This window comes from Natronotalea proteinilytica, from assembly GCF_055379935.1.
Map to the genome: position 1 here is coordinate 2,305,767 of NZ_AP043947.1, position 922,746 is coordinate 3,228,512.

The window sequence follows — 922,746 nt, forward strand, 5'->3', positions numbered from 1 at the left end:
ACGCGGCATCCATCATAACTCGTGTTGTTCGCGTGCCAGTGCATCTCACCTTTTCGTACGAAGACACGGCCCCGGCCAAACAAGCCCTTCAGTCGTTTGACATCGCTCGCATAGACGAACAGTACACCGATGTCACCAAATGGGTCATCGGCATACGCCCCTCCGACGTAGATGCTTTTGTGGATACCTTTACCAATGCGCTGGGCGGACGCGCAACCATTCACGTACAGCCCAACTCTTCAAACAGTACGTGATAGCCGCTCACATGGGAAACCACTTACTTGAATATCATGTGTAGAGAATGTATGTTGATGAGATACAGTGGTCGTGGCTCCTTCATCAATTCAGACCTGCGCCATGCGTCCGTTTTACTGGATCCTAGTCGTCGTTTTCCTTTTGTCTGCCTCTTTTCTTGCGTCACCTGCCGCCTTTGCACAAGAAATCGACACGCATGAGGTGCGCGAGACGACGGGGAATCTCTATCTGGAAACAGGGTTCACCTCCATCCCGATAGAGGCGCAGGGTACACCCGAGCTAGAGACGCACGCCGCAGCCCTCTCCTACAACGGAGGCAGCTGGAATCTTATCCTGGAAACCACTTCACCAGACTGGGCGATTGGTCCTGAAGACCGCGCCGTCTTTGCTTTTGACGAGCAGACGTACGAAACGCCCGACCTGCACACCATAGACGCTGAAGCGCATGCGAACGGATTACGTGAACAGAATGCCATTCTGCTTTCGTCTCAGTTGCGCACGGTCTTAGCTGAAGCCGACACGCTTCGCCTCACCATTGGCGACTATACGTTCAACCTGGCCCCTCTGGCAGATCATTACGCCCTCATCTACGCCACACTCGACGAAGAGGACGCTACACCGTCCGATACCCCCACACCGGAGCTTGCCGACCCTACGCCGCACTAACGGTTCCCCTACTTTCCGTCTCCGTTTTTCGTTGTGGAGCATCCACCTACAAGCAGGATGATTCAACCCCTCACGTTTCGCCAGTAAGTACTTCTTATCTTGGTTGCACATGGCCCTGCTACTGTGTACCCTACGTTTGAAACCGGTTCCGACCGGTCCTTCCTGCTCATCCTTGTTTCCTCACGGTTCGATTCATTATGCCAGATATCGCTTTGGATGAATACGGTATCCACGTTGATACTGTACTCCGCAATGCCGACCCTGCTCGACTGTATGAAGAAGCCATTCGCCTCGACCCCACGGCAGCTATCGCCCACAGCGGCGCCCTGACCATCCGCTCCGGCGAAAAAACGGGACGTAGTCCTGCCGATAAGCGCATCGTAAAACATCCCGACACCGCCGACGACATCTGGTGGGGTCCCATCAACATGGAGATCGATGCGCACACCTTTCAAATTAATCGGGAACGCGCCCAGGATTACCTCAACACCCGCAAGCGGCTTTACGTCATCGACGGGTTTGCGGGTTGGGATCCCGCGCATCAGCTCAAGGTGCGCATCATTTGCTCGCGCCCCTACCATGCGCTGTTCATGCATAACATGCTGATTCGCCCGACCCAAGATGAGTTGGCGGATTTTGGCGAGCCCGATTTTGTGGTGTACAATGCCGGCGAGTTTCCAGCCAACCGCCAAACCAAACACATGAGCTCCAAAACGAGCGTTGACCTCTCGTTTGAGAATGCCGAGATGGTCATTTTGGGGACCGAATACGCCGGGGAAATGAAAAAAGGCGTGTTCACCGTTATGCACTACCTGATGCCCAAGCGTAACGTGCTTTCTATGCACTGCTCGGCCAACGAGGGTAAAGACGATGAGGATGTCACGCTCTTTTTTGGCCTCAGTGGCACTGGAAAGACGACCCTTTCAGCCGATCCGAACCGTCGCCTCATTGGTGACGACGAGCACTGCTGGAGCGACGAGGGGGTTTTCAATATCGAAGGGGGCTGCTACGCAAAAGCCATCGGGTTGACAGAGGAAAGCGAACCCGAAATCTACAACGCGATCAAGTACGGCGCCCTGCTCGAAAACGTGGTGTACGACGAACGGACTCGCAAAGTCGACTACGACGACACCTCTATTACCCAGAATACGCGTGCCTCGTATCCACTAGAGCACATTCCCAATGTCAAAATTCCATCGGTAGGTGACCATCCCGACAACATCATCTTCCTCACATACGATGCATTCGGGGTGATGCCGCCCGTGAGCAAGCTCACCCCCGAGCAGGCCATGTACCACTTTATTAGCGGATACACCGCCAAGGTGGCTGGCACTGAAATGGGCGTAACGGAACCGAAGGCTACCTTTAGCGCGTGCTTTGGGGCCGCCTTTTTGGTGTGGCATCCCAGCAAGTATGCCGAACTTCTGGCCGAGAAGATGCGCGCTCACAATGCCGAGGCCTGGCTTGTTAACACCGGTATTACGGGCGGCCCGTACGGCACCGGCCACCGGGTTCCCCTCAAGCAAACCCGTGCCATCATCGACGCCATCCACGATGGGTCGTTGTCAAACGCCGACATGAAAACCGACCCAACGTTTGGATTTGCAGTGCCTACCGCCTGCCCGAATGTGCCGGACGAAATTCTGTGGCCTCGGGCCACCTGGGACGATCCGGAAGCATACGATGCACAGGCTGAGAAGCTCACCGGACTGTTTGCTGAGCATTTCGAACAGTACGCTGACATCGCTGGCGATGAAATCGCCGCTGCCGGCCCCAGTCCGCAGTCCAATTCGGTGTAGCGTTCTAGTTGATGTCTCCCTTCTAAAGCGCACAGTACGCGGTAAACAAGCGCCGTGTGAGCCTTCTCGGCTTACACGGCGCTGTGTATTTACATCGTCTGTTTCTCACACGACCTCAACACCGCCATGCAACATGATTTTGCGTGTGCTGTTTACACATTCTAAATTGTATATAGATGATCACCTGCCCTCATGTCGCACTCTTGCTCTGACTGCTCCCCCGATGCCCGTCCCCACTTTTTGGATCCTTTGTGGGATCGGCTGGGCATTGGGCTTTCAGCAGTTTGTTTAGTGCACTGCTTGTCTCTGCCTGTTGTGCTGTCGGGCGCTGCCATTTGGGCAGCTGTTGACTGGCATGCCTGGCTGGCTCTTCTCATTGTACCGCTGGCTCTTGTCATTGCCTGGAACGCTCACTATAGTCACCGGCACCGGTGGGTGGGGCCGCTGCTGCTCATTGGATGCGTAGCTTTAGTAGGAGCCATCCTTGTAGACCCTTATGTGACAAAAGCCCTTGAGACAGGTATTACTGTTGCAGGGAGCCTCCTACTCATCGCCGGGCACTGGTTGCACATCCGTTATCACCGCCGTACGGCAGATGGTGTAGAAACAGATCCCTCCAACGCAAATCACGCAGACGCAGCATCTTCGCCTGCTCAAAAGCCCGCCTAGCGCTCTGCCACAGGTCAAGGTTTGGAAGGTTTGGATTGTACGGGGCCAATGATCCAGCTACGTTGTCAGGGGAGATCCCGGCGCTGGGGCGCCTTGGCCGGGATGAATATGTGTGTTGAGAGCTCATGCTCTTCCCTAAGATTTACGTGTGACAGCGCACTATCCACAAGAGAAGGAGGGGGCCGGCGGTTCGTGGTTGACTGTTGGGCGAGCGAATCGAGACATCGCAGAAGCGTCAGGAAGCAGGCGCGCGCGACACCTGAATGTCCGCTTCGTTGAGGGCTTCGGAAGCATAGGCACGCAAGTCGTCCATTTGGTCTCGGCTCAGCGCCTGCCCTGTCAGGGCCAGTCCATACGTGAAAGCTGCCAGCGCGCCCGACGCGGGTACGGCCCACAGTCCGGTGGCAGTCATGTTGATGCTCCACTGCGTGAGGCCGACCAGAAGTCCGAGCGATCCAACAAATGCGGCAATGGCATACATCGCCATGAACATGGTCCATACCGAAGGGCGGGGCCCGTACATCCCCCGGATACGGGTACCTCCGTTTTCAGCTTCAAAGTCGAGCGTGAGTTGCGGCGACCAAAACCACTGTTCGTCCTCCGGCACATTGATAAGCGCATGGTTGGTGTAGAACTCACCCGTGTAGCCCCGATCGGCGGTGGCTTCGAGGTGCGTCTCCAACACATCTACCGCCTCGCTGGGGGAGCACGACAGATAGCGCTCAAACGTAGGGCGCATCCGGAGCGAAGAAACAGGCATAACAGGACCGACTTTTCGGTGAACGAACGGTGAATCGGTGTCTTGAAGCGCTTTCAAAAGACAAAGATCCGGTGTCGTGCAACGCTGTGGGATGTTGATTGTACTGCTGCGTCACAGATATAATGGACGAGTAGAGGCGTGCACCTGGCCTTAGAGACCTCACAGCGCATTATAGGGCCTCATTAGCTACCGGACAGTTTGTCAGAAGTAGAGTTTGAGGCCGATCCGGGGGGCCATTCCGTTGAGGATAGATCGCCGAAGCCAGCATCGTCCAATTGCTACGTAAGTTCGGTCGCGGCAATCAACCATCGAGCGCCAACCTGGTTTGCCCCCCATGCCCCTACAAGCATCAGCCATACATAGACTCAGAACAAAGCCATACCAGCCGGGAAAGGCGAGCCGGGCGGCAAATCCGGCTGCGATTCAGATGAAACCCGCCGCCTTCAAAGTCGCGAATCCGAGATAGAAAGAGGAAGGCTGGTGCTCATCGGTCAGCTGGTGGCGAGCTGAGTCTCCCGTTTACAAAAGTCTGGTAGCCAGTTCTCCCCCTACACGCTATGCAGCTGCGCTGACTTCGCCGAGCACATCTGCACCGAAGACGTGTGGCTCGTTATCGATGGCGGGCACATCCGGTTCTACCGTGATTCGGAGATCGGTGGGTCTGAGCTTGTGGTAGAGTGTCCGGAACGAATTCAGGCCAAGCCGAAGTAGCCCGGCCTGGGGACTCGATTCACGGAGCTCGTTACATTGAGATCTGTATACAGAGACGGGACCTCTACCTTATAAATCTTGTTTTGCATCGTACCACAATCGTTCTGATATTTGAAACGTCTTGAGCTATGAAACGGCTAACACTTAAGAAAATGGAGGACTCGCTCGGCATCATCCTCTCCGATGACGCCGTAAATGCGCTGAATGCCAAAGAAGGAGATACGCTGTTTGCTGTGCCAACTGCCGACGGCCTGCATCTGACGTTGCACGATCCAGAAGAAGCAGGCGCTTTGGAGGACGCACAGGCGTTCATGGATACGCACGACGATGCATTTCGCAAGTTGGCCTAACCTAACACGATGGAAGAACCAATCTGGCTTTCGGAGTCGCTGGTCCGTACGCTTCACGCTGAATCGATTAGTCGATTTGGCGGAACGCCCGTATCCGCGATCAAGGACTTCTTCAGAGCGCACTGGCTCGTCCGCATAACCTGCATGCATACGGTGGTGGGTCTTCCATTTATGAGTTAGCCGCTGCGTACGGGGTAGGTATCATTCAAAACCATGCGTTTGTAGACGGCAACAAACGCGCTGGACTCCTTGCGATTCGAACATTTCTTTTCCAGAATGGCTATCGCTTTAGCCCCGACCAGCAAGAGATGGTCCGCATGGTCGAGGATATCGCTACTAAAGACGTGTCACGTGATCAGCTTGCAGACTGGATCGAGGCGAATTCAGCGAGGCGTTAACCTCCACACTTCCACCCCTGAACGCCCCATTTCCACAGCGCCCTTTCAATCGTGAGGTCCGGACCGAAGGCCATTGCTACACACCGTGCGTGCCGGTTTGTGGACCGAGCTCCAGCATGCGCTTCAGAACGAACAAAATCGTGGGCAATCTCATGTTACCGTAGTTGCGCAAGACTTCCAGCGAGTCGCGCACCTTCGCATCCGATAGCCCAAGACTTCCTGCATCTTATTGACGATGGCACGAGCGTGTCGATGCAGCCGCCTACCCCCGCGTCATCGCGTCGGCAACGTGCAGGAGGGCGGCTTCGTCGAAGGGGGCGGCTAAGAGCTGGGCGCCGACCGGCAGGTGGGGCGACTCGGGGTGCGTGCCAATCGGAACCGACAGACCGGGGATGCCCGCCAGGCTGGCGGGGACGGTGTATACGTCGCTCAAGTACATCTGCAGTGGGTCGTCGGTCTTTTCGTCGCGCTTGAAGGCGGGGCTGGGGGTTGCAGGAGTTAGGAGCACATCCACATCCTCAAACGCCGTAATGAAGTCGTTGCGGATGAGCGTGCGCACGCGCTGGGCTTTGTCGTAGTACTTATCGTAGTATCCCGACGAAAGGGCGTACGTGCCTAGCATGATGCGACGCTTCACTTCATCGCCGAAGCCTTCGGTGCGCGACTGCACGTAGAGGGCGTGGAGCAGATCGCTCTGGTTGTCGAGGCGATCTTCGAGGGCTTCTACACGTTCGGTGTTGCCCTGCTCGCGTGCGGTGCGCAGCTGTTCGTTGAGCGCCGCCTGCTCCTCCTTGAGCGCAGCCCGCATGTCGTCGGGATCTGCGCGGTGGCCGTAGCGCACGCCGTCGTAGCGCGCTAGGTTACTCGACGCCTCGGCGGTGGCCAGGACGTAGTAGGTGGCAATGCCGTAGTCGGTGTGGGGTAGCGAAACTGATTCGACAGTGGCCCCTTGCTCACGAAGCGCGTGTACCTGCGCGTCGATCATGTCGCGAATGGCCGGGTCGAGCCCCTCAGCAAAATACTCATCGGGCAGGCCGATGCGCACGCCTTCCACGGAGCGACCCAGCGCCTTCGAATAGTCGGGCATGGCTACATCGGCGGTGGTAGCGTCGCGGTCGTCAGGTCCTGCAATGCCGTTTAGAAGCTGTGCGATGTCGCTAAGCGAATTGGCCATGGGACCGATCGTGTCGAGCGACGAGGCGTACGACACGAGTCCGTACCGGCTGATGCGCCCGTACGTGGGCTTGAGACCGTAGACGCCGCAAAAGGCGGCAGGCTGACGCACGGAGCCGCCGGTGTCGGTGCCCAGTGCTACGTGGCACATTCCATCGGCCACAGCGGCAGCGGAGCCACCGGAGGAGCCGCCCGGTACGTGGGCGCTGGAGTTAGGGTGCTCGACGGGGCCAAAGTACGAGTTCTCGTTGGAGGAGCCCATCCCAAACTCATCGCAGTTGGTTTTGCCAATGAAAATGGCTCCGGCCTCGCGTAGCTGCTCGATGACATGCGCATCGTAGAGCGAGTTGAAGTCTGCCAGCATACGCGAGCCGCAGGTGAGCGGCTGGTTTTTGATCGCGATCATATCCTTTACGCCAATCACGAGCCCCGCCAGGGGGCGCTTGTTGCCGCGCTGGATTTGACTGTCGAGGTAGCGGGCATGGTTGAGCGCGCCCTCACGATCGACCGAGAGAAAGGCGTTTACCGACGCGTTGCGTGCTTCAATGCGCTCCAGACATGAAGAAACCAGCGTCTCGCAGCTGGTTTCGCCGTTGGTGAGCGCAGCGTGCGCGTCCGCGAAGGTCGGGTAGCTCATAGGAGAAGAAACAAAAGACAAAAAGAGAGCAAACGAACAGGCCAAGTCGCTGCAACGCAATCGGCGCACAGAAGCTTGGCCTTGGGGTAATGTGCAGGTGTTAAGTAACTCGGCAAAAAGTAGGTTTACAACTTGTCATCGCGAGGAGGGAGCTTGCGACCGACGCGGCGCTGTGAGCGCTAGCGAACGAGTACTCCTGGGGTGCGATCTCATGCGTCACTTGCAGGAATTTATCCCATTTGCAAGGTACAAGATTGCCACGTCGCTGGCGCTCCTCGCAATGACATCCTGAAAGATTCTCGTAACGGTTCAATGTTAAGTGATTGACATGTCATTTACATCATCGCAACTCGCTCAAACCCCCTCTGTCTGCCGAGCTTCGCCGCAGGCGTGATCCTGTGGACATCTCCCCCCTGGACAAGGAGGAGAAACCCGTAGGGAGAGGGGGTTGCAATGCTGTAGCCCATCTGAGAGCCCCGTATCATTGAACTGCTGCTGGCCCTACGATAAAGGCCAACGGAGGCTACGAGGACTCGGGTGAGCGTTGCTGTTGTTGGGCCGCATCCGCGTTGTTGTTCTCGTCCGGGCGAGGCGCCGGTTCCTGCTGGCGCGGCTGCGGGGTGCCTTGCGAAGGACGGCGTGGCGCGTCGATCTGGTCGCGACGCTCTTCCCTATCCAGTTCGCGGCTGAACTCGCTGGTGGCATCCTTAAACTCGCGGATGCCGCTACCAATGCCCCGTGCAATTTCCGGGATCCGCTTGGCCCCGAAGATCAACAGCACGACCAGAAAGATCAGGATCATTTCAAAAGGTCCAGGCATGCCCATGGGGATATCAGGTTGTGTACAAAGAGGCCGCCGGTATGAAGGGCTTCGGCACGCGCGACGGGCCGAACCGCGTGCCGGAGACCGCAGAGATCACTCCCCAGCGGTTTGATCGCTAAACAGGAGGCACGTTTTTCAGTTCCCTTTTCCGTATCTGGCCTCCGTAGCTTTAGCGCAACCCGCACGTATCACACAGGCATCACATCATTCGCTGAAACAGAGCGGCAAATTCATGTGTTGATGCGGGCAACCTATCGCCATCTGTTGCGCTCGACTTCTTTGGCCTATGCCTACTGTGCCCGCTGCTGCTAATCATGCTACGCTTTCTCGCGAGGACCTGAAGGCGTGGCCCAAAGCCGAATTGCACTGCCACCTCGACGGCTCGCTGCGGTTGAGCACTATGCTCGACATTGCACGTACCGAAGGCAAAATGAATGTATTGCCCGACGACACCGAAGAAGGCTTGCGCGAAATCTTGCGCACCATCGATGACTCGGAGACGCTAGAGGCCTATCTGGCATGGTTTCGCTATACCATTCCGCTGATGCAGACCAAAGACGCACTGAAGCGGGTGGCCTACGAGTTGGCCGAAGACAATGCCCGCGAAAACGTGCGCTACCTGGAAGTGCGCTACGGGCCGATTTTGCACACCGAAGAAGGCCTGTCGCTCGAAGAGGTCAACGAAGCGGTCCTTGCCGGACTGCAGGAGGCGGAGCGCGATTATAACATCAAAACGTCGCTCATTATTGCTGGACTGCGCGACCGCTACGAGAGTGCGTCGATGCGTCAGGCTGAGTTAGCTACGGAATATCGACATCGGGGCGTCGTAGCGTTTGACTTGGCGGGCGGCGAGGCGGGCAACCCGCCGAAAGGACATGTACATGCGTTCTATCACGCACGCAATAACATGCTGAACCTCACCATTCATGCGGGGGAGTCGTGGGGCCCGGACTCCATCCACCAGGCGCTGTTCTACTGCGGCGCACACCGCATTGGACACGGCATTACGCTCCGCCAAGACCCTGAGCTTATGCAATATGTGGTGGACCATCGCATCCCGCTGGAAATGTGCCCGACCAGCAATGTGCAAACACATGTCGTGGATAGCTACGAGGCGCACCCGATTTCGTACTACGTCGAGCATGATGTGCCGGTTACGGTGAACACCGACAATCGCCTGTTTAGCCGCACAAGCATGACCGAAGAACTGTGGCGCACACATGCCCTGTGCGGGGTACCCGCCGACCAGCTGCGCGAGATTGCACTGAACGGGTTCCGCTATGCTTTTTTGCCGTATCAGGAACGCCAGGCGCTGCTTGCCACCGTAATCGACGAGTTTCCCATGCCTCCCACCGAAGAAACACCGGTGTGGTAACCACTCGCATGGCCTGTTGAAGTCCGGGTGCGCATCCGGACTCGCCCTCTTTTTTACTGCTCTTGCTGCTATGTCTGATCGTACTGTACCGCCTGCCACGCCCCTCCGGGGATCCGTTTCGCTTCCTGCTGACAAGTCGATTAGCCACCGTGCCGCCATGCTGGCAGCGCTGGCCGAGGGCACATCTACCCTGCGCGGATTTCCGAAAGCTGCCGACCCGCAATCTACGCTGCAGTGCATGCGCCAGCTGGGCGTATCCGTTAAGGCAGAAGAACGCACGGTACATATTGAAGGCGTGGGGCTGCATGGCCTGAAGCAACCCGATCGTCCGCTCGATTGCGGCAACTCGGGCACCACCATGCGGCTGCTGAGCGGAATCATGGCGGGGCAATCGTTCGACAGTACGCTCACAGGCGACGCTTCGCTGGAAAGCCGCCCCATGGCCCGCATTGCGCGTCCCCTGCGCAAGATGGATGCAGACGTAACGCTCTCTGAAGACGGTACGGCGCCCATTGAGTTTGGGGGACGCACCTCGCCGCTGCGTAGCATTACGTACGAACTGCCCATGGCTTCGGCGCAGGTGAAGTCGTGCGTGCTGCTAGCCGGTCTCTTTGCCGATGGGAAGACGACGGTTGTAGAGCCGGTGCCCTGCCGCGACCATACCGAGCGGATGCTAAACCTGCCCATCGATACCGACAACGGCACACGCTACATCCACGTAACGGCTGCCAACACGCCTGAAGCTGCCGACTGGACGCTGCCGCGGGATTTCTCGGCGGCGGCCTTTCTGATGGTGGCGGCTACGCTCGTGCCCAACAGCGAAATCAGCATTCCAGATGTAGGGCTCAATCCAACGCGTACCGGGCTCATTGAGGTGATGCAAGCGATGGGCGCCGACATTACGGTATCCGACCGCACCGAAACCAACGGCGAGCCGATGGGCACGCTCACGGTGCGCCATGCACCGCTTGAAGGAGTCTCGGTAGGCGGCGATGTAATCCCAAATCTGATCGATGAGATTCCGGTGCTGGCTGTTGCCGCCGCCTGTGCCGAGGGGCAAACCGTCATTCAGGATGCCGAAGAGCTGCGCGTAAAGGAAACGGACCGTCTTACGGCCATCTCTGATGTGCTTACCCGGTTGGGGGCTTCGGTGGAGGAGCAGCCGGATGGGCTTATCATTGAGGGGACCCCAGGTGCGCTGCGGGGCGCTACGGTGTCAAGTTATGACGACCATCGGATTGCGATGGCGGCCGCGGTAGCCGGATGTGTGGCGGATGGCAAAACCACCATCCAGGAGGCCGACTGCGCACGCATCTCATTTCCCACGTTCTGGGAGGTCCTCGACCGACTCCAGCGGTAATTCAATTCCCGGGGAAGGCAACTCGTCTAACGGCACCCACCGGTGTTTGTCCAGAGCAATCTGCTCATCGCCCACAAACTGAACGCCCTCGCTGCGCAGGCGCTCTTCCATAACAGTCGGGGTCTCAAAGAAACGCTTTCCGGTGAGTACACCGTTGCGATTGACCACACGATGGCAGGGGATGGCGGTGCCTGCTGCGGCGTTCATGGCCCATCCTACCGTGCGGGCGGCGCTGCGTTGCCCTAGATACTCGGCAATATCGCCATAGGTGGCCACCCGTCCTACCGGAATGCGTTCAACAACGGCCCACACGCGCTTGTAAAAAGAACGTCCCATACAGAGTGGATATGTGCTGAATATGAACGATTGGAGTAATGCACTGTACATCCAAATAACAGCACAGATGCAGCGTTTCTTGCATCGACTGTAGGCGGACGGTTAGTTCTCCCCATTTTCTAACGAGCATGGGCCATCTTCGTAACGTGTTGTGTGCGAGCGTGCTCGTACTGCTTGTGGGGGCTGGATGCGGGCCCGTGGTGTACACCGCTACGGACATCGCCACGCGGTTCCTGTCTGTACCGGCCACGGTCGCGCCCCCCGATACGCTACGCAATGTGCACTTGCACGAACGCGACGACGGACGTCTTGCGTTTCAATCGGATCAGTCGTTTGGCGAACTGCGGATGCATTGGTCGTCGGGGTATCGCGTAGATCGAGGCGTCGATATTCTGGAGGCCGGTAACTTCTCTACCTTTGCTACGCTGTGGAGCCGCGAACTCCGTCTGGCCAGTATGAACAGCCGCACATCGATTGGCGCGTACGAGCCGGGCGAGGCCAAGGAAGCCATTGCCAGAGAGGTCGATGCGCCGCACAATGAGACGGTCCAAATTGATGTTCATGTGTACATCGACCGCGGTGTGCGCTCGTCATACGGCGCCACCAACCTGCGCAGCGCCCGGTGGGAGATCTTCCTGCTCACCAGCGATGGCACCCGCCACCCTCCCGAAAATGTCGAGGCCGGTATCGCCCGTCGCCTCTCATGGTCTGACGACACACGGGCCCACTACCGTCCGAACATCCTCACCTTTGAACGCCGCCCTGACGACGAGACGGATTTGTTAGCTGAACCGGACTCACTGGAGCTGCACATCCGCGATTCAGTGCAATCGCTCGATGTGATGTTTGGCTGGCGGTTTGAGTGAGGCGAGAGCGTGGTGAAGCACCTCAACGCTTTGCAGAAAGCCGGGGACGCGAGCGGTCCCCGGCTATGGATTTTGCTCACATCGCACCGTTCCTTAGCCCGGGATCAGTAGCGCAGCGGATATCCCGGGTGGCCATTGAGCCACGCTAAACACGTACGACGCTCCAGTGTCCCCTAACAGCCATGTGGTCACGAGTTATCGGGAAGGTCAACCCGTGGGGCACTGAAGTTGCCTTCAATGGTGACCTCTTCCTGGCTCTCGACATCGCCGGCCTCATCAAACGTTGTCTGGGTAGCGGTCATGGTAAATGTACCACCCACCTGGTCTTCGTTAGACGCGTTGAAGGTGACTTCCCCGCTGTTGGAGGCAAAAGTGCGTTCTGGCGGCAACGGATCGGCATTCGTCCAGAAGATGAATCCTAATTCGTCTGTGTTGAGAAAGTCACCCTCCGTATCGTCGAAAAAGTCGGCACGGATGTCTGCGAGGTCATACGTTGTCGTCGTAGGCTGCTCGCCAAGGCGAAAGAAAAACCCACCTGTGCTGGCAAGCGGACCAAAGTCCTCAATGTCGTCCTGGTCAGTAAGCACAAGTTGGAACCCCTCTTCATCCGTGTCTGGGTTTTCCCCTTGCACAAAAAACGCGTTCAAGTCGAAGCTCTCTTCCTCCCCCTCCGCATCCTCTATCGTGACGCTACTTACGGAGGGTGGGGGGTATACGGTGAACTCGAACTCTTGCGTTGTGGTACCGGCATCATTGGTGGCAGAGACCGTGATCAGGGTCGTCCCTTCATTCTGCGCCTCCACAATAAGGGTTTCTTCATCAATGATAGCAGTTGCTATATCGGACGAGGCGCTCTCGACTTCAAAGCTGAGTGGACTTCCATCCGGAGAACTGAACACCTGATTGAGTCCCCATGCGGATGTGCCCCCCACGCTGGACCCTGCTTCAACAATCTCGACCTCAACGACAGGCTGGTTCTCGTCATCGTCATTGGCCTCATCAACGGGGTTGCTATCATCACACGCGGTGGTGCCTATAATCAGTGCCGGTAGCAATAAGAGAAGGAGCACCGTTTTGAGCAGACGAGGATGATGAAGTGTGAAAGATAAAGACATAGCAGCTATCTGTTTGCAAAAAAAGATCCCTCCAGCGCACGAAAGGGGCACTGGAGGGATTGATACGTTCGGTCTTGAGACAAAGTTTAGAACTCAACGTCGGTAATGAGAACGTCAACTTGCCCGGCATTGAAGTCACCAGTTACGGTAATCTCCTCTTCCGAAAATCCTTCGCCCGTGAATGAGCCAGCGGTTGCATCGATCTCAAACGAACCGGCGACAAGGTCACTGGTCGAGGTTGTGATATTCAGGTCGCCTGAGTTGGAAACGACAATTTGGGAAGGAAAGCCCTCGCCTCCAATTTCCCAAAAGACAAACCCAAACTGATTCTGAAGCAGATCATCGTCTTCGTCTTCAAGGCTGAGATCCGCAAAGGTATAGGTGCCTGGAGAGGGGCGACTGCCTTGCGTGCCCATGAAGGCGCCGCTGCTTGTGGCAAACTGGCTGGAGCTGTCAAGGTTATCCAGCTCAGTGAGGTAAATCACAAAGCCCTGCTCACCGGTTTCTGGATCTTCGCCTTCAGCAAAGAAAGCATTGAGCTCCAGGTTGCTCTCACCAACAGTTACACTGGCGGTTTCAGGGGGCATATCGCCCGGGTCGTCATTGCTGTCGGTGGAGTCACAGGCCGAGAGGCCAACCAGCAACATTGCACTCACGAGAAAAACAGTGAATACCGAGGTCCAGCGTTGTACTGCTGAGGGGGAGGGAAGCATTCGCATGGCTTAAAAAGGGTTGGTGCGTACATCATAGCAAAAAAGCACAGCAAAGCGGTGGATACCAGGCCGTGCATTTTCCAATGCGGTAAAAGCGTGTTAGAGCGGACACCCCGCAAACACAATTCACTTACACGTTAAATTCAGGACTGCTGATCAAGCTTCGGCTGGTGCTTTAACTGAGAGTCGACAAAAATACGTTTAACCTTGTCATCGCGAGGAGGGAGCCCGCGACCGACGCGGCGCTGGGCATAGCCCGAGTACTCCTGAGTGCGATCTCATGCCGTTGATTGGGCGGCTACATCCGGCCTGATAGCATGAGATTGCGTCGCTGCGCTCGCAATGACATGATTGTGCGTTATTCTCGGTACGTTAGGGGGCCATGTGTTACCCAAAGATTGACCTGTGGCACAGCACTAGTGCCCTGTCACAGATCAATCTTCGGGGTGCAACACGCTCCTTGCGATGTATTCACGAATACAGTAGATTGCGTGCAACGCGATCACTGCACCGCCAGCACATCGGCCAACACACCTGCCGCGGTTACGCTCGGACCGGCCCCCGGCCCTCGAACGGTGAGGGGCGAGTCGTTGTAGCGGGCTGTGGTTATGCTGAATAGATTGTCCTGGCCATCCAGACGCCCAAAGTCAGTCTCCGAAGGCACGGCTTCTACCCCCACGCGGATGTCGGAGCCAGGAATCCATTCACCGACATACTGGAGCACTGCGCCCCGAGATGCCGCGTCTTTGACCCGCTTGTGCCACTGACGGTTGACCGTACCAAGGTGCTTGCGAAACGCCAGAAGGGGAAGGTCGCGGAGGTTGCCGGGCACGAGCGACTCCACCTCCACATCACCACGCTCAATCGAAGCCCCCGCCGCACGCGCCAGAATCAGAAACTTGCGGGCTACGTCTTCTCCAGACAGATCGTCGCGTACATCCGGTTCGGCGTATCCTTTTTGGATAGCGGCCTCCACCGCCTGGCTGAAGGAATCGCCCTTGCGCATCCGGCTAAACACAAACGTGAGCGTACCCGACACCGCACCGCGAATGGTTTGGATGCGGTCGCCGGTGGCATGCAGATCGCGCACCGTGCGCACCACGGGCAGTCCGGCGCCTACGGTGGTCTCGTAGCGATACTGCACATCCTGCTGTGCAGCAATCTGGTGCAGCCGGTCGAAGGTGTCCTGCGAGCGGGTGTTAGCCAGTTTGCTCGGCGTTACAACATGAATGCCCGCTTCTAGCAACGTTGTGTAGTGCTCGGCCACATCCGGATGGCCGGTGGCATCCACAAACACGAGCGGACGCGGGGCATGCTCAATGAAGCGTTCCAGCACAGCAGACCAGTCGAGTGGGCTACCATGCTCAAGATGATGCTTTACGGCGCCCGGTGTAGGATGGGGCGGCGTCCAGACTGCGTGGGTGGAGGTGCAGGCGCCGATGAGGCGGGGACGCTGCACATCCCCTTGTAATTCGCTAAGCTGATAGAGCAACGCCGTGCCTACCGATCCGACGCCTGCAAGGTAGAGGGAGAGTGGTTTGGTAGCGCGTTTGGCGGATTGTGTTGGGGATGGCGCGGTCTGTGATATTGGCATAGAGAGATGGAAATAGTGAGGCAAACGAAAGTTAGCGAGCCAGAGCAGAAGCGTGCGTGTCCTGCCACTGGGTAATCATCGCGTTCAGATCCTCCAGTTCAATGAGAAACGCGTCGTGTCCGTGCGGAGACGATAGCACCTGCAAATCGGCGTTTGGCAGATGCGCGGCCAGCTCCTCCTGTTCGTCAAGCGGATACAGCACATCCGAGTCGATGCCGATGACCAGTGCGGGCTGCTCGATGCGGGTTAGCGCATCGGGGTAGGCGCCGCGATCCCGCGACACATCGTGCGCATCCATCTGCTGGGTGAGGTGCACGTAACAGTTGGCGTCGAACCGATCCACGAGCTTCTCGCCCTGGTAGCGCAGATAGCTTTCCACTGCAAAGGGCGGATTGATTGTGCCGTTCTCCGACTGACGCGCGCGCCCAAATCGCTCTTGAAACGAGGCATGCGAGCGATACGACACCATCGCCATAGCGCGCGCCGCTGCCAGTCCGCTGCGTGGTGGATCGTTCGGGTCGTACGCGCCGCCGTTCCACTTCGGATCGGCGTAGATGGCCTGACGCTGGGCTTCGCTCCATCCGATTTGCCACGGCGTGTGCTGTCCACCCACCGCAATGGGCACGATGCGTTCTACCAGCGGATCGCCCGCTTCTGTGCGCTCGAAGGCCCACTCCAGCACATGCATGCCGCCCATTGACCCGCCGATGGCGCAGCGCACGCGACGTACGCCCAGGTGGTTGAGCAGATGACGGTGCAGGGCCACGGTATCGCGCGGAGTGAGGGCGGGAAAGTCGGCGGCGTACGGATCGTCGGTTTCAGGGGGAGACGTAACAGGAGACACCGAGCCGTAGGGGGAGCCGGGCACATTCGCACAGAGGATAAAATCGCGCTCCGGGTCGAGGGCTCGCCCGGCGCCCAGCAGAGCCCCCCACCAGTCGTCGACATTTGTATCTCCCGTGAGCGCGTGGCAGACGATCACGGCATTGGTACCCGAGGCGTTGAGGCGCCCCCAGGTCCGGTAGGCGATGGGCACATCATGGAGTGTGGTGCCTGCTTCGGTGGTGAAGGCAGGGTGGATATACGTAGAAGGCATGGCACTGGCTGAATTAGAAACACCCACCGCAGCGGAGTCCCCCGAAGAGACCACCCCGCTGCGTGCGTGAGGTAGAGAGGACGCGATTACGCAGCAACCGGTAGCTTCGCCAGGGCCTGCGCAAAGTCGGCGGTGATGTCGTCGATATGCTCGATGCCGACGGACACGCGCACCAGGTCGGGCTCTACCCCGGAGGCTTTCTGCTCTTCTTCGGTGAGCTGCTGGTGCGTGGTAGAGGCCGGGTGGATGACAAGCGTTTTGGCGTCGCCCACGTTGGCAAGGTGACTGGCCAGTTCTACGTTTTCGACGAACGTCTTTCCGGCTTCGGCGCCGCCTTTCACGCCGAAGCTAAGCACAGCTCCGTATCCATTCTGCAGATAGCGATTGGCCCGCTCATGATACGGATGGTCTTCGAGCCCCGGATAGCTGACCCAGTCGACGGCGTCGTGGTCCTGGAGCCAGCGGGCGAGCGCGAGCGCGTTGTCGGCACTGCGCTGCACCCGAAGCGAGAGGGTTTCGAGGCCTTGGAGTAGCAAGAACGAACCGAACGGATTCTGGGCCGGACCGAAGTCGCGCAGGCCCTCCACACGAGCGCGAATGGCGAATGCTACGTTGGCGCCGAGCACCCCATCGGGACCAAACGTCTCCCAGAACTTGAGTCCGTGGTAGTTCGGGTTGGGTTCGGTGAATTCAGGGAACCGTCCGTTATTCCACGGAAAGGTGCCCGCATCCACAATGACACCCCCAATAGTGGTGCCGTGTCCGCCGATCCACTTGGTCGCACTCTCGGTGACAATGTCGGCACCATGGTCGATGGGGCGGCACAGGTAGCCGGCTGCACCGAAGGTGTTGTCGACGACGAGCGGCACCCCATGGTCGTGCGCAATGTCGGCGATGCGCTCGAAGTCGGGGATGTTGAAGCGCGGGTTGCCGATCGCTTCGAGGTAAACGGCTTTCGTATTTTCGTCAATCAGCGACGCGATGGAGTCGGGGTCGTCGCCATTGGCAAAGCGGCCTTCAATGCCTAGACGAGGCAGCGCATTTTTGAGCTGATTGTACGTGCCGCCGTACAGGTAGCTGGTGGACACGATGTTGTCGCCTGCTTTGGCCAGCGCGTTAAACGTGAGGAACTGTGCCGACTGTCCGCTCGCGGTAGCCACCGCTGCGACGCCGCCTTCGAGGGCAGCCACGCGCTTTTCGAACACATCGTTCGTGGGGTTCATGATCCGCGTGTAGATGTTGCCGAACTCCTTCAGCGCAAAGAGGTCGGCGCCATGCTCGGCATCGTCGAAGGTGTACGACGTGCTTGCATAGATGGGAACGGCGCGGGCGTTGGTGGCGGGATCAGGCTCTTGTCCTGCATGCAGTTGCAGGGTTTCGAAGCGCGGAGTGCGCTCAGAGGATGGTTCAGGGGTGGACTCGGAGGTTGAATGTCCGTTCGTGCTCATGGCTCTGGGGGTTGGAATCGAGAAAATCGAGAGCCATCCAGAAGACCAGAGCGAGCGGGGCGGGGCGCGGAGTCCGGATTCGAGATCTGCCAATGCGGCGGGACATGAAAAATCCCCAACCGCAAGGAGCAGATGGGGAATCGTACGTACCTCTACAGAGATCTGCAGAGAGACGCATTCCACTCATCTTTCCTCGCGTAATGCGAGGTAGGAGGTAGCACCTTTCCACAGCCGAAGCTGTGGCGGTTGCCAGGGTTTCGCAGGGCCTACTCCCTCCACCCTTCTGGATGAATGTGCTAACAACAACAGTATGTCATAGTGATGCACACAGTACACGACACGGTGTTTCAATGTCAAGGGCCCTGATGTGAAGAAACAGCTACAACAAATGGCGTATGCCTTCAGCGTACCTGCAGCGATGCCCAAGCGAACCCTGCTCCAGTCTATTCGTTCACGGCACGATTTTACGCCGGACGTCTTCTCGTGCCGGATGCGCTCATTGCTTTTTCGAACCCGATAACTGTCTTTTTATGGCCTACCTGTTTACCTCCGAGTCTGTATCGGAGGGACACCCCGATAAAGTTGCAGATCAAATTTCTGACGCGGTTCTCGATGCCATGCTGGCGGAAGATCCGAAAAGCCGCGTCGCGGTCGAAACGATGGTGACTACTGGTCTGGTTGTGCTGGCTGGTGAAGTGACAACCGATTCGTATGTCGATGTGCGCGAGATTGCGCGCGACGTGATAAAGAAAATCGGTTACACCGACCCCCGCCTTCGCTTCGATGGTGATTCGTGTGGCGTGCTCAGTAGCATTCATGAGCAAAGCCCCGACATTAACCAGGGCGTGGATGGCAAAGAGGAGCAAGGCGCGGGCGACCAGGGGATGATGTTCGGGTATGCCTGCACAGAGACCAAGGAGTTGATGCCGATGGCGATTACGTATTCGCACCGGCTCATGAAGGAACTGGCGCACATCCGCAAAGAAACCGACCAGATGGCCTACCTGCGCCCCGATAGCAAGAGCCAGGTCACGGTCGAGTACGACGACGATGGGGTTACCCCTCGACGTATTGACACGATAGTTGTGTCCACCCAACACGACGATGGCATCCCGCAGGACAAGATCCGGGAGGATGTAAAGAATATCTTGCTCCCGCGGGCCTTTGGGGAGCGGTACGACGAGCTGATCGACGATGACCTGACGCTGCACGTAAATCCAACGGGACGCTTTGTTATAGGCGGCCCCCACGGAGATGCCGGGCTTACCGGACGCAAGATCATTGTGGATACGTACGGCGGAAAAGGCGGCCATGGCGGCGGGGCCTTCAGCGGCAAAGATCCCTCAAAGGTGGATCGTAGTGCTGCCTATGCCGCCCGCCACGTTGCCAAAAACATTGTAGGTGCCGAATTGGCCGAGGAGGCACTTGTGCAAATTGCGTATGCGATTGGTATGCCTGAGCCCGTTTCCATCAACGTGGAAACAAATGGCACAGGCGTGATTCCAGATCATCGCTTGCGCGACGCAGTGCGCGAGACGTTCACCCTGTCGCCGCGTGCTATTATTGAACGACTCGACCTGCTCCGTCCGCAATACCGGCGTACCTCTACCTACGGACACTTTGGACGCTCCGAGTTCAGCTGGGAGCAGCTCGACCACGTGAAAGCCCTCAAGGAAGCTGCTAAGCAACGTGCCTGACTTCTACTTAAGGTGAAGGAGCCCTTCGACTTCGCTCCGTTCAAGATGACGCCATGTACACGGGGACTGTTGCAACCCGAAGATTGACCTGTGACACAACACTACTACTCTGTCACACCTGAATGTTAGGGGCCAAACTTGTCATCGCGAGGAGGGAGCCCTGCGACTGACGCGGCGCTGTGAGCGCTAGCGAACGAGTACTCCTGGGGTGCGATCTCATGCGCCAGTTAGAGCGGTTTATCCTACTTGGAAGGCACAAGATTGCCACGTCGCTGGCGCTCCTCGCAATGACAAGATCGTGAGTGTTTTTCGGCAGGATACACATGTGTTACCCGAAGATTGACGTGTGACACAGCACTAAGTGACCTCAACAATGGTTTTGAGGATTGCCGGTTGGTTTCCCCTCCATCCTACCCTTCCTCCCCGAGGAGGAAGGAACTGTGGAAGGCGTTCATCACGCCCCCCTCAGAGGAGCTATGGTGTATACACAACACAACCAGAGGCGAACTCCCGCTTACGTCCTCGTCGCAATGCTCTGCGTCGCGACGGACGAATGGACGCTCTGCGTCCAACGCCCACCTGCGGTAAAGAAACCAGGTGGTGAATTGAGGATGCTGAAGCGTCCCAGCAGGCGTAATGACGCGGAGGGGCCGTAGGCCATGCCGCTGGTGCATCGCCACGAGAAATGGGGTGTTGTCGCGTCCGCAGGTCAATCTCAACGCCTTCCCTGCAGGCGCGGCGCGCCCTGGGCGCGTGGAGCTCATGGACACTGAGCAGCAGGGCACTCCGATTGCTGGGCGCTGAGATGCTTCACTACGTTCAGCATGACATACATGGCATGACACTCTGGGAATGACGTTTAGAGGATGCACTTGCGTCCCCGGCGCTGTGAGCATAGCGAACGAGTACTCCTGGAGTGCGATCTCTGGGGCGAGTGCGAGAGGACAGCTAGAATGAAAAGAAAAGTACGCACCTAAACTCAATCATTCAGAGCTGCCCCAACACCACCATCCTGACCTAACCCGTTGTTTTTATAATACGTAGCCATGTTGATTTCTCTACGCTACCTACTCACCATTGGAGTGCTGGTGCTCTCTACAGCCGGGCTTGGCTGCGAGGCCGAAAGCGAGCACCCTCCATCAGTCGAGGCTGCTAACGGACCGGCTACAGTCGATTATGTGGATACGGCTGCAGCTTCCGTACGCGAAGAAACGCCTGCCGTACCCGCCGATACCATTGCCGATTCGCGACGTACAGCCGTAACACGTGCTGTGGAAACCGCCTCGCCTGCCGTTGTGAGCATCGGGGTGGAGCGAATTGAACGAGTGCGGGACCCATTTTTCGATGACCCGTTCTTCCGCCACTTTATGCAACGCCCTCCTCGCGAGCGACAGACCCGAGGAACCGGATCCGGCTTCGTGATGTCGCCCGACGGCTATATCGTGACCAACGAGCATGTGGTGAGCAACGCCCGTTCCATCGAAGTCTACTTCCCCGACGGCTCCACCTATAGTGCCGAAGTGGTTGGCGAAGACCGTCTCACCGATCTGGCGCTGTTGAAGATTGAGCCCGACGACACGTTGCCGCATCTCAGCTTCGACACCACCGAAGCGCCCATCCCCGGCGAGTGGGTCATCGCCCTTGGCAATCCGTTCGGCCTCTTTGAAGCATCTGAACCGTCTGTTACCGTAGGCGTCGTCAGTGCCACCGACCGCACCTTGCAATCCGGGCGAGATGGTCGCATGTATCGCAACATGATTCAGACCGATGCGGCCATCAACCGAGGAAATTCAGGCGGCCCGTTGCTGAACGCCATCGGCGAGGTCATTGGGGTGAACACGGCGATTTATTCCGACTCCGGCGGCTCGGTGGGCATCGGGTTTGCCGTGCCTGCTGAACGAGCCGTGGAGATTCTGGAGCAGCTTCAAGCCGAAGGCGAGGTGGCACGTCCCCATTACACAGGGCTCGACCTGGTACGCGTTGATAGCCGCATCGCGCGTGCCCTCAGCCTGCGCGACGTGTGCGGTATGATTGTGCGCGATGTAGAGCCCGGCTCTCCCGCAGACCGCGCCGGCTTGCAGACCTATGATGTCGTGCTCGAAATCGAAGGCACACGCATCGACAACCGTGACGACTATCTGGCGCGGGTCTTTGACTTTCGCCCAGGCGATGAGCTGACGTTCACCATTGAGCGCAATGGCGATCGCTTCACAGTTCCGATCACACTGGGCCGGCGCGAGTAACCAACGTCCGGGGGATGCGACGCTACTGCCCACGGCCATGTTGGAGGAACCCCAATTGTATCCTCCGACATACAGCATTCCCCCATTGCTTTTGCCTCATTCAACAAACCAGGTTCCTGTTTCCATGCGATCACTCCTCTGGGCGGCAGCGTGCCTCCTTTTGCTAGGCGGATGCCTCCCCTCGAGCTGCCAATCGGGCGACTTCGACAGCATCACACCAGCCGATTCGCTTTCGCGCTCTATCGCCGAAGAGATGCCAGCCGACTCCCTCCAATTGGCCTGGTCACTCCGCGATGAAGCTGCTTATCCATTGGGCTACCCCCGCATGGTACAACGCACCCATAACGACACCCTCGTCGTGGCCGATGTAGAGCGCAACAGCCTGCACTACCTACACACCAGCGGCACGTATGAGCGCGAGTATGCCCACGAAGCCTTCGATGTCCCTTTTTTAAGCGGAACCGTTGCAGATACGCTGTGGGTGTTCAACGCCGAAACGGATAGCCTGGTCGCTGTAGCCAATGGGGCCGTACTCCCGGATCGCGGTTTTCGCATTTCACGGGCTGATGAGGCCTCTCTCGTATACACCGCAGCCCACCCCGACAACCTCTACCTGAAACTGCTGGGCGAAGACATCGGATCAACGCTCTATCAGTATACGTGGGACGGCGCGGTGGAAGGAGAGCATACGCTGGAGCAACCCTTCTGGCGGTATGCCGGATTCTTGCGTATCCACGAAGACCAACTGTGGAGCCTCTCCGGATTTCGCCCCGTGCTCGACCGATTCCCACTGGATCTGAATCAGGCACCAACTACGCCTGCTGACACGGTTGCACTTCGCGGATTCGACTCGCCCATGCTAGAGCGAAGCCATGCGTTTTTGATTGGAGACACACACGAACCGCCGCTCTTGTCAACCTCGGCGGTCGTTCAAGACAATCTGTGGTTTGTGCTGAACATGCGCTCGGGTTGGATTCAGGTGGATGTGTTTGATATGGATGGCGAACTGCAACATCGGCTCATGGAAGCCAATCCGCAGCCGGATAGTGACTTCTTTCCTCAGGATATGGCGGTATACTCCCACAATGAAGGCTATAAAATTGTGTTTGCCATCAGCGACCCCGAGCCCGAGGTGCGTGCCTATCACTGGAATGCAGCCAGCGATTCCTGAGGGCCCGTGCCTCACGGTGCGCAGCTTCACGTTCGCGGGTGGATAGCTGCTTTGTCAGCGCATGGTAATGCTCTTTCCACTCTTCTGAGGTGCGGATTGCCTTGTTGTCAAGCATGGCGGCATGCATCCACATGTACGACTCCCACGCGTCGGCCTTGACCCCTTCGCCCTGAGCAAGCAAATAGGACAGATATCGTTGCGAAGGAATATGGCCCTGCTTGGCGGCCAAACGCCACCACGTAGATGTAGTGACGGTGTCGGCAGGTACTCCTTTCCCACGGTAGTACATAGATCCAATCCGGTGTTGGGCTGTCATCTCGCCAGCTTTTGCTGCATCTCTGTAGAAAATGAGAGCAAGGCCGTATGCTGGCTGTTCAAAACATGATCCCTGTTCCAAAAATATTCCGAGGTTTGTTTTTGCACTAGGGAAACCTTGCTCGGCAGCTTCTCGCAAATGCTTGTATGCCTTGCGACAGTCTTCGGGATCTTCCCAGTCAAGCAGCACGCCCAGGTTATTCAGAGCGCGTGGCTCTTCCTGCTCAGCGGCTTTTTGATACCAGCTTTGTGCCTGCTCCCGATCGGTAGACACCCCTAACCCTCGGTGATACATATATCCGAGACGCGACTGCGCCATCGGACCTCCAGCGTGTGCGTGCATGTCAAATATGCGCAGCGCAGATTCGTACTGCCCTTGATCCAGTGCAGCGAGTCCCTGCTCAACAGACTGTGACTTAACGGATTCCGGTAGAATGCCAAGCAGGAAGAAACAAAGGGCGAGTGTATACCCAAAACGGAGCGTTTTCATTTGAGTCGGATGGTTTGAGAAAGAAGTGAGCAGTGTCATCAGGGTACCCCACAGCCAAGGATCATCTTCCCAGCGTAGAAAGACTCCAGTTAACTGGCCCGGCTTTTCCATCGCGACCGTTACCGCTCTCTTTTTGCTGATGCTCGCTGATGTGAGCGGCCACATCAACGCCGATTTTGAGTAGGACCAACAGAGCCAGTAGAATGACCGGATCCCCAAGAAGGCCCGCGAAGATGCCTCCCACAACCGTGACGACATGAAGGACCACAACCCGTCGGTAAGGAGCAATCATAAGGTCCTGCCAGGTCATGTCTCGATATTCCTCGTTCCCAAGAAAGTTTTCCACGTACGAGATGCCGTGACTGATCACCAGTCCTACAAACGTGATCAGTAGACCCAGGAACGATATATCCAGCAACTCAAATCCGGGAATGAACTTGGGAAAGAAAAAGATGACGAACATTCCATGTCCGAAGGTAAATCCTCCAAAATGGAACGAGAAAAAGAGAATCATTAGCAAGGCTCCGTTATCCCCATTCCGCCGAAAGAGCGTGAACAGACGAGTGACCGTGTAAAAGCCGACAATCAGGTTTTCGGCCCAGAACACCACCAGAATGGCATACGCGGACCAGTCAAAGAAAAGGACCCCTATCAGCGGGATCAGATTGACGGCTATCAACGAAGCAACAGAGATAGACAGGCGATCGTTCATGGTCATCGCTAAGGGAGCAGAAGCAGCGAGCTGTGCGTCGTGCCCTCGACCGGAGCCCGATCGATAGGGGCACGCAGCAGACGAAGATACGATAACACAACGGGCTTACAACGACAAGTCCCCAGCACGCTCATGTTGTGAGGTCTGCATTCGCTCGTTCTGGGCCCATCGGCTGATGGGATTGCCTGATAGGCTCTCTCCCTATGCCATTTCACGTAGCGGCTCAACGACCTCTTTTACCGTATCGGCACTTGACATGATGTAGAAATGCAAGCATGGTACATCAGCAGAAAGCAGTTCTTCCGCCTGACGGATCGCCCACTCAATTCCCAGATGGCGAACCTCGTCTTGCGTATCTGCTGCCGACACCGCAGCCGCAAGCTCTTCAGGAATCTCTACATGGAAGTAGCCAGGTAGTGAAGTAAGGTGTCGCTTGCGTGTCAAAATCTTCAGTCCTGGAATAATTGGCACTTCGATTCCCACATCGCGGCAGGCGTCTACAAACTCAAAGTAGTGGTCGTTATTGAAGAACATCTGTGTCACCACATAGTCGGCTCCGGCATCCACTTTTTGCTTAAGCCGCATCACATCCCAGGCCAGGTTGGGCGCCTCAAAATGCTTCTCAGGGTACCCGCCTACGCCCACGCAAAAGTCGGAGGGCGCTGCATCCATTAGATCCTCCAGATACATCCCTTTGTTCATCGCGTTGATCTGTCGCACTAGATCTACCGCGTACTCATTGCGCGATCGATCGGCAGGAACCTCTTTTTGAACACCTTTATCATCGCCTCGAATAGCTAAGACGTTATCGATGCCAAGATAGTTGAGCTCGATGAGAGCGTCTTCTGTTTCCTCACGCGTAAACCCTTTACACAAGATATGCGGCACGGTATCGATGTTGTATCGCGCTTCAATGGCCGCACACAAACCGAGCGTTCCCGGGCGCTTCCGCTTCACGCATCGCTTCCACGAACCATCGGGCATCTGCTTGTATGAGGCTTCAGCTGAGTGACTCGTTACATCGATGAATGGCGGATCGTATGGAAGCAGTTCTTCCACCACATTCAGCATTTGCTCTGCTGAGCCGCCCCGTTTGGGGGGGATGATTTCGTAGGAAATGAGCGGGTTTGATGCACGATCTAAGTGTTCAATAACCTTCATGAAGCGGAACCGCAGTACAGATAAAAGCGAGAAAAAAGGGACCTATCGTTACGCGTTACAAGGAGAGCCGCACGAACAACTGCCGGGATGGCTAAAGTTTCAGCAACATCAAGGCAATGGAGCCCCCGAGGTGTTCAATTCCGTCGTTGCCAGATATCATCTTTCCACGCATCTGGGAAGCCGTCTGACCCGCCCCAGGCATAGCGATAGTCCGGAGATGTTCGCCCAAGTTGACGGTTGCGTCGCTGATCTTCTCGGATTTCGCGTACGCCCACTGGAATGCTTTGCCCTTCGCGTGCACGCTCTTCCCGCAGCACGATTGGATCATTATCAAACACAAGCGGCTGTTCGGGAAAATAGAGCCGGTAGGCTGTGGCAACCACCCATGTGAGGAGGAAAAAAAGGATGGGGCCAACAATCGTGAGGAATAACACATGCATGGGACCGCAGAGCGAGTTCGTGCGAGCAACGTACGACTAATATAAGCACCGAACTACTTACATACGACTCTTTTTGTAGCTTTCAGTTGTCCGTATTTTGTTATCAATATAGAAAACGGACGCCAATCCGCTAAGATTCGACGTCCGATTCGTCTAAAGATGCTAGCTACGCAAGCCCCCTCGCCTACAGCCCGGGGGCCTGCAGATACAATGAAAGGGAGCCATGCAGCCCCCAATCCATCGGTGCAGTCACTTACTCGTCGTCGATTTCTGTTTCTTGCAGGTCTTCGGGCTCTACTCCGTCGAGCTCTTCCATCATACGCTCCCGCTCGTCGATTGACATCTCGTCTACATTGTCGAGGTCGCCACGGAATGCTGTATCGAGCAAGGTAAAGATCAAGAAGATCCCGACGAAGAGGATTCCCACAATGAAAGTGAGGCTGTTCACCGGGTTATCGTACTTCAGCATCATGAAGTACCCCGCTACCAAGTAGGTCTTTACACCAGCAAGGACAAGCACCATTGGGATGTCAAGCGCTCCCAGTTCAAAGTTCAGTGCCAGGAACGCCTTCACGATGGTAATCCCTACAAGACCTGCAAACACTTTAAGGAGCGTAGGAATCGGGATGATGTGATGTCCGTGTGCCATAGTAGTCTAACGTTAACCGTGCAATAGGGGGTGATTTATCGGCAGGTAGCGTAAGTTATACCAGATACAACAGCGGGAAGAGAAAAATCCACACGAGGTCAACCAAGTGCCAGTAGAGGCCGGTCAGTTCAATGTGTGTATAGTATTCGTCGCTAAAGTGTCCTCGATGCGTGCGCCAGGCAACCCAGCCGATGAGTCCCATACCAATGAGCACGTGGATCCCGTGAATGCCTGTCATCACAAAGTAAATGCTGAAGAACTGCGGGGCATAGATCACGCCGGCTAGATACTCGTACGCGCCGACCGGAGCGAATGAGTCGCCTGGAAGGAGGCCCGCCTCAAACTTAGCTGTGTACTCAAAATACTTGACCACCATAAAGACCGCTGCTAACCCAATCGTTGATAAGAGGGCCAGTACGGTTTTGCGCTGCTCATTCTTTTGAATAAAGTGAATGGCAATTGCCACCGTCAGTGAGGACGTGAGCAACACGATGGTGTTGATAAAGCCCAACTCCCAATCCAGCGTTGCGCTGGCCTCTGCAAACGCCACCGGGTTCCAGTTGCGGTATACGGCATAGGCCACAAAGAGCCCTGCAAAGAGCAGAATCTCCGTGATCAGGAACAGCCACATTCCAAGCTTGGCGGAATCGAACTGCTGCTCCGATGAAACAAAGTGATGTTGAACGTGGGGCGGATGGTCGTGATCGTGATGATCGTCGTGTTGTGTTTCCGCCGGGGCAGTGTCAGTGGCCATTTGATCTAAATGCTACAATCGAAAGCAGGATACGGAGGAAAAAGCCGTTGCCCCATTGCAGACGAGGCAACGGCTTCAGCGTCGCGTTTACGCGTTAGGATCCAGCAGGCTTCTCTTCAGGGGCAGCTGGAGCAGCATCAGGCGGAGTCAGCAGATCGCCGTCTGCGCCGCCATCGCCTCCAACGGCGCCGTCGCCTCCACCGAACACTTCATCGGCTTTGTGGAAGTCGTACGGGCCACGCGTTACCAGCGGAGTGCGGTGGAAGTTGTGGGGGTCAGGCATTGCAGCAACATTGGTCCACTCTAGTGTAGCTGCTGCCCACGGATTCTGTGGAGCTTTCTTGCCTTTGAAGAGCGAATGGATTGCATATCCAAGCACAAGGAAGAGTCCTGCTGCCAGGATAAAGGAGCCCACTGTCGAAAGCTGGTGCAGAGCAGCAAAGCGATCTACGTACTCGTAGTACCGCCGCGGCATGCCCTGGCTGCCCAGAACCAACTGCGTAAAGAACGTCAGGTTGAAGCCAACAAAGATGAGTGCTACTGCAATCTTACCGAGCATCTCGTTGTACATACGCCCCGTTATTTTCGGCCACCAGTAGTGCATGCCGCCTAAAAGAGCCATGACGGTTCCTCCCATCATAACGTAGTGGAAGTGGCCGACCACAAAGTAGGTGTCGTGCACGTGCACATCTACAGCCAACACCCCAACCATAATGCCGGTGAGTCCACCAATGGTGAACAGGAACAGGAAGCTCAACGCGTATAACATCGGCGTTTGCAGCCACACCGAGCCCTTGTACATCGTAGCGACCCAGTTAAATATTTTGATGCCGGAAGGAATTCCGATCAGGTAAGTGATCAGCGAGAAGACGATGGAAGAGATCGCCGACTGTCCAGACACGAACATGTGGTGCCCCCATACGAGGAACCCGAGCATGGCAATCGCTACCGACGAGAGCGCGATGGCGCGGTACCCGAAGATGCGCTGGCGGCTGAACGTAGCAATGAGCTCGCTGATGATTCCAAACGCTGGCAGAATCATGATGTAGACTGCCGGGTGCGAGTAGAACCAGAAGAAGTGCTGGAACAGAATCGGATCCCCACCCAATGCCGGGTCAAAGATTCCGATTTGCAAGACTTGCTCCAGCAACAGCAGAATCATGGTGATTCCGATGACGGGTGTTGCCAACACCTGTACAATGCTGGTGGCGTAGAGCCCCCAGATGAACAGCGGCATGCGGTTCCAGGTCATACCCGGAGCCCGCATCTTATGGATGGTCACGATGAAGTTAAGCCCCGTAAAGATCGAGGCAAAGCCCGCGACAAAGATTGCGGCTGTCATGAAAAGAACCGCCCCACCCGCCTGCGAGGAATATGGCGTGTAGAAGGTCCATCCTGTATCAATTTGTCCCGCCAGAATGGCTGCTACGGTTAGGATACCGCCAGCCATATACACATACCAACTGGCCAGATTAAGCCTGGGGAAGGCAACATCTTTGGCGCCAATCTGCAAGGGCAACACGAAGTTACCTAGAATGGCCGGAATAGACGGCACGATGAACAGGAAGACCATCATCACACCGTGGAGCGTGAAGGTCTGGTTGTACGCATCCGCCGACATGATGCTGAAGTCGGGCGAGAACAGCTCCAGTCGCACCGCCATGGCAAGCAAGCCAGCGACCAGAAAGACCACGGCCAGCGAGACCAAGTACAAGATCCCGATCTTCTTATGGTCTTTCGTCGTCAGCCAACCCCAAACGGTGGCTTCATGCTCTAGATATGTTTTCGATTCGGAGCGTTCTTCCGATGCTGCATGTGCTGCCGCTTCCATAATCAGTTCGCGTTCGTGGGTGATACAAGGGGGAAACGATTTTGTCGAGGAGCGATTACTCCTGCTCTTTAATAAACTCGATCAGAGCAGTGACTTCACGTTCATCGAGATGCCCATATGCAGGCATCACTCCGGCGCGATACCCCTCAACGACTTGTGCCGTGGGCTCAATAATCATCTGGCGTAGGTAGTTCTCGTCAGCCACCACCGTGCTACCATCTTGTAGGTTGCGGTCGCGCTCATAAAGCCCTTGGAAGGTGGGCCCAACGCCGTCTGATCCATCGAGGCTATGGCATCCCTGGCATCCTTCACTCGCATAAAGCCGCTCGCCCAGTTCGGGAAGCGTCAGGTCGTCCATATCGACTGCTGCTTCGTCAACCCACTCGTCAAATTCATCTTGGGGAAGCACATTCACATCGCCAATCATCGCCGAGTGCCCAACCCCACAATACTCAGTGCAAAACAGCTCATACGTCCCCGGCTGATGCGCCTCGAAGTGAACGGCAGTGTACCGATTCGGAAGCACATCTTGCTTTACGCGGAATTGCGGCACAAAGAAACTGTGGATGACATCACCGGAGCGGCTGCTCAGGTTGATTGTAACCGGGCGGTCAGCGGGAATATATAGGTCGTCTGTGGTTTGTGCTCCTTCAGGATACTCAAAGCTCCAGCCATAGGAATAGGCTTCACCCTGAATTTCGTAGGCATTGGACGGAGCCGTTCCAAGTGTTATGTACGTCTGGAAGCCCCATGTAAACACCAGGAGCACCAAAATCGTAGGAATCACGATCCAAGAAATCTCCAGGATCTTGCTTTCCTCGACTAATTCGGGCCGGTCGTTGGGGTCCTTCCTCCGGTACTTATACGCAAAGTAAAGGATGGCAGCAACCACGCCAACAAAAATGATGGCGCTGGCCCAGTATACAAAATAAAACAGCCAGTCTACCTCGGCAGCCACTGTAGAGGCTGCTTCAGGAAGCCAGAACGTGCCTGAATCGTTGGTCATGACAAAAGACACTGATGACAGATTTCAAAGAATGCACCAAGCGGAGCAGATATTGAGTTCTTAAGGGCTCTCGATTGAAGGAATCGAAAGGGTGCCCTGAAGTTGATCGTCAACATCGCGTTTTTCGCGCCGCCAAAATACGTACAACATGCTCCCAAGCACGACTACGGTAAGCCCCGAGGCGGCTTGCATGAGGTTGAGCACGTCGGCGGTGTACGTGTTTTCGTCTGGATCAAACTGGAAGCAGTAAAGCCGGACCAGATCCATGGGGCTACCGACTTGGCCATCTGAAGCCTCGACAAGCGCCTGGCGCGTGTCGCGGTTCGGCATTTCGAGGCCGTGGATGTACTGCGAAATTCGTCCTTCGCCGCTTAGAAACACATACGTCGTAGGATGCGCATACTCTTCTTGCTCCTCGATCCATCGGACGTTGAATCCAACAGCATCTGTTAACGCATCAATATTCTCGGCATCACCGGTAAGAAAATGCCAGCCTTCTTCTGCACCCGGGCGATCGAGCTGGCGAAGGTAACGCTCTCGCTGCTCGCGTGCAATCTCTGGCGTTTCGCGCGGATTGAAACTGACGGTAAGCACCTCGTACTCCTCACCGGGGGTCCAGTCTAACGCGTCTAGTGTGGAGGTGACGCCGTTCATCATGAGCCCGCACAACATTGGGCAATCATGGTATACGAGGTTTAACAATACCGGGCGTTCTCCATCGAAGTAAGTATCAAGCGATACGTCTTCTCCCTCTGAGTTCTGAAACGTGAGATCTAGCGGCACGTGCTCACCGTGCTTTTGATCAATACCCACGCCTTCATACTCAGGACGCTCTTGCCCGCTTTCTTGGGCATGCACAGAAGGTACAATGGCAAGCATTGCAATGACAGCAATGCTTAAAACGTAACGTCCTACGTAGCGATAAGTGCATGACACCATAGCAATTCAGGAGTTTAAGTCCGTAGCGCATGCGGCGTAGCATGTACGAGCACATTATCACTGGGTTGCAGCGTCTTTGGCGGCTTCATTTCAGCATCAAATGAGGGCCATTCTTTGCACTGCCGATACATATTGTTCATGAGTAGACGTAACATACTACTGTTGCTGCTCTTCGACCATCAGGTCGATGGCCCGACTTACTGGAATGCGGTAGACGCCTTCCTCTTCATCGACCACCCCATACTCACTAATTTTGCGCTGCCCTTCGACAGCGGCCCGTTCAGCAGCATCTGATCGGTCTCCAACAGCCGCCTGACGCGCTTCTTGCTTCACCACGTTCGTCCATGCAAAGACAACGAAGACAGCTACTGTAATGACAATAATAATAGCAGCGGCAATTCCAAGGATAGGCCCAGTCGCGAATCCCTCGTCTGCAACCCCCATTTCGCGTTCTCGCTGAAGGCGAGCTTCGGGGGCAATAAATTCGGTGGGAGCGTCTTCGGGCTTTGCACGCACAACCTGCACCGAAACGCCCGTTTTTTCTCCAGCTGGTTTTACTCCACCTTCAGCCTCAACGTGCTTAGCAGTCGTGGCAATGAAGCTTTCAACCGGGCCAGCGGCTCCTGCTGTGTCATTTTCTACAGCTAGGACGCGCCAGAAAAAGGTCGTTTCGTCGGCTGGAAAAAAGTCCGCAATACGGACGCTTGTATGCGTGCCAACATCTTCTTCGAGCACAACCGTTTCGAATCGAGCGGTTTCGGCCACCTGCAGGATATAACGATCGGCCCCATCAACAGGCTGCCATTCGAACTGCACATCGTCACCGTCTACAAGGTCCGCCTCACGTGGTGCGACCAGCGAAGGGGCATCTAAGGCAGCAGCGTCAGAACTCATAACGACTATAGAGAAACCGTTTCGTTAAATTGGGTGGCTATGGTACGGCGCCCTTTGCGCCAGGGTCGCGCGTCTACGCGAAAATCACGCCAAAGTAGGGCGCCTGCATGGTGAACGCGCGCTCTGTACGACCGCGCGTCCGCCAGCTTGTGAGAAAGGGTTACACATTTTCAAAGTGCAACGACTCACGCAGGTATGGGTGTTTGTGCGGCACCAGCGAGTGGCGGCTCAAGCGAAACACAACCGATGCAAGAAAGAGCCCGAAGAGTCCGAACCAGGTGGTAAAGTCAAGCCAGTGAAAGCCTCCTTCCTCAATAATGAACGGCACGTTCAACCAGTGCATATCGTACCAATGCATCCCGAGGAGCCAGATAGCCAGCACGGTAAGGATGGCAGGGATGCGCTTGGTGATTTGAGGCAGCAGAAAGAGAAACGGAATCGCAAAGTGGAAAAGAATCAACATTCCACTGTGCCACTCCCATCCCATTTCAAGCCGCTCACGGAAGAAGATGGTAGCCTCTGGAATCCCGGCGTACCAGATCAGAATGTACTGGCTGAATGCAATATACGCCCAGAAAATCGTGAATCCGAACAGGTACTTGCCGAGGTCATGGTAGTGCTCCTTCGTGATGGCGTTTGTGAGCATACCTGACATCTGCAGGCTCCGCGCCAGGATAATGATGAGTGCGATAGCTCCGAGCATGCCTCCGGCAAACAGGTAGATGCCGAAGATGGTAGAGAACCAGTGCGCATCCAACGACATGATCACGTCGAAGCTAAAGAACATGGTGGCTACGGCCGAGAGTGGCAGCCCCCAAGCACTGGTAAACCGCAAGTTAGCAGGCGCCTCGGAATCGCCTGTCATATCTTGCCGAAGCGATTCGGTGTACAGTTTGTACGAAAGCACGCACCAGAGCAAGAAGTAGGCTCCAACGCGAATAAACCAGAACGGCTTATTCAAGTAGCCTTCCTTTCCAGCTGTAATCTCATCATAGTTGGGATGCCCCTCAATGAACTTTGTGGGGTCTGTCCACGACGAGTACAGTTCATCCATCCCGATAATGATCGGGATAAAGAGCAATACGAGCATGGGAAAAGCCCATACCAGCGCCTCGTTAATGCGCTGGACGACAATACTCCACCCCGCTTTGGTAAGGTGGTTGAAAAAGAGAAAGAAGAGCCCCCCCAAGCTGATCGTCAGGCAGAACGTCCATGCAGCCAGATACGAGACATAGAACTGCTCGGGATTGGTAAGCCATCCTAGCACGCTAATGACAAGCATAGCCAGTCCAATAGCCGCAGGTACGACCCACGCCCGGGCGGTTCCGGTGTACTGGAACCGCTCGGGGGCCGATTCGGCAGTAGAGCGGACTGGATCGAGCAGCCAGGTTAACAGCGATGAAGAGCGCGATTCGGAGTCAGACATAACGTAGCGGTCGAAAGTTCAGCGGAGGGAGCCGCGATCAGGTAGGGCGGAGGCGTTAAATCAGCATGCGGTCAGTCGATGGTGACGTTCGCACGCCCTTCTTCGAGTTGGATACGAGCGCTTTCGGGCAAGTCGTCTTCACTGGCTGCCTGGCTGCGCTGCAAGGCGCGCATGTATGCCACAATGGCCCAACGATCTTTCACAGCGATCTGGGTGCCGTATCCGGGCATACTGCGCACGCCATTGGTCACGACATCGTAGAGATAGCCATCCGTCTCTTCACGCAACACATCGCTGTGGAATGTGGGTGCGGGCGTGTATCCGTATCCGCCTTCCATGATAACCCCATTCCCATCGCCCGAGAGTCCGTGGCATACCTCGCAGTAGATGTCGTAACGCTCTTGGCCGCGTTCTAAGAACTCACGCGACACCTCAACCGGATTGACCTCGACAAACGAGCCATCTTCGGTGCGTCCGGCGTATAGTTCAGTGTCATCGCGAAGCAAGCCACGAGCAATGGTTCCGGGAACGGGCGTACGCATGGCCGCCCCATCCGCGAAAAAGTCATTGGCATCTTGCGCGTTAAACCGCTCCTGGTAATCCATGTCCAGGTTCGGATGGATCGGTGGCTGATCCGACTCCATGCCACGGCATCCGGTGAGCACCAGAGCCGCCACAGCGAGAGAAAGTACGAGGGAACGAAGCATGCTACTTTGCAGGTTTAGGGTGAGCCGTAGAAAAGGCGGCCAGAGGTTACGCATCAACGGTTTCGTCGTCGTAAATCAACTCGACGTGCTGGGCGCCCAGATCATGCAAGAACGCGGCAGTATCTTCCCGGTCAAACTGGGCATCGCCGGCGGCAATGTGCAGGAAAAATCCATCGTCGGTTACTTTCCGAAAGCGGTCGGAGTAAAAGAGCGGATTGTACGGGCGGGGCAGTCCGTTCATCGCGAGCATCGCACTCACTGTAGCTACCGCCGCAACTACAATGGTGAGCTCAAACATAACGGGAACCGAAGGCTCGATTGAAAAGAACGGCTTACCGCTAATGTTGAGGGGATAGTCAACTGCTCCCATCCACCACATCATTAGGTAGGCTCCAACGCAGCCGGTTACCCCGCCTACAAATGTGAAGTAGCCGACTTTTGAGTTTCCGAGCCCCATTGCATCGTCCATGCCGTGAATGGGAAACGGACTGTGAGCATCGTACTGTTGGTATCCTGCTTCACGAGTCGCTTCGGCGGCATGCATGAGGGCACCGGGATCGCGGAACTCTGCGAGCAGCCCGTAGGCGCCGTCGTCGGCGCCATCGAAAATGCCCATCGAGGCCTTGATTTCCTGAATCAGAGTCATGGTTGGAAAGCGTTCAATTCGTCAAGGGGGTGCACAGCAGGAGGAGTTACGCGCTTAGGCGGGGTTCGTCATCATCGCCGCCATCTCCTTTCTGACGGCCTCCGCGGTAGCTACGGTATCCTTGTGAGGGCTTGATGTACGGCGCAGTGTCGCGCTCGCTGGCTGCAGGAGCATGTCCATCGCCTTCGCCCTCGTAGTGATGCGGATCGGCTTGAGGCATTACAGCCTTCACCTCGGCCATCGCTACAATCGGGATGAAGCGCAGGAACAGCAGGAAGAGCGTAAAGAAGAGCCCGAACGTACCCACAAACGTGAGCACGTCGATGATGGTGGGCGTGTAGTAGCCCCACGAGCTCGGCAGGAAGTCGCGGTGCAGTGACGTGATGGTAATCACGAAGCGCTCAAACCACATTCCGATGTTAACCAAGATCGATATTCCGAACATCACGGGGATGGAGCGACGCAGCTTCTTCGACCAGAAGAGTTGGGGAGCAATTAAGTTACACCCCATCATAATCCAGTAGGCCCAGGCATACGGCCCAAAGGCTCGGTTCAGGAAGGCGTACTGCTCGTATTCTACCTGCGAGTACCACGCAATAAAGAACTCCGTGATGTAGGCAAACCCGACCAAACTTCCTGTCACCAGGATAATGATGTTCATTTTCTCGAGGTGGTCGAGCGTAATCAGGTTTTCAACCCCGTATATTTTGCGCACGAACACTAGCAGCGTAACGACCATCGCAAAGCCTGAGAAGATGGCGCCAGCCACAAAGTAGGGCGGGAAAATCGTCGTATGCCATCCGGGTATGATAGAGACGGCAAAGTCAAAGGACACAACCGAGTGAACGGAAAGCACGAGCGGCGTGGCCAATCCAGCCAGCAGCAGATACGCTTTTTCGTAGTTCCGCCATTGGCGGTTACCGCCTGTCCATCCAAGCGAGAAGAAGCCAAGGATGCGTTTACGGAAGAAGCCTTTGGCGCGATCACGGAGCGTGGCCAGATCAGGCACCATACCTACGTACCAGAAGACAAGCGATACGAGGAAGTAACTCGACACGGCGAATACATCCCACAGCAGCGGGCTCTTAAACTGCGGCCACATCTGCATTTGGTTGGGGATGGGCAGCGTCCAGTAGATGGCCCACACACGGCCTACGTGGAAGGTTGGGAAGATGAGCGCACAGATCACCGCAAAGATAGTCATCGCCTCGGCAGCGCGGTTGATCGAGGTGCGCCACTGCGCCCGGAACAGGAAGAGGATGGCTGAAATCAGCGTACCGGCGTGGCCAATGCCCACCCAGAATACGAAGTTAACAATCGGCCACCCCCAAGCAACGGGCTGGTTGTTGCCCCACACGCCTACCCCGTTGTACACCTGGTAAGCAAGCATGAGCAGCAACAGCAGTGAGCCACTAGCGGCCACTGCGAAGCATAAGTACCACGCTTTGGGGGTTTTCCGCTCGGCATGGTACGACACCATTTCGGTGATGTCGTTGAACGAAAGGTCGCCCTTTACGAGCCGAGGGCGCTCGTGAAAGTTGTCGCCTCCATGAGGCGCCTCGCTGGAGTCAGTACGCTTGTCCACGGAATTCTACACTTGATTCAACAGGGTGAACATATGTCCGGAGGCTTACGCCACTTCAGTCGATGCCTCATCGGCCTCGAGCAAGCGGGGGTTTGGGTTCCGGACGCGCCCCAAGTAGGATAGACGCGGTTTGGTGTTGAGATACGCTAGCATCTGGTAGCGACGTGCGTTCTGGCGTTTTTCCACCAGTTCGCTTTCAGGATCATTCAGATCACCAAAGGTAATGGCGTTGGTTGGGCAAGCATCCTGGCAGGCCGTTGTCACTTCATCAGTCTGCATAGGCCGGTCTTCGTTGCGCGCCTGGCGCTGTGTAGACCGTACCCGGTGGATGCAGAAGGTGCACTTCTCCATAACACCACGCGAACGGACCGTCACACGAGGGTTCTGTGCCATTTGCACTTCGGTGGGAAGCGTGCCGACCCAGTTGTAGTAGTTGAACCGGCGCACCTTGTACGGGCAGTTGTTGGAGCAATACCGCGTACCAATGCAGCGATTGTACACCATCTGGTTGGTGCCATCGGGTGAGTGGTAGGTAGCAGCCACCGGACACACCGCCTCGCACGGCGCATTTTCGCAGTGCTGGCATGTCACGGGCTGCATCACCATTTCGGGATCTTCCTCTCCCGTATCATCGCTCACATAGTAGCGATCGGTGCGCATCCAGTACATGTGGCGGCCATTCCCAACCTCTTCCTTACCAACCACCTGCACGTTATTCTCGCTGGTACAGGCGACCACACAGGCATTGCAACCGGTACAGGTGTTAAGGTCTACGACCATGCCCCACTGGTTATCGTAGTACCAGTTGTCCTTCATCTCGGGCTGGTCAGCCGGATGGTTATCCTCCCAAAGCATGGGATAGTCCTCGTACGAATCTTCCGGACCGGGCACATACTCGCCCATGTCGTCAATCACATCCGGATTTTCGCGATACTCGTCGAGCGTGGTCCATCGTGTAATGGGGCGCCCCTCCGTCGAGCCATGCTCTTGGGTGGAGACAATTTTATACTTCTCGCCCACTTTCTCAACGGATGCGCCTGTAGCAATGCGCCCATTGTTCGTGCGTAGCGGGGCCACGTTGGTGCCAACGGGTTTATACGGCGAGCCATCGTCATTCACCCCGCCTGCTACAGGACCGTCGCCATAAATGTCGGTATAGTCGTCTGTATTCCAGAACGGAGCTGAGCGCTTCGAGCGGCGCGTATCAAGCGAACGCCCGTAGCCGAAGGTTACGCCAATGGTGCCATCCGGGAATCCAGGTTGGATCCAGACCGGAAGGGTAACAGTCGTACCGTTCCGTTCAATTTCGATACGATCCGAGCGGAACACACCAGCGTCATAACTCACCTCCACGTCCAAATCATCAGCGGTGGCCGGACTCATCAACGCCACATTATCCCACACAATTTTGGTAACGGGATCGGGCAGTTCTTGCATCCATGCGTTGTTGGAGAAGCGGCCATCCAGCACCGTTGGGTCGAGACGGAATACAACTTCATATCCGTCTTCGTCATAGGCATCGAAGCTGCCGGGAAGGGTGGGCGTGCCCACATCGGCAGTGGCATACTGGCTGTCTTCGAGGAAGCCATCGTGAAGCGTACGACGCCACGTATTTTCGAAGTCCTCTTCGACCTGGCCGCGCCATACGTCTCGCACCAAGTCGTAGCCGCTGGCATCGGTACCAGTGGCCAGCGCGTTTGTCACCTCAATGAGCGAGTGGGCATCCTCGTACAGCGGATCAATGAGCGGCTGGATGATGGAAAGCGTTCCATCGTAGCTTCGACCGTCGCCCCACGATTCCAGGTAATGCGCCTGTGGCACATGCCAGTCGGAGGCGCGAGCTGTCTCATCAACATGAAGCCCAACATGCACAGTATCGTCCACATTGCGAAGGGCCTCCCGAAAGTCAAGCGATGCGGGCGCACTGTACACCGGGTTTACCCCCAGCATAATCACCGCATCCACATCACCGGCGTTCATGTCGCTTACGAGCGTATTCAGCGCTTCACTCTGTGGCACCTCGGGCGCCTCGTCAAGGGCATAAAAGGAAATGGTTTCGCCCAGGCTTCCAAGCAGATCGTTGATAGCCATGGCCAGTGCATGAACGGCAGGTGGCTGCGTTTCGCCAGCCAGCACCAGGCTCTGCGGCCCTGCGCCTTGCAGGTCGTTGGCGATTTCGGATACAAAGAGTTGCTCTTTTTCACTTAGTGAGCCGGTGGGCTCCACATCAAGGCCAAGCTCGGCAGCCAGCGCGGTTGCAAAGTGTGTGATACGGCGCGCCTGCATGCGAAGCCGGTTGTCGGCCATACCGCCGGTTACCGTGTACGCGCTCTCAATAGCGTACAGACGGCTCATGTCATCATCCGGGTCGACCACACGGCGGGTCTCGGCAAAGGTTTGGCTGTTGTTTTCGTAATTGGCATCAATGCCGTCGAGGAAGTCGGCATCGAGCGAGAGAATGATCTCGGCATTGTCGAACTGATACTCAGGACGCAGCGCCTCTCCAAAGGCGTCTTGCATGCCCTGAAGCACCACGTCGTCGCCATCGGCGGCATACGGAATCCACCGTGTATCGGCAAATCGCTCTTCCAGCCGCTCACGCATGGCGTGCACACTGGGCGAGGCTGTAGGCGACGCGAACACAGCCACTGTCTTGTTCTCGTTCTCCCCAAACGACCGGCAGAAGCTCATAAAGTCGCCCCACGAGGTCCGGCTGCCGTTTTCACGCACCCGGCGCGAGCGATCGGGGTCGTAGAGGTTGAGCACCGAAGCAATTTCGTACGGACTCGTAGCCCCTTGACTGTACGGATGGTCTGGGTTGCCATTCACCTTGGTTGGGCGTCCGTCATTGCTTTCGACAAGCACAGGACGCACAATTCCGCGAAACGGTACCGCTGTGGCGTACTCATTCGGCACTCCCGGAATCACCTCTTCTGGGTTGCGGGCATAGGGCACAATTTTCTCGACCGGACGACGGCAGGCCGTAAGCCCGCCCATCGCCATCGCAGCGCCCATCAGCTGCAAGAATTGACGGCGCGAGGCGCCCGAAGGAGCGGTACTGGTACCATCCTGAAATTCGCTGGCAGCGTCGGATTCGTCGGTTCCTTTCACCTGTGACGGGCTGCGCCAAAAACGCGGGCCCGATTCCTCTTTCGGCTGTTTCGCCGACGAATCATCTATGACATCAAGCTCGATCATAAAAATCGATGGGGTCAAACCGTTCGTTACAGTAGAAGAGAAGCGCAGCGCACCTCTCACAAAAAAAGCAGACAGGGCATCGATAGCGTGCTATCGGGCATGCTGCTGATGCTCAAGCAGACTACACTAATAGTGGCATGCCGAGCAGTTTTGGGGCGGCTGAATACCATTGCGGCGCACCTTTTCCAGGTTACGATCCACAAAATCAGCCGGCTGCACGTAGCCCATGGTCGTCACCTCTTCGGTGGGGCGCAGATACAACTCGGGCTGGCGATGGCACTCTAGACACCATCCCATAGAGAGCGGCTCGGCTTGAGCGACCACCTCCATTTCGTCGATACGACCGTGGCATGTTTCGCACCCTACACCGGCCTCCACATGAGAGGCATGGCTAAAGTGGGCGTAATCGGGAAGATGATGCACCTTCACCCATTGGATGGGTTCATCATTCTCCCAACTGTCTCGCACCTTAGAAAGCGCCGGCGAATCGGTCTTAATTTGATTGTGACAGTTCATGCATGTCTGTGTCGCCGGCACGTTGGAGTGGGATGCCTCCTCAACCCAGTTGTGGCAATATCGACAATCGATTTCGAGTTGCCCAGAGTGTAACTCGTGGCTGAACTCAACCGGCTGCTCAGGGCGATACCCCACATCCGTAAATTCAGGCGAGAAGTAGTACCAGACGAGAAATACCACCACAATAAACCCGAAGACCGAAGCCCCGAGTGACAAAAGTGGCAGCATGTTGGCGTTTTTCGGAAATATCTGTGGCATAACTACGGCATAAGCAAAGGACTACCGGAGCTCTTATTGTGCAACGGCGCCTGCAGGTAAATGAGACGCGATGTACAACATATGAGAGCTGGGATGAAAGCGATGTGCCCTTCGCACAAAAACTCGTCGAAGGAAGCGGGGACGCTCGCACCAGCGGATATGTAACATACAGTCTAGCAGATACGCACGCCAACCCGGAATCGAACTTTCACCAAACTTAACGGAAATCAACCTTGAATCTGGAAAAACTGCAAACAAGTGCTAAAATAAATAGGCGTATCTCACTACTTGATGAAGGCTTGTTGATGGCAGCACCCTCCCCCGCGACAGCAGGGGCTATGTGATGGCTGCTTCTTCAAACGACTGTGAAGGACCTGCCTCTTCATTCTCGTTTGACAGATCGAGCGGCGACGGTGTATCGACAACGTCCGCATCGGGTGTTTCCTCAATGTGCGTTCGATACGCCTCCAAAAACGCTTCTCGAAAGAGTTCGCGCTCCACATGCGACCAGTTGCTGTGATATAGCTTGCGCCAGCGCCGCTCCAAACGCTCCCAGCCCAAATCGCCGTCTCCACCGCCAAAGAAGCGCCGGAAAACCCCTGACCCAGACTCGCGCACCGAGTCTCGCGGGCTGATGCGGCGCAAAAGCGCTTTTCCGCCTGGTTCAATGCTGGCCACGTAGCCTTGAAGCAACGCGCGATGATGCACTACGATGTGATTGAGGGCTGTGCACAACTGCGCAAAGGACTCGGTATCGTGCTCGTGCTCATACTGTGCCAGAAAGGCGTGCTTTACTGCGCTCACATCCGGATCTTGAAAAAACGGGTTTTCAGCGGCGTCAAGCGAGCCATCAAGGTGGCTCCACACATCGTTGGGTATATACAGAATGTCGCGAATGATGGAAAAGAGCGCATTCCATCGAAGAGCAAGCGTGGGGTGGGGCGCCTGCATAGACGCCGTATCGGAGAGATCAGGTGAGGAGGGCGGAGTCTCTACTGCTCCATTAGAGGGGTCTGTTTTCTCGGATACTGAACTCGAAGAGGCCCTGTCTGCAAGCAGGTCGTGCACCTGCTCTAACGTGTCTGATGCATCTGGAGCGGCGGTGAGTGTTTGGGCTATAATGGTTTCAAAGTGCCCATTTCCCATCTCATCTTGCCGGCTCCACAATACATGTAAACGGCTCAAGCAAGCAACGAGCAACGCAGCTACGGTGTCGGCCTCGTAGGTGTCAAGCTCGATAGGGTCCACATCTTGGGGTGGGGGCGCTGGTTCGGCATCGCTCTTTTCTTCTGAAGACGAAGAAATCGACTCTGTAGTAGCTGGCACAAGGGGAACGTACTCAATCAGCGTATCTCCCATGCGCAACTCTACTTCAGGCGTTAGGAGAGTCGGGCTGGAAGGCCCGATGCGGTCTCCATCTACAAACGTCGCGTTGCGGCTTTCCCGATCGCGCACCACATGATGGCCGGTAGCCGCCAACTCAATGACGGCGTGCTGCTTGCTGACTTTCGGATCGTGCAACACGACATCGTTGCTGGGCGCACGTCCAATCGTAATCCGCTGCTGCTCAAACAGAAGCGGTGCATCGGGCCCTGGCAGGGAATCGGGGGAGTGAACGGTAAGGCGAACGGCCATGGCAGGTTAAGCAAGGGCGGGAAGGCAACGACAGCAGTACGATCTCACGCCGTGCATATCTTACACCACGCAAGCCTATTTTGAGTATAAAACCGCAAGGTACATGCTACACAACGACGCAAAAGGTCGTACCCGTTGGGTTTATTCATATACACGCTACGGGAACAAGTGTATGCGAATTTTACCCACAGGTTGCGGGGCGCCCATTGCACTCCAAACGGGCGTGCTCGACTTACCTGGATGAAGACGAAGAGGCTCGAATGTCTCGGTTGCGTACGGCCCGCTCCACTGTCCGGTGAAACCGCCACGTCAGCCAGATGGCTGCTGCGGTTAGGCCTACGACCAGCCCCCACCACAGTCCGTGGGCGCCGGCATCGCCCTGAATGCCAAATAGATACCCGGTTGTGAGTCCAACTCCCCAATACGTTAAGAAGGCAATAACCATGGGGATGCGCGTGTCTTTGAGCCCGTGCAGGGCACTGCTGGCAGCGATTTGAATGCCATCAACCACCTGAAAGAGGGCAGCAAGCAACAGCAAGGAGGCGGCCAGCGACACGACCGACTGGTTTTCAGGATCCGTAGGATCGAGGAAGCCGGATACAATGGTTTCTGGAATCAGCCAAAACACGAGTCCACTGACGGTCATCACTACTGTGGCACAGCCCATTGCTGTGAACCCGGCCCGTCGGGCTCCGGCAGGGTCTTCGCGTCCAGCGGCCTGCCCCACCCGCACCGACCCGGCAATGCCAATACCCAACGGCACCATAAAGGCAAGTGAGGCGCACTGTAACGCCACCTGATGCGCCGCGAGCACATCGGCGCCGAGCACCCCAGCCATAAGTGCTGTCATCATAAACAGCCCCGCCTCCACACCGCGCGCTACCCCAATGGGCGCGCCGATACGCGTGAGCTCTTTGAAATAGCTGGGGTCGGGGCGCCGCAACGAATCGAATACACGGTAGTCGGCAAAAGGCGGTACGCGGTACACAAACACAGCCAATGCCCCAAAAATAGACCAGAACACGATGACACTGGCCCAGCCGGTTCCCACAATCCCCATCGCCGGCACTGGCCCCCACCCGTACATGAGCAGCCCATTGGCCAGAATGTTAATGCCTACCCCGCCTACCGCAATGATGGTAACGGGTAGCGGACGTCCAATCGCTTCGACGAATCCGCGCATCCCCATAAACCAGTAGGCCGGAATAAGTCCCCACAGCATGGCGCGCAGGTACGCTTGCGCATCTGAAACGGTGTGGGGCTCTTGCCCTACAGCAAGCAGAATCGGCTCGATGAACCACAGCAACGCCATGGCGCTTATCCCAAGTAGGGTGCCCATCCAGAGCGCCTGACGCACACTTCGTGCAATGGGCTCGCGCGTGTCGGCCCCAAAGGCCTGGGCGACCATAGGGTTTACGGCCTGAATAACACCGGCCCCAACAATAAAGAGGAAGAAAAATACCGAGTTGCCCAAGGCCACAGCTGCCAAAGCCTCTGCTCCTAAGCGACCTACCATCACTGTATCCACAAACCCCAGTGAGGCTTGTGCAAGCTGGGCAGCCACCACCGGAGCGGCTAGCTTTACGGTAGGTCGAACGTCTTGGAAAAGGACGTGCATACACGGAAGATCGATCAGCAGTATGAACGTCTCCGTGTACGGTGGGTATGGGAGACAAGATGCACAGCATGGCCACATGCTCGGCTCCCCTTCCGCCAAAATCCCGCCAAATTGCTCTATTCGATACGCGAAGCGCGGCATAGACCGTCCCGGGCGTTGCCTTTCTCGAACCTGCTGGTCATCTTAGAATGCCACGCCCGTTGTTGCTGATTAACCTGCCTTGATATGGCCGACGACACGTATCTACTCGATTTTGAGAAGCCGCTGCACGAGCTCGAATCGAAGCTCGACGAAATGCGGACGCTCAATCAGGAGCATGCCGAAGACCTTTCGGCTGAAATCACCGCTTTGGAGGAGCGCGTTGAGCAGCTCCGGGTATCTATCTACCGTAACCTGACGCGCTGGCAGCGCGTGCAGATTGCGCGCCATCCACAGCGTCCGTATACACTCGACCACATCGAGGCGCTTACCGATGACTTTGTTGAGCTGCATGGCGACCGCCGCTTTGGCGACGACCGGGCCATTGTAGGCGGCTTCGCACAGTTTCAAGGCGCGCAGTTTGGCCACCGCGACCGCACAGTCATGGTGATTGGTCAGCAAAAAGGACGCGACACCAAAGAACGCAAGTTTCGCCGCTTTGGCATGCCAAATCCAGAAGGCTACCGCAAGGCCGAACGCCTCATGAAGCTCGCGGCTAAGTTTGACAAGCCTGTGGTTACGCTCCTCGATACGCCGGGCGCCTACCCCGGGCTCGAAGCCGAAAAACGCGGTCAGGCCGAGGCCATTGCGCGTAATCTCTTCGAGATGGCACGCCTGCCGGTGCCCATTATCGTTGTAATCATCGGCGAAGGCGCTTCAGGAGGGGCCCTGGGCATTGGCGTGGGCGATCGCGTGCTGATGCTCGAAAACGCCTGGTATTCGGTCATTGCGCCCGAGAGCTGCTCGCAGATTCTGTGGCGCTCGTGGGATTACAAGGAGGATGCAGCCCGTGCCCTCAAACTCACCGCCCCCGACCTGATCGATGTGCATGTGATCGACGAAATCGTGCCCGAGCCCATTGGCGGCGCCCACCGCGATCCGCAGGCCGCGTTCAACGCGACAGGCAGCGCCATCGCTGCTGCCCTCAACACGCTTGAAGACGTTCCCACCGACACCCTTCTGGACGAGCGCCTGGCTCGCCTCGATCGCATTGGCGCGTACGAGCAACGCAGCAACGAACCAGCCCCGGCTGATTCGTAGCCAATTCGCGCTGTCTCATCTGCTCTATAGCTCTGCTCTGTAGCCCGCCCGGCCCATGGCGTACACGTACACCCACCGCCACCGCGTGCGGTATCGTGAATGCGACCCGATGAGCGTGGTGTACCACACCCACTACCTCGACTACTTCGAAATGGCCCGCACCGAGGCCATGCGCGATCTGGGTCTGGCCTACCGTACCCTCGAAGACGACGGCATCATCATGCCGGTGGTTGAGGCCAACATCCGCTATCATGCCTCTGCCCACTACGACGACACCCTCGCCATCGACGCAACATTTGGCACGATGCCCACGGTACGCATCCCTATCGACTACACGGTACGCCGCCCCATCGATGGCACGCGCATTGCCACCGGGCATACCCTGCTCTGCTTTATGGATGCCGAAACGCGACGCCCCATTCGACTGCCCAAGCGGGTGTACAACGCGTTTGCGCCCGTACTGAATGACTGACTCGTTTCTCGACTCGTTTGCCGCTCTATGGATAGCGTACCGCCCTACCTCACCGACTCCGACCTGGATGCTCTCCTCGCTCGTGCCCTGGCTGAAGACATTGGCCAAGGAGACGTAACTACTGCTGCAACAGTCGCTCCCACTTCTACCACCACGGCTACCATCACGGCCAAAGACGCGGGGATTGTGGCCGGACTGTACGTAGCCGCTCGCATCTTTCAGCAGGTAAGTCCGCACATATCGCCGCACTGGCACGTTTCCGATGGCGACCGTGTAGCGCCTCACACTACGGTGGGCACCGTACGCGGCCCGGCTCCGGCTCTACTTACCGCCGAACGGCTTGCTCTGAACGTTCTGCAGCGCATGAGTGGCATCGCCACGGCCACGCATCGCATGGTCGAGGCCGCTCGTCCGCATGCCCCCGACATCCTTGACACCCGCAAAACAGCACCCGGTCTGCGGGCCCTTGACAAGTGGGCTGTGTGCCTTGGCGGCGGCACGAACCATCGCATCGGACTCTACGACCTCTTCCTCATTAAAGACAACCACATCGCCGCAGCGGGCGGCATCCCCGCAGCACTCGACGCCGTGCATGCATACCGTGATGCTGAGGGGCTCTCACTTCAAGTGGAACTGGAAGTGCGCACGCTTGACGAACTCGACACCGCGCTTGCCCATGGCGGAGCCGACATCCTGCTGCTTGACAACATGGCGCAACGCACCCAAGACAACACCGTCGATGTGTCGATGCTCGAAACCGCTGTAGACCGCGTCAACGGACAGTGCCGCACCGAAGCCTCTGGCAACGTCACGCTTCACACCGTAAACGCCATTGCCGCCACCGGCGTGGACGCCATTTCTTCGGGGGCCCTCACCCATTCGGTCACAGCACTCGACCTGTCGATGGGAATGGGAGAGTAAGCAAACTCACTCACCGTTGGCGTTCGCACCAATGTTACCGGTGCTTACCGGCGCATCCAGCGCATCATTGCCGGGAAAGACGCGGACGTGGCCATCAAATGTCCGAAAGTCATCGAATGGTAGATCGAGCACAGCGTAGGTGCGCAGCGAGTTGGCAGCACCATCCAGCGCGCCCAAAAAGAACGCTGTTTCGCCATCGGTCGATGCGTCACTCTCCCTCAGGTGCACCGGATAGGTGCGCAGCGTATCGGGTGTGCCCGACTCGATGGAGACCGTTACCAGGGTTTGCTCCGGAGTCAGTGCCTGGCCTTGCACGGAGCCGCTCAGTCCGTCTTCACCTGTTGCCGACAGCGGGTACTCCACCGGCTCATCCCCCTCAACCCGCCGCAGCTGAAAACCGGTTGGCGAAGCGGTGCTGTTTGCACCCACCTCTCCCGATGCAATGACCGTGTCAACCGCTGCAGCACCCTGATGCACCGTAAGATGCGCATCCCACTCCAACACCTCATCGAACGATGCCTCCAACAGTGTGGTGCTACGCCCGGCAGGGTGAGCCGCCCGGTCAATGGGTGTGAGGCGCGTCTTCACCACATCGCTCGAATCGACTTCGCCTTCGCGCACATGCACCGGATGGATGGGCGGTATATCGCCGGGATTCAGCGTGTCCTCTACGGCAAGAGTTACCAGCACCTGCTCGTCATTGATTTCTTGAAACAGCGCCTGCACCGACAGTCCATCGGGCACCCGTCCTTCGTTGGTCTGAGGATCCAACGCATAGGTGATTTGCTGCAGGGTCATAACCGTTTCGTCATCGCCCTCGTCAATACCCACGATGGAATCGGTATCGCAAGCCCACAACACAACCAGCGTGGCCCCTCCAACAATCCCCCACAATACGACCTTGAATGAAACCCTCATAGCAACTATGGCAGTCCTGGTACTTCATTGTTCAAGAAAGGGTTGTGCTGACGCTCCTGTCCGATAGTCGTGACGTCCCCATGCCCCGGATAAATCGTCATATCGTCGCCCAGTGGCAGGAGCACATCCCGAATCGAGTCCATGAGTTGCGGAAGCGACGTTTGCGGCAGTCCTTGCGTACGGCCAATGGAGTTTTCGAAAAGCACATCACCGGTGAAGGCGATCTGCTCGTCATCGGCCACAAGCGTGATCGAGTCGGGCGAGTGGCCGGGCGTGTGCAAGATGCGAAACGACACACCCCCTACCTGTACCGTATCGCCCGGCTTGAGCGGCTGTATCGCACGTTGTGGTGGATCAATAGACACGCCAAACGCCTGTGCTTGCTCAGCAGCGCGATCAAAGAAGGGCGCTGCACTGGGATGGGCCTGGAACGGAGCATCGTACGCCTTTTCGAGATGACGACAGCCCAGGATATGGTCGATGTGCGCATGCGTCAAGATAAGATGCGCCACCGTTAGGTCGCGCTCGTTCAGGTACGCCTCTACCTGCTTATACTCCGAATCATTGGAACAACTGGCGTCAATTATGGCCGCCTGGCCCTGGTCATGACACACGTACATGTTGGTCATGAATGTATTGAACGTAAACGACTGAACGGTCATAAGCGGTTAGACAGGTGCGTTGAAAGCGATACTGCGTGCCTGTACTTCATGGGCCCCTGCAGAGTTCAGGGACTTGAACCGGAGCCCCCTCTGAACGTAAAGTGGAAATGATTCCACTCGTTCGTTGCTTGTATAGAACGCCTCATGCAGCTCCACCAGCTTCACTGGCTGATGCTCCGCAAGCTCCCCGGTCCGTTTTTCGGGTGGCTGAGCACGCTCATGTTCTTGCTGCTCATGCAGTTTCTGATTCGATGGCTGCCTGAAATTGCCGGCAAGGGCATCCCGCTCACAGTCATCCTGGAGCTGATTGCATACAACCTGGCCTACATGGTGGTGCTGGCCGTGCCCATGTCTACGTTGCTGGCTGCTCTCATGGCGTTTGGGCAGCTGGTGGAGTCGAAGGCGTTTACCGTCATGAAAAGCGCGGGCATCTCATTCTCCCAACTGGTATGGCCCGCCTTCATCGTCGGACTCCTGCTAACGGGGTTCATGACGTACTTCAACACGGTAATGCTGCCGGAATCGAACCACCGCGCCCGCATGCTGTGGGGCGATATCCGTACGCAGCAGCCGGGCTTTGAGCTACGCGCCGGGGTGTTCTACGATGGCATCGATGATTACAGCATTCTGGTGCGCGACCGCGAGGATGGGTCGAACGAACTGGAGGGCGTAACCATCTACGACTACACCGAAGGCCGCCGTCAGCAAGCCGTCATCCGCGCCGACCATGGCACCCTGGATGCCGATTCGCTGGGCCGCACGCTTACGATGGTGCTGTACGACGGCGAGATGCATCGGCCCCGCCCCCGCGATGCCCAGCACTCCGAAGAGCGCTATGAGGCCATGCGCTTCGACCGCCATACGCTGGAGTTGGATATCTCGGACTTTGCGTTTGAGCGCTCCGAAGATCGCGAAAGCCGCACGTCGCGCACCGCACGCACCATGCTCATCCCAGGCTTGCGGGCCGCCATCGACTCGCTTCATCACGAGGTCCATCGCGATTTGGAGGACATCCGTGGCGCTCCTCAGCGGGTGTACGCTCGGGTTGACGAAAACGACACCGCAACGTGGCCGCGTGCCCCTCACGAAGACGCGGACGAGGCGGTCCCCCTGGTGATGCGAGACATGCCGCCCACCCTCTACGCGAGCCTCATCGACTCGGCCCTGCAAGACGCTCGGTCAATGCAGTCGCAAATTCGCAGCACCGACCGGTCAACCAACTGGAAGCAGCAACGCATCCGTACGTATCGGGTGGAGATCATGAAGAAATACTCCATCGCGGTGGCGTGTCTGGTGTTCATCTTTATTGGAGCCCCGCTGGGCTTAAGTGTGCGGCGCGGCAGCCTGGGCGTAAGCGCGGCTATTGCTATGGGCATCTTCCTATTCTACTGGGTCACGCTGGTACAGGGCGAAAAATGGGCCGAGCGCGGTATCATTGAACCCTGGTTTGGCATGTGGATCGCCAACCTTATCATGATTTCGGTGGGTGCCTGGCTGGTGCTCTACATCGTCATGGATCTGCGCGCCACCCCTCCGCTACGAACCCGCTTGTGGCTCTGGCTCAAGTCGTGGTGGACCTCCGAATAGAATGAAAAAACCAGACCTCCTCTCTACATTCCGCGTTCGCTACGCGCTTTTAACGGGAGTGGCGATCGTGCTACTCATTCTTGGTGGATATGCATATTGGACATCCCGCGTCGCTCCGCATCCAACCACAGAGGTATTCAAGGGCGTGCACTATACCGCGCTTGATATGGAGGCGGAAGGCTACTACGGCGAAGGGCTGGCGCATATCGCCCGCGTTGACCTTACCACTCCCGGCATTGAGCTGTTTACCACACCGGTAGACCCACGAGCCCTGAAGGCGGGCTATCAATATCGACTTCGCTACACCTGGCAGATGGCCTGGCAGCAGAATCTGGCGGTCGTCGTCAACGGTACGCTGTTTCGCACGCCCACCAAGGCGTACTGGCCATACCGATATGCGCATGGCCACCACACGGTCATCTCTGATGGCGAACTAAGCCACCTAAACCCGTCGAGCTACCTACTCTGGTTTGAAGAAGACCACACGCCGCATCTCACCGATACCCGTCCGGCTCCCTATGATGTGCTACAGCGTGCTCAGTGGGGCATAGGCGGTCTGGTGCGAGAGCTGCGCGATGGCAATGTGCATGCTCGCGAACGCGATAGCAAGACCAACCGCTACACCATGATTGCCATCAATCAGGAGACCATGACGTTCTGGATGGCCTCCTTTGATGCCACCACACGGGGCACAGCTGCCCGCATCCTGGCCGACCAGGGCGCTCGTGATGGGATTGTGCTTGATGGGGGCGGCTCCACAGCCTTCTACATGAGCCGACGTGCCCACAACGCCTCTGGCGGACTCCGACTCGGGGGCGCGCGTCCCGTAGCCACGCACATTGGTGTGCGGGCTCAACCGGTGGAGCGATGAACGAGAAGAGGTGCAAACGTATGTCTGCTGGGCGAAGCAAGGACGCAGAGCGTCCGCATTTCGTCGCGACGCGGAGGGGCCGAAGGTCATGCCTGTTGTACATCGCGACGAGGGGTCAAGGGGGTGCATTTTTCTCGGTACGTTAGGGTGCAGCGTTACCCGAAGATTGATCTGTGACAGAACACTATGCTCCTTACACAAACGTACGAACGTACGGCTGGTGCGGTGGGCGGTGCACACCCGACTACAACGCAAGCGTGAATTGCTTCTCCACGTGTAGGCGCTTGGGAATTGGCATTTTCTTGAGTACGCGACTCTGCAAACGAAGATATCCGTTAGCAGCCCGATGGCAGTGGGCTTCCATCCACAGCCGTGCTCGCTCGCTGTTTAGATATGCGGATAACTCTTCGATATCGACGCCTCGCTTCGGAATCGCATAATAAACCGAGTGGCGGGGCACGATCTCGCCTTTCCAATCGACCCAGAAGTACGGCTTGGAAGCTACGTCTTTGAACAGAAGTTTTGGTTGCAGGATCGCTTCCATCGGCGGAGTTTCATGCCAGCTGTACCAGGGCTTGCCGTTCTTTGCGACACAGAAACGCTCTTCCAGTTCTTTGCGATGCGACTTGGCCCAGTCTCCGTACGAACCGAGTTCATCTTCTGGATACAGGGCTCCGGTGTCTGTATAGGGACACAAAAATCGCTTTGGAGGACAATTGAGATCGACCGTGCCCAGTTCTCGTCCGCCCACAGTAGGACGGAGCCATTGCTTGGAGATCGTATCGGGCACGTCATCTGCGTCGATCACGAAGATGCGATCTCGACCGGTTGCTACGCCCGCAGAGATGCGCGTCACCGCATCCCCAAGCACGCTTCCTGTATCTAAATCTAACTGTTTCGCGCCTCGCAGATGAGCCGCCCAACTCTCCCCCGAATCGGGAAGCGTTGTTGTGTAAGTGTCTCCACTACGGAGCGTTACGTTGGTTGTAGAAGACGGCGATTTGCAGATCGTTGTTATCGCCGGATACGTGATGCGCTGCTCAAACGCATTCTCATTGACGTGTTCGATTTCTTTGATATGATGGCTGCCAAGCAAACGGCGCAAAGGCGCTGCCGACTCCACGTAAGTCCACTTTTCCGGTGTCACAAAAGAAAGCAGCCCGCCCTCTTTCAAAAACGCAAGCCCCTGCTCAAAGAAGAGAAAATACAGGTCCATCCGTCCCGTTGCTGAGGAGTATCGTGCACGGTAACGGGCCTTTTCTTCCTCGTCCAACTTTTCAATGCCCACATATGGCGGATTTCCGACGACATAGTCAAATGTACCAAGTGTTTGGGGGCCTACCAAAAGAAAATCGGCCTTGTGATGCGTGACGTGCTGCAGCCCACGCGCTTGTGCGGTTTCGATGTGCTCTAAGTTCAGTTCTACAGCATGCCCTTCTGGGTAGGGCCACCCCTGCGCTTCGCAGATGTTCTCGACAGCAGCACCAAACGGACAGTCTCCCGCTCCGGGGTACAGAATGCGGTCTCCGGTCTCGGGCGCTTTATGACGGAAGAGGTTTTCTACAATGTGATGGGCGAGCCCCACGGGGGTCTGGACATGTCCTTTCATCTTTCACTCCAACGTCTCGAAAAGCTGATCAGGCGGGTCTTGTCCGTCGTTGTTACTGGACTGAATCGGAGTTTTGTTCATGCGTGTAAAGTGATCTTCAAGTCATTGAGCCGCTTCTCCAATGTCGCCAGGCAATTCTTCAGCAACCATGCCACACCCTACCCCTCGGGCACAAACGTACGCATCGGACTGGTGCGGTGGGTGGTGCGCTGCCATGATACGGTTCCAAACCGCTCGTCGAGCCAGTTGCAGAGGAGCGCTTCGGTGAGGGCTTCGGTTTCATAATGCCCGGCGTCGATAAACGCCATCTGCGGCGTGCCTGTGTCCGCATCGAGCACGTTGAAGAAGTCGTGGTACTTCACATCGGCTGTCACGTACGCGTCGGCCCCTGCGCTACGGGCCGCGTGCACCAGACTGCTTCCGGCCCCGCCACACACGGCCACACGCTCTACAGTCGTGTCCGTGGCACCAGCGTAGCGCAGACTGGCGGCATCTAACCGATCGGAGACGCGCGCCAAGAAGTCAGACAGCGAGCACGGGGTATCGAGCGTGCCGATGGCGCCCATCCCGGCCTGGGTGGTGGACTGGTTGAGCGCGTACACGTCGTACGCCACCTCTTCGTATGGATGCGCCTCTTGCATCGCCCGGCGTACGGCGGGGAGCGTCCACTGCGTCACTTCCATCTCCAGCCGGATTTCCTCGGCTTGCTCGATGTCGCCACCCGCTGTGCCAATGTACGGGTCGGTGCCTTCGCCCGGACGAAACGTACCGGTGCCAGTAGACCGAAACGCGCAGGCATCGTAGTCGCCAATGCGTCCGCCTCCAGCATCAGCCATCGCGGCGTGCACCGATTCGGCGTGCTCAACGGGCACAAACGTGACCAGCTTATACGACACATCATCCATGGGCGCAAGAAAGGTCGGATCTGCCACGCCCAGCCGCTCGGCTAACGCCATGGATACGCCTCCATGCGCCGCATCCAGATTCGTGTGGATGCAGTACAGCGCGATGCCGTGCTCGGCCAGCTGCAACGCCAGATGATTTACGTATTCCCCATCGGTAACGTGCGAGAGCGAGCCAAAGATGAGCGGGTGGTGTGTTACGATCAGTTCGGCGCCCGTGTCAATGGCCTCCTGAAGGACATCGTGGGTCAGGTCCAGCGCCACCAGTCCACGCGTCACCTCGGTATTCGACCGGCCTACGTGCAGACCTACGTTGTCGTAATCTTGGGCTGAGGCTGGCGGGGCCCATTGTTCAAGCGCGCTGGTGATGGTGCGAATGGTTGGATAAGCAGGCATGGAAACACGTTAGGCATCACGAAAAAGAACAGCGGGTTAGGGGTAGAGCAGTTGCTTTCTGGAGTTCTTACTGGTGTGTCACAGGTCACAATCGGCGGACAGGCCGTGGAGGCGTCACAGCACGTATCTGTTTAGCGTGGTACAATGGCCGCCCGGGATATCCGCTCCGCTCCTGATCCCGGGCTATAAAACGGCGCGACGTAAGCAATCCCATAGCCGGGGACCGCTTGCGTCCCCGGCGATCTGTGGGACATCGCTAAACACGTACCGGGGGAGGAAGGGTAGGACGGAGGGGAAACACTCGTCTGAATTAGCGTATCCAGAATTGGCACACTACATCTCCGCCAGATACGAAAGCGCCTCTGGAGTGAACGGGGTGTGCTCCACATCAAACGTTTCGTTGAAGCGTGTCGAATCGCCGGTGTTACCGCCGATAAGCATGTAAAACTGCGCAGGCGAAATGGGCAGCAGTCCGACGCGTCCCACCGTGTTCACGCCCAGCTTAGCAACCGGCAGGGGCACCTTCAGTTTGGGCTTCGGATCGTGGCCCCACCCCTGCGTAATGCGATCCAAGATTTCGATATACGAGAGCCGGTCGGGGCCACCTACCATGAACGTAACGCCGTGTGCGTCATCTGTCGTTAACGCCTGTGCAAATCCTTCCGCCATCGCCTCTACCGCCACCGGCTGCAGTGCATACTGTCCGTCTCCAAAAACCGGAAGCACCGGAAACGGACGAACCAGGTCATCGACCAGGCGCGAGGCAAACTCCACGTTGGTGGGACGCGGATCGCCAAACACAATGGAGGGCCGCATGATCGCCCAGTGTCCAAAGTCGGCTTTCTCCACGATACGTTCGGCTTCCCACTTGGTGGTCTGGTAGCCAGTGCCTTCGGGCGCCGCTCCGTTCGCACTCATGTGAATGAACGTGTCCACACCAGCCTGTTTAGCGGCGGCCACAATGTTGCGCGTGCCATCGACGTGGATGCGCTCAAACGTAAGGCCTTGGCGCGGCTGCTCGTCGATGATGCCGACAAGATGAATCACCGCGTCGCAATCGTCGAGCGCGCCGTCGAGCGATGCGGGATTCGTAATATCGCCCTCCACACGGCGAATCGATGTGCTACCGGCATGAAGCGGCGCATCGGGGTTGCGCATCAGACACGTTACGGTGTGGCCGTGCGCATCGAGGGCTTTCAAGACATACGAGCCCACAAATCCAGTGGCGCCCGTCAAAAAAACATGCATGGGGGATCCAGAAGGTTGGTCAAAAAAACAGATGGTTACGGCATGGGAGCGGCACCGGCCATCGACACATCCAAGTCAGGCAGCCCGAACGACGTACCCATCGCAACTCCAGAAGCAATGAGAGGCGCATTGCGGGGTACGGTGCGCACCTCATCGGCAACATCTTTCAGCGGGATGTGGGTGAAGCGCCCTTCTTGACGCGCCACCATTACCCCAAACGTTTCACGCGCTACCAACTCGGCCGCTTTCGCGCCAAATGCCGTGGATAACGTACGGTCGTACGCCGTAGGCGTGCCGCCGCGCTGCATGTGTCCTAAAATGGTGGTGCGCACCTCGCTGTTAATCTCCGGCTTCAGTTGCTTAGCCAGCGCGTTGGCTACGCCGCCCAGTCGAATTGAATCGGTGCTTTCTTCCACCGTTTCGCGGACGGTAAACGATCCCCCTTTGGGCTTGGCTCCCTCGGCAATGGAAATGATTGTAAACTGTTGCCCTACCGATTCGCGTCGTTTGCACACGCGCACCACTTCATCGACCTCATAAGGAAGCTCCGGGATCAGGATTACGTCGGCCCCACTGGCCACCCCGGCATGCAATGCAATCCACCCGGCATAGCGGCCCATGGTCTCCACAATCATCACACGGTGGTGGCTTTGCGCCGTGGTGTGGATGCGATCCATCGCCTCAGTGGCAATGTGCACCGCGGTGTCGAATCCGAAGGTGCGGTCGGTACCCATCAGATCATTGTCGATGGTCTTCGGCACGCCCACAATGTTCATCCCCAGCTTTTCCAGGCGATGCGAAATCGACATCGTTCCATCACCGCCAATGGCCACAATCGCATCTAACTGCAGCTGCCTGTACGTCTCCAGCGCACGAGCCGACACATCCGCCCCGCCGCTGGCATAGTATTCAAACGGATTCGCCTTATTACTTGCGCCCAGAATGGTGCCCCCCTGTGTAAGGATACCGCTCACATCACGATAGGTGAGCGTCTCGGTCATCCCCTCAATGAGCCCCCGAAAGCCCTCTCGGATGCCCACAATATCAGCATTATGCTGCGATATGAGACTTTTCGTTACCGCACGAATGACCGCATTGAGTCCAGGACAGTCGCCCCCACCGGTCAGCACGCCAACACGCAAAGAAGTAGACATAAACAAGGTGTTTTGGGAAGTAGCAACAATACATGCCCAACATCGGAAGAAAGACGGACGGGGTCAAGGTCCTATGCAGAACTGTTTCATTTTTAGACTGATGTCAATTCCTACACAAGGGGCCTTCGGGGCTGCCGCGAACCTTCGTATCTACCTGTCCCGTACAGCTCTGTAGGGATTTCGCTTTCTTCTGATACGCTTGTCTACACACCTATGCATCAACACACACCCTATTTCACCTATCTTCTGAGCAGCGTTTTGCTGCTTGCTCTCGTTGGATGTGGCCCGGACGATCCGGAAGAGCCAGATGACACCCCCGACCACACGCCCCCTGCTTTTCTGGTAGCTCACATGCTGGATGACGACGGCACGCCGGTTTTCCAGGACGACGTAGCCCGCTTTGAGGACTTCAGCCACCATATGCACGGCACCTCGATGATCGGCGGCATTTCGCGCGATAGCGAGATGGGCCATGCCAACTATCGTCCCGACTTGGCTGAAGATGCGCAGGCGCAGCGCGGCGAGGATTGGCTTGACGCCGTCACGATCCTGCAGCGCTATTTCTCTGACAATGGCAGACTCAATGCAGCGGTAAACCTGGATGGGACGCCGCTTTCCTCCGACGAAACGACCGATCTGCGCCTCTACAGTCCGGCTACCTATGCGTATCACATCCACCACCGTGCCGACCGCTGGGCCGACCACGGACTGGAAGACGCTATGACGTACGACCCGGTGGCCTACCATACCCCCCTGGGCGGCTACCTGATGGACAACCACTACAGTGATGGGCGTCTCACGCATGATGCAGAAGGCGAAGAGGCCGACCTTTACAGCATGAGCCACGCCGGAGCCGCCCTGCACGCAGCTGTCTACGCGTGGGTCCGGTGGGACAAGCCCGGCGGGGCCGACGACATGGGGCAGCTCAGCGAAGATCGACTGGCTGGATGGATGAGCGGCTATGATCCGGATACTATGGTGGAGATGGCCCGCGAACTAGCTGATACGTGGGACGACCATTGGGATGACAACCTTGGTGCCTACCACGATGGCACGGGAGACGCCGATGCGGTGACGCTCGACCTCGAAACCGTGGGCGCTCTGCTACACGCCCACAAAGCGTGGTACGAAATGCTCCACGTTTTCGGTGATGATGACGACCGCGAACTGGCCCGCGTTCTCTTTGAACGCAGTGCTGACCTGCTTGACACAACGCTCGACCTGGCCGAGCCTTGGGGACTGCCCAACGAGATCCGCTTTGAGGATGGCACCGCCCATGCCGCCAGCGAAACGATGTCGGTGCAGGCGCTGTGGACGTTCGTGAATCACCTGACGGGCGGATTCAGCTATCTGCGGGAGCGGGAGGGCACCGCCCAATATCTCGACGCCCATCGCCCCGACTTAATCGACAAGGCGAATGCTTTTACGGATCAGCAACTCCAGGGCGCGCTCGACTACCACCTGGCCGATGATCGCCTTGTTACGGAGCTGGACTTCGACTCCGGCGAGATCACAGACGACACTGCTCGTTCGGCGCCCATCGGCATGTTCTTGACAGCGGCTGGCAACGCCTACAGCAACGGCTCCGCCTTTGCCGCAGCAAGCGACTGGGACGATGTGGATGGCGAAGTTGCCGAGCGCAGCGAGCGTCTGTACGACGTGATGGTGGACCATGCTGAGCTTCTGGAGACCACCTTCCGCGTGGCCCCTGAAGACTTGTGATGCCGCATTCGTTCATGCTGCATCATACCAACCCTGCATGCTCCGTTGACGTGCGAAAGAATGGATGGGTGGATGGATGGACAAAAAGTCGATCTGTTCATCCACCCATTCGCTACCTCTGATGCTTTGTAAAGAAGCGCGCTGCAAGGAGATGATTGCCCGCATGCCAAAATGCAGTGGAAGACCTCTTTGCGAAGGTGTCGTTGCGGACGGAGTGACACGATTTCATATCGTCAGGTCCTGTGGCATCGCCAACTTTCGGGGGTTACACGGCGCTAAGTGAAGTCACGTGTCAATATTGGAGTTCAGGGAGAGTGACAGCCTGCCCGATGATAATAACAAAACACCTGTCATGGTGAGCGCAGCCGAACCATCTCCGCGAGGTTCAGCGGCTACTGGTGATTCAACGGCCCTGCCCAATTCGTAGGAGATCTTTCGACTCCGCGTCTCCTAGGCGGAGCCGCTCCGCTCAAGATGACATCATTAAAACGGGGCGCGTTGCAACCCGAAGATTGACCTGTGAGACAACACTACTGCTCCGTCACAGGCCAATCTTCGGGTAACGCATGTACCCTCTAACGTACCGAGAACTCACAATCTTGTCATTGCGAGCGCAGCGAAGCAATCTCATGCTATCAGGCCGGGTGCAGACGCCCAATCAACGGTATGAGATCGCACCCCAAGAGTACTCGTTCGCTGCGCTCACAGCGCCGCGTCAGTCGCAGGCTCCCTCCTCGCGATGACAATGTTGGACCCTAACAATCACGTGTGGCACACAGTACTACCACCGTTTGGGAAGCTGCTATCCCGCGTGTCAATCCATTGCCATGGTGGGCGCAGTATCTTGGAGCGCAAACTGAAGCGTACGCTCCGTAGTGGCTCCGCTAACCTCGTCGGTCACGCGTACGGTAACGGTGACCTCCTCATCGCGATCGAGCCCTTCCCACGCCTCCATATCCAGCAACAGCATCTCCTCAGTCCGTCGCGCGTCGCCTTCATACGTCGATGTCGTACTGGTTTGCTGACGCTCCTCTCCCCGCAACCACCGCGCTATGCGTCCGCGTGTCTGCAGGCGATCTACTTCCAGATCGACGGTATACCGTGTTCGGTCATCGGCGTCAAACATGAGGTGATATACCTCAAAGTACAGCCCCAGCGGCGTATCCTGCTGCGCGTGCTGCATCGGATACGGCGTCAGTTCATCACGCCGAAGGGTATGTACATCCTGCCCTGATCCGGCGGTAAAGAGTTTCAAGTCACTCACCTCCAAGGTATTGCCGCTGCCATCAAGCGCCTGTAATGTATCGATGCGCTCCACCGTGCGGCGCATCACATAATTGCCCGCATCAGCCGGACGTTCGCCCATCAACTGATCCCACTGCAGGGCCAGGTGAAAGATCGGTTCATCCGTTTCGACCGTAATCGTTTGGGGTGCAAGTTGGTCGTGTGCATCAGACTCGCTCACGACGTGTGCAGCGCGCGCCCGTTCGCTGGAACGATGATCTTCATGCTCCAAATTGAGATTGGTAACCAGGCGATGTCTGGTGGGCAGATTGTCGGTATCACGGTCTTCCCACCGGTCGTGGTGAAACTCGCCGGGCGGAATATCAGACGTGGACACGGTCCAGTATACATCTGTACGCGTGGTCCCGTCTTCGTTCAGAAAGCGGGCCCACCGTTTGGCGATAGGCAACGACGGACGGCTTTCGCCCAGGTCAGATTGGTGCGCTCCAACGATTTCTTCGCGTTTCCTGTTGAGCCGCCGATCCTCACGCGCACTGCGCTCATGGATATTACCGGCATAATGCCCCATACCCGGCTCGCCATGCATTAAGCCTCCGGCTCCAAGCGCAGCAACTACATTGCCCACCTCGGTGTAGCGCCCCATGTAGGTAGGGTTTTGCAATGAAAGCTGCCGGAGAGCCACCTCCATGCTGCGCAAGAACGCATACGCCTGCTCTTGATTGCGGCTGCCCCCTGCGTACTGCCCCCGCTGCAATGATCGGGGAAATAAGTCCGTCACTTCTCCAATACGATAAACGCCCGCATTGTCTTTCACAAACAGGAAGTTGACTTCGTCGCCCAGGTTATGATACCACCAGAACTCGTTTTCGGCAAAGTCGAAGGTGTTAAGTCGTCGATTTTCCTGAATCACATCGCGCCGAAACTGGGCATCATGAAAGTCCACTTCTTTCGACCCAGAGGGCAGCCCAAGACGAATGAGTATCTTGCCCCGATCGTCGACTACGTCCCCACTTTTGAAGTACTGATGGGCGTAGGCTACACGCCCGAGATGTTCGAGCAGCCGCTCGTTATGAGGTGTAGCAGGCAGCCGATCTTCGCGGCGCCACCATCCTTGCAATATCTCTACTGCATGTTCAGACGGTTGCATCGATGCGTTTTGCTGTTGCAGTTCATCTGGATTTATACCCGTTCGCGCCTGGATCGAGTCAGGTAGAATGATGGCCACCTCCCAGGCATGCTGACGCACAAGGTTCTGATGGGCTTTTTCAAGTGTATCGACCCCTTCGATCCAAGATATCAAATCTAGATATGCATATGATGCAAGCTGATGATAGGTCGCCTGATCGTACGCAAACGTAGTGCGTATGAGCTGATCCATACTGGAAAGTCGGTGCGGATCGTCGCGATCCAGTTGGTTGAGCGTTTGTTGCCACGTGGCGAGCGCTTGCTGAACTGAGCCGGTTTCACGATATGCAACGCCCAGCCAGTATCCAACCGGCTGGTCGTTGTACACCACAGCCGGATCCGCTTGCACGACCGGGGCAAGATGCTCTATCGCCTCCGCGTAGGCCTCATTCTGAATCGCACTCACCCCGGCCTCAATGTCGGTGGCCTGCCCCCATGCTGCTGTTGGGCCCCCTGTAACGGCAACAATCCAAAGCGTGGTGAGAAGCAGCCTGCTTATCCACTGCACGGCCCCGTTGACGTAGGGAATGCCTCGTTTCGAGATTCTGTGCTCACCTAAGGCAAGCATACCCGTACCCAACTTAATCATGACAGCTTGGCGAGGTTAGTCGCACACTGTTTGAGAACTGAATAGCCTGTGGTAAAGGATAACGCCCTGGCTGGTTAGTCGTTTCTTGACAAAGGTGGAATATATTGTCTTCTGTGTGGGATGGGATGGATAATGTACACATCAGTCTTGGGTAGCAACGCCTGTCTCCTCGTGTCGATGGACCCGAGGCATGACCGTACGGTCCCTCTGCGTCGGCACCGTCTTCAAAACGCTTCTGCGTTCCTATAAGGCCTCTATGCTTCACCGATGTAGGTATCCAAGCGGGAACACAAGGACGCAGAGCGTCCACCGCTTCGTCGCGACGCGGAGCATCGCGACGAGTGTTCTGTGGGTATTGTGCTGGCCGATAATGGCTTACTAAAAAATATGTTTGCACCTTGTCATCGCGAGGAGGAAGTGTGTGCGCTGCAGTTGTTTGATACGGATCAGGAAATGTATCAAACAGAGGGCCTCAAACACACAAAGCCCACCGCATGACGCGGCAGGCTTTGTGATGATTTAAGTGCGCACAGACCCACTATCGAAAGCAGGTTAACATACGCATCCGATTCCGTTCATCTGATCAGGGAAGATCATTGGGCAGGTTCGGATTGTTCAGGCGCTCGGCGAGCGTGATAGGCAAGTGCGCCCACACGTTATCGGCGAGGTGCCATCCATGACGGTCTATATCGAGGCCATCAATGTTGAACAGCGTAGCCCGGCGTTGATCGGGAAGACGGAGCGACATGGTGAACAGCTCCTTGTCTCGCTCTACGTAGATGGTGTTCATGCCATCGTAGTCAGCGGCATCAATTTCGTCAAGGCCGTGCGATTCGCGAACTTCGTTGACCTGCTCAAGAGCGAGAGCATCTTCCCCATTGCGCTGATTGATTTCAGCCAGCATGAGGTGATTTTCTTGCCACGTCGCAAAGTCGATATTATCGCCGCGGTTGGTATAGAGGCCCTGCGCATAAAGCGGGACCGAATCCCCATCGCCAAAGCCAATATCTACACGGAGTGGATGCTCACCTTCTCGGTTCAGGAGGGTGGCGCCGCCGTCAATGACTTGACCAGCGTCTTCGCCATCAAACTGCGGAATGCGAACAGATTCCGGGCTTTCAAGATCGCCATCCAGGTACTCAGCACCGTGGAAGAAGCGCGGCGCCGCTACGGCTTGGGTACGGCCTGGGCCTCCTTGCGAGAACCAGGTGTTTTGCTGATTTCCTGACCCATCCCGATAGATGTTCTGGAAAGGGGCATCACCCGGTTCAAGACCTTCACTGGCGCGAGCCTCAGCCTCGGCAAGATCATCCTGGAAAAGCGCAATCCGTGCCTTAATCGTGTTGATGAGACGCGTCTGGTACGCATCAGCAAACGGAAGCGCATCGTTGAGCTTGCTAAGTGCACGATCATACATATCCGCGGAGGCGATAAACTCGCCGCGCTCGGTATCAGCCGGATTTTCGAGTTCAGAGATTACGCCACCACCCGGGCTGTTAATGCCCGGCTCCAGTCCAAAGTAGGTCGCCCAGTAATACCGAGCTACGCCACCATGAAAGTTGGCTTTGTAATTGCCTTGAATCCACAGTGGGTCGTCTTCCCCTTCTTCAAAGGCATCGGCACCGATTTCATTAAGACGACGCAGCAGATCGTCGGCCAAGAACCGGTACTGGCCAAGGTGATTTTGCGTACCATCCACCGAGTTATTGTTCAGTGGATTGGTGTCAGACGGAAGCCCGCGCATCAGATCACGGAAGGTAGGGAAGGTAGCGCCTCCCCCGATGCCACCGCCAAAGATGAACTGGTCGGACATCAGTCCGGCTTGCACGCTCATGTTGTCTTGCACGTTGTTGCTACGTGCCTGGACTCCGTTAATAACGAACTCCATTTGTTCAGGATCAGTGAGCTCGGCATCTCCCACCGTTGAGATGGGGTCGAGCGTATCATCGATGATGCTGTCACATGCTGTAAGGCTCAAGGCCACAACAAGGACGGCTGTAAAAAGAGATAGTAGTCTCATAGTCGTATAAGCTAACGTATTTGTATTCGTGGAAAATGGAGTCCCCGGTGGGGGCTGCCTTTTGCCATAGGCACTGGCAGCCCCATGAGGACGCTTTTGCTAGCCAAGGGGGTTTAGAACCCAAGCGTCAGACTAATCTGGAACTCCCGCGATTGCGGCAGTGTCAGGAAGTCTTGTCCACGAATCAGGCCCCGGCCTCCGTCAAAGTTTACTTCCGGATCGGGTCCTGAGTAGTTAGTGAAGGTAAACAGGTTGCGCGCGGCAAATCCGAGCGTCACGTTGTTTACCGGAGTGGCCCCACTGCGCTGAAGCAAGTCGGTAAAGTTATACCGAGCCGACACTTCGCGAATCTTGATCCAGTCAGCATCTTCGACAAAGTTAGCATCGAAGTTGGTATTGGTGCGCGCGAACTGCTCGGCAATATCGATATACTCATCGGTGCCGGGCGTAAGCTGGTCAAGGCGATCCGACAGTTCGTTTCGAACCGGATAGCCCCCTGTTCCTGCACCAAAGCCTGCGGTGCTGTTAAAGACCTGGTGGCCTGCTGCATATTCGGCAAACGCGCTCAGCGACAGGTTCTCGAAGAGCGTTGCGTTGATGCGAAGCCCACCGGTGTGATCCGGAATCGGGTTTCCAACCTGGGTGCGTTCGCCGGTTTGTGGACCGGTGTAGACGCCATCCTCATCGAAGTTGGCCCCGATAACGGGCACGAGAAAGAAGGCCTGACGCGGCAATCCGGGTTTCAACACATTACGGTTGAATCCACCAAAGATCTCATCCCGATCGTCGCCGAGATCTTGGACTTCGCTCCACTGATAGCCGTAAGTGAAGGTCAGGTCCAGACGAGCCGACTCAGACACGTAAGGCGTAGCACCCAACGTAAGCTCAAGACCACGGCTGTTAATGCCCCCTACGTTTGTGGGAAGGGCCTGGAAGCCAAATCCGCTTGAGGACGGCAGGGGCGCACTGATAATCGAATCAGTGGCCCATTGCCACCATGCGGTAATATCGGCGGAGTAGCGATCGTAGAGGTCAAAGTCAATTCCTGTTTCGAACTCACGAATGCGCTCCGGCTCAATCTCCGGGTTTCCTACCGAGCTGATCGAGGCACTCCCGCCAAACTCGGCAACGGTAGCGGCAAAGCGCAGCGGTTCACCATCCAGCAGTCCGGGCAGTTCACCGGTTTCCCCATAGGCCGAACGGAACGTCAGGTTAGTAAAGGCATCGGGCACGAAGTCAAAGTTCGACAGCGTAACCGATCCTGTTACACTCGGATACAGCACACTCGAAACGTCTTCCCCGAACGAGGTGGCTACATCACGACGCACCAATCCTGTGAGTGTATACGTGTTATCGAATATAAACTCCTGCTGCATAAACAGGCCGCCGGTCCGCTCATTGAATTGGCCTTCACCAATATCGAAGAACTCGGCACCAGTGCCAATGTCCGTAATGAGTTCATTGGCGAAGTCGCGCGCTGTGCTAAAGGATGTTCGACGCGTGATATCGGTATACTGGCCTCCAACAAGCGTGGTAGCACGCAGATCAGGTGTAATGTTGTACCCATAAGAGGCCTGTGCGTCGAAGTTATAGTTGTCGTTCTGACGCATAAAGATGTTGCGTTCACCATCGGTACCAATGCCCGAATAGAAGAACCCAGGCGGACGCGTCCGGTCTTGGCGACGGGTTGAGGAGTCAAAGCCCGCTGTTGCCTGGAGCGTCAAGTTGTCGATCGGCTCCCAGCTTCCGCGCAGCGATCCTTGGAAGCGGTTGACGCGCTGAATGTCCACCATTTGGTTGATGGCGAGACTATCCGTAAACAGATAGGGCGTGGGAAGAAGCAACGTGTTACCCAGATACCCCTGCACGTTGTTATCGTTGTCGGGGCGCTCCAACTCGTTCAACGTGAACGATGCATTGGCGCGAATCGAGACATCCTCTGTAGGGAATGCTTCGAAGTTACCACGCATGGTCGTCCGCTCGCCCTCATTACGAGGGAGCGTTCCATCTATAATGCGATGGTTAACCGATGCAAAGAAGCGGGCAAAGTCCGCCCCACCAGAGGCGGATACCTGGTGCTCTTGCACTGACCCGGTGCTGAAAAGATCGTTGGCGAGATCAGCCGTTACATGATTACGGTCGCTGTATTCACGTTCTTGATTGCTCCACCCGGCGGTGCCACGGTACTCCACGTTAAACGAGGGCTCCGCTGAGAAGCTACCGCTTTTGGTGGTAATGAGTACAACACCGTTCGACCCATCCACACCATAGATCGCCGCACCAGATGGTCCGCGAATGATGTCGATGTTTTCGATGTCGCTGGGATTTAGATCAGCCAACGGGGAAACCCCCTGTCCACCAGCTCCAAATCCAGTAACTTCATTATTGTCGATGCGGGTACCGTCCACATAGATGGCCGGCTGGCCGTCACCGCCAAGGCCGCCCCCACCGCGAACGTTAAAGCGAATGCCGCCGCCCACGTTACCAGACGACGCGCTGGCACTTACGCCGGCTACGTTGCCGCTAATAAGTTGCGATACGTTGTCGAAGCTGGCACGCTCGGCAATATCAGAGGCATCAACACGCCCCACGGATACACGGCTTTGCGTGCGATCGCGCTGAATACCAAGGGCTCCAACGACGACTTCACCAAGCTGCTCTTGCGCAATTTCGAGCGGAATATCGACGGTGAGTGTTTCGTCCGCCACGACTTCAATGTCTTGCGTGAACGTCTGGTAGCCTACAAATGAGGCCGTGAGCGTATGGGTGCCTTCAGGAACAGTCAGCGAGAAGCTCCCTTCCGCGTCTGTGGCTGCTCCAATACCTAATTCAGGAATTTGGACGGTTGTACCGGGCAGCGGCTCTTCGCTGTCGGCATCGGTTACGGTTCCAGTAACCGTTCCGTCCTGTGCAAAAACGAGCCCGGGTGCTAATAGTAGCACCACAAGCCCACACAGAAACTGTGTAGCTAATCTTTTCATGGTATGTGGTATCCTCTGTCTAGCAAAAACGATGAGCGGCACATCCTAATCGAATAACTGCCCCCTGCTGCTGGCCTGCCCTTCGCGTATATAGTATAGCAGCACATGCGTATCGTAGCATATACTGTACCTCTACATACAGAGAAGAACATATCGGTGAAGTGATGCAAGATGGCTAAACGATGCAAATTTGTGAACCTGCGTCTTTAAGTAAAGCATCGGTTCCTAATTAGCACTGCAGCTACTTACATGATATCCTGCATCTATATCAGATAGCAGGCACTTCACAACCAAACATTGGAGAAACGTGGTTGAGTCGTCTTCGAAGAAGAACGCTTTCGCGTCTTATCTGCAACGTCCTCTCCCTCGTTCGAACTCCTATGGAGGGTGGGCACAGAAGCCCTGACGTATATGGTCAGGATGTTACCATTTCGTGTACCCATGATTAAGAACTGTGTAGGTCTTTATCAAGGGGCAGTGGATATATTCTTCTTATCTATCATCTGTTATAAGGATATACACAAAATAATCCCGAGAATAAGCTCAATATAAATGAGACACAAAAGGGGACCTCTGTCCGCTAAAGCCTTCTTTTTACGCTTTATGTCTCATATCCTGTCAGAATGTATTCGATAAATTTGAACGAACCGTGAATAAAAACAATTAACTTCTACCTAGTGCTCGAAAGCCGTTCTTCGTTGATCAAATGCGTGAGTAGGCTACTTCCCAAATGATAGAACTCGCCCCATTGGGCCAGCTACGCTCTGAACCAGCTACGCTCTGAACCAGCTACGCTCTGAATGTGAGGTCCCATGAGAAGACACTTTGGCGCTATAGAACATAGGCTTTAGGTATGTGCACAAACGTATCTTCGCGTATGTCATTGCGAGCGCAGCGAAGCGCCCCGGCCGTAGGGAGGACGTGTTCTTGGAGTGCAATCTCATGCTATCAGACCGGATGCAGCTATCCACTCAACGGCATGAGATCGCACCCCAAGAGTACTCGTTCGCTACCGCTCACAGCGCCGCGTCGGTCGCAGGCTCCCTTCTCGCGATGACAATGTTAGGGTACGGGGACCGTGCCAAACTCTGTGTCCCAATCCCCTCCAAAAACCTGTCATGGTGAGCGCAGCCGAACCATCTCCCCGACGCTCAGCAGGCTCTGATCGATCGAGCGGCCCTGCCCATTTCGAGGGAGATCTTTACTCACTGCGTTCGTCAGTCGCTACGCTCGTGTCAGGACTCCACACCTGCTAGACGCAGTTGCTCCGCTCAAGATGACAACATTAAAACGGGGTCGTTGTCCACCCAAAGATTGACCTGTGACACAGCACTAGTGTCACACCTGATTGTTTGGGTGGTTTGTGGGCACGAAATTCCTTCCCCTAACCCCCTTCCTCCGAGCTATAGTTTATACAGATCGGGGGTGGTCCCACGTACAGTATGGGCACCCCAATCGCCGGAGACGATAGCGCATCCCCTAAATGTCATTCCCAGCGTGTCATGCCATGTTATGTCATGCTGAACGCAGTGAAGCATCTCAGCGCCCTGCAGTCGAGGGGGCCTGCTGTTCAGTGTCGATAGGCCTCCCCCGCGGGGCCCCCGCGCCCTGGACGGGCCGAGTCTGCAGGGATGGCCTTGAGGTCCGTCCGCCTAGCGGCGTCAGGATGACCTGCGGACGCGGCAGCATCCCGCCTCTCCTGGCGATGCACCAGGCTCCTGGCGATGCACCAGGTGTGTATACACCGTAGCTCCTCCGAGGGGGGGGGGGCTTCATGAGAACACCCTCTGGTTCCCGTCCTCCCCGGGGAGGACGGCTAAGATGGAGGGTAAAACCACTGTACCCGACAAAAAGACAACCCAATGCCGAACAAGCAGACGGGAGTCTCTTTCTCGAAGGATGGATCCTGAATCAAGTTCAGGATGACTGTATAGTAGGCAGATGCTGAGCGTCGTTGGGTGTTCAGACGTATCGATGCCCTCCGACTGTCATCCAGATCCTGAATCGAGTTCAAGACAGGCTTAGTGAGCCTACGAACGGAGATCCAGGATCCACGAAAAGACGCTGGCCTCCCGACGATCAAGACCTCCCTCTTATTTTTGTCCGGTACTGACGGGTAAAACACCCATCGAAACTCCATCATTCACGTGTGATACGGCACTAAGTGACCTCAACAATGGTTTTGGGGATTGCCGGGTGGATTCTCCTTCATCCTACCTGTCCTCCCCGAGAAGGAAAGAACCGTGGAAGGGGTTCCTCAAGTCCCCCTCAGAGGAGGGGGATTTAGGGGGAGGGATTACGCAACATCATATAGACGAAACACTTATGTGAAACGAAGCACCGTACGAATGAGAGTGTGTATTAACAACGTCGGGGCGCACATGATACCGGTTTGAAACGCACAAAACCCCAACTTCATGCCTGTCCTTACTTAGGCCTGTCTAGAACAGATCTCTAATCTGATGAGAGCACTGCAACAAGACCACATTGTATTTGGAGATGAGTGTTTGGAGATGAGTATTTGGAGATGAGTGAGTTGAAATCAATGCGTTACGGGTACCCCTTATCCGACATATACCCACCAACAAAAAAGCAGCTGCCTGGAAGCAATATCCAGACAGCTGCTTGGTTGTGCAGCTACTACAATGTAGCGGGTATGCTCGTGTTAGTAGCCCGGGTTCTGGGTGAGTTCGTCATTGACATCACGATCGCGCTGCGGGATCGGGAAGATACGCTGCTCTTCATCCGCGGTACCGGTGCTGCTCACGAGCGGAGCACCACGGCGAATCACATCGTGGCGCCAGTCTCCTTCAAAGGCCAACTCAACACGACGCTCTTGGATGATAGCATCAATCAGATCGCTGCCCTCTACGTCGCTTTCGATTTCCGATGCATTGGCTTGCTCCCGGATATCATTCAGGTAGTTGCGCGCATCGTCATCGTTACCTGTACGTGCCCATCCTTCGGCCGCAATCAGGTACATCTCTGAAAGACGTAGAACAAGCGCGTCGTCATCGTTCTGAGGGCTGTCCCACTTAGCCGTCCAGGCATTACAGTCAGGACCAACTTCGCAGGCTCCAACACCGCCATCATCAAACCCATACATGAGGCCGGCAGGGCCGCGCAGATCATCGTCCTCAATGAGAGCAAGCAGATCGGAGGTCACGCGGATATCACCACGCCCACCGATATCTTGTGGGAGATAGAACGAAGACGGAAAGTCGTTAACGCCTGTGTTATCATCGGCAGTGTAGCGGACGGCAAAAATTGCCTCAGAGCTTCCGCCCTGCTGATCAAAAACAGAGACCGGATCATCGAGACTGTAGACTCCACTTCCGATAACTTCGTCTGCGAGGGACGCTGCCTCTGCGTACTCACCCTGGTACAAACGCACCTTCGCGAGCAGTGCAGTTGCGGCACCTTCGGAAGCACGAATGCCGGTTGAAGACGGGTCCATCAGGGACTGTGCTGTCTCAAGATCTTCAACGATCTGGCTGTAGACCTCTTCCACAGTGCTTCGTGGAATTTCCAACTCGTCTTCGGGAGATTCCGTACGCGAGGTTACCAGCGGCACCCCATCTTGCGTATTGCTTACTCCCGGCTCATATGGTTCGGCATACAACCGTACCAGGTTAAAGTGCATGAGCGCACGAACGAATGTCGCTTCTCCAACAAGACGATTTTCGAGCGCTTCGTCAGCATCAGGGTCAACGCCCGACTCTACAAGTTCAGGAACCTGTTCAATGACGTTATTGGCCCGATTAATTGCGGTGTAGTGCCCTGACCACATGTTCTGGGCGGGCCCATGACTGGCGAGTTTGCCAAAGTCACGGGCACTTTGATAGGTCGTAAAGGAACCGGAAAAGTTTCCATTGTTGGAGGTAAAGTCGGCCATCTTGGTGAAGAACCCTCCATAGACGCCCGAAGCTTGTACGCCATCGTAGACGCCGTTCATAGCAGATTCTGCAGCTTGAGCACTATCGAATACGCCCTCTGCATCTACAGACTGTGCGGGTTCTACGTCCAAAAGATCACAGGCGCTCAGGCTTAATGCCAGTGTAAGAGCAATGGTGAAAGATAGTAGTTTACGGTATATCATTACTAATAAGGTGTTGTTTGAGGTCGCTTGTAAGGAATGCTTCCGCAGACCAGCAGTCTTCGGTGAGAACCCGAAGGCTCTCACCGAAGGCCGACTAGTCTAGTTCACGTTAGAGGGTGAAGCGAACTCCACCGGTGATGGTGCGCTGCTGCGGTGCTGTGAAGAAGACATCTCCTTCATTAAGCGCCGAAACGTTTCCTGCGGATGTTGACTCAGGATCGCCAACCGACATACCGTCAAAGGTGAGCAAGTTGGTGCCGCGCACAAAGATGCGGGCACTGCTCAGGTTGATTGACTCCAATGCCGTTTGCGGCAACTGATACGATAGCGTGACATCCTTCAAACGAACGTACGAAGCATCTTCGAGGAAGCGTGTGGACGTTTGCGTAGCATCATCCAGGTCAGCGAATACGTTACGCGGCACGTCAGTCTGATCGCCTGGTTCTTGCCAGCGGTCCAGGTAGTCCTCGTGGAGATTAAAGGTCGATGGATTCATCATGAACGCGTAGGTGCCGTTATATACCTCTTTATCGGCTTCAAACTGCACGAGGAAGCTTAAGTTAAGCCCTCCATATCCAAGCTCATTGGTGATTCCACCGGTCCAGGTAGGCAATGCTTTGCCAGTGAGGCGACGATCAGCCGCTGTTGGGTTATTGGTGATGTTACCATCCTGATCGAGCCATTGCGGAAGACCTGTGTCTGGATCCACGCCTTCCCATGGAATCAGGAAGAACGTACCAAGCGGTTCACCGACCTCGGCGCGTTGAACGCCTGAAGCAATCGGCTCATCATCCACAAGCGAGGTGACTTCGTTTTCGAGGTACGAAAGCTGAAAATCAGTCGTCCAGTGGAAGTTGCCCGTAACGTTGCGGGTTTCGAGCGACAGGTCAAACCCACGGTTACGCATGTCACCTACATTCCGGTCGAGGCTTGAGAAACCCGAGCTAAGCGGCACCTGCACCGGCAGAATGAGATCGTCGGTGTCTTTCTGCCAGAGATCGAAGGTCAGGGCCACGCGGTCCATAATGCCGAGATCCATTCCGATGTCGATCTGGCTGGTGCTTTCCCACTGCAGATCCGGGCTGGGCAACTGACTAGGTGCAATACCCGCTATGTTGTCGTAATTCGCTCCTGACCCAAACAGACCACGTGAGCCAAAGAAGCCAATCTGATCGTTTCCAGTGATGCCATAGCTCACACGGAATCGGAACTCGTCGAGATAATCAACGCCATCCATGAAGCTTTCTTCAAGCACACGCCAGGCCACCGAACCCGCAGGGAAGAACCCGTAACGGTTTTCTTCGCTAAAGCGCGATGAGCCATCCAAACGTGCACTCAGATCGAAGATGTAGCGATCATCATACGTGTAGTCAACACGAGCAAAGTACGATTCCAAGCGCGCAATGCGATCAATCGTAGCTGATACCGTTGATGGATCCGCACCTGAAGCGGCAGTCCGAAACGTATTCGAGGGGAAGTTTGTCACCGAGGCAAACACATTATTGCGTTCCTGGCGCTCAAACTCGAATCCACCGAGCAATCCAATACGGTGTACGTCGGAGAAGGTGTCCGAGTAGTCAAGCGTGGTGTTGATGGTGAAGTTGCGCTGCTCACGATAGATGGTTTGCCCAAATCCGTCGGGCGCTCCATCTGTTGTGCGGTCATCATAGCGGAAGAACTCCTCCATCGTGAGGATGTCCATGCTTCCCTGTGTACGCCAGCGCAGCGTCTCAAACGGCTCGATGAGAGCGTAAGCATTCCCCTGTGAACGCCAGCTGTTGGCGTCATAGTTGTTGAGGACCGAAGATCCAACAACATTATCCGCAATATTCCACGGGTTGGAGAAGTTATAAACACCGGCCTCTTCATCTTGCCAAATGTCAACAATCGGCGGAACGAGTGCCGATGAGGTCAGCGGAGCCGCTACAAGGTTATCCGCTGCAGCACGCTGGTTCCGCGCCCGATTTGTGCTAATCCGGGCACCAATCTGCGCCCATTCAAAAGCATCGTGTTCGATGTTGGCGCGCCCACCAATGCGGCGGAATTCGTTACTCCGTACGTAGTTCTGGTTATCATCGAACGTACCGCTTACGAAGAAGCGTGTGTTTTCATCGCCACCACGGATGGACATATTGTACTCCTGGCGAAGCCCTGTTTCAAAGACCTCATCAACCCAGTTGGTGTTTGAGGCCGCTTCGGGAGTAGGCAACTGTGGGAACCCGAATGCTTGCTCTGGAAAGTCACCAAGCGCACCGCCAAACTGAATATCATTAAAGTTATCAAATGCCTCACGGTAGACCTCAGCCCATTGCGGACCGTCAAGTACGGGCCATTCATCAACGGCAGTTACCGAACCGAGCTGCGCTCCAAAGCTTACTTCCGTAGCCTGATTGCGGCCTTGCTTGGTTTCGATAAGAACAACGCCGTTGGCGGCACGCGATCCATAGATGGCAGTCGCCGAAGCGTCTTTGAGCACCTCAATCGACTCGATGTCGTTGGGATTCAGGTCAGCCAACGCATTTGTGGCCGAGGTACCTACGTTCGAACCAAAGTCACCCGAAATAATCGGCTGTCCGTCAACCACATAGAGCGGCTGACTACCTCCTGTAATAGACGACGGTCCACGGACACGAACGGAGGTAGCCGCTCCTGCCATCCCGGAGGTCGTAGTCAACTGCACACCGGCGGTCCGCCCTTGCAGCAATTGTTCAGGGGATGAGACCATGGCTCCTTCGATGTCTTCAGCGGAGATGCTGGACACCGACCCGGTAATATCGCGCTGGTCGCGCTGAATACCGTATCCAACGACACGTACTTCGTCGAGTGCGGCCAGATCGGCTTGAAGCCCCACGTCAAGCGTGGTCACTTCACCAGGCGTTACCTCAACGGTCTCTTCGGTTGGAGCGTATCCCAGAAATGAAATACGAAGGGTTTGTTCGCCTGCGGGGACGCCCTCAAGCGTGTATGTACCGTCGGCGCCTGTAGCAACACCCATCCCTAAATCAGGAATCTCTACGTTTGCTCCAGGCAACTCTTCGCCGGTATCTCCATCTGTTACAGTACCTGTTATGGTACCATCTTGTGCAAGTACGAGCCCGGGTGCTAATAGTAGCACCACAAGCCCACACAGAAACTGTGTAGCTAACCTTTTCATGGCGTATGGTATCCTCTGTCTAGCAAAAACATATCTAGCAAAATGGCTCATAACTCACCATATCGTGCGCCTCTTTGCCATCGTTTTCTATGGACTGATCCAATCAGCTTTTTTTGGTTAGACATAATATATAATATAGAATGCCTGCACCAAAAAGAGCAGTTTACCAATAGCAACAGCTAGCTCTTCCGGGAAAAGACTTCACAAGCTGCTTTTCTTACCTCAAGGGCGTAGGCAGCTACGAACTCGCTTCCGAGGTCCAATACGTCAAGCTAGCGTTGCTTCATAAACTGCTACAGATTGCATCAGCAAGAGACTGCGTACAACTGTAGTCGATTTTAGGAATCTGAATCGTTTTGCATCAGTCGATGGCTTGCATAAATCGATGGCCGATGTCCTTCACCGATGTAGCATGTGCTGGGTCATCTGGACATCTTTTTATCGCATGCTTGCGTAATCAAGGACGCGTACATGATGGTGTTATTGCCACTTTGTACACACTATGGTTAAGAAGGCTTAACCTCTTTGTCAATAAAGCCCTTGGGGGTAACCCACGCCCGCAAAAGAATTACACAAAATATATTGGCTTCTTTTAGACATTCTGAATCACATCTGCTCTTATCTCCCGTCTATACCCTCCATTTTTAGAAGTTATCTGTAAGAAAGGGCTTCTCCACACGGTGATGTGAATATCAAGGAAATCCAAAAGAGAACTGGGTAGACTACACAATAATCTCCTTTTGTGCCTTATATCATTCCTTAAACCTTTATTTAAACACTTCTTTTTTCAAAACAGAATAGCTTATCCCTTTTGCTACACCTACTTATGCAGGGTATACACCCGAGTCCCAAGACTCCTCATTGCAAAGCAGTCTTACTGAAAATAGAGCACGTTAACGTATATCTGCGGAGTATACCAACGAGACCTGCTGTCGATCTTTTGTTATGAGCAACCGATGTCTCTACACCTGGTAGGTCACCCGTATAGTTGGGAGACTCCTCGACGGTCCTGACGAATGGGGTCTCATGCTGATTAGGTAGTATATTTCAACTGCGCACCTGCTGGGGTAACGTGTACGTGATCGTTTTCCATCTTGAAGACGAGCCTGTAGGGACGGATTTCAGCGCCGACCGCTCATGGCCAGCAAGACCGTGCACGGTATGGGGCTCCTCGTGTGTCTGTAACCCAGCCCCTCCGTCGGCTCGCGTTGAGATGCTTCACTGCGTTCAGCATGACAAACGAGAAAAACACGCGGACAAACGCCTTTATGGGAAGAGGTCATTTAACGCTTTGCCACTACCTTGATGGGTACGGTTGCTTCGCTCTGGATGACCGTCTTTGGATGCAGGATACTATGATTCAACCATTACCAGGATGAGAGAACGCCACATTTACGGGCCACCTAAGTAGACCCACAAAAGTATCTTTGATTATGTCATTGCGAGCGCAGCGGCGACGCGCCCCGACTCTAGAGAGGAGTACTCGTTCGCTAGCGCTCACAGCGCCGCGTCAGTCGCAAGCTCCTTCCTCGCGATGACAAGGTTGGACCATCGCATTCAAGTGTAACATAGCACTAGCAAAAGGGACCTACCCAGCGGGCAGGTCCCTTTCTTGCTTTATTAACGATCCCGATTCGGCTCGCCTAGCGAGCGTCATACGAGATGCTGCGTCAACAGCCGGGTTGTTAGAAGTTCGGATTAGGCTCCGTCTCAGCTCGTGTGAGCTGCAACCATTGCGCTGTAGGCTGACCACCGACCTGATCTTCCAGGTGCCATTCAACGACATCCATCCGGCGCTGGTCAGGAAGACGATGCCCCGTGGCGAACAGCGTACGATCCCGCTCAACGGCGAGCTGCTCCATGTCAATGTCGCTAAGGTCACTGAGTCCAAAGCTAGCTCGAACGGTATTCACCAAGTCAAGAGCAGATTCACTTCCAGTATCTCTGCCACGCAGTTCAAGCTCCGCACGGATCAGGAAGAGCTCTTGCCAGCTGATAAACGGCATGTTTGTGCGCTGCTCCCACTTGCCTTGGCCCCATTCGATTATTTCGGCGTCGCCACCGAAGATCTCATTCGCTTCTCCATCAGGCTGCCAATCGTTGAACACAGCAGGGAAGCTCTCGTCTCCAAGAGCAAGGTTTTGTAGATTTTCCGGGAGGGCACCAAATCCGCCAAGGGTTGTGCCGCCAGAATTGATGATAGTAAGCGGAATCCGGCTCAATTCTTCCGGATTGTTCGCTATGGTCTCAATGTGGCTTCGGGCAACCAGTTCGCCCGTATCTTCATCAGCCACACGATAGCTTTCCGATGGGTTCTCACCTTCGGTTGAGAGCTGGAAGAGGTTTCCATCCTGAACAGCCAACTGGAGACGCCCTGCGCCTGCCTCCGTATGGTACACGTTGGACGTGTTCAAATCGTAAAGGACATCCCATGACTCGCCCTCTTCAAGCGCTTCTTGGGCATACTCGGCAGCTGCATCAAGCGCCTCTTCTCCTTGAAAGCCTCCAGTGTCTTGGAAGTCATGCGTGCCAGCGTAAAGCGCTGCACGGGCCCGGGCCGCTTGAATCTGTCTCTGTTCTGCATCGTCTCCCAACACTTCAGCCTGTGCCAACGCCTCTGCATACTTATCTTCTGCCTCTTGATAGAGCTCTGGAGACGGAATGAACGCAGACGTATCGATTGTAGCTCCACCCCGGCGCGGATCGTCAGGGTGACCAAAGTAGGTAGCAAGGTAGTAGCGGGCATTAGCTCCGTGGAGGTTAGCGGCAAGACGCACCTCCTCTTCCGAAGCTGTTGCAGAAGGGTCCGAGAGGTCGAACTGATCATCTTCCTCAACGCGACGGAGCAAATCGTCTGCCAGGTACCGATACTCCTGCAGGTCGTTCAGTGAACCTGTAATACTGTTGTTGTCTTCTGCGATGATGCCTGCATCAAGCTCGGAGAACGTTGGGAACGTCGCATCGGCATTGATTCCAAAGCGCAGTTCATCAGATAATCCGTCAGCAAGATCGGCAACACCAGAGTGCGAATCAGCCCATTGTGATTCAATTCCCGTAATGAGAAACTCAGCTTCAGCCGGATCACTGAACTGATCACTTCCAGCTTCGTCAATCGGCTGGTCAACATTTGCCACGAATGAGTCGCAGGCGACAAACATCATGGCAAGAGCCAGAGCGACACTAAGTGTCGAAATTCTTCTAAGTAAGGTCTGATAACTACTCATATCAATTTTGACTGTATAAAAATGCGAGAGCAAATAGGTAGGTCAGAAACAGGGGAGCGGGTTTTCATCCCCACTCCCCTACGGCATGCTTAGATACCAACCTGAATGGTGAACGTGTACTCCCTCGGGTTCTGGAGAGTGAGGAAGTCCTGTCCACGTATCAAACCTCGCGACCCATCAAAGTTGACTTCCGGATCGGGACCCAGGTCGTAATTCGTGATCGTGAAGAGATTCGAGGCAGAGAATCCAAACGAGAGGTTTCTAACCTGATCGGTTCCCGTTACCGAACTGAACAAATCGGATGCGTTATAGCGCACTCCAAGGGAACGCAACTTAAGGAAATCAGCGTCCTGAAGGAAGTTGTCGAGTTGTCCTGCTCCTGCAGTAGCACTGGTCCGAGCAAGGTCATTTGCAACCGCTCGATATTCGTCGGTTCCTGGCTGAAGCCCTGCAAGCTCCTCAGTGAGGGCATTTCGTTCGACGTTCTGACCCAACTGTGTCAGGAACTGCGCAGTGTTTGAGTATACCTGGTGTCCCAGCTGGTACTCTGCCTGGGCACTAATCCGCAGGTCTTCAAAGACGGTCGCCGAAAACCCAAACCCACCAAAGTGGTCTGGCACCGGATTCCCAAGTTCGACCCTCTCATCACTGACATCTGGACCGAGATACACGCCATCGTCGTCAAACAACGCTCCTCTCACCTCTGGCCCAAAGAAGCTGAATGGCGCGAGGCCTTCTCGGATTACGTTACGCTGAAAGCCTCCGAAAATGGTTTCTCCGCCGAGTTCGCGTACTTCCCGATCGCGGTAGCTGTAGTTTGCGTTGAGGTCAAGCGAATGCTGCTCGGTTTGAAGCACTGTCACACCGAAGTCCACCTCAACGCCCTGTGCAAAGATCTCACCTACGTTGCGTGGCTCCGCTTGGTTACCGAATCCGGTCGACGGAGCTACCTGGAAGTTCACGATTGAGTCTTCCGTGTTCTGCCGGTAGTAGGTGAATGAGAGCGTGTACCGATCATTGATCCCAAGATCGAATCCACCCTCAATCTCGTTTACTTGCTCCAGGTTCAGGTCTGGATTTCCGATGTTTCCAATAGTCGCTCCAGTACCAAAGCCACTGGACTGTCCGCCAAGACGGACCAGTTCGCTATCAATGAGGTTGGGCAGCGACCCAGACTGGCCCCATGATGCTCTCAGGTTAAGCTGGCTCACGGCATCCGGAAGGAACTCTTCAACCTGGGCGGATGCACGGATGGCGGGATACCACTCTTCAAACGAGTCCGTTTCGCCCGCAATGAGGCGGGTAGACCAGTCGCGTCGAATTGAGAATTCGAGCGAGTAGCGGTCTGCAAAACTGAGCTGCTGACGCCCAATGATTCCAGCGCTACGTTCATTTGAAAGCCCCTCGCCTATGTTATCGAGCTGCGTACCAGCACCAATGTCGGTAATCAAGTCCGTCCCGATCTCCGAAGCGGTCGCATTCACAAACCGGTCCGACTCACTAAAGAGCTGGGTACCTGCCGTTGTCGTCGCACTCACGTTAGACGCAAGGTCATAGTCGTAGGTCGCAGTCAGGTCGGCGTTAAAGCGGCGGCGATCTGCATCAAGAGCATTTCGCTCTCCGCCTGAGGATATATAAATATCACTGAACTGATTCGGCTCCGTCTGATCATTGCGACGGGCACTAATATCAGCTCCTCCCTGAGCGCGAAGAGTTAAGCCCGAGAGGGCATCTGGGGTGTACGTAACATCCGCAGACTGCTGGAACGTTCGAACACGCTGCTGATCATCAATCGCAAAGAAAGCCGTGCTATCCCGCTCTGTGAATGCACCAAATGGCGCGTCAAGAGCAAGGGCCCCAAGCACTCCAAAAATGTTGTTGTCTGCCTGAGGGCGGCTATAGTAGTTTAAGGCTAGCGTAGAACGACTGTTTATTGTGAGCGACTCGGTTGGGCGCGCTTCAATGTTTGCATTCAGATTGTTTCGCTCTCCTTCTCCCGTCGGGAAAATACTCTCTGTGTTCCGGTGAGAGTATCCAATGCGGTAATTAACATCTTCGAGAGATCCTGAAACATTTACGCGATGCCCCTGAATCATTCCTCGACGGTGAATGTCGTCAAGGCGATCTGCGGTGGGATAGATGCCTTCATTGTAGCCTCTTTGTTTTACGGCTGATCCCAGGGTCCCTTGGTAGTTAACCTCAAGCTCTTGTCCCTCGCGTCCACTTTTCGTCTCGATTAGCACAACTCCATCGGTACCATCGGTACCATACAGAGACGTAGCGGCGGGTCCTCTCAGCACGTTGATCGACTCGATATTACTCGGGTCAAGATCAGCCAGAGGAGAGGATGCGGGCTGGCCACCAACACCAAATCCGGGCCCAGAGTCCTGGGAAATGCGTGTGCCATCTACGAAAATAAGTGGCTGGCCGTCACTGTTAAGGCTTACACCACCCCGTACGTCAAAACGCAGTCCGCCCCCTACATTGCCAGACGAACGGGATATGGTTACTCCCGACGTTCGTCCCTGCAAAAGGTCGGTTACGTTTTCGAACTCCGACGTTTCAGAAAGCTCTCCGGCATCGATGCTAGCAACCGATATATTTGCTTCTCCCCGCGTCTGCTCAACACCGAGCCCTGTTACTACGATCTCATCAAGTTGAGCGGCATCAGCAAGAAGTTCGACATCGAGTTCCACAGTCTCACCCGCTTCCACTTCGACAGCTACCTCTTGCTGCTGGTATCCAACGAAGCTGAACACGACGTCATATGCTCCGGCCGGGATTCCTTCAAGCTCGTACATGCCATCAACACCTGTAGCAATTCCAACCCCGAGATCGGGAATCTCTACGTTTGCCCCAGGCAGCGTCTCCCCGGTTTCTGCATCTGTTACACTACCAGTAATGGTTCCTTCCTGTGCAAAAACAAGTCCGGGTGCTAATAACAGCACTACGAACCCACACAGGAGCCTTGTGGCTAACTTCTTCATGGTATGGGTACTTCTAATCTAACCGAAAAACGACGATATGCACCGCAGGCCAGACCAACTGTAAGCAGAGCAACTACACGTAGAGTAACCATATTGCAGGCTCTGGACCGATAAGGCTGTCCGTGCCGGGCGTGTGCATAGACGAGCGCATGTGCACTTGCAGCATACTTCTAGCAGACAGACGTTGTCGTGCCAGGAGTGCTGATGCAAGTTTTAGGAGTGGATTCGCGGGTAAGCCCTCCAGGCATGAATTGATACCCTGGCGTGCTTGACCTCAAATGCATTCCACACAACTAATGCATCTCGTTCATTATCTGAGTGTTACGCGTTTCGTTGCTTATAGAAATAAAGGATGCGGATACCGCTTTCAAGGGCATACCCTCTGAGCACCCCAAACAAAAAGAAACTCCCCTCTTAATATGACCCTTTTTTAATTAAATCTCTTAAATATAAAATCTTTACTACCAAAAATTAATGATCTTCAATTTGTCTTCTGATCACGTTGGATTGCAGGAAGCACCATTCTCTGTCTATGGATTTTTCGAAATAGAGCAAACAGTGGCGAAATTAACAATTAGAGCCCACATTGCTGACTATTTGCTTCTACTCTATCTTCTTGCTTGACATTCTAATTTGATTTTAAGCTACTACAATACAGCACCTTACCAAAAAACATGAAAGAGGGCAAACTAAAGTACTTTTTTACAAGAAAGGTAGACCCAATACAAATAAGAAGTTACTTTAATATTCAGGAGATCTAACATTACTGAATTCATTTCTACTATCTACATTACAAACCAATAGCTTAACACAAATCCCAAGTATGTGAAATAGCCGTTTGTATCTGATGGCCTGGGGTAACGAGCTCTTTTTTGATCTACTTACACACCGATATTATATCAATGGAAAAGCCAGTATCCGGGTAGCTGCCTGTGTAGCACATTCGGCAGCCCCGAAAACTTGGTGCGAGCTGTACGAGCCCGGTGGGGCATATCGCACCTACACCGTCTCGATGATACGTAAAACCACACTCGGGACATCTTGCACTTCCTGCCCGATGGTTTTCTACCTGTCTTGGCAAGATAAGACTGATGAGCGTAGCGAATAAAGATCTCCCCCGAAATGAGCAGGGCCGCTCGATCAGAGCCTGCTGAACGCCGAGGAGATGTTTCGACGCGCTTCGGGCCCTGGGGGCCCTCCGCTTGCTCAACATGACAGAACATTTGGGTTGAGATGCTTCAACGCGAGTCCACTCCATACCATAACATTCAGGTGTGACACAGCAGTAGTGCTCTGTCACAGGTCAATCTTCGGGTAACGCATGTACCCTCTAACGTACCGGGAATAATCACACTCTTGTCATTGCGAGCGGAGCGACGCAATCTCATGCTATCAGGCCGGATGCAGCCGTCCAATCAACGGCATGAGATCGCACCCCAGGAGTACTCGTTCGCTAGCGCTCACAGCGCCGCGTCAGTCGCAGGGCTCCCTCCTCGCGATGACAAGGTGTAAATATATTTCTTTTGAGCTACCTAGCCTCGGGGAGGAAGGGGAATCCACCCGGCAATCCCCAAAACCATTGTTGAGGTCACTTAGGCTATCCGAGATAAAGCGTAGTTGCGTAAATAAAGTAGACCGTAAGCCCGATGATGTCGTTTAGTGTTGTAACAAACGGGCCCATTGCACTGGCCGGGTCAATCCCGAGCCATTTCAACGCAAAGGGCACCAACGCTCCGTTGGTTGTAGCCAATAGGATTACGGTAAGCATGGTCAGCCCAAGGGTTAGCGCTAACAGATACACCTCGCCCAGCCCAAATCCAACGACAGCAGTACAGAGCAAAGCGGCGAGCACGAGGCCATTTATCAAGGCCACGACCATTTCTTTTAAAATGCGGGCCCCTATATCCCCCATCCAAATATCGCCCGAAGAAAGGCCCTGTACAGCAATGGCTGCACTCTGCACAGCGGCGTTGCCTCCCATTGCAGTGACGATGGGAATAAAGATGGCAAGCACGACCGCTTGCTCCAGGGCTACTTCGAATCCGCCAATTACCGATCCAGAAAGGCCGGCGCCCACCAGTCCAACCAGGAGCCAGGGCAACCGTCCTCGACTAATTCGCCACACGGTGTCATCAGGCCGCTCTGTACCCGAGCCGCCGCTCATAATCTGGATGTCTTCTTCCGCTTCCTCACGGATTACGTCAACGATATCATCGATCGTGATACGCCCAACCATTCCTCCCGTTGAGTCTACAACAGGCATCGATACGAGATCGTACCGCTCCATAGTGCGCGCAACTTCTTCTCGATCCATATCGGTTGGCACCGACACAACATCCGTGTCCATCACCGTGTGAACCGGATCCTCGGCGGGAGCAAGCATCAGATCTTTAAGCGAAACCACACCCTCCAACCGATCATCTTCGTCGAGCACGAAGACCGAATAGATGTCGCCGATGTCGGCTGCCTGCGCGCGCACCTCCTCAACTGCATGCTCAAGCGTCCAGGTAGACGGCACAGTCACGAACTCTCGAGCCATGATTCCACCCGCGCTCTCCTCATCGTACTCAAGGAGCGCTGCTACATCATGGGTATCTTCCAGGTCGGGAAGCACACTTAGTGCTTGCGTATCGGACATATCACTGAGCACGTCCGCGGCATCATCGGTATCCAATGCATCAATAAGCTTACGCAGGCGCTCGGCGTGAACCTTTTCAAACACGGAAGTCCGCTGGCTCTCCGCAAGCTCGACCAGTACATCACTGGCCTGCTCATCGGGCAACCACGTAAATACTTTGTATGCCTGCTCATCAGAAAGCCGCCCCATGAGTTGGGCAAGATCGGCCGGGTGCAGGTCGACGATCAAATTCAACACCATGCCTCGCTGATCGGTCTCGACCAGAGAAGCAACATCTTCGACGACGTCGGCATCAATCTCAAGCCCCCCTGGCCGTTTGTAAGGAGCAGCATCCGCGACATGAGAACGATCCATAGGAGTACTATTCATTCGTGAACCTTTGGAGACGGTGCGTCTGTGTGGGTGTCGTCATCAAGGTATGTGGCTAACTCGACAAAATCCTCAGGCATCAGTGCTTCGGCCCGGAGGCGTCCCCAGTCGTTGGGGAGCGTGACGCCAATGTCTTTAGACCACGGACTTAAGCTGTTCCGCAGCATCTTCCGGCGCTGATTGAAGGCGGCCCGCACCAACGTACGCAGCCACGCTGAATCTACGTTGGGCACCGACTCGAAATTGTACGTACATCGAACCGCTGCACTCGTTACGTTGGGCTGCGGACTAAACACATGCCGCGAGATGTTAAAGAGGTGTTCAGGAGATGCATACAGCTGCATAATCACGCTCAAAATGCCATAGGCTTTCGTGCGCGGGGATGCCACCAAACGCTCGGCCACTTCCTTCTGCATCGTAAGTACGGCCTCAGCCACATGTGCTCGCGCCTCGACCAAAGCAAAAAGCAGTTGGCTCGTTAGGTTATACGGCGTATTGCTAATTACGTAGACTGGACCGTTTTTTTCTTCTGCAAGCACCGACCAGTTGACATCTAGCGCATCCTTCTGACGCACATCGACCCCTGGCAGCTGCTGGTTCAAATAGGCAACAGCACGTTCATCAATTTCGAATGCAGTGAACGTATCATAGCGCTCATAAAGAACTTCGGTTAATGCTCCTGTGCCCGGTCCAATTTCCACAACATGCGCATCAGGGGGCGCCTGCAGTGCATCCACAATTTTGCGGATCATGTTTGGATCGTGCATGAAGTTCTGTCCGAGGCTTTGTTTCGGACGAAACGGGACGTGCTGTGCCATAGAACGGAGGGGGGATGCAGGAAAAAGAGCAGAAGGAGATCACCCGTATGTAATACGAGGACAACAGGTGGCCTCTGCCAATAAGCAAGAGCATTATCGCAGATGGGTGCGACGGTTGCGGACGTAATCCTCAAAAAGAAAGGAGCCCAGATCATCGAGTGATGCGTAGTAGGCGCGTCCGTGATTGGCTTCGGTAAGTTCGCGCACAAAGTTTTGCAGTTGCGGATCGCGTGCGACCATAAATGTTGTGATGGTAATGCCCTCGCGGCGGCACATCATACCCTGGTCGAGCACCTTGTTCACAATGCGCCGATCCAGCCCAAAGGCGTTGCGGTACATGCGTCCGTTTTCGATGTGGCAACTAGGCTTGCCATCAGTGATCATGAAGATCTGCTTGTTCCGGTTCTTGCGGCGGTGCAAGATATCACGTGCCCGCTGCAGCCCGGCTCGTGTGTTCGTGTAGTACGGCCCGACTTCTAGATATGGCAGGTCTTTCATACTGACCTCCCACGCTTCATTGCCAAATGCCACGATATCGAGCGTATCATCGGGGTAGCGCGTGTTGATGAGTTCAGCCAGGGCAAGTGCTGTTTTACGAGCTGGCGTGATCCGATCTTCTCCATACAACACCATAGAGTGGGAGAGATCAATCATGAGCACCGTAGCTACGGTAGACTGATGATCGGTTTCGTGGACGCGAAAATCGTCCTCGCTGAGGTGCCAATCGTTGTCGATACCGCTACGTCGGAATGCGTTAGAGAGCGTACCCGTCACGTCGAGGCGGTTTACGTCGTCGCCAAACGACCATTTGCGGGTTTCGGGCAACCGCTCCTCGCCATGCCCTGGATGCGGCGTGCGGTGCCGTCCGCGTCCATCTTTTTTCAGGTCTTGGAAGATGCGCTCCAGCGCTTGCTCACGTAGTGCCCGTTCGGTACGAGCAGTGATTTGTACCGTTTGTCCACCGTTATCATCACGCAAATATCCGCGGCGCTTTAACTCCTCGATGAAGTCGCCAATGCCTTCATCATAGCCTTCTGTGAGTCCGTATTGCTCGTCGAGTTGCGTGAGCCACTCAAGCGCTTCAGCGGCATCTCCCGCGGTGTGTTGCAGAAGCTCCTGAAACAGGTCATTTAACTGTTCGAAAAGAGGACGGAGGTCGCCATGGCGTTCATCATCCCATTCGGTGTATTGAAAGGTAAGGGCCATAACGACATATGGGCTATATAGCAGAACAAGCGGATTTGTGTGTACGCTTGCCCCGAAGTCGGTGTTCAGCATTGTCGAAATGCTTCCGCCGTGCAGCGTTAGGATAACAATGTTTGACGGAAAGATACGGCTTCTGTAACGAAGCGTAACCCCGTATTGTATCCTCCGCCCTAAACACACATCCCCCCACCGATGAGTCGAAACTCATGATGGAGGGAATACAGTGTGTCAACGCACGTTGGTACAGGAGGCACCTAACGCCTTCTGCTATCGCTTTACTCCTCGCCCAAGCTGAACTGAACCCATACGGTTGTGCGGGCTGCTACGGGCCGACCACTAACTTGTGCGGGTTCAAACTCGGCCTGACGCACAACGCGCAGGGCTTCGTCGTCAGCGCCATATCCAATCCCGCGTAGCACTTCGGCTTCACGTACGGTGCCATCGGCATTAACGGTTGCTTGAATGTACACACGTCCTTCTACACCGCGCCGTGCTGCACGCGATGGGTACGATGCTTGCTCCGTGAGGGCACGCAAGCCTCCTACAGGTGCGGGGTCCTGATCGGTAACTGTGTAGACCCGGTCTCCCGTGGTTTCGTCTTCCTCACGCCGTTGCTCTTCGCGCTGACGTCGCTGTTCGGCCATTTGCACCTCTTCGTACTCGCGCTGTGCTTGTTGCAATCGGTTTGCAACGGTATCATCGTCGGGGTCAATGTTATACGCCTCTCGATATAAGGCAACAGCCTCCTCATAATTCCCCTCCTGAAAGGCCTCATCAGCATTGGCACGAAGCTCATCCAGCTGGTCGCGGCGCTGCTGCTGCTCGGCAAGGAGCTCTTCGTTCTCGCTCATGAGCGCCTGCAGCTCTCCATCATCCGGGTTGAGTTGAACAGCTTGTTCAAAGGCTTCCTGGGCATCGGCATAACGACCGGTTTCCATTAGGCGCTCGCCACGCTCCAGGTGCTGCTGGAACTGCTCGGCTTCAGATTGCTCAGCCATGCGCTCAGCAACAAGGTCAAGCTGTTCGGTAGCATATGGGTCGTCATCACGATAGTCGAGTGCATTTTCGTAATGACGTTGTGCAGCGGCCCAGTTCCCTTCGTTAAACCGTTGATCGGCTTGCGTAATAAAGTTCTCGTAGAGCTGATCTTGGATGTTGCCCCCGTCATCATCACCACCGAAGAGTTCACTAAACACCTCAGACTGCCGTTCTGAAACTTCGGAAATCATGGCCTGTGCCTCTTCGCTTTCGGGCTGCAAATCTTGAGCCGCGTAAAAAGCAGCACTAGCCTGACCATATGTCGTGTTAGCTTCTTCGTAGTTATTCCGCTCGGCAAAGTTGTTTGCACGTTCAAGCAGTTCTTCGCCGCGCTCCATTTGTTCACGATAGCGGGCTTCATCCGTTTGTTCTTGGCGCTCACTTATGCTGCTAAGCCGCTCAAGTACGTATTCGTCTTCCGGGCGTGCTTGCAGCGCCTGGTTATAAAAACTTTCGGCCTGATCGTACTCAGCTTCAGCAAACAGCGAATCGGCAGTCGCTCTATAATCGGCGTACGATCCGCCTTCCTCTCCTCCGGTAAAGAACCAAACGCCGCCTAGTGCAAGCAACAAGAGGGGAACCCCAAAGAGCGCCGCTTTGGGAATCCCTGAGTCGTCTTCGGGCTGACGCCGTGCGCGTGCTGGGCGGTCGCCTCCGCCTGCTGTGGTAAGGACTTCAATTTCTTCATCGTCTTCGTCCTCAGCATCTTCCACTTCTACCATTTGCCCGTCGCTCGAATCAACGGGGATGATGGCATAGGTTGCTTCGGAGCTGTCATAGCGCTCTGAGGATTCCTCTAGCGCCTTCCGGAGCGCATCAATCGACTGGAGGCGCTTGGAGGGATCAACGACAAGCGCTTCAAGGAGCGTTTCGCGCACGCCGGGCGAAAGCGAGATATCGGCATTGGCGAGCAACTCTTCCAGTGGATCGTCGCCCTCTAGACGTTCGCTGGCTTGTGGAATGGCCTGCCCTGTGATCATACGACAGACAGTCGCTGCCGCTCCGTACACATCAGTCCACGGGCCCTGATTTGCACGCGGCGTGTACTGTTCAATCGCACTAAAGCCTGGCTGACGCAGCGCATCGAGTTGGTCGGCTTTGCGTGCGACCTGAATCTGTGCTCCACGGAAGCCCGTCAATAGCACATCGCCTCCTTCAAGAAGGCGAACGGTATGGGGCGACACCCCGCCGTGGTACAGCCCGGCTTCGTGTGCCTCGTGCAACGCCCCAAGAATGGGGATCATGATCATGAGAGCTGCCTTCTCGGGCAATTGCCCCTTATTTTCAAGGCCTTTAGCCAGCGACATGCTAGCCTGATGCGGTCGTGCACGATAGACCGTGCCGTTGGCATCAAATACGTTCACATTGGCCGGAAGGGCCTCATGGCTTAAACCAGCCAGCACCTCCGACTCTTTGCGAAAGTATGCCAAGCCCGACTCGAAGAGCGAATCCTCTTCATCGTCTGCAGTCACCTCAATCGAGGTCTTTCCCGACTCGCGCTTGGCGAGCATAGTGGGAAAGTACTCTCGAATGATGACTTGCTCTTTGGTGTTAACATCTTGGCCCAGATACTTAATATCGAAGGGGCCAGGATCACCAAGCGTGCGCTTGATCGAATACGTTTTATTGAGGACGGTGAGCGGAGCCAACTCCATAGCGTGCGCCCGAATACATGAAAAGGGGTGGCGAAGACGAATCGTGGCGACCGTTTCTACTCTGACACGCGCTTTTAAACGCTATCAAAGGATCTCAGGGTAAATGCTCGAATGTATCAGAATAACTGCTCGGCTTTGTCTGCGAATGCGTGTTACTTGCAGACGGTGTAGCCTCTATGTATTGAAGCAGTTATTTTGCCGCTAAACGGTCATGCGGCTTAATTGCTCTCTAACATACTACATAGCTTTGTTACAAGATGCAAGAAAGCGGGTTTCTCAAATAACGCCCTTCTGAACGCAAAGACAAGAACGGGACGTGTGTAGTACTCTGTTACGCGTCAATCCTCGGGTAACGCATGTGCCCCCTAACGTACCGAGTCCCCTTGAACCCTCGTCGCGATGTACAACAGGCATGACCTTCGGCCCCTCCGCGTCGCGACGAAATGCATACAAGGAGTACTCGTTCGCTACCACTCACAGCGCCGCGTCGGTCGCAGGCTCCCTCCTCGCGATGACAATTTGGAGCCCCTACCATTCAGGTGTAACAGCGCAGTAGAGAATTGAGCCAATCGTGTGGACAGTACGAATTGAACCCGTGTCATGCCAACTTTTCGGGCGCACCTCAGCCAGCGCTTACCAAAACACTCACCAAAAAGAGTGTGACTGTTTCACTTGATGGGCCAACTTCACTTGATGGGCCAACACATAAAAACGCCCCAGCATTGCTGCCGAGGCGCTTTGTACCGCGTACGGGATTCGAACCCGTGTTACCGCCGTGAAAGGGCGGCGTCCTAGACCAGGCTAGACGAACGCGGCATAGTATTCGTATGTAAGGGTGACCGGAGGGATTTGAACCCTCGGCCTCCAGGACCACAACCTGGCGCTCTAACCAACTGAGCTACGATCACCATTTCGCATGACCGGAGTCACACAATAGGCGGGAGCATGCACTTTGTCAAGGCGCGTTTGGTGAACTTCCTGCGGATGCCTTTAGTGGCTGTTTATCCGTCGTTGGCAGGGCAGCAAGCGTGCGCCAGCGCTGCGTTTCCTCATGTCAAGCACATACATCGACGCCTCCCCCCGATAGGTGTTCCGGGTTCATAAATCACTCATAGGAACCGTTTATGAAGAGGAAAGATGATCATCCAATTGATCGCATGCATCAGCCATCTCCAACGCAGCCATGGCGGCCTCACTGCCTTTATTGCCGGCCTTTGTTCCAGCCCGCTCAATCGCTTGCTCCACCGTATCAGTGGTGATTACGCCATATATAATTGGCACACCCGTCTCAACGCTTGCGCTAGTGGTGCCGCTGGTTACTCCCGAGCATACATAATCGAAATGAGGAGTGGCACCGCGAATCACCGCTCCGAGCGTAATAACCGCGTCAAACTGTCCGGATGCGGCCATTTTCTTGGCAAGGACTGGAATTTCCATGGCGCCGGGACAGTGTACCACTGGAATGTCGTCGGTGGATGCGCCATGTTGCTTGAGCGTATGCAACGCTCCGTTGAGCAGTTGCGTCGTGATGAACTCATTGAAACGGCTCACGACAATCCCAAATGTAGCGTCGGTCGCCGCGAGCGATCCTTCGATATGGGTAGGCATATGCATCATAAGAAGTTGTGAGGGCGTCAGGGGAGCGCTGTTACGTGCACACGGCGGCGATTCGTTCCCATGCGGACCGCGATATCCCTATTTCACCAATCTTAGATGCCCCAGCACGGCGCTGGCCATGAAAGTCGGATCCACCCGTTATGGAAAGTCCCCACCGATGCACACGGTTGCGGTAGTAGGCCTCTAACGATGCATCGTGGGAGGGATGCACACACTCAATCGCATCAAGCCCGGCCTCGACCATTTGATGGAGCACAGCGCCAGGCATCCAGTGTCCAGGGTGCGCAATGGATGTCATCCCTCCGGCATCCTGAATCCACGTTACCATTTGAGAGGCCGATACGTGCGGAAGCGGTACGTAGGCCGCTGCACGATTGCCAATAAACCGCTCGAACGCCTCGTTTGGGGTGTCTACGGCCCCAATCGAGCAAAGGGCTGCTGCAATGTGCGGGCGAGCCACCACAGCGGCATCAGGGACGTGTGCCTCCACATCCGCCCACCCAATTTCGATATGACAGGTTGTGCGGAGCTTACGAACAATGGCACGGGCGCGCTCGATCCGCGCATCGGCATACGCTTCGAAGTGAGCATGCAAGTCGGGATGCTCCATATCCATACCATATCCAAGGAGATGAAACCCGTAATCCTCGTGCTGCACGGTGCACTCCACTCCGGCCACTACCGTAAGTTCGGTATCCGATGCGGCCTGCTGAGCCGGCGCAATGCCTGCCAGGGTATCATGGTCGGTGATGGCAATAACATGTACGCCGGCTTTGCGTGCCAGCGCTACCACCTGAGCAGGGGTGTGTTGCCCATCGGAAGCGGTTGTGTGGATGTGCAAGTCGGCGTAGCTCATAGAAACGGCTGTACGAAAAAAAGACGGCTTGGTGATGAACTGTACATCGGCCCTGATGTTTGTATATCGCGTGCTGTTCCGTTCTTCGCTTTTTGTCTCAACTTGTTATGGATCAACTTTGGAGCCCCTGGCGCTCGGCCTATATTAAAACAGCCAACGACCGCGCAGCACCCCCTGAAGGAGAGTCGATTTTTGCACGTCTCGTGGCCGAAGATAACGACGAAGAGAACCTGATTCTATGGCGGGGCTCTGAAGTATTTGTCATTATGAATTTGCACCCTTACAATAACGGACACCTACTGGTGCTTCCGTATCGCGTGGTGGCCGATTACGACGCTCTGACCGATGCCGAGCGCATTGCGCTGGCGCAAACGGTAAACCGGTGCATTGGATGGCTCCGTACTGCACTGCAGCCCGACGGATTTAACGTGGGGCTGAATCTTGGACGTGCTGCCGGAGCGGGCATCCCCGAGCATTTGCATATGCATGTGGTGCCTCGCTGGGAGGGCGACACCAATTTTATGCCTGCCACCGGATCTGTGAAAGTAATTCCGGAATCGCTTACCGATACGTACAACAAAATCAAGGCGGCCATTGACGCTGCCGAATCGTAATCCGCTCTCGTTACCTCCGCCGTGCTTATGTCATCATTGCAGGAACTCCGCGCTCAGGCCAATGCCTATGTGTTCCACCATATCCATCCGCGCGTGCGATTTGGTACGGCAAGCGATCGCTATGCAGGCTGGATCGGGCAGATCTATCCTGAAGAAGCGCAGCAGGACGTCTCTTCTCGTTCAAAAACTATGGGCGGCACTTCGTACACGATTGAAAAGGTGCCCATCTCGTATGCCCCGGAGTACTTCGACCATTTCTCGGTGCTCGAAATTGACTTTACGTTTTATCAGCCGCTGCATGAGGGCAATGAGCCTACCCGTACGTTCTTTACGCTACAGAAGTACGCGGAGGCGGCTCCCAGCACCGCACGTTTCCTGCTGAAGGCGCCCCAACGCTTTAGCGCACGCACACTGCGGCGTTCTGGCGCCAACGGGCCGCGCTACATCGCTAATGATGCGTATTTGGATTCAGATAGCTATACGACAACGTTCTTAGATCCAGCACGCGCGCTGCTCGATAATCGACTCGCCGGTGTTATCTTTCAACAAGAGTACCAGCGGCGTACTGACAGTCCACCTCCACATGCGTTTGCCGACCAGCTGGATGGCTTCTTTACACAAGTCGATACGAGCGTTCCCACACATCTGGAAATTCGGTCGGCCCATCTCTTGCAGCCGCCTTACTTTGACTGGCTTGCCACACGCGGACTGGGCCATGTGTTTAGCCATTGGACGTGGTTGCCTATGATTCGTGAGCAGTGGAACCGCTGCGGCCAACGCTTTACCGAAGCCCAAAATACGGTGGTCAGCCGCTTGCTTACCCCCCGTGATATGAAGTATGCTGTCGCTTTTGACCATGCCCATCCGTTTGATGCACCAGCGCCCGCACTACACGACACCCAGCAGGCCCACGACATGGTGCTGGATGCTACCGCACTGGCGTTTCAGGCAGAAGCCCACGATGCCACGCTCCACCTCATTGCTAACAACCGAGCGTGGGGCAATGCGCCCGACCTAGCTCGGACCATCGCACACCGCATTCTAGACGAACGCGAAAAGCGCGCAGCATAGCTTCTATGTGATCAACTATTCATCCAGGTAGTCTTGCAAAATAAGCGCCGCCGCCGCCGCATCCACACGGCCCTTGTCATAGCGTCCGGCCTGCAGAACCCCCGCTTCTCCGAGCGCTTGCTTAGCCAACTCCGAGGTGTAGTATTCGTCGCGACGTACGATACGGACGTGTGGCAACGCTTTTTCTATCGCGTTGATGCGCAGCTGTATCTCTTCGGCAAGTGTGCCCGGCGTACCGTCATGCAGATAAGGCCACCCTACCACCACGCCCTCTACACCATGTTTGGCGTCGAGCGCTTCAAGGGCCTCTATAAGATCATGGGGCGGTACCGTCGTCTCCGGCTGAGCAACCATGCCCAACGGATCGGCCAGGGCAATCCCAACGCGCTGCGTGCCGTAGTCAATGCCCACCCAGCGAGCTGGTGTGCGTAGGCTCATTTGAATGTATCCCGTTGAATGTATCCGTGATGTATCGGTGACCTCTCAATCTCTACCTACTGCTGTGTCATACCTGAATGTTCGGGGACGGAGATCGTGCCAACCTCTGTGCCCACCCCTCCAAAAAACCTGTCATGGTGAGCGCCCTGACCGCAGGGAAGAAGTGCTTTTAGAGTGCACGCGACGGGTCCAGCCCGGAGCACGCCGAACCATCTCCGCGAGGTTCAGCAGGCTCTGATCGATCGAGTGGCCCTGCTCATTTCGAGGGAGATTGTTACTCACTGCGTTTGTCAGTCGCTTCGCTCGTGTCAGGACTCCGCACCTGCTAGACGCAGTTGCTCCGCTCAAGATGACATCATTTAATTGGGGCGTTGTCGTCCACCCAAACGTCGATTTGTGACACAGTACTACGTAGCGTCGCCTTCTGGACTCTCGTCCTCGTCGAGGTGCTTATCGGCGCTGCCTTCGGGGATGTCGTACCCGAGTTCATGCAACGGCACCTGTAGCACCTCGCGGATCCGCTTGCCGGGTCGAAAATGGGTCTTGCGACGACTATGGACAAACACGGTTTCGTTGGTCTTTGGATTGCGTGCTTTGGGCTTGGCCTTGGTTTTCTTGACCTCGAACACGCCAAAATCGCGCAGTTCGATGCGCAACTCAGGGTCAGCCTCGGTCAAAAAATCACCCAGGACCTGTATCACCGTGTTTACCCAGGGTTCGCTCTTGTACACCGGCGTATCCATGTGCTGAGCTACCCGACGAGCAATGTCTTTTTTTGTGATCGTTTCGGTACGGTCTGTCATTGTATTGAAGGGGATGATGATAAAACCAGTGTATTGAGGTGTTACTCCTCGAAACGGTATACTCCATGGATCCCGTCAATGCGCTTGAGCCGCTCCATGAGCCGCTGCAAGTGCTCCAAATCACTCACATGAAGAACAATCGTTCCAGAGAATATACCGTCCTCTGAATCAATAGTTATAGACCGAATATTCGTCTTTAAGTTCTTGGAAATCACAGTCGTTAGGTCATTGACCATTCCTACCCGGTCTTCGCCGACCAATCGCAACGCTGCTCCAAACTGAACATCGTTTTGATGACTCCAGTCAACCTCTAGAATGCGATCGGGGTGATTGGCAAGCAGATCGGGCGCATTCTGGCAATTCGACCGATGTATATTGATCGCACCGGTGCGACTCACAAACCCAAACACTTCATCGCCCGGAATGGGGTTGCAACACGCAGCATAGTTCACTGCAATGTCGGTCTGCAACTCGCCGTTAATGAGCAGTGCTTGTTTGCCCGATGTCTGGGCCGCATCCAAAAAGCGTTCGTACTTTTTGCGCAGGGCTTGTTCATCGGCATCTTTCGTGGTATCATTGGACTCTTTATTGCCCGACTTAATGCGGTCTATAAGCTCATCGGGTTCATACAACCCACTTCCTATTTCATAGAACAGCTGCTGCAGGTCAGGAAACTTCAGCTCATGAGCCACCTCCTGCAAGTCTTGGTCGCTAATTTCGATGTTTGCACGGCGGGCTTCTTTTTCCCAAATCTCGCGCCCCAGTTTGGCGGTTTTACGACGCTTCTCGTTCGTCCAGTGGCGAATGCGGCTTCGTGCTTTGTGCGTCACCACAAAGTTAATCCAGTCGGGATTGGGGCTTTGTTTTTTGGAGGTGATAATTTCGACTTGGTCGCCACTTGTTAACTCATGTGACAGTGGTACCATCTTTCCATTGACTTTTGCCCCGATGCACTGCATCCCCACTTCGGTGTGTACCTTGAAGGCAAAATCGACGGGGGTAGCCCCTTGCGGCAGTGTCATAAGATCGCCACGGGGCGTGAAAACATAAATCTCCTCGTCATAGAGATTAAGCTGAAACTCTTCGACAAACTCGGTAGCTTGTTCCGGCTTCGGACTTTCAAGCAGGTCGCGCACCCAGTCGAGAAACTGATCCATCTCTTCGTCTGAGTGGTCGGCTCCTTCTTTATATTTCCAGTGGGCGGCGACCCCACGCTCTGCAATCTCGTGCATCTCTTGCGTACGCACTTGCACCTCAACGCGCCGTCCTTTGGGCCCTAAGACGGTCGTATGCAAACTCTGGTATCCATTGGACTTCGGCACCGAGATGAAGTCACGGAAGCGCTCTGGAAGAGGCTTGTACAGGTCGGTCACGATCGAATACACCCGCCAGCAGTCCTCGCGCCCTTTTTTGCCGTCCTCATCGATCACAATGCGAATCGCAAAGATGTCGTAGATCTCATCAAGCGGCTTATTTTGCCGTTTCATCTTACGGTGAATCGAGTAGATATTCTTGACACGCCCGTAGATGTCAAAGGTAAAGCCTTCTTTTTCAAGGCGTTGTTTCAACGGTTCGACAAAGTAGGCAATGTACGCCTCACGCTCTTCCTCACGATCAGCCAGTGCGTCCACGATATTGTAGTACGCATCCGGATCCAGCACCTTGAGCGACAGATCTTCCAGTTCGCTCTTCACAGCAAAGAGACCAAATCGGTGCGCCAGTGGGGCAAAAAGTTCGCGAGTTTCGCTGGCTTTTTTGAGCTGCTTCTCCTTGGGAAGCGCCTCAATGGTGCGCATGTTGTGCAAGCGATCGGCAAACTTGACCAGAATCACCCGCAAGTCGGTTGCCATTGAGAGCATCAGCTTACGCACGTTCTCGGCCTGTCCAAGCTCACGGCTTGTAAACACACCGCTGATCTTTGTAAGCCCGTCAATGATGGTGGCGAGTGTATCGCCAAACTCCTCGCGGATCAACCCAATAGAAAGATTCGTGTCCTCAACCACGTCATGGAGTAACGCCGCTGCCACACTCACGTCATCCAGTCCAATGTCGCGTGCAACGATGGTGGCCACCCGTAGTGGATGACTGATGTATCGCTCACCTGAGGCGCGCCAGTGGTTGCGATGGGCCCAATAGCTGAGACGAAACGCACGCCGGATCATGTCTTCGTCTACATGGGGCAAATGCGTACGACAGTGGGCAAGCAGTTCTTCTAATCGCGCCTCATACTGCGGCTCTATAGAAATATTGGCCTCTTTGAGTACGGAGGAGGCTTGAATCATAATCGGATTGGGAGCGGTGGATGCCGGTAGGGGGTTGGTGTTTATTACGATAGCAAGAAGAGTGGGATTCATGCGCTGTCAGTTGCAGCGCTACCAGAAAATTGGAAGCGATCACACGGTCTAATTAGCACACCAAACTAATTAGCAGACCAAAAAAAGCGGAGCAAGCACATCGGCTTACTCCGCTCTTCTTCTTACAATGCTATGTCGTGCTCTTGTATCAGGCGTTGGCTGCAGCCTCTTCGGACTCTTCCTCGCGTTTGCCTTTGCCACTGCCGCGCCGGGTGCGCGAACTGCTTCCGCTGCCGCTAGCCGTTGAAGAGGGGGGGATGTCGTTATAATCGACAAGCTCAACAAGAGCCATTTCCGACCCATCGTTGTTGCGCTGCCCAAGCTTAATGATGCGCACATATCCACCGGGACGCCCTTCTACGCGCTCGCCGATTTCATCAAACAACGTGGAGACTGCTTTCTTATCCTGCAGGTAGCGGAAGACCTGACGGCGGTTATGCTCGGTATCGGTCTTCGCACGCGTGATGAGCGGCTCTATAAACGGACGGATGGCCTTGGCCTTCGCAATGGTTGTGCGAATGTGTTTGTGCTCGATCAGAGCGTTAGAGAGCGCAGCCAAGGTGCGCTTGCGGTGGGGACTGGTGCGTCCCAACTTATGACGTTTGGTACGATGTCTCATGGCGAATCAATAACCTGAAATTAGCAGATGCCGGGCGGAGTCGTATGCAGCAAACGGCCTCTGTCACGGGGTTCATGATGGAGGCAACGAATGGTGCCCTCCAGCTAGCTGGTTTGTTCTTCGAGGTACTCTTCAACGTTCATGCCGAAGTGTAGGCCGCGTTCATCGAGTACTTCAACCAACTCTTGGAGCGACTTCCGGCCAAAGTTGCGGAATTTGAGCATTTCGTTTTCTTCGCGCCGCACCAAGTCGCCGATGTTTTTGATGCTGGCGGCTTTAAGACAGTTGTGCGAACGCACCGACAGGTCGAGCTCGTCAACGGGTTGGGCCAGCAGCTCGCGAATGCGTTTGACCTCTTCATCGACCTCTTGTTCTTCAACCATCGGCTCGGGCTCCTCATCCAACTGAATGAAGAACTGAATATGGTCGCGCAGGATAGCAGCCGCGCGCGTCAGTGCCTCTTCAGGCGTAATGGAGCCGTCGGTATCGACTTCGAGGGTAAGCTCTTCATAATCGATCTTTTCGCCAATACGCATTGGCTTCACCGAGTACTTTACGTTTTTGATCGGCGTAAAGATCGAATCGATTGCGATCACCCCAATGGGGTCATCTTCGCGCTTGTTATCTTCAGACGAGACATATCCTCGTCCATAGCCTACACGCAAGTCTGCTTCTACAACCGCATCTTCAGCCAACGTGGCGATATGATGCTCGGGGTTAAGCACCTCAAACTCGTTGGTGGCGTCGTTCAAGTCGGCCCCGGTCCAGTTACCTGGTCCTTCCAACGAGAGTGAGATATGTGCTTCATGCATTTCCTCAGCCCTCAGGCGAAGTCCCTTCAGGTTCAGAATGATGTCCGACACATCTTCGGTTACCCCGGGAATGGTTGAGAACTCGTGCTGTACGCCGTTGATCTTGATCGCGGTAACGGCTTGCCCGCGCATAGACGACAGCATCACGCGGCGCAAAGCATTACCAATGGTAATGCCAAACCCGCGCTCAAGCGGTTCGATAATGAACTGTCCTGTGGTGTCGGTGGCGTCTTCGACTTGGACGCCATCCGGCATTTGAATCCCGAAATTGTTCATACGCTCGAATCGATGGGTATTTGGCAAGGGCAGTACTTGAGCGTGTGGAGCAGCGCTCGCATTCTACTTCGAGTAGAGCTCCACAATCAACTGAGCATCGATGTTTTCTGGAATCTCATCGACCTCGGGCGTGCGAATCACTTTTCCTTTTACTTTCTCACGATCCACCTCAACCCAGGGGAAAACGCGGCGCTGGCGAGAGACGTTTTCCTGAACAGGCTCAATATTTTTGCTACGCGGACGCACTTCAATGATGTCGTCGGGGGTGACCGAATACGACGGAATGTTCACGATCCGGTCGTTGACCAGCAAGTGGCGGTGCGTCACAAACTGACGAGCTTGGCGACGGGTACGGGCGAAGCCCATCCGAAACACCATGTTATCGAGGCGCATCTCCAGCATCTGGAGGAGGTTATCCCCTGTTACCCCGCGCTTACGCGCTGCTTTGTTAAACAGATTTTTGAATTGCCGCTCAAGCAAGCCATAGGTGTACTTGGCTTTTTGCTTTTCTTTGAGCTGCACCGCATACTCGCTTTCGCGACGGCGACGTCCGCGCCCGTGTTGTCCCGGGGGATACGGCTTACGCTCTAAAGCTTTGCTGGGGCCAAAAATGGGCTCCTTGAAACGACGAGCTACTTTTTGCTTTGGGCCTCGGTATCGAGCCATCTGAACTCTTTTGTTATGCTATTGTGTTGGAGGTAGTCGGGGAGCTGAACCAGCTGCATGCTGTTGCTTTCCTGTGGAAAGGTGCAGATGCATGCCGTAATTCAGCTGATCAGCATCACACGCGGCGACGCTTCGGCGGGCGGCAACCATTATGGGGCAGCGGCGTTACGTCGCGGATCGTTGCCACTTCAAGGCCGACATCAGAAAGCGCACGTACGGCCCCTTCTCTTCCAGAGCCAGGCCCTTTCACATACACATCGACGCGACGTAGCCCAAGGTCGTATGCTTCTTGCGCTGCAGCCTGTCCGGCCCGCTGTGCGGCATAGGGCGTGTTCTTACGGCTGCCTTTGAACCCCATCTTCCCAGCACTGGCCCACGAAATCGTATTCCCGTACTGGTCGGTGAGTGTGATAATGACGTTGTTGAAGGTGGACTTGATGTAGGCACGTCCGTTTGACTCAACGACCACGTTCTTTTTACGAACGGCTCGTTTGCCTTTTCCTTTCTTGCCTTTATTTTGCTTGGCCATATCAGTAAGCAGTATGATGGTTGAATACAGTAGATCGGATGCCCAGGGGCGTGCTTTTCATGCTGGATGAGCAAGTCACGCCGCCTTGCCGCAATCATCAATCGGTGCCGCGTTACTTGCGTGGAGCCGTTTTCTTGCCGGCCACCGTCTTGCGCTTCCCTTTGCGGGTGCGGGCGTTCGTTTGGGTGCGTTGTCCGCGCACCGGCAGCCCTTTACGATGGCGCTGGCCACGGTAGCACCCGATGTCCATCAATCGTTTGATGTTCATCTGCACTTCCGTGCGCAACTGACCTTCAACAACATACTCCTCTTCGATAAGACGGCGCACTTCGCGCGTTTCCGTGTCAGTCCACTCACGGGGGTGCTTGTCCTTATCGACGTCAGCACGGTCTAGAATTTCTTGCGCGCGCGACTGCCCTACACCAAAGATATCGGTGAGGGCAATTTCGCCACGCTTATGGTTGGGGATGTCAACTCCGGCTATTCGAGGCATGGATTGGGGCGTCTTGGTGGTAACAGCGTTTAAATAAGGACATAGCAGGGGCGATCCGCGGTGTCGAAGCACCGACGGCATTCCCTTACAAGCATCAGCTCAAACGGCAGCCATAGAAAACTACTTGTAGCGGTACACAATGCGGCCCTTCGAGAGATCGTACGGCGAAAGCTCAACCTTTACACGGTCTCCGGGAAGGATTTTGATGTAGTTCATTCGCATCTTCCCCGAAAGCAGACCGAGAATCTCGTGTCCGTTTTCGAGTTCTACGCGAAACTGCGCGTTTGGAAGAGCCTCAAGGACTTCTCCGTCTTGTTCAATGGCTTCTTCTTTTGCCATGGGCTATGCTGATTCTGAGAAAGAAGTTGTGTAGGGGGGCGTGTGAACGCGTTCAATGTAATCGAACGTACTGAGCACTTCGTAGCCATCGGCATGAACCGCGACCATATGCTCGTAATGCGCAGATGGTTGTCGATCCGCTGTACGCACCGTCCACCCATCTGTATCAGTGGTTACCTCATCCGTTCCGATGTTAATCATCGGTTCAATACAAATCACAAGACCCGGCTTAATGCGGCGACCTGTTCCGGGACTTCCGTAGTTAGGAACCTGCGGCTCTTCCCACAGGCTACGTCCTACACCGTGCCCACACAAGGCCTTCACGATCCCGTAGTTGGCACACACCGACTCTACGGCATGTCCAATATCGCCAATTCGGTTACCGGGCTGGGCGGCATCAACGCCGGCCATCAGTCCACGATACGTTATGTCGCACAGCGTACGGTGTTCATTGCTGAGGTCGCCAACTGCGAATGTGTAGGCACTGTCGCCAATAAACCCGTCAAGACGCACGCCACAGTCAATGGAAAGCAGATCGCCATTTTCTAATGGCGTGTCATCGGGAATACCGTGCACAACTGCGTCGTTCACAGAGACGCAGAGCGTGGCCGGAAATACATTGGACCCGGCTTTGTGTCCTTTGAATGCGGGTTCTGCATCATGGGAGCGAATAAACGCTTCGGCGATTGCATCCAGTTCGCGGGGAGTCACTCCCGGCTCTACATGGTTAGCAATTTCGCCCAGTGTTTGGCCGACGAGGTCTGCGCTGGCGCGCAGGCGGGCTATTTCGCGCTCACTTTTTAACTGTACCATGTGGCGTCGAATAAATCGGGGGAGGTAAGATGTCCATCGCATGATTATCCGCGCCTACCGCGCATTTTGCCGCTCTTCATGAATCCGTCGTAATGACGCATGAGCAGATGGCTTTCGATCTGCTGCAAGGTGTCGAGGGTAACTTGCACGATAATGAGCAGGCTGGTCCCACCAAAGAACATCGCAAATCCTTGTGATACGCCCGCTTGCATAGCAAAGGCAGGCAGGATCGCTACAAAGCCCAGGAAGAGCGAGCCCGGTAGCGTAACCCGCGTCAGAATGTTATCGATGAACTCACTTGTTTGCTTCCCGGGACGAATGCCGGGGATAAAGCCTCCTTGTCGCTTCATGGTATCCGCCATTTCTTTTGGATTCACCGTAATGGCGGTGTAGAAGTACGTGAAGAAGAACGTCATCCAGAAGAACACAAACGAATACCCGAACCCTGAAATGTCAGAGAACCAGGCGCCCATATTCTGCATGAGGGGACTATCCGGAAAGAACGCTGCCACCGTCGATGGAATGAACATAATCGACTGGGCGAAGATAATCGGCATTACACCGGCCGCGTTTACTCGGATAGGCAGATACTGAGTCGTTCCGCCATACACTTTGCGCCCAACCACCCGCTTGGCATACTGCACCGGAATCCGGCGGATGCCTTGCGAAACCAGCACGATACCGCCCGTGATGAGCGTCCACATACCGATTTCAAGCAGGAAGATAAAGAAGTTGTTCGTGAGGTTGAACTCGTTGATCACCGCATTGGGCAGGAACGCAATAATCCCGATCGTAATCAGCAACGAGATTCCGTTTCCAATACCGTCTTCTGAGATCCGTTCACCCAGCCACATCACGAACACGGTACCAGAGGTCAGCACAATCACTGTTGTGATCATGAACAGCGTGGGACTGATCACAATGGCTGTGCCTGTAGCGCCATATTGTAGATTAATGGCATAGCCGATCGATTGCAGCGACGTAATACCTACAGTAAGGTACCGTGTTATCTGCGTAATCTTGCGTCGGCCCTCTTCGCCTTCGCGCTTCAGCTTCTGGAAGTACGGAACGACCGCCCCCATCAACTGAATGATAATCGCTGCCGTAATGTACGGCATGATTCCTAGGGCGAAGATCCCTGCTTGTAGAAAGGCACCTCCTACGAACATATCGAGAAAGCCAAAGAGGCCTGCGTCGCCCCCTTGTTCGGTTACTTCATTGAGCACCTGTGCGTCCACTCCAGGAAGAGTGACGTAGGCACCAATGCGATAGACGACAAAGAGCCCCAGCGTATACATAATACGCTGGCGCAGCTCTTCGACCTTCCAGATGTTACGAAAGCTTTCGGCAAGACCGGCCATACGAAAAGGCGTTCTCTGGCGGCGAAAAGTCCGAGGACTTCTCTACGCGCCAATGGATGTAGAAAGTTACTCTAGGTGCGTCACGGTTCCGCCCGCGGACTCGATTTTCTCTTGGGCTGACCCACTAAACGCGTGGGCCTGCACGTCAAGAGCAACATCGAGATCTCCTTTGCCCAGCACTTTTACACGCTCGGCACTACGCACCGCTCCTGCGCGCTCAAGCACGTCAGGGGTAATGGGAGCATCGGTTGGCAGCGTACCCTCATGGGCAAGGCGAGCCAAGCGCTCCACATTTACTATACTGTATTCGGTGCGAAACGGGTTGTTGAACCCAAACTTCGGAACGCGGCGATGCAGAGGCATCTGGCCACCTTCAAACCAGAGCGGGCGGTTTTTGCTACCCGATCGGCTTGATTGGCCTTTAGTGCCACGCGTCGAACTGTGTCCGCCACGTCCTGAGCCAACTCCACGGCCCAGACGCTTTTTCTTTTGGGTGGCCCCTTCAGCAGGGGAGAGGTTACTGAGATCCATATCGGTAAAGGCTCAGGTGCTGCTTTAGCAGGGTTGAGTGCCTAAAGAAGCACGCGGTGGAAAGAGTGCGAGTGTGTGTGCAGGCAAGCCCAGTGGGCTTTGCGCCACATACGTGTGACGGTGCGCTAAGCTGTAGCTTCGGCCTCCTCGGAGGGGGCTTCGGCTTCCTCAGCATCGTCAATCTCTTCGACAGTAATCAAGTGGTTCACCTTGCGAATCATGCCCCGAATTTGCGGGGTATCGCGGTGCTCGGCTACGTCATTAGGACGCTTCAAGCCGAGGGCTTTCATGGTGCGACGCTGTTTTTTTGTGCGTCGGTTCAGGCTTCGCACTTGTGTTAGTTTAAGGGTAGGCATAGGGGTAGAGGCAGCCAGGCAAATGATAAGTTATCCGTTGAAGACTTTTTCGAGAGGGATGCCGCGACGGCGAGCCACTTCGAGGGCGTCTTCGAGTGAGGCGAGAGCGTTGATCGTTGCTTTCACCTGGTTGTGCGGATTGCTGGTTCCAATTGACTTGGACAGCACGTTTGTGAGTCCTGCACACTCAAGCACAGCACGCACACCGCCACCAGCAATTACACCCGTACCCGGTGCAGCAGGCTTCAAGAGCACTTTTCCAGCGTCTTGCTGCCCTACCACTTTATGAGGAATCGTGCCATCACGAATCGGGACACGAACCAAGTTCTTTTTGGCATCCTCATTCCCTTTGGAGATAGCATCGGATACCTGGTTGGCTTTGCCTAAGCCAGCACCAACGAGGCCGTTTTCATTTCCAACAACAACAATGGCGTTGAAGGAAAAGCGACGCCCTCCTTTCACGACCTTAGACACCCGGTTGATCGCAACAAGGCGATCTACCCAGTTTTCTTGACGCTTATTGGAATTGGCTCGCTTACGCTTATTCTTTCTCTTGGCCATAGTGTGGCTGCGGGTCTACGTGTGTCGTGTGCAAATGGGGGAAGCTACAGGTTATAAGTGAAGACCGCCTTCGCGGGCTCCTTCAGCCAGTGCCTCTACGCGCCCGTGGTACTTGTATCCACTGCGGTCGAAGACGACACGGTCAATACCGGCATCTTGAGCGCGTTCAGCGAGAACACGCCCAACGGCATGGCTTTCTTCGGTAGGGGTATCCCCATCGACAGCCGATTCACGACTTGATGCCGAAGCTAGCGTGTGTCCGGCCCAGTCGTCAATAAGCTGGGCATAGATATACTGGTTCGAGCGATACACCGAGAGCCGTGGGCGCTGCGACGTTCCAATAATGGTCTGTCGAATGTTGCGGTGAATGCGCTTGCGGCGCTCACGGGTTTCTGTTTTGCCTTTCGCCATGTGTACTGTATCCGTCTTAAACTCTGAGTAGGGCGGCTAAGGGCGTGCGCCATGGTACGGCGCATCGCGAGGCCCTTGCACAATGCATGAAGGGATTCGAAGGGAGGGCGACACACCGATATTGGCGTGCTCGCGCAGGCCGCCTCGTGCTTAACGGGCTGCCGTCTTTCCAGCTTTAAGGGGCACGTGCTCGCCCACGTAGCGCACTCCCTTGCCTTTGTACGGCTCAGGCGGACGCAGATCGCGAATCTTGGCGGCTACTTGCCCAACCAGCTGCTTGTCAATGCCCTCAATAGTGATAACATCGTCTTTACCGCGCCCCGACTCAATTTCTACATCCACCTCTTCAGGTGGCAGAAAAAAGATCGGGTGCGAAAAGCCCAGGGCTAACTCAATAGCATCCCCATCCATGGTGGCGCGATATCCCACGCCCTTGATGGTCAATGCCTTTTTATAGCCCTCGGTAACACCGATAACCATGTTAGCAACCAACGAACGCGACATACCGTGTGCAGCACGGTGACGCTTTTGATCGGTTGGGCGATTTATGATAATTGCCCCATCTTCGACCGTGACTTTCATCTCAGGGTCGATCTGCTCCGTTAGCGTCCCTTTCGGGCCCTCTACAGTTACGAGGTTCGTGTCACTAACGGACACCGATACGTTGTCATCGAACGTAATGGGCTTGCTACCTATGCGAGCCATGAATACACCTATCAATCAAAGGGTGAACAATCGTGGGCGGTCCTAGCCGGTGGTTAAAATACCCGAGCTAACACCTCTCCGCCTACACCGAAACGACGCGCTTCTTTGTTACTCATCACACCACGCGAAGTAGACAAAATGGCAATACCAAGTCCGTTCTTTACGCGGGGAAGATCAGTGGACTTTGCGTACTGGCGTAGTCCGGGTTTCGACACGCGCTCCAGCAACTGAATGGCTGGCTCGCCTGTGCGATCGTACTTCAGGTAGATGCGCAACCGGCCTTGCTTACCATCCTCAATGTTGAGGTAGTTTTTAATATACCCCTTCTCCATCAAAATCTGCGTGATGGCTCGTTTGAGGTTTGAGGCAGGGACCTCCACATAATCATGGTTGGCCTGCTGGGCATTACGAATGCGCGCCAGATAATCGGCTACAGGATCGGAAATTCCACTCATTGTACGGTTATTGCGTCTCTATTGTCGTGAGGGCAGAACGCGCAACGCATGTAACGGAAAGCCTGAATGGCTCGGTGCGCGTTACCAGCGAGGCGCGGCCAAAAAGCACGGCGTTACCAGCTAGATTTACGGACTCCAGGAATGTGTCCCTTCAAGGCCAGCTCGCGAAACACGATGCGGGATACGCCAAACTCGCGGATGTATCCACGAGTACGCCCAGAAATAGGGCAGCGGTTGTTTTGGCGTACCGGGCTCGCATCACGGGGTAGCTTTTGCAGCTCCACCCATTTGCCTTGCTCCTTGAGCTCACGGCGCTTCTCTTTGTACTTCTCGTATGTCTTGCGGCGTTTCTTTTCGCGCGCAATCCAGCTTTTCTTCGCCATAGGGGGTATCAGCTAATCAGCTTCGCGTTAAACAGGGGGTTACACAGCACGTTGGGAGTCAGACTAATTACGCCGCCACCGCTTCGTCTTCTTCGCGGCGGACAAACGGCATGCCCAGCTTCTTAAGCAGAGCGTAGCCTTCTTCATCGGTTTCTGCAGACGTCACAAAAGTGATATCCATACCACCAACACGGTCTACATTGTCGACACTGATCTCTGGAAAGATCGTTTGCTCTTTGATGCCCAGCGTGTAGTTGCCGTGGCCATCAAAGCTGCGATCAGGCACGCCCTGGAAATCGCGCACGCCTGGCAGTGCCAGCGTAACAAGACGATCAAAGAACTCGTACATGCGTGCGTCGCGCAGTGTCACGCGCAATCCAACAGGCATGCCTTCGCGAATCCCAAAGTTCGAGATACTCTTCTTGGCACGCGTCACTTCAGGATGCTGGCCGGTGATGGTCCGTAGTTCATCTACGGCATCATCGAGAACTTTCTGAGTTTCGGCGGCCTCACCGATTCCCTTATTGATGCAGATCTTTTCCAAGCGCGGCGCCCGCATGACATTGTCATAGCCAAACTCCTCAAGGAGTGCAGGCCGCACTTCGTCGTTGTACTTAGTTTTCAGTCGTGGAGGCTGTGCCATAGCGTATCAATCAATCGTTGGGTGCATCCTGCAGTGTATCAAAAACGAGCCTACTGCAGATGTTGAAAATGATTAGGCATGCAGGCGGGTTCCCCCCTCCATACTCGTTTCATGCGGGCCTACAAGCCCGAGGCGATTCTTAATCGTCGAGCTCTTCGCCTGTTGTTTTTGCGTATCGAACCCAGCGTCCTCGGCCAGTTTCTTCATCTTCGATACGTTTACGTCCAATGCGTGTGGGGTCGCCGTTGCTGTCAATCGGATTTACGTTAGATACGTGAATGGGCGCCTCACGCTCTACACGGCCTCCGCTCTGGTTGGCTTGGCTGGGCTTCTCGTGATAGATGCGCATATTTACGCCTTCAACGATCACGCGCTCACGCTCCGGAAACACCCGAAGCACTTTGCCCACGTGGCCTTTCTCGCGGTCGTCTCCCGCAGAGGAGGCCGACGTTATGGTCTTGTTGAGCATGACCATATCGCCCTTTTTAATGTGGAGTTTGCGTTGTTTGTTTTTTTTACGCGGCATAAGGCCTGGTCAATCGTTTCGTCTATAACAAAGGGGTGTTGGTCTGAAGCAGCAGAATGCCTGCTCAATGGACGAGCATCATGCTGCAATTGTCGCTTCTGCGCAACAACTCGGAGCGAGAGCGCAAAGAACCTCGGCGGTCAGAGCACCTCTGGAGCAAGCGATACAATCCGCATGAACTGCTTCTCGCGCAGTTCGCGTGCAACGGGGCCAAAGACACGGGTGCCTACCGGCTCCCCCTGCTGGTCAATCAGCACGGCGGCGTTTTCATCAAACCGGATGTACGACCCGTCGCTGCGCCCCACTTCTTTGCGGGTACGCACTACGACAGCAGGGCTTACCTCGCCCTTGCCTACCGTACCACCGGGAATGGCCGACTTTACCGAGACCATAATCCGGTCGCCAAGGCTGGCATAGCGGCGTCCGCTACTCCCCAGCACTCGAATGCATTGTACTTCTTTTGCACCGCTGTTGTCGGCTACTTTAAGTCGTGATTCTTGCTGAACCATCGCGTGTCACACAGTCAAATATAAAAGGGATCATACAGAGGCCTGCGGGCCGTTATCAGCACAGCACAAAGCCGTGCAAACCGCACGCGTGCAGGCTGCGCAGCCGTGTTCTACTTGGCGCGCTCAATAATGTCGGTGAGGCGCCACCGCTTGCGCTTGCTAAGCGGACGCGTCTCCTGAATGCGCACAATGTCGCCTTCTTTGGCGGTTTCCTCTTCGTCATGCGCCAGCATTTTGGAAGAGCGCTCCAGGTACTTTCCGTACATGGGGTGCTTCATTTGACGCCGCACGTTTACCGTAATGGTTTTATCCATTTTGGTGCTTGTCACAATACCTACCCGTTCTTTGCGCGCATTGCGCTCGGGGGATTGCTCATCGGCAGCAGCCTGCTCTACAGGATCGGAGTCTACTTGGGGGTCAGCCATATCTAAATCGTCAGGTCGTTACAGCGAATCGCCGCGCACGGTTATGCGTCCGCGAGCTCTTTTTTTTCGGTCAGTATCGTTTTGAGGCGCGCAATGAACCGGCGCTTGGTGCGCAGCAACATCGGGTTTTCAATGCGCCCGTGCACCGAGTGCTTAAACCGAAGACGGTCTATTTGCTCTTGTTCTTCCTCAATGCGCGTCTCAATCTCAGGAATGCTGAGGTTACGGACTTCTTTGGCTTTCATGGTTTGGCAAGTTTAGGTAAGCAAGAAATAGCCGAGAGCAATGAACCACGCTCTGCGGGTCCCTGATCACTACGCTTCGTCGGAATCCCGATACGTCGGACGTACGACAAACTTCGTTTTGACCGGCAGCTTGTGCTTACCCAGACGCAGCGCCTCTTTCGCTACCTCGCGCGAGACGCCACCGCCAACCTCAAAGAGCACTTGGCCCGGGTTGACCGGAGCAACGTAGAATTCGGGGGCTCCTTTTCCTTTACCCATCCGCGTTTCTGCAGGGGTTTTGGTAATCGGCTTATCTGGAAAGATGCGAATCCAGACTTTCCCGGCGCGCTTCATATAGCGGTTGATGGCCACACGAGCGGCTTCAATCTGACGGCTGGAAATTTGACCCGTTTCGAGGGTCTTAATCCCGAAATCGCCAAATGTGATACGTGTACCACGCTGGGCATTCCCCTTTTTAAGGCCTTGATTCCGTTGCACCTTGCGGTGCTTCGTTCGTTTTGGTTGTAGCATAACAGGTAGGATGTTCTGCAGAACACGGAGGCGCCTGTGGCACCCTACGCTCTGCGATGTTCAAAAAGGATAACGAACAGCGCCGCAGCGCTACATACAGCGTTAGTTACGGTTGCGGCGACGGCGACGACCGCCTTTCTTCCGGCCCCCTCTTCCGCCTTGCTGCTGATTGCGCTGCTGGGCTTGCACGTTCGGGCTCAAGTCGGGCTGACCGAGGATTTCTCCGCGGTGAATCCACACTTTTACACCAATGGAGCCGTAAATGGTGAGTGCCTCGGCCTTAGCAAAGTCAATGTCAGCGCGGATCGTGTGCAGCGGCACACGCCCTTCGAGGTACTCCTCGATACGTCCCATTTCAGCACCACCAAGGCGCCCGGCCACACGGATACGGATGCCTTCAGCACCCATACGCATCGCGGATGTTATCGCCTGTTTCATGGCGCGGCGGTACGAGATGCGCCCTTCGAGCTGCTGCGCAATGTTTTTGGCAACGAGCATAGCATCCAACTCTGGACGCTTGATCTCGCTGATGTTAATCTGGATGTCTTTTCCAGTTAAGCGCTTCAGCTCTTCACGCAGCTTCTCGACCTCGCTTCCTCCCCGGCCAATAACAACGCCAGGGCGGCTGGTGTGCAGCGTTAAGATAACGCGTTTGGGGGTGCGCTCAATCACCGCTCGGCTTAGACCGGCACGGCGCAAACGCGCATCCAAGTATTCGCGAATCGTGTGATCCTCAACAATGTTTTCCTGTTGGTTTCGCTCTCCGTACCAGTTGGAATCCCAACCGCGAATGACGCCGAGCCGAAACCCAATCGGATGTGTTTTTTGACCCAAGGCTAGTACCTCGTTTTACCTATGCAAATGCAGTGATGGGCGCAGGGGAGTGCCAGCTTACGCCACCGGCTCAGTCTCGCGCACCTCAACCACAACGGTAAGGTGCGTGGTGCGCTTGCGGATCGGCTTGGCCCGCCCACGGGCTGCGGCCTTAAACCGCTTAAACGTAGGGCCTTCATTGGCCCGAATATCTTTGATGATGAGCTCGCTCTCGTTGAAGCGCTCCTCGTGTTTATCCATAAGGTTGAACACGGCCGAACGGATGGTTTTCTCAACCACCTCGGTCGGCTTTTGAGGCAAGAAGCTCAGGATGTTAATCGCCTCAGGGACGGAGCGGCCGCGCACCACGTTAATGACGCGCCGGACTTTCATTGGCGAGCTCCGAATGTATTTCTCTACAGCTCGTGCTTCCATAATGCTTGTTGGAGGTTTGCAGGAGCAGCGTGTACACATCGCACGCGCAGCTCCCTGTGTCTATGCCAAAACGAAATTACGCCGCGCGGCGGGTGCGCTTGTCTACTTTCGACTTCGCGTGTCCATTGAAGGTACGTGTCGGCGCGAATTCGCCGAGCTTGTGGCCCACCATATTTTCCGATACATACACCGGAATAAACTGGCGTCCGTTGTGCACAGCAAACGTGTGCCCGATAAAGTCTGGAGTAATCAGGGAGTCACGACTCCACGTTTTGATTACCTTCTTTTTCTGGGACTCATTGAGCGCGTCTACTTTGCGTTGCAGCTTGTAGTAGACGTATGGGCCCTTGCGTAATGAGCGAGGCATAATGCAGGGATGTTGTAGTCAGAGTCAGTGACGGAGGGCGTTCACCGGGCGCTTTATCGGCGCTTCTTGCGCTCGGTGCGACGCCGAATGATGTATTTGTTCGAGTCTTTGTTGCGCTTGCGGGTCTTGTACCCTTTAGCCGGTACGCCTTTGCGCGACCGCGGGTGTCCGCCCGAAGCACGGCCTTCACCGCCCCCCATGGGGTGGTCAATTGGGTTCATGGCTACCCCACGTGTTCGCGGGCGCCGACCAAGCCAGCGTTTCCGCCCAGCTTTGCCGAGCATAATGTTCATGTGGTCTACGTTGCTGGTTGTTCCCACCGTAGCGCGGCATTCAGCAGGCACTACACGGGTTTCTCCAGACGGAAGTTCAAGCGTTGCAAACTTCCCTTCACGAGCCGTGAGGCGCGCCTCGGTACCTGCTGCGCGCGCCATCTGTGCGCCTTTTCCGGGCTTCATTTCAATGGCATGCACCACTGTACCGATTGGCATCTTCGAAAGCGGCAAGCAGTTTCCTACATCCGGAGATGCAGCAGGACCACTCATTACCGTTGTCCCGACTTTGATCCCATCGGGAGCGATGATATACCGCTTTTCGCCATCGGCGTACACCAAGAGAGCAATACGAGCCGACCGGTTCGGGTCGTACTCAACCGTAGCAACCCGTGCAGGAATGTTATCCTTACGACGCTTAAAGTCAATGCGACGGTACCGGCGCTTGTGGCCGCCCCCACGGTAACGCATGGTCATGCGCCCGTTGTTGTTGCGGCCCCCAGAATTTTTCAGGGGTTCAAGCAGGCTCTTTTCTGGCTCCGTTTCGGTGATATCATCGAAAGCCGAGACAGAGCGCTGGCGCTGGCTGTTTGTATTTGGTTTTAGCTTTTTAATCGACATAGGCCAGAATGCTTGTGCAGGGGAAAACCGCTGCGTGCGTCAAATCAATGCGTATCGAACAGGAGGCTCACCACAGGTGGACAGGTGGGCCGTGTAACGTAAAGGGGTTGGGGTGCAGCAAAGGTCCGCTACACGTCTTCAAAGAAGTCAATCTGCTCGCCTTCCGGATCGATTTCGACGATGGCTTTTTTGAAGCCGGATGTCCGGCCCTCTACCATCGATCCTTGCCGGAATTGGCGACGGCGCTTGCCAGGCACAATTTGTGTGCGAATGCTGGTAACGCGTACGCCAGGATAGCGATATTGAATAGCCGCCTTAATCTGAGGCTTGGTAGCCCGAAGCCGCACGACGAAGGAGTACTTTCCTTCGTACATTTGCTCGGTGGACTTCTCAGTAAGGTGAGGCTCTATCAGAATGTGATTGCTCATAACACAGCGGGAATCTCAAACAATGGAAGCAGTCGGACAAGGGCTGCGGGTTAGGCCACCGCAGTTTCCTCAACCGAAAGCAAGTCGGTCAGGTAGTCGAAGGCACCGCGCTGGAGCAAAAGCGCCTCGGCATCGAGCAGGTCGAGCGTCGAAAGGCTCTTCACCTCACGCACGCTCACCTTGTCGAGGTTGCGGGCCGAAAGGTAGATTTCCTTCTCTACCTCAGTAGTTACAATCAGTACTTTGGTGTCGTTGAGGTTGTGCAGCGTCAGCAAGTCACGCAGCTCACGTGTACTGGGGCGCTCCATCCCAAAGTCTTCAATCACACGCAGCGCATCGTTTTGCGCTTTGTACGAGAGCGCTGAACGGCGAGCCAAGCGCGAAGTCTTTTTGTTGACCTTTTGCTCATACGAACGCGGGCGGGGACCGTGAGCACGGCCTCCGGAACGACGAATAGGCGACTTCGCATCACCGGCACGGGCATTTCCTGTCCCTTTTTGCCGATACAGCTTACGCCGACTTCCTCGCACGTCGCTGCGCTCTTTCGTTTTGTGGGTGCCTTGGCGCTTGTTGGCTTGAATCCGCTTCACATCGAGCCAGATAACATGATCGTTCGGCTCAATGTCGAAGATGGTCGGATCAAGCGTTACTGTTTCGCCTGATGCAACACCGTCTTCCTGTAGTATTTCGAGATCCATGGCTTAGTACTTGTGCAGAGGATGCAATCACTCGGTGCGGTACGACCCGTACGTTCCGCTGTTTTTGGCAAGCTCGTTATTTTTTGTGAAGCTCTACGTAGCTGTTTTTCGCGCCGGGTACAGCGCCTTTTACGAGTACAGCATTGTGGTCAGGCAGAATGCGCACGACCTCCAGATTCTGGATTTTAGTGCGGTCGTTGCCCGTGCGTCCTCCCATACGCATGCCTTTGAACACGCGTGATGGATCAGCAGACGCACCAATGGACCCTGGATGGCGCTCTTGGTCTGACTGCCCGTGTGTACGCATTCCAACACCGGCAAATCCATGACGTTTTACGACGCCCTGAAAGCCTTTCCCTTTCGAGACACCTACGACATCAATCACTTCGCCCGCCTCGAACACATCTTGCGGATGCAGCACATCGCCTCGTTCGACTGACGATTCGCCAGGCACAAACTCTGCAAGTTTACGCTTGGGCTCGGTGCCAGCGTTTGCAAAGTGGCCCTGCAAGGCGTTCGTGGTGTTTTTCTCGGGCTTGGTGTCAAACCCAAGCTGAACCGCGTCGTAGCCGTCGGGGCCATCTGCCGTTTTAACTTGCGTTACTACGTTGGGCCCGGCCTCAATGACGGTGCAGGCAATGTTATTGCCGTCGTCGTCAAAGACGCTGGTCATTCCGATTTTCTTACCAATTAGTCCGCTACTCATGACGGTCAATCGAGTCGGTTATGCCGTTCAAAAAGATCAAAAGGGGCCAGACACCTCACGGGAAAGTGCGTTCAAGACGAAGCACCACACGATCCATATCGGCCCAGTTAAATTCGGGTATTAGCGCATCAAGGACGGGAGCCGCATTAAAGGGTCCAGGCTCGGCTGTCAGGGTAATCCGTCCAGCAGTTTGCACCTCGAAGCGCCAAATAACGTCGCGTTCGAACCCGGTTATCCACACCATTGTGTTGGACTGTGGCACCTCGATTCGCCCTTCAATGAAGAGCGGGGGCTGATTTTGTTCAGCAGTCGGTGTACCACGCAGTTCGTACCGGGGAGGGTCAACAGCGCCTTCGATGGCAAGCGTTGGTAGTTCCTCATACCGCGATTGTAGCACGGTGGTCACATCGCTTTCAGACACTCTGAGTTCTGCAAGTGTCCAGGCGCCATCGAGCGTTTGGAACTCGCCTGCTTGTGGATCTCCAGAGCAACCTGTAGTCGCTCCAAGGATAATCAGACTGGCGAGAAGTGCCACAACGCAGTGTAGCACGCTCCATCGCAGGGTGTTACACCTTAATTTCCACATCGACTCCGCTGGGGAGTTCAAGCTTCATGAGCGCATCGACGGTTTCGCTGTTCGACGAAAGGATATCGATGAGCCGCTTGTGGTGGCGCCGCTCAAACTGTTCGCGGCTTTTCTTGTCTACGTGAGGACCGCGCAGAACCGTGTATACCTTTTTCTTGGTAGGCAACGGAATCGGGCCGCTCACCACAGCGCCGGTCGACTTTACTGTCCGAATAATCTTTTCGGCACTCTTGTCGATCAGCATGTGGTCGTACGACTTCAGCTTAATGCGTATTTTTTGCTGGGTGGCCATTACAAAAGTTAAGTTTCAGCAGATGCAGTTAGAGGGCGAACGTGGACCCAAGGAGGCCCTGGGTCCATGCGTGCCGCTACGCAGTTGTTAGTCTAGAATCTCAGTGACGACGCCCGCGCCCACGGTGTGTCCGCCTTCGCGGATCGCAAACCGAAGCCCCTCTTCCAAGGCCACCGGCTGTATCAGCTTCACCGTAAACGTTGCGTTGTCGCCCGGCATCACCATCTCAACGCCTTCCTCCAGCGCAATGTCTCCCGTCACGTCCGTCGTGCGGAAGTAAAACTGAGGACGATACCCCGGGAAAAACGGCGTGTGGCGCCCGCCCTCGTCTTTCGACAGCACGTACACCTCACACTCAAACTCTTTGTGCGGCGTCACCGAGCCCGGCTCCGCAACTACCATCCCGCGCGATACTTCTTCCTTCTTGATCCCGCGCAACAGCAGCCCCGCGTTGTCTCCGGCCTCGCCTTCATCGAGCACCTTGTTGAACATCTCAATCCCGGTCACCGTCGAGGTCAGCTTCTCTTCCTCAATCCCGACAATGTCCACGTCCGATCCGGTCTCAATACGGCCTCGCTCAATGCGACCTGTCACCACCGTTCCGCGACCGGTAATCGAGAAGATGTCCTCCACCGGCATCAAAAACGGCTTGTCAATGTCGCGCTCCGGCGTCGGAATGTACTCGTCTACATGCGACATCAACTCCATGATCTGAGCTTCCGCGTCCGCGTCGCTCTCCAGCGCCTTCAGCGCCGAGCCGCGCACGACCGGAATCTCATCACCGGGGAACTCATACTCAGACAGCAGCTCGCGCACTTCCATGTCCACCAGCTCCAAGAGCTCCTCATCCTCAACCAGGTCCACCTTGTTCATGAACACGACCAAGTACGGCACGCCTACCTGACGGGCCAGCAAAATGTGCTCGCGCGTCTGCGGCATCGGGCCGTCAGTGGCAGCCACCACCAAAATAGCACCGTCCATCTGCGCAGCCCCCGTCACCATGTTCTTGACATAGTCGGCGTGGCCAGGGCAGTCTACGTGCGCATAGTGGCGCGCTTCCGTTTCGTACTCCACGTGGCTCGTCGCTATCGTAATCCCACGCTCGCGCTCTTCCGGCGCGTTGTCAATCGAGTCAAACGTACGCTCGGCCGCTCCGCCTACCTGCTCGGCAAGCACCTTCGTAATCGCCGCCGTTAGCGTCGTCTTCCCGTGGTCTACGTGCCCAATCGTTCCAATGTTGATGTGCGGCTTCTTCCGCTCAAATGCCTCCTTCGCCATAGCAAATAGGGGAGTTTATCGTTGGTAAGATGGTGTATATGGGGGTTATGCCGCAGCGTCTACGGCGTCTTGGTCGGTGATCTCTTTCGCAATTGCGTTGGGGACCGCCTCGTACGTTTCAAATTGCATGGTGTAAATTGCACGTCCCTGCGTAATCGAACGCAGATCGGTGGAGTAGCCAAACATCTCGGAAAGCGGTACAAGGGCGTTGATGACTTGTGCATCATTGCGCTGCCCCATCTTTCCAATTTGGCCACGCCGACTATTCAGATCGCCAATCACATCGCCCATGTACTCATCGGGAGTAATAACCTCCACCTTCATGATGGGCTCCATAAGCACAGGATTGGCGCGACGGGCGGCTTCTCGGAAGCCCATACGCCCAGCAATCTCAAACGAGTTCTGGTCGGAGTCCACATCGTGGTACTCTCCATCATAGAGGCGTACTTTCACGCCCTCGATGGGATACCCGGCGATGGGTCCTTGATCCATCGAACTCTTGATTCCTTTCTCAACGGATGGGATGAACTCGCGCGGAATGGCTCCGCCCACGATCTCATCTACAAACTCAAATCCGGTACCGTCTTCGTTGGGGCCAACCTCCATGTAGACTTCAGCAAACTGGCCACGTCCACCGGTCTGCTTCTTGAGCACATAATGCTCGTCTACGGTATTGGTAATGGCTTCGCGGTAGGCCACCTGAGGGCGCCCCACATTTGCTTCAACCTTAAACTCGCGCTTGAGTCGGTCCACAATAATTTCGAGGTGGAGCTCGCCCATCCCGGCAATCAGTGTCTGACCGGTTTCTTCATCGGTCGACACGTTGAAAGTGGGGTCTTCTTCAGCCAGCTTCACAAGACCGCTGGTCAGCTTGTCGCGGTCGGCCTTGGTCTTTGGCTCAATGGCAATACGGATGACAGGCTCGGGAAAGTCCATCGACTCCAGCACGACAGGATCGTCGGGGTCGCAAATGGTGTCTCCTGTCTTGAGGTTTTTGGGGCCGACTGCAGCGGCAATGTCACCTGCCCGCACCATGTCGATGTCCTCCCGGTCGTTGGAGTGCATAAACATGAGACGGCCAATACGCTCGGTCTCATCGGCGGTGGCGTTGTACACTTTGGTGCCGGTTTCGAGCGTACCACTGTATACACGGATGAACGTGATTTTACCGACGTACGGGTCGGTGGCAATCTTGAATGCGACTGCACTAAACGGATCGTCTTCTTTCGGCGCGCGGATCAACTTCTGCTCTTTGTCACGCGGGTGAAACCCTTCAACGGGCGGCACATCGTCTGGGCTGGGCAGATACTTGGGCACCGCATCCAAAAGGCGCTGTACGCCTTTGTTTTTAAGAGCGGTTCCGCACAAGACCGGAGTAATGTCGCGCTCCAGCGTCGCTTTACGAATAACCGAGCGGATTTCCTCGGCCTCAATGGGCTCGCCATCGAGATACTTCATCAACAGCGCGTCGTCGTATTCAGCGACGGCTTCGAGCATGCGGATGCGCCACTTCTCGGCATCGGCCTTCAGGTCATCCGGGATATCAATAATATCCCAGTCCATGCCTTGCGAGCTCTCGTCATAGATCACCGCCTTATTTTCGATCAGGTCAATGACACCTTTAAATGTTTCGCCTGCCCCAATGGGATACTGAAGGGGAATGGGGTTCGCACTCAAGCGATCCTCCATCATACCGACCACGTTTTCGAAGTCGGCCCCGGTACGGTCCATCTTGTTGACGAACGCAATACGCGGCACGCCATACTTGTCCATTTGGCGCCACACCGTTTCCGACTGCGGCTCAACGCCGCCAACGGCGCAGAAGAGAGCAATGGCCCCATCAAGCACGCGAAGCGAGCGCTCCACCTCAACGGTAAAGTCGACGTGACCAGGCGTATCAATAATGTTGATACGGTGGTCGTCCCAATAGCAAGTCGTTGCAGCACTCGTAATCGTGATGCCCCGCTCTTTCTCCTGGTCCATCCAGTCCATCTGGGAAGCCCCTTCGTGGGTTTCCCCCATCCGGTGAATCCGACCAGTATAGAACAGAATACGCTCAGTCAGCGTGGTTTTGCCGGCATCAATGTGCGCAGCAATCCCGATGTTACGAGTTTTGTTGAGCGGAAAGCTCTGGTTTTTCGTGGTAGCCATAACAGGTTCCTTGTTGCATACTCAAAAAGCCGGCATATGCACAAGCGAGTGCAGATGCCTGGGCCCGCCAAACTCCATACGGAGTGCAGGCTCCGGGGCACGCCCAAAGGGCGCTTAGAAGCGGAAGTGAGCGAACGCCTTGTTCGACTCGGCCATCCGGTGGGTATCGTCTTTTTTCTTTACGGCGCCCCCTTCGCCCCGAGCTGCGTTGATCAGCTCGCTGGCCAGGCGGTTTACCATGCTCTTTTCCTTTCGAGCACGGGCGTACTGGATAATCCATCGGAAGGCGAGGGTTACACGCCGGTCGGGACGAACCTCAATCGGCACTTGGTAGGTGGCCCCACCTACGCGGCGACTTCGCACCTCCACCAAGGGAGCCACGTTGTTTACCGCCTTCTTGAACACCTCAATACCTTCTTCGCCGGTACGCTCTTCAATGACGTCAAACGTATCGTAAACGATGCGCTGCGCTAGGCTTTTTTTACCATCACGCATGATCGAGTTCACAAAGCGCGACACCAGATCGTCACGATAAATCGGATCTGGAAGCGTTGTACGTTTCTTTGCGGCCTTATCGCGAGCCATATCACCTTTGCATTGTTGAACAAATAAGCACATTCTTGCCTCTTGTGGAGCCAAGAACGCTTTCGCTACCGTTAACTACGCGGCTTCTTCGTACCGTATTTCGACCGGCCTTGACGGCGGTCTTCCACGCCTGCGGCATCAAGGGCTCCACGCACAATGTGGTACTTAACACCCGGAAGGTCTTTTACACGACCTCCACGCACCAGCACAATGGAGTGCTCTTGCAAGTTGTGGCCCTCTCCCGGAATATAGGCAGTTACCTCGTTGCCATTGGTTAAGCGCACACGCGCTACCTTACGAAGCGCCGAGTTCGGCTTCTTCGGCGTCGTGGTGTACACACGGGTGCACACGCCACGGCGCTGCGGGGAGTTTTCAAGGGCAGGAGCCGTCTTTTTCTTCGGCTTTGAGGAACGCCCTTTTCGAATCAGTTGCTGTATTGTAGGCACGGTACCATCGCGATTAGTCGATCACATCAGCGCACGCCGCCGAAAGGGCGGACGACCTGCGTTCACAGGCTTAGGATATAATGCAGAAGACCGTGGGTGTTCAATATGAACGGTAAAGAGCCGTTGAAAACAACTCAAACTGGCCTCACCGTCTCTCTATCTACAACCAGTACCCACCTATCGATATATACCGATATACCGGACAACAATTTCAGTGCGTCCACAAAAAAAGGCGAGACAGGCTCGCCCTTGGCGGGTTTAGCGCAATCAATCGCATATCAGCGATTGGCGCGTGTCATCTGCACATCATGTCGTAACCTACCACAAAGAGCGGGGTTTCGTGTGTTTGTGGAGTCCATATGCATTCTCCTAAAGACGGAGACGCATCTCTTGTTAAGAGCCCCTTTTCGACTTACTCTTCGGCAGATGTCGACTGCCCATCGCCCCCTCTATTGCCTTCGGTAGACGACTGCGACGCCGCTGGAGCGTGGGGCGCCATCTCTGGATCGGTTGATGGCCCCACCACATAGTCGCCATGTGGACGCTCTCCCAGAAGGTCGAGCAGGTCGCTGGGGCCGAGCACCTCTCGTTCGAGCAGCGCTTCGGCCATGGTATGCAGCAGGGCTTTTTTCTCCAGTAAGACCCGGCGCGCCTGGTCGTATGCTTCTTGGATAAGCCCGCGCACCTCGTCGTCAATAAGCTCGGCGGTAGCCTCAGCATACGGACGCTGCAACATGGGCGTATCGCCATCACGACCAGACAGGTTGAAACTCACCTGCCCAACACGCGAACTCATGCCGTAGTCTACAACCATAGCGTATGCCATATTGGTGATGCGCTCCAAGTCGTTTTGGGCGCCGGTTGTAACCTCATCAAATATGATCTCTTCGGCGACGCGGCCTCCTATTGCCATCGTCATTCGATCAATAAGAGCCTGGCGTGAGTACAGGTAGCGCTCTTCGGGTAGATGCTGCGCATATCCCAGTGCCGACAGTCCGCGGGGTACGATAGACACTTTTACGACCGGATCGGTATGCTTCAAGAACCAGCCTACAATGGCATGTCCGGCTTCATGAAAGGCAATGACTTTTCGTTCATCGGGCGCAATGATCTTGTTTTTCTTTTCGAGCCCAGCCACGACCCGGTCGATTGCCTGCTCAAAGTCGTCCATTTCAACGTGCTCTTTGTCCTTCCGTGCAGCCAGCAGCGCCGCCTCGTTGCATACATTTGCAATTTCCGCTCCGGCAAACCCCGGCGTTTGGCTCGCTAGCACCGTCACATCCACATCGGTTCCAAGCAAAAGTTTTTGGACGTGAACCTCGAAGATCTCCTCGCGTGCTCGCCGATCGGGCTTATCGACAACAATTTGCCGGTCGAAACGGCCTGGACGCAGAAGCGCGGAGTCGAGCACATCAGGGCGGTTCGTGGCCGCCATGATGATGACCCCTTGATCGGAGTCGAAGCCATCCATCTCCACCAGGAGTTGGTTAAGCGTGTTTTCGCGCTCATCGTTGCCACTTGGCGAGCGGTTGCCGCCCCGGGTGCGCCCCACTGCATCCATCTCATCGATGAAGATAATGCATGGTGCTTTTTCCTTTGCGCTTTTGAACAGGTCGCGCACTCGCGAGGCGCCCACCCCTACAAACATCTCGACAAAGTCAGATCCGGAGATGGAGAAGAAGGGAACGCCGGCCTCCCCAGCCACCGCTTTGGCCATCAACGTTTTGCCTGTGCCTGGTGGCCCTACAAGCAGCACGCCTTTGGGGAGCGTACCGCCCAATCGAGTAAAGCGCTCTGGATCTCGTAGAAAGTGTACAATTTCGGCTACCTCCTCTTTCGCTTCATCTAGCCCGGCTACATCATCGAAGGTGACGGAGTGCTGTTCTGATGCATCGAACAGCTTGGCTTTGCTTTTCCCGATGCTCAGCATTTGTGAGCCGGGATTCATGCGGCGGAACAGGAAGATCCAAAACGCGATGAGCACTAAAAACAGCAGGATCCAGAAGAAGGCGCTGCCAAACCAGCTTTCTTCGGTGCGTGCTGTGAACTCTATCTCGTCGGCTCCTGCTTCTCGGGCCTCTCGGTTATGGGCACGCAGAAAGTCGGTGAGGTCGTGATCGGCAGGCTTGGTGCTGATAAAACGGCGGGCTTCTGCCTCCGCACTGCTAATGTCGCCAAGATCGTCTTCCTCACTTATGCTAAGCCGCACGGCCCGGTCTTCTACGGCCTGCCTGGTATAGACGCCTTCAATTTGGCGATCGTTAACGACGTCTATCCGCTCGATGTAGCCTTCTTCAACGTAGTCAAGAAGCGTGCTGTAGCTAATTTCGACCGGGTCTTGGCCGGTCCAATAGAGCAGCAGATGAATACCCAATGCCAGGAAGACCGCTCCATATACCCAGTACAGGATTGAGGATTGCGACTTTCCGGAGGTGTTGTTAGCCCCGTTGTTTGAGGGCGAGTCATCGGGAGAGCGCTTGGCCATGAGCAGAGAAGCATCAACGCAAAAGACCCTGCCAGGAGCAGGCGTGTTGGCAACGTGCCCGTACCCAACCTATGCAAGTGGGTTCCGGTCTATTTGGCTTTATGAGATGTGTATTTTCAACTGAAGTGGGTGCGTAAACGTATTTTGGAGCATGTCATTGCGAAGAGCGAGCATCAGACCCTCTCATCGGCCGCCTGGCTCTGGTAGGGGCGTTGGTAACGCGTCTTGTTCGCCCTCCTCGTGCCCTTCCTCATCAGGAGGCTCTTCTGCGGCTGCAGGATCTTCATCATCGCGCAGGGTATCGAGCACGCGCTGTGCCCGGCGTGCATGGGGCGCTTCGGGAAACGCGGTACTGATGTGTTGCATGAGGGTGTACAGGGCCGGATGCTGTTCTTCTGGATCGGCCTCTTCATCCTCTAAGTCGTTTTCCGAGTCTTCTGCTGTATCAGACGCATTAGCTTCTTCCTGTTCGTCCTCGGCATCTTCCTCCGGCTCTGCAAACTCCGGCTGGCCAACTTGTTGCGGAGCCCCTGTTCGCTGGGGCGTTTCTTGCGTCTCTTCCGGTTCATCTGCAGGCTCGATTTCAAGCTCTGCAAGCAGCCCATCAAGATACGCATGAGCCTGCGTACTGTCTTGTTGATAGAACGACAGATAGAACTGCCCCATCGCCCAGAACGTGCGAGGTGCTATAGCCTCATCGCTGCCATGGGAACGAGCAATGCGCGCCAGCTGGTCGAGCGCTTCCTCCCATTCTGCCTGTTGGCCCAACTCCCGAGCTACCGCAAACTGTTGATGCACGTCTTCTTCCGACACACCTGCCTGTTCAACCGATTGCCCCAATCGATTGCGTGCTTGCAACGCAAACACCGATGTGCTGTCCTCTTCAATCAGGGCGTGATATATGTCGGCTGCCGCCTCGACATCGCCATGGGCATCGAGTGCCTCGGCCATTGCGTAGCGCGTGCGGTCGCGCACGGGATGTTCGGGCGCTTCTTCTAGAATGCGTTCATACCACACGATGGCCGAGTCGGGGCGGCTTAGATTCAGAAAGAGGGCGTTACCAAGCTCGTACCACGCCCAGGTGCGCTCGTCGCGCATGGCCTCCTGCTCGACCGCTGTGCGCGGAATTGCTTCTAGATCAAGACCTACGTCCTCGGCCTCTTGCGCTACGGTCTCCTGCACCTCGTCTGCAGCGCCTCCGCCCTCCCCGTTGGCCCTCTCTTCCATTTGCTCGTCAAGGTCGTCGGCTATCACCTCAGGCTCCTCTTCATCGTCATCACCTGCATCGAACGCCCGCGACGCGATGCGCCAGTTTCGCACGCGGGGGCGGTCGCCCCATTGCCGCCGGAACGAGCGCTGCCCTTCCTGCACACGCTGCGGATTGCGATGAAACAGAAAGCCGCCGTCCCCCTCAGCCGCATCAACGGCTAACTCGGATTGCTGGCCTCGGTCTCTCGAGTCCGCACGTCCCTGAAACTGCTGGCGATCTGTTTGTTGCTGTTGTTGGTCGGCTTCCTCTTCGGCTTCTGCGAGCGTTTGGGCGATCTCTTCGATACGGCGCTCTAGCTCCTCTGGAGACAACGCACCGAGCGTAAGCAACGAATCGTAGTGTGCAATCGCCGCACTGGGCTCTGCTACAGCCCCATACTGCTGAGCGAGTTGGTTTAGATCGGGCAGTGCGGTGTGCGGACGTGCTCGCTCTCGTTCATCAAGATCAACCGATACAGAGGTGGCTGCCGAATCGAAATGGGCGGCGGCGGCTTCGTAGTCGTTCCAGGTATCTCGATACAGGGTGCCCAGTTGATAATGCGCACGTCCCTGCAGATTCCCAGAGATCGGCTCTGCGCCATGCATAAGCGAATTGTATGCAGATCGGGCTTGTGCAGGACGCCCTTGCTGGGCATGCACCTGGGCCTCTAGCAGGCGTAGCCGATCGCGGTGTTCAAGGTGACGGTCATCACGAGCAAGCAGATTGGCGCGGCGCACAAGATCGGAATCCTCGGAGCCATAAGCCAGGGTGCGAATCTCTCCAATGCGACCTGCCAACTGTACGCTATACTCGCGCGCATCGGCGGCACGAGCATACGCGGTTGCGGCCTCGTTATAATCGCCTTGCGTTTCATAGACTTGGGCTCGCAACAACTCGGCCCGGTACCGTTCGGTACGAGGCACCTCGCCCTGCAGCCCTGTGTAAAGCGCCGCTAGCGCCTGATCCCAGGCCCCCGTGTGCAGATCGAGCTCGGCACGAACGAGCCACATTTTGCTGCGCCATGGCTCTTCCAGGGCGTCGTCCTCAAGGTGGGTACGTACATACTCGGATGCAGCTTCCGTATCCCCCTGGCTGACAAGCGTTCGAGCCTTCCAGAAATGAGCTTCTCCGGCTCGGTCGTCGCTCAGGGCAAGCACCTCCTCAAACTTCTCTGCGGCGCCGGAATGGTTGCCCAGATAAAAGTAGGACTGCCCAATCATCATGAGGGCGTTATCAACCCACTTTGACTGCGGATGCTCGCGCAAGATGTCGGCAGACCGGCTGATAGCCGACTCAAATGCTTCTTCGTTGACACGCTCATCGGGCGTTGAAAAAACAGCTACGAAGCGGTCTTCATCGAGCGCGTACGCCCGTTCCTCGACCGACTCCAACCCATCCTCGAAGTCTTGCTCGGCATTGTAGAACGTGTTGTAGTAGGCACGAAAATTATCCACCCGGCTTCCAATGAGCGAATCGGGGCTACAACCCGACAGGCTGCCCACGAAGACGAGCAGCACACACCCGATACACCAGCGAGGAAGGGCCATGACGGTACGAAGTCAAGCAGCAAACCGATGTACCGGGGCGTAAGCCAAACGCTCGTGCTAACGAATACGACTTACATGAACCATGTTGGTGCGTCCCTTGGCGGGCAGCGGCATGCCGGCGGTGATGACAATGAGATCGCCGGGCTGCACCAGCTTCTGTTCACGTAGCATGCTGTGTACGCGTGCAATACCCCGGTCGGTATCTTGCTGAAAGGGGATGTGAAAACTCTTTGTTCCCCACAGAACGCCTAACTGCCCCACTACATGCTCTTGATCGGTAAATGCATAAATGGGCATGCTAGGGCGATGGCGGGCAATCGACCGAGCCGTAGCGCCCGAGTTGGTTAAGCACGCAATGGCTTTTGCGCCCACCTGTTCAGCAAGGCGACACGCTGTGAAGCTGACTGATTCAGTGACCGACTCGGTATGTTCAAGCTGAGCGGGCGCCTGCATGAGCGACTGACGCTGTTCGTTCCAGTGCGACTCGGCCTCGCGAATGATACTGTCCATTGCCTTAACGACACGCACCGGATGGGCTCCCACGGCGGTTTCTCCGGAGAGCATGACGGCATCGCTTCCATCGAGCACCGCATTGGCTACGTCGCTCGCCTCTGCACGCGTCGGTCGTGGATTCTCAATCATGCTTTCTAGCATCTGCGTTGCTGTAATGACAGGAGATGCCGTGCCAAGCGCCCTCTGGATCAACCGTTTCTGTGTACCAGGCACCTTTTGCATCGGCATTTCGATACCCAGGTCACCCCGCGCCACCATGATGCCGTCGGTCTCCTTCAAGATACTATCGATCTCACGGACGGCTTCGGGTTTTTCGATCTTGGAAATAACAGCTGTATCCTTTCCTGCTTTGTTGATGCGACTGGTAAGTGCCTCGACGTCGCTTCGGGTGCGCACAAACGAAAGGGCGATAAGATCAACGCCCACCTCAAGTCCAAACTCAAGGTCTTTGATGTCTTTTTTCGTAAGCGAAGGGGTAGAGGTACGAATGTTTGGCAGGTTCACGCCCTTGCGCGACCGCAATGGCCCGCCCTCAATTACACGCGTTACGACATCGCCATTGTCTTCAATGGCGGTAATTTCTAACTCAAGCAGGCCATCGTCGAGAAGAATGCGTCCGCCAATGTCTGCGTCTTCGGCGAGCGTCTCATAGTCAATGCTGACGCGCTTGGCCGTTCCCTGCTCAATGTGTTGATTGGTGAGCGTGATGACGTCTCCGGCTTCGATAAACACGCATCCATCTTTGACTTGTCCGACTCGTATTTTGGGCCCCTGTAGGTCTTGCAAAATCGGAACCGAGCGCCCCTGCGCCTGTGCAGCCTCGCGTACCATCTGAATGCGAGCGGCGTGCTCCTCGTGCGAGCCGTGCGAGAAGTTCATCCGCGCCACATCCATCCCTGCAGCAATAAGACGTTCGATGGTTTCAGCATCGTTGCTGGCAGGGCCTAGCGTGACAACAATTTTGGTACGGCGATCCATGGTAGACAAAGCTTAAACGAAGGAATGACGAGAACAGTGGCTCTGCAGAAGCAGCACCAGAGCACACAGGCAAACGGAAAACTTACTGCCAGGAGAGCATATAAACGCAGCCTTTTAATTGACCAAAAGAGGGCACGTTGCATTGGAGTCCACAAATGTTTTTTGGAAGCGCTTTTTTACATAATGACTTCCCGTATCCATACACAAGCTCTGCCGTTCTTCTTTCATCATAGGGTGCTGGGCGCAAAGCATGCCTCTTGATGGCCTCTGCTAAAAACATCAGACACAAAACGGCCTCTGCTTAGGGAGCAGAGGCATCAGGCGAAGAGCGTGCTGTGTTGGTTTTAGACTGCGCGTCCATGGCTGACGACACCATAACTAGCTCGCCTATATTCTCGAAGGTAAGCAAGCCAACCAGTTGGGTGCCGTGCACAACGGGTACGGTTGAGCAATTCGACTTCTGCATGCGCTGAAATGCTTCGCCCAAGTTTGCATCTGGCGGCACCGTAAGACACTCGGTGTTGGCAACTTCCATCACTGGGTGATCTCCTGTGTGCGTACGCAGTGCCTCAATCAACTGCTGACGCCCTAACATGCCCACCACTTGTCCATCTTTCACGATGGGGAAGTCGTGGTCGGTGCCGGCGAGCAACTCATTCACAGCATCGTTGAGCGTTGCTTCGGGGCGAAGCATTCCGAAGCGGGTCATCATTGCTTTGTGAACGGGTGTGTTGCGTGCAACGGCGCGCACCATAGCATGCTGCGCCTCCTGCTCGGCCCCGATGTAAACAAAGAGCGCGATAAATATGAGAATGAAGTCGAACGATATAATTCCAATCAATCCAAACAACACCGCCATGCCCTTTCCTACGCGCGCCGCGATGCGTGTGGCTTCCGCGTAATCTTTACGTAACGCCAGCATCGCCCGCAGCACGCGCCCCCCATCCATTGGAAAAGCGGGCAGCATGTTAAAGAGCGCTAACCCAATATTCAGCCACATCAGCGTGGTGAGCAGATGAGCGTCGAGCGTGAACGCCGCCTGAATTGATAGACTGCTTCCAAATGCGATTCCCACAGCAGCTAACAGCACAGCAATTGCGATATTGACAGCCGGTCCGGCAATAGCGATCCAAAACTCTTTCATTGGATCCTCGGGCAACTCTTCCAGACGCGCCAGTCCGCCAATCGGATACAGCGTAATGCTGCGCGTTGGAATGGAAAAGACTTTAGCTGTAAGGGCATGTCCTAACTCATGAAGCACAACGCACCCAAACACCGCCCCTACCAACCCCAGCGTATAGAGCGTTGTAGCTACGCTCTCGCCCTGATAATACAGAAAGGCCGCAATGCCGGCTATCAAGAGAAAAAACGTCCAGTGCAGGAAAATTCCAATGCCTGATACGGACCCAATGCGCAGCGATCGACTCATTGCATACGTTGATGTGTAATCGGAAACTCGAAACCACCGTGTTGAACGTCTAATGAGGTCTCACAAGCGCCTAAGCGCTACAGCGCATACATCACCAGACGGATTTTTTGATCGATCTTACTTCTTCATCTTTGTCCCCCTTAACGCCGAAGCGAAATCAGGCGTTTCTGTTACGCCCCATAAATTATCCTCTTCGGTGTAACACACCCGAAAAGGACTGCAGCCAAAGGAACGGCTATTTTCCCTTATAGGTAGAGTTTTGTTGATACTTTGCCTTGTGCTTTATACCATGCACTGTTGTCTGTCCCTTTAGTATTTTTCTCGCGTGCTCATGGCCGAAGATTCTCAACAAGAGCCCTCCCCTGGTGCCGACCCTAATGCAGATCAGCAGATCGATTCGGTGAACGGACGTGCCAACCGCACCGAAGAAGCGGCTTCGCCGGAGGCGGCTTCTGTCGATCTAGCGTTTCAAGACGAAGCGCTTGATGAAAAGCTGGAGCAAGCTAGCACAGCAACGCTCGACACGGTCGATTTTGGCATCATTCAGGTGGATGATGAAGGGACGATCCTCTTCTTCAACCAGTATGAGTCGAACCTAAGCGGGGTAGACCCGGAAGAAGCCGTCGGACAAAACTTTTTTACCGAAGTCGCTCCCTGCACCAACAACCGTCTGTTTCGAGGTCGTTTCCGCAAGGGGTTGGACCGCAACGACTTAGACGAGACGTTTACCTACACGTACACGTATCGGATGCAACCTACACTCGTTACGATTCACCTGTATCGAGACAGCCGTAACGACAACTGGATCATGGTTAAAAAGTATTAGGCCCTCGTCAACGATCCTTTGTGGCCTGTCTACGAAGGCCCTAGCGCACGTAAGCGCCTCACGTAAGCGTCCTTAGATTGCGCTGGTACCTGCTCCTTCATTTTGCGAGGCGCTCTCAAATGTAGAATGCGCCCTGCTGTATGGCACTTCTCTTCTTATGACTGGAGTGGGTCATGCCTGGAGTGGGCTCGCTCCATGGTGTGGAAACTGATGTAACATAACGGCTCTACCCTTCTTCGATACAGAACGTCCCCCGTAGGATGGTGCGTACAGTACTATGTAACGTATTCTTGAATTAAACAATACCGCCTTTTTGTATGAGTTGTTGCTACGGGTCTCATGGCGAACGTCATCACGACGTCTGCTCTACGGCGCGGGCTCCGCGTGCTGAGCAGGCGTGCCGTGCTGCGCTCCGAGACGCGGCATCAGGCACACTGGATGCGTGGCACAACCTTCTATATAGTCGGTTGCGCGACCGCGCTGTGCCTGCCGTCATCCACAACGATGCCATCACGCCCGCAGCATCGCTCTGGACGGGGTCGCGCCTCTGGCTGCAAGCCTTTCGCAATGCCAACCTGCAACCAGGCCACCGCTTGGTGCTTGCCCTTCCCGAGTCTGCCGAGTTCATTCAAGTCCTCATTGCTGCGCTCTGGCATAACCTGACCGTCATTCCTGTACGACCGGATGCGAATCTCGAAACGTGCATCGATACGGTCGATGCGCATGTTGCCGTGCACACAGAACGGCTCACTGCCTACACATGGGTACCCGATGGATGCGCAGGCCCACGAAACGCCGTTGACCAGCTCCGATCCACCCAGTTTCCTGCGCATCCGAACGCCCGCTTCCTCCTGCGCACGTCTGGCACGACAACCCCCAACGGACACTGGTTTGCCCTGTCCGATGCAAACGTACTTTCGGTATTGGCAAGCCATCTACCATACTTCTCCTTAAAGCATGGCCGCGCACTCTCTGTATTGCCCTGGTCGCATGCCTTTGGGCTCGTACTTGACCTGCTTCCTGCTCTTTTTTCGGAGGCCGAAATCATTCGAGATCCTGAAGGAGGCCGAGATCCCGAATCGCTTTTAGCGCTACGGGATGCATGGGGAGCCACTCACCTTTCGGCGGTCCCTCTCACGATGACTCGCTTGCTTGACCATCCGAATGGGCCTTCCCTGGTGCGTGCACTGCAAGGCGGTATTGTAGGCGGTGCGCCCATCAGCGCGCCCCTGGCCGACCACATCCAAGAGTCGGCGCTGCGCATCGGGTACGGACAGACCGAAGCCAGCCCCGGCATTACGTTGGGCGATCCCGGCAATGCGGCCCCTAATTATTTGGGCGAACCCCTGGGGTGCTCAGTGCGCGTTTCAGAAGAGGGCGAGCTTCTGTTTCAAGGACAGAACGCGTGTATCGGACGCTGGGGCGAAAACGGACTCACGCAGTTTGCGACCGACCGGTGGGCTGCTACCGGCGATTTAGTGCACCAGGATGGCGATCATCTCTACTTTCGTGGACGCACCGACCATTCGTTCAAGCTCCAAAACGGACGTATGGTGAAGGCGGGCGTACTTGAGTCTGTGCTGCAGGAAGCCTATCCAGAAGCACGCGCTGTGATGGTGTACTCGCTCAATGGATCAGACACGGAAGTTGCACTCTCCTGGCCCCACGAAGGCCCCGATCCCCCCACGCAGCACCACCTGCATACAACACTTGGCTCCCTGCATCCGAAACCGAAGGCGGTGCGAACAATCTCCCCTGACGAGTGGCCCACCGATGCAAAAGGAGCAACCGACCGCACAGCGCTTACCAACCAAGTGGCCCAACTCACCGCTGCTCAACCTTCTCCTTCGTCCCAATGACTGCTCGCCGCCGCGACACCGACCTTCCCCTTGCGCTGGGACCGAACGTCACGCTTCCATGTCCGGTCGTTGAGCGTTTTGCATCCACCGCTGGTACGACGGTGACGTTCACCACCGCTGCCACCGATGCTTGTGCAACAGCCCGTGCTACCCTTACCACACTGCAAGACCAAGACGTTCCTCTCTACGGCATCACGACGGGCTTTGGCCCACTGGTTACCCATGCGCCTGCTGCCTCTCCCACCGAACGGGCCCAACGTCTTATTGCGCATCTGACCACCGGCACGGGACCTCCTATGCCACGAACCACTGTACGCGCTATGATGCTCATCCGCCTGCATACGCTGGCGTCAGGGCATTCAGGCATTCGAACACCCGTGCTGCATGCGTTGCGCGACATCTTCAATACAGAACTCGTACCACGCGTCCCCTCGATCGGATCGGTCGGCGCAAGTGGCGACCTCACTCCGCTCGCGTTTGTCGCACGCGTGCTCACGGGCCAAGGCTCCTGCCTGGACAGCAGCAATCAGCAGATTCCCACCAGCGACGCCTTGCAAGCAGCTGGTATCGAACCGGTTACGCTAGATGCCCGCGATGCGCTTGCGCTCGTGAACGGTACCGCCTTCATGACAGCCTACGCCGCGCTGGCATGCGCGCGGGCTTCCCGCCTCCTTAGATATGCCGAGGCCCACACCGGATGGGTATTTCGCCTGCTGGGCGCCCGCCTCGATCCGTTAGACCCCGACTTGCACGCTGTACGTGGCCACGAAGGCCAACAGACAAGTGCCGCCGCCATTCGAAAAGAAGCGGACGCCGAACAGTACACCCCGCTTGATAACCGTCCACTTCAAGAAGTATATTCGCTACGGTGCGCCCCCCAGGTGTTGGGCGCCTGCCGCGACCAGATCGCGTATGCCACCCGCATGGTGAAGGACGAACTCAATGGCATATCCGACAACCCGATTCTCTTTGACGACCCCGCACGCGTAGTGCACGGCGGCAACTTTCAAGGCCAACAGGTCGCGTTCGCTGCCGACGCGCTCAACGCCGCGCTGACGCAAATTGGCGTCCTCATGGAGCGACAAATCGACCTGTTGCTTACCCCCGATCATAACGGCAACGCCCCCCCGCTTCTCGCATGGACGCCCGGCGCAACGCATGGATTTGCAGGCGCACAACTTACGGCCACAGCACTCGTGGCCGAGCTGCGTCAGCGGGCACAGATGACGGCCACCAGCTCCATCCCAACCAATGGCGGCAACCAAGATGTTGTGTCGATGGGCGCGCTGGCCGCCCGAACGGCCTATGAGCAAACCCCGCATGTAGCGCGCATCCTCTCAATTCATGCGCTGGCCGCGTTGCAACTGCGGCACTTGCAGCGAGATGGGAGCGCCACCGGCACCGCTCCAACACCGCCCGACTACTGGCCTGATATGCCGCCTCTAACGACCGATCGCCCCCTCCACGACGAGCTGAACAGCTTCGCGGAAACGCTTCTTACCCCGCCCAACTTTTATGCCTGATCGCATCGAACCCGGTCCGAACCAAGAATCGGTTTGGGACTATCCCCGCCCGCCTGCTCTTGCGTCCACCGATCGACGCATCCGGGTTGTCTTCAACGACACTACGATTGTAGACACAACCAGCGCCTACCGCGTGCTGGAAACCAGCCATCCGCCGGTATACTACGTGCCTCCCGAAGCCATTACCGACGGTGTGCTGCAGGATGCCGGGCGCACTTCGCACTGTGAGTACAAAGGCCGTGCGCACTACTACGATGTGGTCGTAGATGAACGCCGGGCCTCACAGGCCGCCTGGGCATATCCGTCTCCTACGCCACGGTTTGAGGCTATAGCTGGATACGTAGCCTTCTATGCCCACAAAATGGACGCCTGCTATGTCGGCGACGAGCAGGTGGATGCGCAACAGGGCTCGTTCTATGGCGGCTGGATCACGAGCGATGTAGTCGGCCCCTTCAAGGGCGGGCCAGGCACTATCGGCTGGTAACCGTCACCTCGTACAGGAGCCTCAACGTACCCACAAAACTCGTGGAGACGCCCCAACGGGACGTCTCCACTTCTATTGTATTGCACCTCCGACCATACTCACGCATTATCAAACCCGTTCGATGGCCTGCTCCAGGTCGGCCCGCAGGTCGGTGATATCTTCGATACCGACCGACAGGCGAATCAGCGAATCGGTAAGTCCGATCTTGGCACGCTCCTCGGGGGGAATGGATGCATGCGTCATGGACGCTGGATGCTCGATCAAGCTCTCCACCCCGCCCAGGCTTTCGGCAAGCAAGAACACATCGGTGTTGGACAGCACGGTTTTCGCCGCGTCGATGCTGTCGTCGGTGAGCGTAAACGCGATCATTCCCCCGAAGTCGCTCATCTGCCTTGCAGCAATATCGTGCCCGGTGTGCGATTGTAGCCCCGGGTAGAGCACGGTGTCTACTTTAGGGTGTTCGTTAAGAAAAAGCGCCAGGGCACGGGCATTATCGCAGTGACGATCCATGCGTACGTGCAACGTTTTGGTACCACGCAGTGCTAAAAAGCAATCCATGGGGCCGGGAGACGCACCTGCGCTCTTGACCTGAAACCGCAGCTTCTCCGCCCATTCGTCGCTGTTGGTGCATACAGCCCCCAGAATAATGTCGGAGTGCCCGCCTATATACTTCGTTGCCGAATGCAGCACCAGGTCGGCTCCCAGATCGAGCGGCTGTTGTAAGTACGGCGTTGCAAACGTGTTGTCGACCGTCACATCAACATCGTGGGCCTCGGCAATGCCGCAGACGGCCTCGATGTCTACGATACGCATAAGTGGATTCGTGGGCGTCTCGACCCATATCATGGCGGTATCATCGGTGATGGCTGCCTCGACATTGGCAGGATCACTCATATCCACAAACGAAAACTCGATGCCAAATGGCTCAAACACCTGTGTAAAGAGACGAAAGCTGCCCCCGTACAAGTCGTTGGTTGACACCACATGATCGCCGGGACGCAGCCCCTTCATGATGGCATCGATACCGGCTACGCCCGAGGCAAACGCGATGCCGTGTGTAGCGCCTTCGAGGGCGGCCAGGTTACCTTCGAGCGCAGTGCGTGTTGGGTTTGACACCCGCGAGTATTCGTAGCCCTGGTGCTCACCGGGCGCCTGCTGTACGTAGGTTGAAGACTGGTAGATGGGGGTCATGACCGCACCGGTAGACGGATCCGGCTGCTGGCCTGCATGAATCGCATTGGTACCGAACTGTCGGGCGGAGGCATCATCAGAAGCCATAAACAAAAAGGGGGAATGCAAAAAAGATGGACAAACGAAAGGAACCTATGCAGATTCCACTAAGCGTCTTATTGAATCTCTCTTGGGGATGAGCAACGGATAGATCCCACAAACGTGCCGCAGCTATAACTGCTCGGGCGGCGCGCTATTGGGCATAGCTCCATCGAGGTCTTGATCGATATGATCGAAACAGTGATCGATAGCAGCGGCATCTTCGGTACGTTCAAGCAGCACGTATGCTCGATACAGCTCACGGCACGCAACCGGGTACATGCCATCGTTTTCATGGAGCCTATCAAAGGCTTCCTCGAACGGCCCTACAGCCCGCTCAACGAGTCGCTGGCGTCGTTCAGTAAGATTGGCAAGCTCCTCTTCCTCACGAGCCGTTGGCTCTTCGTCATTAGCGCGAAACGCTTCCTGTTTTTGGAGAACCTCTGTGTCAATGGCTACAGCCCGGTTCCAGTAGGCAATACCCAGATTTAAGTACACCCCGGCGTCTTCTGGCGCACGCTCCGCCGCCTGCCGCAGCGGGCCAACCGCCGACTCATACTGTCCATCATTCATTAAAAGGGTGCCGTAGTTGTACCAGAAGTCAGGGTTATCCGGATTACGCTCGGCCTGTTCAGCGTATGCATCCAACGCCTGCTCCATGTCTCCCGACGCCTTGAGGGCGTTTAGGCGGAGCTGTTGCAAATCATCATGATCGGGATACTGGGCAATGGCTGCTTCGATGAGTTCGGTTGCTTCATCATTCCGATCAAACTGCAGATATAAGCTCCCTAGCAGCGCGTATAATCGGGCGTCAACCGGGTCGGAAAGGGTATCGATGGCCTGTTCAAGAACGGGAATTGCCTCTTCGTGGTGGTTGCCGTCAAGCAGGGCTTCTGCTTCGCGTTGATAGGCACCACTTGAATCGGGCCGAACGAAACGGGCACTTCCAAAGTAGGAGGCCGCCTCTTTAAAATCGGCTGGCTCGGTGGCCGCCTCGACGCGTGCCGCACCATCGTTCATCAGGCTCGTGTACACCTCATCTGTATGCGTGAGCAGTTCATTATCAAACTCGGCTCCGCTGTTTTCAGCCTGCTGTGCGGCACGACGCACCTGTTGGTACGCCTCGCGACGTGCGTCTGGTGTCTCAGCATCACGCGCTTGGAGCGTCCGGATGTGCAGATTTAGCAGATGGGCCTCGGCATCAGCTGGGTCTTCAGCCAAAGCGTGCTCGATGTGTGTTAGTGCTTGCTCGTAATCGTTAACCTCGAGCGCCTGCTCGGCCTCCCCAATGTACGGGCTGCCACTACACGCTGTAAGGATCACTACCAGGCTGATCCAAATGACGAGTGCGTGCCCTGCAAATGTCTGACCTGCGACGTGAATGGGTGAGGGTCCCCTATTGCGTGTTTGGTGCATTAAGTATGACTGGCTTGGTGCGTTCAAAAGGGAAAACGACTGCTGTAGATGACGTACCGTGCACAGCAGGTTCTGTTGCCATTTCTGTACGTGGCATAAAGGCCTATACGTAACACACCGGTTCCCCGAGACCATACGAGCCTCGAAGAACCGGTGTGCACATGTGTTAACCTAAGCACATTACCTGCCCCGAAGGACGGGTACTGCGTTAGTGCCATATCTGAACCGTTACGGCTGTGGGGCTTCCTCCTCTACATCGTCCGGTGTTTCAGGCTGCTCAGGCATCTCGGGCTGCTCGCCCTCAAACTCATCGAAGCAATGCTCGATGGACTCCGCTTCAGCGCGCTGATCGAGCGCTCCGTATATCTGATACAGTTGCACGCACAGGTCCGCGTACCGGTCGTCGTTGGTGTCGATGCGTTCAAACACCTGACGCAGTGGGGTCGCGGCCCGCTCCAGAATATCGTCGCGCTGACTGGTGAGCTCATTCAGGCGCTCCTCTTCTTCTGCAGTAGGTTCGCGGTTTTCGTCAACGAGCTCGTTCTCAATTGGACGAATCGACTCTTCGAGAATCGTCTCCGAATGCTCTACAAGCGCAATCCCCAGCGCGTACTGGATGTCCATGTTTTGCGGTTCGAGCTCTGCCGCGCGCTCTAGCTGCGCAGCAGCCTCTTCTGGGTTATCTTGAAGCAGCACCAGCCCATAGCTGTAGCGAACCGATGCATCGTCTGGGTTTGCTTCAATCTGTCCTTCCAACCGCTCACGGGCCTGGTCGATTTGCCCCGTCATGCGGTACGTTTCAGCCAACACCTGTGGAATGTCGCTATCAGGAAACTGCTCTTCGCCGTCCTCCAAAATCGCAATGGCGTCGTCTTCCCGATCAGTTTCCATATACGCCTGCGACAAGATGAGGTACGCATCGGGCATCGCATCCAAGATGCCTTCGTACGCTTCTCGCTGTCCTTCCTCAAGCTCTTCACCGGCTTCATCCATGAGTTCCTCAAACTCTTGTCGCTCTTCGGCCAAGAGCTCAAGGGCACGGTTCATTGGATCAATGACGCCAGAAAAATCGCCCTCGTTATACAACGCATTGCCCTTCAGGAAGTGCATGCGCCAATTGTCTTCGATCAGGTATGTCGCATTCCCAAAAAACGATGCAGCGGCTGCAAAATCGCTTTGGTTAAACGCTTCAATACCACGCTCCGACTCTGCTTCAAAGGCTTCAAAAACAAGGCTTGCTTCTTCATCGATCTGCCCCATTTGCATGAGGGCAGGCTCTTCAAGAATAGCACTGAAGTTGTCATCGCGCGCGGCTACCTCATCGAACGAGGCGCCTGCTTCTTGAAACAACGACCGGCGCTGCTCTAGATCTTCGGTAGCCTGTGCCCACTGCAAATATGTGCGAGCGCGAGCGCGGTGGGCATCTTCGTTATCGGGCTCTTCTACGAGCGCGCTATCGATATACGCAATAGCCGTTTCGTAATCCTCCTGTTCAAGCGAATCCTCGGCCTCGCCCAGGTACGGGTTTCCGCATCCGGTAAGGAGCACGCCTGCAAGCGCTACCACGCCGAGAAGCGTAAATAAGGGGTATTGTCGATGCATCATCATAATCAGTTGAATCCAGCCAGGTAGATGGTAGGGGTAACGGGCACTGTGTAATTACGTCTGTGCCCCATACGTCGATTTTTTGTAGACGTTCACGAATAATACGTTGGATCCCCCTAAATTAATATGTGCCTGCGTAAACTGCACCCGTTCGCGTACAAGAGATTCGTGAACTCTCCACTATACTACGACGGTCACAAGGAATTGCGCTTGCTTTTATGGGCGGATACGTAGTTTACTGCACATGGCGTATTGTGAATGCGCTGCTTGTCTGCGTTTTCGTTCCTTGGATTCTGCACCTATGGCTTCTCAACCCCATACCGACGATACGCTCATCGCTCCTGGCCTCCGTGCGTTCATGCAACGCATCGTCGACTACGCGGGCCTGTTTCCGCCCGCCGATTTGCCGCTTGATGATGCCATGCGAAACTTCATCTCGTACCGGGGCGAACCAGAGCGCTGGATGCTCAATCGCTTCGTCATCCCTACGCGTCGCCTCAACGCGCTGCGCCCCTACCGCCGCGCCATTGCCAACGATCCTCCCTTCGGGTTTTCCGTGTTGGGCACCGGCGGCGATACGCCTGAAGCGTTTCTGGAAGCGTTTACAACCGACCTTGACCACATCGAATCATGCATCGACGACCACAACGCGCATGTACGTCCCGATGTGATGGAGGTCCGCCTCCCGAAAACGCTCCTCGACCCGCTCACCCCGGCCACGCTCCGCCCGTTTATTGAGCAGGTAGACCGTCACATGGCTCAGCAAGGGCTGGCGCATCTCGATATCTTTTTTGAGGTGCCCCTTACCGATACAACCACGGCTGCGCTGCCGGCTGCGCTGGCGGTCTTTGCCGATGCCAATGCCGACCAACCGGTTCCCGAACGCAGCATCCTTGGACTAAAGATTCGCTGCGGTGGATTGACGCGCGATTTGTTTCCCTCGGTTGAACACGTTGCCAAAGCTATTGCCGCATGCCACCAGTCTGGTGTTCGGTTCAAAGCGACAGCCGGACTCCACCACCCGGCTCGTCATCACGACGATAATCTCGATGTGATGCGCCACGGTTTTTTCAATGTGTTTGGGGCGGCTATATTTGCAGCTGAGCACGACTTGAATGCCGACCAAATCGCTGCTGTCTTGCGCGAGACCAACGAAGAAGCGTTCACCTTTACCGACCAGGGGATGGCCTGGGGGCCGCTAGAGGCGTCGGTCGAGGCCATCTCACACGCCCGATCTTCCCTGGCCCACTCCTTTGGAAGCTGCAGCTTTGAAGAGCCCATTGACGACTTGCGCGCGCTGAACTTGATGTAACCCCTATTCGATCGTTCGTTTTCTGTACGTTACCTTCTATTGCCTATGTCTACTGCTGTTATCCCGGCGGCGGATCGTTCATTTATCGATGTGCCCGCCGACCATCCGTTTCCCATTCAGCACCTGCCATACGGGGTGTTTCGTCCTGAGCCCAATGCTGAGCCCCGCATTGGCGTTGCCATTGGCGACTTCGTGCTCGACCTGGCCGCTCTGGCCGATGCCGGTCTGTTTGACCACGAAGCCCTTCACCCCAAAAAACACCCGTTCTATGCCGATGCACTGAATCCGTTTATGGCGCTGGGCCGCCCGGTGTGGAAAGCCACCCGCCAGACCATACACCATCTCCTCAAATCCGACACGGCCACCCTGCGCGATGACGAAACGCTGCGTGCCCAGGCGCTACATGCCCAAGACGACGTGAGCTTGCTGCTGCCCGCTGAAGTAGGCGACTACACGGATTTCTATTCTTCGCGCGAGCATGCCACCAACATTGGCACTATGTTTCGGGGTCCCGAAAACGCTCTTAAGCCCAACTGGCTACACCTTCCCGTTGGATACCATGGCCGTGCCAGCTCTGTGATTCTTAGTGGCTCACCGGTCCATCGCCCCTGCGGCCAACGCAAGCCCGATGAAGACGCGCCGCCTACATACGGCCCCAGCCAACTGCTCGATTTTGAGTTGGAGATGGGCTTTTTCGTGGGCTCTGGAAATGCACTCGGCACGCCCATCCGCACCGAGAATGCCGAAGACCATATCTTTGGCCTCTCGCTCGTCAATGACTGGAGCGCACGCGATATCCAGAAGTGGGAATACGTTCCGCTTGGCCCCTTCCTGGGCAAAAGCTTTGCAACCACCGTATCGCCCTGGATTACGCCGCTCGATGCGCTTGAGCCGTTCCGCACCGATGGGCCCGACCAAGACCCTACGCCGCTCGACTACCTGCAGCCAAACGACCATGCCAACTTCGACATTGAGTTGGAGGTGCAACTGCAGACCGCTGAGATGGATGCGCCGCACACGATCTGCCAGACCAACTTCAACTACATGTACTGGTCGATGCGGCAGCAATTAGCCCATCACACGGTCAACGGCTGTAATGCACGTCCCGGCGATCTGATGGCATCTGGCACAATAAGTGGCCCCACCGAAGACAGTTACGGCAGCATGCTTGAACTGGCCTGGCGCGGTACCAAGCCGATTCAACTGCCCGACGGTTCGGAGCGCTCGTTCCTGCAAGACGGAGACCGCGTCATTATGTGCGGATGGGCGCAAGGCGATGGCTTCCGCATCGGACTGGGTGCCGTTGAGGGCACGGTGCACCCGGCCCAACCGCTGGAGTAGCATCTCACCAAACGGTAGGTCCAAACAACAAAAAGCCGCTCTCGGGCATACCGGGAGCGGCTCTTTTATTTTAGGACTCTTTGGAAGTGATCTCTTTTTCTAACGTACTGGAATCAACACGCCCGCTCTCAGCTGGAACCGAAACGCATCGTCTAAATCCCCAGCCAGGACTGCCATTGTAGGTTCTGCATAGAACCTCACGTTCCGCTCCACCATGATCCCAACACCGATCTCCGGCCCGAACCGATGATTCGCTTCCTGAATGGCCCTGCTCTGAGTGTTGTATGGAGGAGCATCATTGGATAAAAGAAGATCGCCTGTCCGTGTTATACGCTGATAGGCTACACCGACACGCCCATACACCGCTCCCCTTGGCATCGTACTGATTTTTAAACGACTGTAGGCGAATCCTGTGGTAACGCGCTGCTCAACGTTCGCATCCAAGACATTAGGTCCTTGCCTATTGAGAGCTGTAGGACGATATAGCGCGCCTCCCATCCCAATTGAGACACGAGGGTGAACACGAACGTGCATCTCTATATTTGTCCCGTACGTCCGATCTCCGCGGGCGCTGGATGACCCTATTGTGGTTGCAAACGCAGGACCGACACCTAACGAAACGCGAGCTTCCTTATCGGATTGCGCAACAGCAATATCGGGAGTGGTCATGCTCCCAACCACAAGGCAAATGAAGATAAAAACAACACCCAATGCACGATTATATAAGCATATACCAATATATTGACCTGAAAAGAAATTTATTTAACCGAGACAGACCACTTTAATATATTTTATATTTTTCTCGGATGCAACCCAAAGAACACCTCGGGGAAAAGCCCCCACGCCGCTACTCAGGTAGGACTGTTCAACTAATAACATGAGATCCATCCAAACGTACCCAGGCTTCTCCCAAAAGCGCATGCTGCATTGCTACATTGGACAACCTGTATGCAAGCGATATGATGCCCCTATCTCCCCTCCAATATGCCGATCATTGAACCGGCGTCTGCACCGCACGGCATTCTGACACGGTCATCATTACAGGGTATTGCAATTTTGGCAAAGCGTTCTGTATGGCGTCGTGACAGAAATGGCAGAGGCCCTGCCGCCTTGACATTTCAGACCTTTATGAAATGGGGTGGTATGCGCTTTGTATACATGTCGGGTGAACGGTTGCGTGCCGTTCACGACCTGACAAAGCTCACATAATCAATTACATAACAACGAACAAAGGTGATTACTATGACGAACCTCACTCGCACCCCCGCCCGCAGTCTTCGCACACTGCAAAGCGAAATCGATCAGGTATTTGACCGTCTGTTTCCTTCAAGTGGCGACTACGAAGAGGGGGCTGCCCGCGTATGGGCTCCTCGCACAGACATGGTAGAAACGAGTGACAACTACGTCATTCGTCTCGACCTGCCCGGCATGAAGAAAGAAGATCTGCACATCAACTTGCAGGATCGCCAACTTTCTGTAAGCGGCGAGCGGCACCACGAACAGCAAAATGAAGACAGTGAGTTCGTACGCGTAGAGCGAAGCTTTGGACGCTTCTATCGCTCGTTCACACTGCCACGTACGGTGAAAGAATCGGACATCAAAGCCAACTACGAAAATGGCGTACTCACCATCACCGTACCGAAAGCCGAGGAAAGCAAGCCGCGCCAAATCAAGATCAAATAACGAAGCGGAGTTCGGTCTGCTTCTTTGGTGAGGCTCCTTCAGGCCGATACTTGACGCACTCACCTAATGAAAGCCCCCGGCGGTATATTATGCCACCGGGGGTTTTCATTTATCCCTACGCAGTTGAATGCAACAACGTGAACCTGACACGCCCCTCATCATTATAAGGAAAGTGTTTAGAAATGAAACAGCCGCCTTCTACTGTTTTGGATGCTCCTGTGGCCGCCTCCCCTCTTCCTTCACTTGACACGCTCGTCCGTCCATTAGCCGACCGACTGGCCGATTCGTTGCCTGGACATCGTGCGCAAGAACATATGGCGCCCCGCCATGCCGCACGGCGCGACCAGCTCTCCATTAAGGGCAAAACCTGCAACCAAGCAGGGGTTATGGCACTGCTGTATCCGTCATCGAAAGACGGAACACCTACCGTGCTGCTCACAGTGCGAAGCAGTAATCTGCCAGACCATGCCGGGCAAGTTTCATTTCCAGGCGGACGCTGCGACACAGATGAACCTGCCCGTCGCACGGCACTTCGCGAAACCCACGAAGAAATCGGTGTTTCGCCTTCCCAAATCACCGTGTTGGGATCGCTCACGCCTCTTTATATTCCGCCCTCTGAGTTCTGCGTGTATCCGTTTGTCGGCGCCTTGAGCCAGCCGCCCGAAGCGTCCTGCGCAACCCCAGAAGTGGATGCACTGCTTCCCGTTCCCATCCCCCATCTTTTAGATCCAGATACCCGTGTTATAGAAACCTGGACGCTGCAGGGGCAGTCCATCGAGGTGCCCTTCTACCCGGTAAACGAACACGCCGTGTGGGGAGCCACAGCTATGATGCTTTCTGAACTTGTTGCTGTGATCCGAAGCCTTCCACGCTACGCATCGTCTTCAGACGAAAGCGGCGCATAAGCCCGCTCTGCAACTGCCTTCTTACACTGTTGGTAGACAGCGGAAAGACCGTGCGTACGCTGCGGCCCGAGCAATGCTGCAAGTCCCAATTCACGCAACGGCTGATCGGTGGCTGATGTGACCACCTCAGGCGCCACCCCGTCAAACGACTCATGCAAAATGGCTACGAACGCGCGGGCTGTGGGAGCCTTTCGAGGGACATGCGCAATCATACGTACCCGCTCTTGCCCCTCTTCGGCGGTCCGCACCTCTGCACGCAAAAACACCGGCGACTGGCACTCATGGACCATGTTCATACCCGCATCGCGCAAGGACTCGTAGGCCGTTGGCAAAGGGGGCAGCTTATCTGCATACTCTAATAAAAGATCAAGGCGCGTATCTTGATCAACCAACTGGAAGCCTTCCGCAATGTCTTCAAACGTAGCCATACGCCCTATATCGTTGACGAAAGCAATGACGGGGCCTCTTCTATCTCAATTTACACCAAACTACTCATCGGAAGAGGGAGACGCTGCATCCCCCTGCTCAATCGGCATGCCAACCAGATTGCCCCACTCAGTCCAGGAGCCGTCGTAATTTTTCACCTGTTCAAAGCCAAGTAGGTAGCTAAGGACAAACCAGGTATGGCTCGACCGCTCTCCGATACGACAGTAGGCAATCGTATCGGCCTCGCGGGTCAGCCCCTCACCCTGCTGATAGATCGTCTCAAGCGCATCACGCGATTTAAACGTCCCGTCGTCGTTTGTTGCCTTGGACCACGGGACGTTACGAGCGCCCGGTATATGGCCTGCACGCATTGAACTTTCTTCGGGCAACCCCGGAATATGGGTGATCTCGCCGCGAAACTCTTCTGGCGAGCGCACATCAACCATCGCGCCGCCTTCCTGCTGATGCGCCAACACTTCGCCCCGAAACGCGCGGATTGACAAGTCGGGGGCCTCAGGTACCGGATACGATGCCTCGGGCACCTCTGGAGTCTCGGTTGTGAACGCGCGCCCCTCGGCGTCCCACTTCTGCCGTCCGCCATCCATGATGCGGAGATCGTCGTGTCCGTACAGCCGGAACAGCCAGAAGGCGTAACAGGCCCACCAGTTGCTAGAGTCTCCATAAAAAACGACTGTGGTGTCCGGCGCAATACCCTTCGACTCACACAACGCAGCAAATCCCTCCTCATCGATAAAGTCACGGATGACAGGATCTTGCAACTCGGTATGCCAGTCCATCTTTACCGCGTTGGGAATATGCCCTGTTTCGTAGAGCAGAATGTCTTCGTTGACCTCAACAAGACGGATGGCGTCAACGGTATCGTACTGGTTGGCTACCCACTCGGTATCTACCAAGACTTCGGGATGTGCATACGAAGCACTCATAACGTCAGAGAAACTATAGTGAAGGTAAGAAGGATAGAGCATCGGCGCCCTCTTTAAGTTCGGATGTAAATTATGTTCGCCCTTTTGTTGAGATCCCGATCCACAGGGCCGTATCCTTTATGTTGCAGTGTGCATATTGAACGATCACTCCGATGGCACCGGCATGTCCGCTGCACACGGGCCAATTCGCTAACAAATGCCCCTCACTCTCCCAATGGGCTCGGTTGCCATGATAGACAGAAATGACTTAGTGAGCCTCGGTGCTTCGCTCGTACGTCTCGGGCTGGACTATATACGCTGGACGCAACTCGCACCGATGCTTTTGGGCTGGTTCTTGGCGTTTGCCTTTATCGTACAGATCCTGTTTCCCGAACAACTTCAGTTTGTCGTGGATGGCGTGCAGCACCGCCTCTATCACACGTTTCTGGTGCCGATTGCCTGGCTCTACTCTATGGGACCAGAGCTTGTCGCTATGTTGGATTACCACGCGAATGCTCTGGAAACGCGATTGGGATATAGCACCATGGAGCAGGTAATTGTGATACTGGGATGGACCGCTCTGGCCGCCATTAGCTGGGTGTTCTTTGCTTGCACGCGTGCGGTGTGGGTGCACCACATGGGAGACGCCCCACTACTTCCCCGCTTCCGGCAGCGCCTAATCGTGCTGGCAGGCGCTCTAGTTGGCTATCTGATCATCGCGCGCATCGGCCTTTCCGTGGCCGACCCGACCCGGCTGGGCGACCCGTCCGACGCCTCCACCGTCTTGCTAGTCATGGCTCCCCTTCTCTTGCTTGCTGTGAGCCTGTGGGGGCTTAGCGTAAGTGCTTTGATCGAGTGGCTCCATAACCATCTGGATGAGGCAGTTGCAAAACAGAGCGCTAACCGCTAACCTAGTTGCAATCGGTGGCCTTTCGCTAACTGTATCCGCGCGCCTCCCTATGCTCAATAAAGATGACCTTATCCGCATCGGAGCACTGGTGGCAAAGCTGGGGCTGGACTACATACGGTGGACCCAACTTGTGCCCATGATCCTGATGTGGGCGCTTATGTTCATTATGCTTGCTGGACTTGGCCTGGTGGGCGTCTACGAGGCCATCAAGGCGAATCCCGAAACCGCCGATGCTGTATTTGAGCGCGTCGAACCCACCCTTGACCGTCTGCTGAGCCTTGCTCCCGAGCCGGATGCTGCCACTGCCAACGACTCATCCGAAGCATCCGATTCGGGCATCACGGTTACGGAGGATGATATCGTTCCGTGGATTCTGCGGGGCTGGGGTATACTGGCTTTTGTCGGAATCCTTCTATCTGGGCTTCGAACATGGATGTGGGGGGCCCCGACTCCCTGGCCGCTACGCCGTAAGCTTGGCATCGCCGGGGTGGCCTCTATTGTGATGGGGCCCACCGTTCTTGGCGTCATGACCCTGATTGACCCAACACAAACCCAGACGGTGCATGTGGTGGTGTACGGCCTCTTCGTGCCACTCGTGCTGTTCATCCTAAGCGCCTGGGCGCTGGGCGTCGGCCACATCGTAAACCGCGTCAAGCAATTCATCGATACGCTTGTATCGAAACACACATCCACCTCTGCTATCTGGACACAGGATGGTTCGTGAGTTGACTGCCTCCAACGACACGCTTCCCCAACACACGTTCTTTAACCAATGCTCCGGCACATTGCGACACAGGCGCAGTAAAGCCATGCTGGTGTTTCCCCAATAATATTCTATGTGCTTATGGCCGATGCGCCCTCGTTTCGCCTCTACAACTCGCTGACCCGCCAGGTGGAAGCGGTCGAGCCGCTGGAGGACGAACACCTTCGCTTTTACGCATGCGGCCCTACCGTGTACACCTACGCGCATATCGGCAACTTCCGGTCGTTCCTCACCGCCGACCTCATCAACCGCACCGCGCAGGCGCTCGGGTGGGACACCACCTTCGTGAGCAACGTCACCGATGTGGGGCACCTTACCCAAGACGACCTGGTCGACCCGGAGGGCGAGGACAAGATGGCAGCGGCACTGGAGCGCGAGGGGCAGCGCTTTGCCAACATCTACGATCTGGCGCGCTACTACACCGAGGTGCTGCTCGACGACTGGAACGCGCTCAACCTGCTGGAGCCCGACGTGCGTCCGCGTGCCACCGAGCACGTCTCGCACCAGATCAAAGCCGTAGAGCGCCTTATGGAGCGCGGACATGCCTACGAGACCGATCAGGGCGTCTATTTCTCTGTAGACACGTTTCCCGACTACGGCAAGCTCTCGGGCAACCAGGCCGCCGACCAGCTGCAGGCGACATCGCGCGACACGGTGCAGGATCCCGACAAGAACGACCCGCGCGATTTTGCGCTCTGGAAGAAAGACCCCGACCACCTCATGCAGTGGCACAGTCCGTGGGGCTGGGGCTTTCCCGGATGGCATATCGAGTGCTCGGCGATGTCGATGGCGTACCTGGGCGATGCGTTCGACCTGCACACCGGCGGCGAAGACCTTGCGTTTCCGCATCATGAGTGCGAGATTGCCCAGAACGAATGCCTCACTGGCGAAACCTCCGTCCGCTACTGGATCCACACCCGCTTTCTACAGGTGGAGGGCGAGAAGATGTCGAAATCAGCCGATAACTTCTTCACCGTGCGCGACCTGATCGATCCGCCGGAAGAGGGCGGACGCGGCGTGAATCCGCTGGCCTTGCGCTACACGCTCATGGCCGGTCAGTACCGCAAGCCCTTCAACTTCACGAAGAAGACGCTCGCCGATAGTGCCCGTATCATTGGCCGCTACCAGGATGCTGCCGACGCAGTTGAGCACGCCCTCCAGGCCGATGCGGAAGGCCCCGACCATGCCGCCAACACGCTGCCCCGCCTGTATGACGCCACCCTCGCCGCCATGTGCGACGACCTGAACACTCCGAAGGCGCTGGCGAAAGCACTCGAAGGCGTCAAGTTCATCAACGGACTTGGCGACGACCTGAACACCGCTACGGCGCGCACCGCACAAGAATGGCTGGAGGATACGAACGATCTGCTGGGCATCGTCTGGCCTGCTCACTCCAACGCGGCATCATCCGACAGCGAAACCGATCCGCTTGCCAAGCAGGTGGAGTCCCTACTTGACGAGCGCGCCGCCGCTCGCGAAGCAGGAAACTACGAACGTGCCGATGCCATCCGCGACCAGCTCGACGCCATGGGCATTGAGGTGAAAGACAGTGCCGATGGCACCACTTGGCAACGCAAGGCCGTGCTGTGATTGCCGGCACGTACGGGCACATCGCCGATGTGCGTGTCCGTACCAATTGCATTCTATACGGGCGCATTGCGATGCTACCATCATATTTCAAATTATCATTTTCATTATGGACCTTTTTAAACGACCACGCCGCCTGCGACGCACTGCTAACCTGCGGCGCATCAACCGCGAAACCCGCCTTTCAACCGACCACCTCATCGCGCCGCTTTTCGTGATGGCGGGCACCGACGCCCAAGAAGAGGTGCTGTCAATGCCCGGCCAGTACCGCTACACGATCGACCGGCTGGTGCGCGAAGCCGAGACGCTCCACTCCCTCGGCATCCCCGGAACCGCACTCTTTCCCGCCATTTCCGATCAGCAGAAGGATGCGACCGCCTCTGCCGCCGCCGATCCCGACGGACTCTATCCCCGTGCGATCCGCGCTCTTAAGGAGGCTGTTCCGGAACTGCTCGTCATGACCGACACCGCGCTCGACCCGTACTCCTCCGACGGCCACGACGGTATCGTCGAAGACGGCGCCATTGCGAACGACGCCACCGTTGAGCGCATGTGCGACATCGCCTGCGTGCAGGCCGAAGCCGGTGCCGACGTCATTGCGCCCTCCGACATGATGGACGGCCGCGTTGGAGCCATTCGCGCTTCACTTGACGGGGCCGGCTTTACGGACACCGCGATTCTTTCGTACACCGCCAAGTACGCCTCGGCGTACTACGGACCCTTTCGCGATGCCCTCGACTCCGCCCCGGTCGAACGCGACGACGTGCCTGCCGACAAGGCCACCTACCAGATGGATCCGGCCAACAGCGACGAGGCGCTCCGTGAGCTGCGGCTCGACCTACAGGAGGGCGCCGACATGGTCATGGTAAAGCCCGCTCTGCCATACCTCGACATCATCTACCGCGTAAAACAGGCTTCCGACGTACCCGTTGCTGCCTACAACGTGAGCGGAGAATATGCCATGATTCACGCTGCCGGACAAAACGGCTGGCTGGATACGAAAGCCACTGCTCTTGAAGCACTCACCGCCATCCGTCGCGCCGGTGCCGACAGCATCCTGACCTACTTCGCCAAAGACGCCGCCCGCTGGCTGCACGACAGTGCGTAGCCGCTGGGCTGGCTTCCTGTACAGATTCACCGGCGGTGAATCCCAACCTCAACATCCCAAAACCAATCCCCAACCAACCATGCCAATCATCCCCCCAATCGACTACGGCGACCTGCAAGGCGGACTTGTCCGCATGATGGAGCGCTACAAGGACGAAGGCACGCTAACCGGCGACCCCGACGAGGACGATGCCATCCGCGCCGATGCCAACGCGGCCCTACTCGGCTTGCTCTACGACCAGCGTGTGCGTGCCGAATACGCCTTCACCGGACCGCTGCGCCTCAAGGACCGCCTCGGCCATCTCGACATGGCAAAGATCGCTGCGATGGATTTTGATGAGTTTCAGCCCCTCTTTGCTGAGAAACCGGCTGTTCACCGCTTCACGAACAAGATGGCCGAGAACACGCAGAAGGTCGCCAAGATGATTGCCGAAGAGTACGACGGCGACGCGGCCAACATGTGGAACGACGGCGCTGATATCAGCACGATTGAGAAGCGCATCAAGAAGCTGCCCGGCTTTGGCAAAGGCAAAGCATCCAAGATCAAATACGTGCTGCACTACTTCGGACAGCGTGACTTTTCGTAGTGGAGCATATCGAAAGCCGCTTCTGGACGTGAATACGGGTACGGGAGCCTTTCCCAGTAGAATCGCCAAGGCTGGATCAATCGAAGCTAGACGCAAGTTTGCGTACTGTGCGGGCCTAGTCTTCGAGTTCGTACCTACGCCTTTCTTTTCCACACGCCGACGCGTGTGTCGGCTCTGACATTCCCCAGCCCATGAGCGTAAAAGACCATTGTGGCATCTTCGGCATCTTCAACTGCCCTGATGCTTCCCGCCACATCTACTACGGATTGCATGCGCTGCAGCACCGTGGCCAAGAGTCTAGCGGCATCGTCACCTCCACCACCGATCCGGATACCAACGAACCGATGATGCCGGTCCACCGCGACTTTGGACTGGTGCTCGATGTGTTCGACGACCCCGCCCTGTTCGACGATCACCTCATTGGCGACGCTGGCATTGGACACAACCGGTACTCGACCACCGGTTCGTCCGAAAACCGGGCGAACATCCAGCCGCTAGTGGTGCACCACCGCAAGGGCAACCTGGCCCTGGCTCACAACGGCAACCTGTCGAATGCACGGGAGCTACGCCAAAGCTTTAGCGAACGCGGCACGCTGTTTCAGACGACCAGCGATAGCGAACTTATTCTCCACCTCACCGCTCAGAGCCGTCGCCAGAAGCACCTAAATCAGGTTATCGACGCGCTCATGCAGGTGGAGGGCGCCTATTCATTGGTCCTCCTGACCGACGAGCACATGATCGCCGTGCGTGATCCCAACGGCTTTCGCCCGCTTGCCCTGGGCCGACTCGGCGACCCCGATCAGCCTGGTGGGGCCGCTTACTGTGTTGCCAGCGAAACATGTGCCTTTGACATGGTTGGCGCTGAGTTTGTGCGCGACATTCGTCCGGGCGAAATTCTTGTCATCGACCGTAAAGGCTGTGCCAACGGAGGCGATTTCGAGAGCTATGAGATTCCGTCCAAGTTTGGCGTCAGCCAGTGCATCTTTGAGTACGTGTACTTTTCACGGCCCGACTCCAAAATCTTTGGCGAGATGGTCGATAAGGTACGCCGCCGCCTTGGCGTAGAGCTGGCTCGTGAAGCGCCTGTCCCCGAAGTTAGCGAGGATGCCAAAACGCCAATCGTTATTCCCGTGCCTGACTCGGCCAACACCGCAACCCTGGGTTATGCTAACGAATGCATCGAGCAGGGCTACCGATGCCGCTTTGAGCTTGGGCTAATCCGTAATCATTATGTGGGACGTACATTCATTGCGCCGGGACAAGATCGCCGCGAGATGAAAGTGCGCTGCAAGTTCAACACGGTCGAGGGACTGCTCAAAGACCGCACTGTCATTGTACTCGACGATTCTATCGTACGCGGCACCACAGCACGCCACCTCATCAAAATGTTGCGTGACTCCGGCGCCTCCTCTGTACACTTCCGAGTTTCGTGTCCGCCGGTAATTAGTCCGTGCTTCTACGGCATGGACTTTCCAGACAAAGAGGAACTGTTGGCCAACCAGTTTGATAGCGTCGAGGAGATAGGCGATTGGCTTGGCGTTGATTCTCTTGCGTATCTATCGGTTGAGGGCATGAAGCGCGCTGTGCTCGGGGCCAACAAGGAAGGCGAACGCGGATACTGCGCCGCATGCTTTACGGGGAATTATCCAGTGCCCGTCAATATGGATGCGTCAAAAGATGAAAATGAGGAGTGGGCCCCACATACGGCTGCTGCGGCAGCATAAATAATTGGGATGGATGGATCTCACATCCGTGCCAAAGGTTGGGAGCACATCCCCACCAACGGTACGAGCATACATTCTCCCCACCCCGTGCTATGGCCACGTTCCCCAACTTGCCTGCACGCGACCGTACGCGCTTGTTTCGTACGTTGCGCCATGTCGGATTCGCTGTTCTTATCCTCCTTGTATTGTGTTTAGGCTGGCTCCACCCCTTAACCGGTGCCGCCGTATTAGCCATATCACCGTTTCTGCTGGGCCAATCCGCACGTGCTGTGGGAGCCCTGATTGTTGCTGGAGCCGGCATATCAGCTAGCATATTTGGGCTGCCTCCTGACTCGTACACACATCAGGCAGGTATCGGGCTTACACTTGCCACAGCCCTTCTTTTACCAAGCGCATGGCACATCTATGCGCGCTGGGAGCAGGCCATCTATGCCGTAGGACAAGATCTAACGGTGTTGGCATTTGTGATTGCGTTTACGCTATCGCTTAGCGTTACGTCATTTGTATGGCCGTTTGCCGTAGCCTTCGTTGGGCTCCGCCTGTGGATGTTGCATCGCCCGCCCGTCTCGTGGCCGCTGCACGGACGCTCAGTGCTTATGGGGCGCATTGCAGCAAGCTTGGCTGTTCCCCTTGCGCTCATCATACTAACCACGAACTCGGTGCTGCCTACGCTTACGCTGGCTGTGGCGCTGGGATGGTTGACCTTCCGTATGTCCTATGATCTATACGTACTCCTGGTGACCTAACGCTGGCATGACCTCTCGTATTGCAGAACGGCTTCAGGCATTTCAGGAGCCACCGTGTGCGGTAATTGCTCATCGGGGCGGATGCCACGGTGCACCCGAAAATACGATTGCCGCCTTTGACTCGGGACTCAACCAAGGCGCGCATGGCATCGAGCTTGACGTGCGCCTCTCTGCCGACAACGAGGTCATGGTCATCCACGATGCCACCGTAGATCGCACAACCAATGGCACCGGATACGTCCGCGACTTCACCGGTGCCGAGTTGCAGCAGCTTGATGCAGGATATAGCTTTACGGATACAACCGGTCGCCATTCATATCGAGGGCAAGGCATCACAATCCCCACGCTGCGCGAGGTATTTGCACGCTACCCCGCCATCCCGCTAATTGTAGAGATGAAAGCGGAGCGCACCACCGATCTGGCGGATGCAATGGCTCGTCTGATTAACGACACGGGACGACGAGACCATTTGATCGTGGCCAGCTTCGACAGGAAGCTTCTCCAGCAGTTTCGAACTCATGAAACCGGCGTTCCCACCAATATGGCGCTGTTCGAAACCGCCTGGTTTTACGGTGCGCATCTTGTAGGAGCACATGAACATACACATTGCCCTGGTGATGCCTTTCAGGTACCCCGCCGCTACTACGGCATTCCTGTCGTGCAGCAACGCTTCGTACAAGCCGCCCATGCGTGCAACATGCCCGTACATGTGTGGACGGTAAATGAGCGCGCTGTCATGCAGCACCTCTGTGCCATCGGCGTTGATGCCCTCATCACCGATGTGCCGCACCGCGCCCTTAGGGTGATTAACGCCCTGTAGCGGACACGGTTTGTCCGCCGCATGAGTACAACTTGTATAGCCTCCTACCTGCGCTCATGCTTAGGTGGGGACTTGAGCTCACGCAGGCACATTTCTTCAAACGATGCATTTCTGGCGCCGCCTTCTGCATGGTCAGAGGGCGGCGTTTTTTATGTAAGGTTCAAAAATGAGAATAGAAAAATGGAGAGCTTGCAAAACATAACACTGTTAAGTATGTTGATGCTGTAAAGTTAACGGTGTTAACCGCTAATGTGCTTGTAAGGGTGCTGTACTGCAGCGCTATCTGCTGTCCTGTATGATTACGAAGAGGTGATGCTCATGGAACCCCTTGTAGACTTTTTCGCTGCCGCCCCATTGTGGGGAATTGGTCTCGGCATTGCGCTCGTGGCCTTCGTGCTTGGATTTACGGGTGCTCCGCTGTGGGTGTGGGCCATGGCCGGTGCCGTTGGATTGCTTGGCGCCGATGTTGGGCTGGCCATCTGGATTCCTTACCTGGCGTTGGTAGCGCTTTTCAATATCCCGCCGCTCCGTCGCCTCCTTTCAGGTGCTGTAATGAAGACGATGGAAGCGCTTCAATTTTTACCCGCCATCTCTGAAACCGAGCAGACCGCCATTGATGCCGGAACGGTCTGGATGGATGCCGAGCTGTTCTCGGGCAAACCCAATCTAAAAAACACACTCGACCAGCCGTTCTCAGAGTTAAGCGACAAGGAGAAAGCCTTTCTCGAAGGCCCGGTTGAAGAGATCTGTGAAATGACCGACGACTGGGAGGTGCACCAGCAGGGCGACTTACCCCCAGCGGTGTGGAGCTACTTGAAGGAAAAAGGGTTCTTCGGTATGCTTATTCCCGAGTCGTACGGCGGACTCGACTTCTCGGCAGAAGCCCGGAGCGCCGTAGTCGAAAAACTCGGTACGCGTTCGCTGCCGCTCTCCATTTCGGTGATGGTACCCAACTCGCTGGGTCCGGCCGAACTGCTCTTGCACTACGGCACGGAAGCGCAGAAAGACCACTACCTGCCCAAACTGGCCAGTGGCGATATGCTGCCAGCGTTTGCGCTGACTGAACCCAATGCGGGATCCGACGCCGGCGCCATGACCTCGCACGGCACCGTCTTCCGCGACGACGACGGCGAGCTGAAAATTTGCCTCAACTGGCAGAAACGCTACATCTCGCTTGCTGCCATCGCCGATGTGCTGGGGCTCGCATTCAAGCTCGAAGACCCCAACAACCTGCTCGGTAAAGGCGAAGACCTTGGCATCACTTGTGCGCTTGTTCCTACTGACCTTGATGGCGTGCAACTTGGGCGCCGCCACGACCCGCTCGGCATCGCGTTCTACAACTGCCCCACCGAAGGTGAGGACGTAATCGTACCTGTCGATGCGATTATCGGCGGCAAAGACGGGGCTGGCAAAGGCTGGGCGATGCTTATGGATGCTCTCTCAGCCGGACGCGGCATTATGCTGCCGGCCCAGGCTACAGGCGGGGTGAAGTACTGCACCCGTGTAGCAGGCGGCCACGCTGCCGTGCGCGAGCAGTTCGGGCTGCCCATCGGCAAGTTTGAAGGTGTCGAAGAGCCCCTCACTCGCATGGCCGGGTACTCCTACATGCTCGAATCGGCCCGTCGATACACCAACGGCGCAGTGGACAGCGGCGAGAAGCCATCGGTTGTTTCAGCCATTGCCAAGTACCAGTTCACCGAACTGCAGCGCGATGCGGTTAACGATGCGATGGACGTACTCGCTGGAAACGGCATCTCGCGCGGGCCAAAAAACCTGATGGCCAACGCGTACACCGGCGTTCCCATTAGCATTACCGTTGAAGGTGCCAACATCCTAACCCGTACCATGATGATCTTTGGGCAGGGTGCGATTCGTTGCCACCCGTACGCGCTCAAAGAAATCGAAGCGCTCATGGATGGCGACGTGAAAGCATTCGACAACGCATTCTGGCCCCACATCGGCCACGTAGTGCGCAATGGGTTCCGTGCTTTTGGGCTTAGCCTTACACGCGGTCGCCTGGCATCGTCGCCGGTGAGTGGCCTGTCAGCGAAGTACTACCGCAAGCTGTCATGGGCATCGGCCAGCTTCGCCTTCTGGGCGGATGTGGCCATGGGTACGCTCGGTGGCGGCTTAAAGCGCAAAGAGAAAATCACCGGTCGCTTCGCCGACGTCCTCTCATGGATGTACATGGCAACTGCTACGTTGGCGCGCTTTGAAAAAGAAGGACGCCCCAAAGAGCAAGAGCCGTTCATGCATTGGGCGCTGCAGTACGCCTTTGCCCAGATCGAAGAGGCCTTTGAAGGGCTATACACGAACATGAAAGTGCCCGGGCTCACCTGGGCCCTGCGCGGCATTGTAGCGCCGTGGTCACGGTTCAACACCATCGGGTCCATGCCATCGGATCAGCTGGGACAGACGTTGGCACAAGCCATTCAAGAGCGCGATGGCGCCCGCGAATGGCTCACGAAGAACGTGTATACCAACAACGATCCGAGCGACCCGATTGGGCAGCTGGAGCATGCATTTGAGCTGAGCCGCCAGGCGTATCCGGTTGGAGGGAAAATCAAGGATGCCATTCGTAGTGGCAACCTCCCGAAAAAGCGTCCACTTGCCCTGCTCGATGAAGCACGCGACAAGGGAGTCATCACCAACGAAGAGTACGACCTGGTGCAGCGCGCTGAAGAAGCGAAAGCGCAATACGTCAAGGTCGATTCGTTTGACCTTGATGAGTACCGCCAGAACCTGACGCTGCCCGGCACGCCCGCAGGAGATGGCGCACCCTCTCCGCAGTCTGCCGCAGGCGACGGCGCTCCGGCCACCCCATCGCCTCGCGATCCGGAGGCCACCGCCTAACAGATTCAACGTCCTACTTATCGCGCATCAGTGCGTGATACCCTCGACGGGGATGGGCCCGGCATATCTCGTTGATGTGCCGGGCCACTTTTTGATGCGACACCGGTATCTTGCTTGGACACTGCTTGTTTCATACCACAAAACCACTGTACCTTATGTCAACCATTTTTGCAGACGACCTTCTCGCCAACGAACACATCGTCATTACCGGCGGCGGAACGGGCCTCGGTCGAGCAATGGCCGAGCGGTGTGCGGCCTTAGGGGCAACAGTCACTATCAACGGGCGCCGCACCGAACCGCTCGATGAAACCGTTGCTGCCATCGAAGAAGATGGTGGCACCGCAAACGGTATCTCGTGCAACGTACGCGACGCCGAATCCGTCAGCGCCTTCTTCGATGAAGCCGAAGACGCGCAGGGGCCCGTCACCGCGCTCGTGAACAACGCCGCTGCTAACTTTCTGGCGGCTACCGAAGACCTCTCCCCCAACGGATTCGACGCCATTGTTAAGACCAACCTGTACGGCTCGTTCTACTGCACACAGGCATGCGGGCAGCGGTGGATTGAGCGCGGATCGGGCGGTGTAATCCTATCAATTGCTACTACCTATGCCGACACCGGGAGCGCATTTGTCGTGCCGAGTGCTGTCTCTAAAGCGGGCATTGTGGCTATGATGCGCTCGCTGGCTGCCGAGTGGGGACCCGAGGGTATCCGCCTGAACGCGATTGCACCAGGCCCTTTCCCGACGGAAGGGGCATGGAGTCGTCTTGTACCGGGTATGGATGTCGAGGACGACATGAAGCAGCGCAATCCTACACGCCGCTTTGGCGAGCCCGACGAACTCGCGACACTGGTCGCTTTCCTGCTTTCCGATGGCGCATCTTACATGAACGGCGAGGTGGTGACATTTGATGGCGGCGAAAAGCTTGTAGCCGGTGGGCAGTTTAATGCATTCACGGCAATGCCACGTGCACAGATCAAAGGGCTCTTTGCAAAAATGAAAGCCGCCCGCAATGACGGATAATACGTTGTATCCCTTTGTAATCAAGAAAGATACCCCCCTAAAAAGCGGTTCCACCGTCATTCTTCCGGCTAAACCCGGCGTGTTTCTTGCTCTTTTGTTCATCAAGCCTTATTCATGACTTTGCAGTAGCTTAATGTAAAACGAAGGGCAATGACCTATGACACGTTTAAACCTCAACCTGTTTGCTCGTGCAACCGATGATGTGGAGCGTACTCAGTATCAAATTCTGAGTGGCTTGAAACAGGCACATGACGACTTTGCGGAGAATCGGATCTATCCGCACCTTGGCAAACTCGTGTCGCTCTACACGTCGTTGCGTACTATCATGGAGCGGTCGGAGTCGTATCGGACCTCTACCACGGGCGAGGCGACAGGCATTGACTGGGAAAAAGGCACCCTGCAATACAAGTGGCCCGAGCTTGAAGAGGATGACCTCTCTACCGTAAAAGAGCTCATCGAATGGGCTTTGCCGCGTATTCAGGCCGCCATCGAAGAGGGGCGTACAATCTACGAGACGGTAGAAAAAAACTTTGAAGTGGAGACGGTTGGCATTGTGCCGTCATATGTGCAGGAGGGATACGCCCTGGTGCCCGATCGTGAAACCGCTCATTTGCATGTCTTGCGCTACACCGTCTCGATCTTTACGAAGGAAGACGAGCAGTACCGTACGCTAAAAACGGAGCATTGCAAGTCGGTGCCTCAATCAACTGTAGACAAGCCGCCTAGCACGGTGAAGCTAGAGTTGGTAGAGGAGCGCACGGACTTACCGAATCCGGCTACGTACATGTTCAACACCGACCTGGCGTATCCCTACGAGTCTACCCTTCTTCCGGTCGCCAAGCGAACGCTCATGCGACACTTAGCTCATGAAGAGGGCTGGGCATAGACAAACGCATTCAGCAGGACGGTTCGGGTTATGCCATCAACGCTCCTGCTGTGTGCCACCCTGAGGCGAATGCATCCTTGACCGAGATCCCCGACCGGTAGTTGCCCGCGAAATAAAGGCCGGGATGAGCGGCTTCGAGCGCATCCAATCGGCCCTGTACGCGTCCGTGCTGTGCGGTATACTGCGGGATGGCGCGCGGCCACACCACATGATGCACCATCACCGGATCGCCCTGTAGCCCCAGCAGCGTGCGAAGGTCGTTGCGGACGAGGTGTTCGACCTCATCACGGGGCTGTTCAACCAGGTGAGGAGCGCGTGCCCCGCCTACAAACGTAGTCAGCAGCACATGACCGTCGGGCGCGCGTCCGGGAAAAAGAGTGGAGGCGAAGATCGTCCCCAAAATGCGGAAGTCCGACTCTTTGGCGGGTACCAGCATGCCAAAGCCATCCAGTGGATGCGTGATGGCATCTCGGGGCACTCCCAGCGAAACACTGCGCATGGGCGCATACGGGAGGTGTTGTAACGGGGCGATCCCGAGGGGCGTATCCAGCACAATATCAGTCCCGAGCTGATGCAACGGAGCAGCAAACACCACTGCATCAGCCTGCGAGGTACCCTGCTCGTGCTCAACGCGCCATCCCGATTGCGTGGGCACACAGGCGTGCACCGGACATGATAGCGAAATGCGCTCGCGAAACGATGCAGCTATAGCTTTTGGGAGCGTGGCCAGGCCGTTTCGGAATGAAAACAACCCATCTACGGTGGGCGCGTCTGAGGGGTTGGATGGACCCAGTGCGTTGCGAAGGCCACCTATGAGTAGCGAGCCGTGCTTTTTTTCGAGTGTCTTGAGCATCGGAAAAGCATGCTGCACCGCAAGTTGGTCGGGGCGCCCTCCGTACACGCCCGCCACAAATGGATTAACCGCGTAGTCGAGCACCTCGGTCCCCAAACGGCGCTGTACAAAGTCAGACAGTGATTCGTTGGAGGGTCCCCGCGGACGCAGAGGCTCTGTTAGGAGGCGTAGTTTGGCACGCGTTGAAAGCAGCGGGGTGCGAAGGGCTTGCGCCGGAGAGCGTGGAATGGGAACGGGGCCGCCATCTCGCACGACAAAGCGGTTGCGAGCGTCCGGGTTTGCCTCCACCTTTTGGTCGAGCAGGTTCACCGTTTGCATCACACGAGTCAACGTGGGGTTGGCCCCGTTGATTGAGTTTGGGCCTTCCTCGATCAGGAACCCATTCTGTTCGACTGTGCGAATCACTCCACCCGGTTGGGCATCTGCTTCAAACACCTGCACAGCGTGTCCGGCAGCGTGCAATCGATAAGCTGCAGCCAATCCGCTAATTCCGGCTCCGATAATCGCAACATGCATAGGTTTGATAGAACTGATGATCAAAGTCAGAATGCCAGGATACACCGGCATACCGCGAAACTCCCCTGCTAGGCAAGTCGTATTCTACGGTAGGGTACATGTCACGCGTCAGCACCGTCGAAGTGTAGGCGCATGCGCGAAAGCCCCGTTATTTTTGTACGTGGTGGGTGCATCCTCATGTATTGGATGCGCGACCCGTGCAAGGGCTTCACGTACGTACACAAGAGCAGCATCGCTAGTTACGCATACGATCAACGCGAGGATATTTATGGCTACAGAAGCAATGAACGAAAGCTGGCGTCGCATCCGCGACCAGATTAAGTCGATTTGGGACGATGCCGACTTTGACGACAAAGAAATGAAACGTGCCCGTGGCGAGATGGACAAGATCGTTGGGCTAATTCACGACAAAACGGGCGATTCGCCCGAAGAAATTCGTCGCAAGATGAGTGCTATTCTGTAGCTGTGGGCCGGTTGCCAAAACGAATACGCAGCGTATCTACACGTTGAGGCACCTGCTTCGGATCTTCCGAGGTGGGTGTTTTGTTTTTAACGGCTGGAACCGCTTTCATCCCTCCTCACCAAACTGCTTCCTCTGGTTGCATGGCCGACGTATCCGCTCCTGCCCAACTGGGCACGCCCGCCTCCACCTCATCGTCTCGTTTTCAGCGCCGCGCTGATCATTACAAGGATCTGCTGCAGACCTATAACGCCCGGCGTGCTGAGATCGCCAAGGGAGGGGGCGACCGGCGCATTGAACGGCAACACAAGCGCGGTAAGCTCACCGCCCGTGAACGCATCGCACACTTGCTTGATGATCCCGATGACTTCACCGAGGTCGGGCAGTTTGCCGGATACGAGATGTACGAAGACGAAGGCGGCTGTCCCTCGGGCGGTACCGTTATGGGGCTTGGCCACGTAAGCGGGCGCCTCAGCCTGGTCGTAGCAAACGACGCCACCGTTAAAGCAGGTGCCTGGTTTCCGATTACCGCGAAGAAAAACCTGCGGGCGCAAGAGATCGCACTCGAAAACCACGTGCCCATCATCTATCTGGTGGATTCGGCCGGGGTGTACTTGCCCATGCAGGACGAAATCTTCCCCGATAAGGAGCACTTCGGACGCATCTTTCGCAACAATGCTATTCTCTCTAGCAGAGGGATCCCGCAAGTTGCGGCCATTATGGGCAGTTGTGTGGCCGGAGGCGCCTACCTTCCTATCATGAGCGATGAAGCGCTCATTGTGAACGGCACCGGCTCGGTGTTTCTAGCCGGTCCGTTTCTGGTGAAGGCGGCTATTGGCGAAGAAGTCGAAGCCGATGTGCTAGGCGGAGCCACCACCCATACCGAAATCTCAGGCGTTGCCGACTACAAGTGCGATTCCGACGAAGAAGCGCTCGACACCGTGCGCGACATCATGGGACACATGGGGCCGGAGCATCGCTTCGGGTTCACGCGTGAGGAGCCCGTGGCGCCCGCGTTCGATACCGAAGAGATCTACGGCCTCGTCCCCGACAGCGGTCAGCAGCCGTACGACATGCGCGAGGTGCTGGCTCGTATCATAGATGCGGAGTCTTGGACTGAGTACAAGAAGGGCTATGGCCGCACGTTGCTTACCGGATATGCACGCATCGACGGCTGGAACGTAGGGATTGTGGCCAATCAGCGCGCGGTGGTGCGCAACAAAACCGATCATGACACCAAGGGCGAGATTCAGGTAGGAGGCGTCATCTACGCCGATGCGGCCGACAAAGCGGCTCGGTTTATCATGAACTGCAATCAGAAGCAAATTCCGCTCGTGTTCTTCCAGGACGTAACGGGCTTTATGGTCGGCAAGCGCGCCGAACACGGTGGCATCATTAAGGATGGCGCCAAAATGGTAAACGCCATGTCGAACAGTACCGTACCTAAGTTCACGGTTGTGGCAGGCAACTCGTATGGAGCCGGAAACTATGCCATGTGTGGACGCGCATATGATCCCCGCCTGATATGCGCTTGGCCTACCGCCAAGATCGCCGTGATGGGCGGTACACAGGCCGCTAAGGTCCTGCACCAGATTCAGGTGCGCAAACTCGAAAAGCAGGGCAAAGAACTCTCGGAGGAGGAAGAACAAGCGTTGCTGTCGCGCATCGAAGATCGATATGAAGAACAGACCACGCCGTACTATGCGGCAGCACGCCTCTGGGTCGATGAAATTATCGATCCGGTAGACACACGCGCATGGCTCTCGCGTGGAATCAACATGGCCGACCTGAATCCGGAAATGGCCGACTTCAATCCGGGTGTCATCCAAACATAAGTACCGCCCTATGCGAGGCGGCCCCTGCTATGAGTCCAGTTCGTGCCGCTACCGCTCCGCATCAGTCGAACCTCGAAGAGCTGGTTAACAGCATCACGCATGGCGTTGGGCTTATCCTGAGCCTAATTGGTGGGGGCGTGTTGTTAGGACTGGCTGTGGCCAACGGCAGCGCTGTTCACGTTGTGAGCTGTGCGTTATATGGCGCTACGCTGGTGTTCTTGTACGGCGCCTCTACGTTCTACCATGCAGTAACGCGTCCCCGGCTCAAGTATATCGCCCGGGTGCTTGATCATGTAGGCATTTATTTGCTGATTGCTGGCACCTATACGCCATTTCTTGCGGTTATGGTACCCGAGCCATTAGGATGGGTCGTTCTGGGATTGGTGTGGGGATGTGCGCTGATTGGCCTTCTTTTCAAAATCGTGTCGCGGTATCGCTTCCACTGGGTCGCCGTGATCCCTTATGTGGTGCTGGGATGGATTGGCATCCTGTTCGCCCAACCTCTCATTGAAGCGCTCTCGTGGGAGGTGTTCGGCTGGCTTTTAGCAGGCGGTGTCGTATACACCGGAGGCGTGTTGTTCTTTGGGTGGAACCGGTTGCCGTTCAATCACGGCGTGTGGCACGTTTTTGTGATGGGCGGCAGTGCCATCCACTACGTTGCTGTGTTGCAATACGTGCTTCCCTAGCATGCAACTATTGCCGACCGTTCACGTCTACACCATATCTTTAACACTACGATGTGTGGATTCCTGCGGCTCTACATAGTAGGCTGATCAGCTATGTCAATCGACACCCTCAAGTCAAAACGGCGCCTGGTCGAAGAATACGGGCTGGACGAACGTCAGGCTGAGGGGATTGTGGAGTTAATCGCTCAATCTGAAGAGCGCAACGTCACCATTTCTGATCTGCAGGTGACGGAAGAGCGGCTGACGATGAAAATCGGCCAACTCGATGATCGACTGACGGCACAGATCGAGCAGCTTGACGAACGACTAACGGCACGAATCGATGCGGTAAATGGGCGCATCGATCAATTGGACGAACGGCTGACGGCACAGATCGAGCAGTTGGATGCACGTTTGTCGGCACGAATCGATGCGGTAGATGAACGCATCGACCAACTGGACGAGCGGCTGACCGGGCAAATCGATGCCGTGAATGGACGCATCGACCAACTGGATGAACGGCTGACAGCACAAATTAAAGCGGTAGATGGGCGAATCGATCAATTAGATAAGCGGTTGACAGCCCAGATTGAGCAGTTAGACGAGCGGTTGACCATTGAGGTGAAGCGTCTGGAGACAAAAATCGATGAGCGGCATGCCCAGACGCAGTCGCAAATTGCTTCGCTACGGACTGACATGTTCCGCGGGATGGTCGCTATAGCCGCCTTTATCGTCGCGCTGCTGTCGATCTTTGAGTACGTGCTCTAAGAAGTAGTGCCGAGACAGCAGAAGACGCTCAGGCGTCGATCGCATAGCTTTTGCCTTCAACTCCGAGCGTTGTGTTGGGAAAGACTTCCCGAGCCCGGGCAAGTGTGTTGCGCTTGTCGCCTGGAGGAAGATGCACAAGCACAAGCTGCTTAGCGTTTGCAGCACGGGCAACATCAGCCGCTTCGATAGCGCTACTGTGTCCCGGACCGGCGCCATTGGCTTCATGTACGAGCAGGTCGGCATCGCGCCCCAGTTCCACCACGGCATCGCACGGGGCGGTGTCGCATGAATACGCGACGACCTGTCCGCTTTTCGGGTGTGCTACACGGAGTCCCATGGTATCGGGACCATGATCGACAGGAGCCCCAGTGATGTGCCACGGATCGGCTGCCCACACAGAGGCCCCCGCTTCGTAAGGAACCGTATGTGCATTGATAGCCGGCATGTCCTCCCATCCTGCTGTAATCTCCGAGAACGCTTCCATGCACCGATCGGCCTGCTGCAGAGCCGCCTCAAACCCGCATACAGGAAGATCTCCTGGACGGTCGGAGAGCCATACCTTCTCCATAAAAAGCGGAAACCCGCTGATATGATCGGGGTGAGCGTGCGTCAGAATTAGAGCCCGCACATCCTGGATACGACCGCCTACGGATGTCCAGCGCTGTAGCGCATCTCCTCCGCAATCTACCAACACCGACTGGTTGGGCTTTGCATCGTCAGAGAACGCCAGCATAGTGGTGGTGCGGTGCGGGTCGCTGATGGCAGCCCCCGTGCCAAGCAGGTGGCAATAAACCGACATAGGCGTAAGTGTTTATGAGCGATGGCTAACGATTTCGCTGAATGGTGTATGCCGTAAGGCCAATTAGGGCATCTCGGGCGTCGGAGGGCGGAAACGGCTCCAACTGTTTACGGGCTTCGGCAGCCAATGCTTCCATGCGTTCACGAGCATACGCTACCCCACCATGATCGCGCGCAAAGGCTGCAATGGTTTCGACATCAGAGCGCGACTTTTCATCTTTTCGTACGACGCGCATCACAGACTTACGGTCAGATTTCGGAGCATGCTCCAGCGCGTGAATCAGCGGGAGCGTCATCTTTTTCTCCTGCATGTCAATGCCAACTGGTTTGCCTGCATCTACGGCCCCGAAGTCGAACAGGTCATCGCGAATCTGAAAGGCCAGCCCGAGTTTTTCGCCGTAGGTGCGCATCCGTTCAACGATCGTTTCGTCGTCGGTTGTACTCAGTGCGCCGCTGGTTGTACATGCCGAAATGAGCGAGGCTGTTTTGTCCGAAATAATCTGAAAGTACGTGTCCTCATCAATATTCAAAAAGCGCGCTTTTTCGATTTGCAGCAACTCACCCTCACTCATGCGGCGCACCGCATCCGAGAGTGCGTGCAGCACCGTGTAGTCGTTGTGGTCGAGCGACAGCAAAAGGCCACGGCTCAACAGGAAGTCTCCCATGAGCACGGCGATCTTGTTTTTCCACAATGCGTTGATCGAAAACATCCCGCGCCGGGTGTCCGCATCGTCGACCACGTCATCATGGACGAGTGTTGCGGTGTGTAGCAATTCGACCAGGGCGGCGGCGCGGTAGCTCATATCATTCACCTCACCGCTGACTTTGGCGGCCAGCAAGACCAGCAAGGGCCGGATGCGCTTGCCTTTTTGCTTGAGTACGTACTGCGTGATCTTATCCAGCAGGAAGTGATCGGAGCGCATCGCCTCCCGAAAATACGGGCGAAATGCGTCCAACTCTTCAGCCACTGGCGCTCGTATGGCATCGAGCGTGGTGGGCACAGACCGCTCGCGCGAAGAGGGCTCCGACGAACGGTTCGACGTAAAGACAGAAGCGTCGATCATCGCGGTTTTCAGAAATCATTGAAAGGTTGGAATGACGTTACGCCCCTGCCTTGGAAAAGGTTTGCTATGACAGGCCATAGTGTAGGTGCAGGTGTGGGATTGCTGTTACATCCCCTCGCCCAGCATCGGGTCTGTACTCATACTGCAATGGGCGCGGGAAGCGCCGGGTGGTGTGTGTAGTTGTGCAGGTGGATGTGTGCGGGCGTATATTCGAAAAGTGATGGCGCTGCGTCAAGGTGAAGGGTGGGGCGGTCATAGGGCGTGCGTTCGAGCTGGGTGCGTACCTGATCGAGGTGGTTTAGGTAGATGTGGCAGTTTCCACCGCTGAAATGAAGCATGCCAGGCGCGTACTCTGTTTGTGCGGCCAGTAGGTGAGTCAGAAGAGCGTAACTGGCAAGGTTGAATGGGAGCCCGAGAAAGGAGTCAACTGATCGCTGTTGCCACATCAGCGAGAGCCGGTCGGGGCCATCTGATACAGGCTCTACGTGGCATTGGAACGCATAATGGCACGGTGGCAATGCCATGTCTGCAACCTGAGCCGGATGCCAGGCGCTAACCACATGACGCCGCGAGTGCGGATGGGCTTGCAGGTTCTCTACCAGTTGCGCCAGTTGGTCGGTACCGTTGAAGTCGCGCCACTGCTTGCCGTACACCGGACCCAATTCGCCCCATTGCGATGCAAAATCAGGATCATCGCAAATGCGGGCCTCAAAGTCTTCTTGTGAGATGGCATTCCCCGTCGTTTCGCGGTAGTGCTGCAAGGGCCAGTCGGTCCATATAGAGACGCCCTGTGTTACGAGCGGACGGATATTGGTAGATCCATCTAAGAACCAGAGCAATTCGGTGACAATACCGCGCATCCACACTTTTTTGGTTGTGAGGAGCGGAAAGCCGTTCTGTAGGTCAACCGAAAAGTGTTCGCCAAACACGCTTATCGTTCCTGTGCCGGTGCGATCGGGGGTGCGGGTGCCGTGTTGCAAAATACGCGACAAATACGACTGATAGACATGCATAGACACATTGAATAGGAACGTGATTTTGAGCCGACAGGTAGAGACACATCCTTGCGCACTCTACTCATATGCATCCTCTACGTTAGTTATGGATCCGGATATCCCGTTGAATAAGCACCTAAAGCAAGCGATTAACCACCTAGAGAAGGTGCTGAACTACGCGCCCATGGTGGCTGAAGAGCGCGACGCCACCGTGCATCTTACCCCACAAGACTGGCACGTGGTGGCCGACGCGCTGTTCAAGATGGATACGCCCGACAATGCGCTGCCCGATGAAATTGAAGATTACGGTCTCACCGATCAGAACGAAGTGATTACGCTTACGACCGCCGACTACGACATCCGGGTGGAAATGGTCGCTGCCTAGTACCCTGTCACAGGTCAATCTTCGGGTAACGCATGTACCTCTAACGTACCGAGCCCCCTTTGAACTCTCGTCGCGATGCTCCGCGTCGCGACGAAATGCGGACGCTCTGCGTCCTTCTGTTTCCGCGTGTTCTCTCTGAAGGAGAACGGGGTGGTTGCTTTGTGCGCGGTGTCAGATGGGTGGACGGAGGGTGTTGAGATCCCTCCGCCGGGGGCGTCGGGATGACAGCGAGAGAAGGAAGGCTGCTCGCTCGCCCAGAGCCTGCTGAGCACCGAGGAGATGTTTCGACGCGCTTCGGGCCCTGAGGGGCCCTTCGCTTGCTCAACATGACAGAACATTTGGGTTGAGATGCTTCAACGCAAGTCCACTCCATACCCTATCATTCAGGTGTGACAGAGCACTGGTGCTTAGGAGGCGGTATTCTGCATCTGCAGAGCGGTTGTCACGCCATCAATTTGCTGCGGCATGCAATGGGAACGAGGGAAGCATGATGCGAAAGCGTTGCCCATTAGGACGTTGTGCCACGTAGTTTCCCTCAACCACCGCGTCAAAGTCGTGAAGCGTGCAGCGCTCATCGAGCACATGCTTTTCGCCCGCGGGTACAATCGGGCGCTTTTCAAGTGTTTCGCCGCTTCCCGCAGCATCATGCAGGCGTCCGTCGCCCTCGCGAATTGTAAAGCGGCGCCGGATGAGCAAAAGGTCGTCTGGGCCCTGGTTGTATAGGTGCACCGCATAACTAAATGCGAACTCCATATCTAAAAGGTTCGACGCTTCATCTAAGTAGATGGGCCATACACGAGCCGTTACGTCTTGACTGGTAGCGCTATACACGATCATGAGGGGTACAACAACACGGTGAGATAAAAACGCGTGGGTAGAATGCTACATGCAATAATTTGGCCAACACATGCCTTGTTGTTACGCATGTGTTACGAGGTGTTCTCGTTAGCGAGCCGTTGCAGAGGAAAAAGTGGGCCACAACCAATTTTCACGAGCGGCATCCAAGACATCTTGAACTGCCTAATCCGCAAGACGTATTTTTAGACGGATTATTTCTACTATCCTAACAGTGCGGAACGCATGAGTGTCTCCCCCACCTCCGATGCGCCGGACGATGCATCGGTTCGATCTATTCCTGAAGCAACGGTGCTGTTTGCGGGCGATTCAGGCGACGGTATGCAGCTTGCCGGATCGCAGTTTACGCTGGCCTCGGCGTATGCGCGCAATGATGTGGCTACACTTCCAGATTATCCTGCTGAAATACGAGCGCCTGCCGGTACTACGTACGGCGTGAGCGGTTTTCAGCTGCACTTTGGCGCTGTGGATATCCGCACGCCCGGCGACAAGGTCGACCTGCTCGTTGCCATGAATGCGGCTGCGCTTAAAGTGCACCTGCAGCGGGTACGACCGGGCGGATCGGTGCTCGTAAATACAGATGCGTTCACCCAGCGTGACCTGGAGCTTGCCGATTGGGCCGATGCAGATCCCCTTAACGATGGGACACTCGATGGATATCAGGTCATTGAAGTACCACTTACAACAATCACACATGATGCCTTGAGCGGCACCGATCTGACGAAAAAACAGATAGACCGCTCTAAAAACATGTTCGCACTTGGCCTCACCCTGTGGATGTACTCACGTCCATTAGAGCCCGCCCGCAACTGGATTCGCACTAAGTTTGAGGATCGCCCGGCCATTCAAGAAGCGAACCTTACGGTGCTGGATAAGGGGGCCCACTACGCGGAAACGATTGAGGCCATCGGCACGCGGTACACGGTCGACCCGGCGGCCATGGCCCCCGGTACATACCGAGCCGTGCGAGGAGCGCAAGCACTTGCACTCGGGCTCGTTGCTGCCGCCGACCGCAGTGGTCGGTCGGTCTTCTACGGGTCGTATCCGATTACTCCCGCGTCTGACATTTTGCACGAGGTTAGCAAGCATAAGCAGTTTAACGTAGCCACGTTTCAGGCCGAGGACGAGATTGCTGCAGCTGGCACAGCTATTGGCGCCAGCTTTGGCGGTTCTATCGGCGTATGTGCAACCAGTGGTCCCGGAATCGCTCTCAAGACAGAGGCCATTGGCTTCGCCGTTATGACGGAGCTGCCCCTTGTGGTCATCAACATGCAGCGGGGAGGGCCATCGACCGGGCTTCCTACAAAACCGGAGCAGGGCGATTTGCTCCAGGCTGTGTATGGACGTAATGGGGAAGCGCCGCTTCCGGTCATCGCTCCCACGTCTCCCGGCGATTGCTTTTATGCCGCGTATGAAGCGTGCCGCATTGCTACAACATACATGACGCCCGTCATGCTCCTGGCAGATGGCTACCTGGGCAATGGATCGGAGGCCTGGCGCATCCCGCAGGTAGACGAACTGCCTCCGTTTGAGGCCACACAGGCTACGGAGCCGACCGACCGCACCATGACCACAGACGATGATGGCAATCCGCAGTTTTTGCCCTATGTGCGCAATAACGACACGCTGGCACGTCCCTGGGCGGTGCCGGGCACGCCCAAGCTAGAGCATCGATTGGGCGGGCTTGAGAAAGAGCACGAAACCGGCAATGTATCCTACGACCCCGAGAACCACGAGCGCATGGTTAAGCTGCGCGCCCAAAAGGTGCAGCGCGTTACTCAAGTGATGCCCCCCACACCCGTGCAGGGACCGCGCAGTGGACCGCTCCTTGTGCTGGGCTGGGGATCTACCAAAGGAGCTATCGTAGAAGCGGTAACTCGATGTCGATCTGAAGGCACCTCTGTTAGCGCCGCCCACCTGCGCTATGTGTGGCCGCTGCCCGCCGATCTGGAGGCGATTGTCGACGGATTTGGTCGGGTGCTGGTGCCTGAGTTAAACAATGGGCAATTGATTCGACTGCTCCGCGACGCCTATCCCGACACCACGTTCGTTCCTCTCAACAAGATTCAGGGACGCCCCTTCCGGGTTGAGGAAATCTGCACCGGGATTCATGACGTACTGGATGTGGCCCCCACTGCCGCCGCACCTGCATAGTTTGTACTCTCGTACCCCTCTTTTAATCCAACTGCTGCTGCTCTATGTCAGATGCCAACAAGACCACAAAACCTGCCGGACCGCCCGGGTCTAAGAAGCCGGCTGGCCCACCTACTTCAAAAGCGTCCGATGGGCCTTCTCTGCCACCCGGGTACAGTGGTGATGGCGGGGGGGCGTCATTGACTCGTAAAGACTTTGCGACCGACCAAGACGTGCGCTGGTGTCCCGGCTGCGGCGATTATGCGATTCTGGCGACGATACAACGCTTACTACCCGAGCTCGATGTGCCCAAAGAAAATTTTGTGTTTATCAGTGGGATCGGCTGTTCAGGGCGGTTCCCGTACTATATGGATACGTACGGCATGCACACCTTGCACGGGCGAGCGCCCACGTTTGCCACCGGGCTGAAGTGTGCCAATCCGGAGCTAGACGTGTGGATTGTAACCGGGGATGGCGATGCGCTCTCCATTGGCGGCAATCACTTTATCCACCTGTGCCGACGCAATCTGGATACGCAGGTGTTGCTCTTCAATAACGAGATTTACGGCCTGACTAAGGGGCAGTACAGTCCCACCTCCGAAGTTGGCAAGGTGACGAAAAGCACCCCACACGGCTCGCTTGATCGTCCATTTAATCCGGTTGCAGTGGCTCTGGGGGCCGATGCATCGTTTGTGGCCCGCACCATGGATCGCGATCCAAAGCATATGAAACGCACGATGAAAGCGGCCCATGGGCATGGCGGAACGGCCTTTGTGGAGATCTACCAGAACTGCAATATCTTCAACGACGGAGCGTTCTTCGAATTCACGGATCGCGATACCAAGCCTGAGCGAGCGATCTTTGTAGAGGATGGTACTCCCCTCACATTCAATGATGGCGATCAGGGCCTCCGTGTAGAAGGCCTCCAGCTTGAGGTGATTGATCTTACCACCGACCGGTGGTCCGTTGAAGACTGTCTGGTATATGATACCAGCAACCGAGAAATGGCACACCTGATTGGACGGATGTTTGATCAGCCTGATTTTCCGCGTCCATTTGGTGTGCTATATCAAACGGACCGCCCAACGTATGAAGCTCAACTCCATGAGCAGATGAACGCTGTCCGGACGGAGAAGGGAGAAGGCAATTTGCAGGCCCTGTTGCAATCGGGGGATACGTGGACGATTGAAGGGTAGCCGGTCGTGCTTGGCACCCACCGTAACAATGCCGAAAAAAGATGGTGCTACCCAGAAGTAAGGTTGTGCATACCAAACATGCTAACTATACTATGGCGAATTGTCTTTTGCAACCTCTCCCCACGTATTCATGCTTATAAACTTACCGAGCCGTCTTCGCGAGTTTGCACTGTTTGTGCTTCGTGTTGTCGCCGGATTCTACATGTTCATCGGACATGGATGGGGCAAGATTACCGCAGGTCCTGAACGTTGGACGGAACTGGGTGGCACCATGGAGCTCATCGGAATTAGCTTCCTTCCAGTGGTTTGGGGGTTCCTGGCAGCGATCGGGGAGTCCGTTGCCGCGTTGTTCGTCGCGTTCGGATTTTTGACGCGCACTGCGGCGCTTTTCACCATGGGTACTATGGGCATGGCTGCCACGATGCATGTAATGACCGGTGATGGATGGGTTGGCGCTGGCAGTGCCGAGATGGCTCTCCTTTACCTGCTGATCTTTGCGACCATCTTTTTGGCAGGCCCTGGCAAATATAGCATTGACCACCGCATGAAACGTCGCCGATAGCAGGGGCTCGACGCCGTTTAAAACAGCACTGCAGAGAGGGTAACGCCAAAGCGCCACGACGTTACGTCGCGTGTCGCATCTTGAGCGCGGGGCCACGAGTCAACATTGCGAAAGGCCCCGCTGATGCGCCACCCTACAAACGTGCCTACAGAAAACACGGAATATACGTTGACATGAGAGGTCAACGCAAGGTCATGGCGGCTGTTATCGCCGTACGATCCAGAAGATGTTAGATTGGCGTATCCAAACAGCCCAACCCCCAGATCGACACGAGGGCCTTCGTACCAGAACTGCGCGCTGTAGTGAGAAAACAAGTCTTGGTCAACACGTGGTAGGCTGGGTTCAAAAGCACGTACCGTGGAGTGGGCATACGAGCCGCCAGCACGTAAATGCACAGTGACGACCTCTTGGGGGGGGCGATCCATAAGCGTGAGCCGGGTATTGAACGATCCCGTAAGCTGTCCCCCTTCCGGCAGAAAAGCGCCGTAGCGTCCTACCTCAGCATGCTGGCCGAATACCGATACCGGGTCATCCTCGGCCAATGGAAGACGCCCTCCTATTTCGATCATCACCGGCGTGAGGCGCGGTGTAAATGCCAGCCCCACATAGGGATTTCCTACCTGGGTGGTGGATCCAAACTCAGAGGCGTTGATATGGGACACAGGAATCTCAGTCACAAATTGAGTACCGGCTGTAAGGGGTACCATGCCCGTAAAGAAGTAGCCTGCAGAAAGCCCGTCTATATCTTTCATATCTGGACGTACAACTTCTACACCGACTTGGGCAGCTTTGTAAGGAGAAAGCCACAGGCCCTGAGCGTCAGCAGACGGCGGTGTGCTAACGAAGGCCAGCATCAGTACGGTAATGGCAGCCCCCGCTAATGCGGAACGGCGAACAAAAGAAAGCACGGCACTGGTCATGCGCAGAATCAAATTGCATAGATTGGGATGAGTCGCTGCTTGCAATAGAACACATCCGAAAAGCGGATGCAAACTTCGCTTCCAGAGGGCTGCAAAAGTCGTTAGAACTCCATACATTGGGGTAATCCAGTGCCCGTTTCGCCTAATATCCAGCCGTGTTATGTCGCAAACGCTCGATGCGCCTACCACCTCCCCCGCTCCGCGCGCTGTTCGCATGCAGCAGTTGGAAGCGCTGCGCGATCAGTTTACTGGATGCAAAACCTGCTACCCGCGCGCTGATGGCACTACTGGCCCACGTATCTACCTGGATAGCGCGGCATCGAACCTACGCTTTGAAGGAGCAGAGGCTGTTGTGCACGAAGCCATGCAGCATTATGCCAACACGCACTCGCACCTGCACCACGGGGCCCGCATCATGACCGAGGCGTATGAGCAGGCTCATGAAACCGTGCGTCAGTTTGTAGGAGCCCCACCCTCATACACCGCCATCTTTTGTGGTACCGGCGTCACGGGCGGACTCAACCGAATGGCTCGTGTACTTGCCGCACAACGTCCGGAGCGCAGGGTAGCCATTACCACGCTCATGGAGCACCACGCGAACGATTTGCCTCATCGCAAGCACATGGATGACGTAGTGCATGTGCCGCTAGAGGTTGACCCTGATGGCAATGCCGGCCGGGTTGATATGCAGGCCCTGCGTAGCGCAATCCACGAGCATGCCGAGCGGTTGAACTATGTAGCGGTAACCGCCGCCTCGAACGTAACCGGTGTGGTGAATCCGGTTCATGAAATCGCAGCGCTTGCGCATGAAGTGGGCGCGTTGTGTGTGGTCGATGCCGCACAATCAGCAGCCCACCTGCCGCTTACTGTGAATGGGCCTGGATCCAACGATGCCCTTGATGTAATCTGCCTTAGCGGACATAAAATCTACGCACCGGGGAGCCCCGGCGTCATCGTGGCACGTAAGGAACTGTTCGACGGCCATGAGCCCGAAATGGTAGGCGGAGGCATCGTAGAGTTTGTGGATGCGCAACGGTACGAGGTCACCGACCGGCTGCCCGAGCGCGAGGAAGCGGGTACACCCAATTTACCCGGAGCGTTGCTATTAGGCGCTACGCTTCACATCCTTCAGCGTGTGGGTATGGATGTTGTGGAAGCCGATGAGCAGGCCCTCACGCAGTATGCGTTAAGCCAGCTCAATCAGATCCCCGACCTTACCATCTACGGATCGCATCGGTTGGAAGTGGCCGAACGCATAGGCGTTATCACCTTCAATCTGGATGCGCTGCCTCATGGGCTGGTGACGGCTATCTTGAACGACTACTACGGGATTGCTGTGCGCAACGAGTGCTTTTGCGCCCAGCCGTTTGTGCGTCAGCTGTTAGGTATTGCCGACGCACAAGGCGTTGCCCCCACCTCCTGTGCGGATACGTGTGGGCCGCGCGAGCAACCCGGCATGGTGCGCATTTCTTTTGGCCTCTACAACACCCGAGCCGACGTAGACGCAGCCGTTGAAGCACTTACCGATATGGTCGACCGCCCTCAATGGTATCGTGAACGCTACCGTCCGGTAGGCGACGGCAGCGGCGACTGGAGGCACACCGAGTTTGAGGTGCCGCCCACCGAGCAGTTTGACCTCCGAGGGAACACCGATCAGTGGTTAGAAACGAACACGGCTGTATCCCCATGAGACTGGGTCTGATGCGTTAGCATTCTAACTAACCACGACTCCCACTATGAACTCTTCTCCCAATCACGTAATGACATACGGATCGCTCATGCGTGCTACGGGGATGCAATCGGAATTAGGAGTCGCGAAGTATCTCGACTTTGTAGCGTCGTGCACTATAGAGGGGTGCCTATACGATTTGGGCGATTTCCCTGGTGCTGTGCCGGGCGATGGGACGGTGCATGGCGAACTGTTTCGGCTACAGGATGAGCAGGCTCTGAGCCAAATTGATCGGTACGAGGGCTATACCCCGAACCGTGCGTCCGCATCGCTGTTTGTACGACGCCCCACCTTGGCACAACCGATGGACATACGGGCCTGGGTGTATTGGTATAACGGTCCGGTACGTCAGGCGCCCGAGATTGAATCGGGGAAATGGCGTGCTGCCTCCGGGTAGATGTCCAACGTATCTGTTTTTGTTTCTTGCCATTTGCCCAATGACCTTGCTTGCTCTTGAAACGGCCGATACCACCTGTAGCGTGGCGGTATGGCACGACGGCCAGTGCCGGGCCGAAGCGCACATCCATCGAGCCCGTGTACATGCGGCTCGGCTTATGCCGCTTATGCAAGAGACCCTGGCTCACGCCGCCATAGAGCCGTGCGACGTTGAGGGGGTGGCCGTCTCTGCAGGACCAGGATCATACACTGGCCTTCGCATCGGCATGAGCACAGCCAAAGGATTTGCCATGGCGCGTGGCCTCCCGATTGTACAGGTGCCTACGCTTACCGCTGCCACCCACGCGCTTGCGCCCTGGACAGCCCCCGGAGATCTGGTAATTGCAGCCCTGGATGCTCGCCGTAACGACGTGTTTGCTGCGGTGCACGCTCGTACCGACGAAGGATGGACTGAAACCGCTGCTGCTGCACCGTACCATGTCGATGCCTTAGTTGCTGACGTGTTGCATTCTCATGAGGACGAGACGGTATGGGTGACGGCGCCGGGCGCGGATAAGGTGGCCCATGCACTCGAAGATAGAAAGATGCAAATCCGATGTGTGTCCACTGAACATCGAAGACTTTCGGCCCAGCACATTGCCGCACTGGGAGCCACGCTGTTGGCTGAGGGACTCACTGCAGATCCGCAAACTGTGGAACCGACATACTTGAAAGCGTTTCAGGGCACCCCAACCGCTAAAACGGTATAAAGCCTGGGTGTCAGAGTAGACACAACCCGTGCTGGGTTGTATACTACCTCATTGTACATCCTCCCTACGTTCCGTCCTACTCACTCACGTTGTCCCACCATGTCCTGGTTTCGCCGTAAACGAGCGGGTATTCTCACCAAGCGCGACGATCAAAACGACGTTCCAAAGGGTCAGTGGGTGAAATGCCCCAAAACTGGAGAGATCGTCAACCGTCGCGAGGTAGAAGATAACCTGTTGGTCTTTCCTGGCTCGGGGTACCACTTTGGCATGAACAGCCACCGGTATTTTGATGTGCTGTTCGATGACGATTCGTATACCCTGCACGACACCGATCTGTACTCTACCGATGTGCTCGATTTTGAGGATCGGAAACCCTACACGCAACGCTTGGAAAAGGCGCAAGAAAAAACGGGACAGAACGAAGCCGTACAGTCTGCTACCGGTCCGATTGGAGGCCACATGACCTCCATTGCTGCGATGGACTTTTCGTTCATTGGCGGGTCGATGGGATCGGTCGTTGGCGAAATCATTGCTCGTGCCATCAAGCGGGCCTACACCAATGGGTATCCACTGATTACCATTACGCAGAGCGGCGGGGCTCGCATGATGGAGGGCGCCTTGAGCCTGATGCAGATGGCGAAAACCAGCGCGCATCTTACGCGTCTCGATGAAGCGGGACTGCCATTTATATCGATCCTCACCCATCCTACGACGGGAGGGGTCACTGCGTCGTTCGCGATGCTGGGCGACTTCCACATTGCTGAGCCAGAGGCGCTCATCGGGTTTGCAGGACCGCGCGTGATCCGCGAAACGATTGGGTCGGACCTACCCGATGGATTTCAGCGCTCCGAGTTTTTGCTAGAGCACGGATTTATCGATATGGTGGTAGACCGTCGACAATTGCAGCGCCGCGTCATCAATCTGCTTGATTTGGTGATGGAAGACGACGCTTAACACACGGCGACTGGGGACTGCTGTGCAGCAGGACAAAGGATGCTTTTCGAATTGACCCAGCGTGGTCTTATAAACGAGTCATTCTGACTACAGACATGAAGCGATAGCGTCTATACCTACTGCATGAGCACGCATCGCGTGATCTTTGACGGGCGTGAAGGCTTCGCATTTGTCGGGGAAAAGTCAAAGCAACTCTCTGGAAGTGACGAATGGCGCATCGGAAACGCGCACAGTGACCGAAGACAGAGGCACCGTGGCCGAGTCGCCACACGTGGGAGACGGAGGCGTGGGGCGATCGTTGCCGGGCGGCAACCCGCCGCTTCCCGTATCTGATCTATCGGGGCCACTTTCCCGCAGACTACCCAAAACCGGAGCCAGCAAACAGGCAAGTACCAGAGCGGGTACTACAACAAAGGCGACAAACGTCATGGTAATTCTGAAGAGACGTGATACAAATCCTTCCTGTTAACATTGGATTTGCATCTCTGCTCGCCTAATTTCCGCTGCGTTCGACTTTGTTACGCGTTCATTGTTTGAGCACATTCGATTTATCTATGACCGATACGTCATCTAACAAACCGCCCTCTGAGGATGCCTCTCAAGAGGAATGGATACAAGAGGCCGTAGCCCACACGCGGGAAGCCCTTGCGTACATGGAGCAATTCGGTATTGAGCCGGAAGGGCATATCCGTCCGTTTCTGCCGCCAACCACGCGTCAAGATAATATCCACCGAATCCCTTATACGCATGAAGCCCGGCAGCAAGTGACGTATGAAACTGAGCCGGGGGAGTTTTCCGCGCGTTGCCCCTTCTCTGGGTTGCCCGACTTTGGCATCATTCGTATCGAGTATGTGCCGGGCGATTGGATTATGGAGCTCAAAAGCCTGAAGTACTATTTTGTGTCGTGGCGCGATATCGGGGCCGCCCAGGAAGATATTACGGCTATTGTGTTTGATGATATATGGCAGACGTTAGAGAATGCTGAGTATCTGGTTGTAGAGACGGTGTATAATGTGCGTGGGGGAATAAACACGACATGCACGGTTGACAGCCGCACACAGCCGTAGCCGCGGCATCAGATATCCGTGCTGAGTCAGAAAAGCGCCGCCTAGCTCTACGCTAGACGGCGCTTTCTTATTGACAGTATGTCTCGATTCCGAGAAGCTACAGGTTAGTTTAGCTCCACTTAGTTCAACTCAAACATGACAGGCAGCGACATCTGCACGCGCACCGCTCGGTCACGCTGGCGTCCGGGGGTGAACTGCATCTGGCTTACAGCGCGTATGGCCTCTTCTGAAAGCGAGTCATGGGGCGAGCTAAGCACTTGCGGATCAGTGACGTTGCCCTCCTCGTCAACAACAAATTGCACAACTACGCGGCCCTCAATGCCAGCACGGCGGGCGAAGTCGGGGTAGCTGACCTCGTCGTAGAGCGCTTGCATCCCACCAATTAGTTCAGGACTTTCCTCAACCGCGACAAAGATTTCGTCTTCTTCCTCTTCTTCATCAGGGGCAGAGGGAGGGGGGCCGGTATCTTGGGGCTCGTCAAAGTCAAGGGTGGAGTCCCAGTCGTACTCCTGGTCGTCAAGGATTTCGTCGTTGGGGACCTCAACAGGGGTAGGGGGGCGAGGAGGCGGAGGCGGTGTAACTTCCTGCTCAGTTTGCTGGATCTCTTCCATCTCAACCACATCCTGTTCTTCGAGCATCACCTCAAAGTCACCGCCTCGATCCAGGTCCACGTTAAACGCGGTGACCAAGATCAGCAGCGTAATAACCGCTCCGACTTGTATCCAAATCGGATAGAGGCGTTGAATGTCAGCTTCGGGCTTCTTGCGAGAGGGCATATTCGCGGTCCGGGGGTCTACACAAAAATCGACGATTGTAGGGGGTTGCCCTATTGAATCTTCATGCAAACGATACGAACCTGTATCCGGGATGTTTCAAATGCAAAGGCGCTCTGTATGTGTGCCGCGGAGAGGGAGAGGGAAGGAGGAAAACAGCATAAACTATAAGGGCAACGAATCGGAAACAGATCCGCAACTGTAGATAAGCGCTATACGTACGGAATTGACAACTCCGCCTCTTATCGAACTAACGCATACGGTACTATGCCAGATGCACCACGGGGTCCCCTCTTGAAAACATTGGAGCTCTTGGAGACACACCTTGACAGAGTGCCTGGACGACTCGTCGAGAAAGTGCGCGATGGTATTGAGGAGTTGCGTGCTCTCATGCTAGAGAAGCGTGCTGCACGGTTTGCATTGGTTGGGCGTCGGGGCAGCGGCAAGTCGTCGCTTATCAATGCGCTGTTTGGCGAGGAGGTGGCCACCGTGGGCCATGAGACCTCGCAAACCGGAGCCGCTCAGTGGTATACGTATGAGAGCGAGCTTGGACAACTTGAGGTGCTCGACACCCGGGGGCTGCAGGAAGGGTCGGACCCTGAAGAAACTGATGCTGCCGATACGCCCGAAGATTCAATTCGAGCTGCGGTGCACGAGACGCCGCCCGATGTGTTGCTCTTTCTTATCAAAGCCCAAGAAGTGGATGCAGCCATTGATGCAGATCTAGAGGCGCTGCAACGGATTGCGCGGGATGTACGCAAAAAGCACGGCTTTGCACCGCCCATCGTCGGTGTGCTTACGCATTGCGATCTACTAGAGCCACAGTACGTGCGTCTCGACCGGCCCGATGAGGAAGACCCAGAGGAACTCAACGAAAAGCTGGAGCGCGTAGATGCAGTCTGTGCACACCTGACACGTAAGATCGAGGCACTCGATGACCTGCACGATTCGGTGCTCCGTACAATGGGAGTTGGGCTCTACCAATCGTGGGATCGCACCGGCCAGCGCCGAGCCGATAAGCGATGGAATGTAGAGGCACTCGTAGAATACCTGCTCACACAGCTTCCCGATGAGGCCCATGTTGAGTTCGCACGACTCTCGCGGATGCAGGCGCTACAGCAAACGATAGCGAACCGACTTACGCAGAGTACGGCTGTTGTGTGCGGCGGCATTGCAGCCACGCCCGTACCCGTCGCCGACATTGCGCCCATCACAACGGCCCAAGTGCTCTTGGTGATGTCGATTGGATACGTAGGGGGGCGTCGCATGGATATGGAAACAGCGCGCGACTTTCTAGTTGCCACAGGCGTAAACGTAGGAGCCGGATTTGCTTTTCGTGAGGCCGCACGGGCGTTGGTGCAATTTGTGCCAGGCTACGGACAGGCAGTTTCGGCAGGGGTGGCTTATGCCGCTACCGTGGCGATTGGAAAGACCGCAACGCGCTACTTTATCTTTAACCAACAAGATGATTTAGAGACGCAGTTTCGAGAAGCCCATCAGCAGGCAAAAGCTGAAACCGACGATGACTCCATGGACGATTTGTTGCAAACGAATGAATCATCCGAATAAATGGTGGGGCTATCGGTTGTTTTGCATCTATGGTGCTGTGGAGGTCTGCTTCTCCGTCCAGGCAAAGTACGCAAACGCCACAAAGTCATAGAAGGCATGCACTAAAATCGGAACCGTCAGCCCGCCGGTGTACATGTACAGACCGCCAAGATAAGCGCCCATTATAGTGGCTATGAGTGCATAGGCAGGAGTGATCCAGTGGCATACGCCGAAGATAATGCTGGCAACAACCAACGCGCCCCACGGACCGATGAGTCCAATCAGTTCAGCTTGCACCACGCCTCGAAACAGCAACTCTTCCCCCACGCCTGCAGCAAGGGCTAATATCGCCATTCCTGTAAGCCCGCCATACTGCAGAATAGGACGCAGAAACGAGCGCACATGGGCTTCAATGCGTTCCATCCACGGAGCATCAACGCGCATCAGAATAAGCAGTGCGGCAACAAGCGGAAGCGTGGCGATAATACTTTCCAGCACAATGGATGCCGACCACGGCAACTCATCAAGCATGGGAAGCCCACGCCAGTACGCCCACACTACGGCTGTGACTCCTAACCCCAGTTCAAACCACAGACCTGCATGAAACAGCCCACGACCCACCTCCTCAGATGATGGGGCGTCATTCGTAGATTCAGCCTCCGTTTCAGTCTTCGAAGAAGAGGCCGAGCAGGCATCGTCGGATGTGTCGGCTGATGAAGAACGCGCCGAGGCGGACGACTCATCCGGTGAAAGGTTGTCAGCAGGCATAAAGGGAATAGACAAGCAACGGCAAGGGAAGGTGGATGCCGGCGTAGGCGCTTTTTTGGAAGATGTTTCCGCTTTCCAAAGATAGAAAGGACAATGGTTGGTGCTTCATATGGTGGGGAAAAGACCTTTCGAGCAGATCATTTAGCGCAAGGATCCGAAAACGTTACGTCCAAAAGGGGGTGATACGTAACATTCTGGCAAACCGTACCCTCTTTTGGGTAGCATTGCTCACTTCCATGCATCATATTGGGGCATAGTTGCGAATGCAACATCACCCCACGCCCGTTGCATTGTTGCGTCGTACGTGCTAAACTTACGATCGCAAAACGCATCGGGGTGCAGTCGAAGGCGCATGCTTGGCGATCTCGTTAAGCGTGCAATCAACCGCGACTGTACGTACCATGCTATATTCCCCTATATTCTGTGATTAACCACGGAGGATCATCAATGAAATTAACCCAATCCTACCTTACACGCGGGCTGTCGATGCTCGCCCTCGCCGCCTTTTTGATTATCGGACTTGCAGCGTGCAACGGTGAAACCCCTGACGCCCCGGACGATGCTGGTGAGATCGACGACGAGCCTGCGCCCACCATGGCCCAGGACTCACTGAGCATTGTAGACATCGCGATTAGCGATGCACGCTTTACAACGCTCGTTTCGGCACTCGATGCAGCTGGCCTCACGGAAACGCTCGCCGAGGACGGCCCCTTTACTGTCTTTGCGCCTACCAACGAAGCCTTCGAAGGGCTCCCCGATGGGGCACTTGACGAGTTGCTCGAAGATACCGATGAACTAGAAGCTGTTCTCCTCTACCATGTCGTTGAAGGTGAAGTCTTCTCCGACGACCTGGAAGATGGCGAACAGTCGGTAACTACCCTGCAAGGGGACGAGCTTAGCATCGACGTATCCGATGAGGGTGTAATGGTCGGAGACGCACAAGTCGTCGAAGCGGACATCGAAGCCATTAATGGCGTGGTCCACGTTATCGACGGTGTGCTGCTTCCGCCGGAAGAGTAAGCACCTGCTTGAGATTTAACTCATCAGGAAAAAGCGGGCACGACCGAGCACATGTTGCTGGGCTGAAGATAACGACACACCCGTAACATTCGGAAAACCCGTTGAAAGCCAGGCTCTCATATATTGGGAGCCTGGCTTTTTCTGTCTCTATTTCAAGAGTGTTTCTCCCGTAACAATCTGCGCATATCTGTGGCGGAAGGAATCTTTGCTTCATGCTCTAAGCTACAACATTGTGCTTTCGAAACTGCTCCTTCTCCACATTTTTGTGATTGCTTATGGCTTCTTCCGATAACGCACCCGTTTTTGTACTCATCGGGGCTACTGGAGGAATTGGCTCTGAAGTTGCACACCGTCTTGCTGCTGATGGGGCTCGTCTTGTGCTCGGAGCCCGCACCGAATCTGATCTCAACGAATTAGCCGATTCGCTCGACACGGATACCACCGTACATCCATTGGATGCTACGCAGTACGAGGCTGTGCAAGGACTTATCGACGCAGCCAAAGACGCGTACGGCGACATCGACAGCGTCATTCACACCGTAGGGTCTATTCTGCTGAAGCCTGCCCACCTGACCTCCATCGAGGAGTATCGCGAGCAGATGGCGCTGAACCTCGACTCATCGTTCTTCACAGTCAAAGCTGCATCGCGTGCGCTCATGCGCAGCGGCGGAAGTATTGTGTTGAGTTCATCAGCGGTAGGACGCATTGGTCTAAACAACCACGAAGCCATTGCTGCGGCCAAGAGCGGCATCATTGGACTCACAAAAGCGGCGGCGGCCACCTATGCCAAACGCGGCGTACGCATCAACTGTGTGGCACCTGGCCTGGTGGATACGCCGCTTGCTGCCAACATTCTCCGTACGGAGGCCGGTCGTAAGCAGTCTGAAGCCATGCACGCGCTAGGCCGTGTTGGGCAGCCCGAAGACGTCGCCGATGCCATCTGCTGGCTGGCCGATCCCAATTCCGATTGGGTCACAGGGCAAGTCATTGGCGTAGATGGCGGCCTCGGCACGCTGCGCAGTTAGGCGCACAAGGCGTAAGCGTCGGTTTTGCAGACCCATTTGATTTTCCCCTTGTATCTCTCCCCATGCGCCGCCTCCTCTTTTTTCTACGCGACCAACTGGATCGCTCCGCTGCGCTGCTTGAAACAGCGGACCCGGACCAGGATGTCTGCCTGCTCACCGAACACACGGCGCCGGATACGCCCGAGCATCGGCAGAAGCGTGTGTATGTGGTGGCGGCGCAACGTTATTTTGTAGACGACTTGCAATCCCGCGGCTTCACGGTGCAGGTGGAGCAGTGCACTGCTGCATCTGCCCGTGGGCCGTTTGCATACTTGTCTGATACCATTGCTGCAGAGTCTCCCGAGTCGGTCCACGCCACCGAACCGGGGTCCATCGAGCAGCGTCGTGAACTGCAGCGCATCTGCGACGAGGCCGGAATCTCCCTCACGCTCCATGAGGATACGCACTTCCTGTGCACACACGATACATTCACCGAGTGGGTTGACGGACGCAAATCACCTACGCTGGAGTACTTCTATCGCGAGCAACGTCGCGCCTATAATTGCCTGCTCACCGACAGCGGCGATCCCATCGGTGGCGACTGGAACTACGACAAGCAGAACCGCGAGTCGTTTGGAGCCGACGGGCCTGGTCTCTTGCCCGATCCCCCGTCGTATCGCGACGACCCATACGTACAGGAGGCCATCGCCGATGTTAGCGAAGCCTATCCCGATGCGCCCGGGCGCATCAGCGAGCCGTTCCCCTGGCCCGTTACACCTCAGCAGGCTCAGGAGGCGCTCGACCGGTTCATCGACGAGCGGCTGCCCACCTTTGGCACGCACCAAGATGCGATGTGGACCGGGCGCCCCTGGCTCTCACACTCGCAACTCTCTCCGGCGCTCAACCTGAAGCTGCTCGACCCGCGCGACGTCATCCGCGCCGCCGAAACCGCCTACCACGATGGCCACGCTCCGCTCAACGCCGTCGAAGGGTTCATCCGGCAGATTCTGGGCTGGCGCGAGTTCATCCGCGGCCTCTACTGGCACCGCGCCGACGACTGGCCCGCGATGAACGAACTCGGCGCCACCGAGCCGCTCCCCGACTTCTACTGGACCGGCAATACACAGATGGCGTGTATGCACGATTCGCTCTCGCAGGTGGTCGATCACGCCTACGGGCATCACATCCAGCGCCTCATGATCACCGGACTGTTCGGGCTCCTCTACGGCATCAATCCGCAGGAGCTCAACGACTGGCATGAAGCGTTTTACATCGACGCCTGGCCCTGGGTGTCGGTCCCCAACATGCTCGGGATGTCGCAGTATGCCGATGGCGGCTACGTGGGCACTAAGCCCTACACGGCCTCGGGTAAGTACGTAAACCGCATGAGCAACTACTGCCCCGGCTGCCGCTATAACCCCAACGAAGCCACCGGCGAAGATGCCTGCCCCTTCACAACGCTCTACTGGGATTTCCTGGATCGCCACAAAGATACGCTCAGCGGCAATCGGCGCATGAACTTTCAGTTGGCCAACGTGCGGCGCAAGGAGGATGCGGAGCGGAGCGCCATTTCCGAGCGCGCCGACGACATCCGCACGCAGGTGCACAACGGCACGCTGTAACGTGCACACAACCGTCACTGCCCTGCTGCCTGTCGACCGCGCCCAGCAGGGTCTCTTCTGTTTAGTACCACCCACCAACCGAACACGCCTCTCGATATGTCCGACGTTTCCTTGGTCTGGCTCCGCCACGACCTGCGCCTGCGCGACAACCCCGCCCTCCACGCTGCCGCCCGGCAAGGAGCGGTCGTTCCCGTATTTGTGTGGGATCCCGATGGCGAAGCGCCCTGGCAGCCCGGCGGCGCGCATCGGTGGTGGCTACACGAATCCCTGCAGTCGCTGCAATCCGACCTGCAGGAAGCCGGCTCACGGCTCATTCTGCGCACCGGCCCCGCTAAAGACGCGCTGCTCGACTGCGCCGAAGCCGTCGGCGCTACACACCTGCACTGGAACCGGCGCTACGAGCCCACGCTGGCTGCACAGGCCAACACCGTTGCCGAAACCCTGCGCAACACCGGCTGCCGCCCCGTATCCCACGAAACCCAGCTGCTGCACGACCCCGAGGGCGTCGAAACAACCAGTGGCGGACCGTACCACGTCTACACGCCCTTCTGGAACAAGGTGACCGGGCACAACCTGCTGCGCACCGATGCTCCGCCGCTTGGCGCGCCCGACCTGTCGGACACCGCGCCCGACGCCTGGCCCAACAGCGTGTCTGTGCAGGATATGCACCTGCATCCCAAAGAGCACGACGGCGTGGATTGGACCGGCGGGCTCAGCAAGATGTGGACGCCCGGCGAGGCGGCGGCACACGAGCGTCTGCAGTACACGCTCGACCACGTCATCGCCGACTACGAGACCGAGCGCGACCGCCCCGACCACGACGGCACCTCGCGGCTCTCGCCGTATCTGCACCACGGCGAACTGAGTCCGCTGCAGGTGTGGCACGCCGTTACCGACTGGGCGGATGCCAACGATGCCCACGACGCCGCCGAGCCCTACCTGCAGGAGCTGGTGTGGCGCGAGTTTGCGTACCACATGGTGCATCACTACCCCACGATCCCCGACGAAACCTACCGCGACAAGTTCAAAGACTTCGCCTGGACCGACGACGAGGAAGCACTGCAGCGCTGGCAGCACGGGCAGACCGGCTACCCGATCGTGGATGCCGGGATGCGTCAGCTCTACGAAACAGGATGGATGCACAACCGCGTGCGCATGATCGTGGGCTCGTTTCTTACGAAAGACCTGCTCATCCACTGGTACCATGGTGAGCGCTGGTTCTGGGACTGCCTGGTCGATGGCAACCTCGCCAACAACTCGATGGGCTGGCAGTGGTCCGCTGGCTCCGGCGCCGATGCGCAGCCGTTCTTCCGCATCTTCAACCCGGTGTCGCAGGGCGAGCGCCACGACCCAAACGGCGACTACGTGCGCGAGTGGATCCCCGAGCTACGCAACCTGCCCACGAGCGACATCCACGCCCCGTGGGAAGCTTCTGCACGTACGCTGCGGAAGGCCGGCATCACGCTGGGTGAAACCTACCCCAAACCCATCGTAGATCATAGCGAGGCTCGCGATGCCGCGATGGAGGCGTACGACGAGGTGCGATAGGCAAATCCTTAGAGACGAAGCATGCTGCGTCTCTGCTGTGTTAACAACCAATCCTCCCAATCATTGCCAGTATATGCCCACCCTTCGCTTCCCCTCGGTACTCGACGTTTCTGCACAGGCGCTCTACGACTGGCATGCGCGTCCGGGTGCCTTCCAGCGGCTCACGCCGCCCTGGGCTCCGGTCCAGCTGGCCGCATTCGAAGGCATCGGAAATGGCGAGCGGGCGGTGATTCGGCTCGGCTATGAGCCGCTGGCGCTTACCTGGGTCGCCGAACACCACGGGCACCAGCCAGGCCGCCAGTTCTGTGATCGGCAGGTACGGGGCCCCTTCAAGCGGTGGAACCACCAGCATCGCTTTGAGCCGATTAGTAGCACGCGCAGTCGCCTGGTTGACGACATAGAGTACGAGCTGCCGCTCGCGCCCATCAGCACCGTGCTGGCACCGTATGTGGCCGAGCCCGAGTTGCGCCGTCAGTTTGCTTATCGCCACCGCATCACTCGGCACGACCTTGCGGTGCACAGCCGATACGACACCGATCCGCTGCACATCGCGGTAAGTGGCAGCTCTGGACTTGTGGGGCGTTCCCTCGTAGCGTTTCTGCGCACAGGTGGGCATACGGTACATCGGCTGGTGCGTCGGCCTACAGAGACGCCGGACGAAATCGAGTGGAATCCAACCGCCGGTCGCGTAGATGCCAGTGCGCTCAACGGCGTTGACGCGATCGTGCATCTGGCTGGAGAAAACGTGTTCGCGCCCCGCTGGACCGACGCCAAGAAGGCGCGCATCTTCGATAGCCGTGCCCGGGGCACGCGCCTGCTGGCCGATGCCCTCGCTTCGCTCGATGATCCGCCCAGCGCGTTTATATCAGCCTCGGCCGTTGGCGCATACGGCGACCGTGGCGACACGCCTGTCACCGAGGCCGACGCGCCGCGCACCACCGACTTCCTGGGCGAGGTCTGCGCCGCGTGGGAGGCCGCCACGGCACCGGCTGAGGCGGCAGGGATCCGTACGGTGCATCTGCGCATCGGTGTTGTGCTCTCTGCCAGTGGAGGCGCGCTGCAGGTGCTGGCGCCGCTCGTGCAGGCTGGACTCGGCGGCACGCCGGGGCGGGGCAATGCGTTTGTGCCCTGGATCGCACTCGATGACCTGCTGGGCACCATCCACCACACGCTGTACAGCGACACGCTCCGTGGACCGGTAAATGCCACCGCGCCCGAGCCGGTACGGCTACGCACCCTTGTCGACACACTCGGTACGATCTTCCGTAGACCCACGCCGTGGCGCATCCCCCAAGCCCTGATTCGCGCCGTAAGCGGAGAGGCTGCCGACGCGATGGCACTCAAGAGCATTCGTGCGCATCCGCAGCGGCTTGTAGAAGACGACTTTACCTGGACCTATCCGGATCTGGAGGCAGGACTTCGTCATACGCTGGGCCGTACAAACGCGCCCCACCGTATGGATTGATCCTCGGAGATCACGAACGGATCTCACTGACCTGTGACGTACGCACGTGCGTTCCTATACAATTACAAACGACTCCGATCTGCAGGACACTACAGTCGTACAGCATACTTGTTGAACAAAGCACGTTTCTCTGTCACTAGTCTTTAATGTACAGTGTCTACCTCTTCTATAACCATTGTTGGCGCGGGGCTGTCGGGGCTTACGTGTGCCCGCCATCTGCATCGGGCTGGCGTTCCGTTCACGCTCATCGACGCGGCAGATGCAGTAGGAGGACGTGTGCGCACCGATACCGTAGAGGGGTTTACGCTAGATCGTGGATTTCAGGTGTTGCTTACCGCCTACCCGGAATGCCAGTCTCACCTCGACTATGATGCGCTTGACCTGCAACCTTTCTACGATGGCGCGCTAGTGCGTACCCACGGGCGGTTCCATCGCATTGCCGACCCGTTTCGGCGTCCGTTTGATGCGCCACGCACGCTCTTCGCGCCTGTAGGCACGCTGGCCGACAAGCTGCGCGTAGCCCGTATGCGCAGTGCACTCACGAAAAACACGCTCAGCGAGATCTTCGACCGCCCCGAACAAACCACCCACGAAGCGTTGTCGACACGTTGGGGCTTTTCTGATTTAATGATCGACCGGTTTTTCCGATCGTTCTTCGGCGGCGTCTTTTTTGAGACGGATCTCGACACCTCCAGCCGTACGTTCGAGTTCTTGTTCAAAATGTTTGCGGAGGGCGACACGGTCGTCCCTGCTGCTGGCATGGAGGCCATTCCCAAACAACTGGCTGCACCACTCCCGAAGGAGGCTTTGCAACTCAACACCCGTGTAGCTGATGTGGACCCCGACGGAACGATCCGCTTGGATGATGGCACCACCCGGTCGTCTGAGCAGGTCGTGATTGCAACCAATGCGGCAACGGCCCACCGGCTGTTGCACGACGATGCCATTCCCACGAAGCAGCGGGCTACGGTGTGTTTGTACTACCATGCGCCTGAGCCGCCTGTAGACGATCCCACGCTCATGTTGAATGGCGATTTGGATGGTCTGCTCAACAACGTAGCGGTTATGTCGGAGGTCGCCCCCTCCTATGCCCCCGACGGAGAAGCATTGATTTCGGCGGTCGTCGTTGGAAATCCCACCGAATGCGATAAGGCGCTGGAACGCACGGTGCGACGCGAACTCATCGACTGGTTTGGACTCGAAGCAGGAGGGTGGACGCACCTGCGCACGTACCGTATCCCCCACGCGCTTCCCGATCAGCGTCCGCCGTTTGTGCAGGACACCACCGAGGCGGTACGCCACCATCCGAATGTGTACGTGTGTGGCGATTATCTGCGCACGGCCTCGATTAACGATGCCATGGGCACCGGACGGCTGGCGGCAGAGGCCGTCCTGGCCGATCGCACCACGCCTACCGCCGCATAAGCGAAGCCGCCGCACAATGGATACGTTCACACATCCACAAACCATTGTACTGGTGCATGTGGCCTCCACCTGGATGATGGTCGGTGTGATTTGGGTCATGCAATTGGTGCATTATCCGCTGTTTGCATACGTGGGGGCCGATACGTACAGCACCTACCAAACACTGCACATGAACCGGATCACATGGATTGTGCTGCCGGTTATGGCCATCGAGTTGGTAACGGCCATCGCACTTGTCGCGGGCTACGTGCCTGCGGTCTCACCTGGGCTGGCCTGGGGCGGAGCCGGACTGCTGGCGCTCGTCTGGATTCTGACGGGCCTGGTGTATGCCCCGCTTCACGGAGCGCTGTCGAGTGGATTTGACCCGCAGATTCATCGCTGGCTTGTCACCTCCAACTGGGCACGCACGCTGGCGTGGTCGGTTCGTGGAGCGCTGGTGCTGTGGATGCTAAAGCAAACCTTCGCCTCCTCCTGATTTTTTCCTAACCAAGACCTTCCCTCACCATGCAAGCTATCTGGAATAACACCGTCATTGCCAAGAGCGACGATACCGTCGTGGTGGAAGGCAACCATTACTTTCCGCCGGGTTCGGTCAACACCGATCATGTGACCGCAAGCACGCACCAAACCACCTGTCCATGGAAGGGCAAGGCGCACTACTACGATGTGGTGGTTGGAGGCGAGCGCAACGAGAACGCCGCGTGGTACTATCCGGAACCGAAAGAGAAAGCCTCCCACATTAAGGATCATGTGGCTTTCTGGAACGGCGTAGAAGTTACCGAAGCAACAGAATAACGCCACCGTGGTACGTGTTCTGTCTGCCTTTGTAGACCTGTGCACCAACCGGCTCTTTACCTAATCCGCGAAACGGTTATGCCCGATGTCGTTGATCAGCCCACAGAACGTGCTACATCGCGTACGATCCGTCCGGTGCTGCCATACGAGCGCATGCAGATTCACTTTGAGCATCCGCCTTCGGATGCTGAGTTTGCTGCGCTCTGTAAGGAAAACGAAAATATCCGCATCGAACAAAATCCCAACGGATCCCTCGTCATCATGAGTCCAACCGGTGGCCTTTCTGGAGCTCGCAACACGCGCATCACCCGCTACCTGGACCAGTGGGCCGAGGAAGATGGCACTGGCATTGCCTTCGATTCCAGCACGATGTTTCGCCTCCCAAATGACGCGCATCGTATGCCTGATGCAGCCTGGGTGCAGCGCGAGCGGTACCTTGCTCTTACCGAGGAAGAGCGTGCGGGATTTGTGCCACTGGCCCCCGACTTTGTGATTGAACTGCGCTCGCCGACCGATCCGTTGGATGTGCTCAAAACCAAGATGAATGAATACATGCGGACGGGCGTCCGTCTAAGCTGGCTCATTGACCCCGAGACAAAGACGGTCACGATGTATGCGGCCAATCAGCCGCCAGAGACACTGGATGCACCCAGTCAGGTGGCGGCCGATTCTGTCGTCACTGGCTTCGCTCTGCCGATGAAGCGCATCTGGGATCCATTGGATGCGGCGTAACCCAGCCGCTGTTCTGCCACTCTCACCCGTCACGTATTCATGGCGTACCGTGTCAAACACATATTTCGCACCGTGCAAGGCGAAGGCCACTGGATGGGTCGCCCGGCGGTGTTTGTGCGTTTTGTAGGCTGTAACGTATGGAGCGGATACGAAGCCGATCGGGAGCGCGACGCTGCCCGCTCAGGCGCTAAGTGTCCGCTCTGGTGCGATACCGATTTCACCAAAGAAGGAAGTGCTACCTACACGGCCACGGAGCTTGTGCAGGCGATGCGCACGGAAGGCGGCCCGATCGATTTTTGCGTCCTTACCGGTGGCGAGCCTCTTTTACAGGCGGATGCGAATCTCATTCAGGCTTTGCACGCTGCCGGCTATTTTGTGGCCGTAGAGACCAACGGCACGCAGTCTATTGCCGATCACTTTACTGCGGAAGACGACACGACGCATCCCCCCGACTGGGTGGTGTGTAGCCCGAAACATCCCGAAGACGATCTGGTGCTGGAGTGGTTTGACGAGCTGAAGGTGGTCGTGCCTGATTATCCGCCAGCTGCCTATCAGCGGTTTGCGACGCGAGCGCGTCCGCATACGCTGGCAGGTCATGATGCCCCGCTGCTTTGGGTGCAGCCCGAAGACGGCCCGCGCTTGGAGCAGGCCCAAGAGCAAGCGGTTGCCTGGGCCCTCGACCACCCTGAATGGCGCGTCAGCACGCAGACGCACAAAGTGCTGGGTGTGGCGTAGTGCTGTGGGCACATCTGGATGTTGGAAGTAGTCAAGCTTTGCTCCTTCCAAAAAAACCTGTCATGGTGAGCGAAGGCCGACGGAGGAGGCCCATGTAGCCGCCGAATGGCATTCGGTGGAACCATCTCCCCGACGCGCAGCAGGTTCTGAGGAATCGAGCGGCCAGATCTTTATTCGCTACGCTCATCAGTCGCTACGCTCGTGTCAGACTCCGCGCCTCCTGTCCAGCTGTAGCTGCTGAACGCCCGAGAGATGGTGCAACGTGCTCCGGGATGGGCCCGTCGCGCGCACTCTAACTTCAACGAAACACATCCTCGTCATTTCTTGCCCAACCGTTGGCACCAGAATCCACCATGGGCCGTATTTTATCATGTCGATTCCTTGCAACAGATTTCCTCATCTTATGCGCAGTGCTACCCGATGCCTCCCTTGCGTGATCGTATTCATGCTGAGCGGCGTGCTTCTCATCGCTCCGCTTCACGCTCAATCGCCCGACGACTCCACCCCGCGCCCTATTCCGTATCCGGTTACGCCCTCTCAAGCATTCATGGATGCGGTGGAGAAGGAGACGCGGACCCTCACAGGTGAGCCCGGCGAACGGTACTGGACCAACACGGCAACCTACGACATCGACGCCACGCTCGACCCTGAAACAGCAACGCTTACCGGGACCGCCTCCATCCAGTATGAGCACAATGCACCGAGTGAACTGAGCCAGCTGGTGCTTCACCTGCGTCAGAATCTGCATGAGGAGGGGGCCATTCGCAACCGCGAGGTGCAGGTAACGGGCGGCATGGCCGTCAGCCATGTTGTGCTCAATGGCGATACCCTCACGAAAGGTGTTGAAGCACGCCCTCGGTACACCATCGATGGTACGCGTCTGTACATCGACCTAGCTGAGCCGCTGTCGGCATGGGCGGATGCGCCACGTATTGACATCGGCTGGTCGTTTGAGGTGCCCCGCGGCAGTGAGGCGCCGCGCATGGGACGCGAAGACGACCGGACGGTGTTTTACCTTGGCTATTGGTATCCGCAAATGGCTGTGTACGATGACCTGGAAGGGTGGGTCGCAGAGCGCTATCAGGGCGATGGCGAGTTCTACATGGGCTTTGCCGATTACAACGTATCGCTCACCGTGCCCGATGACTGGCTCGTAGCGGCCACTGGCACGCTGCAAAATGCCGATGAGGTGCTGGCTCCAAATGTGCGGGCTCGATTAGACACCCTCTTGGATGCCCGCGACATCGTATCTGTAGTGGAGGCCGACGAACGGGCCGAGGCCACGGCTTCCAGCGATACCGGCACCCACACCTGGCAGTTCGAGGCCGAGCGATCGCGCGACTTTGCATGGGGCACCTCCCCCGACTACGTATGGGATGCCACCACTGCATCCACCGGTGAAGGCGAAACGGAAATCCACGCGCTGTATCGACCGGGTACCGCAACCTGGAGCCGTGCTGCCGAGTATGCGGGCTTCTCGGTCGAGCACCTCTCCGACATGCTCTTGCCCTACCCGTATCCGCACATGACCGTGGTGGAGGGGGTGATCGGGGGCGGCATGGAGTATCCGATGATCACGCTAATTGGCGGCAACCGCACTCCTGAATCTCTTTTTCGGGTCGTCTACCATGAAATCAGTCACATGTGGTTTCCGATGCTGGTGAGCAGCAACGAGAAACGCTACACGTGGATGGATGAAGGCACGACCAGTTTCAACACGAACGAAGGCATGGCCGATTTTTACGACATCAATGCGTGGGCGCCGGGGCGGCAATACTACTACGGATTGGCCGGAACCGATGCGGAGGTGCCCACCATGCGACATGGCGATGAGTATCCGGTTGATGGCAACGCGCGAGTCGTCGCCTCCTACAACAAACCAGGCGTGATGCTGCATGCGTTGCGTGCCATCTTGGGCGATGACACGTTCAACGAAGCCTATCGCACGTATGCCGAGCAGTGGAAGTACAAGCATCCATCGCCCTACGATCTCTTTCATACCTTCGAGACCGTGAGCGACAAAGATCTGGACTGGTTCTGGCGCGGTGCGTTCTACGAAACGTGGGCGCTGGATCATGCCATCGACACGGTGGAGGTGCACGACGGGCAGACGCACATCACCGTGCGCGATAAAGGCAACTTGTCCATGCCGGTTTTTATAGAGGTGGAGTTTGCCGATGGCACCACGCACACCAAACGCGCCGAGGCCGATCGCTGGCTTGATGGCAAAACGCGGACCGTAACGCTTACCGTAGACGGAACCGAACCCATTCGTGTCCAACTGGACCCTGAACAGGTTCTTCCCGATACCGACCGCCAAAATCACCTGTGGATGGCCCCCGTGGAGTGAGGAGCAGCCCGTTTGCGTTGTGCTTCGCAGCCTGAAACCCTGACTTGAGTCCAGAGGGGCACGGTCAGGGGTTCAAGATGGCGGCGTTTGAGTGGGGGGCACAACCATCCGGCAAGCAATTCAAAGCACGATCCAATGGAGGTAGAGCACCGCTACGGGAACGGCGATGGCCATGGCATCAAACCGGTCAAAAAACCCACCATGTCCGGGCAAGAGTCCCCCGGCATCTTTTTGGTTGGCGGTACGCTTGAGCAGGCTCTGAATAAGATCGCCGCACTGTCCGGTGACGGCAATGCCGGCGGAAAGCACGATAATGTGAGGCCATGCTATCGCAGCAAGATCCCATGTATGGTCTACAAGCCCATAGGCGCCTCCAATGAGAAGGGCGCCAGCAATGCCCCCGAGTGCCCCTGCCCAGGTCTTGTTGGGCGAGATCGTTGGAGCAAGTTTGCGACGCCCAAACTGTTTACCGGCAAAGTACGCACCGATATCGGTGGCCCACACAGCGACGACCACCCATGCAGAGAGCGCAAATGCTGCGATGGAGGCGCTAACCAACGCATCACGTAATAGCACAAGCGCAAGCAGTCCTGCCGCTGGATATACGACCCCAAACAGAGTGGTGGCTACGCGCTGCAGATAGTTTTCGGACGTACATACGAACGGGCTTCCTACTAAGCCCACAAGCACCACTGCTAGCGGAAGTCCCCACCATGCCGGGTGCAGCAGGATAATCAGTAGACTGATGCTAATGGTCATGCCCAGCGGATACAACGGCGGGGCTCCAGCGCTGGTGGCCAAGCCATAGTACTCATGCTGTGCTCCCAGTGCAATAAGCGCCACCACGGCAGCAAATGCATAGCCTCCAAGATACAATGCCCCCAGAAAAAGCGGCGCCGCAATTAACCCGGTAACAACACGCTGTTGGAGTTCAGTCAAAGCAGGAACTAATGTTGGTTTTGCGAGAGTGCGTGGTGTTGTGTCACGCCTGATGGTTTGGATCGTCTGCGCCCCCTTAAGCTCCTCTCCTTCGAGCTAGGGTTTATACGCGCTGCTAAGCCTATGAAAGAGGAGTAGCAGAGTTGGGGGAGAGAGACCGCTGGAGCGTCCGATCAGGCGTGGCGACGCGGGGCATCGCCACGAGAGAACGGTTTATACAGATTGTCATCGTACAGTGCCGATCGCCTTTACCCCCACGAATAGCCGTGGACACAAGCGGTCCCCGGGTGGGCCAGGTAGGATGGAAGGCCTATCGAAATCCTATCATTTAGCATCTATCGGTAGCGGTTCAATGATAAGTGATTGACATGTGGGTTACATCATCGCAGCCCGCCCAAACCCCCTCTCCCTACGGGTTTCTCCCCCTTGGGCAAGGGGGAGATGTCGGCAGACAGAGGGGGTTTGACCGAGACCGAGGCTGCAATTTACAATCGCCTCATCACTTAGCGTCTATCCATCAACCATCTACCCACTACCTCAACTTTGGTCTTTACGCGTCAGGATCGTCGTCCTCGTCGTCGGGGACGCTAAAGTCAGTGCGATCATACGCTGAGTCGAGACGCCCCTCGTCTCGCGGGTCGTGGGCGTCGGGGGCATCAGGATCGGCAGCCATAGCAGCCTCTTCCAGTTCCTCGTCAGAAAGAGTTCTTTCGAGGATTTCGCGTGCCGTGTCTACATGATCAGGCGGGACCATGACGTTGACTTCGGCCAGGTCGCTGACGTTCAGATTGAACGCATGGTCGCGCTGCGTGAGCACAACGGCGGGTACCCCGCTGTCGTCAAGGCGATCGCGCACGATATCGGCTTCGTAGTCGGTACCGGAGCTAAAAACGGGTACCCAGCTTTCATATTTTCCCATAGGAACGGAGCATATCTACACGTAAAAAGTGAACTTGCAAGCATAACGCTGCAGGGATGCATGCAATGGATAGTATGCGGTGCGGGATCCCGCACGAATTGATCTACTCATGCGGCGTTCATCAAGACTATCCGGAACAAAGCGTGTGGGGTGACAAGTTAAGCAGTGTGGACACGCGCTCGTAGCTCAGTTGGATAGAGCGTTGGATTCCGGTTCCAGAGGTCGGGGGTTCGACTCCCTCCGAGCGCACACCCCCCTTGAGCGCCGCTAAACTCCAGTTTGGCGGCGCTTTTTGTATTTCGCAAGGGAGTGGCCCTGCACTATGTTGCTTGCGGTGTAAAGTGGGCGGTGAAGTGGCGCAGTTGCTCGGGCTCTTGGGTGATACGATAGCCCGGCAATGTATCGGCGCGGTCTACGATATCCTCGAAGCATTCGATCACATAGTCGATGTGCGACTGCGTGTAGACACGGCGCGGAATGGCCAGGCGCACCAGTTCCATCGAAGCAGGTTGTTCGGAGCCGTCGGGTTGGCGCCCGAACATAACGGAACCGATCTCACATCCACGGATGCCGCCAGTTAAGTAGAGGGCCACGGCCAGTGCCTGTCCGGGGTACTGAAGCGGCGGAATGTGAGGCAAGAGCGCTTTGGCGTCGATATACACGGCGTGCCCACCAATGGGGCGCACGACGGGGATTCCAAGCTCCGTAAGGGCTTCTCCCAGATAGCGTGTAGAGGCCATGCGGTAGTCGAGGTAGTCCTCACGTACGATTTCGCGAAGCCCCTGCGCCATGGCCTCCAGGTCGCGCCCTGCAAGTCCGCCATACGTGGTGAACCCTTCCGTCAGAATCAGTTGATTGCGGGCCTGCTCCGCCCAGGCATCATTGTTGAGTGCAATCCAGCCGCCGATGTTCACGAGCGCATCCTTCTTGGCACTCATGGTCATGCCATCGGCGTGGCGGAATATCTCGCGAACGATGTCTTCGACGCTCCAGTCGGCATACGCTTCCTCACGCTGCTTGATGAAGTAGGCGTTTTCGGCAAAGCGGCACGCATCCATAAAGAGCGGCGTGTCGTAGACCTCACACAGCTCCTTGACGGCTTTGATGTTGGCAAGCGATACCGGTTGTCCACCGCCCGAGTTATTCGTGATGGTGAGCATCACCAGTGGGATCCGGTGGGCCTGCTCCTCTAGCAGGTCCTGAAGGGCTTCCACATCCATATTGCCCTTGAACGGGTGCAGGTTAGCCGGATCGGTGCCTTCCTCGATTACCAAATCAACCGCGTCGGCACCGGTGGCTTCGATATTGGCTCGGGTGGTGTCGAAGTGGGTGTTGTTGGGGATAAGCGTATCTTTGTCGGCCACGATCCCCATGAGAATGCGCTCTGCAGCCCGCCCCTGGTGCGTGGGAATGATGTGCTCGAACGGCATCAGATGACGCACAGCCTCTTCAAAACGATAGTACGACGACGAGCCGGCATAGCTTTCGTCGCCTTGCATGACTCCGCCCCACTGCGCGGCACTCATGGCCGAGGTGCCCGAGTCGGTAAGCAGATCAATGATTACGTCGTCTGCATCCAAATTGAACAGATTGTAGTGGGCCTCCTTGATCAGCGTCTCGCGTTCTTCGCGCGTTGTTAGCCGAATGGGTTCGACGGCCTTAATGCGAAAGGGTTCAATAATTGTATCCATACGAAGGTACGTAGGTTAGGAGCAGATTTGTACGGGAAAGCACAGCTGCAACATACAAAACAGCCATCAAAAAACGACCGCCGGATTTCTCCAACGGTCGTTTTTGCAAAAAGCTACGCTGCTCGGTTGGGGCCACCGACAAAGACGAATGGGCTGTGCTTGTGTTAAGGAGCATTATCAGGTTCGGGGATGTCGTCTAGATCCATCCCGGTGCCGCCCATCACCTTGTCGATGTCTTCAGGTTGTAGTTCGCCTACAATATTGATAAAGAGCATTTTTGCATCGGCAGGGTCTTGCACCAGCAGGGTGATGCCAGCCACGCTGTCGTCGTGGTGGCGCATGTACAGCGACACCTGTTCGTTCTCTTCGCGCACATGCACCACGCGCTCCCAGCCGTTGTCGGTAAGCATCGATGCGAAGGTGCTTAGTTCGTCGGCATGCGTATCTGGATCTACATCATGCATGGAGAAGCCGCGCACCTGGATGGCGCGCAAGTTCTGCATGAGTTGGCCGGCTTCGGCGTTATCTTGTTCGGCACGGCGACTGACCATATCGAGGAGGGCGCCCTGGATATTCACCTCAATGGAGGGGGGAGCCCCCAGCAGCTCTTCAAACTGGTTGAGATCTACGTAGCCGGGGTCATCGGCCACAGAGGACTGCGCAGCAGCGGGCAGCGGGCACACAAGCAGCACGGCTACAAGAAGCGTGCTTATCGCGACAAGGCGGGCAGGCAAAGGCATGAGAGTCAACGGTTAAGGAGTGGAGGCAGGCAGATCCTCCGGATCATCGAACAGGGGCGCCAGAGCGCGATTCATTTCACGCTCGGCAGTAGCTGTGGCCGACTGGCTTTTGTCAGACAGATACGACAGGGCCCACTCCGCCTCGGCCTGAGCCTGGGCTATTTCTTCTTCCGAGTAGGGTGCTTCGGCGGTAGACGTTGTACCGTTTGGTTCCCCATCGGTGAGAGGCATGGCCACGAGCCATGCAAGGACGGCGACCAGGAGGGCAGCGGCGACGGTACTGTACGCGGGCTGCATGAGCACATCGAAGGCTTCAGCTAGCCGGTCGAGCCAGGACGGTGCGCGAGCAGGTTCAGACTGTTCGGTGCTCGCCTGGGCCGAGGCCTCGGCACGCACCGTTTGGTCGAGAATGGCTGTCGTGCACTCGGGGGGACACGCTGGCGTTTCGGTGGCCTGTAGCGTCGTTTGGATGCGCCGGGCCTGTTCGACCTGACGCTTCCAGCGGGGCGCATCGGCACAGGCCGCCTCGAAGCGGGCATGCTCCTTAGGGGGCAGCGAGCCATCAACATAGGCCTCGACCCGCGCGTCCATCCAGTCGTCGGGCGGTATTGCGTTACGTGGGTTCATAATCAAGCAGAGCATCTAATTCGTGGCGTAGCTTTTTGCGTCCGCGGTGAATATACACCTTTACGGTGTTCATGGGCATGTCGAGCGCTTCGCTAATCTCTTTGTACTTCATGTTTTGCACCTCGCGCATCATAACGACGCTGCGGTAGGGCTCGTCAATGTTGTCGAGCGCCTCGTCGAGGTTCGTCTCAAAATCAGCGGCCTCGGCATCGGCATGGGGACTCGACCGTTCGGCGGGAGCCCGGTCGAGGTTCTCTGAATCTACCGTAACCGACTTGCGGCGCGTTTGGCGCTTGCGTAGCAAATCGATGCACGCGTTGCGCGTTACCCGCATCAGCCAGGCGATGGCGCGGTCGTTTTCTACATCGTCATAGTGATCCCAGTAGCGAATAAATACCTCTTGCGTAATGTCTTTGGCTGCCGTATCGTCTTTCAGATAGGCGCTTGCAAAGCCATATACGCGATCTTGGTACTGGTGCACTTTCTCAGTAAAGGCGTCCACAAAACGGCCGGTTGGGTGATGAATCAAAGCCGATGAGGGCATGTGCCCCGTGTGCACCTCCATCACGAATACCCCGTGTGCAGTGTTACAGCAGAAGCAAATGTTGTGCTATGTATTGCGTTGGGGGTCAATAGAAAGCGGGGCTTCTTTGGGATATGCGACGTAGGGTTTGACCACCGTTCCCTTCACATCTGCAATAGAGGCGGTGTCAGAGCGTTCGGAGAGCTCGCGTAGCTCACCTGTACGGCCGATGATGGCAATGGGATCGTGGCTGCTGGCATACGACGAATGACGCGAGTGCCCAACCGCTAAGTAGCTGTCGATATCGTCATTCACCGTGCTTGTGGTAGAGCGTTCGGTTTCGACGAGCCAGTCTGCTACTGTATCCCGCCAGGTGGTGTGTTCTGATTCCGTCGGCGCCTCATCCAGAAAGCGGACCCGAAAGAAGTCGCGATTGATAAATCGCCGTGCCAGGTCGGCCAGCACGGGATCGTTGACCTGCATCCATTGCTTGAGACTAAAGAGCACATCGGTGTCGTCGAGCGCACAATAGCGGGTGCGTACCGGCTCGGCATCGAGGTCGGCTTCGGTTAGGTCGTGCTCCAGAAAAAAGCACAGGTTGGGACTTCCCGTACGCAGCGTCGCGGTCTCTGAAGAGTTGGTGCGTAGGTGACGCCGGGCCCGCTGCAGAGCGGCTTTTAACACATGGTCGCCTGCCAACACGGTTTTGTGCAAGTATACCTGCCAGTACATCAGGCGCCGGGAAATCAGGAAGTTCTCGACGGCGTAGATGCCCTTGCTCTCCACCGTAATGCGGGCATCGTTGCCGCCTTTAAGTGGATGCACCCGCAGGGTTTTGATGAGGCGCTGCACGCCCACCTCGCCCTCTGCTACGCCGGTGTAGAAGGCATCGCGGCGGAGATAGTCAAGACGGTCCATATCCAACTGGCTGGATACGAGTTGATGCAGCCATGGACGCTCGTAAGTATTGTCGAAGATGGCGAGGGTACGGTCGAGGGCCCCACCAAAGCGTTCGTTGAGGTGGACCAGCAGCACGCGACTCATGGCCTCGTGGTGGAAGTCACGGATGAGCGTGTGCTCCAGCGTGTGCGAAAACGGACCGTGTCCGATGTCGTGCAGCAGCGCAGCGGCCAGGGCGGCGGTTCGCTCTTCGGGCGAGATAGGCGTGCCCTTGTCTGATAAGCTGGTCAGCGCATCTTGCATGAGCGCCATAGCCCCCAGCGCATGGTTGAAGCGCGTGTGCTCGGCCCCCGGAAACACCAAATGGCCTACTCCCAGTTGCCGGATACGCCGTAACCGCTGCACCTCGGGCGTTTGAATCAGATCCATGATCAGGTTTTTGGGTACAGAGATGAACCCGTGGACAGGATCCGAAAAGATTTTGAAGCGTTGCTGGGCCGACACATCCATATAGACGAGGGTGCAAACCAAAAATGGTCTGGGGAGCGATTCAATGGTACGTGATTGTCACATAAGCTACTACTCTGTCACACCTGAATGGTATCGTTCAAAATTGTCATCGCGAGGCGAAAGCGTGCGACCGACGTGGCGCTGTGAGCATAGCGAACGAGCACTTCCTCCCTGCGGTCGGTGCGCGTCGCTCCGCTCACAATGACATGATTGTGGGTTTTGTTCGATACGTTAGGGGGCACATGCGTTACCCGATGTTTGATGTTTGACAGAGTAAATAAGATCACGTGCCAACTTGGGGTTTGGCTCCAATGATGGAAAGCATCTGTTCCGGCGTCTCGCACAATGGCTTCAATCTCATCGTTTTGGTGGGTGATGGCATTGTCCCAGGCCACATACACCGTCTCGCGGGAATGCTCGTCCAAAAGCGCCTCCAGCAGTTCAGCAATTTCCTTCCGGCGTTTGCGGGTGCACAGCCGGGACATTCGAGTGCGCCGGTACAACTCGTCAAGTTCCTCGGGAGAAACGTTGCGAACGGCCAGCGGTCGTTGAGGCATGGTTCAAACGGTCGAAGGGGTAGGATGAACATTCCGATCAAACCCCAAACCCACGATTACGCTCACTTACATGGAAGCTTTTAGACGGACGTTGAAGTCGTGAATGCGCGATGACATATCTTTGAGCGAGGTATTTTGAAAGAGCTTCTCTAATCGTCCTCGTTCACTTGCCCAGCTTTCATGGAGAGGACACGGTTCGGCATCGCCACAGCCGGGCAATCCCAACACACAGTCGGTAAAGAGTTCTTCCCCATCAATCGCAACAATGATTTCGTGCAATGTGATGTCTTCCGGGGCTCGTGTGAGAGCAACCCCGCCATTCGGACCTCGGTGCGACATGAGCAGGTCTGCCTTGTTGAGTTGCTGAAAGATTTTAGTGAGATAGGGAAACGAGATATTCAGCTCATCGCTGATGGTACCAATCGATACGTACCCCTCTTCATTAAGCGACGCCAGATAGAGGGTGGCACGCATCCCGTATTCGCAACTCTTCGAAAGCAACATGTAGCGCGGATGGGTTAGCGGATGCAGAGCTATTTCGGACAAACAGGAGCGAAATAACGAAGAACGGCTTTGATGCGTTCCCAGCGGGTAGACCTGCCCACCTCGCGAAAGTTTGTTCGGCTTCACACGAGGAGACCACCTGCACGATGGCACCCACAAATCATTTGTCATGGTGAACACACAACCGTAAGGTACGTGTTTAGCGCGGGGAGAGGGAGACTTGATTTGAGGGGGGATGGGATATTTTGCAGGAGTGAAAACAAGTGCGAAAAGCCCATCCAGCACCACTTCCAAGTTCCTTCTCTCTAGAGGAGGTACGTGTTTAGCGATATGCCACAGATCGCCGGGGACGCAAGCGGTCCCCGGCTATAGGTGTGCTCACATCGTGCCGTTCCATAGCCCGGGATCAGGAGCGAAGCGGATATCCCGGGCGGTCAGTGAACTGCGCTAAACAGATACCGGAGGAGAAGGCCAGGATGAGAGGCGTTCAAATTGCGTTTTTTTGATACATCTGCCTCGCTCTCACCATATCACGTGCCCTGCCTATCCAATCAAAAACACGTCTATAGGGCTTATCCGCATCGCCACGCAGAGAAGGTACGTTCCAGCATCTCTAATAAACCGAGAAGCTCCTGCTCTGCTTCTCTCTCTACTCCGGTTGCGTTGTGTATAAACCGTAACTCCTCTGAGGACGCGTTGTGCTATACATGTATCTGCCGTTGAACGTGCAGAAGCATGGTTATGCCCCTACACGGTCATCCCAGACGGAGCGGAGCGACGATTTGGGATCCATGCCTCAATAGATGGGTGCATGCTGGACGTAAAGGCAGCCTTCAACCGGCGGAATGGATTACTTTGGTCGCTTCGCTCAGCTCCGGATCAGCGGCGCCAGGGGCGCCTGGTCCGGGATGACAGGACGATGGGGAGCGCTGCGCCTTCTGAACCCATAGCACAATCCGTTCTGAGGGGGACTTGAGGACCTCCTTCCACGGTTCCTTCCTCCTCGGAGAGGAAGGGTAGGATGGAGGGGAATCCATCCGGCAATCCCCAAAACTATTGTTGAGGGCACTTACCTGTCATAGCTGAATCTTTGGGTTGCAACGTGCCCCGTTAAATGATGTTATCTTGCGCGGGTTGGGGCACGCTCCCGGCCATCGCCGTATGGAGTGCATCGGGGTCGAAATAGGTGCGTACGGCATTGTTTACCTCGTCGAGTGTGATGGCCTGGATACGCTCAGGAAACTCATCGAGGTAGGCGACCGAAAAGCCTCGTTCGGCATTTGTAAGCAGCGACTGGGCTACGCGACGCGTAGTCGCCAGCCCAACATTGTATGACCCGGTGATGGTCGTTTTTTTGGCGTCGAGTTCGTCGGCAGTAGCGCCTTCTTCCACAAAGTCGCGCACCACCGAACGGGTCGCTTCCAGCCCGGCATCGAGGGCATCCGGGCTCAGTGTAACCGCAATGCGCCAGGCGCCATCGTATTCGGTGCTGATGCCAGAAAACCCAGAGCGGATGCCATAGGTAAGTCCCATCTCGTCGCGGACGGTAGCCATGAGCCGGGCTGAGAAGTTGCCACCTAAGATGTAATTCCCCACATACAACGGCAGATAATCGGGGTCATCGCGGCGCAATGCCAGCGCGTGTCCAAAGCGCACATCAATGTTATCGCGGTCGGCCATGGGGATGGCAACATCACCGGGTGTGCATGCCATCGCTTCGGTGGCGTGGGTTGGCGTGGGGGCTGTGCCGCTCCAGTTACCAAATGCCGATCGCACGGTCTCTTCAATGGCTGTATGATCCAGATCGCCCACTACAACCAGCGTGAACGCGTGGGGTGTGATGTGTTGACCATGATACGCTTGCAGATCGGCCTGCTCGATTTGCTGCAGTGCTTCAATCTCGTCTTCAAAGTCACGGCTGTAATTCGGGTGGTCTACCGAGAACAGGCGCTGCATGAGCCGTCGCCCGGCATGCGCTCCGGTTTTCTGCATGGAGCGCTGCACCTGCGCCAGTTGTTGCGCCTGCACCTTGGGAAACTCCTCATCCGGAAAGGACGGTGCGCGCAACATATCCGCACACACGTCGAAAACGGTTGCGGCATCGTCGGTTAGCATCTGGCCCGACACATCCACATACAGCCCATCACTAGAAACAGAAAGCTGGGCGCCTCGATCTTCAAGGAGCGCAGCCAGCTCGAACCGATCGTGTGTGGTTGTGCCCTTGTCAAGCATACCGACGGTAAGCTGCTGTATCAGATCACCGTGTGTGCTCAGGTTTGGGTGCGTTCGAAACGAGCCGCGCCATGACACAAATCCTTCAACGGGCATCTGAAGGGTAAGCAGACGACACGGTCCTACCGGACGATCGTGCACGCGGTCGGCAAACGAAGGGGAAGAGGTCATAAACACAGATTGCCAGTCAAAATAAAAAGGCCATTTACTGCACGGAGCCCCAACCAGGGACACTCCGTTTAGCGGATGACAGAGCGCACGTCACCGTTACGCTTCTGGGATGTACCAGCCTACGGTGTTTTTGGTAGGCTTCAGGTATGTTTGAGCCACATCCTGAACAGCCGCAGGTGTTACCGCACGAATGCGATCCAGGTAGGTGGTATAGAGGGTCCAATCGCCCACCGCAATGGCTTCGTTGAGTTGTGCAGCAATGCGGTACGGACCGTCGCGGCCGTATGCTTCTTTGGCTACCAGTTGCCGCTGGGCCCGTGCTATCTCTTCCTCGGTAACCCCCTCATCCTGAATGCGCACGATCTCTTCGTTCATTGCCGCTTCGACCGTTTCGTGGGTCGAAGACGGTGTAAGAAAGGCAAACAGCGAGAATAGGCTTGGATTGCGCAACCGGAAGTTAAACGCAAACACATCGGTGGTGAGCTCTTGGTCGGTGCAACGCTGGTAGAGGCGACTGCCCTTTCCAGCGGCCAGAATGCGGGCCAGCACATCAAGCGCATCAGCAGCTTCGGTGCGCCCATGAGGCACCTTGTAGCTAGACAACAGTGCACCCAATTGGCCGTCTTGGTGCACGTTCACGCGCCGTTGCCCCCGCTGCTCGGGCTCACGCGTGGTTACATCTGGGATGTCGTGTGAAGCAGCGGGAATGGTTCCGAAATGCTCGGCCACTTCGTGGAGTGTTTGCTCGGTATCGTCTACCGCTCCGATGAGGCTGAGCGTCGCGTTGTTCGGCCAGTAGAACGTGTCGTAGAAGTGGCGCAGGTCTTCCGGCTGCATAGATTCGATGTCGCTACGCCATCCAATGGTCGGATGGTGGTACGGATGTGCGACATAGGCCGTGCTCCACACTGCATCGAATAAACGACTGTTCGGATCGTTTTGGCCGCGGTCATACTCATTCAAGATGACGGTGCGCTCGGCCTCTACGTCGGCGGGATCGAGCCGAGCATTGCGCATCCGGTCGGCCTCAATGTCAAGGGCCAGGCCTACGTGCTCACGCGGCAACATTTCGTAATAGTTGGTGCGGTCGAGCCAGGTGGTGGCGTTTACCTCGGCCCCCACCCGCTGGAGTGTATCAAAAATGGATGTGCCTCGCTCTTTGTTGAAGCGTTCGGTGCCCTTGAACATGAGATGCTCAAGCATGTGCGTAGCCCCGGTGTGGCCGGTACGCTCGTTGCGGCTGCCCACATGATACGTAATCATGACACTGGTGACAGGAGCGCCCTGCAAGGGATACAACAGCACCTGCAGTCCGTTAGCCTCCAGCGTATACTGGCGGATGCCCCCCGATTCTTGGACGAACGTAAACCCTTCAACGTCGGCGGGGGCGGTCACAGAAGAAGCCATGCGCGTGGCGGTAGATATTCGAAGGAGCTATTCAACTTCGACGACATCGAAGAGAAACGAGTGGTCTTCAGTTCCAACTGGAATGACAACTTCTAGCTGATCTGCGTCTCCGCTATACTCAACATACAGAAATCCCTCGACAGCCATGTCCGGGTTAAGCACGGAAGATTCAATCATAAGCTCCCCTGGTGAGGGCGACCGTTCGCCCGCTCCATATCCGCCCGCCACGCCTGAAGGTTGATCAAGGCCACGCACGGTAGTGTCTCCATAAAGCTGCCCAGACGCGTCATTGAGCAGATGGGCGCCTAAGCTACCGACTTCGCCCGAAATCGACCGGTTGGCCTCTCGTTCGTCCAGCGCTGCTACTACAGTTTCTTCGCCATCAACAACGTATTTCGAATGCGCATCCGTAGGATTCAACGAAACCGGATCATCGCTCTTGTTCAGCGCAGTTACAAAGAGCGTCAGGTATCCGTTTTGTGCGATTTGTGGACTGGCAGCCACCTTGGTGTCTTCTTGATCAGACTGCAGAAAGAGGGCGTCTGATGTGCTCCATGTGGATACGCCATCATCTTGCGACGATGCGGGTTGCAGCATCTGGTTGGTAGGAATGCATCCTACAACAGCCCAGCACAATGCTGAAAGCAGAAGGAATGAAGCGAGCCTCCGATGTGCGTGTAAAAATGAACCCATAATGATAGTAAAGTAACGTATGATCATAGTGTAAACGTGGTTCAACGCACGGCTTTTTTTCTACCTGTGTTCCTTCAAAGGCATGCTACTGTTGGGATTGAAAGTGAGCAAGGATTCTTAATGCGCTTCCAGCCAATTGGCACCCAGTGCAATGTCAACGACGACGGGTACGCCCTCTAGTGGGAGTGCGGCTTTCATTTCGGTTTCTACGAGAGATCGCATGGTGTCTTCTTCGCCGGGTGCAATGTCGAGCACGAGCTCATCGTGCACCTGCAAGAGCATCTGACTGTCCAATCCTCCCTGTTCAATCCGGTCTTGCACCTGGTTCATGGCAATCTTAATCATGTCGGCCTGGGTGCCCTGAATCGGCATGTTCACGGCAATGCGTTCGGCCGCTCCACGTCGGTTGGCGTTGCTTGCGCTCAAATCGGGAAGCGGGCGCCGACGTCCACGTAGCGTTTCGGCATATCCGTTCGCTCGCGCTTTCTCGACCAGTTCGTTCAACAGCGAGGCCACCCCTGGGTACGACTGCCGATACTGATCGATGAGTTCTTGCGCCTCTTCAACGGAGGTGCGCAGCCGCTGGGCCAATCCCCACGGCGATACCCCGTATGGAATGCCGTAATTTACCTCCTTGGCTTTGCGCCGTTGGTCGCGGGTCACCTCATCGGCGTCGATGCCATACACGCGTGCCGCCGCATCGGTGTGGATGTCGCCACCGGTGCGGAAGGTCTCCTGCATGGCCTCGTCGCCACTCATAGAGGCAAGGATACGAAGTTCAATCTGGGCATAGTCCGCCGCCATGAGTTGCCAGCCTTCGCGCGGGACAAACGCCTTGCGAATCTCTCGGCCCATGGGCGTGCGGATGGGGATGTTCTGCAAGTTCGGATTTGATGACGAAAGGCGCCCAGTGGCTGTACGTGCCTGGTTGAAGTCAGTATGGATACGTCCAGTTTCTGGATGGACAAGTTCACCCAGACTGTCCAGGTATGTACTTTTGAGCTTGTACGTTTTGCGCCAGTCAAGTACAAGCCCCGGCAGGTCGTGCTCGGTGGAAAGCTCCTGCAGCACACTCTCTTTGGTGGAAGGCCGCCCCGTTGACGTTTTGGAGATCACCGGCAGATCCAGCTTCTCAAACAGAATCTCCCCGAGTTGCTGCGTCGAGTTGATGTTGAACGTCTCGCCAGCCAACTCGTGAATCTGACCTCCGATGTCGTCGAGTTCATCGGCCAGGCGTTCCGAAATAGCGTCGAGCACGTCTGTATCCACCCGAATGCCCGTATGCTCCATCTCGGCAAGCACCCGCACCAGCGGAAATTCAATCTGATGCGCGATCGGCCAGAGCTCTATCTCGCGCAGACGCTCCTCCAGCGGCTCGGCCAACTGCAGACTGATATCGGCATCTTCGCACGCATACCGGGCGGCATCGGCCACATCTACATCACGCATCGTGACCTGATCGCGCCCCGATCCGATAAGGTCTTCGATGTCTTCCATCTTGTAGTTGAGCACACCGCGCGCCACATTGCTCAGGCTGTGCCCCTGCTCGGGCTGCAGCAGGTAGTGAGCAATCATCGTATCAAACACCGGCCCCGTTATCTCCACGCCGTGGCGCTTCATCACGAGCAGGTCGTACTTCAGATTATGGCCGATGCGCGTGTGTGGAGCCTCAAGCATAGGCCGCAGCACATCGATTACCTCCTGGGTGGATGTGCCGTCTGGAAGCGGCGTGGGCACATAGGTGGCTTCGCCAGGCGTCCAGGAAAACGACATTCCCACCAGCGAGGCCATCATCGCATCGGTCGATGTGGTTTCGGTGTCAAACGCATAGCGGTCGTGCTCAGCGAGGGTCTCGGCAAAGGATTCGAGCTCCTCTCGGTGCTGTACAAATCCATAGCTGACCGCTTCTGGGTCGAGCGATTCCACGGCCTCGTAGGGCCCGAAATCGAACTCCAGTTCGGTGTTTTCATCGGGGGTATCATCGCGCGGCTCCATCACCGGATCGCCGTTGACCGTAACGCGATCGAGGAGCGAGGTGAACTCAAACGCTTCAAAGAGCCGCTTCAGTTCAGCCATATCCGGATTACTCTGCCGCAACTGATGCCAGTCGAGACCGAAGTCTACATCCGTTTTGATTTCGACCAGCTTACGGCTCATGCGGGCCTGATCGGCAAACTCCTTCAGGTTTTGGCCCCGTTTGCCACCGACCTCGTCGGCATGCGCAATGACTGCTTCCACATCTGGGTACTTGCGCAGCAACTTCTGCGACGTTTTTTCGCCAATGAGCGGTACGCCCGGCACGTTATCAGAAGAGTCGCCCCACAGGGCCAGCATATCGATGAACTGCGCGGGTTCCAGATCCATCTCTTCCCGGAATCGCTGCGCCGTGATATGCTCAAAGTCCTGATCGCCTCGGGCCGGTTTGTACATTGAAATGGCGGGGGAAAGCAACTGCTTGAAGTCTTTATCGGGCGAGACAATGACGACGTTGGCCCCGTCTTTCTCCGCGTCGCGCGCCAGCGTACCGATCACATCATCAGCCTCTACACCTTTCACCTCGGCCACTGGAATGTCCATCGCCTGAACGATGGCCTTGATGCGCGGCAAGTTTTCAATCAGAGCATCGGGCGGCGGATCGCGGTGGGCCTTGTAGTCCTCGTAGATATCTTCACGAAAGGTGCCGTCTTCTGTGGGCGCATCAAACACCACGGCGATGTGCTCCATCTCATGGTCGTCAATCAGCTTCAGCAGCGAGTTGGTGAAGCCGTAGGCCGCTGAGGTGTTTTCTCCTTTCGAGTTGATGAGTGGGCGCTTGATAAAGATGTAATGGGCGCGGTATGCCAGCGCCATTGCATCGATTAGGTAAAGAGTGGTGTCGTCGCTTGGTGAATGAGCCATGCGCGAGGCAGAAGTTGGCCAGTGAAGAAAATCGCGGTGATGCAAAACAAGTATGCTTTGGAGTGGCCATCGGTTCAGGACATGGAGAACGCGGTCGTCCAATTCGTCTGCTGTTAGGTATCGGAGCACGAACTTAGTGTCGCGTTAGACCAATTCCTCTGCGTTCGCCTGTTTCGAACCTGATCCGGAATAGTGCTCCGCTCGTGTCAGGGTTGCGCCTGGTTGGTCTAAACGTATCGAGGAAAACCCACACCCTTGTCATTGCGAGCGCAGCGACGCGCCCCGACCGCAGGGAGGAAGTGCTCTTGGGGCGCAATCTCATCCTATCAGGCCAGATGCGACTGCCCAGTCAACGGTGTAAGCCCTCCCCTCAGGGGTACTCGTTCGCTACACTCACAGCGCCACTTTGGTCGCAAGCGCCCTCCTCGCGATGACAATTCCGAACCATAGCTTTCAGGTGTGACACAGCCGTAGATTGACCCGCCACTAAAAATCAACTTGCCCCTTCGCTTCTTATTGCGTACCCTTTGCATGCATAGACAGTAAAGACCATGCGGTCTTACTGCATTTGCAGAAACATGTCGGCCTGTATACACGGACTTTTAGAGGTGATGCTGGAAGCTTGCTCTACAATTTGTGCATATTCGGCATTATTCATGTGGGGGAATACGCCCTGCAGGCTTCATTTGTCGCAAGGGGCTCGTGCGAACCTCTTGCACAACTCCATGTTAAGATGCCAATAGGTATTTCATGAGCCTGTATCTCTTTTGTAGTCGCTGAAGATTTCCTACGTACGCAATGCTCCCAATTTCTGCCCACGGCACAACGTATCCTGGACGCCGCGAGGTTAATCAAGATGACATTTTACAGTATTACCCGCATCCCGATGCTTTTTTCTTGGCCGTCGCCGATGGCATGGGAGGAACGGCGGGTGGCCAAATAGCGAGCCAAGCGGTTTTAGAGCGCGTCGAGGCGTACTTGGATGAACGCTTCCATTACCAAACGCATCCTGAAGACCTGAAGGAGATTATGTCTGAGGTCTACGAGGAGGCCCAGGAAGCCATTCGCGATGTGGTAGACCAGGAACCGACCCTTGATGGCATGGGCACAACGATGACCTGTGTGCTAGGCTTCCAAGATTGTTTTGTTGTTGGAAATATGGGAGACAGTCGTGTATACTACCTTCACGATGGAGCAATGCAGCAGGTTACAGTAGATCATTCGTACCTGGAAGAGTTTCGCAAACAGGCAGGTACCAACGACCTCGACCCCAAATTCGTGCGCCAGTACGGGCATATTATCAACAAAACGCTGGATGGAGGAAGTGATGTCCCTGACTTTTTCCCAACGGAATCGCCCTATTTTGAACTAGCAGAAGGTGATGGGTTCTTGCTCTGCTCCGATGGGCTTATCGTTGACAAAATGACAAACCAAGAGCAGCTTTTTGCTTCATACATGGTAGGCACCCCTGACCTGCAAACTGCAGCAGAGTCGTTGGTTTCCCTGGCGTATCATGCAGGCTCTACAGACAATATATCCGTAGTTATGGCCGAGGCCGGACGTATTCCTCGGAATCTGGGCCGGGTACGTGTTTACCCGTTTCCCCCTGAAGCTGAAAAGACCGTGTAACACTATTTTCCCGTTTTGCAACGGCCTGCAACAGCTATCTTCGGGTTATACCTTGTTTTTCGCGAAACGTTGTGTCGCTACTGCGTACCGTGTGATACTTGGTCTTTACACTTACGGTATAGTGCTAACATGACAATTTATAGCCCTATGATTTGAGGATGCGCTTCTAATCGCGTAGCTTGTAGGATCGTACCCTATATACGGTATATTTTCCAAGTTGAAGGACGTTTAGGAATGATTTGCAGGTTTCTTCTGGACCCAATGCCTCTGCATACGGCAGTTTAACAATATTTTAAACTGCTTATGATCGCACGGAATGCGTACTTCCGCTCCTACACTGCTCCTTTGATAGGACGCTATTGATGCCGTGCGTTGGATTCGTTATTGTTGTAGATGAAGACCTGGTATTTCATAGGCCGGTTACATACTGTGTACGTACTGCTCTCTACTCGCATGCATTCGGCATGCCAATGAGGGTTGCCGTAAGACGTCCCGTTTTCTCACGTATTTTCTCGCTCACTTTGCCCCCTTGTGCAATGAGATTTGTTTGGTTGGCAGCAGCATTCTTTGCCCTGTGCGTAACAACCACTCCCGCCCAGGCGCAATCCCCCATTACAGATCATATGAATATTACAGCAGCCGCGGGGACCTCGCTCTCTGCCAGCGCAAGTGCTGTTGGCGTGCTCGGTGTTGTTCCTCAAACCGCTCAACGCCTTCACTCAACGCCACTCCTGCTGGTTCACACGGCTACAGTCGCAACAAGCCAGGCCCCCGATGACGAGGACCGGATGGTAGATTCTGAAATCTCACCGTGGGTCGTTCTCGTACTGTTCGCTCTCTTCATTCTGCTGGTAATTGGCGGAAGCATCATGTACTTCAACAAGAAGGAAAAGGATGCTATTAAACGGCGCGAGGAGCGCGACAGGAAGATGCAGGAAGAGTCTGAAAAAACTTTTTCTGAAGGGCCTGACAAAGAAAACCTTGGGGTTGACGACACCGAACTGGGTAGCCCGAGCCCCGATACGCCGGTAGAACGTATCAAGTCGGAGTCAAGCAGCTCGACTACCGACAAACCGGCGAGCCCCGAAACGCTTATGTTCAAGGCGCCGCCGAAAACCATGAAGTTCATTCCTGGCAAACTTGTGATCATCTCCGGCCCAGACAAAGGCCGTGAGTTTCGCATTGCCGGCTTTCCTCGTGAAGAAGACGACGGCAACGTCGTTACCATTGGGCGCGCCGATGTGCAGGGCCAACGCTCATTTGCCCACATTCAGTTGGGTGATACCTACCGGACCGTTTCACGTATCCAAGCCGAAATCATTCAGAAAACAAAGACCGATAAGGTCTATCTGCGCAATAAGAGCACCACAAACCCAACACAGGTAAACGAGCAACAGGTACCCCCTGAAGAAAGTGTCGAACTTACCAACACCGACACCATTCAGATGGGCGAACTGGTGCTTCGCTACGAGGTGTAAAACAAAAGGCCCCTTGCTGTGTGGGGCCTTGCTGTGTGGTTTCTGTTTGAGTGGGCTCATCATTGCATAGTTTTTGCACGGGCTTGTGCAGAAGCCGTGTGTATGCATCTGCCGATTCAAGCAGCCAGCGCCCTTCGACGCAACGGCTCTGGGCACAACGTCCCCCACCGCGTTATGGCACGCCCTATTTGTTCCCTTTGTCGTCTAACGTACCGTGCGGTTGTGCGGTCGCTACGAACCATTCACTGCACTTATGTCTGAAGCTACCAAGCGCTGCCCATTCTGTCACGAAGAAATCCTGGCCGCAGCGCGCAAATGTAAGCATTGTGGAGAGTGGTTGGAAGACCCACCCACAACCACAACAAGTATCCGCAATCCGGAAACGCTTGTCCGAGATGCCCTCGATGAAAAGTATGAAATCGAGAAAGAGCTCGGGCGCGGCGGTATGGCAATCGTTTATAAGGGCAAGCAACGAAGCCTGGGGCGCGATATTGCTCTAAAAGTACTTCCCCAGGGAGTTACGCATGATCGCAAGATGCTCAAACGCTTCCACCGTGAAGCGCAGTCCGCCGCAGGATTGCAACATCCAAACATCGTTACGATCTATGATGAAGGCGAGCTCAATGGCGTCCACTTCATGGCCATGGAGTACTTGAGCGGACGCGACCTGCACGAGATGGTGCAAGAAGACGGCGTGCTCCCAAGCAATGAGGCTGTTACTATTCTCGCCCCTATTGCAGATGCGCTGGCCTATGCTCATGAACAGGGCATGGTTCATCGTGATGTCAAAGGCTCAAACGTGATGATCACGGATGTTGGGCGTCCAGTGCTCATGGACTTTGGTATTGCCTACGCATCCTCCGAAGCTCGCCTCACCCAAACGGGTACGGTGCTAGGTACTCCCGAGTATATGAGCCCTGAGCAGGCCCGTGGCACCGAGGTGGATGCCCGTAGCGACTTGTACAGCCTAGGCGTTGTGCTCTACGAAGCCCTCACAGGCACGCTTCCTCACTCAGGAGGGCATCCGATGAGTGTTGTTTACAAAGTGCTGCACGAACCGTACACGCCCCCTCGTGAGTTGCAGCCCGACATTCCGGAATGGTTAGAGCAGGTCGTTGCTCGCTGCCTCATGAAAGAGCCTGAAGATCGCTTCGAATCATGTGCCGCACTGGCCGAAGCGCTAGAAAGCCAAGATCCCGGCGAGTACGTCGAAATTCCTTCTCCTTCCGATGACAGTGAACCCGAAGCGGGTCCCATTCGCCTGGGGGATGAGGATGGCGGCAATGATCCTCAACCGGCTCAAACCCAGATCTTTCAGTCAAAAGAGACCCCTGAAGAAGATACCAAGACCGAAAGCACTCCCAGTGAGGCAGACACGACCACCAATGGAGCCGCCTCTTCAGGTCCGCAACGCCAAAACTTGAGCATCGTGCGCACCCTGGAAGGCACCGCCGACTGGGTTAACGCCGTTGCATTCTCACCCGATGGCCAGTACGCTCTAGGCGGCGGGCAAGACAATCAAGCGCGCGTATGGGAGGTCGTCTCTGGACGTGACGTGCAAACGATCAATGGACTCGATGGACATCCCATCGCGATCGACCTGGCCTCTAATGGGGACACCCTCCTCACGCTCACATCTGAAAGCACCCTGCAACTGTGGGACCTGGAAACAGGCGAAATGCGGCACCAACTCGAAAGCACGCCGAACTCGGTCCTCACAGCGCGCTTCTCGCCCGATGGCAATCGCATTCTGGGCGGTGCCGGACAGGGCGGCACGCTCCGTATCTGGGACGTAGACTCTGGGGAGCCGGAGTTCACCTTCGATACCCACGAAGAACCAGTCTTCTCCGCCGCGTTCTCTCCCGATGGCTCCCGCGTCGTTACCGGCACGGGCCAGGGGGCCTTGCGCATATGGGACGTTCAATCAGGTGGGCAGGTCATGGAACTCGATACCAGCGACTGGGATGCAGCGTACGTCTTCTCGGTCGCCTTCTCGCCCGATGGACAGTACGTCCTCTCAGGAAGCGATGACATGACCGCCCGTCTCTGGGACGCTAACACAGGCAGCCTGGTTCGTACCTTCGACCAACACGATGGACTCGTCATTGCGGTCTCGTTCTCCCCAGACGGGCAATTTGCCATCTCGGGCACGAGCAACCTGAACGTCTGCCTCTGGAAAGTAAGTGATGGTACGCTCGGTTATCTGTTCAAAGGGGAAAGCGGCGAGGGCGTTAGCGCTGTTGACTTCTCGCCTGATGGACGCTACGTCCTCTCGGGCACCAAAGAACGCGGGATCCGCATGTGGACGCCTTAAGAACAGTTGTGTTCGTTTAGGCTTTAGAGTACGCAAGCTGCTCAGGGTAACCCCCTGGTACCTGTTTAGCGTGGTACAATGACCGCCCAGGATATCCGCTTCGCTCCTGATCCCGGGCTACAGAACGGTGCGATGTGAGCAAAACCCATAGCCGCGGACCGCTTGCGTCCCCATTGTGCCTCCCCATTGATCGAGAGACGTCCTCTCGTGGCGATGCACAACAGGCATGACCTTACGGCCCCTCTGCGTCGCCACGCATGCCGGGATGCTCCAGCGTCCCCAAGTCGCTCTCCCGTTCGTTCCCGCTCCCGACGGTGGGCGCAATCCCTCCCCCTAAATCCCCCTCCTCCGAGGGGGACTTGGAGACTGCGCTCTGTACAGAACCGCCCAGGATATCCGCTTCGCTCCTGATCCCGGGCTAAGGAAACCCATAGCCGCGGACCGCTTGCGTCCCCGGCGATCAGGAAGCACGCCGCTAAACACGTACACCCCCTGAGCGTTGAACTGGCCGTTGACAAAAATTATGATGTGCATAAACGTGGTGCCTCTATTCCCCAGAGGTACCACGTTTTGTTGGTAGGCAACCCCTTCGTTTCTACACCGTGATTACGAAAATACTCTGTTAGCCATCTCACGGACTCAATCGGTCCACATCTTACGTTGCTCAGCCGGTGCCTTCACCATCACATCGCGCTAATTACCGCCGTTTTACCCTGCTGATAGGAATCCGTAAACACCCCGGTAGCATCAGAGGACGCGGGGTCCTCCGAGGATTTCTGGTCACTGTTTGTTGGAGCCGTGCCCAGGCGCAGGTAGAGGGTCTCGCCCGAGGTGGTGCGGCGGGCCAGGTGGGCGGTGAGGGTATCCCACGGAAGCAGATCAAGCGGCACGTGCTTGTCGCTGCGCTCCGTATCCACAAAACCAATGCGCCAGTCGCGCTGATACACTTCAATGCGACCCGTATGCGCCGAGGCGGAAAACGTGAACGGGCGCGTGGCTGATACCGACTCGGCGCGTTTGGCGACAGGAATGAGCAGGTTCGTGGTGTCGCCGTCCCGCAGCTTCTCTTTGACCGTCGTCTCGGCTTCATTGGCGCATTCGATGAGACGCTCCCGAAAGCCAGCCGGCGGATCCCACCAGTCACAGACGTAGCGCGCAATCCCGAGGGTACCCACGGCCATGCAGAAGCGCACCGCATCTTCCGGCGTAAGCGATGCCGGATCGGTCTCGGCGACCGTCTGGAGCGCATCGCACTGCGCCAGGGTGGCGTCGGGGCGCGCCTCGCCCAGAAACGGCGAGCGCGGATCCGCCTCCACATGCGAGAGGTGCAGTTCCTCTTGCGCTCGCGTCACGGCCACGTAGAAGAGGCGCCGCTCCTCCTCCATCATGCGGGGGTCGGATTCGGTTCCGGCGGGCGGAAACGTGCCGGTGGTGCAGCCGGGCACGAACACGACGGGCCACTCGCCGCCCTTGGCCCGGTGGATGGAGCGCAGCGTGAGCGTGGCCGCCGGATCGCTGTTGGCATGCGACTGGGAGATCCGGTAGATGGCTTCAAGCAACGCCTGCGCCGATGCGTACCCGTCGGCAAACCCGACGAGCGACTGCGCGGTGGCGACCCGGTTTTCGCCAACATCCCGAAACGCGCTCTGCTCACGCAGGTGCTCGTCGTAGTCGATGGCATCGATGAGCCACGACAGGGTGTCGGCGGCGGGGGCGTTGACGCGGGCGGCAAGCGATGAGGCGGTCTCCAGGAAATCCTCCACCTGCTCGACGGTGCGCTCGTGCATCTGATCGGTGTGGGCGGCGAGGGCGTCGAGCACGGAGGTCTGCTGCGTTCGGGATGCGCGCGCTACGTTCTGAAGCACAGCGTAGCTAACGTACCGATTGGGCGTGCGGATAATCGTCTGGAAGCGGTCGAGGTACGCTTTGACCTTGCGGCGATCCGCAAACCAGCCGCGACCTTGCACGGTAGATTCGAGCGTGGCCCAGTAGAGGTACTGCAGGAGTATCTGCACTTCGGGCCGTTCGTAGAAAGGGGTGTTGCCCACGATGCGGTGCGGCACTTCGGCCTCCAGCAGCGCCTGCTCGATGAACGGGGTCTGGGCATACTGACGTACCAGAATCACGATGTCGGTGGGGGCGCGCCCGGCTCGCAGGTGCGACTGAATGGTGGATGCGATGCGGGTGCCCTCCTCAGCGGCATCCTGCGCAGCGGTGCACTGCGTGGTGCCTCCGTATCCCTTTGTACACTGGATACGCTTGTCCTGGCGCTCGGTGTTGTGGGCAATGACGCGGTTCGCAAGGGCGGTCTGCTGCACGGGCGACCGGAAGTTGTCGTGCAGCATATACTCGTCGGCGTTGTAGGCCGAGCTGAAGTCGAGAATGTACGACGGATCGGCTCCGCGCCAGGTGTAGATGCACTGGTCGTCGTCGCCGATGGCCATGTAGTTGCGATGCGGGGCGGTGAGTACATCGAGCATGCGGTACTGCACGCGGCTCACGTCCTGAAACTCATCGACGAGCACGTACTCATAGGCGGACTGCGCCGCCTCGCGCACGGCCGAGAACCGCATGAGGGCTTCCCATCCCTCGCGCAGCATGTCGTCGAACGTGATCCAGCCTTCGTTGTCGCGTTCCTCTTCGGCGTAGCGGTAAAGCGTGAGGTAGTCGTCGTTCTCGTGCTCGGCCTGCGACGCGTGCTCCTGGGCAGGTTCAGGCAGATGCGCGGCGCTGAGGTCCGCATAGCAGAGCTGACGCTTCCAGGCGCCGATCTGGTCGACGAGGTCGGGCTGGGGGATGCCAAGGTCGGCGACATCGATCTCGCGTTCGCGCGCCAGCCGCTGCAGCGCCCGCTTGGCCAAGTACTGCGCGGCGTGGGCGGGCGACACCGACTGCGCGTCGAGCCGGGGCGGCAGGTGCTTGCGGGCTTCGGCGTGCTGGATGCATCGGCGCCCCAGCGCATGCAGCGTAACGCAGTCGACCCCGCGCACTCCGAGTGCATGAAGCCCGTCGTTGAGATCGGATACAGTAGCCCGGCTAAACGAACTGGCCAGGATGCGCTCTGGGGGGACGCCACGCTCATCGACAAGGTGGCGAATGCGGTGCACCATTGCGGTGGTCTTTCCGGCGCCAGCCACCGCAAACACGAGCGCGGGCCCTTCGTCGTGCTGAACGATGCGCTGTTGGCTGGACGTGAGGGCATCGGCGGCGAGCATGGGTCAGCGTGTAACGAGCAGCATCCGGTTGATATGCGGCGAGAGGTCGGAAAGACCGCACCGTCGTTAGCGCAACTGTTGGGCGAGCGCTTTGGGGTTGGTGGTGGGGCGATCGCAGGTGAAGTGCTCGCACACGTAGGCGGTAGGCGTTCCGTTCTGGGGTGGCTGATGTTGCAAGTGAGGGGCCCAGTTGAACAGTTGGTGATCGTCGCCGGGGGGACGATGCATTACGATGTCCTCTGGGGTTTGGTGATCACGTGCCGTTTGCAGAAGCGCCTGGTAGGCGTCATCGGACGGGTCGCCGGCGATCACAATTTCGCGTCCGGTATGGTGCCAGTGATGCAGGGCCCAGAGCAGCGTCGTGTGCTGGCCCGGCTGCGACCGGATATGACGCGCTGCTCGATTCAACGACCGGTCGGCGATATCCACAAAGTCGGGCGTGCCAAGCATCCGATAGAGACGATACAGCACGTAGATGGCCACTCCGGTGCCCGAGGGCCGTGCGCCTCCCGACATGGCTTGCTGGCGTACAATCACGTCATCGGCGGTGCTTGGCGCCATGTAGAAGCCGCCGCGCTCGGTATCGGCAAAATCCCTGTAGAGCGTCTGTCCCAGCGTACGGGCAGCGCCCAACCAGCGTGTGTTGAGCGTGGCCTCGTACAGGTCCAGTAGGCCCCACGCAAGATACGCATAGTCGGCCAGCGTACCCTCGATGCCTGCCGAGCCATTGCGATAGCGATGCCACAAGCGTCCGTCGTCGCGGAGCATCGTATCACACAGAAAGGCAGCGGCCTCTTCGGCCAGGGTAGCGTATGAGGAATTGACGGAGCGGCTTACTCGGGCCAGCCCGGCAATCAGAAGACCATTCCAGTCCGTCAAGATTTTGTCGTCAAGGAACGGGCGTGGACGGGTCTCGCGCACCTCGAAAAGGATATCGAGCGCCGCGTCCATCTTGTCTTGTAAGACCATTGGATCGGTGTCCAACTGCTCAGCCAGCGCGGACCAGCTGTCGGCGCGGTGCAACACATTTTCGCCGGTACGCTCGCCTGTGGCCTCCTCTTCGAAGTTCCCCTGTTCTTGAAAGCTGTAGACCGTTGCAAACTGCTCTACCGTTTCGGCATCGAGATGCTCACGGAGATCATCCATCGTCCACACGTAAAATGCCCCTTCGCGCGATTCGCCCGTTTCGGGATCCTCGCTATCGGCATCTTCTGCTGAGTAGAATGCCCCGGTTTCGTCTCGCAGGTCCCGCGTCAGATAGGTTACGATCTGCTCGATGTGCGCCTCCCAACCGCCTTTTGGATCGACGCGATGTGCATCCGCCAGGGCCATGAGGAGCAGCGCCTGGTCGTACAGCATCTTCTCGAAATGCGGAAGCCGCCAGATGGCATCGGTGGCGTAGCGGTGCAGCCCCCCCCCAATGTGGTCGTTGATCCCCCCACGCATCATGTGGGTGAGGGTCGTGTCCACCATGTCGAGGGCCGTTTCGTTGCTGGTGGCCGCGCCGTGCGTGCTCAAAAAGAGAAGCGTATGCGGAGTGGGAAACTTAGGCGCCCCTCCGAACCCGCCGTGCGTGGCGTCGAACTGTCGGCGCAGGGCCGTGACGCCGTCGTCGATAACAGCAGGCTCGGGAGCGCTCTCATCCAGGGTGACTTCCGCATCGTCGGTTGCCTCTTCCGATTCGAGCAAATCGACAAGCTTATCCGCTTCCTGCTCCAGCTGGTCTCGTTCTTGATTCCAGAGCGTTTCAATGCGATCCATCAGGTCCATCATGCCCATGCGGCCCATACGACCGTGCTTGGGCAGGTACGTGGCCGCGTAAAATGGACGTTTTTCGGGGGTGAGCAGAACGGTAAGGGGCCATCCGCCGCGGCCACGCATCATCTGACACACGCTCATGTAGAGCTGGTCGATGTCGGGGCGCTCTTCCCGATCTACCTTCACAGATACGAACACGTCGTTCATCCGCGCCGCCACTTCAGGATCTTCGAACGACTCGTGCTCCATGACGTGGCACCAGTGGCAGGTGGCGTATCCGATCGACAAGAAAACCGGCTTGTCTTCGGCTTGAGCACGGGCGAAGGCCTCGTCGCCCCACGGATACCAATCGACGGGGTTGTCTTTGTGCTGAAGCAGGTAGGGACTCTCGGTATCAGCTAGACGATTGGGCATAGCAGCAGTAAAGAAGCAAAGAAACTAATACGCATCTGCTATACGAAAGGAAGCACCCAGCGGTGCCCGGCGTAACGGATCTCCCATGATTGACCTCCTCCAAGCGTCGTTCTGTTCAGACGCTACTTAGTCGAGCCACGACGAACTGCCCGGAAGGAGTGCCTCTAGCGTCCACCGTACCAACTGATTCACCCAAGCATATATTTGCTGTTTCAATGCATCAGTATTCATAGCCAGAAGATATTGGTTGAAAGTAGCTGCAAAGATGGATTCTAAATGTGCAACCCAGCCACCAGTCTATCAAGCAGGATCTGATAGGCGGTAGCATGCGCCGATGGACGGTGTGCGTGTGCGCTGGATAGGCACATTCCAATGTTGATCTGATACGAACCTTGGCGCTTCTGTTCAGATACGGTGTAATGTCTTGGGATGTTCAAGTAATATAGTGAGTATCATCTGTACAATTTGCTGAATTACGCGTTAGCACCCTTACTCATCGTCACCTTTTTGCGTTATAGTTCAGTACATGCCCTCGTTTTCTTCCCCTGCTGACCCTGATCGGCTGGCTGCACTGCAACGCTACCAGATTTTACGCACGCCTCCTGAATCAGCATTTGACCGGATTACGACGCTAGCTGCGCATGTGTTCGATGCACCGATGGCAGGGCTGCACTTTATTGACGAAACGTGCCAGTGGGCTAAATCGAGTGTGGGCCCGCTCTCTAAACAGATGGGGCACGATGTATCGTTCTGCGTGCACACTGTTGAGCAAGGGCAAACGATGGTCGTACATGATGCAACGACCGACCCACGCTTTGCGGATAACGCTCTGGTGCAAGGTACCCCTCCGGTTCGGTTCTATGCCGGGGCCCCACTCACCACCCCCGATGGCCACCATATCGGCGCACTCTGCGTCATCGATACTACGCCGCGCGATGCATCTGCATTTGACGCCCACGAGCGCACCACGTTAGAGTCGCTGGCGGCGATCGTAATGGACGAAATGGAGTATCGGATTACCCCACGTCATCGAGAGGAAATCTTAGAAAGCATCACCGACGGCTTTTTTGCGCTTGATGCAGACGGCACGTTTACATACATCAATGAGCAAGCCGAGCAGATGCTGGCCTGCACGCGCGATGACGTGATTGATCGCTCGGTTTGGGAGGTCTTTCCCGATCTCAAAGATTCTATATTTTACGAGCAGTATCAAGCAGTCAAGACGGAGCAGCAGCGTGTGCAGTTTGAAACACACTACGCCCCTACCGACCGCTGGCTGCAAATCAAAGCCTTTCCAATGGGAAGCGGCCTCTCGGTGTATATGACTGACATTAACCAACGCAAAGAGAATGAGCAGCGCTTACAGGTGCTGTCTACAGCAATCGAACAGGCTAAAGACGCAATTGTCATCACAAAAGGCCGTGATGCTGAGAATAGGCGCGAGTTGGTGTATGTGAATGCTGCTTTCGAAGAAATGACCGGGTACGCGCGTGACGAGGTGCTCGGGCGCACCCCAAAGATATTTCAGGGTCCAGAAACAAGCCCTGATGTACTGGAAGGGTTGCACGAGGCACTAACCGAAGGACTGTCGTGGAGTGGCGAAGCGGTGAACTATCGCAAAGACGGTACCCCTTTTATTCTGGAATGGAACGTAGCGCCGGTACGCGACGACGCAGGCACCATCGCGTACTGGGTGTCGAGCCAGCGCGACGTAACGGAGCAGCGGGCATTCGAGGAAGAGCTCATTGAGGCCAAAGAGACCGCCGAAGAGATGAATCGGCTCAAGTCTGCCTTCCTGGCAAACATGAGTCACGAAATTCGTACACCGCTGACGTCGGTGATCGGCTTCAGCGAACTGCTTCGCACCATGGATTTGCCTGATTCAGCCTCCCGATTCGCTGAGCGTATCCACCGAGGTGGTAAACGCCTGCACGACACGCTAAACATGATTTTAGATCTATCACAGATTGAATCTGGATCGGTAGCGCTCCATCCAGAAGAAGCCGACCTGCGCCCGCTGGTTTGTGATGTCGTGGATCACTTCTCGGCGCGTGCCAAAACTGCCAATGTCCAGATTGAGGTTGACCTTCCCAACGATCCTGTACACGGTTGCTTCGACACGACAGCTGTGTACCGTGTGCTACGTCACCTGATTGATAACGCCATTAAGTTCACTGGAGAGGGGGGTATGGAAGGCGGCAGAGTGCGCGTAAGCCTTCATGCCCACGATGATACGAACGAGGATAATGTTGCCATCTGCATTGAGGATTCGGGGGTTGGCATCGAAAAAGATTTTATGCCACACCTGTTTGATGCCTTTAAGCAAGAATCTACGGGCCACTCCCGGGAATTCGAAGGCGCCGGGCTCGGTTTGGCTATTGCGTATCACTTGGTTAATCTGATGGGGGGCACCCTTACTGTGGAGAGCACCAAGGGCAAAGGAACAACCGTCATGTTAACGCTGCCTCGCACTTCACCTTCGCCTGACGAAGACAACCAATCGAACGACTCAGCGGCTTCTCTCTCGTCACATTCCAATCACTCATCAGGCACTTCGTGACGCATGGCCCCTTCGAGCAGGAACCTTACCGATAAGTGGCAATAGACGCACCCCTTTTCGCGTAGCCGCCCACAGCACTTTTTATCTGTGACTGCCTCCTTGCTTGCTTCGGCGCAAGCGCATTTGGATATGCTACAGCCGCGTGCGCATGTGCCTTTCTCTGCCAATTCGCGCACTGTGGTTGTATTGCTGCGTTCAGGAGCCTGGATTCCTGGAGTACGGATTGAAAGTGCGTCGTATGCGCTCACAATTACAGCGTTGAGCAACGCCATCACAACGGCGTATACATTGGGCCATGCCGAAGATATGGTTGGCGTGGTGTCTTCAACTCCACTATCCGATGCTGAGCAGACCTACCTGCAGGCGATTGATGCATTTCGTACGCCCACATTCAACGAATCGTACACCGCCTGCTGGCAGCCCAAGGCCCTCCCTAATCAGTTGGAGGATGCTGTGGATCCCACCACAGACGCACCGCTCTCTACGGCCGATGGTATTGAAACGGCTCGTGACGTCGCTCAGCACGCGCACATTCCCGAGTCATCTTTTCCCGTAGGGGCAATACTCGTCAGCGCCACAGGCGCCGCCTTTCCAGGAGTCAATGTAGAGCACCCTGACTGGAACCGCATTCTGTGCGCTGAGCGCAACGCGCTAAGCACTGCCTATGCATACGGGCACACCAACTACACAGCGCTGTATCTATCGTGTCCGAAGGCAGCTAACGGATCTCCCTGTGGCGCCTGTCGCCAGGTGTTGGCCGAACGGGCCACCGATGCAGTCATTTACATGGATCGTCATGCCGCCCCTCCGGAAGAAACATCGCCGCGAGCGCTGCTCCCTGCTTTCTTCAACAGCTCAGATCTGGTTGCTGACTAACCCCATGCCTCTTCTTGGCACGAACTCTCGCTCCCATCTCTTCATTGCATAGCCCTATCCATGCTGATTCACATCACTCTGTTCATGGTTGGGCTCGTCATTTTGGCGCTGGGGGCCGACTGGATGGTACGTGGCGCATCAAGCATGGCTCTTTACTTTGGATGGCGCCCCATTGTTGTGGGGCTTACCGTCGTCGCATTGGGCACCTCGCTGCCTGAGTTCCTGGTAAACATTTTTGCCGTGATGGCCCAGCAAGATGCCATTGCGGTAGGAAATGTGGTCGGATCCAACATTGCCAATGTGGGGCTTATCTTGGGCATCGCGGCGGTGCTGCTGCCGCTGCGCATTGCACGCGCTACGCTGCACCGCGAGTACCTGCTCATGATGGCTATTCTCGTCGGGTTTACAGCGTTTGCGCTCGATGGACAAATCCAACGCTGGAATGGACTGGTCTTGGTGACGGGGCTCGTCATGCTTTTGCTCTATCTCTTCTTTCGCCAAACAAACCGGAAAAACCCACTGGTCGACAAAGCCCTGGTCGACCAAACCGCTTCTCGCCTCCCATCGGTGCCTAAACAACTACTGTACATCATTGGCGGCATCGTAGGGCTCGGATTGGGGGCCCACCTCATGGTTGAACACGCAACAGCCATTGCGCGGGCCTATGCCATCTCAGAAGTGGTCATTGGACTGACTATCGTTGCGCTTGGCACGAGTCTGCCAGAACTGGCTACCTCGGTGATTGGAGCCTTCAAAAAAGAAACGGCGCTATCTATTGGCAACATTCTGGGGAGCAACATGCTCAATGTGCTCTTTGTAATAGGAAGCGTATCCGTGGTGCAGCCTCTGTTGGTTGAGGATACCGTTGTGCGTATCCACTTGCCTGTGATGCTTGTCATCTGTGGTCTTTTGTACGTGTTGGCACGCCCATCATTACGGTTGGGACGCTGGCAGGGGATGGTGCTGCTTCTGGCCTTTGCCGGATACATGACGTATCTGGCCTGGCCCTATGTAACATAAGCCCAATGCAACGCGCAGACGCTGCTCCACCTGCACGCCATAACGTGGTTCTTCTTCGCTCTTTTTGTGCTTTTTGGCTGGTTGTATGCTCACGTTAAGTGTAGCCTGGTGGTGGATTGTCCTCATTGCGTTGGCAGCTGTGGCCGGAGCAACCTGGAGCTATGCACGCACACGCCCCGCTCTGCCCCCGAAATGGCAGTGGGGGCTCGGTACGCTACGTGCGGCCTCGCTCTTTTTGATTGGACTGTTGCTGCTGGAACCATTCTGGACGCGTGAGCAGACCACTACGCATCCACCGAAGTTGGCCGTGGCACTCGATAACTCGGCCAGCATGATGCACACCGGCATCGACACAACCGATGCGTCGCTGCCCCAACAGTTGGAAACGCTTCTGGACACGTGGGACAACGCGCTCGATGCGCCTGCCAGCGTCTATCCTTTCGATGCTGAACTCGATGCCGAGACCGCGCCCACCTATGATGGCGCGCGCACCAACATCACAGCAGCACTGCAAGGCGTGCCCCGCCACCATACGCCCTATACCGATACCCCCCTCGAAGCCATCGCACTCGTCTCCGATGGCCGCCACAACACCGGTCCCGCGCCCCTACAGGCTGCTGAACGGTCGTCCGTACCGATCTATCCGGTGGTTGTCGGCGATACCCTTCCCCAACGGGATGTGCAGGTGCGTCGCATCCGCACGAACGACATCGGCTACACCGACACGCCTCACCCCATCGAAGCACGCATCCGTAGCGTAGAAGGCGCCGGCGAAACGCTCGCCGTAACGCTGCGTGAGGGCGACATGGTGCTCGACGAAACCGACATCACCCTACCCGAGGGCACCGCCGATCAACCGGTTGATTTTTCGTTCACCCCCGAGGAGCCCGGCACACGCACACTCACCGTTGCGGTCGACGATCTGCCCGACCAGGCCACCGATGCCAACAACGAGCAGAGCGTAACGGTGCGCATTGAAGATCGGAACCGCACCGCCTGGATCCTGGCAGGGTCGTCGTTTCCGGATGTGGGGGCCCTACGCCGGGCCATCAGCGCCAATCCCGAATGGAGCGTGCAGGTGACCGTCCTTCCGCCCGATGGCCCGCTTCTAGACCCGCTGCCCACCGACGAGGATGCCCCCGATGTGGTGCTACTCGCGGGGCTTCCCACCACCGAAACGCCCGAATCCGTTCGGAACGACCTGCAAACGTGGATCGACACCAAGCCGCTGCTCTTCTTCTGGGGCCCGAACATGGATGCCAGTCGGCTATCTGAATGGGCCGGCAACCGGCTGCCAGCCACCGTTAACAACGAACGGGTGTATGAGTCGGGCCCCACGCCCACAACCGAAGCGCCCAGTCATCCGGCATGGACAAATCTCGACAATGAGGCGCTCTGGAGTCAGCTCCCTCCGGTTCTTACGATCGACGGCTCTTGGCAACCACGCCCTGATGCACGCGTGCTAGCCCGCACCGACACCGATGCTCCGCTCATCACCACCCTGCAACGCAATCGGCAGCGGTCGGCCCTTGTGAGCGCCCACCGCACCTGGCGCTGGACGACCCTGCCCGCATCTCGTGCCGATGCCGCCGAACTCTGGCCCACACTCGTCACCAACCTCGTACGCTGGGCCGACACCGACCTCGACGATCCCGTACGCGTCCAACCCGATGCCCCGGTCTTTGCCGGCACCGAAGAAGTCACCTTTTCCGGACGCGTACTCGATGGGCGCGGCGAACCGGCTGATGACGCGCGCGTCGATCTTACCATCACCGATGAAGCCGACGACGACTTTCCGTTCACCATGACGCATGCCGGCGGGGGGCAATACCAGTTAGATGCGGGCGCGTTACCTGAGGGTACGTACACGTACACCGCCACTGCCACCCGTAATGGTACCGAGTTGGGTACCGACGCAGGCGACTTCTCGGTTGATACGCCCAATGTGGAGCAGCAAGAAACCCACGCCGACGTATCGCTCATGCGCCAGATCGCAGCCCGAAGCGGAGGCGAGGTGCTTTTTTTAGAAGAGTTCGAGGCCCTCCCCGATCGGGTGCAGACGCATCCCGAGTTCACCTCATCCACAACTACGGAACGGAGCGACTGGGCCCTCAACCACGCCTGGCCGCTGCTCCTGGTCATCATTAGTTTGCTTAGCGCCGAATGGTACGGACGCACGCGGCAAGGGCTGGCCTGAACGGTCCAATTCGCAAATCAAAACAGGTTTTTAACACCAAGGCGCTGCCTTTGACAAGCGGTTTGGCGTTCTTGCAACATATCTGCCCCCGTTAACGACACAGGACCGGGGCATCCCTCGCACCCTTGCTGATTCATGACGCACCGTTATGCTTGACCTCGACACCGTTCGCTCCCATCCCGATCGTGTTCGCGAAGCCCTTCGCGCCAAAGGCGAGGGCGACCCGGAACGCGTAGACGCGCTGCTCGATGTAGATAAAGAGCGCCGTGCACTGCTCACAGAATTGCAGGAGGCCCAGGCCCGATCTAATCGGGTCTCGCAGCAAATCGGTGAACTCAAGCGCGCAGGAAACGACGACGAAGCCCAGCAGCGCATCGAAGAAACACAAGCGCTCAAACAGAAAATCAGCGAACTGGAGGAGCAAGCCCGCGAAAAAGAAACCCTCACCCAGCGGATGTTGCTGGCGCTGCCCAACATTCCGCACCGGAGCGTGCCTGTGGGCGCCACCGAAGACGACAATGAGGTGGAAGCTGAGGTGGGCGAAGTGCCTTCCTTTGATTTTGATCCAAAGCCGCACTGGGAGCTCACCGAAGCGCTGGGCCTCGTGGACTTTGAGCGCGGTGCCAAAGTAACCGGCGGCGGCTTCCCCATCTACACCGGCGCCGGCGCCCGACTGCAGCGCGGACTCGTTCACTTTTTCCTCGACCAGGCGCACGAAAACGGCTACACCGAGGTGCAACCCCCGCTGTTCATCAACGAAGAAAGCGCACGTGGCACCGGACAGTTGCCCGACAAAGAGGACCTGATGTACGAGATTCCGCGGGAGGGGCTGTTTCCCATTCCCACTGCCGAGGTGCCCGTAACCAATATGCACCGCGACGAAATCCTAGACCCCGACACGCTACCGATCAAGTACACCGCCTATACGCCGTGCTTTCGACGCGAGGCTGGATCACACGGCGCGGATGTGCGCGGCCTGAACCGGCTCCACCAGTTCGACAAGGTCGAGCTTGTGCAGTTTGTGCAGCCCGAAAACAGCTATCGGGCGCTAGAGGCCATGCGTGAAGAGGCCGAAGCCCTGATTCAGGCGCTGGAGTTGCCGTATCGTCGCCTGCTTATGTGCACCGGCGACATGGGCTTTACACAAGCCAAAAAGTATGACCTGGAGGTCTGGAGCGCCGGCCAAGAGCGCTGGCTGGAGGTGTCGTCCATCTCCAACTTTGAAGCGTTTCAAGCCCGTCGCATGCAAATTCGCTATCGTCCGGAGGCCGAGGCCAAGCCCGAACTTGTGCATACGCTCAACGGAAGCGGGCTGGCCCTTCCGCGTATCGTGGCCGCTCTGTTAGAGCAGTATCAAACCGCCGATGGCACTGTAGAATTGCCCGAGGCGCTCCACCCATACATGGGCACCGATGTGATTGATTAGCGAAGAAACTGCGCCTCCTCCTATTGCAAACGATTCACGATCAAACTGTTTGATGTTGACGTATAAGGGGGGCCTGCCTATCCCATCCAAGGGATGCAGCATTCGTTGCTTCTTGAGTTCAGCTTGTGTTCGTTATGGCCACCCCGTCGTCACCCACGCAATCGTTAGATATTTCCACGAGCAAGCGGCATTATGAGGCCGCCCGGCACCGCATTCCCGGAGGCGTGAACTCACCGGCGCGTGCGTTTAAGAGCGTAGGCGGTACGCCGCTGTTTATCGACTCGGCAGAAGGGGCGTACATGACGGATGTCGACGGCAACCGATACATCGACTACATTGGGTCGTGGGGCCCCATGCTGTTTGGTCATGCGCATCCGGATGTGGTACAAGCGGTGCACGATGCGGCGGCCCACTCCACCTCCTTTGGCGCTCCCACCGAAATCGAAATCGAGGTCGCCGAACTGGTTTGCGACCTGGTGCCCTCCGTCGATAAGGTGCGAATGGTGAACTCGGGCACCGAGGCCACCATGAGCGCCGCCCGCGTGGCGCGTGGCTACACCGAGCGCGACAAAATCATCAAGTTTGCGGGCAACTACCACGGCCACGGTGACTTCTTCCTGATCGCTGCCGGAAGCGGGCCGCTCTCGCTGGGCGAACCCAATTCACCGGGTGTCACCGACGGCAATGCGAAGGATACGCTCCTAGCTCGTTACAACGATGCTGCCCATGTACGTGAGCTGGCCGAGTCGTACGAAGATGAAGTCGCCTGCGTCATTGTAGAGCCAATTGCGGGCAACATGGGCTGCATCCCCCCCGAGCCCGGTTTTCTGGAGGAGCTACGCGCGATCTGCGATGAGCACGGCATCGTGCTGATCTTTGACGAGGTTATGACCGGATTCCGCGTGGCGCCTGGTGGAGCGCAAGAACGGTTCGGGGTGCTTCCGGATATGACCTGCCTCGGCAAAATCATTGGCGGCGGCCTCCCCGTCGGCGCCTATGGCGGACGCAAAGAGATTATGGACTACGTGTCGCCCGAGGGCCCCGTGTACCAGGCGGGCACGCTAAGCGGCAATCCGTTGGCTATGCGAGCCGGCCACGCGGTGCTCAAGAAAATTGCCGAGGAAAAAGACACGATCTATCCGCAACTGGAACGCTACAGTGAAGCGTTGGAAGAAGGGACCCGTCAGAATCTGGAGGCGCTGGGGCTCTCGTACTACACCACGCGCGTGGGAGCCATGGGCAGTCTGTTCTTCTCAGACGAACGCGTGACGGACCTGGAGGATGCCAAAGCATCCGACACCGAGCGGTATGCTGCATACTTCCATGCGATGTTGGAGGAAGGCGTCTACATGGCGCCCTCGCAATTTGAGGCATACTTCTTCGGCACCACGCACGGAGAAGAAGAGCTGGAGCACACGCTGGCGGCACAGCGCGCTGCGCTAAAACGCATTCACTAATAATCGCACGTCCCATGCGCCCCACCCACGTTCTCGAAACCAGCCTGTATGCGTCGGATCTGGAGGCCGCCCGCCACTTTTACGGCACGGTGCTGAACCTGCCCGTGGTGTTCGACGAGCCCGAGCGGCACCTCTCGTTCCGGTGCGGACGCGGCATTGTGCACGTGTTCATCGCCGAGGTCACACGCAAAACGGAGTCGCTACCCGCCCATGGCGCCGACGGACCCGGACACCTCGCATTGGCCATTCCATTTAATCAGGTGGAGGCGTGGCAGGAGCGCTTCGATCAACACAACGTCTCCATTGAGGATACAGCCACCTGGCCCCATCAGGAGCGCGCCGTGTCGCTGTATGTGCGCGACCCGGCAGGCAACAGCGTGGAGCTGGCCACGCCCGAACTGTGGGGGCTGGAGGCCAATGCCCGCGACGACGCAGTGCAGCAGATCCGCCCCTATGTGCCGGTGGATACCGACGACCAGCGCCCGATGGAGCAGTTCCAGAGCCGCACGCTGCGTCCGCTGTGCAAGCTCCAGAATCCGCTCCTCCTTACGCTGGTGGCGCGCTACCTGGGGAAATACAACACCGGATTTGCAGAGATGCACCGCGCCGACCAGGAGGCAAAAGTGCGCAACCTGCTCAAGGAAGACCGTCGCCTGAAGCGCTCGCTCGTGGGCATGATCGCAGGTCACTTCACCGAAGACGAATTCGCGTTCTACCTCGACCACCAGCGCGAGGTGCGTCGACGGCTCGTAGCTCTTTTTACCCAGCGTGTGCTTGATCAAGTCGAGGCGGTCGTCGCGCAGGCCGCCTGATGAGGAACAACTTCATCCTACAACATTCCTCCCGCACGGCTACAAGCTGTCACGCTCCATTATGGATTAGCGGTAGCCTGAAACTCCCCTTCACTAACGCTTACGCCGGCATTCTCGTTATCGAAATCTACTGCCTGAAAGGAGAACGTGCCGCGAATCTCATTTTCACTGACTGAAGTGACTTCAAGCGTTCCAGGCAAGTCCTCTTTGGACGTATACGTTACGCCGAAGAGCTCTCCTTCATCAAACTCTTCGTACTCACCGTACATGCTGAGATCGTTAAAAGGGGACCCTGCCACAGTGGGTTCTACCAACTCGTATGTCCCTTCCGAGAACGCGGATAGTGGGTCGGTATCTGAATCATAGAATCTTTGGAATGTAAGCGAGAAGTTCTGGTTGTCTGTAATATCTATGGTAAGTGTATTTGCGGTGTCGCTTTCGAATGTTGAGAACAGCGCATTTCCTGAAGCGTCCCTTTCAACATCGCCACTCACAGTAAAGCTGCCTTCACCAATGTCTGGTTCTTCATTAGCATCGGTAGAGTCGCAGCCGGTCAACGTGAAAAGCAAGGCCAACGTGGCGATCCACGATAGTGTAGTAGACGGTAGAGAACTTCGGTACAACATAGGTGACACTTGATTGTCATTAGAGAAATATAAGCCAAGCTACGTAGACGGCTTGCAATCTACAACCGACAGGCAGCAATACATTATGAAATGCCCATACAGCAGAACCGCAAGCACATCATATCCATGATTCTACGTGGGCCCGCTCTGCACTATATGCGCAAGTCAACCCATGACACGGACATGCGGCGATGTAAAATCAGTGGGAAACCCTTCGGCTCCGCATCGCTACACTGCGCATTGTACTGCGTGCGTGCTACATTGCAATTTGCGCGTGTGCCAATTGCGTCTGCACGCACGCAATCGACTGCCGTTGCTGCTCACCAACCCCTGCATCCCTATGGCTGAATCGGACACAGGCCCGGCCTCCACCGTCTACGACCCCTCGCAGATCGAGGACAAATGGTACCAGTACTGGGAGGAGAACGGGTTCTTCGAGGCCCATGCCGACACCGACGCCCCGCCTTTCAGCATTACCATGCCGCCGCCCAATGTAACCGGGCGGCTGCACATCGGGCATGCGCTGCAAGACTCCATTCAGGATGCGCTCACGCGTATCTTCCGCATGAAGGGCCACGAATCCCTCTGGATGCCCGGCCTTGACCATGCAGGCATCGCCACGCAGAACGTGGTGGAGCGCAAAATTGCGGAAGAAGAGGATCTCACGCGTCACGACCTGGGCCGCGAGGCGTTCATCAAGCGCGTGCACGCATGGAAAGAGGAGTACGGCGACATCATCCTGCAGCAGAAGCGCACGCTCGGCGATTCGTGCGACTGGGACCGCAGCTACTTCACGATGGACGAAGATTTTTCGCGTGCCGTGCAGGAGGTGTTTGTCCGGCTCTATGAGGATGGGCTCATCTACCGCGGCGATTACCTCGTGAACTGGGACCCGGCCAACGAAACAGCGCTCTCCGACGAGGAGGTCAACAACGAGGAGCGTGATGGACATCTGTGGCATGTGCGTTATCCGCTCGTAACCGATGGCGAGACCGAGCACGTCACCATTGCCACCACGCGTCCCGAAACCATTCTGGGCGATACGGCGCTGGCCGTGCACCCCGACGATGAGCGCTACCAGCATCTGGTGGGCCAGACCGCCCGCGTGCCGGTTCTCGACCGCGAGATCCCGATTATCGCCGACGAATACATCGATAGCGAGTTCGGGACCGGCGCCCTGAAGGTAACGCCCGGCCACGACGAAAACGACTTCGAGATCGGCGAGCGTCACGACCTCGAAACCATCAACGTGATGAATCCCGATGGCACCATCAACGCGAACGGCGGTCCGTACGAGGGGCTCGACCGTTTTGCCGCGCGCGACAAAATCGTAGCCGACCTCGACGCTGAGGGGCTACTTGCAGATGTCGAAGAGCACACGATCAACGTGCCCGTCTCCGACCGTTCGGGCGCCGTCATCGAGCCGCTCATTTCGCGGCAGTGGTTTGTGGAGATGGAGCCGCTCGCTGAGCCCGCCATCGAGGCGGTGCGCGACGGGACCATCACATTCCACCCCAAACGCTGGGAGAACGAGTACTTCCGGTGGATGGAAAACATCCGCGACTGGTGCATCTCGCGGCAGCTCTGGTGGGGCCATCAGATTCCGGTGTGGTACTACACCGACGAGGACGGCAATCCCGACCCCGACCGCGGCTATATCGTCAGCATCGACCGCCCCGAGACCGACGAGGAGATGGTGCAAGACGAGGACGTGCTCGACACGTGGTTCTCGTCGTGGCTGGCGCCGTTTGCCTCGCTTGGGTGGCCCGAAGAGACCGACGACCTCGCCCGCTTCTACCCAACCGATGTGCTGGTGTCGGGCTACGACATTCTGTTCTTCTGGATTGCCCGCATGGTGATGGCCGGGTATCACTTCACCGGCAAGCCGCCGTTCACGGAGATCTTCATCACCGGCATGGTGAAAGACGAGCAGGGCCGCTGGATGTCGAAGAGCCTCGGCAACGGCATCGACCCGCTCGAAATGGTCGACCAGTACGGAGCCGATGCAACGCGCTTCACCCTCACCCTGCTCTGCGCACAGGGTCAAGACATTAAGCTGGCGCCGTCAAAGTTCGAGATGGGCCGCAACTTCGCCAACAAGATCTGGAACGCCTACAACGTGTTCGGGCAATTCATGGAGACGGATGCGCAGGGGCACCCGGTGAAAGAGTATCACGACCCGCGCTCCTTCGACGAACTGGAGATGGTGGAGCGCTGGATGCTGCACCGGCTGCACACGGCCATCAACGACATTGAAGATGCGCTCAGCCGGTACCGCCTCAACGAGGCCGTCTCCATCGTCTACGACGTGTTCTGGCGCGACTACTGCGACTGGTACCTGGAGCTTATCAAACCGCCCTACGGCGAAGCGATGGACGAGCAGGTCATTGCGCGTGCGGCATCCATTTTCGAGACGCTGCTGCAGCTACTGCATCCGTTCATGCCGTTCGTCACCGAAGAGCTCTGGTGGAAGGTGCGTCCGCGTGAGGAGGGCGATGCCTGCATCGTATCCGACTGGCCGCAGGCCGACGATGTGCCCCACGACGCCGGTACGCACGATACCTTTGCGCATCTGCAAGAACTGATTTCGGGGATTCGTAGCATCAAGAGCGACTACGGGGTCGGTGCCGGAACGGAGGTCGCTGCCACGATCAGTCTGCCCGAAACGGCTACCGCACGGGCCGAGGCACTGCGGGCGTATCCGGGCTACTTCGAACAGTTGGCGCGCGTAACGGACCTCACGGTTGGTCACGACCTGCCGAAGCCGAAAGCCAGCGCCTCGGTCGTCGTTGAAGAGAGCGAAGTTTTCGTACCGCTGAAAGGTATGATCGACCTCGACAAAGAGCGCGAGCGGCTGAAGTCGGCAATTGCCGAAAAAGAGGGGTTCCTGAAGAGCGTGGAGGGCAAGCTACAGAACGAGCAGTTCGTAACCAAAGCGCCCGATGACGTGGTCGAGCGCGAGCGTCAGAAAAAGCGCGATGCGAATGCCGAGCTGGAGCGCCTGCGCGCTAACTTGAACGACCTCAAATCCGTTTAACTTCCGCCTGATCCTGTTTCTGTTTAAACTTTGTGATTGCTGGGATGTGAGTCTCCGAATGAATACCAACGGTCCGGACCCAGGCGTTATGCAGACCTACGCTTTTTTGCAAATTGTCTTCCTGTGTACATGATTACCCGTTTGGCGTCTATTGTGGGCGCGTTTGTGCTGCTTAGCTCTATTCTCATGCTGGCTGGATGCGAAAGCAGCGACCAAGCCGAAAACATCAATGTTCACAATTTCCGATACGTCGAACATCCCGATGGCGAACGGGCCTTCTCTGGAACGGTCGTAAACTCGGGAGAAAGCGATGTCAGTGTTGTGCAGATTGAGGTGAACCTGCTTGACGCCACGGGCACCAACATTGGCACGCAAAGCATTGAGGTGCAAGACATTCCGGCTGAAGACGAGCGCGACTTCTCTCATCCCCTAAACGAACCGGGCCCCGTAGAGCAAGCCCAGGTAGGACGTGTATTGGCGCCCTAAGTGACCAGCAGAGATGCAGTAAGTGAGCTCAACAATGATTTTGGGGATTGCCGGTTGGTTTCCCCTCCATCCTACCCTTCCTCCCCGAGGAGGAAGGAACCGTGGAAGGCGTTCATCACGTCCCCCTCGGAGGAGCTATGGTGTATACACAACGCAACCGGAGGCGAACTCCCACTTGCGTCCTCGTCGCGATGCTCTGCGTCGCGACGGACGAATGGACGCTCTGCGTCCAACGTACCCCCCCGAGGTAAAGAAACCGGGTGGTGGATTAGGAGTGCTGGAGCGTCCCGGCAAGCGTGGCGACGCAGAGAGACTAGTGGCGACGCAGAGAGACTATAGGTCATGCCTGTTGTGCATCGCCACGAGAGGACAGATGTTTTGTTATTATCATCGGGCAGGCTGTCACTCCCTCTTGAACTCCAATATTGACACGTGACTTCACTTAGTGCTGTGTCACACGTGATTGTTAGGGTACGGGGACCGTGCCAAACTGTGTGTCTCAACCCCCTCCAAAAAACCTGTCATGGTGAGCGCAGCCGAACCATCTCCCCGACGCTCAGCAGGTTCTGATCGATCGAGCGGCCCTGCTCATTTCGGGGGAGATCTTTATTCGCTACGCTCATCAGTCGCTTCGCTCGTGTCAGGACTCTGCGTCTCCTAGGCGGAGCCGCTACGCTCAAGATGACATCATTTAAAGGAGTGCGGTGCAACCCAAATATTGATCTGTGACACATGTGCTCCCTGACGTACCGAGAAAACCGCACACTCTTGTCATTGCGAGCGCAGCGACGCAATCTCATGCCATCAGGCCGGATGCAGGCGCCCAATCAACGGCATAAGATCGTACCCCAGGAGCACTCGTTCGCTAGCGCTCACAGCGCCACGTTGGTCGCAAGCTCCCTCCTCGCGATGTACGACCGGCTTGGGCGCATTGACACGAGAAACACGAATCGTGTCCTCAACATCAAAAGCCCCCTCCAGCGGACGCGATGCAAGCGTCCACGGAGGGGGATTTCCTGTTTGATATACGCTTGCAAACGCAAGCTGTCTAGATAGCGCCTAACGAACGACGGTGATACGCTCCGTCGTCTGGAAGGACTCACCCTGCACGCGCACAAAATACATCCCGCTGCTTAGCGAGTTGGCGTCTACCGTCAACGTGAGCGACTCCTGCGCAGGCAACTCGCGGTCATGCACCACCGCAACTCGCTGTCCGAGCACGTTGTACAGCGCAGCCGTTACGTGCTGCGTTTCCTGTACTGTAAGATCAAGCTGTGCACGGGTCTGAGCAGGATTCGGATACGGAGCACTCAAGGCATACGCCTCCTCCAGCGTCATCTCTACCTCAATGTCCCCTGACAACTCTTCTGTGCCATCGGTATCAACCTGGCGCAGGCGGAACGTGTGAGTTCCATAGCTCAAGCCATCGGCATCAAGCTCAAAGCGATACGACTGCGCGCTGTCGGTTGTACCCTGGCCTTCTACGAAGCCTGCTTCCGTGAAGTCAGCCGCCTCGGGGGCTTGATGCTGCACGTAAAAGCCCGCATTATCGGTCTCTGAAGCGGTTTCCCACGTCAGCGCAATGCCGTCGGATGTACGGAGGCCCTCAAACGAGGTAAGTTCCACCGGCAGCGGGTTGCTATTCGATGCAAATACGAATTCACTGAAGCTATCGGTCGTGATGACCACTTCATTTTCGCCCGCGTCGAATGTGGCTCCAAGCGCCGCGAACGCTCCGCTGCCAAAGCCGGAACGACTGTAGACTTCAACATCCCCATCGAGAAGACCCGGGAAGGCATCGACATCGAAGCGCACCTCTGTGTTCGCGTCAAAGGTGAGGGTGCCCAGGGCATCGAGCACAATGCTGTATACGCTGACGTTATCTTCCGTAATGCCTTCTGTACCAGTGGGCATTGCATCAATGAAGCTGGCAGCTACATCACCCGAGCCGCTTACGCCGGAAAAGATGATGCGGATGCCGAGTGCTGGAAACTCGACTTCGCCATCGCTATCTACGAATGGCTCATCCGAGGTGTCGCTTACGGTAAGCGTGGCAGGAATCGATGCGGGACTGCCTGGTGCATTGGTGTCAAACCCAAGGTCTTGGGTATATTGCCCATCGGCTAAGGCATCGGCATCGAACGTGACTTCAACGGTCTCGCTGGCACTGGCTGCGATGGAGCCAGAAGCGGGATCCACATCGGTGATAAACTCTACCGGAGGCGCAATGGCTACCGCCAAGTTATCCTCCACGTAGTCGGTGTTGAAAGCGACCTGCAGGCCATCGCTGCCGTCTTCGTTCTCAATACCGATGGTAGACTCATCGAGACTACCTGTCATGTCGAGATACTGTAGACGAATGCTCCCATCTTCGTATAGCTGTGCTTGAAAGGTAAGCGACGAGCCGTCATCAAAGCTTTTAGGAACTCCTGTCCACTGGATGATAAAGCGGTCATTGGCCGTATCGTGATAGGTATAGACTGTACCGTCATTGCGCATATCCAAATCATCCCAAAACGGAGCAATGAGATAGTTTGGATCTCCTGTGCTTGGAATTCCAAAGTTGCTGAATCCATCTCCCGTAAACCCGTCGAAGTTGATCCAGCCGTTTACAGATACCTGGGCTTCGGTATGCGTGTCGCCGTACAGTGGGAAAGCGAAGGGAAGCGAAACTTCAGTATTGCCATCCCACGTTCCCGTGATATCAGTCACTTCCTGACCATCGGTGCTTGCATCCACCCAGTCAAAGCTTGGCCCGCCGGCTTCGTTGCTGTCGATCCAGGTGTAACCAAAGGCATCGGGTCCGCCAGCGCCCAGCAGCACAGGGTGGCCTTCTCCAGCAAGGGGATCGGGCGCTCCCTTTTCGAGCGAGCGAGGCGTTCCCGCAATGGGCGACGTGTCGTTCGGTTGTACCCCCGGCTGACTGAGTACATTCATCGCAGCAAAGCCGGGAAAGCTGTACTCCAGCGTACTCCCGGCTTCCCCGGTATTTTCTAAGGAAAGCGTTACCTGCTCTTGTGTGCCAGAAGACTGCACATTGTAGAGTGCATCAGGCGTGAGTGCTACTTCGGGAGTGGCCTCAGTGAACTCGACTTGAGGGCGTACAAACAGGGACCTGTAGTCGGGAAAAGCCTCTTCACCGAGTTTCTGCCAGTCATTGTCGTCGGTGCGAAACCATCCGTTTTGCTCGATCGTGTTGGAGTCCTCATCAGCCGCCACGAAAACATTGGGGTCGCTTGGTTCGAAGCGAGCGCCAATAAATATCTGCTCATTTTGCCCTACCGAGATATCGAGTGGGCCAAGGTCTACCGTGTACCATGCAGGGTTAGCAGGGATACCATCCGGAAGATTGGTAGCGGTCGCACTTACCGAAGCTAACTCTGTGCTTGGTTCAGTACCGGAAGTGCCATAGACGACCAGTTCAAAGTCTACATTTTCTGCGCCCAGACTCAAGAAGGAGATACAGACTGTTTGCAGTGTTGCTTCAAAGCCGGGCTCAAAGCCTTGCACGACCTGAACCTCATCAGCCACAGCTGGATTTCCTGAATATCCATTGTCAATCCCCCCGTCATCATGGATAATCAGTCCCTCTGCACCATCGCAGTCAAAACCATTACTCAGCATCGCGTGCGAGGCAGTAGGGGGATTGCCATCGGTTGCTTCGAGCAAACTCAATGGGCTAGCTAATTCGGAGCCAGATTCAAAAGAGGCTTGCTGGGCCCAAGTGGTTGTGGTGAAACCCACAAGTAAAACAACAAATAGGCCTATCAGACAAAACGTGCGAAGCGCACGTCGGGCTGTCGGGGGAATAGATAGTTGTGTAATCAGATGTACCATAACATCTAACGCTATAATTAAAATTAATAAACGACATAGAGAGGCAATACGGCAGCTATGAGCCAACGAGCAAATTATCGGGTGGTAGCGATAGATATAGCAGTTCTACCATTCCGATGGAGCGGGGAGACGGCTCGCTTCGGGCATACAGGCGTGTATGGATCACATGACGATGCCATACACGACGATGCGTGTGGCTTTTGTTGCTGTATAACTAAGCAGACTCCTACTAGAGATACGACACTTAAATTAGCAGGTACAACATTGTGTGTTTGCTTAGATTGCTCCTCTAAAATGAGTTTTGCAAAGTATAACAGGTTTGACACACATTGTCAAATTCTTTAAAGTATATTTTTCAGGGTGCTGATTTTTAGAGTGTTACGCAACAATTAGCGATGGAATGATCGTCCATAACCCCCTGTCTCCCGTAACATTGTCGGAAGAGTCCAGACGAAGACCGCACTTGCCTACAGGCAAAACGTTATGCTAACCTATTGCCACTGCAATGGTGGTTCTCGCTTTACCCAACAGCATAGCTTCTGCGGCGCTGCCCCCGTTGGCGATCCGCTGGTATCTACATGACTTTCCCAAAGGCATTTTCCAACTCCGACGATTCTGGTACACGCCCCGATGCAGAAGAGCGTGCGCGGTGCTACCGGAAGCAGGTGCAGGCGCTGGCCGATGCCCGTTTTCAGGTAGTCTACAATAAAGAGGACGATGCATGTCAGGCAACCGTTGACTGGCCCACGACAGATCAGGCCGCTACGGTGCGCCATTTACTGAGCACACAGCGCGAGGTGATACACGCCCTTCACGAGGCACAGGCAACAAATGCACCCGTTACATTTGCACTGCGCAACGGGCCCACAATAGCCTGGTCTGGCACCATACACGTTGTAGAGGCCTCTGAACAACACGTCAAGGGACGTGGGGTGCTTAAGCGCACGGTGCCGGATGCAGATCCTGACATCGAGCCACTCCACCGCGAGTTGCTTGAAATGCTCCCCGATGCGCTACTCATTGTTGGATCCAACGATCGCATTTGCTATGCGAACTCGGCAGCTGTTTCTATGACAGGAGCCGCCTCGCTGCAGGCACTTCTGGGGCAGTCGATCTGGAGCTATATTCCTGATCGGAGTCGGTCGGAGGCGATACGGCGGCGCAAGCAAGTACGTACGGGCACAGCAATCGACTTTGCTCGACACACGCTGCAAACCCGGCACGGGAAGCGCCGCATCGTAGAATCGGCCTCGGTGCCCATCGTGTATCAGGGACGCCACGCCGCGCTCATAGCCGTACGCGACCTGACCGGGCGCGAGCAGCTTTCGGAGACGCTAACCCGCACGCTTCAACTATTTGACACCGCATTTCAACTCGGCCCCGCGGCCTTGATCGTTCGACTTCGAGACGGCATTATTCTCGAAGTAAGCGAACGGATGGAAACGCTGGTTGGACTTTCAACAGCAGATTTAGCCGGGCAGCAGTTGCATACGCTTGATTTAGACGTTTCGGAATCGATGCGTCGCACCCTTACACGCGAACTGTTGGCCACGCGCTCGATTCACGACCGCGAAGTAACCATCCAACCAGCCCACGGCGCCTCACGCACGGTGCTCGTAAGTGCTGGCATCACCATATTCGACGGCGATGCCTGTGCGCTGATTAGTGCTGTAGATATCACCGAGCGCAAACAGGCCTTTGAACAAGCCCGCGAAAGTCAGGCGCTCATGGAGAATATCTTTCGGATGAGCCCCTCCCCACTGGCGATTTGTCGCCTCGACGACGGGGTATACCTCAATGCAAACGACGCGCTGTGCACCCTGGTCGACCATCCACGCTCTGAGATTATAGGCGCTTCCGATGACGAACTGAACCTGTGGACGGATGCCACGCAGCGCGAGACTGTGTTCGAAACGGTTCGCAAAGACGGCATGTGCACGGACGTACACGCCCAATTTTGCACTGCTTCCGGAGACCGTGTGGACGTGCTGTGCTCACTGCAACGACTGCGGATCAACGATGATACGTGTGCAGTGCTGGCCCTCACAGATATTACGCAGCGCGAGGCCGCTCGACAGGCGCTTGTAGAAGCCAAACAAAAAGCTGAAGATGTCGCCCACTTCCGTTCAGCCGTTCTTACCAACATTACCCACGAAATGCGCACCCCCATGACCGTAATTCTTGGGTTTACCCCCACCTTGCGGCAGGGCCTCGACGAAAGCTATACACGCTTTGTTGACATCATTGAACGCAGCGGACGCCGTTTGCTGTTTACGCTCGATTCGCTTCTTGATTTGGCTCAACTGGAAGCCGGCACCCTCGATTTAGAATGCACGGTCCACAACATCCCTGAACTGGTACACCAACTCACGGGCAGCTTGGTCGAACGCATTGAAGCGAAAGGGCTCACGTTTGAGTTAACGGTCAACGAAGCCCCTATTTTTTCCGAGACCGATAGCGATCTGCTAGAACGGGTGTTGAACCATGTCCTCGATAACGCCATCAAGTTTACCGAATCGGGCGGCATCACAGTAACCATCGACACCAACGATAACGAGGTACTTATCAAAATCGCCGATACGGGAACGGGCATTGATGGGCAGTTTTTACCGCGCGCGTTCGACGCCTTTACACAAGAAAGCGAAGGGCTGGCACGTACCCACCAGGGCAGCGGGCTGGGACTTACTGTGTGCAAGCGCATCATGGAACGCCTCAACGGATCGATTCACATCGAAACCGAGAAAAGCGTAGGTAGCACCGTTACGCTCCGTCTCCCTCAGTCTTCAGAATCTGCAAAAACCAGAAGCATGCCGGTTGATGGGTAGCCTGAGATCTCTGGTAACAGAACACCCAATCCCATGCGTTGTGTAGATGCATCAATCACACACTGTAAATCATGCAGTGTAAAGCGTGCGGGGCAACCAACTGCACACGTTGTCGATGATTGTGGACACCTTGCCCCGCCCAGATGCTTTACACACGGCGCTGAACAATAAAAGTGGGAGGTGGCTCGTTCCTTGTACAGACTGCTTCCCACATGGTCTATTACCGATTTGACGGAAGCAGTTCTATGCAACCAACCGACGAAGCGCTTGTCACAGCGTATCTGGAATCGGGCGACGAGCACGCCTTCCGGATGCTGGTGGAACGGAGACAAGACCAAATTTTTGGATACATCATGGGCATGGTTCACGACCGGGCCGTTGCAAACGATCTGTTTCAAGATACGTTTGAGCGGGTCATCAAAGCCATGAACGACCGGCGCGGGTCGTACTCCCACAATGGCCAGTGGCTTAGCTGGGTGATGCGCATCGCACGCAACGCCACGATTGACTATCTGCGCAAGCAAAAGAAATGGTCGGATGTGCCGGATGGCGAAGATAATGGCCGTTCGTTTTGGGATACGCTGCAGAGCGACACCCCCTCGGCAGAGGCCGCCCTGCACCGCGATCAGCAACGCAAAGTGCTGCACACCCACATCCGCAAGCTAGCTCCTGAACAACGCGAAGTGCTGTTGCTACGACAAGAGACCGACCTCACGTTTCGCGAAATTGCGGAGCTTACAGGGGTCTCGATCAACACAGCACTTGGTCGAATGCGCTATGCGCTCAAAAATTTGCGGGGCATGCTCGAAGACGAAATAGACGAACAAGCGCTTGTCGGGTCCATGCAAAACCCCTAATACCGGGGAGCACGTTCGCCACTTGTTTTACCAAACGATCTGCGCTCGTATGCCCAACGATACAACACATCGCCTTCTCTTTCATCTTTACGATGAGGCCGACCTGGATGACGAAACACGGGCGCGCCTTCGTCATGACGACGACCTGGCTGAAACGTGGGCGGCCCTACAAGCCACCAAGGCCCACCTCGACGACCAACCCTCCGAAACGCCTCGGCCATCCGTTGTAGACCGCATTGTATCCACCGCCAAACAGGAGGCCGACAAAACTGCGGGGGGCTCTCTTCCCGAACATGGCGATGGAGTGCCGTACTCCAACCACCGCGGATACACGCCCGATCGCCCGATTCCCAGCGACCGAGACGCCCGTCCGCGTTCCCAGCACGAACCGTCCGAAGCCTCGCCTCGTGTCTCGCGCACCGCTGTACACGGAGGCATAACCGCTCTGGTTTTGCTCATAGCCATCGGACTGCTGCTTCCTGTTTCCGGTGCGTTTGACACCTCTGAACCCACCGACGCCCCCATTGCTGGGGTGCAAGCCAGCGACTTGCCTGCATGGGATGAGCCCAGTACCATGGCCGAACTACACGGACACGCCCACGCCATCCAGGAACGGATGCCTGCTTCAATGTCCGATGTGGTGCCTGTTGGCGTTCATGTTCACCCGTAACCGTTGCTACTCATGTCGTTTACATATCCCTCCTCTACATCCACGCCCCTTCTTGTCGTCCTCGGCCTGCTGATGAGCCTGCTGACTGTTGGCCATACGCCGGAGAGTATGGCCCAAACATCGGTAGAGCGTACTCTTCATATTCAGGAGGGAACGGTATATATTGACGGTGCCCCCGTTCCTGAATCTGAGCTGCCCGCTTCGCTGTCAGTAGACGGCCTTGAGCTGCAGTACCAGGTATATGGAATGGCAGAACCGGTGCTTCGCATCCAGGGCAACACGTACCAGCTCACGTCCAACACGCTCAAACCGATAGACCACGCCGCCCCGAATCAGATAAACGGTTCGCCTCTCGGAAACGCCCCCGATGGAGCCGATGCTCACCTACAGGCTCTGCGCGCGCAAGAGCAAACGCTATACGAGTACGTGCGTCGCGAGTATGAAATGGAGCGCGCGGTGCGTCAACGGGCCCAACGGATTCATCAGATGCGTCCTGGCTCGCAACGCGCAGCCCACCTCGACACGCTGCGCCAGACGGTAGAGGAGTTGTTTGACTTGAAGCAGGCCAATCGATACCGTGAGATTGAACACCTGGAGCAGCAAATTGAACAGCTCCGCGAGCGAAATGAAGAACGTCAAACGCATCGTGATGCCATGATTTCGTATCGCATCCAGCAACTGGTGCATGGCCTTGATGGCATCCCCGATGAAGACGAAGGATCGTAGTGCTGTGTCACACCTGAATGTTATGGTATGGAGTGGACTCGCGTTGAAGCATCTCAACCCAAATGTTCTGTCATGTTGAGCAAGCGGAGGGCCCCCAGGGCCCGAAGCGCGTCGAAACATCTCCTCGGCGCTCAGCAGCTACTGGCAAACCAACAGTCCTGCCCAGTTCGTGGGAGATCTTTACTCACTGCGTTCGTCAGTCGCTACGCTCGTGTCAGGACTCCGCACCTGCTAGACGCAGTTGCTCCGCTCAAGATGACATCATTAAGACGGGAGTGTTGCAACCCGAAGATTGAGCTGTGACAGAGTAGTAGTTCTCTGTCACCGGTCAAAGTTTGGGTGATGTGGGGGCAATGATCCGACCGCGTTGTCAGGGGAGATCCCAGCTCTGCGGCGCTGTGAAAGAGAAGAACGAGTGCTCGGGATGCGATCGCATACCGTTGATTAAACGACTGCATTCGGCGTGACAGCCTGAGATTGCATCGCTGCACTCACAATGAGACATCCGCCGGATACGTTTGTGTGCCTTCTTAGCTAAACCGATGCGGAGCTCACGAATATAAGACGAGGCGTTACGGTTTCATATATTGCGCACCCGTCTTTTGCAACCCGGTGCCAACCACGTGTGGTACTAATCGTGAGTCAACCCTACCACCTATCCCCCGATTCTTATGCGCACTGTATCAACGGTTTCAGCATCTGGCCTTGGCCTGGTCGTCGGGTTTCTTCTCTTGGCTGTGCTCGTAAGCGGATGCGATGAACTCACGATGAGTGAGGAAGCCGCCTACGAAAACGAAATCCTTCAGCATCGCCTTGAACGCGATATGCGCATGCGTGATGCCGACCGAACCATCCTCGACGCCTCTACGCGGCGCCAGTTTGAAGGGCTGCGCTACTACGCCGTAGACCCTGAGTACCGCTTCGAACTGCCGCTCGAAGAAGTAGACACCCCCGACACGTTAGAGGTAGCCCAGTATGAAGGCCGTCCGGTTGATCGCATCATCGTAGGGTATGTCTCCATTCCACAAGCGCAGGACACCACGCGGCTTGCCGCTTTTCGCGAGCCAGGACGCGAGGGGGAGCTTTGGGTGCCCTTTCGAGACCCCACCAACGGCGATGAAACGTACGGGGCAGGTCGCTATCTGAATGCCCCTCTCGTAAACGATAGCACACTGGTTATTGACTTTAACAAGGCATATAACCCATATTGCGACTACAACCTCAATTACGTATGCCCGCTTCCGCCCCCAGAAAACACGCTGCCTGAGCCCGTAGAAGTCGGCGAGAAAAAGTCGCTCCTACACAGTTAAAAACCCGGCTATCCACCGCGACGGAAGCAGTGGGTATTCTCGTGCACATCACGATCCTCAGTGACATGATTTGGAATGCTATGCTGACTCGTTCCGCGATCTTAGGGATGCTTAGCGGTGTGCTGCTTCTTGGAATGCTGCTTCCTGATACAGCACATGCGCAAGTGCGTATCACCGACGTGATGATAGCAGAACGGTCTGATGAAAACGGCTTTGTGCTTCGCATCAGCGGCGACGAACGCATCAGCGCATTTGCCATGCCCGAGCATACCGGCAGCGACGTAACCTGGACGCTTTACGGCGCCGTGTTGGATGACGGCGTGGATCTACCCGCGAACGGTCCAATTCAACAGGTCGAAGCCCACCGCGATGCCGAACATCTCACGTTTCACCTAACGCTAGACGATGACACCCCCATGGCCGCCGATGCGTACCGCGACGGCTCCTCTGACGATATTTTGCTGAGCCTCTCGTACGTTGAAGACCAGGCCGAAGCCGTGGAAACAACCGAGCGCCATGCCAACAACATTGCTCAGTCGGCCCGCGAGCGCTGGAAGTTCGACACCATCGTCATTGATCCCGGCCACGGCGGCAAAGATCATGGCGCCACAGCCAACGGACTGCGCGAAAAAGATGTGGTGCTCAGCGTGTCGCTCAAACTGGGCGAGTACATCGAAGAGTACCTCGATGGGGTTGAAGTGCTGTACACGCGCACGACCGACGAATTTCTGGAACTGGAAGAGCGGGGGCAGTTCGCTAACGAACACGGTGCCAAGCTTTTCCTCTCCATTCATGCCAATTCGGCTCCCTCTCCGCATGCACGCGGCACCGAAACCTACTTCTTAGGCCCGTACAAGTCTGAATCGGCCCGTGAGGTGATGGAACGCGAGAACAGCGTTATCCGCTTTGAAGAAGACCCCGAAGTGTACGACGCGTACGATGACCAACGCCTGGTGCGCGAAACGCTCACGCAAAGCACCTATCTGCGCCAAAGCCAAGAACTGGCGGGCATGATTGAGCAGCAATTTGCTGAACGGGTACAGCGCAACAGCCGCGGAGTTAAGCAAGCGCCTTTTTACGTGCTCTGGGGCGCCTCCATGCCCGCAGTGCTTATTGAGCTTGGCTTCTTGAGTAATCCCACTGAAGCACGGTTTCTGGGAAGCGAACAAGGACAGGTATACATGGCCAGTGCCATCTTTCGCGCTGTGCGCGACTACAAAGAACAGTACGAACGGGGCATGATGCCGGTCGCCGGCGAGTAGCCCACCCGATATACCGATATACGGATTCGGCTCTTGCATACGAACCAACGGAAGCCATCCGTTATCCCTCCAGCTATCTTTCGCCCACTAATCTCTGATGTACATTTATGCGTGCTTCCTGGCCCCTTTGGATTGCTCTTCTTTCGTGCGTGCTTATCCTAACTGGATGCGATGAGGATCCGGAAACCATCGTTCTGTCTGATCCGAACACCCCCACCGCGTCTACCTTTACGTTCGAGTACGACCGCAGTGATGCCGAAAGCGGCACCGTAACCGTCACGTCGCAAGAAAACGATACCATCAGTTCGATCTTGCAGGAATTCGGGTTTGCGCGCGGCGATGTGGTAGATGCACGCGTGTCAGCGGCCAGAATGGAGCGCATCACACCGCCTACTGCGCGCCCGAAAGTGTTTGATTACCTGGGCTCGGTCGAGGTCTTTCACGGAGGCAGCACAACCGCCCCGCTCGTGGCGTTGCTGTCGCCCATCGACGACACCGCTGAGCAAGACCTCGATGTGGTCGACGATACCGACCTGACGAGTACCGTGCAGAATGGGGCGACTCCGCTCACCATGGAACTGCAGGTAGACGACCCCTCTCAAGTCCCGGAGAGTGGCGATGAGGTGCGCATCACCCTTACCTATCGCCTGGAAGTGCAGGAGTAGTGCTGTGTCACACCTGAATGGTATAGTCCAAAATTGTCATCGCGAGGAGGGAGCCCTGCGACTGACGCGGCGCTGGGCGTAGCCCGAGTACTCCTGGGATGCGATCTCATGCCGTGGATTGGGCGGCTGCACCCGGCCTGATGGCATGAGATTGCGTCGCTGCGCTCGCAATGACAAGATTGTGAGTTATTCTCGGTACGTTAGGGAAACATGCGTTACCCGAAGATTGACCTGTGACAGAGTATTGCTCGTTTCTATCCAGCTAAAATCCAGCCTGAACGAGGTCGGTGGCAATGCTAGCGTAAAACGTATTGGCATCGAAGGGCGTGCCGCCAAATCCGGCATCCATACCTACCTGGCGCACATGATCGGCGTTGATGGTGCCTTTAAAGGTGCCCCATTTCGCACTTTGCACCGAGACAAAGCCGTCGTTGGTGCCTTCTTCGTTATACAGCACGGTGTTCAAGTACCGCATGATGGGAGCCACAGGAATGTTGGTGCCGCGTCCGGCCTGTCCGGCATACGACCAGTACTGCACATCAGGATGGTCGGATACGTTGGGGTTGAAGCTGTGCTTCATGAACGACGGGGTGAGCTCGCGCACCGTTTGTAGCGAGTTGGCCGATCCGTCTTCGATAATATGGGTGCCCAACCAGTCGGCCATGTCGGCCATCCACGAGCGGACCGTATCGGGTTGTTCGAGCACAAAGTCAGCCAGGTAGGAGCCGCGGTGGGGCGTAGAAATCGTGACCAGGGCTGCAATACAATCGTGTAGCCCCATCTGACTAATCAGAAAGCGAGCGTCGAGTCCGCCCATGGAGTGGGCAATGACCGTAATCTTGTCGCTGCCTGTTTCGGCGCATACGTGCTGGATACGGGTTTTCCACATCTCGCAGCGGGCGCGCACCGTGTTGTAAGGAGCCACATTGGGGGCATACGCTCGCACCCCCCGCGAACGCAGGTACATGGCCTGGTCGTGCAGGTGGCCGCCCCGCATAAGGGAGCCGCCTACCCCGAAGCCGTGCATCATAACGATGGGCAGACGCGCCGGAATGATGGGCGGCTGCGGAAAAGCATCTAAACCGGTAAGGCGTTGTAGGGCCGAAGCGGGAAAGGTAGACATACAACCGGGCGCATTGTCGTGGAAAGGGCAGCAGGTGTTGCATCGTGCATAAACCATGCCCGGATTCGCAAAGTTGCCCCGCTATTGGGGCCGTCACAACAACGGTGCGGTTCAGCGGAGGTGGCGCCAACGAAGGTTGTAGGGACGCAGGAGCGTCCCATCAGGCGTGGCGACGCAGAGGGGCCGTAGGTCATGCCCTCTGGTGCATCGCCACGAGAGTCGGGGGCGGAAAATTGTGACAGGCAACGTAGCGACACGGCGCGCTGCTGGCTGCGATGTTCTATTCACTGCTCCTGCAAACAAAGCGCTTGCCAGCATACTGTTTTTCAGATGGTTAACCCCTCACCATTTTTCCCTCTTCCGGCGGGAGAGGGAGACCTGACTCGAGGGGATGGGTGTGGGGGCAGCGGAGTGGATCCTGAATCAAGTTCAGGATGACGTGTCGGGGGGACGGTGCTGGAGACGAAAGCTCCCTTTCAACTCGAACGCCACCTCCTCGAATGTCATCCAGATCCTGAATCGAGTTCAGGACAAGCAAGCGATTATCAACGATTATCACCATCTCAGGTTGTGTGCATAGACTAGCTCCCTGGGGAGAAGGCCAGGATGAGGGGGCGTCCAAATTCCTTTTTGGTACATCTGTTCCACTCTCAACCCCCCATCTCTCGTAGCAATGCATCAAGAACAGGACTTTAGGGCCTCTCGACGTTCCCCCTACCGTCAGGCATCATCGTCGTCGAGGATGTACACATGCGGCAGGTTGCGGGCAATCTGGCCGTAATCGAGACCATACCCGATGACATACAGATCAGGGATGTTGAACCCGATGTAATCCAGGCGCACATCGGTATCGTTCGAATCCGGCTTGTGCAAGAGCGTGACCGTGCGCAACGAGGCGGGGCGGTGGCCTTCCAGCAGGTTCAGGATGAACTCCATGGACAGACCGGTGTCTACGATGTCTTCCACCACAATCACATCGCGCCCCTCAAGGTTGGCATCAATGCGCTTCAGTTCAGTTACATCGCCGCTAGAGACTTTGGCATCGCCGTACGACGACAGCTTCATGAAGTCCACCTCACAATCGATGGTGATGTAACGCATCAGGTCGGCGGTGACCATGAATGCCCCGTTCAGCACACTCACAAGAATCGGCTGCCGTCCGGCATATTCTTCGCTGATGGCATCTCCCATTTCCTGGAGGCGCTCTTGAATCTGCTCGTCAGTCAGGTACAAACGAAAGCGTTCGTCTCTACACACAATCGTTTCGTCCGTCTCGGGGGGGGCGGTTTGGGTTAAGTCGCGAGTCACGGGGCAACAAGGGACTGGTGAATAAAGATGATTATGATAACATAGCAAGGCTCATCCCCAAATGGTAGTCCAAACTGACTATTCATTCGGGTGCCAGTGCAGGACCAACGCACGCTGCGTTTCAGGCGTAATGCGTACAGCATGGTGGAGTCGCTGTCCGACCACCCACACAATCCGCTTCTGATCCTCTACAACAAGGCTATACGGTTTCTCGTGGGGGGGCACGTGCGCGTTGGTAAGCACATCGCTTACGGATACATGCCCCTGCATGCCCAGCGGCCGCAAACGATCGCCCTCGTGCCAGGGGCGCACCGTTACAGGGGGATGCAGACGGTTGGCATCCATCACAGCTGTATGAGGCGGCATGAGATGCACCGCTTCGGGGGGAGGGCTGGTCCTCTTTACGTGCAGCGTTCCCGTTGAAAGCGACACGGCGGCTTCGTGCAGAGGAATCGACTGTGGCGTGGGCATTTCTGGTGGATCTGCCACAACCTCCAAATGGGTTCGGGTGCGCCACACGGTGCCTATCGCCACCTCCACCCGCCGCCCCACCTGAGCATCCACGAGCGCGGCGATTTCTTCAGCCATCGAGCGGGTTTGAGGCGCATCGGGCAGCGTACGCGCCAGCAGCTCTAGGCATAACTGTGTACGTACAACGAGAGCCGCCTCCTGCAGCACGTCAAGCGAAAGGCGACCACCGGTGGGCGTGTCGGTGTATCCGGCATTCATGCGAGCATCAATCAGTGGCTGCCAGTGCTGTTGCACGTACGCTTGCATCAGCGCGGCGGTGTCGGCCAGGCGAGCGGGGGCGGACTCGGTGATGTCGGCCAGCAGCGGAAGGACCTCGTGGCGAATCCGGTTGCGGCGGTAGGCGGTCGATTCGTTTGTCGGATCAGTGCGGTAGGGCACCTGGTGCGCCTCGGCATACGCCCGAATGGCAGACTTGGACACGTTCAATAGCGGGCGCAGCAGTGTGATGTCGGTGTTGGGCTGCAGGGGCCGGGCAATTGGCATTCCGGCAAGTCCTTTTGGACCGGCTCCGCGCAGCAGATTCAGCAATACGGTTTCGGCCTGGTCTTGCTGATGGTGCGCGACCAGCACGGCCTGGCTGCCGTGCTGGTGGGCTTGCTGGGCCATCTGAGCGTATCGCACCTCGCGTGCGGCCTCTTGCACGTTGCCGGAAAGCATATCGGCCTTGTGGATGTGCACGGGCCACGCCGGAACCGCTGCTGCAGCCCATCGGCGCACCAGCGCTTCATCGGAATCGGCACTGTCGCGGAGCCCGTAGTTGACGTGCACAATAACACCGCGCACACCGTGTTGGGCCAGTGCATGCACGAGCACCATCGAGTCGATGCCGCCGCTTACGCCGATCACCACCGGGGCGTCGGTCGCCTCTGGATGGTCGCGAAAGGCGGCAGCCAGCGCCTGCGGAATGCGGTCGGGGGAGGGCATGGATAGCAGCAGATTCAAGCTTTGCGCAACAGTGCGCCCACTTCATCGAGCGACAGACGAATGAGCGTGGGCGTGCCACTGGGATCGACGTAGGGGACCTCGCATGTCCACAGTGTATCGAGAAACGCCCGACGCTCTTCGGAAGCCCACTCCGATACGTTACCTACCGACTCGCGGGCGGCAAGCGTACGGGCCCACGCTGCATGGCGCTCTTCGGTAGCCGAGGTGGGAGCATCGTCGGTGGCCTTGAGCACAGCCCGAAACGCATCTACCGCATCATCGGCAGAGAGACTGGGGGGTGTCCCCTGCAGGGCCACCGTGCGTCCGCTCATGGCGCTTGCGTCGAAGCCGAGAGCCAGCAGGTCGTCTTGAAGGTCGGCAAAGCGCTCGGCCTCTTGCGCAGAAAGGTCAATGGTTTCGGCAAAGAGCAGTTGCTGCACCTCGCCGCTATCGGTCTCCAATCGCTGCTTGTAGCGCTCGTACGCAATGCGCCGGTGCGCTGCTCGTGGGTCAACCAGCATGAGTCCTTCATTGATTGGCACAAGCAAATACCGATTGTGCAACGCCCACACGGGTCCGTGCGATGCCGTTTCGGGCTGGTCGTCTGGGGAAGCGTCGGTGGGGCGGTTGGTGGAGGGCGAAGGAGATTGCTCCGTGGGACGATACAGCTTGTCGGTAAGTTGCCCCGGCGCTGAAGAGCGCGATGACTTGGGGGCAGGCGATGACCGGCGGGTTCCCCCTGATGACGGTGCCGATGATGAACTTGATGGTCTGCTGGAGGGGGAAGGAGCCGATCTGGGGATGGATGTATCGGTATCGGTGAAGGAGACGGAGGGGGGACTTGCGTTGCCGCTGTTGTCTGGCAGCGAGGGGGTACCCAATTGGTTTTTCAGGGCGGTGCGGATGGTGCCGCGGAGCATGCCGTAGATGCCTTTCTCGTCTTCAAAGGTGACCTCGGCTTTGGTGGGGTGCACGTTCACGTCAACGCGCTGCGGATCCATTTCCAGAAAGAGGGCGAAGAAGGGGAATGCCTTCTCGGGCAGCCAGTCGCCATAGGCTTTGCGGACGGCGTGGCTGAGGTAGCGGTCGCGGATGTAGCGGTCGTTGACGAAGAGGAACTGGTCGTCGCGGTTGCTGCGAAATTGCTGGGGGTCGTCGACCAGTCCCCAGACGCGCAGGTAGCTGGAGGCGTCGTCGACGGGGAGCAGGGCTTCGGCACGTTCGTCGGTCCACAGTTGGCGGATGCGAAAGCGCAGGCGCTCGACGCGGTCGTCGGCGGTGGCGGCCTCGCACTGCACGATGGGACGGTCCTGGTGGTGCAGCGTCAGGTGGATGCCGGGGTGGGCCAGGGCTTGCTGGTACACGGTGTCGGAGATGTGCTTCATCTCCGTGGCGTCGGTCTTTAGGAAGTTGCGGCGTGCGGGCACGTTGTAGAACAGGTTGCGCACGGCAATGGTGGTGCCGGTGGGGGTGGCGCAAGGGCGGTGGGTCTCGATGGTGCCGCCATTCACCTGCACCTGCGTGCCGACGTCGTCTTCGACGCGACGCGTTTTGAGTTCGACCTGGGCCACGGCGCTGATGGAGGCGAGCGCTTCGCCCCGAAATCCGAGCGTGCGGATGCGCTCCAGATCGTCCATGCCGCGAATTTTGCTGGTGGCGTGGCGCTGGAAGCAGCGGCGGGCATCGGCTCGACTCATGCCGGAGCCGTCGTCGGTGACCTGGATGAGCGTGCGTCCGGCGTCTTTTACGCGCACCTGGATGGAGGACGCCCCGGCATCGAGGGCATTCTCGATGAGTTCCTTCACGACGGAGGCCGGGCGCTGCACGACCTCGCCCGCTGCAATTTTGTTGGCGAGCACGTCCGGCATCTGCCGGATGAGGCCGTCGGTAGACGATGAAGAGTCGGCGTTCATGCGGGCGGGCTACAGCGAGAAGTAGATAAAGAGGCAAACGACGAGGAGGCCGAGCAGGTACAAGAGCGCCATGGGACTGCGCCGCTTACCGCCGCGCCGTCGCACGCGCATGCGGCGGCGGATGCTTTCGTCGTCCGACGGGTCGTAGCGGCGGGGTTCGTACCCATACTTGCGGGGTCCGCGTCCGGCAGAGAAAAGGCCCATGGGTTGTGCAGCGTGGGGTTTGGGAGTGCGTTGCGGCGTACGAACCGAAAGCCGTTTGCCCTCGTTCCGAGCGCTATGCTGCCGCGTACTTGACCGCATTATACCCGATCTGGTTGTACCGTTGCGGGTTGGCTTCCCTTCACGATACGAATGTCCTTCGTCAGTCGGCCTTCGGGCTCGTGTGGGTGTAGAAGGGTGGATGGGTGGACGGGTGGAAGTTTTCGTGCGAAGGTTATGCTGCACATCAAAAAAATGCCCCGACTCGTGGTGAGCCGGGGCGTTCTTGTGTAAATGAATCGAAGGCAACGCAGGGCGCTACGCATCCAGGTTTTCGATGATGCCTGCTGCGCCCATGCCGCCGCCTACGCACATGGTGCACAGACCGTAGCGGATGCCGCGGCGCCGCATTTCATGCAGCAGCGTTGCGGTGAGCTTGGCACCAGTGCAGCCGAGCGGGTGACCCAGCGCAATGGCTCCGCCGTTTACGTTCACGATCTCCGGGTCGAGGCCCGTTTCGCGGATCACCGCCACTGCCTGTGCGGCAAAAGCTTCGTTCAATTCGACGAGCCCGATATCGTCAAGCGAGAGCCCCGCCTGATTGAGCGCTTTCGGAATGGCCTCGACCGGGCCAATGCCCATCAGCTCCGGCGCTACACCGGCAACCGCAAAGCTTACGAGGCGGCCAATCGGGTCGGCGTCAAGCTCGGCGAGCTTCTTCTCGCTCACCACCACGGTAGCGGCGCCTCCATCCGAGCGCTGTGATGCGTTGCCTGCTGTAACACTGCCACCTTTGCGAAAGGCCGGGCGCAATCCGCCCAGCGCGTCCATGCTGGTGTCGAAACGCGGGCCTTCGTCGGTATCGAAGGTGGTCGATTGCTCGTGCACCTCGCCGTTATCGTACTGGCGGATGCTCACATCAAGCGGTACGATCTCGTCGTCGAAGCGTCCGCTCTGCACCGCGTCGGCGGCGCGCTCGTGCGAGCGCAGGGCGAACTCGTCCTGATCTTCGCGCGAGATGCCGTACTTGTCGGCCACGTTCTCGGCGGTGATGCCCATCGACACGAAGTAGTCGGGATCGGTCTCGGTGAGCTCCGGATCCGGCTGAAAGTAGAAGCCGCTCATGGGCACATGGCTCATGGATTCGGCGCCGCCCGCCACCATCACATCGGCCTGGCCCGTTACGATGGCTTGCGTGGCCATGGCAATGGTCTGCAGGCCCGACGAGCAGAAACGGTTCACGGTGGCGCCGGGCACATGGTCAGGCAGCCCCGCTTTCTGCGCGATGGCGCGCCCCATGTTCATGCCCTGAGGGCCTTCCGGAAAAGCGCAGCCCATGATTACGTCGTCCACATCGTCAGGCGAGAGGCCGTCTACGCGGGCGAGAGCTCCTTTGATGGATTCGGCGCCCAGTTTTTCGGGACGGGTGGTGCGCAGCGTGCCGCGATCTGCCTTGCCGACGGCGGTGCGCACACTGCTTACGATAAATGCTTCGTTGGTTGCTTGCATGGTTAAGTGCGTTGGATTTGTTAAGGGATGCGAGCGGGCGTCTTAATTCCGCAGCGGCTTATTGTGCTTCAGGATGTGCTCTACGCGTGCCTGGGTCTTCTCTTCACCCAGGAGACTCAAGAACACCTCGACCTCCAGATCAAGCAGGTACTGCTCGGCGACCTCTTGTGGTGCGCTCAGGTCGCCACCGGTCATCACGTAGGCGAGCTTGTGCGCCAGGAACTGGTCGTACTCGCTGATGTAACCGCCCTCTTTGTACTGATGCAGCGCTACGTCAAACGCGGCGCGTCCGGGTTCGCCCAGCACCTTGATGCGGTCGAGCGTGGGCGGGGGCAGGTAGCCTTGCTCGCTCTTGGCAATCGCCTGCTGCTTTGCGACGTGCAGGCGGCGCTTGTCGTGCATCACGATGGTTGTCTGCTCTGGCAAGATGCCGTTGTCGATCGCCTGGTGGGCGCTCTCGGCGACCTCAGCCATCGCGATCGTCTCAAAGTAATCGCGCAAGATCGCCTGGATGTCGCTCGGGTGGTCGCTCGCCGCGCGCTGGTCGGCCCACGCTGCCATGCGCATGGTGCCGGTACCCGCAGGAATCAACCCCACGCCCAGTTCCACAAGCCCGATGTAGGTTTCGAGCGAAGCCACCGGCTGTGGACACGCCATTGCCATCTCGCAGCCGCCGCCCAGCACCTTCTGGTGCGTGGCCACAACCACGGGCTTGGTGGCATAGCGCACCTTCTGGATCGTCTGCTGAAACTGCTTGATGTAGGCACCAATCGCCTGAAAGTCGCCCTGCATGGCCGACTCCGCCATCTCGCCCAGGTTGGCCCCCACGCTGAAGTTTTTGCCTTCGTTGCCGATGACGAGCCCGCGCAGGTTCGGGTTGTCCTCAACGTGATTGATGACCTCGTGCAGCCCGCGCATCACCTGCTGTCCGAGTGCATTGGCCTTCGAGCGGAACTCAAAGAGCGCCACGCCATCGCCCATGTCGAGCAGGGCCGCTTCGTCGTTCTGCCAGAGCGTGCGATCGGCATCGGTTTTTATGGATGCGAGTTTGAGTTCATCTGCCGGGGCCGCGTCGTCGATATAGGTGGCATCTGCTGGCCGATACACTTGCTTGGCCTCGCCATCGCTGCGATAAAAGGCCGTGTCATCGCGTCCGGCGAAGGAGCTTACCCAGTCGGGCAGGGTGTGATTGCTTTCGTTAAGGGCGTCGAGCACAGTCTCAAACCCCAGCGCATCCCACATTTCGAACGGGCCCATCTCCCAGCCAAAGCCCCACCGAATGGCACGGTCGACGTCGGCGGGGTTGTCGGTGATTTCGCCAATCCGGTTGGCGCTGTAGGCTAGCAGATCGAGCGTGGTTTCGCGGAAGAAGTGCCCTGCGCGTCCGTCATCGTTCCATAGCGCCTGCATGCGGGCCGTCAGATCGCCCGCCTTCTTGATCGCGCGGAGGTCGCCGAGGGCTTGCTCTTCAGCGGAAGTATATTCCAGCGTATCCGGATCGACCGACTTGATTTCGCCGTCGTCTTTGGTGTAGAAGCCAGCCCGTGTTTTCTGGCCAAGCTGTCCCGCATCCACAAGTTGTTGCAGCAGGTCGGGCGCTTGAAAGGCCTCGCGCTGCTCGTCGCCTTCGACCTTATCGTACAGATTCTGCGTCACATCGAGGAGCACGTCGAGCCCCACCAGGTCAGCGGTGCGGAAGGTGGCCGACTTCGGGCGCCCTACGAGCTTGCCCGTGAGCGTGTCGATCTCTTCGATTGTGTAGTCGCCCTCGGTGAAAAACCGGATAGCCTGCAACTGGCCGTACACGCCCACGCGATTGCCAATAAAGTATGGCACGTCGTTGGCGACCACGATGCTCTTGCCCAAGTGCACGCGTCCAAACTGTGCCACGCGCTCCACGAGATCGGGCGCGGTATCAGCAGTCGGAATCAGCTCAAGCAGCTCCAGGTAGCGCGGCGGATTGAAGAAGTGTGTGCCCAGAAAGCGCTGCTTGAACGCATCGGAGCGCCCTTCTGCAATCTCGTTGATAGGCAAACCGCTGGTGTTGGTGGAGATGACGGCATCGTCAGCGGCATGCTGCTCCACGCGTTCGTGGATGCTGCGCTTGATGTCCATGCGCTCGACCACCGCCTCAATGACCCAGTCGGCTTCGCCGATGCGTTCGAAATCGTCATCGAAGTTACCCAGCGTGATGCGCTCGGCTGCTTCGTCGTTCACAAATGGATCCGGACTCGCTTTGCGCGTTTGCTTAAAGCTCTTGTTGACAATGCTGTTGGAGTCGTCATCGCCTGCAATGTCGAGCAGATGCACGTTGAGTCCGGCATTGGCCAGGTGGGCGGCAATCTGTGCGCCCATGGTGCCTGCCCCCAGCACAGCCGCCGTACGAAATGGGCGGTGCGTGGTGGGCGTGGCCACCTTCAACGAGCGGGTGGATACGGATGTCGTTTCCATAAGACTGTTCGGGATGGGTGAGTAAGAGCGTCGGGATTTAATTTAGCAGACTTACTAGTAAGCCAGCAAAAATACGTTTACATCTTGTCATCGCGAGGAGGGAGCCTGCGACCGACGTGGCGATCTCATGCTTCCCGATTGGGCAGTGCCGCCCAGTTTGAAGGCACAAGATTGCACCCTAAAGGCACTTCCTCGCTGCGCTCACAGCGCCGCGTCGCTGGCGCTCCTCGCAATGACATGTTCAAAGGTTCTTTTGTGGAACCACTTAACGGTGTTAACCTACACATGCGCGTCATTAAATGGAAGCGCTTGCAGCCCGTTTCGTTAGGCTTCTATGTGGATTTCAGGAGGATCGGGATCGATCTGACAGGCTTTTGGGAGACCTGTCAGATCATCATCCGAATCATGTGTACGCGCACTACAGCGTAACGATAATCGTGTCTCGCTCGGTACGCGTTACGGTATCTTCGTCGGCTTCGTAGAGCGCTTCGATATCGTCGGCGTAGGTGTCTTGCACCACCGGGCGTTTTACCTTCAGTGTAGGCGTAAGCAAGCCCGACTCGGGGGTTAGTTCATCGGGGATAAGCACAAATCGTTTCACCGTTGACCAGTGATCCATGCCTTTGTTGGCTCCTTTCACCAGGTCATTCATGGCATTGTAGATCACACTGCTTTCTAGCAGGTCGGAGAACGACGCATCTTCATCGAGTCCTTGGCGCCGCGCGACGGCACGCACCTGGTCTTCGTTCGGGAAGATGAGAGCACTGCAGTACTTACGTCCGTTCCCAATCACTACGGCCTTATCGATCAGTGCCTCACTGCCCAGCGCGTTCTGAATCGGCTGTGGAATGACGTACTTGCCCGTTGACAGCTTGAAGAGCGACTTCTTCCGGTCCGTGATCATCAGGTTGCCTTTGTCGTCAAACTTCCCGATGTCGCCCGTATGGAACCACCCGTCTTCGGTGAGCACTTTCTTGGTTTTATCCGAGGCTTTGTAGTAGCCCTGCATCACATGCGGACCACGCGTCAAGATCTCATCGTCGTCGGCAATGCGCACCTCTACGCCCGGGAGGGGTTCTCCGACCGTGCCAGGTACATTGCGTTCGGGACGCGTAAAGCTGATGACGGGGCTGGTTTCGGTGAGGCCATACCCCTGCAGAATGGTAACGCCTGCAGCGGCCATAAGGTTAGCCAGGTTGGGCTGCAGAGCGGCGCCTCCAACCACAATATACTTGACCTCGCCACCGAGCGCCGCGCGCCATTTTTTGAACACAAGCTTATCCGCCAGTCCGAGTTGGGCTTTCTCAACCAGTCCGGGCTCTTTGGTCATGTCATAGTTTTGGGCGAGCCCGAGGGCCCAGCTTCCAATTTGGTGCTGCACCCCTGTCATATCCATGATCTTCTTTTGGATCCCGGCATATACTTTTTCCAACACGCGCGGGACCGACGCAAACGCAGTCGGCTTTACCTCGGGCAGGGCCTGGATCAGGTTGTCGGGGTGGGTGAAGTACACGCTGGCACCGATCCACATGAAGCCATACTGCAGCGCGCGGGCAAAAATGTGAGTTAGCGGCAAGAATGAGATAATGCGCTCGCCGCCGGCGGCCTTGTTCAGGCCCGACAATTCGTTGAGAGCCGTGGTCGCGTTAGACGAGATATTTTGATGAGTGAGCATCACCCCTTTCGGCATGCCCGTGGTGCCACTGGTGTAGATGAGGGTCGCCAGATCGTCAGGTTCAATCTGCTCGACCAACTCTTTAGCCGCTGCGGCACGGTCTGTGGTCGTGTTGCGCCCGGTTGTGCGCACCTCGTCCATTGTGTGGAGCGAGACGTTCTTGGACACATCTTCCTCGATGTTGCCATCCCCTTCGGCGAGGATTACGGTTTCGATGTTAGGCAGGTCATCGAGGATCTGGGCTGCCTGAGCGAGTCGTGTATTGTCGGCTACGAATAGCGCTTTTGCCTCCGCATGATCCATCACATAGGCCATCTGGTCGGGACCATGCGACAGGTAGATGGGCACGTCAATGAGGCCAGCAATAAGGCACCCCATATCGGCCAGACAAAAGTTGACGTCGCTTTCCAGCAAGAACGCCACCTTATCGCCACGCTCCAGTCCGAGCTCACGCAAGCCCAGCGCCAGTTCTTCGGATTGTACGCGAAAGTCGGGGAGCCCCATTGGGGTCCATTCGGCAGGGCCTGTGGGCTGATTAAACGAGCGCGGATTGGGGTACTGCTCGGCGGCCTCATACATGAGGTCGGGCAGCGTTTTGCCCAATACCGGTTCGGTGGATGACGGGGGAGCGGTATGTATGGGTCCAGGCATAGAAGTACAAAATCAGGTCTAAATCAGCGGGATACGAATTGTGTTGCTCGAAAAAAGCCGATCCATCATACGACGGAGCGGACGGTATAACTGCGCAGTGTTTGGCGGATGGCTGTTTCGATGAAGTCGTTGGGGTCGATGCGAATGTCAACGCGCTCGGCCAGAAGCAGCGACACGGTGCCGTGCAGCGATGCCCAAATGGTGCTAGCCGATACCCGTGCATCTTTGACCGTAAAGACGCCGCCTTCAGCCCCTTCCGCAAGCGCTTCCGCAATAATGTCCAGATTACGACGTGCCCGACGATACTTCTCGGCCGGATAGCGTTCCATCTGCTCAGGGCGCAGTTGAAACATGATTTCGTAATACTCTGGATTGTCTAGCCCAAACGTAATGAACTCCTTGCACAAGGCGCGGAGCCGGGCAACGGGCTGTTCGGGAAACTGCCCTACAATATCGGTAAACGCATCGTAAAGGCGTTGCATGCCCTCGTCAATGAGCGCATGAAGCAGGGCATCCTTACTTTCAAAGTGCAGGTAAATACTGGTTGCACTGTAGTCAATCGACTGCGCAATCTTGCGCATCGACAGGTTATGATACCCCTCTTTCACCAAAAGGCGGCGAGTGGTATCCAGAATGAGGCGGCGCAAATCGCCGTTCTTGTTAGCATCCATACTCATGGGCAAACTTCGGATCGACATACTTCATGGGGGCCGGACCGTCGCACACAAGCGAGCGGGGCACTACAAAACCGGGGAATGTACATCCGTAACGTACAACATACGTCATGGCATATTCAACCGTCCTGCACAAATTCGTTGCAGAAACATGAAGGATTCCATCAGATTCGCGGTGTTTATGCGCTTAATGCTGAACTCCACTTCCCGATTGGCTTTTATGAACAACGACTGTTCACCCTGCCTCCCTTGTCCGCTAAGCGCTTATGTCTGACCAAGCCCTTCCGCCGAATGAAGATCCGTCTACGCCTCAACCGCTTGGACGCACCGGTACGCGGTGGCTGGTGATTGGAATCTTTCTGCTGGCCACGATCACAGCATTCGGGAGCGCGTACATGCTGGTATCTACCACCGAGGCGGCGTTAGAAGAAGAGGATGCACCTGATACGACGCAGGTCGAAGACCGCCCCGATCCCCGTTTGGGCGATTTTGATAACTGAACAGGGCACCTATTTTCCGTGCGTTGTAAGCGATGGGGAGCGTCACAGCACCGCCGGGCTGGAACCGAAATGAAGACATGTCTGACTTCTGTTCATTCTTGAAAGCCGAGCAGGCGGAGTCCGTTTAGGCTGACAAGCACGGTAGACCCTTCGTGTCCGATAACCGCAAGAGGAAGGGGGAGTCCGGTCCAGAAAATTGCTGTGACCATAATGGCAATTGCGCCAAACGCAATGCCAAAGTTCAGGCGAAGCGTGCGCTGGGTCGCCTGACTCATGCGCAGGGCGTAGGGAATTTTAGTCAGATCATCTGCCATGAGGGCTACGTCTGCTGTTTCGAGTGCTACGTCGGTACCGGCACCTCCCATGGCCATGCCCACGCGTGCGGCAGCCAGTGCCGGGGCGTCGTTGATGCCGTCGCCAACCATAATAACGGGGCCGTAGGTCGCTTCCAGCTCGTTGAGTCGCTCCACTTTTTCTTCAGGGAGTAACTCGGCATAGTACGCATCAACCCCCACCTTTTCAGCAATCGCACGCGCTACCGTTTCGTTGTCGCCCGTCAGCATTACGATACGGTCAACGCCCAGTGTACGCAGCGCTTGAATGGTTTCTGCAGCCGCTGGACGCAGTTGGTCGGAGAAACCCATCCAGCCGAGTACATACATGCTGCTTTCCGTTTGGCGCACAACCAGTACGGCGGTGGTACCTGCCTCCTGCAGTTCATGGATAGCCACATGCGCATCGCTCATGCCCACAATGGAGCGATCTGCAAACCGATCCATTGCGTAGTAGCGAAGATTGCCAATATGGATAGTTGCGCCTTCTACCACAGCCTGCACCCCTTTGCCAACTTCTGAATCGAAGTCCGATGCTTCGGGAATCGTAAGCCCCTGCTCTTTTGCAGCTACCACGGTCGCTTCGGCCAAGTGGTGCTCTGAGCGCTGTTGTACTGCCGCGGCCCAGCGCAGCATATCTGCGTCCGATACGCTGTCGCCTTCGATCGTAACCCCGCCACGCGTCGCATACTGGGTAAGCACCGTATCACCGGTCGTAAGGGTTCCCGTTTTGTCAAACGCGACTGCTTTTATCGTGGCTGTGGCTTCTACGTAAGCGCCTCCCTTATATAAAATGCCATTGCGCGCGGCTCCAGCAATAGCTGAGAGCACGGCTGCAGGGGTTGAAATGATGAGTGCACATGGGGAGGCGGCCACCATGAGGGTCATCGCACGGTAGAACGCCGGATCCCACGCTTCGCCCCAGCCCCACACCGGCACGGCAACAAACAACGCGGTAAGCACCAACACGCCAATGGCATACGGCTGTTCAATGCGCTCTAACAATTGCTGAGTAGGGGCTTGACGACTCTGGGCCTCTTCTACCATGTTGATAAGCCGGGCAATGGTAGATTCGTGGACCGCGCGGGTCACCCGAATGTCGAGGCTGCCCGACGTATTGGTGGTACCGGCATAGACATCGGCCCCAGGGGATTTATCGATCGGCACCGATTCGCCTGTGACAGACGATTCATCTACGGTGCTCTCGCCGTCAATAACAGTCCCGTCGAGCGGAATCGTATCGCCGGGGCGCACCCGCACCGTCATACCGACATCGATGGCATCGAGGGGTTGTATCTCGGTGGAGCCGTCGTTGCCCACCACTTCGGCCTCGTCCGGACGAAGTGCCATGAGCTCGTGGATGGCACGGCGCGAGCGGCCCATGGCGTAGTCTTGAAGCACCTCCGAGAGGGAGAACAAAAACAGCAACATAGCGCCCTCAAACGGTGCATCGATAACGAGTGCACCTAAGGCGGCCAGCATCATCAGAATATCGATATCGATTTTGTGGTGACGTAGCGACTGAATGCTCGCCTTCGTGCCTTCCCAGCCGCCAAACACGTATGCCATGCCAAAGGCAATCCACATCGCCACAGACGGGCCTTCAAACCAGTCAAGGAGGCCGCCTGTCATCATTCCCACAAACGTAAGCGCAACAAATAGAGCTTCGCGGGTGAACGTATGTGCAGAGGTAGAGGAAGTAGACATACACGGCAAGGCACAGTGAAGCAGAGAGGATGGAAGAACGAATACAGAAAGAGGCAACTGCACGTTCAAGGGTTTCGGCATGCGCAATTGGAAGCCGCTTCTAAATGTATGGTTCTCATTGGTTGTATATGATGAAGATGCTTGCTAACTTAAAGATGGTTCATATCTCAATTAGATATCTTATGTGTATGTCTTTACGCAAGCAGTTGAGTCCGTATGTGTTGTTTGGAGGGGTACTTCTTTTGGTAGGCATCGGGCTGGGGATGATAAATCCTGTGGCCGCGCAAGGGTCTGATGGACTCCGCCCGATACCGTCACCTGCCCCGGGATCTTCGTCTGCTGATTGGTCGAATCGATTTCAGTTCTCTCATGCAGAAGGACGAGCGTTTTTGTCTACCGTAGTGCCTATGACCGCTGGTACGCTAACGATGGCTATTGACGGGGCAGTGCGCGACGACCCACGCCTGAGGGGGCCGGTTACCCTTGCGGGGGCGTGTCTAGCGGCACTCGGAGTTGCTGTTGGGCCGTCGATGGGAATGTGGTGCGTGGACGAGGACCTTGCTACCCCGGCTTGGGGAAGTCTAGGCGTGCGTACAGCAGGAATTGGAGCTATTGGATTTGGCATCTGGCAGGCCGGTCGAGATCGAGATGATGCCGGCATAGTGGGTGTCGCCTTGTATCCACTTGCGTTAGCCATATACACACTTCCCGGTATTGCGCTTACAACCGCCGGGGTCTACTGGGCGCGTTCAGAGACGCCCGACCGCCTGTGTGAAAGCGCCGAACAACGGGCCCAGATTCAGCTGCAGCCTCACACGGACGCCACTGGCGGGCACGGGCTGGCTCTTCGTGTGCAATGGTAAGCTTTTGAAGGGAGAGGGCTCTACCTTTCAACCCCCTCCTCGCGATGACAATTTTGGCCTCTACCCGTCAGGTGTGACACAGCAATAGTGCCTCGGCACAGCTTACTCGGCGGTGCGAGGCGCCGGTCCGCTCACACGCCAGGCCGCGCGAAGCACAACCAGCAACAGCACCGGAATAAGACCAGTGTAGAGCGTCTGCGTCCAGAACGGCCAGCCTGTTAGCAGAGCAAGTGCCGCGACAGCCGTGACGCCCCAGTACCCATGGCGCAGCCAGCGTGGTACCGCCTTATCGCCCACCAGAAACGCGGCCAGCATGTGCGTGGGCAGCGCCCAGAGCAAATTCAGGTTCTGATTGGTAACCTCGTGCAGACTGATAAACCAGAGGAAAGCCAAGATCAGCCCGGCTCCGCCCAGCACAAACAGCAGCCCCTTATCGAAGCGATCCATCCAGGGGGTGCGTGTCCCGCGCTGACGTTCTGCTGCAGTGCCCACCAACCCGACGGCAAAAACCAGCCACAGCATCAGCGTAGGCCAGGGAAACGACGGATCATCATGTGGATGCGTGTAGCCGTCGATCCAGAGAAGGGTGTCCGTTTCTGCCACGAGCGAACGCCGCCCGTCGTCATCGTCGATGTAGGTATGATCGGCGGCCTCCATCAGGAAGTCGGGTAGAAACATCGCCTCGCGCGCAGTCACGTCCCGATCTACCTCTTGGCCCAGCGCCAGGTAGAAGCCGAATGTCGTCCACGGGCGGTCTTGCACGTACAGATCCAGCATTTCGCGGAAGGTGTAGCCCGGCTCGGGAGCCGCCGAGGCATCGAACTCCGCTCCCCACTCATCTTCAAACGCGTCGCGGATGCGTGTGGAGCAGTTGTCGAACAGAAAATCGTACCGGTAGACCCGGTTTTCGGGCTCTGCATTCCACCGTAGAAAGTCGACCAGCGTATCCCTCTGTTCGGCAGACAGATCGAGCCTTTGTTCAATCACCGGGCGTTCGCGCTGCTCGTACAGCCGCAAAGCACGCGGGAAGGAGGCCACGCTCAGGTAATAGTCAAGTTGACCGTACAAGAACTTCGGAATGAACCAGTCATCGAACTGAAACGTGCCGTAGTTATAAAGTCGGTCGGTACCTTGCACAGGGTCATGAACGCGGAGAGCACTGTGACCAAACGCTTCGTACACATCGGCACCGGGCAGAATGGTGATGAGCGTAACCTCTGCCTCATCAGACAGATCCGCCCCAAGCGTCCCCCGTGCCCCCGGCTCACCATGTGCCACGTGGATACCTACCACGCTAAGAATCGATATCGTTAAGAGCACCCGAGAAACCCAGCCCATAGCTTGCTCATTGTGATACGCGTTGTGTACTGCGGACTGTCAACGGAGGGGGAGTCGTACAGTTCGTGATGCACCGTTTCGCTACGCATCCATAACGTTGTTTTTATCTGTGGGACGCACCGAACGCGCACGCCGCACCCTTTCGCGCCTCCGAGAGGCCATCGACCGCCCCGAAACCGAACTACAATACGACACCCCCTACGAGCTCTTGGTGGCTGTTATCCTCTCGGCCCAATGCACCGACGAGCGCGTGAACAAAACCACGCCCGCCCTCTTCGAGGCGTTTTCAACGGTTGAAGAAATGGCCGAAGCCGAGGCCGAGGATATCTACCCCTACATTAAGTCGGTCACCTTCCCCAACAACAAGTCGGGCTACCTCGCCAACATGGCCCGGCAGGTGTGCGATACGTTTGACGGGGACATCCCCGAGTCGGTAAGCGATCTGCAAACGCTCACCGGCGTCGGGCGCAAAACAGCCCAAGTGGTGGCCAACGTGGCATTCGACGTGGACGCCCTTCCGGTGGATACGCATGTGTTTCGCGTGGCTAACCGCATTGGATTGGTAAAACGGAATGCGGATACGCCAAAAAAAGTAGAGCAACAACTCAAGCGGATCCTGCCGCGCAACGATTGGGGGGATGCGCATCATCTGCTTATTTTGCATGGCCGCTACACCTGCACCGCCCGCTCGCCCTCGTGCAACGAATGCGCGCTTACCGACCTGTGCGATCATTATGCGCGGCTGCAGCGCCTACCCGACCCGCGTCCCGACCTTAATGCCGACCAGGGTACGTTTTACTGCCGCACGTGCGATTCCTACTTCGACGAGCCAGCAACCCACATCGACCGGTACAACATGGAGCAAACGGCCTGCCCGTACTGCGGCTCGATGATGGTCTTTCGCACCCGCGACGGAAAGCCCACCAAGCAGCCGCTCGACTTTCGCGTGAACGGGTAAGCCCCGGCATCGCGTTTTCTGTGCCATGAATCGTTCTTTTTACACACCACCCTGCTTATGACGCCTTCTGAAAAACACCTACTGCTCATTCTCGATGGGTACGGACTCGCTGAAAATGAGGCCGTGAGCGCCATTTCTGCGGCAGACACCCCGTATCTCGACCAGTTGTTCGATGCTCACCCGCATGCCACGCTCGACGCTTCGGGCGAGGCCGTGGGCTTACCCAACGGGCAGATGGGCAACTCTGAGGTTGGCCACATGAATTTGGGAGCCGGACGCGTGGTGTATCAGGAGATTACACGCATCAACAAGTCGATTCGGGACGAGTCGTTCTACGAAAACGAGCCGCTGGTGCAGGCTGCACGCCACGCCAAGCGTGGCAACAAAAAGCTGCACCTGTTGGGCTGCTTCTCGGATGGCGGCGTGCACAGCCATGTAGATCATCTGTACGCGTTGCTCGAACTGGCCAAGCGCGAGGGCCTCGACCGCCGCCAGGTGTGCGTGCACGCATTCACCGATGGCCGCGATACCGATCCGCACGGCGGCACCGACTACGTGTGGGAGTTTCAACAACGTGCCGACCGGATTGGCGTGGGGCGCATTGTGTCGATTGTGGGGCGCTACTACGCGATGGACCGCGATGAGCGGTGGGACCGCACCGAGCGCGCGTATCAGCTGCTTACTGAAGGCGAAGGGCGTGTCTTTTCAGACCCGGTAGAGGCGCTGCAGGACAGCTACAGCGACGGCATCACCGACGAGTTTGTGGAGCCGCGCCTGATCAACTACCCCGACCGTACGCGCACCCGCATTGCCGATGGCGATGCCGTCATCTTCTTCAACTTCCGTGGCGACCGGGCGCGTCAGATCACACGCGCCTTTACCGAACCCGGCTTTGACGGCTTTAACCGTGGCGATGCGCTCGATCTGGAGTACGTCATCTTTTCGCCGTACGACGAGACCTTTGATCTGCCGGTAGCCTTCCCGAAGCTAAACCTCGAAGATACGCTCGGCGAGGTCATCGCCGATGCCAACAAGCCCCAACTGCGTGCCGCCGAGACCGAAAAGTATCCGCATGTAACGTACTTCTTCAGCGGTGGACGCGAAGAGCCGTTTGATGGCGAGGAACGAATCCTGGTGCCTTCTCCCAAAGTAGCCACCTATGATTTACAGCCCGAAATGAGCGCGCCTGAATTGGCCGAGCAGGTGGCCCAGGGCCTGTCTGATACCGACTATGCCCTGGCGGTTGTCAACTTTGCAAATCCGGATATGGTGGGCCACACCGGCGACTTTGATGCTACCGTAGCCGCAGTGGAAGCGGTGGATGCTGCCACTCGAACCGTCGTAGAGGCCGCCCTTGAAGCCGAATACACGCTCAGCCTCATTGCCGATCATGGCAACGCGGACAAGCTCAAGAACGAGGACGGAAGTCCCAACACCGCTCACACCACCGCGCTGGTGCCGCACCTTATCATCCACGACGATGTGGTCTCCATCAAGGATGGAAAGCTGGGCGACGTAGCCCCGACGATTCTTGCGCTCCTGGGCATGGACGCGCCTGAGGCAATGACAGGGTCTGTACTGGTGGATGTGTAGTGCGCTGTTACACCTGAATGTTAGGGGCCAAAATTGTCATCGCGAGGAGGGAGCCCTGCGACTGACGAGACGCTGTGAGCGTAGCGAACGAGTACTCTTGGGGTGCGATCTCATGCCGTGGATTGGGCGGCTGCCTCCGGTCTGATAGCATGAGATTGCGTCGCTGCGCTCGCAATGACAAGATTGTGAGTTATTCTCGGTACGTTAGGCGCACATGTGTTACCCGAACATTGACCTGTGGCACAGCAGTAGAACTCAATCTTCGGGTTGCAACACCCCTACTTTAATGATGTCATCTTGAGCGGAGCGACTCCGCCTAGGAGACGCGGAGTCCTGACACGAGCGGAGCGACTGACGAACGCAGTGAGTAAAGATCTCCCTCGAAATGAGCAGGGCCGCTCGATCGATCAGAGCCTGCTGAGCGTCGGGGAGATGGTTCGACGTGCTCCGGGCTGGGCCCGTCGCGTGCACTCTAAAAGCACTTCTTCCCTGCGGTCAGGGCGCTCACCATGACAGGTTTTTTGGAAGGGGGCTGGGATACAGAGTTTCGGACGGTCTCCATACCCTAACAATCAGGTGTGACAAAACAGTAGTGCGCTGTCATACGTCAATGGTTGGGGGCTGAACCAATACCTCCCCACCCACCGAATACTCGACGCGATGTACAACAGGCATGACCTTCGGCCCCTCTGCGTCGCGACGAAGCAGTAGACGCTCTGCGTCCGGTTACGCCTGCAGCATGCTTCGTTTCCAGCAGGCGCATGTTTTTGATTAGGACGCTGGAGCATCCCAACGAGCGTGTCGACGCGGAGCATCGACACGAGAAATCGCAGACTTGGATGTGTAGTGCAGTCTTGTTAAGACGCGCTCCAGTAGCCAAACAAAACAAAAGGGACGCATCCGTTGTGGATGCGCCCCTTTCTTGCTTGGTGCCAGGGTGTGTGCGTGACAGCTTACTCAAACCGGATATCCACAGGTAAGCGGGCCTGGATGGTGCCGTGTGTGCCGATCATGCGCTGCAGCGCCTCTTGCTGCTCGATCCACTCGCGCTCAATCGGAGTGGTGTTCCAGCGCATCAGTTGGCTGTGCGCACTGGCGCTGAACGACTCACTGAAGCGCTCGATGAACGTTTTCGGGCGGGGCAATATCTGAATGCGATAGGGGCCCTCGCCCATCTCGGCAGCTTCCGCAGCCCGCTCAATGGCATGGCTTAGCCCGCCAATATCATCAACCAACCCCACTTCTTTAGCATCTCGACCCGACCACACACGTCCGGCAGACACCGCTTCGACATCGGCCCGCTCCATGTTACGTCCGTCGGCAACGCGCTGCAAGAAGGTATCATACGTACGATCGAGGCTTGCCTCTAGACGCTCGCGCTGATCGCCCGTAAACGGCTTCAGGCCTGAGTATATATCGGCGTACGGACTCGTTTCGACCCCGTCGAACGTCACACCTAACTGATTTTCGAAAAATGACCCTGTATTGAACAACAGCCCGAAGACGCCAATGGACCCCGTGATCGTGTTCTCTTGTGCCACAATATCGCTCGCGCCAACGGCCAAGTAGTAGCCGCCCGAGGCTGCTAGGTCGCCCATGGAGATGACCACCGGCTTCTCATCAGCGGCCCGCTGGATGGCACGCCACATCACCTCAGAGGCTGCGGCGCTTCCACCGGGCGAGTTCACACGCACCACAATGGCTTGGATATCACTACTGGTACGGGCCTGGTCAATGGCATCGACAAACGTCTCGGATCCTACTGAAGCCCCCGTGCCGCCAAACGGATCGTCTTGGCTTTTGCCTGGCACAATGTTGCCCTCGGCATAGACCACAGCAACCGACCCTTCGGCCGTCACCTCTAGTCCTGCATCGCTGGCGGGTACATTAGCATAGCGATGCACCGGCACCGTATTTAGCGACCCGCTCACCCCTAGCTCGTCCTCAATAAACCCTTCAATCTCATCCGGATACCGCAGTGCATCGATCAAGCCTGCTTCAAGCGCCGACTCCGAATCCAGGATTGGATTTTCAGTCGCAATGCGCTGAATTTCGTCTGCCCCAAGTCCACGGCCTTCACCAACCCCTCGGTTAAACTGATCGTTTTGCGACGACAGCAATTCGGAGAGCTGAAGCTCGTTCTCCTCAGACAGGTCCTCACGTTCGAAAGGTTCAACGGCCGACTTAAAGTCGCCCACGCGTACAATCTTCGGTTCGATATCCAACCGCTCCAGTGCATTACCAAAGAACGGCTGGGTGATGTAGAAGCCATTCATTTGGAAGGGCGAGATGGGCGGCATGAACACATGATCTGCCGCACTGGCTAGATACAACCCTTGCTCATTGATCCCGGCATCGGTTCCCGAGGCAAACACGGGCTTGCCACTTTCCTTGAACGTCTCAATGCTTTCACGAATATCGCCGAGGCGCGCCCATCCAGATCCGGCACCACGTACACGAAGCCAGACGCCTTCAATGCGATCGTCAGCGGCAGCTTTGCGGAGAGCGCTATTCACATCGGTGAGGTCAAACTTAGGGGCTTCCCCAAAAGCTTGGGCCAATGGGTCAGAAGCGGCTCGTTCGGGCACAGGACCGGATAGATCAATCTTGAGCACCGATTCTGAAGCAACCGATGGGGTGGGGTCGGCCGATAGGCTAAGCGCAAAAATAAAAAGAATGAGAAACACGAAGATCGCACCTAAGGCAAGCAGTGTACCCAGTACACTGGCCAAAAGTGTAGAAAGAAACCGCATAGGATGGACGCGTTAGGGACAGGGGTGAGCAGCATCGAAGGGCGGCTACAGCCCGCAGCAATGCATATCATTGCCACGCACCATCAAAGAAGCCGCTACAGCACATGCAGACGAAGGAAGCAAAAGAAACTCCCATTGGCATGCGTAAGTACGTACGATACGATAAAAGTTGCACCGAATGCAATGGTGGCGGCGCTCTAACCTTCCTTTTTGCGAAACGATTATACGAGCGCTCCCTTTAGGCATCTGGCGTGCCTCAATACCTCAACGCGTATCCCTTAAGGGAAGCGCGCCCACACGCTACTTGATAGACGAACCTGTGTTGCATGCTGTGTGGAGGGGGCGTGGTTAATCATAGAGCTTGATTGATCATAGAGAACGGCGCCCCGTTGCACACTCCATAATTCGTGACATAGTTCGCAAGCTATCGTTCTTTTTGAAGTAACGATGCCTATGAGCGTGCCTACACGCCCCGCGCCTGACTCTTCAGAGCCGTCGTACCCGAGCGACGATCGACCGCCGCTTAGCGACCGAGAACGCCGCATTTTGGAGTTGGTCGTGCAGCGCTTTATTGACACGGCTGGCCCGGTGGGCTCTCGATCGCTCTCCCGGCAGTACGATATTGGGCTAAGCCCGGCTTCCATTCGCAACACCATGGCGGATCTGGAAGATATGGGCTACCTCGACCATCCGTATACCTCAGCCGGGCGCATGCCCACGAAGCTGGGCTACCGTACCTTTGTGGATGAGCTCATGCAGTCTCCGCGTCTCTCTACAGAGGAGCGCAAGGCCTTGAAAGTGCAACTGGCACAGCTCGTAAGCGATACAGACGAAATGTTGCGCGAGAGCACCCAGTTGCTCAGCCAGCTATCCAACTTGCTGGGTGTAGCACTAAGCCCGCGCCTTTCGACCGGCGTGCTTGAACGTCTTGACATTGTCCCCCTCACCGGTCCACGACTGCTTTTTGTGTTGAACGTCAGTGGGGGGCTCGTCAAGACCATTCCGCTTCCGTTCGAGAAGAAGCACGAGGTCGATCGTTCCGATATTGACCAAGTGGTCCACCTGCTCAACGAGCGCTTAGCCGGACTCACGTTAGCCGACATTCGCGACACCCACGACGAGCGCCTTCGTACCCTTGACGATGATACAGGAATTGTTGAGCTGGTTCGTTCGAAAGCGACACCGCTCTTTAGCGAACCCGCACAAGGACGCCTGCAGTTGGGGGGAGCCCAAAATCTGCTCACCCAACCCGAGTTTCAAGAAACCGATGACGTTCGCCACTTTTTTGAGATCATTGAAGACGAGCACCTCATTGTAGAGGTCCTTGAAAACGTGGATGATGCCGATGCCGATGCCGACGGAAACACCTATGTGCGTATCGGCAGCGACCAAGAGCACGACGAAATGGCCGCCTACTCGGTTGTGATGGCCCCTTACCGGCTTGGCAACACCGTAGGCACACTGGGCCTGCTTGGCCCCACCCGCATGGACTATCGCCGGGCTGTTGCTCTTGTGAAAGCAATGGCCAACGTACTCAACCAGCCTGACTCTACTGACGCCAGCTAACCGTATTGGACTACATGGATGATCCCTCGCACTCATCGTCTGTTGATGCTTCCACTTCACCTTTAACCCCCGAAGATCCCTTGCTAAACGACCCTGCTACCCCCCCAGACCCTGCTGCCTCTGATACCACTGCCGACACCGACCCAAACGGTGCATCCGCTGAACACCCAGAGGCCAATGCCCGAATTGAAGAGCTTGAAGAGCGCATCCAGGCGCTTGAAACCGAGCGCGACACGCTCAACGACCAGTTCTTGCGAAAAGCCGCTGAGCTCGAAAACACGCGTCGTCGCCTTACCGAACAGGCTAACAAAAAATACGATGCGGGTAAAGTAGAGGCTATACAGGAAGTCCTAAGCATTATCGACGACCTGCAGCGCTCGCTCGATGCCGCAACGCAGTTCGAAGAGAGCGACGATCCGAAGTCGGCCTATGAAACCCTGCGCGATGGGCTCACACTTGTGCATAGCAACTTCCTCAGCGCCCTCAAAGAAGTGGGCGTAGAACCCATCGAAGCCGAGGGCGAACCGTTCGATGAACAAAAGCATGACGCGATGATGCAGCAACCAGCCCCTGAAGGCGTAGAGCCCGGTACCGTGCTCAAAGAAGTGCGCCGCGGCTATCGCATGGGCGATCGGGTTGTACGTCACGCCCAAGTCGTCGTGGCCTCTTGAGTGATTCGATTTGAACGGTCTGATTTGAACGGTACTATGCACGGGCACTTTTTTGAACAACCCCCTGTGCCTGCGCATTCCAACCTCGATATATTACGCACGCCCCCACGTGCTCTCCTCACTTTTGTTTGCCTGCCCGCTTACCCCCCATGCCTGAAGACTATTACGACGTTCTTGGCGTAAGCCGCGACGCCTCACAGCGTGAGATCAAAAAGGCGTATCGCAAGAAAGCAATGAAGTACCATCCGGATCGCAATCCGGATGACCCCGATGCCGAGAAGCAGTTCAAGCAAGCTGCTGAAGCATATGAGGTGCTCTCTAGCGAAGAGAAGCGTCACCGCTACGACCGATACGGCCATGCGGGACTAGGCCAAAACGGCGGAAGCTCGGGCTTTCAAGACATCAACGACATCTTCAGTGCCTTCAACGACATTTTTGGAGGCGCCGCCGGACGCTCTCGCCGCAGCAGCGGGCGCCCCGGTAGCGACCTACGCGTAAAGCTCCCGCTAACGCTTAAAGAAATTGCCGAAGGCACCCAGAAGAATATCAAGGTACGCAAGTACGTAGCGTGCGAAACGTGCGACGGCACGGGTGCCGAGGGAGGCATGAGCGGCGAAAACTATGTAATGTGCGACAAGTGCGACGGCACGGGTGAAATCCGAAATGTCTCGCGCTCGGTGTTTGGGCAGTTTGTAAACGTGCAGGCCTGCCCCGCCTGTAATGGCGAAGGACGCATCATCGAAAATCCGTGCCCAGATTGCGACGGACAAGGACGCTACGAAGGCGAGGAAACCATTAGCGTGACGGTGCCCGCGGGCGTGATGGAGGGCAACTATCTCACCATTTCTGATGCGGGTAATGCGGGCATTCGAGGCGGGCTAGCCGGCGATCTGCGCATTGAAATCAAAGAAAAGCCGCACGAGCATTTCGTGCGCGACGGCCTCGACATTTACTACGATCTGTATCTCTCTTTTCCCGATGCTGCGCTTGGCACCGAGGTGGAAGTCCCCACGCTCAAAGGGCGAGCCCGCATTCAAATCGACGCGGGTGTGCAGCCGGGCAAGATCTTGCGGATGCGTGAACGTGGTCTGCCCGATCTGAACGGGACCGGACGCGGCGACCAGATGATTCGCGTGCACGTATGGACGCCGCAGCAGATGACCAATGACGAGATTGATATGCTCGAAGCGTTGCAATCGAGCCCGAACTTCCAGCCGAATCCCGAGAATAAGAAAAGTAAGAAGTCGTTCTTCAGCAAAGTGCGCGACGTGTTTTCCTAGTGCGCTGTCACACCTGAGTGTTATAGTTCAGAGTTGCCATCGTGAGGAGGAAGCCTACAACCGACGGGGTAATTTCGTACCGTTGGTTGAGCGGCTCTATCCAACTTGACAGCATGAGATTGCATCGTCGCTACCGCTCCTCGCAATGCCTGAAGATCCTTTTTGCGTCTACCTAGTTCCGTGTTCAAACAGGCTGGGTAAAGCATAAAGCCCATTCTGTTTTTCTGCCGTCGCCCCCCCCCTCTTATGAGTGCTTCTGTTAAAAGCTCGGCCTTCCGTACCACGCTTCGCCACGTCCCCACCCCCGTGGTAGTTGTTACCACGTATGCGCAGGGGACTCCTCGGGGGATTACCATCGGCTCTTTCACCAGCGTATCTCTTAAGCCCCCCCTGGTAAGCTTTAACGTAGATCGCACCGCGCAGTCGCATGCTGCACTGGCTGAATCAGGACGATGCGCCATCCACATCTTAGACGAGACCCAGTCGGCCTTTGGCGATCATTTTGCGCGTCCCGACCTCTCTCCCGACGAGCAGTTCCGCCCTGTTTCGTATACGCAAGATGCGCACGGCATTCCCATTCTTGACGGAAAAGCGGCTGTGCTGCATGCACAAATACGCAACCAGTACCCCGCTGGTGACCACTCCATCTTTGTGGCTGAAGTCACCAATATTACGCCCCGCGACCATGCGAACGGCATTGTGTACGTAAACCGCGGCTATCACGCCGTGGGCCAGGAACTTGGCGGTACTGCATTATCGCCGGTAAAGGCATCGTCCAACGGCTCGTCTTGAGCCCCAGGCGGAAAGAACGCAAAGTCGTATCGTGCTGGATCTTCTGGGCAGAGTTGGCGACACGCATCGGTCAAGATGCGTACCGCTTTCCAATCGTTAGACTTGCGCTCAAGAAAGCCGAGCGCGCGCACCTGGCGTCCCGCATGCACATCCAACGGAAGCATCAGTTGATCCGGACGGATACGCGTCCAGATCCCCAAATCAACAGGGCCCGGGCGCACCATCCACCGCAAGTACATGTTGAGCCGCTTGCAGGCGCTCTTCGCTTCGGGGCGTGCCAGGTGCTTGCGCAGACGCTGCGGCGTGCCGGGGTTCATGGTCAACACGGTAGTGCTAAATCCCTGAATGGCGGGCCCCAATGGATAGGGATGGTCTGAATCATCGGGCAAGTGATCCGCAAAAATAGCTTCGATAGAGCAATGCTGAGCGATTGCGTCGCTCAGGTTGTGCGTAAACCATAGCGCATCCACGGGCTGAAATGTGCGGTGCTTAAAGCCATCCAGCGCATCGGCATCGCGGTGTCGGTCGAAGTCCACAACAAACGCATGCGGACGGTAATCCATTCGCTCGCACAACTCTTCGAGTTTGTTGATGACCGTAGAGCGGCGCCCCCAGGCCAGCAAGGCGGCATACAATCCGATAACCGCCTGATCGCGCGGGTCGTCAAAGCCGTGTGGAATGCCAATCGGATCTTCTGCAATGAACGAGGGCTCTTCGTATCGATCTACCAGACGGTTCAAGTATGCACGCAAGTCAGAAAAGGAGGCCACAGAATCAGCAGAGGGTAGATGAGAAGGGATGCAACACAAGATAGATTAGATCGCTATCAGTCTGCCATGAGCGTCGCTGCGCGCTCCAAATCGACGTTTCCGCCGCTCAACGTAACGCCTACACGACGCCCTTGACCAGGCACTGCCCCCGAGAAGAGCGCTGCCAACGCGAGGGCTCCCGTGGGCTCGGTAACAAGCTTCATGCGCATCCACAAAAAGCGCATCGCTTCAATAATGGCTGTGTCGGGCACCGTAACCATATCGTCGGCGTAGCGGCGTACAAGCGGGAAGGTATACTCGCCCAGCGAGGGTGTGCGCGCGCCGTCGGCAATGGTATCGGGGTTCTGAACCGTGTGCAGGGTTCCCGAATGGAACGACCGGGTGGCATCGTCGCCTGCCTCGGGTTCAACGCCGATCACGGTGCAATCCGGTTGCAACGCAGCGGCAGCGATGCCACAGCCCGAAAGGAGTCCGCCGCCGCCACAGCATACCAAGAGCACATCCAGATCAGGCACCTGTTGAAGCAGTTCCCATCCTACAGTGCCCTGCCCGGCAATAACATTGGGATCGTCGTAGGGTGGCACAAGGGTGAGGCCACGCTCTTCAGCAAGCTGTGCGCCGTATTCCTCGCGCACGGTCTCGTCGGGGTCGTACGTGACCACCTCAGCCCCATAGTCTCGCGTAGCCTCTAGCTTCACTGTCGGGGCGTTCTGCGGCATCAGAATGGTCGTATCGATGCCCAGAAGCGCTCCAGAAAGGGCCACAGCCTGTGCGTGGTTGCCCGACGAGTAGGCAATTACACCGCCTGCCTTCTGTTCGGACGTAAGCTGGCTGAGCGCATTGTAGCCCCCGCGGATCTTGAACGCTCCAATGCGCTGCATATTTTCGCACTTCGCAAACACGGCAGCGTTTACCCGCTCGTTGAGGCTACGCGATGTGTGCACAGGCGTACGATGCACCACCGAACGCAGTCGGTTGGCAGCCGTGGCAATGTCGTTGAGCGTCACAGATGGAGCGGGCATGCAACAGAAGGTTGAGTTGGCGAACAGCGGGCTCGATACTGAATGAGGCATCGCATCAAGAGTTCGCCGAACACCGTGCTCCTCCTATAGGTTGAGCCATCGTAGTCTACATGGTTCACCATCTACACTTGCTCTACGCTGCTCGCTCATGATTCCCGTCTGGCTCACCGACACCGTTACACCCAACCTGAACCGCGCGCTGCATTACACGCAACTGTGGGGCCTGCAGGGCGTGGAGTTGCGTACCGTAGGAGGTCCTGACGACCGCGTGCCCGACGTAAACGAGCCGCAGATTCAGCAGCAGTTGGAGAAAAGCGAGTTTTTGCTGAGCAGCGTAGTGCCTGCGCTCTTTGAGGGTCCCGTACACGATCGTGTGATGTGGCTCAACGACCTTGCCCGGCTGCCCGAAGTGCTCACCTTCTGCACACGTGTGCGCAGCCCCCGCATCGTAGTGGATCCGTTTGCGGCTGCCCCCGATGACACAGCCGCCCTTGATACCGCCGCCGATGCGTTTCGTCGAGCGGGCGCCCATGCTGCCGAGCACGACGTGCTGATTGGCGTAAAGAACGGCCCCGCCTCGTTGTGTCCGAGTGGACAGGAGTTGGCTGCGCTCCTCGCGATGGTCGACCATTCGCATGTGCAAGCGGTGTGGGATCCGGCGGCTGCGCTACGCGCCGGTGAAGACGTCCTCGCTGGCCTGGAGGCGCTTAGCGGACGCATCACGCTGGTTCGTTGCAGCGATGGTCGCATTGAAGGCGATCAGTGGACGGACACGATCTTGGGCGAAGGGGCCATCGATTGGGAAACGCAGTTTGATCAACTGCATGCCCACGGGTTTCGCGGCCCCGTCAGCTTGGAGATTTACGCCACCCCTCGCCCCAAAGCTGGACTGCGTAGTGCAACTGCCCTGAACCGCCTGCTAAGCGATGTGCAACGACGCGCTGCATGATGCGTCCTTGCGCTGCGGGGAAAAGGTCCTAAATGCAAAAGCGCCGCTAGGCTAAAGCTTAGCGGCGCTCAAGGACAACGGTATGTATGTAGCGCGGGGCGGATTTGAACCGCCGGCCTCCGGGTTATGAATCCGACGCTCTTACCAACTGAGCTACCGCGCCATTTGAAATTGCAGTTCTGTTCTATGAATCATAGGCCCGCGTTGGTTCCTATTTAAGCCGTGAAGAAGAAGTGAGTGCAGATACGCGCCCACTGATGGGGTTCCATTTGGCCCTTGCCCTTGGTATGTTAGCTACCATCCGCCCCCACCGTTTCTTCGACTTTCGCAGAAACAACGCCTCGTATGGCTTGGTCAACGCTCATTGGACAACAACGCGTAGTGGATATGCTGCGCCGCACCCTCTCGCGCGATCGGGTGCCGCATGCCTACCTGTTTCACGGTCCGCGAGGGGTGGGCACCGTGGCTGCTGCCCTGGAACTGGCGCGCACGTTGCAGTGCACCGAGCAAACCGTTGAAGCCTGCGATGCGTGCCTGGCCTGCCAAAAAACCCAACGCATGGTGCATCCGGATGTGCATGTTTTTTTTCCTTTCCCAAAAGGAACCAACGAAGACGATGTGGCTGCCCGCATCCAGCGGCTGGGGAAAAATGCCTATGCTCCGGTGGATTACGTGCGGCGGCCCTCGCTCGATAATCCGGAAAAGACGTCCAACAAGCAGGTCATGTACCACATCGACCGCATGAAGGAAGATATTGTGCGGCCCATGACCTTTCATCCGGGCGAGGGGGCGTACAAGGTAGCACTGCTTACCGATGCCGAATACATGAACACCTCCGCGGCCAATGCCTTTCTGAAGGTGCTCGAAGAACCGCCCGCACAAACTGTGTTCATTCTTACCACCAGTCGAGTTGATCAGATGCTCCCGACCATCGTATCGCGCTGTCAGAAGGTGCGGTTCGACCCGCTGGATCCTGAGCACATCCAACAGGCGCTGCAAACGCGTGAACAGATGGACCCCGACGAGGCTGCGATGCTTGCGCGCATGGCCGATGGATCGTACAGCCGCGCACTGCAACTCGCCGAAAGCACGCACCTCCGCGAAACACGTGCACTTGTCTTACACTTTCTGCGTGCGTCGTACACCCAGAAAGTAGCCCCTCTCAACGAACACCTGGATGCCATTGCGAAGCTAGGACGCGAACGCGTGAAAGGGGTGCTGCGCCTCATGATTCGCTGGATCCGCGATCTGATGCTGTACCAAACGCTGGGCAACGACGCCCCCCTTGTCAATGTAGACCAGGCTGAGGCGGTTGCCAAGTTTTGTGATAACCTGCCGCATGCCGACCTGGAAGCCATGGTGGCTCGTGTTGAGGAAGCCCTGCACCTCATCGGACGCAATGTACGTACCCGCCTGGTGCTTATGGTGCTCTCGCTACAGCTCCACCAGGCTATGCATGGCCGCCCCGGTGCTCCTGTATATCAGCCGCTCCCTGAGCAGGCCCTTGCCGACACCCATACACCGTAAAGGATCGGACACATTCTGGATCTCCTCTCCATTCTTACACAGATTCATTTGCAATTTCTACATACATCGTGCATCTTACGGAGTAGACTTGAAACCGGTCTTGCAGACGCTATACCTTCCGCTGTTTCAACGATGCAACTGTAGGCCTTTTCGCCTTACTGTGTAAGCTGGAATAAAAGTTGCAAGCTAACACGTCGATGCGGCTTCGCATTCCCCACCCTGCGTGTACGTTTCACCGTAATTCATTTGCATGCATACCGATACAGAATCTCCGCTTCTGTCAAGCCCCTGTTCTATTCTTGGCCAATCGCTCTGGCGTCCATACGCCCACCTCTATCCAGACTACATTGAACTTACGGGCTGGCGCTGGACCGGACGCACTACACGACACATCGCTCTAACGCGCATCGAGCACATACGATGGTGGGGCGGCAAGCGCGATGTAAACTTTGAAATCACGCTTCACGACGGTGCCTTAATCGCACTCTACCTTCACCAAAGCGCCGGAACGTGGAATTACACGTTACGACGCCTCAAAAAACAAGAACGAAACGAAAACGTGGCCTCACCAGCGGAACGTGCCCTGTCGAACAGGGTCGGAATACCCACGTCATGACGTTTTGTATCAACCCTTTGGTGCTATGTCGCCCCTACGATTTGTTAGCGCTTCCGTGCTGAGCCTCGTGCTTGCTGCTCTGCTTCCGTTTGGGGCTGCAGGTCAACACTTTGACCTCAGTCATATCGACGATGAGGAGCTTGTTGAGCGACTTATCGAAGTCGATGACCTCCGCGCCGAAGGGGACTTCCGCAACGCTTTTACCAAACTCGGTGGGCTCGAAAACGACTATCCCGAACACGCTGAGGTGCTGTGGCGTCTTTCTGCGACCATCGTAAACATTGCCGAGCGACAGGACCAGGGCCGCCGCTCGCTGTTTGAACAGGGGCTGGACGCCGCTAAACGGGCTATTGAGGCCGACGACACGAACGGCCTGGCGCACTTCTCGCGTGCTATGGCTGAAGGACGCCTGGCCCTGGATGCAGGCACGCGCGAACAAATCGAACGATCGCGTGCCGTAAAACACCATGCTGACCGCGCGATCGAACTCGACAAAAATAATGAGATTGACGGCGCTTATCACGCTCGTGGACAGTGGCACCGCGAGGTGGCCAGCCTCGGACGCGTATCGCGCGCTGTCGTGCGCACCGTCTATGGCGGACTCCCCGACGCCTCCTTCGACGAAGCCGTTGACGATTTCCTGGCCGCTATCGATATCGATGATCGCATCTTGCACCGCATCGAACTGGCTCGCACGTACAAAATGATGGATGAGCCGGAGAAGGCACGTGAGCAGCTTGAGATTCTGTTAGATATGCCTTCAGAGGAGCCCGATGACGAGTCGCACAAATCGGAAGCGCGTGAAATGCTTGATGACTTGTAGGCTTTCGTACACCTACCGATTTCTCACCACGTCGCCTCCTTTCACTGTGCCGTTCCCCCTGCGTTCTTATGGCCTACTCTGCTGAAATCAGCCGCGAGCAACCCACTGCATTTCTGTTTCTCCTCGACCAGTCGGCGTCAATGCAAGACCGCTTTGGCGGGGCCGAGCAAAAGGGCGACGCCGCTCCAAGCAAAGCACGCGTGCTGGCCGACACCGTAAACCGTCTCCTGCAAAACCTGGTACTACGCTGTGCCAAAGAAGATGGTGTGCGCGATTATTTTCATATCGGTGTGATTGGCTATGGCGAACGCGTGCAGCCGCTCATTGAACCTGCCGAGCATACCAACAACAGTACGGGATTGGTACCCATCAGTCACTTAGCCGAGCGACCCCGACGCATGGAAGAACGCCTGCGTACGGTGGATACAGGCGATGGAGACTCCGAAGAACGCCGCGTAAAGGTGCCCGTCTGGTTCGACCCCCAAGCAAAAAATGGCACTCCCATGTGTCAGGCACTCGACCTGGCTGCACAGTCGGTACGCACCTGGATTGACCAGCACCCACGCAGTTTTCCGCCGGTCGTGCTGAATGTAACCGACGGCGAAGCCACCGATGGCGAGCCCCTGCGCTATGCCCAACAGTTGCGCAGCTTTGCTACCGATGATGGCGAGGTGTTGCTCTTTAACGTCCACCTGTCTTCATCAGAGGCGCCTGCTGCAGAACTTCCCTCTGCTCCGGGCGAACTTCCCCCAACGGATGAATACGCCGAAACGCTCTTTCAGATGTCAAGCACCCTCCCATTTTCAATGCGTGCCGCCGCAGAACAGGAAGGCTACACCGTCAACCTTGACACACGCGGGTTCGTTTTTAACGCCGACCCGGTGGCTCTGGTGCGCTTCCTGGAGATTGGGACGCGCCCCAGCAACTTGCGCTAAGCCTCTGCATCGGCTCGTCCTTCGTATGGCTGCTGCTACCATCCACATCTTAAGCCTTCCTAAATCGGGCCATGCGCCCCACGAAAATGAAGATGCCGCGTTCGTGCGGAGTGATCACTGGCCCGTACACGCTGCTATAGCCGATGGGGCCACCGAATCAGCATTCTCACGCCACTGGGCTCGCATCCTGGTGCAGAATGCTTGTACCACGTCTACACTGGTGCCTACGCTTTCTTCCCTTGATGCCTGGCGTGCGGAATGGCGTCAAGAGATCGCGCCTCAGATCAATGAGCAGCCCTGGTACGTGGCCGCCAAAGCCCAAGAGGGGGCTCACGCCACCTACTTGCATTGCATTGCCCAACAGAACGGCACGTATCAGGCTGCCGCATGTGGCGATAGCGTACTGCTTCACCTACGTAACAACGCCTTCCACACGGCCTGGCCCACGTCTGACCCCGATGCCTTTGGTCATCGCCCTGCGCTCGTATCGACAACTAACGGGGCCGCCCCCTCCTTCGACACATACACCAGCACCTGGCAGCCGAACGACGCGATTGTCCTGGCTACCGATGCCGCTGCTGCATGGCTGCTGCGTACCAATCCTGCCCGGGCATTAACATGGACCGCCTCCACCTTTGCTACCGAAGCAGACGAGGCGCGCTCCACCAACCGCCTGGCTAACGACGACACCACCGTGGCCGTTATTCAGTTTGAGGCATAACCCCCCCTTTGCATGGCCGGATACCCCACGCCCAGCGCCTACCAGGAAGCCGTTCAGTTTCCCGATACGGCCTTCGTTGACTCCACTCTGCAGGATGCCACGCCCCGCACAAACGTACTGGGGCTGCCCCAACCCATCAGCGGCGCCTTTGCCGTGGTCTTTCCTCTTACGGACAAACACAATCAACGCTGGGCTGCCAAATGCTTCTTAACCGATGTGCCTGACCAACAGGCGCGCTACCAAGCTATTGCGGCGCACCTCGACACGCACGACCTGTCCGCACTCGTTACGTTCGACTACCAGCAACCCGGTATTCGCGTTGAGGGCGACTCGTTTCCGCTGCTTAAAATGGAATGGGTCGAAGGCACATCGCTCAATGAGTGGGTACGCGCGCATACGAACGATCCAGAAGCGCTCCAGCATCTGGCCGAGGCCTGGGCCGCCCTGCTCCAGGATCTGCACGCCGCCGACATTGCCCATGGCGATTTGCAGCACGGCAATATCCGCGTCGCCGATACCGAAAACGGCCCAGCGCTTCGTCTTGTTGACTATGATACCATGTACGTGCCTGCCCTTAGTGGCAAGCAAAGCCCTGAGGTAGGGCACCGTAACTACCAGCACCCCGATCGCACCGAGGCCGACTTTGGGATGCATCTAGACCACTTTGCCGGGCTGGTTATCTATACCGGACTGCAGGCGGTGGCGCACCGCCCTGCGCTCTGGGATCGGTTCGATACCGGCGAAAACCTTCTGTTTCGAGACAGCGACTTCTACGACCCCGAGGGCTCACCGGTGTTTGGAGCGCTACGCGACGAAGAGGCCCTTTCGGGACTTGTTCGCTCGTTAGAGGCTGCCTGCTACCGCACGCCCGAACAGGTGCCTCCCCTTGCTGATGTGCTCAATGACGAAGCGCCCCACCCCCTTGCGTCCGATCGTAGCGCAGCCCGACAACGTCGCCAGCGCCGTGAGCAGGCAGCTCCCCGTTCACAGATCGCCCAGTGGTGGGCCCCAGCGACAGGAGGGGCGTTGCTGCTTGCTCTTGTAGGAGGATATGCTGCCTCATGGTGGCTCGGCGCCGCAGTAGCCCTAATCACGCTTGGTGCCGCTCTTGGAGTAGCGACCTACGCCTACCGAAAGCATCCCATTACACGCCGCAGGCAACGCCTCCGTCATGAATCGGATCGGTACACCGCGCTTATCGACACGATGGAGCGCGAGCTCAACACGTTATCCAATCAAAAGCAAGAAGTGAAGTCGTCGGTCGAAGAGCGCCGCGCCAAACGGCTTCAAGAGGTGCAAGATGAGGCCCTTTACGACTGCCTCAAGCATCACTTTATTGGTGAGGTCGGTGCTGTGGATGGGGTACAGCACAGCGATATGATCCAACTGAAAGCCAACAACATTCGCACAGCTTACGAGGCCACCTCCGAGGCTATTGCTCCCCTTCGTCGAATAACCGACGCCACAAAAGCGCGCATCCAGATGTGGCGCTCAAGTCTGGTACAGTCTTACGCCAGCGAGATTCCCAATCAACTCTCGCCCGCCGAAGAACGACGCCTGCAGCGCTACATTACACGGCGTATGGAACGCCTTGACACCGAAGCCGCCCGCGTACGCGAAAAGATACGTGTCTACGAGGCAGAACGCCGCCGTACACAGGCGCGCATGCAGGAACTGCCCTCCCTTTCTGCTGGACGCTATGCCGCCCATCTTCTCTACCTTGCCCACCTGCCGCGCACGGAAACTGCGCCCCGTCCAACAGCGCATGCGTCTCCGTCCACCGAGGACCCTCCCACCAATCCTGCACCAGTCGAAGAGGGCCCTTGGTGGCACCATTCATGAGCGTTCAACAGCCTCATCAATCAATCATCCAACAGATCATCAATGGTTGTGTCTGAACGCCCCTCGTCGGGTGTGTCCGACGGTAGTTCGTCGTCAGGCGTATCACGCACCAAAGCGAGAATGGCTGAGTGCGGCACAATCAGATAGTCGGTACCCTCAAATCGGATTTCCACCGCCTTGTCGCGCACAAAAAAGGCAAAGTCACCAGGCTCTGCCTCCAACGGCAAATACCGAATGGGTTGCTCGGACTGCTTCCACGTTTCGCTTTCCGAGTATTCTGGATTGGGAGTTAAGTAGCCTGGCCCGGTTTTTATGATGTGGCCGCCTTTCACCTCGTCTTTGGCCGATACCGACGCCGGCAAGACAAGACCCGAATCGGTCTTCTGTTCGCCGTCGCGCGGTTCAATAAGCACACGGTCGCCTACGACAAGAAGGGTACTCATAAACACATTGATTCGTACGAGAGATTAGCTCACCTTCCGTACGATAACGCTTCTAGCAAGTTCATACCAAGGGCGCACATCTTACACGGATTACACGAGCACGTTTATTCAGATACGCATTGTAATGTTGAATAAGCGCATACACGATCATTAAGGCCGTTAGAACACAAAGAAGAAAACATACACAACCAGGCTGACAAGACCAGCCGCTACGGTAAGCCGCCAGATGGCTTGATCAACAGCATCTTTCATAAGGGAAAAATTACAAGGTGGGGAAATAACAGCGTAGTGGGGATACGCAGCAAAGCTTGCGACAAAAACAAGGGGGCCACAAGCCGATGCATCCTTTGTGGGGGACACATAAAGATTATATGCAAACACGCACTGTTTTGCAAGAAGTTGATGCAAAACAAGAAATCGATTCGTTAATCCATTTCTGTGTTACCCGTAACGGTTGCCTGCGGCGTCGCCTCGCGCTGTGTAACCAATGTCTGTTGGAGCGCCGAAGCTGTTTCGCATGACACCATGGGTAGAGCGGGCATATGCCCTTTCTCCTGCAAAACCCGCGCCACCTGTAATGCACAACTCCAGGAAAGCGTAACCCCTGCTCCACCGTGGCCATAATTGTGCACGATGGGGCGCTCCTGATTCTCCTCCCAACTTAGCCGCACCCCCTCCCCTTCCGGATCACGCAGATAACGAAGGCCGCTAACGACTCGCAAAAGACGCGCTTGAATGTCTACACCGGTTAGTTTTCGGATAAAGCGGACGTTGGTGTACCACATAGCAGCGGGCAAGACCACGCCATGTACACGCCTTGTGGGTTCGCAAAGCGACGCCTGATACGTGCCATCGGCATGGGCTGGATGTTTAGTGCCCCCCACAATCCAGACATCAGAGCGTGGATAAAAATAAATACCGCCCCCGTTTCCACTTGGCGTAGGATATGCGTTGGGCTGAAGAGCATAATTGTAAGAAGCTACCGACTCCGTTTGCGGCGGAATTGCGGCATCAGCCGAAGGCGCAACATGCAGTAGAAAGCCATGCCGATACGTTGCGGGAGCGGGATCGTCAAACACATGTGGAGCTGCATATCCCAGACAATTGATCCACACGTCTCCGGGTAGCGTGCTTCGGTTGTCTCGCCGGATGTGCATCCGCTGCACCGTACCGCCAATCTGTTCATACAGCGCATAGAGTTGTACAAGATACCGGGGCGCCTCAACAAACGTCATGTCGAACGTCCAGCCATACGGACCCGGTGCATTGCGACGCTGTGGGAGTCCATCTAAGGGCTGGGCCTCCTGTTCAAACCATTTCGGATTGCGCAGACCCGCTGCATATGAAGGTCGATCTGTAGGAAACTCGAAAAGCTCTGCATGACGCTGAACGCGCACGCCCCACTCGGGAGCATCCCGAAAGCAGTCGAAACACCGCTGACTTTGCTGTAGATGAAATGCCTCGTGTGGGATACGCACGGCATGCGGAATAACCGATGCCGCTGGATACGCACTCGCACACTGGGGAGCTTGCAAGCCAAGCCCTGTATCTAGGCGAGCCGCCGTGATAAGTGTTGTATTGTAGCCGAGCAGGTGAAGCGTGGTGGCCGTTGTGATCCCCGAAATGCCCCCTCCTAAAACAGCGATGTCCATAGTGCTGTCTCACACCTATCGTGTGTTATCGCTTCCGCACCATAATCCAGTTGTTGCCTGCTTCGTCTCGGTACAAATGCACATCCACGAGCGTAGGACGCATTTTGTATGTGAACGTGTACGTGAAGTACTCATCAAGTTGCCCGGCAGATAACCCTTCTCGAAAACGTCCATAGAACACGCGGTTATTGCTACACGGCGCGAGTTCATTGAAATAACTTTGGCCGACCGCTTCCTCACGGTCTACGCCACTTAGATTGGATTCGTACTCGTTGAAGAACTGCACGATGCCATCGTCATCGAGCCGGATGATTCCGAAGGAAGCCGCGTTCAGTTCTTCATCGGAGGCATCGCGCAACATTTCACCAACGGCAGGGTCGTCGAAGTCGAGTGCCGAGGGAGACGTTCCTTCTGTGCGCTCTTCCTCCGAGAGACTGGAAGCATCTGCGTGCTCTTCCTCATCCGGTGCCTCCCCTTTAGAGATCAGCTGGTCGGAGGCTGACGCATCGGACGACTTTTGCTTTAAGTAAGAAAACAGGTCGGAAGTTGTTGAATCGTCACTCATGGCGGAGTAGGGCGAGCGTACACAAGCCAGTGAACAGGCAACGCGCTTTAAGAGCGCGCAGAGGGCGCAGCAAGAAGAATCCAGTATGTATCCGAATCAGCATGGTAGTACAGATGCACGAACGCGACAAATGGATCGCGTTCGGCTTCTGTAAAGCAATGAGGAAAGCGAGCGTTAAGCTGCCTCTGTTGTCGCCCCTCATAAAAGCGTCCGTAGAACGTATCGGTAGCTGTGCTGGGAGCTATCTCCAAGAAAAAGTCTTGTCCGTGGGCTTCTTCCATGGAGCGCAGTCGATCAAACAGAGGAAGGGCATATGCTGCGTTGTTGAGCTGCTGTATGCATCCATCAGCATCAACTTCAATCACTCCAAAAGACAATGCGTTGTGCTCATGGGTCGAATGAGTTGGAAGTTGAGACAGCGTATCTGCATCTGCTACATCAGGGGCCGATTGCCATACAGGAGCGATCCGCGACCGTGTGCGCGTGGAAGGTTCAGCTGAAGCGGGCGCTACCGAAGTCCCGTTGCTTTCTTGCGAGGTGGTGGCTGACTCCAACAGATTGATCACTTCTTGTGGATGATCCACATCGAGTTCGCGTTTTAGTTTGTCCCATGCCTCCGATGTTGAGGCATCGGCCTCCGTTTCGTGCTCGCGCAACGATTTAACTTCGTTGCGAAGGGCCTGAATGTACTCAGCAGCATCTTCGGGCGAGGCAAAGCCTTCTTCGATCAGCGTTTCTTTTTCATCATAGAGCGCTTCCAACTGCGCAACCATGCTTTGAATAATCTGCTCTGCCTTTTCGCTATCATCAGTGCTTCCTTCGTGGTTGGAGTGAGTAGCATCGCGCTTCTCATAGAGCGTCTCCAGCTGTACATTCATGTTTTCAACCATTCGAATGATAGCCTCCGGGTCTGACACCCCGAGCTCTCCTTGAAGCTTCTCTTGGTTCGCATACAGCGATTCTAACTGCTGAAACGTATCTTGGCTTTCCATAGGAAGCAGGGTTGCCGCCGACCGAGCCTCCACCTCTTCATATAACTCGACCAGCTGCTCGTTCATGTCTTGGATCATCCGAACCGCCTCTTCGACGGTGCTAACCCCAATTTCGTTGAGCTTGTCTCGGTCCTCGTACAGGCTCGTAAGCTGATCGTCCATGGTTTGCGCCAGATGCAGTAGCTCTTCCGCCTCATCGGTAGAAGAGACTCCCAGCGTTTCTTGCAAGCCGGGTGGCAACGCTTGCGAATCGGCCCCCACATCGTGCTGAACGTACAGATCGTCAAGCTGCTCATCCATGCTTTCGATCATAGAAACAGCCTCTTCAGCCGTAAGACCCGCTTCTTCGAGAACCTCGTGCTCTCTCGCAAGCGCCGAAAGTTCTTCGGTAACAGTGCGCACCATGTGTTCCATCTCGCGCGCTTCCTCGGCTGACGCGATGCCCAGCACCGACTCAATATCAGAGAGCGTTTCGTGTGCCGCTAAAGCGTCTTCTTCGGGGAGCGGCGCATTTGCGAGTCGTTCGATTTGGCCTTCCAATACTTCCAGAAACGAGAAGACATCCTCGGCCCGGTCGATATTGAGATCTTGAGGCACATCCATCCCGAGGTGGTCCAGCGCGCGCCGCATACCGTTGCTAATCGCATCAAGACGATTGACAAACGTTTCTGCCTCGCCAATGGTAGACACACCTAAGACAGTCCGGATAGCAGAAGCCGCCTGAAGCACCTCTGTACTAGGCGTGGACCGGTCTTCGATGGATTTATTCAGTCGATCATTTTCCCGCTGCAGAGCACGGGCTGCTTCAACCAGATCGGCAGCGGTATCGTGCCCGGCCTCCATGATGACCTGCCGCTCTTCATACATCTCGTCGACTTTGCGCTGCAACGTGTTGATGCGATCGAGCGCTGTTTCGTACGAAGCTGCATCCAACGCTTCGAGCAGGTCGTTTCCAGACACATCTTCTGTGCCTACGCTTGTGGTCGCGTCAAGACGACGCTCTAGCTGTTCGTTTCGTTCACGCAACTCAGCCATCTGCTCATGGAGCCGCGCAAACACCTCTTCAATCTCACTGAGCGTAGCCAGATTGTCTGGAATGTCATCACGCTGATCCAACACCTTAAGTTGGCTCGTCAGCGTTTGAACGCGCCCGATAGCCTCTGACGGTCCGGTCGCGTCAAGAAGCCCACAGATTGTGTTCCAGGCCTCTACAAGTTCCTGGGGGGAAAAGTCAGAAGAAGGCGACTCAGACATAAATACGTAGCATCCTTGATGCAAGAAAAGCCAGCGGATAGCGCATCTCTATGCCAAACCTAACCAACGGCACAGCTTCGATGCGCTATTACGCGGTGCATGGAAAATACAACCCAAAACATGTACCCCCGATAACTTGGCAAGGTTCGCTGTTTAATAATAGCCGGTAGGGGCTTGCTTAACCGTAAAGAATACGTTTCAGCATTTGGAAAGTTTGAGCGGGCAGTTTACACCTCTACTGCTATAACGAAAAAACGCGCCGCTCGTGTGCCCATCAATTACGGATCTGACACATCCGTGCCGGACTGTAAATAAGTCGGCATATACGTCTGAACGCTGCAGCATTTGCGCCGCTGCTCAATACTACTCTGTGTGTTTTTAATGCTCTGGTTGCTTCAACGCCGGTACAGACTTCTGTAATACAACCGCGCTCACTTTTTGACCTTCCGTTCCCGATGCCTAAAGCCAAGCCCTCTGCTCCTCCATCGAATGATGTCGCCATGCGCCACCAACATATCCAGGATGCGCTGAAAGATCCATTAGATGAGCAATGGAAAAGTGTTTTGGCGCAGTGGGATGGGGGAACGACCGCCCAGAAACGCGCAGTCCGAGCCTACGCATCGGGGCTACGCAACCGCATCGTCCAAACCATGTCGGACTTAGATGAGGTGGAGGAAATCAATCAGGCGCTAGCGGTGCAGTATTTAGAAATGAAGTGCCACTGGACACTGTTAAATACGCAAATCCAAAGCCAAACGGCCCGAAACGGACAGCCCCAGGAAACGCTCATGTACCGAGCCACCTGTGTAAGCCTTATCATTCAGGCCATTGAGCCTCTGCTTTCAAAGGAGCGCATTGACACGCTCACGCAAATGCTGGCCGAGCCGTTTGACTAATTGCCTTTCAGTTGAGGGGTGTGATCCGAAGATTTTCGAGATCGACGGTCGATACAAAAGTCAATGTGTCGGTCTCCAGATAGTTGGGGTATGCTTGCAGTTCATCGATAGGCAGGTCTTCAACCGTGTAGTTGTAGTAGTCGGCCAAGCGCACCCCCTCAACATTGTGAACGCGATACGCCTCACGGAAGCGAGTGCCCTGGTCTTCTTCGGGACCACCAACGCCAAATGCGTAGGCCATATAATCCATCGCATGCGTATCGGCATCAAACCAGTACATGAACTCATCCTGATAATCTGTGCCAGCCTCCGCGTCAAAGCCCACGCCAACACGATGATACGCAGCGCCTCGAACCGTGTCGGGTCCTGCGTACGTAGCGTTCACTGATGGATCTTGGAGTGGATACGGCAGCAGTGCAAAATAGGCAATTCCATTCACCGCTGTTTCTATCTCGGACCGCTCTTCGGCATCTAAAGAGAGGGTATCGCCTTCGACCACGCGATACACATCGTTGTTTGTGATGCCTTCCGTAACACGCTGACCGTCCGTATCCGTAAAGCTACGACGGTATTCAAACACACCATCGTCGCGCTGCAACTCCACCTCATACTCGCGAAACGTAAACGACACCGTAGCGGCATCGAGCACCGCCCCGCCGTGGGCTTGAATGACAGCATCCAGATACGCGTCTATGTTGTCTGCTGGGTGCGGTGTAGACGGCTCCTGACTACAGCCCATTCCGAGCCATGCAACAAGGAGAACCCCTCCACTTAGTATAGCAAACACACGCAGCATGTAAAACACAGACTATTGTTTGGTGTCGAGGGCGGATGATGAGTCTTCATCGGTTTGCTCAGAGAGCGACAGCGTAATGGGCAGTTGGGTATCGTTCCATTTCATGCTGAGCATAGCCATGGTATCATCGACCTGGGAGAAGCTGAACGTCATCAGCTCATAGTGATGGGCTGTAGATTCAGGAGCGATCTCGGTGCGCAGCACGTCCGCATCGGCATTGTGGTCATATGCTCCCCACTGGTTGGCTTCTTCGTTCAAGATGAGCGTCCAAGTCCCTGCTTCGCTGGGTATGGTAAAGAGCGCATAGGTTCCCGCCTCTACCGGCTCATTCTCCACGTACACCGGACCGGAAAACGTGATGGTAGTCGCTTCATTTGCTCCGGTACGCCAGATTTCATCGTACGGTACCAGGTCGCCAAAGATGACACGATCGCGCACCGACGGACGTCCGTATGTAACGCGGACTTCGGTGGTGCCAATGGTTTGATGCACCTCGGCATTCGGGCTTACACGAGGCTCTTCGTTATCGCGTTCTTGTGCAGTCGCCGTGGTAGCATTACCTAGCAATAGCGCTACACTAAGGCAGAAAAGAATAGCCCACAAAGGGCCTCGGAACGTAGACATAGGAGGACGCATAGGTCGGCAGCGGGGTTTGATGAGTAGCAGATGCATTGTGATGCGTTACAGCACGCCAATATGCAACCTGTTGCGGTTAGAATCAAACGCAACAAGCGGCTCGCTCTTGTTCTCCGTGCATTTGTGTACCTTTTTACACCTGCTGCAGCCGATTCGTTCACTTAACATATTCTTGTGAGCCTATGTATCGCCGACTGCTTCTGTTTATTCTCACGGGACTTCTGATGAGCGGGGTAGCCGGATGCCAGCTGTTTGAGTCGACAACGGGTAGCGAGGCGGAACCGGAGGCAGAGATGCCTGCGCGTCCCTTCTTCGTGCAGGTAGCTACGACCGACAGCCGTAATGCCGCCGAGCAGGCTCGCGAACAGGTTGTTTCGTGGTGGCACACAACCGACGCGCGCCCCGATGCCCTCCCCGACACCAACGAGCCGCCGGTACGCATTGTGTGGCAAGCCCCGTACTACCGCGTACGGCTCGGCCCGCTTCCAAGCCGAAATGACGCCGCTGCCGTACGCGATGCACTACCCAGTTCTTTTGACGGGGCATTCATTGCACGAGGTGCGCCTTGACAGGCTATTGGGTTTTAACGCTCTGTTCGCTGCCTCCTTACATTGTGCTACACAAAGAACGGACGGACAAGCGTGTCAAAGTACATCAGAACGAGCAGCACCACCCACAAGAGGTGTCCTACGCCCGTACCAATGGCTACTTTTTTGCGGGCGCTGTCGGCTTCTTTGCTTGTGGGAGAAGCACCGTTGGTCACAATGTTTGTCAGTTGATTCCATGACCAGTGAATAAAGAACTGCACGGCTACCAGCACCAACATCAACGTCAGCGAGGCATGATACTGCGGCGGATAGCCCGTAAAGCCGCCCCCAATGAAGAATGAAGCGTACGCAAACACGACGGTCAGTATAATAAAGCCGCTCATCCACTTGACGGTGCGCTGGGTGTCTTTGGCTAGCGCAGTGGCAGCGTTCCCCTCAAGGGAGAGCACCGTGCGTGCTTTTCCAGCCAGCCGAAGCCCCAGCCCAAACCAGGCAGCAGCAGTGGTGATGTGCAATACAACAAAGAGCGTGTGCAGCGTCATAGCAACAATCGAATAACCAGCGGAGCGCGAGTATACGGAATCACATCACATACACGAAGCAGCTTCCGTGTGGTGCCGCGAAATTTCAACGAGCGCCTGATCACACACAGAAACACTTTGGACAGGTCTCAAACCGAACGTAACAAAATGTCTTCTCTTTCACATTAGGCTTGCTCCTGACCGTTCTGCTTCGGATGTTACAGGAAGCGCTCCCGTATACTTTTGTTCATTGATCGCCCGCCTGTTATGAGCAACATCTCCAAGGACGTCCTTAGCGTAATTCTGGGAGGAGGCGCCGGAACCCGGTTGTATCCCCTAACAAAGCTGCGTGCTAAACCCGCTGTTCCATTGGCCGGGCGCTACCGACTGATCGACGTGCCCATTTCGACCAGTTTGAACTCAGGCATCGAGCGCATTTTTGTGCTCACCCAATTCAACTCGGCCAGCCTAAATCGCCATATTGCACGCACCTACCGCTTCGACCGCTTTAGCAACGGGTTTGTCACGATGCTGGCCGCTGAACAGACCCCGTCGTCAACCGACTGGTTTCAGGGTACCGCCGATGCGGTTCGGCGCAGCCTGGACCACATGGAAGGCTACCGCCACAAGCAGGTGCTCATCTTATCGGGCGACCAGCTGTATTCGATGGACTTCCGCAAGATGCTGGCCCACCACCACAGCACCAATGCCGACATCACCATTGGCACCATTCCAGTAACGGCTAAGCAGGCGCCGGCCTTCGGCATCTTGAAGACCAATGAAGATGAGATCATCACCGAATTTGCCGAAAAACCTGCGTCTGATGAGCTCGACGGAAAAAGCAGTCCCGTCGCTCCCGAAATGGAAGAGCAGGGACGCATCTATCTGGCCTCTATGGGTATTTACATTTTCGATCAGGGCCTACTGCGGGAGATGCTCGACGCCTATCCCGAAGACCATGACTTCGGAAAAGGCATCATTCCGCGGGCCATCGACAGCCACCGTGTAGCTAGCTATCCGTTTGAAGGCTACTGGAGCGACATCGGCACAATTGAGTCGTTCTTCGAGGCCAATCTAATGCTGGCGAAAAATAAGCCTGAGTTTGATCTCTACGACCCCGACCGCCCGCTCTACACCAATGCCCGGATGCTTCCTCCGGCCAAGGTCGAAAGCTCCTACGTGCAAAACTCGCTTATTGCAGAGGGAAGCATTGTCGTAAATAGCCAGATTGCGAACTCAGTCGTGGGCATTCGCTCATACATCGGAGAAAACACAACCTTGAAAAACACCGTGCTCATGGGGGCCGATCACTACCCGTGGCAAGACGACACAGGCATCGGGCGTCGTGAGGGACCGTCTCTTCCCGGGATCGGTGCAGAGTCATACATTGAGGGGGCCATCATCGACAAGAATGTGTCCATCGGAAAGCGCTGCATCATCAAAAACCGCGACAATGTGCAGGAAGCCGAGGGCGAGAACTACATGATCCGTGACGGGGTGGTCGTTCTCCCCAAAAACGCCGTGATTCCGGACGACACGGTGATCTAATTCTCTCTCGCGCACATTTCACCGCTTACTTTCCTCCATACCCAACCCTCCTTTTATGAACATCGTCATCCTCACCAACGAGTACCCTCCCAACGTATACGGCGGAGCGGGCGTGCATGTCGAGTATCTAACCCGCGAAATGGCTGCTGCCGACGATGGCGAGCATCATGTGCAGGTGCTTAGCTTTGGCGAGCAGGAGATTACGGGAGGAAACCTGGAGGTTCAGGGCATTACCGCCTCCGAGGTGCCTCACCAGGACCCGCGCCACAAGAAATTTCTGGATGCGATGGCCCGCAACGTCATCATGGCCGGATCGGTGCAGAAGGCCGACATTGTACACGGGCACACGTGGTACTCGCATCTGGCTGGATGTCTGGCCAAACAACTTACCGGAGCCAAGCTGGTGCTCTCCACGCACTCGTTGGAGCCGCATCGTCCATGGAAGGTGGAGCAGCTCGGCACCGCCTATCACGGATCGAGCTGGGTCGAGCGCACCGCCTATGAAAATGCCGATGGTGTGGTTGCCGTTTCTTCGGCTATGCAAGACGATGTGCACGATCTGTACGATGTGCCCCGTTCGCGCATCCGCACCATTTACAACGGGATTGACATCGACCAGTATCAGCCGCGTCCGGACGATGCCGTGCTGCGAAAGCACGATGTGGACCCCGATCAGCCGTATGTGCTGTTTGTGGGGCGCATTACCCGCCAGAAGGGCATTCTGCATCTGGTGCGGGCCATCCATCACATGAACGATGACGTGCAGATCGTACTGTGCGCAGGCGCCCCCGACACCGATGAGATTGCCGCTGAAATGACGGCACTCGTTGAAGATGCGCAGGCCGAATCGGGCAACCGCATTGTCTGGATCAACGAGATGCTTCCAAAAGATGAAGTCATCACGCTGTACTCGCAGGCGTCGCTGTTTGTGTGCCCCTCGGTGTACGAACCGTTTGGCATCATCAATCTGGAGGCGATGGCCTGCCACACGCCTGTAGTGGCTTCTGCCGTAGGGGGCATCCCCGAAGTAGTTGTCGATGGCGAAACAGGGGTGCTTGTGTCGTTTGAAGCGGACGAAGGAACTGACGTTGATCCCAAAGACCCTGATGCTTTCTCACAGGCACTGGCTGACGGCGTAAATACGCTCATGGCCGATCCTGATCGCCGCGCCCGCATGGCTGATGCTGCTCGTACCCGTGTTGTGGAGCAGTTTAGCTGGACGGCCATTGCTGAACAAACGCTTGACTTTTACCGCGACCTGCTCGACGGAACTGTATCGTAGCCGTTCAATCTGCCGCCCTGCCTATGTCTGAAGCCCCTACCTCATCCCGCCAGCGCGATGCCTGGCTTCTGCTGTTAACACTCATCGTGTGTCAGGGAGTCGGAGCGCTTGCGGGATACGCCACTCAGGAACCGGTCCAAACCTGGTATCCGACGCTTGAAAAGCCTTTTTTCACTCCACCCGACTGGCTCTTTGCTCCGGTCTGGATCACGCTCTACGCCATGATGGCCATTGCGTGGTTTTTGGTGCTTCGCACCGGGTGGACGGATGAAGTGCAAACGGCCAGTGCCGTATTTGGGCTTCAACTCGTTCTGAACGGCGCTTGGTCGTTTGTCTTCTTTGGAATGCAATCGATTGGGGGCGGGCTGGTGGTGATTATCACGCTCCTGCTTGCCATCCGGTGGACGCTTAAACGGTTCTACCCAATCAACCGCTGGTCGGCTTTTCTGCTCCTGCCGTATCTGGCGTGGGTGATGTATGCCACCCTCCTGAACGGATCCCTCTGGATGATGAACTGACTCTTTTGGCCCCATGCCCAACGTAACCTGCAACGACGTAACCCTCCACGTTGAAACAACAGGCAAGGGCCCTCCTGTCGCGTTTCTGAACGGCATTATGATGACCACAGCGTCGTGGACGCCCCAAACGTCGGTGCTGTCTGACACCTACCAGTGCGTGCTGCATGATATGCGCGGACAACTCCGAAGTGAAAAGCCGGACCGGATCACACTGCGTGACCACGTGGATGATTTTCGGGCCCTGCTTGACCATCTCGGCATTGATGCATGCCACGTTGTGGGCACATCGTACGGCGGCGAAGTGGGTCTGCTCTTTGCAGACGCCTACCCCGAGCGTGTGCAAAGCCTTACTGTTATCAGTGCCGTGAGTGAGGTCGGGCCGCGGCTGCGTCGCCAAACCGAGGCCTGGGCTGCTATCGCTCGCTCCAGTCCAGAGCACCTGTACACTGCCACCATCCCCGACAACTACTCGTCGTCTTTTCTGGAGGCAAATCCTGGCGCAGTACGTGCAGGGCGTACGCGGATGGCGGAATATCCTACCGAGTTCTTCTCGGCCTTCGCTCGCTTGGTTGAAGCCTTCCTCACGATCGACATAACCGATCGTTTGCCCCACATTTCTTGCCCGACATTGGTGCTATGCGGAGAGAAAGACACACTCAAACCCGTGCACTACAGTCAACGCATTGCCAACCGGCTGCCTCACTCCACTTTTCTCACGATTCCGAATGCCGGACACGCGGTTGTGGTTGAACGTCCTACCGCCATTAATACAGCTCTACGCGGATTCTTGCAGACGCACATCTAAACAGACAGGGCTACGCTGTTCGTGAACCGACCGTCCTATGCGAAATTGCACCTATGCATTCACAGAAGCGGGGGTCTTCTTTTCGATACGCTCGCGCAAAGCATGGAGCATGCCTGAAAATATGATCTGGTGGGGAATGGCCAGGAGGTACCAGTACACGGTGCCGAGCAAGCCTTTCGGCTCAAAGTAATTTGATTGCGTGATGACGGCCCGGCGCGCGCCTCGTGGCTCCACCTCGTACTGCATCCACGCGCGTCCCGGCATTGTCATTTCGGCGCGTAGACGCAGCAGCCGGGGCCGCTCGATTGCTTCAACGCGCCAAAAGTCGACCGTATCGCCCGCGCGGAGTTCGGTAGGATGACGACGTCCCTTCCGATATCCAATGCCACCTAGCAACTGGTCAAGATACCCGCGTAAGTGCCAAAGCGCATTTCCAAAGAGCCAGCCTGTTTCGCCGCCAAGCCCTTCAATCACACGAAACGTTGTGCCCGCATCCGCATGAACCTGCAGCTGGCGCGTTTCTTTGATCATTCCCTCGGTTGTTTCAAGCGTCGTATTCACTTGGCGTCCGCCGGGATGGGATGACACGGCACTGTTCCAGACGGTGGGAATGTCGTTCGACGCATAGCGGCGCAGGGCCAGTCGCACAGCTGCCTCATACGACATCGGACGCACCTCCGGAAACAATTGGCGCGCTACCGTAGGGTCATCAACAGTAACCTCGTTATCGAGTCCTTCGATAAGTGGACGCGCAATCTGGTTCGATATGGGCGTGACAAGCCCCACCCAGTGGGAGGACAGCCGCGGGGTAAGAAACGGGACATCTATAATCGGACGCTGCAATCCGCGCACCCGAGCATACCGTTCGAACATATCGCCATACGTAAGCACATCGGATCCTCCAATCTCGATTGTGCGCCCTGTGCTTTTGGGTTGCTCCAGGGCCGCGACCAGGTATTGCAGCACATTACGAATGGCTATGGGCTGGGTGGGGGTACGCACCCATTTTGGACAAATCAGAATGGGGACCCGCTCGGTAAGATACCGGATGAGTTCAAATGAGAGACTGCCCGATCCGACAATCACCGCCGCCCGAAACTCGGTAACTGGAATCGATCCCTCGCGAAGCACATCGCCTGTTTCCATCCGACTCTGCAGATGCTTTGACTGCTGCGCCCCTTTGGGTCGAATGCCGCCAAGGTAGATAAGCCGTGCTACGCCTTCCGCCTCGGCAGCCCGGCGTATATTCTCGGCAGCCCGGCGGTCTCGCTCGGCAAACTCGGATCCACTGCCTAGCGAATGGATCAGGTAGTATGCGGCATCAACATTCTTGAACACCCCGTTGAGCGTATCAGGCTTGAGCGCATCGCCGGTAACAACGTCTACCTGGTCATGCCAGGGCTGCGCTCGCAATCGGGTGGCATCGCGCACGAAGCACCGCACACGATGGCCCGCACGAAGCAGACACGGCACTAAGCGTCCCCCCACATATCCAGTGGCTCCGGTAACCAACACTGTCTGCGAAGAAGTACCCATAACACCTGAAATCCGAGTGGATGAAGTGGTTCAGCAAAACATGTACGCCCCCGTCATCATGCACTGCTCGCACGCACAGGGACGGATTCGTCTTCTGTGTCTTTTGATTTACTTGGATAGACACGGTATGAATGCCGTCTGTAGGGTGGGGTTTGCTATGCAGCCCATCAGGAGGAGACCAATATGCAACGATTTAGTGCCAGAACCAGGCTTTTTTACACGATCAGACAATGTAGCAAGACCGTGAAGGTTGTGTAGAGGTTCATTACAAGGCCGTACCATATGAAGCGAACCGGGCCCTCTGATATGCATCTATACCAACACAATGCATGATTCCTTTGTGTACGCTTTCTCTTAACCTGAACTATTTCGATATGGCTGACCAAAAAGATGACACGCGCACCTGGCCCGAACTCGCTATTGGTCTTTACGACAAGTTGACCGGGCGTGGCGCCGAAATCACGTACGACTTCGACAACTTCGAAGTGCAGGTTCCAAGCAAAGCGGGCGACGGTGCCGATCACGCTCAGTGGAAAATGAACGGTACGTTGCGGATCCGCACGCGCGACGATGAAAGCTAAATCGGTTGTGCTTGCGCGTAAGCGAAGCGCAACATCTTCTTGGTGCCTTTGTCTTGACGCCCTGCTACCCCATGCATACCCCACTGAATGTACTTGCCGATCTTAAACTCACCGTAGATGGCGAGCGCATCGACATCCGCGGAGATGGAGATCGTATCATTGCGGATATGCCCTCGCTGACTGCGGCCCGCACGGTGTTTCTCAAAAGCCCCCTAGGGGGCACAACGCGGCGTGCGGCTGCAGAGCGCGTGCATCAGTGGCTCAAGAGCGCTGACCTTACGCTCGACATTACGTACAACCATCGTCGTGTGGCTCGATTAGGCGCTCGCGCGCACCCCAATGCCGTCTCGCGACTGCTTGACTTGCCATCTGTAGAAGTTACCCCTGCTGCTCCAGTCCGCGAAGCAGCAACTCGCAATCCACTCGTTACGGCAGTGCTCCTTCTTACCGGAATTGGGGTGCTCATCTGGTTGTGGCAGCGATCTGACTAGCCCAACCTCACACACAAGAATTCGTCCCCCAGCGTGCCTGCGTCTGCCACTGTGCAACGCGGGCACGTTTTTTTGTTGGTCGTGGCAAACCGTTAACATGGGAGCCTATCCCAAAGACATTCGTCCTCGTGTTTTTCTCATAGATCATGTTGAACGGAGGGAAGCCACTCAACACGCGCCTACAGAGGGCTACGATACAAACACACAGGGGAACTCCATAACGGACCCATCCCACGCACGGAGCCCTGCTAGACATGAACGGCCGGTGCTGTGAGCGCTAGCGAATTGTACTCCTGGGGTGCGATCTCATGCCGTTGGTTGGGCGGCTGGATCCGGCCTGATGGCATGAGATTGCGTCGCTGCGCTCGCAATGACAAGGTGTGAGTTGTTCTCGGCACGTTAGGGTGCACCATGCGTTACCCAAACTTTGACTGTGACAGAGAAGTGGGGTTAGCTACGCACCGCAATGCACGACACCTCAACGCGAGCCTCGCGCGGCAATGCAGTAACTTGTACCGCCTGACGAGCCGGCGGGGCCTCGTTAAAGTAACGACCGTACACATCATTAACCTGAGCGTAGTCGTTTACGTCAGTCAAGAACACCGTGCAGCGCACCACATCTTCAAATGTCATGCTCGCGCCCTGCAGCACAGCACCTAAGTTTTCAAGAACTTGGCGGGCTTCCTCTTCAATAGATCCTGTTACCATGCGCCCGGTGTCGGGGTCAATGGCAATTTGTCCGGAGCAGTATAACGTATCTCCTGACAGGATAGCTTGGCTATAAGGACCAATGGCTGCGGGCGCCCGTGGGGTTTCAACAGTCGTGTGTGGCATGGGGAGCGGAAGGCATGAAAAGAACAGAGGGCAGCGGTCTATTGTAGACCATGCTCTTGCAGTATAATGGGTACAGCGCAAAACCTGCACTGCATATCCACTTACATAGGCGAATATTTTCTTAAGAGAGTCGTTGTATCACGTATATGCAGCATGCAGCCCTCCGTTGGGAAACGGCAGATCCGTGTACAACGTTGCTCTTGATCCCTACTGCTTGCAAAACATGTCGCCTCCGACTTTTTGCAAGCGAGCCCCTACCGTATATTCTTGATTCTCTTTTTCTGCCATGAGTGCAAAAGGACGCGTATTGGTTGCTATGAGCGGCGGCGTAGACTCGTCGGTCACTGCTGTCTTGTTGGCCGAGCAGGGCTACGAGGTCGTGGGGATTACCATGAAAACGTGGGATTACTCAACCAGTGGTGGCGGAAATAACGGAAAAGAGGTAGGATGCTGCACGCTTGAGTCGATTAATGATGCGCGCGCCATCGCCCTACGGCACGGGTTTACTCATTTCATTGTAGATATTCGTGAGGAGTTTGGCGACTGGGTTATTGAGCGCTTTACCAACGAATACTTAGCCGGTCGTACGCCAAACCCGTGCGTGCTGTGCAACACGCACATCAAATGGGCCGCGCTGCTGCGCCGAGCTAACGACCTCGACTGCGAGTACATTGCTACTGGTCACTATGCCCGCGTATCGTATGATGACGAACTTGATCGCTATCTCCTGAAGCGTGGTCTGGATCGCAACAAAGACCAGAGCTATGCCCTTTGGGGGCTTCCCCAAGAACATTTGGCGCGGTCAATCTTTCCGCTGGGTACGTACGAAAAGCCCGAAATCCGCCAGATGGCATCTGACTTTGGGCTCGACCGCGTCGCCGATAAGCCCGACTCCTACGAAATCTGCTTCATTCCAGATAACGACTACGGACGCTTCTTGCGCGATCGTGTGGATGGCCTCGAAGAAGACGTTGCCGGGGGCACGTTTGTGCTCAGCGATGGCACCGTAGTAGGTGAACACGACGGCTATCCGTTTTACACCATCGGACAGCGGCGTGGTCTGGACTTAGCTCTGGGTGAACGCGTATACGTCACGCACATTGACCCCGACACCAATACCATTACGGTGGGGCCTAAAGAGGAACTGATGCAGCAGACGCTCAAGGCCGGAGAGGTCAATCTTATTAAGTATCCTTCGCTGCAAGAGGAACGTCCAGCATGGGGCGCCATCCGCTATAATGATCCCGGAGCCGGATGCCTTACTTGGCAAGATGACGACGATATGCTGCACGTTGCCTTCGCTGAACCGCGTCGTGCCATTACCGCAGGGCAGTCCATTGTCATCTACGAGGATGAGGATGTGCTTGGAGGCGGCTGGATTCACGAGGTCGGAACCGCCAACACACCCGAAGCCGATATGGATGTGATCGCCGAAGTGCCCATGTAGGTGCAAGCGCCTTGCTCAACGACGACTTACGCATCCGCCATTTGTTTGGCTTGCACCTCCTCATAGAACGCTTCGTACTGCGGCACAATTCGGTCCACGTGAAACGTAGTGCGGGCTCGCTCCAATGCGGCTTTGGCCATGCGAGCCTGCATCTCATCATTTGTGAGCAGCGTGCGTGTGCGTTCTGTAAACGCATCGATGTCATCAAGCGGACACAAAAAGCCGGTTTCTCCTTCAACAACTAGTTCGGGAAGGCCACCGATATTACTGGCCACAACAGGCACCTCACACGCCATAGCTTCAAGCGCCGCTAGCCCAAAGGTTTCGGATCCACTTGGCATCAAAAAGACATCGGCAATCGACAGGATTTCTTCAATTGGATCCTGCTTGCCCAGAAAGCGCACGTCATCACAGACCCCAAGATCTCGTGCCCGACGTTCAGCAGGCACCCGGTCGGGGCCATCGCCTACCAGCAGTAAACGGACCGGAATGTCGTCTTGGCGCAGCCGATGAAAGACATCAACCACTTGCGTTGCGTTTTTGACGGGACGGAAATTTGAAACGTGTACAATGACCTTCTCGTCGTTAGGGCAGAGCGCCTTCTTGAAATGCTCTTTATCAAGACGATGAAAGCGCTCCATGTCAATAAAATTAGGAATCACCTCTATGTCGCCTTTGATATCGAAGTGATTGTACGTCTCGTCGCGCAGGTAATCTGACACGGCGGTTACTCCATCCGACTCATTAATCGAATACGTAACGACCGGAGCGAAAGATGGATCTTGACCAATAAGTGTAATGTCTGTACCGTGTAAGGTCGTAATTACCGGCACGTTCAGTCCTTGGCTTCTCAAAATCTGACGAGCCATCACAGCGCTGGTGGCATGTGGAATGGCGTAGTGCACATGCATCACATCCAGCCCATTGTGCTTGGCTACATCTACCATCTTGCTGGTAAGTGAAAGCGTGTACGGCGGATGGTCAAAGAGCGGATAGGACTGCACGTTTACCTCATGAAAGTAGACGTTGCCCCCCATGTGCGAAAGCCGAAACGGAAGCGATGACGAAATAAAGTGTACGGTATGCCCGCGTTGAGCTAGTGCTTTTCCCAACTCAGTGGCAACCACGCCACTGCCTCCGTACACCGGATAACACGTAATGCCTATTTTCATGATGTTAAACGCCAGTACACAAATGAACGATGGCTCGAACCGTACGATGCACCAACTAATGCGGCTTTCCCGAGGTTGCACCCCAATGCATTAATATTGAGGAATGCAAACATTGGCTATTGTCTCATTTTAGGCACCGGGCACACACTTTTGCTAAGCTTGATTCGGTGTCATGAAGCAGTGCCTTCCTTGCTGTGCCTCCGCTCCAGCGGCTTAGAGCGTCCTGCTTGATAGCAGCTCTCACCCAGCGATTACGTGCACGTATACTTTTCAGCCCCTAAGATTGGGCAACCGTTCATATTCCTGTGTTACTTTTCCATTGGATCGAGCGTCTATACCCAATGAAACATTAACCGCAGGGGCGTCCCCCATGGAAGTCCCTCCTTAATTCCACTTTTTGTCCATCAATCCTCCCACCTGCACCATGAAACGACTTCGCTATAGTGCATTCCTTCTCCTTATTGCTGGTCTTACCTGGGTCATGATGCCTCATACGTCGCAGGCCCAAGTTGGCATTTTAGGCGGTTTCAACTACGAAAACCTTGATGACATCAGCGGGGCTGAAAACGGCGAAGGGGGTACCTTCGACTCCGCTGCGGGGTATCATCTTGGGGTGACCTTCAACCGTGACTTTACGGTCTTTGGTGCTCGTCTTAGCGGCGTATACCGGCGCGTTGGCGAATATGAATTTGGAGGAGTCGCTGGTGTTGCCTCTGAAACGGCCACCTTGCATGCCATTGAAGTGCCTTTGGACGTGAAGTACCGCCTCACACTGCCCGTAGCTACCCCCTACGTAATGGCCGGTCCTCAACTCGCTTTTCCCTTTTCGGATAACGACGACTTCAGCGATGGTCTTGAAGACGCTTACCTTGCAGGTAACATCGGAGCTGGCGTTGAGCTGAGTGCCTTTGGCGTTCGGTTAACTCCTGAACTGCGCTACCAGTTTGGCGTCACGTCTCTTGTTGGCGACGACTTTGACGTGGGAGGCGTAAGCTTCAGCGGCGATGATGACATCAACATGAGTACCGTAAGCTTGCGGCTGCATATTTTCTTGTAAGCGCCGCATCTGTTTTTCCTGGAGGGCGTGTGTGAACGCTCACCTCGCATGGTCGCGTACAAGCATTTCTCGTCTGTCATAGACAGTTCGGGGCCATGTACCAACGGCGGCTTCAGGCTGTGGGGGCCTGAAGCCGCTGCCTCCAGGACTTTTTCGAAGACCGTAACGCGTTAACGGATATGCTAATACGGTGTCACCGGGCAATCGTTGAGTGGGCTCTAGTGGTGTGTCACACCTGAATGTTATGGTATGGAGTGGACTCGCGTTGAAGCATCTCAAACCAAATGTTCTGTCATGTTGAGCAAGCGAAGGGTCCCCAGGGCCCGAAGCGCGTCGAAACATCTCCTCGGCGCTCAGCAGCTACTGGCAAACCAACAGCCCTGCCCAGTTCGTGGGAGATCTTTACTCACTACGTTCGTCAGTCGCTTCGCTCGTGTCAGGACTCCGCACCTGCTAGACGCAGTTGCTCCGCTCAAGATGACAACATTAAAACGTAGCGCGTTGCAACCCAAACTTTGACCTGTGACACAGCACTAAGTAAGATCAGGGGCCAACTTGGGGTTTCGAATCTAAATTCCTCCCAGGTTTTTCGGGAGAGAAAGGGCCTGGATGGCCGTTCCCAGCGAATGCGTGGCGATTTTTCCCACTCCGAACTCCTGTCGGCGCGCTTCGGTCGAGCCGGCGGTATTCCCCAAAACGCTGTCTGACTGTACTTAGATCCCTTTGGTACGTACGTGTTTAGCGGGTTGCCATAGATCCCCGGGGACGCAAGCGGTCCCCGGCTATGGGGGTTCCTCACATTGCCCCGTTCTGCAGCCCCGCTCCTTAGCCCGGGATCAGGAGCGAAGCGGATATCCCGGGGCGGCTATCGTTCTATACAGGTCATGCTGAACGCAGTGAAGCATCTCAACACGAGCCGACGGAAGACTGTGGTACAGGCACACGGGAAACGCCACAACGGGCAGCCCTGCTAGACATGAACGGAAGGCTGCTGGGATCCGTCCGCCTGGCGGCGTCAGGATGACCTACGGACACGACAAACCCTCAACGCTCGTGGCGATGCTCTGCGTCGCAACGCCTGCTGGGACGCTCCAGCATCCCGAACCCGTCACCCGGCTCGTTACTCGGGTCGTTACGCCGGACGCAGAGTGTCCATTCGTCCGTCGCGACGCAGAGAGGGGCGAAGGTCATGCCGGTTGTACATTGCGACGAGGGCACAAGCAGAGGGCGCACCTCCGGTTGCGTTGTGTATAAGCCTTGGCTCCTCACGAGAGGTCTGAGTAGAACCGGAAGCGCCACTCATCAACCTGTACATTCCACTCTGGACGCACCTTGTGACGCTGATCGGCCCAATGGGGAAATGTATGGTAGGGCATAGACACCTGACTAAAGAAGTGTCGCGTTCCAATCCCGAACGGGCGATATGAGCTGTCTGCGTGCTGCACGTAATACGCAATGTGCAGCGCATGCTGCCAACTGCTCAGCGGAGTATCAAATTGCAAGTTGCTGTAAAACGCCCGCTTGGGCATACCCGGATTGAATGCGCTAAACTGCTTGGGATCCAGCACAACTTCTTCGTACGTTGTCTGATCGCGATAGGCCGTGTCTACACGGTTGCGAATCACCCACGCTACCAGTTCCTGCTCGTGGGGCTGCTTGGTTTCAGAGTAAACAGCACGCGCAAGCCAGAGCGTCGCTTCATTGGCTCCCGGCAGGTGCTCAATGTGCGGCTTTACGTCTGTAGACGACCTATACGTAGCTTGTAGCAACTCGTACGTCGCTTCATCAGGCTCCGAAAGCTCCTGGGAAGAGGATGCTTCCGCTGGATCCGACACTTGGTCCGAAAAGGTCGGCGCTCCAGTAGATACAAGCAAGGCCAGTGAGGCACAAGCAATTCCTGTTGAAGCAATGGTTTTACACGTACTCATTCAAATAAGCTGCTATTCGTAGGATGCGAGGTTCCAATTCTCGTGTATCAACAAGGAAGGGGACCGAGGTATCTTGTAACACACCTTTCTTATTTTCTGAACCGGAACGTAAGGCAGAGCGGTCAACAGAAGGCTAAATCCGATGTTTCTTGTTTTTTATTTCTATAAGATACTGTATGTATTAGATATGTCAACCTTCACCTATAATTGTTTTTGCTGAAACCGCTTCGATTAGTCCTGCCTTAACCAGACGTTAGCATGGTGTTTAAACTTGAGACGCAATTGTCTGTAACCAAAACATGTTGCATTTTTTACCCGAAGCGCTTCCACAAGCATCCCTCACCGCTATGTCTCTCACTACTCTGGCCGATGAAAACATCCCTCTTGTTCACGAGGCGTTTGCTCCTCTGGGCACAGTGCACACAACAGCTGGCCGAAGCATTCACACGGCTGACTTATCTGATGTTGATGTTCTTCTCGTACGTAGCGTTACAACCGTCGACGCCAACTTAATCGGCAACACCCCTCTCCAGTTTGTCGGCTCGGCCACGATTGGCACCGACCACATCGACCAGGCCCTGTTGGACGCGCGGGGAATTCCGTTTGCCCATGCCCCAGGCTCTAACGCCGACAGTGTAGCCGACTATGTAATTGCCGCCCTTCTTCAACACGCGGTATGCACACAAACGGAGCTGTCCGATTGTACGATTGGCGTAGTCGGGTGCGGCAATACCGGATCGCGCGTGGCACGCCGCTGCGAAGCCCTTGGCTGCACGGTTCTCCGAAACGACCCGCCACGTGCAGTTGCCTCCAAACAGTCCAAACAGACAGCCCCCTTCGTCTCCCTCACCACCCTTCTTGCAGCAGCCGACATCGTTTCACTGCATGTGCCGCTGACACACACAGGCGCTCATCCTACGCATCATCTCATTGATGCTGATGCGCTGAACACCCTTCACTGCGATGCGTGGCTCGTAAACACCTCGCGCGGCGGTGTTGTGGATGCGAACGCACTGCAGGATGCCCTGCAAAGGAATCAACTCGGAGCGGCTTTGCTCGATGTGTGGCCCAATGAGCCTACCCCTCCACTCGATCTCGTCAGCCGGGCAGCAATAGCCACTCCGCATATTGCGGGATACGCCTACGATGGCAAAATCCGTGGCACGTATATGCTGTACACTGCACTCTGCCGCGTGCTCGACCAGCCGTCCCCCTGGACACCCCGCACCGCGCTTGCTCGCCACGACCCCGACACCTGGATGCTAAGTCCGCCCGATGCGCGTTTTTCGCAGACGGAGGCACTCCATGCCCTGGCTCGACAAGCGTATGCGATTACCAACGACGATGCTCGCCTGCGCGCAATTCGGGCTCGCCCGTCTTCAGCACGTGCCCATGACTTTAGCGCCCTGCGGCGCACCTACCCGATACGACGTGAGATGCAGTGCTACCAGGTGCCTGCGGCAAGCCTCCCTGCTGATTGGCACCACGCCGTGGCCAATGGGCTCACCATGCGTCTGGTTTGACCAGTCTGTTGGGTGTCAGCTTAAAACTGCATCGCCAATCCGACCATAGGGATGAGCAGGTGCGTGGTTGATCGACGAACATCTAGATCTTCGCGATCAATGCGGCCTGTGTTATTGGTATCCACAATGGGTCCACTCGCCAGGTACTCAGCCTCTCGCCCCAGGCTGTACTGGAACCCCAGATTAATGTATATATTGCCCACTCCGCTTTCTGGGACGCTTTCCATAATCATAAAGTGGGCTCCGGCACCCGCTCCACCACTAATCGTAAAGTCGTCGAAGTTGCGTGAACTCGCCACTTCCTCTCGTTCGCGTTGCTCGTCTTGTACACGCGTATCGGTAAACAGGTACTTAAACCCGAACTTCCCCTCTAAATAGGGGCGGACGGTTCCTGTACTCGGCTGCATACGAAGCACCAAATGCGGCTGCACAATGCTATTGGTGGTAATTACATCTACCGTTACAGCGGGCCCTACCGTGCTGCTGAACGGCACGTTACGCGTGCTGCGCCCATACACGAAAAATGAAAAATCGAGGCCAATGCCAAAGATCGAGTTGGGGAATTCGGCTCCCACATATATATTGGCCCCGTATCCCAAGTTGTCAATATTTTGATTGAACTCACCCGTCGGCAAGCCCAGTGCAAAGCTCAAGCTTCCTTGCCCAGTAATCTGCGTTTCTGGAGATGCAGCAGCTCCTTGCGAGTAAGCATGATTGGCAGAAAAGGCCCCAAGCAAGATAGCGCAAAATAGGACGGTCAGGAGTCTCAAACGTGTCATGGGCTTGTAGCGTGCATCCAAAAGAGAAGTATACAGTGCGCAAACACTTCTTGTACAGAAAGGTGCCTTCAAAAACGGCTCTGTACCTTAACGTGTATGAACGCGCGAAGATTACCTGCAACCGGACACCTTCTATCAACTCTAGTGCATCACTGCGGCGTCATTCCCCCACCGAGTTCCCCACTGAGGATGTGGCGTTGGACTCACACAGACGCCCCCAGAAAGCCAGTGTCGTATTTGCGTCTCCGTATGCCAGTTACCCCACTAGCTCAACGACAAGGCGTCCGCGTGATTGACCGCTTAGCACGTCCTGTACGGCATCGGGCACGGCATCGAGGTTAACGACCTGGTAGGTCATCCGCTCCAGCAGGTCATCCGTTAGCAAGGCATCGAGACGGGTCCAGGCGGTGCGGCGGCGATCGTTTGGACAGGTGTTGGAGTCGATTCCGAGCAGATTTACCCCGCGCAATATGAACGGCAGCACGGTGGTATTTAGATGATGACCGCCTGCGTTTCCAAATGAGGCGACGCTGCCGTGGCGCTTCAGCCGTGCAATGATAGTAGCGAGCGTGTCGCCGCCCACCGCATCAATAGCCCCGGCCCACTCGCCCGACTCCATCGGACGGCTTGGGCCTTCGCTGAACCGGTCGCGATGCACAATGCGGTCGGCTCCCAATGTGCGCAGGTAGGCATGCGCATTTTCGCTTCCGGTAGATGCTACTGTGGTATGACCGGCCTGTGCCAACAACGCCACGGCCATGCTGCCCGCGCCTCCTGATGCTCCTGTAACCAGAATGTCGTCGCCGGGCGTTATGCCGTGCTCTTCGAGCGCCATCACCGAGAGCATTGCTGTAAAGCCTGCCGTGCCAATAACCATGGCCTGATGAGGGGACAGGCCGTCAGGCAGAGCCACCAGTTGATCGGCGCGCACACGAGTTTCTTCCGTGTAGCCGCCCCACACGTCTTCGCCCAGCCCCCAGCCGGTGCCAATGACCCGATCGCCGGGCTCCCACTGATCGCTCTCACTGGCAAGCACCTCGCCGACCAGATCAATGCCGGGCACGATTGGAAAGTCGCCCCGAATGATGGGAGCGCTATTGGTGACAGCCAGCGCGTCTTTGTAGTTGATGCTGGAGTACAGCACGCGCAGATGGGTATCACCCTCAGGCAGATCCGATGCGGTGAGCGACTCTAAACGCGGAGCTGCGCCATCGTCGGTTTGGTGCAAACGTAAAGCGCGAAAAGTAGACATAGCAGCAGCGGTATAATGAATAAAACAGACAGGTGGTGTTTTGTCACACTTGAATGTTATGGTCCAACATTGTCATCGCGAGGAGGGAGTCGTGCGACTGAAGCGGCGCTGTGAGCGCAACGAACGAGTACTCTTGGGGTGCGATCTCATGCCGTTGATTGGGCGGCTGCACCCGGCCTGATGGCATGAGATCGCGTCGCTCCGCTCGCAATGACAAGATTGTGAGTTATTCTCGGTACGTTAGGTGGCCATGTGTTACCCGAAGATTGACCTGTGACACAGTAGTAGGCGGAGGCGATTAGCATCCGTCTTCTTTGACGACTTCGCCTTCAATGACCACGGTACACGCGTTGGTTACGTACTCGAACGGGTTCCCATCGAATAGAGCCACATCGCCGTGCTTGCCTGTTTCGAGGGTCCCCACCGAATCGTCTTGTCCGATGATCTCGGCAGCGGTGCGGGTGATGCTGGCCAGTGCGGCTTCGTGTGGGAGTCCATTCGCGGCAGCAACAGCTGCTTCAAAGAGCACGATGCGTGTTTTGGGTACGTACGCTTCGTATCCACTCTGAATAGCGACCGGAATGCCAGCCTCATGCAGGTCGGCGGCTGTTGTGAGCGCCGCGTTTTCGGCATCGCCCCCCGGACGAATCATGGTCGGATGGAGCACAACAGGAATCCCCGCTTCGGCAATTTCGTCGATGACGAGATATGCCTCGGCGCCCCCTTCGAGCACAAGATTGAATCCAAACTCATCGGCAAGGCGGATGGCCGTGAGGATGTCATGGCTGCGATGCGCCTGAATGAAAGCAGGCACCTCGCCATCAAGCAAGGCCACGAGCGCCTCCATCGACAGGTCGCGTCCGCGTTCGTCTTCGGGCGTATCGCGGAAGCGCTCAGCTTGCAGCAGCATGTCGCGGAGCATGGCTGCGCTTTTTGCACGAGTACCCGGAGAACTGAACTGATACGTTGCTCCTGTACCGAGTGTCATTGACAACGCCGTATAGGCATCCCGAACAGCCGCTTCGGCAGTAGGGCCCGTCGTTTTGAAGGTGGCAGTCTGCCCGCCAATAAGCGCACCGGGGCCATGTCCAGTATGCACGGTGGTGATGCCCTGGTCGCGCACAAAATCAACCAGTTCCTCTTTGGCATTGTATGCATCAATGGCGCGCAACTCCGGCTGCATCGGCGCCGACGTGTCGAGTTGGTCCTGGTCGGCGTCTACGTTATAGATGCCACTAAACCCCATGGTGCCCCGTGGATCGACAAGTCCAGGGGTAGCTACGGTTCCTTCGTGAACTGTGGCATTGGCCGGAATATCCACGGCATCGGCGGGCCCCACCTCAACGATGGTGTCGTCTTCGATTAGCACCACGCCGTTGACAATCGGATCGCCAGTCATGGTGTGCACGGTATCGGCCTGAATGGCCACCTGTGCGGATGCAGGTGCAACAGCAAGGATACCAGCAAGCACACTGGCAAAGAAAAGGAAACTATATCGGTTTATCATGACAACAAGAGACTTCATAGAAAGCAGGAGGCAGTGGGAGGCGGTGAGTTACTGATGCACATCGTGCACATGCTGCATCACACCGTCGAAGACGCGAAATCCGCCGGTGAAGTACGAACGGTCGTCCTCGTTGCTACGGTCGTAGACGCGCACACCCTCAATCCACGTTTCGTTGACGTGGGTGTACGTGCTTAGCGGGTCGCCCGAGAGCAGAATGAAGTCGGCATCTTTGCCGGGCTCCAACGACCCGATGCGGTCTTCGAGTCCCATTTGCCGGGCACCAGCCAACGTGAGCGACTCCAGCGCGGCGTCGCGGCTCATGCCTGCGCGCACCCCGATGGCAGCCGACCGCAAAAAGAGGCGCGAATCGGTGATGGGATCGTCGGTGTGGTATGCGACATCTACGCCGGCCTCATCGAGCACGCGTCCGTTCTTGAAGTACAGTTTGGCGGCTTCATGTTTGCCACCCGGCGAGTCGAGCGTGATGATGGATGCTGGAATGCCTGCTTCGGCGATTTCATCGGCTACGCGCCATCCTTCGCTTACATGGTGTAGTACGACCTCAAAGTCAAACTCGTCTTGCAAACGAAGCACCGTCATGATGTCGTCGTGGCGATGCGTGTGAAAGTGCACAATGCGTTCGCCGTTGAGCACCTCCACCAGCGTTTCCATGCGCAGGTCGCGGTCGGGGGATTCACCGTTATCAAGCTGCTCGCGATACGCTTCGGCTTCTAAGAAAAGGGCCCGCGCATCGGCAGCGGCTTTTGCGCGCGTGCCAGGAAACGGCCCCGCATCGCGCTGCGGATTGGTACCGTTGGCCATTTTTACACCGCCGCAAATATGCTCGTACGTGCTATCGCACAACAGCAGTTCATCGATAGTGCCTCCGTGGCGTAGCTTTAGATATGTAGTTTGCCCACTCATCAAATGGCCCGATCCGGGTGTAATGTTGGCGGTCGTAATGCCACCTGCCCGCGCTCGCATGAGCCCTGAGTCGCGCACATTGATGCCATCAATGGAGCGCACGTCCGGATGCAGCGCTGCCGATCCATCGCCCCCTGACACGCCGCCGATGTGCGAATGCGTATCGACTAGCCCCGGCATGATGACCTGTCCCGAAGCATCCACCTCAACGGCGTTATCAGGCACCTCAACCGTACCCGATGCTCCTACAGCTACGATCTCGCCGTTATGGATAAGCACGTCCCCCTGATCAATCGGCGCATCACTGATCGGATAGACAGTAGCGTCACGAAATACATGCGGCTGCTCTTGCGCCTGCAGTGTGTCTTGGGCAACCAGAGCTATAAGCCCCGTAGCCACCATGAGCATTATGCCGAACTGTTTGTTTATCATGAGCATGCTGATTGTCTAAACACAAGAAAAACGAAGCGCTTCCGGGCAATGCCGTTCGTACATCTAAACGTAGGGATGGCACGACACAATCGCAATGAGATTGATGCAGGATCTGCCCACAACTCATAACATCGAATGTCCTGTTAGCCACGCTGCAGACTGCCAAACAGGAACGTAACAGGGTTTGTCAAGGTAGTATAGCATGCATCAGCGCGCCTCCACCTTTCGTCTTCAATACAGCCTGGAAGCGCTTTCGTGTTCGTCTGTTCGTTCTCATTAAATGCTCTGTCTGGTATGCCCGATACATCCACCGCCCCGGCCCCCGATTCTGTTACCGAGCCCGAAGATTTTTTGCCCATTCAGGGTACCGACTACGTTGAGTTTTACGTTGGCAATGCACGTCAGTCGGCGTTTCATTATGCCTATTTATTTGGCTTCGATATTATTGGATACCGTGGTCCCGAAACGGGCCATCGGGAAGCGGCCAGCTACCTGCTTCAGCAGAACAAAATCCGCTTTGTGCTGACGACCGCCATGCAGCCCAGCTCGCCGATTGCTCAGCACGTGCACACGCACGGCGACGGCGTGCGCGACATTGCGCTGTGGGTTGATGACGCAGCAAACGCGTTCGAGGAAGCCACCTCGCGCGGGGCCGTACCTATTCGCGAGCCCGAAACGCTATCCGATGAGCACGGCACGGTTGTCCGCTCTGCCATTGGCACCTACGGCGACACCATCCACTCCTTTATCGAGCGCGACGATTACGACGGACTGTTCTTGCCTGGCTTTGAAGCCTGGGACTACCCTGATTGGGAGAAGCCGGGCCCCGTTGGCCTGAAGTATGTGGATCACTGCGTAGGCAACGTGCATCGTGGCGACATGGACAAGTACGTGCAGTACTACGCCGACACGATGGGCTTTTACAACATGCTGCAGTTCACCGACAAAGACATCTCGACGGAGTACTCCGCGCTGATGTCGAAGGTGATGGCCAACGGCAACGAGCGCATCAAATTCCCGATCAACGAGCCTGCCGACGGGAAGAAAAAGAGCCAGATCGAGGAGTATCTGGAGTTCTACAATGGCCCGGGGGTGCAGCATGTAGCGATGGCAACCGACGACATTATCAGCACGGTGGCGCAACTGCGCAAGCGCGGCGTGCAGTTTCTGGATATCCCCGATAACTACTATAACAAAGAGGTGCTGCGCGAGCGCGTAGGCGACATCGACGAGCAGATCGACCAGCTGCAGGCGCTTGATATCCTCGTAGACCGCGATCCTGAAGGCTACTTGCTGCAGATCTTTACCAAGCCCGTGCAAGACCGGCCAACGGTGTTCTACGAGATCATTCAGCGCAAGGGCGCCCGCACGTTCGGCGAGGGAAACTTCAAGGCGCTCTTTGAAGCCATCGAGCGCGAGCAAGACCGTCGCGGGAATTTATAGCGCGAGCTGCTCCAGAGAGCCCCACGCATCCATTTGTATTCTACACACTCACCCTCAATCAACATGCCTCATTACACCCGTATGGGCGAGGTGCCCGACAAGCGCCACGTTCAATTTCGCCGTCCCGATGGAGAGCTCTACACCGAAGAGGTCATTGGGGCAGAGGGCTTCAGCGGCATCTCTTCAATTGCCTACCACATCCACCCGCCCACATTGGTGGAGAAGGTAGACGATCCTGTCGAATACGGCATCACCTATGCCGACGATGACGCGCTAAAGCATCGCCACATTGAAGGATTCAATCTAGAACCTGGCGGCGACTGGCTTTCGGGGCGCACGTACATCATGGGGAACCAGGATGTGCAACTGGCGCTTTGCCGCCCAACCGACGCCATGGACGGCTATTTCTACCGAAATGCGGCCGCTGACGAACTGATCTACGTGCACGAAGGCGCCGGTACGCTCGAAACCCCGCTTGGCAACGTAGACTTCACCGACGGCGATTACGTGCATGTGCCGCGCACGCTGGCGCACCGCTGGTCGTTCGACAACGACGTACAGCCGCGCCTGCTGGTGATCGAGTCGAACTCGGGCGTGCAGTTTCCCAGCAAGTACATGAACGAGTTCGGGCAGCTCTTAGAACGGAGCCCGTTTCATGAGCGCGATGTGCGTCCGCCCACCGAGCTCAACGTGATCGACGAGGAGGGGCCGTTCGAGTTGCGCATCAAGAAGCACGGAAAGATCCATTCCTACTGGATGCGCTATCATCCCTTCGATGTGGTGGGGTGGGATGGCTACATGTATCCGTATGCCATCTCAATCCACGACTTTGAGCCAATCACTGGGCGCATCCATCAGCCGCCACCCGTCCACCAGATGTTCGAGGCGCGCAACTTTGTGGTGTGCTCATTTGTGCCGCGTCTGTATGACTATCACCCGAAGTCGATTCCGGCACCGTACAACCACTCGAACATCGACTCGGATGAGGTACTATTCTATGCCGAGGGCGAGTTTATGAGTCGTCGTGGCATTTCGCGCGGATCGTTTTCCCTGCATCCAGGAGGTATTCCGCACGGGCCACACCCGGGCTCTACCGAAGCCTCTATCGGCAAGAAGGGAACCGAAGAGCTTGCCGTAATGGTGGACACGTTCCGCCCCCTGAAGCTCACACAGGCTGCGCTTGATCTGGAAGACACTAGCTACGTAGAGTCGTGGAAGCCCGAGTTGCATGCGCATGGCGATGGACAGGCGCAGGCCAATGAGCCGGCCCAGCCTTCTTGATATGATGTGCATACAACATGCAACCTTATTGCGATGGAGAGCGTCGCTGCGGCGCTCTCCATTTGCGTACAGTGCCCCTTCTGTGGATGCGCCGTGCATGATCGTTGAAAACACGGTCAAGCCCTTGACGATGTCGCCTATACCCCCTACCATGCGAGTGCTCTGTTGGGAACTACACTACGCTCTTGGCATTGGGTAGCCTCCAACACGCACAGTGCTGCATATTCCTCGGTAGCTCAATTGGTAGAGCATGCGGCTGTTAACCGCAGGGTTGCTGGTTCGAGTCCAGCCCGGGGAGCCTTAAGATAGACACAAAAAACGCGTTCCCTTGCCGGGAGCGCGTTTTTTTGTTTGATACGAGTATGTATACTGAAGCTAAACGACGGCGCCCCCTCAAGCTGATTTATTTGTAAGTGGTTGTTCCCCGTGTGCCTGTAACGCAGCCCCTTCGTCGGCTCGTGCTGAGATGCTTCACTGCGTTCAGCATGAGAAACATCAGCTGCCAAACAAGAAAAACGTGGAGAAGAGCGCCTTTGGAGGAAGAGGCCATTTAATGATTTACCACGACCTATCTTCTCATTGTGCAAGAGAAGTGTAAAACATAGAGATCGAGGCGTCATGAAAGACGCTCAAACCACATCTCGAAGAGATCGACACGTGGCTCAGGCATCATCATTAACGGCATCATCTTCAGTTCCTGCATCTTCTGATGTACTGCTGGACGCATCGGCAGCGTTTTGTGCGCCTGGAGCCAGCACCTGATAGGTAACTACCCCGCTCAACGCGGCCACTGTGCCTACAATGATAACCCCTTCTCGCATCGACCCATCTACGCTACGCCCAAGCGTAGACAACGCCTTCGTGTAGCCTGGCGCTCCGCTCGTCGTACCACGAGCCGCATCAGTAAGATAGTGAGCCGTTGCAGCCCCCGCAGCGCCTGCAGCACCAAGGGCAACAGTACGTTGAATCAGACGAAATAGCATGACTGTGTTGACAGGTTCATCCGACAAAATAACAGAATACATCGTCTAAGGTACAACACACGTCTCCCGATTGCGACCCAAAGTTCTTCATTCACCAAGTTCTTGCTATGATTCGTCCATTGCGGTGTTACAAGGTCGCAAAGCCCCCTACTGCTTCAGTGATTGTGGGGTCTTGGCACCCCTCTTGTACATACTAGCATACGCATGGTAACATGCAAAGATAAGCAAGATACGACTGCTTGTCTCGGTTACGACCCCGGCACATAACCACCCCGGCACGCCAACTTTTGTCACTAAACAGAACAACCGACTATGAGCGTACCAACCCCTGTGACCTCCGAGGATCGTCAGCATGAATACGACGCTCCATGGCGTCCGCAACAAATGATTGAAGAGAATCCAGTCAACATCTCAGACGAAGCGGTAGAGGCCCTCCTACCCAAGCTCGATGAGATTCTGGGTACGATGTGGACCATGTATCACCAGTACCACAAGCATCATTGGCTCGTGGAAGGCCCCCAGTTTCGCGATCTGCACCTCTTCTTTGAAGAGCATTATACGGAGATGCATAAGTACATCGACCGCATTGCCGAGCGCATTACGGCGCTGGGCGGGATTCCTACATGCGCCCCGTCGAACCAGGAAGCGCTCTCGCATGTGACGCACGAGCCCGAAGGCACCTATCGCCTCCGCGACATGCTTAAGCATGACCTGAAGGCTGAAGCCACGCTGGCTGAGCTCGTGCGCACCTCCATCGACATTGCACTCGAACACGGCGACCATGGCACCAAGCGCGAACTGGAGAAGGTCCTGACGCGCACCGAAGACCGGGCGCATCACATTGACCACTTCCTCGGCGAAGACTCTCTTGAACTGAGCATCACCGATGCCGAAGTTCAAACCGACACCACCAGTAAAGCACACGCATAATTCACACCCAATGCGTTAGCTGTGCCTGGCGCCTGACTACGCGTAGCGTACCCCCTGTTCGTGTTTTTCACGGGCAGGGGGTTTTTCTGTCACGCCCCACCCTCCAACAAGACGTTAACACACCTGAACGGAACGCTTGAAGTCAGATTGGCGTGTGTAGGACGCCAAATAGCCTATGCCTATCTTGCACGCATCCGTTGCCGCCCCATGAAGCGATTAGTTGTTGTCGAGTCGCCCACGAAAGCCCGTACAATCCGCAATTTTTTGCCCCGTGACGGATATCAGATTGAAGCCAGTATGGGGCATGTACGTGACCTGCCCGCCAAGGCCGCCGAGATTCCAAAGAAGTATAAGGACGAGGAATGGTCGCGACTGGGTGTGCGCGTTGATAATGGGTTTGAACCGCTCTACGTAATCCCAAGCAAAAAGCGCGATGTCGTTAAGCAGTTGCGCAAGGCCGTTAAAGAGGCCGATGAGCTTTTCATTGCTACGGATGAAGACCGCGAGGGCGAATCGATTGGGTGGCATTTGATTGAAGTGCTAAACCCCGACATTCCCGTGCGCCGCATGGTCTTTCACGAGATCACGCAAGAAGCCATTCAAGGAGCCCTCGAAAACACACGCGGTATCGACAAAAATCTGGTAGAGGCCCAGCAAACCCGCCGTATTCTCGACCGGCTTGTGGGCTACACCATTTCCCCCCTCCTCTGGCGCAAGATCAAACCCAAGCTCTCAGCCGGACGCGTGCAGAGCGTGGCGGTACGCCTCTTGGTGATGCGTGAAAAAGAGCGCATCACGTTTGTACCGGCGACCTACTGGGATCTGAAAGCCGAACTCGCCAAAGCGGGCCTTCCGTTTGATGCCGACATGACGCATCTCAACGACGTGCGCCTCGCGCAGGGCCGCGACTTTGATCGCGATACGGGACGGCTCAAAGATGACCTGGAAGTCGGCAAAGACGTGCTGTTGCTGTCCGAAGAGAAAGCTGCCCAGTTGGCCGAGACGCTTCCCCACACGCCGTGGCGCATTGCCGACATTAAGACGCGCACCCGCACGAAAACCCCACCGGCCCCGTTCATTACCTCGACGCTGCAACAGGAGGCCAGCCGAAAGCTCGGCTTCACCGCCAACCGGACCATGCGCGTGGCGCAAAAGCTGTACGAAAACGGCTACATCACGTACATGCGTACCGACTCGAAAAACCTCTCGAAAGAGGCCATTGCCGCCAGTCGTAAAGCCATCGAAGGACGTTATGGCGCTGAGTACCTAAGCGATAGCGTACGCACGTACACCTCCTCGAAAGATGCGCAAGAAGCCCACGAAGCCATTCGCCCCGCCGGCAATGCCATGAAAACGGGTGAAGAGAACGGCCTATCGGGACAACAGCGCAGGCTCTACGATCTGATCTGGGAACGCACGGTATCCACGCAAATGGCCAATGCCCAGATTGAGTACACCAACGTGTACATCGATGCAGGCACGGATGACATCGCGCGCTTCCGTGCTTCGGGCAAACGCATCCTTTTTCCGGGCTTCTTCCGTGCCTACGTGGAAGGCAGCGACGACCCCGAGGCCGACCTCGAAGACCGCGAACGCCCGCTACCTGATCTGTCGATTGGCGACCAAGCCGTTCCTGCAGAGACCTCTAACGATGGCCTCTCCATTCGCTCATTAGAGCCAATCGGACACGAAACCAAACCGCCATCGCGCTACACCGAGGCCTCGCTTGTCAAAATGCTGGAGGAGGAAGGCATCGGGCGCCCCTCCACCTACGCCTCAATTATCAGCACCATCCAGCGGCGTGGCTACGTACGCAAAGAGAGCAGTGCATTAGTGCCCACCTTCACCGCATTCGCCACCAATAATTTAATGGAGGCGCAGTTCGATCCCCTGGTGGATGTGCACTTTACCGCCGAGATGGAGGAGATTCTCGACCACATTGCTACCGGCAAAAAAGAGCCCGAACCGTACCTGCGCGACTTCTTCTTGGGCGAAGGCGGCGTACAGCCCCGCGTAGAAGATGGCCAAGAAAAGCTCGACCCGCGAGCGATTTCCACAATCGACTTTCCCGACCAATGGGCTCCATACGTGGTGCGTGTCGGAAAATACGGCCCATACGTGGAGGGGCCGCTTGAAGATAGCGACGACCCCGAAGAGACCGTAACCGCATCACTTCCAGAAGACCTCTCACCGGGCGATACAACGCGCCAGAAGCTCAAAGACATTCTGGAGGAGGCGAACAAAGGCGACCAAGTGCTCGGCATTCATCCCGAAGCGGATATGCCCGTATTGCTTAAGTCGGGACCGTATGGCCCGTACATGCAGCTTGGCGAAGACGACCAGCCTGGCAAACCCAAGCGGGTATCGCTCCCCCCCGGTGTGGATTCTGCTGAAGTAGACTTTGAACTAGGACTGCAGATCATTGATCTGCCCCGCGAGTTGGGCACCCATCCGGAAACAGGCAATGTGGTCGATGCCGCAATTGGCCGGTACGGTCCGTATGTGCGCCACAAAAAGCCGAATGCGCGCGACACGTACGCCTCGCTCAAAAAGACCGATGATGTGCTTACCGTGGAGCTCGATCGGGCGCTGGAGCTTATCAACAAGAAAGAATCGAAAAACAAACCGCAACGCACGCTTGGCGAGCACCCCGAAACCGGCAACGTGATCGAGGTCTGGGATGGGCGTTACGGACCGTACGTAAAACACGACGGCACCAACGCCTCGCTTGGCGACGACCAAACCATTGAGAAGCTTACCCTGGAGGAAGCCGTAGAACTGCTCAACGCGAAAGAAAGCAGCTAAGTGGGTCCACACCAAAGAATCTTTGGTAGCGGTTCAATGTTAAATGATTGCCTGTGGTTTACATCATCGCAATCTGCTCAAACCCCCTCTGTCTGCCGACATCTCCCCCTTGGCCAAGGGGGAGAAACCCGTAGGGAGAGGGGGTTCGAAGAAGAGAGAGCTGCTGCATTCAATTGCTTTATCATTTAGCGTCTATCCACTACCGAATCTTTGAGCATGTCATTGCGAGGAGCGCCACGTCGGTCGCAGGCCCCCTCCTCGCAATGACAATGTTAGACCACATCATTCAGATGTGACGGAGTACTACTGTTGTGTCACACGTGATTGTTTGGGTGCGGGGATCGTGCCAACCTCTGTGCCCCCCTCCAAAAAACCTGTCATGGTGAGCGCCCTGACCGCAGGGAAGAAGTGCTTTTAGAGTGCACGCGACGGGCCCAGCCCGGAGCACGTCGAACCATCTCCTCGACGTTCAGCAGGCTCTGGGCGATTGAACGGCCCTGCCTGTTTCGGGGGAGATCTTTATTCGCTACGCTCATCAGTCGCTGCGCTCGTGTCAGGACTCCGCCCCTGCTAGACGCAGTTGCTCCGCTCAAGATGACAACATTAAAACGGGGCGCGTTGCAACCCGAAGATTGACCTATGACGGAGTACTAAGTGACCTCAACAATGGTTTTGGGGATTGCCGGGTGGATTCCCCTCCATCCTATCCTTCCTCCCCGAGGCTAGTCTATGCACACAACTCGAGATGGTGATAATCGTTGATCACGGGTTGCAATCTGGACTTGTTGTTGACTGTTGTTGACGGGATCATCAACGGATTGGCCAGAACGAGGGACGGCGCCAGTGGGACCTCGTGCGGCCGATGCCTTTTCTGGATCCTGGATCGCGCTCGCAGGCTCGTTTGCCTGTCCTGAACTCGATTCAGGATCTGGATGACGTTCGGGAGAGAGGCATTTGGGTTGAAAGGGAGCTTTCGTCTCCCAGCACCGTCCCCCCGACACGTCATCCTGAACTTGATTCAGGATCCATTCCCCCGACTATTCCCCCGAGCAGACGCCCAGATGGGTTCTTGTTGTAGGATCCAACAGTCTCTCATTGAACAGGCGGTGGAGGAAACCAACGTTAAATAAACAACATAGTGAAGAAAAAGTTATGTGCAAGGACTAGCTCCCCGAGGAGGAAGGAACCGTGAAAGAGATTCCTCAAGTCCCCCTCAGAGGAGCTACGGTTTATACAGATTGGGAAGGACCTCGCACACATGCCGACAACACTCGCTTCGCAGATCCTCACGCCTGCTGGAACGCTCCAGCATCCCTAATCCACCACCGGGTTTCTTTACCTCGGGGGGTACGTTGGACGCAGAGCGTCCATTTGTCCGCCGCGACGCAGAGGGGCCGAAGGTCATGCCCCGGTTGTACATCGCGACGAGGACGCAATCGGGAGTTCGCTCCGGTTGCGTTGTGTATACACCATAGCTCAGAGGAGGGGGATTTAGGGGGAGGGATTCCATAGAGCCATATATCAATTACTTATGTAAAACGTGACACCGTGCGGATGAGAGCGTGTATTAAGAATGTCCGGGCGTACATGATGCCGCTTTGAAACGCACAAAACCCCAACTTCGTGCCTGTCTTTACTTACAACACCATTACCCCAGCGGCCAGTCCAAGTCCAATGCCGTTGGCGACCATATCGCGCCAGCTAAAGCGTCCGGTGGGTCCCCAGTAGCGGTCGTATGTTTCTTTGGCCACGCCCACCGCGAATCCAGAGGCCAGCGCGTACGGGATGGCCGCGTCGTGCGACAGCGACGTTTTTTCGACCAGCACGTACTGTGAGCTGAGCGTCCACAGAAAACTATACGTGACGTGTAGTGCCTTGTCGCGAGCGAGCCAGCGATCGGAGAACGTGCGGCTGCGGGCGGCGCTGGGCCGGTAGTACAGCACCGCAGCCCGGGCCGTTGTGGGCAACGGGGCCGCTGAAGCCGGTGCTGGGGATGCTGTGTCTACAGGGGACGGTACGGCGTGCGCTGCGTCGGGGGGAGCCGGTGTTTGGGCCAGGGCATCGGATGCATGGAACGGGAGGAGCCCGCACAATAGCACGAGCCCTCCAATCCAATGCCGTACAGGCACCAGCGCGATTAGCATGCGGGTTATCCCATGAACCGGTGCGTGCCGTTTACAGAACACCTGTGGCATATCCGATGATGATGACGAGCACAACGAGCGGGAGGATGTAGCGAATCATGAACATCCACACCGTAAGGACGCGGCTGCTTAGATTGCTGCCCTGCAAGAGCTCTTGTGCAGCTTCGTCGGCGCCCCAAATCCAGCCAATAAAGATGCTTAGGAAGAATGCTCCCAGTGCCAGTCCTACGCTTCCAACGTAGTAGTCCATGAAGCTGAGGAAGTCGCGTTCGCCGAAGAAGCCACCTTCGCCCAAGAAGTCAACAGCGCCCTGTGAAAGGGCCGAGGGGATGGCCATGATGAACACAAGTCCACCGATAATGAGCACCGATTTGTTGCGCGACCACTCTTGTTCATCGACAAAGTAGGATACGACGACTTCGAGCAGCGAGATGCTGGACGTGAGCGCCGCGATGGAGAGTAGGATGAAGAATGTAACGCCCACGACGCTGCCAAGTGGCATTTGGCTGAACACTTCGGGCAGTACAACAAAGACCAGTGCGGGCCCGGTGGTTGGATCTACGCCGATTGCAAAGATGGCGGGAAAGATCATGAACCCGGCCATCAGGGCAATCATGGTGTTAAAGATCACGACATAGATGCCAGAGGTCGCAATATTCTCTTTTTTAGAGAGATACGACCCGTAGGTAATCATCGCCCCCATGCCCAGACTGAGCGTAAAGAAAGCCTGTCCGAGAGCGGCAATGACGATGTCGAGCGTTAGGCCTGAGAAGTCGGGGACGAGGTAGAAGGAAATGCCCTCGCCGGCGCCTTCAAGGGTGACGGATCGGAAGATGACGAGCAGGATGAGCACAAAGAGGATGGGAAGCAGAATCTTCGACCATCGCTCAATGCCTTGCTCTACGCCGCCCACGACCACGAGCAAGGTGAGAGCCAGAAACACCGCCAGCAGACTAATGACTAGCACGGGCGATGCCGCAAATTCCTCGAAGCCCATTCCGGGGGCAATAACATCTTTGACGGCGTACCCGACCGCCCATCCGGCGATGACGCTGTAGTAGCTTAGAATAATAAACCCAGCAAGCACACAGAATGCCCCAACAAGGAGCCACACCGAGCGCTTGCCTACGATGGCTTCGATGGCGCCGACGGGGTTGCGTTGGCTGTTGCGCCCCAGCGCCAGCTCGGCGTACAGGTACGGCATCCCGATGCAGAAGATGAACAGCAGGTAGACCATGACGAAGGCACCGCCTCCGCCCTCTCCGGCGAGATAGGGGAACCGCCAGATGTTTCCAAGTCCAATTGCGGAGCCGGCAGCAGCGAGCACGAAGCCAATGCGCGAGCCCCACTGTTCGCGAGCGGGCGTATCGAGCGATGCCATAAACGTCGTTAGGTCTGTATACAAAAGAGCAACGGGAGCGAAAAACGGACGCAGCGCGCCCTTTCGACAGAACCGAGCCAATCCGGCACCCTGTCATATAGGCGAAAAGTTAAGCGCGCCACACGCCGTCTGCAATCATCGGCGCTGTTTCCGGTTGGTTATATTGACGAAGAATCGTTCAATTCATGGTAGTTACTCCACCTGTCATTACAGGACAGGGCGATATTTCCTGGTATGTGGAGCCACATAGATGCCCGATGCAAAGGCGGTAGACGGTGTGTCGTGTCGTGGGGCTGGTGTATTGTTACATCGAAATGGGGTAGATTGGGGTGCCTGATGCCTCTCTTTTCTTTAGTTTTGGTGGAAACTGATGCGCTGTTATATCTGCGGAATTGTGGGCGATGCGTTCTCTGTTTAGATGCGTTCGCTCTTTACATTCACCCTCTCAATTCGTACGCTGAATCTAACGCTAGGGGTGCCCCACCTGGGGCTGAGATGATACCCTTTGAACTTGACCCGGCTTGCACCGGCGGAGGGAAGTGGGCTGGCCTGTTTGGTCGGGCATCGCTAGCGGATCTCGTTTTGTATCACGCTGCGACATTTGCCGACTATGGACACGCTTCGTCTTGGCCTCGAATGGTTCTTAAACCCCGATCACGCGCCTCTTCTCGTCGCGCAAGAGCACAACTGGTTTGCCGAAGCCAGCATTGATCTCGACATCATTGAACCTGACGCTCATATGGATGCGGTGGAGGCCATTGAGGCCGGCACCCTTGACTTTGCCATCACCGAGCCCCTGCATCTTGTTGAAGACCGCGCAGCAGGCGAATCGGCTATTGGATTTGCGCGTTTTCTGCATACCAATGGCGGTGTCATGTACCTGCGCAACTCCGGCATCACGCGTCCGCGTGACATGGCCGGCACCCGTATCCAGTACCCCGGTGCTCCGGGTCCGGGCGGACCGGCTATTGTGGGCACGATGATCGAGCACGACGGCGGGACGTTCGAGCCGGATGACTTCACTCCGGTCAATAATAGCTTCTACCACACGGATGCCCTTGCCAAGGACAACGCGGATGTCGCTACGCTCGTGTTCTACAATTTTGAGGTGGTAGAGGCCCGGCACCGTGGGCTGGATGCCGACTTCTTTGCGCTCAAAGACTGGGGGGTGCCCGACTTTTGCCAGTTGGTGCTCGTCACTACTCCGACGCATCTGGAGGCGCGCCGCGATGTATTCAAGCGCTTCTTGCGCGTCCTGCGGCGCGGCATCGATGCCATACACCAGCGTCCAGAGGAAGCTGAAGCCATCTACCACCGTCGCGCGGATGTGGCGCCCGATGATGCGCTGACGCCCAAGACGTTTGCGGCGACCCTCCCTTGCTTTACGCACGACTTTACCATGGCAAGCGCGTACTACCAAACGCTCGAAGACTGGCTGGTACGAACGGGGCTCATTGACCAGCGAGCAGGAGCCACGGCGTACTGGACAAACGACCTGGCGCTGCCGGTACAGTAGTACTCTGTCACAGGTCAATCTTCGGGTTGCAACACCCCCGTCTTAATGATGTCATCTTGAGCGGAGCGGCTCCGCCTAGGAGACGCGGAGTCCTGACACGAGCGGAGCGACTGACGAACGCAGTGAGTAAAGATCTCCCACGAACTGGGCAGGGCTGTTGGTTTGCCAGTAGCTGCTGAGCGCCGAGGAGATGTTTCGACGCGCTTCGGGCCCTGGGGGCCCTCCGCTTGCTCAACATGACAGAACATTTGGGTTGAGATGCTTCAACGCGAGTCCACTCCATACCCTAACATTCAGATGTGACACAGCAGTAGTACTCTGTCACAGGTCAATCTTCGGGTAATGCACATGCCTCCTAACGTATCGAGAAAAACCCACACCCTTTGTCATTGCGAGCGGAGCGACGCAATCTCATGCTATCAGACCGGATACAGCCGCCCAATCAACGACATGAGATCGCCGCGTCAGTCGCAGGGCTCCCTCCTCGCGATGACAATGTTGGACCCTACCATTCAGGTGTGACAGAGCAGTAGTACTGTGTCGCACGTCAATCTTCGGGTAATGCACATGCCTCCTAACGTACCGAGCCCCCTTGAACCCTCGTCGCGATGCTCTGCGTCGCGACGAAGTTCGGACGCTCTGCGTCCTTCTGTTTCCGCGTGTTTTCTTTGAAGAGAGCGGCGTGGTTTCTTTTGCGCGGTGTCAGATGGGCTGACGGCGGGCGTTGGGACACAGAATTTGGCACGGCTCCGCACCTTACCATTCAGGTGTGACAGAGTAGTAGGTATCTACGTGCGTGCCCGCCATCGGACCGTAGATGCGTTGCGCGAATGCTATTTTCCGTCGTCCTGATGGGTATTTGAGGGGATTCCGCACGTGTGCGAGATGCTGTACTGGAAGATGATTTCGCGGTCGCGGCCGGTTACGTAGAGCGACTGCTCATCGGCCGCGACGCTAAGCCCGCGAGGACTCTCGGTCTCTGCGCTCACGTCGAGGGCTCCGGTGTAGGTAGCCGTTTCAAGGACGTAGGGCACCTCCAGCTGATACACCAAGATGGCTTGCCGGGCCGTATCCATGAGAAACAGCACCGTGCCCTCTCCGGCGAATTCGAGGCCCCGCACTTCCTCTTCCTCTGCGCTAATATCGAGGGTGGGGCCCCACGACCCGGATGCAATATCCCAGGGGGTGCTCAATGTGAGCGTGTACACCGCCTGCCCATCACGATCATCGATGTACAGATGGGTTCCCTCGGGATGAAAGTCGATGTCGTGCCCACGCTGCACGGCCTCAGCGAGTGCGCGGTAGGTGGTCGGTGTAGCGGTGGAGAGATCCCAGGCGGTTTCGAGCGTGTAGGCCCATATTTCGGTGCGATTGAAGACCCACATCTTCTTGCCGTCATCACGCACAAACAGTCCGTGCGCATGGGCCCCTTCATCTGTAGACCCGACGGTATCCGACACATCGAGCGTCATGGTTGGGGTGGCTTTGTGAAGGGTCCAGGGGGAATCCATGGCGTATCCTACCACCTGATTTGTGCTGCGGCTCACCACGAGAAGCAGGGTGCCTTCGGGATGCCAGTGGGTGGCCCGTGCGTTCTGGGTCTCGTCGGCAATGGTGAGCGAGGTATCGGTGAACGCAAACGACCCGGTATCGAGACAGTTATTGGTCTGCGCAAGGATGGGTGGCACAAAGAGGAGCCCAAAGGCCACCAGACGGATGAGGACGAGAAGCTTACGAGCAAACGAATGGATCATTGACATATAGCTATGGCGAAAGGAGCAGACGGGATGCAAGATACGAACGCGCGCGAACGATCGCACGGCCCCGTCGGTTATGAAATCATAACGTCGGAGCGGCTGTCGTCCACGGCTGCCAGGATGGCAGGTAGCGATTTCTTGACAATGATGCATCTGTACCCTATGCTGTGATATGTGATTTCCTTGTGCCAGAGTGGCGCAGGGATGACTCCGCCCACGCGGAGATAGACCTATAGCGCCAATCACAAGAACAAGGGGCGCAAAGATGACTCCGCCCACGCGGAGATAGACCTCGTAACAGGATCGGAAAGTTCAGTTTCGGGAAGATGACTCCGCCCACGCGGAGATAGACCTCCTTTCGTTGCCTACAAGAAAAAAGGCACCCTGATGACTCCGCCCACGCGGAGATAGACCTTGATAAACTTTTCCAGATTCATGGCAAAAGGTGATGACTCCGCCCACGCGGAGATAGACCCCGACGCCCCCACGAGGTTGCCGCCTTGTGGGGGATGACTCCGCCCACGCGGAGATAGACCTTGGCAGAAAGTTAACCCGCGCGATGCTTGGGGGATGACTCCGCCCACGCGGAGATAGACCCGAGCCTCAAGGGCACCGCGACTTATTTTAGTGGATGACTCCGCCCACGCGGAGATAGACCTTTCAATGGCAACAGTATTGACCGCGTTTTCTGGATGACTCCGCCCACGCGGAGATAGACCCCCAAAAAGAGCACGTAACGAGCCTCAAGGGCAGATGACTCCGCCCACGCGGAGATAGACCCCCGATCAGGCGGCGCGTGTCGGACATCCATCCGATGACTCCGCCCACGCGGAGATAGACCCCCGATCCGTTTACAGACACATCCATCCATCCGGATGACTCCGCCCACGCGGAGATAGACCTCACACGGGGAGATGCTTTCCGATCTCAAGAAGGATGACTCCGCCCACGCGGAGATAGACCTCAGTAGGGCACACGATACACTCACACAGACAGGATGACTCCGCCCACGCGGAGATAGACCCGTGGACAGTAGGTAGATGGTAGGGTAGAGCCCGATGACTCCGCCCACGCGGAGATAGACCCCGGCTGTATGTGGGCCTGTGCGTATGATCTGCGATGACTCCGCCCACGCGGAGATAGACCCTGTATCCCCAATTGGGGCTATATTAGGGTGCAGATGACTCCGCCCACGCGGAGATAGACCGTGATACCAGTCGATCTCTTCCCACCCGACCGGGATGACTCCGCCCACGCGGAGATAGACCCTGCATATTCTTGACATCCGTGGCAAGCCCAGCGATGACTCCGCCCACGCGGAGATAGACCCGCCTGGATGCGCTCGAAAAAGGGCGCGTGTTGGATGACTCCGCCCACGCGGAGATAGACCTATCACACCACTTTCTCGCGTGGAAACCGCCCGGATGACTCCGCCCACGCGGAGATAGACCCATAGCCAGAGAAGCAGATGAGTCGCAGAGGAAGATGACTCCGCCCACGCGGAGATAGACCTTGAGCGCGAAAATGGGACGTGTCAGATGTGTGGATGACTCCGCCCACGCGGAGATAGACCCTAACGGCAATCAATCCAATGGAGCAGCAAAGAGATGACTCCGCCCACGCGGAGATAGACCTGGATAAGGCGACTCGCCATGAGAAGAGCCATAGATGACTCCGCCCACGCGGAGATAGACCTCCCCCACCGCCTCCGCCGTCCGGCATCGGTGCGATGACTCCGCCCACGCGGAGATAGACCCCGCCCTGCTCACTCAAACGACCCCGATATTATGATGACTCCGCCCACGCGGAGATAGACCTAGGCATAATGCGTATTAGTCTGTGTTCAAGAAGATGACTCCGCCCACGCGGAGATAGACCCTCTTGACTGTAACGGAGCTCCGTCACACCCTCGATGACTCCGCCCACGCGGAGATAGACCCTGCCTCTGATTGCTCTCGTACGACTGGAGCAAGATGACTCCGCCCACGCGGAGATAGACCCTAGCACCCAAAAGATTCCTTTTTGCAGTTTATGATGACTCCGCCCACGCGGAGATAGACCCTGTTTGGCCCAGTACTCCAGCTCGTTGTCGCTGATGACTCCGCCCACGCGGAGATAGACCCTAAGGACACAAAGTCCCTACGCTTTATGCCTAGATGACTCCGCCCACGCGGAGATAGACCGTGTCCCGATGATCCAAAGTCCCTTCCGTCTCTGATGACTCCGCCCACGCGGAGATAGACCCACGCTGGAGGGCCTACAGTCTTGGTCGATCGAGATGACTCCGCCCACGCGGAGATAGACCGTGAAGAGCGGTTTAGCGTTACAACTCCGTAGCGATGACTCCGCCCACGCGGAGATAGACCTGGATGCAGGGCCGAGTGTGATCGTATAGGTGCGATGACTCCGCCCACGCGGAGATAGACCCTGGTGATGATCGACGAGCCAGACCAGGTGATTGATGACTCCGCCCACGCGGAGATAGACCCGCACATACGCCGACCGTGTGGCGGAAGCCCGCGATGACTCCGCCCACGCGGAGATAGACCCGCACCCCTTACCTGTGATGCGTCCAGTAGCCGGATGACTCCGCCCACGCGGAGATAGACCCCCCCATAATCCCATAGACACCCATGCTCAAAGGATGCCTCCGCCCACGCGGAGATAGACCCGCCTCGAAAAGCTGGCCGAAAGGCCGGATGTCGATGCCTCCGCCCACGCGGAGATAGACCCGTCTTTTAGTACGTCTACCTTCGTTTCGACGCGATGCCTCCGCCCACGCGGAGATAGACCCGTGCCAATCTGGCCGCGCGCCTCGGTAAGTGCGATGACTCCGCCCACGCGGAGATAGACCCTTACAGCAGCATCCGCACGCACTCACGGGCGGGATGACTCCGCCCACGCGGAGATAGACCTCGACATCGAAGGCACGCAAGTACTCGGTGCGAGATGACTCCGCCCACGCGGAGATAGACCTGATCCGCAGGCGATCGTGATCAAGTCGACATAGATGACTCCGCCCACGCGGAGATAGACCGTGACATCCCGATCACCGACGTAGCCGAGCGGCGATGACTCCGCCCACGCGGAGATAGACCTCGGTCGTGTACGTAGACGACGGCACCGCAAAAGATGACTCCGCCCACGCGGAGATAGACCATCGTATCGCCGGGGTTGCTGTAGGAGCGCACAGATGACTCCGCCCACGCGGAGATAGACCGTTTTTTGCGGCACCCCAACGTACATACAATGGGATGACTCCGCCCACGCGGAGATAGACCTGTGACCGCTGGTGTGACTGATATCAACACCAAGATGACTCCGCCCACGCGGAGATAGACCGTTATCCGAGAGCTTATGGTGTACACCGTCTGCGATGACTCCGCCCACGCGGAGATAGACCTGCATCCACTGGCGTCGGCAGTAAGCCGAAGTCGATGACTCCGCCCACGCGGAGATAGACCCCAGGACCTCAGCGGTTGGGATATGAGCAGTACGATGACTCCGCCCACGCGGAGATAGACCTCTTCCCTGTCCTTGCTCCTTGCTTTATATAGTGATGACTCCGCCCACGCGGAGATAGACCTTGCAAGCCCCAAATACTTTCCCGCATCATCTCGATGACTCCGCCCACGCGGAGATAGACCCCGGATACCAGGGCCTGCCCGGCCCCAATGATCGATGACTCCGCCCACGCGGAGATAGACCTCCGCCTACCGATATATGCAATCCGAGAACCTGGATGACTCCGCCCACGCGGAGATAGACCCCCTTGCGCAAAACTCCACAGATATGCGCCGTTGATGACTCCGCCCACGCGGAGATAGACCCGATCAGCGATGAAGGTCGATCAGCGTTATCCGGATGACTCCGCCCACGCGGAGATAGACCCTGTTACAATCATGCCCCCAGAAGTGGATGTAAGATGACTCCGCCCACGCGGAGATAGACCGTTCGATACCATTTTGACTCAAGCCAAAGCAGAGATGACTCCGCCCACGCGGAGATAGACCTTGCGCCCCATGTTCTCCGCCGCATGCCTGCATGATGACTCCGCCCACGCGGAGATAGACCTCGGCCAGCTTGTCCAGCGCTTTGTAATCTACGGATGACTCCGCCCACGCGGAGATAACCCGACGATGGCATCGGTAGCCGCTATCTGCACGATTTGGCATTTCGAAGGCTACCCCGCCCCGTCAAGCCCAATCGGAAACAGTGCTATCGCGGCCAGCGATCCATAACTGAGCGTGATTCCTGGCTGTAATATGAGGAACCGCATAGAACTGACAACTATTCAACGTATGTGTTTATATAGCAAAATTGACTACCTACGTTAATCGGTGTGCCTGATGTCCTTCCGCCGTTTACTGACGAGGGTGTTCTTCCCCCTGGTGATTATGAAGTCACATTCGGCCAGCTACGCGCGTCCCGACTGGTCACCGGCCCCAGTACAGGGTCTATCACGGGATGGAACGAAGAATGGCGCGACTACCTGACTCGCCAAGCCGAGCTTCTGTGTAATCAGCTTTGGGCGGAGGACATCCAGGACGTATTCCTTGACGGATCATTTGTGGAAGCCAAAAGCCATCCCAACGATATCGACGGGTACTTTACGTGCGACGTAGAGCGCATTGCAAAGGGAACGCTACAACGCGCCCTCAACAAACGGGACCCGAAACGGTGTTGGACATGGGATCCGAATTCACGCCGCGCATACCGCGGGTATGCCAAAAAGCAGCTTCCCATATGGCATGCCTATCGCGTTGAGTTGTATCCTCATTACAACCAGTTCACCGGACTCGTTGATGAGAACGGGCATCCGCTCACGTTTCCGTCTGCGTTCCGGCAGCGCCGACGGGATGGCACCCGCAAAGGCATCGTGAAGGTGATACCTGAATGAGCACATGACACGATGCTCCTCAAGGCATTACTTCCAACCTCTTGAACTCGGACTCGCAGACATGCTATGATTCGCACCGAAGCCGCCTACGAACGCGCCCAGATGCGCCTTGAGAACGAGGCAGAGACACTCCAGAAGCAACGTGCCCAGCTGGAAGAAATGGATCTTAGCGAGCGCGAGATCGAACGTGCGCTGGAACCACTTCACTCGTTCCGCGATCAGCTTCAGGAGGAGATCGAAACGTATGAACGCATGCGACGCGGCGACATGGCGCCTCTTCGCTCGCTTACAAGCATCGGGCGCTGGCTGATCGGCGCACGGATTGCCAAAGGATGGTCGCTCAGCGACCTTGCTGAGGCGCTGGACGTGTCGGTGCAACAGGTGTCGCGAGACGAAAATAATGAGTATCGTGGCATTACCACCGAGCGGGCCCAGCGCATCTTGGATGTGTTAGAGGTGGACTTCACTGCCGACCTTGACACGCCCATTCAGGACATCTCGCGCGGAGATGGAGCTCCAGATAAGGCATCAGGGGTCATGCGCGAAAACTGACCCCGCACCCAAGACACATGCGTAAGGGGGGGCTTCTAAACATCCGCTGTGGTTTGAAGCTGATACCTCCATGCCCGCCCTCCTACATCCACCGGCGGCGCAGCGCATGTACGATCAGACGAGGCAATGCACGTAGCACCTGGGCCAGCGACACGGTACCTGGGGTCAGTTGTTCAAGCGCCTCCACCTCTTTCTCAAGCTGGTGTCCCCACTCCGCCAGCTCACACACCCGGTTGGTCAGGCGCGTGGCAATGGCCTCCTGCGCAGACAGCCGCACTTGAAGCGTCCGCACCTTTTTGTGAAGCGCCCCGATCTCGGTGTGGAGGTGCTGCGCATGAGCGGGATGCACCAAAGCGGGAGGCGCCTTGTCCGCTACAGGAGCATCAGCATGCGCCGCCCGCGCTGTGCGCGTCATGTACACCATCATGTTTTGCGCATACCACCACTCCACCGCCTCATCATCCCAGAACGGAAGACGCAGCACATCAACCGGCACATAATCGTGCTCGGCAAACAACGCCGCCCAGTATGCCGGCCATTGCTCATTCTTATGGTCGTGCCCGCCCTGATTCGGAATGGCTGCCGAAAACACCACAATGTCTCCAAGCCCTACGAGCGAAGCCACAAAGGAAGCCGCCTGCGCTTCGGGCAAATGTTCGGCGACCTCTAACGAGAGCACCAGATCGTACTGCCGGTCGAGCGAGAGCGGCGTACGCAAATCGTGCGCAATGAAATCCGATGCTGGGATCTGCAGCACGTCTTGGGGGAGCCAGGGCGCATCGACCCCGTGCACCGTACCCACCCCCTGATCGGCAAAGGCTGCTGCCCAGGCCCCCGCTCCGCATCCGACATCGATGACCGACTGAGGCGCTAACCAGTCCACAAGCGTACGCACCACCACCTGGGCCGAACGGGCCGCTCCCGGATGCAGCGTTTCGTAGTACTGCGTAGAATAGCGCGCCTTCTGCTCATTGTTCATCTTCATGGAAGAGCCCTCATTAGATTAGGCGGTCTGAACAGGCGACTCGATGGCCGCCGGAGATTTATGCGAAGTGGATTCCATAGCAATGTCGGATGCTGTCTCTGATGGAGCATTGCGATTGCGCAGGTAAAAGAGCACGCCCGATAGCGCGCCCCGTATCTCGGCAAACAGCGTGCGGTAGCGTCCGCGATACCCCGCTGGCATCCCTCGAACCAGGCGGCGGACGTAATACAGCGGGAGCGACACCAACAGCCGGCGCAGCAGTCCGCGATGGCCATGGCGTTCGTACTGCACCAGCAGCGCAGCGGTGTGTCCTCGCATGTAGGCATGGAGCTGGCTTTGCAGTCCACGTGCGGTTGCCCGATGCGTGTGATGGGCTACCGCAGTCGGCGTATAATGGCAGGTCCACCCATGCGCAAGCAGGCGATACCAGAACTCCGAGTCGCCACTACACCCGGCAGCGCCTACGTCGAGGCGTTCATCGAAGCCCCCCACCTGCGCAAACGCATCGCGCCGAAACGCCATGCTGGCTCCGGCTCCAATCTCCCAGGCAGGCACGCCGTACGGCAGGTGCGCTTGCGTATAGGCGGCATCGAATCGACGGGGCAGGTATCCCCGATGAAAGCCCCAGTGCGTCTCAAACCGATGCTGCGGCTCCGTATCCAGGGCGGCGGGAAGCACCAGTCCGGTCACCGCCATCACATCGGGCGTGTCGAACCCAGCACACAAATGGTACAACCACTGCGGATCCACCTGCACATCGTCGTCGGTGAAGGCGATGATGCGCCCCCGGCTGGCCCGCACCCCGGTGTTACGGGCAATGTCGAGTCCGGGACGCGGCTCGTGCACATAGCGCACATCTGGGCGGGCCTCCACCAGCAGCCGGGTGGCATCGGTCTGCGGTGCGTTGTCCACGACGATTATCTCGGCAGGCGCCGGACTGAGCATAGCCAGTGTATCGAGGCAGCGCGCAAGCGATTCGGGACGGTCGCGCGTGCACACAACGACCGAGGCTTCTGCTGCGGTATAGTGCAGCGTGCGGGCTGCCAACGCCTGCTGTACCGCATCGAGGGGCGAGGCATCGGTGGAGTGGATGCCCTCTGGCGCATCGGCCTGATAGTGTGCCACTGCCGGCGCAATGGCTTCGTACGCATAGGTGCGTAGCATCGTGGGCGACATCGGCAGCACGCCCGACGGAATCAGGCAGTGCCCCAGGGGGATGCCGTGTGCCCAGAACACGACGTACACGCCGTTGGTGGTGGCATCTGTGCCCAGCGCCGGAAGTGGACGCTGCAGGTCAATATGGTGAATTGCAAACGGAGGCATCATGGGTAGGCTTGTTTGAGACGTTGAGCACGGCGTACGGCTCGCGGATAGGCGCCGCACAGTCCACGCAGGGCTCCGCGCAGTTCGGCGGCCACGAAAGAAAACGGTCGGTCGGATCGTCCTCGGGCGGCTCGCAGCAGATGGCGTGTGGTATTGGCAAACCACCACTGCATCAGCCGACGCACCTTGGGGCGCGCTGCCGGGTCGGTCTGATAGATTTTCGCAAGGAAAGCCATGAGGCTGCGCCCCCAGCTGTGTTCGTACTGATCGCGCAGGGCGTGCAAGGTGCGGCGGTGCTCGTGAAAGATAAGCATCGTGGGTTCATACACGAGGATGCCCCCGTGTTGGATGATGCGATAGAACAAATCCAGATCGCCACCACCGGGCAGGGCCGCTCCGGCATCGAGCGCTTCGTCGCATCCGCCCATGGCCTGCACGGCTTTACGCCGAAACGCCATGTTGGCGCCCGTACCGAAAATACCCGTGTTGCACGGATAGATTTCAGCGTCTGGATCGGCCCCGTAGCGCACAGATGTAAACCCGCGCCGAAAGCCGCCTCGTTGCGCAAAAATCACCTGCGCCTCCGTCTCCAGCGCATACGGCATCACCTGTCCGGTAATGGCATCGGCATCGGAGTTGGCCGTGTAGGCCCGACATAAACCGCCCCACCATCCGGCATCCACTATGACATCGTCATCCAGAAACGCCACCCAGTCGCCTTTCGCTTCGGCAAACGCCCGGTTGCGCGCGGCATTGAGTCCAGGCCGCGCCTCCTGTACGTAGCGTACGCCTGCGGCCTCGACCACTGTGCGCGTGCCATCATCGGGCGGCGCGTTATCAACGACGAGCACCTCTACCGGTCCAGACGCCGGAACGTGCTGCTGAATGCTGTTCAGGCTGCGGGCCAGCCGCTCGGGACGATTGTGCGTGCATATCGCAATAGAAACGGCCGGGCACGCCGCGTCCTGCTCCGGCGTGGCCTGATGCAGTTGAGCTTCGGTAAGTGCGGTGCGGCTACGCGTATCCAGCCGCTCAGCCACATCGTGGGGCGTGAGTGTGGTGCCGGGCGGAAGCGGCTCCATCCAGAAGTCAATGGGCCGCCCCTGCCACCGGATCAGCGCCGCCCACCCGGTGTGGGCCTTGCTGCCATGCAACGTGGGTAGCGGATTCGCCGCGTCGATATCGACAAGCAGATAGGGCATGAGAGACCAGGTTATGGGGTGGATGCCACGGTGGTTTGCGATCCGTACAGGTCGGCGACCAATCCGGGACGGCTCAGCAGCGTATCGAGCGGGCCGCACTCAACCAGTTGGCCCTCATTCAGCGTGACTACATGGTCGGCATGCACGATGCTGGAAAGGCGGTGCGCCACAATGAGTACAGTGCGTGTTTGATCGTCGTGCGTAGATAACGTGCGCTGGATTTCGGCATCTGAGAGGCCGTCTACCGCGCTGGTGGCTTCATCGAGGATGAGCACGCCAGCATCACGAAGCAGCGCCCGCGCCAACGCAATGCGCTGTCGTTGTCCGCCTGAAAGGCGCGTGCCCTGATCGCCGACGCGCGTTTCATAGCCACGAGGCAGCGCCTGGATGAACGCATGTGCCTGGGCCTCGCGAGCCGCCGCCTGAATGGCATCGAGCGAGGCCGCGGGCTGTCCGTACGCAATGTTGGCGCGAATCGTATCGTTGAACACGTAGGCGTCTTGACTCACCACCCCAATGCCTGCGCGCCACGCCTCGACCTTTAGATCAGGCAGCGGACAGTCGCCCACGTAGATGGTGCCTTCGGTTGGATCGTACAGCCGTAGCAACAGCTTTAGAAGGGTAGACTTTCCGGCGCCAGAGGGCCCAACCAGCGCAGTGGTTTTGCCGGGAGCGCACGTAAACGAGACGTTTTTGAGGGCGGGGGGCTCGCCCGACTCGTAGCAGAACGTCACGTTTTCGAACCGGATGGGGGAAGCGTCTTTTGGGGGGGCGTCGGTGCCATTGATGAGGTACGGTTTGTCGGAGCGATCGAGTACATCGGTTACCGCCTCTACGCCGCCGGCCTGCGCCGCAAGGGCAACGCGCGTGCCATCCAGGTCGCGAATGCGGGGTTGCAGGCGGTACAACACCAGCACAAACACCAGCGCTGCCGGGAGCGAGGCGGATGTGTACAACAGCCCGACCAAAATCAGCACAAGCAGCCCCATAGCCACCAGTTCGTAGATGGGCGTGATGAGTCCCCCCCAGACGCTGCTCCACAGTCCGATGCGGCTGACCCGTTGAGAAGCGCGGTTGAAGCGCTCCTGCTCGCGCTGTGTTTGCCCAAACGTACGGATGACCTCCATCCCCCCAAAGGCTTCGAGCAGTCTACGCGTGAGTCCCACGTTGGCGCGGGTTGTGGCGCGCCCCAGCCGTTCGATGCGGGTACGCAGGCCCCGCGTGGCAAGCATAACACTGCCCAACACCACGGTGGCTACCAGAGTAAGCGGCCACGAAATAAGCAGAAGGAGCGTTATGTACACCCCCAACGCGCTCACTGTAATCACCAGATACACGACCAGCGCCACGGCCTGCACAAGCCGCCAGCTTTCATTGGCAATGGTGTTGTAGAGGCGATCCTGATCGTTGGCCTCCCAAAAGCGGTAGCCTACTTGCATCAGCTGGGCAAACAGCGTAGATCGCACATGATGACCCAGGCGCGCCTCCAACAGTCCGTACAGCACATCGCGGATGTAGGCCAGCATGGCCTTGGCGCCAATCGCCACGACAATACCGGCCGTAAGCAGCATCATACGCTCGCGGGGCGGGCGATCGCTAAACAGTGCGGCAGCGGCATCAATAAACCAGGTGCCGGTTTCTGGCGTGGTGTCGGCTTCTACGCTATGCAGCAGCGGAATGAACAGGCCAAGTCCAATGCCTTCGGCCAGTGTGGCAAGTACGCCGGTAATCATGGTAGCGGCAACGATCCACGGGTGGCGGGCCAATAGCGGACGCACCGTGCGTAGGGTATGAAGAGCAGCAGAGGAGGCCATCGGACTTGCTTATGAGGACATGATTGAGGGAGACGACGCATACGACGAAGACGCTTCCACCACCTGATCCCACCGCTGCATGCGAATGCGATCGTAGGGCTTGTATGGTTTCCACGTCCACGACTCGACGGCATCGTTGAGCGTCGGATATGCTGCAGGCGCAAGGGCACGCGGTGGCGACCGCCGGGTGGTGCGCCGCCGAAAGGCATGCCAATCGGACCGGGTAGGCCACACATGCCGAGTAACAGGCTGGGCGAGGCGGCGCATGGTGCTTTTGAGTAAGGTTTTAAGCGAGGCAATACACAGGGCCGCTGGCGGATCCGTCCGTATAGAGGCGTACAGCAGCCGTATGGCCGGTTCAAAGGCGCCCTGGTTGTAACACAATGTGCCCAGATACGCCATGAAGCTGCTTCGCGACCAGGCGTACACCGACTCGGCCACCTCGGGATGGCGCGGACGCAGTGCCGCAATAACGTGGTCGTACGAACGCAACATCCGATCTGGGCGTGTGGACATGCTGTTTGCGACCGAACGATAGCCCGTCAGGTAACTGGGCACCACGCAGAAAGGCGCACGTTCGGCCACACGCAGCGTGAGGTCCCAGTCCTCGCAGCCTTCGGCGTTGTCGGAGCGATAGCTTACGTATCCGCCGGCTGCCTCAAGCACACTGTGCCGATACACCGGCACGCTGGCGTTTCCTACAAAGTTGACACACAGGAGCGCCTGAAACACATCCCCTTGCAGGCCCCACCGATCCGATTGCCCGATGACACGCCCCGCATCATCTAATGACACCCACCACGAATACGCCAGTCCGGCCTCAGGGTGATCTTGAAGAGCGGCAACATGACGAGCGATTTTTTGCGGCGCCCAGAGGTCATCGGCATCGATGGGCGCAATGAATGGCGCAGAGGTGGCGGCAATAGCCCGGTTGCGCGCAGCGGCCACCCCCTGGTTGCGTTGCTGCACGAAGCGCACGCGCGGGTCTTGCGCAGCATGGGCTTCTACCCGCTCTGCGGTCGTATCGGTAGAGCCGTCGTCTACCACAATAATGTCGAGGGCAGTGTGCGTTTGGGCGCGTACCGAGGCTAACGCGGCGTCGATGTGTGAGGCGGCATTGTACGCCGGCATGATAACTGCAACGACAGGCTGAGCAGCCATATTAGAGATTCAGGGCATAAAAGCATGGGGACCAGGAACGCATCAAGCATACCCGCTGTGTGCATAACACACCAGCCGGAAGTGGTCAACACATGGCCTGTCTTCTGGCGCATCTGACCCGTACTTTTGGTGATGCAGGGGCAGCGCACCCGATTGTTCGGCGTTGCATCTCACGCTGCGTTGCGGTACCCTGTCGGTACACATGCTTCATTCATTGACATGCGCCGCCCATGCCTGCGCGCCCTCGTCATGCTCTGCGCCGTACGGCTATCGGACTTGTCTTGGTTGTGGGGGTGGGGCTCGTGCTCTTTTTTCTCTTTCGGGATACGCCCTCCCCACCAGCTTCTGCCGTTCCGTTAGACCCGCTCCCCCAATCCACGCTTTCGATTCCTGTATCGTACACGGTAGGCCCAGCGCTTGAGTCCACCGTACCGCGTTCTCTTGCCACCGAGCGGCGCCCCCATCCGTCCGATGCCAACCTGCAGTATGCGTTCGAGGCCGAGCGCGATTCCTTTACCGTCACGCTACGAAACGACACGCTTCACCTGCATACCACCCTGCACTACCGCAGCCGCGTGTGGTATCGTACGCCCTTTGGTTTCGAACTCACTGCCTCGTGCGGGTACGATGCTGCCGAACAGCAGGCCGCGCGCGCTGCGATCCACCTGACCGCCCCGATCGACCTCGATTCTACGTGGACGCTGCAGGCACCGGTAGAGATTGTACGCCTCATGCCTCCCACCGACGCAGATCGATGCCGCGTAGCATTTATGAATCTGCAACTTGTGGATGCCACCACGCCTATTCTAACAGCAGCACGGCTGTGGCTCGAACAGCATACGGCGGTGCTTACCGAGCAGTTGGCGGCTCTGCCCCTTGACGAGATGATGGAGCGCCACTGGGCCACCTTACACGACCCTATCCCATTCTCCGACGAGACCTGGCTTGCCCTGCATCCGCACGCACTGCGCTACCAAACCGCGTCGTCGAAGCGGCCCAATCAGTTGGATGCGCAAGTCCAACTGGAAGTGCAACCTCGTCTCCACCTCAACACAGCGCCTGCTGCGCCAACGCCTGCGCCGCTCCCTCCTCCGATACGAACCGATGCCGCAGCACCCGACTCGCTTGTACACATGGAGGCGCATCTGCCGTATGATGTGCTAACCGACCGCCTGAGCGAGGCTCTTGGAACGCAGACATTTGACGCGGGGCCTGCATCGGTCAGCGTCGACGATGTGCAGGTGACCGGCACCTCATCCGGACGCCTTGCTGTTACGGCGCAGGTGGCTGGCACCATGAACGGGCGCATCCGGCTAGAGGGCACGCCTGCCTTCGATGCTACGCTTGGCAGGGCCGACCTGCTCGATCTCGACATCACAGCGCATGATGCCGATACGCCGCTCCGCTTGGCTGTGCAGGTCGTGCGCTATCGGTTTATGGAGCCGCTGCAGTATCACCTCCGTCGGCACCTTGCTGATGCGCTGGTGGCTGCGGAGGCGTAGTCGGGGCACCCTGTTGATACGGTACTTGCGCCCGGCGTGCAGCTTAGCGGCCATGTGGGCGCGCCCCGTTTCGCAGGGTGGGCCAGTCAGCCCGAAACGCTCGTCGTGCGCGCTCAGGTGCCTGTGCGTCTGGGCCTGACGATCCAACCGCCCCCTTCGTGAGCTGCGGCTTCTACAGATTGGGGTTGGCCCCACAGATCGCCGGGGACGCAAGCGGTCCCCAGCTATGGGTTTGACTGACATCGCGCCGTTCCGTAGCCCGGGATCAGAAGCGGAGCGCTGGGAGCACCGCGACCGAGTACTCCTGGGGTGCGGATATCTCGGGCGGTCATGGAAGCTGACTAAACAAGTCATGCTGAACGCACTGAAGCATCCGGGCACTATGTGGACGGGAAGGCCTGCTGCTCAGTGTCCACGAGGTGCCCCCCTGCGCGCACCGAACGGGGCGAGCCCGTAGTGCTGTGTCACACGTCAATCTTCTGGTAACACATGTACCCTCTAACGTACTGAGAACAACTCACAACCATGTCATTGCGAGTGGAGCGAAGCAATCTCATTGCTTTCAGGTCGGATACAGCCGCCCAATCAACGGCATGAGATCGCCACGTCAGTCGCAGGGCTCCCTCCTCGCGATGACAAGGTGTAAACATAGTTTTATTGAGCTACTTAGCGGCGTCAGGATAACCTGCGCACGCGAAAAGATACCGCCTTTCGTGCCGATGCGCCAGGGAGATGACCTCCGGCCCCTCTGCGTCGCCACCGTACCGAACCGGGTGGTGGCGGGTTGGGGACGCGGGAGCGTCCCAGCAGGCGTGGCGACGCGGAGCATCGCCACGAGCGTTCGGGGGAGTAGTCCCCGACTATATGGGTTTCAGTAGCCCGGGATCAGAAGCGGAGCGCTGGGAGCACCGCGACCGAGTACTCCTGGGGTGCGGATATCTCGGGCGGTCATGGAAGCTGACTAAACAAGTCATGCTGAACGCACTGAAGCATCCGGGTACACTGTGACCGGGGCGCTCTGCTGCTCAGTGTCCACGGGGTAGTCCCCACGCGCCCTGCTGCGCACCTCGTCTACTTGTAGTCCTCCATCGCGCGCACTGCCAACGTATCGGCCAGATTGTTCAGTTCGTTGTCGGCATGGCCTTTCACCCACACCCACTCCACCTCGTGCCGCTCGTTCTGGGCATCGAGAGCCTGCCACAGGTCCTTGTTCTTGACCGGCTTCTTTGATGAGGTACGCCAGCCGTTTTGCTTCCAGTTGTCGAGCCATCCATCATTGAAGGCACGCGACACGTAGGCACTATCGGTATAGAGTGTTACCTTGGTGGGCGCAGGCAGCGCCTCCAAGCCCTTAATGGCTGCTGCGAGCTCCATGCGGTTGTTCGTGGTCTGGCGTGCGCCTCCTGTGAGATGCTCTGACTGTTCGCGGTTGCCCTCAGGAATGACAATAGCCCCCCAGCCGCCGGGTCCGGGGTTTCCACTGCATGCGCCATCGGTGTAAATCGTTACGGTATCCATACTGGAGAAAAAAATGAGCAAAGCCAATCCATGAAATACGGTGCAGACAACCTACCGCCCACAACGTAGGACGTGCAGCCCTAGGCATCAATCGCCCATGAAAACCTGTGCCCCTAGACGCAACGTGTGCCGGTGGGATGCGTACGGACGTTACGTTTTCAGGGCAGCGCCTGTCATATCCGTGTAGAGTTCCCGTGCGTGGAGCAGGGCGCCCCCACACTCCCTCATAACGCCCCACACACCATGAAATTCGTAGATCACGTTGTCATTACGGTACAGAGCGGCGACGGTGGCAAGGGGTTGGTCTCCTTCCGCCGCGAAAAGTACGTGGCGAAGGGCGGTCCGGCAGGCGGCAATGGCGGCGACGGCGGATCGGTGTACGTGGAGGCCGACCCGCATCTCTATACGCTGCTCGACCTGCGTTTCAATACCAAGCATGCCGCTGAACATGGCGAGCCGGGCGGCAGCTCTAATAAAACAGGCAAAGACGGCGATGACGAGGTCCTTCGTGTGCCGCCTGGCACGGTGGTGCGCAACGATCGAACGGGCGAAGTGATCGGAGAGGTGGTGAACCCCGGCGACCGGATCTGCGTGGCCCAAGGCGGACGCGGTGGCAAAGGGAACGCGTTCTTCAAGTCATCCACCAACCAAACCCCGCGCCACGCCCAACCCGGCGAATCGGGGGAGACAAAAGAGATTGCCCTGGAGCTGAAGCTCCTTGCCGATGTCGGGCTCGTGGGTTTTCCGAACGCGGGAAAGAGCACGCTGGTGTCATCCCTCTCGGCAGCCAAGCCCGAAATCGCCAACTATCCATTCACCACGCTCACCCCTACGCTGGGCATGGTGTATGTCGATGATTATACGTCGTTTGTCATGGCCGACTTGCCCGGCATCATCGAGGATGCGCATACCGGCAAAGGACTGGGCCTGCAGTTTCTGCGTCACATCGAACGCACTGCGGTGCTGCTCTTCGTCATCCCGATCACGTCCGACGACCTGGGCGGCGACTACGAGCAGCTTTTGCACGAACTGGAAGCCTACGACGCCAGTCAGCTCGACAAGCCGCGTCTGGTGGCACTCTCCAAAATCGACACGCTGCCTCCCGAAGAGCGCTCGCTGCTGCCCGATGTGGTGGCCGAGCACTTCCCCGACGATGTGGAGCTTTTTCCTATCAGCGCGGTGGCCCAAATGGGACTTGACCGCCTGAAGCACCGGCTGTTTGAACTGGTGGATGCGCACAAGCGTCGCACAGCGGCGGAGGTCGTGTCGTCGTGACGCTGTTCGAAGGGGTGCATCAAAATCCGGATGTGGACTCAGACGCGGAGCGCCGCGCACTCGTCGCGCTGATGCTCGTGCCTAACGTCGGGTGGAGCCGAACGCGCACGCTCATCCAGCACCTCAAGCGCCCCACGGCAGTGTTCAATGCAGCGCCTTCGGTTCTGCAACAGGTGCCAGACATCGGCCCGCAGACGGCACGCGCCATCCAGTCGTTCGACGACCACGACGCGGTGGCCACACAGTTTGAGCGCGCCCGCGCTATGGACATCACGCTCATCACGCTCTGGGATGATGCGTATCCGGAGCGGCTGCGCATGACGTACGACCCGCCCCCCTGTCTGTGGGTCCGCGGTGCGTTGCGTCCAACCGATACCCACGCCCTGGCTGTGGTCGGCACCCGTCGCTGCACCGACTACGGACGCGGCGTGACGCGCGATTTGACCCAGGCGCTGGTGCAGCAGGGGTACACCATCGTAAGTGGGCTGGCGTATGGCATTGATGCGGTGGCACATCGCACCGCGCTGAACGCTGGCGGACGCACGCTGGCAGTGCTGGGGTCGGGCCTTGCGCGCATCTATCCGCAAAAGCACACGCATCTGGCCCACGATATTTCGGAGCAGGGCGCGGTCCTCTCGGAATATGACCTCGATGAAGATCCAAATGCCTCGAACTTTCCCGAGCGCAACCGGGTGGTGAGCGGCCTCACGCTGGGCACGCTGATTGTAGAGTCGCATGCCAAGGGCGGTGCGCTGATCACGGCCCGGCTGGCTGTGGAGCAAAATCGAGAGGTGTTTGCCGTGCCCGGTCCTGTGGGACGAAGTGCCTCTGAGGGAACGAACCGCCTCATCCAGCGCGGCCATGCCAAGCTGGTCCTGACCGTGGATGATCTGCTGGAGGAGCTTCCTGCACCGCCTGCTTCTGACGATCCACCTGTAGCATCGCCCGCTGCAGTGGAGCTCGACGGTGCCGAGGCTACGCTTTATGCCGCACTAAGCGACGAGCCGGTCCACATCGACGTGCTTTGTGCAACCGTCGGCATGTCTTCATCTGAAGCGCTTGCCCATCTGTTTCAGCTGGAACTGAAGGGGGTCGTCGAACAGCGCATCGGCAAGCAGTTTTGTCGTGCGTAGGGGAGCGTGTTTTTGGGGACGCTGGAGCGTCCCGGCAGGCGTGGCGACGCGGAGCATCGCCACGAGAGGGCATAAGAGAGAGCTACCTACAGCAGGCTGCGTGCGTAGGGGAGCAGAGCATCCGTCTGTCGTGAACAAAGTGATCTGTAACGCCGCAGCACCGGGTTGATATTGTGCAGGGGCTAAAAGTCGCGTTTTTTGAATATCCAGAGGGCAGCGGTGTACGTAACTGCCCCAAACGCAAGTGCAAGCAGCAGAGGAAGCCAGTCGTCGAGCGGTTCTCCCTGTGTTAAATTGGCCGTGATGGCAGACACCTCTGCAAAATTGGGCAGGACGTAATACAGCGCCATGAAGGCGGTAGACCCGACCATATCCAGCGCATCAAGAACTGCTTCAGAGGCAGCCAGAACGATGGACGCGAAGATGAGCCCGTAGCTGACGATAAGAGCCAAGGCTGTGCTCTCCATCCAGATGCCCATGAGCACCACGGCGCTGTACATCACACCGAACATAAGCACGACAAGTCCGATGCTCGCCAAAAACGAGAAGTGCCAGACACCTGTTTTGATGGACATGATGAGCCACACGCCGCCCATCAGGTAGAGAGCCAGGATGCCAACAGCGATCCACACGCCAGCTACGTGGCTAGCAAACAGCGTGGAGCGGCTCATGGGCTTAGAGAGCAACAGGTCGATGTGGCCGCGCTCCAGGAGCGAGACCGAAAGCGGCGCCGTTGCAAAGAGAGCGAGCAAGATGCCGATCCAGTACGTAAGCCCGGCCACAACCGACTCTACGCCCAGCACCAACTCCTCCAGCGAAAGCCCCTCCATTGACCCGTCGGGCGTTTGCCCAAACAGACGAAGTCCGGCAAGAGAGCCGTCTACCACGTCGAGGTTCAAGGCAAAGGCGACCATCACGAGGATGAGCGAGCTAATAACAAACAGCCCAAGCACAATCTTCTTGGTCCACAGCTCGCGGAAGGTCAGATAAATGAGGCCGAGCGCAGGTTGCATAGCACAGCGTGGCAGATGGAAAAGAGCGTATTTATTCTGCAGCGGGGGTTACCACGTCGATAAAGTAATCTTCGAGCGAGCGGCGAATGGGCTCTACCGCTTCGAGTTCTACATCGTGCGTGCGGAGCGTATCAAGGAGGGCGTTCAGGTCACCGCGGGTATCGGCAGCGGCATGCCATTTCTCGAGGTCGGCGGGGGCCTCTGCATCGAGAAGCGTAAGCCGATTGCGAGCCGTATCGGGCAAAGTATCGGGCAGGGGCGTGCACGTGAGGCGGTACTCGCGCTCCACGGCGGTAAGGGTCGATATGGGGCCTTGGCGGACCAGTTCGCCCTCGTTCATGATCGCAACCTCGCTGCACACCTTTTCGACTTCCGAGAGCAAGTGCGAGTTGATGAAGATGGTGGTGCCCTCATCGCGCAGCCACACAAGCAGGTCGCGAATGTCGCGCCGCCCAACGGGGTCCACGCCATCGGTGGGTTCATCGAGAAACAGCAGATCGGGTTCGTTCATCAGCGCCTGAGCAATGCCCACACGCTGGAGCATCCCCTTAGAGAACGTCCCAATTTTCGTGTCCGCGTGGCCGTCCAGTCCCACAATCTCAAGCAGTTCGGGGATACGCGTCTTCCGTTTTTCGGCAGACACATAGCTCATCTGCCCATACCGATTCAGCATTTGCTGGGCCGTCAGCAGGTCTGGGAAGTTATGCTTCTCGGGCAGGTAGCCCACAGGCAGACGCGCCCTGGACGAGGAGACGGGCTGATCAAAGAGGCGCGCATGCCCGTCGGTGGGATGTACAATGCCCAGCAGAATCTTGACAAGCGTGGTTTTGCCGGCGCCATTGGGGCCAAGGAGCCCAAACACGCGTCCCGGCTCCAAGGTCAGATCAACGCCTCGCAAGGCGCGGACGGTTTTGTTGCGCAGCCATCCACTGCGATAGGTTTTATGAAGGCTAGAAACCGTAATCGCATCGGGCATAACAAACGAGCAGGCGTGAGGTTACGAAGAGCGGCGGTCATCGGCAGGAGCGTCGTCGGGGTCGGGAGCGTCGGGGGGAGGCGTAGACGCGTCATCAGAGATGGTGGTCGGCGGCATGCTCGACTCAGTGCGCGTGTACACCGTGCGGCGCGGGAACGGGATCTCGATGTCGAGCCGGTCGAACTCCCGCTTCAGACGAAGACGCAGATCGCGCTCGGCTTGAAACTGCTCGCCGGGCTTCACGCGCATCACGATTCGGGCGACCACAGACGAATCCCCGAACTCGTTGATGGCTTGCACGGTGGGAGCATCATCCAGCAGGATCTCGGGGTTTTGCTCCTCGGCCCACTCGCTGGCAATGCGCTTCATAACCGGCAGGATGGTGTCGATATCCTGCTCATACGATAGATTGACCGGCACTACAATGCGCCCAAACTTAATGCTTCGGTTGGCAAAGGTACGCAGCTCGCCCGCGGGCACCATAAGCAACTCGCCATCGAACTTACGCACCTTAATCAGGCGGATGTTGATCTCTTCCACGGTGCCAATTTCATTGCCGATGCGCACCGAGTCGCCAGTGTGAATGGTGTCGTCGAACAACAGAAAAATGCCGCCAATGACATCACGCACCAGCGTTTGCGCGCCAAAACCGATGGCCAGTCCGGCAACACCTGCTGTGGCAAGCAGCGCACCCACATCCATGTTGAGTTCACTCAACACAATGATGAAGGCCAGCGGCCAAGCTACGTAGCGCACCACCGAGCTGAACAGGCTGCTCAGCGTGTACGTGCGTTGCCGTTTGGGATGCAGAGGCGGAAGCTCCTCAACGCGGTTCTGCCACTGCTCCGTAATGCGGTCAACTACCTTGATAGCAACAAGCGCAAGACCAAGAATAAGCGCAATGCGTAGCCCAGAGGCCGCAAGCATCCACCAGAACGATTCCATAGAGACCTGGAATGTTTGAAAGCGAAAACCGTGATGAGGAGGTCTAACCGGGTGCTATTCAGCGTTGGTGAGCGCTTCGAGGCCGGGTAGAGCAGCCCCTTCCAATAGCGTTAGCATAGCGCCCCCGCCGGTAGACACGTGACTGATGCGGTCGGCTTGGCCGGACTGGTTAAGAGCAGCGACCGAATCGCCTCCGCCCACAACCGAAAACGCGCCGTTGTCGGTTGCTTCAGCCACGGCATCGGCGATGGCTAGCGTACCTTGCGCAAACGCCTCTTTCTCGAAAACCCCCATCGGGCCATTCCAGATGATGGTGTTGGCTTCAGCAATAAGATCGGTGTATGCTTTGACGGTGGCTGGCCCGATATCAAGTCCAAGGTGCCCGTCGGGAATAGCGCCCGTAGACACGCCGTCGGCCTCGGTCTGTTCAAAGGAGGCGGCATGTACGTGATCGGTGGGCAGGTGCAAGATCGTACTTGCTTCGTCGGCAAGCTCATCAGCCTGGTTGAGGCGATCTTCTTCGACCATTGAATCGCCGACCTTCTGGCCTTGGGCCTTCATGAAGGTGTACGCCATGGCGCCTCCAATAAGGATATGTTCTGCATTTTGAGCGAGGCGGCGCACCGTGCCCATCTTGTCGGACACCTTGGCCCCGCCCAGGATGGCGACCAGCGGCGGATTAGGTTCGTCGCGTACGCGAGTTAGCACCTCCACTTCGCGCTCCATGAGGCGCCCCATCACAGCGGGTGTGACCCGAGCGGCTACGCCTGCGGTAGACGCGTGCGCACGGTGCGCAGCGCCGAAGGCGTCGTTGACGTACACATCGGCCAGGGCGGCCAGGGCATCGGCAAAGTCGTTGCTGTTAGATTTCTCGCCGGGGTCGAAGCGGGTGTTTTCAAGTAGGATGACGCATCCATTGCCCATGCCGTCAATCGCCTCTTCGACGGCATCGCCAGTGGTGTTGCTGGAAAAGCGTACGCGCTCATCCAAAAGCGTATCGAGGTGATCGGCCACGGCAGCGAGGCTGAGCCCGGGGTCGGGTTTGCCACCGGGACGACCCAGGTGACTAATCAGCACTGCTTTGCCCCCCTGGTCGAGCACGTGGCGGATGGTGGGCAGGGCCGCACGAATGCGGGTGTCGTCGGCAACAACGGCGCGGTTGCTATCATCGGGATGAGACAGGGGAACGTTGAAATCGACCCGTATCAGGACGCGTTTGCCCTGCAGGGACACATCGTCGAGGGTGAGTTTGGGCATAGCAGAAAAACCTCCGTAGAACGTACAGAAAAAGAACCGGGCTCGGGCAATGAGGGCCCGAACCCGGCAATAGGCATGCTGTCGTTACGATAGACGTGCTGCCAGATCAACAACACGGTTGGCATAGCCCCATTCGTTGTCGTACCAGCCAGTGACTTTCACCATCTCGCCTGCAGCCATCGTAGATGGCGCATCGTAGATGCACGAGTGCGGGTTGTGGATGATGTCGGCAGAGACGATGGGATCGTCGTTGTACTGCAGCACTCCTTCCATGTCGCCCTCAGCGGCTTCACGGAACGCGTCATTCACTGCATCAACCGACGCCGTATCTTCGAGATGCACCGTAAGGTCCGTGATCGAACCGTTTGGAATCGGTACGCGCATGGCCATTCCGTCGAGCTTGCCGTCGAGTTCGGGAAGCACCAGGCCTACCGCTTTAGCCGCCCCGGTAGAGGTTGGGATGATGGAGGCGGCAGCGGTACGAGCACGGCGCAAGTCGCTGTGGGGACCGTCCACAATGTTCTGCGACGAGGTATACGCGTGTATCGTCGTCATAAGGCCGTGCTTCAGACCAAAGGCATCATCAAACACTTTGGCCATGGGCGCCAGGCAGTTGGTTGTACAGCTGGCATTCGAAACAATGGTTTCATTGCCAGTCAGCACATCGTCGTTTACGCCCAGCACCACCGTGGCGTCCACTTCGCTCTTTGCGGGAGCGCTGATGACCACCTTTTTGGCGCCGGCTTCGATGTGTTTGTTGGCAGATTCACGGGTACGAAACAGCCCTGTGGACTCCACCACAATGTCGCATCCTACATCGCCCCAGGGCAGGTTAGCAGGATCTTTTTCGTTGAACACGGGCACGGTCAGGTCGCCCACTGTAATGGAGTCGTCCGTATGGGAGACCTCTGCATCGAGGGTGCCGTGGACGGAGTCGTACTGCAGCAGATGGGCCAGTGTGGCCGCAGGAGTCAGATCGTTGATGCCTACGATTTCAAAATCGGTGTCGCCCCGCTCTACGATGGAGCGCAGCACCAGACGGCCAATACGGCCAAATCCGTTAATACCGAGGGTAGTAGCCATGAGTGAAATGGTATTGAATGAAGGAAAGCAAGAGTAAGCAAGCACCCCTTGTACATTAAGCAAACATCCCTTGTACAAAGGATGTCGCAGCCAGACGCTAAAGCGATTTCGTACAAACGCGCCCGGCGCGCCTTAACGTGCACCCATACAAATAGGCAATGTTCAGGGAAACATGTATGAGGAAGAAACACGGCGTGGGTTATGCGCCAAAAGCCTCCTTTAAGCGTCTGTTTGGGGGTGAGGCGTCGTGCGGCGACTGACGCGGCGCTGTGAGCGCTAGCGAACGAGTACTCCTGGGGTGCGATCTCATGCCGTTGATTGGGCGCCTGCATCCGGTCTGATAGCATGAGATTGCGTCGCTGCGCTCGCAATGACATGGTTGTAGACTTTTATCGGTACGTTAGGAAACATGTGTTACCCAAAGATCGACCTGTGACACAGTAGTAGTTAATCAAAAGCAAGCTACGAATCAGGGGTGCACATATAAAAAAGAAACCAGGTACAAGGTGCAAATTATTTAGCACGCGTGCAACCGATCAGCGCTTACGATCGGCGTTCCAGTGGAATAGCCGCAGCGAGCACCCCTCGATTGATGCAAAGGTCCTGTGGAATTGTTGATGCAGGACGTACAGCCTGCCCTTGTATACAGAAACATTCTGTGATTCTGTGCCTTGCTTACGTGGTGTGCTGTATAGATTGATTGTGCATCTACAAAGCACGGCTCAGATACCACCACGGAGCATACGCTCAGGTGCTTATGTGCGACCCACTATACCGCAGCACCTGAATGACGTGCCACGAGCACGATTCCCACAAGTGCGATTCAAGTTGGTGGCCGTGGTATGCACACCAGCACCCCGTATACATTCCTCTTTTGTTGAACCCGTTTTTATTGTATGTCTGCGCTTAAAACGCCTGAGAAATCGTCGCGCCGAAAAGAGTTGCGCGCTACCTCGCTGGTAGACCTGTACGCTCGCACGCTCCTCTTCTATGAAGAAAACAAAACACTTGTCTATGGAGCCGGTGTTGGCGTTGTGCTCCTGCTTGTTGGTATTGGCTTCTACGTGTGGCATAGTCAGCAGCAAGAAGCCGAAGCCCAGCAGCATCTCGGGCAAATTGAACGCTTCTATGCAATGGGCGACTATGAGTCGGCATTGCAGGGCACCGGCGACCTTATGGGACTGCTTGAGATCGCTGATGCATACAGTGGAACCGAAGCTGGTAACCTGGCCAACTTCTACATTGCCAGTGCCTATCTACGTACCGACCTGCACGATGACGCGTTAACGTATTTCGAGCGCTTTGATAAAGATCGCGACCTGATTGGGGCCAGCGCATATGCCGCTGAAGCATCTATTTTCGAAGACCGTGGCGAGTATATTGAAGCTGCTGACCGCTATGAGCGCGCCGCCGATTTTGCTGATAGCGCGCACATCTCCCCCCAGTATCTGATAAGTGCAGGCCGTGCTTACGAGGCCGCAAACGAACTCGATAGCGCACACGCCGTGTTCTCGCGCATCCGCTCCGAATTTGCAGATACCCCCGAAGCCGATGAAGTACAGCGCCTAATTGCTCGGGTAGAAGCCAAGCAGGCCCGGGCTTCCTAATTCTGAGCGCTGCTTGTGCATCCCTCTCTGTTTCGTTACCTGCGTGTTGTTCTATGGCCACGATTCTTGTTGTTGACGACGAGGCCAGCATTCGCCGCACCCTGCGCGAAATTCTGGAATACGAAGATTATACAGTAGAAACCGCGGTAGACGGCGAAGAGGCGCTTGAGCACATTCGAGAAGAGAGCTATGACCTGGTTCTCCTTGATGTTAAAATGCCCAAGCGCGATGGCATGGAGGTGCTGAAGACCGTTGCCGAGGAGCGCCCCGAACTACCCGTTGTCATGATCAGTGGGCATGGCACAGTTGAAACCGCGGTGGAGTCTACCAAACTGGGCGCGTATGACTTCATCGAAAAGCCGCCAGATTTGAACCGGTTGCTGCTTACGGTGCGCAATGCACTGGACCGCAGCACGCTCGAAACCGAAAACCGGCGGATGCGCCAAACCCTCACCGAACGGCAGTCGGATGACCTAACGCCCATCATTGGAGACAGCGAGGCCATTGCGCAGATCAAACACACGATCGACCGCGTGGCCCCCACTGAAGCAAGGGTCCTTATCACCGGCGAAAATGGAACCGGGAAAGAACTCGTGGCCCGCTGGCTGCACCGCAAGTCCAACCGCCACGAAGCCCCGATGGTGGAGGTCAACTGCGCGGCCATTCCCAGCGAGCTTATCGAAAGCGAACTGTTTGGACACGAAAAGGGCTCGTTCACCGGCGCCACGCAGCAACGCATCGGCAAGTTCGAGCAAGCCGACGGCGGCACGCTGTTCCTTGATGAGATTGGCGACATGAGCCTCTCTGCGCAAGCCAAAGTGCTGCGCGTGCTTCAAGAGGATAAAATCATGCGGGTCGGCGGCGAGCATATGGTGGATGTGGATGTGCGTGTCATTGCAGCCACAAACAAAACCCTGCAAGATGAAATCGAAGCGGGCGAGTTTCGCGAAGATCTCTACCACCGCATCGGGGTTATTTTGATTGATGTGCCCCCTCTGCGCGAACGACGCAGCGACATCCCACTCATCACTGAACACATTGCCGACGACCTGGCACGCCGCAACGGCATCCCCCCGAAAACGTTCTCCGACAGCGCCCTCAGTGCATTGCAGCGCTACGAATGGCGCGGCAACGTGCGCGAGCTTAACAACGTGATCGAACGCATCCTCATTCTCACCGATGGCGACACCGTTGATGCTGCCGATGTAGATCGATGCATGGCCCCGCATACCTCCAACAGCGGACCCGCTTATGATCTCATACATCGGTTTGACGACTTCAGCGATGCGCGTGATCAGTTCGAAAAGCTGTTCATTGAGCACAAGCTTGATGCGCACGACTGGAACGTAAGCCAGACGGCTGAAACGATTGGCATTCAGCGGTCGCACCTCTACAACAAACTCAACAAGTATGGCATCGAGCGCGAGGAGTAGCTTTTGCGCCTGCGCTCGCAGTAACACATTCGCAGGACTTCTTTTAGATCCTATTACTCTGTCACAGGTCAATCTTCGGGTAACGCATGGCCACCTAACGTACCGAGAATAACTCACCATCTTATCATTGCGAGCGCAGCGACGCAATCTCATGCTGTCAGACCGGATGTAGCCGCCCAATCAACGGCATGATATCGCACCCCAAGAGTACTCGGGCTGCGCCCAGCGCCGCGTCAGTCGCAGGGCTCCCTCCTCGCAATGACAATGTTGGATCATAACATTCAGGTGTGACACAGCACTATTGCGCCCCTGCCTCCAAAGGAGAACCTGTGACAGAACACCCTCTTTTATGTCTACTCAGATGATTGCCTGGGTCTATGGCTGATGCGCCGCTGGTCGATGTGACCGGTCTCACCAAAATCTACGATGAAGGCACCGATCAAGCGCTTACGGTACTTGATGGCGTAGACCTTCGTGTGGCGCCCGGCGAAATTGTCGCCATCATGGGGGCCAGCGGGTCGGGGAAAAGCACACTACTTCATATCTTGGGAGGGCTCGATCGCCCTACGAGTGGGACGGTTCACATCGACGGACGCAACGTATTTGCGATGGATGACGAAGCGCTTTCGTCATTCCGAAACACCGCTATCGGATTCGTTTTTCAGTTTCACCACTTGTTGCCCGAGTTCTCGGCGGTGGAAAATGTAGCTATGCCGGCACGCATACGAGGCACCGCCGTAGCCGAAGCCGAAACCCGTGCCCATTCGCTCCTCGATATTCTGGGACTGGCCAACCGAGCCGACCAGCGTCCGGCAACGCTTTCGGGAGGCGAAAAGCAACGAGTGGCTGTGGCTCGGGCGCTCATGAACGAACCCGCGCTGGCGCTTCTTGATGAACCCACCGGCAACCTCGATGCAAAAACGGCCGAGCCCCTCCATCGCGAAATCAAAACGTTGCGCGAAGAAATCGGGCAAACCTTTGTGATTGCAACACATACCCCTGCGCTGGCTGATATTGCAGACCGTGTGCTGCACTTGCACCATGGGCAATTGCACGCCACTCCGGCGGCTCCTGCCAGCAATTAGCGCCGGCACGAAGCAGACCCGCCCTCTTACCCTGTTTACCAATCCCTCTAATTCCGATGCCTGCTCTTGCTGATCCGCCGCTCGATGCCACTGGTGGCTTTGTGGATGCGCCCGTAGATGCACGCCTGAACCTGTACGATGAAATTGAGCGCCTCAAGACCGAAAAAAATGCGATCCTGTTAGCACACTACTACCAGGAGGCGGCCATTCAAGACTTAGCCGACTTTGTGGGCGACTCGTTGGGCCTGGCTCGCGAGGCAGCGGCCACCGAGGCCGATATCATCGTGTTTGCCGGTGTTCACTTCATGGCGGAAACAGCCAAGATTCTGAATCCCGAGAAAACAGTGCTGCTGCCCGATCTAAACGCGGGCTGCTCCCTCGCCGACACGTGTCCGCCCGATGCGTTCGAGGCGTTCTGCAATCAGTATCCTGACCACACGGTCATCACCTATGTGAACAGCTCGGCTGCCGTGAAGGCGCTCAGCGACATCATCTGCACCTCCTCCAGTGCAGCTCACATCATCAATCAGTTGCCGGAGGATGAGCCCATTCTGTTTGCGCCCGACCGCAACCTCGGCGAGTACCTCATCCGCGAGACCGGGCGCGACATGGTGTTGTGGGATGGCGTATGCATCGTACACGAAACGTTTAGCGAGCGCAAGCTGCTGCAGTTGGCTGCTCAGCATCCAGAGGCTGAAATCCTGGCTCACCCCGAATGCCGCGATGCGGTGTTACGACACGCTGACTTTGTGGGCTCTACCAGTCAGATTCGCGGCTATGCCCGTGAAAACGGTCCGGCATCGTTTATCGTGGCGACCGAAGAGGGTATTCTGCACCAGATGAAGAAAGACAACCCCGAGAACCGGTTGATTCCAGCTCCACCCGAAAGTGGATGCAACTGCAGTCAGTGCCCTCACATGCGGCTCAACACGATTGAGAAGTTGTATCTGTGCTTAGAACACGAAGCGCCCGAGATTACGATGGAAGAGGATTTGCGACAAGCAGCTCTTAAACCCATTGAGCGCATGATGACCATGAGTGCTTCGATTGGATGACCGGGGTTCCACATCCATGTTTGCCAACAGAAGCACATTGCGGCGCAACGACCGCGCTCCATAGGCGTTAGAGCGTTGTGTACCTTTTCACGCATCCCAGGCGCCTTCCGTGCCTGGTCGTTCCTGCTGTTCATTTGGCTATCCCGATTCTATGAATGTTGATCTGTTGGAGACCGTTCGGCGCACTATTGTCTATCGTCCCGAGCGTTGTTGCCTGGCGCAGTGGGCGTTCGCACGCAACGAGCGGGCCGTGCTTGACAACGGAGCCACTCCTGTCGGATTTAAATGCTGCCTGGCTGGACACGTGTTGCTGGCTGCTGAAACGTATACCGAACGCGAGTTGCTGCTGCACGGCGGGTTTCATACTGGAGGCGAGTTGTGGCACGAGGCCGGAGCGGTATTGGGCTTGAGCGAATCACAGTACCGCACGCTGTTCTTTCCGAGTCAATGGGAGAAGCCTTACAAGCAGGAATACTATCTGTGCAGCACCGCCAAGGAAGCCGAGGTCGCGGCCGCCTATTTAGATCACTACATCACCAAACATGCCGATCCGTCTCGTCGTCGTTCTCGTGAAGGCGAAGCATCGGCGCGTGCACAGGCTGTTATGGCTACGGTATAATGACCGCATGCGTGCATTCTCACAACGAGTAGCGCAATGAGCATTCGCCTTTCGCCGTGCGCGCTCCCTCCTGTTGCCCTCATTGCAAACGGATTTGCCACGCGTCCTATTCAATCAACGGTGTGTGTAGCTGTTGAGGCCGGGGTGCGCTGGGTGCACCTGCGCGACCACGAGGCGTATGCTGCAGAGTTCAACGAGGCGGCGCATGCATTGGCGCAACAGCTTCGCACGATTGCTCCCTCGGTTCAACTCACGGTAAACACGCGCCGAGATATTGCTGATGCACTCGGAGCCGGGTTGCATGTGGGATGGCGAAGCCCCCCGCCCGAAGCGCTCTCCAGTCCGCCACGTCCGCTTGGCTACTCAGCTCATCACATCATGGAGGTGCCGGCTGCCCGTCGATCGGCAGCGCAGTACCTCACCTATAGCCCCATTTTTCCGACGCAAAGCAAACCCGGACATCCGGGAGTGGGATGCACAGCATTGCGCCGCTTTGTGCATCAGTCCGGTATGCCCGTGTACGCCTTAGGCGGCATTACGCCCGAGCGTGTGGCGGCATGCCGCGCAGCAGGAGCAGCTGGCGTCGCAGTGGCCTCTGGCATCTTGCAGGCTGTTGACCCCGCTGAGGCGGCGCAGGCGTATCAGCACGCTTGGGCCGATGCTGACGAAAGCTAACGTCGGAACCCAAGGCCAACAGATTTGCGTACGGCAGTCGAAGGTACACCTGTCTTTTCCAAATGTGTTTTTGTCATGCCCAACGCCACGAAACCTGTAGCCTGTACCATTGCTGGGAGCGACTCGGGCGGGGGCGCCGGCATTCAGGCCGATCTTAAGTCGATGGAAGCCAATGGGGTCTTTGGTACGAGTGTGGTCACTGCTGTTACCGCACAGAATACTGAGGCGGTAACGCAAGCGGAGCCCGTTTCACTTGACTTGATTTCGGCACAGATCGATGCCGTGCTCAGCGACTTCGACGTGGCTGCGCTGAAAACAGGTATGCTTGCCACCTCCGATATTATTGAGCGTGTGGCCAACGATTTGTCGTGGTGGAATCTTGGCCCTTTGGTTGTAGATCCTGTCATGATTTCCAAGAGCGGATATGAATTGCTCGCTTCCGATGCTGTAGCCACGCTTCGTGAAGTGCTACTGCCCAAAGCAACGCTGATCACGCCCAACCTACACGAAGCAGGGCATTTGTTGGATACGACCGTGCGCACCGAGCCTGAAATGCGTGAGGCCGCCCGTGCACTATATGATATGGGTCCGGAGGCGGTCTTGGTGAAAGGCGGCCACCTTTCTGATACCGATGCTGCCTTGGACGTTCTGTACGATGGTAGTGAAACGTATACGGTTCGTGCGCCCCGTATCAACACGCCTCATACTCATGGAACGGGGTGCACCTATGCATCGGCAATTGCCGCGCAGTTGGCTCGGGGGCGCTCCTTGCGCGATGCGGTGCGTAGCGCAAAGGCATACGTGACCGGAGCGATTAAGCACGCGCTTCCGTTAGGAAACGGACATGGGCCCACCAATCACTTCTTCCACGCAACCCCGTTCCAGGCGCAAGAGACCGAAACTGCTTGAACAGTCTGTGAGAACGGAGAAACCCGGATCATTCCATTTTCGGCTGCGTGTATGGGTGCGCAACGGGCCGAAAACGGCCCCGCACATATTCTGCCCGTAGCTCAGCTGGACAGAGCGGCGCACTACGGATGCGCAGGTCGGGGGTTCGAATCCTCCCGGGCAGGCTACGCTCAAAACGCTGCACCTTAACAACCCTCAGCAGGCACTCACGGCCTGTCTGAGGGTTTTCTGTTGTTTGCTTCCTTCTACTCTCCCGTTTACATGGTGTCATCTTGAGCATAGCAGCTCCGTCTAGAAGGCGCGGAGTCTGACACGAGCGAAGTGGAATCCCGGACCAGGTCTGGGACCGGTGAGCGTGGTGGGTAACGAACTCCCACGAACTGGGCAGGGCCGTTCGTTTGCCAGTAGCTGCTGAGCGCCGAGGAGATGTTTCGACGCGCTTCGGGCCCTGGGGGCCCTTCGCTTGCTCAACATGACAAAACATTTGGTTTGAGGTGCTTCAGCGCGAGTCCACTCCATACCCTAACATTCAGGCGAGACAGAGCAATAGTGCTTTGTCACACGTGAATGTTAGGGTCCAAACTTGTCATCGCGAGGAGGGAGCCCTGCGACTGACGCGGCGCTGTGAGCGCTAGCGAACGAGTACTCCTGGGGTGCGATCTCATGCCGTTGATTGGGCAGCTACATCCGGTCTGGCAGCAATGAGATTGCTTCGCTCCGCCTAGGAGACGCAGAGTCGAAAGATCTCCCACGAACTGGGCAGGGCCGTTGAATCACCAGCAGCCGCTGAACCTCGCGGAGATGGTTCGGCTGCACTCACCATGACAGGTTTTTGGAGGAGTGGGACACAGAGTTTGGCACGGTCTCCGTACCCTATAACAATCAACTGTGACAGAGCACTGCGGCGGATGCTGTTACCGCGCCACCTGACGGGCCGGGTGGTCGGGGTCGGGGGCATCCACGCCGCGCTCAGCAGGGTCGCCCTCGGTACGCAACGTGTGCCGCCACCACCACAGGCCCCCCATTGCCAAGAGCGCAAGGACAAAGCTCATTGCAGCGTTGACGATAGCAATGCGCCACTGCGTACTGGCCAACTCGGTAATCACAATCTCTTGCGAGGCCCCCGGCAACACGCGCACATCCAACGTCTCGCGATCTGCAACGATATCAATGAGCGAATGGGGGAGCGATAACTGCTCGCGGACAATCTCCGTACCGTCGTCGAGTGTCACGCGTAAGCTAACGTAGTCGTAGGTTACATCTACGCGATCGGTGGTGAAGACGTCTATCACCTCAGCCTCCGCATCCTCTCCTTGCTCCAATGTAGTACGCAACTCCATACCGGACCACACCTGATGCACTGACAGGCCTATCAGAAAGAGGGGGATGATCCACACGATACGGAACACCCAAACGGATACAGAGGACGTCGAACCAGACATAGGCGGCAGATGAGTCAACCTGGGAAAGCGAGCAAAAGGCGGCTGCTTGTGCAATGTATGGACGCCCAGCTCCTGAAAGGGTTGGGCCCTCTGCGTGCGCTTTGTTGGAAAATGAGAGCTTCAAGTGGGTCCACAAAAGAATCTTTGAGCATGTCATTGCGAGCGCAGCAAAGCGCCCCGACCGTAGGGAGGAAGTGCTCCTGGGGCGCAATCTTGTGCCGTCAGGCCGTGCATGTTCAGGGTCCTCTAACCTACCTATGACAAGAACAGATAGGGGCGCCAGGTATCGTCGAGCGTGCCCACGAAATCGCGGATGAACATGACGTAACTGGGACGAAACGGCTCTCGGGCGAGCGTCATGCCTGCTTCCTCGGGTGTACGATCGCCCTTACGGTTATTGCACGACACACACGCTGCCACCAAATTCTCCCACGTGTCGCGTCCGCCCCGAGATTTCGGGAGGATGTGATCAATCGTAAGCCGATTGCGAGCCCCGCAGTACTGACAGGTATGATGATCGCGCTTGAGTACGTTTTTGCGCGAGAGCATCACCTGCTTGTATGGGACCTTCGCGTACGCCTTCAGCCGAATAATGCTCGGATATGGCATTCGTGTACTGGGCGACCGAACGACCTCTCCATCGACGGCTTCGACCAGATGCACCTTTTGCAAGTGCAATAGGATAACCGCACGCTGCACACTACACACGGTGAGCGCGCTATAGTCTTGATTGAGTACAAGCACGTGACCGTTCATTGTTGCACCCCCTCCACTTCGCCAGAGCAAAGCACTGTGCACACGTTTATTGAGGGCTGCACACACACAAAATATGTACTGAAGGTAGGTCCTCCGCCGGATACACCGGCTATTGGGGAAAGCATACGAAACGTACCGTGTATAAATACACACGAACACATATCGTGCCATTCACGGTTTGTTTCCCAAATCGCCGTTTAGAGACGACTGGCACCGACAAACAAATGATTAAACAAGAAGTTGGTCGTGGGCACGCATAAACGAATGGCGTTGCAATTGATCTGCCGTAGGCCTCAAGATGACCATCGGACGCGCCCTCTCGTGGCGATCCCGTAGGCAGGGCGTTGAGATCCTTCCGCCTAGCGGCGTCAGGATGACTTGCATCGCGATATGATTCCGTCTCTCGTGGTGATGCCGAGCATACACACGTTTAGCGGCGTGACACAGATCGCCGGGGACGCAAGCGGTCCTCAGCTATGGATTGTATTCACATTGCGCTATTCCGTAGCCCGGGATCAGGAGCGAAGCGCTGGGAGCACCGCGACCGAGTACTCCTGGGGTGCGGATATCCCGGGCGGTCATTGTACCACACTAAACAGGTACCACAGCACGCTGTGACGGTACGAGACTGTCCACACTGAACGTATGCCTTCCTCGCTGGTCAGGAGAGGTACTATGACAGGTTTTTAAGGGAGGTAGGACGTAAAGCTTGCCACGCCTCCCACCCTACCATCCAGCTGTAACGCAACACCAGAGCCGCTCTGCAGCGCGAATTAGGCCCGGGTTCCTACTGCACCTCTACTGCAGCGTCAAATGAAACATCGTTCTGCTTTTGTGCAATGGACGCACCCAGGCATGCATTGGGAATGGCAAACGCATCCACAAGCCCCTCCGCCATCGGGCGCACCTCGGCGCACAGGGCGTTCACCTCAGCCCGGATGGCCTTCGCCTTGCCGCTCTCGATATAGCCTTGCTCCAAAAACCAGCCACGATCCGACTCAATCGCCTCCAGTGCAAAGAGCGTACAGAGCGTACGCAACGTATCCTGCACTTCCGCATCCGCAACGTTCTTGATCGAGGCATCGAAGCGTTCAAACACGGCGCGCTCGGCCTCGGCCTTGGCCAGCGTAACCAGATGATCTTGCACTTCAATAAATGCATCGTACGTATCCATGCCCTCATCAATGCGGTGCTTAAGGCGACGGGCCGCCGACTGCAACAGCGCATCCGTGCGGTAGGTAAACGCTTTGGCGTGAAACTCGGGATCCCGCAGATGAGACCGGTCGGTGTTGCGCCGTACAATCGGGTTTTTCTCCGTCAGGCGCGTGCCCACATCCGATGCCACAAAACGCACCATGTTGAACACATTCATATCCCGAAACTCCCGCTGAAAGTCAGACAACAACCCCTTTGCTACTTGTAGCAAAAGCACGGTGTTATCGCCCTCGAAAGTGGTGTACACATCGGTATCAGCTTTAAGCGCAGCAATCCGATTTTCTGCCAGGTAGCCCTGTCCGCCACACGCCTCGCGTACCGTTTGCAACACATCGGTGGTATGCCACGTGCTGTATGCTTTCAGCGCGTTGGCCGTGGCCTCAATGTCTTCAAGCGATTCGCCAGAGCTGCGCGCCGCGAAGGTCTGCGTCAGATCCGCCAGGGCGGCGTGGATGGCGTAGGTCTTGGCCAGCCGAGGCAACAGCCGCCGCTGATGCGTACGGTAGTCGAGAATGGGCACCTCCGGCTCATCTTGCGGACCAAATTGGCGACGCCGGTTGCCGTAACGCACGGCAATGGTGAGTCCCGATTTCGCCGCACTGCAGGCCGACCGCGCCACGCTAATGCGTCCGCCTACAAGCGTGCTAAGCATCGTAAAGAAGCGCCGACCCGCACTCGGAATCTCGCTTTCATACGTCCCATCGGGATTCACGGTAGCATGCCGATCCAACATATTTTCGCGGGGGATGCGCACGGCATCGAACCAGATCCGGCCATTGTCTACGCCGTTCAGCCCCATCTTTTCGCCACAATCCTCAATCCGGACACGCGGCTGCGGCGTTCCATTCGAACGGCGAATAGGCACAACAAACGCATGCACGCCGTAGTCCTCCCCCTGCGTGTGAAGTTGGGCAAACACCGTGGCTTTGCGTCCGTGAGCCGCTGCATTTCCGATCCACTCTTTGCGCGCGCCATCGTGGGGCGTATCGATGACAAACTCCTCGGTGTCGGCATCGTAGGTGGCCGTCGTTTCCAGATCGCGCACGTTGGAGCCGTGCCCCAACTCGCTCATGGCAAAGCAGCCGGGAAGATCCATCGTACCGATGTCTTCGAGATATTCCTCGTGGTGACGGCGGCTCCCCAAGTGGTGGATGCTTCCGCCGAAGAGCCCAAACTGTACCCCAAACTTGATGACCAGACTCAGATCGTGATAGGAAAGTGTCTCAAAGGCAGCGATGAACTTGGCGATGTCACCCGACCCACCGTATTGCTCCGGAAAAGCCAACGACCCAAGCCCTTGGTTGGCCAGCAGCGTACACCAATAGCGCACCCGCTCTCGATGGGCATGCGTGCCCAGCGAGGAGTCGTACGCAAACACCGGGTCGGTCAACAACGTGCGGATCTGGTTGCGCAGGTCGGCATGCGGACCGTCGAGATAGGCTTGAAGTGCCTTGCGTGGCACCCCCGATGCATCCGTAGGCGCATCGTCGGGATCGGGACGTCCAGAGCGGCGGAGTTCATCGACGACTTCGTGTCCGGCCACGCCCAGTGCGGCTTCGATGTCACGCAGGGCATCTTCAGCGTTGCGCGGCAAACCGGGCGCGCCATCGCCCCCTACGCGAGCCATTTGGGCGCCTAGGGCAGCCAGCGATGCCCGTCCTGATTGCGGGACCTCTGCAGCCGCACGGCGCAAGGCCCGTTCCCAGCGGCGGTATTCGGTGGCCGAGGGGGGATTATCCGGATCCAGCCAAGACATGATCGTGGCATGATGCTCGGGATCAATCCAGTCGAGGTCGTTCAAGCGCTCCCGCAGTTCGGCCTGCTCGCTCGGCGTGATCATGCCATCGGCCCAGGCCACGTAGAGCAGAGGCAACACGGCCAGCACATCGAACGACAGGTCGCTTAGCGGTTCGGTAGACGCGTTGGGATGCGGCGAAGTAGGCGTATTCATGGCATGTTGGGCGGTAAGGAAAAGCTCGTAATGCGGTTAGGCTACACGCATCGATTCGGAGTATTCGTGCACGGCATCAATGAACACCTTGGCGTGGGCTGGATCATGGTCGGGGTGCATGCCGTGGCCGAGGTTGGCAATGTGGCGGTGCGAACCAAACGCGGCCAGCATCTGCTGCACGTGGCGCCGGATGGCGTCGGGCTCGGCGTATAGCGCACACGGATCCAGGTTTCCCTGCAACACCACGTCGGGACCTACGGCATCGCGAACCGTTTGCGGATCCATGGTCCAGTCGAGACTCAGCGCGTCGTAGCCCGCCTCGGCCAGTGCGGGAAGCGCATACGGAGCGCCCTTCGCAAACGCAATAAACGGCACATCGGGATGAGCCGCTTTCACCGTTTCCACGATCTCTTGCAGGTACGGAATCCCAAACGTGCGATATATTTCTGGCCCCAGCAGTCCAGCCCACGAGTCAAAAATCTGCAAGGCTTGCGCGCCGGCGTCTACCTTCTTGATCAGGTACGTACCAATGAGTGTAGCCAGCGTATCGAGCATTTCATGGGCCGCCTCCGGATGCGCATACAACCAGCGGCGGGCGTTGCGATACGACTTGCTGCCGCCGCCCTCAATCATGTACGCCATGAGCGTCCACGGTGCCCCGGCAAACCCGATGAGCGGCACGCGACCGTTGAGCTCGTGGCGCGTATGCGTGACGGCGTCGTACACAGGCTGCAATATATCGTCGGCCACCGAGGGATCGAGCCGCGTCATATCGCTCGGTGTTTCAATGGGATCCGGAAAGTGCGGCCCCTTGCCCGACACCATCTGCACCTCCAGATCTAGCGCCTGCGGGATCACAAGAATGTCGGAGAAAATGATGGCTGCATCCAAATCAAACCGGTCGATGGGCTGAATCGTGACTTCCGCAGCCAACTCGGGGGTATTGACCACCTCAAAGAACGGATGGTCGGCCCGAACGGCTTGATATTCCGGCAGATAGCGACCTGCCTGGCGCATCATCCACACCGGAGCGCGCTCGGTGGATTCGCCTCGAGCAGCGCGTAGAAAAAGATCATGATGCAGAGGAGGGAAGTCGGCCATGCAACTACACAAATCGATAGATGAAGAGATCGGATGTACATGGAAAGGCGCAGGCAGAATCGCGTTCCTGCAGCGCACGTGGAGCACGGAACCGTTACGTCGTTTGGGAGATATCGGGGCGTGTTGTTCTTCCGACCGATTCCTGTGTTGATGTCTACGACTGCTTCGTTCTCGATGCGGGCTGAAGAGGCGCGCAAGGCGCTTCACCTGCTGGCACTATCCATTCCGCTGGGGATGGACTGGTTGGGCATGCCTGTGGCGGGGTGGATCGTGACGAGCGGGGCGCTGCTGGGCATATTGGGGGATGTGCTTCGGGTTCGCTGGGCCCCATTTCGTGCCTTCATCACCCGCTGGTTTGGGCCACTCATGCGTCCGTCGGAGTGGCCCCCACTGGGGGGATCGGTCGTACTGAACGGCGCGACCTCGGTACTCATTGCGTGTGCGGGTGCCGCCTGGCTGTTTCCGCTGGATGTGGCCGTCCCTGTCCTCTGTGCCGCGCTTGTGGCCGATGCCGCCGCGGCCTTGGTCGGACGTCGCGTGGGTCGTCATGCCTGGGGGGCTCATGGGCGTACCGTAGAAGGGTCGCTGGCGTTTGTTGTGGTGGCCGTTGCGGTGTTTGGCGTGTTTGGTCTTCCGTGGATGGCGCTGCTTATCGCTGCCGGGGCCGGAGCAGTGCTGGAGGCGTTACCCCTGCCGGTCAACGATAACATCGTGGTTCCGCTCGGAATGGCGCTGGTGCTCGTTGTGATGGTGTAGTCTTTTCAGGGATGGAGAGGGCGAGGATGGAAGATGGTGGATGGAAGATGGACGATTTTTCGCTCGCCTGTTCGCACGGTTCACCACGTCACCATTCGGTAGGGACACGGCGCGCCGTGTCCCTACGCCCGAATCGAACGCCCGTAGCCAAAGGCCGGGAGTGAAAACGAACATTCTCGACCTACCGACGAGCTCCCCGATGTTGCCTGCACGAGGTGGGCAGGGCTGGGCGATTGAGCACGGCAGGTGATCGTGTTGAGGCTATTTTCTCGTTGAACCGCGTCGCACTCGGACTCGTTGGATGCTTCCTTTCGGAGTCCTTCCCTACAGGTTTCCCCTTCTTTATGACCTCATCCCCTCGCATCTTCATTGCCCACACCGGCGGCACCATTGGCATGGCCCCCACCGAAAGCGGTGGATACGACACCCAGCGCGGCCATCTCGAAGCCCAAATCAATGCCCGCGGTACGTTTCAATCCGACGATGTGCCCACTTACGACATCTACGAGTTCGATCCGCTGCTCGATAGTGCGAACATGACACCCGAGCACTGGCTCAACATCGCCACTGTGATTCGTGATCACTACGCGGACTACGATGGATTCCTGATTGTGCATGGCACCGACACCATGGCGTTTTCCGCCGCCGCCCTTTCGTTTATGCTGAGTCCGCTGGGCAAGCCGGTCCTGCTTACAGGGTCGCAGATTCCCCTCGTTGAAACCCGCACTGATGCCCAGAGCAACCTCCTCACCTCGCTCCTGATTCTGGGTGCTCATCACCAGCGCCTCAACGGCGTGTTTGTGTACTTCAACGACCGCTTGCTTCGCGGCACGCGCGCCACGAAGGTCAATGCGGACACATTTGGAGCGTTTGCATCGCCTAACTTTCCGCCGGTGGGTACGGTGGGCATCAACGTGGACATTGACTGGTCGCTGGTGCCGGAGGCGCCCGAGCACGACCGCACGCCCGATGTGGTGGCGCTGGGGAGTGCCACCGTGGCTGCGTTTCGGGTGTTTCCCGGATTGGAGGCGTCGTATCTCACGCATGTGCTGGCTCCGCCGGTGCAGGGCGTTGTGCTGGAGTGCTACGGCTCGGGCAATGCCCCCAACGAGAATGAGGCCTTTATGGAAGCGCTTCGCACGGCTACTGATCGGGGGGTTGTGATTGTGGATGTGACCCAGCCGCTGCATGGTACGGCGGATCTTAGCCTGTACGCCACCGGCCATGCCCTGGCGGATGCGGGTGTGGTAAGCGGATACGACATGACGACCGAGGCGGCGCTGGCGAAGTTGTATTACTTGTTTGAGCAGGGGCATTCGCCCGCTGAGGTGCGCCGTCTCATGCAGAAGAACTTGCGTGGCGAGTTGACGCCGCCCGACGAGGTGCCCCCCCGTCTCGGACGGTCGCGGCGTCGCCTTGCGGGGTATCGGTAGTTGCCGCCCGGGATATCCGCTCCGCTCCTGATCCCGGGCTATGGAATGGGATCAAGTCCCGATTGTTGTGTAATTGGCGTTCTGCCAGATCTTCATATTAGGCGGCAACAGCCGCTGGTTGTTGCTTCGAAGTCGTCGAGGCATCCGGAGAGACCGGCTCCCTGTCCAGCCGACGCTTCCACTGGAAGAACTCGTCCATGATGAGGTAGCGGCGGCCGGTGGACCACTCCTCATGCTGTTCCGCACACAGAGCGCCGATCAGACGCTGGGCCGACGTGAGGTTCGGGAAGATGCGAATGACGGTTTCTCGCCGCCTGATCTCTTCGATAAACCGCTCGACCATGTTTGTTGTCCGGAGGCGACGGCGGTACTTCGCGGGAAGCCTCAAGACCGCAGTCGCGTCCTCGAAGCCGTTCTCTAAGATCTTCAGGGCCTGGTCGGCCTCGCCTTCCAGTTCGTCACAGGCGGCTCCAACGGCTTCTCGGGCCCGTTCTGGGGAGCACGCCCCAAGCACCTGATCAAGCATCTCGTGCATCCGATCACGCAGCGTCGCGGGCGTCTGGTCGATCACATTGCGCCGAAAATGTACACCGAGGAATTCCTCGGTATGACAGCGTTGCCAGATCAATCCGGGAAAGGCCGATGCCAGAGCGCTTCGTAATCCTTCGTGACCATCACTGGTGGCCACTTCAACGCCAGAAAGGCCGCGGCGCTTCAGGCCCTCGATAAATCGGCGCCAGCCTTCCTTTGTCTCTCCAAACGCCGTCTCAAGCCCCAAGATCTCACGATGACCGGCCGCATTGATGCCCACCGCCAGCATCACCGTCGTCGATCGGACCGCCCCTTGACGGCGAACCTTCACTTGCATCGCGTCGAGGAGGAGAAAGGGGTAGCTTCCGCTCAACGGCCGCTTAGCCCATGCCGCGACCTGTTCGTCAAGCTCGGTGGTGAGCCGGGAGACCGTGGACTTGCTAAACTTGCGTCCGCACAGCTTGGTCGTGATCTTCTTCACGCGACGCGTGCTCACGCCCTGCACGACCATCTGCATGAGCGCCAGCACCAAGGCCTTCTCCGATCGTTGATACCGCTGGAAGAGCTGGGTTTGAAACGTCCCGTCCCGATCCCGGGGGACCTCCAGCTTGATCGTTCCGACCCGCGTGGTGAGCTGCCGCTTGTACGACCCGTTGCGGTAGCCCTGTCGCGTGTCAGTCCGCTGGTCCGATTCCGCGCCCAGGTGTTCAGTCATCTCCGCTTGCAGCATCTGGTTCAGGATCGGCTCCAGCAGGACCGCCATTCCCCGGTCGCTCTGGAGCAGGTGTTGGATCTTTTCGTCGTCGATTGTAATTTCAAAAGTGGCCATCGTTAGTATGTCGGTTGGTTTTGGTTAGTCTCGCTTCCAACCTGGCAAAACGCGATGGCTTTTTCTACTTGCTCGCCTCAATTACACAAGATTACGGACTCAACCTGGAATGGCCCAATGCGAGTCAAACCCATAGCCGGGGACCGTGCGAAACTCTGTGTACCACCCCTTCCAAAAAACCTGTCATAGTGAGCGAAGGCCGACGGAGGAGGCCCATGTAGCCGCCGAATGGCATTCGGTAGAACCATCTCCCCGAGGCTCAGCAGACGCTGGGCGATCGAGCGGCCCTGTTCATTTCGGTAGTGGATAGACGCTAAGTGATAAGGTGATTGGAGACCGCAGTTTTGTCTTGTTCGAACCCTCTCTCCCTTATTCCGCTTCGCTCCATCAGTCACCCTGCGGGCTCGTGTCGGGTTTCTCCCCCTTAGCCAAAGGCTAGTGTATGCACACAACCTGAGATGGCGATAATCGTTGATGATCGCTTGCCTGTCCTGAACTCGATTCAGGATCTGGATGACGTTCGGGAGGGAGGCATTTGGGTTGAAAGGGAGCTTTCGTCTCCCAGCACCGTCCCCCCGACACGTCATCCTGAACTTGATTCAGGATCCACTCGCCCGAGCAGACGCCCAGATGGGTTCTTTTTGTGGGGTCCAACAGTCTCTCATTGAACAGACGGTGGAGAAGTCAAATTTACCATCAACGAAATACCAGAGACAAAGTTATGTGCAAGGACTAGAGCCAAAGGGGGAGATGTCCACAGGATCACACCTGCGGCGAAGCTCGAAGACAGAGGGGGGTTGAGCCGGTTGCGATGATGCAAACCACATGTCAATCACTTAATACCTTACGCTACCCTCATTTCGGGGGAGATCCCGGCTCTGCGGGGCTGGACGCCTTGGCCGGGATGACGATGCGTGTTGGCAGTTCATAGTTTGCCTCCATGATTCAGGGGCAACACAGCACTCCCCTACCCCTCCTCCCCACATCCACCCGTCCATACATCCACCCTTAAACTTTCCATCCTTCCACACGTCCACCCCTAACGCAAAAACCCGCCGATGAGGCGTGAGCCCCACCGGCGGGTTGGTGGTGGTCTGGTTGTGAGGCCCCGCGGTTAGCGTACGACCGTGACCTTCTGCGTGGTGCTGAAGGTCTCGCCGCGCATGCGTACCATGTACATGCCGCTGGCCAGATCGTCCACGTTGAGGCTGATCTCGCGGGTCGTTTCGGCTTCGACCTGCTCATCGAGCACCGTGCGGACGCGCTGTCCGAGGGTGTTGTAGACTTCGATCACAACAGGCTGGGCCTCTTGCACGGCAAACTGCACCGTGGCCTGGTCGCGGACCGGGTTGGGGAAGGTGAGCAGTTCGTACTCGCCGGATAGCCCCACTTCGACTTCAATGGGCTCGTGCAGCGTTTCCGTGCCGTCCAGGTCAACCTGGCGGAGGCGGAACGTGTGCGTACCGGCCGTTAGGTCTTCGACGCGGAAGCTGTAACTCTGTGGCTCGTCGGTGGTACCAGCGCCTTCCACGAACTCCAGATCGCTGAACGACTCGCTCTCCAAGTCTTGCTGCTGGACGTAGAATCCGGCGTTGTCTTCTTCACTGGTGGTTTCCCACTCAAGAACAGCGGCTTGCCCGTCTACCTGACCGAGAAAGCTGTTCAGCTCAACGGGCAGCGGCCCAGCATCGGGATCGATGGTGAGGGTGAAGCGGGTGTCGGGGGTGCCGTTTTCAGTGGAGTGTTGGACGACTCCGCCTGCATTAGCAGGCTGAGATCCTCCTTCTACGGTCAGATTTTCACTGCAATCTGTTTCAGCGCTGAGGCTAAATGCATACGGATCTTCGGCACGAAGGTCGTGAACTTCGTCTGTTTGATGATCCTCAACGAAAAGGCCCCATGTGGCGGGCATGTTTTCCGTTTCACTCAATGCCAGTTCAGCATCACCGCCAAACGGACTGCCACTTTCGCATCCGGTTGCTTCTACGCTGAGTCCAAACTCGACCTTCTCTTCCAAATCATATGGAAGGTTATTGATATTGAGTGCCGTGCCGTCTTCGAGCACTGTGTGAGCACGCACCCGAGGCGTGTTGGACGTACTCAGCGGAGTAAGGTAGTAGGCGTCTGCTTGATCAATCCCCTTCTCGCCATCGCTAGTAAACGTCGTATAAGTGTTTGTCTTAGCTTCTCCCATCTCTACACTCAGAACCGCACTCCGATGAGTAGCCAACATCTGGCTCCCCTTAAAGGGGTCATCCTCCGCACCATCAACAACTTGGACATCGCGAATATCTTCTATTTCGAGTTCAGGGTTACTGTCCGTTGCTTGAACTTTGAATCCCTGGAAGGGACCGATAACGCCGTCTTCAAGATCTCCTTCAGTACCGTTCCAGTCATCAAATTGCTCTTCTTCAGGATTCCAAACATACACAACGTCACTCAGATTTTCTCTCCTCATTTCGTCCCAATTAGTTTCCGTGAAGTACGGATTGCCAAGCAGATTCCATCCACTTTCCGACCCGTCACCACCGTCATCGGTGAAGCTGATAAGTGGACTGAAGTCGAAATTTGTACCGTAGGTAGGCAACGCATTGGATTCTATACGCTTGGCACTGCTGGTGTCATCACGATCTTGCTCATACACCCAGACAATGAAACCCGTCCCTCGTGAAGCCGGATTGGTCACATCCTCGACTGAGACCCATTCGTCGGAGACTGTCTCTCCATCCTCCTGTTCATTTCCTTCGTTTGCCCGTTCTCCTTCATCAAAAAGAAGGAGATTGCTAAACTCGCGGCGCTCGTCTTCGGAATTGTCCGGGCCTTGAATCCACAGACGTGACTTTACTGCTCCATCATCGGTCGTCTGTCGGAGCCAATCATTGTAGGAGTAGTCTTCCGATGTATCATTTCGATCTACGAATGGGTTGGCAAGCATAAACCACTGACTAGGACGACCAGGAAGTTGTCGATCTGCAATGAGTTGATCTGTTATCTCTGGATCACCGTAGCTTATACCTGCTGCATCGTTTCCATATAGAAGTTGCGAACCTGGAGCCATTGTTAGAATGCCACCAGTTGATAAATCTCCACCGCTTCCCAGCACGAGGCTCCCTGTAATACTGATGGGTCCTGACTGAACATCAACAGTACCAGCTGACTTATTGAGTGTTAAGTTCTCAAACTCAAATGGCTGATCAGAGTTGATTGCTTGATTTTCGGCCCCCGCAAAAATAATTTGAGCATCATCATCGAGCCGAACTGTTCCTCCTCCCTCAACTGTCCAATTACCACGTATGTCCAGTGGGCGGCCCAAGTCAAGAATAGCCTGATCTTCGATGGTTAAGCTTCTTGTTTGTAGCACCGCGTCTTCTAAAGAAGTAATCCGGACATCTGTCCCATTTCCTGAGAAAGTTGTCGTTCCAAACTCAAGTAAGAGTTGATCACCTGTCACTTCTTGATTTTGCTCGCCACTGAAAGTAATTCCTCCCCCATCACCTGGATCCAGATTCCCAGCGATTCTTATAGACTGACCATTCAAGGTTAGAATCTCTTGATCAAGCTCTGCTCCCGATCCCTCACGGATGTTAAGGTCTCCGTTGATCTCAAACCGCCCATCTAGCTTGACCAACGTGGGGGAATTAATCGACACATTTGTAAAAATAACTCCATCAACTCGAGTGGTTTCTCCGCCATCAAACTCTACTTCGCGTGCAAAGAAGGCCTCATCGCCCTCTATGCTAAATGTTTCACCTTGAAAAGAGACATCCGAATCTTCATTTGAGGTGCCATTCTCATCACGGCCATACTGCCCTCCGTCTTGAATTTCGAAGGTACCTGTAATTGTTACAGCGTTTCCAGGCTCGCCAGGTTGGCTTCCCAATTGAAGATCAGGATCTGGACGCACTTCGGCACCTGAAGCAATCACAACATTCAAAAATGCATTCGCTCCAGAAAAACTCCCCTCTAAACTTTGATCATCAAGAGGACCTGCTCCCGTAAAAAATGCCGTAGCACTTTCACCTGAACGCAACTCACCATTATTAACAAAGTTACTTCCCAACTCAATTCCCCCTTCATACTCTACACGTCCAGTACTACTTATCTCGACAGGAAAATCCATCGTTAAGACAGCATTTTCATCTACTACTACTGTCCCCTGAATTCCAAACGTACCCGCTACTGTAAAGCTTGCATCCACCGAGAGTGTAAGTCCGGCACCAACAGATAGTGTACCGGGGAAAGTGCTATTAGTACCTCCCACTGTTAGAACTGCCTCACTTCCTCCATCGTTTAAGGTTAAATTACCATCAGCAACCAAGTCTACAATGCTTAGGTTTGACCCCAATTCCAAGGTGAGGTCAGCGGCGGTTTCAAGACGCGCAATTCCATCATTCCCCGGGTCACTGACTTGTTGTGAGGCTCCTGTTAATACAACAGTTCCCGTTAACTCATTGGTGCTTGTGCTAAGGGCTACCAGACTCGGCGAATCGTAAGTCAGATTTCCTGAAACAAAGAGAATACCTCCATTGCCATCGTTCTCCAGGTTAATTCGCGCATCATCTGGCCCTGTTGCTATTTCTACATCTCCAGAAACAGTCAAGTTAGCTGTCTCAAAGGTCAATTGCGTAAACTCTGCTACATCTTCTCCCTCCAAGGTAAGAGAGTTTATCGTCCTATCGTTATTCAGTGTAACGCGATCCCCCGCAGATATAACTACATCATTACCACTATCTGGAACGTCGCCTCCGCAATTGGCCCATGTGTTACTATCTCCCCAATCACCAGTATTTGCCCCTCCTCCAAGATCACTTGTGCATTGTCCTACTACAGACTGCGGTGCCATAGCAAACCCAAACAGTCCCACAGCAACAAGCAGCACGAGCGCACGGAGGCCAGCGGTGAACGAGGACGCGGATACGGTAGGCAGCGGCGATGCGGAGCGTGTATCGGTATCAGTCATGGGCATCGGGGCGCGTTGGGAGTGAGAAACGCAGAGGGTATGTATTGAGGTACGAGGCCGTTTTACGTATTGGCCTTTTGTTCCATGTACTACTATAGGCCATTTAGCGAGTCCTCTATCGTACTGTTCCGGCACAGAAGGACTCACATGGTTGGAATGTAGGGCACCCGGCGGAAAGGTGCAAGGGGGTATGGCACCAATTCACACGGGCGTTGTGTTTCAGTTTGCGCAAATGTTATGCCGTATGCGTTTTTGGATGCGACTGACGTGGCGGTCTCATGCCACCGATTGGGCAGGGCCGCCCGACTTGATAGCAGGAGATTGCACCCCAGGAGCACTCGTTCGCTACGCTCACAGCGCCACGTCGCTAGCGCTCCTCGCAATGACAATAGCGCCACCCCTCCCACCTTTGTCATCGCGAGGAGGGAGCCCTGCGACTGACGTGGCGATCTCATGCCGCCGATTGGGCAGTACCGCATGAACGATGCCGCCCGGTTTGATGGCACAAGATTGCGTCGCTGCGCTCGCAATGACAAGACAGCAGAATCCTTCCACCTCTGCTGCGACCTAACGGGGGGATTCTATTCACGAAGTCGTGGTTTCTACCCACACCCCATTCATAATGACACGAGAACAGACCCTACCTTTGTCATCGCGAGGAAGGAGCCCTGCGACTAACGCGGCGATCTCATGCCGCCAACCTGGGCGTGCTGCCCGACTTGACCGCACAAGATTGCTTCGCTGCGCTCGCAATGACAATAGAGTAAAGCCTTCCATTTTTGTCATCGCGAGGAGGGAGTCCTACGACTGACGCGGCGATCTCATGCCCTCGAACTGGGCGGTGCTGATCGGGTTGGCGGCACAAGATTGCATCGCCACACTCGCAATGACAATAGAGTAAAGCCTTCCATTTGTTGTCATCGCGAGGAAGGAATCCTACGACTGACGCGGCGATCTCATGCCCTCGAACTGGGCGGTGCTGATCGGGTTGGCGGCATAAGCTGGATAACCTTTTCCATTCGCTTGCAGCACTCATTAGCATGCTGTACGTTAGGAATACCTACCTTCTTCCATTTCCAAAAAAACTTATGGGGGCACGAACATACTACGTATACATCATGACTAACGCTGCACATACGGTGCTCTACACCGGTGTAACGAATAATCTTCGTCGTCGTGTTCAGGAGCATCGATCGGGTCAAGGGAGCACCTTCACGCGGCGGTACAATGTCAAGAAGCTTGTGTATGCCGAGCAATATCAAGACGTGAATGACGCTCTTGCACGCGAGAAGCAGATTAAAGCAGGGTCGCGCCAGAAGAAACTTGACTTGATCCATGCCGACAATCCGGCTTGGAAGGACTGGGCTGTGGAGTGGTAGAGGAGAAAACTTCTTTCGACTGACGTGACGACTTCATACTCCCCGACCTGGGCAGTGCCGCCCGGTTTGACGGCACAAGATTGCCACGTCGCTAGCGCTCCTCGCAATGACAAGAATGGAGATCTTCCCACCTCTGTCATCGCGAGGAAGGAGCCCTGCGACTGACGCGGCGCTGTGAGCGCTAGCGAACGAGTACTCCTGGGGTGCGATCTCATGCCGCCCGATTGGACGGGGCTGCCCGGCTATGGGTTTGACTGGCAGTGCGCTTTCCCTTGGCCCGAAATCAGAAGCGAAGCGCTGGGAGCACCGCGACCGAGTACTCCTGGGGTGCGGATATCTCAGGCGGCTATTACCCATAAGACAAGCGCAGCCGCCAGAGTAGACGACTGCGCTTGCACATATTCGGAATGTCTCACGATCCACTACGGCATGGGATCGTCATCTTCTTCCCCGTCTTCATCGTCGCGTCGCCGCAGTTTGTGCGCTGCATACCCAGCTCCGGCAAGCGCCAATAGGCTAAGTCCCCCATCCACAGGAACTCGTTCAGGCGGTGGTGGAGGCGGAGCTGGCCCTTGGTTCGTCTCCGCCCCAAAGTCATATCGCTCAGCGCCGTCTTCGTCAAACGAACCCGAGTCCGCCCAATCGGGGAGGCGGGTGGAGGAGGGTTCGTCGGCGCGGCGATCTTCAACAGGAGGGGCTTCTTGTTCCCAGCTGGGCTCTCCCCAGTCGGGTACGTCGTCCTGATCATCGTCGGGGCCCCACTGGGCGGCTGCTGGCGTGGCAACAAGGAGCCCGCCTGCGATGAGCAAGGGCACAAGTGCGACGAAGACTAAATGTTTGTAGAGGAGATTCATACCGTAAGGGGGGAATTAGCGAGAACTCACCGTAACGTCTAAAGACGCGGGGACAAAGTCAAGGAGAAAACAAAATTACAATGGAGGGGGCGCGTATTCAGTCAACACATTCACACTATTGGTAGGCTTCTGTGCTCTTACATCATTCAGATAGCAACAAAATACATACCAGGAGGCCGTTCGGTTTAGATCTAATGCATCGTTCTGCATGCTGCTGGCTCTATGTTATTGAAAGGACAGCAACAAGCTAAAGCGAAGCGTATCGGAGAGCGGGTTTTCTTCTTCAAGGGTGTAGAGGTACGAGAAGTCAATACCCACGATGTTCCAGCGCACACCGGCACCAAACGTTAGGAACTGGCGGTTTCCGTTGTCGGGGTGCTCGTAAAAGTATCCACTGCGTAGGGCGAACAGATCGGCGTACCAGTATTCCAGGCCGGCTCCCATGGTAAACTGTTCGGCGACGCCCAGTTCAGTGAGTTCATCCTCCCCATCGGCACCGGGGCGGCGCTCACCCGGCGCGGGGCCCCACGAGTTAAAGATCGCTTTGTAAAAGGGATCCGGATTGCTCCCGTCCTCATCCACGCTGACGAGCTCTTTGTTGAAGTCGTTGGCCAATGTCAGGCTGTTATACTCGTCAAAGTCGAACGTAAAGGCGTATCCGAGCCGCAGGTTGGTAGGTACGGCCTGCTTGTCCTCAAAGTACTGAATGTGGGTGCCCATGTTGGCAAGGTTGGCTCCCAGTGAGAACGTAGTGGGCGTTCCAGCAAGATTGAACGGGTTGGTCCGATACAGGGCGGCCAGATCGAACGTGCCCGAGAATGCGGTGCCGCTACCAATATCAGCGGTTTCGGGCGAAAGGCGGGAGTAGATGGCCCGCACGCCGCCGCCCAAGCTAAAGTTGTCGTTGAGTTGGCGTCCATAAGACAGACCCAGCGCCATCTCGAAGGCACTCGACTCATCAATGAGTTGGCCTTCCGTATCAATGATTTCGGTTTCTCCGAGGTTCAGGAAAATCAGGTTGGCGCCAAAGGTGCCGATGTCATCGACGTGGTAGGTCCCCACAAGATACTCATAGAACAGCCCAGCATCGAACTCGGGCAGCCAGTTCGCATGTGTAATTCCTACCTCGGGGCTTCCTTGAAACCCCAATCCGGCAGGGTTCCAAAACATCGCGTTGGCATTATCAGCCACGGCTACTCCGGTGTTCCCCATGCCCGCGCCTCGGCTATCGGGTTCAATACGTAAGAACAGTGCAGACGACTGTCCGAGTTGGGCGTGAGCGGTGGTGGTGAGCCCAAAGCAAAGAAGGATGGCGCTAAAGACGCCAATCCATCGGAGGCGAGCGCGCGAGAAGAAGACGGTGGGGAGCATGTGCATAAAGCCTACTGCATTACCAAGAACAAACAAAAGTCACCCATTCTATTACCGAGTCAACACGTAAGGACGTATCGGTTTCCTTGTATGACAGGAGGGCGCGTGTGGGTGTGTATCAATTTGTTCGATAGGGCTAAGCATCTATGAAAGCAAGTCGCATAATAGCAGGGTAGGCAACGCTTCGCTCAAATGCAAGGGGCGCCCGGCTGCTTTATTAAACAAATGGTGTGTTGAACACGCGTTATTGCTTCGCTGTGGTGGACATGTTCCCCTAACGTGTGCTTGCGGGCGAGGTTCGTATGGATATGACGTTGGATGTCAAAACAGCGGGGAGGCGTCTCAATTGCCACCGAGGATATCGGGGTCGCCTGGATGAGGTGACGTTCTCCTAATCTATCGGTGGCAGCCGGAAAGAAGGGGACGCAGAGCATCGCGACGAGTGACCGCCCGGGATATCCGCACCCCAGGAGTACTCGGTCGCGGTGCTCCCAGCGCTTCGCTCCTGATCCCGGGCTATGGAACGGCGCAATGTAAGCAAATCCATAGCCGGGGACCGCTTGCGTCCCCGGCGATCTGTGGTATGTCGCTAAACACGTACCCTGCTAGACGCGGTTGCTCCGCCTAAGAGACGCGGAGTCTGACACGAGCGTAGCGACTGACGAACGCAGTGAGTAAAGATCTCCCACGAAAGATCTCCCACGAACTGGGCAGGGCCACTCGATCGATCAGAGCCTGCTGAGCGTCGGGGAGATGGTTCGGCGTGCTCCGGGCTGGGCCCGTCGCGTGCTCACCATGACAGGTTTTTTGGGGGACACAGAGGTTGGCACGGTCCTCATACCCTAACAATCAGCTGTGTCACAGCCCTACAGTTCGTCGCGTACGTCTTCAAGGCGGCGGAGGCGGGCAGAGAGCTCATTGGTGGCATCGTGGATGTCGCGTAGTGCTTCCCGAATCTGGGCGGTGTCCGCATCCTCATCGGTCACCTCCATCAGAAACTGAGCGTTTCCGTGGATGATAGACAACGGGTTGTTCAGGTCGTGCAAAATTTCGCTCAGCGTGTCGCGCAATTCGTCAGGGTCGTTCGATTCCATGGGGAAACGGGCTCTGGTAAACAGGCTTAGGCGGTCAACTCAGGAGCAATGGTCCATCCTCGTTCACTTTTACGCACCGATCCCATCGACACATCGGGATCGTGCTCAAAGAGGAGCGTCCACTCGTTGTCATGTGCTTTCTGCAAGAACCCTGCCTTCTCGTCAATGGTCTGCAGCGGGTCAATATCGTAGGCCATCGTCCAGGCCGGACCGGCATGATGGTGCGTGGGCAACAGATCGCCCACATACACGAACGTGTGCGCATCGTGGGTAATGCGCACCATCTGCTGTGCGCGCGTGTGTCCGTCTACAACGTGTAGGTGGATGCCCGGGCCGAGGGTGCCGGGTCCATCGTGGAACGTCCAGCGCACCTGGTCCGCCAGCGGGTCGAGAATCGCATCTCGAAATGAGTTTTGTTCTTTGGGATTCGGCGCCCGCGCGGCCTTCCAGTGGCGTTGTTGCACATGATGGGTAGCGTTCGGGAACTGGGGGACCAGCTGCTCCCCACGACGAACCACCGCTCCGCCGCTATGGTCAAAGTGCAGATGCGTAAACACCACATCGGTGACATCATCGGTGGATACCCCTGCGTCTTTGAGGCTGCCCGTGAGCGTGTGCGTGCTGTGGTCGATCCCGAAAATCGATTGCTCTTTTTCAGAAAAGTGCGTGCCGATGCCGGTATCCACCACGATACAGCGGTCTGGACTCTCGATCAACAGGCAGCGCATAGCCAGTTCGATGCGGTTCTGGTCATCGGCGGGAATGCGTTGCTCCCACAACGGCTTGGGCACAATCCCAAACATGGCTCCGCCATCGAGTTTAAAGCGTCCGGTTTCCAGCAAGGTGAGGGTGTAGGGACCGCATTCAATCATGCGTCGGTGGAGCCAGTGAAGAAAACGGGCAGGGTCGGTTTGGACTGTAAACGACCAACGGGGGTACGTGATTCTGAAGGTCGCATCTCCGGCTATAGGTTTGCCTGACATCGCATCGTTCCGTAGCCTGGGATGACTAGAAGCGTTGATAGCTCATGATCCACCCCAGGATTCAGGTGTGACACAGCACTAAGTAAAGACAGGCACGAAGTTGGGGTTTTGTGCGTTTCAAAGCGGCATCATGTGCGCCCAGATATTCTTAATACACGCTCTCATTCGTACGGCACCACGCTTCACATAAGTATTTGATCTATATGGCTCTACGGAATCCCTCCCCCTAAATCCCCCTCCTCTGAGGGGGACTTGAGGAACCCCTTCTACGGTTCCTTCCTCCTCGGGGAGGAAGGGTAGGATGGAGGGGAATCCATCCGGCAATCCCCAAAACCATTGTTGAGGTCACTTACTGTTGTGTCACAAATCAATGGTTGTGTTGCAACACGCCCCATTTTAACGTTGTCATCTTGAGCGGAGCGGCTCCGTCTAGGAGACGCGGAGTCCTGACACGAGCGGAGCGACTGACGAACGCAGTGAGTAAAGATCTCCTACGAACTGAGCAGGGCCCGTTGGTTTGCCAGTAGCTGCTGAGCGCCGAGGAGATGTTTCGACGCGAGTCCACTCCATACCCTAACTTTCAGCTGTTACATAGCACCTACTGCTGTGTCACAGGTCAATCTTCGGGTAACACATGGCCACCTATACGTACCGAGAATAACTCACAATCATGTCATTGCGAGCGCAGCGACGCAATCTCGTGCTATCAAGTCGAGCAGCACCGCCCAGTTCGAGGGCATGAGATCGCACCCCAGGAGCACTCGTTCGCTAGCGCTCACAGCGCCGCGTCAGTCGCAGGGCTCCCTCCTCGCGATGACAATTTTGGACCCTAACTTTCAACTGTGGCACAGCACCTACACATCCTCGGGCGGAAAATCTTTGAAGTGTCCGTTCGACTTCACGCGCCGCTGCACATCCTCTTGCTCTTCAATCTCAGGAATGAGCCGTTCAAAGTGATTGACGAGGTAGCGCACCCGCTCGGCTTCGCTGTGCAATTGAAGCACCTCCTGTTTTTGCTCCAGCGATAGCCCTGCGTTTTGGGCCAGCACGAACGAGAGACGGTCGTTGGTCTGGTACAGGCCGGGGCGCACGGTGCGTCCGGCCAGCTCCAGGAGTTTCATATGCTGGGTAATCATCCGCTCGCGCAGCGACTCATCTGCAGGATCAGGGGTCTCGCTGAGGAGGGTTACGTCTGCTGTGTAGTAGGAGGCGCGATCGTCGAACACCTCGTTGATTTGAAAGCGTTCGTCGCCCTCAGCGATTAGATCGGCGCTCCCGTTCTCATACCGTTTCAGGATGCGCTGGATGTGGGCTGTGCATCCTACCGAAGCAATGCGGTCGTCCTCGGACAGGACGATGCCGAAGGGCACCTCGTGGGTGGTGCAAAACGCCATCAGGTCTTTGTAGCGCTCTTCAAAGATGTGAAGCGGAACCGTCTCGTTTGGGTAGAGCACCAGCCCTAGCGGAAAAAGCGGTAAGTCATCGATCGTGGATGCCATGGCACGGATTGGCTTGAAAAAAGGTAGCGTGTCGTGAACCTATAGCCTAAAATGGGTGTTTCCGTGCTGCTTGTCTGGAGTGTGCAAAGCCTGTTCTTTTCTGCGCTCTCGGCGCATCGAATCAGTCGGGGGGCGACTTGTCGTTGGCGGCATCGGATACCGGCACGGGGGGCGGGGCGGCCTGGCGTTGCCGGTAGAGCATGTAGCCCGAAGCAAGCGCCACAACGGAGCACCCAAGGGCCACGCCCGGACGCAGCAGCAACGCGCCTCCAACAGCAAACATGATTCCGAAGAGCAGTCCCACCGCCGCCACCGTACTCAGCACACTCCGGCGCAACGAGGCTGAGGGCATCACGCCGGTTTCTTCGCGCTGCCGGATCCAGCCGGGCCCACCGGGACGCGCCATCCGGTAGAAGCGGCGCAGCGTCTCGGGCGATTCGGGAGCGGTGGCGTACATCACTGTGATCCAGATGGCGCCGGTAATCAGCGTGATGGCACCCAGCCGCAGCCCAAAGTCGTCGATCATCAGTCCGGGATACAGAGTCGTAGTCAGGCCAATCAAGAAGCCGGCACACATCGCTGAAAGCTCGGCCCACGCGTTGATGCGCCACCAGAACCAGCGCAGAATGAGCACCACGCCCGGGCCCGTGCCAATAGCAATAACGAGCTGAAAGACCGCCGCGACACTTTCTGCATAAAAGGCCGCCACGCCGCCCAGCGTCGCAATCAGCACCGATGCTATGCGTCCGGCCAGCACCAACTCGCTCTGACTGGCTTCGGGCCGCATGAAGCGGGCGTACACGTCGTGCGTCAGGTAGGAGGCGCCCCAGTTAATCTGGGTAGAGACGGTGCTCATGAACGCGGCCAGCAGCGAGGCCACAGCCAGCCCCAGCACCCCCACGGGCAGGTAGTCGAGCATGAGCTTGGGGTACCCCATCTCGGGATCGTCGAGGTCGGGGTAGATGACCAATGCGGCCAGCGCCACGAGCACCCACGGCCAGGTGCGAATGACGTAGTGCATGATGTTGAAGAGCCAGGCGGCCCACTCGGCGTTCTGTTCATCGCGCGAGGCCGCCAGACGCTGAATGAACTCACCGCCGCCATCGGAACGTCGGAACGTCCACCACTGCACGAACACGTACGCAAAAAACGTGGATGCGGAGATCCCAGCAAAGGCACTCCACCCCACGCGCAACCCATCGCTCCATCCGATTTCAAACGGAACGAAAGCCAGCACATCGAAATCGGTGACGTCCTGCGCCTGTGTGACGAGTCCCTGCAGGCCACCGACTTCTGGACTTCGAATGGCAAACCAGGCGACCAAAATAGCGCCTGCCAGTGCCAGCACGAACTGCACAAAATCGGTAGCTACCACGCCCCACAGTCCCGAGAGCCCCGCGTACAGCAGCACAAACACCAGCAACACCAGCACCGAGAACATCTTCGGATCCATGCCCAGCACGGGCACATCGGTGGGAATGCCCATCAGCTCCCAGAACGAAAGCGCCTCCATCACCTTCAGGGCGGCAAGCATAATGTACCCAATGCCGATGCAGTTGATAGGCACCGCGAAAAGAAACGCTTTTACCACGCGCAGAATAGCTGCCGGACGCCCGCCGTATCGCATCTCGATGAGTTCGGCATCGGTTACGACCTCGCTGCGGCGCCAGAGCCGTGCAAAAATGTAAATCAGCGCTACGTGTCCAACGCCAAAGGCCCACCACTCCCAGTTGCCTGCAATGCCGCGCTCGCCTACGACACCAGCTACGTAGAGCGGCGTATCAATCGAAAAGGTGGTGGCCGCCATTGACGTGCCGGCCAGCCACCACGGCAGGGACCGTCCCGAGATGAAGAAGTCCTCGACCGACTGCGAGGCTCGCCGCGAGAGGTATGCGCCCAGCGCCAGCGCGCCAACCAAGTAGGCGACAATGATAAGCCCGTCAATCCAATGCATGTGCGCTAGGGGTTGAGGCGAGAGAGGGCAACGCGGGCGGCTTGATGCAGACCTTCGTGATAATCGTAGGGCGTGGGCCAATCCAGCGCTTTGTTAAACGCGTCGATGGCCTCCTCCGTCTGCCCCTGCACCCGATACACCGTGCCGAGGTAATACCACGACCAGGCGCCCCACTGCGTGTCGGCATCGGGGTCGGCAGTGTTGTAGGCAGCGGTGTAATGCGAGCGAGCCGCCTCGTACTCGGCTTGCGCCTGATGCACGCGACCCATCCGGTAGTGCGCCTCGGCGCGCTGGTCGCGCGACAAGTCGTTGGCATCGAGGAGGGCTTCAAGGCGTTCGATGGCGGTGTCGTATCGGGCAGAGTCGAACGCGTTGCGGGCTGCAAGCAGGGCGCGCTCGGTGTCGGACATGGGCCCTTGCAGGCGCCGCTGAGCCCAGCGTTCCAGTGCAGCGTCTTCGTCGAACTCCCGCTCATCGGCCACCTGCTGGTAATACGATGTGGCCGCCTCCCAGCCGTCTTCCCATTCGGTAGCCAGCCCCAGATAGAGATGTGCGGGCGGCATCAGCGCGTCGCCTTTGTGTGTACTAATGTAGGTGCGTAGCGCCTCCTGGGCAGCTGCGTGATTCTCCAGAGCAAACTGCAACCGCCCCTGAAAGAAGTGCAGAAAGGACACGGGCGTGGCCCCGGCCTCAACCTGGCGAAGCCCCTCATCGAGGACCGTTTCCGCAGTGTCCACCTCCCGGTTTTCCAGCAGCACAAAGCCATACACGTAGGCCCAGAGCGGACTGTCGGGGTACTGCTCGTAGACGGAGGCGATGTGCGGAACGGCTGCCTCGGTGTCGCGCTCTACAGCGTTGCGCACAATCCCAAGAGCAGCCTCGGCAAAGGGGGCGTTGACTGTGCTTTCGGTGGCCGCCTGCTGCAGATCGGCCAGCCCCTGTTCTGCATCCCCCTGAAACCCCACAATACGCAGCACCCGCTGATAGCGGCCCGGTAGCACGCCAATGACGTATCGCACGAGTCCGACGCCCAGACGGCTTTCGGCAAAGTCGGGGTGGCGTTCGGCATTGCGGCGTAGCGTGCGAAACGCCGAGCGGGCGCGCCATGCTGCCCGGATGTTGCGCCCTTCTCGCCCGGCCACAAGGGCGCGCATCAGCTCAGCCTCGCCCTCCATGTGCGCCACCCACGGATTGCTTGAATCGGGGGCGCGGTCGAGGGCGTCGAGCAGCGCATCGGCGTGGGCTTCTACCTGTTCGAAATAGGTCTCTTCCTCAGTCATAAATGCCTGAAAGAGCGCCACCAACGCCCGTCCGTGCGGGGCCGCCCAATAGCCATCGGCTTGCGCGGCCAGCGTATCGAGATGCGCCTCGGCCACCTCCAGGCGATAGCGGTGCAGCGCGGTGTGCGTCGCCTCGATGTGGTGCAGCGCCGGATCGCTATGAGCCAGTAGCACCATTTCGGTAGGGGGAGGCGCCGTGCGATCCTGCGCCCACGCTGCGTCTCCCCATACCAACAGCCCGATGGCCATCCAAACAATAGAGCGGATCATGACGCGTTACGCTGTTTCAGAAGCAGGCGCCTCAGCCGACGGCGACACGAGTGTCCCGTCATCGCCTAGCCCCACGTACATGCCTTCGTCCACATCGCGAAGGTCGCCCTCGCTTTCGGCCACAACGGAGGCTACCATGGTGTCGCCTGTGATGTTGTTCACGGTGCGCAGCATGTCGAGCGGACGATCAACGCCGAGGATGAGCGCAATGCCTGCGCTGGGTACGCCCACCGATTCGAGAATCACGACCAGCATGATAATCCCCGCGCCGGGCACGCCAGCGGTGCCAATGGATGCCAGCACCGCAATCAGCACAATGTTGAGTTGCTGCGCCATGGTTAGATCGAGCCCGATCACCTGCGCGATAAAGACGGCAGCCACCGCCTGATAGAGCGCCGTGCCGTCCATGTTGATGGTGGCCCCCAGCGGAAGCACAAAGGAGGAGATCTCTTTTGACACGCCCAGATTCTTTTCGCTGACCTCCATGGTAACTGGCAGGGTGGCGCCGCTCGACGAGGTCGAGAAAGCCACCAACTGGGCTGGAAAGATGGCCTTGAAGTACGAGGTGATGGGTTTGGGGGTAAACAACTTCATGAACAGCGGATACACCACGAGCATCATGATGAGCAGGCCAATAGCCACCACAAGCGTGTAGTAGCCCAGCGCTCCCAGGAGCGGAGCGAGCTGCGTGGGACTATCCGCCGCAATCGACACGATGGCGTCGGCCAGAAGTCCGAACACGCCGATGGGCGCGGTGAGCATGATGATCTCGACCAGCTTGATGATAAGCGCGTTCAGGCTCTCGAAGAAGTCCAGTAGCGCCCTCGATTGCTCGCCGGGGATGAGCAGCAGGCCGAGTCCGATAAAGAAGGCCACAAACACGATCTGCAGCATGTTGCTGTTGTCGGAGGCCGACTCGAAGAAGTTCGACGGCACCATATCTACGAGTGGCTGCAGGGGACCGCGATCAGCCGCCTCTTCGGCAAAGGCTTCACGCTCATCCACATCGGCGCTGTAGGTTTCTTCGAGCTGCACCTGCATCTCCTCGGGGACTGCGCTGCCGGGCTGTAGCGTATTGACAAGCGCCAGGCCCACAATCAGAGCAATGGTGGTCGTCAGAATGTATAACCCCAGCGTCTTTCCGCCGATGCGCGAAAGCTTGTTCAGATCCGCCAGCGACGCCACACCCACCACGAGCGAGGCCAGGATGAGCGGCATGGCAATGAGTTGCAGCGCATTTAGAAAGATGGTGCCAAAGGGGGCCACCCAGTGATTGGTGAACTGCTCCCATCCCAGAGCGGCGCCGATGACGCCATAGATCAAACCCAGAACGAGGCCGATGAGGATTTGCCAGTGCAGCTTTTTATACCAGGGCATGCAAGGTGCAGGGGTTGGGAACGACTAGCGAAGCATTCACATCCGCATAAGAAACGGATGCGCGCTCCGTAAAACAAGCGCGCTCCAAAATTTTGACATGGGCTGCGAAGATCTGTGGTTGCGTGCGCTTCCTCGCCGGTGACCTTGCCCTTTGCTTGGTGAAAAACCTACCCCCTTGTCATTGCGAGCGGAGCGACGCGCCCCGACCGCAGGGAGGAAGTGCTCTTGGAGTGCAATCTCATGTCATCAGGCCGGATGCATCTGCCCAATCAACGGCATGAGATCGCCGAAGGCGCCCCTCGCCGCGATGCTCTGCGTCGCGACGTAGAAATGGACGCTCTGCGTCCAACGGGAATGCCAGGGGCCAGGGCTGTGAACGCTGGAGCGTCCAACCGTGCGTGGCGACGCGGAGCATGTACGTGTTTAGCGGCGTGCTTCCTGATCGCCGGGGACGCAAGCGGTCTCCGGCTATGGATTTTGCTCACATCGCCCCGTTCTGTAGCCCGGGATCAGGAGCGAAGCGCTGGGAGCACCGCGACCGAGTACTCCTGGGGTGCGGATATCCCGGACGGTCATTGTACCACGCTAAACAGGTACGGAGCATCGCCACGAGAGTGGGGTGGTGAGGGTGAAGGGCATGGATAGAGCCATGCCAACTGATCGCACAGTCGCTATTACATGATCCAGCTCCATGCTCCAGCCCATACCGCACCAATTAGTGTGGCGATGGCATTCACACCGCTGTTGGTGAGGTAGCGCGTGCCATACACTGGGGCCTCGCTTGAGGTGGTGGGTTCGTCGTGCCAGATCTCGTCTTGTTGATCTGCGTACTGCGCCTGTCCGTAAGCCCCCAGCACGCTATCAGCTATGCTGCCGATCAATCCCCCGAGTGCGACCCATGCAGCTCCGTCCCACGAAAGCGGTCCAAGGACGGCTCCGAACGCCGCGATGATGCCAGCCCCGACAAGACTGGCTGCCGTGCCAGACCCCGACACGGCCCCCGATGTACCGGCTGCCACCCATGTACCGCTGCGCAGCGACCAGGCGCGGGTGTGCCAGCGTGTGCCCACCTCGGTGCCCCAGGTGTCGGCTGTGGCCGCGGCCAGACTCCCTACGTACACCGGATACATCCATTCGGCTCCTGCCCACGGCATCAGTGCAAGCGCGGCCCACGCCCATCCGCCATTGGCCAACACCTGCATCGCGGTTCGTGGACGCGTGTCGGTATTCACAATCGTGGCGGTGGCGACCTTCATCCGGCTCATCACACTGCCAGAGGCCACAAACACGGCGAGCGGGACGACCCAATCTAGACCACCCACAACTACCGCATGCGCGCCAAAGAGTCCGCCCGTCAGCGCCCCGGCAGATGTGAACCAACCTGCATAACGCACCAGGGCGGCAATACCCCCACCCAGGCTTGCTATCCAGATCAGATCGAGTGGAGTCATGAGGCTTTCAGGTTTTATCGTTTGGGTTATGTGGAGGTGCAGTTCCCCTGTGCTCCTTCGAGCTATTGCTGTGACACACCACTATTGCGCTCTTGTGACAATGCACCAACGTCTCCAATACACCATCTGGTTTCTCTACCTCGGGGCGTTACGTCGGACGCAGAGCGTCCACTCGTCCGTCTCGATGCGTGCCGAGCCTGCTTGGGTGACGCTGAGGTCTATCCGACTGGCGGCGTCAGGATGACCTGCAGACGTAACAAAATCCCCGTCTCTCGTAGCAGCACACTTCGCCGCTACAAAACGCACAGACGCCCCGCCATCGCTGAAGATGACGGGGCGTAGTGCGACATACCAAAACGTCAGCTGGCGTCTACTCGGTCTTCACAGACGACTCCAGCTCTTCCTTCGTGGGTGCACCGTCACCCGCAGAGCCGTTGCCACCGATGGCTGCTTGCAGCTCTTCGAGCTCGGACTTCGAGCCGACCACGATGTCGCGGAATTCGCGCTGTCCGGTTCCGGCGGGAATCGGATGGCCTACCACCACGTTTTCTTTCAGTCCATAGAGCGGATCTTCCTTGGCCTGAATGGCGGCGTTGGTGAGCACCTTGGTGGTCTCCTGGAAGGACGCTGCCGACACGAACGAGTCGGTGGCCAGTGCAGCTTTCGTAATCCCCAAGAGTACGGGGCGCCCCACAGCAGGACGCGCCTCGCGCACCTCGATTTCGGGTTCGTCTGCACGCTTCAACTCGGAGTTGAGTTCGCGCAGACGGCGACGGCTCACGATCTCGCCGATCTTGACCTTGCTGGAACTGCTTGGGTTGGTAACCACAAACTTGTCGTGCAGGTCGTCGTTGACGCGGGCCATCTTGTGGCGGTCTACGACATCCTCTTCGAGGAAGTGCGTATCGCCTGTCTCCACAATGCTGACGCGCTTCATCATCTGACGGACAACCACCTCGATGTGCTTGTCGTCAATCTCGACGCCCTGCAGACGGTACACCTCCTGAATTTCGTTCAGCAGGTACTCTTGCACCGCACGCGGCCCTTTAATCTTGAGGATATCGTGGGGGGCAATGGTCCCGTCGGAGAGCGGGTCACCGGCTTGCACAAAGTCATTCTCGTGCACCAGCATGTGCTTCGAGAGCGAGACCATGTAGGTCTTCGTCATCTCGTCGTCGCGGCTAGACACGATCACCTCTTGCTTGCCGCGCTTACGATCGCCAAAGCTGACGATGCCGTCGATCTCGCTCACCTCGGCGGGATCCGACGGGGTACGCGCTTCGAAGAGTTCCGTTACGCGTGGCAAACCACCCGTAATGTCGCTCTGCTTGACGGTCTGACGCGGAATCTTAGCCAGCACCTGACCAGCCTGTACCGTTTCACCGGCATCAACCTGGATGCGGGCCTGCACCGGCATGTTGTACTCCCGCTCGTCTTCCTCGTCAATGCGCACAATAACCGCCGGTGTGACGGTACGCTTGCGGCTTTCGGTAATGACCTTCTCTTTGTGGCCCGTTTGCTCGTCGGTCTCTTCGCGGTAGGTGGTGCCTTCCATCATGTCTTCGTACTCCACCTCGCCATCGACCTCTGAGAGGATGACGCTGTTGTACGGATCCCAGGTCACCATCACATCGCCTTTCTCGATGTCCTGGCCTTCTTCAACCATGAGCTCGGCGCCGTACGGAACCACGTGCGTATTTTGCTCGCGTCCATCCTCGTCGAGAATCACGATCTCGCCTTGACGCGTCAGCACAATTTCCGACGGGCCGCTGCCATCGTCGTACGAAACCGTCCGCAGGTTATTGAAGGCGACCTCGCCTCCAGACTTCGCCTGCAGCGTGCTTTCGGATGCGACCGCGCTGGCGGCTCCTCCAATGTGGAACGTCCGCAGCGTAAGCTGGGTGCCCGGCTCGCCAATCGACTGCGCAGCCACCACACCAACTGATTCGCCAACCTCGACCATGCGATCGGTACCCAGGTTGCGGCCGTAGCACAGCGTACATACGCCTTTCTCCGACTCGCAAGTGAGCACCGAACGGATCTCCACCTCTTCAATCGAGGTTTCGGCAATGCGCTTGGCGATCTGTTCGTCAATAAGGGTATTCGCCTCAGCAATAAGCTCGTCGGTCTGCGGATCGTACACGTCGTGCACAGTCACGCGACCAAACAGGCGTTTGCTAAGGGGCACCACCACTTCGTCGTTGTCGGTGAGCGCCGAGATCTCGATGCCGCGGAGGGTGCCGCAGTCATGCTCGGTGATGGTCACATCTTGCGACACATCGACCAGACGACGGGTTAGATACCCAGCATCAGCCGTTTTCAGCGCGGTATCGGCCAGTCCCTTACGCGCCCCGTGGGTGGAGATGAAGTACTCCAGCACAGAGAGCCCCTCTTTGAAGTTCGAGAGGATGGGGTTCTCAATGATTTCGCCGCCGCCTTCTCCGACGTTTTTCTGCGGCTTGGCCATAAGACCACGCATTCCGCCCAACTGACGGATCTGCTCTTTCGAGCCACGCGCCCCCGAGTCGGCCATCATGTAAATGGCGTTGAATCCTTCGCGGTGCTCTTTCAGCGTTTCAAACAGCACTTCAGAAACGCGGTTGTTCGTCTGCGTCCAGATGTCAATGACCTGGTTGTAGCGTTCACTGTCGGTCGTAAAGCCCATTTCGTAGTTAGACCGGACCTTCTCGACCTCGGCGTTGGCATCTTCGACCAGTTCCTCCTTCTTGTCGGGAACGACAATGTCGGACAGCGAGAACGTAATGCCTGAGGTGGTAGAGCGGCCAAAGCCCAATCGCTTCATTGCATCCAAGAACTCGGCGGTCTCTTTGAAGCCTGCCGTTTTCAGGATGCGCGAAATAATCGGGCGCATGTTTTTCTTCGTGAGCACCTCGTTCACAAACGGCACGCCCGCTGGAACGATCTCGTTGAAGAGCACACGGCCTACCGTCGTCTCCAAAATTTCGGTCGGATCATCGGGGCTACGCAGCTCAATTTTCGCATGGGTAGCTACAATGTCCTGGTCATAGGCCTGGCGCACCTCTTCTACCGACGCAAACCGGCGTCCTTCGCCTTTCTCCCCGTTTCTGGCCTTCGTCATGTAGTAGAGGCCCAGAATCATGTCCTGGGTGGGCACAGTGAGGGGCGACCCGTTGGCTGGACTCAAAATGTTGTGGCTGCTCAGCATGAGAATCATGCTTTCAAGGCAGGCCTCGTGCGAAAGCGGTACGTGCACAGCCATCTGGTCACCGTCGAAGTCGGCGTTGTAGGCGGTACAGACCAGCGGGTGCAGCTGAATGGCTTTCCCTTCAGTAAGCACCGGCTGGAACGCCTGAATGCCGAGGCGGTGCAGCGTAGGTGCACGGTTCAGCAGCACGGGGCGTCCCTGAATCACTTTCTCCAGGATGTCCCACACCGCTGCAGTACGTCGCTCCACATACTTCTTCGCGCTCTTCACCGTCTTCACAATGCCGCGCTCAATAAGGCGGCGTATGATAAACGGCTTAAAGAGCTCAACGGCCATCTCCTTCGGAATACCGCACTGGTGCAGTTCCAGGTCGGGTCCAATTACAATGACCGAACGGCCCGAGTAGTCAACACGCTTTCCAAGCAGGTTCTGGCGGAAGCGCCCTTGCTTGCCTTTCAGCATGTCGCTGAGGCTCTTCAGCGGACGGTTCGAGGAGCCGCGCACCGAATTGGATTTACGGCTGTTGTCAAAGAGAGAGTCCACCGCCTCTTGCAGCATCCGCTTCTCATTGCGCAGAATCACCTCAGGCGCTTTGATGTCGATCAGGCGCTTCAGGCGATTGTTGCGAATGATAACGCGCCGGTACAGGTCGTTTAGGTCGCTTGTGGCAAAGCGTCCCCCATCGAGCGGCACGAGGGGGCGCAGCTCCGGCGGAATAACCGGAATCACGCGCATGACCATCCACTCCGGACGGTTCTCGATGCGCTCGTTCGCGTCGATGAAGCCTTGCACGACGTTCAGACGTTTCAGCGCTTTGGCTTTGCGCTGTTGGCTTGTTTCGGTCTTGACCTGGTAGCGCAGCTCTTGCGCGAGGGTGGGCAGATCCAGCCGCTTGAGCATCGTTTCAACGGCCTCGCCCCCAATCATCGCAATAAACTTCTCGGGGTCCTCATCGGGCAGGCGGTTGTTGTCCTCCCGAATCTGGTAAAGGATGTTGAAGTACTCTTCTTCGGTGAGCAGTTGGTTCTCTTCTACTCCCAGGCGTTTGGCTGTGCCGGGCTGGATAACAATGTACTGCTCGTAGTAGATGACCTTCTCCAGGTCTTTGGACTTCAGCCCAAGCAGGTGGCCAATTTTGTTGGGCAGCGTTTTGAAGTACCAGATGTGAACCACGGGAACGCTGAGCTTAATGTGGCCCATGCGTTCACGCCGCACCGCTTTGCGGGTCACCTCTACGCCACACCGGTCGCAGATAATGCCTTTGTAGCGGATGCGCTTGTATTTGCCACAGTGGCACTCATAGTCTTTGACCGGGCCAAAGATTTTTTCGCAGAAGAGACCGCCCATCTCCGGCTTAAACGACCGGTAGTTGATGGTCTCTGGCTTCAACACCTCTCCGTACGACCGCTCCAGAATGTCCTCTGGAGAAGCCAGGTTGATGGAGATCTTGTCGAAGTCTTTGTCGATGTCCTTCGTATTTCCGTAAGGCATGTAGCGTAAGCAGTTTGAGAGTGGCGAATGGCGATACGTGCCAAGCCGCATTGGGGCTGCCGGGTCGTTGGCGAGGTACGGCCCCGACCCGGCAGGCAATGCACACGGGGATTAGTCGAGGTTGACCTCAAGCCCAAGCCCCTGCAACTCGCGAATGAGCACGTTGAAGCTCTCGGGGACGTTGGGCGACGGCATGTTCTTGCCTTTCACGATCGACTCGTAAGCGCGCGAACGTCCTTGCACATCGTCCGACTTGTAGGTGAGCATCTCTTGCAGCGTATGGGAGGCGCCGTAGGCGTAGAGCGCCCACACCTCCATCTCCCCGAGCCGCTGGCCGCCAAACTGAGCTTTTCCGCCCAGGGGCTGCTGCGTGATGAGGCTGTACGGCCCAATCGAACGTGCGTGCATCTTGTCGTCGATAAGGTGGCTGAGCTTCATCATGTAGATTTGGCCCACCGTGGTTTTCTCGTCGAACGGCTCTCCGGTCTGCCCGTCAATAAGCTGGGCCTTCCCGTCGCGTGGCAAGCCAGCCTCTTCGAGCTTGTCGGCAATGTCGTCCATCGTGGCGCCATCGAACACAGGCGTGGCGAACTTCTTACCGAGCTTGTCGCCCGCCCAGCCCAGAAGCGTCTCGTAAATCTGACCGAGGTTCATCCGCGACGGCACCCCGAGCGGATTCAAGACAATGTCTACCGGCGTTCCGTCTTCAAGGTGGGGCATATCTTCGACGGGGACAATTTTGGCGATGACGCCCTTGTTACCGTGGCGCCCGGCCATCTTGTCGCCCACCGAAATTTTGCGTTTGCGCGCCACATACACCTTGGCCATCTGCACGATGCCCGCGGGCAATTCGTCGCCCATTTCAACCTGGTGTTCTTGGCGCTTGGCTTTGCCATCAACTTTGCGGCGGCGCACCTTGTAGTTGCGCAGCAGCGTAGCCACCTTCTCGTTGAGGTCATCGTTGTCGGTGAACGCTGTCTTGGTACTGAGCGCGTCAGGCTCCACATCGCTCAGCGCATCGCGGGTCAGCTCGGCGCCTTCCGTCAGCACCACATTGCCTTCTCGATCTTCAATGCCGCCGGTGCTTTTTCCACCAACGAGATGGAAGAACTTGTCCCAGAACCGGCTGTTCAGGTCGGCCACCTCGCGCTCGTGACGCTTTTCAATCGCTTCTAAACGCTTCTCCTCCATTTTCTTGGAGGCCGGATCAAGCTGGCGACGGCTGAACAGTTTCGTGTCAATCACGACCCCATCCATACCGGGCTTGGCCTTCAGGGAGGCGTCTTTTACGTCGCCAGCCTTGTCGCCAAAGATAGCGCGCAGCAATTTCTCTTCGGGGGTAGGATCGGTTTCGCCCTTAGGCGTAATCTTCCCTACGATAATATCGCCCGGGGTTACCTCGGCACCAACGCGGATGATACCGCGCTCGTCGAGGTCCTTCGTGGCCTCCTCCGAGACGTTGGGGATCTCACGGGTAAGCTCTTCTTCGCCACGCTTCGTATCGCGCACTTCGTGCTCGAACTCCTCGATGTGCACCGAGGTGTACACGTCGTCGGCCACGAGGCGCTCGCTAATTACGATGGCATCCTCAAAGTTGTACCCGTGCCAGGGCATAAACGCACAGAGCACGTTCTTGCCGAGTGCAAGCTCGCCTTTCTCCGTAGCGAATCCTTCGGTCATAACCGTACCGTCTTCCACTTTGTCGCCCACTTGCACGATGGGCTTTTGGTTCATGCAGGTGTCTTGGTTGGTACGGCGGAACTTGGTAAGCTTGTACTCGCGCACCGGCTCACCAAATGTGAGGTCGTCTTTGGCGGCATCTTCCTCGTAGCGCACGACAATCCGCTCGGCATCTACGTATTCGACTTCGCCTTTCCCTTCGGCCACAATAACGGCTCGCGAGTCTTTAGCAGCACGGCCTTCAAGACCGGTACCCACGATGGGCGAATCGCTACGCAAGAGCGGCACGCCCTGGCGCTGCATGTTCGATCCCATCAGCGCACGGTTGGCGTCATCGTGCGAAAGGAAGGGCACCAGGCTGGCCGAGGGCGACACAATCTGATTGGGCGAGACATCCATGTACTCGACCTCTTCCGGCGGCACAATTGGGAAATCGCCTCGGTATCGGCACGTTACCTGATCGGTCTGGAAATTGCCGTCTTGGTCGATCGGGGCGTTCGCCTGTGCAATGATGGCATGGTCTTCCTGATCGGCCGAGAGGTATTCTACCTCTTCGGTAACGATACCATCTTTCACCACGCGATACGGCGTTTCGATAAACCCGAAGTCGTTGATAACGCCATGCACACAGAGCGACGAAATCAGACCAATGTTGGGTCCCTCTGGCGTCTCAATGGGGCACAAGCGCCCGTAGTGAGTGTAGTGCACATCGCGCACCTCAAACCCGGCCCGCTCACGCGTCAAACCTCCCGGTCCAAGTGCCGAAAGACGACGCTTGTTGGTGAGTTCAGCCAACGGGTTGGTCTGGTCCATGAACTGGCTGAGCTGGTTCGTACCAAAGAACGTGTTGATCACGCTCGAAATGGTACGGGCATTAACCAGGTCTTGAGGCGTAAACTTGTCAGCATCCCGCAGATTCATGCGCTCCTTGATGGTGCGCGACATGCGAGCGAGCCCCAGCGAAAACTGCGACCCAAGCTGCTCGCCTACCGTCTTGACGCGGCGGTTGCTCAAGTGGTCGATGTCATCGGCAGGACTGTTGCCATTTTTGAGCTTGATGAGCTCACGCACAATTCCGACCACATCGTCGCGCGTCAGCACGGTAGTGTCCGGATCCACATCAATGCGCAGACGGCTATTGATGCGGTGACGACCTACATCACCAAGGTCGTAGCGCTTGTCAGAGAAGAAAAGCCGCTCCAGCGCGTTACGGGCCGACTCTAGATCAGGCGCTTCGGATCCGCGCAACTGGCGGTAGATTTCGCGCAACGCCTCTTCTTCGTTGTGGGTTGAATCTTTCTTGAGCGTATCAACGAGGGTACTCATATCGTCCTCGTCTTCGGCTCGCTCTTCGCGCACCAGATAGATACGCTCCACATTGTGCTCATCGAGCAACTCCCAATCTTCCTCTTCAAGCGTATGCTCGGCAGGAAGCAGCACCTCGCGCTCGATCTCTTCTTCGACGACCTCGCCCGTGTCCTCGTCAATAATTTCGATCTTGCGCTCGATCGTCACCGACGTAGCCAGCTCACGATCGATGTGCTCCTCAAACTCCTCCTCGCTGCCGATCTCTACCGTGTCGGCAAGATCAAACAGACGGATGATCTCGTCATCGGAGGAGACGCCAAGGGCACGAAGCAGCGTGGTGACGGGCACCTTCTTTTTACGATCAATATATGCCCACAACACGTTGCGGATATCGGTTGAGAACTCCATCCACGAGCCCCGGAAAGGAATCACGCGGGCCGAGTAGAGTTGTGTCCCATTCGAGTGCACATCCGTCCCGAAGAAGAGGCCGGGACTCCGGTGCAACTGCGCAACGATTACGCGTTCTGCACCATTAACCACGAACGTACCACGGTCGGTCATGAACGGAAGGGTACCTAGGTACACCTCCTGCTCGATGGCTTCAATGGCCTCATCGTCGCCGTCCTCTTCTTTGCTAGAGAGGCGCAGAGTAGCCTTCAGCGGGACTGAAAAGGTGAGGCCTTGTGCGATGCACTCCTCAATGGTATGCTTGGGGGCATCGAGGCCGTACTTGACAAACTCAAGTGTGTAGCGTTCACGGCTATCCTGGATGGGGAAGTGCTCGTTAAAGACTTCCTGCAGGCCTTCGTTTTCACGATCTTCGGGTGGGACATCGTCTTGCACGAAGTCATGAAACGACTTCAGTTGGATGTCCAAAAAGTCAGGATAATCCCAGACAGCTGGAATGCGGGCGAACGATTCACGCTCGGCAGGCTTTTCCAGATGGCCGTTCGTAACGATATTGCCGTTAAGCAGAGTGGGCATAAGCGGGGTAAACTCCTCAAACAGTTGGGGAATACACGCAAGCGTGCAATGGGTGATAAACGCGGGTTACAGTGGCAGACGAACAGGTGCCCGCAGGCAGGCACATAGCAGCCATGCAGCAGATATGGGGCCGCTCATCCGGGTGCGAAGGGCACGCAGTACGGAATACGGAAGGTGTAAAGGCGACAGAAGCTGCAATACCAAGAGTGCGTTCGTCCACAGGAAGGATTCGCCGCGCGTCTCGCAGGCTCCACCATAGGGATTGTGATAGATCCTTGGAGCATAGCAAACAAGGGTACGACCGCTCTATACCGTTGTTTCGGCGCCAATTCTTAACACACAATCCATACAATATAACGGGGTGGAGCAGCTTTGCTCCATTGCAATCGAACACCAAGAGCCCACCCTAAACGGGTCGGCTCTTGGCGACTGAGTCGTCAGATTGCGCTACAGTCTAGCGTCAATCTGTATGGTCGATGCCGTTTCTCGGGCATCTAGTGGGGTTATTTCAGTTCAACCTCACCACCTGCATCTTCGAGCTGTGCTTTCAGCTCGTCGGCTTCTTCGCGTGGCAGGCCTTCCTTGACCGGGCTTGGAGCTTCATCCACCACTGCTTTGGCTTCTTTGAGGCCAAGTCCTGTTATGGAGCGTACTTCCTTAATCACGGCAATTTTGTTACCGCTTACGCCCGTCAGGACCACGTCAAATTCGGTTTGCTCTTCGCCACCGTCGGCGCCGTCGCCACCGCCAGCACCCGGAGCAGCAACCGCTACGCCTGCAGAAGCAGGTTTGATGTCGTATTCTTCTTCGAGGTAATTTGCAAGTTCGCTGGCTTCTTTGATCGTGAGGCCAACGAGTTGTTCAGCGAGTTCTTGAATGTCTGCCATAAGAGTATCAGATTCCTGCAGCGGTCTGTGCACCCGGTGAAGAGGGCACTGCGCTGCACATTAAGGGGATAACGAGAGGGTAGCATGCGAACATGCATGCGTTGGTACATGACAGCATAACAGCTGCACATGCAAGAGGACAAAGACGCCCGATGCGTTATGCATCGTCTTCGCCTTCGGCCATGCTCTGGATGGCACCGGCCAGCGTACTGGCAGGACCTGTAAGAGCACCCGCAATGTTTTGCGACGGGGCCATCAGCAGTCCAACGATGTCGCCAATGAGTTCTTCGCGCGACTTCAGCTTCGAAAGCTCATCAAGTGCGTCGGCTCCTTCGTAAAGGGTGCCTTCAATGTAGGCCACCTTTAGTTCGGGACGTTCTACATCGGCATCATCCAGAAAATCTTTGAGGACCCGCGCCGGCTTAGCAGGATCATCGCTAAAGGCCGCAGCGGTAGGTCCGGAAAAGTGCTCAGCGAGCACTTCAATGTCACTATTTTCGACCTGATCGAGCGCAATCTGCGCCAAGGTGTTTTTGCAGACCGTGTACTCGACATCGGCTTCGCGGAAGCGAGCACGCAGCTCATTGGTTTGCTCAACCGTAAGCCCCGCAAAGTTGGTCAAGTAAATGATCGGGGTTGATTCAAATCGTTCGCCCAGATCGTCGATGATCTCGGCTTTTTTTGCACGGGAAAGAGGCATAACAAAAGGATATCCAGAAACGTGAGAACCAGAGGGTGGCGGCAGGCCATGCATGCCCGTTAGCGCGTAGCAGCAAGTACGGTGCTGCGATCGACCTCAACGGGGGGCCCCATGGTTGCTGAAAGCGTGGCCGACCGAATGTACAGCCCTTTGGCCGACACCGGACGCAGGCGCATCACTTCTTTCAGGAACGCTTGCGCATTTTCTGCAAGGTCATCTTCAGAAAACGACGCTTTGCCGATGGATGTGTGCAGGTTGCCGTGCTTGTCTACGCGGAACTCGATCTTGCCGGACTTCACTTCGTCAACAGTTGCGGCCACATCCATGGTAACGGTGCCGCTTTTAGGATTCGGCATCAGGCCACGCGGTCCAAGAATACGCCCGAGACGTCCCACTTGGGCCATCACATCGGGCGTCGCAATTACCACGTCGAAATCCAGCCAGTTCTCGTTCTGAATGCGCTCAACGTACTCGTCGAGGCCCACATAATCGGCACCAGCTTCTTCGGCTTCGGCCTGTTTGCTTTCGTTGGCAAGCACCAGCACCACTGTTTCTTTGCCGGTCCCATGCGGAAGCACAACCGCGCCCCGCACCATCTGATCGGCATGTCGGGGATCAACCCCAAGACGTAAGTCCAGGTCGATGGATTCGTCAAAGCCAGCAGTGGCGGTCTTCTTCACCAGCGCAGCCGCTTCGTTCAGCGTAGACGGCGATGACTCCTCTTCAAGAAGCGCATTCGCGTCGGTATATCGTTTTCCTCGTTTTGCCATAAAATTAGGGGGTTATGCGGTTCGTACGCCTACACAAGCAGGCTCCCGCATGTTCAAAAGATACGTTCAGATCACACCAACTTGTCGCGCACGACGTGCCGGGTTGGCTGTTGCGCAGCAACGTAGCGTTACTCGGGCTTATCGCTAACGGTAATCCCCATCGAACGGGCCGTTCCTGCGATCATGTGCGCGCCTTGCTCAATCGTGTGTGCGTTCAGGTCCTCCATCTTCCGCTCTGCAATAGCGCGGCAGTCATCCCACGACACATCAGCCACTTTCTGGCGCAGAGGGTCTCCGGCGCCGCTCTCAATGCCTGCCGCTTCTTTCAGCAGCACAGAGGCTGGTGGACTCTTGACGATAAAGTCGAACGACCGGTCCATGTAGACCGTGATCACGACCGGGAGCAGCAGCCCCATCTGGTCTTGGGTTTCGGCGTTGAACTTTTTGCAGAACTCCATGATGTTCACACCATGTTGCCCCAGTGCAGGACCAATGGGGGGGGCAGGGTTTGCTTGTCCTGCTTTGATCTGCAGTTTAATCTGTGTATTTACTTGCTTAGCCATAACAGTTGGGGCGGTTCAGACGCCAATGCGGCTCCCGCCAATGCGTTGGTAAAAGTATCGAGGATGCAGAACAAACGGCGGACCCTGCTGTGCGTCAGCAACTCCGCCGTGCTATAAGCCACCCAGATAAAGCCTGTGCGGCATGTACAAAACTATTCGTCGTGTTCGACCTGCAGATAATCGAGCTCCACCGGCGTTTTCCGCCCGAAGATAGAGACCATTACCCGCACTTTCATTTTTTCGGGGTAGACCTCCTCCACAAAGCCATTGAAGCTATCGAACGGCCCATCAACTACTTTGACAGGGTCGCCCACCTTGAAGGGAATTTCAGGCTGCTCGCCCATTTCTTCAGCGCGGTCCATCCGCCCTAAGATGCGTTGCACCTCGTCAGGACGCAGAGGGGTCGGGTCGTCGCCTGTACCGGAGGTTAGAAATCCGATCACCGAGGGAAGCCCCGTAGCCATATGCTGCAACCGGTCGGTCATGGTGGCATGCAGCAGAATGTATCCTGGAAAGAAGGTCTTTTCTTTCGTCTTTTTCTTGCCGCCGCGCATCTCAAAGACCGTCTCGGTAGGGATAAGCACCTCATCAACCAGGTCCTCAAGGTCTAACCGTTCCATTTCGCTTTCCAGGAAACGACGCACTTTCTTTTCATGCCCCGAGAAGGTACGGAGCACAAACCATTTTTTCATGTCGTTTCCGCCGGGCATAGAAGGAGGGTGGGGTTGATACGTGACAGATTGAGCTGGGCGATGCGCTCTCTTGGGACAAGCGTCCCAAGGAATCAGACTCGGAGAGCCTGTTGAGAGATTAATAGATCATCTCCATAATGGTGCTGATAATCTGGTCCGCCACAAAAATGAACCCAGAGATCATGACCGTTCCTAGCAGCGTAATTAGCGTGCTGCTGATGAGCTCATCGCGGCTTGGCCAGCTCACTTTTTTCATTTCGGACACGACGTCCTGTATGTAATCACGAATCCATTTCATAGCGTAGGCAGGCTCGTTAACGATCGCAGGCGCCCGAACGTAGGCCCTGCGAGAAAGAAACACGAAAATGCACGGGTGGCAGGACTTGAACCCGCAACCGGCGGTTTTGGAGACCGCTGCTCTGCCAATTGAGCTACACCCGTGTGGGGGAGGATGCACGAGGCTCCTCCCAAATTGTTCGCTGCGTGCGGTACACGAAGCGTATTATCTATGTGTTAGTCTAGAATCTCAGTGACGACGCCCGCGCCCACGGTGTGTCCGCCTTCGCGGATCGCAAACCGAAGCCCCTCTTCCAAGGCCACCGGCTGTATCAGCTTCACCGTAAACGTTGCGTTGTCGCCCGGCATCACCATCTCAACGCCTTCCTCCAGCGCAATGTCTCCCGTCACGTCCGTCGTGCGGAAGTAAAACTGAGGACGATACCCCGGGAAAAACGGCGTGTGGCGCCCGCCCTCGTCTTTCGACAGCACGTACACCTCACACTCAAACTCTTTGTGCGGCGTCACCGAGCCCGGCTCCGCAACTACCATCCCGCGCGATACTTCTTCCTTCTTGATCCCGCGCAACAGCAGCCCCGCGTTGTCTCCGGCCTCGCCTTCATCGAGCACCTTGTTGAACATCTCAATCCCGGTCACCGTCGAGGTCAGCTTCTCTTCCTCAATCCCGACAATGTCCACGTCCGATCCGGTCTCAATACGGCCTCGCTCAATGCGACCTGTCACCACCGTTCCGCGACCGGTAATCGAGAAGATGTCCTCCACCGGCATCAAAAACGGCTTGTCAATGTCGCGCTCCGGCGTCGGAATGTACTCGTCTACATGCGACATCAACTCCATGATCTGAGCTTCCGCGTCCGCGTCGCTCTCCAGCGCCTTCAGCGCCGAGCCGCGCACGACCGGAATCTCATCACCGGGGAACTCATACTCAGACAGCAGCTCGCGCACTTCCATGTCCACCAGCTCCAAGAGCTCCTCATCCTCAACCAGGTCCACCTTGTTCATGAACACGACCAAGTACGGCACGCCTACCTGACGGGCCAGCAAAATGTGCTCGCGCGTCTGCGGCATCGGGCCGTCAGTGGCAGCCACCACCAAAATAGCACCGTCCATCTGCGCAGCCCCCGTCACCATGTTCTTGACATAGTCGGCGTGGCCAGGGCAGTCTACGTGCGCATAGTGGCGCGCTTCCGTTTCGTACTCCACGTGGCTCGTCGCTATCGTAATCCCACGCTCGCGCTCTTCCGGCGCGTTGTCAATCGAGTCAAACGTACGCTCGGCCGCTCCGCCTACCTGCTCGGCAAGCACCTTCGTAATCGCCGCCGTTAGCGTCGTCTTCCCGTGGTCTACGTGCCCAATCGTTCCAATGTTGATGTGCGGCTTCTTCCGCTCAAATGCCTCCTTCGCCATAACCGTGTTGCGTTCGTGTAAGGATTGAAATACGTGTGTATGCCTAAAGGCCTGCATGCACGCCCCTTGATGCAACATGCGAGGGTGGGGCTTGCGCACAGAAAAAGCGCGTGGACGATGCCAACGCGTGGTGAGCCGCCTCCCGGATTTGAACCGGGGACCCCTTCCTTACCATGGAAGTGCTCTACCTCTGAGCTAAGGCGGCAACGTTGATGTGCGACGTGTTGCGCACAGTGCAGAGTGCACGATGCTGTGCGTACGAACCCATCGCTACGCAGGGCATGCGCACTCGGTAGGCTGTACATTGAGCGGGAGACGGGATTCGAACCCGCGACCCTCAGCTTGGAAGGCTGATGCTCTACCAGTTGAGCTACTCCCGCATGCATTGCACCTTGCGGTGCGTACATCTTAACGATGCACAGTGGGCAGGGTAGGATTCGAACCTACGAAGGCATAGCCGGCAGATTTACAGTCTGCTGCGTTTGACCGCTTCGCTACCTGCCCAATTTTTATGTAGGATGTATCACTTGAGACCAAAAAACACTTGCCCCATGCAGACATCCAAGTCGCGTTATAGGTACTACCCAAACGGATGTTGCCTCAGATAGCGTGAAATTTGAGGGGATGCCCTTTATAACGCTATCTATCTTTTTACAGTGCATGCCAGCCTATGAAAAGACCAACGGTTTCGCAAGGTTCCTTGCATGCACTCCTCATGAAGACCTACTGCAGCGTACTTGCAAAGCCGTTCAATAAGCACTCATGAGTCCCCACACTTGCTGTGTGGATGGAGCTGACGAAGGGACTTGAACCCCCAACCTGCTCATTACAAGTGAGCTGCTCTACCAGTTGAGCTACGTCAGCATAATGGCCATGGGCATGCCTGTATTGACACATTCATGGCGGGAGTCGGCTTAACATGAATAGCCCAACGCCTGTTTCCCTACAGCAGGGGTTCTGCACGTGAAAGATTAGTGGGGATTCTGCACAAAAACAACCTATTGACTCCGACGCGCACGTCTCAAGACATCATGCAACCGACCTCCATCGCTTCCAGAGGTGGCGCAGTCCCCATCCTACAAGAAGAGCCGCAAGCACTCCCATTACAATCCAGCCATAGGCCTGCAGATAATCAGCAATAATTGGCCAGTTTTCTCCTACGGCGTAGCCTGCGTAGGTGATGATCACCGACCAGGCAAGCGCGCTGACTGTGGCGCCTATCGCTGTTTTCCAGGCCGACATCTGGGCCATGCCCACGGTGATAGAAATGACCGACCGTGCTCCAAACAGAAATCGGTTTGCAACAACAACGCCATGACCATATGCGTGAATCCACTCGCGTGCTTGCAAAATCTGCTCGCGCGGCATCCAGCGATGCGATCGCACGGTACCGGCCTGCGCACTGATTTGGCGCCCCACGGCGTAGACAGTCATAAACCCTACGGATCCTCCGACCACCGAAAGGGCCATCACCACCCCCAGGTTTAGGTGGCCAAGCCCAGCCAGATATCCCCCCAGCACCACAATCATATCACCCGGGATGGGGGGCACGATATTTTCCCCATACGAGATAACCAGAATGGTTACATAGCCCCACATCGGAGGCACTCCAAGCATCCATTCAACCCAGGCATCCAGGTCTGTCAACCACTCCATGTATGTACTGATCAAACGGCGCCATGAGATCGCATCCCAGAGACGACCTGGTCGATATGTTTACAGCGCTGCGTCGATCGCAGGCGCCCTCTTCGTGATGACAAAACGCACCCGAAAGAAAAGCCGGGAGTCGTGTGGGCGTCTCGGTTTGAGGACGCTGGAGCGTCTGTCCACTCCCTTTACTACGAGGCTATATCACAGCCATCCCTTCTTCTATCGAATGAGCATTGCATCGCCAAATGAGAAGAGGCGGTATTCCTCATCAAACGCTTCCTGATACGCATCCATGATGAAGTCGTACCCCGCAAACGCGGAAACCATCATAAGTAGCGTACTCTCTGGACGGTGAAAGTTGGTGACAAGCTGATCGGTGATCTGGAAGTCGTATGGCGGATAAATGAACAGGTCGGTCCAACTCGAATCAGCTTTCAGCATCTGACTGGCAGACAGACTGGACTCTAGCGTACGCACCACGGTCGTTCCAATGGCTGTGACCTGGTTGTCAGGACTCCTCAAGGCGCGGTTTACAGCCTCTGCAGTTTCTTCAGGAATGGTGAACTGCTCCGAATCCATACGGTGTTTGGTAAGGTCTTCAACTCCTACCGGACGAAACGTACCTCGCCCCACATGCAGCGTAACCTCAGCAACATGTACGCCTTTGTCTTTGAGGGCTTGCACCAGTTCCGGGGTAAAGTGCAACCCGGCGGTAGGAGCGGCTACCGCTCCGCGCTCCTCGGCAAAAATGGTCTGGTAGCGTGATCGGTCTTCCTCTTCAACATCTCGGTCGATGTATGGCGGCAGCGGCGTTTGCCCTAACTCACGAATTTTGGCGTACAGCTCCTCGTTTGTGCCTGTAAAGTGGAGTCGTAGCGTGCGTCCACGCGAGGTGGTGTTGTCGATAACCTCGGCCGAAAGCTCCTGGTCAAAGTAGAGCTTGTTTCCGATACGAATCTTGCGCGCCGGATCGACCATCACATCCCACAGTCGGCTCTCGGGATTTAACTCCCGAAGCAAAAACACCTCAATGTTGGCCCCGGTCTTTTTTTTCTTCCCGAAAAGCCGCGCCGGGTACACCTTGGTATTGTTAACGACAACGACATCGCCGTCGTTGAAGAAGCGCGGCAATTCATTGAACACGGTATGCTCAATGGTTTGCTCATCGGAATCAACCACCATTAACCGGCACGAATCGCGCGGCTCGGCGGGGTACTCGGCAATGAGTTCTTTCGGATAATCGTAGCTAAACTCGGATCGTTTCATAGACAGGGAGTGCGTTCAACAAACAAGAGAGTACACGGCGACAGACGAAGCGTTCTCGACGCCTGCAGCAACCGGACGGGCGCAAACTGCAGGTACAAACAGCGTCTAAATTGGCATTGATCCCGGCGCGCGGCGGAGATGTTATGCAGATGCAGAAACAGAACGAAGCGATCCGCGCTGCATTTCCCACGGCTGCACGGGGGCAATGTGTCCATCAACACGGTCTGGATAAAGCGCATAGGCAATAAGCGCGGCGGCACGGTACAGGCGCGGCCCGGGACGGTTGAAGTAGGCGTTGCCATCAAACACGGCCACACGATTTTTTTGCACCGCGCGTAAGCTCTGCCAGGTGGGGTGCGAGGCAAGCGTCTGCCAGTCGCGCGCAGTGTCTTCCACCGAAAAACCACACGGCATTACGGCAATAACGTCGGGATCGGCGTTGGCAAGTGCCTCCCACGTAATGCGACGCGACGCTGCCCCGGCCTCTGCCAATACCGGCTGCCCGCCTCCGTGTGCGACCACATCAGGCGTCCAGTGTCCGGCAACCATGAGCGGATCCATCCACTCGATACAGGCAACGGTGGGCAAGGTATCTGGATCAGTGCGGCGCTCCAGCCCAATGGCACTGTGTAGCTGTTTCAACTGCCGTTCGTGACGAGCTATCCACTGCATGGCGGCCTCTGCTCGATTCAACGCACGTCCAAGGCGAAGCACCATGTCGAGCACCTCCTTGAACGTGGCAGGCTGCATTGAAAACAAGCGGATGTCAGCGTCTGCTTCAGCCTGCAAATCGGCTTCGATATCGGATACGGAGGCCGCGCACACTTCGCACTGTGCCTGGGTAAGCACCCAGTCGGGAGAGAGGGCACGTAATTGCGCCATATCCACTCGATACAGACTGAGGCCGTCGCGTACGCGCTTCTGTACGGCTTCGTGGATTGCACGCGAAGTCTGTTTTTCGGGATAAGTGGGCGCGGTAAGCACAGGCAACGACGTTACCGCCTCCGGATGGTCGCACTCATGCGAACGGCCCACGAGAGCGTGGGCGGCCCCGAGGGCGTCTACCCATTCCGTAGCGGCTGGAAGAAGCGAGGCGATACGCATAGGAGGCAAACCGGGTGAGGGGGAGCGGGGAATGTGCACAATTTATTCTTATGCACATCCGCCTAAGACGTTGCCCAGTTGCTCTGTGCGTGCGTTACCTACCGATCGGTCCACCTTTGGACTGCAGCGCGCCCGGGCTATGGGGGTTGACGCACAGCGCTCTGTTCCTTAGCCCGGAATCAGGAGCGACACAGCGCTACCGCACCGGCGGACGCTGTGTGTGCCAGTCGGTGGCTTCCTGAATGGCGTGTGCTACCCGGAGCGCCTCAGCGTCGTGGTAGAGGCGCCCAAGCACGCTAATGCTACCGGGCGAGCGCCGGTCGGCATCGTCAATGTCGATGGTCGACTCTAACGCCTCGTCATCTTCCTCGATGTGATGAAACGCATTCGGGATGCACACGCACGGATGGCCCGTCAGGTTGGTGATTTGTAGTGTGCCGCCCCGAAACGACGGACTGATGAACACATCTATATCACGCAGGGCTTCGTAGGTGGCCACCATCAACTTGCGGCGCGCTCGCGAGGCCTGGATATGCTCCACCGCCGGGGTAAAGCGTGCTGTGCGAAACACGTGAGGCCAGGCGTCGGTGGTCTGGCGAACCATCGTTGCGTCTTCTCCACTGCGTGTGAGTTCGTCAAAATTGCTGGCTGCCTCCACATTGAGCGTGTTCAGCAGCATAGCCAGCGGATAGTTTGTAGGCAAACTAATGGAATGCAACTCGGCGCCCTGTTCGCGCAACACATCGAGCACAGCTTGGTCGGCCTCAAGATTGTTGTACTCAGCCTCGAAGGCCTCTTCGTACACTCCAATGCGCAGATCAGCAAGCGGCTGCTCCGCATCAAACGGAAACGGCGCCTCCACCATGCCCGGGTCCTGCGGGTCGGCTCCACGTAGCGCATCGTACACCAACGCGCAGTCATAGGCCGATCGGGCCATCGGACCCACCTTGTCCATCGTCCACGACAGCACCATAGCCCCCTGGCGACTTACCGTGCCAAACGTAGGCCGATGTCCGGTGATGCCGTTTCGTGTGGAGGGCGACACGATGGATCCGAGTGTTTCAGTGCCGAGGGCAAACGGAACGCCTGCTGCCGCTACTGCTGCGCCCGACCCGGCAGACGAGCCGCTGCTCCCCTGGGTGGGATCCCACGGCGACCGGGTGGTCCCATCGAACCACACATCGCCCCAGGCCATAGCGCCCAGCGTAAGCTTGGCAATGAGGACAGCCCCTGCGTCATCGAGCCGCTCAATCACTGCTGCCGTGTCGTCAATGGTCTGATCCTGATAGGGCGTTGCCCCCCAGGTGGTCGGATATCCTTCAACGGCGAACAGGTCTTTAGCGCCGTACGGCACGCCGTGCAACGGCCCGCGCCAGTCGCCGGCGTCGAGCTCGGCATCGGCCTGAGCGGCGGCTTCCAGGGCACGCTCTTCGGTGAAGGTAACAACACATTCGAGCGCCTCATCAAGACGGCGCAGCCGCTCAAGATAGAGCCGGGTGAGCTGTTCCGATGTCACCTCGCGCTCGCGCAGCCATACCGACAACTGCGCGACTGAAGCAAACGCCAGGTCTTCGTTGTCAATGGGTCTTGGTGAGCGAGGCCACTTCCATGTAGGATCAGCTGACTCGGCAGGCACCGAGGCTCCCCCCAAGCGCGGATCGAACACTTCCGATGGATGCGCCCCATTGGGCAGGTCAATGTCGCGCAGGGTTTCGTATTGCTGCAACTGCTGGTTCAGCGCGTCCACCAGCATCTCGCGATCTTCGTCTCGAAACGATAGCCCCATCATTTCCTCGGCAGCCTGGATGTGATCAAGCGTGACAGGGGTATCGGAGGCTGGCTCCTCGCCGACCTGCGTATACAACACACCCGGAAGCAATCCGGTCAATCCAACGGCGGTGCACGACTCAAGAAACTGACGGCGATCCATAAATAAGTGGGACTATGTCACTGAACTTGCGGGGTGATGGGGCTTTCATGATACATCACAATTCTCCCAAGGTGCAACTATGCGACCATGGTGTTGCATCTATCTTCCATCAAGCAGGGGTGGCTCTATCACAGGTCAATCGTATAGTGCACTGTCACAGGTCAATCTTCGGGTAACGCATGGCCACCTAACGTACCGAGAATAACTCACAATCATGTCATTGCGAGGAGCACCGCGTCAGCACGATTTTCAGGTCGCTCCAGCGCCCTCATAAGGAAGCCTTCTGATAAATTCGTTTGCACGCCACTCCCCTTCCAGGTATTTTTAAAATCGTCCTCTCACTCACTGCCTGTGTATTATTGCACACGCGCTTACCTCCTCCCTTGAATGCTGTCTGCTCTCCATCAAGTCATAACGCACACCAAACAGCAATGCGCCCAGTTGTGGTCTGCGCTGATACAGGATAAAGAAGCAACCACAAAGCTCATCGGGCTTCTTTTGGCGGGGATGGTTTGGGGCGGACTCATGCTCATGCCCACTCCGGAAGCCCTTGGTGTTTCCGGTCAACGGGCGGTGGCACTGCTTGCTGCGGTCTGTATCATGTTTGCTACCGAGGCCGTGCCCTTGCCTGCCATCGGACTGCTCATTCCGGTGTATCAGGTGGTGTTTGGCGGCATCGAAACCGAGTTGGTCACCAACTGGATGATGAGCAACGCGCTGCTTTTTCTGATGGGCACGCTCATGCTCGTCGCGGCCCTTTCCAGTCGGGGCCTTGACAAGATCATTGCGCTCTACATTCTAACAAGCGTAGGCTCAAGCGTCTATGCCGTGGTCTTTGGCATCATTGCTATCAGCGCCATCTTGGCCGGATTTATGTCGGATGCGGCCGCGGCACTTATGCTTGCCCCCGTACTTGGCATCATCAGTATCGTACGCGACTCCCACGATGGCCCCCTCGACAACTTTACCAAGCTGCTCATTTTTTCCGTTGGATTTGGAGCTATTGTGGGCAGTCCGTACACACCCGCGGGGGGCGCACGGAACGTCATCATGATGGACTATATGCAGCAACTCGCGAATGTGGATATCAGCTTCGCGCGCTGGGCCATGTATATGATGCCGTTTACCATCACGATGGTGGGCGTGCTTACAGGCCTACTTGTCACGCTCTTTCCGCCCGAGGTCAAGAACTTGCGTACGGCCATTGAAGCGCTGCGCATTGAGGTGCGCGAGCGTCCGTTTGGGCTCGACCAGATGATCATCCTTGGCGTGTTTGCCATTACCATTGGGCTTTGGCTTACCGTTGGCGACCTTTACGGCATTGGGGTGATTGCCGTGGGCGCTGCCGCCGTTTTGCTCGCTCTGGGGGTGGTAGAGTGGCGCAACTATCAGAGCGATGTGGATTGGGGCGTGCTCATGATTTACATTGGTGCGATCTCTCTGGGTGGGTATACCGCAGAAACAGGAGCCGCCAGCTGGATTGCAGATTCGTTCTTAGCTTTGGTGAACACTGCAGGGATAGGAGACGGAAACTTGCTTGTTATAGTGATTTCTTTCTTGGTTACAGCCATGACATCGGCAATGAGCGCGGGCGCCACCACAAGTGTGTTAGGACCCATTGTGCTTGAAATCGGAACCCAAGCGGCAATCCCACCCATTGTTATCGGACTGGCCACCGCACTGGCTTCATCGTTTGGGTTTATGCTCATTGTATCGACGCCTGGCAACGCCATCATTTACGCATCGGGGTACTTATCACCAAGCGACTTCATTAAAGCCGGTGTATGGGCCATGCTGGCTTCATTTGGCGTGTTTTTTGTAATGCTTTTTCTCTACTGGCCTCTTCTTACCTAACATCGCCTTGAACGCGCTCCAACCGTTTTTCTTGTTTACGCTCAATCTACACGCTCAAACGCATGCGTATTCTAATCTGCTCGGATGGGAGCAAATGGGCTCATAAGTCAGCACAGTTTGCCCTCCAACTATTTCGGCATACAGCGCATGAGATTACCGTGCTCGTTTTCAAGCAACGCACGCAGGCGCTGGATGCCGATCAAAAAGCGCTCATCAAGGGCATGCGCAACAAGGAGGACAACGTAGGCTCCGACCGCTCAGCCCACCAGATCGAAGTCGATCTGCAAACGCTGATTGATGAGGTGCTGGATGCCGATAAACCCGTCCACTGGGCCTATGCCGAAGGCAACATGGCCAACCACCTGATGGCCGTGGCCGACGATTACGACATGGTTTGCCTGGGCGGCGTTGGCAAGGGCGGCTTTTCTCGCAACCTGATGGGCGTCTTCGTTGACGAGCTCGTTATGGAAGGCCACGGCAACCTCTTGGTGACTAAAACCAGTGAGGCCGTCTGCCGGGATGTGCTCGTAGCACTTCCGCCCGAAGATACCGATGACGAGCACATGGCCCACTACCTGGGACACTTGTTTGCAGGTAGCGGAGTTACCATTACAGTCAACATCATGTGGAGCGATCTGCCGCACCGCTTCGAGGGCTATCTTGAAGCCGCGGCTCGACAGCGCGTTAAGCGCATGGTTGATGACGACCTGTTTCCCGACAAACGCCACCGCCTCAACTACATCAGCCGTATCATTGATCGGTACGGACTGTCCTGCAAGGCTGCATTTCAAGATTACAAATCGATGGGCGAACTGGTTGGCAACGTGCCTCCCAGCAGCTACGACCTGATCATCGTGCGCCCCCCTGCTCCGGGCGATGGGTTTCTGCAACAACTGGAACCTAAAAAACAGAGCCTCAACCTGATGCGGAAGAGCAGTTCCAACGTCATGCTACTCCGCGATGTGCCTCAACACATCGAGTGAGGCTGAAATGCCAACGTCGATGTATGGAGGTATGGACGTGTGGACGGTTGGAGGAGTACGTGTTTAGCGACATACCACAGATCGCCGGGGACGCAAGCGGTCCCTGGCTTATGAGTTTGCGGTAGTGGATAAACGCTAAATGATGGGATGATCGGGCACCGCAGTTTTGTCTTGTTCGAACCCCCTCTCCCTACGGGTTTCTCCCCCTTAGCCAAGGGGGAGATGTCCACAGGATCACGCCTGCGGCGAAGCTCGAAGACAGAGGGGGTTTGAGCGGCTTGCGATGATTTAAATCATATGTCAATCATTTAACATCTTCCCGCTACCGAGTTTGCTTACATCGCGCCGTTCCGTAGCCCGGGATCAGGAGCGTAGCGGATATCCCGGGCGGCTATTGTACCACGCTAAACAGTTACGTTGGAGGAGTACGCCGTCCATCTTTCGAGGCGTTCTACCTTTCGAGGCATTCTACATTACGACGTAGCCAACTCGGTTTCGACGTGCTCTTTCGTCGTCTTGAAGTTCAATTCCGGCCAGTTTTCCATCATGCGCTCCAGACGCCACGTGCTTACCCCCAAGTACGCCAACGCACCACTGGCATCATGAAACAGATTGTTGATCTGATCCGACTCATACGCCTCCACAATTGTCGGCTCGCCTTCAATCCAGCGGCAGCAGGTGTAGTTGACGCCCGAGAGCCGCGCATCCACATTGTACTCGTCTTCGAGCCGGGCCAGCACCACATCGAACTGCAACTCGCCCACCGCACCCAGGATGTAGTCGTTGCCGCGTAGCGGACGAAACACCTGAATAGCGCCTTCTTCGCTCAACTGCGTAAGGCCTTTGCCCAGATGCTTCGCCCGGAATGGATCTTCGAGGTGCACCTTCCGGAAGTGCTCCGGGGCAAAGCTCGGCACGCCGGTAAACTGCACCGGATCGCCCTCACAAAGCGAATCACCTATCTTGAGCGTGCCGTGGTTCATGATGCCGATGATGTCACCGGGCCAGGCGCGCTCTACGCCCTCGCGGTCTTGCGCCATGAACGCCGTCGCGTTGTTAAGGCGCATGGTATCGCCACTCTGCGAATGCGTCACGGTCATGCCGCGCTCAAACTGCCCCGAGCATACCCGCACGAACGCCATGCGGTCGTGGTGGCGCGGATCCATGTTCGCCTGAATCTTGAACACCACGCCCGAGAACTCCTCTTCGTTGGGATCGATGTCACGCGTGGTGGTGGGGCGCGGCTGGGGCGGCGGGGCAATATCGACAAACGTGTCGAGCATATCGCCCACGCCGAAGTTGCTGAGCGCACTACCAAAGAATACCGGGGTCTGGATGCCGTCGCGGTAGCGCTGCAGGTCCAGGCTGTTTCCGGCCTCGCGCACCAATTCCACATCAAAGCGCAACTCCTCGGCCTGATCGTCGAGGATGTCGTCGAGGCGCTCGTCGTCGAGGCTGTCAATATCGATGCGGGCATGCTCGCCCTGCATATCGGCGTGGGAGAAGAGGTGCAGCTCGTCTTCGTACAGATTGTACGTGCCGCGGAAGCGATCGCCCATGCCGATGGGCCACGACAGCGGCACGGTCTCCAGCGCCAGCGTCTCCTCGATGTCGGACAGGATCTCCAGCGGCGGCAGTCCGAAGCGGTCGAGCTTGTTTACGAACGTGATGATGGGGATGTCGCGTAGGCGGCAGACCTCCATTAGCTTGCGGGTTTGCTGCTCCACCCCACTGGCCACATCGAGCACCATAATCACGCTGTCCACCGCCGTCAGCACACGGTAGGTGTCCTCCGAGAAATCGCGGTGGCCCGGCGTATCAAGCAGGTTCAGCGCAAAGCCGCGGTGCTGAAACTGCATGACCGATGACGTGACCGAGATGCCACGTTCCTGCTCCATCGACATCCAGTCGCTGCGGGCATGGCGGTTGGCCTTGCGCGCTTTGATCTCGCCGGCCTCGTGGATGGCACCGCCTTTTAGCAGCAGCTTTTCAGTGAGCGTGGTCTTACCGGCATCGGGGTGACTGATGATGGCAAAGGTACGCCGACGGCCCACTTCTTCGCGATGCTTTCGTTCTGAAACCGAAGTCGCCACAACTACACAGGGGGTTCATGAGAGAGTATCATAGATGCAGAACGACACCCTTTACCTATATCCCATTCTACAAGGAGCGGAATTAAGCGGTTAGAGAAAAGGTGCTGTTGCCGCAGTATAGCAAAACGCGATCAGCATGCGAAAAGTTTTTGTCTGCTGCCGCAAAGAAGTTGACAAAGAGGTGAGGGGCTTACGGATTTTGGGAGACGCTGAGACGCGTGTTTCGTGTCGAATGAGAGCGCACCAAAGCTCCAGGCCTAATCACAGGACGAGCCATGGCGAATATCCAGCCCGCGCACCCCAATCTCGCTGACTGGAACGCGTCCCTCAAACGGCACCCAGAAGAGTCCGGCGCTCTCGCCGGTGCGAAGGGTGTTTGGCGGCACCGTGCCCCGCGCCTCGCCTTCAATTGGTTCGATGGTGTCGGTACGCTCAGCCGGACGAAAGATGGCTGTAAAGGCGTAGCAGATGGGCTCATCGGTGTGGTTTTGCACACGCATCACCACCCCGCTCTGGTCGGCCTGTGCTTCAGGATAGTACAGGTAGGAGAGCGCAACGCCCACCTCCTCGTAGATGGGTACCCACGCATCCTCATGCCAGGCCTGCGTAGTATCGGGCGCTGTCGTGTCGGCAGCCAGCGATCCGGGCGTGGTGGCATGCAGCGGCGCATCCGCCCACCCAAAGAGGACGAGGCAGCACAACACCATGCTATATCGCACAGGCATGATCATCGAGAGAAGGCGGCACGGTGACAGGCACGCGATCGGGGTCGATCCAGCCACGCAGGCGGTAGACCACGTATCCCACATACTCATGGATGGCCCCGGTGCTCCGCGCCAGCGCCTCTGCACTCGGCACCACATCGAACACGGATCGGGGTCCGTCGGTGATGTGATAGTCGATGGCGGCAGGCACTGCAGGCACATTCGCACTGCAAAACACGGCCAGCGCTCGATGCATGTGCAACGCCGAGGTCACCAGCAGCACCCGCTCCATGTCGTGCTCACGAATCAGGTCAGCGGTATGGCGTGCGTTTTCGTAGGTGGTGGCGCTTTCGGGTTCCATCCAGATGTCTTCCTCGGGCACGCCCCACTGTACGAGCAGATCGCGCATGGCGTGCGCCTCGGGCGGCGTATCGGTGTGCCACGGGAGCGTGCCGCCGCTCACAAGAAGGCGCGGGGCCCGTTCGGCTTGGTACAGCCGCGCCGCATGCAGCACCCGGTCGGCAGCGGTGTTGAGATGCGGATACACACGGGGCGGCACCGCCGGACTCACGCCACCGCCCAGCACGACAATCACATCGGCCCGGGGCAGTTCGGTTGAGGCGACCGGCGGATACAACCGCTCCAGACGATGCTGCATCCAGTCGGCTGTGATAGGCAGAGACGGAATCACGATGATGGCCACGCCCAGAGCGGCAATGGCCTGCCCGATGCGCATCCGCCACCACGTCAAGCTCCACCCAACCGCGCCAATGAGCAGTCCAAGCACCAACGGATGTAGCAGGAGACTCAAGAGCTTGGAGAGAAACACGGACATCGCATTGGCGCCAGATGAAGAAGAGCATGCCCCACGCGAGGACACGCCGGGGGCATTCGACTGTAGACTCGAAGCCGTCCGCTCGGGTTTTGTTCGAGGGGTGGTTGGAGGCAGCGTTCAGCGGCAGTCCAAAAGGGGAGCCGAACAGCGGGGTGATCTTATTGTGCACGCCGTACTCTCGTCGCGATGCTCTGCGTCGCGACGGACGAATGGACGCTCTGCGTCCAACGCTCCCCGAAGTAAAGAAACCAGGTGGTGGATTAGGGACGCTCCAGCGTCCTCATAGAAGCATAGACTCCCCCAAACCAAACAAAGGCGCCTCAAACCGAGACGCCTCTGCAGGCTTAGAGTTCAAACCGGAAAAGAGAGCACCAACCTCTACAACAGTTCGCGGGCCGTCTCAACAACGCGCTCAGGCGTGAAGCCAAACTGACGCATGTTCTCATCGCCCGGAGCCGAGGCGCCAAAGCGGTCGATGCCCAGCACGCGTCCGTGGTCGCCCACGTAGCGGTGCCAGCCCTGCGTGGCGCCGGCCTCCATTGCAATGCGGGCGGGCACGTCCGGCGGCAGCACCGAGCGACGGTACGCGCTGGACTGCGCCTCGAACAGCTCCCACGAGGGCATGCTCACCACCCGTGCGTCTACGCCCTCTTCAGAGAGCATGTCCGCGGCGGCCATCAGGTGCTGCACCTCGCTTCCGCTGCCCATCAAGATGACATCCGGCGTGCCGTCGGTATCGCGCAAGATGTACGCCCCGCGCTCAACCCCTTCAGCAGAAGCCGACCCACTGTGGTCAAACTCGGGCAAGCCCTGCCGCGTGAGGGCCAGCACCGTGGGCGTATCAGACTGCTCAAGCGCCACCTTCCACGCATGGGCGGTTTCGGCGCCGTCGGCGGGGCGCAGCACCGTTACGTTTGGGATGGCGCGCAAGGCCGCCAGGTGTGCAATCGGCTGGTGCGTCGGGCCGTCCTCGCCCAGTCCAATCGAGTCGTGCGTGAGCACGTACACCACCGGCTGCTCCATCAAAGCACTCAGGCGCAACGACGGACGCAGGTAGTCGCTGAAGATCAGAAAGGTGCCTACATACGGACGAATACCACCGTGCAGGGCCATTCCGTTAGCGGCTGCCGCCATCGCATGCTCGCGTACGCCAAAGCGCACGTACGACCCGCCCGGCGTGTCCGGCTGCATGTCGGCCTGGCCGTTTACATGCGTTTTGTTGGATCCAGTCAGGTCGGCGGAGCCGCCAACGAGGTGCGGACCAATCGCTTCCACCAGCCCATCGAGCACCGTGCCGCTCGCCGCACGCGTAGCCCGCGACGTGCCCGGCTCAAACGACGGCAGTGCATCCGTCCAGCCCTCGGGCAGCGTGCCGCTCATCCAGCGATCGAACGTTTCGGCCTTGCCGGGATGCGCATCGGCATACGTGCCGTACAGCGCCTCCCATTCCGCATGAGCTGCTTGCCCCGATTCCACCGAGGCCCGCATGTGCTCGGCCACAGCATCGGGTACATGGAACTCCGGCGCATCTGCAGGCCAGCCCAGCGCCTCTTTCGTACGAGCAATCTCCTCCTCCCCCAAAGGCGCCCCGTGAGCCGCCGACGTGTCTTGCTTATTCGGACTGCCGTATCCAATGCTTGTCTGCACGCACAGGAGCGACGGACGCTGCGTCTCGCGCTTCGCCGCCCGGATGGCGTTGTCAATCGCCTCCACATCGTTGCCATCAGAAACCGAGATTACGTGCCAGCCCATCGCCTCAAACCGCGCGGGCACATCCTCGGTGAAGGCAATGTCGGTTGTGCCGTCAATCGTGATCTCGTTGTCATCGTACAGATAAATCAGTCGCCCCAGTTCTTGGTGACCAGCCAGCGAGGCCGCCTCCGACGAAATGCCCTCCATCAGGTCGCCATCCGACACAATGCCGTACGTGTAGTGGTCAACCAGACCGTGCTCTGGCGTGTTGAAGTGCGCGGCCAGATAGCGCTCGGCCATCGCCATGCCCACGCCCGTAGCAAACCCTTGCCCCAGCGGCCCCGTGGTGGTCTCCACCCCCGGCGTCAGGTGCGACTCCGGATGCCCCGGCGTTTTGCTGCCCCACTGCCGAAAGTTCTCAATCTCCTCCATCGGCAGATCGTACCCGGTAAGGTGCAAGAGCGCATAGAGCAACATCGACCCGTGGCCCGCCGACAAGATAAACCGGTCGCGGTCGGCCCAGCTCGGATCGGTCGGGTCATGCTTCAGATGGCGCGTCCACAACGTATACGCCATGGCCGCCGCACCCATCGGCATCCCCGGATGGCCACTTTCGGCACGCTGCACCGCATCCATTGCCAAACACCGAATCGTGTTAATAGACTGGCGGTCCAGGTCGGTCGCTTTAGAGAGCACGTTAGAATCAGAAGTTGACATAAAGTACAGGGAGTGGGTCAAGGGGGATACAAAACAGAGGCAGCCCCTCGCGTCTAAGCGGCCACACACACCACAACGGCGTGCATACGAGACGGAGGGACCGTGCCGTGCAACAAAATCACAGGGGTGGGCTGCAGCCGGCTCATCCGAACAGCCCCATGCCAGAGCATCTCGGGTTAGCTGTGCGCATCGTAGGCTGCATCAATAAACGCTTCAAAGCACTCGGGCGAGCGCGATTGCGGAGCCACAAAGTGTCCATTGATGAGAATCGTAGGCGTACTCGACACGCCTGCCGCAATGCCTTGCTGACGCTGGTGCATAATGCGCTGCACGTGGCGCTCTTCCTGCACCGCGTCCCGAATCCGATCCGGATCTTCCATCCCAATATCGTCTCCAAGCGCTACGAGTTGCTCAACCGAGAGGCCATTAGAGCGCTGGTTTTCGTACTGGGCATCCAGCAAATCGTGATACAGCCCCTCTTCGGCGGCGGCATACAACGCCACAATCTGTGGCACGGAGTGATCCCACAGCGGGAACGGTTTTGTAATGAAGCGGGCCTTATCGCTGTTTTGCGGAATTACGACCTCCATGACTTCGTGCATGGTGGCGCAGTGTGGGCAGTTGGGGTCAAAAAACTCGATGACCGTAACGGGCGACTCAGGATTGCCCTTCACCGGATCGTCGTCGCGAACTAAGCTCTGCCAGTTCTCAACCGGATCTTGCTCGGCACTAAACTGACACTCATCCGGGATCTCGGCCTCGGCCCCGGCAAACGCAGCAGGCGCCCCAGAAGCCGGCGCACTTTGCGTAAAGTAAAACACGTTACCCGCAATGAGCAACACTGCCACACCGGCAATCAGACCAAAGAATTTGGACTGCGAAGAACGATTCGAATCAGACATAGGTCGTGTTGAAGATGATGACGAATAGAAAATTGGCAAGGCGGCAGTAGCAGCCAGCGCTCCTACCACAACTGCCGACGCCAGGCACAGAGCACAAAAGGCGTCAAGTTGCACGAACTGAACGTAGATCAAGTAGCCTGTATACAGCACACCGGTGCCTAACAGTCCAGCGCGTAGCTTTGTAAGCGTGGGGCGCTGCGCACGGGTGGCCCGCACCACCAGAAAGGTAAGCACGGCTACGGCAGCGTAGAAAAGGAAGCCCCACACCACGTTCGAAACCCCCAGCAATGCGCCGGCATCACTTTGCACCACAGCGGCGCAATCGAAGGTTGTTGCCGCTGCGTCGTCACTCACGCCCAGGCACCCCCGGTCGAACCCGCGCTGCTCTTGCAAGCCCAAATGCACGACGATAAACATTCCCAGCAGCGAAAATCCAAAAAGCAGCCGCTCGGGCCACGTTCGATAGGCGTTCCAGTTCGGCATAAGACACACGCAGAAAGCAATTCACAAGCATACAGCCGGGACACGCTACCGAATCCGGGCTCTTGGGTTTCTCATGCGTAACGAACCGACCCGGATCGGGTTGCCCACTTTTGCTTGCGCACGCTGGTTTTGTCAGGGTTTGATCCCAGCGTCCCGTCTTGTATCTTGGGATGCATCCATCGAACATCAACATCATCTATGGGGGGACCAATGGCCGTACGCCGACTACACATCGCATGGCTTGTATGTAGCATGCTGCTCACTGGATCGAGCCTGACTGCCGCTCACGCAAACGCACCTACGGAGCACGAAGACGAACCCGCCCTCGCCCGTGTATCGCCCTCCATCTATTTTGACGTAGGGGGCCAGGATGTGCGCGTCAAAGTCTACACACGCGAGATAGGCGAAGCGAAAAACCACCCGCTGTTCAAGTTTGGCGACCTCATTCAGCGCGCCATCACGTATCAGCGTGCCAATCCCAATGAGCAGGTCGTTGTAAACCTCGCACTGTACCAACTGGGCGCCGACACGTACATCGGCGTAACGCCGGGGCAGAGCTCCTACGCTTACGTGAAAGGATACGACCACGACGGCGACCATTCGCGCTCGTTGCCTGAACTGATCGTAGACGCCGGACGCCACCAGGTCGAAATGAATGTGGTGTATCACAAAGACCTGTCTGGCGATCTCAAGGCGTACGTCCGTAATCATGCCAGCGAGTCGGTAGCGGGCGCCTCCAATCGCACCGTAGGCGATTATGTGGACCTGCAGCAGGTGCAATGGGGCAACCGCGCCTTTCAACAGATGCACGCCAAGTTCTTGACCGTCAACACGTACGCCCGTAACGACGGGTCGCCCCTGCGCCACACCACCTACATCTCCACCGCCAACGGCGACGACCACGGCTCCGATGGCATTCCGCGCGGCAAGGATTGGGAGCAGTCGGGGATCTTGGTGAACCAGCATCCCGACCTGCAGGTGCACTTCGACCGCTATTTCTGGATGCTGCACACCCATGCCGACAACCAATCCGCCTTTCACGCTGCCGTGCGAACCGCCCACAACCGGGGCACCCTCAACTACGCGGATGCCCACTTCGAAAGCTTCTTCTTCCCGATTCCCAAGACGCCCTCGGGGCATTACGTGAATGTGCCGCATACCGGCGACCGCGATCCCTCGAACGACGATGCCTGGGACCCCAACTTCAATCCGATTGCCAAATACACCGAGATACTGGCGGATGCGCCCGGCGAGCGCCTCTACCATAGCAACGTCTACCACATGAAAACCGACAACTTCGTGCGTGCCTTCTTTGACCGGATGGAGGCCGTCTACCGTTCGGCCCCCGACCGCACTCACCTCCACTGGCGTGTGCGCACGAACACGTACCAAGACCATTTTTCGATTGACCGGTTCAACGCCATTGGGGAGGCCACCTACCGCCACGCCACCCACACCAAAGACACGCTGATTGGCCTGCCCGACCAAGGCATCTACTACACCCTCACCGGGTCGGCCAATATGAAACTGGATGAGCACGTCTCGAAAGCCAACGCCACCCTCGTCATCAAAGAAACCGGTAGGGCCCCCGATGTCTACTCCTTCATGCGTGATGTTTTTTGGTAGGGGGCTGGTACGCTATAGCCCTAAGTAACCTCAACAATGGTTTTGGGGATTGCCGGGTGGCTTCCCCTCCATCCTAGCTGTCCTCCCCGAGGAGGCTAGTGTTCTGTCACAGGTCAATCTTCGGATTGCAACGCGCCCCGTTTTAATGATGTCATCTTGAGCGGAGCGGCTCCGCCTAGGAGACGCGGAGTCCTGACACGAGCGGAGCGACTGACGAACGCAGTGAGTAAAGATCTCCCACGAACTGGGCAGGGCCCCTCGATCGATCAGAGCCTGCTGAGCGTCGGGGAGATGGTTCGACGTGCTCCGGGTGGGGCCCGTCGCGTGCACTCTAAAAGCACTTCTTCCCTGCGGTCAGGGCGCTCACCATGACAGGTTTTTTGGAAGGGGCTGGGACACAGAGTTTCGGACGGTCTCCATACCCTAACAATCAGGTGTGACAGAGTACTAGTTTATGAACACAACTCGAGATGGTGATAATCGTTGATCACGGGTTGCAATCTGGACTTGTTGTTGACGGGATCATCAACGTATTGGCCAGAACGAGGGGCGGCGCCAGCGGGACCTCATGCGGCCGATGCCTGTTCTGGATCCTGGATCGCGCTCGCCGGCGTGCCTGTCCTGAACTCGATTCAGGATCTGGATGACATTCAAGGGGGTGGCGTTGGAGTTGGAAGGAGCCTTCGTCTTCGGCACCGCCCCCCGATACGTCATCCTGAACTTGATTCAGGATCCATTCCGCCGGTTGAAGGCTGCCTTTACGTCCGGCACGCACCCATCTATTGGGGCATGGATCCCAGATCGTCGCTCCGCTCCGTCTGGGATGACCGTGTAGGGGCATAAACACGCTTCTGCACGTTCAACGGCAGATACATGTATAGCACAACGCGTGCTGAGATGCTTCACTGTGTTCAGCATGACATGGTTCGTCGGCTTCGATGCGCAATGGATGCCCAAGAACCGCCCGGGATATCCGCACAATCATATAGAGCAAACACTAATGTGAAACGTAGCACCGTACGAATGAGAGCGTGTATTAACAACGTCGGGGCGCAGATGATACCGGTTTGGAACGCACAAAATCCCAACTTCATGCCTGTCTTTACTTAGTGTCACACGTCAATCTTCGGGCAACACATGTACCCTCTAACGTACCGAGAACAACTCACACCCTTGTCATTGCGAGCGCAGCGACGCAATCTCATTGCTATCAGGCCGGATAAAACTGCCCAATCAACGGCATGAGATCGCCGCGTCAGTCGCAGAGCTCCCTCCTCGCGATGACAATGTTGGACCCTAACTTTCAGGTGTGACAGAGTACTAGTTTATGCACACAACTCGAGATGGTGATAATCGTCGATCACGGGTTGCAATCTGGACTTGTTGTTGACGGGATCATCAACGTATTGGCCAGAACGAGGGGCGGCGCCAGCGGGACCTCATGCGGCCGATGCCTGTTCTGGATCCTGGATCGCGCTCGCCGGCGTGCCTGTCCTGAACTCGATTCAGGATCTGGATGACATTCAAGGGGGTGGCGTTGGAGTTGGAAGGAGTCTTCGTCTTCGGCACCGCCCCCCGATACGTCATCCTGAACTTGATTCAGGATCCATTCCGCCGGTTGAAGGCTGCCTTTACGTCCGGCACGCACCCATCTATTGGGGCATGGATCCCAGATCGTCGCTCCGCTCCGTCTGGGATGACCGTGTAGGGGCATAAACACGCTTCTGCACGTTCAACGGCAGATACATGTATAGCACAACGCGTGCTGAGATACACCAGGCCCATTTACGCGTTCAAAACTGAACATCCCGTAGCCGGACCTTCTGGGTCTTCCAGTCGGGCATGACTTTCGTAAGCAACTCGTAGAATGCCGGACCGTGATGAGGATGCTTGATATGGCAGAGTTCGTGCAGGACTACATAATCAACGCACAACCGCGGGGCGCGAATCAGGTCCGGGTTGAGCAGCACGGTACCGCTTGCGGTGCAGCTACCCCACCGCTTTTCCATGCGCCGGATCCGAAGCGGGGGTTTCTCGATGCCGTAGCGGCGCATGATGTCGTGGGCGGCCTCCAGGCGTTCGGCAAACTTCGTTTTAGCATGCGCGCGGTACCACGTGTCGAGTTGGGCCTTGACGTGCGTAGCATCGCCCTTTCCATGCGTGTAGATGCGAAAGTACGGCCCGATGAGCTTCACACGCTCGGGCTCATCCTCTGCAATCGGAATCACCTTTAAGCGGTATTGTCGCCCCAGGTACCGATGCGTCTCGCCGCTCACATACTCGCGGGGCACACGCGTCTGCACAAAGTCGGCAAAGTCGTCCTGCTGGGTCACAATCCACCGCGCTCGCTTCTTGACTTTGTCGCGCACCTGCTGCGCTGTAGCGTCGTTTGGGGCGCGTACATCGACGGATTGGTCGGGGTGTACGTGAATGGCCAGCGTGGCGCGGGCGCTACGGGCCACGGTGTAGTGAATCGCGCGCTCGCCGTAGTGCACCGGTGTTGGTGCTTCCTTTGCGGAGGCCGGAGCAGACGAAATAGACGGTGTGGGGTTAGGCATTGCGGGTGCGGGCAATTTGCAGTGCTTCGTCGAGGATGAGGTCAATTTCGTCAAATGAGAGCTCCAACTCGTGGGTGCGACTCATCGCCAGCAAGGCGTCCTCAATCTCATTCCGCATGTCTTTTTCTACGTCCGGGTTTCTCGTCTTCGCCCAGTCTACGATCTTCAGCTCCTCAATGATATTTGCGATCCGGAGCCCCGCTTGCGCCAAAACGTCGTCGGAGACGTCTGCGCCAGTTTCGCGGTCGCTGAGGACATCGCGCACGGTGCCGTAGTAGGCTTGCGCATCCGGCTGATTCACAAGCGGTGCGGGCACATTGCTTCCGCGATCTCGCAGCTGATCGCGCAGCGCCCCTACCTCCCTCAAATACGCCTCTGCTTCCATCTGGCGCTTGTTGTGAAATGCGTCGATGGTCTCCTGGATCTGCTCGGAGAACGCCCGGTAGAATGCCGGATCTTCATCCATCTTCTCGGTGGCAATCCGTTTCATACGGAAGGCAATCTTGTCAGCCTTTGAGGCCACCGATCCCGTTTCGCGCTCAACCTCCTCGCGAAACGCATCGCTCAGAACATCAACTGTAGCAACGACCTCGTTTACATCGTCGGCAGCTACGTGCTGATCGACCAGCTTCCGGATGCGCGACTCGTACGCCTTGAAGTCTACCGTGTCGTAATATCGGTTCTTTACCGCTTTTCGCAGCGTGTCGAAGAACCGAAGATCGCGGGTGTATCGCGCGATGGTGGAGGCAGAAGTATCCTGGTGGAACCGCTCGCTGGAGAGCGCGACCTGAAGCGTGCGTCCAAACGCTGACAGCCGCTCGAAAAAGTCGTCGCGGCGTTTCTCGTCGGCCAGGTGGCGTTCCATCGCTTCGATGTCGTCGCGGTCAATCCCCTTGAAAATGCGCCAGACGGCCGCGTGCTTCTGCGGGAGGTCGTCTACGGCTTCGCGTACCGTGTGCAACGCTCCTTCCAGGTCGGGCGCGTCAAAGTCGGCCAGTGCGTCATACTCGGTAAGTGCCTCGTTCAACTCGCCCAGAATGCCCCGGTAGTCGATGATGAAGCCGTAGTCCTTTCCGGCAAACGGACGGTTCACGCGCGCAATTGCTTGCAGAAGCGTATGCCCACTCATTTTCTTGGTGATGTACAGCACCGTATTGCGCGGCGCGTCGAATCCCGTAAGCAGCTTGTCAACCACAATGAGCAGTTCGACGCCACCAGCCGACTTAAAGTCGCCAATAATCGTTTCTTCGTAGTTGTCTTTGCTTCCATATCGGCGCATCATCTCATCCCAAAACGCCTGCTCCTTCTCCTTGGCGGCCTTGTACACGTCCGTGTGGCCCGTTCGCGTGTCTGGCGATGAGATGATTACCTCGGCATCCACCGTGCCGTGGGCGTCAAAGAAGTCCTTGAGCTGGAGGGCGACGCTTTTGCTGGGGGCTGCAATCTGTCCTTTGAACGGGGTGGATTGCCACGTTTCTGTATAGTGGGATTCGATGTTGTAGACGACTTCTTCAAGCACCTGGTTGGAGGCGAAGATGGCGTCTTCGGTTGAAAATCGGCGGGCCAGCTCTTCGCGTTGTGCATCGTTGAGCGGCTCGGTTACGCGCTCGTAGTCACGATCAATGTACTTCTTGTACACTTTTTGCTCCACATGGCGCCCTTCGTAGAGGAGCGGCATTACGGCTTCATCGTCTACCGCCTGGCGGATGGTGTACGTGGGGTCGATAAAGCCGTCGAACTTGCGTGCGGTGTTCTTTTCTTGCTTGGTGAGCGGCGTACCCGTGAAGCCGATGGTACACGCCTGCGGCAGCGTCTTTTTCATGCGTGCATGCAGCGAGCCGTACTGCGTGCGGTGCACCTCGTCGATCAGCAGAAAAATGTTGTCGGAGGGATTCGTGTAGTCGTGCGCGTTGAGCGCGGCATCAAACTTATGCACCAGCGTGGTGATGACGGCATTGCCGGGGTCTTGCAGCAGCTCAAGCAGATGCGTCCCGCTCGTGGCCTGTTGGGGTTCTTTCCCACAGGCGCGAAAGGTTTTCCAGATCTGTTCGTCCAGGTCCACGCGGTCGGTCACAATTACGGCCCGTGGATTCTCAATGTCGGCATCCAGCGTGAGGGCTTTGGCGAGCAGTACCATGGTGAGCGACTTGCCGCTGCCCTGCGTGTGCCAGATGACGCCGCCACGCCGCCGTCCATCGTGTCGCCGTTTCTTAACACGCTCCAGCGCGCTCTGTACGCCGAAGTACTGCTGCCAGCGGGCAATCTTTTTGGTGCCCGCGTCGAACACCACAAACTGATAGGTGAGCTCCAGGAGCCGCTCTGGACGACACAGCCCGTACAGCACCTTGTCTTGACGGGTCGGCAGCCGGTCCAGAAGGGCACCCACAGCGGCCTCTGGGTCGGTATCTGGCTCTTTCCAGTACGCCCAGAACTTCTCCTCCGTCCCGGCGGTGGCGTACTTGACCTTGTTGGGCTGCGCGGAAATGACGATCTGTGCGTAGTGGAAGAGCTTGGGGATACCCGGCTCGCGCTTCTGGTTGCGTAGCATCTGGGAGATGCCTTCGGCCACCGCTCCGTCTTTGTCGCGCCGCTTGCACTCAATGACGACCAGCGGGATGCCGTTCACGAACAGCACCAGATCAGAACGCCGCGTGTGGGCGCGCCCGTCTACGGCGAACTCGGGCACCACGTGGTACACGTTGCGCTCCGGATGCGCCCAGTCGATGTAATGCAGTTGGAAGCTCTTGCGGTCGCCCTGTATGTTCTGCTCGAAGCTCTTGCCAAGGGTAAGCAGATCGTACACGGCCTCGTTGGTGGCTACTACGCCCCGATCGGGCACGCTGCGCAGCGCTTCAATGGCAGCGTAGATGTTTTCGTCGGAGAAGGCGTAGGTGTCGCCTTTGTAGTTGATTTCGTTGAGGCGATGCAGTTGCTGTTCCAGTACGCCGGTGAGTAGCACGCGCGAACGCGAGTCCTCACGGTGGACCAGTGCTTCGTCGGGCGTAAGCGGCGTGTAGCCAACGGACGCCAGCAGCTCCATTGCGGGCGCCTGGGCGTCGTCGTGTTCTCGATAGGAGGGCGTATGCATAGGCGGTAAAGCGTTGATAATTAGAGAGGTGCGTGCTTTGTTGTATGTGTAGTGGTCTGTAAAGCTACTTTTGGGTTTGTATGGGGATAGAGCGTCCCTCCCCCTACATCCCCCTCCTCCGAGGGGGACTTTGAAGGTCGCTGCCACAGTCCCTTCCTCCTCGGGGAGGAAGGGTAGGATGAAGGGGAGGCTGATGACAGAGAGTCAGCACCCAAGTGCTCAGCAACCCATCTTGCAGTGGTTTCAATTGCGCGGTCTGTACGCTGTGGATGTTTGATGATCGGTTTCGTGTTTAGAGACAGTATCAACAGAATGATCGGCAGGCACGCGCACCGCGCCGGTGAGTAGCTTCTGCATCATGCCCTTCTTTTGCTTCTGCAACGCCTCCCGCTCGGTACGGAGCAGCTCCAGTTCTGCGTCGCATGTGCTCAGGATGTTGGCGATGGCATGACGTTCTTCTTTCTGAGGAAGATGTACCTCGATATCAAGGAAAGCGCCACGTGGCGCTTTCTTCCGGCGCGCATTCGTTCCTTGAGAGATTGCGCCGTACTGGTATTTCATGTAGTGCGACTGGAATAGGTAACTGAAGAACTGCTGGTCTAATTCATCTCCTTGAAAGTGGAAGGTGTAGTATGCTGGTGATACAACGCCCTTTTCAACTGCGTTTAGGAATCCGATAGACCCATCCCAGAGCAACATGGGGTCGTAAATGAGGTCGCCTTGCTCGACGATTTTATAATTGGAAATATCCTTTGAGGCAATTCGCTTATCGAATCGATCGGCCTGTGGTACGATGCCATACACCTTTGAGCAGGAAAGAATCGTTAGGTCCTTGTCTCCCTTGTTGCGATTAGAAAAGTACTCGAAGTGATCACCAATCTGTTGCTTGTGCCAAGGCACTCCCCCAAACCCTGGCAGCCGCGTTTGGCCGGTGAGGAGCTGCTGCATGAGGGCTTTCTTCCGGCGCTCTTTGGCCGCAATGAGATCGTCAATCTGCTGCAACGCGCGGTCCCACGTGCTCAGCACGCCCGCAATGCGGCGCTGCTCGGAACGTGGGGGGACGGGAGTGGGAATTGTTAGGAAGTCTCGTTGAGCAATGTTTTTCATTCCCGTGCTCTTCTGACCAGCATATGTTCGAATATAATCAATGACTCGGTCTGATTTCAGAGCATAGTGTAGCCATTGACCAGAAGTGTCAGAGCCGGGTTGGATACGCCAGAGTTTGTCTGAAAGAAAAAGGTTAGGACGATCTTTCTTTACACGAACACTTATCCCAACTAAGTCAAGGGAGCCATTCGCACGGTTGAAAAGGATATCTCCTGAACGAGGACTCAACTTTAGTCTCTCATGATCTTCAGGATCGACTACTTTGTGTTCTGCTGGTAAAAACAAACCAGAGGTGACAGCGCTCGTCCGCAGGACCCCCTTTTCTCCGTCTTCTATGTTTGCATCTCTTCCACCAACGCTTCTTCCTGCACTTACAGAGTCGACGATTTCGGTCATTCGCCTCACCTCCCACGCCTCCGGAATCCACCCCACCTTGGTTTTTTTGAACCCGGGACGGGGAGCAGTTTCTGCATCGGAAGAAGGAGCTTCCGGCGTTGAGGGGGCGAGTGGTTGGTCGAACAGGGGCGCGGTATCCATAGGAGCGAAGGGCAGTTGGCGTAACGAACGGGAGCGAGTCGGGGCGAGCTATCGTGTAAAGAGGTTCAGGTACTCGGCAAAGACGTAGCGGCGGTTGCGCTGCTGGCCGGTGGTTTCCTTCAGGAGGCCGAGGTCTTCAAGGTCGCGAATCAGACTCATGGCTGTCTGGTGTGTTACGTCAAGATGGTCGGCAGCATCTTTGGCCCGTATCCAGGGTTGGCGGTACAGCAGCGTAAGCAACTGACGAGCATTTCCGGCTTTCTGGCCCAGGTCTAGCACCTGCCGTTCAGCACGCTCTCGAAGGGCCTGAATAGCCTCGAAGGTGTCTCCCCCCTGTTGTGCTGTTTCGCGCACAGCTACGAGAAAAAAGCGCACCCAGTGGCCCAAATCGCCCGTTCCACGTACCGTTGTAAGAGCGTCGTAGTACGTTGCTTTGTGGCGCTCAATATAGCTGGAGAGATACAACGACGGCTTGCTCAGAAAACCATGGCTGATAAGATATAATGTAATGAGTAGTCGCCCAATACGTCCGTTGCCATCCAAAAACGGGTGGATGGTCTCAAACTGGTAATGGCTAATGGCAATGCGCACCAGATGGGGCACGTTAATGGCATCATTGTGCCAGAACTTTTCCAGATCGCTCATCAAGTCGGGGACATCCGTGTGCGGTGGCGGGACAAAATGGGCATCTTGCAGCGTGGCACCACCAATCCAGTTCTGACTTTTTCGATACGATCCTGGTCGTTTGTTTTGCCCACGTACTCCTTGCATGAGTATGGCATGAGTACGACGGAGCAGCCGTGTAGAAAGCGGCAGGTCATCAAGAGCATCAATGGCCTTATTCATGGCATGCACGTAATTCTGCACCTCACGCCAATCGTCACGTTTCTCAGGAGCCACATCCTCCTCCGGGCGCAGCGCCTCATCCATTTCGGTGCGCGTGCCTTCGATACGACTGGAGGCATTCGCCTCCTTCAGAATGTGCAGTTGGATAAACAGATCTACATTCGGAACGATACGCGAAAACGCATCCAGCGCAACAAGCGCCCGTGTAGCCTCCTCCAGGAGCATGTTGATACGCGAATCCTCCCAGGTCCACTCATGATTTACAGGCGTAGGGATGAAGCTCTCATATCCCGTAGGCTGAAGTCGCAAATGGCCCGATGTGTATGATTCCAGGTAAGCAGTATCAAAATCAGTCATATCTATTTTACGTTACCCATTGCGCTATGTTAAAAACAGTGATCTTTTTTACATAAGGCAACAGTTAATGTAAAGCTGTTCCCCCATTACTGCGCTATCACACGTCAATCTTGAAATGATGCTCATAGGCCCAACCCACGTAAGGCCATCCCGCCAATGTGTTATTGCAAGCACAGCGAGGCGTCACTCGCAGGCTCCATTTTACCAATGATAGTACGTACACATATTTTTGCTGGACTACATAGCGATGCGCAGGGAATCTCGGTTCGGTAGTGGATAGACGCTAAATGATAGGCGATTGTACACGCAGCTTTGTCTTCTTCGAACCCCCTCTCCCTCCGGGTTTCTCCCCCTTTTCCAAGGGGGAGATGTCCACAGGATCACGCCTGCGGCGAAGCTCGAAGACAGAGTGGGTTTGCGCGGGGGTGCAATGATGTAAACCACATGCCAATCACTTAACATTGAACCGCTAACCTCGGTTTTTTAGGCACTGCAATTAGTCGATCAACTCCAGCGCTTTCAGGTGCTCGTTGATGGTCTGGCGCGTATCGGCAAGTTCGGATTCGAGGGATTCGATCTCTTGTTGCACCGCTGCCACGTCGATTTCGGGTTCGGGCTCGAAGGTATCCACGTAGCGGGGAATGTTGAGATTGAAGTCGTTCTCGGCAATCTCGGCCACCGGCGCCACGTAGCTGTACTTGTCGATCTCGGTGCGTTGGCGGTAGGTCGTCACGATCTTCTCGATGTCCTGCTCGCGCAGTATGTTTTGCTTGGTGCCCTCTTCGTACTCGCGGCTGGCATCGATGAAGACCACGTCCTCGTCGTCGCTGCGGCTCTTATCGAAAATCAAGATGGCCGCCGGGATGCCCGTGCCAAAGAACAGCTTTTCAGGCAGGCCCACGACCGCATCCAACAGGTTCTCCTCAATGAGCGCCTGGCGAATGCGCCCCTCGGCGCGGCTGCGAAAGAGCACGCCATGCGGCACAATGACGCCTACGCGGCCGGTGCCTTCGACGGCGGATTCAATCATGTGCGACAGAAACGCATAGTCGCCCCGCGACTTCGGGGGTAGCCCGCGATGAAAGCGGTCGAACGGATCGGTCTTGGCGTCGGCCTTGCCCCACTTCTTGAGCGAGAACGGCGGATTGGCGACGACCACGTCGAAGGTCTCCAGCGTGTCGTTGCTGGATTTGAACTCGGGGCTGTTAATCGTGTCGCCCCAGGCGATCTCCGCGTGGTCCATGCCATGCAAGAACATATTCATGCGGCAGAGGGCCCAGGTACTGCCGTTGCTCTCCTGCCCGTAGATCACCACATTGCGGTCGCCCACTTCCTCAGCCACCTTAATGGCGAGCGAGCCGGAGCCAATTGCCGGATCGTAGATGCGATCGCCGGAATCCGGATCGACCAGCTTTGCCAGCAGCGTAGACACCTCGTCGGGCGTGTAGAACTCCCCACCTTTCTTCCCGGCATCCGACGCAAACCGGCTGATCAGATACATGTACGCGTTACCGATGATGTCCTCAGTGCCCACCACCGACGGACGAAAGTCGAGCACGGGCTTGTTGAAGTCCTTGATTAGGTTCTTAAGGCGCCGGTTGCGATCCTTGGTCTGGCCCAGTGCGGCCTCCGAGTTGAAATCGATGTTGCGGAAGACCCCCTCCAGTTTGCGCTTATTGGCCTCTTCGATCTTTTCCAGTGCCTTGTTGATGACCTGCCCGATGTCGGGCGCATCCTTTTTGGAGGCGATGTGGCCGAACGTCGCTTTCTCTGGCAGTACGAAGCGCTCACGCTCCATCTTACGCTGGATGAGTCGCTCGTCGTCGTACTCCTCTTGGTACGCTTCGTAGTGGTCTTGCCACACATCGCTGATGTACTTGACGAAGAGCATGGTCAAGATGTAGTTCTTGTATTCAGCAGGATCGACCACCCCGCGAAAGGTGTCGCAGGCCTGCCAGAGCGTACGATTGATTTCAGCTTGCGACGGTTTGCGATTCGCCATAATACCGTTGGGATTATTGGGAGGCGTGGTGAAGGAGTGTCTGGATGAGGGTCGCGCGCTTCTGCTGGAGTTGCTGCGCAAGGCGCGTTTCCTTATCAGCGAGTTCCGCGATCTGGGCAATTCTCGTCTGGCGTGCCCGAGAGGGCACCGGAAGAGGCAATTCCCTTAGAATCTGCTGGTTGATTGATGCGATGGTGGCGCCTCGTCCAAACGTTTGGAAGTACGACTGCGCCTGCTCCTGATTGAGGTACCAGGTCAGATACGCAGGCAGAAGGCGATCGTCGGTGCGCAGGATGTACAGCTGCGACGAGGCCACCGCGCGGCGTAGCGACCCGTTGACGTGCCGACGCTGCACCTGTGCAGCCGGGTGACGGGGGCCACGCGGCACGAAGAGCACATCGCCCACCCGCAACTGATGATGGTCAGGCGGGTCGAGTTCGGCGGCATAATCAATCGTATCAGTTTCGATTAGCCCCCTGTTGTTGATATGCTTCGGCTCAACCACGGCAAAGGCCCCGTCAGTGTCGGGCGTAAACCGCCCGCGCACATACCCTGTACGAATCGATACGAGATCGGTAAGCAATGCCATGCAAAAACCCCCTCATCGTGAGCGAATATAGCCACCGGCCAGATTGGCGTTGGCGTAGAAACAAAAGCGTTCGCCCTCCAACTGTTCCGACCCACACAGTGTTGTAGTACAGATACAACACCAAAACTTATCCAAAATAGATGTAAGCCAATTGGAAACAGTGCTTTGAATCATAGTACATGACAAAAAAATTGCGCGCCTTCATATTCATCCCGGGCATCAGCGCCTTCCCGTAGCCCGGGATCAGAAGCGAAGCGCTGGGAGCACCGCGACCGAGTACTCCTGGGGTGCGGATATCCCGGACGGTTCTTGGGGATCCATTGCGCATCCATTGCGCATCGAAGCCGACGAACCATGTCATACTGAACGCAGTGAAGCATCTCAGCGCCGTCCAGTCGGTGGGCCTGCTGCTCAGTGTCGATGCCCCCGCGGCTCCCCGCGCTCTGGACGGGCCGAGCCTGCAGGGATGGCGCCCAGATCTGTCCGCCTAGTGCTCTGTCAATCCTAATTCTATGTGTTTTGGAACGTTCTGCAGATCCCTCCCTCTTGTTCTCCCTCCTCTGAGGGAGAGACTCACAGTGCCATGGTAAGTCCCTTCCTCCCCGGGGAGGAAGGACAGGAAGGAGGGGCGAGCGCCGGGCTCAACCACAACATTCAGGGCTGACACACCACTAAGTGTCTCCACACGTCGGTTTTGGGCATGCACCGCTTCATTCATGCATTGTCATCTTGAGCGGAGCGAAGCGGAGTCGAAAGATCTCCCCCGAAATGAGCAGGGCCGCTCGATCGATCAGAGCCTGCTGAGCGTCGGGGAGATGGTTCGGCGTGCTCCGGGCGGAGCCCGTCGCGTGCTCACCATGACAGGTTTTTTGGAGGGGGGCACAAAGTTTGGCACGGTCTCGGTACCCTAACTTTCAGGTGTGACACAGTACTAGCGGCGTCAGGATGACCTACGGACGCGGGAGCATCTCGTCTCTCGTGGCGATGCACCAGTTGTGTATACACGGTAGCTCCTCCAAGAGGGAGATGTCCACAGGATCACGCCTGAGGCGAAGCTCGACAACAGAGGGGGTTTCAGCAAACTGTGTTGCATTATCGGGCTTTGTGCTGCTGATGCCTCTTTTTTCGGTGGGCGTACAATCTGTTGAAGAGGCACTTTTTCTACGTATAAACCTGATGCTTCCCAACGACGTACGCAGACCTGACTCACATCCCCTTACCCACGCGCTGTGCCATGCAACACGATTCCCCTATGCAGCCCGCTCGCATGCCGCAGTCCGCGGTGCCGTATGTGTACACCGCCATTGCGCCCACGCACGACTGGCTGGCGGTGTGGGTCGAGGCCACAGCGCGCGCCTTCGGATTGCACCAGCTCAACGTCCGGAATGGCGAGCAGGTGCTGGAGGTGGCGGTGGGCACCGGACTCTCGTTCCCTGTGCTGGTGCAGGTCAACCCTGATGGCTGGACCGAGGGCCTCGACCGTACACCGGCGATGCTCCGCAAAGCCGCCCGCCGCATGCGCAATGCGCCGCACCGACGGTTCGGACTCCGGGTGGGGGATGCGTATGATCTTCCGTATCCCGATAACACATTCGACGCGCTCCTCAACAGCTACATGTTCGATATGCTGCCGGTGGCGGACTTCGTGCCCGTGCTGCGTGAGTTTCGGCGCGTGCTGAAACCCGGTGGACGCTGCGTGTGCATCAACATGACGGTGCCCACGCACTGGACCGAGCGGCTGTGGGATACGATCTATGCGCTCTGGCCGCCACTGCTGGGGGGCTGCCGGGGCGTGGCTATTGCGCCGTTCATGCAAGACGCAAGGTTTGTCGAGGTGAGACGCACCCGTATCGTGCAGCGCACCTTTCCATCGGAGGTCGTGGTGGGGCATCGACCCTGATTCTCATGCGTGCCGTTATGCCCCCCGGATGCTCCGTTGGTGTATGGAGGCATGGAGGGATGAACGTGTAAAGGGGTGAGTGAGAAAACATCCGTCCATCTCCACACGAGGCCGAAGGCCAACTGACGAAGCAACTCCGGTGCCTCGTAAAGGAGCGCCACCGCAATGCTGCAACCGGATTGGGGATGACACACCCGAATGGGACCTTTTTCATGGTGAGAGCGGATACTGTTCGTTGCCCCACTCAACAATTGCACTGCCACTCATCATATTGGTGACCTTCTCTCGTTGCTCCAGATGTGGAATGTTCATCTCATCGTGCGAGTAGATGTCCTTGTACACCGTATAGAGACTATCGGCGCCCCTGTACGCAATCTCGGTAGACTTTCGCTGATCGTCCGTATCCGCAGAACACCCTGCAAAAACGAATAAGACGGCCAGGTACAAGAGTGTATACTTGGCTGATCTATTGCTTGTTAAGTGATTTAGCATAGTACTCTGTCACAGGTCAATCTTCGGGTAACACATGGCCACCTAACGTACCGAGAATAACTCACAATCTTGTCATTGCGGGAGAATAATCGCAAGTCAATCATCAAAATGAGGATTGACACAGCACTATGTTGTTTATTTAACGTTGGTTTCCTCCACCGTCTGTTCAATGAGAGACTGTTGGATCCTACAACAAGAACCCATCTGGGCGTCTTCTCGGGGGAATAGTCGGGGGAATGGATCCTGAATCAAGTTCAGGATGACGTGTCGGGGGGACGGTGCTGGGAGACGAAAGCTCCCTTTCAACCCAAATGCCTCCCTGCCGAACGTCATCCAGATCCTAAATCGAGTTCAGGACAGGCAAGCGAGCCTGCGAGCGCGATCCAGGATCCAGAACAAGCAGGCGTCCCACAAGCACATCAGCAGGCTATCAAAGCAGGCCTTGGTTCGTAAGTTGGTGCCCAATCCGTACGCTTCAGCACTCCCCCGCAACATGGATCCTGAATCAAGTTCAGGATGACGTATCGGGGGGACGGTGCCGAAGACGAAGGCCCCCTTTCAACTCCAACGCCCCCCTTGAATCTCATCCAGATCCTAAATCGAGTTCAGGACAGGCAAGCGAGCCTGCGAGCGCGATCCAGGATCCAGAACAAGCAGGCGTCCCACAAGCACATCAGCAGGCTATCAAAGCAGGCCTTGGTTCGTAAGTTGGTGCCCAATCCGTACGCTTCAGCACTCCCCCGCAACATGGATCCTGAATCAAGTTCAGGATGACGTGTCGGGGGGACGGTGCTGGGAGACGAAAGCTCCCTTTCAACCCAAATGCCTCCCTGCCGAACGTCATCCAGATCCTAAATCGAGTTCAGGACAGGCAAGCGAGCCTGCGAGCGCGATCCAGGATCCAGAACAAGCAGGCGTCCCACAAGCACATCAGCAGGCTATCAAAGCAGGCCTTGGTTCGTAAGTTGGTGCCCAATCCGTACGCTTCAGCACTCCCCCGCAACATGGATCCTGAATCAAGTTCAGGATGACGTGTCGGGGGGACGGTGCTGGGAGACGAAAGCTCCCTTTCAACCCAAATGCCTCCCTGCCGAACGTCATCCAGATCCTAAATCGAGTTCAGGACAGGCAAGCGAGCCTGCGAGCGCGATCCAGGATCCAGAAAAGGCATCGGCCGCACGAGGTCCCGCTGGCGCCGTCCCTCGTTCTGGCCAATACGTTGATGATCCCGTCAACAACAGTCAACAACAAGTCCAGATTGCAACCCATGATCAACGATTATCACCATCTCGAGTTGTGTGCATAGACTAGCCGAAATGGGGAGGGCAGGGCTTTTGGTCTGCCAGTAGCTGCTGAGCGTCGAATAGGTTGTGGAGGCGTCACAGCACGCTGTGACGGTACGGGCCACGTAACACCTTTGCGGCCAGGGATCTACCATGGCAGTTTTTGATCGAGGTGCGACGCAGAACGTGACACGATCTACCGCCCTAAGATTCAGGTGTGACACGGCAATAGTGTTTGTCTGGGTGGCGTGGGGAGCCAATGATCTGGCTATGTTGTCAGGGGAGATTCCGGCTCTGCGGCGCCTTGGCCGGGATGACTATCAGCGCTAGCAGTTCATACCCTGCTCTATCATTCAGGTCTTACAACCCTTTACTCAAACGCATACCGGATAAGACGCGTGGCGATTTCAGTGCCATTCTCGCTTGTTGGATCAAGCGACCCGAACACATTCCTACCATCTGCATGGACGATGAACATGCTATCCGGGATGTCTACCGTCATCACCAACTCATCGTCTTCTGCACTGAAGAGATGCATACGCTGCCCTTCAACATCTTGACCATCCGGCTTATAGCTTACGATTCCGTACGTGGTGTCCGTGACAGCGTGCACATCTATGGGATGCCATGATGCACTCCACCACTCCGCATGCTCATCCGTGTAATCATAGGGATTCAAGCCATCAGGAAAGGCTGGGACCTCTGGCAAGCCCTGGAGATCGTCTACCTGTGCAGCTACTGACAGATCATCCTCATAAAAATGAACTGCGTCTGTGGCTGGAGTAACCACCGCAAGCAGGCTGTCTCCCAGTGAGGTCATCCCCCCAAGGTTAAAACGTGCTGCAAATGTTTGGTAGTCGCTGCCTGAAGGTTCAAGCGTTTCGCCAACCATGTCTCCCTCCAGGGTGTACTTCGTAAGCAAATAGTCGCCCGTGCTTGACAGGGTGTAAAGGTGATCTCCCATAATCATCATGTCGACCACCTCATTAGAGAGGCTAAACCGGCGTTCAAAGGCGTATCCATCCTCGCCCTGGGAGAAGACGCTTACTCTGGGCCCTGCCATATCGTGTGCATATATGTTTCCTGCTTCATCGGCTGCAATGTAGGCGAGATACTCAAACTCACCCGGCCCTTCACCACTTTCTCCAATCGTCTGCTTCAACGTTCCATCTTTTTCCCGGAGCACAATCCGTGCGCTTCCGCCATCAGGCGTTGCGATCAGAGAGTCGTTGACGACAGCAAGGGCACGAACGCTGCTCTGTGGGACGAGGCTATCAGGCATCGTCAATTCGGTGCTATCCTGAACCGAAAACGCTGTATCCCATGAGGATGTGGGAGCGTCTTGCTCTGCACATGCGATCAAAGAGAATATAATGATTGCATAGAGAGATAGATTTTTTGCCATAAACCCTTGTCTTTCATAAATTAGAAAATAAAGATTGACTACACGTGGTTCTTCGTTGCGATGTGCCACGGGCATGATCTATACAGCTTTTCCGCGTCCCGACAAAGGCCCCTTAAAACTGAACCGTCGTTCGCAGCCCGGCTTCAAATCCGCTGAAGTCGCCCAGCGTGTAAGATACATTGGGCGTGAGGCGTACCGGATCGAACCGGAAGCGCGGCGTGGCCTGCACGCGGGCAACGGTTGTGGCATCGAAGCGGGTGGTTTCGGCATAGTGATGCACGTCAACGCGTCCGCCTAAGTGCACGCGTGATGAGGCCCGAGCAGTGTATCCAACGGCCATGCTCATCACGGATGGAAGCACCTGTTGCCCGACGGGCTCGCCTTCATCGAAACCGTCTTGCGTGAGCAACACCGGTACGAATCGGCTTTCGGGCCAGTTCTCGTAGCGGGCCTGAATCCGCAATGCATGGTAGGTGGGTGCCCACCGATACTGCACACGCGCTGACACGTTATAGCGGGCCTCAAACCGATCCAAGTCGCCCTCGGTATCCGTGCCAAAGTACGTCCCCGACAGATCGAGCGCCAGCGTAGAAATGTCGTTCAGCCGGTAGTCGATACCCAGCGAGAGTTCCCCTTCATTCCCGGGTACATAGTCTTCGGCACTGTTCGCGGTAGGTCGATATCCCCCCTGATAGCGTGCTGACGCGCCCACTCCGAGGCTCATTCGGTCGCTCATAACCTGCACCCATGTGATCCCAGGCGCCACCATCCATCCTTGCCCAAGCACCGGCACCGCAAAGCGATAGGGACGCTGACTGGTGAGCACGGTGGTTGCAAACTCTTCGGACGTAAGCTCTTGTGTGCCTGTAGGCAACCGCGTGTCTACGTTCACGACCAGTTGGCTGGATTCAAACGGGATGGTGTGAAAGGCGCTCAGATACGCATCGGCCAGCCCGCTCACCGTGGGTTGATTCTCGGCTGTAAGCTGCGCGTAATTGATGTGTCCACGTACGGTGGTACGCTCGCCCAGAGGCACGGTAGCCCCTACGCGCGTGCTAAACGAAGAAATGTCGGCCTCATCATCGTTCACTTGCTGATACAGCGGAGCGACAAAGACTTCAACGGGCCGATCGGACGTGCCGAGGCCCAGGTCGGGCGATTGGGCATGTGCGGCAGGGCCTTTTGCTCCCACGAAAAGCGCGATGCACACAAGGCCCGTCGCTACCCACTGGAGCAGCGACCCCGTAGCCGATTCAGTAAAGGAAAAGCCGAATCCGTTCATAGCACACTATCAGCAAACAGGAAGATGGAGAAGGCTTAGCGCACCACGGTGACCTTGCGCGATTCGGTGAAGTCCCCGGTGCGCAGGCGGATGAAGTACACCCCGCTGGCCACGCGCTGCCCGCCGTCGGTGCGTCCATCCCACCGGACGGTGTGGAACCCCGCGTCTTGGTCGGTATCCACCAGGCGCCGGACGCGCTGGCCCAAGATGTTATAAATGTCGATATCCACCGATCCCGATGCCCCCAGTTCGTACTCAATGGTCGTTTCCTCGGTCATCGGATTGGGGTAATTGACATGCAGCTCGTTTTCATACGCCTCTAGAGGGATCCCATCGGCCTCTTGCTCAGCGTAGGCTTCATCTCCAACCACAACGCGATACGTGCGCGAGGTGGTGCCGCTGGGCAGCTCCACGTCAAAGCGCTGGTTTTGAAGCGTCACAGGCGCTTCAGCCTCTGGATCGAACAGGTACAGATCAAAGTCAGCAGGTAGTGCACCTTCCTCGTGGAGCCGCACGCGCACCGTTTGATCTGTTTGGAACGCACCGCCCGAGGTGGCCGACACCTCAAGGTTCCATGCATATCCATCGCTGGGGCGCGGGACATGATGCCCGGCATATTTCGGTTCGTCTTCCCCAACACGCACCTGCACATGCGGATCAACTGGAGGCGCAGCGACAAAGGTTGTAGGCGTATCGGCGGTGCCTCGATCAAACCCGAAGAACGTCTGCGTATGACGGAGACCAGCCTCCTCCATTTCAGCGGTTACCTGCACCGTGTAGTCTGTATCGTCCGAATCAAGAGAGGTCTGGGCAATGGCGGCTGGCTCGTCTTCGTCAGTGGCATCAACGGGGGGGATGGTAAGCGTAACCGGACTGGTGTCGTTGTTGAACACGAAGTAGCCCTCCCACGGCACAAGTTGCTCCTGATTGTAGACATACTCGGGGGAGCCGTCCTCTGTGGCAGAGGTGAAGGCTACAGGCTCCTCCACAGTATCCGCCACATCCACATCACTCCAGTTGACAGCAAAGCCAAAGGGGGTACTGATCTGGTTCCAGCCCGGCTGAAGCGTCTGCTCAAAAGGCGCATCGGCTTCAATGGATTGCCCGTCAGCAACTTCGAAGCCTTCGCCCGACCGCGTGATGAGCCACGCGGCATTACCGCGGTCAACATCATCTACTTCGGGAAACTCCGCATAGGTCTCTTCATCGGCCTGCCACTGGAAGAAGCGCCACTCATCGGGATCGTAGGGACCATACGTATCGGCCAGCACATCGCTTAACGCGTTGTCATTGAGCTGGATGGGAAGTGAGACCATGCGGTATTGCTCGGGTGCAAAATCGCCTCCTGCAGCAACCGAGGGCACATCAACTTGCAGGTGAAGCGGCGCGTTGGCAGCGCGTTCGGCGGTGGCTTCTGGAAAAACAACCGGACCCGTTTCATCGGTAAGCTCAACGAACACATCAAGTCCCTGAGGCGTCACCAGCTCTTCTGGTACGCTTCCCGTCCATTCGTTGTCGCCCGACGCTGTGAGCGTCACGGAGTCGTATGATATTGTTCCTGCAGGTCGGACCTGCAATACTTGTACATCCTCTTCCTCAAAGTTATCGGATACCGAGACCGTCACACTGGCCGACTCGCCTGCAATGGCGTCTTCAGCAGCCACACCAACGGCAATGGCTTTCGCTTCCAGGTCAAATATCGAGATGACCTCCCCATCAGCCGTGACGGTCAGGGGGGTCGTTTGGACGCCGGCCTCTTGTGGCGTAAAGGCCAAGGTAAAGGCCTGCGAGTCGCCGGGTTGCAACGGGCCGTCGCCTCCCTCATCGATCAGGGTAAAGTGCTCCTCGGACTCTAACGATCCACTCAGTTCAGGGACTTCTGACGAGCCGGTGTTTTCCACCACCACTTGTTGCTCAATGCCCTCAACCCCTACCGCAGTTGTTGCCAACGTAGCCGGAACGGGTGCGGGAGATGCGACCTCTGTTACCGTCACTGCAACTACAGCCGTACTCGTACCTGCCTCGTTTTCAATCGTGTACTCGAATGAAGACGTTCCTTCTTCAGTGGGCTCAGTGAGAGTGATCTCGCCATTAGGCGCCACGTTCAAGGTGCCTCCTGCAAAGTCCAGATCGGTTTCCAATGGGGCGGTATCGCCATCTAGCGTAAGACCAGCCAGTTCAGCCGTTGGGATACCGAGGTCATCATTTTCAAGAATACCAGGAGGCTCAACAGACAAGGTAGCCCCTGCTTCGACTTCAAAGTCGATAGCTTCGGCTACCGGCGCATCGCCACTTACGTCAATCGTGACCGTGGCGGTGCTTTCGCCCGCGTCGTTTTCAATGGTGTAGTCAAACGTCGCTTCGCCTACTTCCGTTGGATCGTCGAGCGTCAGACTACCATTTACCTCAACCGTGAGCGTACCACCCGCAAAGTCAATCGCGTTGCCAGGACTCCAGTCGGTCTCGCCTACGGTGATCGTCGTGAGTTCGGCGTCTGGGCTGCCCAGGTTATCGTTCTCCAAGATGCCCGGCGCTTCCACGGTGAGCGTCTCGTTTACGTTGGCGTCGAAGCCGATCGCTTCGGCGACTGGCGCATCGCCCGCCACATCAATTGTGACCGTAGCCGTGCTTTCTCCCGCGGCGTTCTCAATGGTGTAGTCGAAGTCGAAGCTGCCCACATCGGCAGGATCTTCGAGCGTGAAGGCGCCATCTTCGGCCACCGTCAGCGTGCCGCCGGCGAAGTCAATTGCGTCGCCGGGACTCCAGTCGGTCTCGCCTACAGTAATAGTCGTAAACTCGGCTTCGGGGCTGCCCAGAGCGTCGTTCTCCAGAATCCCCGGTGCGTCCACGGTGAGCGTCTCGTTTACGTTGGCGTCGAAGTCGATGGCCTCGGCGACTGGGGCGTCTCCCTCTACCATGATCGTGACCGTGGCGGTGCTTTCGCCCGCGTCGTTTTCAATGGTGTAGTCAAACGTCGCTTCGCCTACTTCCGTTGGATCGTCGAGCGTCAAGCTGCCATCTGCCTCCACCGTCAGCGTACCACCGGCGAAGTCAATTGCATCGCCGGGATTCCAATCGGTCTCGCCGATCGTGATCGTCGTGAGTTCGGCTTCGGGACTGCCCAGGTTATCGTTCTCTAAGATACCGGGTGCGTCCACCGTGAGCGTCTCGTTGACATCGGCATCGAAGGAGATGGCTTCGGCGACTGGGGCGTCTCCCTCTACCGTGATGTTGACCGTCGCTTCGGCAGAAATCAATCCAAAGATGCTAGCTACCGTGTAGGTGAAGGCATCTTCCCCGACGAAATCGGTATCGGGTGTATAGGTGACAACGCCATCTTCCTCAGTGTCTTCGAGCGTCCCGTTATCCGGTCCACTTTCGATATTCAATCCGTCCGGGTCGAGACCGCCGCCTACGCTGATCACAAAATCGAAGACATCAATATCGACAGGCGTATTGGCATCGGTGATAACGGCGTCATCGTCGGCTTCAGGAGGATCGGCTGCTACATCGACGGTGACAGTAGCACTGCTCTCGCCCTCGATATTTTGCAACGTGTAGTCAAAGGTGGCCTCACCGGCATCCATTGGATTGTCTACAGTAAAGCTGCCATCTTCACTGACTGTAAGCGTGCCGCCGGCGAAGTCAATCGCATCACCGGGCGCCCAGTCGTTCTCATCTATGGTAATGGTGGTAAGGTCTGCTTCGGGTTCGCCCAGGTCGTCATTCTCCAGAATACCCGGTGCTTCTATTGTTGTGGTTTCTCCGGCATCCACAGTATAAGAGGCAGATTCTGCAGTGGGGAGGAGGGCCTCATTGGTCGTGAAGGTCAGCCATGGGCCCGTAGAGGTGTCGTCGCTCTGATTTGTGCCTTCAATTCGATACTGATATTCGGTGTCGGGCAGTAAGTCCGTTACCGTTTCACTGACGGTCTCGTTTTCACTTCCAGAGAACGACCCGGCCTCAATCGTTTGCGGAGGGAGCGACTCCCCAACAGCCTCTACCCGAAACGCGTATGCTACGTCATCTTCGCTGTACGGATTGATGGTGGCATTGAGGGTAGCCTCCTCGAAACCAATATCGGTCGCATCGTCGGTAAGGGCTCGCGGAGTCGCACCGCCTTCAAAGGCGCCCAGGTCTACTGCATCGGCAAGGACGCGACTGTTTCCATCAAGATCGACAGGAAGCGGCTCGGTAGTGTCGCCGTCGTCGTCAAGGTCGAGGACATCGGCAGGGATTCGGTCGCCATCGCCCGCATCAATGGCGAGCGAGTTGCCAAGCAGGCGGTTTTCTGTGTTGAGTTGCGGGTCGTCGTCGATAATGTCACTCCCCGGACCTTCCCATCCGTTTTCGACGAGACTGGAGAGGATAGTGGTGGCATTCTCAGAGGAGGCGTTTTCTGTAGCAACGGCCTGGGTACTTCCGGCCAGAATGCTGTTGGCAATTGTTATCTCAGACCCTTCGCCGACGTCTACATCCAGCAGCGGTTTGGTGTTGTCACTGGCACGCCATGTGGTTTGGGCAAGGTCAACATCAACGGCACCCTCGCCTTCGACCAACGTGCCAGTGGCAACGAGAAGCCCCTCGGCTCCTGCTTCTCCTGACGTGTTATCAGCAAAAAGCGTATTTGCAATATCAACGGTTGTCGTCCCCTCGCTTGCACCGATCGCAAGGTTTGCAAGCTCGCCGGCCGCGATGTTGGACTCAAAAATCCCGTTATGCAGTACAACATCAAGGTCAGCTGCACCACTGACCCCAAGGGTTGCCCCATCTACGACGGCTTCATTATCCACAAAGCGGATGTTGCGCAGGGTAACCGATGCTTCGTTAAAAGCAGTAATCAATGCTGCACTCGCATTAAACTGGGTTACATTGTTCTCAAAGTCGATGGAGTCAAAGGTGGCGCTACAGTCTCCACAGTACAGACCAGCTGCGCTACCACCTATGTCTTCCTCGGCCTCACTTTCGTGATTTACGATGCGTAGATCTTCTAGCAGAGGCGCTCCTTCCACAATGGAAACTCCTGCTGCAAAGGCCTCTCCGCTACCGGTTTGCATATCGAGCATCGGGGCAGCCTGTGGTGACTCGACTTGCAGTTCCTCAGGATCCAATGCCATCGGGTCGACCAGACGGCCATCGGCGACAGTCAGGCTCCGCAGGGCGGCGGATTCGATATCAGGATCGTCGGGATCGAAGACCTCCATGCGAACGACTGACTCGCTATTTTCGCCGTTGCCGAGGTCGCCACTAAGAACGGTGTTATTGGTAGCTGGATCGGAGTTGCGTTCGTCGGCATTGCTTTCGGTGCCGCTAAATCCGCCCAGGATGTGTGTAGCTTCTGGAACAAAGAAGCTTAGCTTTGTAGGATCTGCAGTTGCCTCCAAGCCAGGTCCCTCTGCAGGCGTGTAGGTACCCTCTGCCACCCATACTTCGGCGACTTCGTCGAAGCCAAGCGCTCTGTTCAATTGAGCGTTAGAGATGGCGGTGAGAGCGGCCTGCAGCGTTTGATAGGGGTTGCTCCAGTCGCCTCCGCCGGTATCATCGCTGGCTGTTGCATCCACATAGAAGGGCCCATCGGTTGAGGGAGCAGCGCCCCCCTCGAACGCCCCCAACGTGGGGACGGCTTCCCGTTCTGTTCCGCCAAAATCTTCTACGGTTGCTGGTTCCAGCGTGGTACTGCCCTGTCGGATAGCGGGCGAGGCCCAGTTGAGCTGCAGATCGGTGGGAGCTACGGTTTCATTCTCTGCACTAACGAATAGCGGGTCCGCATCAATGATGGCTTCGAGCGCCACATCATCGCCTGATATCGCACCCTCGCCTCCGCTCACAAGGTTTGCTTCCAGATTGGTCGTACCCAGATCATCGGTTACTAACGCATCCTCAGTGGTCTCGGCTTCCCAAACAATGCTGTTGAACAGATCAAGGGTGCCGGATACGTCTACATCCCCAGGAAAAGTTGTGCCGGATACGTCTACATCCCCAGGAAAAGTTGTGCCGTCTACGAAGAACGCGCTGCCATTGAGCGCGCCCCCTTCGAGTTCGTTGTTGAAAGTCGTTACATGTTGCAGGATTGCTGAGCCGCCTACAATTGCCCCAGCAGCTCCAAAGGCTGTCGTTGTGTTTTGGATAAAGACCAGGTTTTCGCCAAATACCGAGGCTGATGCTCCCGCATAGAGCCCGCCACCGGGGCCGCCCGCCTGATTCCGTTCGAACGCGATAGACTGCAGGTCAACTTCGTGGCCATCAATGGGTGACCCTCCTTCGATAAAGAGCCCGCCTCCTTCGCCAGCTGCTTCGTTGTTCCGCAGTGTGAGGTTGACCAGCTCCACATCGGTGAGCCAGTCGGGCTCAGGTAGATCGGGGTCAACGCCCACGAAGATACCACCCGCACTGGATTCAAAATCGTCGCCTTCTACATTGCTGGCCTGGCCTTCTTGAATGGTAAAGCCATCGAGCACGACATTGCTATTCCAGATGGCGACTACGGTGTAGCTGTTAAGCTCATCCATTGGATTTTCAATGGCGCCACTCAGCACGGTGGGCGTTTCCTCGGGGTCGCGTTCGCCACCGCCCGCTGCAAATCCGCCCTCAATGACCGTTCCGCCCGGCATCACAAACAGGTCGTATGCCTGCCCGGCGTCTTCGTCGGAGCCAATGCGGCTTTCGGAAGTGTAGTAGGTGCCCTCCGCGACCTGCAGCGTGCTTAGATCCTCTGGATCCAGGTTCTGGTCGAAGGCACCGGCTCGGGCATTACGTACGGCGCGGAGTCCATCTTGCAAGTTTGTGTACGCCGAGGTCCATGTGCCCCCATCGGCCGGGAGGGAAGCAGACGCATCAACGAACACGGTTTCTGTCATCGGAGCCCGCCCACCTTCGTAGGCTCCCATGTCGAGGTCATCGCCAAGTACGCGGTCGTTACCATCAATGTCGGTAGGCAGGAAAGGGCCTCCTTCACCTGGGTCGTTTGGCAACAGATCGGCATCAGCGCGGTCTATGGCGGCGGAGGCCCAGTTCAGGCGGAGGTCTCCTGCTGTTGTTGGGGCGTTGTTTGCTGGTGCATCGATAGGTTCGAGAAAGAAAGGCGCGCCGTCTATGTTGTTGCCGTCGTTGATACCCAGGTCGTTGTCCCATGCGTTTCCCTCGAACTCGAACGCTCCTTCGATGAGCGTGTGTGTAAAGAAGAACCCTGCTTCTGGATCTGCCGTGCCGCCAACCTGTGAGGCACTGTCGCCTGCATCATTTCCAGCGATGATATTTTGCTCTACAGAGAAAGCTACCCCCCCTAACGTGGATTCTTCCATCTCATAGTACACCCCACCCCCTTCCGTTTCAGCGTAGTTGCCATGAACGGTGGCATTAATCAAACTGCCTCCGCCCGTTCCATTGCCCACTACCTCCACGTAAAGTCCGCCCCCCTGATCGGCCCGGTTGCCACTTAGCACCAAGTTGCCTGCGGTCACCCCTGCATTCGTCGGCGGAGTCCCGGTGTTTTGGTTATCAGAACGCACGAAGAGTCCTCCGCCTTGGCCGTTGGTTTCGTTCCCACGGATACGCACGTTGCGCATTGTGGGAGAGACCTGGGCTCCTGATTCACCTATTGACGCTAGATAGACACCGCCTCCGGCTTCTTCGGCAATGTTGTCTTCAATAATCAGATTTTCGAGCCGCGGAGAGCAACGGCGCACACAGGCAATGCCTCCACCGACGCTCTGGGAAAGATCGGGTTGGGTTTCTGCAGTGCCGTTGGCCTGGCCTCCACGGATTGTAAATCCATCTAGTCGAGGTAAGAAGACTTGATCAAAGATAACCACATGATAGCTGTTACCATCTGGCGTACTGTTCTGGTTGATGTCGCCACTAAGGATGGTAGCCGTCGGATCTACCGGAGTGGGACGGTCATCGAGGCTTGTCTCATTGCCCACAAATCCGCCATAGATTGAGACGCTTTCTATGGATTCATCGATAACAAAGGAGGAATCGCGAGCTGTCTCGTCTTCAATTGGCGGGGTATATGTGCCTTGCGCGACCCAAATCTCGCTTTCTTCGTCGGCCGCTTCGAGCGCAAGCGTCAGTTCAGGGTAGGCGGTGTTCCACGACGTTCCATCAGCATCGCCAAGCCCAGCTGGTGAGTTGGCATCGACAAAAATTTGGGCAGAGGCTGGATGCGCCCCCATGAACAGGACCCCCATGAGCAGTCCAGCACACAGCATCTGTCTACAGCGCACCCGTATTGATGCGCTGCCGCTTACACGAAATGGAGCGAGCACAAAGCGTAACAACCAAGACATACGGAGCGAGGGGTTTGGAAGACAAGCACAAACCGCTTGACGAACGGCGGAGCATTAAGGTTTAGCATTCAGGGCGCTGGGGCTGGGGGATCAGGCGGAGGCGGCAACTCATCACGCGGAACGTCTATATCGGTACCTGGTGTGCGCTGAATTTCGTCGATTAGGTCGTCTATGGGCAGGTGCCCTCGTCCCATGTTATTGAGACGTTGTTGGAGCAGAAGCGCCGCCAACTCTTCGCCGGTAGGCCGGACCGCGTTGGAAAGTGCGTTCTGGGCGGTGCCACCGCCTGCACTCATCGACTCAACGGATTCTTGGCGAGCGGCGGGAGCTTCAAATGCGGGATCCAGCACCTGTGCCTGCTGATAGTGCCGTGCGGCCGCTTCGAAGTTGCCGCGGTCTTCCTCCTGCAAGCCGCGGCTAAACGCCAAGAAGGCATTCAGGTCATTGGTAGGAGGCTCTTCGAAGGCCGCCCGCTCTTCAGATGTTAGCTCTACATCAAGGGCATCAAGCACCTGTGCCACCAGCTCTTTCTGAAGTTCAAACAGGTCGCTTAAACTGCCCACCTGGGTAGGCATATCGGGCGCATCTTCCCCATCGAGGGTAACCATCGCCACATCCATGCGGATGTCTTCGGTTTGAGTAACCCGAAAGGAGCCGCCAAGGAGCCGCCCAGCGCCTAGCAGTTTTCCTACACGAGGCGCGGTATCCCCATCGATATAGTCGGTTTCAGCAAGGGCCAACTCATCAAGCAGCGCTTGCAATCGAATGCGTTCTACGATGCGCAGGGCTTCTATCTGAGCCAGATCGGTAATCATCATTTCTGCCAGCCCGCGCCCCAGCGGCTCGTATTGCTCGGACACGCCTCGATATCCAAGCGGCATGACGGCCATAACATCCATGGAGGGAGCGACGTCGGCAAGGTCTTCTTCATCATCGAGAAGTGCCCTCAGTTCGTCGCGCGCCTGCTTGCGCACCATCGACTCGTAGCGTCCCTCCATCAGGCTACGGTAGCGCGATTCTTTAGGCACCTGGTCGTACTTTCCAAAAAGATTGAGGGCCTCATCGAGGCGATCCGTACGCTCGTTCGCTATGCCCAGGTAAAAGAGCGTTTTCGGGTCGGTATCGTCTTCTTCGTGTGCGCGCTGCAACACCTCGCGGCCCTGCGGGTCGCGCTCGGTACGCACGTAAATCACCCCTAGGTCGCGCAGTGCCTCAGCATTAGACGGGTCTTCGCTTAGGCGTTCTTGCAGGGCCTGCTCCTCCGAAGCATAATCGGCAGGATCCGTGCTATATGATACATCCGACGTAGCACATGCCCCCATGGCAACAACCACGCCGAGGGCAACCATACTGTGTAAAACGCCGCGTAGCAACGTAAACATAATTCATAGGGGAGGTGAGCAGATGACCGAACGCAGAACCTGTTCTGGCCTGTTTTTTCCTATAGGCCGAAAAGGGCCCACGGTGGAGGACTGCAGTCACTTCTACGGTCCTCCACCGCATCCCTCTCTTTGCCTTAGCAACTCCAACTTAGCAATTCTCGTTTTCGCTTACCGAACGAGAAAAGCTGGATGAGATTCTTCAGTCAATGAATGGATGCAGCATCAGCGACATGTCTTCGTCGCGGAGGCTTCCACTCAAAGCAAGCACGGGGCGCAGGCTTTCGGCTTTTCGCACCGCGTGGGCAAAATCGCCATCGTGAGTCGTTGCTTCCATGAACTTGTCGAATGCGCCCTGATAGTCGCCTGACTCTAACCGCTGAAGTCCTTCGGAATAGGCGAGCATGGCTTCAAGCGAGTTGGTTTCTTGGGTGCCTGCTGGCTCTTCGGCGTCGCGTGCGTCAAGCTCTACATTAATTGACCCAGACACCTTATTGCTGAGCTCTTCGATGAGTGTAAAGAAGGCATCTGCCTCGCCTGTCACTTCCTCACCCAGGATAATCTCGCCTGTTTCTACCTCTACAACACGAGCCATCAGGCGCATGTCATCCTCATGTACGATGAAGCTACCGAACACGACAGCGTTTACGCCAAGCAGTTCGCCTGTGCGCACAGCTGTGGATTGATCGACCACAGAGGCATCGCTCTGCAAGTCGATCTCGTTGAGCAGCCATTGAATGCGCTCGCGCTCAACAACTCGAAGATCGACTCCGCCATTCATATAGTTAATCATCATAGACGGAAGACCTTTGCTAAGCCCCTCAAACCGATCGCGGTCATCGATCGAGTTATTTGCAAAGTCCATGACGGCAAGAGTTTGCAAGCCCGGATCGGCTCGTTCAACTTCGTAACTGCCTTGCACGTTACTCCGCACATCATAGTAGATGTTGATGAGCGGTGGCGGCTCTTCGTCGGCATCTAGCTCAACAATTGGAGGTTCTAACTCAATAAGCGCAGCCATTGCTTCGCGTGCCTCTTCTTCATTGTCTTTGGCAATGTGTGAGCGTCCAAGATACCGAAAGGCTTCGATACGCATTTCTGAGTCGTACGCATCTGAGTACGCAATCTCAGAAAAGAGTTCAATTGCCCGATCATAGTCGGCAAAGAGGTACTCATCTTTGGCCTCCTCCAATAGGTCGTGCTGCTCGGTGGTGTCCTGCGCTCCAACTGGAGCAGCCAGGAGCCCCATGAGCCCAGCCATAAGAAGCATGGCTACTACGTACGAGCAGAGCGATAAGGGAAAAATTGCAGAGCGTGTGTTTGTTTTCATAGCGGGCACCTCTTGCTTCATGGTCTACCTAAAGACAATTACGGAAAAAGAAGTCAAAATTTCCAGTGGGGACGCGCCTAAAGCGCAAATGTGTTACAGCAACTACGCTTATTTTTGCTGGGGATTGTTGCGTTTCCCTTTTTACCCTCCAGTACAACCAATTGGATTGTCGTAGCCAATCAGGCGTGCACATCGATCATGCCGTCGTACGATGGCATGTCTCGGCCCCTCCTTGCAATGACAATGTTAACGCCCCTTTTGTGTGCCTATTTAATCAACAAATGTGATTAAATGCTCGGTCTCCACAAATGCCGGTTCAATCGTTACGGTATAATCGTACCCGGAAAAGGTGTCGCGCTCTACTTCTTCGCCTCTTTCCAAAACCCGCACCGTTCCTCCATTTAGAAGACGGTCTTCACGCTCAACCCGAACTTGAATGTCATGATCTCCGGGTGGTAGATACATTCTGTCTGTTGCTGTTATTTCTCCAGTGCTTTCTCCATTAATCCAGACAGCGCCCCAGGGCTCACTATTCACAACAACAGGGTGCTCAAAAAAGCACTGCAGAGCGTCGGTCTGATTGGGCTGCAGGTGTACTGTGGTTGTTACGTCTCCATACTCGGGATGCGTGCACCGCACCTCGTGCGTACCAGCGACCACCTCAAACTGCCCCTGCCCCTCATGCGAAACCCCGTCAATCGTAATGGTGCCGGTTGGCTGGGCTTCTACAGTTACCGTTGAAAAGGCGTCTTCGGGTTCTGTCTCGTCAGGCGAATCAACAGCAGGGGACTCATCAGGCGAATCTGCGCCTGGGGGCACAGCATCTGCTGTAGTAGGGGAGGGGGTCGCTTCGTCGGCTTCTTCACGGGTTAACGCGGCCGATATACTCACCACCCCCTCATCACTTGATACGTTTAGTGTAGTATCATACGGAACGTACCCCTGTCTTTCTATGCGTATTTCGTGGGTGCCTGCGGACACACGCACCTCATCATCAAGAGGAGTCTGGCCAATCGACTCGTCATTCACAAACACCGTGGCTTCATGCGGGCTGGTTCGAATCCCCAATCGCACTTCGGCCTCTTCTAGTGTGATGGTTTCAAGCACATAGGCTTCATCTTCAACCGTGAAGGAGGTATCTACAGCTGTATACCCCTCTTTTGCAATCCGCACATTCGCAAATCCAGCAGCTAATCCGACGTCAGATAGAGGCGTTGTACCCACAGAGTCGCCGTCTACAAACACCGTGGCCCCCTCGGGGTCGGTGGCTACTGTAAGGCTACCACTGGCCCCCCCCGTGCCTCCGAATGCCCACCACAGTCCGCCCAGAAGCAGCAGCGCCGCCGCTACGCCCCCAAAGAGCCTTGAACGCGACAGCAGCCCCGCTTCTTTTGAGGAATCGTCTGCATCGTCTTCCAATGCCCCTTCAAGAGCACCCGCCTGTGCGCCGTTCTGGTCGGCCTCGGCAGAAGGCGTATCGCTCGTATCGGGCACCGATGTGGCTGTGGCAACAGACGTGTTTATCTCAAACTCTGGATCTGGAGGTGATTCCTCATCGTTCGCGCGCAGTTGGGGGCCTGGCAATGTCGGCTCAGGAGCGGCGCCTTGCGCCTCAAACTTCTCAATAACCGCCATCATTTCATCGGTACTCTGATAGCGATTTTTTTGGCGTTGCGCCGTCGCCGTAACAATTAGTTCGACCAGTTCCTCGGGAAGGTCCTCGGCATACTCAGAAGGTGGCGGCAATTTGCCTTCGACCACCTTGCGCATGATGTCGAAGTCCGTCTCTTCTTCGCTGAATGGCAGCCGGCCCACCAGCATCTGATACGCCACCATGCCTAATGCGTACACATCACTCGTGTAATCGACCTCGGAGATGTTTGAGATCTGCTCAGGCGACATGTACTTGAGCGTGCCTCCCTGCCCGCCTTGCGTTACTGTTTTACCTGTATCTTGCTTACGCATTTTGGCGATACCAAAATCGGTAACTTTCACCACGTCATCCGGCGTAAGCATGATGTTGGCCGGTTTGATATCGCGATGGATCACCCCTGCGCTGTGAGCATCTGCAAAGGCGGTAAGCATTTGCTTAAGAAGCGGAAGCGCTGCATCGAGGGGCATAGGCCCATCTTGCACACGGTCTTCGAGCGTTCCACCCGACACATACTCCATCACAATGAGCAATCCAATATCGGTTTCTCGAAGGGCATACACGCGCACGATGTGCGGACTGTCGATACGGGCTAGCGCACGCGCCTCGGCCCGAAACCGATGCAAGAACATGTCGCGGTTGGCCTGCGACGGGTTCACGCGCTTGATCGCAACAGGGCGCGACAGGTTCACATCTTCTGCCTCGTAGACCACCCCCATGCCGCCGCGCCCAATGACGCGCTGGATCCGATATCCATCAACAACTTGTCCGATTGCGGCATCATCCATAACGTGTGATTTACTGCAGTAGGGCTACCCTGTTTGTGCTACGCCACGTACGGCCTCAACGTAACCGGCGCAGCAATTGGGCAGCCGCTAAGCTGCGGTGTGGCGTCAATAGTTTACGTAAACGGGTGAGTGTAAAAGTATACAGACAAGCCTCGGTCAGGTGTCATCAGAACGCACTTCCGTAATTTCGTCTTTCTGCACGCCCCATGAGTCGGCCATCCGGTCGAGATACGCCTCGGTGAACGCCGGACGGAAGAGTTCTTTTTCGATTTCGCTCTTCGACTTTTCATTAAGCAGCTTCCAACGCCGATACAGCGCCTTGATGGGCGTTGCCTGATCGCCACTGCCAAAGACTTTGGTGAAGATGCCTTCGCCGGTGGCATGGTCATATGCTGCAGCAGGGCTCAGATGATCAATCAGCGCATCACTTCCCTCACCTACAGCCGCTTTATACCCACTAAGCAATGACACCTCGTGCCACACCAATGTATCTACGGCCTCTTGCAAATGCTTGATGCGCTCCGCACGATCGGCATCTGATACAGCATCGTCGAGCAAATGGCGACGAAGCTCTTCTACGCTCGATGCTTGCAAGAATGCTTTTTCAGGAGGATGCACGACTGTGTTTCCGCTAAACTCACGCCAGAACTTGCGCGGAATGCTTGTCATCCGGGCAACAGCTTCAAGAAGCACCTCTAGCACGTCGTCGACATGCGCTGGCACCGACTCGGTATCGGAAACAGCGGGAGCATCTGTAGCATCGGCGGACGGCGCTAGCGCGTCTTCCGTTGCCATGTCCACAAAATGCTCCATCACGCGATGCTCGCCCACCCTTGCGCCACTTACACGACTGTCGAGCACTTCGGTGAGGGTACGCTTCAGTTCACTGTCGCGTATGTCGGGGGGCGCATAGGTGTAAGTTTCCACCATACCTTGCAACGCCCGCTTAAGTTCGCGCGCATGCCGCTCGAATGGATTTGGCTCTTCATCCGACTCATCAGCAAGGGCCGTTTGCTCCGACGACGGCATAAAGAGCGGAACGAACTCCACCTGGAATCCTCCCAGCGAAAACACATCGCCGCTTTTCAACGTGTACATCTCTCCTTCTTCGAGCTTGCGCCCATGCACGAACGTGTGGTTTTTGCTGTTTAAGTCGCGGAGCTTGTACTCGCCATCGGTCTGAACAACCTCGGCATGATGCTGACTGATTTCTTGGTCCGGAAGCGTTAGGTCGTTATCGCTAGATCGGCCAAGTTGAATCACATCTTGCTCAAAGAGGTAGTCGGCAGGCTCTTTATCCGCATCGTTTTCCCGAACAACTTGAAGTTTGATAGGCATATACAGTGGGCGGTTGAGACAGTTAAACGACGTAATGATGCATCAAGCAACCGTATTCGCTAACACACGGCGATGCCACGCGACAACGCAATTGCTTCGGGCATGCGCACTGCCAACAAATACGCAGTGTGCTGCATACGGGCTAACGTTCCATAGATCCTACTGACACGCTGGTACACGTTCAGCAACGTATGTGCGAAACAAAGAACGTGTTGTATCGCTGATATGCAACGTCCGCACGAGAAAGTTAAGAACGAGGGGTTGGATTGCACCTCTACGCTGCTTCCCCCCTTTCTCATGATCCCGGTATGCAGGGCTGTTTATATACGCGCATCTGCCTTTAGAAGGCGGACAGGCTTCTTTTCATGCCCGTGTAGATAGCACTTGAAAACGTAGCACACCACATGTACCTACACGATCGAACGGCGCTGCTGTTGCTAGCACATAAACGGCCCAAAAGACAACCTATCAGCACACGTACTCTCCCCCGCCTCACATGGCCACAGCCACTTCGCCCCGCCAGGTTCTTCGATCCGTTTTTGGATACGACTCGTTTCGCCCTTCCCAAGAGCCGATCATCCGCCGTGTTGCCCGCGGCGATGATGCGCTCGTGGTGATGCCTACCGGCGGCGGGAAGTCGCTCTGCTACCAGATCCCGGCCCTCCTTCGCAACGGCGTAGGCATCGTTATATCGCCACTCGTTGCGCTGATGCAAGACCAGGTCGCCGCGCTTCAGCAGGTCGGTGTCGAAGCGGCCTGCCTGCATGCAGGACAGTCGTACGAAGAGCGGCACCAGCTTCGCAATGCCCTGCGCCAGAACTATCTCGACCTGCTCTATGTGGCCCCCGAGCGGGTCACACACCCGTCGTTTGCCCAGCTGCTCGACCGCGCTCCCATTGCGCTCTTTGCCATTGACGAAGTGCACTGCATGTCGCAGTGGGGCCATGACTTCCGCCCCGACTATCTCGATCTGGCTGATCTGCGCACCCGCTTCCCCGAGGTGCCGCTCATCGGAGCCACCGCCACGGCCGACACCGACACACAAGCCGACTTGCTCAACCGGCTGAAGCTGGACAGAGAGGCGCTCTTTGTCACCGGATTCGACCGCCCCAACATCCGCTACACCGTTACGCGCAAAAACCGCCCTAAACGCCAGTTGCGCCGCTTTATCGAAGAGCGGCACGCAGGCGAGGCCGGCATCGTCTACTGTCGCACGCGCAAGAAGGTAGAAAGCACCGCCGAGTGGCTGAGCGAGCAGGGCATCCGCGCTGTACCGTACCATGCGGGCCTGTCGGATACAATGCGTAGCGACCATCAGCAGCGGTTTCTGCACGAAGATGGTCTCGTGGTAGTAGCTACGGTTGCCTTTGGCATGGGCATCGACAAGCCGGATGTGCGCTTCGTTGCGCATCTCGACCCGCCCTCTACGCTGGAGGCCTACTACCAGGAAACCGGACGCGCAGGCCGCGATGGGCGTCCCGCTAACGCGTGGATGACCTATCGCTATGGAGATATCGTGCGCCTCCACCAGTTTTTAGATCGCAGCGAGGCGAGCGACGACCACACATGGGCACAACGCCATAAGCTGAATGCGCTCCTGGGGTTCTGCGAAACGACCGACTGCCGCCGCCAGGTGCTGTTGCGCTATTTTGGCGAAGAAGCCCCCGAGCCGTGTGGCAACTGCGATACATGCCTGCATCCGGTCGACACGTGGGATGGCAGCGTGGCGGCCCAGAAGGTGCTCTCCTGCATCGCCCGCACCGGGCAGCAGTTCGGCGCGGGGCACGTTACGGATGTGCTCTTGGGCCGCAACACCGAAAAGATTCGGCGCTACGGTCACGACCGCCTTTCGACCTACGACATCGGCGACGAACTCAACAAGAAGGGCTGGAAGTCGGTGATCCGTCAGCTTGTGGCCGCCCGCTTCCTTACCGTCGATGTAAGCGGATACGGCGCGCTGAAGCTCACCCCAGCGTGCGAATCCGTACTACAGGGGGAGGCAACCGTCGAGCTTCGCAAGGACACGAAGAAGCAAACGCGATCGGCAGGGAATGGCCGCTCGTCTTCAGATGCTCCTGACTTGCCCGACACTCCCGAAGCGCGGGCGTTGTTTGAGGCGCTGCGAGAGAAACGCACTGAACTGGCACAGTCGCAGGGCGTCCCCCCGTACGTCGTCTTCCCCGACCGCACGCTCATCGCAATGGTGCGCGAGCGTCCGACCACCCGCGCGGGCTTTGCCGACCTACACGGCGTAGGCACCGTCAAACTCGACCGCTATTTTGCCGGTGATTAAGAGTCATCTGTGAGCCGAATCAACCATCCACGCAAGCTGCTTTATTGTACGGTTTGGTCTTTTCTGTCTTCTAAACACACGCAGACATCTCCCGACACACAAAAACCCGCCCCCAGCACGAAGCTGAAGGCGGGCTATCAAAAAAGCAGCACGTTCACGCTATGTGCTCTTTTTGACTGACCGGGTTAGTCCAGCGCGTTGTCGATCAGGCGTTGCAGGTGCGCGGTGTGGGCTTGCGTTTCTGCATTGCCTGCCGGGCGCGTATCGAGCAGATCCTGAATGCTCTGTAAGCTACGCAGCGCTGCCGAACGGGCAATGTAGTCGTAAAACACGCCCTCTTCGTCGTCAATGATGGAGGCGAGGCGGTCTACATACTCCACCTGCAGATGCTGACGGAACGTGTTCACGTTGGTCGTAGCATCGTCCTCAAAGATGGCATCGGTGAGGTCGTCCATGTACTCGGCTACCGGGTACTCATTGCCGTACAGACGCGAATCGGTCATGCGCCTGAGCACGGTGGAGTGAAGCAAGTGCGCCAAAACGATGCGCTGCATGTTGAGCGCACGGCTGTGGATCTTCGGGTCTTCGGTACCCCCAAAGAAATCAAACCCGCGACGCTGCTGCTGCAGATAGTTATAGATCTCATTGGGCACATCAAAGGCATCAGGGGCAAACAGATGAGTGCGCAGCGTTTCAAGAGCCGCCTCTTGCTCATCGCGAGGAACCGGCGTGTAGGGCTGCGTCGCGTCGGTTTGACCCACCACAGCGCGTTCGCGATAAACCCCGCCGACATAGCGCGACACGACGTTCATGGCGTTTGACATTTCGCCCGTCAGAATCATGTAGGCGTTCAGTAGCGGCTCGTACGTTTCGCCGGGATCGCTATACATGTCGAGCAGATCGTCCATCGTTGTGTCGATGATCTCAACACGCTGCTCGCTGTACGTCATCGGATCGTCAGACAGGGCGTTGATCATGACGCGGGGGTCGATGCCTTGTCCGGGCGCGCGCATGTCATCGGCGTCGTTGCCAAAGGCCAGCGCAGGCTCGGTGGAGCGATCGAGATGAGACGCACGCGCGTCCTCATCATCAAGATCCGGGTCGTATCCAAACTCAATGGCCCAGATGTCATACGGTCCGACGTGATCCATGAAGAAATGCTCTTGCGTGGACACATCGTCGGTCAGGTGGACAGCAGGGTAGTCCATGATTGAACCAATGAGTCCTTGCTCGGCGATGGCGCTCGGGTCTTCAAGCTCCTCGGGCGAGAGCAGGTTGTGCGACTGCATGTTGTGGTTCAGGCCAAGCGTGTGTCCCACCTCGTGGATGATGAGGTAGTAGAGCGCTTGCTCGAAGTAATCGGTGATTTCCATTTCGGAGGCACCCTGCGCTTCCAACACCTGCATGCCGGTCAGCATGTTTTGCTGCATGGCGAGACCGGCTGAGCAGCCATCGTATTCGGAGGGTGTCATGCCCGTGTGCTCGTCGTGGTCATGATCGGTGTCGAGCACAGTTTGGGCCCAGGCCGGCAGTCCAGCAATGTCAAACAGCTCTTGCTGCTGGATGCGGTTGGTGAGGTAGACAAACTCCAGCATGATGTCGGCGCCAAGAATCTGGCCCGTACGTGGGTTCACAAAGCTGGGACCGTAGCCGCCAAATGGAGGCTGCGGGGAGGAGGTCCACCGCAACACGTTGTACCGCACATCGCCCGATTTCCAGTCGGCATCGTCGGGTTGCTGACGCACCTCGATGGCGTTTTCGAATCCAGCTGCCTCAAACGCTTCGTTCCAGGCCAGCGTGGCATCGCGAATGAGCGGGCGCAGCTCTTCGGGCGTCGTGTTTTCGATCCACCACACAATCGGCTCAACGGGCTCCGACAACTCAGCATCCGGATCTTCTTTCTCCAGGTGCCACCGGTTAATCATGTCGCGATAGGGCGTTACATCGGTCGAGGTCTGGTCGTCTACCTGCTGCATGAAGTACCCCACGCGTTGGTCATCGAAGCGTGGCTCGTAGTCGTTATCGGGCATCTTCAAGAAGCTGTGCTGCACCACCACCCCTACTGCACGCGGATCGGTGATGGCATCGCCTCCGCCCGACTGTGGGTAGGTGTCTGTAAACACATACTCTACCGAAATGTCGGTATTCTCTGGATAGCTGTTCACCTCCCGATACCGCGTTTTCTCGCGGTCGAGGTTACCCATGCTGAACATGCCTGGAAACTGAATGGGCGAGGGGCTGGGCTTCACCTGATGCAGCGCCTCACTCAAAAATACGCCATCCACATCGATCAGGTACCGCCCGCCGTTGGTGGTGTCATCGGCGGCAATGGTTTGCGAAGCCAGCGTAGCCGGTGCAATGTTGGCGTCGGCAGCACGCGACAGCGGATTCTCAGGATCGAAGTAAAAAGAGGTGTTCACCTTCACAAACTTGATGCGGTCGTAGTCGCGCTCTAACCGAAACACTTCGTTGTCGCGAAACTGACCCCGAAAGTGGCCGGTACCGGGGGCTCCTTCCTCCGAGAAGGTAAAGTAAATGTACTCCTGCTCCAGCTGATCGTCTTCAATCAGCATTTGCAGCGACCCGTCGGTAGTATCCCGATACAGCGTAAAGAGGCCGTCCATCTCTTTCGATCCTTCAACGGCTTCCTCCACATCGGTAAGCTCTGGTTCATCGGGTTCTGGCGCCGGTTCGTCCTCAGCCTGACCCAGCGCAGCACATCCAGTGAGCGCCAGCACCAGTACAGTTATGAGTAAGGGTGTGCGTACAGCAGATAACATAAGCAGTCAAACAGATTCGCAAATTCGTGAAGGCAACAAAACGCTCCGGAATGTGGGGCGGAAGCGCCAATGTAACACTACAACATAGCTGTTGCGTACACAAAAACGGAAGCGCTATCATGAAAATCCAATTGGAACCTTCAGGGGAACACCCTATGCGCGCAACCTCTCTGTAACGCTTTTGCATCGGTGCCTCTTTTATGTGTATGGTGTACACATCCCCACATAAAACAAACGGCTGTTGCTGTACTCTCCCTCATGCTATTGCCGTATTGGGGAGGCCTAGAGACGCTGTAAACGCAGCGAACGAGCGCCCCCTCCTCGCGATGACAATTTTGGGCCCTAACATTCAACTGTGACACAGTACCTGTCACAGGTCAATGTTTGGGTGGACAACGCCCTAGTTTTTATGTTGTCATCTTGAGCGGAGCAACTGCGTCTAGCAGGTGCGGAGTCCTGACACGAGCATAGCGACTGACGAACGCAGTGAGTAAAGATCTCCCCCGAAATGGGCAGGGCCGTTCAATCGCCCAGCGCCTGCTGAACGCCGAGGAGATGGTTCGGCGTGCTCCGGGCTGGGCCCGTCGCTGCGCTCGCAATGACACATTTGAGAGTTTTCCCGGTCCGTTTAGACGCTCGGACGCCATCCGAATACCAAACATGGTGACGGGCCACTATCGCCATCACACAACACTTTTTACTCCTACTTTGCTTATGCTAAACTCTTACCCACGCCGACTGCTCGTATGGAGCGGCGTGCTGCTCCTTGTTGGACTGCTTGGCCTGTCGGCACCCGACGCACTGGCCAATGACAACGAAGACGCACGCCTGCTTCAACATCCATCTGTACACGGTACCACCCTGGTCTTCGCCCACGCCGGTGAACTCTGGCGCACGAACACCCAGGGCGGCTCCGCCGAACGAATCACCAGCTTTCAAGGGGTTGCCTCGCACCCGCATCTCTCCCCCAATGGCAACTACGTCGCCTTTTCAGGCCGGTACAACGGACAAACAGATGTCTACGTGGTGCCTGTTGACGGAGGCACACCTGAGCGGCTCACCTACCATCCCGGTGCCGATGAGGTGCAAGGCTGGCACCCCGAAGACAACCGCGTCGTCTTCTCATCCAGCCGCGACTCGGCCCCCGCCTCCTACGCACGCTTCTGGACCATCGGACTGGATGATGTAACGCCCGAACCGCTCCCCATTCCTCGCGGCGATGTGGGCGGCTTTAGCCCTGCGGGCGATGCCTTCGTCTACCAACCCATCACCCGCTGGCAAGACCACTGGCGCGGCTACCGCGGCGGACAGGTACACCCGCTCTGGATCCTCGATATGGACACCTACGACCACGTTGAACTCCCCTTCGAGGAAACCGTGGATACGCGTCCGGTTTGGGAGGGCGACACGGTCTACTTCCTCTCCGACCGGGCCGACAACATGGTCATGAACGTATACGCCTACGACACGACCACCGAATCCCTCACCCAGATTACCGACCACACCGAGTTCGATGTAAAAGAGTTGGATGTGGACGGCTCTACGCTTATCTACGAGCAAGGCGGCTACCTCCACCGCTACGACCTTGATTCGGAAGCCCACACGCGCCTTGCAATTGATGTCCGCGGTGATATGCCCTGGACCCAGACGCACTGGGCCGAGGTGGAGCCGTACATCACCAACGCCGGCCTTTCGCCGAATGGTGTGCGTGCCGTCTTTGAAGCCCGGGGCGACCTGTTCACGGTACCAACCGAGCATGGCTCGTGGCGCAACATCTCGCAAAACACTGAGGCCGCCGACCGCTTCCCCGCCTGGTCACCCAATGGTGAACAGATGGCTTGGTTCTCAGACCGCCAAGGTGAATACGCACTGCACATTGGCAACCAGGATGGTCGTGGCGACCTGCGCACCATCGACCTACCCGACGACTCGTTCTACTACAACCCACAATGGTCACCCGATGGGTCGCACCTACTCTTTACCGATGCCGACCGCACGCTCTGGCTGCTCGACATCGAAAGCGAAGCCTTCACCGAAGTAGACCGCGACCTGTACGCCACACCCGAGCGCTCGCTCAATCCGCAGTGGTCGCCCGATGGTGAATGGATTGCCTACGCTAAGCGCCTCGACAGCCAGTTCCGCACGGTCTATGGGTACTCGCTCGAAGAGGACGAATCCATTGCAATGAGCGACGGCATGGCTGATGCCATTTCACCGGTGTGGGATGCCAGCGGCAAGTACCTGTACTTCCTGGCCAGCACCGACTATGGCCTCAACACGGGCTGGCTCGACATGAGCTCGTACGACCGACCCATCGAACGGGGCGTATACCTCACCGTGCTCGATGCCGATGAGCCCTCGCCTCTCTTGCCTCGTAGCGACGAAGAGGGCGGTGCCCCGCCCGAGCCCCCGGCTCCCGATGAAGAAAACGACGAAGTTAGCGTCACCATCGACCCGGAAGGGCTGTCGCAGCGCACCGTGGCGCTGGATGTGCCGGAGCGCATGTACACCAGCCTGCACAGCGCCCAAGAAGGCACGCTCTTCTTTAGCGAGATGGTACCCAACGAACCCGGCACGCGTGTTCATCGATACCAACTCCAAGCACGACAGGCCCAGCCGTTCATGGAGGGCGTCATGCAGTTCGACGTCTCGCACTCCGGAGGACAGGCGCTTTACATGGCCATGGGGCAGTGGGGCATCGTGCCGACGGATGGCAACCCTCCTTCACCCGGCGATGGGGCGCTGAACCTTTCTAACCTGCAGAAGGAAGTGCATCCCCGCCAAGAGTGGCAGCAGATCTTCGACGAAGCCTGGCGCTTGAACCGCGACTTCTTGTATGTGGATAACTTCCACGGCCTCGATTGGGATGAAATCCGCGATCTGTATGAGCCGTGGCTCGACCATGTGCACCACCGGGCCGATCTGAATTATCTGCTCGAACTGGTTGTGGGCGAGCTGGCCCTCGGTCACACCTACGTGGGCGGAGGCGACGTACCCGACGGCGACGGCCCCGGCACTGGTCTCTTAGGCGCCGATCTTGTGGCCGACGGCGATCGCTATCGCATCGACCGGATCTTCGATGGCGAGCAGTGGAATCCCAACCTGAATGCCCCCTTGCGCGGTCCCGGTCAAGACGTGTCTGAAGGCGATTACCTCATCGAGGTAGAGGGGCGCGATCTGACGACCGACCAGAACCCGTATCAGCCATTTGCCGGTACGGTAGGACGCACCATCACGCTGCTGGTTAACGATACGCCCACCCGAGAGGGGGCCCGCGAGATTAGGGTCGAACCCATTGGCAACGAGGCCGGCCTGCGTACCCGTGCATGGGTCGAGGACAACCGCCGCTACGTCGAAGAAGAATCCGACGGCGAACTCGGATATGTGTACGTGCCGAACACTGCCCAGGCCGGCTACGAGTCGTTCAATCGCTACTACTTTGCGCAGCAAGATCGCAATGGAATGGTGATCGACGAGCGCTTCAACGGCGGCGGCTCGGCAGCCGACTACATGGTTGACATCATGGCGCGCGAGCTGCATGGGTATTTCAACAACCCGATTGGCGACCGTACGCCCTTCACCAGTCCAGGTGCAGGCGTGTGGGGCCCCAAAGTGATGATCATTAACGAAGCAGCCGGATCCGGGGGCGATTTGCTCCCCTACATGTTTAGCCGCATGGAGATTGGCCCGCTCATCGGACGCCGTACCTGGGGCGGACTCGTAGGCATCTGGGACACTCCACCGCTCATTGACGGCGGTACGTTTACTGTGCCCCGTGGCGGCTTCATCGACCGAGACGGCAACTGGGCGGTTGAAAACGAAGGTGTTGCGCCGGACATCCCCGTCGTGCAAACGCCGCGCGATGTGATCGAAGGCAACGACCCACAACTCGATCGTGCCATCGAAGAAGCGATGCTCCGCCTGCCCGATGAGGATCCGGTTATCGACGAACCGGATCCCCCTGTCCGTGCGCCGCGTGCGCTGGATTAGGTGGTGCTACTGGTGTCACTTGACCGCAAGGAAGGCGTACGTTCAGGATCGCCGGGGACCGATCACGTCCCCGGCTATGGGTTCGACTCACATCGCGCCGTTCTGTAGCCCGGGATCAGGAGCACAGCGGAGATCCCGTCTCTGCGGCGCCTTGGCCGGGATGACTATGGCGTTGATAACTCATGCTACACGCCAAGATTCAGGTGTGACAGAACACTACGAGACGCCCCCACCAGTAGCGTCTGGCCCGTCAAGCCCAGCAATACGCTCACTCTGCAACCGAGCTGCGATCCCACACGACGAAGGTGGTGTCCTGCCCACCAATGATATGATCACGCGAAACGGCAAGGCTCCGCAAAGGCTTGGGCGGTTCGTAGCTGTACAGATAGGTGCCTCTTCTCAAGTTATACACATCTACGATATGCGAATTCTCATCTGACTCAAAAAACGTTAACAGCACATGGACTTCATCATCCTGAATCGACACATCGTTTACTCGAAAGCGAATTTGGCTCTGCACTGCGCGTTTTGTAGCGCCTGCCGGTTCAGTAGACGTAGGGGGGTAATCACCGATCATTTCGCGGATATAATCGATGCTACCGTTGCCATGCCACCGAATCAGGTAGCCATAGTAGAATGAGAACTGGATGGCGCCGCCTTGAGAGTCACCCCGTAGACCGCCATCTAAAACGCCAATCCACTTGTATGGATCGCTCACAACGTCCTCCCCTTCTCGATGGCCGCCTCCCATCAGAGATCGAAACCGTACAGCAGTAGGTGCCGCCAACGTGACGATTTGGTCATCGCTCGTAACTCCCAGTCGCATGAGGTCAAAGTCGGGGCGCTCCGTGCGCTCCACAGTCCCATCTTCGTTAAACACCGAGATTTTTCGGCCCTGCACATCACCTACAACCACCTGGTCATTTGATGCAATGCCATATCCCTTTACGTTCATGTGTTGGCCCGGCCCAACGCCGCGCCCTTCTCCATACGTGCGCACATGTTCGCCATCGGGCGTGTACCGATACACTTTGTGCTCTGACTCATCGCGGAAAAAGACATCGCCCCGATAGGCGCGAAGTGCGCGTGGATTGGTAAGCGATGGGCGGTGGGCACCAACTTCGGTCCAGGAGCCGGATCGAACCGTTCGCTCACTGGCCGGCTGCGAGCGAGGCCGCTGCGTGAACTGCGGGGGCACGCTCCCGGACTGTGTTTGGTAAGGCGTTGCCATCTGTGTTATTGGTAGGCTTTCCTCCAAACTTGACGACTCCTGCTGAGGGGCTGTGCCAAGCATCCACACGGTTGCCAGTACGGCACATCCGCTGATGATAATGGAAAGAGTGCGTCGTATGGACATTGGACTGAAAGTGATTTGAGAAGGGTCGTTTTAGTCTTATCCTGTTACACCCACGCAATGTGTGTACTTAACACCTTGCTCAGGATAATAAGCACAGAACTCACAGGTGGAGTAACACATCGAGCTTGTTTTTCCGAGAATAGAAGTATTACAGATGTCGATATCACTCTTGTAGCTATAGGTTTGCTGATCGGCTGTAGTTGCCGCGATGTCCATATCGTACGACACATCCTCGTGTGCCACATTGGTGGCACCAATGAATACAAGCGAGGCTATAAGTAACAATGCCAAGCAAATACTAATACCTTAGTAGCGCATAGCTAACTTTTGGTTATGTGGTTTTAAAGATTGGCTAAAAGGTTATGTAACATCAGGACCGACATCAACCCATTCCTATCCCCGTTTCTTTTTTTTTCACATTTGAGCCCATCAATAGTCCGTGCAGGTTGAGATATCCGTGATCGAAGGCAACGACCCACAACTCGACCGCGCCATCGAAGAAGCGATGCTGCGCCTGCCTGATGAAGATCCGGTTATCGACGAACCGGCTCCCCCTGTTCGGGCTCCACGTGCGCTAGATTAGACTCCACCGGTCCTTTTAGTGCTCCAAACACCACGAAAAAAGCCCGAGGCGATTGGCCCGCCTCGGGCTTTTGTGTACGCACATCATGAGGATTCGCGGGGAAGCCTCACACAAAGAGCGGTGCACCACTTACACATAGGGCGTTACTCATATCCACCGCCCATGTCATCTTCTGGAGCCGGTGCACCTTCCGGGGGAAGCAAGACGGCATCAATCACGTGGATTACACCGTTCGACGCTTCCAGATCAGTTTCGATGACCTGCGCATCGTTCTGCCCACTGAGGGTTACCGCATCGCCTTCAACAGATATGGCAATGGGTTGGCCTTGCACCGTAGGCGCCTCCGTCATCTCAGCTACGTCGGCGGCATACGCCTCAGCTGTAACGACGTGATACGAAAGAATATCGATCAGTTCGTTGATATTCTCTTCCTGAAGCAGGCGCTCTAGCTCTGCGCCCAACTCTTCAAATGCGGCATCGGTGGGCGCCAAAATAGTAAAGGGCCCATCGCCTTGCAGTGCGGCATCTAAGCCAGTTACCTGCAGAGCTTCGACAAGGATGTTAAAGTCATCAGCTTCAACAGCAACGTCAACGACGGTGGGGCCGTCGTGCTCGGCAGGCGGCGGAGCTTCTTGTGCCGTTGCGGGGACAATGCTCAGCCCAACAACGAGCAGCACCGTCAATACAGAGGAAAGTAAGCGAGTCATAAAAGAGGTATGGTTGTGAAAAAAGGTGCGCGTGTGTTCACAGGTCGCAACGCAGCACCACAAGGTTTTATTCTGCCTCCATCAGCAGGGAAACCACACCGTTACGTTGTTCTCACTTCGTAACTACATAGTCGCTCTATCTGTCGAATTATCAGGGAGAACAACAAAAGCCTGCCCACCGCAATACACGACGAGCAGGCTTTCATGTAGGATGCGACGCATCATGTACATCGCTTACGGCGTGATGATATTGCCGCCTTCGGAGTTCTCTCCGGTTCCGTCTTCAATGTTAACAAGTTCCACATCAAACTCCAGGGTACGCCCGGCCAGCGGATGGTTGGCATCCACCGTGATGTGATCCTCTTCTACGTTGGTAATTTGCACGGGTACGGCTTGTCCGCCTTGCGTGTGCATCTGCAGTTGCTGCCCCACTTCTGGCTCCACATCATCAGGGAGCGAGTCGCGGTCTACGTCAAGCACCATGTCGTCGCGGCGAGGGCCGTAGCCATCCTCCGGAGTAATCGTGCCGGTTTTGGTATCGCCCGGCTCCATGCCCTGGACGAGCTTCTCAAATCCGGGAATCACTTTCTGAGCGCCAATCTCAAACTCGATGGGCTCACGTTCGCGTGACGTATCGAAGACCGTTCCGTCTTGGAGGCGGCCCGTGTAGTGAATATGTACGGTATCGCCTTCTTTTGCTTCAGCCACAGGTCGGTAAAGTTTTGTCATCAAAAATGTATGCGATTACATACCATGCTGGGCAACGGACGGATCCTGCAGGTGTTGGGCGCCTGTCGATATCTTCACGATGCTTCTGGATAAATATGCTGTAGTACTCTGTCACACCTGAATGTTAGGGGACGGGAGCCGTGCCAACCTCTGTGTCCCCCCTCCAAAAAAACCTGTCATGGTGAACGGAGCCGCTCCGCGCAAGATCACATTCCAGCCTGCACACCGCCGCTCAGCTCTTGCAGGGTAAGTTCAGCCTGTTTGGCATCGAACCGAGCACGCACAAGCTGACTCTCGGCCCGCACCAGTTGCTCTTGCACCTCGCGCAGTTCAATCGACGAAATGTCGCCTACCTCGAATTGCTGTAGGGCCACCTCGGTATTTTCGCGGGCCAATGCTACGTTCTCGGTTTCCAACTCAACCAATTCAAGCCGATTTTCGTACTCGGTATATGCGCTCGCCAGCGTGGTGGTGAGTTCGGTCTGTACATCGTCAACGGCCAGTTCGGCGTTGCGCACCCGCACCGCTGCATTCTGGCGTTGGCGGCGGCGCTCAAATCCGGTAAACAGCGGGAGTTGAAGCGACAGTCCGTATGTGGCGTCGTAGCTGGTGCTCTGCGCCACAAATCCACTTTCGGATTCAACGCGGTCTACGCCGTACCCCAGTCGGGCATCGAGCGTAGGCCAGCGTGTTGCCTGTACTGCACGCGCCTCGTGCTCGGCAGCGTCACGCGCTGCTTGCGCTTGCTGCAGCACAGGATTGGTCTGCTCGGCGCGCTCTCGCAACTGATCGCGGGTAAGCGTGTCGTCAACCTCAATGGCCTCTTCCACGGCAAAGTCGGTGTCGGTGGTGGGGCGGCCCAGCAGGCGGTTCAGATCGGACTTGGCTGCTTGCAGGGTGGCGCGCTGCCGCAGCAGTTCGGCCTGGTCGGCGTTCCGGTCTACGCGTGCCTGGCGCACCTCCAGGTCCGATGCCCGCCCAACCTCGTTACGCACCTCGGCAATCCGCAGCCGCTCATCAGACAGCTCAACCGCTTCTTCTAACACCACGCGTTGCCGCTGTTCGCGCACCACGGTGTAGTAGGCAAGCGCCACGTCGGTAACGAGTTGCTGCCGCGTAGAGCGGGCGCGCTGTTGTTCGGCGTCGCGCTCGGCACGCAGACGATCGAGCGTTGCAAAGCGTCCAAGTCCCTCAAATACGCGCCACGACAGTTCGGCATCGGCCCCAGCGTTTGTGCTTCGCGCCCCGGTGATGTCCTCGGCCTCCTGCCCACGAAACTGCTGATTGGTGTTGCTGATGGTTTCGTTGTAGCGCGCTTGCAGACTGAGTTCGGGCAGAAAACCAGCGCCGCCTAACGAGGCTTCACGCTCAGCAATGTCCACCTCGTTGTCCGCAATGCGCACCTCGGGGTTGTTGCGCAAGGCTTCGTCGATGGCCGCTTCGAGGCGGAGCACCTCCTCATTCGGAGCCTGCGCCCACGCATTCATTGGACCCACGGAGCAAAGCAGAAGCACAATGACAGCAAGAGACCATCGGAGGGGCATACAGTATGGCAATGTTGAATGAGGAAAAAAGGGATGCAGATGGAAACGACGATAGCGCGTTATGGGGCCCTCTCTTCACGAGGTCGCGGTGTCGTCTGCCGGATCGGGCACATCGGGCACCGTGCCAGGGCCACTGCCATCACCCGGCATGCCATTGCCTGTGGTGCCCTCCATAGCAGGCGACGCCATGACGGCTCCGGCCTCTTCGGTTGTCAGGTAGGTGTACATCGCCGGAATTACGTAGAGCGACAGGAAGGTCCCCACGATGAGTCCGCCAATCACAACCAAACCCATCGGAATGCGGCTCTCGGCACCTGCTCCAACGGCCAGTGCAATGGGCATGACGCCGAGGATGGTTGAGAAGGCGGTCATAAGAATCGGACGGAAACGCACAGCGGCGGCTTCGGTGATGGCGTCATCAATGGAGAGGCCCGCGGCCTTGCGTTGCTTTGCAAACTCGACGATGAGGATGCCGTTCTTGGCGACAAGCCCCACAAGCATCACAATACCAATCTGGCTAAAGATGTTGATCGACTGTCCGAACACCCACAGGAACGCCAAGGCGCCCGTCAGTGCCAGGGGTACGGTAATCAAAATGGTGAATGGATCGCGGAAACTCTCGAACTGTGCCGCCAGCACCAGATAAATAAGCAGCAGCGCCAGCGCAAACACGTAGAGTAGCTGATTTGAAGTGTCTTGGTAGTCGCGCGATGGGCCATCCAAGGCGGTGGAGAACGAAGGCCCCAATACATCCTCGGCGATGGCATCCATTTCGTTCAGCCCGTCGCCAATGCTGTATCCTGGAGCCGGCTGCCCGCTCACGGTGGCCGACCGGAACCGATCGAACCGGAAGAGTTGAGGGGGACTGGAGCGCTCTTCCACGTTCACAATGTTCTGCAGCAGCACCGGCTCGCCACTCGATGAGCGCACGTACAGTCCCAACAGGTCAGCCGGCTCATCGCGGTTTTCGCGGTCGACTTGCGCGATGACTTCGCGCTGCTGTCCATCGCGGGTAAAGAATCCAACGCGCTGGTCGCTCAACGCCAGCTGTAGCGTCTCGGCCACGTCGAGTGGCGACACCCCAATGTTGTCCGCACGCTCCCGATCGATAGTGACGTCAAGCTCCGGCTTATTGAACTTCAAGTCCACATCCACAAACGAGAAGACGTCGGACTGCCGTGCTCGGTCCATAAAGGCTGGCAGGGCCTCTTCCATAGCGTCCATGTTGGGCGCTTGCAACACATACTGAACCGGCTGTCCCCCTTGTCCGCCGCCCACCTGAATGGTTTCTTCTTGTGAGACAAACGTGCGCGCGCTACTCATCTGGTTCACCCTTTGCGTAAGGGCGTCGGCAATTTCAGACTGACTGCGGTCGCGCTCGTCAGGGTCGACCAGTTGCACGCGCATGAATCCACTGTTTACGGAACTGGCGGCTCCGAACCCGGGCGAGGTGACTGAAATCACCGCGTCGACTTCGGGCACTTCGGCCTGCACCGTTTCATAGAGGCTCATCATGTGCGCATCCATATACTCGTAGGTGGCCCCTTCGCGGGCTGTAGAGAACAGGCGCAGGTTGCTGCGGTCTTCGAGCGGCGCCAGCTCTTCGGGTAGCAGGATATACAGCCCACCGATAATGACCAGGCACACCGCAATCACACCGAACGCCGTCCAGCGCTTATCCAGGAAGGCCCGGAGCGAATCGCGATACCAGTCATTCAGCTTCTCGAAAAACGGCTCGGTTTTCCGGTAAAACCAGGGCTGCTCCTTGTGCTTCTTGAGCAGCCGCGTGGAGATCATGGGGGTAAACGTAAGCGCCACAAACGAGGAGATGGCTACGGCTCCCGCAATAACGAGCGCAAACTCCTGAAACAGCTGTCCGGTGAGCCCGCCCAGAAAGATAATGGGCAGAAAGACAACCACAAGCGAGATGGAAGTGGCCACGACCGCAAAGAAAATTTCGCGCGTGCCAATAATGCCGGCCTCAATGGGGGCGTGTCCTTCCTCCAGTTTGGCGTAGATATTCTCCAGCACCACAATGGCATCATCGACCACCAGCCCAATGGCAAGCACCATAGCCAGCAACGTAAGCACGTTGATGGAGAAGCCAGCCAGGTACATTACAAAGAACGACCCGATGAGCGCCACCGGTACCACCAGTATCGGAATCAGCGTAGATCGCCAGTCGCGCAGAAAGCCGAAGATGACCAGGATGACCAGCAGCAGTGCGATGAAAATGGTCTGCTGCACCTCGGCAATGCTCTGGCGGATTTGCGTGGTGGTGTCGAACCCAATACCCAACGAAATATCGGATGGCATATCCGCCTCAATGACATCAACCCGGTCGTAGAACTCATCGACAATGTCAATGTAGTTGGCTCCGGGGAGCGGGCGAAGAACCACGCCGACCATGGACGTGCCATCGCGGCGGAGCAACGTGCGCTCGTTCTGGGCGCCAATCTCGGCGCGCCCGACATCTTCGAGTCGCACAATCTCGCCCTCGGGCGACTGTTTCAGGATGAGGCGGTTGAACTCCTCTTCGGTTTCGAGGCGGCTTTGCGTGCGCACCGTGAGCTCAATGTCTTGCCCTTCAATGCGCCCCGAGGGCAACTCCACATTCGCCCGCTGCAGCGCCGCCCGCACGTCTTGGGGCGTGAGCTGATAGGCTGCAAGCCGCTGCGGGTCGATCCACAGGCGCATGGCATACTCTTTGGACCCCCAGATGTCCACGCGACTCACGCCGTCAATGGTTTGCAGCCGCTCTTTGAAGCGGTTGTCGGCCAGCTCGGTAAGCTCCAGCAGATTGCGATGCTCGCTGCTGATGTTGAGAAACACAATGGGCTGCGCATCGGCATCGGACTTCGACACCGAGGGGGGATCCACATCAGGCGGTAACTGGCCTTGCGCTCGCGACACCCGGTCGCGCACATCGTTGGCCGCGCGCTCTAGGTCGGATCCGATGTCAAACTCTACAGTGACTGTAGAGCGGCCCTCGCGGCTTACGGAGGTGAGCGTACGAATGCCTTCGATCCCATTGATTTGCTCCTCAAGCGGCTCGGTGATCTGTGCATCGATCACATCGGCGTTGGCGCCGGTGTAGTTCGTGGATACACTGATCACAGGCGGATCGACCGATGGGTATTCGCGCACGCCAAGAAAGAAGAACGCGATGGCCCCGAAAATGACGATCATCGTCGCCATTACCGTAGCCAGAACAGGACGCCGGATGCTTAGGGAGTAGAGAGCCATGAGTTAGCAGGCGGATGCAGAAGGGGAGACGACACAGCGACAGGGCACACGTTACTCGGCGGACGGGGCATTTGCACTGCCAACGTCTCCGTTCCCGTTCATGCCATTGTCAGCAGGGGCCGTTTCATCGGGAATGTCGTCGGCCATGTCGTCGAGCGCCTCTTCGATCTCTTGCACCAGCTCAACACGCACATCAAGCCCCGGACGAAGCTGCTGAATGCCTGACGTGATGACAGTATCGCCCGGAGCCAGCCCGTCGGTAATTTGGATTTCGCGCGGCGTGCGAATACCGATAGCCACCTCCTGCGGCTGGGCGCGCCCCTCCTTGTACAAAAACACGCGGTTCACGCCCAGGTCAGGCACCACCGCAAAGTTCGGGACCACAATCTGATCCTCTAATTCGCCCAACTGAAGCGATACATCGGCAAACGAACCGGGCTGCAAGCGCTGATCGCTATTGCTGGCTCGCGCTCGCACGCGAAGGGCCCGTGTTTCGTCGGTCACGCGGGGCTCAATAGCGACCACCTCGGCCTCGTAATCGGTGTCGCTATTGCGGACCGAGAAGACGATTTGCTGGCCTGTTTCTACCAGTCCGGCGTACCGCTCGGGAACCGAAAAGTCGATATTGATGGGGTCGAGCCGCTGCAGCGTCGCAATACGGGTGTCGGGCGTGATGTAGCTGCCCTCGCTCACATAACGAAGGCCCAAACGTCCACTAAACGGAGCCTGAACCTGTGTTTTTGCAATGCGTGCCTCGACCTGATCGAGATCGGCGCGAAGCACCTCCACTTCGTTCTGCGCCTGGTCGTATGTTTCCTGACTTACACCGCCCTCATCAAGCAGGCGGGCGGTACGCGTCTCATTTGCCTCTGCTAGCGTAAGCTGCGCTGTCAACCTACGCTTTTCAGCCTGCAACTCGTCGTTATTAACGCTCAGCAGCAGCTCGCCTGCTTCTACGTGGTTGCCTTCGCGCAGGGCGAGCGTGGTGATACGTCCCGGTGTTTCCACAGTCAACTCGACGGACTCCATCGCACGCAGGGTACCGGTAGTACGCACGCGGTCGGCAATAGCGGATCCGTTAACCACCACTGCGTCAACCGACAATGCCGATGGCTCAGCAGCCTCTTCATCTTCGGCGGCTTCTTCGGACGACCCTACCTGTGGAAATACGAGCAGCCCTACAAGCACCAGAAGGCCGACAAAGGCCAGCCACGATACAGGGCGCCGCCACAAAGGGAGGGCTTCTTCAGAGGTAGACATAACGCACACAACCAGCAACTAGAGACAAGCGAGTAATGGGTTTCGAACCCGCCAGCTACACGATAAGATTCCCCACCGATACCCTAGATTCTTCGGCTGATAACATCGTTACGCTTGTGCTGCTTCGTTGATCATGTCTTGCGACAGCTCCAGCGTATCCGCTGTGGCGGGGTCTTCGTCGTCGGTGCCTGTATGGCACTGAAACAGCGTGGGGCAATTAAAGTCATGGGCCAGCACATGGCCGCCGTGGGGGTCAAATGGGTGGATGTGATCAATGCCCCGTTGGGCCAGGCGCAGGGCTGCTTCGGCAGGACGACCGTCGTTCTCATGCTCCAACGCCCACTGTGCATGATTTACCGTAAGCGCCACCTCCATGGCATGGCCAACCGTAAACGCAAAGCGGCGGGCTCCTGCTTGCAGCGCCTCTTCGTCGCCCTCCTGATGCGTGGTCGTCACCCACTCTTGGGCATGCTTCAACGCCTCGGCTGCCGCCTTCATAGGCTTGATTAGTTGCGGCGCCGAAAGGCCCTCCATGCAGCGTTTGAACTCGCGGAAGAGGCTGCTCAAACCACCCACACGCTCCATAGCGCGCAGCACATCGAGCGCCAACACATTGGTGGTGCCTTCCCAGATAGGCAGCACCTGGGCATCGCGGTGCAGCTGTGGAATGCCCGTATCCTCCACATATCCGGCACCCCCAAACGCTTCCATAGCTTCGCTGGTTACGGCCACACACTGTTTGGCGGTGAACAGCTTGGCAATGGGAGTGAGAATGCGCACGAGTGCTTTTTCTTCGGCAGAGGCGGTGTCGGTTTCCACGCGCCCCAGCAACTCGGCCACCCGAAACGTCAGGTGAAACGCACCCTCGTACCGGCTTTGCATAGAAGCCAGGGTGTCTTGATGCAGCGGCTGCTCAATGATGGGCTTGCCGAAGGCGTCGCGCTTGGTGGCATAATCGCGCGCCAGTGCCACCGCCCGCCGCATAAAGCTGACAGCCGTTACCGCGTTCCAGGTACGCGTGATGTTGAGCATGGGCGCAATGTGACGCGTTCCATGCTTGAGTTCGTCGGTTACGGGGATAGCGCGAGCGCCATCTAGATGGAGTTCAACGGTGGGTAACTTGCGCGTGCCCAGCTTGTCTTTCAGACGCAACACACGGAGCCCCGGCTGCAGGTCGCCCCCTTCAGTTCGGATAGGCACGTAGAACAGTGCCAGCCCCTTACCGCCCTCGGGGTTGCCTTCGGGGCGTGCCAGCGCAAGCGCCATGTTAGCGGTGATGGCACTGGTAAACCACTTGCGTCCGTGGAGCCGCCAGGTGCCGTCGTCATCCTGGCGGGCGGTGGTGTTGGAGCGCCCCACATCGGAGCCGCCTGCCAGCTCCGTCATCCATTGGCCGCTGGTCCAGGCCGTGTCGGGGTCGCGGCTGGTGAGGTGCGGCACGGCCTCATCAATGAGCGCCTGGTTGCCCGATTCGATGAGCGTGCGGGCCGCGCCATCCGTCATGGCCAGCGGACATCCATACATATCCGTTGACGGGATGAACAGGTGCGCCAGCGCAAACTGGGCGGTACGACTGTGCGGACCGTGCTCTTCCTCGTACGGATGAGCTACGAGTCCGTACTCAGCCGCCAGCGGAGCCGCTTGTTTCCATACGTCGGTCACTTCGATATCGTCGATGCGGTCGCCCCAGGGGCCCCAGGCCGTGAACGTGGGCTCGCTCCCCAAATCGCTCTGCTGAAGTGCATACAGCGGTCCACCTGCCTGCGCGCCCAGCGTGTCCAGATCGTCCGTGAGCGCATTCCGTATGTCATCGGGCAACACCCGCTTCAGGTAGCTGACGAGCACCCGATCATCGGTGTACTGATTGCCCAGTGTCGGGGGGGCTTGGGTGGTATCAACGGCATCGGTAGGCATAAAGGGCATAGGGGAATGTGAAGCAAGACCGGTCGAATCGGTTGACAACTTATTGTAACGGATCCGTAGGGTTATGGTGCCGGAATCAAGTCGCGTTAGCTGTGTAAAGGGCGTGGCCCATGACAAAAGCGGTGTGTCAAATATCGACCATCGTGGACGCGTTGCTCGTGCTGCTTCCGTAATTACGACAACAACGTGACGCCTGCTTCTATTTGGAGTCCTTTGGATCATTGATCGGTAAGGCACGCATGCTGTATTGTTGATTTTAGCGCCTACTGACTGTGTCACAGGTCAATGTGTGGGTAGTGCGGGATCAATGATCCGGCTATGTTGTCAGGGGAGATCCCGACTCTGCAGCGCTGGGGCGCCTTGGCCGGGATGACTATGAGCGCTGGCAGGTATGCTCTACTCTAGGATTCAGTTGTGACACGGCAGTAAGTGGTGTCACCCGTTGATGTTATGGTGCGGATGCGGTAGTGCTCTGTCACAGGTCAATCTTCGGGTAACACATGTACCCTCTAACGTACCGAGAATAACTCACAATCTTGTCATTGCGAGCGCAGCGACGCGCCCCGACTGCAGGGAGGAAGTGCTCGTTCGCTAGCGCTCACAGCGCCGCGTCGGTCGCAAGCTCCCTCCTCGCGATGACAATATTGGACCCTAACATTCAGGTGTGACACAGTAGTAAGTGTTCTCACACGTCCGCTTTGGGTATGCACTGCCCCGTTAAATGAAGTCATCTTGAGCGAAGTCGAAAGATCTCCCCCGAAATGGGCAAGGCTGTTAGTTGGCCAGTAGCTGCTGAACGCCGATGAGATGGTTCGACTACGGCCTCCTCCGTCAGCCTTCGCTCACCATGACAGGTGTTTTGTTATTATCATCGGGCAGACTGTCACCACTCCCGCCTGAACTCCAACTTTGACACGTGACTTCACTTAGTATATCGGCATTCCGGATAACTACCAACCGTTCATGCTGAACTTAGGCCCTTAATCCATCCTATTCAGGCAGATACAATGCGATTCATCACTCTACTTATAGTCGCCTTTCTTACGTTTCCCGGCACCGTACTCGCACAGAGCACGTTCACGATAGAACTCGAAGGCGGCCCTGCCTGGCAGAGCTCGAATACGGTTGAGGTGCCCAACGACGGCACAGCCACACGCTTTTCGCTTTCAGGACTTGTCGGATCAGGTCCGGCACCGGCAGGCAGGCTCTATGCAACCTGGCATATCAGCGATCGACATAGTACCCGGCTGTTGGTGGCTCCACTCACTCTCACGGAAAGTGGTATCCCGTCGGACGATATCGGATTCGCCGGTGAAACCTACAGTGCCAACGAGTCAACGCAGGCTACCTACCGGTTCAACTCGTACCGGCTAACCTACCGGTATCAGCTTCTTGAGGGTAACCGAACCAATGTATGGGTGGGACTCACTGGGAAAATCCGCGATGCGAAGATCGAGTTAGAGCAAGGGGATACAACATCGTTTGACGACGACCTGGGCGTGCTACCCCTTGCTCATATCGGCGCAGAATGGCGACCGGTTGCTCCCTGGAGCATCCGACTGGATGCAGACGCCCTTGCGGGTGGACCAGGCCGCGCAATTGATGCAGCGCTTACGTTCGGATATGACCTGAACGAACGATGGACGGTAAACGCTGGGTATCGCATTCTTGAAGGCGGCGCTGACGTGGAGCAAGTGTACAACTTCGCCACGCTGCATTACGCTATCGCTGGACTGCGGTGGAGCTTTTAACCAGCCTGTGCAGTTTGTCGAATGCCAATAACCGTGGACGCGTTGCTCGTGCTGCTTCCGTAATTACGACAACAACGTGACGCCTGCTTCTATTTGGAGTCCTTTGGATCATTGATCGGTATGGCACGCATGCTGTATTGTTGATTGTAGCTCGCGCGCTCCTACTGTGTCCAATCCGTTTCGCTTTTTTATAGAAGCCATTGGCCGGGGTCTGGCCCATACTGGGTGGATCCAAACGGCGCATGTGCGCCCCATCGCCGACCTGGCCTGGCCGCGCATCTTGACCGGACTGGCACGCATGTCAAAGGCCACAGCCGATCTGGCCATGATCGGGATGGCCATCGGCGCAGCGGGTATTGCAGGGATTGGATACGGGGTGCCGTACTGGACGCTCGCTTACATGGTGGGAGGCGGCATTGCGGGGGGCACCATTAGCCTGGTATCCCAACGCTTTGGCGCCAACCGGCCGGAAACCATTAGCACGGTGCTTAGCATCAGCACGGTGTACGCACTCGGAGCCACCCTCCCGCTGCTGGCCGTGTTTTGGATGATCCCCGAACCGTTGATCCGGCTCATCGGATCGGGCGAAGAGGCCATCCGCTATGGCACCGACTACCTGCAGATTGCCAGCCTTGCGATGCCCTTTGCTGCACTCAATCTGGTGAGCAGCCGGGCCCTGGTAGGCGCCAACGAAGCGTGGATTCCAATGGTGGTACGTGCTGGGGGAGCACTCGCTAACATCGGATTCAGTGCATTCCTGATTTTTGGACTCGACCTGGGCGTCGTGGGGGCGGCACTCGGTACCGTGATCGGCACCGCCTCGGTAACTGTCGTTTTTGTGGTTGGACTCATGCGGGGACGCCTTCCGATCGTCGGGGCGCTTCCCATCCAATGGCAGTGGACGGCTCCGCAGTGGGATACCAAATTGGCACGCGACTTCCTGCGCATCGCCACACCGCTGGCCCTGCGTAAGCTCACACAAGGCAGCACCCACTTTCCCATGCTCGCAATCGTGTCGATGTTCGGGCCGCAGGTGGTGGCCGCATACGTCGTGGCCATTCGCATGCGCGGCCTCATGAACACACCCGGATGGGGCTTCGGACTGGCCTCAAGCAGTCTGGTGGGGCAAGCGCTCGGGCGCGACGACGAAACGGAGGCCCGCACGGTCGCACAAGACGCGCTTCGCTTCACGATGGCCACGTACGCGCTCGTAGCCACAGCAATCTTCATCGGCGCCACTCCGGTCGCCCGGCTGTTCGTAAGTGATCCCGAGGTGGTCGTCCTCACCGCTGCCCTGATCCGCGCCGCCTGCATAAGCGTCGTACTAAAGGGCCTCATGAACGGCGCAATCGGTCCGCTCCGCGCCAGTGGCGATACCACCTGGCCGTTCTACGGGCAACTGGCCGGGCTCGTGTTCTTCTCCCTTCCGCTGGCGTACATCGGAGCCACCACGGCGCTTGCACTCTGGGGATTATACCTGGCGCTCATCGCTGAGAAAGGGGTACCCGCCGCGGTAGCCTACTATCGCTATCGCACCCAGCGCTGGCTGGCGATTAGTCGGCGATATCGTACCGGCACGGCATCGCATTAAGCCGCCACGCGGTCAAGACGCGGCTCCACGTACGTATCCAACAGATGCTGACCAATCTGCAGCGAGGCGGTGGCGGCCGGAGAGGCCGCGTTGATAACGTTCACTACCCGATCGGTCGCGCGAATCAGAAAATCGTCGACGAGGGTGCCGTCGGGGCGCACCGCCTGGGCCCGCACGCCCGCCGGCGAGGGCACCAGATCATCCGCCGTGATACCAGGCACCAGATGCTGCGCCGCCTCTACGTAGGTTTGCTTGCTCAGCGACTGCATCATCTCGTGCAGCCCCATGCGCCAATGCTTCAGACTAAGCGCCACAAACCCGGGATACGTAATCGTCTCCCACAGTTCATCAAGATTCACATCCGTAAAGCGATAGCCCTCGCGCGCAAAGGCAAGTACCGCACTCGGACCGCATTCCACACGTCCGTCAATCATGCGCGTAAAGTGGACGCCCAGAAACGGAAAGTTCGGATTGGGAACGGGGTAGATCAGGTCAGAGCAAACCGACTCGCACTCGGGCACCACCTCGTAGTACTCGCCTCGAAACGGCACAATCTGCGCCTGTGGATCTTGGCCACTCATGCGGGCAATTTTATCGGCATACAGCCCAGCACAGTTCACCACCAGCGGCGCGCGGTACGAGTCCGATGCCGTATGACACACCACTGTATCGGCCTGCACCTCCATGTCGCGCACCGCTGCGCCGGTGTGGATGTCGTACCCGTGTTCTTTTACCAGATACGCCAGCGTACGCGCCATGCCGGTATAGTCCACAATGCCCGCGCTGGGCACATGCAGCGCCGCCACCCCTCGCGTGTAGGGCTCCAACTCGCGCAAGCGCTCTGGACCAATACGTGTGGCCTCGATCTGGTTCTGGCGTCCTTTCTCTTGGATGCGCTCCAACTCGGGCACCTCCTCTTCTGTCGCAGCCACAATCACTTTGCCGCAGATCTCATAATCGACCTGATGTGCCTCGCAGAACGCAACCAGCTGCTGGCGCCCCTTCCGACAGTTTTCGGCCTTGAGCGAACCCGGCGTGTAGAAAACGCCCGAGTGAATGACCCCCGAGTTGCGGCCTGTCTGGTGCAGGGCCACCTGCTCTTCTTTTTCGAGAATCGCGCAGGAGCACTCCGGATGCGCCTGCATCAACTGATACGCGGTGGATAGCCCAACAATGCCGCCTCCAATAATGAGTACGTCGTACGTGTCCATGAACAGAGAATGATCTGCAAAAAACGATGCGAACGGTCTACCTGTGTATACGCAACGCCCTTGTGCGATGCAAGCGCCCCAGGCGAACTCTGGTGCCATAAAGCAGGTAGATTACATATCTGTCTTGATTATCATGCTTTCTCGTCGCCTATGTCGTTGCTCCATCGCAGCGTGTCCACCGCCCTTGTAGCTCTACCGCTGCTTCTTGTTGGATGCGCCACCACCAGCCCCTCCGACCCGGCCCCGACCCCAACGGCTGATACCGCCCCAGCGCCGGCTCCCGTCATCGACCATCCTCCGCTGGATACGCTCGACTTCACGCCCGAGCGTCCGCCGCAGGCCTGGTTTCACATGGATGCCGACGACGATGGCTATCCGGGACTGAGCACGCACCGCGTACATACCACGCTGCTGGCCGACCGAGCCCCCGAACGCACGGTTACGGTGGCTGTCATTGACTCGGGTACCGATATTGGCCACCGAGAGCTCGAATCCCACATCTGGACGAATCCCGATGAGGAGGCCGACACGGGCGAAGACAACGATGGGAATGGCTTCGTGGACGATGTGCACGGCTGGAACTTCATTGGCAACCCCGATGGCGAGAACGTGGATGAGGATACCTACGAGGTGACGCGCCTGTACGTGGAGTATCGCAGCTTCGCTGAATCGATCGATGACGACGCCGACCTCACCCCTGCCCAGCAAGACTCACTCGACTACTACGAGACGATCCGCGCCGACTTTCAGCGCGACCGATCCGATGCCGAGCAACGCTACGAGAACGTACGCGAAGCGCACGAAATCGTGCAACAGGTGCTGGAGTTTCTCCGCGATTACCTGGAGGTCGAGGAGGTAACCGCCGAACACGTTGCAGACATTGCCGAAGACACCAACCCAATGGCCCAGCAAGCCTACGATGTGCTCACGTTCTTCTACGATCAGGGCGTAACCCCACAAGACATCAAGGACTTCTACGACCGGATGTACACGCAGGTCAATTTCGGATACGACACGTCGTTCGATCCGCGCCCCATTGTCGGCGATGACTATACCAATTGGACAGAGACCGGCTACGGGAATCCTGATGTGCATGGCCCCGACCCCGGCCACGGCACCCATGTATCGGGCATTATCGGCGCTGAGCGCGACACGAGCCTTACCATCGACGGCGTAGCCCCAGCGGTGCGCATTATGCCGGTCCGTGCGGTGCCCAATGGCGATGAGCGCGATAAAGACGTGGCCAATGCTATCCGCTATGCTGCCGACAACGGCGCCGACGTGATCAACATGAGCTTCGGCAAGGGCTATTCTCCACAAAAGCACGTGGTTGACGACGCCGTCCGCTACGCCGACTCGCTGGGCGTGCTCATGGTGCATGCCGCTGGTAACAGCGCAGCCAACAACGATACCTCGGATAACTTCCCAAATCCATTCTATGAAGACGGCGACCGTGCCACGCACTGGCTTGAAGTCGGCGCCTCCTCGTGGTCGGTCGACGAAACGCTGGCGGCCAACTTCTCCAACTACGGCGCCGAAACGGTAGACGTGTTTGCGCCTGGAGCCGACATCTACTCGTCAACAACAGAGAACGGATATCGCTTCAACAGCGGCACAAGTATGGCCGCGCCCATGGTGTCAGGGCTGGCGGCCTTGCTCATGGCGTACTACCCGGACCTGGATGCAGAAACGGTGCGGCAGATCATCAAAGACTCAGCCGTCCACTATCCGGATCTGGAGGTCGAGCGCCCCGCCGAGGACCCTGATGCTCCAGCCGAACTGGTACCCTTCAGCGATCTCTCGATCACGGGCGGCATCGTGAACGCCTACCGCGCTGTGGAGATGGCCGAGGAGCACCTCGATGAGTAATCTGTAGCTGGGGAGTGACTTGGACACATCCCGTTTCATTGCAACACGCTACCCCCATTGGTGTCATGGTGAGCAAAGGACTGCCCCTGGCAGGCCGCAGTCGAACCATCTCCTCGACCCTCAGCAGGGCTTCCGGGCGTACAGTATTGCCCACGCCGAAGGAGGCGTTTATTCACTGCGTTCATCAGTCGCTGCGCTCGTGTCAGGACTTCGCTCAACGCGACATCACTTGGGAGGTGTCATACCAACCCTGCAAACTCCGTTGGAAAGACATGAACGGGTGAATGAGCATAACATCCATCCCTCCATACGTCTATCCTTTTCCCCTATTCCGGCACAAACCGCTGCGCTTTCGTGGTTAGCGTGTACGTGCGGGCAGCAGGCGGAGGGGGATCCACGTATCCCTGCTGGATGAGCCAGTGCAACAGCCGTTCCACGCGGTACCTCGGCGTGTCGGCAGACAGCCATTCGGACTGAGGGCGCTCTTCCGCAATGGCTTGCAAGACCGCACGCAGTTCGTCTTCATCACGCGGGGTCACCGGTTCGGGGTCGTGACGCCCCAGACACACATCGCATTTCCCACACGGATCGCTATCCTCTCCAAAGTAGGCCAGGAGCTGCTGGCGCCGGCAGGTCGTAGACTCAGCGTAGCTAATCATGGCGGCCAGCCGGTCTTCGGCCCGTTGACGAGCAGCGGCTACTGCTTCGCCCTCCACCGGCCACTGCTTCGCCCGTGGATGCAGCAGCTCCAGATGAATGGCCCGACCGGGTTTGCGCCACTCCAGCAGACCCCGCTCCGCCAGATAGTCCAGCCCCTTGAAGATGCGCGCACGGGGCAAGTCCATGCGGCGCTCCAGTTGCTTCATGTCCAGGCGCCACCACCGGCTGTACGCATCAGCATGCACACTGCGGATGAGGTCGAGCACGAACGCCTTCAGCGCGCTGTTCGACTGATTGCGCGCAAACGAGCGGACCTCCGACGCCCGCTGCCGGAATCGAATCCAGCCGCGATGTCGCCGGTTGGGCAGCCGCTGCCACGCCTCCGCCCGCTCCAGCATATCGATAGCCGTACGAATCTTGGAAGCGTGCAAATCCGTGACGCGCTGCACAGCCTTCATATCGACGGTGAGCGGGGCATCGGGGAGGCCGCCGAGTGGAATTTGTCCGACGTTGCAGATGCCGGTGTACACGGCCTGGATTTCTTTCACAGAGGGATGCCCGGCCTCGATGAGCGCCTCTTGCGTATCGGCATCGGGCGGCTGATAGAAGAGCACGGCATACGCCCGCTCGCCATCGCGCCCGGCCCGGCCCGCCTCCTGGTAGTACGCCTCCAACGACGACGGCAGATCGACATGCACCACAAACCGCACATCCGGCTTGTCGATGCCCATCCCAAACGCATTCGTGGCCACGATTACGCGCACCTCGTCCTCGATCCATTGCTGCTGTGCATCGGTGCGACGCCTGGAATCCATGCCCCCGTGATACCCCGCTGCCGAAACCCCCTCATTCTGCAGCCAGTCGGTCCACATCTCCACGTTGCGCCGAGTCGACGCATACACGATGCCGCATCCGGGCACACCGTTCAGCACGTCGCGCAGCTTGTCGCGCTTGTTGGCCGTCTGAAAGACCGACCACACCAGGTTCGGACGATCAAAGCCCTGCACGACGACCTTCGGGTCCTTCAGGTCGAGCAGGTCCTGCACGTCGGCGCGCACCTCGGGGGTTGCTGTTGCCGTAACAGCCAGCATAGGCGGATCACCAAGTGCCTCGCGCGCCGGGGCAATCTCTTTGTAGTCAGGGCGGAAGTGATGGCCCCATTCGCTCACGCAGTGCGCTTCGTCCACCGCAAGCAGCGCCACATTCAGTTCCGCCGCACGGGCCTGAAAGTGCGTGGTCGTTAATCGCTCCGGCGCCACGTACAGCACGTCGTAGAGTCCATGCTCCGCATTCGTGAGACACTGCTCGCGCTCGCGCCGCGGCAACGCACTGTTCAGCGCCGCGGCCCGGATTCCGTTCCGCTCCAACCCTTCCACCTGATCTTGCATCAGCGCAATGAGCGGCGAAATGACCAGCGTGAGTCCGTCGAAGAGTACCGCGGGCACCTGGTAGCAGAGCGACTTGCCGCCGCCGGTCGGCAGAATGCCCATCACGTCGCGTCCGGCAAGTACGGCCTCGATGATCGACTCCTGCCCGGCCCGAAACGACGGATAGCCCCACCGGTCCTGCATCGCGGTGCGGGCATCCTCCAGCGTGTACGAAACCGTGTCGGCAGGCATGCAAGTACAAGTCGATCAGCGATGAAACACACAACGGTACTGCAACGCTCCAACCTGTGCCTGCGTTCAGTGCCACGTAGACCCTCCGCATCCCCCTGTATTTCTGCTGCGTATGGACACTCCCCGCGTCTCTATCATCATCGTCACCTGGAACGCGCTGCCGCTCCTGAAGCAGTGCCTGCCCTCGGTGGTGGCCACCGACTATCCGAACCTGGAGATCATCGTGGCCGACAACGCTTCAGACGATGGCTCCGCTGCGTGGGTCGAATCCGAATATCCTGCGGTGAAGGTAGTGCGGCATCCCCAGAACTGGCGCTTCTGCAAAGGCAACAACCGCGCGGTGCCGTATGCTACGGGCGACTACATCCTACTCTTGAACAACGACGTGGAGGTGCCGCCCGGCTGGCTCCGTCCGCTGGTGGAGGCGTTCGAGACGGATCCGGAGATTGGCGCAGCGCAGCCCAAGATGCTGCAGTACGACGACCGAAATCGCTTCGAGTACGCCGGCGGCGCGGGCGGATTCATCGACCGGGTGGGCTACCCGTTCACGCGCGGACGCCTGTTCGACACGATGGAGCGCGACCGCGGACAGTACGACACGCCCACCGACATCTTCTGGGCATCGGGCGCTGCCATTATGATGCGCCGCCGGGCCTTGCAGCAGGTGGGCCTACTCGATGAGCGTTTCGACATGCACATGGAGGAGATCGACCTGTGCTGGCGAATGCAGCGTGCCGGCTATCGCATCCGGTACGTGCCCGAGAGCGAAGTCTACCACATCGGCGGCGCCTCACTTCCGAAAGATGCCCCCGAGAAAACCTACCTGAACTTCCGCAACAGTCTGCTCATGCTCTACAAGAACCTGCCGCCCCACGCCTGGCGTCGCACGTTTGCCGAGCGTGTGTTGGTGGATGCGGGTGCTCTTGCCCAGCGCGTCGGGAAGGGACAACTCCGCCACGCCGCCGCGATTGTCCGCGCTTACGCCGATGCCCACCGGATGCGGACCTCGTTCCAACAGGGGACCGGCGGATCCGTAGTGCTGCCTCCCTACCAAAACTGGATTGCGATTGATTACTTCGCCCTCAGGCGGCGTACGTTTGCGGAGTTGCCGGTGGCGTGCTTCGACAGCAGTTTGAGAGCCGCTGAGGCAACGTGAGGGGCCGAGTTTTTATGATTGACAGATTAATTATCTGATACTGGTTTCAACTGTTGTTTCGTTCGTGGGGCTTCCAGACTCACATCCCCACGGAGGGCATTGGATCGGGGGAGAACATTTCTCTACAGGCTTTCTTTGCTCAGGGATCTTCCCAGTGAACTCAATAGGCTTCTCCGAGTGCGGAATGGTTACAACCTGCAGGGGAAGCTGGACCGTCCGGCACGGACCGAGGTCAGGTAGAGGGCCGACTTCCACCTCGATTTGGTCGTCCGACTCATAGATCTCGTCAATGGCGTTAACCGAATCACGGCAGCCCACGTAGTGACATCCCCAAAACACCGCAACGACGGTGTGACGATTAAAGTTAACCGGCGTGGGTGGGTATAGCTCGTGGTTCTCATCAAAGAGACTAACATGTTTATTCCAGAACATACCCCACTCGGCGCTGTCTCGAAAGACACGTGTTTGTGCTTCTCGAACATGCAACCCTTCCGCGTTTTCGACCCATCTGTGCGATACGCGTTCGCTGGAATCAGATGGATCGTTTTGAAATAGGTCGCATCCCCCCAGCAGGGTGAGAGCCAAAAGAATTGGGAGTAGTGATGTGATCAGGCGGGAGAGCCAGGGCATTGGGGTAAGAGATCAATTCAGCGGATTGCGAGAAGGATCGGTAAGCTGTTGAAGGTCGGACCCGTCGCGGCGGATGGTCCAAAGCGCCGTATAGTCACTATCGCTCGCTGGTTTGGAGAATACGATTCGTTCGGACTGAGGCCCCCAGGCTGGCATGCGGGCATTTTGACAAGCTTTTGTTTGTCGGAGCCGTCAGCGCTCATTACCCACAGATCAAACGCACCATTTTCCTGCAGCGGTGCCCAGGCAATCCACTCACCGTCGGGACTCCACGCTGCGTCACGATTGTCAACATAGTCGTTGGCAGTAAGCTGGGTCGAATCCGTCCGACTTGTGTCAGCAGTCCACAACTGATTTTGGTAATTGTAGATGATACGATTACCACCAGGGTCCCAGTCGGCAGGAGTCGCTCCAAACCCGAATCTTGTAAACGTTGAATCTGCAGGGAAAGCGAACCAAATGCCTACCTCTTGAGTGGTGCCCCAGCGACCAAAGGAAAGGGATTGTCCATTAGGAGACCACCTTGGCTGGTAGGACTCCCCAAATGCTGTCACTTGATGAAGGTCAGATCCGTCCGGTCGGACAGTGAATATGTCCCCGGCTGCAAACGCAATATGCTCCTCACTTGGATGCCAGTCTGGACTGAGTACGATTCCTTCCAGAACAAGCCATTTCGAGCCATCCTCAACATCCATAATGTAGAGTCCGCTGATGCTGGTAGTGTCCTCGGTTGGTCTGGCATCGTGAAAGTACGCAATATGATCGCCATTAGAGCTCCAGGCGGGCGTCTGATCTACATCAGGAATAGGAATTGGGCCAGTTCTGTCTTCTCCCTCAAAAAGACCACATCCGGCCAACAAAACCAGAATGAAGATCAGGGAGCAAGCACCTTGCTAAAACAGACAACAAATACATACCAATCAAATCTACCGCTTAATAATACTAGAACCGATTCAAATCATGAAGAGTCGGTCATGTGTACTGAATACACATACATGATACCACACAGCCCGCCCATTGTAAAATCGCCCACCCCCGATGATCACACAAACTTAACACCTGGCGGGCCAACGAAGGTTTTCTCGCTGGAAATCAGTATCCACGGATATACGGCGCTGCTCACGGTTTATCCCTTGTGAGCGCTTGATGTTTTCAGGCAACTGGATAGATATCTCTCCTCGTCCACTGACTCGTGGGGTATAGTCAACTTGCAAGGTAAAAACACTTCCAGTGGAAGCGTCACCGATGACCTGGATGTCGCTAATCTCAACTGACGGTTCTAAAGCTGGAAAGTCCTTGGTTGAGAATGTCTCCTCCTCTTGGCCATATAGTGCTTGAGCACATGAGCAAAGGATCAAAAAGAATACGAGGGTCGTTCGCAAAACTGTGTTCATGGCGAGAGTACTTGATTTTCGTTATGGAAAGTTGAGGCGTATGCGCCATGAGCATTTCCCTGCGGGAAGTGTCGTGGCGTTCGGTAGATGATCTTGGCGGATCACTGGAGGCCCTACAGATTTCCTGCAGGGTTGTCGCCCTTTGCTGCAGCGACTCCGGCCACAGATGTGCCATGATCAACACTGGGATTGGTGAACCCGCTGACTTTGTCTGAAAGGTCAACGTGGGTCGCCTCAACTCCACTATCAACGATACCAATAGTAGTGTTGCTGCTTCCTGTGGTATAACTCCATGCTTCGGTGGCCCCAATATCGGGGCCACTGGTGTTGCGAAGTCCCCACTGTTTGTCGAAATCGTCTTGATCCGGAGGAATTACCTCGTCGGTTGCCCTTCCGGCATCGAGAGAGACCGTCTGCGATCGACTTTCAGAAGAGAGTCGAGGATCGGGCTGCTGGTTCTTCTCAGCGTACTGGACCCACTCAGGCAAGCGATTCAGCCGAGCAACCACTGAATCGCGATTGGCATTAGGGGGGAGTGTGATTACAAAAAGATTCGTGTAGTCCGGCACCCGGTACGTACGCTCGTTCTCCAGAACGCGCAGGGTGTCGGCACGGCGAAAATCAGGAAATCCTTTTGCCATACTTTGGGCTCTTGCCTGTTGTAATAATCCCTTGACTTGACCCGGCAACTCCGCTTGGCCGATTTCGGCCTGGGTTGCACCGCCAGGGAGCGTGGCCGTGTCCGTTTCGAACATTACGATGACCTGTCGCTCTACGGGTGAGTCGGGCGGTCCTTCGTGTGCGTGAAGAGGCGTAGTGAAACAGAGGCCAAAAAGAGGGTTGCTAGAAAAAATGTACGCATGGTCATAGTACCTGTGATTGTGGTGATTGTGATTGTGCGTATGTGGCTCGGCCGACCTGCCTGTCCTCGCTTCGTGCCTCCCTGCCGGAGACTGCGCGCGAGCCTGCGTTATCGCAGGGGCCGAGTTTTTTATGATTCGATAACTGTTTGATGAATTATGGTATTTGTTGCGGTGCTCGCTGCGAGTCAGATGGGGGCTCGTACCGCTGCTCGGGCACCTTGCCGGTAAACTCTACGGGCTTGTCCGTGAGCGGAATGGTTACTACTTGCGTTGGCAATACCATTGTTCGGCATACACCCAGGTCGGGGACTGCCCCAATCTCCACCACGATCCGGTCCCCAGTGTCGTAAATCCCTTCAATTGCCTCGATTCGGTCTATGGCCCTGCAGCCCGTATAAAAGTAACCCCAATACACTCCGATGATGATTCGACGGTCAAAATCGACAGAGGGAGGAGGATAGAGCTCATGGTTTTGATCGCGCAGCGTAACGTATTCATCCCAAAACTGGGCCCAGGTTAGGTTGTCGCGGAAGACCTGGGTTTGGGCTTCATGGACCTGGACCCCGTGGCCCCGTTCCACCCACTCGTAGGAGATTGACTCGCCAGGAGGACCGGCCGGTTCATCTTGAAACAAGCCACAGCCCTCCAGCACCATGAGTGCCGAAAGAGCTACGAGCAGTGATATGAGTCGTTGGGAGAGGCAAGGCATTGGAATAAGAGGTCAGTTCAACGGATTGCGAGAAGGATCGGTAAGCTGTTGAAGGTCGGACCCGTCGCGGCGGATGGTCCAAAGCGCCGTATAGTCACTGTCGCGCGCCGGTTTGGAAAAGACGATGCGCTCGGACTGGGGTCCCCAGGCGGGTTCGCGAGCTCGCGTAGCAAGCTTTTGTTTGTCGGTTCCGTCATCGCGCATGATCCAGACCCCTTGGTCATCGTCTGTGGTTTTTGTCCAAGTAATCCACTGGCCGTCTGGACTCCACGCTGGATAACGGTTGTTGACCACATTGTTATCGGTGATCTGCACCGAATCGGTCGCACTCGTATCGGCGATCCAGAATTGATCTTGAAATTTGTAGACGATTCGGTCACCGCTCGGTGACCAGTCAGCAGGCGTCGCCCCAAATCCGAATTTAGAAAAAGTAGAGTCGGCAAGATGTGCAAACCAAACGCCGACTTCTTCAGTTGTACCGGAGCGACCAAACGTCAAGGTCTGGCCGTCTGGAGACCAGCGGGGCCGAAATGAATTTCCAAAGTTAGTCACCTGCCTTAGATCGGACCCGTCCGGTCGAATCGTGAAAATATCTCCATTGGAAAACGCGATGCGTTCTCCATCGGGCCGCCAATCCGGACTGGTTGCCCGTCCTTCAGTGACCAGCCAGGTCGAATTGGCGTCCAAGTCGAGCACGTAGAGCCCTGTCTTAGCCTGCGAATCTGCCGTACGTCCTGCATTATGCCAGTAGGCAATTTGCGATCCGTCCGGGCTCCAGGCCGGAAAGCGGTCCACGCGGTTAATTTCAGGAGGGGTAGGGGGGTCCATCGCCCAGTCGCACCCGATGGGCACCACGAGCAGAAGGATCAGAAAAAAAGAGAGATGCAGATGATAACGATGCATAGCGAATGGCTATAAGTTCGGAGAAACGAGAAGATGAAATCTGTCTCTCACAAGATAGACCACCTCAATCTTCCAGCGGCGATCAGAGATACTCCGTCTGCAGGCAAAGAGCACGTTGCTGAAACAGACAACAAATACATACCAATCAAATCTATCGCTTAATAAAACTAGAAACGACTCACGTCATGAAGAGTCGGTGATGTGTGTTGTATACACATCCATGATATCATGCAGCCAGCCCATTGTAAAATCGCCCCCCCCGGTGATCACACAAACTTAAGATTGGGGTGTCAACGAAGGTTTTCTCGCTGGAGGGTATCCATCGTCACACGCCTCGCAGATCGTTGCAACCAAGGTAAGTGAGGTCACGTGTCAATGTTGGAGTTCAGGGGGGGGGGTGACAGCCTGCCCGATGATAATAACAAAACACCTGTCCTCTCGTGGCGATGCACAACAGGCATGACCTTACGGCCCCTCTGCGTCGCCACGCTTGCCGGGACGCTCCAGCATCCCTAATCCACCACCTGGTTTCTTTACCTCGGGGGGTTACATCGGACGCAGAGCGTCCATTCGTCCGTCGCGACGCAGAGCATCGCGACGAGGACGCAAAGCGGGAGTTTGCCTCCGGGGTTGCGTTGTGTATACACCATAGCTCCTCTGAGGGGGACTTGAGGAACTCCTTCCACGGTTCCTTCCTCCTCGGGGAGGACAGGTAGGATGGAGGGGAATCCATCTGGCAATCCCCAAAACCATTACTGAGGTCACTTAGTGTACTGTCAGGCGTCAATCTTGGGGTAGCAACGTGCCTCTCTCAGACGCTGTCATCTTGAGCGGAGCGGCTCCGCCAAGGAGACGCGAAGTCCTGACACGAGCGGAGCGACTGATGAACGCAGTGAATAAAGATCTCCCCTAAAAGGCAGGATCCTCTGTCCCGCCGTATCTGCTAAAGACCGAGGAGATGGTTCCACCGAATGCCATTCGGCGGCTACCGGCCAACGAATGGCTCTACCCATTTCGGGGGAGATCTTTCGACTCCGCACCTGCTAGACGCAGTTGCTCCGCTCAAGATGACAATGCATGAATGAAGCGGTGCATGCCCAAAACCGACGTGTGGAGACACTTAGACGTCTGGCTTTTCCTGTGCAATACACCGTTGTATCAGATGTATGATACACCTGTATCAAGTTTGCGATACAACTGTATCAGGTTCTCGGGTGGCGTGCTTTCGAGAGACGTGGTGAGATGAGAGAAGACCGCACAAGGACACCCTACGCCTCGTTGGAGGGCGCGGGCATCGGCGTCGTATCGTCAGATCGGCTCCGGTACCAGATCACGAATGCCACCCCGGCAAGCACAATCACCATTCCGATCGCGGCCCATATCCCGGGGGCCTCGCCAAAGAACCAGAGCGCCAGGATCGAGGCCCCGACCGGCTCCAGCAGGGCGAGCATGCCCACCAGCGCGGCCGGAACGCGCTGCAATGCAAAGTTGAAGGCGCCATGACCAATGACCTGTGGCCCCAGCGCCAGTGCAATGCTACATACGTACACAACGGGCGCGTGTCCGCCAAGCGGTGCGCCTTGCACAAGTGCGGCCCCCAGCGTAACTACCGCAGCGACGGTGTAGAGCGGAATGATGTAGGCCAGCCACGACACATGCTGCCGCACGGCCCGTCCGATAAGCAGATAGACACTGACGAGAAGGGCGGCCGAGAGCGCGAGCAGGTTCCCGACCCAGGCAGAGCCCCCCAGCGCAATCCCTCCGGCATCGGTAGCGCCCATGAGCGCCGCGCCCCCAACGGCCACCACAATGCCCGCCACCACGGGCCACGACAGGCGTTCTTTCAGCACCAGATAGCCCAGCACGGCTACAAACACCGGGCTCGTAGTAGCCAACACTGACACGCTGGCAACAGAGGTGTGGTAGAGCGCCTCAATCCATGCGATAAAATGAGCACCGAGCGCCGTGCCCGATGCCCCGATGAGCAGCCAGTCGGTACGGGAAAAGGCAGCCACCTCATCATAGACATATGCCAGTCCGGGCAGCAGCACCAGTGCGGCGGTGCTTGTGCGCCATACGGCAATGGTGAGCCCCGGCGCCTCATTGGCCCAGCGCACCAGGATAGGAGCAAACACAAAACTAAGAACCCCCGCGGTGAGCGCAAGCACAATCCGCGGGGGCAACGACGTATTCATTGGAATGCGGGGGCGTGATCAGCGCAGGCGATCCATGGAAGCGACGAGCTCAATGTCGTGTTCAATGCCACGGCGGGCGAGCCAAAACAAGACATACGCCACGAGCGGACTGACCAGTAGCCAGAGCATGCTCCAATCCAGTCCGGCAGCATCGTAGACGACCAACTCATCGGTCATAAACAAACTGCCGTACAGCGTAAGCGCCAGCACCACGGTCATAAGCTGCGTTCCCACAACGACCGTATGTTGTGTTTTCCGATTGGTATACAGAAAAATCGCCCCGATGGCTGTAAGCGCAGTCAGTCCACTCACGCCTAAAATCACCGGAATGAACCATCCATACACGCCTGCGGCTTCGCTGCCCCAGAGCGGCTGCGGAAACATCATAGCAATGAGCACCACAGCGCCCAGCGCCAGGTAAACCGTTTGAATGCGTTGAATCATAGCGCGGTACACACAAAAAGTGATAGACAGATCGACCAGGCCGCTTATGCATGGGCCATATGCGTGGACACGCGATCGGCCAGGTGGTTGGCGAATTCTTTGGTGGAAGCGGAGCCGCCCACATCGCCGGTAAGCACCTCGCCCTCGGCATACACCTCACGCAGTGCGGTATCAACCGCTTCTGCTGCAGGAGTTTCATCGAGGTGGTGCAGCATCATCACGGCACTCCGGATAACAGCTGTAGGGTTGGCAACGCCCTCGCCTGCAATATCAGGCGCACTGCCATGTACTGCTTCAAACACAGCATAGTCATCTCCAAAGTTGGCCCCAGCCGTAACCCCGAGCCCGCCCACAAGTCCGGCCGCCAAATCGCTTAGAATATCGCCAAACAGGTTAGTGGATACCACGCAGTCATACTCCTGCGGATGCATCACCAACTGCATGCACATGTTGTCGATGATGCGATCGTTGAAGGTAATGTCGGGGTACTTCTTTGCGACTTCGCGTCCGACTTTCAGGAAGAGCCCCGATGACTCTTTGAGGATATTGGCTTTATGCGCCAGGGTTACGGTTTCGCGATTGTTCTCTTGCGCATAGCGGAAGCAGAAGTCTACGATGCGTTCGGAACCGCGACGTGTGACGCGCGCAATGGAGTCGGCAATTTCGAGGCGCGGGTCGTACGTTTCGATGCCGGCGTAGAGCCCCTCGGTGTTCTCGCGAAAGATGATCAGATCCACATCCGGAAAAGACGGCGAAATGCCGGGTAGGCTCACACACGGACGCACATTGGCGTACAGATCAAGCCGTTGACGCAGTTGTACGTTCACGCTGGTGAAGCCTTCGCCCACGGGCGTGGTGATGGGTCCTTTCAGCGCCACCCCCCGCTCTCGGATTGATTCCAGCACATCATCGGGCAGTTCAGGGCGGTCGGCTTCGACAGCCGCCGTGCCAATGATGTTGTGTTCGTCCCATTCAAAGGCAATCCCTGTTGCATCGAGCACACGAAGGGTGGCCTCAATAACTTCAGGGCCAATGCCATCGCCAGGGAGCAGAGTTACGTGATGAGCCATAGTGGTAGTTGTCGATTAGGTAAAGAACGCGGAATGAACAAATACATGTTGGGCTGGCCATACAAGAACGCAGTACCAGCAGCGTGGGGTGTTAGAAAGTCGGCGCCCCTGCTACCGATCCGCATAAATCATGAGAGGGCATAGAAAAAGCCCTGCTGCAGAGTGCGCAGGGCTTTTTCGGGGCAATACGCAGAACACCATGAGCTACGTGAATGCACACAGGAATGTAGCGAGTGGGCCCGGTGGTATACGCTTACACGGCGTCTTCGCCGGGGGTTGAGGAGTAATTGATGCGGAGGGTACCTGCTTCGCGCAGCTCTTGTTGCACCTCGTTAATTATTTGCATCTCCGACTCGCGGTCAACGCGCATAGATACAATCAAGCGCGGCTCTTCCTGGAGTTTGTTGTACATGATGGTACGGATGGCCGTGTAGTTTTCGATCAGCGCATCATCAATTTGCACGGCGGTTTCGCCTTCGCGCTCGCCGCTAATTACCGGCCCAATGTATACATTGGCAATAAGGCGCCGCTCATCAATACGCGTGAGGGCCTCTGCATCCGGCAACTCGGTACGCACCTGAATCTCGGTTTCACGGAGCACCGTGGTTACCATAAAAAAGATCAGGAGCATGAAGATAATGTCCGGAAGCGACGCGGTCGTAATACCCGGCGACGTGTCCGATGATCGTTTCTGAAAACGTTCAGAGGTCATGAGGGCACAGAAAACTGGAGCAAGGGATGAACAGGCAGAAGCAGGGTGGCGGTATGCGGAAACAGATCAACCTCCTGCATCCGGCTCAGCAATGGAGATATTGGCTGGGAAGTTGTCACGAATGATGTTATCGTCCTCCGGTTCAAGTTGCGCCCGGTACTCTTCGTAGCTACTAAAGGTACGATCCATCACGCGCTCGCCATCGGGCAAAGTCCCCGACTGGGCAACGCTATCCCAGATTTCTCGATAGGCCATTTGCACCTCATCGAGCACATCGATGTAGATACGATATGGCGTTTGAGCATCGGTTTTGATGGAGATGACGGCATCATCGGGCGATTCCGAGTAGTCCGGATCTTCGCCATAGTTGAGCACATGGTTGGTCACCTCCTCCCGAATTTGACCAACCGACGACATGCGATCATTGAGCAGCACCTCACCCTGGGCATTCACCAGAACATTCATCAGGTTGCGTTCAATAACGGGGGGCGGTTCCTGGTCTTCTTCTAGTTTGGGAGGCAGGGTCATCCCGATCCCGGTATCCACATTAATAGTGGTTGTTACCAGGAAGAAGATGAGCAGCAAGAACGCGATATCCGCCATAGACGACGTGGGCGTTTCGGCCTCTTCGCGGTTGGAGCGGCGTTTATCAAGCAATCCAGCCATAGGAGCAGGGGGGAGTCAGGGGGTGGAGCAAAAGCAACGCGGAAGCGGCAACGCGAAGGCGTTGAACGCTGCCGCACGACGATAGGAGGCAAGCATCACAGAAACAGCGATCGGATACCGCTCCCAAGAAGCCCTGCAGCCGCGACAATAAACATCACGACTACTGTGAGGATACCCGCCTCGGCCCATGTTTCCATAACCAGGCCGAGAATGCCGAGCAGCACTACCGGAGCCGTGACAAGCACCACAGTGATGGGCCGGGCTTTGCCGTACGTAACGTTGCGCAGGCTAAAGAGCCCCATCGCTAAAATGCCTAAGCCGCCAAGGCCCAGAGCGATGTAGATGCTAACAAGAAGGATGGCGTTGTTACCCATTGTATAGAACCGGTCGTCAGTGATCAGACAACGAAGAGAAGCGCAGCCCCTGCCTGCCTACCCCGCGCACAGGCAGCGACGTAGCAGGCAGAGGGCACTTCGGCGTAACGTGAAGCGAGGCGCGGCGCGTTACTTCGCCTCTGGCCCGTCTTCACCAAAGTCTTCCTCAAGCAACTCATCATCGCCGAGCACCGATTCGCCAGCCTCCAACAGCACGAGCGAGTCGATAAGCTCAATTGAGGCGTCTTCCATCTCCGCCACAATACGGTCGATTTTCGACACGGCGTAGTTATAGAAGAACTGCAGGATCACGCCAACAATGAGACCAAAGGCGGTGGTAAGCAAGGCAATTTTAATACCTCCGGCAACCAGACGAGGCGAAATGTCACCTGCTTGCTCAATAGCATCGAAGGCCTCAATCATACCTACAACGGTTCCAAGGAAGCCAAGCATCGGAGCTACGCTGATGAAGAGCGAGAGCCAGACCAGGCCGCGCTCCAGAAAGCTCATCTCGATGGATCCATACGAAACAACGGCTTTCTCAACAGCCTCAATGCCTTCGTCGGCACGCAGCAAGCCGGCCTGAAAGACCGATGCAACGGGGCCACGCGTTTCTGCGCAGACCTCTTCAGCAGCCGATACGCCCCCTTCGTCGAGGGCTTTTTTCACGTCGTGCAGAAAGCTTTGCGTGTTGATGTCGGCAAGGTTCAGCGAAATGATGCGTTCAAACGCAATGGCAAGCCCGATAATTAGGCAGATGAGCACGGGCCACATCCATTCGCCGCCGTCGTTGAAGCGCTCAACCAGCACGTTAATGGTTCCGCCATCATCCTGAAGCAGGAGGGCGAATTTAAGCATCAGCACATTAATATGAGCCATGGGGGCAATTCCTCGGTGGAGTCAGTATCCTACGAAAAGTGTAAAAGGGAGACCGCGCCCATTTGCGGGGCAGTCACCAATGCAAAAAAAGTCTATCATGCAACCACGCTGACAACATGCCACGTGCTGCATGAAAGTGCCATACCAAAAGGGGAAGCCTACAAGCACAGCATACTGGAAAACGGCACCACAGAACGAGTGCCGGGCGCGTTGATGGTTAGGCCAGGGCGCAGCGTCCCGAACACCAGCTGTTGTCGTATAGGGCTTTCACCCATTGCCTAAAAGCCAGCTTGCAGTTTGTTAAGATTTTCCAACACGCAACAAAAACGTACTCACGAATGAAGATTGCAAGTGCCGGTGCCTAGAACGGACGATGTCTTCACTTTATGTTGACCTTGACCGCCACAATAAATCGTTCTCGCAAGCTGTCGCGGCGCTGTTAGCTCTCGCGTATTCACGCTAAGTGGCATATCATACATCGACTGTGCATGCGCTCTGCTGTTCGTCCCTCTCACCATATCGATGAGGAAGCAGATTCTGTGGCTTTGGCATAGGCCTCTGCACGATTGAGCGCGCGTGTCCACAGTTCCGATGCAGCTTGCACAGTGGGGTCATGCTTGTTGCGCATCCGGATTCGCATTTCCTGTCCGAAAATGCGATGGCCAACTGTGCTTGTGAGCGCATTCTGTAACAGAATTGTTCCGCGCTCCGTTTCTGTGAGATGTGTGTAGTTGCGAAGCGCATCACGAGTCCCCGGCGTGGTGTCATGAGTTTCTATATAGTCGCGCAATTCGTGCAGTACCGATTCGGGAACGCGATAGGTGGCCGCAAAGGATTCAGGACGACCTTGCCAGGCTGATTCCAGGCTCGTGCTATTGGCATCCATCCAATTTCGCATAAAGTCTCGTACCATGGGCATTTGATCTAACTGCTGCACCGCCCGATGTAGCGAATCCGGACGCACCGCATGGTCGGGTGCAATCCCTCCTACTCCTTCATCTGAATCGGCCACGGTGCGTATGACGGTGCGTCCCGTTTCATACGGCTGCTGAATCACACGACCCGATGGTGTGAAAAAACGAGCAACCGTAAGTCGCAGTCCACTGCCATCGCCCAGATCATATTGACGCTGAACAAGCCCTTTCCCAAACGTAGGGTGTCCGACGACCAACGCGCGGCGATGATCTTGCAAGGCGCCAGCCACAATCTCGCTGGCCGAGGCCGAGTGTTCGTCCACAAGCACCATGAGCGGCCCATGTTCGAAAAGGCCGTCTTGTCCTGCATAAGATTCATCTAACACCTTGCCATCACGCCCTTTGGCCGAGACAATCAGCTCGCCGCTCTGTAGAAACTCACCAGCCACACGTTCGGCCATCTCCAAGATGCCCCCTGCATTGCCCCGCAAATCCAGTACAAGGCGTTCCATACCATCGCCTTTCAAGTTTTGTAGCGCGTCGCGCAACTCGTCGTGAGTGGTTCGAGCAAACCGGTTCAATGCGATAAAGCCCGTCTGCTCATCCAGCATGTAGGCAGCATCGATTGTGTTGAGAGGGATGCGGTCGCGCGTGATGGCTAACGAGATCAGATCTTCTGCTTGCGGACGACGCACGGTCACTGTCACTTCGGTGCCTCGTGGTCCTTTCAGCACGTCTTGCACACGCTCGTCGGAGCGCCCAACCAAAGAGGTGTCGTCGGCACGGAGCAGCCGGTCGCCCGGTCGAATGCCTGCTTCCTCGCTTGGCCCCCCCGGCACAACCGACACAACGACGACTGTGTCGGGCGCCCCCTCGGCGGTAATGCGCTCATAGCTAACACCAACGCCATCGAACTCGGCATCAAACGATTCGCGAACGCGCTCCATCCGACGAGCATCAATGTAACTGGAGTGCGGATCTAGTCCGCTCAACAGTCCCTGCAGCGTGTGTTCGCTGAGCGTGCCCGTGCCCAACGAATCGACATAGTGGTCTTGCACCACCGAAAGCGCCTGCTCAATCTTCGCATAGCTCTCGGGCGGGCTGCCAAACCCAGTGAGTTGAGTGTATAGCTGCTGTCCGGCTATCATTCCGATGCCAACCAGCGCCAAAGCAATAAGCAAAACGCGAAGCGCGCGGAGCATGAATCACATATAGGATTCGTCAAGGGGAGATCGTTTGCATGTACCGATGGTGCAACAAGGGGATCCGGCACCGATGCTCGACAAATGTTTGTTTCTGGTTCCCTCGTGTCGTATGCTACGGGGGCATCGTATCCGCTGGTGTGTCATACCTGAATGGTAGGGGCCAGAATTGTCCGCGAGGGGTTCCCCAGTACGTTTTAGGCCAACCTGGCACAACCCAACGTCCTTCTTTCTCGCACTTTTCTCGTTGGCCTTGCTGGGCATGGACGACCAGCGTCAGGATAAACCACAGGTCCGTCTTCAAGCCTTCAAGATGGAGAACGATTACGTATAAGTTAACCACTACTTTTTCTGTATGAACACCAATTCAAACGACCTCCGCGCGCTTCGCATCATTCAGTATGGTCTGCTTGGGGGCGTGCTCCTGCTCGGCATCATAGCATTTGTCCTCGTGGAAAGCACGGGTCCACTCGCTTCTGAACTCACTCCGTTTGAAGACTACCTGGTCATAGGAATGGCGGTGCTTCTGCTGGCGCTGTTCGGGGGCACGTTTGTCGTGCGCCGCCAACGCACAGCGGCCCCTCCCCCCGACGCCCAAAGGTCACAGACGATAATCGGATGGGCTATTGCCGAAGGAGGCGGCATCCTGGGCGGCGTTTATTTGCTCCTCCTTGGCGATCCCACCTTTTGGGCCGTCGGATTTGCGATGCAACTCTTCGTCGTCTTCGTGGTGCTCCCGCTTCCCAATCCGTAGCCCTCAAACAGACTTCCCATCGTTTACGCGCAACAAATACGCCCGTCGAGCCGTCCGTGTAACACGTCGCATGCTACGTCCTTTTCGTCCTGTCTGGCTCCGTTACTATGACCAACAAAGAGGTTGCATCGGTCCTCAAAGAAACCGCCCAGCTCATTGAACTTACTGGTGGCAACGCGTTTCGAGCGCGTGCCTTCAGCGGAGCCGCACGTACGCTGCGTGATTTGGAGGCTCCGGTTACCACGCACATCGAGGCGGGCACGCTGACCGATATCGACGGCATTGGTGACGGACTGGCTGCCGATCTGAACGATCTGTACGAGCGCGGTTCGTTTGCGCTGCGCGATGACCTGCTGAACGCTGTGCCCCCCGGCCTGCTCGATGTGCTGCGCGTAAAAGGCCTTGGCACCAAACGCGTACGCCGCCTCTGGGAGGAACTCGACATCACCTCGCTCGATGACCTCGAATCGGCTGCCCAAACAAATCAGATTCAAACGCTTAGCGGATTCGGAGCCAAAACCGAGTCCAACATCTTGAAGCACGTACAGGCGCTCCGCCGCTACGACACCCAACGCCGCTACGCCGATGTGTACGCGCCGGTACATGCACTGCGTGATGCGCTAGACCAGTCTACCGAGGCTCCGGTCCGCATTGTCGGAGCATTCCGGCGCACATGCCCAACGCTAAAGCGCATCGTCCTTCTCACCACCGCCGATGCCGCCTCGATTCAGGCCGCACTTGAAGAGGCTGGATACGATGCTGCTATCGACGATACCAACGCGCCGCCGCATGTGCAGCAAACCGTATCCACCACACTGCCCGATGGCTTTCCCGTGGCCATTCACTGCACAACGGCCGCTGCACTGGGTACTGCGACATGGTACCACACGGGCTCGGAAGCGTATCGCACGGCGGTGATGGAGCAGTTCGGGGCGCCGCTTCCTGAAGTGTCATCAGAGACCGCTCTGTTCGAGGCGCTTTCCCTGCCTGCACATCCCCCTGAATTACGCGAAGAGGTGTGGACTGATGCGCTATCCGGCCCCCTTCCCGAGCCGCTCCTGACACCCAGCGATCTGCGGGGCTCGCTCCACAACCACACCACGTACAGCGACGGTGCGCACACGCTCGAAGCGATGGCCGATGCCGCCCGTGAACGCGGTCTGGAGTACCTTGGCATTTGCGACCACAGCCAATCGCTGACGGTGGCCAGCGGACTGTCGCCCGAGGCGGTGCGGCGGCAGCACGAGGCGATTGATGCGCTGAACAGCACGTACGACGGATTCCGCATCTTCAAAGGCATCGAAAGCGACATCCTAAACGACGGCTCGCTCGACTATGACGACGAGGTGCTGGCGACCTTCGATCTGGTGGTGGCCAGCGTGCACTCGGGCTTTTCGATGACCACCGAGGAGGCCACCGAACGAGTGATCCGTGCGGTATCGCATCCGGCGACCACGATTCTGGGCCATCCCACCGGACGCCTGCTGCTGGTGCGCGAGGGCTACCCCATCGACCATGAGGCGGTGATCGACGCCTGTGCGGCCCACAACGTCGCTATCGAACTGAACGCCAATCCGTACCGGCTCGATCTGGACTGGCGCTGGGTGCGCTACGCAGTGGAGCAGGGCGTGCTGATTGCAATCAATCCGGATGCCCACGCCACCGGCGAGCTCGACAATGTACGCTGGGGCGTAGCCGCGGCGCGCAAAGGCGGCCTTACGCCCGATCAGTGCCTGAACGCCAAGTCGCTCGATGCATTCACCGAGTGGCTGCAGCACCGTACTCCCGCAGCGGCATCGGCCTAACCGACGGATGCATATCCTTTTCGTGCCCCACACGCTCTGCCTGTGTACCGACTTGCCCAACTGACTCTTTTTGTGCTGTTTGGCGCGTTCGTGGTCGGGCTCTGGTGGACGCATATCACGCCCCCCGATCCGCCCTCTAAGGTAACGCTTCCCGGTCAATCAGCCCCGGCCACGGTGGCGTGGTCCCCCGACTCGCCGGTGGTGCAGCTCAACGCCAATTCGGACGGAGATGCCGCCCGCGCGCTGGGGGTGGCTCATGGCATGCGGCATGGCTGGACGATGGTGCTGTGGCGCCAGGCTGCACGCGGCCAACTCACTGAATGGCTGCCCGATGACGCACTTGGGCTCGATCGCCACGCACGTCAGATGGGCTGGACCGCCGATGCCGAATCACGAGCCGACACGCTCTCTGATGAAGCGTATCGCTGGCTCTCTGCTTATGCCGACGGGGTTAACACCGCCCTCACCTCCGATCACGTACGTCAACACCCTGCCCTGGTCGCCCTAAATCTGGAGCCCGAGCCGTGGGCGCCCTGGCATACGCTCGCGGTGGAGCACATGCTTACGTGGCTCACTACCGCAGTGCCCGACCTGCCGCCGCATCCTACATCCACCATGCAGCACTTTCGCGAGGTGGATGCCGACTTTCGCGCGTGGATGCGACTGCACGGCTTCACCCACAGCATGGCCTGGGCCCTTCCCCATCACAATCACCCCGACTCCACCGCGCTCGGCTACCGGCTCACCTACGGCGACACCCCTGATCCGTTTGTGATGCCCGTAGCCCATACCACCCCCCACGGCACCGCCTGGAGCGCCACCGTGCCGGGCACCCGCTGGATGCTGGCCCACCACACCGAATCGACCGACCACCTGACCCTGCCTGCCGATACAGCCACCTGGCAGCGCACCCCCGCTACGCCGTCCCCCCGTACAGAGCGCATCCAGACGCATGCCGGACACGAAACCCTCGTGTCCATCACGCACACCGCCACCGGGCGCTTCTTTGACGCCACGCCAGACGACATCGCCCGCGACTCCACGCTGGCCGATTCCACCTGGATGCTGACGCTGCCCCACCGGGCCGCCCCGCCCGCTCCCGATGCACACTTTCCTGCAGTCTCCACCCCGCCCCACCCGGCGGGTCACCACCTGAAGCGAACCGCCCATGAACCCTGGTCCGCCTCTGAGGGAGCCCCCACAACCGCCATCCGATCGGCTGCGGGCGACTCGCTTGGCGTGCTCATGAGCGCCTCGCCGTGGCGCCCTATGTGGAGCGGTCGGCTGCACGCCTATATCGACCAGAACACGCCACGCCACCGCTGGGCGGTTGACGACACCAGCGCCTGGGCTGTCGAGCAGATCCAACCGCTCAACGATGCCCTCAACACCTACCCGCCCACCCACTCAATCGCGATGGAGGCTCAGTCTTTCCTCGACAACTGGGAGGGCGTGTACAACCCGTCGAGCATTGGCGCAAGCCTCTTCACGCAATGGTGGCACGAAATCGAAGCCTTGCGTTCCAGTCCCACCGCACTAGATACCACCATCTATTTTGCGGATGTGCAATACCGTCGCGCCTTTGACCGCGCGGTGGCCCAGTTGACAGCCGACCATGGCCCCGACGTGTATCAGTGGCGGTGGGAGGCTGTGGCTCCCCACCAGCTTAGCGCCCCGCTCTGGGGCGCCCCCGAGACGCATCCCCCCAACATACATCCCGATGCCGCTCACCCGGCTCCGCACACCTCCGTTCCTGGGCGCAGCCACATCAGCACGCTGGCCCCCGGACCGTCGTTACACAGCGGACCGCCGGCTCCCAGCTACGCTCTACACGGAGCCGTGTCCGCTGCGCCGCCCTGGTACCGAACCACCGACCCCAACCGCACGCTGGCCGACCGTCTTTCTGCCGGCCCGGATGCCCGAGCTACAGCCTACTTCCCCCCTACCGAACCCAGCGTGCGCATTCAGCTACGCCCGCCCTCGTAAGACTGCAACCCGACCCTGGAGCCTCCGTATGAGTGCCGGTGTATGAATTCCGATACGCGCATGTACTCCTAACACACCCCGTCCATGCCCTGGTACGATAGCTGGTTCGATAGCGATGCTTATCCGCTGGTCTACGCTCATCGCGATGAAGAAGAGGCGCGGCAGTGCATCGACCTGATCGAATCGAATGTCGAACCGGTTCCCGGCGCTCGCATTCTGGATGTAGGCTGCGGACGTGGGCGCCATGCGTTGCGACTAGCCGAACGCGGCTATCGAATCACCGGCATTGATCTTTCGGAGCCCTCCATTCGGCAGGCGCGCCAGGAAGCTGCCGCACGCAACCTCACCGCCGTGTTCAGCGTCCGCGACATGCGCGATACCGTATGCAATGCCTGCTTCGACGGCGTGGTGAACCTGTTCACCACCTTTGGCTACTTCGCCAACGATGCCGACAACGAAGCCGCTCTACGTGCTATGGCAACGGCCCTGGATACCGACGGCTGGTTCGTTCAGGACTTTCTGAATGCCCCCCAGGTACGCAATACACTGGTGCCCGAAGACACCCGCACCCGCAACGGCGTTCACATCCGCCAAACGCGCCGGATTGAAGACGGACGCATCCACAAAACCATCACGCTCACATCGGATACCGGTACCGATACGTACCGCGAATCGGTGCGTCTGTATGCCCGCACCGACCTCGAATCGATGTACCGCTCCGTAGGACTGGAACCGCTTCGCGCGTTCGGTCACTACGACGGGCGTCCCCATACGTCCAGCAGCCCGCGCCTCATTCTCATCGCACGCCGCACGGCGTAACCGTTCACCCGTTTGTTTGATCATCCTCCCCTCCTATGTCCAACGCTCCTGTATCGTACGCCCAAGCGCATCAATCCGATTTTGTGTCGGATCTGGAGACACTGCTGCGCATCCCTTCTGTAAGCACCGACCCCGACCACGCCGATGATGTGCAGGCCGCGGCCAACTGGCTGGCCGAGCACTTTCGCGAGCTAGGCGTTGCCGATGTCGAGATCTGGCCCACCGACGGCCATCCTGTCGTGTATGCCGCCCACCACCCGCACGACGATGCCCCCACCGTGCTCGTGTACGGCCACTACGATGTGCAGCCCCCCGATCCGCTCGACGAGTGGGATCACCCGCCGTTTGAGCCCACCCGTGTGAACGGCGATCTGGTGGCGCGCGGCGCCTGCGACGACAAGGGCCAGATGCTGATGCACGTGAAGGCCCTCGAATCGTACCTGAAGTCCGACACCACGCCACCGGTTAACCTCACGTTCCTGATCGAGGGCGAAGAGGAGGTCGGCTCGAAGCACCTGCCCGACGTGCTGGATACGTACGCCGACCGTCTGGATGCCGACCTGGTTGTCGTCTCCGACACGAGCATGCTGGCCGAAGGACAGCCCACCGTGGTGTACGGACTGCGCGGCCTGGCATACCTGGAAGTGACGCTGCAAGGCCCCAACCGCGACCTGCACTCCGGACTCTACGGCGGTGCGGTGGAGAACCCGATCAACGCACTCAGCCAGATGCTGGCCGACCTGCACGACGATGATCATCGCGTCACCATCCCCGGCTTCTACGACGACGTGCGCCCGCTCACCGACGAGGAGCGTGCCACCATCGCCAACCTCCCGTTTGACGAAGCCCACTGGTTGAAGGAAATCGGCCTGGATACGGCGCGCACAGAGAACGGATACAGCATTCTGGAGGCCATTTCGGTGCGTCCCACCCTCGACGTAAACGGCATCTGGGGCGGATACACCGGCGAGGGTGCCAAGACAGTGCTGCCCGCCGCCGCCCACGCCAAGGTGTCGATGCGTCTGGTGCCCGACCAAGAGCCCGCCGCCATCTACGACGCGTTTGAGGCATGCCTGCAGGCCCGCGTGCCCGACACCATGACGCTCACCGTGGACCGCCTGCATGGCGGACAGCCGGTGCTCGTCGAACCCGACCAGCCCATCATGCAGGCTGCTGCTGCGGCGCTCAATACCACCTTCGACCGGGAGACGGTGTTTGTGCGGCATGGCGGCTCCATCCCGATCATCGCCGACTTCCAGCAGCGCCTGGGCCTCGACAGCGTACTCATGGGCTTTGGACTGGAATCGGATGCGATCCACTCGCCCAACGAGAAGTTCGGCCTCGACCGCTATGCGAAGGGCATCGAAACGATCATCCAGTACTATCCTGAGCTGGCTAAGCGGCTGGCCCCGTAGTCCGGGGCAGCCCCACAAACGGGTGCTCGACTGCATGCAGATGAACGCTTGATGGAGCACCGTTCGACACGGAACCGTGCAGGGGGATTTTGTTTACGAAAGCCCTGCACCTGCCCGGGTGGCGGAATTGGTAGACGCGACGGATTCAAAATCCGTTGTCCGCGAGGACGTGGGGGTTCGAGTCCCCCCCTGGGTACCAACCGAAAGCATACCTTTAACGCCTCTGACGCCCGTTTAACGGGATTGTCAGGGGCATTCCTGTTTCTTCCCACATCGCATAATCTCGAACAAACCGGGAGCAATTGCACGTCTGCGGGGAAAATACGGGGAAGCGGTCTTCCCTGGTGGTTGCCATCTCGCATACCTCTTGACGGTCGTCAGCAACACATTCCTTTATCAACCTTGAGGTATTATCGGTAGGATAATCCTACAATCTGGGAGCCACACCCACACAAAAAACCCCGCCCCGAGCGTATAAATGCTCTAGGCGGGGTGCATGCGATCTATCGCACTGATGATGAGCCGAAACGCTATTCAGCGTCGTCCAGCGAAACGGCGCCTTGGGGGACCGGCTGGTCGGCATCTCCGTTGAGATACGTGTCGAACCAGCGCATCATACGCAGGGCGTAGTCCATCTGAGAGGCCGAGCGGGCGTAGCCGTGGCCTTCATCCGGGTAGAGCGCCAGCCGCAGCGGCACATCGGGGCGACGCACCTTCATGTGACGGTACAGCTCCAACGACTGTGCAGGGTGCACACGCGTATCCTCTTCGCCGTGAGCAATGAGCAGCGGCGTGTTGGCCTGATCGACGTAGTAAATCGGGCTCCGCTTCAGGTTGTCAACCCACGAATCCCAAATACGTGTGCGGGAGTGCACCAAGTACAACTCTTCGGGGATGTCGCTCGTGCCCCACTTCGAGATGTTGTTGCTGATGCCCACGTTCATCACGCCGGCCGCAAAGCGCTCGGAGTAGTACGTGCTCATCCAGGCAGTAGCATACCCGCCGTAAGACCCGCCGGTTACGCCAATCCGATCTTCGTCGGCGATGCCTTGATCAATGAGATAATCGACGCCATCGACCACATCATCAAACTCACGCCCAGCCAAGTCGCCCTGGCTGCTGTAAATGAATTCGATTCCGCGTCCGGTGCTGCCTCGGTAGTTCGGATAGAACACCGCAAACCCTTGCGCAGCGCCCATTTGTCCGGGATCGGCATAGCGGGTGAGCCAGCCGTTATCGTAGTGCGCCTCGGGCCCACCGTGCACCACGGTGATGAGTGGCACTTGGTCGCCTTCCTCATAGCCGATTGGAAGGATGAGCATGCCCTCGATGTCAAACTGACCATCGCGGGCGGTGTAGCGCACCACGCGCTGCTCCCCCATCTCCACATCCGCCAACTCGGGATTGGAGGTGGTCAGGCGCTCGGGGGTATCTGCACCGTTCTCAAGCCAGAACACTTCGTTGGGGTGCTCGGGCGTGTTGCCGGTAAAGACCACATCACCACCGGCCGTAGCCGTAAACGAGGTCAGGATGGGTCCCCCCGGATCAACGATGCGCGAGAAGTTGCGTCCATCGGCGTCGATGGTGCCGAACGAGCGCTCTACACTCTCGCTAGCGAGAAAGTGGATCTGGTCGTCGTCATGCCAGGCGATCTGCTCGAACTTCCCTTCGAATTCGGGGAAGATGTTCTCGGGGGTGGCATCATCCTCGGCACGCGTTACCATGATGCGTCCGTCGATGGGATCGTGAATGTTGTGGGCGGCACGCAGGGCCAGGTGCTCGCCATCGGGGCTCCACTCGATTTGTGCGATCTTGCCCTCGTTGTTGATGTCGGCCACCACATTGCCGGTTTCGGGGTCGGCAATTACAACGCTCTGAAACATGAATGAGTCATCGACCGAGGGCGACGGAGCCACAGTGAGGGCAAGCTGGTCGCCATCGGGCCCCCAACTCATGATGTGGATGGTGCCCTGGATGTTGAGCGGTGCGGCCTCGACATCGTCGGTCACATCCACCGTAAAGCCAATGCGGTTGGGCTGATTTTCCTCAAACAGGTTGGGCTCGTATGGCAGTTCGGCCTCCGGCACGTCGAGTTCTTCTTGCGCAGTAAAGACGATGCGCTCGCCATCGGGCGCCCACTCGTAGGATCCAATGGAGCGATCAAACGCGTAGAGCCGCTCCATCTCGCCCGTGGCCGGGTCCATTTCGTAGAGGGCGCGACCATTATCGTCGTCGCGCGCGGCGAGAAACGTAAGGGTACCATGCTCCGGACGGAACGTGAGTCCGCCTACACCACCTTCAGTGTACACGACCTCTTCTTCACCGGTCTCGGTGTCGATCACAAACAGATGGCGACTGGCGGGCGCATTCTCCTCACGCGGGTCTACGGGCTGGGTGCGCATAAACGCGATAAAGTCACCGTCGGCATCTACCGTGGTGCTGGTTACCGATTGCAGCATCGCTTCTTGAAGCGGGGTCAGGCCCTGTGCCGTAGTCGTTTCCGCAGGCACGGCCCACAGCCCCACAACCAGTACCGCCACCAGCAGGCGGCGCGTATAGCGTATCAAAGGGGGAATCATAGGGATACGAAGAGATTGATGAACAGATATATGGGACCGCTTCCAACACTATTGTGGCGTTGGGGAGGCGGTGTGCCTTCTCCTATCCGTGGCCTGGTGCCCCCGTTCCGCTTGATGCTACAAGAGCAGAAGCAACGAGATGAAAAAGACAGGGGAACCGGGAGGGGAACGTGTGCTAATCCATTGGCTGCTATTACTGTGTTACACCTGAATGTTAGGGTCCAACATTGTCATCGCGAGGCGAAAGCGTGCGACCGACGCGGCACTGTGAGCGCTAGCGAACGAGTACTCCGGGGTGCGATCTCATCTGTTGAGTGGGGCTGCATCCGATCTGTCCTCGTCGCGATGTACCAGAGGACCTACGGCCCCTCTGCGTCGCGACGGGCGAATGGACGCTCTGCGTCCGACCTGAAGATCCGACGTAAAAGACCGAGTGGTGGGTTGGGGACGCTGGAACGTTCCCCCTGTGTCTGTAACGCATCCCCTGCGTCAGCTCGTGTTGAGATGCTGCACTGCGTTCAGCATGACATTGTTTAGCAGGCTTCGATGATTACATTGAACCGCTACGGAATCGCGACACAGCACTACACCGCTACGTTGGCCAGTGCAGGATTAGAAACCGGGGTATCTTGCTCCAACACGCCGTCGCGGAGGCGCAGGATGCGTCGAGCATGGGCGGCGATATCCTCTTCGTGCGTAACGAGAAGCAGGGTATTGCCCGCCCGGTGAAGCTGCTCAAAGAGCTGCATGATATCGTTTCCTGTCTCGGTATCCAGATTTCCGGTGGGCTCGTCAGCCAGAATGATCGATGGCGTGTTGACCAACGCCCGGGCCGTGGCCACACGCTGGCGTTGCCCGCCCGAGAGCTCATTCGGCTTGTGGTCGATGCGATCGCCAAGCCCGACTTGCTGCAGCACTTCGGTAGCACGACGCTGACGCTCGTCGCGGCGCACCCCGGCATAAATCAGTGGCAACTCCACATTGCGCAGGCAATCTACGCGGGGCAGCAGGTTGAACGTCTGAAAGATAAACCCAATCTCGCGATTGCGGATTTCGGCGAGCTCGTCATCCGAGAACTGGCTCACATCCTCGCCATTCAGAAAGTAACTCCCGCTGGTCGGCGTATCCAGACAGCCCAGCATGTTCATAAATGTGGACTTGCCAGACCCCGATGGCCCCATGATGGCCACATACTCGCCTTCCTCAATAGAAAGCGTAATGCCATCGAGCGCCCAGACTTCTTCACTCCCCATCACATAGCGCTTTTTGAGGTCGTGAATGTCGATGAGCGGATGATCAGCAGGCGGAGCGGGGGCTGAAGCTGCGGCAGGAGACGTATCCATAGCGTCGCAAAAGTCGTTGTGGAAGGAGCAGTTAGCGCGAGGCAGTACGTGGGCCGCGGGGCTCTTCAATACGGATGCGAGAGCCGTCGGCCAGTTCGCGGCTAATGGCACTATACGGCCCCGTGATGACTTGATCGCCAACGTTTATCCCCGATTTAATTTCGATATAGGCATCGTCGGCAATCCCCGTAGCCACCTCGGCCATACGCACCGAGTCGCCTTCAGCCACAAACACAACACGGCGCATGTTATTATCACGTCCGCGTTCGCGGCGCTGGCCATCGCTGTTTTGCACCTCGCGCACAGTAACCGCCTGGATGGGTACCGACACCGCATTCTCAACCGTCTGTGTGGAAATCTCCACGGCGCCACTCATTCCGGGACGAATGACGGGGATTGGGTCTGCGGGTACGGCTTCTTCGGGGCTCGCAATACCGCCGTCGGGACCAGTCAGCACCTCTTCCGGCTCTTCATTGTGCGGATCCAAAAAACGCACGGTAACCGGAAAGTTCGTCACCTGCTCCTGGGTGCCCTCTCCGCTGATGCGTGCCGAGTTGGCGATTTCGGTAACCGCTCCACGAAACGATGCATCGGGATACGAATCGACTTCAATACGAGCGGTGTCGCCGTCGCTTACATTCACCACATCGTTCTCATTGACATCCACCTCTAACTCCATTTGGTCGAGGCGCGCAATGGTCATCATGTTGGTTCCCTCCATTTGCGAGGTACCCACAACGCGTTCGCCAAGCTCCACTTCGAGCTTGCTCACCGTGCCGCTCATGGGCGCATAGATGTTGGTTTTGTCGAGTTGCTCGCGGGCATCGCGGAGGGTAGCCATCGCGCTTTGTACTTGATAACGCGCGGCTTGCAGACGAGCTACGGCTTGCTTGTACTGCGACTCGGTGGCCTCAAACTCGCTGGCTGGGATCACATCGCGCTCGTACAGACGTTGTTGCCGGTCGTACTCTAACCGCGCCTGGAGCGAGTCGGCTTCGCGCTCAGACAAGGTGGCACGGGCCTGTGCAACGTCGGCCTCGTTACGCTCTAGCTGGGCCTGGTAGTTGTCGGGGCGCAAGCGCACGAGCAGATCGCCGCGCTCTACGCGGTCGCCCTCACGCACGTTCAGCTCTACAATCTCACCGGCCACATCTGGACTGATGTTGACTTCGACCTCGGGTTGGGCGCGTCCAAACGCCGTTACGGTTTGGGTGATGGTGCGCGCCTCGGCCTCCTCTGCTTGTACGGCGAGGCCGTTGCTGCCTCCGCCAAACCAGCCGGCAAAGCGGCCTACGGTGCCAAGAAGGATGAGAACAACTATGATCCCACCAATAATGTAGAGGATGCGTCGCATAGCAGGAAACCTATCGGAATGAAAAAGGGAACGTACGGAGCGAATTACTCAAACAGGGGGGCCTCGGGGTTGAGTGTGCCCACCTGGAACTCGATCAGCTTTTGCTGAAAGACCATGTTGAACTCGGCCTGGATTTTCTCGCTGGCCGCATCGGTAAAGTCACGCGTGGCCTGGGAGAGCTCCACGATGGAGGCGCTGCCCAGGTTATAGCGCTCTTCGGCAGCCTCGCGAGCCCGCTCGGCAGCACGTAGTCGCGACTCGGCGACTTGCACTTGCTTTTTGGCATTCTCGTAATCAAGAATGGCCTGTCGAACTTGCAGGGCTACCTGTTGCTGTTGATCTTGCAGATTATACTCGGCTTGGCGTACGTCGGCTCGGGCCTGGGCCGTTTGGGTGCGGCGTTGCAGCCGATCAAAAATGGGGAAGGAAATCGAAAACCCTATGTTGCCCCCACGGCGCGAGTCGAGCAGTTCGAAGAACGAGGGGTCGGGGTTATCCGGAAGTATGGCTGTGCTAGACCAACTACTGCTGTATCCAAAGTTAACAGAAAGCGAAGGCCAGTAATTGGATTGCGCAATGCGTACGCCTTGCTCACTGGCACGCAGATTGGCTTCTTCCGCCCGCAGATCAACGCGCCGATCGAACGCTTCCTGCAACATCTGATCCATTTCATACTCGCGCTCTACCATGGCCTGCTCGTCAATAGGAGGCGCCTCAAAGTCGTACCACCCAAACGGGTCGAGTTGAAGCGTCTGGATGAGCTCGGTGCGGCTCACCTCTACCGTGCGCTCGGCCTGAAGGAGTTGCTGTTCGGCCTGCGCCACGTCGGCTTCGGCTTGAAACAGATCGGAGGTCGGTCGTGACCCCGCATCCACAAACTCTTGGATTTGCTCGAGCTGTTGTTGCTGTACGCGCAGATCTTCTTCAAGCACCTCAACCTCTTGCTTACTCTGCGACAGGTCAATGAACTGCTCCATGACGGTGAAGACCACGTCTTGACGGGTCCGCTCCACATCGAACTCTGCTACCTCGCCCTGGTGGTTAGCTTGTCGTAGTGAAGCAATGTTGTTGAAACCGTCGAATACAGTTACGCTAGAGTTCGCACTGACATTAAACACATCGGTTGTTTCATTGACCAACCCGCCTTCTTCCTGGCTAAAAGTACGCCCGAACTGGCGCGTCGTACTGCTATTGAGCGTTAGGTTGGGGCCAAAATCAAACTGGCGCTGTCGAATGGTAGCATCTTGCCGCTGCGCGGTGTTGATGGCTCGTCGCAGGTTGGTGTTTTCGTCAAGCGCTATGGTGATGGCTTCTTCGAATGTGATGGTTTCGGGGGAGGCTTGCGCCTGCACCTGGGTGGGCATCGCCCATATCCCAACCGCAATGCCTACCGAAATAACTAGAAGACGTATAAACTGCCGCATGAATCCAAGCAGAGGGCTGTGTGAACAGAAACGAGTCGTTTGCAGAGGCAAAGCCAGACGGACGAAGGCCGAGGCCTTGGTGTGGCATCGCCGTTGGGGCCTCTTTACGCCTGAGGGAAAAGCAATGTTACAGCCCAGGTCATGAGCCGCTTCAGACGCCGCACCAAGCGTCTTTCTAACTACTCCAACGAAATCTTATACACGAAGGCGCCTTGTTCGTCCTACGTGTGGATGCTATCGACCTATACACAACCGGAGGCGAGCCCCTCGTCGCGATGCTCTGCGTCCGACGCAACGACCCGATGTAACGCCCGAGTGGTGGTTTGGAGACGATGGAGCGTTCCACTGGAGCGTCTCAGTAGGCGTGTCGACGCGCAGGAGCCGTAGGTCATACCGCTGGTGCATCGCTGTGTCACACGTCAATCTTAGGGGGGCGGCTGGTTGGTCTAAACGTACCCAGGAAAACCCGCACCCTCGTCATTGCGAGCGCAGCGACGCAATCTCATGCTATCAGGGCTGGATGCAGCTACCCAATCAACGGCATGAGATCGCACCCCAGGAGTACCCGTTCGCTGCGCTCACAGCGCCATGTCGATCGCAAGCGCCCTCTCTGCAGGCTCGGCACGTCCGGTACCCGGCGCCAACCCTGCTCTGTATAAACAGTAGGCTATCGACCTTAAACACCGCTCCCAAAAGGGGCCTGAATGGGAGGATGGGACCGCGCGGCTATGCGCAGAGATATGCAGATAAAGATATGAACGCTTTGTGTGCGGAGGGGGAGGGATTCGAACCCCCGAGACCCGTAAAGGGCCTGCCGGTTTTCAAGACCGGTGCATTCAACCAGGCTCTGCCACCCCTCCGGGGCGGAGTTGTTTACTCCAATATCTATTCACCACGCTACGTAACAGGCGCCCAATACGCAAAGTTTCTGCCCACTGATCGACCGATTTTCACAGACCGGAAATGGGTTGGTTCTTAATCGATAGTACTCGACTTCGGGTGGAAGTGTATGGAGGTAACACCTCTACACACATGATGCCGAGTCCGCACCCCCCAGTACGAACTCGGCATCAATAGGCAAACTCGTTCAGGGAGGGGCGCCGAGCAAAACGGGCTCTATGAACGAACGCCCTATAGCATACCCGCAAGACGTGGAACAGACAACCTGCATCTGGGAAAGCAAGGCACAGTTTTTGGTGGAGATCAGGGTGCGCCATCTCTCCTGCTCGGCTGTGCGGCGTGCGTTGGCAAAAGAGCATTGGCCGTCACTCCACCACGCGAAGCCGGGCATACTGCAGTTTCAACTTCTTATTGCCCACCTCGCCCCCAAAGAAGACGACCGCTGTGGGATCTTCGTTGGTGCCTTCAAGCGAAAGCACCTTGCCTTCCCCAAACGTGCGGTGCTCTACCCGTGTACCGGGCACAATCCGTCCTTCCCCTTCATCGTACACCACCCGGCGGGTGTCGTTGTCGGACGAACGCACGGTGCGCTTCGTTTTCTGGGTGCCCCCACGACGGGATTTGCTTTTGCTGGACCCGCGCAGATTTTTCCGGTAGTAATGTGGATCCATGCTGTCGTAGTTGGCGGTACTGCCCTCGTCAGACGATTTGAATCGCTTCTTTTTTTGCTTTACGGAGCTGCCTCCTGCAGTACGCACCACACGGTCATCGATCTCCTCCAGGAAGCGGCTGCGTGTGTTGTGCTTTTGCTTTCCGTACCGATACCGGTTGCGGGCCCAGCTCAAGAACAACCACCGCTCAGCCCGGGTAGCGCCCACGTAGAACAACCGCCGCTCCTCCTCCAACTCGGTGCGCTCTTGCGTTGCTTTTGCCAGCGGAAACAGCCCCTCTTCGAGTCCGGCAATAAAGACCACCGGAAACTCCAGTCCTTTCGACGCATGGAGCGTCATGAGCGTTACCCGATCGGGGTCGTCGGCCTCGTCTAGATCGGTGAGCAGGGCCACCTCCTGCAAAAACGTGCTGAGGGTAGCATTGTCAGCGCTCTCGGTGTACTCCGCAATAGCGCTCACAAGCTCTTGCACATTCTCCCAGCGTCGCAGATTTTCGCGGGTGTGCTCTTTGCGCAGATCGCTTAGCACGCCCGCCTCTTGGATCAGGTCGCGCGACAGCTCATCAACCGGCGTGTCGTCTACGCGCGATTGGTACTTGGTGATAAGAAAGCGGAAGCTTCCCACGGCATTCTGTGCTCGCGTAGAAAGCGTATCGATGGATTCGACCTGCTCAATAGCCTGCCACAGCGACAGCCCCTGTTCGGTGGCGTAGGTGCGCACGCGCTCCTGCGTCTTCTTTCCAACACCGCGCTTCGGATAGTTAATCACCCGCTCAATGCTGGCCCGATCGTGCGGGTTCACCATGAGCTTCAAGTAGGCCAGCACGTCCTTGATCTCTTTACGCTGGTAGAACGACGTGCCGCCAATAATTCGGTACGGCACATTCTCACGACGCAACGCCTCCTCAATGGCACGGCTCTGCGCATTGGTGCGATACAGCACCGCAAAGTCGCCATAGTCGAGCCCCTCCCGAAGCTGCAAGTCGCGAATCTTCTGCTCAATTTTTTTGGCCTCATCCTTTTCGGAAAGCGCCTCCGTCAGGATGATCTTATCGCCGGCATCGTTGTCGGTCCACAGCGTCTTGTCGAGTTGGTCCTCGTTCTGGTCGATAATCGAATCGGCCAGTGTGAGGATGTTCTGGGTGGACCGGTAGTTGCGTTCGAGCCGCACGGTGGTCGCCTCCGGATAGTCGCGCTCGAACGACAAAATGTTGCTGATGTCCGCCCCACGGAACGCATAGATGCTCTGCGCATCATCGCCCACCACACACAGATTCTGGTGTCCGGCAGCCAGCCGCTTGGAGAGGGTATACTGGGCATGGTTGGTATCCTGGTACTCGTCGATGTGGATGTACGTCCACCGCTGCTGGTACTGTTCTAAGATATCAGCATCGGCATCGAACACCTCTAGCGGCTTAATCAGCAGATCGTCGAAATCCATCGCGTTGGCCCGCTTCAGCGCCGCCTGATACGCCGGATACACTTTGGCTGCCGTCTCCTGAGCGCGTCCATGCGCCATGTCGGCATAGTCGGCTGGGTCAATCAGCTGGTTTTTGGCGCTGGAAATGAGGCGGTGCACCGACCGCGGACGCACATCGTCGGTGTTGAGCTGCAGCCGGTTCATCTGCTGCTTGACGATCTGCTCGCTGTCTTTGGTGTCGTAGATCGAAAAGTCGCGCGAGTACCCAATGGTATCGGCTTCGCGACGCAGCAGCCGGGCAAACGAACTGTGGAACGTGCCCACCCACATGCCGCGAGTCTGGTCGCCCACCAGGCGCTGCACGCGGTTCTTCATTTCACGCGCGGCCTTGTTGGTAAACGTAAGCGCAATGATTTCATGAGGACGCGCTTTGCCGGTCGCCAGCAGGTAGGCAATCCGATGCGTGAGCGTTCGCGTTTTCCCAGATCCGGGTCCGGCAATAATCATGACGGGGCCGTCTGTAGCGGTAACCGCAGCGCGCTGCTCATCGTTTAGGCCCTCCAGAATACGGTTGGCAGCACCTGGATCTGGGTCGACAGGCGTAGGTTCAGACGCAGAAAGCTGGATTTGGCGGGCCATGGGCGATTTTAGGGGCAAGATGTTTTCATAACGACATATAGGATTTTTGATACGAATGGTGCCGCCATGCGTTCACTGAAAGCGGCCTTCGGTCGTATCCCGTTGATGCTGTGGGACCTCTGGATACGCAATCGTGTTTGCCTTTGCAGCAGGCCCCGCTCGCTCTGGCCATCTCAATGTTTTGTCCGGTTCACCCTCATAGCTTGCACGCCATGCCTTCATCGCGAATCGTTCCCACCTCGCTGTTGCTGCTAAGTATGGGGGCATTTGCCGCCGGTTGTGGAAGCAGCGAGCCTGCTACGACCGATGACGAGGAGGCGCCCCCACCTGTACAACGAGAGATACCTGCTGATACTGCCGACCCTGACGAGGCCGAGGAACCGGAAGCTGCACCGTCGGCAGCGGCTGTCCGCACGGTCCTCGACGCTGCCCTTGCCGGCTCCGATACGCTTAGCTACGCCGACATGATAGACCACCTGGGGCCGCCCACCGCTACCGAGCGACGAGGCGTAGCCAACGCGTTCGATCCCGCGCAAACCGACTCGGTCTACACGCTCACCTATCCATCGATGGAGGCGCTGCTGTATGAGGTGGTAGCCGATAGCCGCTCGTTTTTAGTGCGCCTCCGCCTGTCGGATCCTACCTATAGCACGCCCCATGGATTTACCGTTGGCACAACCACGCGCACCGAGATTGAGACCGAGTGGGGCGATCCTGAACGGACGGAAAACGCCACCTGGATTTATCCGGCCTTGAATGAAGATCAAGATGTGGAGGTGCACATGACCTGGGACAACGATACGCTGGCGTCTGTAGCGTACGTGTTTTTGCTGTGGTGATGTCTGTCGCTGGTGGTTCGTCGAGTAAATCGACACAGCGCGTATCTGTTTAGTGCGACTCGATTGCCGCCCGGGATATCCGCTTCGCTCCTGATCCCGGGCTAAGGAATAGAACGATGTGCGTAAAACCCGTAGCCGGGGACCGCTTGCGTTCCGGGCGATCTGGAAGCCAGTCGCTAAACACCTACCACAGCGCGCTGTGTCGCTACAAAACGAATAGACACTACCCACTCTCGTGGCGATGCTCCGCGTCGCCACGCCTGCCGGGACGCTCCAGCGTCGCCAACAAACGGGAGACGCTAGCACCAGTGACTGGACACACGCTTTTACTCGCGCTGGGCTTTGAGCGCAAGGCGCACGAGTTCGTCTGCCGAATCGATGGTGGCATGATCGCGCAGTACCACCCGGATAGCTCGCTCGGCATCCGCACGCGAGAGCCCCAGCGACTCTAGCGCCGCCAACGCATCGGCACGGGCATTGGCCTTCGGGTCGGCATCGCCCGTCGGTAACGGCCCCGTGTCGCCCAGGTCCATCTCAGACAGCGGGTCGCGCAACTCGACAATGAGGCGCTCGGCCGTCTTGCGCCCAACGCCCGAAATATCGGTGAGACGCGCCGTGTCGCCGTTTATCACATGATCGCGCAGCGCCGTGGGCGACATCGACGACAGGGCCGACAATGCCAAACTCGGACCAATGCGCGATACTCCGCGGAGCGTGTTGAAGAGCTTTCGCTCGGCTTTGGTAATGAAACCATACAGCGACACGTCGTCCTCGCGCACGTAATGCACCGTGTGCAGATGCACCTCTTGCCCGGTATCCGGTAGATCCTGGTAGGTGGAGGTGGGGATGTGCACCGCATAGCCAATGCTTTGCACCTCTATCACCGCCTGTTCGGTGGTTTTCTCAACGAGCGTTCCTTTCAGATAGGTAATCATACGCAACGAGCGGCCTGGTCAAAGAATAGGAAGTCGGGCTCCCACCAACCCCACGTCGATCTATATCCGGCAGGTACGGATGTCGGTGATGATAATGCCTTTCGCGCCGATCTCTGTTAGGTCATCCATGATTTCGTTGATGCGCGACCGCTTGGCCATCGACTTCACAGCGACCCAGCCGTCTTTGCTCAACGGTGACACCGTGGGCGATTCAAGTCCGGGTGTGATGTCGTGTGCGGCATCGAGATGCGCCTTGGGCAGGTCGTACTCAACCACGATATACGAACGGGCCACCAGAATGCCCTGAATGCGCTCTTTGAAGTGGCGGGCGGTTTCTTGCTCGGCAATGGTGCCGTTTTGCGCAATGAGCATGGCCTCTGAATCGACAATCGGGTCGCCGATGACCTTGAGCCCGGCTTCATGGATGGTGCGGCCCGTTTGCACCACATCGGCAATGGCATCGGCCACGCCGAGTTGGATGGAGATTTCCACCGCACCATCGAGCGGCACCACGGTGGCGTCGATGCCCCGCTCGGCCAGGTCTTTCTTCACGATGTTCACGTACGATGTGGCAATGCGGGTATCGGCGGTGAAGTCATCGGGCGTAATGTCGTGCTCTTTTGGAGCGGCATAGCAAAAGCGGGCTTTCCCAAACGAAAGCGGCATCACCTGCGTGACCTCTGCGCCGCTGTCGTGCAGCAAGTCCAGTCCGGTAACGCCCAGATCAATGATGCCCTTGCTTACATACGTTGCGATGTCGCGTGGGCGCAGAAAGACAAACTCAACGCCATGGTCGTTGTCGCGCACGGCCAGTTCGCGTCCACGACGGCGACAATGGTAGCCGGCCTCTTCGGCCAGGGTGGCAGCGCCTTCAGACAGAGCTCCTTTGTTGGGGAGAGCGATTTGTAGCATATCGATAGGAAACAGTGGGGGATGAACAAAAAACGGTGGTTGAGCAGGACTGCCGTTGAGCGTGAAGGTTGCTTCGGTGCAGACAACCCGAAAATAGTGCTTTGTCACACATAAATGTTATGGCCCAAAATTGTCATCGCGAGGAGGGAGCCTGCGACCGACGCGGCGCTGTGAGCGAAGCGAACGAGTACTCTTGGGGTGCGATCTCATGCCGTTGACTGGGCGGCCACATCCAGTCTGACGGCAATGAGATTGCACCCCAGGAGCACTTCCTCCCTGCGGTCGGGGCGCTTCGCTCCGCTCGCAATGACAAGGTTGTAAGTTTTTCTCGGTACGAGCGTGCACATGCGTTACCCGAAGATTGACGTTTACCGAGAAATAGTGCTTTGTCACACGTGATCGTTGAAGAGCACAGAATCCCTCTCCCTGAATCTCCCTCCTCTGAGGGGGATTTCATGAGGAAGCACCCATCGAAATCCTATCATTCAGGCATGACAGCGTGCAAAGTGGAACGCCTTACAAGTGGCGGTACACATCATCGAGGTCAAGGTCGCACGCAATCATCATCACTTGCACGTGATACAACAGTTGGGCAATTTCTTCAGCGGTGCGTTCACGGCCTTCGTGTTCGGCGGCCATCCACACTTCGCCGGCCTCTTCGAGCACCTTTTTGCCAATGGCATGCGGCCCTTCGTTAACGCGCGCCACCGTGCCGGAGTCTGAATCTTGGCGGTCGACCTTTGCGGTCAGTTCAGCAAACAGTTCGTCGAATCGCTTCATGAAGGGGGGCATCTCCTGCCAGCCAGTGAAAAGAATCCGGGGCGTTGTACTGTACCGGTGCCAGGGCGTTGCATGTACACAGGGCATCCGCCCTCATTCATCCTTCGAATTTTTGGTTGGGGCGAGCGTTGAGCGCTGCATACAGGGCTGATAGCCGAAGCATCGCCTCATTTTTACATCTATTGCCGAAGACTGCATCCTGGAACAGTGGCACATGTCCGCTACGTTTTGTAGGCTACCTATCCGAATCCGTTATAATCGTTGCGTGCAACCCCCTTCGATACATGAAGACTGCTTCCCTTGCCCTGCACTCCACTCGTTCGTCTTGGCTCGATCGTCTGCGCGCCGAGGATGCCTCGGTTGCCACGCAAATTGCCGGCGTTGTCGGGTTTGCACTCCTCACCGCTGTGTCGGCAGATGCGAATCTGCGCTTGTACCTGTGGGAGGTACCTATCACCCTGCAAACGCTGATGGTCTACGCGAGTGGGCTGTTCTTGGGGGCCCGCAACGGTATGCTGGCGCAGGTGCTGTACCTGTCGCTCGGGCTATTCATCCCGGTCTATGCAGGCGATGGCACCGGCGTAGCCTATCTGCTGGGTGCTGCCTCAGCCGGCTATCTGTTTGCGTATCCACTGGCCGCTTTCACGATTGGAGCACTCACAAAGCGCTGGAATAGCCTGACGGGCAGCACGCTCTCTATGCTCATTGGTGCTGCTATCATCTTCACCTCGGGTGTCATCTGGCTCCACTACATTGCCGGACACGCCACCTGGATGGAGTCCATCGACAAAGGCTTTCTGCGCTTCGCACTGATTGACCTAGTTAAAGTTGGCGTGCTGGGCCTGCTGTACGGCGGCATCCGCCAGGCGTTTGGCGCATCGGCGTCTGACGCGTAACGCCCAACCGGCTCCTCCATTTTGCGCCGCTTGGAACTGCGTTTCTAAGCGATAGGTTCGACCGTCTGCGTGCCCTGTGCCATGCAGACGGTCTTTTCTATGATATGGATTCGAACACTGGCGACGCTCTGTGCCTCGCTCTTCTTAGCTGGCCTGCTGGCTGCCCATCCGCTGGCCGTGCATGCCCAAGATTCGGACGAGGCGCCCGCCGTTGGCCAAGAAAACTCGGTGCTCGATGATCCCTTTGTGCGCGAGGAGGGCAAACGCGGCCTGGATCTCCTTTACAACATGGAGTTCGATGCTGCCGAAGCCATCTTCTCGGAGATCGGATCGCGCTATCCTGATCATCCGGTTGGACCATTTCTGAATGGTCTGAACGTGTGGTGGACCATCCTGCTGGATCTGGACAACACCGAACACGACGAGGCGTTCTACCGCTACATGGAGGAGACGGTCGACCGCTCCGATGACTTGCTCAACCGCAACGAGGCCGAATTCGACGCGACCTTCTTCAAAGGCATTGCACTGGCGTTGCAAGCCCGCCTCAAATCAAACCGAGGGGAGTGGCTCGGCTCGGTCCGTTACGGACGCCGCTCCATTAGCTATGTCCGAGAGGCGGCTGAAGACGCGCCCCACATTGACGATTTCGCGTTTGGACGTGGCATGTACGACTACTATGCGGCCATCATTCCCGAAGAGTATCGAGTGGCCCGCGCCGTGATGTGGCTGCTGCCCAGTGGCGACCGCGAGGGCGGCCTCGAACGGATCCATCAGGCTGCCGAAGAAGGGTGGTACATTCAGTCGGAAGCGCGCTACTTTCTGGCCCAAATCAATACGCTCTACGAGCGCAACATCCCCGAAGCCATGGAGCACATCAAATGGCTACGGGATGCACATCCGAACAACGCGTACTTCCATGTCTTTGAAGGACGCCTTTACGCACGTCAGGGACGCCTATCAAACGTCCGCGAGGTGTTTCAGGAGGTGGCCGAGCGCCATGAAGCGGGATGGTCGGGATATACCGATAACCTGGCCCAGATCGCCCACTTCCACCTGGCCCGCGAACGCGTGCGGCGCGACGACTATGACCAGGCTCTCATTCATCTGGCAACCATCGAACAACTCGCTGCTGGCATGGAGGACCGCGATCGCCAGTACGTTGCGCTGGGACGCCTCTATCAGGGCATGGTCTACGATGCCAAAGGACATCGCGACATGGCCCGCAACCGGTATGAGATTGTGTTGAGCATGGACGAGTACGGCAGTAGCCACACCCGCGCCAAGCGCTACCTCGATGAACCGTATGGGTCGTGAGGAAGAAACGATGGTCTTATAGTTCATCTTTGACACAAAACCTCCCTATACCTCACTTTCTTGCTCACCACCAAAATACTAAGATAGCGTAAAGATGCAGACTTATCCATATTAGTACTTGACAGTACGGCTCTTTTTTTTTGAATATTGGCGTCGTAATATCAATCATTTATAAAGACCCTGCTATAAATATCGCTAGGTCTCTTATACTTTCTTTTATTCTCGTTTTTTCTCTGTCATTAGCGCCAATTTCTGTTTCGTCGCAGACTGCAACCTGTACGTGGTTTGAGGACGGCTGCTTCAACCACACTGTTCAAACGGGTGATGAATGGACTATAAGTTGGCAATGTGATGACGGTACAGGAGGCCAATTTTCCGGCTCTGGTAGCTCGATTTCCAATCCTTGCTAATTAGTATTCAGGCGACTTTGGGGGAAACCGGTATCAGTTCTGGCCTGAATGCTTGAACATGATGCCGGTTTTCTGTTTGGTATGTTATCGTTTGCGTAATAAAACTTTCAAATAAATATGCTCCTCAGCTTTCCGCGTGGGTTAACCTTTCTAGTGGCGCTTGTTATTGCACTTGGCTGCACTAATTCGGACCCGGAAACGGATTCAGAATCAGATTCTACAGGCGAATCGGAAGTCCACTTTGTTCCTATCGCATCAGGGGACACTGACCTGAGTCACCAGGCACTGCAGGAAAGACTTCAAAAAAGATCACAGTTTAGCCACGACGTACATTTAAAAATACAGAGTGACTCATCATGGCAAGAAATTGATGAATATATCCAGTCTCTCATGGATGAACACCGAGACACAGAATCTTGGAGCGCAATCCAAGAAGTTGCAGGCAACCACATGATCCAACGTGTACTCGCAGACGCCCCCGATTCCGAGGAACGCAATCAGTCCGTTGACCACTACGTTTCGATGCTTCTTAACGCCGGACACCGAGACCCTCGTGCATTCAGCACTGCTTTTCAGATGCTTGAAGGATATTGGGAAGCAGACACGCTGAAAGCAGCTATCGACGATGTATTGACCGGTGAATCATGCAAAAGCTGTGCAAGAGGCGGCGTTACTGATGATGAATTGCAAGCTGCCAAACAAGAAATGGAAACGCTACGCGACCGGCTACAATAGATGGTCTTTTCGCTCTCACGAGACGATCAACTGCTACGGACCATGATCCATTCCCCATATCTCCGATTGGGATGCTTACTGTGCATGGCTGTTGCTCTATTTGGTTGTACAGATAGCCAAACTAGAAGCGATGAGAATGCCGATGTAATTCGCGTTGAGAATACAGACACGAATGTCTGGGAAGACCACGAAGAGGCCCCGCTTCAATTTGAGCACGAACAAACCTTCGGGGCAGAGGAAGACCCGCGCGATAAAATCCTGGCCGACGCCCGAGGATTAGCGGTAGACACAGACGGAACGGTCTACATACTTGACATGGGCAATCACCGTCTGGTGGCATTCAACCCCGACGGAACGATCCGTTGGAGCGCAGGTCGGCAGGGGGAAGGGCCTGGAGAGTTCTTTCTTCCGCAATCATTGGTGTGGAATGGAGATCGCCACCTCTACGTTGCGAATCAGTTCGGCGCGCGAATCGATGTGTGGAATACAGACGGTACCTTTCAAGATAGCCAATCCATCGATGATGTGGACCGGGCCAGTGGCCTACGTGGCGTTGTTGACGGACACCTTGTAAACTCATCTCCAGGGTTTGGAAAAGACCCCGCCAAGGTACACCTGATAGATGCTCAGCGCTGGGCGCTGCACGACAAAATCCATATTCGGGCCGAGCATACATTTTCAGAGGGAATTGGCCTTGGTTTTGATGTTGAAACGGACAATGATGGGTTCTGGGTTGGAAACGTTGCTACGTACGCTATCTCCCGATACGATTTTGAAGGGCAGAAAACCCACGAGATAACACGCACAAATATCGACTTCCCCGAGATTGAGGCATTGGGTCGTGAAGAAGGCGGTCCCAGTTTAGATATACGCAGCAGAGTCCAAGCCCCACTTCGATTGGATTCTGGACATCTCCTCGTGGCATCTAATTGGCAAACGAGCTCCGATGATGAAGCGGAAAACACCCAGGAGCCTGTGGGATTTGAGGGGACATATTCAAGTGCTGTCGACCTTTTTAATCCTGAGGGGATGTTCATGGGGCGTATTCGGTGGGATAAGCAACAGATCCCTGATATTGGCGAACTTCGGAGCATCGGGCCCGATGGTAAGCTCTACACCTTTCATTCTGAGCCTTTTCCGCAGATTCGTCGCTATGCGATTTCTATAAATGAGTGACGCATTCCCAATCTGCCTCTTGCTCATACGTGGTTAGCGATCTGTGGTACGTCGCTAAACACGTACACGCTGTGATGTTACAAAGACTGCGCACGCTGAACGTGCGTCTCCCCACGGTTAAGGCGCTTGCCATGGTCAGTTTTTTGAGGGACATGAGACGCAGAGCTTGGCACGATCCTCGCCCCCTAACTTTTGAGGGGGACGCAGCACCAGGAAGGAGATGTCGGTAAACAAAGGACGCAAAAAAGAAGGGCACCCGCCTCTTTGAAGGCCGGTGCCCTTACAATCGGATAGAATCGGATGCTCTCACTCCGAGTACGCGTGCTCGTTAGCTTTTTTGCGCTTGTGGGGGTCGAGGTGGCGTTTGCGTAGGCGAATGGCCTTCGGCGTGACCTCGATAAACTCGTCGGCGCGCAGAAACTCGATCGATTCTTCGAGCGAGAGGTCGCGGGGCGGAGGCAGGCGTTCCAGCTCTTCGCCGGCTGCCGCCCGCATGTTCGTAAGCTTCTTCTCTTTAGTAATATTCACGTCGAGATCCTGCGTACGATTGTTCTCGCCCACGATCATGCCCTCGTAGACCGCGTCGCCCGGTCCGACGAAGAAAGTGCCCCGGTCTTGCAGGTTAAGCAGGGCATATCCGGTGGCTTTGCCCTGGCGATCGGCCACGAGCGCGCCGGTGGTGCGGTGCGGAATATCGCCTGCCCACGGCTTGAACTCTTCGAAGCGGTGCGTCAAGAGGCCCGTGCCCTTCGTATCCGTAAGAAACTGTGAGCGGTAGCCGATGAGTCCACGACTGGGCACCTCGAAGGTGAGGCGCACGCGTCCGCTCTGGTGGTGCGTTACGTTCTGCATGACGCCTTTACGCGTACCCAGGCGCTCAACCACCACGCCCATATGCGTTTCGGGAATGTCGATCTCGGCGATCTCGTACGGCTCGTGGCGCGTGCCGTCGATGGTTTTGGTGATGACGCGTGGCATCCCCACGGTAAACTCGTAGCCTTCACGGCGCATCTGCTCGATGAGAATCGACATCTGGAGTTCGCCGCGCCCGTACACGAGCATGCAATTGGCCGCGTCGTCGCGCTCGACACGAATCGCCAGGTTGTTGCGCGACTCGTCGATGAGGCGTTCGCGCAGCTGGCGGGAGGTCACGAACTCGCCCTCACGTCCGCTAAACGGGCCGTTGTTGGCGCGGAACTCCATCGACAGGGTGGGCTCGTCGACATCCACCGGTTCGAGCGGATCGGGCGTTTCGGCGTCGGAGAGGCTTTCGCCCAGCCCAATGCCTTCGACCCCGGCCACGGCGATGATGTCGCCCGGACCTGCCTCCTCAGCCTCCACGCGTTTTAGACCTTCATACTCAAAAAGCGCAGTGATTTCGGTTGTCTCGATGGAGCCATCGCGGTGGCACATCGACACGCGCTGCCGATTTTTGAGCGTGCCCTGCTCTACGCGCCCCACAGCCACCGGACCCAGGTAGTTGTCGCGCTGCACACTGGTGACGAGCATCTGCAGCGTGGCTTCTGGATCGCCACTTGGGGGCGGCACCGTATCCAGAATCGTTTCGAAGAGCGGTTTCAGATCCGTCAGTTCGCCGCCGGGCTCGGTAGTACACTGGCCTTCGGTCGCAATGGTATACATCACGGGGAACTCGATCTGGTCGCCATCGGCCCCGAGGTCGATGTACAGGTCGTAGATTTCGTCGAGCGCTTCTTCAGGACGTGCATCGTCGCGGTCGATTTTGTTGAGGACGACAATCGACGGTAGGTCGAGCTCCAGCGCTTTCTGGAGCACAAAGCGGGTTTGCGGAAGCGGGCCTTCTGCCGCATCCACCAACAGCATAATGCCATCGACCATGCGCAAGGTGCGCTCCACCTCGCCCCCAAAGTCGGCGTGACCGGGCGTGTCTACAATGTTGATTTTGGTATCGCCATACTGCACAGCGGTATTTTTGGCCATGATGGTGATGCCCCGCTCGCGCTCCAGGTCCATCGAGTCCATGACGCGCTCTTGCACGTCTTCGTTATCGCGGAAGGTACCGCTTTGCCAGAGCATGGCATCGACCAGAGTGGTTTTACCGTGGTCCACATGGGCCACAATGGCAATATCGCGTAGAGAAGTAGACATAACACAATCAAGGATAACCAAAAACATCGCACACCAGGCCGAAGTGAGGCATGGTGGCTATAGCAGATCGTGTATGAAAGCGAATGGATGGGTGGGTGTTCGGCAGCCACGGCGTTCTGACCGTAAATTCGGGCAATCCTCGCAGCAGCCCGATGTTGAACCCAACTGCCACAGGATATTGGCGGCGTACGTTGACACCCACACATCATCTCGAACTGAACTGTAAAATATACCTGTTGCATTCGACACTGCCTCGGCTATATTGTATGTTGATATTGCTACCCTTGATTTGCCTCTTCGTCCTCTTTCTCTGAGCCCCTTGTGCGTATGTCTTCGGACTGGTGGAAGCACGGCATCGTTTATCAGATTTATCCGCGAAGCTTTCAGGATACGAACGACGATGGCATTGGCGACTTGCCCGGCATTGAGGCGCGCCTGGACTACCTGGAATGGCTCGGCGTTGATGCAATCTGGATCTCTCCAATGTACCCGTCGCCGATGGCCGATTTTGGCTACGACGTGGCGGATTACACCGATGTTGACCCCCGCTTCGGTACGCTCAGCGATGCCGAGCAGCTCATTGACGCCGCCCACCAGCACGGCTTGCGTGTCATCCTCGACTATGTGGTGAACCACACATCAAACGAGCATCCGTGGTTTTTGGAGTCGCGCTCCTCGCGCGATAATCCAAAGCGCGACTGGTACTTTTGGAAAGATCCGGGCCCCGATGGCGGGCCGCCCACCAACTGGGTTGATCGCTTCGGGGGCAACTCGGCCTGGGAGTGGGATGAGCAGACCGAGCAGTACTACCTGCACACGTATCTGCCCGAACAGCCCGACCTGAACTGGGGGAACCCTGAGGTGCGCCGTGCCATGCTGGATGCGCTGCGCTTTTGGATGGACCGCGGCGTGGATGGCTTCCGCGTAGACGTTGCATATCGCGCAAAGGTGGCTCCCCAATGGCGCGACAATCCACCCAACCCGAACTGGCAGGAGGGCATGGATCCGTACAAGCGACTGCAGGAAACCTACACCAAAAACCTGCCCGACGCGCATGTGGTGGGCCGTATGCTGCGCGATGTGGTCGATGAGTACGACGACCGCGTTCTGATTGGCGAGGTGACGCTTCCACCAGAACGATTGGTGGCCTTTTACGGAGAGCATAACGACGAGTATCACCTCCCCTTTAACTTTAATCTGATCCATACCGAATGGACGGCCCAGGCCGTGCAAGATCAGGTAGACCGGTACGAAACAGCCTTAGCATCGCCCCGGCTTTCGGGCGAGGCGTGGCCTAACTACGTGCTGGGCAACCACGACGTGCATCGCATGGCCACGCGCTTAGGACCGAAGCAAGCGCGTGTGGCACACATGCTGCTGCTTACTCTGCGTGGCACCCCTACGCTGTACTACGCCGATGAACTGGGCATGCCCAATGTCGAGATTCCTCCCGATCAGGTGCAAGACCCGTGGGAGAAGAACGCGCCCGGCCTTGGGCTGGGCCGCGACCCGGCACGTACGCCCATGCGGTGGGACACTACGCCCAACGCCGGATTTACCGCTCCCGATGTAGACCCATGGCTTCCTGTAGGCCCCGACGATGCGCCAACCGTCGCCGATCAGCGTGACGATGCCACCTCTATGCTCACGCTCGTGCGCGACCTGATTGCACTGCGTCGTTCCACCCCGGCCTTGCATAGCGGCAGCTACGACGCCATCAACAGCCCCGATAGCGTCTTTGCGTACACGCGCACGGGTGACGAGGAACGCTTCGTCGTCCTCTTGAACCTGACAGATACGCCGGCCTCTTGTTCGCTTCCGCCGGAGACCACCCCGGCCACGATGGTGTGTTCGACGCGCCGCGAACGCACCATGAAATCGGTAGCTCACACGGTATTGCTACAATCCAACGAAGGCGTCATTCTCAAGGTGGATGCGTAGTGTTGTGTCACGCCTGAATCTTAGGGGGAGAGCATGAGTTGCCAACACGCATAGTCATCCCGGCCAAGGCGCCGCAGAGCCGGGATCTACCCTGACAACATAGGGGCCCATTGACCCCGTACAACCCAAACGTACCGAGAACAACTCACAACCTTGTCATTGCGAGCGGAGCGAAGCGCCCCGACCGCAGGGAGGAAGTGCTCCTGGAGTGCAATCTCATTGCTTGCAGAGCAGATGCAGCCGCCCGATCCACGGCATGAGATCGCCGCGTCAGTCGCAGGGCTCCCTCCTCGCGATGACAATTTTGGACTATACCTTTCAGGGCTGACACACCAGTAGCCTCCGGTTCATGCTGATGCATCGAGGCGGGCTTCGGCGCGGCGGCGGATGCGTGCAAGCGCGTCATCACTGGAGGTGAGCGCGTCGTGGAACGTGCGCACCCGCTCAGCTAGAGCGTCGTCGTTGAAGGAGAACGCTAAGTTCTGCACCTTATTGAGCCGAGCGCGTCGCTGATCGGGCGTGTGCTCACCGTTGTGCAGCGGACGCGCCGCGCCCCAGTCGATGTGCACCAGGTCGGGCTCACGTGTGTCGGCATCGGCGTTCACGATGAAGTTAGCACTGTGCCAATCCGGGTTGTTCACCTTCAGCAGTTCGCAGACCTGTTGCGTGGCCAGCACCTGTTCGTACACCGCTTCCGTCATACGCTCGGGCTTTGCCTGGGCCCACTCTTGTAGGGTGGGACCCGTCACATAGTCTTCGATGATCAGCCCCAGCAGCGTTGAAAACTGCACATCGTGGTCGAAGGCGCGGTTTAAGCGAGGCACCACATCTTCTTCGAGGATCAGCCGAATGCGTCCCTGTGGCATCACGACCGCTCCACCGTTGGTGAGGTACGGCCAGTTTTCGAGTTCCCCATCAACGGTGCGGGCTCCCAACTCAATGTCGTGAAAAGGCTCGGGCGCCGGTTGCTTGATGACCCGGTCAAGGGCCTCGGCAATCACAATGGTGCTGCGCCGATGGCGTCCAGCAATGTACTCTCCCTTCAGAATAACCGTCAGTCCCAGTTCATCACGCCACCCGTCAAGCAATGTCTGCAACCGGTTCATCGTAGCCTCGTCGTGATTGGCCTGCTCGGTGCGGCGGGCTGCCTCCACGCGAACCAGACGATCCATCAGGGCATCGCAGAGCAGCGGCTCCGGCACCTCGTGTCCGCTCGGAGTCGTAAGCGGCGCCTCCCCCTGTAATGCGGCATATAACGCCCGAATGTGGGCGTCTGGGTCGTTCGCATGCGCGACGTACAGTTCGTGCACCCGGTTCACTGCATCCGCCACTTGCACAGGGGGCGCCTGCATTTCATCGGGCAGCCGCTCCATGAGGTGGTCGGGGTCGGCCATGAACGCATCAATCGACGATCCGTAGCGGGTAAGCACCTCCATCTGATCGAGCAGCGGATCGGCGGGTACCGGTTCGGGCAGCCCGACGACCGCAAAGTAGATGGGCGCCCACCCTCCCGGAGCACGCGTCAGGAAGTCGGGCTCCTGCAGAAACTGCTCAGGCACCAGCCGATCGGTGTGGGTGGATACGAGGTATCCGTGTGGATCGGCCAGGGCCTGCCAGTCGGCAGCGGTAACGGGGGGACTGCTCAACCGCTTGGCCCATGCCTGCTGAGCGGCTCGCGTGGGACGCTGATCCAGAATCTGAAGGGCTGCGCCACGGGGTTCAGACGTACGGCCCTTCAGGAACTCACGCACGGCAGGACGGCGGAGGGGAATGGCAACGGTGGCAAACAGATCGGACATAGGCACATTGGCAGATGGATGCGTGGAGTACGTCTTCTGGTAGCGGTTCAATGAGAAAGTGATTGTCACGTCAGTTATAGCACTACAGCCCTTTCAACCCCCTCTGTCTATCGACATCTCCCCCTTGTCCAAGGGGGAGAAACCCGTAGGGAGAGGGGGTTCGAACGAGAGGAGACTGTGCTATCTACTGGCTTTATCAGTCACTTCCGTCCCCTAACCTATGAAGCCGTCTCGAAAGATGGAAGCCAACGCGTCAAATAGTGGAGTCAGCGCACACGCATGACCTGCTGTGTTTCATGCACGTGCTCCCCGCGCAGCCGCACGATGTAGAGTCCGCTGGCAAGCTCCTGCCCCGACCACTGCAGTGTTTCGGTCTGATGCGCATCCAGCGGGCCGGTGTAGAGCGTGCGTACGCGCTGGCCGAGGGTGTTGTACACTTCCACCGTTACCTCTTGGGCCGTGTCAACAGCAAACTGTACGGTGGCATCCTGCTGAAATGGCACAGGATAGACGCGCAGATCGACGGCCTGCTGCATCTTCATATCCACCGATACAGGGTCGTGGAGCGTTTCGGTGCCGTCGGTGTCGACCTGGCGGAGGCGGAACTGGTGCGTGCCCGGAAGCAGCGGCTCGGTTTCGAACTGATAGGTGGTTTCGGTGTCGGTTGTGCCTTGCCCTTCGACAAAGCCGGCTCCAGTGAAGCCTTCGTCATTGGGTCCCTGGTGTTGCACCTCAAAGCCGGCATTATTGGTTTCGGACTGGGTCGTCCACTGTAGGGTAGCTATGTCATCAGCGGTCTGCGCGGTGAAGGTCGCAAGCTCAACCGGCAGCGGATCGCCAAACTCATTGGTCGGGGTGATGTGAATCTCGAAGCGCACTGCGGTGTTATCATTCAACGGCTCGGCGTGGCGATCCATCGTTGTAGCGGTATGTGGACCGTGCGCCATCGTGCGTGTAGTGGCCCGTGCGGTGCTCATGGTAGCAGGGTCAGCATCGAACGTGTACGCATTGGCATCACGCAGATCGATCTCGGCCCCTGTCTCCAGATCGCGAAGGTACACCAGCCAGCCTGTGGGCACGCCCTGCAGAGTGGGCCACCGCAACGTCAGCTGGTCTATGTCATCGATGTTCTGCGCATCTACAACCACCGGTACCGCAACTGGCTCATCCAGCGCAAACGGAAGGGAGTAGCGCGAAAGTCGGATGGGTTCGTCGTTGTGGCTATCCCGCCCGGCCAGCGTGGCATAGGTGTCGGTCATTGGGGTGAGTTTTACCGCGCTGCGTACGTCGAACGCCATTGTAGCGTCAGGGTGGAGAAACACCTCAAAGGCCTCGTCATGCGTCTGGATGGCCCCCGACCCATCGTATCCCGAAAGGGTAAAGGCAATGCGTGCCTGCCTGTTATCTGGAACTGTCGACTTAGGTGCGGTGGGCGCGAGGCGACGACCGTCTGCGTTGAAGGTCAGCGTAGTTGCGCTCCCGCTCACACGCGATACAAAGAACCCCTGCCAGGGCGCAATGAGACGCGCTTCTCCGGCGTTTTCCTGGCTGCGCTGAATATACGAGCCGGAGCCTCCATTTCGACTGGGATCCCAGATCTGGGCCGTAGTGGAAAAGCCCTGTCCGTCCAGGTCAATTGCATTGAGGTCGAATGAGTACGGATACGGGTTGCCCAGCAGATGCCACTCTACGTCATCACCCGCCGGGTCGCCGTCGCTATCGGTGGTGCCGCCGTTTTCCACATTAACCGTAACATCGTCTGCAGGCGACAGGCCCTGGCCGCTTAGCGTAAAGGGAAATGGACTGTAGCGATCAACCGGGGCGGGGGTATCCCACATGTACCAGATGAAGCCTTCGCCAGTGGGTAGCCCATCGCTTCCAGATGACGCCGACTCCCAGCCAGTTTCCTCCCAGCGATAGACGTTTTCCTGCCCACCCAGCGGCAGATCGGGGACGCCCTGCACCATGTTCTGCACGTCAAGGTCGGCTACGGTGAAGTCGGTAACCGGCGGGGTGAGCATCCGCCAGCCCGAGTTGCCATCGATGGGGGTAGCGGGCTGAAGTTGCTGCTTGGGCCCGTTTTGTCCAGGAGCGCCCAGGTCGGTGCGACTGGTGCGTCCGCGCGTGAACACGAAGCCCTGCTCCCGCCGCTCGGCCACGGCCCATTGCTCGGCGTTGTTGTTCTGCGCGGTGCCGATGAAAACACTTGATGCACCGGGTTCGGGATCAAGTGTGCCGTTGCTGCGGGCGGATCCGTATTCGACGGTTGTGACTGAGCTGCCGTTGTCGTCTCTCACGACAAGCGTGGTGGCGTCGTTATCAAGCTCAATGTCGGCCTGCAGATCGCAGCGCACCCCGCCGTTCTCGCTTAGGTCGTCGTTGCGGCACACAGTTAGGAAGCTGCGTGCTGGGAGCGTCCCCGACAGATCGGCATCGGTGGTCGCAGCGGTCTGTAGCGTCCAGTCGCTCAGGTCGATATCGCTGTTCGTGGTGTTGTAGAGCTCAACCCACTCGCCGTTGGCATCGGACACGGCATCCGGGGTAGCCAGAAACTCGGAGATGAGCACATCGGGCGCGCTCTCTCCATCAAGAATGGTAACGGTGAAGGGTTCGCTGCTGGCCTGGGCGAAGCATTCGGCTGTGAAGCAGTTCTCTACATCCAGCGTAAATACCGCGTCGAGGGGACCGTCCTGGCTGGTGTTTGCAGGAAACGTGAGGTTTAGTACGGCTTCGGTGGTGTCGGTGGGACTGCCTGCGGGAAACGTGACGGTTTCGCTGTCGAAGCCGTCGATGCTGGCACCGGTGGCTGAGCTGCTGGCCTCGTCGAAGGTGACCGTCACATCAGTAGCACGTCCTTCAAAGGGATTGAGTTGAATCGTGGCTCCGAGCGTGGTGCCCTCCGTATCCCCCTGAACTACAGTGGCTTCGGAAGCAAAAAACTGCACCTCGGGCCAGGGAGCATCGCAGAATCCGTCGAGATCATTCGGCTCGGTAGGCGCATCGAACAGCGTGAGGAAGCGGGTGCTCGGGTCCTCGAACCCGTTTCGCGTGCCTGCGGTGGTGCCGGGCTGCACGCCAAGATACTGGTTGAACGTGCTAACCCCGTTGCCTTCCCAGCCGGGATCGGGCTTCTGGCCAATGGTGCCAAATATATCTTCGGTGCGGCCATCAAGCACCAGTTCGACGACATCGTCGCCATTAAACCATGGCTCACGCTCGAAATAGGTTACATTGGAGCACGTATCATTTCGAAATGCTTTGAGTCCGCCGGTGTCGTCGTCATCGCCGATGAGCAGGATTTCATCGGCTCCAAGCTCGCCGCTGTCTATTGTAGGCTGTGTTGTGGACGATGTGCTTCCGTTAAAGTAGGTATTTATCTCAAGCGGATCCTCTGTAAAATCAATCGTTTCGCCCGACACGTTCCACAGCTGAATGCCACGGGGAGTGCCGCCTCCACCATCTGACGAGTAGACGTACCGGCTGATGAGGACGCGCGGCGCATCGCCTATATCGAGCGTGTACGTGCGACTCGGCCCAATGGACGTGCCCAATGAGGCATTTAGCAGTGCAAACTGAGCGATACGGGTCGCATCGCCCGAGAACGCATTCAGGTCAACGGTCACCGTTTCGCGGTCACCATCGCTGGCTGATTCCGGGAACGTGACGGTTTGGGTGTCGAAATTATCTACGTCAGTGGGATTCGCAGTGCTGTTACTCTCGTCAAAGGCGACCTCCACAGTGCGCTCGGTGCCATCGGGATTGCGAATCTCCACATCGAATGTGGCGTTGCCGTCGTCCGACCACACGGCAGCCCCGGTGTCTACCAGCTCTACAACAGGCGGATTGGGCGTAAGGGAAAGGTTGTTGAGCGCGATCTCGTCACGTGATCCGCTGCCGTCAGCATCGTCCGATTCCCATCGGAGGAGCAGGTACTCGCCGTTTTGCAGATTGAGATCGGTGAGCACTCCTTCACGCGGCACCGTCTGCCAGTCTGGACTTGTATCGGCGTCCTGCGGCGTGGTGTAGTCCAGTTCAGGCACATCGATAAAGTCGCCCTCGATGAAAGCGTCTTCATCGGTAACCTTATACGTGAGATTGAAGCTGTTGGACCGGTCTGCATTGTTTAACACTTCTATGTCGTACGCGACGGCTACGTCATCGATGGATGTGCCCGTGTCGTTGAGGTAGCGTGCGACGAAGGCGCCCGGAGTAAAGTCGGAGCCCGTAGGCTGTACACCCCATGCGAAGTCGCCGGTATCCACCTCAAAGGCGTAGATGCCACCGGTTGTTACGCCGCCGGTGCTGACGCCCCGAGCGAAGTCGCCTGTTGTTTCCGTATCGCCAAAGTCGAGATCACCGTCGCTGAGGCCGCGCACGATGAATGCCTGTGAGTCAAGCTGACCGGGATCGGCGGGCGAGGCAAATCCGCTTCCCTGAAAGGTGTTGAAGTCCTCGAAAAGCGTATCGTCGGTATTTTCGATAACGATGGGCCCACCATCTGTCGTGCGGGGAGTCACCGAAATGTCGTTGAACCCGAACTGCGGGCGGGCTCCACCCCCGCTGACGTCGTCGGTGACGAACGCCAGGGTGAGAAACTCGCCGGTAGGCACTGCCGCTGGTAGGGTGGTCGATTGCTCATTGCGTTCCCATACCGCATCTGTGTCGGCATCCTCGTCGATTGTGAATGCGAGGCCGCTGTCGTTAAAGGCGGAAGCGCTGTTGCCATCGGTCTGGCAAGCATCGCCGACCGCGTACTTGAGTTCGATGGACTGGCTGCGGTCTTCATCGTTGAGCACCCAGAGATCGTAGGCTACATCCAGCCCGCCGTTGATGCGAGTGCCTGTCGTGTTCTCGTAGCACACGTACACTGTGCCGGGCGTAAAGTCGCTGCCTGTGGGCTTTAGTCCGAGCGCGTAATCGCCATATCCTTCGCCCAGTTCGTCGGGTTTGCTTATGTCGAACGCATAGATGCCTCCGGTTGTCACACTTCCGGTGCTGGTGCCCTGGGCAAATCGACCGCCTGTTTCAGTACCGCCAAAGCTTAAATCGCCTTCATCCGTACCAAACACCGCAAATGCGTTTGAATTGAGCTGCCCTGGATTGGGCGAAGGCGCAAATCCGTCGCCCCGAAAGCCCTGAAAGTTAAGCACAGCAGGCGCGTCGATCTGCGAGAGCGCCACGGGTCCTTCCGCAGGCTGCAGATCGCCGCTGACGGTGATGTTGTCAAAGCGGTTGTTGCCGCTACCTGATGTGGCCCCGTCGAGCGTAATGCGAAAGACGACTTCCGGGTTGTCGTTTAGCGCTGCAATGCCCGAGAAGTTGAACGTCTCGACGGCTCCGCTTGTCGTGCTGTTGGGATCGAAGGTAAACTCTTGCGTGAAGTTGCTTCCGCCGTCAGTCGAATAGCTGACGGTGTTATTGTCGAATCCCGTACCCGTACGGCGCACCCAGAACGCCAGTTCGATATTTTCCGCGCCTTCCGTGGAGACAGCAATGTCGAAGTGCTCCCCATTTTGGCTTTCTCCAACTACTGAAAAGCTATCCCCCGCTGGGTCGCCGCCTTGGGCGTTTCCAGTATTTCCTTGTAAGTCGTTCAGATTGCCCCCATCAAACGAGTACGTAATTTGCGCATCCCCAAATGTGGCCTCAACCGGCGCGGGCCAGGGATTGCCATTCTCGACGGGGTCGTTGAAGTTCCAGTAGCCGAGCAGGTCTTGCTGAGCATGCACCGGACTGATGCTCAGGGCAAGTACGCCCATCCATCCAAGGAAGAGGGCGGCGCTACGTAGCAGGTTGGGCATGGGAGTAGCATTAAAGACAAAAAGCGCACGTCACATTGCCAATGTAACACTCCCCGTTTTACCTTTCCACACTGAATCTATTATAGCTTTGTTATCCTTTTGCTACTATTACTGTCCTTTTTGCACTGCTACCTCTGTCGCTTCTTCGTGTAGCGCGGCAGATGGCGGATCCGTCTGCGGCGCGTGCAGCTCGGCAATTCGATACGCTTCCGTGGCTTCCATGCGTGGACGCACAATCATCTCGCCCAGGAGGCCGGTGCTGAACATCTGCGCGCCGAACAAGATGAGCAGGAGCCCGAGCAAGAGCAATGGACGATCGCCCAGTGGGTGGCCAAACACGATCTTTTCGATGGAGAGCCACATGCTTATCGCCACGCCAAACACAAAGCAGAGCGTGCCTACGCCGCCAAAGAAGTGCATGGGACGCGCCGCAAACCGCGTAAGGAAAAACACCGACACAAAATCCAGGAAGCCCCGGATAAACCGCTCCACCCCAAACTTGGTGGTGCCGTGCTTGCGGGCATGGTGCTGCACCGGTTTTTCGGTGATACGGTCGAAGCCCTCCCACTTGGCCAACAGCGGAATGTACCGATGCAACTCCCCATACAGATTGATGGACTGCACGACCTCGCGCCGGTACGCTTTGAGTCCGCAGTTAAAGTCGTGGATGGGGATGCCTGAAATCAGCCGGGTGACGCCGTTAAAGAAGCGGCTGGGAATGGTTTTGGAGAGCGGGTCTTGCCGCTCGCGCTTCCACCCACTTACCAGATCGTAGCCGTCATCCAGCAGATCAAGCAGCGCCGGGATTTCGTCGGGGTCGTCTTGCAGATCGGCATCAAGCGTAACGACCTTCGGCCCCTGCACATGGTTAAAGCCGACCGCAAGGGCCGCCGACTTCCCGTAGTTGCGCTGCAGGCGGATCCCTTTGAAACGCTCATCCTCGTGGTGGAGCTGGTCGATTGTGCTCCACGAATCGTCGGTGGAGCCGTCGTCTACGAGCCAGACTTCGAAGGCATAATCGGCACAAGCTGCCCGCAGGCGCTCGGCCAGCTCAGGCAGCGAGGCAGCCTCGTTGTACACGGGCACGACAATGGAAAGCTCTGGACCCGTCATGGTATCCGTGGCGGACTACACATCGATGGTCGCGTACTTGGCGTTGCGCTCAATGAACTTGCGTCGCGGCTCTACCGCATCGCCCATGAGCGTGCTGAAGATGCGGTCGGCTCCGGCGGCGTCGTTGATCGACACCTGCTGCACCTTACGCGTATCGGGATCCATGGTGGTAGTCCACAATTGCTCGGGGTTCATCTCGCCAAGTCCCTTGTAGCGCTGCAGGCTGGGCTTCGCACGGCCTTTATTTCGGAGTTCAGCCATCTTTTCGCGCATGGCCTCATCAGTCCACAGGTAGTATTCGTCTTTGCCATGCTGGATGCGATACAGGGGCGGCAGTGCAATGTACACGTAGCCGTGCTCGATGAGCGGGCGCAACTGACGATAGAAGAACGTCAGCAGCAGCGTGCGGATGTGGGCCCCATCTACGTCGGCATCTGTCATAATCACAATGCGATGATAGCGCAGCCGCGACACGTCGAACTCCTCTTCGGTGCTGGTGAGGCCGGTGCCCAGCGCCGTCACCATGTTCTGGATCTCGTTGTTTTCGAGGATCCGGTCGAGGCGTGCTTTCTCCACGTTCAGGATCTTTCCGCGCAGCGGCAGGATGGCCTGAAAGTGACGATCGCGCGCTTGCTTGGCGGATCCCCCTGCCGAATCCCCCTCTACCAGATACAACTCGCTTTCTTCCGGATCGCGCGAGGCGCAGTCGGCCAGCTTCCCCGGAAGGCCACCGCTGGTAAAGGCGCTCTTGCGCTGCACGAGTTCACGGGCTTTGCGTGCCGCAGCGCGTGCTTGCGCGGCCAACACCACCTTGTTGATGATGGACTCGGCCTGGTTGGGGTGGTCTTCAAGCCACTGCCCTAGCCGCGTGTTAATCAGCGACTCCACGATGCCTTGCACCTCCGAGTTGCCCAGCTTGGTTTTGGTCTGGCCCTCAAACTGCGGCTCCGCGACCTTAACGGAGAGCACAGCCGTGAGCCCCTCGCGAAAGTCATCGCCCGAAAGGTCAAACTTTAGCTTCTTGAGCATGCCGTTCTTTTGGGCGTACCCTTTCAACGTACGGGTAAGGGCGCGCCGAAAGCCGGAGATGTGCGTACCGCCCTCATGCGTGTTGATGTTGTTCACAAACGACAGCACCGTCTTGTTGTAGCTATCGTTGTAGCGCATAGCCAACTCGACGGGCACCTCGCCCGACTCATCGGCAATGTAAATGGTGTCGTCGATGATAGGATCACGCGCCTCATCAAGGTACTCGACGAACTCTTTAATGCCGCCTTCGGAGTAATACTCCTCTGTGCGCAAGTCCTCATCGTCTTCGCGCTCATCTTCGAGCGTAATGCGCACTCCACGATTCAGAAACGCCAGTTCTTGCAGGCGATCGGAGAGCGTATCAAACCGAAAGTCAGTGTTTTTGAAGATGGTGCCGTCGGGCCAGAAGCGAATGGAGGTGCCCGTTGTCTCATCGTCTCGCATCTCGCGCAGCTTCGCGACAGGCCCCTCAGGCACGCCGCAACGGTAACTCTGTTGCCATACCGCGCCATCGCGCCATACCGTAGCCACGAAGCGCGTGGCGAGCGCGTTCACACACGACACGCCGACCCCGTGAAGTCCGCCCGACACCTTGTAGCTGTCCTTGTCGAACTTGCCGCCGGCGTGCAGTACGGTCATGACCACTTCGAGGGCCGACCGGTTTTCGGTGGGATGCTCCTCAACCGGGATCCCGCGTCCGTTGTCTTTTACGGATACGGAGCCATCGTCATGAATGATGACGGCGATATCGTCGCAGTGTCCGGCGAGCGCCTCATCGATTGAGTTGTCGAGCACCTCGTACACCAGGTGGTGCAGGCCGCGCACGCCTACGTCGCCAATGTACATGGCCGGACGTTTGCGCACGGCTTCGAGGCCTTCGAGCACCTGAATGTTCGAGGCGGCGTACGGCGTAATCGGAAGATCGCGTTCGCTGGACATATAACGGGAAATACTGGTGGACGAAATATGCAGACACGCTGCAGCACGTGCATCTGTGTAGGTACCGAACACCGACGGTACAGTTCACCGATTTGCATCGGGTTCATACAAGGCAGACGGTAGCCTACGACGCGTCGGGGGGGGCGTTGAACACGGGGGTGAAGTCGCGTAGCGGCATTCCGGCGGTGGGAGGTATGGGAGCGGTGCCGCGCTCTAACTCCAGTTCGTACGATACGCGATCGGTACGGTAGTAGCGTTGCTGGTAATAGATCGGGGCATCATCGCCATCGAGTGAGAGCCGCGAGATGAGAAGCACAGCCTGGGCCGTAGACACATTGAGGGCATCCGCCACATATTCTGGCGCATTCACGGCCTCGATGCGGTAGCGTCCGCGCCGCACCACTACATCGTGTTCGGTTTCTAGGATGTGATAGATAGTCTGATCGGTCAGGTCATACGCATCCAGCAGGGTAGCATACTCCAACGGAAGCCATGTGCGGTCGTAGGCTACGGGCGTGCCGTCCCCGAGCCGGGTGCGGTCGAGTCGGCGCACGGGCGTGCCCGGCTCCATGTGAAGCTTGGTGGCCACCGCATTGGGTACCGACACCTCCTCATGAAAGTCGATGTGCGACGCAGCCGCGATGCCAGCCTGCGCCATGTCCTCGGCAAAGTCAGTGAGGCGCACGAGCCCCGAGCGCATCCGCTGGTCTTGCACGAACGACCCCAACCCTTGCTTGCGGTAGATGAGCCCCTCGCTTTCGAGGGTCTGGAGCGCACGGCGCACAGTCACCCGGCTCACATCGAACTGATCGCACAGGGTATGCTCTGAAGGCAATTGCTCATCGGCCTCGTAGGTGCCGTCGGCAATGCGAGTGCGCAACCAGGTGCTAACTTGTTCGTGGCGAGGAGGCGGCATGAGCAGTAGAGAAAACCATCAATCAAGAGAACGACTCAAACGGGCCATGCGCATGCAGACCCGACGTCATAGTATAGGCGTTATCAGGCGGCTTGTCCAGTGGCCTTCGCATGAAAGATAGCGCGACCGGGATGCACTTCGCATACGACGTAACGCACCCTGCAGCGGCTGCACGTAATCGGCGTAACGAATTCACTCTTACGTGCACCCATATTCCCTTGTTGTGCCGGATACCTCTTCTAACGAACGTGTTGATACCGAAGCCATTTTAGACGGCGACCGGGAGGCCTTCGAGGCGCTGATGGCCGAAGAAACACCACGCCTGTTTCGCATCATTATGCGCTACGTGCGCAATGAAACAGCCGCACGCAGCTTGGTGCAAGAAACGTTTTTGCAAGCTTACAAAAGCCTTGACACCTTTCGGGGCGAGTCGCAGCTTACCTCGTGGGTTACGGGCATTGCGATTAACCTGGCCCGTAGCTGGCTCCGCAAAAACTCGCGCACGCAAACGGTGGAGGCGGCCGACATGGAGCGGTTGCAGCCTTCGTTTCGCTTTGGCAGCTACACCGGTTCGTTTGAGCCGTGGGACCCGGAGCAGACCGCCGAACGGTCGGAACGCAAACAGTTGGTGCATGATGCCCTCGACGAATTGTCTGATACGTATCGCGAAATCATTACGCTGCGCGACCTGGAGGAGCACTCGACCAAAGAAACGGCTGAGATCCTTGACATTAGTCGCGGCGCAGTGCGCGTTCGATTACATCGCGCTCGCCAGGCGCTCCGTGCGCTTCTGAATCCTCACTTTACTTCTGAAACCGCAGACTCATCTGATTCATGACTTCGTTCCTCACGCGCTGGCGTCGCCAGTGGATGCTTACGTGTAAAGAGGTGAATGGCTTTTTAGAGGCCTACCTCGATGATAGCCTAGACCCCGACACGCAGGCGCAATTTGAGCGCCACATTCAACGCTGCGAAACGTGCCGTACCTACCTGGAGCAATATCGTACTACCATTGCATTGGTCAAAGAAGCGGATCCGGCTGCCGATTCCCCCGTGCCTCCTGAACCGCTCGTCAAGGAAACGCTCGCTTTTGTGCGCGACCACTACGACGCCTCACCCCCAAACCACTTTTCCTCGTAGTGCTGCGTCACAGCTCAATCTTCGGGTAATGCATGTGCCCCCAAACGTACCGAGAAAACCCGCACCCTTGTCATTGCGAGCGGAGCGACGCAATCTCATTGCTGTCAGGCCGGATGCGGCCGCCCAATCAACAGCACGAGATCGCCACGTCGGTCGCAAGCTCCCTCCTCGCGATGACAATGTTGATAACCTTCAGGTGTGACAGAACAGTAGTGTTTGTGTTACAGGTGACTTTTGTGGTATGGAGATGCCTCGCGCAGAAGTACCACCGCCCACATTTTCTGTCATGTTGAGCAAGCGAAGGGCCCCCAAGGCTCGAAGCGCGTCGAAACATCTCCCCGGCGTTCAGCAGCAACTGGAAAACCAACAGGTCTGCTCATTTCGGGGGGATCTTTAATTCGGTACGCTTACGTACTGGTCTGTCGCACCTGAATCCTGGAGGAAATCATGAGTTGCAAACACGCATAGTCATCTCGGCCAAGGCGCTCCAGCGCCGCAGAGCCGGGATCTCCCCTGGCAATATAGCTAAGTAGACCCACAAAAGTATCTTTGATTATGTCATTGCGAGGAGCGCTAGCGACGCGGCAATCTTGTGCCATCAAGCCGGACAGCACCGTCCAGGTCGGGGGCATGAGATCGCCACGTCAGTCGCAGGCTCCTTCCTCGCGATGACAAGGTGTAAATATATTTCTTTTGAGCTACCTAGTCCTTACACATAACTTTCTCTCTGATATTTCGTTGATGGGAAATTTGACTTCCCCACCGTCTGTTCAATGAGAGATTGTTGGACCCCACAAAAAGAACCCATCTGGGCGTCTGCTCGGGGGAATAGTCGAGGGAATGGCTCCTGAATCAAGTTCAGGATGACGTGTCGGGGGGACGGTGCTGGGAGACGAAAGCTCCCTTTCAACCCAAATGCCCCCCTCGAATGTCATCCAGATCCTAAATCGAGTTCAGTACAGGCGAGCGATCATCAACGATTATCACCATCTCAGGTTGTGTGCATAGACTAGAGCAATATAGCCGGAGCGTTGGCCTCGTACAACCCAAACGTACCGAGAACAACTCACAACCTTGTCATTGCGAGCGGAGCGAAGCACCCCGACCGCAGGGAGGAAGTGCTCGGGCTCCGCCCAGCGCCGCGTCGGTCGCCCCTCCCCTCCTCGCGATGGCAATTTCGGACCATAAAACTTTCAGGGGCAACACGACACATACCCACCCTCACCCAATGTAACATTGCTCCACGATACACTACGTATTGATCCCTGCATGCTGACAGAGCTGGCATCGGAGCCCGTGCTGCGTGTTTCGGGGGAAGTCACACAGTCGGGCTCTGCCCACTGATGCCGACAGCTCTGTACAGCGATGGCGGATCTCAAGACATCGCGTTGGTGCGCGGCCATGTCTTGGGATCCGCTTTTTTTGATGCGTCCCCGAGAACAAATGCAAGAGGGCTGTAAGATATGATGCCAAACCGGCACGTTCTATGGGCTCGTTCGTGTCTGCACACCAAACAACCTGTTCATGTCCGCCTGCCGCTATGGGACGCCGGAATGGTTCCTCGCTTCCTACCAAAATTTGCCCCGTGTGCAATCGTCCATTCGAGTGGCGCAAAAAATGGGAAGACGACTGGGAGAACGTGAAGTATTGCAGCGAGCGTTGCCGTCGTAACAAGAATCGCGATGCGGTGCCGTGGGCGAAATCCGCTAACGACTAACTGCTAACGCTCATGGCCCGCCCACTTCTCGTCTGGTTTCGCAACGACTTGCGCCTGCACGACCACGAACCGCTCTCATACGCGCTTTCTGAAGATCGGCCCGTCATCCCGCTTTACTGCGTGGATCCACGCCACTTCGACACGGTGTGGTGGGATCTCCCGAAAACCGGTCCGTTTCGCGCTCGTTTCCTGATGGAGAGCCTGCACGACTTGCGTGGTTCGCTGGAGGCGAAGGGCAGCAGCCTGGTCGTGCGCGAAGGGCGCCCCGAAGACGTGATTCCCCAACTGGTTGAACAGCACGATGTCGCCGAGGTGACGTGCTACGAGCAGTTGGGTACCGAAGAGCGCGATGTGGAAGATGCGGTCCTTGAAGCGATAGAACCAACCGATGCCGACATGGCCTTTTTCTGGGGCCACACGCTCTACCACATCGACAACCTGCCGTTTCCCGATCCCGAGGCGCTGCCGGATGTTTTTACCCCCACGCGCAAGAAGCTCGAAAAGCAGAGCCACATCCGCGAGATGTATCCTGTGCCCGACTCCGTGCCGCCGCTGCCCGACGGACTCGACGCAGGGCGCATCCCCTCGCTCAGCGATCTCGGTTTCGACCACGACGGCGTGCCCGACGAGCGCAGCGTACTTCCGTTCAAAGGCGGCGAGACGCGCGCCCTCGACCGCGTCGATGAATACATCTGGCGCGGCGACCACCTGAAGCGCTACAAGAAAACGCGCAACGGTCTGCTGGGCGCCGACTATTCGTCGAAGTTCTCCGCGTGGCTGGCGCATGGCTGCGTCTCGCCCCGGTACATCTTCGACGAGGTAAAGCGCTACGAACGCGAGCGCACCAGCAACAAATCGACGTACTGGATGATCTTCGAGCTCATCTGGCGCGACTTCTTCGCGTTCATCGGATGGAAGTACGGCGACGGCCTCTTCCACCAATCCGGCCCGATGAACGTGCAGGTAGACTGGACCGAGCACGAACCCTCGTTTGAGGCGTGGGCGAGCGGCACCACCGGCATTCCGTTCGTGGATGCGAACATGCGCGAGCTGAACCAGACGGGCTTCATGTCGAATCGGGGCCGCCAGAACGTGGCCAGCATGCTGGCCAAGAGCCTGAACATCGACTGGCGGCGCGGGGCAGCCTACTTTGAGGCGACACTTGTGGACTACGACGTGACCAGCAACTGGGGCAACTGGGCCTACAACAGCGGTGTGGGCAACGACCCGCGCAACCGCTACTTCAACATCGTAAAGCAGGCCAAACGCTACGACTCGGACGGCGATTATGTGCGCCACTGGCTCCCCGAACTTTCTGACGTGCCCGATCACTATGTACACGAGCCCCACACGATGTCGCACGAAGAGCAGAACGATTACAACTGCGTCATCGGCGGCGACTACCCCGAACCGATTGTGGACCTGGAGACAACCTATGAGCGGCTGCGGGGTGGGTGAATGGGGACAATCTGTCCACGACACATCCAATCGCCGTAACGTTGTTGTGCCTCTGCCCCTACATCTGGATTCGTCGCGCACATTCCGTCTGTACAGACGTTGAGTAGCTATGCACACCCTACTGCATGGAACCGCTATTTGCTATGAAACCGCCTGTCAACGGGTCATCCCCCAACACACCGCCTCATGTCGTCATCATCGGTGCGGGCTTCGGCGGGCTGCATGCTGCGCAGGCGCTGCGGCGCTCGCCGGTCGAGGTCACGCTTGTGGATCGCAACAACTATCACAAGTTTCAGCCGCTGCTCTACGAGGTGGCAATGGCCGGGCTGGAGCCGGATGACATCGCCCATAACGTGCGCGACATTTTTCGCAGCGACGACAACATCCGCTTTCGGATGGGCACCGTCACCGACATCGACACGCACGACCAGCGCATCGAGCTCGACAACGGCTTCATCATGTACGACTACCTGATTGTAGCCGGGGGCGCTGAGGTCAACTACTTTGGCGTAGAAGGTGCAGAGGAGCACGCGTTTCCGCTCAAAAATCTGACCGACGCCATCAACCTGCGCCACCACACGTTGCGTCAGTTTGAGCACTACGATCAGCATAGGCACGAGTCGCCCGAGGCCATTCCCGAAGGGATGCTGAACTTTGTGCTTGTAGGGGGCGGCCCCACCGGCGTAGAAATGGCCGGGGCGCTGGTCGAACTCTTCGATACGCTGGAGCGCGACTATCCGACGTTTTCGGTACGTGAGCAGGCTCGCGTCATTCTGTTGGAGATGCAAGATGCCCTGCTCCAGGGGTATGCTGAATCGCTGCAAGACTACACACGCCGGACCCTCGAACATCGCGGCGTAGATGTGCAGACGGGCACCACCGTCAGCCAAGTTGAGGCCGACGCCGTGACCCTGGCCGATGGCGCGCGCATCCCCACCCACACTCTGATCTGGGCCGCCGGCGTGCAAGCGAGTCCGCTGGCCGATTTGCTGGAGGCCGATCGCACGCGTGGCGGGCAAGTTGTCGTGTCTGACCACCTCACGCTTCCTGCACACAACAATGTCTTTGTGGTGGGCGATATGGCCGGTATTCAGGGCAGCGCAGACAACGACTGGCTGCCGCAACTGGCCCAAGTCGCCATTCAGTCGGGCAAGCACGCCGCCAAGCAGATTCAGGCCGATGTAAAGGGGCGGACACGCACCGCCTTTTCGTACAGTGACTACGGAAAGATGGCGACGATTGGGCGCAACGCCGCAGTGGCCGAATTGGCAGGCGGACTCAAGTTTAAGGGCATTGTTGCCTGGCTCATGTGGGTCGTCATCCACATCGCCAAGCTGGTCGGCTTTCGCAACCGCGCCAGCGTGTTCATGGACTGGATCTACAACTACTTCACGTATAAGCGCCACGCCCGCCTCATTCTCGATGATAACGAGCACCCGAAGCCTACTCAGCCTGCCTCCACGCGCACTGAATCAGCCCCACTGGGCTCCACCTGACTTTCGCAGCGTGTCATGAACCGCAACATGCTGTTTTCAACGCGCCATGAAATGGGTGGAAACTGTGAAGAGCCGTGCGTATATTGAATGGCGAACACGCTTTCTTATGCGCAATCTGCCTGCCTGTTATGTTTGCCCCGATGCGCGTTGTTGTACTTCTTGTTGGAGGTGCTCTTTTAGGCACCCTCGTACCCGATATTGCTGAGGCTCAGAAGGCCAAAGATGACCTGGCGCAAGAGTATCGGGTGGCATACACCATCATCACCTCGCACGACTACGATCCGGATGCGGCACCCGCCGACACCACCGAGAATGCCAACAATCCTCAGTCTGATGCACGCCCCGAGGCGCCTACCGTTCGTCCAGGGGTAGCCGGGCAGCCCGCCGAAGCCTACGATGGCTCGGGCTACACGCCCCCAGCCCATACCGAGGCCGACATTGCGTTTATGCAAGACATGATTATCCATCATGCACAGGCTATCGAAATGACCGACATGGTCGATTCGCGCACCGACAACGAGCAGTTGCGTCAGATCGCACTACGCATGGAGCGCTCGCAGGCCGATGAAATCCATCAGATGATGCAGTGGCTCAAAGATCGCGATGCCGAACTGCCTACGCTGCCGCCCGCCGTAGCCGAAGCCATCGGCTATGAACCGGACGAAGATCATGCGCATCACCATGAGGATCATGATGACCATGCCGAGCATCATGATGGGCACCACAATCACCACGACATGCATGGCATGCTCAGTCCAGAACAGATGGACGAGCTGGCCCAGGCCGAGGGCGACACCTTCGACCGGCTCTTCCTGGAGTTCATGATCTTCCACCACGAAGGGGCCATCATCATGGTGGATGACCTCTTCGACACGCCAGACGCCGGCCAAGAAAGTGCCATCAACAACTTCGCTGGACATGTAGAGGCCGACCAGCGCATCGAAATCCAACGCATGCAGCGTATGCTCGACGCCATGAGCTAACACGCCGCGCCGTGACATCCCCAAACACGTTTGTGCATCCACTTAGCCTCCATTTGTCTGTATGACCTCCCTTCGTATACTCATCGCCACCGTAGCGCTTAGCCTGCTGGTGGGCGCCTCTGCTGTTACCGCTCAAGATACCGACGACCCATGGTGGAACCCGGACGATCCGCGCATTGGTCTGGCTGCTGGCTGGTTTGATGCCGAGGAAGCCGCCCTGAACATGAACCTGCTGGCCTCCGAGCCACGTCCCGATGCGTTTGTCGACCCCGACAATCCGGGCGATCTTTCGTATGCCAACTCCGACATTGCCTTTCGCGATAACTACGCGATTGTAGGTAACTTCATGGGCTTCATGATCTACGACATTGCGGATCCGACCAGCCCAGAGCTCGAAGTAACCGTGGTATGCCCCGGCGGACAGGGCGACGTCTCGATCTACGGCGATCTGGTCTTTATGTCGGTGGAGGAAGCCCGCGGGCGCCTCGACTGTGGCGTGGAAGGCACCTCGGGGCCCGTTGATGAGGAGCGCTTCCGTGGCGTGCGTATCTTTGACATCAGCAATATGACCGAGCCCGAGCAAGTGGCCTCCGTGCAGTCGTGCCGTGGCTCGCACACCCACACTATTCTCGACTCGCCCCACGACGATGAAAATCTGTACGTGTACATCTCGGGCACCAGCTTTGTACGCCCCGGTGCTGAGTTGGAAGGTTGCTCCGATGCCACACCGGCTGAAGACCCCGAAACCTCTCTCTTTCAGATTGAAGTGGTGCAGGTCCCGCTCGATGCCCCGGAAGACGCACGCATTGTGAATGAACCCCGCGTATTTGCCGACGAAGAAACGGGCGATCCCGACGGCCTGTGGCCCGGTGGCGACCACGGCGACGGCACGCAGCGCTCGCGCGAAACCAACCAGTGCCACGACATCACCATCTACCCCGATCTTGACCTGGCTGCCGGAGCATGCTCGGGTAACGGCATCTTGCTCGACATCTCGGACCCAGTACACCCCGAGCGCATCGATGCAGTAGCCGACGAAAACTTTGCCTACTGGCACTCGGCCACCTTCAACAACGATGGCACCACCGTGCTCTTCACCGATGAGTGGGGCGGCGGTGTTTCGCCGCGCTGCCGTGCCGACGATCCGGTGGAGTGGGGCGCCAATGCAACCTTTCACCTCGATCGCGACACCTACGAGATGGAGCACGCCGGATACTACAAGCTACCGGTCCCGCAGGAATCCACCGAAAACTGCGTAGCGCACAACGGCTCGCTCATCCCGGTGCCCGGACGCGACATCAAGGTGCAGGCGTGGTATCAGGGCGGCGCATCGGTGTTTGACTTTACCGACCCGGCTAACCCCTACGAAATCGCGTTCTTCGACCGCGGCCCCATGAGCGATGACCAGCTCCACGTAGCCGGATACTGGTCTACGTACTGGTACAACGGCCACATCTACGCCACCGAAATTGCACGGGGCTTCGATGTGCTGGAGTTGGAGCCCAATGAGCATCTCACTGAAAATGAGCTCGAAGCAGCCAAGCTCGTCACGTACGACGAGTTCAACGCCATGCATCAGCCTACCAATGAGTGGCCCGCCCACTTTGCGGTGGTGCGCGCCTACCTCGACCAGGCCGAGCGCCACGACGCCCTCGATAGCGATTACGTGCTCGATGTGTCTGATGAGCTCGATCGCATCGAAGCAATGGACGATGCCGCTGCGCAGCAAGAGGCCCTAAACGCACTGGCTGCGGACCTTACCGAAGCCACCAAAGACGGCACGCCCGATCCCGACCGGATTCACACAGTGGCCGATGCTGTTAACGATCTGGCCGCTTCGCTCTGATGCCTGACTCCCCCTCACCCTCCATGCGGGCCGTCCGGTTTCATCGGTACGGCCCGCCCGAGGTGCTGGCTTGCGAGTCGGTGCCCGTACCCGACCTCAAGCCCGGCGAGGTTCTGGTGGATGTGCATGCCGCGGGCGTGAACCCGGTAGACTGGCGCTACCGACAGGGGGAACTCCGTTGGATCGATTGGAGACGCTTTCCGCGCATACCCGGTGCCGATGTTGCAGGTACCGTCCGCGCCGCAGCCGCCGATGTGCTTGGCTTCGCTCCAGGCGACCGCGTGTTTGCGATGCTCGACACGCTACGCGCAGGCGGATACGCCGAGCAGGTGGTGGTTCCTGCCGATCAGCTTGCGCACGTACCCGATAGCATCTCGCTGATTGATGCGGCTGGAATTCCCTTGGTGGCGTGTACAGCCATTCAGGCGCTTCGCGACATAGCCGACCTCCAACCCGGCGAGCAGGTGCTTATCAACGGAGCATCCGGCGGCGTGGGAACGATGGCCGTGCAGTGGGCCGCCCACAAGCAAGCTACCGTGACGGGCGTATGCAGTCACCGCAACATCGATCTGGTACGCACACTCGGAGCCGAACAGGTCATTGACTACACCCGCCACGACATCACCGCGCAGTCTGCGGCCTTCGATGTCGTGTTCGATGCCTTCGGCAACCTGTCGCTGGCCGATGCGCGTCTGATTCTTCGCTCGGGCGGACGCTTCGTAACAACCGACATTACACCTACGCGCCTCATCGAAGGCCTCACTTCGCGCCTGCGTCCAGGGCCGCGCAGTCAGGTTGTGGTGGTCAAGCCCAGCGGTGCGGACATGAAGCACATCGCGGATCTGCTCGAGAGCGGCGCACTCCGTCCCGTTACCGATCGCACTTATCCGCTCTGCGAAGCCGTGGCTGCCCATCGCTACAGCGAAACCAAGCGGGCCCAGGGCAAAATTGTGCTCGTCACCGACCGAGGCGCTGAGTGACGTGCCCCAGATCGCCGGGGACGTAAGCGGGGTTTGCTCACATCGCACCGTTCTTAGCGCAGGGTCAGCCAGTCTGTTTGGAGTGGTTCAAGTTACAGGCTTCACGCCTCTCCTCGATATGGAGCCCGTGGATATGGAGCCCGTGTATGAAGCCGTTCGGCCTCGAAGAAGTGGGCCGCCCGGACGAAGTCCGGAGGGACGCGCCCGAAAATTGATCCTGTTTAAGCGAGCCTGCGAGTGAGTTTGATCAATTTTAGCGAACCGAAGGGCGCAGTCAGGCCCAGTTCTTCCAGTCTTGATTTTTTTGGTTCGTTTTTGCATCAAGGCAAAAATGAACGTACCCATCCAAATTGGACACGGCACCCCTGTCCTAAAAGCATAAAATAACCTCTTGAGTATACATTAGCCCCTGAACAAGAGCGAAGCGGGTATCTCAGGCGATCATCTCCCCAGGCGGCTACAGAAATCACCCCGCCAGCACAGCCTCACGATACGCCTGCATCGTGGGCTCGATGGCGGGCGCGGGGGTGGAGCGCTGCACGTCAACTTTCTGTAATCGCAAACGCAACGATCTCGTGCACCCCGTCTTCGGTCTGGCGGATGCCGTAGGCGCGGTCGCGGTGCACGACATCGAGTCGAACTGCGGGCGACGCAGCATGGGCACGGGCGACCTTCTCACCTGAGCGATTCACCACAAGCCATGTAGCCTGTTCGGCATTAGGATCGACCGGCTGAATCCAGAGGCGATCTTCGGTATCCACCGCAAAGTGGTCAAATACCGGGTGTGTGTTATAATGTGGAGCGTCATCGATAGCATCGAGTAGTGCCGACGCTACAGCAGGCGGCGTAGCTGAATCGTTTTCGAGATCGGCGCGCATCGCATCCAACTTGTTCTGCTCGATAGGCACCGGCGTGTAGTCGAAGCGAATACGGTCTGTGATGGTACCGTCCTGCCTACGCACGCGGATGACGGGGGTGCTAGTATGTCCTTCGTAGAAATATTCGCCATGGTAACGTACCACCGACTTGCGTCCATGTGGATGTGCGAAGGTAGAAATGCCCCCCATGGGCTCCGCCACAATCTGATCGGGTCGTGAATAACTGAAGAGCGTGTCGCCCGGCACTTCGCTATTGCACTGATAGCGGACCACATACTCGCGGGGGTCCACATCGGCCCCAGTCTGTACGCTATGTGACGCACGGTGCGGAATGGCCCAGTCGCACGCATCCAAGACGAAAAGCCCAAAAGGTCGATACGACTGCCAGGGATTAATCCGATGGGTGCTATGCGGCGCAGCGTCCATATCCTCCCATGCTATCACTTGATTCCGCGAACCATCCACGACAAGCACCTGCCCATCGGAGGCCACGCCGATTCCAACCAGAAACTGAAGCGTGCCCGGTCCGCTCTCCGGTCCGCCCGTAGTTGCTTGCCAGGTGCCATCAGAATCGAACTGATGTACCTGCTGCGTGGAGCGATCTGCCACATACACCTGGCTGTCGGCATCCACCCGCACCATAAACGGTCCATCGCCCAGGAAGTCGGTGCCTGCTTCAACAGCACTCCAAATCGGTTCGAGCAAAACCGTCGATGCCGTAGCATCAGGTACTTGCGAATTTGTGGATTCGGATTCGGTGCATCCCGTTGCTCCTAGTAAGCAACCAATAACTAAATAAGAAACGATAGGTATTATACGCATAGCAGATATGGGTAGATTTTAAAAAGCGAGGCATGAGATAGAATCCCATACCTCGCCGGCTTATTAAGATAAGCTTGAAGGGGAAAAATCACTGTATAGCGATTTCATCATCACCAGGACATTCTCCGTAGCATACGCAGACTACAATCCCCGCAATTTCTGTCTCTCCACACACCGCTCCGCATGTCCCATTTGGGCATTCCGCCATCATGACAGGATCAGCGATCGTTTTTGCATTGGATGAGTACGCTTCATTGGCCGGATACCCCCAAGCCATTAACGCAGCAATAAGTAACGAACCGAAAAGAACTCCAAGTCTTTGAGTCATAACATGACTGTTTAGTTAGTGATTTGATTTTAACTACACATTAATCTTAACACTCAATTCTCGAAAAAAAAAAAAAGAATCAAATGATACGAATACGTGACGATCTGAGTGTCTACTGACTACATGATGATTTCTTGACTTCTCGCCCCCCAAACCTATCCCGCCAGCACCGCCTCACGATACGCCTGCATCGTGGGCTCGATGAGCGGCGCGGGGGTGGAGCGTGCCATCACGGCCTGCAGCGCCTCAGGCACCGGCACCGTTTCGCCAATGAGCGGCTCCACCACCGTGTCAAACTTGGCCGGATGCGCCGTAGCCACCAACACCCAGTGGGCATCGTCGCGTTGCTCGCGCGCGGCAGCTGCCGTGGCGGTATGCGGGTCCCACACCGTATCCCACACCGCCGGACCTCGCTGGATTTGTCGTTCGATCTCGGAATCCATCACCTGCACCGCATCGCCCTGCGCTCGCACCAAATCCACATCCGGCCAGTGGTGGCGCAAGCGCTCCATGTTGCTCGGGTCGCCTACATCCATCGCCGTGGCCAAGGTCTCTTGCGTTGGCTTCGGTGCCCACGTACCGGTTTCTAGAAACTCGGTGACGGACCGATTGGCATTCGTTGCCATCACAATTTCGCGGATCGGACTGCCCATCGCACGCGCATAGAATGCCGCGACGGCGTTGCCCAAGTTGCCCGAAGGCACGATGAATCCAGGCGCCTCGCCGTAGCGCGCTACGTACCAGCGGCTGGCGGCAGCGTAATACGTAAGCTGCGGCAACAATCGCCCCACGTTGATGCTGTTGGCCGAAGACAAACGCTTTTCCGTCGAGAGCACCTCATCTTGAAACGCGCCCTTCACCAGGCGCTGGCAGTCATCAAAGTTGCCGTTGACGGCCAGCGTGCGCACATTCTTATCCCACCCGGTAAGCTGCTTCTCCTGCCGTTCCGAGACGCGTCCCTTCGGATACGACACCACCACCTCCACGTTGGGCTTTTCGTGGAACGCAGCGGCCACCGCTGCACCGGTATCGCCGGATGTGGCCACCAGAATGGTAATGGGCTGATCGGCGTCTTTGTTGAGATGCGAAAGCGCCGAGGCCAAGAACCGCGCGCCCACGTCTTTGAAGGCGGCGGTCGGACCGTGAAAGAGCTCCAGTACCGACGTATCGCGCCCGATGTCGCGCAGCGGCACCGGAAACGAAAACGTGTCGGCACAGACCGCGTCGAGCATGGGCGCAAGCGGATCGCCCTCAAAGTAGGGCGCCAGCATGTGCTCGGCGATGTCAGTGATAGCATCAGACGGCGCTTCCATCGGATCGACCGCAGGAAACGAAGCGGGCACGTAGAGTCCGCCATCGGGCGCTAAGCCTCGGGTCAGGGTTTCGGACGGCGTCGCGTGGTGGTTCAGATCACGGGTGCTTACAAAGTGCATTTGGGGCAGCATGTGTTTGGGGGATGCGGCAGGCGGGTTGTCAAGACACGGGATCGGACATACCCGATGGCGGCGACGCTCGTTCGGAGCGTCCGGCTTCGTCATGCAGTTCGGCACGGAGGCGTGGCAGCGCGTCGGGATATGTCTCTTGCAGATACGCCACAATCTTCTCGCGCACCTCGCAGCGGAGCTCCCACAGATCGGGGGCGCTGTGAGCGCTCATCAGTGCACGCATCTCTACCGTGCGCTCGGTGGTGTTCGTCACGTGCAGCCGCCACACGCGCCCGTCGTAGTACTCCGACGCCTCGATAATTTCCCCCAGTGCAGCGCGCACCTCGTCGAACGGTACGGTGTGGTCTACATAGAGAAACACCGTGCCGAGCAGCTCCGACGTTTCGCGGGTCCAGTTCTGAAAGGGCTGCTCGATGAAGTACGTAATGGGCACCACAATCCGGCGCTGATCCCACACGCGCACCACCACATAGGTGAGCGTAATCTCCTCGATCCACCCGAAATCGCCCTCCACGATCACCACATCATCAACGCGAATCGGCTGCGTGAACGCCACCTGAAACCCGGCTACGATCGTACCAATCGTGCGCTGCGCGGCAAATCCCACAACAATACCGACAACGCCCGCGGAGGCCAGCAGTCCGGTGCCCAGGCTACGGAAGGTCTCGTACTCGAACAGGATGATGCCAAGCGCCACCACGCTAATGACAATGATGGCGATGCGTCGCAGCAGGCGTGTCTGCGTCACGATCTTGCGAGCGCGCAGGTTGTCGGCCTCGTCGATGGAAAACCGACGCGCAATGAGGTCTTCGAGAGCGTGGATACCCGCCACAAGGAGCCAGGCAATACCTACGACAAACAGCGTGTGCAGCACTCTGAGGATGCCCTCTTCCAGCATCGGATCGACACCGGGGCTGAAGATGGGGACGGTAGCCCGCACCACCAGCAGCGGAATGAGCAGTTGCAGAGGACGGTAGCTGTGGTCCAGCAGATCGGTTTGCTGTAGCCGATCCCCGCGCACGCAATCAACGATTAGGCGGGTCGTCCAAAAGATAACGGCGTGGATGATGAGCCCCACAACGACGGCGGCCCCCAACCAGGACACGGTGTAGATCAAGACATCCATGCTGATAGAAGAGCTATTACTCTCTCAACTGAACCTTAGGATAGAGCATGAGCTGTCAACGCTCATCGTCATCCCGGTCAAGGCGCCCCGGCATCACAGAGCCAGGATCTCCTCTGACAACATAGCCAGATCATTGGCACCGTGCAAACGCAAGCATTTGGTGTGTCACAAATCAATATTTTGGGTAACGCATTTGCACCCTATCGTACCGATAAAAAATACACAACCTTGTCATTGCGAGCGGAGCGAAGCGCCCCGACCGCAGGGAGGAAGTGCTCCTGGGGTGCTCTCATTGCTGCTAAACCGGATGTAGCTGCCCAATCAACGGCATGAGATCGCACCCCGGGAGTACTCGTTCGCTAGCGCTCACAGCGCCGCGTCGGTCGTAAGCTCCCTCCTCGCGATGACAATTTGGATCCTACCATTCAGGTGCGACACAGCACTATTCACATTTCTTCGGATGCTTCGATGCGCTTCGCCCCTGCACTATCCACCGGCGCAGTCCAGATGTCGGCGTCGAGGTCTTCGGCGTCGAGGTCTTCGGTGGCGAAGGCGCGGCGCATGGCGGTGCCTACGCGCTGGGCAGTCGCTTCATCGGGGCACCAGGCGAAGACGCTGGGACCGGCCCCTGAGATGGATCCGCCGAGCGCACCGGCATCGCGGGCGGCAGCTTGCACGGCAGCGAAGCCGGGAATCAACTGGGCCCGGTGCGGCTCGATCATCACATCGTGCAATGAGCGCCCGATGAGTGGCAGGTTGTTCTGCGCACATCCCGCCACGAGCGCGGCCAGATTGGCGCTCTGCTGCACGGCAATGGGCACGGGCACTGCCTCAGGCAAAACGGCACGGGCCGAGCGGGTGGAGATCTGCATGTGCGGATGCGCCAGTGCGGCGTGCAGGCCCTCGGGCACCGGAATGGGCACGACATCGATCGGGTCGATGCTGCGCGTAAGCACAACGCCGCCGTAGACCATGGGCACCACGTTGTCGCCATGAAGCGCGCCGCTGGCCACTTTTTCGCCAAGCAGCGCGTAGTGCAGCACCTGGTCGTCGGTCAGGGGCGGGTCAATCAACACCTGCGCCGCCTTTAGCGCAGCCACCGCCGATGCCGCGGACCCCCCCATGCCTGAACTGAGCGGAATGCCTTTGTGGATGTGCACGCGAAAGCCGTACGGCAGGTCGCGGTCAGCCAGCAGCGCCAGCAGGCCCACCGTGGCCGTGTTCGCCTTCGGCTGACGCGGCAGTTCCGTTACGCATCCGGTTATCGAGCCAATCTCGACGGTTGGATGGTCAATGCGTTCGATGCGCACGCGGTCGTGCACCGCATCGAAGGCCCCGCCCAGCACATCGTACCCCACCGCCACATTGCCGATGGATGCAGGGGAGATGGCCGTGGCGGTGGTGGGTAGGGTGTTGGGATTGGATGGCATAAGCAAGTATCAATCATAAAATATGTAGGGACACGGCGCCGCCGTGTCCGTACGGGCGGAATTGCCACGGATGCACAGAGTCGGTGCCTCCTACGCATCCACGATGCGCAGCAGGTCAGCAAACACGCCCGCGGCAGTCACATCCGGCCCGGCGCCAGGGCCTTGCACGATGAGCGGATTCTCGTTGTACCGTTCGGTGCGAAATTGTACGATGTTGTCGGTGCGGTGGATGCGCGCAAACGCGTGTTCATCGTCGTAGCGCCCCAGACGCACCGATGCTTCACCGGTGTGATCGACCGATCCCACAAAGCGCAGCACCTGTCCGGCCGCGCGGGCCTCGCGCAGAATGTTCGTCATCGCCTCGTCGTGCTCGGGCAGGCCCGCCATAAACGCATCCACTGAGCCATCGGTGAGTGCATCGGGCACCAGGCTCTCCACGGCGACATCGTCGAGCGTGATGTTGAGCCCCATCTCGCGTCCGAGAATGACCACCTTGCGAGCCACGTCCATGCCCGACAGGTCGTCGCGCGGATCGGGCTCGGTGAAGCCGTTGGCCTTCGCTTCGCGCAGAATATCGGAGAACGCGCGCTCGCCGTCAAATGCGTTGAAGAGGTACGACAGCGTGCCCGACAGAATCCCTTCAATGCGCAGCACGCGGTCGCCGGTCTCGATCAGATTGTTCAACGTCTGAATGATGGGCAGTCCGGCTCCTACCGTCGTTTCGTACAGGTATCGGGCGGATGCGGAACGCCGTGCTCGTTGCAACGCCTCGTACGCCTCCATGGGAGCAGTGCTTGCCTTCTTGTTGGGTGTCACCACGTGGATGCCCCGTTCCAGCCAGCGGGTATAGCGCGCCGCCACGGCTGGGCTCGACGTGCAGTCGATGAGTACCGCGTGTGGGTGGTACTCGGTCTGGATGTGATCGGCAAACGCGTCTAGGTCGCTCGGCGTTGTGGCCTCACGCAGGGTCGCCTTCCACGTCGAAAGGTCGATGCGCTGCTCATCCAACGCCATATAGCTGCTGTTGGAAATACCACGCACGCGGATGTCGATGCGGTGCTCGGTGCGCAACCGCTCGGCCTCCGCCTTAACCTGCTCCAAGAACGCGCCCCCCACGTTGCCCGGCCCAATGATGCCCACGGAAAGCGTGTGGTTCGAGAGATAAAATCCGGCATGAGCAGCCCGCAGCGCTTTGGTGGCGTCGTGTCCATCCACTACGGCGGTGATGTTACGCTCTGAGGAGCCCTGTGCCATGGCCCGTACGTTCACGCCCGCCTGTCCGAGGGCACCGAAGAACGTAGCGGCAATGCCCGGCGTGCCCGCCATGTTGTCGCCCACCACAGCCAGCACGCTGCAATCGGGCGTCACCTCAACCGGCTTCAGGTGCCCTTGGTCGATTTCGGCGTAGAAGGCATTGCGGGCGGCGGTGCGTGCAGCCTCGGCCTGTGCGTTTGGTACAGCAAAGCAGATGGAATGCTCGGAGCTACCCTGTGAAATGACCATCACCGACACATCCGCCTCTTCCAGCGCGCTGAACAGGCGACGGGCGATGCCCGGTACGCCCATCATGCCCGAGCCCTCCAGATTGATCAGCGCCAGATCGTTGATTGTCGCGAATCCTTTGACCGGACGCTCAGCGTCGCCACTCAGGTGGATGCGTGTGCCGGGGTCTTCGGGCGAAAAGGTGTTTCGGATGTGAATAGGAATGTTCTGGTCAAACGCGGGAGCCAGCGTGCGCGGATGAATGACCTTCGCCCCGAAGTAGGCCAGTTCCATGGCTTCGGGATACGAGAGGGCATCCAGACGCTGCGCATCGGGCACCAGGCGCGGATCGGCGGTCATCACCCCGTCTACATCGGTCCAGATGTGCACGGCGTGGGCCTGCAGCAGCGAGGCAAAGATCGCCGCTGAAAAGTCGCTGCCATTGCGTCCGAGCGTAGTGGGGGCGCCCTGTGCGGTCGTGGCAATAAAGCCCGTGATAACAAGATGCTCCGCCGGATGGGTTTCACGCCACGTGGTAAAGCGTGCGCGGGTGGCCGCCCAGTCCACGGTCGGACCCATCGTCTGGTGGGTAACGACGAGCACATCGCGCGCATTGCAGAGCGCGACGTCGTGGCCGTCGGCACGTAGCAGGTGGGTGAGCAGGCGGGCGCTCCATTGCTCGCCGAAGCCTGCAATCAGGTCGCGCGCCGCTTCCGACACCGTGCCAAGCAACTGCGTGGTCTGCAGCACATCGCGAATGGTTTGTACATCGGCGGCCAAGGCATCGGCTACGGACTCGGCATCGGAGCCGCTGAGGAGCGTTTCAATGGGCGATTGCTGTGCAGTGTGGAGCGCATCGAGTTCAGACAGACGGTCTTCAAACGGCGTACTCGTATTGGTTAGAGCAAGGAGCGCATCGGTGGTGCCGCGCATGGCCGACACGACGGTCGCACAGCCGGGACCATGGTTGTCAATGAGTGTGGCTACATGACGAAGGCGGTCGGCATTGGCAAGACTGGTGCCGCCAAACTTATAGACGGTCCACGGCGCAAGGTCGGGCATGAAAACGACGGAAGCTGAAATAAGCAGAGAATCGGATCAACGCCCGCCTAACGGATGTGCCAAGATAGGGTTCATCCGGAAGCGCTTTCTACTAACTCGGCCCGTAGGCGACGCAGATACGCAGGAGCCTCTAGTAAGCGGGGGCCATACCACGAAAAGATCTGGCCATCGACCACACGCACGGGAATGTCGGGACAGGCGGCTTTCACGTCGGCCGTAAAGTCATCCTTCTGGCCAAATGGAAACGGCTCGCTGCTGCACAGAATGGCATCGAGGGTGGCGTCGGCTAGTTCGTTGAGCGTCACTTCTGGGTAGCGGTCGGTGTCGGCCCAGGGCGAGGTGAATCCCCCGTAGCGCATCACATCGTGAATGATGGTATCGCCGCCGACGGTCATGTACGGCTCGCGCCAGATAAGGTAGGCCACGCGGAGCAGGGGGGCGTTGCTGGAGAGGGCCTCGAACCGTTCGGTGATCTCTACAGCCAGGGCCGCCGCCGCTTCGGAGCGTCCGACCAGCGTCCCCACCTGCCGAATCATCTGTGTAGCGGCACGGACGGTCGGCACATCGGTGACGTATACCGGTGCGATGTTGGTGAGTGCGTCGACATCGTCGGGCGTGTTTTCTTCCTTGTTGGCCAGCACCACATCGGGGGCCAGTTCGGCCACGGTGTCTTGCTTGACCTGCTTGGTGCCGCCTACGAGGGTCTTTTCTTCGCGCCACGATGGCGGACGTTCGCAGAAACGCGTGAGGCCTACCACCTCACGGTCCAGCCCCAGTCCGTGCAATAGGTCCGTTAAACTGGGTACGAGCGATACGATGCGTGTCGGACGCGCATTGAGCACAATGGGGCGCCCCAACGCATCGGTGGTAGCACAGAAGGGGTCATCAGCCATGGCTTTTTGCGCATCCTACTGAAAAAATGTAGCGATGAAGAGCCCGACTCCGGCAACCACTGCGATGATGGCCGCGGTGTTCAGCAGAGGAAGTTGGCGCTGCAGGCTGTGTTGTAGCGGATTGCGCGCCCCTAGCAGCACACCAGCCAGTCCAAGCATAAGATCAGCGGCGGCTCCGAGCGTATCGCCCATTTGAAAGCTATTCCACGCCATCCAGCAGAGGAACAGCCCAAAGCCCATCAACAGCACGTCGATGAGCGAAAGTGGCGAGGGAGCGTCTTGTGATTCCGAGTCAGACATAGGAAGTTAAGCGTCGCGGTCAGAAAGTGTGTCGAACAGGCGGGCGGGCACGTGGCCAAAGGCGCCGTTGCTCATCGTGACAGCTACATCGCCGGGGACAAGCAGCTGCTGCAGGTGGTGGAGCGTATGGTCGGGGTCCGCCCCAACGATTACGCTAGGTCCACGCTTACGGATGGCATCGGCTACGGCCTCTACATCGAGGCGGTTGTCTTGGCGGTCGTTATGTCGAAACGGAGGTGTGCTGAGTACCACTACATCGGCGGCATCGAACGCGGTGCTGTAGGCGTCCTCGAACCGGGCCCGGCGGCTGGTATTTGAGCGTGGCTCAAACGCGACCACCAGGCGGCGCTCTGGGTAGGCCGTACGCAGTCCTTCAAGGGTACGCTGTACCGCTGTGGGGTGATGGGCAAAGTCGTCAATCACCGTAATGTCGCGGGCTGTGCCCAGCACCTCTTGCCGCCGGGCTACGCCCGGAAACGAGGCCAGCCCCTGGGCCACCTGACGGCTGTTGCATCCTTCACTAAATGCGATAAGGGCCACCGCCAGTGCATTTTGCAGGTTGTGCGTGCCATGCAGCGGCAGCGTGTACGAGCCGCGTTCGAACCCGCCCATTGTGATGGTAAAGCGTTGCCCCTCGGGGCCGGTTTCGTGATCGGTGACGGTCACGTCATTGCTTGGGTCGAGTCCATAGGTCCGCACACGAGCGTCGGTGTGTGGGGCTAGAGCAGCAACGGCCGGGTCGTCGCCACACAGGACGAGCAACCCGTTGCGCGCCCCCAGCGTGCCTGCAAATGCCTCAAACGCCTGTCGGTAAGCGGCTTCGTCGGCAAACACATCAGCGTGGTCGAACTCCAGCGACGTAATGACGGCTTTGTCGGGCCGGTAGTGCATAAACTTGGGCCGGTCGTCGAAATACGCACTGTTGTACTCGTCGCCTTCGACCACAAACGGCTGATCGGTACCTAGATGGGCGCTGCGCTCGGTGCTTTTGAGCACCCCGCCAATCAGATACCCTGGATCGGCGTCGGCGGCATGCAGCGTGTGGGTGAGCAAAGCGGTTGTTGTCGTTTTGCCATGCGTACCAGCGACCACAATGGAGCGTCGATCATCCGTCAAAAAGTGATGGCCGAGCGCCTCGGGAAACGACTGTTGCACCAGGTGATGCTCACGTGCATACGCGGCTTCGGGATGGGTGGGCGTGCATGCATTGCCGACAATGGTGAGGTCGGGTGGTGGATCGAGATGAGCTGGGTCGTACCCCTCCAACACGTCAATGTTACGCGCGGCCAGTTGGGTGCTCATGGGCGGATACGCTGCGTCATCGCTGCCGCGTACGGTGTAGCCGGCCTCCTGAAAAAGCTGTGCCAGCGAGCCCATTCCGGTTCCACAGATGCCAATAAGATGAACCGTGTTGAGGGTATCCGGCACAGGCGGACGGTCGAACGTGCGCAGGGCCGTGTCATCAGAGGCCGAAGAAGTCATGAAAGGCAGGCAGAGACGTTAGTCAGACGAAGAGGCAGGGTCAGAAGAGTTTTGTTTTCCAGACGAGTCCGAAGCAATGGCTTCGGCAGCTACATCTGGCGATGTGGGTTGCATGTCAGCATGCGAGGAAATGTCTTCAGGGAGCATGCCTAGTTGCTTGGCGCGGCGGAACCACTGTTCACGTGCCAGCGCCTGCATGTCTTCGACCGAGTCGGCCTCATCAACGATTTCCATGCCGAGGAGCGTCTCCACCACATCTTCCATCGTAACGATGCCCGCCACACCGCCGTACTCATCGACCACCAGTGCAATATGCTCCAGGTGGTCAAGCATGCGTTCGAGCACATCGGGGAGGGGGAGCGATGCTTGCACCACCAGAATTTCGCGAACGAGTTCGGAGAGGGGCAGGTCAAGGTCTTCTTGAGCGGCGCGCAACAGCAAAGCATCTTTGAGCACGTACCCGGTCACGTTATCGCGATTTTTGCGATACACCGGAATGCGCGAAAACCGAAACTCATCGTGTTTCTCAATGACCTCGCCAACCGTTTGGTCTTCCATCAAGTCGAACATAACCGTGCGCGGCGTCATCACATCTTTCACGCGCAGTGAGTTGAAGCGAAAGAGATTGCGCAGGATATGCGATTCCTTTTCCTCAAACACGCCCTCTTCCTCCCCCAACTCGGCCAGCGCTGTAAACTCTTCGCGGCTGAAAGACACCCGCTCTTCGCCATCAGCCAGCAGGTACGAGAGCCCCTTCGACAGCTTTACGAATGGCCACATCGAAAAGCTGATAGGAGTGAGCAGCCGTACTACGGTCGGCGCCATGGTGCGCCAGTACACAGCACCCAGTGTTTTCGGGATGATCTCCGAGAAGACAAGGATGAGAAGCGTAAGGACGGCAGAAATGACACCGATCCACGCTTCCCCAAAAACAATAGCGGCCTGCGCTCCGGCTCCGGCAGCCCCCACCGTATGCGCAATGGTGTTGAGGCTTAGGATGGCAGCCAGCGGCTGGTCAATATCCTCTTTGTACTGACGCAGTCGTTCGCCGATGGCATGATCATCCCGCTCCAGTGCAGCCACATACGAAGGCGTGGTGCTAAGCAGCACCGCCTCCATAATCGAACACAGAAACGAGACGCCTATTGCTAGCGCTACGTATACGAGTAATAAACCCATGCAGCGAACGCCGATTGTCCAGTCAGTTGCCTAATAAAGACAAGCGGCGAGGCACGTTATATTGAAGAAACACGAGAACGGATACAAAGAATGCACGGCTACCGGTGCAGTTTCTACAACCGCCCGGTCTGACGTCAGCGAAGGCGGGCAAGTGCTCATCTGCAGATAACGTTATGCGATGTGCCGGTAGCAAGAACGCGGCCTGAGCGGCCCGCCTTCAATGATACGCCCCCCTGATTCGAGGGGGCGTACGGCCCACGCGATATAAGCCCCCTACTCGATGGAGAGCCGTCCACCACCAGGGGCAGAGGCTGCGCCTTCTTTCCACTCAAACTCCAACTCCAGGCTCAACTCGGGGGTGCCCCCCGACTTTGATGTTTCGCGCTCGGCCTTTACTTCGAAGTCGAAGCGCTCGGGCAGCGTCATATCCAACGTTTCTCCGCCCGCTTCGAGATGAACCGAGCCGTCGGCTTCGAGCTTGTCGGCCAACGTCCGAAGATACGAGGCCGCTTCAGCGCGTGTAGCGGCATGTTCAGACTTAAACAGCACTTCTTCAGGCATAAGAGTCACCTTTAGCATGTGGATACAATAGGATAGAGAGTATATCTTCACCCTGCAATGGGCAGAAAGATCCACATTGCCCTACAACCGTGTTCGAGATGTGCTTGGTTGCCGCACTGTGCCCCCGACTACCAGTCCGGCCCCGATAAGCACCAGGTTTTTGATGATATACTGCCCTTCCATCGTCAGTCCAATAGGAAATTGCGTAAAGCATACCTCGGGCAGCAGCACGAGGGGGAGCATAGTGCCGGGCATCTGCAAGAACAGAAGGAGGATAGCCAGCCGCAGCATAGGGCGAAAGAGCAGCCCAATGCCAATAAGCACCTCCCATACGCCCAGCACGATCAGAAAAAAGTCTTCGTCTACAAAGTACACCGTGTTACGCACCAGTTCTTCGGCGGGACTCATTCCCAGCGGTTTGAGGGCCCCAAACCAAATAAACACGATGCCTAAGCTGTACCGCAAGATAAGCACCCCGTACTGCCGCATCCATCCGGCAATCTGCCGATCTACGGCGTCAAGATTCAACCGTTCAAGAAGCCTACTGATTGGGTCTGACATACCGCCTCACAGTTGGTTGTGGGAAAACAACGCGCTTCATTAAAAATGGGTGGGCCATGCTCTGCGCTAACCATTTCAGAAGCAGCTCTTTTCGATACAGGGGTAAAACGCAAGACCACCCCAGAAGGTTATTTCTGATTGCAAGATATCCAGCACATTCAGCGTAAATCACCCTTAATTGGGGGCGGGATGGCCAAATTGCTCATGACACGTAAACGAGCCAGTGTATTGCCCGCAATTGCGTCGCTAGACGCAGAAACTAACCCGTCGTGCATAGGGTCAGAGGGCGTAGTAATTCACAACTCCTATTCTAATCCGAATAAAGGAGCGTTTTTCATGACTTCAGCCCGCGTTTTTTTCGACGCTTTCCCATGGATACAAACGACCATACCTCACATACCGTACAGCCCATCGTGAAAGGTGGTCTGTTGGCATTGATCCTCCTTCTCGTCTGGACTGGACCCCCTGTTGTGTACGGGCAGTCGATCACAGGACAGACCTCCTTCACTGAAACTACCTCTTTTGCCCCCGCTGTTGTTCAGCAACATGCCCTGCTGTTAGGGGCTGAAGACCCTCACCTGCGCGAGCAGGCCTTGAAAAATATCATTGTTATCAGCCAGCGCAACCTGGCGACCTACGACTGGAGCGCGGTTGGTCCTGCTCTCGTTCACGTGTTCCGGCAGGACCCTGACCCACAGCTTCGCATTATGGCAGTCTCGGCAATCCATACAATTGGGGATAAACGATCTCTCGATGCGATCAATCGCCACAATGCGTTTGTTCGACATGCCCATGCCCAGCAACGCATCCGCTACATTCCGTCGCGCGCTGAGCAGCACGGAGATTATGCTGTCCGGCTCTACTATCATACCCAAGCCAACCAACGGCAACAGGACCGCCTTCAACGCCGCATTGATCGGCATCTTGCAAAGGCCAATGTGCACACCGAAAAAGCGATGCGGCTTGGCCACCGAATGCCTCCCGAAACAAGCAAGTAGATCCCTCTACAGATAGCGTAAGAGCACGAGTCCGAGGCACATTATGCCTCGGACTCGTGTGCGTTGGGGCTACGGTGTTCTCTATGCAATATCCCCGAAGATGCGGCATCTCCCAACGTCCATCCGCCAAGAATCTATTCAGCGGATACCGGGTTTGGATCTCCCCCCGACGCTTTCGCACGCACACGCTGGCTGCATGTCTTCCTCGTCTTCTGTTCTGGAACGCGAAATCCGATACCTGAAGGGCGTAGGCCAAAAGCGCGCCGACGCCTGGACCGATGCGCACGGCGTACGTACCGTGCACGATCTGCTGCACTTCTACCCGCGGCGCTACCTCGACCGCTCTACCACCAGCCACGTGCGTGACCTGCGCGAAGGCGACCAGGCGACCATCATGGGGACCGTCGTTGTACAGGACGTGGTGCCGGGCCGTAGCAACAAGCGCTTTGAACTCATCGTGGAAGACAGCGAAGGACAGCGCATGAAAGCCGTCTGGTTTCAGGGCGTATGGTGGATCCGCAAGGCGTTTGACACGGGCGAGCGCATCGCGCTTCATGGCACCGTGCAGAAGTACGGACGCTGGTTCTCGATGACGCATCCCGACTTCGATCGCCTCGATGACGACGCAGCCGCCCTCGACACCGGACGCATTGTGTCGCTCTATCCCGGCGGCCAAGCAATGGACGCCGTTGGGCTCAGCAGTCGCTCGGTACGGCGGATCGTCTACCGCTTCTTCAAAGAGCACGGGCTGAAGCTGAGTGAACCGCTTCCCGAGTGGATGACTACGCAGTACGATTTGATGGAGGGCCGTGTGGCGCTACGGGCCATCCACTTTCCAAAAAGTCAGGAGGAGTTGCAACGAGCCATCCACCGGCTCAAGTTTGAGGAGCTCTTTTTCATTCAACTGCTGCTAGCCATTACCCGGCACGAGCGCGAAGACATTGCCGGTCCGCGCTTTGAGGAACCGGGCGCCTACACGCGCCGCTTTGCGGAAGAGGTGCTCCCGTTTGAGCTTACGCAGGCTCAAAAGAGGGCTGCCAAAGATATCTTTGCCGACACCCAGACGGGCATCCAGATGAACCGGCTGGTGCAAGGGGATGTGGGCAGCGGCAAAACCGTGGTGGCCGTACTGGCGATGCTGCAGGCGTACGACAGCGGATTCCAGACCGCGTTCATGGCACCTACCGAGATTCTGGCCGAACAGCACGCCGCCAGCCTCACGCGTTACCTGGCTCCGCTCGACCTGGAGCCCGTCCTGCTAACCGGGAGCCAATCGACTGCCGACCGCGAGGCTGCGCTCGATGCACTACGTACCGGGTCGGCCCCCGTAGCTGTTGGTACGCACGCGCTGATCCAAGATGCGGTGACATTCGACCGCTTGGGGCTGGCCATTGTGGACGAGCAGCACCGATTTGGTGTAATGCAACGCGCCGAAATGTTCGAAAAAGGCGACCGTCCGCACATGCTGCTGATGACGGCTACGCCTATTCCGCGTTCGCTGGCTATGACGCTGTACGGGGATCTCGACGTCTCTCATATCGACGAGATGCCTGCTGGACGTAAGCCGGTTATCACAGCGAAACGACACGAAAAACAGCGCGAGGAGGTGTACGCCTTCCTGCAATCGCGTATTGCCCAGGGCGAACAGGCGTACGTGGTGTATCCGCTCGTTGCCGAAAGCGAAAAAAGCGATCTGAAGGATGCGGAGAACGGACAGACTACGCTGCGGTCTCGCTTTCCGGATGCTACGGTGGGGCTTGTGCACGGCCAGATGAAAGCCGATGCGAAAGAGGAGGCGATGCGTGCCTTCCACGCAGGCGAGATCGACATTCTGGTGTCGACGACGGTCATTGAAGTGGGGGTGGATGTGCCGAATGCCACCGTGATGCTCATCGAGCACGCCGAGCGGTTTGGGCTGAGCCAACTGCATCAGCTGCGCGGTCGCGTTGGACGCAGCGATGCGCAAAGCTATTGCATCTTGATGGCCGGATACAAACAGTCGGCCGAGGCGAAGCAGCGGCTGGCGGCGATGACACGCACGACCGATGGCTTCGAGATCAGCGAAGAGGATTTGCGTATCCGAGGTGCGGGCGATTTCTTTGGGACGCGCCAGAGCGGGATGCCGGAGCTGAAGCTGGCTGACATCACCGAGGATACCGATGTGCTCGAAACTGCACGTGAGGCCGCCACGGCGCTCATCAACCGCGACCCGGAGCTTACCGATGACGCTCATACCCCCCTCCGGCGCTATTTCGAGCGCTACTACGCCGACCAGTCGATGGGCTTTTTGCGGGTGGGGTGAGGTACTGCCGTGTCGCGTGTGAATGATGAGGTGCAGGGCTCGTGTCAAAGGTCTGCACCCTCTCCAAAAAACCTGTCATGGTGAGCGCAGCCGAACCATCTCCCCGACGCTCAGCAGGCTCTGATCGATCGAACGGCCCTGCTCATTTCGGGGGAGATCTTTCGACTCCACACCTGCTAGACGCAGTTGCTCCGCTCAAGATGACAACATTAAAACGGGGCGTATTGCAACCCGAAGATTGACCTGTGACACAGCACTACACAAACGCATCCGGGAGGGCCTCGCGGGCCAGGGCGCGCACGTCGGGGGCGCCGTCTTGGTTGAGTGCCTGCTTCGCAAGCGCCTTCATATCTTTCATATCCAGAGCACGAATCAGCGCTTTGGTGGCAGGCAGTGCCTCTGCGTTTACGCTCAAATTACGAATCCCAAGTCCCACAAGCACGGGAATGGCTTCGGGATCCGCCGCCGCTTCGCCGCACACGCTTACAGGTCGACTGCCAGCAGCCTCAACCACCTGACGAATCATGTGCAGTACTGGTGGGTGGAGCGTGTCGGAAAGATTCGCCAGGTCGGCGTGTTCGCGGTCGGCGGCCATCACGTATTGCACCAAGTCGTTCGTTCCGATGCTGAAGAAGTCGACGTGCGGAGCCAACTGCGCTACCGTAACCGCACTGGCTGGCGTCTCAACCATGATGCCTACGGGCATGTTGGCCGCGTACAGCGTCCCCGTATGGTTAAGCGCGGCACGCACCGACTGAAGCAACCGGCGCGTCTGCCGAATCTCGTCGAGTGTGGCCACCATGGGAAGCATGAGCCGTATGTTGTGCGATGCACTGGCCTTAAGCACGGCCCGCAACTGGGTCCGGAATAGCTCGGGGTGGCGCAGCAAAACCCGGATGCCGCGCATTCCCAAGAACGGATTCGACTCCTCGGGAAAGGATATATACGGCAGCGGCTTGTCGCCTCCGGCATCGAGTGCACGCACGGTGACGGGGGCTTTCTCGAACGGCGAGGCCACCGTTTTCAGGGCTTCAAGCTGTTCTTCTTCGGAGGGCGGCTCCTGCGTATCCCCAAACAGAAACTCGGTGCGGAGCAGCCCCACGCCTTCGGCTCCCCGCTCAACGGCGGTTGCTGCCTCACTGGGATGACTAATGTTGGCCGTTACCGTTACGGTTGTGCCGTCGGTGGTCGTGGCCGCACGCTGCGCTTCAGCCCGGTATGCGGCGGCGCGCTTGTCGGCTTCGCGACGCTTTGATTCGAGCTTCTTAACGCGTTGACGAGGAGGATCAACCCAAACATGCCCGGTGCCGCCATCAAGACCCAGGATGGTGCCATTGTCAACGTGCTGCAGCGCGGTGCCCACGCCGAACACCGTGGGAATGCCGCGTCCACGTAGCAAAATGGCGTTGTGGCCGGTTGGGTTGCCACCAGTACAAACCACCCCGTGCACTTGATCGGGGTCTAGGTGAGGCACGATGGAGGGCGGTAGATCATCGGCCACAAGCACCAGGGGGCCATCGGGTAGCGACAACACTTCACTGGCGTCGTCGAGCAGCTCAAGCACCACGCGTCGCCCGATGTCGCGCACGTCGTTAGCACGCGCTTGCATGTATGCATCGCCAAGGTTGGCGTATTCTTGGGCCAGCGCTTCGGTGACCTGTGCCCAAGCAAGCGGAGCCGGTTCGTTCGCATCGGCTATGCGTTCGTGGGCAGCATCCAGAAGCGCATCGTCTTCAAGCAGCAACGCCTGGGCTTCCAAAATCCCTTGCACGTCTTTCCCGCCTCGACGGGCCTGCATACGCAAATCGCGCTGCACCATTTTGAGTGCGGTTTGTAGCGTATCCCACTCGTCTTCAGGGGGCTGCTCTTGCGTGGTGGGTAGGTCGGGCAGTGCGGTATGCAGGCGAGCGGCAGGGGCTACGGCTGTACCGGCATGCACCGCAAGTCCTGTCACGGCTCCATCACTGGGCTCTTGCACGCGCTCGGTTGACGCTTCGGCCTGCGAGGCCGAGGATCCTGATTCTGGTGAAGCGGAGTCATCCTCAAACCCCTCTTTGATAAGCGTGCCTAATGCCTGTAGGGCCTCCTCAGACTCGGGGCCGCGGGCGGCAATCTGTAAGCGGTTGCCCCGGCGCGCGCCCAGCGTAGACACCGACGAAATGCTCGTGGCCGATACCGGAGGGCGATCGTCTTCTAACCGCTTAATCGTGATTGCAGCCTCAAACTTGCTTGCCGTGCGTACCAGTTGGGCAGCCGGACGGGCATGCAAGCCGTGTAAGTTCGTCAACTCTACCTCGATGGCATGCTCGGGGGCATCCTTGAACCGTGTTTTTGAAGTGGAAGCCGCCGAATCGGGATCTGGGGTGGAGCCGGTGTCTGAATCGCCCACATGCTGCTGTTTTTGAGCAAGCGCCTGCCGGGCTTCGCGGGCTACGGTGTCGAGGTCGCCGCCCATGCTGGCTTGCACCGCTGCCGCCAGTGCGCCCTCCACAAACGGGGCCGACACCAGCCGCGTGCGCTGCCGCAGGTCGTCGGGCAGCAATTCGAGCGCCACATCTGTGCTTAGCAAGGCGCTTCCCATATCGCCCAGAACAAGCACGCCGTCGCCCTTGTCCACGCGCTGAATGGCCTCAAAAATAGCGGTGGCATCGGTGCCGGTGTCTGCTCCTTCGTCGCCGGTTCCAGCAGCAACGGCAATGGCTACATCTTCAGCTGCCATTTCGCGGATAAGTGGAATCAACGCATCGGCAAGGGCACGACTGTGCGAAACAAGAACGAGACTGACCATGAACTAAAGAAATTGTGATCAAGACAAACAACGTGCGTGCAGAACAGCTTACCCATCAGCCGTCCAGGCTTTTTCAGCAGCAGCCACCAGGTAGTAGGTGGAGGTGGCCCCGGGATCTTGATGGCCTTTGCTTCGCTCGCCGAGGTAGCTGGCACGACCCTTCCGTGCTTCGAGTGGAATCGTAGCTTCCATTCCCTCTTTGGCGGCCTGGGTAGCCACCGACAACGCCTCTGATAGATCGTCGCCGCGTTGAGCGGCAGCCTCCAGCGCTTCTACGGTAGGGAGCAGCGCATCCACCATCGTTTTGTCGCCGGACTTTGCCTTGCCGCGCCGCTGCACGCCCTGCAGGCCCGCCCGAAATAACGCGGCGACTTCCGGCACATCGAGCGTGTCGTGACTTTGTACCGCCTTGCCGGCATCCATGAAGAACGTACCATACAACGGCCCGCTGGCCCCGCCGGTCTTGGAGATCAGCGCCATGGCCACCGCGCGCATCATGTCCATCATGTCGTCGGTGTCGTCGAATGTGTTGACGGCATGCGTAAGCCCCCGGTTGAGGTTCTGGCCATGGTCGCCATCCCCAATTGCCGAATCGAGCTTGGTCAGATGCGACTTTTGGTCGGCGACTTCGTCGGCAAACGTGCGAATCCAGTTGCGCAGGTCATCGGCGGTAAGAGACATACAATGTTGGGGGGTGTGATACAGGCGGCGAGAAAAAATAGGGGATGCGGCTCGATTAGACCAACTCCGCATGTTTCGTTCGGGGAGGGACGGGTGGATGGTTGGATGGGCACAACGTCCATCTGTGCATCCATCCGCCCATCTCCACGCACATGAGGCCAAAGACCGACTGACGAAGTACATCCGGTGTCGTACCGACAAGCGATTTCGCAACGGGTACAACCGGAGTTGGTATTACATGACCTACATCCCCCAGCGGAGGCCCGGGGTGTGTACGGGCGCATCCCACAACTCAACGCGCTCTTCGTTCATGCGCATCAGTGTGATGGAGATGCCCGCCATTTCGAGGCTGGTGATGTACGGGCCGACCAGGTTGCGCACCACGCGCAAGCCGTTCTGCTCCGCGATTTCAGCGGCCTTGCGATACGCTAGATACAGTTCGATGAGCGGAGTCCCCCCCATGCTATTCATGAACAGCAACACATCATCCCCATCCTCAAAGGGCAAGTCCTCGATGATTGGCATCATGAGACGCTCGACAACCTTATCGGCTGGCTCAATCTCCATGCGTTTGCGTCCGGGTTCACCGTGAATGCCGATGCCGATTTCCATCTCGTTCTCCCCCAGGTCGAAGGTGGGCTCTCCGGCGGTGGGGACTGTACACGACGTGAGCGCCATTCCCATGCTGCGCACATCGTCGTTGCACCGCTTGCACAGGTCGGTAACCTCTTGCAGGGAGGCTCCGCGTTCAGCGGCCGCGCCACACAATTTCTCGATGAGCACGGTTCCACCAACGCCTCGTCGTCCTGCGGTGTAGGTGCTGTCTTCTACCGCCACATCGTCGTTGATAACAACGCTTTCGACCTTGATATCGCTTGCTTCGGCCATTTCCTCGGCCATCTCGAAGTTCATCACATCGCCCGTGTAGTTTTTGACGATGTGCAGCACACCGGCTCCGGCGTCGAGGGCTTCGGTGGCTGCTTGCATCTGATCGGGGGTCGGGCTGGTGAACACCTCACCCGGACAGGCGCCATCGAGCATGCCGTGCCCAACAAAGCCATTGTGCATGGGCTCGTGGCCACTTCCGCCACCTGAAAGGATACCCACTTTTCCATCGGGCACGCCATCAGCACGCACCACGTAGGTTGGATCATAGTGCACCTCAATCATATCGGGATGCGCCGTGGCCATCCCTTTGAGGGATTCGCGCACCACGTCTTCGGGGGCATTGATTAGCTTTTTCATAGTAACACGCTCAATTAGTGAATAAGTCGGACAGACCCGAACAAACAGCGCCGCCACAGACTCTATTGAAATAAGTCTGCGGCGACGGTGCATGCAAAAGTATGAGTGAGTGATTAGGCGTTCAGCTTAGACCGTACCGGGTACCCAGACGCCTGTAGTAAATACGCCAGCGAAGTAGAGCAGCGCGATCAGCAATGTGCCAAACACAATCGCTGCTGCGGGCGGATCCACGTGAGTGTCGCCTTGCGCGTAGAAGATACGCTGGAAGAACTCACCGAACACAGCGCAGACCAAACCGAATACAGCACCAACAACGAGCGCCATTAAGACGGTGCCCTGGGCAAACGTGGCTGCTTCAAGTGCACCCGCCTCTGGCATTTCAGCAACGGTGGCCAAGTATGCCAACGCCGCTGTACTAGAGGGAAGAGTTATGTGGTGCGTTACCGGGAAGTTGGCGACACCCAGGTTCAGGAAGAACAGGCTAGCAGCGCTAATACCAAATGCAAGGAATGCGCTTCCAGTAGCAATCGCAATGAACGCCCCCAGAATACCTGCAACGATGCCAAGGAAGGCAACAGGTCCCCATTCGTACTGATGCGGAAGCCACGGCTCAACCGTGAAACGGTCGGTCGCGTCTTTTACGTGATCGTCGACAGTCCCTTCAGCGCTTGGCTTTTTCTCTTCGCGCTCGAAGGGCGTCATGTCGAGTACGCCGTTGCCGTGTACTTTACCGATGACACTGTACCCTAAAAAGGCCCGGTGCAGCAGTGCAGAGAGCACAACAGCAACCGCGATTGGGTCCCATGGAAGGGCAAACCCGTCTGATACGGCTGTAATGACCAAGCCGAGAATCCCGAATAGGCCTCCAACAACGAGCACGTCGACTTTTGTGCCAAAGGCGTAGGTGATATTTTTCGCCTCATGGAAGTCGAATCCGGTATCCATGTAGCCTTTTTTAGCGGCATAGGCAGCGGCTGCGGCCCCTCCAGCAAAGGAGATGTGCGGGCCAAAGACCGCACCGAAGGCAATCTCGCCTGTCACCCCGCCGAGTCCGCCCGCTTCACCGGCAATAACCATGAACCCGGTAAAGATAAACGCAGGGAGTGCGCCAATAGATGCGCCGAAGGCCCCCCCGGCGAAGGCCGCAAGAACGAGATAAATCCAGTGTACTTCAAGTAATGCTTCCATCGTATTGTTGGGTCAAGGAACAGGGTTAGCACATGATCATCAGGCAGCTTGTGGTGGATAATTCCACTGCCTGTACAAACGGTATGCTGCGGGGCAAGCGGAAGGCGCATCCTCGTGCGCTATGGAAGCAGCACGATTGAGAGGTTTCTCCGGCGTTGCAGCCCTCCCTCTCCCCGCAGCAACGGGGAACGATAGTATTCGCATTAAAAGGTGAGCTGAGCACCCAGGATGAAGGCGTTGTAGTTGGCCTGCGCATCGGACTGGAAGTCCTGGAACTCGGCCATCAGCGTAAGCTGGTCGGTTACCATGTAGCGTGCAAAGCCCATGAGCAGCTGATTGGTGTTATCGGGGGAGTTACCAAATACGGTGGACTGCGCATCTTGGGAGCCTTCTCCATAGCTGACGCCAAGCACGAACCCGCCAAAGTCGTAGGCAGCTTCACCGTACCACTGTGTGGCATCTACATCGGCTTGAGCAAGCGCTCCATCAGGAGTATCAATGGAAAGCCCAATAAGTCCGTCGGAGCCAATGCCCTGCGTTTCGGAGTAGGAACCGCTTAGCTGAAGTCCTTCAAAGTTAAGGCGTGCGCCAACATCCCATCCGGTGATGTCGTAGTCTAGATCAACATGGTTGACATTCTGATACAGTCCGCCAGCCCACAGATCAAGCGTTCCGCCATCAAGCCCAAGCACATAATTTACCTGGCCCTCTACACGCGGTGCAGCCGTCTCGATATCATTGGTTGCTCCGTCGGGCTTCTCTGGGTTAATGAGCCCCAGCTTCAACGAGAGTCCGCCTAGATCCGGTGTTGTGTAAGCGATGCGTGGGTTGAAATTCGCGTACGTGTACCCGCTGCCAATACGGCCGAGGGTAGCATCAGCAGCATCGGGGCCGCCAAAGCGTCCGATGCCCATGGCACTTCCCATATCAGCAATGGAACTGCCATTAAAGACGCCAAAGCCTTTTCCGACGTTGAACGTCCCGAAATCGCCTGCGATGATAATGTCAGCGACACGTCCTTCAAACAGGCCTGCGTTCTGAACACTGGGGCCTTGCAGGTGGTGGTTAATCTGAAACTGCCCTGATACGGTAACGCCGTTTTGCTCGGGCGCCGTTACCGTGAAGGTGATGTTGCCTGGATTGAAACCAGACATGACACGGGTGGCAAACTGGTCATCGCCACCTTCGCCAAGTCCATCATGGGTAGACGCATTCAAAAAGACCGGAATGGCGCCCGTCACGTCGAAGCTCCAGTCGTCGATGTCAGGCGATACCTGTGCCTGTGATGTAGGAACGGCCATGAAGGACATGCCCATCAGGAGCACCAATCCGAGTGCGGTATGTAGGTAAAAAGAGGGTTTGGTCGCATTCATAACATTAAGGTAGGTTGTTAGGGAGGACAATAGTGGGTGAGTGTTAGGGTACCCAGTTTTAGCTCGTGGGCATGAGGTACTTGCTCGCGACATCGTTAAACGCCTCGACCTGTTCGTCTTGCCAGGCCTGGTCGTGGCCCATCTCGTCGGCCATATGAGCAGCCACCTGGGGCGCAATGTCGATGGCGGCCTGTGCATCCAACAGGAGTGCACGCGTGCGGCGGGCCAACACATCTTCGACCGTGCGCGCCATTTCGTGACGGGCTCCCCACACAACCTGCACCGGACGTACCGGAAGACGGTCGTCGTAGGGCTCTGCCCACTCAGGATTGTCGCGCATGAGGCGCTGGAGTGCAGGCGCATCGGAGCCGTACTTCGAGAGGTCGTCAAACTTCTCGGCATGCTCATGCCACCCGTGGATGTGCAGGTTCGCCGTTACCGACGGCTTCTCCTCCACATTGGCTAGGGTAGCCGCCTGGTCGATCGTGTCTTCGGCCATCTTGCGATAGGTGGTCCACTTACCGCCCGAAATGGTGACGAGGCCGTTGTTCGAGATGTGCAACACATGGTCGCGCGAGATCTCGGACGTGTCGGCATCGCCTCCTTTCGAGGGGTCGGTGACGAGCGGTCGAATGCCTGCAAAGACGCTTAAAACATCGTCGGGCGTGGGGTCTTTGACGAGATACCGACCGGTATGCTCGACCAAAAACTCAAGCTCCTTTTCCATAGGAACCGGTTCCATAGACGGCCCATCTACTTCTTCGTCGGTGGTGCCCACCACAACACGGTCGTTCCACGGAATGGCAAAGAGGACGCGTCCGTCATCGGTCTTGGGCACCATGATGGCCGTATCGCCCGGCAAGAACTCGCGGGGAAGCACGATATGCGTGCCCTGGCTAGGACGCAGCGTATCGTGGGCATCGGGGTCATCCATCTTGCGGATGCTGTCGGTAAAGATCCCCGTTGCATTGATCACAGCTCGGGCCTTTAGGTCGAGCGTCGTGCCCGACTCCTGGCACTCGGCCTGCACGCCATTGACGTATCCGTCGTCGGCTTTGTGGAGGCCGGTTACCTTCATGTAGTTGAGGGCAACTCCACCCTGCTCCACAAAGGTTTGCGCCATGTTTACGGCCAGGCGCGCATCATCGAACTGGCCATCGTAATAGATGACGCCTCCGCGCAATCCTTCGGGCTCAATAGTAGGCAAATGGTTGAGGGTTTCGGACAGACTCAGCTGTTTGGAGCGGCCAAAGTTTTGGCGTCCAGCCAGCATGTCGTACACCTTCATTCCAATCCCGTAGAACGGACCTTCCCACCAGTCGTAGTTTGGCACCACAAAGGCCAGATTATGCACCAGATGGGGCGCATTCTTTTGCAGCAAGCCGCGCTCTTTAAGCGCTTCGAGCACGAGCGAGATGTTTCCCTGTTGCAGGTACCGCACCCCGCCGTGCACGAGCTTTGTTGACTTGCTAGAGGTGGCCTTTGCGAAGTCGTGCTGCTCCAAAAGGAGCGTGTTGTATCCGCGTGAGGCCGCCTCAATGCCTACGCCCAGTCCAGTGGCTCCCCCGCCAATGACGATAAAATCCCAGGGCCCATCTTGGGCGTCGAGTGCTTCTAGTCCAGCGTCGCGTTGCATGATAAAAGCGTACTTGGTTGAACAAAAAAACGGTTAGGGGGAGCAGCCAAACGGCCATGGAGATGGCGAAGGCGACTACTCTTCTTTGGCCCAGTTTTTGGCGCGCTTCACTGCGCGGCTCCACTGATTCATTTTGCGATTCGCTTCAGAGCGCTCCATGTCGGGCTCAAAACGTGCATCGACTTTCCATTGCTTGGAAATGTCCTCCACGCTGTCGTAGTAGCCCACAGCGAGTCCGGCCAGATAGGCGGCGCCAAGTGCTGTCGTCTCTGTCACTTCTGGACGCACAACAGGAACGCCAAGGAGATTGGCCTGCATCTGCATGAGCAGGTCGTTGGCTGTAGCGCCTCCATCTACACGGAGCTCTTTCAGGGGGATGCCGGAGTCGGCTTCCTGAGCGCGAATCACATCCACCGATTGCATGGCGATGCTTTCTAGTGCTGCGCGGGCGATGTGCGATTCGTTGGTACCGCGCGTGATGCCGACAATCGTGCCGCGCGCATACTGATCCCAGTGCGGCGCACCGAGTCCGGCAAAGGCAGGCACGAAATACACGCCATCGGTTGAGTCGACTTTTTCAGCCAGATACTCCACATCGGCCGAAGAACGGATCATGCGCATCTCATCACGCAGCCACTGAACCACAGCGCCCGCAATGAAGATGCTTCCTTCAAGTGCATACTGCGTGGGCTCGTCGCCCAGCTTCCATGCAATGGTGGTGAGCAAGTCGTTTTCGGACTTCACCGGCGTGTCTCCGGTGTTCATCAGCATAAAGGCGCCTGTGCCGTAGGTATTTTTGCCCATGCCTTCTTGGGTGCACACCTGGCCAAAGAGCGCGCTCTGCTGATCGCCTGCAATACCGGCAATGGGGACTGGCGTGCTAAAGATATCGCCACTGGTCTCGCCATACACTTCGCTCGACGGACGCACTTCTGGCAGCACCGAACGCGGTACATCAAGAATATCGAGAAGCTCATCGTCCCACTTCTCCTCGCGAATGTTGTACATGAGCGTGCGAGAAGCATTGCTCACATCGGTGATATGATGCTTGCCCCCCGTCAGCTTCCAGACCAGCCACGAATCGACCGTGCCAAAAGCAAGATGGCCGGCTTCTGCTTTCTCACGGGCCCCCTCTACGTTGTTGAGGATCCATCGGACTTTCGTGCCCGAGAAGTACGAGTCAATGACCAGACCCGTTTTTTCTTGAAAGAGATCGACATGCCCGGCTTCTTTAAGCGAATCGCAGAACTCGGCAGTACGGCGATCTTGCCAGACAATGGCGTTGTGGACCGGCTCTCCCGTACGCCGATCCCAGACGATGGTGGTTTCGCGCTGGTTGGTAATTCCAATACCAGCTATATCTCCTGACCCGGCCCCCACTTTACTAATGGCCTCAGCGGCCACACCGGCCTGGGTCGACCAAATTTCCTTGGGATCGTGCTCTACCCATCCGGGCTTCGGGTAGAACTGCTGAAACTCGTTCTGGGCAATAGTTTCAATTAACCCTTCTTCATTAAAGATGATGGCACGCGAACTTGTGGTGCCTTGATCGAGCGCAAGAATGTAAGACATTTTGTTCACCTGGGCTTTGGTGCGTATCAGTACCTTTCGTTTCCTTTTGTTACACAAGCACACAATACAACCCGGAAGCGCTTCTGTCAACGTAACATTAAGGAAATGGTGTTACGTTTGTGTGAATCAAGGGGGATGGATCACGTATTGCCCCCTATAGTATTTGCGAAGGTCCCCCTACAACCACGTGGTACCCGTTTGCCTGCTGGACACTTTCCTGACAAGGCGTGTGTTTAGGTGCTACTCCTGTTGTATCTCTTGCGCCTTGCTGGCCGAACTTTCCAGAAAACAGCGTTCAGGCGCGCTTGAGACTCGGAGTCCTTCCTTCCGACTTCGTTCTTTCCCTACCCAATGCCGCGTTTTTCTTCATCACTCCGTATGCCGCTATGCCCGACAAAACTCATGGACCGGCTGAACGCGAGGTTCTTATTTTGAAGCGTCTAAAAGAACATGGTTACGTCACCGTAACCGATTTAAGCGATTGGCTGAATGTCTCCGAGGTTACGATCCGAAAGGATTTGCAAAAACTCGAAAGCCGAAACCTCCTTCATCGCACCTACGGAGGCGCAAATCTTCGTAATCCATACGTGCGTGACCGGCCTCTTAATGAAAAAGCGACCCACTATGCCGAAGAGAAACGGCGCATTGGAAAAGCCGCCGCTGATCTGGTGTCTGACCACGACTCCATTATTCTGGCTTCGGGAACGACGATGACGCAGGTGGCTCGTTATCTGGAAGGCACGCCCGAACTCACAGTCATTACCAGTGCTATGAACGTGGCACTAGAGGTGGCTCACCTGCGCGATGTAGATGTGCTGATGCTGGGCGGCATGGTACGACCCACGTCGAAGTCGGTCGTAGGTCCCTATGCCCAGGAAATGATCAAGGAGTATGCATGCGACAAGCTCTTTCTGGGCGTTGATGGATTTGACCTGGAGTACGGCTTAACCACCGCCAATGCCCCAGAAGCGCGGCTCAATCAATACATGATCGACGCCGCACAGTACGTCATCATTGTTACGGACTCAAGCAAGTTTGGCTGCCGCAGTCTACGCCGCATTTGCGGGCTCGATAGCATTCACCGAGTCATTACAGACTCGGGGGTCGATGCCTCCGTAGTCGAAAAGTTGGAGGAGTACCCGATCTACGTTGACATCGTTTGACGTTTCGCACTGCCCTATCGCCCGGGCGTAACTTCTGTTTGACCGATGCGTAGGCGTTCATCCGCCAATTCTTGGCCCCTTCCTACCGACGTGCTATGCCCACGCCCTCTATTGAAGACTACCTGAAGGCCATCTACAAGCTGGAGTCCGGCGAAGACGGTCCCCCCGTTTCAACAGGCGCCCTGGCCGATGCAATGCAAGTCACCCCCGCATCGGCATCCAACATGGTGCGGCGCCTCGATGATCTGGGCTTTATCACCTATGAGGCGTACGCGGGGGCTACCCTCACAGACCCCGGACGCACCGTGGCGCTGGAGGTAATCCGCCATCACCGGCTGCTGGAGCTCTACTTCAAAGAGGTTATGGGCTTCGATTGGGAAACCGTACACCACGAAGCCGAACGATTAGAACATCACATCTCGGAAACCTTCGAGGAGCGAATCGAAGAAATGCTTGGCCACCCCACCCGCGATCCGCACGGCCATCCTATCCCCACGCGCGACGGCATTATGGCTGATCTGTCTACGCTCACCCTTGCCGATGCTAGCGAAGATACGTCGGTCACTATCGACCATGTATCTGACGAAGACCCCGATGTGCTCGATCTACTCGAACAACGGGGCTTGCTTCCAGGCGCTACCGTCAAAATCATCGAAACGCGCCCTATTGAAGGGCTCATGGTCATTGCCATTGAGGGCGAGGAAACCGTTATCGGACATCCGGTCGCCGAGAAGGTGTTTGTCACAACCTGATTTATCATGGAACTTTTAGGCGGGGCTAAATATTTTTAGCGTGTCTGCTGAAGTTACTCATTAAGCGCCTTTCCATCTTATGCCTCGTTCGCTACGATCGCTTACCGCCCTATGGGTGGTTTTTGCGTGTCTCCTAAGCCTCTCTCTTGTTGGATGCACCTCCGAAGAGGCTTCAGACTTATCTTCTGACGAGCGGTTGCGCGTTGTGGCTACCACCAATGTGGTGGGCGACCTCGTGCGCACAATCGGAGGCGAAGAGGTTAACCTCACAACGCTCATGGGACCGGGTATCGATCCGCATCAATATAACGCGAGTGAGGGAGATGTGCAGCGCATGGCACAGGCCGACTGGGTCGTGTATAACGGCCTGCACTTGGAAGGCAAAATGACCGACATCTTTGCCGAAATGAACCGGCGAGGCGTGCCTACCACAGCACTTTCCGAAGTTGCCATTCCCGATAGCCTGCTCATTCGGTCTACCGAGTTCGAAAGCTCTTACGACCCACACGTTTGGTTCGATGCCTCGCTCTGGCGGCGCGCCGCCCTACATGTAGGCGAACGCCTGGCCGAACTCGATCCGGATCATGCCGACCTGTACACCGAGCGCGCAGCCGATTACGCCGAACGCATGGATGCCCTGCATGAAGAGGTAGCCGAAGAGATCAAACGCATCCCCGAAACACAACGCGTACTGGTTACCTCGCACGACGCCTTCCGATACTTGGGCGATGCCTACGGCCTCGATGTACGAGGACTGCAAGGCATCTCCACCGCCACCGAAGCGGGAACCGCCGATGTACGTGCGCTGGCCCGCTTTGTCGAAGAGCAACGCATCCCCATGCTGTTTGCCGAAACTTCGGTGTCGGAACGTGGCATTCGAGCGGTGCAAGAAGCCGTACGCGACCGCGGATTCGATATTGCCATCAGCGATGCCCTGTACGGCGATGCACTAGGCAATGCCGATACGCCGACAGGCACATACGAGGGCGCGATGCGACATAACATCGACATCATCGTGCAAGGCCTCTCGCGGGAGTTGGCCGAGGACTCATAAAATAAGCTACTGTCTGCCGCGGTCCGACCAACTTTTCGGCTTCTTGCGCCTCCCCCATACACGCCATGCCACAGAGCTCGCCTGCGCTTCGCGTGAAAGGACTTACCGTTGCTTATGAAGACGACCCCGTGCTGTGGGACATCGATCTGACGGTCCCACAGGGCACGCTCATGGGTATTGTAGGACCTAACGGATCCGGCAAAACAACTTTGCTTAAGGCGGTGCTTGATCTGGTGCCAAAAGCGGCTGGACACGTACGTATTTTCGGGTCGCCGTACAGCGATCAGCGCGCACGTGTTGGGTACGTTCCGCAGCGTGGCAGCGTAGATTGGGACTTCCCCACCAACGCCCTCGATGTCGTGCTGATGGGCCTGTACGGGCGCCTCGGCTGGTTTCGGCGTCCGGGTGCTGCCGAACGCGAGCAGGCCCGGGATGCACTCGACCAGGTGGGCATGGCGGCGTACGCCGACCGACAGATCAGCCAGCTTTCTGGCGGGCAGCAGCAACGCGTCTTCCTGGCGCGTGCGCTCGTGCAAGAAGCGGACCTGTATCTGATGGATGAGCCGTTTCAAGGGGTCGATGCCACGACCGAACGTACCATCGTAGAGCTGCTACAAGAGCTTCGCGCTGCGGGGCGCACCGTCATTGCTGTGCATCATGACCTGAACACGGTGGCCGACTACTTCGACCGGGTGCTGCTCTTGAACGTGCGCAACATCGCCAGTGGCCCTGTCGAGACGATCTTTACAGACGACAATATCCGGGCGACGTACCGTCCGCAGCCGGCATAATTTTGGATCAGATGCTCACCAATGGATCTGCTCGTTGATCTTTTTACCGACTACACCCTGCGCACCGTAGCGATAGGAGCTGCGCTACTCGGCATGGTAGGCGGCAGCCTGGGTAGCTACGCCGTGCTGCGTGGACAAAGCCTTATTGGAGATGCCGTGGCCCACGCGGCACTCCCCGGAATCGCCGGTGCGTTCTTGCTTACTGGCACCATGGATCCGCTGGCCCTGCTCATTGGGGCCGCCGTAACTGGACTCGCCGCTGCGCTGCTTGTTGATAGCACGGCTCGTCACACGCGCATCCCCTACGACAGTGCACTTGCGCTGATGCTCGCGGCCTTCTTTGGCCTTGGACTCATGTTGCTTACGTACTTGCAACGCCATGCCGGTGCCAGCCAAGCCGGCCTGGATGCCTTTCTGTTCGGCCAAGCTGCTGCCCTCGTCACCGCCGACCTGTACGTAATGGGGGCACTTGGTGGCGGAGCATTGGTGCTTATGCTCCTTTTCTGGAAGGAACTGAAGGTGCTCTCGTTCGACCCAACCTTTGCAGAGAGTCTGGGCTTGCCCGTACGTGCGCTAAATGCACTGCTCACAACGATGCTAGTTGTTGCCATTGTCATTGGTCTACAAACGGTGGGAGTCGTGCTCATGAGTGCCGTTATCATTGCTCCCGCTGCTGCGGCTCGGCAATGGACCGACCGCCTGGGCGTTATGATTAGTGCAGCTGCATTCATTGGTGCCGCCACCGGAGTAACCGGCGCACTCATTAGCGCCTCGGCCCGCAACCTGCCCACCGGTCCTACTATCGTGCTGTGCATGGGGGCGGTCGTGGTCATCTCCCTGCTAGCGGCTCCACGTCGTGGACTCCTGGCACGAGCCTGGCGTCGCCGTCGATCGTTTCAAGCGAAAGCCTCTTCGCATCCATCCTCCTCAGCATGAGTCCCCAAATCGAAGTGCAACTTGTGGCGGTAGTCACGGCCATGGCCTGCGCCTTGCCGGGTGCCTTTCTAGTGCTGCGCCGCATGGCCATGATGAGTGATGCCATCAGTCACGCCATCTTGCCGGGGATCGTCATTGGATTTTTTATCACCGAGTCGCTGGGCTCGCCGCTCTTGCTGATTGGTGCCGCACTCACCGGACTGATTACCGTGGCTCTGGTCGAGTTGATTGAGCGCACCGGGCTCGTGCGCGAAGATGCCGCCATTGGAATCGTGTTTCCGGTGCTGTTCAGCATAGGCGTGATTCTCATCGCACGCTTTGCCGGTGATGTGCATCTGGATACGGATGCGGTGCTGCTGGGCGAACTGGCCTTCACCCCATTCAACCGCATCGAAATTGCCGGCATGGACATGGGCCCGCGCGCGCTCTGGATCATGGGCATCGTGCTTATTGCCAATGCGCTGTTTCTGGGTCTTTTCTACAAAGAACTGAAGCTGGCCACCTTCGACGCCGCCCTGGCGGCCACGCTCGGATTTATGCCCGGTGTGATCCACTACGCACTGATGGGCATGGTATCAATTACGGCAGTAAGCGCCTTCGACGCGGTCGGCTCCATTCTGGTCGTCGCCCTGATGGTTGGTCCTCCTGCTACGGCCTACCTGCTCACCGACCGCCTCGATGTCATGATCGGACTTAGCGCAGCTCTGGGCATTGCTAACGCTCTACTCGGATACGCCCTCGCCGCCTGGCTCGACGCTTCCATCGCCGGGTCGATGGCTGCCATGGCCGGAATGCTGTTCGGACTCGCACTGCTTGGCGCTCCTCACCGTGGCCTCTTTGCACAGATGCACCGCCACCATCGCCAAAAGCGTACGTTTGCGGTCCAGATGGTAGCCGCCTATTTGACAGAGACAGCTCCCACACTCTCTGCCGATCAGGCCCCTGCCGCGTTACACCACCACTTTGGCTGGTCCCCCGCAAAAAGCCAGCGCGTGCTACGCCAGGCATCTGACGCTAACGTAATCAAGACCACAGGCAACACGGTTACACTCACTAAAAAAGGCCGATCGATCGCCCGCGACATCCCCCAAGACGAACGGAACGCAACTGCGCACACCTCATAGGAAAATCCGTGCGCCACACTTGTAGTATCAACTCTCAATCATACTGCCAATGCCATGATCCGTGTTCTCCCGCGCTTGCTGTCTGTGCTCATTGTAATGTCGCTTGTTACGGTTGGATGCGCCAGCGACAGCGATCCAGAGACGCCCGATGCCGACCCCGCCGATACCTCCACATCTGAAATGCCGCTCATGCCCGACGAGGTAGGCGCCCCACCCGAGGGCCTCCACGATCTCCCAGATGGCATCATGCCCTTCGACGATATCGTGATTGGCGGACAGCCCACCGAAGCGCACCTCGAAGCGGCTGAAGAGAAGGGCTTTCGCACAGTCGTCAATCTACGCCCCGATGACGAGTTTGACGAATTTGACGAGCAAGCAGTCGTTGAAGCCCTCGGAATGCGCTACGTGCACATCCCGGTTGCGGATGAGCACGACATTACCGCCGAGCGTGCCGACGCCCTCGCTGCTATTTTTGACGACCCGGAGGCGCGTCCGACACTGATCCACTGCAGCAGTGGAAACCGCGTGGGCGCCCTTTTCGCAGCGCGAGCCCACCTGCTCAATGACGACGCCCCAGAGGCCGCGTTAGAACTTGGACGCAAGATGGGGTTGACCGAACTTGAAGCCCCCCTCCGCACCGCATGGACCGAAGACCGGTAGCCGTCGTACGTGGAGGCGTGTCGTATTTTGTTCTCCACCTGTTGTGCTTATGACTACCGTTTGTGTCTACTGCTCCTCTAGCTCCCGCATTGATGACTCCTTTCGCCCCGTCGCCCAGACGCTGGGGTATGGCTTGGGAGAACGCACACACACGCTCATCTACGGCGGGGGGACCTCTGGACTCATGGGAATCACGGCGCGGGCGGTGCACGATCACGGGGGTACGGTGATTGGCGTCATCCCCGAAAAGTTGCAATCAATCGAAGGCGTGGCCCGCGACTCAGCTGACGAGTTGATTGTCACCGAAACCATGAGCGAACGCAAGCGCATCATGTACTTGCGCGCCGATGCATTTGTCGTACTTCCCGGCGGCTTTGGCACGCTTGAGGAGTTCATGGAGGTGCTCACGCTGCGTCAGTTGGCCTACCACGAACGACCCATCGTGGTGGTAAACACAAATGGATTTTACGACGGGCTCCTTCAGTTTTTTGACGGGCTGTACGAGCAAGACTTTTCGCGCGTCTCCTATGAGGAACTGGTTCACGTAGTGGATACACCAGAAGAAGCCCTCCACTGTCTGGATACGCATTTGCAAGCCCCCCTCCCTGCTCCCCACGAGTAACCCACTGCTGCGATGACCGCCTCCAACCCATCGGTTAGCCACCACACCCTACGTACTCCCCGAACCGCCCACTACGCCTGCCTGGGCACGCCCGCTACCGCCCACACGCTGTGGATTGTTCTGCATGGGTACAGCGAACGCGCCCCCGACCTTGTGGAGCACCTGCACCCTCTCCATGATCCCGCTACATGCATCGTTGCTCCAGAGGCCTTGTCGCGCTTCTACGTAGAGGGCATGAGCGGACGCGTAGGCGCTTCGTGGATGACCAGCGCACACCGCGATGACGAAATTGCAGATTACATCGCCTATCTGAACCGGTTGCATGCAGCACTTCGCAAGGACGGCCCTCCGACCATCCACACCCATGTGCTTGGCTTTTCGCAAGGCGCCGCCACGGCCTGCCGCTGGGTGACGCACACGACGGCTTCGATTGATCGATGTACACTCTGGGCCGGTGGCGTGCCGCCCGATCTTGACCTAACCGTCCACGCCGATCGTCTACGTGCGCTCGACCTATCGCTCGTGCGGGGCACCCGGGATGCCTACATCAGCAGCAGCGACCACATCGACCTGCAAGAGCGCCTAGATGCCCACCGCATCCCCCACACCAACTACACATTCGACGGCGGCCACCGTCTAGACACCAGCACCCTGAAGCAATTGGCGAAGGCGTCAGTCGCTCAAGAAGGTCAGTAGTTCACTGTTCACGCGTTCAACGGCATCGTGCTGCACCCAGTGCGTGGCGTCTGGGAGCATCACCAGCCGTCCGTTGGTGCATCGGGCAATGCTCGCCGGTGCCATCGATGCCTTGAGCGCCACATCCCGCTTGCCCCAGATCATAAGTGTCGGCGGACGAATCGGATCGGCAGGCATGGTACGTAAGTCGCTGCTCCGAAACGCTGCTCGATACCAGTTCAGCATACTGCGTACGCTTCCCGGCTGCCGCCACGAGGCCCGGTACCGGAGCAGTTCGCTCGCTGAAAACGTCCCCGGCTGACTGCTCATGCGAAGCAGCATTGTGAGCAGTGCGCAATCGCCATACGTCAAGGTCCACTCGGGCACGCGTGGAAGTTGAAAAAACGCCGCATACAGGCTACGGATGCGCTGAGCGGGGTCTGTTTTCAGAGTCTGTAGCATAACGTGCGGATGCGGCACATTCAGAATGCCAAGGCGGCGCACGCTATCGGGCGAACAAGCCGCCAACGTCCAGGCTACCATTGCGCCCCAGTCGTGGCCAATCACATCGGCCCGTGGATACTGCGTTTCATTGATAAGCACACGCACATCGTCAATGAGATGCCGCAACCTATAGGCGGAAACGCGGGTTGGCTTATCACTGCGGTGGTAACCGCGCTGGTCGGGCACGATAATACGGTATCCTGCACGAGCCAGCGCCGGAATCTGGTGGCGCCACCCGTACCAGTACTCCGGAAAGCCATGCAACAGAATGACCGGTGGGCCCTCCACAGGCCCCGCTTCTACCACATGCAGGCGCACCTTTGGCGCCGTCTGAATCCATCGGTGACGAAAAAGCGCTCTTGAAGGAAGACCAGACATAAAAACGCATTCGTAGGTGGGAAGAAAGAAACATTCCGTGTACTTTTACTGACATGGTGACCAAAAAAAACCCGGAATTAACTTCAATGTATCAAATTGCAAACATGCTCGACTGTAAAAAGTACGTTTCGTATCATTGAAGTCCCCTGATGCCGGTACAGGGCCCTTTCTTTCGCTTTGTATAGTGCATCAGTATCGTATGGATTGCCTTGATCTGCCCCCCGAGTGCCCATGATTTTGATTATTGACAACTACGACCCACACATTAACACGCTTGTGGATTTGGTGCACAGCGAGTCGGCCAAGGCCAAAATGGCACGCAACGACGAAATTACGCTCCGCGAGATCTGCGATATGCGCCCGAGCGGTATTGTAATCTCTCCGACTAAAGAAGGCTCAGATGTAGGCGTAAGCCTTGCAGCCATTGAGACATTCGCCTCCCTCGTCCCGATTCTTGGCTTCGGGCTTGGCTATCGCGCAATCGGCCACGCGTTTGGAGCCACATCTACCGAACCACCCGAAAACGGCGATTCGGCTGTGGATGTATCGCACGATGGCCTTATGCTTTTTGAAGGCCTCCCCGATTCGTTTCCTGCGCCTGCCCCAACTGAGATGGTGCTTGATCCTGACGATTTCCCAACCGGGCTGGAGATCTCCGCCCGTACGGAGGATGGCGTCATCATGGGAATACGTCACCGTGGATTTCGCACCGCAGGCGTCCAGTTTCATCCGGCTCACGTCAACGGCACAATCGCAAGTACGTTGATCCAAAACTGGCTGGATACGCTGTACGACATCGACCCCGACGCTTTTTCTCAACTTGATCTGCCTGCCCCGGAAGAAACCCAAGAAACCATCGAAGAGGAGGATGACGGCCCCGATCCCAATGCCCAGGAAACAATGGTTTACGATGGAGACATGAGCATGTACGAGCGGATTTCTGCCGAACACGAAGCCCAGCAAAAAGAGGAGGCTGAGGAAGAACGCCGAAGCGATGCGTAACGCTTTTGGATGCGCTTCCACATAGTTGGTGTTCTGCTTTCCCTCCTCTTAAACGCCCTCCTCCGTATGGCCTGGATCGAAACCATTGACGAAGACGACGCCACCGACGCTCTTGCTGATGTGTACGAGCGCATCGGAAGCACCCGCGGCAAGGTCGCCAACATCATGAAAGTCCACAGCTTGCGCCCCGACACCATGCAAGCGCACAGCGATCTGTACCGTACACTGCTGTTTGCCCGTACCGACCTGTCACGGGCCGAGCGCGAACTCATCGCGGTGGTGGTATCCGACGCCAACGACTGTGCGTACTGTGTGGCCCATCACCGCGCCGCGCTGGACGCGTACTGGAAAGATGCCGATCGCATCGATGCAGTACTGAATCGAGATGCAAAAGCCGCCGCCCTATCAGAGCGCGAACAGGCCCTCGTTTCGTACAGTCGGCTGTTAACCACTGCTCCCAATTCGGTCACCGAAGCCCACGTGGATGAACTGCGCGATGCTGGCCTTTCGGACCAGGCCATTCTCGATACCGCACTGGTGGCCTCCTACTTCAACTTCGTCAACCGGACCGCACTGGGGCTCGGCGTGTCGTTCACCCCGGAGGAGGCCAAAGGGTATAGCTACTGATAGATTGGGGATTTACGATTTTGGATTTTGGATTATCTGTCATTCGGTGCTTTGAGGGTTTGCCGGGCGTAAGGGAAATGCAGGTTAACCCATGATGAGTACGTTACGCATTGCCACAATACGGGTCTATAGTGTAAGACCGTATGCATATTCACGCCAATGACTGAACAAGAGTTCAAGGATCGCACGAAGCAATATACCCTTCGAATCATCCGTCTTACCGAAGCACTTCCGCGCGGAAGGCTTGCGTCAGTGATCGGTCGACAACTATTACGTTCAGGGACTTCTGTAGGGGCAAATTATCGAGCGGCGTGTCGTGGTAAGTCACGAGCAGATGTCATTGCTAAACTCGCGATTGTTGAAGAAGAGGCCGCCGAATGCCTCTACTGGATGGAGTTACTTGTCGATTCAGGATTTATCCCGGAGCACCGAATAACCGACCTTATGCAGGAGGGCGACGAGATAGTGGCTATGACAGTTGCGTCGATCAAGACACTCCGCAAAAACAAATAACGCTGCGCACAAAGGAAAACCTTGCACAACCAGGCAATCGGAAATCCCCAATCCCCAATCCAAAATCAGATGGCGCGCAGCGCCACAACATTCTCAATGTGCGGCGTATGCGGAAACATATCGACGGGCTGGACGGCATCAATCTGATACACGTCATGCAGGCGCTCAAGGTCGCGCACCTGCGTCTGCGGATTGCAACTGACGTACACGAAGCGCTCGGGGCGTAGGGCTTCAATTTGGGCCACTACCTTCTTGTGCATGCCGTTGCGCGGCGGATCCACAAGAAGCACATCGGGCGCTCCGTGCGTCTCCACAAAATCATCGGTGAACACCTTTTTCAGATCGCCGGAAACGAAGGTGCAATTCGACACCTCATTCTGGGCCGCATTAGCACGTGCATCGGCTACAGCTTCTTCGATAAGCTCAACCCCCACCACACGCTCCACCGCATCCGATAGAAACAGCGAGATGGTACCGGCCCCGCTGTACAGGTCGTATAGCGTGTCGGTGGGACGCAGGTCGGCCATCTCACGGGCCACTTCGTACAGCCGCCCGGCCTGGCGCGTGTTGGTCTGGAAGAAGGATTTCGGACTGATCGTAAACCGATAGTCGCCAATCACATCGTCGATAGTGCCGGGACCAAAGACCGTCTGGGTGTCGCCTTCTACATTGTGGGATTTGCCGGTATGGTTCGTATCCACAAACGTGGTGACCTCCGGAAAGTCGCGTTGCAGGAAATCGGCGAAGGCATCGCGGCGCTCGGCATTGCGTCCGTACGTAACGAGGTTCACCATCACGTCGCCGGTGCGCTTGCCCTCGCGGATCACGAGGTGGCGCAGGTAGCCTTCTTGCTGACGGATGTCCCACGGTGCCCATCCCTGGTCTTTCACGAAATCGCGGACGCCATTGACCAGGCGCGCACTCATTTCCGATTGCAGGTGGCACTCCTGCAGATCGATCACCTTGTCGTAATGCCCGGGCGCATGCATCCCCAGCGCAAAGTCGGTGTCGAACTCCTTGCCCGTGCTGATTTCATCGGACGTGAGCCAGCGGTCGGCGCTGAAGTCGAAGTCCATTTTGTTGCGGTAGTAGAACGGGTCGTCCATCCCGATAACCGGCGCCACAGTCACATCGTCAAAGCTGCTGTGATGCGCAAATGCTTCTTGCACCGACTGCTGCTTGGCCTCCAACTGCGCGGCGTATTTGACGTGCTGCCGGGCACATCCTCCACAGGTATCGGCATAGCGACACCGGGGCTCGGTGCGCAGATCGCTGGGCTGAATCAGCGTATCGAGCTTCGCCTTAGCAAAGTTGGACTTGGTCTGGTAGAGATACGCTTTCACCCGATCGCCGGGCACGGCTCCTTCCACGAAGATAACATATCCATCGAGCCGAGCCAGCGAAGCCCCCTTGTCGGCAAACTTTTCGATGTCAAGGGTAACGAGGTCGCCACGGGATACGGAAGCCATAAGCAGGCACAAGATAAAAGGAACGAGCCAAAACGGAAACGTCATGCAGCCGGATTGTATGCACAGCCTCACCCCGCGTTGCAAACCGCGTTACGAACGCGTGAAGGGAGGGCGTTCAGACAATCGATGCTTGCGCACTCGGACATGGCGCCTTACGTTATAAGCACAGTTTAGATGTTGTTCAACTTCTGCGCTTCTCGCATCATAGCTACAAATATCCAATGTCTATTCGCATTTTTATCGCCGTTCCCCATCTACTCATGGGGGCAGTGCTCGACACATGGCTCAACCATGCGACGCACTTCCAGACGGTGGATACCACAGACTGTGGCGCAACAGCCCTGGAGGGCGTGCGCAATGACTCGCCCGATGTTGCAGTTATTGGAACCTCTTTTGAAAAGCCGCCAACCACCAAAATCGTGAGATCAATCACTTCAAGTGACGTGAAGACACGCGTTGTAGTGCTGAGTCAGATTTCCCAGGCTTGGATGGCCGAAGCGATGTTTGATGCCGGTGCCTCAGCGTACCTCACGACATCGGACACGCCTGAATTCGTGCTCGAAGTGCTGCGCGGCACCGCGACCGGTCAAGACGGATGGATCAGCCCGCAACTATCAAGACAGTTGCTGCCTGGGCAGACCGCAGTGCATGACCGGCTACGCCAACTGACGCCACGAGAATGTGATGTTCTGGCCACTCTGATGCAGGGACAGACCAACGCTGAGATTGCCGAGACCTTGCATGTGAGCACCGGCACAGTTAAAAACCATGTACATCACATCCTTCAAAAGCTGGAGATGCCCTCTCGGCTTAAGCTCATAGTATGGGGGGGGTGAGAATGACGTGCCAACGTGGCTGCGTATGCAACAATCGCACAAATAGCAAAAATGTATCGGTTGTCACATCAAGATTCTATCGACCGATAGATAACAAGAAGTTATGAAGCTGGTAGTAAACAACGCATCATAGTCGGTTGCTTTTCATCGAATATCTTTAAAATAATGGTTATGCAATCGATACGCCGCTCACTCGCATTGGTGGTTGGACTTGCTTTAATGCTTGGGGGACTAACTGGATGTGATCAAGAAACCCCGGTTGAGGTAGAGGAAGGGAGTGACCAGATCCCAGCTCCAGAACGCTCTGTTGAGTCTACCGATGATATCCAGGACAAGCGACTGAATGCCTTTGGTGACCTTCCCCCGATTGAACGGACAGTTTAGAAAGGAAGAGTACCTGAATGCTAATCATCGTTCAGCACTCACAGAGGCCGTTGCAGTGTCGTCATACCGGGCCTCAAACTCCACCGGACTCACATATCCGAGCGCCGAGTGGAGGCGTTTGCGGTTGTACCACACCTCAATGTACTGAAAAAGGTCCTGCTTCGCTTCCGATCGGGTACGGTATCGCCGGCGATGGACGCGCTCGGTCTTCAGCGTTCCGAAAAAGCTCTCGACTGAGGCGTTGTCCAGGCAGTTCCCTCGCCGGCTCATGCTTCCGCGAAGATGGTGATCCGCCAAAATCGCCCGCTGGTCTTTTGAAGCGTACTGACAGCCGCGATCACTGTGATGGATCAGCCCCGCATTGGGAGTGCGCTGACGCAGGGCCATCTCCAGTGCCTCAGTGGCCAGTGCTCGCCCCAACGTCTCTTTCATGGCCCAGCCAACGACACGCCGCGACGAAAGATCTAACACCACCGACAGGTAGAGCCAGCCTGCATCGGTCGGGATGTAGGTGATGTCTGCTGCCCACTTCACGTCGGGAGCCTCAGCGGTAAAATCTTGCGCCAATATGTTCTCAAACGTTGGAAGCTGCGGATCTGAGACCGTGGTGCGGGGCCTGGTCCGAGCAGGCCTCATAGCCCTCAGGCCGGCTTTGCGCATCAACCGGGCCACTCTGTTTTCGCCACAGCCTCTGCCGTTTGATCGTAGTTGGCGACAGATGCGCGGACTTCCGTACGTCTGATCGGAGATCTCAAACTCCTCTCGGATCTGGCGCAACAGCACTTGGTTCGCCGCCGCTCGCCTACTTTTGGTGCCGTGCCGTCGGCGCCAGTCGTAGTATCCACTCCGACTGACACGAAGCACCGCACACATCCTGCTCACGGCAAATTGCCCACGATGGGCTTCGATGAACCGGTATCTCAGCGTAGGCGTCGCTCTACGGGAGCAGTGCTGAAGATACCGATCGCTTTTTTTAGGATTGCGTTCTCCTCTTCAACGCGAGCGAGGCGCCGCTTGAGGGCGTTCATCTCAGCATCCCTCACCTTGCCTTTTCCCGGAAACGCCTTCTTCGGGGCGCTCTCCTTTTTGAGCTTCGCGCGCCACTTATAGATCTGGCCGTCGGGAATCCCCAGATCACGCTCTGCTTGAGCTGTGTTGCCGATCCGGTCGGCCAGTTCAACGGCTTCAAGTTTAAACGCCCTGGTATACGTTCGTCGTTTTGTCATGGTCACCTCGGTTGATTGTGGATCAGAGAATATACGCCTTTCCGAGGTGTCCGCCAAACTGGGGGAAGGTCATGGGCTTCCGCTTGATCTAGAATCAGGAGTTTACTCGACAGACCAATACTCTGTCCCTGACAGCATCACCAATCACATCCAGTCGCGCGCTCCTGACGGATATCAGATTCCATCTACGCGCCCAGACATACAGCTTCAGGATCAAAGTGTAGGAACTGAAGCTGAACCATCCCAAGACATACGCGATCAAGCCGTTGATGCTGACAAAGTTGACTTCAATGCTACGGTAGATGCGGAGAACACGGTGCCTGTTGTGGAAGGCACCAGTGCTCTCTCATCAAGCGACTGGACAGCATATTTTGGATCGTATGTCAATCCCAATTCTTTTCTTTCAATCGTATCGATGGGATCCTACACTGGGACCACAAAGAATGTCACCTACTTGGATGTAATCGGCTCGTCTTACGTTGATTTTTTTCCGGCGCACATAGGGTACGACTATCGCTTTAACGGTGGTTTCGCTGGAGTTTCTGCTACCTTCGATTATGAAACAAATACGTGGTATGTGCAACACGGTGACCATTTTGTTTATGATGAAGGGGAAGAGTATCCAGATGGAAGTGTAAGTTTTCAGACCTTTACCAATGCCTGGGAATACACCTGGTCTTTCTAATTAAAGCACGGCAAAACGCCAAGGGCTCGGCATTCTTTAGCCGGGCCCTTACTTATGCGGCATAACTAGTGCACACACGCATTGCATAACAACAACTATGAATGTGTACAGCAACATAATGCAAATAGCAGCGCTATGCTTTTTGCTAACTGTTCTGATAGTTGGGTGCGATACAAGCACAGAACCCATAGAACTTGAAGAGGGGGCCTGCGATGAAGGGGCCTTGTCGTCCTCAATAGCATGGGACACCCCGAAGCAGGTGCCTGCCAATGTAGATGGCATTGCAACACATGCTGATGTAGCAACTTACGGCGGTGAACCTCTTATCGCATTCAACAAAATTGACACAACCGCTGAATTCAATACACCCCGGAATGTGTATGTTGTGCGGCGCACGGCGTCAGGGTGGACAGAGCCGGTCAATCTGTCACAGAGCGATACGCCTTCCATGTATCCCACGCTTGCCGAAGGACCCGATGGTACGCTTCATCTCATGTGGGGAGAACGACTGCAGGATGCCACCCCGCGTCCCGACGTTGTACCAGATGCTGTGTACTACACCCAAAGCACCGACGGAGGCCAGACCTGGCAGTCTCCTGAAGAAGTGTTCGCTTCACGCAGCGATGGGTTCTTTACCGCACCACGCAGATTTGCTTTTGATGATGAGGGACACCTTCATATCGTGCTAACTTCCCAGGAAAATGAAGAAACACCTTCTCAAATCCGACACTTTGTTCGGAACACATCGGGGTGGACGGGCGGTGAAACAGCAATCGGTGGACAGGTAGGCGCCGGTGATCCTGATATCGCGTTTAGCGAAACAGGGGTTCTTTCTGTCACCTACCTGGCCCCTGATACGACCCAAGAAGAGCGAGATCGGAATAGCCTGTTTGTTACACATTCTGAAGATAACGGGAAAACATGGTCAGAGGGCGTGCTGGTAGACCGCTCAGGATTCGATGAGCCCGCCCTTCTTCCTGTAATTCGTTATGGAGCAGCGAATCAACTTCACGTTGTGTGGCTGAAGGATCTGACGGGTGATTTGCGTGCCAACGCCGTATTTGGAAGTTGCTCGGACGACGGCGGGGAATCCTGGTCAGAAGCCACAAATTATACGCCTTCCTTTTCGACTAACCGATTCATTAGCCCGCCATCGGCTGTTTTGGATGGTTCTGGAACGATGAATGTCGCCTTCCAGCAAGGGGCATTTAATACTACGTCATTTCCGGCGTATCTGCTCCGTGGGCAGGGCGAAACGTGGACCTCCCCTGAAAACCTGTTTGGCACTGACAGTGCATCGCAGCGTATCGGGCTTGCAACCGACGACACAGGTGATGTTCACGCGGCACTTCGTATGCGTTATAACGACCAGACCGCTATTTACTACAGCCGAGGAACGATCGAATAAGGGGCGGGGCACTGCAAACCGCGTTACGAATGCGTGAAGGGAAAAAGAATGGGGAACGCTCTCTTGATCCTTACACACGGGATTCATACTTTCGGAAGTACAGATGCAGTCTTGTCATGCAACAGTTTCTTGCCTATTTCCAGCTGCATCGTATAGATAGAATGCCGTCAAACAAACTTCAGAACAATGCGATTATCTACCCTGACTCAATACGCTACGTGCTTTGTTCTTGTCTTTGCGCTTGTCCTCACCACCGGTTGCGACTCGGTGGACTCTGCGGAGGACTTGCCTGATCCGTATGCTGACATCCAGGTAAGCGCTCCACTTAGTGCAACCATCAACGGACAGGCGGCTCTGGGAGGATCTGAGTCGTTTGACGACCAGGGGGCCATGGTCTTTCCGTTTGAAGACCTGGGCATTACGCTCACCGCCGTCCAACTATTTGGGGAAGATGATGAGGGCATTGCCCACAATCTCTCGTTCATGCACATTGGCGAGGAGCCGCTCACAGAGGGTACCTACGATATCGGATTCTACATGCCCTGTACAGATCCCACCGATTGTGAGCAAAGCGGGCTGTTTTTCGGTGAGCAGTTGAGCACCAACTACGCGCGTACGACCGCCGACTCGCTCCACAATTATAACTTGCAAAACGGCACACTCACCGTGGAGCGTGCAGACGAGGAGGTGATTGAGGGCACATTCACCTTCGAAGCTGCCGTTGAAATCAGCACATCGAAGGAGGATCTAGAAGCGTTTTACGATTCGCTGCAAACGAATCCGCCTACGGGCGATCGTCCCTACGGCGATATGCCTGATTTCCCCCCGATGTATCCGAGCCCTCTTGATCCTCCAGCTACCATTGAAGGGGCATTTGCAGCCACACCGGGCGACTTCCCCAATACCATGGGAAGTACGTTTGGCTTTGTGAACCGTGGCGGTTTCTTTGGAGGGTGGTAACCCGATGTATGATCCATCGGGTACGTGTTTAGCGACGTGATTCCAGATCGCCGGGGACGCAAGCGATCCCCGGCTATGGTTTTGCTCACATTGCACCGTTCCGTAGCCCGGGATCAGGAGTGAAGCGGATATCCCGAGTGGCAATTGACAGATACGTGCTGCGACGCCTCCACGGCCTGTCCGGCGTTCAGCAGGCGTTGCACAATCGAGCGGCCCTGATCGCCTGGAGAAGATTTTTCGACTACGCCACAAACTTGTATCCGATGCCATACACTGTTTCGATGTAGGTCGGATCGGTGGGGTCGGGTTCGATTTTCTTGCGGAGCGATGCTACGTGCCGGTCGATCGTGCGCGTGGTGATGTCTCCACTGATGCCCCACACATCCCGCAGAAGCTGCTTGCGGCTTACGGTGCGCCCCCGATGCTCAATGAAGTACACCAGTATGTCGAACTCCAGTGCAGTAAACTCTACCTTCTCGCCGTTGGAACGAGCCGACTGATTGGACAGGTCAATGATGACCTCGCCAAACGAGTAGGTATCATCCTCGTCGCCTATGCCACGCGTGTCGGTCCGTTCGAGAACCGCATGGACTCGGGCGGCCAACTCTTCGGCATCGAATGGCTTGGTGACATAATCATCGGCTCCCAGTTTAAAGCCGCGAAGTTTGTCATCCTCAGCGCCTTTCACGGTTAACATAATGACCGGTGAATCGACCCCGGACTTGCGTGCTTCGCGCAAGATCTCAAAGCCGTTCTTGTTTGGCAGCATCACATCCAAGATCACCAAATCATAGGGCGGAAGCGTTGTGATCTCTTGTAGAGCCTTTTCGCCTTCGGTAACACGGGTTACATGGTACCCCTTCAGATCAAAAAAGTCTTCGAGCCCAGCCCCCACCTCCGGGTCATCTTCAACGATGAGCAGGTGAGCGGAAGCGGCAGAAGAAGAGTTGTACATATAGGTGTGGACGGTTAAATCTACGGCAGGATCAGAAGCCACATGGTATAGTCGTGGAGTAGGCAACGCATCAGATTTTGCCTATCAAACTATACGCGTGCCTGATGTACCAATTAACAACAAAGGAACAGGTTCTGCCAAACGTGTAATAGGGGATTTCCCCACAGATGCTGAACGCACCCATCCGCCCTGCGTTAATGTGTATACATGCGCCGCTTTGGCGCCGTCGTGTCCTCTCGCATTGCCCCCATGGTCGGTATGGATTCGCTGTTTTGGATGGTCACCATTCCCACGCTCATAATTTTCTTCACGCTGGCTGCCCTGCTCCTTGTCCCCATCTGGCGATTTTTGGATCGCGAAGAGGAGGTTAGCAAGCAATGGACTCCCGAAGCCGTGGAGCGGCGCTTGGCTGAGCAACGCGCCAAGCAGGCGGAGCAGAGCCCTAAACAGCAAGACGCCTCGGCCTCGTAGTGCGCTGTGACAGATCAATCTTCGGGGAACGCATGTGTCTCCTAACGTACTGAGAGAAAATCTACAATCTTGTCATTGCGAGCGCAGCGAAGCAATCTCATGCTATCAGACCGGATGCAGCCGCCCAATCAACGGCATGAGATCGCACCCCAAGAGTACTTGTTCGCTAGCGCTCACAGCGCCGCGTCAGTCGCAGGGCTCCCTCCTCGCGATGACAATGTTGGCCCCTAACAATCAGGTGTGACAGAGCAGTAGTGCTGTGTGACACGTGATTGTTTGGGTAGAGCATGAGCGCGCTATCAACACGCATAGTCATCCCAGCCAAGGCGCCGCAGAGCTGGGATCTCCCCCCGACAACGTCCAGAATCATTGATTCCGCTCGAAATGGGCAGGGTTGCTGGTTCGCCAGTAGCTGCTAAACCTCGAACAGCCCCTGGAGGCGTCACAGCACGCTGTGACGGTACAAGTCCCTTCTTTGCTGAAAGTACGCCTTCCTTGCGACAGGTTTTCTTGAGGGAGGTGGAGCGTAGAGCTTGCCCCTAACTTCCAGGTGTGGCAGAGTAGCATGGAGAGTCTCTGGCACGCCCGTGCGGTGGCCCCTCGCGGTTTACTCGGCGCCAGGCGGTGTAGCCACCGCTTCGTCGGCAATCGTTTCAACGGTTCGCGGACCAATGCCCGATACGCGCTGCAGGTCGTCCACCGAGCGGAAGCCGCCATACACATCCCGATGCGCAATGATGCGCTCCGCGAGCGCCGGACCGATACCAGTAAGTTGCTGGAGTGCCTCGGCATCGGCGGTGTTGATGTTGACAGCCGGGGGCGGGGCCGCTGCCACAACGGATTCAGACGCCTCCTTATCAGGAGCAAGCGAATCGCTATCGGTGGCTACCTGACTACTGTCCGGCGGTACCGCAACCGCATCGGTCAGTGGGGGAACTTGCTGGATCCGCCAGTAATGTACACCGCTCCCAAGCATCAATAACCCGGCCAAGACCAGCAACACGGTGGTTTCAATCGAGGTAAGCGCAACGTGTTGTTGAATGTGGTAGAGCCATCGCATACGGTTGTCCTCACCTATGCCCCTAATTCAGTTTGCAGATGTGCAATGTCGGTGTACGGTATAGACCCGGCTTTCCTGCTATCGTAACGTCTTGACTCATGGCCCAACGCGAAATTATTCGGACCGAGGCAGTTGTGCTACGCAGCCTCGATTACAGCGAAAGCAGTACCATTGCCACGTTGTTTACGGAAACGCGAGGCAAGATCGCTGTACTGGCCAAGGGGGCCCGGCGCCCGAAAAGCAAGTTTGGGGCTACGCTGCAGCCGATGACGCACGCGCAGGTGGTCTTCTATTACAAGCCCACGCGCAGCCTGCAGATGCTTAGCGAGAGCAGCCACATTGCACCCTATCGCACCCTTCGAAGAAGCCTGACGCCGATCACGATTGGGTTGCGCATGGTGGAGCTTGCGGATGCACTGCTGGGTGATGAAAGTCGGCAACCTGCGGCGTACGAATTGCTGGTCCGTGTACTGCGACGTCTCGATGATGCGCCGCCGCGTCGTGTGTTGCTCTGGCCGTTCTTTCAGATCCGCTTAGCAGCGGCTCTGGGGATTGCCCCTGCCATCCAGCGTGATCGGGTGGAAGCGGTTGATGAAGAAGGCTGGCTCTCGCTATCCGATGGCGGCGTCTATCCCCTATCGGCGTCACCCAGCACCACTCGGAAAGCCTCGCGTGCAGCCTTGCGAGCGTACGCGATTGTGGCGCGTGCCCCGCTTGATACTGTGCTTCGCATGGAATGTCGGCCTGCTGTGCGTCAGGAGTTGCAAGCCCTCGTGGATGCGTATCTGCGGTATCACTTCGACACACAAATTCCCGACCGGTGCCGCCGCGTGCTGGCACAGCTTCGTTCGGTGTAATCGGCTGGTTTTGGATCCCACCATTCAGGTGTGATACAAGACGGGTGGATGCTCATGATTTTACACATCGAACCTGTCGAATCCAATGTTACCAATCCATTAACACAGAAATGTGGGAAACCTGTGTTACAATTGCCCTGTTCGGCGCTAATGGTTTTGGAGCAAGTCGGATTGTGCTTCGCGCAGACTTTGCTCCAAGAACCAGTTCACTTGTTTCATAAAAGGCTTCTGGCCATGTCTTCTGGATCTAGTATCGAATCAGACTCTATGATGGCAGCCGGTGGCTGAGCCCCTCTCTTCGGAGGAATTTTTCACGCTGCGGGCTGCCTCCACCCGCAAACTCTATTGCGTGAACCATGACTACACCTATCCCAACACAGCGACGGGATGACACGCCCGTACGCGACGTTCTCAAGCGTGTCAATCATGAGGCGTTTCCTGCCTCTGTGAAGGACTTTGCCGCATCGCTCTCCTCAACGAACGCCTGGCGGTTTATGCGCTATGCCGACGTTGAAACCGCGGCAGCGGTCTTTCCTCACTTCACCCCCAACATGCAGCGCGTGCTGGCCGAAAACATGTATCCTGACTGGCTGGCTTCGGTGCTTGCGCACTGCACGCCTGCCGATCGTCGGCACATCAAGCGGCATCTGTCGCCGCATGCACGCCGCCTGTTGGAGGCCGCTCGCTCCCCAGACCGCGACACGCGTCGCCCGTCTGTACCTAAGCGAGTTGCATAGCTGATTTCTCCCCCCGGCGATGCGCTGGTTTGTTCTTCCACGAGGAAGGCATGTAGGTGAGGTATGTCTGTACGGCACAGCAGGTCTGCCTGCGTAGGCCCTTTGCAATACAAACGTCTTTGCACATCTCCACGCGCATCGTATCGTTTTTCAATCCCGCAACGCTCCACGGCTTCATGGGCCTCTTGGGCTCTACGGAGTGCCAGGAGATTGCTACAACCATACACGAAAACCTATGTCAGCAAACGACTCAAGCAACACAGCCATTACGCAACAACTGCGTCGGCACCTTGACAATGGAAAAACTCAGTGGGTCCAAGATCTATGTAACGACCTGCACCCTGTTACCCTGGCCGACCACCTCAACGAACTCACGATTGATGAGATTGCCGAGGTGTTCGTCCTGCTCGACCGCACCATGCAGGCCGACACCTTCATGCTCATCAACCCCGAGCACCGGCAAACGCTCATCGATCAACTATCGGTAGAGGTGCTTGCGGAGACGATCACCGTGATGTCGCACGACGACCGGGTGGATCTTGTGCAGGCCATGCCCGCAGACCGAGCAAAGGCCGTTTTGAAGGCCATGTCAGATAGCGAGCGCCAGGATGTGCTGCGCCTTAACGCATACGAAACCGGCACGGTAGGCGCTGTAACGACGACCGACTATATCCGGCTCGACCCAAGCATGCAGGTGGAAGTTGCTATCGAAGACATGCGCACCCACGCCGCCGAGGTAGACACCATCTACTACGGTTATGTGCTCGATGACAACAAGCGCCTGCTAGGTACCGTGTCCATGAAAGACCTTATCATGGCGCGCCCGTCGGATACGCTGACCGACATCATGAAAACAGACATCGTCACCGCGCAGGCCAGTGGCGATGAACTCGACGCCGCCCGCAAACTGGCGCGCTATGATCTCATTGCCCTGCCTGTGTTGGATGACGACGAAGCCATGCTGGGCATCGTCGCTTTCGACGACATCATGGATGTGCTCGAAGAAGAGGCCTCGGAGACGATGTACCGTAAGGCGGGCATTGGCGGGCTCACCCCCTCCGATGAGAAAGACGTCATCTACAGCAAAAAGCTGACGCAAGGACCGATCTCGTATGCCATTCGCCTGCGCGTCTTCTTTCTCTTAATCACGCTGGGCGGCGGATTGCTCGTCGGCGGTGTCATCGATTTCTTTGAAGACACGCTGGCTGCTGTTGTAGCCGCTGCCATCTTTATCCCGGTCATTATGGATATGGGCGGTAACGTAGGCACACAGTCCACCACCATTTTTGCGCGTGGGGTTGCACTCGGACACATTAACATTCGGCGCTTTGGAAAGCAGCTGTTTCGCGAGGTGAAGGTCGGGCTCATCATGGGCGTCCTTCTTGGCACGGTGGGTGGTGCCGTGGCCTACGCCTGGCAGGGGGCTCCCAACGACATCCCCGAGTTGGGCATTGCCGTTGGCATCGCGCTGGCTGTGGTTATCCCACTGGCTACGCTACTTGGCTTCTTGTTGCCCTGGATCCTTGTTAAGTTGGGGTTCGATCACGCTTCCGGGGCCGACCCGTTTATCACCACCATCAAAGACTTCGTGAGCCTCGCGCTCTACTTCACGCTCATTAATGTGCTCATCGGACTGTAAGGTCGGACTGCAAGAATGCACGTCCGCTTTCCCCCACTACAAACACCCTCTACTTGGTTATGACTCGCTTTATGTCCTCCACCCACTTTCGCGCGCTTCTGGTTGCCGTGGTAATCGGTATGATGGGATTCAGCACGACGCCCGTCACAGCGCAAACCGTATCGACCGAAGCCTCGGTGGGCACTCTCTCCGCATTCATTGACCAGGGCGAGCGCATCTCGGCGCGTCCGGTGCTGCAAGCCGAAGGCAGCGTAGGCATTGGCGCCCTCTCCTTTGTCGGATTCGTAAACGTAGACACCCCAATCGACGGACAAGACTTTACGGTGTCTCAGGCTGATGCCGAAGCCATACTGGCGCTTCCCACCAACGCGCTGGACGCCTGAGGTGGGCTACACCTTCACCACCGCACCGTTCACTGATAACGGCACTTTGAACCTCGACCACAGCCACGAGATCTTTGGCGAAGCGGCCTATCCGGGTCTCATTACACCGCGCCTGTTTCTGGTGTACGACGTGTGGGCGGTGAATGCGCTCTACGGCAAGGTGGGCCTGGGCCATGAAATCGAACTGGGCACGCAGCCCGTTGAACTGGAAGGCGTGGTCGGGTTCGACACCGGCTACCTGGATGTGGGCGATGACCTGGTCGTATCCCACATCGGACTCAACGCCTCTACTGCGTTTCCGAGTGGTCTGGCCGAGGTCGAACTTCTCGGAGGCATCCAGTACTCCACCCACTCGGTGTACCAGGCGGTATCGGGCGAAGTGCCGGTATTCCTTGGTGCCCGCCTGAACTGGTGAGGGTTGCGCTCAAACGTAGAACGTCACCTTGGGTCGATGCGTACAGAGCCTTACATGGTTTTGCACGCATCGACTCTTTTTTTTATGTCCGATACATCCAAAGACGCCCCCTCGCGCCGCCAGTTTCTCACACGTAGTGGGGCCGTTGTAGCAGGGGTGGCAGCTGGAGGTGCCGCGTTTGCTGCCCCCTCATCGGCTGCGGCTACCACGCAAACGACGCTCCGATTCGACGGCACCGTCGTGCTTATAACGGGGGCTACCTCCGGCATCGGAGAAGCGACCGCGCGTGCATTTGCCGACGAAGGAGCATCGGTCTTTTTCTGCGGTCGCCGCGAAGACCTGGGCGCAGAAGTAGAAGCCTCCATCCGTGATTCCGGCGGCGAGGCCACGTACATGCAGGCCGATGTGCGCGAAGAAGCCCAGATGGAGGCGTTTGTATCGGCCTGTGTCGATACGTACGGAGCAGTCGATGTAGCTTTCAACAACGCGGGCATCGAAGGCCCCAACGGCGGCTACGACGACATCGCGATGGAGGGTGAAATGGGCTACCACGATTTGATGCGCACCAACGTCGATGGTGTGCTCTACGCCATGCGCCACGAAATCCCCGTCATGGTAGAACAGGGAACGGGCGTGATCATCAACACCGGATCGGTGCTGACGAGTCGCGGCTCCAGTTCGTGGGGCGCGTACGCGGCCTCGAAGCACGCCGTGCACGGGCTGTCGCGCTCAGCGGCCCAGCGCCACGCGGGCGATGGACTCCGCATCCTCACGCTTTCGCCCGGTGCCACCGAGACGGACCTGCTGCGCCGCTTCTATGGCGGTAGCCTCGAAGGGGCCGGCGAAAATCACCCGATGGGTCGCCTCGCCCAACCCGAAGACATCGCAGCGATGGTGCTGCACCTGAGCTCCGAGGGAGCCAACTTCGTGTCGGGGGCCAACATCGAGGTGGATGGCACCTCGACGGCGTAACTACTCGTGTTGTCCTTGCTCAAAACCGCAACGTCACGGTCGTTGCCCCCGGCTCCGACTGCACACTGATAGTGCCGCCGTGCACACGCATGATCTGACGCGCCAGGCTGAGCCCGATGCCAGATCCGTTCTCTTTCGTCGTAAAGAACGGCACGAAAATCTTCTCCCGCACATCAGGCGGAATGCCGGGGCCGTTGTCGGTGACCTGTAGCACCGGACGGCTGCGACGGTCGATGTAGGCAGCCAGGCGGATGCGCGGGGTTGGCTGCTCCTCTACGGCCTGAATTGCGTTGAGAATCAGGTTGATGAGCACCTGTTCAATGAGCTCCGGATCGGCGGTGACGGATAGCGTGTCGGGCTGCACATCAATACTCAGGTCCAGTCCGCGCTCGTTGATGGCGGTGCGGAGCAGGCGCTTTACAGATCCGAACAGGTCGCGCACCGAAAGCAGCTCCAGCGCAGGCGAACGGATGTCGGTAAAGCTGCGATAGGCATCCACAAAATGGATGAGTCCCCGGCTGCGACGCTCAATGGTTTCGGCAGCCTCTTGCACATCCGTGGCGGCTTCGCTGTTTTCGTGGAGCGCAGCACCGTTCGCCTCCAGCCGCCGCTGTACCGTGCCCGCCAGCGACGCGATCGGGGCCACCGAGTTCATGATCTCGTGCGTGAGTACCCGGGTGAGCTGCTGCCATGCCTCCATCTCTTTCTCCTCCAGCTCGTTGCGCAGGTCGTGCAGGGAGGCGATGGCATGCGCCGTGCCCTGCAACTGGAAGCGGCTCACCGACACCGCCACCTGCAAGGGCGGCTGATCGGATAAGGCGATCTCGATCATCTCCGTTTCGCCTGAGCCGAGGGTATGGAGTGCATCGACCAGGCCGAGACTCGTGTCGCGGAGCGTCTCCACCTGACGGACCAGTCCGGTGCCCAGCAGGCGTCGAGCCGCGCGGTTGATGAGATCGATGCGTCCGTCTGCGCGATAGGCAATGAGCGCCACATCCACATGACGCACCACGCGCTCCAGGTACTGCACTTGCTTTTCTTTCTCGGCACGGATGCTTCGAAACGCATCGGTGACGTCCTCGAACGCGTCGCTCAGATCGTCGAAGAGCGGGCCGCGCCCCTCGCTGATGTAGCCCTGCGAGAAGTCGGCGTAGCGTACCGATTCGAGGAAGCGCTTGAGGTCGCACACCACCTTCTCATGATACTGAACCAGCCATGCGCTCTGCACCACGAGCGCCAGTCCGAGCACCAGCGCCGCCCCAATCCATCCCGGCCCGAGTAGAAGATATACCCCGCCCAGGGCGGTTGCAACAAGCGCCGCAACGCGCCAGGCAATTTGAATGCGGTAGCGTCTGTGCATGGGTATTTAAGGGTGGAGGGGTGAAAGGATGGAGGGATGGAAGTGCTGTGTCACACCTGAATGTTAGGGTCCGAAATTGTCATCGCGAGGAAGGAGCCTGCGACTGACGTGGCGATCTCATGCCGTTGAGTGGACGGCTGCATCTGACTTGATAGTATGAGATTGCACCCCAAGAGCACTTCCTCCCTGCGCTCGCAATGACATGGTTGTGGGTTTCTTCCCAGCATGTTTGGACAAATGACCATCACCCCAAGATTGACCTGTGACACGGCAAAGGGGGGCACCCGGAACGGGAATTTGCGGTTCGTTGTCCTAAGCACAACGCCCCTTGTAATTTACGTGCGTGCTCTTCTGAACGTGCTTCACAATGATCAAAAGCTTTGGTTCAAAAACGACGCAAAGGATCTGGCAACGGACGTACACCAAAAAGGTACCAAACGATGTTCAGGAGAGAGGACGAAAGAAGCTGATTTTGATCGATGCCGCCAAAAGCTTGAACGACCTTCGCGTTCCCCCGGCAATCGGCTTGAGAAACTGCGAGGCGACCGTGAGGGGCAACATTCCATTCGTATCAACAACTAATGGCGTATTTGCTTTGTCTGGGATGACGAGGATGCGTACGCTGTCGAAATTGTAGACTATCACTGATTCATCCTTCAACGCAACCCACGTGCACGCTATGGATATGGCCGACCATAAAAAAATCCCGCCTACGCATCCCGGTACGCTCCTGAAAGAGGAGTTTATGGATCCGTTGGGTATTTCGCAAAGTGCGCTGGCCCGTGGACTCGGTGTTGACAAGCGTCGTGTGCATGAAATTGTACACGGGCGTCGGTCCATTACAGCAGATACCGCTGCGCGCCTTGCCACATTTTTCGCGACGTCTGTCGGGTTCTGGTTGAACATGCAGGCCCGGTATGAGACCGACCTGGCCGAAGACCGTCTCGAACGCGTCCGTGAGGAGGTCACACCGTATCGCGTGGAGTAAGTAGACATTTATCATCTGTGAGGGATGGTAGCGAAGGCGCTCACAACCCGTATTTTTCGATGCGGCGGTAGAGCGCTTTACGGGAGATGCCAAGCTCCTGAGCAGCGCGACTGATGTTGCCGCCGTGTTTGCTTAGTGCTTTGCGCACCGCTGCCTGTTCGATCGCGTCGAGGTTCAAGGTGTTCGCGGAGAGATCATCGTTGGGTACTTCCATAGGAGCGGAGAACGTCAGGTCGTCGGGAGTGAGGCGGTCGCCCTCGCTCATGATCACTGCGCGCTCGATCGTGTGACGCAGCTCGCGCACATTGCCGGGCCAGTGGTAGGCCCGGAGTTTCTGCTCGGCGTCAGGGTGGATAGCCATTACATGCGCATCGTACTTCGACGCGAAGGTCGCCCGAAAGTGCTCGGCCAGCACCAAGATATCCGCGCCGCGATCACGCAGCGGTGGGCACTCGATCTCGACCGTGTTGATGCGGTAGAGCAGATCCTGCCGGAAGTCGCCCGCATCCACCATCTCGTACACCGGCTGATTCGTGGCGGACAGCAGCCGAATGTCGATGGGCCGTGGTGTGGTGTCGCCGACGCGCGTCACCTCACGCCGTTGCAGCACAGTCAGGAGCTTAGCCTGCAGGGGCGGCGGGATGTTGCCGATCTCGTCGAGGAAGAGCGTGCCATCCTGCGCCGCCTCAAAGCGTCCGGCCCGGTCGGCCTCGGCTCCGGTGAAAGCGCCTTTCACGTGTCCGAAGAGCTCGCTTTCAAAAAGGGATTCACTGAGTGCACCCAGGTCGGCCGTTATGAAGGGCTTGTCAGATCGGTTGGATCGGCGGTACAAGGCGCGCGCCACCAGTTCCTTGCCCGTGCCGTTCTCGCCGCGAATCAGCACGCTGGCGTCGGTGCCCGCCACCTTTTCGATGGTGCGAAAGACCTGCTGCATTGGGGCGCTCTGTCCGATGATGTCGTCAAAGCGCTGTTCGGGCAGTGCCGTTCTGGTGTCGGAAGCGAGATTGTTATCGGCATCCGAGGCGCTCGCATCCGCCCGGGTGCGTCGTAGCTTGATCGCCGCACGCACCGAGGCCACGAGATCGGCATCGTTCCACGGCTTCACGATGAAGTCCGCCGCGCCCATTTTCATGGAGCGGACGGCCTTTTCGACATCGCCGTAGGCTGTGATCATGATGACGGCGGCTTGGGGATCGATCTGCTGGATGCGGTCGAGCCACGCAAAGCCCTCGCGCCCGCTGGAGGCATCCTGGCTGAAGTTCATGTCGAGCAGCACCACATCGTACGTGTTGTCGCGCAGCAACGCCGGCAGCGCCGACGGGTCGCAGGCGGTGTGCACGGTGCCGACGTGGTCTTTCAGCAGCAGGCGCAGCGCGGTAAGCACATCGCGCTTGTCGTCGACGGCGAGGAGGGTGCTGTCGGTCACGGGACAGGGAAGCAAGTGGGTGCAGAAGGATGCGCGGGCGCATGGTGTTAGGGTACACATCATACGCACCAAAAGCATTCCGAGGATTCGCGTGGGCCCCTCGCGGGCGTGGAGCGCAATGGGGGCGCAGCAGATGTGCGGGTTCGCACATCAGACTGTGCGGAATCGCACGGTGCATCCCGGGAGAACGATGATTTGCACGGCAGAAGGGAGGTGGCGGGCTATGGTACATCCATTGCAATGCTGCTGACCGGTGGTGTTTACCACCTGCCTTCGTATCCCTCTGCACCTGTAATGCGGCTCGTTCATGGCCACTGATGCATCGTCTTCCTCCACCACGACAAACGGATCCGATGCGCCGTCGCCGTTTGCGCCGCAGAGCCGGGGCGAGGGCGTGGATCGCAAGATCGAAAAGCGCTGGATCACGCCGCGCCGCGTGGCGTGGGCGCTCGGGCTGCTGGCGCTGGTTGGGTTGGTCGGATACGCGGCGTGGACGGCCTGGACCGACGGGCAGACGCTGACTGTGGACCGCGATCGCGTAACGATTTCTGCCGTTGAAGAGGCGCCATTTCAAGAGTTTATCAGCATCACCGCGAATGTGGTGCCGGAGCGTACGGTGTATATCGATGCGATGGAGGGCGGGCGTGTGGAGGAGATTTACGTAGAGGAGGGGGCTGCGGTGGAGGAGGGCGAGCCGTTGCTTCGCCTGTCGAACAACGACTTGCGCTTACGGCTGCTAAACAGCGAGGCGCAGTTGGGGGAGCAGCAGAGCCGGATGGAGGAGCTCCGCTTTCAGATGGAGCAAAACCGCCTCAGCCTCCGCCAGCAGATTGCGCAGATGGACTTTGAGATTGGCCGGCTCGAACGAGAGCACGCGCGCAATGAACGCTTGCATGAGCGCGATCTGATTGCTCGTCAGGAGTTTATGGATACGAAAGAGGAGTTGGCCTACCAACAGCGTCGCCGCGAATTGACGCGGGATGCGTTTGTGCAAGATTCACTGGCACAACGCACACGCATCGAGCAGATGGAGCAGTCGGTGGCCAGCATCCGGCAGAACTTCCAGGTGTTGCAAGAGGCGCTTTCGAACCTCACGATTCGCGCCCCCATCAGTGGGCAACTGACGGCGCTGGATGCGGATGTCGGCGCCATCCAGTCCGCCGGTACGCGCTTCGGACAGGTAGATGCCACAGACGGCTTCCGGCTACGGGCGCAGATCGACGAGTTTTACATCGCCCGGGTGGTGCCGGGACAGGCGGCGACGGCTCGTGGGCTGTCGGGGGGCGCGCATGAGCTGGAGGTGGCGCGGGTGTATCCTGAGGTGCGCGACGGACGCTTTGAGATCGACCTGGCGTTTGGCGACGATCCGCCTGAGCAATTGCGCCGCGGGCAATCGGTGCGCGTGCAGCTGGAACTGGGGCAGTCCGAAGAAGCCACACTGCTGGCCCGCGGTGGGTTCTACCAGGACACGGGCGGGCGCTGGGCCTATGTGCTTACCGATGACGATACCGCCGTGCGACAGCCCATCCAGCTCGGACGCCAGAACCCGAACCACTTTGAGGTTCTCAACGGCCTGGCCCCCGGCGACCGCGTCATTACCTCCGGGTATGGTACGTTTGGAGAGGCCGATCGGCTGGTGCTGCGGTAAGTTGTTCGTCGTTTGTTGTTCGTGGTCGATCGCACGCGCTGTTTTTACTCAAACCGACCAATAGAATTGAGATATGCATTTAAGCGAGGAGCGAGTTCTGCAACGAGGGGGCGGAGAGAATCGACCTGTTCCTGTGGAATCAGATCGCGGCGGTAGGCACGGCGGAGCCAGTGCTTGGTTTCGTACAGCGATCCACGGGCGATGCGCACAAATCGCTTGTTGTCACCGGTTGTCCCGCGTCCTACGCCTTCAGCGATATTGGCCCCGATACTGTCCGCCGAGCGCACGAGCTGTTGTCCAATCGTTGACCGAGCAAAGCGCGGCCATTGGTGCACGAGGCCCCACACCTCATCCGCAATGGTTTCCGAAAGTTGATACACCTCCAGTTTCTCGAAATTCGTTCGCGCCATGGCCTCGACAACAATTGAATTGGAAGATACCCATCGGCAAAGGTCTAAAATACAAAAGCAGTTTAACAACTAACAATCCACAACGAACGACAGACAATCACCACACACGCTTTAGTTTTTCTGCTAATCACTGCTCCCTGCGGTCATAAATGCTTTTCAACTACCTGAAAGTCGCCTGGCGGACGCTGTGGCGTCAGAAAACAGCGTCTATCATCAACATCACGGGACTGGCCGTCGGCATGGCGTGTTGCCTGTGGCTGCTGCTCGTGGTGCAGCATGAGTGGGCGTACGACCGATTCCATGACGATGTCGACCAGATCGTGCGCATCAATCAGGAAACCGTGCGGGGCGATGGCTCGGTCGAACAGAGCTCGCTGGTGCCACCGCCGCTCGGCCCCGTGGTCGAGACGACCGTGCCTGAAGTGACTTCAGTCGTTCGGTTGATGCGAAGATCGATGGAGTTCACCCATGAAACCCGCACCGAAGAGCAGCGCGTGCTCTTTGCCGATCCTGCTTTCTTCGACGTGTTTACCGCGCCAACCATCGCCGGTGACCCGAGGGCTGCCCTCCAAGCGCCCGACCGTCTGGTGCTTACCGAATCCGAAGCCGAGCGGCTGTTTAGGGATTCCGAGGCGCTGGGGCAGACGCTTACGATGGGATTCGAACAGGGGACTCGCGAGATGACGGTCGACGCCGTCGTGGAAGATCCGCCTGCTACGACAAGTGTACCGTTTGTCATGCTGGCTTCCATGGAGCAGGTGCAACTCACTATGCCTGAGGGCTTTGCAGGCCAAATCATGGGGACGTGGCAAATGGGATTGGCCCATACCTTCGCCCGGTTGGAAGCAGGCCACGATGCCGAGTCGTTAACCGAATCGCTTCGTCGAATTGCGGAAGATCACGTTGAGGACACGGAATCGCGCACGCTGTGGGCTCAGCCGCTCACAGAGGTGCGTCACTCGCCAGACATTTCGGGCAGTCTGGCCTCCACGAATGATCCCCAGATCATGTATATCTTGGGCGCGATTGCCATTCTCATTTTGCTAATCGCAGCCATCAACTTTGTCACCCTTACCCTTGGCCAGTCCGCGCGCCGATCCCGTGAGGTGGGCGTGCGCAAAGCCCTTGGTGCCACGCATATGCAGCTCGGACAGCAGTTCTGGTGGGAGGCTGTGTTGATCTGTCTGCTGGCCCTTGTGGTGGGACTCGGGGCCGCGTATCTGTTTCGGCCCATGGTGGCCCACCTTATCGACATCCCAATCGAGTTTAGTATAGACGAGTATCCGCTCTTTTGGATTGGTGTGCTCGCCCTCGTATTGGGAGTGGGACTACTGGCTGGCGGATACCCCGCCTGGAGACTCGCTCGAATGGAAGCTGCCAATGTACTTCGGGGAACGCATCAAGTGCGCACACGCAGCATCTTTTCACGCGGGCTGATTGTTGGGCAGTTTGCCGTATCGGTCGGATTCGTGGCCTGTGCCTTCATTATGTCGCAGCAGTTGCAGCACATGATGAACTCCGATCTTGGCTATGCGGATGCGCCACTCGTTACAGCCCAGGTAGATGCCGACCTTGGCGACACGCGTTTCGACGCCTTCCAGAGCGAAGCCACGCGCCATCCGGCGATTCATTCTGTAGCGGGATCGTGGACAACCTTTGGTACGCCGGGCAATCGGGTGGAGCTTGAGCGACGCACCGGAGATGTCGTCACTGGTCACTACAACCAGGTGACGCCGAACTATGCCACCGTACTGGGGCTCGATGTGGTTGAGGGGCGGTCGTTCGACGAGAACGGCACCACGCGCGGTCTGCTGGTGAATGAACAACTCGTTCGTGCGTTGGGCCTCGATACCCCCGTTGGAGAAACCCTGACGGTGCACGACGCCAATCCGATGACCGCCCCCCTTGGCGAAATGCCGATTCTTGGGGTGGTGGCTGACTTTCACGTCACGGGATTGGATGAAGAGATCCCCCCACTGATCCTCATCCCGCACGAAGAGATCCCCTTTGGCGTGCAGAGCTACACCGCCCAGCTAGATCCCACCCAAACGCAGGAGGGACTTGCGGCCTTGAGTGCAGCGTGGGCAGATGTTTTCCCCGACCAGCCACTTGACTATACATTTCTTCAGGACCGGGTCGCCGAACAGTACGAAACGGAGGCGCGGTGGAGCACCCTAATTGGATATGCGGCCCTGCTTGTGCTTCTGATCGCTTGCTTCGGGGTTTTTGGCATTGCCGCACTGGAAGTCGCCAAGCGCCGACCGGAGATTGGCATTCGCAAAGTGCTCGGAGCTTCAGCCCCCTCGCTCGTGGCGCACCTCTCGAAAGACATCGTGCTGCTTGTCGCGCTGGGTGCGCTGCTGGCTATCCCGTTGGCCTACATAGCCATGAGTCGCTGGCTGGAGCACTTTGCCTACCGCATCGAGCCGGCCTGGTGGATGTTCGTGGCTGCCGGGGGCGTCGCACTTCTTGTCGCTTTCGCCACAGCCTCGTATCACACACTACGCGCTGCCTGGATGGACCCAACGCAGGCGATCCGACAGGAGTAGCGCTCTTCTCTGATTACTTATTAAATAGCCGACAAAAGAATCTTTGCGTATGTCATTGCGAGGAGCCCCAGCGATGCGGCGCTGTGAGCGTGGCGAGGAAGTGCCTTTAGGGTGCAATCTTGTGCCTTATATCCAGGATAAGCCGCTCCGAATGACGCATGAGATCGCCGCGTCGGTCGCAGGCTCCCTCCTTGCGATGACAAGGTGTAAAGGTATTTTAGCCGACTTACTTAATCCTCACACATGCATCGAAGCCATGATCAAAACCGAAAACCTTCAAAAAGCCTACCGCACCGACGAAGTCGAAACCATCGCCCTCGCGGGCGTCGACCTGTCGATCGAGAACGGCGAGTTTGTATCCGTAATGGGCCCCTCCGGATGTGGCAAGTCTACACTGCTCAACCTGCTGGGCCTGCTCGACACCCCGACCGACGGCAGCTATCAGTTCGATGGCGAGGATGTCAGCGATCTCTCCGAACGGAAGCGCGCCAAGCGCCGGAAAGGGGCCATTGGCTTTGTCTTTCAGAGCTTTAACCTGATCGACGAGCTCACGGTCTACGAAAACGTGGAGCTGCCCCTCCTCTACCTGAACACCCCATCGGGCGAGCGGCACGACCTGGTGGAGCAGGCGCTCGATCGCGTGCAGATTGCGCACCGGCGCGATCACTTCCCGCAGCAGCTCTCGGGCGGACAACAGCAGCGCGTAGCCGTGGCCCGAGCCGTGGTGGCACGCCCCCGACTCATCCTGGCTGACGAGCCCACCGGCAACCTCGATTCCACCAACGGCGCCCAGATCATGGACCTGCTGGCCGAACTCCACGAGGCCGGTACCACCATCGTGATGGTCACCCACTCACCCGCCGATGCCGAATACAGCAACCGCATCATCCACCTGTTCGATGGGAAGGTCGTCTCCGAGCACTTCATCGAGCAGGCGTACGCAGCGATTCCGAGCAATTAATGACAATGAATAATGCGTAATGAGCAATGAGTAATTCTGTGAAAGGAAAGAGCACGTCTCAAACGCGGAATGTGGTGCAGGAGAAATCGTACGCCTTTGCCGTCCGCATCGTACGGATGTACCAGCACCTTTCCTCGGAAAAGAGGGAGTTCGTCCTTTCGAAGCAGGTGCTTCGGAGTGGCACCTCTGTCGGGGCCAACGTGGAGGAAGCGATTGGCGGTCTCTCAAAAAAGGACTTTGCGGCGCGCATGGGTATTGCCTACAAAGAAGCCCGAGAGACCAGCTACTGGCTTCGCCTGCTTAACGATAGCGGGTATATCGACGATGCCGCGTTTGCCTCGATGCACAACGACTGCGAGGAACTGCTCAAGCTGCTCTACACCATCGTCCAAAGCGCCAAACCCAACGACTGAGCCCTATTCCTCATTCCTAATTGAACATTCCCCATTGCTGCCCATGCTTCGTAACTACCTCACGATCGCCTGGCGCACCCTGCGCCGTGAAAAGGGATATGCGGCCATCAACCTCATTGGGCTGGCGGTTGGCCTTGCCGCGTGTCTGCTGATCGGGCTGTTTATCCATCATGAGTGGTCCTACGATCGCTTCCATGATAACGTGGACGACCTCTACCGCGTGGTGCGCGCGGACGACGCTCCGGGGCCAGACGTCGATTCTGCTGTGGAAGGGGTAGCCAGCCTGCCTCCAGGTGTAGCGCATGCTGTGGAGCAGCATGTACCAGGCATTGCACAGGTCACCAATGTGTTTAGGCGTAGTAGCGATGAACTTTTTGTCATGGACGATGCGTCACATCTCTTGAGCAACATCTATCAAGCAGATAGCACCTTTTTCCAGGTGTTCTCCTTTGACCTGCTGAAGGGCGACCCCGAAACTGTCCTGGCCAGTCCTGGACAAATCGTCCTGACAGAATCGCTTGCCGGGCAGTTGTTTGGGGATGCGGAGCCCGTCGGAAAGACGCTGACCTATGTTTCTGAACGGCAGGATATGCGCACCGACTACACGGTATCGGGCGTGATGGAAGATGCGCCATCCAACTCGTCCATCCAACCGCGGGCCGTGTTATCGCTCTCCCCCTCGCAGCGCGATCAGCGGCTCCGTTCAACGATTGACTGGGACTTCTTTATTGGGGGAGGCTACGTCTTTGTGCAACTCGCGGACAACGTTGATCCATCCACGGTGCAGCGCACCCTGACCGATATTGGCAATGCAGAGGAAGGGCAGCATCTGGCTCTTCATGCCCTCACGGACCTGCGCCTCCGTTCAAATCTTGGAAACGAAATCGCACCCACGGCCCGCATACAGCGGATCTATCTCTTTGGAGCTATCGGGCTCGTTCTGTTGCTGATTGCTATCGTTAACTACGTGAATCTGTCTACTGCCCGCTCGGCCCGTCGGACCCGCGAGGTAGGCGTGCGAAAAAGCATGGGTGCGCATCGCACGCAGATCGGCGGGCAGGTTCTGGTTGAGGCGGTGCTGGTGGCTGTGTGTGCTCTGCCGCTTACGGTGCTCGTCGCGCAGGGCGCACTCCCACTCATTGAGCACCTTACGGGCGAGACGCTTACGCTGGAGCCGGTGTGGACGCCCACGGGCGGATTGATTCTAACAGCCAGCGTGCTGTGTGTGGGCATGCTCGCTGGTATGTATCCGGCATGGTCGTTCTCGCGTGCGAACCCGATCCATGCGCTTGGAGGATCCAGCGGTTCGTCCGTTAAGGGACTCCGATTGCGGCAGGGACTGGTGGTCTTTCAGTTTGCGGCGTCCATCGTGCTGATGGTCAGCACGATCCTGGTGTACCAACAGATGCAGTATGTGACCGATCAGCATCTGGGCTTCGACCACGAGCAGGTCGTTACGTTTTCTACCGGGCCGATGGAGACCAACTACGCTGCATTCAAAACGCAATTGGATGATGACACGCGGGTGCAGGCAGTAACCTCCGGGCCACCTCCTGGTCTCTCACGCAGAAATATGACCACTACTATAGAAGACCCTGAATCAGGGGACACCAACCGGCTCAACATCCTGTTTGCAGATTACGACTACCCTGAAACCATAGGCCTTTCGGTTCGTGCCGGGCAGTCATTTTCACAGGACCGGGGGACCGAGAATGAGGTGCTTCTCACGGAGTCGGCTGTTGCGTTGCTTGATCTGCCTTCGGATCCGACAGGAGAAACTGTCCCCTTGGCCGATGAAACACATCGTGTTATTGGGGTGGTAGAGGACTTTCACAACGCGTCGTTTCGTTCCGAAATTGAGCCGGTGGCCATTATGCTCCGGCCTGGCAATAATTGGACAGGGATGGCCCGCCTATCCCCCGGACGTACATCAGAGGGGCTGGCAGCGCTGGAATCCGCCTGGAGCACGGTGCTCCCCGAACGGCCCTTTACGTATCGCTTCCTGGATGATCGCATCGAAGCACAGTATCGAAGCGATGAGCGGACCGCCCAACTCTTTGCCATCTTTGCACTGCTGGCCATACTTATTGGCTGCCTGGGCTTATTCGCGCTTGCCGCCTACGCCGCCCAGCAACGCACCAAAGAGATCGGGATCCGCAAGGTGCTGGGCGCCACGGCACAGTTGGTGGTGGCGCTGCTGTCGAAGGATTTCCTGAAGCTGGTGCTGCTTGGCTTCGTGATCGCCGTCCCCGTGGCGTACTTGGTGATGCAACGCTGGCTGCAGGACTTCGCCTACCGCATCGACATTGGGGTGCTGTCGTTCCTGCTGACCGCCGTGCTCGTGACGTTCATCGCCGCCGCTACCGTCAGCTACCACGCCCTCCGCGCCGCCTGGACCGACCCGGCGGTGGCGCTGCGGGATGAGTGAGCAACTCCCTTCGTTTGGCTCGAAGGCCCTTGCACCATGCAACCCCGCCCCGGCTTAACGAATACATCTATGCAGCCGCTGGTTTTTCTTATTTGCTTTGCCTGCTATGCGACTTTCTGCCGATGAACGTGAGGCTCGCCGTGCCATTGATACCTGGTCGCAGCGCAATGGATCGCCGGTAGCCCAGCTGTTCAACTGGGCCATGCAGCCGGTTGATTGGGTGGTGGAGCGCAGCGTATCTCCCGATATGCTCGACCGCGCCGAAACCGTGACGGCCGATGCCCTCGCCCAGCTTAGCGACATGTCGGCACGTACGGGCGTCCTCAACACCGTGTTGTCGGATGCACACGAGCAGGGAATAGATGTTGACGAGGTAGAAGCCCTTCGCGAGGAACCGCTCGACACCCTTGACGCGCTTGCCCGCAAACGGATGCAGCAAAACGCACTGATTGCTGCACTGGAAGGCGGCGGCACCGGGTTGGGCGGAGCCGCGCTGATCCTGGCCGACATCCCTCTGCTGTTTACGATCAACTTTCGCGTGATCCAAACGATCAGCGCCTGCTACGGCTTCCCAATGCACGATCCCACCTACCGTCCGCTGGTGATGGCCATGTTCACAGCGGCGGCGTCTGGGAGCCGTGCGGCTCGGTCGGATGCGCTGCGTGAGGCCAGTGTGGCTGCCGCTGCGCTGGTGCACGACCATCCATACTCCGGACGACGCACCGGCACCTTTCACGAACAAAACCGGCACGTGCCGCGCGAAATCGCCAAGGCCCTGATTCGCCGCAAAGTCGGCCAACTCATCCCGCTGGCGGGGGCCGCTGTGGGGGCGGGCGTCAACTACTGGTTCACCAAATCAACTGCCGAAACAGCCTTCATGTGCAGCCGCGCGCTGTACCTGGACTGGAAAGAGCGCCGCCGCTAAGTGATAGCTCCTGAACGCCGCAGCTTCAACGGTCTCTAAACCGGGTCAATGCGATTCATGTATCGGGGCAGCGTGACGATGAACGTGGTGCCTTCGCCTTTGGTCGAGTCGACGGTGATGGTGCCATTCATCAAATTCACCAGGCGCTTGGTAATCGTAAGCCCAAGCCCGCTCCCCTCGTACACGCGTCCGCTGCCGGTGGACTCTTGCTTAAAGGCGTCGAAAAGGTGAGGGAGGAACGCCTCCTCAATCCCAACACCTGTATCGGCCACCTCAACCGTCAGTGTTTTCGGTGTGGCCTCTAGCCGTACGGTAACGGTGCCTCCTTCCGGGGTGAACTTCACCGCGTTGTTGAGCAGGTTCATGAGCACGCGCTGCAAAGCCTGGGGGTCGAGCTTGGCCTCCACCGTTTCGGAAGGCGCCTGCACATCCACCGTAACGTTCGATTCGTTGGCATAGGCTGCAACCTCATGCACCATGTCGTGCATCCAGCCGTTTACGCTAAGCGTAGTCGGCTGCAGATCCATGGCCTCGGCCTCCAACTGCGAAAGGTCGAGCACCGAGTTTAGCATACTCAAAAGCCGCCGTCCAGACCGCCGAATGAGATTGCTGAATCGATCGGCAGGGCCGTCCAAATCCATATCACCCAGCACCTCTGCAAACCCGATGATTGCGGTGAGAGGGGTGCGAATTTCATGGCTCATGTTGGCCAGGAAGGCTGACTTGAGCCGATTCATCTCTTCCGCCTCATTTTTGGCAGCGATGAGTTCTTGCTCGGTATGTTTTCGTTCGGTGACATCGAGCAGCACGCCGTTGAACACATGTTCGCTGGGGCGTTCTTCGGGCATAGCCACACCACGCAACCAGATGGTTTTACCCGTGGGTTTTTCAAATGGCATCTCATACTCCCATCGGGTATGATCCTGGAGGGCCTTCTGAATGGAGGCATGAAAATCGGAACGATGTTCTTTGGGGATGCGCTGCACAAACCAGTCAAACGCATCGCTACGGCGGTTCAAGCGCGCCCCAAACAATGTCTCCGCATAGCGGCTAATGAAATCAACCGTGTACGTGGGTGATTCGGAGTGAGGGGCCTGCACGTGTAAGCAAAATACAGCCCCGGGAATGCTATCGGTCACACCGCGAAACCGCCGCTCCCGCTTGCGCAGCTTTTGATACGCCTGCCGTCGTTTGGTAATGTCTTGCACGGCGCCCCCCAACTTTAGAATGGCATCGTCTTCGTGCTCAATGACCCCGCCGACTGTACGAATCCAGCGGGTCGTCCCTGTGGCCGTGCGAATGGGGAGTTCCACATCGTAGGGCGTGCCGTCGTGCAGGCACTTTGTAAGCATTTCTTGGATTTGATCGCGCGCTTCAGGGGGATAGAACGAGAGGGCGTCGTCTGGCGTGATGGGCGTATCCGGCGGCAGGTCATGGATCCGATAGACCTCCTCGCTCCAGGTGAGTGTGCCCGTGCGGCGGTCGAGCGTCCAGCCCCCGGCCAATCGCTGGGTTTGTGCCAACAGGTTGCGCTGGCGCCGCAACGCGGTATCGCGACGATGTTGCTTGGTTACATCACGCTGCACAGCTACCCAATGCGTAATAACGCCGTTGCTATCGCGTACCGGATCCATGTTCCAGTGTACAACAAACGGCCTGCCGTCGTGACGGTGATGTGTGATGCGCCCACTCCAGGACTCACCGGCTTGCATGTGAACATAGGCGGTTTCGAGCACATCAGACTCGGTGTCGGGTCCGTGAAGCAACTGGAGGTCGGCCCCCGTAAGGGCTTGCCTGCTGTATCCCGTAAGCGCCTCGCAGGCCCTGTTCGCATACATAATCGTAGTCGGAAGCGACTCAACCGGGTGCGCCTCAAAAATGAGCACCGCCTCGTTTGACTGCTTCAGCGCACGAGCAAGCAACGTCTGCTCGGCTTCAGACTGCTTTTTCCCCGTTATGTTGACGAAGTAGACGGTAAGGCCTCCCTCGGAGGGATGTGCATCGATTTCGAACCATTGGTCAAGAGAAGCCTGGTAAAATGAGAAAGCAACGCGCCGTTGCGTGCGCATCGCCTCATGGAGTTTTTGATACAGCAGCGAATCTTTAGCCTCCGGAAACAGCGTCCAGATGCACGCGCCCAGCATTGATGTGCGAGCGCTTTCGAGCCATGTGGCCGCCTGCTCGTTCACATACGTAAAGCGCCACTCGGTATCTAGCGCATACACCCCGTTTCGGATTCGCTTCAGCAGATTGCTGGCATGCGCGTGCTGCTTTAATTCCAGCGTCTGCATGGCTATCTCCCCCAGCCGATGCACGGTAGACAGGACATCGGGCATGGCCATACGCGGCACTGGATCGGCTGCAGCGAGCGTACCAACCGGATATCCATCCGCAGTACGCAATGGCACGCCCACGTAGAAACCTAGCAGCGTACCCCCATCGATAAAGGGATGAGCAAGCTGCTTTTTCTTGGGGTCAGTCTGCTGTACTACAACGCCGTCTTCTGATTTCAATGTGGACATTCCAATGGCCTTTTCGAGAGGCACTGCGTGTCCAGCACCTTCTGGAACACCATACACCGACTTGAACCACTGTTGGGTATCATCCACAAAGCTTAGCCAGGCTAACGGTGTGTCAACGGTATGCGCAACCAGTTCAGTAATTCGGTCGAACGCCGTTTCGGGCGGAGTGCCGAGAATGCGATAGCGCTGCAATGCCGCTACCCGATCCGGAGTATGAAGCGAATCCTTCGTGTGAGGCATAACCGGGATATGCTGGAAGGCAGTATAATGCGAAGGGCTAGTGCTGTGTCACACCTGAATGTTAGGGGCCATCGCGAGGAGAGTGCTCTGCGACTGACGCGGCGCTGTGAGCGCTAGCGAACAAGTACTCTTGGGGTGCGATCTCATGCCGTTGATTGGGCGGCTGCATCCAGTCTGATAGCATGAGATTGCCGCGTCGCTGGCGCTCCTCGCAATGACATGCTCAAAGATCCTTTTGTGGGTCCACTTAAGTAACGGCATGTGCAGGTTTCTTTTTTACGGTAGCGGTTCAATGTTAAATGATTGCCTGTGGTTTACATCATCGCAATCTGCTCAAACCCCCTCTGTCTGCCGACATCTTCCCCTTGGCCAAGGGGGAGAAACCCGTAGGGAGAGGGGGTTCGAAGAAGAGAGAGCTGCTGCATTCAATTGCTTTATCATTTAGCGTCTATCCACTACCTTTTTTTCGTTGCTGATGGCCTTGTAGCAGAATACGCCGTCCTGACCTCCCCCATTCTCTTACGCTGTTCGGTGTTTCCCCCTTCGCGAAGGGGGAAATGTCGCGTAGCGACAAAGGGGGATGGGCGTCCACAAAGATAACGGAAAACTTGCACACCGCGTTAAGTAAGATCAGGGACCAACTTGGGGTTTCGAATCTAAATTCCTCCCAGGTTTTTCGGGAGAGAGAAAGGGCCTGGGTGGCCGTTTCCAGCGAATGCGTAGCGATTTTCCCCACTCCGAACTCTGTCGGCGCGCTTCGGTCGAACCGGCGGTATACCCCAAAACGCTGTCTGACTTTACTTATTACTGTGTCACACCTGAATCTTAGGGTACGGAGACCGTGCCAAACTCCGTGTCTCAACACCCTCCAAAAAAACCTGTCATGGTGAGCACGCGACGGGCTCAGCCCGGAGCACGTCGAACCATCTCCCCGACGCTCAGCAGGCTCTGATCGAGCGGCCCTGCTCATTTCGGGGGAGATCTTTATTCGCTACGCTCATCAGTCGCTACGCTCATCAGTCGCTACGCTCAAGATGACATCATTTAAAGGAGTGCGGTGCAACCCAAACTTTGACCTGTGACAGAGCACTATACCCACCAACAATCAAAGATTAAGGCCTTGTGCGGCTCTATACTTTAACAGCGCATGAAGGATTCGTGGTGTAATCGTTTAAGAAGAGAACATGCCCAAAGAGAAGCTGCCCAAGATGCCGTAACGCAACGTACCGCCCTCCAACATAGGGACCCACTTGTTTCATAGATCTGCATTCAACTATGGCCACATTGCAACACGCTCGCGCATTTACCACGAACTCCTTGCAAGAAACGCTTGCCACCGCCGACACGCCGGTGGTTGTAGACTTTTGGGCTCCCCGGTGTCGCGCCTGTCAACAAACCATACAGACGGTAGACGACTTGGCATGCCGCATTCGTCCAGACGGGGTGGTGGGCACCTTCAACGTAACCGAGGACCCCGAAACCGCAAAGGGATTCGGGGTCGAATCCGTGCCTACACTGCTTGTCTTTCGAGCGGGTACCGTCGATGCTGCGCTGGAGGGCAAGGCTCAGATCAACGACTTTCTAGATCGCATTGATGCTGAAGTCTTCTTTGGTACCCCGCCCTCATGCAGCACCTGAACGTCTGTCCTCTGACGCGCACAGTGCCGGCTTACTCTCCATAGCTGGCAACAACCCGGGTGGCGCCATCAGAGGTGAACGACAGCACGTCGTACGGATCGAGTTGGTCGCCGCGCTCCATACCGGGTGACCCCACAGGCATGCCCGGTACGGTGAGGCCCTGAATACCCTCTGGCGCGTTGTGAAGCAACGCCTTGATATCATCGGCGGGCACGTGGCCTTCGATCACGTAATCCCCAACAATGGCCGTGTGGCACGAGCCGAGTTGCTGCGGTACACCCGCTTGTTGCTTTACGTTGCCCATGTCATTGCGAAACTCGGCCTCCACCTCAAAACCGTTTTCTTCGAGGTGATCGATCCAGTCGAAGCAGCATCCGCAGTCTGGATCTTGGTAGACCATCACAGGCGGTAGGTCATCGGAAGCTGACATAACACCGAATTGCGAAAGGGCAAACATTGTAACAGCCGCCAGCACCATGCCAGCAACCAATCCCTTGAGAATAGGACCCGCAGAAAGATTCTTGAACATAGCAGCAATAGAACTACAACACGAAGCGAAATTGGGAGAGCCTATACCGATGGCGTGGGCTGAGGCTCCTTCGTTCTCGAAACCCTGATATATCCCTGTCGTTAAGAAGGCTTGCAAATACAAGTAACAACAACTCTCTTCGTGTCGCACACCACTCGCACCCACCGGCTTGGAACGCTGCTTACGATGGCCGCGCTGCTCTTAAGCAGTCTGGCGCCCATCGCACAGCACGTGTGTGCTCAGATGATGCAGCAGGGCAGCATGACTTCAATGCTGGTGTGCTGCTGCCCAACCGATAGCGGTGAGACAGAAGACACGCATGATGCTCATGATGCCGCCCCCTGCCCCGATCACGCTCCTGAACCGTCTGATGTGTTCTTATCAGGAGAGACGTGCTGCGACATCGAAATGCAGCAGGCCGCAAGCGAAGCGGTGCATCCGCGTGCTACCCTGGCGCATGACATACAGATAGCCCCAGCGGCGGCGCACGTCCTGCCCACGCTGGACGTGAAAGACGCAGTGATCGGCCCGCTTTCCGATCGTGCGCCCCCAGTCACGGCGCTGCAATCGCTGGTTATCCGCAACAGTTCATTTCTGATATAGCAATCGCGTAGCACGGTCCTGTGTCACTCCTGTGCCGGTGTAAGCCGGACGTATCCGGTGCACGCAAGCCGTTCGTATTTGGAGGGGCCCTCACGCGCTTCTCCCCCTGTCTTTTTACGCTACGCTCCTGTTTTCTCTACGATTGCTATGTTTACCCGCACCCTTTCCCCTGTTGTTATCCTGTTGATGGCGCTAATGCTCGCCGCCTGCGGATCCGACAGCACCAGCCCCGACGACCCAGCTCAGCCTGAAACGCAAAACGACATGCCCACCGTGGAGATTGACGTGCACGACGATGGGTACGCTCCAGCTCATATTCAACTCACTGCCAACGAAACCACCCGCCTTATCTTCACACGCAAAGGCGAGTCGCCCTGCATCGAAAAAGTCACGATCCCCGACCTGGGCGTGGATCCAGTCGATCTCCCCATGAACCAGCCCGTCGCCATTGAGGTGACGCCTGAATCGGACGGTGAGTTTGCCTTTACGTGCGGCATGGACATGGTCGGCGGTACGCTGATGGTTCAGTCGTAATCCCGCTCGGTGCGTGGACCCAACAGATTCCCCCGCTGGGAGCTGCGCCTCTTACGCTGTTACACCTGAATGATCGAGTTTTGACGGGTGTTTTCTCCTCCATCCTAACCTTCCTCTCCAGGGAGGAAGGAACCAGGAGGAGGAATTGTGTGCTCTCAAACGCCCAACGAATCACGCGTGACACCGCACTCTATTTGCACCCCCGACTGAATAGTGGATGTCCATGACGCTGACGGATCGCATCATTGCTTTTTTTCTGGATAACAAACTGGTTGCTGCCCTGCTCTTGCTTGCGCTGGTAGGCTGGGGGGTGGCTACGGCGCCGTTTGACTGGGATCTCGACGTGCTCCCACGCGACCCGGTCCCGGTGGATGCGATTCCCGACATCGGGGAGAACCAGCAGATTGTGTTCACCGAGTGGCCGGGCCGCTCGCCGCAAGATGTAGATGATCAGATCACGTATCCGCTAACGACGGAGCTGCTCGGCGTGCCGGGCGTGGAGGCGGTGCGTTCCAGTTCTATGTTTGGCTTCTCGACCATCAACATCATCTTCGAGGAAGATGTCGAGTTCTACTGGAGCCGCACGCGCATCCTTGAGAAGCTTAACGCGCTTCCCGGCGACCTTCTTCCCGATGGCGTGCAACCCCAACTGGGTCCCGATGCGACCGGGCTTGGACAGATCTTCTGGTACACGCTCGAAGGGCGCGACGAGGATGGCAATCCAACTGGCGGCTGGGATCTGCACGAACTGCGCAGCATCCAGGACTTCCAGGTGCGCTACGGGCTGGCTTCTGCTAAAGGGGTGGCCGAGGTGGCCAGCGTCGGCGGGCACGTGCAGGAGTACCAGATCGATATCGATCCGCTTGCCATGCGCGAGAGTAACGTGAGCGTTGTCGACATTGCCGAAGCCGTGCGCAAGAGCAACCGCGATGTCGGCGCCCGTACGCTTGAAATGAACCGCGCTGAGTACATCGTGCGCGGACGCGGACAGATCGAGACGCTGGCTGATATCGAAGAAAGCGTGGTTGACGCGCGTGAAGGAAACACTCCGCTTCGCATCCGCGACGTGGCCCGCGTATCGCTCGGGCCGGCGCAGCGGCGCGGCATGCTCGACAAAGGCGGCACCGAAGCAGTAGGTGGCGTGGTGGTGGCGCGCTATGGCGAGAATCCGCTGGAGGTGATCGAGAACGTCCACGCTCAGATTGAGCAGATCCAGACCGGACTGCCCTCGAAGACACTGGGCGACGGCACCGTGTCGCAGCTCGAAATTGTGCCGTTCTACGACCGCACCGGCCTCATCTACGAAACGCTCGGCACGCTCGAAGAGGCACTCTCCCTGCAGATCCTCATCACCATCATCGTGATCATGATCATGGTGATGCACCTGCGCGCCTCGTTCATTGTGTCGGCACTACTGCCGGTGGCCGTGCTTATGGCATTTATCATGATGCGCTACGTCGGAGTGGATGCGAACGTCGTGGCTCTGGCGGGTATTGCCATTTCCATCGGAACGGTGGTGGATATGGGCATCATCATGACCGAAAACATGCTGAGCCATATCGATGAGGCCGAAGAGGATGAATCGCGCCGCGATGTCATCTTCCGCGCCGCCAGTGAGGTGAGTCCCGCCGTCATCACTGCGCTCACCACTACCATTGTGAGTTTCCTACCCGTGTTCTTGCTGGAGGCGTCGGAAGGCCGCCTGTTCGGGCCGTTGGCGTGGACCAAGACGTTTGTGCTCGCCGCGGCACTCGTCATCACCATTGCCCTCATTCCGCCATTTGCCCACGCGTTATTCGCCCGCACAAAAACCAAGCGCTGGATGCGCATCGGGGCCAACAGTGCGATGGTGCTTGGCGGGCTCGCACTCCTCTTTTACATGCCCTGGGCCGGGTTCATCCTGCTGGGGCTAGGCCTGCTCGGCTTGGCGGTGCTTTTTCCCAACCGGCAGGGGTTGGTGGATGCGGAGCTTTTGCGCACATACCAGCCGTATATCGCGGTTGGCATCATCGTGCTGGGTATCGGATGGTTGCTTGCCGGCGTGTGGCTTCCCCTCGGCCCCGAAAACCCCGTCGTGTTCAGCCTGCTCTTCGTGCTGGCTGCGGTCGTACTCATCCTGGGTGCCTTCTTGCTGTTCCAGCGTCACTACGAAACCATGCTGCGCGCCCTTATGACGCGGAAGGGGCTCTTTCTGCTGGGACCGCTTCTGTTGCTTGTCGCCGCCGTGTTTAGCTGGCAGACGCTCGACCGCGAGTTCATGCCCACGCTCGACGAGGGTTCGTTCCTGCTGATGCCCACCACCATGCCACACGCCGGCATGGAAGAAGCCGTGGAGCAAGTCCGCATAATGGATATGCGCGTCTCCAACATCCCTGAAGTAGAAACCGTGGTCGGCAAGATCGGACGCGTAGAGTCGGCGCTCGACCCGGCGCCTATCTCCATGTTCGAAAACGTCATCCAGTACGCCAGCGAGTACAAGACCGATGAGCGTGGCCGACGCGTGCGCTTCCAAACAAATAGCAACGGCGAGTTCGTGCGCGATGCCCAGGGCGACCTCATCCCCGACCGTCGCGGCAGCTATTACCGGCAATGGCGCGACCATATTCAGTCGAAAGATGACATCTGGCACGAGATCGTGCAAGCTGCCGACCTGCCCGGCGTAACCTCGGCGCCGCGCCTGCAGCCCATCGAAACGCGCCTTGTAATGCTGCAAACCGGCATGCGGGCACCCATTGGCGTGCAGGTATTTGGCCCCGACCTCGACACCATCGACGACGTTTCGATTCAGCTTGAAAGCATCATCCGCGAGGCCGAGGGCGTGCGTCCGGGGTCGGTCTTTGCCGACCGCGTCGCCGGCAAGCCGTATCTGGAGATCAACATCGACCGGCAAGCCATTGCCCGTCATGGACTTACCGTCGATGACGTGCAGACGGTCATCGAGATTGCGCTGGGTGGTGAAACGCTTACGCAGACCGTGGAGGGCCGCGAGCGCTACCCGGTACGGGTGCGCTACGCCCGTGAAATGCGCGACCATCCCGATGCCATCGCCCGCATCCTCGTACCCGCCCCCGACGGCAGCCAGATCCCCCTTGGCCAGCTTGCAGACATTGAGTATGCCGAGGGCCCAATGAACATCCGGAGCGAGGATACCTTCCCCGTTAACTACGTGACGTTCGACGCGCAGTCGGGACATTCAGCGGTTGAGGCCGCCGAAAATGCGGGAGCCGCGATCGACAATGCCATTGCGCAGGGCGATCTGACGCTCCCCGAAGGCGTGACCTACCAACTGGCGGGCGAATTTGAAGACCAGCAGCGCGCGTCCAGCCGCCTGGCGCTCATCGTGCCCATCACGCTGCTCATCATCTTCCTGCTGATCTACTTCCAGTTCCGCAGCACGATTACCGCGGCCATCATTCTGTCGGCGATTGCGCTTGCATGGAGCGGCGGGTTTGTGATGCTGTGGCTCTACGGACAGGAGTGGTTCATGAACGTGAACCTGCTGGGCACCGAGATCCGCGACCTCTTTCAGATGGGCACCATCAACCTCAGCGTGGCGGTGTGGGTGGGCTTTCTTGCGCTCTTTGGCATCGCGGTGGACAACAGCGTGGTGCTGGCCACCTACTTGAAGCAGCTTTTTGATCGTGAGGCCCCCGCCACAGTTGCTGAGATCCGCGATGTGGCCGTGCGTGCCGGAATGCGCCGCGTGCGTCCCTGCCTGATGACGACCGGCACCACCCTGCTGGCCTTGCTTCCCATTTTGACCACGCCGGGCAAGGGGGGGGAAATCATGGTGCCCATGGCGGTGCCCATTTTTGGTGGGATGTTTGTGCAGGTGCTCTCCCTCTTTCTCGTGCCGCTGCTCTATGCCCTGTGGAAAGAGTGGACGCTGAACACGCCGTGATGCCCTGTACCCTCTATGTGCTCCCTTGCAACTTGGATCTACTCAAGCCTGTGCGAAAAATGACGCAACATATACCGGTCTTTTTGATGCTCGTATTGCTTGTCTTGAGCATACCTGTATCTGCTCAGGACACGCCCTACGGCGCGCTGATTGACGAGGCCGATGCCGAGGCGCTGGCCCCGCTCGACGACTACCTTCAGCAAGCAGCCACCAGCAATTCGCAGCTACAAGCGCAGTACCAGGCGGTGGTCGCGCAGTCGCACCAGCGGGCGCAGGTGGGGGCATTGCCGGATCCAGAGGTAAACCTCGCGTTCTTTGCGAACCCGCCCAACCAAGAAGGGAGTCTGCCCGGACGCTTTGCGGTCTCCGCCATGCAGATGTTTCCCTGGTTTGGCACGCGCACGGCCCGTCGCACCGCCGCCGACCACCGCACCCGCGCACAGGAACAGCAGTTTGAAGCCGCCTGGCTCGACCTGATGCGCGATGTCCAAACGGCCTACTTCGACTACTACCAGGCCCAGCGCACGGTGGAGCTTACCGAGCAGCAGATTGAACTGCTCGACGACCTGGAGCCCATCATACGCACCCGCTACGAAACCGGACGTGCATCGGGTGGACAGGTCGATCTGCTGCGCATCGAGATGGAGCAGGAGGAACTGCGCACTGAGCTGGAGACGCTCCGCGAAGCCCGCAATCCCATCCGCGCTTCCTTCAACGCCCTGCTCGACCGCGCGCCCGACGCATCCATCGACCTGCCGGAGGGTCTTCCTGACACCGACCTGCAGCTCGCCGACCGTACCGTCCCAGCTGATGCCGACGCGCTTGCTGATATCGTGCTCAATCGCAATCCCACTCTGGATCGCTTTGATGCGCAGGACGATGCTTTTCGCGCCGATGCTGAAGTTGCACGCCACGAGGGCTACCCTCGTATCGGACTGGGTGTGGAAGTGATGGGACGCGACTTTATGCAGATGCGCATGATGGACCGCATGAACGAAGGCGTGGCACTCATGGCGACCATTGAGGTGCCGCTTTTTCGCGCGCCGTATCGTGCGCGTCAGCAGCAGGCAGAAGCCGAGCGCCACCGGGTACAACATGAACGTCAGCAGCTTACGCGTGACCTGCGCACAACCGTTGAGCGTGAGGTGCAGGCCTACCAGGCAGCCACGCGCCGCCTTACGCTGCACCGCGAGGAGTTGCTTCCGCGTGCAGCACAGGCGCTGCGGGTGCTCCGCGAGGACTACACAGCCGGACGCACCCCCTTCGACGAGATTATCCGCATGCAACGCCAGATGCTGGGCTACGCGCTGGCGATCGTCGAAGCGCAGGCCGATCAGCACGCCGCCCGCGCCCGCCTCGAAGCGCTTGCCCGCTCGCCTGATCGCCCGACACCCTGATCTTACGCCCTGATCCCGTAAGTACGGGCACATCGCCGATGTGCCCATACGGTGATGTGTCCCTACCCTCTAAATCTCCCTCAACCCCATGCCTACGAAAACAAACCTCTGGATCGGCGCGGCGCTGCTCGCAACCGGACTGCTGCTGGGCTACGTGCTCTTTGGCGGATCGGCCACCGATCCAACGACTACCGACACATCTACTGAACACGCCGACCACGGCGCCGACGATGTTGAGGCGGCTGATGCCGAGGTGTGGACATGCTCCATGCATCCATCGGTGCGCGAGGAGCAGCCCGGCTCGTGTCCGATTTGCGGCATGGACCTGATCCCCGCCAGCCAGACCGAAGACACCGGCGACTTCGCGCTCGTCATGACCGAAACCGCCACCGAACTGGCGCAGGTGCAGACCAGCCGTGTAGAGCAGCGGGTGCCTACGCGTGAGCTCCGTCTGCCCGGACGGCTGCAGGTCGATGAGCGGCGCATCACTTCTGTAACCGCCCACGTAGACGGGCGCATCCGTGACCTGAATGTCGACTTCACCGGAGCCCCCATCCGCGCAGGCCAAACGATGGGCACGCTCTACTCGCCCGACCTGATCAGTGCACAGCGCGAACTGCTGGAGGCCCTGCGGTATGAGGATCGCCGTCCCGAAATGGTGGAGTCCGCCCGGCAGAAGCTGCGCCTGTGGGAGCTCTCGGAGGAAGAGATTCAGCGCATCGAGGAGGCCGGAGAAGTACAGACCGAGGTGAACATCACCGCCCCCGTATCCGGCATCGTCATGGAGCGCAATGTCTCGCGCGAACAGTATGTGCAGCAGGGCTCCGTTTTGTACGAAGTCGCCGACCTGGATGCCCTCTGGGTTGTGTTTGAGGCGTACGAAGAGGATCTGCAATGGCTCGACACCGGTCAGTCTGTCAACTTTCATCCGCGTGGGCAGGGTGCAGACACGCACGAGGCGACCATCAGCTACATCGATCCGACCGTAAACCGCGACACCCGCACGGTGCGTGTGCGCGCAGAGATTACCAATACTGATGGAGCGCTCAAGCCCGACATGCTCGTGCGGGGTACCATTCAGGCGGATGCGAGTGATGAGCAGTTGGTTGTGCCGTCGAGCGCCGTGTTGTGGACCGGGCCGCGCTCGCTCGTTTACGTGTACGACAGCGAGGCCGATGCCCCACGGTTCGAGGCCCGCGAGGTTACGCTGGGGCCGCGCATGGGCAGCGACTATGTCATCACCGATGGGCTGGAAGCGGGAGAGCATGTCGTAACTCACGGTGCGTTTCGCATCGATAGCGAATTTCAGCTGGCCGACCGCCGCAGCATGATGAACGTCGAGCCCGGCACTGGCGCCGCTCCCGGCGGCCACGACCATGGCGATATGGAGGACGACGACATCGATCATGATGACATGGACGCCTCGGCTGATGAACACGACCTCGAAGCCCCCGAGGAAACGTTTCGAGACGAGATCCCCGATGCGTTTCGCGCCCAACTGACCGATGTGTTCAGCGATTATCTGAGCGTCCGAGATGCACTCATTGACTCCGACGAAGCCGCTGCCCGTTCGCATCTCCAGACGCTACAGGCCACCCTCGACGACGTAGATATGGCCCTCCTTGATTCGGAGCCCCACGACGCCTGGATGGAAGATCTGACGGCTCTTGAGTCGCACCTGAGCCACGTTGAGCATGCGGAGAACCTTGATGGGATTCGGGCCGAGTTCAACACCATCTCGCTTGTGTTGGCCTACAGCATTCAGCGATTTGGTATTGATGGGGTTGCGTATCGGCAGTACTGCCCAATGGCTTTCGATAACGAAGGCGCCTATTGGATCAGCGATGAAGAGGAGATCCTCAACCCGTATCTGCCCGAAAATATGCTCGGGTGTGGGGAGGTGATTGAGCGGTTGGATGAGTGACTCTTGTTCTCGATTACACCGCTTTCTATAAACTGAACACCCAAATCGATATGGCACACTCGAACCACGACCATGCTCACCACGACCACGCCGAGCACGGTAACAGCCACGACGGTCATGACCACAGCGACCATGATCATCACAGCCCGGCGGCATTTCGTGACCGGTTCTGGTTGAGCCTCGTGCTCACGCTTCCGATTCTTTACCTTTCGGCGGATATTCAACGCTGGTTTGGCTACGAGGCCGTCCCCTTTCCGGGAGCTGAGTGGGTGGGGCCCGTGTTTGGCACCGTGCTCTTCTTTTACGGGGGCTGGCCCTTCCTGAAGGGCTTCGTGCACGAGATACGCGCTCGCCAGCCGGGCATGATGACGCTCATTTCCATGGCTATCACCGTGGCCTACGGGTATAGCCTCGCTGTAACGTTCGGCGCGCCAGGTATGGAACTGTACTGGGAGCTCTCCACACTCATTGTGATTATGCTGCTTGGCCATTGGATCGAGATGGCTTCGGTGGAGGGTGCAAGCAAGGCGCTTGAGCATCTGGCCGAACTCGTTCCAAACGAGGCGCGGCTGCTTCGGGACGATGGCAGTACCGAAACGGTGCCCGTATCGCAGCTTTCAGAAGGCGACCGCATCCTCATCCGCCCCGGCGACCAGATTCCGGCTGACGGCGACGTCGTCGATGGCGCGTCGAGCGTGAATGAGGCGTTTCTTACTGGCGAGTCGAAGCCGGTACCGAAAGAAGAGGGCAACGAGGTGGTGGCGGGCGGCGTTAACGGCGAGGGGGCGCTGACCGTGGAGGTCAAGCGCACCGGCGGCGAAACCACCCTCAGTCAGGTGCAACGCCTCGTGGAGGAAGCGCAGGAATCACGCAGTCAGTTTCAGAACCTGGCCGACCGCGCGGCCTTCTGGCTTACGCTCATTGCCATCGGCGCGGGGTCCCTTACCTTCATCATATGGCTCCTGATCGGCTTCGAGTTCGACTTTGCGATCGTGCGCACGGTGACGGTCCTCGTAATGGCCTGTCCGCACGCGCTCGGGCTCGCCATCCCGCTCGTAGTGGTGAACGCCACGTCCATGTCGGCCCAGAACGGCATCCTCGTGCGCAACCGGGAGGCCTTCGAGCGGGCGCGAGACATCGACGTGGTGTGTTTCGACAAGACCGGAACGCTCACAAAAGGCGAGCACGTCGTGCAGTCGATCCACACGAACGGCATCGACGAAGATGAGGCCCTCAAGCTCGCCGCGGCGCTGGAAAATCGTTCGGAGCATCATCTGGCCGCGGCGATCGTGGAGGCCGCGCGCGAGCGAGAACTTCAACCGCCGTCCATCAAAGACTTTGAGGTAGCAGCCGGGAAAGGCGTCAGTGGGCTACTCAACGGACAAACCTATCGTATCGGGCGGCTTGAATGGCGGGAGGAGTTCGGCATCGACTTTCCCGATGAGTTGCAGGAGCCGTACAACGCCGTCAACGAACGTGGCGAGAGCGTCGTCGCGCTGATGGACGAAGCAGAAGTGGTCGCCCTCATTGCGCTCGCCGATCAGGTGCGTCCCAGTGCGAAAGCCGCCGTCGACGCGCTCCGAGAGATGGGCGTCGAATCCGTTATGATCACCGGCGACGCTGAGGCCGTGGCCCAGACGGTGGCCGACGAACTCGGCATTGAGCGCTACTACGCACGCGTCCTGCCCGGCGATAAGGCGGAGATCGTGAAGGATCTGCAGCACGAAGGGCAGCAGGTGGCCTTTGTCGGTGATGGCATCAACGATGCCCCGGCGCTTGCTCAGGCGAACCTGGGCATTGCGATCGGTGCCGGCACGAACGTAGCTATTGAGTCGGCGGATCTTGTGCTTGTTGACAACGACCCCGAGGACGTTACCCGCGCCTTGCGTCTGTCGGCGATCACGTACCAAAAGATGATTCAGAATCTGTTCTGGGCCACGGGTTACAATGCCATAGCCCTTCCGCTGGCTGCTGGTGTGGCCTTCCCGCTGGGCATTCTGCTATCTCCGGCCGTCGGTGCCATTTTGATGAGCACCTCCACCGTAATCGTTGCCATCAACGCGATGCTGATGCGGCGGCATGATCTCAGTGCTGCCTGAGATCGGTACCTTGTCTTCGTCCTCATCTGTAAAAATGCAAGCCCATGCTTCCCGATTGGCTTCCAAACATACATCCGTTCATTGTACACGTACCCATTGGGCTGCTGGTTGGCGCTGTGCTCGTCGATCTGGTTGCTGCACTTGTTCGGCGGAAAGCCTTATCGCTGACAGCAGTGATTCTTTATGTTCTTGGCGCAATTGGCACAGGAGCCGCCTACCTGAGCGGCCAGCGGGCAGCCGATACGGTGGACGTGCCGACCGAGGCGATGAGCGCGCTCACCAGCCACGAAGACTGGGCCTTCTACACGCTGCTTTTCTTCGGGGCATACGCGCTGATTCGTATTGGTGCGTTCCTATCGAATGCTGAACCCAACCGCTGGTTGGGTCTCGTGCTATGGCTGATGGCCCTTCCAGGGATGCTCCTGCTCTGGCAAGGAAGCGAGCGGGGCGGAGAGCTTGTTTACGCACATGGCGTGGGGGTCAGCGCTGCGCAAGAGCTGCGTGCAGAACTGGATGCGATCCAAAAGGCCCAGCGTATTGCAGAGGCAGAGCCCGTGTTCGAAGATGATGGTAGCTGGACATGGCGTATTACTGAGGGGGCCAGCGCGGCCTTCAAAGAGTCATTCACTTGGCTAAAGGGAGACCCGGATGCCGTTGAGCTTGAGATCGTGGAGAATGAGGAGAATGGGCCTGGGCTCGAACTATCCGGCATCGATGGTCGCATTGTGGTGGTGATTGGTGATGACCTCAGCGGTATGGAGATCCAGAGTGACCTCAACACCGACGGGTTTGAAGGCACCACGGCGCTCATCCACAACGTCACCTCGACGGCGAACCTGCACTACTGGCGGCAGTCGGGCAATACATTTGCCCAGGGCCGCCTCGTAGACGGCGAGGATGATGTCCAGGACGAGGAGCCCTTCGATGTCAGCGGATGGTTTTCCATGCGCGCCACCGGCGTAGACGGCCACTTCTACGGCTACGTGAATGGCGAAACGGTGACGCATACCCATACTCCTATACCCGACGCCGGACAGACCGGCCTGCTGCTGGAGGGGAGCGGAACCGTTAAGCTCAGACGGATGACAGTTCAGGCCATTGAATAGGTTCTACAGTCGGATAAGGCCCAGTAGGCAAGATACCAAAAACGCACGAGACCACGGTGCAAGATATGACATGGATTGGTGCCATTATACGGCACAATCCGTGTGCGTTCTGTACATGAACTGTTGAGGCCCAGACGTACGTTGGCGTCACTCTGAATGTCTCCTGGACGCCAAAAAGCAATGCACAAAGCAGCCAGAACAACCTCGCACGCCTACACCCGGCAACTCAGCGAACTCACCAATGAAGACGTCGGACTGGTGGGTGGCAAAAATGCTTCTCTGGGCGAAATGATAAAAAACCTGCACGCACAGGGCGTACGCGTGCCCGGCGGCTTTGCAACGACATCGGACGCGTATTGGGCGTTTATCGAAGCCAATGACCTGCAATCTCCCATTCGTGAGGCGCTTGCCGACTGGCAGAATGACAACAAGCCGCTCGCGAACGTAGGGCAGACCATTCGTCAGCTCATTCGGGACGGCACGTTCCCAGAACAGGTTGAATCAGACATTCGCACAGCCTACGCAGCCCTTTGTCGACAGTACGACGCTGAAGAGGTCGCGGTGGCCGTGCGTAGCAGTGCCACCGCCGAAGATCTGCCGGAGGCGAGCTTCGCTGGGCAGCAGGAGACGTATCTCAACATTCATGGCGCAGACGACGTGCTGGAGGCCTGCCGCAAGTGCTACGCCTCGCTGTTCACCGACCGGGCCATCAGTTACCGGGCGAACCACGGGTTCGACCACATGAAGGTGGCTCTTTCCGCTGGCGTGCAGAAGATGGTCCGGGCCGATAAGGCCGGCGTGCTGTTCACCATCGACACCGAGACCGGCTTTCCTGATGTTGCGGTTATCGATGCAGGCTGGGGGCTTGGCGAACCGGTCGTGAAAGGCTCCATCACCCCAGACCAGTACATGGTGTACAAGCCGTTGCTGGAGGACGAGGCCTGTATCCCTATCATCGGTAAACAACGCGGCACGCAACAGGAAAAGATGGTGTTTACCGACGATGAAGAAACGTCCACGCGCACTGTCAAGACAACCCGAGAGGAGCGATCTAACTTCGTACTAACGGATACGGAAACGCTGCAGTTGGCGCGCTGGGGGCGGCTCATTGAAGCGCACTACGACCGGCCCATGGATATCGAGTGGGCGCGCGATAGCGAAAGCGAGAAGCTCTTCATCGTACAGGCCCGTCCCGAGACGGTGCAGTCCCGCGTGGGCGAGAACACCATCAAATCATACCAACTCAAGGCCTCAGCCAATCCTCTGGTCACAGGCCTTAGCATCGGCCAATCCATTGCGACGGGACGCACCAGTGTGATCGAAAGCGTAGAAAACATTGACGCGTTTGAAGAGGGGCGCATCCTGGTAACGTCAATGACGGATCCCGACTGGGGGCCGATTATGAAAAAAGCAGGCGGCATCATTACCGACCATGGCGGACGCACCTCACACGCTGCAATCGTAAGTCGCGAGCTGGGCATTCCTGCTATCGTTGGCACGGGCAATGCCATGGACATGCTGCACGATGATCAGGAGGTAACGCTCTCTTGTGCCGAAGGCGACACCGGCTATGTGTACGATGGCGTGCTGGACTTTGAGGTGACGGAGGTTGACCTGGAGAATCTGCCAGAGGTGCAGACGCGCATCATGCTGAACATTGCCAGTCCGGCAGGGGCCCTGCGGTGGTGGCGTCTGCCCGTGCGCGGCGTAGGTCTTGCGCGGATTGAGTACATCGTCAATAACGTCATCCAGATTCACCCCATGGCGCTGGTGCGGTTTGACGACCTGGAGGATGATGCGACGCGCGACGAAATCGAGCGGCTCACCCAGGGCTTCAGCGACAAGCGCGAGTACTTCGTTGATCGCATGGCACGCGGCATCGCCACCATTGCCGCGTCGCAGTATCCTGAACCAGTGATCGTGCGCACGAGCGACTTCAAGACAAACGAGTATGCAGACCTGATTGGCGGCAAGGCGTTCGAGCCGGTAGAAGACAACCCGATGCTCGGATGGCGGGGCGCGTCCCGGTACTACCATGAAGAGTACCGGGCGGGCTTCGCACTCGAATGCGCGGCAATCTGCCGGGTCCGCGAGGAGATGGGCTTTACAAATGTGGTGGTGATGATTCCGTTCTGCCGAACGCCCGAAGAAGCCGACAAGGTGCTTGCCGTGATGGCCGAGGAGGGGCTGGCGCGCGGTCAGAATGACCTACAGGTTTACGTGATGGCTGAACTGCCGTCAAACGTCGTTCAGGCCCGCGACTTTGCCGAACGGTTCGACGGATTCTCCATCGGGTCCAACGACCTCACGCAGCTTGTGCTAGGTGTTGACCGCGACGCAGGCCGTCTTGCGAACTTGTTCGACGAACAGCAACCGTCTGTCAAGCAGATGATCGCCGATGTCATTGAGCGAGCACACGCTGCAGATCGGCCCATCGGGCTGTGTGGGCAGGCGCCGAGCGACTACCCGGACTTCGCAGCTTTTCTTGTGGACGCAGGCATCGACTCCATCTCCGTGACGCCCGACAGCGTGGTCGATGTGATCCGTGCGGTAGCGCAAGCAGAGACAGCAGACATCTCCAACCGCTCTGCCCAGAAGCATCCACATAGATCTCTTGCTTAATCGGAAACATCAGCACACCCACACCGGAGGCTCGAATCGATCAGGATAGGTATCTGCCAAATACGTTGTGAACTGGTCGAGCCGCGACCGGTCGAGGCCCAGCACCCGTGCAATACGGCGAGCGCTTAGGTACGATACATTGTCTTCTTGCACCGAGGCCCCGTAGCGCTCCAACTCGGCGGCCCACGCATCTGGCGTATACGATCCGTTTTTAGCCTCGACCTGTTTGGCAAGACGCTCCGCTGAACGGCGCTCGTACGTCATCTCGGGCGTGAGCCCAAACGACAAAACGACCTCTGCGGCTTCATGCAGTGAGGTCGTTTCCAGCGCCGCCTGCGCCACCGCATTGCGCTTCAGCACGTCCTTGTACGTGTAGATGCGAATGCGTGGGCTATCGTCCGACAGATCAATGCGAAGTCCACTGCTTCTAATTTCGGCGGTGCCTCGGTACCCAAGCGCAGCAGCACACGTCATGCCCGACACCTCGGAGGGCAGCCACTGAAACACGTCGATATAATCGGCAGCGACCTCAGAAGGAATGGCCGTCGGAGCCGCATACGTAGTGTCTACTGATAGATCGCGCTCCACATCAGCCAGATCCTCTTCAGTCAGTTCTCCATCTAAACCGAGTCCGCTTACTGCCACATACACGTCAGCGGGAGCATTGTGCATGCCAGCAAGGGTGAGGCTATCGGCGGTGGGGCTGCGCAGATTGGGCTCGTCGCCTCGGGCAAGGATGTCGCCGCCCACATCCACAACCAAAATGGTGTTGAAGTCGAGTCGGGTGTGCAGTTCAGCAATTTGCTGTTGCACATACTGCGCTCCCCGTGCAATATCCATTAGGTAATAGCGCACGCCGAACGCTTCGGCCAGCCGCGGTACGAATGTTTGAGAGGGCGGCACCAGGGCGCTGTCTGGGCCGATTCGATGGTTATACTGCCCAACGGACTCGATATCAGAAAAGTCTTCGGGGCTTCGTGGCCCCGGCTGGGCATCGTACATTGTGCGTTCCCATACAATGGTAGCATAGGCTGTACGAGCGGGATCGAGGTGGAGCGTGCGAGCGATCATCAACGCAGCCAGCGCGTCGCCTCCGCCACCACCGGCTACAACAAGAGTGTCTTTGGACATGCGTACAAGAACAAATATAGGGACGGTTTGGGTACAGTGGCCCGCCTAAACCCGACGAATAATGAGCCGTTGCAGCGTTTGCTAGCGGATACGCTACGCTCTTGAAATATCAACGGCTTACTGCGCATCCTCGGACGGATCGTATCTGCTTCGTAACGAGATGGCAACCCCGTGCACTGCTCATGGAGTGGTGCGTACGAGTTACTCACATTCCTATTGACCAAGCCCCTACAACCATGCATATTATCACAACGGTAGGACCTGAGAACACAACCAAAACTGTGCTTCCGTTTGTAGCTGCGAAAGGAGCGATGAGCCAGGGAAATAAGGTGGCATTTTTTGCGATGCAAGAGGCCACCTATCTAGGCAGTCCGCGTCATGCGAACTTGGCTGAACTGAAAGCGCCGGGATTGCCTCCGGTACGCGATGTGCTTAATGCGCTCCTCGAAAACGATGCGCTCGCTGAATTTGTCGTGTGCAAGCCCTGTGCCGAAGCGCGTGGCATCCAAGAAAGCGACCTAGCCGACTGGGCCACCTTCGGGGGAGCGGGCGATCTCGCGCGGCAGGCAGCAGCATACGATACCACGCTCACATTTTAATCAGCATCTGGTCAAGTGTCTACAACCGAGCTGGTTTGGGTGCATAGAAACAGTCCGTACTTTTTGGATCAATCATGCTACACTTAGATGGATCACGATTCCCCTGCGTTTACTCCCGTATCAGAAGTTGGTGAGTTTGGCCTCATCGCCATTTTGCGCGATGAATTGGGCCATGAGGTGCCTGACGATGTACATACGGGCATCGGTGATGATGCTGCTGTTGTTGAACAACCCGGTGGCACCGTTCAGGTCATCACAACCGATGCGTTGATTGAGGGCGTTCATTTCGACCGCACGTTCATGCCCATGGAGCACCTTGGGTTCAAGATCATCTCGGTAAGTGTGAGCGATGTGGCTGCAATGAATGCCGAACCGTCGTATGCGACGGTAACGGTAGGCATCCCCAAAAACATTACCGTTGAGCACTTGCGCACGCTGTACTCGGGGATACGCCAGGCGTGTGAGGCTTATGACATGACCGTAATCGGCGGGGATACCACGAGCGCTCACGCGCTTACGCTATCGGTGACGGTGTGGGGCACTGCCGATGCCGACGCGATAGTACGACGCAGCGGGGCTCAGCCGGGCGAAGCGCTTTGCGTTACAGGCGATTTGGGGGCGTCGTATGCCGGTCTCAAGGTGCTTGCCGACGAACGGCAACGCCTGGAATCGGAGGGCGATGACTTTCAAACGGCTGTAGATGACTTTCCGTATGTGATTCGGCGGCACCTTGCTCCACCGGCTCAGGCGATTTCAGTGCCGCGGTGGCGCACCGCCAACTTTCGCCCCAGTGCGCTCATCGACATTTCGGATGGGCTTTCATCGGAGGTACACCATATCGCAGAGGCGAGTGGCGTAGGCGCACGGCTCTTTGGCCCCACGCTTCCCATTCATCCCGAAACCCGCCAGGTGGCCGACCGCTTCGGAGACGACGTAGACGTATATGCGCTGTTTGGCGGCGAGGACTATGAGTTGCTCTTTACGGCTCCCGAATCTGCTCTTACCGTGCTTGATGATAGCACGTACACGGTGATTGGTGAGGTGGTTGATACTGATGACGGGGTTACGCTAGAGGAGGGCGATGGCACAACCGTTCCGCTCAAGCCTGGAGGCTTTGACCACTTCGAGAATGAAAACGAGAATGATGCCTCCTCTGCCAACTGATTAGGACGCGTCTACTCGCCTCCCCCTTGGCACTCGGCAGGTGATTTGGGACGAGGCCGGTTCTCTTCCCTGCGGTTAAGGGGGCGGGATAACAACGGTTAAGGGGCAAGGAGCAGCCCAAAAACTACGAGGCGGCGTGCTCGAAAGAGCGCGCCGCCTCGTGTACTTTAAGGGCCAAGAGTGAGATATTCAGAGATCCGACTAATCGTCGTTATCGCGTGAACTCCGGCTGCTTCGGCCCGATGATTCGCTCGATGAGCTGCTCCCTCGACTGGTGCTGCGCTCGGATGAACGCGACGATCCGCTGCTTCGCGTTGTGCGTGAGCTGCCGCTGGAACGCGTCGTGGAGCCGCTAGAACGCGAGGTCGTGCCTCGTGAGCGAGTACCGCCCCAGGAGCGGTTTCCGCGAGATCGGTTCGTCCGCGCCCGTTCGCGCTCAGAACGCATTTGCTCCTGAATGCGTCGCTCCAGATTTACCCGTGAGATCTCACGCGGCGTGTGCAAGACACGCTCTGAAGGGATAAGGATGGGAGCACGCCGAACGGTGTTCTCATCATCGGCATCGCCAGTGCGTGGCGTTAGAATCGGGCGTGGGGCAGCGTAACGTGTAGACCGATCGGCATCGGTATCACCGCCTGAAGTACGCGAACCGCGATCGGTACGATCGTTCCGCGGCTGGCTGGAGCGCGACCCGCGTTCGGTAGATCCGGAGTCGGACGCTGTGCGCGTGGTACGAGTGCCGCGATCAGAAGGCGACGCTGTACGCTCCGACGATCGATCGATTACGTTACGTGTGGTTCGCTGTCCAGTTGACGCTTCATCGCCTGACCGTACTTGCGCCGTTCCGCGCCCTTCGGTTGTGCGCGGGGTAAAAGTGCGGCCGGTTGTACTACGCGGACGTACAGTGTGAAACGGCCCGCTTCCGTAATAGTGGTTGTGAATCCCGCCATAGAAGATGCCGGAACGATGGAAGTACGAGGGCGCCCCAAATCCATACCAATGGTTGTAAAATCCACGATGTCCAAAGAACGGACGGTGGTAAAAGCGGCCATAGCCAATACTAAAGTGGAAGCCCGATGTGCGAGACCGAAAGAACGGATCATGGAAAGCTCCCCATGCCCATGCAGGACGATTGCGGTACCAGTGGCTTCCAACATACTGCCGCTCTAACCGCAGCCGCTGGTTTGTAATGTGGCTGTAGCCTGGCTGCGTGTAGAACGAATCGCCATAGTAGGCACCATAAAACGCCGAGTTCTCACTCTTAATGGCCGCTACATTGGCCCAATACTCGTCTTCGCTAATGCGCCCATCACGATAGTCGCGCTCAATCTCTTCAGCCCAGCGGAGCAACTCCTGTGTGGTGAGGGCCCGCTCCGACGTAGCTGGGGCAGATCGCTCCTGCTGATGCGTTTGGGTATGCGAAGTCGTACGGTCGCCCGTTTGCAACTGCGTGTAACACCCCGAAAGCACCAATGCCAGCGTCAACACCCCTACAATCGGTGTCAACTGATGAAGTATCTTTTTGTATTGTGACTCTTTCATGGCGTATTACCCCATATTCTACAAGAAGAAGTCCCCGCAGCTACACCACGGTATGTGCGATAGTGCGTATCAACTACATGAACTTTTATCAGTTGTCTGCAGCCGATTAGACGACCAACAGATTGGTTTGTTGCGAAAGCCGCTCATATGTTCTTCAAAGTAACACCAATCACCACCCAAAACAAAATTGAAAGAGATCTCGGTCTTCCGTCGGCTTTCTTTTTGGCATGCCCTGGACTTTATGGCTTAAAGTTGCGCGAAATACGTTCCTGATTGCTGTTTCTCTCCACAATTTACGATATACTGTGTTGGTGATAGATTCTATCGTTGATAAATCGAGTTGGCAATAAACCAGCTTACAACTTATCATCCCCACAGCCCACTACATTTGGGCATCCAGATAGCGTGGAGTGCTTCAATAACCGATGCGCTCCCCCGTTCACATTGTAACCTTCCTCGCGTTTTCGCTTTACTGCTCTATGGCCGACGCCGTCACACCCCGTGATTCTGACTACTCGCAATGGTACATTGATGTCGTTCGCAAGGCCAAACTGGCCGATTACTCGCCCGTGCGCGGGTGCATGGTCATTCGTCCCAATGGCTACGCACTGTGGGAGCGGATGAAAGAAACGCTCGATGGCCTCTTCAAAGCGACAGGGCACGAAAACTTCTACTTTCCGCTCTTCATTCCCGAACGGTTTCTGGCCCGCGAAGCCGAGCACGTAGAAGGCTTTGCCAAAGAGTGCGCAGTCGTTACCCACTCGCGGCTCACGCTAAACGAAGAGGACGAGCTTATTCCCGATCCGGAGTCGAAGCTCGACGAAAACCTCATCGTGCGGCCCACTTCTGAAACCATCATTTGGAACACGTACGCCGACTGGATCCAGTCGTACCGCGACCTGCCGCTGCTCTACAACCAGTGGGCAAACGTCGTGCGGTGGGAGATGCGCACCCGCCTCTTCTTGCGTACGATGGAGTTCCTCTGGCAAGAAGGCCACACGGCCCACGCCACCAAAGACGAGGCTCTCGAAGAAGCCGAGCGGATGCTCGACGTGTACGCAACTTTCGCCGAAGACTACATGGGCATCCCCGTCATTCGCGGACGCAAAACGCCCAGCGAACGGTTTGCCGGAGCCGTAGATACCCTCTGCATCGAAGCCCTCATGCAAGACGGCAAGGCCCTACAGGCAGGCACCAGCCACTTTCTCGGACAGAACTTTGCCAAGGCGTTTGACTGCACCTACACCGATGAGAATAACGAAGAGCAGTACGTGTGGGCCACCTCGTGGGGCGTATCAACCCGTCTTATTGGTGCGCTCATCATGACGCACTCCGACGACAAAGGGCTGGTGCTTCCGCCCAAGCTGGCACGCGATCAGGTTGTCATTGTACCGATTTACTTTAATGATGAGCAGCGCGCGCTCGTGTTGGAAGAGGCACAACGTATCCAGCAATTGCTAGATGATGCCAACATTCGCGTGAAGCTGGATGCCGACGACAATCAGAAGCCCGGCTGGAAGTTTAACGAATACGAACTGCAGGGCGTACCGCTGCGCATTGGCATTGGCCCACGCGACATCGAAAACAACAATGTAGAACTGGCGCGCCGCGACACCGGCGACAAGAACATCGTCTCGCAAGACGGTCTTGTGACGCGCATCCAGAACATGCTCGATGAGATCCAGACAACGCTCTTTGAGCACGCCCTGCAACGCCGCAAGGACAACACCACCTCTGTGGACTCCTACGACGAGTTCAAGACGGTCATCAACGAAAAAGGCGGCTTTGTGCATGCGCACTGGGACGGCACCGAAGAAACCGAGGCACGCATCAAAGAAGAGACCTCCGCAACCATCCGCTGCATTCCGTTCGATCGTCCTGAGGAGCCGGGCGAAGATATGCTCACCGGCAAGCCCTCGAAAGGCCGCGTGATCTTCGCGAAAGCGTACTAAGCACTTTGCGGATCCGCTTCGTTACGTGTCGTCTGACACAGCATGGGCTTGGAGCGCCCTCCGCTCCACAATCTCAAGCGCGCTTGCATGCGTGGCTTCGAGGACAACGGGCGGCGCACACCCGGCTTCGTACGCCTCCTGCCATCGCGCTGCGCACAAGCACCACCGATCGCCCGGCTGCAACCCTGGAAAGTTGTAGGCTGGGCGGGGCGTGCTCAAGTCATTGCCTTGCGCTTTTGTGAACGACAGAAACGCCTCCGTCATTTCCGCACAAACCACGTGGCGGCCTCGATCTTCAGGCCCCGTGGTACAATACCCCGTACGGTGAAATCCCGTCTCCGGATCGTGACTACACGGCTGCAGTGGCTCCCCCAGAATACTTTGGGGCGTGGCTCCGTTTGTCGTTGAATGACTTCCCGAATGTAACGAACTCATGATGCAATAGATCGTTAGGGATGTAGTGGTGTAAGAATTGCACTATGCATAATCTGTCTTGCCGCTTGCAGTTTCATGTAACAGTTCCGTAGTTACGTGTTACGGAAGAAGGGGGAGAGTGGTACAGACGAGAGTTGGATACAGAACGTTATTGTATCGGCTGCGACTCTCCAATAGTACTCCTTTGTGCGCGTCGTTGCATGGATAAACCGACTCAGGGCTCCTTTGCACGAACGCATGCTAGAAGGAGACCAAGTGCACCATCAAAATGCCTTGCTTCTCTTGATTACCAACGGGAAGGGGGCCGAGCACGCTACGCTACACAGCTTGTCCTTTACACAACGAACTATTTGCCTCTGACGCAACGATACGCCTCTTGTCATCGGTACTAACACCCCGCACATGCGCGCGCTTATGTCGCATCGTTGGATATACACGAGCCTTCTTGTACTCAGTTGGCTACTTTTTAGCACCTCTACCCTGCCTGCTCAAAACTGGGGCACCCTCGAAGGCACCGTAACGACGCCTGATGAAACTCCCGTTCCTGGAGCAACCATTGTTGTAGACGGAACGAACTTTGGAACAGCTACGCAGTCCGACGGCTCCTACAGTCTACGGCTTCCCACTGGGATCCATCGGCTCCGTTTTTCCGCGATTGGATACAAAGCTCACATCGATTCTGTCGAAGTTCGAGCCAATGAGTCCACGACGCTTGCGGTAACGCTCTCCGATGATGTGGTGGAAATGGACCAGGTGCTTGTAGAGGCCGACGAGTTTGCCGAAGATATCGGCGTACATCGCATCCGTCCCGAGGACATCCAAAACATGCCTACGCCCTTCAAAGATGGCTTTCGGGCGCTTAAAGTCATGCCCGGTGTGGCTACTAACACCGAGCTCTCCCAGCAATATTCGGTACGCGGCGGCGGTTATAATGAAAACCTGATCTTTCTAAACGGCTTTGAAGTCTTCATGCCGTTTCGTCCGCGTCAGGGCGAACAAGAAGGACTCGGGTTGCTGAACCCCGATATGGCATCCGACCTTACGTTTTACACCGGTGGGTTTCCGGCGCGCTATGGCGGCAAGCTGTCGTCCGCCCTCGACGTGCAATACCATTCGCCCAAAGACGAGACCCTCCGGGGAAGCGCGGATATTTCACTCCTCGATGCCAGCGCGCACGCCCGTGGCGCCGCCCTCGACAATCGGCTTAGCTGGAACGTGGGCATCCGTCATGCCCAGCCCGGACGCTTCTTTGGCACCCAAGATGTGCAGGGCGATTACGATCCTACCTTTACGGATGTGCAAGGCTTGTTCACCTATCGCATTGCTCCGGGCCACGAGCTGGATGTGCTGGGGCTCTACGCCGATCACACGTTTGAATTAGAGCCGCAAACCCAGCAAACATACTTCGGCATCCTCGGCCTCAACCCCGATGCCCCTACCGACCTGCAAGCGCTCTGGGTCGATTACGATGGTCAGCGCCAGGATGGGTATACCACCGAATTCCTGGGAACGCGTCTATCGAACCAACTCACCGATCAGCTCCGCATTAGCCACCAACTTGCCTACTTTGGTACCGAAGAAACCGAGCAGTTCGACATCGTAGGCCGTTCAGAGCTGTTTCAGGTGGATCCGCAGGGCGATCCCAATTCGGGCGAGGGCCACTTCGGCATGGGGCAATCCGACCAGATTGACTTTGGAGACAACCGCGTGCGGGTTGAAACGCTCACGGGAGGCGGAAGCTACCATCTAACGCTCGACCGGCATGCCGTTGAGGCCGGATGGGATGTGCGTGGACTGCGCTTTACCGACGACATTGATGAACTGTTTGCGATTGAACCACGCAACGGATCGCGTATTGTGGTGGATAGCCTGCAGGATGCTGCTCAGTTTAACGAAATGCAGGCCGGCTTCTACATCCAAGACGATGTGAACGTGTTTTCGAATGGACGAGGCGGCCTCTCGGTGTCTGGCGGACTGCGCACGGACTATTACTCGTTTAACGATGAGTGGACCGTTTCGCCTCGGCTGTCAGCACGCTACCAGGCGACCGACGAGTTGCTGCTCATGGGCTCCCTTGGCATTTACCACCAAGAACCAACCTATCAGGAGCTTCGTGGCACGCCCCAAGACGATGAAACCATTTCTGAATCGCTTAACCGTGACCTGAACGCGCAACAGTCTATACAGGGCGTGCTCGGCGGTGAATACTTTTTGCCCAGCCGCCGCTTATATATTCGCGCCGAGGCGTACTACAAGAACCTCAACAACCTCATCACCTATGACATCGAAAACATAAGCGTTCAGTACTCCGGCGAAAATGACGCCCGGGGCTTTGTCTACGGACTCGACCTGCAACTTCGGGGAGAGTTTGTACCGGGGCTCGAAAGCTGGTTCAACTATAGCTTTATGACCGCTCGCGAACGCATTCATCCCGAGTTTCAAACCGACCGGAATCAGGGCCTCGTTCCACGCCCAAGCGACCAACGACACACGTTCTCTGCCTTTCTGCAAGACTATATTCCGGGCGACGAAAGCTGGAAGGTGCATATGCGCATGCTATACGGAAGCGGACTCCCCTACACTCCCCCGTTGCCGGGCCCTCGTGATGAGGTGACTGGCCAAGTGCTTCAGGTAGATGGACCCCGCATGTCTGGGCGCATTCGTGCCTACCGGCGTGTTGACGTCGGCGCCACAAAGCGCGTTACGCTGCGCGAAGGCAGTGCCCCAGTGCATCTTGACCTGACCGCCGAGGTGCTCAACATGTTCGATATGACCAATAGCGTGGCGTACGACTGGATTCCCAACGATGACAACGAGTGGACGCGCGTCCCGCGTCGGCTTACGCCACGTACCATCAATGCCCGGCTGAGGCTGTCGTTTTAGCGACGTCCCTTCCTGGTTTTTCCATAACAGCGTATGTTTTAGATCGGGACGCAAGAGCACCCCAATGGGTGTGTCGACGCGGAGCATCGACACAAGAGCAACAGGGACTCCGCTCAAGATGACAGTGTTTGAAGGGGGCGTCGCGTGCTGTGTCACACCTGAAAGTTATGGTCCAAAATTGTCATCGCGAGGAGGGAGCATGCGACCGACGCGGCGCTGTGAGCGTGGCGAACGAGTACGCCTGGGGGGCGATCTCATGCCGTTGATTGGACAGCTGCATCCGGCCTAATAGCATGAGATTGCGTCGCTCCGCTCGCAATGACAAGGGTGTGAGTAGTTCTCGGTACGTTAGGGTGCCCGAAGATTGACGCATGACACAGCAGTAGTACGTGTGCATCGTAACGAATCGGCGTCGCATCCGTCTCTTTGCTGTTCTTAATGCTCATGACCGTCGTCGCTTGGGTTGGTCGGGGGACGGCGTAGTGTTTGGCTCACGCCGTTTTGGGTTTGGCACACGCGGCGGCTGCGACGGCGTGCTCGGGCTGCGCTTTGGCACACGACGGGGCTGTCGGCGCGGATTCGGGGTGCGTGGACGACGAGGCGAAGGCGAACCATACGGCATAGCGTATCGCGTCTACGTTGATGCGAAAGCTGATGCAAGTCTAGCGGACTAAATCATATTAATCAGTAAGATGTGTGTTGAAATGCAGGCGCTCTCAAATGCAACAGTTTCGTATGTCGAACTGTCCGGTACAGCACCGAGAGTGCGCTTTTTTCTATAAGGAGGAGACTTCTTCTTTGACCGTCTGTGCGTTACGGCAGTACCGATTACGGTAGTACCAACGCTTCCTAGGCGGTCATTCGTCGATTTTCCCATCAGAATCGAGTCCCCATACGCTATGTTACGCTTTCTCACCCAATTTCTTCCTGCCGGTGCCCAACGCACACTGCGCTCGGCTAAGCGTTGGATCTTTGGCATTGTTGGCATTGGACTCTGCATCGGCGCCGTCATGATGCTGTACCCCATTGGCACCACCTATTGGGAAACAGGATCTTTTCCTGAGTCTGATGTTCATACGCTCTTTATTGGCGGCTTGATGCTGATTATCGGCGTTTTGTTTGTGCTTTCTTTCTTTTCAAAACGTGATCAGCGCTACGCTGAAGCGAAAACCCACGACGAGCCGTGGACCCTCCGTGAGGCATGGGATGCAAACCACATCGAACATCAATATTCTAAGTTTGGATTAGCCATCCTTGGCACCATCTTTCTGGTAGGCGGGCTTGTAGGATTTGGGTGGCTTACCCTTGACCTTATTGTTGGGGAAAGCGATCCGGAGTGGGGTGTCCTCGTTATGATGGTTTTCCCCTTAGCAGGTGGGGTTATGCTTGCCATTGCGTTGAAAGAGTACCGGCGGCGAAGCAAATACGGCACCTCTGCGATGCAACTCGACGAAATGCCGGGTCGCCTGGGCAAACGGCTGTTGGCGCGCGTTCAAGCGAATATTTCACCGCACGAGATTCCTGAAAACGGTATCCAGGTGCAGATCTCTTGCTACAAACGCACGGCCCGATACAAGCGAAAGCGAAGCAGCAACGGAAAGAGCAGTAAATCACTCGAAACAAAGATGCATGTGCTCTGGCGCAACGAACGCCACATGCGTCCGCTATCTCAAGGAGCAGACGGCATCGAGATTCCCGTCTCTTTTCAACTGCCTGAAAACCGGCCAACATCGACTCCAATTCGCCGCTCCGACAAATACCTGGCCCGCAACAGAGTATCTGATATTATCTGGCGCGTGCGCATCCGTGTAGAAACCGACGATGGGGTCGATTACAATGCCACTTTCGAGGTACCAGTGTTTGAGTCTGAGGATACCTCCAAAGCGGCAGCTCCCCCCCCCGACGAAGCCGAAGAAGCCGTCTCTACCGAACAGGTCTTTTGGGACCTGGAAGCCGATGAAGAAAAGCTTGGGCCGGCTGCTGAAGAAACGGAGCCCGCTGTTTCAGATCCATATGATGAATACGTGGTGCGGCCTTCGCTCACCGAACCCATCAGTCCGAATGTGTCGCTGGAGCGCAGCACTGGCCACTTTCGCCTACATGTAGCTCCCGACCGAAGCCAAATCACACCGTACATATTTGGGGCCATCGGTGCCGGAATGACAATTGGAAGTCTGTTCTTGTTTGGGGCCAACTTTTGGGGCGGATTTATGCTCTTGGCGTTTGGTGCGCTTCTTCTATGGGCAGCCTATTCCGCGCTCACGAAAGAAGCCACACTCACTATCTCAAACGGCACTATCGATGTTAAAGGCGCTGCCACCTTCGGAAAAAGCGATACGGAAATCCCGATCTCCGACGTCAAAGACATATGGGTGATGGTTGGCGGCAGTGAAAAGCAAGCCAACTACAAAATTGTGATCGAGCGTCACGAAACAGAGCTCAGCGATGATCGAATGCAAGAAGCTGCTGGTAAATTCGCCGACACGATGGGCATGATTGTAGGAGAAGATAAGGTTGACCAGATGAAGACCGCCTACGATGAGAAAAAGCACCGAGCCGCCAGCATTGATGGACTACACAACAAGATGGAAGCAGACTGGATCGCTGAACAGATTCGCGAGGTGGTAGAGTCCGAGGCGCGATATGCATAGCACCTGCGTGCCCGATGCTCCCAGAGGCTTTTGAGGTGGTTCGTTCAGCCTCGTCGACGCAGCACCGGCCACGTCTCCACGATCTCGTCGCGGTGCACGGCGTGCAGTACGGACTGGGTGGCCACGGTCACGCACGCATGGTTGGGCACAATGCGCAGCCGGTCGCCCACGCCAAATGTTGCCCCGCCCGGTACGGCCATCCACCCGTGCTCTTCAGAGAGCCCCGTGATTTCAGCATGGGGATGCCGACGCATAAACGCGGCGTTGTACAGGGGAATGCCATACCCAGTAGTTTGCGTACCGGTGTCGGTCGTTAGGATTTTTTTGCCCGCATCCACAAATACGCGCTCGGTTCCATTTGGTGCGCGATGACGACTCACCGCCTGGGTGTACACGGTCAACGCACAGGCATCGAGCGAACACACGCCGAGCGTGTGCTGCATGGCGTCGTGAAAGACGTAGTTGCCCGGACGAATTTCGGTGATTTGCAGCCCTTCGTAGATTGTGTTCTTAAAATATCGTATCGAGGGCGTAGAGCCTATGCTCACCGTAAAGTCGCGTTTAGCAACAGCAGGTGTGGCATCTTCATAGATGCGTGCTGCGGCCTGCAGGATGCGATCTCTTTCTTCTTGGGCTACGCGGCGGAGCGCCTCTTCTTTCGTTTCGCCATTGCGTGGCCCGCTGTAGCTATGCCCGGCATGCGTGAGCACTCCGACAAGCCGGAGGCTATCGGACGCAATGATTTGCTGTGCACGAGCGGCTATGTCGTCGCTATCGTACCGCACTCCACAGCGTCCATGCCCCGTGTCGATTTCCAGCAGCACCTCCGCCGGATTGTCTGGAGCATATGCCGCACTAGCCTGCTGGATGCCCGCTTCGGTATCCACACAAAACCGTACGGTAGCATGCGAGCGCAAGGCGCGCACTCGGGCATGCACATCCGCGCCAACAAGTGGATAGGCAACGGTTAGGTCGGTATAGCCAGCCTCAGCAAATTGCTCGGCTTCGTCGAGTGTGGCTACGGTGAGTCCAACGGCTCCAGCCTCGTACTGCCGTTTTGCAATGGCCGGACACTTGTGCGTTTTGGCATGCGGACGCAGCGCTACGGTTTGGGCGTTGGCCCGGGCCTGCATTGCTTCGATGTTGGCATCGAGCCGGTCAACGTCGACCAACAGGGCGGGGGTGGATAGCGTGTCGATCGGAGCCAGTGCAGTAGACATAGGACAGAGCAGCGGTAAACGTAAGAACAGGGCGTATCCAGCATGACAAACGCCCACCTCGATCGAGCGAGATGGGCGTCTACAATGCATCAGATGGCATGAGCAACCAGATCAAAACGATCCCATGGAAACGCGAAGCCGGTTGCGGGCGCGCTCAAGGGCTTCCTCGGCTTCCTTGCGTTCTTCCGGCGTGGCACTTTCACGAAGCAGCTCCAGTGCGCGTTTCTCAGCGGCCTGAGCGCGTTCAGTGTCAATATCAGAGGCGGGCTCAACGGTCTCAGCCAGCACGATGACGCGGTTGTCGAGCACTTCGAGAAAGCCTCCGCTCGTAGCAAACGTGATGCGTCCGTCGCTGATCGTCAGCTCTTCGTACGCCTCTTCGGTCTTGACCACAATTTTGCCGATGTCAAAGGCAGCAATCATGGGAGCGTGGTTGCGCAGCACCTCGAACGAGCCTTCAATACCGGGTGCTTGCACGCCCCGAGCCGAGCCTTCGAAAGCGCGGCCATCGGGAGTCACAATGTCAACGTGGAGTTCGGTAGCCATGAGCGTAGGGGGATGAAGTCGAACGGAAGCCGACGGACACGGAGGTTATTCGTCTTCGGCAAGCATTTCTTCGCCTGCTTCGATGACCTCTTCGATGGGGCCCTTCAGCAGGAAGGCCCGTTCGGGTAGATGGTCGAGTTCGCCATCGAGAATCATGCGGAAGCCACGAATGGTTTCGTCGATAGGCACGTAGGCACCGGGGGTACCGGTAAACTGTTCGGCCACAAAGAACGGCTGGCTTAGGAAGCGCTGCACGCGACGGGCGCGGTTTACGGCCTGCTTGTCTTCGTCGGAGAGCTCGTCCATTCCCAGAATGGCGATGATGTCCTGCAGCTCTTTGTAGCGCTGCAGAATCCCTTTCACCTCTTGCGCCGTCTTGTAGTGCTCTTCGCCCACAGTGCGGGCGTTAAGGATCTGGCTGTTGGAGTCGAGCGGGTCAATCGCCGGGTAGATCCCTTGCGCCGACAGTTGACGCGACAGGACGGTGGTGGCGTCAAGGTGAGCAAACGTGGTGGCCGGAGCGGGGTCAGTCAAGTCATCCGCCGGTACGTACACTGCCTGGAACGACGTAATCGAGCCCTTTTTGGTGGAGGTAATGCGCTCTTGCAGGTCCCCCATTTCGCTGGCCAGCGTCGGCTGATAGCCTACAGCACTCGGCATGCGTCCCATAAGAGCCGACACCTCAGAACCGGCCTGTACGAACCGGAAAATGTTATCGAGGAAGAACAGCACATCGCGCCCTCCAAGGTCGCGGAAGTACTCTGCAATGGTGAGCCCGGTCAGCCCGACGCGGGCACGCGCTCCCGGCGGCTCGTTCATTTGGCCAAAGACCAACGCCAGGTTCGAGGTCTTGATGGCCTCCATATCGACCTTGTCAAGGTCCCAGCCGCCTTCTTCCATGGCCTCGTCAAACTCTTCGCCGTAGGTCATCACGCCCGACTCCAGCATTTCGCGGAGCAGGTCGTTGCCTTCGCGCGTACGCTCGCCGACGCCGGAGAATACAGACAGGCCTTCGTGTGCCTTCGCAATGTTGTTGATAAGCTCCTGAATCAGCACCGTTTTTCCAACGCCGGCACCGCCGAACAGCCCGACCTTGCCTCCTTTCGGGACGGGCTGGATGAGGTCCATCACTTTGATGCCCGTTTCGAGCATCTCAACCGAAGACGCTAGATTGTCGTAGCTGGGAGACGGCTGGTGAATGGGGCGTTGCTCGTCTACCTCAGGCTGCGGCAAGCCATCCACAGCGCGGCCTGTTACGTCGAACAGGCGTCCACGAATAGCCTCGCCAATTGGCACTGAAATAGGGCGTCCGGCGTGCTTCACCGCTTGGCCTCGCTTTAGGCCATCGGTGGAATCCATCGCAATGGAGCGGACCCGGTGTTCACCCAGGTGCTGCTGCACCTCGAGCACGAGGTCCTCGCCCGATTCGCGTTCAATGATAATGGCATCCAAGATGTCGGGCACGGCATCCGGCGGGAACTCTACGTCCACCACCGGGCCTACGATTTCAACGATTGAGCCCGTTTGTTCTGCAGTTTGTACGTCCATGAGGAAATGGTCAAGTCCGATTGGTTCGGTCGGCAGCGCAACATACCGTGCCCGCGACCAAAAAAGAGCGTTCGCGGCACGTCATGAACATAGGTGTCTGCCTCCCCAAATGCTTCCACTCAACATGGCTAAATCGCGGAAACACGGCAAAGAATCATGGAATTTCGGGTGGAACTGCTACAGATGTGTGTTACATGGGGGGATGCCTCGCATGGGCGCCTTGTTTGTGGGGCAGCAGCCCGCCCCCGGTTCTCTGTTACGGTGGCAGCCTGTCCCGTCGCCTTGACGGAACCGCCTGCCACCCTCGCGGCCCGATCTGCCATTCTTGAAAATTACGTTGCGCTAAATCAATCTGTTTTAAGTTGCTACTGACAAGCTGACAGCCTGTGCCACGCTGGTATGCTTTTCGTCGATTGTCTTGAATGCCAGCGCGGTGCGCCGGCCGGTGGTTGGCCGCAGACGCAGCGCATCCACCGGTCCATCTATTTGTTTGATTAGCGAGACACTCTATTATGAATCTGCAGAAGTTTACCGTCAAAGCGAAAGAGGCTGTACAGGCAGCCAGTGAGGTCGCGGCCTCGCACCAGCATCAGGGCGTAGAACCTACGCACTTACTGAAGGCCTTTTTAGAGGATCCCGATAGCATTGCGCTATCCATCTTGCGTCGCATTGGCGCTAACCTGGATCGGCTCAACCAGGTGGCCGAATCGGAAATCCATAAACTTCCTAAGGTGTCGGGCGCCAGCGTATCCGGACAGTACTTAGGTGATGCGCTCAAGAAGGTGTTCGACCGTGCCCGGGCCGAAGCCGATGTGATGAACGACGAGTACGTGTCTACCGAGCACTTGCTCGTCGGGCTTGTAGAGAGCAAGGAAGCTGTCGGCCAAGCGCTGCGCGATCAGGGGGCGTCCAAAGACACGCTGCTGGAGGTGCTTGACAATGTGCGTGGCACACAGTCGGCAGACGACCCACATGCCGAAAGCCGCTACGAAGCGCTCGACCGATTTGCCCGCGACCTAAACGAGCTGGCGCGCCAGGGCAAAATCGACCCGGTCATTGGGCGCGACCAGGAGATTCGGCGTGTGTTGCGCATCCTGTCGCGGCGCACAAAGAACAATCCGGTGCTGATCGGTGAAGCGGGCGTCGGTAAAACAGCTATTGCCGAGGGCATTGCCACGCGCATCGTGCAGGGCGACGTACCTGAGAGCATGCAATCGAAACGCATCGTAGCGCTCGACATGGGCGCGCTCATTGCCGGGGCCAAGTACCGTGGCGAATTTGAGGACCGCCTGAAGGCTGTGGTCAAAGAAGTGAGCGAATCCGATGGCGAGCTGATCCTCTTCATCGACGAGATCCACACGCTCGTGGGCGCAGGTGCCACCGAAGGCGCCATGGATGCTGCCAATATCTTGAAACCGGCACTGGCCCGCGGCGAGTTGCGCGCTATTGGCGCCACCACACTCGACGAGTTCCGCAAGCACTTTGAGAAAGACCGTGCGCTGGAACGCCGCTTTCAAAAGGTGGTCGTCGATGAGCCCAGCATCGAAGACACTGTCTCCATTTTGCGTGGGCTGAAGGAGCGCTACGAGGTGCACCACGGCGTGCGCATCCAGGATAGCGCATTGGTGGCCGCCGCCGACTTGAGCGAACGCTACATTACCGACCGTTTTCTGCCCGACAAGGCCATCGACCTGATCGACGAGGCCGCGGCGCAGTTGCGCATTGAAATCGACTCGATGCCCGCTGAACTCGACCAGCTGCAGCGTGAGATCCGCCAGCTCGAAATTGAGCGCGAGGCGATGAAGCGCGAGGAGAACGAAACAAAGATCGCGTCGATCAACGAGGAGCTGGCAAACCTTGAAGACGAGCGCGACGCGCTGCAGTCCCGTTGGAAAGAGGAGAAAGAGCTCATCCAGACGGTGCGGTCGGCTAAAGAAGAGATCGATCGGATGCGCGTGGAGGCCGAAGACTTAGAACGTCAGGGCAAATACGACGAGGTGGCCGAAATCCGCTACGGACGCATCCCCGAGTTGGAGGCTGAAGCCAAAGCGGCCAACGAAAAGCTGGAGGCCATTCAGGAAGATGGCGCCTTGCTCAAAGAAGAAATTGATGCCGAAGACGTAGCCGACATTGTATCACGCTGGACAGGCATCCCGGTGAGTCGCATGCTGGAGAGCGAGCGGCAGAAGCTGCTGCGTATGGAAGACGAACTTGCCAAGCGCGTTGTTGGCCAGCCCGAAGCCATCCAGGCGGTGTCTGATGCCGTGCGGCGCGGACGGGCGGGCCTGCAAGAAGAAACGCGTCCGATTGGGTCGTTCATCTTCCTCGGCACCACCGGCGTTGGCAAGACCGAACTGGCTAAGTCGCTTGCGCACTTTCTCTTCAACGACGAGGATGCAATGGTGCGCATCGACATGAGCGAGTACCAGGAGCGCCACACCGTGAGCCGCCTGATTGGTGCTACCCCCGGCTATGTTGGATACGAAGAGGGCGGACAGCTCACCGAGCAGGTGCGCCGCAAGCCGTACTCCGTTGTGCTCTTCGACGAGATCGAGAAGGCCCACAACGAAGTGTTCAACACGCTGCTGCAGGTGCTCGACGACGGACGCCTGACCGACAATCAGGGCCGCACGGTGGACTTCACCAATACCATCATCATCATGACGAGCAATCTGGGCTCGGAGGTCATCAGTGAGCGCATGGATCGTGCTGATGATGGCTTCCTGTCGGATGCTGAGCAGCAAGAGCTCGAAGAGCAAATCATGCAACTGCTGAAGCGGAAGCTGCGTCCCGAGTTCTTGAACCGCATTGATGACATTGTGATGTTCCGCTCGCTCGGACGCGAAGAAATCCGGCAGATTGTGGAGCTGCAGTTCGACCGCATTGCTCGGATTGCCGCGAAGAGCCACAATCTTACGCTACAGCTCAGCGACGCCGCGAAAGACTGGCTGGCCGACCGCGGATACGACCCCGCGTTTGGTGCGCGTCCGCTCAAGCGGGTGCTGCAGCGGCAGGTTGCCAACCCGCTGGCCGAGGAAGTACTCTCTGAATGGGTCGGCAAAGGCGACACGGTGTACATCGACCTGGCCGAGGACGAGTCGGGCTTGTCGTTCGAAACGCGGCCCGAGACTGAACCCGTGGCGGCGTAGATCGAACGCGTCGGTACATTCGGTAACGCAAAAACGCGTAGGTCTCTGGACTGCAGGGGCCTACGCGTTATTTTTTGTACATCTGAATGTTATGACCCAAATTGTCATCGCGAGGAAGGAGTATGCGACCGACGTGGCGCTGTGAAGGCAGCGAACAAACCCTCCTGGAGTGCAATCTCATCCCGTTGATTGGACAGTTGCATCCAGCCTGACAGCAATGAGATTGCACCCCAAGAGCACTTCCTCCCTGCGGTCGGGGCGCGTCGCTCCGCTCGCAATGACAAGGATGCGATTTTTGCTCGGTACGTTAAGGTCCACATGCGCCCCCCAAACAACCACACGTGACACAGCAGTAGTCATCATCGAAGCCATCCGGCCTCTGGCCTCCCGACGCGCATGGCTGTCCGGCCTTTTAGACACACTACGCTAACAAAAATAGAAGCCAGTGAATGAAAACTGCAATTCCGTAACACGCTGAGTCGACGCGTCTACTTCTGACACCAAGTTAGTCTCTCGTCCCCTAACCTAACCAATTACTTCTGTAATGTCTCTTTATTCTTCTCTGCCAGAAAGTTTACAGACCGTTGGCCGCTGGGTCATGGGTCTTCTTGGTTTCGGGCTGTGCATTGGGGCTGCAGCCATCGTTTACTTCTTTGCTCAGATGTTTTTTGAAGCTGATACTGACCTCGGAAATTTCCTGGCGAGTGTCCTGCCCTTCGGGGTTTTTGCCCTTGTATTTTTGGTGATGGGCATATTGCTGATTCGCAGCGCATTCAAAGGGAATACAAGCCAACGGGCGTATGAAGAGGCAGAGGCGCGTCCCGAACCCTGGACGGCCCGCGAGGAATGGGGTGCGAATAAAATCACGCACACAAGCCGTGTGAGGCGATCGAGAGTGTTTGCCATCGCAATAGTCTTCCTCTTCTTCGTCGGAGGTGCCGGATCAATGGCCGTCTGGGCTATTTGGAGTGAGATCCTCACCGCTTCATCGCCGGAGTGGAGCGTACTTTTTGCGGCGATCCTTCCTATTGTGGGACTACCGTTTGGACTGTATCTCGCAAGGCAGGAGTGGACCCTCTATCAGCGGGGCAAACGGTTTGGCACATCCAAAGCAACGCTTGAAACGATGCCGGGGCGTATAGGCCAGCGAATCGTTGCACAGGTCCAGGCTGCAATCGACCGTTCTGAGTTCCCAGGCCATGGTGCCCAGGTACAACTCTCCTGCTATCAGCGTACGGCACGGTACAAATCCAGTGGAAAAAACAGCCGCAAACTAAAAGAGCACTATCACCTTCTGTGGCGTGCGGAAAAGCAAATGCAGGCCGCCCGCTTCAACGCCAACGGAGCCCAGATTCCTGCTTCGTTTCAGATTCCAGACGAGATGCCACGTTCCACTGCTATCAAGCGCTCCAAGCAGCAGCTGGCTCGCACTGGCGAATCAGACATTGTTTGGGAGATCAAGGTGCGCGCTGAGATGCCTGGGGTTGATTACGAATCGCGCTTTGAAGTGCCCGTCTATGAACCTGAAGAAGCCCCTTCCGAAGACTACACGCCCGACGCCTCTAAGCAATCAGACGGACAGCCTGAGCAGGTCCTGTGGAACCTGGACACCGACCAGGAGGCGCTTCAAATTGGGCAGAAAGATGAATCTTCTTCCCAAGATCCGTATGCCGGCCACGTGGTAGAGCCGTCTCTTACGGGCCCGATCAGCAAGAATATATCGATGGAGCAGGTGGGTGGCCAGGGCGTGCGCATTCGTCAAGAACCTGAACGTAGCCTCAAGGGCATGGGGCTATCTATGCTGTGGGCCGTCCTGGGACTTGGATTCATATTAGCCATTCCAATTGTTCTCCTGACTGTTGATCTCAGCCAGTTTGGTATGTTCGATAATCTGCTCGGATTTACAGTCATTCTCGGGCTGGGACTCGTCTTTTGCCAGGCTGCATGGACAACTTGGGCACAGCAGAAAACGATAACTGTGTCCAACGGCGAGGTGGATGTGAAAGTCAAAGGTGGAAGCGGTAAGAGCGAACGCTTCCCAGTTACGGAGGTGGAGAACGTCGATGTACGAATCTCGGGGAGTCGATCTAACGCCTCTAAGTACCCTCAATCTGATTATCAGGTCGTGATCTTAAAGCGGGGCGCTGCCAAAGAGACTGACAGCGTTGCATCGGGGATTGCAGATACCCTTGGGCAGGTCTTTGGGCAGAAAAATTCCCGTACCATGAAGGGCTCCATCCCGCAGAATCACGCGGCTCCTCTCGACAATCTGCAGAATAAGCAGGAGGCCGACTGGCTTGCCCAACAACTCCGCGATGCCGTGCAGGCCGAACAGCGCTATGCATGAGTGAGCACGGTAATGGATATCAAGCAGTGTGAGGCGGTTTCCTGTTGGGGTGCGATCTCATGCGCCAGTTAGAGCGGTTTACCCTGCTTATAAGGCACAAGATTGCACCCTAAAGGCACTCGCACTCCCTCGCTGCGCTCACAGCGCCGCGTCGCTGGCGCTCCTCGCAATGACATACTCGAAGATTCTTTTGTGGGTCTACTTAGTATTCAGGTGTGACAGAACAACTTCTACTCTCCTTAGCAGAACTTCTGTGTGACGAAAAGGCGGTCCTCATCGTAGTCTACAGCAAGACCGAGGCCTTGCGATGCGTAGTCTGAAGAAAGAATGTTGCGGCGGTGTCCTGGACTGTCCATCCAACCTTCTACGATCGTTTCGACCAGCTCAAATGGCTCGTTCCAGTCGTAGGTTACTGTTGTGCCCGAAGCATCGCGCCGCGTTTGTCGGCTCGAATAGAGGGCGGCGTTGAAGATATTCTCTCCAATGCCGGTTCGATACCCTCCATTGATGGCTTCCTCGCACGTAAAGCCGTACGCGTTGCCTCGATCAGTCGGACTCTCGCCGTCCGGATTTGCGTGACTGAAGAACCCGCGGTCTCGCATGTCCTGACTATGCGCTTCAGCAATTGCAGCCAGATCCTCTGACCAGTCGAGCGATTCGAGTCCCTCACGCGCACGCTCCTCATTGATGGCATCGTGCATCGACTGCGCGATTGCGTCCACATTGTACGAGGGGCGCTCGCCTGCATCGGCAGGCTCATCGGTGTCGGGTACGGTGGGGGCACAGGCCGTTGCAATGAGCAAGACACCCAGGGCCATCCACTTGGGCAACGACATATCAATGAAGCGATGTTTATTCGGGCACAATGATGAACGTGTAGTTTGTATGCATAGTGATGGTATAGAGTGCCCACCACGGGTAGCAGAATCAACTACGGGTTTTCCACTCATGCAAGCAATCGTATAACACGATTATACAGCGGACAACCGGAAGAAGCCGTTTCGTCGTGCTCCCTAATAGAACCGTTATTGGTCCATGTCGGGAAAAATAGGTCGTGAGTTATCCACAGCGGGATGTGGATAACTTTGCAGACTATGACCAACAAAATGACACGTCCTGTAACAATAACGGAGCTTTTAAACCCCCTTTTCGTCTATATGAGAGCGGTTTGCGCCCTTTTTGTATCTCCGTTATTTATTTTGCGACGGTGATTTGCTGTGGGTTATTTGTGGATAAAAAATGCTTGCATCCATGCCGATTTGCAGGTTACTTGTGTATCCCGTCAATGCCGCCTACACTGCTTATCGCTATACGCTATCCGGCCTTCGTGTAGCCTCGCTGAGCATGCTGATTTTACGCGTGACCGTTCGTTTTATACCGCATGCTTGGGACATCTGTGTGGCTGCATTGATTCGTTCGTTTTATGCAATCCAACCACGTACGCATGTCTGATACACTAAAATCTCCCCTCTTTACGGATGCCGATCGGGTTGCCCTGCCCGATGCGGAATCGCTTGAAGAGGGACTTTCTATTGAACGGGTGTTCGCGTCGGAGGGCGAGCATCCCTTTGAGAGTGTGACCTGGGAGACGCGCGACGCCGCGATCAAGAATCCGAGCGGCGAGGCTGTCTTCGAACAGCACGACGTTGAGTTTCCTGAATCGTGGAGTCAGTTGGCCACAAACGTAGTAGCCAGCAAGTACTTCTACGGCGACCAGGATGCTGGAAACGGAAGTCCAGCCGATGGGCAACGCGAATACTCCCTCAAACAGCTTATTGACCGCGTCACCCGCACCATTACGGAATGGGGGCGCGAGCAGGGCTATTTTGCCTCGGACGAGGATGCCGACCGTTTCTATGACGAACTGACCTGGCTCTGTACCAACCAATACGGCGCGTTCAACTCGCCGGTATGGTTCAACGTGGGGCTGGGCCAGCAGTACGGCATTCGCGATACCGGCGATAAGAAAATATACGGCTGGGATCACGAGGCACAAGAGGTTGTGCGGGTGGATCCGTACATGTATCCCCAGGCGTCGGCCTGCTTCATTGTGGATGTGGAAGACTCCATCGACGGCATCTGGAAGACGATGGGCGAAAGCGCTCGTCTGTTTAAGTTTGGGTCCGGCGTGGGGGCGGACTGGAGCACGCTGCGTTCGTCGAAAGAGAAGCTGTCGGGCGGTGGCCAGCCAAGCGGACCGGTAAGCTTCATGAAGGTGCAAGATGCCACTGGGGGCACGATCAAGAGCGGTGGGAAAACGCGCCGCGCCGCGATCATGCAGACGCTGAAGTGCTGGCATCCCGACGTTGAGCAGTTTGTGGAGGCGAAGCAGACCGAAGAAAAGAAAGCCTGGGCGCTGATTGAGCAGGGCTACGACGGCTCGTTCAACGGTCCGGCATACGGTGCGGTGGACTTCCAGAACGTGAACCACAGCCTGCGCGTGACGGATGCGTTCATGGAAGCAGCTGAGCGCAGCGAATCCTTCGAACTGCGCGCGGTAACTACCGGCGAGGTGGTCGATGAAATAGACGCCGCTGAGCTGCTGCACAAGGTCAGCGAAGGTACCTACATCTGCGGCGATCCAGGCTTGCAGTACGAGGATACCATTCAGAAGTGGCATACGGTTCCGAATACAGCGCCGATCAACAGCTCGAACCCCTGCAGCGAATTTATGCATGTCGATAACTCGTCATGCAACCTGGCGAGCCTGAACCTGCGCAAGTATCAGCGCGACGACGGATCGGTGGATGTGGAGCGGCTGCGGGCCGCGGCGCGCATCTACATTACGGCGCAGGAGATTCTGGTGGATAACGCCGGATACCCCTCCGAATCCATTGCCCGAAACAGCCATCGGCTGCGTCCGCTCGGACTTGGCTTTGCTAACATTGGCGCTCTGCTGATGGCGATGGGCCTGCCGTACGACAGCGACGAAGGTCGCGCTGTGGCGGGTGCCATCATGGCGATTGAGCACAGCGAAGCGTATGCCCGAAGCGCCGAGATTGCGGCGAACAAAGGCATCGGTCCGTTCGAGGAATACGCCACGAACGAAGAGCCCATGCTCGACGTGATGCGCATGCATCGCAACGCGGTGCACAACATCGACCGCGACGATTGCCCGGATTACTTGCTGAAAGCTGCGCACGAGAGTGCCGAGCGCATGGTGGCACTGGGCGAGCGCCACGGCTACCGCAATGCGCAGTCTACGGTGTTGGCCCCTACGGGCACCGTTAGTTTCTTCATGGATTGCGATACCACCGGCATTGAGCCGGACATTGCACTCGTGAAGTACAAGCTGCTGGCCGGCGACGGCGAAGGCATGTTCAAGATCGTGAATAAGACCGTGCCGCTGGCGCTGAACCGCCTGGGCTACTCCGACGATGAGATCGAGGCGATCATCGCCTATATCGATGAACACGACACCATTGAGGGCGCGCCGCAGCTCAAAGATGAGCATCTGCCGGTGTTCGACTGCGCATTTGCTCCAAACAACGGCGAGCGGTCGATTCACCACCTCGGCCACATCAAGATGATGGGCGCGGTGCAGCCGTTCGTCTCGGGGGCCATTAGCAAGACGGTCAATATGCCCGAGAACGTCGCTCCCGACGACATCGCCGATGCCTACCAGAAAGGGTGGGAGGTCGGCTGCAAGGCGGTCGCGATCTACCGTGAGAACTCGAAGCGGAGTCAGCCGCTGTCGACCAGCGAAGGCGGCAACACGCAGAAGTCCGACGCCGAGAAAGCCGCAGCCACGGAAGCAGCCACGGAAGCAGCCACGGAAGCAGCCGCCCAGGCCGAACCCTCAGGCGACGGCGCGATGCCTGACGCAGAGCCCGCCGAGCCGGAGATCCGTGAGAAGGTCGTGTACAAGCCGACTCGAAAGCGTTTGCCGGATGAGCGTCCGTCGATCACGCACAAGTTCTCGATTGCCGGTCACGAAGGCTACCTGACGGTGGGCCTCTACCCTGAGACCGAGCAGCCGGGTGAGATCTTCATCACGATTGCCAAGCAGGGTTCGACCCTTGCCGGCATGATGGACGCCTTTGCCACCAGCGTGTCGATCGCACTGCAGTACGGCGTGCCGCTGGAAGATCTGTGCCGCAAGTTCAGCCACATGCGGTTTGAGCCGAGTGGCTTTACGAACAACAAGCAGATCCCCATCGCCAAGTCGATGATGGATTACATCTTCCGATACCTATCCATCAAGTTCTTGGATGCGGAACCACAGACGTCCGATGCGGCGGAGGGTACCGTGGACCCTAACACGGCCGCTGGGGAGACGTCCTCCCGCAGCGGCGCCGCCTCCGATGCCGCCCAGGCCGAGCTCGATTTTGGCACGATGGACACACCCTCATCCGAGACGCCAGCGTCCAAACAAGCGCCGGCAATTGACGACGAGGACTCGCTGGTGGGCCAGACCATCGATGCCTTCATAGAGACCGCGAGCGACGCCCCGGCCCAGAAGGCCGTCATGCAGACCACGGCGAAAACCACCTACAAGAACCAGGAGGATTCGCCGCCCTGCGCCAACTGCGGCACCATCACCGTGCGCAGCGGCGCCTGCTACATCTGCCCGGCGTGTGGGACGACGACCGGGTGTGGGTGATGCACATCGGAACGTATCTCATACACAACCGCCCGGTCCTCCATGTGGAGGGCCGGGCGGTTTTTTGATGGGATGGATCAGTCCCGCGAATAAAACCGGTCATCCGTCCACCGGACCGGATTCTCGCGGATGTACCGGCGAATTTGACGCAAGGCCCGTCGATTGCGAATGATGTGATCGTAGAAATTGCGTTGCCACACAGGCGCACCCGGCGTATCGCGATGCCGGTTGATTCGTTTCGTGGCAATCGATTTGAATTGCCGCATGATGGTAGAGACCGACCCGGCAATCGCCCGTCCGTATGCCCGGTTATGATCGGACATTGGCATGTTGCCGGGATGGGGAAACGTTTCCCCGTAGGGATTCATCGGCGATGAATCCCTACGGGGGGACGCGGAATCGGGATGAATCCAAATAATCCCGTGTACGTGGTTGGGCATCACCACAAACGCATCCAACGTCACGGCGTCTCGCACGCGTTCGGTGCGGTGCCATTCGTCGGATACGATGCGTCCGTACGCATTCACATGCATGCGTTTCGCGGCCACGGTGCCGAACAGATGGCGCCGTTCGTGGGTGCAGGTCGTAATGAAATACGCCGCAGGCTGTCGATAATCCCAGGTGGGATGCCGTATCGACTGGCGGTCGTGTTTGTCGGGATTGTAGGCCATAGCGGCCCCGGGGCTTTTCCCATACGACACAAAACCCCCGTTTTCGTAACGAGCCCCCCTTCCACTGCGCTGTTGTCGGTTGATCGTGCTGCCAGCCTGCACATCCGAAACAGCCCCGGCTACTCTTCAGCCATCATATCCCGGAGAACTGCGCGCGCATCCTCTTCAAATCCAGCAGGCACTTGCACCTTTACGCCTCCCGCTCGTGAGGAGAAAAACATGGTGAGGCCGGTCATGTCCTCATGAATCACGCGGCAGGGAATGTCTTCAGCCTCAAGTTGCATGCGGGCCAGGTGAGCCTGGTGCGGCGCATCGAACTGGGCGACAGTAATAAGCGTGGCCATAGACAAAACAGCAGTTAACAACAACGGTGCCACATATACGCATCATCTGGCTGGTGCGTTCGCCAAGAAGAGGCGTTCCTGTTTAGGCGCACTACCGTACGGCTGTGCTGTGGGGCCATAGCGAGGTCGTTGTTGCCAGTGGATGCTCTATGAGGTGATGGATCCGATCTACCAACGCATCAACGGAGCCTGTGGGTATAACGTATCCGTTCACCCCCTGGGTGATATGCTCGGCCATGCCCGTATCGCGGGTGGCTACGACGGGCACGCCACACGCCAGCGCTTCGGCGGGAGCATACCCGAAGCCATCCTCATAGCTTGGATGCACAAACACATCGGCCTGCTGCAAGACCGGCAGCGGATCGCCGGGGGCAACGGTGATGCGAGGGTCGCGAGCACAGGCGCGCTGCATATAGCGACGCATAGTGGGGGTGGACCATCCGCCTACCAGAGTCAGACGAAGCGGGACATCCGACAAACGAGCAAAGGCGTTAACAAGCAGCGGAATCCCTTTGGTGGCATCAAGACGCCCAACATATACGATGTGGAAAGGGCCCTGGTGTGAGCGGTGGGCTGGGGGCACAAACCGATTGGCGGGGTGCAGATTCGTTCGTACGAGGCACGACTCGGGAATGCCTGCTTCTACAAAAGAGTCGTGCACGTAGGTCGAATGCACGTAAATGCGATCGGCGAGCGCGTACTCGGCTTTTGTTTTGCGCCGCTGGGCGTCGTTGAGCCACGAGTCACGGATTCCAAGATCGCCGGCTGCCTTCGCGTGCTGACGCGTAACGGTGTCTACATGGCTGTTGGCAGCCACCAGTTCGAGCGTGGTGTATCCGGCGCGGTGGGCCGCCTGAAAGGTGCGAAGCGACTTCCCAACGAACCCCATGTAAGTGTGTCCTGTGGGGGGAAGCGCATCAGCGAGAGCACGATCGTAGAGGTCATTGCCCAGATGATTGCGCCAGCCCGGCATCCACCGGATGGGCGGACAGGCTTGGACCCAAGAAGTCAAGCGCGAGGAGGCGACAACGTGCCCGTGTGCATCGTGAGGACGAACGCGCGGAGCCAGGTACTGATGTAGCGTGCCTGCATCACGGAACTCTTCGACCAGATGAGCCAGGTGTTGGCCAATGCCGCCAGCGCCGTACGCGGCGTTGCATCCAATAACGCGCATGATGACAGGGGGAGAGCAAGAGAACATAGTAGCACGTGCATAATGCTACAATGTCCCGCTGAAGTCATGCTTCTATGGATGAGAGCAACTGTAAGGTTTGGCGCATATTACGCCAACGTGCACGCCGCTGCATGCCTACTCGTCCATCAGCGAAACCAGCCTATCTCTTAGATACGGCTGAAGCGCTCCATTTCGTCATCGTCTTCGTCATCATCCACCATGTACTTATCGGTGGGCACCTCCAGGTAATCCATGAGCCAGTCGAGCGCCCAGACTTGGTTGTCTACGCCAATCCATTCGTAGCCGTTTTCGACATAGTCGGCCACAGACTCCCAGTCGACGGTCCAGTCTTTGTAGACGTGAAAGGAGAACTGGTGGTCGTCGGTCTCGAAGTAGATGGCTCCTTCCTCAGGATCATAGATGGTTTCTGCGCCATCATCTTCACGGGCCAGTTCAGCTCCAAATACGAGGAGAGGCACCTTAAAGCGATAGTCCATTTTATGAACACGCTTGGCTTGGCTGTTCAGGTAATTGGCCAAGACGGCGCACCCATCGCTGTACTGGATTGCCGCCTGAGCGGCTTCGCGCGTGGGCTCATCCGCATCTATTTTGTCGAGGGCAGCTTCAACAAGCGGCCAGATCGCAACGGGGTCGTCGCTCTTGGTGGTGCGCTCTTTACGAGGTATATCTACAGTGCGCGATTCGATGTCCACAGGTCCTTAGTGTTGGGGTGAGGTTACAAGCGTTGCTTTGGTGCGAGCGTCTGAGGCCAGCTGCTGCCAGCCCAATGCACACGGTACCGCAGAGGATGTGTCAGATCCACGCACCAAGCAAATGGATATTGTATGGTACCTTAACCGAGTGAAGCGGTCGGCGTTCACGGTGTTTCCGGCCGATGCTCTAAATGTTACGATCTACCATCCTACACCATCCGTATCGCGGTCGTCATCGGACGGGGGATCGTCGTATTCTTCGAGTGGGAACTCGGCTTCGCGTGAGAGCGGGCTATTCTCCATTTCGGCAATGCGTTGCGAGAAGTCACCGACCAAGAACAGTGCATTGCGTCCTCCTTGTCCCCACGTGCTGGTTCGAAATGTGATGCGCTGATCGTTAAAGCCGACCCAGGCGCCTGTCACAAGGTCTGGATGCATGAGTACAAACCAGCCATCGGCGCTGCGTTGGGTCGTCCCGGTTTTCCCTGACAAATCGTACCCCGAGAGGCCAAACTGTGTACGCATTCGTATGCCGGTTCCAAAGTCGATGACACCGCGCATCATATCAACTACGGTATAGGCGGTGCGTTCGGAAAGCGCTTCTTGGGGCGCTGGCGTCTGCTCCCACAGTACATTCCCATAGCGATCTTCTACTCGTGTGATGGTTTGGGGCTCGTATCGTAACCCACCATTGGCAAGTGTACTGTAGGCGTTTACCATCTCTAACAGGGTTACGTCGGTCGTTCCCAGAGAGATCGCCGGGCCAACATCTTGGGGGCGAATGGTGCTATGTACCCCCATACGGCGGGCATATTGCACGATGGTACTTGGCTCAATATCGATGGCCAGGCGGGCGGTAACGGTATTGAGCGACCGGGCCAGTGCTTGGGTAAGCGTCACATCTTCGCCACTGTGCCCGCTAAAGTTGGTGGGGCTCCATATTTCGTCGGCCCCTTCATCGTAGTACTGAAATGTGCTATCTACATACGTTTGGAATGGCGAATATCCATTATCGATAGCTGCTGTGTAGACAAAGGGTTTGAAGGTAGATCCGGACTGCCGGCGGGCGATGCTCACTTTGTCGTACTGATCGCTGCGGAAGTCGCGTCCGCCAACCCATGCTTTGATCTGACCGGTACGCGGTTCCATAGAAACCATCCCGGCTTCAAGTCGCGTCTTGAGGGTGCGCAGCGAATCGACAAACGTCTCGTTGGCATGGAGCTCTTCGAGCGCTTCGGTGTCGCTGTAGCCGTCGTTGGTAAGCGACTGGTAATGGTTGGTGTCTCGAATATACTCGTTGACGAGGTTTGTATTCGTGTTCCAGAAATGGGCAAACGGCTCAAACCCTTCTTCGGAAACGCGTTCGAGGTACGGTTCAAAATCGATACCCAGCGAAGAGATCTGGGATTGCCCCCACTCATAATCGACCACAGCCTGCAAGCCCTCCATTTGCGCATCCACAGCCGCTTGCGCATGCTCTTGCACTTTACTATCGAGGGTTGTGTACACACGCAATCCATCGCCGTACATGTCGTGATCACTAAGCGGATGCGACGGATCGCGCGTGAGGCGCTGCAGTTCGTTGCGCACATGCTCAGCAAAGTACGGAGCTAAGCTAGCGTACAACTCGGCAGAGTGATACTCGGCATCTACAGGCTTTTCCCGATACTCCGCCAACTCTTCTTCGGTCAAAAACCCATTGCGTACCATTTGTCCGAGCACCACATTACGGCGACGCTGGGCGTTTTCGGGGTTGCGCACCGGGTTGTAATAGGTCGTCCCTTTCAAAAGCCCAACCAGTGTAGCTGCCTGGGGCACATCCAGTTCGCTGCCTCGGACGCCGTAAAAGGTGCGGGCGGCTGCATCAATTCCAAAGGCATTCGACCCGAAGCTCACCGTGTTGAAATACATCTCGACGATTTCGGTTTTGGTGTAGCGCCGCTCCAATTCAACAGCGGTAATAATTTCGCGGAGCTTGCGTGTCACGCTCACTTCGCGCCCTACTTCTTCGTCATAGAGATTACGTGCCAGCTGCTGCGAAATTGTGGAGGCCCCTCGCAGGTTGCCTGTGAGGGTACTTACGGTGGCTGCCACGATTCCTTGCAGATCTACTCCCCAGTGCCGGTGGAACCGGTGATCCTCAGTGGCAATGAGTGCTTCAATCGCATGCACACTTATGCTATCATATGGAAGCGGCGTTCGATTCTGGCGTGCGTACCGAGCCAGTTCTTCTCCATCGGCTGTGTAGGCAATGGTAGCCCGATCTAGCGACGGATTTTCAAGACTCTGCGTGGATGGGATGTCGGAGCTCAAATAGAAAAACATGCCGAGAATGAGCAGCACCCCTGCAAGGCCAATGGCTACAAAGATGCTTAGCACCGATGCTGCCTGCGCCATCTGCGGATGGTCAATCCATCGCCCCATCCAGCCTGTCCAAGGGCCGCTATCTGACCTCGCAGCAGCAGACGGAGAATCGCCTGCTTCCCCCGCCTGCTCTGAGATGGACTCATCAGAATCAGGAGGAGATTGGCTTGCGCCTTTGCGTGTGTCGGGGTCCTCGAAATAATTTTCTAACTCCTCGTCGGAGAATGACCACTGGTCTGACATGAAGCGTCAGCGTTCAGGAGGGAACAAACGGATACGAATAAGTGGAGGTGGCAGCCGCGCTATATGATCACGTAAAACGGAGACACATAACGGGAGCCGACTGCTTAGCACGCCGAACGATGCAGGTGAACCGATTTTATGGGTACTGCCCGTTTTCCGTTCCAGCGCATAAGTGTCCACCGGGTTCCCGTAAAACGCACCACCGTCCGTGTTTCGTACCAGGCTCCTGTATTTGCATATACCCCATCTTTGTATGACTGCAGAACCGGTTGATGACTGTGCCCCATCACTACCGCCGAGGCATTGGACGCATGCAGCACATGCTGTGCATGGATGCCAAGGGCGTTGACAACCTGCGGGTCGGTTGGACCGTGCAGCCATCGGCTCACCCGTTCGGCTCCAGCAAGCCCCCAATCGGCGGGGATAAGCGTGCGATATGCTGCCACCGCCCCTTTGTGACGCATAACCGTGCGCATCCAACGACCGAACCATCCGTGGGTGGAGGCGATGGCATCTCCGTGCGCCAGATACACTTGCTGCCCGAAGTGGTGCGCTATCCAGGGGCCATCGATCATGCGCACGCCCAGCTCGCGATCCATGTAGTCGAGGTGCCAGGGGTCGTGGTTGCCCATCAGGTAGATGACCGACCGTCCGCTTTCTACCCATCGAGCCAATTCGGCCTGTAGCCGTACCGCTCCCTTGGGTACGTACTTCTGATGTTCAATGTAAGCATCGAACACATCGCCTACCAGGTACAGGTACTGCGTTGTGTCGTAGTGCGCGCGCAGACAGTCAACAAGCGCCTGTTCATCGCGGCGCGTCGTGTGACGGTCGGCACGCCCGAAATGCATATCCGACACAAACAGAACCACAGAATAGGTACGACTATGGGAAAATACAGCGATGAATAGGAAAACCACACCCCATGGAAACTGACCGTGCTGAACTTTGCGTGGGGCATGTAGGTACAGCCGAATCGGTGCTTCTGCAAGCACCCTCGCCTGTTTTATACGGATGGTGCCCTGCCTTCATGAACCGTCAGTCGCAATACCAACCGCCTGCCCAGTTCTCGGTGTTCCCCCCCGTTATCAAGAACTTGCTGATCTTGAACGGGCTCTTTTTTATGGCACAACTTGTAGCGGAGGCCACGCTAAGTGACACCGCGGCCTTAACCACCGTGCTCAATTACATGGCCTTGTATCCGCCTGGGGCACCCGACCAAGGAATCACTTTATTCTTTCAAGGCGATGTACCCGGCTTCTGGATCTGGCAGCTGATTACGTACAGCTTCTTGCATGGTAGCTTCATGCACATCCTGTTCAATATGTTCATCCTCTGGATGTTCGGGGTGCAAATCGAAAACAAATGGGGGTCGGAGCGCTTCCTAACGTTCTACTTTGTGTGCGTTGTAGGAGCAGCCCTTACCCACTTGCTGTTCGTAGATAGCGCCGTACCCACTATTGGGGCCTCGGGAGGCGTGTTTGGTGTGCTGCTCGCCTTCGGCATGATGTTTCCCAACCAGCCGATCTACCTCTACTTCTTGTTTCCCATCAAGGCCAAGTGGCTGGTGATCGGTCTGGGCGCCTTTGAGCTGTTCGCTGGACTTTCCGGTACGCAAGCAGGCGTGGCCAACTTTGCCCACCTGGGCGGCATGGTTTTTGGCTTCCTCCTCATCCAATACTGGCGTGGTAAACTTCCTACACAGCCAGAACGTGAAATGCGCTGGTAACGCCCCTGTGATGTAGCAAAAACCGCATAGACTTTCCGAACGGTTGTCGTTAAACAGTTACGCTTGGACAAGCGGTTTGCAGGCCGACGGGTAAAACCTTGCTCCACGTCTGCGGTATACATACCCCTTATCTGTGCGTGATCTCGCGCTCCCCGTTCCTTTGGGAATCCAATTGCCCCCTCGTTGCCGTGAATCAGTTTCAATCTTGGTATAGCCGACAGCCTAAAGCGCTGCGCACCCTCATCGCCATTAACGTGGTGTTGTATGTGGTCTGGCAGTTCATTCGCTTGTGGAGTCCTGCCGAGGCGTTTGTCTACAACTATCTGGCGCTGCATACGGTCTTTCCGGGCGCACTGGTGGCTCCGTGGCAGGTGCTCACGTACAACTTTTTACATCTGCGTCCCGGCTTCTTTGGACTGCTGCACATCGCATTTAATATGCTGTGGCTGTGGTGGATCGGCAGGGAGTTTGAACGAATGCACGGGGCGCACGAACTTCTTGCTCTGTATATTTTGGGCGGAATCGGGGGAGGGCTTCTCTCGCTCCTGTTTGGCTTTCTGATGCCGGGGATCTTCGGAAGCGTCATTCACGGAGCCAGCGGGGCCGTGCTGGGCGTACTCATGGCGGTTGCTATCTTTTACCCCTACAAGAAAATCGCACTACTCTTCTTGGGTACAGTGCGTCTGCTGTACCTGGTGTTGGGCTTCCTGGCCATTGACGCCCTGCTGGCGCTTTCCTCTTCAGGCGTGGCCGTTACAGCCCACTGGGGCGGCGCGCTGGCCGGTTTCCTGGTGGCTCGCGCCTCGCAAAACGGCATCGACGTAACCTCGTGGGCCCGTATCTTTGTTGACGATAACAGCAGCGGACGCGGCAGCTATACCGCTCGCCGCCATGGACGCGGAAGCCGAACGACATCCTCAACCACCCCAAAGATGAGTTTGCTCGACCGCATTGAGATGTGGCTGGGCGGCGACCCGCAAAGCGGAACGTCTCCGTCCGATGCTTCCTCGACAGACAGTTCCTCGTCGAGCAGTGGCCGTTCGAAACGAACGACCACGCGTGGAGGCTCGCGATCGTCGAGTGGGCGCTCATCCAGTACTGGAGGCTCGGGCAGTGCCACTGAATCGGAAGTGGATCGTATCCTCGACAAAATCAGCGAACACGGCTACGAGTCGCTAAGCGAGGAAGAGAAACGCATCTTGTACGAGGCGAGTCAGTCATAGCGGGCTGTCACAGATGAGTGTTGGAGGGGGCGATGAGGAAGGACTGCTGACTGTGCTACCCAACCATTGAGGGGTAACACAGTACTACTACTCTGTCACACCTGATTGTTAGGGTATGGAGACCGTCCGAAACTCTGTGTCCCAGACCCTTCCAAAAAACCTGTCATGGTGAGCGCAGCCGAACCATCTCCCCGACGCTCAGCAGGCTCTGATCGATCGAGCGGCCCTGCTCATTTCGGGGGAGATTGTTACTCACTGCCTTCGTCAGTCGCTTCGCTCGTGTCAGACTCCGCACCTGCTAGACGCAGTTGCTCCGCTCAAGATGACAACATTAAAACAGGGCGTATTGCAACCCGAAGATTGACCTGTGACACAGCACTACGGCCCCCTGGAGAAGAGGTATGCTTTATGCGTACATAGACAACACGCGGAAACCGAAGGACGCAGAGCGTCCACCGCTTCGTCGCGACGCGGAGGGGCCGAAGGTCATGCCGGTTGTACATCGCGACGAGGGGGAGACCAACGATTGACCAACCATTGTGTGACACAGCAATAGCTGCCTCCTTATACAGCCTGACTGATCCCTGCATCTCCTTCATACAGCAAGCCTCATACAGCAAGTACAGCAAGGGCACGCGGCTCGAAAGCGGCGTGCCCTTGTGTGGTACTTTACAATATGCTACTCGTGTGCTACAGCGTGAGCCCCTCTCGACTGTCTTTGAGGACCTGAGCCGATGCATGCAGGCCCTCATACTCTTCGTCGTCGAGAGATGGGGTGACGCGCCCCTCAATGCCGTGGCGTCCAACGACACAGGGAAGACTCAAGCACACATCATGGATTCCGTAGGCCCCCTTGGTGCGCACACTCACCGGCAACACGCTCCGCTGATCTTCGACCACGGCACGCACAATGCGAGCAATAACAACCCCGATCGCTGTATCGGTGTGGCCTTTTCGCTCAATAATTTCGTAGGCCGCATTCCGCGCCTGTTCGAAGATGTCTTGCATGGCTTCTGCATCAAAGTCGTGTTCTAAGATGCCGCCTTCGCGCAGGGGCTGTCCACCAATGGTTGCGTTGCTCCAGATGGGCACTTCCGAATCGCCATGCTCGCCCAGAATATAAGCATGAACCGACCGTGGATCTACGCCGTAGTGCTTGCCGAGGAGCGCCCGGAAGCGAGCTGTATCCAACAGGGTGCCGGTTCCAATAACACGCTCGGCGGGACGGTCTGACAGGTGTTGCGTTACGTAGGTAAGCACGTCCACGGGATTGGTGGCCACCACAAGCATGGCTTCGGGAGCGTGCTTATCCAGATCAGCCACAATCGATTCAAAGATATTGACGTTGCGCTCTAACAGTTCAAGGCGCGTTTCGTCGGGACTTTTTTGGCTGGCCCCTGCCGAAATCACGATCAACTGCGCTTCCGCCATATCAGCGTACGTTCCAGCGCGGGCATTCACATTGCCGACCAGCATTTGCCCGTGCATCAGATCCATGGCGTGCCCCTCGGCCCGCCTATGATCTACATCCAGCAGAATGATTTCACTGGCCAGACGCTGATTAAAGAGCGCATAAGCAGCCGCTTGGCCTACATTGCCGGTGCCTACAATTCCGATAGTGCGACGTTGGATCATGGTAGTGCAAAACAGATCGGGAAAACACAATGTGTATGCCTGTACCTTATGCCGTTGGCAAACGTGCCCCATCTACACAACCACGTTACACACGAAGCGCTTTCGCTCTTGCGCTTTTGCACGTGCTACACACAGCCGAGTGACTTCAACGACAGATTGGGAGGTTACCAGCGACGGTTGCGATGTACCGTGTTGACTACTCGGAGTGTGCAGACGATTCTTATTTTTTGTGGATGCGAAGAGCCGCACATGCTCTTGCTGCCAGGCTCCCAAGCGTCTGTTACCGCCGGCCATTCACTTTGAACTGCCGAACCGACCGAATGGCGTGAGGATCACCGGAAAGCTCAACAGCGCGCTCGACCAGATTGTCGAGTTGTGCATCCGACAGCGGCTCGTTGAGCGCGTTCACGTCGTAGGCAATGCCGTATTCGGGAAAGTCGCAGTGGTTGGAATTGAGATTGCTGGCCCCGGCATCATACACCGAGTCGTCAATCGCCTTCTTCGTGCCCCGCACATCGCTGTGCACTACCGAAAGCGCCCAGTACGGAGGCTCTACGCGGGCTCCGATGGTTTCTTGCGGAGCAAAGACCGTGTCGCGCACCGTAGCGTGCTCGTTGAACATACGCGTGGTGGTGGCAATGCGTGAGGCGATGCGGGGCTGCGCTTCTTGGGTGGCTGCGCCGATATGAGGCGTAGTGACAACTTCCCCCACCTCTGCATAGGGGTTCTCCCACTCTTCGTTACTGCTGCCCGGCTCTTCCGGAAACACATCGATTGCAGCGGCCCGTACGTGACCTTCTTTGATGGCTCGCTTCAAATCATCAGGATCATACAAGAACCCGCGTGCAGCGTTGATGAACCCGCGTGGACTGTTCTCAGGGCGATCCGCAGCCAATCGCTTGAAGTGGTCGTACGTGATCAAGCCTTGGTTGGAGCGCCCTTTCGGATCTTCAGCTGAGACATGCAGCGTCACAAAATCCCCCCTGGCAAACGCCTCTTCGATGCTGTCGCAGGCCGTCCATCCCAGCGTTTCGCCCACCTCGCTGGCCACCTCTGAGGCATCGTAGAAACAGATGTCCATGCCAAAGTTGTCGGCCAACTTGGCGATTTGTTTGCCGATGTTGCCGAGTCCGATAATCGAAAGCGTTTTGCCCAGCAGCTCGTACCGACGCGAGCTCGACTTCGTCCATAAATGCTGGCGTCCTGCTTCATTCGCGGTAAAGATGCGTCGTGCAATCCCGATCATCTCACCAAAGACCATCTCCACGACAGACCGCCCGTTGCTCACCGGGTCGTTCATAACGAGCACGCCCGCCTCGGCACACGCCTGCTTGTCGACCGTGTCGTCGCCGATGCAGCAAAGCATAATCGCTGCCAGGTTGGGCGACGCGGCAAGCACTTCTTCGGTGACTGGAAACTTGCTTCGTTTGTAGAGCAGGTCGTGCTGCCCCTCTTCAAGCCGGGCAATGACCGATTCAACATCGGATGTCTCTTCGTCCGGCACGCGCTCGGGCGTAATACCTTGCTCAAGCAGGTAGTCGTCGAGCGACGGGTCGGGCTGCTCCAGGATGATGGCCTTTTGGAAGCGATCGTTCAGAAAGCGAGGACGGACAAGCGTGGGAGATTCCTGCATGAGAAACCGGGATTGTATAGAGGACTCAGCGATCGTATGATCGGTATGTTACGCATCCCGTTGAACGCATCTGATGGGGCAGAAAGGTCCGTACCCCCCTGAATACATCTTCCGATGTTGTGAAGTATTTCATGGAAGCGGTTCCAGTTCAAGTTGTCGCAACATCCCTGCTTTCAGATAGGTACGTTAGCCCGACGTCCTCTCGTTCATGCACGCTCCCGCTCTTATGCCAACGACGTTTGATACCCTTCGCGACTTGCTTACCCGGCGCATTCTGGTGATGGATGGCGCGATGGGGACGATGATTCAGCGTCACGATCTCTCTGAAGCCGACTTCCGCAACGATCAGGTGGCCGATGTGGAGGCCGACTTGAAAGGCAACAACGATCTACTCTCTCTTACGCGTCCGGATGTCATTCAAGACATCCACCGGCAGTATCTGGCCGCGGGCAGCGACATTATCGAGACGAACACCTTCAGCGCCACCGCCATTGCGCAGGAGGACTATTCGCTGAAGCATCTGGCGTACGAGCTAAACGTAGCCAGCGCCCGGCTGGCACGCGAGGCCGCTGACGACGCCTCGACCGAGGACAAGCCCCGGTTCGTAGCCGGCGCCATGGGTCCGACCAACAAGACGCTCTCCGTCTCCCCCGACGTCAACGACCCCGGGTACCGCGCCGCAACTTTTGAGGAGCTGCAGACAGCCTACTACGAGCAGGCACGCGGACTCGTAGATGGCGGCGTGGACATTCTGCTTGTGGAAACGGTCTTCGATACGCTAAACTGCAAGGCGGCGCTCTACGCCATTCAGCGCCTCTTCGACGACCGCGACCAGCAGTGGCCGGTCATGATTTCGGGTACCATCACCGACATGAGCGGGCGTACGCTCTCGGGGCAGACGCCTGAGGCATTCTACACCTCGGTGATGCACCAACCCCAACTGTTGAGTGTGGGACTCAACTGCGCGCTCGGCTCCAAGCAGATGCGCCCGTTTATCGAAGAGCTAGCCAACTGCGCGGAGACGTTCACCAGCCTCTATCCGAATGCAGGGCTTCCCAATGAGTTTGGGGGATACGACGAGACGCCCGAGTTTATGGCCGAGCAGCTCGATAGCTACCTAAACGAAGGCTGGCTTAACATTGTGGGCGGATGTTGCGGCACCACACCCGACCACATCGAAGCATTTGTGGATGTGGCTGCTCAGCACGCCCCCCGCGAGCGCCCCGAGCCCTCAACCACGCTGCGCCTGAGCGGACTCGAACCGCTGGTCTTCCGCGAAGACCTGAACTTTGTGAACATCGGCGAGCGCACCAACGTGATGGGCTCACGCCGCTTTAAGCGCCTCATTAAGAACGACAATTACGAGACAGCACTCAACGTGGCGCGGCAGCAGGTCGAGAACGGGGCGCAGCTCATCGACGTGAACATGGACGAGGGCATGATCGACGGCCCCGCCGCCATGAAGCGCTTCTTGCAGCTGGTGGCCGCCGAGCCCGACATCTCGCGGGTGCCCATTGTGATCGACTCCTCGAAGTGGGAGGTGCTCGAAACCGGGCTGCGCTGCGTGCAGGGCAAGCCGGTCGTAAACTCGATCTCGATGAAGGAGGGCGAGGAGGAGTTCTTAGAGCATGCGCGCCTCTGTCGTCGCTACGGCGCAGCGGTTATCGTGATGGCCTTCGACGAAGACGGTCAGGCCGACACCTACGAGCGACGCACTGAGATCTGCGAGCGGGCCTACCGGCTCCTGGTGGATGAGGTGGGCTTTCCTCCGCAGGATATCATTTTCGATCCGAACATCTTCGCTATCGCCACCGGCATCGAGGAGCACGCCACCTACGGCATCGACTTTCTCGAAGCCACCGAGTGGATTAAGGAGAACTTGCCCCACGCCAAAGTCAGTGGCGGACTCTCCAACATCAGCTTCTCGTTCCGGGGTAACAACCGCGTGCGCGAGGCCATGCACACCATCTTTCTCTACCACGCCATCAAGCGCGGCATGGACATGGCAATCGTCAACGCCGGGCAGATCGAGGTCTACGATGAGATCGATGATACGCTGCGCGAGCGCATCGAAGACGTGCTCTTCAACCGCCGCGACGATGCCACCGAGCGACTGGTCGACCTGGCCGAGGAAATCGCCGCGCAAGACGACGACACCGAACAGGAGGAAAAAACCGCTGAATGGCGCGAGGAGCCGGTCGAGCAGCGCATCGAGCACGCGCTTGTAAAAGGCATTCTTGATCACATCGTTGAAGATGCAGAGGAAGCGCGCCAGAAGTACGACGAATCGCTCGACGTAATCGAGGGTCCGCTCATGGATGGCATGGACGTGGTTGGCGATCTGTTTGGCGATGGCAAGATGTTTCTGCCGCAGGTCGTGAAAAGCGCACGCGTGATGAAAAAAGCTGTGGCTCACCTGCGTCCGTATATCGAAGAAGAACAGGCCGCCGAAGATGCGCGCCGCGAGGCTGCTGGCGAAGCTCCTCGCGAAGACACCGACAACCCGAAGGTACTCCTGGCTACCGTGAAGGGCGATGTGCACGACATCGGCAAGAACATTGTCGGCGTGGTGCTGCAATGCAACGGCTACGACGTAGTCGACCTGGGCGTGATGGTGCCGGCCCAGGAGATCCTCGCCAAGGCGCGCGAGCACGATGTGGACATCATTGGGCTGAGCGGACTCATTACGCCATCGCTCGATGAAATGGTGCATGTAGCTGAGGAGATGGAGCGAGAGGGATTCGACATTCCGCTGCTGATTGGCGGCGCCACCACCTCCGAAATCCACACCGCCGTAAAGATCGCCGAGCATTACAGCGGTCCGGTGGTCCATGTGCTGGATGCCTCACGCAGCGTGAACGTAACGGGTAACCTGGTGGCCGAGGACCTGCGCGATACGTTCTTGCGCGAGGTGGAGGAGCGCTACGAAACGCTCCGGGAACGCCACAAGCGCGGCGGACGGCGCAAGACGTATCTGTCTATTGAGGAGGCGCGCGCCAATCGTTTCACCAGCAACTGGAACGAGGTGCCCATTACCACGCCGAACAAGCTCGGCACCACCGTCTTCCCGAAGGTACCCATTGACACACTCCGCGAGTATATCGACTGGACGCCCTTCTTCATTGCGTGGGATGTCAGCGGGAAGTACCCTGCGGTCTTTGATGATGAAGAGAAGGGGGAGGAGGCCCGCCAGCTTTACGAGGATGCCAATGCAATGCTCGACCGGCTCTCGCGGCGCCGCTCACTCACCTGCAACGGCATTATTGGACTGTATCCGGCCAACCGCGTGGGCGACGACATCGAAGTGTACACCGATGACACCCGCACGCAGGTAGCCACCGTGCTGCACTCGCTGCGCCAGCAAACCGAGAAGCGTGGTGATATGCCGAACCGGGCGCTGTCTGACTATGTAGCGCCCAAAGACAGCGGCATCGGCGATTACATCGGTGCGTTCGCCGTTACCGCCGGCCTCGGGCTGGAGCACATCATCGAGGACTTCAAGGCGGCGCAAGACGATTACAACGTCATCATGGCCCAGGCCCTGGCCGATCGGCTGGCCGAAGCGTTTGCCGAATACTTACACGAACAGGTACGCACCGACTACTGGGGTTATGCCCCCGACGAAGACCTGTCGAACGAAGAACTGATCCGCGAAAAATATCGAGGGATCCGTCCGGCGCCCGGCTATCCGGCATGTCCAGATCACACCGAGAAGCCGCTCATCTGGGATCTGATGGGCGTGGAGAAGCACACCAGCATTTCTCTCACCGAAAACCTAGCCATGTACCCGGGTGCCTCGGTGTGCGGCGTGTACTTTGCGCATCCGGAAGCCAGCTACTACAACGTCGGCACGTTCGAGCGCGATCAGATCGAGGACTACGCCTCTCGCAAGAACATGGGCGTCGCCGAAATTGAGCAGTGGCTGGCCGATCGGCTGGCGTACGACCCGGCGGAGTACGAAGATGAACGCGCGATCGTAACGGTATGAGGTGTGCCACGAGTCTGGTAAGTAACATCAACTTTGAAGCTGAGTTTTGCCCATCTCAATTCAATAGTCCCAAGGGCATATCGAAATAGTTTACTACATCAACAGCCCCTTTTCAACCAACGGTTTCCCTTCCAATTGTAAGTCCCTTCGGCCTCGAAGAAGTGGGCCGCCCGGACGGAGCCGCTGGGCCGCGCCCGAAAATTGATCCTGTTTAAGCGAGCCTGCGAGCGAGTTTGATCAATTTTAGCGGCCCTACAGGCAGAGTCAGGCCCAGTTCTTCCAGCCTTGATTTTTTTTAGTTCGTTTTTGCATCAAGGCAAAAATGAACACCCCCTTTGCATTACGGGCATGAGAAAAGAGTCCTCTCCAAGACAGAAGTTCTCAGACCCACTAGCAGAAAACGGTTAAACCAGCTAGTATTCCAAAGCCAAAGGCGTCGCCGATCCCACTTAGTGCTGTGTCACAGGTCAAAGTTTGGGTGGACAACGACCTCGTTTTTATGTTGTCATCTTGAGCGGAGCGGCTCCGTCTAGGAGACGTGGAGTCCTGACACGAGCGAAGCGACTGACGAACGCAGTGAGTAAAGATCTCCCCCGAAATGAGCAGGGCCGTTGAATCACCAGTAGCCGCTGAACCTCGCGGAGATGGTTCGGCGTGCTCCGGGCTGGGCCCGTCGTGTGCTCACCATGACAGGTTTTTTGGAGGGGGTTGTGAGACAGAGGTTGGCACGGTCTCCGTCCCCAAACATTCAGGTGCAACAGAGAACTAGTTTGGGCTCCGAACCGCTCCCTCCTTACGCAGACGCGCACGGCACCCACTGTCCACGGTGGTAGATGCCGTGCGCTTTTCCAATCAGTTCATCGTCCACAAACGGCGTGTTGCGGCTCTTTGAATAAATGTCGGCCTCGGTGAACGTCCACCGCGTATCGGGGTCAAACACCGTGAGGTTGGCTGCGGCTCCTTGGGCCAGCTCGGGCTGCGGCAATCGCAAGATGCGTCGAGGAGCCACTGTAAGCGCCTGCACCACCTGTATGAGCGAGCAGCGTTCCGTATCCAGTAGCTCACGCCCAATAAGCCCCCACGCAGTTTCGAGCCCCAGGATACCGTTGGGTGCTTCAGTGAACGGAACGTCTTTTTCGCGTGGTGCGTGAGGGGCATGGTCGGTGCACAACACCTCAATGGTGCCATCGGCCACACCCGCCTTGAGGGCCTCCACATCGGCCGCACTGCGCAGCGGTGGATGCATCTTCGTATTGGTTGAAAAGCCCGACGCCTCCACCGCCGCATCGGTCAGGGCCAGGTGATGCGTGCACACCTCGGCGGTGACTGGCAGGCCATCGGCCTGGGCGCGGCGCACCAATTCCACCCCACGCGCTGTTGCAATATGTGCCACATGCACGTGCCCGCCCGTAGTCCGCGCCAGTTCGATATCGCGTGCAATCATAACCTCTTCAGAGCACGCCGGAATCCCTGGAATACCCAGCCGCGCCGACACCTCCCCCTCATGCATGTGGCCGTTGGGGTTTAGTGCGGGAGCCTCCATATGGTTAATGATAGGCCGGTCGAGGTGCGCAGCGTACTCAAGGGCACGCCGCATAAGCTGTGCATCGTACACCGGCGCGCCGTCGTCGCTGAACGCTACAGCCCCTGCTTCAAGCAACTGGGCCATATCCACAAGCTGCTTTCCCGCTCGCCCACGCGACACGCAAGCAATCGGGTGCACGGCCACCGGTCCGTTGGCTGCCTGCTTCACGTATGCAACCAGCGCCTTCGAATCCAGCGGCGGATTCGTGTTGGGCATACACGCCACTTCAGTGAATCCCCCAAACGCAGCGGCCTGCGTTCCCGTCGCAATGGTCTCCTTGTATTCGTATCCGGGCTCACGCAAGTGGACATGCATATCCATCCAGCCGGGCGACAGGTAACGACCCGAGCAATCCACACGGAGGATATTTTCGGGCGGATCAATGGAGGAGGCGATGGCTGCGATTTCTCCATCGCGGATAAGCACATCAGCGGCATAGGTCCGTTCGGCGTACGGGTCAACGAGCGTCCCGCCGTAGAAAAGCACATCGGAAGTCATGGCACATAAGGGGCATGCGGAAGGAAAGGCGTCCGCATCCCAACATACAAGCCAGCCCGGTTGAATGCGATGCCTGACTCCGCTCTTGTGGGTGACACTCCCGTGAAGATACGCCCAACTATGTGTCTCAACACGTTTGTTGCATTGATGACGTAACGGAGCCGGCGCGTAGCCTACCCATCCAGTGCGCATGCGAGAGACCTCGCGGCGCGTACGCATTCTGACCAATCAATGCATGCTGATATTATGGCAACCTCTACCCAAGACCACGCAGAAGCCGTTCGCAATGCGGCCCAAGATGCGTTTGGCTTTGTGCCGAACCTGATTGATGAGTTGGCGGGCCAAAACCCTGCGGTCGCCGAAACCTACCTGAAGGCCAACGGCCACTTGAGCAATGGCGTGCTGTCGCCCGCCGAACAGCAGGTGGTGATTCTTGCTATCTCGGGCTACAACGACTGCCACTACTGCACCAAAGCGCATTCGGCAGCAGGAGCCCAAGCGGGACTCGACTCCGACACCATTCAAACGCTTGTAGACGGCGGCCTTCCCGATACCCCTCGCGCTCGACTTCTCACACGGGCAACCAAGCGCCTTCTTGGTAAGCGCGGCTGGTTGAGCGATGCTGACAAGGCCGAGTTTGAGGAAGCGGGGCTGACTACCGCCGCTCTCTATGAAATCGTAGGCCTGATTGGCGTAAAAACGATTAGCAACTACGTAAATCACCTGGCCGACACCCCGGTGGATCCGCAGTTTCAATAACGAGCTGGACGCGTTCCAGCCCCAACATGCTGCCAGACTCGTAGAGGGTGATTTTGAGTCGTGGCAGTACCGCCCATCTTGGCATGCCTGTATGTGGTGCCAGGGTGGGCGTTTTTATTGTCATGAGAGGTGAAATGGCCTGTTGCGTCGCTGCCTTCCTCTATGCCCGATCAATAGAAGCCGCTTCCAGCATCGCGTTGAGCTCGATCATCGTGGCTGCTCCATGCACCAAATCATCGAGCGCCCGCATTTCATTGGTGCGCAGCACGAGCACCGGCTGATTCGGACACGGAATGCGCAATTGCCACCGGCACCCGTGTGAGCACGCACAGCCTTCCACAGACTCACATAGCGTCTGCAGTTTGCGCTGCATGGTGGGCAACACGTCGGCACATACCGAAAACGTGAGCTCGTTCATGTGGATACGAACCAGTCCGTCGGACGTACGCGCTACATGTCCGGCGTCGGTGGAGTATACAACTGTTGTATCGGGGGAAGCAAGCGACATATCAGCAGAACAGGCTACATTGAGGAGCACACAACCATTTATTTAGATTCAATCCAAACAAGTTGAGTTTCTTAACTGGTGCCGTGATCCCAATAAGGTTTGGTGAACCTGCGTAGCGCTCCTCCTCCGGCTGCCGATACGCATTTGCAAACAACCCAAAAAGGTTGTATTCTATTTTTACAACTTATTTTGGTTGTGGGAAAAGTGGCATGGATGATTTATACGCAGTACTTACCGGAGATATAATTCAATCGGAAAGAGGCCACGCTACTGAACCGATTGCGGAAGGTATATCTACTGCGCACGAGCAGATGCAATCCGCGTATGGTAGGGTTGCCCCCTATCCTGTTTCCGTGTTTCGAGGGGACAGCTGGCAACTCGTTGTTACCAATCCTACGTATGCGCTGCACATTGCTGTTGCCTTCCGTGCAGCCGTGCGCAGGCACGCTCAGCGAGATACGCGCGTTGCTATTGCGGTCGATACGGTCGATGCGCTGGACACGACCCAGGTCACTCAAAGCACAGGGCCCGCCTTTAAGCGTTCCGGGGAGATGCTTGATACACTTAAAAGGCCCTATCGAATGCGATGTGTTATGCCCGATTCGGCACCACACGCCGTGGGGCTCGCAGCTTCTGCACTGACTGACATGGCCGACCATCTGACCAGTCAATGGACGGACGCACAGGCGCAGGCTGTTTACCTAAACCTGATTGCTCAAGCCGCAGAGGGCACGGTATCACAACGCGAATGTGCTGCAAAGTGGCATCCGCAGCCTATTACACAGCAAGCGTTTAGCAAACATCTTCGACATGCGCACTGGAAGCGCCTCCAGGATGCACTGCAACGCTACCAAACACTCGTTTCGAATATCGCCCACATATCTGCTTGATACCAATGAATATCGAAATAGCTATCAGCCTGAGCATTTTCGTACTTGGTGCGTTCTTCGTTATCTACGGCGGAGGATGGTGGGTCGGGCTCATGCTGGCACGTTACGACAGCGCAATCAATGACGACGGGCTTCCCGGCGCGGGGCGCCTTATCGGCTATGCGGAACGAACGCTTATCTTCACCTTTGTGCTCGCCAACGCTCCGGCGGCCATCGGTTTTCTGGTCACGGCCAAGTCAATCTTCCGATTCGACAGTATGCAACGGGAGCGCGCCCACGCAGAGTATATCATCATCGGTACGCTGCTGAGCTTTGCCTACGCCGTGGTACTGTCTTACGTTATTCGACTGGGTTTGCAGGTATCGGGTCTGTTCTGACCGTCCCGTCGCACTTCATCACGTACGAGCGACATCCGGTACAGTGCGGTTGAGGTCGGATGCTGCATTTCGTATCCTTCTAAAGCGTCCGTTATCGTTTACAACAAACCCACGTGTTGATGCGCATCGCTATACGTCACGGAGCCTGGGGGCTCTTGCTTGCACTGGTTCTGGGAATGAGCAGCGGGGCCGTACACGCCCAGCAGATCCTTGACCACGACGACTACGCTATCTGGAATCAGATCCACACGCAGACCCTCTCGCCCAATGGCGAGGCGCTCTTCTATGTGCTTGGCCCCGAACACGGCGACGATACCCTGCGCGTGGCTACACACGAGGGCACCCATCAGTTGGATGTGCCGCGCAGCGCCACCGACGCGCAGTTCACCGCCGACAGCCGCCACGTGGTTACACGTCTTGTGCCGCCGTACGATCACGACGATGATGATGCGCCCGACTCGCTCGCCGTTGCGCATCTCGAATCAGGGGATATGCAGCGCATCCCGCACCTTGACTCGTTTGGACTCCCCGATGACAACGGACGCTGGCTCGCCTATCACCACACCGACGACATAGAAAATGGCGATGAGAATAGCGATGCAAACGAAAACGAGAACGACGAGGAGCGCGACGATACCGGCACACGCCTCGTGCTGCAAGACCTCGACAACGACGACACGACCGAAATCGAGCACGTAAGTGCGTATCACTTCACCGATGCGGGCGACTGGCTGGTCTACACCACCGCCACGCCCGACAGCACCGGCGATGGCGTGTTTGCCCTTGCCACTGAGACTGGAGCAACGACGCCGCTCCTTGAAGGCCCTGGCACCTACAGCAACCTCGCGCTCGACGACGACGGCACGCAGGTGGCCTTCCTTACAAACCGAGATGATCTCGAGGCCGAAGCCATCGACGCCGATGAAGAAGCCTACACCCTGTATCACGCCACGCTCGGTGAGGAAGCCACGCTCATTGCCGATCTCGACACCGACGGGATTCCTGCTGACTGGTGGGTAAGTAAGCATGGAACGCTCTCGTTCTCTGACAACGGAAACCGCCTCTTCTTTGGCACCGCTCCGCAGCCCGACCCCGATACCACCGCAACGCTCTTAGACGAACCCGTTGAGGTAGACATCTGGCACTGGCAGGATGAGCGTCCACAGAGCGTGCAACTGAACGACCGAGAGCAGGAATTGCGCCGCACCTTTCAAGCCGTGGCGCACCTGAACGATGGCAACCGCATCGTACAGCTCGCCACCGAAGACTGGCCCAGTGTGAGCGTCGGCGACAATGGCAATGCCGGCCTTGCCATTGCCAATACCAACCGTCCGTATCAACAAGAAATGTCGTGGGACTTCCCGACCTATTACGATGTCTACCTGATTGATGTAGACACAGGCGAAGAGCGCCTCGCCGCGGAGGGCGTGCAGTATCCGGCCTCGCTCTCGCCCGAGGCGCAGTATCTGACGTGGTGGGACGGCACCGATGAAACGTGGTGGACACAGTCGGTCGAAGCCGGCAGTTCACCCATCGACCTGGGCGCGGCCATCGATGCGCCGCTTTACGATGAACAGCACGACCGGCCCATGCCACCATTTCCGTATGGATCCGCCGGATGGGTGGCGGATGACGAGGCGTTTGTCCTTTACGATCAGTTCGACGCGTGGGCAGTCGATCCCTCCAATCCGGAGGCACCGACCAATCTCACCGGCGGCATGGGTCGCGCAGAGGAGGTGCAGTTTCGCATCCGCCAGCTCGACCCGGAGGCCGACGCGATCGACCCCGATGAGCCGCTAATGCTGCACGCCTTCAACACCGACACCAAAGCCTCAGGCTACTACCGCGGCACGGTCGATAGCAGCGCGCCCACTGAACTCATCATGGACGACCGGCGCTTCTCATCGCTCACCCGGGCCGACGAGGCCGAGCGCCTGCTCTACCAGCGCGAAGACGTGCGCGAGTTCCCGAACCTGTGGACGACCGGCCTCGACTTCAGCGAGCCGGTGCAGGTCAGCGATGCCAACCCACAGCAGGCCGACTACCGCTGGAGCACCGCCGAGCCGATGTCGTGGACCTCACTCGTAGGGGAAGATCTCGACGGCATTCTCTACAAGCCCGACGACTTCGATGCGAGCGAGACGTATCCACTCATGGTCTACTTTTACGAGCGCAGCAGCGACAACCTGCACAACCACTGGGCGCCCGCGCCGCATCGCTCCATCATCAACCCCACCTTCTATGCCAGCCGTGGCTACGTCGTGTTTGTGCCCGACATTGTCTACGAAGAGGGCTATCCGGGCGAGAGCGCCTACAACAGCATCATGCCGGGCGTGATGATGCTTGCCGAAGAGCCCTACATCGACAAAGACCGGATGGGCTTGCAGGGCCATAGCTGGGCGGGCTACCAGATCGCGTACATGCTCACCCGTACCGACCTCTTTGCTGCTGCCGAGGGCGGCGCTCCCGTAGCCAACATGACGAGCGCCTACGGTGGCATCCGGTGGGGTACCGGGCGCAGCCGCATGTTTCAGTACGAGCGCACGCAGAGCCGCATTGGCGGTACGCTCTGGGAGTACCCAAACCGCTACTGGGAGAACTCGCCCCTCTTCTACGCCGACCGCATCGACACACCCCTGATGATGATGCACAACGACGAAGACGGCGCGGTGCCGTTCGAACAGGGCGTAGAGCTGTTCATGGCCCTGCGTCGTCTCGGGCAGCCGGCCTGGCTCATCAACTACAACGGCGAGCCCCACTGGCCCACGCAGTACCACCTGAAAGTGGACTGGCAGATGCGCATGCAGCAGTTCTTCGACCATTACCTCATGGACGGCGATGCTCCGGCCTGGCTTGAGGAGGGCATCCCTGCCACGGAGAAAGGCCGCACGCTGGGCTACGAAGTGGAGTAGCAACGAACTGCGTTATTGTATCGAATGGGAGTCATCCGTTGCGGGTGGCTCCCATTTTTTATTTTTCGGGATACGAATCATGTCCGCTCCGACGTATGCTTTTGCGCTATATCGGTACGCTGTTCAGTTTCTGGACGGAGCGTCATTTTGCACGGACATGAATCAACTTTACACAAGCCCATGCGCATTCTACAGCATTCCCTAATGTCGCCGCTACGCCTTGTCAGCGTGCTCCTGCTGTTTGTATTTATTGCCCCCGCACTTGTACAAGCCCAGTCCAGCTTCGACCTGCAGTTTAGCGACCGCGCGCTCGGCGCGTTGGAGCGCTCCGCCGAAGACGGCATCTCGCCTGAACGCTTTGCCGAATGGATGGTGGAGCACGGAGAGGTGACTCTTGAACTCGAGGGAGTGGAGGGCGAAATCTCCCCCCAGCTTATGATCGCCGTGTTTGACGGAGAAGGCCGCAAAGTGCAAAACGATACTCCACTGCGCGCTGTCGAAGGTCGCCACCCCCTTGGCGATATGGTTGAGACCCGTGAGGTCGAACGTTTGGTTAGACGGGTTATCACCGGCGAGATCCGGTTGGATACTGTGGAAAGGAGTGACGAAGACTTGTTTATCTCATCCGGGTCGGGGCGCACTCTTGCACCCTCGGTGCATGTTGCTGATGCTTTTTGGACCAACCGTTTAATCAAAATTGAGAACGACTATATTATTTTTGATACCTCTTGGGATAGAATTACTGAAGTAGAAGTGGGCGATCTTCTATGGTTTCAAAATTCCATGTATACTCCAACTATCCGTGAGGTAGTAGCTGTTAATGAAAGCGCTGCGGAAGTATTCTTTCTCAACAATATGTATATACCAAGTGATACCCTTTTCTCAGGCAGTCACTTTGTATCCACTTCAGAGGACGCCCTGCGCGTCGTCGCCGAGCAGAGCCGCGAAGCCAGTGCCCGCCAAATGGAGTGTTGCAGTGGCAAACACGACGGTGCCACGCCTCATGGCATTGCCGTGATGATTCTTCCTGAAAGTGAGCGTTTTGATCAGCCCGTACGTCCCGGAGGCAGCCTATTCATCGCCTGGATCTAATCCGTATACAGCTCAAGCAGCCTTTCCAAATTGCCTTTGAGCATGTCATTGCGAGGAGCGCCAGCGACGCGGCAGTCGCCGGCGCCCTCCTCGCGATAACAACTTCGGACGGTACCATTCACGTGTGACACTGGACCGGCTGAGCCGTTTTTAAAGTAGGGCTCCCCACCCGAAGAAATAGCCCTTTGCACGAAAGCTGCAGCGGTTATTCGCTGTCTGCGGATGTGTGCCGGCTACCCTTTCGGGTGGGAGAAGCCTCTTGCCTTTCTTCTTTTTTATTCGCCACGTCAAACATAGAAGCCCCGTTTGCGGAAGAGGGCGTATTGCCCTCAGAAGATGGTCCGGTTTCTGCACTCTGCACGACGCGCGACAGCAACTGTTCGGCCTGCTGCACAGGCGTAGATTCGTCCTCGTTTTTGGTTTTATCAATCAGATTCTGAAGACGCGTGCTCACGCGTCGCAGCCGCTCTGCCGCTGTATCTGGCGACTGGTTTTCTTGTGACTGGTTTTCTTGTGACTGGTTTTCTTGTGATGAGGCGTCGTCGTTTTCCTGCGCTTGTTCAGGATGCCGGTACTCGTCTATCAAACGAGCAAGCACCTCATCCACCGAGCGGTTATTCTCGGTTGCCCGCTTGGCGAGCCACGACCAGAGGCGCTGGGGAAGTGTTACGTCGCGCGTATCAAGCGCATTTAACGCGTTTTCGGTGGACGATGGGGAGGGGGGGGACGTCATAATTGGGGCAAACCCTGTTCAGAAACCCAGGACAATGGAGATGCAGACAGCTAACACTGCATGTTATCGATTCGTGACTTGGTACCTTCTCCCTTAATTATTTGTTTGTGCCGATCTCTAAACGATCTGCGTGCGACGTAAAAAACCAGTTGGATCTGCGCAGCTAAGAGCCAGATATATTGATTTTTACTTTGGACTCCGGTGCGTCAATCTTCGGGATGCAAATGAGGCGGTAACTCATGAGGCGCCTCCACTGCATGCCAGGCGCCCTTCATTGAAACATTGGCATCACTTCCAAGATCGGGGCTAAGCTCTACATCAAGGATCCCTGACAGGTCGGGGCCGTCTGCCGTTTCAGGTTGAACAATGCCTCGCGTCCCCTGATACGCCCCCCTTGGATGCTGCATAAATACCGCTACCCACTTAAGGCTATCCTCAACAGAGCGCTCATCATCGTACAAGACACGGTCGGCTACCGCTTGCTCGATAAGCGATTGATGAGCAACCTGGTACGGCGCCTGTTGCACCTCGTGCGGTTCCCACGCAATAGACCACCCCATGCTATCCGCGTCAAGCTCAACGCCAAGCACCTTGCTTCCCGAACGGCGCACATACGCCTGCCCGCGCACGGTATCCTCCACAGCCCCCTGCAGCGTGATAACAAATGTACCACGCTCCAAATCATCAAAAGCATCGTCACTGCTACATCCACCAACGACAATGGATAGCAGCACCAACCCACATAGTACTTGCCAGAAACGGACGATCATTCCCATATTTTCTTTCTTTGACACAAGGAAAGGGAGTAGGAGTCTGAACAGGACATTGTGTTCCTTTTTCCATCCGATATCCTCTGTACGTAACGCCTCGGGCGCTCGTTGCACCCAGTGTATTAGTAGCCGCCGTAATGTCTTACGATCACAGAACGTATCGCGTGCATTGAACCGGCGAGCTACTTATTCGTGCACGCATATCCATTTTGGATTATTGTCTCATCTTGCATGGCTGTTGTTGATTTTCTTGCGGTTGGCGTGGCAGCGGGGTACAGCGTGTGCCTGTTACTGCTTACCGTGTACGGCCTCCATTGGGGATGGTGGGCCTGTACGCGCCGTGCATACACAGACACCTCGTCGTCGCCTGCTCCCCCCGACGAATGGCCCGCGGTAACCGTCCAACTTCCGCTCTATAACGAACCCGATCTGGCTCCGCGCCTCATCGATGCCTGCGCCCGTTTTGACTATCCACTAGATCGGCTTCACATACAGGTGTTGGATGACTCGACCGATCGCACCTCCAGGCAGGTTGCCGAACGGGTTGCCCACTGGAAGCAGCGCGGCGTGTCCATCTCGCACATCCAGCGCTCGAACCGAGCGGGATACAAAGCCGGAGCGCTGGCCTATGGCCTCGCACGCACCGATGACGACTTTATTGCCGTATTCGACGCAGACTTTCTACCCCCAGCTTCGTTTCTCAAGTCGCTTCTCCCGCACTTTACCAACGCTTCTGTGGGACTGGTGCAGGCGCGATGGGCTCACTGCAATGCTATGGACAATTGGTGCACTCAGGGGCAAGCTGCGGGACTGAACGCCCATTTTGCGCTGGAGCAGGCCGGCCGCTATGCTAGCAATGCGTTTATGCACTTCAATGGCACCGCGGGCATCTGGCGACGCACGTGCATTGATGAAGCAGGGGGCTGGGAGGCCGATACGCTGACCGAAGACCTCGATCTTAGCTATCGGGCGCAGTTGGCTGGGTGGACGTTCCGCTATGTTGAGGATGTGGAGGTGCCTGCCGAGTTGCCGCGCACCATCTCTGCCTGGCGAACCCAGCAGTTCCGGTGGGCCAAAGGAGCTATTGAAACAGCTCGCAAGCTGCTGCAGCCCTTGTGGAACGCCTCCATTGCCTCTACTACTAAACTCGCCGGCACGATACACTTGCTTGCCCATTTGGCCTTTCCAGCCATCGTGGGCGCAGCCCTCCTTCATGCCCCGCTTCTTCTGCTAGCGGAGGCTTCAACCGTTGTAGGCCCGTCCTTTTTGGGGACCCTTGGAGTGGGTGTGCTCGGGTTTATCGCATTTGGGAGCGCCGTCTGGTATGCCCAGCGCACCCTGGGAACCTCCATCTCACGCACCCTGCGCACCCTCCCTGCATTTTTCTTCGGATCGATGGGGCTGGCCGTGAACAATACCCACGCTGTGTTCGCTGCATTGCAAGGCGTATCGACCCCTTTTCAACGAACGCCAAAGGCCACGGTGGAACGTACCGAGCAGCGCGCCCGATCGGTGGATGCGATTGCGTGGAGCGAGTTCGCACTGGGAAGCTACTGCGTCATCGGTCTTGGCGCACTCGTTCACCAGGGCCTCTGGGTTGCCGTTCCCTTTCAAGCAGCGCTGGCGTTGAGCTTTTTGTTGATGGCAGGCACCGACTTCTGGCAATCGTATGGCACTACCACGCCTGCAAACATTTCATCAACACAAAGCGCGTCTCCGTGCGAAGGCACTACGAAACCAATCTCTTCGCTTTCAAAGTAGTCCTGCAGTTCGTATCTTTACTGAATACCTTTCCGTGTCCCTCTCGTTATCGCTGGCCGCGCACCGTTGAATATGGCTACTCGATCACTTATTCAAGACGCGCTTCACCATCTCCATAATGGTAGCCCTGAAGCAGCCATTGCGCAGTTGGAAGATGCGATTGAACGCACGCCAGCCCACGCCGCAGCCTATGTCCTTCTGGCTCGTGCCTACGAGTCGCAGCGACAATGGACAAAAGCACGAAAGACGTGGGATCGTGCATTTGTGCTCATGCCACACAGCCCCTCCATTCAGCAAGGCCGTACGCGGGTGCGTCATGCGCTAAAGAAGGCCAATAATCCTGATCATCCATCCCCTCCTGCCGTTCCCCCGCCTGATCCCATTCCCGCGCCTTCGCCTTCTGATGAGCCGGATACGTCTCTGACAACGGGTTCGACAGATTCGCCAAACGAGTCCACCGAGATGCCGCCCACGGACGAATTCCAACTCCCTAACATGGACATGGATGAGGGGCCATCTGATCTCGATTCGTTGCGCGCTCAAACCGAACAAGTTGCTCGTGAACAACAGCCGGCAACCTCTTCACTCGCTGAAGACATTGCTGCCGAAGCAGACGCCCCCCTCAGCGAAGACACGGACGACTTAGATCGCCTTATCCAAGAGTTAGAGGCAGCTCGCATTACACCCGACCCAGAAATCGACGAGATTCCGCCTCCCGATCTTGACGACGATGTGGATGATATGGTGTCGGAAACACTTGCTCGCATTTATGCCTCGCAAGGCAAGTACAATGAGGCGGCCCGCGTGTACGTAGAACTGGCCCGCATGCACCCTGACCGGAAGGATACTTTTCTTAAGCAGGCCTCCAAGATGCGTACTAAAGCACGCGAAGACGCCACATAACGCGTACAACAAAGCGATCTTGCGCTATTCTCGCTTTGGCGAATCCGAGGAGGATTCAGGGGCTACATTGTTGCTAGTCCCCCCCACGCTGTCGCCGTATCCCCCGTCAGACGTTCCATAATCTGCAGAGGGGGCCTCTAACTGTACAGGGGCTGCAGGATGCAAGTCGAGGCTAAAGAAGCGACAGTCGATGCCTACATGCACGCAGCGCTGCACCAGCCCCCGCTGTTGGGCTGCTGTAGTAGCAAGCTTAGGGACTATCAGTTCGTCTATGTCGTGCTCCTCACATAGCGCAGGAAGCGACGCGGGCGTACCCACCACCGAGACGCCCTGCACATGCAACCCCACCCGACTATCTTTCGGATCCATGAATCCGACCACGGTTCGCTCTAAATTGGGCGTTTCGCGTAGATGGCGAAGCACAAGCACAGCTGGGCTGTCGCTTCCATAAATCAGTACCCGATGTCCATCGGACCGCTGGGCAGCAAAGTACTGTCGGAGTCCGCGAAAGCCAAACCGCATGGCGGCAATAGCAGCCGTTGCGATCATCCAGTCTAACACCACAACCGCGGGCGATATATAGTCCGCGGGGGCGAACAACAGAAGACCACCTACTACAACAATGGACGCCGTTGTGGAGGCCCCAAGGAGCCGCACAAACTCAGAGGTTCCGGCATGCCGCCAGATACCATGGTAAAGCCCAAACAGGTAAAACACCACCACTTTGGCGGCCATAACCGCTGGCAGAGCCTGCAGCATAAGGTCAGCATAAGGAGCTGGAGGCGCGCCATCAAACCGAAGGTGGAAGGCCAGCACAAACGCTGCCCCCACCACAAGCAAATCGGCAATGGTGCCAGCAATCGACTTCCAGTACGGTCCGCCTGCCACGGCTTGCATGAAAGCCCCAACATGTTGGCTCGCCGTCTTGCGCTTTACCTGCAATGGGATGTCAATTTTAGGGTAGCCTGAAGCGCCAGCCAGGTACAGGCCAAGAATGATGCAGGCTAATGTAGCAAACAGCGTGAGTGCAATAAATAGGGGCGGTGTGGCCCAATGCAAAGCAAGTGCTCCTAACCCAAAAGCAGCCCCAATGCTCCATAAGAGCAGTACCGTTTGTCGTTCTGAAAGCCCAAGAAGCACCAGGCGGTGCATAGTATGATCGGTACCGGCTTCGGTAATCGGACGGTTATTCAAGATGCGCGTAACCGTTACAAATGTCGTGTCAAAGATAGGCACGGCCAGCACGGCAACGGGCACCAGCGTGGCCACAAGCGGCTCCCCTTGTCCTTGCACGGTAAGAGCAATGGTAGCCAGTACAAATCCTAGAAACAGGCTACCGCAGTCGCCCATGAAAATGCGAGCCGGTTTAAAGTTGAAGAGCAAGAACCCGAGTGTAGCCCCCATCACAACCCATGCTACAGAAGCCACTCCAGGGAGTCCCGTAAGCCACGCTACGGCCCCTAAAACAGCTGTTGCAATGGTAGTGAGCCCGGCGGCCAGCCCATCCATGCCATCAATCAGGTTGACTGCATTGGTAACTCCAATCATCCACAGAAAAGTGAGCGGAATGTGGATCCAGAACGGAGCACCTACCCAGAAAGCATATCCTGCGTACAATATCAGCACGGTGCCCAAAATCTGGGCAACAAGCTTGGCCTCGGGACGGATGTCAAAGGCATCATCGATGAGCCCAGTCACAAAGATCAACCCAAAGGCGGTCCACACGGGCCAATCGTATACGCCAAGCAGGCCAGTAAAAGCAACCGTACTGGCAACCGCCGCAAAGACCGCTATGCCCCCCATAAGCGCCACCGGCTTCGAGTGCCAGCGGTCATCTGTTGGCCAATCGATCCATTTCAAACGACGTGCGCTCCATATCACAAGCGGTGTAAAGAGGGCAACCGCCAGAAAGCCCCATATCGCCTTCCATGCCACGGGCGGTAGTCCCTCTAATGCCCCCCCCAACATGATGTCTAAAAAAGGCGGTTGTAACAGTACGCTCATAAACTAAATCGAAGGCTAAACACAGGTGGGCGGCGTAGAAAAGAAACGGGGTCTATACGTTTTGGAAAGGGTACATGTCTTTTCATTATGGCTATGTTCTGTCAGGTCGCATAGGCCGACGCGCGGACACACGTCTGCAATACGGTGTCAAAGTCGGCGGCAGCGGTAGCGGCAGCGTCTTCTACAGCACGTCGTGCGCGCTGTCCGGCAGCGCTGCGCTCCTCGGCTCCTGCGTACCACTCGCGCAACGTATCGGCCAACTCATCTGCACTGGGCCGGTCAAGCACCGATCCGCAGGTATGTTCCCGCAAGACCTGTGCCGCCTCACTACGGGGCGGCCCGATAAACACCGCGGGGCGGCCTGCTGCCAACACACCGTAGAGTTTGCTCGGCACAACAAGCCCCGTCAGCTTAGGCTGCATGGTGACGATGTGGACATCGGCTGCGCTGAGGCTGTGCGCAAGGGTTTCCATGGGCTGGTACGGAAAAAACCGTATGTTATCAAGCCCACGCTCGTGCACCTGTGTGTGGAGGGCCTGTTTTCGAGGTCCATCGCCCACAAAGGCAAAAAGCATATCAGGATGGGTGCGCTGTACGCGTGCAGCCGCATCGAGTACGGTGTCGAAGGGATGGGCCAACCCCATGTTGCCCGAGTACATCACAACGAAACGATCCTGCAGATCATGCGCTGCCCGAAAGTCATTGGCTTCGTGGGGCACTGGATGTACGGTGTCAGGCGGCCAGTTGGGAATGACTCGAGTACGGGCCTTCGGATAGCCGCGGCGTACGATACGTTCTTGCATGCAACGTCCCACGGTTACCACGCGATGGTGGCGATGAAGGGCTTGGGTGGAAACCGTTCTAAGCAGACGTGCGAGCCAGCCGTTTTGGGGGATGACCCCCAGCTCTTCAGCAATCTCTGGATACACATCTTGCGCCCAATGCACTGCTGGTATCTGCCAGATGGCTTGTAGCAGAGCGCTGAGGACAAGATGCAGCGGCGGGTCGGTCTTTGACACCACCACATCGGGACGTTCAAGGCGTAGTGCACGCGCCAGAAACGCCGGATAGTGCGACAGATAGGCCAATGCACGCCGCCATGTACTGGCTCGCGTAAAGCGCAGTGCAGACACACGCTCCACACAGACGCCGTTTTGCATGGTTGATGCGGGTTCTCCCTCTGCAGGCCCCGTAACCACCGTCACGCGCCATCCACGCTGAACCAATCGCTCGGCCAACTCCGCCAAAATCGCACCCGTTGCCCCTGCGGCCGGGGGGTACACGCGATTGATAAATAGTACATGGGGCGGCGATTCATGCATGCCAAAACGCCCGTATGCTGGGGCTGCTTTATAGATAAGATAGGGATGGTTTCTCAAAAACGTACGAACCCCAACCGACAAGTAAAAGGCGGGTGCCACATGAAAAAGCGCTTTCATGTGATCCGTGCGTCAAATCATCCAGTGGTGCACCCATACATCAGCCGGGGCGCACATGCGGCGGCACGGCTGCTACGGTGTAGTGTGACCCCGTAACAAAAAGCATATCCTCGGGCGAAGCCGTGGCTTCGTATTCGCGAATATGATCAGAAAGCGTTCGCGGGGGCGCCACCTGCCACCCGCGGTTCGCAGCGGCCTGCTGAACCGAAGGGCCTGGATGCGCACGCTCCGTTGCTAACGACACGGGCCACAATGTACACATGGGAGTTGTAGCCAACACATCCAGGAGCGGGGCCAATGGCTTATCACGCATCATCCCAAGAGCCACAATGCACCGTCCAGGACACCGCGGCAGCGTAGCACAAGCGGCCGCAAGCCCCTCGGCATTATGCGCCACATCAACCCAGATGGGCGGATGTGTGGCGATCTGCTCCATGCGCCCGTGGAGTCCGGTATAAGCCCGCGTGCCTTGCAACCCTCGTGTTACCGCTTCCGAGGAGATTGTCAGATGCGGATGCAACTCCAACGCCCGCACTGCGCATGCGGCATTCGCCTGCTGATGCGTGCCCGGAAAATCCAAGGCCTCCACCGAATAACAGCCACGCGGTGTGATGAGTGTTCGTCCGGTGGACGGAACTTCTCTCCAGCGCGTGCCGGTGGGGGTGGGGTAGAACGGAGCCCCGAGCCCACGGGCTTGTGTAGTGAGCGCCTCCTGAGCCTCTGCAGGAAGCGGGCCTACCACAACCGGACGCCCCGCCCGCATGATGCCGCCTTTCTCACGAGCAATCGCAGCGTGGGTGTCTCCCAACAACGCAGTATGGTCGAGCCCAATGGAGGTAATCACCGCTACCTGCGACTGCACCACGTTGGTTGCATCAAGGCGTCCGCCCAGTCCCACCTCAACCACCGCAAGATCAACGCTGTGGCGTGCGAAGTGCTGCAGGCTGAGCGCCACAGTTGCCTCAAAAAAGCTGGGCTGAATCCGTTCGAAGGCCGCTTGGGCGCGCAAAATATCTTCTCGCAGCGTCGCTTCCGATATCGGCGCGCCGTTGATGCGCATGCGTTCGGTAACCGACCACAGATGCGGCGAGGTGTGCAGACCCACCGTGTATCCGGCGGCTTGCGCGATAGCTGCAATCATAGCAGCGGTAGAGCCTTTCCCGTTCGTTCCTGCCACGTGAATGGTTGGCAAGGCGCCCACATCGACCTTCAACGCATCAAGCAGAGCCTGCATGCGGTCTAAGCCCGGCTTGTATCCCTCATCGGCGCGCCCGGCATAGCGGGGAAGCGCGTGCAGCACATCAATCGGATCGGCAGTCATGACTCCATGTGGGTAATGTGGCGAACAGTGCGCTCCTCATGATGAAGGGCAAGGTGCACGGCGGTGTCGGGCAGCAGATCGGCCATGCGCTCGGGCCACTCAATACAACACACGCCCTCCCCATACACATAGGTTTCATAGCCTAGCTCATACAGCTCCGCCGGATCGGCAATGCGGTACGCATCCATGTGATACAGCGGAAGGCGTCCGCCCTCATGGGCATGCACCAGCGTAAAGGTTGGACTTCGAATTGCCGCTGGGTCGTATCCCAGTCCGGCTCCAATTCCTTTCACCAGATGTGTTTTGCCCGCCCCCAGGTCGCCATGCAACGCCAGCACCGTCCCCGGCGTCAGTTCACTGGCCAAGCGCTCACCAAACGCACGGGTGGCATCCGGAGATTCAGCACGATACGGAAGCCAGTCAATCCATGCAGACATAGGCAAAAAACGCAGTGGGCGTCGTTAGGCAGTGAATACATGCTCAGTCGGACGCGGGCGCAGGTTGTAGGTGTTGCTCATGGAGGCGCCATACGCCCCTACGGTAGCAATGAGAACGACATCGCCCGGTTCGGTGGTGGGCAGGCGGCGGCTATACCCCAGCACATCACCACTCTCGCAAATGGGCCCCACAACGTTCACCGTGTGTGCATTGGGCGCATCCAGCTTCGACAAGTTCACAATGTCATGGTACGCGCCATAGAGCGCCGGACGCATCAGGGTATGCATTCCGGCATCGAGCCCCACGTAGGCCACCTCGCCTTTCTGCTTTGTTTGGGTCACGCGTGCCAACAAGACGCCAGCCTCGGCTACCAAAAAGCGTCCGGGCTCCATCCACAGGCGGTAACGGGGGTGAGCCCGCGTAAACTCCATCAGCCGTTCGTTTAGCGTATTTAGGGGGAGGCGCGTACCGTTGGGTCGTTCGGGCACGCCAATGCCACCGCCCACATTCAGGATCTCTACGTCGGGAAAGTCAGCCGCCAGGGAGCCCAGGAACGATGCAATATCGGCCCAAGTGTCGGGATCGGTGATACCACTGCCCACGTGCACGTGCAGTCCGCGAATGCGAATGTCGTGCGCATCGGCCAGCGCCCGCGCCTGCGGAAGCTCATCGGGGACGATGCCAAATTTCGACTGCGCGCCTGCCGTGCGCACATGACGGTGGTGCCCATGCCCCCGTCCCGGATCGAGGCGCAGAAAGAGCGACTGCCCGGCAAATACTTCGGGGTTACGTGCAAGCGGCTGCACATTGTCGAGGGTGACGTGCACTCCACGGTCGAAGGCATCCTGGTACGCCTCCAGCGTGGCAAAATTGGGTTGGAAGAGCACCTTTTCGGGGGAGACGCCGGGCACCGCTTCAAAGACGCGCTCCACCTCCCCCGGAGACACACATTCAAAACCGAGTCCAGCCTCATGAATCACCTGTAGTACCTCGGGGTGGGGGTTGGCTTTCACCGCGTAAAACGGCTGGTCGACGGCGGAGAGTGCCATCAGCCGCTGGGCCTGCGTCCGGATGGTGGGCGCGTGGTAGACATAGCCGGGCGTGTTGGCGGTGTCGGCCCAGTCGAGCAGGGCGTTGCGCTCGGTGTGCCACCAGAGCGGTGTATCGGAAGCGTCGTCCTCGGTGTCGAACAGCTCCGACCACGACGGTCCAAAGAGCTCGTCGGCTGGACGTGCACTGAAGCGCTCGGCGTGTAGTTCACGCACCAGGCGTTGCGCCTGATCGGCATCCACCACGAAGCTGAAGTTCAGGTCGCTTGCGGCCTGCGACACCAGGTAGATGTTCTGTTCGTCGAACACCTCCAGCGCCGGGCCCAGGTCGGCCAGGAGCGCACGGATGTGGCGCCCTACCAGGCTCACCACCGCACACGGCTCAATGACGCGCGCGGTGCAGTACGCATTCAAGTCGCGCACCACCGCGTCGAGGGTGTCGGGGTCGAGGGCATTGGCCACCGGGTCGAGCGTCACCGTTACGTTGGCCTCGGAGGTGGCCACCAGGTCAATAGACAGGCCGTGGTGCTTGAACACGCTGAAGACATCGGCCAGGAAGCCCACTTGCTGCCACATCCCCAGCGTTTCCATGGAGATGGCCGTGATGTTGGTCTTGGCCGAGATGGCCTTCACCTGCGGTCCGTAGTCGGGTACATCGTCGCGGATGACCGTGCCTTCAATATCGGGTGCATCGGTGCAGCGCACATGCAGAGGAATCCCGTACGTACGCACCGGGTCGATGCAGCGTGGATGCAGCACCGAGGCGCCCATGGTGGCCAGCTCCTGCGCCTCGTCGTACGCCAGCCGCTTCAGCAAGCGCGCCGACGGGATGTCGCGCGGGTTGGCGGTGAACAGCCCGGGGACGTCCGTCCAGATTTCGAGGCGTTCGGCTTCGAGTTTGGCTGCAAAGTAGGATGCCGAGGTGTCGGAGCCGCCCCGCCCGAGCAGCACGGTTTCGCCAATTTCGTTGCCTGCAATGAAACCTTGCGTGAGCATAACCTCGGCCTCGTTCTGCAGGTGGTTTTGCAGAATGGAGTCGGGGTAAAAGCCGCAGGTAGCCGAGAGGTAGCGCCGCGCGGGCGTAAGGTGGCCATTGCGATCGGCGCGCAGCACTTCGCGGGCATCCATCCAATCGGTTGCAAGGCCCTGCTCATTTAAGAACGCTGCTCCGAGTTCGGTAGACAGCAACTCTCCGTATGCCATCACCTCGGCCCGTTGGCGGGGCGCCGGATCGCGCTCCAGCGGCAGGTCAGCCACGGCACGGCGCAGCGCACGTAGCCGCGTGCCCAGCACAGCAGCCCCATCTACCTCCAGGTCGCGGGCCAACGCCATGTGCTGATCCCGAATCGCGGTCAGTTGCGTCGTACGATCGGATTCGGTTGAGGCGTCGAGAAGGGCCACCAGGCGGTCGGAAATCCCGCTGAGAGCGCTACACACCAGCAGCGGACGCGCGCCATCGGCCACGCGGCGCTCGGTGAGCGTGGCAATGGTATCCCAACGGCTCCGTGTGGATACGCTGGTACCACCGAACTTGCAAACAGTATACCGGGAAGAGGTCGAGGGCATAGGTACAAAAGTCAAAAGATAAAAAAGGGAGACGCACAGCGTTAGGGCCCATCGCGCAGGGCCGCTTCAAGCGCCTCGGCAGCGGCAAAAAGCATTGCCTCTGATCCCGGCGCACTGATAAGCTGCACCCCAGGCACCAACCCCGTACGCGCATCTTGATGCGTCCATGCGGGGACGGTAATAGCAGGCAGGTTCAGCACGTTGGGGTAGATGGTGGACGTAAAGAGCCCTCGAATACCTGGGCGCGCCATGTACGCCGCCGCCTCGCCCGGCTCCATCGCAAGCGCACCGTTTGTGGGCAACACCATCACGCCGTCGTCGGCCAGTACGGTGCGAATGTCGCGGCGCGCTTGGCGGATTTCGGCTTCGGCGCTCCATCCGGCTTGCGCCGAGGGCTGCAGCGCACGCATACCGGCCAGCAGACGAAACAGGTACCAGTGCACCGTCGGACGGTTGCGCCACTGCCGCCATGACTCGCGCGTCCATGAAAGCGCGGTCCCGTCTTCGGTGGTGAGGGCCTCATACAGAAACGCACTGTAGTCGCGAATTACGATTGTCAAGTACGCCTGATAGAGCGACCCGGCATCGGGCACCCGTACTGGCTGATGCTGCAGCCCCTGCGCCTCCAACTGCCGACGGCTGTAATCAACTGCAGCGGGAATGAGACGGCTGCGCGCGTTAATCGTAAAGTCGACGGGCGTGAGCAAGCGTGCCTCTTCCAGTGCAGGCGGGTCGGGCAGCGTACGGTTGGCGGCATACGCGTAGGCTTGCCGAGCATCGCGGACGGAGCGCGTCAGCGGCCCGAGGGCAAGCATACTGTCGGCAAACAGCGGCTTCGGAGGCTCCTCATCGAGCAGGGGCCAGGTTCCGGTGGAGTCGATGTCTTCCGAGGCCGGCTTGAACCCGACAATTCCGCAGCAGTGCGCCGGGTGCCGGATGGAGCCGCCGAGGTCCGATCCAAACCCAACGGCTACCGCGCCCGAGGCGACCAGCGCCGCATCGCCTCCGCTGGACCCGCCCGGACTGCGTCCGGTGTTTAGCGGGTTGCGCGTGGCGCCGTACAGCAGGTTTTCTGTTTCGTGTGTCATGGCGAACTCGGGGATGTTGCCCCGCGCACAGACAACGGCCCCCGCCTCAGTAAGGCGCTGCACCAGTGTGGCATCCGTACTGGGCGTTTTGTGAGGCGCACGCTTCGACCCTGCGGTAACGGGCTCGCCCTGCAATCCGAAGGTCTCCTTGACGCTGATAGGAATGCCCGCCCACGGTCCGCCTGGTGGCGCATCAATCGCCCGATCGATACGCGTGTGCAGGCAATCGGTGGCAGCGTTCAGCACAGGTTGCATGTTGTGGATGCGCTCCTTGTGCGTACGCAGCATGTCGGGGATGGTGAGGTCGCCCACATCCCGCGATGCAGATAAGGTGGTGGCATCCGGAAACAAACGAGGATCGGCAATGGAAGCGGCCATGCAAACCAAAAACAGATAGTCAGGGGAAACGAGTGTGGATCTTAGGAAACGGCTGCAAGAGCACGCCGGGCTTGCTGCAAATGACGCTGTTGATGTTTGAGCGTAACGACAAACCAGGCGCCAATGCTCATCGCAAACAGCGGAATAACGGGCGATGCCGCACGCACGCGGCTCAGATCGAGACGGTGGCTGCGCGCAACGCACACAGACAGCCGCTCTTGCAAATCACAAAACGAATTAAGCACTGCGTTTGGGTCAGGCTGCGGCACCGGACGCGTCATCGGAGGCGCCGGTATCCGCCATGCATTGTTCGGATCTACCGTTGCGATGAAGAGTCGCTCGTACCATGCATACTCGAAGGGCGGCGTGCCGTACGGGCCATGGCGCTGCGCTGTGAAGATGCGCGACTCCATCGCATCTACCAAGGGGCCTGCGGTGGCGTTCAGATGCGCCAGGCACTGCGCTGCCGACCAGGCCGCGGGCTCGGGCGGAATGATGAGCGTACCCGGTGATGCCTCCTGCCAGATGCGTCGAGCCGTTCGGGCACACTGGGCGAACGCATCCCGATATTCGGAGAGTTGAGCGGGTAGATCAGACATAGATTACGGGGTTTCTAATGCGACATCCCACTCCAGAACACCTTCGTTTACGAGTTCGGTAAGCAGTTCGGTCACAGCAGGACGGTCGAGTAGATCCACAAGGTCGTCTGCCGGGATGCGAGCCCGTCCGGCGATGCGAGGCGCCAGCGAAGCAGTAGCCTCGGTGAGCGGGCGGGCCTCGCCATTCACGTAGAGGGTGGGCGGAGTCTCCGTATATACCAGATGCGCAACCGGTCCCCGTCGCAGGTCCGTTCCTTGCACAAGCTGTTCGGTAAGCTCCTCAGTCGCAATCGATTCGGACGGCGGCACGGCATTGCGTCCGGGGGCCGGTGTGGTGATTGACCGGCCAAACCAATCGTCGAGTGCCTCATCATCAGAAAGCAGGTACTCCATCCGACTGCGCAGCAACGCGCGCACCCGCTCGCGGTCGTACGGCGGCAACTCCCCCGGCGCCTCGGGCAGTGGCCGATCGGGATCGCTGTAGCGGTCGTGCTCGGGCAGTTGCTGCACGGCATCCTGAACGAAACGTTGCAGCAGCGTCCGATGGCTGGGCGCCCGAAAGCCGATCGAGAACGTCAGGCAGTCGTCGCTCTGCGAAATGCCATGGTGTGCCACGCGCGGCGGCAGGTACAGCACATCGCCCGGACGCGCCACCATGGTTTCGTCGGGCGTAAAGTCGGATAGGATACGCACATCCAGGTCGGGCACGATAGACTCGTCTTCAACCGGCGTATGCCCAATGTGCCAGGTGCGCTCCCCTTGCGCTTGCAGCAAAAACACATCGTAGTGGTCGATATGCGCGCCTACGTTTCCGTGCTCCGGTGCAAAGCTGATCATGACGTCGTCGAGGCGCCACGACGGCACAAAGTCAAACGCATCGAGCAGGCGCGCCACCTCGGGCACCAGCCGGTCGACCTCCTGCACCAGGAGCGTCCAATGCGTAGGCGGCAGCGTCTGGAAATCCTCCGGCGCAAACGGCCCATGCCGCAGTTCCCACGGATAGGCCCCGCCCTCTTCAAGAATGATGCGGCTTTCCACATCCGACTCACAGGCTAGACCGGCCAATTCGTTTGCATCGACAGGCGGAGTAAAGTCGGGGAACGCATCCCGAATCAGAAGCGGCTTCTTTTGCCAGTACGTATCAAGAAACGCGCGCGGCGACAGATCGCCAAGCGGAGGGGTAGGCATAGGTACAGCACATTACGAGCAGCAGGCTACCATATCAGTGCAAACAAAATCATCAGCACAATGAAGAGCACCGCTGCCCAGGTGGTAGAAAACTTGCGTTGCGGAAATTCGTATCCACAATACGGACACACTTCCGTGTCGTCGTGGTGCTCGTAGTCGAGCGCGCAAGACGGGCATTCGCGAATTTCCGACATAACCGACGCATCTACAGGTACAAATCGACAGGCCGAGGCGCGCTACACGCCCAATTGCGAGGCCAACTCACGCATCAGCAAGTTAAGGTCCTCCTCGGGCATATCCTCTGCCTCCATTCCCGGGAAGGCATCGGGCGCAGAACGGGGGGCGTTTTCAAGATCGAGCTGGCGCAGAATCAGCGCAGCCGCGCCGGTGGCCGCCGCCGAAATCAACAGGGCTTTAATGACACGAGACATAAGATGCAAGCGCAGTCAGAGCAGAAAAGATAGCGGAAGGCTGCTAACATAGAGCACGCACCGATGGTTCGGCACACGTACCGGGGGGACGCGTATGGGCTCATGATTTCTTACTTCGTTCGGATGCAGACACGCCGCACCATGAGCCAGACCCGGGCTGTGCTATACCTTGCCGGATTGTTGGTTGCGCTTTGGGGTATAGGAGGGAGCCCAACAGGGAGCGCTCCAATCGCTCCGCAGGCGACCATAGAACTGCCCGACGATGATCCGCACTTTCGTATCGCTGCCGTGAAATATGGTGGCGGAGGTGACTGGTATCAGGCCCACACGCCACTGCCCGAGTTTCTCTCGTTCGTGCACGCGCACACCTCCATTGATGTGTCCGCCGAGGGCGATGTCGTCGAAATTGAGCAAGACCGGCTCTACACGTACCCGTTCCTCGTAATGAGTGGACACGGCAACATTGAGCTTTCCGAGCGCGAGGTTGAACGCCTGCGTCACTACCTGGAAACCGGCGGATTCCTGTTCATTGACGACGATTACGGATTCGATCCATACGTGCGTCGCGAGATGGAGAAGGTGTTTCCTGAACAGGACTTTGTAGAGATCCCGTACGATCACCCTATTTACAACCATCCGTATGACTTCTCGGACGGGCCGCCCAAAGTGCATGAGCACGACGGCAAGCCCCCGCAGGGCTTTGGGCTGTTCCACGAAGACCGTCTGGTGGTGTACTACCTGTACGAGTCCAACATCACCGATGGCTGGGAGCCCCCTTCCGTACATGACAATCCGCCCGACGTACGCCGCACGGCCAAAGAGATGGGCGTGAATATTCTAACCTACGCCCTTACTCACTAACCACTGCCTCCTATGCGCTTAACTGCTCTTATTCTCGCCTTCGTGCTTGGCGGTCTGGTTTTTACCAATCCAGGCATGGAGTCGTTTGAAGCCTACGTTGAAGACGAGGCATCTCAACTGATCCGTGACGAAATCGGCGACGACTCGTGGCTCACCGACGCTATTGGCAGCATTGGAGGCAGCGCGCTTTCGGCCCAAGCCGAATCGTTCACAACGCGTTCCAACTACCTGCTCGCCAGCACCTACACCGTTGACTTGAACGACGATGGCCATGCCGACCTGCAGTGGCTCGGGATTGCTGGACGGTTTATTCAACTGGATCCTGACGATGAATAACCCTGTTTGAAGGGGCCGCCTGCTTCGGCATCCTCCTTTTCCCAACGTATCCACCTGTTACCCTCTGCTTATGTCTACGCTTTTCAACCAATCGCTTTCGGCCCAAGACCCGGCGGTACATACCGCCATCCAAAACGAGGTCATTCGCCAGAACGATGGCCTGGAGATGATCGCGTCCGAAAACTTCGCCTCGCGCGCTGTCATCGAAGCAATGGGGTCGCCGCTGACCAACAAGTATGCCGAGGGATTGCCCGGCAAGCGCTACTACGGCGGATGCGAGCATGTCGATGTGGTTGAAAACCTGGCGCGGAACCGAGCCAAAGAGCTCTTCGGTGCCGACTGGGTGAACGTGCAGCCGCACTCAGGCGCCCAAGCCAACGCAGCCCTCTACCTGAAAGCGTTACAGCCCGGCGACACGCTGCTGGGTCTTGACCTAGCGCACGGCGGCCACCTCACGCACGGCAGTCCCGTCAACTTCTCCGGCATCCTCTACGAAGCGCAGTTCTACGGTGTAGAACGCGATACCGGACGCATCGACATGGACAAGGTGCGCGATAAGGCGTTGGAGGTGCAGCCCAAGATGATCTCAATTGGAGCCAGCGCCTACCCGCGCGACTTCGACTACGAGGCGTTTCGTGCGATTGCCGACGAGGTGGGGGCGCTCCTCTGGATGGACATGGCCCACACCGCCGGCCTCATCGCTGCCGATGTGCTCAACGATCCGCTTCCGCATGCCCATGTCGTAACCACCACCACCCACAAGACCCTGCGCGGCCCTCGTGGCGGTATGATCCTCGTTGGCAACGACATCGAAAACCCGTTTGGCATTACCGCCCGCAAAAGCGGACGCACCAAACAGCTGGGCGAGGTCCTCGACTCCGGCGTGTTTCCGGGCACGCAGGGCGGTCCCCTCATGCATGTTATTGCCGCCAAAGCCGTTGCCTTTGGTGAAGCCCTGCAGCCGGACTTCACAATGTACGCGCAGCAGATCGTTGAAAACGCAAAGGTGCTCGGCGAAGCGCTTATGGAGCGCGGCTACGATCTCGTCTCCGGCGGCACCGACAACCATTTAATTCTGGTCGATCTGCGCAATAAAGATTTAACCGGCAAAGAAGCCGAGGAAGCATTGGAGGCCGCCGGCATAACGACCAACAAAAACATGGTGCCGTACGATGACAAGAGTCCGTTCGTTACGAGCGGAATCCGACTGGGCACCCCGGCGCTTACCACACGCGGATTTGGCCCCGACGAGCACCGCACCGTTGCCGCCTTAATTGACCGCGTGTTGAGTGACCCCACCAACGAAGACGTACGCTCCGAGGTGCACAACGACGTTAAAGCCCTCTGCGATCGCTTCCCGCTCTACGACATGGCCGTTGCTTAACCTGACCTGAACGTATATCCTACCCAACGACGTTACAGAATCCCCGGCACAGTAGGGGGAACGCCCCCTTACTATAAACGGTTTATTCTACCCGTAATTACCCTGTCGGCTTTCGGTCTCTTCTTTTTCACGCCCACCCTGTTTTCATGCCCTCTATGAACCATAACGCCCTAAGCCCAACGGCCTATGACGAACTGGTCGATCTAGGGCGTCGGTTGTACGATAAGGCGCTTATCCGCCGCGAGGATGAGCTCATTACCGACCCGCGGGGGCAACCCATCGGGTGGCTGCTAGACACACGCGTGCCCATGCTGAGCGGTCCGCTCTTTCGAGAGGTCGGGGCGGTGTTAGCACGCCGCTTACGCGAAAAAGACATTCATCAGGTGGTTGGATACGGATTTGGAGCCCATCCGCTGGTTTGTGCTGTCGTTGGTACACCAGGCGACCCGCCGTTCTATGGCGGTCTTATTCGTGAGGAGCCCAAGCCACACGGTCGCCGCCGCCTGGTTGAAGGCCCAATTGAAGCAGACAAACCTGTGGTACTGCTCGACGACATCATCAACAGCGGACGCAGCGCCGATCAGGCGCTCGAACGACTCCGTGAGGCGGGGTATGAGGTCGAAGGGCTGCTTACGCTTTTCAACTTTACCTGGAGCCGAGGCCGTTCACGGATTGAACGCGAGGGCTTGTGGGTCGATTCGCTACTCGACCTGAACCTGCGCGACAAAGCCACCGGCAGCTCCGACTCAGCATAACCTCCCCGCTCTATGTCTGCCCCCCGATACCGTTCTACCGATGCGCCATCGTCCTCTGCACAGGGCGACGGCGCGCCCTCTCGGGACGAGCGCTTTGAACCTGATGAGGAAGGCGTAATGTCCTTCCTCGATCACCTGGAAGAGCTCCGGTGGTCGCTCTTGAAAGGAGGCATTGGAGTGCTCTGCACCACCATTCTGGCCGCTATCTTCAGCCGCTGGATCATTGACACGATTCTGATTGGCCCCACACGGCCCGACTTTTTCATGTACGAGGTGCTTCGCCTCGATGCCCAAGAACTGCAACTACTCAACCGGACTATCACCGGCCAGTTTTTTGCCGACATTGGTACGATCCTCGTCGTAGGGATGGTAGCAGGATCTCCCATTATTGTCTACTACTTGTGGAAGTTTATTGAGCCCGCGCTATACCCAGAAGAACGCTCGGGTATGAAATTTGCATCTTGGGCAGCTACGTTCTTTTTCTTGCTGGGCATTGCGTTTGGCTATCTGATTTTGACGCCTGTAGCTCTGCACTTTTTTGCCAGCTACGAGGTCTCACCACAGGTTGTCAACCAATTCGATATCATCACCTATTTCAGCATGATATCGTTCTGGGCACTGGGGGCTGGCCTGCTGTTTGAGTTGCCCGTCGTCGTTTACTTTCTCTCTAAAGTGGGCATCCTAACGCCTGCACTTATGCGCACGTATCGCAAGTACGCACTGCTCGCCGTGCTGGTGATTGGCGCGCTGCTCACACCGCCCGACCCCTTTAGCCAGATTATCATGGCTGTTCCGCTTTTACTGCTTTACGAGCTATCGATCGGCGTTTCAGTATATGTACGACGTCGCCAACGCAAAAAACAACAAGCGCTCGCTTAGAGCTCCCAAGCTTTAAATGCCTGCTTAGGAGCTGGTTTGCAGCCCAGTGGAGCCGCTCGGAGCCCAACGTGAAAAACCAAAACGGGTTTTTCATCATTCATTGCAGCATCCAATACATTCATCATTGCCCTGGCAACCATGCAGCAAACCAAACCAAGGACCAGATGGCTAGGCTGGCTGATTGCTGCCGTACTGGGAGCAACCCTTGGGTTTGGCATGGCGCAAACTCAAACGGATGCCGATGTCCGCAAAAGCATTCAGGTATGGTCGGCTGCCTTCGAGGAAATTGTCAACACGTATGTAGACCCTGTAGACCCTGAGCAGCTCATGGAAAAGGGGCTTGAGTCTATGCTCAATGAGCTCGACCCCTACACCAACTACATCAATGAGTCAGAGCGGGCGGCCGTTGAAGTACTTACCCAAGGGCGCTATATCGGGGTTGGGTTGGAAGTAGACCGGCGTGGACGCTACGTAGTGGTCGAGTCGGTCGTTGACGGTACTGCTGCCGACCGTGCCAACCTCGCCATTGGCGACATCTTGCTCCGCATCGACGGTGATCCTATCGATGACTGGACCGTCAACCAGGTGCGGGCGGCACTGCGGGGGAGCTCCGGCTCAAACGTCACAATTGACCTTGAACGCTCCAATGGCACCACCGATACAATTACGCTTGTACGAGGCCCCGTAGAATTGGTGGCTGTGCCGTATTCGGGCTTTATTGGCGCCTCCCGTAATGGCATGGGATACATCCGCCTGGAGCGATTTACGCAACGGGCAGCCTCAGAGGTGCGCCGCGCTGTGGATGACCTGCAACAAAATCGTCCGCTGAATGGGCTTGTTCTGGACTTGCGCGGCAATCCGGGAGGACTGCTCGATGCTGCTGTAGATGTGGGTGGGCTGTTTCTTGAACGCGGAAGCGTCATTGTGTCTACGCAGGGCCGCACCTCCAATGTATCCCGCACATATCGCAGCACCGACCAGCCGCGTTACCCCTCGGTACCTCTGGTTCTACTGGTCGATGAACGCAGTGCCTCGGCCAGCGAAATTTTAGCTGGCGCCGTGCAAGATCATGATCGTGGTGTGGTGTTAGGCCGCACTACATTTGGAAAAGGGCTGGTGCAAGTGGTGCGTTCCCTTCCTCATGGCGGCTCTCTGAAAGTAACCACCGCCCGGTACTATACGCCCAGCGGACGAAGCATCCAAATGACTGAGATGCCGCTCTCATTGATGGATCGGGAAACAATGGCCTCGCAAACATTCGAAACAATGGCGGGCCGACTGGTTCGTGACCGAAACGGTATCGAGCCCGATATTCCAATAGATGACGGACGGATGGGGCCGCTCGAAAATGCGTTGCAGGAAGAAGGGGCCTTTTTCCGATTTGCCAGCCACATCGCCAACGAATATCCGCGTCCGCCCAGTGACGGATGGGAGTCGGCGACCCTACTCACCAGCTTTCAAGAGTGGATTGATGCCGAGGAGATTCGTTATGAAACCGAAGCCCAATCTGCCCTTCACACAGTAGATTCCCTGGTCGCAATTAACCATCCCGATGCAGAATCGAGCGTAGACGCACTGCACGATGCGCTCTCGGCCTCAATACAACGCCAGTTTGAACGCGAGGCCAACGCGCTCACAAGTCGTCTGCTCTCGGAGGTGCGCACTCGGTATCTCACATCGCGGGGATACTACGCCGCTACGCTGGCGGAAGACGAAATGGTACAAGAGTCGGTACAGCTAATCAACGACGAAAGCCGATATATAACCGTTCTTAATCCATAACCTCGCATGGCTGGATACGCCTTTGCACATGGTTTGCGTGCGGTAGATGCCATTCAGCACCGGCTGTACGGTTCGTTAAAAACAAAGCTGTTGAGGGACATAGAAGGAACTGTAGTTGAGATCGGCCCGGGTACAGGACTCAATCTGGCCTACCTAAATCGTCGTCTTACCTGGATTGGGGTGGAGCCCAACCCTCACCTGCACCCCATGATTCAGCATCAATTGGATACACAGGGTATTGCAGGCACTGTACTGGAATCTTCGGTCGAAGAGGCGCCGCTCCCTGACCGCTGCGCAGATGTAGTCATTAGCACGCTTGTCTTATGCTCGGTGCCTTCCGTACGCACTGCACTGGATGCAATACGACGTATACTGCGACCAGGGGGCCGATTTATTTTTATTGAGCACATTGCCGCACCACGCGACAGTTGCGCCTGCACGCTCCAACACGCTGTTACCCCTCTCTGGCATCGCTGCTTCGACGGCTGTCATCCCAATCGGCGCATAGACCAGACCATCTCTCATGCCGGATTCACCAGTGTAGAGCAGCAGACGACAACCCTTCGCCTACCTGTCATTGCTCCGCATTGCTATGGTTATGCCCACCGCTGACGGGACGTTCTGTTGTGGGCAAGCACGTCTAGCACAGCCATACGCGTAGGTATACCATTGGCCACTTGATCACGCATCAGCGTCCGTTCGTGGTCAGCGACTGCAGCCGCTAGCTCAACCCCCCGATTCACTGGACCGGGGTGCATGATGCGAAGGTCCGGGTACCGCTTCATATGCTCCATGGTGATGCCAAACTGCGCATGGTATGCTCCAAGACTAGACACGGCCCCTCCATCCTGTCGCTCTTGTTGAATACGCAGCGCCATAGCCACATCGCACTGCTGCAGCGCCTCATCAAGCGCATGCGTTACCCGAACCCCCATCGATGCCAGTGCCGATGGCACGAGTGGAGAGGGCCCACAGACCGTTACCGATGCTCCAAGCGTACGCAATCCACGAATAACTGAGCGAGCCACCCGGCTATGCAGAATGTCTCCAATGATCGCTACATGCAATGCGGCGATATCCGGATAAACAGTAGCTAAGGTACACAAATCAAGTAGGGCTTGCGTAGGGTGGGCATGCGCTCCATCGCCCGCATTGATGACCACAGCATCAGTGCATGTCGTCAGATACTGAGCGGCTCCGGGCGCAGCATGGCGCACCACAAACATATCTGCATGAAGCGCCTGAAGCGTTTGGGCAGTGTCTTTTAACGACTCCCCTTTGCTTACCGATGACCCTTTTGCCGAAAACCCCAGATGGCGTCCGCCCAAATACTGAATCGCTTGTTGAAACGACAACTTGGTGCGTGTAGACGGCTCAAAAAAAAGCGTTGCCACCGTCCGTTCTTTCAGGGTCTGGTCGATAGGCTGAGAGCGGTCCAACGCCCGCTTGTATGTGATAGAACGCGTTAGAATCTGCTGTATGGCTTCGGATGAGTAGGACGATAGATCCAGAAGGTGACGAGGAAACGGAACGGTAGAGGAAGCCATTTGCAGTAATGCATCAATAAACAGAACGGTGTACGTTTCAGCAGACGAACACAGCCGAGCTGCTGTTGCATCAGGAGATGGTTCTTAAACCACAGTCCGCCTCGTCCTCATACGAAAAATAGGCTAACTCGTCCACGAAAGCCGGTTTTTGTTCGCGTTTGCGCGGCTGTGGTTGTATTTCAGTATACAAGTGTGTGGGCTATCTTAGCATCTCACCTCGTTTTGTTACCCGTAGCACAAGCCGTTTCCTTTCGCTAGCGATTGCAACTGTGGTGACTCGAAATGTGTTTTCGAGCGCAACTATTGCATGGGCGCTGCTTGATGCGTCTTCATTCGTGTATCTATTTGTACTCTGTTTGGCATGGCACGCATAGCATCACTGGTTTTCGTTGTCGGATTTCTTTTTGGAAGTGTGGGGCCTATTTCTCCGGCTGTTGCTCAGCAAGAAGTCCCCTCTGAGATTCAGCGCGAACTTGATGAGCGGGGGCTGTCCGAGGCCGAAGCCCGTCAGCGCGCCCGCGAGCTCGGCATCAATCTGGATGATCCCGAACAAGCGGCCCGACGGGCTCGCGAACTAGGCATCCCAGAGTCACGCGTTGAGGCCCTACTCCAAGCCGTTGAACAACGTTCGCCAGGCAACGGCCAACAGCGAGACGCTATGCAACTCCCCCCGTATCCGGTGTTAGCAGGACGTGCCACCTTAGACCCAAGTGAAGTGTATGTCGGTGACCTCCCTGAAGAGGTATCCGTAATGGTGCCTCTGCAAAGTGAAGAGAGCATTCAAGACGTCGCCCCATTTTTTGTTACGGCTAACGGAGACACTGCCCGCGTTGCCAATGTAAGCCGTACAGAAGGATCCGTACTTGACGGACGCTGGAATGGCTCAATCACTGTGCCTGCTGACAGCGCTGCAGGAACGTGGTCGCTCTTTGTTGAAACCGCCACATCTGATACCACCGTTACCCTTTCTACAGGACGTGTTTTACAGATCAGTGATGAGCCGGTAGCGGTTGTTGATGAAGACGTTGAAGAGCCTGATGTCGAAGAGCTTGAGCATTTCGGATATGACCTGTTCGACTCTATTCCCGAAGCGTTTCAACCCCAATCGGTTGGCCCGGTTGACGACAGCTATATCGTAGGCCCCAATGATGAGTTGCGCCTTACCGTATGGGGCGATGCCGACTTTCAGTATGAACTAACCGTAGACCGTGAAGGGCGGGTTGATATCCCCGATGTCGGACAGTTCACCGTAGCCGGAAAACGGCTTTCGGAATTGCGGGACGATATGAGACAGTGGCTCTCACGCAGTTACTCGCAACTCACTACCGATCCGCCTTCGGCCTTCATGGACCTCACAGTTACACGACTGCGTCCGGTCCAAGTGTTTGTGCTTGGGGAAGTCCCCCAACCCGGCGGATACACCATGAGCAGCTTCTCCAATGCTTTTAATGCGTTGTATAGCGTAGGAGGCCCCTTGAAGCGCGGAAGTCTACGTAACGTGCAAATCATCCGTAGCGGGGAAGTCATCTCTGAAGTAGACTTCTACGAATACCTCATGCAAGGATATGTGGAAGACCCCGTCCGGCTCCAAAGCAACGATATCGTATTTGTGCCGCCGCGAGAAAATACGGTTTCCATCGAAGGTGCCGTGCAGCGCCCTGCTATTTTTGAACTCCAGGAAGATGAATCGTTTGCCGACCTGCTACGCTTTGCAGGGGGACTTGAGGCAGAAGCTTACACTGAACGGTTTACAATCAACCGGATTCTTCCCTTCGACGAACGGGCCGACGACCCGTCGGTAGCACGCGAACTCATCAACCTCAACCTCAACGAAGTGCGCGCCGACAGAACCACCGTGGGCATGCGCGATGGCGACTATGTTCGCATCCGGTCGATTCGCGACATCGACGACCGTGCTATCGCAACGCGTGTTGACCAAGTTGAGGTGTCGGGGGCTGTTTTCCAACCGGGCGACTATCAATTAGACGATGACATCCGAACGGTCAAAGATCTGATTGAAGCAGCTGATGGCCTCACCGGCGATGCATACACCCCGCGGGCCGAACTACGCCGCGTAGACGACGACCTCGAACCCGCGATCCGGTCCCTTGACCTCGACGCTGTTCTCGATGATGAGCCCACCGAAAACATCGTTTTACGCCCTGGCGATGAACTCGTTATCTCCAGTCGTGAAGAGGTCCAAGAAGATCGACAAGTGACGATCTCTGGTCAGGTTGAAAACCCAGACACATATCGCTTGCGACGCAATATGACAATCCGTGACCTGCTTTTTGAAGGAGGTGGGCTATTTGATGAGGAGTTTCGCAAAGATGTGTTCATGGAGCGGGCTGACCTCTTCCGGGAATCTCCTGACGGTAGCCGAACAGAAGTCATTCCCTTTCATCTCGGCGACGCAATTGACGGCAATGGCGAAGCCGACCGCACGCTGCAACCCGGCGATGAAATACGCATCTACAGTGCCTCCGTTGAACGGCTCGAAGACCGGTTTGTAGAGGTGAGCGGCTCCGTTAAAGATGCTGGCCGCCTCACGTATCGCGACAACCTTACACTGAAAGATGCCCTCCTACAGGCCGGTGGTTTCGCTGAAGGGGCTCTACTCCGCGAAGTTGAAATCACACGCATGCGCCCTGACAGCGAAGGCGATCGACGCGCCCAAACCCTCACAATTCCCCTCGGCGGCGTACAGTATACGGATCCGGTCAGCTTTGCCATTGAGGACACGACCGCCGTCCTCGAACGCGCTGCAGGGTTTGACCTCCAGCACCGCGATCGCATTTTTGTACGCACCGACCCTGCATTCCGCCCTCAAGAGTCCATTACAGTGGAAGGCGAAGTCCGCTTTCCGGGTGAATACACCTTAATCCGAGAAAACGAGCGCCTGAGCGATGTTTTGAACCGAGCAGGCGGCATTCTATCCACCGGCTATGCCAAGGGCGGACGCATCATGCGCGATGACGAACAAATCATCAGCGATATTGACGAAGCCGCCTCGGGACGCCGCTCACGTGATATCATTTTGCAGCCTGGCGATGAAATCATCATCCCAACCCAGCCGAACACCGTTGCTGTGCGCGGTAATGTCGCCAACGAAGGCCTTATTCGATATGAGTCTGGGCGCCGCGTTGAGTACTATCTTGACCGAGCTGGAGGCGCTCGTGAAAACACCGAATCGATTCTTCTTACTCAGGCTTCTGGGGCGACCTTCCGGGTCCGAACAGGCTGGTTTCGTCGCACCCCGCGCGTTGACGACGGAGCCACCATTCGCGTCATCGAAGAACCGGAACGCGAACAGGAGCCCTTCGATCTTGGAGGCACACTTACCGAAATTACAGGCATTCTTTCAAGTGCGCTCACCATCATCGTGCTGGCCGGACGTGCCTTTGACTAACGGGCTTTCTTTGTCTCTTTCTGATGCGTAGTACCTTGTAGCGCCCTAACTGCCATGCCTGCTCCTCCTTCCAACGATCAGCCTGATCCCGATCCTTCGCGGCCTTATGCCGAAGAAGAGATCTCATTGCTCGACATTCTGGTCGTGCTCGCCCGAAACCGGCGCTTTATCATTGCCTGCGTTATAGGAGCTGCGCTGTTTGGCGTGGTCTATGCCCTGGCTGCCTCGGAAGAGTATACCGCCTCCACACAAGTTGTGCGTGAAGCGGAAGGGCCAGCCAGTCAAAATATTCCAGGTGGCCTCTCTGCACTCCGCGGATTAGGAATTAGCGTGGGCGGAGGCGCAAGTGGCCTCACACCCGAAGCCTATCCTAACATCGTGTCTAGCCGGGAAGTCCGCCTGGCTGTGGCTCGCGACACATTCTACTTTCCTGAGATGGAGCAGCAGATGACGTTCGTAGACTATTACGAACAGCAAGAAGCCGGACTGCTCTCGGTTCTACGACGCTACACCATTGGGCTGCCGGGACAAATCATCGGCTGGTTTTCTTCAGATGATGACGTATCCCGTCCCATTGAAACCGACGAAGGAGAACGGATTTACCTCACCGAAGCCGAGGAAGATGCAATCAGAGACATCGACAATAAAGTCTCCTCCACCGCCGATATTGAAACCGGCATTATGTCGATTAGCGTGACGGACGCTGATGCCGTGCGGGCGTCTGAGGTCGCGGAAAGCTTCCTTGACCACCTCCGCGAACGCGTGCGGGCGATGCGCACCGAAAAAGCACGCCAAACGCTCGAGTTTATCGACGAACGTTTCGAAGAGGCACGGAACGAACTACAACAAGCTGAAGAACAGCTTGCAGTGTTTAACGACCGTAACCGAGACATTCGGTCGGCACGCTTGCGTACCGAACAAGAGCGGCTGCAGCGCCAGGTACGCTTTGCTTCGGATCTGTTTAGTGAGCTTCAAGCCCAGCGTACCCAAGCTGAAATCGAACTACAGCGGAGTCAGCCGGTCATTACCGTGCTCGAAGCCCCTAGCCCGCCCTCACAACGCAGTGCCCCCCGCCGCACGCTTATTGTATTACTCAGTCTTATACTGGGCGGTATGGTTGGCGTAGGAGGGGCCTTCGTAAAAACCTTCTTAGGAGAACAAGAAGACCAAGAAGAACGCGCAAAGCTGGACGAGATCAAACACGCGCTGCGCCACCCTTTTGGTCGCTCCTCAACCCTCGATACAACGCAATAACTACTTACCCAGCGCATGCGAACGGTCCATTCCTCCTCTCTCGTTATCGTCTTGGTTGCCGGACTCTTCCTGGCAGGATGTGGTGGCACAGATGCCACAGTTGATGCTGACACCGATTCAGAAACAACCCAGCCACCCGAATTGAGCGAGGCTCCTGAGCTGGTCCAGGAATACCAGGCGCTGCTTGACCCTGAAGAGATGGCTGCGCGCATGTATTACCTGGCGTCCGATCGCTTCGAGGGGCGCGAAACCGCCATGCCGGGCCAACACAAAGCCGCTGAATACCTGGCTTCGCAATACCGCAAGATGGGTGTGGCCCCCAAAGGTACAGTAGAGGCCGAGGACCCACGCGCTCCCGAGGCCTACTTCCAAGAGTTTACGGTCTATGGGACACGCACCACACATGCCTCACTCACCGCTACTCAGCAGACTGATACACTCGCTACCGGCACCTACGACACCACCCTGCCAAACACAAGCACCACCTTCCTTCCGTTGGGTACCCTTCCTGAACAAGAGGGAGGGCTTATTTTTGCTGGATACGGTATCGGTCAGTCTAACTTCAATGATTACAATGCTCTTGACGATGCCGGTCTCACCGTGGATGGCGATTGGCTCATGTTCTTGCGTAGCGACCCAGTCCATGACGATGGTACACACCTGTTCACCGGAACCGATGAACCCAGCACCTGGACCGACGGGCTTAACCGAAAGCTGCAGATCGTACGCGATCTAGGAAGATTTGGCGATGGTGAACCAGCAGCAGGCGTCTTAATCGTCGCCGACATCGGTCCGAAAGCGGTCGATGTTACCGAGCGCGCTCGTATCTTGGCCGATTACAACGAGCCGGGCTCAATGTCGCTTACCGAAGAAGAAGACAGCTCCACTTTCCCGGTCTACATGGTTTCTACCGAGTTTGCCGATGCGCTCCTCGCCGAAGCCGATCAGAGTGTAGAGGCCATTCAGCAAGAGGTGCTCGCCACCGAATCTCCCGTCGTGTTCGATGTGCCCGACGTGACGGTAGACAGCCGGCTTGAACGCACGCCCTACGCCAAACCTACAGACAACGTGGTGGCCCACATTGAGGGCAGCGACCCCGATCTCAAAGACGAGGTGATTGTCATTACCTCGCATTACGACCACATCGGGCTAGAGCCAACCGGCCCGCAAGACAACTATATCAACAACGGCGCCGACGATAACGCATCGGGCACCATCGCAACAGTCGCACTCGCTGAAGCCTTTCGCGCTGCCAAAGATGATGGATACGGCCCCCGCCGCTCCCTGCTCTTCTTGAACGTATCAGCCGAGGAGAAAGGACTACTTGGCTCGGCCTATTACGCCGATGAGGAGCCCATTTATCCGCTGGAGCAAACGGTGGCCAATCTAAACCTCGACATGATTGGACGTGTAGATCCGTCGTATCCCGAGTTACCCGACAGCAACTACGTATACGTCATTGGAGGCAACTTAATTTCTGATGATCTGGATGCCATCAACCGAGAAGCGAATGCACTCACCGGTATCGACTACACCTTGCATGAGCGCTACAACGATCCCAATGATCCGCAAGCGCTCTATCGCCGCTCCGATCAGTGGAACTTCGGCAAGCATAACATCCCGTTTATCTTCTACTTCTCGGGACTGCACGACGACTATCACGACGTAGGCGACGAAGCCCACAAGATCGACTACGAGCGCATGGCCGAGCGCACACGCTTAGTCTTTGGTACCACCTGGCAACTGGCCAATCAAGACGACCGTCCCGCTGTAACCGGAGAAGGCTTCCATTGAGTCTCCGCTCTTAGGTATTTCTCGACACCGTATCGCTATGCTCGACGACTTTCACGCTGCTGCCCGCCGTTACGAAGCCGATGTCATTGCGTGGCGACGCGCTCTGCATCAACATCCGGAGCTTTCTACAGAAGAGACGGAGACCGCTGAGTTTATCGCAAACGCGCTGCGTCCCCTTAACTTACCCGTACGCACTGGGCTCTACAACACGGGACTGATGGCTACCATTGAAGGCGATAAGCCCGGGCCTACTGTGTTTTTGCGGGCGGATATGGACGCGCTGCCTATCCAGGAGGAGACGGGGCTGGACTTCGCCTCTCAGAACGACGGCGCCATGCATGCCTGCGGACACGATGCCCACACGGCGATGCTGCTTGGCGCTGCCCACATCCTCAGTGGGATGCGCGAAGATATTCACGGGGCGATCCGACTCTGCTTTCAGCCGAGCGAGGAGCGCCTCCCGGGCGGAGCCCCATTTCTCATCGAAGAAGGCGTGCTCGACGACGATGAGCACAGCCCTGCCCCAGAGGTCGTCTACGGGCAGCACGTCGCGCCCGAGCTGCCTGCGGGTACGATTGGCGTGCACAGCGGCATGTACATGGCCTCTGCCGACGAGATCTACCTCACGATCCACGGCGAGGGCGGCCACGCAGCCGCCCCCCACGAGCTGTCGAGCGATGCCGTCGTAACAGCGGCCCACGTGATTACGGCACTGCAATCCGTAAACAGCCGTCATCGTCCGCCGGATGTGCCGAGCGTACTGTCGCTGGGCCGCGTGCAGGCCGACGGCGCCACCAATGTGCTCCCCGATGCCGTGCAGATTGAGGGCACCTTCCGCGCGATGGATGAGGCATGGCGGCAAAAGGCCCACGGACTCATCGAGCGCATCGCCACGCAAACCGCTCGCGCCTACGGTGCTACGGCTACGGTGGACGTAAAAACCGGCTATCCGGCGCTGTACAATCACGAAGCGCCAACCGAACTGGCCCGCAATGCTGCACTGGATTACGTCGGTGCCGAGCGCACCATCAACCTGGAGAAGTGGTATGCGGGCGAAGACTTTGCGTACTACCTGCAGGAATGCCCGGGCAGCTTCTACCGGCTGGGCACCGGCAGCGCCTCCGGCCACGAAACACACGGACTGCACACGTCGCGATTCACCATCAACGAAGACGCCCTGCGTACAGGCGCCGGGTTTATGGCCTATCTGGCCTGGCGATACGGGGCTGATCACTCCTAATCGAACCGCCGCAGTGCAAATACATCTCCTCTCAACACAAAAAACGCCCGCTTCCGGTGGATATTCCGGGCGGGCGTTGCGTCGTGATAAGGCAGAGGGAACTGGTGTGGCTTTAAGCCGGAGAGGGCGCGTTGATGGCTTCCACGCGCTGCACTTTTGGCACGGAGCGCTTGAGGGCCTGCTCAATACCCGCCCGGAGCGTCATCGTACTCATCGGACAGGTGCCGCATGCCCCAAGAAGCTCCAACTCGACCACGTAATCGTCGGTGACGTTCACGAGTCGGACGGAACCGCCATCGGCCATGAGATAGGGACGGATGGTATCGAGAGCTTCCTCTATCTGATCACGCAACTCCGGATCAATGGCCGGTTGCGTGCTGGAGGATGAGTCGCCTGAATCGGGCATAAGACAGCAAGGAGTACAGTGTAAATGTTGAAGCAGGACGGCTGCGTAGGTACTATACGGAAGCCTCTCGGAAAAGATCAATCGCCACCAACGTCGTATTGGTTCCTATCGATATAGGATCTCGACCTTCTCGGTAGGGTCCTGCGTGGCATTACGAATTTCAACTTGCTCTACAGCACGTTCGGCAATCTGAGTAAACGCCTGCGATGAGATAGAGTCGGGGTTGCGAAGCACCACAGGCATCCCTTCATCACCGCCCTCACGAACCGATTGCTCAATAGGGATTTCTCCTAAGAACGGCACGTCCAGCTCACGCGCTAAGTTTTGCGCGCCATTCTTGCCAAAGAGATGGTACTTCCGATCAGGCAGATCTGGCGGAGTAAAGTACGCCATGTTCTCAATAATGCCCAGTACCGGCACATCCACATTATCAAACATCGCCACGCCTTTGCGCGCATCGTCAAGCGCCACGTCTTGAGGCGTAGACACAATCACCGCCCCAGTAAGCGGAATCGTCTGCACAATCGTTAGCTGGATGTCGCCCGTTCCAGGAGGCAAGTCGAGCACCATATAGTCGACCTCGCCCCAGTGCACATCGCCCAGGAACTGCCGGATAGCCTTCGTGACCATCGGCCCGCGCCAGATGACGGCTTTCTCCGGATCCACCATAAACCCCATCGACAGCAGTTTGATACCGTGCTTTTCGAGCGGCTCGATCTTGCGTTGGTCGTTCACACGCGGCTTTTTGCCCTGCATTCCCATCATCGTCGGAATGGATGGGCCGTAGATATCTGTATCTACCAGCGCAACATTGTAGTCTTGCTCGGCGAGCGCGATCGCCAGATTCACCGCCACGGTGCTCTTGCCCACGCCGCCCTTGCCCGAGGCCACGGCGATCGTGTTCTTCACGCCCTTGTTCTCGGGCTCCTTGTCGCCGCTTTGATCGCCGACGGCAATCTCGTCGCCGAGCGAGATCATTTCGGCATCCACCTCCACATCTACCTCTATCGACGGGGCAATTTCGTCGTGGATCGCTTGGCGGCAGGCGCGCGCCACTTGCTTTTCGAAGGGCGTGCCCGGTTCCGGACACACAACAGTGAACGAGACGCGGTTGTCTTCAACCTGAAGGTTGCGCACCAAATCGAGCCGCACGATGTTCTGATCGCGGTCGGGCTCAACGACATGCTTCAAGGCATTCAACACAGCTTGACGAGAAAGAGCCATAGCAAGCAATGCGGGGTGGATTCGCAGAAACGATGGGTTGGGATGCACCCTGATACGGAGGATGGTGTTCCTCTGATCAAGCCGTATTCAACCGGTGGTCAATCAACATACTGAAAGTGGACGGCCCACCAAGGGCGGCTGGTGCGCTCGCGAGCCACGATGAACCCGGCTTCGGTTGCAGCCTTACGCATGGCGGGCCCCTCTTCGGGTAAGCATCCTGAGCAGATGCAGTGCCCCCCTGGCACCAGTCGCTCAGCAAACCGGGGCATCAGATCTACCAACACCGAACGATGAATGTTGGCCAGCACAATGTCTACCGGCGTTGCAGGCGTATCCGCAATCGACCCATGCATAACGCGTACACGGTCGGCCACGTTATTTATGGCTATGTTTTCGGTCGCATTCTCAGCAGCCCAGGTATCAATATCAAACGCATCTACGTGGCGGGCGCCCTGTAAGCACGCAGCAATAGCCAAAATCCCCGTGCCGGTGCCCGCGTCGAGCACGCGTGCATCGTTGCATGGAAGCTCGGGGAGGAGTTCAAGCACCAGCCGCGTGGACGGATGGTAGCCCGTGCCAAAGCTCATTTTGGGATCAATGATAATTTCCTGCGCCTCGGGCGGCGGCTCCTCTTCTGCCCACGAAGGCCGCACGAAAAATGGGCCAATGTGTTGGGGAGTTATGCTGGCCTCCCACTCGGCATTCCAGTTGCGTGGCGCAATACGTGTGTGGCTTAGGGTGGCATCGGGCGCATGCGTATCGAGCCAGCGGCGAAGGGCCGCCTCTTTTTCCTCCGACCACTGTTCCGGCTTTAAATAGGCACGAAGCGTGTCCCCATCCAGATAAAAGGCATGAGCGCCATAGTCTTCAAAAAACGCCGTAAGAGCGTCATGATGCTCCGCCGTGTTGGTCACGGCTACTTCAAGCGTTGGAGTATCAGTAGATGCATCGTTAGTCATTGGTTGGGATTCGTCCACGATAAAGGGAAGCAATGCCAAAGGTAAGCGGCTGCCAGAGCAGGTCGGTATAGCCTGCATCGTGCATACGCTTCAGAAAGTCGGAGCCGTCGGGAAAAGCCGCTACCGAATCGGGCAAGTACTGGTAAGCCCCGGCATCGGGGCTGAGCGTACCGCCCACCCGCGGGAGCACGTTGCGTGAGTACCAGTCGTACAGCGGCGCCATAAGTGCGCCGCGAGGCTGACTAAACTCCAATACCACAAGCACCCCGCCCGGACGCAGCGTGCGGCCCATGTCGCGCAGTCCGGCGTGTAGGTCTTCAAAGTTACGCACGCCAAACGCGACCAGAGCGGCATCGAATACGTTGTCCCCAAATGGCAAATCGGCGGCATCGGCTTGCACCAGAGAGATGCGGGGACTAAGCCCACGCTTATCCAGCTTTTGCTGGCCAAACCGGAGCATCTCAGCCGAAATGTCAACGCCCACAACCGTGCGAGGATGCAACTCTTGCTCTGCCATAATAGCCAGGTCCGCAGTTCCTGTAGCCATATCCATCAAGTGCGTGATCCGTTCTGGACGCAGCAAATCGATGGCACGGTGGCGCCAGTACTGGTCGATGCCCAGGCTTAAGATTCGATTCAGCAGGTCGTAGCGCGGTGCAATGGCATCGAACATCGCTTCGATGTGCTCGCGCTTTCCTTCAACTTCTCCAACTGGGGGATGCGTAGGCATAGGAATAAACCGCTGTAAAGCGGCACGTAAAAGGATAAACCGGGGATAGCGGCAGGCAGTAGGCATACACAACGTAGAGTAGATCTAGAAGTGCCCTACGCATGCGTTGGGTGGTCTGCTGCATGCATGTTGTTACACCGCCGTTCCACGATGGAGTCCCCACATCAGCTCAGAATTTGAGTAAGCTTCAGCAGGTCATAATCGATGCTCTTTTTGCGTCCCCACACGTTCCGCAGCGGCGTGAGTTTTACTTCGTTATTGACCAAGCCAACCATTACCGATGAATGGCCATCGAGCAGCGCTTCGACAGCTCCAACTCCCAGACGGCTGGCCAGCACGCGGTCGCCGGCAGTGGGAGAGCCGCCCCGCTGAATATGACCGAGGATCGTGGAGCGTAGATCAATATCGCTGAACGCGTCGTCTTCGAGCAGTGCTTGCTCGATGCCACGCGCCCCGCCGAGCTCGTCGCCTTCGGCCACCACCACAATGGTAGAACGGCGCTGGGCCGACATAAGCGAGTGGATGCGCTCCTTAATGACATCCATTTCGGTGATCGTTTCAGGAATGAGCACCATCTCTGCTCCTCCGCCAATGCCGCAGTTCAACGCGATGAACCCGGCATCGCGCCCCATGACCTCAATAAGAAACAGGCGGTTGTGCGCATCCGCCGTATCGCGCACCCGGTCGATGTTTTCAATGGCGGTGTTGAGCGCGGTGTCGTACCCGATCGTCGTATCGGTGCCGTAGAGGTCGTTGTCGATTGTGCCGGGGCAGCCAACCACGGGAACGCCATGCTCATCGTGAAGCGCTTGCGCACCACGCATCGTCCCATCGCCTCCAATGGCCACTAGGGCGTCGATCTTATACTTTTCGAGCACCTCTACCGCACGAGCACGGCCCTCGGGCTCTTTAAAGGCAGGGGAACGCGCACTTTTCAACACAGTGCCGCCTGACTGCACGATGTTTGAGACCGAGCGGCGGTCCATTTCAACCAGGTCGCCATCGATCATGCCTTCGTAGCCACGCCGAATGCCCATCACGTCAAGGTCGTTGGCCAATGCGGTGCGCACCACCGCACGCAAGCACGCATTCATACCTGGAGCATCGCCGCCGCTCGTGTACACACCGATGCGTTGAATGTCTTTCATGGAAACGAGTCATTGGTGCAAAAAGCAGTGGAGGAGTGCGCCACTCGTATGCTACTGGGCAAGCGGGCGCGCTACCACGATACCAGTCTGATGGTCGATCTGTTTGATGTAGGATTGAAGATCGGGCGAAACAAGGACTTCTCCTTGGAGCGACGCATGCAGCAGCCCCAATGATCCGTCGTCAGCCCGGTAGGCCAAGCCGGTGTGCGCAATATCTAGCCCGTCGATATCGGTAGCCAGCCCAATGATATCGCCCGCCTCGATCTGATCGGCCACCGCCTCGATATCGTCTTCCGGGATAACATGCCAGTGATGATTCGTGGCCTGAAGGCTAGCCTCCATATCTTCGATGCACGCATACAGGCTGTCGTTTTCAGCAAAGCGTGGATATGCATCGCGATTCTCGCCCATAAAAACGAGTGAACGATCTACCTTTTCCCCGCCCAATCCCTCCGTAATGTCTTCGATCACGCCCCGTTCGTGGTTGTCGGCAATCCATTCGCTGAAGTAGTGGAGTCGGGCACAATAGCCCGGAGTAGCGTCGCCTCGGTACCGCTGATCCTGAATATAGCCAGCAAAGGTATCAAAATCATAGTCTTGCTGCACAATACCGCGACTGATTGCCAACGCCGCCTCCACAAACGTCACGCAGTCAAATCCATCGAGGCGTGTTACCAATGTTTCGGTGGGCCCCTCATCGAGGGTGTGCTCTAGGTACGGCGCCTCTAAAAACTGAAGACCGACCTGCTGTACCACCTCGCCCAGCGCATTTTGATGCCAACGCGCAGACTGGGCTTCGGTCATGAGGGATTCGAAACGCGCTTCGGTTACCGAGTCCGGGGGCGCTGTAGCCGCCGCTTCGGCCTCGGGGGCCGGAGTCATCTCTTCTATATCCGAAGCATCGGCACAGCCGACGAGGCCAATGAGCAACAACGACAGCGCGGTGGGCAGCAACACATGAGGCATAAGGCAGCAGATGCAGATTCAGGAGGACCTGTCGGGGGCGTATTTAGCTTTCATATCCGGAAGGGTGTCGAACGGTTCATTCGGCAGCGGCCACCAGGTGGGGGAGCGACTGAGAGCATCGCGCAGCATGTGCAGATAGTTCATGCGTGTAACTTCTTGCGCGCCAAAGCGCTCTAGGTGCGAGGTGGTATACTGCGTATCCAGCAACACGTAGCCGCCGGCACGCAGTTGGCGTACCAGATGCGCAAGTGCCACCTTCGACGCATACGACTCGCGAAAAAACATGGACTCGCCAAAGAAGACGCCACCAAGTGCGACTCCGTACAGTCCTCCGGCCAGCGTATCGCCCGACCAGCACTCTACGCTGTGGGCCTGTCCGCGTGTATGCAGTTCCGTAAACACCGTTTTGATCGGTTCAGTGATCCACGTTTCTTCCCGATCGGCGCACCCTTCAATGACCGCCTCAAACGCCGTATCGCAGCGCACCGCAAACGTGCCTCGCCGCACATGCCGAGCTAGGTTGTGAGGCATATGGAACTCATCCAATGGAATAATGCCCCGTGGGTCCGGCGAATACCACTCAATCGCCTGCGTGTAGGGCGCCCCCATTGGAAACATGCCCTGCCGATACGCCCACACGACTTTGTCTGCAGAAAGGATGTTCGACATGCGTTCGCAACCAGAATGGATAAGACCTTCACGGGGTGTGTAACTGCGAACGAGCCGCGTCGTTCGTATGTTGATACACACTGTGCTTTGTTCTCCAAACCAAATGCTGTTGCCATGGACGACGCCACCTACCGCGCCGATGTGGATGCGCGCTCTTTCGATATCACTGTTGCCGACAACACGCTCCATGTTGATGAAACCGGACATGAGGTCTCTGTCGCGCGTGTGGGCAACGGCTATTTGTCGCTCGTGGTGGACGGACAAAGCCTGTCGGCAGCCGTAGAGCCGCTGGAGAACGACCGGTATCGCGTAACTATCAACGGGCGCATGACCGAGGTGCACGTCAAAGACGAACGGGCCATGCTGCTCGAAGAGTTTGGCTTGGAGCCCGATGCAGGTGCTGGCGAACGTGAGGTACGCGCGCCTATGCCCGGATTGGTGCTCGATGTGCTCGTGGAAGAGGGCGACATGGTAGCTGCCGATGAGGGCTTGGTGGTGCTAGAGGCTATGAAGATGGAGAATGAACTGGCTGCTCCTGCTGCCGGCACCGTTGCCACCATTCACGCTACCCAGGGCGATGCGGTTGAAAAGAATGCACTGCTCATTGAGTTAGATCTGGATGCGTAGCGCTGCGTCGTTTTCCCTTCTGTACACAGCCTTATCTACACGATGCGCATTCTTGTTACCGGAGCCACGGGCCTTGTCGGATCGGCGCTTGTTCGCCAGTTGGTGGCCCAGGACGCCACCGTGCGCATCTTCCGCCGCGACAGTTCGCCACTTGGTGCGCTTGGCGATACGGCCAACGTGGTAGAGCATACCATCGGCGACATCACCGAGCCCCACGCCGTAGCACAGGCTATGAAGGGGATTACGCATGTCTACCACAGTGCGGCCCACGTCGATCTGGGCGCCGACCTGTCGTCGCTGCGTCCGGTAAACGTAGACGGCACCGCCCATGTCGTGAACGCCGCCCGTGCTGAGGGCGTCACGCGGCTCGTGCACACGTCGAGTATTGCTGCTCTGGGGCGTCCCACCTCTAACGGATCGATCGACGAATCGACCGATTGGCAAAACGCACCGCATCGTTCGGCTTACGCACAAACCAAGCACGAGGCCGAACTGGAGGTACACCGCGGGCGGGCCGAGGGGCTCGACGCGGTCATCGTAAATCCGGCGCTGGTGTTTGGCACCGGTCGCCCCGATGCCAGCACGCACCGGCTTGTAGAGGCTGTGCGAAACAAGCGTTTGCCTGGCGTTCCACCCGGGGGCACCTGCGTGGTGGATGCTGAGGATGTGGCCACGGGCATGCGCCGTGCGATGCTTCACGGCACCTCGGGGCACCGCTATATTTTGGGAAGCCAGAATCTGCCGTGGCGTACTATCATCGAAGTGCTGGCCGACGCGTTTGACGTACCGCCCCCAACGCGAGAGATCCCGGCGTTTTGGCTGCGCGCGGCCGGTGGCTTGGCTGAAGGCTGGGCCTGGATCACGCGATCAACGCCGCGCTTCACTCGTCGCATGGCGCAGACGGCCTCTACCACGATGCAGTACAACACCACACGCGCTCGCACGGAGTTGGATTGCACCTTTCGCCCGTTCCCCGAAACAGCCCAACGCATTGCCGACACGTACATGGACCGCACTTGAGAGCTGGAGAATAATATCAGATCCGGCCACTCCGTTGAAAAATGGACGCATGGGTAACGGCGAGACGTTAACGGGTTCTTCCCCCCAAGGCGGTCTTTCCAGTGCTATGTCACAGTGCAGCAAGAGAATGCCTTCGGTACGGATCACGCCATTTCTGCCTCGGGATCATCGACCACAGAGGGGCCGAAATTCTTAACGATGAACACGGGGCAGGGAGTGCGGCGCACCACCTTTTCGGCAACGCTCCCAATCAAAAAGCGGCGCAGACCGGTGCGCCCGTGGGTGCCCATCAGAATAAGATCGGCGTTGAGTTCGTTGGCGCTGTGAACGATGTCTTGTGCGGCATATCCGGTAACCACATGCGTTTCGACGGTGAGTCCGGAGTCGGAGTGAAGCGTTTGCGCATAGCGTTGCAGCGACTCTTCGGCCCGCTCCATGACATCAGGAAGCACGGGCGTGAGGGGGTCGATGCCATACACAGTTGGATAGGCCACGTCTTCTACCACATGGAGCAGATGGATCGTTGCTCCATAAAGGGCCGCAACAGCTTCAGCGTGAGCAATGACGGAAGGGGTGTGCTCTGAAAGATCAACGGGCACCACGATATTTCGAATCGGATCGGTATCTTTCAGGTGCGGATCATCTGAGGCGTCGGTGGCTGCCTGGCAGAGGACCGTGAAGACCGGGCACGAAGCACGGCGTACAACCTCTTCAGCCACACTGCCGCTGAGCAGCCGATCGGCACCGCGCCGCCCATGGGTTCCCATCACGACCAGGTCGATAGCGCTCTCGTCAATGCGGTTTACAATAGCTTCCGCAGGTGAGGTGTCTTGAATCTGGTGGTACACAATGCGAACCGGCTCGTCGTGGTCTTCGTCATCCGGCTCGTAGTAGAGCCCTGATCCATCGTCAGCGGTTTCCAGCGGGAGATACTCCATGGGACGATCGTCGGCTTCATCGCCTACCACGGTGAGCACATGTACGGTTGCCCCCGTATCGGTAGCCAGGTGAATGGCATGTCCAAAAGCTTCTTCCGCGCAAGGCGAGAAGTCGGTGGGAAACAGAATGTTATTGAGGTGAAGCATAACAGTGTGGGAAAGCAGCAGAGCAGAAAAACGAGGGTGAGGTCGTTGGCAGCATTGTGGCGGGTACGACCGGTTCAGGCTTCAGCAGAGCAACAGCAAACCGGTAGGGTCTGTCAGGCGCTTTCGCTTTCGACCCACTGCACAGCACGTTGCATCAACTCGGTGGCTGAATCCAGGTTCAGCTTTTTCTTGATGCGCGCCCGATACGATTCGATCGTTTTCACGGACAGGTGAAGGCGTTCGGCAATATCGCGGGTGCTAATGCCTTGGCCGGTCAGTTCAAAGACCTCCAACTCGCGGTCGGAGAGAAGTTCGAGGGGAGACTGCATGAGGCGTTCGCGTCCGCCCTCGGCCATGCTTAGGAGCAAGCGTTCGTTGATTTCATTGCTTACGTAGATGCTGCCGTTGAGCACCTGGCGTACGGCGTGTACAATTACGTCGGCGGCTTCGAGCTTCATGACGTACCCACGGGCACCGGCTCGAATGGCCCGTTCGGCGTAGAGCACTTCATCGTGGCGCGACACTACAAGTGTACGGATGTCGGGGTAGCGTGCCTGCAAATGTTTGAGCAGTTCCATGCCACTCATGCCCGGCAACGAGATGTCAACAATAGCCAAATCGGGCGCGAGGTCATCAATCGCTTCTAGCGCATCTTCGGCGCTTTCCATTTGGCCAACCACATCAAGATCGACTTCGCCGTTCAGAGAAAGCGCAAGACCTTTGCGCATCAGTGGGTGGTCGTCAACGATTATAATGTCATAGGTCATAGCAGCATGGATTGGGTCACAGAAAGAGCGAAACGAGTCGCAAGGCGGTTATTGGATGGTAGTGGGCTGGTCGGCGCTGCGTGGGAGTGTGCAGGTAACGGTCGTCCCCTGGCCGGGGGCGCTATTTAGATCGAATGAGCCTCCGATAATGCGAGCCCGATACTTCATGATTCGTAGCCCCATCCCACCGTTCGTTATCCCCTCCGTTGCAAACCCTGCTCCGTCATCGCGGATACGCAGCCGCACCTGCTGCTCGTTGCCCGCGAGCGTAATGCGAATCCGATGCGCCTCTCCATGCCGAACCGCATTGTTAACGGCCTCTTGCGTAATTCGATACATGTGGGTAGCCGCCTGGCTGTTGTGCACCAGCGTTGTACCCACATCCTCAAACCGACAATGGACATCGAACAGGCGCTCGGCATTGTCGGAAAGGCGATTGAGGGCTTCTGTGAGGCCACTGGCTTCTAAGTCCACAGGCGTAAGCCCGCGAGCAAGGTCTCGCGCGTACTGATCGGCATCGCGAATCAGGTCCGTGATCTCGGCAGCATCGCTGGCCATCGCATGCTCCTCGCGCTGAAGTTGGTCCGACAGGTTTTTGTGGAGCAGTCCAATGCCTGTTAGCATTTGACCAAGGCCGTCGTGTAAGTCTTGCCCAATCCGACGGCGCTCGGCCTCACTGATGCTCAAGATCTCTTGTTCGAGCCGTCGTCGCTCGCTGATGTCGCGCACAATGCCAGTAAAGGTGATCCGATCATCGAGAGCCACCTCGCTCACAGCAAGCTCCATGGGAAACGTAGAGCCGTCTTTTCGCTTGCCAGTCACCTCGCGCCCGATGCCGATGATCTGTTTTTCGCCTGTGTCGTGGTAGTTCTGAATATAGGTGTTGTGCTCTCCGCGGTAGGGAGCCGGCATGAGCATTTTTACGTTGTTGCCAATTGCTTCGTGAGCGCTGTACCCAAATATATTTTCGGCAGCAGCGTTGAACGATTCAATTGTCCCGCGTGCATCGATGGTGATGATTCCATCGACAGTGGTTTCGAGAATAGCACGGGCTTTGGCTTCGCTTACATTGAGGGCGCGTTCAGTGCGCGCTTGCTCTACGGCCCCGGCCAGTACGTTGGCTACAGCCTGCAGGAAAAAAACCTCTTGGGAGGTGTAGGCACGCGGCGCTTCGGCATGCACGCCAAGCACCCCGTAGGGCTCCGGCGAACTGGCAATGGCCACACTGACGCCACTCCGTACCTGCTGATTACGCAGCAAAGGAGGCAGACAAAAGGCATTGCTCACGTCATCCATATTTTCTACCACAACAGGGCGGTTTTGCTGAAGCGTGTAGAGTGCTTGTGAGGGAACCGCATTGTACCGTTCGTGGATTGTATGAACGCCCAGTTCCACGTCGGTCCACCCGGTGCCGGCCCGGAGCAAAAAGGTCTGTTGGTCGGCCTGATGCTCTAGCACCTTGCAGGCATCAGCTTGTACGATATGACGCACCACGTGAGCTGCGTACGCCATGAGCACATCCATTTCAGTGCCCGATAGCGCGCGGCGGCTCAAGTCGGCGATAACAGCTTGTGCCAACTCGGGGGTTGGGGGCGTGTTGAGGGTCGGACGCAATGCAGAGCGGGCCCGGTATTGTTCAATGGCATTGATGCGTGTGTCTAGCAAGCTACGCTCATGCGTGTGCAAGAGGCAATCGTCAACCCCAGCACAGAACAGGTCGTGGATGTGCTTCGGACAGCCGTCGGAAAGAACGGCCATAACGAGCACATTTTGATTCACTGCACGAATGTGGCGGACCCAGCTGCACGGGTCCTGCTCAGGGTGGCACACCACAATTAAGTCGGGTGCGGTGGCAGGCCCAAGCGTAAGCGCCTGCGGATGCGTATAGGTGGCAATATGATGCTGACGCCGCTCCAGTGCATCGGCCACTTGGGTGCGAACCGCCGATGGAGGCCCAAGCAGTACGGTGTCCATAGAAACACGTGATATACATCCAAACAAAACGAGTCATGAAGCAAGCCCCCAGCCGGGTACTCATCAGCATGATCTAAGGTACTGTACGTACTATCACGGATGCTGCCCCCGTAATCCCGGTCCCTATGTACGTGGATACCCGATCCCCCTGTGGGGCTCCCCCTCACACACCTCTTCACAGTTTCCCCACACCGGCGTTCCGTAACCTGCTGTCAAGAATCCAGGCGTTCGGTTACGTTTCTGGGGGTAGGCGATGCGGCTTTTTGTTGAGCCGTTGTGTGCCGTCGTCCTAACCTTCATTCTTCGGGTTTGCTGATATGCTATCGCCCCGTTCCATCTTAGCCCCGTTTACGCCTCGCACAGCGCAGCCCACCGCTCTGTTGCATGCGTTGTCGCTGGCTAGTCGGTTGCAGGTCCCTTTGCACGTAACGCCGTGGCCGGGCTCAGAGGCAACAGCTTCTGCGCAGGATGTGCGCGTCGCTGTACGCTCATACGTGTCCGACGGCCCCCCTCCCCCACGCATCCATGTAGCAGCGTGGGAGGAGCGTCCGTTTTCAGTCAATGAATGGCTTCAGTACACGCAGCGCCATGCGGTAGACTTGATCACGCTTTCGCGATTCGACGCAAAGGCGCCAGCGCCCCCCATGGCATGCACCGATCTGCAACCGATGATTATGCGCACCAAAGCGGCGTTGCTTATGGTGCAGGTACCCTCCGATACCGCAGGATTTGCACAGGTGGTGGTGCCCACTGATATAACACCCGAGGCGGTACCCACGCTGCATCATGCCGAGGCGTTGGCTGCGGTGTACAATACACAGCTTACCCTCCTCCATGTGCTGCAGCGGAGACAGTATGTAGCGCTGACGCCCACCGACTTGCTCTCGGTTGACTCGGCGACCATGGCCCCGCGAACGGCGCATCGGCGCTTGCGCACTTGGTATCGTCGCCATGCCCATCCGAAGCATCCGCTACAGGAATCGCCCCGCATGAAAATAGAGCAGGGCGACCCCGCCACCACCATTGTACAAGAAACCCAAGATCAATCGACCAGCCTGATTGTTATGGCCGCCACACAAGGTACACCCCGCGAGGCGGGGCTGAGTCCAATCACTGAAAATGTGCTGCGCCGTACCACCTGTCCGGTCTTTGTAACCCGGCCCCATCACCGGTCCTTGGTGCGCCCTGCGCGCATCTCCTCGGGGCGGTCACAATCGACTTCATCATCATGAGAAATGATGCGTCGGGAGATCTCCCACAGACGAAGTTCCTAATCCATTACGTTCGGGGTAAGGCTCGTCTGTCATAAGGCGGACGCCACCACGAGTTGTTTACGTATCGACGTTAGCCTGTCCTTCGCTCACCAGCGTGCTTAGTTCATATATGTCCGCTCAAGATCCCCCCTCCTCAACAGCCCCTCGGGTGCAGTCGGAGGATGTTGAAGTCTTTTCGTATGACGAGCAGATCACCCGTCTTTTTGTTATTGCCACCATGGTGTGGGGTGTTATTGGAATGCTGGTGGGGCTCCTCCTGGCCTTGCAGCTCCCCTACCCTGAATCTAACCTTGGCGAATATCTGTCGTTTGGACGGCTGCGCCCGTTGCATACCAACGCGGTCATTTTTGCGTTTGCTGGCAACGCCATCTTTGCGGCGATCTACTACTCCACGCAACGCCTATGTAAGGTGCGGATGTATAGCGATTGGATGAGCCGCTTTCACTTCTGGGGGTGGCAAGCCATTATCGTGTCGGCAGCTATCACGCTTCCGCTTGGATATACGACCAGCAAAGAGTATGCGGAGTTGGAGTGGCCCATCAGCATTGCCATTGCCGTGGTCTGGATCATCTTTGCGATCAACTTCTTCGCGACACTGAAGCAGCGCCGCGTCAAGCACATGTACGTGGCGCTCTGGTTCTACATCGCCACGATCATCACCGTAGCGGTGCTTCACGTGGGCAATAACCTGGCCATTCCCGTCGGCGCGTTGGAGAGCTATCCGATCTACGCTGGCGTTCAGGATGCGATGGTGCAATGGTGGTATGGGCACAATGCGGTGGCGTTTTTCCTGACTACGCCGTTCTTGGGGCTCATGTACTACTTCTTACCCAAAGCGGCTGAACGACCGGTATTCTCATATCGGCTCTCCATTGTACACTTTTGGAGCCTGGTTTTCATTTACATCTGGGCTGGCCCTCACCACCTAATCTACACCGCGGTGCCGGAGTGGGCCGCCACCCTGGGCATGGTCTTTAGCGTCATGCTCTGGATGCCGAGCTGGGGAGGCATGATCAACGGCCTGTTTACTCTGCGCGGGGCATGGCATAAACTGCGCGATAGCGTGGTGCTCAAGATGTTTGTTGTGGGCATCACCTTCTACGGAATGGCAACCTTCGAAGGGCCGGCACTCTCGGTAAAAAGCGTAAACGCCCTTACGCACTATACCGATTGGACCATTGCCCACGTGCACTCGGGCGCCCTTGGCTGGAATGGGTTCATGATCTTTGGCATGATCTACTGGCTCCTACCCCGCTTGTGGCGCACACCGCTGTGGAGCGATAAGCTGGCCAATGCACACTTCTGGGTGGGCACCATCGGCATCCTCGTTTACGTTATTTCCATGTACGTATCTGGAGTTACGCAGGGCCTGATGTGGCGCGCCTTTGACGATGCCGGGCGCCTGATGTATCCTGACTTCATGGAAACGGTGGTACAGGTCATCCCAATGTACTGGGCACGCTTCATCGGCGGAACGCTCTACCTGGCCGGCACCCTCATGATGGTCGTGAACATGATCATGACCATTCGCAATGCCCCCGATACGCTGCCTGATGCTGCGCAAATTACAGCCCGTTCATCGGTCGCGGCCACCATGGGCGGAGACGGCGCTGCAGGCGACGGCGCCCCTAGCACGGAAGCGGCACCGGCCCCCGAATCGGCCGATAGCGAAGACGACGATGAGGACGACACCGCACGCCCTGGCACGAAACGCGTGCAGCTCCCCTCCCCCGACGACAGCTAACCCGACCGTGCACGCTCCTGCACCTGTTCATCCCTTTTGCTGAAGCTCCCCTGTTAAATCCATGAGCCGTTTTATCAAAAAAGATGGCATGCACCGTACCCTCGAAGGGTGGCCGCTGGTGTTTACTGTGCTTACCACCGTCGCCATCCTGGTCGGTGGGCTGGTGCAAATTGTGCCTCTCATGCTGGCTGGTGATGCCGAAACCCGCATTGAAAGCGTAGAGCCCTTTACACCGCTTGAACTGGCCGGACGCGACATCTACATCGCTGAGGGGTGCGTGGGCTGCCATTCGCAGGCTGTACGCCCGTTCCGGCACGAACTGGAGCGCTACGGCGAATACCAGAAAGCGGGCGAAACCGTCTACGAACGTCCGTTCCTGTGGGGCTCAAAGCGAACCGGTCCCGATCTGTCTCGCGTAGGAGGTGAATACTCGCACATGTGGCACGTACGCCATATGGAAGACCCCACCTCTACGAGCCCCGGCTCCATCATGCCGCCCTACCCCTGGATGTTCGACAACGAAACCAACTTTGACGTACTCCCACGCAAGCTGCGCGCCCTACAGCGGTTGGGGACTCCGTACAGCGATGAGGAAATCGAAAACGCAGACGAGATCGCGCGTGAGCAAGCCAATACCATTGCACGCGAAATTGTAGATCAAGGGGGGCCTGAAGGACTCGAAGACAAGGAGATTGTAGCGCTCATCGCATACCTCCAACGTCTAGGCACCGACATTGAAGGCGAAACGGAACCCACAGCCGAGGCATCCCAGGACGCCACACAACCTTCTACTGCCGATGCCAATTGAGTAGTCCCCCTAAGTAGCCCTCCGTATCCCGTATACACGGGTAACGGCTCTTTTTACTTACATGCTCTGTGCTATGGTATTATCCGCTTGGTTTTTAGTGACCTGGAAAGATATTCTCCGTTCGTTGGAAACGGGGCCACTAGCAGAAATTGGATTGCTGGCCTTTTTTATAGCCTTCATACTCATTCTGCTGTACGTGTACTGGATGCCTAAAGACTTTCGCGAGCATGCTCGGCACATGCCGCTCGAAGACGATACCCCCCCTCACAAAAACGGATCATCCTCATGAGTCGCGCAGACGATCCCAACACTTCGAAGACTCCTCGCAACGACAACGATCGCGAGGGGTCGGTGCTCTATGGCGGCACCTCCGACGAAATCATGCAAGGCCATAGCTACGACGGCATTCAGGAATATGATAATCCTATGCCCGGATGGTGGATATGGCTCTTGTGGGCCACCGTTGCCTTTGCCGTATTCTATGTTATCGGAATCAATGTCGGCTTAATTAACAACTATGAGGAAGACCTCGCCGAAAGCCTGGACGAACTCGAACAGATCCGGGCAGCCTACGCCGAAGAAGCAGGCGACGAGTTTGAAGTAACCGAGGTCAACATCGAAGAAAACTATGTGGGCATCGACGAGCATATCGAAGCCGCAAGTGAAAATTATGCACGCCTTTGCGCCTCCTGCCATGGCGATCAGGGACAAGGAGGTATTGGCCCTAACCTTACGGATCAACACTTCATGCACGGCGGCACCAATGTGGATATCTACGAGGTGCTTACCGATGGCATAAGTGGACAGGGAATGCCTGCTTTTGCCGCCCAGCTATCCTCCGAAGAACGTGCGCAAATGGTAGCGTTTATCCGTTCCATTGAAGGCACCGATCCGCCGGATGCACGCGACCCTCAAGGTGAATTCATCGAACGCAATTAACCCGAGGCAATCTTCCCTCCAACTAATTTGTAACACTTTACCACCTACTTGCAGCCCCTTCTCATATAGGCCCTTCGCCCCATGGCTCGCAACGATTTTATCGATGCCGACGACGTTGGCATTCTGGATTCGCCTGAGGCCGTTCTTTCTACCATGGACAAAGAAGGCGACCGCCGTTGGCTTTATCCTACGCCTAGCAAAGGGTTCTATTATTGGTGGCGCTTAGCTATTGGGTGGGGGCTAATCGCCCTCTTCGTAAGTCTGCCGTGGATTACGATCAACGATAAGCCCGCGGTGCTGCTCGACCTGATGAACCGCGAGTTCACGCTCTTCGGCACCACATTCTTCCCTACCGATACGCTCCTCTTACTCGGCTTTGCACTGGGTACACTCGTCAGCATTATTCTGATCTCTGCCCTACTGGGACGAATTTGGTGCGGGTGGGGGTGTCCGCAGACGGTCTACCTGGAGTTCGTGTACCGCCCCATCGAACGTTGGATCGAAGGGGCTGAGCATGTTCGCAAACGCCGCGACAACGAACCGCTTACGTTTGATAAAGCATGGCGCAAAACAGCCAAATGGGGCGTCTATGCCGTCATATCCATTGCGTTGGCCCATACGTTCGTATCGTACTTTGTAGGGTGGGAACGCCTGCTCACCTGGATGCAGGGCGACCCACGTGACCATTGGGGCTACTTCGTGATGATGGCAGGAACCACGGCACTCATCTTGTTTGACTTTGGATTCTTCCGGGAACAGATGTGCACCATCACCTGCCCCTACGCGCGCTTCCAGTCGGTTCTGCTTGACCCGGACTCGCTCATCGTGTCGTACGACGAAGAGCGTGGCGAACCGCGTGGACGCGGCAAAGACCGCTCTGAACTGGGCGACTGCATCGACTGCGGCGCGTGCGTGCGTACCTGTCCCACAGGCATTGACATTCGCGATGGCTTGCAAATGGAGTGCGTCGCGTGCACACAGTGCATTGACGCCTGCGACGACATCATGGACAAGATGGGCTGGGAACCGGGCCTCATCAAGTACACCTCAGAAAAAGCGCTCAATGATGAGCCGACCCAGTTGGTGCGTCCCCGTACGGTGCTGTACAGCGGCGCGCTGCTCGTCCTCACCGTGTTCTTCGTTGGCTTGCTGTGGACACGCCCCACATACGACATCAACGTGGCACGAGCAACCGCCGAACCGTTCGTCGTGCTTCCCAACGACGACATTGCGAACCGCATCCGGGTACGGGTGCGCAACCAAAGTGCCCAAGAAGCGCGCTTTACCATTGGAGCCGAAGGCATCCCCAACGTGCAGGTAAACCCCGTCGGTCCCGATGAGATTACGCTGCAACCCCAGGAAATGCATCGGTCGGAGGCGTGGATTGTCGTGCCCCCCGATGCGTTCGACAACGGACGCCGCGAGGTCACTATCGTGCTGCGGTTTGACGATGGCACGGAGCAGCGCATTCCGTTCCCTATGCTGAGCCCACATAGCCGCGAAGCCGAAGACCCAGACATGCTCGACCACGAAGCCGAGCCCTCCTGATAGCTCAGCAGCGTCTCGCCTTCCCCCATACCACTGACTCCTCCTAATTCTATGCGTTCGATCCTCCCTCCTCATATCGCGTGGCCCGGACTCGTCGTGCTCATTTTGAGCATCGGCATTACCGCAGTGGGCATTACCATACACCAGGCCCATAAAGATGGAGGCGTGGCCATGGTAGATGACTACACCGTGAACACATCCGACTGGGAGGAGCTCACAGCCGCCCGTGGAGAAACCCGTGGCTGGACGGGCTCGCTTGCATTCAACGAAGACGAACCGTCGCATTTGCAGCTTGAGTTGGCGGATGCGCAGGGCCATCCCGTATCCATCGGTAACGGCACGCTAACGCTCCGACAGCCCCATCACGAGGTGCCGTTCTACGAAACCCCACTTCAGGAAGAGGCGCCTGGCGAGTACGCACACACCGTGCCCCTCCTTAAATCTGGAGTGTGGGATGCAGTGGTACGTGGCACCGTTGACGAAACACGTGTCGAATATACGGTGCGGTTTACGCACGGCGAGTAAGCCCCCACAGACCAATGCATACCAGCCGATACCGATTGTTTTCGTTCTAATCAGTAGCCCTCTGTATGGCCGCTCCTGTCGATGCTTCGCCCCCGCCTAAGACTCCGGCAGCTGATGCGCCTTGTGCGCATTGTGGGCTACCTGTGGGGGCAGCGCCAGTTGGGCCGCCCGATGGCCCGCATTTCTGTTGCCAGGGGTGCGAGGTGGTGCATCAAACGCTCTATGAAACGGGGTTGCACGATACGTACTATCGCCTTTCGGGGATCGGACAAGAGCGGGCTCCCCAGCCCGCACAGTCGCAACCCGACGAGCTGGTCTATGCCGAGCTGGATACCGACACATTTCTCGATGAGCATGCCCCGCCCGATGACCACGGAGTTCGCACCATCACGCTATTCTTGGATGGTGTGCACTGTGCCGCGTGCGTATGGCTTGTAGAGCGCCTGCCCGATGCCTTGGATGGCGTCACCGATGCGCGCCTTGACCTGCCCCGCGCCCGGCTCCACCTGGAGTGGAAGCAACACCGCACGCCGCTCACAGAGGTCGCCGATTGGTTGGCCCAGTTCGGGTATCGCGTGCATCCGGTGCGCGAAGACCAGCATCAGGCGCGAACGCATGAAGAGCGTCGCCTGCTGTTGAAGGTGGGCGTGTGCTGGGCACTCGCCGCCAACGTCATGTTGCTGGCCTTGGCTCTCTATGCCGGCCTCGATGCCATCGATTCAACACTCAACGCAGCAGCACACTGGGTAAGCTTTGGGCTGGCCATCCCTGCCGTGCTGTACGGTGGCAGTGAGTTTGTGCGGCGCGCCTGGTCCTCTGTCAAGTGGGCCTGGCAGCAGGGTACCGCGCGCCACCTGCACATGGATCTGCCCATTGCGCTGGGCATCTGGGTAGGGTTTATAGACAGTGTGTGGGGCACCGTATCCGGACGCGGCGAGGTGTGGTTCGACTCCATTACCGTGCTCATTGCAGCCGTGCTTACCGCACGATGGCTGCAGCTGCGCAGCCGACGCCTAGCCGGCGATGCAAGCGACCGGCTGCTGGCCCTCCTGCCCACCATGGCACATCAAGTGGACCCCGATGGCAACACCACGGCGGTGCGCGTAGACACCCTTTCTCCGGGCGATACCGTACACATCCGTCCTGGCGATACCATTCCGGTGGATGGCGTGATCGCTGAAGGGCGCTCCTCTGTTAACAATGCCGTGCTTACGGGTGAGCATGAACCCACGCCTGTAACGCCCGGCGATGAGGTGACCGGCGGCGCAACCAACCTGAGCGCCCCCCTTACAGTGACGGTACACGCCACCGGAGCCGAGTCGTCAATTGGGCAGCTACTGGCCTGGGTACGCGAAGAGGCCCCCCAAACGGCACGCGTAGCTCACTTCACCGATCGCCTCACCGGCTACTTTGTGGCAGGCGTTGCCACGCTGGCGATCCTCACCGCAGCCCTCTGGATGATGTGGGCGCCCGACGAAGCCATGCGCAATGTGGTAGCGCTGCTCGTCATTACGTGTCCCTGTGCGCTGGGCATGGCTACCCCGCTCGCCCTGGCCGTAGCTACCGGACAGGCTGCTCAGACGGGTATCTTCATCAAGAGCGAGATTACCATTGAACAGTGCCGCGATGTCGATGCTATTGTGCTCGATAAAACCGGCACGCTCACCGAAGGGCAGCTTTCTCTGTTGGATACGCATGGATCGGAACGTGCCGTGCAGTATGCTGCCGCCCTCGAAACGCAGAGCACACACCCCATTGCTCAAGCTCTAACCGACGCCTATCGCCCGGAGTCCAGCGGACTGCCCCCCCTCGCGAACATTAACCATACTGCCGGGCGCGGCATGGAAGGGTACGTGGCATCGGCCCATGTACGAGTGGGGCGGCCCGACTGGGTGGGGCAACACGCAACGTATCCCCCTGACATGCAACACACCGTGACTGATGCGGCGGAGGCCGGACATACACCGGTGGCGGTGGCGGTAGATGGAGAAATCCAGGCCGTTTGCGTGTTCGGAGATCGGCTGCGCCCGGAGGTGCCTGCCCTGATTGAAGCCTGGCAGAACGAAGGACACCACATCGTGTTGCTTTCGGGCGACCACCCCAACGTGGTGCAGCATGTGGCGCGTCGTCTGAATCTACCGTCCGAATCAGCACGTGGCCACGTATCCCCCGAGGAAAAGCGTGCTGCCGTGGCTGCGCTTTGCGAAGATGGGCATACCGTAGCTATGGTAGGCGACGGGGTAAACGATGCTGGGGCGCTTCAGCAGGCCGATATTGGAATCGCGGTAGATGGAGGCGCCACGCCGAGCCTGGTGGCCGCCGATGTGTTTTTGACGCGACAAGGACTGCAGCCCATTAACGAACTTTTCGATGGAGCCGCCAACGTAATGCGCACGATCACAGGCACCTTGTCGTTTTCGCTGTTGTATAACCTTCTAGGAGGCACTGCCGCTTTGTTGGGATTTGTAGGGCCGCTGGTTGCTGCCGTGGCCATGCCCGTAAGCTCCCTGGTTGTGGTTACAGCCTCAATTCTGCAGCGTAGCTTTCGTGTAGCCGATCCGCTACCCGAGCAACCCAGTGCTACAACAACAGGAACCGCTTCGGTATCCGTTGCACAAACGCCCTCCACTGCACTATGAACATTTTGTACCTTTTGGTTCCGTTGGCGATTCTTCTGGCCGGAATGGGCGTGGCCGGGTTTGTGTGGTCGGTTCGTACCGGGCAGTATGACGATGTGGAAACGCCGGCCATGCGTGTGATTATAGATGATGACGTGCCCGAGCCCCAACGACCCGATTCCGACGAGTCGGACGATACCGGGGCGAACAATACGAAGGCTTCGTCTTAACGTCCTTTTTGACTTACATCGAATAGATTACCTATGCCCCCATCGTCTTCGACTGAAACATCACAGCCCTCGCTTTCTGATTCGCCTTCAGCGCCCCGCCCCCAATCGCCACGCAATGGGGCGTCGGTAGATGGTCGGATGGCCGAGTTTCACTGGAGCGCGTTTCCAGGGGCTACCACGTACCGTCTGCAGGTGAGCGACCGTAAGCAGTTCGACGAGCTACATGTCGACTTTACCGTAGAGGACACTACAGTAACCGAGCTCTCAGGGCTCTTGCCGATTGACAATTCAACCTGGTACTGGCGCGTTCGGGCCGAAGATGCCTCTAGTGCGTGGAGCGAGCCTGCTGTGTTTACCGCAAGCCAGTCGGCTGAAGAAAAAAAGACATCGGCTGCTTCCAAAAAAGCCAAAGCCTCTCCCTCAAAAACCGCTTCGACCCAGTCAGGACAGGCCCCAACAGCAGAGGACGAAGTGGAAGTGCCATTCCACACAGCGCAGACCTCTTCTACTGCAGCGTTGGTTATGGGAGCGCTCGTAATCATTTCATTTGCCGCTACAGTCGTGTTGCTCATGATGTTTGGCTAAGGAACGTCAATCATGTAGTTAGGCGGGCGGTTGCTTTAACACGATCCTATGGACAGCCACACGACATCGTCGCTATCACCCGCCTGTTAGTGACTGCTGATTAGTGACTGCTGAGTGCCGGGGAGATAGTTCGGTCTCAAAGACCATTCAACCGCTGACCTCCTCCCGGGCTCGTCGCGACGAGAGAACAGCTTTTTGCCTTCAAGATTGACCTGTGGCAGCGTATTATTGCGTTGTCACAGGTCAATCTTTGGATGGACAACGATCCCGTTTTTATGTTGTCATCTTGAGCGGCGCAACTGCGTCTAGCAGGGGCGGAGTCCTAACACGAGCGAGGCGACTGATGAGCGTAGCGAATAAAAATCCCCCCGAAATGAGCAGGGCCGCTCGATCGATCAGAGCCTGCTGAGCGCCGAACAGACCGTGGAGGCGTCACAGCACGTACGTGTTTAGCGGCGTGCTTCCTGATCGCCGGGGACGCAAGCGGTCCCCGGCTATGGATTTTGCTCACATCGCACCGTTCTGTAGCCCGGGATCAGGAGCGAAGCGGATATCCCGGGCGGTCATTGTACCACGCTAAACAGGTACCACAGCACGCTGTGACGTTACGAGCCCTCCTACACTGAACGTACGTACGCCTTCTTTGCAGTCAGAGGGCTCACCATGACAGTTTTTTGGAGGGGATTCGAACCCAAAGATTGGCACGGTCTCCGTACCCTACTCGAACACTACTGTCACAAGTCAATCTTCGGGTCACGCATGTGCACCCTAATGTACCGAGAAAAACGTCTCCTTGTCATTGCGAGCGCAGCGACGCAATCTCATGCTATCAGGCCGGACGCAGCCTCCCAATCAACGGCATGAGATCGCACCTCAGAAGGACTCATTCTCTGTTGCTCGCAGCGCCACGTCGGTCGCACGCTCCCTCCTTGCGGTGACAATGTTATGGTATGGAGTGGACTCGCGTTGAAGCATTTCAAACCAAATGTTCTGTCATGTTGAGCAAGCGAAGGGCCCCCAGGGCCCGAAGCGCGTCGAAACATCTCCTCCGCGCTCAGCAGCTACTGGCAAACCAACAGCCCTGCCCAGTTCGTGGGAGATCTTTACTCACTGCGTTCGTCAGTCGCTTCGCTCGTGTCAGGACTCCGCGTCTCCTAGGCGGAGCCGCTACGCTCAAGATGACATCATTAAGACGGGGGTGTTGCAACCCGAAGATTGAGCTGTGACACAGTACTACACGCCGAATAGGGATCATGAATAGGTTGGTTTGGCTATTATGCCCTCCGGCGAAGGAACGGTTGCCTCTTCCTTTCAAAGTTTCTACCTTAACCGATGTACGGCATTGCACACCATGTGCATGATATGTCCACTATGGCCCCTCTTTTACACGTTTTGCTTAGAATACTGATATAAAACAAGATGCCTAAAGGTCGTCTGGATGCATTGCGATCATACAGCATACTAGATACGCCGTCCGATGGGGCCTTTGATCATTTTACCGAGCATGCGGCGGACCTATTTGACATGCCGATAGCAGTGCTCAATTTCATTGACGAAAATCGCCAGTGGCCTAAGTCGTGTGTTGGGTGGGAAGCTGCCGAAACCAATCTTGACATTTCCTTCTGTGTGCACACAATCAAGGATGACGAGCCGCTCGTCGTCCCCAATGCAAAGCACGACGAGCGATTTGCTACGAATCCGCTTGTGGTTGGCCCTCCTGGCATGCGGTTTTATGCGGGGGCTCCCCTCATCACCCCCAATGGATACCGAATTGGCACACTGTGTGTGTTCGACACAACGCCGCGTTCATTTTCAGAAGTCCAAGAAAGGCAACTACAACGACTCACGGCGATGGCGATCGATCTGCTAGAGCAACGTCGGAAAAGACTTGACCGTAAGCAGAAGTTGCGCGAACGCGAGGCGCACATACGAGGTATTGCCAACAGCATTCCGGGGGTCGTATTTCAGTTCTTTGCAGATGCAGATGGACAGCAGGGCATCCAGTTTGTCGGTGAAAATGTGTCTCGTATCTTGGGAGGTACGTTCCATGCTGATATGTATGACCAATTTATTGATCACATTCCGGCAGAATATACTGAAGCTTACCGTGCGTCTGTAGAGGCCTCTGTTCAGACGCAGACCATGTGGGAGCACGAGTTTCCGTTTGAAAAGCCGAACACAGGCGAGCGCATCTGGCTACATGGTATATCTATGCCTAAAGAAGAAGGAATGACAGCCGACGGAAAAATTGTTTACAACGGAGTATTACTCGATATTACCGAACGTAAAGAACGCGAGCGCGAACGCGCATCCCTGCGCAACCGCATGCAACTTGCTCTCGAAAAGACCAGCTCCGTTATCTTTGATGTTGATCTCGATACACAAAAAATTGCGCATGCTGGACCAACTCAAAACGTTTTTCAGGTTGATGCCGATGCAATCCCCGACTGGCATACGTTTACGCAGCGCGTTGTGCATCCCAAAGACCGCGAGCGACTTTTGTTGTTCTTGGATAAGCTGCGCCGTGGCGAGGAGCAGGCTCTTACCATAGATTGCCGTACACATCCTCAAAACGGGCCTGTGCGCTGGATGCGCGGAAGCATTCATCGTGTTGAACGCTCTGGTTCTGATGCGCAGCGAATTATTGGGTTGGTGCATGACATTACGAAACGGAAGCAGTCCGAGCAAGAGCGCCGAATGCTAGCCGCGGCAATTGAGCACGCCACCGAGGCTGTTCTGATTACAGAAGGGGCCCCACTTGACGCACCCGGCCCTCGTATCATATATGTAAATCCGGCTTTTGAATCCATGACCGGATATAACGCCAGCGAGCTCATCGGCCAAACGCCGCGCATCTTTCAAGGCGTCAAGACCGAGACGGCGGTGCTAGATAAAGTTCGGACCCATCTAGACGCGCAAAAACCAGTGCAGGCTGAGACGGTCAACTATCGTAAAGACGGGACGCCCTACATAGTGAACTGGAACATTGCACCCGTGCGGGATGAAGAAGGGGCTATCGAGTATTGGGCATCGCTCCAGCGCGATGTAACAGAACAACGCAAGCGCGAAGACGAACTCCGCCAGGCGAAAGAGAAAGCCGAAAAGGCCGTGCGCCTTAAAGAGGCAATGCTTGCTAACATGAGTCACGAGGTTCGCACACCTCTCACATCTATGATGGGCTTTGCAGAAATTTTGGCCGAGGAATTGAGCGGCCCGCACGCAAAGCAAGCAGAAATTATTTACCGGGGTAGCAAACGATTGCACCGCACGCTTGAATCAATGCTTCAGTTGTCCGAATTGCGTGGAGGCGCCTACCAGGTGTCGTGGAACGAAATCGACCTGCGCACCCTCGTAAACGAAGTCGTCCAAAGGATGCGCCCTGAGGCGGATGCCAATAGATTAGCCCTTCGCGTTGACGTCCCACCGGTGCCTGTAAATGCATGTATTGACGAGGTGGCTACCGAGCGAATCGTAACCAATCTCCTTGATAATGCAATCAAGTTTACTCCTGCAGGGGGGACTATTGTTGTGCGTGTTAGCAATGATACTGAGGCTCCGCTTGTTGAAGTGGAAGACACGGGCATCGGCATAGCCAAAGAGGCCCTTGATGAGGTGTTCAAGGCCTTCAAACAAGAATCAGAAGGGCTGGCCCGCACCTATGAGGGAAGTGGGTTGGGACTAGCTATTGTAAAGAAGCTGGTTGAGCAAATGCAGGGGACCGTCACGATTAAAAGCGAAAAGGGAGAGGGAACGCGTGTACAAGTACGTCTCCCATCCGTTGAGTAAGCTGTAAGAGAGGTAGTTCTCTATGCATGGCTAGACAGGCCTTGAAACAGCGGAGGCTGCCAAACTGGGCACACCTCATGTCTGCACGGTCGGCATTAACCATTGCGCCCCCTGCCTTTATTTTTTGGTCGTGGATAGATGTTAAGTGATAAAGCGATGGCCCCTCGCACTTTCGTTTGAACCTTTTCTCTTTACCGCTGCGCTCTATCAGTCGGCCCACGACCTCGTGCCGGGGCTCTCCTTTTTCCAAAGGCGGGATATCCAGAATATCACGTTGTCGGCAAAACTTGGTAGACGGGAAGCCAAATCACATTGAAATGATGTAGCTTATGTGAAATTTACTTATTATTGCGATACTACTTTTTAGAACAACGCTCTGGTAGGCATGGTTTGGTTATACCGTATGCCTCATGCAACCTCGAAATCTGTTTGTCGAGGAAGTAACGTTTTTACAAGCGCTGAAGAGCCATGAATACCTGCGGCAACACACCGAATGAAACCAGTTTTCTGTTTTGTGAGGCTGCCTGTATACGGCTTGGCGCGTATCTGGCATATGGTTTAGTATGGAGTTTTATGCTGACCTTGCATGTCGATGCAGGCATGCAGGATAGAGATGGGGTTACAGAAGACGCGCCTTCCGTTCTTAGTGAGGGGTATGCATACAACCGATCCACTGACCAGATCAACCGCTTTCAGGTGTATTCCGACAGCACCATTGTATTGAGCACAGGTAGTGGAGAGACAGAGCAAATAATCCAAATGTCGGTAGACCTGTTTGAGCTTGTGGGAGAGCGCGTAGAGAACCGTTTATACGGGGAGCGTTCATCGCATAGTGAGTTGGGGGTGGGCGTCGAAGATCGAGCGCTGCATCTAAGCCTTATCCAGCAATACGACTTGCAGTTGATTGGGGGGCTCACAGGAGGTTTTGTTCTTGTAGTTGGTCTATCGGTGTGGCTAGGTATACGACTACGTCGTAGTCGTCGCACAGAACAAGTGCTCCGCTCGCGCTATCAAGCGCTCCAAGAAGGGGAAGAACGCGAGCGACGGCGCATCGCACGCGAGATTCACGACGGACCTGTACAAACCCTTCATGGATTGCATTTTCAAATGGCGGCGACGCAGCTTGCTACACAAGGCGACGGGGCTGCTTCGCCTACTGAGGCAAAAGCACAGAATTCGGGCATGGAAGATCGTCTTATGGATGCGGTGCACGAGCTCCGCGCGATCAGTGAAGGGCTCCATCCAGCCAGTTTAGAACGTTTTGGTTTGGTTGCGGCATTAGATGCACATGCTCGTCGTCTCATTGAGACCATCCCATCAGAAGCTGCGCCAACTATTCGAGTTGAGAGCGAAGAGGAGTCGTTTCAGCTAGCCGATAACACGCGTCTTGCGTTGTATCGCATTGTGCAAGAAGCACTCTCGAACGCAGTTCAGCATGCCGAAGCAACCACAATTGAAGTGCAGGCCCAGGTTGAAGAGGACAAACTACACATGATTGTGGAAGACAACGGCATAGGATTTAACGTGGAAGACGCGACTGTAAATCAAAAGCCCTCAACGAAGACCCCGTCGCAACTCGGACTCATTGGCTTGCATGAGCGAGCCGACATGATCGGGGCCACTGTTCAGATAGATAGTACATCCGAAACGGGCACAACCGTACATGTCATTTGCCCGTATGCCTCCCATCTGCACGAGACAGTCCGCCCGTAACGATTGAACGTCTGTTTGGATGTTCGTTTAATGGCAAGAGCAAGCGCCGGTGAGCGAAGCGAGGGCCACGATAGAGGATTCATAGCGCCAGGGACATGACCTTCGGCTCTATCTCATCGGAGCCGCTCGCAGCACTCCGAATGCAGGGAGAAAGTACTCCCAGATGCCCCAAACAAGAAATGAGACAGGCTCTGCAAGCAAAGACAATCTGATAACCTGCATAGTTTGTGGTAGCTTGTTAACATTCAAGTAGGCGATCCAAGGTCTACCAATCGACGGTCCGGTTATGAATACCCTGCCTATGAGTGCACTGCGTGTTGTTCTTGCTGATGATCATGCGGTAGTTCGTCGCGGTCTCAAGACAATTCTCGAATCGAATGATCCAAACGATCCGCTTCCTATAGTGGTTGTGGGAGAGGCTGGTACAGGGCCAGAAGCACTTCGACTTGTAGAGGTCAACACGCCTGATGTGCTGCTTCTCGATGTAGAAATGCCTGAAGCAGACGGGGTTGAGGTTGCACAGACTCTGCATGCCCAAGGCACGTCAACAGCGGTGCTAGCCCTCTCATCTCACGAAGATCCGGTCTATGTACAAGGCCTATTACGAGCAGGAGCATCGGGCTACTTAACGAAAAAACAGGCTCCCATTCTCATTCGAGAAGCCGTTCGAGCCGTAGCGGAAGGACAGAAACGGTGGTTTGTATCGGTTGCACCAGAAGCCCATCCACTCAACGAAGTAACCCCCCAGGAACGGAAGGTGCTTCGTTTCTTGATCGAAGGACATACCACCGCTGCAATTGCTGACAAAATGAATGTAGCTCCAAACACCGTCCGACGATACGCTTCCGTCCTGTACGATAAGATAGGTGTAGATGATGGTCGGGAAGCAATTGCCTGGGCATGGAAGCAAGGAGTAGCAGAACGCCTTTGATCGTGACCGTCGCAAAGCACTATAGAAAGTCATTTCTTACAACCGAGCCCCTAAAGACGGGTCGTCGCGGGAGCCAAAAAACGGCGGATAATACAGTACAACATCCGTAGCTGATACAGTTGTATCAGAATAATGCAACACCTGTATCAGCAAACGGCAACAACTGTGTATAGTGAAGGCTGCGGAGTGGCCTTATCTTAAGATAGCTCCGCATAGACAAGGCGATGAAATGCAGTAGCTTTAGCTGCATGTCGCCTTATTTTTTATCTTTAACCTTCACGATACCATGTTTAAGCTTCAGACGTTTTCAACGCTCACCATAGTCTTTGGTCTATTTCTCTTATTGAGCGGTTGCGACTCGGCCATTGATGCCGAACTCACTGATGAGCCGACACAGCATTCCGATGATCTATTGAATCACAATACAACGCAGACACTCGGATGGCAGGGCCTAAGCGTTACGGTCGAAGAAGGGTTTGCCCTCACCAATAACGACCGCCTACGTATCGAGACCGAAGACGACCGTCATGCTCACTTCCGAATTCAGCCATCTTCGGAAGAGCAGATGGACTTGCTGTTTTCGCTTGATGCTATCGAGCGTGGCGATCCTTTCGTTATCAAGGTGATTGGACGCGACGATTCAGGTACCTCTGTTGTATTGAGTGAAATCCTGCATCGTCCTACTGATGAGGATGGCAAAGTGGATCTCTCGCATGCGGTAACGCAAGGCCATCGATCGGATGTGAAGTGCCGGATTGGCGACACCACCCCCGAATCTATTATTGATGACCTGACAGATGCGAAAGATACCTTAGAGATGGGTACGCTCAACGACTGGCCTACATCGTTCCACTACATCCGCCGAGGAGATGCTGTTGTGATCGAGATTGATTATGAGCGGGAGATGGAGCTAACAAATCTACAGACAGCCCAGCTTTCGTTAGATCAAAATCTTGTAGCGAACCATATAGACGACCCAAGTGTCGAGTCGACCCAAAAAGAGTGCTCGCATATCGGGTTTCACCTGTCTGGAATCCCGGCCTCAACGCAGTTGCATGCTGTTGAAATGTCACTGCCACGCGCAATAGATATCGCGCAACCGGAGCACTGAGTGTATAAACCGAACTCATAAAGCCTGTAGCGAATGGTGTTAAGTGATAAAGCGATGGGACACCGTCGTTTCGTTCGCTCTCCTCCTCTCTACCGTTGCACTACTCCACCAGTCGTCCCGCGGACTCGCGTGGAGCTTCCCTTGTTTTTATTAGAGGAAGTGGCCGGAAGAATCACACCTTCGGCAGCACTCGGTAGCCAGAGGGGAGGAGGGGCAGAGCGAACTGCAATGCGGCAAAAACAGGACGACAAAGGAGGGTCGAAACACCAAAGGCATTGACCTAACGGCCCCAGGCTATGGGCCAATGTCGGAACTCCTTCGAAAAGCGAAGCGAGTAGTTCGTCCTTGAATATTCAGGTGTCCGTTGCCTTGTGCTTCCCACAAGACCACAAGAAATGGTTATGGTCAAGAATCGCCAGAAGGTTGTCAAGCAATACAGCATAGTCGGCACCCCGCAGGAAGAGGCATTCGATTGTGTAGTGCGCCATGCGGCAGATATCGTTAATGCGCCTAGCGCTATGCTAAACATTGCAGTAGAATCAGGATGGTTCTGGTGCAAGGCAGCGATTGGCCTAGACCGAGCCGGCCAGACATTTCGCTCTGTGCTTTGCAGCCATACGATGAGCGTTGGGGAGCTTACAAGAGTTACTAACAACCTACAGCCTCCTTTTGCAAGAGGGACTGCGGAGTCTGACAAACGGGCCTTCAAGACGTATGTGGGTATACCGTTGCATGCGCCCAGTGGGTGTTGTATTGGCACACTCTGTGTTGTAGACACAGCCCCTCGTTCATTTTCAGATGCCGATTGCTGCCGCTTGCAAGAAGTGGCAACATTAGCGATTCACCTTTTAGAACAACGCCGAGGTACGCAGCAGTCCTCTTCCAAGAGAAATCAGGCACAACCCAGACGAAAAAGCCGAGGGTCCAAACAACGCAAACGTTCGTCAGAGCATGACTTTCAAGCACTCAAAACATCATTGCTTGCTAATATCAGTCACGAAGTACGCACGCCCCTTACGGTGATCATTGGGTTTGCAGAAATTCTAGAGTCTGAGCTTGAGGCCCCCATAGCCGGGCGGGCATCGACCATTAAGCAGTATGGCAAACAGTTGAGCCGAACGTTGCAAGCGACTACCCAGCTTTCAGAGCTAGAGAGTGGAACGTACGTCGTTAGAAAGCAGGAGATCAACGTGGTACCAATTGTGCGTAGTGTAATGCAGTCGTACGAATCAGATGCGCAGTGCTCGAGCGTGAAAATCGTTGATGAGGTTCCTCAGCAAGCTGTGTATGCCTGGGCAGACCAAGAAGCCCTCTCTCAAGTCGTGGCCAATGTGCTTGACAATGCAATTAAGTTCAACAAGACTGGCGGAGAAGTGCATGTACGTGTGGAAACTACAAAGGTCGGTCAGGTGCGCATTGTCGTTAACGATACGGGTATTGGAATTTCTCAAGAGGCGCTGCCGCGTATATTCGATGCATTTCGCCAGGAGTCAGAAGGCACGACGCGAACATACGAGGGGATTGGTGTTGGGCTTACTATCGCGAAAAAGCTGGTCGATCAAATGGAGGGAGCGATAACTGTTAAAAGCGAAAAGGGAGAGGGAACGCGTGTAGCAGTATATCTTCCTGCCGAATCCCCATAGCACGTTCGGGAGTGGGGATTACACGGACTGTAAACTAGAACGAGGGGAAGCACACACAAAACGCCCCCGGACTGGTATAAATCCGGGGGCGTAGCGTCGTTTTGCATATCAGCGGTACGCATCAGGGAAAGATACCCATATCTGCATACGACTTCGATATTTTGTTGATGGCGCTGATAAACGCGGCGGTGCGCATCCCAACACCGTGCTTCTCACGCTCAGTGCGGATTTCTTCGTAGGCAAACGCCATCGTGTCTTCGAGTCCAGAGTTAACGAGATCTGCCTCGCTAGCGCCAAAGCCCACCCGCTTGATCAGGTCATCCATCAGAGACTCGTCAAAGTTCTCTGATGTGAGCTCATCCACAGCTTCCAGAATACGCGCTGCGTTACGTTCCTCAAAGCGGCGACTCATGCGTCCATGGCGCACATGCGACAAATTGCGCAGCCACTCAAAGTACGAAACGGTAACGCCACCTGCGTTCAGGTACACATCGGGAATGATAAGCACGTTGCGCTCTTCCAAGATCGCATCGGCCTCGGCAGTCACTGGACCATTAGCAGCCTCGCCAATAATTTTGGCTTTGATGTTCGGAGCATTTTGAGAGGTGATGACCCCCTCTAGCGCTGCAGGAATTAGGATGTCGCACTCTAGCTCCAGTGCCTTTTCGGAATCCTCAATATTCGTAGCGCCGGGAAAATCAAGAATCGACCCCGTTTCCTCACGATGCGCTACCACCTTATGGATATCAATCCCTTCCGGGTCGTAGATGGCTCCCTCAATTTCGGCTATCCCTACGATGCGGGCACCGCCCTCTTCTTGGAGAATGCGTGCAGCGTGATAGCCTACATTACCAATGCCCTGGATAACGACAGATTTGTCTTCAAGACCGGTGCTTAGCCCAAGTGCATCCATGTCTTTTTTGAACGCGCAGGCTTCGCGAATCCCGTAATAAACACCACGCCCGGTGGCTTCGGTGCGTCCGCGGACGCCGCCCTGCCCAACCGGCTTGCCCGTCACACATGCCAGCCCATTCAGGTCGTCGTCGGTCATCTGGTTGTACGTGTCGGTAATCCAGGCCATTTCACGTGACCCTGTACCGTAGTCGGGAGCAGGCACGTCTACGCCGGCCCCAATAAAGTTCTTGCGGATCAACTCAAAGGTGTAACGCCGGGTAATGCGCTCTAGCTCGGTCTCGGAATATTCGCGGGCATCAATACATACTCCGCCTTTGGCACCGCCAAATGGCACATCTACAATAGCACACTTGTAGCTCATCAAAGCCGCCAAGGCCATTACCTCGTCGACATTCACGTTGAGAGCATACCGAATGCCGCCCTTTGTGGGCTTTTTATGATGGCTGTGCTCGGCCCGGTAGCCGCGAATCACCTCAATGCTTCCGTCATCCCGCTTAATGGGGAACTCGAAGCGCACGATATTATCGCAGGCTCGAATTTGGTGCAAGACGCCTTGAGGGGCATCGGCATGGACCGCAGCGGTGTCAAACATACGGTTGACTTGAGCAAAGAAGCCTTGACCCGTGCCATGAGTGGTGTCGGTGGATGCGGTATTCATAGACTCGCGCTGACAAATTTTGTGGCAAACGATACGTGGCTTAGTAGTAAAACGGGCAGCTTAGAAAAGGGCAAGCGTGCTAAATGAAAACTGTAAGCGCTTCCACTAATCTTGGGGATTCATTTGCACGATGTTCGCGCTCGCTAGACCAAACAGGGCTTTGGTCTACATGGCATGACTTTTCCATGTGGTGTGGGTGTTTGTCGGAGTTATTACATGCGGTTCATCACATCCGTGAAAACCACCGGGTACGTTGCACCGTAATGATGGCGTTACACTCCAACGCGTCCCCACGAACCGACTCTATTGGTTGAATGGTTTCTCGTCTATGCTATGGCCTGCTTTTGTGTGTGCTCGGAAGCGCAAGCCTTTCGGTGCAAACCGTCGCTCAATCCGTTGAGGCCGATCGGCCCAGCCTATCGGAACGGGCGGCGAGCCTCACACAGTCTACGCTGCAAGTAGAAGCCGGCGTGGCCTATGCCGAAGGAACGCTCTCCACCTTTGAGTTTGGGCAACTGCTCGTGCGTTACGGCTTTGCTGACGGCCTGGAACTGCGCGCCGGAATTAATTCGCTGGCCCTGACCGAATCGGCAGGCGAAGATGGATACACAGGAACCAACGTCGGAGTGAAAGTCGGTTTGCTCTGTAGCACCAATGCCAGTTGCCCCTTTCGGCTGAGCATGCTGGCGGACGCTGCATTGCCGACCGGTACCGGTTCGTTCGAGGCGCCCGACAACCGGGTGCGTCAGACTCTTTTGCTTGCTGCCGAAAGCATGCTTGGGAGCGGCCTCGCGCTGGACACAAATGCCGGGGTCCGTTTCTTTTATACCGATACCACCCAGGAAGAATGGACGCTCACCAGCGCACTGCGGCTATCACTCACGCCGGGGGTGCAGCCGTATGTTGGATACGCGGGCTTTTTCCCCGACGGAGATACCCGCAATTACGTGGAAACAGGTTTGCTCTTTCAGTCGGGCCAGACGCTGCAGTTTGACCTGAATGCCGGGCTGCGTGTCGATGAAGACGCAAACGAAGGATTCGTGGGAGGCGGCGTCACGTTCCAGTTGTAGATACGTACGCAGCTCCTATTTACACCCCCCTTTTCGAACGGCGATCGTACACCATGCCCCGCTCTTTTTTAGATGGATCCACACAGCTGGTGCTCTTAATAGGAGACCCGGTGGCTCATTCGCTCTCGCCGCGCATCCACAATACGGCCTTTGCTACGCAGCAGATTAATGCCGTGTACGCAGCCTCGCAGGTTGGAGCCGATCATTTATCGGATGCGGTCGATGGGTTGCGGGCGTTACGGGTGCTGGGCGCCAACGTAACCATTCCGCATAAAGAGACCATCGCGCCGTTGCTCGATACGCTAACCGATCGAGCCCGCGCTGTAGGCGCTGTCAACACCATTGTGTCTGGCACCAACGAAGCGGGCGAACTGCGCCTGCATGGCGACAATACCGATGTGGCGGGCTTTCTGACGCCCCTGCATGAGGTGGTCGGACTGAACCAAGCGCCCATGACGATTCTTGGCGCGGGGGGGGCTGCACGCGCCGTGGCGTATGGACTCGGAACGGCCTATGCGCCAGCGCGCCTCACGGTGGCAGCCCGGCGGCCCGAGCAGGCCCAGGCCCTTCTTGATGCATTGGCTCCTCACCTCAACACAGATACCACGACACTGCAAGCCGTGCCCCTCAAAGAGGCACACGCTGCTGTATCCACAAGCCGCCTGGTGGTAAACGCGACCCCCGTAGGTATGGCCCCAAACACCGAGGCAACCCCGTGGCCCGACGCCTCATGTTTTACGCCCGACCATGTGATATACGACCTGGTATACACCCCACGTCGCACGCGGCTGCTTCGCGAAGCAGAGGCGCAGGGCGCACGCACGCAAGACGGTCTAGCCATGCTCATCGGACAAGCCGCGGCAGCTTACAAGCAGTGGACCGGCCAAGCCATGCCGCTGCAGACCGTCCGCGATGAGGTGGAAGCTACTTTAGCCGCGTCCCATTAACACAAAGCACCGAATCGTTGAGCATGCCCGATCGCTCTCTTGTACGTCACCCCCGGTTTCATCAGCCGCCCGTATGTGTTGCCGGGTTTTCGATGCGCGAGGGCGGCGTCAGCGCGGCTCCGTATGCGTCGTTGAACCTGGGCACGCAGGTCGGCGATGCGCCTGCCCATGTTGCCGAAAACCGCCAGCGCGTATGCCGTGCCCTCGGAATCAGCACGGAACGGCTGGCCACCGCCGAACAAGTGCATGGCAACGACATTGCGGTGATCGATGCTCCCAAACATGCACGCAACGTCGATGCGCTCGTCACCACCGCTCCAAACATCGGGCTGGCGGTGGTCACAGCCGATTGCGCTGCGGTGCTCCTGGCCGATCTGGAGGCGGACGTAGTGGCAGCCTGTCATGCCGGGTGGCGCGGTGCTGTCGCTAAAATCGTGCCCCGCACCGTTCAGCGTATGCACGACCACGGCGCATCGCCTGCACGCATTCAGGCATACATCAGTCCGTGCATCGGTGTGGATGCGTTTGAGGTGGGCCCCGAAGTGGCTGCACAGTTTAATCCGGCATTTGTGGATTCGAGCTATGGTCCGAAGCCGCATGTAAACTTGAAGGCCGCCCTGCAGCACGACTTGGAAAGCAGCGGGGTATCCGCCTCCCATATTCAGGTGGATACGGCCTGCACCGTATCGAGCGATCGCTTCTTCTCCTATCGCGCAGATGGGCCGCCTACCGGGCGCATGATGGGCATCATTGGACGGGCTGTTTCTTCTTAACACACGAAGGCACTGTGGCTATTCTCACGTCAACGTACGAGCCGCCGGTGGGGCTAGGCGGTGGACATCGGCAAACGCTTTGGGCGTCGGTGGGCCGCTCGGTGCCGAATCCGTACACGGACACAGTGCGCCTCTCTACGTCCGATGGCGAGGTCTTGGAGGCCGCCTGGGTGCGCGAGGCAAATACAGCGTCCCGGCCTCCGCTCGCGATTCTTTCGCATGGTCTGGAGGGCGACATCCACCGCGCCTACATGCGGGGCATGGCTCGGACGCTGCATGGCGATGGGTGGGATGTGCTGGCGTGGAATCTGCGTGGCTGCGGAACGGCGCCCCCGCGTACGCCCACCACGTATCATAGCGGCAAAACAGAAGACTTGCACTGCGTGGTGCAACATGCTGTGCAGGCCGGGTACGACACAATCGCACTGGTCGGCTTTAGCTTGGGCGGCAACCTAACGCTCAAGTACATGGGAGAGCGCGGCGCGAACGTGGATGCTCGCATCCAGCGGGCTGTGGCCTTTTCTACCCCCGTTGACCTGGCGCCCTCTGCCCACCAAATCGGACACTGGACAAACCTGCACTATACGGCGTATTTCTTACGTAAATTGCGCCGGACGGTCCGCGAAAAAGCCGCTTACCATCCCGACGCAATTTCCACAGCGCCGCTGCGCAACGTGCGTACGCTGGTTGAATTTGACGATGCGTATACGGCTGTGCTGAATGGTTTTGGGAGCGCCGCACAGTACTATGCCGAGGCCAGTAGCAAACCACACCTGACGACCATTGCGCGTCCAACGCTTCTCGTCAATGCCGCCAACGATCCGTTCTTGCCGGCTTCGTGCTATCCGTATGCCGAAGCCCAAGCGCATCCGTATTTTCACTTGGAGGTGCCTTTAAGTGGCGGGCATGTTGGGTTTGTCACGTGCTCCGCATCGGGGGCTTATTGGTCGGAGCTACGGGCTGCAGCGTTTTTGCGCGACACAACGTAGTGCTGTGTCACAGGTCAAAGTTTGGGCGGACAAAGGCTCTGCTTTATATTCTCATCTTGAGCGGAGCCGAACCATCTCCGCGAGGTTCAGCGGCTACGGTAGAGTGGGCAGCCGTCCTTCTCTCGCTGTCATCCCGACGCCCCCGGCTGAGGGATCTCGATGTCTGCCGTCCGCCCATCTGACACCGTGCACAAGAAACCACCCCGCTCTCCTGCAAAAGGACGCAGAGCGTCCGCACTTCGTCGCGACGCGGAGCATCGCGACGAGGATTCAAGGGGGACTCGGTACGTTAGGGTTGCAACGCGCCCCGTTTTAATGTTGTCATCTTGAGCGGAGCAACTGCGTCTAGCAGGTGCGGAGTCTGACACGAGCGTAGCGACTGACGAACGTAGTGAGTAACAATCTACCCCGAAATGAGCAGGGCCGCTCGATCGATCAGAGCCTGCTGAGCGTCGAACAGCCCCTGGAGGCGTCACAGCACGCTGTGACGGTACAAGGGCTCTGCACCTTCCATGGCCGTTTTTTGACCGAAGTGCGACGTAACGTTTGACACACCCCCCCACCCTAACAATCAGGTGTGACAGGGCAGTAGGTCGAGCCTGCAGGCAGGGCGTTGAGATCCTTCCGCCTAGCGGCATCGGGATGACCTGCAACCGCGAGAAAATCTGGTCGCTCCTTCGCTCATCAATACAATCTCGTGGCGATGCACCACCGGCATGACCTACGGCCCCTCTGCGTCGCCACGCGTGCTGGGGCGCTCCAGCGTCGCCAACGGACTCGTTAGATCAGCGAGTGCGACTGTCCGCCGTCCACGTTGATGCAGGCGCCGGTAATGAGGCTGGCTCGCTCGGAGACAAGGAAGGCCACGGCATCCGCCACCTCGTCAGCATGCCCGAACCGACCAATCGGCAAGTTTTGCTCAACAAATTGCTGCATAGCTTCGGGATCCTCCTTAACGCGTGTATCCCAACTGCCGCCGGGAAAACGGATGGATCCGGGCGCCACCGTATTCACGCGAATCTCCTCGGGCGCCAGCTCTTGCGCCATCACCTTACCCATGCTAATGAGCGCCGATTTGGTGGTGTTGTAGAGCGTGAGGCCCGCCCCGCCCAGTTCGCGCCCATAGATTGAGCTAATGTAGCAAATGGACCCGCCTCCGGCCTCTTGAATGTGCGGGATGGCGGCCCGGCTGGCACGCACATGCGACTTCAGGTTCAGGTCAATAATCGCATCCCAGTCCTCATCGGAGAGCTCCATGAACGTGCCACGCAAGTTCCCGCCTACATTGCCTACGTAGATATCCACGCCCCCCAACGCATCGGCTGCATGGGCAACAAATGCGCCCGGCGTGTCGGGATCGGTGAGGTCTACCGCCTCTGCATAAACCGGTACGTCGTGCGTTTCGCGAATGCTCGTAGCCGTTTCCTGCAGGTCGTCTTCTGAGCGTGCACAGATGCCAATGGCACACCCCTCACGCGCAAGGGCCGCTGCGATGTATTTGCCAATGCCTCGGCTGGCACCAGTAATAAGCGCGACACGGTCGGTTAGTCCAAGATCCATAATGGGGTAGGAGGATATGAAAAGGGGCCGTCTATCGAAATCCATGGATGCCCAACGAACGGATGAACGCAAAGATGCATCCTATGCGGAGTGATCTCGTATCTTGTCCTGGTACTACCATCTGCACTTTTTTACGACTGGTTACACACCCATGGCTGACGACACGCCGCCCTTCGAAGATGACCTGACTCGCCTCGAATCGATTGTTGAGCAACTCGAAACCGATCCGCCGCCGCTTGATGAAGCACTTGATGCCTACGAGGAGGGCGTAACGCTGGCTCAGCGCTGCCTCGACCGGCTCGATACCGCTGAGCAGCGCTTACACGAGTTGGATCTGGACGAGGGCGCGGCTTGATTCATGGCGCGGCGCGGGACGTCCGCTACGCTCCCAGTCCCGCGCTACCAGGGCTTTTGTTGAACAGGTTTTCTGTAGCCGGGGACTGGTACGTCCCCGGCGGTCTTTAAGTGATTTCGAGCTCTGGCTGGGTCGTGTTCATCGCGTGGTGCTTCTTTTGAAAGGCGACGTATTTGAGCAGTGTCCGCATCTCATGAGGGTCCACGGTGAACGCTGCGTAGCCTGACTGCCACCGAAACGCGTTATCCTGTTCCGCACGCACCTTTCGGCTGCTATGTGTCTTCACAATGCGCATGAAGTCTGATACGGCCATCGTAGGGCGAATAGCGACAACCATGTGCACATGATCTGCTATCCCTCCCAACTGAAGTAGTCGTCCTCTTGCATTCAAAGTCGCCTCTCGCAGCGTAGGGTATAGCACGGCTTCCACACCTGGTGTGATGATTGGAAGCCGTTTGTAGGTGCCTGTAATTAGATGGTACCGGAGCCGTGTGTAGGGCATAAAGAAGAGTAAAGAAGCCCACGAAGATGGCCAGCGTGTTGTCGCAATGACACGTAATACCTCAAAACTGTAACGTGTAGGGGCTTATCTTCTTTCGGCGCGGGACGTCCGCTACGCTCCCAGTCCCGCGCTACCGGGGCTTTTGTTGAACAGGTTTTCTGTAGCCGGGGACTGGTACGTCCCCGGCGGCTTCAGAAATCCGTCTCACTTCTCCAATTGCGCCTTTAGCTCCTGGATGCTATCGCGCAGTTCGGCGGCGCGCTCGAAGTCGAGATCCTCGGCGGCCTCCTCCATCTCCGTCTTCATCTGCTCGATGAGATCCTCCTTCTGATCGTCGGTCAGGTACTTCACGACCGGGTCGGAGACGGTGCTCGTAAGCTGCTCGGGACTGCCGTAATGCTTGCGGTTCGAGGGCTCGCGGTCGTCGCGCTTCTTCTCGTCGGCGATGGCAGTACCCCGACGAATTTCATCGATTGATTTGACGATGGGCTCGGGGGTGATGTCGTGCTCCTCGTTGTATTCGAGCTGGATCTCGCGGCGCCGCTCGGTCTCGTCGATCATCCGCTGCATAGAGCCGGTGATCTCGTCAGCATACAGAATGACTTGGCCCTCCACATTGCGCGCAGCACGGCCAGCGGTCTGGATAAGCGACGTTTCGCTGCGCAGAAAGCCTTCTTTGTCCGCATCCAGAATAGCCACAAGGCTTACCTCGGGCAGATCAAGGCCCTCACGCAAAAGGTTTACGCCCACAAGTACATCATACTCGCCCAGGCGCAGCCCACGGATGATGTCGACCCGCTCCAGCGCATCCAGGTCGGAGTGCATCCAGCGCACGCGCACACCGTTGCTGTCGAGGTAGTCGGCCAGGTCCTCGGTCATGCGCTTCGTGAGGGTCGTCACCAGCACGCGCTCGTTCTTTGCGCTGCGCTTGCGGATCTCCTCGAGCAAGTCGTCGATCTGTGTGTCGGTCGGACGAATGTCGATCTCGGGGTCGGGGATGCCGGTGGGGCGCACCACCTGATCCACAAACGCCCCGCCGCTCTGCTCCAGCTCGTAGTCGCTCGGCGTGGCGCTCATATAAATGACCTGGTCTTGCATCGCCTCAAACTCCTCGAACGTAAGCGGACGGTTATCTAGCGCCGAGGGCAGCCGGAAGCCGTGCTCCACCAGCTTCAGCTTGCGGGCGCGGTCGCCATTGTACATGGCACGCACCTGCGGAATGGTGACGTGACTTTCGTCCATCACCATCAGGAAGTCGTCGGGGAAGTAGTCGAGCAGGCAGTACGGACGCTCGCCCGGTTCGCGGTTGGTGAGGTGGCGGCTGTAGTTCTCGATGCCGGAGCAGTAGCCCACCTCCTGCATCATCTCCAGGTCGAACATGGTACGCTGCTCCAGGCGCTGCGCCTCTACCATCTTGCCCTCCTCACGCAGCACCGCCAGCCGCCAGCGCAGCTCCTCTTTGATGCTATCAATGGCGGATGCGAGACGGTCTTGCGGCGTCACAAAAATCTGCGCAGGGTAGAGAGTCAAGTGCTCGTCGAGCGCATTGACCTCCGTCCCGTCGGTGGGATCAATCAGGCTGATGCGATCGATCTCATCCCCCCAGAACTCGATGCGGAAGGCTCGGTCTTCGAAGTACGCGGGAAAGATATCCACCACATCGCCGCGCACGCGGAAGGTGCCGGGCTGGAATTCGATGTCGTTGCGGCTGTAGAAGAGGTCCACGAAGCGGCGGAGGAGCACATCGCGCTCCACCTCCATGCCCGGTGCCAGCTGGATGATCTCTTTTCGGAACTCATCGGGCGAGCCGAGGCCGTAGATGCACGACACACTCGCCACCACGATCACATCGCTGCGTCCCGAGATGAGCTCGCTCGTCGCTCGCAGCCGCAGCCGCTCAATCCGGTCGTTAATGGCCACATCCTTCTCGATATACGTGTCGCTGGGGACGATGTACGACTCGGGCTGGTAGTAGTCGTAGTACGAGATGAAGTACTCGACCGCGTTGTTGGGGAAGAACTGCTTGAGCTCCCCATAGAGCTGCGCCGCCAGCGTCTTGTTATGGCTCATCACCAGCGTAGGCCGGTTCTCCTGTTCTATTACGTTTGCAATGGTGAATGTGTTATGTACAAACATACCGCCCTGTCCCGCCAAAAAGGTCTCGGGCCCCGGCACACTTAGATCATACACGTACGGATGATCGTACTCTACAGCTTCGACAGTCGCGATGGGGGTCCAGCGTACAGCATTTAGGGGATGCGGAGCGCCATCGCGATGTATAAAGTCTATCGCTGCTTGAGACTTTGCGGTGGCTGTTGTGGATAAACCGACCTTGTGATCAGTGACGGATTCTCTCTGTGAAGGCTCTCCCCCTTGGCCAAGGGGGAGATGTCGGCAGACAGAGGGGGTTTGGTTTTCGTTGCTCTTAGCTTTGCTCCGCCCCACATCCATGCGCGATCCCTCGGCCCCTGTGGGAAGGCGCTCCGGTATTGGAAGCAGGTCGGTATCGCGCGCCTGCTCTGTCTCAATAAGCTGCAGTTCGCCATTGCGCAGCACCCACAAGTTATGGTCGCCGGTCATGGTCGCGGTGCGCCCACACGATGTGGTTACGCGATACATAGTGTCGGGCGCTTCGTGACGGATGACCGCTCGTACGGGGTGATGGGCAACCTCCCCAGTATCAGGATCGAAGGTGAGCGTTGAACACGCGCCTTCCGGCAGCACTACCTCCTCGGTCTTGGAGGGGGCATGATAGTGCGTAACGCCACGCTTTTCGATCTGAGCATCTACGAAGGCCCCAATGGATTCAACACGCGGCACCTGTTCGACACCGTTATGCGGAGCTACGTACACGGGGTCATCATATCCGAGACTCTTGCCCGTACCCGTCCCGCCAAGCAGCGTCTGATGACGATCGCCCCGCTGCAGGCCGTCGGTGAGTTCGTCAATCGCCTGGGGCTGGTCGCCCATGGGGGTGAACTCGGAGACGAGGTCGAACTGGTTGTCCACGTCTTGCAGCGGCGCGGAGGGCGCATCCGGCGGCAGGTCGGGAAGCGACGGAAGCGACGTGGTGTCGTCAATCGTAGGCATACGTCAGCAGAAACAACATGGGAACGGCGTATAGCATGTGTGAACTGACAGCGCCGGGGTAGAGATTCACGACACACCGGTGCCCGACGGGTTTGCTACATTTGCGCGGGGTCAAGCCGCAGAACAAGATTCAAGGTGGGATTACTCGGAGCGCTCAAAGGCTACCTCACGATAGTAGTCGGTCGGGTAGATACCGACCTGTAGAAGCACAGGGCGGAGGGTCCAGCGCACGTTGAGGGTTTGCACCGTGCCGCTGTCGTCGAGGTCGAACCATACAAACTTCTCGCGCATAGCCGGATTGCGCCATTCAGCGCGGAACGTGTCGTGGTGCCAGTGCTCCAGGTCGAGCGTCATGTCGTCGTTCTCCCACAGCGTGATGGCCAACGTACCGTCGTCGGTAGTATGGACATCAGCAGTGCGATAGAGGTCGTGTTCGTACGTGCCGGTGTAGGCCTCCAGGTTGAAGGTCGGCGTGGTGTCGTCTTGGCGCTGGGCCTCAATATCAGCACGCCGCTCCATGGCGGCTTCGTACTGGCGTTCGTACGCGGCCCGGATGCGTGGATGCCAGTTCCCGGTGCCTTGTTCGCCCAGTATCGCATCCACCACCTCATAACCTACTGCAGTCATGAAGCGGTTGAACGTGTTGGTCATGATGATAACCCCGGCATCTTTTTCGGGCAGCAGCATCAAGTTCGTATTCATGCCATCGGTGGCGCCGCCGTGCTGCAGAATGCGATGGCCGCGGTGCTCCTGCAGGCTCCACCCAAGCCCGTAGGCACTCATTTCGGTGTAGGGATCCTGGGCGGCCAGCGGATTTTGGGCGCTGTGCATCTCACGCATCAGCGATTCGTCGATGAGGCGTCGGTCTTCGTAGACGCCAGGCGTGCCCAGGTGCAGGCGCATCCACTGCGCCATTTCGGTGACGCTGGTGTTCACCGATGCTGAAGGCCCCACGTTGTCGAAGTTGCGTGGCGGAATGGGCTGCACCTCCCCGTCAATTTCTTGATGCGGGGCGGCGATGTTGTCATCGTCGGGATCGAACTGGGTGATGCTGGTATTGCTGCGCTCCATGCCGAGCGGATCAAAGAGCTCTTCCTGCATGAAATCGTCCCACGACGTGTTGGTAATGGCGGGGATAAGTTCGCCAGCCACCGAATACATGACATTCGAATAGACGTATCCCTGGCGGAAGGGCTGCTCAAAGTCGTGGTGGCGCATCTGATGGATGACCTCAGGGCGCTCCCGGTCGGGCAAGAAGCGCAACCGGTTGCCGGTCATGCGCCCTACGCCCACGCGATGGGACAGCAAATCGCGCGGCGTGACGTGAGCTGTCACCCAGGGATCGCTCAGTTGAAACGTGGGCATGTACTCCACGACAGGCGTATCCCAATCGAGTTGCCCCTGTTCAACAAGCATAGCCAGACTGGCAGCGGTCATGGCTTTGGTGGTCGAGGCCACGCCAAACAGCGTGTGTTCGTCTACATCACCGCCCTCTTCGAGAGAACGCACCCCAAACCCATCGGCAAATATGATTTCGTCTTCGTACACGACGGCCACAGCCATTCCAGGGATATCCCATTCCGCCATGCCTTCTTCGATGTAGGTTGGCAGCCAGTCTAGATCAGGCGGGTCGTCGGCTTGAACCGGGGCGGGGGCAAGAACGAGAAACGCAAGAGCAGCAACGAGGGCAACACGGATCACACGCGGCATAGGCAGACCAACTTCTAAGGGCAAGAACGGACTTGTATTCTACAATGCAGATGGATCAGCATCAACTTTGGGCCGGTGATCTTCTTGTCATTGTAAGGAGGCATGGTACGTGACAAAAAAGTTGCGAGTCTTCACCTTCCCGATATCTGTTTAGCGTGGTACAATGGCCACCCGAGATATCCGCTCTTTGTCTTGGATACAAAAGGAACTCAAAAAATCAAGGCGGTGAAGAGACCGGCTGATGCTCCCTCCTCGGCCTGCGCTCACGATGACAGGGTTTGAGGGATGTGATCTTGACCGCCAGCATGTGCTGAACGCGCACGCCCATGGACGTGTCATTCCTGACGCCCCCTGGCGGAAGGACCTCAGCGCCGACCGTGCAAATGAGCGCGCTCCGTTCGTCGAAGGGCAACGTGGCACATCTGCAAGCTCTTGCTGAGCGCTTCGTCCTCGCGATGACGAGTATGGTTGGATGTAGATGTGAAAAGCAGTGCGTTCAGGGACGTATGTTCGCAAGCCCCTGCTCCATCATCCGCTACAACGTATCACGGATGTGGTAGTACTGCAGCCCGCCGCCATCGGCGCCGACGACAAGAGCGGGGGTGCCGTTGTCGAAGAGATCGACAAACGTGGGTGTGGCGTGCATGGGTACAATAACGGGAAGAGACTCTTCGTCCTCGTCAAACACCGGATCGCCTTCCGATCCGACATTGCGATGCATCACCAGCCCGTCTTCTTCGGAGCCGACGACCAGATCGGGCAAGCCGTTGCCGGTTAGATCTGTAAACGCAGGAGCGCTGCGACGGGGCCGTTTCACATCGGCAAACGCCTCTTCGCGGACTTCGAACGCGGGGTCGGTGTCGGTACCTACATTTTCAAAGAGATACAGGCGTCCGTTGGAAGCCCCCGCGACAATGTCGAGCCGCCCGTTGCCGGTTGCGTCGAAGAGCGTGGGATTGGCATTGCCGCTGCTGGGCAACTGAAACTCCAGCAGAGGCTCTGCTTCGAACAGCTCATCGCCTCCGACATGGGCGTGAATAGCGATATCTCCGCTCCAAGTGCCTACGACCAGGTCTGGCTGACCATCTCCGGTCAAATCACCCAGTGCAGGTGCGTAGTGGTAATTATTGGGCAGATCAAGCGGTGCGCGTTTTTCAAGCACAGGGTCGTCAGACGTGCCGGTATTCTCGAACCAGTAGACGTGCGAGGTCTGCCGGTTATCCGGTGCGATGCGGTTGGCGATGAGTAAGTCGGGCGCCTCGTTGCCGGTAAGGTCGCCAAACGCGGCACTGGTTTCGCTGCCCACGTCGATGCCATCCAGGAAGCGTTCTGTTTGCAGCGTATAGGTGCCGTCGCCCTGGGCTTCGTAGTAGTAGAAGTTATCGGCCAGGGTGGCGTTGGGGTCGTGCGCTCCGCCCAAGACACCAATGAACAGATCGAGCGTGCCGTTGCCCGTCCAATCGACCAGCGCCGGCGCGTTGTATCCGCTAGAAGCAACGGGCTCCGGCGGCGGAAACGGCACGGGCTCCACATCCAGGTCAGGACGATCGCAGGTGCCCTGATTCTCAAAGTAGAGCAGGCTGGACTCGAAGAAATCGCCCCAGAACAGGTCAATAGCCCCATCTTCGTTGAGGTCGGCAAACGTAAGCGAGTTGGCTCCGTGCTGCAGGGTGGGCCCAAACTCCTCTACGATCTCGATATTCTCAAACCGGTCGGTAATATGCTGAAACACAGGGATTTCGCTTTCAGCCGAGCGGGTCGCACTGTATCGCGTGATTGTGCCATCCATGCGCCCGATGAGCAGGTCGGGCACGCCATTGCAATCGAGGTCGGTAATGTTTGGAATGTTTTGCCGATCGGAGAAGATAGGCTCGCCGGTATCGTCACGCAGCGTATCGGCAGCCACCTCGAACGCGGGCTCGTGGTGGGTGCCCACATTGCGGTAGTAGCGAATGAAGTTGTAGGGCGACTCGGTCAACAGGTCGTACTGCCCATCGTCCTCGGGGTCTACAAAACGAAACCACTCACCCACTTCCAGATCGAGAAAGCGGTCGGTACGCCAGGTGAGCTGCCGGGCATCATCGGCACCCGCTTCGTTCTCGAAGAACATCAGTTGATTGTTGGTCTCCTGCACAAACAGGTCCGGGTGCCCGTTGCCTGTGATGTCCACGAACTGCGGACGCGGATTTTTGAATCCGCCCAGAAACGGTTGGGCGTAGGGCGTGCCGGTGGCATCGTGCACCGGAAGGGGCGTAAGGTCACGTTGAAAGATTCCGATTTCCTCTTCTTCGGGACGCTCTTCATCAACTACATCGGTAGCGGGCTCGGTGCTTCCGCATCCAATTAAAACGAGTAGCAAGGCAGCAGGAGCAACCCAGGACAAACAGCGAATCATAAATGGAGAAGGAATCTGAAGGATTGAAAGCGACCGTCTACGTTGCAAGGCCTGTTAGCGCACGGTGTAGGTGCCAATGCCGGTTGGATACACGCCAACTTCGATCACGTCTACCACCTCCAACGTTTCGGTATCGATGACCGTGATGGTGCCCGGTCGATCTTCGGTCGTATGGTCGTGGCCTTCGTCATCGTGGTGCGCATCATGCTCATGGTGCTCGTGGTCGGCATGCTCATCGTGATGCTCATGTTCATCGTGATCTGCATGCTCGTCGTGCGCATCCGGGTCCATGCCCATGTCGCGGGCCATGTCTTCCATCATAGCGCGCTGATGATTGTTCGAGATGTAGAGCCGGGTGCCATCAGGGGAGAGCACAGCACCGTGCGGCTCGGCAAACGAGTCGTGTGTGATGGTGTCAACCACGCGGCGCTCGGTAGCATCAACCACACTGATGTCGTTGGACTGCTTGTTGGGCACAAAAATGCGTTCGCCGTCGTCGCTGTAGACCGGGTGCCACGGCTGCGCGCCGACCTCCACCGATTCGGTGTGGGTGAGGGTGCCGTCGTCTTCGATGTCAAAGAACAGGAGCTGAGCGGTGGTTTGTCCGGTCCCCACAATTTCGTTTGTGATAGGTGAGGCCGCCATTTGCACGATGACGTGCGTATCCCCATCAATGGTGCTTAGCTCGCCGCGTCGCGTGGTGGGGTCTACCCCAATAAATTGGTTGGTTGCCAGACTGGCGGAATAGACAAAGCGGCCATCAGGCGTGGTGGCAAGTGCGTGCGGGCGGTCAATGAAAACGTCAACCTCTTCAAGCAGTCCAAGATCGCTGCGGGGGGCCATGCCCAGGCTTTGCGGGGGACTCACTGCCATCATGGAGCGCGCAATAAACAGCTGGTCGTTGTCGGCATGCAGCGACAGCAGTCCAGGCGCTTGCATAGATCCCTGGCTGATGATTTCATTGTCGGCGTTGAATTGCAGCACGGTGTTATCGCCAATCAGCGATACATACCAGGCCGAGCCGTCGGGTTCGGCAATGGCATGGTGCGGCTGGGCGTTTTCGGAGAAGCCCAGTTCGGTAAGATCGACGGTCGTTTCCACCTCGTGGGTGTCCATGTTAATAATGGATACGGAGGCTTCTCCCTGGTTGGTCACGTAGAGGCGCGGTGGATCCTCTGCATCAGCAGAATGGATCGTGTGCGCGTGCGAGGCGGGCGTCGCTGCCACCAGGGCGCCTCCCACAAGGGCCGCTGCCAGGAGGTTGAGAAGAGAGCGAGTGCGTATCCACAAAACAGAAGATGACATGGGAAACCACAGATTAGTAAATGAACAAAGCCGGTAGTGAAGCAACGGAAAGGGGGCGACCACTCGTATGCAGCCGCCCCAATCCGTGGTTATCGCTAACGTGTGATTTTAACGACTCTCTTTAGAGCGGATCTTGCTGCGGGCGCAGCATGAAGATGCCTTCGCCAATGCTGTTGACGAGGATCGTTCCGCTTTCGAAGTACGGATAGTTACTCCACGACCCCGAAAAGCCCGGTCCTTCTTGATAGGGCGCCGTATCGAACTGGCCGATAAGTGCAGGATTCTCCCGATCGGTGATATCCATCAGGTGGAGTCCGGCCCGGTAGTTCGAAAGGTACATCAGGTTATCCTTAATGTAGATGTTGTGCGTGCTCGCGGTGGTATCGAAGAAGTACTCTTCGACCATCTGTGGATCTTCGAGGTCTTCCAGATCCCAGATGAGCGTGCGCGTGTTATCCACAAGCCCTTGCAGCTCGTCGAGCTCATCGTTCATGTAGAAGTAGCGCATATCTTCGTCGAGCCATCCCTGGTGGGTGTAGCCCACGTTGGGATAGCTGCTTACGGAGATCGCCTCGGGGTTGTCTTTATCCGTTACATCGGCGATGCTCAGGTGCGTTTCGTTGGATCCAAAGCAAAGCTCGCGTCCTTCGTAGCGCTCGTCGGGGCCGTCGTAGATGACGCACTGCACATCGTGGCTATAGCCGGTGCCGCTGCGTCCGGTGCGTTCATCGGCAAAGCAGCCTTTGAACTCGGGGTTGAGCGGGTCGCTGATATCGACCATGTGCAGGCCACCGCCGCAGGTTTCACCGCCGCCGCTGCTTCCTACGATGTACGCGAAGTCAGTTTCCTCATTCACGTGCACGTTGTGTGCACTGTTGATGCGGTCGTAGAGCACGGTAGGCTCAAACGTGGCGGGCTCGTCAGTATCGTAGTACTCGCGCAGTTGCGTCAGATCGAAGATCTGCATGCCGTGCTCTCCGGCGTTATCGGAGACGGTATACGAGTAATTGTTGTGCACCTTTGTGTCGCGCCAGGCGCTAGAGCTAGCGCCTTCGGTCATCGGAAGTTCGCCGAGGAAGACCGGATTGACCGGGTCGGTAACATCAACAAACGCAAGGCCATCGGTGCGACCCACGAGTCCGATTTCGCGTCCGGTTTCTGGGTCCGTCCAGCCCCACACGTCATTAGCACTGGTACCGCGTTCACCGCCAATGTCATGGAGCGGCAGGAAAGAGAGCAGGTCGATGTTGTCGCATTCGAAGGCCCCTGCTTGACCGTCTTCGCAGGCCGCTTCTTCGCCGGTGTGCGCTTGCAATCCGGCATCGATGGCGCCTTCAATGCGCTGATGGGCAATCCATGCACGATCGGCATCGGGCCGTAGGATTGTTGCTACGCCTGCTCCGTCATAGGCACCGGGCTGTCCGGCAGCTACAACGTGTTCGCTGGCGGCGAGCGTACTACCGAGCCCGCCTTCTGCCTCTTCGACATCGGCACGGTGGGGGGCCGACCAGGCTCCGTCTTCGTAGGTAGCGTGAAACAGGGCCCCGCGCTGGCTATCGGCATTGGGAGCGCCGAACCAGGCCGTGTGTCCATCAAAGGCGACCGCGGTACCAAACCGAGCGCGCTGCACCTCGTCGGTTGTCAGCGTTTCGGTGTGGGCCCAGGTATCGCCATTCTGCTCAAACACAAACGCCGCTCCGTTGCCTCCATCTTGACGCGAGGCTCCGGCAATGAGCTGTCCGTTGTGCACGGCAAACGAAGCGCCAAAGCGCGCACCGCCCGTCAGGTCGTCGTGGGTGATGGCCGCGGTTTGTGTCCACGCTTCGCCGTCGTGGGTGAAGCTATAGATCGTTCCATTATCCTGGCTGGGCGCACTTACGAACACTGTGCCGCCGTCTACGGCGACATCGGTGCCAAAGCGGGCTTCTTCAGTCAAGTCGTCGGCAGCAAGACGGGCTTTATCCCATACGCCATTATTTTTCCAGAACACGAGCGCAGTGCCTGTGTCCTCATCGTGGCGGTCGGCACCGACCACAACGAGATCCTCGCCGCGTGCTACGCTGCGGCCAAACCCTTCGGCAGGGTCCATGGGGCGGAATTGGCTAGACTGACGCCAGGTGTCATCGGAAGGGCGGAACAGATAAACCGTTCCGTAATCGCCCGCGCCGGGGGCTGTGATGGCCAGTCCATCAGAGCCGGCAGCAACAGCGGTTCCAAAGCCGTCGCCAACTTCGCCACCGGTGGCTTGGATGCGCTGGTGTTCATCGTATGCATCGTCTCCGCTGGGAGCAAACACATAGAGCAAACCCGGTGTGTGCATCATGTCGGGTTCGCCCACAAAGACGTGCTCGTCGTGCACATCGAGCGCGCGGCTAAAGCCATCGGCCTGGCCTACCGTGCCAGACGCGGTGCTTTGCACCACCGCGGGTTGCAATCCAACAAGCAGCAATACGCTGCATAGATAAGGTAAAAGTCGATTCATGTCGAGTCGGGGAAGCGAAACGTGGGAAAAACGAACAAGGCTACAGAGCATCTCTTTGCGCCGGGCCGGCACGCGGCCTTCCGGCAGTGGGAAGAGATCTAGGCTCGCAGCACACGCCCTATAACGGATGACAGCAGGCCAATCGTGCCGTGGCAAACCAATCTGCCAAGCCGCTGCGTTGCATGTGTATAATATACATGTTGAGTGTACATGTTGAGTAGCAAGCCTTTTCGTTATAGGAACAGCCTCGTGAAAAGTTTGAATCAGAGATGGAGGGTGTTACCGATAACTGATACATATTGTGGATGGGCGCTCAAAAGGAACAGAGCCTTTCATGCGTCCGTTACGCCCCCGTAACTGCGCATCTATAACGAATCGTCGCGCTGGTTTTTGTCCTCACCGTCTGTTTGTATGTATTCTTCGCACCGCGTTGTCTACTACGTCTTTCTCATGGCTTTGGCCGGAAGCGTAGCATTGACAGGCTGCACCTCCACACAACCCATTGCCCACGACTCGGCCCAGGAAGCGTACGAAAAGGCCAATCAGTACTTTGAAGAGGGCGACTACGATCGCGCTATTGAATACTATCGTGGGGTATTTCAATATGGGCGTGCTACCGAGTGGGCTGCCTACGCCCAGTATGAGTTGGGACGCGCCCACGAAGAACGAGGCGACTACCTGATTGCAGCCACCGAGTACAACCGGTTTACCCAGCTCTACAGCAACCACGAGTTGCTTCCCGATGCTGAGTATCGACGCGGGCTGATGTACTACAACGAGTCGCCCCATTACAAACTCGACCAAACCGATACCGAGCGGGCGATTGCAAACTTCGAGCTTTTCCTGAATCGGCATCCAAACCACACGCATGCCGAGGATGCGCAAGAAAAAGTGCGAGAGCTACGCGGCAAGCTGGCCCGCAAAAAGTACGACGCTGGGGCGCTCTACGAACGCCGACGCATGTACCGCGCGGCCACCTACACCTATGAGCAGGTGTTCGACCAATATCCCGAAACCGATTATGCCGACCGCGCACTGGTAGCAGCTATGCGGTCGTACATTGACTACAGCGACCGCAGCGTGCCCGGACGCCAAGAAGAGCGTCTTCAATCAGCTCTCGACATCTATGAGCGCCTCACCCAAGTCTTTCCCGACAGTCCGGTCCTCCGCGATGCAGAGCGGCAGTACGAGCGGGCCCAGTCGCGCTTAGAGCGCTTCCAAAGCGATGAAGACGCCCTCGCCGATGACGCTTCGTAGTTGACTGTTTTGGAGGCGGTGCTTCGGGTCGAAATGCCGCTCCGCTGCTCTCTCATGGATGCCTATGCATGTAGCTCTCTTTGGCGGCTCGTTTAACCCCCCGCACCTTGCCCATCTCATTGTGGCCGAGGTGGCCCGCGATCAGTTTGGATTCGACGAGGTGTGGTGGATCCCCAATGCGACCCCGCCCCACAAACGCGGTGCCACCCTTGCACCTGCCAACGACCGGCTGGCTATGACCAACGCCGCGGTGGCCGACCATGATCACTTTTCGGTGTGCGACATTGAGCTGCAGCGCCCGGGCGTTTCGTACACTGTAGATACGGTGCAGGCCCTGCAGGAGCAACATCCCAACACCGCGTTTTCGCTCCTCATTGGAAGCGATAGCCTCGATACGTTTCATCAGTGGCGCGCGCCCGACACCATTGCCGAATCCGCCCAATTGGTGGTGTACAAACGTCCAGGAGGCGCCCAATCGGTGGCTCACCCCCGGTTTGCCAACCAAGCCCGCTATGTGGCCGCCCCCATGCTCGAAATATCGAGCACCGAAATTCGCCATCGGTGCCGAAGCAATCGCTCCATTCAATACCTGGTTCCTCATGCCGTAGCGCAGTACATCCACACCCACAACGTATACTCCTCATCCTCGTAGTACTGTGTCACAGGTCAATCTTCGGGTTGCAATGCCTCCATTTTATGTTGTCATCTTGAGCGGAGCGGCTCCGCCTAGGAGACGCGGAGTCCTGACACGAGCGAAGCGACTGACGAACGCAGTGAGTAAAGATCTCCCTCGAAATGAGCAGGGCCGTTGGTTTGCCAGTAGCTGCTGAGCGCCGAGGAGATGGTTCGACGTGCTCCGGGCTGGGCCCGTCGCGTGCACTCTAAAAGCACTTCTTCCCTGCGGTCAGGGCGCTCACCATGACAGGTTTTTGGAGGGGTGGGACACAGCGTTTGGCACGATCTCCGTACCTTAACTTTCAGATGTGACACACCAGTAGGTTGGCTGCGCGTATGACTTCGCTCCTTTCCCTTCGTCGCCAGGCTGCCCGGCTCGTTATGGTGCGGCTGGGCTCCTTCCTAGATCCGGTGCGCACGGCCCACGACGACTGCGCTCGCGTGCGCGCCCTGTGCGACACCTATCCGCTGGGCGGCGTGCTGCTATTCAATGCCCGCTGGCCCGCGGTTGCCAACGTGCTCAGCACCCTGCAGGATGCGGCCTCGGCCCCGCTCTTAGTTGGAGCCGATATTGAGCGCGGCGTGGGCCAACAGGTCGACGGAGCCACCCTCTTGCCGCATGCGCTGTCGTGTGGTCGCGCTGGTCCGCAGGCCGTTCGCCTCCTGGCACGCATTACCGCGCTCGAAGCTGCAGCCTGTGGCATCCACTGGGCGTTTGCCCCGGTGGCCGATCTGCGCAACGAACCGCGCAACCCCATCATTGCCACACGCGCCTTTGGCGATACGGCACCGGAGGTGATCCCTGCTGTAACAAGCTATGTGGATACTGCGCAGACCCACGGGTTGGCCACCACCGCTAAACACGCGCCCGGACACGGACGCACCACAACCGACTCGCATGCAGAGCGCCCCTGCATATCGGCATCGGCTGCTACGCTGGCTGAACACGACGCGCGTCCCTTCCAAGCCGCCATTCAGGCAGGCGTGCCTGCGCTCATGACCGCCCACGTGAGTTATCCGGCCCTGGATCCACAGGAGCGCCCCGCAACGGCCTCCCCCCCAATCTTGCACGAACTGATGCGCACCCAGTGGGGATTTGACGGCCTCATCGTCTCCGACAGCCTGCTCATGGATGGCATCAACGCACCAGGACCGCAAGCCGCCGCATTGGTGGCTGCCGGGGTAGACATGCTGCTGGATCCCGCCGATCCAGAAGCTGTGATTGAGGGAATTGCGCAAGCCGTTCACGAAGGCGCCCTCAGCGAAATCCGATTGCAGCAAGCCGTAGCCCGTGTAGACCGGCTCGCAGAGTGGGTGAAAACAAACCGCCGTACCGGACTCTATCCCGATCCGCAGGCCGCCATGCATGTTGGGCGTCCGCTATACCACCGTGCCTCGCGCGCCATTGCCCGTGCGGGCCTTGATCAATCCCCTGGCTCCTCCAATCGTACCGTGCCTGGCCCCAATGACTTGATGGTGCGGCTTAGCGCCCGCCCGTCGCACCGCGACAACGACCAGGCCCTTCGAGAGGCGCTTGAGGCGGCTTGTCCCGGCACGCCCTACCTCACCTGCACTGCCGATGCGTCTCCCGAACACTGTGCCGATATCGCCCGTCGCGTGGCCGATGCACAGGCGGTGTGGACGTTTATGGCCGTGGAGCCCGCCGCCTGGCAAGACTTCCGGCTGCCCGATAGCCATGCCCCCGTGCTGCAGGCGCTACGTTCGCATCCCCACGTGACTGCCATTGCACTGGGAAGCCCGCACGTGCTGCAGGAGGTTCCCACAGCCGCAACCACGCTCTCCGTGCACAGCGACGTTCCGGCGGCCCAAGAGGCAGCCGTGGAATGGATTGCAACTACAGACACCGTAACGAACCCATGACGTACCCCCCATTGCTGAACTCCTGTCCGCACGATTAGGTACATGTACGCACGCTGTATTTCCACCCATTAACGAATGAACACGGTATGGCTGCTGTAGAATCGCACATGATCGAACTGGGCACCACCGCCCCTGCATTTGACCTGCCCATTGCAAATCCGGAGGTGGATGACCACGACGGGCCCCGCCGCGCGCTAAGCGACTACGATGATGCCGATGTGCTCGTGGTCATGTTCATTTGCAACCACTGCCCGTACGTACACCACGTTGAGCCTGCGCTTATCGAAACGGCTCGCACCTATGCCGAACAGGGCGTGCAATTTGTTGCGATTTGTGCAAACGACGCCGAGCGCTATCCGGATGACAGCTTTGACAAGATGGCGGATCGGGCACGCGACAAAGACTACCCCTTTCCTTATCTTCAGGATACAACCCAAGCGGTGGCCAAAGCATACGACGCCGCCTGCACACCCGACTTCTACGTGTTTGATGCCGATCGCGCTCTGGTCTACCGGGGACGCTATGACGAAACACGTCCCGACCAAGGCACAGCCCACGGCGCTGATTTGCACGCTGCGCTGGATGCCGTACTGAACGGTGAATCGCCATCGGATACCCAGCATCCTTCGATGGGGTGCAGCATCAAGTGGAAGCCCGGTCAGGAGCCCGCATAGCATGGCCTGATATGCAAATCGTTCTCTTTACAATGATGGACACTATGTTTGGTGGTTCAGTGTTTGACTCGTGGCCGCTTGCTGCGTTGGGAGCGGCCTTTTTTGCCTCCCTCTTTCTCGTTATCATGACGCTCATGGAGGCGGTTATTGGAAGCGGCGCCCAGGTAACGCGTGCGGGCATTGGGGTCACTGCTGCAGCATTTTTCGGATACCTGGGCACCGTCTTTTTCATCTGGTGGCGAGACGCCCACCCCGACAACGATGCCCCGTGACAAGCGGGCGGTACTTCGCGGCCATGAAGAAGATGCCGGGTTGATTGCAGCCAAGCACAAGAGAGGGTACGCGTTAAATGAGATCCTCCTCCTGCTGTGTCACACCTGAATGTTATGGTATGGAGTGGACTCGCGTTGAAGCATTTCAAACCAAATGTTCTGTCATGTTGAGCAAGCGAAGGGCCCCCAGGGCCCGAAGCGCGTCGAAACATCTCCTCGGCGCTCAGCAGCTACTGGCAAACCAACAGCCCTGCCCAGTTCGTGGGAGATCTTTACTCACTGCGTTCGTCAGTCGCTTCGCTCGTGTCAGGACTCCGCGTCTCCTAGGCGGAGCCGCTCCGCTCAAGATGACATCATTAAGACGGGGGTGTTGCAACCCCAAGATTGACCTGTGACACAGTACTCCAAGGGCATTTGCTGTTTAGCGACATACCACAGATCGCCGGGGACGCAAGCGGTCTCCGGCGATGGATTGTACTCACATCACACCGTTCCATAGCCCAGGATCAGAAGCGAAGCGCTGGGAGCACCGCGACCGAGTACTCCTGGGATGCGGACATCCCGAGCGGTCATTGAGCCACGCTAAACACGTACCCGCTGGAAAACAAACCGCTCTGGCCAGCCCAGGTCACAGATAGCAGCGTGGTGACATCAGACAGAGAATCATCTGAAGCCCATAAGCATTTAGATATATCCCTTGACTTTGCAGTGCGCTGCTGTGACCCTCTCTTGACTGGAAGCGGTTCCACACAGACCCGCGCTGTTCGTATCGTCCTGTGCACTCAACATTGGCCATACCACTATGGACTCCAACACCGCCTCTCCCGATCCCGTTACCGACACGCCTGCGGACGAGCGCTCAGCCTACGAAAAAGCGCCTGATGATGGCCAAGAGGTCGATCCGCGCTGCATCCCTCAAAACCTGGAAGAGCCTCCCCCCGTCGGCGATGACATTGAATACCCAGACTACGACGACGACCGCCATGAGATCTGGGGAACGCTCGTTGAACGCCAGCTGGAGCAACTCCCCGCTCGGGCCTGCAACGCATATATGCGTGGGCTGGACGTGCTCGACATCACTCCCAATCGCATCCCCAAGCTGAGCGCGCTAAGCCGCAAGCTGAATGACCAAACGGGCTGGGAGGTCGCCCGCATTCCGGGACTGCTCCACGAAAAAGACTTCTTCACGCTGCTGGCCAACCGCCAATTTCCCTCCACCGACTACGTGCGCGACTGGGACGAGCTCGACTACACCCCGGCCCCAGACTGCTTCCACGACATGTTCGGCCACATGCCCATGCTTACGCAGCCGGACTTTGCCGACTTCTACCAGCTCTTTGGAAAAGCCGCCCTCAATGCCGAAGGCGCCGACCGCCCTCGCCTGGAGCGCTTCCACTGGTTTACCGTTGAGTTCGGACTGCTCGATGAAGATGGGGACACACGGATCTTTGGTGCAGGCATCGTCTCCTCGAATGAAGAGGTGACACATGCGCTTTCGGATGAGGTCAAGAAGCACCCCTTCGATCCGGCCCACATCACTGAGAAAGACTACGAGGTATACAACCTGCAAGACGAGCTCTTCGTGATGGATTCGTTCGAGCAGCTTGTGGATGGCTTCCGCGATTGGACAAAAAGCCGCGGCCTACTGTAGCTCATCCTCATGGGTCTCACCTCCTGGTTCTCCATACGCAGAGCGAGGAGGTGAGGTAACCGAGACGCTGGGACGCCCCCATGAGCGTATCGACGCGCAGGGGCCAACGCGAGGGCGTACGTGCTCTGTCGCGTCAACCTTCGGGTTGCAACGTGCCCCGTTTTAATGATGTCATCTTGAGCGGAGCGGCTCCTTCGCGGAGCCGCTCTGTCAAATCCCGGAGGAAACGAATGTGTAACATTTCTACGAGGTCAACTACAAATCCTCCCAACATACGCTTTTCAACACCTCCCCATACTCGGTCAAAGCATCCAACCGAATTACGTAGACAAGAACACTATTCATTGCAAGAGCCTTTCATCTCATAGCATTTTTCAACATAGGTATTGCACTTTTCACGCCGCTCTTTATTTTAGTCGGTTGACATTGTGTATCAAAAATCCACTGCGCGGTATATGTGCAGATACACTGTGATCGTTTCCCACCGTTACGTCCCACCGTATGCCAGTGCATGAGCCCGATATGGTGTGATTCAAACATCGGCATAGCTGTTGCCTATACGGTGACTCCCAAATACGTTAGGAATATACCCAGAGTGAGATTTGCTCGGTTGCTCTTTTGAAACCGCTTCGCAAGCGGGGGCGCACCGGGCGCACACACAACGGAGTGCAGCCCACCTGGCAGTCCGCTGGATTTGGGGAACTATTTTTCTTACTTTCTGACTGGCACAATCTGTTCACGAATATTAATCATCAATGAGCGATAAGCCCAAAAATATATTTCGTATTGACATCGAACCGACTGACGATCACCCAGATCGACATCCGACGCATGGATGGCAGGTCCGAATCAAACGTCAAAAAAAGCAGCATACGAAGTACTTTTCGGATAAGCGCTACGGCGGAAAGCAGCATGCGCTCAAGAAGGCCATTGCGTACCGCGATACGCTGATCGAGGAGTTGCCCGATCCGATGGATCCTGTGAAGCGCTCGGCTGAGGCCCGCTCGAAAACAGGAGTTATTGGACTGAACTTCTGTTGGAAAGATGACGGCAGTGGAACTGCCAAGCCGTACGTACAGCTTAGCTGGCTGGAGGGAGACGGCACGCGCCGGAGTGCCGCATACTCTGTGCGCAAGTGGAACCTCCGCCGTGCTGTGTGGAAGGCTTGCGTCCGCCTACACAAAGCCCGCGCCGAGCATCAGACCGGTGAGGTGGAAGAGGTCAACGACATGTTTCAAACCGCCTATCCAAACATTCGGGAACAGTACAATGACGGTCCCGAAGGCGAAGGGCTGCCCGAGCACGATCCCGTAGCGCCCGAAAGCGCCGAAGCCACCGCATAGCTACGCTCGACGGTCGCCATGTCATTGCAAAGAGCGATAGCGGCGAGAGTGCAAGTAGGGGGGGCCACGGAGGGCCATGCACACCGGACCTGCCAAGTCTGCAGGGAGAGTGCTAAGATCCTTCCGCCTGCGGCGTCAGGATGACTTGTGATGGAAGGCAGGTGGACGTGACAGGCTTCTGCGACACCACGCATAGTTCACACGCTACAGACTCCCCTCCTACCGACACAGCCGGAAAGGAGGGGGGCCCGAAGGGCGGGGTGATCCGATACATAGTTACATGCCAGCAACATACCGGGGCGCGACACACTCGCCCTTCCCCCCTCCATCCTTCCACCCCTCCAAACCTCCCACCTGTATTTTATCGGATGCGTGCCGTACCTTGCGTACACCACCAGCCGTCTCGCATCCAGCCGTACTTACCCCGCCCATGCCTGCCCTCCTCCGCTGCGGACTCGTCGCTCTCGTTGGATGCCTCCTGTGGATGAACGCGTCTGTGGCCACGGCCCAGCAAAGCGGGCTGCCGTTCATCAACAGCGACCTGCATCTTCTCATCGACCGGTACCAAACGCGCGGCGTGCTACCCGGGGCCCCCTCCTTTCACCGCCCGCTCCGCGCCGAACATGCCCAGGTGCTGCTGGATTCGCTCGCGGCACACGCCCCCCTCTCCCCGACTGAACAACGCACGATCGACCGGATGCGCCATGAAGAGCCCGCGCCCGGGGCCCGGTGGCTGAACCGGCAGTGGAGCGCGCTCTACCCGAACGGACAGAACCTCATCCACGCCAGCGGCGACGGCTACCGCGTCACCTTCGACCCGCTCTACGACGGCTACGTCGGGCCAATTTCTCATGCGGGCGAGGACCCGCGCGCCGCCGATCTCGCCTGGCGCAACACCCGCGGCGTGCGGGTGGCTGGACACGTCGGCCTCATCTACTTCAACACCATCGCCACCGAAAACCAGCAGCAAGACCTGCGGAATGACTTTCAAATTAACAACGGAGGACGCAAAGGCACAGCCCCACGGGTCGGGTTTGTGCTGCAAAGCCCTGATGACACCATTTACGACTACTTTGATGCCACAGGCATCGTTGGAGTCGGAATGAGCGTTCTCGACATCCAGTTCGGGCGCACCTACCGACACTGGGGATACGGTATGAACAGCCTGGTCCTGTCCAATTATGCGTCGCCACACGATCAGCTGCAGATTCAAGCAACGTACGGGGCCTTTTCGTACACCACTATGTTTTCGCGCTTCATTGATGCCACCCGTGTTTCCAGTCAGCGTGGTGTCGGGGATGCGGTCCAGCCCCGCCGCTATGCCGCTTTTCATCGACTCGCATTTAACGCAAGCGATCGGCTTAGTTTCGGACTCTTTGAGGCCACTGTATTCGCACGCCGCCAGTCTCCTGGAGCACCGCCTAAAAGACTGCAAGCCAGCTACTTGAATCCAATCATGTTGATACGTACGGTGGAGTCGGCAGCGGGCGGCCCACACAATGTTATTACCGGATTCGATGCCCAGTGGCGCCCCATTGATGGACTCTCTGCATACACCCAGCTGGCGCTGAACGACTGGTCGCTCCAACATCTGGGCACCGATCACTGGAAGAACCAGTGGGCCGGACTCGTTGGCATTCACCTGGCACCGGGCCGCGCCTCCGCCTGGTCGATGCGCCTGGAGGGCAGCCGCATCCGTCCCTTTTTCTACACCGGACAGTTTGAGTTCGATACGTTCGCCCACTATGGCGATGGCATCGGACACAGCGCCGGGCCAAACAGCTACGACATCTCCACTCGCCTAGACTACCGTCCATCAAACCGCTGGCGCGCCGGACTCTGGTACCACCGCACCTGGCGCGGGCGCGGCACCGAGGAGCGCAATGTGGGGGCGGATCTCCGCCGTTCTACCGATACCCGAATTGGTGATCAGGCTACAATGCTCCAGGGCATTCGTCAGGTGGAAGATGGGTTGGATGTGCACGTAGGCTACGAGTTGTTGCCTGCGCTTTTTGTGGATGCGCAGCTTCGCGTCCTTCGCGTCGACGACGCCGAAGAAGAGCTTGATTCGTTCGTTGCCCCCACGCTGGGCATCCGGTGGGGCGTGCCGTTTCAGTCACGACGGTTTTAGGGGATCCAGACCTGACAGGTTTCGAAAACCTGTCAGGTCTAAGCCCCACTCGAGGCCGGTGCCACACGTGCAGGGTTGGCGTTAAGATCCTTATCCCCGACAGTGGTCGGTATCTGTTTAGCGCGACTCAATGACCGCCCGGGATATCCGCTCCTGATCCCCGGATATCTGGAACAAGTCGCTAAACACATACGTGGTCGGCACAAGGTACCCGTTTACGTGCAGCGGACCGAGTCGCCTTTAAGTAGGTTAGACCATTGATTATTCAATCGAACAACGCTCAAGAAAACAATGCCGAAAACAGTTGAAGCGGTGGTCGATGAGCACGGTCACATTCGTCTTTTGGAGCCGCTTACACTTCACGCCTCACAGCGCGTGCTAATCACGGTGTTGGAGGATGAGCCTGGAGCCGACACGCGCGACGTGAGCGAAACGGCCCTGCTCAGCGAAAAGACGCTCGCGGAGGACTGGAACCGAGACGAAGAGGATGAAGCATGGAAACACCTGCAGCCGGAGCAGTAGTTCTCATCTCGTTCCCGTTTTCGGACCTGTCTCGCTCGAAGCTCCGCCCGGCCGTCGTACTGGCAAGCGTGAGCCGGGACGATTACGTGCTCTGCCAGGTCACCAGCAACCCGTATGCGGATCCGAATGCCGTCGAATTGACGGAAGAGGATTTTCGAGAGGGCAGTCTACAGAGGGTGAGCTATGCTCGGCCCGGAAAGCTATTCACAGCGAACGTTGATTTGTTTGAGGGTCAAGCTGGCCTGTTGAGCGAGGAGGTGCGTAGTAAGATCGTATCGGAAGTTGTCAGGTTGTTGCGTGCGGGTGAGATGCAATCAGAAAGCGAATAAGCCAGTCCATAACAAGGCGCTGATAGCCGACGAAGGGCTGAAGCCAAATTCGGACCGTAGCGCCTACGTTGTTCCTGTACTCAAACCTTTTCGTTTCCTTTCACTGCACCGCCTTCCCAATCGGCGTCCAGGGCTGGCTGAACTTGATCCAGGATCCAGATTTCACACCCAAAGGCCGATGCCACACATGAAAGGACGGCGATGAGATCCTTCCCCCCGACGGTCGTCGTGGGTCAGGATGACGTTGAAGTGTGAGGTAAAGGAGCAGTCCCCCAACCGCTCCCCCAGAGAGAAGAGCTGTCGCACCAGCGACTGAGGGGCGAATGCCCACAGACCGCCGGACACGAAAGCAGTCTCTGACTATGGATTTCCTGGTTCGAGATGATGCTGGAAATCGCTCACCTCATTCTCTCCCCCAAGCGCTTGTTTTTTCTGCAGGCTCAACCCCCTAACCCTTGTTCCCTCTCCCGCGGGGAGAGGGAGACTCTACTTGTGGACTTTTTTCTTCTTTTCCCGGTCCAGTAGCTCCTCGCAAGAGAGTGCGAGAAGCCACAAACCCAACACCATCAAGTCCCTGCTCCCCAGGGGAGAAAGACAGGATGAGGGAATACCTCTGCGAAGCCACTGCCCTCTTCTCAACCTCCAACCTCGCTCACTCCCCCTCCCGCAGCTCACGGACGACCTTTGCTGGGTTCCCGGCTACGATGGTGCGAGGGGGCACATCGCGTGAGACAACGCTTCCGGCCCCCACAACACATCCCGCACCAAGCGTCACCCCTTTCAAGATCAACGCGTTCATGCCAATGAAGACATCGTCCTCGATGACAATGGGTCGCGTGGACCCGGCGTTGAAGTCGGCAGCCCGCCCTTCCGGCGTGAGCGGGTGAAAGTCGGTATCCACTACCTGTGCGTTCCCACCCACCTGCACGCGATCACCCATCGTGATGCGAGAGGCGGCCACAATCGTCGCACCCGTAAAGCCACATTCCTCGCCCATCACGATCTCAGCATCGGCGCTTCGCGTGGCGAGCACGACAGGGTGGACAGGCGCCAGTGGATTCGACCGGGCCCACGAGCGCAACACCAGTCCCGGACCCGCTTCAATCCGGCTGCCTCGGTGTTTCTGAATGATGGGCCGCCCGAAGATGCGCCAACCGGGCTTCCATGTGATACCTTGCCATGCAAACTGCATCCGCACCAGCGGATAGAGGAGACGTCGTCGCATCTCCAGTCCCAGGAGCCAGGGCATATCGCGGACTTTCTGTGCAGTCGAAGGAGCATTCATACACGTTAGGAAGAGAGATGCAATGAAGATCGATCAAGCCAGCGCTGGTGGAGGCGTCCTGCCGCTGCAAGGCGTAAGATGCCGGGAGCATTTGCAACGGGTCAAAGCATATGATCAATGGGCAGCGGTTCAATAGTAATTGATTGTCATGTGGGCTGCCTCATTGTAGTAGTCCGCTCACCCCCCTGTCTGTCTACCGAGCTTCGCCGAAGGCGTGATCCTGTGGACATCTCCCCCTTGGAAAAGGGGGAGAAACCCGCAGGGAGAGGGGGTTCGAACAAGACGAAGCTCCGGGGTTTAGCCGCCTTATCACTTAGCGTCTATCCACTACCGATCAGCGGATGGTATTGCGTGGTCGCCCACTTGAATATACCCGCCCAATCACCATGGCATTCATGTCAAGAGACTCTATTTCTCTGTCACAGGTCAATCTTAGGGTAACGCATGGCCACCTAACGTACCGAGAATAACTCACCTTCTTGTCATTGCGAGCGGAGCGAAGCGCCCCGACCGCAGGGAGGAAGTGCTCCTGGGGTGCAATCTCATTGCTGGCAGACCAGATGTAGCCGTTCAATCAACGCCATGAGATCGCCGCGTCGGTCGCAAGCTCCCTCCTCGCGATGACAATTTCGGACCCTAACATTCAGGTTTGACAAAGTACTATTACTCTGTCACACGTCAATGTTTAGGTCATTTGACAACACGGAATCCCTCCCCCTAAATCCCCCTCCTCTGAGGGGGACTTCATGAGAGCGTCCTATGGTTCCTTCCTCCCCAGGGAGGAAGGGTAGGATGGAGGGGAAAACACGCATCGAAACCCAATCATTCAGGTGTGACACGACACTATGCATCATTCAAATGATAGGCTTCAGAGGTCCCTATACGTCGCAGCCAAATGCGTCCTTCTGCGTCTGGATGCTGCGACGTAAGCCGGTCAATGGCTTCTATATCGCGGGGGACCAACGCGTAAGCCCCCGTCTTCACATTAATCGCCACAAAGGTGTGATCTTCGGATTCAGAGGGAAGGTGCGGACGCACTTCACGCTCAAACAGCATATTGCCCCGTTTGATGAATTCGTCATCGCTGAGAAGATCAACATTCATGGCTGCGAGCGGTCTATTCGGCGACAATGTGCATTCTGTTTATCAAGTTAAACCGTCTTTAACTTCTGCGTTCCGGTCGCCGAGACGGGTTTCTTACAGTAATCAGGGAGTCACGTGTAACGAAGATCGATCAAGCCAGCGCTGGTGGAGGCGCTGCGCTGCAGTCAGGCGTGTGCGGAGCGCTGACTGCGTATCCAGTGTCTGCTCGAAGGCGGTGCGCACGGCGTTCTTAATGGCCGCACGCTGCTCGCTCGGTCCGGCGTGATAGCCGCGCTGCTCATGCAAGGCCGCCACATTTTCATCGGTGTGCTCAAACGGCACGAAATCCGTTCCAAACCGGTCGTTGATGCGACGCACAACAGGGCCCACATCCTGAATCACCGCCTCAAACGGAGCCATCACGTACTGCCCCCGATATGCCTCTAACGCTTCATAGAACGCGATCCACGCCTCAACCTGCAACAGAAAAGAAATTGGGGGCGGCCCCGCCGCTTCATCCGGCGAGGTATCGCGCGTCTGGTATCCCAACGCCGTGAGCGATATGACCGCGTCTTTGGGATCGCGAATCAGCACCAGCGTTGGAACGCCCAGCTGGCAGGCACGCATTGCATTGGCTGCCACATGCGTATGATGCGCCGTGTTGATGGACCCGGGCTGGGCAGCGGTAATCGCACTCACCGTAAAGCTATTCGCAGAGCGCGGAAACCCCTCCACACAGAGATCCGTCTCCGCATCCACCAAGAGCCGATCGTGCCCCGACCGGAAACGATACACGGCAAAGTACAGCGCCGGACGCGTCCCTAAAAATGTCTTGAGCCGAAAGCGCCACACGCGCAGCCAGCGGGCCAGAGACTGATTCATGCGATGCAAAGATGTGTGATAACAATACGTGACAGAAGACTCCCTGCCTCGTAACTGATTGTAGCCCATAGGGATTCGCGGCAGGAATATTCATTCCGTGCATCCGTTCTGCTGAGCAGTCGGCGTTTTGTGCCCGCACGTATCGTCGTTGATGCGCAGCACCCCCCGCATCGAACACACATCTTCTCATCTTCGTAGCACGGATCCGTATATCTGTGTACTTACCTCCCATCTATGCGCGTCCTTGCTCTCTATACCGATGCGTTTGGCGGATACGGCGGCATCGCTACCGCAAACCGGCACTTCTTGCATGCCCTGTCTGCGTATCCTTCAGTACATGAAATCGTGGCCCTCCCGCTGCTCCAGCCGGAGCCCATCACCCAACCCCTTCCCCGGGCATTGACCCGTTGTACCGATGGTTTGGGCGGAACCGGGGCCTACCTCCGGGCCCTAACGCGCTTACTGATGCGCGACCGTGCCTTCGATGCCATCTGGTGCGGGCATCTGCATCTCGTGCCCCCCGCCCTCGCCGCAAAAGCAGTAACCGGAGCGCCGGTCGTACTCCACATTCACGGCGTAGACGCCTGGACACCCAGTCATCGGCGACTCGTGAACTGGATGGTGCCTCTCATTGATCACTTCATCAGCGTGGCCGAGGTTACGAAAGAGCGGTTTACTACGTGGAGTGGTGTAGCCCCTGAGCGCGGGTATGTGGTGCCCAATACGATTGACTTCTCTGGACTCTCACCGGGTCCCAAATGCCCGAACCTTGTCTCCCGATATGGGCTCGACGACCCCGTAATTATGACCATGGGCCGCTTAGTTGGGCGCGAGCGGGCGAAGGGGTTTGACCAGGTGCTTGACGTGCTGCCCGCCCTCCTGGATGCACATCCTTCGCTCACCTACCTGATTGCCGGGAAGGGGCCCGACCGCAACCGCCTCCTATCCAAAGCCAAACAGCTTGGCATCCGCGACCACGTCGTGTTTGCCGGATACGTCTCCGAATCCGAAAAAGCCGACCATTTTCGTCTGGCGGATGCGTACGTCATGCCCAGTCAGGGGGAAGGATTCGGGCTTGTGGTGCTCGAAGCCCTGGCGTGCGGCATTCCCGTCATCGGAAGCACTGCCGACGGCACGGCCGAGGCCCTGCAGCATGGACGCTTTGGCACACTCGTAGCCCCCACCGACCACAGTGCGCTGCACGACGCTATTCAGAAGATACTTCAGAATCCACCGTCTGTCGACCCCGAGGCCGTGCGTGCCCATTTCGGCCCGTCCGCCTACCAGCGCCGCGTGCACGCCGTGCTGGATGCAATGTTTGCTGGTACGAGAGCGCAGGAACCATCGGTATCTTAGCGGAAATCGCTGTGGACATGAGCGGTGCCCGGTTATGGACTTGACAGACAGTGCGCTTTTCCTTGGCCCGGGATGAGTATTCCGACAGCTGTCGGAAGAATATCCCAGTGGGTCAGTGAAACCGGCTAAACATGTCATGCTGAACGCAGTGAAGCATCTCAACGCCTTGTGACCGGAAAGCCCTGCTGTTCAGTGTCAACGGGGGCCCCACGCGCACCGGGGCGTTATCGGACGCAGAGCGTCCATTCGTCCGTCGCGACGCCTGCTGGGACGCTCCAGCGTCCTCAACAACCTGCCTCCGCGCTGCTTCTCTCTGATAGCGATAGTGTTGTGTCTAAACTGAAGCCCCTTCGATGGGGCTTCATGAGGGCACCCGCCAGTTCCTTCCTCCTCGGGGCGGAAGGGGAGGCGGCCACACCTGACACCTGCTCTACATTCGCGTCGAACATGCATCCAACTCTACGTCAAAAAACTCCCCTCCTACCGGCGCAGCCGGAAAGGAGGGGTGCCCGCAGGGCGGGGTGGTCCTTGGACGAATATAGATCTCGGGGCTTTGCTCCGCTTCGCCCGGGATGACTTGTAGATGGGATAGTCGCTAACGAATCGAACCTATCCGGTACGTGCTTTCGGAGCCGACACGGCGATACCAGATACGTCCGCGGGCATTGGGACATTGCTCCACAAGCTGGCGTGTAGCCTCCATCGCGTCCGAATCAACCGCATACGCTCCCGTCTCAATATCTATCGCCACAAACAAGTGTGCATCGTTCTCCATGTCTACATGGGGCCGGACGTTTCTCGCAAACAGCGCATTTCCCCGCCGGGCAAATTCTTCGTCACTGAGCGCTTCGATATCCATGGGGCGTGCAAAGGTTGGTACAGCGATATATGTACTGGCGTTAGCATGAACGGCTACCGTGTGTACCAAAAACGAGACCCCCTTTTCCGGGTTGAGTCCGTAATCTTGTGTAATTGAGGCGAGCGAGTAGAAAAAGCCATCGCGTTTTGCCAGGTTGGAAGCGAGACCAACCAAAACCAACCAACATACTAACGATGGCTACTTTTGAGATTACAATCGACGACGAAAAGATCCAACACCTGCTTCGCGGCGATCTTCGCAGCGACTGTGGCATGGCAGCGCTGCTGGAGCCGATCCTGAACCAGATGCTGCAAGCGGAGATGACCGAACACCTGGGCGCCGAATCGGACCAGCGGACCGACACGCGGCAGGGCTACCGCAACGGGTCGTACAAGCGGCAGCTCACCACGCGAGTCGGAACGATCAACCTGGAGGTCCCTCGCGATCGGGATGGGACGTTTCAAACCCGACTCTTCCAGCGATACCAACGGTCAGAGAAGGCCTTGGTGCTGGCGCTGATGCAGATGGTCGTGCAGGGCGTGAGCACGCGTCGCGTGAAGAAGATCACGACCAAGCTGTGCGGACGCAAGTTTAGCAAGTCCACCGTCTCCCGGCTCACCACTGAACTTGACGGACAGGTCGAGGCCTGGGCCAAAAGGCCGCTGGAGAAGAGCTACCCGTTTTTGGTCCTCGACGCGATGCAAGTGAAGGTTCGCCGTCAAGGGGCGGTCCGATCGACAACGGTGATGCTGGCGGTGGGCATCAATGAGGCCGGTCATCGTGAGATCCTGGGGCTTGAGACGGCGTTTGGAGAGACTGGGGAAGGTTGGCGCCGGTTTATCGAGGGCCTGAAGCGCCGCGGCCTTTCTGGCGTTGAAGTGGCCACCAGTGATGCTCACGAAGGATTGCGAAGCGCTCTGGCATCGGCCTTTCCCGATTTGATCTGGCAACGCTGTCATACCGAGGAATTCCTCGGTGTACATTTTCGGCGCAATGTGATCGACCAGACGCCCGCGACGCTACGTGAGCGGATGCACGAGATACTTGACCAGGTGCTCGGGGCCTGCTCCCCAGAACGAGCCCGAGAAGCCGTTAGAGCCGCCTGTGACGAACTGCAAGGCGAGGCCGACCAAGCCCTGAAGGTTTTAGAGGCTGGCTTCGAGGACGCGACCGCGGTTTTGAGGCTTCCCGCGAAGTACCGCCGTCGCCTTCGGACAACAAACATGGTGGAGCGGTTTATCGAGGAGATTCGGCGGCGAGAAACCGTCATTCGCATCTTTCCGAACCTCGCATCAGCCCAGCGTCTGATCGGCGCTCTGTGTGCGGAACAGCATGAGGAATGGTCCACCGGCCGACGCTACCTCATCATGGACGAGTTCTTCGAGTGGAAGCGTCGGCTGGACATGGAGCCGGTCGCTCCGGAGGCCTCGACGACGTCGAAGCAACAACCAGCGGCTGTTGCCGCCTAATATGAAGATCTGGCAGAACGCCAATTACACAACGATCGGGACTTGATCCTTTTCCGGTTCCTGCCGAGCTAAGTGGACCCACAAAAGAATCTTTGGTAGCGGTAAGATGCTAAGTGGTCTACTCATTGCGACTCGCTCAAACCCCCTCTCCCTACGGGTTTCTCCCCCTTGGCCAAGGGGGAGATGTCCACAGGATCACGCCTGCGGCGAAGCTCGAAGACAGAGGGGGTTCGAACAAAACAAAGCAGCGGTGTCCGATCGCCTTATCATTTAGCGCCTATCCACTACCGAATCTTTGAGCATGTCATTGCGAGGAGCGCCAGCGAATACCCCCCTCCCAAATGAGCAGGGCCGCTCGATCGGGCAGCGCCTGCTGAACGCCGAGGAGATGGTTCCACCAAATGCCATTCGGCGGCCACATGGCCCTCCTCCGTCGGCCTTCGCTCACCATGACAGGTTTTTTGAAGGCGAAGGGCGGAGTGGAGTGGTCTGTACCATACACTTCTTGAATGACGCGCCTGCCTCACCAGCCGTCGCCAAAGATACGCTACACTAAAGCAGAAGAAGCCGAAAACCCAACACCATAAAGTCCCTTCTCCCCAGGGGAGAAGGACAGGATGAGGGGTATATCACTCACGCCCGTAGTTGTACTCACCCCTGCACGGCCCGGTACATCTCGACCAACCGCTGCCCCACGGTCTCCACACCAAACGTCTCCGCCACCGCCTCAGGACCGCGGGTGGCGCAGATGGCCCGCCAATCCGGACCGGCCAGCACCTCTTGCAGCGCTGCGGCAATGGTGACGGGCGTACGATCCGTGATGAGACCGAGATCATGCGCCTCTACAAACGCACGCAGCTGTACCGCATCCGAAATGACCACGGGAAGGCCCGCTGCCACCGCCTCCAGCACCGCCACACCGAAGTTCTCCTGATGCGAAGGCAGTGCAAACGTCCAACTGGAGGCCAACAAGCGCTGCTTCTCCGCCCCCGTCACAAACCCCGCGAACGACACGTTGTCGTGCAAGCCCAACGCCTCCACCCTTTCGTGAAGCGACTGAACGTACGTATCCGCCCCCGATCCAGCTACAATCAACTCAGCGTCGGGATGCGAAGCAACGACCTGCGCCCACGCCTCCAGCAGTCCCTTCACGTTCTTCTTCGGGTGCAGCCGCGACATGAATAGCACCGTGGGATGCGTGGTCTTATCCGCGCCCGAGCGGACTACATCACCGCGCCACGGCGGCGGTACGATGTGGGAGCGCTCCTCCAGCGCCAGATCGAACCGGCTCGCCTCCTCGCGTTCGGCCTCGGTCGTAAAGTGAATGGCATCGGCTCGTTGCAGCGCCGGACGGTCCAGTAGTCGAAAGTAGAGCTGCTTGAGCGTAGATCGCCGCGAAAACGTGTAGCGCGAAAGCGTGCCGAATGGACGCATCACTGTTGGAGTGGTGGAGGCGACGGCGATGCGCGCGGACAGGCTACTCACCGGGTTAAATAGCCCATGCACATGAATCACATCATAGCGGGATGCATGGCGGACCAGCCACCCCCAGAGTCCCGGCGCAACCACCCAGGCATGGCGCCCAACGGACGCAAACTCGTGCACCCGTGTTGTATCGGGCAGGGCCTCCTGCAGCCAATCTCGATCCTTGGCCGCCACCGCTGGCGCGGCTACCTCAACCGTGAGGTCCTGTGTGGCTGCTGCGCGGGCATATCCGATAAGCGATTCGGTGGGTCCGCCAAACGCACGCGATACGTTCGGCATGACATGGAGAATGGTCACGGCATGTGGGAGTATGATGGATCGAATGCGATGTCGTCGGTGTGCCTCTTGCCGTTGTGGGTCGTGCTTTTCTTGATCGCCTGATTCCCCTCACCCTTATTCCCTCTTCCCGCGGTATGAAACCCTTCCGGCCTCGAAGAAGTGGGCCGCCCGGACGAAGCCCGGAGGGACGCGCCCGAAAATTGATCCTGTTTGAGCGAGCCTGCGAGTGAGTTTGATCAATTTTAGCGGACCGGAGGGCGCAGTCAGGCCCAGTTCTTCCAGCCTTGATCTTTTTGGTTCGTTTTTGCATCAAGGCAAAAATGAACACCAGCCTATATTCGACGCCCACAGCTATTCCAGGTTGTGTGCATAGACTAGCCCGGGAGAGGGAGACTTCAGTTGAAAGGTTTTTCTCTTCTTTTCCTCGTCAAGTAACTCCTGGCAAGAGAGCGCAAGAAGCCAAAAATCCCACACTATAAAGTCCCTTCTCCCGAGGGGAGAAGGACAGGATGAGGGGTATATTTCTACCACTCGTAGCTCCTGCATCCTTGCAAGTCTGAATCCCCTCACCCTTATTCCCTCTCCCCCAGGGAGCTATCTGTTTAGCGGGCCTCAATGATCGCCCGGGATATCCGCTTCGCTCCTGATCCCGGGCTAAGGAACCCATAGCCGGGGACCGCTTGCGTCCCCGGCAATCTGTGGGGCGAATGCCATTGGCGCTGCACGTCCCCTGGACGGCACGTCGCTAAACACGTACGAGGGGAGAAGGACAGGATGAGGGGCATACCCCTTTCGAACCTGATGCTGCCTCTACATTCAGATCGAACACGCGTTCAAGTACCCAATTTCTCGTCAAAAACTCCCCTCCTACCGTGCGACAGCACGGAAAGGAGGGGTGCCCGAAGGGCGGGGTGGTCCGCACTATCCTTCCTCGATAATTAAGCCCTGATTCCACAAAAAGTCCGCGAAACTCGGTCCGGATATTTTTCTGAAGCTTACCAGCAACACCCTATAAGGAAGCATAAGAAACCGAACCCTCCACTACAAAGTCCCTTCTCCCCAGGGGAGAAGGACAGGATGAGGGGTGTACATCTCTCATATAGGCTCCATCTTCCCGAAAACTCGAATTCCCACACCTTTGTCAATTCACCCGCCATCCTCCAGATACCCCTCCAAAAACGACGCCACCCGGCTCCAGTAGCGGTCCCACGTATAATGCTGCGCGGCGGCGTGCGCCTCAGGCGCCATAGAATAGACCTGCTCAGGGTGCGCCACACACCAGGCCATCTGCTCAACCCAGGCTGCCGTGTCTTCAGCAGGTAGTATCCAGCCCGATTTACCAGGGGTTATCGCCTGTTTCGCTCCCGTTTGCTCACTCAAAAGCACAGGACACCCCGTGGCCAGTGCCTCAACCACGACCATCCCGAACGAATCGTGGCGCGAAGGAAGGACCAGCGCATCCGCCTGACGAAACCGCTCGGCCAGGTGCTCTTGCGACAGCCGACCGAGTCGTGTGAGCGATGGCGCATCCTCCCACGGGATTCCCGGGTCTTCGCCGCCTGCCACCCACACACGATGCGAAACGCCCTGCCGGTCAAGCTGGGCTGATGCCTTGATGAGCGTGTCGATGCCCTTGCGTCGCCCGGCATGTCCGGCAAAGATAAACGTGAAGGGCGTTTCGGGGGCTATACATTGTGACTCCTCTGCCTGCGCGAACCGTGACAGATCACACCCCACCGGAATTGCCGTCACCTGCTCGGGCGGGACCCCGCCTTCAATGTAGCTCTGCCGCGCCAGCTCCGAGACCGTGAGCACATGATCGGCAGCGGCGATTTCCTTGTCTTTGTGAGCCGTGATGCGCACATGGGCCGCGTCGGACTCCGGGTAGTCGTAGTGGCGGTCTTGCCACGCATGGTGAAAGCTCGCCGCATCCAGAATGGTGGTCATGCCCCGTTCGTGCGCAGCCCGAAACGTATGCAGCGCCGCGTTTTCGTAGCAAATGACAGCGTCGGCTTCTACTGTGTCAAGGCGGGACGCACACCAGCGGTCGAACCAATTATCGCCGCGATGCCCCAAGGAGACTGCTTTTGACGCTGGAAATACGGCATCTGCGACGCGCCGCACAAATGGGGCAACGTAGCAATGGTCTACACGGGAGGCCGGGTAATTAAATGTAGGTTGTGGACTCAAAGTCGCGACTGCCTTATAGATCGGACCTCCAGTATCGGGGTTGGCTGAGGGGACACCCGTCCAGAATGAGAACGAGTGTCCATGCTCATCAAGTGCACGAAGCAGATGCTGCACATGCTGGCGTCCAGGATGGGTAACGAGTAGCTTCATTTGCGCGTCGTGAAAACATCATGAGCAGCCTGTTCGATACCGTCTGCCGCATTTGCAATCGTATAGGTTGTCAAGATGCGGTTCCGAGCCTTCTGACCCATCCGCTGGACTGCTTCCGGATGTTCGATCATATGAACCATCCGCTCTGTTAGAGCCTGCACATTACCAAAGGGAAAGGTGAACCCTGTTTCTCCTTCTGTGATTAGATCTGGCGTGGATCCAACCCGGTCACTTACCAGGGCAGGCATTTCGAAAATCATGCCCTCGTTGAGTACGAGTCCCCACGTTTCTCCATAGTTAGAGGGAAGCACCATAACGTCTGCCGCGGCGTATGCTTCACCAATCTCTGTCTGGTTCAAGAACCCCGTGAAGGTAACCGGGACATCGTCGGGGACCTTAGCTTCAACCGCGGATCGCAATTCACCGTCACCAACCATCAGGAGATGAGCGGCAGCATCTGTGTGCGACACGGCCTCTACAAAGGCAGTAACAACATCTCTTGGGCGCTTTTTGTCGATAAACTTGCCACAGAAGACAAAGCATGTAGCATCCTTAGCAATACCGAATTGCTCTCGGAGCGCATTGCGCTTTGGTTTTAAGGATTGCCAATCTGAATCGAAACGCTCATTTTCGATGCAATACCGAGCCGGATACAAGACCTTCTCGCTAACACCCGCTTCGCGGTAGAACTGCTTGTTGCTTTCCCCGATGTACAGATACCGCTGAAATGGTTTAAGATACAGGCGGTGGACCAGTTGGATGGGCAGAGGACGCGTGCGCATCGCATTAGATTCTCCTCGGACCAGCAGGGGCGTACGTGAAAACAACCCTCGTGCCCATGCTCGCCACATATAGGGCGACTGCCACCCATGAATGAGCATCACATCTACGGCCTGATATGCTTCTCCAAAGGTGACAAACGTCGGAGCCTTTGTGTTCTCCGAATCACCGGAAGCCAACACCCTCCATGTGTATCCATCAAGCAACGGCAGATCCCAGCTAAAGGCGGTACCAAACCCCTCTCCTTGTTTTTCAGGATCGGGAAGCCGGTGGAAGAAGACAACCACCTCTAAGCCTTCGCGGTCTGCAAGCTCACGAAAGAGCGGAGCCTGATACTGAATTGGATGCGTAGTGACGATACCAAGTGTGAGCGGACTATCCATGTGGATGGGTGGTACGAGAAGAATGTCGAACAGATTGGATGCGCACCTCTTGCCGGCTCCAGAGCCAAACCGCAATGCCGGCGCAGAGCCAGTACATAGCTCCTGCATTGTGGTTGAATACAAAGTCGCCGGGGACTCCCAAAAGTAGCGTACCAAACACTGTGACGCCGAGCAGCGTTTCCCAGGCATTTGAAGCACGAATCATCGCAACCCAGGCTGTCCAGGCTAACCACACCTTCAGGGCAAAATAGAAGAGCCCTCCGATCACACCTAATTCAAGAATAACGCGGCCCGCCCCTCCTTCTACCCCAACGGGTATAGATGCACGTTGCCCACTCAAGGCGACTGCAGCTTCGTGAGTTCCTCCTGCACCATATCCAAAAACCCCAGCAACACTCATCTTAGATATCGGATCAAGAATGGTATAAAGAAAGCGTTGCTCCTGCTCGCCTGAACGTTGTCCAGATTCAATACGCTGCCCGATGGTTTCCCAACCTTGCGCAAGCCACGCGACTTCGGATATCAGGTATCCTATGGCAATTGCAACCACCCCGACTCCTACTGCAACCGAAAGGCCACGGTACCCCTTAAGAACCGCGTATAGAATAAGTGGAAGAGGGACCAGTGCTCCGAACACAACACTACGTGATCCAGACATGGGGCCGACAACTAAAGCGAGAATGAGAAACGCCCCTCCGAGCCACATGTGTGCTCGATCTCGATATCGCATCCCGGCAAGTAAAACACCCATACCGAGGAATATGCTGAGACTCAAGAAATTTTCCATGCCTCCTATGTAACTAAATGTCCCGACGATGCGGGGACGTCCAGCTACTGTTACGAGACGCTGTTCATCGGACACGTACTGGTTTACCCATGCGTCTATGGGTTGTTGGAACTGATACATTCCCAGCACCAGCACAGGTACAAACCCGAGAAGCAAAACCCAAAATATAAAACGTCTGGGATTCTGTATGCGCTCCATTGCCATAGGAAGCAGAATAAGAAGAGTGCTATACAGCAAATAACTCCGCACCCCAACAACACTCCCGATCAAGGTCGGGTAGTTCCAGTTGAACGCCTGCAGGAAAACAATGAATGCAAAACCTCCCCAAAGAGCAGGAAGTATTGTGCCTTTCAACGGGCGAGCGAGATGAAACCCATGCCGCATTCCGTACAGAACCACAGCCCCCAACAGCGCTACATCTTTTGCAATATAGAGTGGGGTTTCCAGGCCTGGTAGAAACCACTTCCGAAACGCCCCCTGCCAGATAATAAGCACAGCAAACAAACCAAGCATCCACACCCATCCCGGGGTTGACGCTCCTTTCTTCCGAAGTAACGCCGCATGGGGGCGATGCCTGTGCGTATGCCGCATTAGCGTTTCTTATTGATTTGGATGGTACACAGAACGTGTTGAACCCTGTGCTCTCGCATGTATTCCTTAGAGCGTTAGGTTGATCCGGATCAAAATTAGAGACTATCGCTCATTTAATTCAGGTTCCAGAGAGCTATTGATCTCTAAGATAGTCTCGCATAGTTCGGTAGAGGCCCAACGGATATGGAGCTATACGTTCGACAATTGTGTTCAACTTCTCGAATCTATCTACTTCTTTCTCGATGCCTCCTTCATTCTGATATAGGGATTCAAAGTGTTCAGCAGCAAATGCATAAAATTCAAGATCTGATGCGTTCGCCTCACGAATCATACCTATAGTCGAATCTGGTATTTCCGAGACGCTGGGACGCTTACCTTTTGTGACTTTGCCGCGGACATAAAATGGAGGTCGTGACCACTGCATTTTCCGCTTTATTAAGATGAGGCTTTCATTGTACCGTTCAGTAATCCCAAAAGCAGTAAAATCGTTCAGCAGTCTCTCTTTCGCTATTTGCAGAACTAAGTTGGTATCTTCAGAAGCATCCAGACCAGCAACCATTCTGGCCTGCAAGTTCTTTTGTCGCTTTGAGGCAAATTCTTCAAGACTCATACGCCCTACACTACTACTCGGATAGCTCATTTTGACCTGGTAGTATCTTGAAACGACTCGATTTACGGGATGTCGTAACATGGTAAAGTAGCGGTGCTCTTTCTCTACGTGTTCACCCAATCCGAATGGAAAGTGTCCAGAAATCAAAGAAAAGGATCGAAGATCTGATCGGGATACCTTCTCAAACCACCGACTTGGGTTTTTTGCCTTCCCCTCTTGCATAGTATAACAGTTACTCGGTCCATAGACCCATTTCAAAGCCGTGTTGAATGTAGTACCTCCTGTCTTGTGGATGTGTAAGAATAGGTCTGTCATATCTCTTGTCCTCTGTTTTCAATTGTCTTATAAAACACTTCCAAGTACTGCTCAGCAATTACATCATACTGACACAATATAATTACCTAACATTAATCCTTCATTTTATTTACATAAAATCTAATCTTTTTTGATAAAAAATTTGGTATCTCACGCGGCTCTTTGAGACCTGCTCTGACGAGTTCTTGCATTCGCTCCTTAATACGTTCTGAAGGTGTTTTTGTCTTCGGAAGAAATTGTATAACATCTTCTTGGCGCCCGACTCCTCTATCCAGGGGATCTGAGTAAAAGTATTCGTTCGCCTTAAAATATCCCTCCAGAATCTTACCCATCTTTTCGTTGCTTTTAAGGTCTTTCGGGTCAAACCAGTCAAGCCTCATCAGCTCAGCCATTTCTGAAAGCTGATGAACATATTTTTCTTTTACATGAGACTTGTGTACTTTTGCGTGATACAAAAGGGAAAAGAAGTGATCATCCACTGACGGCTTAAAAATGCCATTTTCTTTCTCTCGCTGGATAGCATTGATTCTTGCCAGATGTTGTAGTAATACCCATCACCTACAAATCGTATATCCGTTGGAATCGGCTTTTCACCAACGCGCAGCTTTCCTTTGTAGGGGTGGCTCCGCCTTTGCAGAACATTAGCTACCGAAGCAAATCGTTGAAAGTCTCTACAGAGAAAATCGATATCGGAGTCTTGAAGCTCCTCTGGCAATCTTTCGAAATTACGAAGTACTATGTATGGTACACTCACATTTAATATTTCAAACAGGTCTTGCCAACTTTCCCATCCATTGGCCCCCTCTAAGTCTTTATGCAATGTTTTTGAGATCACATGACTACTCTCAAGCACCTCACTTAGTAGATCAACACCAAGTAAAAGACTGCTCTGACATACAAACTCTTCAATATTGCTACTTGAGTGCACCTGAAATGCTTTGTCAAACTTTGACCTATATCTTTTTTTTGCAGATATAACACGTTCATTAGATGGTTCGATTGTACCTGAAGTGGACTTTTTCCAGGTGTATGTAGGCGATGGATCTCTGACTATTACGAGTCTAAATGGAGGCTCCCCTATTTTGTCACTGTAGCCGCTTGGCCCAACACCTGCCACTCTCTCATATATACCTCTTTCGTACAGCCTTCTTATGTTCTCATCGTATTTCTCATCACTCCAAAAGATGAGAAAGCTTCCCAAAAGATCAAATTTTGACCTTATATCTTTTAATATTTCCTCTTCTTTTTTTAGAGCTCTTGACCACAATATAAAACATGCAAAGTCATTGTCTAACCCTGTTGAAAGAGAAAATGCCCCCCTATCATTTCTGCTTTTAAAATGGACGTTGTTTATATCAAACATAAGATCGCTAACCTAAATTCTTGGACAGTTAAACTATAATCATGAAATCACACTTCGAAACACCTCCAGATACTGCTCAGCAATCACATCAATATCAAAACGGGCCAGGTGCTCATCGCGAGACGCTAACAGGTCCTTGCGGGTAGACACGGCGCGCTCGATACCCCGGGCCAGTGCCGCAGGGGCATCGGGCGCGACCAGAATGCCGCATGGACCAACGGCTTCGGAAAGACCGCCGGTGTCGGAGGCTACCACTGCGCATCCGGCGGCGATGGCTTCGAGGGCAACAATCCCGAAAGGCTCGTAACGAGACGGGACGAGCTGGATACTGGCACGCCGGGCATGCCTACGCAACTCGTCATGATCGACCCACCCCTCAAACGTCACCCGATCGCTGAGGCCAAGTGTGTTGGTTAGTTGCTCCAACCCGCTCCGCTCAGGCCCGTCACCACAGATTGTCAACGTGTATGATGCGTCCAGTTGAGAGAGCGCGTGTAGTGCCACATCGGCCCCTTTGACAGAGACCAGACGCCCAACAAATAACAGGTGATGCGGCTCGTCGGGAGCTTCGGTGGATGTGAAGTACGGCTCGAAGGGGTTGTGAATGACGGTGGTACGTCCTGGCGGCAGGTCTTGTGCGACGGCACTGCTTACGGCAAGGTTCGGACCCAGGTGCGCCGCCCAGCGCTTCAGTTGGTTGCGTATGCCTATCGTGTCGCTACCGGTCGGCAGCATGTTGTGGTGAATGAAGACAACAGGCGTTCCCGAAAGCAGTCCAAGCGGGAGCGACTTGAGAGAGATGCCGCTCTGGACGAAGATATCTGCGTCCTGCAACAGGTGCCACCAGGTGTCCAGCGACGGCTGACGTATTACATCAAGCGTATCCAGCGGCTCGGCACCTTCCAGCGGCGTCTGTGTAACGACCTTCACAGTATGGTCCTGCTCGTTCCAGGCCTCAGCCAACTGGTGTGCGACAGTTTCCATGCCACCAACAGATGGATAGAAGGGGCGGCTTTCTAAAAGAATTTTCATGTCTTGTTTTCGTCTCGAACAGGTAGATCCATCAGGTCTGGATGTCCTATGTAAGGTTGATACTTTCTCGCAACACCATCAGCAGAACGAACCCTTCTAAGATGCACCCTTACCTCTTGCCACAATCTATGGCGAGTTATCACATGCACAGGAATTTTGTCTACACCCAGAGCTTGTGCAATAGCAAGACGGTGCTCACCAAAGTCGCGCCATAATATTTCTCCATTCCGTGCTATGTCTACGCTCACCTCGTCAAGAAAGACAGGAATTGGGTCATTGGAGCTTGCATCTGTGTCTACTTGCGACTTGAGCTTGTAACCTTTTTTAGATATGGACTCAATTACACATTCAATGTCTTGGCATCTCTCTTCAAACTGATCAGGACTATTGTAAAACCAATTTTTACTATGCTGAACTTTTCCTGAGAAGTAATTTTTGAGATCCGTAGCCTCCCAACTGACCCCGTCTTTGATATATTTTTTGATGGCTCTGTTAACCGGCCTGGATTCAACAGGGGTTGTTTTGAGATCCCAATCCCCGGCAACAACTTGGTTTCGATTGGTGGGGCGACCTAGAGAAGACCTTTTTATTATATCATTTGGATCTATCCATATCAGCTTAGTAGCCCTTGCGTCCGTGTAGTGCTCCGGATCAATTATACGTAACGCTTTATAAATCAAGTCAATTAACTGATACTTAAGAGGCAGATAAGAAAGACCTGCGAAAGCAGTGCCCCGCAATTGCCGTCCTGCATAAAAAACGATACGCTGTAACAGCTTAGCACCACCTTGCTCTTTTAGAATAGCTTTAGCTTTTTCGAGAGCTGACATCTACCGACAGACGAGCTTATAGAAAGATGGATGACGCAAAAGCTTTGAGGCGACTACACACCTGCTAATTTAGCAACTGTGCGGGCTGTACACGAGAGGGCTTTCTGAAGACATATTTGAATATGCGTTCTCGCTACGTCATATGTGCTTTCAGTTGGATGGAGCATGTATTGTGATATTGTTGCCTGGAGCTGAGTCAGTGCTACTATTCTACCCTTTTGGGCACTGATGACCAGCAAGTTCGGGAGAATCATAAGACAAGGTTAAGAATAGACATCAGGTCGAGCATGGATCAGGTAAGAGCTTTCAGATGCTTTTCGAATTGGGTGGCCAGGTGATGCCAGTCATATTTCGATATTTTCGGTTCGTAGGGAGATTCCATCCGAAACGCACGCACGATTCCCTCAGCAAAAGCCTCTGCATTCGGATCAGCATACACCACGTTATTTAAGTCTAACCGGCGGACCTCCCGAATTGGAGGGGATACTACTGGTTTTCCAGCGGCCGTGTACTCAAACACTTTGATTGGCGACCGACCATCATCATACGAAATGCCGGGCACAGGATACAGCCCGACATCCGAAGCTGCAAAGAAAGAAGCAACGTCTTCATACGGCACTGGGCCGACATAGATAAATGTATCTTCAGCATTTGGCATTGCACTTAACTGCTTTACAAGCGCCTCCGATTTACCAACGAGTAGACATTTTAGGCCTGGAATATCTTCTTTTGCTTTTTGCACGGCCTCAAGGAAGTACGGACTGTCCATGAGACCGATCAAGCTTACAAGTGGGGCATCCGTACCGATACCATATTCTCGCCGAATTTGGGCTCCAGATGCTTTTTGCAGCGCAGCAACATCAGCTCCATTGGGGATATAGTGTACGTTCTCGTTAAGCTGGCGGGCCTGTTCTTCAGCAAGTGCAGACACCGCAAACACCGCATCGGCCTGTTCTATGTAAGGTCGCTCAGGAGGATGGGGGTTCTTCCACTTAGCACAGTCCAGGTAGTCAAAGACAATAGGAATATCCAAATCAAAGGGGGGGAAGCCTGTCATGTAAGCGGAGTACGCTACGACGAGCACATCGATCTCTTCGGCCTCAACAATGTGCCGAATATCGCGCTGGAACATCCATTCGTTAAGCCATAAGGCATCCCGTTTATTGTCGCGAAAACGACGCGTTACATCCGGGAGGCGGCGCACATGATACGCCGTACGTCCATCCTCCAGCGTTGCCTTGTAGAACTGAAGGCCCTTCCGAAAAGCCTGCACAACCGATTCATTTCCGGCTTCCCATGTCACTGATATGATGCGGTGGCGGTCTTTGAGGTGACGAATCAGGTGCTGATCACGCCGAACAGATCCGGGTTGAAATGGGCTATGGGGGATCCAGAGGATGGTCATGGACGGTGTTAAAATCTGAATTTAACTTATTGTGGATCCCAGTTATCTATGTGATACGTAATTGACTGACTCGATCCTTGTACCCTAAGGACATTACTCTCATCGCCATAAAACGTAGAAACTTGCACTACTTGGTGCTCGATGCTTTGATACTGATATCTTCGAGGTCAGGGTGGCCGATATGCTTTTTGAGATTATCCGGCACATCCTTGATAGTGCGAGCTTCTGCAAACGTATCACGAACGTGTTGCCACTTCTCATGTCTTCCCAAAACGTTAACGGGTATTGACTTCAAGTTGAGAATGCGCGCTATCGCATACCGGTGAAAACCATCGATCCAATAAATTTGACCGTCTTCCCCAACGACAACAAGCGGCTCAAATCGTTGCTGGTATGCGCTTTCGGTTGCTCGCACGTCCTTATCGGGGACAGAGTGTTCTCTTTCGTAGTTAGGTATATATCCGTTATCTCTGATATCCTCAAATAAATGGTCAATGAAGGAGCACCGAATTGCTTCAAACTCTTTCAGGGTATCGTATCCTGAAAACGAATCTCGATTAGGACTTTCAAAAACCTTTTTTGCTTTTTTGTATAGTAACGTGTCGCTCCAATCAAGCCCCTCTTCAAATCTTTGCCTTAACGATACAAGTACTGAGTTTTCTTCCATGAGCCAAAATTGAGGGTTCGCGGGCTGGTGCCAATCACCGCTGCTAACCTGTCCTAACCCCCATAGCTTCGGTGTATTAGAAAGCTTGACTGATATGAAGTATTCCACATCCACGGGGTTTACATCTATCGTCTTATATGGATTAGCCGGGGCTGTATACTTTAGCTTCTGTAATTTATAGCGCAGTCTCGTGTAGAAGTCAAACTGCCGTCTTCCCATCATAATACGAATTTTAAGAGCCTGCTTTACAGACTTTGATAAAGGACCAAGTCCTTCACTACGACAAACATCAAGCGCTTTCTTAGATAGGCGAATTCCTTCACGGATCATAGACAGGTATTAAATTTTTGATTTATTGACTTGCTTTTTACTGTAGTATCTGTTTTATGCGACGCATGGGATACAACAAGTGCTCAGTGGCTTTGGGCCCTACCATACAATCCAACGCAGCCAGCCACGACCGATTCCGTTCGGGATTAAAGTTAGCCGTTACCGCTTCAATGTCATGGTAAAACTGGCGAAAGGTCTCAAGGTCGTGCCCAGCTACGATGTGGGCCCAATTCCAGATTCCTTCAGCAGCGGCCTGTCGATAGGAGGGCCGAATCAAGCCTTTTTCTTCAAGCAGAGAAAGGCCACGCTTGATGAGGTCTACTTTCAGTGCGTAATAATCTGAACGCCGTGTACCTGTCTTACGAGAATCGATTCGAGGGCCATCGTGCTGTCTACTAATGCCAACTACGTCGTTTATCCCAACAAATGCTAATCCACGGCATGCGGTGTCTATAAGAAACCCATAATCTTGATGATATGGTAATGATAAATCCCAATCAATGGCCTCAATCGCACCGGTTCTAAAAAGGTATTTATGAGGAACGGTCCACATGTGTTCTTTAAAGACGGTTATTACAATATCCTCAGACGGGTGCTCTTTGACAATTCCCCTGTAGCTGTTTTCGTTTTCAGAGTAAACGCGTAACCGTCCATAGCAAGCATCGGCTCCTGTTTCATCGAGATGTGTGGCTTTCTTTGCTAATGTACCTGGCGCAAGCCAATCATCGTCATCCAGAAATTTGATGTACTGCCCAGTCGCTTCTTCTTTCCCTGTGTTACGTGCGACCTGTGCACCCTGGTGATCTTGAAAAATAGGGCGAACGCGGTCATCGTTGTTTTCTTTTAGGAACGATCGTGTATCGTCTGTACTTCCGTCATCAACAACAATCACCTCTACGGTAATGTCATCATTCCCTGCAAAGCAACTGGCAATCGCTTTCTGGAGGAAGTAAACCCGGTTATATGTCGGGATGACAATCGATACGTCGGGAACGTTAGTGTCCATCTGTTTCATTGGCAAGGCGCGTATATATCGACTCCAATTTGTCAACGGCACGTTCCCAGCGCAGTTCTTGCACCCGCTCGTATCCATTCTGGGCTATCGTCCTGCGCAGTGTTTCGTCTCTGGCCAGTTGATCGAGCGCTTGTTTGAGATGAGGACTACTCGGATCTGGCAAGATAAGAGCTTCTTCACGATCGGTGAGCGTATGAGCGAGTCCCACATTCGTAGCCACGACCGCTGCTCCACAGGCCATGGCTTCGGCAATAACTAATCCAAAGCTCTCGTAGATCGATGGGAGCACAAATACAGAAAGAGAATGGTACCAGTCAATCAAGTCTGGACGCTCAAGAAAAGGAATGACCTCTATTTGATTTCGGACTTCTTCCGGAAACTTAACCCGCACGTCTTGACCTCCAACCCCCACTATACTGAATGTCCAACCTGGATGCTCATCGAGAAATGAGCTTACGTCCTCTCGAATCAGGTCAATGCCCTTGCGTGGAATCCACGACCCGCAGAAGCCAAGACGCTTTTGGCGCTCTATGTCAACATCCTGCCCGATGAAAGCCTCTGGAAGTGGGTTGCTAACTGGACAGATCCGTTCACGGGAAACATAGCCCTGCTTCTCAAGAAACGGCACATCATATGTGCTCACGGTCACAATCGCATCCGAGGCCTGCAAGCCCCAGTCATACACCGCCGACAGATCGGCTTGAAACCATCGGGATCCAAGCCTGGCCTCTGAATCTGTCTGTCGCTCCACGGCAGTCCGGTGCTGTTCAATGCCATTCGAGTGATGTGCAATGCATACATCCGGCCAGAAGAAGCGCAGGAGGACAGCACAAAGCCATGACGGTGCTCCCCACAATTCTACGAGATCATACGACCCATTTCGATATGCGCGTATACCAAAGAGCGCCATCAGTATAGGGTACAGGTAGCGACGGCCGCGGTGCACATTCCAAATGCGCCACTCCTCGGGTCCATACGCATCAACCGTATGCCCCCGCTTTCGCAACCCATTGATGTATCCCGTAATGACGTAGCCACTGCCCTGGTAGGGGTTGTGCGGATCGTTGCTGATAGAGAGAATGCGCATCCAATACTAAAGCCAAGAAGAGAGGTATTACGAAAGGGGATGACTACTTAAAACCAGCTGTTTTCCTTTTGAAGATCTCGGTAGCCCTGTGGTCTGCGTATATCTGTCTCTTCAATGTTGTTCTCTAAGAGCCCCGAGCGTATGCTCGTACCGCCTGTTTTAGGGATGTGTGTGAAGAATATAGCCATTCAAAAAATTAGCGGTAGATGGATAATCCAAATATAATACTACAATATGCCGTGCTTATCGCAGCTTTAATCACCATTTATAGTCTGGATCCTGCATTTCATTAAGGTTATTATAATCGGGTTCGACTTTCTCTGTATACCAGTCAATGCCATAGAGATGTGTTATTTCCAATATGCGGTTAACTTGCTTTTTGGATAGGTGATTTTTCCATTTTTCAAGTTGACGGGTGCGATTTTCAATGTGCAAGTCTTCAGAAGCTGATGCAGATGCCACATTCACATTTTTTTTTCATTGGTTCTGTTACACCTTCGCCGATCGCGCTCATCATCCGTTCTAACTCTTTTTCGGGATACATTACAATTCTTTCATAGGGGATGAGAACCCAGGGGTAGAGGTGTTCTTCATGAAGCAGAGCTACATAGTAGTCGAGAGCCCAGATATGGGCTAACATTTCAAGCTTCGAATCAACTTTATTTATATATGACTCAAATTTTTCTACTATGTTTTGTGGAAGATTGCGTCCAACAATCCGTTCGTACGTGTCTTCCCCCCGGTTCTTCATTCTTGACTCTCGCCATCCGCCATGTTGTAGCATAGAACTTACTACAGCACAGGGATGCCGTATAATCACATACATTTGGCGGATATCAAACGTGTTACTTATCCAACGAGACATACGAAGTCCGCGAGTGAGCTTCGCTATCACTCTATCGTTTTTGATCAAATCAGCAAATTGTCCCAGAAGAGAAGAACTTGCAAACCGCCATCGCCAGGATCTCCCCACTTTTCCTTTAAAAGACTCATTTATATATTTCCTCACACTGTTGGGGACTTCGGAGTGCGAATCAACATACGTCCTGATTCGAAAGGGACTATGAGCAAACGGTTCGTTTAGGTATTTATACCGGTTAAGCGTCCGAAATATTTCACCCATCCATGTCGTACCTGATCTTCCAGTTCCTGACAGGACGATGGTATCTTCAATATTTGATTGGGGACTCCACTTTTCTACTTGCGCATGCACACGTTGCCGCCAAGAGGACGGTGGAGGCAGAAAAAGGTCCGATCTCGTTAAATCTGGTAATGCTTGCATAAATACGATTGCTATGACTCTAATCCGGGCATTCTTTGATAGTCTGCTTCAATATCGGACGAATAGAAATCCAACTCAAAAGCAGATACGAGTTCGAGAATCCGACTAATCTGTGTATTGGATAGTTGCTCCTTCCATTTACTTAGCTGTTGGTACGGGTCTCGCACCTCAAGGTCTCGTGAAGCATATCGCGAAGACCTGTAAATTTGTTTTTTTACTTCCTGATTTATACTCGCACCGACAGAGTCGAACAAGCTTTTTATTCTATCTTCTCGCTCGAGAACTAATTGCTCATAAGTAACGAGCGTCCAAGGTGTACCGTAACACGAGTAGTGTACAAGCGGGATATAGTAGTCTAAGCACCATATACCATTTCATCCAGTTTCGTCTTCAATGACGCGAGCACATCGCTAAACTTCTCTTGGACAGGTTTCGGAATATCAAAGTCGTGTCCATCCGAGGGTGACGAAAATTCCTCGTCGCTCCATCCTCCATGAGCTAACTGTGATGCAATGACAGCACACGGGTGCCGTATTATCAGCACGATTCCGCGAACTGCAAACTGTTTATCCAGCCAATGCAGTAAACGGCCAGCACGACAAAACTTGACAACCAGCTTTCTTCTCGTCAGGTGCTCAATCATACGGCCGGCAGTTGAGTCAGCATGGTAATGCCACAAAGGGCCGTGTGATATTTTTCCTGAGAGTACTCGTTCGAAAAAATGGCGCGCTTTTTCACTACTCTCGTCGGGTCTAATGTGAGTCCGCCACGAAAATCCCGCAGACCTGGCATCCGGGCTGTTTTTCAAGAAAAGGGGCTCGTTGAGTGCTTTATAGTCAGGTAAGCAGTGGAAAAGTTCTAAGAGCCACGTAGTGCCCGAGCGCGGGGCACCAGCTATGATAATTGTGTCTTCGACATCTGAGTCAAAATAAGAGGTGATTTTAGATCTAAGTAAGCTTTTCATTTAAGGAGTTTTTGTTTTATACGCCCAAGCTGGAAGCCAAAGAAACTGACAACCAAACAGAATATCTTGTTTATTTTTTTGCTTTTAGCAAAAATGGTAATGACTTCAGAGAACTCCACAAATGCCTTTTTAAACTTTTTTGCAGCTATTAGTCTTGATACAAAGCTTATACAAGAATATAGCACTTTGTCCTCAAAGTAGCTTTGAAGTTTTCCTTTGCTATGAAGCACTAAAAGCTCTTTTAACGTGTTGTTTGTTGCTTCAGCGCGACTTAGGGAGGCATTTGTACTCCACATGCTACCATCATGCGTCCGATACACTGCTGGCTCGATCTCTTCCTGATAGGCTCCTTTACCGTATTGTCCAACCAGACTTATCAAAAACTTATCCCCATTCATCACGCGAAAGAATCCTTCTGGGTAGCTTTCGACTACATTCCGAAAGCACAAAGACAACGTGAGTAGGAAAGGGCCTTTCATCAACCCCTCCCGTGAAAAGTCTCGTTTGTTGTCATCAGGAAGCTTAGACGCTGATAACTGCTTCCCAGTAGTATCAACAATCGATGCATCGTGATGTGAGAGCACATATTCCGGATTCGCTTCCAAAAAGTCTACCTGCTTCTGCAGTTTTAGCGGATCGGTCCAGTAGTCGTCGCCTTCGCAGATCGCGATGTATTTGCCACGAGCGACAAAGTGGGAGTAGGTGAATTGAAACCGCCCAGTGGGGCGTCCATGGATTGCGATGTTGTTTTCGCGACGGTGGAGGAAGAGGCGGATCTGATCTGGATGCTGATCTGCGTATTCCTTGCAGATCTCACGCGTGCCGTCTTCAGACTCGTCTTCGCCGATGATGATCTCAAACGAGAAATCTGTCTCTTGCATGAGTACACCATCCAGGCAGTCTCGTATGAAGTCGGCATGCTGGTAGGTGCTCACATGGACAGAGACCATAGGCTCTGGCATCACTTCACACACCCGGTTCGGGTATTCCTTGACCGGTGCGTGCTGGTACTTGGCCTTGAACGCGTCAAAATCAATCATCCTCGGCGATGTAGGGGGTGTGTTATTCAAGCGCTTCAAGATTCCAGTTATAGATATCGCACAGGATCTCAAAATCAGGGTCCTCAAGAATCGCCTGTTTGATCTCCGGTTGCAGTTTGTCGGCGTGGCGGTAGCTTTCCTTTTTCTTTCGGTAGACTCCGTATGGAGCTTCGGAGGCTGTATTTCTGCTTTCCTGGAGAAACTCTTTCGTCTGTGCGTTCCATTTCATCTCGATAAAAGCAAACAAGTCTTTCGCCACATCAACGGGCCCATTATTGAGTTTCTCATACGTTACAGGATAAAACTGATCTGGGTATGCGGCTTTCAAGTACCGGAATAGCCATGCAACCTCTTTCCATTTCTGATATCCGTTGAACTCTTCCGCACGTCCCTTATTTTTCTTTGGCGCATACCGCCATTGCTCGACAGGATCCCATTCGGGGTCAAACTCTTTCGGGGCATGAAGCCACGAGTAGATCGTACTTATTGGATTTCGGATCAGACCGATCACATGTAAGTCTGGATCTACAGTCAGAAGGCGGTTCAAAATATGATGATACCGGACTTCCTTGTAAACGATCGCTTCCGGGGAAGCTTTTTCAAAGTTAGGTATTATCCCTTCTTCTTTTTCTTCCGTACGGTCTAAAAAATCATCTTGGGTAGAGGCTATCTTCTCGAAAAAGGTCTCAACATCTTCTGTTGAGGAGTCGATTCCCAGATAATCTTTGAATGCATAAGAGAAGAGGGGCTGGTACTTATACACTGTTTTTGGATGCGAGTCAAATATTGACCCAAGCCAGGTGGAGCCAGAGCGCGGTGGACTATGTATAGCAAGCCGTTTCATCATGTCAGTTGATACGACGTTAGCATTGGCTGGATATCTTCCTTAGGAACGTTCATCATTACATCAATGATAGAGAGCCCAGGATGGAAGGTGTCCGCATTGTATTGACTGTACTCTGGTAACTGTGGCTTCAAAAACTGAAGCTCGACACCTCGCTCCAAAAAGTAAGGTTTGTCGTACAGTTCTTTGCCTTCTTCCATGTTGATATAGGAGGCTGCACCAAAGTGCTTAGTTAGTTCTATAAGTCGGTCTGCACGCCCGAGAGATGGATCAGCAGGTAGATCTGACGACTGGTAAAAGTCAATGTCTATGTCAAGATACGAAACCACGCGCTTGATGCTCTCTTGTGCAAGTGCAGAGATGTGCTTCCAATTCTGGAGGATGACTTCCTTGACTACTGGGAAGGCTGTGTCGAAGGCATCTGCATTCGCGTACGCCAATCGTATCTTCTTTAGTAGCTTGTCACTTCTCCAGTTCTCATGCACAATCACGTCATGTATCGTTTCATTCGAACTTGCATTGTGACAGGGTACTGTAAACAGATGATCATTTCCGTTGATCAGTATTCTATTTCTGTTAATCCACCCTTGTTTAATGAAATCGACGTCGTCGTAAAACACGAATACATCGGCTGCTTGAATGAGTTGGAAGTATCCCAGATACGGAAAAAGGTATGGCTGCATTACAGCAAGCACCTTATCTGCTGGCTTCTCCTCAGAACACTGACTCATGGTTGAGTAGGGAGTGGTAAGATTGCTAACTAATAGTTCAAGCGTATTCGTTCACGATACGCAAGACGCGATCCATATCTTGCGTGGAGTATCTTTGGTCAATGGGCAGTGGAATGACATGCTTAGCAAGCCAATGCGCCGTGCTACTTGATCTACACCGGTGTAAAACACTTGGCCAATATTGAGGAACGTACACACGCCGACTAATCAGTTCTGTCCGGGTTTTTTCTCCTTTCTCAGTGGCAAACGGGTAGGCAAGGGGGACAGCCCCAGTGGCCAGATTCGTAAGTTTATTCTTATGCTGAAACTGTTCGTTCATGTACGCAAAGTTTGAGCGACGCCGCTCGGCTACTTTGTTATACCGAATCGATCGCATGATTCTTCGCGTCAGACGCGACATACGAGCAATGGGTTTGTGAGCGACCCGTTGTTCATTTGCTTGATAAGACGCATACCCCTCTTCAGGACCAGAGTCAACTCGTTTAAGCAGGTGATCTGCACAGTCATACGAGACATCTCTTGGGTACCTTCGTAGCGTCAATAGCCTCACCGTAGATGTACCCGCCATCGGGCACTCCGAAGAATTTGCGGCACGAGTAAAGTGAGATAGCGTTCTCACAGTGGCTTGAGTAAAACGCCTGAGCGTTGTCGATTATAGCATTATCGTATATTTTAGTGATTTTGTGTACACAACTTTCTTTCAATCCCCAGTAATTGGTATAGCAAGAAGGCTTCGCTCTGACCAATTTCGGGGAATGTAGCTGGCTCAAAGTTGACATTGATCTCATAAAACGAGTAGTCGAGTCCAACGTCTTTGAGAGCATCGATAACCACCTGACAAGTATAGTGGGGGACATATACTTTTGTAAAATCATTTGCCAGGAGTGAAGCACGTAAAGCATTTGAAGCAGAATTAAGCGCTACGCCGGTATCGTGGTATTCGCGTTCCTCATCCAATTCCAAACCGAAGTAGCCACCAATCGGCTTTGGCTTCATGCTCTTGGAAATTCTTAAACCCAGACAGTATGCATTTCTCCTTGAAGAGGACTTAACCACACGTTGTAGCTTTCTCAGTTCATGGGTTAAGTAGTGTTTCTACTTCAACCGAGGTCGACCAGAAGAGATCTCTTTTGCTACTCTTTTTCTCGACTCCGGTAAAACTCGGCCGGGTTGCCATACCAGACTTCCATTGCAGGAACGTCTTTGCGAACTTGAGAGCATGCACCAATTATTGCACCCTCTCCTACGTTTACACCCGGCATGAGCACGACATTTACCCCAAACATGGCCCCATCTCCTATTGTACCCACGACTTTTTCGCCGGATTTTAGGTCTGGAGTGTCAGTTGCCACAAAGCCGTACTTGATAGTAACATTACTACCTATCCTAACACCTGCCGATAGAGTGCATCGGCTCCCCATTGTAGTATTGTCACCGACCACACAATCATCTCGGATCTCACAGTATGCCGTGAAGCTACAGCCTGCGCCAACTCGTGCATTCTCACCTACGATGCAAAATGGCCCAATGTGTGTGTTGTCTCCAATCGTAGCCCCATCATGTATGATGCAGTAACGACCAAAGGTGACGTTTTCACCTATGTCCGCTTTCTTGGAAATCGATGTTTCAGGAGGTACATCCATTTTTGTCAGGTAATTATTGGTTCACAGAAAACGGCGATGGCATTCCACTTGGATTGTTCTTCGTAGGGTACGCCTCAGCAGGCACTCCCATAAGAGTTTTCCCTTTTTCTTGAATATTTTTAATGACAACAGCACCTGCTCCAACTATCGTCTGATCAGCGATTTTCACCTTTGGTCGGAATACAGTTCCAGAACCTATAAAGCAATGTGCTCCTATGCAAGTATTTCCTCCTGTTACAACATCATTGGCTAAGTGAGCGTACGATCCAATTATTGTTCCATGTCCAATTCGAGCCCCTGGAGCAATAAGTGTGTGTTTTCCTATCTTTGTGTACTCACTCAAAGACCCACGCACGAGGACGGCATGAGCGCCTATTATGCATTGTTTTTCTATTATCACTCCTCCGAGCTGAGGCTGTACAACTTTTTCTTTTTTATCCTCATCCCATATCCAAGCAATTCCTGATGCTCCGATAGAAGAGTGCTCGTTAATTACTGTTTTTTCTTTTACTATTGAATTGTCTCGGATTACAGCATGACTTTTCACTATCACATTGTCTTCCAGTACGCAATTTCCAACTACCGCAAAAGGATCTATTTGGACATTTTCACCAATGTCTGCTTCCTTACTAACGACAGCTAAATCGCTGATGCAACCAGTTGAGGTTTCTCCAAATATGGTACTCAAGACTTTATAAAACACCAACTGAGGATTCTCTTCAACAAGGAGTGATACAGTGTTCTTGGGAAGCTGTACGTCATTTGTGTTTGTAAGTACCAGCGATCCTTTCGCCTCTTTGCCAAGATCTGCACCCTCAACAAGAAAGTAGAATCCATTAGGAATTGGATTAAAGATAGACCCGACAGTATACTCTTTTTGAGGTGAACCAATTACATCAAAATGGATGTCTTCTCTGCCTAAAATCTTAACGATTTTATTGTACTCAACAGTACTCATATGTTATTTTTTATTGTTACTGTGACTTGTTTTTGACCTTCCTCTTCAAGCGTGTGATACAGCGGCAAACAAAGCACCCGCTCTGTCACATCATCTGACACCGGAGTATCTGTATCAGGCACATAGTCCAGCGAGGAAAGTGATGGATAGAAGTACCGCCGCGGACTGATGTCGTTCGCCTGTAGCGCCTGCATAGCCGTGTGCATCGCTTCGTGGCTTTCGAAGAGCACAGGGTAGTAGGCGTGGTTCACACAGGCCCCCTCAATAGGCTCTGGGCGCTCCAGATTGAGCGGGGTCAGTTGCTCATCGTAGTAAGCGCATTGTTCTTTCCGACGGGCCAGAATCTCATCGATGGCATCAAGTACACAGAGTCCCATTGCCGCGTGCATCTCCGAGTTCTTCCCGTTGATGCCCACACCGTTGAACTTGGCCGGTCCGTCATGGCCGAAGTTGCGCATGTATGCCATCCGCTCAGCAAGTTCAGGATCTTGCGTCGTTACCGCTCCTCCTTCTACCGTGTGATAGAGCTTCGTTGCATGAAAACTGGTTGCGCTGATGTCGCCATACGCAAACACGCTCTTGCCTTTGTAGGTCGTCCCAAAGCAATGTGCCGCGTCGTAGATGACCTTTAGATCGTGTTGGTTGGCAATATCTCGGATTGCATCAATGTCGCAGGGATTCCCAAAGCAGTGCGTGGCAAGGATAGCCGAGGTGTCCTCGGTAATTTGCGTCTCAATTTTACTCGGGTCGATATTGAGCGTGCTTGGATCGATATCCACAAAGACCGGTGTGCAGCCTTCCCAGACGACGCTGCTGGTCGTCGCCACATACGAGAACGGCGTCGTGATCACCTGTCCTTGTAGCTCCAGCGCCTTGATGGCTATCTGAAGCGCAACGGTGCCGTTTCCGACAAAGAGCAGATGTGATAGATCGAGGTAGGTCTTCAATCGATCCTCCAGCTTCTGCACAAGTGGGCCGTTGTTTGTGAGCCAGTTGCGCGCCCAGACCTGGTCGATAAGCTTCTGATACTGCTCCCGTGGGGGAAGATAGGGTTTGGTAACGGGGATCATGAGGACTGGGTCTTGTTCTTCCAGGGCATCGTGTCACGTATGGGCTCCTTGCCTAAAAAGACACAGAGATCTTGGTAAGCATCTGGATCTCCAACATTCAGCACCAACAAGTCATTAGGGCGATGCGCGAAGTAGGTTTTTACCTGCTCATTATGACGCTCATACAACTGGATAAAGGCTTCCCGGTTGTATAGATCATTATCTTTTCGCGGCTGCACGGCATGCTTTGCTTCGTACGACCAACCAGGGTATACATATTCATCCTGTTTAAGCTCTTCGGGCGTTGGCAAACGATCAAGCCCGAGACGCTGTGACTGGTGACGTATCCAGGATTGGTAGTGCTCTTCCGCTGAATCGCGAACTGTCAAGATGAACTTACTCTCCGGAAAAGCCTGATCCATTACAACATATGTATATGGCCAGCTGAAAGGGACGTCTTGAAAGGCTTCTGCTGTTTTACACAGATCTACAAATGGCTCAAAGTCTCGCTGCTTGTATGCATGTAGCAGGCGCTCTGCTTTTCGTTGATTTCCTATAATGTATCCAAGTTCCTTCAAGGCGATTTTGAGGGAAGTAGTGCCTGTCTTGTTGCGCCCAATGCAGAAGACTTTCTCTTCGCTGATTGGTTCAAAATGGAATCCTCCATTCCGATGGTATCCAAGTGCTTCTGCCCATCGATTCAACTGTTTTCCAGCAGACTGCCGGATGCGGGTAATCATGTGTTCTCTATTGTTCTGGATGAGCAATTGAGCAGATCAAAGGCTAACGCAAAAGCTGTTCGAGGTACGCTCCGTAGCCACTTTTCTTCAATTGATTGGCAAGCTCCTCAAGTTCGATGTCTCCAATCCACCCCTGCCGCCAGGCTACCTCTTCGATACAGGCAATCTTTAGTCCTTGACGACGCTCAATGATTTCTACAAAGCGCGAGGCCTCACTCATCGCCTCATGGGTACCGGTATCAAGCCAGGCATAACCGCGCCCTAACGTACGGACGTGTAACGCATCGTCCTGCAGATATCGCTTGTTTACCGAGGTGATCTCAAGTTCGCCACGACCAGAGGGCTCAACGGTCTGCGCAATGTCCACAACGCGATTGTCATAGAAATACAGTCCCGTCACCGCGATGTTACTTTTGGGGTTTTTGGGCTTTTCCTCAATCGATAACGCCCGGCCGTTCGCATCCACCTCAACGACGCCGAAGCGCTCGGGATCGCGCACGCGGTAGCCAAAGACGGTTGCGCCCTGCAGGTTGGCTACCGTGTTCTCCAGAATGGGCCGAAAACCCTGTCCGTAAAAGATATTATCGCCCAGAATGAGCGCGACGTCGTCGTTCCCAATAAAGTCGGCTCCGATCGTAAAGGCCTGCGCAAGTCCCTTCGGCTCCGGCTGCACTTCGTACTGCAAGTTCACTCCAATGTGCGATCCGTCGCCCAGCAAGCGCTGAAAAGCTTCCTGGTCGTGTGGGGTGGTGATGATCAGAATATCCCGAATCCCCGCCAGCATCAGCACCGAGAGCGGGTAGTAGATCATCGGTTTGTCGTGCACCGGTAAGAGCTGCTTCGAGACCGCGTGGGTTACTGGATACAGCCGCGTGCCACTGCCACCGGCGAGGATGATGCCTTTCATAACAAGAAGCTCTTTCCCTAATTATAGACGCAAGTTATATCCTGTTAATAAACATGCCAGCCTCCTTTCGAGATGAATCTTTAGATTGACTTACATCAATAGTTTTAACTGGGACACCAAGGGAAGCAACCTCTGTAGCTTTCTCTTCTATGTAGTTAATGGTTCTTTCAGTTTCATTTCTTAACTCCTTATTTTTCATGTTTGTATACCTTTCTATTGCACCATTTTTGTTTTGGCGTTTTTTCAAGCGCTCCATTACTATTTCGATAGGAGCTGTACAGTGAACAACTCCATCGGGTACAAGGCAGAATGCATTTCCTTGTTGCTTGACAAGCTCGATAATATCGGTTGTGCGTGTATGGTGCGAAAAAGACTCGTCACATAAAACTATCGATTTAGAAGTTGTTTTATCGTATAAAAAAAGCTTTCTCATCTTGTCGTAATACGATAGAATAGAGTTGAAGCGTGAAGAAGGTGAGTATCTTTCATCTGAAAATCTATTTTCAACTTTTGCCTTGACCAAAAAAAAGGCCTTGTTCAGAACCTCACTATTAAACTCTTTTTTATTACCTCTCTCAGCAACAAAGTGAAGCATTTGTGTTTGTTTTAGCTTAAACACTTTTGACACAGACAGTAAAAGCTTATATGTTTTTTTAATATTTTTTGACTGATTGAGGGCCTTATATAGTGCTTGTTTTTGTGTTATCCACCTATCAGAGCTTTGACGATGTGTGTTCAATGAACGCAACAATGTGCTTTTACCAACACCGGGAGCACCTATGAAATCGACTCTTTTCATATCGACATTTTTGGTTTGAGCTATTTCTACCATGGTACATGACAAAAAATTGCCGGCCTTCACATTATTCTGGGGCATCGACGGAGAACCCCTCTTAAATCGGCAGAAATCCACTTGAGGCGAGCCGCACTGCGAATCGCTTCTCACGAGAGTCGAAGCGTTTCGTCGGGGAAACCCCGCTCAAAAGCGTTTAAACATGGCTATGAAGGATCGTCTGACTTTTGTCGTGTACTGTGCATTTCTACATTGTAAGAAAAGATTTCAAAAACTACCTCCCAACCGCCCCAGATCATACGTATCCGCCGTCACCGTCTCGCACCAGTCGATGTTGGACAGGTACCACTGCACGGTCTTCTGGAGACCGCTTGCAAAGTCCTCGTCAGGCGTCCAGCCCAGTTCGCGTTCGATTTTCGAGGCATCGATCGCATAGCGGTGGTCGTGGCCGGGACGATCGGTTACGAAGGTAATGAGATCGCGGTACGAAGACAAGTCCGATACCGGCTGCACGGCATCTAAGATGTCACAGATTGCGTGAACAACGTCGATGTTCTGCTTCTCGTTGTGTCCCCCAATGTTGTAGGTCTCCCCGACGGAGCCATCGGCCAGCACCCGGCACAGCGCGCGCACATGGTCCTCCACAAACAGCCAGTCGCGCACATTCTCGCCGGTGCCGTAGACCGGAATGGGCTCTTGTTGGAGGGCCTTCAAAATCACCACCGGCATCAGCTTCTCCGGGTACTGATACGGACCGTAATTATTTGAGCAGTTGGTGATGAGCGTGGGCACGCCGTAGGTGTGGTGCCAGGCGCGCACGAGGTGATCCGAGGCCGCTTTCGTGGCCGAGTAGGGCGAACGCGGGTCGTAGGGCGTCTCTTCGGTGAAGTACCCCGTATCGCCCAGCTCGCCGTAGACCTCGTCGGTTGAGACGTGTAGAAACCGGAAGTGTCCTGCCGCATCCGCCTCCTGTAGATACGCACGGGTCACCTCCAGCAGCGTGTGTGTGCCCACGATGTTCGTCTGCAAGAACGCATCCGAACCGTCGATGGAGCGGTCCACATGCGACTCCGCCGCCAGGTGCATGACCGCATCGGGCTGGTGCGTGTCGAACGCTTGACGCATGGCCTCCCGGTCGGCAATGTCGGCCTGGAGAAACGTGTAGCGCCCCGAATCCGCGACCGGCGCAACGGTGGAGGGGTGCCCGGCATAGGTGAGCGCATCTACGTTTACGACCTGGGCCTCAGTGGTGCGAATCAGGTGCCGGACGAGGGCCGACCCAATGAATCCACAGCCGCCGGTGACGAGGATGGTTTGGAAGGGGAGGTTCATGAAGCGTTTTAGTGGATTAAGAGAATGTAGGTGCTAATTGTGTTAGAGACCACCCCGCCCTTCGGGCACTCCTCCTTTCCGGCTACGCCGGTAGGAGGGGAGTTTTGAGGGGTTGTCGCGTTGGCGTTTAGCCCCCATAAGATCGAAATAAACATACACCTCGAAGCTCTCCCCCTTAGTCAAGGGGGAGATGTCGGCAGACAGAGGGGGTTTGATTCCCATCAGCCGTGCCCCCACTTCTGAAGGCGAGTCAGCACATGGGCCACAGGCCTTTGCGTCGTTGCTTTAAGGGATGTCGATTGTATAATCACTGTGTAGTCACATAGGTTCAGAAACTGGTCGTTTGGTTGGCGCAGCGGACCACCCCGCCCTTCGGGCACCCCTCCTTTCCGGCTCGCGCCGGTAGGAGGGGAGTTTCGTGGGATTGTCGCGTTGGTGTTCAGTTCTCGTAAGCCTCGAATAAACAAACACCTCAAGACTCTCCCCCTTAGTCAAGGGGGAGATGTCCATAGGATCACGCCTGCGGCGAAGCCCGAAGGCAGAGGGGGTTGGATTGCCATCAGTCATGAAACTGCTTCTCGATGTACGCCAGCACCCCGTCTGCATCCTCAAACACCTGCTTGTTCTCAAAACGAATGACACGAATGTCTTTTGCTTCCAGGTACGCCTGTCGCCCTGCATCATATTCGCTACGGAGTGGGCCATCGTGCGAGGCGCCATCCAGTTCGATCACAAGACGCTCACCTGGACAATAGAAATCTACGATGTATGGTCCAATGCTGTGCTGTCGTCTGAACTTACGTCCGGAAAGCTGCCGTTTCTTCAGTGCGTTCCACAACTGGGCCTCGGCAGGTGTTGCGTTGTTGCGGAGCTCTTTGCGGCGTTGCTTCAGTGATTTTCGGTTGTGGAGCTTCATCTGTGTACCAATTCTACTTTCCGATGTCCTGGACCACCCCGCCCTTCGGGCACCCCTCCTTTCCGGCTGGCGCCGGTAGGAGGGGAGTTTTGAGGGTTCGTCGCGTTGGCGTTCGTCTCTCGTAGGCCTCGAATGATCATGCACTTCAAAACTCTCCCCCTTAGCCAAGGGGGAGATGTCCATAGGATCACGCCTGCGGCGAAGCCCGAAGGCAGAGGGGGTTGGATTTCCATCAGCTGTGAAACCACTTCTGTAAAGCGAGCCAGCACATGGATTACAGATCTTTACGCAGCTGGTTTAGAGGAGGCCGGTTGTGTAATCGCATAGGCTCGAAACGGGTCATTTGGTTAGTGTACCGGACCACCCCGCCCTTCGGGCACCCCTCCTTTCCGGCTACGCCGGTAGGAGGGGAGTTTTGTGGGATTGTCGTGTAATCTCAAGTGTTCAAAAGTTTTGATCAGCCTTGCACTTGGAAGCTCTCCCCCTTAGTCAAGGGGGAGATGTCGAAGACAGAGGGGGTTTGATTCCATCAGTAATGAAACCACTTCTCGATGTAGGCCAGCGCCCCGTCTTCGTCCTCAAACACCTGCTTGTTCTCAAAACGAATGACACGAATGTCTTTTGCTTCCAGGTACGCCTGTCGCTCCGCATCATATTCGCTACGGAGTGGGCCATCGTGCGAGGCGCCATCCAGTTCGATCACAACACGTTCACCTGGACAGTAAAAATCTACGATGTATGGTCCGATGCTATGCTGTCGTCTGAACTTACGTCCGGCAAGCTGCCGTTTCTTCAATGCGTTCCACAACTGGGCCTCCGCAGGTGTCGCGTTGTTGCGTAGCTCTTTGCGGCGTTGCTTCAGTGATTTTCGGTTGTGGAGCTTCATCTGTACACCAATTCTACTTTCCGATGTCCTGGACCCCCCGCCCTTCGGGCACCCCTCCTTTCCGGCTGACGCCAGTAGGAGGGGAGTTTTGTGGGTTCGTCGCGTTGGCGTTCGTCTCTCGTAGGCCTCGAATGATCATGCACTTCAAAACTCTCCCCCTTAGTCAAGGGGGAGATGTCCACGGGATCACGCCTCCGGCGAAGCCCGATAGGCAGAGGGGGTTGGATTTCCATCAGCTGTGAAACCACTTCTGTAAAGCGAGCCAGCACATGGGCTACAGGCCTTTGCGTCGTTACTTTAAGGGATGTCGATTGTATAATCACTGCGGAACCACATGGGATTGCAAACTGGTCGTCAGGTTGGCGCAGCGGACCACCCCGCCCTGCGGGCACCCCTCCTTTCCGGCTAGCGCCGGTAGGAGGGGAGTTTGGAGGGCCTGCCTACAACCGCTGCATCTCCACCATCTCCTTAAAGCGCGAGCCGTCGTGTTCGCGGAGTTCGTCATAGGGGCCCTCCTCGACGACCTGGCCCTGGTCCATTACGTAAACGTAGTCGACGTTTTTGATCGTCGAGAGGCGGTGGGCAATGATTACAACGGTCATTTCCCCTTTGAGGGCGTCGATACTGCTCTGGATGTAGCGCTCCGACTCCGTATCCAGCGCACTCGTGGCCTCGTCTAAGATAAGCAGGTTGGGCCGCTTAAAGAGCTCACGCGCTACAAAGAGGCGCTGGCGCTGTCCCCCTGAGAGTCGCACCCCGCGGTCGCCGACTACCGTTTCGTATCCATTTGGTAGATCCTTGATGAAGTGATGCGCGTAGGCCTCCTTGGCCGCATGCTGGATCTTCTCGCGGTGCTCCGGATCATTGCTGTAATCGCCCTTCCAAAGCGAGATGTTGTTGGCAATCGTATCATCAAAGACCACCGTCTCTTGCGATACATAACCGATCTGTGAGCGCCATGAGGAGAGGTTAATCTCCGATCCGGAAACCCCGTCGATGTGGACGGTACCCTCCTGGGGTTTGAGGAGAAGCGTGAGCATATCCACCAGCGTGGACTTCCCGGCGCCTGACTCGCCGACCAGTGCGACGGTGGTATTGGCAGGAATGGTCAGGCTAATATCTTTGAGCGCCTGCTCATCGTCGCCATACGCAAACGATACATTACTGAGCTCAATCGACCGGTCGAGCCCCTCAATAACCCGATCTCCATCCGGCTCCTCATTCTTCCGCACCGCATTAAACTCATCATCCACCATTTCCAACGCCCCGATCTTATCCATCGTACCCTGCCAGCCGCTCTGGATGGACATCATCGCCTGCATGCCGCGATGGAAGAGCAGGAGCGCGACAAAAATGGGTGCGATCGGATCGTTAAAAACCGCCACCTGAATGATGATCAGTCCGATAATCAACAGCACCGATACCGGCTCCTTGAGCGCTCCTGTAAATGCTCCGGCCACGCGCTGCTTGAAGATGTAACCGGTGAGCCGGTTCACGCTATTGACGATTCCCGACCGGAGGTGGGGCGTCTGGTGTGTAGATATGATGTACTTCAGCGACTGCAGGGACTGCACGAGCAGCTTGTTCATCTCACTCATCTCGCGCGACTTCATCCGGGAGAGACGACGCACGTAGGCGTTGAGGTACTTAAACAGGAAGAGAATAACGAGTCCAACCCCAATCGCCATCACGGCGAAGTTCCACGCGATAAAGAACGCAAAGCCGAAGTAACTGATCGCCGTAACGACCTGCGTGAGAAAACTGATCAGGCTGCTGAACGAGTTGAAGAAATCATTCACCTGCCCGTTCATCACATTGATGAAGTGGCCGGCGTTTTTCTTGATGTAGTACCGGTAGTCCATCCGGCTGTAGGCATCGAAGAGCTTCGTTTTCAGCTCGCGCAGCAGCCGGGATTGCAGGTAGCCTTTGTACGCGCCCTGGGCAAAGGAGAGTCCGCCCTTCGCGATAAACACCAGCGCGATAAACGCCAGGATGCCGACCATCGAATCGGCAATGCCGATCCAGTTCAGCATATCATAGAGGAGTTGTTCGGCTGTGCCCATGTCCTCAGCTTCGCCGCCGCCGGTTTCGGAGGCCCGGAGCAGGGGCAAGAGCAGGGTAATCCCGAAGCCCTGTGCGAAGGCGGTGGCGATGGTCAGGAAGAAGAGCAGGTACATCCGCCGCCCGATATACCGGCGGTAGACCTTCAGGTACCGAAATAAGTCGCGAAACGTGCTCATGCAGCAGAGCCGGGGCTCGTATCCAAGAAGGGAATGAATCGGGGGGCACCGAACGGGGGCGCCGTCCGCTGTGTGTCTTTGCTTTCTACGGGTGCCCCCAACGCTGGGACGGGGAGCGGGTTCGTGGTGCGGTGTGTTGTGTACATATGGTATACCGCACAAACAATGCCGTATCGTATAGCAGGCACGTGCGTTGCGGTTTCGTTGAATTGTGTGTGGAGAGGGATGTGGTGTGGGGCTTGTTGTTGGGGCGTACGCTCTTTCACCTTGTCATTGCGAGCGGAAGCGACGCAATCTCGTGTGGTTCTGTTCGAGGGGAGCTGCCATGATGGAACGCCGGGGATGCGAGCGATCCCCGGCGCAGTACAGCGGAGACTCGGGATCTTTATCCGAACAGGACCACCCCGCCCTTCGGGCACCCCTCCTTTCCGATGCTGGCGCATCGGTAGGAGGGGAGTTTGAGGGGCTCTCGCGTTGGTGTTTAGCTCCCGTAAGCTGCAAATAATCATTCACTTCAAAACTCTCCCCCTTAGTCAAGGGGGAGATGTCCATAGGATCACGCCTGCGGCGAAGCCCGAAGGCAGAGGGGGTTGGGTTCCCATCAGCCGCGAAACCACTTTTGAAGGCGAGTCAGTACATGGGTTACAGATCTTTACGCAGCTGGTTTAGAGGAGGCCGGTTGTGTAATCGCATAGGCTCGAAACGGGTCATTTGGTTAGTGTACCGGACCACCCCGCCCTTCGGGCACCCCTCCTTTCCGGCTAACGCCGGTAGGAGGGGAGTTTTGAGGGTTCGTCGCGTTGGCGCTCATCTCTCGTAAGCCTCGAATAATCATGCACTTCAAAACTCTCCCCCTTAGCCAAGGGGGAGATGTCCACGGGATCACGCCTGCGGCGAAGCCCGAAGGCAGAGGGGGTTGGGTTCCCATCAGCCGCGAAACCACTTTTGAAGGCGAGTCAGTACATGGGTTACAGATCTTTACGCAGCTGGTTTAGAGGAGGCCGGTTGTGTAATCGCATAGGCTCGAAACGGGTCATTTGGTTAGTGTACCGGACCACCCCGCCCTTCGGGCACCCCTCCTTTCCGGCTGGCGCCGGTAGGAGGGGAGTTTGGGAGATTGTTGCATTGGCGTTTAGCTTTCGTAAGCCGCTAATAATCATACACTTCAAACCTCTCCCCCTTAGCCAAGGGGGAGATGCCGATAGGCAGAGGGGGTTGGATTGCCATCAGTCATGAAACTGTTTCTCGATGTACGCTAGCACCCCGTCTGTATCCTCAAACACCTGCTTGTTCTCAAAACGAATGACACGGATGTCTTGTGCTTCCAGGTACGCCCGTCGCTCTGCATCATATTCGCTACGGAGTGGACCATCGTGCGAGGCGCCATCCAGTTCGACCACAAGACGCTCACCTGGACAGTAGAAATCCACGATGTATGGTCCGATGCTATGCTAGCGTCTGAACTTGCGTCCGGCAAGTTGTCGCTTTTTCAGCGCGTTCCACAACTGGGCCTCGGCAGGTGTTGCGTTGTTGCGGAGCTCTTTGCGGCGTTGCTTCAGCGATTTTCGGTTGTGTAGCTTCATATGTGCGCCAATTCTACTTTCCAATGTCCTGGCCGCTCCGTCCTTCGGGCCCCGGCTGCGCCGGTAGGAAAGGAAGTTGCAAAGTTGTCGTGTCAGGGCCGCTTACGCTTTCTGTATTTCTGTCCGTCAACGGTGAAGAGCGTTCCCGCAAACGAGGCCTCCGTTTGTAGCAGCATTGCCAACGTTCGGTGCACAGCGCGGACTTGTCTTGGATCGGGAGATACATGGAGTACGATGATGCCATGATGCGATGAAGGAGGATACGAGCGGACATCACCAAACCCACGATCGGTCGTCACAAGAACTGCTTCCTTATCCAGGGCCGTCTGGTAAACCTCGGCATCCGGTGCGCCCGTCATACCGAGATCTTGAACACGATGGACGGTGCATCCTGCTGCGCGCATCATGCGAACCGTCTGCGTAAATGTGCATTCATCCGCGAGAAATAGCGGTTCCTGGTTCAATTCCTCACTTTCTGATAGGCTGGGATCTGGCATAGACCTCTTCCTCTTGCACAACGGTATGGGCGTACCGGATGCACGCTAAGACATCCTCGCGGGTGATATGATCGTAGTACTCGTTGATAATCTCGCTGATGGAGAGCCCTTCTCCCAAGAGACCAAGCACCATGTGAACAGGAACCCGGGTGCCGGCAATGACGGGCTTGCCATGATGCACCTCGGGATCAACCTCTATGCGATGGGCAATGGTAGCCATGGATTGCTGGATGCTGTGGAGTATATCACCGTCTTTGCAAAAAGTGTACGTTCGCCAGCATGTGTTCGTTCGCGCAATGCTGTGCTCTGGAGGGCAATCTCATGCGTCACCGTTTGGGGCGGGCTGCCCTTTCCAACTGCCGGGGACACGAGCGATCCCCGGCTATGGATTGGACGGGCACCGCGCCTTCCCGTAGCCCGGGATCAGAAGCGAAGCGGATATCCCGGGCGGTTCCGGGAGCGGGGAAGAACGGGGGAGCGACTCTGGGGACGCTGGAGCATCCCAGCCAGCGTGGCGACGCAGAGGGGCCGTAAGGTCATGCCTGTTGTGCATCGCCACGAGAGAGCGGGTCACTGGGGAGGCAGGCAGCTCCACTCTATCGGAATCCATAGCCCGGGATCAGGAGCGGAGCGGATATCCCGGGCGCTCCTTCAACCCTGTCCGTGCTCAGACAGCCCCACTCGGTCAAAGATGAGATGCGCGTTGCGTACGTGGTAACGGGGATCGAAGACCTCATCGATGGCCTCCACCGATAGATGTGCGGTGATCGTATCAGCAGTGCGCACGATCTCCTGAAACGCGCGCTGTTCTTCCCACGCCTGCATCGCCAGGGGCTGCACCCGGTCGTACGCCTCCTCCCGCGAGAGGCCGGCATCGATAAGGCGCAGCATCAGACGCTGGCTGTTGTACAGCCCATACGTGGCCTCCATGTTTTCGCGCATCCGGTCGGGATAGACCGTCAGGTTGCGAATGATGCGCTTCAGGCGGCGCAGTGCGTAGTGGGTAATCGTCGTAGCATCCGGCAGCACCACCCGTTCAACCGACGAGTGCGAGATGTCGCGTTCGTGCCAGAGCGCCACGTTTTCGTATTGGCTGACCATGTATCCACGCAGCAGCCGGGCACAGCCGGTCAGGTTTTCGGATCCAACCGGATTACGCTTGTGCGGCATGGCCGACGACCCCTTCTGGCCGGAGCCGAACGACTCTTCCACTTCGCGCACTTCGCTGCGCTGTAGGTGGCGAATCTCGACAGCGATCTTTTCGATGGATGCGCCAATCCCCGCAAGCACACTCAGGTAGTTGGCGTGCCGATCGCGCGAGAGCACCTGCGTGGATATCGGAGCCGGTCGGAGGCCGAGCCGCTCACACGTAAGGCGTTCCACCTCGGGCGGAATGTGAGCGAAGGTCCCCACTGCGCCCGACAGCTTGCCGACACGCATCTCTTCGGCAGCGCGAGTAAAGCGCTCCCGGTGACGCTTCATTTCGTCGTAGAAGCGCGCAAGCTTGAGTCCGAACGTGGTAGGCTCGGCGTGTACGCCATGGGTGCGCCCCATTGTGAGCGTGTCTTTGTGCTCGTGGGCGCGCTCGGCCAGTTCGTCGATGAGTCCATCGAGTTGATCGCGGATAAGGCCATTGGCTTTTCGCATCCGCACCATGTAGGCCGTATCGACCACGTCGGTCGAGGTAAGGCCGTAGTGCACCCATTTCTTTTCAGAGCCAAGCGTTTCGCTGACGGCTCGCGTAAAGGCGACCACATCGTGCTTGGTCTCCTGCTCGATCTCGCGGATGCGCTCCACATCGAAATCAGCCTTCTCGTACAGCACCTCCACATCCTCGGGCGGAATGGCTCCAATCTCGCTCCATGCCCAGCACGCAGCCAGTTCTACATCCAGCCAGGACTGGAACTGCTGCTCAATGCTCCAGAGGCGCTTCATTTCGGGACGGGTATAGCGGTCGATCATAGCAAGCAAGCGGCGTAAGGGAGGCGAAGCAATGCATTCTAACATACAGGTTGCGCTGGGTCGAATGCCACCCGCTTCCGTGTGTTGTCCCAGATTGATACATAGCTTCACACAGAATACAGGACCCCATCGCTAATGCACAGATTGCCGCCCGGGGTATCTGCTTCGCTCAAGATGACAACATTAAAACGGAACGCGTTGCAACCCAACCATAGATCTGTGACAGAGAACAACTCACATCCTTGTCATTGCGAGCACAGCGACGCGCCCCGCCCCTAGGGCTAGTCTATGCACATAACGTTGTCTCTGGTATTTCGTTGATGGGAAATTTGACCCCTCCACCGCCTGTTCAATGAGAGACTGTTGGATCCCACAAAAAGAACCCACCTGGGCGTCTGCTCGGGGGAATAGTCGGGGGAATGGATCCTGAACCAAGTTCAGGATGACGTGTCGGGGGGACGGTGCTGGAGACGAAAGCCCCCTTTCAACTCGAACGCCACCCCCTCGAATGCCATCCAGATCCTGAATCGAGTTCAGAACAGGCAAGCGAGCCTGCGAGCGCGATCCAGGCGCCAGAACAGGCGACAGCCTTGTAAGCAGTGCAACAGCGTATCGTAACAGATCTTGGTTCGTAAGTTGGTGCCTAATCCGTACGCTTCGGCGCTCCCACGCAACATGGATCCTGAATCAAGTTCAGGATGACGTGTCGGGGGGACGGTGCTGGAGACGAAAGCTCCCTTTCAACCCAAATGCCCCCCTCGAATGCCATCCAGATCCTGAATCGAGTTCAGGACAGGCAAGCGAGCCTGCGAGCGCGATCCAGGATCCAGAACAGGCAACAGCCTTGCAAGCAGTGCAACAGCGTATCGTAACAGATCTTGGTTCGTAAGTTGGTGCCTAATCCGTACGCTTCGGCGCTCCCACGCAACATGGATCCTGAATCAAGTTCAGGATGACGTGTCGGGGGGACGGTGCTGGAGACGAAAGCCCCCTTTCAACTCGAACGCCCCCCCTCGAATGCCATCCAGATCCTGAATCGAGTTCAGGGCAGGCAAGCGACCGCCAACGATTATCACCATCTCAGGTTGTGTGCATAGACTAGGACTCTAGGGAGGAAGGGCTCCGCCCAGCGCCACGTCGGTCGCCCCGCACCAATTATGATGATTTGGGTAATTTGTTTAAAATCCTTTACATAGTGTTACGGGCGTGTTAGCGTGTGGTGAACATCACGTGATGAAAGCGCGGAGCTCCCACCCGCTTGGCTCCTTCAGTGCGCTGCAGTATCATCTCTGTAGATGTATCGTTCGTTCGCATCCTGCGTACTGAATATTCCCCCCTTTATGTACACCCTTAACCGTTCTACATCCTTACTCATTGGAGCCCTGCTTGCAGCGGCTCTTCTTTTTTCGGGCTGTGATGATGGCCCTGCTGATGTGGCTGATGAGCGCGACGCGGACTCCGATCCGATCGCGATGGATGCCACTCCTCCCGGTGAAACCCCTTCTGATACGGAGCTACCGGGCGTGCGTGAGCCTGGCACCCCCATTGACGGTGAGTACATTGTTGTGTACAACGACGATGAACTGGCGGCCAAGAGCTCTGATGAGATCACCCGTCACAGCGAAGGCCTGCTGGCGTCAACCAGCGCCACAGTCAAGCAAACGTTCAGCCACGCGCTGCGCGGATTTTCTGCAACCTCGCTCACCGAAGAGGAAGCAAACGCCCTTGAAGCGGATCCGAGCGTGGACTTCGTGGAGCAAAACCAGACGGTCCATGCGGTAAATAATACCCAGACCGATGCACCCTGGGGCCTCGACCGCGTCGACCAGCGCACGCTTCCCCTTGATGACACCTATTCGTACAATGCCACCGGCGACGGCGTAAACGTGTACGTCCTCGACACGGGCATTCGGACCAGCCACAATGACTTTGGTACACGTGCTGTTGCGGCTGCCGATGTATTCAATGATGGCCAAAACGCACAAGACTGCAATGGGCATGGCACGCACGTAGCGGGTAGCTCAGGCGGTACGGTATACGGCGTCGCAAAAGGATCCACACTGCATGCTGTGCGCGTACTCGACTGCAACGGGGGCGGCACGATGGACGGTGTTATTGCCGGCGTTGACTGGGTCGCGGCCAATCACCAGCCTCCCGCTGTAGCCAACATGAGCCTGGGTGGCGGTGCTAGCACGGCCCTCGATAGCGCAGTCGAAAGCGCCATTGCCGATGGCATTCTTGTCGTCGCGGCTGCCGGAAACGACAATACCAATGCCTGCAACGCCTCGCCTGCTCGCGTGGCCGACGCCCTTACGGTCGGATCGACCACCTCGTCGGATCAGCGTTCCGGATTTTCGAATCTGGGATCCTGCGTAGACATCTGGGCCCCTGGCTCAAACATCGCTTCGGCCTGGCACACCAGTGACACCGCTGTGAACACCATCAGCGGTACGTCGATGGCCGCTCCTCACGCAGCCGGTGCTGCCGCGCTGTACCTGGAGGACAATCCGAGTGCCTCGCCCCAGCAGGTCTTCGATGCGCTGACCAGCACCGCCACAAGCGGCGTGCTTTCTGGACTGGGCACCGGCTCTCCGAACCTGCTGCTGTATAGCCTACTCGGCGAAGACGGAGGCGACGGCGACAACGGAGATGATGGAGGCGACGATTCGCCCGGCGCGCCCTGCTCGTCTTGCTCTAGCTATACCGGCACGCTGAGCGGTACTGGCGATGATGCCTATGAGCCCGATGGATCGTACTACGCAGGCGATGGCAATGAAGTCGGCTACCTGCAAGGCCCTAGCGATGCGGACTTCGATCTGTATCTCTACCGCTGGAATGGATGGACGTGGAGCCAGGTCGCTTCGGCTACCACCCCCGACTCAAACGAAGAGATTTCGTACAACGGGTCACCGGGCTACTACCTGTGGGTCGTTGAGTCCTTCAGTGGAAGTGGTAACTACACCTTCTACCTCGAAGACTAACGAGGCAGATTCACGCCACCTATAAAGCGGGTTGCATGCGCCGGGTGCTCATCGTCGAGCATCCGGCGTATTGCATGAGAGGGGCAAGTAGAAACACTGCGTGTCGTTCCGATCGCCTTCGTCTCATAGGGTACCGGGACGCCCTACGGTCGAGGCGTCCTGCTGATCAGTGTGCACGGTGTGGACTTCTCTCTGCGTACTGGACGTGCCAAGCCTGCAGGAACGGCGCTGAGATCCTTCCGCCTGGCGGCGTCAGGATGACCTGCGGACGCGCAAAATCCCAACGCTCCCGCGTCCCCAATCCACCACTTGGTTTCTTTACCTCGGGTCATTACGTCGCGACGCAGAGGGGCCGAAGGTCATGCCGGTTCTACATCGTGACGAAGATACAAGCAGGGGCTCGTCTCCGGTTGCGTTGTGTATAGACGTAGGGCTATGGAGGCCTAGTCCGGGATCAAGAGCGAAGCGGATATCCCGGGCGGTCATTGTGACGCCCCCAAGGCCCGAAGCACGCCGAATCACCCTCCCAATATCACTGCCCAGTACACCCAGGCCATCAAGACGAATTGCAGGGGGATGCGTACCCAGAGCATCCAAGTAGGCAGGGCTTCAAACCGCCCGTCTGGATCGCGCACCATGTAAATATGCACCACCAAGAACACAGCGAGCATAGCGATCAGCCCCCACCCTGCGTACACCCGCACCGACGATAACAGCACGCCGAGTCCGCCGAGGACTTCGAACACGCCGCTTACATACACCAGCAGTTTGGGAGCGGGTAGATACGAAGGCACCAGCGGCACAAACACATCGGGCTTTACAAAGTGCGCGACGCCTGCGGCGGTGAACATCGCCGCAATGGCATACAGAGAAAGCGTTTGAAGCATGATCGTGCAGACAGAATAAAACGTACAGGCTCTAAAAATCGTTATGCGGTCTCAGGGGCGTCGGTCTCCAGTGCCAAGCACGTTGTCAACAGCATGTTTATCGCGCCAACCGATTCAGCATGCGCTCGACCTGGGCGGCGTACGTGCCTCCAAAGTGATTCAGGTGATTGATTACGTGATACAGGTTGTAGATGAACACCCGCTCGTCCAACCCATCGGGCAGTGGCCACGCTGCCTGATAGGCGTCGTAAAAAGAGCTACTGAATCCGCCAAAGAGCTTTGTCATGGCCACATCAACCTCGCGATGGCCATAATACGCAGCCGGATCGATGAGGGCCGCCCCGCCCTGTTGTGTGGCCATTACGTTGCCCTTCCACAAGTCGCCGTGTACGATCGAAGGGGAAGGTGCTGTGGGGAGCCGGTTGTCCAGGTCGGCGCACAGCCGTTCAAAGGGGGCGTCCCAGGCACTCTTCCACCGGTTGCGGCTCCGGGCCATGTCCCGTTGCGGCAGAAGGCGGTGCGCTCGAAAAAACGCGGGCCAGTTTGTCTCGGTTGTGTTGCGCTGCGGAAGACGTCCGATATGGTTGTCTTGCGAAAACCCGTAGGTCGCCTTGGTGCGCCGGTGGAGCACAGCCAGCGCCGTGCCCAGGTCGGCCATGAAGGTCGGGGCGGGGGAGCCCGGAGGAATCCACTCCATGAGAAGAAACCCTGGACGACGATCGGTTTCGGGTTCCACCGCATGCACCGTTGGGATGCGCAACGGTGCGTCGGCGTTGGACAGTGCTTTCAGGCCAGCCGCCTCGCCAGCAAACGTGCTGGCCACATCGCCCCGGCCCCACTTCAGAAAGAAGGTGTCGGTTGCTGTCGCCAGGCGGGTGGCCTGCGCGATGCATCCGCCCGACACCGGCTCGGCCTCGAGGAGCGGCCTGCCAACATGCGCCTCCAGCGCGTCGCGCAGATCCGGTTCGCTGGGAAACATCCTATCGTTCATGCCGCCTCGGTCTTCGTTTCATCAGACGACGCATCGGAGGCGAGGTCGTATTCGTCGATAAGCCGTGTAAGCAGCACCTCGGCGGTCCGATCGACGATGCTATACACCCGCTCGAAGCCTTCGCGTCCGCCACTGTACGGATCGGGCACCTGGTAATTGCCCGGCTCGGGGTCGAACTCGCGAAAGAGCCGCACCTTACCGCTGTAGGTATTGTCTTCGTCGAGAAAGAGCACATCATTCAGATTGCTCTTATCCATCACGAAAATATGATCGTGATCGGCCAGGTCGGTTTTGCGAAATTGCGAGGCGCGGTGGCTTTCAATCGACAGCCCGTGCCGCTTGGCAGTCTTGCGCATCCGGCGGTCGGCCTTGTTGCCCACGTGCCAGTCGCCCGTGCCCGACGAACTGATGTCAAACGCGTCGTCTAGTTCGTGCGCCTCTACCTTCTCACGGAAGACGCCTTCAGCTAGCGGACTGCGACAGATGTTGCCAAGACACACAAAGTGCACACGAATGGAATCGCTCATAGTGCTTGTGGGGAATATACAAAAACGCATTAGCAGGAACCCGCACAGCAGCAGCCATACGGAAACACCCTTCGACATCAAGGGCTTTACGAGAGGGCCCTCGGCTTGTGCCCATGTGTTGTATCTACTGCAGTTTATTTATGCCCGACCTGTTTAGTCAGTTGCCGTCTGATTCCGACACGCCTTCAGATCCGCCTGACCCAACGGTGCACACGGTAACCGAGCTCACGCAGGCCCTGAAAGATACGGTAGAAGACGCTTTCCCCCAAGTTCAGGTGGAGGGTGAGTTGTCGAATTTCACCCGGGCGGCTTCGGGCCACTGCTACTTTACGCTCAAGGATGCAGATGCCGAGTTGCAGTGTGTGATGTGGCGCTACCGCACCCAGCACATCTACTTTACGCCCGAAAACGGCCAGCAGGTGCACCTTACCGGCCATGCCACGGTGTATCCGGCTCGCGGACAGTTGCAATTGCAGGCGGCACAGCTGCGTTTGGCCGGGCGGGGCGCGCAGCAGGCCGCTTACGAAAAGCTCAAGCGCACGCTGCGTGCCGAGGGGCTGTTTGAGGCCGGCCGAAAGCGCGCGCTGCCTGCCTTTCCGCAACGCGTGGGCGTGGTTACATCTGGAGATGGAGCCGCCATCGAGGACATCCGCACGGGGCTGGCCCGGCGCTACCCCCTGGCTGATGTGGTGCTGTGTCCGGTGCCCGTGCAGGGACTGGATGCCCCGCAGGCCATCGCCGATGCCATCGATGCATTTAGCGCGCTGCCAGCGGATCACCCCAAACGTCCCGATGTGCTCATTGTGGGACGCGGCGGCGGCTCGACCGAAGATCTGTGGGCGTTTAACGAGGAGGTCGTCGCGCGGCGCCTGGCGGCCTGCACCATTCCTACGATCAGCGCGGTGGGCCATGAAACCGACACCTCCATCACCGACTTCATTGCGGATGAGCGCGCCGCGACGCCCTCGGCGGCTGCCGAGCGGGCGGTGCCTGATGGACGCGGCCTACGCCAGACAGTGCGCACGTTGCATCGGCAGATGCGCACGACGCTGCAGCAACGCCTTCATCGGTACAGACGCTCTGTAGAGCAACTGCGCAACGCACGAGCACTGCAAACGCCCCGCACGCAACTGGACTACCACCGGCAGCACCTCGACCAGACCATCGCCCGCATGCAGCGTGCCATGAAGCAGCGACTGACTCATCTTCAAACACAAACCGAGAGCCTGCATCGTCGTCTGCACAGCAACGACCCCACGCGTCCGCTTGCGCGTGGCTTTGCGCTCGTCACGCAGCACGGCGACCCGGTGACTGCCGCCGCCGACCTCGACGCCGACGCGTCAATGCAGCTTCGCTTTCACGATGGAACGCGCACTGCACAGCCGCTCTCCAATTCGCCGGATGACGCCTCTGATGAATGAAGCGAACGAACTGCACCTCCCTCCAATGCATAGTGTTCATGTGCTCATGACCACCCCGAACGCCTTCCGTGTCCTGCCGCTGTAATCATGCCCGCCCCACTCTCGGTCACTATCTCGCTAAGCCCCACCCAGCGCCTTGACACGCTGGACGTGTTCACGGCACTGCGAGCCGAGCATCCCTCGTTCTTGACGAACTATCCGCGGGTGCTACTGGCATCGCATCATACCACAGCGGGGCTGCTGGATGCTACGATGCGCGCCCGATTGCAGGAGGGGGAGGGCATTCAGGATGTGCTGGCGCCCTACCGCACGCTGTTTCCGCCGCATGCCGGATACGCCCATGATCGCATGGCCGACCGAGACGAGCTCAGCCCGGTTCAGCGGCAATGCGAACCACGAAATGCCGATGCGCATCTTATCTATTTGGCCGCGGGGATGCGCAACACCCGTCTGTACACCACCGCCACGCCGCATCCGCCCGTATTGGTTGACCTGGATGGCATTAACAATGTGACGGGCACGCGCCGCACGCGTTACGTTACCGCCATTGGGCTGGAGGCGGAAACAACGCTGCTTCATCGCACGCTACAGCCTCCCCACCCGCATCATCCACCGGCTGTTGACTTAACCCCTCTGCTGAGGCGGCAATTGAGAACCTTGCCACATCCCGACGCTAACGACGCGGTGCGCTACGGACGCCTGCAGGTGGCGCTGCCTGATTTGATGCCCCATGCGGCGCTCGTGGTTAACGAACACGAACCCTTGCTTATGGAGCATGATGTGGCACAGATGCTACACGACCCGTCGTTTGCGGCCCCGTCGGCAGCGTCGGTCCATGCGGCTGCGGGTGCCTCATCGGTGCCCCAGGCGGAGCCGCCCGACAGCCCTTCGTCTCCGAAGGACGCCCTGCGACTGCCGCGCACACTGAGCATCCCATTTGTGCCTGCCCCAACCCATTCGTGTGGATACCGACTGGTGCTCGGGCGCTACCAGCGTCCGCTTTTGCTGCGGTGGGGCGGCCCCTCGGATGCTTGCCCGCTGATGTGCATGCTTACACAGTTTGCGTAGCCGCCTGCACGGGAGCGGGGTGCAGCGTGGTTTCGGGGTCGAAGAGGCGCACATCGCGCAGCTTGAGCTGTAGCGAGGTACGGCCTTTCCACGTGTTCTCATCGACGGTCGCCACCAGTTCGATGGGCGTACCGGTAGACTGGCTCTCGGCCAGCACCGACTGCTTGTCGGCTTTGTTGAACCCAATCACATCGAGGGTGGGGCCGTCTTGAGCATCGGCAGGCGCTACGGTGAACTTCAGATGGGCGTTGCTGCGTCCTACCGTGCGTGGGCGCCCGGCTACCCGAAGCGGACCCAGGTGGAAAACAGGGCGCGGGTTGGTCGGGCCAAACGGACCAAACTGCTGGAGCACGGCCCAGAAGCGGCCATCGGCGCGGCCAATGGTTTGCAGATTCACATGCGCATCCACCTTGATGGTAGGCGTGAGCAGTTCGGGAGTGATGCGCTCGCTGATGGCTTCGTTGAACCGGTCGCGCAACGCCGATACGTTCGCCTCAGGCAGCGACATCCCAGCGGCGTAGTTATGCCCGCCGAACTGCTCCAGCACATCCTCACAATCGGTGAGCGCGTTGTAGATGTTCACCCCGCTGATGGATCGGGCCGAGCCTTTCACCATATCGCCGTTGCGCGTGAGCATGATGGTTGGCTTGTAGAAATCCTCCACGATACGGCTAGCCACAATGCCAATGATGCCGAGATGCCAGTCGGGGTCGTACAGCACCAGTGCGTGACTGGTACGGGCCGTGATGTGACGCTCGGCCTGCTCGGCGGCCTCCTCACGGATTTGCTCGTCGATGGTGCGGCGTTCTTTGTTGAGCTGCTCCAGCTCCTCGGCCAGCGGGCGGGCGGTGGGCACGTCGGAAGCCAGCATCAACGACACCGCCTTTTCAGCGTGCGCCATACGTCCGGCTGCGTTGATGCGGGGGCCGATGGTGAACACAATGGTGCCCGTGGTTTTGACCGTGTCCAGATCCATCTCGGCAGCCTCGGCCATCGCCTGCAAGCCCGGGCGGGTACTGTTGCGCAAGGCAGCCAGCCCCTCTTGCATCAGGATGCGATTTTCGCCGTGCATGGGCACAATATCGCTAGCGATGGAGATGCCCAGCAGATCGAGATAGGCGAAGACCTCCTCTTCCGATTCGTGGCGCAAATGCTGGGTGGCCTGCAGCAACTTAAACCCGACACCGGCCCCCGAAAGTTCGTCAAACGGATAGGGGCAATCGTCACGTTTGGGGTCGAGCACCGCGTACGCGTTGGGGAGCGTATCCTTTGGCGTGTGGTGATCGCAAATGATGAGATCGAGCCCCTGCTCGCGGGCGTATTCCGCTTCGGCATGTGCCGTGATACCGCAATCCAGCGCTACGATGAGCGAAGCCCCTCGATCGCGTGCCGCGTCAATGCCGCGCTGCCCCAGCCCATAGCCATCTTCGTAACGATCGGGGATGAAGAACGACACATCGCACCCCTGCTTGCGCAGAAAGTCGGTGCACATGGCCGTGGCCGTGGTGCCATCCACGTCGTAATCGCCATACACAAGCACCGATTCGCCCGTTGCAATGGCTTTTACGATCCGTTCAGCTGCCCGCTGCATGTCTGCCATTTCGAAGGGATCGTGCAAGGCATCGCGATTGGCTCGGAAAAAGGCACGTGCCTCTTCGAACGTGGATACGTTGCGCAGCGCCAACGTGCGGGTAAGCGCAGCAGGCAGGTCGTTAAGGCGGGGCTGCAGTCGAGGCACCACCCCAGGGTCGTCTAACGTCCGTAATATCCAGCGATAGGTCATAACATGCAACGTAAAGAGACAAACATACGGCGGAGCAGGGAGCGAAGCAGATCCCAAGAATCTGTTTAAGAGCGTCTTGATGGCAAAAGCAATAGCGACGATGCGCTATACCAACACGTACGGTATTTCTGCTGGCCCACTTGATAGCCAAATATATGACACAGTGAGGACGATGTCAGGGAAAGACGGGTGGGTGTTTGAGTTTTCACTGGTGTCTTTTCCGTTTGTAACGGTTTTGGGAACGTATAGGTGGGCAGAACGATTGCCTATTGCCTACCATGTGTCCGATTTGAAACTAGCTTACCGTGTGCTCCCTATGAGAGATATTTCACGCGAGTTGTTTTGTGAATCGGCCTTCCTGTCGCTACGTCCCCCACACGCGTGGTGAACAGCCACTTATCACATGGTGATGGATTCATAGCCAATGGCCAATGGCCTTTCATTCTGCGAGATGTACTTGCAGCTTGTTTTCCCACCTTGTATGTTGCTGTAAGCGCAGCCATTCCTACCCCACCTTATCTCGTACCATTGTGCCACTGCTACGTGCTCTGCACTGTCGTTCTTCCTTCACGATAATGATGTTGTAATGCAACGCTAGGTCCTCTCACGGTCTGCCCTCATGTAGACTTTGACCTTTTCCATGTGTACTTGCACAGTTCCGCATAGAAAGGTGCAAGTTTCCCCCTCGTTGTGTTCTGTTTTGCATATTGGAACGTCGGTTTTTGCCTATGGCTGCCATCCGAATGTTCTGCGGAACGACCGGTCGAATCCGTCTCCTAAAGAAATGACCACTTACCTTCTATAGATTCCATGAAGATCTCCACGCTCCAAGAAAAAAAGCTTGATGAGCTTCGAACTATTGCCCGCGAGATGAACCTGTCGGGTTATTCGAAGCTTCGCAAGCAAGACCTCATCTATCGTATTTTGGAAGCGCAGGCTGAAGGAGCGTCTGCTCCTGATGCAGAAGCTGAACCTGACGACAGCTCTGCAAACGGCACGTCCGAAGACGAGGCTACCGAGTCGTCGGAGGCCGAGTCGTCATCGCAGCGGTCGTCTGATCGTTCATCAGGCCGCTCGTCTGAACGCTCGTCGGGGCGTTCATCGGGGCGTTCATCGGGACGCTCCTCACGAGGCGGGTCGTCGAGCCGGGGCCGAGGAGGGCGTTCGTCCTCCTCAAGCCGTTCGTCTCGCTCTCGCGGAAGCCGCCGCTCCTCGCGCCGGTCGCGCCGTGAAGAACGCCTGTATGGCGACCGCCCCGACTACATGGCCCGCTACGATGCCGACCAGACCGAGCTGCGCGGCATGATCGATAAGCGGGGCATGCTCGAAGTGCTGCCTGACGGATACGGCTTCTTGCGCTCCGACGAGTACAACTACGAGTCGAGTCCCGATGACATCTATGTGTCGCCCTCACAAATCAAGCGATTTGGACTGCAAGAAGGCGATACCGTAACGGGCAAAGTACGCCCTCCTAAGGAAGGCGAGAAGTTTTTTGCGCTCATTCAAGTCGATCTGGTGAACGGAGCGCCGCCTACCGATGCCGAAGAGCGTGTCGATTACGAGCACCTTACGCCTGTTTTCCCGAATACGCGCCTCACGCTCGAAACCGAATCGGACGAGTACGGCACGCGTGTGCTTGACCTGTTTGCGCCCATTGGTATGGGGCAGCGTGGATTGATTGTGGCACCGCCTAAAGCTGGAAAAACGGTGCTCTTGCAGAAGATTGCTGCGGGCGTCACGAAAAACCACCCCGATGCCCACCTGCTGGTGCTGCTCATTGATGAGCGTCCCGAGGAGGTGACGGACATGGATCGCAACGTAGAGGGTGAGGTGATTGCTTCCACCTTCGACCGGGAGCCGGCTCGTCATGTTGATGTGGCAGAGACAACGCTTTTGAAAGCCAAGCGTCTGGTTGAGTCAGGCCAAGACGTCGTCATTTTGCTCGACTCGATCACCCGTCTTGCTCGCGCGCACAACGCAGTGGCTCCCAGTCAGGGGCGTACGCTCTCGGGCGGCGTTGAAGCCGGTGCGTTGCGCGGCCCCAAACGCTTCTTTGGAGCCGCTCGCAAGGTAGAAGACGGCGGATCGCTTACCATCATCGGCACTGCTCTGGTTGATACGGGCAGCCGGATGGATGAGGTGATCTTCGAAGAGTTTAAGGGAACCGGCAACATGGAGTTGGTTCTCAACCGCGAGATGGCCGACCGGCGCATCTACCCTGCCATTGATCTCCTCAAGTCGGGCACCCGCCGCGAAGAGCTTCTGCTCGATAAGCCGACGCTCAAACGCATCTGGATCATCCGCAAGCTGATTGCCGATATGGATCCGGCTGAGGCGATGGAGTTTATGCTCGACAAGATGCGCGGCACAGAAAACAATGAGGAGTTCCTTGAGAAAATGAACTCTTAACCCGCGCTGCCAGAACCGGGTGCATGCTGTTCTCTACTTGCCTCCTTCTGCTTGCCTCCTCCAGTACGCCTCAGTGCTCCTTTAGCACTGAGGCGTATGCTTTTGGGGGGATGGCCTCTCTGCACCGCCACGCGTGCTGGGATGCTCTAGTGGAAGACTCCAGCATTCCCACCACCTGGTTTCTGGTTTCTTTTACCTTGGGTCGTTACGTCGGACGCAGAGCGTCCATTCGTCCGTCGCGACGCAGAGCATCGCGACGAGAACGCGAGAACGCGAGAACGCGATTGCATTCACCCTGCTGAGCGTCGGGGGCGCAAGCGGTTCCCGGCTATGGATTTTGCTCACATTGCGGCGTTCCGTAGCCCGAGATCAGGAGCGGAGCGCTGGGAGCACCGCGACCGAGTACTCCTGGGTGCGGATATCCCGGACGGTCATTGACCTGTGTGTGACAGCGCACTTACCAATCAGAAGTGGCTTGGGTAAAGATATCATCAGCCAACTCCTCAAGAGCAATCGCACTGGCCTCTTCTTGTCCCCCTAGTCCTTCTGCAGGATCGTAGTTAGATTGGCCGGTAAAGGCCCGGCTCAAGAACGATTCGTCGTTCACTTGATCAAGATACTCGACCTGTACATTGATCGTGACGCGGTTTGCCGTAGCGCGATCATCTCCGCCTACGGTCGTGGGCTGGCTGCTGTATCCGTCGATACGCACATCTAGCACCGCATCAGCTTCGGCGGTGCGGGTGGTCAGCGAAAGACGCGTTTGATCTACAAACCGTTCAATCAGTAGATCGGTGAGGTCCTGGTCTAGCGCCACGAACGGACTATTACTCCGATCATCGACAAGGGGAATCGCTATCGTTTCGATATCGGACGGAATGGTGGCTCCGGTAAAGCTGTAATAGGTGCATCCGGATGTCAGCAGCACCACAGCAAGAACGGCCCCGACGCCAAGCCGGGTGAGGTGGTGTATGGAAGAAGTCAACAAGCCATCGTCTGTCATTCGATGTCGTCCATGTCTTTGAGTTTGCGGTACAAGGTGCGCTCGCTGATGTCAAGCGCTTCAGCAGTTTTACGCCGATTGCCTTCAAACTTTTCCAGCGCGCGCCGAATGAGTTCGCGCTCGGCCTCTTTAATGGTTGGCAGCGGCATATCTGCCGACCGTGACGGCACAGAGGAGGGCGTGCCCGCATTGCCCGATGGGGATCCCTCGACTTCATAGACAACGTCTTCGATGAGGGAGTCGTAAGGCGCCTCGTAGGAGTCGTCGTACGATTCGTCGTACTCGGTATCATACTCCTTCTCGGGCGGAGCAGGATCGCTGGGCGAGGGGCTACGCCCCGATGGATCGGGATTGCGCATCACGACAAAGTCACTATAGTCTTGCGGGAAGTCGGTTCGCTCGGCAATGCGCCGAGGAACCACCACGCCAATGTTAGAGGCTAATGCCCGCAGTTGATCTTTCATCTCACGCATCTCCATGCGCATCTCCAAAATAGCACGATAGAGCAGTTCACGCTCATGCACATCGGGACCGTCCTGCTCATCGTTGTTGTTCACACGCATCAGCGTGGTCGAAGAGGGCGCATCGTCGATATCGCGCAGGAAGGGCTTCAGGTCGTCTTCGGTCACCGTGTTACCGCGCAGCAGCACAACCGTTTGCTCGGCAACGTTACGCAGTTCGCGCACATTACCGGGCCACCGGTAGGCGGTGAGTACCTCTTTGGCGTCGTCGGTCAGCGACTTGGGATGCGATTCGTATTCTTGGGTGAAGCGGTGCAGGTAGGTGTCGAAAATGGGAAGGATATCGTCGGGACGTTCGCGCAGCGGGGGAATGTCGATGCGCACGGTGCTAAGGCGGTAGTACAAATCCTTGCGGAACCCGCCCTCCTGCACCTCGGTGGCCAGGTTTTTGTTCGTCGCGGCTACCACGCGCACATCCACCTGTTGCTGCTGCGAGGATCCTACCCGGCTGAACTGACCGGATTCAAGAACCCGAAGCAGCCGTACCTGGGCTTCTTTGGGCATCTCCCCAATTTCGTCGAGGAAAATTGTCCCGCCGTCGGCCTCTTCAAAGTATCCATTTCGCTCCTGCACCGCGCCGGTATACGCTCCTTTTTCTGCCCCGAAGAGTTCACTTTCAATGAGGCCTTCTGGGATCGCCCCACAGTTAACAATCACCATCTTTTCGTGACGGCGGCGACTTAACTCGTGGATGACCTGGGCAATCAGTTCTTTGCCTACGCCGCTTTCTCCTTGCAGCAGTACCGTAATGGTTGTAGAAGCGACCTGCCGGGCTCGGTCAATCACGTTTTTTATCGCCTCTGAGGTCCCGACGATGCCAAAGCGTTCTTGGATAGAGGCACGATCCATAATGTACAGTCGATAATGAGTGGAAACGCTGACAGGATGCAATTGGTCTGCCTTTATGACACCCATGCCGTCTTGTGAGGATCCATCGCCTCCTGTGAGGATCCTTCGCTGCGCTCGCAATGACATGATTGTGGGTTATTCTTCGGTACGTTAGAGATCCGAAGATTGACCTGTGACAGAGTACTATTACTGTGTCACAGATCAATGTTGGAGTTCAGGGGGTGTGAGAGCCTGCCCGATGATAATAACAAAACACCTGTCCTCTCGTGGCGATGCACAACAGGCATGACCTTACGGCCCCTCTGCGTCGCCACGCTTGCCGGGACGCTCCAGCACTCCTAATCCACCACCCGGTTTCTTTACCTCGGGGGGGTACGTTGGACGCAGAGCGTCCATTCGTCCGTCGCGACGCAGAGCATCGCGACGAGGACGCAAGTGGGAGTTCGCCTCCGGTTGCGTTGTGTATACACCATATCTCCTCTGAGGGGGACGTGATGAACGCCTTCCACGGTTCCTTCCTCCTCGCCTCCTCGGGGAGGAAGGGTAGGATGAAGGGGAAACCAACCGGCAATCCCCAAAACCATTGTTGAGGTCACTTATTGCTCTGTCACATGTGATTGTTTGGGTGCGGAGATCGTGCCCAATTCTGCGTCCCAGCCCCCTCCCAAAAACCCGTCATGGTGAGCGAAGGCCGACGGAGGAGGCCCATGTAGCCGCCGAATGGCATTCGGTGGAACCATCTCCCCGACGCTCAGCAGGCTCTGATCGATCGAGCAGCCCTGCCCATTTCGAGGGAGATTGTTACTCACTGCCTTCGTCAGTCGCTTCGCTCGTGTCAGACTCCGCACCTGCTAGACGCAGTTGCTCCGCTCAAGATGACAACATTAAAACGAGGTCGTTGCCCACCCTAACAGAGCACTATGAGAACAGCTTCTAAAAGATATGATGGTGATCGGACGACATGCCGTAACGACGTGGCGTAGCCGCAGCAATCTATACGTACAGGATCCATACCTCCCCATACCAAGATGTTTGACACGCAGCCCCTGTCATCATCAGGCGCCTCCCAATATACGCCAAAGGTTCCTTGAACCAATGGAAGGGGTTGCCTATACTATGAAATCCAGTATCAAGCAGCTTCTTAGTTTCCTTTGTTGGTTTCTCCGCTCGACGACTCTTGCGTTCTATGGTTACAGACACCTATGCTACCCCAGCTGCAACGCGCCAGCATACCCCCGAGCCGCCCGCGGAGCGAGATTTAGCGCTACCGTCTCTTTTTTCTGACTCTTTCTGGAAGCGCTTCCGAGAAGGGATAGAAACCTTTCCGGCTCCTGTTATCACGTTGGATACGGCGGGAACGATTCAAAATATCTCCGCTGCTGCCCGGCGCATGCTACGCTACGCGCCCCATGAAACCATCGATTCGTACTTCTTCACCCATGTGCATGGGCACAACATGCACCGTGTGATGCGGGATCTGGCCCACATGGTGAACGCGCACACGCAACGAGCCTCCTGGTTGGTGCGGCTACAAACCGCCAAAGGCCGGTGGCGCTGGTTTCGCATCCACGTAGCTAACCGCCTCAATGCCGCCGAGGAGTGTATTCTGCTTCGCTTGCGTCCGGCCTGAACGCCCGGCCTGAACCCCTTTGTGAGGCTGGCGACCCATCCTCGTCTATGAATCCGCCCAAGACGATGGAATTCACTGGAACCAAGAGCAACGAGGGGCCATATCCGTGACGAGGCGTTATACTACTTCCTACGTGTGTTCTTCATACGTAGCCTCATGGGTCTGCTGTCATGCATAGCCTGGCCCGTGCCTGCTGGTTTTCTGCGAGGCTCATCCTGCTATTGGCATTCTGCTCTATTGGTATGTGTAACGATCCCCCTCCCCCGAGTGCAGACCATACATCCAACGACGAGACGCCCTATGGGTGGATTGATGAATGGCTCTGTGAGTATGTCGATGGGACGATGGACCCTGCTCAAGAGGCGGTGTTTACCTCATATGTCGAGGCCAATCCCGATCTTAAGGCCCACATCAAAGAACTGAAGCGCACACGCGCATTGCTTGGTCAATGCGGCATGCCAGATCCTCCCCCCACGAAAGAAACGCAAAACCGTGTGTGCGACCACGTTGAATCAGATCTGCTTCGCTCGCGCCTTTCTCTTACCGAAGCGCTTAGCACACGGCCTCGGTTTACCGCCGGACTCTTTGTCTCTGTTCTCGCCGCTCTGATGATTGGCGTTGTCGTTGGATCAGCAACCGTTGCCCCGTCGCCCTCCTCGCCTGCTTCCACGTTTTCTGATCGAGCCATGCCCAATCAAGGCATGAACGACCGGGCGGCCCTGCCTGCTATGGCGTTGCCTTCCATGGAGAATGCCCCCCAATCGGCAACCGCTATTCCGACCAGCCCTCTCCCACGTCCCGCTTCGCTCGATGCGTGGACGGTTCCTGTGGATGCTGTCGATTCCCTTCGTGATGAGCCCACACTGGGCGTTGTACGAACCCAGCGCTAACTACACCCACACTTTTGCCAGTTCTTGACGCACGGGTCGGCACAACGGACTTCGGTCTTCGTGTATAACTAGACCGCATGACCAATGCGGGCCTTTAGCTCAGGGGTTTAGAGCGTTCGCCTCACACGCGAAAGGTCCCTGGTTCAAATCCAGGAAGGCCCACAACGCATCTCTCTATGTGTCTGTTGATCAACTCTTTACCCAAACAAAAGTAGCACACAGGAAGAACGGCTTCCCCTGTTGAGACGGGTACGCGTCGCGGTTGGGCCCGCTCAAAAGTATGGTCTGCTGATGTGCGTTTTTCCCCGTACGGCACAGCTCGCCCTTCACATCAAAATTGCTTCAATCAGAAAAGAAGCCTGCAAAGACATCGTGGGCTTCCTATCTTAAAGCCTATCCGCTCTTTCCCCTTTGTGTACTGGTTCCATGGCTGCTTCAACGTCTCCTGTGCCAACTTCCCTACCACATGCCCCCGATGTTACCCCCGAGCTGGCCATTGAGCACGGCCTCACCCACGAAGAATACGAATGGATCGTTGCGTTTCTAGATCGCACGCCCACCTTCGTTGAGTTGGGCATCTACTCGGTGATGTGGAGCGAACACTGCTCATATAAAAACTCGCTGGCGCTCCTCAAGACGCTGCCCAACGAAGGGCCTGACCTACTCGTAGAAGCTGGCGAAGAAAACGCTGGGCTCATCGATTTTGGAGACGGTCTCGGTATTGCCTTCAAGGTCGAGAGCCATAACCATCCCTCGGCTGTGGCCCCCTATCAGGGAGCTGCCACCGGCGTGGGCGGCATCCATCGGGACATTTTCACGATGGGGGCTCGCCCCATTGCGGCACTCGATTCGCTGCGCTTTGGCTCGCTTGAGGATGACCGCGTGCGCTACCTGCTCGACGGCGTTGTGCGGGGCATTGGCGACTACGGCAACTCCTTCGGCGTGCCTACCGTAGCGGGCGACGTGTACTTCGACGATGCCTACGCCGGCAATCCGCTTGTGAATGCAATGAGCGTCGGCACCGTGCAGGCCGATGCCATTGCATCAGCAGCGCCGCAACACGCCGGAAGCGCCGTCTACATCGTGGGCGCTTCCACCGGTCGCGATGGCATTCACGGAGCCACGTTCGCCTCAGAGGAGATTTCTGAAGAGAGCGAGGATAAGCGTCCCAGTGTGCAGGTGGGCGACCCGTTCACCGAAAAACGGCTGCTCGAAGCCACCCTCGACGCCATCAAAGCCGATGTGGTGGAGGCCATTCAGGATATGGGGGCGGCAGGTATCACAAGTTCGTCGTTTGAGATGAGCGCTTCAGGCGAATGCGGCATGGAGCTTCACCTCGACCGCGTGCCCGTCCGCGAAACCAACATGACGCCCTACGAAATCATGCTCTCTGAAAGCCAGGAGCGCATGCTCGTTGTATGTGACCCGGACGATGCCGAGGAACTCGTGAGCATCTACGGTCGGTGGGATCTGCAGGCCGAGCGCGTGGGCACAGTCACCGATACCAACCGCGTGCGCCTCTACTGGCATGACACGCTTGTGGCCGATCTTGACGCGGCCCACCTCGATTCGGGTAGCGGCGCCCCGGTGTATGAGCGCGAAACGGAGCGTCCTGATTATCTGGAACAGACCCGCGCATTCTCGCCCGATTCTCTTTCAGACTGCACGCCCGACACCGCGCCGACAGTCCTTCATGACTTGCTCGCAGCCCCTAACATTGCCTCCAAGCAGTGGGTGTTTGAACAGTACGACACCATGGTGCGCACCAACACCGTGGTAGGCCCCGGCCCCAGCGATGCTGCCGTCCTACGCATCAAAGACACCGGCAAAGGGCTCGCCGTGAAAACTGACTGCAACGGGCGATACGTCTATCTGAATCCACGCCGGGGGGCGGCTATTGCCGTATGCGAGGCAGCGCGCAACGTCACCTGCGCCGGCGGCATCCCCCTTGCCATTACCAACTGCCTGAACTTTGGCAATCCGTACAAGCCCGAGGTGTACTGGACGTTTGCCGAAACCATTGCGGGCATGAGCGATGCGTGCAGCGCGCTCGAAACGCCGGTTACCGGTGGAAACGTCTCGTTCTACAACGAGCACCCCGAAGGCGCCGTCTACCCCACGCCAACCATCGGTATGGTGGGACGTGTAGATGACATCCAGACGCATCCCACCACTGCTGCGGTGCAAACGCCGGGGGATGTGCTGTTTCTGCTCCATCCCGAAGGACAAGCCTACCCCAACGACATCGACGGATCGGAGTATCTGGCCACCATCCACGACCAGGTTACCGGTGATGCGCCCCGGCTCGTGCTCGACGAGGAGGTGGCTGTGCAGCGCGCCATGCAACGCCTCATCCGCAGCAAAATTGTGCAGCACGCACACGATGTATCCGACGGCGGGCTGGCCGTGTGCCTGGCCGAGTCGGCTATTCATGGAGACTGTGGCCTGTCGGTTACGCTGGACTGGCCCACCAGCACCCGCGCCGATGCCGCCCTGTTCGGAGAGGCCCAGTCGCGTATCGTGTTCTCTACCACCGAGGCTGAAGCCGCCTCTGTATCCTCCGTGGTTGAGGATCTCCCCGGAGTGACGGCGCACCGTATCGGACGCGTAGAAGGCGAAGCCGTACGCATCCAGGATGCCGACGATACCATCTGGATAAACACCGCCGTGCGCACCCTCAAAGACGCCCACGAAGATACGCTACCTGCATATATGAACGCCGAACATGAAGCTACGTCGGCTCATTGAGAACAAACACACACAAGGAATCCATTCCACAGGCCACAGGTACATATAACCTGTAATGACAGCGCCCAATCGATGGGTAGCCTCTGATGTGTAACATCCGGAGGCGTTGCGCATCGTAGAACCAACTTCGCTCATTTGCTTGCCCAACCGCTTGCTGCTATGGATACGCCGACCAACGGACACGCGCCCGATCTTTCCGCTTTTGATGGCATTGATGAAACCGATGCCGAAATGCGTCAGGTCGTTATTGTGGGAACCGGTCCGGCTGGATGGACAGCGGCCCTGTATGCCTCGCGTGCCAACTTAGAGCCGCTCGTGTTCATGGGTCCGGAGCCCGGCGGGCAGCTTACTACCACCACAGATGTAGAAAACTATCCCGGCTATCCGGAAGGCGTCATGGGGCCCGACATGATGCAGGACTTTCAGGCCCAGGCTGAGAAGTTTGGAGCCGAGTCGCGCTACGGGGTCGTTACGCACGTCGACTTTAGCGAGCGTCCGTACCGGCTTTTGATCGACGAGGAAACCGTTGTGTACGCGCAGGCCGTCATTATTGCCACCGGGGCGTCGGCCAAGTACCTTGGGCTCGAAAACGAACAGCGCCTGCTGGGCCATGGGGTGTCTGCCTGTGCAACATGCGATGGCGCGTTCTTTCGCGATGAAACCGTAGCGGTGGTGGGCGGTGGCGATAGCGCCATGGAGGAAGCCATGTTCCTCACCAAGTTTGCCAACGAGGTGCGCGTCATCCACCGTCGCGACGAGCTGCGGGCCTCTCAAATCATGCAGGAGCGTGCATTCGACAATGACAAAATCACGTTCGTCTGGGATACCGAGGTTGTGGATGTACTCGGTGACAACGAAGTCGAAGGCATTCGGGTTATCAACAATAACACCGAAGAAACCTACGTCATGGATGATGTGACGGGGCTGTTCATTGCCATTGGCCACACGCCCAACACGGGTCCGTTTGAAGGCTGGCTGGATATGGATGAAAACGGGTATATCGAAACGAAGCCGGATTCTACTTACACCAATATCCCTGGCGTATTTGCTTCGGGCGATGCGCAGGATCACGAATATCGGCAGGCGGTAACCGCGGCGGGCACGGGCTGCATGGCGGCTATTGACGCCGAGCGCTGGTTGGCCGAGCATGGTACCATTGAAAACGTGCGCACCGAAACTGAATATCACGCCACCCCGGCGGAGTCATCGAATCCGGCATAACCATTGCCGGTACAGCAAGTCCATAAGATGTCTCATGAACGAATAAGAGATTCCGTGTTGTATTCGCGCCCTATTCGGGCTTTGTGCGTATGCCTCATCGCTTTTTTTCTGGTACTGGCTGGATGTGCAGAGGACAATCCGCCGTCTGACACCGAAGAGGCCGCTGCGCCGGTTGCTGCTGTTGAGGACACGACTCCGTCTCCAATGCTTGACGACAGCGAAGACCTAGACGCCCGGCTTGCCAACCTGTCAGCAGCTGCCGAGGTAAAAAAGGCGCTGGCCCGCGACCGGGAGCTGCGGCAGTTTGACTTTGACCCAGCGGTTGAAGGGGGCAGGCTTGTGGTGCGCGGCGATGTGGATACTGAAGCGCAGTATGACCGCACCGCACAGGTAGCCCAGCGTGTTCTAGAGGGAGTTGCCATCACAAACAATGTGACCGTGCTGGGCGAGGCGATATCACGCGACGCCCCCGGACCGCCTGAAACGGTGGTACGCAATGAAAGCAGCTCTCTCGACAACCAAACTGGACTGCAAACGCCGAACGCCCCCGGCTCCACACTTCAGCGGGGGCTCCCGTCTCCCTGACGGGATGGTTTGCAAGCAGTCCGCGGCTATGGGATTCACGGGGATTGCGCTTTCCCGCCATCCATCTCGTTTGCGAGTTGACATCAGTTGGTGTCGTTTAGTGTCCAGTTGTAGGGCTGATCGTCAAGGGTAAAGGCACCGGTACGAAGACGCTCGGCGACGGAGGAGTTCTGCACCCAGTCGGCCAGCGTCTGCTGCACCTCCGCATCCGTCGCTCCAAAGTCGTCTGGATACCAGCGCACGATCTGTGAGACGGGCAGGGGGACGCCGGATTCAGCCGCCTCGATCAGCGGAGCCAAGAACTCTGACGCCTGCTCGGCCAGCTGTTCATCAAGGCGCGCCCCTCGGTAGGCCTCCTGCCGCAGAGGCGGACAGCTTACGGCAGCGCAGACCAATGCAAAGTGATATCCGGGCCCTTCAAAGAGAGGGGCGACTTTGGTGTACTGAATCTCGTCGAGCGAGCGCTCGCGACCGGCTACCAAGCCCACGGGCTCCTCAAACGGATTGACTTCTGACGTTTCGGCGGTGCTCCCTGGCGTGGTTTCCCAGATGGTCTGAATCGGGTAGTGGTCGAGCACAAACGCAATGGCCAATGCATTGTAGGCGTTGATCCAGAACGCCCGCTGCTCCGATTCGGAAAGCGCATCGGGGGTGGCTGTTGCCAGCGCCTCCAGATATGGATCGAGCGCTTCGGCTCGGTTGGCGTTGAGCGCCTTGTAATCGACATGGCCGTGGTCATCTACGTAGGTGGCAAGCAGATCGTCGAACACCGAGGCGTGTGCAGGCTCGTGGTCGGACTGCGCATAGGCCGGCCCTCCCGCCAAAAGCAGGGCCGCGATCAGCAGCAAAAGGCGCATGGGGTATCGGTACTGTTGATAGGGCACAAACGAAGGGGCAATGGACCGCGGGCGCCATTCGCCCCCAACCGCAGAAAGGACGCACTCATGGAATGCAGTCACATGGAATGCAGTCACATGGAATGCAGTCACATGGAATGCGATCGCATAGATACGTGGGGTTGCGCCCGTTCAGCGTTACTGCTCCGCGGCATCGGGAGAGGAGGGTGAGGTGACGGAGGGGGCATCGGACGGGTCGGCGGACTCGGGATCAGGCGCTGGGGCCGACGATGCGTCAGGATCGAAGCAGTTACGGCAGCGGGGCTCGTAGGCTTCGGTGGCGCCCAGGAGAACACGATCTTCGTGGTGTACAATACGCTGGGAATGATTCGCCGGGGCTCCGCACTGTACGCAGATGGCGTGCAGTTTGGTGACGTGTTCAGCAATGGCCATGAGCTGTGGGATGGGCTCAAAGGGCTGTCCGCGGTAATCCTGGTCGAGGCCGGCAACGATAACGCGGGTGCCATCGGCGGCCAGGGTTTGGCATACCTTAAGCAGTTCATCGCCAAAAAACTGGGCTTCGTCGATGCCTACCACGTCAGCACTGCGCGCCAAGAGCACAATCTGCTCAGCACTTCCCACTGCAGTGGTGGGCAGAGCCGTTTCATCGTGCGACACCACCTCATCTTCGCTGTAGCGCGTATCCAGTGCCGGCTTAAAGGCCAGCGTTTCTTGCTGCGCGATGCGCGCACGGCGCAACCGGCGAATCAGTTCTTCGGTTTTCCCACTAAACATGGATCCGCACACGACCTCAACCCAACCGGCTGAGCGTGTGCGATCAACTATATGCGGTTCCATTTGATGCAGAGAAGGCTATCCAGAACGAGTACAGCACACAGGGTAGGCGGTAGCGCGGGCAGATGCCACCGCCAAACGTCACATTCCCACGAATTGATAGCGGCTTTTCAGCCGGATGGTGCAGAGGCCTGCGAGGAAGCAACCGAGGAGGCGGCAGGAAGCGTGGCATCCAGGTGGATAAGAAGTGTGTGCGCGGCATCGAGGGCAGCCAGCATAGAGTCGTGCGAGGGGTGCGACGGACTGTATTGGGCTTGGTCGCAGGCATGGAGCAGCTCTTGGGCGGTTTCGCACACGTCCACTTCTACGTCATATGCCTGCAGGAGATGGTCTATTTCAGCGTGGGTAAGTCCGTTAGGCGACCGGTTAAGGCGCTGTCCCACAAACCCTACAACGGCTTGCTCAAGCGCCGCATAGAAATCGGCAGGCGGACCGGTGCGCAGGTGGTGCTGCGCCGTATCGAGATGGCGCTGTGCCTGCTTCATGGCCGTGAGCGCGGCCTGGTCAGCATGGTCGGTTGCCTCATGCTCGGCTGGCTCAGCATCGGGGGCGGTGGCTGCAGACAGGGAGCGGTCTGTATCAGATCGTGTCGAAGCAGCGCCCACAAGGAGTCCGCCCCAGACCCAGTACGCCCACCCGCTCGCAGCTACGAGGCCCAGCAGGCCCAGCCCGACAAGCAGCGACGGCCATGGGCGCTCTGCGGAGGCAGATTCGCGGGCTTCGCTGGTGCGTTCACTGGGCGCGTTGGCCTGCTTGTTGGCGAGGGTTGATTCAGCAGCGGTAACGTCAACCTCGACTGCGTCTTCGGTGTGCGTATAGTAAGCGCCCTCTTCTGGATCGAAGTAGCTCCATGTCATCCCTTCAATCGTAAAGGGGGCTTCAGCGCGGGGCACAAGGGTGTACGTAAACGTGCGGGTGCCCGCCAGGCGATCGCCATCGCGGTTGAGGTTGGTTTCGGTGTCGGGTGTGTAGACCTCGACATGGTCAGATACCGCAAGCTCGGGCGGGTCGATGGCGTACAGATTGCCGGTGCCTTCAATGGTTACGGAAAACGTGAGCGCATCGCCTACCGCAACGCGTTCAGGAATCGTTGAGCGTTCCCAGTTGAATGTGCCCACCGCATCATCGAAACGGTCGGGGGCGTGGTCTGGGAGCGGGTTGGCCGTAACGGTGACCTCTTGTGAGGCCAGGTGCACCTCTTCGAACGTACGGCGCCCGGTGGCAAGACGGTCTGACGGAGTAAGCCGCACACCTGGATTGGCCTCGGTATCCACCTGTAGCGGCGCCACCGTTAGCGTGCCTGTGCGTGTGGGAAACGCGGCCACCCGTTTAATAACAATGTACCGATACGCCGCATGCGGGTCATCGGGATGCGGGCCGCCTTCTACATTCAAGTCTTCGCGCCAAAAGCCGGGTGCATCCCAGGCGCGGGCCAGGCGGCTCTGACGAAGCCGGATGCCGGGCCGATAGTAGAGCCGATACTCCAGGCTCACCTGCTCATGCACGAACGTCTCGGCCTCGGTAGGTACCACCTCAATGAACAGATCATCGCTGCTGATGAGCGAGCCATCGTCGGGCTGGGGCGCCTCGTCGATATCGTAGGGGGCACCCGAGGGAGGAACCGTGCGTTCGGACTGCGGCACGGCTTCGATGGCGATAGCGCCGGTGGTTAGCGGCCGTCCCCCCACCTCCAACGTAACGGGATGAAGCTGGGCATCGCCCTGACGCAAGGGCCGGAACTGCCACGAAAAGAGCACGACCCGCTGAAGCTCGCCCTCAACCTCGGTGGTATACTGGCGCGTGGAGGGGGTTGCACTGGCGAGCACCAAATTGGTGGTGGCAGGCGGCTCGGGGGTGCTAATGGATTCGAGATCGGCTCCTTGAATGCGAATGGCATACGTCACCTCGTCTTGCATGCCAATGGTATGCGCATCCACGCTGGCCTCTACCTGCACCGACTGGGCCACGCTCACCGGCGCGTAGCCCATAAGCACAATCAGCAGACCGGCAAGAACAGATAGACGAGAACGCATCATGGGGGGCCATCAGCAGAAATAGGGGGATTTACCATTCGGGGGCATCCGAAGGCGGCGGGGTGCCAAACTGGTCAAAGGCGTGCATCAGGGGCCGGTCGTAGGCCTGGGTGATGCGTAGCAGCCGATTGACCTGTTCGGGCGTCAGGGTTGGCATGTCAAGCAGCTCAGAGTCGGACGGTCCATCGGAGCGTGGGCCGTGCTCGGTATGCAGGTCGCCGGGTTCGACCGTGCTGTCGGAATTGTCATCGACCTCGGGGGGCTCTGCATCGGGCTGAGCGTCATCGGGCTGGGTGTCATCCGGATGCTCGGTTTCGGGAGCTGCTTCTTCGGGCGCCCCCTCGGCCTCTCCGTTTGCGTCGTCGGGGGTCCCATTGTCGGTTTCAGACGCATCGGGCGCCCCCTCCTCGTCGGCCTGCGGATCCGCATCGGCGTCATCGTCTGGAGGGGCCTCAGGCGCAGCCTCTGACTCTGTGTCTGCCTCGTCGCCGTTTTCTGCATCACCCTCGGGCGGCAAGTCGTCGAGCCGCTCGCGCAGGGCGTTGAGTTTGGGATGATTGGGGTCTGCCTCCAGCCCCTCGCGCACTACCTCGCGGGCGGCGTCGATCTCTTCGGCCAGGTAATGTTGGGCCGCCCGGTGGAAGTACGCTTCGCCCGGATCATCGTCGGTGGCACTGCTCGGCAGGGCAAACGACGCGTCTCCAAATCCGCCTAGCCCAACGGCAAGGAGCACGACTGCACTCCATACGATACTGGAATATACGTACCGAGACATAGCAGTAGACGGGAGCAGTAAACGAGTTAGGGTCCGGTGAGCGTGCTCCATTCGGGCCATGTGTACGCGGCCCAGGCCAACAAGCCCCATCCAAGGATGAACGCCGTTCCGCCGATTGGGGCGACGGCGCCAAGCACTGGGGTATCGGTGAGCACGAGTACGTACAGACTGCCCGAGAAGAAGACCATGCCCACCAAGAAGCTGATGCCAGCCCATTGCGCAATGGATGGCGCCCCGGCGGCCATAAACCCTGCCACCGCAATCAGCGCCAGTGCATGGTACATTTGATACTGCACGCCTGTGTTGAACGTGGCCACACGGTCGGCAGAAACGCGGGCTTCGAGTCCATGGGCGCCATAGGCTCCTAAGGCCACGGCAAGCCCGGCCAGTACCGTTCCGATCACAAGAAAGAACCGAATCATAAGCAGTCGATCAACGAAGGGTGCAGGCGGGTGTAATCGATCTTGAAAGCGTTCCTAAGTAGCTCAATAAAACTATGTTTACACCTTGTCATCGCGAGGAAGGAGCCCTGCAACTGACGCGGCGCTGTGAGCGGCAGCGAACGAGTACTCCTGGGGTGCGATCTCATGCCCCCGACCTGGGCGGTGCCGCCTGGTTCGATAGCACAAGATTGCGTCGCTACGCTCGCAATGACATAATTAAAGATACTTTTGCGGGTCTACTTAGGTAGACGAGGAGTCCTTCGACGCCTCGGTCGGAAGCAGGTCTTGTAGAAGAGAGACATCCGAGGCGTCGCCATCGGCGGGCACCTCGGCGCGGTCGGCATCGCCCCAAAGGCGCTCGATGTCGTAGTGGGCACGCTTGTCGGCGCTAAACACGTGCACTACAACATCCACGTAGTCCAGCACGACCCACTCCAGCGCATCGGTGCCTTCGCGTTGCCAGGGACGTTCATTGCACTGCTCTTCGACATGATCTTCGACACCGTTCGCAATGGCTCGAATTTGCACATCCGAGCCTCCGGTGCCAAGTACGAAGAAGTCGGCCATCGCAGAAATGGGCCGCAGGTCGAGCACGACAATATCTTCGGCCTTTTTATCGGCCATGGCGTCAACGGCGTGAGCGGCAAGCACGTACGCCGGGTTACGGGGTGGGCGCCGCGAAGGGGGCCCAGAAGGAGGAGAAGAAGCAGTCGGATCCGAATTGGCCATATAGAGGCAGGGTTAGTCAGCAAAAGCAAGCGCCCCATCAGCCGCATCTGTGGCGGCGTTAGGGGATCTCATCATCAAAGGGGGCGAGTGCATCGTAGTCGTGTCCCACAATGATAGAGGCATCAAGGTAGAGGTCCTTACGGATTTCCTGGTGCACATGCTCCGCTGATACGCCGATGGCTTCAGCCACACGCCGCGCCGACTCCATATCGCCGATGCGGTCAATGACCATGGTATACTCTACCCCGAACCCCGTATGGTTGCCCACCTCGACAACATCGAAGCCTTCGCTGCGCAGGTAGTGCATGGTTTGGGCTGCTATTCCGGCCTCGCCCACACCGTTACGCACCTCCACCTGAATGGTGGTCCCCACCAGTTCAGACTGGCTATCGGCTCGGTCGGGGTTGTTGGGGGGATTGGTGGGTTGCGTCTGCTGGCTGTAGAGAAGCACAGCCACGCCCAGCCCTGTTAACAGCAGCGCCGCGTTAAGTGCGATATTCTGAAGACGCGAAGCAGTCCACATGAGCGGTACGTACCAACACGAAAACAACAGCAAGCCCACTCGCATGCGTGCAAAGCGTCTCGGGCTCTACGCTGCGGTATTTGAACAAGAGAATGTGGCCCGCATGGCCTACGCATGGCCTACGCATGGCCTAGCTAGTTACGCCAGAACAACTCGTTCTGATGGGTCGAGGCGCCAAAGGCAGCGTGGTTCATGCCCCGTCCGTACGGGTTCATGCCGTATGGGCTCATGTACGAACCGTGGGGACTTTGGCGCATCTGGAAGCGGAACTCCATGTTTTCAGATGGGCGATAGGCCACCTCGGCATTGCGCAAGAAAAGCTGTGGGTCTTGGTCGTTAAACGCAGATCCACTGCCAAAGGGCGAGTGGGCCAGACTCACATCCACGCGTGCGGCCCACTGTTCGTTAAATTGCCACATGAGGCTGTTGGTGTACATGCCCATCGAATGTGCGTTGCCGCCAAAGCTCGACATTGACATTTCGTAGCTGTGGCCCATGCGAAAGTGGTCATCGCTGAAAAGGGTGCTCAGCAGATCGCTTGTGGCTGCGTTGCTATCGTACAACTCGGTTGCAGCAGGAGCGGTGTCGGTGTTGCGCATCTGCGCTTCGGCAGGCTGCACCACGCTAAGCATAAAGACTAAGCAGAGCAAAGAAAGGAAAGCACGCATAGTAAAGTCACCTCATAAAACCGACTCGAAAGGGGGCGGGGTTGCACACAAGGTACAAGATAATACACTCGTTTTCCAGTACCTGTCTGGTTTGCCTTTGTTCGCTCATTCGGTGCTTTTGTTACACGAATCAACAGCCTGCAGGCACGCAGTGCTCGCAGTCCCAAAGATACGCTGCGGTCCGGGCACGATATGCTGCTAAGCCCGTTGCCTCGTTGAGTTCGATGTATTGTATGACTTTCGGAATGTCTCTCCCATGACCGACGCGTCCAATCGTATCCAAACGGCCTACGATGAGTGGGCGGCTTTTTACAACGACGATAGCAATCCAACTCGCGACCTTAGTGCCCGTGCGCTACGCAATGCCTCGCTCCCTTGGGACGACGCACGTGTGCTCGATGTGGGCTGCGGTACCGGATACAATACAGCGCACATAGCGGCCCACGCCGACGAGGTGGTGGGCGTTGACTTCTCCAAAAACATGCTTCGCCACGCCCGCAAGCAAGTGGGCGATGACCATGTGCAGTTTATGCACGGCGACATCACTGGCACGTGGCCACTGGCCGATGCCTCGTTCGACATTGTAGTAGCCACGCTGGTGCTTGAACATCTCGAATCGGTTGGCCACGTGCTCGATGAAGCATATCGCGTGTTGGCGCACGGCGGCCTGTTTTATCTAGCCGAGCTGCACCCGTACAAGCAACTGCTGGGCAGCCAAGCCAAGTACACCCACCCCGATACCGGAGAAGATGTATTGATCGACGCGTATCCGCATGCCACCTCCGACTACCTCAACGAAGCGCTGGCCAGTGGATTTTCGCTCTGCCACATGGGCGAATGGCAAAACGACGGCGAAGCCCTGCCTCGCTTGCTCACCCTGCTGTTTGAAAAAGACGATTGAAGCAGGGGCCTGCTGGCTGACCAACTCAGCTACGGGTGCGAGACGGCCCCGAGCGCGCAGATCCCGAGGAGCGCTCCGCATCGGAGACATCGCTATCGAGATCTGCATCTATCGATGACAGGTCAGACGAGCTGCCGAAATCATCCTCAGCAGCAATGGCCTCCAGATGCTGAATGCGCCGTTTCAAGGCCTCGCGCTCTTCAGCCGCCTCCTCCAGCGCCTCCTGCATCACAGCAATATCCCCCGCTTCGCGGGTCCCTGACCTATGCGTAAGCCATTGCTTAAACCCAGCATAGACCATGCTCACCGTAAACACAACGATAATGGCCGCAAATAACAACTCATACGGTTCAGGTCCCATAGGTACGCTAGGTGGTTTTGAATAGAGGAACGCACCGTTCAACATAGAGGTTGGCTTCTCCACACACAACCCAAACGCGCTGCTGCTTATGGCTGGTATCGACTCCATTGCTGCGCTGGCCGACCTGATGCGCACTCGCCGTACGGTGGTGCTAAGCGGGGCCGGCGTCAGCACCGAATCGGGCATCCCCGACTATCGCGGCTCCGACTCCCCCCGGCGCGCCCGCGCTCCCATTTCGTATCAGGAATTTGTACGCGATGCCAACGCCCGCCGCCGCTACTGGGCGCGCAGCACCGTCGGATGGCCGCGCTTCACTGAAGCCACGCCCAACCCAGGTCATCAGGCGCTGGCCGCCCTCGAAACGAGCGATTACGTCAGCGGCATCATTACACAAAACGTCGACCGGTTGCACCAACAAGCCGGCAGCACCACCGTCGTAGAACTGCACGGCGCCCTGGCCGATGTGCGCTGCTTACGCTGCAACCGACGCGTAGACCGTAGTGCTCACCAGCGGCGTTTATTACAGGAGAACCCGACGTGGCCTCCTTCGTCTGCCACCCTTGCCCCCGATGGCGACGCTGTGCTGCCCGATGCGGAGACTCGGTCATTTCGCGTGCCGGGTTGTCTACGTTGCGGCGGCACACTCAAACCCGATGTTGTGTTCTTCGGGGAATCGGTGCCCCGTGCTCGCGTCGAGGCCGCCTGGCGCCTTTTCGAGACGGCAGAGATGCTATTGGTGGTGGGCTCCTCGCTGGCCGTCTACTCGGGCTTTCGCTTTGTACGCCGCGCTGCCGATCAGGCGCGTCCGGTCGGCATCGTCAACCTGGGCCCCACCCGAGGCGATCCACTCGCCCACCTGCGCATTGAAGAACGAACCGGCACGTTGCTGCCTCGCCTTGCCGAAACGCTACAGGCCGAATAGAGACCGTTATACTTTTTCGCATCCACTGCTCATCTGCCTCTATACTGCTTCATGATTGATCGCATCCACCTCATCGATACGCACTTTCAGGGCGTGCCCGAAGCCATTGCAGTCTTTTGCATTCCGCATGACAACGGCGTCCTGCTCATCGAAACCGGCCCGCAGACGGTCGTAAACACGGTGACCGCACGCCTCGACGCAATGGACCGATCGCCGGCCGATGTGACCGATGTTCTCGTTACGCACATCCATCTCGACCATGCCGGGGCCGCAGGCTGGTGGGCCGAGCAAGGCGCTACGGTGCACGTACACGAGGTGGGCGCCCGCCACCTGGCCGACCCGAGCGGACTCTGGAGCAGCGCCTCGCGCATTTACGGCGATGACATGGAGACGCTCTGGGGGGAGATGCGTCCGGTACCCGAATCGCAACTCAACACCCTCAGCGATGGGGACATCGTATCGGTGGGGGGCTGCACAATCGAAGCACTCGACACACCGGGTCATGCATACCACCACCACACCTATCTGCTTGACGGCATTGCCTTTACCGGCGATGTAGCTGGAGTCCGTCTACCGGGAGCCCGGCATATTGCGCCGCCGCTTGCCCCGCCTGAGATCGACCTGGATGCATGGCGCACCAGCATAGACCGCCTTCGCGCACGCGACCTGACGCACATCGCCCCCACCCATTTCGGACTGTTCACCGATCCGACCGATCACCTGGACCAGCTTGCCCAGCGGCTGGATGCGGTAGAGGCGTTCACTGAAGAGCTCATGGCGACCGATCCTAGCGACAACGCCCTGCACGACGCCGTCACCGACTGGCTGCGCACAGAAGCTGAGGCCGATGGTGTAACGGGTCCGCTGTGGACGCGCTACGAAACAGCCAACCCGAGTTGGATGGCGGTGACCGGCCTAAAGCGCTTCTGGAACAAGCACCGGGCGGCGTCAGGATGACCTGCAGCGCGATATGATCTCGTCTCTCGTGGCGATTGCGCCAGGGGGATGACCTCCGGCTCCTCTGTGTCGCGACCGTACTGAACCAGGTGGCGGCGGGTTGGGAGCAGGCGTGGCGACGCGGAGCATCGCCACGAGCGTTCGGCTTGCTTGTCTGTTCTGAACTTGATTCAGGATCCATTCCCCCGAGAAGACGCCCAGATGGGTTCTTTTTGTGGGATCCAACAGTCTCTCATTGAACAGGCGGTGGAGGAAACCACTTTAAATAAACAACATAGCAAAGAAAAAGTTATGTGTAAGGACTAGCCTCCCCGGAGAGGAAGGCTAGAATGGAGGGGAAACCACCCGGCAATCCCCAAAACCATTGTTGAGGTCACTTACGCCATTACCTCGCGGCTCCATAGGCGATGCATGGTACCGGCGAACTGCTTATCGAGCAACGATTCGAGGTGGCATGACACCTCGGCCACGGCGCGCGCATCCACCCCGGTGTCAATGTCCAACTGATCGAGCAGATACACTGTGTCCTCTGTCGCAATGTTGCCGGTGGCGCCCGGGATAAACGGGCATCCTCCCATACCGGCGCATGAGGTGTCGAACCAATGAACACCGCATGAAAGCGCTTCCATCACGTTCGCTAAGCCAAGCCCCCGAGTGTCATGCAAATGCAACACGAGCGGTGTATCGTCTATGACCTCTTGAACCGCCGTAACGCGCTCCTGAATCATGCGTGGATTGGCCATGCCCGTCGAATCGGCCAGCGAGAGAGAGTCGAGCCCGCGCGCTGCAAAGTGACGCGCCATGTCAACGACCTGTTGTAGCGGGGTGTCGCCCGGCTCCTCGTAGCCAAACACGGTTTGAAAGTTAAGCTGCACCTCTGTACCTGCATGCTTGGCCACCCCAATCATTTGCTCGGCCTGCTCGATCGCCTCATTCACCGTCATGTTCGCATTGTCGCGGCTGTGGCGATCATGCGTGGCAATAGATAAGTCGATATGCTGCAGATCTGTGTCCAGCGCACGCTCTAAGCCTGCCATATTCAGCACGAGCCCGCTGTAGACCACATCGTCGCGTGGCGGAAGTGCAGCGCATACGTCTTCGGCGTCACGCATTTGCGGTACCCAATCGGGATGCACAAACGACGTAACCTGAATCCGTGGCACCCCCGCATCGGCAAGCGCCTCTATGCACGCTACTTTTTCATCGGTTGGGATGAAAGTGTCCTCAAACTGAAACCCATCACGCGGCCCAACATCGCAAATGGTGACGTGCGAGGGAAGCGCAGAAGGCGAGAGGTCGTGAGAGGCCATGGCACATCAAGTGTAGATGTAACGGACAAACAACGGAGGGATAGTATACACGGATGACCCTTGCCCAGAGATCCACTGTTGGTTACACGCCTCCACCACCGATGGATTAAAACGACGCCCTTACGAGTCTGGCGCCGGGTCGCGAATGATTGGACCGCGTTGGGGCCGCATTTGGTCGCGCTTCCACTCGCGATACGCGTCGGCCTGCTCATCGGTAAGCTCAGCTTCAATAGCCGACTCGGCCTGCTGCAGCGCCTGCTGGGCTTCACGCAGATCGTGGCGGCGCTCTGGGGTACGCTCGCGGACATTCCACACTGCGCGCAGATTACTCCATGCCCGGGCCCGCTCTACAAGCAGCGGCAGTAGCGTGCGCTGCTGCTGTTCCGTCAGGTCGAGCTGCGGCGTGAGCACCGCACGCCATTGGTGGGCACGCAGACGGTGTTCTTGCTCGGCAGAGGGGGCATGCTCAGTGTCGTGAAGTAGTCGCGCCAAGAAGGCTCCGTCGTGCCAGGGACGACCCATACGGCCAAAGCGCACCACCACGGCTTCATGACTCGGCACTACATACAGGCGCTGATGGCCAAGCCCAGCTGCCATGTACAGGTCTCTCGGCCCATCGTTGTAGATCAATCCGTCTGCACCATCGGGCACAGCCACGGCAGGCGGCAGGTGCATGAGCAGCGGCGACTCCATATCAACGGCTGCATTCATCCACACGCCAAGGCCGTATGCTGGATTGGTTTCGGTGGACTCAGTCAGGGCGCGCATCACGTCACCATCAATGACTTGGGTATCGTTATGCGTGCCGTTGTGCAAGAGCAGCTGTCCCACCCGAAGCAGGTCGGGGGCAGTCATAGAGGCGCCGCCCCCGAGATGCGCATCGTTGGTATCAGAGACGCGCTCCCACGTAACGGTCGAAATGCCTATTGGCTTTAGCACGCGGCGGTGCAAGTAATCTTCGGGGGATTCGCTGCTAAGCACGCGTTGTAGCACCGCTCCAGCCACCTGAAACGGCGTACTGCTGTATCGCACCGAGGCGCCCGGCTCATGAACCAGCTCCACCTCCATCGCCTCTTCGAACGAGAGGGCGTCTGCTCCCCAACGCGGCGTAAACCCAGCAGTCAGGTTCAGCACTTGTCGCATGGTGATGCGGGCCCGGTCGGTACCGTCGTTCCATTCAGGCACGACCGACTCGGCCAGCGGCGTATCCAGCTCGATCAGGCCGTCATCTACAGCGGCAAGCACGGCGAGGGTCGTCAGGGTTTTGCTGATGCTCGCCAGCGCGTGGGGCGTATTGGCCTGGGCATCACCTGGATAGGCTTCATGGATCCGTTCACCCTGTTGCCAAATCAAAAGCGCCTCGCCCTGATGCTCGGTGGAGTATGCATCGGCACGTTCTGGATACAGCCCATTTGGGGTTTGTGCAGCCACAGCGCCTATGCTCATGAGCAGCATGAGTCCTATTCCTGTTAGCGTACGCATTAGCATGTGCAACCGAATAAATGCATTTGCTGAACAAACATGCTCATAACCGCTCGCATCCAAAGTCAACAACCAACACACCAGGCTTTGTAGAACGGGTTCATACAACGCACCCCACCCGCTCATTTGTATAGAGCAGGCGGGGTGTAGTTGTTAGCGTTTGCACCGATCAGCGTGCTATTCGTCGGCATCCACCGAGAAGAGGTCCTCATCAATGTCAGGATTGATTTCGGCCTCGTTCACGGTCGTCCGTTGGGTTTCTTCACCATCGGTGAGGGTGACGGTCGTAAACGCCATCGTAATGCCCTCGACGTCCTGGTAATCCTCGTACAGATCCGTGCGGCTCTCGGGGCCTTCCTGCGTCATGGCCGTGTAGTCCATGCGCTGGGGCAGCCCAGATTCGGGATCGATGTACAGGGTGTAGGCTTGGCCATTGGGGGGCGTGATGCGCACCGTGTTCAGTTCGACGCCATCTACCATTTCTGTGCCTGTAGCCTGCATCTCCAGATCGTCATGATCGAGGCGAGCAAGCACGTAGGTAAGTTCACGCCAGCGCTCTCCATTGAACTGCTCACGGAGTTGGGACGGTGCCTCTTGCGTACCTTGCATCGGCACATCCAGCCACATGGTTTCGCCATCATCCACGATGGTGAGCATCATACCGTTAGGCAGCTCTTGCTCCATGTGCATACGGCCATCGGCAGCAAGCGTAATCTGATTTTCAGACGTTACCTCTTGCCCTTGCATTTCGCCGTCGATGGTGCTGGTTACTTGCAAGATCTGCATGGTTTCCAGCCGTTCCCCGCCCAGTGCTGCTTGCACATCAGCCAACAGCGTCCGTGCTTCGGCGCGCTCTTCGTCGGTGACCGCTACCTCATCGGCTAGTGGGCTCGTGGGGATGCTGATGTCAATTTCGTTGACCGTGCCGTCGGCGGCAAGCGTGGCCACATCGCGATCAAAGTCAGACTGCCGTCCGAGCACGAGGATGTGTGCTTCGTCTGGACGCAGGTACTCTTGAGCGACACGATGGATATCCTCGGGCGTCACATCGGCCATGGCGTCTACAAGCCCTTGCAGGTAGTCGGCCTCGTAACCGTAGTGCTCATAGGTCATCAGCCGCGACAGGATTTGGGCTTGCGAGTCGAAGTTGAACACGAACGAGTTGAGGTAGCCATCACGCGCTTGGTCAAGCTCTTCTTGGGCGGGGGGCTCCTCGCGCATCCGTTCAATTTCGTGAAGCACGGCCTTGGCCCCGTCTACGGTGCGTTCACTGCGAGTAAAGACGCCAGCGTAGAACCGCCCTGGACGATCGTAGTCGGCTCCGTACGACCCAAACACCGAGTATGCCAATCCTTGATCGCGTCGCACGTTCTGGAAAAGGCGCCCAGAGAAGCCGCCGCTAAGCACCTCGTTCATGGCCAGCACCGCCGGATAGTCGGGGTGGTCGCGTGCAATGTCGCCGCCATGCCCAATGAAGATAGTGCTCTGGTTCACATCGTTTTTCGGAACGAAGTTGACGCTGGGGCCGGCATCAACGGTACGCTCGGGCGACTCGGGCACGGTGGCAGTTTCCGAGGGGCTCCAGTCGGCAAACACAGCTTCCAGCTTGGTGCGCATGTCATCGGCATCGAAGTCTCCCCACACGCTCAGCATCACGGTTTCGGGGTGCACATACTGTTCGTGGAACGCCACCAGATCATTGCGCTCAATGGCATCGACAGTATAGTATTCCGTGGTGCGTGCATACGGGCTGTCGGATCCGTAGAGCACCTTATCAAACTCGCGCTGCGCAACCTGCTGGGGGTTGTCGTTGCGTCGTGAGATGGCCGAGCGCTGTTGGGTTTTGGCCAGATCCACTTGTTCCTGGTCGAAAGCAGGCTGCTGAAGCACCTCGGCAAACACCGGCAGCACTTCGGCAACATTGTCGGTGAGCGTTGTCATCGAAGCAGTGCCTGTGGTGGAGCCGATGTTGGTTTCCACGGTTGCCCCAATGCTTTCCAGCAAGTCGTTCAGTTCATCGGTAGGATACGAAGCGGTTCCCCCCGAACGCATGACCTGCCCGGTGATGGAGGCCAGTCCTACTTTGTCGGCGGGATCATGCACGCTTCCCGCGTTGATGCGAGCACGAGCACGCACAAGCGGAAGGCCTGGATCTTCGAGCAGAAAGATCGTCATGCCGTTATCGAGCGTAATACGCTCGGGGTTGGGCACCTCAATCTCATCCAGCTCCGGATAAGTAATTTCGGTTACATCGTATTCGGACACCGGCACTTCGCCCGGTGTGTATTGAGCAGTGGCCGAATGGGTTAGCCCCCCTGCCCATACGAGCAGCAGGGTGAGCAATCCAAAGGCAGAGCGTCGTAAAGTCATGGTAGATACGCAGTCGAATCTAAAAGTATAGAGGAGGCAGGTAGGTTACTCGGTGCCATTGGGGCTGGCATAGTCGGAGTCAGTAACGTCGGCCTCGACATCATCGGCCTCAACCTCTTCCGCGTCCTCATCGTCAGACGGAGACACAATGGTAGCCACGGTGCGGTTGCTCTTCACGAAGGTCTCGGCGGCAACGCGTTGCACGTCGTCGGCTGTGACGGCTTCGATGGCTTCGATGTCGCGGAAGACCGAGCGCCAGTCGCCCGTCAGCGCTTGCATTTGAGCAAATTGCTGCGCCAGCCCCATGTTGGAGTCAAGCTGTTGCACCAGGTCGGCGCGAGCGCGCGTCTTGGCACGTTCCAGTTCCTTTTCGGTGATGCCGTCGTCGATAAGCCGATTGATCTCGTCATAGATGGCCTGCTCCAGATCGTCCGGGTCGGTGTCTTGACTCGGCACCCCTAACAGAGCAAACAAGCTCGGATATTTGCTGCCGGGATAGCTGGGAATGGCTTGCACCTGTAATGCATCGCCGGTATCAACCAGGGATTGGTATAGGCGGCTGGTGCGCCCACGAGTCAGCACGTCTTGCAGGACGCGGTATACAGCGTGATCGTCATCGAACATGCTGCCGCGATGGTAGCCCACGATCATGATGGGCTGCGACTGGTCTTCAATCGTCACGCGCCGCTCGCCCTGCTGCTCGGGTTCGGTGGTGTGCACCGGCATCGGCGGATCGCCCCCCGGAAGGCGTTCGAAGTACTTCTCGGCCAGTGCGCGGGCCTCGTCGGGGTCCACGTCGCCAGCCATACCAATGGTCAGGTTGCTGGCTGGATAGAACCGCTCAAAAAACTCGTGCGATTCGGTCGCGGTGTACGCCTCGATATCAGCCCGATGGCCAATAACAGGGTTGCTGTACGGGTGTGCTTTGTACGCGGTGGTCACGAACTCCTCCAGAAGGCGCCCCACAGGATTCGACTCGGTGCGCTGCAGGCGCTCTTCGAGCACCACATCACGCTCGGTGTAAAACTCGCGCATCACTGGATACAGAAAACGCTCGGACTCAGTCGCAAAGAAGAGCTCCAGTCGATTTGCAGGCAAGCTATACAGATAGCCCGTCGCGTCAGCGCTGGTGTAGGCATTGAGCCCCGACACGCCCTCACGTTCAAGCAGGCCATCGTAGGCGCCCGGATCCATGAAGGAGTCGGCCCGCTCTTCTACCTCGTCAAACGACGCCCGTAACTCAGACAGGCGTTCCTCGTTGGGGGTGTGGCGTGCTTCTTCCCGCTGAATCTGGGCGTAGATGTCTTCAAGCTCGTTGAGAACAGCTACCTCCTGATCGATATCGGTGGTGCCAATGCGGGTGGTGCCTTTGAACAGCATGTGTTCAAGCATGTGGGCCATCCCTGTTTGTCCGGCGGGTTCATCCACCGATCCCACATCGGCATACGTGTGAAAGGACACAACCGGTGCCTCGGGGCGCTCAACGACGACGAAAGTCAACCCGTTATCGAGCGTGAAGGTCGTGACGCGGTCTTCAAACTCAGAAAGTAGATCCTGGGCATGTGTGGCAGGCACCGCGCAGACCGCCCAAGCCAGGACGAGCCCTAGCGCCGCCATGCCAACCACACGCGACCAAGAGGGTGAACAAGATGTAGGCATGAGAATCGAATAGTCGGTATCGATGAACAAGAATAGGTTTTTCAAACAACTGTGCCGAGCCGTCTTAATAGCGACGACAATGCATGAAGACGACATTAGACCATCTCGGCCAATGCCGGAACAGTTAAAGAGCATATTGTGGGGGTCAAAAAAGCAAATGCTCTCAATCTGCAAGACGAATGCGTATAGAACTTTGTTACAGCCGGGCATGCTTTTTTATGAGGCCGCACTCTAGCCGATGTAGAAACAGAAGATCTACCACCCGCGGAGCGAGCAGACGACTACACCATCGTCTATTGACCGGAAACTGATTCCGTTTGGTTTGGTGTTTGTATACCTGCTACGTGTGCTGTTTGCGTAGTCGCAATGTTATCATACGCTGGAATATCATTTTTGCAGTCCCGATATGGCTTCTCAACCGAACAACGACTTGTCGTTTAACAACTTGGATTCGAACCAGGATGCGGAGTCTTGGGATCGGTTTCGTGAGCTGCTGGATGACCAAAACGACTGGCCCACGCGATACACGTTCAAGTTTATCGTACCCGCTTCCAACGTAGATGCCGTCAAAGACGTTTTTGGAGGGCATCCTGTACGTATTCGCTCGTCGAGTAAAGGAACGTATAAAAGTGTAACGGCCCACATGAAAGTTGCCTCCAGTCAGGCTGTTATTGAGACCTATAAAGAGGCATCATCTATTGAAGGGGTTATTGCGTTATAGCATCTGTCTCCGTTTTTAATCTTGCAGTGCCGTTCAGCGAGTTTGGCCGCATAAACAGGGAGACCTGCTCCAGCATTCTGTTTCCTGGTTCGTTTTTTGCAAGTAATTGCACCAAGAGTTTTTACACGGTCTCTGTGCCGCCTCATACTGTTTGTTGAGGCGGTTTTCACTCTAATGTGCGCGCCCATCCCGTACATGAAGGGCTCACCTACAGGCCTTTCGTATGCAGAGGTCTACCCTAAGCTCATATACTCAACACCGCAATGCGGCATTCATCCTCTTACATTGCCGGGTGCCTTGTGGCTTACGTGGGGCTGTCGGTGGGCGCCGAGTTGTCGGGAGGCCTCTTTGGACTCGACGCGCGCCCTCCGGTCTGGTCTGCAGCTGCAGGGCTCCACCTAGCCCTTGCGCTTCTGTTGCCGGTTCGCTACGCCGCACCAGCCATTGCAAGCATGATTAGCATTCATCTGCTCTGGGCTGGGCCCGATCTGGCTCCTCTAGTTGCCCTTCTGTGGGTTGGCATGCAAACTGCGCTCTATATTGCAGGAGCTCAGCTCATACGACGTGCCCTGGTTCCCCCACTAGCTTCGCTGCACACGGCCCACATTTTTATATTGGCGGCGGTACTGCTTCCTGTGGCCTCCAGTGCAGTAAGCGTAGGCCTCTTCACGGCAACCGACCACCTGCTCATGCCGGCCCGCACCTGGGCGCTTGACTGGTTTTTGGGGGATGCTACCAATGTGATCATCCTTACCCCCATCGCCGCCCTCGTCGGCTGGTCGCGTCAATCTACATACACCCGCTACGATGCGCCCTGGATTCAGTGGGTGCCCACTTCTACAACTGATCGCCTGCTGTATATTGTCGAGTGGGGAGCCGTCGCTGTGGTTACATACCTCGCATTCTTCACCGCCGAATGGGTGCTAACCCAGTATTACCTCTGCTTTCTCCCCGTCGTGTGGATTGCACTGCGCCATGGGCTACCCGTTACATCGCTTGTGCTCTGGGTTATTGCCGGAAGCGCCAGCGCCTCTGTGCACCTGAACGGGCCCCCCGGAAGTTTTAACGCATTGCATCTATTCATACTCGCCCTGGGAGGCACCGGATTGCTCGTAGGGATGCTCATTTCTGAACGCAACCGCGCACTCACTGTGCTCGCCGATGCAGCCACTAAACTGCAAACGCACCTGGCCGCTCATTCTCCTTCAGATGCATCGCTTCATTCAGACCTAAAGCGTCCCTCTGCATCCTCAGCACATCTCTTGGAAAAAAGTACAGATCTGCTTGCCACCACGGCCTCACAGATTGGGCTGCTTAATAATGAGTTGCAAGAATCTGAGCAACAGCTTCGAGAGGCCCTTTCGGCCTCGAACCGCATGATGGCTGTTCTGTCGCACGATCTTAAGAACCCGCTTGTAGGGATTCGAGGACTCACCGAAGTGCTGCTCTCCCGAGGCGAACGCCCCGACCGCGAATCACGCATGCTGCGCCTCATGAACCAATCGTCCCAGCAAGCACTCGACATGGTCGACAACTTGCTGATGTGGCGCCACCTTGATGCAAACGACCTTTCCGACCCACTGGATCGGTCGTGGGTCTCACTTGATGGACTCGTTACCGAGTGTTTTGCACTGCACGGTGGAAGTGCTCAGCACAAGGAGATTGAACTCATCAACCGGGTTCCGCCAACGCTGCACATGTACGTGAACGGACGCATGCTAACCATCATTCTACGCAACCTGATTTCTAACGCAATCAAGTTCACGCGCAAAGATGGCACAATCACGATCGATGCACACCATGTGAACGACGATTGGGCCCTCGTTGCGGTACGAGACACGGGCGTCGGGCTTTCCCCCGAGGCCCAAACCTCGCTCTTCGCTTCGTCTGCCTCGGCAGAAGGCACCGACGGCGAGTGGGGAACGGGGCTCGGTCTGCAGTTATGCCAGGAAATGGTAACGCGCCATGGCGGCTCCATCTGGGTTGATGGCGCAGAAAACGAAGGCGCCTCGTTCTACTTTACGGTTCCGATTACTAAACAAGCGGCTCCCCCTCCTTCGCGCGATGCATTGATGGTTTCTTATACCTCTCAACCGTAGCAACACATATGCCGCCTGAAGCCTCCTCAGCTTAGATGTCCAAAAGAGGCTTTTGAATAAACAACCCCTCTGACGATGCGTAGTGCTTAACACCAACTGCTTTTGGAGAAGTCCACCTGGTTGCTAAATACATTACGGTCGGTGCAGAACACGAACGGGCCCCGCAATAGTACTGTGTCACACGTGATTGTTAGGGTCCAAACTTGTCATCGCGAGGAGGGAGCGCAGCGACTGACGCGGCGCTGTGAGCGGCAGCGAACGAGTACTTCCTTCCTGCAGTCGGGGCGCTTCGCTCTGCTCGCAATCACAAGGTGTGAGTTGTTCTCGACACGTTAGGGTGCACATACGTTGCCCGAAGATTGACCTGTGACATGGCAACAAGACCAGCCAACCTGACCCGTTCAAGCCCCGTGTTCACATTTCTTGTTGTACAAACAGTTACTTGGTTCTGTGGAACTACTTTTGATTGGAGGGGGCCATGCCAGTATTGCCTTGCTTGAACGCGTTGAATCCTGGCGCGAACGCGGCGTATCCGTCACGCTTCTGTCAGATCATCCGTACTTGTATTACTCGGGCATGGTGCCAGAGTATCTCGGCGGCGTGTACGACCGCAACGAGGTGCGCATCGATCTAAAGCAGTGGTGTCACCACATGGGCATCACGTGGCATCAAGGACGTGCTGTACGGCTTGATCCGCTGGCACGTACTGTTACCACCGCCTACGGCACCACCCTTTCGTACGACCTGGCAGCGATCGATATTGGTGCCCAGAACCCGGGCCACCCTCTGGGAGAGGCACAGCACACGCTACGCACGAAGCCAATGCACCAAATAGAGCGGCTTGGAGAGTGGCTTGGTAATCTCCCCGATCAGCCAAGTAAAACTTCGCTGGTCATTGCAGGAGGCGGAGCTGCTGGGACGGAACTGGCGCTCAATATTCAGTCTCGCATCAATCAGGTAGCGCCCAGGCGCTGCCGCGTTGCAATGGTTGAGCAGGCTTCCCGAGTTATGCCCTCATTTCCCGAAGGACTTAGCCAGTATGCAACCAATGCACTGCTGCAGGCGGGCGTTACGCTCTACACTGGACGCCGTGTAGCGCACCGCACGCCCACACACGTGCTTCTCAACGATAATACGCGCTTGCCTTGCACCCATCTCGTGTGGGCAACAGGATCGGTGGGCCCCTCTCTTTTCGAAACCACCGACCTCCCATGCACCGAAGCCGGATTTCTCCGCGTGAACCGTTCGCTGCAAGTGCCCAATGCGCCTCGTCTCTTTGCGGCAGGCGATTGTGCTGCGGTAGAGGGCTACGAAGACCTGCGACGTGTGGGCGTACACGCCGTCAAACAAGGTCCGTTGCTGGCCGAAAACATCGACCGTATGATTACACACCTGCAGTCCGGGCGTCCTGCAGCACAGGCCGTGGACGAAGCGCGGCTCAAGTCATTTCGGCCATATCCCATAACGCCACTTATCCTCTCAACGGGTCGCCCCGAAGGCATTTGGGTTGCTGGATCCGTATGGATGGCCAACGCAGCAGCACTCCGACTAAAGCACTACATTGACTTGACCTGGATGAACCAGTACCGCTTGCCCAGTGAATCAACATGGCCGATGTGGGAGGCGGCACATGCCCGAGCAGCTGATACACTGGAGCCGTAACAAAGGAGCTCTACTCGTTTAGAATATTTCTTCCTTTTGTCGCTGTATCAATAGTTTACTGGCTTTCCTGATAACGACATATTTACAAAAAGAGAACCGCTGGGATTGTATGCTCTACTGTATTGCCTTTACCAAACGTATCCAAAATAAGCAATGAAGCACGTAGCCTCTTTTTCTTTTTTGGCCCTTGCCTTGATTCTCTTCACGACCGCCCCAGTTGATGCACAGCAACGAGCAGATGGTGAACGTCCAAATGTGACGTTTCAACTAGGCGGTGGGGCAACTGTCCCATTATCTCCTTCTGAATTTACCGATGTCGCGGATACCGGGTTTAATCTTACCGGAGCCGCAGGAATCTCCGTCACGCAAGAGCTGGAGGTTGTGCTCTCCGTAACTTACAACGAACTTGCGACTGACTTCGACCCAGACGGTACGCTACCCCCTGACGCTGACGTGGACTCGGACTTCACGATCCTCTCTGGAGAAGTCAACCTGAAGTATAATCTTCCGCTGGAAGCCTCGTTCACCCCATACCTGACAGCGGGAGGTGGGATCTACAATCTTGAAACTACACTGTCCGTATCCGCCCCCGGAGTCGGCGAGGTTTCTGAAAGTGAATCCGAGACTGATGTGGGGATAAACATAGGCGCAGGGCTTGCTTTCCCGTTGGCCAACAATGTCGGCTTCTTTGTTGAACCACGATACACAGTCGTTTTCACCGAGGGAGACAACGCTCAATACCTCCCCATTCGCGCAGGTATTACGGTGGCTATCTAAAAGCAAGCCGAAAATCGTTTGACAGGAAGCCAGGCCTCGATTAGGGGGCTGGCTTTTTGTCTGCAATGCATCCAGAGCAGTCCAGCTCACAGTTGTATCGAAGCGAGGCCCCGGCACAGCCAGCGCGTAACCTTCATTTTGAACAGCAGAAAGCCTAGAAACAGAGACTTCTTCCATTGCACTTCCCGGCGGCATCCGCTATCATGGATATGCATACACTGACTGGTTGCCCCGTAGTGCTGTGTCACACCTGAATGTTAGGGTCCGAAATTGTCATCGCGAGGAGGGAGCCCTGCGACTGACGTGGCGATCTCATGCCGTTGATTGGGCGGCCCCATCCAGCCTGACAGCAATGAGATTGCGTCGCTGCGCTCGCAATGACAAGGTTATGAGTTGTTCTCAATACGTTAGGGTGCATATGCGCTACCTAAACTTTGACCTGTGACACAACAGTAGTAAACAAGGACCCGCTTAACAATGCGGGATTCCGGCTTAGCGACAGCCGCTAAGTGACAGAACGAAGAGGCATCGCGCCCATCGTCCTGTCCGAATCTCCTTCCCCCAAACTCGCCGTTGCGTTTAATGACTTATGGTTGATGACACCTCTGCTATCACTTCCCCCGACAATACGATGGCCCTCTCGCCCTGGTGGCAGACGTACGACGTTCCGATTGATCACATGGCGCATTGGAGCATCGGTGCGCTTTCGCTGTGGGTGATGCGTACCGACCGCGAGTGGCGGGTTGGGCACCAGGCCGGCCAAGACCCATTGGCGGATGCAAACACATTTGAAGATCCTCTCCCCAGCAGCGAAGCCGCCTTCGACTGGGCTGAACCGGCAAAGCATACAGTGCAACGCTACAGCATGGAGGCAACCCATCCCGCCTGCGCGTTGAAACCCCAACTGGCCGACCGACCGGTTGTAATTCGACCAGAACACCCCATTTCAGTGATATCAGGAGAAACCGTTACGCTGTTTGTGAGCACCCCGCTGTGGGTTCAGCTGGACGTACACGAAGACGGCGTGCAGCTACTCCAGATGCCAACCATGCGCCCGTCGGACACCTGGTTTGGTACCAATACGCGGCAAGGGGAACTCTGCTACGCCTCCCGCACAACCGGACGCCTCCATCTCCACGATGTGCCTCTTCGTCCGCACCGTGCTATCACCCCCCTGCGCATCCGAAACCGCGCCCCAGCCACATTGCTTCTGGAGCGCGTGCAAGTCCCGACCTCGCACCTGGCCCTGTATGAAAACGAAGCCCACGCTTTATGGACCCAGGCCCTGCGCCTTGATCGGAGTCCCGATCACTTAAGCAGCAGCACCCCAGCCGCACAGGTCCACGTACAACCAGGTCCGCCTCGCGAAGCAGGATCGTGCACTCGCCTTGTCGATCCTCGCGAAACCACCAAACGGAATCTGTTCATCAGCACGTTCAGCGCGGTTGGGTCCCTGTTTAGCCACTGATCCTGTCTCTGCCTTTCACCACCTGTTCCCCGGCTTGTCGTTGCAAACGCATGGATTTTGACACGCTCCGGTCTACCACCATCGCCCTGATCGATGACCCACGCATCATGGGGGTCTTCTGGGCACTCGTGAAAATAACCATCGGAGTTCTCCTGGCACGCCTGGCTAGCAGCGGACTCGTACGGTTTGTGGCCGATGAAAGCGATGCGCATCAAACAATGCTCATCAAACGGATTGCGTTCTACGTAATCCTTGGGCTGTTCATTGCCTCCGCGCTGTCTGACCTGGGCATGGATCTGGGCATCTTGTTGGGGGCTGCTGGCATCCTGACCGTTGCCATTGGTTTTGCCTCCCAAACATCAGCCTCCAACGTGATTAGCGGGCTCTTTCTGCTGGGCGAAAAGCCGTTTGCCGTAGGCGATGTGGTTAAAGTGGGTGGCACCACCGGCGAGGTCGTCTCGATCGACTTGCTTTCGGTAAAGCTGCGTACATTCGACAACCTCTTTGTACGTATCCCCAACGAAACCATGATCAAGTCGGAAATCACAAATCTACGCCGCTTTCCCATCCGGCGGTTTGACTTGCAGGTAGGAGTCGCCTACAAGGAAGACCTGGAGCGCGTACGGAAGGTCCTCCTCGGCGTAGCCGATACGCATCCGCTTTGCCTGGAAGAGCCAGCACCTGTTATCATGTTCACAGGCTTTGGCGATTCGTCTATCAACTTCCAGTTTTCGGTATGGGCGGTCTCCGAAAACTTTCTGCATGTGCGCACGCAGGTACCAATGGCTGTGAAGAAAGCCTTCGACGAGCACGACATCGAGATCCCCTTCCCGCACCGCACGCTTTACACTGGCAGCGTAACCGACCCGATGCCCCTGCGCCTCACCGACAACCGGTCTCGCCCTGCCCCCGATCCGTCGGCTCCCGACGCATCTGCTTAGCTACTCTATTGCACTCGTGTTAGAGTATTGGAGCGTAGCAGCTTTTCGCTTTCAGCCCGGGAACATTGCACGAATAGTGGAAGCGGTTCCGAACGCTCGATAGACCCTTTCGTTTTTGAGCACGTAGTGTACGTATCTCTCCTTTTAAATTGAATATCGCCCCATGGGTACAACGCTTGTTACCGGAGCCAATGGCCAAATTGGAAGCGAACTGGTAGAAACGCTCCGGCAACGCCACGGAGTTGACTCCGTTGTTGGGTTCGACCTGCACCCGGCTCCCAATGAGCGGGGGCTCCACATAACGGGCGATGTACGCGATGCCCGTGCCCTACGTACCCTCATCGAATCGCACGATATCGACACGGTCTACCACTTGGCTAGCCTGCTTTCGGCAACCGGCGAGCAACATCCGAACCAGGCGTGGGATGTAAACATGAACGGCCTCAAGCACATCCTCGACCTGGCCCGCACACACGGGTTTAGCCTGTTCTGGCCCAGCTCCATTGCCGTGTTTGGCCCCTCGACACCCCGCGTCGACACGCCCCAAGAAACCGTACTCAACCCCACCACCATGTACGGCGTCACCAAACGAAGCGGCGAACTGCTGTGCCGCTACTACCACCAACGTTACGGGGTGGATGTGCGTAGTTTGCGATACCCCGGCCTCATTAGTTACAAAACCGAACCGGGCGGCGGCACCACCGATTACGCGATAGACATGTACCACGCAGCCGCAAACGGCACCCCGTACACGTGCTACCTGCGCGCCGACACGCGGCTACCTATGATGTACATGCCCGATGCCATTCGCGCTACCCTCAACCTGATGGATGCCCCCCCCAACGCACTCACGGTGCGCGACAGCTACAACATTACGGCGTTCAGTTTCAGCGCGAACGAATTGGCCACGCACCTGAACGAACGCACCTCCAACGGATTCTCCGTAACCTACGTGCCTGACGAACGACAGGATATTGCCGACAACTGGCCGGCCTCTGTTGATGATAGCACAGCGCGCACCGATTGGAACTGGCAGCCCGAGTACGACCTAGCCGCCATGACCAACGACATGCTCACGCACCTGACTCCGTCCAACACCGAACCGCAGCACGCGTAACGATTGGGCCGCCTTGATGGCTCTATTCATCGCACTCTCCTTCTGTTAACTGTTTCCCCTGCCCATGGCCGACCTCTCCGCGTTTGAATCCGAACTCCAGCAGATCAAAGACGACGGCCTCTACAAAGAAGAGCGCGTCATCACCTCGCAGCAAGATGCTGATATTTCAGTGACTTCGGGTGATGTGATTAATTTCTGCGCCAACAACTACCTGGGACTGGCCAATCATCCCGACATCATGAAGGCCGCCCAAGACGGCGTCGATGAATACGGCTTTGGAGTGGCCAGCGTGCGGTTTATCTGTGGTACACAAACGGTGCACAAGGAACTGGAGAACGCACTGGCCGACTTCCACGAGAAGGACGACGCCATCCTCTACAACTCGTGCTTCGATGCCAACACGGGCCTGTTCGAAACGCTCTTAGGTCCCGACGATGCCATTATCAGCGACCGCCTGAACCACGCCTCAATCATCGATGGGGTGCGTCTGTGCAAAGCCGACCGGTACGTGTATAAGCACAGCGACATGGACGACCTGGAGGTCCAGCTGCAGGATGCACAGGATGCGAACATCCGTCTGATTGCCACCGACGGCGTGTTCTCGATGGATGGCGACGTAGCTAAACTCGACGAAATCTGCGCGTTGGCCGATCAGTACAATGCGCTTGTGATGGTCGACGAGTGCCATGCCACGGGCTTCATGGGCGAGGGCGGACGCGGCTCTGCTGAAGCCAAAGGCGCACTCCACGATGTGGACATCATCACCTCTACGCTTGGCAAAGCCTTGGGCGGCGCCACTGGCGGGTTCACCACCGCACAGCAGCCCATCGTCGACCTACTGCGCCAGAAGTCGCGCCCGTACCTGTTCTCGAACGCGGTAGCCCCTATGATCGCCAACGCAAGCCTGACGGTGCTCGACATGCTCACCGACAGTGCCGAACGGCGTGAACAGTTGTGGGACAACACGCAGTACTTCCGTCAGGAGATGACCGCCCGTGGGTTCGATATCAAGCCGGGCACCCATCCGATCGTACCGATCATGCTGTACGATGCTAAGCCCAGTGCGGCTATAGCCGACGACCTTCTAGAGCGCGGCATTTACGTGATCAGCTTTAGCTATCCAGTCGTACCCAAGGGCGAAGCCCGAATCCGGGTGCAAATGTCCGCCGCCCACACCCGTGACCATCTCGATCGGGCCATCGAAGCCTTCACGGAAGTCGCCGCCAAGCACGGAGTCCTTGGATAGACCGTCACCTGGTTAAGCTATCCCCAATCATACGGCTAAAGAATTATGATTCCGTCGTTTGACGCCGCTGATTATCGAGCATCGGTGGAAGAGGCTGCCGATCACATCCGCGCTGAATCCGACGCCATACCAACTACCGCGCTCATCCTGGGCACCGGACTGGGCGGACTCAAAGACGACATCCACGTGAGCGTTCGCCTCCCTTACGCATCAATTCCGGGCTTTCCAACCTCCACGACCTCTATGCACGAGGGCGAGCTGCTCGTTGGCACACTGAACGGAGCCCCAGTGATGGCGATGAACGGGCGCATGCACCTATACGAAGGCTACACGGCGCATCAGGTGGCCTTTCCGATTCGGGTGATGGGCGTTTTGGGCGTAGAGCACCTGCTCCTCTCCAACGCCGCGGGAGGCATGGACCCGCACTTCGACGAAGGTGATCTTATGCTCATCACCGACCACATCAACGAGCAGGGCACAAATCCGCTGGTCGGTCCCAACATTGACGACTGGGGGCCACGCTTTCCGGATATGAGTGAGCCGTACGACGCCGAGTTGCGCGCGATGGCACGGTCGGAGGCCCTGAAGCGCGAAATCCATCTCTACCAGGGGGTCTACCTGGCTGTGCTCGGCCCCATGCTTGAAACGAAAGCTGAATATCGCTACATGCGCGACCTGGGAGCCGAGGTGGTGGGCATGAGCACAGTGCCCGAGGTCATTGCTGCACACCACATGGGCATCCGCTGCCTGGCCGTATCCGTAATTACAGATATTTGTCTGCCCGATGCCCTGGAGCCGGTAGACATCGAATCGATCATGGCCGCTGCCGCTGATGCGCGTCCTCGGCTTGGCCGTCTTATGGCAGGAGTGGTGAAGCAGCTTAGCTCCTAACCCGACTTTTTATTGTCGCCCGGTTCACTGCTGGAAGAAGCGGCTGGTTGTGGGTCTTGCTGGGGGCGGCGCGCGCTCTGCATCAGCAGCTTCTCGACCCCTTTTGTGGTTTCGGAGGTGCGGAGCGTCTGCACCATCTCATCGGTCTGTATCAACTCAGCAACCACAGCCAAGTGCTTCAGGTAGCCTTCGAATGACGCATCGGCTCCACCAATGAGCACGAGCACCACGTACACGGGCTTGCTGGTGTAATCGGGCGTTACGCCGTCTTCGCTGATGCCCACAACAAGCGTGGTGTTCTCAAGTGCTGTAGAGCGAGTATGGTATAGCGCCACGCCGTTGCGCACCTCTGGAGCATACCCTTCTGTGTTCAGTAACTGTGCCACGATGCGATCGATTTGATCCGCTTGGGTGCTGAGTCCGCACTCCAGTATGTGCGTAAGAATGGTCTCCGTGTCTCCATCTTTCATGTCGAGCACCACGCATTCCGGTCGCAATGCTTTTTCAAGAACTGAGGCATCGGGGCCTTCAATGCGTCCTACGCGTCCGGGCGTTGCCGCCTCTTCCGACATGTAAGCCGTCAGAAACGTGTTTTCTTTGAAGCGTTGTGCAAGCACGCCGGGCAGCCGATTGAGGGTGGGGCGCCATGCAATGGACCCTTCGCGCTCATTCATGAGCACCAGCAGGTCGGTAGGCTCCATTACCGTATCCAGCTTATTGACAAGCTGTCCCCACTGCGCAATAGGAACAACTTTCCACTGCACGTTGGGCTTGGTCGCCTCGATGCGTGCCGAGAGCGGCTTGACTGACGCCTCGGGCGCAACCACGATCAGATCCATACCGGCTTGGCTACACAACACCTTGAGTGCACGCATGGCCCCTGCAAACCCTGACTCTCGGTCGGCATACGGCGGTATGGCCAACACCATGCGTTTGTGTGTGCTTACCGGATTCACAAAACGCCCCACAATGATCATTTGGCGGGTGCGCTCTAGCAGTTGATCCAGGATGCTTCCAAAAATATATTCGCGGGCCGAGCTACGTCCATGCCACCCAATCACGACGGTTGAAATGCGCTCCTCTTTGATCGCGCGCACCATGCCATCAACTACATTGTAATCGACGCGCGTACTGGGCACCACAGGCACCTCCGCAGCAGAGGCCTGAATGACCGCCTTGCTCAAAATGGATTCGCCTCGGGCAACGCCCTCCTCGACGTTAGGCCCATCGCGCACTACCGTCGTTGGGTAGATAGGCTCATCGGACGAGTCGGCGTGTAGAAGGGTGGCCACCTCCACCAAATCGCTTGCTGATTCGGGATTCGCCAGTGGAACCATAATGCGCTGAGGCTCCGACGACGGATCGTACGCAGCTTCTTGTTCGGCCAGCGCCACCTTGCGTCCGAATTTTTCGACCAGTGAGGGGCCAAGAATCGATGTCGCCAGAATGAGCATAACCACTGCGTTGACAAGCGGCTCATCGAAAAGTCCAATCTCAAATCCGATAAGTGTAACGGCAAGTGTAGCAGCGGCTTGCGGTGTAGACAGTCCAAACACCGCCCAGCGCTCATCCGACGAGTAGCCGTAGATCCACTTCGCCATCGTAGCAGCCATCAGCTTGCCTACCCATACAAAGAGCGTAAGCACGCCTGCTAAAATCCACACCTCAAACCCTTCGATGAGCACGGCACCGTCCACCATCATTCCTACCGAAATCAGGAAAAACGGAATAAAGAGCGCATCCCCTACAAATTTGATGCGCAGCATAAGCGCACTGCGTTCAGGAACCAGACGGTTGAGCGCAATACCCGTCATGAACGCCCCAATGATAGGCGCGAGGTTAACCAGATCGGCCACGTAAGCCGCCACAAACACGATAGCCAACAAAAAGATAAACTCAATGTCGGCTTGCCGGTCTGAACCTCGAAAGAACCAACGTCCTACAACGGGGAGCACGAAGAAGACAACCGCGCCATACACAGACACCATTACGCCGAACTGAACCCAGAATAGCGCTCCCGTTTCGCCTGCTACAATGGCCGAGACAATGGCCAAAATGAGAAGTGATACAAGGTCGGTCACCATTGTGCCGCCCATTGTCATCGTGATGGCTGGGTTTTTCGTAATGCCCAACTTCTCCGCAAGAGGGTAGGCCAACAGCGTATGTGACCCTACTACTGAGCCAACTAGCAGAGCCGTCATCAAATCCCAGTCGAGAAGCATCGTGCCAACCCCCAATGCCAGAAGCTGCGGCATCAGGAAGGAGATAAACCCAAACACAAAGCTGCGCGACTTTTGCTGTGCGAACTGATTGAGATCCATCGACAGGCCTGCTGTAAACATGAGATACAGCAGCCCCACCGTACCCAACAGGTCAAAGGTCTCCCCATCTTCTAAGACCCCCAGCGCGTTTGGCCCCACAATGGCTCCGGCTACAATGAGTCCTACAATGCCAGGCAGTCCAAGCCGTCGAAAGAGAATAGGAGCCAACAGCACGATAAGCATCACCGTGGCAAAAACGAGCACCGGATCGGTGATTGGTAGGCTAAACATAATCGAAGGAGTGCAGGTGGAGTTGTGGCACGCATTTTATGATAGGGATTGGCTTCGACTATGGCAGAACATACGAAACGACGCTTTGGTGAAGATCGCAACGGGATCTGCTGCCGCCCATATCGAACATCTTGTTAAATGGATCGTTTTGGATGTGTACTTTCACCTATTTTGTTATCCATTATGCCCATTGACACACTCAAGTCTAAACGGCGCTTAGTTGAGGAGTACGGCCTGGATGATCGTCAGGCGGAAGGCATCGTGGAGTTGATCGCCCAATCAGAAGAGCGCGGGGCCACGGCCAGCGATGTTGAGGCGGCACGACGCGAACTGTCGCTTCAAATGGAAGCGCTCGAAGTTCAAATGGAAGCCGTTGAAGAACGTCTGCTGTCCAAAATAGAGGCGAATACCAAGCGCATCGCTGCTTCCGAAGAGCGCCTGGAGGACAAGATCAAAGCTTCCGAAGAGCGCCTGGAAGGTGAAATCAAAGCTTCCGAAGAACGCCTGGAAGGTGAAATCAAAGCTTCCGAAGAACGCACTGGACAAAAAATTGAAAAGCTGCGCACCGAGATGGCCCAGCAGGGACGCCAAACGCTGCAGTGGATGATTGGCATCGCTGCCTTTATCACCGTACTGCTTACGCTGTTTGAGTACGTCTTGTGATCTTTGTTCACCTATTGACTGACTGATGATGCGGACTCGTTATGCCCATTGACACACTCAAGTCTAAACGGCGCTTAGTTGAGGAGTATGGCCTGGATGATCGTCAGGCGGAAGGCATCGTGGAGTTGATCGCCCAATCAGAAGAGCGCGGGGCCACGGCCAGCGATGTTGAGGCGGCACGACGCGAACTGTCGCTTCAAATGGAAGCGCTCGAAGACCGGCTTGAAGCCAAGATTGAAGCGCTCGAAGACCGGCTTGAAGCCAAGATTGAAACTAAAATCAAAGCCTCCGAAGAGCGTACCGGGCAGAAAATTGAGCGGTTGCATGCCGAAATGGGGCAGTTGCGTGCCGAAATAGAACAGATTCGCACTGAGATGGCCCAGCAGGGACGCCAAACACTGCAGTGGATGATCGGCATCGCTGCCTTTATCACCGTACTGCTTACGCTGTTTGAGTATGTACTGTAATCTACCGCACTCCAACTATCCGTCTTGTTCGGAAGGAACCTCAGCGGGAGCCGCCGCGGGGACCGACACCGAAGACTGTCCATCTCCTGCAACTCCTTGCGCTGACTCAACAGCCGGCGCTCCAGTAATCCAGATCGTGAGTTGGTCAGCCCATCCGGCAATGATGCAGTACAGGCACGGTACAACAAAGAGCGTAAGTCCCATACCAACCAACAGTCCTCCCACCACAGCCAATGCTAAGGGCTGCATAAGCTCGGCACCGGCTCCAATGCCAATCGCTAGAGGGAGCATACCGCATACAGTGGTGAGCGTAGTCATTAGAATGGGGCGAAAGCGAATGCCACCGGCCTCTACGGCAGCCTCCTCAATACCGAGCCCCTGTTCCTCCCGTCCAATCTCGATATACTCCACCAGCAAAATGGCATTGTTTACTACGATTCCAACCAGCAGAATGACCCCAAGAAGCACTGGAGCGCTCAGCGGGGTGCCGGTTGCGTACAGCATGGCACCGACCCCTATAAGTGCCAAGGGCACAGCGGTAAGAATGACGAGCGGATTGGCAAGCCGCTCGTACTGAACAGCCATGACCACAAATACCAGAAATAGCGCCAGGAGGGTTACCAGCATGAGCGTACGATTGGTTTCTTGGATGGCCTCTTCTTCACCACCAAAGATGAGGCTATATCCTTCTGGCAACTCCAAGTCGGCCAAGTTCTCGCGAAGCTGATCATTGACGGTTCCTACATCAGTCACACCAGTATTTACGTCTCCATTTACACGCGCCACGCGGGCCTGATTTTCCCGGGTGATATGTGCAGGCCCCTCACCCAACGAAAAGTCAGCGACCTCACGTAGTGGTATCGGGTTACCGTCTGGTCGAAAAACGAGTAGTCCACCTAAATCGTCAGCAGTAGCACGATACGATCGGGGTAGCATAACGCGCACATCGTACTCAGCTGATCCTGTGCTGAACCGTGTAGGCACATGCCCACCTACCGCCGTACTAAGCGTCTCTCCAATCTCTGACACATTCAGCCCAAGTGCAGCCGCGCGCTCTCGGTCGATGCCTGCCGATAGCAAGGGACTCTGATCGTCGCGGGCCAGATCAAAGTTGGTTAGTCCCTCAATATCGCCCGCCAAATCAATGATTTGACGGCCAATGTCATCGAGCTTGGAGGGATCATCGCCCAGTACGGCCACAGAAACGTCAGAGCCGGCCAGTGAGGTGCGAATGCCCGGCAAACTGGGTGGCGAGACAAACGCCTCCCCTCCCGGCAAGTCCAGCCGGTCAAGCAGGGCTTCCGTTTCGGCCACCCACTCGGTTGCATCGATGTCGCGTTCGGTAGCAGGCACAAGCTGCACCGACCAGCGTGCTGTGCCCGGACGCTCCGAAATCACTCCGCCGGAGAGGTGGCCGCCTGTCATTGCAAACATGTTCTCGATGTATGGACGCTCCATGAGCACATCCTCAACCTCTTTGGCGGCATCGTTCAAGATGTCAGGCGGCGTGCCCGGTGGCAATCGTACAAATACGCCGACGCCACCATCGTCTACAGCCGGCAAAAATTCGTTGCCCAGGTCCGAGGTGAGCACGTAGGTTCCCGCCAACAGCGCCACACCGGCTCCAACCACGAACCACCGATAGCGCAACACAACAGATAAGACCGCTTTGTACCGGTCGGTTACGCGTCGTATCCACTGGTTAAAGGCCTGATAAAAGGCCGAGGTGTCGAGTCCGCTCCTGTACTTTACCGAGGAAAGCAGTGCAGCCCCCATGGGCACGAGGGTAAGGGCGGCCGCTAACGAAGCAACTATCGCAAACGAGATCGTGAGAATCAACTCCCGAAAGATGAGAGCAGTCAGGCCTGTAATTAACAGAAAGGGGATAACTGCGGCCAGGTTGGTCATGGTAGAAGCCACCACCGCAGAGGCCACCTCGCGTGCACCCTCATGGGCCGCATCTCCATCGGACTTCTTGAGCTCCTCGCGGTGCCGTGCGATGTTCTCCAGCATCACGATCGAGTTATCCAGAAGCAGCCCCACCCCCAGCGCGAGCCCACCCAGACTGATTACATTTAACGTGAGTCCGCCAACCCCCATCATGGCGAACGTAGCCAGAATTGCGATGGGAATCGACAGGCCTATGACAAAGCTCTTGCGGAAGCTGCCCAGAAAAAGGAGTACGACCAGCATAGCGAGCACACCGCCTAAAAGAGCCGCGGTGCCTACGGCATTAAGCGAACTGCGCACAAAGAACGACTGGTCGGTCGTGGCTTCGTACTGAATGTCGGCAGGAATAAACCCACTCTGGTCGAGGCGTTCGATCTCACTGCGCACATCGTCTACCACGGTGGCCGTGTTCGCATCGGGCAGCTTCATGATAGAGAGGCGTGTGGCAGGCTCCCCGTTAAGCCGCACAAAAAGACGCTGATCCTGGTGGGTATCTCGAACATCAGCGACTTCACTTAGCGGAATACGGTCCGATTGTCCCGGCACCGTGAGCAGGATCGATTCGATGTCTTCGACCGATTCAAACAAGCCGTCGGTCTTAGCCATCACGTCAAAGGTTTGCGATGTCACCTGGCCGGCGGCAATCTCCGTGTTTTCTGCAGCAATGGCATCGCTCACTTCAGACACGGTAAGGCCATAGTGAGCTAACCGCTCTTGATCTACGATTACCTGCATTTCGCGCACAAGGCCGCCCGCGACCTCCGCAGCGCCTACGCCAGCCACCGTAAGCAATTGCGGCGCCAGCTCGTTATCGAGCCAATCGCGCACCTCTAGCGGCGAGCGCGTTTCGGAACTGAAGCCAGCCTCGTACACCGGTGCATCGGTAGGGTCCATCTTGTAGATACGAGGCGGCTCAATGTCGGGCGGCATCTGCGTACGGGCGCGCTCCAGGTTGCGCGAGGCGTCTTGCAGCGCCAGATCGAGGTCGGTGCCCAGCTCAAAGAAGAGATTGACATTGGTGCGCCCTTCGGAAGCGCGGCTCGTCAGATCCGACAGGTTTTCGGTGGCTGCCAGGTTGCGTTCCAGCACACGCGTAATCTGCTGCTCCATCACCTCGGGGGCCGTGCCCGGATAGTTCACCGTCACCCGAATCTGTGGATACGTCACATCCGGCAGCAGATCGACCGGCAGGCGGTCTAAGAAGAAAAACCCAAGCACCACCACAACCGATGCCAGGGCAAGCGTACCGATAGGACGCCGGATCGACCACGACGACACCCCACCACGCGTTTGCGCATCAGGAACAGAGGTGGAACCAGACGCTTCATCGGCAGAGACGTTGTTCGTCTCTCCACGTCCGTTGGCAGACGCATCAGACATAGTGTGCAGAGCTTCTACTGATTAGCAGCAGCGGTTGTATCGGGGTCGGAGGGGTGGGGAACCAGGTTGCTGATGCGCACGGGTGTACCCGGCTGTAGCGTCGCCGGATTAGATGCCACCACATGCTCACCTTGCTCCAGCCCCGCATCAATGATCGTCCAGCCATCGCGCGTAATGCTGGGTTCTACAGAGCGACGCTCCAGCTCGCCATTAGCAATGACGAGCACCGATGGATCGTCTGCCTCGGAGCCAAGGAAGGCTTCGGCGGGCACGGCGAACACGTTGGCTCGCTCATCAACCGATACATCTAACCGCGCCAGAAAGCCGGGACGAGCATACGCACGGGCATCTTCCCCAAGTGCCACTTCTACACGCACCTGCCGGTCATCGTCAGCCTGCGGGAAAATACGCCGGATCGAGCCACTGAAGGTTTCATCGGGATAGGCATCCAAGCGCACTTGAACCGACTGGCCCTCCTCCAGATAAGGAACCTGCCGCTCTGAAATACCGACACGCACCACCAGAGTAGACACATCAGCCAGCGCTAGCAGGTCGTCGTTAGAGGAAACAGCTTCGCCCGGCTCCACATTGCGGGCGGTAATCACCCCATCGGTAGAGGCGCGAATTTCGCCAAGTGCCACCCGCGTTTCCCACAACTCGACTTCGCTCGCCGCTACGTCGCGATCGGCCCGTTGCGCTTCGTACTCCTGTGCACTTGTAAACTCGCGCTCCCGCAACCGCTTCTGGCGCTCATACGCAGCCTGCTCCCGTTCAAGAATCGTCTGCGCTCGGTTCAGCTCCGCGCGCTCCTCGCGTACATCCAACTCGGCTAACAAGTCACCTTCTTGCACGCGGTCGCCTTCTTCCACATGTACATGCCGAACCACGCCGGTTGAGGGCGTAGCCGCCCGTACGGTGCGCACGGCCTGCACAGCGTTGGACGTAGATACGCCCTGCGATAGCGTGCGCGGCACCACTTCTACCGCCGCCACCGCAAGCGAGGGCTCGTCGTCTTCGGCATCCGGATTCGCTTCAGACGACCCGGCATCGCTACACCCTCCCACAAGCAGGCCCATCATACCCACGCATACCACAAGCAGTGCAAAGCGGCGGATGGGTTCAGGCAACGACACAACCGACATGAGCATAAAAGACTCGGTGGAGAAGCAACGTTGGCGAAAAAAACGCACAGATGCATACTCAAAACCGCGCCCCCGTGTCCTTTGCTATCGAAAGAATGTTGTGAGTAGGACTCCGAATGTCATGAGTGGATGCGCCGCTCTCCACAAGCTTTTCCCGCAGCAGCCCCCATTCCCCCGTTGATAACGACCCCTTTCATCGCGTACTTTACCCAGTGGTTCTTCGTTTGCTTTCTGTTGCATCGCCCCGGACTGACCCGTGCATACCAAATATATTTTTGTAACGGGCGGCGTTACCTCGTCGCTTGGTAAAGGCATCTTTAGCGCATCGTTGGGCCGTTTGCTTGAGGCCCGAGGCTTGCGCGTCACCATCCAAAAATTTGACCCGTATATTAACGTAGATCCGGGCACCATGAATCCGTACGAGCACGGCGAAGTGTTCGTGACCGACGATGGCGCTGAAACGGATTTGGACCTTGGCCACTACGAGCGCTTTCTTGGGCGTCCCATGAGTCAGGCTAACAACGTAACGACCGGGCGCGTTTATCAGGAGGTGATCACGAAAGAGCGCGAGGGTGCCTATCTTGGAAAAACGGTGCAGGTGGTGCCGCACATCATCGACGAGATCAAGTACTGGATGCGCAAGCTGGGCACCAGTGGCGATTACGACGTGGTCATCACCGAAATTGGGGGCACAGTGGGCGATATCGAAAGCCAGCCGTACCTGGAGGCCATCCGTCAACTGCGCAACGAGCTGCGCCCGCATACGCTCATTGCACACCTCACGCTGGTGCCGTATCTGCGCGCAGCAGGTGAACTCAAGACCAAGCCCACGCAGCACTCTGTCAAAACCATGCTGGGCTACGGCTTGCAACCCGACATGCTCGTATGCCGGGCCGAGCAGCCGCTCGACCAAACGGTGCGCGAAAAAATTGCGCTCTTCTGCAACGTGCCCTCAGAAGCGGTTATCCCCATGCTGGATGCAGAAACCATCTACGAGGTACCGCTCCTTCTGCAGGAGGAGAACCTGGGCACGCAAGTTGTCGATGCGCTCTTCTCTGACGACGAACAGGCGGAGATGGCAACCTCCCCTGATTTGGAGGCATGGCTTGAATTCCTCCGCAAGCTCAAAAATCCCGAATCCACACTCACCATCGCGCTGGTGGGCAAGTACGTTGAGCATCAAGACGCGTACAAATCTATTACCGAGAGCCTGATGCTGGCTGGCGTACCCGAGCAACTACAGGTCGACATTCGGTTTGTGCTTTCCGACGATCTCACCGCCGACAACGTACCCTCGCACCTTGACGACGTTGCTGGCGTGCTGGTGGCTCCCGGCTTTGGCGATCGGGGTATTGCAGGCAAGCTCGAAGCCATTCGATATGCACGCACCAACGACCTTCCGTTCTTCGGAATCTGTCTGGGTCTACAGTGCGCGGTTGTCGAATATGCCCGCAACGTGTGCGGATGGGAGCGCGCCAATTCGACCGAGTTTGAGCCCGACACGCCCCATCCGGTTATTGGTCTGATGGAAGAGCAAAAAACCGTGTCGGAGATGGGGGGAACCATGCGCCTCGGCCAATATGACTGCGACCTGTATCCAGACTCGAAGGCGCATACGGCGTATGGCAGCGATACCGTGCAGGAACGACACCGGCACCGGTATGAGGTAAACAATGTGCTTCGGTATAAGCTGCGCGAGGCCGGCATGCAGTTTACAGGCATCAACCCCGACCTCGACCTGGTTGAGATCATCGAGTTGCCCGATAAGCGCTGGTACATGGGTGTGCAGTTTCATCCCGAATACCGCACCACCGTAGGCAACCCGCACCCGCTCTTTCGTTCCTTTGTGCAGGCCTGCCAAGCATACGCCACCGAACACGACCTGCTCACCGACCCGCGTCCGCCGCAACCGCAAGCTGCTACGCCATTGGCCTCGGCGGATATGTAGGCATTGTCATGCCCCCTAACTCGGCTACCCAACATCGGAGTCTGCAAAAGCGCGATTAACAAGCGCTTGAGCGTCGGCGTGAATCTGATCGAGATGGGCCCGCCCCTTGAAGCTCTCGCCATAGATTTTGTAGATGGCCTCGGTGCCCGAGGGACGCGCCACAAACCATCCGTTCTCGGTTTCTACCTTCAGTCCACCAATAGCGGCATCATTGCCGGGGGCCTGCGTGCGAATTGTTTGGATGGGCTCGCCAGCCAGTTCGTCCTGAGTAACCAGATCGGGCGTCATGCTTTTGAGCACTGCCTTTTGCTCAGGCGTAGCCGGGGCATCTACGCGCTCGTACACCGGATCGCCAAACTGCTGCGTCAGTTGCTCGTACCGCTGACTCGGATCTTCGCCCGTGCGGGCCGTGATTTCGGCAGCCATTAGGGCGGCAATGATGCCGTCTTTGTCGGTGCTCCATACCGTGCCGTCTTTGCGCAGGAACGATGCACCCGCGCTCTCTTCACCGACAAATCCGCAGGATCCGTTGTAGAGCACATCCACAAACCACTTGAAGCCTACCGGGACTTCGGTGATGGATCGATCGTAGTGCGCGGCGATGCGGTCGAGCAGGCGCGTGGTTACCACCGTTTTGCCAATGCCAACATCGCTGCCCCACTGGTTGCGGCTGTTGAGAAGCGAATCCACCATGACGCTAAGGAAGGCGTTGGGCGGCATGAGTCCACCACTTTGGGTGACGATGCCATGCCGATCGTGATCGGTATCGCAGGCAAAGGCCACATCGTACTGATCTTTCAAGTTGATAAGCGACTGCATCGCATGGGGCGACGACGGATCCATGCGAATCTTGCCATCCCAGTCGAGCGTCATGAAGCGAAAGGTCGGATCGACGTCGGTGCGCAGTACCTCCAACGGCAGGTTGTACGTGTCGGCAATGGCGCTCCAGTACGCCACGCCTGCCCCTCCCAGCGGATCGACGGCAAGCGAGAGCCCCGACTCGCGGATCAACTCCATGTCGAGCACCGCGTCGAGATCGTTCACGTAGTGGCCGAGGAAGTCGTACGTGTCTGTTGTATCAGCCCGCAGCGCTTGTTCGTAGCCCATGCGTTTCACCTCGGCCAGGTCGGTATCGAGGTGGTGGTTGGCGCGCTCCTGAATCCAGCTTGTGGCAGCAGGTGTGGCCGGGCCGCCAGTCGGACCGTTGTACTTGATGCCGCCATCGGCAGGGGGGTTGTGCGAGGGGGTGATGATCACGCCATCAGCCAGGCCGTCGGTGCGCCCACGGTTGTACGTGAGGATGGCATGCGACACCGCTGGGGTTGGGGTAAAGCCGTCGTCGGCGGCCATGCGAATGGAGACCTCGTTCGCCGCAAACACTTCAATACAGGTGGCCTGTGCGGGCAGCGAGAGCGCATGCGTATCCATTCCCAGAAACAGCGGGCCGCTGATGTTGGCTTGGCTCCGGTAATCGCACACCGCCTGCGCAATGGCCAGGATGTGTGGTTCATTGAAGGTCTGGTCGAAGGCAGTGCCACGATGACCCGAGGTGCCAAACGACACGCGCTGCGCTGCTATCGATGGATCGGGGGCCTCATTATGATAAGCATGGAGCAAATCAGAAACGTCGAGCAGAACGTCAGAAGGCGCTGGTTGACCAGCCAATTCGTGTGTGCTCATGAGCAGTCGGTACCGTTTGCGTGAGAAAGGGTGACAACCGCGCAGGTTCATGCTGCCCGGATGGGGAGTATCAGTAAAGGGAACAGCAATGAGAAGTGCCACCCTACGACGAAACAAAGTGTCAACGGAACGCCTCTTCCGATATGCGGTGCGGGCTCGTGCTCATTGATCAGGGCGGACGTTGAATGCATCTCCTCTGGAAACGGCGATGTGAGTCGCTTGGTTATCCCCTATTCCAGATGAGCTATCCATTTCGCGTACGATCAAGGTGTGTTTTATGACGAACCAACCGTCCCCATCCGACGACTATGAACCTATTGCCTGTGCTACGTACGACGAGCTGGGGCTGCGCATGATGCATCGCACGCGTACGCGCTTCACCATTGCAACGCCCGACACGACCCGCACGCTCATTGGATCTATCGAGGACATCTACAGCGAAAACAACGCCGAGCACATCCGCCTTGACACCGGCGATGTGGTGCGCCTAGACCACATCGTACAGGTTGAGGATGTGGACAACGCCTCGTAGTGCTCCGTCACACCTGAATGTTATGGTCCAATATTGTCATCGCGAGGAGGGAGCCCTGCGACTGACGCGGCGCTGGGCGCAGCGAACGAGTACTCCTGGGATGCGATCTCATGCCGTTGATTGAGCGGCTGCATCCGGTCTGATGGCATGAGATTGCGTCGCTACGCTCGCAATGACAAGATTGTGAGTTATTCTCGGTACGTTAGGGTGCAGCGTTACCCGAAGATTGACCTGTGACAGAGCAGTAGTGCTCCGGCACACCTGAATGTTAGGGGAGAGCATGAGTTGCCAACACTTATAGTCACCCGGCCAAGGCGCTCCATCGCCGCAGAGCCGGGATCTTCCCTGACAACGTAGCTGGATTATTGCTCCCATACCACCCAATGTTGACACTCGTCACGATGTACAACCGGCATGACCTTCGGCCCCTCCGCGGTCGCGACGAAACGGTGGACGCTCTGCGTCCTTTATTCCAACAGGTCGCTAACATGCTCTCCCTTTTCAGAAAGCGCCGCGGGCCCTGGTTGGGATACGGGTCTTGGTCCAACGCACCGTGTCGATGCGGATAAGCCATAAGATCATGCATCTGCTGCATTGATACGAGAAAAATACCACAACATCCAGGGGGGAGGGACAGTGCCCTGGCTCCCTTTTTCTTGACACTTCCTTTGCCTCTCGGTACACTGTAGGCGTCCCCCATCGCATATAATGCCGTAACTGTATGCATTCTGTTTTGCTGTGCAGAATCGGCCACGCTCTATTCACAAAACTGGGGATAGCATGAGCAACTCATACACCAAGACCGATGACCGGGGCCTACTCCAACGCTTAGGCGGCGCATTCAAAGGCATACTCGTCGGCCTCCTGATGTTTATCGCCGCGTTTCCACTGATATTCTGGAACGAATCGCGGGCCATTTCTACGCATCAGGCGCTTGAAGAAGGCCAGGGGGCCGTTGTTAGCGTGGAAGCCGATGCCATCGACCCCGACAACGAGGGCGAACTGATCCACGTTACTGGCGATGTAACGGTGTCGGATGCGCTCAGCGACCCAGTGTTTGGCGTGACAGAATCGGATGTGATTCGGCTGCGTCGCACCGTTGAGATGTACCAGTGGGAAGAGAGTCAACGAACAGAAAGGCGAACCGCTGCCGATGGCAGTGAGGAGCGCGTGACGGTTTACACCTACGAAGAAACCTGGTCGGACCGCCTCATCGACTCCGATCGATTCGAGGAGTCGGGCTACACCAATCCCAGTTCGATGCCGTACGACAGCGAGACCATCGACCAGTCCGAGGCCACGCTTGAAGCCTTTACACTGAGCAGTCGATACGTGGAAATGTTCGACGACTTTACGTCGCGATCGGTATCCAGCGATGATCTTGACCAGGTGGAGGCGAGCGGCTTCCAGGTGCATGAAGGGCAGTTTTACACATCCAACACCCCCACCAATCCCGAAATAGGCGATGTGCGCGTCCGGTTTGACTATGTGCCTGCTCAGTCTGCGACCGTAGTAGCCGCCCAAAGCAATTCAGGCTTCAGCCCCTACATCACCAGCAATAACAACGAACTGGAGTTTGTCCGCACCGGATCGGTCTCTGCGGATGCTATTTTCAGCGAAGCGATTGCCAGCAACCGCGAGCTGACATGGGGACTGCGAGGCCTGGCGTTGGTGCTCATGATAGGCGGAATCTCGCTCGTATTTAAGCCGCTGGCGGTCGTCGCTGATGTCGTACCGTTTCTGGGACGACTGGCGCGGTCTGGCATTTCGTTCATCTCCATTGTAATTGCGCTTCCGCTGTACCTCATCGCCATTGCCCTGGCCTGGCTGGCCGCGCGTCCGCTTCTGGGCGGAGCCTTACTTGTAGGGGCGTTAGCGCTTATGGTCGGCGGGTACATGATGATGCAAAATCGCTCCGAGGAGGAGCCGCAGCCATCCCCTGCGTGATGTAAACGAATATAGACAACAAATAGAGACCGCTATCGAAGTCCGTGTCGTATTTTGCAATCGGCATTGCTATCGCTTTCGAACCGAACCAAGGGCCCCACGTTATCCTATGCATATCAAACTTTTATAGCTGAAGCCCAAGATCCATCATGGTGTCACAAAGAAGCAGCATTGTCGTATTCGCGGTATTAGCCACATTTCTCCTCACATCTGCGTTTACTCCGCTGCCGGAGGAGGACCTGGTTGGCGAATGGACTGGTACCGACGATACAACCGGAGAAACGATATCGTTTGTTTTCAATGAGGACGGCACGGTGGAATGGGACGGGGTGCCTGCTGAGGCGAACTTGACCTGGGAGCTTGATGCTACCCCTGATCCCATGCACCTTGACGTGATAGGAGAAAATGTGTATACGGATGAGACCATGACCCTGGCATTCATTGTGCGCTTTTTAGATGCGGATGAACTGCAGCTCCGTGCCCCCAGCATGGACCCCAGTGAGCGCCCGGAGGCGTTTTCGGAGTCCGGTGATGCTGAAGGGGAGTTGATACTAACCCGACAGTGAATGATGCTCGTGTTAGGGACACACGACAGTATAGCATCAGCACCAACGCAAAACTCCGGGACGTTTTGCTTGACCGAGGCTGTGATAAGAATGGGGACACTAAAGCAGGACATCATACGCAAGAGTGATTCCACGGTCTTTGGTCGAGGGGCAAGATGCTGCTGTGGTTCTATTTTCAGGGCTATAGTCACTTCAACGGGGGTTCGATGACTCGTCTGATAGGTATCGCTATTTTACTGGGAGGTATATGGGGCGCTATTTCGATCGAAGCGCAGGGGCAGGAGCCGCGCTCGATCACGCTCGACGAAAGCATCGAGCGGGCCCTCGACGAGCATGGGATGCTTGAACGCGCACGGGCCGATGCGGACGAGGCCCGAGCGATGCAGCGCCGCGCGCAGTCGGGGTGGTGGCCGTCGATTCGCGGGCAGGCCCACTATCTACGGCTGAGCGATAACATTCCACCGATCGAGACGGAGATTCCAGGCGTTGGGGAGACGTTTCCCATCGCCCCGATCCAGCGCAATCAGTATCATACTGAGGTTGCCATCGAGCAGCCGCTCTTCACGGGGTTTCGGCGCAGCGGCGAGCGCCGCGCTGCCGCTCGCCGGGCCGAAGCAGCAGACGAGAGCGTCCATCAGCAGCGCGCGGACGTCGCCCTGGAGGTGCGCCGGGCGTACTGGAAACTCGCGCAAGCGCAGCATCGCCGAGAGGCCGTGAAGACGGCGATCGAGCACGTAGACGCCCATCTGAACGACGTCCGCAACCGGCGCGAGGCCGGTGCTGCGCTGGAGAGTCACGTGCTGGCAGCCGAGACGCGCCGCTCGGAGGTGCGGCTCGACCGCGTCGAAGCCGAAAACGCCGTCCGCTCGGCACGGACCGAGCTCAACCAGCTCATCGGCGAGCCGCGAGACCGGCCGCTTCGTCTGGAGACCGAAGATGTGGGCAGAGACGAACTTCTGGATCTGTCGCTCGACGAGCTCCGCACATCGGCCACAGACGACCACCCACGGCTCAATGCGCTCCGCGGGCACGCGGCGGCGCTGGACGCCGAGGCCGGCATTGCCCGCCGGCAGTGGATGCCTACGATCGCGCTCACCGGTCGCTATCTGTTCGCGCGCCCCAACCCGTATTTCTTCGTCGAACGCGACGAGTTTCGCGGCAGCTGGGAGGCGGGCTTGAGCATGCGCTGGACCCTGTGGGACGGCGGGCGACGCTCGGCCGACGCGGAGGCCGCTCGCGCGCGATTGCGCTCGACCGAAGCGCAGCTCGACCACACCGAGCGCCGCATCGATCAGTCCGTCGAGCGCCACCATCTGGCCGTCAAAGGCGCGCGAGAAGCCGTCGAGGTGGGCACGCAGGCCGTGCGCCACGCGGAGGCCTCGTTCGAGATGGCCAAAGAGCAGTTCGAGGAGGGGGCGGCGCTCTCGGCCGACGTGCTCGAAGCCGAATCGGCGCTTCGCAGCGCGGAGCTGCGTAAGGCCGAGGCACAGGCCAACTACGCCATCGCACAGGCCGAACTCTTGTATGCACTCGGACGGATATGGTGATGGAGTCGACGCGTACGGTGGTTTTTCGGACCGAGAAGCTCTCCAAGATCTACGACATGGGGGAGGTGCAGGTGCACGCGCTGCGGGAAGTCGACCTGGAGCTCTACGAAAGCGAGCTCGTCGTCTTGCTCGGCGCCTCGGGTAGTGGCAAATCCACACTCGTGAACATCCTTGGCGGACTCGACACCGCCACGAGGGGGCATGTCTTCTACCGCGAGCAGGACCTGACCCAGGCCGACGACGACGCGCTCACGCAGTACCGGCGGCGCTACGTCGGCTTCGTGTTTCAGTTCTACAACCTGATTCCGAGCCTCACCGCGCGAGAGAACGTCGCCATCGTCACTGAGATTTCCGACGATCCGATGACGCCGGAGGAGGCGCTCGACCTGATGGGCCTCGGCGACCGGCTCGACTCTTTTCCCGCCCAGCTTTCCGGCGGGCAGCAGCAACGCGTCGCCATTGCACGAGCGATTGCCAAGCGTCCGGCGGTCCTGCTCTGCGACGAACCAACGGGCGCACTCGATTCCGAAACGGGCGTCGTCGTGCTCGAAGCCATCGAACGCGTGAATCGGGAGTTGGGGACGACCACGATGGTTATCACGCACAACGTGGTCCAGGCGAAGATGGCCGATCGCGTCATCTCGCTCAGCGACGGTCGCATCAGTGAGATCGAGCAGAATACAGACAAGAAAGCGGCTCGTGAACTGAGCTGGTAAGCGATGAGGGCACTCAACCAGAAAATGCTGCGGGACCTGTGGGGGATGTGGGGGCAACTCCTCGCGATCACGCTGGTGATTGTGGCCGGCGTAGCTACGTATGTGGCCATGACGAGTGTGATGGACACCCTGCAGCACACGCAGGAAACCTATTATGACGAGCATCGCTTTGCCGAAGGTTTTGCCACGGTGACGCGCGCGCCTCAGCGTGTGCATCAGCAGCTGCAGGAGGTGCCCGGCATCAACGAGGTAGAGACGCGCGTCACGGCCGGGGCGCAGCTGGAGATTGCCGACTTCGACGAGCCGGTCTCCGGGACCATGGTCTCGGTGCCGGAGGGCCGTCAGCCGCGCCTCAATCAGCTGTTCCTGCGTGAGGGCCGCCTCGTGGAGCCGGGACGTGACGACGAGGTGCTCCTGAACGAGGTCTTTGCCGAGGCCCACGAATTGCACCCCGGCGACGAGATTATCGCCATCATCAACGGGCGTCGGCACGCGCTTACCGTCGTCGGCATCGCGCTATCGCCCGAGCATCTGATGCAGATCCAGCCGGGAACGCTCTTTCCTGACCCGGAGCGCTACGGCGTGCTGTGGATCGGAGCGCGCACGCTGGCAGCGGCCTACGACATGGACGGGGCCTTCAATGACGTCACGTTTACGCTCGCGCCAGGAGCATCTGCCGACGATGTGCTGGACCGTGTCGATCATCTGCTCGAACGGTACGGCGGCGTAGGAGCATACCCTCGGGCCGACCAGCCCTCGCATGCACTCCTTACGGAGGAGTTCAATCAGCTAGAGGCAATGTCGACGCTCATTCCTGGCATCTTCCTGCTTGTAGCAGCGTTTTTGCTCAACATCGTGGTTGCGCGGCTGGTCAATCTGCAGCGCGAGCAAATTGCCGTTCTTAAAGCGTTTGGCTACACCAACCTTGACGTGGGATGGCACTACACAAAGCTCGTGCTCCTCGTCATAGCTGCTGGATCCACTGCCGGGGTCGGACTAGGCATGTGGGCCGGAGAGGCGCTCGGAGACGTCTATCTGGAGTTTTTCCGGTTTCCGTTTCTCGAGTACACGCTGGAGCTCTCGGTACTACTGACGGCTGTGTTGCTAACGACCGCTGCCGGCCTGATTGGCGTAATCACCGCTGTGCGGCGTGCCGTGCAGTTGCCCCCGGCTGAAGCCATGCGTCCGGCTTCGCCTCCCACCTATCAGCCCACGTTCATCGAACGCATCGGGCTACAGGATTTTTTTGACCAGCCTACGCGCATGATCCTGCGCAACCTTGAGCGCCAGCCGATCAAGTCTGTTCTCACGGTAATCGGCATTGCAACCTCCTGTGCGATTTTGATCATGGGCCTCTTCTTCACCGACGTCATCGACTACGTGGTGGAGGTGCAGTACGAAATCGCACAGCGGGAGGACGTGACGGTGACCTTTACCGAGCCCACTTCGGCCGCCGCACTCTATGAACTGAAAAGCCTCGATGGCGTGCAGCATGCCGAGCCCTTCCGAGCAGTGCCCGTGCGCCTCCACCACGAACACCGAAACTATGACACCGCCGTCGAGGGCATCCCGCCCGAGCCGTATCTGCGCCGTATCATCGACCGAGAGCTCCAGCCGATATCCATTCCGCCAGAGGGCCTGGTGCTCACCGAGGGGCTCGCCGACATCCTCGAGGTGGAGCCCGGCGACGAGCTGCTCGTGGAGGTGCGGGAAGGCCAGCGCCCCACGCGGTCGGTGCCGGTCGTCGGGCTGACCCAGCAGTTTATCGGAATTGGCGCCTACATGAACCTGGACGCCGTCCACCGACTCACGGGAGAGGGGCGGGCGATTTCGGGCGCCTTCCTGATGACCGACGAGCACTACGAGACGGATCTGATGCATACGCTGCAGGATCGCCCACGGGTGGCAAGCATGATTGCCCAAGAGCGGGCTATGGAAGCTTATCTCGATACGTCGGCGGAGACGATTCTCGTGTTCACCTTTGTCCTCAGCATCTTTGCAGGGATTATCGCCTTCGGGGTGATTTACAACAGCGTGCGCATTACGCTCTCGGAGCGCGATCGCGAACTAGCCAGCCTGCGCGTACTCGGATTTACGCGCGGCGAGATTGGCTATATCCTGCTTGGTGAGATGGCCATCCTTACGCTGGTGGCCATTCCTATCGGTTTTGTGCTCGGAGCGCTCGGAGCGGTAGGCATCATCGAAGGCATTCAGACGGAGATGTACCACTTTCCCCTCGTGCTGGGAGCGGGTACGTTCGCGCTGGCGGCGGCCATTGTGCTCGTCTCGGCCGTGGCCTCGGCGCTCATCGTGCGTCGTAGGCTGAATAACTTGGACCTCATCGGCGTCCTAAAAACCAGAGAATGAAAGCCATGATTACGCTCAACCGACGCAGCATCATATTTATCGTGGTTGGCCTGCTCGTGCTTACCGCTGTCGTGTACGGCTTCTGGCCCGATTCTGTCTCCGTGGAGACGGCAACGGTCGAACGCGATTCGCTGGAGGTCGTGGTCCAAGAAGAGGGACAGACGGAGGTCGAAGACCGATACGTCGTCTCGGCACCGGTGGCCGCCATAGCCCGCCGCATGGTCGTGGAAGCCGGCGATGCCGTGGAAGCGGGCGAGCCCGTCGTCGAACTGGAGGCGCCACACGCGTCCATTCTTGACCGCCGGGCCCAGTCGGAGGCGGAGGCGCGCGTCGAGGGGGCGGAAGCCGCCGTGGAGCAGGCTGAGCGGCAGGTGGACGCCGCCGAGGCCGTATCCGAGCGTGCTCAGGAAGAACGCCGCCGCGTGGAGCGCCTCCACGAGCAGGGGTCCGCCACACGCCGGGAGATGGAGCAGGCGACCGCCGAGGCGCTCCAGGCACGAGCCCGTCTGGAGTCGGCCCGGGCTGCTGTCGTCAGCGCGCGCGCCGACCTGCGCAGCGTCGAGGCCATGCTGGGCGGCGGAGACGCTGAAGGAACGGTCGCGTCCACGCTGCGCGCGCCGGTGTCCGGGCACGTCCTGGCCGTTCATCGCCCCAGCGAGGGTCCGGTTGCCCCGGGCGAGGCGCTCGTCGAGGTCGCCGACACCGAGCAGCTCCGCGTGCGCATCGACGTACTCTCGCAGGATGCGCTGCGCATCGAGTCCGGCACGCGCGTGCGACTCGACCAGTGGGGTGGCGACACCACGCTGCAGGCCACCGTTGAACGCGTCGAACCGGAGGGGCGCACCGACGTCTCGGCCCTCGGCGTCGAGGAGCAGCGAGTAGGCATCATCGCGCAGCTCGACAGCCCCCCGGCCGACTGGGAGCGGCTCAGCGCCGGCTATCGGGTCGTGGCGGAGTTTGTCGTGTGGGAGGGTGCCGACGTGCTGCAGGTTCCCACGGGCGCGCTCTTCCGGACGGAGAACGGCTGGGCTGTGTTCGTCGTGGAGGGCGGACGGGCCGAGCGTCGCCTCGTCAACGTGGGTCAGCAGGCAAACCTGCGCGCGGAGATCGTCTCCGGACTCGAAGAAAACGAAACCGTCATCGTGCACCCGGGTAATGACGTCGAAGACGGCGTACGGGTGCGGCCTCGGGGCTGACGAACTACTTCTCTTCAATTACACGCATAGACCCATGGCTTCATTTCTGATTGTATACGGCACCGGCGAAGGGCAGACGACCAAAGTTGCAGCCCGCCTTGCCAACACCCTGGAAGCGCGCGGGCACGCCGCGACGGCGCGCAACATCTCCGAAACTGGAGCAGCGATCGACCTCGACACCTTCGACGCCGTACTGGTGGGCTCGTCGATACACATCGGCCAGCAGCATGCCGACATCCGAACGTTCGTGGAGACCCACCGAGACGCGCTCCACGAGCGACCGACGGCCTTCTTTCAGCTTTCGCTCAATATCGTCGATGCACGGTCCGAAAAACGGGCCGAAGCCGCTGGATACATAGACACCTTTCTCAAAACAACGGGCTGGCATCCCGATCGGATCGGGCATTTCGGCGGCGCGCTCCGCTACTCGAAGTACGGATTCTTGAAGCGACTCATGATGAAGCAGATCGCCAAGCGGGCCTCCGGCGACATCGATACCTCGCGCGACTACGAGTATACGGACTGGGCCGAGGTGGAGGCCTTCGCGAACGACTTCGCAGCGTTCGTTGAGGGACGGCTCGGCACAGCATGAGTGGCACGTATTTCTCTGCAGAGAGCAGTATGAGTGCTCCACATCAGAGTAACAGAATCGCCGATCAGGGAGCAATTTGCACCAGGGGGATGACCTTAAAGGTCCTCGGGGAACGCCACACGCATGGGGCGTTCCGGACGTGGAAGCAGGCCTACAGGCACTCTACTACAGTTCGAGGATCGGCGGATACAGACTGATGTGAAACCGGGCCGAGGTCAATACAGATAGTATCTGGCTCGTGAGGGTAAGGCCGCAAGCAATGTGCAACGTAGGAAAGCCCAAGCGACGTCACCGTTCAGCGTTGATCAATTCTCGAAACGAAGAAACAGAGGGGTAGGTGACATGGGAACGACGACGAACAATTCGATCTATCGCCGGTCAGTTTGGCGAGTCGGAGCGACGGCCGTTCTTCCTGCTGTCAGAGAAGCCCGGATCTGATTATTTTCGTGTGGCTGTGCAATTTATCCAGTGGTTCGCATGCGTCTCATTCATCTTGGATGGTGGAACGACCAATTGTATCTGTGGGGCGAAACGTCGGACGAGGAGTTTCGGGTTGATGAGTCTGAGCCAGATCACCTCATTCGCGCCTGTCGGGCTGATGTGTTGACGGACCTGCTGGACGAGCGTGGTTGGGCTGTAGACGAAGAGCCGGACACACTCGTTGCGTGGCTGCCCACGGTGGGTGGTGCGGCTGTGCCGTCATCGGCGATGCTGGAGGAACCTGACAGCCGTCGAGACAACGGAGCCGAGGCGACCCTTGCCCCGTGGAAGGTGCCAGCGCTGCCTCTCGACCGGGCGGCGGTCGTTGATCTTCTTGCAGGCAGTCACGACCGCCGGATGTGGGCCCCCGGCCAGTTGCTTGGAAGCGATCTGACCTACTGGACTCACGTGGTCCGCTTTGCAGGGGCGCTGGTAGCTCGCGAACAGTTCCTGCCTGGTGTGCAAGAGCGCAACGGAACCTACCGGGCTCGCTGGGAGCCCGTGGTTCGGGGGGAGGAGACTGAACGAATGTCGGCCCTCGTCAATGCAATGCCTCCCGCATGCCGGGCTCTCTCCCAATCGAACGAAGAGTCCCCGCCGACGCCGCCCCGAACGGTGTTTATGAGCGTACTCGGCGACCTTGTCGATTTCATCGTCCGGTCGGGGCACCGGGGCCAGGCACCTGCCCCCCACCGTGCCCCGGCCTCCTTCGACAGCCTGCACGACCAGTGGCTCCACGCCCTGCGTACCCCCGACGGACGGATGAAGGGCAATACGAAAGAACTGACGCACCTGGCCGGGCAGTTACGGGCGTGGCGGCGACGCATTGAGGTAACGGCTGGCGCCCCCTTCCGCCTCACGTTTCGTCTGGAAGAGCCCGACGGAACAGGAGCAGACGACATAACGCAAGATGCTGGCTCCTGGCAGGTTCGCTACCTGCTGCAATCGACAGCCGACCCCAGCCTCCAGATTGATGTAGCAAATGTCTGGGAGCCCGATGCATCAACGAGGCGCGTCTTTAAGCGGACGGACTTCCGGCCTGCGTCGTACCTGTTTGCCGCCCTCGGGCAGGCCATGGGCGTGTGGCCCGCCATCGAAGAGAGTCTCAAGCAACCCAACCCGGCAGGCATAGAATTGGACACGGCGCAGGCGCATGCCTTTCTGCGCGAGTACGCCCCGCTGCTTCGACAGGCAGGCTTTGGCGTACAACTGCCCGCGTGGTGGAAGCGAGGACGGACGAGGGAGCGCCTTTCCACAAAGGCCAACGCAACAACTCCGGACATGAAAGCCAAGGCCGGACTCTCCCTCAAGACCATCGTTCAGTTCGACTGGGAGGTGGCCCTCGGCGATCATGTGCTCTCGCGCGAGGAGCTTGACGAACTGGCCGAAATGAAAACACCCCTGGTCAACCTGCGAGGCGAGTGGGTGGAAGTGGATCTCGATGCCATCCGAGAAATGGTTGATCGTCTCGACCGGAAGGATACCGACCGCTTTACGGTTCGCGACGTGATGCAGATGGCCCTTGGGGCGGAGGACGGCCCCGCTGGGCTCCCTGTCGAGGACATCTCGACGAGCGGGCAACTGGGCGACCTTCTCAATCGTCTTGAGGATGGAGATACCATCGAACCGCTGTCCGAGCCAGACGGCTTTGAGGGCACGCTGCGTCCCTACCAGAAGCGCGGCTACGCCTGGCTCGCCTTCCTGAAGCGGTGGGGGCTGGGCGCATGCCTCGCCGACGACATGGGGCTCGGCAAAACCGTGCAAGCCCTCGCTCTCTTACGACGCACCTACAACGGTTACGCAGAGAACGGCTCCGCAAAAGATGGCGATTCCGAAATATCCCGGCAGCCGAGTCTCATTGTATGTCCCACCTCGGTGGTAACCAACTGGAAGAAGGAAGCCAACCGGTTTACGCCCGACCTGTCTGTGCTCGTCCACCACGGCGGTGACCGTACCTCGGACGAAGAGGCTTTCACAGAGCAGATGGCCAATCACACACTGGTGGTTACCAACTACGCGCTTCTCCGTCGCGATGTGGAGCTGTTTCGGGCCATTTCGTGGGACACCGTTGTGCTCGATGAGGCGCAGTACGTCAAAAATCCGAGTGCGCAACGCACACAGGCGGCCCGGTCGCTTACCGCCCAACATCGCATCGCCATGACGGGCACGCCGGTGGAGAACAATGTTGGCGACCTGTGGTCAATCATGGAGATTCTGAATCCGGGGCTGCTGGGAAGCCAGGCCTCCTTCAAAAAGAAGTTCTTCCGGCCCATCCAGAACGAGCGCGACGAAGAGGCGATGCACCGCCTGAAGCGCATCACGGGTCCGTTTATCTTGCGCCGCGAGAAGACCGATCCCAAAGTCATCAACGACCTGCCGGAAAAACAAGAAATGATCGTTTACACCTCACTAACCGAGGAGCAGGCATCGCTCTATCGGGCAGTGGTGAAGGAAACGACGGCGGCACTGGAGGGGGAAAAGTCGGAGTTGGATATGGAGCGGCGGGGCCTCGTGCTCTCGACGCTCATGCAACTGAAGCAAATCTGCAACCACCCGGCCCAGTACCTGCACGACGATTCGAAAATCGCGGACCGGTCGGGCAAGCTGGCACGGCTGGTCGAGATGCTGGAGGAAGTGCTCGCAGCCAACGAACGGGCGCTCATCTTTACGCAGTTCACCGAGATGGGGGATATGCTGAAGCGTCACCTGCAGGAAACATTCGGACGCGAGGCGCTCTTTCTGCACGGCGGGGTCACCCAGGAAAAGCGGGACCAGATGGTGGAACGCTTTCAAGAGGCCGACGACGCACCGCCCTTTTTTCTGCTCTCGCTCAAAGCAGGCGGTACCGGACTCAATCTCACGCGGGCCAACCACGTCTTTCACTACGACCGCTGGTGGAACCCCGCTGCGGAGAACCAGGCCACCGATCGCGCTTTCCGGATTGGGCAGACACGACGCGTGCAGGTCCGCAAATTCGTCTGCGCGGGCACGCTCGAGGAGCGAATCGCCGAGATGATCGAACGAAAAAAGAGCCTCGCTGATCAGGTGGTCGATGCGGGCGAAGGCTGGGTCACGGAGCTCTCGACCAACGAATTGAAGGATCTCTTCCGGCTGCGAGAGGATGCAATGTGATTCGTGCTTCTCACGCATCACAGTCGCTATACGCAGAGATACACCGTCACAAATAAACGAAGCCCATGAGCTGGTACCAACACTACGAACGTACGGAGCCGCGCACGGTGAAGGGCGGGATCAAAGCCAAGTCGAAGCGGGGCGCGTTTGGAACGACCTGGTGGGGCGAGCGCTGGGAGGAAACGCTGAAGGGCTTTGGTATCACCAACCGCCTGCAACGGGCGAAACGCTATGCGCGAAAAGGGCAGGTGCTTTCCATCGAGGTGGAGAAAGGACGGGTTACCTCGGAGGTGCAGGGGTCGCGCTCCGATCCGTATGAGATCACCATCCAACTGCAACCCTACGACAAGACCGAGTGGGACGAGATCGTTGAGGCGTTTCGGCGCCAGCCGTACTTTGCGGCGGCGCTGCTCGCAGGAGACATGCCGTCTGGCGTAGAAGACGTGGTCGAGCGCGCCGGGGTCACGCTATTTCCTGAGCGGGAGGCCGACCTAAAGACAGACTGCTCCTGCCCGGATTGGTCGAATCCCTGCAAGCACATTGCGGCGGTGTATCTCCTGCTTGCCGAAGAGTTCGACCGCGATCCGTTCTTGCTCTTCCGTCTGCGAGGGATGCGACAGGGCCCGCTCATGGATCGCATTGGCGGCAGCGATACTCCCACCGATCCCGACGCCGCATCTGCCAATGATTCGGCGCTCGACGCTGCACCGCTGCAGACTGACGGATTCTGGGACGCCCCCAACGTGCCAAGCAACACGTACGGATCCGTCGAAACGCCATCCACCCACGCTTCCCTCCCGAAGCAACTGGGCAAGTTTCCGTTCTGGCGATCTGAGATGGACCTCCTGGAGACACTCAAACCGATGTATGAGGTAGCATCGGATGAGGGCATAAAGGTGTTCGAAACGAAAGAAGCGTTGGCGGAGTCGCCCTGAGGCATCACGCAAAGAGCAAGCGGATGAACGAGCAAAAGGAGGGTATGCAGAAGGGTGCCGAGCTGTGAGCAACAGCCATGATTTACGACTGATGCGGGCCTGCTCGTTTCGCCAGGGGCCTTCGCCTCAACGTATAGGCGCTCCGCCTAACCCAAACAATTTCGCTTTTCATCCTGTTGGGGCATCGTTCCTTGCCTAATTTTACTCTTCTCGTCGCACCGTTTTTTATGGCTGCATCTGATGCCCTCCGCTCTCTCCTCACCACACAACTTGATGCCACCGTGGCCCGCCGGTCCCACACGGAGATACTCCGGGAGATTCCCGCCTCCGCCCGGGGCGTGTTGCCCGATGGGCTGCCCGAGGCGTATTCGCTCTGGCAGATCCTGGAGCACATGCGACGTTCACAGGCCGACTACCTCCGGTACTGCACGGATCCCGACTATACCTTTTCGACGTGGCCAGACGACTACTGGCCCAACACGCTCGGACCGCCCAGTGACGCGGCCTGGACCAAGAGCCTCGACCGGTTTCAAGCGGATCTGAAGGACGCAAAAACGCTCGTGAACGATCCGTCTATCGACATTGCAGGCGAGATTCCGCACGCCAGCGGGGTAGGCTACCACAGCACCCGGTACGCTGAAGAAATCGGAAGCATTGCGGACCACAATGCCTATCACCTCGGGCAGGTGGTTACGGTGCGCCGCTTACTCGGCGTCTGGCCCCCTTCCAATCTTGAAGAAGCGGATTGGTCCGCGCCAGAATGAGCCCATGGTACTGCTGTATCAGAGGTGATTCATGAGGTAAAGCATGGCCTCTCATTTTAGAGTCATCCCGGCCAAGGCGCCCTGGCGCCGCAGAGCCGGAATCGTTTGTGGTATTGCATGACAATCATCCGCTTTCGCAATGGAGCGCACCAAACTCCCTCGCACCGCCTTCGCATCCCCCGACGCTCGTCAGCAGGCCCTGGATGCCTGGGCCGAGGATGCGCTCGATCGAATGCTCACTCACCTGTCGAATGCAGCCGCGCGATCTCCGCTCCCCGACCGCGACGACAATTTCGGGGTTGAGGAAGCGTCCATCGTACCCGAGCAATCGGTGCCGGAAACCGCACTGCTCGATGAGGCCGAGGCGCTGATCCAGGATGCGATGAATCCGGCGCATCCCGGCTTTATGGGACACATGGACCCGATGCCTGCCACGGCGTCCGTACTGGGCGACTTGATGGCTGCTGCGGCGAACAACAACATGCTCAGCCAGGAGATGGCTCCGACCTTCACCCGGCTGGAGCAGCAGGTGACCCGCGGGCTGGCCCGGCGCTTTGGACTTGGGTCGAAGAGCGGCGGCGTAATGACGAGCGGCGGCTCCCTGGCGAATCTGCACGCCCTGGCGGTGGCCCGAAACACGGCGTTTCCCGATGCCCGTCGCGCCGGTGTCAGCGATCGCTCTCCCGTTCTCTTTGCGTCGGAAGCCGCGCACACCTCCATTCAGAAGGCCGCGATGCTGCTCGGGCTGGGGACGAACGCTGTCATTCCAATTCCGACAGATGCACAGCGACGGATGGATCCCGCTGCACTTCGAACGCGCATTCAGGCGGCAGACCACGAAGGGAAGGAGCCGTTCTGCGTGGTTGCCACGGCGGGGACGACCACGACCGGCAGCATCGATCCGCTCGACTCCATTGCGGATGTGGCGGATGAGCACGGGCTCTGGCTGCACGTGGATGCGGCCTATGGCGGAGCCCTCACTTTTTCTGACACGCACCGCGAGCGTCTGAACGGCATTGAACGGGCCGACTCGATCACATTCAACCCGCAGAAGTGGGCGTATGTCGCAAAGACGTGCGCGATGGCGCTCTTCCGCGACCTACCAGCCATGACGGATGTATTCCACATCGAAGCACCCTACATGCGCGAGGGCACCGACGTTCATAACCTCGGCGAGATGAGCGTGCAGGGCACCCGCCACGCCGATGTGCTCAAGCTCTGGATGACCCTGCGCCACCTCGGGCGTGCGGGACTGGAGCAACTTATCGACGAGAGCTACCGCCTGACTAAGCACTTCGTTGATCGCGTTGAAGAACGTCCGGAGTTGGAACGGGCCACCGAGCCCGAAATGAATCTCGTCTGCTTTCGGGGCGTGCCGGATAGGTTCGGAAGCACGGCTCACGATCAGTGGAACGCCGACTTACAGCAGTATCTCTTACGCGAGGCCAACGTGTTTCTCTCGCTTCCGCGTCTCAACGGGCGCAACTGGCTCCGAGCCGTCCTCCTAAATCCGTTTACGGAGTCCGAGCACGTGAATCGGCTGTTCGAACACGTGGACCGCTTTGTCGCTCAGTCGGAAAGTAAGGCAGTATGAACAACCATTCGCAACAAATCCAATCGGCAATGAGCACACCACACGAGTCCACACACCATGACGCCCCGCCCGCTCTCACCATTGCGGGCATCGACCCGAGTGGAGGGGCCGGGCTGGCCGCCGACCTCAAAACGTTCGCCGCGCACGGCACATATGGCATGAGCGTCCTCACCGTGGCCACCGACTGCACGACCGAGGGCGTGACCGATGTGCACGCCCTACCCCCGGCGTTCGTCCGCCGCCAGCTCGAACGCGTGGTGGATGACATCCCGCCCGCCGCCGTAAAGACGGGCATGCTCTTCAACACGGCGATCATTGAAACCGTGGCGCAGGCTGCTGCGGACCTCGACCTGATGCCGCTCGTCATTGACCCGGTGATGACGACGCGGCGTGGCGAACCATTGCTCTCGGAGGACGCCGAGGCGGCCCTGCGTACGCTCATTGGGAAGGCCACAGTGACCACCCCGAGTCTGCCGGAAGCCGAGCGACTGGTAGGAGCGAGCATTCAATCTCGGGCGGATACGGAGGCGGCTGCCCGGGCCATACACGATCGTCTGCATCCGGCACATGTCGTCATCACGGGCGGACATGCCTCGGACGAGACAGCTGCCGACTGCTGGTACAATGGCGACACGATCCAATGGTTGGAAGCCGACCGTCAGCCGTACGCAGTGCATGGCGGCGGCGACACATTCTCGGCTGCTCTCACGGCGGGACTCGCACAGAACCTGGAGGTTGAGGCCGCGCTTCGTCGCGCCAAACGATTTGTCACACGGGCCATTCGCCAGGCGCCGCCGCGCGGGGCCGGTCATCGTCCGCTGGCCCTCGATGGCCGCACCCACGCGTTCGCATCCCCCAATGAATGACACCCGCAATGCCTAACACTGCTGACGTACTCATCCTGCAACACGTAGCCCCGGAGCCGCCAGGCCGCATCCGACACGCGCTTGATGCGCACGGCTGTTCGCATCACACCGTACGCATCTTTCGCGATGATCCGGTGCCGGAGACGCTCAACGCCGATGGGCTCGTCATAATGGGCGGCCCCATGGGCGTGGGCGACATCGACAGGCGTCCGCATCTGAAGCAGGAAATGGCGCTCATCGAACAGGCGCTGGAAGCGGAGATTCCCGTGCTCGGCATCTGCCTGGGGAGTCAACTGCTGGCGCACGCACTTGGGGCAACGGTGCGACCCGGAGCGGAGAAAGAAATTGGCTGGCACGAGGTTACCCTCACCGATGCAGCGGCAACGGATCCGCTCTTTAAGGATGTTGAGCCGTCATTCACCGCGTTTTACTGGCACGGCGATGTCTTTGACCTGCCCGACGGTGCGGTGTCGCTGGCTCGTAGCGCGCAGACGGCACATCAGGCGTTCCGCTATGGCGAGCACGCGTACGGCCTGCTCTTTCATCTGGAAGTCACGCCTTCTCTTGTCGCGAGCATAACGCGCGCCTTTGACGATGAGCTTACCGCCGAGGACCTGAACGGCGCTGCGATCCGAGATGCGGCCTCCGACCATGCCGATTCCCTTCACGCCGTGGCTAATACTGTCTTTGGGCGGTGGGTACGGCGCATCCAGTAGCATACTCCAGGCGGTGGAGGAGCGTCCCGCAGCGCTGAGCCGGAGTATGACTGGAACTTGTTCGCTTACGTGCGGCTACGCTATCCGCATTTTCCCTTCAACGCTTATTAAAGGAGACATCTTATGCCCGATGCCGATGCGCAGCAAGAAGTTGTCGAATCCGTCGAAGCTGTTTTTAGGGACACCGTTGGAGCCCATATCCAGGGAGCGCTCATGGATCATACCCTCAAGCTATGGCGCGATTTTGCGGCCGAGGTGGATGTGAGCCGCACGCAAAAACCAGAAACGTGGGCCGCAGCGCTGCTTTACGCATCCGTACGGCTTCGACTCGAACCGATCAGCCAGAACGATGCCGCCGAATGGTTTGAGGTGTCGTCGGTTACCGTGAGCACCAAGTACCGCAAGATCGCGGAAACGCTGGATTTGGTTCTGCTGGATGAGCGATACCTGCCCGAGGCCCAGCGGGCTGTGGCCCGTCGAAGATACCCTTCGACGCCCGACGATCTTCCTCTTGTGGAGGCCCCCACCGAGCTTTGGACATTTAGATTGGGGCCCGAGGATAGCATGGGTATGGGATTTGCCGCTTTTGAGGCCGCAGAAGAGCACATTTTCAGTGGATGGGATGCATTGGCTCAAAGTGATCTTGAGGAGGCTGAGGCGCATTTCCAATCTGCACTCGACGAAGATCCGTGGCTCGTCGATGCGTACAATGGGCTCGCAGCAATCGCTGAAGAGCGAAATGACTTCGAGACGGCAGGGAAACGCTATCAAGAGGCCTACGAGCGGGCCCGCGAGATGCTGGCCTCCGAATCCCCTGATGCGTACTGGTGGTGGAGCGAGCTCAGCACGCGTCCGTACATGCGGGCTCGCGCCGGGCTTGCTTCTATCTACTGGTATCGCCAGCAGTACCGCGACGCGATCGACGAATACGAAGCGCTGCTTCGCCTCAATCCTGGTGACAACCAGGGCGTGCGCCACCTTATCGGTCCGTTGTATCAGTTTGCCGGTGATCTGGAGGGGGCGCTGGAGCACTATCGGATGTACGAGGAGGAGTACCCCGATGACTGGGGTGATCCACATCACACGTTTTCGTGGGGCCTGGCTCTTCAGCAGGCAGGTCGTCCCCGGCCTGCGCTGAAGAAGTGGTATGAAGGCTTCTACCAGAACATATACCTCGCTCCGCTTTTGCTGGATGCCCCCTTACCTCCTGAGAACATTCGCCCCTTCAGCAATCTTGAGTACCCGTCGTATGCCCGATCATATCTCGATAGGTATCAACCACTCTGGGCTGAGGCTACAGACGCCAAACAGATGCTGGGTCGTCTCTGGAATGACCCCGATGTGGAGGAGGCCCGCACGCAGTGGGTGGACCTCGGCCAGCAGATGCAAGTGATTGCAGAAGGAACTGATCGCGATTAGAACACCCAGGAACGGTGGGGGCGGATCGTGGAAAAGCGCCGGGCCATTGCCGACAGGCCGCTCTCAAAAGCGGTGCGGAAACGAGTGGCCTCTCATGCATAGGTCATGCTGAACGCCGCGAAGCCTCTCAGCGCTGTACGGTCGGGATGCTCTGCTGGCAGGCGTGCAAGAAGGTGCTCCGCCTGTACGGGGCGTGCCGGGCCTGTCATGCTGGCGTTGAGATCCTTCCGCTTTGCGGCGTCAGGATGACGCATGGTGGGAGGCCGGTGCCTGACTCATAAAGCGCCAACTTCCGTTTCCAGTCATGCTGAACGTAGTGAAGCATCTCAGCACCGTACGGTCGGGAAGCGGTGCCGCTAAGCTGCAATGGGACGTCATGTGTGCACGGGGTGTGCCGAGCCTGTCGTGCTGGCGTTGAGATCCTTCCGCCTAACGGCGTCAGGATGACTCCGGGGTGTGGGGGATGCCTGGACGAATGGCACTGCCTTCCCACACAGGTCATGCTGAACGTAGTGAAGCATCTCAGCACCGTACGGTCGGGAAGCGGTGCCGCTAAGCTGCAATGGGACGTCATGTGTGCACGGGGTGTGCCGAGCCTGTCGTGCTGGCGTTGAGATCCTTCCGCCTATGGCGTCAGGATGACGTGGAGTGTAGGAACGTGCTGACTTGAGGGCACAAGCTTCCCACCCAGGTCATGCTGAACGCCGTGAAGCATCTCAGCGCCGTGTGGTCGGGGCGCTCTGCCGACGGGCGTGCAAGGGGACGCTCCGTCTGTATGGGGCGTGCCAGGCGTGTGATGCTGGCATTGAGATCCTTCCGCCTGCGGCGTCAGGATGACTCCGGGGTGTGGGGGATGCCTGGGCGACTGCGCTGCCTTCCCACCCAATGTCATGCTGAACGCAGTGAAGCATCTCGACGCCGTACGGTTGGGGTGCCCTGCCGCCAAGCGTGCAAGAGGGCGATCCGCCTGTACGGGGCGTGCCGAGCGTGTCATGCTGGCGTTGCGATCCTTCCGCCTGCGGCGTCAGGATGACGTGGAGTGTAGGGAGGTGCTGACTTGAGGGCACAGGCTTTCCACACAGGTCATGCTGAACGCAGTGAAGCATCTCGACGCCCTACGGTCGGGATGCTCTGCTGGCAGACGTGCAAGAAGGCGATCCGTCTGTACGGGGCGTGCTGAGGGTGTTATGCTGGCGTTGAGATCCTTCCGCCTGCGGCGTCAGGATGACGTGGAGTGTAGGGAGGTGCTGACTTGAGGGCACAGGCTTTCCACGCAGGTCATGCTGAACGGAGTGCAGCATCTCGACGCCGTACGGTTGGGGTGCCCTGCCGCTAAGCGTGAAAGGGGAGCCGCTCCGCCTGTACGGGGCGTGCCGGGCCTGTCGTGCTGGCGTTGAGATCCTTCCGCCTTGCGGCGTCAGGTTGACTTGTAGTGTAGGGAGGTGCTGACTTGAGGGGACAGGCTTCCTACACGGTCATGCTGAACGGGGTGGAGCATCTCAGCGCTCAACTTCATTGCGATACACCGACACGATCACCTCACGGCGTTCAGTGGCACGAGCCTCACGCTTCATGCGATACGCATCCAGCAGACGTTTTGAGACGTGTGCACGGACAATCTGCAACGCCCGGAGTGAATCGGGCTCCTCTTCCAGCGCGTTTTTGAGGCGTGTGGTCGTATGGCGAGGAATAATACCGTCCTGGAATGCGCGAATCACGTCTGTGATATACTGGCGATCAGCCTTGGTGAATCGCTGATGCCTGCGCATTGCGCTTGATTTCAGACGGCGCACCACTTTTTCCTCGTTGGAGAGGCCCCCTGTAGCTCCTTGTGATGTATCACGGGCCACCGCCTGTTCAAACGCTGTTCGATTCCGTTCTAAACAGTCATAGAAATCATCGGGGAGCGCAGTGCGTGGGGTATCTGGAACGCATGCAAAGGCTTCAGCCGCCTCGAAAAAGGTGAGCTCATGCGCTGCTTTGGGCGTCCCCAGAAAGAATTGCTTCAGTGCGCCACGCCGGAAGAACGTGAGCAGTCCGTATGGTCCCTCAGATGGATTCCAGGCTGTGCGCGCTTTCTTTGGCAACTTCTGAATCCGGTCGAAACGCTCAGGGTCGTTGTCGCGCACGGTGCGCAATAGCTGCAGGTATTCGAGTTCCGACGCGATTTCGTCTTCGCCCTCGTAGGTTGATGCCGTGTTCAAGCGTTCGTACAACTCAGCCCCAAACAACTCATGCGTAGACACCTCTTCCTCATCAGTCAGATACTGCGCGTCTTCGCCCAGCGTGTCGTGAAAGGCTTGAATCTTCCCCTTAATGTTAGCCTCCAGGTTGATCTGGGCGTCTGCCTGGTCGGTCGGGAAGAAGTTGTAGACGTAGATGTTGTCGTGCGCCGTCCCTACACGGTTGATTCGGCCCACACGCTGAAGCACGCGCGTTGGATTCCACGGTAAGTCGTAGTTGATGACGGTGTTGGACTCGTGCAGGTTGATGCCTTCCGCCAGTACATCGGTTGTGATGAGCAGTCGATAGTCGTCACGGGGATTAGACGCGGTCGGATCGAAGTTCTCGGCAATGCGCTGCCGAGCTCGATTCACGCCAAGGGTTCCGTCGGCGTCGCGTCCACCATCACTCGAGTAGAACAAGACCTGCCCCGGCATTACGTCGTTGAGCGCCTCAAAGAGATATTCGCCCGTTTCCGCAGCTTCGGTAAATACAAGCAGCTTCCCTGTGCTGAGTATGTCGTCGGAGTGCAGTTGCTCGCGAAATGCATCCAGCTTCGGATCGTGCGTAATGGGCTCCCAATCTGCCTGGATCGATCGCAGCACCTGAAGGTCGCGCTGCACGGCTTTCATGAGGCCATCGGTGAACGCCTCCGCGGGATATGCCGAGACACGATCGGCCTCGATAAGCGCATGCAACCGGTCGGTGCGGTCGTTGTCGAGCAGGTCGAACACATCCACATCTTTACCGAGATACACCGTGCCTGAGGCGTACATCTCGATAAACCGCTCGTACGATTCGATAAAACGGGCCAGCGTTTGCTTAAATGCGTGAAAACTGCTCTCCAACCGCTTCACGATGATGCTTTTCATGAATCCACCAATGTTACGCTGCGACTGCTCCTGCAGCGGTGTCAGCTCGCCCGTGTAATACAGCAGCGGGGTGTAGCGTGCATACGCAAAGTCCTTGAGCCGCTCGATAGTGCGCCGGAAAACCTGCTCAAGCTCGTCGTCGAACGCGTAGATGATGCGACGTGGCGCCGCCAGGCTGGGAAATGATACACCTTGCTTGTCGAGGTCCTCTTCGTAGTACCTCTCAATCTCGCTACGTGTGCGCCGGATCATCACATGCTTCAGCACGCGATCGCGCACGGCTTCGGAGACCTGCTGGGCTGTAGCTTCGTGCTCGGGCGATTCGTTGGGGTGCTGGTTCAACGCCCGTGTTTGCTGCTTAAAGAACCGCTTGAGGTCGGGCACGCCGGGAATCGTACTGCGGCGCGGCGTCTGGAACAGCTTCAGCAGGCTGTAGAGATCGCTGATGGCGTTGTTAAGGGGCGTTGCAGATACGCAAACCACCTTTTTCCCAAAGCAGATCTCGTGCAGCATCTCGTATCGCTGCGTATCCTCATTGCGAAACCGATGCGCCTCGTCCAGCACAATGGTGTCGTAGCGATCTGGGTCGCGGTGTAGCACCTGCTCCAGCTTCCCGAGCGACTCGACCCGGCATCCGCGAATCCCAAAATCGAGAAATGCCTCGCGCCACTGCTCTTCCAGCACGGGGGGACAGATTACGAGCGTGCGGCCTTGAATCTGCTGCAGGAGCATGGCGGTGATGTACGTTTTGCCCAGCCCCACCACGTCGGCAATGAACACGCCGTTGTGGGCTTCCAGAATTTTGCGCGCTGCGGTCACGGCCTGGGTCTGGTACTCCAGTTCCATGAAGCCCTCGGGACGGTATAGCCCATCATCCCGCGATTGATGGTCCAGGTTAATGTCTTCCTCGAAGTACTCGTACAGGAACTTCAGGTAGATGTCGTACGGGGTCAGCGCATCGTTGAGCCAGGTGCGCTGCTGCATCGTGTCGGCCACATCAGGCGTGACCTCGACGCCCTCCTCCCAGAGCGTTTCAAACTGCTGCAGGGCGTACCGCACATCGTGGGGCTGCTTCAGCTCCACATTGAACTCGCGCTGTCCCACCAAACCCGACTCCGAGAAGTTGCTGGACCCGGTAATGACGTGGCCAAAATCGCGGTCGGCTTCGTGGTATCGCCCGATGTACACTTTTGCGTGCAGCGGAGCCGGATATGCACGAATCTGCAGTTTCCCTTCATGCAGAAACCGCATGAACGCGCGCAAGCCCTGTTCGATATCGCGTTGTTCGTTGGCCGCCGCAATCTGCTGAATCACGTCTTCGGTAACCTGCGCACGGGTATCGGCATGCGCGGCAAAATCCATCGCTTGCTGCCTGCGGTGTATGTCGAGCAACTGCCCGGTGGTGCGTCCGGTAGATAGCCCAACGAGCAGACGGATCTGGTCGACGTCGTTCAACGCTTCGTGGAGCCGGTGGAACCCGCTAAAGCGGAAGTAGCCCACCAGCACGTCAAAGTACTGCACATCGCTCAGGGTGTCGACAAAGCGATGGTAGAGCGATGCCTCTGCTTCGTTGGTAAAGAACGTGAGGTCGGTGGTACGAAGGGATGCGGAGGGGTCTGACATAGACGGACAGTGCGGCGCGATGTGAGGACTCGATGCGTCGTTCAACGTAGCACACAACGGGTTCGAGTGCAACTGAAGAGCACCCCGAAATATCAGAGAACCCTCCTGTCGACCGGTGTACAGGGGTGTAGAGGGGGTGCTCCGCCGCCAAGCGTGCGACGAGCCGCTTTGGGTGTGAGGAGCGTGCCAGACCTGTCATGGTAGCGTTGAGATCCTTCCGCCTTGGCAGCGTCAGGATGACGAGGGATGGGGGGCAGGTGCTGGGCTTGCAAATCTCTCCGCCTTTCCCGCCAGTCATGCTGAACGAAGTGAAGCATATCAGCGCCGCACCGATGGCTGCCTCGTTGGCAAAGCGTGCAAAGGGGCACTTTGCGTGCCGGACGTGTTGAGGTGGCGCTGGCATCCTTCCTGACGGCGGTTTGGCGTCAGGAAGACGGGCGGATATGTCTTCAAAACCGAGAACAACTGCTTACTCATTCCGCCCCAACTCCATTCAGAAGGGATTAATCATCCTACAGCCCACGACGAAATACTTCTAAACCCCGTACCAGCACAGGGTCTATCCATCGGCTGAAACGGTCGCGCACCTCAGGTAATGTCTCACGATAATTAAACGAGAAGGTGTCATCAACAAGCGGTTCAAAGTCTGTGATGGGGGCACCCGCATTTTCCTGGTTATCATCTTTACGATAGAAGCATGCGGTAGCAACCAGAAGACCACGAAACTCATCTCCAATGCCATGGATCGAGATTAAAATTTCAGAGCGGCCATCCAACTCAATACCGAGGCACGCCCAGTCGTGGTGACTCCCCAAGTTTGCGTAATAGTCTAACTCTTTAGCTACTTCTACAACCTGATAGCGATACCAATGCTGTCGTTCTGATCCGTCAGATCCCTCGAAGGCAAAGGATCCGAAGTCGGTCTCAGAAGGCACAAACGTGCGAAGCTCCTCTTCAAGTTGTTCAGAAAGCGAATCGAGCTTTGCTTTTGCATCCTGTCGCAAGCGCCCTGCATATTCTTTTGCTCTTCTACGCTCTTGGGTGAGCTCGTCTTTCCGCTTCTTGAACGTATCCTGAATCGATCCGATGACACTGCTGATACTTCGCTCTGTGCTTTGGACATCTCCAATGATGCCCAACGCTTTCGTCAATGCCTTCCGCTCTACATTGCTGAACAGGCGAACAAGCGGTCGCAAGTCGCCATAATCCGCTGCTTCAAGGGCTTCGATATAGTCGCTTCGTATCTCGTTCGTAATAACGAGTGGTAACCATCCCGCCTTCAGAAAAATCAGCGTGGCAAGTGAGCGAGCTACACGTCCGTTTCCATCCTGAAACGGGTGTATCTGCGTAAATCGGTGATGGAGCCAGGCCGCTTCAACCTCGGGCGGAACCCCACTTTCCATATGCTCCCTATGGAGCGTGATAAGCCGATCCATTTCGGCATCAACATGTTCAGGCGGACAGTATTCATGAATATGGCCGTCCGCGCGCTGTGGATTATTGGGGCGCCGCTTGTACTCGCCTTTGAGAAGCCGCACCTCTACAAGATTCCCATGGGGATCAACGGCTTCTGTCGTATCCTGATTGCGCGTAAGCTCAGCGTGGAGTTCTTTGATATATGAGTTGGAAAGCGGTCGCTCGTTTGCCACGAATGAAAAAAGACCTTCTACGGCACGGTGCTGATCTTGGATAAGGCGTGCCACCTTTTGTGGGTCTTTATTCGTGGAATTATGCCCGATAAGCGCTGCGTCAACGCCTCGCTCAATAAGCAATTGGGTTGTGCCCTGATCGAGGGTGTAAAGCCGTTCGATAATGCCCGTTTCAATCGCCCACTGGCGACGCAGCCGCTCATTGAACTGTTTGACGGCATCTATCTCTTCCAACTCGTCGCGCTGTTCTTCCCACACTTCAGACAGCGACCTCAGTTGCGTATCTGCCAGTTCATTCGGCGTCGTTTGAAAGTCTTGAATCGGATTCCAGCGGTACGACGTGGTCTCTTCTTTGTCCATTTGGTCAGATCGGAGATGGTTCATTGTGGATTGCAAGCGTAACTAAAGACTGATATGAACGTGCATGCAAAATGCAGTGTTGAACGTCGATGCATAGGTTAGAGTAGTCATGCGGTGCTCAATAGGGTTTCCGACCGTAAAGCCTCACGAATTGCGTAACTGAGCGCTGCCTCGTTAACTCTTCCCTCAAAACGAAATCGTCTGCGGAACCTATCCTCTCCCAATTTACGAATTGAAGGGCCAAGTAAGCCGAGAAGGAATGATGACGAAATTACATACACGTCTTCAGGAATACGGACTGCAATCTCCCCTTCTGTCTCATCAATCCCATCCAAACACGTCGATTCACGCACCGCTTTCCCGCGTGGACGTCCAGACAGTACAGGGGCATCGCTATCTCGGTGGTCATCAAGATCAATTACTTTCATCGTGACCACCGCTCTGTTCAAAATTTGACGTTGGAGATTAGATTCTACGCTTCAAAAAACCAGTTTATTTTATGCACGTTCCCCCCATCCCCGTCATGCTGAACGCCGTGAAGCATCTCGGCGCCGCACAGTTGGGGACGCGCGCATGCCTACCCGTCAACAGCATCCGCGGTGGCGGCTTCGACCAGGGCGATCTCGGCGTCGCTCAGGCCGTAGAGGGCGTACACGAACTCGTTGATATAGGCATCGGCCTCTTTGGATGCAGCTTTGAGTTCCTGTGATGGTTCTTCCCTCGACAGGAAAAAAAACCGATCGTGTAAATATAATTGTTGCTCCGCCCAGTAAGCCAGTTCTTCCTTCTGCGACTCCGTCAAATCAGGAATGGGAAATCGCTTGACGTAGGGCGTTTGCATGCCCAGTGCTCCACCGCGGTACTGGTTCGCTGTATTGGTAAAGAAAAACCATGCGACCCGTGCGTTCAGTAACGCGAGCAGATGCATACCGGCATCGGGGATTATGAACACTTTGTTGTTGGCATAATAGCCTTCATCATCCCATGTAAATGCTTGATACGTAGCAATTTCCTGATACAGAATCTTCGGGCGCTCAAACTCTTCGTAGTACGAACAAGGGCGCAGTTCCCACCAGTATTCGCCCTGGTCGTGGCGTTTCCGGGCGCGCTCTTCGTAAGGAGCTAAATGTTCTGCCAGCGCCGGATAGGTGTCCGCAAACCACGTCCATTTATCAGCATCGTTGGGCGCGTTCTGATTCGTCCATCCGTTTGGTATTGCGATTATGTGACGGCGCGGTTCGGGCGGCTGGTAGCGGTTGATGTCGCGGCCTTTCAGGAAGGGTTTGATGAGGTCGGTGCTGCCGGGGTCAGCGTCAATCAGGTCGCGCCGCGTATCCGCGTCAATCACGAACGCTTTGTTGAGTCCGGTTTTAATGCCGTAGTAGATGCCAGTATCACGCGTCTCCAGATAGTCGCCCAGCGGGGTGCCGGTGTCTTGCATTGCGTCCAGCAGGCGCTGGGTGCGCTTGTTGACGAGCGACCAGCCTTTCGGGTGGAGCGAGCGCGTAAGCACCTCGAAGCGGTTGTTCTGCACGTAGGTGGGCAGGGCATCGTAGTCGAGCGCATCGACCTCCACCGCCTGAAACGCTTTGTTCGGCCCGGCCTTATGCATCCGCACGATGCACGGATACGCGGTGGTGCCCTGAAACACCGGCAGGTCGCCAAAGTCGATGAGCTCCACCAGGCGCTTGGTTTCCATATAGCTGCGCAGGTGTTTGCCGTAGCGCGCCCGCATCCACTTGTTCGATACGATGTAGCAGAACACGCCGTTGGGGCGCAGCAGCTGCATGCCGCGCTCAATGAAGTAGACGTAAAGGTCGGCACTGCCGTAGTAGGTGCGGTTGTACTGCGTTTTGTAGGTCTTTTTTTGGGATGCGGAGAGCGTTTCCTGGCGCACGTAGGGCGGGTTGCCAATGACAATGTCGAAGCCCTCTTGCGCCTTCCATACCGCGCCGAAGTGGATGCGCATATCGAAGCCGTCGTTGCCCATGAGCGTGTCCAGCAGCGCATCGATTTCGTCTTGCAGCCGCTCTTTCTCGGAGGGGTAGGCCGTGCTCACGTAGCGCTCCATGAGCGTATAGAGGCGTTCCTCCTGTTCGTTATTCGCCAGGGTGCGCTGCATCTGACTGAGCGCATCCCCCTGTACAATTTTGTAGCGGAGGTTAGGCAGCGGCTTGATCTGCGTGAAGTCGTCTTCGTCGACCACGAGCGAGAGCCACAGGCGCAGTTGGGCAATGTCTACCGCGCTGGGTTCGATGTCGACGCCGTGGATGGTGTGCTGAATGGCGTGGCGCTTGAGCGCATAGGCCGAGCGGTCGGTGTCGTCGTCGAGGTAGGTAGCCAGCACACGGCGGGCCTGCACGATTTCTTGCATCATGCCCACCGGAAAGGCGCCAGAGCCCACTGCCGGATCGCAAATTTTGAGATCCGCCAGGCACCGGTCCAGGTCGGCGGCATGGGTGCGAATGGCGGCGGGGGCGCGGTAGGTGCCGTCGTACTTGCCACCGTCGGGATGGCTGCCGCTACGCACACGCCGGTCGTGTTCGCGCCAGCTCTGCCCCTCGCGCACCAGCGCCGTAAGGGCGGCCCGGTCTACGGTTTCGGTGTAGGCGGATCCAGAGAGCGTGCCCTGCGCCCCGGGGGCCGGGCCAAACGCGTTCTGCTGACCGGAGTGCGTGCCCAGGCTGGTTTCTTTTGTGTTGAGGGCGCTGTCGAGGTGGTCAATGAGGCTTTCCTGGCACATGTAGTGCACGATATCGCGCGGCGTGTAGAAGGCGCCATGCTCCTTGCGCTCGCTCACGTCGAGCATCTTCTCGAACACCTTGCCGAGCATTTCGGGATCTACGGCCACTTCCTTATCGAGCGGCTCGTCTTCGCGCACGGTAAAGTTGTACCGGTCGAACGTGTCGAAGATGGATCCAAACACGTCGTTGGGGAGGTCGAGAGCTACGCGTCCCCGCCGAAAGTCGTTAAGCGGCTGAAAGAGACCCCCATTCAGGAACGGAATGCGGCAGTCCAGGCGGCCAAAGTAGTTGCCGCGTCCCCGATCGGTGGCCAGCGCGTCGTAAAAGAGCGGGTCGAGAATGTCGGCGTAGAACGCGTCATAGGCGACGTATTCCTGATCGTAGAGGCGACGCAGAAAGTCAGTCGGTCCGTCGCCCCAGTCGTTATGCTGACGCACGCCGAGCCATCCTTTTTTCTGGAGGAAGTAGAGAAAGACGAGCTGGCCCAGCAGCTTCTTTGCGAAGTCGGCCGGTGCAATGGTGCAACGCTCGAACTCCTGCTGCGTGGAGGGATGCGCCTGGCAGGCGGCCCGCACCGCATCGGCCAGCTCCAGATAGTGGTCGCGGTACGCTTCGAAGAAGGCTTCGGTAACCACGTCGAGGTCGAACGCCGTGTGCAGCGCATCGAGCGTGGGGCTGGATTCTTGCTGTACGAGCCCCTCAAACTGACGCTCGGGCGTGTGGGTGGGCTCGTCGGGCCCGACCAGAAAGGAGTAGCGGACGGGCGTAAGTTCTTTTTCGGTGCCCACGGTGCCATCGTCGGCAATGACGGTGCGATACTCGAGCTGCACCAGCGAGAGCCGCCAGGCGTCGGTGCCCTCGGCGTAGTAGGCGACGAGCGCAGCTTCGCGGAACGGGCGGCTGTCGTCATTGAGGTACGTAGCCACAAAGTTGCGCTGCATGGTACGAGCGCGTTCAAGCTTACTCGGCGCATTGAGCTTCACAGCCAGCACGTCGAGTTCTTGTCCGCTTGGGTCAACGTACTTGGCCAGCCGCTTGTACTGGGCGATGTGCTCGCGGAAGGCGGCGTAGATCATTGAGCCCGAGCGGTGCCCGCGGTGCTTCATCTCGGCCCTCACGAGCAGGTTCTGCACGAACTGCCGCACGGTGGCTTCGTCGTAGGATTGCTCGAACGTGCGAGTGATGAGGCGCCGGGCTTCGCGAGTGGTCATGTAGACATGCAAGACAGGTGGAGCGGTAACAATGTAATCATGTGAATGAGACATAGGTCGGATGGATCCAATCGCAGGAGATGCCTCTCGTCTTCGGTCTCCGCGCAGAGGGGTTGTGTCCTACAAGGAGGCGCGTGCCGGGCGTGTGATGCTCGCGTTGAGATCCTTCCGCCTTGCGGCGTCAGGATGACGTGGAGTGTAGGAACGTGCTGACTTGAGGGCACAGGCTTCCCCCACAGGTCATGCTGAACGGGGTGAAGCATCTCGACGCCGTACGGTTGGGGTGCTCTGCTGGCAGGCGTGCGAGGGGGCGCTCCGTCTGTACGGGACGTGCCGGGCCTGTCGTGCTGGCGTTGAGGTCTTTCCGCCTTGCGGCGTCAGGATGACGTGGAGTGTAGGGAGGTGCTGACTTGAGCGCACAGGCTTCGCAGACAGGTCATGCTGAACGCAGTGAAGCATCTCGACGCCGTACGGTCGGGATGCTCTGCTGGCAGACGTGCAAGAAGGCGATCCGTCTGTACGGGGCGTGCTGAGGGTGTTATGCTGGCGTTGAGATCCTTCCGCCTTTCGGCGTCAGGATGACACGGAGTGTCGGGATGTGCTGACGTGAGGGCACAGGCTTTCCACACGGGTCATGCTGAACGGAGTGAAGCATATCGACGCCGTATGGTTGCACTGCCGCCAGTCATGCGGGATCAGGATGGACTGGGTTGAGGGTGCGGGTTATTCCGCTGCCTCCTCCGTCTCTTGCCAGATCACCTCTACACGCATAACCGACGCCTCCCACAGCGCTGCGCTTTGCACTTTTGCCGTCTCCCATCCCGTGGCGGCCTGCTCTTTGACCCAGACGCGTGACTCAGGTGGAAGCACCCGCTCGTGTGCCTCCTGCACCGCCTCGACTGCCGGTATCGCCTCCTGCGTCTCAACAGGCAGCCACCCCGTCATGGTACCGTAAATGCCCGGCACATAGAACAGAAACAACCCAACGGCTACCGTTACCACTGTCCATTTCACCACACGCTTCACGAAGCGCCCTATCGCACAGAGCCCCCGCCATACCGCCGAAAAGAAGGCTCGGATGACGTTGTAGATCCAAGCAAACAGCGCCTGAACACCCTGTCCCGCACGGGTAGTACCTTGCTTGATGCCCTGCCAGACTCCCTGGATGCCACGTTGAAGTCCGGCCACCGCCCGTCCCATCGTTTTCTGAATGCGCGTCCCAATACCCGGACCACGTGCTTGCTCTCCCGGGGCCAATGGCCTTTCTGTAGTCTTTGTAGATGAGGACGTTGAAGAAGACCCTCGATCCGGCCACGGTGATGTGTTCTTCTCCTTCGTACGATGAGAAGACGATCTCGAACCCGATCGCGCCGGTGGAGGCTTCGTTTTCATCTCGGTGGACGGTGCTGTCGTCGCTGACTCCGTCGTGGAGGCCGACGAAGGCTTCGGCATCTGGTACGACCCATCGGGACGAGGCCGATTGTGGACTTCGGTATGCACCCACAACGCAACTGCATGGGCATGGCGCAACTGACGCTTCGCATCGCGTAATGTGCCGTCATTATCATGCACTGCAGCATTCCCAGCCCGGCGCATCTTGTGCAGCGGGTTCAAGATCGTACGCGATAATTCTTTAGTGGCTTCCAACCGCTCCAACCGATCAAACTGTGTAAGCTCAATCCAGTGCGTGGGGACGGACTGCTCACGAACGTATGACTTGGTGCATTGCTCAGCAAACGCCCGCAACCGTGTCAGGCACGCCACCGGATCGGTGTGCAGAAGCGCCTCCGCCGAGGTCGCCATATCATGCAACTCAGGATCGGTATCGGCCAAAAAGTCGAAGTTGGAGGCAGGCATAAAGAAATGGAGTCAGGTCACACAAAAGTCAGGGGGATGCGGAGAATTAGTTCGAGGGTGAAGCCGATGTCTCAAATGCAAACTGCCCCGCTTCGACAAGCCGGTAGCCCGCGCCGTCGGTCGTCAGGCGGGCCGGGGTCGCGTGAACCAGTTCAGCCGGATTGGCGTCGTCGTGGGCCGGGACTGCTGGTTCGAGCGCCTCAAAGGTCCCATCGCGGCGCGGCACCGGGAGCAGAAACGATGCACCCTGAATCTCCACCAGCCAGAACGTAGCCACGGCCCGGCGATCCTCAAACTGAAATGGAATGTCAGCCTCTGGCGTGTGGTAGATCGGCGACACGGTGGCATCGGGAAAGGTCTCCTGCACTGCCCGCTCGAACATGTAATAGCGCCCCACCATCACACGACCCTGCTGGCACCAAGCGCAGAATGCTTCACCCAGAAAGATGTGCGGTTCAGGAGGGGATTGCTCTTGCGCAGGGGCATTGTTCGATTCGGTTGTAGCTGTAGTAGATTCAGCATCTTCATCAGACTCAGGATCTGTTTCAGGTGCCGAATTGGAATCCGCACGAGACACCTCTCGACGGCGCTCTTCCTTAAGCTGGCGTAGGATTTCTTCGTATTCGGCAAGGTCATCAATCGAACTACTCTCACCTGCAGCATCACTTCTTTGACCCGAGTCATCATGTGATTGCTCTGATGAAATGGCTTCTTTGGAAGATGCTTGATTGGCTTCAGTTAGTTCGCCAGACAAATCCTCGGGCGACTTTTCTTTCTTCGATAACTTTGCCCCACCCCAGTAGACTACTTTCACAGCCCAATAAATCACCAGGCCGCCCCCGACAAGCATCAACCCAGCTCCTGCTAATACCCAGAGCCATGCTGCGTTATCCTCGGTAGTGTCCTCTTCTTCGGTTGATTCTTGGGGTTGCAAGATATTAGCAAAGGTAGACTGTGCCCACGCTGTATCGCGGACCTCGGCCATATCTATGGCACCCGTTGCAATGAGATCCAGACCTGGACCGGCTCGAACTCGACTTTCATAATACCGGCGTTCCAGACCGGGCGTGCGGGCCAACACATACACAACTCTGCTCGAATCGCCCCTTATCCGTACGTTTGCTGTACGCCCCCCTACAGTCAGCGAATCGATTGTCTGCTCTGGTGCCTGATCGGCCCGAACACGGAGCGTATCCTGCAGGACGTCGCGTCCTCCCCATTCATAAAGCGTCTGTGCAATCCGCCCTTCCTCATCGAAAACAATCAGTTCTGTTCCAGTAGGGAGCAGCCCTGTTTCTGCTTCGCTCGCATGATACGTTAGTGTCAGATGCACACTCCGCTCATTATCCGCCTGCGCCACACTTTCTGCCACCCATGCAAAACCCGTTACCAGACCAACAACCACCAGAGCCTGCCACACGCGGCGGCACGCAACAACCATTCTGCGATATGTGACAGACAAGCAATTAGTTACTGGCATATACGCATTCTTTTAAACCTGGCTAAGATAATTTTACAGTAAGGAATGTGAGGGATAATTCGTATCTGATTACACCTCTAAAGCTTAGCAGAGAGCACTTTGGGAGCCAATGTGATCGTTCTCGCCCGACGCGTATTTACAATTATGTAGTTCAGCAAAAATACGTTTACACCTTGTCATCGCGAGGAGGGAGCCTGCGACCGACGTGGCGATCTCATGCGTCAGTTGGAGCCGTCTATCTCGTTGAAAGACAAAAGATTGCACCCTAAAGACAGTTTCTCACTGGCGCTCCTCGCAATGACATACTCAAAGATACTTTTATCGGCCTACTTAACAAAGCACGTTGGGAATCAAACATCCAGAGGTTCTTACCCCGATGACGAAACAGACGCCTCAAACGCAAACTGTCCAACTTCCTCGACCTGATATCCCATGCCTGTAGCCACCACACGGGCCGGGGTCGCGTGAACCAGTTCAGCCGGATTCGCGTTGTCGTGGGCCGGGACCGCTGGTTCGAGCGCTTCAAACGTTCCATCGCGGCGGGGCACCGGCAGCAAAAATGAGGCGCCGTTGATCTCCACCAGCCAGAACGTCGCCACGGCCCGGCGCTCGGTGAACTGAAAGGGCGTGTCGGCCTCTGGGGTGTGGTAGATCGGCGACACGGTGGCATCGGGATACGCATCCTGCACTGCCCGCTCGAACATGTAATAGCGCCCTACCATCACACGACCCTGCTGGCACCACGTCCGGAAGGCGTCGCCGAGCGCCTCCTGGGTCTCGGCATACGCTGCATCGACTGGTTCGCTCGGATCCTCATGAGCAGGGGAAGTAGCGCGGTCAGTGCTCTCGGGCGTAGCCTGTGCTGCTTCAGGTAGGGTAGACTGCTTCGCTTTAAGCGCATTAACCATCTTCTGGAGCCTTCTATTTTCAGCCCCTAACGCAGCCATTTGCTGAGCCAATGCCGTGGTTTCTTGCTCCTCTTCATTTTCTTGTCCGGCCTGGACCACTTCAAGCGCTTGTTTGAGCTTTTTATCTTTCGCTTCGAGCGCATCGTTCTTTTTGGAAAGCATGATTTTGAGATCAGCTACGGTCTCTTGCAGCCGTTCACTCTCTTGCTCCGACTCCAACCCCTGACTGAGAGCCTCATCTTCTGCATCAGCCGGTGATGTTTCTGGTTTTGTGTTCATCTGCTCACGAGTCCTCGCATCGCGTTTCCGGACTTTCTCTTTGAGCTCTTTGACCTCTTCCCTTAACTCGGCAATGACCTCACCTTTGGGCATGTCATCTTCGCGTTCCCCCGCTACGATCTCCTGGGATTTCTGCTTCGACGATACGCCCTTCTTTCCCTCACCGGAACCCTGTGCTGGAGATTCTTCAACAGGCTTCGACTTCTTATCTGACGAAGAAAGAACCGCATCCCAAGAACGCTTCATTCTTCCTTTCTGCCGACGACGGTTTCTCTTCTTTTCTTTTTTCGAAAGCTCTTTCTCACTGCTCTCAAGTTTGAGAGCTTTCTGGAACTGTGGCTTTTCCTCTTTTTTGTCTCTCCCAGCATGATCTTTTGACTTCTCACCCTCCGCCTTGCTTGCTTGTAGTAAAAGAAAGACCAGAATGACAAGCATTCCGTAAACAGACCAGATAATTCCCCCCTGCAACCACCCCGAGTCACTGTCTTCCGGAGAAACAACCTCCTCAGACGTGATCGCTGCAAACACATTCTGTGCCCATGCAGCGTCATCCCCCTCAACCGCGATCATCTCCATGGTGCCTGTCTGGACAACATCAAGCCCGGCTTCGTATGCGCGGCGGCTTTCATAGAACCTATGGCTCTCCTCGGCATCATCAGGCACACGAGCTAGCACGTAAGCAGCAGTATTTCCATCCCCCACAATGCTGATCCAGCGTGTTTGCCCTTCAGTGTCAACCCGGTCGTAAACTCGTGCGAATAATTGTACAGATCGGTCTGTGAGAGAATCTTTCATGGCCTCACGCCCGCCCCAACTGCTCAGCGTTTGCGCGGCTGCTTGCTCATCCCAGACGACCACCTCTGTACCTTCGGGCAAGGTTCCCTCTGCTGCCACATCTTCGTGGTAGTTCAGCGTAAGCGGTACGCTGTTGTCATTACCCTGGGCCTGCACGGCGGCCGGTCCGGCCATCAGCAGGGCCACGCAAAGAACAGCGAGGCAGATCGCATGAGGCCACGATGCAAAGAACGGACGCTGCATATCGAACTGTGTAGATGAAAAGAGGCTACCTGACAGGCAGAGCTCAGACGTACATGGTGGTGCGACCGCAGTTTATGATAGACCGCTTTCACGAACCTCCGTTTTTCTGTAGATAGTCGCGGGCCTTGTAGACACCCCGGCGGGTGGCGTCGAAGAGCGTTACCGGTCCCTTGTGGCGCTTCATTCGTTTCGCGGCCTCGTGGAGCTGCTCGGCGCTTCCCGACAGGTTGCGTGCGCTGCTGTTCAACGTGTTGGTGGTGCGATCCAGACGGCTGTCGAGCTTCTCCAGGAGACGCGCCAGTTCTGTGCTGTTGGCGGATTCGAGTGCTTCCGCGACGGCCTGCAGTTCCTCTTGTACCAAGGCACTCATCGACTCAATGCGGCGCAATTCCTCATCGAGGGTCTCTGCATGTTTGTCTTGCTGCTTCTGAAGGAACTGGAGCTCACGCTTCTGATGGGTGTGGATCGTTTCGGCCAGGTTTTCTTGCTGTCCTTTGAGCACGCTCTCGATCCGCTCACGATGCGCCTCGGCATCCTGCAGGCTGTCGCGGGCCACGTCGCGAAGCTGCGCCGTGGTGCGTTGCAGGTTGCGCTCGACATCTTTGAATGAAGACGCAAGCGCATCGCGGTCGGCCTGGCTGGCATCGATGGCGTCGCCGACCATCGCCATGTGTTCGCGGATGGTATGGTTCAGATCACGGTTCATCTCGCTGATCGGGTTCGCCAGGGTGTGTCCGGCCCCCTCAATGGCATGCGTAACCTCCTCCACCTGATCAACAAACTTCTTGATGCTCAGCGCCATCTCATCCAGCTTGGCATACTGGCGCTGGAACGAACCGAAGTCCTGCATCATCGTGTTGATCTCGCTGCTCAGGTCGGCGAGCGAGGCTTTCATTCCCGTTGTAAGCCCCTCAACCGACGTGTTTAGCTCGGTGAGTAGTCCGCTGGTTTCCTCAATCAGATCGCCCATCGACAGATTCGGCGCTCGCATCTGCTGCAGTTCGACCAATCCCGGCACTACATCGGTCTGTATCGTTTCATCTAACTGGTCGATGTGACGCTGGCGCACCCGGTCCAGGAGCCCAATTACGATTAGAAAGAGGACCATGAGCACGAGCCCCCAAATCGTGCTCAGGAATGCCCCCCCGATATTGGTCATGATGAGGCCCATCTGATCGAGGAAGACTGTCGCCTCCATTGCATCGGCTCCAGCGGCCTCCCCGATGTCTTGCACCACTTCGTTGAGCTTCCACAGCGTGCCCAGCAATCCCATTAGCACGAAGATACCGGCCATGGAACGGGCGCTGGACAGCCGTTCAATGTAGGATCCGTATGCGGGGAGTTGCTCGATGTCGAACGTACGAAAGTCGCCATGCGGGAAGCGGGTCTTGAGTTGCTGCACAGCCTGCGACACCATCGAACTCGAAAAGCTGCTTTCTAATGTGCGCGAGCGTAGCGTATCTGGCTCGTTGTCCTCTTCGGTATCGGTTTCTTCGTCGGGCGCCTCATCAGGAGCTTCCTCGGCTGGAACCGCATCAGCGGTCTGGCGCTGCCGCTCTTTGGTTACTTCAATAACAATCCGTTCTTTGAGGTCGGCTGTATCGTGCTTCACCGAGCCTGTAGCCACCCGGTGAATTACCGGGACAAAGTAGGCCACTAAATAGATAAAGAAATATACGACTACCGGGAGGAGATAGCCCTCAATGCCAAACATACTGTGATTTTAATCTTTTGGGGATGCGAAACGAGAGACGTTATATGCTCTTGGGAAGGCCCCGTAACCGAGACATGTCTACTCAATGCGGCCTTTCTTTTCGAGGACGAAGCCACTGCCACGCTTTTTGAGTTCAGCGGGGCGGACGGTGTTGATCTGTGAGGGCGAGACGTTTTTCCCGTCAAAGCATTCGCCCAGTTCACGGAATCCATTGCGGGTTGGCTGTGGGAGAAGATACGCTGTGCCTCGGGCCTCAACCAGCCAGTACTCGACCGGATCTTGGGCGTTGTCGTCGAACACCAAACCCGCGGCGTTATTCTCGCGCATGATGCGCCGAAACGAGGCCGACGAAATCTCGCTCTCTACCTGGCGCCCGAACAACTGATACCGGTCTACCATCGCCGGGCTGCCCTTTGTGCACCATTTCTTGAATGCCTTCCCGATTTTATCGGCGGTGGATGGGCGCCGTGACTTGGATCTGCTGGTGTTAGACGATTGTGCGTGCTCTTTCGACGATGCAGGAACCCCATTCAACTGATCATGAAGCTTTCGAATCTTCGCATCGCGTTTCCGGACTTCCTCTTTGAGCTCTTTGACCTCATCCCGCAGATCATCGATAATCTCGGTTTTTTGAGCGCCCTTTTGTTGATTCGATGCTACGATTTCTTGAGACTGCAACCCCGACGATTCGCGTCCTTTTCCTTCTTCAGAAATCTGCGCCGGTGTCTCCACAGCAGGTTCCAAAGTCTCTCTCGATGAGGGAATGACAGCCTTCCAAAAGCGCTCCATTTTCCCTTTCTGGCGCCGTCGGTTTTTCTTCTTCTCTTTTTTTGAAAGGGCCCGTCCTGCAAGCAGTAATAAGACAATAAACGGCACACCAATTAATGCAGTGAGACCCCACCAAACCCACCCCCAGCCGCTCTCTTCCTGAAAGACCGAAGCCATCATCGCACGAGCTTTATCATCTTCTATTACATTCATCGTGATAGGCTCCCCCGTCACTGGGCCAAAGCCAGCCTCGCCCTCCCACACACTCTCATACAGCACCCGCTCGCCTTCGTCGTCTGTCGCCCGGGCCAAAACGTAAACAACTTTGTTGTTGTAGGCAGTGCGCTCAAACTGCTCCTCTGTGGTGCCGTCTGATACTGACGAGGGTGTATGGTCTTTCTCAATGATCGACTCGCGATCATCAAGCGGCTCAAAGTCGCGTCCGTCCTTTTTCCACACACGCACCTCCACCTCTTCGGAGAGTTGACCGTTGTCCTGCAGGTCGAGCGATGTTTCTATTACACGCTCAAAGGTGGATTTGGCCCAGGCGGTATCCTGTTCGCTTACAAGGTCCATATCCATGTTGCCCGATACTACCAGATCCAATCCCGGCCCTGACTCAACATCGGAGCCCCCCACCTGACTTTCGTAGAATCGGGCGTTGCCGTCTTCTGATATACGCGCTAAGACGTAAACGATCTGCCGCGGCTCTGTCGCTATACGGAGCAAATCTGTTTCCCCGTTCTCTCCTAACTCATCAAAGACCGCTCCGAAGTTATTTTTAGCCTCCTCTGCTAAGGTGGGCTGTATTTCGGAACGGCTGCCCCACGCGCTTAGGGGGGTGGCTCGTGTGCCCGCTTCATGATACACCAGCACCTCGGTGCCGGCCGGCAAGGTGCCCTCTTCTTCCACGTCTTCGTGGTACTCCAGCGTAAGCGGTACCCTGTTGTCATTCCCCTGGGCCTGCACCGCAGCCGGTCCAGTAATAAGCAGAGCAAGAACCAGGAAGAGTCCCATAATGCCCTGCACCAGTTTGGGGGAGCGGGATGCATGTGTAAACCGGTACACGTTAAGCATAGTCGTAAGTAGCGTCGAATGGGAGAGGGCCAACCAGACGGAGTTGTATTTACTGGGCGTACTGGTCGCGTACCGCGTCAATCAGGCCCGCAATTTGGGCCACGAAGAGCGGCTCCAGCGCAGGGCGGTCTTTCTTCGAAATGCTCTCAATGCCATCGGCCAGCTTTGCATTTTCGTAGCCGCGGTCTTTGATGCTGGGCACCGCTTGCCGGTACACACTGCTCTTGAGCTTGTCGGCCCACTCCTTGTGCGCCGCCGGAATCACCTTAAACTCGCGGTGCATGCCGTACGGAAGGGCCTTCTCCAGCGCATCCAGGAACCGCTCCAGATTTTCGGGCACCTCCACCGGCGGATCCATACGCACCTCGTTCTTGTGGATGGCCTGGTAGTATTCGACCAGCGAGCTGCTGAACGTCGTTTCAGTGTTGCCAACGCTCGGGTACCCTTCTTCGCCCGTAATGTTGGCGACGGGTACATCACGCAGTTCGCCCTTGTCGCTACTTTTGAGCAGTCCGAGAGCCACGGATACCTTCGGGGCAATCACGTTGTTATAGCGGTGCAGCCCGTCAAACTTGATGGGCAGGTCGTCATCTTCGACCATAGCACCCACCCGGAAAAGCTCCTCCATGATGCTGGAGAACTCATATTTGGTGTCCGTGAGCATGTTATACAGGCGGCTCCCGTTACCCGTGAGTGTGATTGTCACCTTCGACAGTGGGAAGGCTTCACCCTCCAGCTTGCCTTCAGAAGCCATTTTCATAAGCTGCCCGGCAAAGTACGCAAGCCCACCCATAAGCAGCAGGTTACTCAGAAAGAAGCCCTGAATGGCATCCCCCTCGCTGGCTTCGGTACGCAGGTAGTTCAAGATGCGGATAAGCAATTGGGCATCGTTCGAGCTATCCACATCAGTAATCTGCTGTAACAGCCCAAGCCACATTTGCAACGTCATGTCCCCATCACGTGGATTTGACGAGGGACTTTTAAATCCCTCAATGAGCGATGGGTCAATATCCGCGTACTCGCTTTCCCCACCCGATGTCATGCCAAGGACTTTCCGTTTGGCCCGTTGCTCAATCGCTTCCACGAACTGCGCACGGAAGGTCGGTGCTTCCTGAATAAAGTCGTTGATTTGGCCGGCAGCCAGCTTGAAAGAGGTTTGGAAGACCGGCTCTTGACGATCGAAAGCGATGATATCGGTCGTGCCGCCTCCCACGTCGAAGATTACGTGCTGATTATGATCGTCGACCACGTCGTCGCGGGCTGCTTCGCTCTCACTGGCCAGGTGGATGTTGGAAGTTACGGTGTCGCCCCACACCATATCCATATCCGCCTCAAATCGCTGACGGCGGTCGTAGTTAAACGACTTCGGATACGAAAAGTAAAGCTCAGTAATCGATGCATTTTGGGCGGCAGCGGTAAGCACAACTTGCTTGCGCAGGTGATGCATGAACACCCGAAGCCAATCGGTACGGGTCCACTTGATATCTTGCTTCAGCGAAAACCGTTGAGCTACATTCTGAATCTGTGGGAATCCTTTGATCAGACTCAACAGTGTCGGGTCAGCCAGTCCTACATTGTCGAAGTAGATGAGCCCGTTTTCAATTGCAAAGTTGTCATCTTCCTCCACTTTCTGTTGCTGGGTAAGCAACTGCGTTGGAAAATAGAGCTGTGACATCAAGCTCTCGTCCTGAACACCAAACTTGTATGGGAAGTCAAGTGCGGCGCTTCCTCCCTCACAGACATCACCAAACGTCGCCTTGTAGTTGGGTTTTTTCAACAGCGTGGTGGTAAGCACCGGCAGTGAGAGCGGCTCTGGGGGTCTATCTTCGGCTCGTTTGTGGGCAATGCATGTGTTCGAGGTACCAAAGTCGACACTCACGCTCCACTCGCTCGGGTTCTGACCGGCTCCACGAGGATCTTGCAGGTCCAGCAGGCAAAAGCCGCGCTCGGGCACGAAAAAGCCATCGGGTTTATCGGATATAGTGTAAAATGCGGCTTTTCCAGGGCTTGGCACCGCCCCCCTCCGGCTGGTTTCATCCCCCATCACCACCACATCGTCATGAATGCTCTTCACCACACGACCAGCCTGGGCAGCAAACGGATCGACGCGGCCAAACTCCCACGTTGGCGATAGTCGCACACGCGCATAGTAGGTGTCATCGGCGTGAGACGTATCCGCATCATTGTCAGAAATCAGGTGCCGCACCGCATCCAGGTCGTAGTTGGGAAAGAGACGCAGGTCAAACTCGTCGCGGCCTATCTGCTCATCCAATCGGTAGCGGCCTTTACCCACGGTGCTATAGAGTTTCGTGATTTTGACCTCCCCGAACTTGAGGGTCACAACGTAGTTTTGGCCGTCGCTGGAGAGATGCGCACTTAGGTTCTCCTGCAGAGCCCTCGAATCCATAATCTCCAGGATGTCCGGGTCCATCGGAATGAGGTAATACTCGGTAGTCCCTTCAAAATCTACCTCCATCCCCCGCCATTCTTCAGAGAACCCACCGTAGTCCTCCTTTTGCGTATCATAGCTGGTGACGAGCGTGAGGTAGGGCATGAACAGCCGATCCACAAAGAGATACGGCATGGGAATCGCGCCTTCACCCAGGTTCAGTGCCTGCCCCAGGTTCTCTCCTTGCCGGCTAAGGTGCTCTACGGCATCAGCAAAATCATTGCCCCCAAAGGCTCGTCCGTACAGTCGGGTGCTATTCGACAACAACTGCTCCTCGGTAACAACCAGACGCCCCTCATGTAGCGGCAGATCGCCCCAAATGTAATCGGGCTCGGCTTCTACAGCAAAGCTCAAGAAGGGCAACGGGATACGGCCTACCTGATCGGTAAGCGGATCGGTTATAACATCGACCCCATCGGGCGCTTCGACATTGCTTAGCTCTTCGCTCCACTGCTTCAACTCGTTGATAAAGTCGCTCGCATCGCGATCTTCCATCGCGATCTCTTTTTGCTGCAAGGCTTTTGTGTTGACGTTGCGAAGCACATGGCCGAGCCACACCTTTATAAGCCCACACACTTTATTTCGCGAATGGTCGGAGACGCGCATCTGATTTTTCTCATCGAAGGTGCGGCTGGTCGGGTCATACCAGGTGCCTTTCTCGGAATCGTACCAATAGAGTCCCGTAAGCGTCTTTGGAGCAGTAGCCGATGGATAGATTCCCGTAAGCGGCGAGCGTCCCGCCAGCACCTCTTCCTCTCCTTCTTCACTTACCACCGTATAGAACTGCACCGGATTCCATAGCTCTTTGCCGCCGGGTGTGGCTGACAAGGTGGGTACCAGTACCGAACTGACATCGCTTGCACCGTCTTCGAGCAGCTCTTTGCTCTTGGAGCGGATATCCAGATTCATCACGTTACGCAAGGCAAAGGCCGCAAGCAGACCGCGCATTGTGCGGCGGGCATCCTGCTGCAGCGCCTCCCGCCCATCGGATGCTGCTATCGCGGCCTCGTCGCCTCCGGCCGTCCCATTGGACGACTCACCAATCGAGTGCTGAAAGAGATTCGCATAGAACATGTACGCGCGCGATACTGGCGATGGAATGCGACCCTCGGTAGCGGCACGACGCACCTCCATGTTGTCGCCGATGCGCTGGAGGAGGTCAGCCGACTCATAGGTGAACCCATCGGGATTGGGATTCGCGACATTGTAATCTGAGGAAGCGTCGGGAAGAAAAGGGGACTGGGACATAATTCAGTAGGGTTGGATTATCTTACAGTATATGATGCGGTACGCGCCCGTCGACGTGACTGGCGCGTATAATTTTTTGATTAGGCGACCTGCGTGCGCGTGTACTCGTCGGGGATGCCGTTTCGCTTATTTAGGCGTAGCGACTGGTGCACCTCAGGCGTCGTAATGCCCAGCGGGATACAACCGTCGGAGTCGATCAGATGAAAAGCGTCTACTTTCACCTTTAAGCGCACGTCGTTGTGGTGCAAGCGGGCCATGGCGGCCAACGCGGCACGAAGGGCGCGTACCATGGCCGTGTCTGTTTCTTCTTGGTCTACCTCCACGTCATCGGCTCTCACATTCGCCATCGCCTGATGAATCGCCGAGTAGTCGGATTTGGTGTGAGAAAGCAAGCTCACCTCGCTTCCTTTCAATGTGGATTCGGCCCAGAGCAACAGACGCGCAAAATACTCTGCAACCTCGGTCTGTCTGGCCCCAAAGGTCCATTCACCGGCTCCAGCCCCATCTTGAATGAGGGCCGGACGATCCCGCTTTCCAGCCTGCTGGTACTGTGGAAAGTGGTTGTTCGCCCATTGATCAATGACGCTGCTGTACCATCCCAACTGCTTTAGATGACCCGGTGACATGCTGGTGATCATGCGGTCAAGCCCTTTCGAGAAGTCCTCTTGCCCGCCCTGACGCAGATGGAAGGCCGCCAGGTGAAGCAGGTAGGCAAACTGCTCGCGCAGTGCCCCCGTGTTGCTGTATGGCAAGTTTTCCCATTGTATGTGCATCTGGTTGCCGTCGGGCACAAAGACACGCACTTGTGTTTGGCTGTCGCCTCCAGGTTGCCCGATCGCATCGAGCATCGCAAGTCCGGCCATGAACTCTTCGAAATAAGCCGGATTCGACTGTGCAGCGCTGCCGAGATGCGCTTCCACCTGGTTGCGCCCCGGATTGTCAGAGCCAATGACGTACACGCCATCGTACATCGCGTCGCTGGTGCGATACACCTTACTGTAGAACTGAAGGGCGCTGGCCGTGTCAAGCAGGAAGCGGTCGGGATCAACGCTCTCTTTGCGCTCACGCGGCTGGTAGTGGGGCAAAATCTTAATGGCGTTCCATTGCAGTCGGTCCTTGTTGACCATTGTGCCCTGCGTGCGGTCGAGCGCCCGCTCTACGCATTCACGGACCACTGGAATCAGGGAGGCCCCGGTTCCACCGAACACAGAGGCGGTTACCATCACCGGTATGTTCGTTGACGTTCCAGTAGCTGCATTGGCCAGCGCGCTTAAGAAGTTCTGTGCGTTTTCGTTGCGCACGAGCACGTTGTTCAGATGCTCGGAGAGGTGTAAACATCCCAGGTTGGGACGCGCCCGGAAGCCATCTTCGCAAGTCGCCTCGCGCTCACTTTCATCGTAGAGCAGTTCGAGTACCTGGCGCGTCTCATTGTCGGTGCTTGAGGCCGTGTTTAACCCTCCGCTGATAACCGTGTCGAGCGGCTCAGTGAGGCGATACAGTGTGATGTCGGTGCCAAACAACCCCGCTTCAACATCCTCGCTACTGGCTAACGGATTCCAGCTACTACTGGAGGCCGTTGTTTGCACATCCCAATCGTAGCGCTGCATTTCGTTGTAGGCATCCGCTGTTTTCTGGGTGCGCATTACATTGCCATTGGAGGCATCGGTATCCACCATAAGGATGTGTACGTTTTTGGGGCCACGCCCTGTTGCACACAGGTGAATGAACGACTCGGCGACTTTGGCCCCGGTGCCGCCTCCGGTGATGATAAACACGTGGTCAGACATATAGTGCAAAAGATTTTAAGAGAAAAGAGAAGATGGTTACTTAGCGCGGCACTCTGGAATTACACAAGTTGGCCGGCTTCAATGCCCTGCGTAGATCCGTACGACTTGCAGGCCCAGAGGCTACCCGCCAGCACGCCCAATACGGCAGCCCCCAGAAGCACAAGATAGAGCCCCCATGAAATCCCCCCGCCTGACCCGAGCGTAGTAACTGCTGCGGGTGAGGCATTCAGCAAATCCCCTACGACAAACTGCAGATCTTCCAGTCCCTCGTGCACAACCGGAATGAGCACCTCTAAAAGCGCGACGCCTATCAGGATAGCGGCCACAACCCCGAGCACCGTACGGTTACGGCCCTTCAGGTGCTCAGCAATGCGTGCGGGGCCTTGCCGCCCCATCGACTTGATGTCGCCCCGAGCCAGGAAGGTGATGATGCTCAAGAAAATGAGGGCTGTGCCCAGGAAGATAACGGTGAGTACCATGTGTTTTTGTTTGGACTTGAATGCAGGAAAGCAATGCGTATGCGTAAGTGTGTACCGTGTCATCGCCACTCTGTAACCAGCAGCGCCTCGCCCAGCACGTAGTGTTCGCGGATCACTGCCCCCATGGTTTGCTGGATGTTAAGTGTCTGACTGCAGGCATCGGTATCGTCGTCGCGACGGACAGACAGGTCATCGGGAATGAGTCGGTTGGCTCCCGATGCGCCAAGTCCCAGTTGTACCACCGAGGCGATGCGCTCGCGTCGTTGCTGCGGAACGTAAGACATTGACGCATCGACATGGGCCTGCCAGGTGTCGTGGACCGTGGCGTCGGTGTTGAAGATGCGGGGTTCGTCGGTTTTCGTAAGGACGACATTGCTATTGGCCACCGAGAGGGTGTCGATGCGCCAATGCTGGAAGGTAGGCTGCAGCGCGTCCATGACCCGCTCCCGGTTGGCCTCTGACAAAGCACGCCATGGAAGCGCTGTGCTATCGACGGACACGTCGAACTGTAGAGGGGCTCCTGGTGTGGCATCTTGGTCGGCCACCCGGCCTGAGAAAACGTGACCTACATCGGGGTGCGTACCATGGTGGTCGACCAGCGAACGAAAGAGCCGCTCACCGCGCCGCTGTCCATCGACCGGATGCGCCCGCTCGCGCGGCTCAACCGAAGTGCTCGACGTGCCAATCGTTATCTGGTGAACCGTTTCTATGCCGTTTGCCTCAAGAATGCTAAGATATTCTTGCTTGGCCGCAACCGATGGGAAAAACCCAAATCCGTAAAAAGGGCGGTCGTCGCAGTTGTACGCAATGGCTCCTATCTCGGGCACCTCGTGGTAGTACGTGCCGTCATACGGCCCCCGGTAGGCGAGCAGCGTGAAAACCCCTCCGGTTTCAAGCCAGTCTCCAATAGAACTCACAATGCCTCCAAATCGAGCGCCTTCTTCAGGAGCTGATTGCACGCCATCGCTGATAACCAGATGAGGCTTATCCGAATCGAGGTCGGCAAAGAGCGGTCCGTAGTCGTTGTTGACCCACAGATACGCATCGGGATCTTCGAGAAAGAACGGATCCACTGGTTCAACCACTTGCCCTTGTTCTTGGGAGGGATATCCGAATCCGTAAAAGTCGACCTGGCCAGCGAGTTGTTCGTCGAGTGTACTCAGCAAATCGAAGTAGACCGACTCCCCTCCAAGCGTGTACGGACGCATACTCGCCGAACGGTCTACGTAGACCTGTAGATCGCCGGCCTCCTGTTCAGGGTGGGGCGTTATGTCGCCCACTGACTCAATGTGCCGGTTGATTTCTTCGACGAGCAGCGGCGCCTCTTCATCAGGAAGGATGGGTCCGCATCCGCTCATCACAATCAACAGAGCGAACACGCCGGTCCAGGGCATCCATAACCGAATGAGGGTATGCTTAGAAAGAACCATAGGCGATTAACAGCAGAAGGGAATATCGGAAATATACAAGGCGGTATGTACGAGTGTTAGTATTCAGGCACCCAGCCGGGGGGTGGCGTATCGGTAAAGACGAGACGCATTTCGAGACGGCGGTTCTCGGCGCGCTCAGCGGCTGTTTCGTTACATGCTTCAATATCTCCAGACGGGCAGTTGCGCGGACGAAACTCGCCGTATCCAGACGCAGACATGTCTAACTCGGTTGGATCGAGTCCACCATCAATGAGCGATTCAATCACACGCGTAGCCCGTGCAGTGCTCAGCTCCCAATTGGATCGAAAGGCTCCACTGATTGGCACATTATCTGTGTGCCCCTGCACCTGGACTTCGGTGAGCGTTTCAAGGCGCTCGCCTCCTGTCTGGCCGGTAATCTCTTGAGCAATTTGCTGCATGAGGTCTGCCCCAAGATCACTCAACGCGTCATTCCCACTCTCGAACGTCACATCCGACCCGAACTGAAGATTCTGGATAATACCGTCGCGGGTGATTTCAATATCGTATCCTTGACGCCGGAGTTCTTCTATTCGCTCATCAATCTGTGCTTGTTCTTCCTCACGCATCTCAATCCACGGTTCCTCTTCCTCATCATCCAGTTCAATGAACCGGGCCACCTGATAAGTGACCATGAGTACCATGACGAGCGCAAACGCCAGCATGGCGTCGGTGAAGACGGGCCACACATTGACAGATTGGGATCGACGGCGAGCCATAAAGAAATGGAACTAAACGGGGGAGCGTCCGCGCGCCCGGCGGATGTTGAGGAGGACACTGATGGTACGAAAGGCTGTTGCACTTTGTAACATTATAATATCTACAAACAAACTTCGCCAATCGCAAACAAAACGTTTCGTCCTTTCGCTTTCGATGGGGTAATATCTACAATACGTAAATGGATATGCTCTGCTGACAGGCGTGCAAGAGGACGCTCCGTCTGTACGGGGCGTGCAAGAGGGCGATCCGCCTGTACGGGACGTGCCCAGGGCAATCGCATTAAAATCTTTGATGGCTTAGCTTCATTACACAAGATAAGTGGTGTTATGGACAAGTAGACCTGAATCAATGGTGTCTGACGAAGATTCTGCAGCCTCTGACCCGACTGTGTTGGACCTTACTGCTCACTTTGCCGAGGTCACGGACCCGCGCATCGACCGGTGCAAACAGCATACGTTGCTCGATATCATCGGGTTGACGATCTGTGCGGTCATCGCAGGAGCGGACACGTTCACCGCCATCGAGCGGTTTGGCCGAGCGCGTCGAGCGTGGCTGGAGCAGTTTTTGGAATTGGAGGGCGGCATCCCCTCGCATGACACGCTGGGCCGGGTATGGAGCCGGATCAACCCGACCGAATTTGAAGCGGGGTTTCGGCGATGGATGGCCGATTTGACAGAGGGAATCGAGGAGGTCATTGCCATCGATGGAAAGACGCTTCGCAGCAGCTATGACCGCGAGTCAAGCAAGGCCGCGCTCCAGATGGTCAATGCCTGGTCGTGTGAGCAAGAAGTGGTTTTAGGACAGGAAGCGGTGCCTGCGACCACCAACGAAACCAAGACGCTTCCACCGCTGCTCCACCTGCTGGAACTGGAAGGAGCGATCGTGACAATTGATGCAGCGGGATGTTATGCGGAGGTTGCTGAGGAGATTCTACGCGCAGGAGCCGACTACGTGATCACGCTGAAAGCTAACCAGAAGCATCTATATCGGGAGGCAAAGGCCCTTTTTGACCAGTTAGAGGCCATTGGGCGTCTTCCCGAGCCGCATAAGTCGGTTGACGGCGGGCATGATCGCGTCGAAGTACGTCGCTGCTGGGCCCTTGCTGTCAATAATACAGATGTCAATAATACAGAATTGAATAGAGAATCGAATACGGGAGAATCGAATACGGGAGAATCGAATACGGAAGGCTGGCCCGGACTGTCAACGATCTGCCGAATTCAGTCGGAGCGCCACCACCCTGATGGGTCCATTGAGACAAAAGAACGGCTGTTCATCTCCAGCTTAGAAGCGGACCCCGATCAACTTTTGAAAGCCGTACGTCACCATTGGCATGTGGAGAACAAGCTGCATTGGTCGTTGGATGTAGCGTTTGGGGAAGATGAGAGCCGAGTGCGAACCGGGCACGCAGCGCAGAATTTGGGCGTGGTCCGTCGGCTCGCGCTTAGCCTGTTGAAGCAAGAGACGAGCCGAAGCCAAGGAATCGCAATCAAGCGCAAAGAAGCCGCCTGGAATCCCGATTACTTATTGAAGGTCCTCACCGGTGGAAATTAAATGCGATTGCCCTGGGGACGTGCCGGGCCTGTCCTGCTGGCGTTGAGATTCTTCCGCCTTGCGGCGTCAGGATGACGCATGGTGGGAGGCCGGTGCCTGACTCATAAAGCGCCAACTTCCGTTTCCAGTCATGCTGAACGCAGTGAAGCATCTCGACGCCGTACGGTCGGGGTGCCCTGCCGCCAGGCGTGCAAGAAGGTGCTCCGCCTGTACGGGGCGTGCTGGGCGTGTCGTGCTGGCGTTGAGATCCTTCCGCCTTGCAGCGTCAGGATGACGCGGGATGTGGGCGGGTGCCGACTTGATAGGATTACATTCCTAACAACTCGTCGCCCCAATCAGCCCAAGTTGGATTTTGCGCTTCGATCAGCGCGACTTTCCTTGCGCGCCGCCATCCTTTGATCTCTTTTTCGCGTGCGATAGCGTCTGCTGGACGGTCGTAGGTCTCGTAATGCACCAGACGGGTCACGTTGTACCGCCGAGTAAATCCTGGGATCTGCTTGCCTCGATGCTGGCGAAGGCGGTGCTCAAGGTTGTTTGTCATGCCGGTATAGAGCACGCGCGACCGGCTCGCCAGAATGTAAACGTAGTAGCCTCGCATGCAGAAATGAGTGCTGATGTGTGGATGGTTTTGTCTTTCATGGAGTGGTAGCAAAATACCGCGACGTATGGATTTACGCAAGTTGGTCAACCGGGCAATTGGAAGAGCATAAGCCTCTCATATGGGTCATGCTGAACGGAGTGAAGCATCTCGACGCCGTACGGTCGGGATGCTCTGTCACCGGGCGTGCAAGAGGGCGATCCGTCTGTACGGGGCGTGCCGAGCGTGTGGTGCTGGCGTTGAGATCCTTCCGCCTTGCGGCGTCAGGATGACACATGGTGGGAGGCCGGTGCCTGACTCATAAAGCGCCAACTTCCGTTTCCAGTCATGCTGAACGTAGTGAAGCATCTCAGCACCGTACGGTTGGGAAGCGGTGCCGCCAGGCGTGCAAGAGGGCGATCCGCCTGCACGGGGCGTGCCGAGCGTGTCATGCTGGCATTGAGATCCTTCCGCCTTCCGGCGTCAGGATGACGTGGAGTGTAGGGAGGTGCTGACTTGAGGGCACAGGCTTTCCATGCAGGTCATGCTGAACGGAGTGGAGCATCTCGACGCCGTACGGTCGGGATGCTCTGTCACCGGGCGTGCAAGAGGGCGATCCGCCTGTACGGGACGTGCCGGGCCTGTCCTGCTGGCGTTGAGATTCTTCCGCCTTGCGGCGTCAGGATGACGCATGGTGGGAGGCCGGTGCCTGACTCATAAAGCGCCAACTTCCGTTTCCAGTCATGCTGAACGCAGTGAAGCATCTCGACGCCGTACGGTCGGGGTGCCCTGCCGCCAGGCGTGCAAGAAGGTGCTCCGCCTGTACGGGGCGTGCCGGGCCTGTCGTGCTGGCGTTGAGGTCCTTCCGCCTTCCGGCGTCAGGATGACGTGGAGTGTAGGGACATGCTGACTTGAGGACACAGGCTTTCCACCCATGTCATGCTGAACGCAGCAGCGTTACCCGACATGACGGCGTACATTACTCTTTGGCTATGCGCGCATGCCTTGCGCTTCAAAAGCCGGACGCAGCACCTCGCGCGCAAACGTCTTGAGCGTGGTAGGCGTGGTGGTTGATTTGGTACGGGGTTCGGCCTTGTACGCCGTTCCGTAGTGCGCCAGTCCGCCCGTCATGGCTGCGTAGTCGGCTGCTGTGCCCGGACTCGCGCCCATCGATACGAGGGTTTCGGCGACAGCTTCGGGCGATACCTGCTGGTAGTGCACCGGGCGCTCCAGCGCGTCGCTGAATACAGCGGCGGCTTCGCGCATGGTGCAGTCGGATGGTCCGTGCACGCCGACGCAGTCGTGTCCGGCCCAGTCGCCCGACCGCAGCCACCGAACCGCCACGTCGGCGATGTCGCGGGTGGCTACCATCGGGTTGGGCAGGTCGGGGGGAAGTGCGTTGTACATCGTCTGCTCGGATGCGATCGTCGCCAGGTTGACCAGGAAGTTCTCCATGAAGTAGCCGGGGCGCAGCGCCACGACATGCTTGGCCTTTTCGTACAGCATGTTCTCGACAGCGCCCAGCGCAGAGATTGGTCCGAGATCGTCGTGCTGGGCCCCCGCGCTCGACAGGAAAACGATGCGCGGTGATGAATCAGCGGGCAGAGCGTCGACAAATGTGTTTCCAAGCTGTGTGTACCACGCCCCGAAGTTTTCAGCAGACAGGTTGGGCGGTGCCAAGAAGAAGACGGCGCGCACGCCATTGAGCGCCGTACGCAGGTCGTCGACATGCTGCAGATCTCCTTCTACGACTTCGGCATGCGTAGCGGCGATGATGGAGAGCCGGGTGCGGTCGCGCACGAAGAGCCGCGTAGGCTCTCCGGCATCAAGCAGCCGCTGGGTAACACGCCGTCCGATGTTGCCCGTCGGCGTGGTCACGAGGATAGGAGACTGCACGGTAGTCATAGGGATTCGGTGGGCATAGACGAAAAGCTAAACACTTTTTTATACCGATGTTTTTTTGCCTCGTCATGCGCCCCCTAACTGCGATGTATATGCGCCAGTGGCGCTATGTGCCATACTGTGCGGGTGGTGATATGCTCTTTTACCAGAGTACCCCAGAGGAGATGTGGATCCTGGATCGGTAGCGGTTCAATGTTAAATGATTGCCTGTGGTTTACATCATCGCAATCTGCTCAAACCCCCTCTGTCTGCCGACATCTCCCCCTTGGCCAAGGGGGAGAAACCCGTAGGGAGAGGGGGTTCGAAGAAGAAAGAGCTGCTGCATTCAATCGCTTTATCATTTAGCGTCTATCCACTACCCCTGGATCTTGTCTGCAGGGGCGTGCTTCTCCGACCGCGTGCAGCCTGCGGGGCGTTTTCAGACGCTGCCTACTCCGTTATACGAATGCTGCTACTTCACACGATCGGGGTTGGCATCTACAAAGCTGCCCCAACCGCTGTACTGTTCGGTGGCCCCGTGCGAGCGGCGATTCGTGTGGCAGAGCGCAATGGCAAGCGCGTCGGAGGCATCGAGCGCGATGTCGGTGGCGGCGCCGTCTATCTCCAGAATCGCATGGATCATGTAGCGCACCTGCTGTTTTGAGGCGTTACCGTTGCCTGTCACCGACTTCTTCACCTCTTTGGGCGTGTACTGCACTACATCCAGGTCGTTATTGAGCCCTGCCATCATTGCAGCGGCCTGGGCGCGCCCTAGCTTGAGCATCGACTGCGGGTTCTTTCCGTACACGGGCATTTCGATGGCCAGCACCTCGGGGGCATGCGCATCAATGAGGGCCGCCACTTCGTCGTAGATCTGCTTGAGCCGGTCGATGTGAGCTGTATCGCCGCTCAGTCGGACAACCCCCTTTGCGTGTGCACGCTCAGTCGATCCATCGGCCTCTACCACCCCGTAGCCCGTAGCGTTGGATCCAGGGTCAATGCCAAGAATGATCATGCGGGTGTATATGCTGAATAGGAAAGCATCGTGTGGTGCTGTAAGCAAAGGTTATTCGCCGGAGCGTAGCGAGAGGGCTTCTCCGTCGTCGGCGAGTGTCGTATACACGGCGTCCACGTCGTCGTGGTCTTCGACTTTTTCGACCAGCGTGCGCACCTGTTCGGCCTCGGAGGCATCGAGCGAGACGGTGGTCGCGGGGATGCGCACCAGGTCGGCGTCGTCGACAGGAATGTCAGCTGATTCGAGGGCGTCTTCGACGTTTGTGAACGTCTCGACCGGAGTCGTTACCACGTACATATCGTCTTCAGTGCGCAGGTCTTCGGCGCCCGCCTCCACCACGATCTCAAAAAGCGCCAGCTCATCAGCAGCATCAGCCGGGACGCGGATCTCTCCTTTCTGCTCGAAGAGATAGCCCACGGATCCATCTTTGCCCAGATTGCCCTGGTGCGTGCTAAAGAGATGCCGCAAATCGGCCACGGTGCGATTGGTGTTATCCGTCATCGCCTCAATGAACACAGCCACGCCGTGCGGCGCATAGCCCTCGTAACTGGCCGGCTCGTAGTCCTGGCCTTCGAGCTCGCCCGTCCCGCGCTTGATGGCCCGCTCAATCGTGTCTTTGGCCATGTTCTCGGCCTCGGCGCGCTCAATAGCATTGGCAAGCGTAGCGTTCATCTCGGGGTCGCCCCCGCCCTCGCGGGCCGCCACCGAAATCTCGCGCGAGAGCCGCGCCCAGATCTTTGACTTCTTCTTGTCTTCTTTCGCCTTCTGCCGTTTGATCTTCGACCATTTATTGTGTCCAGCCATTGCCGTATGGGGTCTGTTTGCAGAGTGCTGGTGCAGTAGAATTCGTACGAGGGGAGTGCGAAGGGGGTTCGTTCTAACGGGGCAGCCCAGGTTGTGCATGAATCAGCCTTTTCATCACGTTTGTGCTACTCCGTTTCACACCGTGCCTTACGAATGGGGCCGTTTCTACGCCAAGAGTTTGTACATTACGTGGGCATCAACAAGCCCCTTTTCGGCATGGTTAAACGCATTAGGGAGCGTACCGATGATATCGAATCCCATCTTTTTCCATAGCCTGATCGCACCGCGATTGGTTTCAACGACAAGATTGTACTGCATCGCGTGATAGCCCATCCGACGGGCCTCGTTTAGCGAGTGGGTGCACAGAGCGTGGCCAATCCCTTGTCCACGTGCGTCCGATGCCACCATATAGCCCGCATTGCAAACGTGTGCTCCCCGGCCCGGCTGGTTTGGCTTGATGTAGTACGTCCCCAACACTCGTCCGCTTTTTTCGGCAACGTAGCACGCTTCTGGCGTTTCCACCCACCGATGCAGCGCCTCATCGCGCTGGATGTCGGAGGGGTACGCATAGGTGATGCCAGCAACTACCACCTCATCAAAGATCGTCCACACTGCATTATAGTCGCGTGGTGTTACGGTACGGATGTTGAGCATGGTCTCTTTTAAATCCCGTTTGCCGTTCTGACTTAGGGCCAGCGCGAACGCTGCTGATCGGAAGCCAAAAGATTACGCCTACGGCCTCCGATCCATTTTCCACCATGCTATGGGAATCGCTATGGGAGCAGCGATGCTAAGCATCAAAACCCACGCTATCTTGCTTGTTATAGTGTGCTCTTTCGTCTGAATCACGCGCACGAGATAATAAATGTACAGCCCCACGCCAATAACCAGCCCGTCCCCACCAACGAAAAGTCCCCAATCGGACCCAGCATACAGTTGAGGCGAAATATCGCCTGTGGATGCTAGCGCATTCAGAAAAGCAGGGTGTTGATAAAGAAAAACCACTCCTCCGATCACACTCAGTAGCGGAATAAACGCGCACACGCCAAGCACTCTGTTGCGAAGCAACGAAGTCATGATCTACTGAACTGTTTACACAAAATATGTGATGTAAAGCGACGTCGCACGGAATGGACACTGAACGCTACGGGGCCTCATGTACCCGTACCCGAAACGGACTATACAAAACAGCCGCCAGTGCGGCCCCGATGATACCTGCAGGCACAGCATACACCGGCACGAAGAGGAAGGCGAGCGCCGTCGTTGAAGACACCCGTTCATCGGTGTAGTACGGTGCTTGTGCTCCCCACGCCACCACCAGAATCATCGCCAGAATGCCGATAAGCCCTCCCACGAATACCGGCGCACTATAGTCGCTGAATCTGGTTCGCTCAAGAAACATGAGAAGGAGGCCGAGCAGAACGTAGGGCACGAGCCGAAACGCCGTAAAAAAGACATATCCGATCATATCAAAATGCGCGAACGCATCCGCAAAGCCCGCTCCAACAGAGTAGCCGCCTACGTGGACAGCCAGTACCCATTGTACTACATGTTCGTTGATGAGGAGTGCCGTGAGTAGAAGCACACTCCAGTATTGACGTTTGGACACTGGTTTCATTTCGTAAGGCAATATGAAAGCGCGCAGATCTGAATTGTCTCAATCTACGAACATAACGACTGATAAGCGAACGGTACTGCTCTTTTTTTATGCAGGTCCCCCTTTGTACGTCGTCCTCCCCAAAAGCCCACGATAAATAACGCGTCGATATATCGTCACCAGTGTTGCTATATCGACAAAGTAAGGTGTGATCCAGAACGTACATCATCTTTTCTTAACATTTGTAAGTTAATTAAAAAACAGTATTATAACCTGCTTATTTTGAAAAAAAGAAGGACGCGGCATAGAATTGTCGATGTAGTAGGGGTGCATCGCAATCTTGTTGATTTAATCCTTACGTGCTATGTCTACCTCAACGGCTACGCCTCCGACAGGTACTCCCTCGCCCGATGCTCTTAAAGCGCTTCGCAACCGGGATCCGGAAGCAGTGGAATGCTGGGTATACAACAACCGCTCGTTTATTTTGGGGGTGCTGCAACGGTACTCGAAAACAACGGAAGAAGCACAAGACCTTCTTCAAGAGACCTTTTTTCAGGCGCTGCGCAGCCTGCCTAATTTCCGGGGTGGTTCAAAGATGACAACCTGGTTGTACAGCATTGCCAAAAACGTAGCGCTGCAGCGCGGGCGTACCAACGACCGGTATGCGCATCTGGAAGACGATGCGCTCAACCGCATGATGTCTACCACGCACGGTACCGCGTTTCGAGGTCCGTCGCCATCCTCTCCAGACACGGCAGCCGCCCAGAGCGAAGAGGAGTCCTTGCTATATGACGCGCTCGACGAACTTCCCGATTCGTATCGGGAAGTGATTACCCTGCGCGACCTGAACGAATTGTCTACCGACGAGGTGGCGAACAAACTGGACATTACCACAGGCAATGTCCGTGTTCGTTTACACCGGGCACGCAAACGGCTCCGTTCGATTCTCAAACCGCATGTTGAAGGGGCCTATACATGGGGCACAGCGTAACGAACTCCGCACGATAGGGTACATCAGGGGGCCGCCGGTCAGGGCTTTCCCGTGCTGGCACGATCTCTGTTCTATGTACCGGTAGATCTGCTGTATTAGATCGCCCCTTCGTTCTCTTATACCTTCACTTAGCCACGAGGTCTGCTATGAATTGCCCTCCCTCTCCTATCCGCATTGCCGATGACGGCGAAGTGACTGGTATGCTTTGTCAGTTTGCCTCGGCCTTTAACCTGACGCGCGCAGCGGTCTTGCGTGTGCTTCGTACCCAAGCCCCTGAATCCGTTATTCTGAGTGCCGGATCGGGACTCGACCGCTTCCTCATTATAGACCAGCGGGCGCTTGATGCTCTGCAGAGGTATGCTGAGGCAACAACGCGACCGCTTCGCGAGTCAGCTGCCTACGCGCTGGCCCGCCCAGCATAAACGCGCAGACACTGCGCCTCCATCTCGGTGAACTCTCGCCGAAAATAGCGTTTTTTGTTGTAGACACGGTGAGTTTCCTGGCCTTGCGGTTGCGTGATGTGCACGTGCCCTGTAGGTTAATCTGCTGCCGCCCATACCCGGCCTCTGTATTGTCGGGGGCTCTGTTGAATCAACCGTGCCGCTATGGAACTCGCTCTTATCGCTCTGTACGCATTCCTCATTGTGAATGTGATGCTGCTCTCGGCATCCGTGCTTGTTTATGCCGAACGCCGCGTTTCTGGATTCATGCAAAACCGGCCCGGCCCCAACCGTGTGGGGCCTCTCGGCATCTTGCAGCCCTTTGCTGATGTGGCCAAGTTCGTGTTTAAGGAGGACATCCAACCCGCGGCCTCCGATAAATTTATTCACGCCTTGGCTCCGGTGGCCATGGTGGTCGTTGCCATGAGCGCGGCCTCCCTCATCCCGTTTGCTCAAGGGGTCGTTCTGCTGGATGTAGACACAGGAGCGCTTCTGCTCCTTGCTCTTACGTCGGTGACGGTGTACGGCATTACTCTGGGCGGGTGGAGCTCCAATAGCAAATACTCGTTGCTTGGCGGCCTCCGCTCGGCAGCGCAGATGATTTCATACGAGCTGTCGATGGGCCTGGCTGTGATCTCAGTCGTTATCATTGCGGGCACCATGAGCTTCTCGGGCATCGTAGAAGACCAGGCCAGCGGATGGGCCCTCCTGGGATGGAATGTCTTCCGTAACCCCGTTGGCTGCCTCATCTTTATTGTAACGGCGTTTGCTGAAACCAACCGGGCCCCCTTCGACTTGCCCGAGGCCGAACAGGAACTCGTGGGGGGCTACCACACCGAGTACAGCGGCATGAAGTTTGGCATGTTCTTCCTGGCCGAATACGTAAACTGGTTTGTGGCTTCCTTCTTCATCGTAACGCTGTTCTTTGGCGGATACCTGATCCCATTCCAGCCGCTGCTCCTCGAAGCCTTCCCAGCACTCGAAGGCTCCATCCTGCT

707 protein-coding genes, 14 tRNA genes, 5 pseudogenes, 1 CRISPR repeat array and 2 riboswitches (2 of these 729 running past the window's edge) are annotated in these 922,746 nt (G+C 57.1%); of the genes and pseudogenes, 316 read left to right on the top strand and 410 right to left on the bottom strand.

The genetic code is table 11. From position 1 onward, the window contains the following. The 4 genes from ACZ5AL_RS09215 to ACZ5AL_RS09230 form a co-directional block, all read left to right on the top strand. Nucleotides 1-254, top strand: partial view of an IMPACT family protein gene (locus tag ACZ5AL_RS09215; RefSeq protein ID WP_464510079.1) — the final stretch only. Its footprint begins 373 nt before the window's first position; only the last 254 of its 627 coding nucleotides appear in the window; its start codon lies beyond the left edge, outside the window; its stop codon occupies nt 252-254. 142 nt (nt 255-396) lie between these two features. Further along, nucleotides 397-921: a hypothetical protein gene (locus ACZ5AL_RS09220; protein ID WP_464510080.1), complete on the top strand. Its 525-nt coding sequence runs from the start codon at nt 397-399 to the stop codon at nt 919-921. Between the two features lie 197 nt (nt 922-1,118). Then, complete coding sequence (gene pckA / locus ACZ5AL_RS09225) at nt 1,119-2,720, top strand: phosphoenolpyruvate carboxykinase (ATP) (RefSeq protein ID WP_464510081.1); 1,602 nt, start codon at nt 1,119-1,121, stop codon at nt 2,718-2,720. A 192-nt stretch (nt 2,721-2,912) separates the two neighbouring features. After that, nucleotides 2,913-3,389, top strand: coding sequence for a MerC domain-containing protein (locus ACZ5AL_RS09230; RefSeq protein ID WP_464510082.1), 477 nt, complete (start codon nt 2,913-2,915; stop codon nt 3,387-3,389). A 235-nt stretch (nt 3,390-3,624) separates the two neighbouring features. Here ACZ5AL_RS09230 and ACZ5AL_RS09235 read toward each other — a convergent pair whose 3' ends face one another. Next, a complete protein-coding gene (locus ACZ5AL_RS09235) occupies nt 3,625-4,149 on the bottom strand; it encodes a hypothetical protein (RefSeq protein WP_464510083.1) in 525 nt (174 codons plus the stop codon). An 839-nt stretch (nt 4,150-4,988) separates the two neighbouring features. On the opposite strand from ACZ5AL_RS09235, the gene ACZ5AL_RS09240 reads away from it, so the two are divergent. Together ACZ5AL_RS09240 and ACZ5AL_RS09245 are read left to right on the top strand one after the other, a co-directional pair. After that, nucleotides 4,989-5,210 (top strand): AbrB/MazE/SpoVT family DNA-binding domain-containing protein, encoded by a 222-nt coding sequence (locus tag ACZ5AL_RS09240; RefSeq protein WP_464510084.1) that lies wholly within the window; start codon nt 4,989-4,991, stop codon nt 5,208-5,210. A 140-nt stretch (nt 5,211-5,350) separates the two neighbouring features. Next, nucleotides 5,351-5,608: a type II toxin-antitoxin system death-on-curing family toxin gene (locus ACZ5AL_RS09245; protein ID WP_464513289.1), complete on the top strand. Its 258-nt coding sequence runs from the start codon at nt 5,351-5,353 to the stop codon at nt 5,606-5,608. A gap of 262 nt (nt 5,609-5,870) precedes the next feature. Here ACZ5AL_RS09245 and ACZ5AL_RS09250 read toward each other — a convergent pair whose 3' ends face one another. Together ACZ5AL_RS09250 and ACZ5AL_RS09255 are read right to left on the bottom strand one after the other, a co-directional pair. After that, nucleotides 5,871-7,418 (bottom strand): amidase family protein, encoded by a 1,548-nt coding sequence (locus ACZ5AL_RS09250; RefSeq protein WP_464510085.1) that lies wholly within the window; start codon nt 7,416-7,418, stop codon nt 5,871-5,873. Between the two features lie 523 nt (nt 7,419-7,941). Next, nucleotides 7,942-8,238, bottom strand: a complete 297-nt coding sequence (locus tag ACZ5AL_RS09255; RefSeq protein ID WP_464510086.1) for a Sec-independent protein translocase subunit TatA/TatB — start codon at nt 8,236-8,238, stop codon at nt 7,942-7,944. Between the two features lie 289 nt (nt 8,239-8,527). On the opposite strand from ACZ5AL_RS09255, the gene add reads away from it, so the two are divergent. After that, nucleotides 8,528-9,616 carry an adenosine deaminase gene (gene add, locus ACZ5AL_RS09260; protein WP_464510087.1) on the top strand — a complete coding sequence of 363 codons (1,089 nt, stop codon included), beginning with the start codon at nt 8,528-8,530 and terminating at the stop codon, nt 9,614-9,616. Between the two features lie 70 nt (nt 9,617-9,686). Continuing rightward, entirely contained in the window at nt 9,687-10,976 is a 1,290-nt protein-coding gene (gene aroA, locus ACZ5AL_RS09265) for a 3-phosphoshikimate 1-carboxyvinyltransferase (RefSeq protein ID WP_464510088.1), read from the top strand. Here the strand turns inward: aroA and ACZ5AL_RS09270 are convergent. Beyond that, complete coding sequence (locus ACZ5AL_RS09270) at nt 10,932-11,312, bottom strand: MGMT family protein (RefSeq protein ID WP_464510089.1); 381 nt, start codon at nt 11,310-11,312, stop codon at nt 10,932-10,934. The genes aroA and ACZ5AL_RS09270 overlap by 45 nt on opposite strands. Nucleotides 11,313-11,440: 128 nt before the next feature. On the opposite strand from ACZ5AL_RS09270, the gene ACZ5AL_RS09275 reads away from it, so the two are divergent. Next, nucleotides 11,441-12,178: a hypothetical protein gene (locus ACZ5AL_RS09275; protein WP_464510090.1), complete on the top strand. Its 738-nt coding sequence runs from the start codon at nt 11,441-11,443 to the stop codon at nt 12,176-12,178. Nucleotides 12,179-12,366: 188 nt separating this feature from the next. Here ACZ5AL_RS09275 and ACZ5AL_RS09280 read toward each other — a convergent pair whose 3' ends face one another. The 5 genes from ACZ5AL_RS09280 to ACZ5AL_RS09300 all read right to left on the bottom strand — a co-directional run bounded on the left by ACZ5AL_RS09280 (nt 12,367) and on the right by ACZ5AL_RS09300 (nt 18,144). Next, nucleotides 12,367-13,293 (bottom strand): hypothetical protein, encoded by a 927-nt coding sequence (locus ACZ5AL_RS09280; RefSeq protein ID WP_464510091.1) that lies wholly within the window; start codon nt 13,291-13,293, stop codon nt 12,367-12,369. A gap of 86 nt (nt 13,294-13,379) precedes the next feature. Then, nucleotides 13,380-14,012, bottom strand: a complete 633-nt coding sequence (locus tag ACZ5AL_RS09285) for a hypothetical protein (protein ID WP_464510092.1) — start codon at nt 14,010-14,012, stop codon at nt 13,380-13,382. A gap of 496 nt (nt 14,013-14,508) precedes the next feature. Continuing rightward, entirely contained in the window at nt 14,509-15,600 is a 1,092-nt protein-coding gene (locus ACZ5AL_RS09290) for a homoserine dehydrogenase family protein (protein ID WP_464510093.1), read from the bottom strand. Nucleotides 15,601-15,631: 31 nt separating this feature from the next. Continuing rightward, nucleotides 15,632-16,696, bottom strand: a complete 1,065-nt coding sequence (metX, locus tag ACZ5AL_RS09295) for a homoserine O-acetyltransferase MetX (protein ID WP_464510094.1) — start codon at nt 16,694-16,696, stop codon at nt 15,632-15,634. An 86-nt stretch (nt 16,697-16,782) separates the two neighbouring features. Further along, entirely contained in the window at nt 16,783-18,144 is a 1,362-nt protein-coding gene (locus tag ACZ5AL_RS09300) for an O-acetylhomoserine aminocarboxypropyltransferase/cysteine synthase family protein (RefSeq protein ID WP_464510095.1), read from the bottom strand. A gap of 180 nt (nt 18,145-18,324) precedes the next feature. Continuing rightward, a riboswitch (SAM riboswitch) is annotated at nt 18,325-18,438 on the bottom strand. A 236-nt stretch (nt 18,439-18,674) separates the two neighbouring features. Between ACZ5AL_RS09300 and metK the strand changes: the two genes are divergently transcribed. From metK to ACZ5AL_RS09315, 3 genes are all read left to right on the top strand, one after another. Continuing rightward, complete coding sequence (metK, locus tag ACZ5AL_RS09305) at nt 18,675-19,841, top strand: methionine adenosyltransferase (protein WP_464510096.1); 1,167 nt, start codon at nt 18,675-18,677, stop codon at nt 19,839-19,841. A 1,046-nt stretch (nt 19,842-20,887) separates the two neighbouring features. Then, on the top strand, nt 20,888-22,084 hold the full coding sequence (locus tag ACZ5AL_RS09310; protein ID WP_464510097.1) for a S1C family serine protease: 1,197 nt from the start codon (nt 20,888-20,890) through the stop codon (nt 22,082-22,084). 124 nt (nt 22,085-22,208) lie between these two features. Beyond that, the gene (locus tag ACZ5AL_RS09315) at nt 22,209-23,255 is read left to right on the top strand and encodes a hypothetical protein (protein ID WP_464510098.1); all 1,047 of its coding nucleotides are present in this window, start codon (nt 22,209-22,211) and stop codon (nt 23,253-23,255) included. On the opposite strand, the gene ACZ5AL_RS09320 is transcribed toward ACZ5AL_RS09315, so the two are convergent. The 18 genes from ACZ5AL_RS09320 to ACZ5AL_RS09405 all read right to left on the bottom strand — a co-directional run bounded on the left by ACZ5AL_RS09320 (nt 23,197) and on the right by ACZ5AL_RS09405 (nt 44,035). Further along, nucleotides 23,197-24,225, bottom strand: coding sequence for a tetratricopeptide repeat protein (locus ACZ5AL_RS09320; protein WP_464510099.1), 1,029 nt, complete (start codon nt 24,223-24,225; stop codon nt 23,197-23,199). The two genes, ACZ5AL_RS09315 and ACZ5AL_RS09320, sit on opposite strands and share 59 nt — an antisense overlap. After that, on the bottom strand, nt 24,122-24,772 hold the full coding sequence (locus tag ACZ5AL_RS09325; protein ID WP_464510100.1) for a DUF6498-containing protein: 651 nt from the start codon (nt 24,770-24,772) through the stop codon (nt 24,122-24,124). The genes ACZ5AL_RS09320 and ACZ5AL_RS09325 overlap by 104 nt, the downstream gene beginning before the upstream one ends. Before the next feature lie 201 nt (nt 24,773-24,973). After that, nucleotides 24,974-25,933, bottom strand: coding sequence for a methylenetetrahydrofolate reductase [NAD(P)H] (gene metF / locus ACZ5AL_RS09330; protein ID WP_464510101.1), 960 nt, complete (start codon nt 25,931-25,933; stop codon nt 24,974-24,976). Nucleotides 25,934-26,067: 134 nt separating this feature from the next. Next, nucleotides 26,068-26,373 (bottom strand): hypothetical protein, encoded by a 306-nt coding sequence (locus tag ACZ5AL_RS09335; protein ID WP_464510102.1) that lies wholly within the window; start codon nt 26,371-26,373, stop codon nt 26,068-26,070. A gap of 253 nt (nt 26,374-26,626) precedes the next feature. After that, entirely contained in the window at nt 26,627-27,022 is a 396-nt protein-coding gene (locus ACZ5AL_RS09340; RefSeq protein ID WP_464510103.1) for a cytochrome C oxidase subunit IV family protein, read from the bottom strand. A gap of 55 nt (nt 27,023-27,077) precedes the next feature. Continuing rightward, complete coding sequence (locus tag ACZ5AL_RS09345) at nt 27,078-27,776, bottom strand: cytochrome c oxidase subunit 3 family protein (protein ID WP_464510104.1); 699 nt, start codon at nt 27,774-27,776, stop codon at nt 27,078-27,080. Between the two features lie 94 nt (nt 27,777-27,870). Further along, nucleotides 27,871-29,607 (bottom strand): cytochrome c oxidase subunit I, encoded by a 1,737-nt coding sequence (gene ctaD / locus ACZ5AL_RS09350; protein ID WP_464510105.1) that lies wholly within the window; start codon nt 29,605-29,607, stop codon nt 27,871-27,873. A gap of 55 nt (nt 29,608-29,662) precedes the next feature. Continuing rightward, nucleotides 29,663-30,613, bottom strand: a complete 951-nt coding sequence (gene coxB, locus ACZ5AL_RS09355) for a cytochrome c oxidase subunit II (RefSeq protein ID WP_464510106.1) — start codon at nt 30,611-30,613, stop codon at nt 29,663-29,665. A gap of 60 nt (nt 30,614-30,673) precedes the next feature. After that, on the bottom strand, nt 30,674-31,552 hold the full coding sequence (locus tag ACZ5AL_RS09360) for an SCO family protein (protein ID WP_464510107.1): 879 nt from the start codon (nt 31,550-31,552) through the stop codon (nt 30,674-30,676). A 156-nt stretch (nt 31,553-31,708) separates the two neighbouring features. Then, the gene (locus ACZ5AL_RS09365; protein WP_464510108.1) at nt 31,709-32,446 is read right to left on the bottom strand and encodes a hypothetical protein; all 738 of its coding nucleotides are present in this window, start codon (nt 32,444-32,446) and stop codon (nt 31,709-31,711) included. A gap of 160 nt (nt 32,447-32,606) precedes the next feature. Continuing rightward, nucleotides 32,607-33,872, bottom strand: a complete 1,266-nt coding sequence (locus ACZ5AL_RS09370) for a hypothetical protein (RefSeq protein ID WP_464510109.1) — start codon at nt 33,870-33,872, stop codon at nt 32,607-32,609. A gap of 71 nt (nt 33,873-33,943) precedes the next feature. Beyond that, on the bottom strand, nt 33,944-34,579 hold the full coding sequence (locus ACZ5AL_RS09375; RefSeq protein ID WP_464510110.1) for a c-type cytochrome: 636 nt from the start codon (nt 34,577-34,579) through the stop codon (nt 33,944-33,946). Nucleotides 34,580-34,625: 46 nt separating this feature from the next. Next, entirely contained in the window at nt 34,626-35,225 is a 600-nt protein-coding gene (locus ACZ5AL_RS09380) for a DUF3341 domain-containing protein (RefSeq protein ID WP_464510111.1), read from the bottom strand. Between the two features lie 46 nt (nt 35,226-35,271). After that, nucleotides 35,272-36,705, bottom strand: coding sequence for an NrfD/PsrC family molybdoenzyme membrane anchor subunit (nrfD, locus tag ACZ5AL_RS09385; RefSeq protein ID WP_464513291.1), 1,434 nt, complete (start codon nt 36,703-36,705; stop codon nt 35,272-35,274). A 150-nt stretch (nt 36,706-36,855) separates the two neighbouring features. Beyond that, complete coding sequence (locus ACZ5AL_RS09390) at nt 36,856-40,008, bottom strand: Fe-S-cluster-containing hydrogenase (RefSeq protein ID WP_464510112.1); 3,153 nt, start codon at nt 40,006-40,008, stop codon at nt 36,856-36,858. Between the two features lie 126 nt (nt 40,009-40,134). Beyond that, nucleotides 40,135-40,782: a cytochrome c3 family protein gene (locus ACZ5AL_RS09395; protein ID WP_464510113.1), complete on the bottom strand. Its 648-nt coding sequence runs from the start codon at nt 40,780-40,782 to the stop codon at nt 40,135-40,137. 336 nt (nt 40,783-41,118) lie between these two features. Then, the gene (locus ACZ5AL_RS09400; RefSeq protein ID WP_464510114.1) at nt 41,119-42,417 is read right to left on the bottom strand and encodes an FHA domain-containing protein; all 1,299 of its coding nucleotides are present in this window, start codon (nt 42,415-42,417) and stop codon (nt 41,119-41,121) included. Between the two features lie 232 nt (nt 42,418-42,649). Next, nucleotides 42,650-44,035 (bottom strand): MATE family efflux transporter, encoded by a 1,386-nt coding sequence (locus ACZ5AL_RS09405; RefSeq protein ID WP_464510115.1) that lies wholly within the window; start codon nt 44,033-44,035, stop codon nt 42,650-42,652. Between the two features lie 225 nt (nt 44,036-44,260). Between ACZ5AL_RS09405 and ACZ5AL_RS09410 the strand changes: the two genes are divergently transcribed. The 3 genes from ACZ5AL_RS09410 to nadC are packed head-to-tail and all read left to right on the top strand — an operon-like array spanning nt 44,261 to nt 46,667. Next, nucleotides 44,261-45,274: an acetyl-CoA carboxylase carboxyltransferase subunit alpha gene (locus tag ACZ5AL_RS09410; RefSeq protein ID WP_464510116.1), complete on the top strand. Its 1,014-nt coding sequence runs from the start codon at nt 44,261-44,263 to the stop codon at nt 45,272-45,274. 55 nt (nt 45,275-45,329) lie between these two features. After that, on the top strand, nt 45,330-45,746 hold the full coding sequence (locus ACZ5AL_RS09415; protein ID WP_464510117.1) for an acyl-CoA thioesterase: 417 nt from the start codon (nt 45,330-45,332) through the stop codon (nt 45,744-45,746). Between the two features lie 27 nt (nt 45,747-45,773). After that, nucleotides 45,774-46,667 carry a carboxylating nicotinate-nucleotide diphosphorylase gene (gene nadC, locus ACZ5AL_RS09420; RefSeq protein ID WP_464510118.1) on the top strand — a complete coding sequence of 298 codons (894 nt, stop codon included), beginning with the start codon at nt 45,774-45,776 and terminating at the stop codon, nt 46,665-46,667. Between the two features lie 6 nt (nt 46,668-46,673). Here nadC and ACZ5AL_RS09425 read toward each other — a convergent pair whose 3' ends face one another. Both ACZ5AL_RS09425 and ACZ5AL_RS09430 read right to left on the bottom strand, forming a co-directional pair. Beyond that, entirely contained in the window at nt 46,674-47,585 is a 912-nt protein-coding gene (locus tag ACZ5AL_RS09425; RefSeq protein WP_464510119.1) for a hypothetical protein, read from the bottom strand. A gap of 5 nt (nt 47,586-47,590) precedes the next feature. After that, complete coding sequence (locus tag ACZ5AL_RS09430; protein WP_464510120.1) at nt 47,591-48,247, bottom strand: MBL fold metallo-hydrolase; 657 nt, start codon at nt 48,245-48,247, stop codon at nt 47,591-47,593. A gap of 171 nt (nt 48,248-48,418) precedes the next feature. Between ACZ5AL_RS09430 and ACZ5AL_RS09435 the strand changes: the two genes are divergently transcribed. Continuing rightward, nucleotides 48,419-49,834 carry an LptF/LptG family permease gene (locus ACZ5AL_RS09435; RefSeq protein ID WP_464510121.1) on the top strand — a complete coding sequence of 472 codons (1,416 nt, stop codon included), beginning with the start codon at nt 48,419-48,421 and terminating at the stop codon, nt 49,832-49,834. Between the two features lies 1 nt (nt 49,835). After that, nucleotides 49,836-50,705 (top strand): phosphodiester glycosidase family protein, encoded by an 870-nt coding sequence (locus tag ACZ5AL_RS09440; RefSeq protein ID WP_464510122.1) that lies wholly within the window; start codon nt 49,836-49,838, stop codon nt 50,703-50,705. 244 nt (nt 50,706-50,949) lie between these two features. Here ACZ5AL_RS09440 and ACZ5AL_RS09445 read toward each other — a convergent pair whose 3' ends face one another. The 4 genes from ACZ5AL_RS09445 to ACZ5AL_RS09460 all read right to left on the bottom strand — a co-directional run bounded on the left by ACZ5AL_RS09445 (nt 50,950) and on the right by ACZ5AL_RS09460 (nt 56,014). Then, a complete protein-coding gene (locus ACZ5AL_RS09445) occupies nt 50,950-52,314 on the bottom strand; it encodes an Eco57I restriction-modification methylase domain-containing protein (protein ID WP_464510123.1) in 1,365 nt (454 codons plus the stop codon). A 158-nt stretch (nt 52,315-52,472) separates the two neighbouring features. Next, complete coding sequence (locus tag ACZ5AL_RS09450) at nt 52,473-53,612, bottom strand: Nif3-like dinuclear metal center hexameric protein (protein ID WP_464510124.1); 1,140 nt, start codon at nt 53,610-53,612, stop codon at nt 52,473-52,475. 333 nt (nt 53,613-53,945) lie between these two features. Beyond that, complete coding sequence (locus ACZ5AL_RS09455) at nt 53,946-54,860, bottom strand: NAD-dependent epimerase/dehydratase family protein (RefSeq protein WP_464510125.1); 915 nt, start codon at nt 54,858-54,860, stop codon at nt 53,946-53,948. Between the two features lie 35 nt (nt 54,861-54,895). Continuing rightward, the gene (locus ACZ5AL_RS09460) at nt 54,896-56,014 is read right to left on the bottom strand and encodes a 6-phosphofructokinase (RefSeq protein WP_464510126.1); all 1,119 of its coding nucleotides are present in this window, start codon (nt 56,012-56,014) and stop codon (nt 54,896-54,898) included. Nucleotides 56,015-56,227: 213 nt separating this feature from the next. Here ACZ5AL_RS09460 and ACZ5AL_RS09465 point away from each other — a divergent pair, with 213 nt between their 5' ends. Beyond that, nucleotides 56,228-57,736, top strand: coding sequence for a hypothetical protein (locus ACZ5AL_RS09465; protein WP_464510127.1), 1,509 nt, complete (start codon nt 56,228-56,230; stop codon nt 57,734-57,736). Between the two features lie 814 nt (nt 57,737-58,550). On the opposite strand, the gene ACZ5AL_RS09470 is transcribed toward ACZ5AL_RS09465, so the two are convergent. The 15 genes from ACZ5AL_RS09470 to ACZ5AL_RS09540 all read right to left on the bottom strand — a co-directional run bounded on the left by ACZ5AL_RS09470 (nt 58,551) and on the right by ACZ5AL_RS09540 (nt 89,417). Then, entirely contained in the window at nt 58,551-60,734 is a 2,184-nt protein-coding gene (locus ACZ5AL_RS09470; RefSeq protein ID WP_464510128.1) for a GWxTD domain-containing protein, read from the bottom strand. 604 nt (nt 60,735-61,338) lie between these two features. Next, complete coding sequence (locus ACZ5AL_RS09475; RefSeq protein ID WP_464510129.1) at nt 61,339-62,775, bottom strand: hypothetical protein; 1,437 nt, start codon at nt 62,773-62,775, stop codon at nt 61,339-61,341. Between the two features lie 113 nt (nt 62,776-62,888). Next, nucleotides 62,889-65,756 (bottom strand): carboxypeptidase-like regulatory domain-containing protein, encoded by a 2,868-nt coding sequence (locus ACZ5AL_RS09480; protein ID WP_464510130.1) that lies wholly within the window; start codon nt 65,754-65,756, stop codon nt 62,889-62,891. A gap of 2,665 nt (nt 65,757-68,421) precedes the next feature. After that, entirely contained in the window at nt 68,422-69,855 is a 1,434-nt protein-coding gene (locus tag ACZ5AL_RS09485; protein ID WP_464510131.1) for a RagB/SusD family nutrient uptake outer membrane protein, read from the bottom strand. 109 nt (nt 69,856-69,964) lie between these two features. Continuing rightward, a complete protein-coding gene (locus tag ACZ5AL_RS09490) occupies nt 69,965-73,009 on the bottom strand; it encodes a SusC/RagA family TonB-linked outer membrane protein (protein WP_464510132.1) in 3,045 nt (1,014 codons plus the stop codon). A 1,685-nt stretch (nt 73,010-74,694) separates the two neighbouring features. Continuing rightward, nucleotides 74,695-76,170 (bottom strand): hypothetical protein, encoded by a 1,476-nt coding sequence (locus tag ACZ5AL_RS09495; protein WP_464510133.1) that lies wholly within the window; start codon nt 76,168-76,170, stop codon nt 74,695-74,697. Nucleotides 76,171-76,322: 152 nt separating this feature from the next. Then, on the bottom strand, nt 76,323-79,220 hold the full coding sequence (locus ACZ5AL_RS09500; RefSeq protein WP_464510134.1) for a carboxypeptidase-like regulatory domain-containing protein: 2,898 nt from the start codon (nt 79,218-79,220) through the stop codon (nt 76,323-76,325). Nucleotides 79,221-80,817: 1,597 nt separating this feature from the next. Continuing rightward, entirely contained in the window at nt 80,818-82,212 is a 1,395-nt protein-coding gene (gene mgtE, locus ACZ5AL_RS09505; RefSeq protein WP_464510135.1) for a magnesium transporter, read from the bottom strand. A gap of 11 nt (nt 82,213-82,223) precedes the next feature. Then, nucleotides 82,224-83,045, bottom strand: a complete 822-nt coding sequence (rsmA, locus tag ACZ5AL_RS09510; RefSeq protein ID WP_464510136.1) for a 16S rRNA (adenine(1518)-N(6)/adenine(1519)-N(6))-dimethyltransferase RsmA — start codon at nt 83,043-83,045, stop codon at nt 82,224-82,226. 93 nt (nt 83,046-83,138) lie between these two features. Beyond that, nucleotides 83,139-84,251, bottom strand: a complete 1,113-nt coding sequence (locus ACZ5AL_RS09515; RefSeq protein ID WP_464510137.1) for a vWA domain-containing protein — start codon at nt 84,249-84,251, stop codon at nt 83,139-83,141. A gap of 275 nt (nt 84,252-84,526) precedes the next feature. After that, nucleotides 84,527-86,944 carry a TonB family protein gene (locus ACZ5AL_RS09520; RefSeq protein WP_464510138.1) on the bottom strand — a complete coding sequence of 806 codons (2,418 nt, stop codon included), beginning with the start codon at nt 86,942-86,944 and terminating at the stop codon, nt 84,527-84,529. Between the two features lie 741 nt (nt 86,945-87,685). After that, nucleotides 87,686-87,760 (bottom strand) — tRNA-Glu (locus ACZ5AL_RS09525). Nucleotides 87,761-87,778: 18 nt separating this feature from the next. After that, nucleotides 87,779-87,852: transfer RNA gene (locus tag ACZ5AL_RS09530), tRNA-His, on the bottom strand. Nucleotides 87,853-88,066: 214 nt separating this feature from the next. Next, nucleotides 88,067-88,552: a 6,7-dimethyl-8-ribityllumazine synthase gene (ribH, locus tag ACZ5AL_RS09535; RefSeq protein ID WP_464510139.1), complete on the bottom strand. Its 486-nt coding sequence runs from the start codon at nt 88,550-88,552 to the stop codon at nt 88,067-88,069. A 40-nt stretch (nt 88,553-88,592) separates the two neighbouring features. Continuing rightward, the gene (locus ACZ5AL_RS09540; protein WP_464510140.1) at nt 88,593-89,417 is read right to left on the bottom strand and encodes a PHP domain-containing protein; all 825 of its coding nucleotides are present in this window, start codon (nt 89,415-89,417) and stop codon (nt 88,593-88,595) included. A 107-nt stretch (nt 89,418-89,524) separates the two neighbouring features. Here ACZ5AL_RS09540 and ACZ5AL_RS09545 point away from each other — a divergent pair, with 107 nt between their 5' ends. Then, nucleotides 89,525-90,031, top strand: coding sequence for an HIT family protein (locus ACZ5AL_RS09545; RefSeq protein ID WP_464510141.1), 507 nt, complete (start codon nt 89,525-89,527; stop codon nt 90,029-90,031). 27 nt (nt 90,032-90,058) lie between these two features. After that, nucleotides 90,059-91,102: a DUF72 domain-containing protein gene (locus ACZ5AL_RS09550; RefSeq protein WP_464510142.1), complete on the top strand. Its 1,044-nt coding sequence runs from the start codon at nt 90,059-90,061 to the stop codon at nt 91,100-91,102. Nucleotides 91,103-91,117: 15 nt separating this feature from the next. On the opposite strand, the gene ruvX is transcribed toward ACZ5AL_RS09550, so the two are convergent. From ruvX to ACZ5AL_RS09755, 41 genes are all read right to left on the bottom strand, one after another. Then, entirely contained in the window at nt 91,118-91,540 is a 423-nt protein-coding gene (gene ruvX / locus ACZ5AL_RS09555; RefSeq protein WP_464510143.1) for a Holliday junction resolvase RuvX, read from the bottom strand. 407 nt (nt 91,541-91,947) lie between these two features. Further along, entirely contained in the window at nt 91,948-92,343 is a 396-nt protein-coding gene (locus ACZ5AL_RS09560) for an HU family DNA-binding protein (protein ID WP_464510144.1), read from the bottom strand. A 41-nt stretch (nt 92,344-92,384) separates the two neighbouring features. Further along, entirely contained in the window at nt 92,385-94,697 is a 2,313-nt protein-coding gene (locus ACZ5AL_RS09565; protein WP_464510145.1) for a RelA/SpoT family protein, read from the bottom strand. 148 nt (nt 94,698-94,845) lie between these two features. Next, complete coding sequence (gene rplQ / locus ACZ5AL_RS09570; RefSeq protein WP_464510146.1) at nt 94,846-95,316, bottom strand: 50S ribosomal protein L17; 471 nt, start codon at nt 95,314-95,316, stop codon at nt 94,846-94,848. A gap of 104 nt (nt 95,317-95,420) precedes the next feature. Beyond that, entirely contained in the window at nt 95,421-96,404 is a 984-nt protein-coding gene (locus ACZ5AL_RS09575; RefSeq protein ID WP_464510147.1) for a DNA-directed RNA polymerase subunit alpha, read from the bottom strand. A 63-nt stretch (nt 96,405-96,467) separates the two neighbouring features. Continuing rightward, on the bottom strand, nt 96,468-97,070 hold the full coding sequence (gene rpsD, locus ACZ5AL_RS09580) for a 30S ribosomal protein S4 (RefSeq protein ID WP_464510148.1): 603 nt from the start codon (nt 97,068-97,070) through the stop codon (nt 96,468-96,470). A 115-nt stretch (nt 97,071-97,185) separates the two neighbouring features. Beyond that, the gene (gene rpsK / locus ACZ5AL_RS09585; RefSeq protein WP_464510149.1) at nt 97,186-97,599 is read right to left on the bottom strand and encodes a 30S ribosomal protein S11; all 414 of its coding nucleotides are present in this window, start codon (nt 97,597-97,599) and stop codon (nt 97,186-97,188) included. Nucleotides 97,600-97,711: 112 nt separating this feature from the next. Next, nucleotides 97,712-98,092, bottom strand: coding sequence for a 30S ribosomal protein S13 (gene rpsM / locus ACZ5AL_RS09590; protein ID WP_464510150.1), 381 nt, complete (start codon nt 98,090-98,092; stop codon nt 97,712-97,714). A gap of 120 nt (nt 98,093-98,212) precedes the next feature. Next, complete coding sequence (infA, locus tag ACZ5AL_RS09595) at nt 98,213-98,431, bottom strand: translation initiation factor IF-1 (RefSeq protein ID WP_098063378.1); 219 nt, start codon at nt 98,429-98,431, stop codon at nt 98,213-98,215. A 3-nt stretch (nt 98,432-98,434) separates the two neighbouring features. Next, entirely contained in the window at nt 98,435-99,244 is an 810-nt protein-coding gene (gene map, locus ACZ5AL_RS09600; RefSeq protein ID WP_464510151.1) for a type I methionyl aminopeptidase, read from the bottom strand. A 44-nt stretch (nt 99,245-99,288) separates the two neighbouring features. After that, the gene (gene secY, locus ACZ5AL_RS09605) at nt 99,289-100,605 is read right to left on the bottom strand and encodes a preprotein translocase subunit SecY (RefSeq protein WP_464510152.1); all 1,317 of its coding nucleotides are present in this window, start codon (nt 100,603-100,605) and stop codon (nt 99,289-99,291) included. A 66-nt stretch (nt 100,606-100,671) separates the two neighbouring features. Next, the gene (gene rplO / locus ACZ5AL_RS09610; protein WP_464510153.1) at nt 100,672-101,136 is read right to left on the bottom strand and encodes a 50S ribosomal protein L15; all 465 of its coding nucleotides are present in this window, start codon (nt 101,134-101,136) and stop codon (nt 100,672-100,674) included. 125 nt (nt 101,137-101,261) lie between these two features. Continuing rightward, on the bottom strand, nt 101,262-101,492 hold the full coding sequence (gene rpmD, locus ACZ5AL_RS09615; protein WP_464510154.1) for a 50S ribosomal protein L30: 231 nt from the start codon (nt 101,490-101,492) through the stop codon (nt 101,262-101,264). Between the two features lie 30 nt (nt 101,493-101,522). Next, nucleotides 101,523-102,053: a 30S ribosomal protein S5 gene (gene rpsE / locus ACZ5AL_RS09620; RefSeq protein ID WP_464510155.1), complete on the bottom strand. Its 531-nt coding sequence runs from the start codon at nt 102,051-102,053 to the stop codon at nt 101,523-101,525. A 51-nt stretch (nt 102,054-102,104) separates the two neighbouring features. After that, a complete protein-coding gene (gene rplR, locus ACZ5AL_RS09625) occupies nt 102,105-102,464 on the bottom strand; it encodes a 50S ribosomal protein L18 (protein ID WP_464510156.1) in 360 nt (119 codons plus the stop codon). Nucleotides 102,465-102,614: 150 nt separating this feature from the next. Beyond that, nucleotides 102,615-103,169, bottom strand: a complete 555-nt coding sequence (gene rplF, locus ACZ5AL_RS09630) for a 50S ribosomal protein L6 (RefSeq protein WP_464510157.1) — start codon at nt 103,167-103,169, stop codon at nt 102,615-102,617. A 53-nt stretch (nt 103,170-103,222) separates the two neighbouring features. Then, on the bottom strand, nt 103,223-103,615 hold the full coding sequence (gene rpsH / locus ACZ5AL_RS09635; RefSeq protein WP_464513292.1) for a 30S ribosomal protein S8: 393 nt from the start codon (nt 103,613-103,615) through the stop codon (nt 103,223-103,225). Nucleotides 103,616-103,737: 122 nt separating this feature from the next. Further along, nucleotides 103,738-104,007: a 30S ribosomal protein S14 gene (gene rpsN / locus ACZ5AL_RS09640; RefSeq protein ID WP_464510158.1), complete on the bottom strand. Its 270-nt coding sequence runs from the start codon at nt 104,005-104,007 to the stop codon at nt 103,738-103,740. Between the two features lie 67 nt (nt 104,008-104,074). Then, the gene (gene rplE / locus ACZ5AL_RS09645) at nt 104,075-104,650 is read right to left on the bottom strand and encodes a 50S ribosomal protein L5 (protein WP_464510159.1); all 576 of its coding nucleotides are present in this window, start codon (nt 104,648-104,650) and stop codon (nt 104,075-104,077) included. 139 nt (nt 104,651-104,789) lie between these two features. Then, on the bottom strand, nt 104,790-105,176 hold the full coding sequence (gene rplX, locus ACZ5AL_RS09650) for a 50S ribosomal protein L24 (protein ID WP_464510160.1): 387 nt from the start codon (nt 105,174-105,176) through the stop codon (nt 104,790-104,792). Nucleotides 105,177-105,316: 140 nt separating this feature from the next. Then, on the bottom strand, nt 105,317-105,685 hold the full coding sequence (gene rplN / locus ACZ5AL_RS09655) for a 50S ribosomal protein L14 (protein WP_464510161.1): 369 nt from the start codon (nt 105,683-105,685) through the stop codon (nt 105,317-105,319). A gap of 110 nt (nt 105,686-105,795) precedes the next feature. Continuing rightward, nucleotides 105,796-106,110 carry a 30S ribosomal protein S17 gene (gene rpsQ, locus ACZ5AL_RS09660; protein ID WP_464510162.1) on the bottom strand — a complete coding sequence of 105 codons (315 nt, stop codon included), beginning with the start codon at nt 106,108-106,110 and terminating at the stop codon, nt 105,796-105,798. Between the two features lie 41 nt (nt 106,111-106,151). Next, entirely contained in the window at nt 106,152-106,355 is a 204-nt protein-coding gene (rpmC, locus tag ACZ5AL_RS09665; RefSeq protein WP_464510163.1) for a 50S ribosomal protein L29, read from the bottom strand. 69 nt (nt 106,356-106,424) lie between these two features. Next, nucleotides 106,425-106,865, bottom strand: a complete 441-nt coding sequence (rplP, locus tag ACZ5AL_RS09670) for a 50S ribosomal protein L16 (protein WP_464510164.1) — start codon at nt 106,863-106,865, stop codon at nt 106,425-106,427. A gap of 102 nt (nt 106,866-106,967) precedes the next feature. Further along, the gene (rpsC, locus tag ACZ5AL_RS09675) at nt 106,968-107,699 is read right to left on the bottom strand and encodes a 30S ribosomal protein S3 (protein WP_464510165.1); all 732 of its coding nucleotides are present in this window, start codon (nt 107,697-107,699) and stop codon (nt 106,968-106,970) included. Between the two features lie 57 nt (nt 107,700-107,756). Continuing rightward, a complete protein-coding gene (rplV, locus tag ACZ5AL_RS09680) occupies nt 107,757-108,113 on the bottom strand; it encodes a 50S ribosomal protein L22 (RefSeq protein ID WP_464510166.1) in 357 nt (118 codons plus the stop codon). Nucleotides 108,114-108,189: 76 nt separating this feature from the next. After that, nucleotides 108,190-108,480, bottom strand: coding sequence for a 30S ribosomal protein S19 (rpsS, locus tag ACZ5AL_RS09685; RefSeq protein ID WP_464510167.1), 291 nt, complete (start codon nt 108,478-108,480; stop codon nt 108,190-108,192). 53 nt (nt 108,481-108,533) lie between these two features. Then, entirely contained in the window at nt 108,534-109,373 is an 840-nt protein-coding gene (rplB, locus tag ACZ5AL_RS09690; RefSeq protein WP_464510168.1) for a 50S ribosomal protein L2, read from the bottom strand. Nucleotides 109,374-109,501: 128 nt separating this feature from the next. Then, the gene (gene rplW, locus ACZ5AL_RS09695; RefSeq protein WP_464510169.1) at nt 109,502-109,801 is read right to left on the bottom strand and encodes a 50S ribosomal protein L23; all 300 of its coding nucleotides are present in this window, start codon (nt 109,799-109,801) and stop codon (nt 109,502-109,504) included. Nucleotides 109,802-109,851: 50 nt separating this feature from the next. Beyond that, nucleotides 109,852-110,499 (bottom strand): 50S ribosomal protein L4, encoded by a 648-nt coding sequence (gene rplD / locus ACZ5AL_RS09700; protein WP_464510170.1) that lies wholly within the window; start codon nt 110,497-110,499, stop codon nt 109,852-109,854. 76 nt (nt 110,500-110,575) lie between these two features. Further along, a complete protein-coding gene (gene rplC, locus ACZ5AL_RS09705; protein WP_464510171.1) occupies nt 110,576-111,205 on the bottom strand; it encodes a 50S ribosomal protein L3 in 630 nt (209 codons plus the stop codon). Between the two features lie 55 nt (nt 111,206-111,260). Next, entirely contained in the window at nt 111,261-111,740 is a 480-nt protein-coding gene (locus ACZ5AL_RS09710; protein WP_464510172.1) for a hypothetical protein, read from the bottom strand. A gap of 31 nt (nt 111,741-111,771) precedes the next feature. Beyond that, nucleotides 111,772-112,083, bottom strand: a complete 312-nt coding sequence (gene rpsJ, locus ACZ5AL_RS09715; protein ID WP_098063350.1) for a 30S ribosomal protein S10 — start codon at nt 112,081-112,083, stop codon at nt 111,772-111,774. 87 nt (nt 112,084-112,170) lie between these two features. Beyond that, entirely contained in the window at nt 112,171-113,361 is a 1,191-nt protein-coding gene (tuf, locus tag ACZ5AL_RS09720) for an elongation factor Tu (RefSeq protein WP_464510173.1), read from the bottom strand. Nucleotides 113,362-113,406: 45 nt separating this feature from the next. Beyond that, entirely contained in the window at nt 113,407-115,512 is a 2,106-nt protein-coding gene (gene fusA, locus ACZ5AL_RS09725) for an elongation factor G (RefSeq protein WP_464510174.1), read from the bottom strand. 114 nt (nt 115,513-115,626) lie between these two features. Beyond that, nucleotides 115,627-116,097, bottom strand: coding sequence for a 30S ribosomal protein S7 (rpsG, locus tag ACZ5AL_RS09730; RefSeq protein ID WP_464510175.1), 471 nt, complete (start codon nt 116,095-116,097; stop codon nt 115,627-115,629). A 71-nt stretch (nt 116,098-116,168) separates the two neighbouring features. Further along, nucleotides 116,169-116,543 carry a 30S ribosomal protein S12 gene (rpsL, locus tag ACZ5AL_RS09735; protein ID WP_353563736.1) on the bottom strand — a complete coding sequence of 125 codons (375 nt, stop codon included), beginning with the start codon at nt 116,541-116,543 and terminating at the stop codon, nt 116,169-116,171. Nucleotides 116,544-116,955: 412 nt separating this feature from the next. Continuing rightward, nucleotides 116,956-119,028 (bottom strand): ATP-dependent zinc metalloprotease FtsH, encoded by a 2,073-nt coding sequence (gene ftsH, locus ACZ5AL_RS09740; protein ID WP_464510176.1) that lies wholly within the window; start codon nt 119,026-119,028, stop codon nt 116,956-116,958. A 183-nt stretch (nt 119,029-119,211) separates the two neighbouring features. Further along, on the bottom strand, nt 119,212-121,824 hold the full coding sequence (gene porW / locus ACZ5AL_RS09745; protein WP_464510177.1) for a type IX secretion system periplasmic lipoprotein PorW/SprE: 2,613 nt from the start codon (nt 121,822-121,824) through the stop codon (nt 119,212-119,214). Between the two features lie 57 nt (nt 121,825-121,881). Further along, entirely contained in the window at nt 121,882-123,315 is a 1,434-nt protein-coding gene (gene pyk / locus ACZ5AL_RS09750) for a pyruvate kinase (protein WP_464510178.1), read from the bottom strand. Nucleotides 123,316-123,616: 301 nt separating this feature from the next. Further along, complete coding sequence (locus ACZ5AL_RS09755) at nt 123,617-124,744, bottom strand: site-2 protease family protein (protein WP_464510179.1); 1,128 nt, start codon at nt 124,742-124,744, stop codon at nt 123,617-123,619. A 331-nt stretch (nt 124,745-125,075) separates the two neighbouring features. Between ACZ5AL_RS09755 and ACZ5AL_RS09760 the strand changes: the two genes are divergently transcribed. The 4 genes from ACZ5AL_RS09760 to ACZ5AL_RS09775 all read left to right on the top strand — a co-directional run bounded on the left by ACZ5AL_RS09760 (nt 125,076) and on the right by ACZ5AL_RS09775 (nt 129,436). After that, nucleotides 125,076-125,570 (top strand): PAS domain-containing protein, encoded by a 495-nt coding sequence (locus ACZ5AL_RS09760; RefSeq protein ID WP_464510180.1) that lies wholly within the window; start codon nt 125,076-125,078, stop codon nt 125,568-125,570. A gap of 317 nt (nt 125,571-125,887) precedes the next feature. Then, a complete protein-coding gene (locus tag ACZ5AL_RS09765) occupies nt 125,888-127,429 on the top strand; it encodes a class I adenylate-forming enzyme family protein (protein ID WP_464510181.1) in 1,542 nt (513 codons plus the stop codon). Then, nucleotides 127,426-128,952: an HAL/PAL/TAL family ammonia-lyase gene (locus ACZ5AL_RS09770; protein ID WP_464510182.1), complete on the top strand. Its 1,527-nt coding sequence runs from the start codon at nt 127,426-127,428 to the stop codon at nt 128,950-128,952. Before ACZ5AL_RS09765 ends, ACZ5AL_RS09770 begins: the two co-directional genes overlap by 4 nt. Continuing rightward, nucleotides 128,945-129,436 (top strand): DUF427 domain-containing protein, encoded by a 492-nt coding sequence (locus ACZ5AL_RS09775; protein ID WP_464510183.1) that lies wholly within the window; start codon nt 128,945-128,947, stop codon nt 129,434-129,436. Before ACZ5AL_RS09770 ends, ACZ5AL_RS09775 begins: the two co-directional genes overlap by 8 nt. 108 nt (nt 129,437-129,544) lie before the next feature. On the opposite strand, the gene ACZ5AL_RS09780 is transcribed toward ACZ5AL_RS09775, so the two are convergent. The 3 genes from ACZ5AL_RS09780 to ACZ5AL_RS09790 all read right to left on the bottom strand — a co-directional run bounded on the left by ACZ5AL_RS09780 (nt 129,545) and on the right by ACZ5AL_RS09790 (nt 133,729). Beyond that, entirely contained in the window at nt 129,545-130,714 is a 1,170-nt protein-coding gene (locus tag ACZ5AL_RS09780) for a cystathionine gamma-synthase (RefSeq protein ID WP_464510184.1), read from the bottom strand. A gap of 123 nt (nt 130,715-130,837) precedes the next feature. Next, entirely contained in the window at nt 130,838-132,028 is a 1,191-nt protein-coding gene (locus ACZ5AL_RS09785; RefSeq protein ID WP_464510185.1) for a tetratricopeptide repeat protein, read from the bottom strand. A 321-nt stretch (nt 132,029-132,349) separates the two neighbouring features. Then, the gene (locus ACZ5AL_RS09790; RefSeq protein WP_464510186.1) at nt 132,350-133,729 is read right to left on the bottom strand and encodes a tetratricopeptide repeat protein; all 1,380 of its coding nucleotides are present in this window, start codon (nt 133,727-133,729) and stop codon (nt 132,350-132,352) included. Nucleotides 133,730-134,027: 298 nt separating this feature from the next. Between ACZ5AL_RS09790 and ACZ5AL_RS09795 the strand changes: the two genes are divergently transcribed. The 4 genes from ACZ5AL_RS09795 to ACZ5AL_RS09810 all read left to right on the top strand — a co-directional run bounded on the left by ACZ5AL_RS09795 (nt 134,028) and on the right by ACZ5AL_RS09810 (nt 138,967). Next, nucleotides 134,028-135,038 carry a hypothetical protein gene (locus tag ACZ5AL_RS09795; RefSeq protein ID WP_464510187.1) on the top strand — a complete coding sequence of 337 codons (1,011 nt, stop codon included), beginning with the start codon at nt 134,028-134,030 and terminating at the stop codon, nt 135,036-135,038. A gap of 45 nt (nt 135,039-135,083) precedes the next feature. Further along, nucleotides 135,084-136,379 (top strand): fumarylacetoacetase, encoded by a 1,296-nt coding sequence (gene fahA / locus ACZ5AL_RS09800; RefSeq protein WP_464510188.1) that lies wholly within the window; start codon nt 135,084-135,086, stop codon nt 136,377-136,379. A gap of 1,242 nt (nt 136,380-137,621) precedes the next feature. After that, a complete protein-coding gene (locus ACZ5AL_RS09805; RefSeq protein WP_464510189.1) occupies nt 137,622-138,062 on the top strand; it encodes an Hsp20/alpha crystallin family protein in 441 nt (146 codons plus the stop codon). 182 nt (nt 138,063-138,244) lie between these two features. After that, nucleotides 138,245-138,967 carry an NUDIX hydrolase gene (locus tag ACZ5AL_RS09810; protein ID WP_464510190.1) on the top strand — a complete coding sequence of 241 codons (723 nt, stop codon included), beginning with the start codon at nt 138,245-138,247 and terminating at the stop codon, nt 138,965-138,967. Here the strand turns inward: ACZ5AL_RS09810 and ACZ5AL_RS09815 are convergent. Both ACZ5AL_RS09815 and ACZ5AL_RS09820 read right to left on the bottom strand, forming a co-directional pair. Continuing rightward, nucleotides 138,934-139,395, bottom strand: coding sequence for a SufE family protein (locus ACZ5AL_RS09815; protein ID WP_464510191.1), 462 nt, complete (start codon nt 139,393-139,395; stop codon nt 138,934-138,936). The genes ACZ5AL_RS09810 and ACZ5AL_RS09815 overlap by 34 nt on opposite strands. Before the next feature lie 60 nt (nt 139,396-139,455). Next, entirely contained in the window at nt 139,456-140,337 is an 882-nt protein-coding gene (locus ACZ5AL_RS09820; RefSeq protein WP_464510192.1) for a sulfurtransferase, read from the bottom strand. A gap of 229 nt (nt 140,338-140,566) precedes the next feature. Here ACZ5AL_RS09820 and ACZ5AL_RS09825 point away from each other — a divergent pair, with 229 nt between their 5' ends. From ACZ5AL_RS09825 to ACZ5AL_RS09875, 11 genes are all read left to right on the top strand, one after another. Beyond that, on the top strand, nt 140,567-141,226 hold the full coding sequence (locus ACZ5AL_RS09825) for a hypothetical protein (protein WP_464510193.1): 660 nt from the start codon (nt 140,567-140,569) through the stop codon (nt 141,224-141,226). Between the two features lie 49 nt (nt 141,227-141,275). Beyond that, nucleotides 141,276-141,950, top strand: a complete 675-nt coding sequence (locus ACZ5AL_RS09830) for a hypothetical protein (RefSeq protein WP_464510194.1) — start codon at nt 141,276-141,278, stop codon at nt 141,948-141,950. Nucleotides 141,951-142,070: 120 nt separating this feature from the next. After that, the gene (gene cysS, locus ACZ5AL_RS09835) at nt 142,071-143,579 is read left to right on the top strand and encodes a cysteine--tRNA ligase (protein ID WP_464510195.1); all 1,509 of its coding nucleotides are present in this window, start codon (nt 142,071-142,073) and stop codon (nt 143,577-143,579) included. A gap of 106 nt (nt 143,580-143,685) precedes the next feature. After that, nucleotides 143,686-144,684 (top strand): porphobilinogen synthase, encoded by a 999-nt coding sequence (gene hemB, locus ACZ5AL_RS09840; protein WP_464510196.1) that lies wholly within the window; start codon nt 143,686-143,688, stop codon nt 144,682-144,684. Between the two features lie 79 nt (nt 144,685-144,763). Next, nucleotides 144,764-145,270, top strand: a complete 507-nt coding sequence (locus ACZ5AL_RS09845; protein WP_464510197.1) for an HhH-GDP family DNA glycosylase — start codon at nt 144,764-144,766, stop codon at nt 145,268-145,270. A gap of 191 nt (nt 145,271-145,461) precedes the next feature. After that, nucleotides 145,462-146,994, top strand: coding sequence for an amidophosphoribosyltransferase (purF, locus tag ACZ5AL_RS09850; protein WP_464510198.1), 1,533 nt, complete (start codon nt 145,462-145,464; stop codon nt 146,992-146,994). A gap of 92 nt (nt 146,995-147,086) precedes the next feature. Continuing rightward, complete coding sequence (locus ACZ5AL_RS09855) at nt 147,087-147,740, top strand: hypothetical protein (RefSeq protein ID WP_464510199.1); 654 nt, start codon at nt 147,087-147,089, stop codon at nt 147,738-147,740. Nucleotides 147,741-147,747: 7 nt separating this feature from the next. Then, complete coding sequence (locus tag ACZ5AL_RS09860) at nt 147,748-148,560, top strand: glycerophosphodiester phosphodiesterase (RefSeq protein WP_464510200.1); 813 nt, start codon at nt 147,748-147,750, stop codon at nt 148,558-148,560. A gap of 318 nt (nt 148,561-148,878) precedes the next feature. Further along, entirely contained in the window at nt 148,879-151,413 is a 2,535-nt protein-coding gene (locus tag ACZ5AL_RS09865; RefSeq protein WP_464510201.1) for an acyl-CoA dehydrogenase, read from the top strand. A 155-nt stretch (nt 151,414-151,568) separates the two neighbouring features. Next, a complete protein-coding gene (locus ACZ5AL_RS09870; protein WP_464510202.1) occupies nt 151,569-152,435 on the top strand; it encodes an SDR family oxidoreductase in 867 nt (288 codons plus the stop codon). A 157-nt stretch (nt 152,436-152,592) separates the two neighbouring features. Further along, entirely contained in the window at nt 152,593-153,321 is a 729-nt protein-coding gene (locus tag ACZ5AL_RS09875) for a hypothetical protein (protein WP_464510203.1), read from the top strand. 28 nt (nt 153,322-153,349) lie between these two features. Here ACZ5AL_RS09875 and hemG (ACZ5AL_RS09880) read toward each other — a convergent pair whose 3' ends face one another. Continuing rightward, nucleotides 153,350-154,690, bottom strand: a complete 1,341-nt coding sequence (gene hemG / locus ACZ5AL_RS09880; RefSeq protein WP_464510204.1) for a protoporphyrinogen oxidase — start codon at nt 154,688-154,690, stop codon at nt 153,350-153,352. Nucleotides 154,691-154,958: 268 nt separating this feature from the next. Between hemG (ACZ5AL_RS09880) and ACZ5AL_RS09885 the strand changes: the two genes are divergently transcribed. The 4 genes from ACZ5AL_RS09885 to ACZ5AL_RS09900 all read left to right on the top strand — a co-directional run bounded on the left by ACZ5AL_RS09885 (nt 154,959) and on the right by ACZ5AL_RS09900 (nt 158,418). Next, on the top strand, nt 154,959-155,153 hold the full coding sequence (locus ACZ5AL_RS09885; protein ID WP_464510205.1) for a general stress protein CsbD: 195 nt from the start codon (nt 154,959-154,961) through the stop codon (nt 155,151-155,153). 140 nt (nt 155,154-155,293) lie between these two features. Next, the gene (locus tag ACZ5AL_RS09890) at nt 155,294-156,985 is read left to right on the top strand and encodes an acyl-CoA carboxylase subunit beta (protein WP_464510206.1); all 1,692 of its coding nucleotides are present in this window, start codon (nt 155,294-155,296) and stop codon (nt 156,983-156,985) included. A gap of 29 nt (nt 156,986-157,014) precedes the next feature. Next, entirely contained in the window at nt 157,015-157,671 is a 657-nt protein-coding gene (gene trhA, locus ACZ5AL_RS09895; protein ID WP_464510207.1) for a PAQR family membrane homeostasis protein TrhA, read from the top strand. Nucleotides 157,672-157,764: 93 nt separating this feature from the next. After that, entirely contained in the window at nt 157,765-158,418 is a 654-nt protein-coding gene (locus ACZ5AL_RS09900) for a hypothetical protein (RefSeq protein WP_464510208.1), read from the top strand. A 28-nt stretch (nt 158,419-158,446) separates the two neighbouring features. On the opposite strand, the gene ACZ5AL_RS09905 is transcribed toward ACZ5AL_RS09900, so the two are convergent. The 3 genes from ACZ5AL_RS09905 to thyA form a co-directional block, all read right to left on the bottom strand. Next, nucleotides 158,447-159,217, bottom strand: coding sequence for an MBL fold metallo-hydrolase (locus ACZ5AL_RS09905; protein WP_464510209.1), 771 nt, complete (start codon nt 159,215-159,217; stop codon nt 158,447-158,449). 25 nt (nt 159,218-159,242) lie between these two features. Further along, entirely contained in the window at nt 159,243-160,280 is a 1,038-nt protein-coding gene (locus ACZ5AL_RS09910) for a polyprenyl synthetase family protein (RefSeq protein ID WP_464510210.1), read from the bottom strand. Between the two features lie 137 nt (nt 160,281-160,417). After that, the gene (thyA, locus tag ACZ5AL_RS09915; protein ID WP_464513293.1) at nt 160,418-161,293 is read right to left on the bottom strand and encodes a thymidylate synthase; all 876 of its coding nucleotides are present in this window, start codon (nt 161,291-161,293) and stop codon (nt 160,418-160,420) included. A gap of 88 nt (nt 161,294-161,381) precedes the next feature. On the opposite strand from thyA, the gene ACZ5AL_RS09920 reads away from it, so the two are divergent. After that, complete coding sequence (locus tag ACZ5AL_RS09920) at nt 161,382-161,660, top strand: hypothetical protein (protein WP_464510211.1); 279 nt, start codon at nt 161,382-161,384, stop codon at nt 161,658-161,660. A gap of 450 nt (nt 161,661-162,110) precedes the next feature. Here the strand turns inward: ACZ5AL_RS09920 and ACZ5AL_RS09925 are convergent, their stop codons facing one another. After that, nucleotides 162,111-162,497, bottom strand: coding sequence for an ApaG domain-containing protein (locus tag ACZ5AL_RS09925; protein ID WP_464510212.1), 387 nt, complete (start codon nt 162,495-162,497; stop codon nt 162,111-162,113). Between the two features lie 243 nt (nt 162,498-162,740). Between ACZ5AL_RS09925 and ACZ5AL_RS09930 the strand changes: the two genes are divergently transcribed. From ACZ5AL_RS09930 to ACZ5AL_RS09940, 3 genes are all read left to right on the top strand, one after another. Continuing rightward, complete coding sequence (locus tag ACZ5AL_RS09930) at nt 162,741-164,669, top strand: 2-oxoacid:acceptor oxidoreductase subunit alpha (protein WP_464510213.1); 1,929 nt, start codon at nt 162,741-162,743, stop codon at nt 164,667-164,669. 44 nt (nt 164,670-164,713) lie between these two features. Continuing rightward, nucleotides 164,714-165,844: a 2-oxoacid:ferredoxin oxidoreductase subunit beta gene (locus tag ACZ5AL_RS09935; protein WP_464510214.1), complete on the top strand. Its 1,131-nt coding sequence runs from the start codon at nt 164,714-164,716 to the stop codon at nt 165,842-165,844. A gap of 130 nt (nt 165,845-165,974) precedes the next feature. Next, entirely contained in the window at nt 165,975-166,406 is a 432-nt protein-coding gene (locus ACZ5AL_RS09940) for a DoxX family protein (protein WP_464510215.1), read from the top strand. A 17-nt stretch (nt 166,407-166,423) separates the two neighbouring features. Here ACZ5AL_RS09940 and ACZ5AL_RS09945 read toward each other — a convergent pair whose 3' ends face one another. After that, nucleotides 166,424-167,326: a hypothetical protein gene (locus tag ACZ5AL_RS09945; RefSeq protein WP_464510216.1), complete on the bottom strand. Its 903-nt coding sequence runs from the start codon at nt 167,324-167,326 to the stop codon at nt 166,424-166,426. 160 nt (nt 167,327-167,486) lie between these two features. Between ACZ5AL_RS09945 and ACZ5AL_RS09950 the strand changes: the two genes are divergently transcribed. The 4 genes from ACZ5AL_RS09950 to accD all read left to right on the top strand — a co-directional run bounded on the left by ACZ5AL_RS09950 (nt 167,487) and on the right by accD (nt 171,154). Further along, entirely contained in the window at nt 167,487-169,016 is a 1,530-nt protein-coding gene (locus ACZ5AL_RS09950) for an aminotransferase class V-fold PLP-dependent enzyme (RefSeq protein ID WP_464510217.1), read from the top strand. A 46-nt stretch (nt 169,017-169,062) separates the two neighbouring features. After that, nucleotides 169,063-169,452, top strand: a complete 390-nt coding sequence (locus ACZ5AL_RS09955) for a gamma-glutamylcyclotransferase family protein (RefSeq protein ID WP_464510218.1) — start codon at nt 169,063-169,065, stop codon at nt 169,450-169,452. 40 nt (nt 169,453-169,492) lie between these two features. Continuing rightward, complete coding sequence (tsaB, locus tag ACZ5AL_RS09960; RefSeq protein ID WP_464510219.1) at nt 169,493-170,200, top strand: tRNA (adenosine(37)-N6)-threonylcarbamoyltransferase complex dimerization subunit type 1 TsaB; 708 nt, start codon at nt 169,493-169,495, stop codon at nt 170,198-170,200. Nucleotides 170,201-170,299: 99 nt separating this feature from the next. Beyond that, a complete protein-coding gene (accD, locus tag ACZ5AL_RS09965) occupies nt 170,300-171,154 on the top strand; it encodes an acetyl-CoA carboxylase, carboxyltransferase subunit beta (RefSeq protein ID WP_464510220.1) in 855 nt (284 codons plus the stop codon). Between the two features lie 183 nt (nt 171,155-171,337). On the opposite strand, the gene ACZ5AL_RS09970 is transcribed toward accD, so the two are convergent. Continuing rightward, entirely contained in the window at nt 171,338-171,583 is a 246-nt protein-coding gene (locus ACZ5AL_RS09970) for a hypothetical protein (protein ID WP_464510221.1), read from the bottom strand. A gap of 125 nt (nt 171,584-171,708) precedes the next feature. Between ACZ5AL_RS09970 and queF the strand changes: the two genes are divergently transcribed. Next, on the top strand, nt 171,709-172,221 hold the full coding sequence (gene queF, locus ACZ5AL_RS09975; protein WP_464510222.1) for a preQ(1) synthase: 513 nt from the start codon (nt 171,709-171,711) through the stop codon (nt 172,219-172,221). A 119-nt stretch (nt 172,222-172,340) separates the two neighbouring features. Here the strand turns inward: queF and ACZ5AL_RS09980 are convergent, their stop codons facing one another. Then, nucleotides 172,341-172,997, bottom strand: coding sequence for an energy transducer TonB (locus ACZ5AL_RS09980; RefSeq protein WP_464510223.1), 657 nt, complete (start codon nt 172,995-172,997; stop codon nt 172,341-172,343). Nucleotides 172,998-173,327: 330 nt separating this feature from the next. On the opposite strand from ACZ5AL_RS09980, the gene ACZ5AL_RS09985 reads away from it, so the two are divergent. Beyond that, entirely contained in the window at nt 173,328-174,563 is a 1,236-nt protein-coding gene (locus tag ACZ5AL_RS09985; RefSeq protein ID WP_464510224.1) for a GTPase family protein, read from the top strand. A 27-nt stretch (nt 174,564-174,590) separates the two neighbouring features. Here the strand turns inward: ACZ5AL_RS09985 and ACZ5AL_RS09990 are convergent, their stop codons facing one another. After that, nucleotides 174,591-175,310 carry a lysostaphin resistance A-like protein gene (locus tag ACZ5AL_RS09990; RefSeq protein ID WP_464510225.1) on the bottom strand — a complete coding sequence of 240 codons (720 nt, stop codon included), beginning with the start codon at nt 175,308-175,310 and terminating at the stop codon, nt 174,591-174,593. A 447-nt stretch (nt 175,311-175,757) separates the two neighbouring features. Between ACZ5AL_RS09990 and ACZ5AL_RS09995 the strand changes: the two genes are divergently transcribed. The 11 genes from ACZ5AL_RS09995 to ACZ5AL_RS10045 all read left to right on the top strand — a co-directional run bounded on the left by ACZ5AL_RS09995 (nt 175,758) and on the right by ACZ5AL_RS10045 (nt 188,006). Further along, nucleotides 175,758-176,330: a fasciclin domain-containing protein gene (locus ACZ5AL_RS09995; RefSeq protein ID WP_464510226.1), complete on the top strand. Its 573-nt coding sequence runs from the start codon at nt 175,758-175,760 to the stop codon at nt 176,328-176,330. A gap of 275 nt (nt 176,331-176,605) precedes the next feature. Then, a complete protein-coding gene (locus ACZ5AL_RS10000) occupies nt 176,606-177,355 on the top strand; it encodes an SDR family NAD(P)-dependent oxidoreductase (RefSeq protein ID WP_464510227.1) in 750 nt (249 codons plus the stop codon). A 62-nt stretch (nt 177,356-177,417) separates the two neighbouring features. After that, nucleotides 177,418-178,956 (top strand): cryptochrome/photolyase family protein, encoded by a 1,539-nt coding sequence (locus tag ACZ5AL_RS10005; RefSeq protein ID WP_464510228.1) that lies wholly within the window; start codon nt 177,418-177,420, stop codon nt 178,954-178,956. A gap of 96 nt (nt 178,957-179,052) precedes the next feature. Then, on the top strand, nt 179,053-180,504 hold the full coding sequence (locus ACZ5AL_RS10010; RefSeq protein ID WP_464510229.1) for a cryptochrome/photolyase family protein: 1,452 nt from the start codon (nt 179,053-179,055) through the stop codon (nt 180,502-180,504). Between the two features lie 73 nt (nt 180,505-180,577). After that, nucleotides 180,578-181,969 (top strand): TIGR01777 family oxidoreductase, encoded by a 1,392-nt coding sequence (locus ACZ5AL_RS10015; RefSeq protein ID WP_464510230.1) that lies wholly within the window; start codon nt 180,578-180,580, stop codon nt 181,967-181,969. Nucleotides 181,970-182,122: 153 nt separating this feature from the next. Further along, the gene (locus tag ACZ5AL_RS10020) at nt 182,123-183,394 is read left to right on the top strand and encodes an NAD(P)/FAD-dependent oxidoreductase (RefSeq protein ID WP_464510231.1); all 1,272 of its coding nucleotides are present in this window, start codon (nt 182,123-182,125) and stop codon (nt 183,392-183,394) included. 16 nt (nt 183,395-183,410) lie between these two features. Beyond that, nucleotides 183,411-183,869 carry a hypothetical protein gene (locus tag ACZ5AL_RS10025; RefSeq protein ID WP_464510232.1) on the top strand — a complete coding sequence of 153 codons (459 nt, stop codon included), beginning with the start codon at nt 183,411-183,413 and terminating at the stop codon, nt 183,867-183,869. 29 nt (nt 183,870-183,898) lie between these two features. Next, nucleotides 183,899-184,189, top strand: coding sequence for a DUF427 domain-containing protein (locus tag ACZ5AL_RS10030; RefSeq protein ID WP_464510233.1), 291 nt, complete (start codon nt 183,899-183,901; stop codon nt 184,187-184,189). A 78-nt stretch (nt 184,190-184,267) separates the two neighbouring features. After that, a complete protein-coding gene (locus ACZ5AL_RS10035; RefSeq protein ID WP_464510234.1) occupies nt 184,268-184,921 on the top strand; it encodes a Uma2 family endonuclease in 654 nt (217 codons plus the stop codon). A 39-nt stretch (nt 184,922-184,960) separates the two neighbouring features. Continuing rightward, nucleotides 184,961-185,656 carry a 7-carboxy-7-deazaguanine synthase QueE gene (locus ACZ5AL_RS10040; RefSeq protein WP_464510235.1) on the top strand — a complete coding sequence of 232 codons (696 nt, stop codon included), beginning with the start codon at nt 184,961-184,963 and terminating at the stop codon, nt 185,654-185,656. Nucleotides 185,657-186,059: 403 nt separating this feature from the next. Beyond that, on the top strand, nt 186,060-188,006 hold the full coding sequence (locus ACZ5AL_RS10045; protein WP_464510236.1) for a M1 family aminopeptidase: 1,947 nt from the start codon (nt 186,060-186,062) through the stop codon (nt 188,004-188,006). A gap of 120 nt (nt 188,007-188,126) precedes the next feature. Here the strand turns inward: ACZ5AL_RS10045 and ACZ5AL_RS10050 are convergent, their stop codons facing one another. After that, a complete protein-coding gene (locus ACZ5AL_RS10050; protein WP_464510237.1) occupies nt 188,127-188,945 on the bottom strand; it encodes a phosphatidate cytidylyltransferase in 819 nt (272 codons plus the stop codon). Between the two features lie 550 nt (nt 188,946-189,495). Then, nucleotides 189,496-189,864 carry a putative signal transducing protein gene (locus ACZ5AL_RS10055; RefSeq protein ID WP_464510238.1) on the bottom strand — a complete coding sequence of 123 codons (369 nt, stop codon included), beginning with the start codon at nt 189,862-189,864 and terminating at the stop codon, nt 189,496-189,498. Between the two features lie 175 nt (nt 189,865-190,039). Here ACZ5AL_RS10055 and ACZ5AL_RS10060 point away from each other — a divergent pair. Continuing rightward, nucleotides 190,040-190,113 (top strand) — tRNA-Arg (locus ACZ5AL_RS10060). A gap of 71 nt (nt 190,114-190,184) precedes the next feature. On the opposite strand, the gene ACZ5AL_RS10065 is transcribed toward ACZ5AL_RS10060, so the two are convergent. From ACZ5AL_RS10065 to polA, 11 genes are all read right to left on the bottom strand, one after another. Next, nucleotides 190,185-191,555, bottom strand: coding sequence for a tryptophanase (locus ACZ5AL_RS10065; RefSeq protein WP_464510239.1), 1,371 nt, complete (start codon nt 191,553-191,555; stop codon nt 190,185-190,187). A 164-nt stretch (nt 191,556-191,719) separates the two neighbouring features. Then, nucleotides 191,720-192,295: a DUF4252 domain-containing protein gene (locus ACZ5AL_RS10070; RefSeq protein ID WP_464510240.1), complete on the bottom strand. Its 576-nt coding sequence runs from the start codon at nt 192,293-192,295 to the stop codon at nt 191,720-191,722. Nucleotides 192,296-192,307: 12 nt separating this feature from the next. After that, a complete protein-coding gene (locus tag ACZ5AL_RS10075; protein WP_464510241.1) occupies nt 192,308-192,922 on the bottom strand; it encodes a hypothetical protein in 615 nt (204 codons plus the stop codon). Further along, nucleotides 192,909-193,466, bottom strand: a complete 558-nt coding sequence (locus ACZ5AL_RS10080) for an RNA polymerase sigma factor (RefSeq protein ID WP_464510242.1) — start codon at nt 193,464-193,466, stop codon at nt 192,909-192,911. The genes ACZ5AL_RS10075 and ACZ5AL_RS10080 overlap by 14 nt, the downstream gene beginning before the upstream one ends. A gap of 66 nt (nt 193,467-193,532) precedes the next feature. Next, nucleotides 193,533-194,855 carry an HD domain-containing protein gene (locus ACZ5AL_RS10085; RefSeq protein WP_464510243.1) on the bottom strand — a complete coding sequence of 441 codons (1,323 nt, stop codon included), beginning with the start codon at nt 194,853-194,855 and terminating at the stop codon, nt 193,533-193,535. 77 nt (nt 194,856-194,932) lie between these two features. Beyond that, on the bottom strand, nt 194,933-195,412 hold the full coding sequence (locus tag ACZ5AL_RS10090; protein ID WP_464510244.1) for a hypothetical protein: 480 nt from the start codon (nt 195,410-195,412) through the stop codon (nt 194,933-194,935). A 66-nt stretch (nt 195,413-195,478) separates the two neighbouring features. Continuing rightward, the gene (locus ACZ5AL_RS10095) at nt 195,479-195,916 is read right to left on the bottom strand and encodes an RrF2 family transcriptional regulator (RefSeq protein ID WP_464510245.1); all 438 of its coding nucleotides are present in this window, start codon (nt 195,914-195,916) and stop codon (nt 195,479-195,481) included. A 1,110-nt stretch (nt 195,917-197,026) separates the two neighbouring features. After that, nucleotides 197,027-198,319, bottom strand: a complete 1,293-nt coding sequence (locus ACZ5AL_RS10100) for a M16 family metallopeptidase (protein ID WP_464510246.1) — start codon at nt 198,317-198,319, stop codon at nt 197,027-197,029. A gap of 96 nt (nt 198,320-198,415) precedes the next feature. After that, on the bottom strand, nt 198,416-199,726 hold the full coding sequence (locus tag ACZ5AL_RS10105; RefSeq protein ID WP_464510247.1) for a M16 family metallopeptidase: 1,311 nt from the start codon (nt 199,724-199,726) through the stop codon (nt 198,416-198,418). Between the two features lie 27 nt (nt 199,727-199,753). Next, nucleotides 199,754-200,323 (bottom strand): hypothetical protein, encoded by a 570-nt coding sequence (locus ACZ5AL_RS10110; protein ID WP_464510248.1) that lies wholly within the window; start codon nt 200,321-200,323, stop codon nt 199,754-199,756. A 213-nt stretch (nt 200,324-200,536) separates the two neighbouring features. Beyond that, nucleotides 200,537-203,317 carry a DNA polymerase I gene (polA, locus tag ACZ5AL_RS10115; protein WP_464510249.1) on the bottom strand — a complete coding sequence of 927 codons (2,781 nt, stop codon included), beginning with the start codon at nt 203,315-203,317 and terminating at the stop codon, nt 200,537-200,539. 798 nt (nt 203,318-204,115) lie between these two features. Between polA and ACZ5AL_RS10120 the strand changes: the two genes are divergently transcribed. The 3 genes from ACZ5AL_RS10120 to ACZ5AL_RS10130 all read left to right on the top strand — a co-directional run bounded on the left by ACZ5AL_RS10120 (nt 204,116) and on the right by ACZ5AL_RS10130 (nt 208,738). Further along, nucleotides 204,116-204,946, top strand: coding sequence for a PP2C family protein-serine/threonine phosphatase (locus ACZ5AL_RS10120; RefSeq protein ID WP_464510250.1), 831 nt, complete (start codon nt 204,116-204,118; stop codon nt 204,944-204,946). A gap of 623 nt (nt 204,947-205,569) precedes the next feature. Further along, nucleotides 205,570-206,424 carry an FHA domain-containing protein gene (locus ACZ5AL_RS10125; RefSeq protein ID WP_464510251.1) on the top strand — a complete coding sequence of 285 codons (855 nt, stop codon included), beginning with the start codon at nt 205,570-205,572 and terminating at the stop codon, nt 206,422-206,424. Between the two features lie 253 nt (nt 206,425-206,677). After that, nucleotides 206,678-208,738 carry a protein kinase domain-containing protein gene (locus ACZ5AL_RS10130; protein ID WP_464510252.1) on the top strand — a complete coding sequence of 687 codons (2,061 nt, stop codon included), beginning with the start codon at nt 206,678-206,680 and terminating at the stop codon, nt 208,736-208,738. Nucleotides 208,739-209,421: 683 nt separating this feature from the next. On the opposite strand, the gene ACZ5AL_RS10135 is transcribed toward ACZ5AL_RS10130, so the two are convergent. After that, on the bottom strand, nt 209,422-211,953 hold the full coding sequence (locus ACZ5AL_RS10135; RefSeq protein WP_464510253.1) for an ATP-dependent helicase: 2,532 nt from the start codon (nt 211,951-211,953) through the stop codon (nt 209,422-209,424). Nucleotides 211,954-212,019: 66 nt separating this feature from the next. Further along, nucleotides 212,020-214,125 (bottom strand): thioredoxin domain-containing protein, encoded by a 2,106-nt coding sequence (locus ACZ5AL_RS10140; RefSeq protein ID WP_464510254.1) that lies wholly within the window; start codon nt 214,123-214,125, stop codon nt 212,020-212,022. 526 nt (nt 214,126-214,651) lie between these two features. Here ACZ5AL_RS10140 and ACZ5AL_RS10145 point away from each other — a divergent pair. From ACZ5AL_RS10145 to ACZ5AL_RS10175, 7 genes are all read left to right on the top strand, one after another. Continuing rightward, nucleotides 214,652-216,685 (top strand): PAS domain S-box protein, encoded by a 2,034-nt coding sequence (locus ACZ5AL_RS10145; RefSeq protein ID WP_464510255.1) that lies wholly within the window; start codon nt 214,652-214,654, stop codon nt 216,683-216,685. An 87-nt stretch (nt 216,686-216,772) separates the two neighbouring features. After that, the gene (locus ACZ5AL_RS10150) at nt 216,773-217,561 is read left to right on the top strand and encodes a cytidine deaminase (protein ID WP_464510256.1); all 789 of its coding nucleotides are present in this window, start codon (nt 216,773-216,775) and stop codon (nt 217,559-217,561) included. A 60-nt stretch (nt 217,562-217,621) separates the two neighbouring features. Continuing rightward, nucleotides 217,622-218,581, top strand: coding sequence for a calcium/sodium antiporter (locus ACZ5AL_RS10155; RefSeq protein WP_464510257.1), 960 nt, complete (start codon nt 217,622-217,624; stop codon nt 218,579-218,581). An 85-nt stretch (nt 218,582-218,666) separates the two neighbouring features. Beyond that, entirely contained in the window at nt 218,667-220,778 is a 2,112-nt protein-coding gene (locus ACZ5AL_RS10160; RefSeq protein WP_464510258.1) for a hypothetical protein, read from the top strand. A 148-nt stretch (nt 220,779-220,926) separates the two neighbouring features. Beyond that, nucleotides 220,927-222,204: a serine--tRNA ligase gene (serS, locus tag ACZ5AL_RS10165; RefSeq protein ID WP_464510259.1), complete on the top strand. Its 1,278-nt coding sequence runs from the start codon at nt 220,927-220,929 to the stop codon at nt 222,202-222,204. Nucleotides 222,205-222,338: 134 nt separating this feature from the next. Next, a complete protein-coding gene (hemL, locus tag ACZ5AL_RS10170; protein WP_464510260.1) occupies nt 222,339-223,661 on the top strand; it encodes a glutamate-1-semialdehyde 2,1-aminomutase in 1,323 nt (440 codons plus the stop codon). A 14-nt stretch (nt 223,662-223,675) separates the two neighbouring features. Continuing rightward, on the top strand, nt 223,676-224,473 hold the full coding sequence (locus ACZ5AL_RS10175; RefSeq protein WP_464510261.1) for a VOC family protein: 798 nt from the start codon (nt 223,676-223,678) through the stop codon (nt 224,471-224,473). A 59-nt stretch (nt 224,474-224,532) separates the two neighbouring features. Here ACZ5AL_RS10175 and ACZ5AL_RS10180 read toward each other — a convergent pair whose 3' ends face one another. After that, nucleotides 224,533-225,042: a hypothetical protein gene (locus tag ACZ5AL_RS10180; protein WP_464510262.1), complete on the bottom strand. Its 510-nt coding sequence runs from the start codon at nt 225,040-225,042 to the stop codon at nt 224,533-224,535. 397 nt (nt 225,043-225,439) lie between these two features. On the opposite strand from ACZ5AL_RS10180, the gene ACZ5AL_RS10185 reads away from it, so the two are divergent. After that, complete coding sequence (locus tag ACZ5AL_RS10185) at nt 225,440-228,136, top strand: valine--tRNA ligase (RefSeq protein ID WP_464510263.1); 2,697 nt, start codon at nt 225,440-225,442, stop codon at nt 228,134-228,136. Nucleotides 228,137-228,265: 129 nt separating this feature from the next. Next, nucleotides 228,266-228,622 (top strand): FxLYD domain-containing protein, encoded by a 357-nt coding sequence (locus ACZ5AL_RS10190; RefSeq protein WP_464510264.1) that lies wholly within the window; start codon nt 228,266-228,268, stop codon nt 228,620-228,622. A gap of 1,059 nt (nt 228,623-229,681) precedes the next feature. Here the strand turns inward: ACZ5AL_RS10190 and ACZ5AL_RS10195 are convergent. After that, a complete protein-coding gene (locus tag ACZ5AL_RS10195) occupies nt 229,682-232,366 on the bottom strand; it encodes a T9SS type A sorting domain-containing protein (protein ID WP_464510265.1) in 2,685 nt (894 codons plus the stop codon). A gap of 671 nt (nt 232,367-233,037) precedes the next feature. Between ACZ5AL_RS10195 and ACZ5AL_RS10200 the strand changes: the two genes are divergently transcribed. From ACZ5AL_RS10200 to ACZ5AL_RS10230, 7 genes are all read left to right on the top strand, one after another. Next, nucleotides 233,038-235,284 carry a sensor histidine kinase gene (locus ACZ5AL_RS10200; RefSeq protein ID WP_464510266.1) on the top strand — a complete coding sequence of 749 codons (2,247 nt, stop codon included), beginning with the start codon at nt 233,038-233,040 and terminating at the stop codon, nt 235,282-235,284. Nucleotides 235,285-235,496: 212 nt separating this feature from the next. Beyond that, complete coding sequence (locus tag ACZ5AL_RS10205) at nt 235,497-236,141, top strand: sigma-70 family RNA polymerase sigma factor (RefSeq protein ID WP_464510267.1); 645 nt, start codon at nt 235,497-235,499, stop codon at nt 236,139-236,141. A gap of 49 nt (nt 236,142-236,190) precedes the next feature. Further along, on the top strand, nt 236,191-236,811 hold the full coding sequence (locus ACZ5AL_RS10210; RefSeq protein WP_464510268.1) for a hypothetical protein: 621 nt from the start codon (nt 236,191-236,193) through the stop codon (nt 236,809-236,811). A 12-nt stretch (nt 236,812-236,823) separates the two neighbouring features. After that, nucleotides 236,824-237,537 carry a hypothetical protein gene (locus ACZ5AL_RS10215; RefSeq protein ID WP_464510269.1) on the top strand — a complete coding sequence of 238 codons (714 nt, stop codon included), beginning with the start codon at nt 236,824-236,826 and terminating at the stop codon, nt 237,535-237,537. A gap of 671 nt (nt 237,538-238,208) precedes the next feature. Further along, nucleotides 238,209-238,847 carry a DUF1684 domain-containing protein gene (locus tag ACZ5AL_RS10220; RefSeq protein WP_464510270.1) on the top strand — a complete coding sequence of 213 codons (639 nt, stop codon included), beginning with the start codon at nt 238,209-238,211 and terminating at the stop codon, nt 238,845-238,847. 80 nt (nt 238,848-238,927) lie between these two features. After that, nucleotides 238,928-240,109, top strand: a complete 1,182-nt coding sequence (locus ACZ5AL_RS10225; RefSeq protein WP_464510271.1) for an N-acetylmuramoyl-L-alanine amidase family protein — start codon at nt 238,928-238,930, stop codon at nt 240,107-240,109. A gap of 107 nt (nt 240,110-240,216) precedes the next feature. Further along, nucleotides 240,217-240,774 (top strand): hypothetical protein, encoded by a 558-nt coding sequence (locus ACZ5AL_RS10230; RefSeq protein ID WP_464510272.1) that lies wholly within the window; start codon nt 240,217-240,219, stop codon nt 240,772-240,774. A 262-nt stretch (nt 240,775-241,036) separates the two neighbouring features. Here ACZ5AL_RS10230 and ACZ5AL_RS10235 read toward each other — a convergent pair whose 3' ends face one another. The 9 genes from ACZ5AL_RS10235 to ACZ5AL_RS10275 all read right to left on the bottom strand — a co-directional run bounded on the left by ACZ5AL_RS10235 (nt 241,037) and on the right by ACZ5AL_RS10275 (nt 253,737). Next, nucleotides 241,037-241,897, bottom strand: a complete 861-nt coding sequence (locus ACZ5AL_RS10235; protein ID WP_464510273.1) for an esterase/lipase family protein — start codon at nt 241,895-241,897, stop codon at nt 241,037-241,039. A 720-nt stretch (nt 241,898-242,617) separates the two neighbouring features. Then, the gene (gene hpt / locus ACZ5AL_RS10240) at nt 242,618-243,205 is read right to left on the bottom strand and encodes a hypoxanthine phosphoribosyltransferase (protein ID WP_464510274.1); all 588 of its coding nucleotides are present in this window, start codon (nt 243,203-243,205) and stop codon (nt 242,618-242,620) included. A 78-nt stretch (nt 243,206-243,283) separates the two neighbouring features. Then, entirely contained in the window at nt 243,284-244,660 is a 1,377-nt protein-coding gene (gene tilS, locus ACZ5AL_RS10245) for a tRNA lysidine(34) synthetase TilS (protein WP_464510275.1), read from the bottom strand. Between the two features lie 14 nt (nt 244,661-244,674). Continuing rightward, complete coding sequence (gene mutL, locus ACZ5AL_RS10250) at nt 244,675-246,573, bottom strand: DNA mismatch repair endonuclease MutL (protein WP_464510276.1); 1,899 nt, start codon at nt 246,571-246,573, stop codon at nt 244,675-244,677. A 9-nt stretch (nt 246,574-246,582) separates the two neighbouring features. Further along, the gene (locus ACZ5AL_RS10255) at nt 246,583-246,777 is read right to left on the bottom strand and encodes a hypothetical protein (protein WP_464510277.1); all 195 of its coding nucleotides are present in this window, start codon (nt 246,775-246,777) and stop codon (nt 246,583-246,585) included. Between the two features lie 315 nt (nt 246,778-247,092). Continuing rightward, a complete protein-coding gene (locus tag ACZ5AL_RS10260; protein ID WP_464510278.1) occupies nt 247,093-248,283 on the bottom strand; it encodes a thiolase family protein in 1,191 nt (396 codons plus the stop codon). Between the two features lie 42 nt (nt 248,284-248,325). Next, complete coding sequence (locus ACZ5AL_RS10265; RefSeq protein WP_464510279.1) at nt 248,326-250,734, bottom strand: 3-hydroxyacyl-CoA dehydrogenase/enoyl-CoA hydratase family protein; 2,409 nt, start codon at nt 250,732-250,734, stop codon at nt 248,326-248,328. 418 nt (nt 250,735-251,152) lie between these two features. Next, nucleotides 251,153-253,060: an AMP-dependent synthetase/ligase gene (locus ACZ5AL_RS10270; RefSeq protein ID WP_464510280.1), complete on the bottom strand. Its 1,908-nt coding sequence runs from the start codon at nt 253,058-253,060 to the stop codon at nt 251,153-251,155. 65 nt (nt 253,061-253,125) lie between these two features. After that, a complete protein-coding gene (locus tag ACZ5AL_RS10275) occupies nt 253,126-253,737 on the bottom strand; it encodes a TetR/AcrR family transcriptional regulator (RefSeq protein ID WP_464510281.1) in 612 nt (203 codons plus the stop codon). A 263-nt stretch (nt 253,738-254,000) separates the two neighbouring features. Here ACZ5AL_RS10275 and ACZ5AL_RS10280 point away from each other — a divergent pair, with 263 nt between their 5' ends. Next, nucleotides 254,001-254,234 (top strand): hypothetical protein, encoded by a 234-nt coding sequence (locus tag ACZ5AL_RS10280; RefSeq protein WP_464510282.1) that lies wholly within the window; start codon nt 254,001-254,003, stop codon nt 254,232-254,234. 92 nt (nt 254,235-254,326) lie between these two features. Here ACZ5AL_RS10280 and ACZ5AL_RS10285 read toward each other — a convergent pair whose 3' ends face one another. After that, nucleotides 254,327-256,273 (bottom strand): heavy metal translocating P-type ATPase, encoded by a 1,947-nt coding sequence (locus tag ACZ5AL_RS10285; RefSeq protein ID WP_464510283.1) that lies wholly within the window; start codon nt 256,271-256,273, stop codon nt 254,327-254,329. 188 nt (nt 256,274-256,461) lie between these two features. Here ACZ5AL_RS10285 and ACZ5AL_RS10290 point away from each other — a divergent pair, with 188 nt between their 5' ends. Continuing rightward, the gene (locus ACZ5AL_RS10290; protein WP_464510284.1) at nt 256,462-257,136 is read left to right on the top strand and encodes a hypothetical protein; all 675 of its coding nucleotides are present in this window, start codon (nt 256,462-256,464) and stop codon (nt 257,134-257,136) included. 102 nt (nt 257,137-257,238) lie between these two features. Here ACZ5AL_RS10290 and ACZ5AL_RS10295 read toward each other — a convergent pair whose 3' ends face one another. After that, nucleotides 257,239-258,474 (bottom strand): Lnb N-terminal periplasmic domain-containing protein, encoded by a 1,236-nt coding sequence (locus tag ACZ5AL_RS10295; protein WP_464510285.1) that lies wholly within the window; start codon nt 258,472-258,474, stop codon nt 257,239-257,241. Between the two features lie 109 nt (nt 258,475-258,583). On the opposite strand from ACZ5AL_RS10295, the gene nth reads away from it, so the two are divergent. Both nth and gpmI read left to right on the top strand, forming a co-directional pair. After that, nucleotides 258,584-259,432, top strand: coding sequence for an endonuclease III (gene nth, locus ACZ5AL_RS10300; protein WP_464510286.1), 849 nt, complete (start codon nt 258,584-258,586; stop codon nt 259,430-259,432). A 57-nt stretch (nt 259,433-259,489) separates the two neighbouring features. Next, on the top strand, nt 259,490-261,025 hold the full coding sequence (gene gpmI, locus ACZ5AL_RS10305) for a 2,3-bisphosphoglycerate-independent phosphoglycerate mutase (protein WP_464510287.1): 1,536 nt from the start codon (nt 259,490-259,492) through the stop codon (nt 261,023-261,025). A 953-nt stretch (nt 261,026-261,978) separates the two neighbouring features. Here gpmI and sppA read toward each other — a convergent pair. After that, nucleotides 261,979-263,778, bottom strand: coding sequence for a signal peptide peptidase SppA (gene sppA, locus ACZ5AL_RS10310; protein ID WP_464510288.1), 1,800 nt, complete (start codon nt 263,776-263,778; stop codon nt 261,979-261,981). Between the two features lie 459 nt (nt 263,779-264,237). Between sppA and hrcA the strand changes: the two genes are divergently transcribed. The 4 genes from hrcA (at nt 264,238) to ACZ5AL_RS10330 (ending at nt 268,087) form a co-directional block, all read left to right on the top strand. Then, nucleotides 264,238-265,344 carry a heat-inducible transcriptional repressor HrcA gene (hrcA, locus tag ACZ5AL_RS10315; RefSeq protein WP_464510289.1) on the top strand — a complete coding sequence of 369 codons (1,107 nt, stop codon included), beginning with the start codon at nt 264,238-264,240 and terminating at the stop codon, nt 265,342-265,344. 14 nt (nt 265,345-265,358) lie between these two features. After that, nucleotides 265,359-266,015, top strand: coding sequence for a nucleotide exchange factor GrpE (locus ACZ5AL_RS10320; RefSeq protein WP_464510290.1), 657 nt, complete (start codon nt 265,359-265,361; stop codon nt 266,013-266,015). Between the two features lie 149 nt (nt 266,016-266,164). After that, a complete protein-coding gene (gene dnaJ, locus ACZ5AL_RS10325) occupies nt 266,165-267,295 on the top strand; it encodes a molecular chaperone DnaJ (RefSeq protein ID WP_464510291.1) in 1,131 nt (376 codons plus the stop codon). 246 nt (nt 267,296-267,541) lie between these two features. Continuing rightward, complete coding sequence (locus ACZ5AL_RS10330; protein ID WP_464510292.1) at nt 267,542-268,087, top strand: flavin reductase family protein; 546 nt, start codon at nt 267,542-267,544, stop codon at nt 268,085-268,087. Here ACZ5AL_RS10330 and ACZ5AL_RS10335 read toward each other — a convergent pair. After that, nucleotides 268,015-268,857 carry a TIGR02757 family protein gene (locus tag ACZ5AL_RS10335; RefSeq protein ID WP_464510293.1) on the bottom strand — a complete coding sequence of 281 codons (843 nt, stop codon included), beginning with the start codon at nt 268,855-268,857 and terminating at the stop codon, nt 268,015-268,017. The two genes, ACZ5AL_RS10330 and ACZ5AL_RS10335, sit on opposite strands and share 73 nt — an antisense overlap. 56 nt (nt 268,858-268,913) lie before the next feature. Next, a complete protein-coding gene (locus ACZ5AL_RS10340) occupies nt 268,914-269,879 on the bottom strand; it encodes a threo-3-hydroxy-L-aspartate ammonia-lyase (RefSeq protein ID WP_464510294.1) in 966 nt (321 codons plus the stop codon). A gap of 148 nt (nt 269,880-270,027) precedes the next feature. Here ACZ5AL_RS10340 and ACZ5AL_RS10345 point away from each other — a divergent pair, with 148 nt between their 5' ends. Beyond that, nucleotides 270,028-270,828 carry a sugar phosphate isomerase/epimerase family protein gene (locus ACZ5AL_RS10345; RefSeq protein WP_464510295.1) on the top strand — a complete coding sequence of 267 codons (801 nt, stop codon included), beginning with the start codon at nt 270,028-270,030 and terminating at the stop codon, nt 270,826-270,828. Nucleotides 270,829-270,917: 89 nt separating this feature from the next. Here the strand turns inward: ACZ5AL_RS10345 and ACZ5AL_RS10350 are convergent. Beyond that, nucleotides 270,918-270,991 (bottom strand) — tRNA-Met (locus ACZ5AL_RS10350). 182 nt (nt 270,992-271,173) lie between these two features. On the opposite strand from ACZ5AL_RS10350, the gene holB reads away from it, so the two are divergent. The 6 genes from holB (at nt 271,174) to ACZ5AL_RS10380 (ending at nt 277,292) form a co-directional block, all read left to right on the top strand. Further along, nucleotides 271,174-272,355 (top strand): DNA polymerase III subunit delta', encoded by a 1,182-nt coding sequence (gene holB / locus ACZ5AL_RS10355; protein WP_464510296.1) that lies wholly within the window; start codon nt 271,174-271,176, stop codon nt 272,353-272,355. Nucleotides 272,356-272,605: 250 nt separating this feature from the next. After that, nucleotides 272,606-272,971 carry a hypothetical protein gene (locus ACZ5AL_RS10360; protein WP_464510297.1) on the top strand — a complete coding sequence of 122 codons (366 nt, stop codon included), beginning with the start codon at nt 272,606-272,608 and terminating at the stop codon, nt 272,969-272,971. A gap of 25 nt (nt 272,972-272,996) precedes the next feature. Continuing rightward, on the top strand, nt 272,997-273,794 hold the full coding sequence (locus ACZ5AL_RS10365; protein ID WP_464510298.1) for a tetratricopeptide repeat protein: 798 nt from the start codon (nt 272,997-272,999) through the stop codon (nt 273,792-273,794). A 68-nt stretch (nt 273,795-273,862) separates the two neighbouring features. Beyond that, nucleotides 273,863-274,729: a vWA domain-containing protein gene (locus ACZ5AL_RS10370; RefSeq protein ID WP_464510299.1), complete on the top strand. Its 867-nt coding sequence runs from the start codon at nt 273,863-273,865 to the stop codon at nt 274,727-274,729. Between the two features lie 25 nt (nt 274,730-274,754). Then, nucleotides 274,755-275,450: a protein phosphatase 2C domain-containing protein gene (locus tag ACZ5AL_RS10375; protein WP_464510300.1), complete on the top strand. Its 696-nt coding sequence runs from the start codon at nt 274,755-274,757 to the stop codon at nt 275,448-275,450. A 12-nt stretch (nt 275,451-275,462) separates the two neighbouring features. Then, nucleotides 275,463-277,292, top strand: a complete 1,830-nt coding sequence (locus ACZ5AL_RS10380; RefSeq protein WP_464510301.1) for a phosphotransferase — start codon at nt 275,463-275,465, stop codon at nt 277,290-277,292. Nucleotides 277,293-277,312: 20 nt separating this feature from the next. Here ACZ5AL_RS10380 and ACZ5AL_RS10385 read toward each other — a convergent pair whose 3' ends face one another. The 4 genes from ACZ5AL_RS10385 to ACZ5AL_RS10400 all read right to left on the bottom strand — a co-directional run bounded on the left by ACZ5AL_RS10385 (nt 277,313) and on the right by ACZ5AL_RS10400 (nt 282,198). Beyond that, nucleotides 277,313-277,735 carry a co-chaperone GroES gene (locus ACZ5AL_RS10385; RefSeq protein WP_464510302.1) on the bottom strand — a complete coding sequence of 141 codons (423 nt, stop codon included), beginning with the start codon at nt 277,733-277,735 and terminating at the stop codon, nt 277,313-277,315. A gap of 425 nt (nt 277,736-278,160) precedes the next feature. Continuing rightward, entirely contained in the window at nt 278,161-279,387 is a 1,227-nt protein-coding gene (locus ACZ5AL_RS10390; protein WP_464510303.1) for an FAD-dependent oxidoreductase, read from the bottom strand. Nucleotides 279,388-279,412: 25 nt separating this feature from the next. Further along, nucleotides 279,413-279,952, bottom strand: coding sequence for a PAS domain-containing protein (locus ACZ5AL_RS10395; RefSeq protein WP_464510304.1), 540 nt, complete (start codon nt 279,950-279,952; stop codon nt 279,413-279,415). A 47-nt stretch (nt 279,953-279,999) separates the two neighbouring features. Further along, nucleotides 280,000-282,198, bottom strand: coding sequence for a coiled-coil domain-containing protein (locus ACZ5AL_RS10400; RefSeq protein WP_464510305.1), 2,199 nt, complete (start codon nt 282,196-282,198; stop codon nt 280,000-280,002). Between the two features lie 500 nt (nt 282,199-282,698). On the opposite strand from ACZ5AL_RS10400, the gene ACZ5AL_RS10405 reads away from it, so the two are divergent. After that, the gene (locus ACZ5AL_RS10405; RefSeq protein WP_464510306.1) at nt 282,699-283,094 is read left to right on the top strand and encodes a hypothetical protein; all 396 of its coding nucleotides are present in this window, start codon (nt 282,699-282,701) and stop codon (nt 283,092-283,094) included. Between the two features lie 7 nt (nt 283,095-283,101). Here ACZ5AL_RS10405 and ACZ5AL_RS10410 read toward each other — a convergent pair whose 3' ends face one another. After that, nucleotides 283,102-283,890 carry a DUF6503 family protein gene (locus tag ACZ5AL_RS10410; protein WP_464510307.1) on the bottom strand — a complete coding sequence of 263 codons (789 nt, stop codon included), beginning with the start codon at nt 283,888-283,890 and terminating at the stop codon, nt 283,102-283,104. 12 nt (nt 283,891-283,902) lie between these two features. Next, a complete protein-coding gene (locus ACZ5AL_RS10415; RefSeq protein ID WP_464510308.1) occupies nt 283,903-284,514 on the bottom strand; it encodes a DUF2911 domain-containing protein in 612 nt (203 codons plus the stop codon). Between the two features lie 194 nt (nt 284,515-284,708). Between ACZ5AL_RS10415 and ACZ5AL_RS10420 the strand changes: the two genes are divergently transcribed. After that, nucleotides 284,709-285,095, top strand: coding sequence for an SPOR domain-containing protein (locus ACZ5AL_RS10420; RefSeq protein WP_464510309.1), 387 nt, complete (start codon nt 284,709-284,711; stop codon nt 285,093-285,095). Nucleotides 285,096-285,142: 47 nt separating this feature from the next. On the opposite strand, the gene ACZ5AL_RS10425 is transcribed toward ACZ5AL_RS10420, so the two are convergent. After that, nucleotides 285,143-285,616, bottom strand: coding sequence for a hypothetical protein (locus ACZ5AL_RS10425; RefSeq protein ID WP_464510310.1), 474 nt, complete (start codon nt 285,614-285,616; stop codon nt 285,143-285,145). Between the two features lie 246 nt (nt 285,617-285,862). Here ACZ5AL_RS10425 and ACZ5AL_RS10430 point away from each other — a divergent pair, with 246 nt between their 5' ends. Genes ACZ5AL_RS10430 through ACZ5AL_RS10445 form a run of 4 tightly spaced genes read left to right on the top strand, consistent with a single transcriptional unit; the run spans nt 285,863 to nt 289,748 of the window. After that, on the top strand, nt 285,863-287,143 hold the full coding sequence (locus ACZ5AL_RS10430) for a glucose-1-phosphate adenylyltransferase (RefSeq protein ID WP_464510311.1): 1,281 nt from the start codon (nt 285,863-285,865) through the stop codon (nt 287,141-287,143). A 55-nt stretch (nt 287,144-287,198) separates the two neighbouring features. Continuing rightward, nucleotides 287,199-288,425: a glycogen synthase gene (gene glgA / locus ACZ5AL_RS10435; protein WP_464510312.1), complete on the top strand. Its 1,227-nt coding sequence runs from the start codon at nt 287,199-287,201 to the stop codon at nt 288,423-288,425. Nucleotides 288,426-288,448: 23 nt separating this feature from the next. Continuing rightward, the gene (locus ACZ5AL_RS10440) at nt 288,449-288,943 is read left to right on the top strand and encodes a TspO/MBR family protein (RefSeq protein ID WP_464510313.1); all 495 of its coding nucleotides are present in this window, start codon (nt 288,449-288,451) and stop codon (nt 288,941-288,943) included. Nucleotides 288,944-288,956: 13 nt separating this feature from the next. Next, on the top strand, nt 288,957-289,748 hold the full coding sequence (locus ACZ5AL_RS10445; protein ID WP_464510314.1) for an alpha/beta fold hydrolase: 792 nt from the start codon (nt 288,957-288,959) through the stop codon (nt 289,746-289,748). A 51-nt stretch (nt 289,749-289,799) separates the two neighbouring features. Here ACZ5AL_RS10445 and ACZ5AL_RS10450 read toward each other — a convergent pair whose 3' ends face one another. Beyond that, nucleotides 289,800-291,284 carry an SDR family oxidoreductase gene (locus ACZ5AL_RS10450; protein ID WP_464510315.1) on the bottom strand — a complete coding sequence of 495 codons (1,485 nt, stop codon included), beginning with the start codon at nt 291,282-291,284 and terminating at the stop codon, nt 289,800-289,802. A 374-nt stretch (nt 291,285-291,658) separates the two neighbouring features. Between ACZ5AL_RS10450 and ACZ5AL_RS10455 the strand changes: the two genes are divergently transcribed. Then, complete coding sequence (locus tag ACZ5AL_RS10455) at nt 291,659-291,865, top strand: hypothetical protein (protein WP_464510316.1); 207 nt, start codon at nt 291,659-291,661, stop codon at nt 291,863-291,865. A 71-nt stretch (nt 291,866-291,936) separates the two neighbouring features. Further along, a complete protein-coding gene (locus tag ACZ5AL_RS10460) occupies nt 291,937-292,356 on the top strand; it encodes a hypothetical protein (RefSeq protein WP_464510317.1) in 420 nt (139 codons plus the stop codon). A 450-nt stretch (nt 292,357-292,806) separates the two neighbouring features. Here ACZ5AL_RS10460 and ACZ5AL_RS10465 read toward each other — a convergent pair whose 3' ends face one another. Beyond that, nucleotides 292,807-293,190, bottom strand: coding sequence for a RidA family protein (locus tag ACZ5AL_RS10465; RefSeq protein ID WP_464510318.1), 384 nt, complete (start codon nt 293,188-293,190; stop codon nt 292,807-292,809). Nucleotides 293,191-293,476: 286 nt separating this feature from the next. Between ACZ5AL_RS10465 and mnmA the strand changes: the two genes are divergently transcribed. Further along, complete coding sequence (gene mnmA / locus ACZ5AL_RS10470; protein WP_464510319.1) at nt 293,477-294,637, top strand: tRNA 2-thiouridine(34) synthase MnmA; 1,161 nt, start codon at nt 293,477-293,479, stop codon at nt 294,635-294,637. A 26-nt stretch (nt 294,638-294,663) separates the two neighbouring features. Here mnmA and bshA read toward each other — a convergent pair whose 3' ends face one another. Then, nucleotides 294,664-295,809, bottom strand: a complete 1,146-nt coding sequence (bshA, locus tag ACZ5AL_RS10475; protein ID WP_464510320.1) for an N-acetyl-alpha-D-glucosaminyl L-malate synthase BshA — start codon at nt 295,807-295,809, stop codon at nt 294,664-294,666. A gap of 424 nt (nt 295,810-296,233) precedes the next feature. On the opposite strand from bshA, the gene ACZ5AL_RS10480 reads away from it, so the two are divergent. Then, nucleotides 296,234-296,866: an outer membrane beta-barrel protein gene (locus ACZ5AL_RS10480; protein ID WP_464510321.1), complete on the top strand. Its 633-nt coding sequence runs from the start codon at nt 296,234-296,236 to the stop codon at nt 296,864-296,866. A gap of 1,265 nt (nt 296,867-298,131) precedes the next feature. Here ACZ5AL_RS10480 and ACZ5AL_RS10485 read toward each other — a convergent pair. Continuing rightward, nucleotides 298,132-298,794, bottom strand: coding sequence for a hypothetical protein (locus ACZ5AL_RS10485; protein ID WP_464510322.1), 663 nt, complete (start codon nt 298,792-298,794; stop codon nt 298,132-298,134). Nucleotides 298,795-299,141: 347 nt separating this feature from the next. Between ACZ5AL_RS10485 and ACZ5AL_RS10490 the strand changes: the two genes are divergently transcribed. Beyond that, entirely contained in the window at nt 299,142-300,317 is a 1,176-nt protein-coding gene (locus ACZ5AL_RS10490; RefSeq protein ID WP_464510323.1) for a 4-phosphoerythronate dehydrogenase, read from the top strand. A 20-nt stretch (nt 300,318-300,337) separates the two neighbouring features. Here the strand turns inward: ACZ5AL_RS10490 and ACZ5AL_RS10495 are convergent, their stop codons facing one another. The 4 genes from ACZ5AL_RS10495 to ACZ5AL_RS10510 form a co-directional block, all read right to left on the bottom strand. Next, nucleotides 300,338-301,096: a hypothetical protein gene (locus ACZ5AL_RS10495; RefSeq protein WP_464510324.1), complete on the bottom strand. Its 759-nt coding sequence runs from the start codon at nt 301,094-301,096 to the stop codon at nt 300,338-300,340. Nucleotides 301,097-301,352: 256 nt separating this feature from the next. Further along, nucleotides 301,353-302,348, bottom strand: coding sequence for an MDR family oxidoreductase (locus ACZ5AL_RS10500; protein ID WP_464510325.1), 996 nt, complete (start codon nt 302,346-302,348; stop codon nt 301,353-301,355). A 298-nt stretch (nt 302,349-302,646) separates the two neighbouring features. Beyond that, nucleotides 302,647-303,873, bottom strand: coding sequence for an amidohydrolase family protein (locus ACZ5AL_RS10505; RefSeq protein ID WP_464510326.1), 1,227 nt, complete (start codon nt 303,871-303,873; stop codon nt 302,647-302,649). Between the two features lie 30 nt (nt 303,874-303,903). Next, nucleotides 303,904-305,211 carry an amidohydrolase family protein gene (locus ACZ5AL_RS10510; RefSeq protein WP_464510327.1) on the bottom strand — a complete coding sequence of 436 codons (1,308 nt, stop codon included), beginning with the start codon at nt 305,209-305,211 and terminating at the stop codon, nt 303,904-303,906. Between the two features lie 294 nt (nt 305,212-305,505). Here ACZ5AL_RS10510 and hppD point away from each other — a divergent pair, with 294 nt between their 5' ends. The 3 genes from hppD (at nt 305,506) to ACZ5AL_RS10525 (ending at nt 308,233) form a co-directional block, all read left to right on the top strand. Beyond that, complete coding sequence (gene hppD, locus ACZ5AL_RS10515; protein ID WP_464510328.1) at nt 305,506-306,654, top strand: 4-hydroxyphenylpyruvate dioxygenase; 1,149 nt, start codon at nt 305,506-305,508, stop codon at nt 306,652-306,654. A 63-nt stretch (nt 306,655-306,717) separates the two neighbouring features. Next, nucleotides 306,718-307,935 carry a homogentisate 1,2-dioxygenase gene (locus ACZ5AL_RS10520; protein WP_464510329.1) on the top strand — a complete coding sequence of 406 codons (1,218 nt, stop codon included), beginning with the start codon at nt 306,718-306,720 and terminating at the stop codon, nt 307,933-307,935. Between the two features lie 225 nt (nt 307,936-308,160). Beyond that, nucleotides 308,161-308,233 (top strand) — tRNA-Asn (locus tag ACZ5AL_RS10525). A 364-nt stretch (nt 308,234-308,597) separates the two neighbouring features. Here the strand turns inward: ACZ5AL_RS10525 and ACZ5AL_RS10530 are convergent. Next, entirely contained in the window at nt 308,598-308,918 is a 321-nt protein-coding gene (locus ACZ5AL_RS10530; RefSeq protein WP_464510330.1) for a hypothetical protein, read from the bottom strand. Nucleotides 308,919-309,230: 312 nt separating this feature from the next. On the opposite strand from ACZ5AL_RS10530, the gene ACZ5AL_RS10535 reads away from it, so the two are divergent. Continuing rightward, nucleotides 309,231-309,848 (top strand): ferritin-like domain-containing protein, encoded by a 618-nt coding sequence (locus tag ACZ5AL_RS10535; protein ID WP_464510331.1) that lies wholly within the window; start codon nt 309,231-309,233, stop codon nt 309,846-309,848. Between the two features lie 207 nt (nt 309,849-310,055). Further along, entirely contained in the window at nt 310,056-312,653 is a 2,598-nt protein-coding gene (gene topA / locus ACZ5AL_RS10540; protein ID WP_464510332.1) for a type I DNA topoisomerase, read from the top strand. Between the two features lie 1,637 nt (nt 312,654-314,290). Here the strand turns inward: topA and ACZ5AL_RS10545 are convergent. Together ACZ5AL_RS10545 and ACZ5AL_RS10550 are read right to left on the bottom strand one after the other, a co-directional pair. Beyond that, nucleotides 314,291-314,797, bottom strand: a complete 507-nt coding sequence (locus ACZ5AL_RS10545; protein WP_464510333.1) for a hypothetical protein — start codon at nt 314,795-314,797, stop codon at nt 314,291-314,293. A gap of 31 nt (nt 314,798-314,828) precedes the next feature. Then, nucleotides 314,829-316,178 (bottom strand): sodium-dependent transporter, encoded by a 1,350-nt coding sequence (locus ACZ5AL_RS10550; protein ID WP_464510334.1) that lies wholly within the window; start codon nt 316,176-316,178, stop codon nt 314,829-314,831. A gap of 461 nt (nt 316,179-316,639) precedes the next feature. Further along, nucleotides 316,640-316,733, top strand: a riboswitch (TPP riboswitch). A 55-nt stretch (nt 316,734-316,788) separates the two neighbouring features. Between ACZ5AL_RS10550 and ACZ5AL_RS10555 the strand changes: the two genes are divergently transcribed. Then, nucleotides 316,789-317,694: an ABC transporter substrate-binding protein gene (locus tag ACZ5AL_RS10555; RefSeq protein ID WP_464510335.1), complete on the top strand. Its 906-nt coding sequence runs from the start codon at nt 316,789-316,791 to the stop codon at nt 317,692-317,694. An 833-nt stretch (nt 317,695-318,527) separates the two neighbouring features. On the opposite strand, the gene ACZ5AL_RS10560 is transcribed toward ACZ5AL_RS10555, so the two are convergent. Continuing rightward, on the bottom strand, nt 318,528-319,448 hold the full coding sequence (locus ACZ5AL_RS10560) for a beta-propeller fold lactonase family protein (protein ID WP_464510336.1): 921 nt from the start codon (nt 319,446-319,448) through the stop codon (nt 318,528-318,530). A gap of 206 nt (nt 319,449-319,654) precedes the next feature. Then, nucleotides 319,655-323,586: a CRISPR direct-repeat array (repeat unit 28 nt; unit sequence GATGACTCCGCCCACGCGGAGATAGACC). Between the two features lie 207 nt (nt 323,587-323,793). On the opposite strand from ACZ5AL_RS10560, the gene ACZ5AL_RS10565 reads away from it, so the two are divergent. Together ACZ5AL_RS10565 and ACZ5AL_RS10570 are read left to right on the top strand one after the other, a co-directional pair. Continuing rightward, on the top strand, nt 323,794-324,351 hold the full coding sequence (locus ACZ5AL_RS10565) for a DUF6932 family protein (protein ID WP_464510337.1): 558 nt from the start codon (nt 323,794-323,796) through the stop codon (nt 324,349-324,351). 66 nt (nt 324,352-324,417) lie between these two features. Next, nucleotides 324,418-324,903 carry a helix-turn-helix domain-containing protein gene (locus ACZ5AL_RS10570; RefSeq protein WP_464510338.1) on the top strand — a complete coding sequence of 162 codons (486 nt, stop codon included), beginning with the start codon at nt 324,418-324,420 and terminating at the stop codon, nt 324,901-324,903. An 82-nt stretch (nt 324,904-324,985) separates the two neighbouring features. On the opposite strand, the gene ACZ5AL_RS10575 is transcribed toward ACZ5AL_RS10570, so the two are convergent. Genes ACZ5AL_RS10575 through ACZ5AL_RS10595 form a run of 5 tightly spaced genes read right to left on the bottom strand, consistent with a single transcriptional unit; the run spans nt 324,986 to nt 331,388 of the window. Beyond that, nucleotides 324,986-325,888, bottom strand: coding sequence for a methyltransferase domain-containing protein (locus ACZ5AL_RS10575; RefSeq protein WP_464510339.1), 903 nt, complete (start codon nt 325,886-325,888; stop codon nt 324,986-324,988). A gap of 18 nt (nt 325,889-325,906) precedes the next feature. Continuing rightward, nucleotides 325,907-327,214 (bottom strand): glycosyltransferase family 2 protein, encoded by a 1,308-nt coding sequence (locus ACZ5AL_RS10580; RefSeq protein ID WP_464510340.1) that lies wholly within the window; start codon nt 327,212-327,214, stop codon nt 325,907-325,909. Further along, nucleotides 327,211-328,413 (bottom strand): glycosyltransferase family 2 protein, encoded by a 1,203-nt coding sequence (locus ACZ5AL_RS10585; RefSeq protein WP_464510341.1) that lies wholly within the window; start codon nt 328,411-328,413, stop codon nt 327,211-327,213. The genes ACZ5AL_RS10580 and ACZ5AL_RS10585 overlap by 4 nt, the downstream gene beginning before the upstream one ends. An 11-nt stretch (nt 328,414-328,424) precedes the next feature. Continuing rightward, the gene (locus ACZ5AL_RS10590) at nt 328,425-330,227 is read right to left on the bottom strand and encodes an ABC transporter ATP-binding protein (protein ID WP_464510342.1); all 1,803 of its coding nucleotides are present in this window, start codon (nt 330,225-330,227) and stop codon (nt 328,425-328,427) included. Between the two features lie 9 nt (nt 330,228-330,236). After that, complete coding sequence (locus ACZ5AL_RS10595) at nt 330,237-331,388, bottom strand: glycosyltransferase family 2 protein (RefSeq protein ID WP_464510343.1); 1,152 nt, start codon at nt 331,386-331,388, stop codon at nt 330,237-330,239. Nucleotides 331,389-331,618: 230 nt separating this feature from the next. On the opposite strand from ACZ5AL_RS10595, the gene ACZ5AL_RS10600 reads away from it, so the two are divergent. Continuing rightward, a complete protein-coding gene (locus ACZ5AL_RS10600; protein WP_464510344.1) occupies nt 331,619-332,890 on the top strand; it encodes a DUF4403 family protein in 1,272 nt (423 codons plus the stop codon). Nucleotides 332,891-333,961: 1,071 nt separating this feature from the next. On the opposite strand, the gene rnhA is transcribed toward ACZ5AL_RS10600, so the two are convergent. After that, entirely contained in the window at nt 333,962-334,408 is a 447-nt protein-coding gene (gene rnhA / locus ACZ5AL_RS10605; protein ID WP_464510345.1) for a ribonuclease HI, read from the bottom strand. Nucleotides 334,409-334,651: 243 nt separating this feature from the next. On the opposite strand from rnhA, the gene obgE reads away from it, so the two are divergent. Then, nucleotides 334,652-335,683, top strand: a complete 1,032-nt coding sequence (gene obgE, locus ACZ5AL_RS10610; RefSeq protein ID WP_464510346.1) for a GTPase ObgE — start codon at nt 334,652-334,654, stop codon at nt 335,681-335,683. Next, nucleotides 335,680-336,816, top strand: a complete 1,137-nt coding sequence (dprA, locus tag ACZ5AL_RS10615; protein ID WP_464510347.1) for a DNA-processing protein DprA — start codon at nt 335,680-335,682, stop codon at nt 336,814-336,816. Before obgE ends, dprA begins: the two co-directional genes overlap by 4 nt. Nucleotides 336,817-336,998: 182 nt before the next feature. Here the strand turns inward: dprA and ACZ5AL_RS10620 are convergent, their stop codons facing one another. From ACZ5AL_RS10620 to gap, 5 genes are all read right to left on the bottom strand, one after another. After that, entirely contained in the window at nt 336,999-337,829 is an 831-nt protein-coding gene (locus ACZ5AL_RS10620) for an ABC transporter permease subunit (protein WP_464510348.1), read from the bottom strand. A 31-nt stretch (nt 337,830-337,860) separates the two neighbouring features. Next, nucleotides 337,861-338,805: an ABC transporter ATP-binding protein gene (locus ACZ5AL_RS10625; protein WP_464510349.1), complete on the bottom strand. Its 945-nt coding sequence runs from the start codon at nt 338,803-338,805 to the stop codon at nt 337,861-337,863. Nucleotides 338,806-338,826: 21 nt separating this feature from the next. After that, nucleotides 338,827-339,750, bottom strand: a complete 924-nt coding sequence (locus tag ACZ5AL_RS10630) for a mechanosensitive ion channel family protein (protein WP_464510350.1) — start codon at nt 339,748-339,750, stop codon at nt 338,827-338,829. Between the two features lie 54 nt (nt 339,751-339,804). After that, nucleotides 339,805-341,007, bottom strand: a complete 1,203-nt coding sequence (locus ACZ5AL_RS10635; RefSeq protein ID WP_464510351.1) for a phosphoglycerate kinase — start codon at nt 341,005-341,007, stop codon at nt 339,805-339,807. 84 nt (nt 341,008-341,091) lie between these two features. Then, nucleotides 341,092-342,090: a type I glyceraldehyde-3-phosphate dehydrogenase gene (gene gap / locus ACZ5AL_RS10640; RefSeq protein ID WP_464510352.1), complete on the bottom strand. Its 999-nt coding sequence runs from the start codon at nt 342,088-342,090 to the stop codon at nt 341,092-341,094. An 896-nt stretch (nt 342,091-342,986) separates the two neighbouring features. Here gap and ACZ5AL_RS10645 point away from each other — a divergent pair. The 8 genes from ACZ5AL_RS10645 to ACZ5AL_RS10680 all read left to right on the top strand — a co-directional run bounded on the left by ACZ5AL_RS10645 (nt 342,987) and on the right by ACZ5AL_RS10680 (nt 349,637). Beyond that, a complete protein-coding gene (locus ACZ5AL_RS10645) occupies nt 342,987-343,697 on the top strand; it encodes a tetratricopeptide repeat protein (RefSeq protein ID WP_464510353.1) in 711 nt (236 codons plus the stop codon). Between the two features lie 53 nt (nt 343,698-343,750). Further along, nucleotides 343,751-345,130 carry a sigma-54-dependent transcriptional regulator gene (locus tag ACZ5AL_RS10650; RefSeq protein WP_464510354.1) on the top strand — a complete coding sequence of 460 codons (1,380 nt, stop codon included), beginning with the start codon at nt 343,751-343,753 and terminating at the stop codon, nt 345,128-345,130. Between the two features lie 377 nt (nt 345,131-345,507). Further along, nucleotides 345,508-346,215: an ABC transporter ATP-binding protein gene (locus tag ACZ5AL_RS10655; protein ID WP_464510355.1), complete on the top strand. Its 708-nt coding sequence runs from the start codon at nt 345,508-345,510 to the stop codon at nt 346,213-346,215. 56 nt (nt 346,216-346,271) lie between these two features. After that, nucleotides 346,272-347,270 (top strand): quinolinate synthase NadA, encoded by a 999-nt coding sequence (nadA, locus tag ACZ5AL_RS10660; protein ID WP_464510356.1) that lies wholly within the window; start codon nt 346,272-346,274, stop codon nt 347,268-347,270. A 151-nt stretch (nt 347,271-347,421) separates the two neighbouring features. Further along, nucleotides 347,422-347,889: a hypothetical protein gene (locus ACZ5AL_RS10665; RefSeq protein WP_464510357.1), complete on the top strand. Its 468-nt coding sequence runs from the start codon at nt 347,422-347,424 to the stop codon at nt 347,887-347,889. A 36-nt stretch (nt 347,890-347,925) separates the two neighbouring features. Further along, complete coding sequence (locus ACZ5AL_RS10670) at nt 347,926-348,564, top strand: thiamine phosphate synthase (protein WP_464510358.1); 639 nt, start codon at nt 347,926-347,928, stop codon at nt 348,562-348,564. Nucleotides 348,565-348,639: 75 nt separating this feature from the next. Continuing rightward, a complete protein-coding gene (gene thiD, locus ACZ5AL_RS10675) occupies nt 348,640-349,473 on the top strand; it encodes a bifunctional hydroxymethylpyrimidine kinase/phosphomethylpyrimidine kinase (RefSeq protein ID WP_464510359.1) in 834 nt (277 codons plus the stop codon). Nucleotides 349,474-349,563: 90 nt separating this feature from the next. Further along, nucleotides 349,564-349,637, top strand: a tRNA-Arg gene (locus ACZ5AL_RS10680). Nucleotides 349,638-350,387: 750 nt separating this feature from the next. Here the strand turns inward: ACZ5AL_RS10680 and ACZ5AL_RS10685 are convergent. From ACZ5AL_RS10685 to hemE, 4 genes are all read right to left on the bottom strand, one after another. Then, on the bottom strand, nt 350,388-350,915 hold the full coding sequence (locus ACZ5AL_RS10685) for a hypothetical protein (protein ID WP_464510360.1): 528 nt from the start codon (nt 350,913-350,915) through the stop codon (nt 350,388-350,390). A gap of 255 nt (nt 350,916-351,170) precedes the next feature. Then, the gene (locus ACZ5AL_RS10690; protein ID WP_464510361.1) at nt 351,171-351,671 is read right to left on the bottom strand and encodes an HNH endonuclease; all 501 of its coding nucleotides are present in this window, start codon (nt 351,669-351,671) and stop codon (nt 351,171-351,173) included. A gap of 787 nt (nt 351,672-352,458) precedes the next feature. Further along, on the bottom strand, nt 352,459-354,837 hold the full coding sequence (locus tag ACZ5AL_RS10695) for an acyl-CoA dehydrogenase family protein (RefSeq protein ID WP_464510362.1): 2,379 nt from the start codon (nt 354,835-354,837) through the stop codon (nt 352,459-352,461). 36 nt (nt 354,838-354,873) lie between these two features. After that, the gene (gene hemE, locus ACZ5AL_RS10700; protein WP_464510363.1) at nt 354,874-355,938 is read right to left on the bottom strand and encodes a uroporphyrinogen decarboxylase; all 1,065 of its coding nucleotides are present in this window, start codon (nt 355,936-355,938) and stop codon (nt 354,874-354,876) included. Between the two features lie 150 nt (nt 355,939-356,088). Between hemE and ACZ5AL_RS10705 the strand changes: the two genes are divergently transcribed. Continuing rightward, entirely contained in the window at nt 356,089-356,694 is a 606-nt protein-coding gene (locus ACZ5AL_RS10705) for a diacylglycerol/polyprenol kinase family protein (RefSeq protein ID WP_464510364.1), read from the top strand. 344 nt (nt 356,695-357,038) lie between these two features. Then, nucleotides 357,039-358,127, top strand: coding sequence for an asparaginase (ansA, locus tag ACZ5AL_RS10710; protein ID WP_464510365.1), 1,089 nt, complete (start codon nt 357,039-357,041; stop codon nt 358,125-358,127). 97 nt (nt 358,128-358,224) lie between these two features. Here the strand turns inward: ansA and ACZ5AL_RS10715 are convergent, their stop codons facing one another. Next, nucleotides 358,225-359,487, bottom strand: coding sequence for an IS256 family transposase (locus tag ACZ5AL_RS10715; RefSeq protein ID WP_464510366.1), 1,263 nt, complete (start codon nt 359,485-359,487; stop codon nt 358,225-358,227). A gap of 1,114 nt (nt 359,488-360,601) precedes the next feature. Beyond that, nucleotides 360,602-364,447 (bottom strand): T9SS type A sorting domain-containing protein, encoded by a 3,846-nt coding sequence (locus ACZ5AL_RS10720; protein ID WP_464510367.1) that lies wholly within the window; start codon nt 364,445-364,447, stop codon nt 360,602-360,604. Between the two features lie 1,088 nt (nt 364,448-365,535). Between ACZ5AL_RS10720 and ACZ5AL_RS10725 the strand changes: the two genes are divergently transcribed. Further along, nucleotides 365,536-365,826: a GIY-YIG nuclease family protein gene (locus ACZ5AL_RS10725; RefSeq protein WP_464510368.1), complete on the top strand. Its 291-nt coding sequence runs from the start codon at nt 365,536-365,538 to the stop codon at nt 365,824-365,826. Between the two features lie 422 nt (nt 365,827-366,248). On the opposite strand, the gene ACZ5AL_RS10730 is transcribed toward ACZ5AL_RS10725, so the two are convergent. The 27 genes from ACZ5AL_RS10730 to ACZ5AL_RS10860 form a co-directional block, all read right to left on the bottom strand. Continuing rightward, a complete protein-coding gene (locus tag ACZ5AL_RS10730) occupies nt 366,249-366,680 on the bottom strand; it encodes a PID-CTERM protein-sorting domain-containing protein (RefSeq protein ID WP_464510369.1) in 432 nt (143 codons plus the stop codon). A 225-nt stretch (nt 366,681-366,905) separates the two neighbouring features. Beyond that, a complete protein-coding gene (porV, locus tag ACZ5AL_RS10735; RefSeq protein WP_464510370.1) occupies nt 366,906-368,057 on the bottom strand; it encodes a type IX secretion system outer membrane channel protein PorV in 1,152 nt (383 codons plus the stop codon). 860 nt (nt 368,058-368,917) lie between these two features. Beyond that, nucleotides 368,918-369,145 (bottom strand): histidine kinase dimerization/phospho-acceptor domain-containing protein, encoded by a 228-nt coding sequence (locus tag ACZ5AL_RS10740; protein WP_464510371.1) that lies wholly within the window; start codon nt 369,143-369,145, stop codon nt 368,918-368,920. 26 nt (nt 369,146-369,171) lie between these two features. Further along, nucleotides 369,172-370,017 (bottom strand): MBL fold metallo-hydrolase, encoded by an 846-nt coding sequence (locus ACZ5AL_RS10745; protein WP_464510372.1) that lies wholly within the window; start codon nt 370,015-370,017, stop codon nt 369,172-369,174. A 965-nt stretch (nt 370,018-370,982) separates the two neighbouring features. Continuing rightward, entirely contained in the window at nt 370,983-371,627 is a 645-nt protein-coding gene (locus tag ACZ5AL_RS10750) for an LON peptidase substrate-binding domain-containing protein (RefSeq protein WP_464510373.1), read from the bottom strand. Nucleotides 371,628-371,748: 121 nt separating this feature from the next. Continuing rightward, entirely contained in the window at nt 371,749-373,581 is a 1,833-nt protein-coding gene (locus tag ACZ5AL_RS10755) for a sodium:solute symporter family protein (protein ID WP_464510374.1), read from the bottom strand. Between the two features lie 5 nt (nt 373,582-373,586). Beyond that, on the bottom strand, nt 373,587-375,131 hold the full coding sequence (locus ACZ5AL_RS10760) for a tetratricopeptide repeat protein (RefSeq protein ID WP_464510375.1): 1,545 nt from the start codon (nt 375,129-375,131) through the stop codon (nt 373,587-373,589). Nucleotides 375,132-375,137: 6 nt separating this feature from the next. Beyond that, nucleotides 375,138-376,508: a dicarboxylate/amino acid:cation symporter gene (locus tag ACZ5AL_RS10765; protein ID WP_464510376.1), complete on the bottom strand. Its 1,371-nt coding sequence runs from the start codon at nt 376,506-376,508 to the stop codon at nt 375,138-375,140. Between the two features lie 674 nt (nt 376,509-377,182). Next, complete coding sequence (locus ACZ5AL_RS10770) at nt 377,183-377,959, bottom strand: DUF92 domain-containing protein (RefSeq protein ID WP_464510377.1); 777 nt, start codon at nt 377,957-377,959, stop codon at nt 377,183-377,185. Between the two features lie 370 nt (nt 377,960-378,329). Continuing rightward, complete coding sequence (gene rpoC, locus ACZ5AL_RS10775) at nt 378,330-382,637, bottom strand: DNA-directed RNA polymerase subunit beta' (protein ID WP_464510378.1); 4,308 nt, start codon at nt 382,635-382,637, stop codon at nt 378,330-378,332. 111 nt (nt 382,638-382,748) lie between these two features. Beyond that, entirely contained in the window at nt 382,749-386,609 is a 3,861-nt protein-coding gene (gene rpoB / locus ACZ5AL_RS10780) for a DNA-directed RNA polymerase subunit beta (protein WP_464510379.1), read from the bottom strand. 503 nt (nt 386,610-387,112) lie between these two features. Then, nucleotides 387,113-387,496, bottom strand: a complete 384-nt coding sequence (gene rplL / locus ACZ5AL_RS10785) for a 50S ribosomal protein L7/L12 (RefSeq protein ID WP_464510380.1) — start codon at nt 387,494-387,496, stop codon at nt 387,113-387,115. Between the two features lie 157 nt (nt 387,497-387,653). After that, entirely contained in the window at nt 387,654-388,196 is a 543-nt protein-coding gene (rplJ, locus tag ACZ5AL_RS10790; protein ID WP_464510381.1) for a 50S ribosomal protein L10, read from the bottom strand. 59 nt (nt 388,197-388,255) lie between these two features. Then, nucleotides 388,256-388,966: a 50S ribosomal protein L1 gene (gene rplA, locus ACZ5AL_RS10795; protein WP_464510382.1), complete on the bottom strand. Its 711-nt coding sequence runs from the start codon at nt 388,964-388,966 to the stop codon at nt 388,256-388,258. Nucleotides 388,967-389,094: 128 nt separating this feature from the next. Continuing rightward, nucleotides 389,095-389,529, bottom strand: coding sequence for a 50S ribosomal protein L11 (rplK, locus tag ACZ5AL_RS10800; protein ID WP_464510383.1), 435 nt, complete (start codon nt 389,527-389,529; stop codon nt 389,095-389,097). 152 nt (nt 389,530-389,681) lie between these two features. After that, a complete protein-coding gene (gene nusG / locus ACZ5AL_RS10805) occupies nt 389,682-390,221 on the bottom strand; it encodes a transcription termination/antitermination protein NusG (protein WP_464510384.1) in 540 nt (179 codons plus the stop codon). Between the two features lie 118 nt (nt 390,222-390,339). After that, nucleotides 390,340-390,519: a preprotein translocase subunit SecE gene (gene secE / locus ACZ5AL_RS10810; RefSeq protein WP_464510385.1), complete on the bottom strand. Its 180-nt coding sequence runs from the start codon at nt 390,517-390,519 to the stop codon at nt 390,340-390,342. Between the two features lie 70 nt (nt 390,520-390,589). Then, nucleotides 390,590-390,662, bottom strand: a tRNA-Trp gene (locus ACZ5AL_RS10815). A gap of 72 nt (nt 390,663-390,734) precedes the next feature. Then, nucleotides 390,735-391,925: an elongation factor Tu gene (tuf, locus tag ACZ5AL_RS10820; RefSeq protein WP_464510173.1), complete on the bottom strand. Its 1,191-nt coding sequence runs from the start codon at nt 391,923-391,925 to the stop codon at nt 390,735-390,737. Nucleotides 391,926-392,058: 133 nt separating this feature from the next. Next, nucleotides 392,059-392,130: transfer RNA gene (locus ACZ5AL_RS10825), tRNA-Thr, on the bottom strand. 102 nt (nt 392,131-392,232) lie between these two features. Beyond that, nucleotides 392,233-392,305: transfer RNA gene (locus tag ACZ5AL_RS10830), tRNA-Gly, on the bottom strand. A gap of 42 nt (nt 392,306-392,347) precedes the next feature. Next, nucleotides 392,348-392,429: transfer RNA gene (locus ACZ5AL_RS10835), tRNA-Tyr, on the bottom strand. A 284-nt stretch (nt 392,430-392,713) separates the two neighbouring features. Continuing rightward, a tRNA-Thr gene (locus ACZ5AL_RS10840) sits at nt 392,714-392,789 on the bottom strand. A 165-nt stretch (nt 392,790-392,954) separates the two neighbouring features. Then, nucleotides 392,955-393,581, bottom strand: a complete 627-nt coding sequence (locus ACZ5AL_RS10845) for a DedA family protein (protein WP_464510386.1) — start codon at nt 393,579-393,581, stop codon at nt 392,955-392,957. 213 nt (nt 393,582-393,794) lie between these two features. Further along, on the bottom strand, nt 393,795-394,841 hold the full coding sequence (queA, locus tag ACZ5AL_RS10850; RefSeq protein ID WP_464510387.1) for a tRNA preQ1(34) S-adenosylmethionine ribosyltransferase-isomerase QueA: 1,047 nt from the start codon (nt 394,839-394,841) through the stop codon (nt 393,795-393,797). A 141-nt stretch (nt 394,842-394,982) separates the two neighbouring features. Further along, nucleotides 394,983-395,945 (bottom strand): cobalamin-binding protein, encoded by a 963-nt coding sequence (locus tag ACZ5AL_RS10855; RefSeq protein WP_464510388.1) that lies wholly within the window; start codon nt 395,943-395,945, stop codon nt 394,983-394,985. A 196-nt stretch (nt 395,946-396,141) separates the two neighbouring features. Beyond that, entirely contained in the window at nt 396,142-397,875 is a 1,734-nt protein-coding gene (locus ACZ5AL_RS10860) for an amidase (RefSeq protein WP_464510389.1), read from the bottom strand. A gap of 441 nt (nt 397,876-398,316) precedes the next feature. Here ACZ5AL_RS10860 and ACZ5AL_RS10865 point away from each other — a divergent pair, with 441 nt between their 5' ends. Together ACZ5AL_RS10865 and ACZ5AL_RS10870 are read left to right on the top strand one after the other, a co-directional pair. Next, complete coding sequence (locus ACZ5AL_RS10865) at nt 398,317-399,729, top strand: SLC13 family permease (protein ID WP_464510390.1); 1,413 nt, start codon at nt 398,317-398,319, stop codon at nt 399,727-399,729. Nucleotides 399,730-399,791: 62 nt separating this feature from the next. Beyond that, nucleotides 399,792-400,712, top strand: a complete 921-nt coding sequence (locus ACZ5AL_RS10870; protein WP_464510391.1) for a universal stress protein — start codon at nt 399,792-399,794, stop codon at nt 400,710-400,712. 473 nt (nt 400,713-401,185) lie between these two features. On the opposite strand, the gene ACZ5AL_RS10875 is transcribed toward ACZ5AL_RS10870, so the two are convergent. The 5 genes from ACZ5AL_RS10875 to ACZ5AL_RS10895 all read right to left on the bottom strand — a co-directional run bounded on the left by ACZ5AL_RS10875 (nt 401,186) and on the right by ACZ5AL_RS10895 (nt 408,138). Next, nucleotides 401,186-402,805, bottom strand: a complete 1,620-nt coding sequence (locus ACZ5AL_RS10875) for a peptide chain release factor 3 (protein ID WP_464510392.1) — start codon at nt 402,803-402,805, stop codon at nt 401,186-401,188. Nucleotides 402,806-403,062: 257 nt separating this feature from the next. Next, nucleotides 403,063-403,530: a hypothetical protein gene (locus ACZ5AL_RS10880; protein ID WP_464510393.1), complete on the bottom strand. Its 468-nt coding sequence runs from the start codon at nt 403,528-403,530 to the stop codon at nt 403,063-403,065. Then, nucleotides 403,514-404,344 carry a YdcF family protein gene (locus ACZ5AL_RS10885; protein WP_464510394.1) on the bottom strand — a complete coding sequence of 277 codons (831 nt, stop codon included), beginning with the start codon at nt 404,342-404,344 and terminating at the stop codon, nt 403,514-403,516. The genes ACZ5AL_RS10880 and ACZ5AL_RS10885 overlap by 17 nt, the downstream gene beginning before the upstream one ends. Before the next feature lie 378 nt (nt 404,345-404,722). After that, entirely contained in the window at nt 404,723-406,753 is a 2,031-nt protein-coding gene (tkt, locus tag ACZ5AL_RS10890; protein ID WP_464510395.1) for a transketolase, read from the bottom strand. A 176-nt stretch (nt 406,754-406,929) separates the two neighbouring features. Beyond that, a complete protein-coding gene (locus ACZ5AL_RS10895) occupies nt 406,930-408,138 on the bottom strand; it encodes a thioredoxin domain-containing protein (RefSeq protein WP_464510396.1) in 1,209 nt (402 codons plus the stop codon). A 210-nt stretch (nt 408,139-408,348) separates the two neighbouring features. Between ACZ5AL_RS10895 and ACZ5AL_RS10900 the strand changes: the two genes are divergently transcribed. Then, the gene (locus ACZ5AL_RS10900; protein ID WP_464510397.1) at nt 408,349-409,764 is read left to right on the top strand and encodes a hypothetical protein; all 1,416 of its coding nucleotides are present in this window, start codon (nt 408,349-408,351) and stop codon (nt 409,762-409,764) included. A 643-nt stretch (nt 409,765-410,407) separates the two neighbouring features. Continuing rightward, on the top strand, nt 410,408-410,599 hold the full coding sequence (locus ACZ5AL_RS10905; RefSeq protein WP_464510398.1) for a hypothetical protein: 192 nt from the start codon (nt 410,408-410,410) through the stop codon (nt 410,597-410,599). 958 nt (nt 410,600-411,557) lie between these two features. Here ACZ5AL_RS10905 and ACZ5AL_RS10910 read toward each other — a convergent pair. The 7 genes from ACZ5AL_RS10910 to ACZ5AL_RS10940 form a co-directional block, all read right to left on the bottom strand. After that, nucleotides 411,558-412,322, bottom strand: a complete 765-nt coding sequence (locus ACZ5AL_RS10910; protein ID WP_464510399.1) for a M48 family metallopeptidase — start codon at nt 412,320-412,322, stop codon at nt 411,558-411,560. Continuing rightward, nucleotides 412,315-415,410, bottom strand: a complete 3,096-nt coding sequence (locus ACZ5AL_RS10915) for a type I restriction endonuclease subunit R (RefSeq protein ID WP_464510400.1) — start codon at nt 415,408-415,410, stop codon at nt 412,315-412,317. The genes ACZ5AL_RS10910 and ACZ5AL_RS10915 overlap by 8 nt, the downstream gene beginning before the upstream one ends. 243 nt (nt 415,411-415,653) lie before the next feature. Next, nucleotides 415,654-417,054, bottom strand: coding sequence for a restriction endonuclease subunit S (locus ACZ5AL_RS10920; protein WP_464510401.1), 1,401 nt, complete (start codon nt 417,052-417,054; stop codon nt 415,654-415,656). Between the two features lie 48 nt (nt 417,055-417,102). Continuing rightward, entirely contained in the window at nt 417,103-418,257 is a 1,155-nt protein-coding gene (locus ACZ5AL_RS10925; RefSeq protein WP_464510402.1) for a Fic family protein, read from the bottom strand. Between the two features lie 496 nt (nt 418,258-418,753). After that, nucleotides 418,754-420,259, bottom strand: coding sequence for a type I restriction-modification system subunit M (locus tag ACZ5AL_RS10930; RefSeq protein WP_464510403.1), 1,506 nt, complete (start codon nt 420,257-420,259; stop codon nt 418,754-418,756). A 13-nt stretch (nt 420,260-420,272) separates the two neighbouring features. Continuing rightward, nucleotides 420,273-420,848 (bottom strand): restriction endonuclease subunit S, encoded by a 576-nt coding sequence (locus ACZ5AL_RS10935; protein ID WP_464510404.1) that lies wholly within the window; start codon nt 420,846-420,848, stop codon nt 420,273-420,275. 127 nt (nt 420,849-420,975) lie between these two features. Further along, nucleotides 420,976-421,209, bottom strand: a complete 234-nt coding sequence (locus ACZ5AL_RS10940; RefSeq protein ID WP_464510405.1) for a hypothetical protein — start codon at nt 421,207-421,209, stop codon at nt 420,976-420,978. Between the two features lie 355 nt (nt 421,210-421,564). On the opposite strand from ACZ5AL_RS10940, the gene ACZ5AL_RS10945 reads away from it, so the two are divergent. Then, nucleotides 421,565-421,759: a hypothetical protein gene (locus ACZ5AL_RS10945; RefSeq protein WP_464510406.1), complete on the top strand. Its 195-nt coding sequence runs from the start codon at nt 421,565-421,567 to the stop codon at nt 421,757-421,759. 323 nt (nt 421,760-422,082) lie between these two features. Then, nucleotides 422,083-422,748: a methyltransferase domain-containing protein gene (locus tag ACZ5AL_RS10950; RefSeq protein ID WP_464510407.1), complete on the top strand. Its 666-nt coding sequence runs from the start codon at nt 422,083-422,085 to the stop codon at nt 422,746-422,748. A 2,145-nt stretch (nt 422,749-424,893) separates the two neighbouring features. On the opposite strand, the gene ACZ5AL_RS10955 is transcribed toward ACZ5AL_RS10950, so the two are convergent. From ACZ5AL_RS10955 to ACZ5AL_RS10985, 7 genes are all read right to left on the bottom strand, one after another. Continuing rightward, nucleotides 424,894-425,886: a 6-bladed beta-propeller gene (locus ACZ5AL_RS10955; protein WP_464510408.1), complete on the bottom strand. Its 993-nt coding sequence runs from the start codon at nt 425,884-425,886 to the stop codon at nt 424,894-424,896. 154 nt (nt 425,887-426,040) lie between these two features. Continuing rightward, nucleotides 426,041-427,210: a hypothetical protein gene (locus tag ACZ5AL_RS10960; protein ID WP_464510409.1), complete on the bottom strand. Its 1,170-nt coding sequence runs from the start codon at nt 427,208-427,210 to the stop codon at nt 426,041-426,043. Between the two features lie 35 nt (nt 427,211-427,245). Further along, nucleotides 427,246-435,498, bottom strand: coding sequence for an Ig-like domain-containing protein (locus tag ACZ5AL_RS10965; protein WP_464510410.1), 8,253 nt, complete (start codon nt 435,496-435,498; stop codon nt 427,246-427,248). 68 nt (nt 435,499-435,566) lie between these two features. After that, a complete protein-coding gene (locus ACZ5AL_RS10970; RefSeq protein ID WP_464510411.1) occupies nt 435,567-436,880 on the bottom strand; it encodes a CsgG/HfaB family protein in 1,314 nt (437 codons plus the stop codon). Between the two features lie 199 nt (nt 436,881-437,079). After that, nucleotides 437,080-438,207 (bottom strand): CsgG/HfaB family protein, encoded by a 1,128-nt coding sequence (locus tag ACZ5AL_RS10975; protein WP_464510412.1) that lies wholly within the window; start codon nt 438,205-438,207, stop codon nt 437,080-437,082. Nucleotides 438,208-438,477: 270 nt separating this feature from the next. After that, nucleotides 438,478-440,646, bottom strand: coding sequence for a serine/threonine-protein kinase (locus ACZ5AL_RS10980; RefSeq protein WP_464510413.1), 2,169 nt, complete (start codon nt 440,644-440,646; stop codon nt 438,478-438,480). A 156-nt stretch (nt 440,647-440,802) separates the two neighbouring features. Continuing rightward, entirely contained in the window at nt 440,803-441,984 is a 1,182-nt protein-coding gene (locus ACZ5AL_RS10985) for an FHA domain-containing protein (protein ID WP_464510414.1), read from the bottom strand. A gap of 496 nt (nt 441,985-442,480) precedes the next feature. Here ACZ5AL_RS10985 and recQ point away from each other — a divergent pair, with 496 nt between their 5' ends. Continuing rightward, entirely contained in the window at nt 442,481-444,277 is a 1,797-nt protein-coding gene (gene recQ / locus ACZ5AL_RS10990) for a DNA helicase RecQ (protein ID WP_464510415.1), read from the top strand. Between the two features lie 185 nt (nt 444,278-444,462). Here recQ and ACZ5AL_RS10995 read toward each other — a convergent pair whose 3' ends face one another. After that, nucleotides 444,463-447,057, bottom strand: a complete 2,595-nt coding sequence (locus ACZ5AL_RS10995; RefSeq protein WP_464510416.1) for a zinc-dependent metalloprotease — start codon at nt 447,055-447,057, stop codon at nt 444,463-444,465. Between the two features lie 714 nt (nt 447,058-447,771). Here ACZ5AL_RS10995 and ACZ5AL_RS11000 point away from each other — a divergent pair. Further along, nucleotides 447,772-451,047, top strand: coding sequence for a S41 family peptidase (locus tag ACZ5AL_RS11000; RefSeq protein ID WP_464510417.1), 3,276 nt, complete (start codon nt 447,772-447,774; stop codon nt 451,045-451,047). Between the two features lie 268 nt (nt 451,048-451,315). Here the strand turns inward: ACZ5AL_RS11000 and ACZ5AL_RS11005 are convergent, their stop codons facing one another. Next, complete coding sequence (locus tag ACZ5AL_RS11005) at nt 451,316-452,404, bottom strand: hypothetical protein (RefSeq protein WP_464510418.1); 1,089 nt, start codon at nt 452,402-452,404, stop codon at nt 451,316-451,318. A gap of 457 nt (nt 452,405-452,861) precedes the next feature. Between ACZ5AL_RS11005 and ACZ5AL_RS11010 the strand changes: the two genes are divergently transcribed. Then, nucleotides 452,862-452,987, top strand: coding sequence for a hypothetical protein (locus ACZ5AL_RS11010; RefSeq protein ID WP_464510419.1), 126 nt, complete (start codon nt 452,862-452,864; stop codon nt 452,985-452,987). A 143-nt stretch (nt 452,988-453,130) separates the two neighbouring features. On the opposite strand, the gene ACZ5AL_RS11015 is transcribed toward ACZ5AL_RS11010, so the two are convergent. The 6 genes from ACZ5AL_RS11015 to ACZ5AL_RS11040 form a co-directional block, all read right to left on the bottom strand. Next, on the bottom strand, nt 453,131-453,694 hold the full coding sequence (locus ACZ5AL_RS11015) for a fasciclin domain-containing protein (protein WP_464510420.1): 564 nt from the start codon (nt 453,692-453,694) through the stop codon (nt 453,131-453,133). Nucleotides 453,695-453,928: 234 nt separating this feature from the next. Continuing rightward, a complete protein-coding gene (locus ACZ5AL_RS11020; RefSeq protein WP_464513294.1) occupies nt 453,929-454,402 on the bottom strand; it encodes an FKBP-type peptidyl-prolyl cis-trans isomerase in 474 nt (157 codons plus the stop codon). A 227-nt stretch (nt 454,403-454,629) separates the two neighbouring features. Further along, the gene (locus tag ACZ5AL_RS11025; RefSeq protein WP_464510421.1) at nt 454,630-455,967 is read right to left on the bottom strand and encodes a TolC family protein; all 1,338 of its coding nucleotides are present in this window, start codon (nt 455,965-455,967) and stop codon (nt 454,630-454,632) included. Between the two features lie 75 nt (nt 455,968-456,042). Then, a complete protein-coding gene (locus ACZ5AL_RS11030) occupies nt 456,043-459,213 on the bottom strand; it encodes an efflux RND transporter permease subunit (protein WP_464510422.1) in 3,171 nt (1,056 codons plus the stop codon). Nucleotides 459,214-459,264: 51 nt separating this feature from the next. Further along, entirely contained in the window at nt 459,265-460,473 is a 1,209-nt protein-coding gene (locus tag ACZ5AL_RS11035; RefSeq protein WP_464510423.1) for an efflux RND transporter periplasmic adaptor subunit, read from the bottom strand. Nucleotides 460,474-460,581: 108 nt separating this feature from the next. Next, the gene (locus ACZ5AL_RS11040) at nt 460,582-462,387 is read right to left on the bottom strand and encodes an acyl-CoA dehydrogenase family protein (RefSeq protein ID WP_464510424.1); all 1,806 of its coding nucleotides are present in this window, start codon (nt 462,385-462,387) and stop codon (nt 460,582-460,584) included. A gap of 1,016 nt (nt 462,388-463,403) precedes the next feature. Between ACZ5AL_RS11040 and ACZ5AL_RS11045 the strand changes: the two genes are divergently transcribed. Together ACZ5AL_RS11045 and ACZ5AL_RS11050 are read left to right on the top strand one after the other, a co-directional pair. Next, nucleotides 463,404-464,147, top strand: coding sequence for a porin family protein (locus ACZ5AL_RS11045; RefSeq protein ID WP_464510425.1), 744 nt, complete (start codon nt 463,404-463,406; stop codon nt 464,145-464,147). A gap of 166 nt (nt 464,148-464,313) precedes the next feature. Further along, complete coding sequence (locus ACZ5AL_RS11050; RefSeq protein WP_464510426.1) at nt 464,314-465,738, top strand: MATE family efflux transporter; 1,425 nt, start codon at nt 464,314-464,316, stop codon at nt 465,736-465,738. Here the strand turns inward: ACZ5AL_RS11050 and lhgO are convergent. Then, nucleotides 465,735-466,949, bottom strand: a complete 1,215-nt coding sequence (lhgO, locus tag ACZ5AL_RS11055; RefSeq protein WP_464510427.1) for an L-2-hydroxyglutarate oxidase — start codon at nt 466,947-466,949, stop codon at nt 465,735-465,737. The two genes, ACZ5AL_RS11050 and lhgO, sit on opposite strands and share 4 nt — an antisense overlap. 150 nt (nt 466,950-467,099) lie before the next feature. Between lhgO and ACZ5AL_RS11060 the strand changes: the two genes are divergently transcribed. Continuing rightward, nucleotides 467,100-468,818 (top strand): S8 family peptidase, encoded by a 1,719-nt coding sequence (locus ACZ5AL_RS11060; protein WP_464510428.1) that lies wholly within the window; start codon nt 467,100-467,102, stop codon nt 468,816-468,818. 326 nt (nt 468,819-469,144) lie between these two features. Here the strand turns inward: ACZ5AL_RS11060 and ACZ5AL_RS11065 are convergent, their stop codons facing one another. Next, nucleotides 469,145-471,097, bottom strand: a complete 1,953-nt coding sequence (locus ACZ5AL_RS11065; protein WP_464510429.1) for a RecQ family ATP-dependent DNA helicase — start codon at nt 471,095-471,097, stop codon at nt 469,145-469,147. 112 nt (nt 471,098-471,209) lie between these two features. Here ACZ5AL_RS11065 and ACZ5AL_RS11070 point away from each other — a divergent pair, with 112 nt between their 5' ends. Next, nucleotides 471,210-472,253, top strand: a complete 1,044-nt coding sequence (locus ACZ5AL_RS11070; protein WP_464510430.1) for a glycosyltransferase family 2 protein — start codon at nt 471,210-471,212, stop codon at nt 472,251-472,253. Between the two features lie 2,137 nt (nt 472,254-474,390). On the opposite strand, the gene ACZ5AL_RS11075 is transcribed toward ACZ5AL_RS11070, so the two are convergent. The 11 genes and pseudogenes from ACZ5AL_RS11075 to ACZ5AL_RS11125 form a co-directional block, all read right to left on the bottom strand. Beyond that, on the bottom strand, nt 474,391-474,918 hold the full coding sequence (locus ACZ5AL_RS11075) for a hypothetical protein (RefSeq protein WP_464510431.1): 528 nt from the start codon (nt 474,916-474,918) through the stop codon (nt 474,391-474,393). Nucleotides 474,919-475,294: 376 nt separating this feature from the next. Continuing rightward, complete coding sequence (locus ACZ5AL_RS11080) at nt 475,295-475,849, bottom strand: hypothetical protein (protein ID WP_464510432.1); 555 nt, start codon at nt 475,847-475,849, stop codon at nt 475,295-475,297. A gap of 12 nt (nt 475,850-475,861) precedes the next feature. Continuing rightward, nucleotides 475,862-476,752 (bottom strand): hypothetical protein, encoded by an 891-nt coding sequence (locus ACZ5AL_RS11085; protein ID WP_464510433.1) that lies wholly within the window; start codon nt 476,750-476,752, stop codon nt 475,862-475,864. A 1,268-nt stretch (nt 476,753-478,020) separates the two neighbouring features. Further along, complete coding sequence (locus ACZ5AL_RS11090; RefSeq protein WP_464510434.1) at nt 478,021-478,947, bottom strand: DMT family transporter; 927 nt, start codon at nt 478,945-478,947, stop codon at nt 478,021-478,023. Nucleotides 478,948-478,965: 18 nt separating this feature from the next. Beyond that, nucleotides 478,966-479,391, bottom strand: a complete 426-nt coding sequence (locus ACZ5AL_RS11095) for a DUF4293 domain-containing protein (protein WP_464510435.1) — start codon at nt 479,389-479,391, stop codon at nt 478,966-478,968. A gap of 44 nt (nt 479,392-479,435) precedes the next feature. Continuing rightward, a complete protein-coding gene (locus ACZ5AL_RS11100; RefSeq protein WP_464510436.1) occupies nt 479,436-480,461 on the bottom strand; it encodes an isocitrate/isopropylmalate dehydrogenase family protein in 1,026 nt (341 codons plus the stop codon). Nucleotides 480,462-480,714: 253 nt separating this feature from the next. Continuing rightward, nucleotides 480,715-481,173, bottom strand: a complete 459-nt coding sequence (locus ACZ5AL_RS11105; RefSeq protein ID WP_464510437.1) for an ExbD/TolR family protein — start codon at nt 481,171-481,173, stop codon at nt 480,715-480,717. A 66-nt stretch (nt 481,174-481,239) separates the two neighbouring features. Further along, nucleotides 481,240-481,839: an ExbD/TolR family protein gene (locus tag ACZ5AL_RS11110; protein WP_464510438.1), complete on the bottom strand. Its 600-nt coding sequence runs from the start codon at nt 481,837-481,839 to the stop codon at nt 481,240-481,242. Between the two features lie 95 nt (nt 481,840-481,934). Next, nucleotides 481,935-482,213 (bottom strand): hypothetical protein, encoded by a 279-nt coding sequence (locus tag ACZ5AL_RS11115; protein WP_464510439.1) that lies wholly within the window; start codon nt 482,211-482,213, stop codon nt 481,935-481,937. Between the two features lie 129 nt (nt 482,214-482,342). Further along, complete coding sequence (locus tag ACZ5AL_RS11120) at nt 482,343-483,092, bottom strand: MotA/TolQ/ExbB proton channel family protein (protein WP_464510440.1); 750 nt, start codon at nt 483,090-483,092, stop codon at nt 482,343-482,345. Nucleotides 483,093-484,149: 1,057 nt separating this feature from the next. Then, nucleotides 484,150-485,208: pseudogene (locus tag ACZ5AL_RS11125) on the bottom strand (S41 family peptidase); the annotation flags it as partial. A 355-nt stretch (nt 485,209-485,563) separates the two neighbouring features. Between ACZ5AL_RS11125 and ACZ5AL_RS11130 the strand changes: the two are divergent. The 6 genes from ACZ5AL_RS11130 to ACZ5AL_RS11155 all read left to right on the top strand — a co-directional run bounded on the left by ACZ5AL_RS11130 (nt 485,564) and on the right by ACZ5AL_RS11155 (nt 492,186). Further along, nucleotides 485,564-485,962: a hypothetical protein gene (locus ACZ5AL_RS11130; protein ID WP_464510441.1), complete on the top strand. Its 399-nt coding sequence runs from the start codon at nt 485,564-485,566 to the stop codon at nt 485,960-485,962. Nucleotides 485,963-486,069: 107 nt separating this feature from the next. After that, nucleotides 486,070-487,767, top strand: a complete 1,698-nt coding sequence (locus tag ACZ5AL_RS11135; protein WP_464510442.1) for a helix-hairpin-helix domain-containing protein — start codon at nt 486,070-486,072, stop codon at nt 487,765-487,767. Between the two features lie 42 nt (nt 487,768-487,809). After that, nucleotides 487,810-489,753 carry a penicillin acylase family protein gene (locus tag ACZ5AL_RS11140; protein WP_464510443.1) on the top strand — a complete coding sequence of 648 codons (1,944 nt, stop codon included), beginning with the start codon at nt 487,810-487,812 and terminating at the stop codon, nt 489,751-489,753. Nucleotides 489,754-489,837: 84 nt separating this feature from the next. Continuing rightward, nucleotides 489,838-490,572, top strand: coding sequence for an SAM-dependent methyltransferase (locus ACZ5AL_RS11145; RefSeq protein ID WP_464510444.1), 735 nt, complete (start codon nt 489,838-489,840; stop codon nt 490,570-490,572). Nucleotides 490,573-490,607: 35 nt separating this feature from the next. After that, complete coding sequence (locus ACZ5AL_RS11150; RefSeq protein ID WP_464510445.1) at nt 490,608-491,987, top strand: dipeptidase; 1,380 nt, start codon at nt 490,608-490,610, stop codon at nt 491,985-491,987. A 112-nt stretch (nt 491,988-492,099) separates the two neighbouring features. Beyond that, nucleotides 492,100-492,186, top strand: a tRNA-Leu gene (locus ACZ5AL_RS11155). 331 nt (nt 492,187-492,517) lie between these two features. On the opposite strand, the gene ACZ5AL_RS11160 is transcribed toward ACZ5AL_RS11155, so the two are convergent. From ACZ5AL_RS11160 to ACZ5AL_RS11185, 6 genes are all read right to left on the bottom strand, one after another. Next, entirely contained in the window at nt 492,518-494,566 is a 2,049-nt protein-coding gene (locus ACZ5AL_RS11160; RefSeq protein ID WP_464510446.1) for a S9 family peptidase, read from the bottom strand. Between the two features lie 584 nt (nt 494,567-495,150). Next, a complete protein-coding gene (locus ACZ5AL_RS11165; RefSeq protein ID WP_464510447.1) occupies nt 495,151-495,909 on the bottom strand; it encodes an ABC transporter ATP-binding protein in 759 nt (252 codons plus the stop codon). Nucleotides 495,910-495,940: 31 nt separating this feature from the next. Then, nucleotides 495,941-497,263 (bottom strand): efflux RND transporter periplasmic adaptor subunit, encoded by a 1,323-nt coding sequence (locus ACZ5AL_RS11170; RefSeq protein WP_464510448.1) that lies wholly within the window; start codon nt 497,261-497,263, stop codon nt 495,941-495,943. A gap of 44 nt (nt 497,264-497,307) precedes the next feature. Then, nucleotides 497,308-498,687: a TolC family protein gene (locus tag ACZ5AL_RS11175; RefSeq protein ID WP_464510449.1), complete on the bottom strand. Its 1,380-nt coding sequence runs from the start codon at nt 498,685-498,687 to the stop codon at nt 497,308-497,310. A gap of 770 nt (nt 498,688-499,457) precedes the next feature. Further along, nucleotides 499,458-499,547: transfer RNA gene (locus ACZ5AL_RS11180), tRNA-Ser, on the bottom strand. A gap of 405 nt (nt 499,548-499,952) precedes the next feature. Further along, a complete protein-coding gene (locus tag ACZ5AL_RS11185) occupies nt 499,953-502,316 on the bottom strand; it encodes an ATP-dependent helicase (protein ID WP_464510450.1) in 2,364 nt (787 codons plus the stop codon). Nucleotides 502,317-502,528: 212 nt separating this feature from the next. On the opposite strand from ACZ5AL_RS11185, the gene ACZ5AL_RS11190 reads away from it, so the two are divergent. Then, nucleotides 502,529-503,155, top strand: a complete 627-nt coding sequence (locus tag ACZ5AL_RS11190) for a hypothetical protein (RefSeq protein WP_464510451.1) — start codon at nt 502,529-502,531, stop codon at nt 503,153-503,155. Between the two features lie 326 nt (nt 503,156-503,481). Here ACZ5AL_RS11190 and ruvA read toward each other — a convergent pair whose 3' ends face one another. The 3 genes from ruvA to ACZ5AL_RS11205 form a co-directional block, all read right to left on the bottom strand. Next, complete coding sequence (ruvA, locus tag ACZ5AL_RS11195) at nt 503,482-504,090, bottom strand: Holliday junction branch migration protein RuvA (RefSeq protein ID WP_464510452.1); 609 nt, start codon at nt 504,088-504,090, stop codon at nt 503,482-503,484. 60 nt (nt 504,091-504,150) lie between these two features. Then, nucleotides 504,151-505,002: an ATP phosphoribosyltransferase gene (gene hisG, locus ACZ5AL_RS11200; protein WP_464510453.1), complete on the bottom strand. Its 852-nt coding sequence runs from the start codon at nt 505,000-505,002 to the stop codon at nt 504,151-504,153. 516 nt (nt 505,003-505,518) lie between these two features. Continuing rightward, complete coding sequence (locus ACZ5AL_RS11205) at nt 505,519-505,782, bottom strand: phosphoribosyl-ATP diphosphatase (RefSeq protein ID WP_464510454.1); 264 nt, start codon at nt 505,780-505,782, stop codon at nt 505,519-505,521. 284 nt (nt 505,783-506,066) lie between these two features. Between ACZ5AL_RS11205 and ACZ5AL_RS11210 the strand changes: the two genes are divergently transcribed. From ACZ5AL_RS11210 to ACZ5AL_RS11225, 4 genes are all read left to right on the top strand, one after another. Then, nucleotides 506,067-506,678, top strand: coding sequence for a biotin transporter BioY (locus ACZ5AL_RS11210; RefSeq protein WP_464510455.1), 612 nt, complete (start codon nt 506,067-506,069; stop codon nt 506,676-506,678). Nucleotides 506,679-506,777: 99 nt separating this feature from the next. Beyond that, nucleotides 506,778-507,992, top strand: coding sequence for a tetratricopeptide repeat protein (locus ACZ5AL_RS11215; protein ID WP_464510456.1), 1,215 nt, complete (start codon nt 506,778-506,780; stop codon nt 507,990-507,992). 527 nt (nt 507,993-508,519) lie between these two features. Next, nucleotides 508,520-509,137, top strand: a complete 618-nt coding sequence (locus ACZ5AL_RS11220; RefSeq protein WP_464510457.1) for a hypothetical protein — start codon at nt 508,520-508,522, stop codon at nt 509,135-509,137. Between the two features lie 84 nt (nt 509,138-509,221). Continuing rightward, the gene (locus ACZ5AL_RS11225; protein ID WP_464510458.1) at nt 509,222-510,313 is read left to right on the top strand and encodes a hypothetical protein; all 1,092 of its coding nucleotides are present in this window, start codon (nt 509,222-509,224) and stop codon (nt 510,311-510,313) included. Nucleotides 510,314-510,619: 306 nt separating this feature from the next. Here ACZ5AL_RS11225 and typA read toward each other — a convergent pair whose 3' ends face one another. Next, nucleotides 510,620-512,440, bottom strand: coding sequence for a translational GTPase TypA (typA, locus tag ACZ5AL_RS11230; protein WP_464510459.1), 1,821 nt, complete (start codon nt 512,438-512,440; stop codon nt 510,620-510,622). Nucleotides 512,441-512,767: 327 nt separating this feature from the next. On the opposite strand from typA, the gene ACZ5AL_RS11235 reads away from it, so the two are divergent. Then, nucleotides 512,768-514,381 carry an alpha-amylase family glycosyl hydrolase gene (locus ACZ5AL_RS11235; RefSeq protein WP_464510460.1) on the top strand — a complete coding sequence of 538 codons (1,614 nt, stop codon included), beginning with the start codon at nt 512,768-512,770 and terminating at the stop codon, nt 514,379-514,381. Between the two features lie 347 nt (nt 514,382-514,728). Here the strand turns inward: ACZ5AL_RS11235 and ACZ5AL_RS11240 are convergent, their stop codons facing one another. From ACZ5AL_RS11240 to ACZ5AL_RS11260, 5 genes are all read right to left on the bottom strand, one after another. Next, on the bottom strand, nt 514,729-516,180 hold the full coding sequence (locus ACZ5AL_RS11240) for a hypothetical protein (RefSeq protein WP_464510461.1): 1,452 nt from the start codon (nt 516,178-516,180) through the stop codon (nt 514,729-514,731). Nucleotides 516,181-516,446: 266 nt separating this feature from the next. Then, on the bottom strand, nt 516,447-521,981 hold the full coding sequence (locus tag ACZ5AL_RS11245; protein WP_464510462.1) for a lamin tail domain-containing protein: 5,535 nt from the start codon (nt 521,979-521,981) through the stop codon (nt 516,447-516,449). 108 nt (nt 521,982-522,089) lie between these two features. After that, complete coding sequence (locus ACZ5AL_RS11250) at nt 522,090-523,094, bottom strand: glycosyltransferase family 2 protein (protein WP_464510463.1); 1,005 nt, start codon at nt 523,092-523,094, stop codon at nt 522,090-522,092. A gap of 15 nt (nt 523,095-523,109) precedes the next feature. Beyond that, nucleotides 523,110-525,062, bottom strand: coding sequence for a DNA topoisomerase (ATP-hydrolyzing) subunit B (gene gyrB, locus ACZ5AL_RS11255; RefSeq protein ID WP_464510464.1), 1,953 nt, complete (start codon nt 525,060-525,062; stop codon nt 523,110-523,112). A gap of 124 nt (nt 525,063-525,186) precedes the next feature. Then, nucleotides 525,187-525,978, bottom strand: a complete 792-nt coding sequence (locus ACZ5AL_RS11260; protein WP_464510465.1) for a GntR family transcriptional regulator — start codon at nt 525,976-525,978, stop codon at nt 525,187-525,189. Nucleotides 525,979-526,201: 223 nt separating this feature from the next. Between ACZ5AL_RS11260 and ACZ5AL_RS11265 the strand changes: the two genes are divergently transcribed. From ACZ5AL_RS11265 to ACZ5AL_RS11300, 8 genes are all read left to right on the top strand, one after another. After that, entirely contained in the window at nt 526,202-526,816 is a 615-nt protein-coding gene (locus tag ACZ5AL_RS11265; RefSeq protein ID WP_464510466.1) for an RNA polymerase sigma factor, read from the top strand. Then, entirely contained in the window at nt 526,813-527,118 is a 306-nt protein-coding gene (locus ACZ5AL_RS11270; RefSeq protein ID WP_464510467.1) for an anti-sigma factor family protein, read from the top strand. The genes ACZ5AL_RS11265 and ACZ5AL_RS11270 overlap by 4 nt, the downstream gene beginning before the upstream one ends. Before the next feature lie 1,540 nt (nt 527,119-528,658). Continuing rightward, on the top strand, nt 528,659-528,835 hold the full coding sequence (locus ACZ5AL_RS11275) for a DUF2256 domain-containing protein (protein ID WP_464510468.1): 177 nt from the start codon (nt 528,659-528,661) through the stop codon (nt 528,833-528,835). A gap of 12 nt (nt 528,836-528,847) precedes the next feature. Continuing rightward, entirely contained in the window at nt 528,848-530,293 is a 1,446-nt protein-coding gene (locus tag ACZ5AL_RS11280) for a DASH family cryptochrome (RefSeq protein WP_464510469.1), read from the top strand. A gap of 143 nt (nt 530,294-530,436) precedes the next feature. Next, the gene (locus tag ACZ5AL_RS11285; protein ID WP_464510470.1) at nt 530,437-531,789 is read left to right on the top strand and encodes an NAD(P)/FAD-dependent oxidoreductase; all 1,353 of its coding nucleotides are present in this window, start codon (nt 530,437-530,439) and stop codon (nt 531,787-531,789) included. A gap of 128 nt (nt 531,790-531,917) precedes the next feature. Further along, nucleotides 531,918-532,772 (top strand): DUF305 domain-containing protein, encoded by an 855-nt coding sequence (locus ACZ5AL_RS11290; RefSeq protein ID WP_464510471.1) that lies wholly within the window; start codon nt 531,918-531,920, stop codon nt 532,770-532,772. A 61-nt stretch (nt 532,773-532,833) separates the two neighbouring features. Beyond that, a complete protein-coding gene (locus tag ACZ5AL_RS11295; RefSeq protein WP_464510472.1) occupies nt 532,834-534,618 on the top strand; it encodes an LVIVD repeat-containing protein in 1,785 nt (594 codons plus the stop codon). After that, nucleotides 534,618-535,598: an NAD(P)-dependent alcohol dehydrogenase gene (locus tag ACZ5AL_RS11300; RefSeq protein WP_464510473.1), complete on the top strand. Its 981-nt coding sequence runs from the start codon at nt 534,618-534,620 to the stop codon at nt 535,596-535,598. Before ACZ5AL_RS11295 ends, ACZ5AL_RS11300 begins: the two co-directional genes overlap by 1 nt. 542 nt (nt 535,599-536,140) lie before the next feature. Here ACZ5AL_RS11300 and ACZ5AL_RS11305 read toward each other — a convergent pair. The 11 genes from ACZ5AL_RS11305 to ACZ5AL_RS11355 all read right to left on the bottom strand — a co-directional run bounded on the left by ACZ5AL_RS11305 (nt 536,141) and on the right by ACZ5AL_RS11355 (nt 549,147). Then, nucleotides 536,141-537,298, bottom strand: a complete 1,158-nt coding sequence (locus ACZ5AL_RS11305; RefSeq protein ID WP_464510474.1) for a hypothetical protein — start codon at nt 537,296-537,298, stop codon at nt 536,141-536,143. A 483-nt stretch (nt 537,299-537,781) separates the two neighbouring features. Beyond that, on the bottom strand, nt 537,782-539,059 hold the full coding sequence (gene thrC / locus ACZ5AL_RS11310; RefSeq protein WP_464510475.1) for a threonine synthase: 1,278 nt from the start codon (nt 539,057-539,059) through the stop codon (nt 537,782-537,784). 40 nt (nt 539,060-539,099) lie between these two features. After that, entirely contained in the window at nt 539,100-540,197 is a 1,098-nt protein-coding gene (locus tag ACZ5AL_RS11315) for a mechanosensitive ion channel family protein (RefSeq protein ID WP_464510476.1), read from the bottom strand. Nucleotides 540,198-540,643: 446 nt separating this feature from the next. After that, the gene (locus ACZ5AL_RS11320; protein WP_464510477.1) at nt 540,644-541,627 is read right to left on the bottom strand and encodes a homoserine kinase; all 984 of its coding nucleotides are present in this window, start codon (nt 541,625-541,627) and stop codon (nt 540,644-540,646) included. 90 nt (nt 541,628-541,717) lie between these two features. Continuing rightward, nucleotides 541,718-544,171 (bottom strand): bifunctional aspartate kinase/homoserine dehydrogenase I, encoded by a 2,454-nt coding sequence (gene thrA, locus ACZ5AL_RS11325; protein WP_464510478.1) that lies wholly within the window; start codon nt 544,169-544,171, stop codon nt 541,718-541,720. 71 nt (nt 544,172-544,242) lie between these two features. Then, nucleotides 544,243-545,064: an ABC transporter substrate-binding protein gene (locus ACZ5AL_RS11330; protein WP_464510479.1), complete on the bottom strand. Its 822-nt coding sequence runs from the start codon at nt 545,062-545,064 to the stop codon at nt 544,243-544,245. A 15-nt stretch (nt 545,065-545,079) separates the two neighbouring features. Continuing rightward, a complete protein-coding gene (locus ACZ5AL_RS11335) occupies nt 545,080-545,364 on the bottom strand; it encodes a hypothetical protein (protein ID WP_464510480.1) in 285 nt (94 codons plus the stop codon). A gap of 6 nt (nt 545,365-545,370) precedes the next feature. Continuing rightward, nucleotides 545,371-546,846 (bottom strand): UDP-N-acetylmuramate--L-alanine ligase, encoded by a 1,476-nt coding sequence (locus tag ACZ5AL_RS11340; RefSeq protein WP_464510481.1) that lies wholly within the window; start codon nt 546,844-546,846, stop codon nt 545,371-545,373. An 18-nt stretch (nt 546,847-546,864) separates the two neighbouring features. Then, a complete protein-coding gene (locus ACZ5AL_RS11345; protein ID WP_464510482.1) occupies nt 546,865-548,025 on the bottom strand; it encodes a CNNM domain-containing protein in 1,161 nt (386 codons plus the stop codon). A gap of 273 nt (nt 548,026-548,298) precedes the next feature. Beyond that, nucleotides 548,299-548,586, bottom strand: a complete 288-nt coding sequence (locus ACZ5AL_RS11350; RefSeq protein WP_464510483.1) for an amphi-Trp domain-containing protein — start codon at nt 548,584-548,586, stop codon at nt 548,299-548,301. A gap of 81 nt (nt 548,587-548,667) precedes the next feature. Beyond that, nucleotides 548,668-549,147, bottom strand: coding sequence for a hypothetical protein (locus ACZ5AL_RS11355; RefSeq protein WP_464510484.1), 480 nt, complete (start codon nt 549,145-549,147; stop codon nt 548,668-548,670). A 371-nt stretch (nt 549,148-549,518) separates the two neighbouring features. Here ACZ5AL_RS11355 and ACZ5AL_RS11360 point away from each other — a divergent pair, with 371 nt between their 5' ends. Both ACZ5AL_RS11360 and recG read left to right on the top strand, forming a co-directional pair. After that, nucleotides 549,519-550,145 (top strand): HEAT repeat domain-containing protein, encoded by a 627-nt coding sequence (locus ACZ5AL_RS11360; protein WP_464510485.1) that lies wholly within the window; start codon nt 549,519-549,521, stop codon nt 550,143-550,145. 196 nt (nt 550,146-550,341) lie between these two features. Next, complete coding sequence (gene recG, locus ACZ5AL_RS11365; protein WP_464510486.1) at nt 550,342-552,447, top strand: ATP-dependent DNA helicase RecG; 2,106 nt, start codon at nt 550,342-550,344, stop codon at nt 552,445-552,447. 256 nt (nt 552,448-552,703) lie between these two features. Here recG and ptsP read toward each other — a convergent pair whose 3' ends face one another. The 7 genes from ptsP to glpK all read right to left on the bottom strand — a co-directional run bounded on the left by ptsP (nt 552,704) and on the right by glpK (nt 562,930). Continuing rightward, a complete protein-coding gene (ptsP, locus tag ACZ5AL_RS11370) occupies nt 552,704-555,235 on the bottom strand; it encodes a phosphoenolpyruvate--protein phosphotransferase (RefSeq protein WP_464510487.1) in 2,532 nt (843 codons plus the stop codon). A gap of 48 nt (nt 555,236-555,283) precedes the next feature. Next, nucleotides 555,284-555,916 carry a dihydroxyacetone kinase subunit DhaL gene (gene dhaL / locus ACZ5AL_RS11375; RefSeq protein WP_464510488.1) on the bottom strand — a complete coding sequence of 211 codons (633 nt, stop codon included), beginning with the start codon at nt 555,914-555,916 and terminating at the stop codon, nt 555,284-555,286. A 243-nt stretch (nt 555,917-556,159) separates the two neighbouring features. Beyond that, nucleotides 556,160-557,161, bottom strand: a complete 1,002-nt coding sequence (gene dhaK, locus ACZ5AL_RS11380) for a dihydroxyacetone kinase subunit DhaK (RefSeq protein ID WP_464510489.1) — start codon at nt 557,159-557,161, stop codon at nt 556,160-556,162. Between the two features lie 126 nt (nt 557,162-557,287). Next, entirely contained in the window at nt 557,288-558,349 is a 1,062-nt protein-coding gene (locus tag ACZ5AL_RS11385; RefSeq protein ID WP_464510490.1) for a DUF7973 family transport facilitator, read from the bottom strand. Between the two features lie 203 nt (nt 558,350-558,552). After that, nucleotides 558,553-559,722, bottom strand: coding sequence for a porin (locus tag ACZ5AL_RS11390; RefSeq protein ID WP_464510491.1), 1,170 nt, complete (start codon nt 559,720-559,722; stop codon nt 558,553-558,555). 58 nt (nt 559,723-559,780) lie between these two features. Further along, the gene (locus tag ACZ5AL_RS11395) at nt 559,781-561,358 is read right to left on the bottom strand and encodes a glycerol-3-phosphate dehydrogenase/oxidase (protein WP_464510492.1); all 1,578 of its coding nucleotides are present in this window, start codon (nt 561,356-561,358) and stop codon (nt 559,781-559,783) included. Nucleotides 561,359-561,433: 75 nt separating this feature from the next. Further along, a complete protein-coding gene (gene glpK / locus ACZ5AL_RS11400; RefSeq protein WP_464510493.1) occupies nt 561,434-562,930 on the bottom strand; it encodes a glycerol kinase GlpK in 1,497 nt (498 codons plus the stop codon). Nucleotides 562,931-563,316: 386 nt separating this feature from the next. Here glpK and ACZ5AL_RS11405 point away from each other — a divergent pair, with 386 nt between their 5' ends. From ACZ5AL_RS11405 to ACZ5AL_RS11445, 9 genes are all read left to right on the top strand, one after another. Continuing rightward, nucleotides 563,317-564,093: a DeoR/GlpR family DNA-binding transcription regulator gene (locus ACZ5AL_RS11405; protein WP_464510494.1), complete on the top strand. Its 777-nt coding sequence runs from the start codon at nt 563,317-563,319 to the stop codon at nt 564,091-564,093. Nucleotides 564,094-564,188: 95 nt separating this feature from the next. Then, nucleotides 564,189-564,845: a metal-dependent transcriptional regulator gene (locus ACZ5AL_RS11410; protein WP_464510495.1), complete on the top strand. Its 657-nt coding sequence runs from the start codon at nt 564,189-564,191 to the stop codon at nt 564,843-564,845. Between the two features lie 79 nt (nt 564,846-564,924). Next, nucleotides 564,925-565,899: a metal ABC transporter solute-binding protein, Zn/Mn family gene (locus ACZ5AL_RS11415; RefSeq protein ID WP_464510496.1), complete on the top strand. Its 975-nt coding sequence runs from the start codon at nt 564,925-564,927 to the stop codon at nt 565,897-565,899. Between the two features lie 65 nt (nt 565,900-565,964). Further along, complete coding sequence (locus ACZ5AL_RS11420; RefSeq protein ID WP_464510497.1) at nt 565,965-566,690, top strand: metal ABC transporter ATP-binding protein; 726 nt, start codon at nt 565,965-565,967, stop codon at nt 566,688-566,690. 21 nt (nt 566,691-566,711) lie between these two features. After that, nucleotides 566,712-567,626, top strand: a complete 915-nt coding sequence (locus ACZ5AL_RS11425; protein WP_464510498.1) for a metal ABC transporter permease — start codon at nt 566,712-566,714, stop codon at nt 567,624-567,626. Then, on the top strand, nt 567,623-568,750 hold the full coding sequence (locus ACZ5AL_RS11430; protein WP_464510499.1) for a metal ABC transporter permease: 1,128 nt from the start codon (nt 567,623-567,625) through the stop codon (nt 568,748-568,750). Before ACZ5AL_RS11425 ends, ACZ5AL_RS11430 begins: the two co-directional genes overlap by 4 nt. 54 nt (nt 568,751-568,804) lie before the next feature. After that, nucleotides 568,805-569,410: a protein tyrosine phosphatase family protein gene (locus ACZ5AL_RS11435; RefSeq protein ID WP_464510500.1), complete on the top strand. Its 606-nt coding sequence runs from the start codon at nt 568,805-568,807 to the stop codon at nt 569,408-569,410. Nucleotides 569,411-569,459: 49 nt separating this feature from the next. Then, complete coding sequence (locus ACZ5AL_RS11440; protein ID WP_464510501.1) at nt 569,460-570,032, top strand: LOG family protein; 573 nt, start codon at nt 569,460-569,462, stop codon at nt 570,030-570,032. Nucleotides 570,033-570,044: 12 nt separating this feature from the next. Next, on the top strand, nt 570,045-570,728 hold the full coding sequence (locus ACZ5AL_RS11445) for an alpha/beta hydrolase (protein WP_464510503.1): 684 nt from the start codon (nt 570,045-570,047) through the stop codon (nt 570,726-570,728). Here ACZ5AL_RS11445 and ACZ5AL_RS11450 read toward each other — a convergent pair. After that, nucleotides 570,705-571,589 (bottom strand): alpha/beta fold hydrolase, encoded by an 885-nt coding sequence (locus tag ACZ5AL_RS11450; protein WP_464510504.1) that lies wholly within the window; start codon nt 571,587-571,589, stop codon nt 570,705-570,707. The two genes, ACZ5AL_RS11445 and ACZ5AL_RS11450, sit on opposite strands and share 24 nt — an antisense overlap. A gap of 231 nt (nt 571,590-571,820) precedes the next feature. Here ACZ5AL_RS11450 and ACZ5AL_RS11455 point away from each other — a divergent pair, with 231 nt between their 5' ends. From ACZ5AL_RS11455 to ACZ5AL_RS11465, 3 genes are all read left to right on the top strand, one after another. After that, nucleotides 571,821-572,591 (top strand): anthranilate synthase component II, encoded by a 771-nt coding sequence (locus tag ACZ5AL_RS11455; RefSeq protein WP_464510505.1) that lies wholly within the window; start codon nt 571,821-571,823, stop codon nt 572,589-572,591. 66 nt (nt 572,592-572,657) lie between these two features. Continuing rightward, on the top strand, nt 572,658-573,218 hold the full coding sequence (locus tag ACZ5AL_RS11460) for a peroxidase-related enzyme (protein ID WP_464510507.1): 561 nt from the start codon (nt 572,658-572,660) through the stop codon (nt 573,216-573,218). Between the two features lie 159 nt (nt 573,219-573,377). Next, on the top strand, nt 573,378-573,731 hold the full coding sequence (locus ACZ5AL_RS11465) for a four helix bundle protein (protein ID WP_464510508.1): 354 nt from the start codon (nt 573,378-573,380) through the stop codon (nt 573,729-573,731). A 65-nt stretch (nt 573,732-573,796) separates the two neighbouring features. On the opposite strand, the gene rlmD is transcribed toward ACZ5AL_RS11465, so the two are convergent. Next, a complete protein-coding gene (gene rlmD, locus ACZ5AL_RS11470; protein ID WP_464510509.1) occupies nt 573,797-575,200 on the bottom strand; it encodes a 23S rRNA (uracil(1939)-C(5))-methyltransferase RlmD in 1,404 nt (467 codons plus the stop codon). A 221-nt stretch (nt 575,201-575,421) separates the two neighbouring features. Between rlmD and ACZ5AL_RS11475 the strand changes: the two genes are divergently transcribed. Then, on the top strand, nt 575,422-576,036 hold the full coding sequence (locus ACZ5AL_RS11475) for a LuxR C-terminal-related transcriptional regulator (protein WP_464510510.1): 615 nt from the start codon (nt 575,422-575,424) through the stop codon (nt 576,034-576,036). A 171-nt stretch (nt 576,037-576,207) separates the two neighbouring features. Continuing rightward, nucleotides 576,208-576,420, top strand: a complete 213-nt coding sequence (locus ACZ5AL_RS11480; RefSeq protein WP_464510512.1) for a hypothetical protein — start codon at nt 576,208-576,210, stop codon at nt 576,418-576,420. A gap of 24 nt (nt 576,421-576,444) precedes the next feature. On the opposite strand, the pseudogene ACZ5AL_RS11485 reads toward ACZ5AL_RS11480, so the two are convergent. Continuing rightward, nucleotides 576,445-577,646 (bottom strand): annotated as a pseudogene (locus ACZ5AL_RS11485) (IS3 family transposase). Here ACZ5AL_RS11485 and ACZ5AL_RS11490 point away from each other — a divergent pair. The 3 genes from ACZ5AL_RS11490 (at nt 577,645) to ACZ5AL_RS11500 (ending at nt 580,699) form a co-directional block, all read left to right on the top strand. Further along, nucleotides 577,645-578,331 carry a hypothetical protein gene (locus ACZ5AL_RS11490; protein ID WP_464510513.1) on the top strand — a complete coding sequence of 229 codons (687 nt, stop codon included), beginning with the start codon at nt 577,645-577,647 and terminating at the stop codon, nt 578,329-578,331. The pseudogene ACZ5AL_RS11485 and the gene ACZ5AL_RS11490 overlap by 2 nt on opposite strands. A 223-nt stretch (nt 578,332-578,554) precedes the next feature. Further along, a complete protein-coding gene (locus tag ACZ5AL_RS11495) occupies nt 578,555-579,739 on the top strand; it encodes a sialidase family protein (RefSeq protein ID WP_464510514.1) in 1,185 nt (394 codons plus the stop codon). 186 nt (nt 579,740-579,925) lie between these two features. After that, entirely contained in the window at nt 579,926-580,699 is a 774-nt protein-coding gene (locus tag ACZ5AL_RS11500) for a hypothetical protein (RefSeq protein ID WP_464510516.1), read from the top strand. Nucleotides 580,700-580,940: 241 nt separating this feature from the next. Here the strand turns inward: ACZ5AL_RS11500 and ACZ5AL_RS11505 are convergent, their stop codons facing one another. Further along, complete coding sequence (locus ACZ5AL_RS11505) at nt 580,941-581,654, bottom strand: response regulator transcription factor (protein ID WP_464510517.1); 714 nt, start codon at nt 581,652-581,654, stop codon at nt 580,941-580,943. Between the two features lie 258 nt (nt 581,655-581,912). Here ACZ5AL_RS11505 and ACZ5AL_RS11510 point away from each other — a divergent pair, with 258 nt between their 5' ends. Beyond that, a complete protein-coding gene (locus ACZ5AL_RS11510) occupies nt 581,913-582,125 on the top strand; it encodes a hypothetical protein (protein WP_464510518.1) in 213 nt (70 codons plus the stop codon). 607 nt (nt 582,126-582,732) lie between these two features. Here the strand turns inward: ACZ5AL_RS11510 and ACZ5AL_RS11515 are convergent. After that, on the bottom strand, nt 582,733-583,185 hold the full coding sequence (locus ACZ5AL_RS11515) for a ComEA family DNA-binding protein (protein ID WP_464510519.1): 453 nt from the start codon (nt 583,183-583,185) through the stop codon (nt 582,733-582,735). Between the two features lie 98 nt (nt 583,186-583,283). On the opposite strand from ACZ5AL_RS11515, the gene recO reads away from it, so the two are divergent. From recO to ACZ5AL_RS11545, 6 genes are all read left to right on the top strand, one after another. Beyond that, nucleotides 583,284-584,042 carry a DNA repair protein RecO gene (recO, locus tag ACZ5AL_RS11520; protein WP_464510521.1) on the top strand — a complete coding sequence of 253 codons (759 nt, stop codon included), beginning with the start codon at nt 583,284-583,286 and terminating at the stop codon, nt 584,040-584,042. A 356-nt stretch (nt 584,043-584,398) separates the two neighbouring features. Next, complete coding sequence (locus tag ACZ5AL_RS11525; RefSeq protein ID WP_464510522.1) at nt 584,399-584,779, top strand: magnesium transporter MgtE N-terminal domain-containing protein; 381 nt, start codon at nt 584,399-584,401, stop codon at nt 584,777-584,779. Nucleotides 584,780-585,014: 235 nt separating this feature from the next. Then, complete coding sequence (mgtE, locus tag ACZ5AL_RS11530) at nt 585,015-586,418, top strand: magnesium transporter (RefSeq protein ID WP_464510523.1); 1,404 nt, start codon at nt 585,015-585,017, stop codon at nt 586,416-586,418. A 59-nt stretch (nt 586,419-586,477) separates the two neighbouring features. Next, complete coding sequence (locus ACZ5AL_RS11535) at nt 586,478-586,801, top strand: hypothetical protein (RefSeq protein ID WP_464510525.1); 324 nt, start codon at nt 586,478-586,480, stop codon at nt 586,799-586,801. Further along, nucleotides 586,755-587,216 carry a hypothetical protein gene (locus ACZ5AL_RS11540; RefSeq protein WP_464510526.1) on the top strand — a complete coding sequence of 154 codons (462 nt, stop codon included), beginning with the start codon at nt 586,755-586,757 and terminating at the stop codon, nt 587,214-587,216. The genes ACZ5AL_RS11535 and ACZ5AL_RS11540 overlap by 47 nt, the downstream gene beginning before the upstream one ends. An 84-nt stretch (nt 587,217-587,300) precedes the next feature. Further along, nucleotides 587,301-588,188, top strand: coding sequence for an SDR family NAD(P)-dependent oxidoreductase (locus tag ACZ5AL_RS11545; RefSeq protein WP_464510527.1), 888 nt, complete (start codon nt 587,301-587,303; stop codon nt 588,186-588,188). 19 nt (nt 588,189-588,207) lie between these two features. Here ACZ5AL_RS11545 and ACZ5AL_RS11550 read toward each other — a convergent pair whose 3' ends face one another. Next, nucleotides 588,208-589,548, bottom strand: coding sequence for a sensor histidine kinase (locus ACZ5AL_RS11550; RefSeq protein WP_464510529.1), 1,341 nt, complete (start codon nt 589,546-589,548; stop codon nt 588,208-588,210). Nucleotides 589,549-589,915: 367 nt separating this feature from the next. On the opposite strand from ACZ5AL_RS11550, the pseudogene ACZ5AL_RS11555 reads away from it, so the two are divergent. Beyond that, a pseudogene (locus ACZ5AL_RS11555) lies at nt 589,916-590,196 on the top strand (type II toxin-antitoxin system RelE/ParE family toxin). Nucleotides 590,197-590,233: 37 nt separating this feature from the next. After that, complete coding sequence (locus ACZ5AL_RS11560; protein ID WP_464510530.1) at nt 590,234-590,536, top strand: HigA family addiction module antitoxin; 303 nt, start codon at nt 590,234-590,236, stop codon at nt 590,534-590,536. A gap of 40 nt (nt 590,537-590,576) precedes the next feature. On the opposite strand, the gene ACZ5AL_RS11565 is transcribed toward ACZ5AL_RS11560, so the two are convergent. Beyond that, nucleotides 590,577-591,977 (bottom strand): sigma-54-dependent transcriptional regulator, encoded by a 1,401-nt coding sequence (locus ACZ5AL_RS11565; protein WP_464510531.1) that lies wholly within the window; start codon nt 591,975-591,977, stop codon nt 590,577-590,579. 292 nt (nt 591,978-592,269) lie between these two features. Here ACZ5AL_RS11565 and ACZ5AL_RS11570 point away from each other — a divergent pair, with 292 nt between their 5' ends. Next, nucleotides 592,270-593,610 (top strand): efflux RND transporter periplasmic adaptor subunit, encoded by a 1,341-nt coding sequence (locus ACZ5AL_RS11570; protein ID WP_464510533.1) that lies wholly within the window; start codon nt 592,270-592,272, stop codon nt 593,608-593,610. 44 nt (nt 593,611-593,654) lie between these two features. Here the strand turns inward: ACZ5AL_RS11570 and ACZ5AL_RS11575 are convergent, their stop codons facing one another. Beyond that, nucleotides 593,655-594,020 (bottom strand): four helix bundle protein, encoded by a 366-nt coding sequence (locus ACZ5AL_RS11575; RefSeq protein WP_464510534.1) that lies wholly within the window; start codon nt 594,018-594,020, stop codon nt 593,655-593,657. Nucleotides 594,021-594,169: 149 nt separating this feature from the next. Here ACZ5AL_RS11575 and ACZ5AL_RS11580 point away from each other — a divergent pair, with 149 nt between their 5' ends. The 5 genes from ACZ5AL_RS11580 to ACZ5AL_RS11600 all read left to right on the top strand — a co-directional run bounded on the left by ACZ5AL_RS11580 (nt 594,170) and on the right by ACZ5AL_RS11600 (nt 601,296). Continuing rightward, nucleotides 594,170-596,569 (top strand): ABC transporter permease, encoded by a 2,400-nt coding sequence (locus ACZ5AL_RS11580; protein WP_464510535.1) that lies wholly within the window; start codon nt 594,170-594,172, stop codon nt 596,567-596,569. A gap of 256 nt (nt 596,570-596,825) precedes the next feature. Further along, nucleotides 596,826-597,530: an ABC transporter ATP-binding protein gene (locus ACZ5AL_RS11585; RefSeq protein ID WP_464510537.1), complete on the top strand. Its 705-nt coding sequence runs from the start codon at nt 596,826-596,828 to the stop codon at nt 597,528-597,530. 26 nt (nt 597,531-597,556) lie between these two features. Beyond that, nucleotides 597,557-597,943 carry a four helix bundle protein gene (locus ACZ5AL_RS11590; RefSeq protein WP_464510538.1) on the top strand — a complete coding sequence of 129 codons (387 nt, stop codon included), beginning with the start codon at nt 597,557-597,559 and terminating at the stop codon, nt 597,941-597,943. A 43-nt stretch (nt 597,944-597,986) separates the two neighbouring features. Beyond that, nucleotides 597,987-600,371, top strand: a complete 2,385-nt coding sequence (locus ACZ5AL_RS11595; protein WP_464510539.1) for an ABC transporter permease — start codon at nt 597,987-597,989, stop codon at nt 600,369-600,371. Nucleotides 600,372-600,477: 106 nt separating this feature from the next. After that, entirely contained in the window at nt 600,478-601,296 is an 819-nt protein-coding gene (locus tag ACZ5AL_RS11600) for an EcsC family protein (RefSeq protein ID WP_464510540.1), read from the top strand. A 35-nt stretch (nt 601,297-601,331) separates the two neighbouring features. On the opposite strand, the gene ACZ5AL_RS11605 is transcribed toward ACZ5AL_RS11600, so the two are convergent. Next, nucleotides 601,332-604,058 carry a sensor histidine kinase gene (locus ACZ5AL_RS11605; RefSeq protein WP_464510542.1) on the bottom strand — a complete coding sequence of 909 codons (2,727 nt, stop codon included), beginning with the start codon at nt 604,056-604,058 and terminating at the stop codon, nt 601,332-601,334. A gap of 1,275 nt (nt 604,059-605,333) precedes the next feature. Between ACZ5AL_RS11605 and ACZ5AL_RS11610 the strand changes: the two genes are divergently transcribed. Further along, entirely contained in the window at nt 605,334-605,696 is a 363-nt protein-coding gene (locus ACZ5AL_RS11610; protein ID WP_464510543.1) for a thioredoxin family protein, read from the top strand. 31 nt (nt 605,697-605,727) lie between these two features. On the opposite strand, the gene ACZ5AL_RS11615 is transcribed toward ACZ5AL_RS11610, so the two are convergent. Continuing rightward, nucleotides 605,728-606,126: a DUF411 domain-containing protein gene (locus ACZ5AL_RS11615; RefSeq protein ID WP_464510544.1), complete on the bottom strand. Its 399-nt coding sequence runs from the start codon at nt 606,124-606,126 to the stop codon at nt 605,728-605,730. A gap of 240 nt (nt 606,127-606,366) precedes the next feature. Here ACZ5AL_RS11615 and ACZ5AL_RS11620 point away from each other — a divergent pair, with 240 nt between their 5' ends. The 8 genes from ACZ5AL_RS11620 to ppsA all read left to right on the top strand — a co-directional run bounded on the left by ACZ5AL_RS11620 (nt 606,367) and on the right by ppsA (nt 620,411). Then, entirely contained in the window at nt 606,367-606,828 is a 462-nt protein-coding gene (locus tag ACZ5AL_RS11620; RefSeq protein ID WP_464510546.1) for a hypothetical protein, read from the top strand. Between the two features lie 147 nt (nt 606,829-606,975). Continuing rightward, nucleotides 606,976-607,362 (top strand): cupredoxin domain-containing protein, encoded by a 387-nt coding sequence (locus ACZ5AL_RS11625; protein WP_464510547.1) that lies wholly within the window; start codon nt 606,976-606,978, stop codon nt 607,360-607,362. A 217-nt stretch (nt 607,363-607,579) separates the two neighbouring features. Further along, the gene (locus ACZ5AL_RS11630; protein ID WP_464510548.1) at nt 607,580-611,263 is read left to right on the top strand and encodes an efflux RND transporter permease subunit; all 3,684 of its coding nucleotides are present in this window, start codon (nt 607,580-607,582) and stop codon (nt 611,261-611,263) included. A gap of 59 nt (nt 611,264-611,322) precedes the next feature. Next, the gene (locus tag ACZ5AL_RS11635) at nt 611,323-612,660 is read left to right on the top strand and encodes a TolC family protein (RefSeq protein WP_464510549.1); all 1,338 of its coding nucleotides are present in this window, start codon (nt 611,323-611,325) and stop codon (nt 612,658-612,660) included. 88 nt (nt 612,661-612,748) lie between these two features. Beyond that, nucleotides 612,749-614,584, top strand: a complete 1,836-nt coding sequence (locus ACZ5AL_RS11640; RefSeq protein ID WP_464510551.1) for an efflux RND transporter periplasmic adaptor subunit — start codon at nt 612,749-612,751, stop codon at nt 614,582-614,584. Between the two features lie 50 nt (nt 614,585-614,634). After that, nucleotides 614,635-616,683 carry a heavy metal translocating P-type ATPase gene (locus tag ACZ5AL_RS11645; protein ID WP_464510552.1) on the top strand — a complete coding sequence of 683 codons (2,049 nt, stop codon included), beginning with the start codon at nt 614,635-614,637 and terminating at the stop codon, nt 616,681-616,683. Nucleotides 616,684-616,727: 44 nt separating this feature from the next. Next, complete coding sequence (locus tag ACZ5AL_RS11650; protein WP_464510553.1) at nt 616,728-617,789, top strand: DUF2231 domain-containing protein; 1,062 nt, start codon at nt 616,728-616,730, stop codon at nt 617,787-617,789. A 180-nt stretch (nt 617,790-617,969) separates the two neighbouring features. Further along, nucleotides 617,970-620,411: a phosphoenolpyruvate synthase gene (ppsA, locus tag ACZ5AL_RS11655; RefSeq protein WP_464510554.1), complete on the top strand. Its 2,442-nt coding sequence runs from the start codon at nt 617,970-617,972 to the stop codon at nt 620,409-620,411. A gap of 9 nt (nt 620,412-620,420) precedes the next feature. On the opposite strand, the gene ACZ5AL_RS11660 is transcribed toward ppsA, so the two are convergent. Continuing rightward, nucleotides 620,421-621,542, bottom strand: coding sequence for a DUF1152 domain-containing protein (locus tag ACZ5AL_RS11660; RefSeq protein ID WP_464510556.1), 1,122 nt, complete (start codon nt 621,540-621,542; stop codon nt 620,421-620,423). A gap of 236 nt (nt 621,543-621,778) precedes the next feature. Here ACZ5AL_RS11660 and ACZ5AL_RS11665 point away from each other — a divergent pair, with 236 nt between their 5' ends. Together ACZ5AL_RS11665 and thiL are read left to right on the top strand one after the other, a co-directional pair. Further along, complete coding sequence (locus ACZ5AL_RS11665; RefSeq protein ID WP_464510557.1) at nt 621,779-622,141, top strand: DsrE family protein; 363 nt, start codon at nt 621,779-621,781, stop codon at nt 622,139-622,141. Between the two features lie 87 nt (nt 622,142-622,228). Then, the gene (gene thiL / locus ACZ5AL_RS11670; RefSeq protein WP_464510558.1) at nt 622,229-623,305 is read left to right on the top strand and encodes a thiamine-phosphate kinase; all 1,077 of its coding nucleotides are present in this window, start codon (nt 622,229-622,231) and stop codon (nt 623,303-623,305) included. A 201-nt stretch (nt 623,306-623,506) separates the two neighbouring features. On the opposite strand, the gene ACZ5AL_RS11675 is transcribed toward thiL, so the two are convergent. Then, nucleotides 623,507-624,847, bottom strand: a complete 1,341-nt coding sequence (locus ACZ5AL_RS11675) for a hypothetical protein (protein WP_464510560.1) — start codon at nt 624,845-624,847, stop codon at nt 623,507-623,509. A gap of 479 nt (nt 624,848-625,326) precedes the next feature. Here ACZ5AL_RS11675 and proS point away from each other — a divergent pair, with 479 nt between their 5' ends. Continuing rightward, nucleotides 625,327-626,799, top strand: a complete 1,473-nt coding sequence (gene proS, locus ACZ5AL_RS11680) for a proline--tRNA ligase (protein ID WP_464510561.1) — start codon at nt 625,327-625,329, stop codon at nt 626,797-626,799. A 21-nt stretch (nt 626,800-626,820) separates the two neighbouring features. On the opposite strand, the gene ACZ5AL_RS11685 is transcribed toward proS, so the two are convergent. Further along, nucleotides 626,821-627,234 carry a DUF2237 family protein gene (locus tag ACZ5AL_RS11685; RefSeq protein ID WP_464510562.1) on the bottom strand — a complete coding sequence of 138 codons (414 nt, stop codon included), beginning with the start codon at nt 627,232-627,234 and terminating at the stop codon, nt 626,821-626,823. A gap of 414 nt (nt 627,235-627,648) precedes the next feature. On the opposite strand from ACZ5AL_RS11685, the gene ACZ5AL_RS11690 reads away from it, so the two are divergent. The 3 genes from ACZ5AL_RS11690 (at nt 627,649) to ACZ5AL_RS11700 (ending at nt 632,768) form a co-directional block, all read left to right on the top strand. After that, entirely contained in the window at nt 627,649-630,117 is a 2,469-nt protein-coding gene (locus ACZ5AL_RS11690; RefSeq protein ID WP_464510564.1) for a TonB-dependent receptor, read from the top strand. 389 nt (nt 630,118-630,506) lie between these two features. Beyond that, the gene (locus ACZ5AL_RS11695; RefSeq protein ID WP_464510565.1) at nt 630,507-630,791 is read left to right on the top strand and encodes a hypothetical protein; all 285 of its coding nucleotides are present in this window, start codon (nt 630,507-630,509) and stop codon (nt 630,789-630,791) included. A gap of 225 nt (nt 630,792-631,016) precedes the next feature. Beyond that, complete coding sequence (locus ACZ5AL_RS11700) at nt 631,017-632,768, top strand: hypothetical protein (RefSeq protein WP_464510567.1); 1,752 nt, start codon at nt 631,017-631,019, stop codon at nt 632,766-632,768. Between the two features lie 44 nt (nt 632,769-632,812). Here ACZ5AL_RS11700 and ACZ5AL_RS11705 read toward each other — a convergent pair whose 3' ends face one another. The 3 genes from ACZ5AL_RS11705 to atpD form a co-directional block, all read right to left on the bottom strand. Next, entirely contained in the window at nt 632,813-633,988 is a 1,176-nt protein-coding gene (locus ACZ5AL_RS11705; protein ID WP_464510568.1) for an alanine racemase, read from the bottom strand. Between the two features lie 111 nt (nt 633,989-634,099). Further along, nucleotides 634,100-634,534 carry an ATP synthase F1 subunit epsilon gene (atpC, locus tag ACZ5AL_RS11710; RefSeq protein ID WP_464510569.1) on the bottom strand — a complete coding sequence of 145 codons (435 nt, stop codon included), beginning with the start codon at nt 634,532-634,534 and terminating at the stop codon, nt 634,100-634,102. 45 nt (nt 634,535-634,579) lie between these two features. Continuing rightward, entirely contained in the window at nt 634,580-636,082 is a 1,503-nt protein-coding gene (atpD, locus tag ACZ5AL_RS11715) for a F0F1 ATP synthase subunit beta (RefSeq protein WP_464510571.1), read from the bottom strand. Between the two features lie 512 nt (nt 636,083-636,594). Here atpD and clpB point away from each other — a divergent pair. Next, a complete protein-coding gene (gene clpB / locus ACZ5AL_RS11720) occupies nt 636,595-639,231 on the top strand; it encodes an ATP-dependent chaperone ClpB (RefSeq protein WP_464510572.1) in 2,637 nt (878 codons plus the stop codon). 574 nt (nt 639,232-639,805) lie between these two features. Here the strand turns inward: clpB and ACZ5AL_RS11725 are convergent. Next, the gene (locus tag ACZ5AL_RS11725; RefSeq protein ID WP_464510573.1) at nt 639,806-640,102 is read right to left on the bottom strand and encodes a hypothetical protein; all 297 of its coding nucleotides are present in this window, start codon (nt 640,100-640,102) and stop codon (nt 639,806-639,808) included. A gap of 75 nt (nt 640,103-640,177) precedes the next feature. Here ACZ5AL_RS11725 and ACZ5AL_RS11730 point away from each other — a divergent pair, with 75 nt between their 5' ends. After that, nucleotides 640,178-641,578 (top strand): hypothetical protein, encoded by a 1,401-nt coding sequence (locus tag ACZ5AL_RS11730; RefSeq protein ID WP_464510575.1) that lies wholly within the window; start codon nt 640,178-640,180, stop codon nt 641,576-641,578. 239 nt (nt 641,579-641,817) lie between these two features. Here the strand turns inward: ACZ5AL_RS11730 and ACZ5AL_RS11735 are convergent, their stop codons facing one another. Then, complete coding sequence (locus tag ACZ5AL_RS11735; protein ID WP_464510576.1) at nt 641,818-642,414, bottom strand: CAP domain-containing protein; 597 nt, start codon at nt 642,412-642,414, stop codon at nt 641,818-641,820. Nucleotides 642,415-643,022: 608 nt separating this feature from the next. On the opposite strand from ACZ5AL_RS11735, the gene ACZ5AL_RS11740 reads away from it, so the two are divergent. Then, the gene (locus ACZ5AL_RS11740; RefSeq protein ID WP_464510577.1) at nt 643,023-646,181 is read left to right on the top strand and encodes a vitamin B12-dependent ribonucleotide reductase; all 3,159 of its coding nucleotides are present in this window, start codon (nt 643,023-643,025) and stop codon (nt 646,179-646,181) included. 77 nt (nt 646,182-646,258) lie between these two features. On the opposite strand, the gene ACZ5AL_RS11745 is transcribed toward ACZ5AL_RS11740, so the two are convergent. The 6 genes from ACZ5AL_RS11745 to ACZ5AL_RS11770 all read right to left on the bottom strand — a co-directional run bounded on the left by ACZ5AL_RS11745 (nt 646,259) and on the right by ACZ5AL_RS11770 (nt 652,562). Then, nucleotides 646,259-646,852, bottom strand: a complete 594-nt coding sequence (locus ACZ5AL_RS11745; RefSeq protein ID WP_464510579.1) for a transposase — start codon at nt 646,850-646,852, stop codon at nt 646,259-646,261. Nucleotides 646,853-646,971: 119 nt separating this feature from the next. Further along, nucleotides 646,972-647,196 carry a putative signal transducing protein gene (locus ACZ5AL_RS11750; protein WP_464510580.1) on the bottom strand — a complete coding sequence of 75 codons (225 nt, stop codon included), beginning with the start codon at nt 647,194-647,196 and terminating at the stop codon, nt 646,972-646,974. Between the two features lie 91 nt (nt 647,197-647,287). Continuing rightward, nucleotides 647,288-648,370 carry a glycosyltransferase family 4 protein gene (locus ACZ5AL_RS11755; protein WP_464510581.1) on the bottom strand — a complete coding sequence of 361 codons (1,083 nt, stop codon included), beginning with the start codon at nt 648,368-648,370 and terminating at the stop codon, nt 647,288-647,290. Nucleotides 648,371-648,537: 167 nt separating this feature from the next. Then, nucleotides 648,538-649,083, bottom strand: a complete 546-nt coding sequence (locus tag ACZ5AL_RS11760) for a hypothetical protein (protein WP_464510583.1) — start codon at nt 649,081-649,083, stop codon at nt 648,538-648,540. Between the two features lie 201 nt (nt 649,084-649,284). After that, the gene (locus tag ACZ5AL_RS11765; RefSeq protein ID WP_464510584.1) at nt 649,285-651,690 is read right to left on the bottom strand and encodes a penicillin-binding protein 1A; all 2,406 of its coding nucleotides are present in this window, start codon (nt 651,688-651,690) and stop codon (nt 649,285-649,287) included. Between the two features lie 104 nt (nt 651,691-651,794). Beyond that, nucleotides 651,795-652,562, bottom strand: a complete 768-nt coding sequence (locus tag ACZ5AL_RS11770; protein ID WP_464510585.1) for a UDP-2,3-diacylglucosamine diphosphatase — start codon at nt 652,560-652,562, stop codon at nt 651,795-651,797. A 158-nt stretch (nt 652,563-652,720) separates the two neighbouring features. On the opposite strand from ACZ5AL_RS11770, the gene ACZ5AL_RS11775 reads away from it, so the two are divergent. Together ACZ5AL_RS11775 and ACZ5AL_RS11780 are read left to right on the top strand one after the other, a co-directional pair. Next, the gene (locus ACZ5AL_RS11775) at nt 652,721-653,419 is read left to right on the top strand and encodes a rhomboid family intramembrane serine protease (RefSeq protein WP_464513296.1); all 699 of its coding nucleotides are present in this window, start codon (nt 652,721-652,723) and stop codon (nt 653,417-653,419) included. Between the two features lie 188 nt (nt 653,420-653,607). Further along, complete coding sequence (locus ACZ5AL_RS11780; protein WP_464510586.1) at nt 653,608-654,642, top strand: rhomboid family intramembrane serine protease; 1,035 nt, start codon at nt 653,608-653,610, stop codon at nt 654,640-654,642. A gap of 690 nt (nt 654,643-655,332) precedes the next feature. Here the strand turns inward: ACZ5AL_RS11780 and ACZ5AL_RS11785 are convergent. Further along, nucleotides 655,333-656,277 (bottom strand): L-lactate dehydrogenase, encoded by a 945-nt coding sequence (locus ACZ5AL_RS11785; RefSeq protein ID WP_464510588.1) that lies wholly within the window; start codon nt 656,275-656,277, stop codon nt 655,333-655,335. Between the two features lie 280 nt (nt 656,278-656,557). Continuing rightward, nucleotides 656,558-657,910, bottom strand: coding sequence for an NAD(P)-dependent oxidoreductase (locus tag ACZ5AL_RS11790; protein WP_464510589.1), 1,353 nt, complete (start codon nt 657,908-657,910; stop codon nt 656,558-656,560). A 226-nt stretch (nt 657,911-658,136) separates the two neighbouring features. On the opposite strand from ACZ5AL_RS11790, the gene metH reads away from it, so the two are divergent. Further along, nucleotides 658,137-661,898 (top strand): methionine synthase, encoded by a 3,762-nt coding sequence (gene metH / locus ACZ5AL_RS11795; protein WP_464510591.1) that lies wholly within the window; start codon nt 658,137-658,139, stop codon nt 661,896-661,898. A gap of 793 nt (nt 661,899-662,691) precedes the next feature. On the opposite strand, the gene ACZ5AL_RS11800 is transcribed toward metH, so the two are convergent. Further along, a complete protein-coding gene (locus ACZ5AL_RS11800; RefSeq protein ID WP_464510592.1) occupies nt 662,692-663,981 on the bottom strand; it encodes a dihydroorotase in 1,290 nt (429 codons plus the stop codon). 246 nt (nt 663,982-664,227) lie between these two features. Here ACZ5AL_RS11800 and ACZ5AL_RS11805 point away from each other — a divergent pair, with 246 nt between their 5' ends. Then, nucleotides 664,228-664,740, top strand: a complete 513-nt coding sequence (locus ACZ5AL_RS11805) for a carboxymuconolactone decarboxylase family protein (RefSeq protein WP_464510594.1) — start codon at nt 664,228-664,230, stop codon at nt 664,738-664,740. A gap of 160 nt (nt 664,741-664,900) precedes the next feature. Here the strand turns inward: ACZ5AL_RS11805 and ACZ5AL_RS11810 are convergent, their stop codons facing one another. Next, complete coding sequence (locus tag ACZ5AL_RS11810) at nt 664,901-665,248, bottom strand: hypothetical protein (protein WP_464510595.1); 348 nt, start codon at nt 665,246-665,248, stop codon at nt 664,901-664,903. Between the two features lie 593 nt (nt 665,249-665,841). On the opposite strand from ACZ5AL_RS11810, the gene ACZ5AL_RS11815 reads away from it, so the two are divergent. From ACZ5AL_RS11815 to ACZ5AL_RS11830, 4 genes are all read left to right on the top strand, one after another. Further along, nucleotides 665,842-666,138, top strand: a complete 297-nt coding sequence (locus ACZ5AL_RS11815; protein ID WP_464510596.1) for a hypothetical protein — start codon at nt 665,842-665,844, stop codon at nt 666,136-666,138. A gap of 5 nt (nt 666,139-666,143) precedes the next feature. After that, nucleotides 666,144-666,515: a hypothetical protein gene (locus tag ACZ5AL_RS11820; protein WP_464510597.1), complete on the top strand. Its 372-nt coding sequence runs from the start codon at nt 666,144-666,146 to the stop codon at nt 666,513-666,515. Nucleotides 666,516-666,634: 119 nt separating this feature from the next. Further along, nucleotides 666,635-669,427, top strand: a complete 2,793-nt coding sequence (locus ACZ5AL_RS11825) for an alpha/beta hydrolase family protein (RefSeq protein WP_464510599.1) — start codon at nt 666,635-666,637, stop codon at nt 669,425-669,427. 180 nt (nt 669,428-669,607) lie between these two features. Continuing rightward, a complete protein-coding gene (locus tag ACZ5AL_RS11830; RefSeq protein ID WP_464510600.1) occupies nt 669,608-670,519 on the top strand; it encodes a hypothetical protein in 912 nt (303 codons plus the stop codon). Between the two features lie 205 nt (nt 670,520-670,724). Here ACZ5AL_RS11830 and ACZ5AL_RS11835 read toward each other — a convergent pair whose 3' ends face one another. Together ACZ5AL_RS11835 and ACZ5AL_RS11840 are read right to left on the bottom strand one after the other, a co-directional pair. Next, a complete protein-coding gene (locus ACZ5AL_RS11835) occupies nt 670,725-671,252 on the bottom strand; it encodes a hypothetical protein (RefSeq protein WP_464510602.1) in 528 nt (175 codons plus the stop codon). Nucleotides 671,253-671,458: 206 nt separating this feature from the next. Beyond that, nucleotides 671,459-672,046: a hypothetical protein gene (locus tag ACZ5AL_RS11840; protein WP_464510603.1), complete on the bottom strand. Its 588-nt coding sequence runs from the start codon at nt 672,044-672,046 to the stop codon at nt 671,459-671,461. 207 nt (nt 672,047-672,253) lie between these two features. Here ACZ5AL_RS11840 and ACZ5AL_RS11845 point away from each other — a divergent pair, with 207 nt between their 5' ends. Beyond that, nucleotides 672,254-673,783 (top strand): glycosyltransferase, encoded by a 1,530-nt coding sequence (locus ACZ5AL_RS11845; RefSeq protein WP_464510604.1) that lies wholly within the window; start codon nt 672,254-672,256, stop codon nt 673,781-673,783. A gap of 72 nt (nt 673,784-673,855) precedes the next feature. Next, nucleotides 673,856-674,686 carry a tetratricopeptide repeat protein gene (locus ACZ5AL_RS11850; RefSeq protein WP_464510606.1) on the top strand — a complete coding sequence of 277 codons (831 nt, stop codon included), beginning with the start codon at nt 673,856-673,858 and terminating at the stop codon, nt 674,684-674,686. A 24-nt stretch (nt 674,687-674,710) separates the two neighbouring features. Here the strand turns inward: ACZ5AL_RS11850 and ACZ5AL_RS11855 are convergent, their stop codons facing one another. From ACZ5AL_RS11855 to ACZ5AL_RS11900, 10 genes are all read right to left on the bottom strand, one after another. Beyond that, entirely contained in the window at nt 674,711-676,690 is a 1,980-nt protein-coding gene (locus tag ACZ5AL_RS11855) for a hypothetical protein (RefSeq protein WP_464510607.1), read from the bottom strand. Between the two features lie 101 nt (nt 676,691-676,791). Further along, entirely contained in the window at nt 676,792-678,129 is a 1,338-nt protein-coding gene (locus ACZ5AL_RS11860; protein WP_464510608.1) for a glycosyltransferase family 4 protein, read from the bottom strand. A gap of 40 nt (nt 678,130-678,169) precedes the next feature. After that, complete coding sequence (locus tag ACZ5AL_RS11865) at nt 678,170-679,450, bottom strand: bifunctional folylpolyglutamate synthase/dihydrofolate synthase (RefSeq protein WP_464510609.1); 1,281 nt, start codon at nt 679,448-679,450, stop codon at nt 678,170-678,172. Next, nucleotides 679,447-679,887: a tRNA (adenosine(37)-N6)-threonylcarbamoyltransferase complex ATPase subunit type 1 TsaE gene (tsaE, locus tag ACZ5AL_RS11870; protein ID WP_464510611.1), complete on the bottom strand. Its 441-nt coding sequence runs from the start codon at nt 679,885-679,887 to the stop codon at nt 679,447-679,449. The genes ACZ5AL_RS11865 and tsaE overlap by 4 nt, the downstream gene beginning before the upstream one ends. A 24-nt stretch (nt 679,888-679,911) precedes the next feature. Continuing rightward, on the bottom strand, nt 679,912-682,503 hold the full coding sequence (locus ACZ5AL_RS11875) for a bifunctional aspartate kinase/diaminopimelate decarboxylase (RefSeq protein WP_464510612.1): 2,592 nt from the start codon (nt 682,501-682,503) through the stop codon (nt 679,912-679,914). Between the two features lie 41 nt (nt 682,504-682,544). Further along, nucleotides 682,545-683,969 carry an amidase gene (locus tag ACZ5AL_RS11880; RefSeq protein ID WP_464510613.1) on the bottom strand — a complete coding sequence of 475 codons (1,425 nt, stop codon included), beginning with the start codon at nt 683,967-683,969 and terminating at the stop codon, nt 682,545-682,547. A gap of 41 nt (nt 683,970-684,010) precedes the next feature. Then, nucleotides 684,011-684,568 (bottom strand): DinB family protein, encoded by a 558-nt coding sequence (locus tag ACZ5AL_RS11885; RefSeq protein WP_464510615.1) that lies wholly within the window; start codon nt 684,566-684,568, stop codon nt 684,011-684,013. A gap of 3 nt (nt 684,569-684,571) precedes the next feature. Further along, the gene (locus ACZ5AL_RS11890; RefSeq protein WP_464510616.1) at nt 684,572-685,756 is read right to left on the bottom strand and encodes a JmjC domain-containing protein; all 1,185 of its coding nucleotides are present in this window, start codon (nt 685,754-685,756) and stop codon (nt 684,572-684,574) included. 26 nt (nt 685,757-685,782) lie between these two features. Next, nucleotides 685,783-685,950, bottom strand: coding sequence for a zinc ribbon domain-containing protein (locus ACZ5AL_RS11895; protein ID WP_464510617.1), 168 nt, complete (start codon nt 685,948-685,950; stop codon nt 685,783-685,785). A gap of 42 nt (nt 685,951-685,992) precedes the next feature. After that, on the bottom strand, nt 685,993-686,187 hold the full coding sequence (locus tag ACZ5AL_RS11900) for a hypothetical protein (protein ID WP_464510619.1): 195 nt from the start codon (nt 686,185-686,187) through the stop codon (nt 685,993-685,995). 102 nt (nt 686,188-686,289) lie between these two features. Between ACZ5AL_RS11900 and ACZ5AL_RS11905 the strand changes: the two genes are divergently transcribed. From ACZ5AL_RS11905 to ACZ5AL_RS11935, 7 genes are all read left to right on the top strand, one after another. After that, nucleotides 686,290-687,048, top strand: a complete 759-nt coding sequence (locus ACZ5AL_RS11905; protein WP_464510620.1) for a DUF4159 domain-containing protein — start codon at nt 686,290-686,292, stop codon at nt 687,046-687,048. A 12-nt stretch (nt 687,049-687,060) separates the two neighbouring features. Then, on the top strand, nt 687,061-687,384 hold the full coding sequence (locus tag ACZ5AL_RS11910; protein ID WP_464510621.1) for a DUF4359 domain-containing protein: 324 nt from the start codon (nt 687,061-687,063) through the stop codon (nt 687,382-687,384). 70 nt (nt 687,385-687,454) lie between these two features. Continuing rightward, on the top strand, nt 687,455-688,768 hold the full coding sequence (glyA, locus tag ACZ5AL_RS11915; protein ID WP_464510622.1) for a serine hydroxymethyltransferase: 1,314 nt from the start codon (nt 687,455-687,457) through the stop codon (nt 688,766-688,768). Between the two features lie 155 nt (nt 688,769-688,923). Beyond that, nucleotides 688,924-689,523 (top strand): orotate phosphoribosyltransferase, encoded by a 600-nt coding sequence (locus tag ACZ5AL_RS11920; protein WP_464510624.1) that lies wholly within the window; start codon nt 688,924-688,926, stop codon nt 689,521-689,523. 12 nt (nt 689,524-689,535) lie between these two features. Continuing rightward, nucleotides 689,536-690,402 carry a twin-arginine translocase subunit TatC gene (tatC, locus tag ACZ5AL_RS11925; protein ID WP_464510625.1) on the top strand — a complete coding sequence of 289 codons (867 nt, stop codon included), beginning with the start codon at nt 689,536-689,538 and terminating at the stop codon, nt 690,400-690,402. Nucleotides 690,403-690,618: 216 nt separating this feature from the next. Then, nucleotides 690,619-692,184, top strand: a complete 1,566-nt coding sequence (locus tag ACZ5AL_RS11930) for a S41 family peptidase (protein WP_464510627.1) — start codon at nt 690,619-690,621, stop codon at nt 692,182-692,184. Between the two features lie 6 nt (nt 692,185-692,190). Then, nucleotides 692,191-692,796: a class I SAM-dependent methyltransferase gene (locus ACZ5AL_RS11935; RefSeq protein ID WP_464510628.1), complete on the top strand. Its 606-nt coding sequence runs from the start codon at nt 692,191-692,193 to the stop codon at nt 692,794-692,796. Here ACZ5AL_RS11935 and ACZ5AL_RS11940 read toward each other — a convergent pair. Then, nucleotides 692,781-693,731: an aspartate carbamoyltransferase catalytic subunit gene (locus ACZ5AL_RS11940; RefSeq protein WP_464510629.1), complete on the bottom strand. Its 951-nt coding sequence runs from the start codon at nt 693,729-693,731 to the stop codon at nt 692,781-692,783. The two genes, ACZ5AL_RS11935 and ACZ5AL_RS11940, sit on opposite strands and share 16 nt — an antisense overlap. 361 nt (nt 693,732-694,092) lie before the next feature. Here ACZ5AL_RS11940 and ACZ5AL_RS11945 point away from each other — a divergent pair, with 361 nt between their 5' ends. The 4 genes from ACZ5AL_RS11945 to ACZ5AL_RS11960 are packed head-to-tail and all read left to right on the top strand — an operon-like array spanning nt 694,093 to nt 701,428. Then, on the top strand, nt 694,093-697,140 hold the full coding sequence (locus ACZ5AL_RS11945) for an SLBB domain-containing protein (RefSeq protein WP_464510630.1): 3,048 nt from the start codon (nt 694,093-694,095) through the stop codon (nt 697,138-697,140). A 54-nt stretch (nt 697,141-697,194) separates the two neighbouring features. Then, nucleotides 697,195-698,394, top strand: coding sequence for a Wzz/FepE/Etk N-terminal domain-containing protein (locus ACZ5AL_RS11950; RefSeq protein WP_464510632.1), 1,200 nt, complete (start codon nt 697,195-697,197; stop codon nt 698,392-698,394). A gap of 15 nt (nt 698,395-698,409) precedes the next feature. Further along, nucleotides 698,410-700,188 carry a M28 family peptidase gene (locus ACZ5AL_RS11955; RefSeq protein WP_464510633.1) on the top strand — a complete coding sequence of 593 codons (1,779 nt, stop codon included), beginning with the start codon at nt 698,410-698,412 and terminating at the stop codon, nt 700,186-700,188. A gap of 37 nt (nt 700,189-700,225) precedes the next feature. Next, complete coding sequence (locus ACZ5AL_RS11960; RefSeq protein ID WP_464510634.1) at nt 700,226-701,428, top strand: M20 metallopeptidase family protein; 1,203 nt, start codon at nt 700,226-700,228, stop codon at nt 701,426-701,428. A 112-nt stretch (nt 701,429-701,540) separates the two neighbouring features. On the opposite strand, the gene ACZ5AL_RS11965 is transcribed toward ACZ5AL_RS11960, so the two are convergent. The 7 genes from ACZ5AL_RS11965 to aat all read right to left on the bottom strand — a co-directional run bounded on the left by ACZ5AL_RS11965 (nt 701,541) and on the right by aat (nt 707,530). Further along, on the bottom strand, nt 701,541-701,834 hold the full coding sequence (locus tag ACZ5AL_RS11965; RefSeq protein WP_464510636.1) for a NifU family protein: 294 nt from the start codon (nt 701,832-701,834) through the stop codon (nt 701,541-701,543). Between the two features lie 105 nt (nt 701,835-701,939). Further along, a complete protein-coding gene (locus tag ACZ5AL_RS11970; protein WP_464510637.1) occupies nt 701,940-703,058 on the bottom strand; it encodes an Mrp/NBP35 family ATP-binding protein in 1,119 nt (372 codons plus the stop codon). A 98-nt stretch (nt 703,059-703,156) separates the two neighbouring features. Then, nucleotides 703,157-704,017, bottom strand: a complete 861-nt coding sequence (gene prmA, locus ACZ5AL_RS11975; RefSeq protein ID WP_464510638.1) for a 50S ribosomal protein L11 methyltransferase — start codon at nt 704,015-704,017, stop codon at nt 703,157-703,159. Next, nucleotides 704,010-704,813: a bifunctional demethylmenaquinone methyltransferase/2-methoxy-6-polyprenyl-1,4-benzoquinol methylase UbiE gene (gene ubiE / locus ACZ5AL_RS11980; RefSeq protein WP_464510639.1), complete on the bottom strand. Its 804-nt coding sequence runs from the start codon at nt 704,811-704,813 to the stop codon at nt 704,010-704,012. The genes prmA and ubiE overlap by 8 nt, the downstream gene beginning before the upstream one ends. Before the next feature lie 98 nt (nt 704,814-704,911). Continuing rightward, nucleotides 704,912-705,895: a 6-phosphofructokinase gene (gene pfkA, locus ACZ5AL_RS11985; protein ID WP_464510641.1), complete on the bottom strand. Its 984-nt coding sequence runs from the start codon at nt 705,893-705,895 to the stop codon at nt 704,912-704,914. A 51-nt stretch (nt 705,896-705,946) separates the two neighbouring features. Further along, nucleotides 705,947-706,861 carry an N-acetylmuramoyl-L-alanine amidase-like domain-containing protein gene (locus ACZ5AL_RS11990; protein ID WP_464510642.1) on the bottom strand — a complete coding sequence of 305 codons (915 nt, stop codon included), beginning with the start codon at nt 706,859-706,861 and terminating at the stop codon, nt 705,947-705,949. 18 nt (nt 706,862-706,879) lie between these two features. Next, on the bottom strand, nt 706,880-707,530 hold the full coding sequence (gene aat, locus ACZ5AL_RS11995) for a leucyl/phenylalanyl-tRNA--protein transferase (RefSeq protein WP_464510643.1): 651 nt from the start codon (nt 707,528-707,530) through the stop codon (nt 706,880-706,882). A 114-nt stretch (nt 707,531-707,644) separates the two neighbouring features. On the opposite strand from aat, the gene ACZ5AL_RS12000 reads away from it, so the two are divergent. Both ACZ5AL_RS12000 and ACZ5AL_RS12005 read left to right on the top strand, forming a co-directional pair. Further along, nucleotides 707,645-708,157 carry an acyl-CoA carboxylase biotin carboxyl carrier protein subunit gene (locus ACZ5AL_RS12000; protein ID WP_464510644.1) on the top strand — a complete coding sequence of 171 codons (513 nt, stop codon included), beginning with the start codon at nt 707,645-707,647 and terminating at the stop codon, nt 708,155-708,157. A 42-nt stretch (nt 708,158-708,199) separates the two neighbouring features. Further along, nucleotides 708,200-709,177: an SDR family oxidoreductase gene (locus ACZ5AL_RS12005; RefSeq protein ID WP_464510646.1), complete on the top strand. Its 978-nt coding sequence runs from the start codon at nt 708,200-708,202 to the stop codon at nt 709,175-709,177. Nucleotides 709,178-709,320: 143 nt separating this feature from the next. On the opposite strand, the gene ACZ5AL_RS12010 is transcribed toward ACZ5AL_RS12005, so the two are convergent. From ACZ5AL_RS12010 to ACZ5AL_RS12020, 3 genes are all read right to left on the bottom strand, one after another. Next, a complete protein-coding gene (locus ACZ5AL_RS12010; RefSeq protein ID WP_464510647.1) occupies nt 709,321-710,262 on the bottom strand; it encodes a universal stress protein in 942 nt (313 codons plus the stop codon). A gap of 113 nt (nt 710,263-710,375) precedes the next feature. Beyond that, a complete protein-coding gene (locus ACZ5AL_RS12015) occupies nt 710,376-711,029 on the bottom strand; it encodes a response regulator (protein ID WP_464510648.1) in 654 nt (217 codons plus the stop codon). Between the two features lie 48 nt (nt 711,030-711,077). Then, nucleotides 711,078-713,003 (bottom strand): PAS domain S-box protein, encoded by a 1,926-nt coding sequence (locus ACZ5AL_RS12020; RefSeq protein ID WP_464510650.1) that lies wholly within the window; start codon nt 713,001-713,003, stop codon nt 711,078-711,080. A gap of 317 nt (nt 713,004-713,320) precedes the next feature. On the opposite strand from ACZ5AL_RS12020, the gene ACZ5AL_RS12025 reads away from it, so the two are divergent. The 16 genes and pseudogenes from ACZ5AL_RS12025 (at nt 713,321) to ACZ5AL_RS12100 (ending at nt 732,458) form a co-directional block, all read left to right on the top strand. Then, nucleotides 713,321-714,235: a universal stress protein gene (locus ACZ5AL_RS12025; protein WP_464510651.1), complete on the top strand. Its 915-nt coding sequence runs from the start codon at nt 713,321-713,323 to the stop codon at nt 714,233-714,235. Between the two features lie 151 nt (nt 714,236-714,386). Continuing rightward, the gene (ccoN, locus tag ACZ5AL_RS12030; protein WP_464510652.1) at nt 714,387-716,021 is read left to right on the top strand and encodes a cytochrome-c oxidase, cbb3-type subunit I; all 1,635 of its coding nucleotides are present in this window, start codon (nt 714,387-714,389) and stop codon (nt 716,019-716,021) included. A 61-nt stretch (nt 716,022-716,082) separates the two neighbouring features. Beyond that, nucleotides 716,083-716,829: a cytochrome-c oxidase, cbb3-type subunit II gene (gene ccoO, locus ACZ5AL_RS12035; protein ID WP_464510654.1), complete on the top strand. Its 747-nt coding sequence runs from the start codon at nt 716,083-716,085 to the stop codon at nt 716,827-716,829. A 73-nt stretch (nt 716,830-716,902) separates the two neighbouring features. Continuing rightward, complete coding sequence (locus ACZ5AL_RS12040; protein WP_464510655.1) at nt 716,903-717,118, top strand: cbb3-type cytochrome c oxidase subunit 3; 216 nt, start codon at nt 716,903-716,905, stop codon at nt 717,116-717,118. Further along, on the top strand, nt 717,115-717,768 hold the full coding sequence (locus tag ACZ5AL_RS12045) for a cbb3-type cytochrome c oxidase N-terminal domain-containing protein (RefSeq protein WP_464510656.1): 654 nt from the start codon (nt 717,115-717,117) through the stop codon (nt 717,766-717,768). Before ACZ5AL_RS12040 ends, ACZ5AL_RS12045 begins: the two co-directional genes overlap by 4 nt. A gap of 81 nt (nt 717,769-717,849) precedes the next feature. Further along, the gene (gene ccoG, locus ACZ5AL_RS12050) at nt 717,850-719,316 is read left to right on the top strand and encodes a cytochrome c oxidase accessory protein CcoG (protein ID WP_464510657.1); all 1,467 of its coding nucleotides are present in this window, start codon (nt 717,850-717,852) and stop codon (nt 719,314-719,316) included. A 51-nt stretch (nt 719,317-719,367) separates the two neighbouring features. Beyond that, complete coding sequence (locus ACZ5AL_RS12055) at nt 719,368-719,841, top strand: FixH family protein (protein WP_464510659.1); 474 nt, start codon at nt 719,368-719,370, stop codon at nt 719,839-719,841. Nucleotides 719,842-719,906: 65 nt separating this feature from the next. After that, on the top strand, nt 719,907-722,480 hold the full coding sequence (locus tag ACZ5AL_RS12060) for a heavy metal translocating P-type ATPase (protein WP_464510661.1): 2,574 nt from the start codon (nt 719,907-719,909) through the stop codon (nt 722,478-722,480). Next, nucleotides 722,477-722,689: a cbb3-type cytochrome oxidase assembly protein CcoS gene (gene ccoS, locus ACZ5AL_RS12065; protein WP_464510662.1), complete on the top strand. Its 213-nt coding sequence runs from the start codon at nt 722,477-722,479 to the stop codon at nt 722,687-722,689. The genes ACZ5AL_RS12060 and ccoS overlap by 4 nt, the downstream gene beginning before the upstream one ends. Nucleotides 722,690-722,722: 33 nt before the next feature. Beyond that, nucleotides 722,723-723,274 (top strand): hypothetical protein, encoded by a 552-nt coding sequence (locus ACZ5AL_RS12070; protein ID WP_464510664.1) that lies wholly within the window; start codon nt 722,723-722,725, stop codon nt 723,272-723,274. 1,419 nt (nt 723,275-724,693) lie between these two features. Beyond that, a complete protein-coding gene (locus ACZ5AL_RS12075; RefSeq protein ID WP_464510665.1) occupies nt 724,694-727,060 on the top strand; it encodes a sensor histidine kinase in 2,367 nt (788 codons plus the stop codon). A gap of 573 nt (nt 727,061-727,633) precedes the next feature. After that, complete coding sequence (locus ACZ5AL_RS12080) at nt 727,634-728,773, top strand: sensor histidine kinase (RefSeq protein ID WP_464510667.1); 1,140 nt, start codon at nt 727,634-727,636, stop codon at nt 728,771-728,773. Nucleotides 728,774-729,059: 286 nt separating this feature from the next. Then, nucleotides 729,060-729,704, top strand: coding sequence for a response regulator transcription factor (locus ACZ5AL_RS12085; protein ID WP_464510668.1), 645 nt, complete (start codon nt 729,060-729,062; stop codon nt 729,702-729,704). Between the two features lie 286 nt (nt 729,705-729,990). Then, a complete protein-coding gene (locus ACZ5AL_RS12090; RefSeq protein WP_464510670.1) occupies nt 729,991-730,815 on the top strand; it encodes a hypothetical protein in 825 nt (274 codons plus the stop codon). Nucleotides 730,816-731,216: 401 nt separating this feature from the next. After that, nucleotides 731,217-731,642, top strand: a pseudogene (locus ACZ5AL_RS12095) (GAF domain-containing protein); the annotation flags it as partial. A gap of 150 nt (nt 731,643-731,792) precedes the next feature. After that, nucleotides 731,793-732,458 (top strand): sensor histidine kinase, encoded by a 666-nt coding sequence (locus ACZ5AL_RS12100; RefSeq protein WP_464513297.1) that lies wholly within the window; start codon nt 731,793-731,795, stop codon nt 732,456-732,458. Between the two features lie 121 nt (nt 732,459-732,579). Here the strand turns inward: ACZ5AL_RS12100 and ACZ5AL_RS12105 are convergent, their stop codons facing one another. Next, complete coding sequence (locus ACZ5AL_RS12105) at nt 732,580-734,031, bottom strand: Glu/Leu/Phe/Val family dehydrogenase (protein ID WP_464510671.1); 1,452 nt, start codon at nt 734,029-734,031, stop codon at nt 732,580-732,582. 314 nt (nt 734,032-734,345) lie between these two features. On the opposite strand from ACZ5AL_RS12105, the gene ACZ5AL_RS12110 reads away from it, so the two are divergent. From ACZ5AL_RS12110 to ACZ5AL_RS12125, 4 genes are read left to right on the top strand one after another with little or no spacing between them, the layout of a single operon-like run. Then, nucleotides 734,346-735,101 (top strand): transporter, encoded by a 756-nt coding sequence (locus tag ACZ5AL_RS12110; RefSeq protein WP_464510672.1) that lies wholly within the window; start codon nt 734,346-734,348, stop codon nt 735,099-735,101. A 53-nt stretch (nt 735,102-735,154) separates the two neighbouring features. Continuing rightward, nucleotides 735,155-736,048 carry a shikimate dehydrogenase gene (locus ACZ5AL_RS12115; RefSeq protein WP_464510674.1) on the top strand — a complete coding sequence of 298 codons (894 nt, stop codon included), beginning with the start codon at nt 735,155-735,157 and terminating at the stop codon, nt 736,046-736,048. A 23-nt stretch (nt 736,049-736,071) separates the two neighbouring features. After that, a complete protein-coding gene (gene pgeF / locus ACZ5AL_RS12120) occupies nt 736,072-736,821 on the top strand; it encodes a peptidoglycan editing factor PgeF (protein WP_464510675.1) in 750 nt (249 codons plus the stop codon). Between the two features lie 14 nt (nt 736,822-736,835). Beyond that, nucleotides 736,836-737,810 (top strand): YheT family hydrolase, encoded by a 975-nt coding sequence (locus ACZ5AL_RS12125; RefSeq protein WP_464510676.1) that lies wholly within the window; start codon nt 736,836-736,838, stop codon nt 737,808-737,810. A gap of 780 nt (nt 737,811-738,590) precedes the next feature. On the opposite strand, the gene ACZ5AL_RS12130 is transcribed toward ACZ5AL_RS12125, so the two are convergent. Next, nucleotides 738,591-739,370, bottom strand: coding sequence for an SDR family NAD(P)-dependent oxidoreductase (locus ACZ5AL_RS12130; protein ID WP_464510678.1), 780 nt, complete (start codon nt 739,368-739,370; stop codon nt 738,591-738,593). Between the two features lie 151 nt (nt 739,371-739,521). Between ACZ5AL_RS12130 and xseB the strand changes: the two genes are divergently transcribed. Then, nucleotides 739,522-739,725 carry an exodeoxyribonuclease VII small subunit gene (gene xseB, locus ACZ5AL_RS12135; RefSeq protein WP_464510679.1) on the top strand — a complete coding sequence of 68 codons (204 nt, stop codon included), beginning with the start codon at nt 739,522-739,524 and terminating at the stop codon, nt 739,723-739,725. Between the two features lie 106 nt (nt 739,726-739,831). Here the strand turns inward: xseB and tnpA are convergent, their stop codons facing one another. The 6 genes from tnpA to ACZ5AL_RS12165 form a co-directional block, all read right to left on the bottom strand. Further along, complete coding sequence (gene tnpA, locus ACZ5AL_RS12140; protein WP_464510681.1) at nt 739,832-740,227, bottom strand: IS200/IS605 family transposase; 396 nt, start codon at nt 740,225-740,227, stop codon at nt 739,832-739,834. Between the two features lie 204 nt (nt 740,228-740,431). Then, nucleotides 740,432-743,317, bottom strand: a complete 2,886-nt coding sequence (uvrB, locus tag ACZ5AL_RS12145) for an excinuclease ABC subunit UvrB (protein ID WP_464510682.1) — start codon at nt 743,315-743,317, stop codon at nt 740,432-740,434. Nucleotides 743,318-743,458: 141 nt separating this feature from the next. Next, entirely contained in the window at nt 743,459-745,018 is a 1,560-nt protein-coding gene (locus tag ACZ5AL_RS12150; RefSeq protein ID WP_464510684.1) for a serine hydrolase, read from the bottom strand. A 544-nt stretch (nt 745,019-745,562) separates the two neighbouring features. Next, the gene (locus tag ACZ5AL_RS12155) at nt 745,563-747,422 is read right to left on the bottom strand and encodes an FG-GAP repeat domain-containing protein (RefSeq protein ID WP_464510685.1); all 1,860 of its coding nucleotides are present in this window, start codon (nt 747,420-747,422) and stop codon (nt 745,563-745,565) included. A gap of 54 nt (nt 747,423-747,476) precedes the next feature. Further along, nucleotides 747,477-748,727 (bottom strand): YncE family protein, encoded by a 1,251-nt coding sequence (locus ACZ5AL_RS12160; RefSeq protein WP_464510687.1) that lies wholly within the window; start codon nt 748,725-748,727, stop codon nt 747,477-747,479. A gap of 121 nt (nt 748,728-748,848) precedes the next feature. Then, nucleotides 748,849-751,209 carry a choice-of-anchor B family protein gene (locus ACZ5AL_RS12165; RefSeq protein WP_464510689.1) on the bottom strand — a complete coding sequence of 787 codons (2,361 nt, stop codon included), beginning with the start codon at nt 751,207-751,209 and terminating at the stop codon, nt 748,849-748,851. 411 nt (nt 751,210-751,620) lie between these two features. On the opposite strand from ACZ5AL_RS12165, the gene ACZ5AL_RS12170 reads away from it, so the two are divergent. From ACZ5AL_RS12170 to ACZ5AL_RS12210, 9 genes are all read left to right on the top strand, one after another. Further along, nucleotides 751,621-752,466, top strand: a complete 846-nt coding sequence (locus tag ACZ5AL_RS12170; RefSeq protein ID WP_464510691.1) for an outer membrane protein assembly factor BamD — start codon at nt 751,621-751,623, stop codon at nt 752,464-752,466. Between the two features lie 64 nt (nt 752,467-752,530). Next, nucleotides 752,531-753,118, top strand: coding sequence for a nicotinate (nicotinamide) nucleotide adenylyltransferase (gene nadD / locus ACZ5AL_RS12175; RefSeq protein ID WP_464513298.1), 588 nt, complete (start codon nt 752,531-752,533; stop codon nt 753,116-753,118). 359 nt (nt 753,119-753,477) lie between these two features. Continuing rightward, nucleotides 753,478-755,022 (top strand): glycoside hydrolase family 3 N-terminal domain-containing protein, encoded by a 1,545-nt coding sequence (locus ACZ5AL_RS12180; protein ID WP_464510692.1) that lies wholly within the window; start codon nt 753,478-753,480, stop codon nt 755,020-755,022. A gap of 86 nt (nt 755,023-755,108) precedes the next feature. Beyond that, nucleotides 755,109-755,696 (top strand): thioredoxin family protein, encoded by a 588-nt coding sequence (locus ACZ5AL_RS12185; RefSeq protein ID WP_464510693.1) that lies wholly within the window; start codon nt 755,109-755,111, stop codon nt 755,694-755,696. 11 nt (nt 755,697-755,707) lie between these two features. Next, nucleotides 755,708-755,968, top strand: a complete 261-nt coding sequence (locus tag ACZ5AL_RS12190) for an ABC transporter permease (RefSeq protein ID WP_464510695.1) — start codon at nt 755,708-755,710, stop codon at nt 755,966-755,968. A gap of 802 nt (nt 755,969-756,770) precedes the next feature. Beyond that, nucleotides 756,771-757,619 (top strand): phenylalanine 4-monooxygenase, encoded by an 849-nt coding sequence (locus ACZ5AL_RS12195; RefSeq protein WP_464510696.1) that lies wholly within the window; start codon nt 756,771-756,773, stop codon nt 757,617-757,619. A gap of 755 nt (nt 757,620-758,374) precedes the next feature. Next, on the top strand, nt 758,375-758,962 hold the full coding sequence (locus ACZ5AL_RS12200; RefSeq protein WP_464510697.1) for an AP2 domain-containing protein: 588 nt from the start codon (nt 758,375-758,377) through the stop codon (nt 758,960-758,962). A 430-nt stretch (nt 758,963-759,392) separates the two neighbouring features. Beyond that, the gene (locus ACZ5AL_RS12205; RefSeq protein WP_464510699.1) at nt 759,393-761,093 is read left to right on the top strand and encodes a capsule assembly Wzi family protein; all 1,701 of its coding nucleotides are present in this window, start codon (nt 759,393-759,395) and stop codon (nt 761,091-761,093) included. 291 nt (nt 761,094-761,384) lie between these two features. After that, on the top strand, nt 761,385-761,615 hold the full coding sequence (locus tag ACZ5AL_RS12210; protein WP_464510700.1) for a hypothetical protein: 231 nt from the start codon (nt 761,385-761,387) through the stop codon (nt 761,613-761,615). Nucleotides 761,616-762,596: 981 nt separating this feature from the next. Here the strand turns inward: ACZ5AL_RS12210 and ACZ5AL_RS12215 are convergent. From ACZ5AL_RS12215 to ACZ5AL_RS12225, 3 genes are all read right to left on the bottom strand, one after another. After that, nucleotides 762,597-763,229 carry an acyltransferase gene (locus ACZ5AL_RS12215; protein WP_464510702.1) on the bottom strand — a complete coding sequence of 211 codons (633 nt, stop codon included), beginning with the start codon at nt 763,227-763,229 and terminating at the stop codon, nt 762,597-762,599. Nucleotides 763,230-764,072: 843 nt separating this feature from the next. Beyond that, on the bottom strand, nt 764,073-764,333 hold the full coding sequence (locus ACZ5AL_RS12220; protein WP_464510703.1) for a hypothetical protein: 261 nt from the start codon (nt 764,331-764,333) through the stop codon (nt 764,073-764,075). A gap of 102 nt (nt 764,334-764,435) precedes the next feature. Continuing rightward, a complete protein-coding gene (locus ACZ5AL_RS12225; protein ID WP_464510704.1) occupies nt 764,436-765,194 on the bottom strand; it encodes a hypothetical protein in 759 nt (252 codons plus the stop codon). Nucleotides 765,195-765,428: 234 nt separating this feature from the next. Here ACZ5AL_RS12225 and ACZ5AL_RS12230 point away from each other — a divergent pair, with 234 nt between their 5' ends. Further along, nucleotides 765,429-766,550, top strand: coding sequence for a glycosyltransferase family 4 protein (locus tag ACZ5AL_RS12230; RefSeq protein WP_464510706.1), 1,122 nt, complete (start codon nt 765,429-765,431; stop codon nt 766,548-766,550). A 595-nt stretch (nt 766,551-767,145) separates the two neighbouring features. Here ACZ5AL_RS12230 and ACZ5AL_RS12235 read toward each other — a convergent pair. Continuing rightward, the gene (locus tag ACZ5AL_RS12235; RefSeq protein WP_464510707.1) at nt 767,146-767,583 is read right to left on the bottom strand and encodes a hypothetical protein; all 438 of its coding nucleotides are present in this window, start codon (nt 767,581-767,583) and stop codon (nt 767,146-767,148) included. Nucleotides 767,584-767,603: 20 nt separating this feature from the next. Between ACZ5AL_RS12235 and ACZ5AL_RS12240 the strand changes: the two genes are divergently transcribed. Further along, nucleotides 767,604-768,878: an IS256 family transposase gene (locus tag ACZ5AL_RS12240; protein ID WP_464510708.1), complete on the top strand. Its 1,275-nt coding sequence runs from the start codon at nt 767,604-767,606 to the stop codon at nt 768,876-768,878. Nucleotides 768,879-769,529: 651 nt separating this feature from the next. Here ACZ5AL_RS12240 and ACZ5AL_RS12245 read toward each other — a convergent pair. The 34 genes and pseudogenes from ACZ5AL_RS12245 to ACZ5AL_RS12410 form a co-directional block, all read right to left on the bottom strand. Beyond that, nucleotides 769,530-770,642 (bottom strand): glycosyltransferase, encoded by a 1,113-nt coding sequence (locus ACZ5AL_RS12245; RefSeq protein WP_464510710.1) that lies wholly within the window; start codon nt 770,640-770,642, stop codon nt 769,530-769,532. Between the two features lie 1,146 nt (nt 770,643-771,788). Further along, nucleotides 771,789-772,982 carry a glycosyltransferase family 4 protein gene (locus ACZ5AL_RS12250; protein WP_464510711.1) on the bottom strand — a complete coding sequence of 398 codons (1,194 nt, stop codon included), beginning with the start codon at nt 772,980-772,982 and terminating at the stop codon, nt 771,789-771,791. Continuing rightward, on the bottom strand, nt 772,979-774,145 hold the full coding sequence (locus ACZ5AL_RS12255; protein ID WP_464510713.1) for a glycosyltransferase family 4 protein: 1,167 nt from the start codon (nt 774,143-774,145) through the stop codon (nt 772,979-772,981). Before ACZ5AL_RS12255 ends, ACZ5AL_RS12250 begins: the two co-directional genes overlap by 4 nt. After that, complete coding sequence (locus tag ACZ5AL_RS12260; protein WP_464510714.1) at nt 774,138-775,445, bottom strand: hypothetical protein; 1,308 nt, start codon at nt 775,443-775,445, stop codon at nt 774,138-774,140. The genes ACZ5AL_RS12255 and ACZ5AL_RS12260 overlap by 8 nt, the downstream gene beginning before the upstream one ends. 211 nt (nt 775,446-775,656) lie before the next feature. Further along, complete coding sequence (locus tag ACZ5AL_RS12265) at nt 775,657-776,448, bottom strand: sulfotransferase family 2 domain-containing protein (RefSeq protein WP_464510716.1); 792 nt, start codon at nt 776,446-776,448, stop codon at nt 775,657-775,659. A 92-nt stretch (nt 776,449-776,540) separates the two neighbouring features. Further along, nucleotides 776,541-776,840, bottom strand: coding sequence for a hypothetical protein (locus ACZ5AL_RS12270; RefSeq protein ID WP_464510717.1), 300 nt, complete (start codon nt 776,838-776,840; stop codon nt 776,541-776,543). A gap of 29 nt (nt 776,841-776,869) precedes the next feature. Continuing rightward, nucleotides 776,870-777,811 carry a hypothetical protein gene (locus ACZ5AL_RS12275; protein ID WP_464510719.1) on the bottom strand — a complete coding sequence of 314 codons (942 nt, stop codon included), beginning with the start codon at nt 777,809-777,811 and terminating at the stop codon, nt 776,870-776,872. A 39-nt stretch (nt 777,812-777,850) separates the two neighbouring features. Further along, nucleotides 777,851-778,795, bottom strand: a complete 945-nt coding sequence (locus ACZ5AL_RS12280) for a glycosyltransferase family 4 protein (RefSeq protein ID WP_464510720.1) — start codon at nt 778,793-778,795, stop codon at nt 777,851-777,853. A 44-nt stretch (nt 778,796-778,839) separates the two neighbouring features. After that, nucleotides 778,840-779,673, bottom strand: a complete 834-nt coding sequence (locus tag ACZ5AL_RS12285) for a hypothetical protein (protein WP_464510722.1) — start codon at nt 779,671-779,673, stop codon at nt 778,840-778,842. A 292-nt stretch (nt 779,674-779,965) separates the two neighbouring features. Further along, nucleotides 779,966-781,078 (bottom strand): glycosyltransferase family 4 protein, encoded by a 1,113-nt coding sequence (locus ACZ5AL_RS12290; RefSeq protein WP_464510723.1) that lies wholly within the window; start codon nt 781,076-781,078, stop codon nt 779,966-779,968. 127 nt (nt 781,079-781,205) lie between these two features. Further along, nucleotides 781,206-782,075 (bottom strand): hypothetical protein, encoded by an 870-nt coding sequence (locus ACZ5AL_RS12295; RefSeq protein ID WP_464510724.1) that lies wholly within the window; start codon nt 782,073-782,075, stop codon nt 781,206-781,208. Between the two features lie 37 nt (nt 782,076-782,112). Continuing rightward, nucleotides 782,113-783,081: a glycosyltransferase family 2 protein gene (locus ACZ5AL_RS12300; RefSeq protein WP_464510726.1), complete on the bottom strand. Its 969-nt coding sequence runs from the start codon at nt 783,079-783,081 to the stop codon at nt 782,113-782,115. Continuing rightward, on the bottom strand, nt 783,071-784,177 hold the full coding sequence (locus ACZ5AL_RS12305; RefSeq protein ID WP_464510727.1) for a glycosyltransferase family 4 protein: 1,107 nt from the start codon (nt 784,175-784,177) through the stop codon (nt 783,071-783,073). Before ACZ5AL_RS12305 ends, ACZ5AL_RS12300 begins: the two co-directional genes overlap by 11 nt. Nucleotides 784,178-784,616: 439 nt before the next feature. Then, the gene (locus ACZ5AL_RS12310; protein WP_464510728.1) at nt 784,617-785,042 is read right to left on the bottom strand and encodes a hypothetical protein; all 426 of its coding nucleotides are present in this window, start codon (nt 785,040-785,042) and stop codon (nt 784,617-784,619) included. A gap of 772 nt (nt 785,043-785,814) precedes the next feature. Beyond that, complete coding sequence (locus ACZ5AL_RS12315; protein ID WP_464510730.1) at nt 785,815-786,423, bottom strand: sulfotransferase; 609 nt, start codon at nt 786,421-786,423, stop codon at nt 785,815-785,817. Then, complete coding sequence (locus ACZ5AL_RS12320) at nt 786,420-787,463, bottom strand: glycosyltransferase family 2 protein (RefSeq protein WP_464510731.1); 1,044 nt, start codon at nt 787,461-787,463, stop codon at nt 786,420-786,422. The genes ACZ5AL_RS12315 and ACZ5AL_RS12320 overlap by 4 nt, the downstream gene beginning before the upstream one ends. A gap of 22 nt (nt 787,464-787,485) precedes the next feature. Next, the gene (locus ACZ5AL_RS12325; protein WP_464510732.1) at nt 787,486-788,310 is read right to left on the bottom strand and encodes a sulfotransferase; all 825 of its coding nucleotides are present in this window, start codon (nt 788,308-788,310) and stop codon (nt 787,486-787,488) included. Beyond that, the gene (locus ACZ5AL_RS12330) at nt 788,307-789,038 is read right to left on the bottom strand and encodes a WbqC family protein (RefSeq protein ID WP_464510734.1); all 732 of its coding nucleotides are present in this window, start codon (nt 789,036-789,038) and stop codon (nt 788,307-788,309) included. The genes ACZ5AL_RS12325 and ACZ5AL_RS12330 overlap by 4 nt, the downstream gene beginning before the upstream one ends. Before the next feature lie 672 nt (nt 789,039-789,710). Then, a complete protein-coding gene (locus tag ACZ5AL_RS12335; protein WP_464510735.1) occupies nt 789,711-790,034 on the bottom strand; it encodes a hypothetical protein in 324 nt (107 codons plus the stop codon). A 137-nt stretch (nt 790,035-790,171) separates the two neighbouring features. Further along, the gene (locus ACZ5AL_RS12340) at nt 790,172-790,681 is read right to left on the bottom strand and encodes an acyltransferase (protein ID WP_464510736.1); all 510 of its coding nucleotides are present in this window, start codon (nt 790,679-790,681) and stop codon (nt 790,172-790,174) included. 13 nt (nt 790,682-790,694) lie between these two features. Further along, nucleotides 790,695-791,639 carry a hypothetical protein gene (locus ACZ5AL_RS12345; RefSeq protein ID WP_464510738.1) on the bottom strand — a complete coding sequence of 315 codons (945 nt, stop codon included), beginning with the start codon at nt 791,637-791,639 and terminating at the stop codon, nt 790,695-790,697. Continuing rightward, complete coding sequence (locus ACZ5AL_RS12350; protein WP_464510739.1) at nt 791,636-792,709, bottom strand: DegT/DnrJ/EryC1/StrS family aminotransferase; 1,074 nt, start codon at nt 792,707-792,709, stop codon at nt 791,636-791,638. The genes ACZ5AL_RS12345 and ACZ5AL_RS12350 overlap by 4 nt, the downstream gene beginning before the upstream one ends. After that, a complete protein-coding gene (locus ACZ5AL_RS12355; RefSeq protein WP_464510740.1) occupies nt 792,706-793,428 on the bottom strand; it encodes a sulfotransferase in 723 nt (240 codons plus the stop codon). The genes ACZ5AL_RS12350 and ACZ5AL_RS12355 overlap by 4 nt, the downstream gene beginning before the upstream one ends. 43 nt (nt 793,429-793,471) lie before the next feature. Further along, complete coding sequence (gene rfbA / locus ACZ5AL_RS12360) at nt 793,472-794,335, bottom strand: glucose-1-phosphate thymidylyltransferase RfbA (protein ID WP_464510742.1); 864 nt, start codon at nt 794,333-794,335, stop codon at nt 793,472-793,474. 34 nt (nt 794,336-794,369) lie between these two features. Next, entirely contained in the window at nt 794,370-795,167 is a 798-nt protein-coding gene (locus ACZ5AL_RS12365) for a hypothetical protein (RefSeq protein ID WP_464510743.1), read from the bottom strand. 228 nt (nt 795,168-795,395) lie between these two features. Further along, a complete protein-coding gene (gene rfbB, locus ACZ5AL_RS12370; RefSeq protein WP_464510744.1) occupies nt 795,396-796,460 on the bottom strand; it encodes a dTDP-glucose 4,6-dehydratase in 1,065 nt (354 codons plus the stop codon). Between the two features lie 559 nt (nt 796,461-797,019). Next, nucleotides 797,020-797,376, bottom strand: a complete 357-nt coding sequence (locus tag ACZ5AL_RS12375; protein WP_464510746.1) for an endonuclease domain-containing protein — start codon at nt 797,374-797,376, stop codon at nt 797,020-797,022. Nucleotides 797,377-797,905: 529 nt separating this feature from the next. Beyond that, a complete protein-coding gene (locus tag ACZ5AL_RS12380) occupies nt 797,906-798,262 on the bottom strand; it encodes an endonuclease domain-containing protein (protein ID WP_464510748.1) in 357 nt (118 codons plus the stop codon). A 440-nt stretch (nt 798,263-798,702) separates the two neighbouring features. Continuing rightward, complete coding sequence (locus tag ACZ5AL_RS12385) at nt 798,703-800,502, bottom strand: ABC transporter ATP-binding protein (protein ID WP_464510749.1); 1,800 nt, start codon at nt 800,500-800,502, stop codon at nt 798,703-798,705. Nucleotides 800,503-801,728: 1,226 nt separating this feature from the next. Further along, nucleotides 801,729-802,085, bottom strand: a pseudogene (locus tag ACZ5AL_RS12390) (endonuclease domain-containing protein). Nucleotides 802,086-802,177: 92 nt separating this feature from the next. Further along, the gene (locus tag ACZ5AL_RS12395) at nt 802,178-802,582 is read right to left on the bottom strand and encodes a DUF5615 family PIN-like protein (RefSeq protein WP_464510751.1); all 405 of its coding nucleotides are present in this window, start codon (nt 802,580-802,582) and stop codon (nt 802,178-802,180) included. Beyond that, nucleotides 802,554-802,802: a DUF433 domain-containing protein gene (locus ACZ5AL_RS12400; protein ID WP_464510752.1), complete on the bottom strand. Its 249-nt coding sequence runs from the start codon at nt 802,800-802,802 to the stop codon at nt 802,554-802,556. Before ACZ5AL_RS12400 ends, ACZ5AL_RS12395 begins: the two co-directional genes overlap by 29 nt. A gap of 431 nt (nt 802,803-803,233) precedes the next feature. Continuing rightward, on the bottom strand, nt 803,234-804,544 hold the full coding sequence (gene purB / locus ACZ5AL_RS12405; RefSeq protein WP_464510754.1) for an adenylosuccinate lyase: 1,311 nt from the start codon (nt 804,542-804,544) through the stop codon (nt 803,234-803,236). Between the two features lie 947 nt (nt 804,545-805,491). After that, nucleotides 805,492-805,623, bottom strand: coding sequence for a hypothetical protein (locus ACZ5AL_RS12410; RefSeq protein ID WP_464510755.1), 132 nt, complete (start codon nt 805,621-805,623; stop codon nt 805,492-805,494). Between the two features lie 261 nt (nt 805,624-805,884). On the opposite strand from ACZ5AL_RS12410, the gene ACZ5AL_RS12415 reads away from it, so the two are divergent. Continuing rightward, nucleotides 805,885-807,525, top strand: a complete 1,641-nt coding sequence (locus ACZ5AL_RS12415) for a S8 family peptidase (protein ID WP_464510756.1) — start codon at nt 805,885-805,887, stop codon at nt 807,523-807,525. 518 nt (nt 807,526-808,043) lie between these two features. Here the strand turns inward: ACZ5AL_RS12415 and ACZ5AL_RS12420 are convergent. The 3 genes from ACZ5AL_RS12420 to ACZ5AL_RS12430 form a co-directional block, all read right to left on the bottom strand. Beyond that, the gene (locus tag ACZ5AL_RS12420; RefSeq protein WP_464510758.1) at nt 808,044-808,412 is read right to left on the bottom strand and encodes a DoxX family protein; all 369 of its coding nucleotides are present in this window, start codon (nt 808,410-808,412) and stop codon (nt 808,044-808,046) included. Nucleotides 808,413-808,509: 97 nt separating this feature from the next. Continuing rightward, nucleotides 808,510-809,403, bottom strand: coding sequence for a fructosamine kinase family protein (locus ACZ5AL_RS12425; RefSeq protein WP_464510760.1), 894 nt, complete (start codon nt 809,401-809,403; stop codon nt 808,510-808,512). Beyond that, on the bottom strand, nt 809,400-809,930 hold the full coding sequence (locus tag ACZ5AL_RS12430; protein ID WP_464510761.1) for a low molecular weight protein-tyrosine-phosphatase: 531 nt from the start codon (nt 809,928-809,930) through the stop codon (nt 809,400-809,402). The genes ACZ5AL_RS12425 and ACZ5AL_RS12430 overlap by 4 nt, the downstream gene beginning before the upstream one ends. Before the next feature lie 140 nt (nt 809,931-810,070). Here ACZ5AL_RS12430 and xseA point away from each other — a divergent pair, with 140 nt between their 5' ends. Together xseA and ACZ5AL_RS12440 are read left to right on the top strand one after the other, a co-directional pair. Further along, nucleotides 810,071-811,351 carry an exodeoxyribonuclease VII large subunit gene (gene xseA, locus ACZ5AL_RS12435; RefSeq protein ID WP_464510763.1) on the top strand — a complete coding sequence of 427 codons (1,281 nt, stop codon included), beginning with the start codon at nt 810,071-810,073 and terminating at the stop codon, nt 811,349-811,351. 87 nt (nt 811,352-811,438) lie between these two features. Beyond that, entirely contained in the window at nt 811,439-812,419 is a 981-nt protein-coding gene (locus ACZ5AL_RS12440; RefSeq protein WP_464510764.1) for a hypothetical protein, read from the top strand. Here ACZ5AL_RS12440 and recJ read toward each other — a convergent pair. Next, complete coding sequence (recJ, locus tag ACZ5AL_RS12445; protein ID WP_464510765.1) at nt 812,403-814,202, bottom strand: single-stranded-DNA-specific exonuclease RecJ; 1,800 nt, start codon at nt 814,200-814,202, stop codon at nt 812,403-812,405. The two genes, ACZ5AL_RS12440 and recJ, sit on opposite strands and share 17 nt — an antisense overlap. 810 nt (nt 814,203-815,012) lie before the next feature. On the opposite strand from recJ, the gene rho reads away from it, so the two are divergent. Further along, entirely contained in the window at nt 815,013-816,611 is a 1,599-nt protein-coding gene (gene rho / locus ACZ5AL_RS12450) for a transcription termination factor Rho (protein WP_464510767.1), read from the top strand. Between the two features lie 457 nt (nt 816,612-817,068). On the opposite strand, the gene ACZ5AL_RS12455 is transcribed toward rho, so the two are convergent. Together ACZ5AL_RS12455 and ACZ5AL_RS12460 are read right to left on the bottom strand one after the other, a co-directional pair. Beyond that, complete coding sequence (locus tag ACZ5AL_RS12455; protein WP_464510768.1) at nt 817,069-817,596, bottom strand: LptE family protein; 528 nt, start codon at nt 817,594-817,596, stop codon at nt 817,069-817,071. Between the two features lie 14 nt (nt 817,597-817,610). Continuing rightward, entirely contained in the window at nt 817,611-818,984 is a 1,374-nt protein-coding gene (locus ACZ5AL_RS12460; RefSeq protein ID WP_464510769.1) for a sigma-54 interaction domain-containing protein, read from the bottom strand. A gap of 1,186 nt (nt 818,985-820,170) precedes the next feature. On the opposite strand from ACZ5AL_RS12460, the gene ACZ5AL_RS12465 reads away from it, so the two are divergent. The 6 genes from ACZ5AL_RS12465 to ACZ5AL_RS12490 all read left to right on the top strand — a co-directional run bounded on the left by ACZ5AL_RS12465 (nt 820,171) and on the right by ACZ5AL_RS12490 (nt 826,058). After that, on the top strand, nt 820,171-820,614 hold the full coding sequence (locus tag ACZ5AL_RS12465; RefSeq protein WP_464510771.1) for a PAS domain-containing protein: 444 nt from the start codon (nt 820,171-820,173) through the stop codon (nt 820,612-820,614). Between the two features lie 242 nt (nt 820,615-820,856). Further along, entirely contained in the window at nt 820,857-821,504 is a 648-nt protein-coding gene (locus ACZ5AL_RS12470; RefSeq protein ID WP_464510773.1) for an anti-sigma factor family protein, read from the top strand. Between the two features lie 88 nt (nt 821,505-821,592). Continuing rightward, a tRNA-Val gene (locus tag ACZ5AL_RS12475) sits at nt 821,593-821,666 on the top strand. A 264-nt stretch (nt 821,667-821,930) separates the two neighbouring features. Next, nucleotides 821,931-824,252 (top strand): phosphoribosylformylglycinamidine synthase subunit PurL, encoded by a 2,322-nt coding sequence (purL, locus tag ACZ5AL_RS12480; protein ID WP_464510774.1) that lies wholly within the window; start codon nt 821,931-821,933, stop codon nt 824,250-824,252. A 159-nt stretch (nt 824,253-824,411) separates the two neighbouring features. Beyond that, nucleotides 824,412-825,473, top strand: coding sequence for a thioredoxin-disulfide reductase (gene trxB, locus ACZ5AL_RS12485; protein ID WP_464510776.1), 1,062 nt, complete (start codon nt 824,412-824,414; stop codon nt 825,471-825,473). A gap of 54 nt (nt 825,474-825,527) precedes the next feature. Beyond that, complete coding sequence (locus ACZ5AL_RS12490; RefSeq protein WP_464510777.1) at nt 825,528-826,058, top strand: BON domain-containing protein; 531 nt, start codon at nt 825,528-825,530, stop codon at nt 826,056-826,058. A gap of 83 nt (nt 826,059-826,141) precedes the next feature. Here the strand turns inward: ACZ5AL_RS12490 and ACZ5AL_RS12495 are convergent, their stop codons facing one another. From ACZ5AL_RS12495 to ACZ5AL_RS12530, 8 genes are all read right to left on the bottom strand, one after another. Next, nucleotides 826,142-826,915 carry a DUF547 domain-containing protein gene (locus ACZ5AL_RS12495; protein ID WP_464510778.1) on the bottom strand — a complete coding sequence of 258 codons (774 nt, stop codon included), beginning with the start codon at nt 826,913-826,915 and terminating at the stop codon, nt 826,142-826,144. Between the two features lie 177 nt (nt 826,916-827,092). Beyond that, nucleotides 827,093-827,752, bottom strand: coding sequence for a thymidine kinase (locus ACZ5AL_RS12500; protein ID WP_464510780.1), 660 nt, complete (start codon nt 827,750-827,752; stop codon nt 827,093-827,095). A gap of 107 nt (nt 827,753-827,859) precedes the next feature. Beyond that, nucleotides 827,860-829,785 (bottom strand): BatD family protein, encoded by a 1,926-nt coding sequence (locus tag ACZ5AL_RS12505; protein WP_464510781.1) that lies wholly within the window; start codon nt 829,783-829,785, stop codon nt 827,860-827,862. A gap of 28 nt (nt 829,786-829,813) precedes the next feature. After that, nucleotides 829,814-830,557, bottom strand: coding sequence for a hypothetical protein (locus tag ACZ5AL_RS12510; protein ID WP_464510783.1), 744 nt, complete (start codon nt 830,555-830,557; stop codon nt 829,814-829,816). A gap of 26 nt (nt 830,558-830,583) precedes the next feature. Beyond that, nucleotides 830,584-830,979, bottom strand: coding sequence for a DUF423 domain-containing protein (locus tag ACZ5AL_RS12515; RefSeq protein WP_464510784.1), 396 nt, complete (start codon nt 830,977-830,979; stop codon nt 830,584-830,586). A gap of 261 nt (nt 830,980-831,240) precedes the next feature. Further along, a complete protein-coding gene (gene rsfS / locus ACZ5AL_RS12520) occupies nt 831,241-831,729 on the bottom strand; it encodes a ribosome silencing factor (protein ID WP_464510785.1) in 489 nt (162 codons plus the stop codon). Nucleotides 831,730-831,787: 58 nt separating this feature from the next. Next, the gene (locus ACZ5AL_RS12525; protein WP_464510787.1) at nt 831,788-832,252 is read right to left on the bottom strand and encodes a LytR C-terminal domain-containing protein; all 465 of its coding nucleotides are present in this window, start codon (nt 832,250-832,252) and stop codon (nt 831,788-831,790) included. A gap of 134 nt (nt 832,253-832,386) precedes the next feature. Continuing rightward, a complete protein-coding gene (locus tag ACZ5AL_RS12530) occupies nt 832,387-832,920 on the bottom strand; it encodes a hypothetical protein (protein ID WP_464510788.1) in 534 nt (177 codons plus the stop codon). A gap of 256 nt (nt 832,921-833,176) precedes the next feature. On the opposite strand from ACZ5AL_RS12530, the gene ACZ5AL_RS12535 reads away from it, so the two are divergent. Next, complete coding sequence (locus ACZ5AL_RS12535) at nt 833,177-833,821, top strand: class I SAM-dependent methyltransferase (RefSeq protein ID WP_464510790.1); 645 nt, start codon at nt 833,177-833,179, stop codon at nt 833,819-833,821. Between the two features lie 25 nt (nt 833,822-833,846). Here the strand turns inward: ACZ5AL_RS12535 and ACZ5AL_RS12540 are convergent, their stop codons facing one another. Next, the gene (locus ACZ5AL_RS12540; RefSeq protein ID WP_464510791.1) at nt 833,847-834,182 is read right to left on the bottom strand and encodes a hypothetical protein; all 336 of its coding nucleotides are present in this window, start codon (nt 834,180-834,182) and stop codon (nt 833,847-833,849) included. An 88-nt stretch (nt 834,183-834,270) separates the two neighbouring features. On the opposite strand from ACZ5AL_RS12540, the gene ACZ5AL_RS12545 reads away from it, so the two are divergent. Both ACZ5AL_RS12545 and ACZ5AL_RS12550 read left to right on the top strand, forming a co-directional pair. Next, nucleotides 834,271-835,104, top strand: coding sequence for an NAD-dependent protein deacetylase (locus ACZ5AL_RS12545; RefSeq protein WP_464510793.1), 834 nt, complete (start codon nt 834,271-834,273; stop codon nt 835,102-835,104). A 51-nt stretch (nt 835,105-835,155) separates the two neighbouring features. Then, a complete protein-coding gene (locus tag ACZ5AL_RS12550) occupies nt 835,156-836,061 on the top strand; it encodes an MBL fold metallo-hydrolase (RefSeq protein ID WP_464510794.1) in 906 nt (301 codons plus the stop codon). 377 nt (nt 836,062-836,438) lie between these two features. Here ACZ5AL_RS12550 and ACZ5AL_RS12555 read toward each other — a convergent pair whose 3' ends face one another. From ACZ5AL_RS12555 to ACZ5AL_RS12570, 4 genes are all read right to left on the bottom strand, one after another. Next, entirely contained in the window at nt 836,439-837,371 is a 933-nt protein-coding gene (locus ACZ5AL_RS12555; RefSeq protein WP_464510796.1) for a hydroxymethylglutaryl-CoA lyase, read from the bottom strand. Between the two features lie 120 nt (nt 837,372-837,491). Beyond that, nucleotides 837,492-838,853 (bottom strand): serine hydrolase domain-containing protein, encoded by a 1,362-nt coding sequence (locus ACZ5AL_RS12560; RefSeq protein ID WP_464510797.1) that lies wholly within the window; start codon nt 838,851-838,853, stop codon nt 837,492-837,494. Nucleotides 838,854-839,030: 177 nt separating this feature from the next. Next, on the bottom strand, nt 839,031-841,223 hold the full coding sequence (locus ACZ5AL_RS12565; protein WP_464510799.1) for an insulinase family protein: 2,193 nt from the start codon (nt 841,221-841,223) through the stop codon (nt 839,031-839,033). Nucleotides 841,224-841,268: 45 nt separating this feature from the next. Beyond that, nucleotides 841,269-842,882, bottom strand: a complete 1,614-nt coding sequence (locus tag ACZ5AL_RS12570) for a M16 family metallopeptidase (RefSeq protein WP_464510800.1) — start codon at nt 842,880-842,882, stop codon at nt 841,269-841,271. A gap of 406 nt (nt 842,883-843,288) precedes the next feature. Between ACZ5AL_RS12570 and ACZ5AL_RS12575 the strand changes: the two genes are divergently transcribed. The 9 genes from ACZ5AL_RS12575 to ACZ5AL_RS12615 all read left to right on the top strand — a co-directional run bounded on the left by ACZ5AL_RS12575 (nt 843,289) and on the right by ACZ5AL_RS12615 (nt 853,804). Then, nucleotides 843,289-843,603, top strand: a complete 315-nt coding sequence (locus tag ACZ5AL_RS12575; protein ID WP_464510802.1) for a DUF493 domain-containing protein — start codon at nt 843,289-843,291, stop codon at nt 843,601-843,603. Nucleotides 843,604-843,866: 263 nt separating this feature from the next. Continuing rightward, nucleotides 843,867-845,702 carry a sensor histidine kinase gene (locus ACZ5AL_RS12580; protein ID WP_464510803.1) on the top strand — a complete coding sequence of 612 codons (1,836 nt, stop codon included), beginning with the start codon at nt 843,867-843,869 and terminating at the stop codon, nt 845,700-845,702. A gap of 450 nt (nt 845,703-846,152) precedes the next feature. Further along, a complete protein-coding gene (locus ACZ5AL_RS12585; RefSeq protein ID WP_464510805.1) occupies nt 846,153-847,364 on the top strand; it encodes an NAD(P)/FAD-dependent oxidoreductase in 1,212 nt (403 codons plus the stop codon). A gap of 153 nt (nt 847,365-847,517) precedes the next feature. Then, on the top strand, nt 847,518-848,141 hold the full coding sequence (locus ACZ5AL_RS12590; protein WP_464510806.1) for an outer membrane beta-barrel protein: 624 nt from the start codon (nt 847,518-847,520) through the stop codon (nt 848,139-848,141). Between the two features lie 589 nt (nt 848,142-848,730). Further along, nucleotides 848,731-849,609, top strand: coding sequence for a hypothetical protein (locus ACZ5AL_RS12595; RefSeq protein WP_464510807.1), 879 nt, complete (start codon nt 848,731-848,733; stop codon nt 849,607-849,609). Nucleotides 849,610-849,659: 50 nt separating this feature from the next. Continuing rightward, entirely contained in the window at nt 849,660-850,550 is an 891-nt protein-coding gene (locus tag ACZ5AL_RS12600; protein WP_464510809.1) for a mechanosensitive ion channel family protein, read from the top strand. A 163-nt stretch (nt 850,551-850,713) separates the two neighbouring features. Further along, a complete protein-coding gene (locus tag ACZ5AL_RS12605) occupies nt 850,714-851,667 on the top strand; it encodes an NAD-dependent epimerase/dehydratase family protein (protein ID WP_464510810.1) in 954 nt (317 codons plus the stop codon). Nucleotides 851,668-851,731: 64 nt separating this feature from the next. Next, the gene (gene kbl, locus ACZ5AL_RS12610) at nt 851,732-852,913 is read left to right on the top strand and encodes a glycine C-acetyltransferase (RefSeq protein WP_464510812.1); all 1,182 of its coding nucleotides are present in this window, start codon (nt 851,732-851,734) and stop codon (nt 852,911-852,913) included. 45 nt (nt 852,914-852,958) lie between these two features. After that, nucleotides 852,959-853,804 (top strand): purine-nucleoside phosphorylase, encoded by an 846-nt coding sequence (locus ACZ5AL_RS12615; RefSeq protein WP_464510813.1) that lies wholly within the window; start codon nt 852,959-852,961, stop codon nt 853,802-853,804. Here ACZ5AL_RS12615 and ACZ5AL_RS12620 read toward each other — a convergent pair. Then, the gene (locus tag ACZ5AL_RS12620) at nt 853,801-856,356 is read right to left on the bottom strand and encodes a cation:proton antiporter domain-containing protein (protein WP_464510814.1); all 2,556 of its coding nucleotides are present in this window, start codon (nt 856,354-856,356) and stop codon (nt 853,801-853,803) included. The genes ACZ5AL_RS12615 and ACZ5AL_RS12620 overlap by 4 nt on opposite strands. A 183-nt stretch (nt 856,357-856,539) precedes the next feature. Here ACZ5AL_RS12620 and ACZ5AL_RS12625 point away from each other — a divergent pair, with 183 nt between their 5' ends. Next, complete coding sequence (locus ACZ5AL_RS12625) at nt 856,540-857,019, top strand: CCDC90 family protein (RefSeq protein WP_464510816.1); 480 nt, start codon at nt 856,540-856,542, stop codon at nt 857,017-857,019. 41 nt (nt 857,020-857,060) lie between these two features. Next, on the top strand, nt 857,061-857,486 hold the full coding sequence (locus tag ACZ5AL_RS12630) for a hypothetical protein (protein WP_464510817.1): 426 nt from the start codon (nt 857,061-857,063) through the stop codon (nt 857,484-857,486). Nucleotides 857,487-857,501: 15 nt separating this feature from the next. On the opposite strand, the gene ACZ5AL_RS12635 is transcribed toward ACZ5AL_RS12630, so the two are convergent. Together ACZ5AL_RS12635 and ACZ5AL_RS12640 are read right to left on the bottom strand one after the other, a co-directional pair. After that, complete coding sequence (locus tag ACZ5AL_RS12635) at nt 857,502-860,816, bottom strand: efflux RND transporter permease subunit (protein WP_464510819.1); 3,315 nt, start codon at nt 860,814-860,816, stop codon at nt 857,502-857,504. Nucleotides 860,817-860,830: 14 nt separating this feature from the next. Then, a complete protein-coding gene (locus ACZ5AL_RS12640; protein ID WP_464510820.1) occupies nt 860,831-861,964 on the bottom strand; it encodes an efflux RND transporter periplasmic adaptor subunit in 1,134 nt (377 codons plus the stop codon). Between the two features lie 250 nt (nt 861,965-862,214). On the opposite strand from ACZ5AL_RS12640, the gene ACZ5AL_RS12645 reads away from it, so the two are divergent. Then, nucleotides 862,215-863,906 (top strand): CTP synthase, encoded by a 1,692-nt coding sequence (locus tag ACZ5AL_RS12645; RefSeq protein ID WP_464510821.1) that lies wholly within the window; start codon nt 862,215-862,217, stop codon nt 863,904-863,906. A gap of 24 nt (nt 863,907-863,930) precedes the next feature. On the opposite strand, the gene pgm is transcribed toward ACZ5AL_RS12645, so the two are convergent. Beyond that, the gene (pgm, locus tag ACZ5AL_RS12650) at nt 863,931-865,586 is read right to left on the bottom strand and encodes a phosphoglucomutase (alpha-D-glucose-1,6-bisphosphate-dependent) (RefSeq protein ID WP_464510823.1); all 1,656 of its coding nucleotides are present in this window, start codon (nt 865,584-865,586) and stop codon (nt 863,931-863,933) included. A 277-nt stretch (nt 865,587-865,863) separates the two neighbouring features. On the opposite strand from pgm, the gene ACZ5AL_RS12655 reads away from it, so the two are divergent. From ACZ5AL_RS12655 to ACZ5AL_RS12725, 15 genes are all read left to right on the top strand, one after another. Further along, on the top strand, nt 865,864-866,118 hold the full coding sequence (locus ACZ5AL_RS12655; RefSeq protein ID WP_464510824.1) for a hypothetical protein: 255 nt from the start codon (nt 865,864-865,866) through the stop codon (nt 866,116-866,118). A gap of 780 nt (nt 866,119-866,898) precedes the next feature. Further along, nucleotides 866,899-868,065, top strand: a complete 1,167-nt coding sequence (locus ACZ5AL_RS12660; protein WP_464510825.1) for a TMEM43 family protein — start codon at nt 866,899-866,901, stop codon at nt 868,063-868,065. Between the two features lie 149 nt (nt 868,066-868,214). Then, entirely contained in the window at nt 868,215-868,631 is a 417-nt protein-coding gene (locus ACZ5AL_RS12665; protein ID WP_464510827.1) for a lipocalin family protein, read from the top strand. A gap of 155 nt (nt 868,632-868,786) precedes the next feature. Beyond that, complete coding sequence (locus tag ACZ5AL_RS12670; protein ID WP_464510828.1) at nt 868,787-870,178, top strand: TolC family protein; 1,392 nt, start codon at nt 868,787-868,789, stop codon at nt 870,176-870,178. After that, on the top strand, nt 870,172-870,894 hold the full coding sequence (locus ACZ5AL_RS12675; RefSeq protein WP_464510829.1) for an ABC transporter ATP-binding protein: 723 nt from the start codon (nt 870,172-870,174) through the stop codon (nt 870,892-870,894). Before ACZ5AL_RS12670 ends, ACZ5AL_RS12675 begins: the two co-directional genes overlap by 7 nt. A 3-nt stretch (nt 870,895-870,897) precedes the next feature. After that, nucleotides 870,898-873,261: an ABC transporter permease gene (locus ACZ5AL_RS12680; protein WP_464510831.1), complete on the top strand. Its 2,364-nt coding sequence runs from the start codon at nt 870,898-870,900 to the stop codon at nt 873,259-873,261. 5 nt (nt 873,262-873,266) lie between these two features. Next, nucleotides 873,267-874,457: an efflux RND transporter periplasmic adaptor subunit gene (locus tag ACZ5AL_RS12685; protein ID WP_464510832.1), complete on the top strand. Its 1,191-nt coding sequence runs from the start codon at nt 873,267-873,269 to the stop codon at nt 874,455-874,457. 34 nt (nt 874,458-874,491) lie between these two features. Further along, nucleotides 874,492-875,049 (top strand): menaquinone-dependent protoporphyrinogen IX dehydrogenase, encoded by a 558-nt coding sequence (gene hemG / locus ACZ5AL_RS12690; protein WP_464510833.1) that lies wholly within the window; start codon nt 874,492-874,494, stop codon nt 875,047-875,049. A gap of 477 nt (nt 875,050-875,526) precedes the next feature. Then, on the top strand, nt 875,527-878,661 hold the full coding sequence (locus tag ACZ5AL_RS12695; RefSeq protein ID WP_464510835.1) for a DEAD/DEAH box helicase: 3,135 nt from the start codon (nt 875,527-875,529) through the stop codon (nt 878,659-878,661). A gap of 65 nt (nt 878,662-878,726) precedes the next feature. Continuing rightward, entirely contained in the window at nt 878,727-879,596 is an 870-nt protein-coding gene (locus tag ACZ5AL_RS12700; protein ID WP_464510836.1) for an SWIM zinc finger family protein, read from the top strand. A gap of 227 nt (nt 879,597-879,823) precedes the next feature. Continuing rightward, a complete protein-coding gene (locus tag ACZ5AL_RS12705; protein ID WP_464510837.1) occupies nt 879,824-880,360 on the top strand; it encodes a DinB family protein in 537 nt (178 codons plus the stop codon). Nucleotides 880,361-880,499: 139 nt separating this feature from the next. Continuing rightward, entirely contained in the window at nt 880,500-881,954 is a 1,455-nt protein-coding gene (locus ACZ5AL_RS12710; protein WP_464510839.1) for a pyridoxal phosphate-dependent decarboxylase family protein, read from the top strand. Then, nucleotides 881,951-882,820 (top strand): bifunctional hydroxymethylpyrimidine kinase/phosphomethylpyrimidine kinase, encoded by an 870-nt coding sequence (gene thiD / locus ACZ5AL_RS12715; RefSeq protein WP_464510840.1) that lies wholly within the window; start codon nt 881,951-881,953, stop codon nt 882,818-882,820. The genes ACZ5AL_RS12710 and thiD (ACZ5AL_RS12715) overlap by 4 nt, the downstream gene beginning before the upstream one ends. Nucleotides 882,821-882,828: 8 nt before the next feature. Continuing rightward, a complete protein-coding gene (locus tag ACZ5AL_RS12720; RefSeq protein WP_464510841.1) occupies nt 882,829-883,536 on the top strand; it encodes a type 1 glutamine amidotransferase in 708 nt (235 codons plus the stop codon). A gap of 123 nt (nt 883,537-883,659) precedes the next feature. After that, complete coding sequence (locus ACZ5AL_RS12725; protein ID WP_464510843.1) at nt 883,660-884,955, top strand: tetratricopeptide repeat protein; 1,296 nt, start codon at nt 883,660-883,662, stop codon at nt 884,953-884,955. 1,499 nt (nt 884,956-886,454) lie between these two features. Here ACZ5AL_RS12725 and ACZ5AL_RS12730 read toward each other — a convergent pair. From ACZ5AL_RS12730 to ACZ5AL_RS12790, 13 genes are all read right to left on the bottom strand, one after another. After that, nucleotides 886,455-889,673, bottom strand: a complete 3,219-nt coding sequence (locus tag ACZ5AL_RS12730) for an SNF2-related protein (protein ID WP_464510844.1) — start codon at nt 889,671-889,673, stop codon at nt 886,455-886,457. A 512-nt stretch (nt 889,674-890,185) separates the two neighbouring features. Then, nucleotides 890,186-891,706, bottom strand: a complete 1,521-nt coding sequence (locus ACZ5AL_RS12735) for a Fic family protein (protein ID WP_464510846.1) — start codon at nt 891,704-891,706, stop codon at nt 890,186-890,188. 553 nt (nt 891,707-892,259) lie between these two features. Further along, nucleotides 892,260-895,691: an Eco57I restriction-modification methylase domain-containing protein gene (locus ACZ5AL_RS12740; RefSeq protein ID WP_464510847.1), complete on the bottom strand. Its 3,432-nt coding sequence runs from the start codon at nt 895,689-895,691 to the stop codon at nt 892,260-892,262. A gap of 669 nt (nt 895,692-896,360) precedes the next feature. Continuing rightward, complete coding sequence (locus ACZ5AL_RS12745; protein ID WP_464510848.1) at nt 896,361-897,494, bottom strand: DUF4145 domain-containing protein; 1,134 nt, start codon at nt 897,492-897,494, stop codon at nt 896,361-896,363. 46 nt (nt 897,495-897,540) lie between these two features. Then, nucleotides 897,541-898,935, bottom strand: coding sequence for a hypothetical protein (locus ACZ5AL_RS12750; RefSeq protein WP_464510849.1), 1,395 nt, complete (start codon nt 898,933-898,935; stop codon nt 897,541-897,543). Nucleotides 898,936-899,342: 407 nt separating this feature from the next. Continuing rightward, nucleotides 899,343-901,199 (bottom strand): hypothetical protein, encoded by a 1,857-nt coding sequence (locus tag ACZ5AL_RS12755; protein WP_464510851.1) that lies wholly within the window; start codon nt 901,197-901,199, stop codon nt 899,343-899,345. 88 nt (nt 901,200-901,287) lie between these two features. Further along, a complete protein-coding gene (locus ACZ5AL_RS12760) occupies nt 901,288-902,913 on the bottom strand; it encodes a MotA/TolQ/ExbB proton channel family protein (protein WP_464510852.1) in 1,626 nt (541 codons plus the stop codon). 78 nt (nt 902,914-902,991) lie between these two features. Next, the gene (locus tag ACZ5AL_RS12765) at nt 902,992-904,758 is read right to left on the bottom strand and encodes a hypothetical protein (RefSeq protein WP_464510853.1); all 1,767 of its coding nucleotides are present in this window, start codon (nt 904,756-904,758) and stop codon (nt 902,992-902,994) included. 49 nt (nt 904,759-904,807) lie between these two features. Continuing rightward, nucleotides 904,808-908,455, bottom strand: a complete 3,648-nt coding sequence (locus ACZ5AL_RS12770) for a hypothetical protein (RefSeq protein ID WP_464510855.1) — start codon at nt 908,453-908,455, stop codon at nt 904,808-904,810. A gap of 80 nt (nt 908,456-908,535) precedes the next feature. Next, the gene (locus ACZ5AL_RS12775) at nt 908,536-910,242 is read right to left on the bottom strand and encodes a hypothetical protein (RefSeq protein ID WP_464510856.1); all 1,707 of its coding nucleotides are present in this window, start codon (nt 910,240-910,242) and stop codon (nt 908,536-908,538) included. Between the two features lie 59 nt (nt 910,243-910,301). Further along, a complete protein-coding gene (locus tag ACZ5AL_RS12780; RefSeq protein ID WP_464510857.1) occupies nt 910,302-910,721 on the bottom strand; it encodes a hypothetical protein in 420 nt (139 codons plus the stop codon). A 59-nt stretch (nt 910,722-910,780) separates the two neighbouring features. Beyond that, complete coding sequence (locus ACZ5AL_RS12785) at nt 910,781-912,151, bottom strand: hypothetical protein (protein WP_464510859.1); 1,371 nt, start codon at nt 912,149-912,151, stop codon at nt 910,781-910,783. Between the two features lie 56 nt (nt 912,152-912,207). Next, nucleotides 912,208-912,888 (bottom strand): OmpA/MotB family protein, encoded by a 681-nt coding sequence (locus ACZ5AL_RS12790; RefSeq protein ID WP_464510860.1) that lies wholly within the window; start codon nt 912,886-912,888, stop codon nt 912,208-912,210. Between the two features lie 349 nt (nt 912,889-913,237). On the opposite strand from ACZ5AL_RS12790, the gene ACZ5AL_RS12795 reads away from it, so the two are divergent. Further along, nucleotides 913,238-914,443, top strand: a complete 1,206-nt coding sequence (locus tag ACZ5AL_RS12795) for an ISAs1 family transposase (RefSeq protein WP_464510861.1) — start codon at nt 913,238-913,240, stop codon at nt 914,441-914,443. Between the two features lie 307 nt (nt 914,444-914,750). Here ACZ5AL_RS12795 and ACZ5AL_RS12800 read toward each other — a convergent pair whose 3' ends face one another. The 6 genes from ACZ5AL_RS12800 to ACZ5AL_RS12825 all read right to left on the bottom strand — a co-directional run bounded on the left by ACZ5AL_RS12800 (nt 914,751) and on the right by ACZ5AL_RS12825 (nt 920,305). Further along, nucleotides 914,751-915,041 carry a GIY-YIG nuclease family protein gene (locus ACZ5AL_RS12800; protein WP_464510863.1) on the bottom strand — a complete coding sequence of 97 codons (291 nt, stop codon included), beginning with the start codon at nt 915,039-915,041 and terminating at the stop codon, nt 914,751-914,753. A gap of 969 nt (nt 915,042-916,010) precedes the next feature. Further along, nucleotides 916,011-916,925: an NmrA family NAD(P)-binding protein gene (locus ACZ5AL_RS12805; RefSeq protein WP_464510864.1), complete on the bottom strand. Its 915-nt coding sequence runs from the start codon at nt 916,923-916,925 to the stop codon at nt 916,011-916,013. A gap of 448 nt (nt 916,926-917,373) precedes the next feature. Next, the gene (gene ruvC / locus ACZ5AL_RS12810) at nt 917,374-917,916 is read right to left on the bottom strand and encodes a crossover junction endodeoxyribonuclease RuvC (RefSeq protein ID WP_464510865.1); all 543 of its coding nucleotides are present in this window, start codon (nt 917,914-917,916) and stop codon (nt 917,374-917,376) included. Nucleotides 917,917-917,967: 51 nt separating this feature from the next. Continuing rightward, entirely contained in the window at nt 917,968-918,720 is a 753-nt protein-coding gene (locus ACZ5AL_RS12815) for a YebC/PmpR family DNA-binding transcriptional regulator (RefSeq protein WP_464510867.1), read from the bottom strand. A gap of 165 nt (nt 918,721-918,885) precedes the next feature. Then, nucleotides 918,886-919,374 (bottom strand): N-acetyltransferase family protein, encoded by a 489-nt coding sequence (locus tag ACZ5AL_RS12820; RefSeq protein ID WP_464510868.1) that lies wholly within the window; start codon nt 919,372-919,374, stop codon nt 918,886-918,888. 490 nt (nt 919,375-919,864) lie between these two features. After that, the gene (locus tag ACZ5AL_RS12825) at nt 919,865-920,305 is read right to left on the bottom strand and encodes a hypothetical protein (RefSeq protein WP_464510869.1); all 441 of its coding nucleotides are present in this window, start codon (nt 920,303-920,305) and stop codon (nt 919,865-919,867) included. 376 nt (nt 920,306-920,681) lie between these two features. Here ACZ5AL_RS12825 and ACZ5AL_RS12830 point away from each other — a divergent pair, with 376 nt between their 5' ends. The 3 genes from ACZ5AL_RS12830 to nuoH form a co-directional block, all read left to right on the top strand. Beyond that, nucleotides 920,682-921,308 (top strand): RNA polymerase sigma factor, encoded by a 627-nt coding sequence (locus ACZ5AL_RS12830; protein WP_464510871.1) that lies wholly within the window; start codon nt 920,682-920,684, stop codon nt 921,306-921,308. A 146-nt stretch (nt 921,309-921,454) separates the two neighbouring features. After that, entirely contained in the window at nt 921,455-921,730 is a 276-nt protein-coding gene (locus ACZ5AL_RS12835) for a hypothetical protein (RefSeq protein WP_464510872.1), read from the top strand. Nucleotides 921,731-921,913: 183 nt separating this feature from the next. Further along, a protein-coding gene (nuoH, locus tag ACZ5AL_RS12840) for an NADH-quinone oxidoreductase subunit NuoH (RefSeq protein WP_464510873.1) crosses the window boundary here: on the top strand, nt 921,914-922,746 show its 5' portion. The gene runs 196 nt beyond the window's last position; only the first 833 of its 1,029 coding nucleotides appear in the window; the start codon lies at nt 921,914-921,916; its stop codon lies off the right edge, out of view.

Excerpts from the sequence above, each read along its gene's own strand:
- pckA (WP_464510081.1), top strand. The coding sequence starts at position 1,119 with ATGCCAGATATCGCTTTGGATGAATACGGTATCCACGTTGATACTGTA.
- ACZ5AL_RS09230 (WP_464510082.1), top strand. The coding sequence starts at position 2,913 with ATGTCGCACTCTTGCTCTGACTGCTCCCCCGATGCCCGTCCCCACTTT.
- ACZ5AL_RS09235 (WP_464510083.1), bottom strand. The coding sequence starts at position 4,149 with ATGCCTGTTTCTTCGCTCCGGATGCGCCCTACGTTTGAGCGCTATCTG.
- ACZ5AL_RS09240 (WP_464510084.1), top strand. The coding sequence starts at position 4,989 with ATGAAACGGCTAACACTTAAGAAAATGGAGGACTCGCTCGGCATCATC.
- ACZ5AL_RS09250 (WP_464510085.1), bottom strand. The coding sequence starts at position 7,418 with ATGAGCTACCCGACCTTCGCGGACGCGCACGCTGCGCTCACCAACGGC.
- ACZ5AL_RS09255 (WP_464510086.1), bottom strand. The coding sequence starts at position 8,238 with ATGCCTGGACCTTTTGAAATGATCCTGATCTTTCTGGTCGTGCTGTTG.
- add (WP_464510087.1), top strand. The coding sequence starts at position 8,528 with ATGCCTACTGTGCCCGCTGCTGCTAATCATGCTACGCTTTCTCGCGAG.
- aroA (WP_464510088.1), top strand. The coding sequence starts at position 9,687 with ATGTCTGATCGTACTGTACCGCCTGCCACGCCCCTCCGGGGATCCGTT.
- ACZ5AL_RS09270 (WP_464510089.1), bottom strand. The coding sequence starts at position 11,312 with ATGGGACGTTCTTTTTACAAGCGCGTGTGGGCCGTTGTTGAACGCATT.
- ACZ5AL_RS09275 (WP_464510090.1), top strand. The coding sequence starts at position 11,441 with ATGGGCCATCTTCGTAACGTGTTGTGTGCGAGCGTGCTCGTACTGCTT.
- ACZ5AL_RS09280 (WP_464510091.1), bottom strand. The coding sequence starts at position 13,293 with ATGTCTTTATCTTTCACACTTCATCATCCTCGTCTGCTCAAAACGGTG.
- ACZ5AL_RS09285 (WP_464510092.1), bottom strand. The coding sequence starts at position 14,012 with ATGCGAATGCTTCCCTCCCCCTCAGCAGTACAACGCTGGACCTCGGTA.
- ACZ5AL_RS09290 (WP_464510093.1), bottom strand. The coding sequence starts at position 15,600 with ATGCCAATATCACAGACCGCGCCATCCCCAACACAATCCGCCAAACGC.
- metX (WP_464510094.1), bottom strand. The coding sequence starts at position 16,696 with ATGCCTTCTACGTATATCCACCCTGCCTTCACCACCGAAGCAGGCACC.
- ACZ5AL_RS09300 (WP_464510095.1), bottom strand. The coding sequence starts at position 18,144 with ATGAGCACGAACGGACATTCAACCTCCGAGTCCACCCCTGAACCATCC.
- metK (WP_464510096.1), top strand. The coding sequence starts at position 18,675 with ATGGCCTACCTGTTTACCTCCGAGTCTGTATCGGAGGGACACCCCGAT.
- ACZ5AL_RS09310 (WP_464510097.1), top strand. The coding sequence starts at position 20,888 with ATGTTGATTTCTCTACGCTACCTACTCACCATTGGAGTGCTGGTGCTC.
- ACZ5AL_RS09315 (WP_464510098.1), top strand. The coding sequence starts at position 22,209 with ATGCGATCACTCCTCTGGGCGGCAGCGTGCCTCCTTTTGCTAGGCGGA.
- ACZ5AL_RS09320 (WP_464510099.1), bottom strand. The coding sequence starts at position 24,225 with ATGTGGCCGCTCACATCAGCGAGCATCAGCAAAAAGAGAGCGGTAACG.
- ACZ5AL_RS09325 (WP_464510100.1), bottom strand. The coding sequence starts at position 24,772 with ATGAACGATCGCCTGTCTATCTCTGTTGCTTCGTTGATAGCCGTCAAT.
- metF (WP_464510101.1), bottom strand. The coding sequence starts at position 25,933 with ATGAAGGTTATTGAACACTTAGATCGTGCATCAAACCCGCTCATTTCC.
- ACZ5AL_RS09335 (WP_464510102.1), bottom strand. The coding sequence starts at position 26,373 with ATGCATGTGTTATTCCTCACGATTGTTGGCCCCATCCTTTTTTTCCTC.
- ACZ5AL_RS09340 (WP_464510103.1), bottom strand. The coding sequence starts at position 27,022 with ATGGCACACGGACATCACATCATCCCGATTCCTACGCTCCTTAAAGTG.
- ACZ5AL_RS09345 (WP_464510104.1), bottom strand. The coding sequence starts at position 27,776 with ATGGCCACTGACACTGCCCCGGCGGAAACACAACACGACGATCATCAC.
- ctaD (WP_464510105.1), bottom strand. The coding sequence starts at position 29,607 with ATGGAAGCGGCAGCACATGCAGCATCGGAAGAACGCTCCGAATCGAAA.
- coxB (WP_464510106.1), bottom strand. The coding sequence starts at position 30,613 with ATGACCAACGATTCAGGCACGTTCTGGCTTCCTGAAGCAGCCTCTACA.
- ACZ5AL_RS09360 (WP_464510107.1), bottom strand. The coding sequence starts at position 31,552 with ATGGTGTCATGCACTTATCGCTACGTAGGACGTTACGTTTTAAGCATT.
- ACZ5AL_RS09365 (WP_464510108.1), bottom strand. The coding sequence starts at position 32,446 with ATGAGTTCTGACGCTGCTGCCTTAGATGCCCCTTCGCTGGTCGCACCA.
- ACZ5AL_RS09370 (WP_464510109.1), bottom strand. The coding sequence starts at position 33,872 with ATGTCTGACTCCGAATCGCGCTCTTCATCGCTGTTAACCTGGCTGCTC.
- ACZ5AL_RS09375 (WP_464510110.1), bottom strand. The coding sequence starts at position 34,579 with ATGCTTCGTTCCCTCGTACTTTCTCTCGCTGTGGCGGCTCTGGTGCTC.
- ACZ5AL_RS09380 (WP_464510111.1), bottom strand. The coding sequence starts at position 35,225 with ATGACTCTGATTCAGGAAATCAAGGCCTCGATGGGCATTTTCGATGGC.
- nrfD (WP_464513291.1), bottom strand. The coding sequence starts at position 36,705 with ATGGTGTCGTACCATGCCGAGCGGAAAACCCCCAAAGCGTGGTACTTA.
- ACZ5AL_RS09390 (WP_464510112.1), bottom strand. The coding sequence starts at position 40,008 with ATGATCGAGCTTGATGTCATAGATGATTCGTCGGCGAAACAGCCGAAA.
- ACZ5AL_RS09395 (WP_464510113.1), bottom strand. The coding sequence starts at position 40,782 with ATGCCACAGATATTTCCGAAAAACGCCAACATGCTGCCACTTTTGTCA.
- ACZ5AL_RS09400 (WP_464510114.1), bottom strand. The coding sequence starts at position 42,417 with ATGGCCGTTCGCCTTACCGTTCACTCCCCCGATTCCCTGCCAGGGCCC.
- ACZ5AL_RS09405 (WP_464510115.1), bottom strand. The coding sequence starts at position 44,035 with ATGCACGTCCTTTTCCAAGACGTTCGACCTACCGTAAAGCTAGCCGCT.
- ACZ5AL_RS09410 (WP_464510116.1), top strand. The coding sequence starts at position 44,261 with ATGGCCGACGACACGTATCTACTCGATTTTGAGAAGCCGCTGCACGAG.
- ACZ5AL_RS09415 (WP_464510117.1), top strand. The coding sequence starts at position 45,330 with ATGGCGTACACGTACACCCACCGCCACCGCGTGCGGTATCGTGAATGC.
- nadC (WP_464510118.1), top strand. The coding sequence starts at position 45,774 with ATGGATAGCGTACCGCCCTACCTCACCGACTCCGACCTGGATGCTCTC.
- ACZ5AL_RS09425 (WP_464510119.1), bottom strand. The coding sequence starts at position 47,585 with ATGAGGGTTTCATTCAAGGTCGTATTGTGGGGGATTGTTGGAGGGGCC.
- ACZ5AL_RS09430 (WP_464510120.1), bottom strand. The coding sequence starts at position 48,247 with ATGACCGTTCAGTCGTTTACGTTCAATACATTCATGACCAACATGTAC.
- ACZ5AL_RS09435 (WP_464510121.1), top strand. The coding sequence starts at position 48,419 with ATGCTCCGCAAGCTCCCCGGTCCGTTTTTCGGGTGGCTGAGCACGCTC.
- ACZ5AL_RS09440 (WP_464510122.1), top strand. The coding sequence starts at position 49,836 with ATGAAAAAACCAGACCTCCTCTCTACATTCCGCGTTCGCTACGCGCTT.
- ACZ5AL_RS09445 (WP_464510123.1), bottom strand. The coding sequence starts at position 52,314 with ATGAAAGGACATGTCCAGACCCCCGTGGGGCTCGCCCATCACATTGTA.
- ACZ5AL_RS09450 (WP_464510124.1), bottom strand. The coding sequence starts at position 53,612 with ATGCCTGCTTATCCAACCATTCGCACCATCACCAGCGCGCTTGAACAA.
- ACZ5AL_RS09455 (WP_464510125.1), bottom strand. The coding sequence starts at position 54,860 with ATGCATGTTTTTTTGACGGGCGCCACTGGATTTGTGGGCTCGTATGTC.
- ACZ5AL_RS09460 (WP_464510126.1), bottom strand. The coding sequence starts at position 56,014 with ATGTCTACTTCTTTGCGTGTTGGCGTGCTGACCGGTGGGGGCGACTGT.
- ACZ5AL_RS09465 (WP_464510127.1), top strand. The coding sequence starts at position 56,228 with ATGCATCAACACACACCCTATTTCACCTATCTTCTGAGCAGCGTTTTG.
- ACZ5AL_RS09470 (WP_464510128.1), bottom strand. The coding sequence starts at position 60,734 with ATGCTTGCCTTAGGTGAGCACAGAATCTCGAAACGAGGCATTCCCTAC.
- ACZ5AL_RS09475 (WP_464510129.1), bottom strand. The coding sequence starts at position 62,775 with ATGAGACTACTATCTCTTTTTACAGCCGTCCTTGTTGTGGCCTTGAGC.
- ACZ5AL_RS09480 (WP_464510130.1), bottom strand. The coding sequence starts at position 65,756 with ATGAAAAGATTAGCTACACAGTTTCTGTGTGGGCTTGTGGTGCTACTA.
- ACZ5AL_RS09485 (WP_464510131.1), bottom strand. The coding sequence starts at position 69,855 with ATGATATACCGTAAACTACTATCTTTCACCATTGCTCTTACACTGGCA.
- ACZ5AL_RS09490 (WP_464510132.1), bottom strand. The coding sequence starts at position 73,009 with ATGAAAAGGTTAGCTACACAGTTTCTGTGTGGGCTTGTGGTGCTACTA.
- ACZ5AL_RS09495 (WP_464510133.1), bottom strand. The coding sequence starts at position 76,170 with ATGATGTTTGTCGCCTGCGACTCATTCGTGGCAAATGTTGACCAGCCG.
- ACZ5AL_RS09500 (WP_464510134.1), bottom strand. The coding sequence starts at position 79,220 with ATGAAGAAGTTAGCCACAAGGCTCCTGTGTGGGTTCGTAGTGCTGTTA.
- mgtE (WP_464510135.1), bottom strand. The coding sequence starts at position 82,212 with ATGGATCGTTCTCATGTCGCGGATGCTGCTCCTTACAAACGGCCAGGG.
- rsmA (WP_464510136.1), bottom strand. The coding sequence starts at position 83,045 with ATGGCACAGCACGTCCCGTTTCGTCCGAAACAAAGCCTCGGACAGAAC.
- ACZ5AL_RS09515 (WP_464510137.1), bottom strand. The coding sequence starts at position 84,251 with ATGGCCCTTACCTTTCAATACACCGAATGGGATGATGAACGCCATGGC.
- ACZ5AL_RS09520 (WP_464510138.1), bottom strand. The coding sequence starts at position 86,944 with ATGGAGTTGGCTCCGCTCACCGTCCTCAATAAAACGTATTCGATCAAG.
- ribH (WP_464510139.1), bottom strand. The coding sequence starts at position 88,552 with ATGCCTACCCATATCGAAGGATCGCTCGCGGCGACCGACGCTACATTT.
- ACZ5AL_RS09540 (WP_464510140.1), bottom strand. The coding sequence starts at position 89,417 with ATGAGCTACGCCGACTTGCACATCCACACAACCGCTTCCGATGGGCAA.
- ACZ5AL_RS09545 (WP_464510141.1), top strand. The coding sequence starts at position 89,525 with ATGGATCAACTTTGGAGCCCCTGGCGCTCGGCCTATATTAAAACAGCC.
- ACZ5AL_RS09550 (WP_464510142.1), top strand. The coding sequence starts at position 90,059 with ATGTCATCATTGCAGGAACTCCGCGCTCAGGCCAATGCCTATGTGTTC.
- ruvX (WP_464510143.1), bottom strand. The coding sequence starts at position 91,540 with ATGAGCCTACGCACACCAGCTCGCTGGGTGGGCATTGACTACGGCACG.
- ACZ5AL_RS09560 (WP_464510144.1), bottom strand. The coding sequence starts at position 92,343 with ATGACAGACCGTACCGAAACGATCACAAAAAAAGACATTGCTCGTCGG.
- ACZ5AL_RS09565 (WP_464510145.1), bottom strand. The coding sequence starts at position 94,697 with ATGAATCCCACTCTTCTTGCTATCGTAATAAACACCAACCCCCTACCG.
- rplQ (WP_464510146.1), bottom strand. The coding sequence starts at position 95,316 with ATGAGACATCGTACCAAACGTCATAAGTTGGGACGCACCAGTCCCCAC.
- ACZ5AL_RS09575 (WP_464510147.1), bottom strand. The coding sequence starts at position 96,404 with ATGAACAATTTCGGGATTCAAATGCCGGATGGCGTCCAAGTCGAAGAC.
- rpsD (WP_464510148.1), bottom strand. The coding sequence starts at position 97,070 with ATGGCTCGATACCGAGGCCCAAAGCAAAAAGTAGCTCGTCGTTTCAAG.
- rpsK (WP_464510149.1), bottom strand. The coding sequence starts at position 97,599 with ATGGCCAAGCAAAATAAAGGCAAGAAAGGAAAAGGCAAACGAGCCGTT.
- rpsM (WP_464510150.1), bottom strand. The coding sequence starts at position 98,092 with ATGCCTCGAATAGCCGGAGTTGACATCCCCAACCATAAGCGTGGCGAA.
- infA (WP_098063378.1), bottom strand. The coding sequence starts at position 98,431 with ATGGCAAAAGAAGAAGCCATTGAACAAGACGGAGAAGTCCTTGAGGCT.
- map (WP_464510151.1), bottom strand. The coding sequence starts at position 99,244 with ATGGTACAGTTAAAAAGTGAGCGCGAAATAGCCCGCCTGCGCGCCAGC.
- secY (WP_464510152.1), bottom strand. The coding sequence starts at position 100,605 with ATGGCCGGTCTTGCCGAAAGCTTTCGTAACATCTGGAAGGTCGAAGAG.
- rplO (WP_464510153.1), bottom strand. The coding sequence starts at position 101,136 with ATGGATCTCAGTAACCTCTCCCCTGCTGAAGGGGCCACCCAAAAGAAA.
- rpmD (WP_464510154.1), bottom strand. The coding sequence starts at position 101,492 with ATGCCTACCCTTAAACTAACACAAGTGCGAAGCCTGAACCGACGCACA.
- rpsE (WP_464510155.1), bottom strand. The coding sequence starts at position 102,053 with ATGGCCAAGAGAAAGAATAAGCGTAAGCGAGCCAATTCCAATAAGCGT.
- rplR (WP_464510156.1), bottom strand. The coding sequence starts at position 102,464 with ATGGCGAAAGGCAAAACAGAAACCCGTGAGCGCCGCAAGCGCATTCAC.
- rplF (WP_464510157.1), bottom strand. The coding sequence starts at position 103,169 with ATGGCTCGCATAGGTAGCAAGCCCATTACGTTCGATGACAACGTATCG.
- rpsN (WP_464510158.1), bottom strand. The coding sequence starts at position 104,007 with ATGGCGAAGAAAAGCTGGATTGCGCGCGAAAAGAAACGCCGCAAGACA.
- rplE (WP_464510159.1), bottom strand. The coding sequence starts at position 104,650 with ATGGCACAGCCTCCACGACTGAAAACTAAGTACAACGACGAAGTGCGG.
- rplX (WP_464510160.1), bottom strand. The coding sequence starts at position 105,176 with ATGCCGCGTAAAAAAAACAAACAACGCAAACTCCACATTAAAAAGGGC.
- rplN (WP_464510161.1), bottom strand. The coding sequence starts at position 105,685 with ATGGTTCAGCAAGAATCACGACTTAAAGTAGCCGACAACAGCGGTGCA.
- rpsQ (WP_464510162.1), bottom strand. The coding sequence starts at position 106,110 with ATGGCTGACCCCCAAGTAGACTCCGATCCTGTAGAGCAGGCTGCTGCC.
- rpmC (WP_464510163.1), bottom strand. The coding sequence starts at position 106,355 with ATGAAAGCCAAAGAAGTCCGTAACCTCAGCATTCCTGAGATTGAGACG.
- rplP (WP_464510164.1), bottom strand. The coding sequence starts at position 106,865 with ATGCTACAACCAAAACGAACGAAGCACCGCAAGGTGCAACGGAATCAA.
- rplV (WP_464510166.1), bottom strand. The coding sequence starts at position 108,113 with ATGGAAGCACGAGCTGTAGAGAAATACATTCGGAGCTCGCCAATGAAA.
- rpsS (WP_464510167.1), bottom strand. The coding sequence starts at position 108,480 with ATGCCTCGCTCATTACGCAAGGGCCCATACGTCTACTACAAGCTGCAA.
- rplB (WP_464510168.1), bottom strand. The coding sequence starts at position 109,373 with ATGTCGATTAAAAAGCTAAAACCAAATACAAACAGCCAGCGCCAGCGC.
- rplW (WP_464510169.1), bottom strand. The coding sequence starts at position 109,801 with ATGAGCAATCACATTCTGATAGAGCCTCACCTTACTGAGAAGTCCACC.
- rplD (WP_464510170.1), bottom strand. The coding sequence starts at position 110,499 with ATGGATCTCGAAATACTACAGGAAGACGGTGTTGCATCAGGCGAAACA.
- rplC (WP_464510171.1), bottom strand. The coding sequence starts at position 111,205 with ATGAGTAGCGGACTAATTGGTAAGAAAATCGGAATGACCAGCGTCTTT.
- rpsJ (WP_098063350.1), bottom strand. The coding sequence starts at position 112,083 with ATGGCCACCCAGCAAAAAATACGCATTAAGCTGAAGTCGTACGACCAC.
- tuf (WP_464510173.1), bottom strand. The coding sequence starts at position 113,361 with ATGGCGAAGGAGGCATTTGAGCGGAAGAAGCCGCACATCAACATTGGA.
- fusA (WP_464510174.1), bottom strand. The coding sequence starts at position 115,512 with ATGGCTACCACGAAAAACCAGAGCTTTCCGCTCAACAAAACTCGTAAC.
- rpsG (WP_464510175.1), bottom strand. The coding sequence starts at position 116,097 with ATGGCTCGCGATAAGGCCGCAAAGAAACGTACAACGCTTCCAGATCCG.
- ftsH (WP_464510176.1), bottom strand. The coding sequence starts at position 119,028 with ATGGCCAAGCGCTCTCCCGATGACTCGCCCTCAAACAACGGGGCTAAC.
- porW (WP_464510177.1), bottom strand. The coding sequence starts at position 121,824 with ATGGCCCTTCCTCGCTGGTGTATCGGGTGTGTGCTGCTCGTCTTCGTG.
- pyk (WP_464510178.1), bottom strand. The coding sequence starts at position 123,315 with ATGGATCGCCGTACCAAAATTGTTGTCACGCTAGGCCCTGCCAGCAAC.
- ACZ5AL_RS09755 (WP_464510179.1), bottom strand. The coding sequence starts at position 124,744 with ATGAGTCGATCGCTGCGCATTGGGTCCGTATCAGGCATTGGAATTTTC.
- ACZ5AL_RS09760 (WP_464510180.1), top strand. The coding sequence starts at position 125,076 with ATGGCCGAAGATTCTCAACAAGAGCCCTCCCCTGGTGCCGACCCTAAT.
- ACZ5AL_RS09765 (WP_464510181.1), top strand. The coding sequence starts at position 125,888 with ATGAGTTGTTGCTACGGGTCTCATGGCGAACGTCATCACGACGTCTGC.
- ACZ5AL_RS09770 (WP_464510182.1), top strand. The coding sequence starts at position 127,426 with ATGACTGCTCGCCGCCGCGACACCGACCTTCCCCTTGCGCTGGGACCG.
- ACZ5AL_RS09775 (WP_464510183.1), top strand. The coding sequence starts at position 128,945 with ATGCCTGATCGCATCGAACCCGGTCCGAACCAAGAATCGGTTTGGGAC.
- ACZ5AL_RS09780 (WP_464510184.1), bottom strand. The coding sequence starts at position 130,714 with ATGGCTTCTGATGATGCCTCCGCCCGACAGTTCGGTACCAATGCGATT.
- ACZ5AL_RS09790 (WP_464510186.1), bottom strand. The coding sequence starts at position 133,729 with ATGATGATGCATCGACAATACCCCTTATTTACGCTTCTCGGCGTGGTA.
- ACZ5AL_RS09795 (WP_464510187.1), top strand. The coding sequence starts at position 134,028 with ATGGCTTCTCAACCCCATACCGACGATACGCTCATCGCTCCTGGCCTC.
- fahA (WP_464510188.1), top strand. The coding sequence starts at position 135,084 with ATGTCTACTGCTGTTATCCCGGCGGCGGATCGTTCATTTATCGATGTG.
- ACZ5AL_RS09805 (WP_464510189.1), top strand. The coding sequence starts at position 137,622 with ATGACGAACCTCACTCGCACCCCCGCCCGCAGTCTTCGCACACTGCAA.
- ACZ5AL_RS09810 (WP_464510190.1), top strand. The coding sequence starts at position 138,245 with ATGAAACAGCCGCCTTCTACTGTTTTGGATGCTCCTGTGGCCGCCTCC.
- ACZ5AL_RS09815 (WP_464510191.1), bottom strand. The coding sequence starts at position 139,395 with ATGGCTACGTTTGAAGACATTGCGGAAGGCTTCCAGTTGGTTGATCAA.
- ACZ5AL_RS09820 (WP_464510192.1), bottom strand. The coding sequence starts at position 140,337 with ATGAGTGCTTCGTATGCACATCCCGAAGTCTTGGTAGATACCGAGTGG.
- ACZ5AL_RS09825 (WP_464510193.1), top strand. The coding sequence starts at position 140,567 with ATGATAGACAGAAATGACTTAGTGAGCCTCGGTGCTTCGCTCGTACGT.
- ACZ5AL_RS09830 (WP_464510194.1), top strand. The coding sequence starts at position 141,276 with ATGCTCAATAAAGATGACCTTATCCGCATCGGAGCACTGGTGGCAAAG.
- cysS (WP_464510195.1), top strand. The coding sequence starts at position 142,071 with ATGGCCGATGCGCCCTCGTTTCGCCTCTACAACTCGCTGACCCGCCAG.
- hemB (WP_464510196.1), top strand. The coding sequence starts at position 143,686 with ATGGACCTTTTTAAACGACCACGCCGCCTGCGACGCACTGCTAACCTG.
- ACZ5AL_RS09845 (WP_464510197.1), top strand. The coding sequence starts at position 144,764 with ATGCCAATCATCCCCCCAATCGACTACGGCGACCTGCAAGGCGGACTT.
- purF (WP_464510198.1), top strand. The coding sequence starts at position 145,462 with ATGAGCGTAAAAGACCATTGTGGCATCTTCGGCATCTTCAACTGCCCT.
- ACZ5AL_RS09855 (WP_464510199.1), top strand. The coding sequence starts at position 147,087 with ATGGCCACGTTCCCCAACTTGCCTGCACGCGACCGTACGCGCTTGTTT.
- ACZ5AL_RS09860 (WP_464510200.1), top strand. The coding sequence starts at position 147,748 with ATGACCTCTCGTATTGCAGAACGGCTTCAGGCATTTCAGGAGCCACCG.
- ACZ5AL_RS09865 (WP_464510201.1), top strand. The coding sequence starts at position 148,879 with ATGGAACCCCTTGTAGACTTTTTCGCTGCCGCCCCATTGTGGGGAATT.
- ACZ5AL_RS09870 (WP_464510202.1), top strand. The coding sequence starts at position 151,569 with ATGTCAACCATTTTTGCAGACGACCTTCTCGCCAACGAACACATCGTC.
- ACZ5AL_RS09875 (WP_464510203.1), top strand. The coding sequence starts at position 152,593 with ATGACACGTTTAAACCTCAACCTGTTTGCTCGTGCAACCGATGATGTG.
- hemG (WP_464510204.1), bottom strand. The coding sequence starts at position 154,690 with ATGCATGTTGCGATTATCGGAGCCGGAATTAGCGGATTGGCTGCAGCT.
- ACZ5AL_RS09885 (WP_464510205.1), top strand. The coding sequence starts at position 154,959 with ATGGCTACAGAAGCAATGAACGAAAGCTGGCGTCGCATCCGCGACCAG.
- ACZ5AL_RS09890 (WP_464510206.1), top strand. The coding sequence starts at position 155,294 with ATGGCCGACGTATCCGCTCCTGCCCAACTGGGCACGCCCGCCTCCACC.
- trhA (WP_464510207.1), top strand. The coding sequence starts at position 157,015 with ATGAGTCCAGTTCGTGCCGCTACCGCTCCGCATCAGTCGAACCTCGAA.
- ACZ5AL_RS09900 (WP_464510208.1), top strand. The coding sequence starts at position 157,765 with ATGTCAATCGACACCCTCAAGTCAAAACGGCGCCTGGTCGAAGAATAC.
- ACZ5AL_RS09905 (WP_464510209.1), bottom strand. The coding sequence starts at position 159,217 with ATGTCGGTTTATTGCCACCTGCTTGGCACGGGGGCTGCCATCAGCGAC.
- ACZ5AL_RS09910 (WP_464510210.1), bottom strand. The coding sequence starts at position 160,280 with ATGATCGACGCTTCTGTCTTTACGTCGAACCGTTCGTCGGAGCCCTCT.
- thyA (WP_464513293.1), bottom strand. The coding sequence starts at position 161,293 with ATGCATGTCTATCAGTCGTATTTGTCGCGTATTTTGCAACACGGCACC.
- ACZ5AL_RS09920 (WP_464510211.1), top strand. The coding sequence starts at position 161,382 with ATGGATCCGGATATCCCGTTGAATAAGCACCTAAAGCAAGCGATTAAC.
- ACZ5AL_RS09925 (WP_464510212.1), bottom strand. The coding sequence starts at position 162,497 with ATGATCGTGTATAGCGCTACCAGTCAAGACGTAACGGCTCGTGTATGG.
- ACZ5AL_RS09930 (WP_464510213.1), top strand. The coding sequence starts at position 162,741 with ATGAGTGTCTCCCCCACCTCCGATGCGCCGGACGATGCATCGGTTCGA.
- ACZ5AL_RS09935 (WP_464510214.1), top strand. The coding sequence starts at position 164,714 with ATGTCAGATGCCAACAAGACCACAAAACCTGCCGGACCGCCCGGGTCT.
- ACZ5AL_RS09940 (WP_464510215.1), top strand. The coding sequence starts at position 165,975 with ATGCTTATAAACTTACCGAGCCGTCTTCGCGAGTTTGCACTGTTTGTG.
- ACZ5AL_RS09945 (WP_464510216.1), bottom strand. The coding sequence starts at position 167,326 with ATGACCAGTGCCGTGCTTTCTTTTGTTCGCCGTTCCGCATTAGCGGGG.
- ACZ5AL_RS09950 (WP_464510217.1), top strand. The coding sequence starts at position 167,487 with ATGTCGCAAACGCTCGATGCGCCTACCACCTCCCCCGCTCCGCGCGCT.
- ACZ5AL_RS09955 (WP_464510218.1), top strand. The coding sequence starts at position 169,063 with ATGAACTCTTCTCCCAATCACGTAATGACATACGGATCGCTCATGCGT.
- tsaB (WP_464510219.1), top strand. The coding sequence starts at position 169,493 with ATGACCTTGCTTGCTCTTGAAACGGCCGATACCACCTGTAGCGTGGCG.
- accD (WP_464510220.1), top strand. The coding sequence starts at position 170,300 with ATGTCCTGGTTTCGCCGTAAACGAGCGGGTATTCTCACCAAGCGCGAC.
- ACZ5AL_RS09970 (WP_464510221.1), bottom strand. The coding sequence starts at position 171,583 with ATGACGTTTGTCGCCTTTGTTGTAGTACCCGCTCTGGTACTTGCCTGT.
- queF (WP_464510222.1), top strand. The coding sequence starts at position 171,709 with ATGACCGATACGTCATCTAACAAACCGCCCTCTGAGGATGCCTCTCAA.
- ACZ5AL_RS09980 (WP_464510223.1), bottom strand. The coding sequence starts at position 172,997 with ATGCCCTCTCGCAAGAAGCCCGAAGCTGACATTCAACGCCTCTATCCG.
- ACZ5AL_RS09990 (WP_464510225.1), bottom strand. The coding sequence starts at position 175,310 with ATGCCTGCTGACAACCTTTCACCGGATGAGTCGTCCGCCTCGGCGCGT.
- ACZ5AL_RS09995 (WP_464510226.1), top strand. The coding sequence starts at position 175,758 with ATGAAATTAACCCAATCCTACCTTACACGCGGGCTGTCGATGCTCGCC.
- ACZ5AL_RS10000 (WP_464510227.1), top strand. The coding sequence starts at position 176,606 with ATGGCTTCTTCCGATAACGCACCCGTTTTTGTACTCATCGGGGCTACT.
- ACZ5AL_RS10005 (WP_464510228.1), top strand. The coding sequence starts at position 177,418 with ATGCGCCGCCTCCTCTTTTTTCTACGCGACCAACTGGATCGCTCCGCT.
- ACZ5AL_RS10010 (WP_464510229.1), top strand. The coding sequence starts at position 179,053 with ATGTCCGACGTTTCCTTGGTCTGGCTCCGCCACGACCTGCGCCTGCGC.
- ACZ5AL_RS10015 (WP_464510230.1), top strand. The coding sequence starts at position 180,578 with ATGCCCACCCTTCGCTTCCCCTCGGTACTCGACGTTTCTGCACAGGCG.
- ACZ5AL_RS10025 (WP_464510232.1), top strand. The coding sequence starts at position 183,411 with ATGGATACGTTCACACATCCACAAACCATTGTACTGGTGCATGTGGCC.
- ACZ5AL_RS10030 (WP_464510233.1), top strand. The coding sequence starts at position 183,899 with ATGCAAGCTATCTGGAATAACACCGTCATTGCCAAGAGCGACGATACC.
- ACZ5AL_RS10035 (WP_464510234.1), top strand. The coding sequence starts at position 184,268 with ATGCCCGATGTCGTTGATCAGCCCACAGAACGTGCTACATCGCGTACG.
- ACZ5AL_RS10040 (WP_464510235.1), top strand. The coding sequence starts at position 184,961 with ATGGCGTACCGTGTCAAACACATATTTCGCACCGTGCAAGGCGAAGGC.
- ACZ5AL_RS10045 (WP_464510236.1), top strand. The coding sequence starts at position 186,060 with ATGCGCAGTGCTACCCGATGCCTCCCTTGCGTGATCGTATTCATGCTG.
- ACZ5AL_RS10055 (WP_464510238.1), bottom strand. The coding sequence starts at position 189,864 with ATGGGAAAATATGAAAGCTGGGTACCCGTTTTTAGCTCCGGTACCGAC.
- ACZ5AL_RS10065 (WP_464510239.1), bottom strand. The coding sequence starts at position 191,555 with ATGGATACAATTATTGAACCCTTTCGCATTAAGGCCGTCGAACCCATT.
- ACZ5AL_RS10070 (WP_464510240.1), bottom strand. The coding sequence starts at position 192,295 with ATGCCTTTGCCTGCCCGCCTTGTCGCGATAAGCACGCTTCTTGTAGCC.
- ACZ5AL_RS10075 (WP_464510241.1), bottom strand. The coding sequence starts at position 192,922 with ATGAACCCACGTAACGCAATACCGCCCGACGACTGGATGGACGCGCGG.
- ACZ5AL_RS10080 (WP_464510242.1), bottom strand. The coding sequence starts at position 193,466 with ATGCCCTCATCGGCTTTGATTCATCACCCAACCGGCCGTTTTGTGGAC.
- ACZ5AL_RS10085 (WP_464510243.1), bottom strand. The coding sequence starts at position 194,855 with ATGGATGTGTCGGCCCAGCAACGCTTCAAAATCTTTTCGGATCCTGTC.
- ACZ5AL_RS10090 (WP_464510244.1), bottom strand. The coding sequence starts at position 195,412 with ATGCCTCAACGACCGCTGGCCGTTCGCAACGTTTCTCCCGAGGAACTT.
- ACZ5AL_RS10095 (WP_464510245.1), bottom strand. The coding sequence starts at position 195,916 with ATGTTGCTTTCGAAGAGTTGCGAATACGGGATGCGTGCCACCCTCTAT.
- ACZ5AL_RS10100 (WP_464510246.1), bottom strand. The coding sequence starts at position 198,319 with ATGACCTCTTCCCCTTCGTTTGCCGACCGCGTGCACGATCGTCCGGTA.
- ACZ5AL_RS10105 (WP_464510247.1), bottom strand. The coding sequence starts at position 199,726 with ATGGCTTCTTCTGTGACCGCCCCCGCCGACGTTGAAGGGTTTACGTTC.
- ACZ5AL_RS10110 (WP_464510248.1), bottom strand. The coding sequence starts at position 200,323 with ATGCTGCAACCCGCATCGTCGCAAGATGATGGCGTATCCACATGGAGC.
- polA (WP_464510249.1), bottom strand. The coding sequence starts at position 203,317 with ATGGCTCATTCACCAAGCGACGACACCACTCTTTACCTAATCGATGCA.
- ACZ5AL_RS10120 (WP_464510250.1), top strand. The coding sequence starts at position 204,116 with ATGCTCCCAATTTCTGCCCACGGCACAACGTATCCTGGACGCCGCGAG.
- ACZ5AL_RS10125 (WP_464510251.1), top strand. The coding sequence starts at position 205,570 with ATGAATATTACAGCAGCCGCGGGGACCTCGCTCTCTGCCAGCGCAAGT.
- ACZ5AL_RS10130 (WP_464510252.1), top strand. The coding sequence starts at position 206,678 with ATGTCTGAAGCTACCAAGCGCTGCCCATTCTGTCACGAAGAAATCCTG.
- ACZ5AL_RS10135 (WP_464510253.1), bottom strand. The coding sequence starts at position 211,953 with ATGCTCGCCGCCGATGCCCTCACGTCCAGCCAACAGCGCATCGTTCAG.
- ACZ5AL_RS10140 (WP_464510254.1), bottom strand. The coding sequence starts at position 214,125 with ATGCCCAATCGTCTAGCTGATACCGAGAGTCCCTACCTGCTTCAGCAC.
- ACZ5AL_RS10145 (WP_464510255.1), top strand. The coding sequence starts at position 214,652 with ATGCCCTCGTTTTCTTCCCCTGCTGACCCTGATCGGCTGGCTGCACTG.
- ACZ5AL_RS10155 (WP_464510257.1), top strand. The coding sequence starts at position 217,622 with ATGCTGATTCACATCACTCTGTTCATGGTTGGGCTCGTCATTTTGGCG.
- ACZ5AL_RS10160 (WP_464510258.1), top strand. The coding sequence starts at position 218,667 with ATGCTCACGTTAAGTGTAGCCTGGTGGTGGATTGTCCTCATTGCGTTG.
- serS (WP_464510259.1), top strand. The coding sequence starts at position 220,927 with ATGCTTGACCTCGACACCGTTCGCTCCCATCCCGATCGTGTTCGCGAA.
- hemL (WP_464510260.1), top strand. The coding sequence starts at position 222,339 with ATGGCCACCCCGTCGTCACCCACGCAATCGTTAGATATTTCCACGAGC.
- ACZ5AL_RS10175 (WP_464510261.1), top strand. The coding sequence starts at position 223,676 with ATGCGCCCCACCCACGTTCTCGAAACCAGCCTGTATGCGTCGGATCTG.
- ACZ5AL_RS10185 (WP_464510263.1), top strand. The coding sequence starts at position 225,440 with ATGGCTGAATCGGACACAGGCCCGGCCTCCACCGTCTACGACCCCTCG.
- ACZ5AL_RS10190 (WP_464510264.1), top strand. The coding sequence starts at position 228,266 with ATGATTACCCGTTTGGCGTCTATTGTGGGCGCGTTTGTGCTGCTTAGC.
- ACZ5AL_RS10200 (WP_464510266.1), top strand. The coding sequence starts at position 233,038 with ATGACTTTCCCAAAGGCATTTTCCAACTCCGACGATTCTGGTACACGC.
- ACZ5AL_RS10205 (WP_464510267.1), top strand. The coding sequence starts at position 235,497 with ATGGTCTATTACCGATTTGACGGAAGCAGTTCTATGCAACCAACCGAC.
- ACZ5AL_RS10210 (WP_464510268.1), top strand. The coding sequence starts at position 236,191 with ATGCCCAACGATACAACACATCGCCTTCTCTTTCATCTTTACGATGAG.
- ACZ5AL_RS10215 (WP_464510269.1), top strand. The coding sequence starts at position 236,824 with ATGTCGTTTACATATCCCTCCTCTACATCCACGCCCCTTCTTGTCGTC.
- ACZ5AL_RS10220 (WP_464510270.1), top strand. The coding sequence starts at position 238,209 with ATGCGCACTGTATCAACGGTTTCAGCATCTGGCCTTGGCCTGGTCGTC.
- ACZ5AL_RS10225 (WP_464510271.1), top strand. The coding sequence starts at position 238,928 with ATGCTGACTCGTTCCGCGATCTTAGGGATGCTTAGCGGTGTGCTGCTT.
- ACZ5AL_RS10230 (WP_464510272.1), top strand. The coding sequence starts at position 240,217 with ATGCGTGCTTCCTGGCCCCTTTGGATTGCTCTTCTTTCGTGCGTGCTT.
- ACZ5AL_RS10235 (WP_464510273.1), bottom strand. The coding sequence starts at position 241,897 with ATGTCTACCTTTCCCGCTTCGGCCCTACAACGCCTTACCGGTTTAGAT.
- tilS (WP_464510275.1), bottom strand. The coding sequence starts at position 244,660 with ATGCCCTCCCCCGACCGCATTCCGCAGGCGCTGGCTGCCGCCTTTCGC.
- mutL (WP_464510276.1), bottom strand. The coding sequence starts at position 246,573 with ATGAACGCCGACTCTTCATCGTCTACCGACGGCCTCATCCGGCAGATG.
- ACZ5AL_RS10255 (WP_464510277.1), bottom strand. The coding sequence starts at position 246,777 with ATGGGCCTTTTCTCTGCCGGACGCGGACCCCGCAAGTATGGGTACGAA.
- ACZ5AL_RS10260 (WP_464510278.1), bottom strand. The coding sequence starts at position 248,283 with ATGCAAGCAACCAACGAAGCATTTATCGTAAGCAGTGTGCGCACCGCC.
- ACZ5AL_RS10265 (WP_464510279.1), bottom strand. The coding sequence starts at position 250,734 with ATGGAAACGACATCCGTATCCACCCGCTCGTTGAAGGTGGCCACGCCC.
- ACZ5AL_RS10270 (WP_464510280.1), bottom strand. The coding sequence starts at position 253,060 with ATGCCTGGACCCATACATACCGCTCCCCCGTCATCCACCGAACCGGTA.
- ACZ5AL_RS10275 (WP_464510281.1), bottom strand. The coding sequence starts at position 253,737 with ATGAGTATGGATGCTAACAAGAACGGCGATTTGCGCCGCCTCATTCTG.
- ACZ5AL_RS10280 (WP_464510282.1), top strand. The coding sequence starts at position 254,001 with ATGTCTGACCAAGCCCTTCCGCCGAATGAAGATCCGTCTACGCCTCAA.
- ACZ5AL_RS10285 (WP_464510283.1), bottom strand. The coding sequence starts at position 256,273 with ATGTCTACTTCCTCTACCTCTGCACATACGTTCACCCGCGAAGCTCTA.
- ACZ5AL_RS10290 (WP_464510284.1), top strand. The coding sequence starts at position 256,462 with ATGTCTTTACGCAAGCAGTTGAGTCCGTATGTGTTGTTTGGAGGGGTA.
- ACZ5AL_RS10295 (WP_464510285.1), bottom strand. The coding sequence starts at position 258,474 with ATGGGCTGGGTTTCTCGGGTGCTCTTAACGATATCGATTCTTAGCGTG.
- gpmI (WP_464510287.1), top strand. The coding sequence starts at position 259,490 with ATGACGCCTTCTGAAAAACACCTACTGCTCATTCTCGATGGGTACGGA.
- sppA (WP_464510288.1), bottom strand. The coding sequence starts at position 263,778 with ATGCGGTTTCTTTCTACACTTTTGGCCAGTGTACTGGGTACACTGCTT.
- ACZ5AL_RS10320 (WP_464510290.1), top strand. The coding sequence starts at position 265,359 with ATGGATGATCCCTCGCACTCATCGTCTGTTGATGCTTCCACTTCACCT.
- dnaJ (WP_464510291.1), top strand. The coding sequence starts at position 266,165 with ATGCCTGAAGACTATTACGACGTTCTTGGCGTAAGCCGCGACGCCTCA.
- ACZ5AL_RS10330 (WP_464510292.1), top strand. The coding sequence starts at position 267,542 with ATGAGTGCTTCTGTTAAAAGCTCGGCCTTCCGTACCACGCTTCGCCAC.
- ACZ5AL_RS10340 (WP_464510294.1), bottom strand. The coding sequence starts at position 269,879 with ATGCCCGCTCCATCTGTGACGCTCAACGACATTGCCACGGCTGCCAAC.
- ACZ5AL_RS10345 (WP_464510295.1), top strand. The coding sequence starts at position 270,028 with ATGATTCCCGTCTGGCTCACCGACACCGTTACACCCAACCTGAACCGC.
- holB (WP_464510296.1), top strand. The coding sequence starts at position 271,174 with ATGGCTTGGTCAACGCTCATTGGACAACAACGCGTAGTGGATATGCTG.
- ACZ5AL_RS10360 (WP_464510297.1), top strand. The coding sequence starts at position 272,606 with ATGCATACCGATACAGAATCTCCGCTTCTGTCAAGCCCCTGTTCTATT.
- ACZ5AL_RS10365 (WP_464510298.1), top strand. The coding sequence starts at position 272,997 with ATGTCGCCCCTACGATTTGTTAGCGCTTCCGTGCTGAGCCTCGTGCTT.
- ACZ5AL_RS10370 (WP_464510299.1), top strand. The coding sequence starts at position 273,863 with ATGGCCTACTCTGCTGAAATCAGCCGCGAGCAACCCACTGCATTTCTG.
- ACZ5AL_RS10375 (WP_464510300.1), top strand. The coding sequence starts at position 274,755 with ATGGCTGCTGCTACCATCCACATCTTAAGCCTTCCTAAATCGGGCCAT.
- ACZ5AL_RS10380 (WP_464510301.1), top strand. The coding sequence starts at position 275,463 with ATGGCCGGATACCCCACGCCCAGCGCCTACCAGGAAGCCGTTCAGTTT.
- ACZ5AL_RS10385 (WP_464510302.1), bottom strand. The coding sequence starts at position 277,735 with ATGAGTACCCTTCTTGTCGTAGGCGACCGTGTGCTTATTGAACCGCGC.
- ACZ5AL_RS10390 (WP_464510303.1), bottom strand. The coding sequence starts at position 279,387 with ATGGACATCGCTGTTTTAGGAGGGGGCATTTCGGGGATCACAACGGCC.
- ACZ5AL_RS10395 (WP_464510304.1), bottom strand. The coding sequence starts at position 279,952 with ATGAGTGACGATTCAACAACTTCCGACCTGTTTTCTTACTTAAAGCAA.
- ACZ5AL_RS10400 (WP_464510305.1), bottom strand. The coding sequence starts at position 282,198 with ATGTCTGAGTCGCCTTCTTCTGACTTTTCCCCCCAGGAACTTGTAGAG.
- ACZ5AL_RS10405 (WP_464510306.1), top strand. The coding sequence starts at position 282,699 with ATGCGCCACCAACATATCCAGGATGCGCTGAAAGATCCATTAGATGAG.
- ACZ5AL_RS10410 (WP_464510307.1), bottom strand. The coding sequence starts at position 283,890 with ATGCTGCGTGTGTTTGCTATACTAAGTGGAGGGGTTCTCCTTGTTGCA.
- ACZ5AL_RS10415 (WP_464510308.1), bottom strand. The coding sequence starts at position 284,514 with ATGTCTACGTTCCGAGGCCCTTTGTGGGCTATTCTTTTCTGCCTTAGT.
- ACZ5AL_RS10420 (WP_464510309.1), top strand. The coding sequence starts at position 284,709 with ATGTATCGCCGACTGCTTCTGTTTATTCTCACGGGACTTCTGATGAGC.
- ACZ5AL_RS10425 (WP_464510310.1), bottom strand. The coding sequence starts at position 285,616 with ATGACGCTGCACACGCTCTTTGTTGTATTGCACATCACCACTGCTGCT.
- ACZ5AL_RS10430 (WP_464510311.1), top strand. The coding sequence starts at position 285,863 with ATGAGCAACATCTCCAAGGACGTCCTTAGCGTAATTCTGGGAGGAGGC.
- glgA (WP_464510312.1), top strand. The coding sequence starts at position 287,199 with ATGAACATCGTCATCCTCACCAACGAGTACCCTCCCAACGTATACGGC.
- ACZ5AL_RS10440 (WP_464510313.1), top strand. The coding sequence starts at position 288,449 with ATGTCTGAAGCCCCTACCTCATCCCGCCAGCGCGATGCCTGGCTTCTG.
- ACZ5AL_RS10445 (WP_464510314.1), top strand. The coding sequence starts at position 288,957 with ATGCCCAACGTAACCTGCAACGACGTAACCCTCCACGTTGAAACAACA.
- ACZ5AL_RS10450 (WP_464510315.1), bottom strand. The coding sequence starts at position 291,284 with ATGGGTACTTCTTCGCAGACAGTGTTGGTTACCGGAGCCACTGGATAT.
- ACZ5AL_RS10455 (WP_464510316.1), top strand. The coding sequence starts at position 291,659 with ATGGCTGACCAAAAAGATGACACGCGCACCTGGCCCGAACTCGCTATT.
- ACZ5AL_RS10460 (WP_464510317.1), top strand. The coding sequence starts at position 291,937 with ATGCATACCCCACTGAATGTACTTGCCGATCTTAAACTCACCGTAGAT.
- ACZ5AL_RS10465 (WP_464510318.1), bottom strand. The coding sequence starts at position 293,190 with ATGCCACACACGACTGTTGAAACCCCACGGGCGCCCGCAGCCATTGGT.
- mnmA (WP_464510319.1), top strand. The coding sequence starts at position 293,477 with ATGAGTGCAAAAGGACGCGTATTGGTTGCTATGAGCGGCGGCGTAGAC.
- bshA (WP_464510320.1), bottom strand. The coding sequence starts at position 295,809 with ATGAAAATAGGCATTACGTGTTATCCGGTGTACGGAGGCAGTGGCGTG.
- ACZ5AL_RS10480 (WP_464510321.1), top strand. The coding sequence starts at position 296,234 with ATGAAACGACTTCGCTATAGTGCATTCCTTCTCCTTATTGCTGGTCTT.
- ACZ5AL_RS10485 (WP_464510322.1), bottom strand. The coding sequence starts at position 298,794 with ATGAGTACGTGTAAAACCATTGCTTCAACAGGAATTGCTTGTGCCTCA.
- ACZ5AL_RS10490 (WP_464510323.1), top strand. The coding sequence starts at position 299,142 with ATGTCTCTCACTACTCTGGCCGATGAAAACATCCCTCTTGTTCACGAG.
- ACZ5AL_RS10495 (WP_464510324.1), bottom strand. The coding sequence starts at position 301,096 with ATGACACGTTTGAGACTCCTGACCGTCCTATTTTGCGCTATCTTGCTT.
- ACZ5AL_RS10500 (WP_464510325.1), bottom strand. The coding sequence starts at position 302,348 with ATGTCTACTTTTCGCGCTTTACGTTTGCACCAAACCGACGATGGCGCA.
- ACZ5AL_RS10505 (WP_464510326.1), bottom strand. The coding sequence starts at position 303,873 with ATGAAGTCTCTTGTTGTCATGATAAACCGATATAGTTTCCTTTTCTTT.
- ACZ5AL_RS10510 (WP_464510327.1), bottom strand. The coding sequence starts at position 305,211 with ATGATAAACAAACAGTTCGGCATAATGCTCATGGTGGCTACGGGGCTT.
- hppD (WP_464510328.1), top strand. The coding sequence starts at position 305,506 with ATGCCCGATACATCCACCGCCCCGGCCCCCGATTCTGTTACCGAGCCC.
- ACZ5AL_RS10520 (WP_464510329.1), top strand. The coding sequence starts at position 306,718 with ATGCCTCATTACACCCGTATGGGCGAGGTGCCCGACAAGCGCCACGTT.
- ACZ5AL_RS10530 (WP_464510330.1), bottom strand. The coding sequence starts at position 308,918 with ATGCTATTTCGTCTGATTCAACGTACTGTTGCCCTTGGTGCTGCAGGC.
- ACZ5AL_RS10535 (WP_464510331.1), top strand. The coding sequence starts at position 309,231 with ATGAGCGTACCAACCCCTGTGACCTCCGAGGATCGTCAGCATGAATAC.
- topA (WP_464510332.1), top strand. The coding sequence starts at position 310,056 with ATGAAGCGATTAGTTGTTGTCGAGTCGCCCACGAAAGCCCGTACAATC.
- ACZ5AL_RS10545 (WP_464510333.1), bottom strand. The coding sequence starts at position 314,797 with ATGCTAATCGCGCTGGTGCCTGTACGGCATTGGATTGGAGGGCTCGTG.
- ACZ5AL_RS10550 (WP_464510334.1), bottom strand. The coding sequence starts at position 316,178 with ATGGCATCGCTCGATACGCCCGCTCGCGAACAGTGGGGCTCGCGCATT.
- ACZ5AL_RS10555 (WP_464510335.1), top strand. The coding sequence starts at position 316,789 with ATGGACACGCTTCGTCTTGGCCTCGAATGGTTCTTAAACCCCGATCAC.
- ACZ5AL_RS10560 (WP_464510336.1), bottom strand. The coding sequence starts at position 319,448 with ATGATCCATTCGTTTGCTCGTAAGCTTCTCGTCCTCATCCGTCTGGTG.
- ACZ5AL_RS10570 (WP_464510338.1), top strand. The coding sequence starts at position 324,418 with ATGATTCGCACCGAAGCCGCCTACGAACGCGCCCAGATGCGCCTTGAG.
- ACZ5AL_RS10575 (WP_464510339.1), bottom strand. The coding sequence starts at position 325,888 with ATGAAGATGAACAATGAGCAGAAGGCGCGCTATTCTACGCAGTACTAC.
- ACZ5AL_RS10580 (WP_464510340.1), bottom strand. The coding sequence starts at position 327,214 with ATGATGCCTCCGTTTGCAATTCACCATATTGACCTGCAGCGTCCACTT.
- ACZ5AL_RS10585 (WP_464510341.1), bottom strand. The coding sequence starts at position 328,413 with ATGCCCTATCTGCTTGTCGATATCGACGCGGCGAATCCGCTACCCACG.
- ACZ5AL_RS10590 (WP_464510342.1), bottom strand. The coding sequence starts at position 330,227 with ATGGCCTCCTCTGCTGCTCTTCATACCCTACGCACGGTGCGTCCGCTA.
- ACZ5AL_RS10595 (WP_464510343.1), bottom strand. The coding sequence starts at position 331,388 with ATGGCTGCTCAGCCTGTCGTTGCAGTTATCATGCCGGCGTACAATGCC.
- ACZ5AL_RS10600 (WP_464510344.1), top strand. The coding sequence starts at position 331,619 with ATGCCTGCGCGCCCTCGTCATGCTCTGCGCCGTACGGCTATCGGACTT.
- rnhA (WP_464510345.1), bottom strand. The coding sequence starts at position 334,408 with ATGGATACCGTAACGATTTACACCGATGGCGCATGCAGTGGAAACCCC.
- obgE (WP_464510346.1), top strand. The coding sequence starts at position 334,652 with ATGAAATTCGTAGATCACGTTGTCATTACGGTACAGAGCGGCGACGGT.
- ACZ5AL_RS10620 (WP_464510348.1), bottom strand. The coding sequence starts at position 337,829 with ATGCAACCTGCGCTCGGCCTCATTTATCTGACCTTCCGCGAGCTGTGG.
- ACZ5AL_RS10625 (WP_464510349.1), bottom strand. The coding sequence starts at position 338,805 with ATGCCCGATGCGATTACGGTTTCTAGCCTTCATAAAACCTATCGCAGT.
- ACZ5AL_RS10630 (WP_464510350.1), bottom strand. The coding sequence starts at position 339,750 with ATGGAATCGTTCTGGTGGATGCTTGCGGCCTCTGGGCTACGCATTGCG.
- ACZ5AL_RS10635 (WP_464510351.1), bottom strand. The coding sequence starts at position 341,007 with ATGCCCAAACTCACCCTCGACGATGTGTCCCTGCAGGGCAAACGCGTC.
- gap (WP_464510352.1), bottom strand. The coding sequence starts at position 342,090 with ATGGCTACTACCCTCGGTATTAACGGATTTGGCCGTATTGGCCGTCTG.
- ACZ5AL_RS10645 (WP_464510353.1), top strand. The coding sequence starts at position 342,987 with ATGTCTGCGCTTAAAACGCCTGAGAAATCGTCGCGCCGAAAAGAGTTG.
- ACZ5AL_RS10650 (WP_464510354.1), top strand. The coding sequence starts at position 343,751 with ATGGCCACGATTCTTGTTGTTGACGACGAGGCCAGCATTCGCCGCACC.
- ACZ5AL_RS10655 (WP_464510355.1), top strand. The coding sequence starts at position 345,508 with ATGGCTGATGCGCCGCTGGTCGATGTGACCGGTCTCACCAAAATCTAC.
- nadA (WP_464510356.1), top strand. The coding sequence starts at position 346,272 with ATGCCTGCTCTTGCTGATCCGCCGCTCGATGCCACTGGTGGCTTTGTG.
- ACZ5AL_RS10665 (WP_464510357.1), top strand. The coding sequence starts at position 347,422 with ATGAATGTTGATCTGTTGGAGACCGTTCGGCGCACTATTGTCTATCGT.
- ACZ5AL_RS10670 (WP_464510358.1), top strand. The coding sequence starts at position 347,926 with ATGAGCATTCGCCTTTCGCCGTGCGCGCTCCCTCCTGTTGCCCTCATT.
- thiD (WP_464510359.1), top strand. The coding sequence starts at position 348,640 with ATGCCCAACGCCACGAAACCTGTAGCCTGTACCATTGCTGGGAGCGAC.
- ACZ5AL_RS10685 (WP_464510360.1), bottom strand. The coding sequence starts at position 350,915 with ATGTCTGGTTCGACGTCCTCTGTATCCGTTTGGGTGTTCCGTATCGTG.
- ACZ5AL_RS10690 (WP_464510361.1), bottom strand. The coding sequence starts at position 351,671 with ATGAACGGTCACGTGCTTGTACTCAATCAAGACTATAGCGCGCTCACC.
- ACZ5AL_RS10695 (WP_464510362.1), bottom strand. The coding sequence starts at position 354,837 with ATGAATACGCCTACTTCGCCGCATCCCAACGCGTCTACCGAACCGCTA.
- hemE (WP_464510363.1), bottom strand. The coding sequence starts at position 355,938 with ATGGCCGACTTCCCTCCTCTGCATCATGATCTTTTTCTACGCGCTGCT.
- ACZ5AL_RS10705 (WP_464510364.1), top strand. The coding sequence starts at position 356,089 with ATGTCTACGACTGCTTCGTTCTCGATGCGGGCTGAAGAGGCGCGCAAG.
- ansA (WP_464510365.1), top strand. The coding sequence starts at position 357,039 with ATGACCTCATCCCCTCGCATCTTCATTGCCCACACCGGCGGCACCATT.
- ACZ5AL_RS10715 (WP_464510366.1), bottom strand. The coding sequence starts at position 359,487 with ATGGCCACTTTTGAAATTACAATCGACGACGAAAAGATCCAACACCTG.
- ACZ5AL_RS10720 (WP_464510367.1), bottom strand. The coding sequence starts at position 364,447 with ATGACTGATACCGATACACGCTCCGCATCGCCGCTGCCTACCGTATCC.
- ACZ5AL_RS10725 (WP_464510368.1), top strand. The coding sequence starts at position 365,536 with ATGGGGGCACGAACATACTACGTATACATCATGACTAACGCTGCACAT.
- ACZ5AL_RS10730 (WP_464510369.1), bottom strand. The coding sequence starts at position 366,680 with ATGAATCTCCTCTACAAACATTTAGTCTTCGTCGCACTTGTGCCCTTG.
- porV (WP_464510370.1), bottom strand. The coding sequence starts at position 368,057 with ATGCACATGCTCCCCACCGTCTTCTTCTCGCGCGCTCGCCTCCGATGG.
- ACZ5AL_RS10740 (WP_464510371.1), bottom strand. The coding sequence starts at position 369,145 with ATGGAATCGAACGACCCTGACGAATTGCGCGACACGCTGAGCGAAATT.
- ACZ5AL_RS10745 (WP_464510372.1), bottom strand. The coding sequence starts at position 370,017 with ATGATTGAATGCGGTCCCTACACCCTCACCTTGCTGGAAACCGGACGC.
- ACZ5AL_RS10750 (WP_464510373.1), bottom strand. The coding sequence starts at position 371,627 with ATGGCATCCACGATCGATGACTTACCGCTTTTTCCGCTAGGGCTGGTG.
- ACZ5AL_RS10755 (WP_464510374.1), bottom strand. The coding sequence starts at position 373,581 with ATGCATTGGATTGACGGGCTTATCATTGTCGCCTACTTGGTTGGCGCG.
- ACZ5AL_RS10760 (WP_464510375.1), bottom strand. The coding sequence starts at position 375,131 with ATGATCCGCTCTATTGTTTGGATGGCCATCGGGCTGTTGGTATGGGGA.
- ACZ5AL_RS10765 (WP_464510376.1), bottom strand. The coding sequence starts at position 376,508 with ATGCCCTGGTATAAAAAGCTGCACTGGCAAATCCTCATCGGCCTCGTT.
- ACZ5AL_RS10770 (WP_464510377.1), bottom strand. The coding sequence starts at position 377,959 with ATGACTCCACTCGATCTGATCTGGATAGCAAGCCTGGGTGGGGGTATT.
- rpoC (WP_464510378.1), bottom strand. The coding sequence starts at position 382,637 with ATGCCTTACGGAAATACGAAGGACATCGACAAAGACTTCGACAAGATC.
- rpoB (WP_464510379.1), bottom strand. The coding sequence starts at position 386,609 with ATGCCCACTCTGCTTAACGGCAATATCGTTACGAACGGCCATCTGGAA.
- rplL (WP_464510380.1), bottom strand. The coding sequence starts at position 387,496 with ATGGCAGACATTCAAGAACTCGCTGAACAACTCGTTGGCCTCACGATC.
- rplJ (WP_464510381.1), bottom strand. The coding sequence starts at position 388,196 with ATGCCTCTTTCCCGTGCAAAAAAAGCCGAGATCATCGACGATCTGGGC.
- rplA (WP_464510382.1), bottom strand. The coding sequence starts at position 388,966 with ATGGCAAAACGAGGAAAACGATATACCGACGCGAATGCGCTTCTTGAA.
- rplK (WP_464510383.1), bottom strand. The coding sequence starts at position 389,529 with ATGGCTAAGCAAGTAAATACACAGATTAAACTGCAGATCAAAGCAGGA.
- nusG (WP_464510384.1), bottom strand. The coding sequence starts at position 390,221 with ATGAAAAAATGGTTTGTGCTCCGTACCTTCTCGGGGCATGAAAAGAAA.
- secE (WP_464510385.1), bottom strand. The coding sequence starts at position 390,519 with ATGAAATGGATTCGTGATTACATACAGGACGTCGTGTCCGAAATGAAA.
- tuf (WP_464510173.1), bottom strand. The coding sequence starts at position 391,925 with ATGGCGAAGGAGGCATTTGAGCGGAAGAAGCCGCACATCAACATTGGA.
- ACZ5AL_RS10845 (WP_464510386.1), bottom strand. The coding sequence starts at position 393,581 with ATGGAGTGGTTGACAGACCTGGATGCCTGGGTTGAATGGATGCTTGGA.
- queA (WP_464510387.1), bottom strand. The coding sequence starts at position 394,841 with ATGAAACGATCCGAGTTTAGCTACGATTATCCGAAAGAACTCATTGCC.
- ACZ5AL_RS10855 (WP_464510388.1), bottom strand. The coding sequence starts at position 395,945 with ATGCGTATCGCCTCGCTTCTTCCAGCCGCTACGGAATGGGTAGACGCC.
- ACZ5AL_RS10860 (WP_464510389.1), bottom strand. The coding sequence starts at position 397,875 with ATGGATCGCCGTCAGTTTCTTGAGTCGTGCACCGCCGTTGGATTGACC.
- ACZ5AL_RS10870 (WP_464510391.1), top strand. The coding sequence starts at position 399,792 with ATGCGTATTCTAATCTGCTCGGATGGGAGCAAATGGGCTCATAAGTCA.
- ACZ5AL_RS10880 (WP_464510393.1), bottom strand. The coding sequence starts at position 403,530 with ATGCCTGTGCGATATAGCATGGTGTTGTGCTGCCTCGTCCTCTTTGGG.
- ACZ5AL_RS10885 (WP_464510394.1), bottom strand. The coding sequence starts at position 404,344 with ATGTCCGTGTTTCTCTCCAAGCTCTTGAGTCTCCTGCTACATCCGTTG.
- tkt (WP_464510395.1), bottom strand. The coding sequence starts at position 406,753 with ATGTCAACTTCTGATTCTAACGTGCTCTCTAAAGCGACCGACCTGGAC.
- ACZ5AL_RS10895 (WP_464510396.1), bottom strand. The coding sequence starts at position 408,138 with ATGCCGAACTGGAACGCCTATCGAACGTGGCCCGAGCGGCTGCTTTTT.
- ACZ5AL_RS10900 (WP_464510397.1), top strand. The coding sequence starts at position 408,349 with ATGGCCGTACGCCGACTACACATCGCATGGCTTGTATGTAGCATGCTG.
- ACZ5AL_RS10905 (WP_464510398.1), top strand. The coding sequence starts at position 410,408 with ATGACATTCAAGGGGGTGGCGTTGGAGTTGGAAGGAGCCTTCGTCTTC.
- ACZ5AL_RS10910 (WP_464510399.1), bottom strand. The coding sequence starts at position 412,322 with ATGCCTAACCCCACACCGTCTATTTCGTCTGCTCCGGCCTCCGCAAAG.
- ACZ5AL_RS10915 (WP_464510400.1), bottom strand. The coding sequence starts at position 415,410 with ATGCATACGCCCTCCTATCGAGAACACGACGACGCCCAGGCGCCCGCA.
- ACZ5AL_RS10920 (WP_464510401.1), bottom strand. The coding sequence starts at position 417,054 with ATGGATACCGCGCCCCTGTTCGACCAACCACTCGCCCCCTCAACGCCG.
- ACZ5AL_RS10925 (WP_464510402.1), bottom strand. The coding sequence starts at position 418,257 with ATGACTGATTTTGATACTGCTTACCTGGAATCATACACATCGGGCCAT.
- ACZ5AL_RS10930 (WP_464510403.1), bottom strand. The coding sequence starts at position 420,259 with ATGGCGAATCGCAAACCGTCGCAAGCTGAAATCAATCGTACGCTCTGG.
- ACZ5AL_RS10935 (WP_464510404.1), bottom strand. The coding sequence starts at position 420,848 with ATGGCATTGCTTACCGATCTCGTATCGATTCGTACAGGGTATGTGCGC.
- ACZ5AL_RS10940 (WP_464510405.1), bottom strand. The coding sequence starts at position 421,209 with ATGACATGGTTCGTCGGCTTCGATGCGCAATGGATGCGCAATGGATCC.
- ACZ5AL_RS10945 (WP_464510406.1), top strand. The coding sequence starts at position 421,565 with ATGCATTGTCATCTTGAGCGGAGCGAAGCGGAGTCGAAAGATCTCCCC.
- ACZ5AL_RS10950 (WP_464510407.1), top strand. The coding sequence starts at position 422,083 with ATGCAACACGATTCCCCTATGCAGCCCGCTCGCATGCCGCAGTCCGCG.
- ACZ5AL_RS10960 (WP_464510409.1), bottom strand. The coding sequence starts at position 427,210 with ATGAACGGATTCGGCTTTTCCTTTACTGAATCGGCTACGGGGTCGCTG.
- ACZ5AL_RS10965 (WP_464510410.1), bottom strand. The coding sequence starts at position 435,498 with ATGTCTTGGTTGTTACGCTTTGTGCTCGCTCCATTTCGTGTAAGCGGC.
- ACZ5AL_RS10970 (WP_464510411.1), bottom strand. The coding sequence starts at position 436,880 with ATGTTTACGTTGCTACGCGGCGTTTTACACAGTATGGTTGCCCTCGGC.
- ACZ5AL_RS10975 (WP_464510412.1), bottom strand. The coding sequence starts at position 438,207 with ATGAAAACAAACACACGCTCTGCAATTTTTCCCTTATCGCTCTGCTCG.
- ACZ5AL_RS10980 (WP_464510413.1), bottom strand. The coding sequence starts at position 440,646 with ATGGATGATGCCGCAATCGGACAAGTTGTTGATGGATATCGGATCCAG.
- ACZ5AL_RS10985 (WP_464510414.1), bottom strand. The coding sequence starts at position 441,984 with ATGCCTATCAAACTTCAAGTTGTTCGGGAAAACGATGCGGATAAAGAG.
- recQ (WP_464510415.1), top strand. The coding sequence starts at position 442,481 with ATGGCCACAGCCACTTCGCCCCGCCAGGTTCTTCGATCCGTTTTTGGA.
- ACZ5AL_RS10995 (WP_464510416.1), bottom strand. The coding sequence starts at position 447,057 with ATGTTATCTGCTGTACGCACACCCTTACTCATAACTGTACTGGTGCTG.
- ACZ5AL_RS11000 (WP_464510417.1), top strand. The coding sequence starts at position 447,772 with ATGCTAAACTCTTACCCACGCCGACTGCTCGTATGGAGCGGCGTGCTG.
- ACZ5AL_RS11005 (WP_464510418.1), bottom strand. The coding sequence starts at position 452,404 with ATGTCCATACGACGCACTCTTTCCATTATCATCAGCGGATGTGCCGTA.
- ACZ5AL_RS11015 (WP_464510420.1), bottom strand. The coding sequence starts at position 453,694 with ATGACTCGCTTACTTTCCTCTGTATTGACGGTGCTGCTCGTTGTTGGG.
- ACZ5AL_RS11025 (WP_464510421.1), bottom strand. The coding sequence starts at position 455,967 with ATGCCCCTCCGATGGTCTCTTGCTGTCATTGTGCTTCTGCTTTGCTCC.
- ACZ5AL_RS11030 (WP_464510422.1), bottom strand. The coding sequence starts at position 459,213 with ATGGCTCTCTACTCCCTAAGCATCCGGCGTCCTGTTCTGGCTACGGTA.
- ACZ5AL_RS11035 (WP_464510423.1), bottom strand. The coding sequence starts at position 460,473 with ATGTCTACCTCTGAAGAAGCCCTCCCTTTGTGGCGGCGCCCTGTATCG.
- ACZ5AL_RS11040 (WP_464510424.1), bottom strand. The coding sequence starts at position 462,387 with ATGCCTACCGATGCCGTTGATACCACCCAAGCCCCCCCGACACTGGGC.
- ACZ5AL_RS11045 (WP_464510425.1), top strand. The coding sequence starts at position 463,404 with ATGCGATTCATCACTCTACTTATAGTCGCCTTTCTTACGTTTCCCGGC.
- lhgO (WP_464510427.1), bottom strand. The coding sequence starts at position 466,949 with ATGGACACGTACGACGTACTCATTATTGGAGGCGGCATTGTTGGGCTA.
- ACZ5AL_RS11060 (WP_464510428.1), top strand. The coding sequence starts at position 467,100 with ATGTCGTTGCTCCATCGCAGCGTGTCCACCGCCCTTGTAGCTCTACCG.
- ACZ5AL_RS11065 (WP_464510429.1), bottom strand. The coding sequence starts at position 471,097 with ATGCCTGCCGACACGGTTTCGTACACGCTGGAGGATGCCCGCACCGCG.
- ACZ5AL_RS11070 (WP_464510430.1), top strand. The coding sequence starts at position 471,210 with ATGGACACTCCCCGCGTCTCTATCATCATCGTCACCTGGAACGCGCTG.
- ACZ5AL_RS11075 (WP_464510431.1), bottom strand. The coding sequence starts at position 474,918 with ATGGCAAAAGGATTTCCTGATTTTCGCCGTGCCGACACCCTGCGCGTT.
- ACZ5AL_RS11080 (WP_464510432.1), bottom strand. The coding sequence starts at position 475,849 with ATGCCTTGCCTCTCCCAACGACTCATATCACTGCTCGTAGCTCTTTCG.
- ACZ5AL_RS11085 (WP_464510433.1), bottom strand. The coding sequence starts at position 476,752 with ATGCATCGTTATCATCTGCATCTCTCTTTTTTTCTGATCCTTCTGCTC.
- ACZ5AL_RS11090 (WP_464510434.1), bottom strand. The coding sequence starts at position 478,947 with ATGAATACGTCGTTGCCCCCGCGGATTGTGCTTGCGCTCACCGCGGGG.
- ACZ5AL_RS11095 (WP_464510435.1), bottom strand. The coding sequence starts at position 479,391 with ATGATTCAACGCATTCAAACGGTTTACCTGGCGCTGGGCGCTGTGGTG.
- ACZ5AL_RS11100 (WP_464510436.1), bottom strand. The coding sequence starts at position 480,461 with ATGGCTCATCACGTAACTCTGCTCCCTGGCGATGGCATTGGCCCTGAA.
- ACZ5AL_RS11105 (WP_464510437.1), bottom strand. The coding sequence starts at position 481,173 with ATGACCTCTGAACGTTTTCAGAAACGATCATCGGACACGTCGCCGGGT.
- ACZ5AL_RS11110 (WP_464510438.1), bottom strand. The coding sequence starts at position 481,839 with ATGGCTGGATTGCTTGATAAACGCCGCTCCAACCGCGAAGAGGCCGAA.
- ACZ5AL_RS11115 (WP_464510439.1), bottom strand. The coding sequence starts at position 482,213 with ATGGGTAACAACGCCATCCTTCTTGTTAGCATCTACATCGCTCTGGGC.
- ACZ5AL_RS11120 (WP_464510440.1), bottom strand. The coding sequence starts at position 483,092 with ATGGCTCATATTAATGTGCTGATGCTTAAATTCGCCCTCCTGCTTCAG.
- ACZ5AL_RS11130 (WP_464510441.1), top strand. The coding sequence starts at position 485,564 with ATGAACACCAATTCAAACGACCTCCGCGCGCTTCGCATCATTCAGTAT.
- ACZ5AL_RS11135 (WP_464510442.1), top strand. The coding sequence starts at position 486,070 with ATGACCAACAAAGAGGTTGCATCGGTCCTCAAAGAAACCGCCCAGCTC.
- ACZ5AL_RS11145 (WP_464510444.1), top strand. The coding sequence starts at position 489,838 with ATGCCCTGGTACGATAGCTGGTTCGATAGCGATGCTTATCCGCTGGTC.
- ACZ5AL_RS11150 (WP_464510445.1), top strand. The coding sequence starts at position 490,608 with ATGTCCAACGCTCCTGTATCGTACGCCCAAGCGCATCAATCCGATTTT.
- ACZ5AL_RS11160 (WP_464510446.1), bottom strand. The coding sequence starts at position 494,566 with ATGATTCCCCCTTTGATACGCTATACGCGCCGCCTGCTGGTGGCGGTA.
- ACZ5AL_RS11165 (WP_464510447.1), bottom strand. The coding sequence starts at position 495,909 with ATGGATACGTCTCCTGCCGCAGCTTCAGCCCCCGCTCCGCCTGCTGAT.
- ACZ5AL_RS11170 (WP_464510448.1), bottom strand. The coding sequence starts at position 497,263 with ATGCGACGCATCCTCTACATTATTGGTGGGATCATAGTTGTTCTCATC.
- ACZ5AL_RS11175 (WP_464510449.1), bottom strand. The coding sequence starts at position 498,687 with ATGCGGCAGTTTATACGTCTTCTAGTTATTTCGGTAGGCATTGCGGTT.
- ACZ5AL_RS11185 (WP_464510450.1), bottom strand. The coding sequence starts at position 502,316 with ATGGCCCGCCAAATCCAGCTTTCTGCGTCTGAACCTACGCCTGTCGAC.
- ACZ5AL_RS11190 (WP_464510451.1), top strand. The coding sequence starts at position 502,529 with ATGCCTTCATCGCGAATCGTTCCCACCTCGCTGTTGCTGCTAAGTATG.
- ruvA (WP_464510452.1), bottom strand. The coding sequence starts at position 504,090 with ATGATTACCTATCTGAAAGGAACGCTCGTTGAGAAAACCACCGAACAG.
- hisG (WP_464510453.1), bottom strand. The coding sequence starts at position 505,002 with ATGCTACAAATCGCTCTCCCCAACAAAGGAGCTCTGTCTGAAGGCGCT.
- ACZ5AL_RS11205 (WP_464510454.1), bottom strand. The coding sequence starts at position 505,782 with ATGAAGCGATTCGACGAACTGTTTGCTGAACTGACCGCAAAGGTCGAC.
- ACZ5AL_RS11210 (WP_464510455.1), top strand. The coding sequence starts at position 506,067 with ATGAAGACTGCTTCCCTTGCCCTGCACTCCACTCGTTCGTCTTGGCTC.
- ACZ5AL_RS11215 (WP_464510456.1), top strand. The coding sequence starts at position 506,778 with ATGATATGGATTCGAACACTGGCGACGCTCTGTGCCTCGCTCTTCTTA.
- ACZ5AL_RS11220 (WP_464510457.1), top strand. The coding sequence starts at position 508,520 with ATGCTCCTCAGCTTTCCGCGTGGGTTAACCTTTCTAGTGGCGCTTGTT.
- ACZ5AL_RS11225 (WP_464510458.1), top strand. The coding sequence starts at position 509,222 with ATGGCTGTTGCTCTATTTGGTTGTACAGATAGCCAAACTAGAAGCGAT.
- typA (WP_464510459.1), bottom strand. The coding sequence starts at position 512,440 with ATGTCTACTTCTCTACGCGATATTGCCATTGTGGCCCATGTGGACCAC.
- ACZ5AL_RS11235 (WP_464510460.1), top strand. The coding sequence starts at position 512,768 with ATGTCTTCGGACTGGTGGAAGCACGGCATCGTTTATCAGATTTATCCG.
- ACZ5AL_RS11240 (WP_464510461.1), bottom strand. The coding sequence starts at position 516,180 with ATGTCCGATCTGTTTGCCACCGTTGCCATTCCCCTCCGCCGTCCTGCC.
- ACZ5AL_RS11245 (WP_464510462.1), bottom strand. The coding sequence starts at position 521,981 with ATGCCCAACCTGCTACGTAGCGCCGCCCTCTTCCTTGGATGGATGGGC.
- ACZ5AL_RS11250 (WP_464510463.1), bottom strand. The coding sequence starts at position 523,094 with ATGACGGGTCCAGAGCTTTCCATTGTCGTGCCCGTGTACAACGAGGCT.
- gyrB (WP_464510464.1), bottom strand. The coding sequence starts at position 525,062 with ATGTCCAGCGAACGCGATCTTCCGATTACGCCGTACGCCGCCTCGAAC.
- ACZ5AL_RS11260 (WP_464510465.1), bottom strand. The coding sequence starts at position 525,978 with ATGCCGCCTCCTCGCCACGAACAAGTTAGCACCTGGTTGCGCACTCGC.
- ACZ5AL_RS11270 (WP_464510467.1), top strand. The coding sequence starts at position 526,813 with ATGACTTCGTTCCTCACGCGCTGGCGTCGCCAGTGGATGCTTACGTGT.
- ACZ5AL_RS11275 (WP_464510468.1), top strand. The coding sequence starts at position 528,659 with ATGGGACGCCGGAATGGTTCCTCGCTTCCTACCAAAATTTGCCCCGTG.
- ACZ5AL_RS11280 (WP_464510469.1), top strand. The coding sequence starts at position 528,848 with ATGGCCCGCCCACTTCTCGTCTGGTTTCGCAACGACTTGCGCCTGCAC.
- ACZ5AL_RS11285 (WP_464510470.1), top strand. The coding sequence starts at position 530,437 with ATGAAACCGCCTGTCAACGGGTCATCCCCCAACACACCGCCTCATGTC.
- ACZ5AL_RS11290 (WP_464510471.1), top strand. The coding sequence starts at position 531,918 with ATGTTTGCCCCGATGCGCGTTGTTGTACTTCTTGTTGGAGGTGCTCTT.
- ACZ5AL_RS11295 (WP_464510472.1), top strand. The coding sequence starts at position 532,834 with ATGACCTCCCTTCGTATACTCATCGCCACCGTAGCGCTTAGCCTGCTG.
- ACZ5AL_RS11300 (WP_464510473.1), top strand. The coding sequence starts at position 534,618 with ATGCCTGACTCCCCCTCACCCTCCATGCGGGCCGTCCGGTTTCATCGG.
- ACZ5AL_RS11305 (WP_464510474.1), bottom strand. The coding sequence starts at position 537,298 with ATGCGTATAATACCTATCGTTTCTTATTTAGTTATTGGTTGCTTACTA.
- thrC (WP_464510475.1), bottom strand. The coding sequence starts at position 539,059 with ATGCACTTTGTAAGCACCCGTGATCTGAACCACCACGCGACGCCGTCC.
- ACZ5AL_RS11315 (WP_464510476.1), bottom strand. The coding sequence starts at position 540,197 with ATGGATGTCTTGATCTACACCGTGTCCTGGTTGGGGGCCGCCGTCGTT.
- ACZ5AL_RS11320 (WP_464510477.1), bottom strand. The coding sequence starts at position 541,627 with ATGCCATCCAATCCCAACACCCTACCCACCACCGCCACGGCCATCTCC.
- thrA (WP_464510478.1), bottom strand. The coding sequence starts at position 544,171 with ATGCCCGACCTTGCGCCGTGGACCGTCTATAAGTTTGGCGGCACCAGT.
- ACZ5AL_RS11330 (WP_464510479.1), bottom strand. The coding sequence starts at position 545,064 with ATGGCTGATGACCCCTTCTGTGCTACCACCGATGCGTTGGGGCGCCCC.
- ACZ5AL_RS11335 (WP_464510480.1), bottom strand. The coding sequence starts at position 545,364 with ATGTCTGACTCGGAATCACAAGACGCTCCCTCGCCACTTTCGCTCATC.
- ACZ5AL_RS11340 (WP_464510481.1), bottom strand. The coding sequence starts at position 546,846 with ATGACTTCTTCGGCCTCTGATGACACGGCCCTGCGCACGTTCGACCGT.
- ACZ5AL_RS11345 (WP_464510482.1), bottom strand. The coding sequence starts at position 548,025 with ATGGGTTTATTACTCGTATACGTAGCGCTAGCAATAGGCGTCTCGTTT.
- ACZ5AL_RS11350 (WP_464510483.1), bottom strand. The coding sequence starts at position 548,586 with ATGCCTGAAGAAGTGCTGTTTAAGTCTGAACATGCCGCTACACGCGCT.
- ACZ5AL_RS11355 (WP_464510484.1), bottom strand. The coding sequence starts at position 549,147 with ATGTCAGACCCAATCAGTAGGCTTCTTGAACGGTTGAATCTTGACGCC.
- ACZ5AL_RS11360 (WP_464510485.1), top strand. The coding sequence starts at position 549,519 with ATGGATACAAACGACCATACCTCACATACCGTACAGCCCATCGTGAAA.
- recG (WP_464510486.1), top strand. The coding sequence starts at position 550,342 with ATGTCTTCCTCGTCTTCTGTTCTGGAACGCGAAATCCGATACCTGAAG.
- ptsP (WP_464510487.1), bottom strand. The coding sequence starts at position 555,235 with ATGGTCAGTCTCGTTCTTGTTTCGCACAGTCGTGCCCTTGCCGATGCG.
- dhaL (WP_464510488.1), bottom strand. The coding sequence starts at position 555,916 with ATGTCTCTTACCGCCGATGACCTGCGCAACTGGATTCGCACGTTTGCC.
- dhaK (WP_464510489.1), bottom strand. The coding sequence starts at position 557,161 with ATGAAAAAGCTAATCAATGCCCCCGAAGACGTGGTGCGCGAATCCCTC.
- ACZ5AL_RS11385 (WP_464510490.1), bottom strand. The coding sequence starts at position 558,349 with ATGGAAGCATTACTTGAAGTACACTGGATTTATCTCGTTCTTGCGGCC.
- ACZ5AL_RS11390 (WP_464510491.1), bottom strand. The coding sequence starts at position 559,722 with ATGAATGCGACCAAACCCTCTTTTTACCTACATACCGCACTCGGATTG.
- ACZ5AL_RS11395 (WP_464510492.1), bottom strand. The coding sequence starts at position 561,358 with ATGCAACGCGACGCTGGACTAGAAGCACTCGACGCCCAAGATGGGCCC.
- glpK (WP_464510493.1), bottom strand. The coding sequence starts at position 562,930 with ATGTCTTACATTCTTGCGCTCGATCAAGGCACCACAAGTTCGCGTGCC.
- ACZ5AL_RS11405 (WP_464510494.1), top strand. The coding sequence starts at position 563,317 with ATGCCCGACAAAACTCATGGACCGGCTGAACGCGAGGTTCTTATTTTG.
- ACZ5AL_RS11410 (WP_464510495.1), top strand. The coding sequence starts at position 564,189 with ATGCCCACGCCCTCTATTGAAGACTACCTGAAGGCCATCTACAAGCTG.
- ACZ5AL_RS11415 (WP_464510496.1), top strand. The coding sequence starts at position 564,925 with ATGCCTCGTTCGCTACGATCGCTTACCGCCCTATGGGTGGTTTTTGCG.
- ACZ5AL_RS11420 (WP_464510497.1), top strand. The coding sequence starts at position 565,965 with ATGCCACAGAGCTCGCCTGCGCTTCGCGTGAAAGGACTTACCGTTGCT.
- ACZ5AL_RS11425 (WP_464510498.1), top strand. The coding sequence starts at position 566,712 with ATGGATCTGCTCGTTGATCTTTTTACCGACTACACCCTGCGCACCGTA.
- ACZ5AL_RS11430 (WP_464510499.1), top strand. The coding sequence starts at position 567,623 with ATGAGTCCCCAAATCGAAGTGCAACTTGTGGCGGTAGTCACGGCCATG.
- ACZ5AL_RS11435 (WP_464510500.1), top strand. The coding sequence starts at position 568,805 with ATGATCCGTGTTCTCCCGCGCTTGCTGTCTGTGCTCATTGTAATGTCG.
- ACZ5AL_RS11440 (WP_464510501.1), top strand. The coding sequence starts at position 569,460 with ATGACTACCGTTTGTGTCTACTGCTCCTCTAGCTCCCGCATTGATGAC.
- ACZ5AL_RS11445 (WP_464510503.1), top strand. The coding sequence starts at position 570,045 with ATGACCGCCTCCAACCCATCGGTTAGCCACCACACCCTACGTACTCCC.
- ACZ5AL_RS11450 (WP_464510504.1), bottom strand. The coding sequence starts at position 571,589 with ATGTCTGGTCTTCCTTCAAGAGCGCTTTTTCGTCACCGATGGATTCAG.
- ACZ5AL_RS11455 (WP_464510505.1), top strand. The coding sequence starts at position 571,821 with ATGATTTTGATTATTGACAACTACGACCCACACATTAACACGCTTGTG.
- ACZ5AL_RS11460 (WP_464510507.1), top strand. The coding sequence starts at position 572,658 with ATGGCCTGGATCGAAACCATTGACGAAGACGACGCCACCGACGCTCTT.
- ACZ5AL_RS11465 (WP_464510508.1), top strand. The coding sequence starts at position 573,378 with ATGACTGAACAAGAGTTCAAGGATCGCACGAAGCAATATACCCTTCGA.
- rlmD (WP_464510509.1), bottom strand. The coding sequence starts at position 575,200 with ATGGCTTCCGTATCCCGTGGCGACCTCGTTACCCTTGACATCGAAAAG.
- ACZ5AL_RS11475 (WP_464510510.1), top strand. The coding sequence starts at position 575,422 with ATGTCTATTCGCATTTTTATCGCCGTTCCCCATCTACTCATGGGGGCA.
- ACZ5AL_RS11480 (WP_464510512.1), top strand. The coding sequence starts at position 576,208 with ATGCAATCGATACGCCGCTCACTCGCATTGGTGGTTGGACTTGCTTTA.
- ACZ5AL_RS11490 (WP_464510513.1), top strand. The coding sequence starts at position 577,645 with ATGGTCACCTCGGTTGATTGTGGATCAGAGAATATACGCCTTTCCGAG.
- ACZ5AL_RS11500 (WP_464510516.1), top strand. The coding sequence starts at position 579,926 with ATGCGATTATCTACCCTGACTCAATACGCTACGTGCTTTGTTCTTGTC.
- ACZ5AL_RS11505 (WP_464510517.1), bottom strand. The coding sequence starts at position 581,654 with ATGTACAACTCTTCTTCTGCCGCTTCCGCTCACCTGCTCATCGTTGAA.
- ACZ5AL_RS11510 (WP_464510518.1), top strand. The coding sequence starts at position 581,913 with ATGGATTCGCTGTTTTGGATGGTCACCATTCCCACGCTCATAATTTTC.
- ACZ5AL_RS11515 (WP_464510519.1), bottom strand. The coding sequence starts at position 583,185 with ATGCGATGGCTCTACCACATTCAACAACACGTTGCGCTTACCTCGATT.
- recO (WP_464510521.1), top strand. The coding sequence starts at position 583,284 with ATGGCCCAACGCGAAATTATTCGGACCGAGGCAGTTGTGCTACGCAGC.
- ACZ5AL_RS11525 (WP_464510522.1), top strand. The coding sequence starts at position 584,399 with ATGACTACACCTATCCCAACACAGCGACGGGATGACACGCCCGTACGC.
- mgtE (WP_464510523.1), top strand. The coding sequence starts at position 585,015 with ATGTCAGCAAACGACTCAAGCAACACAGCCATTACGCAACAACTGCGT.
- ACZ5AL_RS11535 (WP_464510525.1), top strand. The coding sequence starts at position 586,478 with ATGACTCGCTTTATGTCCTCCACCCACTTTCGCGCGCTTCTGGTTGCC.
- ACZ5AL_RS11540 (WP_464510526.1), top strand. The coding sequence starts at position 586,755 with ATGCCGAAGCCATACTGGCGCTTCCCACCAACGCGCTGGACGCCTGAG.
- ACZ5AL_RS11545 (WP_464510527.1), top strand. The coding sequence starts at position 587,301 with ATGTCCGATACATCCAAAGACGCCCCCTCGCGCCGCCAGTTTCTCACA.
- ACZ5AL_RS11550 (WP_464510529.1), bottom strand. The coding sequence starts at position 589,548 with ATGCACAGACGCTACCGCATTCAAATTGCCTGGCGCGTTGCGGCGCTT.
- ACZ5AL_RS11560 (WP_464510530.1), top strand. The coding sequence starts at position 590,234 with ATGGCCGACCATAAAAAAATCCCGCCTACGCATCCCGGTACGCTCCTG.
- ACZ5AL_RS11570 (WP_464510533.1), top strand. The coding sequence starts at position 592,270 with ATGGCCACTGATGCATCGTCTTCCTCCACCACGACAAACGGATCCGAT.
- ACZ5AL_RS11575 (WP_464510534.1), bottom strand. The coding sequence starts at position 594,020 with ATGGCGCGAACGAATTTCGAGAAACTGGAGGTGTATCAACTTTCGGAA.
- ACZ5AL_RS11580 (WP_464510535.1), top strand. The coding sequence starts at position 594,170 with ATGCTTTTCAACTACCTGAAAGTCGCCTGGCGGACGCTGTGGCGTCAG.
- ACZ5AL_RS11585 (WP_464510537.1), top strand. The coding sequence starts at position 596,826 with ATGATCAAAACCGAAAACCTTCAAAAAGCCTACCGCACCGACGAAGTC.
- ACZ5AL_RS11590 (WP_464510538.1), top strand. The coding sequence starts at position 597,557 with ATGAGTAATTCTGTGAAAGGAAAGAGCACGTCTCAAACGCGGAATGTG.
- ACZ5AL_RS11595 (WP_464510539.1), top strand. The coding sequence starts at position 597,987 with ATGCTTCGTAACTACCTCACGATCGCCTGGCGCACCCTGCGCCGTGAA.
- ACZ5AL_RS11600 (WP_464510540.1), top strand. The coding sequence starts at position 600,478 with ATGCGACTTTCTGCCGATGAACGTGAGGCTCGCCGTGCCATTGATACC.
- ACZ5AL_RS11605 (WP_464510542.1), bottom strand. The coding sequence starts at position 604,058 with ATGCCTCACACGAAGGATTCGCTTCATACTCCGGATCGGGTAGCGGCA.
- ACZ5AL_RS11610 (WP_464510543.1), top strand. The coding sequence starts at position 605,334 with ATGGCCACATTGCAACACGCTCGCGCATTTACCACGAACTCCTTGCAA.
- ACZ5AL_RS11615 (WP_464510544.1), bottom strand. The coding sequence starts at position 606,126 with ATGTCAGCTTCCGATGACCTACCGCCTGTGATGGTCTACCAAGATCCA.
- ACZ5AL_RS11625 (WP_464510547.1), top strand. The coding sequence starts at position 606,976 with ATGTTTACCCGCACCCTTTCCCCTGTTGTTATCCTGTTGATGGCGCTA.
- ACZ5AL_RS11630 (WP_464510548.1), top strand. The coding sequence starts at position 607,580 with ATGTCCATGACGCTGACGGATCGCATCATTGCTTTTTTTCTGGATAAC.
- ACZ5AL_RS11635 (WP_464510549.1), top strand. The coding sequence starts at position 611,323 with ATGACGCAACATATACCGGTCTTTTTGATGCTCGTATTGCTTGTCTTG.
- ACZ5AL_RS11640 (WP_464510551.1), top strand. The coding sequence starts at position 612,749 with ATGCCTACGAAAACAAACCTCTGGATCGGCGCGGCGCTGCTCGCAACC.
- ACZ5AL_RS11645 (WP_464510552.1), top strand. The coding sequence starts at position 614,635 with ATGGCACACTCGAACCACGACCATGCTCACCACGACCACGCCGAGCAC.
- ACZ5AL_RS11650 (WP_464510553.1), top strand. The coding sequence starts at position 616,728 with ATGCTTCCCGATTGGCTTCCAAACATACATCCGTTCATTGTACACGTA.
- ppsA (WP_464510554.1), top strand. The coding sequence starts at position 617,970 with ATGCACAAAGCAGCCAGAACAACCTCGCACGCCTACACCCGGCAACTC.
- ACZ5AL_RS11660 (WP_464510556.1), bottom strand. The coding sequence starts at position 621,542 with ATGTCCAAAGACACTCTTGTTGTAGCCGGTGGTGGCGGAGGCGACGCG.
- ACZ5AL_RS11665 (WP_464510557.1), top strand. The coding sequence starts at position 621,779 with ATGCATATTATCACAACGGTAGGACCTGAGAACACAACCAAAACTGTG.
- thiL (WP_464510558.1), top strand. The coding sequence starts at position 622,229 with ATGGATCACGATTCCCCTGCGTTTACTCCCGTATCAGAAGTTGGTGAG.
- ACZ5AL_RS11675 (WP_464510560.1), bottom strand. The coding sequence starts at position 624,847 with ATGAAAGAGTCACAATACAAAAAGATACTTCATCAGTTGACACCGATT.
- proS (WP_464510561.1), top strand. The coding sequence starts at position 625,327 with ATGGCCGACGCCGTCACACCCCGTGATTCTGACTACTCGCAATGGTAC.
- ACZ5AL_RS11685 (WP_464510562.1), bottom strand. The coding sequence starts at position 627,234 with ATGAGTTCGTTACATTCGGGAAGTCATTCAACGACAAACGGAGCCACG.
- ACZ5AL_RS11690 (WP_464510564.1), top strand. The coding sequence starts at position 627,649 with ATGTCGCATCGTTGGATATACACGAGCCTTCTTGTACTCAGTTGGCTA.
- ACZ5AL_RS11700 (WP_464510567.1), top strand. The coding sequence starts at position 631,017 with ATGTTACGCTTTCTCACCCAATTTCTTCCTGCCGGTGCCCAACGCACA.
- ACZ5AL_RS11705 (WP_464510568.1), bottom strand. The coding sequence starts at position 633,988 with ATGTCTACTGCACTGGCTCCGATCGACACGCTATCCACCCCCGCCCTG.
- atpC (WP_464510569.1), bottom strand. The coding sequence starts at position 634,534 with ATGGCTACCGAACTCCACGTTGACATTGTGACTCCCGATGGCCGCGCT.
- atpD (WP_464510571.1), bottom strand. The coding sequence starts at position 636,082 with ATGGACGTACAAACTGCAGAACAAACGGGCTCAATCGTTGAAATCGTA.
- clpB (WP_464510572.1), top strand. The coding sequence starts at position 636,595 with ATGAATCTGCAGAAGTTTACCGTCAAAGCGAAAGAGGCTGTACAGGCA.
- ACZ5AL_RS11730 (WP_464510575.1), top strand. The coding sequence starts at position 640,178 with ATGGCCGTCTGGGCTATTTGGAGTGAGATCCTCACCGCTTCATCGCCG.
- ACZ5AL_RS11735 (WP_464510576.1), bottom strand. The coding sequence starts at position 642,414 with ATGTCGTTGCCCAAGTGGATGGCCCTGGGTGTCTTGCTCATTGCAACG.
- ACZ5AL_RS11740 (WP_464510577.1), top strand. The coding sequence starts at position 643,023 with ATGTCTGATACACTAAAATCTCCCCTCTTTACGGATGCCGATCGGGTT.
- ACZ5AL_RS11745 (WP_464510579.1), bottom strand. The coding sequence starts at position 646,852 with ATGGCCTACAATCCCGACAAACACGACCGCCAGTCGATACGGCATCCC.
- ACZ5AL_RS11750 (WP_464510580.1), bottom strand. The coding sequence starts at position 647,196 with ATGGCCACGCTTATTACTGTCGCCCAGTTCGATGCGCCGCACCAGGCT.
- ACZ5AL_RS11755 (WP_464510581.1), bottom strand. The coding sequence starts at position 648,370 with ATGCGCGTTATTGGATGCAACGCCGCGTACGGCGCTGGCGGCATTGGC.
- ACZ5AL_RS11765 (WP_464510584.1), bottom strand. The coding sequence starts at position 651,690 with ATGTCAGACCAGTGGTCATTCTCCGACGAGGAGTTAGAAAATTATTTC.
- ACZ5AL_RS11775 (WP_464513296.1), top strand. The coding sequence starts at position 652,721 with ATGAACCGTCAGTCGCAATACCAACCGCCTGCCCAGTTCTCGGTGTTC.
- ACZ5AL_RS11785 (WP_464510588.1), bottom strand. The coding sequence starts at position 656,277 with ATGATCCAACGTCGCACTATCGGAATTGTAGGCACCGGCAATGTAGGC.
- ACZ5AL_RS11790 (WP_464510589.1), bottom strand. The coding sequence starts at position 657,910 with ATGCAGGAATCTCCCACGCTTGTCCGTCCTCGCTTTCTGAACGATCGC.
- metH (WP_464510591.1), top strand. The coding sequence starts at position 658,137 with ATGCCAACGACGTTTGATACCCTTCGCGACTTGCTTACCCGGCGCATT.
- ACZ5AL_RS11800 (WP_464510592.1), bottom strand. The coding sequence starts at position 663,981 with ATGACTTCCGATGTGCTTTTCTACGGCGGGACGCTCGTTGACCCGTAC.
- ACZ5AL_RS11805 (WP_464510594.1), top strand. The coding sequence starts at position 664,228 with ATGGCAACCTCTACCCAAGACCACGCAGAAGCCGTTCGCAATGCGGCC.
- ACZ5AL_RS11810 (WP_464510595.1), bottom strand. The coding sequence starts at position 665,248 with ATGTCGCTTGCTTCCCCCGATACAACAGTTGTATACTCCACCGACGCC.
- ACZ5AL_RS11815 (WP_464510596.1), top strand. The coding sequence starts at position 665,842 with ATGCCCGATTCGGCACCACACGCCGTGGGGCTCGCAGCTTCTGCACTG.
- ACZ5AL_RS11820 (WP_464510597.1), top strand. The coding sequence starts at position 666,144 with ATGAATATCGAAATAGCTATCAGCCTGAGCATTTTCGTACTTGGTGCG.
- ACZ5AL_RS11825 (WP_464510599.1), top strand. The coding sequence starts at position 666,635 with ATGCGCATCGCTATACGTCACGGAGCCTGGGGGCTCTTGCTTGCACTG.
- ACZ5AL_RS11830 (WP_464510600.1), top strand. The coding sequence starts at position 669,608 with ATGCGCATTCTACAGCATTCCCTAATGTCGCCGCTACGCCTTGTCAGC.
- ACZ5AL_RS11835 (WP_464510602.1), bottom strand. The coding sequence starts at position 671,252 with ATGACGTCCCCCCCCTCCCCATCGTCCACCGAAAACGCGTTAAATGCG.
- ACZ5AL_RS11845 (WP_464510604.1), top strand. The coding sequence starts at position 672,254 with ATGGCTGTTGTTGATTTTCTTGCGGTTGGCGTGGCAGCGGGGTACAGC.
- ACZ5AL_RS11850 (WP_464510606.1), top strand. The coding sequence starts at position 673,856 with ATGGCTACTCGATCACTTATTCAAGACGCGCTTCACCATCTCCATAAT.
- ACZ5AL_RS11855 (WP_464510607.1), bottom strand. The coding sequence starts at position 676,690 with ATGAGCGTACTGTTACAACCGCCTTTTTTAGACATCATGTTGGGGGGG.
- ACZ5AL_RS11860 (WP_464510608.1), bottom strand. The coding sequence starts at position 678,129 with ATGAAAGCGCTTTTTCATGTGGCACCCGCCTTTTACTTGTCGGTTGGG.
- ACZ5AL_RS11865 (WP_464510609.1), bottom strand. The coding sequence starts at position 679,450 with ATGACTGCCGATCCGATTGATGTGCTGCACGCGCTTCCCCGCTATGCC.
- tsaE (WP_464510611.1), bottom strand. The coding sequence starts at position 679,887 with ATGTCTGCATGGATTGACTGGCTTCCGTATCGTGCTGAATCTCCGGAT.
- ACZ5AL_RS11875 (WP_464510612.1), bottom strand. The coding sequence starts at position 682,503 with ATGCCCTCGACCTCTTCCCGGTATACTGTTTGCAAGTTCGGTGGTACC.
- ACZ5AL_RS11880 (WP_464510613.1), bottom strand. The coding sequence starts at position 683,969 with ATGGCCGCTTCCATTGCCGATCCTCGTTTGTTTCCGGATGCCACCACC.
- ACZ5AL_RS11885 (WP_464510615.1), bottom strand. The coding sequence starts at position 684,568 with ATGTCTGATCTACCCGCTCAACTCTCCGAATATCGGGATGCGTTCGCC.
- ACZ5AL_RS11890 (WP_464510616.1), bottom strand. The coding sequence starts at position 685,756 with ATGCCTACCCCTCCGCTTGGCGATCTGTCGCCGCGCGCGTTTCTTGAT.
- ACZ5AL_RS11895 (WP_464510617.1), bottom strand. The coding sequence starts at position 685,950 with ATGTCGGAAATTCGCGAATGCCCGTCTTGCGCGCTCGACTACGAGCAC.
- ACZ5AL_RS11900 (WP_464510619.1), bottom strand. The coding sequence starts at position 686,187 with ATGTCTCGTGTCATTAAAGCCCTGTTGATTTCGGCGGCGGCCACCGGC.
- ACZ5AL_RS11905 (WP_464510620.1), top strand. The coding sequence starts at position 686,290 with ATGATTTCTTACTTCGTTCGGATGCAGACACGCCGCACCATGAGCCAG.
- ACZ5AL_RS11910 (WP_464510621.1), top strand. The coding sequence starts at position 687,061 with ATGCGCTTAACTGCTCTTATTCTCGCCTTCGTGCTTGGCGGTCTGGTT.
- glyA (WP_464510622.1), top strand. The coding sequence starts at position 687,455 with ATGTCTACGCTTTTCAACCAATCGCTTTCGGCCCAAGACCCGGCGGTA.
- ACZ5AL_RS11920 (WP_464510624.1), top strand. The coding sequence starts at position 688,924 with ATGAACCATAACGCCCTAAGCCCAACGGCCTATGACGAACTGGTCGAT.
- tatC (WP_464510625.1), top strand. The coding sequence starts at position 689,536 with ATGTCTGCCCCCCGATACCGTTCTACCGATGCGCCATCGTCCTCTGCA.
- ACZ5AL_RS11930 (WP_464510627.1), top strand. The coding sequence starts at position 690,619 with ATGGCGCAAACTCAAACGGATGCCGATGTCCGCAAAAGCATTCAGGTA.
- ACZ5AL_RS11935 (WP_464510628.1), top strand. The coding sequence starts at position 692,191 with ATGGCTGGATACGCCTTTGCACATGGTTTGCGTGCGGTAGATGCCATT.
- ACZ5AL_RS11940 (WP_464510629.1), bottom strand. The coding sequence starts at position 693,731 with ATGGCTTCCTCTACCGTTCCGTTTCCTCGTCACCTTCTGGATCTATCG.
- ACZ5AL_RS11945 (WP_464510630.1), top strand. The coding sequence starts at position 694,093 with ATGGCACGCATAGCATCACTGGTTTTCGTTGTCGGATTTCTTTTTGGA.
- ACZ5AL_RS11950 (WP_464510632.1), top strand. The coding sequence starts at position 697,195 with ATGCCTGCTCCTCCTTCCAACGATCAGCCTGATCCCGATCCTTCGCGG.
- ACZ5AL_RS11955 (WP_464510633.1), top strand. The coding sequence starts at position 698,410 with ATGCGAACGGTCCATTCCTCCTCTCTCGTTATCGTCTTGGTTGCCGGA.
- ACZ5AL_RS11960 (WP_464510634.1), top strand. The coding sequence starts at position 700,226 with ATGCTCGACGACTTTCACGCTGCTGCCCGCCGTTACGAAGCCGATGTC.
- ACZ5AL_RS11965 (WP_464510636.1), bottom strand. The coding sequence starts at position 701,834 with ATGCCCGATTCAGGCGACTCATCCTCCAGCACGCAACCGGCCATTGAT.
- ACZ5AL_RS11970 (WP_464510637.1), bottom strand. The coding sequence starts at position 703,058 with ATGGCTCTTTCTCGTCAAGCTGTGTTGAATGCCTTGAAGCATGTCGTT.
- prmA (WP_464510638.1), bottom strand. The coding sequence starts at position 704,017 with ATGACTAACGATGCATCTACTGATACTCCAACGCTTGAAGTAGCCGTG.
- ubiE (WP_464510639.1), bottom strand. The coding sequence starts at position 704,813 with ATGCCTACTGCCTGCCGCTATCCCCGGTTTATCCTTTTACGTGCCGCT.
- pfkA (WP_464510641.1), bottom strand. The coding sequence starts at position 705,895 with ATGAAAGACATTCAACGCATCGGTGTGTACACGAGCGGCGGCGATGCT.
- ACZ5AL_RS11990 (WP_464510642.1), bottom strand. The coding sequence starts at position 706,861 with ATGCCTCATGTGTTGCTGCCCACCGCGCTGTCGTTGTTGCTCATTGGC.
- aat (WP_464510643.1), bottom strand. The coding sequence starts at position 707,530 with ATGTCGAACATCCTTTCTGCAGACAAAGTCGTGTGGGCGTATCGGCAG.
- ACZ5AL_RS12000 (WP_464510644.1), top strand. The coding sequence starts at position 707,645 with ATGGACGACGCCACCTACCGCGCCGATGTGGATGCGCGCTCTTTCGAT.
- ACZ5AL_RS12005 (WP_464510646.1), top strand. The coding sequence starts at position 708,200 with ATGCGCATTCTTGTTACCGGAGCCACGGGCCTTGTCGGATCGGCGCTT.
- ACZ5AL_RS12010 (WP_464510647.1), bottom strand. The coding sequence starts at position 710,262 with ATGCTTCACCTCAATAACATTCTGTTTCCCACCGACTTCTCGCCTTGC.
- ACZ5AL_RS12015 (WP_464510648.1), bottom strand. The coding sequence starts at position 711,029 with ATGACCTATGACATTATAATCGTTGACGACCACCCACTGATGCGCAAA.
- ACZ5AL_RS12020 (WP_464510650.1), bottom strand. The coding sequence starts at position 713,003 with ATGGACACCGTACTGCTTGGGCCTCCATCGGCGGTTCGCACCCAAGTG.
- ACZ5AL_RS12025 (WP_464510651.1), top strand. The coding sequence starts at position 713,321 with ATGCTATCGCCCCGTTCCATCTTAGCCCCGTTTACGCCTCGCACAGCG.
- ccoN (WP_464510652.1), top strand. The coding sequence starts at position 714,387 with ATGTCCGCTCAAGATCCCCCCTCCTCAACAGCCCCTCGGGTGCAGTCG.
- ccoO (WP_464510654.1), top strand. The coding sequence starts at position 716,083 with ATGAGCCGTTTTATCAAAAAAGATGGCATGCACCGTACCCTCGAAGGG.
- ACZ5AL_RS12040 (WP_464510655.1), top strand. The coding sequence starts at position 716,903 with ATGGTATTATCCGCTTGGTTTTTAGTGACCTGGAAAGATATTCTCCGT.
- ACZ5AL_RS12045 (WP_464510656.1), top strand. The coding sequence starts at position 717,115 with ATGAGTCGCGCAGACGATCCCAACACTTCGAAGACTCCTCGCAACGAC.
- ccoG (WP_464510657.1), top strand. The coding sequence starts at position 717,850 with ATGGCTCGCAACGATTTTATCGATGCCGACGACGTTGGCATTCTGGAT.
- ACZ5AL_RS12055 (WP_464510659.1), top strand. The coding sequence starts at position 719,368 with ATGCGTTCGATCCTCCCTCCTCATATCGCGTGGCCCGGACTCGTCGTG.
- ACZ5AL_RS12060 (WP_464510661.1), top strand. The coding sequence starts at position 719,907 with ATGGCCGCTCCTGTCGATGCTTCGCCCCCGCCTAAGACTCCGGCAGCT.
- ccoS (WP_464510662.1), top strand. The coding sequence starts at position 722,477 with ATGAACATTTTGTACCTTTTGGTTCCGTTGGCGATTCTTCTGGCCGGA.
- ACZ5AL_RS12070 (WP_464510664.1), top strand. The coding sequence starts at position 722,723 with ATGCCCCCATCGTCTTCGACTGAAACATCACAGCCCTCGCTTTCTGAT.
- ACZ5AL_RS12075 (WP_464510665.1), top strand. The coding sequence starts at position 724,694 with ATGCCTAAAGGTCGTCTGGATGCATTGCGATCATACAGCATACTAGAT.
- ACZ5AL_RS12080 (WP_464510667.1), top strand. The coding sequence starts at position 727,634 with ATGCTGACCTTGCATGTCGATGCAGGCATGCAGGATAGAGATGGGGTT.
- ACZ5AL_RS12085 (WP_464510668.1), top strand. The coding sequence starts at position 729,060 with ATGAATACCCTGCCTATGAGTGCACTGCGTGTTGTTCTTGCTGATGAT.
- ACZ5AL_RS12090 (WP_464510670.1), top strand. The coding sequence starts at position 729,991 with ATGTTTAAGCTTCAGACGTTTTCAACGCTCACCATAGTCTTTGGTCTA.
- ACZ5AL_RS12105 (WP_464510671.1), bottom strand. The coding sequence starts at position 734,031 with ATGAATACCGCATCCACCGACACCACTCATGGCACGGGTCAAGGCTTC.
- ACZ5AL_RS12110 (WP_464510672.1), top strand. The coding sequence starts at position 734,346 with ATGGTTTCTCGTCTATGCTATGGCCTGCTTTTGTGTGTGCTCGGAAGC.
- ACZ5AL_RS12115 (WP_464510674.1), top strand. The coding sequence starts at position 735,155 with ATGCCCCGCTCTTTTTTAGATGGATCCACACAGCTGGTGCTCTTAATA.
- pgeF (WP_464510675.1), top strand. The coding sequence starts at position 736,072 with ATGCCCGATCGCTCTCTTGTACGTCACCCCCGGTTTCATCAGCCGCCC.
- ACZ5AL_RS12130 (WP_464510678.1), bottom strand. The coding sequence starts at position 739,370 with ATGGATCTTGGACTAACCGACCGTGTCGCGCTTATTACTGGTGCCAGC.
- xseB (WP_464510679.1), top strand. The coding sequence starts at position 739,522 with ATGGCTGACGACACGCCGCCCTTCGAAGATGACCTGACTCGCCTCGAA.
- tnpA (WP_464510681.1), bottom strand. The coding sequence starts at position 740,227 with ATGCCCTACACACGGCTCCGGTACCATCTAATTACAGGCACCTACAAA.
- uvrB (WP_464510682.1), bottom strand. The coding sequence starts at position 743,317 with ATGCCTACGATTGACGACACCACGTCGCTTCCGTCGCTTCCCGACCTG.
- ACZ5AL_RS12155 (WP_464510685.1), bottom strand. The coding sequence starts at position 747,422 with ATGATTCGCTGTTTGTCCTGGGTTGCTCCTGCTGCCTTGCTACTCGTT.
- ACZ5AL_RS12160 (WP_464510687.1), bottom strand. The coding sequence starts at position 748,727 with ATGTCATCTTCTGTTTTGTGGATACGCACTCGCTCTCTTCTCAACCTC.
- ACZ5AL_RS12165 (WP_464510689.1), bottom strand. The coding sequence starts at position 751,209 with ATGAATCGACTTTTACCTTATCTATGCAGCGTATTGCTGCTTGTTGGA.
- ACZ5AL_RS12170 (WP_464510691.1), top strand. The coding sequence starts at position 751,621 with ATGTATTCTTCGCACCGCGTTGTCTACTACGTCTTTCTCATGGCTTTG.
- nadD (WP_464513298.1), top strand. The coding sequence starts at position 752,531 with ATGCATGTAGCTCTCTTTGGCGGCTCGTTTAACCCCCCGCACCTTGCC.
- ACZ5AL_RS12180 (WP_464510692.1), top strand. The coding sequence starts at position 753,478 with ATGACTTCGCTCCTTTCCCTTCGTCGCCAGGCTGCCCGGCTCGTTATG.
- ACZ5AL_RS12185 (WP_464510693.1), top strand. The coding sequence starts at position 755,109 with ATGGCTGCTGTAGAATCGCACATGATCGAACTGGGCACCACCGCCCCT.
- ACZ5AL_RS12190 (WP_464510695.1), top strand. The coding sequence starts at position 755,708 with ATGCAAATCGTTCTCTTTACAATGATGGACACTATGTTTGGTGGTTCA.
- ACZ5AL_RS12195 (WP_464510696.1), top strand. The coding sequence starts at position 756,771 with ATGGACTCCAACACCGCCTCTCCCGATCCCGTTACCGACACGCCTGCG.
- ACZ5AL_RS12200 (WP_464510697.1), top strand. The coding sequence starts at position 758,375 with ATGAGCGATAAGCCCAAAAATATATTTCGTATTGACATCGAACCGACT.
- ACZ5AL_RS12205 (WP_464510699.1), top strand. The coding sequence starts at position 759,393 with ATGCCTGCCCTCCTCCGCTGCGGACTCGTCGCTCTCGTTGGATGCCTC.
- ACZ5AL_RS12210 (WP_464510700.1), top strand. The coding sequence starts at position 761,385 with ATGCCGAAAACAGTTGAAGCGGTGGTCGATGAGCACGGTCACATTCGT.
- ACZ5AL_RS12215 (WP_464510702.1), bottom strand. The coding sequence starts at position 763,229 with ATGAATGCTCCTTCGACTGCACAGAAAGTCCGCGATATGCCCTGGCTC.
- ACZ5AL_RS12220 (WP_464510703.1), bottom strand. The coding sequence starts at position 764,333 with ATGAATGTTGATCTTCTCAGCGATGACGAATTCATCAAACGGGGCAAT.
- ACZ5AL_RS12225 (WP_464510704.1), bottom strand. The coding sequence starts at position 765,194 with ATGAATCAGTCTCTGGCCCGCTGGCTGCGCGTGTGGCGCTTTCGGCTC.
- ACZ5AL_RS12230 (WP_464510706.1), top strand. The coding sequence starts at position 765,429 with ATGCGCGTCCTTGCTCTCTATACCGATGCGTTTGGCGGATACGGCGGC.
- ACZ5AL_RS12240 (WP_464510708.1), top strand. The coding sequence starts at position 767,604 with ATGGCTACTTTTGAGATTACAATCGACGACGAAAAGATCCAACACCTG.
- ACZ5AL_RS12245 (WP_464510710.1), bottom strand. The coding sequence starts at position 770,642 with ATGCCGAACGTATCGCGTGCGTTTGGCGGACCCACCGAATCGCTTATC.
- ACZ5AL_RS12250 (WP_464510711.1), bottom strand. The coding sequence starts at position 772,982 with ATGAAGCTACTCGTTACCCATCCTGGACGCCAGCATGTGCAGCATCTG.
- ACZ5AL_RS12255 (WP_464510713.1), bottom strand. The coding sequence starts at position 774,145 with ATGGATAGTCCGCTCACACTTGGTATCGTCACTACGCATCCAATTCAG.
- ACZ5AL_RS12260 (WP_464510714.1), bottom strand. The coding sequence starts at position 775,445 with ATGCTTGGTTTGTTTGCTGTGCTTATTATCTGGCAGGGGGCGTTTCGG.
- ACZ5AL_RS12265 (WP_464510716.1), bottom strand. The coding sequence starts at position 776,448 with ATGACAGACCTATTCTTACACATCCACAAGACAGGAGGTACTACATTC.
- ACZ5AL_RS12270 (WP_464510717.1), bottom strand. The coding sequence starts at position 776,840 with ATGGCTGAGCTGATGAGGCTTGACTGGTTTGACCCGAAAGACCTTAAA.
- ACZ5AL_RS12275 (WP_464510719.1), bottom strand. The coding sequence starts at position 777,811 with ATGTTTGATATAAACAACGTCCATTTTAAAAGCAGAAATGATAGGGGG.
- ACZ5AL_RS12280 (WP_464510720.1), bottom strand. The coding sequence starts at position 778,795 with ATGGAAACTGTCGCACACCAGTTGGCTGAGGCCTGGAACGAGCAGGAC.
- ACZ5AL_RS12285 (WP_464510722.1), bottom strand. The coding sequence starts at position 779,673 with ATGTCAGCTCTCGAAAAAGCTAAAGCTATTCTAAAAGAGCAAGGTGGT.
- ACZ5AL_RS12290 (WP_464510723.1), bottom strand. The coding sequence starts at position 781,078 with ATGACCATCCTCTGGATCCCCCATAGCCCATTTCAACCCGGATCTGTT.
- ACZ5AL_RS12295 (WP_464510724.1), bottom strand. The coding sequence starts at position 782,075 with ATGATCCGTGAAGGAATTCGCCTATCTAAGAAAGCGCTTGATGTTTGT.
- ACZ5AL_RS12300 (WP_464510726.1), bottom strand. The coding sequence starts at position 783,081 with ATGGACACTAACGTTCCCGACGTATCGATTGTCATCCCGACATATAAC.
- ACZ5AL_RS12305 (WP_464510727.1), bottom strand. The coding sequence starts at position 784,177 with ATGCGCATTCTCTCTATCAGCAACGATCCGCACAACCCCTACCAGGGC.
- ACZ5AL_RS12310 (WP_464510728.1), bottom strand. The coding sequence starts at position 785,042 with ATGTCTCGTTGGATAAGTAACACGTTTGATATCCGCCAAATGTATGTG.
- ACZ5AL_RS12315 (WP_464510730.1), bottom strand. The coding sequence starts at position 786,423 with ATGAAAAGCTTACTTAGATCTAAAATCACCTCTTATTTTGACTCAGAT.
- ACZ5AL_RS12320 (WP_464510731.1), bottom strand. The coding sequence starts at position 787,463 with ATGATTGATTTTGACGCGTTCAAGGCCAAGTACCAGCACGCACCGGTC.
- ACZ5AL_RS12325 (WP_464510732.1), bottom strand. The coding sequence starts at position 788,310 with ATGATGAAACGGCTTGCTATACATAGTCCACCGCGCTCTGGCTCCACC.
- ACZ5AL_RS12330 (WP_464510734.1), bottom strand. The coding sequence starts at position 789,038 with ATGAGTCAGTGTTCTGAGGAGAAGCCAGCAGATAAGGTGCTTGCTGTA.
- ACZ5AL_RS12335 (WP_464510735.1), bottom strand. The coding sequence starts at position 790,034 with ATGAAGCCAAAGCCGATTGGTGGCTACTTCGGTTTGGAATTGGATGAG.
- ACZ5AL_RS12340 (WP_464510736.1), bottom strand. The coding sequence starts at position 790,681 with ATGGATGTACCTCCTGAAACATCGATTTCCAAGAAAGCGGACATAGGT.
- ACZ5AL_RS12345 (WP_464510738.1), bottom strand. The coding sequence starts at position 791,639 with ATGAGTACTGTTGAGTACAATAAAATCGTTAAGATTTTAGGCAGAGAA.
- ACZ5AL_RS12350 (WP_464510739.1), bottom strand. The coding sequence starts at position 792,709 with ATGATCCCCGTTACCAAACCCTATCTTCCCCCACGGGAGCAGTATCAG.
- ACZ5AL_RS12355 (WP_464510740.1), bottom strand. The coding sequence starts at position 793,428 with ATGATTACCCGCATCCGGCAGTCTGCTGGAAAACAGTTGAATCGATGG.
- rfbA (WP_464510742.1), bottom strand. The coding sequence starts at position 794,335 with ATGAAAGGCATCATCCTCGCCGGTGGCAGTGGCACGCGGCTGTATCCA.
- ACZ5AL_RS12365 (WP_464510743.1), bottom strand. The coding sequence starts at position 795,167 with ATGGTAGAAATAGCTCAAACCAAAAATGTCGATATGAAAAGAGTCGAT.
- rfbB (WP_464510744.1), bottom strand. The coding sequence starts at position 796,460 with ATGAACCTCCCCTTCCAAACCATCCTCGTCACCGGCGGCTGTGGATTC.
- ACZ5AL_RS12375 (WP_464510746.1), bottom strand. The coding sequence starts at position 797,376 with ATGAAGCTCCACAACCGAAAATCACTGAAGCAACGCCGCAAAGAGCTC.
- ACZ5AL_RS12380 (WP_464510748.1), bottom strand. The coding sequence starts at position 798,262 with ATGAAGCTCCACAACCGAAAATCACTGAAGCAACGCCGCAAAGAGCTA.
- ACZ5AL_RS12385 (WP_464510749.1), bottom strand. The coding sequence starts at position 800,502 with ATGAGCACGTTTCGCGACTTATTTCGGTACCTGAAGGTCTACCGCCGG.
- ACZ5AL_RS12395 (WP_464510751.1), bottom strand. The coding sequence starts at position 802,582 with ATGCCAGATCCCAGCCTATCAGAAAGTGAGGAATTGAACCAGGAACCG.
- ACZ5AL_RS12400 (WP_464510752.1), bottom strand. The coding sequence starts at position 802,802 with ATGGCTACCATTGCCCATCGCATAGAGGTTGATCCCGAGGTGCATCAT.
- purB (WP_464510754.1), bottom strand. The coding sequence starts at position 804,544 with ATGATCGACCGCTATACCCGTCCCGAAATGAAGCGCCTCTGGAGCATT.
- ACZ5AL_RS12410 (WP_464510755.1), bottom strand. The coding sequence starts at position 805,623 with ATGGTGATAATCGTTGGCGGTCGCTTGCCTGCCCTGAACTCGATTCAG.
- ACZ5AL_RS12415 (WP_464510756.1), top strand. The coding sequence starts at position 805,885 with ATGTACACCCTTAACCGTTCTACATCCTTACTCATTGGAGCCCTGCTT.
- ACZ5AL_RS12420 (WP_464510758.1), bottom strand. The coding sequence starts at position 808,412 with ATGCTTCAAACGCTTTCTCTGTATGCCATTGCGGCGATGTTCACCGCC.
- ACZ5AL_RS12425 (WP_464510760.1), bottom strand. The coding sequence starts at position 809,403 with ATGAACGATAGGATGTTTCCCAGCGAACCGGATCTGCGCGACGCGCTG.
- ACZ5AL_RS12430 (WP_464510761.1), bottom strand. The coding sequence starts at position 809,930 with ATGAGCGATTCCATTCGTGTGCACTTTGTGTGTCTTGGCAACATCTGT.
- xseA (WP_464510763.1), top strand. The coding sequence starts at position 810,071 with ATGCCCGACCTGTTTAGTCAGTTGCCGTCTGATTCCGACACGCCTTCA.
- ACZ5AL_RS12440 (WP_464510764.1), top strand. The coding sequence starts at position 811,439 with ATGCCCGCCCCACTCTCGGTCACTATCTCGCTAAGCCCCACCCAGCGC.
- recJ (WP_464510765.1), bottom strand. The coding sequence starts at position 814,202 with ATGACCTATCGCTGGATATTACGGACGTTAGACGACCCTGGGGTGGTG.
- rho (WP_464510767.1), top strand. The coding sequence starts at position 815,013 with ATGAAGATCTCCACGCTCCAAGAAAAAAAGCTTGATGAGCTTCGAACT.
- ACZ5AL_RS12460 (WP_464510769.1), bottom strand. The coding sequence starts at position 818,984 with ATGGATCGTGCCTCTATCCAAGAACGCTTTGGCATCGTCGGGACCTCA.
- ACZ5AL_RS12465 (WP_464510771.1), top strand. The coding sequence starts at position 820,171 with ATGGTTACAGACACCTATGCTACCCCAGCTGCAACGCGCCAGCATACC.
- ACZ5AL_RS12470 (WP_464510773.1), top strand. The coding sequence starts at position 820,857 with ATGTGTAACGATCCCCCTCCCCCGAGTGCAGACCATACATCCAACGAC.
- purL (WP_464510774.1), top strand. The coding sequence starts at position 821,931 with ATGGCTGCTTCAACGTCTCCTGTGCCAACTTCCCTACCACATGCCCCC.
- trxB (WP_464510776.1), top strand. The coding sequence starts at position 824,412 with ATGGATACGCCGACCAACGGACACGCGCCCGATCTTTCCGCTTTTGAT.
- ACZ5AL_RS12495 (WP_464510778.1), bottom strand. The coding sequence starts at position 826,915 with ATGCGCCTTTTGCTGCTGATCGCGGCCCTGCTTTTGGCGGGAGGGCCG.
- ACZ5AL_RS12500 (WP_464510780.1), bottom strand. The coding sequence starts at position 827,752 with ATGGAACCGCATATAGTTGATCGCACACGCTCAGCCGGTTGGGTTGAG.
- ACZ5AL_RS12505 (WP_464510781.1), bottom strand. The coding sequence starts at position 829,785 with ATGATGCGTTCTCGTCTATCTGTTCTTGCCGGTCTGCTGATTGTGCTT.
- ACZ5AL_RS12510 (WP_464510783.1), bottom strand. The coding sequence starts at position 830,557 with ATGTCTCGGTACGTATATTCCAGTATCGTATGGAGTGCAGTCGTGCTC.
- ACZ5AL_RS12515 (WP_464510784.1), bottom strand. The coding sequence starts at position 830,979 with ATGATTCGGTTCTTTCTTGTGATCGGAACGGTACTGGCCGGGCTTGCC.
- rsfS (WP_464510785.1), bottom strand. The coding sequence starts at position 831,729 with ATGGCCAATTCGGATCCGACTGCTTCTTCTCCTCCTTCTGGGCCCCCT.
- ACZ5AL_RS12525 (WP_464510787.1), bottom strand. The coding sequence starts at position 832,252 with ATGTGGACTGCTTCGCGTCTTCAGAATATCGCACTTAACGCGGCGCTG.
- ACZ5AL_RS12530 (WP_464510788.1), bottom strand. The coding sequence starts at position 832,920 with ATGCGTGCTTTCCTTTCTTTGCTCTGCTTAGTCTTTATGCTTAGCGTG.
- ACZ5AL_RS12535 (WP_464510790.1), top strand. The coding sequence starts at position 833,177 with ATGACCGACGCGTCCAATCGTATCCAAACGGCCTACGATGAGTGGGCG.
- ACZ5AL_RS12540 (WP_464510791.1), bottom strand. The coding sequence starts at position 834,182 with ATGGGACCTGAACCGTATGAGTTGTTATTTGCGGCCATTATCGTTGTG.
- ACZ5AL_RS12545 (WP_464510793.1), top strand. The coding sequence starts at position 834,271 with ATGGCTGGTATCGACTCCATTGCTGCGCTGGCCGACCTGATGCGCACT.
- ACZ5AL_RS12550 (WP_464510794.1), top strand. The coding sequence starts at position 835,156 with ATGATTGATCGCATCCACCTCATCGATACGCACTTTCAGGGCGTGCCC.
- ACZ5AL_RS12555 (WP_464510796.1), bottom strand. The coding sequence starts at position 837,371 with ATGGCCTCTCACGACCTCTCGCCTTCTGCGCTTCCCTCGCACGTCACC.
- ACZ5AL_RS12560 (WP_464510797.1), bottom strand. The coding sequence starts at position 838,853 with ATGCGTACGCTAACAGGAATAGGACTCATGCTGCTCATGAGCATAGGC.
- ACZ5AL_RS12565 (WP_464510799.1), bottom strand. The coding sequence starts at position 841,223 with ATGACTTTACGACGCTCTGCCTTTGGATTGCTCACCCTGCTGCTCGTA.
- ACZ5AL_RS12570 (WP_464510800.1), bottom strand. The coding sequence starts at position 842,882 with ATGCCTACATCTTGTTCACCCTCTTGGTCGCGTGTGGTTGGCATGGCG.
- ACZ5AL_RS12575 (WP_464510802.1), top strand. The coding sequence starts at position 843,289 with ATGGCTTCTCAACCGAACAACGACTTGTCGTTTAACAACTTGGATTCG.
- ACZ5AL_RS12580 (WP_464510803.1), top strand. The coding sequence starts at position 843,867 with ATGCGGCATTCATCCTCTTACATTGCCGGGTGCCTTGTGGCTTACGTG.
- ACZ5AL_RS12590 (WP_464510806.1), top strand. The coding sequence starts at position 847,518 with ATGAAGCACGTAGCCTCTTTTTCTTTTTTGGCCCTTGCCTTGATTCTC.
- ACZ5AL_RS12595 (WP_464510807.1), top strand. The coding sequence starts at position 848,731 with ATGGTTGATGACACCTCTGCTATCACTTCCCCCGACAATACGATGGCC.
- ACZ5AL_RS12600 (WP_464510809.1), top strand. The coding sequence starts at position 849,660 with ATGGATTTTGACACGCTCCGGTCTACCACCATCGCCCTGATCGATGAC.
- ACZ5AL_RS12605 (WP_464510810.1), top strand. The coding sequence starts at position 850,714 with ATGGGTACAACGCTTGTTACCGGAGCCAATGGCCAAATTGGAAGCGAA.
- kbl (WP_464510812.1), top strand. The coding sequence starts at position 851,732 with ATGGCCGACCTCTCCGCGTTTGAATCCGAACTCCAGCAGATCAAAGAC.
- ACZ5AL_RS12615 (WP_464510813.1), top strand. The coding sequence starts at position 852,959 with ATGATTCCGTCGTTTGACGCCGCTGATTATCGAGCATCGGTGGAAGAG.
- ACZ5AL_RS12620 (WP_464510814.1), bottom strand. The coding sequence starts at position 856,356 with ATGTTTAGCCTACCAATCACCGATCCGGTGCTCGTTTTTGCCACGGTG.
- ACZ5AL_RS12625 (WP_464510816.1), top strand. The coding sequence starts at position 856,540 with ATGCCCATTGACACACTCAAGTCTAAACGGCGCTTAGTTGAGGAGTAC.
- ACZ5AL_RS12630 (WP_464510817.1), top strand. The coding sequence starts at position 857,061 with ATGCCCATTGACACACTCAAGTCTAAACGGCGCTTAGTTGAGGAGTAT.
- ACZ5AL_RS12635 (WP_464510819.1), bottom strand. The coding sequence starts at position 860,816 with ATGTCTGATGCGTCTGCCAACGGACGTGGAGAGACGAACAACGTCTCT.
- ACZ5AL_RS12640 (WP_464510820.1), bottom strand. The coding sequence starts at position 861,964 with ATGCTCATGTCGGTTGTGTCGTTGCCTGAACCCATCCGCCGCTTTGCA.
- pgm (WP_464510823.1), bottom strand. The coding sequence starts at position 865,586 with ATGAGCACACACGAATTGGCTGGTCAACCAGCGCCTTCTGACGTTCTG.
- ACZ5AL_RS12655 (WP_464510824.1), top strand. The coding sequence starts at position 865,864 with ATGACGAACCAACCGTCCCCATCCGACGACTATGAACCTATTGCCTGT.
- ACZ5AL_RS12660 (WP_464510825.1), top strand. The coding sequence starts at position 866,899 with ATGAGCAACTCATACACCAAGACCGATGACCGGGGCCTACTCCAACGC.
- ACZ5AL_RS12665 (WP_464510827.1), top strand. The coding sequence starts at position 868,215 with ATGGTGTCACAAAGAAGCAGCATTGTCGTATTCGCGGTATTAGCCACA.
- ACZ5AL_RS12670 (WP_464510828.1), top strand. The coding sequence starts at position 868,787 with ATGCTGCTGTGGTTCTATTTTCAGGGCTATAGTCACTTCAACGGGGGT.
- ACZ5AL_RS12675 (WP_464510829.1), top strand. The coding sequence starts at position 870,172 with ATGGTGATGGAGTCGACGCGTACGGTGGTTTTTCGGACCGAGAAGCTC.
- ACZ5AL_RS12680 (WP_464510831.1), top strand. The coding sequence starts at position 870,898 with ATGAGGGCACTCAACCAGAAAATGCTGCGGGACCTGTGGGGGATGTGG.
- ACZ5AL_RS12685 (WP_464510832.1), top strand. The coding sequence starts at position 873,267 with ATGATTACGCTCAACCGACGCAGCATCATATTTATCGTGGTTGGCCTG.
- hemG (WP_464510833.1), top strand. The coding sequence starts at position 874,492 with ATGGCTTCATTTCTGATTGTATACGGCACCGGCGAAGGGCAGACGACC.
- ACZ5AL_RS12695 (WP_464510835.1), top strand. The coding sequence starts at position 875,527 with ATGCGTCTCATTCATCTTGGATGGTGGAACGACCAATTGTATCTGTGG.
- ACZ5AL_RS12700 (WP_464510836.1), top strand. The coding sequence starts at position 878,727 with ATGAGCTGGTACCAACACTACGAACGTACGGAGCCGCGCACGGTGAAG.
- ACZ5AL_RS12705 (WP_464510837.1), top strand. The coding sequence starts at position 879,824 with ATGGCTGCATCTGATGCCCTCCGCTCTCTCCTCACCACACAACTTGAT.
- ACZ5AL_RS12710 (WP_464510839.1), top strand. The coding sequence starts at position 880,500 with ATGGAGCGCACCAAACTCCCTCGCACCGCCTTCGCATCCCCCGACGCT.
- thiD (WP_464510840.1), top strand. The coding sequence starts at position 881,951 with ATGAACAACCATTCGCAACAAATCCAATCGGCAATGAGCACACCACAC.
- ACZ5AL_RS12720 (WP_464510841.1), top strand. The coding sequence starts at position 882,829 with ATGCCTAACACTGCTGACGTACTCATCCTGCAACACGTAGCCCCGGAG.
- ACZ5AL_RS12725 (WP_464510843.1), top strand. The coding sequence starts at position 883,660 with ATGCCCGATGCCGATGCGCAGCAAGAAGTTGTCGAATCCGTCGAAGCT.
- ACZ5AL_RS12730 (WP_464510844.1), bottom strand. The coding sequence starts at position 889,673 with ATGTCAGACCCCTCCGCATCCCTTCGTACCACCGACCTCACGTTCTTT.
- ACZ5AL_RS12735 (WP_464510846.1), bottom strand. The coding sequence starts at position 891,706 with ATGAACCATCTCCGATCTGACCAAATGGACAAAGAAGAGACCACGTCG.
- ACZ5AL_RS12740 (WP_464510847.1), bottom strand. The coding sequence starts at position 895,691 with ATGTCTCATTCACATGATTACATTGTTACCGCTCCACCTGTCTTGCAT.
- ACZ5AL_RS12745 (WP_464510848.1), bottom strand. The coding sequence starts at position 897,494 with ATGCCTGCCTCCAACTTCGACTTTTTGGCCGATACCGATCCTGAGTTG.
- ACZ5AL_RS12750 (WP_464510849.1), bottom strand. The coding sequence starts at position 898,935 with ATGGTTGTTGCGTGCCGCCGCGTGTGGCAGGCTCTGGTGGTTGTTGGT.
- ACZ5AL_RS12755 (WP_464510851.1), bottom strand. The coding sequence starts at position 901,199 with ATGCAGCGTCCGTTCTTTGCATCGTGGCCTCATGCGATCTGCCTCGCT.
- ACZ5AL_RS12760 (WP_464510852.1), bottom strand. The coding sequence starts at position 902,913 with ATGTTTGGCATTGAGGGCTATCTCCTCCCGGTAGTCGTATATTTCTTT.
- ACZ5AL_RS12765 (WP_464510853.1), bottom strand. The coding sequence starts at position 904,758 with ATGCTTAACGTGTACCGGTTTACACATGCATCCCGCTCCCCCAAACTG.
- ACZ5AL_RS12770 (WP_464510855.1), bottom strand. The coding sequence starts at position 908,455 with ATGTCCCAGTCCCCTTTTCTTCCCGACGCTTCCTCAGATTACAATGTC.
- ACZ5AL_RS12775 (WP_464510856.1), bottom strand. The coding sequence starts at position 910,242 with ATGTCTGACCACGTGTTTATCATCACCGGAGGCGGCACCGGGGCCAAA.
- ACZ5AL_RS12780 (WP_464510857.1), bottom strand. The coding sequence starts at position 910,721 with ATGGTACTCACCGTTATCTTCCTGGGCACAGCCCTCATTTTCTTGAGC.
- ACZ5AL_RS12785 (WP_464510859.1), bottom strand. The coding sequence starts at position 912,151 with ATGGTTCTTTCTAAGCATACCCTCATTCGGTTATGGATGCCCTGGACC.
- ACZ5AL_RS12790 (WP_464510860.1), bottom strand. The coding sequence starts at position 912,888 with ATGGCTCGCCGTCGATCCCAATCTGTCAATGTGTGGCCCGTCTTCACC.
- ACZ5AL_RS12795 (WP_464510861.1), top strand. The coding sequence starts at position 913,238 with ATGGTGTCTGACGAAGATTCTGCAGCCTCTGACCCGACTGTGTTGGAC.
- ACZ5AL_RS12800 (WP_464510863.1), bottom strand. The coding sequence starts at position 915,041 with ATGCGAGGCTACTACGTTTACATTCTGGCGAGCCGGTCGCGCGTGCTC.
- ACZ5AL_RS12805 (WP_464510864.1), bottom strand. The coding sequence starts at position 916,925 with ATGACTACCGTGCAGTCTCCTATCCTCGTGACCACGCCGACGGGCAAC.
- ruvC (WP_464510865.1), bottom strand. The coding sequence starts at position 917,916 with ATGATCATTCTTGGCATTGACCCTGGATCCAACGCTACGGGCTACGGG.
- ACZ5AL_RS12815 (WP_464510867.1), bottom strand. The coding sequence starts at position 918,720 with ATGGCTGGACACAATAAATGGTCGAAGATCAAACGGCAGAAGGCGAAA.
- ACZ5AL_RS12820 (WP_464510868.1), bottom strand. The coding sequence starts at position 919,374 with ATGCTCAACATCCGTACCGTAACACCACGCGACTATAATGCAGTGTGG.
- ACZ5AL_RS12830 (WP_464510871.1), top strand. The coding sequence starts at position 920,682 with ATGTCTACCTCAACGGCTACGCCTCCGACAGGTACTCCCTCGCCCGAT.
- ACZ5AL_RS12835 (WP_464510872.1), top strand. The coding sequence starts at position 921,455 with ATGAATTGCCCTCCCTCTCCTATCCGCATTGCCGATGACGGCGAAGTG.